The organism is Nitrosospira sp. NRS527, from assembly GCF_018406445.1.
GTDB classification, from domain to species: Bacteria; Pseudomonadota; Gammaproteobacteria; order Burkholderiales; family Nitrosomonadaceae; genus Nitrosospira; species Nitrosospira briensis.
Window position 1 is genome coordinate 346,029 of sequence record NZ_AP024515.1, and the last position, 922,746, is coordinate 1,268,774.

Annotated in this window: 794 protein-coding genes, 11 tRNA genes, 3 rRNA genes, 1 other RNA gene, 12 pseudogenes and 2 riboswitches (2 of these 823 running past the window's edge); of the genes and pseudogenes, 443 read left to right on the forward strand and 378 right to left on the reverse strand. The window is 53.3% G+C overall.

Features of this window, described 5'->3' with window-relative positions:
• Nucleotides 1-192, reverse strand: the 5' portion of a protein-coding gene (locus KJS40_RS01580; protein WP_213538809.1) for an inositol monophosphatase. Its footprint begins 591 nt before the window's first position; the window shows 192 of its 783 coding nt (coding positions 1-192); its start codon is at nt 190-192; its stop codon lies off the left edge, out of view.
• 3 nt (nt 193-195) lie between these two features.
• On the reverse strand, nt 196-753 hold the full coding sequence (locus tag KJS40_RS01585) for a thioredoxin family protein (protein WP_213538810.1): 558 nt from the start codon (nt 751-753) through the stop codon (nt 196-198).
• A gap of 222 nt (nt 754-975) precedes the next feature.
• On the opposite strand from KJS40_RS01585, the gene KJS40_RS01590 reads away from it, so the two are divergent.
• From KJS40_RS01590 to KJS40_RS01610, 5 genes are all read left to right on the forward strand, one after another.
• Nucleotides 976-1,743: a 16S rRNA (uracil(1498)-N(3))-methyltransferase gene (locus KJS40_RS01590; protein ID WP_213538811.1), complete on the forward strand. Its 768-nt coding sequence runs from the start codon at nt 976-978 to the stop codon at nt 1,741-1,743.
• A gap of 129 nt (nt 1,744-1,872) precedes the next feature.
• On the forward strand, nt 1,873-3,213 hold the full coding sequence (argA, locus tag KJS40_RS01595; protein WP_213538812.1) for an amino-acid N-acetyltransferase: 1,341 nt from the start codon (nt 1,873-1,875) through the stop codon (nt 3,211-3,213).
• 131 nt (nt 3,214-3,344) lie between these two features.
• Nucleotides 3,345-3,617, forward strand: coding sequence for an oxidative damage protection protein (locus KJS40_RS01600; protein WP_213538813.1), 273 nt, complete (start codon nt 3,345-3,347; stop codon nt 3,615-3,617).
• An 81-nt stretch (nt 3,618-3,698) separates the two neighbouring features.
• Nucleotides 3,699-5,780: a polyphosphate kinase 1 gene (gene ppk1 / locus KJS40_RS01605; RefSeq protein ID WP_213538814.1), complete on the forward strand. Its 2,082-nt coding sequence runs from the start codon at nt 3,699-3,701 to the stop codon at nt 5,778-5,780.
• A 34-nt stretch (nt 5,781-5,814) separates the two neighbouring features.
• Entirely contained in the window at nt 5,815-7,386 is a 1,572-nt protein-coding gene (locus KJS40_RS01610; protein WP_213538815.1) for a CYTH and CHAD domain-containing protein, read from the forward strand.
• Nucleotides 7,387-7,585: 199 nt separating this feature from the next.
• Here KJS40_RS01610 and fba read toward each other — a convergent pair whose 3' ends face one another.
• The 11 genes from fba to def (KJS40_RS01665) form a co-directional block, all read right to left on the reverse strand.
• Entirely contained in the window at nt 7,586-8,650 is a 1,065-nt protein-coding gene (gene fba / locus KJS40_RS01615) for a class II fructose-bisphosphate aldolase (RefSeq protein WP_025041246.1), read from the reverse strand.
• Nucleotides 8,651-8,744: 94 nt separating this feature from the next.
• Nucleotides 8,745-10,199, reverse strand: a complete 1,455-nt coding sequence (pyk, locus tag KJS40_RS01620; protein ID WP_213538816.1) for a pyruvate kinase — start codon at nt 10,197-10,199, stop codon at nt 8,745-8,747.
• A 42-nt stretch (nt 10,200-10,241) separates the two neighbouring features.
• A complete protein-coding gene (locus tag KJS40_RS01625; protein WP_213538817.1) occupies nt 10,242-11,420 on the reverse strand; it encodes a phosphoglycerate kinase in 1,179 nt (392 codons plus the stop codon).
• Between the two features lie 137 nt (nt 11,421-11,557).
• A complete protein-coding gene (gap, locus tag KJS40_RS01630) occupies nt 11,558-12,559 on the reverse strand; it encodes a type I glyceraldehyde-3-phosphate dehydrogenase (protein ID WP_213538818.1) in 1,002 nt (333 codons plus the stop codon).
• 81 nt (nt 12,560-12,640) lie between these two features.
• Nucleotides 12,641-14,656 (reverse strand): transketolase, encoded by a 2,016-nt coding sequence (gene tkt / locus KJS40_RS01635; protein ID WP_213538819.1) that lies wholly within the window; start codon nt 14,654-14,656, stop codon nt 12,641-12,643.
• A gap of 255 nt (nt 14,657-14,911) precedes the next feature.
• Nucleotides 14,912-16,162, reverse strand: a complete 1,251-nt coding sequence (locus KJS40_RS01640) for a sigma-54 dependent transcriptional regulator (protein ID WP_025041241.1) — start codon at nt 16,160-16,162, stop codon at nt 14,912-14,914.
• Nucleotides 16,163-16,432: 270 nt separating this feature from the next.
• Nucleotides 16,433-18,604 carry an ATP-binding protein gene (locus tag KJS40_RS01645; RefSeq protein ID WP_213538820.1) on the reverse strand — a complete coding sequence of 724 codons (2,172 nt, stop codon included), beginning with the start codon at nt 18,602-18,604 and terminating at the stop codon, nt 16,433-16,435.
• Nucleotides 18,601-19,224 carry a DUF4390 domain-containing protein gene (locus KJS40_RS01650; RefSeq protein WP_244859648.1) on the reverse strand — a complete coding sequence of 208 codons (624 nt, stop codon included), beginning with the start codon at nt 19,222-19,224 and terminating at the stop codon, nt 18,601-18,603. The genes KJS40_RS01645 and KJS40_RS01650 overlap by 4 nt, the downstream gene beginning before the upstream one ends.
• Nucleotides 19,202-20,485, reverse strand: coding sequence for a 16S rRNA (cytosine(967)-C(5))-methyltransferase RsmB (gene rsmB / locus KJS40_RS01655; protein ID WP_213538821.1), 1,284 nt, complete (start codon nt 20,483-20,485; stop codon nt 19,202-19,204). The genes KJS40_RS01650 and rsmB overlap by 23 nt, the downstream gene beginning before the upstream one ends.
• Nucleotides 20,482-21,417 (reverse strand): methionyl-tRNA formyltransferase, encoded by a 936-nt coding sequence (fmt, locus tag KJS40_RS01660; protein WP_213538822.1) that lies wholly within the window; start codon nt 21,415-21,417, stop codon nt 20,482-20,484. The genes rsmB and fmt overlap by 4 nt, the downstream gene beginning before the upstream one ends.
• A gap of 104 nt (nt 21,418-21,521) precedes the next feature.
• A complete protein-coding gene (gene def, locus KJS40_RS01665; protein WP_213538823.1) occupies nt 21,522-22,025 on the reverse strand; it encodes a peptide deformylase in 504 nt (167 codons plus the stop codon).
• A gap of 515 nt (nt 22,026-22,540) precedes the next feature.
• Here def (KJS40_RS01665) and dprA point away from each other — a divergent pair.
• Nucleotides 22,541-23,623, forward strand: coding sequence for a DNA-processing protein DprA (gene dprA / locus KJS40_RS01670; protein WP_213538824.1), 1,083 nt, complete (start codon nt 22,541-22,543; stop codon nt 23,621-23,623).
• A 255-nt stretch (nt 23,624-23,878) separates the two neighbouring features.
• Nucleotides 23,879-26,416 (forward strand): DNA topoisomerase III, encoded by a 2,538-nt coding sequence (locus KJS40_RS01675; RefSeq protein ID WP_213538825.1) that lies wholly within the window; start codon nt 23,879-23,881, stop codon nt 26,414-26,416.
• A 117-nt stretch (nt 26,417-26,533) separates the two neighbouring features.
• On the opposite strand, the gene KJS40_RS01680 is transcribed toward KJS40_RS01675, so the two are convergent.
• The 3 genes from KJS40_RS01680 to KJS40_RS01690 all read right to left on the reverse strand — a co-directional run bounded on the left by KJS40_RS01680 (nt 26,534) and on the right by KJS40_RS01690 (nt 28,419).
• The gene (locus KJS40_RS01680) at nt 26,534-26,785 is read right to left on the reverse strand and encodes an acyl carrier protein (RefSeq protein WP_025041233.1); all 252 of its coding nucleotides are present in this window, start codon (nt 26,783-26,785) and stop codon (nt 26,534-26,536) included.
• Nucleotides 26,786-26,802: 17 nt separating this feature from the next.
• Nucleotides 26,803-28,020, reverse strand: coding sequence for a beta-ketoacyl-ACP synthase II (fabF, locus tag KJS40_RS01685; RefSeq protein WP_213538826.1), 1,218 nt, complete (start codon nt 28,018-28,020; stop codon nt 26,803-26,805).
• Nucleotides 28,021-28,164: 144 nt separating this feature from the next.
• A complete protein-coding gene (locus tag KJS40_RS01690; RefSeq protein ID WP_213538827.1) occupies nt 28,165-28,419 on the reverse strand; it encodes a hypothetical protein in 255 nt (84 codons plus the stop codon).
• A 500-nt stretch (nt 28,420-28,919) separates the two neighbouring features.
• Here KJS40_RS01690 and KJS40_RS01695 point away from each other — a divergent pair, with 500 nt between their 5' ends.
• The 7 genes from KJS40_RS01695 (at nt 28,920) to KJS40_RS15190 (ending at nt 37,027) form a co-directional block, all read left to right on the forward strand.
• Nucleotides 28,920-30,071: an N-acetyltransferase gene (locus KJS40_RS01695; RefSeq protein WP_244859649.1), complete on the forward strand. Its 1,152-nt coding sequence runs from the start codon at nt 28,920-28,922 to the stop codon at nt 30,069-30,071.
• 46 nt (nt 30,072-30,117) lie between these two features.
• A complete protein-coding gene (locus tag KJS40_RS01700; protein ID WP_213538828.1) occupies nt 30,118-30,957 on the forward strand; it encodes a nucleotidyltransferase family protein in 840 nt (279 codons plus the stop codon).
• 280 nt (nt 30,958-31,237) lie between these two features.
• Nucleotides 31,238-32,326, forward strand: coding sequence for an LPS export ABC transporter permease LptF (gene lptF / locus KJS40_RS01705; RefSeq protein ID WP_213538829.1), 1,089 nt, complete (start codon nt 31,238-31,240; stop codon nt 32,324-32,326).
• Nucleotides 32,323-33,387 carry an LPS export ABC transporter permease LptG gene (gene lptG / locus KJS40_RS01710; RefSeq protein ID WP_025041227.1) on the forward strand — a complete coding sequence of 355 codons (1,065 nt, stop codon included), beginning with the start codon at nt 32,323-32,325 and terminating at the stop codon, nt 33,385-33,387. Before lptF ends, lptG begins: the two co-directional genes overlap by 4 nt.
• Before the next feature lie 449 nt (nt 33,388-33,836).
• Nucleotides 33,837-35,066, forward strand: coding sequence for a CDP-alcohol phosphatidyltransferase family protein (locus tag KJS40_RS01715; RefSeq protein WP_213538830.1), 1,230 nt, complete (start codon nt 33,837-33,839; stop codon nt 35,064-35,066).
• The gene (locus KJS40_RS15185) at nt 35,041-36,054 is read left to right on the forward strand and encodes an acylglycerol kinase family protein (RefSeq protein WP_244859650.1); all 1,014 of its coding nucleotides are present in this window, start codon (nt 35,041-35,043) and stop codon (nt 36,052-36,054) included. Before KJS40_RS01715 ends, KJS40_RS15185 begins: the two co-directional genes overlap by 26 nt.
• Before the next feature lies 1 nt (nt 36,055).
• On the forward strand, nt 36,056-37,027 hold the full coding sequence (locus KJS40_RS15190) for a hypothetical protein (protein ID WP_244859651.1): 972 nt from the start codon (nt 36,056-36,058) through the stop codon (nt 37,025-37,027).
• A gap of 52 nt (nt 37,028-37,079) precedes the next feature.
• Here KJS40_RS15190 and KJS40_RS01725 read toward each other — a convergent pair whose 3' ends face one another.
• The 3 genes from KJS40_RS01725 to KJS40_RS01735 all read right to left on the reverse strand — a co-directional run bounded on the left by KJS40_RS01725 (nt 37,080) and on the right by KJS40_RS01735 (nt 40,695).
• The gene (locus KJS40_RS01725; RefSeq protein WP_213538831.1) at nt 37,080-38,279 is read right to left on the reverse strand and encodes an acylneuraminate cytidylyltransferase; all 1,200 of its coding nucleotides are present in this window, start codon (nt 38,277-38,279) and stop codon (nt 37,080-37,082) included.
• Nucleotides 38,279-39,157: an N-acetylneuraminate synthase family protein gene (locus KJS40_RS01730; protein ID WP_213538832.1), complete on the reverse strand. Its 879-nt coding sequence runs from the start codon at nt 39,155-39,157 to the stop codon at nt 38,279-38,281. Before KJS40_RS01730 ends, KJS40_RS01725 begins: the two co-directional genes overlap by 1 nt.
• A gap of 137 nt (nt 39,158-39,294) precedes the next feature.
• Nucleotides 39,295-40,695 carry a surface carbohydrate biosynthesis protein gene (locus KJS40_RS01735; RefSeq protein WP_213538833.1) on the reverse strand — a complete coding sequence of 467 codons (1,401 nt, stop codon included), beginning with the start codon at nt 40,693-40,695 and terminating at the stop codon, nt 39,295-39,297.
• Between the two features lie 756 nt (nt 40,696-41,451).
• Between KJS40_RS01735 and KJS40_RS01740 the strand changes: the two genes are divergently transcribed.
• The 7 genes from KJS40_RS01740 to KJS40_RS01770 all read left to right on the forward strand — a co-directional run bounded on the left by KJS40_RS01740 (nt 41,452) and on the right by KJS40_RS01770 (nt 47,898).
• Entirely contained in the window at nt 41,452-42,123 is a 672-nt protein-coding gene (locus KJS40_RS01740; RefSeq protein ID WP_213538834.1) for a heavy metal response regulator transcription factor, read from the forward strand.
• Nucleotides 42,110-43,540, forward strand: coding sequence for a heavy metal sensor histidine kinase (locus KJS40_RS01745; RefSeq protein WP_213538835.1), 1,431 nt, complete (start codon nt 42,110-42,112; stop codon nt 43,538-43,540). The genes KJS40_RS01740 and KJS40_RS01745 overlap by 14 nt, the downstream gene beginning before the upstream one ends.
• A gap of 235 nt (nt 43,541-43,775) precedes the next feature.
• Entirely contained in the window at nt 43,776-44,126 is a 351-nt protein-coding gene (locus tag KJS40_RS01750) for a GlpM family protein (RefSeq protein WP_213538836.1), read from the forward strand.
• A gap of 116 nt (nt 44,127-44,242) precedes the next feature.
• Nucleotides 44,243-45,178 (forward strand): hypothetical protein, encoded by a 936-nt coding sequence (locus KJS40_RS01755; protein ID WP_213538837.1) that lies wholly within the window; start codon nt 44,243-44,245, stop codon nt 45,176-45,178.
• A gap of 187 nt (nt 45,179-45,365) precedes the next feature.
• On the forward strand, nt 45,366-46,082 hold the full coding sequence (locus tag KJS40_RS01760; RefSeq protein WP_213538838.1) for an acylneuraminate cytidylyltransferase family protein: 717 nt from the start codon (nt 45,366-45,368) through the stop codon (nt 46,080-46,082).
• Complete coding sequence (locus KJS40_RS01765; protein ID WP_213538839.1) at nt 46,079-47,065, forward strand: Gfo/Idh/MocA family oxidoreductase; 987 nt, start codon at nt 46,079-46,081, stop codon at nt 47,063-47,065. The genes KJS40_RS01760 and KJS40_RS01765 overlap by 4 nt, the downstream gene beginning before the upstream one ends.
• Nucleotides 47,066-47,109: 44 nt before the next feature.
• A complete protein-coding gene (locus KJS40_RS01770; protein ID WP_244859652.1) occupies nt 47,110-47,898 on the forward strand; it encodes an SDR family oxidoreductase in 789 nt (262 codons plus the stop codon).
• A 260-nt stretch (nt 47,899-48,158) separates the two neighbouring features.
• Here the strand turns inward: KJS40_RS01770 and KJS40_RS01775 are convergent, their stop codons facing one another.
• Both KJS40_RS01775 and KJS40_RS01780 read right to left on the reverse strand, forming a co-directional pair.
• Nucleotides 48,159-49,202, reverse strand: coding sequence for a phospholipase D-like domain-containing protein (locus KJS40_RS01775; RefSeq protein ID WP_244859653.1), 1,044 nt, complete (start codon nt 49,200-49,202; stop codon nt 48,159-48,161).
• Between the two features lie 104 nt (nt 49,203-49,306).
• Complete coding sequence (locus tag KJS40_RS01780; protein WP_213538841.1) at nt 49,307-50,602, reverse strand: hypothetical protein; 1,296 nt, start codon at nt 50,600-50,602, stop codon at nt 49,307-49,309.
• 466 nt (nt 50,603-51,068) lie between these two features.
• On the opposite strand from KJS40_RS01780, the gene KJS40_RS01785 reads away from it, so the two are divergent.
• On the forward strand, nt 51,069-52,271 hold the full coding sequence (locus KJS40_RS01785; protein WP_213538842.1) for an O-antigen ligase family protein: 1,203 nt from the start codon (nt 51,069-51,071) through the stop codon (nt 52,269-52,271).
• Nucleotides 52,272-52,288: 17 nt separating this feature from the next.
• On the opposite strand, the gene KJS40_RS01790 is transcribed toward KJS40_RS01785, so the two are convergent.
• From KJS40_RS01790 to KJS40_RS01800, 3 genes are all read right to left on the reverse strand, one after another.
• A complete protein-coding gene (locus tag KJS40_RS01790; RefSeq protein WP_213538843.1) occupies nt 52,289-54,883 on the reverse strand; it encodes a glycosyltransferase family 39 protein in 2,595 nt (864 codons plus the stop codon).
• Between the two features lie 600 nt (nt 54,884-55,483).
• Nucleotides 55,484-56,194 carry a 2,3-bisphosphoglycerate-dependent phosphoglycerate mutase gene (locus KJS40_RS01795; protein WP_213538844.1) on the reverse strand — a complete coding sequence of 237 codons (711 nt, stop codon included), beginning with the start codon at nt 56,192-56,194 and terminating at the stop codon, nt 55,484-55,486.
• A 447-nt stretch (nt 56,195-56,641) separates the two neighbouring features.
• Complete coding sequence (locus KJS40_RS01800) at nt 56,642-57,121, reverse strand: HIT family protein (protein ID WP_213538845.1); 480 nt, start codon at nt 57,119-57,121, stop codon at nt 56,642-56,644.
• A 709-nt stretch (nt 57,122-57,830) separates the two neighbouring features.
• Here KJS40_RS01800 and KJS40_RS01805 point away from each other — a divergent pair.
• The gene (locus KJS40_RS01805) at nt 57,831-59,153 is read left to right on the forward strand and encodes a sugar-transfer associated ATP-grasp domain-containing protein (protein ID WP_213538846.1); all 1,323 of its coding nucleotides are present in this window, start codon (nt 57,831-57,833) and stop codon (nt 59,151-59,153) included.
• Between the two features lie 115 nt (nt 59,154-59,268).
• On the opposite strand, the gene KJS40_RS01810 is transcribed toward KJS40_RS01805, so the two are convergent.
• The 6 genes from KJS40_RS01810 to KJS40_RS01835 form a co-directional block, all read right to left on the reverse strand.
• Nucleotides 59,269-60,078 (reverse strand): phosphocholine cytidylyltransferase family protein, encoded by an 810-nt coding sequence (locus KJS40_RS01810; RefSeq protein WP_213538847.1) that lies wholly within the window; start codon nt 60,076-60,078, stop codon nt 59,269-59,271.
• Nucleotides 60,079-60,170: 92 nt separating this feature from the next.
• Entirely contained in the window at nt 60,171-60,812 is a 642-nt protein-coding gene (locus KJS40_RS01815; RefSeq protein WP_213538848.1) for an HAD family hydrolase, read from the reverse strand.
• Nucleotides 60,809-61,738, reverse strand: coding sequence for an NAD(P)-dependent oxidoreductase (locus KJS40_RS01820; protein WP_213538849.1), 930 nt, complete (start codon nt 61,736-61,738; stop codon nt 60,809-60,811). The genes KJS40_RS01815 and KJS40_RS01820 overlap by 4 nt, the downstream gene beginning before the upstream one ends.
• Nucleotides 61,731-62,684 carry a phosphoglycerate dehydrogenase gene (locus tag KJS40_RS01825; protein WP_213538850.1) on the reverse strand — a complete coding sequence of 318 codons (954 nt, stop codon included), beginning with the start codon at nt 62,682-62,684 and terminating at the stop codon, nt 61,731-61,733. Before KJS40_RS01825 ends, KJS40_RS01820 begins: the two co-directional genes overlap by 8 nt.
• Nucleotides 62,681-63,442, reverse strand: a complete 762-nt coding sequence (locus tag KJS40_RS01830) for an aldolase/citrate lyase family protein (protein WP_025040549.1) — start codon at nt 63,440-63,442, stop codon at nt 62,681-62,683. Before KJS40_RS01830 ends, KJS40_RS01825 begins: the two co-directional genes overlap by 4 nt.
• 52 nt (nt 63,443-63,494) lie before the next feature.
• Nucleotides 63,495-64,253, reverse strand: a complete 759-nt coding sequence (locus KJS40_RS01835) for a 3-deoxy-manno-octulosonate cytidylyltransferase (RefSeq protein WP_213538851.1) — start codon at nt 64,251-64,253, stop codon at nt 63,495-63,497.
• Nucleotides 64,254-64,622: 369 nt separating this feature from the next.
• Between KJS40_RS01835 and KJS40_RS01840 the strand changes: the two genes are divergently transcribed.
• The 3 genes from KJS40_RS01840 to KJS40_RS01850 all read left to right on the forward strand — a co-directional run bounded on the left by KJS40_RS01840 (nt 64,623) and on the right by KJS40_RS01850 (nt 67,953).
• Complete coding sequence (locus KJS40_RS01840) at nt 64,623-65,942, forward strand: hypothetical protein (protein WP_213538852.1); 1,320 nt, start codon at nt 64,623-64,625, stop codon at nt 65,940-65,942.
• A 43-nt stretch (nt 65,943-65,985) separates the two neighbouring features.
• Nucleotides 65,986-67,038: a glycosyltransferase gene (locus tag KJS40_RS01845; protein ID WP_213538853.1), complete on the forward strand. Its 1,053-nt coding sequence runs from the start codon at nt 65,986-65,988 to the stop codon at nt 67,036-67,038.
• A gap of 150 nt (nt 67,039-67,188) precedes the next feature.
• Complete coding sequence (locus KJS40_RS01850; protein WP_025040545.1) at nt 67,189-67,953, forward strand: 3',5'-cyclic-nucleotide phosphodiesterase; 765 nt, start codon at nt 67,189-67,191, stop codon at nt 67,951-67,953.
• Nucleotides 67,954-68,201: 248 nt separating this feature from the next.
• Here the strand turns inward: KJS40_RS01850 and corA are convergent, their stop codons facing one another.
• The 4 genes from corA to rpiA form a co-directional block, all read right to left on the reverse strand.
• On the reverse strand, nt 68,202-69,272 hold the full coding sequence (corA, locus tag KJS40_RS01855; protein WP_213538854.1) for a magnesium/cobalt transporter CorA: 1,071 nt from the start codon (nt 69,270-69,272) through the stop codon (nt 68,202-68,204).
• 14 nt (nt 69,273-69,286) lie between these two features.
• On the reverse strand, nt 69,287-70,837 hold the full coding sequence (ppx, locus tag KJS40_RS01860; protein WP_213538855.1) for an exopolyphosphatase: 1,551 nt from the start codon (nt 70,835-70,837) through the stop codon (nt 69,287-69,289).
• A gap of 29 nt (nt 70,838-70,866) precedes the next feature.
• Nucleotides 70,867-71,574 (reverse strand): phosphate signaling complex protein PhoU, encoded by a 708-nt coding sequence (gene phoU / locus KJS40_RS01865; RefSeq protein WP_025040542.1) that lies wholly within the window; start codon nt 71,572-71,574, stop codon nt 70,867-70,869.
• A gap of 81 nt (nt 71,575-71,655) precedes the next feature.
• The gene (gene rpiA, locus KJS40_RS01870; protein WP_213538856.1) at nt 71,656-72,315 is read right to left on the reverse strand and encodes a ribose-5-phosphate isomerase RpiA; all 660 of its coding nucleotides are present in this window, start codon (nt 72,313-72,315) and stop codon (nt 71,656-71,658) included.
• 138 nt (nt 72,316-72,453) lie between these two features.
• Between rpiA and ilvA the strand changes: the two genes are divergently transcribed.
• Nucleotides 72,454-73,965, forward strand: a complete 1,512-nt coding sequence (ilvA, locus tag KJS40_RS01875) for a threonine ammonia-lyase, biosynthetic (RefSeq protein ID WP_213538857.1) — start codon at nt 72,454-72,456, stop codon at nt 73,963-73,965.
• A 267-nt stretch (nt 73,966-74,232) separates the two neighbouring features.
• The gene (locus KJS40_RS01880) at nt 74,233-75,558 is read left to right on the forward strand and encodes a porin (protein WP_213538858.1); all 1,326 of its coding nucleotides are present in this window, start codon (nt 74,233-74,235) and stop codon (nt 75,556-75,558) included.
• Between the two features lie 98 nt (nt 75,559-75,656).
• Here the strand turns inward: KJS40_RS01880 and KJS40_RS01885 are convergent, their stop codons facing one another.
• Complete coding sequence (locus tag KJS40_RS01885; RefSeq protein WP_244859654.1) at nt 75,657-75,938, reverse strand: hypothetical protein; 282 nt, start codon at nt 75,936-75,938, stop codon at nt 75,657-75,659.
• A 556-nt stretch (nt 75,939-76,494) separates the two neighbouring features.
• On the opposite strand from KJS40_RS01885, the gene KJS40_RS01890 reads away from it, so the two are divergent.
• Nucleotides 76,495-77,853 carry a porin gene (locus tag KJS40_RS01890; RefSeq protein ID WP_213538859.1) on the forward strand — a complete coding sequence of 453 codons (1,359 nt, stop codon included), beginning with the start codon at nt 76,495-76,497 and terminating at the stop codon, nt 77,851-77,853.
• Nucleotides 77,854-77,920: 67 nt separating this feature from the next.
• Here the strand turns inward: KJS40_RS01890 and KJS40_RS01895 are convergent, their stop codons facing one another.
• The 10 genes from KJS40_RS01895 to KJS40_RS01940 all read right to left on the reverse strand — a co-directional run bounded on the left by KJS40_RS01895 (nt 77,921) and on the right by KJS40_RS01940 (nt 87,249).
• Nucleotides 77,921-78,343, reverse strand: coding sequence for a GNAT family N-acetyltransferase (locus KJS40_RS01895; protein ID WP_348529552.1), 423 nt, complete (start codon nt 78,341-78,343; stop codon nt 77,921-77,923).
• Between the two features lie 90 nt (nt 78,344-78,433).
• Entirely contained in the window at nt 78,434-79,741 is a 1,308-nt protein-coding gene (locus tag KJS40_RS01900; RefSeq protein WP_213538861.1) for an adenylosuccinate synthase, read from the reverse strand.
• A 108-nt stretch (nt 79,742-79,849) separates the two neighbouring features.
• Nucleotides 79,850-81,019 carry an ATP phosphoribosyltransferase regulatory subunit gene (locus KJS40_RS01905; protein ID WP_213538862.1) on the reverse strand — a complete coding sequence of 390 codons (1,170 nt, stop codon included), beginning with the start codon at nt 81,017-81,019 and terminating at the stop codon, nt 79,850-79,852.
• 46 nt (nt 81,020-81,065) lie between these two features.
• The gene (locus tag KJS40_RS01910) at nt 81,066-81,251 is read right to left on the reverse strand and encodes a DUF2065 domain-containing protein (RefSeq protein ID WP_025040533.1); all 186 of its coding nucleotides are present in this window, start codon (nt 81,249-81,251) and stop codon (nt 81,066-81,068) included.
• A gap of 192 nt (nt 81,252-81,443) precedes the next feature.
• Nucleotides 81,444-82,322, reverse strand: a complete 879-nt coding sequence (gene hflC / locus KJS40_RS01915; protein WP_213538863.1) for a protease modulator HflC — start codon at nt 82,320-82,322, stop codon at nt 81,444-81,446.
• The gene (gene hflK / locus KJS40_RS01920; protein WP_090455461.1) at nt 82,322-83,512 is read right to left on the reverse strand and encodes an FtsH protease activity modulator HflK; all 1,191 of its coding nucleotides are present in this window, start codon (nt 83,510-83,512) and stop codon (nt 82,322-82,324) included. Before hflK ends, hflC begins: the two co-directional genes overlap by 1 nt.
• Nucleotides 83,513-83,639: 127 nt before the next feature.
• Entirely contained in the window at nt 83,640-84,806 is a 1,167-nt protein-coding gene (hflX, locus tag KJS40_RS01925) for a GTPase HflX (RefSeq protein ID WP_213538864.1), read from the reverse strand.
• Nucleotides 84,799-85,044 (reverse strand): RNA chaperone Hfq, encoded by a 246-nt coding sequence (gene hfq / locus KJS40_RS01930; protein WP_025040529.1) that lies wholly within the window; start codon nt 85,042-85,044, stop codon nt 84,799-84,801. The genes hflX and hfq overlap by 8 nt, the downstream gene beginning before the upstream one ends.
• Before the next feature lie 358 nt (nt 85,045-85,402).
• Entirely contained in the window at nt 85,403-86,398 is a 996-nt protein-coding gene (locus KJS40_RS01935; protein WP_025040527.1) for a cytochrome-c peroxidase, read from the reverse strand.
• 287 nt (nt 86,399-86,685) lie between these two features.
• A complete protein-coding gene (locus KJS40_RS01940; RefSeq protein WP_090455455.1) occupies nt 86,686-87,249 on the reverse strand; it encodes an RNA pyrophosphohydrolase in 564 nt (187 codons plus the stop codon).
• 453 nt (nt 87,250-87,702) lie between these two features.
• Between KJS40_RS01940 and KJS40_RS01945 the strand changes: the two genes are divergently transcribed.
• On the forward strand, nt 87,703-89,412 hold the full coding sequence (locus KJS40_RS01945) for a proline--tRNA ligase (protein ID WP_213538865.1): 1,710 nt from the start codon (nt 87,703-87,705) through the stop codon (nt 89,410-89,412).
• 116 nt (nt 89,413-89,528) lie between these two features.
• Here the strand turns inward: KJS40_RS01945 and KJS40_RS01950 are convergent, their stop codons facing one another.
• From KJS40_RS01950 to KJS40_RS01960, 3 genes are all read right to left on the reverse strand, one after another.
• A complete protein-coding gene (locus KJS40_RS01950) occupies nt 89,529-90,101 on the reverse strand; it encodes a TlpA disulfide reductase family protein (protein WP_348529542.1) in 573 nt (190 codons plus the stop codon).
• Nucleotides 90,098-91,333 (reverse strand): YihY family inner membrane protein, encoded by a 1,236-nt coding sequence (locus KJS40_RS01955; protein ID WP_213538866.1) that lies wholly within the window; start codon nt 91,331-91,333, stop codon nt 90,098-90,100. Before KJS40_RS01955 ends, KJS40_RS01950 begins: the two co-directional genes overlap by 4 nt.
• A 117-nt stretch (nt 91,334-91,450) precedes the next feature.
• Nucleotides 91,451-92,983, reverse strand: coding sequence for a 2-isopropylmalate synthase (locus KJS40_RS01960; protein WP_213538867.1), 1,533 nt, complete (start codon nt 92,981-92,983; stop codon nt 91,451-91,453).
• A 450-nt stretch (nt 92,984-93,433) separates the two neighbouring features.
• Between KJS40_RS01960 and KJS40_RS01965 the strand changes: the two genes are divergently transcribed.
• The 3 genes from KJS40_RS01965 to KJS40_RS01975 all read left to right on the forward strand — a co-directional run bounded on the left by KJS40_RS01965 (nt 93,434) and on the right by KJS40_RS01975 (nt 95,821).
• Nucleotides 93,434-94,060, forward strand: a complete 627-nt coding sequence (locus KJS40_RS01965) for an SCO family protein (protein ID WP_213538868.1) — start codon at nt 93,434-93,436, stop codon at nt 94,058-94,060.
• 136 nt (nt 94,061-94,196) lie between these two features.
• Nucleotides 94,197-94,997, forward strand: coding sequence for a cytochrome c oxidase assembly protein (locus tag KJS40_RS01970; RefSeq protein ID WP_213538869.1), 801 nt, complete (start codon nt 94,197-94,199; stop codon nt 94,995-94,997).
• Between the two features lie 257 nt (nt 94,998-95,254).
• Complete coding sequence (locus KJS40_RS01975; protein WP_213538870.1) at nt 95,255-95,821, forward strand: recombinase family protein; 567 nt, start codon at nt 95,255-95,257, stop codon at nt 95,819-95,821.
• 121 nt (nt 95,822-95,942) lie between these two features.
• On the opposite strand, the gene KJS40_RS01980 is transcribed toward KJS40_RS01975, so the two are convergent.
• The 8 genes from KJS40_RS01980 to KJS40_RS02020 all read right to left on the reverse strand — a co-directional run bounded on the left by KJS40_RS01980 (nt 95,943) and on the right by KJS40_RS02020 (nt 104,923).
• A complete protein-coding gene (locus KJS40_RS01980) occupies nt 95,943-96,398 on the reverse strand; it encodes a Tn3 family transposase (protein WP_213538871.1) in 456 nt (151 codons plus the stop codon).
• Nucleotides 96,399-96,893: 495 nt separating this feature from the next.
• A complete protein-coding gene (locus tag KJS40_RS01990; protein WP_213538872.1) occupies nt 96,894-99,329 on the reverse strand; it encodes a hypothetical protein in 2,436 nt (811 codons plus the stop codon).
• A 713-nt stretch (nt 99,330-100,042) separates the two neighbouring features.
• Nucleotides 100,043-100,978 (reverse strand): PEP-CTERM sorting domain-containing protein, encoded by a 936-nt coding sequence (locus tag KJS40_RS01995; protein ID WP_213538873.1) that lies wholly within the window; start codon nt 100,976-100,978, stop codon nt 100,043-100,045.
• A gap of 833 nt (nt 100,979-101,811) precedes the next feature.
• Complete coding sequence (locus tag KJS40_RS02000; protein WP_213538874.1) at nt 101,812-102,087, reverse strand: hypothetical protein; 276 nt, start codon at nt 102,085-102,087, stop codon at nt 101,812-101,814.
• 125 nt (nt 102,088-102,212) lie between these two features.
• Nucleotides 102,213-102,809: a hypothetical protein gene (locus KJS40_RS02005; protein ID WP_213538875.1), complete on the reverse strand. Its 597-nt coding sequence runs from the start codon at nt 102,807-102,809 to the stop codon at nt 102,213-102,215.
• A 659-nt stretch (nt 102,810-103,468) separates the two neighbouring features.
• The gene (locus KJS40_RS02010) at nt 103,469-103,801 is read right to left on the reverse strand and encodes a DUF2442 domain-containing protein (protein WP_213538876.1); all 333 of its coding nucleotides are present in this window, start codon (nt 103,799-103,801) and stop codon (nt 103,469-103,471) included.
• Nucleotides 103,756-104,016 carry a DUF4160 domain-containing protein gene (locus tag KJS40_RS02015; protein WP_213538877.1) on the reverse strand — a complete coding sequence of 87 codons (261 nt, stop codon included), beginning with the start codon at nt 104,014-104,016 and terminating at the stop codon, nt 103,756-103,758. Before KJS40_RS02015 ends, KJS40_RS02010 begins: the two co-directional genes overlap by 46 nt.
• A gap of 16 nt (nt 104,017-104,032) precedes the next feature.
• Nucleotides 104,033-104,923 (reverse strand): zincin-like metallopeptidase domain-containing protein, encoded by an 891-nt coding sequence (locus tag KJS40_RS02020; RefSeq protein ID WP_213538878.1) that lies wholly within the window; start codon nt 104,921-104,923, stop codon nt 104,033-104,035.
• Nucleotides 104,924-105,595: 672 nt separating this feature from the next.
• Here KJS40_RS02020 and KJS40_RS02025 point away from each other — a divergent pair.
• Nucleotides 105,596-105,952: a hypothetical protein gene (locus KJS40_RS02025; protein WP_213538879.1), complete on the forward strand. Its 357-nt coding sequence runs from the start codon at nt 105,596-105,598 to the stop codon at nt 105,950-105,952.
• Nucleotides 105,953-105,963: 11 nt separating this feature from the next.
• Entirely contained in the window at nt 105,964-106,260 is a 297-nt protein-coding gene (locus KJS40_RS02030; protein WP_213538880.1) for a hypothetical protein, read from the forward strand.
• A gap of 120 nt (nt 106,261-106,380) precedes the next feature.
• Here KJS40_RS02030 and KJS40_RS02035 read toward each other — a convergent pair whose 3' ends face one another.
• From KJS40_RS02035 to KJS40_RS02070, 8 genes are all read right to left on the reverse strand, one after another.
• Nucleotides 106,381-107,316: a pyridoxal-phosphate dependent enzyme gene (locus KJS40_RS02035; protein ID WP_213538881.1), complete on the reverse strand. Its 936-nt coding sequence runs from the start codon at nt 107,314-107,316 to the stop codon at nt 106,381-106,383.
• 160 nt (nt 107,317-107,476) lie between these two features.
• Entirely contained in the window at nt 107,477-107,875 is a 399-nt protein-coding gene (locus tag KJS40_RS02040) for a hypothetical protein (protein WP_244859655.1), read from the reverse strand.
• Between the two features lie 616 nt (nt 107,876-108,491).
• The gene (locus tag KJS40_RS02045) at nt 108,492-109,844 is read right to left on the reverse strand and encodes a cytochrome c (RefSeq protein WP_213538883.1); all 1,353 of its coding nucleotides are present in this window, start codon (nt 109,842-109,844) and stop codon (nt 108,492-108,494) included.
• Nucleotides 109,845-109,848: 4 nt separating this feature from the next.
• Nucleotides 109,849-110,307, reverse strand: a complete 459-nt coding sequence (locus KJS40_RS02050) for a hypothetical protein (RefSeq protein ID WP_244859656.1) — start codon at nt 110,305-110,307, stop codon at nt 109,849-109,851.
• A gap of 7 nt (nt 110,308-110,314) precedes the next feature.
• Nucleotides 110,315-110,914 (reverse strand): cytochrome c oxidase subunit 3, encoded by a 600-nt coding sequence (locus KJS40_RS02055; protein WP_213538884.1) that lies wholly within the window; start codon nt 110,912-110,914, stop codon nt 110,315-110,317.
• Nucleotides 110,907-112,940: a cytochrome c oxidase subunit I gene (ctaD, locus tag KJS40_RS02060; RefSeq protein ID WP_244859657.1), complete on the reverse strand. Its 2,034-nt coding sequence runs from the start codon at nt 112,938-112,940 to the stop codon at nt 110,907-110,909. Before ctaD ends, KJS40_RS02055 begins: the two co-directional genes overlap by 8 nt.
• 6 nt (nt 112,941-112,946) lie before the next feature.
• Nucleotides 112,947-114,014 (reverse strand): c-type cytochrome, encoded by a 1,068-nt coding sequence (locus KJS40_RS02065; RefSeq protein WP_213538885.1) that lies wholly within the window; start codon nt 114,012-114,014, stop codon nt 112,947-112,949.
• 909 nt (nt 114,015-114,923) lie between these two features.
• Nucleotides 114,924-116,513, reverse strand: a complete 1,590-nt coding sequence (locus KJS40_RS02070; RefSeq protein WP_213538886.1) for a hypothetical protein — start codon at nt 116,511-116,513, stop codon at nt 114,924-114,926.
• Between the two features lie 509 nt (nt 116,514-117,022).
• Between KJS40_RS02070 and KJS40_RS02075 the strand changes: the two genes are divergently transcribed.
• Entirely contained in the window at nt 117,023-117,424 is a 402-nt protein-coding gene (locus tag KJS40_RS02075; protein ID WP_213538887.1) for a hypothetical protein, read from the forward strand.
• Nucleotides 117,425-117,698: 274 nt separating this feature from the next.
• Here KJS40_RS02075 and KJS40_RS02080 read toward each other — a convergent pair whose 3' ends face one another.
• The 14 genes from KJS40_RS02080 to fur form a co-directional block, all read right to left on the reverse strand.
• Nucleotides 117,699-118,019 (reverse strand): hypothetical protein, encoded by a 321-nt coding sequence (locus KJS40_RS02080; protein WP_213538888.1) that lies wholly within the window; start codon nt 118,017-118,019, stop codon nt 117,699-117,701.
• Nucleotides 118,020-118,129: 110 nt separating this feature from the next.
• Nucleotides 118,130-118,585, reverse strand: coding sequence for a hypothetical protein (locus KJS40_RS02085; protein ID WP_213538889.1), 456 nt, complete (start codon nt 118,583-118,585; stop codon nt 118,130-118,132).
• A 393-nt stretch (nt 118,586-118,978) separates the two neighbouring features.
• Nucleotides 118,979-119,818, reverse strand: a complete 840-nt coding sequence (locus KJS40_RS02090) for a carbonic anhydrase family protein (RefSeq protein ID WP_213538890.1) — start codon at nt 119,816-119,818, stop codon at nt 118,979-118,981.
• A 190-nt stretch (nt 119,819-120,008) separates the two neighbouring features.
• On the reverse strand, nt 120,009-121,418 hold the full coding sequence (gene zwf / locus KJS40_RS02095; RefSeq protein WP_213538891.1) for a glucose-6-phosphate dehydrogenase: 1,410 nt from the start codon (nt 121,416-121,418) through the stop codon (nt 120,009-120,011).
• Nucleotide 121,419: 1 nt separating this feature from the next.
• Nucleotides 121,420-122,439, reverse strand: coding sequence for a phosphogluconate dehydrogenase (NAD(+)-dependent, decarboxylating) (gene gnd / locus KJS40_RS02100; RefSeq protein ID WP_213538892.1), 1,020 nt, complete (start codon nt 122,437-122,439; stop codon nt 121,420-121,422).
• A 107-nt stretch (nt 122,440-122,546) separates the two neighbouring features.
• A complete protein-coding gene (locus tag KJS40_RS02105) occupies nt 122,547-122,810 on the reverse strand; it encodes a cation transporter (RefSeq protein ID WP_213538893.1) in 264 nt (87 codons plus the stop codon).
• A 220-nt stretch (nt 122,811-123,030) separates the two neighbouring features.
• Nucleotides 123,031-124,716: a phosphoglucomutase (alpha-D-glucose-1,6-bisphosphate-dependent) gene (gene pgm, locus KJS40_RS02110; protein ID WP_213538894.1), complete on the reverse strand. Its 1,686-nt coding sequence runs from the start codon at nt 124,714-124,716 to the stop codon at nt 123,031-123,033.
• An 11-nt stretch (nt 124,717-124,727) separates the two neighbouring features.
• Entirely contained in the window at nt 124,728-125,189 is a 462-nt protein-coding gene (locus tag KJS40_RS02115) for a hypothetical protein (RefSeq protein ID WP_244859658.1), read from the reverse strand.
• A gap of 218 nt (nt 125,190-125,407) precedes the next feature.
• The gene (gene pgi, locus KJS40_RS02120; protein WP_213538895.1) at nt 125,408-127,048 is read right to left on the reverse strand and encodes a glucose-6-phosphate isomerase; all 1,641 of its coding nucleotides are present in this window, start codon (nt 127,046-127,048) and stop codon (nt 125,408-125,410) included.
• A complete protein-coding gene (gene pssA / locus KJS40_RS02125) occupies nt 127,045-127,818 on the reverse strand; it encodes a CDP-diacylglycerol--serine O-phosphatidyltransferase (protein WP_231623579.1) in 774 nt (257 codons plus the stop codon). The genes pgi and pssA overlap by 4 nt, the downstream gene beginning before the upstream one ends.
• A gap of 280 nt (nt 127,819-128,098) precedes the next feature.
• Nucleotides 128,099-129,115 (reverse strand): ketol-acid reductoisomerase, encoded by a 1,017-nt coding sequence (ilvC, locus tag KJS40_RS02130; protein ID WP_090455406.1) that lies wholly within the window; start codon nt 129,113-129,115, stop codon nt 128,099-128,101.
• Between the two features lie 79 nt (nt 129,116-129,194).
• Complete coding sequence (ilvN, locus tag KJS40_RS02135) at nt 129,195-129,686, reverse strand: acetolactate synthase small subunit (RefSeq protein WP_025040498.1); 492 nt, start codon at nt 129,684-129,686, stop codon at nt 129,195-129,197.
• Between the two features lie 3 nt (nt 129,687-129,689).
• Complete coding sequence (locus tag KJS40_RS02140; RefSeq protein ID WP_213538896.1) at nt 129,690-131,393, reverse strand: acetolactate synthase 3 catalytic subunit; 1,704 nt, start codon at nt 131,391-131,393, stop codon at nt 129,690-129,692.
• A gap of 321 nt (nt 131,394-131,714) precedes the next feature.
• Nucleotides 131,715-132,170, reverse strand: a complete 456-nt coding sequence (gene fur, locus KJS40_RS02145; RefSeq protein ID WP_025040496.1) for a ferric iron uptake transcriptional regulator — start codon at nt 132,168-132,170, stop codon at nt 131,715-131,717.
• A gap of 55 nt (nt 132,171-132,225) precedes the next feature.
• Between fur and KJS40_RS02150 the strand changes: the two genes are divergently transcribed.
• The 5 genes from KJS40_RS02150 to greA all read left to right on the forward strand — a co-directional run bounded on the left by KJS40_RS02150 (nt 132,226) and on the right by greA (nt 139,288).
• Nucleotides 132,226-132,972, forward strand: a complete 747-nt coding sequence (locus KJS40_RS02150; RefSeq protein WP_244859659.1) for an outer membrane protein assembly factor BamE — start codon at nt 132,226-132,228, stop codon at nt 132,970-132,972.
• A gap of 177 nt (nt 132,973-133,149) precedes the next feature.
• Nucleotides 133,150-133,965, forward strand: coding sequence for a 4-hydroxy-tetrahydrodipicolinate reductase (gene dapB, locus KJS40_RS02155; protein ID WP_213538897.1), 816 nt, complete (start codon nt 133,150-133,152; stop codon nt 133,963-133,965).
• Nucleotides 133,966-134,120: 155 nt separating this feature from the next.
• Entirely contained in the window at nt 134,121-135,260 is a 1,140-nt protein-coding gene (carA, locus tag KJS40_RS02160; protein ID WP_213538898.1) for a glutamine-hydrolyzing carbamoyl-phosphate synthase small subunit, read from the forward strand.
• A 209-nt stretch (nt 135,261-135,469) separates the two neighbouring features.
• Nucleotides 135,470-138,757, forward strand: a complete 3,288-nt coding sequence (gene carB / locus KJS40_RS02165) for a carbamoyl-phosphate synthase large subunit (protein ID WP_244859660.1) — start codon at nt 135,470-135,472, stop codon at nt 138,755-138,757.
• A gap of 54 nt (nt 138,758-138,811) precedes the next feature.
• Nucleotides 138,812-139,288, forward strand: a complete 477-nt coding sequence (gene greA, locus KJS40_RS02170; RefSeq protein ID WP_213538899.1) for a transcription elongation factor GreA — start codon at nt 138,812-138,814, stop codon at nt 139,286-139,288.
• A 46-nt stretch (nt 139,289-139,334) separates the two neighbouring features.
• On the opposite strand, the gene yhbY is transcribed toward greA, so the two are convergent.
• On the reverse strand, nt 139,335-139,697 hold the full coding sequence (gene yhbY, locus KJS40_RS02175) for a ribosome assembly RNA-binding protein YhbY (protein ID WP_213538900.1): 363 nt from the start codon (nt 139,695-139,697) through the stop codon (nt 139,335-139,337).
• A 30-nt stretch (nt 139,698-139,727) separates the two neighbouring features.
• Here yhbY and KJS40_RS02180 point away from each other — a divergent pair, with 30 nt between their 5' ends.
• The 27 genes from KJS40_RS02180 to KJS40_RS02310 all read left to right on the forward strand — a co-directional run bounded on the left by KJS40_RS02180 (nt 139,728) and on the right by KJS40_RS02310 (nt 168,040).
• Nucleotides 139,728-140,348: an RlmE family RNA methyltransferase gene (locus KJS40_RS02180; RefSeq protein ID WP_213538901.1), complete on the forward strand. Its 621-nt coding sequence runs from the start codon at nt 139,728-139,730 to the stop codon at nt 140,346-140,348.
• A gap of 157 nt (nt 140,349-140,505) precedes the next feature.
• Nucleotides 140,506-142,401 (forward strand): ATP-dependent zinc metalloprotease FtsH, encoded by a 1,896-nt coding sequence (gene ftsH / locus KJS40_RS02185; protein ID WP_025040488.1) that lies wholly within the window; start codon nt 140,506-140,508, stop codon nt 142,399-142,401.
• Nucleotides 142,402-142,547: 146 nt separating this feature from the next.
• Nucleotides 142,548-143,324 (forward strand): dihydropteroate synthase, encoded by a 777-nt coding sequence (gene folP / locus KJS40_RS02190; protein WP_213539674.1) that lies wholly within the window; start codon nt 142,548-142,550, stop codon nt 143,322-143,324.
• Nucleotides 143,325-143,379: 55 nt separating this feature from the next.
• Nucleotides 143,380-144,741, forward strand: a complete 1,362-nt coding sequence (glmM, locus tag KJS40_RS02195; protein WP_213538902.1) for a phosphoglucosamine mutase — start codon at nt 143,380-143,382, stop codon at nt 144,739-144,741.
• A 194-nt stretch (nt 144,742-144,935) separates the two neighbouring features.
• Nucleotides 144,936-145,907 carry a PstS family phosphate ABC transporter substrate-binding protein gene (locus KJS40_RS02200; protein ID WP_244859758.1) on the forward strand — a complete coding sequence of 324 codons (972 nt, stop codon included), beginning with the start codon at nt 144,936-144,938 and terminating at the stop codon, nt 145,905-145,907.
• A 555-nt stretch (nt 145,908-146,462) separates the two neighbouring features.
• Nucleotides 146,463-148,379 (forward strand): threonine--tRNA ligase, encoded by a 1,917-nt coding sequence (thrS, locus tag KJS40_RS02205; RefSeq protein WP_213538904.1) that lies wholly within the window; start codon nt 146,463-146,465, stop codon nt 148,377-148,379.
• Nucleotides 148,380-148,399: 20 nt separating this feature from the next.
• On the forward strand, nt 148,400-148,990 hold the full coding sequence (gene infC / locus KJS40_RS02210; RefSeq protein ID WP_348529553.1) for a translation initiation factor IF-3: 591 nt from the start codon (nt 148,400-148,402) through the stop codon (nt 148,988-148,990).
• Nucleotides 148,991-149,187: 197 nt separating this feature from the next.
• Nucleotides 149,188-149,385, forward strand: coding sequence for a 50S ribosomal protein L35 (rpmI, locus tag KJS40_RS02215; RefSeq protein WP_025040482.1), 198 nt, complete (start codon nt 149,188-149,190; stop codon nt 149,383-149,385).
• 11 nt (nt 149,386-149,396) lie between these two features.
• Nucleotides 149,397-149,756, forward strand: coding sequence for a 50S ribosomal protein L20 (rplT, locus tag KJS40_RS02220; RefSeq protein ID WP_025040481.1), 360 nt, complete (start codon nt 149,397-149,399; stop codon nt 149,754-149,756).
• Between the two features lie 103 nt (nt 149,757-149,859).
• Nucleotides 149,860-150,885 (forward strand): phenylalanine--tRNA ligase subunit alpha, encoded by a 1,026-nt coding sequence (gene pheS / locus KJS40_RS02225; protein ID WP_213538905.1) that lies wholly within the window; start codon nt 149,860-149,862, stop codon nt 150,883-150,885.
• A 275-nt stretch (nt 150,886-151,160) separates the two neighbouring features.
• Nucleotides 151,161-153,536, forward strand: a complete 2,376-nt coding sequence (gene pheT, locus KJS40_RS02230; protein WP_213538906.1) for a phenylalanine--tRNA ligase subunit beta — start codon at nt 151,161-151,163, stop codon at nt 153,534-153,536.
• A 323-nt stretch (nt 153,537-153,859) separates the two neighbouring features.
• On the forward strand, nt 153,860-154,165 hold the full coding sequence (locus tag KJS40_RS02235; RefSeq protein ID WP_025040478.1) for an integration host factor subunit alpha: 306 nt from the start codon (nt 153,860-153,862) through the stop codon (nt 154,163-154,165).
• The gene (locus KJS40_RS02240; protein WP_213538907.1) at nt 154,146-154,526 is read left to right on the forward strand and encodes a MerR family transcriptional regulator; all 381 of its coding nucleotides are present in this window, start codon (nt 154,146-154,148) and stop codon (nt 154,524-154,526) included. Before KJS40_RS02235 ends, KJS40_RS02240 begins: the two co-directional genes overlap by 20 nt.
• A 99-nt stretch (nt 154,527-154,625) precedes the next feature.
• Nucleotides 154,626-154,702 (forward strand) — tRNA-Pro (locus tag KJS40_RS02245).
• Nucleotides 154,703-154,806: 104 nt separating this feature from the next.
• Nucleotides 154,807-155,547 carry a 5'/3'-nucleotidase SurE gene (surE, locus tag KJS40_RS02250; RefSeq protein WP_025040476.1) on the forward strand — a complete coding sequence of 247 codons (741 nt, stop codon included), beginning with the start codon at nt 154,807-154,809 and terminating at the stop codon, nt 155,545-155,547.
• 61 nt (nt 155,548-155,608) lie between these two features.
• A complete protein-coding gene (locus KJS40_RS02255) occupies nt 155,609-156,271 on the forward strand; it encodes a protein-L-isoaspartate(D-aspartate) O-methyltransferase (protein WP_025040475.1) in 663 nt (220 codons plus the stop codon).
• Between the two features lie 107 nt (nt 156,272-156,378).
• Nucleotides 156,379-157,347, forward strand: coding sequence for a peptidoglycan DD-metalloendopeptidase family protein (locus KJS40_RS02260; RefSeq protein WP_244859662.1), 969 nt, complete (start codon nt 156,379-156,381; stop codon nt 157,345-157,347).
• Nucleotides 157,348-157,354: 7 nt separating this feature from the next.
• Nucleotides 157,355-158,311 (forward strand): RNA polymerase sigma factor RpoS, encoded by a 957-nt coding sequence (gene rpoS / locus KJS40_RS02265; protein ID WP_213539676.1) that lies wholly within the window; start codon nt 157,355-157,357, stop codon nt 158,309-158,311.
• Between the two features lie 231 nt (nt 158,312-158,542).
• Nucleotides 158,543-158,974, forward strand: a complete 432-nt coding sequence (locus tag KJS40_RS02270; RefSeq protein WP_107728977.1) for a group III truncated hemoglobin — start codon at nt 158,543-158,545, stop codon at nt 158,972-158,974.
• A gap of 675 nt (nt 158,975-159,649) precedes the next feature.
• Nucleotides 159,650-160,267 carry a superoxide dismutase gene (locus KJS40_RS02275; RefSeq protein WP_213538909.1) on the forward strand — a complete coding sequence of 206 codons (618 nt, stop codon included), beginning with the start codon at nt 159,650-159,652 and terminating at the stop codon, nt 160,265-160,267.
• Between the two features lie 18 nt (nt 160,268-160,285).
• Nucleotides 160,286-161,491: a tyrosine--tRNA ligase gene (gene tyrS, locus KJS40_RS02280; protein WP_213538910.1), complete on the forward strand. Its 1,206-nt coding sequence runs from the start codon at nt 160,286-160,288 to the stop codon at nt 161,489-161,491.
• A 297-nt stretch (nt 161,492-161,788) separates the two neighbouring features.
• Nucleotides 161,789-163,324, forward strand: a 16S ribosomal RNA gene (locus KJS40_RS02285).
• 123 nt (nt 163,325-163,447) lie between these two features.
• A tRNA-Ile gene (locus KJS40_RS02290) sits at nt 163,448-163,524 on the forward strand.
• 6 nt (nt 163,525-163,530) lie between these two features.
• Nucleotides 163,531-163,606: transfer RNA gene (locus KJS40_RS02295), tRNA-Ala, on the forward strand.
• Between the two features lie 395 nt (nt 163,607-164,001).
• Nucleotides 164,002-166,891, forward strand: a 23S ribosomal RNA gene (locus KJS40_RS02300).
• Nucleotides 166,892-167,069: 178 nt separating this feature from the next.
• Nucleotides 167,070-167,182 (forward strand): 5S ribosomal RNA (gene rrf, locus KJS40_RS02305).
• Together the 16S, 23S and 5S rRNA genes with 2 tRNA genes alongside form the textbook arrangement of a ribosomal RNA operon.
• 438 nt (nt 167,183-167,620) lie before the next feature.
• Nucleotides 167,621-168,040 carry a quinol oxidase gene (locus tag KJS40_RS02310; protein WP_213538911.1) on the forward strand — a complete coding sequence of 140 codons (420 nt, stop codon included), beginning with the start codon at nt 167,621-167,623 and terminating at the stop codon, nt 168,038-168,040.
• 12 nt (nt 168,041-168,052) lie between these two features.
• Here the strand turns inward: KJS40_RS02310 and KJS40_RS02315 are convergent, their stop codons facing one another.
• The 8 genes from KJS40_RS02315 to KJS40_RS02350 form a co-directional block, all read right to left on the reverse strand.
• Nucleotides 168,053-169,126 (reverse strand): sulfate ABC transporter ATP-binding protein, encoded by a 1,074-nt coding sequence (locus tag KJS40_RS02315; protein WP_213538912.1) that lies wholly within the window; start codon nt 169,124-169,126, stop codon nt 168,053-168,055.
• Nucleotides 169,107-169,991, reverse strand: a complete 885-nt coding sequence (gene cysW, locus KJS40_RS02320) for a sulfate ABC transporter permease subunit CysW (protein ID WP_213538913.1) — start codon at nt 169,989-169,991, stop codon at nt 169,107-169,109. Before cysW ends, KJS40_RS02315 begins: the two co-directional genes overlap by 20 nt.
• Nucleotides 169,992-170,001: 10 nt before the next feature.
• A complete protein-coding gene (cysT, locus tag KJS40_RS02325; protein ID WP_213538914.1) occupies nt 170,002-170,835 on the reverse strand; it encodes a sulfate ABC transporter permease subunit CysT in 834 nt (277 codons plus the stop codon).
• Between the two features lie 13 nt (nt 170,836-170,848).
• A complete protein-coding gene (locus KJS40_RS02330) occupies nt 170,849-171,709 on the reverse strand; it encodes an EAL domain-containing protein (RefSeq protein ID WP_244859663.1) in 861 nt (286 codons plus the stop codon).
• Between the two features lie 13 nt (nt 171,710-171,722).
• On the reverse strand, nt 171,723-172,109 hold the full coding sequence (locus KJS40_RS02335) for a DUF2325 domain-containing protein (RefSeq protein ID WP_213538915.1): 387 nt from the start codon (nt 172,107-172,109) through the stop codon (nt 171,723-171,725).
• Between the two features lie 55 nt (nt 172,110-172,164).
• On the reverse strand, nt 172,165-173,166 hold the full coding sequence (locus KJS40_RS02340) for a sulfate ABC transporter substrate-binding protein (protein WP_213538916.1): 1,002 nt from the start codon (nt 173,164-173,166) through the stop codon (nt 172,165-172,167).
• Between the two features lie 51 nt (nt 173,167-173,217).
• Nucleotides 173,218-174,822, reverse strand: coding sequence for an alginate export family protein (locus KJS40_RS02345; protein ID WP_213538917.1), 1,605 nt, complete (start codon nt 174,820-174,822; stop codon nt 173,218-173,220).
• A gap of 206 nt (nt 174,823-175,028) precedes the next feature.
• Complete coding sequence (locus KJS40_RS02350; protein ID WP_213538918.1) at nt 175,029-175,226, reverse strand: YezD family protein; 198 nt, start codon at nt 175,224-175,226, stop codon at nt 175,029-175,031.
• 542 nt (nt 175,227-175,768) lie between these two features.
• Between KJS40_RS02350 and ttcA the strand changes: the two genes are divergently transcribed.
• The 7 genes from ttcA to lpdA (KJS40_RS02385) all read left to right on the forward strand — a co-directional run bounded on the left by ttcA (nt 175,769) and on the right by lpdA (KJS40_RS02385) (nt 186,516).
• Nucleotides 175,769-176,668: a tRNA 2-thiocytidine(32) synthetase TtcA gene (gene ttcA / locus KJS40_RS02355; protein WP_348529554.1), complete on the forward strand. Its 900-nt coding sequence runs from the start codon at nt 175,769-175,771 to the stop codon at nt 176,666-176,668.
• Between the two features lie 212 nt (nt 176,669-176,880).
• Nucleotides 176,881-178,251: a Do family serine endopeptidase gene (locus tag KJS40_RS02360; RefSeq protein ID WP_213538919.1), complete on the forward strand. Its 1,371-nt coding sequence runs from the start codon at nt 176,881-176,883 to the stop codon at nt 178,249-178,251.
• 250 nt (nt 178,252-178,501) lie between these two features.
• Nucleotides 178,502-181,099: a leucine--tRNA ligase gene (gene leuS, locus KJS40_RS02365; protein ID WP_213538920.1), complete on the forward strand. Its 2,598-nt coding sequence runs from the start codon at nt 178,502-178,504 to the stop codon at nt 181,097-181,099.
• Nucleotides 181,100-181,580: 481 nt separating this feature from the next.
• Nucleotides 181,581-182,069: an LPS assembly lipoprotein LptE gene (lptE, locus tag KJS40_RS02370; protein WP_213538921.1), complete on the forward strand. Its 489-nt coding sequence runs from the start codon at nt 181,581-181,583 to the stop codon at nt 182,067-182,069.
• Between the two features lie 44 nt (nt 182,070-182,113).
• Entirely contained in the window at nt 182,114-183,124 is a 1,011-nt protein-coding gene (gene holA / locus KJS40_RS02375) for a DNA polymerase III subunit delta (protein WP_213538922.1), read from the forward strand.
• Nucleotides 183,125-183,376: 252 nt separating this feature from the next.
• Nucleotides 183,377-184,642 (forward strand): glutamate-5-semialdehyde dehydrogenase, encoded by a 1,266-nt coding sequence (locus tag KJS40_RS02380; RefSeq protein ID WP_213538923.1) that lies wholly within the window; start codon nt 183,377-183,379, stop codon nt 184,640-184,642.
• Nucleotides 184,643-184,698: 56 nt separating this feature from the next.
• A complete protein-coding gene (lpdA, locus tag KJS40_RS02385; RefSeq protein ID WP_213538924.1) occupies nt 184,699-186,516 on the forward strand; it encodes a dihydrolipoyl dehydrogenase in 1,818 nt (605 codons plus the stop codon).
• On the opposite strand, the gene KJS40_RS02390 is transcribed toward lpdA (KJS40_RS02385), so the two are convergent.
• Together KJS40_RS02390 and KJS40_RS02395 are read right to left on the reverse strand one after the other, a co-directional pair.
• Nucleotides 186,498-186,776 carry a hypothetical protein gene (locus KJS40_RS02390; protein ID WP_213538925.1) on the reverse strand — a complete coding sequence of 93 codons (279 nt, stop codon included), beginning with the start codon at nt 186,774-186,776 and terminating at the stop codon, nt 186,498-186,500. The genes lpdA (KJS40_RS02385) and KJS40_RS02390 overlap by 19 nt on opposite strands.
• Before the next feature lie 81 nt (nt 186,777-186,857).
• Nucleotides 186,858-187,064, reverse strand: a complete 207-nt coding sequence (locus KJS40_RS02395; protein WP_213538926.1) for a hypothetical protein — start codon at nt 187,062-187,064, stop codon at nt 186,858-186,860.
• A gap of 167 nt (nt 187,065-187,231) precedes the next feature.
• Here KJS40_RS02395 and KJS40_RS15195 point away from each other — a divergent pair.
• A pseudogene (locus tag KJS40_RS15195) lies at nt 187,232-187,472 on the forward strand (IS3 family transposase); the annotation flags it as partial.
• A gap of 47 nt (nt 187,473-187,519) precedes the next feature.
• A complete protein-coding gene (locus tag KJS40_RS02400; RefSeq protein WP_213538927.1) occupies nt 187,520-189,454 on the forward strand; it encodes an acyltransferase family protein in 1,935 nt (644 codons plus the stop codon).
• Nucleotides 189,455-189,476: 22 nt separating this feature from the next.
• On the opposite strand, the gene rsmA is transcribed toward KJS40_RS02400, so the two are convergent.
• From rsmA to KJS40_RS02420, 4 genes are all read right to left on the reverse strand, one after another.
• Complete coding sequence (gene rsmA / locus KJS40_RS02405; RefSeq protein WP_213538928.1) at nt 189,477-190,253, reverse strand: 16S rRNA (adenine(1518)-N(6)/adenine(1519)-N(6))-dimethyltransferase RsmA; 777 nt, start codon at nt 190,251-190,253, stop codon at nt 189,477-189,479.
• Nucleotides 190,254-190,310: 57 nt separating this feature from the next.
• Nucleotides 190,311-191,369, reverse strand: coding sequence for a 4-hydroxythreonine-4-phosphate dehydrogenase PdxA (gene pdxA / locus KJS40_RS02410; RefSeq protein ID WP_244859664.1), 1,059 nt, complete (start codon nt 191,367-191,369; stop codon nt 190,311-190,313).
• Nucleotides 191,311-192,648 carry a peptidylprolyl isomerase gene (locus tag KJS40_RS02415; RefSeq protein WP_213538929.1) on the reverse strand — a complete coding sequence of 446 codons (1,338 nt, stop codon included), beginning with the start codon at nt 192,646-192,648 and terminating at the stop codon, nt 191,311-191,313. Before KJS40_RS02415 ends, pdxA begins: the two co-directional genes overlap by 59 nt.
• A gap of 63 nt (nt 192,649-192,711) precedes the next feature.
• Nucleotides 192,712-195,513, reverse strand: a complete 2,802-nt coding sequence (locus KJS40_RS02420; RefSeq protein WP_213538930.1) for an LPS-assembly protein LptD — start codon at nt 195,511-195,513, stop codon at nt 192,712-192,714.
• 510 nt (nt 195,514-196,023) lie between these two features.
• Between KJS40_RS02420 and mpl the strand changes: the two genes are divergently transcribed.
• Nucleotides 196,024-197,385 carry a UDP-N-acetylmuramate:L-alanyl-gamma-D-glutamyl-meso-diaminopimelate ligase gene (gene mpl / locus KJS40_RS02425; protein WP_213538931.1) on the forward strand — a complete coding sequence of 454 codons (1,362 nt, stop codon included), beginning with the start codon at nt 196,024-196,026 and terminating at the stop codon, nt 197,383-197,385.
• A 408-nt stretch (nt 197,386-197,793) separates the two neighbouring features.
• On the opposite strand, the gene KJS40_RS02430 is transcribed toward mpl, so the two are convergent.
• A complete protein-coding gene (locus KJS40_RS02430) occupies nt 197,794-198,315 on the reverse strand; it encodes a DUF3617 domain-containing protein (protein ID WP_213538932.1) in 522 nt (173 codons plus the stop codon).
• A 357-nt stretch (nt 198,316-198,672) separates the two neighbouring features.
• Here KJS40_RS02430 and KJS40_RS02435 point away from each other — a divergent pair, with 357 nt between their 5' ends.
• Nucleotides 198,673-199,341 carry an ankyrin repeat domain-containing protein gene (locus KJS40_RS02435; RefSeq protein ID WP_213538933.1) on the forward strand — a complete coding sequence of 223 codons (669 nt, stop codon included), beginning with the start codon at nt 198,673-198,675 and terminating at the stop codon, nt 199,339-199,341.
• A gap of 95 nt (nt 199,342-199,436) precedes the next feature.
• On the opposite strand, the gene KJS40_RS02440 is transcribed toward KJS40_RS02435, so the two are convergent.
• Nucleotides 199,437-200,720, reverse strand: coding sequence for a cytochrome P450 (locus KJS40_RS02440; RefSeq protein ID WP_213538934.1), 1,284 nt, complete (start codon nt 200,718-200,720; stop codon nt 199,437-199,439).
• A 240-nt stretch (nt 200,721-200,960) separates the two neighbouring features.
• A complete protein-coding gene (locus KJS40_RS02445) occupies nt 200,961-203,144 on the reverse strand; it encodes a di-heme-cytochrome C peroxidase (RefSeq protein WP_280520241.1) in 2,184 nt (727 codons plus the stop codon).
• Nucleotides 203,145-203,340: 196 nt separating this feature from the next.
• Between KJS40_RS02445 and KJS40_RS02450 the strand changes: the two genes are divergently transcribed.
• The 6 genes from KJS40_RS02450 to mgtE all read left to right on the forward strand — a co-directional run bounded on the left by KJS40_RS02450 (nt 203,341) and on the right by mgtE (nt 210,010).
• Nucleotides 203,341-203,625, forward strand: a complete 285-nt coding sequence (locus KJS40_RS02450; RefSeq protein ID WP_213538935.1) for a hypothetical protein — start codon at nt 203,341-203,343, stop codon at nt 203,623-203,625.
• A 270-nt stretch (nt 203,626-203,895) separates the two neighbouring features.
• Nucleotides 203,896-205,749, forward strand: a complete 1,854-nt coding sequence (locus tag KJS40_RS02455; protein ID WP_213538936.1) for an RNB domain-containing ribonuclease — start codon at nt 203,896-203,898, stop codon at nt 205,747-205,749.
• Nucleotides 205,750-205,946: 197 nt separating this feature from the next.
• Complete coding sequence (locus KJS40_RS02460) at nt 205,947-206,828, forward strand: TonB family protein (protein ID WP_213538937.1); 882 nt, start codon at nt 205,947-205,949, stop codon at nt 206,826-206,828.
• 60 nt (nt 206,829-206,888) lie between these two features.
• Nucleotides 206,889-207,716 carry a shikimate dehydrogenase gene (gene aroE, locus KJS40_RS02465; RefSeq protein WP_213538938.1) on the forward strand — a complete coding sequence of 276 codons (828 nt, stop codon included), beginning with the start codon at nt 206,889-206,891 and terminating at the stop codon, nt 207,714-207,716.
• Nucleotides 207,717-207,748: 32 nt separating this feature from the next.
• Nucleotides 207,749-208,441 carry a monofunctional biosynthetic peptidoglycan transglycosylase gene (gene mtgA / locus KJS40_RS02470; protein ID WP_090455295.1) on the forward strand — a complete coding sequence of 231 codons (693 nt, stop codon included), beginning with the start codon at nt 207,749-207,751 and terminating at the stop codon, nt 208,439-208,441.
• 126 nt (nt 208,442-208,567) lie between these two features.
• Complete coding sequence (mgtE, locus tag KJS40_RS02475) at nt 208,568-210,010, forward strand: magnesium transporter (RefSeq protein ID WP_213538939.1); 1,443 nt, start codon at nt 208,568-208,570, stop codon at nt 210,008-210,010.
• Nucleotides 210,011-210,057: 47 nt separating this feature from the next.
• On the opposite strand, the gene lysA is transcribed toward mgtE, so the two are convergent.
• On the reverse strand, nt 210,058-211,314 hold the full coding sequence (lysA, locus tag KJS40_RS02480; RefSeq protein WP_213538940.1) for a diaminopimelate decarboxylase: 1,257 nt from the start codon (nt 211,312-211,314) through the stop codon (nt 210,058-210,060).
• Nucleotides 211,314-211,481: a lipoprotein gene (locus tag KJS40_RS02485; protein WP_213538941.1), complete on the reverse strand. Its 168-nt coding sequence runs from the start codon at nt 211,479-211,481 to the stop codon at nt 211,314-211,316. Before KJS40_RS02485 ends, lysA begins: the two co-directional genes overlap by 1 nt.
• A gap of 80 nt (nt 211,482-211,561) precedes the next feature.
• Here KJS40_RS02485 and KJS40_RS02490 point away from each other — a divergent pair, with 80 nt between their 5' ends.
• From KJS40_RS02490 to KJS40_RS02500, 3 genes are all read left to right on the forward strand, one after another.
• Nucleotides 211,562-211,762 (forward strand): hypothetical protein, encoded by a 201-nt coding sequence (locus tag KJS40_RS02490; protein ID WP_213538942.1) that lies wholly within the window; start codon nt 211,562-211,564, stop codon nt 211,760-211,762.
• Nucleotides 211,763-211,766: 4 nt separating this feature from the next.
• Nucleotides 211,767-212,441 carry an epoxyqueuosine reductase QueH gene (locus tag KJS40_RS02495; RefSeq protein ID WP_213538943.1) on the forward strand — a complete coding sequence of 225 codons (675 nt, stop codon included), beginning with the start codon at nt 211,767-211,769 and terminating at the stop codon, nt 212,439-212,441.
• A gap of 260 nt (nt 212,442-212,701) precedes the next feature.
• Nucleotides 212,702-213,376, forward strand: coding sequence for an O-methyltransferase (locus KJS40_RS02500; protein WP_213538944.1), 675 nt, complete (start codon nt 212,702-212,704; stop codon nt 213,374-213,376).
• A gap of 111 nt (nt 213,377-213,487) precedes the next feature.
• On the opposite strand, the gene KJS40_RS02505 is transcribed toward KJS40_RS02500, so the two are convergent.
• Complete coding sequence (locus KJS40_RS02505; protein WP_213538945.1) at nt 213,488-213,829, reverse strand: PEGA domain-containing protein; 342 nt, start codon at nt 213,827-213,829, stop codon at nt 213,488-213,490.
• A 554-nt stretch (nt 213,830-214,383) separates the two neighbouring features.
• Here KJS40_RS02505 and KJS40_RS02510 point away from each other — a divergent pair.
• A pseudogene (locus KJS40_RS02510) lies at nt 214,384-214,473 on the forward strand (ATP-binding protein); the annotation flags it as partial.
• 225 nt (nt 214,474-214,698) lie between these two features.
• On the forward strand, nt 214,699-215,466 hold the full coding sequence (locus KJS40_RS02515; protein ID WP_244859665.1) for a PEPxxWA-CTERM sorting domain-containing protein: 768 nt from the start codon (nt 214,699-214,701) through the stop codon (nt 215,464-215,466).
• Nucleotides 215,467-215,965: 499 nt separating this feature from the next.
• Here KJS40_RS02515 and KJS40_RS02520 read toward each other — a convergent pair whose 3' ends face one another.
• From KJS40_RS02520 to KJS40_RS02535, 3 genes are all read right to left on the reverse strand, one after another.
• On the reverse strand, nt 215,966-216,136 hold the full coding sequence (locus KJS40_RS02520; protein WP_244859666.1) for a M48 family metallopeptidase: 171 nt from the start codon (nt 216,134-216,136) through the stop codon (nt 215,966-215,968).
• Between the two features lie 470 nt (nt 216,137-216,606).
• Nucleotides 216,607-217,596 (reverse strand): GIY-YIG nuclease family protein, encoded by a 990-nt coding sequence (locus KJS40_RS02530; RefSeq protein ID WP_213538946.1) that lies wholly within the window; start codon nt 217,594-217,596, stop codon nt 216,607-216,609.
• Nucleotides 217,597-218,155: 559 nt separating this feature from the next.
• A protein-coding gene (locus KJS40_RS02535; protein ID WP_244859667.1) for an IS3 family transposase occupies nt 218,156-219,267 on the reverse strand; the annotation gives its coding sequence in 2 pieces (ribosomal slippage) (nt 218,156-219,006 and nt 219,006-219,267; 1,113 coding nt in all).
• Nucleotides 219,268-219,453: 186 nt separating this feature from the next.
• Here KJS40_RS02535 and KJS40_RS02540 point away from each other — a divergent pair.
• On the forward strand, nt 219,454-220,014 hold the full coding sequence (locus KJS40_RS02540; protein WP_213538947.1) for a hypothetical protein: 561 nt from the start codon (nt 219,454-219,456) through the stop codon (nt 220,012-220,014).
• Between the two features lie 457 nt (nt 220,015-220,471).
• Here KJS40_RS02540 and KJS40_RS02545 read toward each other — a convergent pair whose 3' ends face one another.
• The 7 genes from KJS40_RS02545 to KJS40_RS02575 all read right to left on the reverse strand — a co-directional run bounded on the left by KJS40_RS02545 (nt 220,472) and on the right by KJS40_RS02575 (nt 228,628).
• Nucleotides 220,472-221,101: a SprT family zinc-dependent metalloprotease gene (locus KJS40_RS02545; protein ID WP_244859668.1), complete on the reverse strand. Its 630-nt coding sequence runs from the start codon at nt 221,099-221,101 to the stop codon at nt 220,472-220,474.
• A 263-nt stretch (nt 221,102-221,364) separates the two neighbouring features.
• Entirely contained in the window at nt 221,365-222,114 is a 750-nt protein-coding gene (locus KJS40_RS02550; RefSeq protein ID WP_213538948.1) for a lysophospholipid acyltransferase family protein, read from the reverse strand.
• Nucleotides 222,111-222,644, reverse strand: coding sequence for a D-glycero-beta-D-manno-heptose 1,7-bisphosphate 7-phosphatase (gmhB, locus tag KJS40_RS02555; RefSeq protein WP_213538949.1), 534 nt, complete (start codon nt 222,642-222,644; stop codon nt 222,111-222,113). Before gmhB ends, KJS40_RS02550 begins: the two co-directional genes overlap by 4 nt.
• 1 nt (nt 222,645) lies before the next feature.
• Nucleotides 222,646-224,781, reverse strand: coding sequence for a glycine--tRNA ligase subunit beta (gene glyS / locus KJS40_RS02560; RefSeq protein WP_213538950.1), 2,136 nt, complete (start codon nt 224,779-224,781; stop codon nt 222,646-222,648).
• Nucleotides 224,778-225,683, reverse strand: a complete 906-nt coding sequence (gene glyQ, locus KJS40_RS02565) for a glycine--tRNA ligase subunit alpha (protein ID WP_213538951.1) — start codon at nt 225,681-225,683, stop codon at nt 224,778-224,780. The genes glyS and glyQ overlap by 4 nt, the downstream gene beginning before the upstream one ends.
• Nucleotides 225,684-225,841: 158 nt before the next feature.
• A complete protein-coding gene (gene lnt, locus KJS40_RS02570) occupies nt 225,842-227,326 on the reverse strand; it encodes an apolipoprotein N-acyltransferase (RefSeq protein ID WP_244859761.1) in 1,485 nt (494 codons plus the stop codon).
• 144 nt (nt 227,327-227,470) lie between these two features.
• The gene (locus tag KJS40_RS02575; protein WP_213538952.1) at nt 227,471-228,628 is read right to left on the reverse strand and encodes a sensor histidine kinase; all 1,158 of its coding nucleotides are present in this window, start codon (nt 228,626-228,628) and stop codon (nt 227,471-227,473) included.
• Between the two features lie 394 nt (nt 228,629-229,022).
• Here KJS40_RS02575 and KJS40_RS02580 point away from each other — a divergent pair, with 394 nt between their 5' ends.
• Nucleotides 229,023-230,378 carry a M23 family metallopeptidase gene (locus tag KJS40_RS02580; RefSeq protein ID WP_244859669.1) on the forward strand — a complete coding sequence of 452 codons (1,356 nt, stop codon included), beginning with the start codon at nt 229,023-229,025 and terminating at the stop codon, nt 230,376-230,378.
• Between the two features lie 77 nt (nt 230,379-230,455).
• Nucleotides 230,456-231,529 carry an anhydro-N-acetylmuramic acid kinase gene (locus tag KJS40_RS02585; protein WP_244859762.1) on the forward strand — a complete coding sequence of 358 codons (1,074 nt, stop codon included), beginning with the start codon at nt 230,456-230,458 and terminating at the stop codon, nt 231,527-231,529.
• 122 nt (nt 231,530-231,651) lie between these two features.
• Here KJS40_RS02585 and erpA read toward each other — a convergent pair whose 3' ends face one another.
• From erpA to KJS40_RS02635, 10 genes are all read right to left on the reverse strand, one after another.
• Complete coding sequence (erpA, locus tag KJS40_RS02590; protein ID WP_213539685.1) at nt 231,652-232,002, reverse strand: iron-sulfur cluster insertion protein ErpA; 351 nt, start codon at nt 232,000-232,002, stop codon at nt 231,652-231,654.
• A gap of 73 nt (nt 232,003-232,075) precedes the next feature.
• Nucleotides 232,076-232,489 carry a polymer-forming cytoskeletal protein gene (locus tag KJS40_RS02595; RefSeq protein WP_025040416.1) on the reverse strand — a complete coding sequence of 138 codons (414 nt, stop codon included), beginning with the start codon at nt 232,487-232,489 and terminating at the stop codon, nt 232,076-232,078.
• A 10-nt stretch (nt 232,490-232,499) separates the two neighbouring features.
• Nucleotides 232,500-233,234, reverse strand: a complete 735-nt coding sequence (locus KJS40_RS02600; protein WP_244859670.1) for a DUF6776 family protein — start codon at nt 233,232-233,234, stop codon at nt 232,500-232,502.
• A 188-nt stretch (nt 233,235-233,422) separates the two neighbouring features.
• Entirely contained in the window at nt 233,423-234,451 is a 1,029-nt protein-coding gene (gene argC / locus KJS40_RS02605) for an N-acetyl-gamma-glutamyl-phosphate reductase (protein WP_213538954.1), read from the reverse strand.
• Between the two features lie 347 nt (nt 234,452-234,798).
• Nucleotides 234,799-235,191, reverse strand: a complete 393-nt coding sequence (rpsI, locus tag KJS40_RS02610; protein WP_213538955.1) for a 30S ribosomal protein S9 — start codon at nt 235,189-235,191, stop codon at nt 234,799-234,801.
• Between the two features lie 4 nt (nt 235,192-235,195).
• Nucleotides 235,196-235,630 (reverse strand): 50S ribosomal protein L13, encoded by a 435-nt coding sequence (gene rplM / locus KJS40_RS02615; RefSeq protein ID WP_025040412.1) that lies wholly within the window; start codon nt 235,628-235,630, stop codon nt 235,196-235,198.
• Nucleotides 235,631-235,926: 296 nt separating this feature from the next.
• Nucleotides 235,927-236,690, reverse strand: a protein-coding gene (locus tag KJS40_RS02620; RefSeq protein WP_244859763.1) for an IS5 family transposase whose coding sequence is annotated in 2 segments (ribosomal slippage) — nt 235,927-236,375 and nt 236,375-236,690 — 765 coding nt in all. Because the reading frame shifts where the segments join, the coding sequence is not laid out codon by codon here.
• A gap of 180 nt (nt 236,691-236,870) precedes the next feature.
• Nucleotides 236,871-237,992: a P63C domain-containing protein gene (locus KJS40_RS02625; protein WP_213538956.1), complete on the reverse strand. Its 1,122-nt coding sequence runs from the start codon at nt 237,990-237,992 to the stop codon at nt 236,871-236,873.
• A 365-nt stretch (nt 237,993-238,357) separates the two neighbouring features.
• Nucleotides 238,358-238,513: a hypothetical protein gene (locus KJS40_RS02630; RefSeq protein WP_213538957.1), complete on the reverse strand. Its 156-nt coding sequence runs from the start codon at nt 238,511-238,513 to the stop codon at nt 238,358-238,360.
• Between the two features lie 46 nt (nt 238,514-238,559).
• Nucleotides 238,560-238,949, reverse strand: coding sequence for a hypothetical protein (locus tag KJS40_RS02635; protein WP_213538958.1), 390 nt, complete (start codon nt 238,947-238,949; stop codon nt 238,560-238,562).
• Nucleotides 238,950-239,331: 382 nt separating this feature from the next.
• On the opposite strand from KJS40_RS02635, the gene KJS40_RS02640 reads away from it, so the two are divergent.
• Nucleotides 239,332-240,204: a phosphoribulokinase gene (locus tag KJS40_RS02640; RefSeq protein WP_090455262.1), complete on the forward strand. Its 873-nt coding sequence runs from the start codon at nt 239,332-239,334 to the stop codon at nt 240,202-240,204.
• 302 nt (nt 240,205-240,506) lie between these two features.
• Nucleotides 240,507-242,756, forward strand: coding sequence for a UvrD-helicase domain-containing protein (locus KJS40_RS02645; protein WP_213538959.1), 2,250 nt, complete (start codon nt 240,507-240,509; stop codon nt 242,754-242,756).
• A 45-nt stretch (nt 242,757-242,801) separates the two neighbouring features.
• On the opposite strand, the gene KJS40_RS02650 is transcribed toward KJS40_RS02645, so the two are convergent.
• From KJS40_RS02650 to KJS40_RS02665, 4 genes are all read right to left on the reverse strand, one after another.
• Nucleotides 242,802-243,557 carry a BPSS1780 family membrane protein gene (locus KJS40_RS02650; protein WP_213538960.1) on the reverse strand — a complete coding sequence of 252 codons (756 nt, stop codon included), beginning with the start codon at nt 243,555-243,557 and terminating at the stop codon, nt 242,802-242,804.
• A 54-nt stretch (nt 243,558-243,611) separates the two neighbouring features.
• Nucleotides 243,612-244,562 carry a homoserine kinase gene (locus KJS40_RS02655; RefSeq protein ID WP_213538961.1) on the reverse strand — a complete coding sequence of 317 codons (951 nt, stop codon included), beginning with the start codon at nt 244,560-244,562 and terminating at the stop codon, nt 243,612-243,614.
• An 87-nt stretch (nt 244,563-244,649) separates the two neighbouring features.
• The gene (locus tag KJS40_RS02660; RefSeq protein ID WP_213538962.1) at nt 244,650-245,012 is read right to left on the reverse strand and encodes a DUF2782 domain-containing protein; all 363 of its coding nucleotides are present in this window, start codon (nt 245,010-245,012) and stop codon (nt 244,650-244,652) included.
• Nucleotides 245,013-245,068: 56 nt separating this feature from the next.
• A complete protein-coding gene (locus KJS40_RS02665; protein WP_213538963.1) occupies nt 245,069-245,800 on the reverse strand; it encodes a TIGR00730 family Rossman fold protein in 732 nt (243 codons plus the stop codon).
• Between the two features lie 22 nt (nt 245,801-245,822).
• Between KJS40_RS02665 and polA the strand changes: the two genes are divergently transcribed.
• From polA to rplS, 5 genes are all read left to right on the forward strand, one after another.
• Entirely contained in the window at nt 245,823-248,564 is a 2,742-nt protein-coding gene (polA, locus tag KJS40_RS02670; RefSeq protein WP_213538964.1) for a DNA polymerase I, read from the forward strand.
• Between the two features lie 264 nt (nt 248,565-248,828).
• Entirely contained in the window at nt 248,829-249,092 is a 264-nt protein-coding gene (gene rpsP, locus KJS40_RS02675) for a 30S ribosomal protein S16 (protein WP_090455247.1), read from the forward strand.
• 22 nt (nt 249,093-249,114) lie between these two features.
• Nucleotides 249,115-249,627: a ribosome maturation factor RimM gene (gene rimM, locus KJS40_RS02680; protein ID WP_213539687.1), complete on the forward strand. Its 513-nt coding sequence runs from the start codon at nt 249,115-249,117 to the stop codon at nt 249,625-249,627.
• A gap of 3 nt (nt 249,628-249,630) precedes the next feature.
• The gene (gene trmD / locus KJS40_RS02685) at nt 249,631-250,401 is read left to right on the forward strand and encodes a tRNA (guanosine(37)-N1)-methyltransferase TrmD (protein ID WP_213538965.1); all 771 of its coding nucleotides are present in this window, start codon (nt 249,631-249,633) and stop codon (nt 250,399-250,401) included.
• A gap of 28 nt (nt 250,402-250,429) precedes the next feature.
• Nucleotides 250,430-250,834: a 50S ribosomal protein L19 gene (rplS, locus tag KJS40_RS02690; RefSeq protein WP_025040400.1), complete on the forward strand. Its 405-nt coding sequence runs from the start codon at nt 250,430-250,432 to the stop codon at nt 250,832-250,834.
• A gap of 405 nt (nt 250,835-251,239) precedes the next feature.
• Here rplS and KJS40_RS02695 read toward each other — a convergent pair whose 3' ends face one another.
• The 4 genes from KJS40_RS02695 to KJS40_RS02710 are packed head-to-tail and all read right to left on the reverse strand — an operon-like array spanning nt 251,240 to nt 252,925.
• Nucleotides 251,240-251,809, reverse strand: a complete 570-nt coding sequence (locus tag KJS40_RS02695) for a cytochrome c (RefSeq protein ID WP_244859671.1) — start codon at nt 251,807-251,809, stop codon at nt 251,240-251,242.
• 2 nt (nt 251,810-251,811) lie between these two features.
• Nucleotides 251,812-251,967: a hypothetical protein gene (locus KJS40_RS02700; protein WP_213538967.1), complete on the reverse strand. Its 156-nt coding sequence runs from the start codon at nt 251,965-251,967 to the stop codon at nt 251,812-251,814.
• On the reverse strand, nt 251,964-252,446 hold the full coding sequence (locus tag KJS40_RS02705; RefSeq protein ID WP_213538968.1) for a DUF411 domain-containing protein: 483 nt from the start codon (nt 252,444-252,446) through the stop codon (nt 251,964-251,966). Before KJS40_RS02705 ends, KJS40_RS02700 begins: the two co-directional genes overlap by 4 nt.
• On the reverse strand, nt 252,443-252,925 hold the full coding sequence (locus KJS40_RS02710; protein WP_213538969.1) for a cupredoxin family protein: 483 nt from the start codon (nt 252,923-252,925) through the stop codon (nt 252,443-252,445). Before KJS40_RS02710 ends, KJS40_RS02705 begins: the two co-directional genes overlap by 4 nt.
• Before the next feature lie 716 nt (nt 252,926-253,641).
• Here KJS40_RS02710 and KJS40_RS02715 point away from each other — a divergent pair.
• The gene (locus tag KJS40_RS02715; protein WP_213538970.1) at nt 253,642-254,868 is read left to right on the forward strand and encodes a hypothetical protein; all 1,227 of its coding nucleotides are present in this window, start codon (nt 253,642-253,644) and stop codon (nt 254,866-254,868) included.
• Nucleotides 254,869-254,881: 13 nt separating this feature from the next.
• Here KJS40_RS02715 and KJS40_RS02720 read toward each other — a convergent pair whose 3' ends face one another.
• From KJS40_RS02720 to KJS40_RS02735, 4 genes are all read right to left on the reverse strand, one after another.
• The gene (locus KJS40_RS02720) at nt 254,882-255,211 is read right to left on the reverse strand and encodes a DUF167 domain-containing protein (protein ID WP_213538971.1); all 330 of its coding nucleotides are present in this window, start codon (nt 255,209-255,211) and stop codon (nt 254,882-254,884) included.
• Nucleotides 255,211-255,783 carry a YggT family protein gene (locus tag KJS40_RS02725; RefSeq protein ID WP_213538972.1) on the reverse strand — a complete coding sequence of 191 codons (573 nt, stop codon included), beginning with the start codon at nt 255,781-255,783 and terminating at the stop codon, nt 255,211-255,213. The genes KJS40_RS02720 and KJS40_RS02725 overlap by 1 nt, the downstream gene beginning before the upstream one ends.
• 39 nt (nt 255,784-255,822) lie before the next feature.
• Nucleotides 255,823-256,635 carry a pyrroline-5-carboxylate reductase gene (gene proC, locus KJS40_RS02730; RefSeq protein ID WP_213538973.1) on the reverse strand — a complete coding sequence of 271 codons (813 nt, stop codon included), beginning with the start codon at nt 256,633-256,635 and terminating at the stop codon, nt 255,823-255,825.
• A 223-nt stretch (nt 256,636-256,858) separates the two neighbouring features.
• Nucleotides 256,859-258,349 (reverse strand): carbohydrate porin, encoded by a 1,491-nt coding sequence (locus KJS40_RS02735; RefSeq protein WP_244859672.1) that lies wholly within the window; start codon nt 258,347-258,349, stop codon nt 256,859-256,861.
• Between the two features lie 326 nt (nt 258,350-258,675).
• Between KJS40_RS02735 and KJS40_RS02740 the strand changes: the two genes are divergently transcribed.
• Complete coding sequence (locus KJS40_RS02740) at nt 258,676-259,845, forward strand: IS4 family transposase (RefSeq protein ID WP_213538168.1); 1,170 nt, start codon at nt 258,676-258,678, stop codon at nt 259,843-259,845.
• A 288-nt stretch (nt 259,846-260,133) separates the two neighbouring features.
• Here the strand turns inward: KJS40_RS02740 and mutM are convergent, their stop codons facing one another.
• Nucleotides 260,134-260,967, reverse strand: a complete 834-nt coding sequence (gene mutM, locus KJS40_RS02745; protein WP_213538975.1) for a bifunctional DNA-formamidopyrimidine glycosylase/DNA-(apurinic or apyrimidinic site) lyase — start codon at nt 260,965-260,967, stop codon at nt 260,134-260,136.
• A gap of 38 nt (nt 260,968-261,005) precedes the next feature.
• Nucleotides 261,006-261,137: a hypothetical protein gene (locus tag KJS40_RS15430; protein ID WP_280520242.1), complete on the reverse strand. Its 132-nt coding sequence runs from the start codon at nt 261,135-261,137 to the stop codon at nt 261,006-261,008.
• 235 nt (nt 261,138-261,372) lie between these two features.
• Between KJS40_RS15430 and KJS40_RS02750 the strand changes: the two genes are divergently transcribed.
• The 10 genes from KJS40_RS02750 (at nt 261,373) to KJS40_RS02795 (ending at nt 269,484) form a co-directional block, all read left to right on the forward strand.
• Nucleotides 261,373-263,091, forward strand: a complete 1,719-nt coding sequence (locus KJS40_RS02750) for a tetratricopeptide repeat protein (protein WP_213538976.1) — start codon at nt 261,373-261,375, stop codon at nt 263,089-263,091.
• Between the two features lie 31 nt (nt 263,092-263,122).
• The gene (locus tag KJS40_RS02755; protein WP_213538977.1) at nt 263,123-263,260 is read left to right on the forward strand and encodes a hypothetical protein; all 138 of its coding nucleotides are present in this window, start codon (nt 263,123-263,125) and stop codon (nt 263,258-263,260) included.
• 227 nt (nt 263,261-263,487) lie between these two features.
• Nucleotides 263,488-264,000, forward strand: a complete 513-nt coding sequence (gene lolB, locus KJS40_RS02760; RefSeq protein WP_213538978.1) for a lipoprotein insertase outer membrane protein LolB — start codon at nt 263,488-263,490, stop codon at nt 263,998-264,000.
• Nucleotides 264,001-264,014: 14 nt separating this feature from the next.
• Nucleotides 264,015-264,860, forward strand: a complete 846-nt coding sequence (gene ispE, locus KJS40_RS02765) for a 4-(cytidine 5'-diphospho)-2-C-methyl-D-erythritol kinase (RefSeq protein ID WP_213539688.1) — start codon at nt 264,015-264,017, stop codon at nt 264,858-264,860.
• A gap of 4 nt (nt 264,861-264,864) precedes the next feature.
• Nucleotides 264,865-264,939 (forward strand) — tRNA-Gln (locus KJS40_RS02770).
• Between the two features lie 169 nt (nt 264,940-265,108).
• Nucleotides 265,109-266,059, forward strand: coding sequence for a ribose-phosphate pyrophosphokinase (locus tag KJS40_RS02775; RefSeq protein WP_107728910.1), 951 nt, complete (start codon nt 265,109-265,111; stop codon nt 266,057-266,059).
• Between the two features lie 128 nt (nt 266,060-266,187).
• A complete protein-coding gene (locus KJS40_RS02780; protein ID WP_213538979.1) occupies nt 266,188-266,883 on the forward strand; it encodes a 50S ribosomal protein L25/general stress protein Ctc in 696 nt (231 codons plus the stop codon).
• 305 nt (nt 266,884-267,188) lie between these two features.
• Nucleotides 267,189-267,779: an aminoacyl-tRNA hydrolase gene (gene pth, locus KJS40_RS02785; RefSeq protein ID WP_213539689.1), complete on the forward strand. Its 591-nt coding sequence runs from the start codon at nt 267,189-267,191 to the stop codon at nt 267,777-267,779.
• A 102-nt stretch (nt 267,780-267,881) separates the two neighbouring features.
• The gene (gene ychF, locus KJS40_RS02790; protein WP_213538980.1) at nt 267,882-268,973 is read left to right on the forward strand and encodes a redox-regulated ATPase YchF; all 1,092 of its coding nucleotides are present in this window, start codon (nt 267,882-267,884) and stop codon (nt 268,971-268,973) included.
• 193 nt (nt 268,974-269,166) lie between these two features.
• Nucleotides 269,167-269,484 (forward strand): Arm DNA-binding domain-containing protein, encoded by a 318-nt coding sequence (locus tag KJS40_RS02795; RefSeq protein ID WP_213538981.1) that lies wholly within the window; start codon nt 269,167-269,169, stop codon nt 269,482-269,484.
• A gap of 85 nt (nt 269,485-269,569) precedes the next feature.
• Here the strand turns inward: KJS40_RS02795 and KJS40_RS02805 are convergent, their stop codons facing one another.
• Entirely contained in the window at nt 269,570-269,842 is a 273-nt protein-coding gene (locus KJS40_RS02805; RefSeq protein WP_213538982.1) for a hypothetical protein, read from the reverse strand.
• Nucleotides 269,843-269,849: 7 nt separating this feature from the next.
• Here KJS40_RS02805 and KJS40_RS02810 point away from each other — a divergent pair, with 7 nt between their 5' ends.
• The 7 genes from KJS40_RS02810 (at nt 269,850) to KJS40_RS02840 (ending at nt 280,202) form a co-directional block, all read left to right on the forward strand.
• Nucleotides 269,850-270,383 carry a site-specific integrase gene (locus tag KJS40_RS02810; RefSeq protein ID WP_213538983.1) on the forward strand — a complete coding sequence of 178 codons (534 nt, stop codon included), beginning with the start codon at nt 269,850-269,852 and terminating at the stop codon, nt 270,381-270,383.
• A gap of 258 nt (nt 270,384-270,641) precedes the next feature.
• Nucleotides 270,642-270,956, forward strand: coding sequence for a hypothetical protein (locus KJS40_RS02815; protein WP_244859673.1), 315 nt, complete (start codon nt 270,642-270,644; stop codon nt 270,954-270,956).
• Nucleotides 270,953-273,754: a class I SAM-dependent DNA methyltransferase gene (locus KJS40_RS02820; protein ID WP_244859674.1), complete on the forward strand. Its 2,802-nt coding sequence runs from the start codon at nt 270,953-270,955 to the stop codon at nt 273,752-273,754. Before KJS40_RS02815 ends, KJS40_RS02820 begins: the two co-directional genes overlap by 4 nt.
• Entirely contained in the window at nt 273,745-274,998 is a 1,254-nt protein-coding gene (locus KJS40_RS02825; RefSeq protein WP_213538984.1) for a restriction endonuclease subunit S, read from the forward strand. Before KJS40_RS02820 ends, KJS40_RS02825 begins: the two co-directional genes overlap by 10 nt.
• 276 nt (nt 274,999-275,274) lie before the next feature.
• The gene (locus KJS40_RS02830; protein ID WP_213538985.1) at nt 275,275-276,321 is read left to right on the forward strand and encodes a hypothetical protein; all 1,047 of its coding nucleotides are present in this window, start codon (nt 275,275-275,277) and stop codon (nt 276,319-276,321) included.
• 45 nt (nt 276,322-276,366) lie between these two features.
• Nucleotides 276,367-279,495, forward strand: coding sequence for a type I restriction endonuclease subunit R (locus tag KJS40_RS02835; RefSeq protein WP_213538986.1), 3,129 nt, complete (start codon nt 276,367-276,369; stop codon nt 279,493-279,495).
• Nucleotides 279,492-280,202, forward strand: a complete 711-nt coding sequence (locus KJS40_RS02840) for a SprT family zinc-dependent metalloprotease (protein WP_213538987.1) — start codon at nt 279,492-279,494, stop codon at nt 280,200-280,202. Before KJS40_RS02835 ends, KJS40_RS02840 begins: the two co-directional genes overlap by 4 nt.
• An 8-nt stretch (nt 280,203-280,210) precedes the next feature.
• Here KJS40_RS02840 and KJS40_RS02845 read toward each other — a convergent pair whose 3' ends face one another.
• Nucleotides 280,211-280,756: an integrase domain-containing protein gene (locus tag KJS40_RS02845; protein ID WP_213538988.1), complete on the reverse strand. Its 546-nt coding sequence runs from the start codon at nt 280,754-280,756 to the stop codon at nt 280,211-280,213.
• An 804-nt stretch (nt 280,757-281,560) separates the two neighbouring features.
• Here KJS40_RS02845 and KJS40_RS02850 point away from each other — a divergent pair.
• The 14 genes from KJS40_RS02850 to KJS40_RS02915 all read left to right on the forward strand — a co-directional run bounded on the left by KJS40_RS02850 (nt 281,561) and on the right by KJS40_RS02915 (nt 295,003).
• Nucleotides 281,561-283,285: a di-heme-cytochrome C peroxidase gene (locus tag KJS40_RS02850; protein ID WP_213538989.1), complete on the forward strand. Its 1,725-nt coding sequence runs from the start codon at nt 281,561-281,563 to the stop codon at nt 283,283-283,285.
• Between the two features lie 340 nt (nt 283,286-283,625).
• Nucleotides 283,626-283,820, forward strand: a complete 195-nt coding sequence (locus KJS40_RS02855; protein WP_156304345.1) for a hypothetical protein — start codon at nt 283,626-283,628, stop codon at nt 283,818-283,820.
• A 536-nt stretch (nt 283,821-284,356) separates the two neighbouring features.
• The gene (locus tag KJS40_RS02860) at nt 284,357-284,653 is read left to right on the forward strand and encodes a zinc ribbon domain-containing protein (RefSeq protein ID WP_213538990.1); all 297 of its coding nucleotides are present in this window, start codon (nt 284,357-284,359) and stop codon (nt 284,651-284,653) included.
• 17 nt (nt 284,654-284,670) lie between these two features.
• Nucleotides 284,671-285,342, forward strand: a complete 672-nt coding sequence (locus tag KJS40_RS02865; protein ID WP_213538991.1) for a DUF502 domain-containing protein — start codon at nt 284,671-284,673, stop codon at nt 285,340-285,342.
• Nucleotides 285,343-285,371: 29 nt separating this feature from the next.
• Nucleotides 285,372-287,138 carry an aspartate--tRNA ligase gene (gene aspS, locus KJS40_RS02870; RefSeq protein WP_213538992.1) on the forward strand — a complete coding sequence of 589 codons (1,767 nt, stop codon included), beginning with the start codon at nt 285,372-285,374 and terminating at the stop codon, nt 287,136-287,138.
• 117 nt (nt 287,139-287,255) lie between these two features.
• The gene (gene nudB / locus KJS40_RS02875) at nt 287,256-287,756 is read left to right on the forward strand and encodes a dihydroneopterin triphosphate diphosphatase (RefSeq protein WP_244859675.1); all 501 of its coding nucleotides are present in this window, start codon (nt 287,256-287,258) and stop codon (nt 287,754-287,756) included.
• Between the two features lie 289 nt (nt 287,757-288,045).
• Nucleotides 288,046-289,146 (forward strand): quinolinate synthase NadA, encoded by a 1,101-nt coding sequence (gene nadA / locus KJS40_RS02880; RefSeq protein ID WP_213538994.1) that lies wholly within the window; start codon nt 288,046-288,048, stop codon nt 289,144-289,146.
• Between the two features lie 89 nt (nt 289,147-289,235).
• Nucleotides 289,236-289,988, forward strand: coding sequence for an endonuclease/exonuclease/phosphatase family protein (locus tag KJS40_RS02885; RefSeq protein WP_213538995.1), 753 nt, complete (start codon nt 289,236-289,238; stop codon nt 289,986-289,988).
• A complete protein-coding gene (locus tag KJS40_RS02890) occupies nt 289,985-290,989 on the forward strand; it encodes an L-threonylcarbamoyladenylate synthase (RefSeq protein WP_213538996.1) in 1,005 nt (334 codons plus the stop codon). Before KJS40_RS02885 ends, KJS40_RS02890 begins: the two co-directional genes overlap by 4 nt.
• Nucleotides 290,990-291,049: 60 nt before the next feature.
• Complete coding sequence (locus tag KJS40_RS02895) at nt 291,050-291,829, forward strand: HAD family hydrolase (RefSeq protein WP_213538997.1); 780 nt, start codon at nt 291,050-291,052, stop codon at nt 291,827-291,829.
• A 78-nt stretch (nt 291,830-291,907) separates the two neighbouring features.
• Nucleotides 291,908-292,390 carry a phosphate-starvation-inducible PsiE family protein gene (locus tag KJS40_RS02900; RefSeq protein WP_244859676.1) on the forward strand — a complete coding sequence of 161 codons (483 nt, stop codon included), beginning with the start codon at nt 291,908-291,910 and terminating at the stop codon, nt 292,388-292,390.
• Nucleotides 292,391-292,405: 15 nt separating this feature from the next.
• Entirely contained in the window at nt 292,406-292,897 is a 492-nt protein-coding gene (gene purE / locus KJS40_RS02905) for a 5-(carboxyamino)imidazole ribonucleotide mutase (protein WP_213538998.1), read from the forward strand.
• Entirely contained in the window at nt 292,894-294,081 is a 1,188-nt protein-coding gene (locus tag KJS40_RS02910; protein ID WP_213538999.1) for a 5-(carboxyamino)imidazole ribonucleotide synthase, read from the forward strand. The genes purE and KJS40_RS02910 overlap by 4 nt, the downstream gene beginning before the upstream one ends.
• 25 nt (nt 294,082-294,106) lie before the next feature.
• The gene (locus KJS40_RS02915; protein WP_213539000.1) at nt 294,107-295,003 is read left to right on the forward strand and encodes a phosphoribosylaminoimidazolesuccinocarboxamide synthase; all 897 of its coding nucleotides are present in this window, start codon (nt 294,107-294,109) and stop codon (nt 295,001-295,003) included.
• A 34-nt stretch (nt 295,004-295,037) separates the two neighbouring features.
• Here the strand turns inward: KJS40_RS02915 and KJS40_RS02920 are convergent, their stop codons facing one another.
• From KJS40_RS02920 to KJS40_RS02935, 4 genes are all read right to left on the reverse strand, one after another.
• Nucleotides 295,038-295,835, reverse strand: a complete 798-nt coding sequence (locus KJS40_RS02920; RefSeq protein WP_213539001.1) for a sulfite exporter TauE/SafE family protein — start codon at nt 295,833-295,835, stop codon at nt 295,038-295,040.
• An 89-nt stretch (nt 295,836-295,924) separates the two neighbouring features.
• Entirely contained in the window at nt 295,925-296,380 is a 456-nt protein-coding gene (locus tag KJS40_RS02925; protein ID WP_213539002.1) for an EVE domain-containing protein, read from the reverse strand.
• A 225-nt stretch (nt 296,381-296,605) separates the two neighbouring features.
• Nucleotides 296,606-297,922 carry a sugar-transfer associated ATP-grasp domain-containing protein gene (locus tag KJS40_RS02930; protein ID WP_213539003.1) on the reverse strand — a complete coding sequence of 439 codons (1,317 nt, stop codon included), beginning with the start codon at nt 297,920-297,922 and terminating at the stop codon, nt 296,606-296,608.
• Nucleotides 297,923-298,179: 257 nt separating this feature from the next.
• Entirely contained in the window at nt 298,180-299,130 is a 951-nt protein-coding gene (locus tag KJS40_RS02935) for a Kdo hydroxylase family protein (protein WP_213539004.1), read from the reverse strand.
• A 684-nt stretch (nt 299,131-299,814) separates the two neighbouring features.
• Between KJS40_RS02935 and KJS40_RS02940 the strand changes: the two genes are divergently transcribed.
• On the forward strand, nt 299,815-301,137 hold the full coding sequence (locus KJS40_RS02940; RefSeq protein WP_244859677.1) for a CapA family protein: 1,323 nt from the start codon (nt 299,815-299,817) through the stop codon (nt 301,135-301,137).
• Between the two features lie 25 nt (nt 301,138-301,162).
• Here the strand turns inward: KJS40_RS02940 and KJS40_RS02945 are convergent, their stop codons facing one another.
• On the reverse strand, nt 301,163-302,644 hold the full coding sequence (locus tag KJS40_RS02945; protein ID WP_213539005.1) for an amidohydrolase family protein: 1,482 nt from the start codon (nt 302,642-302,644) through the stop codon (nt 301,163-301,165).
• A 561-nt stretch (nt 302,645-303,205) separates the two neighbouring features.
• Here KJS40_RS02945 and KJS40_RS02950 point away from each other — a divergent pair.
• Nucleotides 303,206-306,247, forward strand: coding sequence for a galactose oxidase-like domain-containing protein (locus tag KJS40_RS02950; protein WP_213539006.1), 3,042 nt, complete (start codon nt 303,206-303,208; stop codon nt 306,245-306,247).
• A gap of 91 nt (nt 306,248-306,338) precedes the next feature.
• On the opposite strand, the gene ssrS is transcribed toward KJS40_RS02950, so the two are convergent.
• The 3 genes from ssrS to KJS40_RS02965 form a co-directional block, all read right to left on the reverse strand.
• A non-coding RNA gene (ssrS, locus tag KJS40_RS02955) (6S RNA) lies at nt 306,339-306,518 on the reverse strand.
• An 89-nt stretch (nt 306,519-306,607) separates the two neighbouring features.
• Nucleotides 306,608-306,916, reverse strand: a complete 309-nt coding sequence (locus KJS40_RS02960; protein WP_213539007.1) for a cell division protein ZapA — start codon at nt 306,914-306,916, stop codon at nt 306,608-306,610.
• Nucleotides 306,913-307,113 carry a hypothetical protein gene (locus KJS40_RS02965; protein ID WP_107728885.1) on the reverse strand — a complete coding sequence of 67 codons (201 nt, stop codon included), beginning with the start codon at nt 307,111-307,113 and terminating at the stop codon, nt 306,913-306,915. The genes KJS40_RS02960 and KJS40_RS02965 overlap by 4 nt, the downstream gene beginning before the upstream one ends.
• A gap of 190 nt (nt 307,114-307,303) precedes the next feature.
• A riboswitch (cobalamin riboswitch) is annotated at nt 307,304-307,652 on the forward strand.
• Between the two features lie 275 nt (nt 307,653-307,927).
• Between KJS40_RS02965 and KJS40_RS02970 the strand changes: the two genes are divergently transcribed.
• Together KJS40_RS02970 and KJS40_RS02975 are read left to right on the forward strand one after the other, a co-directional pair.
• Entirely contained in the window at nt 307,928-309,994 is a 2,067-nt protein-coding gene (locus tag KJS40_RS02970; RefSeq protein WP_213539008.1) for a TonB-dependent receptor, read from the forward strand.
• Between the two features lie 276 nt (nt 309,995-310,270).
• A complete protein-coding gene (locus KJS40_RS02975; protein WP_213539009.1) occupies nt 310,271-312,100 on the forward strand; it encodes an ABC transporter transmembrane domain-containing protein in 1,830 nt (609 codons plus the stop codon).
• Here the strand turns inward: KJS40_RS02975 and KJS40_RS02980 are convergent.
• On the reverse strand, nt 312,020-314,095 hold the full coding sequence (locus KJS40_RS02980) for a nucleoside-diphosphate sugar epimerase/dehydratase (RefSeq protein ID WP_213539010.1): 2,076 nt from the start codon (nt 314,093-314,095) through the stop codon (nt 312,020-312,022). The genes KJS40_RS02975 and KJS40_RS02980 overlap by 81 nt on opposite strands.
• Nucleotide 314,096: 1 nt before the next feature.
• Nucleotides 314,097-315,077: a glycosyltransferase family 4 protein gene (locus tag KJS40_RS02985; RefSeq protein WP_244859678.1), complete on the reverse strand. Its 981-nt coding sequence runs from the start codon at nt 315,075-315,077 to the stop codon at nt 314,097-314,099.
• A 334-nt stretch (nt 315,078-315,411) separates the two neighbouring features.
• On the opposite strand from KJS40_RS02985, the gene KJS40_RS02990 reads away from it, so the two are divergent.
• From KJS40_RS02990 to KJS40_RS03000, 3 genes are all read left to right on the forward strand, one after another.
• A complete protein-coding gene (locus KJS40_RS02990) occupies nt 315,412-316,665 on the forward strand; it encodes a dicarboxylate/amino acid:cation symporter (RefSeq protein WP_213539012.1) in 1,254 nt (417 codons plus the stop codon).
• 418 nt (nt 316,666-317,083) lie between these two features.
• Nucleotides 317,084-318,280, forward strand: a complete 1,197-nt coding sequence (locus KJS40_RS02995) for a sialidase family protein (RefSeq protein WP_244859679.1) — start codon at nt 317,084-317,086, stop codon at nt 318,278-318,280.
• 287 nt (nt 318,281-318,567) lie between these two features.
• The gene (locus KJS40_RS03000) at nt 318,568-320,988 is read left to right on the forward strand and encodes a TonB-dependent receptor (protein WP_244859680.1); all 2,421 of its coding nucleotides are present in this window, start codon (nt 318,568-318,570) and stop codon (nt 320,986-320,988) included.
• Nucleotides 320,989-321,006: 18 nt separating this feature from the next.
• On the opposite strand, the gene serB is transcribed toward KJS40_RS03000, so the two are convergent.
• Complete coding sequence (gene serB, locus KJS40_RS03005; protein ID WP_213539015.1) at nt 321,007-321,852, reverse strand: phosphoserine phosphatase SerB; 846 nt, start codon at nt 321,850-321,852, stop codon at nt 321,007-321,009.
• A gap of 581 nt (nt 321,853-322,433) precedes the next feature.
• On the opposite strand from serB, the gene KJS40_RS03010 reads away from it, so the two are divergent.
• Nucleotides 322,434-323,279 (forward strand): SH3 domain-containing protein, encoded by an 846-nt coding sequence (locus KJS40_RS03010; protein WP_244859681.1) that lies wholly within the window; start codon nt 322,434-322,436, stop codon nt 323,277-323,279.
• Between the two features lie 41 nt (nt 323,280-323,320).
• Here KJS40_RS03010 and KJS40_RS03015 read toward each other — a convergent pair whose 3' ends face one another.
• The 4 genes and pseudogenes from KJS40_RS03015 to KJS40_RS03030 form a co-directional block, all read right to left on the reverse strand.
• On the reverse strand, nt 323,321-324,916 hold the full coding sequence (locus KJS40_RS03015; protein WP_244859682.1) for a diguanylate cyclase: 1,596 nt from the start codon (nt 324,914-324,916) through the stop codon (nt 323,321-323,323).
• A 241-nt stretch (nt 324,917-325,157) separates the two neighbouring features.
• Nucleotides 325,158-328,619: a transcription-repair coupling factor gene (mfd, locus tag KJS40_RS03020; RefSeq protein WP_213539693.1), complete on the reverse strand. Its 3,462-nt coding sequence runs from the start codon at nt 328,617-328,619 to the stop codon at nt 325,158-325,160.
• Nucleotides 328,620-328,785: 166 nt separating this feature from the next.
• Entirely contained in the window at nt 328,786-330,630 is a 1,845-nt protein-coding gene (recJ, locus tag KJS40_RS03025; RefSeq protein ID WP_213539017.1) for a single-stranded-DNA-specific exonuclease RecJ, read from the reverse strand.
• Nucleotides 330,631-330,774: 144 nt separating this feature from the next.
• Nucleotides 330,775-332,061 (reverse strand): annotated as a pseudogene (locus KJS40_RS03030) (DUF1207 domain-containing protein).
• Nucleotides 332,062-332,200: 139 nt separating this feature from the next.
• Here KJS40_RS03030 and KJS40_RS03035 point away from each other — a divergent pair.
• Nucleotides 332,201-332,530: an SMR family transporter gene (locus tag KJS40_RS03035; RefSeq protein WP_213539018.1), complete on the forward strand. Its 330-nt coding sequence runs from the start codon at nt 332,201-332,203 to the stop codon at nt 332,528-332,530.
• Between the two features lie 45 nt (nt 332,531-332,575).
• Nucleotides 332,576-333,457 (forward strand): pirin family protein, encoded by an 882-nt coding sequence (locus KJS40_RS03040; protein ID WP_213539694.1) that lies wholly within the window; start codon nt 332,576-332,578, stop codon nt 333,455-333,457.
• A 142-nt stretch (nt 333,458-333,599) separates the two neighbouring features.
• On the opposite strand, the gene KJS40_RS15435 is transcribed toward KJS40_RS03040, so the two are convergent.
• Nucleotides 333,600-333,731, reverse strand: a complete 132-nt coding sequence (locus tag KJS40_RS15435; RefSeq protein ID WP_280520243.1) for a hypothetical protein — start codon at nt 333,729-333,731, stop codon at nt 333,600-333,602.
• A 336-nt stretch (nt 333,732-334,067) separates the two neighbouring features.
• Here KJS40_RS15435 and KJS40_RS15440 point away from each other — a divergent pair, with 336 nt between their 5' ends.
• The 3 genes from KJS40_RS15440 (at nt 334,068) to KJS40_RS03055 (ending at nt 338,193) form a co-directional block, all read left to right on the forward strand.
• Nucleotides 334,068-335,135, forward strand: coding sequence for a PEP-CTERM sorting domain-containing protein (locus KJS40_RS15440; RefSeq protein ID WP_213539019.1), 1,068 nt, complete (start codon nt 334,068-334,070; stop codon nt 335,133-335,135).
• Between the two features lie 560 nt (nt 335,136-335,695).
• Nucleotides 335,696-337,834, forward strand: a complete 2,139-nt coding sequence (locus KJS40_RS03050; protein ID WP_213539020.1) for a hypothetical protein — start codon at nt 335,696-335,698, stop codon at nt 337,832-337,834.
• On the forward strand, nt 337,831-338,193 hold the full coding sequence (locus tag KJS40_RS03055) for a hypothetical protein (RefSeq protein ID WP_213539021.1): 363 nt from the start codon (nt 337,831-337,833) through the stop codon (nt 338,191-338,193). Before KJS40_RS03050 ends, KJS40_RS03055 begins: the two co-directional genes overlap by 4 nt.
• A 6-nt stretch (nt 338,194-338,199) precedes the next feature.
• On the opposite strand, the gene KJS40_RS03060 is transcribed toward KJS40_RS03055, so the two are convergent.
• The gene (locus KJS40_RS03060) at nt 338,200-339,651 is read right to left on the reverse strand and encodes a transglycosylase SLT domain-containing protein (protein WP_213539022.1); all 1,452 of its coding nucleotides are present in this window, start codon (nt 339,649-339,651) and stop codon (nt 338,200-338,202) included.
• Nucleotides 339,652-340,245: 594 nt separating this feature from the next.
• Nucleotides 340,246-340,665: a preQ(1) synthase gene (queF, locus tag KJS40_RS03065; RefSeq protein ID WP_213539695.1), complete on the reverse strand. Its 420-nt coding sequence runs from the start codon at nt 340,663-340,665 to the stop codon at nt 340,246-340,248.
• Nucleotides 340,666-340,802: 137 nt separating this feature from the next.
• Between queF and smc the strand changes: the two genes are divergently transcribed.
• From smc to def (KJS40_RS03100), 7 genes are all read left to right on the forward strand, one after another.
• Nucleotides 340,803-344,360 carry a chromosome segregation protein SMC gene (smc, locus tag KJS40_RS03070; RefSeq protein WP_213539023.1) on the forward strand — a complete coding sequence of 1,186 codons (3,558 nt, stop codon included), beginning with the start codon at nt 340,803-340,805 and terminating at the stop codon, nt 344,358-344,360.
• A gap of 13 nt (nt 344,361-344,373) precedes the next feature.
• Nucleotides 344,374-345,621: a cell division protein ZipA C-terminal FtsZ-binding domain-containing protein gene (locus tag KJS40_RS03075; protein ID WP_348529544.1), complete on the forward strand. Its 1,248-nt coding sequence runs from the start codon at nt 344,374-344,376 to the stop codon at nt 345,619-345,621.
• Nucleotides 345,618-347,693, forward strand: coding sequence for an NAD-dependent DNA ligase LigA (ligA, locus tag KJS40_RS03080; protein WP_213539025.1), 2,076 nt, complete (start codon nt 345,618-345,620; stop codon nt 347,691-347,693). Before KJS40_RS03075 ends, ligA begins: the two co-directional genes overlap by 4 nt.
• Nucleotides 347,694-347,738: 45 nt before the next feature.
• Nucleotides 347,739-348,623 carry a UTP--glucose-1-phosphate uridylyltransferase GalU gene (gene galU, locus KJS40_RS03085; RefSeq protein WP_213539026.1) on the forward strand — a complete coding sequence of 295 codons (885 nt, stop codon included), beginning with the start codon at nt 347,739-347,741 and terminating at the stop codon, nt 348,621-348,623.
• A 46-nt stretch (nt 348,624-348,669) separates the two neighbouring features.
• Nucleotides 348,670-349,215 carry a hypoxanthine-guanine phosphoribosyltransferase gene (locus KJS40_RS03090; protein ID WP_213539027.1) on the forward strand — a complete coding sequence of 182 codons (546 nt, stop codon included), beginning with the start codon at nt 348,670-348,672 and terminating at the stop codon, nt 349,213-349,215.
• Between the two features lie 156 nt (nt 349,216-349,371).
• Nucleotides 349,372-350,118 (forward strand): S-methyl-5'-thioinosine phosphorylase, encoded by a 747-nt coding sequence (locus KJS40_RS03095; protein WP_213539028.1) that lies wholly within the window; start codon nt 349,372-349,374, stop codon nt 350,116-350,118.
• Complete coding sequence (def, locus tag KJS40_RS03100) at nt 350,108-350,641, forward strand: peptide deformylase (protein ID WP_213539029.1); 534 nt, start codon at nt 350,108-350,110, stop codon at nt 350,639-350,641. The genes KJS40_RS03095 and def (KJS40_RS03100) overlap by 11 nt, the downstream gene beginning before the upstream one ends.
• A gap of 106 nt (nt 350,642-350,747) precedes the next feature.
• On the opposite strand, the gene KJS40_RS03105 is transcribed toward def (KJS40_RS03100), so the two are convergent.
• From KJS40_RS03105 to KJS40_RS03120, 4 genes are all read right to left on the reverse strand, one after another.
• On the reverse strand, nt 350,748-351,308 hold the full coding sequence (locus KJS40_RS03105) for a shikimate kinase (protein WP_213539696.1): 561 nt from the start codon (nt 351,306-351,308) through the stop codon (nt 350,748-350,750).
• Between the two features lie 600 nt (nt 351,309-351,908).
• Nucleotides 351,909-352,256 carry a hypothetical protein gene (locus KJS40_RS03110; RefSeq protein WP_213539030.1) on the reverse strand — a complete coding sequence of 116 codons (348 nt, stop codon included), beginning with the start codon at nt 352,254-352,256 and terminating at the stop codon, nt 351,909-351,911.
• Nucleotides 352,253-352,621, reverse strand: coding sequence for a phage holin family protein (locus tag KJS40_RS03115; RefSeq protein ID WP_213539031.1), 369 nt, complete (start codon nt 352,619-352,621; stop codon nt 352,253-352,255). The genes KJS40_RS03110 and KJS40_RS03115 overlap by 4 nt, the downstream gene beginning before the upstream one ends.
• A gap of 40 nt (nt 352,622-352,661) precedes the next feature.
• Nucleotides 352,662-353,072 carry a DUF883 family protein gene (locus tag KJS40_RS03120; RefSeq protein WP_090457140.1) on the reverse strand — a complete coding sequence of 137 codons (411 nt, stop codon included), beginning with the start codon at nt 353,070-353,072 and terminating at the stop codon, nt 352,662-352,664.
• 476 nt (nt 353,073-353,548) lie between these two features.
• Here KJS40_RS03120 and rpsB point away from each other — a divergent pair, with 476 nt between their 5' ends.
• The 13 genes from rpsB to KJS40_RS03185 all read left to right on the forward strand — a co-directional run bounded on the left by rpsB (nt 353,549) and on the right by KJS40_RS03185 (nt 365,883).
• Entirely contained in the window at nt 353,549-354,289 is a 741-nt protein-coding gene (rpsB, locus tag KJS40_RS03125) for a 30S ribosomal protein S2 (protein WP_213539032.1), read from the forward strand.
• 102 nt (nt 354,290-354,391) lie between these two features.
• Nucleotides 354,392-355,300 (forward strand): translation elongation factor Ts, encoded by a 909-nt coding sequence (gene tsf, locus KJS40_RS03130; protein ID WP_213539033.1) that lies wholly within the window; start codon nt 354,392-354,394, stop codon nt 355,298-355,300.
• A gap of 13 nt (nt 355,301-355,313) precedes the next feature.
• A complete protein-coding gene (gene pyrH, locus KJS40_RS03135) occupies nt 355,314-356,030 on the forward strand; it encodes a UMP kinase (RefSeq protein WP_213539034.1) in 717 nt (238 codons plus the stop codon).
• Nucleotides 356,031-356,128: 98 nt separating this feature from the next.
• Nucleotides 356,129-356,686, forward strand: coding sequence for a ribosome recycling factor (frr, locus tag KJS40_RS03140; RefSeq protein WP_025040323.1), 558 nt, complete (start codon nt 356,129-356,131; stop codon nt 356,684-356,686).
• Between the two features lie 106 nt (nt 356,687-356,792).
• A complete protein-coding gene (uppS, locus tag KJS40_RS03145) occupies nt 356,793-357,590 on the forward strand; it encodes a polyprenyl diphosphate synthase (RefSeq protein WP_213539035.1) in 798 nt (265 codons plus the stop codon).
• 48 nt (nt 357,591-357,638) lie between these two features.
• Complete coding sequence (locus KJS40_RS03150) at nt 357,639-358,460, forward strand: phosphatidate cytidylyltransferase (protein ID WP_213539036.1); 822 nt, start codon at nt 357,639-357,641, stop codon at nt 358,458-358,460.
• A complete protein-coding gene (ispC, locus tag KJS40_RS03155; protein ID WP_213539037.1) occupies nt 358,457-359,644 on the forward strand; it encodes a 1-deoxy-D-xylulose-5-phosphate reductoisomerase in 1,188 nt (395 codons plus the stop codon). The genes KJS40_RS03150 and ispC overlap by 4 nt, the downstream gene beginning before the upstream one ends.
• Nucleotides 359,645-359,790: 146 nt before the next feature.
• Nucleotides 359,791-361,158 (forward strand): RIP metalloprotease RseP, encoded by a 1,368-nt coding sequence (gene rseP, locus KJS40_RS03160; RefSeq protein WP_213539038.1) that lies wholly within the window; start codon nt 359,791-359,793, stop codon nt 361,156-361,158.
• 3 nt (nt 361,159-361,161) lie between these two features.
• The gene (bamA, locus tag KJS40_RS03165) at nt 361,162-363,444 is read left to right on the forward strand and encodes an outer membrane protein assembly factor BamA (protein ID WP_213539039.1); all 2,283 of its coding nucleotides are present in this window, start codon (nt 361,162-361,164) and stop codon (nt 363,442-363,444) included.
• Nucleotides 363,445-363,470: 26 nt separating this feature from the next.
• Nucleotides 363,471-364,001, forward strand: coding sequence for an OmpH family outer membrane protein (locus tag KJS40_RS03170; RefSeq protein ID WP_244859683.1), 531 nt, complete (start codon nt 363,471-363,473; stop codon nt 363,999-364,001).
• An 89-nt stretch (nt 364,002-364,090) separates the two neighbouring features.
• The gene (gene fabZ / locus KJS40_RS03175) at nt 364,091-364,528 is read left to right on the forward strand and encodes a 3-hydroxyacyl-ACP dehydratase FabZ (RefSeq protein WP_213539041.1); all 438 of its coding nucleotides are present in this window, start codon (nt 364,091-364,093) and stop codon (nt 364,526-364,528) included.
• A 63-nt stretch (nt 364,529-364,591) separates the two neighbouring features.
• Nucleotides 364,592-365,182, forward strand: a complete 591-nt coding sequence (gene rnhB / locus KJS40_RS03180) for a ribonuclease HII (protein ID WP_213539042.1) — start codon at nt 364,592-364,594, stop codon at nt 365,180-365,182.
• Nucleotides 365,183-365,403: 221 nt separating this feature from the next.
• On the forward strand, nt 365,404-365,883 hold the full coding sequence (locus KJS40_RS03185) for a peptidylprolyl isomerase (protein WP_025040314.1): 480 nt from the start codon (nt 365,404-365,406) through the stop codon (nt 365,881-365,883).
• 398 nt (nt 365,884-366,281) lie between these two features.
• Here KJS40_RS03185 and mutS read toward each other — a convergent pair whose 3' ends face one another.
• From mutS to KJS40_RS03210, 5 genes are all read right to left on the reverse strand, one after another.
• Entirely contained in the window at nt 366,282-368,894 is a 2,613-nt protein-coding gene (gene mutS / locus KJS40_RS03190; protein WP_213539697.1) for a DNA mismatch repair protein MutS, read from the reverse strand.
• Between the two features lie 341 nt (nt 368,895-369,235).
• Entirely contained in the window at nt 369,236-370,777 is a 1,542-nt protein-coding gene (locus KJS40_RS03195) for an SIR2 family protein (protein WP_213539043.1), read from the reverse strand.
• A gap of 309 nt (nt 370,778-371,086) precedes the next feature.
• Nucleotides 371,087-373,789, reverse strand: coding sequence for a glucosidase (locus KJS40_RS03200; protein WP_213539044.1), 2,703 nt, complete (start codon nt 373,787-373,789; stop codon nt 371,087-371,089).
• A gap of 6 nt (nt 373,790-373,795) precedes the next feature.
• Nucleotides 373,796-375,838 (reverse strand): amylo-alpha-1,6-glucosidase, encoded by a 2,043-nt coding sequence (locus KJS40_RS03205; RefSeq protein WP_213539045.1) that lies wholly within the window; start codon nt 375,836-375,838, stop codon nt 373,796-373,798.
• 44 nt (nt 375,839-375,882) lie between these two features.
• The gene (locus tag KJS40_RS03210; RefSeq protein ID WP_213539046.1) at nt 375,883-376,692 is read right to left on the reverse strand and encodes an inositol monophosphatase family protein; all 810 of its coding nucleotides are present in this window, start codon (nt 376,690-376,692) and stop codon (nt 375,883-375,885) included.
• A gap of 229 nt (nt 376,693-376,921) precedes the next feature.
• Between KJS40_RS03210 and KJS40_RS03215 the strand changes: the two genes are divergently transcribed.
• From KJS40_RS03215 to galU (KJS40_RS03250), 8 genes are all read left to right on the forward strand, one after another.
• Nucleotides 376,922-377,704 carry an RNA methyltransferase gene (locus tag KJS40_RS03215; protein WP_213539047.1) on the forward strand — a complete coding sequence of 261 codons (783 nt, stop codon included), beginning with the start codon at nt 376,922-376,924 and terminating at the stop codon, nt 377,702-377,704.
• Nucleotides 377,705-377,992: 288 nt separating this feature from the next.
• Nucleotides 377,993-378,463: a Fe-S cluster assembly transcriptional regulator IscR gene (gene iscR, locus KJS40_RS03220; protein WP_025040308.1), complete on the forward strand. Its 471-nt coding sequence runs from the start codon at nt 377,993-377,995 to the stop codon at nt 378,461-378,463.
• A 97-nt stretch (nt 378,464-378,560) separates the two neighbouring features.
• The gene (locus tag KJS40_RS03225) at nt 378,561-379,715 is read left to right on the forward strand and encodes a cysteine desulfurase family protein (protein ID WP_213539048.1); all 1,155 of its coding nucleotides are present in this window, start codon (nt 378,561-378,563) and stop codon (nt 379,713-379,715) included.
• A gap of 362 nt (nt 379,716-380,077) precedes the next feature.
• Nucleotides 380,078-380,887: a VacJ family lipoprotein gene (locus KJS40_RS03230; protein WP_244859684.1), complete on the forward strand. Its 810-nt coding sequence runs from the start codon at nt 380,078-380,080 to the stop codon at nt 380,885-380,887.
• A gap of 105 nt (nt 380,888-380,992) precedes the next feature.
• The gene (locus KJS40_RS03235) at nt 380,993-381,400 is read left to right on the forward strand and encodes a hypothetical protein (protein ID WP_213539049.1); all 408 of its coding nucleotides are present in this window, start codon (nt 380,993-380,995) and stop codon (nt 381,398-381,400) included.
• Between the two features lie 367 nt (nt 381,401-381,767).
• Nucleotides 381,768-382,547: a Crp/Fnr family transcriptional regulator gene (locus KJS40_RS03240; RefSeq protein WP_213539050.1), complete on the forward strand. Its 780-nt coding sequence runs from the start codon at nt 381,768-381,770 to the stop codon at nt 382,545-382,547.
• Between the two features lie 393 nt (nt 382,548-382,940).
• Nucleotides 382,941-384,470 carry a cytochrome B6 gene (locus KJS40_RS03245; protein ID WP_213539051.1) on the forward strand — a complete coding sequence of 510 codons (1,530 nt, stop codon included), beginning with the start codon at nt 382,941-382,943 and terminating at the stop codon, nt 384,468-384,470.
• Between the two features lie 143 nt (nt 384,471-384,613).
• Entirely contained in the window at nt 384,614-385,654 is a 1,041-nt protein-coding gene (galU, locus tag KJS40_RS03250) for a UTP--glucose-1-phosphate uridylyltransferase GalU (RefSeq protein ID WP_213539052.1), read from the forward strand.
• A gap of 133 nt (nt 385,655-385,787) precedes the next feature.
• Here galU (KJS40_RS03250) and asd read toward each other — a convergent pair whose 3' ends face one another.
• The 5 genes from asd to KJS40_RS03275 all read right to left on the reverse strand — a co-directional run bounded on the left by asd (nt 385,788) and on the right by KJS40_RS03275 (nt 392,052).
• On the reverse strand, nt 385,788-386,657 hold the full coding sequence (gene asd / locus KJS40_RS03255) for an archaetidylserine decarboxylase (RefSeq protein ID WP_213539053.1): 870 nt from the start codon (nt 386,655-386,657) through the stop codon (nt 385,788-385,790).
• Nucleotides 386,658-386,908: 251 nt separating this feature from the next.
• Nucleotides 386,909-388,744 carry an ABC transporter ATP-binding protein/permease gene (locus KJS40_RS03260; protein WP_213539054.1) on the reverse strand — a complete coding sequence of 612 codons (1,836 nt, stop codon included), beginning with the start codon at nt 388,742-388,744 and terminating at the stop codon, nt 386,909-386,911.
• A gap of 185 nt (nt 388,745-388,929) precedes the next feature.
• Entirely contained in the window at nt 388,930-389,889 is a 960-nt protein-coding gene (gene cbbX / locus KJS40_RS03265; protein ID WP_113072962.1) for a CbbX protein, read from the reverse strand.
• Nucleotides 389,890-390,122: 233 nt separating this feature from the next.
• Nucleotides 390,123-390,557, reverse strand: a complete 435-nt coding sequence (locus KJS40_RS03270; RefSeq protein ID WP_025040298.1) for a ribulose bisphosphate carboxylase small subunit — start codon at nt 390,555-390,557, stop codon at nt 390,123-390,125.
• A 25-nt stretch (nt 390,558-390,582) separates the two neighbouring features.
• The gene (locus tag KJS40_RS03275; RefSeq protein WP_213539055.1) at nt 390,583-392,052 is read right to left on the reverse strand and encodes a ribulose-bisphosphate carboxylase large subunit; all 1,470 of its coding nucleotides are present in this window, start codon (nt 392,050-392,052) and stop codon (nt 390,583-390,585) included.
• Between the two features lie 144 nt (nt 392,053-392,196).
• On the opposite strand from KJS40_RS03275, the gene KJS40_RS03280 reads away from it, so the two are divergent.
• Nucleotides 392,197-393,120 (forward strand): LysR family transcriptional regulator, encoded by a 924-nt coding sequence (locus KJS40_RS03280; protein ID WP_072767199.1) that lies wholly within the window; start codon nt 392,197-392,199, stop codon nt 393,118-393,120.
• Between the two features lie 79 nt (nt 393,121-393,199).
• Here the strand turns inward: KJS40_RS03280 and KJS40_RS03285 are convergent, their stop codons facing one another.
• The 5 genes from KJS40_RS03285 to KJS40_RS03305 all read right to left on the reverse strand — a co-directional run bounded on the left by KJS40_RS03285 (nt 393,200) and on the right by KJS40_RS03305 (nt 403,870).
• Entirely contained in the window at nt 393,200-396,373 is a 3,174-nt protein-coding gene (locus KJS40_RS03285; RefSeq protein WP_213539056.1) for a multidrug efflux RND transporter permease subunit, read from the reverse strand.
• Nucleotides 396,370-397,608, reverse strand: coding sequence for an efflux RND transporter periplasmic adaptor subunit (locus KJS40_RS03290; RefSeq protein WP_213539057.1), 1,239 nt, complete (start codon nt 397,606-397,608; stop codon nt 396,370-396,372). The genes KJS40_RS03285 and KJS40_RS03290 overlap by 4 nt, the downstream gene beginning before the upstream one ends.
• A 522-nt stretch (nt 397,609-398,130) precedes the next feature.
• Nucleotides 398,131-399,528 carry an efflux transporter outer membrane subunit gene (locus tag KJS40_RS03295; protein WP_213539058.1) on the reverse strand — a complete coding sequence of 466 codons (1,398 nt, stop codon included), beginning with the start codon at nt 399,526-399,528 and terminating at the stop codon, nt 398,131-398,133.
• Entirely contained in the window at nt 399,515-402,652 is a 3,138-nt protein-coding gene (locus tag KJS40_RS03300) for a multidrug efflux RND transporter permease subunit (RefSeq protein ID WP_213539059.1), read from the reverse strand. Before KJS40_RS03300 ends, KJS40_RS03295 begins: the two co-directional genes overlap by 14 nt.
• Before the next feature lie 12 nt (nt 402,653-402,664).
• A complete protein-coding gene (locus KJS40_RS03305; RefSeq protein WP_244859685.1) occupies nt 402,665-403,870 on the reverse strand; it encodes an efflux RND transporter periplasmic adaptor subunit in 1,206 nt (401 codons plus the stop codon).
• A gap of 190 nt (nt 403,871-404,060) precedes the next feature.
• On the opposite strand from KJS40_RS03305, the gene KJS40_RS03310 reads away from it, so the two are divergent.
• The 19 genes from KJS40_RS03310 to KJS40_RS03400 all read left to right on the forward strand — a co-directional run bounded on the left by KJS40_RS03310 (nt 404,061) and on the right by KJS40_RS03400 (nt 421,646).
• Nucleotides 404,061-404,705, forward strand: coding sequence for a TetR family transcriptional regulator (locus tag KJS40_RS03310; RefSeq protein WP_213539061.1), 645 nt, complete (start codon nt 404,061-404,063; stop codon nt 404,703-404,705).
• Between the two features lie 385 nt (nt 404,706-405,090).
• On the forward strand, nt 405,091-405,612 hold the full coding sequence (locus KJS40_RS03315; protein ID WP_213539062.1) for an Rrf2 family transcriptional regulator: 522 nt from the start codon (nt 405,091-405,093) through the stop codon (nt 405,610-405,612).
• A gap of 67 nt (nt 405,613-405,679) precedes the next feature.
• The gene (locus tag KJS40_RS03320) at nt 405,680-406,021 is read left to right on the forward strand and encodes an iron-sulfur cluster assembly accessory protein (protein WP_213539063.1); all 342 of its coding nucleotides are present in this window, start codon (nt 405,680-405,682) and stop codon (nt 406,019-406,021) included.
• Between the two features lie 98 nt (nt 406,022-406,119).
• Nucleotides 406,120-407,556, forward strand: coding sequence for a Fe-S cluster assembly protein SufB (sufB, locus tag KJS40_RS03325; protein ID WP_213539064.1), 1,437 nt, complete (start codon nt 406,120-406,122; stop codon nt 407,554-407,556).
• Nucleotides 407,553-408,341, forward strand: coding sequence for a Fe-S cluster assembly ATPase SufC (gene sufC / locus KJS40_RS03330; RefSeq protein WP_036575118.1), 789 nt, complete (start codon nt 407,553-407,555; stop codon nt 408,339-408,341). Before sufB ends, sufC begins: the two co-directional genes overlap by 4 nt.
• The gene (gene sufD / locus KJS40_RS03335; protein WP_244859686.1) at nt 408,338-409,654 is read left to right on the forward strand and encodes a Fe-S cluster assembly protein SufD; all 1,317 of its coding nucleotides are present in this window, start codon (nt 408,338-408,340) and stop codon (nt 409,652-409,654) included. The genes sufC and sufD overlap by 4 nt, the downstream gene beginning before the upstream one ends.
• A 2-nt stretch (nt 409,655-409,656) precedes the next feature.
• Complete coding sequence (locus tag KJS40_RS03340; RefSeq protein WP_213539065.1) at nt 409,657-410,916, forward strand: cysteine desulfurase; 1,260 nt, start codon at nt 409,657-409,659, stop codon at nt 410,914-410,916.
• Nucleotides 410,916-411,398, forward strand: coding sequence for a Fe-S cluster assembly sulfur transfer protein SufU (gene sufU, locus KJS40_RS03345; protein WP_213539066.1), 483 nt, complete (start codon nt 410,916-410,918; stop codon nt 411,396-411,398). The genes KJS40_RS03340 and sufU overlap by 1 nt, the downstream gene beginning before the upstream one ends.
• Before the next feature lie 12 nt (nt 411,399-411,410).
• Nucleotides 411,411-411,971, forward strand: coding sequence for a NifU family protein (locus tag KJS40_RS03350; RefSeq protein WP_213539067.1), 561 nt, complete (start codon nt 411,411-411,413; stop codon nt 411,969-411,971).
• Nucleotides 411,972-412,281: 310 nt separating this feature from the next.
• Nucleotides 412,282-412,695, forward strand: coding sequence for a protoporphyrinogen oxidase HemJ (gene hemJ / locus KJS40_RS03355; protein WP_213539068.1), 414 nt, complete (start codon nt 412,282-412,284; stop codon nt 412,693-412,695).
• Between the two features lie 91 nt (nt 412,696-412,786).
• Nucleotides 412,787-413,887 carry a 3-dehydroquinate synthase gene (gene aroB, locus KJS40_RS03360; protein WP_213539069.1) on the forward strand — a complete coding sequence of 367 codons (1,101 nt, stop codon included), beginning with the start codon at nt 412,787-412,789 and terminating at the stop codon, nt 413,885-413,887.
• Nucleotides 413,880-415,001 (forward strand): deoxyguanosinetriphosphate triphosphohydrolase, encoded by a 1,122-nt coding sequence (locus tag KJS40_RS03365; protein ID WP_213539070.1) that lies wholly within the window; start codon nt 413,880-413,882, stop codon nt 414,999-415,001. Before aroB ends, KJS40_RS03365 begins: the two co-directional genes overlap by 8 nt.
• A gap of 289 nt (nt 415,002-415,290) precedes the next feature.
• Nucleotides 415,291-416,352: a uroporphyrinogen decarboxylase gene (gene hemE / locus KJS40_RS03370; RefSeq protein WP_090457047.1), complete on the forward strand. Its 1,062-nt coding sequence runs from the start codon at nt 415,291-415,293 to the stop codon at nt 416,350-416,352.
• 224 nt (nt 416,353-416,576) lie between these two features.
• On the forward strand, nt 416,577-417,260 hold the full coding sequence (locus tag KJS40_RS03375; protein ID WP_213539071.1) for a response regulator transcription factor: 684 nt from the start codon (nt 416,577-416,579) through the stop codon (nt 417,258-417,260).
• The gene (locus KJS40_RS03380; RefSeq protein ID WP_072767178.1) at nt 417,220-418,515 is read left to right on the forward strand and encodes a HAMP domain-containing sensor histidine kinase; all 1,296 of its coding nucleotides are present in this window, start codon (nt 417,220-417,222) and stop codon (nt 418,513-418,515) included. Before KJS40_RS03375 ends, KJS40_RS03380 begins: the two co-directional genes overlap by 41 nt.
• Before the next feature lie 661 nt (nt 418,516-419,176).
• Nucleotides 419,177-420,157: a sodium-dependent bicarbonate transport family permease gene (locus KJS40_RS03385; RefSeq protein WP_213539072.1), complete on the forward strand. Its 981-nt coding sequence runs from the start codon at nt 419,177-419,179 to the stop codon at nt 420,155-420,157.
• 128 nt (nt 420,158-420,285) lie between these two features.
• Nucleotides 420,286-420,615: a nitrogen regulatory protein P-II gene (locus KJS40_RS03390; protein WP_036575107.1), complete on the forward strand. Its 330-nt coding sequence runs from the start codon at nt 420,286-420,288 to the stop codon at nt 420,613-420,615.
• Between the two features lie 199 nt (nt 420,616-420,814).
• Complete coding sequence (locus KJS40_RS03395) at nt 420,815-421,096, forward strand: hypothetical protein (protein WP_213539073.1); 282 nt, start codon at nt 420,815-420,817, stop codon at nt 421,094-421,096.
• A gap of 43 nt (nt 421,097-421,139) precedes the next feature.
• Nucleotides 421,140-421,646: a winged helix-turn-helix domain-containing protein gene (locus tag KJS40_RS03400; RefSeq protein WP_213539074.1), complete on the forward strand. Its 507-nt coding sequence runs from the start codon at nt 421,140-421,142 to the stop codon at nt 421,644-421,646.
• A gap of 322 nt (nt 421,647-421,968) precedes the next feature.
• Here the strand turns inward: KJS40_RS03400 and KJS40_RS03405 are convergent, their stop codons facing one another.
• Nucleotides 421,969-422,175, reverse strand: a complete 207-nt coding sequence (locus KJS40_RS03405; protein WP_213539075.1) for a hypothetical protein — start codon at nt 422,173-422,175, stop codon at nt 421,969-421,971.
• A gap of 571 nt (nt 422,176-422,746) precedes the next feature.
• Between KJS40_RS03405 and KJS40_RS03410 the strand changes: the two genes are divergently transcribed.
• The 3 genes from KJS40_RS03410 (at nt 422,747) to KJS40_RS03420 (ending at nt 425,574) form a co-directional block, all read left to right on the forward strand.
• Complete coding sequence (locus tag KJS40_RS03410; RefSeq protein WP_213539076.1) at nt 422,747-424,093, forward strand: SulP family inorganic anion transporter; 1,347 nt, start codon at nt 422,747-422,749, stop codon at nt 424,091-424,093.
• An 80-nt stretch (nt 424,094-424,173) separates the two neighbouring features.
• Nucleotides 424,174-424,608: a universal stress protein gene (locus KJS40_RS03415; protein WP_025040269.1), complete on the forward strand. Its 435-nt coding sequence runs from the start codon at nt 424,174-424,176 to the stop codon at nt 424,606-424,608.
• A 384-nt stretch (nt 424,609-424,992) separates the two neighbouring features.
• Nucleotides 424,993-425,574, forward strand: a complete 582-nt coding sequence (locus KJS40_RS03420; RefSeq protein ID WP_025040268.1) for a gamma-glutamylcyclotransferase — start codon at nt 424,993-424,995, stop codon at nt 425,572-425,574.
• 162 nt (nt 425,575-425,736) lie between these two features.
• Here KJS40_RS03420 and rsgA read toward each other — a convergent pair whose 3' ends face one another.
• The 3 genes from rsgA to KJS40_RS03435 all read right to left on the reverse strand — a co-directional run bounded on the left by rsgA (nt 425,737) and on the right by KJS40_RS03435 (nt 428,430).
• Nucleotides 425,737-426,624 (reverse strand): ribosome small subunit-dependent GTPase A, encoded by an 888-nt coding sequence (rsgA, locus tag KJS40_RS03425; protein WP_244859687.1) that lies wholly within the window; start codon nt 426,622-426,624, stop codon nt 425,737-425,739.
• Nucleotides 426,621-426,962 (reverse strand): 4a-hydroxytetrahydrobiopterin dehydratase, encoded by a 342-nt coding sequence (locus tag KJS40_RS03430; protein WP_213539077.1) that lies wholly within the window; start codon nt 426,960-426,962, stop codon nt 426,621-426,623. The genes rsgA and KJS40_RS03430 overlap by 4 nt, the downstream gene beginning before the upstream one ends.
• 211 nt (nt 426,963-427,173) lie before the next feature.
• The gene (locus KJS40_RS03435) at nt 427,174-428,430 is read right to left on the reverse strand and encodes a M48 family metallopeptidase (RefSeq protein WP_213539078.1); all 1,257 of its coding nucleotides are present in this window, start codon (nt 428,428-428,430) and stop codon (nt 427,174-427,176) included.
• Between the two features lie 98 nt (nt 428,431-428,528).
• On the opposite strand from KJS40_RS03435, the gene orn reads away from it, so the two are divergent.
• Together orn and glgP are read left to right on the forward strand one after the other, a co-directional pair.
• Entirely contained in the window at nt 428,529-429,074 is a 546-nt protein-coding gene (gene orn / locus KJS40_RS03440) for an oligoribonuclease (RefSeq protein WP_213539079.1), read from the forward strand.
• A 272-nt stretch (nt 429,075-429,346) separates the two neighbouring features.
• A complete protein-coding gene (gene glgP / locus KJS40_RS03445) occupies nt 429,347-431,899 on the forward strand; it encodes an alpha-glucan family phosphorylase (protein WP_213539080.1) in 2,553 nt (850 codons plus the stop codon).
• A gap of 146 nt (nt 431,900-432,045) precedes the next feature.
• On the opposite strand, the gene glgA is transcribed toward glgP, so the two are convergent.
• Nucleotides 432,046-433,527 carry a glycogen synthase GlgA gene (gene glgA, locus KJS40_RS03450; RefSeq protein WP_213539081.1) on the reverse strand — a complete coding sequence of 494 codons (1,482 nt, stop codon included), beginning with the start codon at nt 433,525-433,527 and terminating at the stop codon, nt 432,046-432,048.
• A 375-nt stretch (nt 433,528-433,902) separates the two neighbouring features.
• A complete protein-coding gene (gene glgB, locus KJS40_RS03455; protein WP_213539082.1) occupies nt 433,903-436,116 on the reverse strand; it encodes a 1,4-alpha-glucan branching protein GlgB in 2,214 nt (737 codons plus the stop codon).
• 299 nt (nt 436,117-436,415) lie between these two features.
• Between glgB and KJS40_RS03460 the strand changes: the two genes are divergently transcribed.
• From KJS40_RS03460 to mltB, 8 genes are all read left to right on the forward strand, one after another.
• Complete coding sequence (locus KJS40_RS03460) at nt 436,416-436,769, forward strand: carbonic anhydrase (RefSeq protein WP_025040260.1); 354 nt, start codon at nt 436,416-436,418, stop codon at nt 436,767-436,769.
• 281 nt (nt 436,770-437,050) lie between these two features.
• Nucleotides 437,051-438,271, forward strand: coding sequence for a glucose-1-phosphate adenylyltransferase (gene glgC, locus KJS40_RS03465; protein ID WP_213539701.1), 1,221 nt, complete (start codon nt 437,051-437,053; stop codon nt 438,269-438,271).
• A gap of 117 nt (nt 438,272-438,388) precedes the next feature.
• Complete coding sequence (locus tag KJS40_RS03470) at nt 438,389-440,092, forward strand: glycoside hydrolase family 57 protein (RefSeq protein WP_213539083.1); 1,704 nt, start codon at nt 438,389-438,391, stop codon at nt 440,090-440,092.
• 179 nt (nt 440,093-440,271) lie between these two features.
• Nucleotides 440,272-442,305: an alpha-amylase/4-alpha-glucanotransferase domain-containing protein gene (locus KJS40_RS03475; RefSeq protein ID WP_213539084.1), complete on the forward strand. Its 2,034-nt coding sequence runs from the start codon at nt 440,272-440,274 to the stop codon at nt 442,303-442,305.
• 253 nt (nt 442,306-442,558) lie between these two features.
• On the forward strand, nt 442,559-442,882 hold the full coding sequence (gene fdxA / locus KJS40_RS03480; protein ID WP_025040257.1) for a ferredoxin FdxA: 324 nt from the start codon (nt 442,559-442,561) through the stop codon (nt 442,880-442,882).
• 25 nt (nt 442,883-442,907) lie between these two features.
• Nucleotides 442,908-445,688 (forward strand): PD-(D/E)XK nuclease family protein, encoded by a 2,781-nt coding sequence (locus tag KJS40_RS03485; protein WP_213539085.1) that lies wholly within the window; start codon nt 442,908-442,910, stop codon nt 445,686-445,688.
• The gene (locus tag KJS40_RS03490) at nt 445,685-449,296 is read left to right on the forward strand and encodes a UvrD-helicase domain-containing protein (RefSeq protein WP_244859688.1); all 3,612 of its coding nucleotides are present in this window, start codon (nt 445,685-445,687) and stop codon (nt 449,294-449,296) included. Before KJS40_RS03485 ends, KJS40_RS03490 begins: the two co-directional genes overlap by 4 nt.
• Nucleotides 449,297-449,494: 198 nt before the next feature.
• On the forward strand, nt 449,495-450,490 hold the full coding sequence (gene mltB / locus KJS40_RS03495; protein WP_213539086.1) for a lytic murein transglycosylase B: 996 nt from the start codon (nt 449,495-449,497) through the stop codon (nt 450,488-450,490).
• 134 nt (nt 450,491-450,624) lie between these two features.
• Here the strand turns inward: mltB and KJS40_RS03500 are convergent, their stop codons facing one another.
• A complete protein-coding gene (locus KJS40_RS03500; protein WP_213539087.1) occupies nt 450,625-451,284 on the reverse strand; it encodes a thiopurine S-methyltransferase in 660 nt (219 codons plus the stop codon).
• 116 nt (nt 451,285-451,400) lie between these two features.
• Entirely contained in the window at nt 451,401-451,592 is a 192-nt protein-coding gene (locus tag KJS40_RS03505) for a hypothetical protein (RefSeq protein ID WP_213539088.1), read from the reverse strand.
• A 197-nt stretch (nt 451,593-451,789) separates the two neighbouring features.
• Between KJS40_RS03505 and KJS40_RS03510 the strand changes: the two genes are divergently transcribed.
• The 3 genes from KJS40_RS03510 (at nt 451,790) to KJS40_RS03520 (ending at nt 454,565) form a co-directional block, all read left to right on the forward strand.
• Entirely contained in the window at nt 451,790-453,220 is a 1,431-nt protein-coding gene (locus KJS40_RS03510; RefSeq protein WP_213539089.1) for an ATP-binding protein, read from the forward strand.
• A 12-nt stretch (nt 453,221-453,232) separates the two neighbouring features.
• Complete coding sequence (locus KJS40_RS03515) at nt 453,233-453,889, forward strand: response regulator transcription factor (RefSeq protein ID WP_213539090.1); 657 nt, start codon at nt 453,233-453,235, stop codon at nt 453,887-453,889.
• Nucleotides 453,890-454,106: 217 nt separating this feature from the next.
• Nucleotides 454,107-454,565: a hypothetical protein gene (locus tag KJS40_RS03520; RefSeq protein WP_213539091.1), complete on the forward strand. Its 459-nt coding sequence runs from the start codon at nt 454,107-454,109 to the stop codon at nt 454,563-454,565.
• A gap of 296 nt (nt 454,566-454,861) precedes the next feature.
• On the opposite strand, the gene KJS40_RS03525 is transcribed toward KJS40_RS03520, so the two are convergent.
• From KJS40_RS03525 to KJS40_RS03535, 3 genes are all read right to left on the reverse strand, one after another.
• Nucleotides 454,862-455,938, reverse strand: coding sequence for an ABC transporter ATP-binding protein (locus tag KJS40_RS03525; RefSeq protein WP_213539092.1), 1,077 nt, complete (start codon nt 455,936-455,938; stop codon nt 454,862-454,864).
• Nucleotides 455,939-455,952: 14 nt separating this feature from the next.
• Nucleotides 455,953-457,512, reverse strand: coding sequence for an iron ABC transporter permease (locus tag KJS40_RS03530; protein WP_213539703.1), 1,560 nt, complete (start codon nt 457,510-457,512; stop codon nt 455,953-455,955).
• Between the two features lie 138 nt (nt 457,513-457,650).
• Nucleotides 457,651-458,637 carry a Fe(3+) ABC transporter substrate-binding protein gene (locus tag KJS40_RS03535; RefSeq protein WP_244859765.1) on the reverse strand — a complete coding sequence of 329 codons (987 nt, stop codon included), beginning with the start codon at nt 458,635-458,637 and terminating at the stop codon, nt 457,651-457,653.
• 333 nt (nt 458,638-458,970) lie between these two features.
• Here KJS40_RS03535 and KJS40_RS03540 point away from each other — a divergent pair, with 333 nt between their 5' ends.
• Both KJS40_RS03540 and KJS40_RS03545 read left to right on the forward strand, forming a co-directional pair.
• Nucleotides 458,971-459,315: a hypothetical protein gene (locus tag KJS40_RS03540; RefSeq protein WP_213539093.1), complete on the forward strand. Its 345-nt coding sequence runs from the start codon at nt 458,971-458,973 to the stop codon at nt 459,313-459,315.
• An 82-nt stretch (nt 459,316-459,397) separates the two neighbouring features.
• Nucleotides 459,398-459,718, forward strand: coding sequence for a heavy metal-binding domain-containing protein (locus KJS40_RS03545; RefSeq protein WP_213539094.1), 321 nt, complete (start codon nt 459,398-459,400; stop codon nt 459,716-459,718).
• A 135-nt stretch (nt 459,719-459,853) separates the two neighbouring features.
• Here the strand turns inward: KJS40_RS03545 and KJS40_RS03550 are convergent, their stop codons facing one another.
• A complete protein-coding gene (locus KJS40_RS03550) occupies nt 459,854-460,552 on the reverse strand; it encodes an SDR family oxidoreductase (protein WP_213539095.1) in 699 nt (232 codons plus the stop codon).
• A gap of 174 nt (nt 460,553-460,726) precedes the next feature.
• On the opposite strand from KJS40_RS03550, the gene KJS40_RS03555 reads away from it, so the two are divergent.
• The gene (locus tag KJS40_RS03555) at nt 460,727-461,551 is read left to right on the forward strand and encodes an SDR family NAD(P)-dependent oxidoreductase (protein ID WP_213539096.1); all 825 of its coding nucleotides are present in this window, start codon (nt 460,727-460,729) and stop codon (nt 461,549-461,551) included.
• Nucleotides 461,552-461,648: 97 nt separating this feature from the next.
• On the opposite strand, the gene KJS40_RS03560 is transcribed toward KJS40_RS03555, so the two are convergent.
• From KJS40_RS03560 to KJS40_RS03600, 9 genes are all read right to left on the reverse strand, one after another.
• On the reverse strand, nt 461,649-462,707 hold the full coding sequence (locus KJS40_RS03560) for an AI-2E family transporter (RefSeq protein ID WP_213539097.1): 1,059 nt from the start codon (nt 462,705-462,707) through the stop codon (nt 461,649-461,651).
• Between the two features lie 347 nt (nt 462,708-463,054).
• Complete coding sequence (locus KJS40_RS03565; protein WP_213539098.1) at nt 463,055-463,462, reverse strand: heme-binding protein; 408 nt, start codon at nt 463,460-463,462, stop codon at nt 463,055-463,057.
• 217 nt (nt 463,463-463,679) lie between these two features.
• Nucleotides 463,680-465,716, reverse strand: a complete 2,037-nt coding sequence (locus tag KJS40_RS03570; RefSeq protein ID WP_213539099.1) for a sodium-translocating pyrophosphatase — start codon at nt 465,714-465,716, stop codon at nt 463,680-463,682.
• Between the two features lie 72 nt (nt 465,717-465,788).
• Nucleotides 465,789-467,048: a 6-phosphofructokinase gene (locus tag KJS40_RS03575; protein ID WP_213539100.1), complete on the reverse strand. Its 1,260-nt coding sequence runs from the start codon at nt 467,046-467,048 to the stop codon at nt 465,789-465,791.
• 355 nt (nt 467,049-467,403) lie between these two features.
• Nucleotides 467,404-468,057: an adenylate kinase gene (gene adk, locus KJS40_RS03580; RefSeq protein ID WP_090456980.1), complete on the reverse strand. Its 654-nt coding sequence runs from the start codon at nt 468,055-468,057 to the stop codon at nt 467,404-467,406.
• Between the two features lie 192 nt (nt 468,058-468,249).
• On the reverse strand, nt 468,250-471,075 hold the full coding sequence (locus KJS40_RS03585) for a valine--tRNA ligase (RefSeq protein WP_213539101.1): 2,826 nt from the start codon (nt 471,073-471,075) through the stop codon (nt 468,250-468,252).
• Between the two features lie 154 nt (nt 471,076-471,229).
• Complete coding sequence (locus KJS40_RS03590; RefSeq protein ID WP_213539102.1) at nt 471,230-471,607, reverse strand: hypothetical protein; 378 nt, start codon at nt 471,605-471,607, stop codon at nt 471,230-471,232.
• A 98-nt stretch (nt 471,608-471,705) separates the two neighbouring features.
• Nucleotides 471,706-472,125: a DNA polymerase III subunit chi gene (locus KJS40_RS03595; protein WP_025040232.1), complete on the reverse strand. Its 420-nt coding sequence runs from the start codon at nt 472,123-472,125 to the stop codon at nt 471,706-471,708.
• 6 nt (nt 472,126-472,131) lie between these two features.
• Nucleotides 472,132-473,658, reverse strand: coding sequence for a leucyl aminopeptidase (locus KJS40_RS03600; RefSeq protein ID WP_213539103.1), 1,527 nt, complete (start codon nt 473,656-473,658; stop codon nt 472,132-472,134).
• A 347-nt stretch (nt 473,659-474,005) separates the two neighbouring features.
• On the opposite strand from KJS40_RS03600, the gene KJS40_RS03605 reads away from it, so the two are divergent.
• The 3 genes from KJS40_RS03605 to KJS40_RS03615 all read left to right on the forward strand — a co-directional run bounded on the left by KJS40_RS03605 (nt 474,006) and on the right by KJS40_RS03615 (nt 476,268).
• Complete coding sequence (locus tag KJS40_RS03605) at nt 474,006-474,509, forward strand: methylated-DNA--[protein]-cysteine S-methyltransferase (protein WP_213539104.1); 504 nt, start codon at nt 474,006-474,008, stop codon at nt 474,507-474,509.
• Nucleotides 474,496-475,416, forward strand: coding sequence for a site-specific tyrosine recombinase XerD (gene xerD, locus KJS40_RS03610; RefSeq protein WP_213539105.1), 921 nt, complete (start codon nt 474,496-474,498; stop codon nt 475,414-475,416). The genes KJS40_RS03605 and xerD overlap by 14 nt, the downstream gene beginning before the upstream one ends.
• Before the next feature lie 180 nt (nt 475,417-475,596).
• Nucleotides 475,597-476,268, forward strand: coding sequence for an OmpA family protein (locus tag KJS40_RS03615; protein WP_213539106.1), 672 nt, complete (start codon nt 475,597-475,599; stop codon nt 476,266-476,268).
• Nucleotides 476,269-476,389: 121 nt separating this feature from the next.
• On the opposite strand, the gene KJS40_RS03620 is transcribed toward KJS40_RS03615, so the two are convergent.
• Nucleotides 476,390-476,839, reverse strand: a complete 450-nt coding sequence (locus tag KJS40_RS03620) for a YbaN family protein (protein WP_213539107.1) — start codon at nt 476,837-476,839, stop codon at nt 476,390-476,392.
• A gap of 127 nt (nt 476,840-476,966) precedes the next feature.
• Between KJS40_RS03620 and KJS40_RS03625 the strand changes: the two genes are divergently transcribed.
• The 50 genes from KJS40_RS03625 (at nt 476,967) to KJS40_RS03870 (ending at nt 513,624) form a co-directional block, all read left to right on the forward strand.
• Nucleotides 476,967-477,434, forward strand: coding sequence for an FKBP-type peptidyl-prolyl cis-trans isomerase (locus KJS40_RS03625; RefSeq protein WP_213539108.1), 468 nt, complete (start codon nt 476,967-476,969; stop codon nt 477,432-477,434).
• A gap of 161 nt (nt 477,435-477,595) precedes the next feature.
• Nucleotides 477,596-477,680, forward strand: a tRNA-Tyr gene (locus KJS40_RS03630).
• A gap of 161 nt (nt 477,681-477,841) precedes the next feature.
• Nucleotides 477,842-477,915 (forward strand) — tRNA-Gly (locus tag KJS40_RS03635).
• 89 nt (nt 477,916-478,004) lie between these two features.
• Nucleotides 478,005-478,079: transfer RNA gene (locus KJS40_RS03640), tRNA-Thr, on the forward strand.
• 39 nt (nt 478,080-478,118) lie between these two features.
• Nucleotides 478,119-479,309 carry an elongation factor Tu gene (gene tuf / locus KJS40_RS03645; RefSeq protein WP_025040225.1) on the forward strand — a complete coding sequence of 397 codons (1,191 nt, stop codon included), beginning with the start codon at nt 478,119-478,121 and terminating at the stop codon, nt 479,307-479,309.
• 54 nt (nt 479,310-479,363) lie between these two features.
• Nucleotides 479,364-479,439, forward strand: a tRNA-Trp gene (locus KJS40_RS03650).
• 174 nt (nt 479,440-479,613) lie between these two features.
• Nucleotides 479,614-479,958, forward strand: coding sequence for a preprotein translocase subunit SecE (secE, locus tag KJS40_RS03655; protein WP_213539109.1), 345 nt, complete (start codon nt 479,614-479,616; stop codon nt 479,956-479,958).
• Nucleotides 479,958-480,491: a transcription termination/antitermination protein NusG gene (gene nusG / locus KJS40_RS03660; protein WP_025042210.1), complete on the forward strand. Its 534-nt coding sequence runs from the start codon at nt 479,958-479,960 to the stop codon at nt 480,489-480,491. The genes secE and nusG overlap by 1 nt, the downstream gene beginning before the upstream one ends.
• Nucleotides 480,492-480,596: 105 nt before the next feature.
• The gene (rplK, locus tag KJS40_RS03665) at nt 480,597-481,028 is read left to right on the forward strand and encodes a 50S ribosomal protein L11 (RefSeq protein WP_213539110.1); all 432 of its coding nucleotides are present in this window, start codon (nt 480,597-480,599) and stop codon (nt 481,026-481,028) included.
• Nucleotides 481,029-481,721: a 50S ribosomal protein L1 gene (gene rplA / locus KJS40_RS03670; protein ID WP_025042212.1), complete on the forward strand. Its 693-nt coding sequence runs from the start codon at nt 481,029-481,031 to the stop codon at nt 481,719-481,721.
• A gap of 444 nt (nt 481,722-482,165) precedes the next feature.
• Entirely contained in the window at nt 482,166-482,690 is a 525-nt protein-coding gene (gene rplJ / locus KJS40_RS03675; protein WP_025042213.1) for a 50S ribosomal protein L10, read from the forward strand.
• 56 nt (nt 482,691-482,746) lie between these two features.
• Nucleotides 482,747-483,127 (forward strand): 50S ribosomal protein L7/L12, encoded by a 381-nt coding sequence (gene rplL / locus KJS40_RS03680; RefSeq protein ID WP_090456952.1) that lies wholly within the window; start codon nt 482,747-482,749, stop codon nt 483,125-483,127.
• Nucleotides 483,128-483,298: 171 nt separating this feature from the next.
• Nucleotides 483,299-487,372, forward strand: coding sequence for a DNA-directed RNA polymerase subunit beta (rpoB, locus tag KJS40_RS03685; RefSeq protein WP_213539111.1), 4,074 nt, complete (start codon nt 483,299-483,301; stop codon nt 487,370-487,372).
• 91 nt (nt 487,373-487,463) lie between these two features.
• The gene (rpoC, locus tag KJS40_RS03690; protein WP_213539112.1) at nt 487,464-491,693 is read left to right on the forward strand and encodes a DNA-directed RNA polymerase subunit beta'; all 4,230 of its coding nucleotides are present in this window, start codon (nt 487,464-487,466) and stop codon (nt 491,691-491,693) included.
• Between the two features lie 77 nt (nt 491,694-491,770).
• Nucleotides 491,771-493,183, forward strand: coding sequence for an aspartate aminotransferase family protein (locus KJS40_RS03695; protein WP_213539113.1), 1,413 nt, complete (start codon nt 491,771-491,773; stop codon nt 493,181-493,183).
• Nucleotides 493,184-493,689: 506 nt separating this feature from the next.
• The gene (gene rpsL / locus KJS40_RS03700; RefSeq protein ID WP_025042218.1) at nt 493,690-494,061 is read left to right on the forward strand and encodes a 30S ribosomal protein S12; all 372 of its coding nucleotides are present in this window, start codon (nt 493,690-493,692) and stop codon (nt 494,059-494,061) included.
• 94 nt (nt 494,062-494,155) lie between these two features.
• On the forward strand, nt 494,156-494,626 hold the full coding sequence (rpsG, locus tag KJS40_RS03705; protein WP_025042219.1) for a 30S ribosomal protein S7: 471 nt from the start codon (nt 494,156-494,158) through the stop codon (nt 494,624-494,626).
• A gap of 124 nt (nt 494,627-494,750) precedes the next feature.
• Nucleotides 494,751-496,841: an elongation factor G gene (gene fusA, locus KJS40_RS03710; RefSeq protein WP_213539114.1), complete on the forward strand. Its 2,091-nt coding sequence runs from the start codon at nt 494,751-494,753 to the stop codon at nt 496,839-496,841.
• Nucleotides 496,842-496,865: 24 nt separating this feature from the next.
• Nucleotides 496,866-498,056: an elongation factor Tu gene (gene tuf / locus KJS40_RS03715; protein WP_025040225.1), complete on the forward strand. Its 1,191-nt coding sequence runs from the start codon at nt 496,866-496,868 to the stop codon at nt 498,054-498,056.
• Between the two features lie 88 nt (nt 498,057-498,144).
• Complete coding sequence (gene rpsJ / locus KJS40_RS03720; protein ID WP_004180980.1) at nt 498,145-498,453, forward strand: 30S ribosomal protein S10; 309 nt, start codon at nt 498,145-498,147, stop codon at nt 498,451-498,453.
• 117 nt (nt 498,454-498,570) lie between these two features.
• The gene (gene rplC / locus KJS40_RS03725; protein ID WP_213539115.1) at nt 498,571-499,296 is read left to right on the forward strand and encodes a 50S ribosomal protein L3; all 726 of its coding nucleotides are present in this window, start codon (nt 498,571-498,573) and stop codon (nt 499,294-499,296) included.
• Nucleotides 499,296-499,916, forward strand: a complete 621-nt coding sequence (gene rplD / locus KJS40_RS03730) for a 50S ribosomal protein L4 (RefSeq protein ID WP_213539116.1) — start codon at nt 499,296-499,298, stop codon at nt 499,914-499,916. The genes rplC and rplD overlap by 1 nt, the downstream gene beginning before the upstream one ends.
• Entirely contained in the window at nt 499,913-500,248 is a 336-nt protein-coding gene (gene rplW / locus KJS40_RS03735; RefSeq protein ID WP_025042206.1) for a 50S ribosomal protein L23, read from the forward strand. Before rplD ends, rplW begins: the two co-directional genes overlap by 4 nt.
• On the forward strand, nt 500,248-501,081 hold the full coding sequence (rplB, locus tag KJS40_RS03740) for a 50S ribosomal protein L2 (protein WP_025042205.1): 834 nt from the start codon (nt 500,248-500,250) through the stop codon (nt 501,079-501,081). The genes rplW and rplB overlap by 1 nt, the downstream gene beginning before the upstream one ends.
• Nucleotides 501,082-501,087: 6 nt before the next feature.
• The gene (gene rpsS, locus KJS40_RS03745) at nt 501,088-501,375 is read left to right on the forward strand and encodes a 30S ribosomal protein S19 (protein WP_025042204.1); all 288 of its coding nucleotides are present in this window, start codon (nt 501,088-501,090) and stop codon (nt 501,373-501,375) included.
• A gap of 12 nt (nt 501,376-501,387) precedes the next feature.
• A complete protein-coding gene (gene rplV / locus KJS40_RS03750; protein ID WP_025042203.1) occupies nt 501,388-501,735 on the forward strand; it encodes a 50S ribosomal protein L22 in 348 nt (115 codons plus the stop codon).
• Nucleotides 501,736-501,752: 17 nt separating this feature from the next.
• Entirely contained in the window at nt 501,753-502,607 is an 855-nt protein-coding gene (gene rpsC / locus KJS40_RS03755; RefSeq protein ID WP_213539117.1) for a 30S ribosomal protein S3, read from the forward strand.
• Nucleotides 502,591-503,007, forward strand: a complete 417-nt coding sequence (rplP, locus tag KJS40_RS03760; protein ID WP_025042201.1) for a 50S ribosomal protein L16 — start codon at nt 502,591-502,593, stop codon at nt 503,005-503,007. Before rpsC ends, rplP begins: the two co-directional genes overlap by 17 nt.
• A 2-nt stretch (nt 503,008-503,009) precedes the next feature.
• Entirely contained in the window at nt 503,010-503,210 is a 201-nt protein-coding gene (gene rpmC / locus KJS40_RS03765; protein WP_213539118.1) for a 50S ribosomal protein L29, read from the forward strand.
• Nucleotides 503,207-503,473, forward strand: coding sequence for a 30S ribosomal protein S17 (gene rpsQ / locus KJS40_RS03770; protein ID WP_090456931.1), 267 nt, complete (start codon nt 503,207-503,209; stop codon nt 503,471-503,473). Before rpmC ends, rpsQ begins: the two co-directional genes overlap by 4 nt.
• Nucleotides 503,474-503,669: 196 nt before the next feature.
• Nucleotides 503,670-504,038 (forward strand): 50S ribosomal protein L14, encoded by a 369-nt coding sequence (rplN, locus tag KJS40_RS03775; protein ID WP_025042198.1) that lies wholly within the window; start codon nt 503,670-503,672, stop codon nt 504,036-504,038.
• An 18-nt stretch (nt 504,039-504,056) separates the two neighbouring features.
• Nucleotides 504,057-504,374, forward strand: a complete 318-nt coding sequence (rplX, locus tag KJS40_RS03780; protein WP_213539119.1) for a 50S ribosomal protein L24 — start codon at nt 504,057-504,059, stop codon at nt 504,372-504,374.
• A gap of 19 nt (nt 504,375-504,393) precedes the next feature.
• Nucleotides 504,394-504,933, forward strand: a complete 540-nt coding sequence (gene rplE, locus KJS40_RS03785) for a 50S ribosomal protein L5 (protein ID WP_090456925.1) — start codon at nt 504,394-504,396, stop codon at nt 504,931-504,933.
• 7 nt (nt 504,934-504,940) lie between these two features.
• Entirely contained in the window at nt 504,941-505,246 is a 306-nt protein-coding gene (gene rpsN / locus KJS40_RS03790) for a 30S ribosomal protein S14 (protein WP_090456923.1), read from the forward strand.
• Between the two features lie 158 nt (nt 505,247-505,404).
• Nucleotides 505,405-505,800, forward strand: coding sequence for a 30S ribosomal protein S8 (gene rpsH, locus KJS40_RS03795; RefSeq protein WP_090456921.1), 396 nt, complete (start codon nt 505,405-505,407; stop codon nt 505,798-505,800).
• Between the two features lie 11 nt (nt 505,801-505,811).
• On the forward strand, nt 505,812-506,345 hold the full coding sequence (gene rplF, locus KJS40_RS03800; protein WP_213539120.1) for a 50S ribosomal protein L6: 534 nt from the start codon (nt 505,812-505,814) through the stop codon (nt 506,343-506,345).
• Between the two features lie 11 nt (nt 506,346-506,356).
• On the forward strand, nt 506,357-506,713 hold the full coding sequence (gene rplR / locus KJS40_RS03805) for a 50S ribosomal protein L18 (RefSeq protein WP_213539121.1): 357 nt from the start codon (nt 506,357-506,359) through the stop codon (nt 506,711-506,713).
• Between the two features lie 13 nt (nt 506,714-506,726).
• On the forward strand, nt 506,727-507,269 hold the full coding sequence (gene rpsE, locus KJS40_RS03810) for a 30S ribosomal protein S5 (RefSeq protein WP_036576846.1): 543 nt from the start codon (nt 506,727-506,729) through the stop codon (nt 507,267-507,269).
• On the forward strand, nt 507,266-507,454 hold the full coding sequence (gene rpmD / locus KJS40_RS03815) for a 50S ribosomal protein L30 (protein WP_213539122.1): 189 nt from the start codon (nt 507,266-507,268) through the stop codon (nt 507,452-507,454). The genes rpsE and rpmD overlap by 4 nt, the downstream gene beginning before the upstream one ends.
• Nucleotides 507,455-507,886, forward strand: coding sequence for a 50S ribosomal protein L15 (gene rplO / locus KJS40_RS03820; protein WP_213539123.1), 432 nt, complete (start codon nt 507,455-507,457; stop codon nt 507,884-507,886).
• 17 nt (nt 507,887-507,903) lie between these two features.
• Nucleotides 507,904-509,232 carry a preprotein translocase subunit SecY gene (gene secY, locus KJS40_RS03825; protein WP_213539124.1) on the forward strand — a complete coding sequence of 443 codons (1,329 nt, stop codon included), beginning with the start codon at nt 507,904-507,906 and terminating at the stop codon, nt 509,230-509,232.
• Between the two features lie 17 nt (nt 509,233-509,249).
• Nucleotides 509,250-509,468 carry a translation initiation factor IF-1 gene (gene infA / locus KJS40_RS03830; protein ID WP_011380144.1) on the forward strand — a complete coding sequence of 73 codons (219 nt, stop codon included), beginning with the start codon at nt 509,250-509,252 and terminating at the stop codon, nt 509,466-509,468.
• A gap of 16 nt (nt 509,469-509,484) precedes the next feature.
• Nucleotides 509,485-509,598, forward strand: a complete 114-nt coding sequence (gene rpmJ / locus KJS40_RS03835; RefSeq protein ID WP_072767110.1) for a 50S ribosomal protein L36 — start codon at nt 509,485-509,487, stop codon at nt 509,596-509,598.
• Between the two features lie 54 nt (nt 509,599-509,652).
• Entirely contained in the window at nt 509,653-510,030 is a 378-nt protein-coding gene (gene rpsM / locus KJS40_RS03840) for a 30S ribosomal protein S13 (protein WP_025042187.1), read from the forward strand.
• A gap of 41 nt (nt 510,031-510,071) precedes the next feature.
• The gene (gene rpsK, locus KJS40_RS03845; protein WP_004181016.1) at nt 510,072-510,461 is read left to right on the forward strand and encodes a 30S ribosomal protein S11; all 390 of its coding nucleotides are present in this window, start codon (nt 510,072-510,074) and stop codon (nt 510,459-510,461) included.
• A 10-nt stretch (nt 510,462-510,471) separates the two neighbouring features.
• Entirely contained in the window at nt 510,472-511,098 is a 627-nt protein-coding gene (gene rpsD, locus KJS40_RS03850) for a 30S ribosomal protein S4 (RefSeq protein WP_090456908.1), read from the forward strand.
• Nucleotides 511,099-511,131: 33 nt separating this feature from the next.
• Nucleotides 511,132-512,136: a DNA-directed RNA polymerase subunit alpha gene (rpoA, locus tag KJS40_RS03855; RefSeq protein ID WP_072767107.1), complete on the forward strand. Its 1,005-nt coding sequence runs from the start codon at nt 511,132-511,134 to the stop codon at nt 512,134-512,136.
• Entirely contained in the window at nt 512,123-512,521 is a 399-nt protein-coding gene (rplQ, locus tag KJS40_RS03860) for a 50S ribosomal protein L17 (protein WP_213539125.1), read from the forward strand. The genes rpoA and rplQ overlap by 14 nt, the downstream gene beginning before the upstream one ends.
• 239 nt (nt 512,522-512,760) lie before the next feature.
• A complete protein-coding gene (locus KJS40_RS03865) occupies nt 512,761-513,075 on the forward strand; it encodes a hypothetical protein (protein WP_213539126.1) in 315 nt (104 codons plus the stop codon).
• A 93-nt stretch (nt 513,076-513,168) separates the two neighbouring features.
• Nucleotides 513,169-513,624, forward strand: coding sequence for a DUF2806 domain-containing protein (locus KJS40_RS03870; RefSeq protein ID WP_213539127.1), 456 nt, complete (start codon nt 513,169-513,171; stop codon nt 513,622-513,624).
• Nucleotides 513,625-513,706: 82 nt separating this feature from the next.
• Here the strand turns inward: KJS40_RS03870 and KJS40_RS03875 are convergent, their stop codons facing one another.
• From KJS40_RS03875 to gluQRS, 3 genes are all read right to left on the reverse strand, one after another.
• The gene (locus KJS40_RS03875; RefSeq protein WP_213539128.1) at nt 513,707-514,864 is read right to left on the reverse strand and encodes an FAD-dependent oxidoreductase; all 1,158 of its coding nucleotides are present in this window, start codon (nt 514,862-514,864) and stop codon (nt 513,707-513,709) included.
• Nucleotides 514,865-514,970: 106 nt separating this feature from the next.
• Nucleotides 514,971-515,150: a hypothetical protein gene (locus tag KJS40_RS03880; RefSeq protein WP_213539129.1), complete on the reverse strand. Its 180-nt coding sequence runs from the start codon at nt 515,148-515,150 to the stop codon at nt 514,971-514,973.
• An 82-nt stretch (nt 515,151-515,232) separates the two neighbouring features.
• Nucleotides 515,233-516,150 carry a tRNA glutamyl-Q(34) synthetase GluQRS gene (gluQRS, locus tag KJS40_RS03885; RefSeq protein WP_213539130.1) on the reverse strand — a complete coding sequence of 306 codons (918 nt, stop codon included), beginning with the start codon at nt 516,148-516,150 and terminating at the stop codon, nt 515,233-515,235.
• A gap of 673 nt (nt 516,151-516,823) precedes the next feature.
• Between gluQRS and KJS40_RS03890 the strand changes: the two genes are divergently transcribed.
• The 3 genes from KJS40_RS03890 to KJS40_RS03900 all read left to right on the forward strand — a co-directional run bounded on the left by KJS40_RS03890 (nt 516,824) and on the right by KJS40_RS03900 (nt 519,971).
• Nucleotides 516,824-517,633, forward strand: a complete 810-nt coding sequence (locus KJS40_RS03890) for a methane monooxygenase/ammonia monooxygenase subunit C (protein ID WP_053111335.1) — start codon at nt 516,824-516,826, stop codon at nt 517,631-517,633.
• A 263-nt stretch (nt 517,634-517,896) separates the two neighbouring features.
• A complete protein-coding gene (locus KJS40_RS03895) occupies nt 517,897-518,721 on the forward strand; it encodes a methane monooxygenase/ammonia monooxygenase subunit A (protein ID WP_025042266.1) in 825 nt (274 codons plus the stop codon).
• Nucleotides 518,721-519,971 (forward strand): methane monooxygenase/ammonia monooxygenase subunit B, encoded by a 1,251-nt coding sequence (locus KJS40_RS03900; protein ID WP_213537966.1) that lies wholly within the window; start codon nt 518,721-518,723, stop codon nt 519,969-519,971. The genes KJS40_RS03895 and KJS40_RS03900 overlap by 1 nt, the downstream gene beginning before the upstream one ends.
• Before the next feature lie 246 nt (nt 519,972-520,217).
• Here KJS40_RS03900 and KJS40_RS03905 read toward each other — a convergent pair whose 3' ends face one another.
• From KJS40_RS03905 to KJS40_RS03930, 6 genes are all read right to left on the reverse strand, one after another.
• Nucleotides 520,218-521,744: a PLP-dependent aminotransferase family protein gene (locus KJS40_RS03905; protein ID WP_213539131.1), complete on the reverse strand. Its 1,527-nt coding sequence runs from the start codon at nt 521,742-521,744 to the stop codon at nt 520,218-520,220.
• Between the two features lie 162 nt (nt 521,745-521,906).
• Entirely contained in the window at nt 521,907-522,506 is a 600-nt protein-coding gene (locus tag KJS40_RS03910; protein WP_053111332.1) for a NapC/NirT family cytochrome c, read from the reverse strand.
• Nucleotides 522,506-523,213, reverse strand: a complete 708-nt coding sequence (gene cycA / locus KJS40_RS03915) for a cytochrome c-550 CycA (protein WP_213538460.1) — start codon at nt 523,211-523,213, stop codon at nt 522,506-522,508. The genes KJS40_RS03910 and cycA (KJS40_RS03915) overlap by 1 nt, the downstream gene beginning before the upstream one ends.
• A 357-nt stretch (nt 523,214-523,570) precedes the next feature.
• Nucleotides 523,571-524,617: a hydroxylamine oxidation protein HaoB gene (haoB, locus tag KJS40_RS03920; protein WP_244859619.1), complete on the reverse strand. Its 1,047-nt coding sequence runs from the start codon at nt 524,615-524,617 to the stop codon at nt 523,571-523,573.
• A gap of 33 nt (nt 524,618-524,650) precedes the next feature.
• Nucleotides 524,651-526,363: a multiheme c-type cytochrome gene (locus KJS40_RS03925; RefSeq protein ID WP_213538462.1), complete on the reverse strand. Its 1,713-nt coding sequence runs from the start codon at nt 526,361-526,363 to the stop codon at nt 524,651-524,653.
• A 556-nt stretch (nt 526,364-526,919) separates the two neighbouring features.
• Nucleotides 526,920-527,669, reverse strand: coding sequence for a Nif3-like dinuclear metal center hexameric protein (locus KJS40_RS03930; RefSeq protein ID WP_213539705.1), 750 nt, complete (start codon nt 527,667-527,669; stop codon nt 526,920-526,922).
• A 55-nt stretch (nt 527,670-527,724) separates the two neighbouring features.
• Here KJS40_RS03930 and KJS40_RS03935 point away from each other — a divergent pair, with 55 nt between their 5' ends.
• Complete coding sequence (locus KJS40_RS03935; protein ID WP_213539132.1) at nt 527,725-528,924, forward strand: Do family serine endopeptidase; 1,200 nt, start codon at nt 527,725-527,727, stop codon at nt 528,922-528,924.
• 170 nt (nt 528,925-529,094) lie between these two features.
• Here KJS40_RS03935 and tatC read toward each other — a convergent pair whose 3' ends face one another.
• The 24 genes from tatC to sdhC all read right to left on the reverse strand — a co-directional run bounded on the left by tatC (nt 529,095) and on the right by sdhC (nt 554,069).
• On the reverse strand, nt 529,095-529,892 hold the full coding sequence (gene tatC / locus KJS40_RS03940; RefSeq protein WP_213539133.1) for a twin-arginine translocase subunit TatC: 798 nt from the start codon (nt 529,890-529,892) through the stop codon (nt 529,095-529,097).
• A 190-nt stretch (nt 529,893-530,082) separates the two neighbouring features.
• Nucleotides 530,083-530,517 carry a Sec-independent protein translocase protein TatB gene (tatB, locus tag KJS40_RS03945; protein WP_213539134.1) on the reverse strand — a complete coding sequence of 145 codons (435 nt, stop codon included), beginning with the start codon at nt 530,515-530,517 and terminating at the stop codon, nt 530,083-530,085.
• A gap of 110 nt (nt 530,518-530,627) precedes the next feature.
• Nucleotides 530,628-530,855, reverse strand: coding sequence for a Sec-independent protein translocase subunit TatA (gene tatA / locus KJS40_RS03950; RefSeq protein WP_213539135.1), 228 nt, complete (start codon nt 530,853-530,855; stop codon nt 530,628-530,630).
• Between the two features lie 11 nt (nt 530,856-530,866).
• A complete protein-coding gene (locus tag KJS40_RS03955; protein ID WP_090460054.1) occupies nt 530,867-531,220 on the reverse strand; it encodes a histidine triad nucleotide-binding protein in 354 nt (117 codons plus the stop codon).
• 2 nt (nt 531,221-531,222) lie between these two features.
• The gene (locus KJS40_RS03960; RefSeq protein ID WP_213539136.1) at nt 531,223-531,549 is read right to left on the reverse strand and encodes a phosphoribosyl-ATP diphosphatase; all 327 of its coding nucleotides are present in this window, start codon (nt 531,547-531,549) and stop codon (nt 531,223-531,225) included.
• Nucleotides 531,546-531,935, reverse strand: a complete 390-nt coding sequence (gene hisI / locus KJS40_RS03965; protein ID WP_025040766.1) for a phosphoribosyl-AMP cyclohydrolase — start codon at nt 531,933-531,935, stop codon at nt 531,546-531,548. Before hisI ends, KJS40_RS03960 begins: the two co-directional genes overlap by 4 nt.
• A 390-nt stretch (nt 531,936-532,325) precedes the next feature.
• On the reverse strand, nt 532,326-533,084 hold the full coding sequence (hisF, locus tag KJS40_RS03970) for an imidazole glycerol phosphate synthase subunit HisF (RefSeq protein ID WP_213539137.1): 759 nt from the start codon (nt 533,082-533,084) through the stop codon (nt 532,326-532,328).
• Nucleotides 533,085-533,226: 142 nt separating this feature from the next.
• On the reverse strand, nt 533,227-533,994 hold the full coding sequence (hisA, locus tag KJS40_RS03975) for a 1-(5-phosphoribosyl)-5-[(5-phosphoribosylamino)methylideneamino]imidazole-4-carboxamide isomerase (protein WP_025040764.1): 768 nt from the start codon (nt 533,992-533,994) through the stop codon (nt 533,227-533,229).
• 13 nt (nt 533,995-534,007) lie between these two features.
• Nucleotides 534,008-534,724: an imidazole glycerol phosphate synthase subunit HisH gene (gene hisH / locus KJS40_RS03980; protein WP_213539138.1), complete on the reverse strand. Its 717-nt coding sequence runs from the start codon at nt 534,722-534,724 to the stop codon at nt 534,008-534,010.
• Nucleotides 534,725-534,754: 30 nt separating this feature from the next.
• Nucleotides 534,755-535,342 carry an imidazoleglycerol-phosphate dehydratase HisB gene (hisB, locus tag KJS40_RS03985; RefSeq protein ID WP_213539139.1) on the reverse strand — a complete coding sequence of 196 codons (588 nt, stop codon included), beginning with the start codon at nt 535,340-535,342 and terminating at the stop codon, nt 534,755-534,757.
• Nucleotides 535,343-535,354: 12 nt separating this feature from the next.
• On the reverse strand, nt 535,355-536,455 hold the full coding sequence (hisC, locus tag KJS40_RS03990; protein ID WP_213539140.1) for a histidinol-phosphate transaminase: 1,101 nt from the start codon (nt 536,453-536,455) through the stop codon (nt 535,355-535,357).
• 80 nt (nt 536,456-536,535) lie between these two features.
• Nucleotides 536,536-537,852: a histidinol dehydrogenase gene (hisD, locus tag KJS40_RS03995; protein WP_213539141.1), complete on the reverse strand. Its 1,317-nt coding sequence runs from the start codon at nt 537,850-537,852 to the stop codon at nt 536,536-536,538.
• 50 nt (nt 537,853-537,902) lie between these two features.
• Nucleotides 537,903-538,547: an ATP phosphoribosyltransferase gene (gene hisG, locus KJS40_RS04000; RefSeq protein ID WP_213539142.1), complete on the reverse strand. Its 645-nt coding sequence runs from the start codon at nt 538,545-538,547 to the stop codon at nt 537,903-537,905.
• Between the two features lie 228 nt (nt 538,548-538,775).
• Nucleotides 538,776-540,236: a dihydrolipoyl dehydrogenase gene (gene lpdA / locus KJS40_RS04005; protein ID WP_213539143.1), complete on the reverse strand. Its 1,461-nt coding sequence runs from the start codon at nt 540,234-540,236 to the stop codon at nt 538,776-538,778.
• A 63-nt stretch (nt 540,237-540,299) separates the two neighbouring features.
• Nucleotides 540,300-541,580, reverse strand: coding sequence for a 2-oxoglutarate dehydrogenase complex dihydrolipoyllysine-residue succinyltransferase (gene odhB, locus KJS40_RS04010; RefSeq protein WP_213539144.1), 1,281 nt, complete (start codon nt 541,578-541,580; stop codon nt 540,300-540,302).
• A gap of 15 nt (nt 541,581-541,595) precedes the next feature.
• Complete coding sequence (locus KJS40_RS04015; RefSeq protein WP_213539145.1) at nt 541,596-544,463, reverse strand: 2-oxoglutarate dehydrogenase E1 component; 2,868 nt, start codon at nt 544,461-544,463, stop codon at nt 541,596-541,598.
• A 31-nt stretch (nt 544,464-544,494) separates the two neighbouring features.
• On the reverse strand, nt 544,495-545,793 hold the full coding sequence (gltA, locus tag KJS40_RS04020; protein WP_213539146.1) for a citrate synthase: 1,299 nt from the start codon (nt 545,791-545,793) through the stop codon (nt 544,495-544,497).
• A 387-nt stretch (nt 545,794-546,180) separates the two neighbouring features.
• Nucleotides 546,181-546,414: a succinate dehydrogenase assembly factor 2 gene (locus KJS40_RS04025; RefSeq protein WP_213539147.1), complete on the reverse strand. Its 234-nt coding sequence runs from the start codon at nt 546,412-546,414 to the stop codon at nt 546,181-546,183.
• Complete coding sequence (locus KJS40_RS04030) at nt 546,411-547,106, reverse strand: succinate dehydrogenase iron-sulfur subunit (protein WP_213539148.1); 696 nt, start codon at nt 547,104-547,106, stop codon at nt 546,411-546,413. Before KJS40_RS04030 ends, KJS40_RS04025 begins: the two co-directional genes overlap by 4 nt.
• Before the next feature lie 159 nt (nt 547,107-547,265).
• Nucleotides 547,266-549,749 (reverse strand): glycogen/starch/alpha-glucan phosphorylase, encoded by a 2,484-nt coding sequence (locus tag KJS40_RS04035; protein ID WP_213539149.1) that lies wholly within the window; start codon nt 549,747-549,749, stop codon nt 547,266-547,268.
• Between the two features lie 92 nt (nt 549,750-549,841).
• Nucleotides 549,842-551,356 (reverse strand): glucose-6-phosphate dehydrogenase, encoded by a 1,515-nt coding sequence (gene zwf / locus KJS40_RS04040; RefSeq protein WP_213539150.1) that lies wholly within the window; start codon nt 551,354-551,356, stop codon nt 549,842-549,844.
• A gap of 225 nt (nt 551,357-551,581) precedes the next feature.
• The gene (gene sdhA, locus KJS40_RS04045) at nt 551,582-553,345 is read right to left on the reverse strand and encodes a succinate dehydrogenase flavoprotein subunit (RefSeq protein ID WP_213539151.1); all 1,764 of its coding nucleotides are present in this window, start codon (nt 553,343-553,345) and stop codon (nt 551,582-551,584) included.
• On the reverse strand, nt 553,342-553,698 hold the full coding sequence (sdhD, locus tag KJS40_RS04050) for a succinate dehydrogenase, hydrophobic membrane anchor protein (RefSeq protein WP_025040749.1): 357 nt from the start codon (nt 553,696-553,698) through the stop codon (nt 553,342-553,344). Before sdhD ends, sdhA begins: the two co-directional genes overlap by 4 nt.
• Nucleotides 553,692-554,069, reverse strand: coding sequence for a succinate dehydrogenase, cytochrome b556 subunit (sdhC, locus tag KJS40_RS04055; protein ID WP_213539152.1), 378 nt, complete (start codon nt 554,067-554,069; stop codon nt 553,692-553,694). The genes sdhD and sdhC overlap by 7 nt, the downstream gene beginning before the upstream one ends.
• Nucleotides 554,070-554,498: 429 nt before the next feature.
• Here sdhC and KJS40_RS04060 point away from each other — a divergent pair, with 429 nt between their 5' ends.
• The 4 genes from KJS40_RS04060 (at nt 554,499) to KJS40_RS04080 (ending at nt 559,791) form a co-directional block, all read left to right on the forward strand.
• Nucleotides 554,499-555,494, forward strand: coding sequence for a malate dehydrogenase (locus KJS40_RS04060; protein WP_213539153.1), 996 nt, complete (start codon nt 554,499-554,501; stop codon nt 555,492-555,494).
• 13 nt (nt 555,495-555,507) lie between these two features.
• Nucleotides 555,508-556,401, forward strand: coding sequence for a methylisocitrate lyase (prpB, locus tag KJS40_RS04065; RefSeq protein ID WP_213539154.1), 894 nt, complete (start codon nt 555,508-555,510; stop codon nt 556,399-556,401).
• Nucleotides 556,394-557,551 carry a 2-methylcitrate synthase gene (gene prpC / locus KJS40_RS04070; RefSeq protein WP_213539155.1) on the forward strand — a complete coding sequence of 386 codons (1,158 nt, stop codon included), beginning with the start codon at nt 556,394-556,396 and terminating at the stop codon, nt 557,549-557,551. The genes prpB and prpC overlap by 8 nt, the downstream gene beginning before the upstream one ends.
• Before the next feature lie 788 nt (nt 557,552-558,339).
• A complete protein-coding gene (locus KJS40_RS04080) occupies nt 558,340-559,791 on the forward strand; it encodes a bifunctional 2-methylcitrate dehydratase/aconitate hydratase (protein WP_213539157.1) in 1,452 nt (483 codons plus the stop codon).
• 36 nt (nt 559,792-559,827) lie between these two features.
• Here KJS40_RS04080 and KJS40_RS04085 read toward each other — a convergent pair whose 3' ends face one another.
• Both KJS40_RS04085 and KJS40_RS04090 read right to left on the reverse strand, forming a co-directional pair.
• On the reverse strand, nt 559,828-561,294 hold the full coding sequence (locus tag KJS40_RS04085; RefSeq protein ID WP_213539158.1) for a hypothetical protein: 1,467 nt from the start codon (nt 561,292-561,294) through the stop codon (nt 559,828-559,830).
• A gap of 1 nt (nt 561,295) precedes the next feature.
• Nucleotides 561,296-562,033: a thioesterase gene (locus KJS40_RS04090; protein ID WP_213539159.1), complete on the reverse strand. Its 738-nt coding sequence runs from the start codon at nt 562,031-562,033 to the stop codon at nt 561,296-561,298.
• Between the two features lie 408 nt (nt 562,034-562,441).
• Between KJS40_RS04090 and KJS40_RS04095 the strand changes: the two genes are divergently transcribed.
• A complete protein-coding gene (locus KJS40_RS04095) occupies nt 562,442-563,224 on the forward strand; it encodes an SDR family oxidoreductase (protein ID WP_213539160.1) in 783 nt (260 codons plus the stop codon).
• A gap of 136 nt (nt 563,225-563,360) precedes the next feature.
• Nucleotides 563,361-566,198, forward strand: a complete 2,838-nt coding sequence (locus KJS40_RS04100; protein WP_213539161.1) for an aconitate hydratase — start codon at nt 563,361-563,363, stop codon at nt 566,196-566,198.
• A 94-nt stretch (nt 566,199-566,292) separates the two neighbouring features.
• On the opposite strand, the gene KJS40_RS04105 is transcribed toward KJS40_RS04100, so the two are convergent.
• From KJS40_RS04105 to KJS40_RS04145, 9 genes are all read right to left on the reverse strand, one after another.
• A complete protein-coding gene (locus tag KJS40_RS04105) occupies nt 566,293-567,090 on the reverse strand; it encodes a Crp/Fnr family transcriptional regulator (protein ID WP_213539162.1) in 798 nt (265 codons plus the stop codon).
• Between the two features lie 598 nt (nt 567,091-567,688).
• Nucleotides 567,689-568,528, reverse strand: coding sequence for a pantoate--beta-alanine ligase (gene panC / locus KJS40_RS04110; RefSeq protein WP_213539163.1), 840 nt, complete (start codon nt 568,526-568,528; stop codon nt 567,689-567,691).
• A 15-nt stretch (nt 568,529-568,543) separates the two neighbouring features.
• The gene (gene panB, locus KJS40_RS04115; RefSeq protein ID WP_213539164.1) at nt 568,544-569,335 is read right to left on the reverse strand and encodes a 3-methyl-2-oxobutanoate hydroxymethyltransferase; all 792 of its coding nucleotides are present in this window, start codon (nt 569,333-569,335) and stop codon (nt 568,544-568,546) included.
• A 69-nt stretch (nt 569,336-569,404) separates the two neighbouring features.
• Nucleotides 569,405-570,046 carry a deoxynucleoside kinase gene (locus KJS40_RS04120; protein ID WP_213539165.1) on the reverse strand — a complete coding sequence of 214 codons (642 nt, stop codon included), beginning with the start codon at nt 570,044-570,046 and terminating at the stop codon, nt 569,405-569,407.
• Nucleotides 570,043-570,555 carry a 2-amino-4-hydroxy-6-hydroxymethyldihydropteridine diphosphokinase gene (folK, locus tag KJS40_RS04125; RefSeq protein ID WP_213539166.1) on the reverse strand — a complete coding sequence of 171 codons (513 nt, stop codon included), beginning with the start codon at nt 570,553-570,555 and terminating at the stop codon, nt 570,043-570,045. The genes KJS40_RS04120 and folK overlap by 4 nt, the downstream gene beginning before the upstream one ends.
• Nucleotides 570,556-570,564: 9 nt before the next feature.
• Nucleotides 570,565-571,971: a polynucleotide adenylyltransferase PcnB gene (pcnB, locus tag KJS40_RS04130; RefSeq protein ID WP_213539167.1), complete on the reverse strand. Its 1,407-nt coding sequence runs from the start codon at nt 571,969-571,971 to the stop codon at nt 570,565-570,567.
• A gap of 385 nt (nt 571,972-572,356) precedes the next feature.
• On the reverse strand, nt 572,357-573,076 hold the full coding sequence (locus tag KJS40_RS04135; RefSeq protein WP_244859689.1) for an ABC transporter ATP-binding protein: 720 nt from the start codon (nt 573,074-573,076) through the stop codon (nt 572,357-572,359).
• Between the two features lie 139 nt (nt 573,077-573,215).
• Nucleotides 573,216-575,324 (reverse strand): ATP-dependent DNA helicase RecG, encoded by a 2,109-nt coding sequence (recG, locus tag KJS40_RS04140; RefSeq protein ID WP_244859690.1) that lies wholly within the window; start codon nt 575,322-575,324, stop codon nt 573,216-573,218.
• Nucleotides 575,321-575,710, reverse strand: coding sequence for a RidA family protein (locus KJS40_RS04145; RefSeq protein WP_213539168.1), 390 nt, complete (start codon nt 575,708-575,710; stop codon nt 575,321-575,323). Before KJS40_RS04145 ends, recG begins: the two co-directional genes overlap by 4 nt.
• A gap of 342 nt (nt 575,711-576,052) precedes the next feature.
• On the opposite strand from KJS40_RS04145, the gene murA reads away from it, so the two are divergent.
• Nucleotides 576,053-577,303, forward strand: a complete 1,251-nt coding sequence (murA, locus tag KJS40_RS04150) for a UDP-N-acetylglucosamine 1-carboxyvinyltransferase (RefSeq protein ID WP_213539169.1) — start codon at nt 576,053-576,055, stop codon at nt 577,301-577,303.
• 77 nt (nt 577,304-577,380) lie between these two features.
• Here murA and KJS40_RS04155 read toward each other — a convergent pair whose 3' ends face one another.
• Complete coding sequence (locus KJS40_RS04155; protein ID WP_213539170.1) at nt 577,381-578,337, reverse strand: formylglycine-generating enzyme family protein; 957 nt, start codon at nt 578,335-578,337, stop codon at nt 577,381-577,383.
• 247 nt (nt 578,338-578,584) lie between these two features.
• Here KJS40_RS04155 and KJS40_RS04160 point away from each other — a divergent pair, with 247 nt between their 5' ends.
• Entirely contained in the window at nt 578,585-579,808 is a 1,224-nt protein-coding gene (locus KJS40_RS04160; RefSeq protein WP_213539171.1) for an FAD-dependent oxidoreductase, read from the forward strand.
• 220 nt (nt 579,809-580,028) lie between these two features.
• Nucleotides 580,029-580,358 (forward strand): hypothetical protein, encoded by a 330-nt coding sequence (locus KJS40_RS04165; RefSeq protein ID WP_036575441.1) that lies wholly within the window; start codon nt 580,029-580,031, stop codon nt 580,356-580,358.
• Nucleotides 580,359-580,519: 161 nt separating this feature from the next.
• Here KJS40_RS04165 and ettA read toward each other — a convergent pair whose 3' ends face one another.
• Nucleotides 580,520-582,184 carry an energy-dependent translational throttle protein EttA gene (gene ettA, locus KJS40_RS04170; protein WP_213539172.1) on the reverse strand — a complete coding sequence of 555 codons (1,665 nt, stop codon included), beginning with the start codon at nt 582,182-582,184 and terminating at the stop codon, nt 580,520-580,522.
• 272 nt (nt 582,185-582,456) lie between these two features.
• Between ettA and KJS40_RS04175 the strand changes: the two genes are divergently transcribed.
• From KJS40_RS04175 to KJS40_RS04185, 3 genes are read left to right on the forward strand one after another with little or no spacing between them, the layout of a single operon-like run.
• Nucleotides 582,457-583,137, forward strand: a complete 681-nt coding sequence (locus tag KJS40_RS04175) for a CsgG/HfaB family protein (protein ID WP_213539173.1) — start codon at nt 582,457-582,459, stop codon at nt 583,135-583,137.
• A gap of 5 nt (nt 583,138-583,142) precedes the next feature.
• Complete coding sequence (locus KJS40_RS04180; protein WP_213539174.1) at nt 583,143-583,577, forward strand: DUF4810 domain-containing protein; 435 nt, start codon at nt 583,143-583,145, stop codon at nt 583,575-583,577.
• Nucleotides 583,574-584,212, forward strand: a complete 639-nt coding sequence (locus tag KJS40_RS04185) for a GNA1162 family protein (RefSeq protein ID WP_213539175.1) — start codon at nt 583,574-583,576, stop codon at nt 584,210-584,212. The genes KJS40_RS04180 and KJS40_RS04185 overlap by 4 nt, the downstream gene beginning before the upstream one ends.
• Before the next feature lie 161 nt (nt 584,213-584,373).
• On the opposite strand, the gene KJS40_RS04190 is transcribed toward KJS40_RS04185, so the two are convergent.
• Nucleotides 584,374-585,108 (reverse strand): glutathione binding-like protein, encoded by a 735-nt coding sequence (locus KJS40_RS04190; RefSeq protein ID WP_213539176.1) that lies wholly within the window; start codon nt 585,106-585,108, stop codon nt 584,374-584,376.
• 143 nt (nt 585,109-585,251) lie between these two features.
• Here KJS40_RS04190 and djlA point away from each other — a divergent pair, with 143 nt between their 5' ends.
• From djlA to KJS40_RS04265, 15 genes are all read left to right on the forward strand, one after another.
• On the forward strand, nt 585,252-586,028 hold the full coding sequence (gene djlA / locus KJS40_RS04195; RefSeq protein ID WP_213539177.1) for a co-chaperone DjlA: 777 nt from the start codon (nt 585,252-585,254) through the stop codon (nt 586,026-586,028).
• A 297-nt stretch (nt 586,029-586,325) separates the two neighbouring features.
• Nucleotides 586,326-587,336, forward strand: coding sequence for a 2-hydroxyacid dehydrogenase (locus KJS40_RS04200; RefSeq protein ID WP_213539178.1), 1,011 nt, complete (start codon nt 586,326-586,328; stop codon nt 587,334-587,336).
• A 520-nt stretch (nt 587,337-587,856) separates the two neighbouring features.
• Nucleotides 587,857-588,282, forward strand: a complete 426-nt coding sequence (gene ndhC / locus KJS40_RS04205) for an NADH-quinone oxidoreductase subunit A (protein WP_213539179.1) — start codon at nt 587,857-587,859, stop codon at nt 588,280-588,282.
• Between the two features lie 89 nt (nt 588,283-588,371).
• Nucleotides 588,372-588,968 (forward strand): NADH-quinone oxidoreductase subunit B, encoded by a 597-nt coding sequence (locus KJS40_RS04210; RefSeq protein ID WP_213539708.1) that lies wholly within the window; start codon nt 588,372-588,374, stop codon nt 588,966-588,968.
• 3 nt (nt 588,969-588,971) lie between these two features.
• Entirely contained in the window at nt 588,972-590,750 is a 1,779-nt protein-coding gene (gene nuoC, locus KJS40_RS04215) for an NADH-quinone oxidoreductase subunit C/D (RefSeq protein ID WP_213539180.1), read from the forward strand.
• Between the two features lie 7 nt (nt 590,751-590,757).
• Nucleotides 590,758-591,288: an NADH-quinone oxidoreductase subunit NuoE gene (gene nuoE / locus KJS40_RS04220; RefSeq protein WP_213539181.1), complete on the forward strand. Its 531-nt coding sequence runs from the start codon at nt 590,758-590,760 to the stop codon at nt 591,286-591,288.
• Nucleotides 591,266-592,537, forward strand: coding sequence for an NADH-quinone oxidoreductase subunit NuoF (gene nuoF / locus KJS40_RS04225; RefSeq protein WP_213539182.1), 1,272 nt, complete (start codon nt 591,266-591,268; stop codon nt 592,535-592,537). The genes nuoE (KJS40_RS04220) and nuoF (KJS40_RS04225) overlap by 23 nt, the downstream gene beginning before the upstream one ends.
• A gap of 2 nt (nt 592,538-592,539) precedes the next feature.
• Nucleotides 592,540-595,296, forward strand: coding sequence for an NADH-quinone oxidoreductase subunit NuoG (gene nuoG / locus KJS40_RS04230; RefSeq protein ID WP_213539183.1), 2,757 nt, complete (start codon nt 592,540-592,542; stop codon nt 595,294-595,296).
• The gene (gene nuoH, locus KJS40_RS04235; protein WP_244859691.1) at nt 595,293-596,249 is read left to right on the forward strand and encodes an NADH-quinone oxidoreductase subunit NuoH; all 957 of its coding nucleotides are present in this window, start codon (nt 595,293-595,295) and stop codon (nt 596,247-596,249) included. Before nuoG (KJS40_RS04230) ends, nuoH (KJS40_RS04235) begins: the two co-directional genes overlap by 4 nt.
• A 37-nt stretch (nt 596,250-596,286) precedes the next feature.
• Nucleotides 596,287-596,802 (forward strand): NADH-quinone oxidoreductase subunit NuoI, encoded by a 516-nt coding sequence (nuoI, locus tag KJS40_RS04240; RefSeq protein WP_213539185.1) that lies wholly within the window; start codon nt 596,287-596,289, stop codon nt 596,800-596,802.
• 33 nt (nt 596,803-596,835) lie between these two features.
• Complete coding sequence (gene nuoJ, locus KJS40_RS04245; protein WP_213539186.1) at nt 596,836-597,360, forward strand: NADH-quinone oxidoreductase subunit J; 525 nt, start codon at nt 596,836-596,838, stop codon at nt 597,358-597,360.
• A gap of 4 nt (nt 597,361-597,364) precedes the next feature.
• Complete coding sequence (nuoK, locus tag KJS40_RS04250; protein WP_025040708.1) at nt 597,365-597,673, forward strand: NADH-quinone oxidoreductase subunit NuoK; 309 nt, start codon at nt 597,365-597,367, stop codon at nt 597,671-597,673.
• Nucleotide 597,674: 1 nt separating this feature from the next.
• Entirely contained in the window at nt 597,675-599,648 is a 1,974-nt protein-coding gene (gene nuoL / locus KJS40_RS04255) for an NADH-quinone oxidoreductase subunit L (RefSeq protein WP_213539187.1), read from the forward strand.
• A complete protein-coding gene (gene nuoM / locus KJS40_RS04260; protein ID WP_213539188.1) occupies nt 599,645-601,147 on the forward strand; it encodes an NADH-quinone oxidoreductase subunit M in 1,503 nt (500 codons plus the stop codon). The genes nuoL (KJS40_RS04255) and nuoM overlap by 4 nt, the downstream gene beginning before the upstream one ends.
• Nucleotides 601,144-602,607 carry an NADH-quinone oxidoreductase subunit N gene (locus tag KJS40_RS04265; RefSeq protein WP_213539189.1) on the forward strand — a complete coding sequence of 488 codons (1,464 nt, stop codon included), beginning with the start codon at nt 601,144-601,146 and terminating at the stop codon, nt 602,605-602,607. The genes nuoM and KJS40_RS04265 overlap by 4 nt, the downstream gene beginning before the upstream one ends.
• A gap of 6 nt (nt 602,608-602,613) precedes the next feature.
• Here KJS40_RS04265 and KJS40_RS04270 read toward each other — a convergent pair whose 3' ends face one another.
• From KJS40_RS04270 to KJS40_RS04280, 3 genes are read right to left on the reverse strand one after another with little or no spacing between them, the layout of a single operon-like run.
• Nucleotides 602,614-603,777, reverse strand: coding sequence for a lipocalin-like domain-containing protein (locus tag KJS40_RS04270; protein ID WP_244859692.1), 1,164 nt, complete (start codon nt 603,775-603,777; stop codon nt 602,614-602,616).
• On the reverse strand, nt 603,777-606,344 hold the full coding sequence (locus tag KJS40_RS04275; RefSeq protein WP_213539190.1) for an ABC transporter permease: 2,568 nt from the start codon (nt 606,342-606,344) through the stop codon (nt 603,777-603,779). Before KJS40_RS04275 ends, KJS40_RS04270 begins: the two co-directional genes overlap by 1 nt.
• Entirely contained in the window at nt 606,325-607,038 is a 714-nt protein-coding gene (locus tag KJS40_RS04280) for an ABC transporter ATP-binding protein (protein WP_213539191.1), read from the reverse strand. The genes KJS40_RS04275 and KJS40_RS04280 overlap by 20 nt, the downstream gene beginning before the upstream one ends.
• A gap of 464 nt (nt 607,039-607,502) precedes the next feature.
• Here KJS40_RS04280 and KJS40_RS04285 point away from each other — a divergent pair.
• Both KJS40_RS04285 and KJS40_RS04290 read left to right on the forward strand, forming a co-directional pair.
• Nucleotides 607,503-608,614 (forward strand): IS3 family transposase gene (locus tag KJS40_RS04285; protein WP_244859667.1). Its coding sequence is split into 2 segments (ribosomal slippage): nt 607,503-607,764 and nt 607,764-608,614, totalling 1,113 coding nucleotides; the frame shifts between segments, so codons are not numbered across the junction.
• Nucleotides 608,615-608,802: 188 nt separating this feature from the next.
• Nucleotides 608,803-609,498 carry a hypothetical protein gene (locus KJS40_RS04290; RefSeq protein WP_213539192.1) on the forward strand — a complete coding sequence of 232 codons (696 nt, stop codon included), beginning with the start codon at nt 608,803-608,805 and terminating at the stop codon, nt 609,496-609,498.
• A gap of 393 nt (nt 609,499-609,891) precedes the next feature.
• Here the strand turns inward: KJS40_RS04290 and KJS40_RS04295 are convergent, their stop codons facing one another.
• The 3 genes from KJS40_RS04295 to KJS40_RS04305 are packed head-to-tail and all read right to left on the reverse strand — an operon-like array spanning nt 609,892 to nt 612,668.
• The gene (locus KJS40_RS04295; protein WP_213539193.1) at nt 609,892-610,137 is read right to left on the reverse strand and encodes a hypothetical protein; all 246 of its coding nucleotides are present in this window, start codon (nt 610,135-610,137) and stop codon (nt 609,892-609,894) included.
• 15 nt (nt 610,138-610,152) lie between these two features.
• Nucleotides 610,153-611,445, reverse strand: coding sequence for a hypothetical protein (locus KJS40_RS04300; protein ID WP_213539194.1), 1,293 nt, complete (start codon nt 611,443-611,445; stop codon nt 610,153-610,155).
• 23 nt (nt 611,446-611,468) lie between these two features.
• Nucleotides 611,469-612,668, reverse strand: a complete 1,200-nt coding sequence (locus tag KJS40_RS04305) for a caspase family protein (RefSeq protein WP_213539195.1) — start codon at nt 612,666-612,668, stop codon at nt 611,469-611,471.
• A gap of 333 nt (nt 612,669-613,001) precedes the next feature.
• Here KJS40_RS04305 and KJS40_RS04310 point away from each other — a divergent pair, with 333 nt between their 5' ends.
• Nucleotides 613,002-613,559, forward strand: a complete 558-nt coding sequence (locus KJS40_RS04310; protein WP_213539196.1) for a DUF4136 domain-containing protein — start codon at nt 613,002-613,004, stop codon at nt 613,557-613,559.
• Here the strand turns inward: KJS40_RS04310 and dgt are convergent.
• The 7 genes from dgt to KJS40_RS04345 form a co-directional block, all read right to left on the reverse strand.
• Nucleotides 613,511-614,920, reverse strand: a complete 1,410-nt coding sequence (gene dgt, locus KJS40_RS04315; protein WP_213539197.1) for a dGTP triphosphohydrolase — start codon at nt 614,918-614,920, stop codon at nt 613,511-613,513. The two genes, KJS40_RS04310 and dgt, sit on opposite strands and share 49 nt — an antisense overlap.
• Before the next feature lie 52 nt (nt 614,921-614,972).
• Entirely contained in the window at nt 614,973-615,167 is a 195-nt protein-coding gene (locus tag KJS40_RS04320; protein WP_213539198.1) for a hypothetical protein, read from the reverse strand.
• Between the two features lie 415 nt (nt 615,168-615,582).
• On the reverse strand, nt 615,583-616,683 hold the full coding sequence (locus KJS40_RS04325; RefSeq protein ID WP_213539199.1) for a transposase: 1,101 nt from the start codon (nt 616,681-616,683) through the stop codon (nt 615,583-615,585).
• A 313-nt stretch (nt 616,684-616,996) separates the two neighbouring features.
• Complete coding sequence (locus KJS40_RS04330; protein WP_213539200.1) at nt 616,997-617,326, reverse strand: DUF2442 domain-containing protein; 330 nt, start codon at nt 617,324-617,326, stop codon at nt 616,997-616,999.
• Complete coding sequence (locus KJS40_RS04335) at nt 617,281-617,535, reverse strand: DUF4160 domain-containing protein (RefSeq protein WP_213539201.1); 255 nt, start codon at nt 617,533-617,535, stop codon at nt 617,281-617,283. The genes KJS40_RS04330 and KJS40_RS04335 overlap by 46 nt, the downstream gene beginning before the upstream one ends.
• A gap of 27 nt (nt 617,536-617,562) precedes the next feature.
• Nucleotides 617,563-618,378: a zincin-like metallopeptidase domain-containing protein gene (locus KJS40_RS04340; protein WP_213539202.1), complete on the reverse strand. Its 816-nt coding sequence runs from the start codon at nt 618,376-618,378 to the stop codon at nt 617,563-617,565.
• 120 nt (nt 618,379-618,498) lie between these two features.
• Nucleotides 618,499-619,734 (reverse strand): MFS transporter, encoded by a 1,236-nt coding sequence (locus tag KJS40_RS04345; protein ID WP_244859693.1) that lies wholly within the window; start codon nt 619,732-619,734, stop codon nt 618,499-618,501.
• 200 nt (nt 619,735-619,934) lie between these two features.
• Between KJS40_RS04345 and KJS40_RS04350 the strand changes: the two genes are divergently transcribed.
• The 4 genes from KJS40_RS04350 to KJS40_RS04370 all read left to right on the forward strand — a co-directional run bounded on the left by KJS40_RS04350 (nt 619,935) and on the right by KJS40_RS04370 (nt 623,741).
• Nucleotides 619,935-621,203: an ADP-ribosylglycohydrolase family protein gene (locus tag KJS40_RS04350; RefSeq protein ID WP_244859694.1), complete on the forward strand. Its 1,269-nt coding sequence runs from the start codon at nt 619,935-619,937 to the stop codon at nt 621,201-621,203.
• Between the two features lie 710 nt (nt 621,204-621,913).
• Nucleotides 621,914-622,324, forward strand: coding sequence for a hypothetical protein (locus tag KJS40_RS04360; protein WP_213539204.1), 411 nt, complete (start codon nt 621,914-621,916; stop codon nt 622,322-622,324).
• A 252-nt stretch (nt 622,325-622,576) separates the two neighbouring features.
• Complete coding sequence (locus KJS40_RS04365) at nt 622,577-623,173, forward strand: hypothetical protein (protein ID WP_213539205.1); 597 nt, start codon at nt 622,577-622,579, stop codon at nt 623,171-623,173.
• 13 nt (nt 623,174-623,186) lie between these two features.
• The gene (locus tag KJS40_RS04370; protein WP_213539206.1) at nt 623,187-623,741 is read left to right on the forward strand and encodes a glycine zipper family protein; all 555 of its coding nucleotides are present in this window, start codon (nt 623,187-623,189) and stop codon (nt 623,739-623,741) included.
• 195 nt (nt 623,742-623,936) lie between these two features.
• Here KJS40_RS04370 and KJS40_RS04375 read toward each other — a convergent pair whose 3' ends face one another.
• Entirely contained in the window at nt 623,937-624,437 is a 501-nt protein-coding gene (locus KJS40_RS04375) for a hypothetical protein (protein WP_213539207.1), read from the reverse strand.
• Nucleotides 624,438-625,136: 699 nt separating this feature from the next.
• Between KJS40_RS04375 and KJS40_RS04380 the strand changes: the two genes are divergently transcribed.
• The 4 genes from KJS40_RS04380 to KJS40_RS04395 all read left to right on the forward strand — a co-directional run bounded on the left by KJS40_RS04380 (nt 625,137) and on the right by KJS40_RS04395 (nt 628,380).
• Nucleotides 625,137-625,583, forward strand: a complete 447-nt coding sequence (locus KJS40_RS04380; RefSeq protein WP_213539208.1) for a universal stress protein — start codon at nt 625,137-625,139, stop codon at nt 625,581-625,583.
• 106 nt (nt 625,584-625,689) lie between these two features.
• The gene (locus KJS40_RS04385) at nt 625,690-626,262 is read left to right on the forward strand and encodes an HPF/RaiA family ribosome-associated protein (protein ID WP_213539209.1); all 573 of its coding nucleotides are present in this window, start codon (nt 625,690-625,692) and stop codon (nt 626,260-626,262) included.
• 139 nt (nt 626,263-626,401) lie between these two features.
• Nucleotides 626,402-626,986, forward strand: a complete 585-nt coding sequence (locus tag KJS40_RS04390; protein ID WP_213539210.1) for an isochorismatase family protein — start codon at nt 626,402-626,404, stop codon at nt 626,984-626,986.
• Complete coding sequence (locus tag KJS40_RS04395; protein ID WP_213539211.1) at nt 626,983-628,380, forward strand: nicotinate phosphoribosyltransferase; 1,398 nt, start codon at nt 626,983-626,985, stop codon at nt 628,378-628,380. Before KJS40_RS04390 ends, KJS40_RS04395 begins: the two co-directional genes overlap by 4 nt.
• Before the next feature lie 144 nt (nt 628,381-628,524).
• Here KJS40_RS04395 and KJS40_RS04400 read toward each other — a convergent pair whose 3' ends face one another.
• Nucleotides 628,525-630,189, reverse strand: coding sequence for a bifunctional aminoglycoside phosphotransferase/ATP-binding protein (locus tag KJS40_RS04400; protein ID WP_213539212.1), 1,665 nt, complete (start codon nt 630,187-630,189; stop codon nt 628,525-628,527).
• Nucleotides 630,190-630,287: 98 nt separating this feature from the next.
• A complete protein-coding gene (locus KJS40_RS04405) occupies nt 630,288-631,241 on the reverse strand; it encodes an acetyltransferase (RefSeq protein WP_213539213.1) in 954 nt (317 codons plus the stop codon).
• A gap of 104 nt (nt 631,242-631,345) precedes the next feature.
• On the opposite strand from KJS40_RS04405, the gene KJS40_RS04410 reads away from it, so the two are divergent.
• A complete protein-coding gene (locus KJS40_RS04410) occupies nt 631,346-632,137 on the forward strand; it encodes a dienelactone hydrolase family protein (RefSeq protein WP_213539214.1) in 792 nt (263 codons plus the stop codon).
• 100 nt (nt 632,138-632,237) lie between these two features.
• Here the strand turns inward: KJS40_RS04410 and KJS40_RS04415 are convergent, their stop codons facing one another.
• The 3 genes from KJS40_RS04415 to KJS40_RS04425 form a co-directional block, all read right to left on the reverse strand.
• Entirely contained in the window at nt 632,238-633,503 is a 1,266-nt protein-coding gene (locus tag KJS40_RS04415) for an efflux RND transporter periplasmic adaptor subunit (protein WP_348529548.1), read from the reverse strand.
• The gene (locus KJS40_RS04420) at nt 633,493-636,675 is read right to left on the reverse strand and encodes an efflux RND transporter permease subunit (protein ID WP_213539215.1); all 3,183 of its coding nucleotides are present in this window, start codon (nt 636,673-636,675) and stop codon (nt 633,493-633,495) included. The genes KJS40_RS04415 and KJS40_RS04420 overlap by 11 nt, the downstream gene beginning before the upstream one ends.
• 1,142 nt (nt 636,676-637,817) lie before the next feature.
• Entirely contained in the window at nt 637,818-638,945 is a 1,128-nt protein-coding gene (locus KJS40_RS04425; protein ID WP_213539216.1) for an SLC13 family permease, read from the reverse strand.
• Nucleotides 638,946-639,398: 453 nt separating this feature from the next.
• On the opposite strand from KJS40_RS04425, the gene KJS40_RS04430 reads away from it, so the two are divergent.
• The 3 genes from KJS40_RS04430 (at nt 639,399) to KJS40_RS04440 (ending at nt 641,823) form a co-directional block, all read left to right on the forward strand.
• Entirely contained in the window at nt 639,399-640,487 is a 1,089-nt protein-coding gene (locus KJS40_RS04430; protein WP_244859695.1) for a bile acid:sodium symporter, read from the forward strand.
• Between the two features lie 380 nt (nt 640,488-640,867).
• Nucleotides 640,868-641,326 carry an antitoxin Xre-like helix-turn-helix domain-containing protein gene (locus KJS40_RS04435; protein ID WP_213539217.1) on the forward strand — a complete coding sequence of 153 codons (459 nt, stop codon included), beginning with the start codon at nt 640,868-640,870 and terminating at the stop codon, nt 641,324-641,326.
• Nucleotides 641,323-641,823: an RES family NAD+ phosphorylase gene (locus tag KJS40_RS04440; RefSeq protein ID WP_213539218.1), complete on the forward strand. Its 501-nt coding sequence runs from the start codon at nt 641,323-641,325 to the stop codon at nt 641,821-641,823. Before KJS40_RS04435 ends, KJS40_RS04440 begins: the two co-directional genes overlap by 4 nt.
• 364 nt (nt 641,824-642,187) lie before the next feature.
• On the opposite strand, the pseudogene KJS40_RS04445 reads toward KJS40_RS04440, so the two are convergent.
• Nucleotides 642,188-642,951, reverse strand: a pseudogene (locus KJS40_RS04445) (IS5 family transposase).
• Between the two features lie 102 nt (nt 642,952-643,053).
• On the opposite strand from KJS40_RS04445, the gene KJS40_RS04450 reads away from it, so the two are divergent.
• Nucleotides 643,054-643,950: a hypothetical protein gene (locus KJS40_RS04450; RefSeq protein WP_213539219.1), complete on the forward strand. Its 897-nt coding sequence runs from the start codon at nt 643,054-643,056 to the stop codon at nt 643,948-643,950.
• A gap of 77 nt (nt 643,951-644,027) precedes the next feature.
• Here the strand turns inward: KJS40_RS04450 and KJS40_RS04455 are convergent.
• From KJS40_RS04455 to KJS40_RS04580, 26 genes and pseudogenes are all read right to left on the reverse strand, one after another.
• Nucleotides 644,028-645,105, reverse strand: a pseudogene (locus KJS40_RS04455) (IS3 family transposase).
• Nucleotides 645,106-645,417: 312 nt separating this feature from the next.
• A complete protein-coding gene (locus KJS40_RS04460; protein WP_213539220.1) occupies nt 645,418-646,653 on the reverse strand; it encodes a hypothetical protein in 1,236 nt (411 codons plus the stop codon).
• 1,090 nt (nt 646,654-647,743) lie between these two features.
• Nucleotides 647,744-648,173: pseudogene (locus KJS40_RS04465) on the reverse strand (Tn3 family transposase); the annotation flags it as partial.
• Between the two features lie 146 nt (nt 648,174-648,319).
• Nucleotides 648,320-650,014, reverse strand: a complete 1,695-nt coding sequence (locus KJS40_RS04470) for a DUF4157 domain-containing protein (protein WP_213539221.1) — start codon at nt 650,012-650,014, stop codon at nt 648,320-648,322.
• Nucleotides 650,015-650,338: 324 nt separating this feature from the next.
• Entirely contained in the window at nt 650,339-655,513 is a 5,175-nt protein-coding gene (locus KJS40_RS04475) for a DUF4157 domain-containing protein (RefSeq protein ID WP_213539222.1), read from the reverse strand.
• Between the two features lie 136 nt (nt 655,514-655,649).
• A complete protein-coding gene (locus tag KJS40_RS04480) occupies nt 655,650-656,378 on the reverse strand; it encodes a hypothetical protein (RefSeq protein ID WP_213539223.1) in 729 nt (242 codons plus the stop codon).
• Nucleotides 656,375-659,761 (reverse strand): DUF6519 domain-containing protein, encoded by a 3,387-nt coding sequence (locus KJS40_RS04485; RefSeq protein WP_213539224.1) that lies wholly within the window; start codon nt 659,759-659,761, stop codon nt 656,375-656,377. Before KJS40_RS04485 ends, KJS40_RS04480 begins: the two co-directional genes overlap by 4 nt.
• A 140-nt stretch (nt 659,762-659,901) precedes the next feature.
• Entirely contained in the window at nt 659,902-662,223 is a 2,322-nt protein-coding gene (locus KJS40_RS04490) for a hypothetical protein (protein ID WP_213539225.1), read from the reverse strand.
• Nucleotides 662,220-664,808 (reverse strand): hypothetical protein, encoded by a 2,589-nt coding sequence (locus KJS40_RS04495; RefSeq protein WP_213539226.1) that lies wholly within the window; start codon nt 664,806-664,808, stop codon nt 662,220-662,222. The genes KJS40_RS04490 and KJS40_RS04495 overlap by 4 nt, the downstream gene beginning before the upstream one ends.
• The gene (locus tag KJS40_RS04500; protein ID WP_213539227.1) at nt 664,805-667,294 is read right to left on the reverse strand and encodes a baseplate J/gp47 family protein; all 2,490 of its coding nucleotides are present in this window, start codon (nt 667,292-667,294) and stop codon (nt 664,805-664,807) included. Before KJS40_RS04500 ends, KJS40_RS04495 begins: the two co-directional genes overlap by 4 nt.
• Complete coding sequence (locus KJS40_RS04505) at nt 667,294-667,668, reverse strand: GPW/gp25 family protein (RefSeq protein ID WP_213539228.1); 375 nt, start codon at nt 667,666-667,668, stop codon at nt 667,294-667,296. The genes KJS40_RS04500 and KJS40_RS04505 overlap by 1 nt, the downstream gene beginning before the upstream one ends.
• Nucleotides 667,665-667,943: a hypothetical protein gene (locus KJS40_RS04510; protein ID WP_213539229.1), complete on the reverse strand. Its 279-nt coding sequence runs from the start codon at nt 667,941-667,943 to the stop codon at nt 667,665-667,667. Before KJS40_RS04510 ends, KJS40_RS04505 begins: the two co-directional genes overlap by 4 nt.
• A gap of 10 nt (nt 667,944-667,953) precedes the next feature.
• A complete protein-coding gene (locus KJS40_RS04515; protein ID WP_213539230.1) occupies nt 667,954-668,673 on the reverse strand; it encodes a phage baseplate assembly protein V in 720 nt (239 codons plus the stop codon).
• A complete protein-coding gene (locus tag KJS40_RS04520; protein ID WP_213539231.1) occupies nt 668,673-669,785 on the reverse strand; it encodes a hypothetical protein in 1,113 nt (370 codons plus the stop codon). The genes KJS40_RS04515 and KJS40_RS04520 overlap by 1 nt, the downstream gene beginning before the upstream one ends.
• A gap of 7 nt (nt 669,786-669,792) precedes the next feature.
• Entirely contained in the window at nt 669,793-670,065 is a 273-nt protein-coding gene (locus tag KJS40_RS04525) for a hypothetical protein (protein WP_213539232.1), read from the reverse strand.
• Nucleotides 670,066-670,198: 133 nt separating this feature from the next.
• Nucleotides 670,199-670,903: a hypothetical protein gene (locus tag KJS40_RS04530; protein WP_213539233.1), complete on the reverse strand. Its 705-nt coding sequence runs from the start codon at nt 670,901-670,903 to the stop codon at nt 670,199-670,201.
• Nucleotides 670,903-671,187 (reverse strand): hypothetical protein, encoded by a 285-nt coding sequence (locus KJS40_RS04535; protein ID WP_213539234.1) that lies wholly within the window; start codon nt 671,185-671,187, stop codon nt 670,903-670,905. The genes KJS40_RS04530 and KJS40_RS04535 overlap by 1 nt, the downstream gene beginning before the upstream one ends.
• Complete coding sequence (locus KJS40_RS04540) at nt 671,184-673,295, reverse strand: ATP-binding protein (RefSeq protein WP_213539235.1); 2,112 nt, start codon at nt 673,293-673,295, stop codon at nt 671,184-671,186. Before KJS40_RS04540 ends, KJS40_RS04535 begins: the two co-directional genes overlap by 4 nt.
• The gene (locus tag KJS40_RS04545) at nt 673,292-674,419 is read right to left on the reverse strand and encodes a DUF4255 domain-containing protein (RefSeq protein WP_213539236.1); all 1,128 of its coding nucleotides are present in this window, start codon (nt 674,417-674,419) and stop codon (nt 673,292-673,294) included. The genes KJS40_RS04540 and KJS40_RS04545 overlap by 4 nt, the downstream gene beginning before the upstream one ends.
• On the reverse strand, nt 674,419-675,291 hold the full coding sequence (locus KJS40_RS04550; RefSeq protein ID WP_213539237.1) for a hypothetical protein: 873 nt from the start codon (nt 675,289-675,291) through the stop codon (nt 674,419-674,421). The genes KJS40_RS04545 and KJS40_RS04550 overlap by 1 nt, the downstream gene beginning before the upstream one ends.
• A complete protein-coding gene (locus KJS40_RS04555; protein ID WP_213539238.1) occupies nt 675,291-676,118 on the reverse strand; it encodes a hypothetical protein in 828 nt (275 codons plus the stop codon). The genes KJS40_RS04550 and KJS40_RS04555 overlap by 1 nt, the downstream gene beginning before the upstream one ends.
• A 9-nt stretch (nt 676,119-676,127) precedes the next feature.
• Entirely contained in the window at nt 676,128-676,637 is a 510-nt protein-coding gene (locus KJS40_RS04560; RefSeq protein ID WP_213539239.1) for a phage tail protein, read from the reverse strand.
• 24 nt (nt 676,638-676,661) lie between these two features.
• Complete coding sequence (locus KJS40_RS04565; RefSeq protein ID WP_213539240.1) at nt 676,662-679,088, reverse strand: phage tail sheath C-terminal domain-containing protein; 2,427 nt, start codon at nt 679,086-679,088, stop codon at nt 676,662-676,664.
• A 556-nt stretch (nt 679,089-679,644) separates the two neighbouring features.
• Nucleotides 679,645-680,085: a hypothetical protein gene (locus KJS40_RS04570; protein WP_213539241.1), complete on the reverse strand. Its 441-nt coding sequence runs from the start codon at nt 680,083-680,085 to the stop codon at nt 679,645-679,647.
• Nucleotides 680,086-680,261: 176 nt separating this feature from the next.
• Nucleotides 680,262-681,522: pseudogene (locus tag KJS40_RS04575) on the reverse strand (IS256 family transposase).
• A gap of 101 nt (nt 681,523-681,623) precedes the next feature.
• Entirely contained in the window at nt 681,624-681,998 is a 375-nt protein-coding gene (locus KJS40_RS04580) for a hypothetical protein (RefSeq protein ID WP_213539242.1), read from the reverse strand.
• Nucleotides 681,999-682,134: 136 nt separating this feature from the next.
• On the opposite strand from KJS40_RS04580, the gene KJS40_RS04585 reads away from it, so the two are divergent.
• Genes KJS40_RS04585 through terL form a run of 4 tightly spaced genes read left to right on the forward strand, consistent with a single transcriptional unit; the run spans nt 682,135 to nt 686,342 of the window.
• A complete protein-coding gene (locus KJS40_RS04585) occupies nt 682,135-682,791 on the forward strand; it encodes a hypothetical protein (protein ID WP_213539243.1) in 657 nt (218 codons plus the stop codon).
• Between the two features lie 60 nt (nt 682,792-682,851).
• The gene (locus KJS40_RS04590; protein ID WP_213539244.1) at nt 682,852-684,261 is read left to right on the forward strand and encodes a DNA methyltransferase; all 1,410 of its coding nucleotides are present in this window, start codon (nt 682,852-682,854) and stop codon (nt 684,259-684,261) included.
• Nucleotides 684,254-684,928 (forward strand): DUF5681 domain-containing protein, encoded by a 675-nt coding sequence (locus tag KJS40_RS04595; protein WP_213539245.1) that lies wholly within the window; start codon nt 684,254-684,256, stop codon nt 684,926-684,928. Before KJS40_RS04590 ends, KJS40_RS04595 begins: the two co-directional genes overlap by 8 nt.
• Complete coding sequence (gene terL / locus KJS40_RS04600; RefSeq protein WP_213539246.1) at nt 684,915-686,342, forward strand: phage terminase large subunit; 1,428 nt, start codon at nt 684,915-684,917, stop codon at nt 686,340-686,342. The genes KJS40_RS04595 and terL overlap by 14 nt, the downstream gene beginning before the upstream one ends.
• A gap of 318 nt (nt 686,343-686,660) precedes the next feature.
• On the opposite strand, the gene KJS40_RS04605 is transcribed toward terL, so the two are convergent.
• From KJS40_RS04605 to KJS40_RS04625, 5 genes and pseudogenes are all read right to left on the reverse strand, one after another.
• Nucleotides 686,661-688,613, reverse strand: coding sequence for a DUF3732 domain-containing protein (locus tag KJS40_RS04605; protein WP_213539247.1), 1,953 nt, complete (start codon nt 688,611-688,613; stop codon nt 686,661-686,663).
• Complete coding sequence (locus KJS40_RS04610; RefSeq protein ID WP_213539248.1) at nt 688,610-689,107, reverse strand: three component ABC system middle component; 498 nt, start codon at nt 689,105-689,107, stop codon at nt 688,610-688,612. The genes KJS40_RS04605 and KJS40_RS04610 overlap by 4 nt, the downstream gene beginning before the upstream one ends.
• Nucleotides 689,104-689,583: an ABC-three component system protein gene (locus KJS40_RS04615; protein ID WP_213539249.1), complete on the reverse strand. Its 480-nt coding sequence runs from the start codon at nt 689,581-689,583 to the stop codon at nt 689,104-689,106. The genes KJS40_RS04610 and KJS40_RS04615 overlap by 4 nt, the downstream gene beginning before the upstream one ends.
• A complete protein-coding gene (locus KJS40_RS04620) occupies nt 689,574-690,335 on the reverse strand; it encodes a hypothetical protein (RefSeq protein ID WP_213539250.1) in 762 nt (253 codons plus the stop codon). The genes KJS40_RS04615 and KJS40_RS04620 overlap by 10 nt, the downstream gene beginning before the upstream one ends.
• 150 nt (nt 690,336-690,485) lie before the next feature.
• Nucleotides 690,486-690,779: pseudogene (locus KJS40_RS04625) on the reverse strand (ATP-binding protein); the annotation flags it as partial.
• A gap of 646 nt (nt 690,780-691,425) precedes the next feature.
• On the opposite strand from KJS40_RS04625, the gene KJS40_RS04630 reads away from it, so the two are divergent.
• From KJS40_RS04630 to KJS40_RS04640, 3 genes are read left to right on the forward strand one after another with little or no spacing between them, the layout of a single operon-like run.
• Complete coding sequence (locus tag KJS40_RS04630) at nt 691,426-691,647, forward strand: DUF3489 domain-containing protein (RefSeq protein ID WP_213539251.1); 222 nt, start codon at nt 691,426-691,428, stop codon at nt 691,645-691,647.
• Nucleotides 691,647-692,033, forward strand: coding sequence for a DUF2924 domain-containing protein (locus KJS40_RS04635; protein WP_213539252.1), 387 nt, complete (start codon nt 691,647-691,649; stop codon nt 692,031-692,033). Before KJS40_RS04630 ends, KJS40_RS04635 begins: the two co-directional genes overlap by 1 nt.
• Nucleotides 692,030-694,150 carry a recombinase family protein gene (locus tag KJS40_RS04640; protein ID WP_213539253.1) on the forward strand — a complete coding sequence of 707 codons (2,121 nt, stop codon included), beginning with the start codon at nt 692,030-692,032 and terminating at the stop codon, nt 694,148-694,150. Before KJS40_RS04635 ends, KJS40_RS04640 begins: the two co-directional genes overlap by 4 nt.
• A 424-nt stretch (nt 694,151-694,574) precedes the next feature.
• On the opposite strand, the gene KJS40_RS04645 is transcribed toward KJS40_RS04640, so the two are convergent.
• Nucleotides 694,575-694,666: transfer RNA gene (locus tag KJS40_RS04645), tRNA-Ser, on the reverse strand.
• Between the two features lie 276 nt (nt 694,667-694,942).
• On the opposite strand from KJS40_RS04645, the gene KJS40_RS04650 reads away from it, so the two are divergent.
• Entirely contained in the window at nt 694,943-695,470 is a 528-nt protein-coding gene (locus KJS40_RS04650; protein ID WP_213539254.1) for an adenine phosphoribosyltransferase, read from the forward strand.
• A 442-nt stretch (nt 695,471-695,912) separates the two neighbouring features.
• On the opposite strand, the gene KJS40_RS04655 is transcribed toward KJS40_RS04650, so the two are convergent.
• The 3 genes from KJS40_RS04655 to rnk form a co-directional block, all read right to left on the reverse strand.
• Complete coding sequence (locus tag KJS40_RS04655) at nt 695,913-696,926, reverse strand: IS110 family transposase (protein ID WP_213539255.1); 1,014 nt, start codon at nt 696,924-696,926, stop codon at nt 695,913-695,915.
• Nucleotides 696,927-697,088: 162 nt separating this feature from the next.
• Complete coding sequence (locus KJS40_RS04660) at nt 697,089-698,795, reverse strand: alginate export family protein (RefSeq protein WP_244859696.1); 1,707 nt, start codon at nt 698,793-698,795, stop codon at nt 697,089-697,091.
• A gap of 436 nt (nt 698,796-699,231) precedes the next feature.
• The gene (rnk, locus tag KJS40_RS04665) at nt 699,232-699,642 is read right to left on the reverse strand and encodes a nucleoside diphosphate kinase regulator (protein WP_090458878.1); all 411 of its coding nucleotides are present in this window, start codon (nt 699,640-699,642) and stop codon (nt 699,232-699,234) included.
• Nucleotides 699,643-700,258: 616 nt separating this feature from the next.
• Between rnk and KJS40_RS04670 the strand changes: the two genes are divergently transcribed.
• The 9 genes from KJS40_RS04670 to KJS40_RS04710 all read left to right on the forward strand — a co-directional run bounded on the left by KJS40_RS04670 (nt 700,259) and on the right by KJS40_RS04710 (nt 714,871).
• On the forward strand, nt 700,259-700,939 hold the full coding sequence (locus KJS40_RS04670) for an O-methyltransferase (RefSeq protein WP_213539256.1): 681 nt from the start codon (nt 700,259-700,261) through the stop codon (nt 700,937-700,939).
• Between the two features lie 169 nt (nt 700,940-701,108).
• Nucleotides 701,109-701,212, forward strand: a riboswitch (guanidine-I (ykkC/yxkD leader).
• Between the two features lie 213 nt (nt 701,213-701,425).
• Nucleotides 701,426-702,895, forward strand: coding sequence for an APC family permease (locus KJS40_RS04675; RefSeq protein ID WP_213539715.1), 1,470 nt, complete (start codon nt 701,426-701,428; stop codon nt 702,893-702,895).
• A gap of 63 nt (nt 702,896-702,958) precedes the next feature.
• The gene (locus KJS40_RS04680; protein WP_213539257.1) at nt 702,959-703,690 is read left to right on the forward strand and encodes an urea amidolyase associated protein UAAP1; all 732 of its coding nucleotides are present in this window, start codon (nt 702,959-702,961) and stop codon (nt 703,688-703,690) included.
• The gene (locus KJS40_RS04685) at nt 703,687-704,370 is read left to right on the forward strand and encodes an urea amidolyase associated protein UAAP2 (protein WP_213539258.1); all 684 of its coding nucleotides are present in this window, start codon (nt 703,687-703,689) and stop codon (nt 704,368-704,370) included. Before KJS40_RS04680 ends, KJS40_RS04685 begins: the two co-directional genes overlap by 4 nt.
• Before the next feature lie 137 nt (nt 704,371-704,507).
• The gene (uca, locus tag KJS40_RS04690) at nt 704,508-708,194 is read left to right on the forward strand and encodes an urea carboxylase (protein WP_213539259.1); all 3,687 of its coding nucleotides are present in this window, start codon (nt 704,508-704,510) and stop codon (nt 708,192-708,194) included.
• A 1-nt stretch (nt 708,195) separates the two neighbouring features.
• Complete coding sequence (gene atzF / locus KJS40_RS04695; RefSeq protein ID WP_244859697.1) at nt 708,196-710,073, forward strand: allophanate hydrolase; 1,878 nt, start codon at nt 708,196-708,198, stop codon at nt 710,071-710,073.
• 498 nt (nt 710,074-710,571) lie between these two features.
• Nucleotides 710,572-713,073, forward strand: coding sequence for an FtsX-like permease family protein (locus KJS40_RS04700; protein WP_213539260.1), 2,502 nt, complete (start codon nt 710,572-710,574; stop codon nt 713,071-713,073).
• 51 nt (nt 713,074-713,124) lie between these two features.
• A complete protein-coding gene (gene dinB, locus KJS40_RS04705) occupies nt 713,125-714,282 on the forward strand; it encodes a DNA polymerase IV (RefSeq protein WP_213539261.1) in 1,158 nt (385 codons plus the stop codon).
• 118 nt (nt 714,283-714,400) lie between these two features.
• Complete coding sequence (locus tag KJS40_RS04710; RefSeq protein ID WP_213539262.1) at nt 714,401-714,871, forward strand: thermonuclease family protein; 471 nt, start codon at nt 714,401-714,403, stop codon at nt 714,869-714,871.
• A gap of 167 nt (nt 714,872-715,038) precedes the next feature.
• Here KJS40_RS04710 and KJS40_RS04715 read toward each other — a convergent pair whose 3' ends face one another.
• The 3 genes from KJS40_RS04715 to KJS40_RS04725 all read right to left on the reverse strand — a co-directional run bounded on the left by KJS40_RS04715 (nt 715,039) and on the right by KJS40_RS04725 (nt 718,422).
• Nucleotides 715,039-715,323 (reverse strand): hypothetical protein, encoded by a 285-nt coding sequence (locus KJS40_RS04715; RefSeq protein WP_244859698.1) that lies wholly within the window; start codon nt 715,321-715,323, stop codon nt 715,039-715,041.
• 246 nt (nt 715,324-715,569) lie between these two features.
• Nucleotides 715,570-717,222: a hypothetical protein gene (locus KJS40_RS04720; RefSeq protein WP_213539264.1), complete on the reverse strand. Its 1,653-nt coding sequence runs from the start codon at nt 717,220-717,222 to the stop codon at nt 715,570-715,572.
• Nucleotides 717,223-717,381: 159 nt separating this feature from the next.
• A complete protein-coding gene (locus KJS40_RS04725; RefSeq protein WP_213539265.1) occupies nt 717,382-718,422 on the reverse strand; it encodes a phytoene/squalene synthase family protein in 1,041 nt (346 codons plus the stop codon).
• Between the two features lie 549 nt (nt 718,423-718,971).
• Here KJS40_RS04725 and KJS40_RS04730 point away from each other — a divergent pair.
• The gene (locus KJS40_RS04730; RefSeq protein WP_244859699.1) at nt 718,972-719,397 is read left to right on the forward strand and encodes a KGG domain-containing protein; all 426 of its coding nucleotides are present in this window, start codon (nt 718,972-718,974) and stop codon (nt 719,395-719,397) included.
• Nucleotides 719,398-719,876: 479 nt separating this feature from the next.
• Complete coding sequence (locus KJS40_RS04735; protein ID WP_213539266.1) at nt 719,877-720,284, forward strand: CBS domain-containing protein; 408 nt, start codon at nt 719,877-719,879, stop codon at nt 720,282-720,284.
• 219 nt (nt 720,285-720,503) lie between these two features.
• On the opposite strand, the gene KJS40_RS04740 is transcribed toward KJS40_RS04735, so the two are convergent.
• The 5 genes from KJS40_RS04740 to KJS40_RS04760 all read right to left on the reverse strand — a co-directional run bounded on the left by KJS40_RS04740 (nt 720,504) and on the right by KJS40_RS04760 (nt 726,683).
• A complete protein-coding gene (locus KJS40_RS04740; protein ID WP_213539267.1) occupies nt 720,504-721,757 on the reverse strand; it encodes a PQQ-dependent sugar dehydrogenase in 1,254 nt (417 codons plus the stop codon).
• A gap of 282 nt (nt 721,758-722,039) precedes the next feature.
• On the reverse strand, nt 722,040-724,433 hold the full coding sequence (locus KJS40_RS04745) for a penicillin acylase family protein (RefSeq protein WP_213539268.1): 2,394 nt from the start codon (nt 724,431-724,433) through the stop codon (nt 722,040-722,042).
• A gap of 131 nt (nt 724,434-724,564) precedes the next feature.
• Complete coding sequence (locus KJS40_RS04750) at nt 724,565-725,053, reverse strand: DUF1499 domain-containing protein (protein ID WP_213539269.1); 489 nt, start codon at nt 725,051-725,053, stop codon at nt 724,565-724,567.
• A 194-nt stretch (nt 725,054-725,247) separates the two neighbouring features.
• The gene (locus KJS40_RS04755) at nt 725,248-725,553 is read right to left on the reverse strand and encodes a cytochrome c (RefSeq protein WP_213539270.1); all 306 of its coding nucleotides are present in this window, start codon (nt 725,551-725,553) and stop codon (nt 725,248-725,250) included.
• Between the two features lie 317 nt (nt 725,554-725,870).
• The gene (locus tag KJS40_RS04760; RefSeq protein WP_213539271.1) at nt 725,871-726,683 is read right to left on the reverse strand and encodes a carotenoid biosynthesis protein; all 813 of its coding nucleotides are present in this window, start codon (nt 726,681-726,683) and stop codon (nt 725,871-725,873) included.
• A 687-nt stretch (nt 726,684-727,370) separates the two neighbouring features.
• On the opposite strand from KJS40_RS04760, the gene KJS40_RS04765 reads away from it, so the two are divergent.
• A complete protein-coding gene (locus tag KJS40_RS04765) occupies nt 727,371-730,358 on the forward strand; it encodes a transglycosylase domain-containing protein (RefSeq protein WP_244859700.1) in 2,988 nt (995 codons plus the stop codon).
• A 170-nt stretch (nt 730,359-730,528) separates the two neighbouring features.
• Here the strand turns inward: KJS40_RS04765 and KJS40_RS04770 are convergent, their stop codons facing one another.
• Nucleotides 730,529-730,732 carry a DUF2905 domain-containing protein gene (locus KJS40_RS04770; protein ID WP_213539273.1) on the reverse strand — a complete coding sequence of 68 codons (204 nt, stop codon included), beginning with the start codon at nt 730,730-730,732 and terminating at the stop codon, nt 730,529-730,531.
• 309 nt (nt 730,733-731,041) lie between these two features.
• Here KJS40_RS04770 and KJS40_RS04775 point away from each other — a divergent pair, with 309 nt between their 5' ends.
• On the forward strand, nt 731,042-731,188 hold the full coding sequence (locus KJS40_RS04775) for a hypothetical protein (protein WP_213539274.1): 147 nt from the start codon (nt 731,042-731,044) through the stop codon (nt 731,186-731,188).
• Between the two features lie 37 nt (nt 731,189-731,225).
• A complete protein-coding gene (locus tag KJS40_RS04780; RefSeq protein WP_213539275.1) occupies nt 731,226-731,756 on the forward strand; it encodes a beta/gamma crystallin domain-containing protein in 531 nt (176 codons plus the stop codon).
• 110 nt (nt 731,757-731,866) lie between these two features.
• Here KJS40_RS04780 and KJS40_RS04785 read toward each other — a convergent pair whose 3' ends face one another.
• From KJS40_RS04785 to KJS40_RS04830, 10 genes are all read right to left on the reverse strand, one after another.
• The gene (locus KJS40_RS04785; protein ID WP_244859701.1) at nt 731,867-732,535 is read right to left on the reverse strand and encodes an alpha/beta family hydrolase; all 669 of its coding nucleotides are present in this window, start codon (nt 732,533-732,535) and stop codon (nt 731,867-731,869) included.
• Between the two features lie 45 nt (nt 732,536-732,580).
• Complete coding sequence (locus KJS40_RS04790) at nt 732,581-732,892, reverse strand: NAD(P)H-dependent oxidoreductase subunit E (protein ID WP_072767359.1); 312 nt, start codon at nt 732,890-732,892, stop codon at nt 732,581-732,583.
• Nucleotides 732,893-733,093: 201 nt separating this feature from the next.
• The gene (locus tag KJS40_RS04795) at nt 733,094-734,218 is read right to left on the reverse strand and encodes a spermidine/putrescine ABC transporter substrate-binding protein (protein WP_213539719.1); all 1,125 of its coding nucleotides are present in this window, start codon (nt 734,216-734,218) and stop codon (nt 733,094-733,096) included.
• A complete protein-coding gene (locus KJS40_RS04800) occupies nt 734,218-735,018 on the reverse strand; it encodes an ABC transporter permease subunit (protein WP_213539276.1) in 801 nt (266 codons plus the stop codon). The genes KJS40_RS04795 and KJS40_RS04800 overlap by 1 nt, the downstream gene beginning before the upstream one ends.
• 1 nt (nt 735,019) lies before the next feature.
• Entirely contained in the window at nt 735,020-735,934 is a 915-nt protein-coding gene (locus KJS40_RS04805) for an ABC transporter permease (protein ID WP_213539277.1), read from the reverse strand.
• On the reverse strand, nt 735,927-737,012 hold the full coding sequence (locus tag KJS40_RS04810; protein WP_213539278.1) for an ABC transporter ATP-binding protein: 1,086 nt from the start codon (nt 737,010-737,012) through the stop codon (nt 735,927-735,929). The genes KJS40_RS04805 and KJS40_RS04810 overlap by 8 nt, the downstream gene beginning before the upstream one ends.
• 362 nt (nt 737,013-737,374) lie before the next feature.
• Entirely contained in the window at nt 737,375-738,889 is a 1,515-nt protein-coding gene (gene ubiB / locus KJS40_RS04815) for a ubiquinone biosynthesis regulatory protein kinase UbiB (RefSeq protein WP_213539279.1), read from the reverse strand.
• Between the two features lie 64 nt (nt 738,890-738,953).
• On the reverse strand, nt 738,954-739,526 hold the full coding sequence (locus KJS40_RS04820; protein WP_213539280.1) for a ubiquinone biosynthesis protein: 573 nt from the start codon (nt 739,524-739,526) through the stop codon (nt 738,954-738,956).
• Nucleotides 739,527-739,537: 11 nt separating this feature from the next.
• Nucleotides 739,538-740,413: a TIM44-like domain-containing protein gene (locus KJS40_RS04825; RefSeq protein WP_213539281.1), complete on the reverse strand. Its 876-nt coding sequence runs from the start codon at nt 740,411-740,413 to the stop codon at nt 739,538-739,540.
• A gap of 48 nt (nt 740,414-740,461) precedes the next feature.
• Nucleotides 740,462-740,611 carry a hypothetical protein gene (locus KJS40_RS04830; protein ID WP_213539282.1) on the reverse strand — a complete coding sequence of 50 codons (150 nt, stop codon included), beginning with the start codon at nt 740,609-740,611 and terminating at the stop codon, nt 740,462-740,464.
• A gap of 270 nt (nt 740,612-740,881) precedes the next feature.
• Between KJS40_RS04830 and KJS40_RS04835 the strand changes: the two genes are divergently transcribed.
• From KJS40_RS04835 to KJS40_RS04845, 3 genes are all read left to right on the forward strand, one after another.
• Nucleotides 740,882-741,997, forward strand: coding sequence for an acetate/propionate family kinase (locus KJS40_RS04835; protein WP_213539283.1), 1,116 nt, complete (start codon nt 740,882-740,884; stop codon nt 741,995-741,997).
• Between the two features lie 18 nt (nt 741,998-742,015).
• On the forward strand, nt 742,016-744,406 hold the full coding sequence (locus tag KJS40_RS04840) for a phosphoketolase family protein (protein ID WP_213539284.1): 2,391 nt from the start codon (nt 742,016-742,018) through the stop codon (nt 744,404-744,406).
• Nucleotides 744,407-744,730: 324 nt separating this feature from the next.
• A complete protein-coding gene (locus tag KJS40_RS04845; protein ID WP_213539285.1) occupies nt 744,731-745,360 on the forward strand; it encodes a hypothetical protein in 630 nt (209 codons plus the stop codon).
• 341 nt (nt 745,361-745,701) lie between these two features.
• Here KJS40_RS04845 and KJS40_RS04850 read toward each other — a convergent pair whose 3' ends face one another.
• A complete protein-coding gene (locus KJS40_RS04850; RefSeq protein WP_213539286.1) occupies nt 745,702-746,064 on the reverse strand; it encodes a helix-turn-helix domain-containing protein in 363 nt (120 codons plus the stop codon).
• A 411-nt stretch (nt 746,065-746,475) separates the two neighbouring features.
• On the opposite strand from KJS40_RS04850, the gene KJS40_RS04855 reads away from it, so the two are divergent.
• A complete protein-coding gene (locus KJS40_RS04855) occupies nt 746,476-747,330 on the forward strand; it encodes a HAMP domain-containing sensor histidine kinase (RefSeq protein ID WP_244859702.1) in 855 nt (284 codons plus the stop codon).
• 219 nt (nt 747,331-747,549) lie between these two features.
• On the opposite strand, the gene KJS40_RS04860 is transcribed toward KJS40_RS04855, so the two are convergent.
• Nucleotides 747,550-748,389, reverse strand: a complete 840-nt coding sequence (locus tag KJS40_RS04860; protein WP_213539287.1) for a pyruvate, water dikinase regulatory protein — start codon at nt 748,387-748,389, stop codon at nt 747,550-747,552.
• A gap of 163 nt (nt 748,390-748,552) precedes the next feature.
• Here KJS40_RS04860 and ppsA point away from each other — a divergent pair, with 163 nt between their 5' ends.
• From ppsA to KJS40_RS04875, 3 genes are all read left to right on the forward strand, one after another.
• On the forward strand, nt 748,553-750,901 hold the full coding sequence (gene ppsA / locus KJS40_RS04865; RefSeq protein ID WP_244859766.1) for a phosphoenolpyruvate synthase: 2,349 nt from the start codon (nt 748,553-748,555) through the stop codon (nt 750,899-750,901).
• A gap of 48 nt (nt 750,902-750,949) precedes the next feature.
• A complete protein-coding gene (locus KJS40_RS04870) occupies nt 750,950-751,564 on the forward strand; it encodes an undecaprenyl diphosphate synthase family protein (protein WP_213539289.1) in 615 nt (204 codons plus the stop codon).
• A 737-nt stretch (nt 751,565-752,301) separates the two neighbouring features.
• The gene (locus tag KJS40_RS04875; protein WP_213539290.1) at nt 752,302-752,709 is read left to right on the forward strand and encodes a hypothetical protein; all 408 of its coding nucleotides are present in this window, start codon (nt 752,302-752,304) and stop codon (nt 752,707-752,709) included.
• A gap of 99 nt (nt 752,710-752,808) precedes the next feature.
• Here KJS40_RS04875 and KJS40_RS04880 read toward each other — a convergent pair whose 3' ends face one another.
• Nucleotides 752,809-753,144, reverse strand: coding sequence for a YegP family protein (locus KJS40_RS04880; protein WP_213539720.1), 336 nt, complete (start codon nt 753,142-753,144; stop codon nt 752,809-752,811).
• Nucleotides 753,145-753,685: 541 nt separating this feature from the next.
• On the opposite strand from KJS40_RS04880, the gene KJS40_RS04885 reads away from it, so the two are divergent.
• Nucleotides 753,686-754,681, forward strand: coding sequence for a hypothetical protein (locus KJS40_RS04885; RefSeq protein ID WP_213539291.1), 996 nt, complete (start codon nt 753,686-753,688; stop codon nt 754,679-754,681).
• Between the two features lie 155 nt (nt 754,682-754,836).
• Complete coding sequence (locus KJS40_RS04890; protein WP_213539292.1) at nt 754,837-755,388, forward strand: acyloxyacyl hydrolase; 552 nt, start codon at nt 754,837-754,839, stop codon at nt 755,386-755,388.
• A 158-nt stretch (nt 755,389-755,546) separates the two neighbouring features.
• Here the strand turns inward: KJS40_RS04890 and KJS40_RS04895 are convergent, their stop codons facing one another.
• The 9 genes from KJS40_RS04895 to petA form a co-directional block, all read right to left on the reverse strand.
• Nucleotides 755,547-757,229: an EAL domain-containing protein gene (locus KJS40_RS04895; RefSeq protein ID WP_213539293.1), complete on the reverse strand. Its 1,683-nt coding sequence runs from the start codon at nt 757,227-757,229 to the stop codon at nt 755,547-755,549.
• Nucleotides 757,230-757,252: 23 nt separating this feature from the next.
• Complete coding sequence (locus KJS40_RS04900) at nt 757,253-758,707, reverse strand: ATPase domain-containing protein (protein WP_213539294.1); 1,455 nt, start codon at nt 758,705-758,707, stop codon at nt 757,253-757,255.
• The gene (locus tag KJS40_RS04905; RefSeq protein ID WP_213539295.1) at nt 758,700-759,122 is read right to left on the reverse strand and encodes a hypothetical protein; all 423 of its coding nucleotides are present in this window, start codon (nt 759,120-759,122) and stop codon (nt 758,700-758,702) included. Before KJS40_RS04905 ends, KJS40_RS04900 begins: the two co-directional genes overlap by 8 nt.
• A gap of 413 nt (nt 759,123-759,535) precedes the next feature.
• Nucleotides 759,536-759,611, reverse strand: a tRNA-Thr gene (locus KJS40_RS04910).
• Nucleotides 759,612-759,678: 67 nt separating this feature from the next.
• A complete protein-coding gene (locus tag KJS40_RS04915; RefSeq protein WP_213539296.1) occupies nt 759,679-760,104 on the reverse strand; it encodes a ClpXP protease specificity-enhancing factor in 426 nt (141 codons plus the stop codon).
• Nucleotides 760,101-760,700, reverse strand: coding sequence for a glutathione S-transferase N-terminal domain-containing protein (locus tag KJS40_RS04920; RefSeq protein ID WP_213539297.1), 600 nt, complete (start codon nt 760,698-760,700; stop codon nt 760,101-760,103). The genes KJS40_RS04915 and KJS40_RS04920 overlap by 4 nt, the downstream gene beginning before the upstream one ends.
• Before the next feature lie 55 nt (nt 760,701-760,755).
• The gene (locus KJS40_RS04925; RefSeq protein WP_213539298.1) at nt 760,756-761,493 is read right to left on the reverse strand and encodes a cytochrome c1; all 738 of its coding nucleotides are present in this window, start codon (nt 761,491-761,493) and stop codon (nt 760,756-760,758) included.
• Nucleotides 761,490-762,737 carry a cytochrome bc complex cytochrome b subunit gene (locus KJS40_RS04930; RefSeq protein WP_025040623.1) on the reverse strand — a complete coding sequence of 416 codons (1,248 nt, stop codon included), beginning with the start codon at nt 762,735-762,737 and terminating at the stop codon, nt 761,490-761,492. Before KJS40_RS04930 ends, KJS40_RS04925 begins: the two co-directional genes overlap by 4 nt.
• Nucleotides 762,738-763,343, reverse strand: coding sequence for a ubiquinol-cytochrome c reductase iron-sulfur subunit (gene petA, locus KJS40_RS04935; protein WP_036575410.1), 606 nt, complete (start codon nt 763,341-763,343; stop codon nt 762,738-762,740). It lies immediately after the preceding gene.
• Nucleotides 763,344-763,923: 580 nt separating this feature from the next.
• On the opposite strand from petA, the gene yacG reads away from it, so the two are divergent.
• Nucleotides 763,924-764,127 (forward strand): DNA gyrase inhibitor YacG, encoded by a 204-nt coding sequence (gene yacG / locus KJS40_RS04940; RefSeq protein WP_213539299.1) that lies wholly within the window; start codon nt 763,924-763,926, stop codon nt 764,125-764,127.
• A gap of 165 nt (nt 764,128-764,292) precedes the next feature.
• On the opposite strand, the gene KJS40_RS04945 is transcribed toward yacG, so the two are convergent.
• Nucleotides 764,293-765,243, reverse strand: a complete 951-nt coding sequence (locus KJS40_RS04945; protein ID WP_213539300.1) for a Nudix family hydrolase — start codon at nt 765,241-765,243, stop codon at nt 764,293-764,295.
• Between the two features lie 128 nt (nt 765,244-765,371).
• Nucleotides 765,372-766,235 carry an ATP-binding protein gene (locus KJS40_RS04950; RefSeq protein ID WP_213539301.1) on the reverse strand — a complete coding sequence of 288 codons (864 nt, stop codon included), beginning with the start codon at nt 766,233-766,235 and terminating at the stop codon, nt 765,372-765,374.
• A gap of 410 nt (nt 766,236-766,645) precedes the next feature.
• On the opposite strand from KJS40_RS04950, the gene KJS40_RS04955 reads away from it, so the two are divergent.
• The gene (locus KJS40_RS04955; protein ID WP_244859704.1) at nt 766,646-767,152 is read left to right on the forward strand and encodes an EF-hand domain-containing protein; all 507 of its coding nucleotides are present in this window, start codon (nt 766,646-766,648) and stop codon (nt 767,150-767,152) included.
• A gap of 174 nt (nt 767,153-767,326) precedes the next feature.
• Here KJS40_RS04955 and argJ read toward each other — a convergent pair whose 3' ends face one another.
• Entirely contained in the window at nt 767,327-768,571 is a 1,245-nt protein-coding gene (argJ, locus tag KJS40_RS04960; protein WP_213539302.1) for a bifunctional glutamate N-acetyltransferase/amino-acid acetyltransferase ArgJ, read from the reverse strand.
• Nucleotides 768,572-768,910: 339 nt separating this feature from the next.
• Between argJ and KJS40_RS04965 the strand changes: the two genes are divergently transcribed.
• Nucleotides 768,911-769,138 (forward strand): sulfurtransferase TusA family protein, encoded by a 228-nt coding sequence (locus KJS40_RS04965; RefSeq protein ID WP_025040615.1) that lies wholly within the window; start codon nt 768,911-768,913, stop codon nt 769,136-769,138.
• 118 nt (nt 769,139-769,256) lie between these two features.
• Here KJS40_RS04965 and KJS40_RS04970 read toward each other — a convergent pair whose 3' ends face one another.
• The 4 genes from KJS40_RS04970 to KJS40_RS04985 all read right to left on the reverse strand — a co-directional run bounded on the left by KJS40_RS04970 (nt 769,257) and on the right by KJS40_RS04985 (nt 771,930).
• Nucleotides 769,257-770,210: an ADP-ribosylglycohydrolase family protein gene (locus tag KJS40_RS04970; RefSeq protein ID WP_213539303.1), complete on the reverse strand. Its 954-nt coding sequence runs from the start codon at nt 770,208-770,210 to the stop codon at nt 769,257-769,259.
• An 84-nt stretch (nt 770,211-770,294) separates the two neighbouring features.
• A complete protein-coding gene (locus KJS40_RS04975) occupies nt 770,295-770,474 on the reverse strand; it encodes a Trm112 family protein (RefSeq protein WP_025040613.1) in 180 nt (59 codons plus the stop codon).
• A 233-nt stretch (nt 770,475-770,707) separates the two neighbouring features.
• Nucleotides 770,708-771,124 (reverse strand): biopolymer transporter ExbD, encoded by a 417-nt coding sequence (locus KJS40_RS04980; protein WP_213539304.1) that lies wholly within the window; start codon nt 771,122-771,124, stop codon nt 770,708-770,710.
• 149 nt (nt 771,125-771,273) lie between these two features.
• On the reverse strand, nt 771,274-771,930 hold the full coding sequence (locus KJS40_RS04985) for a MotA/TolQ/ExbB proton channel family protein (RefSeq protein ID WP_213539305.1): 657 nt from the start codon (nt 771,928-771,930) through the stop codon (nt 771,274-771,276).
• 292 nt (nt 771,931-772,222) lie between these two features.
• Here KJS40_RS04985 and xseA point away from each other — a divergent pair, with 292 nt between their 5' ends.
• The 5 genes from xseA to htpX all read left to right on the forward strand — a co-directional run bounded on the left by xseA (nt 772,223) and on the right by htpX (nt 777,287).
• Nucleotides 772,223-773,566, forward strand: coding sequence for an exodeoxyribonuclease VII large subunit (gene xseA, locus KJS40_RS04990; RefSeq protein ID WP_213539306.1), 1,344 nt, complete (start codon nt 772,223-772,225; stop codon nt 773,564-773,566).
• 199 nt (nt 773,567-773,765) lie between these two features.
• Nucleotides 773,766-774,140, forward strand: a complete 375-nt coding sequence (locus tag KJS40_RS04995) for a DUF423 domain-containing protein (RefSeq protein WP_090459724.1) — start codon at nt 773,766-773,768, stop codon at nt 774,138-774,140.
• Between the two features lie 45 nt (nt 774,141-774,185).
• Nucleotides 774,186-775,364, forward strand: a complete 1,179-nt coding sequence (locus KJS40_RS05000) for a THUMP domain-containing protein (protein ID WP_213539307.1) — start codon at nt 774,186-774,188, stop codon at nt 775,362-775,364.
• Nucleotides 775,365-775,781: 417 nt separating this feature from the next.
• Nucleotides 775,782-776,276 carry a disulfide bond formation protein B gene (locus KJS40_RS05005; RefSeq protein ID WP_213539308.1) on the forward strand — a complete coding sequence of 165 codons (495 nt, stop codon included), beginning with the start codon at nt 775,782-775,784 and terminating at the stop codon, nt 776,274-776,276.
• A 132-nt stretch (nt 776,277-776,408) separates the two neighbouring features.
• Nucleotides 776,409-777,287 (forward strand): protease HtpX, encoded by an 879-nt coding sequence (gene htpX / locus KJS40_RS05010; RefSeq protein WP_213539309.1) that lies wholly within the window; start codon nt 776,409-776,411, stop codon nt 777,285-777,287.
• A 368-nt stretch (nt 777,288-777,655) separates the two neighbouring features.
• On the opposite strand, the gene KJS40_RS05015 is transcribed toward htpX, so the two are convergent.
• Together KJS40_RS05015 and murJ are read right to left on the reverse strand one after the other, a co-directional pair.
• On the reverse strand, nt 777,656-778,570 hold the full coding sequence (locus KJS40_RS05015) for a VacJ family lipoprotein (protein ID WP_213539310.1): 915 nt from the start codon (nt 778,568-778,570) through the stop codon (nt 777,656-777,658).
• A gap of 356 nt (nt 778,571-778,926) precedes the next feature.
• The gene (gene murJ, locus KJS40_RS05020) at nt 778,927-780,465 is read right to left on the reverse strand and encodes a murein biosynthesis integral membrane protein MurJ (protein WP_213539311.1); all 1,539 of its coding nucleotides are present in this window, start codon (nt 780,463-780,465) and stop codon (nt 778,927-778,929) included.
• A gap of 451 nt (nt 780,466-780,916) precedes the next feature.
• Between murJ and rpsT the strand changes: the two genes are divergently transcribed.
• Nucleotides 780,917-781,183 carry a 30S ribosomal protein S20 gene (rpsT, locus tag KJS40_RS05025; protein ID WP_025040602.1) on the forward strand — a complete coding sequence of 89 codons (267 nt, stop codon included), beginning with the start codon at nt 780,917-780,919 and terminating at the stop codon, nt 781,181-781,183.
• Between the two features lie 174 nt (nt 781,184-781,357).
• On the opposite strand, the gene KJS40_RS05030 is transcribed toward rpsT, so the two are convergent.
• The gene (locus KJS40_RS05030) at nt 781,358-782,134 is read right to left on the reverse strand and encodes a slipin family protein (RefSeq protein ID WP_025040601.1); all 777 of its coding nucleotides are present in this window, start codon (nt 782,132-782,134) and stop codon (nt 781,358-781,360) included.
• A 28-nt stretch (nt 782,135-782,162) separates the two neighbouring features.
• A complete protein-coding gene (locus KJS40_RS05035) occupies nt 782,163-783,560 on the reverse strand; it encodes a nodulation protein NfeD (protein ID WP_213539312.1) in 1,398 nt (465 codons plus the stop codon).
• 144 nt (nt 783,561-783,704) lie between these two features.
• Between KJS40_RS05035 and KJS40_RS05040 the strand changes: the two genes are divergently transcribed.
• From KJS40_RS05040 to KJS40_RS05060, 5 genes are all read left to right on the forward strand, one after another.
• Nucleotides 783,705-785,684: an aminotransferase class I/II-fold pyridoxal phosphate-dependent enzyme gene (locus KJS40_RS05040; RefSeq protein WP_213539313.1), complete on the forward strand. Its 1,980-nt coding sequence runs from the start codon at nt 783,705-783,707 to the stop codon at nt 785,682-785,684.
• Nucleotides 785,685-786,145: 461 nt separating this feature from the next.
• Nucleotides 786,146-787,318, forward strand: coding sequence for an aspartate aminotransferase family protein (locus KJS40_RS05045; RefSeq protein ID WP_025040598.1), 1,173 nt, complete (start codon nt 786,146-786,148; stop codon nt 787,316-787,318).
• Between the two features lie 89 nt (nt 787,319-787,407).
• Nucleotides 787,408-788,331, forward strand: coding sequence for an ornithine carbamoyltransferase (argF, locus tag KJS40_RS05050; protein WP_213539314.1), 924 nt, complete (start codon nt 787,408-787,410; stop codon nt 788,329-788,331).
• A gap of 179 nt (nt 788,332-788,510) precedes the next feature.
• On the forward strand, nt 788,511-789,752 hold the full coding sequence (locus tag KJS40_RS05055) for an argininosuccinate synthase (RefSeq protein ID WP_213539315.1): 1,242 nt from the start codon (nt 788,511-788,513) through the stop codon (nt 789,750-789,752).
• 68 nt (nt 789,753-789,820) lie between these two features.
• On the forward strand, nt 789,821-790,306 hold the full coding sequence (locus KJS40_RS05060; RefSeq protein ID WP_025040595.1) for a YajQ family cyclic di-GMP-binding protein: 486 nt from the start codon (nt 789,821-789,823) through the stop codon (nt 790,304-790,306).
• A 14-nt stretch (nt 790,307-790,320) separates the two neighbouring features.
• On the opposite strand, the gene KJS40_RS05065 is transcribed toward KJS40_RS05060, so the two are convergent.
• The 6 genes from KJS40_RS05065 to KJS40_RS05090 all read right to left on the reverse strand — a co-directional run bounded on the left by KJS40_RS05065 (nt 790,321) and on the right by KJS40_RS05090 (nt 794,135).
• Nucleotides 790,321-791,037: a type 1 glutamine amidotransferase gene (locus KJS40_RS05065; RefSeq protein WP_213539316.1), complete on the reverse strand. Its 717-nt coding sequence runs from the start codon at nt 791,035-791,037 to the stop codon at nt 790,321-790,323.
• Between the two features lie 158 nt (nt 791,038-791,195).
• Nucleotides 791,196-791,714 (reverse strand): FecR family protein, encoded by a 519-nt coding sequence (locus KJS40_RS05070; RefSeq protein ID WP_213539317.1) that lies wholly within the window; start codon nt 791,712-791,714, stop codon nt 791,196-791,198.
• A 108-nt stretch (nt 791,715-791,822) separates the two neighbouring features.
• On the reverse strand, nt 791,823-792,242 hold the full coding sequence (locus KJS40_RS05075) for a biopolymer transporter ExbD (RefSeq protein WP_213539318.1): 420 nt from the start codon (nt 792,240-792,242) through the stop codon (nt 791,823-791,825).
• Nucleotides 792,242-793,006, reverse strand: a complete 765-nt coding sequence (locus KJS40_RS05080) for a MotA/TolQ/ExbB proton channel family protein (RefSeq protein ID WP_213539319.1) — start codon at nt 793,004-793,006, stop codon at nt 792,242-792,244. Before KJS40_RS05080 ends, KJS40_RS05075 begins: the two co-directional genes overlap by 1 nt.
• Before the next feature lie 3 nt (nt 793,007-793,009).
• On the reverse strand, nt 793,010-793,690 hold the full coding sequence (locus tag KJS40_RS05085; protein WP_213539320.1) for an energy transducer TonB: 681 nt from the start codon (nt 793,688-793,690) through the stop codon (nt 793,010-793,012).
• Nucleotides 793,671-794,135, reverse strand: coding sequence for a redoxin domain-containing protein (locus tag KJS40_RS05090; RefSeq protein ID WP_244859705.1), 465 nt, complete (start codon nt 794,133-794,135; stop codon nt 793,671-793,673). The genes KJS40_RS05085 and KJS40_RS05090 overlap by 20 nt, the downstream gene beginning before the upstream one ends.
• 735 nt (nt 794,136-794,870) lie before the next feature.
• Here KJS40_RS05090 and KJS40_RS05095 point away from each other — a divergent pair.
• The 4 genes from KJS40_RS05095 to KJS40_RS05110 all read left to right on the forward strand — a co-directional run bounded on the left by KJS40_RS05095 (nt 794,871) and on the right by KJS40_RS05110 (nt 796,733).
• On the forward strand, nt 794,871-795,443 hold the full coding sequence (locus KJS40_RS05095; RefSeq protein WP_025040588.1) for an RNA polymerase sigma factor: 573 nt from the start codon (nt 794,871-794,873) through the stop codon (nt 795,441-795,443).
• The gene (locus KJS40_RS05100) at nt 795,440-795,808 is read left to right on the forward strand and encodes a DUF3619 family protein (RefSeq protein ID WP_025040587.1); all 369 of its coding nucleotides are present in this window, start codon (nt 795,440-795,442) and stop codon (nt 795,806-795,808) included. The genes KJS40_RS05095 and KJS40_RS05100 overlap by 4 nt, the downstream gene beginning before the upstream one ends.
• Complete coding sequence (locus KJS40_RS05105; RefSeq protein WP_213539321.1) at nt 795,790-796,173, forward strand: DUF3106 domain-containing protein; 384 nt, start codon at nt 795,790-795,792, stop codon at nt 796,171-796,173. The genes KJS40_RS05100 and KJS40_RS05105 overlap by 19 nt, the downstream gene beginning before the upstream one ends.
• Nucleotides 796,174-796,274: 101 nt before the next feature.
• Complete coding sequence (locus KJS40_RS05110) at nt 796,275-796,733, forward strand: RDD family protein (protein WP_213539722.1); 459 nt, start codon at nt 796,275-796,277, stop codon at nt 796,731-796,733.
• Between the two features lie 124 nt (nt 796,734-796,857).
• On the opposite strand, the gene tldD is transcribed toward KJS40_RS05110, so the two are convergent.
• The 4 genes from tldD to KJS40_RS05130 form a co-directional block, all read right to left on the reverse strand.
• On the reverse strand, nt 796,858-798,318 hold the full coding sequence (gene tldD, locus KJS40_RS05115) for a metalloprotease TldD (RefSeq protein ID WP_213539322.1): 1,461 nt from the start codon (nt 798,316-798,318) through the stop codon (nt 796,858-796,860).
• Between the two features lie 34 nt (nt 798,319-798,352).
• Nucleotides 798,353-799,216: a carbon-nitrogen hydrolase family protein gene (locus KJS40_RS05120; protein WP_213539323.1), complete on the reverse strand. Its 864-nt coding sequence runs from the start codon at nt 799,214-799,216 to the stop codon at nt 798,353-798,355.
• 395 nt (nt 799,217-799,611) lie between these two features.
• Nucleotides 799,612-800,205: a GNAT family N-acetyltransferase gene (locus tag KJS40_RS05125; RefSeq protein ID WP_213539324.1), complete on the reverse strand. Its 594-nt coding sequence runs from the start codon at nt 800,203-800,205 to the stop codon at nt 799,612-799,614.
• Nucleotides 800,206-800,811: 606 nt separating this feature from the next.
• Complete coding sequence (locus KJS40_RS05130) at nt 800,812-804,645, reverse strand: YhdP family protein (RefSeq protein WP_244859706.1); 3,834 nt, start codon at nt 804,643-804,645, stop codon at nt 800,812-800,814.
• Nucleotides 804,646-804,862: 217 nt separating this feature from the next.
• Here KJS40_RS05130 and glnE point away from each other — a divergent pair, with 217 nt between their 5' ends.
• From glnE to KJS40_RS05155, 5 genes are all read left to right on the forward strand, one after another.
• Complete coding sequence (gene glnE / locus KJS40_RS05135; protein ID WP_213539325.1) at nt 804,863-807,652, forward strand: bifunctional [glutamate--ammonia ligase]-adenylyl-L-tyrosine phosphorylase/[glutamate--ammonia-ligase] adenylyltransferase; 2,790 nt, start codon at nt 804,863-804,865, stop codon at nt 807,650-807,652.
• A gap of 162 nt (nt 807,653-807,814) precedes the next feature.
• Entirely contained in the window at nt 807,815-808,735 is a 921-nt protein-coding gene (locus tag KJS40_RS05140) for a branched-chain amino acid transaminase (RefSeq protein WP_025040579.1), read from the forward strand.
• 38 nt (nt 808,736-808,773) lie between these two features.
• Nucleotides 808,774-808,980: a zinc-finger domain-containing protein gene (locus tag KJS40_RS05145; RefSeq protein WP_213539326.1), complete on the forward strand. Its 207-nt coding sequence runs from the start codon at nt 808,774-808,776 to the stop codon at nt 808,978-808,980.
• Between the two features lie 189 nt (nt 808,981-809,169).
• On the forward strand, nt 809,170-810,546 hold the full coding sequence (locus KJS40_RS05150) for a phosphomannomutase/phosphoglucomutase (protein ID WP_213539327.1): 1,377 nt from the start codon (nt 809,170-809,172) through the stop codon (nt 810,544-810,546).
• 213 nt (nt 810,547-810,759) lie between these two features.
• On the forward strand, nt 810,760-811,260 hold the full coding sequence (locus KJS40_RS05155; protein WP_213539328.1) for a low molecular weight protein-tyrosine-phosphatase: 501 nt from the start codon (nt 810,760-810,762) through the stop codon (nt 811,258-811,260).
• 149 nt (nt 811,261-811,409) lie between these two features.
• Here the strand turns inward: KJS40_RS05155 and KJS40_RS05160 are convergent, their stop codons facing one another.
• Nucleotides 811,410-814,250, reverse strand: coding sequence for an Rne/Rng family ribonuclease (locus KJS40_RS05160; protein ID WP_213539329.1), 2,841 nt, complete (start codon nt 814,248-814,250; stop codon nt 811,410-811,412).
• A gap of 452 nt (nt 814,251-814,702) precedes the next feature.
• Here KJS40_RS05160 and KJS40_RS05165 point away from each other — a divergent pair, with 452 nt between their 5' ends.
• On the forward strand, nt 814,703-815,686 hold the full coding sequence (locus KJS40_RS05165; RefSeq protein ID WP_244859767.1) for an RluA family pseudouridine synthase: 984 nt from the start codon (nt 814,703-814,705) through the stop codon (nt 815,684-815,686).
• Between the two features lie 176 nt (nt 815,687-815,862).
• Nucleotides 815,863-816,813 (forward strand): S49 family peptidase, encoded by a 951-nt coding sequence (locus tag KJS40_RS05170; RefSeq protein ID WP_213539331.1) that lies wholly within the window; start codon nt 815,863-815,865, stop codon nt 816,811-816,813.
• Between the two features lie 20 nt (nt 816,814-816,833).
• Here KJS40_RS05170 and KJS40_RS05175 read toward each other — a convergent pair whose 3' ends face one another.
• On the reverse strand, nt 816,834-817,541 hold the full coding sequence (locus tag KJS40_RS05175; RefSeq protein ID WP_213539332.1) for an SAM-dependent methyltransferase: 708 nt from the start codon (nt 817,539-817,541) through the stop codon (nt 816,834-816,836).
• Nucleotides 817,538-818,134 (reverse strand): Maf family nucleotide pyrophosphatase, encoded by a 597-nt coding sequence (locus KJS40_RS05180; RefSeq protein WP_025040571.1) that lies wholly within the window; start codon nt 818,132-818,134, stop codon nt 817,538-817,540. Before KJS40_RS05180 ends, KJS40_RS05175 begins: the two co-directional genes overlap by 4 nt.
• A gap of 225 nt (nt 818,135-818,359) precedes the next feature.
• Between KJS40_RS05180 and KJS40_RS05185 the strand changes: the two genes are divergently transcribed.
• From KJS40_RS05185 to KJS40_RS05370, 38 genes are all read left to right on the forward strand, one after another.
• The gene (locus KJS40_RS05185; protein WP_213539333.1) at nt 818,360-818,857 is read left to right on the forward strand and encodes a YceD family protein; all 498 of its coding nucleotides are present in this window, start codon (nt 818,360-818,362) and stop codon (nt 818,855-818,857) included.
• Nucleotides 818,858-818,882: 25 nt separating this feature from the next.
• A complete protein-coding gene (gene rpmF, locus KJS40_RS05190) occupies nt 818,883-819,062 on the forward strand; it encodes a 50S ribosomal protein L32 (protein ID WP_025040569.1) in 180 nt (59 codons plus the stop codon).
• Nucleotides 819,063-819,114: 52 nt separating this feature from the next.
• Entirely contained in the window at nt 819,115-820,176 is a 1,062-nt protein-coding gene (gene plsX, locus KJS40_RS05195; protein WP_213539334.1) for a phosphate acyltransferase PlsX, read from the forward strand.
• A complete protein-coding gene (locus tag KJS40_RS05200; RefSeq protein WP_280520244.1) occupies nt 820,173-821,132 on the forward strand; it encodes a beta-ketoacyl-ACP synthase III in 960 nt (319 codons plus the stop codon). Before plsX ends, KJS40_RS05200 begins: the two co-directional genes overlap by 4 nt.
• Nucleotides 821,133-821,329: 197 nt before the next feature.
• Complete coding sequence (gene fabD / locus KJS40_RS05205) at nt 821,330-822,280, forward strand: ACP S-malonyltransferase (RefSeq protein ID WP_213539335.1); 951 nt, start codon at nt 821,330-821,332, stop codon at nt 822,278-822,280.
• Nucleotides 822,281-822,363: 83 nt separating this feature from the next.
• Nucleotides 822,364-823,104 (forward strand): 3-oxoacyl-ACP reductase FabG, encoded by a 741-nt coding sequence (fabG, locus tag KJS40_RS05210; protein WP_213539336.1) that lies wholly within the window; start codon nt 822,364-822,366, stop codon nt 823,102-823,104.
• Between the two features lie 160 nt (nt 823,105-823,264).
• Nucleotides 823,265-823,501, forward strand: a complete 237-nt coding sequence (acpP, locus tag KJS40_RS05215; protein ID WP_011380423.1) for an acyl carrier protein — start codon at nt 823,265-823,267, stop codon at nt 823,499-823,501.
• Between the two features lie 35 nt (nt 823,502-823,536).
• Complete coding sequence (gene fabF, locus KJS40_RS05220; protein WP_213539337.1) at nt 823,537-824,784, forward strand: beta-ketoacyl-ACP synthase II; 1,248 nt, start codon at nt 823,537-823,539, stop codon at nt 824,782-824,784.
• Between the two features lie 324 nt (nt 824,785-825,108).
• Nucleotides 825,109-826,098: an endolytic transglycosylase MltG gene (mltG, locus tag KJS40_RS05225; protein WP_213539338.1), complete on the forward strand. Its 990-nt coding sequence runs from the start codon at nt 825,109-825,111 to the stop codon at nt 826,096-826,098.
• 280 nt (nt 826,099-826,378) lie between these two features.
• The gene (locus tag KJS40_RS05230; protein ID WP_213539339.1) at nt 826,379-827,329 is read left to right on the forward strand and encodes a CoA ester lyase; all 951 of its coding nucleotides are present in this window, start codon (nt 826,379-826,381) and stop codon (nt 827,327-827,329) included.
• A 356-nt stretch (nt 827,330-827,685) separates the two neighbouring features.
• Nucleotides 827,686-828,876 (forward strand): malate--CoA ligase subunit beta, encoded by a 1,191-nt coding sequence (locus KJS40_RS05235; RefSeq protein WP_025040561.1) that lies wholly within the window; start codon nt 827,686-827,688, stop codon nt 828,874-828,876.
• A complete protein-coding gene (sucD, locus tag KJS40_RS05240; RefSeq protein WP_213539340.1) occupies nt 828,877-829,764 on the forward strand; it encodes a succinate--CoA ligase subunit alpha in 888 nt (295 codons plus the stop codon).
• A 63-nt stretch (nt 829,765-829,827) separates the two neighbouring features.
• Nucleotides 829,828-830,217 carry a hypothetical protein gene (locus KJS40_RS05245; protein ID WP_213539341.1) on the forward strand — a complete coding sequence of 130 codons (390 nt, stop codon included), beginning with the start codon at nt 829,828-829,830 and terminating at the stop codon, nt 830,215-830,217.
• 369 nt (nt 830,218-830,586) lie between these two features.
• Nucleotides 830,587-832,299, forward strand: a complete 1,713-nt coding sequence (locus KJS40_RS05250; protein ID WP_213538462.1) for a multiheme c-type cytochrome — start codon at nt 830,587-830,589, stop codon at nt 832,297-832,299.
• 33 nt (nt 832,300-832,332) lie between these two features.
• Nucleotides 832,333-833,379 (forward strand): hydroxylamine oxidation protein HaoB, encoded by a 1,047-nt coding sequence (gene haoB / locus KJS40_RS05255; RefSeq protein WP_244859619.1) that lies wholly within the window; start codon nt 832,333-832,335, stop codon nt 833,377-833,379.
• 357 nt (nt 833,380-833,736) lie between these two features.
• Nucleotides 833,737-834,444: a cytochrome c-550 CycA gene (gene cycA / locus KJS40_RS05260; RefSeq protein ID WP_213538460.1), complete on the forward strand. Its 708-nt coding sequence runs from the start codon at nt 833,737-833,739 to the stop codon at nt 834,442-834,444.
• The gene (locus tag KJS40_RS05265) at nt 834,444-835,043 is read left to right on the forward strand and encodes a NapC/NirT family cytochrome c (RefSeq protein WP_053111332.1); all 600 of its coding nucleotides are present in this window, start codon (nt 834,444-834,446) and stop codon (nt 835,041-835,043) included. Before cycA (KJS40_RS05260) ends, KJS40_RS05265 begins: the two co-directional genes overlap by 1 nt.
• Before the next feature lie 357 nt (nt 835,044-835,400).
• Nucleotides 835,401-836,345, forward strand: coding sequence for a phosphate ABC transporter permease subunit PstC (gene pstC, locus KJS40_RS05270; protein WP_213539342.1), 945 nt, complete (start codon nt 835,401-835,403; stop codon nt 836,343-836,345).
• 118 nt (nt 836,346-836,463) lie between these two features.
• A complete protein-coding gene (gene pstA, locus KJS40_RS05275) occupies nt 836,464-837,390 on the forward strand; it encodes a phosphate ABC transporter permease PstA (protein ID WP_213539343.1) in 927 nt (308 codons plus the stop codon).
• Nucleotides 837,384-838,193 carry a phosphate ABC transporter ATP-binding protein PstB gene (pstB, locus tag KJS40_RS05280; RefSeq protein WP_025042030.1) on the forward strand — a complete coding sequence of 270 codons (810 nt, stop codon included), beginning with the start codon at nt 837,384-837,386 and terminating at the stop codon, nt 838,191-838,193. Before pstA ends, pstB begins: the two co-directional genes overlap by 7 nt.
• 232 nt (nt 838,194-838,425) lie before the next feature.
• Nucleotides 838,426-839,181: a triose-phosphate isomerase gene (gene tpiA / locus KJS40_RS05285; RefSeq protein ID WP_213539725.1), complete on the forward strand. Its 756-nt coding sequence runs from the start codon at nt 838,426-838,428 to the stop codon at nt 839,179-839,181.
• Nucleotides 839,182-839,199: 18 nt separating this feature from the next.
• Nucleotides 839,200-839,553 (forward strand): preprotein translocase subunit SecG, encoded by a 354-nt coding sequence (gene secG / locus KJS40_RS05290; RefSeq protein WP_213539344.1) that lies wholly within the window; start codon nt 839,200-839,202, stop codon nt 839,551-839,553.
• A gap of 81 nt (nt 839,554-839,634) precedes the next feature.
• Nucleotides 839,635-839,719 (forward strand) — tRNA-Leu (locus KJS40_RS05295).
• Between the two features lie 74 nt (nt 839,720-839,793).
• Nucleotides 839,794-840,150 carry an NADH-quinone oxidoreductase subunit A gene (locus KJS40_RS05300; protein WP_025042027.1) on the forward strand — a complete coding sequence of 119 codons (357 nt, stop codon included), beginning with the start codon at nt 839,794-839,796 and terminating at the stop codon, nt 840,148-840,150.
• Complete coding sequence (locus KJS40_RS05305) at nt 840,151-840,633, forward strand: NADH-quinone oxidoreductase subunit B family protein (protein ID WP_348529549.1); 483 nt, start codon at nt 840,151-840,153, stop codon at nt 840,631-840,633.
• Nucleotides 840,634-840,640: 7 nt separating this feature from the next.
• The gene (locus KJS40_RS05310) at nt 840,641-841,258 is read left to right on the forward strand and encodes an NADH-quinone oxidoreductase subunit C (RefSeq protein WP_213539345.1); all 618 of its coding nucleotides are present in this window, start codon (nt 840,641-840,643) and stop codon (nt 841,256-841,258) included.
• Nucleotides 841,259-841,261: 3 nt separating this feature from the next.
• Nucleotides 841,262-842,515, forward strand: a complete 1,254-nt coding sequence (locus KJS40_RS05315; RefSeq protein ID WP_025042024.1) for an NADH-quinone oxidoreductase subunit D — start codon at nt 841,262-841,264, stop codon at nt 842,513-842,515.
• 28 nt (nt 842,516-842,543) lie between these two features.
• Entirely contained in the window at nt 842,544-843,020 is a 477-nt protein-coding gene (nuoE, locus tag KJS40_RS05320; RefSeq protein WP_213539346.1) for an NADH-quinone oxidoreductase subunit NuoE, read from the forward strand.
• Nucleotides 843,017-844,294 (forward strand): NADH-quinone oxidoreductase subunit NuoF, encoded by a 1,278-nt coding sequence (nuoF, locus tag KJS40_RS05325; RefSeq protein ID WP_213539347.1) that lies wholly within the window; start codon nt 843,017-843,019, stop codon nt 844,292-844,294. Before nuoE (KJS40_RS05320) ends, nuoF (KJS40_RS05325) begins: the two co-directional genes overlap by 4 nt.
• Before the next feature lie 82 nt (nt 844,295-844,376).
• The gene (gene nuoG / locus KJS40_RS05330; RefSeq protein ID WP_213539348.1) at nt 844,377-846,812 is read left to right on the forward strand and encodes an NADH-quinone oxidoreductase subunit NuoG; all 2,436 of its coding nucleotides are present in this window, start codon (nt 844,377-844,379) and stop codon (nt 846,810-846,812) included.
• A 22-nt stretch (nt 846,813-846,834) separates the two neighbouring features.
• The gene (gene nuoH / locus KJS40_RS05335; RefSeq protein WP_213539349.1) at nt 846,835-847,935 is read left to right on the forward strand and encodes an NADH-quinone oxidoreductase subunit NuoH; all 1,101 of its coding nucleotides are present in this window, start codon (nt 846,835-846,837) and stop codon (nt 847,933-847,935) included.
• Nucleotides 847,936-847,949: 14 nt separating this feature from the next.
• Nucleotides 847,950-848,438 carry an NADH-quinone oxidoreductase subunit NuoI gene (nuoI, locus tag KJS40_RS05340; protein WP_025042019.1) on the forward strand — a complete coding sequence of 163 codons (489 nt, stop codon included), beginning with the start codon at nt 847,950-847,952 and terminating at the stop codon, nt 848,436-848,438.
• A gap of 165 nt (nt 848,439-848,603) precedes the next feature.
• Nucleotides 848,604-849,209, forward strand: a complete 606-nt coding sequence (locus KJS40_RS05345; protein WP_025042017.1) for an NADH-quinone oxidoreductase subunit J — start codon at nt 848,604-848,606, stop codon at nt 849,207-849,209.
• A 50-nt stretch (nt 849,210-849,259) separates the two neighbouring features.
• Nucleotides 849,260-849,565 carry an NADH-quinone oxidoreductase subunit NuoK gene (gene nuoK, locus KJS40_RS05350; RefSeq protein WP_025042016.1) on the forward strand — a complete coding sequence of 102 codons (306 nt, stop codon included), beginning with the start codon at nt 849,260-849,262 and terminating at the stop codon, nt 849,563-849,565.
• Between the two features lie 60 nt (nt 849,566-849,625).
• Nucleotides 849,626-851,581, forward strand: a complete 1,956-nt coding sequence (gene nuoL, locus KJS40_RS05355; protein WP_213539350.1) for an NADH-quinone oxidoreductase subunit L — start codon at nt 849,626-849,628, stop codon at nt 851,579-851,581.
• 71 nt (nt 851,582-851,652) lie between these two features.
• Nucleotides 851,653-853,137 (forward strand): NADH-quinone oxidoreductase subunit M, encoded by a 1,485-nt coding sequence (locus KJS40_RS05360; protein WP_213539351.1) that lies wholly within the window; start codon nt 851,653-851,655, stop codon nt 853,135-853,137.
• A 35-nt stretch (nt 853,138-853,172) separates the two neighbouring features.
• Entirely contained in the window at nt 853,173-854,618 is a 1,446-nt protein-coding gene (gene nuoN / locus KJS40_RS05365; protein ID WP_213539352.1) for an NADH-quinone oxidoreductase subunit NuoN, read from the forward strand.
• 483 nt (nt 854,619-855,101) lie between these two features.
• On the forward strand, nt 855,102-855,983 hold the full coding sequence (locus tag KJS40_RS05370; RefSeq protein ID WP_213539353.1) for an EipA family protein: 882 nt from the start codon (nt 855,102-855,104) through the stop codon (nt 855,981-855,983).
• Between the two features lie 143 nt (nt 855,984-856,126).
• Here KJS40_RS05370 and KJS40_RS05375 read toward each other — a convergent pair whose 3' ends face one another.
• Nucleotides 856,127-857,200 (reverse strand): sorbosone dehydrogenase family protein, encoded by a 1,074-nt coding sequence (locus KJS40_RS05375; RefSeq protein WP_213539354.1) that lies wholly within the window; start codon nt 857,198-857,200, stop codon nt 856,127-856,129.
• A 432-nt stretch (nt 857,201-857,632) separates the two neighbouring features.
• Here KJS40_RS05375 and htpG point away from each other — a divergent pair, with 432 nt between their 5' ends.
• Nucleotides 857,633-859,552 carry a molecular chaperone HtpG gene (htpG, locus tag KJS40_RS05380; protein WP_213539355.1) on the forward strand — a complete coding sequence of 640 codons (1,920 nt, stop codon included), beginning with the start codon at nt 857,633-857,635 and terminating at the stop codon, nt 859,550-859,552.
• A gap of 37 nt (nt 859,553-859,589) precedes the next feature.
• Here htpG and nhaR read toward each other — a convergent pair whose 3' ends face one another.
• Both nhaR and KJS40_RS15210 read right to left on the reverse strand, forming a co-directional pair.
• A complete protein-coding gene (gene nhaR, locus KJS40_RS05385; RefSeq protein WP_213539356.1) occupies nt 859,590-860,525 on the reverse strand; it encodes a transcriptional activator NhaR in 936 nt (311 codons plus the stop codon).
• 247 nt (nt 860,526-860,772) lie between these two features.
• Nucleotides 860,773-861,120, reverse strand: coding sequence for a hypothetical protein (locus tag KJS40_RS15210; protein ID WP_244859707.1), 348 nt, complete (start codon nt 861,118-861,120; stop codon nt 860,773-860,775).
• Here KJS40_RS15210 and KJS40_RS05390 point away from each other — a divergent pair.
• The 5 genes from KJS40_RS05390 to slmA all read left to right on the forward strand — a co-directional run bounded on the left by KJS40_RS05390 (nt 861,098) and on the right by slmA (nt 869,016).
• Nucleotides 861,098-862,288, forward strand: a complete 1,191-nt coding sequence (locus KJS40_RS05390; protein WP_244859708.1) for a TolC family protein — start codon at nt 861,098-861,100, stop codon at nt 862,286-862,288. The genes KJS40_RS15210 and KJS40_RS05390 overlap by 23 nt on opposite strands.
• Complete coding sequence (locus KJS40_RS05395; RefSeq protein WP_213539358.1) at nt 862,285-863,448, forward strand: efflux RND transporter periplasmic adaptor subunit; 1,164 nt, start codon at nt 862,285-862,287, stop codon at nt 863,446-863,448. The genes KJS40_RS05390 and KJS40_RS05395 overlap by 4 nt, the downstream gene beginning before the upstream one ends.
• A gap of 3 nt (nt 863,449-863,451) precedes the next feature.
• Nucleotides 863,452-866,586, forward strand: a complete 3,135-nt coding sequence (locus KJS40_RS05400; RefSeq protein WP_213539359.1) for a CusA/CzcA family heavy metal efflux RND transporter — start codon at nt 863,452-863,454, stop codon at nt 866,584-866,586.
• A gap of 740 nt (nt 866,587-867,326) precedes the next feature.
• Complete coding sequence (gene argB / locus KJS40_RS05405; protein ID WP_025042005.1) at nt 867,327-868,211, forward strand: acetylglutamate kinase; 885 nt, start codon at nt 867,327-867,329, stop codon at nt 868,209-868,211.
• 193 nt (nt 868,212-868,404) lie between these two features.
• A complete protein-coding gene (gene slmA / locus KJS40_RS05410) occupies nt 868,405-869,016 on the forward strand; it encodes a nucleoid occlusion factor SlmA (protein WP_213539360.1) in 612 nt (203 codons plus the stop codon).
• A gap of 145 nt (nt 869,017-869,161) precedes the next feature.
• On the opposite strand, the gene KJS40_RS05415 is transcribed toward slmA, so the two are convergent.
• On the reverse strand, nt 869,162-869,386 hold the full coding sequence (locus KJS40_RS05415) for a recombinase family protein (RefSeq protein WP_213539361.1): 225 nt from the start codon (nt 869,384-869,386) through the stop codon (nt 869,162-869,164).
• 281 nt (nt 869,387-869,667) lie between these two features.
• On the opposite strand from KJS40_RS05415, the gene KJS40_RS05420 reads away from it, so the two are divergent.
• Nucleotides 869,668-870,198, forward strand: a complete 531-nt coding sequence (locus KJS40_RS05420; RefSeq protein WP_213539362.1) for an SLATT domain-containing protein — start codon at nt 869,668-869,670, stop codon at nt 870,196-870,198.
• A 36-nt stretch (nt 870,199-870,234) separates the two neighbouring features.
• The gene (locus KJS40_RS05425; RefSeq protein WP_213539363.1) at nt 870,235-874,611 is read left to right on the forward strand and encodes a TIR domain-containing protein; all 4,377 of its coding nucleotides are present in this window, start codon (nt 870,235-870,237) and stop codon (nt 874,609-874,611) included.
• A 161-nt stretch (nt 874,612-874,772) separates the two neighbouring features.
• On the opposite strand, the gene KJS40_RS15215 is transcribed toward KJS40_RS05425, so the two are convergent.
• Nucleotides 874,773-875,036 carry a hypothetical protein gene (locus KJS40_RS15215; RefSeq protein WP_244859790.1) on the reverse strand — a complete coding sequence of 88 codons (264 nt, stop codon included), beginning with the start codon at nt 875,034-875,036 and terminating at the stop codon, nt 874,773-874,775.
• Here KJS40_RS15215 and KJS40_RS05430 point away from each other — a divergent pair.
• Nucleotides 874,980-875,549, forward strand: a complete 570-nt coding sequence (locus tag KJS40_RS05430; RefSeq protein WP_244859768.1) for a hypothetical protein — start codon at nt 874,980-874,982, stop codon at nt 875,547-875,549. The genes KJS40_RS15215 and KJS40_RS05430 overlap by 57 nt on opposite strands.
• Nucleotides 875,550-875,900: 351 nt before the next feature.
• Here the strand turns inward: KJS40_RS05430 and KJS40_RS05435 are convergent, their stop codons facing one another.
• The 5 genes from KJS40_RS05435 to gpmA all read right to left on the reverse strand — a co-directional run bounded on the left by KJS40_RS05435 (nt 875,901) and on the right by gpmA (nt 880,740).
• Nucleotides 875,901-876,665, reverse strand: a complete 765-nt coding sequence (locus tag KJS40_RS05435) for a HesA/MoeB/ThiF family protein (protein WP_213539364.1) — start codon at nt 876,663-876,665, stop codon at nt 875,901-875,903.
• Nucleotides 876,658-876,864 carry a hypothetical protein gene (locus KJS40_RS05440; protein WP_213539365.1) on the reverse strand — a complete coding sequence of 69 codons (207 nt, stop codon included), beginning with the start codon at nt 876,862-876,864 and terminating at the stop codon, nt 876,658-876,660. The genes KJS40_RS05435 and KJS40_RS05440 overlap by 8 nt, the downstream gene beginning before the upstream one ends.
• A 294-nt stretch (nt 876,865-877,158) precedes the next feature.
• On the reverse strand, nt 877,159-878,589 hold the full coding sequence (locus KJS40_RS05445) for a S41 family peptidase (RefSeq protein WP_107730916.1): 1,431 nt from the start codon (nt 878,587-878,589) through the stop codon (nt 877,159-877,161).
• Nucleotides 878,590-878,626: 37 nt separating this feature from the next.
• Nucleotides 878,627-879,871, reverse strand: coding sequence for a peptidoglycan DD-metalloendopeptidase family protein (locus tag KJS40_RS05450; protein WP_244859709.1), 1,245 nt, complete (start codon nt 879,869-879,871; stop codon nt 878,627-878,629).
• 119 nt (nt 879,872-879,990) lie between these two features.
• A complete protein-coding gene (gpmA, locus tag KJS40_RS05455; protein ID WP_090458594.1) occupies nt 879,991-880,740 on the reverse strand; it encodes a 2,3-diphosphoglycerate-dependent phosphoglycerate mutase in 750 nt (249 codons plus the stop codon).
• A 312-nt stretch (nt 880,741-881,052) separates the two neighbouring features.
• On the opposite strand from gpmA, the gene KJS40_RS05460 reads away from it, so the two are divergent.
• The 5 genes from KJS40_RS05460 (at nt 881,053) to KJS40_RS05480 (ending at nt 883,947) form a co-directional block, all read left to right on the forward strand.
• Entirely contained in the window at nt 881,053-881,469 is a 417-nt protein-coding gene (locus tag KJS40_RS05460) for a rhodanese-like domain-containing protein (protein ID WP_213539366.1), read from the forward strand.
• Nucleotides 881,470-881,479: 10 nt separating this feature from the next.
• Complete coding sequence (gene grxC / locus KJS40_RS05465) at nt 881,480-881,737, forward strand: glutaredoxin 3 (protein ID WP_025041995.1); 258 nt, start codon at nt 881,480-881,482, stop codon at nt 881,735-881,737.
• Between the two features lie 232 nt (nt 881,738-881,969).
• Nucleotides 881,970-882,461: a protein-export chaperone SecB gene (secB, locus tag KJS40_RS05470; protein ID WP_213539367.1), complete on the forward strand. Its 492-nt coding sequence runs from the start codon at nt 881,970-881,972 to the stop codon at nt 882,459-882,461.
• Nucleotides 882,462-882,463: 2 nt separating this feature from the next.
• Complete coding sequence (locus tag KJS40_RS05475) at nt 882,464-882,949, forward strand: SH3 domain-containing protein (protein ID WP_213539368.1); 486 nt, start codon at nt 882,464-882,466, stop codon at nt 882,947-882,949.
• Nucleotides 882,946-883,947 (forward strand): NAD(P)H-dependent glycerol-3-phosphate dehydrogenase, encoded by a 1,002-nt coding sequence (locus KJS40_RS05480; RefSeq protein ID WP_213539369.1) that lies wholly within the window; start codon nt 882,946-882,948, stop codon nt 883,945-883,947. Before KJS40_RS05475 ends, KJS40_RS05480 begins: the two co-directional genes overlap by 4 nt.
• Before the next feature lie 41 nt (nt 883,948-883,988).
• Here KJS40_RS05480 and trmL read toward each other — a convergent pair whose 3' ends face one another.
• The gene (gene trmL / locus KJS40_RS05485) at nt 883,989-884,453 is read right to left on the reverse strand and encodes a tRNA (uridine(34)/cytosine(34)/5-carboxymethylaminomethyluridine(34)-2'-O)-methyltransferase TrmL (RefSeq protein WP_213539370.1); all 465 of its coding nucleotides are present in this window, start codon (nt 884,451-884,453) and stop codon (nt 883,989-883,991) included.
• A gap of 13 nt (nt 884,454-884,466) precedes the next feature.
• Nucleotides 884,467-885,168 (reverse strand): ComF family protein, encoded by a 702-nt coding sequence (locus tag KJS40_RS05490; protein WP_244859710.1) that lies wholly within the window; start codon nt 885,166-885,168, stop codon nt 884,467-884,469.
• Nucleotides 885,169-885,330: 162 nt separating this feature from the next.
• On the opposite strand from KJS40_RS05490, the gene bioB reads away from it, so the two are divergent.
• The 5 genes from bioB to bioD are packed head-to-tail and all read left to right on the forward strand — an operon-like array spanning nt 885,331 to nt 890,065.
• On the forward strand, nt 885,331-886,362 hold the full coding sequence (bioB, locus tag KJS40_RS05495; protein ID WP_213539371.1) for a biotin synthase BioB: 1,032 nt from the start codon (nt 885,331-885,333) through the stop codon (nt 886,360-886,362).
• Nucleotides 886,363-886,420: 58 nt separating this feature from the next.
• Nucleotides 886,421-887,590: an 8-amino-7-oxononanoate synthase gene (gene bioF / locus KJS40_RS05500; protein WP_213539372.1), complete on the forward strand. Its 1,170-nt coding sequence runs from the start codon at nt 886,421-886,423 to the stop codon at nt 887,588-887,590.
• Nucleotides 887,591-887,645: 55 nt separating this feature from the next.
• A complete protein-coding gene (gene bioH, locus KJS40_RS05505; RefSeq protein WP_213539373.1) occupies nt 887,646-888,452 on the forward strand; it encodes a pimeloyl-ACP methyl ester esterase BioH in 807 nt (268 codons plus the stop codon).
• A 7-nt stretch (nt 888,453-888,459) separates the two neighbouring features.
• Entirely contained in the window at nt 888,460-889,350 is an 891-nt protein-coding gene (gene bioC, locus KJS40_RS05510; protein WP_244859711.1) for a malonyl-ACP O-methyltransferase BioC, read from the forward strand.
• A 13-nt stretch (nt 889,351-889,363) separates the two neighbouring features.
• Entirely contained in the window at nt 889,364-890,065 is a 702-nt protein-coding gene (bioD, locus tag KJS40_RS05515) for a dethiobiotin synthase (protein ID WP_213539374.1), read from the forward strand.
• Nucleotides 890,066-890,266: 201 nt separating this feature from the next.
• Here bioD and KJS40_RS05520 read toward each other — a convergent pair.
• Together KJS40_RS05520 and KJS40_RS05525 are read right to left on the reverse strand one after the other, a co-directional pair.
• Nucleotides 890,267-890,407 (reverse strand): annotated as a pseudogene (locus tag KJS40_RS05520) (AAA family ATPase); the annotation flags it as partial.
• A gap of 81 nt (nt 890,408-890,488) precedes the next feature.
• A pseudogene (locus tag KJS40_RS05525) lies at nt 890,489-890,923 on the reverse strand (integrase core domain-containing protein); the annotation flags it as partial.
• 96 nt (nt 890,924-891,019) lie between these two features.
• Here KJS40_RS05525 and KJS40_RS05530 point away from each other — a divergent pair.
• Nucleotides 891,020-893,191, forward strand: a complete 2,172-nt coding sequence (locus KJS40_RS05530) for a DNA methyltransferase (RefSeq protein WP_213539377.1) — start codon at nt 891,020-891,022, stop codon at nt 893,189-893,191.
• Here KJS40_RS05530 and KJS40_RS05535 read toward each other — a convergent pair.
• The 4 genes and pseudogenes from KJS40_RS05535 to KJS40_RS15220 form a co-directional block, all read right to left on the reverse strand.
• Entirely contained in the window at nt 893,161-893,433 is a 273-nt protein-coding gene (locus KJS40_RS05535) for a hypothetical protein (protein ID WP_213539378.1), read from the reverse strand. The two genes, KJS40_RS05530 and KJS40_RS05535, sit on opposite strands and share 31 nt — an antisense overlap.
• Nucleotides 893,430-893,816, reverse strand: coding sequence for a hypothetical protein (locus tag KJS40_RS05540; protein ID WP_213539379.1), 387 nt, complete (start codon nt 893,814-893,816; stop codon nt 893,430-893,432). Before KJS40_RS05540 ends, KJS40_RS05535 begins: the two co-directional genes overlap by 4 nt.
• A gap of 32 nt (nt 893,817-893,848) precedes the next feature.
• The gene (locus tag KJS40_RS05545; protein ID WP_213539380.1) at nt 893,849-895,759 is read right to left on the reverse strand and encodes a helicase-related protein; all 1,911 of its coding nucleotides are present in this window, start codon (nt 895,757-895,759) and stop codon (nt 893,849-893,851) included.
• A gap of 324 nt (nt 895,760-896,083) precedes the next feature.
• Nucleotides 896,084-896,227, reverse strand: a pseudogene (locus tag KJS40_RS15220) (IS6 family transposase); the annotation flags it as partial.
• 118 nt (nt 896,228-896,345) lie between these two features.
• Between KJS40_RS15220 and KJS40_RS05550 the strand changes: the two are divergent.
• The 3 genes and pseudogenes from KJS40_RS05550 to KJS40_RS05560 form a co-directional block, all read left to right on the forward strand.
• Nucleotides 896,346-896,563, forward strand: a pseudogene (locus tag KJS40_RS05550) (integrase core domain-containing protein); the annotation flags it as partial.
• A 92-nt stretch (nt 896,564-896,655) separates the two neighbouring features.
• Nucleotides 896,656-897,198 (forward strand): helix-turn-helix domain-containing protein, encoded by a 543-nt coding sequence (locus tag KJS40_RS05555; RefSeq protein ID WP_213539381.1) that lies wholly within the window; start codon nt 896,656-896,658, stop codon nt 897,196-897,198.
• Nucleotides 897,199-897,290: 92 nt separating this feature from the next.
• The gene (locus KJS40_RS05560) at nt 897,291-897,818 is read left to right on the forward strand and encodes a group II intron maturase-specific domain-containing protein (RefSeq protein WP_213539382.1); all 528 of its coding nucleotides are present in this window, start codon (nt 897,291-897,293) and stop codon (nt 897,816-897,818) included.
• A gap of 114 nt (nt 897,819-897,932) precedes the next feature.
• Here KJS40_RS05560 and KJS40_RS05565 read toward each other — a convergent pair whose 3' ends face one another.
• Nucleotides 897,933-898,343: a phage holin family protein gene (locus KJS40_RS05565; RefSeq protein ID WP_213539383.1), complete on the reverse strand. Its 411-nt coding sequence runs from the start codon at nt 898,341-898,343 to the stop codon at nt 897,933-897,935.
• Nucleotides 898,344-898,364: 21 nt separating this feature from the next.
• On the opposite strand from KJS40_RS05565, the gene KJS40_RS05570 reads away from it, so the two are divergent.
• The 3 genes from KJS40_RS05570 to KJS40_RS05580 all read left to right on the forward strand — a co-directional run bounded on the left by KJS40_RS05570 (nt 898,365) and on the right by KJS40_RS05580 (nt 902,420).
• Entirely contained in the window at nt 898,365-898,565 is a 201-nt protein-coding gene (locus tag KJS40_RS05570) for a hypothetical protein (RefSeq protein WP_213539384.1), read from the forward strand.
• Nucleotides 898,566-899,102: 537 nt separating this feature from the next.
• Nucleotides 899,103-901,358, forward strand: coding sequence for an EAL domain-containing protein (locus KJS40_RS05575; RefSeq protein ID WP_213539385.1), 2,256 nt, complete (start codon nt 899,103-899,105; stop codon nt 901,356-901,358).
• A gap of 294 nt (nt 901,359-901,652) precedes the next feature.
• The gene (locus KJS40_RS05580; protein WP_213539386.1) at nt 901,653-902,420 is read left to right on the forward strand and encodes an MBL fold metallo-hydrolase; all 768 of its coding nucleotides are present in this window, start codon (nt 901,653-901,655) and stop codon (nt 902,418-902,420) included.
• Between the two features lie 269 nt (nt 902,421-902,689).
• Here KJS40_RS05580 and KJS40_RS05585 read toward each other — a convergent pair whose 3' ends face one another.
• From KJS40_RS05585 to cysB, 8 genes are all read right to left on the reverse strand, one after another.
• The gene (locus tag KJS40_RS05585; RefSeq protein ID WP_213539387.1) at nt 902,690-902,896 is read right to left on the reverse strand and encodes a hypothetical protein; all 207 of its coding nucleotides are present in this window, start codon (nt 902,894-902,896) and stop codon (nt 902,690-902,692) included.
• 190 nt (nt 902,897-903,086) lie between these two features.
• Nucleotides 903,087-903,374 carry a hypothetical protein gene (locus tag KJS40_RS05590; RefSeq protein WP_213539388.1) on the reverse strand — a complete coding sequence of 96 codons (288 nt, stop codon included), beginning with the start codon at nt 903,372-903,374 and terminating at the stop codon, nt 903,087-903,089.
• 185 nt (nt 903,375-903,559) lie between these two features.
• Nucleotides 903,560-903,778, reverse strand: coding sequence for a hypothetical protein (locus tag KJS40_RS05595; protein WP_213539389.1), 219 nt, complete (start codon nt 903,776-903,778; stop codon nt 903,560-903,562).
• 165 nt (nt 903,779-903,943) lie between these two features.
• Complete coding sequence (locus tag KJS40_RS05600; RefSeq protein WP_025041977.1) at nt 903,944-904,210, reverse strand: hypothetical protein; 267 nt, start codon at nt 904,208-904,210, stop codon at nt 903,944-903,946.
• Between the two features lie 326 nt (nt 904,211-904,536).
• Entirely contained in the window at nt 904,537-905,676 is a 1,140-nt protein-coding gene (locus KJS40_RS05605) for a cupin domain-containing protein (RefSeq protein ID WP_213539390.1), read from the reverse strand.
• A 13-nt stretch (nt 905,677-905,689) separates the two neighbouring features.
• Nucleotides 905,690-905,833, reverse strand: a complete 144-nt coding sequence (locus KJS40_RS05610) for a hypothetical protein (protein ID WP_213539391.1) — start codon at nt 905,831-905,833, stop codon at nt 905,690-905,692.
• The gene (gene mutL, locus KJS40_RS05615) at nt 905,830-907,641 is read right to left on the reverse strand and encodes a DNA mismatch repair endonuclease MutL (RefSeq protein WP_213539392.1); all 1,812 of its coding nucleotides are present in this window, start codon (nt 907,639-907,641) and stop codon (nt 905,830-905,832) included. The genes KJS40_RS05610 and mutL overlap by 4 nt, the downstream gene beginning before the upstream one ends.
• 58 nt (nt 907,642-907,699) lie before the next feature.
• A complete protein-coding gene (gene cysB, locus KJS40_RS05620) occupies nt 907,700-908,626 on the reverse strand; it encodes an HTH-type transcriptional regulator CysB (RefSeq protein WP_107730895.1) in 927 nt (308 codons plus the stop codon).
• Nucleotides 908,627-908,962: 336 nt separating this feature from the next.
• Between cysB and KJS40_RS05625 the strand changes: the two genes are divergently transcribed.
• The 10 genes from KJS40_RS05625 to ald all read left to right on the forward strand — a co-directional run.
• Nucleotides 908,963-911,068: a nitrite/sulfite reductase gene (locus tag KJS40_RS05625; protein WP_213539393.1), complete on the forward strand. Its 2,106-nt coding sequence runs from the start codon at nt 908,963-908,965 to the stop codon at nt 911,066-911,068.
• A gap of 31 nt (nt 911,069-911,099) precedes the next feature.
• The gene (locus KJS40_RS05630) at nt 911,100-911,840 is read left to right on the forward strand and encodes a phosphoadenylyl-sulfate reductase (RefSeq protein WP_213539394.1); all 741 of its coding nucleotides are present in this window, start codon (nt 911,100-911,102) and stop codon (nt 911,838-911,840) included.
• Between the two features lie 133 nt (nt 911,841-911,973).
• Complete coding sequence (gene cysD, locus KJS40_RS05635) at nt 911,974-912,909, forward strand: sulfate adenylyltransferase subunit CysD (RefSeq protein ID WP_244859769.1); 936 nt, start codon at nt 911,974-911,976, stop codon at nt 912,907-912,909.
• A gap of 142 nt (nt 912,910-913,051) precedes the next feature.
• Nucleotides 913,052-914,335, forward strand: coding sequence for a sulfate adenylyltransferase subunit CysN (cysN, locus tag KJS40_RS05640; protein WP_213539396.1), 1,284 nt, complete (start codon nt 913,052-913,054; stop codon nt 914,333-914,335).
• Between the two features lie 251 nt (nt 914,336-914,586).
• Complete coding sequence (locus KJS40_RS05645) at nt 914,587-918,138, forward strand: FAD-dependent oxidoreductase (RefSeq protein ID WP_213539397.1); 3,552 nt, start codon at nt 914,587-914,589, stop codon at nt 918,136-918,138.
• Between the two features lie 265 nt (nt 918,139-918,403).
• Entirely contained in the window at nt 918,404-919,531 is a 1,128-nt protein-coding gene (locus KJS40_RS05650; RefSeq protein ID WP_213539398.1) for a Re/Si-specific NAD(P)(+) transhydrogenase subunit alpha, read from the forward strand.
• 106 nt (nt 919,532-919,637) lie between these two features.
• Nucleotides 919,638-919,943: an NAD(P) transhydrogenase subunit alpha gene (locus KJS40_RS05655; RefSeq protein ID WP_025041967.1), complete on the forward strand. Its 306-nt coding sequence runs from the start codon at nt 919,638-919,640 to the stop codon at nt 919,941-919,943.
• Between the two features lie 3 nt (nt 919,944-919,946).
• Nucleotides 919,947-921,326: an NAD(P)(+) transhydrogenase (Re/Si-specific) subunit beta gene (locus KJS40_RS05660; RefSeq protein ID WP_213539399.1), complete on the forward strand. Its 1,380-nt coding sequence runs from the start codon at nt 919,947-919,949 to the stop codon at nt 921,324-921,326.
• Nucleotides 921,327-921,562: 236 nt separating this feature from the next.
• A complete protein-coding gene (locus tag KJS40_RS05665) occupies nt 921,563-922,333 on the forward strand; it encodes a dienelactone hydrolase family protein (protein WP_213539400.1) in 771 nt (256 codons plus the stop codon).
• A 230-nt stretch (nt 922,334-922,563) separates the two neighbouring features.
• Nucleotides 922,564-922,746, forward strand: partial view of an alanine dehydrogenase gene (gene ald / locus KJS40_RS05670; RefSeq protein ID WP_213539401.1) — the beginning only. 936 nt of this gene lie beyond the right edge of the window; only the first 183 of its 1,119 coding nucleotides appear in the window; the start codon lies at nt 922,564-922,566; its stop codon lies off the right edge, out of view.

A 922,746-nucleotide genomic window follows, 5' to 3' on the forward strand; every position in this document is an offset into this window, starting at 1 on the left:
CGCCATTTCTTCACCAACCACGGGGCCTGCATAAATCTTTCGTAATTCCCGCGACAATGTTTCCTGCGTAGCGAGATCTGCTTCGGTGAACAGGCTGCCGTCCGCCTTGCGTTGCCGTGCCACTTTCAAATAACGCGGCAGTATTTCCTGCTGTGCGACCGCTTTGACCGCAGCGATGACCGCGTTGAGCACCGGTTATTCCGCCTGCCACTTGATCGAACACCCGATGCTGGGAATCTGTTCGTCAGGTCCCTGTCCAGTTCGGGCAACCTGGAGCATTCCGTCAAAAAGTTCGCGTCGCGCGCCGGGAGGGGCGGCCTCCTTGCGGGAGGCGTCCAGCCGGCCACGGTACTGCAATTCGAGCCGGTCATTCAAGCCGAAGAAATCGGGCGTGCAAACCGCCCCGTATGCTTTTGCCACTTGCTGGGTCTCGTCCCAAACATAGGGAAAAGAAAAGTCGCATTCCCTGGCTATCCGTGCCATGTTGTCGAATGAGTCTTCCGGATACTCGGCAGGATCGTTTGACATGATCGCGATGGCGCCTATACCGTGCTGGCGTAACTCCGCCACGTCCCGGACAATGCGATCCCGAATCGCTTTGACATAAGGACAATGGTTGCAGATGAACATCACAAGCAATCCTTTTTCGCCTTTTACGGATGCGAGGTTGTACCGTTTTCCGTCCACCCCCGGCAAGTCAAAATCCGCTGCCTTCCAACCGAAATCGCAAACGGGTGTTTCCAGGCTCGCCATATTTTCTCTCCGGAATTAATAACAAAATGAATTGAGGTCTCACTGCACTTCAAAAATCAACAGTCGCAGCACCAATGAATATAATTTCGCATGCCAATATGGATTGATATAAAACGGTAAAAACCTCGAACAATATCGTTCTGCGAAATACAAGTTTGTTGATGCGCCATTATATTATCATGGGTCTGATTATTGGTTCTTCCTGCTCACTTCTCCTAAGCGATGGCACTTCCCCGTTTTTTTTCCCCCGAAAGAATCAGTGCAGGCCAGGTCATCGAACTGTCTGCGGTTGCGGCGCATCATGCCTCACGCGTGTTAAGACTCCGGCAAAGCGATGAATTGATTTTATTCAACGGTAACGGCGGCGAATATAGGGCAACTATTGAGCTTATCAATAAAAGCGGCGTTACGGTGGTGGTCGAAAAGTACCTTGATATCGAGCGCGAGTCGCGACTCGACATCACGTTAGCGCAAACAGTGTGCGCCAGCGAGAAAATGGACTGGATTGTCCAGAAGGGGGTGGAGTTGGGAGTAACACGCATTCAGCCTCTGGATACAAAACGGGGAGTGGTGAAACTATCAGACGAGCGTGCCGAAAAACGCATAAGGCACTGGCAACAAGTTATTATTGCCGCTTGTGAGCAGTGCGGTAGAAATCGCGTTCCGCCAATGATGCCGTTGATATCGATATCCAGATGGCTGGGCAATCAGGTTGGCGAGCGCAAGAATTCAAGCAGCGATTATCCTACGGGCTCATGTTTCATGCTCTCGCCCGCAGCAAAAAAAGGCCTGCGCGATTTTCCCGCACCTCTTGCCGCCGCTCCGCTAACGCTGCTGGTCGGGCCCGAAGGTGGGTTTACCGCGGAGGAAGAGGCTGCGGCCCAAGTGGCTGGATTTGTCCCGTTACGGATGGGTGAGCGCATACTTCGTACCGAAACCGCTGCATTGGCGGCAGTGGCAGCAATGCAGGCGCTATGGGGTGATTATTGAATTTCGGGATTCAAATGGTAGCATGTGCATGCATATTCGGTTTTGAGGCGTTGATTCAAGCATTGAACCGTAAGATTAGTGCAATACCCGCTTCATTTCTATTACATAATTGAACAGTGCATCTCCAACATGAGGCTAGACACGGATTTTGTAAGCTGGTTCCGCTCGGTAGCGCCCTACGTTAACGCTTTCCGCCATAAAATCTTTGTTGTCGCCTTTGGTGGCGAGGTCGTGGCTGATGGCAAATTTGTCGAGCTTGTTCATGACCTCAATTTGCTGGCAAGCCTGGGCGTACGCCTGGTGCTGGTCCATGGTGCGCGCCCGCAGATCGAATCGCGGCTGGATGAAAACAACCTGCAGACGATATACGTCAGGGGGATGCGCGTCACCGACGGCGCGGCGCTGCAGTGCGTAAAGGAATCAATAGGGCGCGTCCGGGTTGAAATCGAGGCGCTATTGTCAATGGGTTTGCCCAATTCGCCTATGGCCAATGCCGCTATTCGCGTTGCCAGCGGAAATTTCGTCACTGCACGCCCGGTTGGCGTAATAGAAGGTATCGACCTGATGCATACCGGTGAAGTGCGGAAGGTGGATACCGCGGCTATCCGTTCGCGGTTGGAACAAGGGGAGTTGACGCTACTTTCACCACTGGGCTATTCGCCGACGGGCGAGATTTTTAATCTGACGCTCGAAAATGTTGCGGCAGAAGCAGCGATTGCGCTCAAAGCAGAAAAACTGATTTTTCTGATGGATGCCGGAAGCATGGAAAAGGAATCTCCTGATACGTCGGAGACATTGCTGCCGCGTGAACTGACTGTGGCCGAAGGTAAGGCGCTCCTGACGCGGTCTGCCGATGAACCCCCCAGGCTATCGGACGATGTCCGGTTGTATCTGCCGTTTGCGGTACGGGCTTGTGAAGGAGGTGTGTCCCGCGTTCACCTCATCAGCCGGCACGTGGATGGCGCAATATTGCAGGAGCTATTCACGCACGGCGGTATAGGAAGCATGATATCGGATGGTCCGTTGCAGAATTTACGGGACGCGAGGATAGAAGATGTCGGCGCTATCCTGCAATTGATCGGACCTCTTGAAGCTGACGGGACACTGGTACGGCGGAACCGCGAATTGCTGGAGATGGAAATCGACCGCTTCGTAGTGGTCGAACATGATCGAATGATAGTCGGCTGCGCCGCACTCTATCCTTTTCCGGACGATAAGGCGGACGAGCTTGCCTGTCTCACAGTGCATCCGGACTATCGTAGTGCGGGGTGTGGCGATGCATTGCTCAAGCGTATTGAAGCCAAGGCCAGGTCTCAGGGAAGTAAAAAATTGTTTGTTCTTACTACCCGAACCGCCCACTGGTTTGTCGAGCGAGGTTTCCTCGAGACTGATGTCCATGAATTACCTAAAGCAAAACAGGGGCTATACAATTACCGACGCCGCTCCAAGGTATTCGTAAAAAATATATAAGTGGTAGTTGATCGACTGCTGTGCCAATTCACCGTCACGGAACCAGCGCCTTTGATTAATGGCCAAATACGGTTAAGGTTGATGTACCCGATTACAAATTTATCTGCTGTCATACCTGGAGAAGAGCTCAAATGGCAAAATTCGTTAACTGCATCAAACTCGGGCGTGAAATGGAAGGATTGGATTTTCAACCTTATCCGGGGGAATTGGGGAAACGCATATTCGATAACGTATCGAAAGAGGCCTGGGCCGGATGGATCAGGCATCAGACCATGCTGGTCAATGAGAATCGCTTGAATCTATCGGACATCAAGGCACGCAAGTATCTGGCTGAGCAACTCGAGGCGTATTTCTTTGGTGCAGGGGCCGAACAACCTGTGGGCTATGTGCCGCCGACGAAATAATAAAACTCGGGAGTACGTCTTTCGCGAAAGATTCGATTTATCCACTACTGCCGAAGCCGTGCAGGCAAAAGCTGTTTTTCCATGACAAATACCCAAACTGTTAGTCCATTTCTCAACCGCGAGCTGGGCCAGATAGAGTTCAACCGGCGAGTTCTTGCTCAGGCTGGAAACAAGGATACGCCGCTTCTGGAACGCTTGAAATTTCTGTGCATAGTCAGCAGTAATCTGGACGAATTTTTTGAGGTGCGCATTGCCGGGCTAAAGGAGCAGATCAAGCTGGATACGCCTGGCTTCGGGCCGGACGGGATGTTGCCACGCCAGGTATTCAAGCTCGTTTCCGAACAGGCACATGCACTTGTGGTGCGACAGTACCAGTTATTGAATCAGGACGTTCTGCCGGGGCTTGCAAGTGAAGGCATCCGCTTTCTGCGCCGCGCCGCCTGGAACGAGGTTCAGCGCGAGTGGATCAAGGCTTATTTCTTTCGTGAGATGATGCCGGTCCTGACGCCTATAGGCCTCGATATTTCGCATCCGTTTCCGCGCGTGCTCAACAAGAGTTTGAATTTTGCAGTTGAACTGGAAGGCAAAGATGCTTTTGGGCGCGGCTCTGGAACGGCCATCGTGCAAGCGCCGCGTGTGTTGCCGCGCGTGATTCCGCTGCCGCCTGAGCTCAGCAGCAGTGAGTACAACTTCGTATTTCTGTCCTCAATCTTGCATGCGCACGTGGGTGAATTATTCTCCGGTATGAGCGTCCTCGGCTGCTATCAATTCCGCGCAACCCGCAATAGTAATCTGTTCGTGGATGAGGAAGAAGTCAAGAACCTCCGCATCGCGCTGCAAGGCGAGTTGCCGCAGCGCCATTTCGGCAACGCGGTACGGCTCGAAGTGGCGGACAATTGCCCGAAACACATGTCGGATTTCTTATTGGAGCAGCTTGGCCTCTCGCAAGACGATTTTTATCAGGTGGAAGGACCAGTGAATCTGGTACGGTTGATGCAGGTTCCGGATCGGATCGAGCGTCCCAGCCTGAAATACCCACCTTTCATTCCCGGTCTGCCGCTAACGTTGCAAAAGAAAAAAGCTGTGGATATTTTTCAAATGATCCGGAAGAACGATATCCTCCTGCATCATCCGTATCAATCATTTCAACCGGTGATTCATTTCATTCAGCAGGCTGCGGCTGATCCTGACGTCGTGGCCATAAAACAGACCGTATATCGTACCGGAACGGATTCGCTGGTCATGACGGCGCTTATCGCTGCCGCCAGCAGCGGCAAGGAAGTTACGGTAGCGGTGGAGTTGCTGGCGCGCTTCGATGAGGAGGCCAACATCAACTGGGCCAGCCGGCTCGAGGAAGTCGGTGCCCATGTCGTGTATGGGGTAGTCGGCTACAAAACTCACACCAAGATGGCAATGGTAGTTCGGCGTGAGGAAGGCAAGCTGCGGCGTTACGTACACCTGGGTACGGGTAATTACCACGCTGGCACTGCCCGCCTCTATACCGATTTCGGGTTATTCACTTCCAATGAGGACGTCTGCGCAGACGTGAACGAAGTATTCACGCAGTTGACCGGCCTCGGCAAGGCAGGGAAATTAAGGCATTTGTGGCAATCTCCGTTTAGCTTCCACAGCCAGATGCTGGCGGCCATCAATGGCGAGATTCAAAATGTGAAAGCAGGGAAGCCTGCACGTATCATCGCCAAAATGAATGCCTTGCTCGAGCCGGAAATCATCAAGGCGCTATATGCCGCTTCCGGCGCCGGGGTAAAAATCGATCTAATCGTGCGAGGCGTCTGCGCCCTGCGACCCGGCATCAAGGGGTTATCGGATAACATCCGGGTGCGTTCGGTCATCGGACGGTTTCTCGAGCATACCCGGATTTTCTATTTTCGTAGCGGTGGTGCACAGACCATTTATCTTTCAAGTGGCGACTGGATGGATCGGAATTTTTTTCGCCGGATCGAGATATGCTTTCCGGTTCTGGAGGCGAGACTGAAAAAGCGTGTGCTTGCTGAAGGCCTTAATATATACCTCAAGGACAACAGACAGGCATGGGACATGGACGGTGATGGTAATTATCGCCTTAAAACGACCCGCAGAGGCAAGCGACTTTGCGCACAGGAGATGCTGCTCGCGGAGTTGGCAACATCAAAACCAGGTTGAGATCAGCCATGGAGCAAACCTGCAGGATCACAGTATGGCTACCGAAATCGAGCTGAAATTACGCCTGCCCTCGAACTGCGTTGCCCGAGTGCAGCGGAGTCCGTTATTGAAATCCCTGAGTATTTCGCCTTCCGTTACACAAAATCTTTACACCGTTTATTACGATACTTCTAATTTGGATCTCAGACGTAATGACGTGGCATTCCGATTGCGTCGTTCCGGTAGACGCTGGATACAGAGCATCAAGGGCGGAGGCAGTGCGGCGGCGGGATTGCATCAGCGATATGAATGGGAAGCGCCAGTGCCGAAGCCACAACCTGATTTCACCAAAATCTCCGATCCCTCTCTTATCAGGTTGTTCGATAACGCCGATCTGCGCGAGCAAATGCGTCCGTTGTTTATCACCGAGTGTAAACGCAGGATCCGTACATTGCGCTTATCGGGTGGCGGTGAGGCAGAACTTTGCCTCGATCAGGGCAGGATCGTCGCTGGCGAGGCCAGCATGCCCTTTTGTGAAATCGAACTGGAATTGAAATCGGGCAGTCCATTACCGTTGTTTCAGCTTGCGCTGGATCTGCTGCATACCATTCCCCTTAGACTGGAAAATGTGAGCAAGGCGGAGCGTGGCTATACGCTTGCTTCCGGCATCAAATCTCCGCCGCTGAAAGCGGCATCGGTTCAACTCGTTGCCGAAATGAATGTAAATGAAGCGTTCAAGGCAATCGCCTGGAACTGCCTTGGCCATTTGCACAGCAACGAAGCCGGCATGTTGCACGGTGGCGATATCGAATATCTGCACCAGATGCGCGTTGCTTTGCGTAGATTGCGTTCGGCTTTGAACGTTTTTTCCAGGGCGTTTTCCAAGGCCGCGTTTGCACCGATGGCACAAGAGTTAAGGTGGCTTGCCGGGCAATTTGGACCAGCCCGGGATTGGGATGTATTCGTGACGGAGACATTAGCCGATATCCTCCCGCATTTTTCCGACCACCCCGGCATCCTGCCGCTACAGGAGAAATGTGAGCAGATACGCCGGCGTCACAACGATGAAGCGCGCAGCGCGGTGGAATCGGCGCATTATACGGAGCTGATGCTGAAGCTGGGGGCATGGTTGAGTGCGGATTCCTGGGTTACTCCGTCCGATCTGATGGGTTTGGATAATCGGGCGGGGATTGAGGGGCCTAGTGGTTCTGGCGGGCTCGGCGGGTCGGTGAAAGAATTCGCCGGAACATTACTGGCGCATCGGCACCGGCAACTGAAAAAGTACGGGAAAAAACTGGCGAAACTGAGTCCGCCGGAATTGCATGCGGTGCGTATCCTCGCCAAGAAGCAACGGTACGCAGGCGAGTTTTTCGCCGGACTCTATCCCCCAAAAAAAGTGAAAACTTACGTTAAATCCTTAGCCGAACTTCAAGATATTCTGGGCGTGGTGAACGACACGGCAATTATCGAACAATTGCTGAGCGAAGTGCCTGGCACGCGTGATGAAAGAGGTGAGCATGAAGCAGCGGGTATTATCCGGGGCTGGGTCGCGAGCAAGGCACTGGCGAAAAAGCTGGAACTGACCAATGCCTGGGCGAATTTCGATAAAAGCAGCCCGTTCTGGTAAGGGTATTCCCACGGTCCAGGTGGCGCCTGAGCCATACCGAAAGGATGGAACGGACGGCGAACTCGCCCCTCTTATCAGTCCCGCTTTTTTTTTGCCCAACAAAAAAGGCGGTCATTGACCGCCTTTTTAGCCTTGCTATCCATCCACTCATCTTTTATGCCTAAAAAAGAGTGGTGTTTCCGGATCAGGTATTGCTGAGCTACTTGATAACTGCTTTCAAGTCACCTTTAGCATATTTATTGGCCATATTATCCAGCATGATGGGTTTTATCTTGCCTGCCTGACCGGCACAACCAAACGCTTCAAATCGCGCTTTACAAATATCCTTTGCCGCAGCGGTTGCATCCTTGAGGAATTTCCGCGGGTCAAATTCGCTTTTGTTCTTGGCAAGATGACGGCGGATTGCGCCGGTCATGGCGAGGCGAATATCGGTATCGATATTTATCTTCCGCACCCCGTGCTTGATGCCCTCCTGGATTTCTTCTACCGGCACGCCATAAGTTTCCTTCATTTCTCCGCCGTATTCCCGGATGATGTCAAGCCATTCCTGCGGCACGGAGCTGGATCCGTGCATGACAAGATGCGTATTGGGAATGCGCTGGTGAATTTCCTTCACTCGCTCGATGGCGAGAATGTCGCCGGTCGGCTTGCGGGTGAATTTATACGCGCCATGGGAGGTTCCGATGGCAATCGCCAAGGCATCCACCCCTGTCTGCTTTACAAAGTCAGCAGCCTGCTCCGGATCGGTCAGCAATTGATCATGCGATAGCTTACCCTCCGCTCCATGGCCGTCTTCCGCCTCCCCCATGCCCGATTCAAGTGAGCCCAGGCATCCCAGCTCTCCCTCGACAGATACGCCAACCGCGTGCGCCATCTCCACCACCTTGGCGGTGACCGCGACGTTGTATTCGAAGGATGAAGGTGTCTTTGCATCCGCCTCCAGCGAGCCATCCATCATGACGCTGGAAAAGCCGCTGCGGATCGCATTAATACATACCGCCGGGGATGCGCCATGATCCTGATGCATGACGACTGGAATATGCGGATAGGCCTCCACCGCTGCCGCGATGAGGTGGCGCAAAAAAGCTTCGCCCGCATATTTGCGCGCGCCGGCCGAACCCTGCATGATTACCGGGCTGTCGCATTCGTCGGCTGCCTGCATGATGGCCTGAATCTGCTCCAGGTTGTTTACGTTGAAAGCGGGCAGCCCATAGCCATTTTCCGCTGCATGATCCAAAAGTTGACGCAGTGATACGAGTGCCATTTGAGCCTCCTCCAAGTTAAAATCAGTTTATCGTGTATCGTAGTGATGAGCTGTTAGCAATGAAAGGCAGAAAAATATCATGCCCGACCCGCGCTCAGGATCCCGGTTTTCGTTCATGTTTTCTGTGTTCTCCTACCTTGACGATCTTCATCGTGTTGGTCCCGCCGGCTTTGCCTACCGGCTCGCCAATAGTCATGATAATCAGATCGCCGTTGCGCACGACGCCGCGCTTGAGCAATTCGTTTTCAGCATGATTCAGGATAATCTCGGGATCGTTCGATCCGCCGCCGAACTTAACGGGATAGACGCCGCGAAACAACGTCATTTTACGGCGGGTATCCTCTTGGGGGCTCAGCGCGAAGATAGGTACGTTGGAGCTTCTGCGCGACATCAACAATACCGTTCTACCGCTCTGCGTGAGCGCGGCAATGGCCCGAATTTTCAATCCCCCCGCAGTGAACATGGTCGCGCGTGCAATCGCTTCCTCTATCGTTTCCGGAAGGCCGCCCTGAAGCCGGCGGAGTTCGCTGCTCACCAGATACTCTTTTTCTGCCTCGAGGCAGACTCTTGCCATGGCTGCGACCGATTCGACGGGATACTGTCCCGCGGCGGATTCCGCCGACAGCATTACCGCATCGGTACCATCCAGCACCGCATTAGCGACATCGGACACTTCCGCACGGGTTGGAATAGGGCTGTTGACCATAGATTCCATCATTTGCGTGGCGGTCACCACGAGCTTGTTGTTAGCGCGTGCCGTTCGGATCATTCGTTTCTGCAAAGCCGGTACCACTGCGTCGCCCACTTCTACCGCAAGATCACCTCGCGCAACCATGATGGCATCCGAGGCTTCCAAAATATCATCCAACGCCAGAATTGCTTCGGAGCGCTCGATCTTTGCCATTAGCAGGCTTTTACCGCCGGCATCACGCATCACGTCTCGTGCCCAGCGCATATCATCACCGGAGCGCGGGAAGGATACGGCAAGGTAGTCCGCTTTAAGCGCTGCCGCGGTCTTGATGTCTTCCACGTCCTTTGCGGTCAAGGCGGGTGCACTGAGTCCGCCGCCCTTGCGGTTGATCCCCTTGTTATTGGACAGTATTCCGCCCTGCTCAACCACGCAGTACACCTTGCTTCCCTTGACCTCTGAAACGCCCAGTACGATGCGTCCATCGTCGAGGATAAGCGTCGAGCCCGTTTCCACGTCATTTGGCAGTTCTTTGTAATCCAGACCCACCCGTTCCTGGTTACCCAGTTCACATTCGGCGTCAAGTATGAATTTATCGCCAATTTTGAGCAGAATATTGCCCTTTTCAAATCTGCCGACACGAATCTTCGGCCCTTGCAAGTCCGCCAGAACGCCCACGGCGTGTCCTGCGGCACGCGCTAGCGAACGGGCCAATTCGGCGCTTTCTATATGTTCTTCTCTTGTGCCATGCGAAAAATTGATCCGCACCACATCCACCCCGGCATTGATCATTCGTTCGAGTACCTTGGGGTCTCTGGATGCCGGACCGAGCGTTGCCACAATTTTTGTTCTTCGAATCATTTTGAGGTAGGCGTAGCGTAGTGGTACGTTAAATCGTATGAATCACTGCGCTCGCTGTTCAAGTATTTCCACGGCAGGTAGTTTTTTACCTTCCAGAAACTCTAGAAAAGCACCGCCAGCGGTGGAAATGTAGGAAACCTTGTCATAGATGTCGTACTTCTGTATGGCGGCGATGGTATCGCCGCCGCCAGCCAGGGTGAAGGCCTTCGTATGGGCAATGGCCATGGCGATGGTCCTGGTGCCGGCGCCAAATTGATCGAATTCAAACACGCCAACCGGCCCGTTCCATACGACAGTACCGGCTTTCATGATAATGTCCGCCAATTCCTGCGCACTCTTCGGGCCAATATCGAAAATCATCTCGTCGTCGGCAACCGTATCGGCATCCTTCACCACCGCAGGCTCGCTGGCGTCGAATTTCTTTCCGACCACGACATCTACGGCAATAGGAATGGAAGCCTGACGTTCTGCCATTTTATCCATCAGCATTCTGGCGGTAGGGACCAGGTCATCTTCACATAAGGATTTGCCGATATTTTTTCCGGCGGCTTTCAGAAAAGTATTGGCAATGCCGCCGCCAACGACCATTTGATCAACCTTCTCCGAAAGGGATTCCAGTACGGTAAGCTTTGTCGAGACCTTCGAGCCGCCAACGATCGCAACCATAGGGCGTGCCGGGTTCAGGAGTGCCTTGGTGAGTGCGTCCAGTTCTTCCGTCAGCAGAATCCCGGCACACGCAACCGGAGCATATTTGGCGATACCATAAGTCGAAGCTTGAGCGCGGTGTGCCGTACCGAAAGCATCCATCACAAACACGTCACATAAACGCGCATATTTCTGGGCGGTTTCGTCCGAATTTTTCTTTTCGCCTTTATTGATGCGGCAGTTTTCCAGAACGACCAGTTCGCCTTCGGCAACCTCAAAATTCTTGTCTGCCCAATCCCGGATCAAACGCACGGGTTTGCCCAGGCGCGCGGCAATATTGTCGGCGACCGGCTTGAGTGAATTCTCCTCGGACCAGACGCCTTCCTCCGGTCGGCCTAGATGGGATGTCACCATCACTCTTGCGCCCCGTTCCAGGCAATGGTTAATGGTGGCCATCGAGGCGGTTATTCGTGCATCCGATGTAACTTTGCCGTCCTTTACCGGGACATTGAGGTCGGCGCGGATGAACACGCGCTTGCCTTTGAGATCAAGGTCGGTGACTTTAATGACAGACACTGGGAACTCCAATTTGTACGGTGAAGGGATCGCTCATGAAAAATCCCTCCGATGGGCAATCGAAAGGCAGAGCGAAAAGTCGGAGAAGAGCCTGAAAATGATGCCATATCCAGGACTCTTCATTATGCTCCGACTATTTATTTGCCGGCAACGACACGAGTCATCTCCAGAATCTTGCTGGAGTACCCCCACTCGTTATCGTACCAGGAAACCACTTTAATGAAACTGCCATCCAGGGCCATGCCAGCCTCCGCATCAAAAATTGAGGTGCAACTCTCGCCGCGAAAATCGGTGGAAACGACTTTTTCGTCGGTATAGCCGAGTACACCCTTCATGGCACCTTCCGATGCTTGCTTCATGGCTGCGCAAATCTCTTCGTAGGTTGCATCCTTATCCAGTTCAACGGTAAGATCGACCACCGAAACGTCGGAAGTCGGCACACGGAAAGCCATGCCGGTGAGCTTCGTGTTCAGCTCGGGAATCACCTTGCCGACGGCTTTGGCCGCGCCAGTCGAGGACGGAATAATGTTTTCTAGAATGCCGCGGCCGCCCCGCCAATCCTTGTTGGAAGGACCATCGACGGTCTTCTGAGTGGCAGTAGCGGCATGTACCGTGGTCATCAAACCCCGTTTGATACCCCAGGTATCGTTCAATACTTTTGCGATAGGGGCAAGACAGTTCGTGGTACATGAAGCATTGGAAATGATGGATTGACCATCATACGTATTATCGTTCACCCCATATACAAACATGGGTGTGTCGTCTTTGGAAGGAGCCGACATGATAACTTTTCCGGCACCGGCAGCGATGTGTTTCTGGCACGTCTCCTTGGTGAGAAACAGGCCTGTGGACTCGATGACGACTTCGGCGCCGACTTCCCCCCATTTCAGTTCAGCCGGATCCTTGATGGCCGTCAGCCGAATCCGCTTCCCGTTGACGACCAGCGTATCGCCGTCGATAGCGACGTCTCCCTTGAAGCGGCCGTGCACCGAATCATGCTGCAGCATATAGGCCAGATAGTCCGGCTCAAGCAGATCATTGATGGCGACGACTTCAATATCCGGAAAATTCTGTACCGCCGCACGGAATACCATCCGCCCAATGCGGCCAAATCCATTGATACCGACCTTGATTGTCATGTTTTATATACTCCTTGGATAAAAAAAGGGGCCAGGCGAAGGAAATTTCTTCGCCTTGTTGTTCGTCACGACTGATTAGAATTAAATAACGCTGTTCACCGCTTTTACCACGTTCTCGACGGTGAAGCCGAAGTGCTTGAACAGATCGCCCGCGGGAGCGGATTCGCCAAATGTATCCATGCCGACCACTGCGCCTTCGAGTCCGACATATTTACGCCAGTAATCGGTAACGCCCGCCTCCACCGCAACGCGGCCCACGCCCTTCGGCAATACGCTGCTTTTGTAGGACGGATCCTGGCGATCAAAAAGATTCGTGCATGGCATCGAGACCACGCGCACGTGGATACCCGTTTCGGCCAACGCCTTTTGTGCCATCATCGCCAATCCCACTTCGGAGCCGGTAGCGATAATGATTGCCCGTGGCTTGCCGTCCGCGGCCTCGGATAGGGTATAACCACCCTTGTCGATCAATTTGATGGTGGCGGCATCACGTTTCTGGAATGGCAGATTCTGGCGGCTGAAAATAAGTATTGATGGACCGTCCCTGCGTTCAATCGCTCGCGCCCAGGATACGGTTGATTCAACCGTATCGCATGGCCGCCATACATCCATGTTGGGTATATAACGTAACGTCGCCGTCTGCTCTACCGGTTGGTGCGTGGGACCATCTTCGCCTAACCCGATCGAATCGTGCGTGTATACGAACAGATTGCGAATTTTCATCAGGGCCGCCATGCGGAGCGCATTGCGGGCATATTCCGAAAACATGAGGAAAGTGGCGCCGTAAGGGATGATGCCCCCATGCAGCGACAGCCCGTTCATTATCGCGCTCATGCCGAATTCACGAACGCCGTAATAGATATAGTTGCCTCCGGCATCGCGGCCGATACCTTTCGAATTTGACCAGAGGGTAAGGTTGGATCCGGCCAGATCTGCGGAACCTCCAACCAGTTCGGGCAATTGCGGTGCCAGACCTTCAATGGCGTTCTGCGAAGCCTTACGGCTGGCGATAGTTTCTTCCTTGGCGTTCACGCGCGCGATCAGCGCGTCCGCATGTTTACCCCAATCTTCAGGTAATTGACCCGATATCCGCCGGGTAAACTCGGCGGCCTCGGCGGGATATTTCTCGGCATACTCGGCAAGCTTGCGATCCCATGCCTCCTCCAGCTTTGCGCCTTTCGCGCGGGCGTCCCACATTTCATAAACATCCTGGGGGATTTCGAATGGCGGATGGTTCCATCCGATATGAGGACGGGCTGCGGCTATTTCCGCGGTCCCCAGCGCGGCGCCGTGAACCTCGTGAGTATCGGCTTTATTGGGGGAACCCATGCCGATCACCGTTTTACAGCAGATCATCGAGGGCCGGTCACCTGCCTGCTTGGCGGCCTCTATGGCGGCCTCTATGGCCACCGGATCGTGACCGTTGACGTTGGGAACCACGTGCCAGCCGTAAGCCTCGAACCGCTTCGGTGTATCATCGGTGAACCAGCCTTCCACATGCCCGTCTATGGAAATGCCGTTATCGTCGTAAAAACAGATCAGCTTCCCCAGCCCCAGCGTGCCGGCCAATGAGCAGGCTTCATGGGAAATACCTTCCATCAGGCAACCGTCGCCCAGAAATACGTAGGTGTGGTGGTTGACAATGTCAAAGCCCGGACGGTTGAAATCAGCGGCAAGTATTTTTTCTGCCAGCGCCATGCCCACTGCATTGGTGAGCCCCTGTCCCAGAGGACCGGTGGTGGTTTCCACCCCCGGTGTGTACCCATACTCGGGATGCCCCGGGGTTTTGGAGTGAAGCTGGCGGAAGTGCTTGATTTCCTCCATCGGCAAGTCATAGCCGGTGAGGTGCAGCAAGGCGTAAATCAACATCGAGCCGTGCCCGTTGGATAACACAAACCGGTCTCTGTCAGCCCATTTTGGATTCGCAGGATTGTGACGCAGATGATGAATCCATAATACCTCAGCTATTTCAGCCATGCCCATGGGCATGCCAGGGTGGCCCGAATTGGCTTTTTGCACAGCATCCATGGCCAATGCACGGATGGCGCTGGTCAGGTCTTTGAACACCGGCGCGTCAAAATCTCTAAATGCTCCCATGAATACGGACTCCCTCGCTCAACAGATATATGTAGGATACAAAAACACCGCTCCCCTAACCCGGGTAGCGGTGCGGGTCGGCAAAACCAATATTATCGCTTAAGATACGATGTCAGACAACATGACAAATCTCGGGCTGTCCATATCGGATGTGTTCGCGCTCCAGTAATGGGGAAATGAGGCCGGATGATCCTGGCTTGGTCGCATTATCAAGTTGCTGATTACGAAAATGCGGCATCTCATCATTTTTCCGTATCAGTTATTCCGCAGTTTTATGCCCAGCAGTTTAAGTTTGCGGTAAAGATGCGTGCGCTCCAGCCCGGCTCGCTCGGCAACCCGGGTCATATTGCCATTTTCCTGATCGATGAGTTGTTCAAAATACACTTTCTCGAACATATCGCGTGCTTCCCGTAACGGCATATTCAACGGGACACCAGCGACCGATTGTGCCGGCGATGACGATGCCAGTATTTGCTTCACATCATCCGCCGATATTTCATCGCCGGCGCTGGTTAATGCAAGGGAATGCACCGCGCCGGTCAGTTGCGCAAGATTGCCAGGCCAGTCGTGGTTCCGTAAACAATTGAGCGCAGCGGTGCTGAATTGCCGCAAGGGCACTTCGCCTGATTCAATATAGCGCGAGAGTATCTGGGCCGCGAGCTCGGGGATGTCTTCCCGATGTTCCCTCAGCGCGGGAACATTGATGCAAAGACCGCTCAATTGCTCATACAACCTCGGCTCATAGACACCTTGCGCGGCGAGCCCCGCCAATGGGGTTGTGGTAACGCATACGAGCCGGACACTGTATTTTTCGAGTTTGCCCAACAGTAGAAGCAGTCCTTTTTGCGACAACCTGTTGAGGTCTCCTATCTCCTTGAGAAACAGCAATCCGCCTTTTGCCTGTTCAAGCAAATCCAACGGAGCATTCGCCAGGGCGGAGAGCGTATCGGGCTCCACCCAGGGCGTGTTGGGACGATGCAAAAAGCGGGCGCATAGATCCACCCCAGTTCCGGGTTCACTGGTGAGCAGCAGCGGTGCGCGCAAGTTGACGACCTGTTCCAGCCGTTTTTTCAGATCTGCGATCAAAGGTCCCCTGCCTAAGCTGGCGAGGGGAAGCATTATGCTCGGTTTGACCTGCCCTCCGCGCAGCGCGCGCCCCACTGTGCTCAAAAGTTTTTGCAGCGGTACCGGTTTCTCGAGGTAGCCGGCTGCGCCCATGCGCGTGGCCTCTACCGCGGTGTCTATGGTCCCGTGCCCGGACATCATCACTACCGGCATGGTGAGCAGCCCGCCGCTGGCCCATTCTTTCAGCAGGGTGATCCCATCGGTATCCGGCATCCATATATCCAGCAGTACCAGGTCGGGCCGTGTTTGTTTGCGCCAGTTGCGCGCTTGACCCGCATTTTCCGCGAGGGCCACGCGATAACCTTCGTCCCGTAAAATTTCGGACAAGAGCTCGCGTATGCCGATTTCATCATCAACAACAAGTATGGTGTTATTGCTCATAATTCAGAAAATCAATAATACGTACGATTGTGGTGGAATTCAGAGGTGGTGGAATTCAGAGCTGCCGATGTCCAGGTTACGAATTATCAATGGATGCTCGCCGGCATGTTTGGTTCCTTTATCCTAAATCTGGGGTAGTTGGACGGATTCACCCCGTAGCGCCCTCACCCGGAAGGTGAGCGTCAAATAATATGAAATATTGTTATTAATCATAACACTGATCTACTAAATGAGCGGTCAACTACCGGATTCAGGTTTATGGCTGGTTAATCATGTGGCTGTTCGATAAGCCTTCAAATTGTCTTTCCCCGCAATCGGCAGAATCAGTGATATGCATGCCCCATGGGGTCGAATATTTTCAATTTGAATGATGCCGCTGTGTTCCTCGACTATTTTTTTGACAATGGGCAGCCCCAGCCCTGTGCCCTTGGACTTGGTGGTAACGTATGGCTCGAACGCTCGAGCCCTGAGTTGTTCGGGAAAGCCTCCGCCGTTATCGCTTACGCTAAACCGTACACCGCCGGATGCGATTTCAGTACGTACCGTGATCGCGGGTTCTGTAACACCGATCAGCGTATCCAGCGCGTTCTGCAGCAGATTATGGATAACCTGGCGAAGCCGGGCGGAATCACCTCTCACCATCGGCAAGTCAGGAGCCAGGGCCAGATAAATATGTGGTTGGGGATTATCGGGTGCTGCGGCGCTTGCGGCTTCATATAGTGCGAGTACTTCCCGCACCAGTCCGTTGAAGTCCAGCAGATGAAATTCCAGTTCGGGCGCTCTCGCATACTCACTGAATTCATTGACCATTTTTTTTAATGCTTCCACCTGGTTGACGATAGTCTCAGTGGATCGTCGCAAGATTTGCGCATCATCGTTATCCAGCTTCCGGGCGAGCTTGTGCTGCATGCGTTCGGCGGAAAGTTGTATCGGCGTCAGCGGGTTTTTGATTTCATGGGCCAGGCGCCGTGCTACTTCTCCCCAAGCAGCCGTGCGCTGAGCCTGCAATAAATTGGTTACGTCGTCAAAGACGACGACACCTCCACCGCCCGAAACGGATGGAAGGCGTGTGCCGCGTAACAGCAGAACCTGGTTGGCCCCATCCCTCGATCGTTCCAGTTGGCACTGCCACTCGCCCTTTTTACCCGAACGAAATCCTTCAAGAATCTCGTTTTTGAAAGAACTTAATTGAGGTTCACGCGTTGCGCATTCTTGAATGGTCAACCCCTCGAGACCCGATAGCGAAACATTCAGGATTTGTCCCGCGCTCAGATTTGCCGTACGCATGCGCAAGTTTTCGTCAAACACCAGAACGCCGGACGAAAGATTGGACAGCACGTTTTCCAGGTAAGCCCTGGCGCTCTCGACTTCTTGCTGATGACGGTGAGCGGTCGTGCGGGCTTCTTCCAGCTGCTGAGTCATGAGATTGAACGATTCGGTCAGTACGCCCAATTCATCCCGGCTCTGTACCGGGTGGCGCCTGCTGAAGTCACCCTGGGCCACGGCGCGGGTACCTTCAGCCAGCATGCCCAATGGCGCACTCAGCCGTTCGCTGATAAGAAACGCAGCAGCCAAAGCAGAGAAAAGCGAGAGCAACAGCGCGAGTGTAAGCGTTACACCGTATAGACTTTTCAATCCTTCACGAGATAGCAGCAATTCCTGGTAATCGCGATACGCAGCCTGCACTATTTCCGCATCATCACCCAGTTGTTTCGGTACCTGCTGCAGCAGTTGCAAGATTTGGATATCTCCTTCCATGCCTGGTGCGTCAATCGATACTAGTGCCTTCAAATACAAACCTTTGCCGGGAATAGACTCAACCGTGCCGTACCATTTCTCCGCTTTCACCTGGGATATCACGGCTGCACTAGGCGTTTCGGGAGCCAGCCCCGTTCCATCAGCCCGTAAAAAAGCGATCACGCTGCCGTCGTGATTAAACAGCGTCGCTTCCTGCACCTGTGATTGCTTCACGAGGTGGTCTAGCGTCGGCAATGGGGAACCGGGCTGCTCGGATAATGCAAGTGCAGCTGCGTGGGCCTTGCTGCGGAGATCCTCAAGAAGATTGTCGAGGATCGTGCGCCCCAGATTCAAGCCGCCTTCGAGCGCCCGATCCACTTTGACGTCGAACCAGGATTCGATGCTTTTCCCCAGAAATTGTACCGATATGCCATACACCAGCGCACCCGGAAGAATCGCCATCAGCGAGAAAATCAGCAACAGGCGCAATGCTAATCTGGAGCCGAACACACCGGCGTTAAGCCTGCGCCGGAGTCTCCATAGCAGATACCCCACCACCGCCATGAGAAACAGGAGGAAACCGACATTGAGCCTGATCAGAAGCCGGTATTTGCGGTCAAAAAGCCCGGTATCGGCGCCTGCAGTCGCAAGCAGGAACAGCATGACTGCGCCTAGCGCCGCAGCGATGAAAATAACGTATTTCACGGCCTGCTGTTATCTTGAAGCTTTGGCATGGGCAGTTTCGTATTCCACCGCAGCAGGCCGGAGCTCAGATCCCACTCTCTCGACCCGAGCGTCTCTACCTGAAACGGTTTAGGCAAAGCCGATATGTCGAGCCGCATGCGCAATTCCACTGTATATTCCACATCCTGCCTTAATTCGGAACTGGCAATGATGGGTCGGTCGCGCACTCGGCTCAGGGCCTGTAAGGCTTCCCTCAGCGTGCTGAAATTCTGCGATAACGTACCGCGACTCAAACGGTATTGACGAGTGAGTGCATAATAACTCAGCCCTTCACGAACCCTGCTCTGGGCAATTCGCTCGTCCAGCCAGTACCAGCGTGAATTCACCAGGTTAAGCTCCGTTACAAAATAAAGCACGATGCCTTTCTCGAGTGCATTTTCCAGCTTATGATTGAGCGTTATCTCGAAATCGGCGTCAAACTGATAACCTTCCTCAGTAGCTTCGAGCGTTACCGACGTTATCTGTATGCCACCGTCCGCATGTGCTGCAGCCGGCAGAAGCGCCGCAGTCAGCAGTGCCATTGCAGTCACGCACATGCACAGCAGCCGCGCAAATAGATCAGGCTTTGTGAAGCAGGGCATAAAAAAAACCGTCGTGATGGGAATCCGGCAATAATTGCCCGTCAATTGCTTCAACCCCCGAAATAGGTACCAGGCGGGCATCTGCGTGGTGGCGCAAGAAATTTTCTACCTGCAGTTCATTTTCCTCGGTAAATACCGAACAGGTGGCGTAGAGCAATTTACCATCCCTAGCCAGAATCTGCCAAAGGGCATCCAGAATTTCCCTCTGCTTCGCAACAAATTGAAAAAGATCGCTTTCACGCCTCAGCCATTTGATGTCCGGGTGACGTCGCGTCACGCCCGAAGCAGAGCAGGGAACGTCAGCCAGAATGCGGTCGAACAGCTTTTCGTCCCACCACTCCGCCGGCTGAGATGCGCTGCCATGAATGATATGATTGGCCTTGAGATCCAGTCGTGTAAAATTTTGTGTTATGCGCGCGACGCGCACGATGTCATTGTCGATCGCGGTCAATTCTATGTCCGCCAGCTCCAGCAAATGTGCGCTTTTGCCGCCGGGCGCTGCACAGGCGTCCAAAACACGCATGCGATCGTGTACATCCAGTAACCGCGCCGCCAGTTGCGCGCCTGCGTCCTGAACCGATATCAAACCCTCGGCAAATCCGGGCAAACGGTCCACCGCCACCGGTTGCCTCAGCTCGAGCGCATCATTTCCTGCCGGCCATGCGTCCATGCCACTTTGGCTGAGGAGATCCTGATATTCCGCCATCATGATCCTGCGCCGATTGACTCTCAGAGTCATGGGGGGCCGTTTATTACTGTTCTCCAATACCGCCTCGTAGTTTTGAGGATATTGCGCGCGAAGTTTATCTATCCACCATTGCGGGTGGGAATACCGCCCTACCTCATTTTCAGCTACACGCTCGAGCAGAGCTGAACGGTTACGTATGAAGTTGCGCAATACGGCATTGACAAGCCCTTGTGCCCCCCGAGCACCCTTGCCGCTGAGTGTGCGGGAAACTGACACAGCATTATCCACAACCGCATGCGGGGCGGTCTTGCTGTATTCCAGTTGATATAATCCCACCAGTAATAAACAACGCAGATTCTGGTCCTTCAGCGGCTTTTTCAGCAATAAGCCAAGCAATACGTCGAGTTGGCCATAAAAGCGCAGTACGCCATAGCTTAAATCCTGAATTGCTCCACGCTGCTGAGCGGAGAGATCGGCATGGTTACGCCAGACACCCTGCAGCACGGCTGTCAGGCTCGAGCCTGACAGTACCTTTGCCACAATTGCGGCAGCCAAACGCTGAGTTTTGGTCATTCGCAGCTTTCAAAGCGATCGCCTGGCCGCAATGAATGACCCGAGAGAAATTCGGAGACACTCAGCTTTTTTCCACCCGATTTTTGCACGATTTCCAGTACGAGCGCACCCTTGCCGCATCCCACGACAATGCCGTCGCGTCCTACTGCAACAATTTCACCTGGTTTGCCGGACACATCCGCGGTCACGGCGGCACGCCATATTTTCAGGGGCATTCCACACACCCGGGAATGTGCGCCAGGACGGGGATTGAATGCCCGCACTGTACGGCTGATATTTTCGGCGCTCAAGCACCAGTTAATTTCAGTTTCGTCTTTTTCCAGTTTGTGTGCATAGGTGACGTCGGCTTCATTCTGAGGGATGGAAAAAAGTTTTCCCTGATCCAGATAGTCCAGCGCCTCTACGATGCAGCGCGCCCCCAGGAGGGAGAGCCTGTCGTGCAAGGTCTGGGTGGTGTCATCCTGTTCGATTGCGATACCTCTCTGCAATAAAATGGCACCGGTATCCAGGCCCCGGTCCATTTGCATGATCGTGATTCCGGTTTCGCGATCGCCTGCCAATATTGCGCGCTGGATAGGCGCAGCACCTCGCCATCTCGGCAGTAACGAGGCGTGGATGTTCAGGCAGCCAAACCTTGGAATGCTCAACACAGAAAAGGGCAGGATCAGGCCATAAGCCGCAACAACCATGATATCGGCATCGATGGCTTCCAGTTGTGCTTGCAACTCGGGTTGCTTGAGCGAGTGTGGTTGCAACAAGGCAAGGTTCCGCTGCTGCGCCAGCGACTTGATTATGCCTGAAGTGGTTTTCATACCGCGTCCCGCGGGACGATCAGGTTGGGTCAATACCAATGCAATTTCATGCCCAGCGTCTGCCAGGGCTTCAAGAGCAGGGGCGGCAAACGACGGCGTGCCGGCAAAAATGATTCTCATCGAAAATACACGAATTTACCCGGCGAAAAGCTGTTATCGCTTCGCTTCCTGATCCAGAGATTCCTTGGTTTTCCCACGTATTTGCCGATAATGGAAACTCGATGTCACATCACTTTTCGACGCTGCTTCTTGAATTTGGACTGAATACGCAATTGCTTCATTCGCGACCAGTACTCGACAAATACTTTGCCTGACAAATGATCCATCTCATGCTGAATGCACACGGCCAACAAGCCGTCTGCCTCAAGCGTAAATGGATTTCCATCTCGATTCAGCGCCTCGATGGTGACCTGCTCCGCACGTCGTACCTTTCCAAATACGCCCGGTACCGACAGGCAACCTTCTTCATAGTCAGACTCACCACTATGCGTGATGATTTCGGGATTGATCAGCACATGCAACTGATCATGTGTATCGGAAATATCGATCACGATAATACGCTGATGCACATCAACCTGGGTCGCTGCAAGGCCAATGCCGGGGGCTGCATACATGGTTTCCGCCATATCCTGCACAAAAGCACGAGTTTCCTCAGTAACTTCCGATACACGGCCGGCAACTGTATGCAATCGCTCATCCGGATACTGCAATATTTTTAGAAGTGCCATAAACGGGGCGAATCTTGAATGTTAACAGTCGAAATGCAAATTCAACCATATTGTTGCGATGTCGCATCACAACCTCTATAGGTAAGAGAAGGGTTTCCCGAATTCGATGCAGAGGTGCATTATATCCTGATTTGGGTACGAAATTCGGTTTCCAGCGCTTGACCGCTTTCCGATGGCAATATGAGGAACATCGGCGATAATCTGTCTCCCTTTCAAAAGATGATCTGGCGGGAGCGCTGCCATCTCAGCTCGGAAACCAGGTTTTTCAGCATGCAGAAATACGGTCAACTCGCTAATCGCGGACGAGAAACGGTACACTGATGCGATGCGTCAAAAATGACGGGGTTGTCGCCGTATGGGGTTGCTCGAGTGTATACGAATAACTATGCACGCCTCGTGCCTCGTGCTTCGCCTGACCTCAATTAGTCATTGTTAACGCTCCGCCATGGTTTATTATTTAAATCTGCTATACAACGCAACGGTATCTCTGTCTTATTACGTTCAAAAATGATGAAATGAAACCCATGCAGGAAATAGAGTCATGGCTCGCCCTTGGATTGGTTGACGGCCTAGGCGGCGAATCGATGCGGCGCTTGTTGAGAGCGTTCAGTACTCCTGCTGAAATCTTTTCCGCAAATATCACCGCGCTGGAGCGCGTGGTAAAAAGAAAGGTGGCGTATAACATTGTTCAGGGGGTAGACCAAAAAAGAATAGCTGCCACCCTCAAATGGCTGGAGGAGCCAGCGAATTCGATTATTACACTGGCAGATCGCGATTATCCGTCGCTGCTGCTGAACATACCGGATCCTCCCCCGCTTCTCTATTTCAAGGGAAGGCGTGAATTGCTGAATTCGCATGCCTTGGCCGTTGTGGGAAGCCGCAATGCGACGCCTCAAGGTCTTGCCAACGCCGAGGCTTTTGCCGAAGCGGCAAGTAACGCCGGTCTTTGCATTGCAAGCGGTATGGCATCCGGAGTGGACGCTGCGGCACACCGTGGCGGGCTACGTGGTAGCGCCGCCAGCATTGCGGTAGTGGGAACCGGCCTGGATATCGTGTATCCGGCCGGTAATCGCCAACTTGCTCATGAATTGGCGGAAAAGGGCGCACTTATTTCCGAGTTTCCATTGGGCACTCCTGCCATTGGCAGCAATTTTCCGCGCCGCAATCGCATTATCAGCGGCATGAGCCGCGGTTGTCTCGTGGTGGAGGCCGCGTTGCGAAGTGGCTCGCTCATTACCGCGAGGCAGGCATTGGAGCAGGGTCGAGAGGTATTCGCCGTTCCCGGTTCGATTCATTCGCCTCTATCGAAAGGTTGTCACGCACTCATCAAAGAAGGCGCGAAACTGGTCGAAAGCGCCGATGACATTTTGTGTGAGTTCGGTTATCGGCTCATGCAAAGTGCCACGCTTGATGCTGATGGACCGGAGGGCGAAGAATCGGTTCTATTGGCGCATCTCGGCCATGACATCACCAACATCGATACCTTGTGCGTTCGGAGCGGCTTGACGGTGGAAATGGTATCAGCGATGCTATTGGCGTTCGAATTGGATGGCGTTGTTGCAAGCCTGCCGGGCGGGCGCTACCAGCGGCTTCGGTAGATCGCCGCGACATGTGGCCATATAGTTATCTATAATAAAAAACAACCGAGCCGCAAACGATACATACGACGTAAATAATTTGTAGCGCCAGCAAAAATTTACTGGTGCCGGTGGCGGCAGGCGTGCTATCACGGCTCAGCTTCCTGCTATCCGGCAGGCTTTATTATCATACGTGCTGATCGCAGCAGTGGCCCAGGTGGTTTATCCACCTGTTCGTACTTGCTGAATTTATTCGCGAATGTTCACTGGAGTTTCATGGGTAAAACATTAATTATCGCCGAAAAGCCTTCTGTCGCCGCCGACATTGCGCGTGTCCTGGGCGGATTCAGCAAGCATACCGACTATTTCGAGGGCGATAAATACGTGTTGTCTTCAGCTGTAGGGCACCTGCTTGAGCTGGCCGTTCCGGAGCAATACGAGGTAAAACGCGGAAAGTGGAGTTTTGCCAATTTGCCTATTATCCCGCCGCATTTTGATCTCAATCCCATCGAGAAAACTGAATCGCGGCTGAAGCTCTTGACCAGGCTTATCAAGCGCAAAGATGTGGACTCCCTTATCAACGCATGCGACGCAGGGCGCGAAGGAGAGTTGATCTTCCATTACATTGCCCGTCACGCTGGAAACAAAAAACCGGTAAAGCGACTTTGGTTGCAATCGATGACGCCAGCCTCGATTCGGGAAGGGTTTACCAAATTACTCGACGATGAAGCCGTACAGCCGTTGGCGGAGGCAGCTGTAAGCCGCTCCGAAGCCGACTGGCTAGTGGGCATCAATGGTACTCGCGCGATGACCGCATTCAATTCGCAGGAAGGCGGGTTCCACAAAACCACTGTAGGCCGGGTGCAGACGCCTACATTGGCAATTATCATCGAACGGGAAGATATCATAAAGAAATTCGTATCCCGCGATTATTGGGAGGTCCATGCCACGTTTGCCGCAAGCGCGGGAGAATATAACGGGCGCTGGTTGGACGAGAAGTTTATCAAAGACAAAAAGGATAGTGAGCAAAAAGCCGAGCGGTTATGGGATCAGGAAAGTGCCGAGATTATTCGCGCCAAATGCCAGGGTAAACCCGGTGTCGTCAGCGAAGAAAGCAAGCCCACTACAGAAATCTGCCCGCTGCTGTATGATCTCACCAGCTTGCAGCGCGACGCCAACGGGCGCTTCGGTTTTTCTGCCAAAACAACACTCGGGCTGGCTCAGGCGTTATACGAAAAGCATAAAGCGCTCACATATCCGCGTACTGACTCGCGAGCATTGCCGGAAGACTATGTCATGACCGTCAAGGATGTGCTTGGTTCGCTCGAGAAAACCCGCTATGGTATTTTTGCCAAGCAGATTCTCAAAGCGGACTGGGTGAAGCCCAACAAGCGAATATTCAACAACGGAAAGATTTCCGATCATTTCGCCATCATCCCGACTTCCCTCGAGCCCAGCGGGCTGAATGAAGCCGAAGCAAAGATTTACGACCTCGTCACCAAGCGTTTCCTCGCAATTTTTTTCCCTGCTGCCGAATTTCTCGTGACTACCCGCGTTACGCGTGTCGAGAACGAGCCGTTCAAAACAGAGGGTAAGGTAATGGTCAATCCTGGTTGGCAGGCGGTTTACGGCAAAGACGTGCAAGCTGCCGGCGCCGAGGGTGACTCGACATTGGTTAAACTGAATCCGGGTGAGGCGGTTCTTGCCGAAGAGGTTAGGGTTATTTCCAATCACACTCGGCCGCCGGCGAGATTCAATGAAGCGACGCTGCTGTCAGCCATGGAGGGTGCCGGTAAACTTGTGGAAGACGAGGAACTGCGAGAAGCAATGAGCGCAAAAGGTTTGGGTACGCCCGCAACCCGCGCATCGATCATAGAAGGTCTGGTATCGGAAAATTACATGCAGCGTGTGGGGCGGGAACTGCATCCCACGGCCAAGGCGTTTTCGTTGATCACCTTATTGCGTGGATTGAAGGTGCCGGAACTCACCTCACCGGAACTGACTGGCAATTGGGAATTCAAACTACGCCAGATCGAGCAGGGCAAACTCAAGCGTAACAATTTTATGGAAGAGATCGCCGGCATGACGAGCCATATCGTGGAACAGGCGAAGAGTCATCGCGGGGAAACCATCAGCGGCGACTTTTCCACGCTTGAATCGCCTTGTCCAAAATGTGGTGGTATCGTACAGGAAACCTACAAAAAATTTCAGTGCCGGAAATGTGATTTTGCATTATGGAAAATTCTTGCAGGGCGGCAATTTGAAACAGCTGAAATGGAACAACTGATCACTCGGCGCGAGGTGGGTCCACTACAGGGGTTTCGAAGCAAGATGGGGCGGTTGTTCAATGCCAACGTCAAACTTACTGATGAATTTGAAATGAAATTCGATTTTGGCGAGGATACGGAAGAGGATGCGGAGGAGCTTGATTTTACCGGACAGGAACCGTTGGGAAAATGCCCCCGCTGTGGCGGCAGGGTATTCGACCACGGGATGAGTTATGCATGCGAGAAGGCTTTGGGCTCAGCGCGTACTTGCAATTTCAAGACAGGTAAAATAATCCTCACTCGCCCTATTGAACGCGAACAAGTCGTCAAGCTGTTGCACAGCGGTAAAACAGACTTGCTATCAAAGTTCATTTCAAAGAAGGGAAGACCCTTTTCGGCTTATCTGGTCATCGGTGCGGGCGGAAAAGTGGGATTCGAGTTTGAGCCGAGAAATACAAAGCAAAAAACCGCAACACCCTCTATGGAAGCAAAAATCCCAAAACCGAAAACTCGTGGCCGTTCGTCAAAGGATTCTCTCGCTGGGTAAAAATGAGTCTTGGGACATGGATAGGGTGGATTTTGGCCCCATCACGTACACCTACGCTTTCGGTTTTCTCATTTGTCGAAGCGATTCTCCTAGCGGTCATACCTTGGAGCGCCGCCTTCAAGGCGCCGTAGCCTGGTGTTTTTCGATATAGGAAATAATATCTCCGACACTGCTGAATCCCTTTGCTTCCTCACTGTCGAAATTGATTCCGAAAGCATCTTCAGCATCGAATAAAAGCTGAATCGTATCCATGGAGTCAAGCCCGAGCTCTTCAAATTTCGAAGACCTGTTTATCGTGGATGCATCCAGATTCTCAGCTTTTGTAGCAATAAACTGTATGACCTTCGTTTCGATATCTGCTGTGTCCATCTAATCTCTTCCTTCGTTCACGGGTTTGTGAAAATGATGCTCGCATTGTTGCCCCCAAATCCGAAAGCATTGCATAGGCCGGTACGGGGGTTTCTTTGTTGTGCGCGGTTTGGCGTGTAATCGAGATCACACTCCGGATCAGCCTCGTCAAGATTGATGGTCGGATGTATCGTGCCAGTGTGAAGCGCCATGATGGTGGCAATGCTGCCGATAGCAGCCGAAGCGCCAATCGAATGCCCAACCATTGACTTGGTTGCGCTAATGGCAATATCCCCGGCCCGGTTTCCAAAAACATGTTTAATAGCCCGGGTTTCCACGATATCTCCAAGCGGAGTGGACGTCGCGTGCGCGTTGATATGGTCGATGGAATCAGGCTCCAGGCCGGCGTCCTGGATAGCCGCTTGCATTGTCGATATCTGACCCTCGATGTCGGGCATTACAATATGCTTGGCGTCGCACGCTTGCCCAAAACCAGCGAGTTGAGCGTATATTTTTGCGCCCCGGCGTATGGCCTGTTCTTCCTTCTCCAGAATGAGTATCCCGGCACCCTCGGACATGACGAAACCTGCCCGGCTCCTGGCGAAAGGCCGTGATGCGCCCTCCGGGTCGTTATTGGAACTGGTAGTTAACGCATGCAATATTTCAAAGCTCGTCATGGTCAACGGCAATACGCAGGCTTCCGCACCGCCGGCAACGACGGCATCGGCTCTCCCGGCACGCAAGAGATCGAGTGCCATGCCGATCGCATTGGCTCCGGATGAGCACGCTGTGCTGCAAGTCAGATTGACTCCTTTCAGCCCATGTTTGATTGCAACCCACGCAGCCGCGGAGTTTGCCATCGTTCGAGGTACTGTGAAAGGAGGTACCGGCTGATTCTGGAACCTGCGCGTGGCAGAAGATTCAAACGTGCCGAACCCGCCCATTCCCGACCCTATGCTTACCGCCACTCGTTGTGGTGCATAGGTATCGAGTTTACCCGCATCTTCAAGAGCGAGATTGGCAGCGAGCAGCGCCAGTTGCGCAAATCTGTCCGTTTGATCTATGTATTTGGCCGAGAGAAAGGTTGCGGGATCAAAATCGGCCACTTCCCCGGCTATCTGCGAACGCTGCCTGGATGCATCGAAGGCGCTGATTCTTTTAATCCCGCTCACGCCATTGACCGCTGCCGACCAAAACTGGTCAGTGCCTATGCCAATCGGGGAAACAATCCCCATTCCCGTAACGACTATACGCATACGTAACCAGAATGACTCATAAAGAAATTCAGGAACACCAGGCTTTTCCAAAAACCTGGGGCGGTAGGAAGACTTGCTTTGGCAGCGGCCAGCTTTTCCTGTCTGCTCGCCCCGGCATTCTTCAGTCCAAGCGTAAATCCGGTCTTACTGTGCATTAAACATCATGGGGAACAGGTATCTCAATATGCCTCCCATGATCCAGATCATCAGTATCAAACTTGAGATTACGGCCCCTCCTTCGATAAGTGCCGAAAGCAGGGTTCCTCCCAGGCTGTCGAATTCCTGCTGTCCATCTTCATTACGTCGGCCCAGGCGGCGCTTTCTCACCCATATCTGCAGTCCGATGACAACCGGAATAAGGCCGAGGGCAATTAGCAGATTATATTCAGGAGTCCCCATTAATAATTAACCTTCCATAAATTATTGCTACAGAAACCTTCAGGTGGGTAGTGTTCCTTTTCCATTCATGCATCGGCAAAGAACCGATGATGCATCAACAGCGCTTCTTTGATGCCGCTCGCCGGCTAATCAAGCTGTTGCCACAAATGATGGTAAATCCCATAATGGCAACGTTTGTTATTTATATGGCCTAACGACCCTATCCATAAAAACAGAGTCCATTATGTCCAATGCGTACTCCGCCACGCAGTAAATTATTGAAATCCGTGCTACGTTTCAAACCAGCAATTATAATATGATACGACATCAACGTGTCGAGTTAACGAATTTTTGCCTATCACCCAACTTTACACCATGCGCTGAGGTTCAGCGGATTTCACACAAATACGGTTACAAACGAGAAGGGATATTGCCACACTCCGTGCAGATTGAATCAAATTTGTTTTCTCTTGGGCTGGACATCATTTTAGCGAATTACTCGCATCCGTCGACGCTATCTCATGGATGATTCCTTCCAGCCAACCCGCCAGGAGGTCACCGCCCATCCGGTTACGAGTCGAAATGACATTGGCGTGTTTATTGACGTTCCTTGGCGCATTTACGTCGATGACTCCATGTGGGTACCGCCATTGCGCTTGGAGCGACGGTTTCATTTTTCAAGATTCAACCCATTCTTCAAGCATGGTGAATGGCAGGCTTGGATCGCCTACCGGAATAACCAACCCGTGGGAAGGATCAGCGCTCAAATTGATCAGCTTCATCGGCAGCGCTATGGCCCGGAAACGGGTCATTTCGGATTGTTCGAGTGTATAGATGATGCAGAAGTGGCCGCCGTATTGGTGCGTGCCGCTGAGGAATGGCTGGCTGCCCGGCATACCAGGCACGTAACCGGGCCGTTCAATTTATCCATTAATCAGGAATGCGGCGTCCTGGTGGATGGTTTCGATACGCCTCCAATGGTAATGATGCCGCATTCGCGCCGGTGGTATGGCCGGTTACTCGAAGAGCAGGGCTACCAGCCGGTAAAAGATCTGCTTGCCTACTGGGTGGAGGTGGACTTCAAGGTGCCCCGCTTGATGAGTGCCCTGATCGCAAAGTTTTCGGATCAGGTACGTTTGAGGCCGCTACGCCGCGACAGGTTTAGCGAGGAAATGGAAATACTGCGTGATATATTCAACGATGCCTGGTCGGAAAACTGGGGATTCGTTCCTGTTACCAAGGCTGAGTTTGCCGAACTCGGTACCAGCCTTCGTCTGCTCGTACCCGATGATTGCATTCAGATTGCCGAAGTGGATGGCGTTCCATCCGCATTCATGGTGGCATTGCCGAACCTGAACGAAATTTTCGCCGAGCTTGACGGAAGCCTGTTCCCGTTTGGCTGGGTCAAGCTGAGCCGGATAAAATCCAGGGGGATGGTACGCACGGGTCGGATACCTTTGATGGGGGTGCGCAAGCAGTTCCATAATACCCCGCTCGGCATGGCGCTGGCTTTTATGGTAATCGACGCGCCGAAGAAGCTGGCGCGCGCCGTGGGCGTTCAGGCGGTTGAATTGTCATGGATACTCGAAGATAACAAACCCATGCGCGCCGTTCTGGATAGCTTGGGCTGCCGGGAGTATAAGCGTTATCGCATCTATGGAAAAACACTGTGATCAACGCACCCAAACGCCAAACCAAGTGCCAAACCAGGGATTCAAAATGAAAACGGATCAGTTTATCGCGCTGGTGCTGGCGGCGGACCGCGCTGCCAATGATCCCGTCGCGGGTAAAACCGGCGTGGCCTGCAAGGCAATAGCCCCCATTTGCGGCACGCCAATGATCATCCGCGTGTTGGATGCGCTGGAAGCCAGCAATATGGTGAAAACAATCGTCATATTGGGTCCGCCGGCATCGATTCTCCCCGATTGCCCGGAGTTGGAGGAACGCGTTAAAAGCGGGCGCGTTATCTGGCTACCGAATCTGGATTCTCCCAGTCGAAGCGCAAACAGCGGCCTCGAACAGATTGATCAGGACGCGCCTGTCTTGCTGACGACAGCGGATCACGCATTATTGACGCCCTCTATCGTGCAATATTTTTTAAGCAAATCGCTAACGGCACACAGTGATGCAACGGTAGGCGTGGTCAAGCATGAAGTTGTCGCGGCCGCGTTTCCCGGCGTAAAACGAACCGTAATACGACTACAGGATGGTGGGGTCTGTGGCTGCAATCTTTATGCGTTTCTCAATCATCGGGGAAGGGGTCTGGTTTCGTTCTGGCAGCGTGCGGAAGATCTGCGCAAGCGCCCGTGGTTATTGATCTCCCGCACTTTTGGGTTCATGACGGTCCTCTCCTATTTGCTGGGGATATTGACGGTTGATAAGGGATTGAAAGCAGTTTTAGCCAAAACCGGCATCAGAGTGCGGCCGGTGTTTTTGCCATACCCGCAGGCTGGCGTTGATGTCGATAAGGTTGAAGATATGCTGCTTGTGGAATCCGTTCTGGCGAGAGCGGCACCGCTTGCTCAAGAGCAGGCAGATTCGCATGATCTTATCCCCTAGCCTTAAACCTAAATCCGGTAGTTGACCGCTCATTTAATAGATCAGTGTCATGATTAATAACAATATTTCATATTATTTGACACCCACTTTCCGGGTGAGGGCGCTACGGGGTGAATTGCACAGTTTTTGGGGCACATGGCTGCGTTGCAACTTCTTGGAATGGAACGACCATTCCGCGTCGTTGCGCCTTGCCCTGTACCACAAAAACCGTACACTTCACCCCGTCCAACTACCGGATTTAGGTTAAAGGCTGTCTCATTACATAGCGGCAAAGAAATCCGTGAAGATAATCGATCGATACATCACGCGGGAATTGTTGATGCCGTTTACGGTGATAGCCGTAATCCTGTCGACATTGTTTTCGAGTTTCAGCAGTGCCAATTTTCTGGCCGGGGCAATGTCGGAGTCGCTCGGTGTCGGCGCCATGCTGAAGGTTGTGCTGCTTAAGACGGTGATCGCATTGGAAGTGTTGATGCCGATTTCCTTGTATGTCGCGGTAGTCATGGGGCTTGGGCGTTTATATAGAGATCAGGAAATCAGCGTCTTACGTTCCGCTGGTGTCAGCGAAAATCGCATAATCTTTGCTGTTCTTATCGTTGCCATTCCTGTGGGGATTGCCAGCGGGCTTCTTTCCGTATTCGTGCGTCCATGGGCATATGAAGAAAGTTACATGATGAGCGCACAGGCAGAGGCGGAATTGAATATCGATCGATTCCAGGCCGGGCGTTTTTATGGGAGCGAGGGCAAAGACAAGAGTAATGGCAGAGTGGTTTACATACAAAGCAAGGATGGCGCCGGTAAGCAAATGAAAGATGTATTCCACTACATGAATAAAGATGGAACCAGCGAGATCATAGTGGCCAAGGAGGCCTATCAGCAGGAGCCCATAGCGGGCCAACGGCCCCAGATACATTTGCTGGATGGTTCCATTTACCGGCTCACGCATTCAGGAACGAAGGATACTGTCGTCCACTTCGAGAGATTGGTCTATTTTACCGATAGCGGAAATATACTGAATTACAGACGAAAGGCGACGGCCACGGCCACGTTGATGAAATCCGATCAGCCGCGTGACGTTGCTGAATTCCAATGGCGGATTTCACGTCCTATTGCTACGATTCTCCTGGCCCTTATCGCCGTGCCATTCAGCCGTACTTCCCCTCGTCAGGGAAAAAGTGAAAGGTCTTTTTATGGTGCAGCCGCCGTTTTCGCGATCTACTATATCCTGAGTGGATTAGCCCAGACATGGGTCGAGCAGGGTACTATCAGTAGCGTACCCGGTGTCTGGTGGCTTTATATATTGATGGCCCTGTTTGCGTTCAGCCTGCTATCCACCGGGTTCCGGCAGAAGTTATTTCTGCGCAGATGACGATAATCAATCGCTATCTGGCGTTTCAGATCGTCATGGGTCTGGGAATCGCTACGGTGATACTCCTGCCGCTATTTGGTTTTCTCGACTTGCTTGATCAGCTTGGTGATGTCGGCAAGGGCACCTATCAAGTCGAGGACGCGTTCCTGAATACGGCCTTACTATTGCCGCGCAGATTTATCCAGCTTGCGCCTTTCATCGTGTTGCTGGGTAATGTTGTCGCATTGGGTCGGCTGGCGGTCGGGTCAGAGTTGACAGCATTGCGCGTGGCAGGTCTATCCCCAACCCGTATCAGCCTTCCTCCACTTGCGGTTGGGTTGGTCCTTTTATTGGTTACCATGGTACTGGATCAATTTGTCGCTCCCCAATTGCAGCAGAAGGCTATTTCTTCGCGGGCCGTTGCGCTTGAGAAGAGCGCCGCGCTTGGGAAGCAACTGGGTATCTGGACCCGGGACAAACGAAATATATTGCGTATCGGTGAGATGCTGCATGCGGGGAAAGCAGCGGATGTCGAGCTAATGCATTTTGACGACAATGGCCTTCTGCTAACCTATACCTACGCTAAGTATGCAGTTTTCATCGACGGTGATCTGTGGGAATTTAACGACGTTACCACTAAAACGTTTACCGAAAACCGGATAGAATCCGTAAGCACGAATTCGATGCAGTGGAAATCATTTCTGAATCCGGATGATATTTCGACGCTGACGAAGCCTCCGGAGAGTCTTTCGCCGATCGATCTGTTTCTGCATGTCCGTTTTTTACGCGCTACCAGTCAAGAAGCGGATGCTTATGCACTTGCCTTATGGCGGAAGGTCGGCGGCGCATTGACGACAATTGCAATGTTACTGCTTTCGATACCGTTTGTTTTCGGATCGGTACGGGCCGGTCTTGCCAACAGACTTGTCGTTGCGTCCATGCTCGGTATCAGCGTCTACCTGTTTGATCAGATTATTGCCAATGCGGGTTTGCTGCTGCACCTGAACCCGGCGCTAACCGCGCTATTGCCCGGGTTGGTGCTAATCGCTCTTGCGAGTTTCTGGTTGCGGCGAATTTTTTAGAGCTTCTTGCTTATTTTTCGTCATTAGGTTACAAGACCGCATCCATTTCTGATCATCTCCGCCGTGTTACCGATACCGCAATCTGCGCAATTTTCCCAGTCAAACAAATACGAAGGAATTCTGAACAAGTCCCCCTGGGCGAGAGGATGTCTCAGTAGCATCATCGTGAGAATGTCATCTTCAGGCAAAAGACGTAAATAGTGCCAGCCTGCCTTGCCTGGAGCCTGATGAAGCAGACCGACCCCTATCCCATTGCGCTGGTCTTCCTTCGGGTTTCGGTATCAGACGTTCATTGCGTTTCACGTCCGGGCTTCCAAGGCCGATCCGCAGCCTTCATGTTCGCTTTACGCCCTTTCCAGTCTTGGCCAGCTCGGTTGCCACCCAAGCGCTCCGCAGAGGCTGTTCAAAATTTCTAAAACCAGACCACAATCAGACAAACAACTCGAAATATGCCAAAGTCAGTTTACATCTATATCGTCGGCGATAGTGAGACGAATATCTGGGGCTTGAGCGGCCGCGAGCGCTTGCAGCGCATGTTGAAGCCCTTTTCGCAGACCCGGTTGGTCGATGACCCCGAGCAGATTCCGGTGCATGCATCGGCACTGTTGCTTCGTGCGGATCATCTATTCGATGCTAGGGTATTGGCGGCGTTGATTAACGCAAAAACAAACCTTGTGCTCGGCAGCAACCAGGGTCAACCCGCCGCGATCCGGATTATCGAGGGTGATGTGCATCATGTACTGGCGGATTTTGTGGATGGAGAAGATGGGCGAACTTTTTCCGACTTCCCGCTTTATGCGCTGAAGGACCTCGATTTATCAAGCCTCCGGCAAAATCTCAAGAAGAGAGACCCTCCGTACGTTTTCCCTATCAACAATGATAACCGGCAAACGCTCGAATCCGAACTGTTTACGCGATCTTACAAGGGTGTGACCGATCTCGTGACAAAATGGCTCTGGCCGGTTCCCGCATTCTGGACTGTACGCTTTTGCGTACGTTTCGGTATACGGCCTAATCACGTTACGCTGCTCAGTCTTGTGTTTGCCGTACTGGCAGGGGTTGCGTTCTGGCATGGCTACTATGGTTCGGGTCTGGTGATGGGGTGGCTGATGACCTTTCTGGACACCGTTGACGGAAAATTGGCGCGAGTCACTGTCACCTCAAGCCGCTTGGGGGATGTGCTCGATCACGGTCTGGATATCATTCATCCGCCGCTCTGGTATATTGCCTGGGGTGTAGGGTTGGCGGCGGCGTTAACGCCGCCATTCACCCTGACGGTATTGTTCTGGTTGATACTTATCGGTTATATTGGCGGCCGCTTGTGTGAAGGGGCGTTCCAATTCTGGGTTGGGTCATTTGATATCTTCATCTGGCGACCGCTGGATTCTTTTAGCCGGCTCATCACTGCCCGGCGTAATCCCAACCTCATCCTGCTGACGTTCGGCTGGCTCATGGACAGGCCTGACATTGGCCTCTGGTCGGTGGTCATCTGGCATCTGGTCTCAACGGCGTTTCTTGCTCTCCGATTAATGATGGGTTGGCAAGCGCGGCGGCTTCACGGTCCTTTGCGATCATGGTTTGAGGAAATTGTGCCGGGTCGGGATGATGGAAAACTTGCTGTTCGTATTTTTGTCCCTTTAACGGTTAAGGTAAATGATAGAAAAGTCACGCATGGATAGATTGAGGTCTGGAGCACCTGCGACCGGGTTGCTTTTCAATCCTCTCAGCGGACGTATTCGCAAACGTAAAGATGCGATAAGGCGAGCGCTCACGGAGATTCCGGGCGCTGTCTGCAGAGAAGTGACCAATGCACAGGAGATTAACGCATCGGTGGATGCCTTTATAGATGCCGGTATCGATTTGCTGATAATCGTTGGCGGAGACGGTACGGTACAGGGCGTGTTATGTCACTTGTTTGCCACGCAACCCCTTGCAAAATGGCCCATGTTGACGGTCGTGCCGGGGGGGACAACCAACATGACAGCTTTGGATCTGGGCATCAGCGGCAGCCCGGAGTCTATTCTTCAGCAGTTGCGGGATTATCTGCTGAAGCAGACGCCCCCCTTGCTGCTGGAGCGTCATGTGCTGTGCATCGAACAAAGCGAAGCGGCAAAGGTTTATGGGATGTTCTTCGGTGTCGGGCTTATTGCCCGGGCAGTAATATTCTCCCAGAGCAAAATAAAACAATTGGGTATCACTGGAGAAATTTATTCAGCTATCATCACCATAGGATACATTATCGGTTTGATTTTAGGGCGGCGGCACGGAGCATGGGCACCGGTTCAGTTATCAATTATCGACAAGGGTATTGAGTTGCACCGCGGCACCTTCGCGTTTCTCTTCGCAAGTACCCTCGATCGATTGCTGTTCGGCATGCGTCCGTACTGGGGACAAGAGCAGGAGCCGTTACATGTGACGTTTGTCCGTCAGCAGTCAAAGCGCCCCTTACGCTCATTGTTTCAATTACTTTCGGGTCGTGGAGATCTCCTCAAGGAAAAAGACGGCTATCACAGCTGTAATAACAGGGTGTTGGAACTGCGGATGGATGACGATTATATCGTCGATGGTGAATCCTACCGTGCGGCGAGTCAAGATGGACCGCTGCGTATTACCGCAGCGGGTCCGATCAGCTTTTTGGTAGCGAATAGCGCAAACGCAGACTCATGATATGACAAGCAACACCTCAGTACCCGATCGGCAGCTCCCGGATGACTTGATTTCAGAGATGGCCTCGCTGAGTTCAAAAGTTGTATCGGCGGATTTTCTTATTCTTGTCGAAGCGTTGAAAACCCGCTTCGGGTCATCGCTGGAAGCGGTGCTTCTTTATGGATCTTGCCTGCGTTCCCACGAGATCGGTGATGGGGTGGTGGATTTCTACGCTGTAGTGAACAGCTACAGCGAAGCTTATCCAGAGCGTTATTTAGCCGTTCTAAATGCCTGGTTGCCGCCAAACGTATTTTTTCTTGAGGCGTCCGCGCAGGAAAAGAAGTTCCGCGCCAAGTACGCGGTGGTTTCGATGGCAGATTTTGAGCAAGGCACCCAGCACTGGTTTCACCCCTATCTATGGGCGCGTTTTGCTCAGCCCTCCCGATTGCTGTATGCACGTGACGAAACGGTTCGCATGAGGGTCAATCGAGCGCTGGCCCATGCAGTGATAACATTTCTCGAAGCCAGTCTTCCATTGCTGGAGTCGCCGGCAGTGAGCGCCGAGGCAATCTGGACCAACGGATTGACCCAGACCTATGCGGCGGAATTGCGGCCTGAGCGGTCGACGCGTGCCCGCCAGCTCGTGGAGCTCAATCTGGATGACTACGCACGCTTGACCCGATGCGCCGCATCGGCATTAGCGGAAACGCTAGAGGTATTGCCGGATGGGAATTATCGATGTTTAACGGGGGCGGCAGAGCGGCGCGGCTCATTATGGCGTTGGCGATTACGCCGCTGGCAGGGGAAAATCCTGTCTGTACTGCGCCTTTCAAAGGCGGCATTCACTTTCCACGACAGCATTAATTATGCCGCCTGGAAAATAGAGCGCCATACCGGGGTCCGTGTCGAGGTAACCCCCTTGTTGCGGCGCCATCCGCTGCTTTGGGGTCTGAAAGTTTCGTGGAGATTGTTGCGGCGAGGCGTAATGCGTTAGCCTCGCTCAAGCGTCGACGCCGGGATTGGACCCTATATGGGCGAACCAGGGATCATGAGTATGCCTCTGCTTCAGCAGACCTGTAAGGTGTCGTTTCGCTTGATTGAAGAATCAGATCGCAAACTTCGCGGACCGCACCATGGCCGCCAGAGTACTTACAGACGTAGTGAACTTGCCGCAGAATTTCCGGAACGGCATCCGCTGGGCAAAAAGCACTACCCACCCGGCTTAAACACTTCAGATCGGTGAGGTCGTCGCCGACGTATCCGATATTTTGCAGGGAAATGCCCCAGCGTTGTGCCAACTCTAGGAGAAGCGGGAGTTTATTCTGTACACCTGGATAATATTCATCAATGCGAAGTTTCTTCATTCTGGCTGCGACTGCGGGACTATCCTCACTGCTGATAACGCACACGCTGATCCCGTTTTCACGCAACAACTGCAAGCCGTGGGCATCGCGCGTATTGAATTTCTTCAGTGCTTCACCGGCGGGTCCATAATACATTCCGGCGTCGGTCAGTGTACCGTCTACATCAAGCACCAACACTTTAACCTGTGAGGCGCGAGCTTTCGCCGATATCAGGTTTTGTTTCAACAAAAGCTGCTCTACAGCCATCCAGGCTGCTTCATCGATCACCTCGATTGCGGTCTCGGCAGCCATTTCATGGATGCCGATGTGGCCACCTAAACGGCAGCCGTGATCTCTGAGCGATTTCGCCCCGGTTAGATAGAAAGCGCCATTTTCCACCAGATACCCTTCAATATCTTTGGGCACAGGGCGTTTCCGGGGGTCATGGTCAACCGGCGCACCTGCCGGGGTCCAAAAGAAGCGTTTGGACTGCACGGCGGTTAGAAGGGAATCCAGGTTTTCAGAAAGAAATTTATGCTTGGCGGCGCGAAAGTCTTCCGCCCGCGTGAGGGGCGAAGCGGCCTGAACCAGACATACGACATCAAAAGGAATCTTCTGTTGAAACTCAAGCAGCGCACTGTCCATGCTACCGTCATCCTTCACGGCGGCGTAATCCAGAACCTTTATCGTCTTGTCAGACGTTGGAAATTCATCGGATATTTTTTTGCGAATCTCCACCGATGAGTCAGTAATGACATAAATGGTGTCGAAACACCCGGATGCGATGGCCTGCTCCAGGACCCAGGCGAATAACGGCCGTCCCGCAATATGGCGCGTAGCATTTCGGAGAATCGGAATCGATTCGAAATTTCCATGCAGAGGTATGAGAGCTACCCAACGCATCAGTTGAAGTGAACTCCCTGCACGCGTTTGAGCTTGTCGCGCTGCGAAAGCTCGATTTCTGTCATTTCATTTTCCTTGACCCGTAATGTCTTGCAGACGTTGCGAACATCCCGAACCAACCTGCGCAGCCCGTCCGGTTCCAGCGAGGCGGCATGGTCGGTTCCCTTCCAGGTCCGGTCCAATGTGAAATGCCGTTCAATCCAGGATGCGCCTAAAACCACCGTTGCAATATCAACGGCAATGCCAAGATGGTGACCGGAGAACCCGATTTCCTTGACGCGGGAGCCAAACTTATCGCTGAGGATCTGTATCTCCAGCAGGCAGACCTGATCAAAAGGAACGGGATACCCGGACGTGCAGGCGTACAGAACAACTCGGTCGGCGGCGCCGCACTTCTCCATCAATTGCACGATCTGCTCTTGTTCAGCAGGGGTCGTCATGCCGAGGGATATGTGAATGTCACCGCCATAATGGTCAGCAAGATACCGCAGCATGGGAAAATTGAGATTACATGCCGAGGGTATCTTGATGAATTCCGGGCTGAGGCTGGCAATTTCTTTTGCCGAGGTAAGATCCCAGACCGACGTCGAGTAGCCGATCCCGACCTCCTGGCACCATTGTTGTAATTGTCGATGCTGATCCATGTCGAATTCGAGAAATTCGCGATGCGCGCCATAGCTTTCCCCATAACTGTTTTGGGGGTTAGGATGGCGTGCGCTATATTCTTCAGGGGTAAGTAATTCCCTGTTCGAACGCTTTTGAAATTTTACGAAATCGCATTTCGCAAATGTTGCCGCGATTCCTATCATTTCGCGGGCGATCTCCATATCCCCCTTATGATTACAGCCTATTTCAGCAATGATTTTTGGTTTCTTCATAAATGATTTACGACTATCCTTTGATTGCAAATGAAATAAATATAAAACCCGAACCCATCTTTGGCGAGTGCCGCCACTATATCGGACGGATTCGGAAAGTTTTTTTGAAAGATCGTGAGGTTTAGTTCGAAGATTGGCTAACCCTGGATTCTGAACAGGTGTCTTGAATGTTGTTTGACTCTGATATTGCCGAAACGATTCAATAAATGGCCAAAACGCCCGATCTTCTGTTCGATCTCCGCAACCGTGATCTCGGGGAAGCGATGGTCATGGTACGAAAGCCGGTTGGGGCCAGGACGGCGCATGTTCAAGTTTGTGACCGAAGCTTTTAACTTGGCAAGTGTCCAGCCCTGAACAAATGTTCCGATCGGGGGTGAGGGCGGCTGCTTTCTACCATAGCCATTTTCCTCAAGGATATCGACGATGCGCTCGCAAGCCAAACGCCCATTTTGAGCCGCCAGGTAATAATCGATGAGTGCCTTGCGTTCCTCACCTCCCGCGACGCCCAGTTTGCCTTCAAGAATTCCGGTCAAGGTATGCTGCAATTCTTCAAAATTGAAGGACTGATAGCTTAGCTTGGTGGGCAGGCCCTGAAACTCATAGTCATAATACTCGTTGAATGTCGCAAGGTAAGATATAGCGGGCACCCCAAGCGCATAAGCCTCCAGTCCCGTCGTGCAACCATTGTGCACCATTGTCTTCGCAGCCAGAAGCCAGGGGATGACATTGCCCTCATTGATGACTTTCACTCGCCGGCACTTGGCGGCGATCTCATTGTATACCTTGAAATTTTCACTCGGATGTGGCCGGACGACGATCGTCAGATCAGGAAAAGCCCGTTCGAGGGCGGGAATGAGTTGCTTGAAATCCTCCAGTATTGCCTGCTTATGATCCCATAATCCATCGGCAAATTCGCGGCTCATCCCAATCCCCGCCTGGCCGCGCCGGGACTTCTTTTGCCCATCTTTCGACGGCACAAACAAACCAACATTCGGAATGAAGGGGTTTACCTCAGTAAAGTTCGTGTTGATAAGAATGAAATTACCGTAAAGTTTACGCAATTTCTCTACTTCCGTATCAAAGTAGGGTCGCATTTCGGGCCGCAATATATCCCCGCGAGGATTTCCGGTAATATGGATAGGCATATTTGCAGGCAGTTGCGGATACTGCTGAAGCAAGTCGACATTTTCCTGGCCCCAGGCAAATATGTGGGACACATTCCTGATCGTCGTCGGAGACAGTCGAACGGTGAAATAGGTGTCGGGGGGCGGGTGAACCAGCGCCTCTTCTTCCCATGCGACGATTTCATGTCCGAGCAAACGCAAGATTCTGAACATCGAATTGCTCAGGCTGCGCATGCTTTTCGCCAGATACACCCCTCGTGGAAGCGACGCCACCTCGAAATGGACAAACGCACGCGAACCGAGAATAACCGGAAAACCACGCTCTGCCGCTACGCAGGACAGCAGGAGTTTCGCGTCCAGTTCACGCACCTGATTTTCAACGGGAATAATAAGAGTCGAGGCGGAATTCGCCATATTCTTCTTCCAGACCTTTTGATCTACTCAATGTATAAACGCTTTATTATCGCATTGCTGCGGGCGCAAGGTAAATCATTCGTATGTGACGAAACGTGCGCGATAATGCTGAGGCCGCACTGGTTGCACAGATAGATATTGATTGCATCATCGCAAACGTCGATTCAATCGGATTCATGGTTCGAGATATCAAAGTTCCTGATGAAGGTATGAAGTATGAAGGGGCAAAATGGAGGGCGACGCCCAAGTCGTCGTGTCCGGGCGCATGGAGATGAAAACTGATGGGTGAATGGGATGTACGGAGTTTTTTTCCGTGCAATTGCTTCTTGTAAGAAAGAATCCTTATTCTCAACGTGACGAGTTTGAATGACCTGCGGAAGCAATTGAGATCATCTTTATGGTAAATCATCAGTATTATAGACGCACGAACCCGATCAAAGTAATAGAACTCGTGCCGGGTACAGCACATTATATTCGGCTATCGTTTTTGCGGCAGGGCGCGAGCAGGTGAATTACCCTTTTGCATCAGGCGCTGAAGCGGAAAATCAAAATGCCTTAAACGCAGAATTTAGTTATGATTTCCAGTTCCCTTATACTTTGAACCGGGTCAGGCTCCACAATTCCAGCCATATTAATCTCTGCGGGTTTAATTCTCCGCCCCTTGGGGCGAAGGTTGGCTGAAAGCCAGCGAATTGTAAGAGCACAGTTAATACCCCGCTGTTTGCGGCGGGGTGCTTTATTGCATATCCTGATTTAATGCATATCCTGATCATCGAAGATGAAAAAAAGACTTCCTCCTTTCTCAGTAAAGGGTTATCCGAGTCAGGATATATTGTCGATACCACGGAAAATGGCGACGAGGGCCTGCTTCTGGCTCTCGATATCGATTACGATTTGATCATCCTGGATGTCATGCTTCCAAGCCGGGATGGCTGGTCCGTTCTCTCAACGCTGCGCAAGGCGGGCAAACAGATGCCAGTACTTTTCCTCACTGCCAGAGATGCCATACAAGACCGGGTCAAGGGATTGGAACTCGGCGCCGATGATTACCTGATCAAACCTTTTGCGTTTTCCGAGTTGCTGGCCAGGGTCCGCCTGCTATTACGGCGCGCGCCACCACGATGTAACGAGACCTTGAAAATTGCTGATCTGGAGATCGAATTCGAGCGCCAGAAGGCGACACGCGGGGGTAACCGCCTTGATCTGACATCCAAGGAATTCGCGCTGTTATCACTGCTGATGCGACGTGCCGGAGAAGTTTTATCCCGTACTCTGATTGCCGAACAGGTCTGGGACATTAACTTCGATAGCGATACCAACGTCATCGATGTGGCGATACGCCGGTTGCGCAGTAAGATCGATGATCCATTCGAGAAAAAGCTGATTCATACCGTTCGCGGCGTCGGATATCTGTTTGAAGATCGATAATGCTCATCAATTAAAAGTCACCCCCGGTTTTTCTGGTTGGTCGATTACCAGGCAACTGGCCTGGCTTTATGCATTATCGGCTTCCGTTATGCTCATCTTTGCTTCAGGATTTCTATATTGGGTTCTTATTACCACGCTGGAAAAAGAAGATGAGCAATTTCTCAGCAGCCGAGTTCAAGTTTTCGATCTTATTCTTCGGGCTGGTAATACAGAAGCGCTTGAACGTGAAATTTCACAGGAAAATATTGGATTTTCCAACTCCCAGTATCGTGCCTACAGTCGCATACTGGATGAGTCGGGTCGTACGCTTTACGAGGCTCATGGCATGGATCGAGAAATTCCGCCCACCGTATTTCCTGATCCAAATCAACTGACTGGAAAAGCGAAAAAATGGCGCTCTACCGCCAATAGAAGCTATGTACTGATTGCTGCCCAGACGGGCGACAATGACACCAATAGGCCAAAACGGCTAATTCATGTGGCATTGGATGAAACAGGCGAAGAAATACTGGTCAGTCGATATGAGCGCTATTTGATTGGCGTATTATTAATCGGCATTCTGGTATCCGCAGCCGTCGGAATAATCACGGCGCAGCGTGGCATGAAGCCCCTGGCTGATATTACCAGGGCCGCCGAGCGCATTACCGCAAGCCAACTGCATGAACGCATTGATGTCGCGCAATGGCCTCAGGAGCTGGTATCACTGGCACGTGCGTTTGATGCGATGCTTGACCGGCTGGAAGATTCATTTAATCGCCTTTCCCAATTTTCAGCTGATCTGGCGCATGAGTTGCGCACCCCGATCAACAATTTACGCGGAGAAGCGGAAGTAGCCCTTTCCAAGCTCCGTGAGACTAATGAATATCGTGAAATACTTGCGTCAAGTCTGGAGGAATACGATCGCTTGTCGCGCATGATGGACAGCCTGTTATTCTTGGCCAGAGCCGACAGTGCGCAGACCATGATTACTTCTCTAACAATGGATGCGTCCACGGAAATCAAGAAAATTATTGCTTTTTATGAAGCGTTAGCCGCGGAGCAAAACGTTTCGGTAATTTGCACAGGGAGTGGGGAAATGAACGCCGATCCGATTCTTTTCCGAAGGGCCATCAGTAACCTCCTTTCAAATGCCCTGCATTACACCCCGGTTGGTGGAGAAATCACTTTTTCCATCCGTAGTATGGATGGTGGGATCGAGGTTGGCTGTCGTGATAGCGGGATGGGGATTGCGCAAGAACATCTGCCAAAAATATTTGATCGTTTCTACCGGATCAGTCCTTCTCGCAATATCAAAACAGAAGGCGCTGGGCTGGGATTGGCTATCGTAAAATCGATTGTCGATCTCCACCGTGGCAAGATCGCTGTGCAAAGCGTCGTCGGCCAAGGTACATCCGTACGGCTTTTCTTTCCGGCGTAACCATGCCGTCGCTTTACCCTTGCGGACAAGCAAACTCGTCCCACTCTGGCTTCGCAAAGCATCATCCATAGCCCTGTTCAGTGCGCAACTCTTCCCCAAACATTACAGATTCGTAATGACTTCGCCATCTTTACGTCAGGATTCCTTTACTATAATTTTCACGATGACTTTTGAAACAGGTACCGGAAAACATGTATACGCTTCGAAAATCGGAATGGTAATGGAAGGAGTCGATATGATGACACTGTCTATCAAGGCACTGCTGGGTGCCTCTGTGGTAATAATTATCAGCTTGCTGGCGCATATGAAGAATTACTATCTTGCCGGACTGGTGCCGTTATTTCCCACTTTTGCACTGATCGCTCATTACATCATCGGTAGCGAACGCACTCATGACGAACTCAAAAATACTATTTTGTTCAGTCTGTGCGGCATGATCCCGCTTCTTGTCTACCTGGTGGCTATCTATATGCTGGTCGACCTTATGCCCCTGAAATGGGCACTTGTCTGCGCCTCTGCATTGTGGTGTCTGTCTGCCGCCTTGTTGCTGGTTTTGTGGATGAAATTTGAAACAAGCATCGTTTGATGAGCTGACCCGGTTTTGCGCCGCTCAGATGAACAATCACGTTCGCCGTGCACTAACTCTGGGCTTGCTACAAAAAAACTGAGCTTGTCAGCAGGTCCGTGGCATTACGAAATAAAATGAGTGCTTCCACCGAACCGATGAGAGAATATCCGATGTCTATAGCCCCTCCCGCTAACACTTCCGATGTCGCTCTATCTCCTTCGTTTCACGCTGTTAATGATTCGTTAAAAAGATTTTCACTCACGTGTTTTCATGATCCAGTAAGAGTTGAAGAATATGTTGATTTATTCTCTCTACGAGCGTTGTGTAAGGCATTGGAAGCAGATCGAGCGGCAAGCAAAAACTCCGTGCTCGAAAAATCCGTCTCGGCGTTTGAGGAAAAACCGTTTGAACCCGAATACGATGATTTGTGTCGTCTTCATTGGATCGCTTTAAGTCGTAAGGTCATCAACGCTCTCGAGTTTGGCAGTGGCTACAGCACAGTAATCCTCACCGACGCGATGCGCATACTTGACGGACACTTTGGTGAGTGGGCAAGAAAATCCATTCGTAGCGACAATCCATTTCACGTGTATGCGGTTGAAGAGGAGCAGCATTTTTTAGAAATCACCAGATCAAGACTTGGATCAAGGCTTCAAGCATTCGCCACCATTTCTCATAGCTCTGTTGATGTTTTGATTCACGACAATAGAATCGCAAGCGTTTATTCAAAACTACCCAACATATCCCCTGACTTTATCTATCTCGACGGTCCCTCGCAATTTGCCACTACACAAGAGATAAACGGTTTCTCGTTCAACAGCAAAGCAAGAATGCCGATGTCGGCGGATATTTTGAGAGTTGAGTTTTTTCTTGAACCGGGCACGCTTATTCTGGTGGATGGTAGAACCGCCAATGCCCGTTTTTTGAAATCCTATCTGCGTCGAAACTGGATCCATCTGCACGACACCATTGGGGATATTCATTATTTTGAATTACAGGAAGAACCGCTCGGGCCCTTCAATAAGTTGAAGCTCGAGTTTTGCTTGAATGGAAACTGGCTTATTGCCTAACTCAGCTCCACCGTAGCCTGAACGGCTGATTGGGCGCATGTCTGTGTCGCTGTGGCGCAGGCATGTTTAGTTGTCCCATGGCTCCTCCCTTCGGAACATCGCTTGACAACCCCTTACCCCAAGCGCATCATTTCGGCCGAAACGGGCTATCGAGCCTACTGAATTGAAGCAGTGCAGACTGTAGTCGATGTTAATTTATTCACTCATTCCCGCGCGGGGAGGATCAAAGGCCGTACCCCATAAAAATATCCGGCTTTTGCGGGGGAAACCCCTTATCGCCCATTCGATTGAGATTTCCCTCAAATGTCCTTCCATCCAGCGAACTTTTGTCAGCACGGACTCGGAGGAAATTGCCAAGGTCGCGAGAAATGCCGGTGCCGAGGTACCTTTCTTAAGGCCTGGTGAACTCGCGCAGGACGACACGCGGGATTTGCCCGTATTTCATCATTTTTTGGGATGGTTGGAGCAAAATCGAGTTCCACTTCCCGATGCTATCTTTCAATTCCGTCCAACTTCTCCCTCGCGTAGTGTTTCGAAAATAGAAGAGGCTGCTGAGCTCCTGAAAAAAAATCCGGAAGCCGATTCGGTTCGAGGAATCATCGAGCCGGGGCAAAATCCCTATAAAATGTGGACCATCGGAGCGGATGGATTTATGCAAGCGCTATTGAGCATTCCCGGCATTCCCGAGCCCTTCAACGAGCCGAGGCAAAGTTTGCCCAAGGTGTATTGGCAAATTGGTTATCTGGATTTGATTCGCACCCGGACCATTCTGGAAAAACATTCCCTCACAGGCACACACGTCTTACCGCTTAAGATCGACAGCAACGACTCTATCGATATCGACGATGAATTCTCGTTTCAACTGGCCGAATTTCTGATGGAAAGACGAGGAAGCACCATTTGAAAGCTTTGGTGGTTGGCCTTGGATCCATTGGAGTCAGGCACCTCAACAATTTACATACGCTCGGAATTCGCGAACTCGGCGTGGTGCGAAGCCGGAATCTTCCGCCTCCCATGGAGATCATCCCTGAAGGTATTACTGTCTTTCAAGATCTCGACCTCGCACTCAGCCACAAATTCGACCTCGTGGTGGTGGCCAACCCTACCTCCCTTCATCTGGAAACGCTCATCAAAGCCCTTAAGGCAGGGTCCCACGTTTATGTTGAAAAACCCATTGCCCATGAAAAATGGCGGCTGCCCGAACTGGCTCGCTACCTCACTCTGAATGGGCCTAAAGTTTTGGTGGGGTGTCAACTCCGGATGCACCCGGGACTGCAGAAAATCGAAGAATGGATCAAACAGGATAAACTCGGAAAGATCTATTCGGTGCAAGTGGATCTTGGAGAATACCTGCCCGACTGGCACCCTTGGGAAGATTACCGGCAGAGTTATGCAGCGCGCGCGGATCAGGGTGGAGGTGTTGTTCTGACGCTTATCCATGAGCTGGACTATTTGCATTGGCTTTTCGGAAAACCCAAGGAGGTCTTTGCTATCGGAGGGCATCGAACATCTCTTGAAATCACAGCGGAAGATACCGCGCTCATCACGTTCGAAACCGAGCGAAACATTTGTGTTCAGCTCCGGATGGATTATTGGCGAAAGCCGCCTGTCCGCCATATGAATATCGTGGCTGAAAAGGCCATCGTAGACTGGGACTATCCCGCTCGCCGCACTACCCTGAAACAAAATGGGCAAATCCTGGATGAAGTGGAATTACCTTCAACCTGGGACCGGAATACGTTATTTCTATCGATGATGGGAGAATTCATTGAGACGCTTTCCCGAGGATCGACTCCCCGAGTCACTTTACAGGACGGCATCGATGTCCTGAACACCGCTCTGGCAGTCAAAAAATCCCTTCAAACTCATCAGAAGGTTGCTCTATGAATCAACCGTACAAAGATACGCCCTTCGATCTTACCGACCGCGTGGTGCTCATCAGTGGAGCCACCGGTCTGCTCGGAAAAGAATTCGCTCTGGCTGCCGCTTCGGCTGGCGCCCATTTAGTACTGGGAGATTTAAAGAGAGATGATCTCGAATCTCTAAAAAGTGAAATTACTTCCGTTTATCCCAATACGAAAACATGGATCCAGGTCCTGGACGTGACCGACACCGATTCTTGCCGGTCCATTGTCCAGTTATGCGAAATTCAGTTCAATCGAATCGATGCTGTTATCCATAGCGCCGCCATTGATCCGAAATTTGAACGGGGTTCCGACACCACCTCTTTTTCCAAATTCACTAAATTTCCAAAAGAACTCTGGCAATCCTCTCTGGATGTCAATTTGACGGGTGCTTTTTTATTCACCCAGGCCGCATGCGAAGTAATGGAAAAATCAGGAAAGGGTTCTATCATTTTTCTGGGATCCAACTACGGACTTGTGGGGCCGGATCAACGTATTTATAAAAAAACAGGTCAGGAGAACCAGACATACAAGCCCGCCGTTTATTCCGTTTGCAAAGCGGGTTTGTTGGGATTGACGAAGTTTTTAGCGGCTTATTATATGAATACCGCCATACGGGTAAACCTTCTCACGCCCAGTGGCGTCTGGAATCAACATGATGATGAGTTTATTAAAAACTATTCATCCCGGACTATCCTTGGCCGCATGTCAGAAAAAAACGAATACCGCGGAGCCGCTATTTTTCTGGCTTCGGATGCTTCGAGCTATATGACCGGAGCAAACCTTGTCATGGATGGGGGCTGGACTGCATTATGAATACCTCAAGACGTGATCCTTACCGAGGTGAGCTACACTGCAAAAGGTAATTTCTGGTTAAAGCCGAGTTTTGGGTATTACAATTTCGGATTTCCAAGTTGTGGGCGCTAGCAGCCTGTTTCATATTTCACTGCTTTTTCGGCCAATAGAATAACTGTTGACCTTCAAAATCCGCAGAATCTATCCTCACCCAGTCACTTTTTCGCTGCAATTCTTCAAATCCGACAGGCAGCCAGGATTTCCGTTCATATCTGCCTTTTTCATTCCAACATATTACATCGGTCGGCGAAAGCCTTGAAAAGTATGGGATCGCTTGAAATAGCGGCGATTTCATGGTTGAGCCAGAATGATGGTTTTGTCCAATTGAAACTACCAAAAAAGGACCATACCTTCTCATGCTCTTCTACCAGCACGAACTTGAGGTGCATCGGAAGATGCTCGGGATTTCTGATTCGCTTGAACTGGATCCTGGCGGCCGAGAGCCGTTGTTCCACCTTCGCAGTGACGCGCCTGAAGGTTGAATCTGCAAATATCTCCAGTGCCGCCCCTCGATTGGCGAGCTCAATCATGACATCGGCGGCGCTCTCTGTTCTGATGTGCGATGCAACTATGCGGACACGCGCAGTGCCGCCAACCTGGCTCAAGAACTCCACCACCGGGTGCGTGCGCATCCGGGGCCAGAAGTAGATAGTTGTGTCAACGCTGCTGATCACCAGATTTGCATTGGCAGAGAACCGGTAAAGTAACCCTGGCGGTACCCGATTCAGCTGTCGAGCGTGTTTTATTAATCCCTCAACAAGATGTGGGTCGACGAGTCCGACAAGCACATTATGCCCCCGGTCCTGGTCACCTATTTCCCGGATGATCTCCGGCTTTTCCTCCGGCACGTTTCCTGATGGATTGAAAGAGCCGATAAACGCTATGGGCTTCGGGTGCGAAAAGCAGTAGAGTTTTTCGTGTAATTGCGGCTTCCAAGATTTTCCTGGCGGTGCGGGTACACCGGGGAGAGTAACAACGCGAAGTCCTTCGGCCAGTCCATCAGGTGCGGAAAGCCTTGCTATTACAGCATCATTGGCATCGGGAACCCGCGGTTTGCCTGCTAGCGTCACGGTAACCTTGACGCCGCGTTTATAAGCTTGAATGATCGCTTCCGCGAGCCGCAGGTCACGAAAATAATAGGTAACCCAGTCGATGGATCCGCCGGACGGAACCGCGGCAATATGCTCCTCCAATATATCGCGCAGGTAACCTGGAGGCTGGTCGGGGCCGCCAAAATATATCTCGAAAGAAGGCCTTTTCTCCACAGCTAATCCCGAGAAAATCTGGTTATCGCTGTCGAGGCGAAATAATTGAATGGCTCTGCCAATTTATTGATCCGCATGGCTTGATGAATTATCTGGGTTTAATGCTAAAGACACGATTGAGCATTTGCTCCGGGTCTTCCCTTCACTTGCGCTTCAAGCAAAACCACATAGCGGGATAATACATCCGGCCCACCGACGTGAAGCATCTCATTGATGAATCGCAGCCGATGTTCCTCCACATAGAAGGAATCGCAACCGCTGGTAAGAAACTCGTCAATTCTTTTATACACATCATCCCGGCATTTCAGTTCCGTCTCGGGTATAAAACAGGCTAGCGCAGAACGTCCGGCATGCAGGTAATCGGCGGCCAGCACCGGTTTTTTCGCCTTGACTGCTTCAAAAACTACCGAAGTGGCAAGGTCGATAATAACATCCGCCCAATTCATCAAATGTATGGAATGGGTATCATCGCTTGCCACGCTTACATTCGGCAGGCGATGCAGGGACGAATCTTTGGTCAGGGGTTGTCGCCGGCCGCCGCGCGTATGTGGCTTGATCACTAATTCTACTGCGGGAAAAGCGGCGATCATCCCGATCACCTCGCTGACTTCTTCCCAGAACGTCGTAAAATTGCTCTTCCTCAAGAACATCACGACTTTAAGCCGGTTACCGGAGCGGGCTGTCAGCAAAGATGGAGAGATTTTTGTCAATTTCTCCAACCATTCGTCACAGTAGCGTGGAGAACCCAGCACAGCAATCGCCTGGTCATCCAGGAACGGACGGAAGCGCTTTGCGCACAATTCATTGGGTACCACAAGCTTATCGAATATCCTCGCCGCAGAAAACAGGCTATCCGGCTCGAGTCTCCACTCATGGTGTCGTATCAGTTGACTGGCATGAGGACTATCTCCATGCGGCAGCGATGCTGTACCAAAACCCATGGTTCGTGCCGTAGACACAACCGTCTCGACCCACTCCACGGAAATAGGCGAATCTCTGGTGATCCAGTCAAATACGATCACACCCTCATCAATACCATTGAAACTCCGCTGCAATAAGCGGTTAGTGGTGCTCCGCCAGATCGGTTCGCGCCGTTTGGCACCGTACATCCGGGCCAATGCACCGATAAGAGGGCCTATAAACAGGCGCCTCAAACTGCTGACCAGGAGGAGCATCTGCATCTGCCATCTCAAGAATTCGAGAGGTGGCAACAGATTACGGATATGGGCAATTCGCACACCATCGAGCTTGCTCAGAAATTCAATACGGTAATCACTGAGAAATTTTGGACTGCCGACCAGGACGATATCGCAGATATGGCCCGCCTCGATCCATTTCGAGATGACCGGAGTGATATGATCTATGTCATTGTAATGGCGTAGAAAAAAAAGCGCTTTCATATGAGCCGTCGCACAATGTTTGCGTCAGACAGAATTATTTTCGCCTGACAGTTAAAAAACGGATCAAATGGGTTCATTGCCGGCAAATTTGAGAATGTAAGGACTATATTTCATTTGAGATGATTATCACGAAGCACATGGATTATTACAGCGACGCAAGGTATTCCTGGAGGAGTACGCCCCAATTTCATCCCATCGCAATATATGCATAATTTGAGCCTATAATAAAATTGATTCTTCGCGGTGGCTCAAGCCTGCTCAAGGGTCAGCCGAGCGTACAAAATAGCGCTTCATATCTAAGTGCACCTGCAACAGAGCCCTTGGCGGGGGTGGAATTCTGAGCCGGCTGACCAGCATATATCAACTTATTTGATGTGTTCGGGAAGATCATAGGGTACGAAATTTAGCTTGGGAGATTATAGGTCGAGTGTCCCATGTATGAGCAATCAATCATGCTTCCAGCCTGATGAAAGACGCTCGGGTGTGGCACAACACGCTGGTAAAGTTTGTGCTGTTCTTTTTTGGCATAGCGCTGTGGAGCAAATGGCTGAGCTTGAATGTAGGTATTCTCGTAACCTTGCTCTGGATACTGGATAACGGCTTTCGCAGGCTCGGACAGGTAATCAAAGAACCTCTCGTATTGGCAATACTCATCTTCTGTGCTGTGTTGGCGCTGGGAATTCTCTGGGGCGACTTTCCTGAATCCGGACGTTTGAAATGGAGAAGATATTTCGGATTTCTGGTCTTCGTGCCGTTTTTATCGCTTTTGAATAAGGATCGTCTGCCTTGGGCAATCAATGGTCTGCTTGCGGGTTATTTTAGTGTTTTACTTATCGGAATTTACCAACGGACCATTGTCGGGGCGCAAGGCATTCCACCCCTTGATATAAGCTATCTGACCTTCTCATCGATGCTTGGGATAGGGGTTATACTATCGCTATATCTTGCCAGCGTGAGCACCGGTAAAAAAATAAAGTCAGAATTATGGCTTCTGGCGACATTTCTATTTTTTATGCAGTTAAACCAGAATGGGCGGGGACCTCTTCTGGCCACCTTGCTTGCATCTGTATTTTTAATTTATCTGCGCTATAAAACAGAAAAAAAAGCCCTTCTGAGTATTGTCGCATCGGTGACCATTATGGTTGTGTTTTTCGCATACACTGATGGCAACCTGCATGAAAGGCTGGTTCAGGCCCAGTCCGATATCGAGTTGTCCAAGCGAGGAAAATACGATAACAGCTTGGGTTATCGCCTCGCCGTCTGGGATGTCGGACTGCATGGCATCGCTCAAAAGCCCTTGTTTGGCCATGGCACAGGCGTACCCGAGAGCTATTTCGAAAAAATGGTGGTCACATACAAAGATGGTCGGTACAAGGATTTGCCAAAATTCCTTGAAACCTCTCATTATCACAACGACTGGATTGAAATTGGAATGCATATCGGCGCACTTGGTATTTTGGCGTTCTCATTTCTTCTATGGAGTTGGTATCAAACCCTGAAAACATATCAGCTTCCCATCTTGGGAGCAGCTTTGGTATGCTTTATTTTTATATCGGGGTTGACGGATACTTTTGCTCTTTTTAGCAAAATTCCCACTTTGCTTCTGGTCATCACTGCTGTTGCAATTGGCCTGCAGAAAGAAAATCGTAATAAGGTAATGAAGCAATAGATTTTCTTTACTGAGGATCAAGGATTTTTACCCAAATACCCCCGCGCAATGCGGTAATGCACCTGCCGCAGCAGTTTGCCTTCGCGCATGACCACTCGCTCCTGTATCGGACCGGGTTGTAAGAGCATCCGGTCAATATCATGTATTTTCGTGGTATGCTCGAGATCGCGGCGCCATATGCCCACCATGATGATTGGCCTGGTGGTGGGTGATTCCGATGGATACCAGAAATCATACATGGCACCGCTATCACCAAACATATTGCGCGAGCGTATCTCCATAGGCTCGTCGCCGCGATTGTAAAAAGACAAGGGCGCAGCCACCGACCATTTGCTCATGCCCACTACAATGGGCTTTTGCCCAGTCTGTTGTCGAACCTCCGCTACAATCTGCTCGACCTCACTTGTGGCCTCGCGCCAGAAATAACGTTCGGACAAAAACTTGTAGGGAATTCCAGGGATGCCGAGCACCACATAGTGCAGTACGAGTCCATAGAGAAGCAGGCAGATCATGATGGTCGGCTTCCAGGCGGCTTTCACACGGCGTGCGGTGGCGCTGAGATCATCCGCTTGGCCCATCATCCACGCCATCGTTGGCAGCATCGCGAGCCATAACGGACCGGCCCAGTGGAACCGTTGTGAATCGAAAATACTGAGAATCAAGAACACTGACAGTGGTACGCCGGTGAACACCCCTACGAACAGGCGGCGCCTGCGTGCACACGTGCTGGAATCACGTTCGGTCCTCGGCCATAAGGCCACGGCTGCGGCGAGCAAGCCCACCGGCGTCAGCAGGACCATGAGATGCAGAAATAATTCGTGCACCGAGAATTTATTATCACCTACCCCCTGGACCCGGCTTGACTGAAAGGTAATCGACGCCCAGTCGTGCTGGAAATTCCAGATGATCACCGGCGAAAACAGCAGTAGCGCAAGCGCGGCGGCCAGATAGGCATGCGGACGGCGCAACCAGCGGCGCGAAGCGGGGTCCAGGATCACAAACAGCAGCGCCGCCGGACCCAGCAGGCCCAGCGTGTATTTCGACAGGATACCCAGGCCGAACGCAATACCCATGCCCAGCCAGGCTGAACGCTCATCGGCTATCAATGCGCGTTCCATATAGTAGAGCGTGGCAGCCCAGGCGGCCACCAGCGGTGCATCCGCTGTCGCCACCATGCCAGTGGCAAAGTAAAACGGCAATACCGCCAGCAGCATCACCGCGCGCATAGCGGTCGACTTATCGTACAGATTGCGTGCCAGCGCATACAAATAAGCCATCGTTATCAGGCCACAGCAGAACGAGCCGATCCGGACCCCGAACTCGCTGTTGCCGAAGATCGCGGTACCAAGCCAGATCAGCCATGCCACCATGGGCGGATGATCATAAAAGCTCAGGTCCATGTGCTCGGCATAGGTCCAGTAGTAAGCCTCGTCGGGAATCAGTTCGGCTGTGCCCAGATAGATCAGGCGCAACAGGACGGCAAAGGCAACGATTCCGATCGACGCGACCCGCCAGCGCACTTCCGGCGAGGGTGGATTCACGCTGACGGGAAATACGTAGAATGCGGTGCCGAAGTAGTTGATGACGGCCGTTGCGGCGATGGCCGGGAAGATGGCCAGAAACGGGGACAGGTGCCAGCCATCGATCAGCAAGGCCAGTACGCCGCCGCGCATCAGTAACGCAAACATGCCTATGGTGAGGGCGCGGCCCAACCGATTCCACCGCAGGTCGCCTGCATGATCGCGGAATGACCTTCCAGAATGGAGCGAGTAATTCACCGCCGCGGCGGTGAAGAAGCTCGTGATGTGCGCCAGGGCGAGTCCGGAACCACGACTCATGAGGAATTGAAACAGCAGCGCGTCTATGGCGACGCTCAACAATCCGACTGCGGCAAAGCGGCTGGCGGCACCGGCCGGGACGGTGCCGCCGGCCAGGGTCATGAGGCGTTGCAGGTAGGCCCACTGCGGGCGGGCTGATAATCTGGAGGTGCCGTGGGTGCGATGGGTGCCATGATGAAAGCGGATGGGCACTTCCACGACCCTGAGTTTGCCTTGGCCGGCCATGAGCAGTTCGAGCAGGAGTTCATGGCCGTGTGCGGGTTCGGCAATGGTGGCGGCCAGTTCCCGCCGGAAGGCGAAATATCCCGAGGTGGCGTCGTTTACGTCGCAGAGGGGGCGGGCAAGCCAGTTGGCGAGGCGCGAGAGCCATCGGCGCGGCAGGGGTTCTCCTTCGGTGCTGCCGCCCGCTACGTAGCGGCTGCCGATGGCGATGTCGCAGCTTCCGTCCAGTATGGGGGCAATCAGGGCGGGCAATCGTTCCGGTGGGTGGCTCAGGCCTGCATCCATCACGACGATGATATTCCCGCGCGCCGCTGTCGCGCCGGCCAGGATGGACCGGGTGAGACCGGGTTTTTCCCGGCGTTCGATCAGCCGTACATTCGCCCGTTTTTCCCAGGCACGTACTTTGGCGGGCGTGCCGTCGCTCGAGTTGTCGTCAACGACAATGATCTCGAAGTCCTCCGCCGGCAGGTCAAGCTCGTTCAGGCCCGTCAGCAAGGGGTCGATGTTGTCGGCCTCGTTGAGTGTGGGAATCACTATGGAAACTTGCGCCAAGGTTACCTCTAAAAATTGATTAGCAGATTTGTCTTATCCACAATCCGATATCGTTGACATTCGATGAAGATATGACGAGCGTCAATCGGGGCATTTATTGCACTGCATCCTTTGAGGTCGAACCAGACACGGCTTTCTCTCAACGTGTGAGCCTGCGGATTTTACTCCTGGCTCATCAGTCCAATTGAGGATTTTCACACGGTCAGGGCGATGCGAATTCATGACGGGTAAGCTTTGGAATCACTCTACTTTTTTTCCTGAGTGACGTCCGTTTCGCAGCACTTTTTTGAAATTAAAAGTCTCAGGAGTGGGCACAAGATGAAGGGGATAGTGACAGGATGAGAAAGGCGATGCGAAGGGTCGACTATTTGGCAAGCACTTGGCGAATCCAGGAAAACAGACGGTATGTCCATTAAATCCAAGGCTCGTTCCATTTTGCGCGAATCAGGGCGCGTTACGTCAACAGACTTGGTATGCGATCATCGTAAAGACTACCAAGATGCGACTTGTCATGCGCTGCTATGGCACTGCCATCCGATTTCGCCATTCCGGCTGGTGCTTCGATTGCCTTAAGTGCTATTCCACTTTCCTTGATATAAATTATTTTACAAGGCCGGCCTGGCGATCAGCATAGTAATGTCGGACGGGATTCAGCTTATCGTCAAGTTCGTATACCAGCGGTCGCCCTGTGGCGATGGATAGCCTTATTAGCTGGACGATGGACAAATCGTCCAGTTGCATCACTAGTGCACGCAAAATATGTTTGTGAGCTACGATGAGAACCCGCTTTCCCTGTCGAATTTCCGGCAGAATTACCTCTTCCCAGTAGGGTAGCACCCGCAAAAGGGCTTGCTGCATGCTCTCAGCAAGGGGCAATTCCTGCCTGTCGATATTCGAGTAGCGCTGTTGATTTCCCGGGAACCGCGCATCACAGGGGTCGAGCGGCGGCGGCCGTGCATCAAACCGCAGCTGGGAGCCGAGGATGGGCCAGACGCCAAATTTCCTGATTGCCTTCAGAGGGTCGATCCCTTCCAGCGCGCCATAGTGTCGTTCGTTTAAACGCCAGCTCCGCCGTACGGCCGATTCATTGACCTCCATCGCTCTTAATACGATACGCAGCGTCTCCGTAGCCCGCTGGAGTTCCGAGGTAAAACATATATCGAACTTATATCCCGCCTCCCTGAGCAGACGGCCAGCTTGCTCGGCCTCCTGTTCACCTCGTGGTGTCAGGGCAACATCATTCCAGCCGGTAAAACAGCCATCCCGGTTCGAGATACTTTCCCCGTGCCGCAACAGAACGAGTTGTGTCATACGCCGGTTTACCTGTCCAAGCCAGATAAGTGGTAGTTGACGCCAGGACCTGGAGTTGCAAAAGGACGCATGCTCTCTATTTTTCGTTCGTAGACGTCGAATCTGAAGTGGTTGCTGAGTATATACAATCTTAGTATGGACAGCCAAGGGTAAAATGCTGTCAAAAGGCTAATGGGCCCAAAATAAAACATTGATAAAAAACCGAACCGTAGAGACACAGATTGGGGTGTTCTACCGGATCGCCAGCAGGCGGGATTTCTGATAATAAATACCACTGATTGGTTTTAGGAATGCATGAATGGATCATGGTTTAGTCAGGATAGGCCCCGGCATCAAGAAGTATCCTTGCTGGAGCGATGCTCAAAGAATGCGGTGTGTGATAGGTTATCCAGTATGGCTGAGATCTCTTGGACAAAGAGACAAAGCGATGAAAACGGAGGCCGCATATTATTTTTTGCCCCAGCAGGAAACGGTATGATCGATAATGAGACGGTTGGTTTCGGCATCGATCTCATAGGTCCGGTTGAAATCTGGAGCCCCTGGCCAACCGGAGTCGATAAATTCCATGGCATTGAAATACTTTGTTTTCGCATAACGAGGGATGACATGGAAGTGCACATCCGGATCGACCATCATTAACATCAGGTAATTTAACCGGTCGTAATTGAAGGCCTTGGCCAAAGCAGACTCTAGTTGTGCTATTACTTTATGAAGCTCGGTAAAGCTTTCCTGGCTAAGTGCCGAGAATGAGCGAGCTGGCTCATGAGCGGCTAGAATCAGGGAACCAAGCGTTAGTTGGGCTGGACGCAACATGACGCTCCAGTATTGATATTGATGAATTATTGTTTGTGGTGCACCAAACTTCCGCATGGTTGCGTTAAAGACCGGCATATCCGACGGCGGGGTATTGATAATCGAAGAATCCATAAGATTTGATAATTGATGGGTTTCGTCCGGCTGAGTTTGAATCAATTGTTTAGCGGCACCGCCTGCAGGATATGATACGAAACATATCGGCACAATCAGCCGTCTTGTACAATGGTGCGGGGAAAGTCATATAGCGTTGCCGGCATACCGATGAGGCAGGGTTGAAATTGACCGCATATGCCGGATTTCGCGCTTTTCCGCATGACGAACAGTGGTGTGCGTACATCGGCTGAAAGATTTTTTTTTCGGGATAATTCTGCCGCTATAATCTTCATCTTTCAACGTGTTCTTCCTTCGGTGATTATCAGCAGTCTCCACATGCATTGATACTCTCTCGAAAGTGCACCCTATCACCATGCAGTATATACGGCTATTAGCATATATAGCTATTCGCCCCCGCCGGTGCAACGTTTAAGCTAAATAAAATTAAAATCCAAGAGAACATACTCAAGATGTCTTAGTCCAAACGGACTATTTGTCCCGCTATGGTAAAGGGTTATTTTATTATCTGGTATTGCTGATGCAGCGACGTATCACGCAAATAGCTGAAACCTTTAGAGAGAGCTTCTGAACAAAACTTATCTTTTTGCAGCATGTCATCGCCTCTTCACATTGTTGGTTGATTATCATACAAGAGAATTAAATAAGGGTCTTGGAGGGTATGTGATTTACTGTCCTTCTTGACAGGCTGCCGTGGATATGAGGACTCATGAAGATTATCAACAATTTCAGCATTGACAGGATTACCCGGGACTTGAGTGGCGCGATGTGGATTCTTGCGCGACTACCGGACGATAACTCGGCGGCGACGGCCATCCACCGGTGCTTCCAGCGCGAGGTCTGGCGTGAGATCAGCCCCCGCGAGCGTCTGGTAGCGTGTGTGGCTCTGCCGTTCGTCCCATTCGTGGTTGCTGCGCTGGTAATCGTGTTTACCACGCTCAACGGAAGCGCCATAAAGAAGCGGACAGGAAAGGGAATCACTCGGCAAATGTGGGAGCAGATCGGTCTTGCGGCCCGGTTTGCGATCCTGTCTCCCTGGTACTATATCTTCGAACTGCACGACGACGACAAGAGAAAGCATGCTGGTGAGTACCTGAATCGGCTTGAAACAAAAGCCGGGCTGTATCTTTTTTTGCGCGACTACAATGGTGGACTTTCCATCCCCACCGAGCGGAGCACAATATGTATAAAAGACAAAGCACGTTTCATGGCCCGCTGCCGCGAGTTTGGAATCAAGACCGCGCCCATCCTCCTGAGCGTGGAGAAAGGAGAGGTCACCGCAGTCGATTGGAACGGACCGGGGTTGCCCGAGATCGATCTCTTCGTGAAACCGCTGTATGGACAAGGGGGAAAAAACGCCACGCGCTGGGATTACCTGGGTTCGGGGAAGTTCCGGCGCAACGATGGCGAAGTTGCTACTGGGGATCAAGTACTTGAGGGTCTGCGGAAGGCCTCTTGGCAGAATATTTTTCTGGTGCAGCCGCGCCTCGTAAATCACCATGAGATTGCCGACCTCGCCAATGGTACGCTGGCGACTGTTCGTGTGATGAGCTGTCGTAACGAGCAAGGCGGATTCGAAGTCACCAACGCGGTTTTTCGCATGGCGCGAAATAGTGCCGTCATTGTCGACAATTTCCACGCCGGAGGAATCGCTGCCAACGTGGATATCCACACCGGTGAACTAGGAAGAGGAGCTTGCGGGGCATGGGGAGCAACTGCGGATGGCTGGTATGAGCGGCATTACGAAACGCACGCTCAGATACTGCAGCGCAAGCTTCCGTGCTGGCCTGAGCTGATAGAGCTGGTGCAATATGCCCACGCCAGCGCCTTTTCCGATCAGGTGGTGATTGGTTGGGACGTCGCCCTGCTCGATAATGGTCCGTGTTTGATCGAAGCCAACAAGGCACCAGATCTGGACATTATCCAGCGGATCGGTAATGGGCCCGTAGGTAACGAACGGCTTGGGAAACTCCTGGCGTTCAACTTGAGGCGGACTGTCGAAACCAAGTATGCCCGTTCAGAAGTATGTTGACATTCGCCTTGGGGTTTAGTGAGGACTATCGTATCGCCTTTCGGCGTCGAACGACGCGGAAAAGATTCACGCACGTGAGCTGACGTCTTTCGCAGACGCCAACGATCGTACCTGACTATTCACCCGTAATAAGTTCAGCTTGCACAGATGGGTTCCGCAAGGTTCCATCCCGCTCTGTTCCGCTGAAAAGCGCTTCAGCTCGTGCCAGATCCGCGGCGAAATCAATTTCACACCAGACGTGCCCGGATACGGAACAAGCCTTGACCACTTGTTTATCGGCCAGGCCGTCAATGATGTTCAGATACCAGAATTTAAGCGCAGCTTGATGCCGCAGCGCATTCTCGACCGCGCTGCGGAACAATTGCGGTCCACGATCCCGAAAAAAAATAAGACCGATGGACTCGGCGTCGGTTTGAGCCGCGGATAAAGTTTTGCTCACGTGCTTGACCCATCCTCTTTCATCCAGCTGGACTTTCATGTCGTCCGCATCATAAGCGGATTTGTAATCCACCCCGAGGGTAATGGGAGCGGGATCCGAGTTCAGCACCTGCGCCAGCACAGCCTCATCAAAAACAGTATCCCCATTCAGGAGCAGAAAATCGCCATCCATCACGGAACGCGCAATCCAGCAACTGGCCAGGTTATCGGCAACCTCAAAGAACGGATTAAAAATCGTACCGACCTGCGCGTGATTTGCGTAACGCCGTTGTAATTGAGCTTCAACCAGGCTGGACTGAAAACCCGTGACGACAGTGATTTCGTCTATGCCCGCTGCCAGCAAGGCATCGATCTGCCGCTCAATAATGGATTTGTCCGAGACCCGCAAAAGACATTTCGGCATGTTTTCAGTTAGCGGCAACAGCCGCCGTCCCTGGCCGGCGCCAAGAATAATCGTCTTAGGCTTTTTTTCTTTACTGCCCGTCATATTGGCTGATCTTGGGGATATTTCAAAAATATCATTAAGGTTGATGTTTCTGGACCATTATCGATTTGCTGATTAAACCGTTGGGTCAGATATCAGGTGAGCAACGGGCTCAGATCGGGCAATATGTCCACGTGCGCAGGGAAAGGGTTTTTATCCCCGGGACGCACGCGTCCCAGGAATGCGACATTGTTAAGCTGTGCGCTTTGATAGTCGATCAACGCGTCGCCTATCATCAGCACACGCTCAGGCAAGAGCGCGTGACTCGATAAAATATCCGCAATCAGCTTCTGTTTTGGCGTGGGGGAGCCGTACACAGCGGTGAAATAGGAGGCCAGGCCACGGCGAATGACTATTGTATTGAGCTCCGCTTCCGGTGTACCGGAAGCCACAAATAAAGGAATGCGTTTGGCTTCTTTACGGATCAACTCCGTTGCACCAGGCACTGCATCACTGGCAATCACAGCCTCGACGACCAATTCGGAAAAACGACGGTCCAACTCTTGCTCTTCATCCGGAGTCAACGGTGATTTCTCTAAAAGATGCTCCTGGAAATAACGAAATTTGTGATAGCGCGACATGCCTCCATGCAAGCTGTGATATTGCATCACCGCGGCCATGACTGTTTCCCCGTAGCCTCGATAGAGATCGCCAAAAGCTTGCGTCTTGATTTCACCGGATTCGACCACCACACCATCGAAATCGAAAATGATGGCTTGCCACGCCGCTGTGCTCATGCTTTGTTGTCGGATGCCAAAGGCGTCGCTTCGTCATCTTCACCGGAGTGGTGCATGGTTCTGTGGATATCCCGCAAACAATCCAGTAAACCCTGACCCAGATCGACATGTTCGTTGAGTACCAATTTACGGCCAATACGGGGTTGAAAAGCATAAGGAGTCACCTCGTAATGGTGCCCCGCACGCGCCTGGTCGAAATGTAATTCGATCTTCCAGGGCATGATTTCAGAAATCATGGTCATGACGTCCTTGATGCGTAACCGCTCCTGTCCGGTCAAGATCAAATGACGATTGGCAAACTCTGGCGCCAGCACCTGGATACTCATGCGCGCTGCATCCTCAACATGGATGTATTCGCGGATTGCCTCACTGCTACCATGGTACGTTATCGAATGACGGTCCACCGCTTCGTGTAGCATACGGTAGATTCCGTTACGTGCGTCAGCACGCCTGCCATACAACGATCCATAGCGTAAAATGCTATAGTCCAACCCATAGCGCTCATGATAAGTCTCAATGAAGCGTTCTGCCGCCTGCTTGCTGGCACGATAAAAAGAACCGGACTCGGAATAGACATAAATAGTGCTGGCAAAAACAAATCGGCGCGCTCCGGCAAGACGTGCCGCTTCCAGTGCGTGCATATTACCTAATACGTTAATCGTGGCGGTCGCCAGGGGTTTATCGTTGGCTTCATCGATATCCGCAATGGCAGCAAAATTATAAACAACATGAGCACCCTCAGCCGCTTTCGTCACTTCATCCAGGTTCATGATGTCACCGATGACCATTTCCTGATCGGGACGCTGATAAATCGATGGGCGACGATCAAACAAGCGCACACGATAGCCGGCGTTGGACAACGCATCGGCTACATGGCTTCCGAGGAAGCCGCTGGCACCATACACGATCGCAATTTCGTTAGGCATTTCCGTGGTGCCTGTCTTTCATCACATCCGCTTTAGTCAGTCCCTGAAGCAGATTCTCCGCGGCCTCCACCTCCATGCGCTGACGTGCTTCCCTGGCGTGCGAACCAATATGCGAGGTAAGAATTGCCGTTTCACATTCCAGCAGCGGGCCATGATACGGTTCCTGCTCGAAAACATCGAGTGCGGCAGCAGCTAGACGCCCGGAAATCAAAACCTCCGCAAGCTCGGCTTCATCGATAAGGCCACCGCGTGCTGTATTTATCACTACAGCACCTGGCTTCATGCACGCGAGCGCCGCCTTATCAAGCAAGTGGTGCGTGTCAGCGTCATAAGGCAAGTGCAGGCTGATGATATCCGCTTCTGCCAGCAGATCTTCCAATGATACCAATTGTACTCCTTGGGGCGCCTGCTTCACATATGAATCATACGCCACAATCTCGGCCTCAAATGCCTGACACAGCCGCGCTACACGCCGCCCGACACGTCCCAGGCCGATTATGCCTACTCGCTGGGCAGCGAGCAGGCGTCCCTGCGTCCGCGGCCATTTGCCCGCATGAAGCAATCGATCAGTCTGGGATATCTGCCTCAAGGCGTCCAGAATCAGGCCCAGGGTGAGCTCAGCAACTGCCTGAGCCGGTGCCTCCGGCGTATTAAGAACAGTAATACCATGACGTTTTGCTGCCACAAGATCGACACTGTCCACGCCGCTTCCGCAGCGAGACACTACTTTCAGGCTTCTGGCGGAGGCAAAGACGCGCTCTGTCAGGGGTTCGATGCCGGCAATCATCCCAATGGTATCCGAGCCCAGCAAAGCGATGGTTTCGTCTTCCGTAAGTTTGCGGCCATGGCTGTTTTTGGTGATATGCATGCCATCTTTCAGCAAATTCTGGAGAGGGGGATTGTTGTCCACATCAAACGATGAGGTGGAGATAACGAGTTTATTCATAAACTTTCTCTTATATTTTGCATATGACTGCGGCAAAGGGTGTCCAAGATACGAATATCCAGACCATAGCCAAGAAAACTGAAGCCGGTCTGGATGTAATGGCGCAACTGATCCAGATCCGGCTCGACGACATGGATGCCTCCCGATTTGCCTAGACGACGCCCGGCTTCATGTACCCGCTTTATTGCCGCCTGAACTTCGGGGTAATCCAGTTCACCTGGGCGCCCCATGGACCCGGATAGATCGTACGGGCCAATGATATAAGCATCAACGCCGGGAACCGAAAGTATGGAATCGATGGCATTGACAGCATCGATATGCTCAATCATGACGACTACAATTGCATTCTCCTCCAGCCAACGCCGATATTCCTGAAATCTTGCGCCATAACCTTGCGCGCGGGCCAGACCGACGCCCCGCTGACCCCGAGGCGGGTAATAGACGGCTTGTACCGCAGCTTCCGCATCGGCCGCGGTTTTGACCATAGGCACCATCACGCCGGTTGCACCGGCATCCATGACACGTTTGATCTGGTCAGGATGGTTTGAAGTCAACCGCACGATAGCGGGGCACCGCTGACCGTCGAGTACCTGGATCAGCATCTGAACGTCGCTTAGCTCAAGGACGCTGTGCTCCGTGTCCAGGACGAGCCAGTCGAAACCGGCCGCAGCCATGATCTCTGCGATTGCTGGATGCCCCAGGGTGATCCAAGAACCAATGGTCAGCGCATTACGGGCAAGTTTCGATTTTAATTGCATAGCTATACCTTGGAAGACTGCAAGAACGTGCCTGTGTCTGTGCGTATCTGATTCAATATGAGGCCAGCAGCGGGTCGGTTTCCATCAACCTGGCGACACGCTCCAGATCGGCCTGAGTATCCACTGCCTGCGTATTGAATTGGGTTGTCACCATCTTCACCCGATAACCGTGCTCCAGTAATCGCAGCATGTCTACGGACTCCAGTTGCTCCAATGGAGTTGGCGGTAACCGGGCGAAATCAAGCAATGTTTCACGCCGGAACGGGATAATGCATACCTGCTTATAGGCAAATGCATGCGGGAAATCCAACTGGGACGAGGCCGGTGTCGTCGGTATCGGCTGGCGCGACATGTAGAGGGCATCACCTTGCTGATTCATTACTACCTTGATCGTGTTGAAGTCATGAAAATCAGCTTTATTATCAATGGCTCGCACAAGATTAACGCAACCCAGCCGCGAATCCTGCCGGAATGGCTCTACCGCTGCATCGATCATTTCCGGGTGAGTCATCGGTTCGTCGCCTTGTACCATGACAATAAGTTCAGCATCAAGGCCGGCTACGGCCTCGGCAACCCGATCGCTTGCACGCTCATGGGTGTCAGCAGTCATTATCACGGTAGCGCCAAAATCCTCCGCCACTCGCCGGATCTCTTCGTCACAAGTAGCTATGTAAGTAGCATCAAGGGATCTGCTAAGGGCAACGCGCTTGTAGACATGTTCCAGCATTGCACGCCCTAACAATTTTGCAACCGGTTTTCCGGGGAAACGCGATGAACCCATACGTGCCGGTATTACAGCAATTGTTCTCATTGGCAAATTATGTTAATTGATGTCTATCAGGAGCTGCATTTCATTATTGGGCTGTCCGTTATTGACTCTATACGTTAGTATCGGGAACGGATCGGCCTGAGAATAGTTTTTGAAACTCGTTTTTATCGTGCCTGTCCGCCGTCCGGAAAATACTCCGCCGGAACTTGAACCCGGACCGGAATCAGCTTTCTATAGTAACAGAAGTCCGCGGGAGTAAAAATACCGGCTGTGCTAGTAAACGAATATCGCCCCGTGTACAATTATGCGCATTTTCGTCGCAAGAAACAGCAAGAAAAAAATGGGAATAATCAATGAAATGATGGATATACTGCTTTTTGCTACCAGCATGCAAAGAATGAAATCACCAGTATGAAGGCTCTTTTTTTTCTACGTCATTATAACGATATAGATCATATTACGCCGGTAATTTCCAGGTGGATCGGTTCTGGTCATACCTGTGACATTGTTCTGATAGGCAACTCGCGGTTTCGAAATGATTATCGTATCAAATTCCTGAAGGGACTCAATGGTGTGCGCATCGCGTACATCGCTGACGTGTTGCCCCCTGTCGAATTTTTAGGGTGGTTTTTTCAGACACTGATATTGATTCGCAGCTTGCGCCGCCCATTCATTGGTCCAATCATGAAGGCGCTGGCGGAGGTTTACAATACCAAGCGGCGTGAGCCGATCTGGCGGAGTACCGCCAACCGCCTGTTGAGGCGCAGCTTTGGCGAAGGTGGCGAGGGGGTCGTAGTATTCGACTGGATAGAAAGAAATTCATCCATCTGCGTGGAGTGGGTCAAGGTGGTGTTATCGACGGCGCGTGCCATGGGTCTTGGCACGGTCTCGTTGCCGCACGGGGATAGTCCTCATGCGAGTCAGTTGATCAGGCGCCGCGAGCTGACCCTGGAGCCCGACACTACATTTGCCAATGCAGGAATTTTCGAAAAAGTGGTAGTGCCGAACGAATTATGCTCGGTGCGCTTTCGTCCGTTTATGGATAACCAGAAGCTTGCCGTACTGGGCTCACCGCGCTATTGCGACGAATGGCTTGCCAGGGTGGCCGAGTTGATGCCGCCTTCGCCGCTGACCCGCTCTGATAGCAAGCTCAAGGTGGTGATGTTTTTGAGAAAGAGTAATTTTTCAACGTTCTGGGAGGAAGTAGGCGAGGTCGTGCGCATCGTTGCCAGCTTTCCGGGGGTGGAGTTGATCATCAAGCCGCATACCCGCGGTGGTTGGCAACAATCCCTGACGAAGGATATGTCCCTGCGGCGTTTGCCTAACGTGAGCGTGGCAGGGGATATTCATTCCATTTATCTCATGAATTGGGCGGATGTAATCATTGACCTGGCTACCTCGGTTGTATTCGAGGCGGTTAAAAGGAAGAAGCCGGTATTGGCTGCGGATTATCTTCATGCCGGGCGCTCCGCACTGGCTGAATTCATACCTGAGGCAGAGTTGCGCTGCCGGGATGATGTATATAGAAATATCGAAAGATTTCTTTCGCACGGCTGCGACTCTTTTTATATAGAAGAGCATCGCCAACGTTTCGTGAGGGAAATGATCGATGTCGGTAGTCCCGACGTATTGTCCCGTTATGTTGCACTGCTGGAAGGGCAGGTGCGGCCAAAAGCCAGCCAGAACCGGGATTATCCGCATGATCGTACCGCTAATCTCGCTTTCGCGTGATTAGCCTCTGCCGGCCGGTATTCCGAGGAGATTACTGACCCGTATGCCGGCCAAGCCATCCATCGATGTGGTAATCCCGGTCTATAACGCGCCAGCGCTGACGCGGCATTGCATCGATTCTGTCGTTGCATGCCTCAGTGACTCCATCCGGCATATTTATGTACAGGATGATGCTTCCGATGTCGAGACGTGCATGATGCTCGATCAATTGCCGTATGAACACGTCCACGTTCATCACGCACTGAAAAATCAGGGGTTCGGTGTGTCGGTAAACGAAGCAGTCAGTCGCTCCGATGCGTCTTTCGTATTGATACTCAACTCAGACACGATGGCAAGCGAGGATTTTCTGCCGCTGCTTTGCGCAGCGATGGCGGCAGACCCGCAGCTAGCGGTCATTATTCCCGCCGGCAACGACTATGCCAGGGACAATCTGGACCGATATATGCGCGAACCCGGCGGTTACATTCGTACACACCGCCTTCGTGGCCACGCATTCTTGATCCGGCGTCACGTTTTCCTTGAAATTGGCGGCTTTGATTCTGCATTTGGCCGCGGCTATTATGAAGATATCGATCTCGGCCGTCGTCTTGACTTGCGCGGCTGGCACCTTGGCGTGCACCCTGGCGCCAGCATACAGCACGAAGGCGGCGGGTCTTTCGGCCGTGGCAAATATTATAAGGAGCTCGTAAAGCGCAACCGCAGCCTTTATTTCTCGCGCTATCCTAACGCTTCGCTTAATGTCCTGCTTCTGTCGAGCAATTGTCCGCTGGCGCATTTCCCCCCGGATCTTCTTGATGCGCTTGATTACGTGTTTCGCGAAGGCGGTTATGCTCACTGGCTTACACCGGAACCGGCGCGATTACTTCTTTGCTTGCAGATGCGCAGCTACGCCATCGGCCTGGAGGCGGTGGTAAGGCTTCTACTGCGTGGTTGGCGTGAGGAAAAGCGCATCTCTGAAGTATGGATGCTGCCTGATGCTCCACGTCTGCTACGCACATTGATTGTGTCATGGGCCCGTGTCCGCGGTCTCAAGGTTTTATCGTGGGAGTGGGCTTCAACAGTGCAGGACGGCGTCCCGAGACTACTGTCTAAGTAACTTGTCTGTATCGCTGGATGGATTGGGCAGGATGGAAAGAAAATCTGCGAAGCGTGTGTTTCGAACTTTATGCCCGATATCTCGCATGCCATCCCGGTCGCCAAGTCATGTACCTAAACGATATTTTTGAGATCGTTGCGCGAGGATAGGATGCGGGTAACCATTCTTGGATGCACCGGCGGCGTTGGTGCCGATTTAAGAACCACTTGCCTGATGCTGGATGACGATATCCTGGTCGATGTGGGTACCGGCGCGGGGGACTTGACGCTGACCGAGATGCTGCGTATCAATACGGTATTTCTTACTCATTCGCATCTCGACCATGCGGGCTTGCTTCCCATGGTGGCGGATATGGTGGGGCCGCGTCGTGAGAGGCCGCTCACGGTTTACGCATTGGCCGAAACTATTGCCGTCCTGAAGCAGGATATGTTCAATTTTCGCCTTTGGCCCGATTACACGGTATTACCTTCATCCGACAATCCGTATGTGGTATTCCGGCCTGTGACAGTAGGGCAGAGCGTCGAATCGTCGGGAAGGATGATCACCCCGCTGCCGGCACGACATGCTGTGCCGGGTGTGGGCTATCAGCTTGATAGCGGTAAGGCAAGTTTTGTATTCAGTGGCGACACAACTTACCATGAGCCGTTCTGGAACGCCTTGAACGCAATAGGGAACCTGCGCTATCTGATGATTGAAACGACCTTTCTCAACCACAACGTTGCGGGTGCCGAGGCTTCTGGCCATATGCGCCCTGAACTGCTGGCCCAGGGATTAAAGCGGCTCAACAAGCCGGTCCAACTTCTGATCACTCACATGGAACCGGGCAATGAGGATGCGACAATGGCGGAAATTCAGGCAGCGGCAGGAGAATTCAAACCCGAGAGATTGAAGCGCGGGCAGGTATTCGAGCTCTGACGGCCTGTCGGACTTGAAGAATCGCAGCGAAAAAGTGACTGGGTGAGGGCAGATTTTGAGGATTTTGAAGGCCAATAGTTATTCTATTAGCGGCCGAAAAAGCGGCGAAATATGAACCAGCCAGACGCTTTTGCAGCCGATCCTTTAAATCCGACAGGCTGCTAGAGACTCTCGAGAAAGTTTTCGGCCAGGCGTCCGGTTCACCGATGAGCTGGAGGCTGAGTTGGCCGCTGAGCTGTTAGACAGGACTATAACCACTTTTTCCAGCGGAATAGTGCCAGCATCCCCACACTGATCACTGCCATTGCTCCCAGGACCGCGAAGAATCCCCAGTACCAGTCAAGCCCAGGCAAGTGTTGGAAATTCATCCCATAAATGCCGGCTATCAGGCTCAGCGGCATGAATATGGTAGTAATGACGGTGAGAACCTTCATTACCGTACTGATGCGGTAGCTTACGCTGGACATATAAATGTCGAGCATGCCCCCTGTCACGTCGCGTAGAGATTCAACCGATTCGATGATGTGAATGGTATGGTCGTAGACATCGCGCAGGTAAAGCAAGGTATTGCGGGTGAACAGCGGCGAGTCCCCCCGTTGCATGGAACTGATCACTTCGCGTAATGGCCACAATGATTTGCGTAAAAAGGCATTTTCCCGCTTCAGGTGATAAATTGAATGCAGGGTGGTTGGGCGAGGACGCGTTATCAGTTCCGTTTCGAGTACTTCAGTCTTTTCGTCGAGCTGCTCGAGAATGACGAAATAGCTGTCCACAATGGCATCAATCAAGCTGTACATCAGAAAATCCGGTCCCAGGTTTCGTATTTGCCCCTTACCCGAGTGTAAGCGCTCACGCAGCGACTTGAATTGAACCCCATCCGTTTCCAGGAATGAGAGCACGAAATCTTTTCCCAGCACCAGACTGATCTGGTCAGAGGTTATCATTTCTTCTTCATCCTTGCGCTCATAGCCGAAGGTTTTAAGTACCACGTAAATATAGTCGCCGTAGTCCTCCAGCTTCGAGCGCTGCTCGGTATTGAATATATCCTCCAGCACCAGCGGGTGAAGATTAAAACAGGCACCGATTTGTTCCATCATGCCAATGTCGCCCAATCCACGAACGTCGATCCATTTGATGCCCGGCGCGAGCTTGATCTTGTCTGCCAGTTCAGCAGTGGTTACCTCGTATTCGCGCGCGCCGTTCGTATCGTAATTCAGCAGGGTGATGCGAGGAGCGACATTTTTCTTTATGCCGATATGCACCAGCGTGCCTGGCGCAAGTCCCGCTTTTGTCGATCTCTTTCTGGAGTGGGACGCCATCGTGATGGTATGGGTTATGTGCCGGCCGCGTTCCGGGCGGTTTTATCGGTTATGCGCGCCTTGCTTCCCTCCAGCCGCTTTATGCGGAAATCGAAACCGAGAGCGGCCCATTGCTCAATTTCGGCGGACAGCGCTGTATCGGTCAGGGGGCTGCGTTCCAGCCATTTCTGTTCGATGCATAATTCGAATTCTTTGCCGCTGAGGCGAACTTCCAGATCCGGCAACTGGATATCGCAACGGCTGCGATGGAACAGCACAGCCAGACGAAGCGCCAGGAGCAGAGCGAAGTCCGGCGGGTCGGTAACAAATTCCCGAATTTTACCCGCAACGCCCCTATGCGCGAGAGTAAGCGCGCTCAAGCGTTCTTGTTCCATTCTTGAGAAACCCGGCATATCCGCGTTACCGAGAATATAGGCCGAATGCTTATGATAGCCGGAATGGGCTACTGAAATTCCTACCTCATGCAGTCGTGCCGCCCATGAGAGAATCAGCAGCAATTCCGTTGCTTCATCAGGAAAATCTGCCAATAGTTGTTTACCAAGCAGAAGGGCCAGCGATTCCACCCGCTTCGCCTGGCTGGAATCCACCCGATAGCGCTGCATGAATTGTCTTGCCGTAACTTCGCGCATATCGTGATTATGGAAGCGCCCCAGCAAATCGTAGAGCACCCCCTGCCGCAATGCGCCCATGGCCTGAGACATCCGGCTTATACCCAGTTCTGAAAATACCGCTGCCATGATGGCGAAGCCGCCGACGATAACGGGCGCCCGGTCAGCGCGAAGTCCCGCAAATTCCAGCTTCCTGATATCGCCAACCTTAAGCAGACATTCGCGGAAATTATCCAGCCCCTCCAGGGTGATGTCCCCGTCGCAGTCTTCCTTGGCAAGATTGTTCAGCTTGATGATGTCGCCCAGTGCGCGGGCAGTACCGGACGAGCCAAAAGCATCCTGCCAGTGAGTTCTGGAGAACCCGGCGGCGATAGTTTGTACTTCGCTGCGTGCTGAAAGCTCGGCTCGCCTCAGCGCGCCCTTGGTAATCTTTCCGTCCGGGAAAAAACGCAGGCTATAACTGACGCAACCCATATACAGGCTTTCCAGCTTGACCGGCTTCAGCCGATTGCCAATGATCAATTCCGTAGAGCCACCGCCAATATCCACAACCAGGCGAGCGTTGGTGGAGGCGGGAAGGCTGTGCGCGACCCCCAGATATATCAGCCGCGCTTCCTCATACCCCGCGATGATTTCGATCGGAAATCCGATGGCCGCCTCCGCTTTTTTTAGAAATGCCGATGCGTTTCCGGCTACTCTAAGCGTGTTCGTACCTACTGCACGTACTGTGTGTGGCGGAAAACCCCGTAGACGCTCGCCGAACCGTTTCAGGCAACCTAAAGCGCGCTCCTGAGAGTCCTCATTCAATTGCCCATGGGGATCGAGGCCTGCGGCAAGCCGTACCATTTCGCGTAAACTATCCAGCGGATAGAGCTGTTTACCCACTACCCGCGCGACTTGCAGACGAAAGCTGTTGGAGCCGAGGTCTACCGCCGCAAGAGTGGAGTATTCAAGCATGAATTTTCAGGAATCCGAATATCGCGGACTTATTCCCTTACTTCCCGCTCGATTTCTTCAACAGTAACATGGCGTACATCCCGGCCCTTGACCATATATACCACGTATTCCGACATATTCTTGGCATGATCGCCGATTCGCTCGATGGCTTTTGCTATAAACAGGATTTCGAGAGCGGTAGAAATTTTGCGCGGGTCTTCCATCATGAAAGTGATGAGCTGGCGCATGATAGAACGGAATTCCTCATCCACCAACTCATCCTGTCGCACGACCTGAGCTGCTGCTGTCAGATCCAGGCGGGCAAATGCGTCCAGTGACTTGCGCAGCATATCCAGCGCGATGTGTGCGACATGCCTGATCTCGACGAATCGTGGCATATGCATACGGTCGGTTTGGTATATCAGCTTAGCCATGCGTGCAATCTTCTCGGCTTCGTCGCCGATACGCTCCAGATCGGTAATGGTCTTGATAACCGTCATGATCATGCGTAAATCGCCGGCTGCGGGTTGCCGGCGGGCAATGATCTGGCTACAAATTTCGTCGATCGAAACTTCCATGGCATTAACGCGGTGATCATCGGCAATGATACTTTCTATCAGGCACTCGTTTCCGCTCGTTAACGCATCGATGGCCTTCTCGATCTGCTCTTCCACAAATCCGCCCATGTGCAACACGCGGGTCCGCACCGCTTCGAGATCGGCATCAAACTGCTTGGATATATGTTCGCTACTTACCATTGCACACCTGCTGATCGATTGAAAGCAAAGAAAGACAAGGGATATTACCGGCCCGTTGTGACAATTTTATTGTTCCTCAGCTCAAATAACCATTGTTTGGACACCGCTATCGCTGCTAAGCAATAGCACGTCGGCGCCACGCCTTGCGAATAATCCGTTGGTGACGACCCCGGTAATCTGATTGAGCGCTGCCTCCAGTTCAACCGGGTTCAGGATTTGCAGGCCGTGTACGTCGAGGATGATATTGCCGTTGTCGGTGATGAGCTTCTCGCGCAGCCTCGGCTGACCCCCCAGCCGTATTATTTCCCGCGACACATAACTACGTGCCATTGGGATAACCTCCACAGGCAGTGGAAATTTACCCAGCACATCGACCAGCTTACTTTGATCCGCGATACAGACGAATTTTTTTGCCACGGCAGCGACGATTTTTTCTCGCGTCAATGCTCCGCCGCCACCTTTTATCATGTACAGGTGTTCGGTAATTTCATCTGTTCCATCCACGTATACCGGAAGCACATCAACGTTGTTTAAATCCATGACCTCGATACCGTGGCTGCTGAGTCGCCGTGCAGTAGCCTCCGAGCTTGCCACCGCCCCTTCAATTTTATGTTTGATCGCAGCCAGCTCATCTATGAAGAAATTGGCAGTCGAACCGGTACCCACCCCGACTATGCTGCCAACTGGAACGTATTGGATAGCGGCCCGGGCGACCGCTCGTTTCTGCTCGTCTTGCGTCATAGTGTTATTTTCTGGAAGTTAACGTTTAATTATTCATGAGGATAATACTATCCGGCGATTTTAACAATGAAGCTGGGCAACTAGCCTTTCCCGGCATGCTAAAATGCGTAGCCCTGAAATCAGGAAATCCCGGTTTTGATGAAAAACAATTATCTCGAAAGAATTCTCACCGCTCGGGTTTATGATGTTGCGGTAGAGAGTCCGCTGGAGCTTGCACCAAATTTGTCCGCGCGCATACATAACCGGCTTTTGTTGAAGCGGGAGGATATGCAAGAGGTTTTTTCATTCAAGCTGCGCGGGGCTTACAACAAAATGGTCAAGCTTTCCCCCGCTGTGCTCAAGCGCGGCGTGGTGACTGCGTCTGCAGGGAACCATGCGCAGGGGGTGGCGCTTGCGGCACAACGGCTGAGTTGCCGCGCGACCATCGTGATGCCCGTTACTACGCCACAAATCAAAATGCAGGCGGTCGAGGCGCGCGGCGCGACGGTGATAACACATGGCGATTCCTATGACGAGGCTTATGCCTACGCATTGAAATTTTCCAGAGAGAAGCATGCCACTTTTGTGCATCCCTATGACGACCCTGACGTCATCGCGGGGCAGGGTACAATCGGGATGGAGATTCTTCGCCAGCACGCCGGCGCAATCTACGCCATATTTGTCCCGATAGGCGGTGGTGGCCTTATTTCCGGTATCGCCTCGTATGTGAAGAGGCTTTATCCGGAAATCAAAATCATTGGTGTCGAACCAACAGATGCCGATTCCATGTATCAGTCCCTGAAAAAAAAGCGCCGAGTCAGGCTTGCACAGGTGGGATTGTTTGCAGATGGTGTGGCAGTGAAGCAGGTTGGAGGAGAAACCTTTCGTTTGTGCCGTGAACTGGTGGACGAAATCATCCTGGTCGATACTGACGCTATCTGTGCTGCGATCAAGGATGTGTTCGAGGATACTCGCGCGATTCTGGAGCCGTCCGGGGCACTGTCTGTCGCCGGCGCGAAGGCTTATGCCAAGCGTGAGAAAATCCGCGGCAAGGATTTGATTGCCATCGCCTCTGGCGCCAACATGAATTTCGATCGGCTGCGTCATGTGTCCGAACGGGCGGAACTGGGTGAGCAGCGTGAAGCGGTGATGGCCGTGACCATTCCCGAAGAGCCCGGCAGTTTCAGGAAGTTTTGCGCCATGCTTGGAACGAAAAGCATTACTGAATTCAATTACCGCTATGCTGATCCGAAAGAAGCACATGTGTTCGTCGCCGTATCGGTGCGCAATCGCGATGAGGCGGCAAAACTGATCAGAAGCCTGGAGAGCAGTGGCTTGCGCACAGAGGATTTGAGCGACAACGAAATGGCAAAGCTCCATGTTCGCCATCTGGTGGGGGGGCGCGCCCGTGAGATAAAGAATGAGCTTCTCTATCGCTTTGAATTTCCTGACCGTCCCGGTGCCCTCATGAGATTTCTGAACAGCATGGGTCGTCACTGGAATATCAGCTTGTTCCACTACCGCAATCATGGCGCCGATTACGGCCGCGTGCTGGTGGGCATGGAAGTGCCGCCTGAAGAGAGGGACGAGTTCGAGGCGTTTCTAAGGCAACTCGATAACCATTACTGGGATGAAAGCGAAAATCCGGCATATAAATTGTTCCTGGGGTAGGTGCGATTTGCTCTTTCATATCGGTATCACTGATCGGGGCGAATTGCCGATAAAGGATAGAGGTAGTGATGTTTTTTTTCACCGTATCGGAATTTCCCGCTCTTGATAACAGGGGGACGGACAGCGCAGATGACATTCCATTTATGAGTACGGCACGATTTTAAAGAGAATCGTCAATAACCAAGTTTTTGTCTTATAAAGCCGAAACGCCCCATTTTCGGATGTTTCTCAAAATCCTTATGTCTGGGGAACTAAGGAAAATCATAAATGAAATGCGTGCGAAGATGCAAAGGCGGGTTTCTGTTTGCCGTAAGCGCCCTGCTGTCAGTTCTCATGAACTCGAGCAATGTGCATGCTTTTAAATTAGTAGACCTGCTTGAGGATAGTGGTGTAAGGGTGGGCGGATGGATCAACGCCGGAGCAACTTACAATCCGAGCAATCCTGGCAATGGATACAATGGTACCGTTACGTTTGCCGATCGGGCCAATCGATTTCAGTTAAATCAATTCAACATATATATACAGCGAACTGTAGTGACGGAAGGCAACGCGTTTGATCTCGGTGGGCGCTTCGATTTCATGTTCGGCACAGACGCGATTTATACGCAGGCTTTCGGCGTCCCTTCTTTTGATGTTAATTCCGGCCAGCCGTTGAGCAGGGGACATTGGGATCTGAATTTATGCTGCTCTTCCACCCGTACCTACGGCATTGCACTTCCGCAGGCGTATGTGGAAGCCTACTTGCCGATTGGCAATGGTATCAACATCAAAGCAGGTCATTTTTATTCGCCCACCGGCTACGAGACCGTGCCGTCACCCGACAATTTTTTCTACACCCATGCCTATACGTTCAATAATGGCGAACCGTTTACCCATACGGGGCTGGTGGGTAACTATGCAGTCAATGCCAACTGGTCCGTCATGGCCGGTGCAATCACGGGCAGCGCCACGGGAGGGTGGGACGGAGGTTTTGACAAGCAGCTAGGCAATTGGGGAGGTTTGGGCGGGATTACCTGGGTGAGTGATGACAAGAGAAGTTCTATCAACGTCACCGGTACATACAGCGAGATTTCCACGCGAAGCACTAGACCCTGGGGTATGTACAATGTGGTATTGCAGCACAGGGTCACTCCTAAGACACATTTGGTTCTGCACCATGTTCACGGTTACGCCGGTGGCGTTTTGCTGAACGGCGCCCCCAAGAACGTCGAATGGTATAGTATCAATACGCACCTGTATTACGATCTTCTGAATGATCTGTCTATCGGGATCAGGGGTGAATGGTTTCGTGATAGAGATGGTTTTCGCGTCTTTTCGCCATTTCGTGTACTTGCTGCTACCGATAACACGGGACACAGTTTTGCAGGAAACTTCACTCCCATGAGTGCTCCGGCTGATTATTATGCAGTTACCGTGGGCATGAACTGGAAACCGGCGAAAAGGCTGAAATTAGACTGGAAGCCAATGCAAAAGCTGAACATTCGTCCCAATATTCGTTATGACAGAGCAGAAGGGATTCATCAAGCGTATCGGCCTTTCGATAATCGAAAGGATCAAGTTCTGTTTTCCCTCGATGCGACTATTCCTTTCTGACACCGGCATTTACCTTGGCTGCAGCATACCTCGACGCCATACCGGGACTCAGTACTTACAGTTGACAACAGGCCACGACGTCGCTGTTTATGCTGTGTTTAATTGCTTCCCTGGTCCGCAGTACCTGCCATTTTACCGTCGCGGCAGGTAGACTCATGCTGGGCTTGCTCTACTGTCATTAGTCGGTGGGCAGCCGCTTCCTTTATATTTTCCTCAGTGGTTTCATGGTATTTGCGCACCAAAGCGGCAGCATGTGATTTTAAATCTTGTGCTTCCCTGCCATATAAATAGCTTTTTTCTTCATAGTGTTCCAGCAACTGCTTTTGCTCCGCTGCCTTCGTCTCCATTTCCCTCGCCACGTCTTCAAAGAACTTAGCCAAGGCGTCATAGTCAGTGCGTATGCGTGCGTTCTGAACAGTCCTGCGAACATTGGTGCTAGGACAGCCTCATGAGGACTCATCTGAGCACAGGAAGCCAATATACCAAGAGAAAAAGCTGCAAAAAATGTACTTGTTTTCATAGCGCCATCTCTTCCCATCTGAGATTAAGATAGATAGAAAAAGAAAATACAAATCCCATTATGCCATTGTACTTTAGTGCGAAAGTAGTATGACGGGGGTTGTCAAACTGCTGAATCACGCGCTGGCAAGCGCATGTTGCAGAGTTTCCGGTTATGCTGATTGCGTAGAAAAACGTATGGGATACAGCGCGAGCCTTTGCAGCATACAGCGAAGCTGAAGACGGCCATAGCCCACTGTAGTATGGGTTTTTTAAAAGCTGCGATCGTTTTCTGGTCGGTCTCGGCCCGCCTCAAGGCAACCTTGCCTGAATGTTCACAAATATTTCACAATAAACTAACATTTAATTGACATTTGTTATGCTAAGTTGAGAAAATAACAACTTTAGTTGTGGTGTTTTTGCCCAGGGGAATCACTTATGTCATACGTGCCCAAAAGACGAAGCCGGATGATATTCGCCTCTGCCGTGAGCCTGTTCACAGTGGTTGTCAACTCAACCAATGCGAATGCCGATGCTGGTGCCGGTGTTGACTCTGCGATTAACTGGGTAAAAGATAGCGGGATAAGGATGGGGGGCTGGATCAATGGCGGAGCCACTTTCAATCCCGGTCAGACCAGCGGCTTTAACGGCCCGGTAACTTTTGCCGATCGTTCCAATCGATTCCAGCTGAACCAGTTCAATGTATTTATAGAACGACCGGTCGTGGCTGAGGGCAGCACGTGGGATATTGGCGGGCGCTTCGATTTCATGTTCGGTACGGACGCCATTTTCACGCAAGCTTATGGTGTCCCGGCATTCGATGTGAATTCCGGACAGTCTTTGAGCAGAAGCAATTGGGATCTCGATTTGTGTTGTGCCTCGACGCGGTATTACGGTATCGCGCTTCCCCAGGCGTATGCGGAGGTGTATGTGCCGGTTGGCAATGGCCTGAACGTCAAGGTTGGCCATTTTTATACGCCTATCGGTTATGAGTCTGTTCCAGCCCCCGACAATTTCTTCTACACCCATGCCTACACGATGCAGTATGGCGAACCTTTCACCCATACAGGGGTGTTGGGTAACTACAGAGTCAACGAGAACTGGTCGGCAATAGGTGCGGTTACCACCGGCAGCGCCACCGGCGGCTGGGATGGTGGTTTCGATAAGCAATTAGGCAACTGGGGCGGGATAGCCGGTATCACCTGGACCAGCGACGATATGGGGAGTTCAGCCAATTTAAGCGGTACCTACGGCGAAACCTCCACACGAAGCAACGAGCCGTGGGGAATGTACAGCGTTGTGCTGAAACACAGGATCACGAGCAAAACGCATTTCGTCCTGCAACATGACCACGGTTATGCGGGCGGCGTTTTATTGAACGGCGTCAACAAGAACGCCGAGTGGTATGGCATCAACACCCATTTGTACTATGATCTTACGTCTGAATTGTCGGTGGGCATACGTGGCGAATGGTTCCGGGATAGAGATGGGTTTCGCGTTTTCTCACCTGGCCGGGTGAGTGCCGCCACGAATAACCAGGGACTCAGCTACGCGCTGGGGCGCGGCCAACTCGGCAACAGCACCAGTATGCCTGCCGATTACTACGCGGTTACGGTTGGTGCGAACTGGAAGGCGGCAAAAACGCTGAAGCTTGACTGGAAGCCGATGCAACAATTTAACGTTCGTCCCAACGTACGGTATGACAACGTGGATGCGCTGCATGGCGCAACTTATCGCCCCTTTGGCGGAAAGAAGGATCAGGTTGTGCTATCCCTCGATTTTACAGTTCCCTTTTAATCAAACCCGGGTTTTAAAGTAAGCATAAGGTACAGGTGGCGGATAAGGGCCACGTTTATTGAATAAGCTATCGTAAAACCATTCTGACGTGTGAGATCCCTGCATCGAGGAACGCCTTTCCCGTTACCCGAAAACCGAATTTTTTATAAAATTCGATAGCATATACTTGTGCATTCAACGTGACCTGCTGCATCTGACGACTCTCCGCTTCTCTTAATAACCGCTGCATCAATGCGGTGCCCACACGTTTTCCACGGTATTCCCTCAGCACTGCCATCCTTCCGATAGAACCGTCCAGTAACAACCGTGCCGTGCCGACAGGATTAGCCGCTGAATCCGAGGCAAGTACATGAATACAATTCACGTCAAATTCGTCCCATTCCAGTTCGGCGGGAACACCTTGTTCGTAGATAAAAACTGCTTCGCGTATTCTGCGTAATGCCCGAATATCGTCTTGCCAGCTCGCGATGCGCACGGTGTAGGCGCTCACGTCTTCCTTAACCAATAGTGTCATGATAAGCCGGTTCGAAAATAATCGGGTTTTCGCAACAGCCCTAACTTTCAGATACTGATTGTCAAGTCAGGCAAATGGATGCCGTAGCACAATCGTTTCTTCCCGGTCCGGCCCGGTTGATATCATGTCTACCGGAACTTCACAGATCTCTTCCATGCGCTTCAGATACCTCCGTGCTGCCGAAGGTAGCTGATTGAAATTTTTGATCCCCACCGTGCTGTCGGTCCATCCCGGCATCTCCTCATAAACCGGATCGCAGCAAGCGAGCTCTTCCGCACCTACCGGCAGGATCTCTCTGAATTGCTCGCCTTCATCGTTGCCGGTCCATTTGTAGCCCACGCCCAGGCGCAAGGTTTCGACACCATCCAATACATCAAGTTTTGTGACGCATAATCCCGAAACACCGTTTATCTGGATGGACCGCTTCAAAGCGGCTGCGTCGAACCAACCACAACGGCGCGGTCGCCCGGTAGTTGCGCCAAACTCGTTGCCCCGCTTGGCGAGATGCCGCCCGACATCATCAACCAGTTCAGTAGGGAAGGGGCCTGCACCCACCCGAGTGGTATAAGCCTTGGTAATGCCGAGAACATAATGCAGCATTTGCGGACCGACTCCGCTCCCTGTTGTCGCCGCGCCGGCTATGCAATTGCTCGATGTAACGAACGGATAGGTGCCATGATCGATATCGAGCAGCGTGCCCTGGGCCCCCTCGAATAGAAGATTGCTACCGGCCCTGTTGGCTTCGAACAGAAGCCGCGGTACATCCGCCATCATTGGCTTGATACGTTCAGCCAGGGAAAGTATGTCATCCACCGTTTGCTGAAAATCGACCACCGGCGCGTGGAAATAATTTTTCAGCACGAAGTTATGATAGTCCAGCATCTCTCCCAGCTTGGCCGCAAAGCGGTCACGATGAAATAAATCCTGCAGGCGTACCGCTCGCCGGGCCACCTTATCCTCATACGCGGGCCCGATGCCTCGTCCCGTCGTGCCAATTTTATCCAGGCCTCTGGCGGTTTCCCGGGCGTTGTCAAGAGCGATGTGGCAAGGGAGAATAACAGGGCAGGCTTCACTGATGCGCAACCTTCCTTCCACATCGATTCCCGCTTGCTTCAGCATGTCCACTTCATCCAGCAGCGCCTGGGGGGATACAACTACGCCGTTACCGATATAACAAGCAACATCGTCACGCAGAATACCCGAAGGAATCAGATGCAGTACAGTTTGCTTGCCTCCTATGACGAGCGTATGCCCGGCATTGTGGCCGCCCTGAAACCGAACGACGCCCTGAGCGTGATCAGTAAGCCAATCCACGATTTTGCCCTTGCCCTCGTCGCCCCACTGGGTTCCGACGACAACTACATTTTTAACCATGTCAGTAATCTTCAATTAGTGCATTGCCCAGACCCTGGCAATGCAAGGAAAAAGGAAAGAGTTTCAGAAAAGTTTTCTTGTGCCGCATCGCATCGTCAGGTCTTGAGTTCAGATTTCGATTATTGACCAGACATTGTCTTTCAGTATCAACTTTCTGTCGCAGTTGAAAGTCTCCTGCTCATCCCCATGCCCGGGCAATTCAACCACTACGATTTTGCCTTCGCTACGAAGCTGCTCAATTTTCTTTTCCAGGGTTTTGTCCCCTTTGACGTATGGTGCCAGAATCCCCCTGGGGTAGAGATCAAGCCGCACCAAACCGGACAATTCCCGCAAATCCATGCTGAATCCGGTGGCTGGGCGGGCTCTTCCGAACGCCTTACCGACTTCATCGTAGCGTCCACCCAATGCGATCGCGTTTGGGCTGTCGCAGGTATAGGCGGAAAAGACCATGCCGCTGTGGTAGTGATAGCCGCGTAGATCAGCCAGGTCAAACGCCAGCGTATGGACCAGGGGTTCCAGCTCCACGGCTATCGTTTCCAGCTCATCCAGCGCTGTCATGATTTCAGGATAGGCCGGGAGCAGTTTGCGCGCAAGCGACAGTATTTCCTTGCCGCCGTACAACTCGGGTAGCAGTAGCAGCGCCCGCTGCGCATCCGCGTCGACGTGCTTATCCAGACCCGCGCAAAGATTCTCCAGCCCACAAACATCCTTGGCTTGCAATACCCCAAATAACTCCGCCTCCAGCTCGGAAGGGATGCCAGCACCTTTCACCAGTCCACGGAATACGGCAACATGGCCAAGATCGAGATGAATTTTGCCTATCCCGGCAATTGCCAGAGATTGCAGCATAAGGCGCTGGACTTCCAGGTCGCTCTCCAGGCCGGCATGACCGTAAAGTTCGGCACCAACCTGGAGCGGCTCCCGGGTACGAGTCAAACCCGATGGCACGGTATGTAATACGCTGCCTGCATAGCAGAGGCGGGTAATACCCTTGCGATTAAGCAGGTGCGCATCGATACGGGCAACCTGAGGCGTCATGTCGGCACGTAGCCCCATCATGCGTCCGCTCAGCTGATCCACCACCTTGAACATGCGCAAATTCGTGCCGCCACCGCTGCCCTTCAGTAAGGATTCCACGTACTCCAGCAAAGGTGGGCTAACCAGTTCATACCCGTGTACGAATAGCCAATCCATGATGCGACGGCGCATCATCTCTATGCGAAGCGCCTCGGCAGGCAGGATATCCTCAATATATTCGGGGAGAACCCACGCACGCATGTTTATGTTCCAATTGCATTCTGAAGAGAAGCGCGGCAGCGCAGGTCTAATTTACGAGGTAAAGTAGAAGAAGCCCTGCCAGCATAGAGGTAAGGCCGATAAAGCGCAGCTGACTGTCGTCAACGTCAGTCAATTTCTTGAAGGTCTCACGCCACATGCCGGGTATCAGAAACGGAAAAAGTCCTTCCAACACCAGCATCAGCGCGAAAGCCATTAATAAAGTATCCCACATGCCGCCATAACCTCGCTACGCGTCCGATGATCTGTAGCGTAAGCGAACTCATCCGTCATGGGAGAACACGTAAGAAACAGCCAGCCACCGTATGTCCGCTCCCTGTTTACGATATTCTCCGCACTTGCGGCCCGTCAGCAGGGCGATGTCTGCCAGCGCCTGCCACCGGGCGAACCATCAAATATCCGCAGTTCACTTAGCACTGCGACCGGAGTTTCTCAAATACTTGAAAAATTCGGAGCTAGGATCGAGAATCAGCATGTCGCTCTTGTTTTTCAAGCTCTGCTTATAGGCTTCCAGGCTACGATAAAAAGCATAAAATTCCGGATTTGGCTGATAAGCAGCGGCATAGATCGCTGAGGCTTTTGCATCGCCCTCACCCTTTGCCTCCTGCGCCTTCCGATAAGCTTCGGCAAGAATGACTTCGCGCTGGCGGTCAGCGTCGGCGCGAATTTTTTCAGACTCCGCCGACCCCGTGGAGCGCAGTTCATTAGCCACGCGCTTCCGTTCTGCTTCCATCCGGCGGTAGACCGATTCACTCACTTCCTGCGGCAAATCCACCCGCTTCAGCCGCACGTCCACGACCTCCACGCCAATTTTACGTGCGTCGGCGTCGGCTTTCTGGCGCATGATCTCCATGATCTTGTCGCGCTCTCCCGAAACAACGTCATGCACCGTGCGATTGCCGAACTCATCGCGAAGGCTGGAATTCACGGTTTGCGCCAGCCGAGTTTGCGCCAGCATTTCATCCCCGCGAACACTGACGTAATACTGCTTGACGTCCACGATCCGCCATTTCACGAACAGGTCTACCAGCACGTTCTTCTTTTCGGAGGTGATGAACCGTTCCGGCTCGGCTGTATCCATGGTCAGGATGCGCGAATCAAAGTAACGCACGTTTTGCGCCAGAGGAATCTTGAAATACAGGCCGGGCGATGTTTTTACGTCGACCACCTCACCCAGTTGAAACAAGATCGCCAGTTGGCGCTGATCCACGATATACAGTGAAGATGTAGCTAGAACAACCAGGGCGACAAGAGTGCCCAACAGCATTGAAGTATATTTTTTCATTATCTTGTCTCCCGTTCACGGCCGCGAAACGCCTCGCGGGTGCGAGCGGCACCGTCAGGCATAACCTCCTGCGCCGAGGCGGCTGCCGCCTCGGGCGCTACCGAGGATGATGACGAGGGACCGCTTGCCTGAATCAGTTTATCCAGCGGCAGATAAAGCAGATTGTTGCCGGCTTTCTGATCCACAAGGATCTTGCTGGTGTTCGACAACACCTGTTCCATCATGTCCAGATAAAGCCGGTCCCGCGTTACCGCCGGTGCTTTGTTATATTCAACAAGAACCTGCTTGAACCGGCTGGCTTCACCCTCTGAACTTGCGATCACCCGTTGCTTGTATCCCTCGGACTCTTCCAGCAGACGCGCGGCGTTACCCTTGGCCTTGGGAATGACATCGTTAGCGTAGGCCTGGCCTTCATTTTTCTGCCGCTCCCTATCCTGGCCGGCTTTAACGGCATCATCGAAAGCCGCCTGCACCTGCTCCGGCGGTTGCGCATTCTGCATAGTCACTTTGCTGATGGCAATTCCTATCTTGTAACGATCGAGAATACCCTGCATCAGCTCGGTTGCTTTCGCCGCTACTTGTTCGCGTCCCTCATAGAGCACGAAATCCATTTTGCTTTTACCGATAATTTCGCGTATCGCCGTTTCTGCTGCCTGTAGCACCGCATTTTCGGGCTCGCGATTGTTAAACAGGAATTCTTCGGGATTCTTGAGGATGTATTGCACGGCAAATTGAATATCGATGATATTCTCATCATCGGTCAGCATCAGCGATTCCTTCAATACCTTGCTTCTTACATTGTTTCGGTAGCCGATTTCTACCGTACGCACGCCGCTGACGTTAACGGCTTCCACTACTTCCAACGGATATGGCAAGTGCCACCGCAGGCCCGCCTGGGTACTTTCCACATATTTTCCAAATCGTAATACGATGCCCCGCTGACCCTCGTTCACAATGTAGAATCCGCTGGCTACCCACAGCAGCAAAAGCAATCCGGCAAGCAGTCCTATACCGCCGCTATATCGCTTGGGATTGTCGCCGCCTCCTTCACCACTCGATCCGCCACCGCCCCCACCTTTGCGCTTTAAAAGATTATTGAGCTTCTTGTTGAAGTTGCGCCACATTTGATCCAGATCAGGTGGACCGGAATTGCCTTTTTTTCTTCCCCACTGAGGATCGTTTAATCCCATGATGATTCCTATTTTCTGTTTAATGTAGATAAAACCATCAAACGATATGGTGAAAAACGCTAAACTTCAGCCTATCGTAGAAATACAAATCGTATTATTTGCCCAATCGTCAAATTTTATTCGCCAATCAAGCGCCGCCACTTTCCAAGTGCTCATCGACTCCTTGGAAAGTACGCGCCTCGATTGCTTCCGATAGTGCCAACTTGATAAACTCCAGCCCCTCGGCCGTTTTCGCGCTCAGCCGAATTTGTTCAATTCTACCATACTCATTACGCCGATAACCCGCGCGTCCCACGGATAAATTGATCAGGTCTACCTTGTTCAGCACCAGTATCTGTGGAATCCCATCAGCGCCGATTTCCTTCAGTACCTTATTTACCTCATCGATTTGCTCGGCACGATTGGGGCTTCCTGCATCCACCACATGGAGCAATAAATCGGCCTGTACGGTTTCCTCAAGTGTGGCCTGGAACGCAGCGACGAGCGTGTGAGGCAAGTCCCGGATAAAGCCCACCGTATCCGAAAGCACGAGCGGCCCGCAGTCAGGGATGAACATTTTGCGGGTGGTGGCATCCAGCGTGGCGAATAACTGATCGGCGACGTAGGCCTGGGCATGCGTCAGGCTATTGAACAGCGTGGATTTTCCTGCGTTGGTATAGCCAACGATGGAAACGGCCGTCACCCGGGCCCGCTGCCTGGAGCGGCGCTGTAACGTGCGTTGGCGCTCGAATTTAACGAGTTTTTCTTTAAGAAGCTTGACGCGCTTCCCTATCAGGCGCCGGTCGGTCTCCAACTGGGTCTCGCCGGGACCTCGCAGACCGATACCTCCCTTTTGGCGTTCCAGATGTGTCCAGCCACGTACAAGGCGAGTGGCAAGATGCTCAAGTTGCGCCAGTTCCACCTGCAACTTACCCTCGTGGCTTTTGGCACGCTGCGCGAAGATATCGAGGATCAGGCTGGTACGATCTACGACGCGACGCCCGAGATTCCGCTCCAGATTGCGTTGCTGGGCGGGAGACAGGTCATGGTTGAAGACAACCAGCGATGCGCCGGTTTGCTCCAGGGCGAGCAAAATTTCGTTCACCTTTCCGCTACCGGCAAAGGTGGCTGGATCGGGTCTGGCGCGTTTACCCTTGATTACTGCGGAAACCGCAAGTTGATCGCTCGCGGCCAACCGACGTAATTCTTCCAGATTTTCAGCCGAGTCGCCACCGCCAAGATCGAGGCTGACCAATACAGCGGAATCAGCAGCAGAGTCGGTTTTAAGCGTATTCCCGGCAGGTTGGTCAAGCATCAGGTATAGCGGGTGCCTCAAATGGAATGTTGACGGCCCTTGCGGGAACCACGGTAGAAATTGCGTGCTTGTATACCATCTGCGTTACGGTATTCTTCAGTAGCACCACATACTGATCAAATGAGTCGATATGCCCTTGTAGCTTGATTCCGTTTACCAGATAGATCGATACCGGAATATGTTCCTTCCGTAACGTATTTAGAAACGGGTCTTGTAACAATTGCCCTTTAGCGCTCATCGGGGACTCCGTATTGTAATTATTCAAGAAGTAACTCTACTTGATTTTCAAGAGTAAATCCATATTTCTGAAGGCTAAGGCCGCAGGACACCAAACCTGTCCATTCGATCAGATCGGTGACCGATAATCTGATCAATTCCGATCCTTCAGAAAATGAAATCGGCGGAAATGAAAAGAGCAATAAGAGAGTATTTGCTATGTTTCGGACACAGCCGCAGCGACGCCCGGTGGGGTTGAATCTGCACCGAAATGACAACTCCCTTGCGGTCGAATGCTTGCCCGGGCTATCGTTCAGCCCAGGCAAGCATTCAGAACATCCAATGAAACGTCAGCGCGTTGGTCAAACCACCCTATGTAATTAACTGAATGGTTTAGGTTTTGGCGTCTCATTGGTTGAGGGGGGCAGGATGGGTAGCTTGAATTCCGGCTGCTTCCCGGTCAACGTCTTCAGGAACGCTACAATCTTTGCATTTTCGTCCTTGCTGAATTTGCGGCCCAATTGCAGTCTCCCCATGGTATCCACGGCTTCTTCCAGCGTCGCAGCGGCGCCATCATGAAAATAGGGATAAGTCAGCTCCACGTTTCGCAAGGTCGGCACCTTGAACATCATGCGGTCGGCATCTGCGCCGGTTACGCCAAATCGGCCTTCCGCCTTGTTCTTCGTTTTATAAGGTTCGACCACCCCCATCTTTTGATAGGAAGCCCCACCTACGGCGGGGCCGTTATGGCAGCCTGTACATCCGCTCTCCTTGAACAGCTTGTATCCTTCCAGTTCGTTTTGATTGATCGCTGTCTTGTCGCCCTTGAGCCATTTATCGAAACGAGAATCAGGCGTCACCAGGGTTTCTTCAAACGCGGCGATGGCGCCAGTCACCATTCCAATGTCGATTTTATCGGAATTGAATACCGCTTTGAAGCGAGTCCGATATTGAGGAATGGAGCGCAATACATCCACCGCCAATTCGTGGGTGAACCCCATTTCCCCTGGATTCGCGATGGGGCCGCCAGCCTGCTCTTTCAAGGTTTTGGCTCGGCCATCCCAAAACTGCGCCAGGCTCATGCTCGAATTCAATACCGTCGGTGAATTGATCGGTCCCTCGTGCCAGTTATGGCCAATGGATGTCGGCAGATTGTCTGTGCCGCCCATGCTCAGGTTGTGGCAGGAGTTACAGGAGATGAATCCAGACTTCGATAAACGTGGGTCAAAAAAAAGCATCTTGCCCAACTCCACCATGTTTTGATCCTTCGGTGCAGCGGCCTGAATCGGCTGGATGGGTTCATCAGCGGCCATACCGGGGGGTGCGGCAATGGTTCCAACAGCTAGCAGCGATATGATCAATGCCCGCATTATCATCGGTAATCTCCTAAAAAACGCGGCTGTAATGGCGCAGCCGATTACGCCTGTAAAATCGCAGCATGGGCAAGCTTATCCGCTGACCGAGGACGAGAATAAAACATTTGACATGACATATACCCTTTTAAAAAGGGACGTATCTGGAAAGAAGGGCCCTTCGAGCAATACCATGAGCAATAATGACCGCACGGCTAATCTGCAAACCGGTGGAGTGCAAAGGTGCCGAAAAAAGCCCTGGCAGCGCAGATTTTTCAGGCTGCACCGCGATAAAAACGCCAATTCCTGGTTTAGTCACCCTGTTTGGCAGGCGCAGACACAACCTGTTCTCTGGCATCATAACCTGACCGGCCATTATTATCGCTACCAAATGGCGGGAGAGGGCGGTTAAGCAAGCGTGCCAGTTCGGTCAAAGCCTGGCGATAGACTTGCCGTTTGAATTCGACCACGGATTCCAGTTCCACCCAATACTGATTCCATCGCCATGCATCAAACTCAGGGCGAACACTTGTGCGCAGCGATACGTCGCAATCACGCCCAACGAGACGCAATAGATACCAGATTTGTTTTTGCCCTTTATAGTTTCCCCGCCAATCGCGCCTTATCCATTGATCGGGCACCTCGTAGCGCAACCAATGGCGCGTGCGGCCGATGATTTCCACATGCCAGGGGTGCAAACCTACCTCTTCGGTCAATTCCCGATACATTGCCTGTTCCGGGCTCTCGCCCGGTTTGATGCCACCCTGGGGAAATTGCCAGGAATCCTGCTTGATGCGTTTACCCCAAAATACTTCGTTTTTCGAGTTCAGTAAAATGATACCGACATTCGAGCGATATCCGTTGCGGTCGATCATGCGATTCACCCGTTTGATCCATTACAATAGGTTTCGATTTTTCCATACTTTGTCCCAGATTGAAAGCCGTGCAGAGTTTAATAAAACAAGTAAGGTGCAAATAAACTATTCGGGACCCGTAACGGGCAATCTGTCGCGTTATCTCCATGCGGAGAATGGGGAGATAAGCCATTCAAGGGCCATATTCCATCCCGGCTGGATTTTAGGAGCGCCTGTCAACGCACGGGTGACGGTACGCTGGTTCAGTACAATCACACTGTGTAATAAAGGCAGCCCAGCGGGATATCAGTTGGCGTAGCAAGGAGCCCAATAACCTCTTCCGGGAAGAGATCGCGCCAGCCTTTTTATCATTGCTCCGATTTCCTCGATAAAATCCGGATACATGCTGATCGGATAAATACGCCACCGTTTTTCAGGGTAGAATTGCGTATCGATCGTCACGACGGACCCTGTATGCGTTTATCAAGTTTTTTCATTTCCACGCTGAAAGAAGCGCCTGCCGAAGCAGAGCTGGTCAGCCACAAGCTGATGCTGCGCGCCGGCCTCATCAAACGCCTCGGGAGCGGACTCTACACCTGGATGCCGCTGGGTCTTAAAATCTTGCGCAAGGTTGAAAATATTGTACGGGAGGAAATGGAGTCGAATGGCGCACTGGAACTTCTGATGCCCGCGGTTCAGCCTGCCGAATTATGGCGAGAAACCGGGCGCTGGGATGTATTCGGCCCGCAGATGTTGAAAATCAAGGACAGGCACCAGCGCGACTTCTGCTTTGGCCCTACGCACGAAGAAGTCGTTACCGACATAGCGCGGCGAGAAATCAAAAGTTATCGTCATTTGCCGATCGTTTTCTACCAGATTCAGACTAAATTTCGCGACGAGATCCGGCCCCGCTTCGGCGTCATGCGTGCGCGCGAATTCGTCATGAAAGATGCTTATTCGTTTCACGCCGGTGTTGATAGCCTGGAGCAAACCTATTGCGCAATGCATGATGCCTATTGCCGAATATTCAACCGTCTGGGATTGAGGTTTCGCGCAGTAACCGCGGATCCAGGGCCGATAGGAGGGAGTGGTTCGCATGAGTTTCATGTTCTGGCGGATTCGGGTGAAGACGCTATCGCTTTCTGCCCGAATTCGGATTACGCCGCCAACATTGAAATGGCCGAGTCACTGCAGCCGGTAAAGTCCCGCGGGATTGCCAACGGTTTGATGCGGAAAGTCGAAACAACATCAAAAAAAACCTGCGAAGAGGTCGCGGCAGCGCTGGACGTTCCTGTCGAACAGACCGTAAAAACGCTGGCCGTCGTAGCGGATGGAAAAATGTATCTATTGCTGCTGCGCGGCGACCATCATCTCAATGAGACTAAAGCTCGCAAAATTCCTTTCCTTTCCGATTTCAGGTTGGCTAATGAAGAAGAAATCCGCGCACACACTGGGTGTCTTCCGGGCTACATAGGGCCGGTCGGCCTGCGCCTTCCGCTTATCGTGGACCGTGCGGTAGTTGCAATGAGCGATTTCGTCTGCGGCGCGAATGAAGAGGACTACCATCTGGTTAATGTTAATTTCGGCCGGGATGTGCAAGAACCTGACCACATTTTCGACATCCGCAACGTGGTTGCCGGCGATCCCTCGCCGGATGGCCTGGGAACGCTCGATATCTGCCGCGGCATAGAGGTGGGACATATTTTCAAATTACACACCAAGTATTCCGAAGCGATGAAAGCCACCTATCTTGATGAATCCGGGCAAGCCCGGCCGATGGAAATGGGCTGCTACGGAATAGGCGTATCGCGTATCGTGGCGGCGGCCATTGAGCAGAGCCATGATGAGCGCGGTATTATTTTTCCGGCGGCGATCGCGCCGTTCCAGGCCGTCATCATACCGATTGGCTTAAAGAAAAACGCACAGGTCAGGGTCGAAACAGAGAAATTATATGCCGACATGCTCGGCGCCGGCATCGAAGTTCTGCTTGATGATCGTGATGAACGGCCTGGCGTGATGTTCGCGGACATGGAGTTGATTGGTATTCCGCATCGCGTTGTCATCGGCGACCGGAGCTTGAAGGCCGGAAATATCGAGTATCAAGGACGGCGGGATGAAAAACCGCAGGTTGTCCCGCTGACGGACGTGAGTGATTTTTTAAAATTACAAATAGGTGGAACGTGATGTGAGCATCCTCCGTTCGCTTTCACCTACGTTTGCCGTTATCCGGTTGCCTGGTTCAGGTTCAACGATTGCGTGGCGGCCGGATAACTTTCAGGCATAAGGATCAAGCGCAGGAATTACCTGCCTTTTTGGTTTGGTGCCTTGTCAGAACGTGCACTCTTTGCATCACGGGAATCTTCCCGCATGAATTCTTCCAGGTCTTCGCGGGAAATCAACCCTACCTTATAGGCTGCCGGCTTACCGTCCGGATTAAACAAGTACGTGGTGGGCAGCATGGATACCGGACCGATTTGCGCGGCAATTTTTCTGTCGCCAAGTACGATTGGATAGGAAATGGACAGGGATTTTACGAATTTCAACACAGTTTTCGGATCGCGATAATCCATCGCTACGCCGATTATCATGACATCCTTCTTTCGGCTCTCATAGAGCGACACGAGATCCGGAATTTCTTTCAGGCACGGCGGACACCATGTCGCCCAGAAGTTTATCAATACCCACTTGCCCTTATAGTCGGAGAGCGTGAGCTTTTTCCCGGTATGGTCCGTGAACGTAAAGCCCGTTGTCTGGGCGTTAACCGCTTGCGCGCTGACCGGCAGCGAAATCAACAGGCACAGCAACAGGGACAGCGCGAGAGAAAGGTGGCGAATCATTTTCTTGCCGAGCCCGCTCTTATGATGAGTACTCACGCGAAAACATGCTCTTCATTATCCGGTTTTGGCGCAAAAAGTTGTGCTAGCGATACATTCATTTTTTCGTTCATACCCATCGTAATGTTCTCCAGCAGACGCTCCAGCTCTAAATTACCTGCCGCTGCCGACTGCAGCGCCTCGGGGCGAAATGTAAAGAGGCGATAAATATCGGCCACTGTAACCTGCTCGGGGTCGATTATTTGAACCCACCCTCCTGTTTTTACCTGTTGAACCAGGCTCGCTTGACTCAGCAGTGCCAGTATTGGTTCCATTTCTTCCAGATTCAGCTTTAGGTATTGTTGCAAACTGGATTGTGTTTCAACCGCGCCTTTCCTGAGTGCTTCGCCCAATACCTGCAACAGGCGTAATGCATCCAGGAATTGCTTACCCTGTGCTGCCGGGTCGTGCTGCCAATCACCAAAACGCCAGCTCGACAGGGAAGCGGCAATGACGGCCCCGAGCAGCACCATCAGCCATGAGAGATAAATCCACATCAGGAATATCGGTATAGTGGCGAATGCGCCATATACCGCCTGATAAGTGGGAAACCGGGTGATGTAAAAAGCGAATCCCTGCTTCATTATCTCAAATCCCACCGCCGCGGCCAAGCCGCCCGCCGCGGCATGGCGCCAGGAAATTTGACGATTAGGCACGATGAGATAGGGAACGGCAAATGCAATGCCAGTCAGCATTATCGGTCCCAGTTGCAGAAGCGCGATATCGATGCCTGGAATACCCTGGGTCAGGCCCAGGGATATCCCGATCAGCCAGGAAGTCAGCGATAAGCTCGCGCCAATCAATAGCGGGCCGATGGTCAGCACAGCCCAATATATCAGCAGTCGATGCAAGAGTGGACGCAACCGCGTCACGCGCCAGATGGCATTCAACGCTTTATCGATCGTCAACATGAGGGCAAGTGCTGTCACGCCCAGAAAAGCGGTGCCGATGGCGGTAAGCTTTACCGCATTATCGGCGAACTGTTGCATATATACCGCAATAACCTTATTTGCCGCTTCCGGCATCATGGTGGTGAGGATAAATGTTTTTATCTGGTCCGACATCTCTCCAAAAGCGGGAAATGCCGCCACGACAGACAGTGCAATGGCGATCAACGGCACCAATGAGAGCAGTGTCGTAAAGGTGAGGCTGGCGGCGACCTGCGTGCAGTTATGTTGAAAAAAACGCACAAGAACATAGCGTATGAAATCCAGCGACCGTGAGGATTTCATGAGTCGTTGTGAGACGGGTCAACAGGATTGAGAGAAAAACTCAATGCGTATCCTATGCTTTTGAAGCAAGATGATCGATCTTGCATCTGATCCATGATGCTGCCTTTCAGTCCTCGATTACACCTGCGGGTGAGCCCGCTCGAACTTGCTGTGAAGTTTGTTGAGCGCGCTGAGATAGGCTTTGGCAGAGGCCACGACAATATCCGTATCTGCGCCGTTGCCATTGACGATGCGGCCGGATTTCTGCAATCGTACCGTCACCTCCCCTTGCGAATCGGTACCGCTCGTTATGGCATTAACGGAGAATAACTGCAGCTCGGCGCCACTGGCCAGGATTTTTTCGATGGCCCGGAAAGTGGCGTCGACCGGACCGCTTCCGCCCGACTCGGCACGTGATTCCCTGCCTTCTTCTGCAATGACGATACTCGCATGGGGCGTTTCTCCCGTTTCACTATGCGCCGTGAGCGACAGAAGCTTATAGTGTTCATGCAAGGTCATGGCGTCATCCGAAACCAGCGCATGCAGATCTTCGTCAAAGATGTCGTGCTTCTTGTCCGCTAACTCCTTGAAACGCATGAATGTGGCGTTGAGCACCTCTTCTGATTCCAATTCGATCCCGAGCTCCGCCAAACGGCTGCGAAAGGCGTTGCGTCCTGAATGTTTACCCAGCAGCAATTTGTTGGCGCCCCAGCCCACATCCTCAGCCCGCATGATTTCGTACGTTTCGCGGTGCTTGAGCACGCCGTCCTGGTGTATGCCGGATTCATGGGCAAACGCGTTGGCGCCGACGATGGCCTTGTTCGGCTGAACCGGAAAACCGGTAATGCCTGATACCAGTTTGCTTGCGGGTACGATATGAACCGTATCTACGCGTGTATCGCAGGGGAAAAAATCCTGGCGAGTCCGTACCGCCATCACGATTTCCTCCAGCGAAGCGTTGCCGGCACGCTCACCCAGGCCATTTACCGTGCATTCAACCTGTCGCGCCCCGTTCATGACTGCCGACAAGGAATTTGCGACCGCCAACCCGAGGTCGTTATGGCAGTGCACCGAAAACACCACCTTATCGGAATTAGGTATACGCTCGCGCAGCGTATGAATGAGCTTTCCGAATTGCTCCGGCATCGTGTAGCCCACGGTGTCGGGTATATTCACGGTGGTGGCACCCGCATCAATAACCGCCTCCAGAATACGGCAGAGGAATGCGATATCCGAGCGGCCTGCATCTTCGGGTGAGAATTCCACATCATCGGTATATTGACGCGCCCGTTTCACCGCTTTTACCGCTTGCGCCACCACCTGGTCCGGAGACATGCGCAGTTTCTTCTCCATATGAATAGGTGAGGTGGCAATAAAAGTATGAATGCGTGCCGAACTTGCGCCCCGCAAAGCTTCACTAGCGCGGTCGATATCGGCTTCGGTTGCGCGGGCGAGGCCACAGACAATGCTGTCCTTGATCGAATCCGCTACCGCCTTTACCGCCTCGAAGTCACCGTTGGACGCGGCCGGGAAGCCTGCTTCAATTACATCCACGCGCATGCGCTCCAGTTGTCGTGCGATACGCACTTTTTCCTCTCGGGTCATGGACGCACCGGGACTCTGCTCACCATCGCGCAGCGTGGTGTCAAAAATAATTAAGTGATCTTTCAATGACTTCTCCGTTTTTGAAAGCATACTTGAACTGCGATACAGAATCCAGGAATCGATTCTGCAGGATAAAAACTAGAGAGGGGAAATAATATTAGCGCGCGGGGCGCAGCAGCGGTCGTGCGAGAAGCTGCGGGCGGTGTAAAAGGTGAAGCGGGGAAATGTAGTTTGTTTGCTTCATTCGAGAAATATAAAGGGTTTCCTCGATTCGTGCAATAGCGAAATTGAACCTAGATAATTCATTGGGACGCGAGATGATGGCGAGACAGTTTTGCCGGTTGAGAGAGTCCATAGCTTGGTCTATGGACGCCGCGCAGGTAGCAAAAATGGCCGCAAACTGACCGCCAGCACTCAGGCAGGCTCGTAGAGCCGCCTAATGAATTATCTGGGTTAAATGCTATATTGAAACAGACGCGCGAACTCCGCCATGAATAATTCCTGAAAAAATTATCGATGAGCAAGGGTGTAATCAGAAAGGGACGCTCCGTATCAGGCCGGTTTATTCTGGCGCTGATGATAGCGTTTGCCGCATTTGCCCTGGGCGCCTGCATTTCCCAGAAATCCTGGCATGTGGAAGAGGTCGCCGGTCATCTCCCGGACCTGAATTTTTCCCTGACATCCGATAACGGCAGGCTTGTAACGCCCACGGCCTATGAAGGGCATTTATTATTGATGTATTTCGGGTTTACGAATTGCGATTCCGAGTGTCCCGTTTCAATGGCTCGCCTCGCGCGCGTACTGCAGTTGTTGGGAAACGATGCGAACCGGATACGCATCCTGTTTGTCACACTTGATCCAGGACGCGATACGCCGCAAGTCCTCCACCGTTATGTCACGCAATTCGATCCTGGCCGTGCAATCGGACTCACCGGGACCACAAGCGATATCGAACGGCTTACGAAACAATATCGGGCCGCCTATCGTCCTCGTTCAAAAATCGGCGAAGCCGGTGATATCGATCATGGCGATGCGGTGTATATCTTTGATTCACAAGGTCGAGCGCGCCTGCTGGCTACGTCCGCCGACTCAGACGAGCATTTGGCGCAAGACCTGCGACGCTTGCTTGAAACAGCTCATTAGGTAAAAACCCAAACAGGTAAAAACCCGAACCAGATAACGCCAAATACTGCACGCGCTCGAAATAAGACGGACGCTGGAATAAGGCAGGTTTTATTGCGAGAGTGCGCCCAACGCCACCTTTGGAACCTGTCCGGTAATGGATTTGTTGTATTGGTTCACTCCTTGGGAAGAGTCAGCGCCCGTTTTTATTGTCACGGTTGTTGTGGCCGTGCTGTTTTTGAGAGGTTGCGCCAGAAACAATCCCCGATTTCAACAGAAGCTATATTTTTGGACGGGACTTGCCTTTACCTATCTGGTTTCTCACACGCAGTTCGATTATTACGCCGAGCATCAGTTCTTCATCCATCGGCTTCAGCATCTTGTATTGCATCACCTTGGGCCGTTTCTCATCGTGTTGAGCAGTCCCGTGGCTACGCTCCGGGCGGGCATGCCCGAGGCTGGGCAGCGAGCGTGCCATCTCATAGCGAAGTGGAAGCCGGTTCAATATCTCATGTCTGCCTTGTGTAATCCCGTCGTGGCCGTCACGCTGTTTTGCGGACTCATCGGTTTCTGGTTGTTGCCTTCCGTCCACTTTACCGCAATGATCGACTGGCGTTTATATCGCCTGATGAACTGGAGCATGTTTATAAACGGTTTATTCTTCTGGGGGATCGTTCTCCATGGTGGGCCCATATTTTCGGTCCGGCTATCCCCAGGTTCGCGCATTGCCATGATGCTCGCAGTCATTCCGCCACAAATCGTGATAGGCGCAATGATATTCTTCGCTTCCAGCGAACTCTACCCGATATACACGATCTGCGGCCGCGCGATCGGAGGGTTGGGCGCGATAGCGGATCAGCAAATCGGCGGAATAATTCTATGGATTCATGGCGCGATGATGAGCGCGATTGGTATTTTGATTGTGATGCGCGGGGAATTGATGCGGCAAAAACACTGAGGGCCCCCGGGAAGACGTTGGCAAAAGCGTACCTCTACTTTTCTTTTAGCCGAGATGTCCGGTCAGAAAACAATTTTAATTGGAGCCAGACGAGCTTCTTGATAACCTTATTTTATCGATTAGCTGATCAATCATAATCGCACCGTTGCATAAGGCTTCCCTTTTGCTACACTAAAAACGACAATGCTAATGCATTGTTTTTTTTAGCTTCGCAGTGTAGCGTAAGGCTGTGGCGAAATGAATGGAGGAAACCAAGCATGAAAATCGGCTACGCACGGGTATCGACCGACGACCAGAATCTGGATCTGCAAATGGACGCACTGAATAAAGCCGGATGCGAAAGAATATTCACCGATCACGGCGTAAGCGGAATCGCTGTTAATCGCCCCGGCCTTTCTCAAGCAATTGCAGCGGTCGGCACCGGTGATGTTCTCGTAGTCTGGAAGCTGGACCGGCTTGGCCGATCCTTGAGTTTTCTGATTGAGTTAATCGAGAAGCTACGAAATGACCAGGCGGGATTCGAAAGTCTCTCGGATGGTATTAACACCACGACCGCAGGCGGAAAACTGGTTTTTCATATCCTAGGCGCACTGGCCGAGTTCGAGCGTGCGCTGATTTCCGAGCGATCAAAGGCGGGAATGCGAGCTGCAAGAAAACGCGGTAAGCATTTAGGCCGTCCCGTTAAATTAAGCCAGGAGCAAATCAGTCACGCGGCAGGCATGATCAGGGAGGAGCGGGAAACGGTATCCGGCATGGCCGGGTTGTTGAAGGTAGATCGCACTACTTTGCATCGAGCTTTAAAGCGGAAGGCCAAAACAGCGTAACTTGGCTGTCAATCTTAGGTCAAATTCCAACAAAGGTACGTAAAGTCCCACAGGAGTTTGCGTAACCAACTGAGCAGCGGAAGAAAACCAGGATTCATGAACTCCCAAAATTCGAGGTGGGTTAGTCGATCAATTTTGGAGGCTTGATACCGATGGAATCCTTGAGCCGCTCGTCGGAGAAATCATACTCCCCCAGCAGGTTCACATGGCGCCAGGATGCGGCGGAGCCGTGCCGCAGCGCCTGGATGAATTCCTCGCGTTTGGCGGGGTCGTCGATGGCGGCGAACTGCTGCGACAGATACAGGTAATTCCAGCAGACAATGCAATTCTTGATGAGGCGCTTGCAGGCCTCGGCGGGCTTCTGATCCTCCTTTTCGGCGTTCAAAAACTCCCGTGGGCTGCCAACGGACACAGCGCGGGTGAAGCGATGCACGTGCTCGATGCCGTTGAGCACTTTTTCGATCGACATGCGCAGCTCCGGTTCGTCGATGTAGCGCAGAATGAACAGGCTCTTTGGGATCTGGCCGAACGCCTTGAGGGCTTGGTAGAGCCCGTGCTGCTTGGAGTAGGAATTCAAACGCCGGAAGTCTACCGGAGATTAGGCGGCTGCACGCCGCCGGCACCAGCAAGCGGGAGATTGCTAAACGGCTGAAGATTGCTCGCACATCTGTTCGAAGACTGCTGGAAGCATCCCGAACGCGCCGTAGACCGGTGCTGGCTCGTCCCCCGGAAGGCTGCGTGAATGGCGCCCGACGTCTCAAATCTTGTGGGACTTTACGTACCTTTGTTGGAAATTAACCTTGTTATGAACTTGCGGCGCTTCGGCCTCGCGCATCCCACGCTCCCATCTCCCAGTTAGGGCATCAAGTAGAATACCTAGAAATTGGGAGAGCTGCGATGTTGCCTTTGGACTCAACCGTTCTTCAATGTCTCGAAGCCCTGTTCAACGTACTCGTCATTTCGTGCGCAACCCTTGGAGTGCTGGCAGTGATGAGGTGGTTAACCAACAGGTTCTTCCCGACGCGGCCATGGTATATCCGTTGTTGTGAGGGCTTCCACGTGCTTGTCGTCCTCACAGTTGTTCTTGCTGCTGGTCTGGTGGATCTCCGGACAACCGGCCAACTGATTCTTCAGCTTCTTCAGTTGATCTGACATCCAATCGCGCGGAATGCGCGATTTTTTTTGGAACTGGCTGCGCTCGAAATTGCAGCCGAAAATCCTCGCTACACCGTTTTGCCCATAGTCTTCTCGCGCGTCGAAAGAACCCGCCGAATTGCGAATCGCTGTCCATGTAGCGTAAGAGATCATCATAGACCAATCCGAGCCCACGGAACCACTTGTCAGCGGCTGCGTCCATCGATTCTCGCAATTTTTTTTCCGTACCCTTCGGCACGAGCCAGCAATCGTGTATTCCGACGAACACATTCACTTTGCGTTCGACAAGTTCTTCCATTACGAGCGAGGAGTAGTATGAATCTAACATCTGTACCAAACAGGGTGCCGTCATCCGCTTCAGTTTCTTGACATCGGTACTGGTACGTAAAGACTTGATCTTCTCCTCGAACGTGATCACGTTTTCTCCCGCTCCGCTCTGGTTCGCCGCTCCCGGGGCTTTTTCACCTTTGAGTCTGCTCAACCCAGCCGGTAGGCTAACCATCAACTTCTGCCCGGCATTGGGTAGCCAGACGTCTCTGCGCGCAACCGGATTCCAGCAGACAGAAGCGTTATCAAACGGATCAGTTAGTTCAATCGTCCGAGATGGCTGTTCATAAGCAAGTTTCGCTAAACGCCGACATGCGGAGCGGAATCGCCGCAGTGTCCGACACTCCCGGTAGAAATTCTGTAGAAAAAGCCGCGCGCTGCCCTCTTTCCAGCCAGGGCCAAATTCATTCGGACGCATAGCCTGCTTCTTCTCTACTGTGCGTGCAGTACTACCATAAGAAACCTGCATGATCAGCTCCTTGACAAGATTCTGAAGGCGATCATCGCAAGATTCTGGCGTAACAACATATGATTCCACAACGCTTTCGGTTTGAAGCTTCATCGCACAATCGGGATCCCGGTGTAAATGCCAGGCGCGTCTAGCCATCCGTTCCTTGAAAGACTGCCCGTCATCGGGCCCCATAGCGAGGGCCTCCAGGTTCTTGTCCCCTAAGAAAATTGCGAGAATTTGCATCTGTGAGGCACTAATGTCGAAACCCACTAAATCACGCGTTTTGCCATTGGCCGAATCTTTAGTCTTAAACCATCGTTTCCGATACGACTCATAGACTCCTTCGATAGTGTCTTCGGCAGTTGGCTCTTGGTACTGCTCGGAGGACGATGCATCTTCTGACAAAAATTGGTCACGACCTCTCGACGTAATATAGCTTGGCCAGAAATGAAGGGCTTGATAACGTCGATTGATCAATTTAGAAAAACCCGAGTGGATTTCACACTCGGAGCCCAAACCGCTTGCAGCATCATAAACACTCTGGAATTTCGCTTGATGCAACCGAGCGAGGTCATACTCTTCGAGTAACGCATATACTCTTTTTCGCCAAGGCCTCGTCGCGAGATCTACGGTGAGGAATTCCTCAGGAGTCGCCGGAAGCTTCACATGGACTTCCGAACGCGCGTGACTTGCAAGCCATTTATTGAACCGGGGAAGATGGCCTTGGCAGCGTTCAAGCTTCCTCTTGAGATCTTTGCCATCTAAAAGCAAAGGGCATGTCTTGCCATGCAAGAGTCCTTCCTCGATTGATCTGTAATAAACCTCGCGGTCACGAGCAGACCAAATCGTTGTCCTGCGCTTGCTCCGCATCGTTACGTCGCCAGTTTCGCCATCTGGAGTGTTCTTGTGAGTCGTAGTCGTAGTCTTATTCTTTATCGGTATTTCAGCTTTCGACAGTGAAGCGTTTATGTGATAGATCGTCTCCAGCTCATCAGCTACTTGTCGTTCTTGGTCTTGGGCGTGGAGGAAATCCTCTCTAAATAAGTCGATACGAAAGACGAGCCTTACTTCTTCCTGTCTCCTGATCAGTTCCTCTGATCTCGCTCCCATCATGACGACGTTGTACGGGACGTCGTTGCAAACTTCTTGCCTAGTCCGCTGAGGTGGAACGGGTACACTAACTGGAAGTAACTGTATGCCAGCCCTCCGTGGCCGGAGATATGCTTCGTCCGCTCGTAGAAGTTTTTCAAACTTCACGACCATATCGCTGGTTGGGTCGCATATCGCTTGAATTCCTTTCTTAAAGCCCATCTGTTTTAGCCGCGCCTGAAACAGTGGGTTCGCCACCTTTCTCTGCACCGCAAGTTTCCACAGATCATTTACATCAATGCCTTGTATCACGAGATCCCGGCGGCAATTTGCACACGTTTCAGGAGACATGTCCTTGGCCGCCCGCGCCACACTCGCTCTGAAGTGATCACTAAACCTCTCGCAAACCAGATCGAAAATCTCGTTGTAGGTAATCGGCGCGTGTCGTCGTCCCGCATATACAAAAACGTCCATAACAACTACCATGGCCTGCTTAGCGGCGAGGACCCGGCTTCTTCGCTCTTGTCGCGTCATGTACGCGTATTTGCGTCTTGGCAGAATAGAATTAATGGGTAGCGCGGACCGCGCAAGAAGGTCCCATACATCACGCGCCGTAGTGGAGGACGGTCTTCCAAATGCCGCTTCGTAGCCCGGATTTCTAGCGATATGCTTTTGTAACCTCTCTTTGTACTCAACCCACTCTTCACAACGAAGGCTTTTCCGTTTCGGAGAGTGAGGCATTGGTAGGAATAGGAATCCGAGTGCCTCCTCCTCTCGGTCCAACCTTTCGAGAATCTGAGCACTAAGCTTTCCGCGGTTGCATATTGGCATATGCTCTCCATTTTCCGATTAACTTCAGCATCAGACTCAAAGGAATGTACGATCAATGGGGTCACCCATTAGCCGGCCCTAAGTCAAGGGCAAACCGAATCTGATCCTGCTGCTTTTGTAACAGCAGGGTTTTCTTTTTGCAGACCTGGCCTGTTGTTTCCAGTCGAACCCGTTTCCTCACTCTGGCTACGACCGAGTCGTGCGGCAGGTCCGCTAATGAGCCGAACCAGGTCATCAGGCGGGTATTCTGCATTCTGGACGCCTGATTGAGTCCGGTTAAAGTAGCCTAACCATTAAAAAAAGGCCAGGAAGGTGCTGGCCTTTGAATGTTTCAGGATCGCAGGTCGCTTGAACTGGGCAATCCGGCCCTAGGCTGCGCCAGGAAGATTATTTATTTGCCCGAGCCGCGACTTCATCCGGAAATAGCCGAGCAGGCCGAGTAAACCTGTACCAAAGAGAGCAAATGTAGACGGTTCAGGAATTGGTGGCGGAAGACGTTCAACGGGACCCTCTATGAGGTCGAACTTCCTGAGGTTCGACTGGCGGAGCGTCCCTACTCTCTCCCAGTCATGAATTCCGATACCCCCTCCTACCAACGTGCGTCCGGCATTTACAGGATTTCCGAGGGCGAGTTGGATGAAGCTCTCGCTCTCGCCGCCGCCGCTCTTGATCAGCGGGCCGAAGTCAAACGTCCTGTTGGAGTCGCCGTGAAAATGCGCCTTTGTCGGATGCATGCCCGAATCGTCAGGATGTCGGTTGATCCGAGCTACGTTAGGATTTGGATTTTTAAAATCTCCTTCCCTGAGGCCGTCATCCGTAAGCTCCAAAAGGAATACAGACCAAGGGTTTGCGGTACTGTTGGTCACTATCTCGTTCAGATGAAAACGCAAACCAAACCGGTCGAACGTATCGGCTCTGTCCACTTGTTCGAACGTAAGATTGATCAATGCGGGATCGTTTTGTCTAATATTTAGAAGCTTTTGCATATTGTTTGTAGCGGGATCCCAACGAATCGCCATATCCAGTTTCGGGTCCCACGACACCCTCCATCGCCAGCTGTTGTCGGCGGGACCGAAAGTGTTACCGTTGGGGATGTTCATGTAATCTGCATTTGCAAGATGAGGTCCGGAGCTGAAGGCGGCAGCTACGGCTGTGAGGATTAACAATTTTCTGGTATTCATTCTTGCTCCCTCCCATTGCAGACGATTGACAGTGGCTAAGCCGGTCACACGACTCGCAAAAAGCGTAAGCGTACTGATATGCCTACCCAGGAAACGCAGATTCATCCACTCGAAACTTTTCATAGTTCACCTCCATTTGGCTGTTATTCATTAATATCCCTATTTCTAGACGGGTGAGTCTGTATTAAAAATAACGCATACTTCATGCCAAAAATATAGTTTGATAAGTATCAGCATATTAGCTACAAAAATGACTCGAAAATTCTTACGAATGTAAAAAAAATCGACAATAACTCCCCATCGAAGTGAAAAATCGGTAATCCAACAAAGCAAACCATTGCCTTTATGTGATCGAGTAGCCCAAAGGAATCTCACCTTCAGGCTCTCACGCAACGGTACTGAATCTCTCGATTCATACCGCTCCTATCGTTCAGCCATTCGGGCTTAGGTGATGTGCCAATGGGCAAAGAGGTCGAGATCAAGGCGCTTTTTTCAGCAACACATTAGAACCAGTGCGTGCAACGGAACTGCGCGATAAGATGTTGCGGGCCGGATTGCCGATATGAATGCAGTCATTTGCAATTAATGTGAGCCCGCCACAATGGAATGCGAGCCGGCGCCGATCAATGCAAGCTCATTTGCAGATAATGTGAGCCAGCGTGCTCTGTCAGTTGCAGTTATTTTGAGCCCAAAACGGCGTCAAATGCGAGCCCGGTCGTTTTCAAACGCGAGCCGTTACAGCTAGATAAGCTCGCTTCCATTGGTAGTACGTTTCTCTTGAAATCCCAAAATACCGGCATGTGAAATGCCACGTTACCCGATTCGGCGGCATGCTCGAAGACCTTCAGTTTGCGGGAAATATCTCTTTGTGCTTGTACATTTATGACTGACTCCTGAAAACAATTTGAATTTATCAAAACTATCAACCGAAGTCGTCATATTTATAAATTATCCCACTAGAGACCTGCCGACAACTTTTCGCCTGAACGTGCAATAGATTTAGCAGCCACTGCCTGTATCTGTTTTCGTGCCTCAGCGTCCTCTACTTGATTTGCTAATTCATGAATAGCGGTAGCAATAGCGACTTGGCCAGCATGACTTTTACCCCAGCCGGGGTCTCCCTCCCATCCATGCAGGAATAACCACAAAAGCCAAGGATTAGTTACTGTTAAAAGCGGGGGATTAGCCATAATAATCTCCAATTTCAATGTATAAGACCTGCTAAAAGCCATGCTGCCGCCGCAGGCCAATAACGACAGATCCCAACAGTCGCTACCTCATCTTGCCGACACAAGAGGTCTTGTTGATTCACTAGCAGTTTGTCGGGAAGGTTTAGTGTGTTTAGTTATACTCCAAGCTAATATTTTTTAACCGATCCAAAACTCTCTGCTAGATTGTTCACTTCCATCTTAACAATAGATGAAGCCTCATTCTTCAGTTGCATGCCAAATTCCGGATCGGTCGTTATTCCTGCCAAGCTTATCAGGAGTTTAGCTAAAACAAATTGTTCTACTGAGCCGGGCAGCCAAGGTAGTGGGGATGGATCATTCCAGAGGTCTAGGTCCCAAGGAGCTGGGGATGGGTCCGCAGGCTGCGGAGTTGGCCCTTTAGGTTCTGGGTGTATCGCCGCCACATTGGTTACACTTCCCCACTGCGGCCAAGGAATTGGAGGAAATGGCCACCGCCCCCATGGAGGACAAATATCATCCCCATCATCCCAACCCTGCACTAGTCCTTTCGACGCATTACTAGCCATCTCTTTTCCGATAGCTTTCACCTTAATGCCTATTTGCCGATCCCTGATCAGTCCGCTAATATCCCGGACTACACCCGCCGCCATAAATTCGATTAAAGGACGCGACAATCTAGGCCCGTGGGGAATAAGCGCATCCCAAGCTTCAGGCGGGATCTTCAGGAAACGTACTTTTTCAATTAATGCAGATATTTTTATCATTTTTTTGCTCCTTTATTTGAAAATGGGAAGGCGGATTTACACGCGCCAATCTACTCAATTTTGCGCAATATTGCTGGCCTAAACAGCATTAAAAAGGAAGGTTGTGTCACACATACATATTCCAGTGAGCACCATTGGATGCTTATTTCAGACTAGCAAACTAGGCGATTAATACAAGTCAAACTCATCAAAAATTGCTTGTATTTTCCGGGCACTGATAGAAGTAGGGGGTCGTCTCAAGAAAGGGGTAGAGTCGGGATGTGAGAACGGAGTTATGGTTACGCTAGTTGTAACGACCTGTATTTGAAACAGCGTCAACCAGTATTCAGCCTGATTTTGAGCCAGGAATAACTGCAAGTATCTATCCCCGCAAACCGGGATTAGCTGCAACTGAACCTGCATTTATCCCTGCCGACCTGCATTTGATCGGCGCGATCCAGAATTAACTGCGACTGACCGACAATCCATGAAGTCGTCGGTTGCAGATATCATTGATAACTGTACTTCTTTTGGTCCCTGGCATCGGCCTTTTCACCGCTGGGGCATGGAAGCTTGACGAAACGGATGTAAGTTTATCTCTGGTTTGAGGAAGTGGATAGATGCAGTTATTCTCGGTCGAAAGCAGGCGGTCAGGCGCGGCCTTGGCCGCGCTGCACTTTTTATTTCAGCCTCCAAACTCCGTTTTTTTTGATCTCGTCGTGCATGGCGTCTGGTGCCAGGTCAAGTTCACCCGGCCAGGTTGCTGCACCAAGTTCGACGTACACCTGGGCAAATAAATCCGGGTCGGCCAGCACGGCAAAAATACCGGCGTCGGGCGCATGTACCATCTCAGCCATATCGACTTCGCCTTCCAGTCCATCAGCAAAACGAACATGGAACCGGTAGCCATCAAGCGCCTTGACTGCCATTACGTCCCAAGGCATCCCCCCGACTTGTATGGGGGGAACTACAGAAGAGGCGATATCTTCTTTGGTGACTGACGTTGTGTGCATAATTCCCAATCCTCCATGAGTTCGTCGCGGTGTTCCTGCGCCCATTCCAGCACTAGTACCAGCGCTCGTCGCGACATTTCACCTTGCAGTATCTTCAAGGTGTGTATGTCGATTGCTACTTGTTCCCCTGCGTATCTTGCATGAAAATGCGGCGGCGAATGATCGCGCCAATACATCTGAATTATAATCCCATAAAACGTGCTTATGACTGGCATGGTTCCCTCTCCTTGGTTAAGCGGCTTTTTGTTCGCTTTGGTTGCCTTCCACTAAATCCATGATATAGCGGTGTGCCTTGCTGGCTTGGTTGGCTGCGGTGAATATTGCGCGTTTGTCGCTTTTCAGCACCTTCAACCATGATTCGATATACCCGGCATGATTCGGAATCATTGATGCGGCAAAGCCAAGTTCAGCATTCAGAAAAGCGCTTCCAAGCTCAGCAATCAATTCCTCGAAAGCGTAGGATTCTGTACCGAATCGGCTGCCGAAGTCACGCGCTAAACGGTGCTTGGCTCCGGTCCAATGCGTTAGTTCGTGCAGGGCTACGCTGTAGAATTCGATCTCTGATGAAAAACGGGTGCGTTCCGGCAAATAAATTTCATCGGTCGAAGGGCGATAAAACGCCTTGTCGCCCTGTTCGCGGATGACTGCGCCCGAATGCCTTAAAACGCTCTCGGCTGCATCGATCTGCTGAAACTCGTTAAGGGGCGCAATGGCCTGTGGCTTTTCAATGCCGTCTATCTGGTCAAGGTTGAACAACCAGAACGGGCTGATAATCCGTGCCGACTCGGTTTTCTCGGCGTCGCCTTTGCTCGATTCGCGTTCAATCGTCTTGAAAAAAACACACGAAACGCTTTTTTCACCTTTGCGAACTTGGCCGCCCATGTCTGCGGCTTGTTTGTAGGTCAGCCAGCGGTCACTTGAATAGCCGTGGGTCATGGCTGCTGTCCATAACAAAAGCACGTTTACGCCTTGATAGGCTGCGCCGGTCTTATGGTTACGGGGCAAGCTGTTGCCGGTTCGTGCCCAAGTAATATTACTTTTTTTACCGCTTTCCAACATGGCGATAATCTCTTCCGTGATCTGTGCGTACATATCTTTCTTAGGGGTGCTGGTGGTTTTCATGCTTCTGGAATCCTCGCGATTTTGGGTTGATAAACACATTCTTTCGCTCGGACTTCCTCGGGCCGCCCTGGGGCGGCGGTGGTGGGGAAAACCCTTGCCTTCACGGGCAAGGGTTGGGAATGGGTGGGGTAGGTTTGACGGTGAAGCAACGAGCCGCTGATTCCTGCCCGTTGCATTCTGGTTATCCCCCCCAAGTCCCCCTCGCAGAGATTCGGGGGACTTGGGGGGATAACGCAACGGGTAGAGCTGGCTGCACCGTCTTGGATGGGTTTGAGTTGCCTGCGGCCTGCACCTGGTACAGGGGCAGGATCACAGACCATGACAGGCAAAGCGTACCGCGTAGCGGCTGGCGTGGTCTGTGACAGTCGGGCAATGCTTGGCCGTGGCTGCTCGTTGTTGCTGTTGGCGGGATGATGGCGCAGCCATGATCCCAAGATCGCAAACGGAGTGCGCTACGGATGAGCGAAGCTGAGCCGTTAAGAAGAGAGGATTGAAAGGGCGGCAAAGCCGTTCCGAAGGAATGAAGCGAAGCGCAACCCAGTAAAGCCGTGTTCGTGCAGCGAACCTCTCAAGCGCTAAAAGTTTCGCATGAGAAACTAGAGATTCATTTCCCTGATCTCGGAACCGCCTTTGGAACTGACCAAGCAGTCATGTGTTTAGATAATTTAATTGATGAAAATCAAATCTATTGGACAACCAATGACAGGTAAAAAATATACTCTTACAGCAGCGAATGGAGAGGATATGACTACGGTTATCACCGGCTTTGCCAATTTCATTGGCCTTGAGCCTTTAGTCTCAGGCCGATATAGCATTCTTCTGGTGCTTGGTCTATTCGGTGGTGCTACATCAAATCGTTTAAATCCAGCAAAGGTTGTACATGAGATACAAACTTTAGAAGGCGTTAGAAACCCAAGTCGGCTAAAACCACCTACTCAATTCGAATATCCACCATTAAAAGGACTATGGCATAAGCACTACTTAGAGGATGGAGTGGGCGCAATTGCGCTCAATCTAAAAAAGGGCTAAAAAAACATGGTTTGCCATCTTTCCAACAACGTATACGCGAAGCGCAGGAAGCTGGTGAAGAGCGCTACATCTCACTCGAAGATTGCAAGGCAATCGCGAATGATGTGGTACACGGCAACTGGATGCAGTTGACTACGGCCGCAGCGTTAACTGGTGAATGGATCATCTATGCGCAGCACGAGGGCAAAAATTACTACCTTTGCTTGGGAACACACGACAAAAGTCAGCATGAAAATCTTCGCAAGCAGATCGATGCATTGTGTTGCCAGGAATTCCTTTTTCTTTCGACATTGCTTGCTGGTGCTTAGATTTATCAATTTAAAACACACGATAAAATAGGTTATCAAGGGTAAAACAGGAAAATAAATTAATTGTTCTTACCAAACGTTTTCTACCTTGTCCTCCTGGAAATAAGGCACATTGAATACTTAACATTTTGCTACGTCACATTCCACACGTGCCAACTCGACTAAGTCATCAGCGGTAGAACCAACGCCGCCGCATACGATAACCAATACCGTTTTATACCCTGATAACGCTGCAACTTTTTCGTACACCGCAGCGAGCGCAACGCCGCAAGCAGGCTCAACGACAATTCCATGGTCTTGCAAAAACTGCAAGGAAGCAGAAACGGCCATCTGGTCCGGCAACACAACGCTTTCGATTCGGTGATTTTTTGAGTATGCCAATGCTTGTGCACAAACCATGCGCGCTCCTAACGTCGTCGCAATACTCGATATGTTTGCAAGCTCGACAAGGAATCCCGCGTTTAAGGATTTCCCATAGGAGTCCGCACCTTCAGTTTCAACAGCGATGACAGGCACATCGGCCCCTCCATTCCGCTTCAATCCTTCTATAACACCGCACAGGAGGCCGCCGCCCCCAACTGACAGAACGATTGCGTCAGGCTTCAGACCAGCACGGAATATTTCATCAATCAGGCTGGCATGACCTCTCCAAATCAGCGGGTCATCGAAAGGATGTATATATGCATCGTCAGGTTGCATGAGTGACAGTGCAAATCGGTGCGCTTCGTCCAAAGACTTCCCCTGGACTATAACTTCCGCATTCTCTAAACACATCAAATTCACCGCCCGCTTTGAAGCTGTCTCAGGTACCACGATGATTACAGGTACCGAAAGGCGCCGTCCAGCAAAAGCAACTGCCAGCCCCGCATTCCCGCCTGATGACGCAATGAAGCGTTTTGCTCCTCGTTTTAAATATTCTTCGCATGCATAGCCGATTCCTCGGGTTTTGAAAGAACCGGATGGTTGGGCGGACTCCATTTTCAACCAAATGGATTGACCCACTTTATGGCTGATCAAATGGGATTCAATTAGCGGTGTTTCAATATGTAGTGGCATTCAAAAGAACTATAATTGACGAATACGACAGGGAACTGCGCAAAAAACATGGAATTGCCGCTCATTGATTCATTCCAGGCACTATTCAAATTTTGCTGAAACGGGGGCCGTGCATCCAGTTCCAGCCGGGTTCACCGCTGAGCTCTTGGGGCAATCCAAATCAATGTGGCGCGCTCGAAGCAATATAATCGCGTTTCGCGAGTTGCGACACCATCCTGTGGTGAAAAGCAGATTCGGTGGCTTTCTCTGCCGCCAGCTTGTATTTTTGCACCAGGGCGATGGCATGCGCGTGTGAATCCTGCTCTTGTCTCCCGTAGAGGTAGCTTTTGTCCTCGTAATACTGGAGCCGTTTCTCGTGTTCCGCCGCTATTTCCAGCAGTGTCCTGGCCCGGTTTTCATACCGTCTGGCGAGGCCGTCGTGGTCGACAAAAGGCCTGATATTTTGTGCGGACACACTCGTGTCTTCCTTTTTTGCTTCGATTACACCGGTCTCCGAGCAGCTCGCTAGTAGGCCCAGCGTGGATATAGCCGCTACAAACTTCCTTATTTCTTTTTGCATGATAGGCAGACTCCAATGAAATGGATGAAGTGAAAGTCGCTCCATCCTGATGCGGTCCATGACATTGGAACATTAGGGAAACTCTGGTTTCTAGGTGGAACCCTGATGCACAATGCATGAAGAAGCTTCATAATTGTACTCAGTATTACTATAAATAAAAGTCACATGTTTTGATTGTTATCATAATATTTTGTTTATATATTACGGACCTTAAAGTCCTAACTGCAGTTCCTTCGGGGTACGCCAAAAATGGTATCCCCTTCACTTTTGCTGCTCGAGCTTTAATGAAGGCAGGGGTGAGCGAGCAGGGCCGATTTCCCACTAGAGCTAGCCCTAGTGAGAGCTGGTTTAAATCTCCCACAGTCCTCTCAATAGATACCGACCTGATTTTTGATTGATCGTCCATCACAGCATCTTTAAATCCGTAAGAGGACCAAATGATCACTGGATAAGCAATTACAGCAATCGAATTTCCTGCGCTCGTATCACGATCTTATCCTGGCTAAACCGCTGTCCGAGCTTCTCTCGATAACTGCTCCACCTGTCCTCTTCCAGATTCTTTACCATAGGCACCATGTCCTTCGCGTTGCGTCCATCGAAAAAACGATGGAACCGGTCACGGTGCCGATTGCGGGAGCTGATCGTCGCGCAGCGCTTTTCGCAATAAGGATACATCGCGCGTTGTCACCGCAGGCGCTGCATTCCCCCAGCTATTGCGTACGAAGGTAAGGACGTCCGCTATCTCGCGGTCGGAGAACTTTTTTTCATAACTGGGCATTTTTTTCGGTTTGGGCCCATGTTTCGTCAGCGGCGCTTTTCCCCCTTCCAGCATGAGGCGAATAAGGGACGACGCGTTTTCGGAGAGAACCATCGCGTTGCCGCCAAGCCGCGGAATTTGCGGGGACTTGCCTGTGCCGTTACCTCGATGGCATTTGGCGCAAAAGCCCGAGTAGAGGCCCGCGCCGGGACGTTCAAATTGGCTCGGGATGGCCCCGGTCAGGATGAGTCGGCCTTGCATAACGAGCGGTTTATAGGACGTCTTTCCCTTCTTCGCCGGCAGGGATTTAAGGTAGTGCGCAATGGCATCCAGATCAGCTTTATGTAAATGTTGAGTACTGTTTTCGATAACGGTGACCATACTGCCAAAGGCGACACTATGTCCACTATGGCCAGTTTCCAGGAACGTGGAAATTTCTGCCTCCGACCATCTGCCCAGACCTGATGCATCTGTTCCAGTCAGGTTTCCGGCAAACCAGTTATCTATCACTGCGCCGCTCAAGTAGTCCGGCGATGATTCCGAATATCCTTTTTGCTGGAAAGCCAGGCCACGAGGCGTGTGGCAGGCACCGCAGTGGCCCAAAACTTGTACCAGGTAAGCGCCGCGATTCCACTGCGTATCGCGGTCGGTGCGCGGCTGGTACGTTTTCTGATTGGCAAATGCCGCGCTCCAGAACATCAGGCCCCAGCGCTGGCTGAAGGGAAAAATGAGTCTTGTCGGGGGGGGCGTGTGACGAACCGGCTTCACTCCTTCCATGAAATAAGCATATAACGCCTGCATATCGTTGTCCGTTGCTGCTGCGAACGAGGCATAAGGCATAGCCGGATAGAGGCGTCTGCCGTCCCTGGCGATGCCTTCGCGAACGGCACGGCTAAAATCGGCGTAACTGTATCTGCCAATGCCTGTGGCCGGATCTGGTGTGATATTCGTTGAATAAATAACCCCGAAAGGCGAATTGATCGGCAGGCCACCGGAAAAAGGAGGGTGATGCGGCCCGGCTGTATGGCAACTGGTGCAATCAGCCACCTTGGCAAGATATTCGCCAAGGGCGATGGTTTCGGGATCGGCAGCCTGGGCATTTGCGACAATCATCCCCCCTAAGGCAATCGAGGCAACCCATGCAGCCCATGAACGACTTGCAGCTAAAGCCCGGCTTATTGAATCCCTGAATGTCATTCCCGATATCTTCATCCTGTTAAATCCACGCACTGCACGGCGGCACCAATAAAACGGCGCACGCAGTAAATAAAATTGCGACGATAAACACGAAACTCGACATTGTTCCCAGCCTTGCCAGAAATCGTGTCTGCCCTCCATCTGCTTCGAAGGCGTGTTCTCCTGCTCCTGACACGCTTGGCCGATGACTTGCCCGTCGCCATAGATTCCACGCGACATATCCCGAAAGCAAGCCACCCGCCAGGCAAATCAGGCTGATCATTGCCAGGATTGCCGACAAGTCGGCCAGCAACGGGGTGGAGAGCGGAACCTGATGCGGATAGCAAGTATAGGCGGCAAGCGGTTCGCTTAAAGACATCTGACCTACCCAGAACGTTGGTGCACCAAAAAGTGCCAGCAATGTTCTGTATGTACTCACCGAATCGTGGGTAGGAGCACGATGTTCTTTTGCTATGTCCTGTTTGCCGGTAAAGCTCATTTGAATTTCAGAGGTAAGGAACCAGGTAAAGGGTAGTGAAAACGAACAGCCAGACAACATCGACAAAGTGCCAGTACACCCCGCCGATAGTGACGGCAATATGGCGTTTCTCGTTAAAGTAGCTGAACGATATCCACATCAGCAGGAGCAACAGGATGGCCAGCCCGATGACGACGTGAAGCAGGTGAAACCCCGTGATCGTGAAATACAGCGATCCATACAGATCTGAAGTCATGCCATACGTTTTTTTATCCCATTCATTGAGCTGAATTCCAACGAAACAGGCCCCCAGCACGATTGCGAGCGCCATCGCCGCCATGGCCCACTGGACCTGTTTCTTCCGGATGCAGCGTTCGCTTGCCCAAACGCAGACACTGCTCAGAAGCAAAATCGCCGTATTTATGCTGGGCAGGAGCAAGTCGGGCAAACCTGCCGGCGGCCAATGGTGTTCGGCTTGGGATGCAAGATAGAAGTAAGTAAACAGCAGATATCCAAATAGCGATCCCTCCGTCACGATCAGCGCCAGAACGCCCCACCACCCACCCGATAGTTTGCCCTTGCTCCCTACGGGCAGTGGTTGTACCAGCAATTGATCGGCGTTAACCATGGGCTTCCCGCCGTGGTGCGTCAGGCAGGCGTTGAGCAAGCGTTTTTCTGGGCCACATCCAGACGATAAGCGCGGCAATGGTCGATATAATCATCAGTCCGGTGAAATTCCACCAGTGAAGCAGCATGCCAACGAACACCAGTGAAACGAACAACCCGACAAAGAAGGGCGCATAGGAGTCATCGGGCATCTTCAGGATGATCTCCGGTACCGCATCGATCGGAGAGGTGCCAAGCGTTTCCCGCCCTTCCGTCAGCAGATAGCCTTCTTCAAGGCTCGAACGATTCCCGTCTTCGCCGTGTTCGTCAAGGCGGCCCTCCCATAGCGGATGCCGGCTTGCGACAACGGGAATGACGGCAAAGTTATAGGCGGGGGGTGGCGAAGGGATGGACCATTCCAGCGAGGCGGCATCCCATGGGTTTGGGCCTGCCCGAGCGCCACGCTTGAGACTGATCGCGACATTGACAAGAAAAATCAGGACACCAAGGGCAAATACGAAAGACCCGATGGAGGTGATCATATTGACCGTATCCCAACCCATCCGCGATGAATAGGTGTAGATACGGCGCGGCATGCCCAGTAGACCCGATATGTGCATCGGAAAAAACCCTACGTTGAAACCGATGAACATGACCCAAAAACTCCATTTGCCCATCTTTTCATCCATCATGCGGCCGGTGAATTTGGGAAACCAGTAGTAGATGCCGCCGATGACCGGGAACACGTTGATTCCCAGCAGCACATAATGCAAATGTGCGACGATGAAGTAGGTTTCGTTAAGCTGCCAATCGAGCGATACGGCTGCCGTCATCACACCCGATAAGCCGCCGATGACAAACAGAAGGACAAATCCGGCAAAGAACAGAAACGGCGTCTTGAACACCGGCCTTCCAAGCCAGATGGTTGCAATCCACGAAAATACCGCGACTGAACTTGGAATTGAAATGACCATGCTGGCGGCACCGAAAATCGATAGGGCCACAGTCGGCAAACCGGTGGCGAACATATGATGGATCCATACCTCGAATCCAAGCAGCATGGTCGCCATGGTAGCAAGGGCCATCATGGCATAACCCACCAGAGGGCGGCGGCAAAACGTGGGCAATGCGTCCGAAACGATGCCCATCGCCGGAAGCACAATCGCGTAAACCCACGGATGGCCGAATATCCAGAAGAGGTGCTGCCACAGCAGCGGCTTACCGCCGTTGACCACGTCGAAGAAGTAGGTGCCGATCTGACGGTCTAGCCACAGAAGAAAAAACGCGAGGCTGACTGCGGGGATGACCAGCAGATTGGCTACGGATGCGGTGAGCGTGCCCCAGACCAGGATCGGTACGCGATTGATTGTCATGCCCGGCGCCCGCATCCGGAATAGCGTAACCACAAAATTGACCGATCCGACAGTCGTCGATATTCCCAGCAGCACCATGCCGAGCGCGAAGACATCGATATTGGGGCCGGTGTTATAGATCGGGCCCGCAAAGGGAACATAGTTGAACCAACCGGCGTTCGGCGCCTGGCCGATAGGGAAGCTCGCATACATGAATATGCCGGCAAACAGGAAGACCCAGTAAGAGAGCGCATTCAAGCGGGGAAATGCCATGTCACGCGAGCCCAGCAGCAACGGCCAGAGATAATTGGAAAATCCCGACAATATCGGCAAGGCATACAGGAAGATCATCGTCACGCCGTGCATCGTGAATAATTGGCTGTATTGTTCCGGCGTCAACAGTGTAAGGCCCGGTCCGGAGAGCTGCACACGCATGATCAGGGCTTCGACGCCGCCGATCAGAAGGAAAACAAACGCCGTGACGATATACCGCAGGCCAATCGTCTTATGATCGACCGTGGAGAGCGAGCCGCGCCAACCAGGGGCCGATTCCCAGATATGGGCGAGCTGCGCTTCGGCAGCCGAACCAATCGGTGCGCGGCCAAAATCAGGCACGCGGCTCAGGCGGTCATCGCCTGAATGGGCGTTGTGGATATGATTGTCCGCTGGGTTATGCGGCATGTCAGAGGTAGCCATACATTCTTAGTCCAATTCCGATAAAAATAACGCCAGTGCGGACTTTTCGGATTCCGATAACGCAATGCTGGGCATGCGTGACCCCGGTTTGAGCTGTTGGGCGTTGACGACCCAGTTCATCAGATGTTCAGGCGAGTTCGTTAATAATCCAGCTGCAAGCCGGCGTCGTGAGTTCAAGTGAGTCAGATCGGGCGCATGCCGGCCGCTGGCATGGGTTCCCCGAATCGTGTGGCAACCGGCGCAACGATCCATGAACAGTTTGTGCCCCGGATTTTCATCCGTCATCGGAACAAGTGAAGCGGTTTGCCGCTGGGCGTTCTGCCATTTTTTAAAATCGCGAGCGCTTTCCGCAACGATCTCGAAACCCATGTGAGCATGACCGGCGCCGCAAAACTGGACACATTGCCCGGTATATATGCCCGGCACATCGGCCTGGATCCATTGCTGATTTGTGAGTCCCGGGATCATCTGTGTTTTGCCGGCGAGCTTCGGTACCCAGAATGCGTGAATGACGTCGGCGCTTTTCAGCTTGATCAGGACAGGTTGCCCGACCGGAACATGCAGCTCATTGGCAGTGATGAAGCGTTGCGATGGATCATCATGGTCATACTCGATTTTCCACCACCAGTCATATCCCGTAATGGTCAGCGTAATGGTTGGGCTTTGCGTCGGCTTGGCGACGGCGTTCAGCACCATCAGGGAATAAATAACCAGGCCAAACAATATGCAGGTGGAAATTCCCGTTCCGATATATATCCACCCCAGCCCTTCGCCTTCACGGCCGAGTGTGCGCGGGTTCATGGCGGGACGTCTGCGGAGCAAAGCTGCCAGCAGCAATAGGGTGATAATGGAGAATACTAGTACCGATAGCCCAGCGAGCACCCATCCGAGATGCATTGTCGGTCTGGACGCGGGCCCATAACTGTGCAGGAAATAATTTAGCGGTGCGTCCGCTGCATTCGCTGCGGGTGCCAGTATTGCCACTGTGGCGGAGATAACGACCACCCGTGCCGCCAGTTCTGATGCCTGTTTTGAGGCTGCATGAAAATAAAATTTCGACTTGATAATTTTCATTTTCCGGCTAGGCAATTAAAAAATGATTGTTCTCCATGATGGCGATAAGGCTTATCGGAACGCGGTTCGATACTCGGTTTATCCGCATAGGCCCATTTTTTTACAAGATCGGAAGACTTGATGATGCTGCGCGAGTCCAGCCGCGTATCTTTTGGCCTGTTTAAAAGTAACGCGGGGCGACAGCGGTGGTGTAGGTTTCCAGCACTGTCGGGCGGTTGGCGCGCCGTGCATATTCTGTCGAACTCTACCAGCGATCGACGCGAACACCCCGCAGGCGCCATGGCTGATTTCGTCTTGGGGCAACTGGGCTTTCGGCCAAGCCGAGGAGAATGATGGAATGCTACGCTTCCGGCACAATGCTTCTGTTCGCCAGCGTACTTACGATTTCTTCACAATCCCCTGATGCATAATCCTGAATCCGGCAACTGGACGGAAAGGTGAAGCTCACAGGATATGAAAAATCCCTTTTCGGTTGTGGTTATAGTGCTCAGCTGAAAAATGAGCGGCCCGCTGCGGGATTGAGGATAAAACACAACACAGGCGAGCGAGTTTTCTATCTGGACGTGCAGGGCACTTAGGGCGGCGCGGCTTCTCTGCGCTAGCTTCAGGTATTCGCGGGATTAGACTGAATTGAACTTATTACAAGCGGGCAAGTCAGAACGAAAAGAGAAGCGGGGTGGCGAGGCAACCGAATAGGCGAATTTCGAATCGGAAGCAAGAAGAGGCGGCCAGATTTTTTGGTTTTATTCCAGGCTGCGTAAAATTACGGGTATGAGCAGGCAGCGATCGGCGGAATCCGATTTTTAGGCATTAGGTGTTGTATCAGAAAGAAATACGGAAGGAATGACCCCAAGTGAGCCTGAACCATTGTGGCTGCACCTGGGGCTGAGTGAAGGAGGGAAAAATCGACTAGAAGGCAATCTGATATTGCAATACGAACTGCCCTCTGCTGGAAGTTTTAACGATATCGCCGGCTGAGTTGGCGCGGAATATGGGCCTGTTCTGATAATCAAAGGTGACTTTACTGTTATGGCCGTGTAGCAGCCAGTTGACGCCGCCGGCGAAGACGTTCATCTGATCGTGGAGTGCGTCCCAGCCTGCGCTTGTTATCGACGTGTAGACCTGCAGTTGGCCGTTATTTGATCCAAGCAAGTTTTTAGGCAACAGATACCCCGCCTGCGCGTACCACATGTCGCCCGTGCCAAACATTGGGTAAGTATTGCCGGGACCATTTCTACTGACGCCTGGGCCTGATCCGTTAGCCGAATTCTGGCCATTTCCGTTCATGCGAAGATAATTGGGCCCATAGTTCATGTGGAAGTATCCGACGTAAGCGGATATGGCGGTTTCCTTCTCCTTGTCCAACGGTGCATCCAGATAACCGGCAACCGACCAGTGAGTCATGTCATGAAACTGAGGATTAGCCTCAGTGCCTGTCCACATGGCAGCTTTCTGGGTGGCAAAACCGGCTTCAAGATTCAGTATGCTCTTCTTGCCGAGATAGGTACCCTGCATGTAGGGGTTGGTGTTGGGTTCAACGTCCCAGAAATTCCAGTAGAACATCCCGGTGTAATTTTTATGATGACCAACCTGGGCAAAATTGGCCACCGTCGCGTTGATGGCACCGTCATTCGCTATTCCGTCGGTCGTTATCGGAAACGAATCGTTCGCAGCTATCATATAGCGAAATTTGCTGACCTGACCACGAAGGTAGACGCCATATTGCCTGTTGAACGAAGATGTCCGTTCCGTCGTGTATTGAGCAAGAAGCGGAACATCCAGTGTCATGATGGTGCTGACGCTGGGCGCACTGAAGCGGGACAGGCCGTTGAACATGCCAAGCCCGCCCCCTATGGTCATTTGATTTCCCTCAGTCAAACGCAGTTCACCGAAGGCGTCATGAAAGTACGCGGCGATGTGTCGATTACCGTTCTGCTGAGTCAGGAAGTTCTGGTTATTCATCCCGTACTGGGTGTAAAAATATACCCTGTCGGTAAGTTGCCCTTGTACGACGAGACGGGTCCGGCGCAGGCCGATATCCGTTGTATCGTCCACAGGTTGGCCTTGTACTAATGATCCTGGATTATTTTGTTCGTACCGTAATTGAACCTGGTTAAGAAAACCGAATTTGATGTACTGGCTTCCATCCCCGTTCAGATTCCATTTGAAAGGATCTTTATCCTTCCAGTTTGCGAAGCCGAAGCCGCCCTCCGGCTTTTTCACACCTGCTATCGTGGCGCCCGGCCCCATTGGAACGCCCTGACCCACGTTGGGACCGACCTGTACACCGGGAGGTAATGGACCTGTTGCTGCGCTGGGGGTTGGCGTGGCTGGCTTATCTGGAACTCTTTCGAAAGAGCCCATGCGGACGCGGTCGGCTCCCGGTTCGGCATAGATCTGCTTGGTCTTGGTATCCACATAAAGGTCAATGGCCTGGGCATATAGAGAAGCCGGAAACAGGCAGCAGGACAAGAGACTTAGGGGGAAACGAAACTTCATAGATACTCCCGATATCAAAGTTGAACAGCGAAGACTTGAAGATTCAAAAAATGTTCATATCTTACTTGGAAACTATGTCCGCCATGGTAATCGCTCAGTTGATTGTGAGTTTTTTTGGGAATTCTTGCTGAGTCGAAAATAACATCGTACCCATGAAAAAAACGTTACGGGAATGTGAAAAATGCGTGAGGAATGGTAAATAGAACTGAAGAGTTAGTCAAGATATTATGCAAAACCACTATTCATTAGTGGTTATCGTGTCCTGGAAGGTTTAGTGTGTAGCGGGTAAATTTACGGTGATATGATCGCTATCACCGGTTTGCATTAATAGGTCTATGTCATGCTTGGTACGCTTTACAAGCGACCGCATAAGCTCCGGCTTACCGTAAAAAACCCGCATTCAAACCTAGTCTTATACTTTGCCGTAAGCTGCATTATTACCGGATCGCAGGCACGCGGTCTGGAATTGGCGAGCGCAGAACGCGAGGTCGACCATCGAGAGTTAAGACATGATGTACAAACATCTGGCAGGATTTCTTTTTGCGGCACTGTTGTTTTTTAGCTCCGGATGCTCCGTGTTCATGGCGATTGACCAGCCGGACAAGAAGAATGTGGATTTGTTCAGGGTAGGGACGCCCAGAAGCGTGCTTCTTGGCGAATTTGGCGCGCCCGCCGTGTCAGAAACGCGAAGTGGAAGGAAATACGAAATTTTCAAGTTCGTTCAAGGCTATAGCACGGGAGCAAAAGCTGGCAGGGCGCTGGTTCATGGCGCTGCCGATGTAGCGACATTCGGGTTGTGGGAGGTTGTCGGTACCCCCGCGGAAGCGATCTTTAGCGGCGATGAGATGGCATACGAGGTTTCATACGATCAGGACAATAAGATCGATGAAGTCACGACGCTGAAGGAATAAAAATAATGGAAATTTGTTCTGCTGCCGCAGCACGCGGCGGCGTATTGCGCTTTCGCTGTCAGCCAACTTTGCTCTATAACTCGATTGTTGAACATGCAACAAGATGGGAGACGGTGCTCCGAAATTTCCATCGACTAATCATTGCATGGCTTTAGTAGCAATTTCCAACCGGAGTCTTCGCTGCCCTCCGCCTCGCGATGCCTCGTTGCAACGTCTCCCGCCTCGAAGCATGGTATCTCATCCCGTTTTTGCAAGTTGCAAACTTAACCAGGAATTACCCTCCCGCCGCTCCTCCCGCTGAAATATTCGTATCCACGTCTGTGTTCGGGCCAGGAGGCGTATTAGGTCCGTAGAGAACTCTTAGAATTTTTTTAAGCAGGCTTTCCTTCGGCGGCGTAGTCCAGCTTGTGGCTGCCTGCTCTTCACAGGTCTTGCTTGTTGCGCTTGCCTGATCAGGCGCATCCTCCACGGGTGTCGAATTTCCGCTTCCTGGCGGCGAAACGTCCTGACAGGTGGCCTTGCCGTTCTCTTCCCGGGGCGCGGAAGGCTCTCCGTCCGTCTGCGCCTGAAGCGGATTTATCGGAAGGAGAATCATGATGGCAGCAACCAACATATAGCAAACCGCTGCATTTTTTCTTGCGCAAAAAATATGTTTTATGTCAGTTCTCCTTTCGTCAACGTGTCCGATATCCCCTGACCGCAAAATCAACCGCCAGCACCGCCGACAGAGACGTTTTCGTCTATGTCGCGGTTAGGCCCGCGCGGCGACTCAGCCCGATACAGGATACGCACGACCTTGCAGAGAAAACTTTCCTGCTCGGGAGTGGCGTGCTGGCACGAGTCAGATGTCTGTTGCCCGGCTGCTGACCAGCCTGATGAAGAATCTGTTTGGCCCGACGCAGCCTGGGCAGGTGCAGCCTGAGCAGGCGCAGCAGTATTACCTTCGGGAGTGGTAGCCTGGCCTGTTACAGGATCTTTCCAGCCTGAAGCCGGCTGCCCGGTGCTCGAGCCAGCCTGCGCAAGCAAATGGGCTCCACCTTGTGCGACCATATCAGTCTGTGTAGTCTGTGCGTGGGATATTCCGACCGTGCCGAGAATCAGGATTCCGGCAATTATTAAAGACCGGGTTGCGGGGTTTTTCAGAATGAAAGAATGTTTCATAGGTTCCTTTTATTCAGGTCGGGAGAAGACAAAAATGAAATATTACGCCTGTTTATCGAATCTTAACGCAAGTAGACCCAACTGGCAGCCTTACGTTCATAAATTTTGCGCCATAACCGCAATGAACAACCAGCGAATGCGGAGGTTGGATCGGGAGAGGAGCATTCAGGTTCCAACCATTGAATGCTTGATGCATTCCTGCTTCCTGACATGAGCGAAAGATTCAAAGGTAAACAGGAAAAGAAGACGAGAAGGATTGGGTGACGAACAGAGTCGTGCGTTCCGGGTTAGTGCGAAAATCAGATTATCAGCAGGAAATTGGAATGGAAGAGGGTTGGCTGTCCACCATCTCGTGATGGTGGACGCATATAGTATTTAACCGGCTTCGGGCGCTTACGCAATAGACCCGACAAGCCCCGGTTTGCCCACGCGTGCGTTTTTGCGGTTTGCGACAAAGCCTATCAGCCCCAGCCCAACCAGCAGCATGGCATAGGTTTCCGGCTCGGGAACCGCGGCGGCGAAGCCCGGTACATCCGTGAGCACGATGCGCCCGTTAAGATCCTGAATCTCCCGTGCGTCGCCATTTGGGAAAAGCGAACTATACGCATTGATTTCAGCCGCGGACATTTGCAGCGGCTGAGCGAGATCGATCCATTTTACACCCTCGTCGAATTTAGGCGTCGTGAGTGAGCCATCATAGCGGAAGGATTCCAGGTTGGTCGGCAGCAGGGCGTTCAAATCAAAGTGGTTGAAAACATGCGTCTGTGTCGTGGTCTTGGGCAAATCGGAGAAAATGGGTTCAAGCGCGGCATTGGACGCACCTACCTCGATCCACCGGCCGACGACGAGAATGTGCTTGCTTGCGTCTTCAAATACCAGATGCATTTCCATGGGAAATACCTTGCCATTCTCCAGATGCTCTGCGGGTGTATGGAAGTGAAACTGGGCCAGTTGATAGGTATCTCCATCCACTGTCATTGATCCAGCACCAACGGGAACAATGGCTCTGGCGGCGGTTGCGAACTCATTAGGCGAACCATTGTTGATCACGTTTAGCGTAGTGTCGGAGCTCAAGTTAAACTGCATCGGCGATAGCGTCTCGAATTTTGTATTCGCCGCAGTGATATCAATGGGACTTTGCTGGGGAGCCGCATGCGCTGCAGGCAGGCCGTAGAGGAAAAGGGCGGAAACAATCGATGCCAGCGGTAATAACCGAGTCAATGGTGCGTTCATGGTAAGTGTCCTCAAAAGTGTGATGCTTGAAATGAAGGGCATGGGTATGACGTTATGCGATTTAAAAATAACATGCCCGGTGTGAAAAAACAGTCGCCTAAATGTTAAGAATGCGTTAACCCTACTTGCTTAGGTATTAAGCCGCTTGTCATTATCGAAGGGCTTGGTTGCTTGTTTCATATCAGATTCCCTACTTCGGGTTGTGCCAGCAATTATCGGGTGCCATCAACGCATCCGTGGCTTCGGGTCCCCAGCTTCCACGTGCGTAGGGAATGACTGGATGATGTGTCTTCAGGACATCATCGAGCGTTGCCCAGGCGGCCTCTACTGTATCCTCCCGCGTGAACAACGCTCCGTCGCCTCTCATGGCGTCATGCAACAGCCGTTCGTAAGGCAATTCCTGTCCAAAATGTTCTTCGACCAGGCAGAGTTCCCGCTTGTCGCCGATAAATTCTTTTCCCGCACGTTTGACGCGTGCAGCGATAGCGATGGTGGAAACAGGGGAAAGCTGGAAGCGCAGGTAGTTGGCGCCGCAAGTTCGAAGGTCAGGTATCGAGTCGGCAAAAAGCGCCTGCGGCGGGGGTTTTAGCTGGACAAGAACTTCCGTGACTGTTTTGGCGAGAAATTTGCCTGAGCGCAAATACCAGGGGACCCCACCCCAGCGCCAGGAGTCGATAAATAGACGCAAAGCGCAAAATGTTTCAACGTCCGAGTCTTTTGCTACGTCTGCTTCCTCGCGATAACCGGCATATTGACCCCGCACCAGGTCATCCGGACTCAACGGCCGCATTGCGCGGAACACGTTCGCTTTTTCGCCTTGAACCGCGCCGAAGCCCCTGTATGTCGGCGGCTCCATGGCAAGCAGCGCAATGATCTGGAAAATGTGGTTTTGAACCACGTCGCGCAGGCAACCTGCGGATTCGTAAAATCCCCCACGTCCCTCTACGCCAAAATCCTCGGCCAGCGTTATCTGGATACCGGCTATATAGTTCCGGTTCCAGATCGGTTCCAGGAACGAGTTGGCGAAGCGGAAGTAGAGGATATTCATTATCGCCTCCTTCCCCAGGAAATGGTCAATGCGGAAAATGGAGTTTTCCGGAAATGCTCCGCGCGCAGTGCGGTTGAGCTCGCGTGCAGAGGCGAGGTCGCGTCCAAACGGCTTCTCGACGATGACTCTGGCACCATCGGCCAGGCCGGTGGCACCCAGGCTTTTTATAACGGTAGCGAAAAGAGACGGGGGTATGGCGAGGTAATGCGCCGGCCGCTTGGCACTTCCCAGTGCCTGCTTGAGCACTTTGAAAGTTTCCGGATTATTGTAATCGCCGGAAACGTATCGGAACAACGAAAGAAGACTGTCAAGCGCAGGCTGGTCATCGATCTTTCCGGACTGTTTTACAGCTTCCGCTACCCTGCTGCGAAGCTGGGCGATATCCCAAGGCGACGAGGCCACGCCGATGACGGGTACATCCAGGGAGCCTTGCTTTGACATCGCATAAAGTGCCGGAAAAATCTTCTTGTACGCGAGGTCGCCCGTCACGCCGAACAGCACCAGCGCATCGGACGCAGCTTCTCCGTCGTTTGGCTTATTTCCCTCGTCCATCTCAGCTCGTTCCTTTTTTCTCGTCATGTCCACCAAATCGCTTCCGCATCGCCGAGAGCAACCGGTCGGCATAGTCGGCATTGCCGCGGGATTCAAAACGGCTGAAAAGCGCCGCAGCGATCACCGGCACCGGCACACCCTCGTCAACGGCCGCCAGCGTGGTCCAGCGTCCCTCGCCCGAATCCGACACGCGTCCCGAAAATTTGGTGAGATCTGCATCCTCGATCAAGGCCTCCGCTGTCAGATCGAGCAGCCACGATGCCACAACGCTGCCACGACGCCAGACTTCCGCGATTTCCGGAAGATCCAGCTCATACTGGTAGAATTCGGGATTGCGCATCGGCGCCGTTTCGGCGTCTGTATCGTGTGCCGCCTTGCCGGCGTTGGCGCTGTGCAGGATATTCAGGCCTTCGGCGTAGGCCGCCATCAGGCCATATTCAATTCCGTTATGGACCATTTTGACGAAATGACCGGCACCGTACGGTCCACAGTGAAGATAGCCTTGCTCGGCAGTGCTGCCGGTTCTGTTGCGGCCGAAGGTACGCGGCGCTGCCCCGATCCCGGGCGCCAGTGCGGCAAAGATCGGATCGAGATGATCGACAATCCGGTTTTCCCCGCCGATCATAAGGCAGTATCCGCGCTCACGGCCCGCAACGCCCCCGCTTGTTCCCACGTCGACGTAATGAATCCCCTTGGACCGTAGTTCGGCGCCACGCCTGATATCGTCGTGGTAATAGGAATTGCCGCCGTCGATGATAATGTCGTTCGCTTCTACAAGAGGTACCAGTTTTGAAAGAATTGCATCAACCGCGGCTGCAGGCACCATCAACCACACCACGCGCGGCTTGGCCAGACGAGCGATCAAATCTTCCAGCGAGTCCGCTCCGATGGCGCCTTTCTGCTCCAGTTCCTGGACAGCTTCGGTGCGAGGGTCGTAAACCACGCATTCACTTCCGGCTTGTATCAGGCGCGCCGCCATGTTGATACCCATACGTCCTAGTCCGATCATCCCGATTTGCATCTTGATCCTCCTTGCAGTTAAGAATCGAATTCCGTGCACGCTAAGTTGGTTCGAACGTACGGCATATCTTCCGCCTGCGCCTTTCGATTTTCATTATGTCGTCGGCGCTACCTCGTCAGGCTCCAGAAGTAACGTTCTGTGCCATATCCATAGGGGTGCCGGGAATCCGCCGGCTGATGGCTGCGATTGACGCCCAGGAGCAGCAATAGTTGATTGTCGGTGTCGACCTCGACCGTGGAATGAATGCCTTCGGACAGCATGGCCGAACTGCCGGTATGCGCCGCAGCCAGGAATTTCATCAAGGCGATCGCAAGATTGCCTATGATAGCCAAGTAAATGACGAGTTTCGTTTTCGGCGAACCGGAAGCCATATCGTTGCCGCCACCATTTGGGATTGAAGTGCTGAGGAGCAGCGGGAATAGTTGCTTTCCCCACCAAAAGCAGGATTTCAGCAAAACATTTTCGATCCCTCTCTACGCCCGCATCTCCGGGGGAACACGCCTGAACCAAGCAAGCAACTTCCATTTAAGTTCCCCCCCCGGCTGAACCAAGGTGATAAAGTGGCTGGAATCGAATTACTTCATTAATGTCTCAGGCGGGTTCACCATGCGACGCTGCAGCAAGCGCATCACCGACAATTGCCTGCGCCTCCTCCACGATATGATGCAGGTGATCCGTTCCCCGGAAGCTTTCCGCATAAATTTTAAAGATATCTTCGGTACCGGACGGGCGCGCCGCGAACCATCCATTTTCAGCGATAACCTTGATGCCGCCGATAGGCGCATGATTCCCCGGCGCCCGGGTGAGAATATCCTTTATCTTTTCACCGGCTAGGTCCGAGGAGTGGACCTGCTTTGGAGAAAGTTTAGCCAGCAGTCCTTTTTGTTCCCGAGTGGCGGGTGCATCGATGCGTTTAATAACGGAATGGCCGAATTCTTCTTCAAGCTGGCGGTATATCTCACCGGGGTCACGTCCCATGCGCGAGGTGATCTCGGCCGATAGCAACGCTGGAATGATTCCATCCTTGTCCGTCGTCCAGACCGTACCGTCCAGGCGGAGGAAAGATGCGCCCGCGCTTTCCTCACCGCAAAAACCGAGCGAGCCGTCGCACAACCCATTTGCGAACCATTTGAAACCGACCGGAACTTCGTAGAGTTTCCGGCCCAGTTTCGCGGTCACCCTGTCGATAATCTGACTGCTCACCACTGTTTTGCCTATCGCAATGCCGTTACCCCATTTTGGACGATACTGGAGTAAATAATAAACAGCTACCGAAAGATAATGGTCCGCCGGCAGCAGGCCCGCGCTTCGGGTTACGATGCCGTGCCGATCATGGTCAGTATCGCAAGCGAAGGCAATGTCGTAGCGATCCTTCAAATTGATCAGGCCTTGCATGGCGTAGCGGGACGACGGGTCCATGCGAATTTTGCCGTCCCAATCGATTGTCATGAAGCGGAAGGTTGGATCGACAATGTTGTTCACCACCGCGAGATTAAGCCGGTAGTGGTCCGCAATTGCACTCCAGTAGTGAATTCCGGCGCCGCCAAGCGGATCGACTCCCATGCTGATATTCGTGCCGCGTATGACGTCTACATCGATTACGTTGTGAAGATCGTTCACGTAAGTGTTGAGAAAGTCATGCTGGTGCGTCGTAGAGGCGCGCAACGCGCTTTCAAAACGCATTCTTTTTACTTCTGCCAGATTCTTTTCCAGGAACTCATTGGACCGGGATTCGATCCAGCCAGTGATTTCAACGCCCGCCGGCCCACCGTGCGGCGGATTGTACTTAAAGCCGCCACTCTCAGGCGGGTTGTGAGAAGGCGTAATGACAATGCCATCCGCAAATCTGTTCGTCCGTCCCCGGTTATACGTCAGTATGGCGTGGGACACAGCGGGTGTAGGCGTATATTCGCCGTTTTTTGCCAGCATGACTTCAACGCCATTGGCGGCCAGTACCTCAAGTGCGCTGGCATATGCCGGCTCAGAAAGCGCATGCGTGTCGATACCAAGAAATAGTGGACCATCGATGCATTGCCGTTGACGATACAGACAAATCGCCTGGGTGATAGACAGGATGTGCCACTCATTGAAGCTTGCTTCCAGTGAAGACCCGCGATGTCCCGAGGTGCCGAATGCGACCCTTTGTACCGGCACCGTCCAATCGGGAATCAGCGCGTAATAAGCGGTAACAAGCTTGGGTACGTCCACCAGCATTGCCGGTTGGGCAGGTTTTCCCGCCAGCGGACTGATCTTTTCAGTAATTTTTTCAGCGGTCATGTTGCCTCTCTTCACTGTGCCGGTAACCGACGCAAGAGCGTCAACCGGGATTTTAGCGTCCCTTCACGCCCTGCCCGAGCGAGCCGGTAGCGGTTTTGATACCGGAGGTCCAGTCGCATTCGGGTGCCCCGTGCAGCGGTTTCCCACCTGCCGGAAGCGCTTGAGGTCGTCAAGCGTGACGGGCAGCCTGCAGCCTGGTCATAACGAGGACTCGTCGCTTTTACACCAGTCAAATAGAGAGGGCTGTAGAGCAAGGCCGAGGCATGGTCGGCCGAAAGCACGAAGCGGCGGCGATTCAGCCATTCGGGGTCGCATGGATCGTAGCGAAGAAAGCGCTGCCAGAGGCAATATGCTGTTGGTGCCGCGCCCATCGGTGTTCCGGGGTAACCGGAGTTTGACTGCTGCACCGCATCGATCGGCAAGGTGCGAAGCGTATCGATACAAAGCTGGTCTGATTGCGTTTGTTGGGTCATGCATGGTTCCAGTGGAGCAAGCCACTACGCTTGCCTGAAAAAGATTTGCCCCTTTAAACTTTTAGCCTCCCGCTCTTGTGTCCGCCGTTTGCAGAATCGGCCTATCGCTATCTATATGAAAGTATTGTAGTCCGCTGAATTGCAGAGTTATTAAAAAACTTATTATTCCATATACCAACTATCGGGCAAGGTGGGATCGCGTGATGGGGGACGTGCAGCTATTTCATTTTTTGCTGGTTGTAGCGTTGTATCAGTGCATTGGTCGAGCTGTCATGTTTCAGCGGCAACTCGCTGATACTCTCCAATTCCGGCATGATGCGCTTGGCCAACGCCTTGCCCAATTCGACGCCCCATTGGTCAAACGAGTCGATGTTCCAGATCGATCCCTGTGTAAAAACACTATGTTCATAAAGGGCTACCAATGTGCCCAGCGCGTAAGGCGTGAGGCGCTCGATGAGGATGGTGCTGGTTGGACGGTTTCCTTCGAAGCTTCGATGGGGACATAACCAGTCCGGAATCCCCTCCGCTTTCACTTCGTCCGGGGTCTTTCCGAATGCCAGTGCTTCAGTCTGTGCGAACAGGTTGGCCATGAGCAAGTCGTGATGATTACCCAGTGGCTGCAAAGTCTGGCAAAAACCGATGAAGTCACATGGGATCAGGCGGGTACCCTGGTGTATGAGCTGATAAAAAGAGTGCTGACCATTGGTGCCGGGTTCGCCCCAGACAATGGGCGACGTCTGGTAATCGACACGGGCGCCATCGAGCGTAACGCTCTTGCCGTTGCTCTCCATCGTGAGTTGCTGCAGATAAGCCGGAAACCTCTTGAGGTATTGCTCGTACGGCAGTACGGCAATTGTCTGTGCCTGGAAAAAATTGTTGTACCAGATGGCAAGCAACCCCATGAGGGCGGGCAGGTTTTTCTCGATCGGAGCAGTGAGGAAGTGCTGATCCATGGTGTGAAAGCCTGCCAGCATGGCACGGAAATTCTTGGGCCCGATGGCGATCATCGTCGAGAGGCCGACCGCTGAATCCATCGAATAGCGCCCACCTACCCAATCCCAAAAACCGAACATGTTGCCCGTATCGATACCGAATTTGGCCACTTCGTCCGCATTTGTCGAGACAGCGACAAAGTGCCTGGCCACCGCACGGTCGTCTTTTATCTTATCCAGAACCCATTCACGCGCCGAATTGGCGTTTGCGAGCGTTTCTTTCGTGGTAAAGGTCTTCGAGCAGACGATGAATAGCGTTTCTTCCGGATCGATATCCCTTGTGGCTTCCTTGAAATCCGTGCCGTCCACGTTGGATATAAAACGGAAATTCAGGTCGCGCAAACTGTAATAACGCAGCGCTTCATAGGCCATCACCGGACCGAGATCGGAACCGCCTATGCCGACGTTGACAACATTGCAAATTCGCTTGCCGGTATATCCACGCCACCGCCCGGTGCGCAACTTGTCGGAGAAATCGCCCATCCGATCCAGTACCGCCTGCACCTCGGGTACTACGTCAATGCCATTGACACGGATTTGTTCACCCTTCGGTGCGCGTAGGGCAATATGCAACGCGGGACGCTGCTCGGACAAATTGATTGGATCGCCCCTAAACATTGCGTTGATGCGATCACGCAAGTTGCATTCCTCGGCAAGCCGGACAAGCAGCCGGAGCGTTTCGCCGGTTATCCGGTTTTTCGAATAGTCCAGGTAAATTCCGGCGGCTTCGGCCGTAAACCGCTCGCCGCGTGTGGGGTCATCCGCGAAAAGCTGACGCAGATGCAGGGCTTTAACCGACGCATAATGCGCTTCCAGCGCTTTCCACGCGGGACGACCGGTCAGAGTCTGCGCCGCGAATGAGGTCATGGCTGCGGTCCATCAGGTATTTTTTTTCTCTTGGTGAACCGCCACATCCACATGACATAGCCCGACAAGGCATAAAGCAAAAAGAGGCAGAACAGCACAACCGGTGGATGACTTGGAATCAAAACGAAAAAAAACAGCGCCAGCAGCAAAACGGTAACGAATGGCACGGTTTTGCGTAAATTGATTTCCTTGCCGCTGTAATAGGGGATATTACTGACCATTGTGAGGCCCGCGAATAAGGTGATACACCAAGCGAGCCATCGGATATCCGTACCCGCTATGCCAAAGTCTAGCACTACCCAGACCAGCCCTGCAATCAGCGCGGCGGCGGCGGGGCTGGGTAGTCCCTGAAAAAACCGCTTATCGACGACTTCTATGTTGGTATTGAAACGCGCCAGGCGAAGCGCGGCACAGACGCAATATATAAACGCCGCAATCCATCCCAGTTTACCCATGCCTTTCAAGGCCCATTCGTATATGACCAATGCGGGTGCAGCGCCGAATGACACCATGTCGGACAGGCTGTCGTACTCCGCCCCAAATTCACTTTGCGTATGAGTCAACCGGGCTACCCGGCCGTCCAGACCGTCGAGTACCATTGCAATGAAAATGGAGACCGCGGAATGTTCAAAACGGCCGTTCATCGCCTGCACGATGGCATAAAATCCGGCAAACAAGGCCGCGGTGGTAAACAGGTTGGGTAGTAAATAAATGCCGCGACGGCGCAGTTTGGATTTGAGTATGAGGCGTGGATGAGGATCATGCATCATGTGTGCAATCCCATAGGAGACTGATGCATGTTAGGCGCTCATGAATTTGTCGTAAACAGTAGCTGCGAATAGCTGTGCGGGACCCGAAATTGGGAGATTCCCGACATTAAGCGCCCGACTATCCGCATTAACAAGCAATCCGGCAACTTTTCATAAGCTTCCCCCGAATTCGACAGCGATGCGACAGTCGTTTTAACTGGCGGCTTCCGCTTTGCAAGGCCTCGAGCAAAGCGGAAGATGTGAAAACACCGTATTGATTCAGCCGCTGTTCCTTTGTTTCCTAGTTTTTTGCCTGATCAACCAGCTTGTTCTTGTTGATCCAAGGCATCATGCTGCGCAATTTCGCCCCAACCGTTTCGATCTGATGAGCTGATGCAAGGCGACGGCTGGCTTTCAGCATGGGCGCGCCGGCACGATTTTCCAGAATAAATTCACGGGCATATTCACCCGTCTGAATTTCATGCAATACCTTACGCATTTCATCCCGGGTAGCATCGGTAACGATGCGTGGGCCGCGCGAAATGTCTCCGTACTCGGCATTGTTGGAGATGGAGTAGCGCATATTGGCAATGCCGCCTTCGTAGATTAAATCGACGATCAGCTTCACCTCGTGAAGGCATTCGAAATAGGCCATCTCCGGCGCGTATCCTGCTTCAACCAGCGTTTCGAAGCCAGCCTGAATCAAAGCGGTAAGACCTCCGCACAGCACGACCTGCTCGCCGAAGAGATCGGTTTCGGTCTCCTCGCGGAAGTTGGTTTCTATCACTCCCCCGCGCGTGCCCCCGTTGGCTGCGGCATAGGATAGCGCCAGGTCTCGCGCCCTGCCTGACTTGTCCTGATGCACGGCAATGAGTGACGGTACGCCGCCACCCTGGGTGTAGGTCGATCGCACCAGATGGCCCGGACCTTTGGGAGCGATCATGATGACGTCGAGATCTTCTCTTGGCGAGACCTGGCCATAATGAATATTGAAGCCATGAGCAAACGCAAGCGTGGCGCCTTCCTTGAGATTGGGCTCGATTTCCGCTGCATAAACGGCGCCGATCTGCTCATCGGGCAACAGCACCATTACGACATCGGCCTCCTTCACGGCTTCCGCCACTTCTTTTACAGTAAGGCCGGCCTTTTCCGCTTTGCTCCAGGAGGCTCCCCCCTTGCGCAAGCCGACCGTCACCGTCACGCCGGAGTCGCTCAGGTTATTGGCATGGGCGTGGCCCTGCGAGCCGTAGCCCACAATAGTAACCTTCTTGTCCTTGATGAGCGACAAGTCGGCATCTTTATCGTAATAAACGTTCATGGTTTCCTTTCTGCTCAAAAATAGAAATACGTCAGGGCACGGCGATAGCGGAAATATTCCGCTATTTCGCAGAGCGCTGTTACACCTTCAAAATCCGTTCACCACGGCCGATGCCGGAGGCGCCCGTCCGCACCGTCTCCAGGATCGCGCCCTGCTCCATTGCCTCAAGAAATGCGTCAAGTTTGGAACCGGTGCCGGTCAGTTCGATCGTATACGATTTATCAGTCACATCAATGATGCGGCCACGAAAAATATCAGCCATGCGCTTTATCTCATCGCGGTCCTTTCCTACCGCGCGTACTTTCATCAGCATAAGTTCGCGTTCGATATGATCGCCTTCGCTCAGATCCACCACCTTGACCACTTCAATGAGTTTGTTCAGTTGCTTGGTTATCTGCTCGACCACGTCATCCGATCCCACGGTAACGAGCGTCATGCGAGACAGGGTCGGGTCTTCGGTGGCGGCGACAGTCAGCGATTCAATATTGTAGCCACGTGACGAGAACAGGCCGGCTACGCGAGACAGCGCACCCGCTTCGTTTTCCATCAAGAGAGAAATGATATGTCGCATTGTTTATACCAGAATCATTTCGGAGAGACCTTTTCCGCCAGGCACCATGGGAAAAACATTCTCGGTCTGGTCCGTTATGAAATCCATGAATACCAGCCGGTCCTTGAGTTTGAAGGCCTCTTGCAACGCGCTTTCCACGTCGCCGGGTCGTTCGATCTGCATGCCGACATGACCATAGCTCTCCGCCAGTTTGACGAAGTTGGGCAGTGCATCCATATAGGATTCAGCATAACGATTCCCATGGAAAAATTGTTGCCATTGCCGCACCATCCCCATGTAACGATTGTTCAAATTAATGATCTTCAGCGGCAGGTTATACTGCTTGCAGGTGGATAATTCCTGAATACACATCTGGATGCTGGCCTCGCCGGTGACACAAGCCACCATTTCCCCGGGATGGGCAAACTGCACGCCCATTGCTGACGGAAGACCAAAGCCCATGGTTCCCAAACCGCCGGAATTAATCCATCGCCTCGGCAGGTCGAATTTATAGAACTGGGCTGCCCACATCTGGTGCTGGCCCACATCCGAGGTAATGAAAGCATTGCCTCCGGTTACCTCGTATAGTTTTTCAATTACCATCTGCGGCTTGATAATCGAGCTTGCGCGGTCATACTTGAGGCAATCGCGTGCGCGCCATAGATCGATCTGCGCCCACCACGCATCGAGAGCAACCTGATCAGGCTTTCCCTTGCGCACTTTGATTAATTTTATCAACTCGTCCAGGACATCGGAGACGTTGCCGACAATGGGAATATCCACCTTCACACGTTTTGAAATAGATGAAGGATCTATATCTATGTGTATTATTTTTCGGTCTTCATTGGAAAAATGCTTGGGGTTGCCTATGACTCGATCATCGAAGCGGGCGCCCACGGCCACCAACACGTCGCAATGCTGCATCGCCATGTTGGCTTCATAGGTGCCGTGCATGCCCAGCATGCCGACAAACTGCTTGTCGGTTGCGGGATAACCACCCAATCCCATCAGGGTATTGGTGCAGGGGAAACCCAGCATTCGCACCATATCGGTCAGTTGTGGCGCCGCGTCGCTCAGGATGACGCCGCCGCCCGCGTAGATCATCGGACGTTTGGCTTCCAGTATCAGTTGTACCGCTTTCTTGATTTGTCCGGCGTGTCCCCTTGTGATCGGGTTGTAGGAGCGCATGGTGACGTTCGCGGGATAATCAAATTCTGTTTTCTGCTGGCTCACATCCTTTGGAATATCCACCAGCACCGGCCCAGGGCGGCCTGTGGAAGCAATATAGAACGCCTTCTTGATGGTTGCGGCCAGTTCAGTGATATCCTTAACCAGAAAATTATGTTTAACGCAGGGACGTGTGATGCCGACGGTATCCACTTCCTGAAATGCATCCAATCCGATGGCATAGGTTGGCACTTGCCCGCTGATGATGACCAGGGGAATCGAGTCCATATAAGCGGTGGCGATACCGGTCACGGCGTTCGTCACGCCGGGTCCGGATGTCACCAGCGCCACCCCTACCTTATTACTGGAGCGAGCGTAGCCATCCGCTGCATGCACCGCCGCTTGCTCATGCCGCACCAGCACGTGCTTGACCTTGTCCTGCTTGAATAATTCGTCATAAATGAACAGTACGGCGCCGCCGGGGTAGCCAAAAATATAGTCTACCCCTTCTTCTTGCAAGCAACGCACTGCAATCTCAGCGCCCGTCAATTCCGTGCTCATGCTTTCTTGAATTTCCAATGTTGAGTGACAGCAAAAAAATATTTGAATAAAAGCTGAACAGTAATGTTTAGGCGGTCGTTGGTCAACTGCTTTGCCAAGGGGTCAGCGGGAGCACGGCAGGTTGATAACCGCGTATGCCTTGAAAGTTGATTTATCGAACAGACTGCCCCAATCAGTTGAGGACGAGGAACACGGTAAATTCAGCAGACCGTGAATGGAGCAAGCCGAATCTCAGCGTTTTCCAGGCTGAAGAATCGATATCCAGAGCGCTCAAGTGCATAACTATAGCCTGAATCTGCGCGCTTCAGAAAAAAATTAAACTCAACTTTTCACGTTCCCGCCCTTTTCTTCGGTTTTTCGATGCGGGCAAGCAGGTTTAATACAATCCGCGTAAAGGGAAAGCGAGTGCTCATGTATGGCAAAGCCTCGATCTTTGGCGATTTTAATTTGACGCCTCTCGATTTCAGCGTCGTAAAATTCTTCCACCCTGCCGCATTGCAGGCAAACCAGATGGTCGTGGTGAGCGTCGCTGGCAAGTTCGAACACTGCCTTGCCACCCTCGAAATGGTGACGTTCGAGCAACCCCGCCTGCTCGAATTGGGTTAGCACCCGGTACACGGTGGCGAGACCGATGTCTTCCCCTTCTCCGATGAGGGTTCTGTAAACATCCTCGGCCGAGAGATGGCGCACCGTGCTGCTTTCGAACAAACTGAGTATTCTAAGGCGCGGCAGCGTGGCCTTCAAGCCCATGGTCTTGAGATTGTTTGGCTTACTCATAGCTCTATATCCATCCATTAGATTATTTGCTGTATCATATAACGTTGAGTTCGCTTTGGAAACCTACGTCGTCGCGATGCGCGCAAGAATACTCACGTTGGTCGGTTTGCTATTGCTCGCCGGATGTTCGTCTGTTCCATCTTTGATCTACAAAATCGAAATCCAGCAGGGGAATGTCATTACCCAGGAAATGGTGAACAAACTAAAGCCCGGCATGACTCGGTCGCAGGTACGCTTTGCGCTGGGCTCTCCCATGATTAGTGACGCTTTCCATGAAAACCGCTGGGATTATGTATATCGCCTCGAGCAGAGGGGGAAGCTGGTCGAACAAAGACATCTGGCAGTTTTTTTTGAAGGCGATAAACTGGTGAGCACAAATGGCACTTTTACGCCTTCGCTTGCTTTTGTTCAACCGCCGTCAACCGAGCCTTCCATGCCGGGCGAGTCAACCAGGCCCGTGGTCAAGGAAGAAAGCAACGCTCAAATGACCAGGAAGGAGGGCGCTGATCAAGTCCCCGGCGATATCCCCGCGTCGAGCAAGGAGGACGGTTCCCAAGCCGTGACTTACGCAGTGACCGATACTCCCGCTCCCAATAAAGAGGAACCCAGTATTCCCGGTTCCAGCGATATCGCCGCCCAGGGCGAAACGGCGGCTGCTGCCACCAGTATGGCTGCGTCGAGTGGAATTCCCAAGGTGAATGAGGCTTCAAGTTTGCCGGAGCCGGAAAAACGCGGTCCCAGGCTGGTGCCGTCGCCAGCAGCGGATTTGGGTAATATGGAAGCAGACCTGCCGAAAGAATAGGATTACCCTGGGTTATCCGAAAAAAGATTCCTGAGATAAACCTGAATCCGGCAGTTGATCGCTCATTTTTCAGCTCTTTTCAGTTAAGCGCTATAACCGAAAAGGATTTTTCGTGCTTCGCGAGCTTCACTTTTTTGGTGAGCTCGCTCCTCCCGTTCAACCGCCGGATTTAGAATAATGACGACATTGAAAATTGCCATCGCTGGAAGTTCGGGCCGGATGGGGCGAGCTTTGCTGGAGGCTATCGCCCAGGCCCCGGGCATGCAATTGAGCGCCGCGCTGGAGCGTACCGGGAGCCCATTTCTCGGAAGGGATGCGGGGGAGCTAGCCGGTGCGCCGTGTGGCATTGCCATTACCGATGATGTTGCTCCGGGGTTGCGGGCAACCGATGTGCTGATTGATTTCACCCGGCCTGAAGGGACGCTTGCGCACCTGGCGGCGTGCCGTGCGGCGGGGGTTAAAATGGTAATCGGCACGACCGGTTTTTCGGCTGAACAAAAAGAAGAACTCAAAGCCGCATCAAAAGACATATCAATTGTATTCGCTCCCAATATGAGTGTGGGTGTGAACGTTACTTTCAAACTGCTGGAGACAGCGGCCAAGGCATTGAACCTGAACACGGGTTACGACATAGAAATTATCGAGGCCCATCATCGGCACAAGGTTGACGCGCCGTCCGGTACTGCGTTGCAGATGGGCGAGGTAATCGCAGGCGCGCTCGGCAGAGAGCTCTCCGAAATCGCGGTCTACGCACGTGAAGGCAATACCGGCGAGCGGGCGCCTGGCACCATTGGTTTCGCCACTGTGCGCGGCGGAGATATCGTTGGCGATCATATCGTGATGTTTGCAGGGACAGGCGAGCGCATCGAGATTTCACACAAGGCTGGCAGTCGCGCAACTTTCGCCGAAGGCGCGCTGCGTGCTGCGCAATTTCTTGCCGACAGACAGAGCGGATTGTTTGATATGCAAGATGTGCTGGGATTACACGATTAATCCTGTGCCAGGTATGCTGCTCACGCCTTCGCGGTCATATGATACGGCGGCAGTTTCACTGAAGCCGCTTTTCGAAGTATAATCTCGCACTTATAAAATGGGACAATGACAGCTTGTCCCATTTTCATGTCTTGTCTCATTCGCAGGAGTCTCCCGTGTCACAACGTCCGCATGCCGTTCTCGCACTCGCCGACGGCACAGTTTTCCGCGGCATTTCTATCGGCCTTGAAGGCGTCAGTACGGGGGAAGTCGTATTCAACACTTCCATGACCGGCTACCAGGAAATACTGACTGATCCTTCGTATTGCCGGCAGATCATTACGTTGACTTATCCGCACATTGGCAATACGGGTACCAATCCGGATGATGTGGAATCCGGCAACACCGATCGCGTATATGCCGCGGGCCTGGTAATCCGGGATCTTTCCCTCGTCTCAAGTAATTGGAGACAGACCCAGACCTTGCCGGAATACCTCAGGCAACATGGCGTGGTGGCGATTGCGGATATTGATACACGCAAGCTTACGCGTATCTTGCGCGAAAAAGGTGCGCAGTCAGCCTGTATCATGGCAGGTTTTCCCGATGAAGCTGAAGCGCTGAAACGCGCCCGGGAATTTCCCGGGCTGATGGGAATGGATCTGGCGAAAGTCGTGAGTTGCACTCAGCCTTACGAATGGAACGAAGGTGAATGGAGGTTGGGGTGCGATTACCAGATCGATAAGAACCCCCGCTTTCATGTCGCCGCGGTGGATTTTGGCGTTAAGCGCAACATGCTCCGCAAATTGGCGCAACGCCACTGCAAGGTTACGGTTCTTCCTGCTCAAACCACCGCTGACGAAATTCTGGCACTGCGGCCCGACGGTGTATTTCTTTCCAATGGACCTGGCGATCCGGAGCCCTGCGATTACGCAATTTCCACAATCAGAAGATTGCTTGAAGAAGAGGTACCCATCTTTGGTGTTTGTATGGGACACCAACTGCTGGGGTTGGCGAGTGGGGCCAAGACCGTAAAGATGAAATTCGGCCACCACGGCGCCAATCACCCCGTGAAGGATCTGGACAGTGGCACGGTAGCGATTACCAGCCAGAACCACGGCTTTGCGGTGGATATCGATACCCTGCCGAAGAATGCACGCGTTACGCATCTGTCGTTATTTGACGGCAGCTTGCAGGGATTCGAGTTGATCGGCCAGCGTGCATTCTGCTTTCAGGGACATCCTGAGGCAAGTCCTGGGCCTCACGATCTGGATTATTTATTCGATAAATTTATCGGATTGATGGAAAAAAACGGGTGAAATACAAATATGAAAGAGACTCCTGAATAGGTCCGGCACGGGCGCTCACTGCATTGTATTCCTTGGCACCACCAGAGGGAGAAATCCGGCTACTGTCCGCAATGCGCCCTGCGATTATTCCGATTTTGCCGAAACGCACTTCTTATGGAATTTAGCCAGCGTTTCCTGAGGCAGCGTATCGACGTCACCCCAAAAATTTCACTGCAGCCATGCCTAAACGTAACGACATAAAATCCATCCTCATTATCGGTGCGGGGCCTATCATTATCGGGCAGGCATGCGAGTTCGATTATTCCGGTACCCAGGCGTGCAAGGCGTTGCGGGAGGAAGGTTATCGCATCATCCTGGTGAATTCCAATCCTGCAACCATCATGACCGATCCGGAAATGGCGGATGCCACCTATATCGAGCCCATTATCTGGCCTATGGTGGAAAAGATTATCGCCATCGAGCGCCCGGATGCGCTATTGCCGACGATGGGCGGACAGACGGCGTTGAATTGTGCTCTCGACCTGGCCAAGAATGGCGTGCTTCAAAAATACGGTGTCGAGCTGATCGGTGCTTCGCGCGACGCTATCGACAAGGCCGAGGATCGCGAGAAATTCAAGCAGGCAATGACCCGTATCGGGTTGAGTTCGGCACGTTCCGCCATTGCCCATAGTTTGGAGGAAGCGCTGCAGGTACAGGCAATGGTAGGTTATCCAGCTATTATTCGTCCGTCATTTACCATGGGTGGTAGCGGCGGCGGTATCGCATACAACCGCGAGGAATTTCTGGATATCTGCGAACGCGGGCTGGAAGCTTCGCCTACACGGGAATTGTTGATCGAGGAATCGGTCATCGGCTGGAAAGAATTCGAAATGGAGGTAATACGCGATACGAAAGACAATTGCATCGTCATCTGCGCCATTGAAAACCTCGATCCCATGGGGGTGCACACCGGAGACTCCATCACCGTAGCGCCGGCACAGACCCTGACCGACAGGGAATACCAGATCATGCGTAATGCATCGATAGCGGTGTTGCGCGAAATAGGGGTGGAAACAGGCGGTTCCAATGTGCAGTTTGCTATCAGCCCGCAGGACGGACGCATGCTTGTAATCGAGATGAATCCGCGGGTATCGCGCTCCTCCGCGCTGGCTTCGAAGGCGACGGGATTTCCCATCGCCAAGGTGGCGGCCAAGCTCGCGGTGGGTTATACACTGGATGAACTCAGGAACGACATTTCCGGCGGGGCGATGCCGGCATCATTCGAGCCCTCCATCGATTATGTCGTCACCAAAATACCGCGTTTCGCTTTTGAGAAATTTCCCCAGGCCAATGATCGCCTCACCACACAGATGAAGTCGGTGGGCGAGGTCATGGCGATTGGGCGAACTTTTCAGGAATCTTTTCAAAAAGCCCTGCGTGGACTAGAGATCGGCGTAGACGGATTGGATGAGAAAACGGCGGATATTGAAACGATCGCAGCCGAGCTGGCTGATCCGGGCCCGGACCGGATCTGGTTTGTTGCCGACGCGTTTCGTTGCGGCATGGCTTTTGACGAAATTCACGAGCATACGCGTATCGATCCCTGGTTCCTGGCCCAGATCGAAGATCTGGTAAGGCAGGAACAGTCCGTTGCCGGAAGACCTCTGGATACATTTGATCTGCAGGCATTGCGTAAACTGAAACGTAGCGGTTTCTCCGATCAGCGCCTGGCGAAGCTGATGAATGTGACACAGGAGGCAGTTCGCGCCCGACGACACCAGTTCGGCCTGCGTCCGGTATACAAGCGGGTCGACACCTGCGCCGCCGAGTTTGCTGCCCGTACTGCTTATATGTACTCCACCTACGAAGAGGAATGTGAAGCGCTGCCGAGTGACAGGAAGAAGATCATGGTACTGGGGGGCGGCCCCAACCGTATCGGTCAGGGTATCGAATTCGATTACTGCTGTGTTCATGCAGCGCTGGCCTTAAGCGAGGATGGTTTCGAGACTATCATGGTCAACTGTAATCCCGAGACGGTTTCGACCGATTACGATACTTCGGATCGGCTTTATTTCGAGCCTCTGACTTTGGAGGACGTACTCGAGATCGTTGCGGTGGAGAAGCCGTTGGGTGTAATCGTGCAATATGGCGGGCAGACGCCGCTGAAGCTTGCGCGCGATCTCGAGGCTAACGGGGTCCCGATTATCGGTACCAGCCCGGACATGATCGACTGTGCCGAGGATCGGGAGCGTTTTCAGAAAATGCTGCATCAGCTTGGGCTGAAACAACCACCAAACCGTATCGCGCGAAATGCGGAAGCAGCGATTGCCGCTGCCGGCGAAATCGGTTATCCGCTGGTGGTTCGTCCCAGTTACGTACTGGGAGGGCGAGCCATGGAAATCATCCACGAGCAAGCACATCTTGAACGGTACATGCACCAGGCGGTGAAGGTTTCGCACGATTCGCCGGTGCTGCTGGATCATTTTCTGAACGACGCAGTGGAAGTGGATGTGGATGCGATTTGCGATGGCGAAACCGTGCTGATCGGGGGAATCATGGAACACATCGAGCAGGCCGGTGTGCATTCAGGCGATTCGGCATGTTCGTTGCCGCCTTTCAACCTGTCAGCTTCAATCCAGGATGAGCTACGCCGCCAGACTTCGGCAATGGCGCGCGCGCTCAAGGTCGTAGGATTGATGAATGTGCAATTTGCCATTCAGGGTGATACCGTTTACGTACTCGAGGTAAATCCGAGAGCCTCTCGTACCGTGCCTTTCGTATCCAAAGCCACCGGATTGCAATTGGCAAAAATTGCTGCGCGCTGCATGACGGGGATAACGCTTGCACGCCAGGGTGTGATCAAGGAATTCATTCCCTACTATTATTCCGTAAAGGAAGCTGTCTTTCCTTTTATAAAATTTCCTGGTGTGGATACCATACTCGGACCCGAAATGAAGTCTACCGGTGAAGTGATGGGAGTGGGGCAAACGTTTGCCGAAGCGTTTGTGAAATCGCAACTGGCCGCCGGCGTAAAACTCCCGCTCTCGGGTAAAGTCTTCATCAGCGTCCGCCAAACGGATAAGCCTCGCGTGGTGGAAATTGCACGCAATCTTGCGCAACTGGGATTCACGCTTTATGCTACCCGTGGTACCGCAACAGTCCTGAGTTCGGCCGGGCTGGCCGTAACGCCGGTAAACAAGATGGCGGAAGGGCGCCCACACATAGTGGACATGATCAAAAACGGTGAGATGGCTTTGATTATCAATACTGTGGAAGACAAGCGGAGCGCGATTCACGACTCTTACTCGATCCGTCATGCCGTGTTGCAGGCAAGGGTAACCTATTACACTACGCTGGCAGGCGCACGCGCTGCCTGCATCGGCATGGCAAGCATGCAGGAGTTGCAAGCCTACAGTTTACAAACACTTCACGGATTGCGAGGAGTGAGGCCAGCGGCATCCTTTCATGCAGATGGAGATGGGAATGTGCCGTTCAAGGCGCAGGGAACGGACTTGCCGCAAATTTAGCGAAATAGATCGATCAACGAAACCGAATACAAAACAGGTGGTGATAAAAGTCTTATGAGCACAATTCCCTTAACAGTAGTCGGCGCCGGAAAACTGCGCGCTGAATTGCAAGAAATGAAAACCGTGCAGCGTCCGGCCGTTATCGCGGCGATTGCGGAAGCTCGCGCTCACGGTGATCTTTCCGAAAATGCGGAATACGAAGCCGCCAAGGAACGACAGGGTTTTATCGAGGGACGCATCGCTGAATTGGAGAGCAAGCTTTCCAATGCTCAGGTCATCGATCCCGCTTTGCTCGACGCGGATGGCGCCTGTGTATTCGGCGCAACGATCGATCTGGAGGACATGGCCAACGCGACGACGGTAACTTACCAGATTGTCGGGGACGACGAAGCCGACATCAAGGAGGGAAAAATTTCCATCAGCTCTCCCATTTCTCGCGCGCTGATCGGCAAGTACCCCGGGGATGTGGCCGAAGTCATGGCGCCGGGTGGATTGCGGGAGTATGAGATTCTTGACGTCAGATATGTTTGAGCATTGCCATATCCATATCTTTCGATGGGCAATGCGCAGTAACGTATCAGTTCGGGATACCACCCGGTAAACCCTGTCTGGTTCGGCGTGACTTCTTCTCATTGCGAAGAGGGGTAGTATCAGGTGAGCTTATTTTTTCCGGCTTGGGACGATAGATCACCAGTATCTTGCCGATATGCTGTATAGGAGCGGCTCCGAGCCGCTCGCAGATTTCACCCAGCAGGATATTTCTTGCTTCACGCTCATCCCCGGATACCTTGATTTTGATCAGCTCGTGACTTTTGAGGCCCTGATCCAGCTCGTGGATAACGCCTTCCGACAGACCGGCTCCGCCTATCCAGACAACTGGCTTGATGGCATGGGCAAGCGCCTTGAGTGCTCGCCGTCTGGCGAGTGCAAGTTCTAACATTAGTTTTCCGAAAATCGTCCATTTTACGCGATGAAATCCTCCAAAACCAGCAAAGCCTGGATGAAAGAGCATGTGAATGATTTTTTTGTAAAGCAGGCAAAAAAAGAAGGTTACCGTTCACGTGCCGCTTACAAGCTGATCGAGATTGCCGAGCGTGATCATTTGCTTCGGCCAGGCATGACAGTGGTAGACCTCGGCGCGGCTCCGGGTGGCTGGTCACAAGTGGCGGCAGAAAAATTGGCTGGAAAAGGCAGGGTGGTTGCGCTGGATCGGCTGGAAATGGCGGCTTTGCCCGGGGTCACCTTCATTCAAGGCGATTTCACTGAGGCGTCCGTTTTAGCGGAACTGAAAATACATCTAGGGAAATATCCCCTTGACCTTGTAATTTCGGATATGTCACCTAATATAACGGGCATAGGAGTAACCGATCAAGCGCGCGGTATGTATCTGGCGGAGCTTGCTTTGGAGTTTTCCGCGGAGCGATTGAACTCTGATGGTAATTTTCTCGTCAAAGTATTTCAAGGTTCCGGTTTTGAAGGGTTTTTACGCACAATGCGTGCTACATTCAGTCGGGTGATAACACGTAAGCCTGAGGCATCCCGCGGTCGCAGCAGTGAACTCTATTTGCTGGGGATGGGGAAGCGGAGATGAGCATTTGAACCGAAAGCAAATGATATGCAGGCGAGTTTACGAAACACCGGGTTTACGAAATGCTATAAGAGCCATGGCAGGCCGGCTATTATAAATCTCGAAATGGGTTTAGAATGAAGCATTCAAGGATTTTGACGGCGCAAGCCAAGGAGCTATCTTGAACAATCTCATTAAAAACATGGCCATCTGGCTTGTGATTGCTTTGGTGCTGATGACGGTGTTCAATCAGTTCAGCACGCGACAGGCGGCACAGGCACCGATGGAATATTCGCAGTTCATCGACGAAGTAAAGCAGGGCAGGATTGCCAAGGTGACCATTGAAGGGCGAACGCTGAAAGGTACCAAATCCGATGGCCGGCGGTTTACCACCTACACACCTTCGGATCCCTGGATGGTGAGCGACCTGCTGAAGGCGGGCGTCATCATTGACGCCAAACCGGAAGAAGAGCCATCGCTGCTGATGAACATTTTCGTTTCATGGTTCCCGATGCTTCTACTGATAGGCGTATGGATTTTCTTTATGCGTCAAATGCAGGGAGGCGGCCGGGGTGGTGGTGCGTTCTCGTTCGGAAAGAGCAAGGCGCGCATGCTTGACGAGTCCACCAATCAGGTAACGTTTGCTGACGTGGCGGGTTGCGAGGAGGCCAAAGAAGAGGTTTCGGAGCTGGTCGAATTCTTGCGCGATCCCAGTAAGTTCCAGAAGCTGGGGGGACGGATTCCCCGCGGTGTGTTGATGGTGGGAAGCCCGGGCACGGGTAAAACTCTTCTGGCTCGCGCGATTGCGGGTGAGGCCAAAGTTCCGTTTTTCAGTATTTCCGGCTCTGATTTTGTGGAAATGTTCGTCGGTGTCGGTGCGGCGAGAGTGCGTGACATGTTCGAGCAAGCCAAGAAGCACGCACCCTGCATTATTTTTATCGATGAAATCGACGCGGTCGGCCGTCAACGCGGCGCAGGCCTCGGCGGTGGGAATGACGAGCGGGAACAAACATTGAACCAACTGCTGGTCGAGATGGATGGTTTCGAGGGAACCGCCGGCGTGATTGTGATTGCAGCGACCAACCGGCCTGATGTGCTTGATCCGGCGCTATTGCGTCCTGGCCGTTTCGACCGGCAGGTGACGGTGCCGCTACCCGACATTCGTGGGCGCGAGCAAATACTGCACGTACATATGCGCAAGGTACCGATCGCGCCCGATGTGCATGCGGAAATCATTGCGCGAGGTACGCCGGGGATGTCCGGTGCCGATCTGGCCAATCTGGTGAACGAGGCAGCGCTGTTTGCGGCACGCAGCAATAAGCGGCTCGTGGATATGGACGACTTCGAGCGCGCAAAGGACAAGATCTTCATGGGCGCGGAACGTCGCTCCGTGGTGATGCCGGAACGCGAACGGCGCAACACCGCCTATCATGAATCCGGGCATGCGGTAGTGGCGCAGCTGCTGCCTAGGACCGATCCGGTACACAAGGTTTCCATCATTCCGCGAGGACGCGCGCTAGGTGTGACAATGCAGTTGCCGACGGAAGACCGCTTCAGCATGGACCGCGAGGAAATTCTGCAGAACATTGCGGTGCTCTTCGGCGGACGTATCGCCGAGGAAGTGTTCATGGGGCAGATGACGACGGGCGCATCCAATGACTTCGAGCGTGCCACGGAAATGGCAAGGCGTATGGTTACGCAATGGGGCATGTCGGATTCCCTTGGTCCAATGGTATATGGCGAGAATGAGGGAGAAGTTTTTCTCGGTCGTTCCGTTACCACCCACAAGAACGTCAGCGAAGCCACCATGCAGAAGGTGGACGTTGAAATTCGCCGTATCATCGATATGCAGTACACGTTGGCCCGTAAGCTGATAGAGGAAAACCGCGACAAAATCGAGGTGATGACCAAAGCGCTGCTGGAATGGGAAACCATAGACTCTGATCAGATCGGCGATATCATGGAAGGTCGCCCACCGCGGGCTCCGAAGCCCAGCAAGTCCACGCCGACGCCGCCCAGGGACAATACGCCTCCGACGGCGCCAGCGCCAACAGCAACACCAGCTCAGGAAGTTTGAGCGTAAGATATTCCCAAGCTGGGCATCTAAAAGAAAAAGGCGGGCTCGTCCCGCCTTTTTCATTTTCTAATTGACGACTATATCCCCGGATTTCCGTGCCCCTATTTCCGCAATTTAACGCGCATCATCCTGGCCGCGCCCTCGTGATGGGGATCGTCAACGTAACGCCAGACTCCTTTTCCGACGGCGGTTTGTGCGGATCGACAGAACGTGCGATCCGCCATGCGGTACGCCTGATTGAAGAGGGAGCGGACTGGCTGGATGTCGGCGGCGAATCCACCCGTCCCGGCAGCACCTCCATCAGTGTGGAAGAAGAGCTGCGCCGCGTCATCCCGGTAGTGGAAGCTATGGCCGGCATGAACGTATCTGTTTCGGTCGATACCTCCAAGCCGGAGGTGATGCGTGCGTCGATAGCGGCCGGCGCAGCCATGATTAACGATGTCAATGCGCTACAGGCAGCGGGTGCGCTGGAGGCGGTTGCGGCCGGAGGCGTGGCAGCATGCCTCATGCACATGCGCGGTGCCCCGCACAGCATGCAAATCGATCCTCGATACGATGATGTGGTGGCGGAAGTGAAAATCTTTCTGCAACAGCGCCTCGATGCGGCGCAAGCCGCAGGTATCTCGCGCGAGTTGCTGGTGATGGATCCCGGTTTTGGCTTTGGTAAAACGCACGACCATAATATCCAGTTGCTGCGCCATCTTGACCGCTTCACCGATCTTGGCGTGCCGGTAATGGTGGGGTTGTCGCGCAAGGCAATGTTGGGGAAAATTACCGGTAATGAAGTGAGCAACCGGATTCACGCCAGTATTGCCGCCGCTTTGGCGGCAGTGGCGAGGGGTGCGGCAATTGTGCGGGTACACGATGTAAAAGCAACCAGGGATGCGCTAGCGGTTTATAATATTATTGAGCAACGACAATAAACTGCAGAGCGCGCTTACGCTGCCGCTGGGTTGTAACTATCAACGGAGCCTTCAATTGACAAAAAAATATTTTGGAACTGACGGCATACGCGGGCGTGTAGGAGAGATGCCTATCACGCCCGAATTTGTTATGCATCTTGGTTATTCTGCCGGCCAGGTCCTGGCATCGTCAGAATGGCATTTATCCAAAGGCGAACGTCCAGCGGTACTGATCGGTAAGGACACTCGCATATCAGGGTACATGCTTGAATCGGCTTTACAAGCAGGACTTTCCGCCGCAGGAGTGGATGTGCTGCTTTCGGGGCCTATGCCGACGCCGGCGGTGGCTTACCTCACTCGCGCCCTGCGGCTGCAGGCGGGCATCGTCATTTCCGCTTCACATAACCCGTTCGAAGACAACGGCATCAAGTTTTTTTCCGCATCGGGCACGAAGTTGCCCGATGTGACCGAGCATGCGATAGAGGCAGGACTTAAGGCACCCATCAAATCGATGCCGTCAGCGCAGCTCGGGAAAGCGCGCAGGGTCAATGACGCCAGAGGGCGTTACATCGAATTCTGCAAAAGTACCTTTCCGAATCATCTCGATCTGCGCGGTTTGCGGATTGTGGTTGACTGCGCTCATGGTGCGACATATCAAATTGCTGGCCCGGTGCTGCATGAACTGGGTGCGGATGTTGTGGCCATCGGCGCGCAGCCCGACGGCCTCAATATCAATCTCGAATGCGGCGCCACGCATGGTGCCGCCCTGCAGGAAGCGGTCCGGCTGCATCACGCCGATATTGGTATTGCGCTTGATGGTGATGGTGATCGCGTAATCATGGCTGACGAAAAAGGCGTGCTTTACGATGGCGACCGGCTGATCTATATTATTGCCAAACATCGCCAGCAGAAGGGGTTGCTCAAGGGCGGAGTAGCGGGAACATTAATGACTAATCTCGCGGTGGAAAACGGTTTAAGGAAACTGGATATCCCGTTTGCCCGCGCTAACGTCGGCGACCGCTATGTATTGGAGCTATTGCAGAAAGAAGGCTGGCAACTGGGCGGCGAAGGCTCTGGCCATATTCTTTGCATCGATAAACATACCACGGGCGACGGCATTATTTCCGCGCTGCAAGTGTTATATGCCATGAGAGATTTCGCCAAAACGCTGCCGGAGCTTGCACATGGCGTCACGCTATATCCTCAACAGTTGATTAACGTCAAGGTCCCCAAGGGGTTCGATTCGCGTGCCAATGTGGCGATCAAAGCGGCCCAGGCAGAAGCCGAGCGCGATCTTGACGATAGCGGCCGCGTGCTATTGCGCCCGTCAGGCACAGAACCTCTGATACGAGTGATGGTCGAGGGTGAGTCCAAGCAGAAGGTTAAACATTGGGCGGAAAAAATAGCGGATATCGTACGAAACGCTGCAGTGGAATGAAACGTCGATAAAGCAGGTGCCATGGGTGCGAGGTATCCGGTCGTGCCCGCAAGAACCTGTCAGGTTCACAAGGAATGTCACAAGACCGTAATACTAATGACCTAGCATGACTGATGCTCCAAAAATGCGATATCTGATCATCTGACAAGTAAACGGGGGAAATGTTGAAATTATCGAATAGCAATAAAATGAGAATGTCTGTCGTATTTGCCGGACTGATCAGTATCAACGGCATTGCGGGAGCTGATGCAATTGTGAAAATCGACGGTTCCAGTACCGTTTATCCAATTACTGAAGCAGTGGCCGAAGATTTTCAGAAGGACACGAAAGGTGCGGTTAAAGTCACAGTCGGCATTTCAGGGACTGGCGGGGGTTTCAAGAAATTCTGTCGTGGTGAGACAGATATCGTCAACGCTTCGCGCCCTATTCTTAAAAAGGAAATGGACGATTGCAAAAAAACGGGCATTCAATATGTCGAAATGCCGATCGCATTTGATGCGCTGACTGTGGTAGTGAATCCGAAGAACGGCTGGAGCAACACGATTACCGTCGCAGAGTTGAAGAAGATATGGGAGCCTGCGGCGCAGGGTAAAATCACCAAATGGAGTCAGGTGAACCCGGCATGGCCCGATGAAACGATCAAGCTCTACGGCGCGGGCGCGGATTCGGGTACTTTCGATTACTTTACGGAAGCCATCGTCGGTAAGGCCAAATCGAGCCGTGGGGATTTTACGGCGTCCGAGGATGATAACGTATTAGTGCAGGGAGTGGCCAGCGACAAGAACGGCCTCGGTTTTTTTGGTTTTGCCTACTATGCCGAAAATAAGAAAAAACTGAAGGCTGTTGCCATCGATGCGGGTAAAGGGGCTATCATTCCCTCCGCCAAAACTGTGGAGGAAGGAAGTTACCAGCCTTTGTCCCGCCCTATTTTCATATACGTAAACATCAAGTCGGCAGAGCGACCCGAAGTCAGGCAGTTTATCGAGTTCTACATGAAAAATGCGTCTGCGCTGGTGCAAGAAGTTAAATTCTTTCCATTACCGACTCAGGCCTATACCACCAACCTGGAGCATCTTGACAAAAAGAAGGTGGGAACCGTTTTTGGCGGAAAACCTGAAGTGGATCTCAGGATTGAGGAAGTACTCAAGCGCGAGGCCAGCCTATAATTCCCACCTACGGTGGAGCATCGAATCGGGGATGGCGCTGAAGGAAGGCGCAGCAGGCCATCCCGGCAGGGCAGCTACAATGACAACGGATCTGCTGAACATCCGCGGTTACCCAACACATACGTCCCTGACAGCCTGTCGGACTTAAAGGAAATCGGCCGCAAAAACGTCTGGCCGGTTCATATTTCGCTGCTTTTTCGCCAACAGAATAACTATTGGCCTTCAAAATCAGCAAAATCTGCCCTCACCAGTCACCTTTTCGCTGCGATTCCCCAAGTCCGACAAGTTGCTAGCGGTTTCTTTTCTTCCTTTTTTCAGTTTTTCCCGGGTTTTCAGGGCCGGAGCAGTTCCCTCTACGGAAACTGCTCCGCATTCAGGACCAAAGCCGCTTATTCCGCTCGTTATGACTCTGTTTTATTGGATGAGGCAGGATTGGGCACGGACGCAAATCTATGGGAAAATAGGTTATTGCAGTCGTGAGTAGTGAATGAACCATGATCACTGTAAAATTTCCGTCGTTTCTTTACTTTCATATCTTTAAAAAAGGAATAAGTCGTGACTGTCATTCGTTTACCGGACGGGTCTGAGCGCAGGTATGAACACCCGGTGACGGTAGGCGACGTCGCGGCGTCGATTGGCGCAGGACTGGCTCGAGCCGCGCTGGCCGGCAAAGTAAATGGCAAGCTGGTGGATATATCCAGCGCCATCGAAACTGATAGCGACTTGACGATCGTTACCGAAAAGGACGCGGAAGGGCTGGAAATTATCCGTCATTCCAGCGCCCATCTGCTGGCACATGCAGTGAAAGAGCTGTTTCCGGAAGCACAGGTAACCATTGGGCCCGTGATAGAGGATGGCTTTTATTATGATTTTTCCTTTCATCGTCCATTCACACCGGATGATTTGGCCGCAATTGAAAAACGTATGGGTGAAATCAGCGCACGCAACCTGAAAGTCGAGCGCAAAGTTTGGGAGCGTTCTCAGGCAATCAATTTTTTCAAGAACCAGGGCGAGCACTACAAGGCGCAAATCATCGAGAGCATTCCCGGCAATGAGGAAGTTTCGCTCTATTCCCAAGGAAATTTTACCGATTTATGCCGGGGGCCGCATGTGCCTGCCACATCCAGGCTCAAGGTTTTCAAGCTGATGAAGCTTGCGGGAGCATATTGGCGCGGCGACTCACGCAATGAGATGTTACAGCGAATTTACGGCACCGCCTGGGCCAAAAAGGAAGATCAGGACGCCTATCTGCGTCGTCTTGAGGAAGCGGAAAAGCGTGATCACCGTAAACTCGGCAAGCAACTGGATTTGTTTCATATTCAGGAAGAAGCACCAGGTATGGTATTCTGGCATCCCAAGGGCTGGATCATATGGCAGGAGATAGAGCAGTACATGCGGGAAATATTCCGCAATAATGGCTACCTCGAAATTCGCACACCCTCGGTACTGGATAAAGGTCTATGGGAGCGGTCAGGGCACTGGGAAAATTTCCGCGAAAACATGTTTATCACTCAATCGGAAGAGCGTGAATTTTCGGTCAAGCCCATGAACTGTCCTGGTCATGTCCAAGTGTTCAAGCAGGGACTGAAAAGCTATCGGGATTTGCCGTTGCGCCTGGCCGAATTCGGTTCGTGTCATCGTAATGAGCCATCCGGCGCTTTACATGGCATTATGCGAGTGCGGGCATTTACTCAGGACGATGCGCACATTTTTTGCACCGAGGGCCAGGTACAGGGTGAGGTGATACAATTTATTGATCTGTTGCAGAAGGTTTATACCGATTTCGGCTTTGATGAGATACTGGTGAAGCTTTCAACCCGCCCTCAAAAACGCGTGGGTTCGGAGGCGCAGTGGGATAAGGCAGAAGCCGCATTACAAGCCGCATTGAATCATAAGAAGCTCATATGGGAGTTGCAGCCCGGCGAAGGCGCTTTCTATGGACCAAAAATCGAGTTTTCGCTCAAGGACAGCATTGGTCGTTTGTGGCAGTGTGGTACTCTCCAGCTTGACTTTTCCATGCCGGAGCGATTAGATGCCGAATTTGTGGCCGAGGATAATTCCCGTCGGGTGCCAGTCATGCTGCATCGGGCGATTCTCGGGTCATTGGAGCGCTTCATTGGCATTATCCTGGAAAACTATGCAGGTGCCTTGCCGCTTTGGCTTGCCCCGGACCAGGCGGTAGTATTGAATATTTCTCAGGGACAGGCAGAATATGCCCGGAAAGTAGCCGAAGAGCTCAAGCATAACGGCATACGGGCGTGCGCGGACTTGAGAAATGAGAAAATAACTTATAAAATACGGGAACATAGTTTACAAAAGCTACCCTACCAGATCATCGTGGGGGAGAAGGAAGTAGCTGCGCAAACGGTTTCAGTACGAACCCGGGTAGGCTCCGATCTCGGTCAGATGTCTTTGCCGATGCTGATAGAACGGCTCAAAGCAGAGATATGTCTGAGAGCGGGCGAGGTTTGATTTATTAACATATTTGGGGAATTACTATAGTTCAAGAAAAGGCAGCCCGTATCAATCAGGAGATTAATGCGCCCGAGGTGCGCTTGATTGGTGTAGATGGAGAGCAAATAGGCATAGTCGCGCTGGCGGCTGCCAACACTTTGGCGGAGGAAGCCGAGGTCGATTTGGTTGAAATCGCCCCCACGGCTCGACCCCCCGTGTGCCGGCTGATGGATTATGGCAAGTTTCGTTATCAGGAGAGCAAGAAAAAACACGAAGCCAAGCTCAAACAGAAGCAGATCCAGATCAAGGAAGTCAAGTTCCGACCTAACACGGACGATGGCGATTACAACATCAAGCTGCGTAACCTGATCAGTTTTCTTGAAGAAGGTGATAAAGCCAAGATCACGTTGCGGTTTCGCGGACGTGAAATGGCACATCAGGAATTTGGTGTGCGTCTGCTTGAACGCGTCAGGGATGATCTGGAGCCGCATGCGGTGGTTGAGCAGTTTCCCCGAATGGAAGGACGGCAAATGGTGATGGTGCTATCGCCGCGAAAGAAAGAAGTAGCAGTCAAACCAAAGGAAGGGAAGCCGAAGGGGGTTACGGAAACTGATGTAGCCCCCGATTAAAGACATAAACTCACCTGACCATCGCGCAGAAGTTGGAAGTTGGAAAGGGAGTAGCGGGACCGCTTATTCAAGCGTGAATCGGATAACGCGAAAGCGGACACCGGTGTGATATTGCGATTCGAAAAACAAGTGATCTCCGGGTTTAAAGTGTTCCGGTCAGGAAACACCCGGCGTCATGTTAAAGCAGGAGTAATACAATGCCAAAGATGAAAACAAAGAGTGGGGCTGCAAAGCGCTTCACGGTGCGAGCAGGCGGCAGCGTCAAGCGCGCACAGGCGTTCAAACGCCATATTCTTACCAAGAAAAGCACGAAAAACAAGCGTCAGTTACGGGGAACCGTAGGCATTCATTGCAGTGATGTGCCGTCTGTGCGCGCCATGCTGCCTTACGCCTAGGAGAGACCGAGATGCCAAGAGTAAAACGTGGTGTAACGGCTCACGCCCGTCACAAAAAAGTACTGGATCTGGCGAAAGGCTATCGCGGCCGCCGTAAGAACGTTTATCGTATTGCCAAGGAAGCGGTGATGAAAGCGGGGCAATATGCATACCGCGACCGCCGCCAGAAGAAACGTCAGTTTCGGGCTTTGTGGATTGCTCGTATAAACGCCGCTGCGCGGGAATGCGGGTTACCCTACAGCGTTTTCATGAACGGTTTGAGGAAAGCCGCGATTGAAGTGGACCGCAAGGTTCTGGCTGATATTGCAGTATTTGATAAGCCGGCTTTTGCGAAAATAGTCGAGCAGGCCAAAGCCAGCCTGGCCGTATAGCAGTAGTAGCAAAAAAAATCGCTGCGAGGAGGCTAAAGGCAGAGACGCCTTGCCTCCTTTTTTCTTGTAGAGATCCGGTAATCCATCCTATTTTCGTTTGTGTATGACTAATCTGGATCACCTTATCAGTGAAGCCATTGACCTGTTCAATGGTACGGATGAAATTGCCGAGCTGGAGCAAGCCAAGGCGCGCTATTTAGGCCGGCACGGCCGACTGACGGAATTACTGAAGGGATTGGGCAAGCTCCCGCCGGAAGAGCGTCCCGCCGTCGGACATCGCATAAACCAGGCGAAGGAAACCTTGGAAGCGGCACTTGATTTCCGCAGGGATGCGATCCAGGAAAAAAAACTGGAGACACAGTTACTTGAAGAAGCATTGGATGTGACGCTGCCGGGACGCGGTTTGGGAATGGGCGGACTGCATCCAATAACGCGGACCCTGGAACGCATCCAGTCACTATTTCATTCAATTGGGTTTACTGTAGCCACCGGTCCCGAGATCGAAACCGATTTCTACAATTTCACCGCGCTCAATATTCCGGAGAATCATCCGGCACGCGCCATGCACGATACCTTTTACGTCGATGCCGAGGCCGGCAGGCATTTGCTGCGTACACATACCTCGCCGGTCCAAATCCGCTATATGGAGAAAAACCAGCCGCCCTTAAAGGTGATTGCGCCAGGAAGAGTATACCGTTGCGACTCTGATTTAACCCATACTCCCATGTTTCATCAGGTAGAAGGTCTTTGGGTGGATGAAAATGCCAATTTTTCGGCATTAAAAGGTGTCCTGGCCGATTTCATGCAGCAATTTTTCGAGCGGGACGATTTGCCGGTACGCTTCCGTGCTTCTTTTTTTCCGTTTACCGAGCCTTCCGCTGAGATGGATATCCGTTGCGTGAAGTGCGAAAACGGTTGCCGCATATGCAGTTATACCGGATGGCTGGAAGTGCTGGGGTGCGGAATGGTGCATCCTAACGTTCTCAAGCATGTTGGCATAAACAGCGAAAAATATATTGGTTTCGCGTTTGGGCTGGGGGTCGAGCGGTTGGCGATGCTGCGGTACGGCGTAAGCGATTTGCGGTTGTTTTTTGAAAATGATTTACGATTTCTGAAACAGTTTAATTAAAAGACTAACGGGATTACCGGAAACAGCATGTTGCATTTGCCACTCAATTGGTAAATCCAAAAATATCTGGAGAGGCAAGGACGCAGGCATGCCTGGGTAGCGCGGATACTCCCTGCGAATATACTGAAGAGCGGCGAGGTTACGCGAACCCTGGGGCGCAAGTGTGACTCGGCGAGCAGTGGATAAGCGGTAATCGCCAAACACATCGCATGATCCTTGAAAGGCCCCCTCAAGTACACTCGGTCCGTCTCTCCCGCAAAGAGAAATAAATTCAAATGAAATTTTCAGAAAATTGGCTGCGCATTTTTGTTGACCCGCCGTTATCGACGGACGAACTTGCTCAGGCGTTAACCATGGCCGGCCTGGAAGTTGAGGCTATCGAGCCGGTGGCGCCAGCCTTTAGCAAGGTAGTAGTGGCCGAAGTACTATCCGTGCACAAGCACCCGGACGCCGACCACCTTTATATTTGCAAGGTCAATGCGGGTTTGGCGGAGGCTGAAGAGCCGCTCCAGATTGTCTGCGGTGCGGCAAATGTTCGTGCCGGGGTGAAGGTGCCATGTGCGCTGGAAGGAGCGGCGCTGCCGGGTCTTACCATTAAACGGACGAGGATACGTGGAATTGAATCCGCCGGAATGTTATGTTCAGCCAAGGAACTGGGTTTGGAAGAAGTCGCGGCCGGTTTATTGCTGCTTCCGGAGAGTGCACCAACCGGTGGGGATTTTCGACATTATTACGAACTTGAGGATAACCTCCTTACGCTCAAGCTGACGCCCAATCGCGGGGATTGTCTTGGGTTATTCGGCATAGCGCGGGAAGTGGCCGCGATTACATTCGAAGATCTCAAGCCGTTAACGATCAAGCCGATTGGAGGCCAGTTGGATGACACCCTGGCGATACAAGTCGATGCGCCGGACGCTTGCCCTCTTTACTGTGGCAGGGTGGTACGTGGCGTTTCCCTCGATGTTACTACCCCTCAGTGGATAATCCGTCGCCTGGAACGTAGCGGTTTGCGTTCGATCAACGCTGTGGTTGACATCACTAATTACGTAATGCTGGAGACCGGTCAGCCCCTCCATGCTTTCGATCTCGCAAAGATTGCAGGTGCCCTCAGGGGTTCAATTCATGTGCGCTATGCCAAGCCCGGCGAAAGGCTCCAATTATTGAATGGAGAAGACCTTGTACTGCAGCCCGGCATGCTGGTCATAGCGGATGAGGTCAAGCCGCTGGCGCTCGCCGGTATCATGGGCGGGAATGAGAGTGGGGTGGTTCAAGGGGCAACCGATATATTTCTGGAGAGCGCTTTTTTCAGTCCTGAGGTGATCTCCGGTAAATCCTTTTCACTCGGGTTTAGTTCGGATTCAGCGTATCGCTTCGAGCGGGGCGTAGATTTTGGCGCGACACGTGACGCGATGGAGCGCGCAACGGGTTTGATCCTGGATATTTGCGGCGGTGGGACCGGGCCGATTACCCAGGTCAGAGGCAAGTTGCCGCAACGTGATCCCATCCGCCTTCGCGTGGAACGGACCCGGAGAGTGCTGGGCATCGATCTTGGTGAAGCGAGGATTGCCGAATTATTCCGCCGTCTGCAATTCGGTTTTTCCGTGGCGGGAGATGTCTTCCAGGTTACGCCGCCGACTTACCGCTTCGATCTTGCCATCGAAGAAGACCTGATCGAGGAGTTGGCGCGCATACACGGTTACAATCATATACCCGCTACCCTGCCCCAGATGAAACTGGGCATGCTGCCTGCACCTGAAACATTAAAGCCCCTCGCACAGTTGAGGGAAATCATGACGGGGCGGGATTACCAGGAAGTCATCAACTATGCTTTCGTAGATGCATCCTGGGAATTGGAGCTGGCGGGCAACAATGCACCGGTAGCACTGAAAAACCCCCTGTCCAATCAGTTAGCGGTAATGCGCAGCAGCCTGATCGGCGGCCTGGTATCGAACCTGCAATTCAACCTCAACCGTAAGCAGCCCAGAATACGTTTGTTTGAAATTGGAGATTGTTTCGAAAAAAGTGGAGACACTTACGCGCAATATGAAAAATTAGCCGGTCTTTGCTACGGGGATGCAATGACTGAGCAGTGGGGCGAGCGGGCGCGCACGGTAGATTTTTATGATGTAAAAGCAGATATCGAAGCGCTGTTTTGTCCAGCAGCAGTTGAAGTCGAAGCGGCGCCTCACCCGGCGTTGCATCCCGGGAAATCGGCTCTGATCCGCCTGGGTGGCAAAATCGCAGGCTATCTGGGAGAGCTTCATCCTCGCTGGCAACAAAAGTTTGGCTTACCCAAACCGGTTGTGCTGTTCGAGTTGGAGGTGGCAAGCGTCACACGAACCCTGCCGAAAGCGGCGGAGATTTCAAAATATCCACCCATACGGCGGGATATCGCCGTGGTGGTGCCGGAAGATGTTCACGTTCAGGCAATGCTGGACTGCATGCACGCCGAGAAATTACCCGTTATTTCGGAAATTTCCCTGTTTGATGTGTATCATGGCAAAGGTATGGAAAACGGCAAAAAAAGTCTTGCATTCCGTATGTTATTACAAGATACTCAAAAAACGTTAACCGACGCGGAAGCAGATCGGGTTGTCGCACAGTTGATAAATGTTTTGCAGAATCAGTTCGGGGCAAAACTCCGCAGCTGATTAAAGCAGAGTAATGACCAGGGGCTACTGTGCGAACCGATAGTGATTCGCAGTGGCGCCGGATTCGTAGAGATCCCAAGATGGAGAGACGATGGCCGGAGGCTGAGCGCGAATGATTCGCGCTCAGCCTCCATAGAGTGCCGAACCGTCCGATGCCTGCGTCAGTGGATCGAATACTCGATATTATGCTTGCAGGCCATAGGCCCAGGTAACCACTGCGTCTTGTGATATTTCGTTTTGCCAACTCAGCGGCCACTGAATGCTCCCCGGAAATTATTCAGAGGCTACCAGGTTTGAAAGTAACTAAACAGGTGAGGGAGACTATGACCTTAACAAAGGCCGAGCTGGCGGATTTGCTTTTTGAAAAAGTCGGGCTCAACAAGCGCGAAGCCAAAGACATGGTGGAATCCTTTTACGAGGAGGTTCGCGTCGCCCTGCAAAATGGCGATGGCGTCAAGCTTTCCGGCTTCGGCAATTTCCAGCTACGCGACAAGCCGCAACGTCCTGGCCGCAACCCCAAGACAGGAGAAGAGATTCCCATTACTGCCAGAAGAGTAGTCACTTTTCACGCCAGTCAGAAATTGAAGGCAATGGTGGAAGAAAATCACGATGGAAAACGTAACACCTAGCAACGCTCTGCCGCCCATTCCGACGAAGCGCTACTTCACTATTGGCGAAGTTAGCGAGTTATGTGGCGTTAAGCCCCATGTGTTGCGGTATTGGGAACAGGAATTTACACAGTTGAAGCCTGTCAAGCGGCGTGGCAACCGCCGCTATTATCAGCACCATGAAGTACTGCTGATTCGTCGCATCCGGGAGTTGCTCTACGAACACGGTTTCACCATTCATGGCGCTCGCAGCCGTTTGGGGCAGGGTATGGCCGAGGCAGTTCTTCCTGTTTCCGATTCGATTGCGCCACATTCCTCATCAGTCGATCTGGCGCTATTGAGAGATGAAATCAAAAGTGTCGTGTCATTACTTCAATCTTGATCCATTTCTGTAGTTCCGCTCTCGCTCTACGGGTCATAAAGCAGCAATAGCAATTTCTAAGGTTCCTAACCTCTTGGCTTGTTGTTATAATTCCATGTTCGGGGCGTAGCGCAGCCTGGTAGCGTACTTGCATGGGGTGCAAGTGGTCGGAGGTTCAAATCCTCTCGCCCCGACCAATCAAGCTTACGGGTTGATTGATTCTGTCGCATATTGCGGGTATCAGCACCGCTTGCGAATGTTTTTCTCCCGCTAAGCAAAAATTACTTGGGTAACTGTTCGAATGCGCATATTGCTCAGTAACGACGATGGGTATTTTGCGCCAGGTCTCGCCTGTCTCGCCGAAGCGCTTTCCGTTATTGCAGATATCATCGTGGTTGCGCCGGAACGCGACCGGAGTGGCGCCAGCAACTCTCTTACGCTCGATCGGCCCCTGAGTCTCCGCAAGTCCCATAATGGATTCTTTTATGTCAATGGCACGCCCACGGATTGCGTGCACCTGGCTGTCACCGGTATGCTCGACACATTGCCGGATATGGTGGTGTCTGGGATAAATGATGGCGCCAACATGGGTGACGACACGATTTATTCCGGTACCGTAGCTGCTGCGACGGAGGGTTTCCTGCTGGGCATCCCTTCTATTGCCGTCTCTCTTGCCAGCTTTTCCACCGGTAATTTCTCCACCGCCGCACGTATAGCGACTGAAATAGTGCAACGTTTCCAAAACGACAAGCTTCACGGGACGGTATTGCTGAACATCAATGTGCCCGACATCCCATACGACGAATTGCAAGGCATGGAGGTTACCCGGCTTGGCCGTCGGCATAAGGCGGAGCCCGTGGTCAAATCGCGGAGCCCGCGCGGGAATACCGTTTACTGGGTAGGCGCAGCCGGGCCTGCTCAGGATGCGGGAGAGGGCACGGATTTTCTCGCCATTCAGCGTAACCGTGTATCGGTGACCCCGCTGCAAATTGACTTGACACGATATGGGCAGTTGGATGCCGTAAAAGAGTGGTTGAAATAGCAGCACAGCATTTCGGTTATTGTGCATGGTTGAACACCACCCTGTTCAAGGTATCGCTAATTTGAACACCCACTACTCCGGTATCGGCATGACGTCGGCGCGTACTCGTGCGCGCATGATCGAGCGTCTGCGCGCGCGGGGCATCGTTGATGAAGTGGTGCTGGCGGCAATGAGCGTCGTTCCCCGGCACATCTTCGTCGAGGAAATCCTGGCAAACCGTGCTTATGACGACGTGGCATTGCCTATCAATTTCGGTCAGACCATTTCGAGTCCATTTACCGTAGCGCGTATGAGTGAGCTGCTGCGCGCGGGTTCAGGCCTAGACAAGGTGCTTGAGATCGGCTCGGGCTGCGGCTACCAGACCGCAGTACTGGCGCAGTTTGTGCGGGAGGTTTATTCGATCGAGAGAGTCGGGCCCTTGCTTACCCGCACCCGCACTCGTTTGCGACAACTGCGCCTCAACAATGTCCGTCTGAAGCATGCTGACGGGTTGCTCGGGTTGCCCGAGTCCGCACCGTTCGATGGCATTATCTTTACCGCCGCGGCTACACATATTCCAGCAACATTACTTGAACAGCTGGCGATTCGCGGCAGGATAGTTTTTCCCAAGGGAAGCCAGGACCAGTATCTGTGCGTTATCGAACGTAATTTGCAGGGTTATACTGAGACAATGCTTGACGAGGTCAGGTTTGTTCCGATAGTACCCGGAATCTGGAAACGTTAAACGATGCAAAATAAGAGACGGGAATGAGGCGTGCGAGGATCAGGCAGAAGTATTTGAGCAGTGATGCATTGGGCCGCGAATTTTTCAGGGGGCGTCGTTCATTTCGTATGAGCAGTTTTTTTTCTTCAGCCTATTGCCCGCTTCTCGTGTTATGCCTTTTGGTTACGGGTTGTGAATCTACGCCTAATCGCGCGCCGGTAGTCGATCGCGCGACGGTAGAGCCGGAAAATGCCGGTTCCGAGGTATCCATCCGGCGACCTGACGCATACATCATAAAAAAAGGTGACACGCTGTACAGCATCGCGCTGAGCCATGGCATCGATCAGAAGAGTTTGGCGGAGTGGAATAATATTTCGGATCCGGGCGCCATTCATGTCGGACAGCAACTTTACTTATCCTCGCCTTCCCTGCTGGCACAGCCATCGTTATTTCCCATCCGGGAAACGACGCTGCCATCCCCGGTCGTAACCACGCCTGTCATCGTCTCCCCAAACGGAGCAAAACCTCAGGTCAGCACGGATAAGCTGAAAACAGAACCCAGGGGGTTCAAACTACCTTATTCGGACCAGGCCATCGCGCAATTGAAAGACTTACCGGGCGCACTTCCCTTGGTGGTGCCGGTAAAAGTCGACCCGATGACCGAGAAGAATACCGGTACCGAAATTAATCCAATACCTCCAGCAGCAGAAGATCCCAATGACGGCGATCGCGTCGACTGGATCTGGCCAACCAGGGGCAAAATATTGGGCGTTTTCTCGGAAAATTCGAAAGGGATCGATATTTCAGGTAATGCCGGCCAGGCAGTAGCCGCATCCGCCAATGGCAAGGTGGTCTATAGCGGTGCCGGACTGCGCGGTTACGGCAAGCTTATCATTATCAAGCATAACAATACTTACCTCAGCGCCTATGCTCACAACAGCAAGATTCTGGTGAAAGAAGGACAAACAGTAGTAAAAGGCCAGAAGATCGCGGAGATGGGAAATACCGACGCAAGTCTGGTAAAACTTCATTTTGAAATTCGCAAGAATGGAAAACCGGTTGACCCCTTGAAACATTTACCCGGAATATCAGGATGAGCCCATGATGAATCAGCTACAGTATACCGATGACGAGGAATCCTTTGACAAGATGGATCCTGTGGATCCCGATGATATTCTTGAAATTTCCGAAGCGCCCGCCAGCGCGAGCGCCGAACCTCCAAGCGACTTCCTCCTGACAGATGTCACCCAGATCTACTTCAATGATATCGGGCACAATGCGCTGTTGAGTGCGAAGGAAGAGGCGAAATTGACACGCCTGGTCAGGCAGGATGATTTTGATGCGCGTCAGAAAATGATTGAGTGCAACCTGCGTTTGGTGGTCAATATAGCAAAACACTATACCAAACATGGCGTCGCATTACTGGACCTGATCGAAGAAGGAAATATGGGCATGATGCATGCACTGGACAAGTTTGACCCGGAGCGTGGATTTCGTTTTTCGACGTACGCCACCTGGTGGATACGGCAGAACATCGAACGGTGCATCATGAATCAGTCGCGAACCATCCGTTTGCCGGTGCACGTCATCAAAGACTTGAATATCATTTTACACGCCGCCCGTCATCTGGAAGCGCATACGGGAAAGGAGCCCAAACCGGAGGATGTAGCGCATTTACTCGGACGTCCCGTCAAGGAAGTGCAAAGAATGTTGTCCTTGAACATGAGCATGATGTCATTGGATGCGCCGCTTGATGTCGATCCATTATTATCCATTGGTGATGCGATCGCCGACGATAACAATCCCGGCCCCGACCATATGGTGGAACAGTCTGAGATCAAATGTCGCATTCAGGAATGGCTTAACCGGTTGAATGATAAGCAACGGCTCATCATTGAAAAGCGCTATGGCCTTAACGGATACGAAATCCAGACACTGGAGCAATTGGCGACCAATCTCGATCTCACACGGGAGCGCGTGCGCCAGATTCAGTTGGAAGCACTGCAAACATTGCGGGTAATGCTAAGGTGTGATGGGGTATCCAGGGATGGCGTGTTCTAGATTTAAATTCTTCCAGTTCCGGTATTCTTTTAATATTAAACAGACCGGAATCATTTTGAAGATGTGGTAAACCTGCATTGACTCTTTACTAAGGCAAACTTGTCACATAGAATGTTGCCTAAAGTACGAAATTGCAATTTTCAATCCTCGCGCCCGTTTTTACCCGGGAACCCTAAGCCAGCGACCTCGCCATATAGCTGCGGTAATGATATTTATTATTTTCTGACTACCATGACTACGCCACAACCAGAGTTTATAGCACCCTATCCTGACTTGTGTACCGAAGAGGAAATTTCTCGGCTGGTTCATGCCTTTTACGGAAGAGCCAGAAAAGACCCGTTGCTGGGCCCGATTTTCGAAGCGCATGTTACCAATTGGGATGCGCATTTTGTGCAGATGATCGATTTCTGGTCGATGAAGCTGCGCGGCACGAGCCATTTTCGCGGTGCCCCCATGCCCAAGCACGTGGCTCTGCCCGGCCTGACTGCCGAATTATTTGAGCGGTGGCTTCAACTTTTTCGCGAAACCACCAGTGAGATGGAAAACCGGGATCTGCAGTTCAACGCCGATATGCTGGCATTGCATATCGGTGGCAGGCTGTGGCTGAGATATCAGATAGAGCGCTACCCCGACAGGCAACTGGTTGAACTCCAAGGTGCATAGTGCTTGATATGCAACGGGTTTTTGGCGCATTCCAACACAGGTGAGGTAATCGCAATCATCTGCTCATTGCGGGGTGATTTCCGGACGGTTTTCACCTCGCGCATTGATTGAAATTTCTCATCATCCAGGCTCGGACCTTTCAATTCCTGGCTCGATCTCTCTCTGAATGATTCACCTTCCCAAGCCTTCCACCACATATCCTCAGTTACGCTCATGACGTGATTTCGGCTGGCTTCACCCGCTATTTGATTCCGGCGTCTGGCCATCGACGGATTTTGGACGGCAATGCCTGAATAAAGCATTAGATCTCTACCTGCTCTCAGCAAGATGCCAGTGATCGGGTTGGCAGACCGGAAAATGAGGCGGCGGACTGATCTCTTGACGCTTCGACTCCATATTCTGCCGAACAGCAGCGCGCTATTTTCCGCTTATTTCGGATATACTGCCTATAAGAACCGCCTGATCCAGCTATACCGAAGCCAACCTCGATTTCCCTTTTCGATCGGCCGTTGTTCGTAATGATCCCGCGAACTGAATCAGAACGCGTTGTTCTCAGGTCATCTTGGTAATAGCGTATCAATCGGTTTTATTTATTCCCCGGAAATAATTTACCGCTCGGTATTTCGCAAAGGGGAACGGATCGGATTTTATGTCACCACACAAGGAGCAAAAATCATGAGCAACCAAAAGACTGAAAGTGCGCCGCATGTTCTGCCGCCTTTACCCTATCCGGATAATGCGCTGGATCCCGTCATTTCCGCAAATACGCTGAGTTTTCACTATGGCAAGCATCACAAGACTTATGTCGATAACCTCAACAAGCTGATAGCCGGGACCGAGCTCGAGGATTTATCCCTGGAGGAGATCATTGCTTCGGTGGCAGGCAAGGCGGATAAAGCCGGAATTTTCAATAACGCAGCACAGGTCTGGAACCACACTTTTTACTGGAATTCCCTGAAGCCTAAAGGCGGCGGCGAACCGCCAGCAGCGCTGAAGCAAAAAATCGAAGCATCTTTTGGTAGTGTCGAAGCCTGCAAAAAAGAGCTGGCGACTGCGGCAACAACCCAGTTTGGCAGCGGCTGGGCATGGCTGGTACAGGATGGCGATAAGCTCCAGGTCAGCAAGACCGGCAATGCGGATCTGCCATTGACCAAGGGGATAAGGCCCATATTGACGATTGACGTGTGGGAACACGCCTACTATCTGGATTATCAGAATCGTCGCGTGGATTATGTTAATGCAGTGCTGGATAAGCTGATCAATTGGGGCTTTGCAGCGGATAATTGTAGGTAATATACTCCCGGCGTTCCTGTGACAACACAAATTTCAGAACAGCTGGAAATCATCAAGCGTGGTAGCACCGAGATTCTGCCGGGAGACGAACTAGAGCAAAAGCTTGCTTTAAATCGCCCGCTCAGGGTCAAGGCCGGATTTGATCCCACAGCGCCGGACCTGCACCTGGGTCATACCGTTCTGCTCAACAAAATTCGCCATCTACAGGATTTAGGGCACCATGCCCTATTCCTGATTGGTGATTTTACCGGCATGATCGGTGATCCCACCGGCAAGAATATGACGCGCCCCGTTCTTTCTCGCGAGCAAGTGGCCGAGAATGCCAAATCCTATCAGGATCAAGTCTTTCGCATACTCAGGCCCGAGCAGACCGAGGTGGTATTCAATTCCAGCTGGATGGATACGCTCAATGCCGCGGATCTGATCAAACTGGCGGCGACACATACTGTTGCACGCATGCTGGAGCGTGAGGATTTCGGCAAACGCTATCGAAGTAATAAGGCCATTGCTATTCACGAATTTTTGTATCCATTGATTCAGGGCTACGATTCGGTTGCGCTTGGGGCAGACATCGAACTGGGCGGCACCGATCAGAAATTCAATTTGCTGATGGGCCGGGAATTGCAGAAGCACTTCGGACAATTACCGCAGTGTATTATCACCATGCCGCTTCTCGAAGGGTTGGACGGCATCAACAAAATGTCCAAATCAGCCGGCAACTATATCGGCATTACCGAGAACCCCACCGATATGTTCGGCAAGCTCATGTCGATTTCCGATGAGTTGATGTGGCGATATATCGAGCTATTATCATTTGAGCCGGTCAGTACCATTCGCCAGTGGCAGCAGGAAGTGAGAAGCGGCCGCAACCCGCGCGATATCAAAGTGATGTTTGCGCAAGAGCTCGTTACCCGCTTCCACAGCAAACAAGACGCGGAATCGGCATTGGCCGACTTTGAGGCGCGGTTCACGCGCGGTGCGTTGCCGGATGACATGCCTCAGAAGATGTTGTATACTGACGCTGAAGGGTTGCCGATTACACAGTTGCTCAAGCAAGCCGGACTAACCGCCAGTACCACAGAAGCGCTACGCCTGATCGAACAAGGTGGCGTAAGATTGAATGGCGAAAAAGTCAGCGACAAGACCATCAAGTTGAGTCGTGGTGAAAGTGCAGTAGTGCAAGTAGGCAAGCGAAAATTCGCCAGGGTAACGATTTCCTCTTAGCAGAATAAAGAAGTTTGAAATAAACGCTTGACTCTGTTTTTAGTATCCGTATAATGCCGCCTTTCCCTGTGAAGCTTTAAGTTCGCTAAACAGACCGCTCTTTAAAAATTTACAGCCGATAGGTGTGGGCGCTTGAATCGGGACATCTGGCCATATTCGTCTTTCGAGGCAAATATGACTGGAAAATCAAGATTCAAAGTGCTCGCACAATGTAATAAGATTCCTGCGGATATTCTGGTTAATCCGGAATAGAAACTGGAATCATGAAATACGTCAAGCGAGAGTTTTACCAGTATTAAACTGAAGAGTTTGATCCTGGCTCAGATTGAACGCTGGCGGCATGCTTTACACATGCAAGTCGAACGGCAGCACGGGGGCAACCCTGGTGGCGAGTGGCGAACGGGTGAGTAATGCATCGGAACGTATCTTCAAGTGGGGGATAACGCACCGAAAGGTGTGCTAATACCGCATAATCTCTACGGAGAAAAGCAGGGGATCGCAAGACCTTGCGCTTTTGGAGCGGCCGATGTCTGATTAGCTAGTTGGTGAGGTAAAGGCTTACCAAGGCTTCGATCAGTAGCTGGTCTGAGAGGACGACCAGCCACACTGGGACTGAGACACGGCCCAGACTCCTACGGGAGGCAGCAGTGGGGAATTTTGGACAATGGGGGAAACCCTGATCCAGCCATGCCGCGTGAGTGAAGAAGGCCTTCGGGTTGTAAAGCTCTTTCAGCCGGAACGAAACGGTCACGGCTAATACCCGTGATCACTGACGGTACCGGAAGAAGAAGCACCGGCTAACTACGTGCCAGCAGCCGCGGTAATACGTAGGGTGCGAGCGTTAATCGGAATTACTGGGCGTAAAGCGTGCGCAGGCGGTTTTGTAAGTCAGATGTGAAATCCCCGGGCTCAACCTGGGAACTGCGTTTGAAACTACAAGGCTAGAGTGTAGCAGAGGGGGGTGGAATTCCACGTGTAGCAGTGAAATGCGTAGAGATGTGGAGGAACACCGATGGCGAAGGCAGCCCCCTGGGTTAACACTGACGCTCAGGCACGAAAGCGTGGGGAGCAAACAGGATTAGATACCCTGGTAGTCCACGCCCTAAACGATGTCAACTAGTTGTCGGGTCTTAACGGGCTTGGTAACGCAGCTAACGCGTGAAGTTGACCGCCTGGGGAGTACGGTCGCAAGATTAAAACTCAAAGGAATTGACGGGGACCCGCACAAGCGGTGGATTATGTGGATTAATTCGATGCAACGCGAAAAACCTTACCTACCCTTGACATGTACCGAAGTCCGCTGAGAGGTGGATGTGCCCGAAAGGGAACGGTAACACAGGTGCTGCATGGCTGTCGTCAGCTCGTGTCGTGAGATGTTGGGTTAAGTCCCGCAACGAGCGCAACCCTTGTCATTAATTGCCATCATTCAGTTGGGCACTTTAATGAGACTGCCGGTGACAAACCGGAGGAAGGTGGGGATGACGTCAAGTCCTCATGGCCCTTATGGGTAGGGCTTCACACGTAATACAATGGCGCGTACAGAGGGTTGCCAACCCGCGAGGGGGAGCTAATCTCAGAAAGCGCGTCGTAGTCCGGATCGGAGTCTGCAACTCGACTCCGTGAAGTCGGAATCGCTAGTAATCGCGGATCAGCATGTCGCGGTGAATACGTTCCCGGGTCTTGTACACACCGCCCGTCACACCATGGGAGTGGGTTCCACCAGAAGCAGGTAGTCTAACCGCAAGGAGGGCGCCTGCCACGGTGAGATTCATGACTGGGGTGAAGTCGTAACAAGGTAGCCGTAGGGGAACCTGCGGCTGGATCACCTCCTTTCTAGAGAAATTCCTGTTTCAAGCGCTCACAACCTATCGGTTGTCTAAAAAGCAAAGCTAGGGGGCTAAGGAGCCATAGGCTAATACGACAAAAGCCCATCTCTTTGTTTCCAGGCTCTGTTCGGGGTCTGTAGCTCAGTTGGTTAGAGCACACGCTTGATAAGCGTGGGGTCGGTGGTTCAAATCCACCCAGACCCACCAACTAACGGGGGTGTAGCTCAGTTGGGAGAGCACCTGCTTTGCAAGCAGGGGGTCATCGGTTCGATCCCGTTCACCTCCACCAATTCGGAAATTGGAATTCGCATGAATTCAGTTAGAAAGTAGAAGTAAACGATAACGTTTACTTCTGGTTTTTACCAGCGGCTGTACTTCGGGAATAGAATAAAAAGTATCCGGGTATTTATATTATCACTCCCTGATTCTTTACAAAACTGTTTCTCGACGTTCTTTAAAAATTTGGAAGAAGTAAAGTATTTCATATTCAATGAATACGTGCGTCCTTAATTGGATCACGTACTCCAGGGATGTGAAATAATGGGTTAGATTGTATCGACTCATCGCGTTTTTAGTCGGACGCGATGTGAGCAAACAACTATAACCAAAAGGTTTGGAAGATAAAATGAAGACTCCGGGTTTCAGGCCGGCTTCCGATTGCTTCCGAAGCCCTTAAGGTTATAGGATCAAGCGAATAAGTGCATGTGGTGGATGCCTTGGCGATTACAGGCGATGAAGGGCGTGGTAGCCTGCGAAAAGCTCCGGGGAGCTGGCAAACAAGCATTGATCCGGAGATGTCCGAATGGGGAAACCCGGCCCGCAAGGGTCAACGTTGGCTGAATATATAGGTCAATCGTGGCGAACCTGGCGAACTGAAACATCTAAGTAGCCAGAGGAACAGAAATCAACCGAGATTCCCAGAGTAGTGGCGAGCGAAATGGGAGGAGCCTCCAATCTTTAGCATTTGAACTAGCCGAACCGTCTGGAAAGTCGGGCCATAGTGGGTGATAGCCCCGTAGGCGAAAGTTTAGATGTGGAACTAGGATTGGGACAAGTAGGGCGGGACACGAGAAATCCTGTCTGAATATGGGGGGACCATCCTCCAAGGCTAAATACTCGTAATCGACCGATAGTGAACCAGTACCGTGAGGGAAAGGCGAAAAGAACCCCGGGAGGGGAGTGAAATAGATCCTGAAACCGCATGCATACAAACAGTGGGAGCGGACTTGTTCCGTGACTGCGTACCTTTTGTATAATGGGTCAGCGACTTACATTCAGTAGCGAGCTTAACCGAATAGGGGAGGCATAGCGAAAGCGAGTCTTAATAGGGCGATTAGTTGCTGGGTGTAGACCCGAAACCAGATGATCTACTCATGGCCAGGATGAAGCGGGGGTAACACCTCGTGGAGGTCCGAACCCACTAATGTTGAAAAATTAGGGGATGAGCTGTGGGTAGGGGTGAAAGGCTAAACAAATCTGGAAATAGCTGGTTCTCTCCGAAAACTATTTAGGTAGTGCCTCACGTATCACCTTCGGGGGTAGAGCACTGTTATGGCTAGGGGGCCGTTTAGGCCTACCAAACCATGGCAAACTCCGAATACCGAAGAGTGCGAGCGTGGGAGTCAGACATCGGGTGCTAACGTCCGGTGTCGAAAGGGAAACAACCCAGACCCTCAGCTAAGGTCCCAAAGACACAGTTAAGTGGTAAACGAAGTGGGAAGGCTAAAACAGTCAGGAGGTTGGCTTAGAAGCAGCCATCCTTTAAAGAAAGCGTAATAGCTCACTGATCGAGTCGTCCTGCGCGGAAGATGTAACGGGGCTCAAACTGTGCACCGAAGCTAGGGATTTACACGCAAGTGTAGATGGTAGGAGAGCGTTCCGTAGGCCTGCGAAGGTGGCTTGAGAAGGCTGCTGGAGGTATCGGAAGTGCGAATGCTGACATGAGTAGCGATAAAGGGAGTGAAAAGCTCCCTCGCCGTAAGCCCAAGGTTTCCTGCGCAACGTTCATCGGCGCAGGGTGAGTCGGCCCCTAAGGTGAGGCAGAAATGCGTAGCTGATGGGAAACTGTTTAATATTCCAGTACCTTTATTCAATGCGATGTGGGGACGGAGAAGGTTAGCTCGGCCGGGTGTTGGACGTCCCGGTTGAAGCGTGTAGACGTGCCGCCCAGGCAAATCCGGGCGGCTTAGTTGAGGCGTGATAACGAAACGCCCTTCGGGGCGCCAAGTGAGTGATACCCTGCTTCCAGGAAAAGCCACTAAGCTTCAGTTGAATGAAGACCGTACCGAAAACCGACACAGGTGGGCGGGATGAAAATTCCAAGGCGCTTGAGAGAACTCAGGAGAAGGAACTCGGCAAATTGACACCGTAACTTCGGGATAAGGTGTGCCCCCGGTACGTGTAGCGCCTCGCGCGTGAAGCGGATGGGGGTTGCAAAGAAATGGTGGCTGCGACTGTTTAATAAAAACACAGCACTCTGCAAACACGAAAGTGGACGTATAGAGTGTGACGCCTGCCCGGTGCCGGAAGGTTAATTGATGGGGTGCAAGCCCTTGATCGAAGCCCCGGTAAACGGCGGCCGTAACTATAACGGTCCTAAGGTAGCGAAATTCCTTGTCGGGTAAGTTCCGACCTGCACGAATGGCGTAACGATGGCCACACTGTCTCCTCCTGAGACTCAGCGAAGTTGAAATGTTTGTGAAGATGCAATCTCCCCGCGGCTAGACGGAAAGACCCCGTGCACCTTTACTGTAGCTTTACATTGGACTTTGACAATATCTGTGTAGGATAGGTGGGAGGCGTTGAAGTGGGCTCGCTAGAGTTCATGGAGCCGACGTTGAAATACCACCCTGGTATTGTTGAGGTTCTAACCTAGGTCCATTATCTGGATCGGGGACCGTGTATGGTAGGCAGTTTGACTGGGGCGGTCTCCTCCCAAAGTGTAACGGAGGAGTACGAAGGTACGCTAGGTACGGTCGGAAATCGTGCTGATAGTGCAATGGCAAAAGCGTGCTTGACTGCGAGACTGACAAGTCGAGCAGATGCGAAAGCAGGTCATAGTGATCCGGTGGTTCTGTATGGAAGGGCCATCGCTCAACGGATAAAAGGTACGCCGGGGATAACAGGCTGATTCCTCCCAAGAGTTCATATCGACGGGGGAGTTTGGCACCTCGATGTCGGCTCATCACATCCTGGGGCTGTAGCCGGTCCCAAGGGTATGGCTGTTCGCCATTTAAAGTGGTACGTGAGCTGGGTTTAAAACGTCGTGAGACAGTTTGGTCCCTATCTGCCGTGGGCGTTGGAAGTTTGAGGGGACCTGCTCCTAGTACGAGAGGACCGGAGTGGACGCACCTCTGGTGTACCGGTTATGACGCCAGTCGTATCGCCGGGTAGCTAAGTGCGGAAGAGATAACCGCTGAAAGCATCTAAGCGGGAAACTCGCCTCAAGATAAGACTTCCCGGGGGTAAAACCCCCCTAAAGGTTCGTCGAAGACCACGACGTTGATAGGTCGGGTGTGGAAGCGCAGTAATGTGTTAAGCTAACCGATACTAATTGACCGTGAGGCTTGATCCTATAACCTTAAGCAAGGCATGGAATGTGAAGAATAGACGTTTAATTCACATGCTCGTGTCAGGTAAATTGTTTGTAGAGATACAAAATAATCCAGATTTACTTCTTCCAGATCATTGGCTTGCGATAGAAGCCCAAGACTTTTAGTCATTGGCTTCCGTCGTTTGCCATTAAAGTTACGCTTGGCGGTCATAGCGCTTTGGACCCACCCCTTCCCATCTCGAACAGGGTCGTGAAACGAAGTCGCGCCGATGATAGTGTGTTTTCACATGCGAAAGTAGGTCACTGCCAGGCACCTTATAAAAAGCCCCGTTCTTGGAACGGGGTTTTTTTTTGCGCCCAGTATGGGCGCACTCCTGCGGGTGCAAGTCCCGTCGTATGTTGATCACAGCGAACGAAGCGAAGCACAATTGCACGCGAGCAGCCAAATGTGGGGGACGGAAGCGTGGGGGAAGCGATGAGCCAAGGAACGAATCGGATAGAAGGTGCTGTCAAGCAAGGCGAGCGCGCCATAGCCCCACGAAGCTCTCATGATGAAGGCGAAGACGAATTGGCGTAAAATCGGGCGACCGCATAGTGAAGGAGTAGTTCTTGCAGGAAATATTCAAGTACCTCGATATTGAACGCATCGCGCTAGATGTCCACGCTCACTTCCCTCTGACGCCAATCGGAGGTGACTAAGGCAATTCTGCACCTGGTTGGATTTCAGGGCGAATGGTAAGGAGATTCATCATGAAACTACAGCGGTTTTTATCCCTGACGCTAACGTTGATCTTCTGCTTCGCAGCGGGACGTGCCGCCGCGCAGCCGGGCAATGAACCCTATCGGGCAGCAGTTGGCGTCGATGGCGTGCAACAGGTGAATATGCTGGCGGGCGGCTATTTTTTCAGGCCCAGCCACATCATCGTCAAAGTCGACGTACCTGTAAGGTTTGTAGTTCGCGTGGAGCAGGGAATCGTTCCCCATGGCCTGGTGCTTAAGGCGCCCGAAGCGAATATCTCGATCAATGCAGACCTGAGCCGGGAGTCCCAAACATTCACCTTCACCCCAAGCGCGCCCGGCAGGTATGCTTTCTATTGCCCAAAGAAGCTGCTCTTTTTCAAGAGCCACAGGGAACACGGGATGGAGGGTATTCTGGAAGTCGTTGAGTAGCCGGCATCGGTCTCAATGTATCTGCGCCGGAAAGAGATCGAATCGGGCGGGTTTGATGAAAACCTGATCACCCCGGATCAATTGTAATTCGCGGAAACGCTCCTTGCTGATTTCGACCTGTATCAGTTCCCCGCTGCTGTCGCCGTCGCGGATCAGCTCAAGACGCACTACGGGGCCGACCGAGAGAATATGAGAGATGCGCGCCGCAAGCGCGCCGCTACCGTTAACCGCTCGGTCCACGTGGATATCATGAGGACGCACGTAAGCTACCGCCGCCAGTTCCTCTGCTTCTATGTGCTCGGGCGCGTCGACCTCGATACCGTCTATCCACGCGCGTCCCTTATGTAACCGGCCGTGGAACAGATTCACCTTGCCTAGAAATTCGTACACGAATGGACTTGCCGGCTGCTCATACACCTCGTCCGGCGTGCCGATCTGCTCGATACGGCCCTCATTCATGACCACTACCCGGTCAGCCACTTCCAATGCTTCCTCCTGATCATGGGTAACGAACACGCTGGTGATATGCATTTCGTCGTGTAGCCTTCGCAACCAGGCGCGGAGTTCTTTCCGTACCTTGGCGTCGAGTGCTCCAAAAGGCTCATCCAATAATAACACTTTAGGTTCTACCGCCAGCGCCCGCGCAAGGGCGACGCGCTGGCGCTGGCCCCCCGAAAGCTGGTGCGGGTGGCGGTCCGCCAGCCAGTCGAGTTGTACCAGCTTCAGCAAATTATGCACCCGGTCGTTGATCTCCGTGTTGGTCGGGCGGACGTTTTTAGCACGTACGCGCAAGCCGAATGCGACATTCTCGAAGATGGTCATATTCCGGAACAGCGCATAGTGCTGAAATACGAAACCTACCTGGCGGTCGCGCACATGCTGCCCGGTTGCGTCTTCGCCCTGGAACAGCACATGGCCGGCATCTGCAGCCTCCAGCCCGGCAATGACACGCAGTAATGTTGTCTTTCCAGAGCCCGACGGTCCGAGCAATGCAAGCAATTCACCCGTGCGGACCTCAAGGCTGACGTCTCGCAATGCAGCAAAATTTCCAAATTGCTTGGAAAGGTTACGTACTTCGATGCTCATTGGCATTCTCCATCTGCTGTTTGTTTCTGGATTCAACGAACGCCTTCAGCGCGAGCGTCACCAATGCAAGCAACGCCAGCAGTGACGCTACCGCAAAGGCAGCGGCGAAGTTGTATTCGTTGTAAAGGATCTCGACGTGAAGCGGCAGGGTATTGGTACTGCCGCGAATGTGGCCGGATACCACGGATACCGCGCCGAATTCGCCCATTGCCCGGGCATTGCAGAGGATGGTGCCATACAACAGGCCCCACTTGATGTTCGGGAGCGTAACACGGAAGAATATCTGCCAGCCGTTGGCGCCCAGTACCACCGCCGCCTCCTCCTCTTCGGTACCCTGTGCCTGCATCAATGGGATCAGCTCACGTGCGATAAAAGGAACGGTCACGAAGATAGTGGCGAGGACGATGCCGGGTATCGCAAAAATTATCTTGATGTCGTTTTCCGCCAGCCAGGGTCCCAGCCAGCCCTGCAGGCCGAAGATAAGTACATAGATCAGTCCCGCCACCACTGGCGAAACCGAGAAGGGCAAATCGATAAGCGTTATCAGCAGGCTCTTGCCGCGGAACTCGAACTTGGCAATAGCCCAAGCGGCTGCTACGCCGAATATCAAGTTGAGTGGCACTGCGATCGCCGCGGCCGTCAGGGTAAGTTGGATCGCCGCTACTGCATCGGGTTCCGTGATGGCGGCCACGTAGACATCCACGCCTTTTTTCAAGGCCTCGTAGAAGACCAGGATCAATGGTATGAAGAGAAACAGCGCCAGGAAGGCGAGCGCCAGTCCAATCAAGACCCAACGTACCCAGCCAGGCTCGTCCGTAACCACCCGACGTTTGCCGACGGGTATTGGAAGGACAGTAGTACTCATCGGCGCATCCTCATATGGCGGCGCTCCGGCGCCGGCTCCACCATTGCAGCAGATTGATGATCAACAGCATCACAAACGAAATGACGAGCATGACCACCGCCAATGCCGTGGCGCCTGCATAATCGTATTGCTCAAGCTTGGTAACGATCAGGAGAGGTGTGATCTCGGATATCATCGGCATATTGCCGGCAATAAAAATTACCGAGCCGTATTCACCGATGGCGCGGGCGAAGGCGAGCGCAAAGCCGGTTGTCAGGGCAGGAAAAATCGTGGGAAAAATGACTTTCGCGAAAGTTTGCAGCCGGGATGCACCCAGCGTAGCGGCCGCTTCCTCCAATTCCCATTCGATATCTTCGAGTACCGGCTGTACCGTTCTTACGACAAAAGGCAAACCGATAAAAGTCAGTGCGATGAAAATACCAATTGGCGTAAAAGCGATCTTGATCCCGAGCGGTTCGAAATATTGGCCGATCCAGCCATTTCCCGAATAGAGTGCAGTCAGCACAATGCCCGCCACCGCCGTCGGCAACGCAAACGGAAGATCTACCAACGCATCCACCAGTTTCTTGCCCGGAAAGCGATAGCGTACCAGTATCCACGCCACCAGAAGACCGAATACAGCATTGACCAGTGCCGCTGCAAATGAAGCACCGAACGTCAATCGGTACGATGCCATTACCCGCGGAGTCGTCACCATGGCCCAGAATTCCGGCCATGTGAGCGCAGACGTACGGATGAATGCAGCCGAAAGAGGGATAAGCACGATCAGGCTCAGATAAACCAGGGTAAATCCAAGTGCCAGGTTGAACCCCGGCAGAACGCTATGTCGTTTGAATGTACTCAACCTTGCACTCCGGTCAGCTGAAATTTATATCTGGATTCATCGATCGGCCGCCTGCGGGTTGATGCACATTCACGGCGCCGCCCGGTCCATCCACTTCGACCGTGCGGGCCGGTTCCCCAAGGAAACGACCTTGCAATAGATCCGCACCTGAGCGAACCGCAGCGATCACCTGCTGCCTGGTTTCGATACCTCTTGCCAGGATGACGGCCCCCAGGCGATGGGCTGTGTCCAGCAGCGTATCTATTCCATCATGTTGCAGCAGGGTGGAAGCATTCAGCCTCACGACGTCCGGGTACAGGCTCCCCAGTTCCGCCATGTCGCCGTCATTTGGGCCGCTGTGATTCACCGCAATGCGATAACCACGCGATCGATAGTTTCCGATTACGCGCCTGAGCAACCTCAAGTCGCGATTCACTTCGCTCGGAATCTCGATCACCACCCGGGAGGTTCTGATTCCGATGAGATTCAGTATGTTCTCAAACGCCAGTCCGTGGTCGTCCTTGACGCTCTCCAGAAGGCGGGGGTGCACGCTGACGAAAAGACTGCCTTGTCCGGAGGCAACCTCGAAATAATTGATCGCATGCAGCGTACGGCAGAGGCGATCCACGCTGACCAGTAAAGCGTCCTCGGAAGCCAGGGCGAAGACTCCCCAGGGCGACATCACAGCATCGCGATCCGGCTTGGACCGGATGTAAGCAGAATGCCCCGCCACACGGCGTTCATTTGCACTGAATACTGGCTGAAAGACACTGGATAGCTGATTGTTTAAAAAATAGCCAACTATCCAGCCATCTTCCGCGCGCTGTAAAAGATGATCGGTAACTGCCTGGATTTGCTCGAATTCGTAATGTTTATTTCTTGCTTCCATATTCATGTGCCTCTCCTCTTCAGGCATGAATCCGGTCCAACCCGGTAAAGTTGCCTGGATGCCAGCGTGTCAATCCGTTCATGAATTCCGACCCGATTGGGTAGCCGTCGCGACAGGGACTCTCCGCTAATTCGAGCCTCTCCAGCTTTTGGCGCAGGTCATGCGTCGAGCTGCGGCAGAACACCAGCGGTATGTCTCTTCTATACGCTTGCTGCTTCAAAGCGTTCGACACGCCATGGCTGACATAATCGTGCAGTATCACCACCAGCCGGGCACTAACGGGAATCGCGCGTCGGGTAACTCTTGGCTGCCGGCCATCCCAGTGTTCGACACGCCTCAAGCCGTGCGCGAGGAGTTCCCGCCTTAACGTTTCAATGTAATCTCCGCCGATGATCAATGCTGTCATGTCAACCCCCGATTTATGATTTACTTCCACGAGTCGAAGTTTTCAGCCCAAATTTTCATTGCTGATAAATCTGGTCAAACGTGCCTCCATCGGCAAAATGTAGCTTATGCGCGTTCTTCCAGCCGCCAAACGCGTCATCGATCTTGAACAGCTTGATGGCCGGGAATCGATCTGCATATTTCGCTGCAACCTTCGAATCGGTGGGCCGGTAGAAGTTTTTCGCGGCTATTTCCTGGCCTTGTTCCGAGTAGAGATATTTGAGATAAGCTTCCGCGATATCGCGTGTGCCTTTCCTGTCGACGACCTTGTCTATCACCGTGACGGGCGGCTCCGCCAAGATGCTGATCGAGGGCGCGACAATCTCGAATTTACCGATACCAAGCTCCTTGATAGCGAGAAAGGCCTCGTTTTCCCACGAGATGAAGACATCGCCAATGCCGCGCTCAACGAAAGTCGTGGTAGAACCGCGTGCACCGGAATCCAGCACGGGAACATTCCTGTAAATCCTGGCCACAAACTCCTTTGCCTTGGCGTCGTTACCATAGCTCCGCTTTCCATACTCCCAGGCCGCCAGATAATTCCAGCGCGCGCCCCCCGAAGTTTTAGGGTTGGGGGTAATTACCGATATGCCGGGCCTGGCCAGGTCGTTCCAGTCCTTGATATTCTTGGGATTGCCTTTGCGCACCAGTAGCACGATGGTCGATGTGTAGGGTGTGCTGTTATGTGGCAAACGCTTCTGCCAATCTCCTGGAATCAGCTTCGCCTTCTCTGCAATTTCGTTGATATCGTTGGCCAGCGCCAATGTCACCACATCGGCATCAAGACCATCGATGACGGACCGTGCCTGCTTGCCGGAGCCGCCGTGAGACTGCTTGATGGCGACCTTTTCCCCGGTTTTTGTCTCCCAGTGCTTCACGAATGCCGCGTTGAATTCCTGATAAAGCTCACGCGTTGGATCATAGGAAACATTCAACAGCGTTCTGTCCGCCGCCGCGCTTCCGCCAGCCAGGAGGCCTCCAATCAGCAGACCCGTTGTCAGCCATGGTTTGAATTTCATAAATTCCTCTAATGAGTTAGTGGGGATAAGTCCAAAAGTTGGTTAAAAAGCTTAAAAAGCGCTGACAACCACTTCAACATAAAAAAAGTCGGAACTGCCGGGGCTCTTGCCAAGCGCCGCTATTTGCCTGTTACGCGTGAAATCGCCGCTTGTAAAGTGTGAGTAACCCACAGTTGTGCTGATATGTTTCGCAATCTTGTAGCGTGCACGGACATCAAAGGAGTGGCCAATGAAATCACCGCTTCTTCCGGTAATATCCCGATTAAAACCTGGATTTGGGATGGCGCTGTTATTACCATCAAGAAGATTGTTAAAGCGATCCGTACTGCTGGCAAGCCAGAACCAGCTGTAACCGCCGTCTATACGCAAGTCCGCGGTCGGCTGAAACTCAAGCTTGATTTTGGGCGCCTTGATGTTTTCGAAAACGATGTAATCGTCCGCCGACCAAGGCCGCGCAAAACCAAAGAACCGCTCAAAGCGATTGTTTACACCATCATTGGGATGCCGATCGCCGCTTGCATACCCATAAAACGCGCTGATACGGGGTTTCCAACTGTACTCAAGGTTATATCCCACCTCAGTGATATAAGCATGCGCCTCATGTTCTTCCGTGCCATTCCGCCCGAACTGATAGATCAGGTTGAAATCGAAGTCCAGACCGGTATTCCCTATTTTTCCGTAACCTCGCAGGGCAGGCGCGTGAATATGCCGGTCGATCTGCCCTGTCTTGCTGCCATCCTGCATGAGGCCCATGTAATACGGCTGGAGTGTGATAATGTCAGACCACTTCCGCCAATGGCCGATTGCACCATAGAACCACTGATTCTCGATGCGCTCGTCAAACTCGGTCAGCAGGCGCTTGACAGGTTGGTAAGCCCATAAATCGACTTCCCAGTCGTTTGCTTCCTGGCCCAGATTGAGTCGAAAACCCTCGAACGTGTTCGTGGTATTACGCCATTCGTTCCGGCCGATCAGACGCCGATCCAATGCTTCATATGCCATGCGGCCAACGCGAAACCTGATGGGGCGTTGTTGTTTCCGGTCGTCTTCACCCAATGCGCTTTTGAAGTAGAGCTCGCCATATGCCTGAATCAGTTCATAGTCGTTGAAATCACGGTCGTCATGCGGAAAATTGCCGTTGTAGCGGCGCGAATCCTGAAACTCGACAGCGCCCCGAAATGGATCTAGAATTTCCCTTATCCCGACATATGCGCGCGAGCGCAGCAGAAAAGGCTGGTCGAGTCTCATGTCGGTGCGCCGAATATCGTTACTGCGAAATTCGTAACGCGTCCGGTGGTCCAGGCCAATATCCAGCCAGTAGATATCTTTGAATGCTTCAATACCGGTTTTGCTGAGTGTCTGCACGTATCGAGGCGGATCGGATTCCGGTTGGGTGGAATAGCTGCTGGAAGGCTTGAAGTAGCTTGTCGATTTCTTTTCCGCTTTCGGCGCGGATGATTTTTTCGCATCCGCTTTATTAATAGTTTCAGTAAGTTGCGACTCTAAAGCTTTGCCTCCATCTTCTCGGGCAATTCGAGCGTCTTCTTTACTCATTCCCGGCGCCTCGAATTTTCCGGTATTCACATCCGCTTGAATCACGCCTATCGGCAATATTGAAATTGTAGATACAAGCATGATTCGCCAATAAAGTTTCATTTCCCCTCTCCTGAATCGCCTTCCGGTATTCCGGTCAGGCGCCGCTCTAGATTTGTTGTTTATCGCCTCCAATCGCTTGGTCGGCAGTTCTTCTTTTTGCAGCATCCTGGTTTTATCAGTGGATCGAGTGACTCGGGTCGTGGAATTACGCTACCGCGGCCAAACCGGCTTCGCGTGCGTTCACGTGCCTGACGTACCTTGGTGCACTAACTTATGCGAGTTCTTTCACGACACTCGATCTGCACCACTTTGCCTCCATGAATGATTATCTCTACCGAGCCATATTCGATATCGGCGATCGCCAACAGAATTCGCTGTTTGATATCCATGGGTATCTGTTTGCCGACCTTTTCGGATCCTGCCTGTCTTTCTTCCAAACCCGTAATTTTCCCTATCGCTACCATTCGCTTTCCCAGAGTGAGGCATGCGGACACAAACGAAAGTTACCAGTCGCGACTTATAATTGAAACTAATAACATTTCACTTGGTTATCTATTTTTTTCATATTGAAAAATCTGCATGAAGATCTTTCCGAAATCGAAATGTTCCAGGAAGCAGTAACCCGCTCTTCAAGCTCCTGTCAGTGAAGGGCTCAGTCTGGCAAACTTTCTTGATCCATGAGCGTTGCGATCGTCTGCTCCGGGACCGCGCTGTCCAAACTGAGCTTAATCTGGGAAAATGTCTGAAGATTAGTTAAAACCCAGATAATTCATTAGGCGGCTCTGCGAGCCTACGCGAGTGCTGGCGGTCAGTTTGCGGCCATTTTCGCCGCTTGCTCGGCGTCCATAGACCAAGCTATGGACTTCTCTCAACCGGCAAAACTGTCTCGCAACCTGCCTCGTCATCATCTCGCGTCCTAATGGATTGTCTGGGTTAATAATGCTTGTCTTCAAGCGCTACGGCGCTACGGCGGGTTTTTCCGATCAGTGCAGGGATGAGGTTGGCGATGGGAATGATGTCCAGAAAAGAACAACACAATGTCAATAAACTGCATAAGCGGTTGAGGCGCCTTGTCGGCACGGCCATTGCGGATTTCAACATGATCGAGAATGGGGACCGTGTGATGGTATGTCTTTCGGGCGGTAAGGATAGCTATGCCTTGCTCGATATCCTGCGTAATTTGCAGGCGCATGCGCCAATAGAATTCGAATTGATCGCGGTGAACCTGGACCAGAAACAGCCGGGATTCCCGGAGCACGTATTGCCGGGCTACCTCACCAGCATCGAAATGCCCTTTCAGATTGTCGAACAGGATACTTACAGCGTGGTGAAACGCGTCATTGCGGAAGGTAAAACCACCTGCAGTCTCTGCTCGCGCTTGCGCCGCGGTGTACTCTACCGTGTTGCCGGCGAACTGGGCGCGACCAAGATTGCACTGGGACACCACAGGGACGACATTCTCGAGACGCTGTTCCTCAACTTGTTCTATGGTGGCAAGCTGAAAACCATGCCGCCCAAGCTGGTGAGCGATGATGGACGGCATATCGTGATCCGTCCATTGGCCTATTGTAAGGAGAAAGATCTGGCGGCTTATGCCGAGATAGAAGATTTTCCCATCATTCCTTGCAACCTGTGCGGATCGCAGAAAAATCTTCAGCGCCAGGCTGTGAAGGAAATGCTGCAGCAATGGGATAAAAAGTTTCCCGGCAGGCTGGAAACCATGTTCACTGCATTGCAGAATATCCAGCCTTCACATCTGGCGGATCCTCTGCTCTATGATTTTCATGGGCTCAAGGCTGGAAACGGGCCTGTTGCGGACGGCGACAAGGCTTTCGATCCGGAAATATTCGAGACTGGCGTGGAAGAAATGTTGAGTCTGAGCGCCGAGTTGAATGAACCCAGATAATCCATTAGGAAGCGAGATGATGGCGAGGCAGGTTGCGAGACAGTTTTGCCGGTTGAGAGAAGTCCATAGCTTGGTCTATGGACGCCGAGCAAGCGGCGAAAATGGCCGCAAACTGACCGCCAGCACTCGCGTAGGCTCGCAGAGCCGCCTAATGAATTATCTGGGTTGAATAGGTATTTCGTTTGACCCCACCAAAAATACCCGGCCCACCAATGCAAAAGTCCTTCAGGATTATTTTACGCTACACCAGTTTCATTGCTTTGCTGGCGGTGGTGTTGCCCGGCTACTCCGCTCTGCCATTCACCAACAGCAAGAATGGCCTGCCTACGTTGGCGCCGCTACTTCATGACGTGACTCCGGCAGTCGTCAATATTTCCGTGCTGACGCCTTCGGCCATCGAAGACAATCCATTGTTTCGCGACCCGTTTTTCCGCCGTTTTTTTGAGCTCCCCGACCAGGCGGCGCGCCCCGAGCGTAGCGCCGGATCCGGTGTTATCGTAGATGCAGCAAACGGTTATGTCGTGACAAATTACCATGTGATAAAGAACGCCCGGCAGGTGATGGTCACGCTCAAGGATCGACGCCAGTTTCAGGCGAAGCTGGTGGGAACTGATCCGGGCACGGACATCGCCGTGCTGCAGATCGAGGCAAAGGATCTGCAGGCTTTACGCCTTGGCGATTCCGAGCGGCTCGACGTCGGAGACTTCGTGGTTGCAATCGGCAATCCATTCGGACTGGGGCAGACCGTGACCTCGGGTATCGTGAGCGCGCTGGGAAGAAGCGGGCTCGATATCGAGGGTTATGAGGATTTCATACAGACCGATGCCTCCATCAATCCGGGTAATTCCGGGGGCGCGCTGGTCGATCTCAAGGGAGAGCTGATCGGTATCAACACAGCGATCGTAGGTCCATCCGGCGCCAGCGTGGGCATCGGCCTCGCCATACCCAGCGTCATGGTCAAGGCCGTGCTCGATCAGATTGTGCGTTTTGGCGAAGTGCGCCGAGGCAGGCTGGGCGCGAGCGGCGAAGACATCACCTACGACCTGGCTGCATCCCTCGGGCTGGGTTCCACCGAAGGTGCGATCATCAGCACGGTCGAGCCCAACTCGACCGCGGAAAAGGCAGGCCTGAGGCTTCGTGACGTGGTAACGGCGGTCAATGGGCGGCCCGTGAGGAATTCCGTTGATTTGCGCAACAAGATAGGGATGACGCCTATTGGCGAAACGATAAATCTAAGGCTCTTGAGGGAAGGTAAAGTTATTAACGCTAAGGTCAAGATCGTAAAGCCGCTCGATGAATCCGGCACCGGGGCGGAAACAGTGCCTCAACTCGCCGGTGCAACGGTGGCGAATCTCAAAAGCGGGTCGTCACGCGGGAAGGTTGAAGGTGTGCTGGTGACCAAGGCAGATGCAAATAGCCCCGCCTGGCTGCATGGTCTGAGGCCTGGCGATATCATTGTCGGGGTCAACCGTAGAAAGGTCCGCACGGTACAGGAATTTCTGGCGGTGTTGCAAACGAGCAAAGATGTCATCGTTCTCAATCTGCTGCGTGGCGATTTCAGGCTGACCCTCATAATCCAGTAAAACGGTGATCCTGACAAGAGCGCCGAGGCGGTTGGAGCCAGCGCTGGCTGACGAACAGCCTTTGCGTCTAATACTTTGCCCGGATGAATTCGTCAGACAGTATTTGACGAGGCGTGCGAGAGCACATGGCGCATTGCGCATTGCAGCGCGTGATCTGCAATTTTTATCTTGATATAAATCAACATGCGTAACGTGGGGAATTTTGGATAGCGGTATAATTCCATGTTTTGTGGCAGGAAAGCCGAATTTTATGCAGGAAAAATATCACCCACAGGAAATCGAAGCGGAAGCCCAGCGGCACTGGAACGATACCGCTGCGTTCAGAGCCGTAGAGATCCCCGAAAAGCAAAAATATTACTGCCTCTCCATGTTTCCCTATCCATCGGGCAAGCTGCACATGGGGCACGTACGCAATTATACGATTGGCGACGTGCTGTCACGCTATCGCCGTATGCTCGGTTACAACGTTCTGCAACCCATGGGCTGGGATGCTTTCGGTTTACCTGCGGAGAATGCGGCGATGCAAAACAATGTGCCGCCGGCGAAGTGGACGCACGATAACATCGCTTACATGCGCAAGCAGCTGCAGAGTCTGGGGCTCGCCATCGACTGGAGCCGCGAGCTCGCAACCTGCAGTCCGGAGTACTACCGGTGGAATCAATGGCTGTTTCTGCGAATGCTGGAAAAAGGATTGGCTTACAGAACGACCGGCACGGTCAACTGGGATCCGGTCGATCAGACGGTGCTGGCCAATGAGCAGGTCATAGACGGACGGGGCTGGCGCACCGGCGCATTGGTAGAAAAGCGCGAAATCCCGATGTATTACATGAAGATTACCGCGTATGCCGATGAGCTGCTGGACACATTGGATACGCTCCCCGGTTGGCCTGAACGGGTAAAGACCATGCAGGCCAACTGGATCGGCAAGAGCTTCGGGGTCGACGTGACGTTTCCCGCCGATGTCGCATCCGGCACGCCCCAGGCGTTGAAAGTTTTTACCACACGCGCGGATACGCTGCTGGGCGTAACGTACGTTGCTGTGGCAGCGGAGCATCCGGTTGCATTATACGCGGCGGAAAACAGACCCGACCTCGCTGAGTTCATCGAGGTGTGCAAGCATGGCGGCACCATGGAGGCGGAACTCGCGACCCAGGAAAAGAAAGGGATGGACACAGGGCTGTTTGTCATCCATCCGCTGACGGGAGCAAGACTTCCGGTATGGATAGCCAATTACGTACTCATGGGTTACGGCGAAGGCGCGGTAATGGCGGTGCCGGCGCACGACGAGCGTGATTTTGAGTTCGCGACAAAATACTCGCTACCGATCAAGCCCGTGATCAAACCGGTTGGTTCCGATCTGGGTATGCCGCTTACGCAGGCGTACGCGGAGTACGGTCTTACGTTTGATTCAGGTGAATTTTCCGGTCTTGTATTTCAGGCGGCAGTGGACGCAATCGCGGCAGCGTTGAAACATAAGGGGTTGGGTGAAAAACGTGTGCACTACCGTCTCCGCGACTGGGGCATTTCACGCCAGCGCTACTGGGGCTGTCCTATTCCTCTTATTTATTGTGAGGCATGTGGTGTGGTACCGGTGCCTGATGACCAGCTTCCCGTCGTGCTGCCGGACAACCTTGTGCCGGACGGGTCCGGTAACCCGTTAGCGAAGACCCCATCATTTTACGCATGCCAGTGTCCCCGCTGCGGCAAGCCGGCGCGGCGGGAAACAGACACCATGGATACTTTTGTCGACTCGTCATGGTATTACATCCGCTACGCCTGTGCCGACCAGAACAAGAGCATGGTCGATGCGCGTGTGAATTACTGGCTGCCGGTGGACCAGTACATCGGCGGCATCGAACACGCCATCTTGCATCTTCTCTACTCTCGTTTCTGGAGCAAGGTCATGCACGATCTCGGGCTGGTTGCGTTCGACGAGCCATTCGCCAACCTGCTGACTCAAGGCATGGTTCTGAACGAGATCATGTTTCGAAAAACGGAAACCGGACGTATCGTATATTTCAATCCGGCGGACGTGGATATTCAAACCGATGAACAAGGCCGGCGTATTGGCGCATTGCTGCGTGCGGATGGTCGACCGGTGGAGTTGGGCGGAATCGGTACCATGTCGAAATCCAGGAATAACGGCGTCGATCCGCAAAAACTGGTGGAACAATATGGGGCCGATACCGCACGGCTGTTCATGATGTTCGCGAGCCCGCCCGAGCAGACCCTCGAATGGGCAGATGCCGGGATAGATGGCGCATTCCGCTTTCTGAAGCGGTTATGGAAACAGGTATATGAACATATGCAGCAAGGCGGGGCGATTGACCGTTCGGCTCAAAATGAAGACCTCGGCCCGGAACTACGGTCCTTGCGTTACCAATTGCATCAGACTATCGCCAAGGTTGGCGACGATCTGGGCAGGCGGCACACCTTCAATACCGCCATTGCAGCCGTGATGGAGTTAATGAACGCGCTTGGAAAGCTGCAGGATCCCAGCCCGGCTGCGCGCAGCTTGATGCAGGAAGCGATGGAAAGCATTGTATTGCTGTTATCGCCCATCATTCCCCACATCTGTCACGCCCTATGGCGTGAACTTAAGCCGGGAACCGAACTCCTAGATCAGTCCTGGCCGCAAGTCGATAGCACGGCGCTTGTCCAGGATGAGATTGAACTGATAGTCCAGGTCAACGGCAAACTGCGCGGCAAGATACGCGTCGCCAGGGATACAGAGTCCGCGGTTATTGAGCGTCTCGCGCTGGAAAGCGAGCCGGTGCGTAAATTCATCGCTGGCGAAGTGAGGAAGATCGTGATCGTGCCGGGCAGGTTGGTGAACATCGTTGTCTGAAGAAATTCCTGAACAAGTCCGATGGGGGCGTAAAGGCGCTTTGCGGGACCTGTTCAGAGGTTCCTTAAACCTAAATCCGGTAGTTGACCGCTCATTTAATAGATCAGTACCTTGATTAATAACACTATTTCATATTATTTTACGCTCGCCTTCCGGGTGAGACCGCTACGGGGTGAATTGCACGGTTTTTGCGGCACATGGCTGCGTTGCAACTCCTTGGAATGGAACGGCGCCCCGAAGCGTCGCCCGAGGGGCCCCGCGAAGCGGGGATCGGGCAGCGCAGGGGATGCCGCGATCGCGTTCCACACGCAAGGGGGCGCCCGCATCCCGCTTCGGGGTCGCACCTTCCTGCGGAAGGCACTGCTCCGCCCTACGCGGTCGCATTCCGCGTCGTTGCGCCTTGCCCTGCACCCCAAAAACCGTACACTTCTCCCCGTCCAACTACCGGATTTAGGTTAAAACTGAATGTGAGGATTCCCGCATGAGAAAAATTCTGCTGATTGTATTCTGTTTTTTTCTGACTGCCTGTGGCTTTCAATTGCGCGGCCAGGCTAACCTGCCATTTGAAACACTCTATATAGCATTCCCCGCGGGGCATACTATTGGTACCGATCTCAGGCGCCTCATCAAGGGCGGCACGAATACCCGTATTGTTGAGAAGTCGAAAGATGCCCAGGCTATACTGGAAATTGTCAGTGTAACGAATAACAAACAAATCATGTCGGTATCGGGAGGCGGACGGGTGCGGGAATTTGAGATCTTCTATCGGATTTCATTTCGCCTGGTCGATGCCAAGGGAGCAGAACTCATCCCTACCAACGAGATTGTACAGCGTCGCATTCTCCCTTATACCGACGCGCAAGTAGTGGGGAAAGAGGGAGAGGAAGCGATGCTCGTCAGAGAAATGCAAAGCGATTCCGCGGGGCAGATCATGCGGCGATTGGAAGCGATTAAGGTAGCGAAAGGATAATGGCGCCGCAAGAATGGCCGGATCTCGTGCCGTAAAGGAATGCCATGCGTATTACCTCCGATAACCTTTTCCAGCATCTTCGGAAGCAGCTTGCGCCGCTCTATACGGTATTCGGCGACGAGTTGCTGCTGACTATCGAGGCTGCGGATCTGATTCGTGCCAGGGCACATCAGGCAGGCTATATCGAGCGTGAGATTTTTACCATAGACCATCATTTCAACTGGATGGATCTGCAGCAGCGCAGCAGCAGCCTGTCGCTATTCGGTGAAAGACGTATAATGGATATCCGTATACCGTCCGGTAAACCGGGAAATCCGGGCAGTGCGGTAATGGAAGGATATTGCCGTTCGCTGCCGCCCGATACCGTCACGCTCGTTACTTTGCCCAAAATCGACAAGCAGGCCGCAGCAACAAAGTGGTTCAAGGCGCTTGAAGGCGGGGGGGTGATGGTTCAGGTCTATCCCGTGGAACGCACCCGCTTGCCCATGTGGATCGGCCAACGCTTGGACATGCAAGCACAGAAAACCGATCCGGATACCGTGCAGTTTCTGGCCGACAAGGTTGAGGGTAACCTGATTGCGGCTTATCAGGAACTCAAGAAACTTGCATTGCTTTATCCGCCTGGGGTGTTGTCCTTCGATCAGGTAAAAGATGCGGTACTGGATGTGGCGCGCTACGACGTTTTCAAGTTATCCGGTGCAATGATGGCGGGCGAAACCGCGCGTTATACCCGCATGCTGGAAGGTTTGCAGGGCGAGGGCGCGGCATTGCCGCTGATCGTGAACACGCTTGCGGGGCAAATACGCTCGTTGATAACGATTCGTAAAGGACTGGATTCGGGTAGGTCTCTCACGCAACTGATGAGTCAGATAAGAGCCTGGGGAGATCAACAGAAAGCAATGGAAAGCGCCGCCAGGCGTCTTGATCTCAAGCCATTGGTGTCGGCCTTGATGCATGCCGCGAAAATAGACAGGATCAGCAAGGGTGTTGCCAAGGGGGATGCGTGGGATGAATTACTGCAACTGGGGTTGCGCTTCGCGGTTACCAAGCGCTAGCAACATTGCTGGTGTTCTCATGCTATTTATCCGCGGGGTGATAGGGTCGGGTTCGTCGTTCCGGGGTGAGCCGGAATATGGTCCAAGCCCGGAGGGATGTTTTACCAGTCGCTGGATATTGGCCTCCGCCGTATGACGCCTTTATAGTTTGCTCGCCATTCTTAATACCAGCGATATCGCCAGCGTATAGCGCCGGCTAATATCGCTGGAATTTCGCACTTATTTAATTCATTGTCTAAATGGGACTGTGGCATGGACATCATCGACATCAAGACTTACATGCAATCAATAGGACGTGAAGCTCGCGCCGCATCACGTCTGATGGCCAAGGCCGAGCCCGCGGACAAAAACCGGGCGCTCACGCTCATGGCCTTGGCCATCAAGCGTGACGAGCAGCAACTGTTGGCCGCAAATGCCGGCGACGTGGACAATGCGAAAACCCGGGGGCTGGAACCGGCTTTGATCGATCGCCTGACGCTCACCCCCAAAAGCATTGCGGGCATGGCGGAAGGTCTGTTGCAAATCGCGGCGCTGTCCGATCCGGTGGGCGAAATCAGCGACCTGAAGTACCGTCCCGCTGGCATCCAGGTCGGAAAAATGCGCGTGCCGCTTGGCGTGATCGGCATCATTTATGAGGCGCGGCCTAATGTCACGGCGGACGCGGCGGGACTATGCCTCAAGGCAGGCAACGCGGCGATACTGCGCGGCGGATCGGAAGCGATCCTTAGTAATCAGGCGATCGCAGCATGCGTGAAGGAAGGGTTGAAAGCTGCCGGGCTGCCGGAAACGGCTATACAGATAGTAGAAACCACGGATAGGGCAGCCGTGGGCGAGCTCATCACCATGAAAGAATTCGTTGACGTAATCGTGCCGCGCGGGGGCAAGGGGCTGATCGAGCGTATCTCCAACGAAGCGCGTATTCCTGTCATCAAGCATTTGCACGGCGTCTGTCATGTTTATATCGATGACGGCGCCGATCTCGCCAAGGCTATTCGCGTCGCAGACAACGCGAAAACCCAGCGCTACGGCACTTGCAATACCATGGAAACACTGCTGGTGCATGAGGCCATCGCGGGGGAAGTACTGCCTTCCCTTTGCCAGATCTATCTGGACAAGGGTGTGGAACTGCGCGGCGATGCCGCTTCCCGCGCCATTGTTGCGCAGATGAGCGAAGCGACGGAAGAAGACTGGCATACCGAGTATCTCGCGCCGATTCTGAGCATACGTGTGGTAAGCGGGCTGGATCAGGCTATCGAGCACATTGCCGTTTATGGCTCGCAGCATACCGATTCGATCATTACAGAAGACTATGGTCGCGCCCGCCGTTTCCTGCGTGAGGTGGATTCCAGCTCAGTGATGGTGAATGCCTCCACCCGTTTCGCCGATGGGTTCGAGTATGGCCTCGGTGCGGAAATAGGCATCTCGACCGACAAAATACACGCCCGTGGCCCGGTGGGGCTGGAAGGGCTGACCAGCCAGAAATTCATTGTGCTGGGTGACGGACACGTCAGGCAATAGATCCGGTAATAAACTTCCAACAGGGAGTTCAGTTTTTTCCCTCAATCAAGGTTGTCATGGCTCAACTTATCGAAATCAAAATCCCCGATATCGGTGACTTCAAGGATGTTCCCGTTATCGAAATCCTGGTGAAACCGGGCGAGACGGTGGAAAAGGAAACGTCGCTTATCACGCTTGAAACCGAAAAGGCGGCGATGGAGATTCCTTCGCCTCAAGCCGGCATTGTGAAGGAAATCAACGTCAAGCTTGGCGATAAGGTTTCAGAAGGATCAGTCATACTGATGCTGGAGGCGGCTGAGCAGAACGGAAAAATTTCTCCCGACGCCACGCTTGATCCAGATCAAAAAAAAGACGAAGGGGAGCAAGGTCAACCTGTCATCGTCGATCTGAAAACTACAACAGACAATTCCACCACCGCTGTGCCGCGCGGCGACATCCATGCCGATATCGTAGTGCTGGGTGCGGGCCCGGGCGGCTACACCGCTGCGTTCCGTGCCGCCGATCTTGGCAAGAAGGTGGTATTGATCGAGCGTTACCCAACGCTGGGCGGTGTATGCCTCAATGTCGGCTGTATTCCATCCAAGGCACTGCTGCACGTGGCAAAAGTCATTACCGATGCCGAGGAAACGGCTCAGCAGGGCATTGTTTTCGGCAAGCCCGGCATAGAAATAGACAAACTGCGAAAATGGAAGGATTCCATCACCGGCAAGCTCACAAAAGGGTTGTCGGGGTTGGCGCAGAAGCGCAAGGTCGAGGTTGTGCGAGGCATCGGCAAGTTCACCTCGCCCAATATGATGCAGGTGGAAACAGCAGACGGTCAGAAAAATGTGTCGTTTGAACATTGCATCATCGCCGCGGGTTCAAGCGCGGCACGTATTCCCGGTTTTCCATATGATGATCCCCGTATCATCGATTCGACCGGCGCGTTGAAGCTGGAGGAAATTCCAAAGCGCATGCTCATTATCGGTGGCGGCATAATCGGCCTGGAAATGGCAACGGTTTATGACGCGCTGGGTTCGAAAGTGAGCGTGGTCGAATTGATGGATCAATTGATTCCCGGCGCGGATTCAGACCTTATCAAACCGCTGCACAAGCGCATACAGAAGCGCTACGAGGCGATCTATCTGAAAACCAGGGTTACCGGAATCGAGTCTCAAGAAAATGGACTGAAAGTGACATTTGAGGAAGAACAGAACTCAAACACTACGCCGGAAACTACGCTGGAGCCGCAAACGTATGACTGCATTCTCATGGCGGTGGGCCGCCGCCCCAACGGACGCGATATCGGCGCCGAACGTGCCGGCGTCAACGTGAATGAGCGTGGCTTCATCTCCGTGGATAAGCAGTTGCGCACCAATGTGCCGCATATTTTTGCAATCGGCGATATCGTCGGCGAGCCCATGCTGGCGCACAAAGCCTCGCACGAAGGCAAGCTTGCCGCGGAAATCATTGCCGGCGGGGAAAAAATGAAAAATGCGGCATTCGACGCACGCGCCATTCCGTCGGTGGCCTACACCGATCCGGAAATTGCCTGGATGGGATTAACCGAAACGGAAGCCAAAAAGCAAGGCGTGGAATATGAAAAGGCGGCGTTCCCGTGGGCCGCAAGCGGCCGCGCACTTGCCATGGCGCGGGATGAAGGCTTTACCAAGCTATTGCTGGACAAGAAAACCCGCCGCATTCTCGGTGCCGGCATAGTAGGCGTCAACGCGGGCGAACTGATCTCTGAAACCGTACTGGGGTTGGAAATGGGCGCAGATATGGAAGATATCGGGCTCACCATTCATCCGCATCCGACATTATCTGAAACGGTGTTTTTTGCAGCTGAAATTGCAGAAGGGACGATAACTGATCTCTATATGCCGAAGAGATGATTGATCGTTGTGAGTGATTGCAAGATTTGATTGGGTAATAATCGAAATACGGATTGTCGCAGGAGCAAATGCGCGGGAAAGATCACCGAATAGGGATCACGTTTGCTGGAGGAACTCACGCGCACCTGTTTGGCGATCAGCAGCAAGTTCGCGCGACGCTGCTGACCAATGCGATTGGCTTGGGCCACACCTAAGCCACAGCGATTCTCGCTATCGAGGAAACCCTCCTCGATTTCCATCCGTGCCTGATACAGCTTCATGATCTGTCCTGGCGGTAAACGAGTAGAGCGATAGGAAGGCCGCCGGTAGCCAGGGCTCTTTTTTCGCGCCTGGCTTGTTTTTTACTGTAGCATGACCGACTCTGCTGACCCGATTGATTGCATCGCCACGGCCCTTTCCTGGGCTGGCTTGGGTTGCCGCACCAGGACGAGAAAAGCGGCAAGCGCGCACCGCCATTCCCACTGCACCGTACCCAAGTCAGTGGGTTGGGTGTTGGCCTTCGAATACAACGACGTCGCCTGAACCATGAATCGGTGGTGTTCTGCCAACGGATAAAATCATGGTTACGAATACGCTCCACCCAATACCGGCCCAATGTGTGCTCGAGGTAACGATAGAACGGCATCCGGAATCCGCTACGATTGTGACCCCATAGGTTCTATGGATTTGACCTGGATTTGCCATGGATTCCCGCAACCTCGTAGGCGGCCAGGGTCGACATGGCAACTGTCATGATGATGCTGTGGCCGAAAGTTTCTTCCAGTTGCTCAAGCGGCAGCGGCTATGTCGAAGGGTCCATGTCAACCGCGAACAAGCTTGCGTGATATGTTCGATTACATCGAAATGTTTTATAACCCAATCCGGCAATATGGTTACACCATGGCCTGTCTCCAGTAGAGTGCGAAAAGCGCTATATCAACCAACTCAACCAACTCAACCAGCTCGATAGCGTCTAGTGAAAACAGCGCAATTCAAGATTTTGCAAAACCTCATCTTATAAAATATGGAATATCGGCGCGAAATTGACGGGCTACGCGCCTTGGCAGTCGTTCCAGTCATACTTTTTCACGCAGGTTCTGACACATTCAGCGGTGGTTTTGTTGGCGTTGACGTATTCTTCGTGATCAGCGGCTATCTCATTACGTCCATCATTCTTACGGAAAAAGAAGCAGGCACATTCTCGTTAGTGGATTTTTATGAGCGAAGAATGAGAAGAATATTGCCCGCACTGTTTTTCGTCATGCTTGCGTATATTCCGTTCGCATGGTATTGGTTGCCGCCACGCGATATGAAGGACTTCTCCGAGAGCCTTATTGCTGTTCCGGTTGCTGTATCAAACTTTTTGTTCTGGCAAAGAAGTGGCTATTTTGATACGGCGTCCGAACTTAAGGCATTACTACATACATGGAGTTTGGCTGTTGAGGAGCAATACTACTTATTGTTTCCTGCTTTCCTGGTGCTGACATGGCGACTTCGAAGGCATTGGGTTATTGGCATATTAATCGTAGTGGCACTAACCAGTTTGGCACTAGCCCACTGGGGTGCATCAAATCATCCACAAGCCACTTTTTTTCTGTTGCCGACTCGTATATGGGAACTGATAATCGGCGTATTTGCAGCATTTCATTTATTTGGTAGAGAGGGTACAAAAATAAAATCCGGTGACTCCTCTCACCTCATTCAATTTCTGAGTATTTTTGGTTTATTTTTAATCGTATATTCCATATTTGTTTTTGACAGGAAAACGCTTTTTCCAAGTCTGTATACGCTCATGCCAACTGTAGGCGCCGCATTCATTGTCTTGTTTGCCACACAGCAAACAATAGTCGGCAAAATACTTTCAAGCAAGGTTTTAGTTGGTCTTGGACTAATAAGCTACAGCGTATATCTATGGCATCAGCCGTTATTTGCTTTTGCTCGCCACGTAGCCCTTGCGGATCCCGGTACAGATGTTTTTATACCGCTGATACTTTTAGCCATTGCTGCTGCTTACTTGAGTTGGCGCTTTGTTGAGAGACCATTCAGAAATAAGCGTGAGGTGAGCAGAAAGAGTCTCGTTACATCAACTCTATTCTTTACGGCGTTCTTTGTTCTGTTCGGTTTAGCGGGGGTTTTGACGCGAGGATTTGTCGATATAAGAACAAATTATATGCAAAAACAGATTCTTGCAACAGTTGCTCGAAGCCCAAAAAGAAAGGAGTGCCACACAAGTGGGTCGAACTATAGAAAACCGGAGAATGCTTGTCAGTATTACGTACCCAATGGAAGTTGGGCTGTTTTAGGTGATAGTCATGCGGTCGAACTTGCTTACGCGCTCGCCAAAGTTCTGGAAAAGGATAATAAAGGTGTAAAACATTTTTCCTTTAGCGGTTGCGCTCCAGCATACGGCAGAATTGATAAAACTCATTCAGATAGTATCAATTGCTCTCATTGGACCGAGGAAGTGATGGCGCACATTATTGCTGATAAGAGTATTGATACCGTAGTGGTTTCCTATCACACAGAGGGTTGGGCAGCTTCTGATTCCAATGAAAATGCGGCTCCCTGGCAGTCTTATAAAGGGATCCTGCACGCATTTAAAGCTGCAGGCAAGGATGTCGTGCTTGTTCTACAGGCTCCATCTCTTGATGAAGATATGGAACATCTTGTTTTCAGATTAGATTCACCACCATTAAATATTCCGGGTAAAAAAAGAAAAGAGTGGGAAGAACGACAAAAATATATCACAGAGAGAAAAAATGAAATCTCGGATGAGGTTACGATAATAAATCCATCAGATCTGTTTTGTGATGAAAACAGTTGTTATGCAGTAAGGGATGGTAAGGCGCTCTATTTTGATATCCACCATATGTCGGTTGCTGGCGCTCTTCTCGTTGCCGAGAAAGTCGTTGAACGCGTTACTGATAGACCCATTGGGAGCGAAGCTACAATCGAATGAATCCATTGAACCGGGTTTCGCATTACGGGGGTTGCCGTTCTCCCAGATGGTCTGCAATCGCTACAAACTGCTCCACCGACAAATTCTCCGCGCGTGAAATTGGATCGATATCCAGCGCCAGATAATCTTCCGGCTTGAGATGGGCGTGCAGCGTATTGCGCAAGGTTTTGCGCCGCTGGGAAAATGCGGCGGACACAATACGCGCAAATAACCCTTCCTTGCCGGCTTCAATCAGTGGTTGCCCGCGTGGAATCATGCGAACAACCGCCGACTCCACCTTTGGAGCGGGGCGGAAACATTCTGGTGGGACGATGAAGAGTTGTTCCATTTCGAAGCGGTATTGCAGCATCACCGAAAGCCGTCCGTAATCCGAAGTGGAGGACGCAGCCACCATGCGGGCTACCACTTCCTTTTGCAGCATGAAATGCATGTCCCGTATATTGCTGGCGAATTTACTTAAATGAAAAAGGATAGGCGTGGAAATATTGTAGGGAAGATTTCCAATAACTCGCAGATTTTCTCCCAGAGCGGCGAAATCGAATTGCAATGCATCGGCTGAGTAAACCGTCAGTTTCTTCTCGGAAAACTCCCGGCGCAAACGCTCGACGATATCGCGGTCAATTTCCACGACATGTAAATGATTGAGTGATTGCAGCAAGGGTCGCGTCAATGCGCCCAGCCCCGGCCCGATCTCCACCAGCAGATCGTCTATGGAAGGATGGATAGCGCGAACTATGTCTGTTACGATCCCGGAATCAATTAGAAAATTCTGGCCGAAGCGCTTGCGGGGAATGTGCATGGTTTATCCGGCAACGTGAGTGCCGCGCGTACGGTTCGGCGCTGCCATTCGGAGGTTCTATTTCTGATTTCCAGCCAGCATCGCCGCCATTTCAATTGCCGCGATCAAACTGCCTGGATCGGCGCGGCCGGTTCCTGCCAGGTCAAGAGCAGTGCCATGGTCCACCGAGGTGCGGATGAGGGGCAATCCCAACGTTACATTGACAGCGCTGCCAAAGCTCGCATACTTCAATACTGGCAGGCCCTGGTCGTGGTACATCGCGAATATGCAATCGTATTCCTTCAGTTTTGATGGATTGAACAGGGTATCGGCTGGCAGCGGACCGATCAAATCCATACCTTCGGCACGCAGTTTATCGAGCACCGGAATGATGGTTTCTATCTCTTCTTTGCCAAGATGACCTGATTCACCCGCATGAGGGTTCAATCCAGCGACGGCGATGCGGGGAGTGGGAATGGCAAAGCGTGTCGCCAGGTCGTGCTGGATGATGCGCAGCTTCTGTTCGAGTGTTTCCGACGTGATCGCCGCTGCCACATCCTTGAGCGGCAAATGAGTGGTTGCGAGCGTTACTCGCATGCCGCCACCGACGAGCATCATTACCGCCCGGCTGTTGGTAAGTTGCGCGAGGTATTCCGTGTGGCCGGTGAATGCGATGCCGGCGTCATTGATGGTGCCTTTATGTACCGGGGCGGTTATCATTGCACTGAATTCGCCATTGACGCATCCGTCGACGGCGCGTTCCAGCGTTTTTAAAACATAGCGCGCATTCGCCGACTCCAGCTTTCCTGGAGCCGGACGTTCGGCCAGCGGTAGGTGCAGTACCTGCAACCCGCCGGTTTTATGCTCAACCTCGATGTCGGGCAAGTAGTCTGCTATCTCCAGCGGAAGCCGAAGTAGCCTGGCGCGCTCCTGCAATAAATGACGGTCGGCAATGACAATCAGATTGTATGGCAGATCCAATTGAGCGATTTGCACACACAAGTCAGGACCAATCCCTGCGGGCTCTCCCACGGTGAGCGCGAGCTTGGGTCTTTTGACCCCCTCAGGGTGGGATCTCTTATTCAGCGGCGTGCCGATCCTGACCTTCCAGCCGATATTCGACATAGGCGCGATCACGCAACTGCTGCAGCCACTCCTGAAAAGCTTCGTCCGCTTTGCGTGTCCGAATGGACTGGCGTGCAGCTTGGCGCTGGCGCTCCTGGCTGACATCCTGCGAACGGCGCGCGAGAACCTGGATCAAATGCCAGCCAAACGGGGACTGCACCGGTTCGCTGACCTGCTTGGGTGCAAGCGCGTTCATGGCGTGTTCGAATTCGGGCACGGTATCGCCTGGCGAGACCCAGCCCAGATCACCACCGGAGGAGGATGCGGAATCTTCAGAATGAAGTTTTGCCAGTTCCTCAAAACTGCCGCCATGGTCTAAGCGCTCTTTCAGGTCGGCTATACGCCGTCTGGCATCGGCTTCAGATGTAAGCTCGCTGACTTTTACAAGAATGTGACGAACATGGGTCTGATCTACGACTGTTACGGCGCCTTGCGGGGTGCGGCGGTCGACCAGTTTGAGGATGTGGAACCCACCCGGGCTCGAAACGATCGGCGTTATTCCGCCGGGTTTCATCGGGGTCAACAACTCGGCAAATTTTTTCGTTAATTGAGCAGCGGGCCGCCACTCAAGTAGACCGCCTGTCATCGCGTCGGGAGAATCGGAGTATTCGGCAGCGACCTGCGCAAATTCAGCGCCGCTTGTCAAGAGCGCCAGGGCAGCTTCTGCCCTCAACCGCCGGGCTTCGCTTTGTGAAGGGGTTGCGCCTTGCGGTATCGTTACCAGAATATGCGCAATGCGATATTCGTCATTATTTCCGGACGAGATTTCCTGAGTTTCCAGAAAATTATCGACCTCTCCTTCGGACACGCTTACCCGGTTGCTTACCTCGCGTTCTTTCAGTCGCACCAGAATGATCTCATCGCGAATTTCATCCCGAAATTTACTGAAAGCCACCCCATCCTGCTCAAGGGCGCTGGTAAACTCCGTTAACGACATCTTGTTTTCCTGAGCGATGCGGCGCAGCGTTTGATCGAGCTCGGTATCGCCTACTGTCAAGCCGGTTTCTTTTGCAAGTTGTAACTGGACCCGATTGACGATAATGCGGTCCAGTATCTGTTTTTCGAGAATAGCGGGCGGGGGAGGCTGCACGCCCTGCTTCTCCAACTGTTTGAGTGTGGCGCTGAGCACCTCGTCCAGTTCGTGACGTGTAATCACATTCTCATTCACAACCGCGACAATATGATCGATGGTCTCAATATTGCCTGAATGGGCCGGTTGCGCGGCAGCAATCACTCCGGCAGTCAGTAACGTCACCAGAACAGGGGGACGCAAAAAAAATTTCGTACCCATGTGAATAAGCGTTATCAGGGAATATAGGATGAGGTGACGGTGGTTTGAGCGAATAACGCCAGTTTAGTGATCTCGCTGATCAGACGGACTGCTTCCTTGACTGCCTATCTGGGTATACCCAGGAATACTACGCTGCAGGACAGTTAGCGGGTTTGAGCCGATTTGCATCAGCCCATTCAACTCAAGTTGCAAAAAAGCCGCTGTGGTTGATTTCGAGGTGGCGGTGACGAGATGCTGGAGCACGAATCGCAACGACCAGCAGCACGCATTATACTCAAGTCCCGCCAATCCTTCCAGAATTCTCTTGTCTTGCAGTGAGTAATTCAGGCGCGCCACGGATTGCCAGTTCTGCGACCATCGCCATTGGCTTGAGGCATCAACCTGATGCAATACGTCGCGGGTAAACCGGTAGCCCACATTTAATACCCTGCCCGGCTCCGGGCGGTAGCTCAATCCTGAGCGTATCACATCGACCATGTACCTGGTCTGATCATATTGCATGCTCGAATCGGTGCTGATTGTCGGCGTGATAAACCCGGTTACCGCAGCGACGAAATCCGGCCGACGGCTTATTGTGCCTGGTGAATCCAGATTTATCCTGCGATCGATGAAGCTTATCTGCTGCCCAACGGCGACACGCAAGCGCTCCCTTCCCGAGCCAGGTTCTATCAGACGCGTAGTAAGCGCCATCGTCACCTGGTTGGCGTCGTTGATACGATCGCTGCCGCTGAAGCGGTTTTCGGTAAACATCTGAGCAAAACCGAAGTCCGTCCTGGCAGAGTCAAAATTGGGCAACTGACTCTGGTCACGGAACGGTACATACACATAAAAGAGGCGTGGCTCAATGGTCTGAGTGAAGCGCTCGCCACGCAACTCGATCTCGCGGTCAAACGCAATACCGCTGTCCAGGCTGAGGACGGGCAGGGTACGGGTCGGATTCTCGTCCGGCGCGGTCGCGTCCAGATAATATCTGGTATGGTGTACCGCGACCTTTGGGGTAATGTAGGCAAACGAGTTGCGAAGCGGGTAACTAACGCTGGGAAAGAGCATGAGGCGAGTGCCGTTTATCAGGGTAGGATGCGAAAAGTTCGTCCAGCTTCCGATAAAATTCACGTCCGCTCCGAGAATGTCCGGTTTATTTGCGGCGAGCGTAAACTGTGGCAAACGCTTGTAGGGTGGAGTAATGGGCGCGCGCGGATCCTGGATGGTCTGAAAACTCTGTACGAGCGTACTGACATTAAGCGTGCCGTCATCTCCCAGTGCGCGATTGTAAGACACTACGCCCTGCTGCAGCAGGTTTGTCCTGGACGTAATATTCAGATTATTGCCGAGATCGCGAAAATAGAAGTCGTCGGAAACCCTGTTATAGTCGAGGCGGGTCGACACGCCATTGCCCAGATAGCGGTTATCGAAGAACGATGTACGCCAGCGTGTGTGTCCGGTAACCAAGTCATTCGGCAATATATCGCCCAGCAAGGTGCCGCTTGATCTTTCGTCCATGTAGCGGAATTCATTGTTGAATGAAACACCGCGCCGCGACATGAGACGCGCCGAAAGTGTCGCATCATAATTGGGTGCGATGTTCCAGTAGAAAGGCACGGTAACATCAATACCCGTTCTGGCGTTGTAGCCGTACAGGGGGGCAAGCAATCCGGATTTGCGCTGTCCGCTATATGAGAAATTCATCCAGGGCGTATACAATATGGGTACGTCCAGGAACGTAAGTTTAACCATTTTGGCAGTGCCTTTCTTCGTTTCATTGTCGAGCTTCAGGTCCGTCACCTGAAGGAACCAATCATTATCCCCGGCCGGACATGTGGTATAAGTTGCTTTTTGAAGCCGATAGTGGTTCTCGCCCTCAAATAGCAGCGTCTCAGCGTAGCCTCGGCTGCTGGCATCCTTCAAGCGATAATTGGGCTGGCTCAGTTGTCCGGTTTTGCTTGCCAAGTTGAACTTGAGCTTGGAACCCTCCAGTATGTCGCCATGTTGCTCGACACGCACGCTGCCTTCGGCCTCCGCATCATCGGTATCCTGATGATATTTCATTCGCTCGGCGGAGATGAACTGATCGCCATTAGACAGCTCGGCCCTGCCTATCGCTTCGATTTCCTTGCCTGAGTGTCCTTGTAAACGATCGGCTACAACGAATACCTTCTTGTTTTTCTTTGGATCTGTCTCCGCGTCGGATGCTGCAAGCCCGGTTTCAATCTCGGGTTCAGCCGCCCCGCCGAGCCGCAGCTTTGCTTCACCCTCTTGTGCCAGGTGTCCGTGAATGTGCTGAGCCTCGGTAAAAGCCGAAGCGTTTTTATCCGGTTTGATGCCAGGTATCGCGGCTACGCTGACGGGACGAGGCCCGGTGCTGCTGCGCAGCGTGGCTTCATCTTCTTCCGCCATATGGCCTTGCGCACGCTCAACCCCGGCGCGGGCCGCCGCGTTTTCACCTATTTCCGTTTCAATGGACGAGCCGCCCAAAGCAGACTCATTTTCTTCTGCTGGTGATCGTGTATAGTTCTGCTTCGGCCTGGATTGAGCGTTTTCCGGCGTGCTGCCGAGTTGTTCAATGGATGCGTTATTTCCGAGTGCCTTATCATCGGTTTTTTGACGACCTTTCATTTGTTCGGCCGAGCGCAGACGATCACGCCGCAGCTCGGCCTCGCCCCTGGCTTCAGCCTCATATTCATGGCGGCCCTGTATGCGTTCCGTGTCGATAAGCACAGGCTTGTTGTCATTGGTTGTCCGGGCAGGCGGCGCTGTACTTTCGGATGTGCTGCCGGAGGCGGGCGAAGGCGTATCTGCGCGCGCATCATATGCGAGGCAAAATAAAAGAACTGACCAGCAAATGGGGCGGGAAAAACGCGATTTCATTTGGGAATAGCCAGCCTGAAGAGGAAATCTTCTTGATACGGATGAATTTCCGTTTTCAGATTTATAAGTCTCGTATCACAGACATCGAAGCGTGAGAGCACGTAGCGTATTTGAACCAGGCTTGTGAAAATCGAGGGATGCCTTGCGTTGAGCCTGCTGCTAGCTGGCCTTGATGATGAGTTAACGGGGAACAAAGCTGTAAGTGTAACAAAAAACAGAAGATAAGCTATGCCGGCTAAGCGTAACAATGCCCAGGCCCCGAGTCATCGGTTGGTACGGAACCGCGAAACGCAGCGCCATCGTACTTCGGGTATACGCCCCAAGTTCTTGTTAGTGCATAGGTCTGCATGAGGATATTTGCAGCATTGATCGGCTTGCCAGGTTACTGCGCCGACGATCTATCCCCTTTGTCTTTTTCATGAGGAGCGGTCGATTGCGCTTCAATTTTACGCTGTAAGGTACGGGTTGGCGCGTGCTCATTTTCATATTCACGAAATTCAGGGGCTAAGCTTGCATATTCATATTCTCGGTATTTGCGGCACATTCATGGGGGGTATTGCGACGATCGCGCGAGCAGCCGGCCATAAGGTAACCGGCTGCGACGCGGGCGTGTATCCTCCCATGAGCAGTCAACTCATTTCGCAGGGGATCGAGTTGATCGAAGGATTCTCGCCGGAACAAATCCGGCTGAATCCCGACCTGTTCGTCATCGGTAACATAGTGACGCGTGGCAATCCGCTCATGGAGGAAATCCTCAATCGTAGCCTTCCCTATGTTTCGGGGCCGCAGTGGCTTTCGGATAATGTCTTGCGCGACAAGTGGGTTCTGGCTGTTGCCGGCACGCACGGCAAGACGACAACGAGCGCGATGCTGGCGTGGATTCTTGAATACGCGGGATTGGGACCGGGATTCCTCATCGGGGGCATTCCGGAAAACTTCGGATTGTCGGCCAGACTTGGCAGCTCAAGCTTTTTTGTCATCGAGGCAGACGAATATGACACCGCTTTTTTCGATAAGCGCTCCAAGTTTGTCCACTTTCACCCAAGAACGGTAATACTCAATAATCTGGAGTTTGATCATGCGGATATCTTTGCCGACCTTGCCGCGATAGAACAGCAGTTTCACCATTTCGTACGCATCATTCCCGGCAACGGCCTTGTCATCGCCAATGGCCGGGAAGAGAGCCTGGAGCGTGTGCTGAACAGGGGGTGCTGGACACCCGTGGAAAGGGTAGGGGTAGCGAACGGTTGGCAGGCCGATATTCTGGCCGACAGCCGGGTCGCTATTTCTTTAATGGGGGAATTCCAGGGAACGCTGCATTGGAAGTTGCTGGGCGAGCACAACCGGATGAATGCGCTGGCTGCTTTGGCTGCGGCCCGCCACGCCGGTATCCCCGTGAATATTTCCATCAGTGCGCTGATGGAATTCAAGAACGTCAAACGCCGGATGGAAGTCCGAGGTGTAGTAGAAGGCATCACCGTTTACGATGATTTTGCCCATCACCCCACGGCCATCCGGACGACTCTCCAGGGGTTGCGCGATAAGACAAGAAATGCGCGCGTCATCGCGGTGCTGGAGCCTCGTTCCAACACGATGAAGATGGGTTTATGGAAAGACAGTCTGGCGGACAGCCTTGTGGCGGCGGACCTGGTGTTCAGCTATACGGCCAATCTGGGTTGGGATGTGAAAGAGGCGCTGGTTTCCCTGGGTGAGAAAGCCATATACCACGACGACCTGGGCGCGTTGATCGGAGCCATTACAGCTGCCGCATCGCCCGGCGATCACATACTCATCATGAGCAATGGCGGTTTCGGCGGAATCCATGAAAAGCTGCTGGTAGCCATGCGCGACCGTTACGGAGTGACGAGCTGATTAAACCTAAATCCGGTAGTTGACCGCTCATTTAATGATCAGTGTTATGATTAATAACAATGTTTCATATTATTTGATGCTCACCTTCCGGGTGAGAACGCTACGGGGTGAATTGCACAGTTTTTGCGGCACATGGCTGCGTTGCAACTCCTTGGAATGGAACGGCGCCCCAAAGCGTCGCCCGAGGTACCCCGCGAAGCGGGGATCGGGCAGCGCAGGGGATGCCGCGATCGCGTTCCACACGCAAGCGGGCGCCCGCATCCCGCTTCGGGGTCGCACCTTCCTGCGGAAGGCACTGCTCCGCCCTACGCGGTCGCATTCCGCGTCGTTGCGCCTTGCCCTGCACCCCAAGAACCATGCACTTCACCCCGTCCAACTACTGATTTAGGTTAAAAGATAAGTGCGAGATCAGTGCGCTGATTTCACCGTTCCACAACTTGCACTGATCCACCGGCCACTGGTATCCGCGTGCTCATTGACAGGATTATCCTGTACAGTACCATTGAATACGGTCCATCCCAAGAAGCGCTCGGGCGTTGTAAACGTCCCCTCAGCTCTTCCATTGCCTTTTAGTTGAGGATGGGTACAGACAAGATCCATCTTGTAGCTGTTTTCTGCCCGAATCGCATTTTTGATGCTGCAACCCGATTCCTGCACATGAAAATAAGATGGAATTTCTTCATCCGCCATTTGCTGGGTAATGCAGACTCTGGATGTCGCCGCACCATCCTGGATCTGGGGCATGTCCAATCCATATTGCTTGGCCAGGCTGGTCAGTTTCTGCATTTGCTCCGGCGGAATCTGGGGCACCAGCGCCAGCAGCATCGACGTAGTTGTGACTTCCCATAATCCGGGACGGATGTGATTTTCGGCAGCATTTACAGTTGAAACTAGCGGTAGCAATGATAGTAATAAAAAAATTTTTCGCATTGATTCCTCAAAAACGATAATCCTGAATCGCATACCGTAGCGAGCTCACCAAAAAAGTGAAGCTTAAGAGGTAAAAAGGGGTACAGAAAATCCTTTTCGGTTATAGCGCCTGGTTGACAATGAGCGGTCAACTGCCGGATTCAGGATAATACATCACTTCGATATTTATCGAACTGGACAAATGTAGAGTACTGCCGTCAAAACTGAAAGGATGACTGTATTTCCGGATCGACTTACTTCGGCGGTGCGGCAGGAATCAATCGAATCAGCGGGAACGGCGAACACAATGTGAGCCGGAACGACGGCAGCGCAACTATCAGTCCTGCCGCAACTCAAATCAGGAATATGAGGATTGGTATGAAAAACGAAATTGGAATAATCGGCAGAAGTTTCTCTATTTTCGGCGCGCTATTTTTATTGTGCGCGTCAGCGAATACGTGGGCTGATAAAGATGAGGAAAGTCTTATTGCTGCATCCAGCAACGGCGATCTCTCGCGGGTCAAGACGCTGCTCGTCACAAAAGTCAATGTGAATGCGCGCGCACCCGACGGTGTTACCGCCTTGATAGCGGCGTCCCAGGGCGGCTATGAAGAGGTGGCGCAAGTGCTGATCCAGGCCAAGGCGGATGTAAACGCAAAGACGAGCAACGGCACTACCGCGTTGATGCAGGCTTCGCAGAAAGGTCACCGGCAGGTGGTGCAGGAACTGATTGCCGCCAAGGCCGACGTGAATGCCAGGAGAGGCGATGGCGTTACCGTATTGATGCAGGCATCGCAGGAGGGACAACGGCAGATCGTACAAATGCTGCTCGCCGCCGGGGCCGATGTAAATGCCAGATTAAGCAATGGCGCTACCGCACTCATGCTGGCGTCTCAGATCGGCCATACGGGAGTGGTGCAAACACTGCTCGCCGCCAAGGCCGATGTGAACGCGACAGCAGGTAACGGCGCAACCGCACTCATGCTGGCATCCAAGTATCGTCACCAGGATGTGGTAACACTCCTCAAGGATGCGGGAGCCAGATAAGCACGGTACGGAGCTGCACCCTGGCGCAGACCTGCCCCAACCGCAGCGGCAGTCTTATCCGCAGATCGACTCGCTGCGTCCGGATGATGCAGTCTTCATTGTGAAGTCCAGGAAAGGTGGTACTGTTCCGGGAAAGGGCCGGCCTTATAGTCGATTGGAGCTTTAGCCGCAATATTCTGCCGGATCAGGACCTGGCGTACCATCTCCGGGATCATGACCATGCCGACGTAGCGCCCCAGGCACTCATGGCTACCGAAGCCGAAATGAAAATAGTTATACCAGTTACGCTTCGGGATAAACTCGTCTGGTGACTCGAACGCTCTCTCATCGAACATTGCCGACAAGGTTATCGGCAGCACATAGGTTCCCGCACGAAGCAACGTTGCATGTTCCGTGCCCTTGGCTGCGGTATAGTCGCTTTCGCAAGTGCGGAACAAATAAGGCGTGATCGGCACGAAACGCAGGGCCTCCCAGACGAAGCCATCGAATTCAGCGGTGTTTTCCTGCTGAGCAGCGGTTGTTGCCTTGGCGAGCCATTCTGGGTGATCCAGCAGATACTGCATCACCTGCGCAACGGCCTGCGAGGTCGTCTCGATGGCGCCGATCAAAAGACCGCCCGCGTTAATCCCCAGGCGTTTGATATCAAAATCCAGTTGTTTTGGATAATCCGTGCGCAACATTCTGGTCACGATATCATCGTCCAGCCGAATGAGGGTCGAAAAGGTGAGTTGTTCAGCCTTTACTTGCAGCAAGCGGCGAGCAATAAGTTCGACGATGAACTTTCCAAGTTCTTTGGAAGTTTCATTGTGACGATCGATGATGTATTGGGATTTTTCCGGCGGCAGCGCGTCAAAAGGATGGTTATGAAAGGTATCGCATTGGTTCCAGTAAGACCATTCGATCAAATCGGCCCGCTTTGCTCCGGTAAGTCCGAAATATTCCCGCACCAGCGTGGCAGGCACCATGCGGCAATAATTGCCGACCAACTCGATGTTGCCATGGGCATTGTCGAGTATCTCCCTGGAAATATTGCCCACCATTTCGCGCACCGCCGGCAGGTCATCGCGATTCAGCATGCACTGCATCAGGGATTTTTCACGTGTGTGCAGGGCATCGTCATCATGCATCATCAGGTAGTTGCCCATTTTTGGGGCATAAGGCGCAACCGTGAATACCTTGGGCATATTCAGCACTTCCCTGACGTCATCGAAGCGTGTGACCAAGGTGCATTTTGACGTCACCAGAATAGGTCGCTTTTCGCGCAATTCCTTAAAAAACGGCAAGGGTTCCGTATCGATCCAACGGCGTACCAATGCAAACTTATCTGAATCGGCGGCGGCATCATATTGCTCGAGGTAACGGCTAGTGCTCGCATTCATCTGTGGCTCCCTATGAGTTTTTAGCTATAAAATGTCAAATGATCAGGATTAAACCCAGATAAATCCATTAGACGGCTCTGCGAGCCTACCCGAGTGCTGGCGGTCAGTTTGCGGCCATTTTTGCCGCCATTTCTGCTACCCGCGCGGCGTCCATAGACCAGGCTATGGACTTCTCCCAACCGGCAAAACTGTCTCGCAACCTGCCTCGCCATCATCTCGTGTCCTAATGGATTATCTGGGTTAAAGCGTCTTCAGGTATTCAAGCAAGTCGAGGCGATCCTCCCTGGACATGGGGTACAGGCATTTGTCTTTAATGGAGGGGTCCTCGTCCTTAATGTTTTCATCTGTGCATTGGTCCTTGATCTTCTGGTCTACCGGTCCGTTAGACTCGTCGGCCATGCGTCTTGCCCCGTATTCGTGCCCCGCGTTGCTGTTTCCTTTGGTATAGCCCCCCCGATCGTCCTTGATGCCTTTCGTATTGAAGGGAAAGCCGCCGTAACCGCTGCTTTTAAAACCCACTTTGGCTGGATCGAACTCGCGCGATCCGACTTCAAACTCGTCAGGGCGGTATTCACCATCGTCCGGGTCTCCGGCACGTTTTTTCGGCAGCAGCAAATCGTAGAGCGTCGGCACCGAACCATTATGCAAATAAGGCGCAGTCGCCCAGATACCATTTAGCGGCCGTGCCTTATAAGCTTTCAGCGAGGCAACCGGATTGGCCGTGGTGTCGGGATCGTATTCGCCGCGCTTGATTGAGGGCTTGATCTTATTATCGCGAAAGCCTGTCGCCAAATTGTAGAGCCACTCGGACCAACGCTGTAAAAACCATTTATCCGGTTCCGGGTTGGCGACCACCCCTATGGTCGCTTTGGTCAGCAAGGCCGAGACCGGCGCACGCTGATCGAGCAGGATATCGCCTACACCACCGGCGGAAACATACAGGTTGCGCTGAATACCCGAGAAGCCCTGGTAATTTACGCTATTCTCAGCCATCTGGGGATCAGTGCCGACATCGCTGGCGCGTGACATATGTGCCACGACACGGCGATCGGGATCATCCCGCTTTATATTCGAATGGCAACTGATGCAGTGCCTGTTGAACAGGGACTTTCCTTTCTCAAGACGAGACCTGTCGATCGGCGGAAGGATATTCTCGGGCCATTGCGGAGACTGCAGGCTCAACAGGCGTGCTTCGATACGGCGCAGGTTAAGGACATTGACGGAAGAGTCGTAGCTGATATGCCTGCCGAACAGACCCTGGCCGGTAATAAGTGCAGGTAAAGAAAATCCGTCTCTTTCCGTCCAATCGAGGGTGCCGAATACGCCAATCGCTTCCCCCGCGTTGCGGGCGATTGCCTTCAATCCCGAATTTTCGGTAAGACCGTTCCATTGAACGTAATCATGCTGAGGCGTATCCCATAGAAATGGGTAGCTGACCGGCGCGTTAGGCGGATTAAACAGCTTTTTCCTCAGCTTTCCGAGCGGTTCCAATCCCTCCAGGCTTCTGTTCCTGGTCAAGACTGCGAGGAGGTTGTGGACGATCTGGTCACGCTGCTCGCCACTGAGAACCCTGTCCGTATTTCCTGCTATCGACTCCAGCTCTTCTTCGCTTATCGCCGCGTTTTTCATTATCCACGGATCACTCAGCAAATCCTTGAGTTCCTTGACGGTCACGATATGTTCCAGGACGCGGTTGTAAATGCGTCCAAAGGCATCCAGTCGTGCATAACCGTAATGGGTCGTGCTGTAGTTGATCGTGATGTAACTGGCGAGACGCTCGGTATATTTCTGGAGGTCGGCCTTTACGTCAGCCTCTTTTTTGTATGCTCCCCGCGCCAATACATTTTTCACAAACCGGTTTTGGACCTCTTCATTTTCGCGAGTTGCCTTCATGGCGCGGACGATATCCGCCATGAATGTTTCCATATCAGCCCCTGCCGGGCCGCCATCGATACGGATACCCTTGCCCTTGTAGTTTATTTGTCCGGTATGGCAGGCAGCGCAAGTCAGGCCCACGTAGTCGTTACCTTTGTATGTATCCTTGACGAAGCCAACCGGCAGCGCATCGGGATTGCTGGAAGTCGCCTTCTGCGGCAAATAGCGGTAGCGATTCATGTTCTCATTGGATCGAAACGGCTCGGTGGTGTCCTTTTTCTCGAGCACCATGAAAAAATCGTAGGGCATCATATCCGACCCCTGCGTCACGCTATAAAACCATAGGCTGTCGGCAGGCTGCCAGTTCTGGCTGGGAAGGTACTCCACTGTATTGAACTGATCGCCAAACACATCCTGCTTTACCGTGGTTGCGCCCCGGTCCGGGTCTTTATCAAATGCTGCACAGGCAGGCAGGAGTGCGGTCAAAAAAACCAGCACGGGAATGAAAAATGCGCGCCGTTTTGCTAACACAGCAGAAGATTGCTTCACGATGGTTCCCTTTACCGAGAATGAGAGGAGGAGAATAAGAGCAACGCTCTAATATAATTATAGTTTATTTCCGCAAAATATCTGGCGGCGGCAATGGGCTGTGCTGTTCGGCACAGCCCTGATCACGCAGTCTCCAAAAGCGATTGACCCCGAAAACCGGCTCGACAGGTGTACGACGCATCTTGAGTAACTCCGCATGAGCGCGTCGGCCGACATCAGCTTGATGGGCCTGAGCGTTCCAGAGGCTGGCAAAAACATGGCAACGGCTGGGTTCCCCTCGTTTCCCCGTGAGACAACCGGACAGACGGCCGCTCCAGCACTGCCCCATACGGGATTGCTCGCTGTGTTAGTATCCTCGGCAGCTCAACGTGGAATCATTGCCTATTACTACCCGCTTAGCGGGTGTTTGCGGTGTCCCGGTGTTGCCGGCGATGCACTCTCTGGAGCTATACGCGAGTCCCTGACAGTCTTTGTTATGTAAACGGACGCGCGGAAGAAAACTTTTGCCCCGAATTACAATCAAAGGCACGTATTGTGTGGTTTTCCCGGCATCCCGAGTTGGCAAGCGCCGAAAAGCCGGTGCCGCGCATCGGTATCCACTTCATCGTCAAGTATTCTACCCCAGCCAGAGCGAGTCCTCCGAATCCTGGAAAGGCTACGTTTCGGGCTATAATTTGAGCGGCGGTATGCGACTGAACCGGTGCATTTGCGCTTCCTATAATCTTTTACGGCGTTCTCCGCAAACCATTTCATGAATGTTTTTTACGAAGAGGAAGGCACCTTCAAGGTGGGTTCAATACTTGCCGACAACACGACCTCGCTTCAAGTGGAGGCGCCTCACGGCAAGCGTGCAAAAATAAAAGCGGCTTCGGTGCTGCTTCGGTTTGACGCGCCCTCGCTGTCCGAATTCATGGATCTTGCGCAAAAGAAAGCAGAAGATCTGGACCCCAATTTTCTTTGGGAATGTTGCGAGATCGAGGCGGAGTTCGCCAGCGATGCGCTGGCTGCGGATTATTTCGGTCACGTTGCTACGCCGGAGGAAGCGGCGGCGGTGTTGATACGGCTGCACAGTGCGCCAATGTATTTTTACAAGAAGGGTCGCGGGCGCTACAAGGCTGCGCCACCGAAAGCGCTCGAGGCGGCGCTTGCGAGCCAGGAAAAAAGACGTCGCCAAGCGGAACAACAGGCGCGCTATATACAATTATTGAGCGAGTTCACGCTACCGGAAGAATTCAAGCCGTCGCTATCCAGCCTGCTCTATCGTCCCGACAAGAATACAGTCGAGTGGAAAGCACTTGATGCCGCTTGTACTGCAAGCAAACTGAGCGTTTCCCGGTTGCTGGAGAAATGCGGTGCCATCCCCTCCACGCATGACTATCATCTCAACCGTTTTCTGCTGGAGCATTTTCCTGAAGGTACGGAGTTCGATGTATTCGATTGCGGGGAGCTGCATGCCCCGGTAGATTTGCCCATTGCAGATGTGGCTGCCTTTAGTATAGATGATGTCACCACTACGGAAATTGACGATGCCTTTTCGGTGACTCCGCTGACGCTGGGGAGCGTCCGCATCGGTATCCATATCGCTGTCCCGACGTTGGGCATCGCACCGGGTTCACCGATGGATGCCCTGGCGGCAGAGCGCCTATCAACCGTATACATTCCGGGCCAGAAGATCACGATGTTTCCGGACGCCGTCATACAACACTATACGTTGTGCGAAAAACGGCTGTGCCCGGTGGTCTCGATGTATCTCGACGTCGCGGATGACTTCACGGTTTTCGCCACAAGCAGCCGTATCGAACAAGTGAGGGTCGTCGCCAACCTCAGACATGACACGCTGGAAGCGCATTTTAACGAACATACCCTGGCGGGAGGAAAGCTGGATCATCCTTTCGGAAAAGAGTTGCTGTCGCTCTGGAACTTCGCCTGCAGGGCGGAAGCACTCCGGGGCAAGGCCAACGACAGCAATAACGAGCGAATCGATTATTGCTTCAGCGTCAAGGATGATCGTATCGATATCAGTCAGCGCCGGCGGGGCTCCCCGATTGACAAGGTGGTATCGGAATTGATGATTTACGTTAATTCCGAATGGGGTAAGCTGCTTGCAGATAACAGCGTTGCCGGCATCTATCGTAGCCAGGGTGGCGGCAAGGTTAAAATAAGTACCTCTCCCGCACCGCACCAGGCACTGGGCGTTTCGCAGTATGCCTGGATCAGCTCGCCTATGCGCCGGTATGTCGATTTCATCAATCAGCGTCAACTGATTGCGCTGTTGCGCGGAGAGACACCGCCTTACACGAGAGAGAGCGAGAGTCTGCAGACGTTCATGCGGGATTTCGAAGCGACTTATGAGGTTTACGGAGATTTTCAGCGCAACATGGAGCGCTACTGGTGCCTGCGTTGGCTGTTGCAGGAAGATATCAGCACAACCGGGGCGCAGGTATTGAAAGAAAATCTGGTGAAGCTGGACCGCCTTCCACTGGTAGCACGGGTTGCCTCGTTACCGGAAGTGCCGCCTGAAACGAATATCGAAGTCGAGATTTCCAATATCGATTTGCTGGAACTTACTTTCAACGCAAAATTCCTGCATAAACAGGAAGCATGAAATTATTCTTGCATTCCATGTGACGAATGGGGTTTTATTGTTTAGAATGACGCCGGAAACATCGAACAAGTCGGCCGTCGTGCCTCTGCTTCCAGCTCGGGAATTCATCCGCATGCTCCATAAAAACCTTCCCTCAATCTAGTGTCCGCACGGTTCCGAGATTGAGCACCGTTCCGAATATAACTGGTTTCGACACGATGGCAACTCGCGGCTGGTTGCTGAATGGGTCTTCGCGCCTGCAGCTGGCGATATTGATATCCGTGGTCTGCCATGCGGCAGTTTTGTTCGGCATCAACTTCAAGTCTCCCATTCCGAAAGATAGCAAAACCGGTAACCCCCTGGAAGTGGTATTGGTGAACAGCAAGTCCGCGTCCAAACAGAGCAAGGCAGATGCGTTGGCGCAGGCCAATCGGGATGGTGGAGGCAATACCCGCAGCGATCGCCGGGCGGAAACCCCATTTCCGCTTGCGCTAAAGAGTAATCAAGCGGTGGAGACTGATACAGCAAGCCAGGAAGCAAAGCAGCTTGAACAGGAAGCGCAACAACTGACGACTGAGGCCAATAGGGACGAACTCATGTACCAGGCCGAGCCTCCTTTAGCGCAATCCGAACGTAGCCGGAATGCGATTGACACCGCCGGTCTGGTTCAGCGCAGCCTGGAGATCGCACGGCTCGAAGCGCAGACCCCGGTGAATTATGAGGCTCATCAACACGGCCTGAAGCGCAAATTCATCGGCGTCCGTACCCGGGAATTCCGTTTCGCTCGTTATGCCGAAGATTGGCGCCTCAAGGTGGAACGGATCGGCAACCTTAACTACCCTGAAGCAGCCAGACGGGAGGGGCTTTATGGAAAACTGCAACTCACCGTTGGGATCAAGTCCGATGGCAGCCTTGAATCCATTGAAATAAACCGCTCATCGGGGAGAAAGGTTCTGGATGAAGCAGCGATACGCATCGTCAACCTGGCCGGGCAAAATGGATTCGCTCCTTTTCCCCCCGACATCAGTCGAGATACCGACATCCTCCACATTACGCGCACCTGGGTATTTACCCGTTCGGACGAACTGGCAAGCGAATGAAAACGCAGGCTCCAAGCCTGCCGCCGTTCATATATCTTTTACCATTCAAGCAGTTGGCTAATGACCGATTTCTATGCCGTCATCGGCAACCCTGTTGCCCACAGCAAGTCACCGCTGATTCATGCCGAGTTTGCGCGGCAAACAGGTCAAGATATACATTATGAGGCCATTCTGGCGCCGACGGATGCGTTCGCCGCAACGATAGCGGGTTTCAGGGCGCGTGGCGGCAAAGGCGTGAACGTCACTGTTCCGTTCAAGCTTGAAGCCTGCAGGATTTCCACCCGCCTCACCGAGCGGGCAGAGGCGGCGGAGGCGGCGAACACGTTGGCGTTTGATGCTGGAGGCATCTTCGGTGATAACACCGATGGTGCCGGATTATTGCGTGACATCGTAGCCAATCTGAAATTTTCACTTACAGGCAAGCAGGTTCTGCTCATGGGCGCCGGAGGAGCGGCTCGCGGTGTAGTGTTGCCCTTATTGGAACACAACCCTTGCCTGTTGACTGTTGCAAATCGTACCAGACAAAAAGCCGCTGCGTTGCAGCAGCGGTTTTTGCGCTATGGAAACATCGTGTCCGCCGGTTACGATGATCTGGGCGGAACGAAATTCGATCTCGTCATTAACGCCACCTCTGCCAGCCTGGGTGGTAAACTTCCAGTGCTGCCGTCCGGCATTTTTTCCAGTGCATCGCTGGCTTACGACATGATGTACGGCAATGGGTATACCCCTTTCCTGCAATTTGCAAAGCAACAGGGCGCAGGTCGTTTGGCTGATGGTATCGGCATGCTGGTGGAGCAGGCGGCGGAATCGTTCTTCCTGTGGCGTGGACTGAGGCCACGAACAAAGCCGGTGATTGAAATGCTCGGATCGCATGGCGCGATACGTTGAAAACATAAGGTTGCGGCAGCAAACGCATGAGAATGTTCTTCAAGCGCTGGTTCTGGCGCCTCTTTTTGCTGCTTGTCGGCATCGTCTTCGCCTATCAATCCTGGATTTTCGGCCATGTTGTCTATTGGAATTCTTACAACCCTTCTTCCAGCGCCTTCATGGAAGATCGTTTGGCAGTATTACGGCAAGGAAATACAGCGGCGGCATTGCGCATGCAATGGGTTCCTTACGAACGGATTTCTCCCAATCTCAAGCGGGCGATCATCGCTGCGGAGGACAGCAAATTCCTGGCGCACGAAGGGTTCGATTTCGATGCTATTCAGAACGCGTATCAGAAAAACGTGAAAAAGCGCAAGCTTGTTGCGGGCGGTTCCACCATCAGTCAGCAACTGGCAAAGAATTTATTTCTTTCCAGTGAAAAAACCCCGGGACGCAAGATTCAGGAAGCCATCATCACATTGATGCTGGAAAACGTGATGTCCAAACGCCGTATCCTGGAAATTTATCTGAATGTGATTGAATGGGGAAACGGAGTGTTCGGGGCAGGGGCTGCCATCCCCTATTATTACGGCGTTTCCGCTTCTTCAATTACTGCGGAACAAGCCGCCCGCCTTGCGGCCATGGTTACCAACCCTCGCTTTTACGACAAGCACCGTAATACCCCCTGGCTATCGAAGAAAACCGGGATCATCCTCAGCCGAATGGCATCGGCACAAATTCCATGACAATATAAAAGGGTTGGAATGCGGCGGATGGAGTAATGCTTATTTTGCATTCTGCACCCCCGCTGTCATAATATCCGACCCAATTTTTCCCTACAATCAGGCCATCCGGTTCCAGGGCGACCCGTCATGACAAAAGCAAGCAACCTCAGGGAAACAGAAAATCTGCAAGAGCATCTGCAACGGGTAATCTACTTGTTGCACGAGCACAAGCTTGCCGAAAGCCTTGCGCATGCCCAGGCAGCGCCAGACCGGGGTTTCGAGGAAGAACGGCTGGATAAGCAGAATCTGGCTGAGCTGCAAAAGCTCCTGGACAAGCTTCACCCCGCGGATATTGCGCATATTCTGGAGGCGATGCCGCTTGAAGACCGCCTTTTGATCTGGGACCTGGTCAACGCGGAGCGTGACGGCGAAATTCTTCTGGAAGTTTCGGACGCCGTACGTGAGACGCTGATCGCCACGATGGACAGGCGCGAGATGCGGGCCGCGGCAGAGCAGCTTGATGCCGACGAAATTGCCGATATCGCCTCGGATTTTCCACGTTATATTCTCGATGATGTATTCCAGTCGCTTCCGATGGAGGAGCGCGAGAAATTGCGCGCCGCCATGTCTTATTCGGAGGACTCGGTGGGCGCACTGATGGATTTTGACGTTGTGACTATTCGTGAGGATGTGACGCTGGAAGTGGTGCTGCGCTATTTGCGGCGGCTGGATGAATTACCGGACCATACTGACCAATTATTCGTCGTGGATCGGGAAGAGTATCTCAAGGGCGTGCTACCGCTGAACCGCCTGTTGGTCAGCGATCCCAGCGCCCAGGTCGCTTCGGTGATGACCACCGAAATGAAGGTGTTTCACCCCGATGAGAAGGCGCATCGGGCGGCGCAGGCATTCGAGCGCTACGATCTTGTTTCGGCTGTCGTGGTAAATGCGGAAGATAAGCTTGTTGGGCGCGTGACCGTTAATGCGGTAATGGACTTTATCCGCGAGGAATCGGAAAGCGAGGCGTTGAGCCTGGCTGGCCTGCGACAGGAAGAGGATCTGTTTGCGCCGGTATGGAAAAGCTTGAAGAACCGCTGGACATGGCTAGCCATTAATCTGGTGACCGCTTTTATTGCCTCGCGCGTAATAGGCATATTTGAAGATTCGATTGAAAAACTGGTAGCGCTGGCGGCGCTGATGCCGATTATTGCCGGGGTCGGTGGCAACTCCGGCAATCAGACAATTACCATGATTGTGCGGGCGCTTGCCCTGGGGCAACTTGACCCAAGAAATGCCCGGATGTTGCTTGGCAAGGAAATCAGTTTGAGCGCCGTGAATGGCCTGATGTGGGGCAGCGTGGTAGGGATATTCGCTTTCCTTATTTACCGCAGCATTCCCCTCAGCCTGGTAATGATGTTGGCAATGATATTGAATTTACTGCTGGCAGCAACAGTAGGTGTGCTGATACCGCTGACTCTTCATAAATTCGGCCGCGACCCGGCGGCAGGCTCCAGCGTAATGATTACCGCCGTTACCGATAGTGGAGGTTTTTTTATTTTTCTGGGGCTGGCTACCATTTTTCTGGTGTAACAAATTCAGGAGCGGCATCGCATCAGTTGAAACTGTGCAGTGCCAAGCTAGGGCAGGATTTTCTCGCCGGCGGTTAATTGCTCTATGGATTCGCGTTCGCGAACAAGATGAACATGGTCGCCATCGACCATCACTTCGGCGGCGCGAGAGCGAGTGTTGTAATTCGAGCTCATGCTCATGCCGTATGCCCCGGCGGACATGATCGCAAGCAAATCTCCCTGGCGCAATGCGAGGTTCCGGTCATGCCCCAGAAAGTCGCCCGTTTCGCAAACGGGGCCGACCACCTGATAAGTTTTAGCGCCAATGTCATTCTCGGTAATAACGGGAAGAATTTCATGATAAGCATCGTATAACGCCGGGCGCATCAGATCATTCATCGCCGCATCCACAATGGCAAAGTCGCGATGGGGCGTATGCTTGAGATACTCAATCCGCGTAAGCAATATACCGGCGTTTCCCACCAAGGCGCGGCCAGGCTCGATCAGGATGCGCTGCTTACGCTGACCAACCTCGGCGCACAGCACATCGACATATTCCCGGACGAGGGGCGGATTTTCCCCAGAATAACGAATTCCCAACCCGCCGCCCAAATCCAGGTGATCGATTTGCAAGCCCTGTGCTTCGAGACGGTCCAGCAGTCTCAGCATTTTTTTGCAGCTTTCGATGAAAGGGTCGAGCTCGGTCAACTGCGAGCCTATGTGGCAATCGAGTCCGGTAATGCATATGTTGGAGAACTCATGGGATGAAACATAAAGCGATTCCGCCTCATCGAAGGGAATACCGAATTTATTCTCCTTGAGGCCGGTGGAAATATACGGGTGGGTTCTGGCATCGACATCGGGATTGACCCGCAGGCTCACGGGCGCGATTTTATTCATCTCTCCGGCGACCTGATTCAATACCCTCAATTCCGCTTCCGATTCCACATTGAAGCAGAGTATCCCTGCGTCAAGCGCTGCCCGCATCTCTTCAGGCCGCTTGCCGATTCCCGAAAAAACGACTTTTTTCGGATCGCCCCCGGCTTTCAGCACCCTCTGCAGTTCACCGCCCGAGACAATATCGAAGCCGCTACCGAGGCGGGCGAACAGATTGAGAATAGCCAGATTGGAATTGGCCTTGACTGCGTAGCACACCAGGTGGTCGCGCGCGCCAAAAGCGGCGTCGAATTCCCGGTAGGCGGCAGTGAGCGCGGCGCGCGAATAAATATAACAAGGCGTGCCAAATTCCCGGGCAATGCGGTCAAGCTCAACCGATTCACCACATAGCCTGCCATTGCGATAACTGAATGAAGGGAAGCCGCTCACTACATCTTCTCTTCATCTGAAGGCTGTTGAGGCTGGGGGGCAGGTGACTGCTGCGGGGTGGACGATTTCTGTGGCGGAGGCGCCTTCTGCGGAAGATAGAGAGGCGCTTTAAGGCCGCAGGCACTGAGCAGCATGACTGTCACGACGACGGAAGAGAGCGTACGCATGGGTTAACCCAGGAATGATGAGGTGGAAATACTAACACAAAGATCAGCAACCACTGACTACGTCCCGAGGTTTTCCAGCAATGTCCTCAGAGCAATGCCCTCAGCGTTTTCAGAGCCTGATTTATCGAGGCAGCCAGGGTATTTTGCTTTCGCCGGCTACGCTGCGTGAATCATTTTCCGCCAGCGCGGCAGACGCGGAGCTCGAACCAAGGAAAAGCTTTTCCCGGCACCCGGAAAAGGCGGCTGCCGGTGGAAAAATACAGGCAAGTCTGTTAGCCTAATGCTATGGACGAAACGAAAAGGCCGAGCCTCATCCCACCTGGCGGCGAAAAAAAGGTATTGCTGCATTCTTGTTGCGCGCCCTGCTCGGGGGAAGTCATGGAGGCCATGCTGGTCTCCGGGATCAACTACACCATTTTTTTCTACAACCCCAACATTCATCCCGAGCGCGAATACCTTCTGCGCAAGAATGAAAACATCCGGTTTGCGGACAAGCACGGCATCGAATTCATAGATGCCGATTACGACACGGAAAACTGGTTTGCGCGCGCCAAAGGCATGGAGTGGGAGCCCGAACGCGGCATCCGATGCACCATGTGTTTCGACATGCGCTTCGAACGCACTGCGCTATATGCATTCGAGAACGGCTTTCCGGTGATAACGAGCTCTCTCGGCATTTCGCGCTGGAAGAACATGGAGCAGATCAACGATTGCGGCCGCCGCGCGGCAGGGCGCTATGATGGGCTGGTCTACTGGGATTACAACTGGCGAAAGGGTGGCGGTTCCGCGCGCATGATCGAAATCAGCAAGCGCGAGGAGTTTTATCAGCAGGAGTATTGTGGTTGCGTCTACTCGCTGCGCGATACCAACCGGCACCGGAGAAGCCAGGGCCGCTCCCTGATCGAACTCGGCTCCCAGTTTTACGGTTTCCCGGCGGAGAAGGATGAGCCGTCGAGCTAACGGCCTGCGGAATTTGTTTACACCCGTTCAGCCCGCCACCAGGTCTTGATGAAGTAGCCGGTCCCTGATCGAAAAGCAAAGACCGGTTTCGAGCGCTTTGTTCAAGCTGCTGAATAATCCCGATTAGGCAAGGTCGCAAGGCGTCCTAGGAGCGATGTTTCGCATGAAGAAGATAGACATTGGTTAACTGGGGCGCGCCGGAAAGCGGGCCGCATAGCCGTGCACATTTGCGATAAAAAAACAAGAAGGAGACATTCAGCATGAACCTGGAACAATGGTCGGCCGTCGATGCGTATTTTTCGGAGATGCTGATACCCACCGACCCGGTGCTGGAAGCAGCGCTGAAGCATTGTACCGACGCAGGATTGCCGTCGATAAATGTCGCGCCCAACCAGGGGAAGCTGCTGCACATGCTGGCGCAAATCCGGGGCGCCCGCCGCATCCTGGAAATCGGCACGCTGGGTGGTTACAGTACCATCTGGCTGGCGCGGGCGCTTCCACCCGGTGGCTCGCTCGTTTCGCTGGAGGTGAGCCCCATCCATGCAGAGGTCGCCCGGAAAAACATCGAGGCGGCCGGTTTATCGGATATTGTCTCGATTATTGTCGGCAGGGGTGCCGATACCCTGGAAAAGCTCGTAGCCGATCATGTAGAACCGTTCGATCTCGTATTCATCGATGCGGATAAGGAAAACAATCCGGCGTACCTGAAGGGCGCGCTGAAGCTGTCGCAGCAGGGGACGCTGATCATTTGCGATAATGTCGTTCGCAAGGGCCGGGTGATGGATGCGGACAGCAGCGACCCGGACGTGCAGGGAACACGGCACTTCTTTGAACTTCTGGCCGCCGAACCACGATTGAATTCGACTGCGATTCAGACCGTAGGTATAAAGGGATGGGATGGTTTGTCGATTTCCATTTTTACAGGTCCTGGCTGATCGGAATGTGATTCGGAATCCCCTCCAGGCTGGGCGGGGGATTTCAGGCGACAGTTATTGCATTGAAAACGAGGAAACCTCATGAATGAGCAGGGATCAGATATTAGCTAATTAGTTTGTCTTCTTTAGTTCCTCCAATTCGTATGAGTACGTGGGTTTATAGTTCATCACCCATAAGAATGGGACGAAAAGAAAGAGGCCGCCGATAAGCGCTCCAACGTTCACATTATCATTACGGCTGAACGAAGCAAGGAAATCTTGATACCCATCCTTTTTTAATAATACGGTGTTAGTGGAGCCTATTATTTTTGTATCGCTATAGGCGTAGGGAGTTGTCCCAGCTTTTTCTCCGTTGACATAAACTTGCGCGCCATTCGGTGTGGAGTTGATTATGGTGTTACTGGCGCATGCTGTAACGGATATTGCAAGAATGAGGCAAAGAAGTCTTTTCATTTTATGGGCTTTTTTTTTGCGCCTAGCTTTATTGGGGGCTATGCTACCCCGTTTTTTTACCATCAGCTGTTGAGCTTTTTAAGCCACGAGTGTAATCATATTCTTGAGCTTGAGCAATGCAATTCTATACCGTTTTTTTATGCTAGCAGCCTGTCGGCCTTCCCATCAATTACGCCTGCGACCCCTGATCGCGCGAGGCCAGTTTTTGTCCCTTGTATTTTTCCTGCCGCCTTGGTCTTGGCGATACTTGTCCGTAGGCAATAAAAAACCCGCCGAAGCGGGTTGATCAGGGGAAGCCATAGTACCGTTGCCTTCCTTCTGCCAGTTGGGACTGGCAATGAAGATCCTTTACGTTGGCCTCCTGGGCAGCCCGGCAGTAAAGGCCCAGGGCGGGCGGCATGGGTTGAATGAGCGCGCTTGCCATCGACATGGCCCTGGGCTGCGACTCAGGATACTAGCCACAGAGATTTCCTGGAGAAGAATCCTAAACGTTGAGAACGATGCTTGCCTTGAGCGCCAGCGTACTGCACCGTCGACGATCAAACCTTGACGGCGCCATGCTGGCTCGGTTGCTGCATTACGCACACATCGTGCAGATCTGCGGGGAAAGCTACTGGCTCAAGGATAAACGCAAAGCCGGCCAAGTGTATAGAATTAGGGACAGATCACGGTTTTCCATGACTTTCCAGTGTTCGCGGGCAAATCGTGGTCTGTCCCCTATTCTTGCTATTCGTCAGTATCGAGCAGGGATCTTTTTATTTCAGCCAAGTAGTCCACCTGGGCTATTACATAATACGGTTGGAACGATTCTAATATCTGCGTAGGCTAATCTCGGATTGTAATATCTCTTCCTCTTTCGGAGTTCAATCATGAAACTTACCTCTTTGCTTTTCTTCATCCTCAGCATGCTATACGCAGGAATTTCAGGCGCTGTCAATGTTCCGCTGCAGAACGCCACCGCCACGTACTCTCAGACCAATCCCCAATTTCCCGAGCTCTGGGTTCCAGGTAAAACCATAGACGGGATGCCCTTCGGAAGCTTTACTTCTTGGGCCATCTTTGAACAACCTGCCATCAAGGCCCAGACCATAGTCTGGGAAACGCAGTCGAATGTGGGTTCCAGCTCTGGACTGGATTTCAAATTCGATCTCTACCACGGCGACAATATTCCCTCCTTGACCCATTATCTGGGGCACTTCCGTCTCTCATACACGACCGACGACCGTGCTTCGTTTGCAAACGGTTTGGCGAATGGGGGAGATGTGAGCGCCAACTGGACGGTGATCACGCCCACCAGCGTAAGTTCCAGCGGCGGAGATGTCTTCTCAATTCTTGGAGACGACTCGATGCTGGTAACCAAGCTGAACAGTAACTCGAGTACGCACCCCACCTATACCGTCCTGGCTACTATCAACGCAGCTGACATTACTGGTTTTCGCCTCGAAGCGATGAAAGATCCCTCCCTTCCCTTTGGCGGACCCGGTCTCGACCCTACCGCCGGCAACTTCCACTTGTCCGAATTCGTCGTTACCGCCGTCCCTGAACCCAAAACCTACGCCATGTTAATAGCTGGGTTTGGCTTGATGGGTTTTATGGCGCGTCGTCGCAAGGGTTCTTTAAGGATGACCAGTCGATGAGAATAATGGGGTAGCAACCTCCGCACCAGCCATTGCGTCAGCGCGGTATAAAGACTCCATCGGTCCTGATAGAGCCCAGTGTTGCCGATCGAACGATCCATGCGCTTGATCTTGTGTTTGACGAAGGTTGCACTTGGAAGGCTTCGACCTAAGGTCGTGATCGATACCTGAGCACCGTATAAGACCGACAACAGCCATTAATGCTTTGAGTCGCGTACGATGGATTGACGGAACCGCTTTTTGAAGGTGTTTGTGTAATACCGTGAGGGTGCATGGGACCTCCTGAAAAAGTTATGTATTCAAGGAAAAGTTTCATGCACTCGCTGTTTTTGATTAAGCGTATATCATAAATATCTGTGATGTTAAAATATTTTTTAGGGATAACTCAGGAACAGGCCACGGTTTTATTTTTGTTTGAAGGTTTGATAATGGCGCTTTCCAGTAATTAGCATCTGACACAGGCTGCCAGATCAGGAGTGCAATATATCGGACCTTGCCATCACCCAACTCCCCTCAATTTCTTCCTAGCCGCCGCATAACCCGGATATACGCTTCCCACCGTTTGCCAGAATGCCTTGGAGTGATTCATTTCAATGAGATGCGACAACTCATGCGCTACGACATAATCCACCAGATCGAGCGGCTTCTGGAGAATTAGGGGGCAGACCACGGTTTTCCGTGACTTTCCGGTGTTCGCGAGCAAATCGTGGTCTGTCCCCTATTATTCGAGAAAAAAGACCAATCGAGTCTGACCCTATAGATTTTCTATAGATTTTTGTATTCCTTTATGTGTTGTGGAATATTTCCCGAAATATCAAGATCTTGTTCAAGAGAATTACAAGAGAATTAGGGACAGACCACGGTTTTATGCTGATATTGTCCAGTTATTGCAGCTCGACATAAAACCTATCAGGCATGCAATTTACTTTCCTTTACTCAACTCCTCCTCAGCTTCCTCCTGACTACCGCATAGCCTGGATATGCTCCGTCTGTCAAAACGCTTTGGAGTGGTTCATTTCAATGAGGTGCGACAACTCGTACGCCACGACGTTATCCACCTGATCAAGGGACAAGAAACAAGACTTGACCCGTTTGATGGGCCTGGCCCCATTTGATGTGTTTTTCTTTTTCTGTTTTGAGTTAAGCGGGTTGCTCTCCGCGAAGGGAATTCAGGTACTGGATTACTTTATCGTATTCGTTTACTCTATCCTGCGCATTATTCTTGCGAAGCCATTTCTGGTTCTCAATAGCATGGTGAAGTATGCTATCACCCCACTCCCCACTAAAGAAAGTGTCAAGAAAGGCTGGATATTCAATACCGTATGTCAATTTTCCGTTCACTACATACCCTACGTTCATAAATATTCGTGTCCTTTCAGCAAACGTGAGGTGCTGTTCATCCGCAAAAGCTGGAAATTTTCTAACGAAATTGGAAAAACATTTTTCAGCATTTTCTTTGTTTCCTTGATTCAGGAACAAAACACCCATAGCCCAATAACAGTACACGCTTCCCTTAGCCGCTCCCTGCTTATAAGTGTCAAGGGCTTTTCTTTCGTCTGCAGGCACGCCCTCTCCTCGATTGTATATCTCTGCTATTTGGCCATAGGCGGGTAAGGAACCTAACTTTGCGGCTTGGCGGTATAGACGAAAAGCTTCGTCGTAGTCTTGAAGGTACTCGCCTAAGCCATAATAATAGTTTTCGGCCGCTTCAAAAATGGCTGACCAGACATAACGTTCCTCCTCTTCTTCATCCTCGAGTAGGACATATTCTTCATTATCGTCCTCAAGCAGATCGTCTTCCTCATCTGGCTCGATCTCATCAAGTTCGCTATCGATCGCCCCTGGAGCTAGTGCTATCGCTCTGACAACCTGATTTACTGGGGCATTAAAAAATTCCCTGTTTTCTGAAATCCTAAAACCTTGTTGGGCTAGATAAGCGTGAACAAAAGATTCAGCAAAGCTGCATTCCTTAAACAGTTGCTCATAAACAACAATGAATGGTGAAGGTAATCCGGTTGCAGCAGAGAGTTCTGCTGCTCTTTCTTCAGAAGTGCGGGTCGTTTTTCCGACCTTAACTAAACCGGGCATGGCACTATTAGCAAGTACATAAAGATATCCCACATCTTGCATTTTCTTCATCCCCATCGAAAAAAGCTGAAGCTCTGCATTTTAACGCTAACGTTTTACAAATATCGGCAATTTAACGGTGGGAGATGTGGCGCATGTCACCATATTGCAGAATTGGGGACACAGCACAGAATTGGGGACAGACCATGGTTTCATTTTCGTTTGAGTGGTAATGGCACATTCCAGTAATGGCGTCGGGCACGGGCTGGCAGTTCAAAGTTTGCAACTTATCGAGAATTAGGGGACAGACCACAATTTTCCGTGACTTCTCGGTGTTCGCGAGCAAATCGTGGTCTGTCCCCTATTATTCAATACGGCACCCCTAGGCGATCCAAAGAAAGGGTATCGAAGTTCTAACTGTGATAACAAACGTGGTAACTCATGTTTATGCCGATGATAAGATACAGTAACAGTGAGGCTTTCAGAGCATAGTGTGAATGACACCCTCCCACCAATTTAGCATCCACATTTATCCGGTTAACATTCAAATTTATCAATAACACCTTGGCTTATACGTACTTATTGTCCAGGGTAGTGTGGTAACGTGACCTGCTCTCGTTTTTTATAGCCAATTCGAAAGTGAGCCTTCGGGTTCGAGTACTATAGTTGACGACCGTTCCCGACCTGCTTCAGCCGGGGTTCGATTGCCAAGTGAAGAATGGGGACGCTCGTTGTTGTAGAACTGCCGCCATTTCTCGATCAATATCTTTGCCTCGTGTCGCGTTATGAACCATTCGCGATTCAGGCATTCGTCTCGCAGCTTGCCGTTGAAGCTTTCCACAAATCCGTTCTGCCAAGGGCTGCCCGGTTTGATGTAAGCCGGTCCAACATTCTGGTCTCGCAGCCATTTCATTACTGCTGTGGCGGTAAATTCCGCTCCATTGTCTGATCGAATAAATGCTGGTTTCCCGTACAGTCGCATTAACCGCGACAGGGTCAGAATCACATCCTGGCTGCGCAAGGATTTCCCGACCTCGATTGCAAGGCATTCACGCGTATGCTCATCCAACACACATAACAGCTTGAGTGGATTTCCATTAGCCAGACGATCATGCACGAAATCGTACGACCAGACATTATTTGGCCGGGTTGCACCAGGAATGCGTATGTCAGTGCCACAGCGCCGCTTCCTGGGCCGCCGTTTGGGCAAATTCAGTCCCAGTCTATTCCACAGTCGCCATACGCGGCTAGCACTTTGGCACGTCATCACAGCAATGCGCCGATAACCAAACCGCGGATATCGGCTCGATGCCTCAACCAATGAAGCAGTTAGTATTCGATCCTTGTCAGGTTGCTTGAGTTCGTAGCTGCCAACCTGTCGGCTCACCCCGGTCATACGGCAGGCCGCACGCTCCGATAAACCTTTATTCTTCAGCAGGGCCAGCGCTTCGCGCCGCGCTACCGGGGTTACCATTTTTTTGCTGCAATTTCCTTCAAGCCTTCGATTGCCAACACCTGCTCGGCAACAATCTTCTTCAGTTTGGCATTCTCCGACTCCAGATCCTTAAGCTTGCGTGCATCTGACACAGTCATCCCACCATATTTGTTCCGCCAGCGGAAAAACGTCTGTTCCGTAATATTGTGCTTGCGGCAAATGTCGCGGATGACTGCTCCATCTGCTTCGCCTTCACGCAAAATACCAATGATCTGCTCTTCACTAAATCGCTTCTTCATGTTCGCCTCCATGTCAAAATTAACATGAAGGCTCACTCCGTGGGTGGCTACAATATTCTTAGCAGATCAAACGCCCTGTCGAGTACGTTCAATGTTGTACTTTAGTCCAATGGGCAAAGCGGATACAGGCTGTAAGATATAATTACGCAAACGGTAGCGTCCGATGCCGTTATGGAATGACCTTAAATGATGACACGACCGGTTCAAGTGTATCTATTTGCTGCGTTAATTTGTGCTGTCACGTTCCATGGCTACGCTGATGTCGTCACGATACCTGACGCGGTATTTTCTAGTAATATCCGGCAACCAGCAGCACAACAGCACCGACCGCAAGAAGAGCAGAGACCATGTGTTGGCATTGAAGACCCCAGGCAGCGGATCGCGTGCTTAATGATTAAAACAGACTTAGCCGACAATCCAGAAAAGTTAATGAAGCTTGCAAACATTGCCGCCATCCACGGGGCAACGGATGGATTGCCTCCATTTGCAGCAATGGCTCAAAAAGCAAAGCGAAGAGCCGAGATAAAAACCTTCCAAAGTCTTATGCTGGGTAATGTAGATGGTGCTATTGATGCAGCAAAACTAAGCGGCAGCCCATTCGCTGATCGTCCAGTGAAGATTAAGCCGAATGATCCAAACGATTTTGCATGGAAAATCTTGCAAGAGGGGGTGCTGAAACGGTTGTCAACGTCAAGACCATGTTTGAGCTGTATTCTCAGATTGCCCAGTCTGAAGATAATGACCTAAATGTGGCTTCCGAGCGCCAGGCGATCAGAAAGGAACGGGAAGCCCGTCAGGAACTCATGGAAGAGCAAAAGCGCGCCTTGAGCGAGCAGCGCCGCCGGTCGTCAACTGAAGATCTGAGGGATAGGTTACTGATTGATTTTATGCTTGCGCCGGGCAGGTTTTAATCGAAAAATTATCCCGACTTACAGGCCGCATGCTCGTCAAGGCAATGGAGCAATAGTAAGACAAGGGGTCAAGTCTTGTTTCTTGTCAATCGTTGCTGTTTCTCGATGTGACTCACTCGGGAATAGTGCAAAATCATCCAAACCTACTTCAAACTGTAACCGCCGCTGGTGTAGGCATCAAGGATCGCCTCGTCGCGCCCATGTGCTTCGGCGATCTGAGCTGACGGTTCCGGTGGGTGGCCGTCGTCGGACATGACTGTCAGATCAAGTATGCAGCATACCGGACCTCACCATCATCCAACCCCCCTCAACTTCTTCCTAGCCACCGCATAACCCGGATATACACTTCCCACTATCCGCCAAAACGCCTTGGAGTGATTCATTTCAATCAGGTGAGACAATTCGTGCGCCACGACATAATCCACCAGATCGAGCGGCTTCTGGATCAGCCGCCAGTTGAGATGGACAATGCCGCGCGAGTTGCAACTGCCCCATAGGGTTCTTGCCTGCGATAATCGTAGTTGCGGTAACGCCACGCCAAGCTTACGTGCATACAGCACGATGCGTTCGCTGAAACACGCCATGGCGTGATGACGATACCAGTCCATTACCGCTTTTTCGATTTGGTGGGCGGTCAGCATGGATGGGAGTGGTAATTTCAGCTGTGTCTCCTCCACCGCTGCGTTCACCGTGGCCGGCACCATTTGCACAACCCCGGCAGGGGTAACCTTCACCTGCCAAAGTTCGCCCAGTAATGGAAAAATCGCGCCTTCGACCCACTCGGGCTTGCTTGATTTTTTATTCTTCCATTCATCGAGTTTTTTTACGATCCAATCGGCTCGTTTTTGCAATACAGATTCGACCCAGCACAATGGTTCTCGCGGCGGAATACGAACCGTTAACCCCTCGCTGTTGATTTTCATGCCGATGGTTTTTCGCCTGCAGCGCATGAGGACATACGCGACATCTTTGCCGTTCAGGCTGATACGGCGTTGTTCGCTTGCTGCAAGTTTGCTTGTTTTTGGGCGTTGGTTTGGATGCTGGTTTGAGCGCGGGTTTAAACTTTGAGACAGTGGTTTCTTTTCGTCATGCATTATCCTGAATCCGGCAATAGGAACCTTACCAAGTGAAGGTCAAGTAGAAAAAAACTTTAACAGTCATAGTACGGAACTGAAACATAATGGAATTAACGGCCGGATTCGCGATCGCCTGAAGCGGGATTATCGATACGTGCCACCTCTGCTTCAATCCATGATTCCACGCTGGCATTGAGGTCGCCAGGTTCCATCCCTGCGGGGTCGATCGGCGCGCCGATACTGACGGTAATCGTGCCGGGCAGTTTGATGAGCGCATTCTTGCCCCAGAACCGTCCCGCGTTGTGCGCCACCGGTACGACCGGTGCGCCGGTATGCGTGGCAAGCCATGCGCCGCCAATGCCGTATCTGCCTTTCTCGCCGGGCGCTATGCGCGTACCTTCCGGAAAAACCACGATCCAGAACCCCCGCTTGAGCCGGTCTTTCCCTTGACTGACGATCTGTCTCAGCGCGGCTTTTTTCGAACTGCGGTCGATGGCGATGGGGCTGGTCATGGCCAATCCCCAGCCAAAAAATGGAACCAGCAACAACTCTTTTTTCAGGACCCACACCTGGGGCGGGAATATCAGCTGAAACGCGAGTGTCTCCCACGCCGATTGATGCTTGGAGAGCACAATGCTGGGCATTTGGGGAATATGTTCCGCGCCGATCACGCGGTACTGGATGCCGCAGACAACACGGAGCAAAAACAGCATCAGATGTGCCCAGCCGGAAGTGATGCGGTAGCGGTCGTGCGGCGAGAGCGGAAACGAAGCAAGTATGATTACGAAATAAAGCGGAGTAATGATGATTTGCAATAGACTATATAGCGCCGAGCGAAGCACTACCGAAATCGAATTCATTGTGTCAGCGCATCGACGGCCGCTGAGAGATTCGGAAAAATCCGGGTGTTTTCCGGCAATCCTCCCTTCGTCTTGGTCTTTTTACCTTTGCCTGAAAGTACCAGAATCGGTATGGCGCCGACTTCGGCCGCGGCCTGTAAATCACGCAGCGAGTCGCCGATCGCCGGCACGCCGTTCAGCTCCAGGCCAAAGCGATCGGAGATCTCCTTGAACATTCCGGTCGCCGGCTTGCGGCAATTACAATTGTCCGTACTGGCGTGAGGACAGAAAAACATCGCATCGATGCGTCCGCCCACCTGATTGACTGCCTTGCACATCTTGTCGTTAATGGCGTTGAGCGTCACCATATCCAGCAATCCGCGGCTGATGCCCGATTGATTGGTTGCAATGACGACGCGATAACCTGCCTGCGTGAGATGGGCGATCGCTTCGAGACTGCCGGGAATGGGCTTCCATTCATCAGGCGTCTTGATGAAAGCGTCGCTGTCGTAATTGATGACGCCGTCGCGATCGAGAATGATCAATTTCACTTCAAGCCACCAGCCTGGAAATATCGGCGACGCGATTCATGGCGTGTTGCAACTGGGCTAATAACGCGAGGCGATTGGCGCGCAGCGCCGGGTCATCGGTGTTCACCAGCACATTGTCAAAAAATGCATCAACAGGTGCTTTCAGCACCGCAAGTTCCTGTAACGCCAAACTGAACTCTCCTCGACCGAAGGCAACATCTGCTTTAGGCATCACACTGTTGAGCGCGATATGCAGCGCCCGCTCGGCGGGCTCCTGTAGCAGTTCGGCGTTTACCTTGTCGTTGACTGAACCCTCAACCTTTTTCAGGATATTGCTTACCCGTTTATTTGCAATCGCAAGGCTTTCAGCCTCGGGCAAGGCGGAAAAAGCGCGTACCGCGGCAAGACGTTGCGGAATCTCCATCAATAATTGCGGTCTTTTCGCGATGACTGCCTCGATCTGCTGTATTGAGTAACCTTGTTCGCGCAATTGGCTGGACATGCGTTCGTAGATGAAATCAAGTAACCGGCAAGATTCAGCGTCGCCAAATTTAATCGTGTTATTGAAGACCCCGCTCGAAATTTTGATCATTTCTTCCAGAGCGATCTGGAGCTTTTTTTCGATCAGAATGCGAGTCACGCCTAACGCATGACGGCGCAACGCAAACGGGTCCTTGTCACCGGTCGGAATCTGTCCACTACCGAACATGCCAATCAGTATTTCCAGCTTATCCGCTAATGCCACGCAGGTGCCGGTCATATTACGCGGCAATTCGTCGCCCGCAAACCGTGGTTTGTAGTGATCCTCGATGGCAAACGCAATGTTATCCGGCAGCCCGTCATGCTTGGCATAATAACGTCCCATGATACCTTGCAGTTCGGGAAATTCACCCACCATATCGGTGAGCAAGTCCGCCTTGCATAGCATTGCCGCTTCTCCTGCCTGCGCCGCAAGCGCATTACCGCCCAGGCGCAAACCTATCGCCTGCGCAATCGCCCATATCCTTTCCACCCTTTCCGCCTGGCTGCCGAGCTTATTGTGATAAACGACCTTATCCAAACCAGCCACACGCGAATAAAGCTTTTTTTTGCGATCCCGGTCGAAAAAGAATTTCGCATCCGCCAAACGTGAGCGCAGCACGCGTTCATTCCCATCGATGACCTGGCGGGGGTCGGCCGGCCGGATGTTCGATACCAGCAGGAATTTATGAGAAAGCTTACCGTTTGCATCCAGCAGCGGGAAATACTTCTGATGGGTTTTCATGGTCAGAATCAGGCATTCCTGCGGTACATCCAGGAATTCGGATTCAAATTTGCCCATCAACACGTTAGGACGTTCAACCAGCGCTGTCACTTCATCCAGCAAGGCTTCGTCCTCTACCGGTTTCAGACCCTCCGCCGCGGCAGCCACGTTAAGCTGCCGCACTATCTCATCGCGACGCGCAGCAAAACCGGGAATGACCGCGCCTGCACTTTCAAGCTGTTGCGCATAACAGTCCGCATCTCGCAGCACGACCGCCTTGGTCCCGGCTTCAAAGCGATGTCCTTGTGTCTCGCGTCCGGCAGTCAAGCCCAGCACGCCGACCGGTATGGTCTCATCGCCATGCAGCGCTACCAGACCGTGTGCGGGACGCACAAAACTTATCGTCGTCCAGCCATCGGCCAATTGATAAGTCATCAGTTTGGCGATTGGAAGTTTAGTGATCAAAGTACTCAGAACTTGCTGCACGTTTACGGCTACAGGTATCCCGACAGCCACATCCGTGTGGAACAGAAATTCAGTCTTTCCCTCAAATTCGCGTGAAATTCGCTCTTCGAGAATGCTGCGATTTACATCATCAGGGTATCCGCAGCTTTGCCGCAGTTTTTTATGAAATGCCGGGGTGTATTCGCCATCCGCACCCACCCCAACCGATACCGGCATGAGCTTTACTTTCTGCGAAGGTTGCAAGGCGATGTCCAGAACGTGGGTGATATGCGCGGCAAGACGCCTGGGAGACGCAAATGTAGTCAGTTGCGAGCCGTCTCCAAGATTATGCAGTTTTTGCAATCCCTGAAACAATAATGTTCCAAATGACTGGCCCAACTGTTTCAGTGACTTCGGTGGCAGTTCCTCTACCAGCAATTCTATAAGCACGCTTCTGGCTGTGTTACTCAAGCGACATTCTCCGTCAACTGCTCGACCCACTCGCGTGGCGCCATGGGGAAACCCAGGCGTTCCCGGCTCTCATAATAGGCCTTCGCCACGTTGCGGGCGAGGTCGCGAATTCGCGCCATGTATGCAGCCCGCTCCGTAACGGAAATGGCGCCGCGTGCATCCAGCAGATTGAAAGCGTGTGCTGTTTTCAGCACCTGTTCGTAAGCCGGCAATGCCAACCCATTTTCCATCAGATACCTGGCTTGTCTTTCGTGACCTGAAAAGGCAGTCAACAGGAAATCGACGTCGCTGTGCTCGAAATTGTAGGTGGATTGTTCGACCTCGTTCTGGTGGTATACATCGCGATAGGAGAGACCTTTTGTCCAGATGAGATCGAACACATTCTCCACGCCTTGCAAATACATCGCAAGGCGCTCCAGGCCATAAGTGATCTCGCCCGTAATCGGCCGGCAATTGATGCCGCCGACTTGCTGAAAATAGGTGAACTGCGTCACTTCCATGCCATTCAACCACACTTCCCACCCCAGGCCCCAGGCGCCAAGGGTTGGATTTTCCCAGTCATCCTCGACGAATCGAATATCGTTTTGTTTCAGGTCAAAGCCGAGTTCTTCGAGCGAGCCGAGGTACAGTTCCAGGATATTGCCGGGCGCCGGTTTCAGAACAACCTGAAACTGATAATAGTGCTGCAAGCGGTTGGGATTTTCCCCATAGCGGCCATCCTTGGGCCGCCGGGTAGGCTGCACGTAAGCCGCTTTCCAGGGCTCGGGGCCGAGGGCACGAAGGAAGGTCGCGGTGTGCGAAGTGCCCGCGCCCACTTCCATGTCATAGGGTTGGAGCAGCGCGCAACCCTGCCTGTCCCAATAATGCTGCAGGGTGAGAATAATTTCCTGGAATGTGCGCATGAAAACGCCTGAGAAATGGTGATAGTGGTTTTAACCTAAATCCGGTAGTTGGACGGGGGCGTTAAATAATAAGAAATATTGTTATTAATCATAACACTGATCTATCAAATGAGCGGTCAACTACCGGATTTAGGTTTAATAACCACAACAGTGGGATTTTACAGGTTTTTACGCGTACCGCGAAAAACCGGCAACAAGGCAATCAAAAGTATTATTCCGGCAAGCCCCCATAGCAGACTATTGCCGAACCGGACGTAGGGTGTTGCACCGGTATAGCCCTGCGCCAAGCCATGCAGCGCGGTTGTGGTAAAAATTTCCGCTTCCTGCAGCACGATACCACGCTCGTTGATAATGGCGGTAACGCCCGTGTTGGTGGCACGCAGCATATAACGGCCGGTTTCCAGCGCGCGCATTTGTGAAATCTGCAGGTGTTGCCGCGGACCGATGGACCGGCCGAACCAGGCATCATTGCTGACGTTGGCGAGCAACGTTGCTTCCGGCAGTTGCTGGATTATTTCCTCCCCGAATACATCTTCATAGCAGATGTTCACTGCGACCCTTTGCCCCGCAATATTCAAGGGCTTCTGGTCGAGGCCGCCGCGCGAGAAATCCGACAATGGAAATACGTTGACGACCCAGCCGAACAGGAATTTCAACGGAATAAATTCACCGAACGGGACCAGATGGTGTTTTCGGTAGCTCTGATCGGGCGAAGTGCCGAAGCTGAACATGGAATTATAGAATCCGTGGCCATCCTCCGGCACTTCAACCATGCCGACCAGGATGTCACCGTCATTCTGACGCGCATGCGCGGCGAGTTGCGCTAGGTAACTGGCCGGCACCTCCTTACGATACAGCGGTATGGAGATTTCCGGTGTGACAATCAGACGGCTGTTACTCTCCAGTGTAAGGGCGGCATACCTTTCCAGGGAATTCACGAGTTGATCCGCGCGCCACTTCAGATCCTGGGAGATATTCCCTTGCAGTAGGCTCACCGTTACCGGCTCGCCTTGTGGTTCAGTCCACCGGATATGCTGTAAGCCGAAGCCGGCAATCCAGATAGCGAACAGCGTGATCAGATAATTTTTTTTGCGGAATTCTCTTTCAAAAAGCAGGCACATGAGTGCCGAACTGCAGACGAGTATCATTGAAACGCCATAGACGCCTATTACTGGAGCGAAACCGCCCAATGGGCTCTGCGGCGCTTGCGAATAGCCCAATGTCAGCCATGGGAAACCAGTGAACAATACGCTGCGCAGCCAGTCGGAGAGCCCCCACAGCGCGCCGGCAACCAAAAACCAGACATATGCCGAAGTGATTGGAAGTTTTTTCAGTATCCAGCCTGTCAGCGCGGGGAACAGTGCGAGATAAGCGCACAGGACAAATAGCGCGAGCACCGCGGCCGCCATCGGCATACCGCCAAAATCATGCAGGCTGACGTAAATCCAGGTCACTCCTGCGCTGAACATGCCCATGCCGAAAGAGAAACCCAGCATTGCCGCATTGAAGGGCGTCGCGCTTCTGCGCCAGAAACGGCACAGCAATGCGAGCGTGAAAAGGGGAATCGGAAAAAGATAAAACGGCGCAAAACCGAGAACGGTAAGTGCGCCGACCAGAAAGGAAATACTGAATTCCGTGCGGATTCTATTCAAATGCTTCAATAACTCATCCCGCCAGTTGATGTCCAGGGTGGGCCGATTCGCTGGCCGGGTACGTAGGGTACGTCAAAAATAATAACAATAACGAGTGACCCTGTAAAACCGGGAAAGTATAGGAGAGACGATTGCTCACCGCTGAGGCAATATCAATCGGAAGGTCGATCCGGCATTAATTTTCGACTCGACTTCCAGCATGCCACCCAGGAGTCTGGTGGCATGGGATACGATGGAGAGTCCCAGTCCTACTCCAGGGGCGCCATACGTATCACCGCGCCGGAACGCATCGAACAGATGCGCTAAACTTTCCAAGGCGATGCCGGGGCCTTGATCACTAATGCTGATTACCCACTCACTTTCTTCGCCGTCTGATCTGTTGCCAGCTGTTATTCTTATTTTTCCCGTTGAGCTGTATTTTATTGCATTAGAGAGCAGGTTATGCAATACAAGCCCCAGCAGATCTTCATCGCTCTCTGTTTGGGCTTCCTCCGGCACGTCCACATCCAGCTCCAGTCCCTTGGATTCTGCTTCATGGTGCAACTGCTTTGCGACATCCTTCAGTACGAAATTCAAATCCACGGGCTGGATATGGGGCTCCACCGAGCCTTGCCGGAGTTGTTCGGCCTGTAGTATTCGGTCCATCCCCGATATTGTCTGCAATATGGCTCGATTGACTGATCGAATATCCTCCACGCTCTCGGAATATTCCGGAGCCTGGGCAAGCTTTGCGGTGAGAAGCTGCAAATGAAGCGTTGCACGGTTGAGATGATTCCGAACATCATGCGACAAAAAAGAGAGATATTTGGACTGGATCTCGGCAGCGGCTTTAATCTGCTGTTGCAAGTCCTCGGTAAACGTAACCACGCCGCTCTGGAGTGCTGTATCTATCGCCATGTTCAAGGCCACGGTGCTTCTCGTATCCAGCACCTCGTTCAGGTCCTCTGAAATTTGTTCCATGATTATTCTACGGAGCAGCTGGTATTCGATAATCAGCTCTTTTATGCTGTAGCTTTCGTGAAAGCGCGTAGACCCGTGGCTTCTGCTGCCCTCGATGAGTTCGCGGGTGGCACGGGGCTCATTCGACTCGAATACATCGACGATGTCTTGCAGAATCGCGGGCAGCGAATTTCGAAGCTGCTGGAGAGTGAGTTCATCGGCGGCGGGCAGCATGGAACGTACAGCGGTTTCCCACTTCTGTATGATGACATCGGAGCGTGATCGCAAGGCGGAAGCAAGACGGGGAAATGCGTGGAACGTCAGCAAATCAAGCGTAAGGTCTTCTGTAGACATACGGTGCTCGTCTGAAAATGCGCAGAGGGGTTAAATGCCCATGCAACGGATTAGAGATGGCGGTTCAGATCGGCGTAATTCGAAGAACAACTACGCTAAGGATGTCTCTTGAATCCGAGAAAAAGATGGATTGCCTGCTGGAGTTTCTGAGCTCCACGTGGTGATTTACGCAGTGTTTCTTGAAGCTGCGGGATTATACAATAGCTGTCGCTGTACCGAAAAGTAAACATTGAATCCCGATATTGGGGCACTGTTTCCAGAGGTATGCTTATTATTGCCTTGGCATTGGGTGGCATTGCGAAAGTCTGGCAAGGTTGATTATGACTCAACGGATATCAACGGTATGTCTCGACTCCGGTCAACTGGTCTGCATTTCCCGTGGCGGACAAATTTTATGTTAGACTCTATGCCCTCAACGGTTGTGGGGGAAAGCATGCAGGGCGACAAAAGTAGTGTTCTAGCGCAAAAGCCGCGGATACTGACAAAAAAAAGGCTGCGCTGGCTCATTCTGTTATCCAGTTTTCCCTTATTCGGCATGATGGCCGCTTTTGGTATCGCACCGGATACCTCCGTAGAAGAATTACCCATCGAGCAGGTGGTTCTCAGCCTCGAGCTTCCTGAAACTCCCCTGACCTCCGACGCCGATATGACATTCTGGCGTCAGGAACGCATCCAGCGTGGGGATACCATTGCGACGCTACTTTCGCGCCTCAACGTGAATACCCAGGACGCAGCCAGTTTTCTCCGGGATACAAGAGATATCAAGACGGTGCACCAGTTGGTAGCCGGCAAAACGATGCATGCGCAAACCACGGCAGCGGGCGAACTGCTTTTACTTCGCTATTTTTCCGGCGGCAGTGAGCAGTTGGTGATGGAAAAGGCCGCCGGCGCCTTCAAGCTGAGCGAACAACCGGCAAAGCTGGAGACGCACATCCAGATGAAATCCGGCGTAATAAACAGCTCGCTGTTTGCCGCCGTCGATAGTGCGGGTGTGCCCGACAGCATTGCTACCCAGATTGTCGATATCTTGGCGTCCGAAATCGACTTTCATCGGGATTTGCGCAAGGGCGACCGTTTTACGGTGGTATACGATTCGCTCTATGGCAATGGCGAACCCGCTAGAGCGGGTCGAGTACTGGCGGTGGAGTTCGTTAACCAGGGAACGCCTTACAGGGCCTTGTATTTCCAGGTGGACAACGAGGAAAGCGGTTATTACACGCCTGACGGCAAGAGCCTGCGAAAAGCATTCCTGCGTTCGCCGCTGGAGTTTTCCCGCATCAGTTCCGGTTTTTCCAACGGTCGTTTCCATCCGATCCTGAAAACATGGCGCGCTCATAAAGGGATAGACTATGCTGCGCCGACGGGCACCGGCGTCAAGGCCGCCGCCGATGGGGTTGTGGCAGTTGCCGGTTGGCAGGATGGGTACGGTAATGTCATCATTCTGGAGCATCAGGGATCCTATTCCACCGTTTACGGCCACTTGTCGGCTTTTGCGAAGGGTTTGAAAAAAGGGCAACCTGTCCGCCAGGGCGACATTATCGGCCATGTCGGCTCAACCGGAATGGCTACGGGACCACATCTACACTATGAATTCCGGTTCAAGGGCGTCCAGCGTGACCCCTTGAAGGTGGCGATGCCGACCGCCAATCCTGTCTCATCCCGGCAAATGGCCGCATTCTACGAATATACAAAGTCGTCGATGGCCAGGCTGGATGCGCTGCGCGGCACCAGCCTCGCATTCCTGGACTAGTCTTGAGCTAGTCCTTGGTTGGATACCCCCAGGCGTCCAGGCGGAAAAATTTGAAAGCCGCTTACTATATTGGACTCATGTCAGGCACCAGCCTGGACGGGATAGATGCGGTGCTGGCCGACTTGAGTCCGTCTCCCGCGTTACTGTTGCACACCTTTTATCTGCCATACGACGCAGCCCTTCGCAGTCAATTGCTTGCCCTGCACTATCCGGACCATGATGAACTGCATACTGCCGCCATGCTTGGCAATGAGCTTGCACGACGCTATGCAGAGGCCGTAGCCGGTTTACTTGCCGAAAGCGGCGTAGACCCAGAGGAGGTTACCGCGATCGGCTGCCACGGCCAGACGGTGCGTCATTGCCCGGAATCCGGAAGAGCTTATACCATCCAGTTGTGCAACGCCGCATTGCTGGTTGAACTCAGCGGCATCACTGTCGTGGCAGACTTTCGAAGCCGTGATATAGCCGCGGGAGGCCAGGGTGCGCCGCTGGTCCCGGCGTTTCATCATATCTCGTTCACCCATCCTCAAATTCATCGTCTCGTTGTCAACATCGGCGGGATTAGTAATCTCACCAGCCTACCGCCCCGGGGAGAGGTCATCGGGTTCGACTGCGGACCGGGCAATATGATGATGGACGCATGGTGCCTGCAACATACCGGCAAGATATATGACGAAAATGGCTCGTGGGCCGGGTCGGGGAGAATAATACAGGGCCTGCTCAAAAAACTTCTGACACTTCCATTTTTTTCTCTTCCGCCCCCCAAAAGCGCGGGAAGAGAAACATTCAATCTCGCCTGGCTGGGGAGTTGCTTAACTGGAAAAGAGGCACCGGCGGACGTGCAGGCCACCCTGCTACAGTTAACCGTTCTGGGAATTGCCAAGCCGATACTCGATTATTTCCCGGATGCAGCAGAAATTTATTTGTGCGGAGGTGGGGCGCGTAACAGTATGTTGGTTGCCGCGCTGCGAACAGCACTGCCTGGCAGGAAGGTGGAATTGACAGACAGCCTTGGCATCGATGCGGATTGGCTGGAAGCGTTTGCTTTTGCCTGGTTGGCTAAGCAAGTCATCCAGGGGGTTTCCGCCAATCTGCCTGCGGTAACCGGCGCTAGGGGCCCCAGGTTGCTCGGTGCAATTTACCCGGCTTAGGTTTACCTGGCCTGAGTTTACCTGTGATGCAACTATCATTTACAAATAAAAACGGAAGCCTGCGCTTCCGTTTTTATTTGTAAATGATCTTGTTTAAATAGCACAAGCAGAACTGAGCAGGACTAAACAGAAAATGAAGATCCGCAACCGCAAGTGCTGGCAGCGCCTGGGTTTCGGATGACAAACTGCGCACCTTCGGCATTTTCCTGATAATCGATTTCCGCTCCTGCGAGGTACTGAAAGCTCATCGGGTCTACCAGAAGTTTCACGCCGTTCTTTTCCATTACGGTGTCGTCTTCGCTCGTCAGTTCGTCAAACGTGAAGCCGTACTTGAAACCGGAGCATCCTCCACCCGCCACAAATACTCTCAGTTTGAGCTCATTGTTCCCTTCTTCTTCAATCAATTGTCGGACTTTGCTTGCCGCACTATCGGTAAAGATCAAGGGAACTTGCATTTCTGCGGCCAAATTCACGTCTGCTGATGCGTTCATATCGATTCACAAATAAAATTAATCAAAAAAATTATCCCCCCCTACTAAACAAAGGTCAATCACTGTGGGAAGCCGGTATTAACGTCACCACCTTATTGTCGAGCTGCATCGTATCCTGATGATGCAGCATTCCTCGAACGGATGCGCCAAGCTGAATTTCCATGGTTTTGTAGTGTATATCTCCAGAGACTCTGGCCTTGGCTTGTAGTTCCACATACTCGCTCACTTGTACGGCGCCGACTACGGTGCCGTTGATAACCGCGTGAGACACCTGGATAACCCCTTCAACGATTGCTTCGTCGCTTAGCACTAAAGTGCTGGGCTTGTCGCCCAGCGCGGTAATATTACCTTTGATATGGCCATCTACGCGCAAACCGCCACTGAAGCTTATATTGCCGTCGATCCGGGTGCTTGCACCGATGAGCGAATCAATCTGGTTCTGGGGTTTGCCTGTCTTTTTCCCAAACATTTTCTCTCCTTCACAAGGACAAATTGACGGTTTGTACCAGCTTAGCCTGGGCCACACCTTTTTCAAACACTTTCACCTGCATACTTTCCACGATGGCATCGGGCGGCACACGGAAAATATCTTCCACTCTCTGGTAAAACTTGAAGCTAACCTCTGCATTTGATATGCCGTTTGCAAGTGGCATCGTCATTTTTTTACCATTTTGCTGGAAATTGATGGTGAACTCCAGACTACCATGGAAATCGCCGGGGCGCTGCTTGCCTTGGACCAGCAGCAAGCTGTAATGATATTCTCCGGGAAAATTGCCTCGTTCCAGTTTCAAGCGGCCGATGGAAATTCGTTGTTCGTTTTTTCCGGGAGCTGACCCAAGATTCTGGAAAAATGCGAGATCTTCTTTCAGACGGGTATTCTCGTGTTCCAGCGTTTTAACCTGCTTGGCGATATCTTCTCGTGCCACGAGATCCATCTGCAACTGACGATCAAGTCCGGCTAACCTCACACGCAATTCCTCGTTATCTCGCTGAAGGTCGGTGTTTAACTGGGATAGGCGATCCAGCTCATACGTGACTTCGTTCTTGTCGAAACCTGCGAACTTGCGCCCGGCATCATACATTGCCCAGGACAGACCGAGCGCCACCAGGATAAGCACGGCAATGACCAACCATCGGACATACGCCGGAGTTTGCGGGCGGACCGCCACTCGCGACGCGGATATGCCGGATTTTCTTTTAAACGATTTGATCATAACCCAAGCTTATGCCGTGCGGCAGCGAATTACCGAGACACGGCGCGACTAAAAACACTGCAAAACACTCAAATAAAATGGATGAAGCATTCTCGCCCGGTCGAAATAAAGATTGGGTTAATACCGTTATTGCCGGGTTAATACGGTTATTGGCGTTGCGTCCCCCATGAGGTTTATTCAATGCCTACTTAAGGCAATAATGGAGCATGATTGATCGCCAGGGCTTCCGGCAGGCCGAACATGAGATTCATGTTTTGCACTGCTTGTCCCGCCGCACCCTTTACAAGATTGTCTGTTACCGACAGTATAACTGCTGTGTTGCCGCCTTGCGGGCGATGGACAGCGATACGGCAGAGATTTGAGCCGCGCACTGAGCGGGTTTCGGGATGAGTACCTGCCGGAAGCACGTCAACAAATGGTTCATCGGCGTACCGTTGCTCATATAAAGCCTGCAAATCGATATCCGCGGCCAGTCTTGCATAAAGCGTGGCGTGGATGCCACGAATCATCGGTGTAAGGTGCGGCACAAAGGTCAGTCCGACCGGACGTGTTGCGACGTTCGACAGGCCCTGCCTGATCTCGGGTAAATGACGATGTCCGGCAACGCCATAGGCCTTGAAGTTATCGGCCGCTTCCGCAAACAGCGTATGGATTTCCGCATTGCGCCCCGCACCGGAGACGCCGGATTTCACATCTGCGATGAGGTGGTCCAGATCGACGATACCGGCCTCGATCAAGGGTAGGAAGCCCAGTTGCACCGCAGTCGGATAGCAGCCGGGATTCGCTATGAGTCGAGCACTTCTGATTTTGTCGCGATTGATTTCCGGCAAGCCATAGACAGCCTCCGCCACAAGGTCGGGGCAGGCGTGAGGCATGCCGTACCATTTTTCCCATACCGCCACATCCTTGATGCGAAAATCCGCAGCAAGATCTATTACGCGCACCCCTGCGGCGAGCAAAGATCGGGTTTGCTGCATGGCGATACCGTTAGGGGTGGCAAAGAAGACCACATCGCATTTCTCCAATCCTGCTTCCGCGGGATCGCAAAACTTGAGCGATACCCGGCCGCGCAAATTGGGAAATAGTTCAGCTACGCCAATACCTGCTTCTTTACGTGACGTAATTGCCTGGATGCTTGCTTCAGGATGTTGCGACAAAATGCGCAGCAATTCCACACCGGTGTAACCGGTTCCGCCTACGATACCAATTTTAAGCATGGTGTCTCCAGGTTTCAAAGGACGAGTCAGGCTTCATAGACGACGCTTCGGAACGGAAGCCCACCCGTGGGCATCCGCTACGCCAATTGGCTCTCCTTGCTTCAACGCAGCAATTCCGCTGTCGACGAAAAATTCCCCGATACAACCTCATTTTCAAGCCGGATATTCGCACAGATCTCAATCGTCACCTCATGCCGGACGAATTTCTCCATAAGCTTGAGCGTTGGATTTTGAAGCGTTATCCGGCTATTTGTCTTGCAGGGACGCAAATTTCATCGATTGATTATAAGCAACAAATAAAAAAGCCGCCAGAAGCGGGCGGCTTTTCGTATAGCATCGTGCAATGCTTATCTCTTCGAGAATTGTTTGCGCCGGCGTGCCTTGCGAAAACCCACCTTCTTTCGCTCCACTTCACGTGCATCACGTGTGACGAGTCCGGCACTGCTCAATACAGGTTTAAGCGTCGGGTCGAAATCAATCAATGCGCGGGTAATACCATGCCGCACCGCGCCTGCCTGACCCGATTCACCGCCCCCGTGGATATTGACCATGATGTCGAAACTCGTCAGATTTCCCGTCAGCTCAAGTGGTTGACGGACAACCATGCGCCCGGTTTCACGGGAAAAAAATTCGTCGACCGGTTTGTCGTTGACAGTGATCAGCCCCTTTCCCGGTTTGATGAATACCCGCGCCACTGCACTTTTCCGGCGGCCGGTACCGTAACTATAGGTTGTGCTCATGGTATCAAGCCCTGACTTCGAGTTGTCGCGGTTGTTGCGCCGCGTGCGGGTGAGAAGCACCCGCATAGATTTTAAGTTTCTTTAGCATTGCGTACCCGAGCGGGCCTTTCGGCAGCATACCCTTGACTGCCTTTTCCAGGGGACGCCCTGGAAAACGTGCATGCATTTTCGCGAAACTCGTTTCGTAAATACCGCCGGGGTAACCACTATGACGATAATAAGTCTTGTTTTCCGCTTTATTGCCGGTGACGCGTAGCTTATCGACGTTGATGACAACAATAAAATCGCCGGTATCCACATGAGGAGTGAAAATGGGCTTGTGTTTGCCGCGCAAACGATGGGCGATCTCTGCCGCGAGACGTCCCAACACCTTGTCGGCCGCATCGATCACAAACCAGTCGCGGATTACTTCATGTGGTTTGGCTGAAAAGGTTTTCACAAAACCTACCCCTGCTTATTTCGGTAAAGCGGCGCATTCTATGCCAGAGACCCGCGAATGTCAAACTTGAGTATTTTCCGGTAGTGGTTCAGTCTGAAATTCGACGATCTAGACCCTCTAGCAGCCTGTCGGACTTAAAGGAAATCGGCTGCAAAAGCGTCTGGTTGGTTCATATTTCGCCGCTTTTTCGGCCAATAGAATAACTATTGGCCATCAAAATCTGCCCTCACCCAGTCACTTTTTCGCTGCGATTCTTTAAGTCCGACAGGCTGCTAGCATCACTATGCTAGGGCCTGTTAACACAATCTAAGTGCTTCGACGATCAAAGCAAAGTGGATGAAACCAGTGAACATTACATCCAGTTTCTCGAAGCGCGAGAAGATACGGCGGAATCCTTTCAGTCTCCTGAACAATCGCTCAATCTCGTTACGCCGCCGGTACATAACCTTGTCGTATTCCCAAGGCTCAACCCGGTTGGCCTTGGGCGGAACTACCGGAATGAAACCAAGATCCAACGCCAGTTGCCGTGTTTCATTTCCCTCGTAGGCGCGATCCATTACCAGATGAACTGGCCAACGGGGCTTGTCCAGGCTGCCGAGCAGCTTACGCCCCTCCACCGCATCGTGAGCCTGTCCGGGGGACAGTGCAAACGTTATAGCCGTTCGAGCATCCGCGGCAACCATATGAATCTTGGTGGTCCACCCGCCTCTGGATCTGCCGATGGATTGGGGACCGTTTTTTTTAATGCCCCGGTGCCGTCCGGATGAACCTTCACAATGGTGCTGTCCAGGGAAACGGCCTCGATCTTGACGCGAACGATCTGTTCACGCTGCAACTGCTCAAACACCTGATCCAGTACACCGCTTTTGCTCCAGCGGTTCATGCGCGTGTAGATGGTATGCCAATTACCGAAGCGTTTGGGCAGACCGCGCCACTTGCAGCCATGCTCGGCCACATACAGAATGGCGTTCAATACGTTCAGATTACTGAGACTGACATTGCCTCGCTGAAGCGGCAGGCAGTGTACGATTCGCTCGTACTGGGCTTGAGTGATTTCCATGCCCGCAAGTATACCTGAATACATGCGATATGATTATTAGAGTTAACAGGCCCTAGTAAAGGCGCCAAGAATCTCGGGGCGGCTTGGCAACCCAAAGAGCGGGGTTTCCAGAGCCTCTAAACTAACATCCGAACAACGCTCTGGGATTGCCAAAAAAGCTGCAAAGAAACGGTGGGAAGGTTAATGCTGTACTGGTAAATATAACGTCATCTGTACTTGAGTCCTACCATATCTTTCTGCCATTCGTTGCCTTAGTTCAGGCATTGTTTGGCAGGCCGAAGCCATGCCTATAACCATCCATATATGCTCTGTTAGCTTTTTCAGTCCATATTGGCCACTCAACCATTGATGGTAGCTTTGCCCCCTTATTGGTTTAGGTGCGTTTTCCTTGAGCCATTTAGCAACATCTGCATCAAGATAGCCATAAATTAACTCCATTACTAATTTACCCCAGTACTTCGGGCGGTGGTGGACAGACCCCTTCCAATTTGTTAAGCGTCCAAATTCATTCCATAGTGGATCTGGGAAGGTTTTCTCCCACTTTCTCATATCCTCTTCGAGATATAGCTTGAGTTTTATACGAAGCGCATCTTCTGCTCTTTCATACTGATAGCCCGTGGCCTCGTCTACCAATGCAACAAGTCCTACATCAGACGAAGCCTGCAGGAAACGAACGGCGGTAGTAGCTATTTGAAGCTGTCGATCTGTTAAAGCAATTTTTGTTGAATCATGTGCGCTGAGGTGGTGGTCTAGTAATGCGCTTGAATAGGCTCTAAGCAATTCGTTGAATCTCTCGATCTTTATACCTACTGCATATTTCGTAAATCCCTCGCCACCTGTATCGAACTTAAATAAAGCCGGAATTTCGCCATTTTCTGCAGGTAACAAATCTGACGGTAGGTGAGGTTGCAAGGCTCTAACTTTCAAGTATTCCACAAGCTGCCCACCATCTGTCCCCATTAAGCCAACCACCACCCCTTTTAAACTGAAGACTCTATCCCCTGTATTAAGCACGTAGCATGGGATTTCTTTCTCCCCGATAGTTAGTTCTCCCCAATGTGTCGCCTTTGGTAGCGAGGATTCTGCAGGTAACAAATTTTTTTCATCGTCTATAGGAATGAAGTCGACAGGCTGCAAATCAATTGCTTGATTTTTTGCAATTTCCAACAACTTGCCGTGCCACGAAACTGGAACAGTTCCTTTTTTGGCCCAATAACCAACCGTACTTTGCCTTTTACCTATTAAACCGGCTAACGCAGATTGCCCACCAAAACGATCAATTATTTTCTCTGCAGAATTCATAGTAAGCCCTCTTGTTATTTGATAACAGTTTTATTATAACAAGAATTTTGTTAGGCTGTGAGAGATGCTTTTGATAGACTTCGCCAACAGTCTGTATCTCATGTTCTACAATTCCTGCAAAATTCACAAATCGCTTCGCGTTACCCCTGCAATGGAAGCTGATTTAACCTGTCATGTTTGGAGTATGACTAAGGTTGTTGCAACCATTCCAGAGGAATAGCCCAAGAAACGTGGCCCGTACAAAAAGAAGCGATAAAACCTCCGTTGGGGCGGGTTGGGTATGGTGCCCCCTCCATAGATAGGAGGAAAGAAGCAACAAAAAAGCCCACGTCTTAGGTGGGCTATTGGGGATGAGGACGAAACTATTAAGCTGCAAGCCTAGATGGGAATCTTTCTTCCAAGTGTTGGGTAATGCAATTAATTTGCTTGTGCAGATCCTTGGCCATCTCTATAGCTTGGTCAAGTTGAGCGATAAACTCTCTGATTTTTGCTTCGTTAGAAAAATTTATGGTTGGGCTCATGGTAAATTCTCCTGTTAGTTATAAGTTTTAGGATTAATTCAGCGTGTTAGAACGCTGCTTGCTTCTCCAAAGCTGCTATCCAAATATTGTAGTCATCTTCATTGTTATCGATTAACGCAGTTGCTACACGCTCAAGTTTTCGTAACTGCTCACGAGCATTCAATATCAATCTAATCTCGTCATGCTCAACATTTAATATCCCAGCATTTGCGATAATTTTATCCATGAAGTCAGTAAAGATCTGTAGGCTACCTAACATAGTATGAATGTTTGGATCAGGACTCTGTTTCATAATCAGAAAACCAAACTTTTTTGATTGACTGATCACTTCATTACTTGACGCAAACACTGCTTCCCATACTATAGCAACACGTTGTTGTATGTGTAAACTGCTATATAAACTGATTGTCTTGGCATTGGCTGAGGCAGAGCTCATTCTGTTTCTTTCCGGTTATTGAGTGCAGTCTGTGCAAAGCAATTTATAGGCCAGGTGCAAAAAACCAAAATACTCAAGCACATCCATAAAGCCGTAATAATATTGTGGAAAATTTATCGACAGCTATTGCAACAACTCCGCCAATTCTCCCTCAATTTCAAACTGAACCACTACCTATTTTCCATGAATCGTTCCCTATAAGAAAAAATTGATTGCGGGCAAGCTATTTGCTCACAAGCGTGAAATGACCTTTATCCTCAACCGTTGCCACCAAAATTATTAAAAAAACAGTTATCATTACGCTGCTCGAGATTTGCTGAAATCAGCGAAACCACTGACGCAAAGCCCCATAACATCTTATTATCCTGAGGAGAAAGCCTGTATGTCACAAAAGCACCCCGTCATCGCCGTTACCGGGTCTTCCGGCGCCGGTACGTCGACGGTCAAGAACAGTTTCGAGCATATTTTTCGGCGCGAGACACTGACTGCTGCGGTGGTAGAAGGCGATAGCTTCCATCGCTACGATCGCGAGGGAATGAAAAACGCCGTAAGTGATTCGGAGAAAGATGGCGGTCATGCCATTAGCCATTTCGGTCCCGAAGCGAACGAGTTCGAGAAGCTCGAAGCGCTATTCAAGGAATATGGCGAGACTGGAAGCGGCCAGACTCGCCTGTACCTGCACAATGATGAAGAAGCCGCGCCATATCAGCAGAAAGCGGGTACCTTCACCCCATGGTCGCCGATAAAACCCGGTTCCGATCTACTATTTTACGAAGGCTTGCATGGCGGGGTGGAAAGCGATACCGTCGACGTTACGCAATATGTCGATCTGCTGGTAGGTGTGACGCCCATTGTCAATCTGGAATGGATACAGAAAATCCATCGCGATATGAATGCGCGGGGGTATTCCGCAGAAGCGGTAACCCACACCATTCTTCGTCGCATGCATGATTATGTGCATTATATTACGCCGCAATTTTCACGTTCGCATATCAACTTTCAGCGTGTGCCGACGGTGGATACGTCCAATCCTTTTATCGCACGGGATATACCTACCCTGGACGAAAGTTTTGTCGTGATTCGATTCCGCGACCCCAAGAACGTCGATTTTCCGTACCTGCTTTCGATGATTCACGACTCGTTCATGTCTCGCCCGAACACGATTGTAGTGCCGGGCGGTAAAATGGGTCTGGCGATAGAATTGGTTCTGACGCCGCTTATTCTGGATCTGGTGAGGAAAAGCCGAAGCAAATAGTCATGTAACATTATCGATAAGGGTGCCCTATAAAAACCCGCTTCAACGGTTCATCCAATTGGATTGCCTGTTGTTTTCACACTCACAGCGCTACATAATGCCGCGGAGCTGGAATTTATAGCGGTGCCATATCTTCTTTTTGCCCGACTGCTCCACAAATTGCATACACGCCGGTAACTCCGAGCCCAGCAGTTATCGTCAAGCCATACAGGACTCGTCGTGCCCTGCCTGCACGCCGAGTCTTTACCCAATTTCGGAATTCAAGATTATTCCGGAACATCTGACCGGAAGCCCTCTCCATAATGCCTTCTCCTTCTCTTTCCGCACTGAATCTTTCCGCACTGAATCCTGAACAACGCGAAGCGGTCACTTTGCCGCACCAGTCGGCATTGGTGTTGGCGGGTGCGGGTAGCGGCAAGACACGGGTACTCACTACGCGCATTGTTTATTTGATCCAGTCCAGCCAGGTGAGTCCTCACGGCATACTGGCCGTCACTTTCACCAACAAGGCGGCGAAGGAAATGCTTACCCGCATTTCTTCAATGCTGCCGATCAATACGCGCGGTATGTGGATAGGCACGTTCCACGGCCTGTGCAATCGCATGCTTCGCGCCCATCATCAGGATGCCGGATTGCCGCAGGCTTTTCAGATTCTGGATTCCGCCGATCAACTGGCGGTAATCAAGCGCATCCTGAAGAATCTGGGTGCGGATGACGAAAAATTTCCGCCGCGGCAGGTCCAATGGTTCATCAACAACGCAAAAGATGGGGGGTTGAGGGCGTCGCAGGTTGAAACCTATGACGATTTTGCGCGTAAGGCGGTCGAGTTTTACCTTTCTTACGAGCAGCAATGCAATAAGGAAGGCGTGGTTGACTTTGCTGAGCTGCTGCTGCGCAGTTACGAGCTGCTGAGCCGGAATGAAATCGTTCGCGAACATTATCGCAGCCGCTTCCGCCATATTCTGGTGGATGAATTTCAGGACACGAGCCGTCTGCAATACAGATGGTTAAGGCTGCTTGCCGGCGAACAGGCTGCTGTATTTGCCGTTGGAGATGACGACCAGAGTATCTATGCATTTCGTGGCGCCAACACCGGCAATATGAAGGAGTTTGAAAGCGATTTTCGTATTTCGAAAATCATCAAGCTGGAGCAGAACTATCGCTCGCACGGCAATATACTGGATGCCGCCAACACGCTGATACGCAACAATAGCGGCCGGCTCGGCAAGAATCTGTGGACCTCCGAGGGCCATGGCGAACCGATACGCGTATATAACGCGCCGAACGATTTCGATGAGGCTGCATTCATCGTGGGCGAAGCAAAATCGCTGCGTGCGGAAGGCGTGTCGCTGTCCCAGATGGCATTGCTCTACCGTTCCAATGCGCAATCCAGGGTGCTGGAGCACGCTTTGTTCAACGCCTCGTTGCCGTATCGGGTCTATGGCGGAATGCGGTTTTTCGAGCGGCAGGAAATCAAGCATGCCCTGGCGTATCTCCGGCTATTGGTCAACCTCGGCGACGACAATGCGCTGCTGAGGATTGTTAACTTTCCTGCGCGCGGTATCGGTATGCGAAGTTTGGAACAGTTACAGGACGAAGCCGAGCGGCAAGGAGGAAGCCTTTGGGAAGCAATGATCGAGAAATGCGGAGGTGGAGCGCTTTCTCTACCGGAAGCGGAGGATAAAAACCCTGCGAGACCCGAGGGTGGTAAGGGGCCGGAGAAGTCAAAGAAAGGAATTGGTGGTTTTGTCGCGATGATCGAATCCATGCGCCAGGTATGCGAGAAGTTGCCGCTACCGGAGGTAGTGGAACACGTCCTGGAGCATAGTGGGTTAGTGGCGCATTATCGTGCCGAACGCGAAGGAGCCGATCGACTGGAAAACTTGAATGAATTGGTCACCGCAGCCGCGAGCTTCGTACATGAGGCGGAGGACGATAGCCTCACGGTATTTCTTGCCCATGCGTCGCTGGAAGCGGGCGAGCATCAGGCTGGCGGTGGAGAGGATGCGCTGCAGTTGATGACAGTGCATTCGGCCAAGGGTCTTGAGTTTCACAGCGTGTTCATGAGTGGGCTGGAAGAAGGCCTGTTTCCACATGATAACAGTCGTAACGAAGCAGCCGGCCTGGAAGAGGAACGGCGGTTGATGTATGTCGCGTTGACTCGGGCCAGGCGCAGGTTGTATTTGAGTTTCGCCCAAAGCCGCATGCTTCATGGCCAGACCCGCTATAACGTTCCTTCGCGGTTTTTGCAGGAAATTCCGGATAACTTGCTGAAGTGGTTGCAACCGCTGCAGAAGACTGGAATTCGAAATCACGAACCAGGCTCCGGGGATTACGGCCATGGGTATGGCAAGGCAATCCAGCAGCCCGTGAGGCACGACTCACCGGCATCGCCCTGGCGAGTAGGACAGAATGTCGTGCATGCCAAGTTTGGCGCGGGTGTAATCGTCAATTGCGAAGGAAGCGGCGCGGACGCTCGTGTCGAGGTCAAGTTCAGCCGTGCCGGCACAAAGTGGTTATTGCTGGAGTATGCAAAACTGGTCGGTGCGTAAAGCTGGATGAATCGGGAGCTTTTGAAGAATTGTTTTGAAGAATTGTTACGCGACCTCCGCCGAATCCTGGAAAATGTCGCGGTAACTCGCATAAATGGAAGCGAACAAGATCGGCGACATGGCCGTGATGACTGCTAACTGTACCATTAGCGAAGGGCCTAGCAGGACGCTGACCAGCATCATCAGTATCGTCATGACGACTACGAGCGTAATAACATAAACCTGGAGTGGAACGATATTTTTCAGACAGGCAACAAAGCTGGACCGCATTGCGTCCAACGCCTGCATGTTGCCGAATTTCACCAGCAGTGGCGCGAACCAGACAGCCATCAAAAGCGGAATGGTCAACACGAGCGCCACCAGGGATGCGGAGAGCATATCGCCTGATACATTCCGCAATTCATTCTCATCGACCCTTTTCCCCTCCAGCAACAAGCTCATCAGTACGTCGCCTCCGACCAGCATGAACATTCCAACAATCAGTACCTGCCCCACCAGATAGATTCCCCCTATCGTTATCAACGGAGATGCAGTGCCGCGAAAGCCCGCCAGCAAGTGGGTAATCTCCAGTCGGCCACCCTCGTTCAGGGTTTTGCATCCTGTCATCACGCCCGCCAGGAATACCGGCGAGAGTAAGGTGAAAATAAACTGTCCTGCCATCGGAATAAGCGCCAGTGTGGCAGCGATCAGCAGCAAGGTGGCACACAGGATAATCCATACCAGAGGAGCTCTGCGGAACAAAAGGAGGCCAGACATTATCCACTGCCATCCCTGTTTTGCATCCACTTGCCTGACTTGCATTTTTTATCTCCGATAGGGCTGTGCCTGCCGCAAAGCGTTGCCCCGGTTTTATACTCAAACCCAAACCGGCGTCAGTCTGGCGTGGGTTGACGCATGGTTCTTCAGTATACGCATGAAGTGGGCGGGGTCTTTGACATGAGTGAGTTCACCCATGCGCGGCAAATGATAATCCTGGAGCCGCGATAACCAGAAACGCAAAGCCGCGGCGCGCAGCATTACTGGCCAAGCACTGTGTTCGCTGGCAGTAAGCGGGCGGGTGCGGTGATAGGCCTGGAGTAAAGACGATGTACGTGCCTCGTCCAGTTCGCCATTTTCGTTCAGGCACCAGTCGTTGGCGGCAATGGCGAGATCGTACAGCAAGACATCGTTGCAAGCGAAATAGAAATCGATCACGCCGCCCATCGCGTTGTCGTTGAACAGAACATTGTCGCGAAACAGATCTGCATGAATTACGCCGCGAGGGAGGTTTTCAAAACGATACAATGACTGAAAACGTAATTCTTCCCGAAGAACTTTCGCATCCTCCGCGGCAAGAAATGGCATGACGCCAGGTGCCGTGGCCTTCCACCACTTCGGCCCACGTGAGTTCTCCATTTTCTCGGGATAGGAAAGGCCGGATAAATGCATGCTTGCCAGGAGTTCGCCGACTTCAGCGCAGTGCAGGATAGTCGGATGTTCCTGGGATTTTCCGTGCAGGCAGCTAACGATGCTCGCCGGTTTGCCGTTGAGTTCGCCAAGAAATTTATTGTCGAGATCCGCGATTGGGCTGGGGCACGGAATGCCATGGCGTGACAGGTAGGCCATCAGGTTCAGGTAGTAGGGCAAGTCGGAAGCGCTCAGCTTTTCAAACAGGGTAAGAACGTACTTGCCGTGATTGGTCGTGACGAAATAATTGGTGTTTTCGATGCCCGAGGAGATGCCCTGCAGATCGATCAATGACCCGAGAGAGTAGTTTTTCAGCCAGACGGAAAGCTGGTGATGCGTGACAGTGGTATAGACGGACATGAACGGGAGCAAAGAAGGCTAAGCAGCAACAGGACGAAAAAGCCAGGCAGCAACAGGAAGAAGAATCTCGCTGCCTTTAATCAAAGGTCAAAACTCGCGTATTACCCACATCGGAGGACGAATGCGCTGGTCGAGGCCGCCGGTGTCATGGGCAGCAAATGTTCCATCTCCACGATTATCCATCAGATAATACGGCAGGCCAATACGGGGCGTCACCTTGATCATGTAAAGCTGGCCATTGATCCGGTATTCCTCGATCTGGTCCTCTCCGCGCTTCGTGATCGTAACCTGCGGCTCCAGCGAGGCGTCCTCTTCCGCACCCGGTGAAGGCAAAGGTAATTCCGGTGGTTCCGGAACCTCGGGCAAGGGCCGGAGATCCTTGGGCTCATTGGATTGCGCTGCTGCGGGTAGTGCAGAGATCAATAATAATGCAAGAACTATACGACGCATGGCGCCTCCCGGCAGGGTCAGGGTCAATATGTCATTCTATCCGAAATGACCCGCCATTACAGATTGAGTTGGACTTCGCGCTCGGCTGCGGAAGGCTCGAAACCCCGGGTTTCATAATATTTGAATATGGCATCGACAACCTCGCCCGGCTCATCGATCATCTGTATCAGGTTCATATCTTCCGGACCGATCATGCCTTCCAAGACAAGCACTTGCTGGAGCCAATCAATCATGCCGCGCCAAAAATCCGAACAAACGAGGATAATAGGCATTTTCCGGGTCTTGCCGGTCTGAACCAGCGTAAGCGCTTCCATTAGTTCATCAAGGGTACCAAAACCGCCCGGTAAAACGACGTACGCGCTGGCGAACTTGACGAACATATATTTACGCGCAAAAAAATGACGAAAGGTCTGGCTGACATCCTGGTAGACATTGCGGTGCTGTTCATGAGGGAGCTGGATGTTCAGGCCGATACTGGGTGATTTCCCAAAATAAGCACCCTTGTTAGCCGCTTCCATGATACCGGGGCCACCGCCGGAGATTACGGCAAAACCCGCATCGGACAATTGGCGGGTGATCTGCTCGGTCAGTTTATAGTATGGATGCTCAGGGAGCGTACGTGCACTACCAAAAATACTTACGGCGGGCCTGATCGAACTCAAGCGTTCCGTCGCTTCGACAAATTCTGCCATAATTCTGAATACGCGCCACGATTCGCTCGCCGACCAGGTTTGTTCCCGAAATTCGTTTGTCATGGTGCGGGCTAGTAGCTTGTCTTTCGGGCTCATTGTCAAAAACCTTTGGAGTTAGATGAAAACATTACTGCTGGTTGACGGTTCATCCTACCTATATCGCGCTTTTCATGCGTTACCAGACTTCCGCAACCGCAACAACGAGCCGACGGGGGCGATTTATGGCGTGATCAATATGTTGCGCCGCCTTCACAAGGATTACGAAGCCCATTATAGCGCGTGCGTATTTGATGCAAAAGGCAAGACTTTTCGCGATGACCTTTACGCGCAGTATAAATCGCATCGGCCTCCCATGCCGGATGATCTCGTTGCCCAGATAGCGCCGCTTTATGAATGCATCAATGCCATGGGATGGCCGATGCTGATTGTGGAAGGGGTGGAAGCGGATGATGTGATCGCTACGCTGGCTAAACAGGCTGAACGGGAGAATATGCGTTGCATAATTTCTACCGGCGACAAGGATATCGCGCAGCTTGTGAATCAGCAGGTAACGCTGGTGAATACCATGACAAACGAAACGCTTGATGAAGCCGGTGTGGTGGCCCGGTTCGGCGTTACGCCGGCGCGCATGATCGATTACCTGGCGCTGGTCGGCGACACATCCGACAACATTCCGGGCGTGCCGAAGGTCGGTCCTAAAACCGCGGTAAAATGGCTCACGCAATACGGTACGCTGGACAATATCGTCACCCATGCCGATGAAATCGGCGGCGTGGTCGGCGAAAATTTACGCGGCGCGCTCGATTGGTTGAGCAGGTCTCGCGAGCTCCTCACGATCAAGTGCGATGTCGCCTTACCGGTAAGCCTGCATGGCCTTGGGCTGCAGCCGCAAAATACCGCCAAACTGGCGGAACTGTATGAGCGACTGGACTTTAAAACATGGCTGCGAGAGTTGCGGGACCCGGGCTCAGGAGAAAAGGGCGGTGAGCTTTCCTTTTCCCTGGCTCGGACTTATCCGCAAGCGAGTGCGGGCGAGGTACGCGCCGATCGGGTGCCGGTGGACTACCAAACCATTGTTACACCGGCCCAGCTCGATGAATGGGTCATGCGTATCGATGCCGCACCGGTGGTATCACTGGATACCGAAACCACCGGGCTGGACCCGATGCAGGCGCGGCTCGTCGGCATCGCATTTTCCGTTGAGCCTCATCAGGCCGCTTACTTGCCGTTGGCGCACCAGTATGCCGGCGCGCCGCAGCAACTGCCGCTCGATCTTGTTCTCGATAAGCTCAGGCCCTGGCTGACTAATCCGGCCAAGCTAAAACTCGGGCAGAACCTGAAGTACGATAAGCATATTTTTGCCAGTTATGGCATTGCCTTGAACGGTATCGTTCATGACACGCTGCTCCAGTCCTATGTGCTTGAATCCCACCGACCGCACGATATGGATAACCTTGCATTGCGGCATCTCGGCGTCAAGACCGTCAGTTATGATGAGATCACGGGCAAGGGAGCCGGCCGGATAAATTTTGATCAGGTGGACATCGAACGCGCCTCGCAATATGCGGCTGAAGATGCCGACATCACGCTGCAACTGCATCAGCACCTGTACCCTGTAATTGCGGCGGATGCAAAGCTTGAATATATTTATCGCGTTCTTGAAATGCCGGCGATGGAGATACTATTCGACATAGAGCGCACCGGCGTACTGCTGGACTTGAAGTTGCTGGAAAATCAAAGCCGCGAACTCGGCGAAAAAATGCTGTTACTGGAGAGTCAAGCGTGTTTAATCGCCGGACAGCCGTTCAATCTGAATTCAACGAAGCAGATTCAGGAAATCCTGTTCAACAAGCTCAAGTTGCCCGTCATTAAAAAAACGCCCGGCGGTGTGCCTTCCACGGACGAAGATGTGCTGCAACGGCTTGCACTGGACTATCCCCTTGCAAAAGTCCTGCTCGATTACCGTGGCGTCGCCAAGCTCAAGTCTACCTATACCGACAAGCTCCCGCGTATGGTGGATGCCGCTACCGGGCGGGTGCATACCAATTACGCGCAGGCGGTAGCGGTGACCGGGCGGCTCGCCAGCAACGAACCCAATCTGCAAAATATCCCCGTGCGTACTGTCGAAGGCCGCCGCATTCGCGAAGCATTTATCGCATCGCCGGGGCATAGCATAGTCTCTGCCGATTATTCGCAGATCGAGCTACGCATCATGGCGCATATTTCGCATGATGCAGGGATGCTCAAAGCCTTCGCCGCGGGTGAGGACATACATCGTGCGACAGCGTCGGAAGTGTTCGGCGTCCCGCTGGAAGCGGTGAGCAGCGAACAGCGGCGCTACGCAAAAATCATTAACTTCGGCTTGATATACGGGATGTCCGAATTCGGACTTGCCTCTCAACTCGGCATTGAGCGCGCGGCCGCCCGGGCTTACATGGACCGTTATTTCGCCCGCTATCCGGGTGTGGCAGACTATATGCAGCGGACCAGGGAAACCGCCAAGGAAACGGGCTGGGTCGAGACCGTATTCGGCCGACGATTACGGCTCCCGGAGATCAACAGTGCCAACGGCAATCGCAGGCAGGCTGCGGAACGTGCCGCAATCAATGCACCGATGCAAGGCACTGCAGCGGACATCATCAAGCTCGCCATGATTGCGGTGCATGGTTGGCTGGAACGGGAAAACCTTCGCAGCAAACTTATCATGCAGGTCCACGACGAGCTGGTGCTGGAAGTGCCGGCTGACGAAATCGAAATGATGAAACGTGAATTGCCGAAATTCATGGGTAACGTGGCCGAGCTCGATGTGCCGCTGTTAGTGGAGGTGGGTGTCGGCTCAAATTGGGAGCAGGCACATTAAGGTAAGAGACCAAATTGTTTTGCCAGCTCGGCCACTCATCCACGCTGGCAGGCGAGCAGGGAAGACTTGATGGAGATTCCGGGCTTTAATGGAAGGACTGCCTTAGCCGTGGACGTAGCTGGCTTGCCCGATCAGCATGTGGTAATCTATGGGTTCTACGCCTTCCATCCCTATTGGCAAGCGGAAGTATTACTTGCTAATCCGGCAAAAATTACCGTAAAATCACACCCTTTTCAGTTTTAGACCTCAATAGGCAATATATACATGGTCATTATTCGATTGGCACGCGGCGGCGCCAAGAATCGCCCGTTTTTCAATATGGTAGTAGCGGACTCACGCAACGCTCGTGATGGCAAATTCATCGAGCGCGTCGGTTTTTATAACCCGAGAGCGGCTGAAGGTGAAGAAGGGCTGCGGGTCAAACTGGATCGAGTCACTTATTGGCAATCACAGGGTGCGCAGCTGTCGGATACCGTAACGAGGCTGGTCAAGCAGTTTGGCGCGAAACAAGAAGCCGCAGGAAGTTAGACCGGGCACAGCGGTCGAGCCGATGGTGGTGATGGGGCATATCGTTGGCCCTTACGGTTTGTCAGGTTGGATCAAGGTTTTTCCCTATACCGAATATATAGATGGGCTGGCTGACTACCCGATATGGTGGTTGGGCAGCGGCAATGGCGAATGGCGCAACTTTATAGTTAACGCAAGCGGTGTTCACGGGAACAGACTGACCGCGTTACTTGAGCAATGCGCCGATCGTAATGCAGCGACGGAACTGAAAGGCCTGAAAATTGCAATTCCTCGCAGTCAGTTGCCGGTCTTGTCGAATAGCGGTAGAGACGGCTATTACTGGTCGGACCTGATCGGACTTGAAATCATTAACCAGCAGGGCGAAGCACTGGGGAAAGTGACCGGATTACTTGAAACCGGCGCCAACGATGTGCTTCAGGTGCAAGATTTGAAAGATCCCGAAAGGGAAAGATTGATTCCTTTCATCAGCCAAGTAATTGTAAAAGTAGATTTGAAGGCGTGCCGGATAACGGTGGATTGGGGCGTGGACTACTAAGACATGGCGCGTGAGTTTGATGTCGTTACCCTGTTCCCCGAGATGTTCGACGCGATTACCAAGCATGGCGTGACCGGGAGGGCGAACGGAAACGATATCTATCGTCTGCATACCTGGAATCCGCGTGAGTTTACCGTGGATAATTATCATACGATAGATGATCGGCCTTATGGTGGCGGGCCAGGGATGGTAATGCTGGCTGAGCCGCTTGAAAAAGCGCTTACTGCTGCGAGGAACAGGCAGACAGCCCTCGGCATCGCGGAAACGAAAGTGATTTATCTTTCTCCCCAGGGACGTCCGCTGGATCATGGCCTGGTTGTGGAGTTGGGCGAGTTACCGGCGCTGATATTGCTGGCTGGACGCTATGAGGGGGTGGATGAGCGTTTGATAGGGCGTCAGGTCGATTATGAAATTTCTATCGGCGATTACGTACTTTCTGGCGGCGAGCTGGCCGCAATGGTACTGATAGACTGTCTGGTGCGGCAGATGCCAGGCGTGCTGGGTGATCCCGAATCGGCGAGCCAGGACTCATTTGTGGCAGGATTGCTGGATTTTCCCCAATACACGCGGCCGGAGATATACCGGGGAAATGCGGTGCCTGAAGTTCTGATGTCTGGCAATCATGCCAGGATCAAGCGGTGGCGTTTACAGCAGTCCCTGGGCAGGACATGGCTCAGGCGACCGGATTTGCTGGCATTGAAAGTTGAACATGGCCTGACGAGAGAAGAAAAGGAGTTGTTGGAAGAGTTCCAGCATATCCATATCACCAATTGAAACCAGGAATATAAAGTAAGGAGCACAAATGAACCTGATCGAACAACTTGAAAATGAAGAAATCAGCCGCCTCGGCAAGACAATTCCGGATTTTGCTCCTGGAGATACCGTAATCGTTAACGTCAACGTGGTGGAAGGTGACCGTAAACGAATACAGGCTTATGAAGGTGTTGTTATCGCGAAGCGCAACCGTGGTCTCAATTCGGCCTTTACCGTACGTAAAGTATCCAGCGGGGAGGGTGTGGAGCGGACTTTCCAGAGCTATTCACCGCTGATTGCCAGCATAGAGATCAAACGTCGCGGGGATGTCCGTCGCGCCAAGCTTTATTACCTGCGGGATCGTTCCGGCAAGTCGGCGCGCATCCGGGAAAAGCTTCCCGCCCGTGCTGCGGTAAAGAAGGCGGCACCGAAAGCGAGCCAGCCAGAGGGTTAAGCGTAGCCGCTCTTGACGAGGAGTGAGAGCGGCGTTGAATTGCCGGCCGCTATCCTGACAGCCTGTCGGGCTTGAAGGATTTCGCCGCTTTTCCGGCCAATAGAATAACTATTGGCCTTCAAAATCCCCCAAAATCCGTCCTCACCAGTCACTTTTTAGCTGCGATTCTTCAAGTCCGACGGACTGCTAGATAAGATAGGGAAACAGTCGGCCGCCTGATCGGCTTGGTGGGGGCTTTCGCATGTTCCCGTTTCCTTTGAGAGGGAATCATCGCTCCTTGGGCGGCTTGGGCGAAACCTGGTCGCCTTTTTCAGGCTTAGACCCAGGTCTGAACCCGAAAAATGGCGTTACGCCAGTTATCCCAAAAGCCAGTTATCCCAAAACAACGCAGCAAATAGTCTGCGCTCAGCTTCGTTTCGGCTCCGGCTTAACCTCAATTTCCTTATACCAGATATCGTAGACTTCATCCGGCCATAGCGATTTGATCCAGACGATCACGTCATCGATTTCCTGATTCGTCAATTTTCCATTCCACGCCGGCATACCGGCACCCGGGCTACCGTCCCGGATCATTGTTTCCAATGTTTCGGTTGAGTGATGCCAGGCATGAGCACTACCGTCCAGTGGAGGCGGTGGATATCTGCCGTCAGCCGCCGGTATTCGCCAACCTGGAGTGGCTTCGCCATTGGGTCCGTGGCAGCTTGCACAATTTTTGGTATAAGTGGCCTCGCCACGCTTGATTTTTTCCGGGTCCAGCTTGCGTGCGGCCAGATTTTTTGGTTGTTCCGCCGGTGCCGGGACAGATGCCGCAGCCAGCGGCTCCGGTTCAGCGACAGGCGGGGAAGGTTCGGCAGCGGGTGATGCTGGCGCAGCGGCGGGTGAAGCAGGCGGTGTTGATGTTGTGGCAGGCGGCTTGGATTCGCCGCAGCTTGCAATGATGCCGATTACCGCACTTACGAGAATGAAACGATGCACGTTCAAGGCCGCTTGCCTCCCGCGCCAGCCATTCCTTGCGCGGCATGCGGCGGAATGGTCAGGGCTGCAAAGAAACCTATTGGCGATGTCAGGGAAACCCTGCTGGATCTCTCTTTCATGCGCTGCGGGTTAAGGTTACAGAGTTTGATACGCTTCATTTCAGCCTCATCACTGAATCTTTTGAGTCGGATGGACGATGCTGGCTGTAAACAGTAGTATCGCCTTGTTTGTTTATTAAAAGCACATCATACGGATCGCTGCGCGCCCCTTCCATACCCGGAGAACCATGAGGCATACCCGGGGCGGTCAGGCCGATAGCACGGGGACGCTCCTTGAGAAGGCGTTTGATATCCTGGGCGGGCACGTGGCCTTCAATCGCATAACCGTCGACCAGGGCAGTATGGCATGACCCGAGGGTAGTGGAAATCCCGGCTCGCTCGCGGGCCTCCTTATTGCCTACATCGTGGGTATTGACCGTAAACCCGTTTGCTCGCATGTGATCAACCCATTTCGCACAGCATTTGCAGGTCGAACTCTTGTAAACCTCGACCGTCGTTGCGGTGGCATGAGCGCCGCTTCCCGCCAAGGCGCCGATGAGGATGGATCCTGCCAATAATGCCTGCTTTGATATTTTCATTTGGTCTCCACTTCGATTGTTCCTTTCATACCTGGAAAATTCATACCCTTGAAATGCCCTGGCAACGGGCAGGCGAAATCAACCGTTCCGGCTTCGGTGAAATGCCACACCAGTTCCGCGGTCTTGCCTGGCGCGACGCTGACCATGTCGGGCTCGTCAGGGTGCTCCATATCGGGAAATTTTTTCAGCATTTTATTATGTTTATCGATATCTTCCGGCGTACCGATCATCATCTCATGCTTTTTCTTGCCTGTATTATTAAGCAGGAATCTAACTGTTTCACCTTGTTTTACTTTAATTTCCGAAGGCTTGAAGCGGTTATCCACCATTGTTATTTCGATGGTTCGCGAAACCTTGCCGGGATCACCGGGGCTGCCCAGGGAGGAGTCTTTTTCCCCACCGTGATGATCGTACTGCGCAAAGGCGGCGGATGAGGCCAAACCCAAAGTTAATGCAGATAGGATCAAGATCTTTTTCATGTGATTTTCCTCTCGGCTGAGATTCGAATTCCCATTTTCAATATCAACCCAATCGTTATTGGGGGTACCTCAATAACAATATAGCAAAAAAAAGCTCACCGGCCCGTTTTGCCCCAAGCTCTGCCAGTTGCGATCCAATTTTCCGTACGCAGGTAGGAGGACATTCATTTTACATTATTATCCAGACATTATCCGATGGCTGGCTTCCATTCAATGCCTCAAGCCTCAAGCCGCACGCCGCCGACATGAATTAACATCTTGACCGCGGGGATTGGAAAGAGGTAATGTCTTGCCGGAAATAGACTGAGAAGCGGCAGCGGAGTTCCTTTCTTTCAGGCTGGCGGAGCCGATACCCGCCTTGGGTTTTTGGGCATATAGGCAGCGCTGAGCCAATTTCTCGACATCCGCGGATTATACAGGTAGACCTGCGAAGCGCTATGCCTTGAGCCGAACCCGTATCGTCCTGAGCATTTACTTTAAACCCAGATAATCCATTAGGACGCGAGATGATGGCGAGGCAGGTTGCGAGACAGTTTTGCCGGTTGGGAGAAGTCCATAGCTTGATCTATGGACGCCGAGCAAGCGGCGAAAATGGCCGCAAACTGACCGCCAGCACTTGCGTAGGCTCGCAGAGCCGCCTAATGAATTATCTGGGTTAAATACAACAAGAATCCGTTATCCCGCTCCCATTCGGCACGCCTAATCCGTTTATCCAGATGAAACTACAGTATATGGGCAGTTTTTGCTCTCGCCCTCAACGTTCGCTATGCATGTTATTTGGCCTGATAGCCACGCTGGTGCTGCCGGGTTGCCTATCTCCCATCACGCTCAACAGAGCGGTCGGCGCGTACGATGATGCGATAACCAGCGCGGCATCCAAGCAGCTATTGATGAACATCGCGCGCGCGCATCACCATCAACCCATACATTTTACGGGTGTATCGAACGTTGCTGCCACCTTTGATTTTCGTTTCAGCGCGGGTGGAACGCCTGCATTGACGGGAAATGCCGGTGGCATTCTCATGCCGGTATTCGGTGGTAGCGTCGCGGAAAATCCGACCATCAGCATTGTTCCCATCGAAGGGGAAGAATTTACCAAACGGATTCTTACCCCATTTCAGCAAAACAAGTTTACCCTGCTGCTCCGGCAGCGCTTCGATATTGATCTCTTGCTGAGGCTGATGGCTCAAGAAGTACGAATTCAGCATTCCATACAGCATGTCGCCTATCGCAACAGGCCATCCGATAAGGCGGGCTACGAAATGTTTCGCCGCGTGGTGCTTCACCTCTCGGCCATCCAGGATCAGGATCAGCTTTATGTCGAACCGTTGACCCTGGAGCACACCTGGACCATTCCGGCGGGTTCGGTCACCGCAGAAGGTTTTCAAGCACTGGAGAAAGAGTTTTCCATGCTCTATAACGAGCTGGATAATACTTTCACGCTTCGTAAACAAGTGCCTGGGCCTATCCTCATTACTAACTATGATCCAAATGTCTTGTCTCCTGAAGAACGCACAAAGTTGAGCAGGGAGGCAGGGAACTGGATGAGCAATGATGTTGCGTTCGACATCCGCCCCGGCCTTTTAGGAGGGGAGTGGCCTGTCAGAGGCGTTTTTCGGCTGAGAAGCTTCCACGCCATCCTCAGTTTCCTGGGCCGTTCAATCGGCGACGAGTCGGAGTACGATGTCGATAAGGATCCAAGAACTCCACCGATCGCCAACGATGAAAATCCCGCTGCCACAATGGAACTCGTTGTGTCGGACTCAGACCCGAAGAAAGCTGACCTCTCGATCTACTCGCACGGCCGGTATTACGCAGTGAACACAGCGGGGCCGCTCGCCAACTGGAACCGGGACGCCTTTCAGATGTTGTACCTTCTGTTTCAGATGACCGTCACCGATTTGCCCCGTGTTGGCGTGCCCAGCATCACTATCGCCAAATGACTTGCCGAAGACGTTAGTCAGTATCCGCATTCCTGGCACATTTCCATAGCACGCTGGGGTCACGAAGCGGATGGCTGATCTCAACCACTTTACGCCGGGATTTAATCCCGTGCTTGAGCGTCACCTGGCATTGGCGCACCCCGAATATTCCGGCGAGAAATTCGACTAGCGCGGCGTTGGCGGCACCTTCTACAGGTGGTGCAGCCAGCCTGATTTTCATGGCGTCGCCATGCAACCCAACCGCTTCCGTTTGCTTCGCACCCGGCTGTACATGCAGGGTAAGGGTAAGCCGTTGTCCGCCACTATCACAGCGGTACCAGGTGGAAGATGGTATACCCGGCATCAGAACAGGCGGGAGATTTCGCCTTCCGTCCTCGCCACTATGAACAGCAGCAATTGGATAATTATCAGCACAAACAGTGGCGACAGATCGATGTTGCCGATTGGGGGGATACGTGCCCGGATAACCCCGAGGAATGGCCGGGTAAAACTGTCGAGTACCGGCGCCAGTGCGCTATAGGGATTGAACCAGGAAAGCACCGCCTGGATGATTACCGCCGCCATGATGATGTACAGCGTCATCTTGACGATTTCCACGAGCGCCAGAAGCGCCAGGGCGCCGGCTGCGAGGCCGACAGTCGAGGTGAAGTTGTACCCCTGAAGTATGTACACGCCCGCCAATAATATGAGTTGCGTGAGCCATGCCAGCAGCAACGTGGGGAAATCGATACCGCCGAAGCCGGGGATCATGCGTCGTGCCGGTCGTACCAGAAAATCCGTAATCGCGATGAGAAATTGCGATAGTGGATTACGGTGGGGCGCCCGCAGCAACTGCATATAAAAGCGCAGCAGCAGCACCAGGGAAAACAGCCCGAGAAGGGTGTCGAGGAGGAATATCAACATCTGGTTGAGCATTCAATTTCCTGAAATAATAATCGGCGAAGTGTATAAAGTTTATATTTTGCCAAACTCATCGCCCAGTTCGCGCGAGCGCTCGTTCGCGACATATATCGCCCGCAGGATGGCGCTCTTGACCCCTTCGTCTTCAAGAACTCGTATTGCGCGTTCGGTGGTGCCCCCTGGCGATGTCACGCGAGCGCGCAGCGTGGCGGCGTCTTCACTACTCTGGCTTGCAAGCCTTGCAGCGCCAACGAAAGTATCAATACTCAACTGCCGTGCCTGGGCCGCATCCAGGCCTAGTTCATGCGCTGCCTTTTGCATCGCTTCAATGAAATAAAATACATAAGCCGGGCCGCTGCCGGAGACGGCTGTAACCGCGTGCAGCAATTCCTCATGCGCAACCCACAGTATGGAGCCTACTGCGGCGAGTATGGCCTCTGCATCACCTCTTTCCGCTTCATGCACGCCAGCCATGGCATATAGGCCGGTAACAGCCGCGCCAACCAAGGCCGGCGTGTTGGGCATGGCTCGCACAATACGTGTATAGCCGCCCAGCCAGCGGGAAATATCTTTTGCGCAAATACCGGCGGCGATAGAAATAACCAGGTGATTGTTGAGCAGCGGCGCAAGCTCTCGTGCCACAGCGGGTAGCTGCTGCGGCTTTACCGCCAGCACAACCACGTTGCTGTTGGCTACGCCTTGGAAGAGTTCCGCTACGGCCTCTACGTTAAACGCTTGCTTTATCCTTTCACGGCCGCCGGCGCTGGTTTCCACCACGCATATCCGGGTGGGGAGATAGCCTTGTTGCAACAGGCCGCCGATCAAGGCGGAGGCCATGTTGCCGCCGCCGATGAAAGTAATGTTCATAGTGACCTTATGTCTGCCCAGGCTGTCTGTCCAGGCATCAGAAAACTGGATGATATACCAACCCGGAATTTTTAATGAATTGGAATGAGATGCATCCGGATCATGGATGCATTTGGTACCAGTGAGAGGGCGATCTTCATCCGGCGTTCCGAAGAGCGTGGTTCTTTAACGTTTCTGTCACCCACGCGTTTCAAGGCCGTCGTTCGCGGCGATTCGCTTTCAGCTAAAACTCGGCATGAACTCTCATCCCATAGATATTTACCGGGCCCCGATCCGCATTAAAGCCCGGGTTGGTAATATGCTGATAATCCGCCGTCACCCACAGCGGCAAATTCAATAGATTGGCGCTGTAAAAAATATCCACTACGTGTTCCGCACCCGCCTTGATCCGGCCATCGCCGACAAATCCATCGACGCCGCCCATGTTCAGATATCTGGCATGTTGACTCGAAATCCAGCCTGCGGCAAATCCGATGCCCAATGAATCCTTTTTTCGTTCCCACCGGGAACCATTGGCCAAAGCACCCAGCGAGATCGATCTGTCGGTAGAAGTGTAGGAAAACACTTCGGTTTTGCCATCGCTATACATTCCCCGGAAGAATAAGCCGATATCATCCGCTACCTGCTGCTCGATATTGATGCCTATACCTATTTTATCATTGGGTTTGCGTGCCCAGCATAAATCCGGGGCGCCCGCGTTTCCTGATCCATAATTAAAGCCGGTGCAGGTGGTGGCGTTTTTGTTATGGTTGGATTGGAAAGCGGAAATGGCATCACTGAATTTACCCATGTTTTCATGATTCCTGTAAGCCAGTATTCGTATGGAGCCAGGCCTGTCATATAACCGATGCTTATGCTCGAGCTCTATCTGCTGTCCGTAATAGGTGAATATTCTGCTGTCGATAGCGAGTTGGTTGGGATCGATGGAAGTGGCTACATGGCCGAAGCGCACTGCCCAATCATCATGAAAGTATTCGCTTACCATACCCCAGGTATATCCTCTTGCATCCGCGGCAAAATCGAAGGCGGCGTACGTCATGAAGGCCATGTTCAAAAATTGCCGACGGAGGTCGCCCGAGTACGAATTCTTGTCGAAGAAATCGATAACGCTAAAATTGCCGATCCTGACGACGAGGCGTCTGCTATCCACCGTTGTTCCGAGTTGCATCGGATCGGAGTCGAGTCGTATGCGATCCCCGCCAAATCCCCAGGTTTGCTTGAAAAACAATCTTGATTGGTAATAGACAGGCGTTTCGGAGCCGCCCTTTTGCATCTCGAAGTTCTGTATCGCTCCGCCCAAGCCCTTCAGATCCGATAAAGGCCGCATGGATATCATTTCCGGCACAAAATAAACTTCTCCACCCTGCCATGTCTTGAACCCCAGATACAGCGTGGCGGTTCCGCTAAAGCTTCTTTCGCTTCCCGGCAACAGGGAATTGATGCTTCCATTCAGGTTTGTATACGACGCCGGAAATGCCCCCTTCCAACTGGAAATATAGGTGAACTGGCCATAAGCATTCCAGCGCTCGTCCTCCAGATCATGCAATCCCTTTTTTGACAATAAATTCATGAAATCGAATTCCTCCTGGGCGCGCGGATCCGGCTCAGTAACGCCGGCCCATGCCGGTACGACCGAAAACAGCAGGTAGAAGAGAGTAAGCGCCAGAAAAAAAGTATCGCTGTGCCGGAGGCTTCCAATAGTTTTTCCCAGCACATCACGCCATCGGGACCTTCGATTGGTTGGTGCGCATGATTTTTTGTGGGGTATCATTGGTATTGCACCCCAGGCTGGGGAATCGGCTTTTTATCGCAGCTCAATTTAGCTACCGTGTGATATCAATACGCATCGATTGATTGCGCTGCACTAGTCGAAGCGCGTAGAACAATTTGCCAATCAGTAGTGTCCGGTTAAATCAGTAATGAGTGCGCAGAGATCGAGCTCTGGCGCGGCTTTTCAAGCAAATTACTTTGGTGCCGATTTGAAATCAACTGGTTCATATTCGAGTAGCTTTCCGAGATTGATTCCTCGGGAGGTAGCTTATGAATTCGGGCAAGACGATGTTCGCGCAGATCATGGAGTTTGTGCCATGGACGAGCTTTACCCGCATTGTGGCGCGTCACGGCGGCGATTCGGGGGTGCGGCGCCTGAGTTGCACCGAACAGTTCCGCGTGATGGCGTTTGCGCAACTGACTTATCGCGAGAGTCTGCGCGACATCGAAGCCTGTCTTTTGGTCAATCAGTCCAAGCTGTACGGCATGGGCTTTCGCACGCTGGTCAGGCGTTCCACGCTGGCCGACGCCAACGAAGGGCGCGATTGGCGCATCTGGGCCGATCTGGCGGCAGTGCTCATTCGCCGCGCGCGCAAGCTCTATTGCAACGACAGCTTCGGTGTCGAGCTTGCCAACACTGTCTATGCGCTGGACGCCACTACTATCGACCTGTGCCTGTCGCTGTTTCCCTGGGCGCCGTTTCGTTCCACCAAAGCAGCGGTCAAGCTGCATACGCTGCTGGATTTGCGCGGCAGCATTCCTGCCTTCATCCATATCAGCGACGGCAAGACCCACGAGGTCAGTGTGCTGGACATGCTGCCCGTGGAAGCCGGTGCGTTCTACTTGATGGACCGGGGCTATCTGGACTTCTCCAGGCTGTACGTTTTGCATCAGGCTGGCGCTTTCTTCGTGACCCGCGCCAAGCGGGGCATGAATGCGCGCCGGGTGTATTCGATGTCCACCGACCGGGGCACAGGCATGATTTGCGATCAACGCATCACGCTCAACGGCCACTATTCTGCCAAAGCCTATCCCGAACAGTTGCGGCGCATCCGGTTCAAAGATCCGGAGTCCGGCAAGACGCTGATGTTCCTGAGCAACAACACGGCATTGCCGGCTTCGACCATCGCCGCACTGTACAAGAGTCGCTGGCAGGTGGAACTGTTCTTCAAGTGGATCAAACAGCATCTGCGCATCAAGCACTTTATCGGCAACAGCGAGAACGCAGTGAAGACGCAGATCTGGTGCGCCATCGCCACCTATGTGCTGATTGCCATCGTCAAAAAGGAGCTGCAAATTGATGCCTCGCTCTACACTTTGCTACAGATTCTGTCGGTCTCAGTATTCGAGAAAACCCAGCTACAGCAAGCCTTCGCAGGCATCGACAACATTTCCGAACAGACTGACCTCAATAACCAACTAAATTTGTTCGACTTTTAACCGGACACTACTGTTTGCCAATAAACGTTTGAATAACTTGACACAGTAATGACGGTGATCATGGTCATCGCAGGACAACGGCGTGATGTCGGAGTTATACATGCGAAAGCCCAGGTATTAAGTCTGAACCGAAGATTCAGCAGTCATTAGATATTTGGAGCAACCCGGATGTTGACGGTAGAGTATGACGTTAAGGTATCGCCACATTCACATTCACATACAACCATCAGTCTTGCTCCTGAATGGAGGCGCGATCACTTTTCATTCGGGCAAAAAAATTCATCGAGTTCAATTATTCCGGCCTGTTTGACAGCGCGGACAATAAAAGCTTGAACGCTGCCCCTGCCGGGTTTGCATGATATTTGTGCCGCATTTACGGCATGGCTGGCCGGTTCGGTGGTATACCCAGTACTGCTGCTGGAAATAGCCGGGATTGCCGCTGCTGTCGACAAAATCGCGCAAGCTGCTGCCGCCCGCTTCAATCGCCAGATTGAGTGTCTCTTTTACGGCCTGTGCCAGGGTTTTGCATTTGCTCATCTCAAGCTCACCCGCCGGTGTCATGGGATTGATGCCTGCCCGAAAAAGCGCTTCATTCGCGTAAATATTACCGACACCGGCGACGATGCGGCTATTCATCAGCACTTCCTTGATGCTGGCACTACGGTTCCGGGTCCGTTCATATAGCAGGAATCCATTGAACGCTTCGGTGAGCGGCTCGGGACCAAGCTGAGCCAATAACGGATGGTGCATGGCATCAGCCGATGTCCACAGTATTGCGCCGAAGCGGCGTGGGTCCTTGAAGCGGAGAATCGTGCCGTTATCTAAAGTCAGATCGGCATGGTCATGTTTTTCCGGTGCGGTTATCGCTGCGGCGGGCAGTAACCTCAAGCTGCCCGACATACCAAGATGCAGGATCAGCGTGCCTTTGCCACAGTCGAACAAGAGGTATTTTCCGCGCCGCACTACCTTGTCGATTGTCACGCCGCCAAGCGTTTTTCCCAGATCGGATGGCACCGGCCAGCGCAGATTTGGATTCCGTATCGTGACGCAAGCCACGCGATGGCCTTCAAGATGGGGCGCGATTCCGCAGCGAATGACTTCGACTTCAGGCAGTTCAGGCAATTGAGATTACCAAAAATATGGTTCAGCTTATGAAAGAATCACTCAAAAAAAACACAACGCGTCGACTTAAGCGCATCTCCGCTGGATCGATTCAGCATGCCCGGACCGGCCAGCGAAATGATGGCAGAGGCACTAGCCGGCATGGCGGCTGAGGCGAACTGTTCGGCCATGAGAATATCATGATGATTCGGATTCGGGCATCCCTCCCTTATCAGCCGATCTCCGTGCTTCTTCATACGATTTGAGAAGGCATTTTTGAATTAACAGAGCCGACGATAAACACATTTACGACATCGTCGTTCTGATGTGCACTTGTGATAAGCGTAAAATATACCTAATATGTGGATTGTACTGAAGGACAGGCTCGTCCTTGACAGCCTTTTTTCGAACGTTGCGGACTTCCCCATGAGCTTTAAGATTTTTGGCGCATTGCCGCTGCTTCTCCTCGCTGCCTGTGCGCAGTTTCCTGCCAAGACCGATGTCACGGCGAGCAATCAGTCGCAAAAAACAGGCGCTGGACAGTCGAAATTGCCCAGCCAGGACTTGACTCCTCCCATGCTGTTCGATTTCCTGCTGGGAGAGACGGCTTTTCAGCGCGGTGATCCGGAGATAGCTACCCATACTTATCTCAAGCTGGCGAGAACCACGCGTGACCCGCGTGTCGCTCAGAGAGCGACAGAAATCGCCCTTCAATCACGCCAACCCGTGCCCGCGCTTGAAGCAGCGAACATCTGGGCAACGCTTGATCCGGATTCGGTCGGTGCCCGCCAGACGCTGGCAGCGCTGCTGGTCAACTTCAACAGGCTCGACGAAGCCCGGCCCCATCTGGAGAAATTGCTGGCCTCTGGTGGAAACAATATCGATGAGGCTTTTATGCAGTTGAATAGCCTGTTGGTACGCAGCTCGGACAAAAATGCGACATTTGAGCTGGTCAGGAAACTTGCCGAACCTTATCCAAAGCTGCCGGAAGCGCATTTCGCCGTGTCTCAGGCAGCGTGGCTCGCCAATCGTTTCGATATTGCGCTGGCAGAGATGAGAAAGGCATTGGCACTTCGCCCGGAGTGGGAGATGGCAGCAATTTATGAGGGCCGAATTCTCGCGCGTGAATCCAATGCCAGCGCTATCAGATTTTTTGAACGCTATCTTGAGACTTATCCCAAGGCCAACGATACGCGCATTACCTACGCCCGGTTATTGCTGGCGGAAAAAGATTACACCAAGGCACGCGACCAATTTCAGCAATTGCTGGCGGAAAATCCGGATAACGCCGATGTCGCCGTGGCTGTAGGTTTGCTTTCGATGGAATTGCGGGAATATGGCTTGGCCGAATCCAATTTCAAGAGAGCGCTGGAGCTGGATTACAGAGATCCGGGCCTGGTGCGTTTTTATCTGGGTGGCATCCATGAAAAAACCCAGGATGATGTCACCGCGATGGAGTGGTATCGCTCGGTAACGGCTGGGACCCAGTATCTTCCGGCACAGATAAAGTATGCCATTCTGCTGAGCAGAAAAGGCAAGACCGATGAGGCTCTACAGCACTTGCAGCAATTGCCGGTAACGAACGACCAGCAGCGTGCGCAGTTAATGATCGCCGAGGCGCAATTGCTGCGCGAAAGCGGTGCGTACCAGAAAGCGTTCCAATTGCTGAGTAAGGGCCTCCAAAAACTTCCTGATTCTCCCGATCTGCTCTACGATCGCGCGCTGGCAGCGGAAAAGATCGGTAAATACGAAATCATGGAGCAGGATTTGCGTAAGCTGATCCAATTGAGGCCAGATCATGCTCATGCTTACAACGCGCTCGGTTATAGCCTTGCGGAACATACCGACCGCCTGCCGGAAGCGCTCGAACTCATCGAGAAGGCTATCGCCCTTTCTCCTGCTGATCCATACATAATGGATAGCCTGGGTTGGGTGCATTACCGCATGGGCAATCTCAACCAGGGACTCAGCTATCTGAGACAAGCATTCGAAATGGCGCCGGACCCGGAAATTGCGGCGCATCTGGGAGAGGTGCTATGGATGCAGGGGAAAAAGAAAGAGGCGGCAGATGTCTGGGTGTCAGCGCTCGAGACTCATTCTGGTAATGAGGTATTGCTCAGCACAATGAAGAAGTTCATGAAGTAGTATAATCCCAGATAATCCATTGGGACGCGAGATGATGGCGAGGCAGGTTGCGGGACAGTTTTGCCGGTTGAGAGAAGTCCATAGCCTGGTCTATGGACGCCGCGCAGGTAGCAAAAATGGCGGCGAAAATGGCCGCAAACTGACCGCCAGCACTCGCGTAGGCTCGTAGAGCCGCCTAATGAATTATCTGGGATAATGATGAGTCATTCTGGTATTGCGACGATGCAGTCGGTAATCCGGGTGAGTTCGTCGTTAAAACAAGATTTCGTTTTCTCCTGGCAGGTTTTCATATTCTGCATACCGTTCATACCGGTTCTTTTTTCGGGGTGCGCCACTCTCAGCACTCATGCCCCCAAAAATGCCGTCCGCACTATTGTTATTGAACCTGTTGCCGGGTTGACTAACGCGATATCAGCAGATTTCGGGCTCATTGGCAGGGTATCGGTGAAGGGCGGCAAAGAAAGTTTCTCAGGTGGAGTACAATGGCATCACAGCGGCGGAGGCGATGAAATTCTTCTGCTCTCCCCATTAGGTCAGACGCTGGCGCAAATTCAACGCACGCCTGAAGGCGTATACCTGACTACCTCCGAGCACAAGCGTTATTACGCGACTGATGTGGAAAGTCTGACGGAGCAGGCGTTGGGTTGGCGATTGCCCCTCATGGGGTTGCAATACTGGGTACAAAGCCTGAATGCGCCCACTACGGCATCGGCGATAGACCTTGACATGGATGGGTCCGTGGCGGCTATTCGGCAGGACGGATGGGAGATTGATTATTCGGGCCATGCCCCTGTGGCGCTGACACAAACCGGGCAGTCCGGGACTACGTATCCGAGGTTATTGGTACTCAGGCGAAATGGTCTTCAGATAAAACTCATAATAGATAACTGGAACCCAGGGGATCGCTGAAGCACGTAGATTTGATGACCAGACTTGCCTGCCCTGCGCCCGCCAAACTTAATCTGTTCCTGCATGTAGTCGGACGTCGGGAGGATGGCTATCACCTGTTGCAAACCGTGTTCCGATTGCTGGATTTCTCGGATCAGCTTCATTTGGCGCCACGGAAAGACGGCTTGGTAAAGTTGCATACGCCAACCCCCGGTGTACCCGAAGACAATGATCTGTGTGTGCGTGCTGCAAGGTTGCTGCAACAGGAAAGCGGCATTTCTCTGGGTGTCGATATCTTTCTGGAAAAGCGTATTCCGATGGGAGGTGGGTTGGGCGGCGGCAGTTCCGATGCGGCCACGACATTGCTGGGGCTCAACCGTTTGTGGGGTCTGGGCTGGAAAAAGAGCCGGCTATTGGAACTGGGGCTCAAGCTGGGCGCGGACGTGCCGGTATTCATCTTCGGAACGAATGCTTTTGCTGAAGGCATAGGCGAAGCGCTTTCGGCTATCGCCTTGCCGGTTGCGTGGTATCTGGTCCTGACCCCACCGGTGCACGTGCCGACCATGCAGGTTTTTAGCAGCGAGGAATTGACACGAAACACAATCCCAATCAAAATACCGCCCTTTTCCATCGAGCACGGGCATAATGATCTGGAACCGGTGGTATGCCGGCTATATCCCGAGGTGGCGCGCCATCTTGAATGGCTGAAGCAGCTCGATGGCCCCCGGATAACTGCAATGACGGGCTCGGGCGCTTGCGTATTTGCGGAGTTCGCCACAGAGCGGGCAGCAAGGTCAGCGCTGTCGCAAGTTCCATCCGGTATGAATGGTTTTGTGGCACAGGGATTGGATCATCATCCCATGCATGATTTTGCGGAATAGTTATTGGGGAGTCGCCAAGTGGTAAGGCACCGGATTTTGATTCCGGCATTCGTAGGTTCGATCCCTACCTCCCCAGCCAGTTTTCAGGTTTTGAAGTATAAGGAACCTCCGAATAATCCCACGCGCGCTCCACGGAAGGCGTAGTCAGGCTTTCCAGGCCCAGTCAGATCAGATGTGCGAGAGCCACTTGTATTCGCTTGAATCCCTCGGTTCCAGGTTCAGAATTTTCAAACTTATAGCTTCCAGCCATGGCCTACGATAGCTTGATGGTTTTTACCGGCAACGCCAATCCCAAGCTGGCGCAGGATGTGGTGCGGCATCTGAATATCCGTATTGGCCGTGCGACGGTGGGTCGCTTCAGCGACGGCGAGGTAATGGTGGAAATCCTCGAGAACGTCCGGGGCAAGGATGTATTCGTTTTGCAATCCACCTGCATGCCCACCAACGATACGCTGGTAGAGCTGCTGGTCCTGGTGGATGCGCTGAAGCGGGCCTCTGCCGGGCGAATTACGGCGGCGATACCTTATTTCGGCTATGCCCGCCAGGATAGAAGGCCGCGTTCGGTGCGGGTGCCAATCACCGCCAAAGTGGTGGCGAACATGCTGACCACCGTCGGGATAGATCGATTGCTGACCATGGATCTGCATTCGGACCAGATTCAGGGATTTTTCGATATTCCCGTGGACAATATTTATAGCATGCCGATCCTGCTGGGCGATCTTTGGAAAAACGATTACCAGAATCTGGTAGTGGTTTCTCCTGATGTGGGCGGCGTGGTGCGGGCCAGACAGATGGCAAAACGCCTGGAATGTGATCTGGCAATCATAGATAAGCGCCGCCCGAAATTTAACGTTGCCAAGGTAATGAACATAATCGGCGAGGTTGATGGGCGTACCTGCGTAATCATGGATGACATGGTGGATACGGCCAACACCCTGTGTGAAGCAGCCCGGGCTTTAAAGGAGCAAGGGGCGGAGCGTGTACTCGCTTATTGCACCCATCCGGTACTGTCGGGCAATGCCGTGGAGCGCATCGAGAATTCCGCCCTTGACAAATTGGTGGTCACCGACACGATTCCATTACGGGAGGACGCCAAAGCCTGTGCCCGTATCCATCAGTTGAGCGTGGCAAGTCTGTTGGGGGAAACGATGCTGAGGATCAGCAATGAAGATTCGGTGAGTTCACTGTTCATGGAATAAAAAGGACATATCTGCGAATTCGAAGGAAGAGAAAAAAAGAAACATCTCGACAAGAATTCGGAGACCGGTACAAGTTTTATTAATCAGGATCATCTGGTCGCGGATGATCCACATTGTGGAGAAAACAGATGCAAATTGAAATCAGCGCCAGAAAGCGCGTACTGCAGGGCAAAGGTGCGAGCCGCCGCCTGCGTGGTTCCGGCGTCGTCCCGGGAATCATCTACGGCGGAGAAAACCCGGCCCAGGCAATCGAGCTGGATCATAATAATCTTTATCATAAGCTCAAGCTCGAAGCCTTCCATGCCTCCATCCTGTCCATGGATGTGGAAGGCCAGAAAGAACCGGTTCTCTTGCGCGACATCCAGATGCACCCATTCAAGCTCCAGGTGTTGCATATCGATTTCCAGCGTGTCGACCCGAACAAGAAAATACACATGAAAGTGCCGCTGCACTTCGTTAACGCGGACATTGCTCCCGGAGTGAAACTCTCCGGCGGGATCGTCAGCCACGTGCTTACCGAACTGGATATTTCCTGTTTGCCCAAGGATCTGCCTGAATTCATTTCGGTTGATCTGGCCGAGCTAGCCTCAGGAAACACGCTGCATCTGAGCGATCTCAAGCTGCCGGAAGGCGTGGAAATCCCAGCCCTCGCCAAGGGCGACAATTTGCCTGTAGCGACCATCGTCATTCCGCGGGGAGTGGCTGCGGAAGAAGCAGCGGTCGTGGCCGCGGGCGATATCCCGACAACGGTACAGAAGAAAGAAGCTCCAAAGGAAGGAGAGAAAAAGGATTCCGGCAAGAAAGACGGGGGAAAGAAGAAGTAAACCCTGTAGTTTACGTAAGGCCCGCTGGAGCCATGTTTGTTCCGGCGGGCTTTTCTTTAATATGCCTATGCACCATTCTCAGTTTGACGCGGGTAGGGCTTGGGTAGGGCTCGGGTAGGATGGGTGGAGCGTAGCGCAACCCATCAAAACTACGCAACATGACACATTAACCACAGCCGTATATCAGCGATGTTGCTTTGGCAGGGCGTTGAGAATAACAAAATGATGAGTTGCACCACGCTCCGCAGTCCCTGCTGAAAACCGTACAGAGGCATATTGTTTAATGAACAAGCGTATTTTTCCTTCTGTCGGATTCAATGAAACTCATCGTCGGCCTGGGCAACCCCGGTAAGGAATATGCGGCCACGCGCCACAATGCGGGCACCTGGTGGATATGCAGGCTTGCGGATGAATTGCGTATCACGTTAAAAGCAGAAGCGCGGTTTCATGGCTTGTGTGCGCGCATCGGCCAAGGCGATTCGGAATTGTGGCTGCTCAATCCCCAAACCTACATGAACGCCAGTGGAAAAGCCGTCGCCGCTTTATGTCGTTTTTACAAAATCCAGCCCGAAGAAATCCTCATAGTCCATGACGAACTGGATTTGCCGCCGGGCACCTCCAGGCTGAAGCTGGATGGCGGACTGGGTGGGCATAATGGCTTAAAGGATATTGCCGCGCATCTTGCCACCAGGGAATTCTGGCGCCTGCGCATTGGCATCGGCCATCCAGGCGACAGAAATGCCGTGGTTAATTATGTCTTGCAGCCGCCGCGCAAGGAAGAAGCGGCGCTGATAGACGAGGCTATTCACCGCAGTCTGGCGGTATGGCCGCTCATCGCGGAAGGAAATTGTCAGGCTGCCATGATGAAATTGCATACCAAAAGTAGTAAAGAATAAAGGGTAAGTCTTGAGAAAGACTGCGCATTCATTTTCTCCTTCTCACCTCTGCCATTCGTGACCGTTTCTGGTCGGTTCGGCATTTACCTCTCCAAATAAGCTATGAGCCTGAAATGCGGTATCGTTGGGTTGCCCAACGTAGGAAAATCAACTCTATTCAATGCACTGACCAAGGCCGGCATCGCCGCGGAAAATTACCCCTTTTGCACCATCGAGCCCAATATCGGCATAGTCGAGGTGCCTGATCAGCGTCTGGCCAAACTCAGCGCGATCGTCAAACCGCAAAAGATCCAGCCGGCCATCGTCGAGTTCGTCGATATCGCCGGCCTTGTGGCGGGTGCATCCAAGGGCGAAGGGTTGGGCAACAAGTTTCTGGCCACCATCCGTGAAACTGATGGGATCGTCAACATGGTGCGCTGCTTCATCAATGACAACGTCGTGCACGTCGCCGGCAGTGTTGATCCGGTGTCGGACATCGAGACCATACAGACCGAACTGGCGCTGGCCGATCTTGCTACCGTCGAAAAGACATTGCAACGTGAAACCAAGCTGGCCAAGTCCGGCGCCAAGGATGCCATCAAGCTGGTGGCATTGCTGGAAATGACGCAGGCACACCTTGACCAGGGCAAACCCGTCAGGAACCTTGGGCTGGACAAGGAACAACAGCAATTGCTGAAGCCGCTCTGCCTGTTGACCGCCAAACCGGCCATTTACGTGGCAAATGTTGACGAAAAAGGATTCACCGGCAATCCACTGCTTGAACGCGTGCAGGAATACGCCGCGCGCGAGGGCGCACCGGTGGTGGTGGTATGCGCAGCCCTGGAAGCGGAAATTGCGGAGATGCCCGACGAGGACAAGCAAATCTTCCTGGACGACATGAACCTGGAAGAGCCGGGACTGAATCGGCTGGTCCGCGCTGCGTACCAGTTACTCGGCCTGCAAACCTATTTCACTGCCGGCGTGAAAGAAGTGCGCGCCTGGACCATATCAAAAGGGGATACTGCTCCCCAGGCTGCCGCCGTGATTCATACCGATTTCGAGAAAGGCTTCATCCGTGCCGAGGTCATCGCTTACGAGGACTTCATTGCGTGCAAAGGTGAGCAAGGAGCCAAGGAGGCCGGCAAGATGCGGCTCGAAGGCAAGGAATATGTGGTCAAGGATGGAGATGTGATGCACTTTCGGTTTAATGTCTGACGATTTTTTCTGATCTCAGGAGCGTTCAGTAGCGCTCAGTGGATTAAGTAGGCCTTTTTAAATCAATGGCTTGTAAAACATACGCTTTGCTGAGCGTCCCTATCGTTCATCGAGGTCTGAAAAATTCGGGGGTAGCGTTGGGGGTACTCGTGTTCAACCGTGGGGGTACTTTTCCCCGCAGTGGAGTCCAACGATGCCCGAGAATCTGCTCACCGACGCCAAGGTCAAGGCGGTCAAACCTGCTGATCGAGACTGGAAACTTTCAGACGTCGGGGGTTTGTTCCTGCTGGTCAAGCCCACCGGCGGCAAGCTTTGGCGGTGGAAGTATCGCCTGCAAGGCAAGGAAAACCTCTTTGCCATCGGCAGCTTTCCCCAGGTAGGCCTTGCTGAGGCACGTGCTGTCCGAGAGAAGGCGCGCTCCTTGGTCAAGCAAGGCATCACCCCGCCCATGAGCGGCAGCGGGTCAACAGCGCAATCTGGAGGCGCTGGAGGAACGCAAGCGCGCCCGTGAAAGCTCATTCGCCAAGGAGGCGCAGGCGTACCTGGCCGAAATCAAACTCGCCAAGGAGGCGCAGGCGTACCTGGCCGAAATCAAACTAGCCGTAGCGCTCAGTTCCTACCGCACGAAGGAATCCCGCATCAGGAAGTACCTGTCTCCAAAGTTCGATGGGATGCCAATGAGCGATATTGGTGTCAAGCAGATTCGCCCGCGGCTGGAAGAATGCAAGGCCCATGGCGCGTGGGCGGCCATCCACGTGAAGGGAGACCTTTCGGCCATTTTCGAGTTTGCGCTGGTGCGCGGTCTGGTTGAAGTCAACCCAATCCCTGGCCTGCGCGGGCTGCTGCGCGTGCCAAGTCAGCGAGAGCAAGGCCGCGGTGACTCGCGCGCAGGTCCAGAGGTTCTACCAGGCGTTGCGTGGCTACAGGGGGTATCCAGAAACCGCGCTGTGCCTGCGCCTGATCGCATTGACAGCATGCCGCCCAGGGGAAGCCGCCGATGCCGAGTGGGAGGAGTTCGATTTTGAGGATGCTGTGTGGGACCACATCAGCCAGCTATCCACGCAAGCTATTGCCGTTTTGAAAGACTTGCAGCACATCACTGGTGGCGGGCGCTATTTGTTCCCGTACAAGAGTGGAAAAGGCTTTACTACGCCCAATCGTCTTACCTACGCTATGCGCGATATGAACCTGGAGCGCGGAACGACACCGCATTGTTGGCGTACAACGTTCTCGACATGGGCCAATGAGAACGGATTCCGGCCCGATGCGATTGAGCGGCAGCTTGCCCATGTGGAAAGCAACAAGGTTCGGGCGACCTACAACAAGGCACTTTTGCTGGATCAGAGAAGGTCACTGTTACAGGCTTGGGCGAACTATCTGAGTGCGACAGAACACGACGGCACCGAATAAGGATGAAAACACTCCACCCAAATGCTGCAAGCGTGATCGGACTGTCGACGGATGGGGCCCGCCGGGCAATTGGTAGGGAGCGGCTTGGGCTTGAGGGCTGCCTTTTGCTTTTCTGGGTAGGGCCATTGTTCCTTGTGCGCCATTCCCTTGCCATTTGCCTTTGCAAATGATCGGAGGCTAAGAATAGGGTAATCTAAGCCCTAAATGGGGTAGTTTAGGTCAATGATGCCCTTTTTCTGAACCCTGGTTGACTACTTCTTGGGCGCCTTGCTGCGGGCCTACCGCGAGTTCGAGGAGCGTGTCGGTACCATGGAGCGTGGCCGTGGCAGCAAGGGTGACCGGGTGCGCACGGAAGTGCTGGGGCGCAGTCTGCCGTTTTCGATTTCGGAGATCGAGGAAGCCTGCCCAGGCGTGAGTCGGGACATGGTGCGGCTAGTGCTGCGGGCAATGAAAGCCGAAGGATTGATCGAATCAACAGGGCAAAGGACGTGGGGCGAAGTGGGCTCGCATCGTCGAAAAGCTGGACACCGCAGAAGACGCAGAGTCGGCATCCAACCAGGCCGGCAACAATGATGGATATTGAAGTGACAAGTACCGAAAAGAAGATCGAGCGCTTTATCAGCACGCTCGAAGCAATGGGCGGTTCCGCTGGTAACCAGCGGCTGCGCGAAGCATTGGGATGGCAGGAATCCACCTATGACAGCATCAAGCAGCAATTACTTGATGAGAGCCGGATTGTTTCCGGCCGTGGGCGCGGCGGCTCGGTCGCCTTGTCCGCAACTGTCTATGCTGCAGATGCGGAGGCCCCTACATTGCTGGGGGTCCGTGAAGCATCAGCGCCATACCTGAAGACAAAGGCGAAAACAGGTTCGTCATTAGAAGCGAAAGCTTCTGCTGCGCCGACGACCTCCCTCCCCACGCCGCGCAACAGCGTGGTCAAGAAGTCCGACCTCTACAGCTCCATCTGGGCATCGTGCGACGAGCTGCGCGGCGGCATGGACGCCAGCCAGTACAAGGACTACGTCCTGTTCATGCTGTTCATCAAGTACATCAGCGACAAGTACGGTGACAGCGACGACTTTGTCCCGCCCGTCGTCATCCCGCCCGGCGCTTCGTTCAAGGACATGGTGGCGCTCAAGGGCAAGGACGACATCGGCGACAAGATCAACACCCAGATCATCCAGAAGCTGATCGAGTCCAACACCAAGCTGGCGCGCAGCGATTTCCCGGACTTCAACGATCCCAACAAACTCGGCGAAGGCGCCGCGATGATCGAGCGCCTGGGCAACCTGATCGCCATCTTCGAGAAGCCTGAACTGAACTTCGGCAACAACCGCGCCGACAACGACGACCTGCTCGGCGATGCCTACGAATACCTGATGCGCCACTTCGCCCAGGATTCCGGCAAGAGCAAGGGCCAGTTCTACACACCGTCCGAAGTCAGCCGCATCATCGCCCAGGTCATCGGCATCTCACGCGAGAACACCAAAGGCTCTACCACTGCTTACGATCCGACCTGCGGCTCGGGCTCGCTGCTATTGAAGGTGGCTGCCGAGGCGGGCAGGCAGATCACCCTGGAAGGGCAGGAAAAGGATGTGACCACCGCGGGCCTCGCGCGGATGAACATGATCCTGCACGACTTCCCCACTGCGACCATTCTCAGCGGCGACACGCTGGTCAATCCCAAGTTCAAGGACGGCGAGCAACTGCGCACCTACGACTACGTGGTCGCCAATCCGCCGTTTTCGGACAAGAAGTGGTCCACCGGTCTGAATCCGAGCAACGACCCCTACCAACGCTTCACCTGGGGCCAGCCGCCGGCTAAGCAGGGCGACTACGCCTACCTGCTGCACGTCATCCGCAGCATGAAGGCCACCACCGGCAAGGGCGCCATCATCCTGCCGCACGGCGTGCTGTTCCGCGGCAATGCCGAGGCCGCCATGCGCCGGCATCTGGTGCGCTCCGGCATCCTCAAGGGCATCATCGGCCTGCCGGCCAACCTGTTCTTCGGCACCGGCATCCCCGCCTGCATCTTGGTGCTGGACAAGGAAAACACAGCAGCGCGCAAGGGCATCTTCATGATCGATGCCAGCAAGGGCTTCATCAAAGACGGCCCCAAGAACCGGCTGTGCGAGCAGGACATCCACCGCATCGTCGATACCTTCCGCCGGGGCATAGATGTGCCCCGCTACGCCCGCATGGTGCCGTTGGACGAGATCGCCAGCAACAAGAACGACTACAACCTCAACCTGTCACGCTACATCGGCAGTAGCGAACCGGAAGACCTACACGACATCGACGCCCACCTGAACGGCGGCATCCCCGAGCACGACATCGATGCTTTTGCCGCCGACTGGCAGGAAATGCCCGGCCTGCGCAGTACATTATTCGAGGCTGAGCGTTTCGGCTATGCGCGGCTGCGCCAGCCTGTGGCCGAGGTACGCCAGACCATCCTGGCCCACCCGGAATTCCAGCGCTTCCGCACCAAGGTGGAAACGCTGTTCGACAAATGGTGCCGGGCCGTTACCCCGCTGCTGACCGGCATCCAGCCCGGCGACAACCCCAAGGCGCTGATCGCGAAAGTCTCCGAAACTCTGCTCGCCACCTTCCAGGCCGCACCCCTGCTCGACCCTTACGACGTCTACCAGCATCTGATGGACTACTGGGCCGAGACCATGCAGGACGATGCCTACTTGATCGCCGCCGACGGCTGGGTAGCCCTGTCTCGGCGTATCCTGGAAACCGATAAAAAGGGCAAGACCAAGGACAAGGGCTGGACCTGCGACCTGCTGCCCAAGCCTTATATCGTTGCTCGCTACTTCGCCTCCGAGCGGGCCGAACTGGACGCGAAGCAGGCTGAACTCGAAGGTCTCACCAGCCAGATCGCTGAATTGGAAGAGGAACACGGCGGCGAGTATGGACTTCTTTTCGAAGCTCAGGATGAAAAAGGAGCGCTGATCAAAGCTAGCGTCAGCCATCGTTTGAGTGCCGCTGAAGAAGGTGGTATCGACGTTGCCGAGCCTGGTGAAATCCCGCTGCTGTGCAAATGGTTGAAACTAAACGTGAAAGAAACTGCGCTGAAAAAAACGGTCAAGACACTGGAGGTGAGACTCGACCAGAAAGCCTATGAACACTACGCCGCCCTGACCGAAGTCGAAGTCAAGACGCTGGTGGTAGAAGACAAGTGGATGGCCCGTCTGCAACAGGACGTGCAGCAGGAACTGGAGCGCGTCTCGCAGACACTGACTCAGCGCATCCGCGAACTGGCCGCACGCTACGAAACCCCGTTGCCGAAGCTGGAAAGTGACGTGGCGGCTCTCAGCGCCAAGGTGGAAGAGCACCTGAAAAGGATGGGGGCGACATGGAAGTAAGGCCGGGCTACAAGCAAACGGAAGTGGGAGTGATTCCGGAGGATTGGGATATTCGGGGATTGCTTGACGTCGCCCGAATTGCGAACGGTCAGGTTGATCCCAAAAATGAACCTTTCCGCTCTATGGTCTTGGTTGCTCCAGATCACATTGAAAGCGGTTCTGGTCGCTTGCTTGAAAAGCGAACTGCTGCGGAGCAGCAGGCTATCAGCGGAAAGTATCTTTTTCACCTCGGTGATGTTGTCTATAGCAAAATTCGGCCATATCTGCGCAAGGCAATTCTTGCAGACTTCGCAGGGCTCTGCAGCGCAGACATGTATCCCCTGACACCAACTGAGGCGATGCTTGGCGGATACTTACTCCCGATGCTCCTGGCGCATCGATTTTCAAAATATGCTGAATCTGTATCTATTCGAAGCGGGATGCCGAAGATTAATCGGGCTGAGCTTGCTGATTTCTCTTTGCCTGTTCCTGATATTTCAGAACAACGCGCTATCGCCACGGCCCTCAGCGACATGGACGCGCTGCTGGACGGACTGGATCGCCTGATCACCAAAAAACATGCCATCAAGCAGGCCGCCATGCAGCAACTCCTCACCGGCCAAACCCGCCTACCGGGGTTCAGTGGAGAGTGGGAGGTGAAGCGCTTGGGCGATCACCTGAATTTCTTGAAGAACGGTGTGAATGCGCGCGCCGAGCTTTCGAGTGCTGGGGATATCCGGTACCTACACTACGGCGATATTCACGGATCTCAGCACCTGCTATTGGACCCCGCCAAGACAGCAATGCCTTATCTGCCAAGCGCCAAGGCAAAACGATTGGATCGCCTGAGAGATGGCGATCTGATCTTCGCTGATGCTTCCGAGGATTTGGACGGAGTAGGCAAATCGGTCGAGATTCAGAATGCTGAAGGCGTCGAATTGGTTTCAGGGTTACATACCATGGCCGTTAGGCTCGACAAAGCTGTACTAGCTGATGGCTTCAAAGCCTACATCCAGTTCATCCCATCATTCCGTTCACATCTGCGACAGTTGACATCGGGAACCAAGGTTTATGCCACCAATCGAGCGCATATTGTTGGTGCCGAGTTGAAGCTCCCCGGAACGGATGAGCAGAAAGCCATAGCATTATTGCTCAGTGATATGGAGGCCGAAATCACGGCCCTCGAAACCCGCCGCAACAAGACCCGCGCTCTTAAGCAGGCCATAATGCAGGAACTGTTAACTGGGAGAACGAGGCTTGTATGAAGATCTTGACGATCCTTCCACAGGAGGGAGAGTGCTGTGGCCAATAGAAAGCGCATTGCTGATAACGGGTCAGTGGCTGAAATGCTCCGGCTTATTCAAGGTGCCAGCAGCATCGAAAGTCTATGGCGAGCTTTTCCACTGCTTCAGCAAGTGTTCCCCCAGCTCAAGGGTGCGTCGGAGAAGCTCGCGGAACTGAAGGAACAATCCAAGATCCTCTTGCTCCCGGATCGTTTCAACGAACTCTTCGCTTCCTCAGGGTGGATCGCTTATGAGTCCATGAGCCTGGAGGTGATGAAACAGGCTATAGGAACGTTCGAAGAAAAAGGTCTGGATGCAGCAGAAGACTATCTGGCCAGTTCCTATGATGCAGATGCCTTAAAGTGGGGCCTTCTGAGATTTAACGGGCATCCTGAGTTCAGGAAAAGGATTCGCTTGGCCGAACTGGCAAGAGATGATTATTTGGCAGACCGTTATTATGCCTGCATTCCTTTGCTTCTGAGTCTGCTGGATGGCTTGGTTAGCGATGTTTCCCGGCATGTTGGGTTCTTTGCTGACAATGCCGACCTGACTGCATGGGACTGCATCGCAGCCCATGAGTCCGGGCTTCAGACGTTGGCGGGATTGATGACCAAGGGAAGGAATAAAACGAACGAAGAACCCATTTCAGTTCCATACCGCCACGGCATTCTCCACGGGCGAGAACTGGCATTCGACAATCGCATCGTGGCAGCGAAGACGTGGGCGGCACTGTTCGCAGCACGAGATTGGGCAGGAGCACTTGCCGAAGGCAAGAAGAGTCCGACTCCCAAACAAGATTCAACCTGGAGTGAAATCTTCCAGTCGCTTCGGAAAAATCAGGAAACCAAACGCCTCCTTGATGCATGGAAACCGAGAGTACCAGGCGACCTTGCCCACCTTCCGTGCGAGGACCTGTTGCCCTTGTTACCGGATAACTCACCAGAACATGCAGTGGCTGAATTCATGGAAAACTGGAAGCAAGGAAGGTTTGGTCCGCTTGCCGACGCTTTGTCTCACACATACGACATGGCGATGGGGAAGAAAGCCGGGGAAGCGAAGCGCGATTTTGGGGGCCAGACGGTTATTTCCTTTCAGATCATGGACGTAGAAGACAGTACGCCTGCATTTTCTACCGTTACCATCAAGGCAGCCTTTAGCGGGGAAAACGGAGTTTTCGAGATCGAACTGAAAGTGGCTGCTGCCTACCAGGATGAAAAGGGATTTCCCATGTGTCGTCTTGGATCTGACGGTAAATGGAAGCTGATCCAAAACTCATTTCGTAGCGTAATTTATGGCCATGACTAAATCGGTCGATCAGGTCTGGTCGCCAAAGCATGTTGAGGCTACAGCATGAGCCAGATATCGCGCAGCGAACGCGCCACGCAGAACCGCGTGGTCAAGTATTTCACGTCCCCGCCAGCGGATGGTGGCCTCGGCTACGACTACCTTTGCAACTGGAGCAAGCGCGACAACAACCGCGCCATCGAAGTCGAATTGTTGCGCGCCAATCTGAGTGCGCGCGGTTACTCGCCCGCCCACATCAGCGCCGCGTTGCAGAAGCTGGAAACCGCAGTGGACGTCACGGGCATGACACCCTACCAGGCCAACCTGCGTGCGTACCAGTTGCTGCGCTACGGCGTACAAGTGCAGGTTGCCATCGGCCAATCCCATGAAACGGTGCAGTTGATCGATTGGGTGCATCCAGAACGCAATCACTTCGCGTTGGCCGAGGAGGTCACGCTGAAAGGAGGGAACACGCGCCGGCCGGACATCGTGCTCTACCTCAATGGCCTGGCCGTGGTGGTGATCGAACTTAAGCGCAGTTCGGTGGAGGTGGGTGATGGCGTTCGCCAGTTGATCAGCAACCAGGAACAGATCTTCAACCAGAGATTCTTCAGCACCGTGCAGTTGCTGTTGGCGGGCAGCGATGCGCAGGGACTGCACTATGGCACCATCGGCACGCCGGAACAATTCTTTGTGCAGTGGAAGGACGAGGAACCGGGAGTGGCCCTTTCGGGAACGTCGGGTGCCTTGCTGGACCGTCCACTGGCGCAGATATGCCGGCCGGATCGGTTGCTCGACCTGATCCGCAATTTCTTGATCTTCGATGCCGGTCAGAAGAAGGTGCCGAGGCCGCACCAGTACCAAGGCATCAAGGCCGCGCAGGCACGCATCCGGCAGCGCGAAGGCGGCGTGATCTGGCACACGCAGGGCAGTGGCAAGAGCATCTTGATGGTGTTGCTAGCCAAGTGGTTGCTGGAGCACGACCCGCAGGCGCGGGTGCTAGTGGTGACGGACCGCGACGAGTTAGACAAGCAGATCGAAGGGGTGATGCGCAACTCCAGGGTGATCGATCCGGAATCGCCCTCGCCGCGCATCACCACGCGAGCAGAGTTCGTGCAGAAGCTCGGTGCCACCGCGCCGCGCCTGCTGTGCGCGCTGATCCACAAGTTCGATGCGGCCGACCTCAAGGGCGAGCCGCCGCCCATCCATGGGCGTTTCTACGTGTTCGTGGATGAGTGCCACCGCACCCAGGGCGGCAACATGAACAAGCAGATGAAGCGCTGGCTGACCGACTCCATCTTCATCGGCTTCACCGGCACGCCGCTACTGCGAAAGGATCGGCAGACCACGCGCAACATATTCGGCACTTACATCCACACCTACAAATTCCATGAGGCTGTGGCCGACAAGGTGGTGCTGGATCTCAAGTACGAAGCCCGCGACGTGCCGCAACGGTTGACCTCGCGCAAGGCCATCGACGCCTGGTTCGAGAACAAGACGCGCGGACTGAACAATTTCCAGAAGGCCATCCTGCGCAAGCGCTGGGCGACGATGGAAGAGTTGATGAGCGCCAAGGAGCGCAAGGATCGCATCGTTGCCGACATCATTGAGGACTTCAGCCTCAAGCCGCGCCTGAACAATGATCGAGGTACGGCGATCCTGGTAGCGGCGTCGATCTACGATGCCTGCCATTACTACCGGCTGTTCCAGAACACGCCGTTTGGCCGGCAGGTGGGCGTCATCACCTCCTACGAGCCCAATCCTGCTACAATTTCCCGCGAATCATCCGGTAGCGACGAACGCTACAAATACGACACGTACAAGCAGTACGTGTTGCGCGACGACCGCAGCACTAAACAGTACGAGGACGAGATCAAGCGCCGATTCATCGAGGAACCGGCACGCATGAAGCTACTGATCGTGGTCAGCAAGCTGCTCACCGGCTTCGATGCGCCCAGTTGCACCTACATCTATTTGGACAACGAGCTGCACGACCACAATCTGTTCCAGGCCATCTGCCGTACCAACCGACTCGATGGCAACGACAAGGACTATGGCCATATCGTCGATTACAAGGAACTGTTCGGCGACGTGCAGCAGGCGATTGCGGTGTACAGCTCCGACGAACTGGACATCGACAAGGGCAACGGCGGCGACAACAACGTCTACCTGAAGAACTGGCTGGATGAGGGCCGCAAGCAACTGGACGAGGCGCGCGAAGCGCTGCACTACCTGTGCGAACCGGTGCCGCAGCCGCGCGAGCTGGAGCAGTTCATCCACTATTTCTGCGGCCATGCCGGCAACCCGGAAGCCCTGGTGAAAACCGAGGCGCTGCGCATCGCTTTTTACAAGGCCGTGACGACCTATCTGCGCGCCTTTGCTGCTATCGCTCAGGATCTGACCGGGGCGGGCTATTCGGACGCCGAAACCGAGACCCTGCGGAGGGAAACCGAGTTCTATGCAGAAGTGCGTTCGGCGATCAAGCACTACAGCGGCGAAGAGCTGGACATCAAGCCCTACGAGGCCGACATGCGCCATCTCATCAACACCTACATCCAGGCGGAACCGGCGCAGGCCCTGGGTGAACTCGGCGAACTGTCACTGACCGAGCTGATCATCGAGACCGGCATCCACGATGCCATCGCCCGCAAGCTCAACGAGAAGGGCCGGCTGTCGAAGAATGCCATTGCGGAAACCATCATCAACAACGTCCGCAAGACCATCATCCGCGACCGCCTGACCGATCCACGTTTCTACGAGCAGATGTCCAAGCTGCTCGATGATCTGATTCAGCAAAGCCGTGAGGGCACCGAAGCCTATGAAAAATTCCTGCGTGATGCCGAAGCCCTGGTGAAGAAGTTGCACGAGCAGCAGCCCGACAGCGATGAGCCCGCCGTCTTGCGCGGCAACGCCAGTGCGCTGGTGATCTACCGCAACCTGCCGGATATTGTTTCCGACGACACTTTATCCGAGGAAAACGTCGTAAGGGAGCCGGCGGCAGATTACGGCGACCAGCTGGCCCTGCTGGCGCTGAAGATCGACCGCATCATGCGTGAGGAAGCTCCAGCGAGCTGGCGCGGCGACGAAGCCAAGGAGCGCATCGTCCAGAACTTCCTGCATCCGCTGACAGGCCGGGATCGTAAGGCCACACTCAGGCTGTTCGATTTGCTGAAGAATCAGCCAGGCTACCCATGACGCAGACGCACATACGGCTGGGCGGACTGGACATCGCCGTCACCTTCAAGGCGGTGAAGAACGTCCACCTTTCCGTGCATCCACCTCAGGGCAAGGTGACTCTGGTGGCACCGACCGGCACGCGACTGGAGGTGGCGCGCGTCTATGCCATTTCCAAACTGGGCTGGATTCGCCAGCAACAGGCGCAGTTGCATGCACAGGCGCGCGAAACGCCCCGCCAGTTCGTCACGCGGGAAAGCCATTACATCTGGGGCCGCCGATATCTGCTCACGGTGGTGGAGCAGGATGTCCCGCCTGCCGTGAAAATGGATCACCGGCGTATCACCCTGAACGTCCGTCCTGAAACCGATACAAGTAGGCGCGAGGCCATCTACCAAGCTTGGCAACGATCCTTGCTGCACCACGCTATCCCTCCCTTGATCGAACGTTGGGAACAGCGCATCGGTGTCAAGGCGGCTGGCTACTTCCTTCAGCGCATGAAAACTAAATGGGGCAGTTGCAATCACCGGCGCACTCATATCCGACTCAATACGGAACTGGTCAAGAAGCCTCGGGACCTGCTCGAATACGTGATCGTGCACGAGATGATCCATTTGATTGAGCCGACGCACAGTGAGCGCTTCATCGCGTTGCTGGATCAGCACTATCCCGCTTGGCGGGAGGCCCGTGCGGAATTGAATGCGCTCCCGTTGGGGCAAGCAGCCTGAATGCTGTTCTACCGGCCTAGGTAAATCGAGACGACACCGATCCACTCATGCCCTAGATCACGACTGATGATCTGCCGAGCTTGTCGATCTTGAACACGTTGAGCAGGGGGCATGCTCGAATGATGAATCCCACCAGTCGCTGGTGCTTTCCAGCCCGTCAATACTTCATACCGCATCTGTGCATAATGATGCCGCAGCCCGCACATGTTGCTCAGCGCCGCCACCTTGCACTGCCCGTCATAGACATGTCGCTGCTGGATGTAGGCCTTGTGTGCTGGGATCAATGAGCCCGAGCCCACCAGCCGATGGATTTCGTCTAGCACTGCACGTTGCTCCGGCGTCGTGATCAGCACTGTTCGGCCGCGGCCGCCTTTGGCCCAGGAGCCCTTGATGGCGATATGGTCGTCACGGTCGACATAGCTGAGCTGGAACTTGATGGACTCTTCGCGACGCAGCCCGAAGACCGCTTGCAGGCGCAGGCTCATGCGGACGTGGGGATCGGTGATCCTGTCCAGCCTGTCCCCCAGATCCTTCGCCTTATACTCGTTGATCACGTAACAGTGTTCGGGAATGCCCAGCCTGGTGTTTGGTGTTGTCCGCTGGCAGGGCACCTGCCTTGCCGATCTTCTCGGCCCATCAGCGTAGGTGCGCCAGGCGGTTCAGCGGATGTCCTGGACGGAAGAATCTGGACGGAAGAACACCGGATGGCGTGTGACAGCGAAGATGGCTGGATGAACCAGCCCGAGGATGAGGAAGGCTCTGCCCGTGGGTAGGTTGGCACACCAAAACGAGCCGAGGTGTGCCAGGGATGGTTCTTGTCGGAGCGTGGATCGGACCATCTGTAACAACATAACCACACAGAAGCTATTACTCAATGCTTGAATAGCGAGAAAAACCCCCTTCTTCTTTTCTGATTACCCCTGTTTTACCTGCTCCATACTTCTTTCAGTCTCTTTTAGTTCTGATTTCGGGTCAGCCAAGGCAGCACCTGCGGCTGGATCCTCAAACCATCCATTAGCGACAGTATTCTCCAGTTTCCCTCCGTTAAGGAGGCGGTGACAAGCTCCAACGCCCTCGTGGCGGGGGAGTCGAAAATCAATAATTAATAAGAGCGCACTGCGCAATTGTACCGCCAGGCATCAACTGACCTGTATTCCGGGGCGACCCGGCATCCAAGTCAGCTTGATCCATTCAACCGGGAGGTTTCCGAAATTCGTCGATAACTTGTGACTCTCGCTCATAAGGATTAGGTGTTGGCGTACACGTTGACACTCAAATCTTTCATGCAACGTGAGGCAGCAGGAACGCGACGGATCCATGAGATATCCCGATTCATTAATCAAGAGGGGAGATAAATCTTGAAAATCAAAGTTCTATCCTGTATTGGCAGCATTCTATCCACCTTGGCCTTGCTCGTGCCCCCGGCTTTAACCGCCGCCGAACCCGTGCTCATGGACCAAGGCACGAAATGGACAGCCTCAGATCGAAAGGATTTCTATAGTCGTGACCAAGGGTCACGCATCATGCCGTTGCGCTGGATCTCCGCACTGAAGCAGCCAAACGGCCAGCCATTCATGGCTGAAAGCCTTGGCCGATACGGCTACCTGCCCAATAAAACCAGTAAGCCCGCAGGACTACCTATTGGATTTACCGTTGCCAGTGGAAGCGAAGAACAGGAAATTGGCATGAATTGTTCCGCCTGCCATACCCGCCAAATTGAGGTTGACGGCACCGCATATCTGATCGACGGTGGGCCGGGAATCATCGATTTCCAGAGTTTCCTGGCTGACCTCGATGTCGCCGTGAACGCCATCCTGACAAATAAACAGGCGTTCACGGATTTCGCGCACGCTGTACTGGGTCCGTCGGCGACCTCAAAGGACAAGGAGACGTTGCGAGCGGCAGTGAAGGCCTGGTATTTGCCCTATCACACGTTGATTGGACGTTCACTTCCTGACCAGCCCTGGGGGCCGGCGCGACTCGACGCCGTATCGATGATCTTCAACCGGCTCGCCGGCCTCGATATTGGTTCTTCGCCTACTCGCATGATCCCGGAGAACATTCAGCCAGCCATCGCGCCGGTACGCTATCCGTTCCTCTGGAATGCCGCAATTCAGGACAAGACCCAGTGGCCTGGTTTCTCCAGCAATGGCAACGATATTCTTGGCCTTGCCAGAAATCTTGGAGAAGTTTATGGCGTATTTGGGATTTTTCGTCCAAAGAAAGATGCGTGGCATCTGCTCGGAATCGACTACCTCCACAAAAACTCGGCTGAATTTCAGGGGTTGGGCGCATTGGAAGATTTGGTAAAAAAAATAGGCCCTCCCAAATGGATATGGAAGGTAGATCAGGCACTTGCCGATAAAGGCAAGGAGATCTTTGTACGCAATACTGCACAGGGTGGCTGCGCCGATTGCCATAGCATCAAACCGGGGCAAACCCGATTTCCCAACCAAAAAACCTGGGCCACGCCCGTGATGGATGTCGGTACGGATTCCAGGGAGTACGAGGTTCTCGGCCGGACCGTCAAGACGGGTGTGCTTGACGGCGCGAAAATTCCGCTTCTCGCCAAGCCGCTAAAGCCCGTCGATACCGCCTTCAATGTTCTGAGCACGGCCGTCCTCGGCTCCATTCTTCAGCACTACGTTCCCGTTCTGATGAAAACCGAAGACGAAGCTCGGATGAAGGGTGCACAGTCTCCTTTTCCGCCGGAAACAGAATCTCTTCGCGATGCGTTCATGGCGCCCCCAATGGCTGCCACAGCCACACCTTCCTACGCGTATGAATCGCGCGTCCTCGAGGGCATCTGGGCTGCTGCTCCCTATCTTCATAATGGATCAGTTCCCACGCTGGCGGAGTTGCTGAAACCGGCGGCTGAACGGGTGAGTTCCTTCAAGGTCGGTCCGGCTTACGATACAGTTAATGTAGGCCTTGCCATTGAGCAGACCAAGTTCGACTATACGCTGGCGACTACGGATTGCAGTGATCGGAATTCCGGCAACAGCCGCTGTGGTCATGAATTTGGTACTACACTTTCGGCTGACGAGAAAAAGGCATTGCTGGAGTACCTCAAAACGCTTTAATCGAACCATATCAAATGCTGCTTCTTCGATATCGAAGAAGCAGTTTTCAGGCATCAAGAATATTTCCTGTTTAACGTCCGTTCGCCACTCGCGTCTTTTTGACATTTCGAGAAGTATCAGGAGTTCCGAAAATCTTCAAGGAGGACCGCACCCCATATCACTGATGCGCACTACTGAGGGGCCGAGCCCGAGGGCAAGCGCTACCGTGTGATTACCAGGGCGTTTTATCGAGGTGCCGGCGTGGGCGCCAATTATTGCCTATACTGTATTTGTATAGCCCGATAAATCGTGACTGAATAAAATTTTTCGAAATCAGGTGCGAGATAAATATGGAGGAGTTATGAGATACAAAGTCCTTATAACACCTGCCGAGCCATCGATAAACGGCGAGCCTAATTACAGCGGCGTTCTAGCTGATTACGATATCGAAGCCGACTCCGAAACTGAGGCTGGAGATCTGGCGTTCACTCGATTTTGTCAGGAAAAACCTTATCGTTCTCTCAATCGCGACGATTACATCATAAACGTGCATTGAGATGGGATGTGCTATGCCGACCTGATCTGCGCTGTAGATCTGCCTGAGAATATGCTCGACCCATTTTCAATATCCACGCATCAGTATTTTACTCGGGGGCACTTTCCTGTTTCCTATGTCCACTTCCTACCCTAATCACACAAACTCCGTATCCCAGCATTAATCCGAGGCTCATCCAGACGTATGCCTATGAACCATTCTCCGTTTGACATTTGTACAGCTTGGGTAGGATGGGTGGAGCGTAGCGCAACCCATCAAAACTACGCAACGCGGCACATTAACCGTGATCGGACACCCCCGCTGTCGATTTGGCAAGGCGCGGGAATAAGTGAGTGATGGGTTGCGCTACGCTTCACCCATCCTACTGCTACCACCGCTGATCGCACAAGCTCCGTATCCCGACATTAATTCGAGCTCATCCAGGTATATCCGGCAGCCCCATCTTGTAATCCCCGCTTGCAGCCCATATTTCCCGGTTAACCAAGTGGTTGAGGTATAATTTCATTTTTTCTATTCCGCTGTATTGGAGGGCTGTCATGCCGATCTATGAATACCGTTGCGGGTCCTGTGGTTTTGAAAAAGAATATCTGCAAAAGGTGAACGATGCGCCGGTTGCGGCGTGTCCTTCGTGCGGCAGCGATGCTTATGTCAAGCTTATTTCCGCTGCGGGTTTTCAATTGAAGGGTAGCGGCTGGTACGCTACCGATTTCAAGAACGGTGCAAAGCCGAAACCGAAATCCGATGTGGAAGCGCCAGCCGCCGTCAAGAGTGAAACCGGACCTGCGGCAACACCGGCTGCGGGTGCCGCGTGCCCGGCCTGTCCTGGTGAGTAAGTTTCCAATCACCTGATATGAAACGCTATTTCATTACCGGGCTTCTGATCTGGGTGCCTCTTGGCATTACCGCCTGGGCGTTGAGATTTCTCATTGGTACCATGGATCAGTCTCTGCTGCTCTTGCCGGAGAACCTGCGTCCTGAAGCGTTTGTGGGCGTATATGTGCCCGGTGTCGGTACGGTGTTAACCTTGCTGGTGGTATTTCTCACCGGCTTGCTGACGACCAATATTATCGGCCAGCGGCTGGTGATATTCTGGGAAGGTGTTTTATGGCGCATACCGGTCGTAAAATCGATCTATTACGGGGTCAAGCAAGTCAGCGATACGCTATTTTCCAGTCAGGGGGAGGCGTTTCGTAAGGCATTGCTGGTGCAATATCCGCGTAAGGGTTCGTGGACCATTGCGTTCATGACCGGACATCCGGGCGGCGATGTAGCCAATCATCTCAAGGGAGACTATGTGAGCGTCTATGTGCCGACTACGCCCAACCCCACTTCCGGATTCTTCCTGATGATGCCGAAAAGTGATGTGATCGAGCTCGACATGAGTGTGGATGCGGCATTGAAATATATTATTTCCATGGGTGTCGTCGCACCCAGCAATGGTAAAAAAGACGCGAATCAATCACAGGCAGCGCTGCTGCATGGCAGCGGCGCTGCCAGTTCCGCTTCAAGCGACAAATCCTGATTTCTTATTCCCCCAATTACAGAGCTGTCATGCGTACTGACTACTGCGGCCTCATTGATGCCAAATATCTGAAGCAGAATGTCACCCTCTATGGCTGGGTGCATCGCCGTCGCGACCATGGTGGCGTCATATTCATCGATCTGCGAGACCGCGAGGGGTTGGTGCAGGTGGTATGCGACCCCGACAATGCGCCCGCTTTTCAAAGCGCGGAGAAAATTCGCAACGAGTTCGTACTCCGAGTTACCGGCACGGTGAGACCGCGTCCGACTGGCACAGTCAACCCCGACCTCGTCAGTGGCGAAATTGAGGTGCTGGTACAGTCCATTGAGATACTCAATGCTTCGCTTACGCCACCGTTTCTGATGGATGACGAAAACCTGAGTGAAGCCGTGCGTCTGGAACATCGCTATCTCGATCTGCGACGTCCGAAAATGCAGGAAAACCTGCGATTGCGCTACAAGGTGGCGATGGCGGTCCGCGTATTTCTCGATCAGCACGGCTTCATCGATGTTGAAACACCGATGCTGACCAAATCCACGCCTGAGGGTGCGCGGGATTACCTGGTGCCGTCCCGTGTCAACACGGGGCATTTTTTTGCGCTTCCGCAATCGCCGCAGTTGTTCAAGCAACTCCTGATGGTCGCCGGATTCGACCGTTACTACCAGATCACCAAATGCTTTCGCGATGAGGATTTGCGCGCCGATCGCCAGCCCGAATTCACCCAGATCGATATCGAGACATCTTTCCTGAATGAAGCCCAGATCATGGCGCTGATGGAGGAGATGATTTGCAGAATATTCAAAAACACAATGAATATTGATCTGCCAAGTCCCTTCCCGCGCCTGGCATACGGAGAAGCGATGTCCCGGTACGGTTCGGACAAACCGGATTTGCGTGTCTCGCTGGTTCTGACCGAGCTCACCGATGTGATGCGGGATGTGGAATTCAAGGTCTTCCGCGAAGCTGCCCTTAAAACCGGGGGCCGAGTGGCTGCGCTTCGGGTACCGGCGGGGGGGACATTGTCCCGCAAGGAAATAGATGACTACACCAGTTTCGCAGCAATATATGGGGCGAAGGGGCTCGCATATATCAAAGTCAACGCGCTGGAAAAAGGTCTTGAAGGCCTGCAGTCGCCGATACTGAAGTTTCTGCCAGAGGCAGTGATACAAGTTATCCTGGAGCGTACGGGCGCGGAAGATGGCGATCTCATATTCTTCGGTGCGGACAAGGCCCAGGTGGTGAATGAGGCGCTTGGTGCGTTGCGCGCCAAGGTCGGGCATGACCGTGGACTTGCCGAATCCGGTTGGAAGCCTCTGTGGGTAGTCGATTTTCCCATGTTCGAACGCGATGAGGAAGAAAACCGCTGGAAAGCCTTGCATCATCCGTTTACCTCTCCCGCGGACGGCCACGAAGACTTGCTGGAGAGCGATCCCGGAAACGCATTATCCAGGGCGTACGATATGGTGTTGAATGGCTCGGAAATTGGCGGTGGTTCAGTGCGTATCCATCGCCAGGAAGTACAGTCAAAGGTATTCCGCGCGCTCAATATCGGGGCCGATGAGGCACGTGAGAAATTTGGTTTTCTGCTGGAAGCATTGCAATATGGTGCGCCACCGCATGGCGGCATTGCATTTGGACTCGATCGTATCGTTGCGATGATGACGGGTTCCGAATCAATCCGTGATGTCATTGCTTTTCCGAAGACGCAGCGCGCACAATGCCTGTTGACGCATGCGCCCAGTACGGTGGGTGAAAAGCAGTTGCGGGAACTGCATATCAAGCTTCGCAATATGTAAGCTGCAGGCGCCAAAAGTAAAATCCTGGTGCGTGGTCAGCGGAGATCCGGATTGAAAACAATGCGCTCCGCAGGTCGGAGCAATTTTCCAATCTCTATTCCTTGCGAAATCTTCGCGGTGAAAATTTATAAGACACCGATTTCCGTCCTGGTAATCATCCACACGCCGGATAGGCAGGTTCTGTTGCTGGAGAGGGCGGATCATCCCGGGTATTGGCAATCGGTTACGGGGAGTCAGAATCAAGGCGAAACGCTTCTGCAAACGGCAACGCGCGAAGTGGCTGAGGAAACCGGACTGGATGCCGGTCGCTACGAATTGACCGACTGGAACATTCAGAACGAATACGAGATTTATGAGGAATGGCGCTGGCGGTATGCACCGGAGGTGACGCACAATACCGAGCATGTCTTCGGCCTGCTCGTGCCAGAGCCGGTTCCGGTCTCGGTGGCAGCAAGAGAGCATCTCCGCTTTGCCTGGTTTCCCTGGGAGAACGCAGTGGAAAAGGTTTTTTCCCCGACTAACGCGGAGGCGATACGAAAGCTGGCTTCAGATAAAAGCGACAGAAATAATCGCAGCGAAAAAAATCCATACCTGGAGCCTGGTAGAACCGATAGTTAGGATATTGGTCTGACAGTATTTGCCGGGCAGCCTTTGCATAGCTACCCGAGTTTGCCGGCGGGATACTGGAGCATGATCTTGGCAAGATAGCATCCGGAATGAGATGTAGTTAAAAAAGAAATGCCCTGTGCAGATGATCGCGTCAACAGCCTCATCATATGCTAGTGAATTATTCCGGCTTTAACGGCTCAGTTACATTGCAGTTGCCAGCTTGGCGCTTGGTAAGCGATCCACACAGGTCCTATTAGAGGTTGTCTAACCGTTTCTTGAGGAAAAAACAGGAGTAGCCATGCCAGCGGAAGCTATTGCATTTGAACGTTTTGATACCTTGAAAGATGACGACTGCGCGCAGCGCATTGTGGAGGCTAAAGCCGCACTCGGAAAGCGCGTCGTAATACTCGCCCATCATTATCAGCGTGCGGATGTTTATAAGCATGCCGATCTCACCGGCGATTCCCTGAAGCTGTCGCGCCTTGCCGTGGAAACGGATGCGGATTATCTGGTGTTTTGTGGCGTCCATTTCATGGCCGAAGTGGCGGATGTTCTCTCCAAGCCGGAGCAGGTTACCATCCTGCCTGATCTCGCGGCCGGTTGCTCGATGGCGGATATGGCAAGTCTTTCCAAGGTGGAGCGTGCCTGGCGCGAGTTGTCGGAAGTGCTCGACCCTGATGAGGCGGTCACGCCCGTGACCTATATTAATTCGGCCGCTGATCTAAAAGCCTTTTGCGGCGAGCACGGCGGCATCGTCTGCACTTCCAGTAATGCGACAAAGATTCTGGAGTGGTCCTTTTCGCGCCGGGAAAAAGTACTGTTTTTTCCGGACCAGCATCTGGGACGCTGGAGCGGCCACAAGCTGGGGGTCCCACTGGACGAGATGGTGGTGTGGGATTTTGATGAGCCGCTGGGTGGGCTTACACCGGAGCAAATCAGGAAAGCAAAAATCCTGCTATGGAAAGGGCATTGTTCGGTGCATCAGATGTTTCAGCCGCAGCACATACTGCGATTCCGCAATCAGCATCCGGACGGAAAGGTGATTTCACATCCGGAATGCAGTTTCGAGGTATGTAAAAATTCCGATTTTGTTGGTTCTACCGAGTACATCATCAAGACCATCCGTGAAGCGGAGGCGGGAACCCGCTGGCTGGTGGGTACCGAGCTGAACCTGGTCAGCCGTATCGCGGAGGAGTTCAAATCCGAAGGGAAAATAGTGCAGTTCATGGCCTCGACAATCTGCATGTGCTCCACCATGGCCCGCATCGATCCGCAACATCTGGCGTGGACGCTGGAAAACCTGATCGCGGACAAGGTCGTGAATCAGATCAAGGTGCCGGCTGCCGAAGCGGTACTTGCAAAATTGGCACTGGAACGGATGCTGGAGGTTTCAATATAATGAAAAAATACGATTTCTCCAGGGACCGGAAATGGATATTGGCAGGTAGCATGCATATCAATTTTCCGGGATAAGCTGACGTTCACCATATGCTCAATACGCTGCATATCGCGACCTATAACATTCACAAAGGTTTTTCTCATTTTAATCGGCGCGTAGTGCTGCATCAGTTGCGTGACGGCTTGCGCGCGCTTGATGCAGACATCATTTTTTTGCAGGAAGTGGTCGGCTTCCACAAGGGGCATGCGGCGCGTTTCGAAAACTGGCCATGCAACCCCCAGTACGAGTTTCTCGCCGATTCGGTTTGGTCGGATTTCGCCTACGGAAAAAACGCGGTATACAATGAAGGGCATCACGGCAATGCAATTCTAAGCCGTTACCCTATCATGCGATGGGCCAATCTCGATGTTTCGGCGCATCGTTTCGAGAGCCGGGGCCTGCTCCATTGCGAGATCGATGTTCCTGGCTGGCCGGAAAGACTCCACTGCATATGCGTGCACCTGGGGCTGTTCAAGAGAGGACAATCGCAGCAATTACAAGTGTTGGGGCAGCATATCGAGCAACTGGTGCCTCAACAGGCGCCGCTGGTCATTGCCGGAGATTTCAACGATTGGCGCGAAATAGCGAGCCGGGTTCTGGTTGAGCGATTCAGCCTGATCGAGGCTTTTGAGTCGACTGAGGGGAGAGCCGCGCGCAGCTATCCCTCCGCGTTGCCGTTGTTCCGGCTCGATCGCATTTATGTGCGAGGGTTCCAGGTAGAAAAGACGCAGGTGCATCGGGGTCATCCCTGGTCGCAAACTTCCGATCATGCTGTGCTGTCGGCGAGAATGACGCTTAGATGACGTCACTGGAACCGCACAGCCAGATCATCGCTGCTGCTGCGCTGCTAAGGGCGGGCGGGGTCGTGGCCTTTCCCACCGAAACGGTTTATGGCCTTGGGGCGGATATCTCCAGCCCTTCCGCGGTACGACGTCTGTTCGAGATAAAAAAGCGGCCGGTGAATCATCCCCTCATCGTTCATTTTGCCGGTTCATCCCATTTGCAACGCTGGGCGCAAGAAGTCCCCGAACAGGCTTGGCAACTGGCCGAATACTTCTGGCCGGGGCCGCTGACTTTGATATTGCGGCGCAGCCGACACGTGCCGGAAAGTGTAACGGGAGGTCAGGATACGGTTGGATTGCGGGTGCCGGATCACCCCGTCGCGCTTGCCTTATTGAATGCACTGGGGCCGGAGAAAGTGCTTGCCGCACCGTCCGCTAACCGGTTTGGGCGTATAAGCCCTACAACGGCGGCTCATGTGCAGGAAGAGCTGGGTAAGTCGGTAGATATGATTCTAGATGGTGGTCCATGTCGAGTTGGCCTGGAAAGCACAATTGTCGGCTTTGACGGCGAGATGGCCGTCATATTGCGGCCGGGGGGTATTCCGTTGCCGGCGCTGGCAGAGGTATTGAAAGGCAGAGTGGTACTATCCGGACAAGAGAAGCGCGCTGTACGCGTGCCCGGTGCGCTCAAGTCTCACTATGCGCCGGAAACGCCGCTGGAGCTTTGGCATTCGGAATTATTATCTCATCGTGCTCTCGAACTCGGGACAAAAGGATTGCGCATTGTGATAATAGCGTGGTCTGACCGGCAAATGGATCACGCCGAAAATAAAAACATCGCCCATTTTCCCATGCCTGCTGAACCAGCGGCATACGGTCGCCTGTTGTATGGAACGTTGCGCCGGTTCGACCAGGAACGGTTCGACCGCCTGCTGGTGGAAGCGCCTCCGGATAAACCAGGCTGGATGGCGATCGCGGATCGGTTACAGCGCGCCAGTTGTGCTGCGCAGCGCGATGATTGAAACATGTCGTGCCATGACAAAGAATATCGAAAATAAAGCGACAAGATGAAGGAGATAGTGATGAATAGCGCGGTTCGTGCGGTACTGTTTGACGTTGACGGCACATTGGCTGATACCGAGCGTGACGGACATCGTCTCGCTTTCAATGCCGCGTTCGAAGAGTTCGGCCTAAACTGGGAATGGGAAGTCGAACTTTATGGTGAACTGCTGGCTATAACAGGCGGAAAAGAGCGCATTCGGCATTTCATGGAAAGCCATGCACCTGCGGAGCTGAGCAGAAGCGGACTGGATGACTGGATAGCCGGCTTGCATAAGGTGAAAACGAAGCATTATGTGAATTTGCTCGAAAACGGCGGAATTCCGCTACGTCCCGGTGTAGCTCGCCTGATCCATCACTTGCGCGATACGAATATAAAAATGGCTATTGCGACTACCACGACACCGGAAAACGTAACTGCACTTTTGAAATCTACGCTGGGGGAGGATTCCCCCGGTTGGTTCGACGTTATTGGTGCGGGAGATATTGTTCCCGGAAAAAAACCTGAGCCGGATATTTATCACTGGGTACTTGATCAACTGGGGTTACCGGCGCAACAATGCGTGGCAATAGAAGATTCTGAAAACGGGCTGAGAGCATCGCTCGCTGCAGGGCTCGATACGATAATCACCATCAGCGATTACACTCGACTACAGGATTTTAGCGGAGCGGCGGTGGTATTGTCGGATCTAGGCGAACCAGCGCAACCATTCACTGTGCTAGAGGGGAATCTGCCTTTCACCGGTTGGGTGGATAGTGCACTACTGCTGAGTTTGAAGGGTGAATACGGCGGAAGGCCATAGAGCCGCCTGCAATAATGGTTACCCGCTTCAATCGAAATCGACGCCAGAAATTGGAATTGTCATCTGGAAAAGGTAGTATTGGCTTTGATTGCTGGCAAACCATCACAGAAAAATAAAATGCTGAATCCCCGCACCACTATTTATTCCCACCGGATGCTTCGACTCTTTGAAGCTGCGGGACTCATCGTTATTGCGTTGGCCACGATTTTTGCAGGTTATCAGGAAACCATGCTGATGGTACACAACGCCAGAGTTACGCTCGCAGATTTGCTGCTGATGTTTCTCTATCTTGAAATCCTGACGATGGTGGGGTTATATTTCGAGTCCGGCAAGCTGCCGGTACGATTCCCTCTTTACATCGCAATGGTGGCGATGGCGCGATATGTGACGGTTGATATCAAGGAGATGGATAGTATGAGGCTGCTTGGTGTCTCCGCCTCGATTGTGCTGGTCGCGTTGGCGGTTCTGGTTATCCGTTTTGGGCATGTGCGTTATCCCTACCTGGAAGACCTGGATGATCTGGAAGACGCGACGTCCAGAAAAACGCGTCCCCTCGATTGAAATGAAGGGCATTAAATGAACAACCCCGTGGTTGGCGTAATAATGGGTAGCAGTAGCGACTGGGAAGTCATGAAGCATGCGGCCGATATATTGAGTGAGTTTAATGTACCTTACGAGGCCGAGGTGGTGTCTGCTCATCGTACTCCGGATCGTATGTTCGAGTATGCGGAAACTGCGGTCAGGCGTGGGCTCAAGTGTATTATCGCCGGCGCGGGCGGTGCGGCCCATCTCCCTGGAATGATTGCCGCCAAAACTATCTTGCCGGTGCTGGGTGTGCCGGTTACTTCCAGGCAGCTTAAAGGGCTGGATTCGCTTCTTTCCATTGTGCAGATGCCCAAGGGTATCCCTGTCGCCACCTTCGCCATAGGCGATTCGGGTGCATCCAACGCGGCATTGTTTGCCGTTGCGCTGCTGGCGGTGGAAGATACAAAACTCGCAACGCGTCTTGCCGCATTTCGCGAGACTCAGGCAGCAACGGTCGCGGCATCGACACTACCTGAATTATGAGCATCAGGCCGGGAGCGATGCTTGGCCTTCTGGGCGGCGGCCAGCTCGGCCGCATGTTTATCATGGCTGCGCAGAGCATGGGCTACTGCGTCACCGTACTCGATCCAGCAGAAGGGAACCCATCGAGCAGCGTGGCTGACCGCCATTTGCATGCGGATTATCTCGACACCGATGCGCTGGGTGAACTCGCATCCACCTGCGCGGGTGTTACCACGGAATTCGAGAATGTTCCCGCTGAATCTCTTCGAATACTGGCTGAGCACTGCGTGGTCAGTCCGGCTGCGAACAGTGTAGCGGTTGCGCAAGATCGCATTCTTGAAAAAAATTTCCTTGCGGCGAACGGGCTGGGGGTCGTGCCGTATGCGGTAATACAGAATTCACATGAATTGCATAAATCGCTCGATCTGGATGAGGCATCACCACGAAAGCGTCCGGAACTGTTCCCTGGATTGTTTCCAGGTATTCTCAAAGTTAGCCGTTTCGGTTACGACGGCAAGGGACAGGTGCGGGTAAAAAACGCAATAGAACTGGATCATGCACTGAGCGGAATGAAAGGGGCTGCATGCGTACTGGAGAAACTGTTGTCATTGGAGTGCGAAGTGTCGGTTATCGTATCGCGCGGATTCGATGGCGAGGTAAACACTTTTCCCGTATCGGAGAACCAACATCGTAACGGCATACTCGATGTCAGCATTGTTCCAGCCAGGGTATCGGAGACTATCGTTCAGAAAGCACGCGAAATTGCGGTTCGCGTCGCGGAGAAGCTCGATTACCATGGCATATTATGCGTGGAATTCTTTGTGCTGGCCGATGGCAGGTTGCTGGTGAACGAAATTGCTCCGCGCCCTCACAACAGCGGCCATTACACTATTGATGCCTGCGTCACCTCCCAGTTCGAACAACAGGTGAGAATACTTTGTGGCCTGCCGCTCGGCAGCACAGCCATGCATGGGGCGGCGGTGATGGTGAATTTATTGGGCGATCTATGGCAGCGGGGAGAGCCGGAATGGGAACAGTTGCAGCGGCATCCCAACGTCAAATTACACTTGTACGGCAAGCTGGACGCTCGGCCAGGACGAAAAATGGGACACTACACCGTGATTGCCGAGACGACTGAAGCTGCGTTGCAGCTTGCGCTGGAAGTCAAGCAATCGCTAGAATCCCAGTATCGTGCCGCTATATGAAAATCGTGCCTGCATAAATACAACCATGAGTAATCAGCCCGTGCTATTTGAAGCATCGATACAAAGCCTGCCTCTTTTGCATCGGGGCAAGGTACGCGACATCTATGCGGTGGATGAAAACAAGCTCTTGATTATACAGACTGATCGGGTTTCCGCATTCGATGTGATCCTGCCGACGCCGGTGCCGGGCAAGGGAAGATTGTTGACTGCGTTATCCGGCTTCTGGTTTGAAAAACTCGCTCACATAATCCCCAACCACCTCACCGGCATTTCACCGGAATCTATTGTAGCGGAGGGCGAGCGCAAACAAGTAGTCGGCCGTGCATTTGTGGTGAAGCGGCTGAGGCCGTTGCGGATAGAAGCCATCGTTCGAGGCTACGTCGCGGGTTCCGGATGGAAGGATTATAAAAATACCGGCATGATCTGCGGCATCACGCTCCCACCCGGGTTGCAGGAAGCCGCCAGACTGCCGAGTGGAGCGATCTTTACGCCTTCGACCAAAGCTGCGCAGGGAGCGCATGACGAAAACATTTCTTTTGCCAAAGCAGAAAAGCTGCTGGGCAAGGAGCTGGCTGCGCAGGTGCGCGAAAAGGCAATCGCTCTGTACACGGAAGCAGCGGATTATGCGATTACAAGAGGCATTATTATCGCCGATACCAAGTTTGAATTCGGCCAGGATGACGCGGGCAGGCTTTATCTCATAGATGAGGCGCTTACTCCCGATTCTTCCCGCTTCTGGCCGGCCGACCAGTATGCGCCAGGGAAAAATCCACCCAGCTATGACAAGCAGTTCGTGCGTGACTGGCTCGAGACGCAGGACTGGAACAAGAAAGCCCCCGCTCCTGCGCTACCGCCCGATATTCTCGCAAAAACTGCCGAAAAATATGAGGAGGCGCTAAAGCGCCTGGTATTCAGCGCTTGACGCTGAGTGCTACAGACTCATAAGTTACCGGCTGCTAAAAAAGCCCAATCAACATCTTCGTTCCCAGCAAATAAAGCAGCACCACAAAAATCCACCTTAGCGTCGTGGTTCGCATGCTATGAGTCATTTTCGCGCCTAGCGGCGCGGTCAGCGTACTGGCCAGCACCACCCACCCCAACGCTGGTAAATAAACATATCCCAGGCTATATTCCGGCAGCGGTTGTGATTGTGCCATGCCATTGACGATATAGCCGATGGCTCCTGCCACAGCAATGGGGAAGCCTATTGCTGCCGCCGTGCCGATAGCATGTTGCAACTTGACATTGCAACTGGAAAGAAAAGGAATCGTCAGCAAGCCGCCGCCGATCGCGACAAAGCTCGAAATCATACCGATTATGCTGCCTGCCGCAAACATCCCCGCACGTCCAGGGAGCTTACGGCTGGGTTTGGGCGTAATTTTGAGCAGCATCTGGGTAGCTGCAAAATAGATGAACACAACAAAAAAAATACTGAGAATCCGGCTGGGCAGCATGCTCACCAGTGTGGCACCGCCGAGCGTACCGACGATAATTCCCGGCGTTATATATTTCACGACCCGCCAGTTCACCGCGCCGTGAAGATGATGGGTACGAAGGCTGGAAACCGAAGTAAATATGATGGCAGCCATCGTAGTGCCGAGGGCTAGATGGAGGATACGGTCGGGAGGAAAATATTGTGCACTGAAAATGAAAGTGAGTACCGGCACGATGATCAACCCGCCGCCGATACCCAATAGCCCGGCAAAGAAGCCAACGACCGTGCCTAATATCAGATAAACCGGCCACCATTCCACGTTAAATTTTGCGGGGATTGATGTTCGGTTTCAGAATTTCCAAACGGCTTCCGGGTTTGGCGGGTCCTCTCCATAAGCGGGCCATTACATTATAAAATTCCCGCAATGAAATCCCATTCTGCTGGATCCACCGGTGTAATGGACAGACGGCTACCTTTCTGCAAAATACGCAGGGTGGCCAGTTCGGGATAACTCCTTAATTCCTTGATGCTGACCAAGCGCGTCTTTTTGACGAGCCGAACGTCAACGTTGAACCAGCGCGGGCTCTGCGGTGTCGCTTTCGGATCGAAGTATTTACTACCGGGATCGAATTGCGTAGCGTCCGGGTAGGCGAGCTTGCTAACCTCGGCGATACCGGCGATCCCCGGTTGTTTGCAGCTCGAATGATAGAAAAAAACCCGATCGCCGACGCGCATCTGATCGCGCATGAAATTGCGTGCCTGGTAGTTACGCACGCCATACCAGGTGACGGTTTGTTGGTGCATTGCGCCAAGGTCGTCAATACTTACGTCGGACGGTTCGGATTTCATTAGCCAGTAACGCATGTCAGTTCCTTGTTGTTCCTATAAGTTCCAAGAGTGTTCCAACCCAGATAATTCATTAGGCGGTTCTACGAGCCTACGCGAGTGCTGGCGGTCAGTTTGCGGCCATTTTCGCCGGGTGGCGGTTGATTTCCGCGATACGACCAAGGGAACGACGATATGGTCATGGCTTTGAATTGCCCGGCCATGAATTGCAGGGACGCTGCACATTACTCTCCAGACTACTTGCTAAACCGAATGATGCTTGGCCGCGACAGTACGCCTCAGGTTGAACGCGAGAAGTTTTCCCAGCCGTTCGTTGCCCACCGGCCCCCTGCCGATCCGCTGGAGCATGTCGAAATCCGGTGCTTTGTTAATTGCGACCATGCATGGTCCGTTGTCAAGCAGGGCGACGTCCCAGCCGATCAGCACCTGGTCAGAGAATGCGCTGCCATGGGCATATCGGACCAGATCGATCAGCTCGGGCCAGTATGGAAGCTTGCGATGCAGAATCTGCGCGCCATTTTCGTAATACTGCTCATACCATCCATCCACGGTAGACCCCCAGGCCCCACAGGTGGCCCTCCCCAACTCGCCGGTATGAATATCCACATTGGCCGCGATTCCCCCTGTATGAAAATTGTCGACAACGGCAGTGCTATTTTGCGCCATGCGAAAAACCGCATTGGTAACTTCGAATTCGCCTCGCTCATTACGGCAACTCATCACCCGGATCGTTGCAAGGGTGCCATTGCCGAGGTCGGCGATCTCCCTGTGATTCACGAGCCGCGGCTGCACCAGGAAAGCTCTTCGTTGTGATGCCTGGCGCAAGCATTCAAGCACCTCGTTCGCGGTAGCATTTTTACCGTCATTGCGTCGATATTGCCCCGAACCCAGATAATCCCAGCGCGTGGCATTTTTTCCGTTCTGACCCTGCAACGGCTTCACGAAGAGATCGATCTCCGGGAGGCCTGGTCCGCTCCAATCAATTGCCGTAATCTTTCCCTTTGCGACGCTCAGAAGGGCAGGCGCAGTGGCAATACCGAATTCACGGCAGCGGGACATGAAGCGTAATTTGTCTTTGATGCACGCCGTGCTGCGCTCCGTCGGGACGGGAAGGCCACCATTGTAGTCGCGCAGGAGGCGATATAACCCGCTTTTCATCTCAAAACGGTTCACGTATTCGGAGGCGTGCTGTCGCTTATCATCGTCATGCAGTTCAAAAATATAGTACCAGGGAGGCAAAATCGCGCACCGGAGCGCGAGTCCGATCTGCTCGCGGGCTTGGCGGGTTATCCCTTTCCCGGTCCTCTGCTTTATTGCCTGCCCGTTTAGCGCGGTAAAGACTGTTGCTAGCACCGCGATCACCAATGGCACAAACGGTAGCGCCGCACAAATTACGATACGTTCGCGGAGCCTGATCTCGTGCCAAATCTCGTGCTGGAAGCATCGGTGGACAAAAGTTGCTGCCGAGTTATCGTCAGGCAAGCGGGAAAACGTCCACATCGCACCGCTCAATTCCCGCGTGATCCTGTCAAAGCCCCAGCCGCTTACAATCTTCGTCATGGCAATCCAAAATTATAGCTTCAATATATTTATTATAAATCAATAACCTGCGTCCGACGTCCTATCGCAAGCATTGAGTGCTTGAGTAAAGAGTCAGGGCTTAAATTGAGGATTCCCACTGTTTCCTCCGGTCTGCCTGGGGAGGGGGCAGAGCAGTACGCAACCGCCGAGGTAATGGTGATGGCTCGGGATCTCCGGGATCTTCTCTCGTCGGACCGACAGGACCGTCTTGGCGAGTCCTGTCGGCCGTTGCTCGCTTAAACCAAGGCCTCGCCGGTCAGCCTCTCCAGAATGCGAAGCGATGAACGCGACGGATCGTTCATCGCCTCCACCGGCAGGTAGAACGTCTGATCGAAGCTGTGCTGCCCTGACACCGCGCCGTGCAACACCAGGTCGGTGATCGCGATCCAACTCGAGCCGGGCGGGAACTTCATGAACTTGTGCGGTGCTGTCTGCTGGTATTCCTTGTCGCCCATACCAAGGGCGCGAAGCGCCGCAATGTACTGATCGTATTTGGTCTTGGTTCCATCGACGATGCCGAGGCGGGCCAGAATAGAAGAAATAAAACCCGGCTCCTTGAGGCGCACGTAAGGCAGGAAGCGGCGCACGAAGGGCTCAAACGGTTCGCCGAGCTGCCAGATGCGCGGTCGAGTGGTGGGATGGATGTTGGAGAAAATGCGCAACATGCCGCGCCCCTGGGTAGGATACCCGTAGCTCGAGTCGATGTGCAGGGCCTGGATGTTGCTGCGCTGAAAAGGCCGATAGGTGACCCGTTTGCGGTCCAGCGTTCCCTGATAGCTGGGGAACAATTGGCCGATCACACTCTCGGTCCACTTGCCGTAGCGCGCCATGGCCGCTTCGAGATCAGGACGCGCCGTATCTCTGACCTTGGCGCGCATCATCTTGCCGCGCACGCGCGCGTAATGATATTTTTTGATACTGCCGCGCGCCGGATCGAAGATGATTGTGGGCCGGCCGTCCTGAACGTCGGGCTCCCGGGTCAGAATCTTCGCCGTGTCAGAGATCAGCTCCCGCTCTTGCTCGGTAAGCTCGAAACCGCTTTTGGGCAGGTAGATGACGCCTCCCCCTTCCAGCGTCTCAATGGCTATGCGTCGCATCTCCGGCGTCGATAGATCGGCTCCGGGCTCGATCGTCAACATCTTCACGGTTTCAGCTTCACATACGGAAACATGTTCTTCATTTACCATGGCATGGCATCCCCTCGATGTGTAAGAACGTAATAGTCTGACAGTAAATTAATAACGCTGCATCATCCCTTTTCTGTCAGATAGTAATTGTCTTGATCCATATTTTAGTACCGGTAGCAGCAAATTGGCGGTACGTCTGTCCGGCCCCGGAACCACGGCCGGACAGAAGTGGAAAATTTAACTCCATAGGTATACGGGATGAGCCGCGATTCCCTCGCCCAGCGGGCGAATTACGCCAGCGCTGCCCTTGCAAGCAGAGTGGGGCGCGCCAGGTCACCACTTTATCAATTCTGCGCTTGGCATTCCCTAAAGACAATAGCCACTGTGCATGGAAGCGCTCCTGTCTCAAGTGTCCATTGAAGCTTTTCAACATGACGCCGCCGGTCTGCTTGCCGGAGGCGGTTGAAGTCGAGTTCAACGCTGGCCCAATCCGGACCCATACCAGACCCATACCAGACCTGTAGGTAGGTCTGGGTTTCAAGTCGGCGACACACAACGCGTCGGGCTGAGCCTGAACTAATACGGATTAACCAGGCTTGGACGCTATAAATGTATCGTCTTCCCCGCATCAATAACTGCAATTATTACCCTATGCGCTATATTGAATTCATCGATCTTCGTTGATGTGTTTCTATCGCAGTCAACAGGGTCAACCGCAATCAAACGCATTGGCGCGATCCGGCGATGAAGAATCCCGAAAATTCCGGACATGTAAACCGGCAACTGGAGCGGCGCCAGTTTATCGGTTATGCGCTGACTGCGGGAATCACCATTGCAGTTCGGCCAATGTGCGCCCAGGCGATCACAATTGATACCGGCAACAACGCCGCCGAAGCCGGAAGCTTATCGATAGATAGTGAACAAACCACCAGCGGCCAGCATCCACAGTCCCTCCACCCGATTACCTTGTTTCTCTGTGGCGATGTCATGACGGGAAGGGGCATTGACCAGGCATTGCCACATCCCGGTGACCCCATCCTCTTTGAGAGTTACATGAAAAGCGCGAGAGGATATGTGGAGCTTGCCGAAGAGGCAAACGGCCCAATTCCAAAGCCCGTCGATTTTTCCTATATCTGGGGCGATGCACTTTCCGAACTGGAGCGAAGAAAGCCCGATGTGCGCATTATCAATCTGGAAACCGCGGTCACCCGCAGTAATGACGTGGAAAACAAGGCGGTCAATTATCGGATGAATCCCGACAATATCCCCTGTATCACGGCGGCGAATATCGATTGTTGCGCTCTGGCGAACAATCATGTTCTGGACTGGGGATATCCGGGACTTGCGGAAACGCTGAAAATGTTAAAAGATGCGCATATCAAAATTGCGGGAGCCGGGCGCGATATTCAGGAGGCGCAGGCTCCCGCTGTGATGACTATTCCTGAGAAGGGGAGGGTGCTGGTCTTCTCATTTGGGTCAGAAACCAGCGGCATACCCTGGAGCTGGGCTGCTGCGCCGGACAGGCCGGGAGTGAACATGTTGCCCGATTTTTCCGCTGTAACGGTTCGAGGCATTTACGACAATATCGGAAAAGCGAGATTGGCGGGCGATATCGTGATCGCGTCGATTCATTGGGGCGATAATTGGGGCTATCAGATCCCGCGCGGTCAACAGGAATTTGCTCATCAGCTAATCGATGACGCAGATGTTGACATCGTTCATGGCCACTCTTCTCACCATGTGAAGGGGATCGAGGTTTATAAAGGAAAACTGATTCTTTACGGCTGCGGCGACTTCCTGAACGATTATGAAGGCATTTCCGGGCACGAAGCTTATCGGAGCGATCTGGCCCTGATGTATTTCGTACGCGCGGATCCCTCGACCGGCAAGCTGGTCAGCTTATTCATGACGCCCATGCAGGTCAAGCGCTTCAGGTTAAATCATGCGGTTGAGAATGATGCCCTATGGTTAAGGGATATCCTGAACAGGGAAGGCAAAAAATTCGGGACTTCGGTCGAGCTTCAGGCAGGCAATATATTGGCTCTGAGATGGGTGTCGTCGCACTAGCCGAAACCGGTGGTTCAAGGGTGGCTCAAGGTTGCCCAGCGCCCGGTAGATTGAGGAATTCGCGCCGTGTCTTCGGCCCGTAGGTCAGGAAATGCGGTTCGGGATGTTCCAGGTAAGCCAGTCGCTCGCGGGCAATACGGTCGCGTTGGGTATATTTCTTCACTTCGTCCGGGCTGATCGAGTAAACCTTTGCAGCGTTTAGTCCGAAAATCCTGGCGCGTAGCTGCGGAGTCATTTCAGGATAGCCATACCTGGCGCGTAATTCGGGGGCGATCTGGAACGCGCGGAATGCCTGAATCTGATCCTGCGGCGAGCCATACCAGATGGAGTCCGTGCCCCAGAGTACGTTATTCTCGCCGCAGTACTTCAAGAGCTTGCCCAGCGCATGCGCTGCTGCTTCCGGGTCGCGCATCAGGTAGCGCCATGTGCTGCCCAGCTCCGCATAAACGTTGCTATTTGGCGATACTCCGTTCTCGATAAGCGAGCGGATCAGTGTATCGATGCCGTTGTCAGCGCCCCTGCCCTCGAAGGCGCGTTCGGGGACAGTGGTAACGAAGCCGGAGTGATAGACCAGGAAGGCAACGTCGGGGAAGCGCTTGGCGACGACGCCGATATCACTGCATTGGCTGTGCTCGTAGGATTGCTTACCGAAGGGCAAACCCTTGTGTACGCAGATGACCTTGACGCCGAGTTTGCGTGCTTTTTCGATGAAACGCGTACCGATGTCATCCGACAAAAAATAGCCTTTGCCACCGGGGCCGAACTGGGTGTAGGTCTTCCAGGCAGACACGCTCCAGCGCTCTTTCAACTCATCCATCGCTTCAAGGTCATGTTCCTGGTTGGGGTTGACGCGTCCATGGATCAGCAAGCGGTGCATTCCTTCCATCCGATCGACAATCCTGCGCACCGCGTCGGCCTCCTGGATGGTAAGCGGTTCGGCGTCAGGTTTCGATGGTACAAAGGAGAGCACCATCATATCGGTATCGGAATCGAGGAACACGTCCTTGATGAACTCATCAGGCCCCAGGCAACGCAGGTAGCTGTGCGAGCCAGGCTCCGACGCGAGTGCGCAGCCCGTTTTGGGCATCTGGCTCAGGGGTTTTACGCCGGGCGCGAACTTCTGCAACCAGGCGCCGTTCGGGTCCACAAAGTGGCCCTGCACGTCGAAGATGAATTCGCCCTTGCCCCCGATTCGCGCCTGTGCGAGTTCGGGATCGAGCGCAGCTTCGATCGGCAGATCGAAAAAGCCGCCTGCCTTGCCTGCTGCGGCGTTTGCTGCGTTGAAGGCAAGCAAGGTGGAGGCCGCGCCGCAAGCGGAGATTAGAAAATCTCTTCGAGAAACAGCCAAACGCTTTGAATTCTTATCCGCCGCTTCATGTGCGAGGCGGTTCGCGGCCTGATTCACGGGGGATAACGGTACCGGCTCAAACTCCCCGTTGGATGTCGTGTCGAGCTTGATGGGGAGTCGGGTGCCGTCCGGATCAACGAGTGGTTTAGCTGAGTTCATATGGGCAGGTCCTTTCAAAAAAATAAATGCAGAGCGCAGGAGAGTTCGCCGCCGAGAAAGACATGTGCATTATTCAATTTCACCTTAAGTTCGCACACCCCGTCCTCCCAGATTTGATCTTGAATGAGACGTTCCACTCGCAACCCAAATGCAAGCTCCACTTGGAAAATTAGGTAAGGAGACGCTGCTAGACAGGTTAATACAGGGAAATCGATTTGGCAAAGCGCGTATTTCAGATCGTTGCTTGGCCCGCTGACGCGGCAGGGCTTGCGCAAACGGTATCAAGCAGGTCAAAGCGAAATATGCGCCTCCTTTCTCGCAATGTTGCCGGCCGCTTTTACTTGCCTTTTTGGTAATTTTGGCAAGCGTGATCTACACTGGGTTATCGGAAGAGCGCGTATCAAATCTCGCGCCGGGCTCAATTGCGTTTTGTCAGATCAGGCTAGCAAGGCGCCGCTCGGGTTTGTCATGTTTATAGCGCCTTCCGCAGGCAGCCGCTGTTATTACAACTGAGTACTCGCTAATTCATTCCAGCATATGATCCCGAAGGGACAGGGGGCTATGATGAACTTCCACCGACGCGACATTTTTCTGAAAATTGAATCGCTGCCGAGTTATAGTCCGCTCGCACCTGTGGCCTGCGCGCGTCACTTTGGGCGTGATTGCATGTTCAACCCGGGCCACGAATCGGGCCGCGTATCCGCGCAGGAAATTCTGGCCAGTACCGCCGATGGCCTGGTCTACCGCGAATATCTGGACGCGCACTATACGATTCCGAACAAGGCGAAGCTCATCGAGGCGGATGTCAACGAACCGCCGTGGGATCGGAGGATTCCGGGCTGCCTGCTCTATGCAAAACCGTGGGAACGGCTGTACATTCATGTCTGGAACGCGGATACAAGCGACTGTCACAGTTTCCATATTCACGGGCTACGTTACGGAATCGAATCAGATGGAGCCTGGCCACTGGGTGTCGCGGGGCGGGATGGACGGCGCAGCGATGAAATTCTTCCTGGTCAGAAGTGGATTTACGTTTATGACGTTACGCCCGACATGGTCGGTGCCTGGGGATTTCATGACCACGCGCACGACGTTGCGCGAAACATTAATCTGGGCTTGTTCGGTGGTTTGATCGTCCGAAATCCGGCCGCGCCTTGTGCAGATCATGAGGTCCCGATTTTTATTCATCAATTTGCCGGAAGCTCGGGTGTCGCGTTTCAAAGCAAACCGCTTGCTCATGGCGATTCGTTCAATTTCGTTTTTGCCGATGCGAAGATTGTTCACTATTACTGCGCGATCCACGGTCCCACGATGAATGGAACAGTCCAGGTCACGGCGGGCGCACCGGCCAGCGCAAACGTCAGCGTCCAGGACAACAAATTCGTTCCGTCCCTGGTCCAGGTGCGTCCTGGTGGAAGCATCCACTGGCAAAATGACGGCGACCATGAACATATTGTATTTTCTGCTGGAGGCGGCGCTCCAAACTTCTGCCTCAATGGCCGCGCGTTTGTCGGGAACACGCCGACAGTGGTGGGGGATACTGGCGAGAGGCTACGCTGGTATATATTCAACCTGGATGTCTCCGGTATCTGGCACAACTTTCACCCCCATTCGGTTCGCTGGGCGCTCCCGATCCCTCTTGGAGGCGCATCCGATGTACACGGGATAAGTTCTCTGGAAACATTTATCACTGAGACCGAGATTCCTCCCGCCATGCGACTTCCGCACGCTCTCGAGCAGTTTCAGAGGGATCCGCCGGAAAACGCCTGTCGCGTACGAATCCGCGGAGATTTCCTTTTCCATTGCCACGTTGAAGAGCACATGATGGCCGGTTTGGCCGGCTTGGTTCGTGCTCGCCAGTACATCTGGATTTCTGGCGAATTGAGCAAGGCGCTCGAGGTGGAATTGCCCTTTGACAACGGAATGAATGAGTGTCCATCGGTCGATATTCTGCGCTGCCTGCATGACCGCAATGCATCGCCTCCTATATCCGGCCACGGCCATTCGAGCGACGCTGCCGAGCGCCTGCCTTCAGCCATAGAAACGAGGGGTATGCCCGGCATGGGTGGAATGGGTGCCGGGATGGGTGGCATGAACGCCATGCCTGCGGAGGATATCCTTGAAGCAGCCACGAAAGGAAGATGGGAATTGCTGCCCTGTCCCGCACCGATACTCGCTATTCATGGTGCCGTGTTGCATACCGGTAAAGTTTTGTTGTTCGCTGGCTCGGGCAATGATGAACTTTTCACCACCGGCTTGCGCAGTGCGGTGTGGGATTATGAAAACGGAGAGTTTATTTCCCCTTTTACTCCTGTGGACTTCTTCTGCGCAGGCCAGGCATTTCTGCCTGATGGCCGGTTGCTTGTCGCGGGCGGCACAAAGGAGTATGACAGGGATGGCCGCCCCTTCGTTGGGCTCGAAACCAGCTATCTGTTTGATCCGCTCTCCGAATCGTGGATCCGCTTGGCTTCGATGGCCGAGGGTCGATGGTATCCCACGCTGGTTACGCTCGGAGATGGCAGAATCTTTACCGTCTCAGGCGGACCCAACCGGGCGGAAATCTATTCGAGCGTGACGGGATGGAGCCAGATGCCTGCTCAGGAAGGCTGGCCTCTTTTCCCGCACCTGTTTCTCATGCGCGATGGGCGGCTATTCTACGACGGCGGAAATATGTTTCCGAATCCGGTGGGAGTGTTGCCAGGGTTCCTGGATATAGCCACAAGCACAATGACCAATGTCACGTTACCGGAAGGATTCAGCCAGAGCAGAGATCACTGCGGCAGCGTGTTGCTGGCGCCGGCGCAAGACCAGCGGGTCATGATCCTGGGGGGAGGTGACCCCGCGATCAACAGTGCGCACATCATCGATCTGAAAGCTTCCGCGCCGGCCTATGAGCCGGTTGCGTCCATGACTCACGCGCGGTTTCACGTAAATGCGGTTCTACTGCCGGATCGAACCGTATTTGTCTCAGGTGGAAATGGCCAGTCTGAAGTTGTGGCGACGGCGGTTCTGGAGGCCGAGATATACGACCCTGCTACCAACACCTGGATTACGGCCGCTACGGCACAAGCCGGGCGGCTGTATCATTCAATTGCCCTTCTGCTGCCTGACGGCCGCGTGCTTGCGGCCGGATCCAACCCGAACAGGCGAGACGACGAATTGCGGCTTGAAATCTATCATCCGCCATATCTGTTCCGGGGCCCTCGGCCCTTCATCGAGACAGTACCGCAGCAGATCCTGTACGGCGGAGAATTTAAAATCCATACCCCGCAGGCTGAAGAGATTCAATGGGTCGAACTGATCTGGCCCATGGCGACAACCCACTCATGCGAGACCGGGCAGCGCGTGGTAGACCTTGAGTTCAAGACGCACGATTTTTGTCGTTTACATGTCAATGTCCTGAGCGATCAGAACATCGCCCCACCGGGATGGTATATGTTGTTCCTGGTCAACAAACGGGGCGTGCCTTCGGTTGCCAGGTGGGTACAATTGACGGGAGGCGGAAAGCCTGACCATGAACCTGCGGAAATAAAACAGCACCTTGACATGCACGTCACCAGCAAAGATAACCCTGCGCCAGGGACGAAGAAGCCGAGTGACTGACCCCAAAATGCATGATTCAGCCAGGATTGATTACGAAAATTTTAATTGAAGGAAACAAAAAAGCGGCATAGCCGCTTTTTTGTTTCCTGATAAGGTCCCCGCAGATGCCGTCAACCCATTTATCTTGAACCTTAGGGTCCAAGGCGGTCACTAGCCGGATGCATCAGGCGCTTCCTTGGAGGACTCGCACAACAGCATCACTATGGTTTGCAACCAGTTCTTAAAAAGTTGGTTCAAAGAATATAGGGCTAAACAAACACCGCAGGGAACAACTTTGGTCCATTTTTGCCTGCATTCAATACCTGACTCGGCCGGCCGAAATGAAGAATTTGTTCGGGCTGGCTTGAATTTGTTATCCGGTTAAAACAACTTATCCTGTTCCGGCATCACCGCATCAAGCGCTGCCTGCATGTGATCGATTCTACGCTTAAATTCTTCCATGTCAAAGCCTCCTCTGTTCCTCGTGGTGAGCAATTCGTGAGTAATGTTGAGCGCGGCCATGATAGCGACGCGCTCCGACCCGACCACTTTGCCGCTATCCCTGATTTCGCGCATCTTCTTGTTGAGATAGGCCACTGCTTGCAGTAGGTCCTCGCGCTCTTCGTCGGGGCAGGCAACGCGGAATTCCCGCCCCATGATGGTTACATCCAGGGTTTTGCCGGTCTTCATTCTTCGCTTTCCGGAATCTGCATCAGGATGGCCTCGAGGCGAGTGGTTGCGGCACCTATTTTTTCGGCCAAACGCTTGTTTTCACTGATGGCGCCAGCCAAGTCCTGGCGGAGCTGGATATTTTCCAACCGCAATTGATGACATAAATGCACGAATTGATCAATTTTCTCTTCGAGGGACTTCAGTTCCGATTCCATCAAGTCACTATAGTTTGGAAATCCCTGTCGAGTCAACTCCCTGTTGAGTCAACTGCTAACGTGATTTTTTAAATGTAGTTTCAACTAATCTGCAGCGGTCAGTCATGATCCATCGGGCAATTTTGCAGCGATAGATTTGATAGGGGAAGCCGAACCATCAGTTTACGCCCGAAACTGATGGTTCTGGTAGAATGCCGGCCACGTTTGAGGTGCTCTGGCCGCTTTGCGCGGTCGAGTTAAACGGGAACCAGGTTAAGCAACCTCTGAATATAAATCCTCCGGCAGGACTTATTCAGCGGTTTCTTGAATGCCTGGGCTGCCCCCGCAACGGTAAGCAGGTGTGGGCGTATCGAATAAGAAGCTCTGGACAAGAAGTGTTCCGTAGAACGCTGGGTTGGCAATTACGTTGCCAACCCAGTTGCCAGACCCGGGAATTTTTTCAGAGAACTCTTGATGCCACTGTGAATGTTCCAATTCATGGGAAGGTGATACGTCAAATCCTGCGAGCCCGGATACCGGCCTTGAACGCATATGGAAATATCGCGTGGGGCGATATCCTGATCGATATCTGTTCGCTCAAAAGCCTCCGCGGTATTTTCTTGTTCTCGTCCGGATGTTTCATAAATTCGCGTGATGATTGCGCAGGATTTTGTTTTGTAGGGAGATTTCGTGAAGGAGTGGCGTAGTTATTCATACGCCCGACTGAACGAAATTTTCATACGAAACAAAAAACCAGCAAGGGCGCGCGTCAATTTATGAAACATCCGGGCTCGATACATGGTGGATACGACTCCTCCAATTACAAGCTGATACCATGGGTCTATTCCACAAACTGCTCTTGCCATTTTTTGTCATGTCTGCGTCTTCATGGGCGATCGCCGAATCTAATGATCCGGCGAAACTCCCGCTTGAAGAGGTCGTTGTTACCGCCACGCGCTTTAATCAGCGTGTCGAGAAGTTGCCGATAGGCGTTTCGGTTATTCACGCGGAGCAGATCAAGAATAGTGCTGCTTCGACTTTGCCGGAGTTGTTGCAGCAACTGGCTGGCATTCATACCCGTAATGTCGATGGCAGCCCGGACCCACAGATCGACATGCGCGGATTCGGCATTACGGGCAACCAGAACACGCTGGTTTTGCTCGATGGCCAGCGGATGAATGAAAACGAACTGGTGGGTATCCGCTGGTCCACGGTTCCGCTTGATTCAATCGAGCGCATCGAAGTGCTGCGGAGCAGCGGTGCTGTGACCTATGGGGCTGGCGCCACGGGTGGTGTAATCAATATCGTCACACGCGCTGCCGCGCCTGGTCGTGTGGCAGGCACCGGCGGCGTTTCAATTGGCAGCTATAGCGCAACGGAATTCAATGGAACGCTAAACGCCGCAGGCAAGGACCTTGGGCTGGCGCTCAGCGGTAACGCGCTGCAAACGGATAACTATCGCGTCAACAATGCATTGCGTCAACTGAACCTGCAAGGAGATCTACGCTATAAGTTCACCGATGGGAGGGCATTGCTGAAGTTCGGCGTGGATGATCAAAAATTGGAATTACCGGGTACTCGCACCGAAGCACAGCTGAAAACAGACCGAAAAGGGACCTCGACACCGCGCGATTTCAGTACGCGCGAGGGCGCGTACGTGACGCTCCGGGGAGAACGTACTACTGGATTTGGCGAGCTTGCCGCGGATCTTTCCTTTCGCGATATCCATCGCACGGCATTGTTTGACGATTACCGCATTGACGGCTTCAACTCCAAAACGTTTGTCAATTCACAATCCGATGTATGGTTGTTCAATCCGAGGGCGAAACTGCCGTTTCAGGCTTTCGGAATGAATCACGAACTGATACTGGGCGCAAATCTGGAATGGTGGGATTATCGTGCCGAACGTCTTACCGGATCAGAAACCATACCGGGTTCGGCATCCGCCACCACCCCACAGACCGATGTCGTGGCGACTCAGCAGAATCGCGCAGTTTACCTTCAACACACCTCTACTTTACCCAAAGGTATGACTGTTACGCTGGGAGGGCGGCTGCAATGGGTGGACAATAAGGCCAACGATCGTTTCAATCCCTCAGCGCATGCCCGCGGTCAACAGAGCCGCACCGTTCATGCCTATGACATTGGCGTACGCCAGCCTCTGGGGTCTGTATTTTCGTTCTACGGCAAGTTTGGCCGCAGTTTCCGCATACCCACGGTAGACGAAAACTTCAATCAGTTCGGCGGGCCGGCATTCGATTCCATAATCAAGATACTTGAGCCTCAAACCGCTCATACCGGAGAAATCGGACTGGATTATCAGCAAGGGCCGGTACGGGCCCGCACCTCGCTTTACCGGATCAATCTCAACAATGAAATCAACTTCATCAACATAGACCCGTTTCGGTTCTTTGCTAACACGAACCTCCCCCCTACCCGGCGGCAGGGCTTCGAACTGGAAGGATCCTGGGCCGTTAATAGCGCAATCGATGTGTCCGGCAGCTACACTTATAGTGATGCACATTTTCGTCAGGGGAATTTTGGCGGCGTCGATGTTTCAGGAAACATCATTCCGTTGGTGCCGCGCCATAAGGTTTCGGCGGGCGGTACCATTCGGCTTGCACCGACGACGCGTTTCGCTGCGACGATGAACTATGTCGGGGAACAGGTATTCGATAACGATCAGGCCAATACAGCCACGCGTCGCATGCCCGATTACGTTACCGTGGATCTCAAGTTTACTCACCAGCTAAGAAAGCTGTTGCTGAGCATGGCAGTAAACAATTTATTCGACGAAAAATATTTTTCATATGCGATTCGCAACGCGCCGGGCACGAGCTTCAATGCGCTACCGGCTCGCGAACGAAATGTCTGGTTCACCGTAAAATATCAGTTCGACTGAGATCATTCGTAACCCGGATGTTTCATAAATTCGCGTGAGGATGCGCAGGATTTTGTTTTGTAGGGAGATTTTGTGAAGGAGTGGCGTAGTTATTCATACGTCCGACTGAACGAAATTTTCATACGAAACAAAAGACCAGCAAGGGCGCGCGTCAATCTATGAAACATCCGGAGTAATAACGTTCCGCGAAGCATCTTATCGCGCATGGAAGCAGATGACATAATACGGCTTTGCCAGAACGCCTGGTAGTGCACTGTCTCCCGATTCTGCTTGCGCATGCAAAACACGCAAATCCCCACCCGCCGTCAACTATACCTGCGCCTGATAAGGTATATCGCGCCCTATTGGGACGCGGTCATACTGGGATTAATCAGCATGATTGCGATGGCGGCAACTGCGCCTATGCTGGTCGCATTGGTGCAGCCGATGATGGACGGCGCTATTGCCGGCAAGAACCTGGAATTGATGCAACTCGTTCTGCTGGGAATCATCGGCCTGTTTGCGGTTCGGGGAGTGGCCGGCCATATCGGCGCCTATGCGGTCAACTGGCTGGGAAGCAAACTGGTGCTGGACTTGCAGGTGGAGATGTTCGCTAAATTATTGACCTTGCCTGCTGCCTATTGCGCCAGTCACGAGAGCGGTAGCCTCGTTTCCGGGATCACATCCGATACCGAGCAGGTCGCCCGTGCTTTTACCGATGTCATGACGGTGATGGTCAAGGACTTGCTTGTGATTCTTGGACTGTTGGGATGGATGCTTTATCTCGACTGGCCGCTTGCCTTGCTGACGTTATTGATGGCCTCTGTGATGCCGCTGATCATGCGGCTCATCACGGTACGACTGCAAAAAATGGCAATGGAAGCCCAACAAACAATGACAACCTTCAACCAGGTGCTGGAGGATGCCATCGAGAACTACCATGTGGTCAAGCTTCACGGCGGTGAGCAGTATGAAAACCAGCGCATGAGGGAACAAGCGGAGGAAGTGCATCGTTTTGCTAAAAGACGGATGGCCATGGCCTCACTCCGTGTACCGTTGATACAGATAGCCGCCGCAGTTGCGCTGGCCGTTATTGTTTATGTTACGGCTCAGCAAGCGTTTGCCGATGAGATGACGGCAGGCGGCTTTGCTTCTTTCATGGCAGCCATGCTGATGCTGATTTCTCCGGTAAAACGTGTTGCCGGCCTGAAGGAGATTCTGCGGCATGGACTAGGAGCAGCCGAGAGCGTATTTTCGCTGCTTGACCAGGAGCCTGAACCGGACACGGGAACAATTATCGTCGAGCGTGCGCGCGGCGAATTGCGATTCGAGCAGGTCCGTTTCTACCACGATCAGGAAAAGAGCCTTGAAGCCGGTTCCAAAGCAACTCCAGAACCAGGTGGCCAGCAGGGTACCGGAGCATGTTCGACGCTGCCGGGCATCACGTTGACCATACAGCCTGGCGAAATGGTGGCGTTAGTAGGTTTTTCAGGAAGCACCGCTGTGCTCGCGAATCTGGTGCCGCGTTTCATTAATCCCGCATCGGGAAAAATTCTGCTTGATGGCCATGATCTAAGGAGCCTTAAATTGGCCAGCCTGCGCGCCAATATTGCCCTGGTATCATCGAAGACAACACTCTTCAATGACACGATAGCAGCCAATATCGCTTATGGCGCACTGGGCCGCGCAACAGAAGCAACGATCACTGCCGCAGCACAAGCCGCGCATGCAACGGAGTTCATCCGGAAAATGCCCCAGGGATTGCAAACCCTCGTAGGAGAACACGGTGTAAACCTTACGGGTGGACAGCGGCTACGTATCGCCATTGCGCGAGCACTGATTAAAAATTCGCCTATCCTGATCCTGGATGAAGTAGCCGAAACATTGGACATCGAATCTGCGCATCATGTCCAGGCAGCATTGGACACCGTCGTGCAGGAGCGTACCACGCTTGTTATCGCCGATCGTTTAGCCACCGTGGAGAAGGCGGATCGCGTCGTCCTGCTGGGTAAAGGCGGAGCCGTTGAGATCGGCAGCCACCGGGATTTACTTGCGAGAGGTGGGGCTTACGCCAAGCTCGTCCAGGCTTTGTGTGTGCAAAAGGATGTGGCCGCCAGGCAACTCTGAGTCGTCGCCTGAATAAATGGCGCGGGAAGCATGGAAATCATTGCCCGGTTCCTGGTTTGAGTATTCCGGAACCCATCTTTTCAAATCCTGTTTGACTTCCTCATCGCTCAATGCCGGATGCTTGTTTATCCATGCCAGCAGTTCCGTCAGCCACTGTTTCTCGACCTGGCGGGCCTGGGCAATGCGCAATTTGGGATGGGGTGTCGGCAAAGTGTTCTCATCGTCCGCCAACAACTCTTCGTAGAGTTTCTCCCCCGGGCGTAATCCGTTATATACAATTTGAATATCGCTCTCGCTCAATCCGGAAAGACGGATCAAGTCTTTTGCGAGGTCGGCTATCTTCACGGGATCGCCCATATCCAGCACGAAAATTTCACCGCCACCTTTCCCGCTGCCCATTAATCCCGCTTGCAGAACCAGTTGCGTGGCTTCAGGTATGGACATGAAGTAGCGGGTTATTTCCGAGTGGGTGACTGTGATCGGGCCACCCTTTGCGATCTGTTCGCGGAATTTTGGAATGACACTGCCCGCGCTGCCCAGCACGTTCCCGAAACGCACCATGACGAAACCTGGCTCATGCTTCCCGTCAATCAAATCATTTTTCCCAGAGGCGTTTTCAGAAATGGAGATGGGCTGCCGCAATGCCTGGCATACCATCTCCGCCAGGCGCTTGCTGGCGCCCATGACATTCGTAGGATTCACCGCTTTATCGGTCGAGATCAATACGAATTTTTCCACGCCATGCTTGATCGCGGCCTGTGCCAGCACATAGGTTCCAAAAACATTGTTCAAAACAGCTTGCCAGGCATTTTCATGCTCCATCAGCGGCACATGCTTATAGGCTGCGGCATGGAATACAACCTTCGGCTGGTACTGCGAGAACACTTGAGTCAGTCGCGCGGCATCCTTGATATCGCCGATGGCGAATACCATGGGTATGTTCGGAAAATTGGCCTGGAATTCCTGCTCGACGCTGTAAAGCGCGAATTCGTTCAACTCGAACAGTACCAGGCGGCCCGGTCTGAATATCGCAATCTGGCGGCATAATTCCGATCCGATCGAGCCGCCAGCACCCGTAACCAGAACCGTTTTTCCTGTCAGCAGGCCGTGCAAGCCGTCGTTATCCAACACCACCGAGTCCCGGCCCAGCAAGTCTTCCGGCTCGACAGTGCGGATCTGCGACACGGTGATTTTACCGCTGATCAAATCGTCGTACGAAGGGACGATCAATGCCTTTACCCCAGCGGTCGAACACATCTGCATCGCCCGCCGGCGATTGCGGAGATGGCGGTCCGGTTGGCGCCTGTCGGGTTGGGATCGGTATATTTTGCGGCGGTCGGATGACGATGATGTCATGGCGATGATGGCATGATCCACGCGAAACTTTTTTGCGATGGCCGGGAGCTCGCTGATTTGACCCATGACCTTGAAGCCGTGTAACATCAGGCCACGTTTCGCGGGATCATCGTCCAGGAATCCCACTACTTCCCATTGCATGCTCCGGGCAAGCTCTTTCACCAAACTGACTGCGGCATCCCCCGCCCCAAGTACCAGGACGAGATTTTTTTTCAGTTTCTTGCGTCCATAAAGTCGATGTTCCTTCCATAACCGATAGGCAATGCGGCTTCCTCCCATGATGAACAGAAGCAGGATGGGGGCCAGCAGCAACACAGTGCGTGGTACGCCGCTGTGTACTTGCAACAGGTATAACGCCAGGGGTACTGCGGCTGCCGATGCCGATACAGCGAAGAGGATGCGCTGTAAATCGGGCAGACTGGCATAATGCCAGAGCCCGCGATACAGGCCGAACCATAGAAACGCCGCAGCGTGTATCAACACCGTAAATGGCAGGATTTCCTTCAATGCCGCCAGGTAAAAAGGAGGTATTTCGAAATTGAAACGGAACAAATAAGCGAACCACCACGCAGCGACTACTGCGGCAAGATCATGAACGAAGGCAATTCCCGCCCGTATATTAAGTTTAGGTACGGGCATGCTATGAGCCGCCGGGATGGCGTTTCCAGTAGTGGTCGGATACCCATATCATGATCAAATAAATTCCTCCCCATGCGACGCCGACCCCGAGCTGAACGGCAGTCTGCTGCCCCATTGCCCATATTGCGCTGGTACCCGCGGCTAACATGAGAACATAACCGAGCAGGGCTGTATTGCGATGACCCAAGCCGCTTTGCACCATGTGTTGATAATAATGCTCACGATGCGCCTGCCAGACTTTTTCACCGCACAGGCCGCGTTTCAAGAGAGTAACAGAAGCATCGATAATGAATGGTGAAAATATGAGCAACGGCAACCATAGCGGCCAGTCACCCTTTATCCAGCCCATGATACCCAATATTGCAGCCAGGAATCCTAGCGGAATTGATCCCGCATCTCCCATGAAAATACGTGCGGGATGAAAATTGAACAACAAGAAAGCTGCCGCTGCCGCGGCGATGCAGAAATTGATCATGGCAAACGGTTCATTCCCGGCTAGCCATGCAGTCACACCGTAGCAACTGAAACCTATCAGCGTCATTCCCCCCGCCAAGCCATCCGAGCCGTCCATGAAGTTATAAAGATTGAGCATCCAGGTAATTGCGACCGCGGCCACCGCTGTGATCATCCAGCCATGGGTATCGGATAGCATTGCTGTGGAGAACCAGACCGCAATCACCCCATGCATCAGAAACCTTGTCCAGGCCGGCAGGCCCGAAACATCGTCGGCAAATGAGATTGCTACCAGTAATATAACGCTTGCCCATATAAACAACGGCAGCACGCCGGGGAGAAGCGCCCATGAGACGAGGATCCCGGACATCAAGCCCAGTCCTCCGGTCCGCGGAATGGCCTTGCTGTGAAGAGAGCGGGGATTAGGGTGGTCCAGCACTTTGATAATGCCACCCTTGCTCAAATAAGAAATCAGCGCGAACGCCACCATGAACGCGGCGAACGGTGCTGCAAAAGCTGAAAAAGACATGCCGGTATCCATGATAACGGATTATAGTTTCTGAGAATGCCGCGGCAGATTCCCCGATGGACGCGATGCTTTAAACATAGGGAAGCTACCAATAAGGCAAACTGATAAAACAATGGCGAAAGCCAATTTTCGGAAGAGTCTGGATTTATTTCTACCTGCCGAGTTTTGCTTAACCCCTACTCTCCCAGCTTCTTCCGATCAAAAAATCTGGTATTGTTGCTCGCAACTTTTGCAGCGTTTTCAGGACGGTGCTTTCACTCATCGTTCAAATGATCACCGCGAACAAGAATTTTTCACAGCGTATCAAAAATCAACCTCATAAAGCAGCGGACCGATGAGAAAGACATCGCTGAATGCGCAAATTCTGGCTGGTGTGCTGGCTGGTCTCCTGCTGGGCTTGGGGTTATCCCTGCTTGGAAAGGAATCCACAGCCGCGCAAACCGGGTTATATATCGCCGAACTCGTCGGAACACTGTTTATCGACTTGTTGAAAATGGTGATGATTCCACTGGTGTTTACTTCCATCGCGGTAGGCGTTGCCAATTTACGCGCACACCGGCAGATGCACAAGGTATGGAAAGCAACGCTGGGCTTCTTCATATTCTCCATGGCGCTCGCGATCATGCTGGGGTTGACTGCCGCCAACCTTGTCCGTCCCGGCGCAGGGCTGCAGCTCGCGATGTTTCAGGATGCCATGCAGGGGTTTCGAGCCGAACAAATGGCATTGTCTGATTTTTTTGCTCACTTCCTCCATTCGTTGTTCCAGAATCCAATGACTGCGCTGGCGCAGGGGAATGTGATTGCGGTGGTGGTTTTCGCGCTTTTGCTCGGGATTGCCCTGGTGGTGGGCGGCGAGCGCTACGCCAATATTCTCATTCTGTTACAGGAACTGCTGGAGTTGATGCTGATGCTGGTGGGCTGGATCATGCGGTTGGCGCCGCTCGGCATCATGGCATTGCTGTTGAAGCTGGCGGCCACGCAGGACGCGGCTTTGCTCGCCACATTGGTGGAATTTATCGCCGTGGTGGTGACGACAACGTTGTTGCACGGCATGGTGGTTCTGCCGTTGATTCTTTATCTGGTTACAGGCATGACCCCGCTGAAATTCTGGCGCGGGGCACGGGAGGCCTTGATAACGGCCTTCGCCACCAGTTCCAGTTCCGCCACTTTGCCGGTCACCTTGCGCTGTGTCGAGCAGCATCTGCACGTCAAACGCGATATTGCCGGTTTTGTCGTGCCGCTGGGCGCTACACTCAATATGGACGGTACCGCGTTGTACGAAGCGGTGGCCGCCCTGTTCATCGCTAATCTGGCAGGCATCGAGCTCAACCTCATGCAACAAATGATAGTGTTCCTGACGGCCATGCTGGCTGCAATGGGTGCGCCCGGCATACCCAGTGCCGGGATGGTGACGATGGTAGTGGTGCTGCAATCGGTCGGGCTACCCGCCGAAGGCATTGCCATCCTGTTGCCCATTGATCGCCTCCTGGACACATTTCGCACTGCGGTGAATGTCGAAGGCGACATGGTGGGAAGTCTGGTGGTACAGAAATGGGTGGGGCATGAGCAGCACATCAACGAACATTAGCAGCCTGTCGGACTTAAAGGAAATCGGCTGCAAAAGCGTCTGGCCGGTTCATATTTCGCTGATTTTTCAACCAATAGAATAACTATTGGCCTTCAAAATCCGCAAAATCTGCCCTCACCCAGTCACTTTTTCGCTGCGATTCTTCAAGTCCGACAGGCTGCTAGCAGCAAACCCTGGAAAATACCCGGATGGGCGCTCGGATTGCTGCCGCGACAGCGGCAGAGGCAATAACCGGAAATGCGGAAATACAGATACATAGGGTATTGCTTTTCAATCGTTTACCACGCTTCCCACTCTCGGGTTCCTGAGATCGCAACGATCAAGTGCGACAATTTGCCACATTCCCATGTTTCGGTAAATAGATTATTCTCGACCTCAACATTGTTAATGGGAGCGAGAGATGTATCGGGTTCTTCATATGGCATCCATTTTCCTGATAAGCGTTTCGGCAACTGCGCTCGCAAGTCAGCCGGATTCAGCTAATGGAGGGCAAAACCATTCAATGTCGCATGCACCAAAGGCTATGCTGGCGGTGGGCGCAACGCTGGATGAGAATGGACGATTATGGATAGCAAGGGTTGAGAAGCAGCAACTGTTGATTTCCTGGTCGGACGACGATGGAAAGAACTTTTCCACGCCGGTTATCGTCACGCCCGAGCCGGAAACCATATCGGCTGATGGCGAGAGCCGGCCCAAGATTGCGGTTGCCCGCGACGGTACCGTACTTTTGACCTGGGTGCAGTCCCTGCCTCAGAAATATGCCGGCAACGTCCGGTTTGCGCGCTCGACGGATTCAGGTAAGAGCTTTTCCGCACCCATTACGCTGAATGACGATGGCCGCATCACCAGCCATCGGTTTGATTCGATGGCGATCGATGGCAACGGGCGGGTGGTGATTGCATGGCTGGATGCCCGTGATCGGGATGCGGCGAAGGAAAAAGGCGAAAAGTTCACGGGCACATCGATATATACAGCTAAATCAGACAATAACGGCAAAAGTTTTGGCCCGAATCACCGATTTCACGAACATACATGCGAGTGTTGCAAAATTACGCTCGCCTGGACGAAAGACGGACCGGTCGCCCTCTGGCGGAATATTTTTGGTGCCAACACGCGCGATTTCGCCATTGCTAACCTGGATAAGGGTGGAGTGAGGCGTGCGACGCGTGACGAATGGCAAATTGATGCCTGTCCACATAATGGCGGGAGCCTCGCGGCTGACAGGTGGGGCAAGCTGCACCTGGCCTGGTTTACCAATGGCACGGCTCGCCAGGGATTGTTCTACAAGAATATTGACGGTGATTGGGAGTCCCGGCCCATGCCCATCGGCAATCCGGCGGCCCAGGCAAACCATGCCTCGGTCGTCGTGGAGGATAAAATCGTTATCCTATCCTGGCGCGAATTTGATGGGCAATCCTATTCCGTGCAGATGATGTATTCGGTTAATGGCGGTGTGTCCTGGAGCGAACCTGCACGTTTGATGTTGTCGGCTGGCGCAACGGATTATCCAGTACCACTGATTAGCGGCGAGAAAGTGCTGGTGGTGTGGAATACCGCAAAAGAGGGGCTGCGAATTGTGCCGATTGAACGGATCACTGCCGGGCGCTCCAGCTGATCTTTAATGGATTGGGATAAATTGTAGTGCTGGCGCAACATTTGAAGCATATGTTGGTAAAGATCCTGGTTGATCGTTATCAGTAAGAGCGATCACGTAATATAAGAATAAATATGAGATCTTTCTCGTTTTTCCTGGTGGGTCTGCTTTGGGTATCTCCGGCCTCTGCAGCCGAAGATTCGGATCAATCAAAAAAATCTCTGCCGAAATACGATAATACGGGTCCCCGCACAGAGGGAGTTGCCACCCAAATATCCCCTTCCGCTGGTGCCGTCAACGGGTTAATCGTGCAGTCAGGCAACCCAGCTTCATCGGCGGAAGATACGGATCGGATGCCGTCTGGCGCCGGTTCACTCCCTGGTTCTGACACGAAGGCGGCGGGTGAGGTCTCCGGCAAGAACAAGCGCAAGGATGGAAATAAGGATAATCCGGCGCAAGACAGCGTATCGGAAACGGTATTCAAGGAAATGGTCGTTACCGGCGAGACCGAGCGTGACACCCATTACACTTCGCCTTCGACGCGCGTGACCCGGTCACAGATCGAGCTGCAAAACGCGCAAACCACGGAGGAGGTACTGAAATATCAACCGAGCCTGCAAATCCGGCAGCGTTATGTCGGTGATCCCAACGGTGTTCTCGGCATTCGGGGTGCGGATATGTTCTCGACCGCGCGCAATATGGTCTATGCAGATGGCTTGCCGCTGCACAACTTTCTGCAGGCTTCCTTTAACGGGGCGCCGCGCTGGTCGTTGGTAGGTCCAAATGAAATCGATTCGGTCGATATCGTTTACGGACCCTTCTCGGCGGAATATAGCGGCAACTCCATCGGCGGTGTGGTAAACATAAAAACGCGCATGCCGCGCAAGCAGGAATTTTATGTCGAGAGCAGCCTGTTCATTCAGCCTTATAAACTTTACGGGCCGGATCAAGGAACGTTCATAGGCGATCGGCAATACGTTTCCTATGGCAACCGGATTCAGGACCGGTTTACGGTATTCCTGGCCTACAACCGTCTTGAAGCACAGAGCCATCCACAGTCCTACTTCATCGACAATACGGGGCTATTCAATGAGCCGGGCGGAACTTCGGTCACGGGCGGCATACGGACACCCGATACTCGCGGTACGCCCAGCATCATCTACGGCGATACCGGGCCGGAAAAGGTACAAACCCACTTGTTCAAGGGCAAGTTTGGGTACGACATTACTCAGGATCTCCAGGCAATCTTTACTGTTGCATACGAGGATCGCACACGCAATCAGAATCGTCCTCGTAACTATGTAAGCGACACAACTGGACAGCCATTTTGGGGAGGGGCAGCACCGGCCTGCTGCGATACGGCAGGTAATGCTTCACTGGATGGGACCCGGTTCGATGTCGTGCAACGTGGTTTTGGCGGCAGCCAAGATAAACGCGAAACGCTAAACCTTGGCTTGCAATTTCGAGGAGCATTCAGCCAAAACTGGAATGTTGATACGACAATAAGCCATTTTGATGTTCTCAAGGATACCCGTGCCACCGCTTTTTTCAATAAAAATGATCCGGCGAATACCGGGGCAGGTCAAATCCAGGATTTCAAAAAATTCAGTTGGCTGAATGCTGACCTCAAGCTGAGTACCCCAGCATTATTCGGGTATGAAAAAATATCGCTGCTGGGTGGCTATCATTTCGATCAATACAATTTGAGCTTCCGGCAGTATTCCTTGATTGATTACGCTACGCTTACACGTGGAGCACTGCAGGCCAATCGAAATAATGACGGTCGCACCTCGACTCAAGCAATGTTCGCGCAAGCTGCATATCGGTTTTTTCCGGCCTGGGATATAACGGTAGGCGCGCGCCAGGAATGGTGGTCAGCCAGCAATGGTGTTGTTGGAAGTACACCAGTACCGGATCGTGATGTGTCTGCACTCTCGCCCAAGGTTTCCCTGGGCTATGAGCCTGGGCCGTGGAAAGTTCGTTATTCCTTTGGCAGAGCCCATCGATTCCCGGTAATTGCCGAGCTGTTTCAATCACTCAGCTCACCGACCAGCATTCTTACAGCCAATGCGCTGCTCAAGCCGGAGAATGGCGTACATCACAACTTCATGGTCGAATACACGTTGCCGAAGGGCTACATTCGGGTAAATGCTTTTCGTGACGATATCAAGGATGCCATCCAGCAGGTGCAGCGAGCCTCAGGCGTGCTCACATCCAGTGCATTCCAGAATATTGATCAGACCAGTACCACCGGTGTTGAGCTTATTTTCGATCAACGGCGTATCCTTGGATCGAAATTCGACTTCATGTTCAACGGTACCTGGATGAATGCGAAAGTGGACAAGGGAGGGATCGTCAAATTCACGGATCCAACGGGCGCAAATGCCGATTTTAATCTCGACGGCAAACAGCGTATCCGTTTACCGCACTGGCGCGCGAATTTCTTCACCACCTATCATGCCACGGAGGCATGGGATATCGCATTTTCCGGCCGTTATACCAGCGATTCGTTTAACGATCTCGATAACCGGGATCATGTGAACAACGTTTTCGGGTCTCAGAGCGATTTCTTCTTCATGGACTTCAAAACCAGCTATCGGCACAAGTTCCAGAGCGGCCTTAAAAGCCGATTCTCGTTCGGTATTACCAACCTGAACAATGACAAGGCCTTCGTTTTTCACCCCTATCCCCAACGCACCTTCCTGGTTGAAGCTGCGTTCAGCTATTAACGTAGCGAGTTTGCATAATCAGGATGGCGCGGCCCATGCGAATAAATTGGCTACTCCATCCAGACCCACGTGATTGATAGCATAAGTGGCCTTCTCCTGTACGATGGGCTTCGCATGATAAGCGATGCTGACCCCGGCCTCTTCCATCATTTTGAGGTCATTGGCGCCATCGCCGATGGCGATTACTTGCTCGCGCCTCAAGCCCAGCTTTTCGCGCACACTTTTTAGCACTTCGGCTTTTCCCGAGGCGCCAATAATTTCCCCCAGTACCTTGCCGGTGAGTTTTCCATCCGCAATTTCGAGTTTGTTGGCTGCGGCGTAATCGAGATTCAGTTTTGTTTTTATTCTATCCGTAAAAAACGTGAATCCGCCAGAGATGACCATGCTCCTGAGGCCGGCGGATTTCATTCGTTGCAGCATTTCTTCTGCACCAGGACTTAATCGCACGCGCTCATCGTAAACCTGTTGCAATGCATCCTGGTCCAGTCCTTGCAGCAAGGCGGTGCGCTGCCTCAAGCTTTCCGCGAAGACGATTTCACCACGCATGGTTCTCTGCGTAATTTCCGATACTTGAGGTTTCACCCCGTGCATATCGGCTATCTCATCGATGGATTCGATTGCAAGCAGGGTTGAATCCATATCCATCGCGACCAGCCCGAAATCGGAGAGCTGCACCGTTTGTTCGACAAATGCGAAATCCAGTTCGGCGTCGGCGCAGTATTCAGCCACATGCTCGCGGCGGCTTGCGTTTTCCAGCCGAAATGCCTGGCCTGTGATCCGTTCGATATGGTCAGCGCCGGCGAGTTTCGCCAACTCTCTCAAATCGCTGTTTGCTACCTCAAGCCCTTGTATTATCAGATTCATATACCGTTCCATTTATTGTTAAAGATATTTCCAGTCCCCTTCGAGCGCGCTCGAAGATAGCTTGGGCAGTCCAAGCATGCTATTGCTTCAAGAGAGAATAGACGGAGTAGCCGCGCCTGTGCGCCTTCCTGTACACTTGTAGGGCGGTCCGAGGCAGGCCTCCACATTTTTATGCCGCGGAGAAGGCCAATGTAGCGGGACTGATATTTTGCTGGCAACCCGACATTTTGCCAGCAATCGCTACCAACTTCCACATAGATTTGCTGGAGCGCTGTTTACGCAGTGGTTCCGGTACCCGGATACACGCCTGCCTGAAGATACAATCACCCATGTCGGCTCGACCTTTCAAGGTCTCGAAAAGCGCTTTCAGGTCTTGACGATCAAGCCAATGAGGATGTGCTTGTCGGCGCACCGCTCTATATCTGCTGCTCCGTTCGATGAGCGGGACGGCAAGCCGGCACGCTAATAAATTTTATCTGGCCAGCCTCAGACCACACATTGAAAGTGGTGATGCTTACCACATAAACCGGAACTGAGCGATAATATCTGCTTCAATATCAGGATGCGGAGATAACCGAGTCATGGCACCATTGAAGCGGTCAGTTAAGCGCTATAGTCTTTCAAAGCTTCAGCCAGTACATATGCCGGGCCGGATAGTTTTCGGCCTTATCGGCGTGATCATGACGGGATGCAGCATTCTTCCAAAAGCATCTCCGTCCCAAGCTGAAATTGCTGGCTCCCTCTGGTCATCCTGCGTTGGGAAGCAGCAGGAAATCGAGCGCCTGCAAAAGCTGCTTGTGGAAAAAGAGGCGCAGCAGCAGGAAATCGAACGCTTGCAGAAGCTGGTGGCGGAAAAGGAGGCGCAGATCCGCAGCCAGGAGGCCCGGCAGCAGGATCAGGCAAAGACGTTACAGGAAACCAGCAGCCAGGCTGCTCATGCGCAGGTAAAACTCAGGCGTTTGGCTACACGTCCTGCCGCTGCCTCTACCATTGCGGAAGTTGAAATGGTCATGGAAAACCTGAAGTCATCCCCAGCCACAGGCTCCGATCAGTTATTGCAAGCTCAGGCAGCGCGCCTGCTGAAGGCGGCCGCTACATCGTACGCTGAGGACAACTATGCCGCGGCAATGGATTATGCTGCGCAGGCTCGCGAGTTTATCAACATGATGACAAACAGCCACGGCCGCAAGAGCGCGGAGTCGCGTCAAGTAACGGTCTCGTTGCAGGTTCCTATCCCGCTTCGCGCCATTGCCAATAGCAATCTGCGCCAGAAGCCGGGCTTGAATGCTGCGGTACTTGGCGTATTAAAGAAGGAATCCCTGATGATAGCGGATGCCTATCAGGGCCAATGGCTGTTGATCTCGGCCGATGGACGGTCGGGATGGGTACTTAACACGCTGGTAGAAGCTCACTTGGGCAAACAGTAGGTATGCGTGGACAAACAGCGTGGGGCTTAGCGCGATAAATGTCAGGGATTAACGATCGCTATATGCCGGTTGCGACCAGCCCGCTTTGCTTGATAGAGCGCTTTATCAGCGCGAGCAAACACTGCGGTCGGCGTCATATCGTCGGGTTGACACTGCACGATACCGATACTCACCGTTACTGCAATCATCGAGCCGTTGGCGCCATATTGCGCATTTTCTACATGTGAACGGATGCGTTCCGCGGTTTTCGCTGCCAGGTCTGCAGAAGTATCAACCAGAATAATGATAAGTTCATCACCCCCATAGCGTGCCGCATAGTCGATACTACGGACAGACTGAAGCAGTATCCGGGCTACGCTTCGCAGGATTTCATCGCCGATGACGTGGCCATGGGTATCATTTAATGTCTTGAAGTGATCGATATCCAGCATTAATAATGCAAACTGCCGCTGGGTGCGTTTAAAGCGCGCAAGCTCATCGGCCAGAATCGCATCGAGTTTACTGCGATTGTACAGACCGGTAAGGCTATCGGTGATGGAGAGTGTCTCCAGCACCTGATTCTGCTGTTGCATGGCTTCATTGGCGGCCATGATCTCGGCGTGACTCTGGCGCAACCGGTCCGCCATCTGATCGAATACCACTGTAAGACGACCGAGCTCGTCATTTCGTTTTGCCGAAAGCCGTACCTCCAGATCGCCCCCGGCAATGCGGTCCGCGGCACGGATCAGCCGTTGCAACGGCGCAACAATCGAGCGTCCCAGCTGGAAGGCCACGGCTGCCACTACCAGAACCAGTGCGCCTACCAGCCCCAGAAACATATTCCGAAGTTCTATCCACTGACTATAAACCGCAGCGCGATCGAGCTCTGCCACAATGACGACTCCCGGCTCCGCGGATACCTCGGCCAATCCAATTACGTTGCGATGCGTCAGGCCATGAAAAGCCATGGAGTTGCCCGGTTGAGCGAGCAGATACCGCAGCACCGACGGATCCAGCTGCGGCAATTTATCTGTGCCGGCCTGACTGCTGACAAGCGCTCTGCCATCTGAATCAAGCAGGATCACTTCGCCTGGCGGCGATTTTATCTCACTTTTCAGACGGGGTTGCAGGCTATGAAGATCCAGCACGGCCACCAATGCACCCATCAATAAATTGTCGTAGGACAATACCGGAACTGCAACGCTAAGTGTGGCGGTAGCATATCCCTTGTCCCAGTGGGGCGGTGCAACCACAAGGCCTTCCGTGAGGGAACTCTGGGGCCAATCATCGGGGAGTGTCACTGTGACGGGTGTTTCCGCACTGCTCGCCACAACTTTACCGGTAGCATCCACGACAGTCAGTTCCAGTATTGTGTCGAGTTTTGCCTGTACCGACCGCAGATAATGCGCCAGGGCTTGCGGATTTCCACCCGGCAAGCTTGTTTCGGGATGGTTGACCGCTGATAAACCGTCTATGACGGCACTGGACGTGGACGTTACGTGCACCTCGTGGACACGTTTATCAATCCAGAGTTCTATTTCGCGGCTGGCATAACTCGTCATGGCGCGGAGTTCACGGGTTACATTATCGCTTATCTGTGCCTCGTTCTGCCGAAAGGACAACAACCCCAGCCCTAACGACGGGATGAGTGTGGCCATCACGGCAAACACAACAATTTTGCTTTTAATGCTCCTTAGCCACGACATCAGGATGGTTTTCCGGCATAAACGATTATTAACGGACAGGTTATGCCCGAATGAAGGGCGATTATCCTGAAAAGCTGCGATTAAGCATGTATTTTTTCGGACAGACCGGAAACGCCATAATCGCCAATAGTACTCATCTGAAGGAATACCAAAACGCTTGATCGACGCCACACCATTTTGCGCAACTGGATTTTCAGCGACTCAATTCGGTGATCAAATTTTTTATCCGCGTTACCCGTTCTTTCACTCCCGGGATCCGTACTTTTATTTTCAGGCGATCGGGACCGGAAAGTTCATAATCGCGGCTGCGTTGAAGGAGTGCGACGATTGTTGCGGCATCGACCGGTGGGTTGGGAATGAATTGCACCTGGATGGCGTCAGCGCTCGCTTCAATGCGAGTAATTCCCATGGGTGTAGCAGCAATACGCAAACGGTGGCAATCCAGCAGTGCTCTGACGGGATCCGGCAAGAGACCGAAGCGGTCCGATAATTCTATTTGAATATCATCCAGCTGATCATCATTTGTGCAATTCGCCATGCGCTTGTACAGTACCAGGCGTTCATGTACGTCATTGCAGTATCCCTCAGGCAGCAAGGCGGGAACATGTAAATTTATTTCGGTGGCAACGCCCAGGGGATGCTGCATATCGGGTTCTTTGCCCTCCTTTAGTGATCGAACCGCAGCATCAAGCATGGTGGAGTAGAGAGTGAAGCCGATTTCCTGCATCTCGCCGCTTTGCGATTCGCCCAGTACTTCGCCGGCGCCGCGAATTTCCAGATCATGCATGGCGAGATAAAAACCCGCACCCAGTTCTTCCATGGCTTGAATGGCTTCCAGACGTTTCCTGGCCTGTGTTCCAAGCGCCTCTTCCTCCGGTACCAATAGATAAGCGTATGCCTGATGGTGGGAGCGGCCTACGCGTCCGCGCAACTGATGTAATTGCGCCAGACCGAATTTGTCCGCGCGATTGATGACAATGGTATTGGCAGTGGGAACATCGATACCCGTCTCGATGATGGTCGTGCAAAGCAGCAGATTGAAGCGCTGCTGATAAAAATCCTTCATCACATGTTCCAGTTCGCGTTCGCGCATTTGCCCATGGGCAATGCTTACGCGCGCCTCCGGCAACAACCGGGCAAGCTTGTCATGCATGGGTTGAATAGTGCTCACTTCGTTGTGCAGGAAATATATCTGCCCGCCGCGTTTTAATTCGCGCAAGCATGCTTCACGGATGATGCCTTCGGAAAAACGATTGACAAAAGTTTTGATGGCGAGCCGTCTTTGCGGGGCGGTAGCGATCACGGAAAAGTCACGCAGACCTTCCAGCGACATGGCAAGCGTACGGGGAATGGGTGTGGCGGTAAGCGTCAATACGTCCACTTCAGAACGCAAACTTTTCAGTTGTTCCTTGTGACGTACACCGAAGCGATGCTCCTCATCGATGATGACCAGGCCCAGGTTGCTGAATTTCACCCCTTTCTGGACCAGTTTATGCGTACCGATGACGATGTCGATTTGCCCGGTAGCCAACCCCGCCAAGGCCTGGGTTTGTTCCTTCGACGAGCGGAAACGCGACAGCTCCGCAATTTTTATGGGCCATTCGTTCGCGATCAGGCTGAAGCGATCGGAAAAATTCTGGAAATGTTGCTCAGCCAGGAGCGTGGTGGGTACCAGTACAGCCACCTGTTTACCATCGGCAACTGCGACAAAGGCTGCTCGCAAGGCCACTTCGGTCTTGCCGAAACCAACATCTCCGCAGATCAGGCGGTCCATGGGCTTGGCCGAGGCCAGATCCTCGATTACCGCATCGATCGCGGTGGCCTGATCGGGCGTTTCCTCGAAACCGAAACCTTCAACAAATGCTTCATAATCATGTTGCCTTAGCCTGAACGCGTGGCCCACACGGGCGGTACGTTGAGCATAAAGATTCAGCAGTTCCGCAGCGGTATCGCGCACCTGTTGCATCGCTTTACGCTTGGCTTTATCCCATTGACCGCTGCCGAGTTTATGCAGCGGCGCCGCTTCAGGCGTCGCCCCGCTGTATCGCCCAATAAGGTGCAGTTGCGAAACCGGTACATATAACTTATCTCCACCGGCGTATTCAAGTGATAGAAATTCTGTTGCGCCTTCTCCCATATCCATGCTTACCAGCCCGAGGTAGCGGCCGATGCCGTGCTGCTCATGCACAACCGGGTCGCCGGATTTGATCTCGGACAAATCGCGCAACATCGCATCGGCCACTGCGGAAGTCTTGCGCGAATCACGTTCGCGGCGGCCGTGCAAATGCCTTGCATACAGCTCGTTTTCCGTAATGAAGGCCGTTCCTTCGCCCCGGAATATAAAACCGTTGTGCAAGGGCCCCACGCCAAGCATGAAAGCTTTGTTACTTGACCGAAATTGCGCGTAGTCATCGCAGATATCGATATCCAGCCCATACTGTTTCAGATGATCTGAAATCAGCTCCCGCCTGCCGAGGCTCTCCGCCAATAGCAATGTTCGCCCACCGGGAGAGGTGAACTCGGAGGCGAATTCCGCGATAAAATTATCAAGTCTCTCAGCTGGATTGTCAGCGCGGCGATCAATCTGAAGAGGCGGTAGCGGGCGGGTCCAGCTTTGAGTTTCCGCTTTCGAGGTTTGAGCATCGGACGGGATTTCGATGCGCGCGTAGGGCTTCAGTGCGCCGAAGAAAGCCTCCGTCGTGACGAATAATTCTCCCGGTGCCAGCAATGGATGATTATTGTCGCCACGCAGCAGTTGATAGCGTGATTGCGTGTCGCGCCAGAAGTTTTCCACTGCCGGATGGATTTCATGGTGCAGGCATAGCAGCGTCGCTGGCGGAAGGTAATCGAAGATTGTCGCGGTGTCCTCAAAAAAAAGCGGCAAATAATATTCGATACCCGCAGGCGTGGCGCCCTTGCTTATGTCTCTATAGATGCGACTTTTCGATGGATCGCCTTCGAAATGTTCGCGAAAACTACCTCGAAAACGACTGCGGGCTTCTTCGTCGAGGGGGAATTCACGCGCCGGCAGTAATCTTATCTCGGTGACGGGGTAGACACTTCTCTGCGTATCCACATCAAACGTACGGATGGTTTCGATTTCGTTATCCAGCAAGTCGATGCGGTAAGGCAGCGGGCTGCCCATGGGAAACAGATCCACCAGCCCGCCACGCACGCTGTATTCCCCCGGCGAGAGAACTTGCGTTACATGACTGTAGCCCGCCAAAGTCATCTGGCCGCGTAGCGTGTTCAGATTAAGCGTTTCTCCCCGTTTGAGAAAAAAAGTATGCGCCGCCAGATACGCTCGCGGTGGCATCCGGTATAACGCGGTGGTGACAGGAATGATCAGTACATCGCAGGCGCCGCTCATGAGCTGGTAAAGCGTGGCAAGCCGGTCCGAGACGAGATCCTGATGAGGTGAAAAGGTATCGTAGGGCAAAGTCTCCCAGTCCGGCAGCAGCCGTGTTTTCAACTCGGGGGCAAAGAAGGGGATTTCCTCCAGCAGCCTTTGGGCGGCAAGTGCGCTTGCCGTAATGATGGCGACAGGTTTTGCATCCTGCGCCAGTTTTGCCAAAGCCAGGGCATCGCCTGAACCGTCGAAATGACCATGGCGGGTCATCGAACCGCGCTGGGGAATAGTCAACTTGAATGGCATCTGTACTGTTTTCAATGGCCGCAACCGATAAATGTCGCGCTCCACATAAAAAAGAGAGACATTATATGCCAGTTATAATGCCGTATATCCAGCAGACGGATGGCTTGCTGCGAAAGTATTCTTTCATCCGCCCTCGTCAAAATGGAGAGCGATAAAAAAGTGCATATCAGGTTAATCGCGCTTGAGCAGGCGTAACTTGAGCATCAGGCACGGGCTGAAACCAATGCTCCAGGATGAATTGCAGGGTAGAGCTGCCATTGAACTCGTTTATCTGCAGCCTGTAAATCGCCTCGATGACATCCGGAAGCGGATTTGCGTGAGAGAATAATATGGCGTCATAAAGAATATCCGCTTTCATTCCACCGTCATCTCTGATTCTTGTTTCCTGCCTCCTCAGTTTTAATTTCAGGTGTCTTTGCCCAACCACCCGCTGATCTTCCACGCAAAAGCGGGTGCTGAATGTGGGCGGCGCAAAACCCTGACCCCATATTTGTTCCGTGAGATGCCGTGCCAGTTCCAGATTCATTTCAGATTCGTCCAAGTCTCCGTCGGTCTCGATAATACGCTTGAGATCGGCCGGCGCGAGCAGTGCCTGTGCAGTTTGCTCGAACGCATCACGAAATTTTTCGAAATTGCCGGTAAGTATGGTCAACCCGGCCGCGGCTGAATGACCACCGAATTTCAGCAAAAGACCTGGGTAGCGTTTGGAAACGAGATCCAACGCATCCCGTAAATGAAATCCCGTAATGGATCTCCCCGAACCTTTCAATTCGCCATTGCTGCCAGGCGCGAATGCGATGACGGGGCGATGGAACTTATCCTTGATGCGCGATGCAAGTATGCCTATCACGCCTTGATGCCAGGCGGGATCGAACAGACTCAGGCTGTGGGTATCCAGCGCCTTTATAGTTGGGTATTGTGAATGGGGTGTCGGTGCCGGAAGGAGAGCGTTCTCCAGCATCGTTAACGCACTATCCTGCATATCCGCCTCGATTTCCCGGCGTTTGCGGTTAAGCGTATCGAGTTGCAGGGCTATTTGCGAAGCGCGGGATGCATCATCTGTAATGAGACACTCAATGCCCAGGGACATATCGTCGAGCCTTCCCGCTGCGTTCAATCTCGGCCCCAGCATGAAACCCAGTTCATAGGCGGAAACGTGCTGAAAATCCCGCCGTGAAACTTGCAGGAGAGCGTTGATACCTGCGCAGGCGCGCCCTTTGCGGATACGCTGCAAACCCTGGTGTACTAAAATCCGGTTGTTGTCATCGAGTTTTACGACATCGGCTACGGTGCCCAGTGCAACCAGGTCCATCAAGCTGGCAAGGTTAGGTTCCTTTTGAGGAGGGCGAAAAACCCCATTGGCCCGCAACTCGGCCCGTAGCGCCAGCATCAGATAAAACATCACGCCGACGCCGGCGAGATGTTTGCTGGGGAAATCGCAGCCGGGCTGATTGGGATTCACGATCACAGCGGCATCCGGCAATTCATCCCCGGGCAGGTGATGATCGGTAACGAGCACTTGCATACCGAGCCGGTTAGCTTCAGCAACGCCTTCCACGCTGGCTATGCCATTATCCACTGTGATCAGTATATCGGGACGGGTTGCCCCGTCGGTTGCGGTTGCGCCTGTGGCACCGGCTGCAAGACGCACGATCTCCGGCGTGAGACCATAACCGTATTCGAAGCGGTTGGGAACAAGATAATCGACTACCGCGCCGAACTGCCTCAAGGCACGGATGCCGACTGCGCATGCGGTGGCACCGTCGGAATCATAATCGGCTACGATCAGGAAACGTTTTCGAGCGAGGATTGCCTCGGCAAGAAATCGCGCCATTAATGAAACATTCTTCAGGCGATCGAATGGGATCAGTTTAGACCAGTCCACTTCGAGCTGGGCTGGTTCTTCGATACCGCGTGCAGCAAAAACGCGAGCCAGTACGGGATGGAAGCCGTGCCCGAGCAGGGCATCGAAAGCATGCGACGGATAGACCCGCTGGATGGTGTTGGACATGCGTCAGGAAATCTTGGAACAGCCGCTACCGGAGTACACTGCAGTCAGGGTTCATCGACCTGTTCAGCAATAGTCCGTCCGACTGAATAGTTAGGTTGAAGTGCAACTCCCGGACGGGCATCCATTCAGCATTTGCTGACCAGTTTAAAAATGGTAGTGCGCGCCGAAACCAAGGTAGTCGACTCTTTGTCTGAAAAATTGCCCGGTGGGAGAATTTCCATGAAAATATTCTACCAGGAACAGGAGTTTCCGACCAAATGCCTGGAAGTGATCCAATTGTACACCTGCCCTCGCGGATACATCGGCGTTCCAGTTATTCTGTTCATGGTTTTTGATGTCAACCGCTGCGATTGGTCTCATTGATACAGACTCGATGCGCCAGGGACTTCTGAACTCGACGCCATATTGTATTGACCAGGGTTTGATTGTCGACGGTTCCTTGTGAAAGATGCCTCCTCCTCCGCCGTAGACTCGTAGTCCATACGGGAGCTCATACGACAGCCTGAGATCGGCTCCTTCATAGCTGAGGTTGATCCGCTCGAAATCGGTTAACCTGCGCAGCAAAAACTCGTCGCCAAGATGTGAGCTCTGGTGATAGATGCGGCCGAAAGCGGAAAAGTTGCCTGCTCGCATACTTCCGTAGGCCGAAGCGATAAAATCGGTATTGATGAGATCCGCAGAGGGCGCACCGAGATTGAAGTCGCTGAAGACAGCGGCCTGGAGGCCGGCTTCCCATTGCACCGTGGATTTTCCGAAATTACCGCGGTAGAACGGGATCGTTTCCCCGAAGCTGACAGCGCCATTGCTATTTCCATCAATGTTGTTTCCGACATAATTACGATATGCGGCCGAGAAATGGGCCCATCGGGGATCAGCCAGCAATGGTTTGAACAGATGACCTTCAGGCAGCATTCCGGTGGCGAGAACCGCCGGACCCGCTGCGGGTACTCCTTCACTCGCAACTGCCTCTTCTGGCGCCGGCCCCCGCTAGGTAGCGGCAGGTTGCTGAATAGGTTTGAACGCATCGCGCTGAGCGGGACCACCAGCAATACTTTCCGACACAGTCACCCCAGTGACTCCCGGAATCTGTGCCAGTGCCTGCACAATCGAGATACGGTTGTCCGGTGTCAGTTTATTTGCCGGCACTGTAATGATGCCATTCCGCACGATCAACGTCGGAATTTCGACCTTGAAGCCATGCTTGAGAATCCCAGCGGCATAACCGGCAATATAGGCGTCCTCGGTTACCGCAGCGTTGACCGTTGATGTAAAAAACAACAGCGTCGCTGCGATGATGGAAAGATATCGCACGGTATTTCCCTTTTTTAAAGTCTTGTTTGAGGATGAGGTAGTTCTGTAGCTTTTGCTTTTTTTAGCTTGCAACTCATGGATTATCATTTCCAGCAGCCGCACGTCTGAATTCTTGAACATTATTGAGGAGCAAAAATCTGGTCGGTACGGTGGCGCACATAAAATACCTGGGTAGCCTTTCGATTATCACCGATGTTGCCACTTGGGGTATTATGTCGATAAGGTCAATTTCGGGTGCCCGATCAGGCAGGAGCCGGCAATGCAATGGCTTTTCCTTTCCATCGCAATTACCAGTGAAGTCATTGCGACTTCCGCTTTGAAGTCGAGTAACGGATTCACGCAGCTGTGGCCGTCCCTTGTAGTGATAGCGGGCTACGCCGCCGCCTTCTTTTTCCTGTCTCTTACCTTGCGCACAATCCCCGTGGGAATCGCCTACGCTATCTGGTCTGGCGCCGGCATCGTGCTCGTCACGCTTATTGCCTGGTTCGTTTTCGGGCAAACACTCGATGGCCCCGCTATACTTGGACTGGCGCTTATCGTCGCTGGCGTGATTGTCCTGAACGTGTTTTCCAGGTCAGTAACTCATTAACCTACATTCACCTTGAAGCGGGAGAACATCATGAGGATACTTGAAATGGCGGTCGGGAACACCACCAAGAAATTATCGCGCGTCCAGCGCGGGGGAGAGCAGCACTGGGTTGGCGACGGCTTCCCCGTGCGAACGCTTTTCGCTTATTCGAACCTGGGGCCGATGATCACCCCTTTTCTGCTTCTCGATCATGCTGGCCCCATGGAATTTCCGCCGACGGAAAAACGCCTGGGTGTCGGCGAACACCCGCATCGCGGATTCGAGACGGTCACTATCGTATATAGCGGCGAGGTGGAGCATCGCGACAGTTCCGGCAGCGGTGGCATTATTGGCCCCGGTGACGTGCAATGGATGACGGCGGCGTCCGGCCTGGTTCATGAAGAATTTCATGGCGGCGATTTTGCGCGGCAAGGCGGTATGCTGGAAATGGTGCAGTTGTGGGTCAATCTGCCCGCAAAAGACAAGAGTTCCCCACCGCGCTACCAAAGCATATCGAATAGCCAGATTCCCGCACTGAATCTTCCCAGCGGTTATGGAACGCTGCGCGTCATCGCCGGCGAGTTTGGCGGTATAAAGGGACCTGCGCGAACGTTTACGCCGATTCATGTGTGGGATCTTCATCTGGCGAGCGAGCAGCCGTTCTGCCTCCCGACACCCGAAGGGTACACCACGTTGCTGGTGGTGCTCAAAGGGTCGGTAAACGTGAACGGCTCTGAAACGATCCGGGCGGCAGAGGTTGGCCTGTTTGATCGGGCTGGCGACCAAATTTGCATGGATAGCGCACAAAATGCAACGGTGCTGCTGCTTTGCGGCGAGCCGATCGATGAACCGATTGTGGGAAGCGGCCCTTTCGTTATGAACAAGCCAGAGGAAATCAGGCAGGCGATTACCGATTACCAAAGCGGCAGGATGGGACGTTTGTCATAATTCCCACATTTGCCGCAGCTGTCATGAAGAGCAGGCAAGTTCGCCCAGGTCAAGATTTTCCTTCCTGAATGAGTCTGTATCACTACCATGGTCGTTTAATCTTCGCTTCTGGCGACAGACGGTGACGTCATCAAATAGCCGGTTACATCTTGCTATCCCGATGTGTATTGGTGTGATTCCGATCGTCCATGCTGGATGGGCTGCGGTTTTGGTGCCGTGCCGCCTGAAGAGCGGATGATCGATTGCCACGCACTTCTCCAAAGTAGTTATTCATTCCCGCCCTGCACGTCCGTTAGTACATCTTCCCGCCCGGTACTCACCGTTAACTGTTTTTTCCTTCCTGCCCTCACCGGCTTCGTCCGTACTGCTCGCGACGCCGATAGGATGGAGTGTCAATTTGTCCTTGAACTCGGGACGTAGTGATCCATTTGCGCCCTGAAGGTGTACCAAGGTCCAATTGACCCTACTGCCGAGGTTGTTACGATGCGCACATGACTTGAAAGGTTTTTTTCTTGGGCTTGAATCCTGATCACACTGCCCGGACTGCATTGATCTTCAAGTTTTTACCTCAGTTATCAGATGAGCATCGGTAAATCGGAGTACGCGTAGCGTGAGCATAAAAATTTTCTTGCGAGCAGGGGTATTTCTAATACTTTTATTTTCTGCAAGCACCCATGCAATTCCCATATTTCAGCTCGACTTTGCGCGTTCTTTGGATGGAGATGCCCATGACGCGCAATACGGCAGCCTCACCAGGATCAGCACGAGGGTGGATGATGTTCCGATACTTGCAAATCCTCTCTCGTGGAATCAGCCTACTGCCGCGAATGCTGCGCCATTGACTGATTATCCGGGCGGAATCGGTATATTTTATGGCGTTCACTTGGTCTTTGGAAATGATTTGCAGGGTCAGGATATGATGAGTTTTCTCATCCTGGACCATCCGTTTGCGGATTTCATCGACGCAGCGCATATTGTCGGATCAGGTGATGATAAAAACGCCGCTGATGAATTTTTTGCCCTGTTAGGTATTTCACTGGAGGACCCGCTAACAGTCGAAAAACATTCACAGGCATTTATTCGGAAAACCTCACCGGCTGCGGCGCCTGCAATAGTTCGGCAAAGTTCGCGAGATGATTGTCTGCAACCGCGCCAGGAGCAGTCGCACAAGCGAGGAGGAAGTCTTTGCTCCGAAGAGATTGGGTCGGGCGGCGGTAGCGGTTCTGGCAGGGGTGGCAGGGGCCGAGTCTCAATGCCCGGGGGTGGCGGAAGTGCTGGCTTGGGTCCCCAAAAGAGCATTATGGATGGTAGCGGCTTCGGTGGCGGTGGCGGCCTTGGTGGAAGCGGAGGCGGTGGTGGTACTGGCCAAAGCGACGCTGGAGGCGCTGGCGCCGATACAGGTTCCGATAGTGCTAACCCTGGTACTGGTATAGCAGGTAACGAGGATGCCGATAGCGGGTTCGATTTTGACAATCCGGAAGGTGGGGGTGCGGGTGGTGGTTCCGGCATGGGCGGTGCCGATGGCGGCGGGGCTGGTGGAAACGGAAATCAGGGCGAGGACGGAATCATCCCCAATGAAATCAGCACTGTTCCGGAACCGTCGACATTAGCGCTTCTTGCGCTTGGCTTTATCGGTCTCTTCATCGCGCGTAAAAGTGGCCGGAAGCAATCAGGATAAGTATCGGAAGTTTTCTCAAAAATTGGAGCTGTCGGTAGATGCCGATTATTGATCCAATGCTTGCTCGTCGCGTTTCCTTTAAAGGATGCAGAACGGGAGCGGCGAACTATATCTTTTACGCGGACATATCCGGGTTTTTGCTTCGGGGGCTTCCTTCTCTTTTTTCTTCTTCTTGCTGGGCGGGGCAATATAATAGCCGGCTATTATTTATAGTAATGTCGGAGAATCTGGCGTAGGTTTTCTTGTCAAATCCGAGTGTGCGACTTATTGTTGATCAAGGGGTGGCGATGGTGTGTGAGGTTCATGGACGGAATCAATCTTAAACCCAGATAATTCATTAGGCGGCTCTGCGAGCCTACGCGAGTGCCGGCGGTCAGTTTGCGGCCATTTTCGCCGCTTGCTCGGCGTCCATAGACCAAGCTATGGACTTCTCCCAACCGGCAAAACTGTCTCGCAACCTGCCTCGCCATCATCTCGCGTCCTAATGGATTATCTGGGTTTAATCTTGAGGAATTTATCGGAATCTTTTGGTTTTCGTCTGCGATAAGGAGATTTCATTGATGAAGCGGAGCCTGGGCATAAAACGCTTGCTGCTGGTTTCGGCGGGAATATGGCTGGCTTTAGCTGCTGTGGCGCCACCCGCATTTTCTGATAATGCCGTCAAGCTAAGAATACTGGTCATCACGACAGGTGAGGTAGCGGAAGATCTGGGATTCGCCTACATCGGCCCCGTCCTTGACGAAATGGAAGTGTCATACGATGTATTGAATGCCCGGACACAGGATTTAACGGCCGCCATGCTCGCCTCATCTTCGGCCGGCGTCGGTTGCAAGGCTGAGGATGCAGGCTGTGTAGGCAACTATAACGGCGTCATCCTTACCGACGCCGATCTGGTTCCAAACTTCACGCCATCGGAATGGGACATACTGCATAATTACCAGAAAAACTTCGGCGTCCGCCAAGCGGTACTGTCAGGATGGCCAGCCACCTATACGGATCCGCAACCTCCTCATGGAGTCTACCTGGATTATGGTCTTGTCTATTCGTCAAGCGGCAATGACTTCGATGCCAAGTGGACGGTGCCTGCCGCCTATAGCAAGGAGATTTTTGAGTATGTGAACCAGGCGAGTCCATTTCAAATTACGGACTTTGCCTTCGCGACCAACCCTCGAAATGATGCCAACCGCCTGCGGGACGGTTCCATACCGCATGTCGATCCCATTCTGCGAACCCGAAATGGCGAGGCGCTGATATCGATTGTGCGATACATGATGCCTTCCCAGGCAACGCCTGTACGCGAGGTTATGATCTCGACTATCACTAACGCGTCGTTCCTGGTCCATTCCAATGTTTTGGCCTACGAGTTCATCAACTGGGTGACGCAAGGCATATTCGTGGGCTCACGCTTTGTCTATATGGCTGCCCATATGGACGACTTGTTTCGCCATAGTAAATTATGGAATCCCGGTCTCAAAAAAGAACATCCCGTCATGACCTATCGCTTGAACAGTGCTGACATCGACAATACAGTGCGTAGACAGCAGGCGTTTCGTGTCGCACATCCACTAGCCGGTAATTTCAAGCTGGATTTTCCATTCAACGGTGCGGGCGCGGTTGTCGATCCAGAAGCGGCGCCGCTGGCCGCGAACTTGACGGAAGACCTGGTTGCGGCGGTAGTGGCCAACAAAGCAGATTTTCGTTTTATCAACCATACCTTCACTCACGCGGATTTGGATAAGGCGCCGATTCCAGCGGATGCCCCCTGCGATGAGGCTAGATTTACCAACGTCGCGGCCATCCGCGCGGAAATTACCAAGAACCAGGCGGTTTGGGCGCTTCTGGATCTTCCCGAGAGAAGTCAAAACAACCGAGTGCTGATAAGCGGCGCCCACTCGGGCTTGAGAGACCGCAAATGCACGGAGGATCCTGCTTTGCACCCTGATATGTTTGACCTTCAAGCTGATGACATAGCATTTGATGCGGGTGGCGCCAATCCGCTATTCCTTGAAGCGGCCGCCAGCGTGGGCGTGGAGTATCTCGGTGCCGACGCATCGCAACGGGCGGAGAACGTCGAACAATATATCGCTCAGTACGAAGACGGCAGCGGAACGGATCGACTGATGTTGCCACGCTGGCCAACCAATATTTTCTATAACGTGACGAATCCATCCCAGTTGGAAGATGAGTACAACTATATTTACAATGGGAGATTTATCAATGCGGGACGAAATCCATGTGAAATACCCGAAGCTATCTGCTCTCCCCGGAATTATGCTGAAATCCTCATGGTGGAAGCAGATATGGCGTTACGGCATATGCTGACATTCAATATGTGGCCTCATTTTTTCCATCAGGCGAACTTGGCTAAATACGACGAAAGCGGTAATACACTGGAATTTGACTGGCTGAATGCGGTTTTCGTGGAATATGAGCAACTATTCAATTTGCCCGTCAGGAATTTACCATATTATCTGATCGGTGACGGTACCGCGGAAAGTCTCAACGTCAAGTCTGCGATTATCCACGCGCAATGGAATCGCACGACCAATCAGATTATCCTGTCTGCAAACAAAGCTGTACCGAACCTTCGTGTCACGGGACTCTCTGGTGGAGAGCTGTACGGGGGCCAATTTATCCGCGCTGTCAACGTAGATACAAACGCAACGGCGCACGTTGTCGACCGCGGGTTGACCCAATGAGTATGCAACGCTTCTTGGCTTTTCGCATCCTGCTGGTTATTGCGCTTTCCGTTTTCATTGTCACAGGAACCCCGGTGGCGGCACAGACGGCATCGAAAAAAACTGATGACGCAACTCAGCAAGCCAGTGATGAGGCTAGAAAGAAGATACGAAAGGCAAATGACTTCAAGCTAAAAACAGGAGAGCCGTTGTTTCCCAAACAGGCAGAATCCCTGGCGAAGGGTTATAAAGAGACGGCGGAGATTATCGCCCGACAAGGCGGCGACCCCAAGCCCATTCTTGACGCCGCAGCTTATTTCGAGGGCCAGTCCGAGCTTGTTTCAAGAGTCAATGCGAGTAATAAGCCTTCCGTTCGATGAACACACTCACATGCGTTTTTTTTCCGGCAAGGCAAGTTTCTCCTTGGCAGCGGGCAGCACGGTCTTGTCCGCGAATTTGTGCTTGAGCGTGAGCTTCTGACCGATTTGCAGCAGACGGCCCGTACCCCCGTTCCATGACCTTATTTGCTCTATCGTGACATCATGGCGTTTGGCAATGCCCAGGAGCGAATCGCCTTTTCTGACAGCGTAGACGAAGCTGTGTTCGAGCATTTTCGGCGTGGCGGGTTTGTCGCTCATAACCGAAATATCCATACCTTCAGCGCTCCCGTTACGGGGAACGAGCAAAATCTGTCCTGCCGTTATCGCGCCGCTCGTATCAATATCGTTGATTTCCTTCAGTCGCCCGACGCTGATCCCATACCGAGCAGAGATTTTTTCGATCGTCTCGTCTTTTTTTGCTTCGTAGGCTTGCCACGATACCAGGGGTCTGTCATGAATTTTCAGATTTTCCACAAAGACATCCACTTTTTCCGCCGGAAGCAGCAGCGTGCGCGATCCGTCGATATTAATGACCGGCCGGTTGTGGCCTGGATTAAGCGCTTTAAACTCATCCACGGAAATTTCGGCAAGCTTCGCTGCCACCTTTACGTCGATATGACGGGTCGCTTCGACCTGGCCGAAATAAGGCTCGTTGGGAATGGATTCAAGCTCTATCCCGAAGGCGGCCGGGTTCAAGATAATATTTCTGATTGCGATCAGTCTGGGAACATAGTTTCGGGTTTCAGGCGGCAGCGCGATATTATGAAAATCCTCCGGAAGTCCGCTGCTGCGGTTCTTCATGAGCGAACGTCCCACCGCACCTTCACCCCAATTATATGAAGCCAGTACCAGCTCCCAACTGCCGAAGATGCGATGGAGGTTTTGCAGATAATCAAGTGCGGCGCCGGTGGCGGTGACTATGTCTCGACGTTCGTCATACCACCAATTCTGTTTCAAGCCATAATTCTTCCCCGTGGATGGGATGAACTGCCAGATGCCGGCGGCACTTCGATTGGAATAGGCCTTTGGATTGAAAGCACTTTCGATAATAGGCAGCAGGGCGATCTCGGCAGGCATGCCGCGGCGCTCCACCTCTTCAACGATATGAAAGAGGTAGCGTTTACCGCGCTCGACGATGCGCTTCATATATTCAGGACGATCAACGTAAAAATCTTCGTTGCTGCGCACCTTTTCACCATCCAGTTTAGCCATGGCGAAGCCATTGCGAATGCGTTGCCATAAATCAATGGGGAGAGGAGGCGCTATCTTGCGCGCGGGCGGGCTCGCTTCAATGGTGGGAATGACTGGATCGCTTTCTGCGATGGGAAGCGTGTTCGATTTGTCGTGCGCAAGCTCCGCAATCGACTGACCAGCATGTTCTTCTGCATTTGCTGCGAGACTCGCGGCTGTCAGCGTGAGACTGGTAATCAAAACTAAAGTGAGCCGTTGAACTTCCATGGTTATTATTGACCTTTTGCCGAGGTTTTATTTGGAGAAAATTCGTCGGGGTAAGGCCTCATTCTAAAATTGAACCTAAATCCGGTAGTTGGACGGGGTGAAGTGTACGGTTTTTGGGGTGCAGGGCAAGGCGCAATGACGCGGAATACAACCGCGCAGGGCGGAGCAGTGCCTTCCGCAGGAAGGTGCGACCCCGAAGCGGTATGCGGGTCCCCGCTTGCGTGTGGAACGCGATCGCGGCATCCCCTGCGCTGCCCGATCCCCGCTTCGCGGGGCCCCTCGGGCGACGCTTCGGGGCGCCGTTCCATTCCAAGGAGTTGCAACGCAGCCATGTGCCGCAAAAACTGTGCAATTCACTCCGTAGCGGCCTCACCCGGAAGGTGAGTGTCAAATAATATGAAATATTGTTATTAATCATAACACTGATCCATTAAATGAGCGGTCAACTACCGGATTTAGGTTTAATCAAGCTGCACAAGGCATTATTCCGTTGCAGCAATCGCTAAACGGATATCAATCCCATTAAAAAGCAATAGGTGAGCTATAACGGCGGGACCTGCCCCGTGCATGGCTGCTACGGCCCAGACAAGAAATTTATCCTCGTGTTGCAGGTTGAGCCCCGAATGCCGCCAGCTCTACCGCCGGCAGTGGTTGCCACCCTGGTTTCCGATGTTCTGCGATAACATTGGTAAAAATACCGCCGCGCACATAAAATTTGGCAGTGAGACGTAGATACCTTGGCTCCAGGACGGCAACGAGGTCATCGGCAATACGGTTGGTTACGGCCTCGTGAAACGCTTTTTCATTCCGATAAGACCAGATGTAGAGCTTGAGGCTTTTAAGCTCGACGCAGTTTACGTTTGGAATGTAATCCAGAATCAGGGTGGCAAAATCCGGTTGTCCGGTTTTTGGACAAAGGCAGGTAAACTCCGGAATTTCCATATGAATATGATAATCCCGCGCCGGTGCGGGGTTCGGAAAAACTTCCAAGTCGGTCGTGGGGTTGCTGGGCATTCTCTTATCTCTTTCAAATCGGTTAGAATTGTCTACCCTGGGGTGTGGTCGTTGCACAATAGCCCAAAATAACTTCAGGGTTTTTTTCAAGGCTATCTTTTCGATCTGCTCAATTATAACTGGTTGCGAACGACAAGTTGCGTCTCTCCCGCATCAAACTAGCCGGGTTCAAATCCTTTGTCGACCCTACCGAGATTCCCCTTCCAGGGGATCTGGTCGGGGTTGTGGGCCCCAATGGCTGCGGAAAATCCAATGTGATCGACGCCGTGCGCTGGGTCTTGGGCGAATCGCGCGCGTCTGCGTTGCGCGGCGAATCCATGCAGGATGTGATTTTTAACGGTTCCGCGAATCGCAAACCAGTGGGAAGAGCCAGCGTAGAGCTGATGTTCGACAACAATCTTGGCAGGGCGGCCGGGCAGTGGTCGAGCTATGCGGAGATTTCCATCAAGCGAATATTGCGTCGCGATGGTGAATCAACCTATCACATCAATAATATCCATGTCCGCCGGCGGGACGTCGCGGATATCTTTCTTGGCACTGGAGTGGGTGGGCGTGGCTACGCCATTATCGAGCAGGGAATGATTTCCCGCATTATCGAAGCAAGGCCGGAGGAGTTGCGCGTACTTCTGGAGGAGGCAGCAGGCATTTCCAGATATCGCGAGCGCCGCCGTGAAACTGAATCGCGCCTGGCCGATACACGCGACAACCTTCTGCGGATAAGCGATATTTGCCAGGAACTGGAAAAGCAGTTAATACGCCTGGAACGACAGGCCGAGGTGGCCCGACGCTTTAATGACTTGAAAGATCAATTGCATAAAGCGCAAAATCTTTTATGGTGCGCCCGCAAACAGGAAGCCGCCACGCAACGTACCCTTGCGGAAAAAGAGCTCCGATCGCTGCAGACTTCGCTGGAAATGGAAAGCGCGAGCCTGCGCGATGCAGAAAAACGCCTGGAAGAGAAGCGCGCTCATCATTATGCCATGGGCGACCTCCTGCATGAGTATCAGGGCGAGCTTTATACAGCCAATGCGGAAGTGGCACATACCGAACAGCAAATCCGGCATGTGCGTGAAAACCATCATCGCATGGCGCAACAAATCAAGGCAGTGAAGAGCCAGCTTGAGAACCACAAAAAACAAGTGGAAGATGCGGCTGAAAGTTTGAGCCGCTGGCGTGGGGAATTTGAACGGGCGCGCTTGGCTCGTGAAGCCGGCAAACAAAAAGCTGTGGCAGAGAACGAAAAATTGCCGGTGGCGGACTCCACTTTTCGCTTATGCCAGGAGAAATTTACCGAAACACAGCGTGAGGTGTTGCTGGTTGAGCAGGCTGGTCAACTGGAAGAAAGTAATCGGGCACACGCGGCAAAAAACTTCCAGCAGCTTGAGTTGCGACGAGTACGGCTAACGGCTGAGCGAAATTCCTCGCCCCAACCGGAAATCGAAACACTATCCGGTTTAGCCCGGCAAGCGGAGGCCAGCGCGGCTGATCTCAAAAACAAACAGGAAACGCTCTCGCAAACTGAAAGCCTGCTGCTGAATGCCGAGGAAGTGAAAGGTGAGTTTTCGCGTAAAGTGCAAATGCTGGAGCAACAGATTGTACGGACTGAAGCGCGGCTTGGCGCCTTGGAGCGCTTGCAGAGCCGTCTCGAAGGCAGCGAGGGACTGAGCGCATGGATCGCCAGGCATCAGCTCGATACACTGCCGCGTTTGTGGCAACACATCCAGATTGAGAAAGGGTGGGAAGATGCGCTTGAAGCGGTGCTGCGCGAGCGCCTGAACAGTGTGCGGCTCGGCCAATTGGAGATGGCGCGTGAGTGGGCGGACGATCCTCCTCCGGGAAAATGGACGCTGTTCGAGTTAGCCAGGCCAGCGACCCAAGGGTTACAGGGAATATCGGGCGAACAACAGCAAGACCCGAGAGGAAGGGAGAGTTGGATACCGTTGCAATCGTATCTGGCTTGCGATCATGCAGAAACAAAACCTGTGCTGGACGAATGGCTGGGTGGAATATTCGTGGCCGAGGATGTGCGGACTGGTCTTTCGCAACGAACAAGTTTATCTTCGCGTGAATTGCTGGTCACTCGCGAGGGCCATATGATTACATGCCACAGTCTTACCTATTATGCTCCCGATTCGCAGTTACATGGCGTACTCGCCCGGCAACGCGAGATAGCCCAGATTAAAGTCGAAGCGGATGCGCTGAGAGTAAGCCTCGCGGATGAGAAAGCCGAGCTGGATATGGCGGAGGAAGCCTGCCATGCGCTCGAATCGTCCGTGTCTTGTCTGCGTGATGATATCGGGGATCTCCAGCAACTGCATCACAACGTACAAATGCAGGCGTTGAAGCTCACTCAACTCGCTGACCGTACTAGTCAGCGGCATAAGCAGATTGACAGCGAACTGGCTGAAATCGGGCAGCAGGCAACGGCAGAGTCCTTCCGGAAGCAGGAGGCCGAAGAAAAATTGATGCGGTATCGGGTTCAGGCCGAAGCGCTGCAACAGCAGGTACAAAAGGAAAAACAAGCGCGGGAAGCAGCGGAACAGTTTTTGGATGCACAGCGCCAGCGCGTACGGATTGCCGAGAAGGAAATGCAGGAGGGGGCATTTCACGAAAAAACCTGCTTGAATAAAATTGCGGAAGCGGAAAATTCCATTCGGTATATTGGTGAAAATGCCGTTGAGCTCGAAGCTCATCTGGAAAAATTGCAAGCCACGCAGAGTGATTTTGATGAAACGCAACTGAGCAGTCTGCTTCAGGAACGACTGGCGTTGCGTGAACAGCGTGAAGAGAGATTGGCGGTTGCGCGCAATGCCCTTGAAGATGCAGCCAGTGAACTGCGGGAAATAGAGCAGGAGCGCATGACTTCCGAGCAAAAATTGCACCCGCTGCGGGAAGGCATCAACCAGGTGCGCCTCAAGGAACAAGAGGCGCGAATTGCCGAGGATCAGTTTGGCGAGCAGTTAAAGGAATCAGGTGCCTCGGAGCAGGAACTGATCCACTCCCTCGGGAAAACACGGCCTTTCGCTTTGCAGGCCGAGATAAACCGAATGAATGGAGAAATCGCTGCCTTGGGAGCGGTTAATCCAGGTGCGCTCGATGAGCTGGAATCTTGCCAGACGCGCAAAACCTATCTGGATTCACAATCGCAGGATCTGGAGGAGGCATCGGAGACGCTTAAGAATGCCATCCGGCAAATAGATCGTGAAACCCGCGAACGACTGCTGGAAACGGTCGAAAAGGTCAACGGCCATCTGGAAGATATGTTCCCCACCATGTTCGGTGGCGGGCAGGCGAAGCTGATATTGAGAGGGGAGGAAATTCTTGATGCAGGCATACAAATTTTCGCCCAACCACCGGGTAAGAAGAACAGTTCCATCAACCTTCTGTCCGGCGGTGAAAAAGCGCTCACTGCGCTGGCATTTGTGTTCTCGCTGTTTCAGCTCAATCCCGCGCCGTTTTGCCTGTTGGATGAAGTGGATGCCCCTCTGGATGATAGCAACACCGAGCGGTTCTGCAATCTGGTGCGGAAGATGTCGCTTCGGACCCAGTTCGTATTTATCAGTCACAATAAGATCACGATGGGCATCGCTCAGCAATTAATTGGCGTCACCATGCAGGAAAAAGGCGTTTCACGGGTGGTTGCGGTAGAAATCGAAGAGGCTGTCAGGCTGAGTAGCGCTTCCATGGCGACTTGAACATATGATGAACATGAGCGAATTGCAAATCAGCTTGATAGCCATTGGAATCATCGTGGTTATGGGTGTTGTCCTTTTTAACTGGATGCAGCAACGCCGCTATCGGCAGGGCGCGGAAGAAGCGTTCGGGCCAAAACATGAGGACGTATTGCTGAGAGAAACCCTGTCCGGCGAACAAAATGAAAGGATTGAACCGCAGCTCGATAAGGCGTTCTTGCAAGAACCCCGGATGGAGCCCCGGGGGGAATCAACCGAAAAACCGATCGAAGAAACTAACGAAGGGCCAAATGAAGAACCAGCAGTAGAAGAATCAATCGAAGAATCATGCGAAGAACCGGCGGAGGCTGCGGAAACTGCCCGACCTAGGCCGGAACCGGCCATAGGCCCGGTCAGGGCCGTAACGGCGGTTGAGCAGGAGCCAGCGCCGCTTGAGGAGGATAACTCCCCGGATAGTGTGGATTATGTGATTGAAATCCGTAGCGAAAAACCGATCATGAATTCGAGCCTGGCAGAGGTGTTACAGCGAAAATTCGATTTCAGCAAGCCCGTGCGGTGGCTGGGGCAGAGAAGCACGGAAGCATTTTGGGAAGAAATTACAACAGAGGCCAACGGCAAGGGTGGCTATACCCATCTGCGCGGTTGCCTGCAACTCGCCGATCGAGCCGGTCCGGTAAGCGAAGTCAGTTTGTCCGAATTTCGCGACATGGCGGAAAATTTCGCCACGCATGTGGCGGCAGCGGTAAATTGCCCTAATATACATAAGGCGTATGCGCGAGCAATATTACTTGACGAATTCTGCACCCAGGTGGACGTCATGGTAGGCATCAACATTATCAGCAAGGATAACAGCGTGTTTACCGGCGCCAAAATTCGCGTCCTGGCAGAAACGTCAGGTTTCAAGCTGGGCGCCGAAGGCCTGTTTCATTACCGTGACGAAAATAATGTGGTCTTATTTTCCCTCGGCAATTATGAACCCTCTCCTTTTCTCCCTGGCAGCGTCCGCACGCTCACGACGCGTGGTATTACATTTCTTCTTGACGTACCGGGCGTAGCAAACGGCGAAGCCGTTTTTGGGCAAATGATGCATCTCGCCGGTGTTTTCACGGACAATCTCGGGGGGGTCATGGTGGATGATAATCGCATACCTTTGAGCGACAGCGGCATCCGCAAAATCAAACAGCAATTAATTGCAATACAGTCCACCATGCTGTCGCGCAATATTCCTGCCGGTGGCGAAACTGCGCTGAGGCTGTTTGCGTGAGTGAGCGTCCGGATGAAGTCTCCCAAGTAGCGCGCCGCATACAGGAACTGCGCGGCAATATCGAACTGCATAATTATAGCTACTACGCACAGAATACCCCGACTATTCCGGACGCGGAGTACGACAAGCTATTCCGGGAATTGCAGGAACTCGAACAGCGCTATCCGCAACTCGTTACGTCTGATTCCCCTACCCAGCGCATAGGCGCTGCTGCGCTCACTGAGTTTCCCCAGATTGTCCATCGCATCCCGATGCTCTCCCTCGGCAATGCATTTGAACCGGCGGAGGTGGAGGCGTTTGACCGGCGCGTGCGCCAGACCTTGGGGGTGAGCTGCGTGGAGTATGCGGTGGAGCCCAAATTCGACGGTCTGGCGGTAAGCCTGTGTTATGAAAACGGTATATTCAGGACGGGCGCCACCCGTGGCGATGGCTATGTTGGCGAAGATGTCACCCTGAATTTACGCACAGTCCAATCTATTCCTTTGGCGCTTAAAACCGACGCTGGTATCGGTGACACCCCTTCCTTTCTCGAAGTGCGTGGCGAGGTACTGATGTTGAAGGCTGATTTCGAGAAACTTAATCGGCAACAGCGCACAAAAAATGAAAAGGAGTTCATCAATCCCCGCAATGCCGCAGCAGGTGCACTACGCCAGCTCGATCCCGCCATTACGGCAAACCGTAGACTGAGGTTCTTCGCATATGGCATCGGCGCTTTTGAAGGCGGAAGCGTGCCTCGTGATAAACATCATCATATAACGGACTACCTTGCGTCGCTGCGTTTTCCGGTTGCGCAAGAACGCAGTACCGTAACCGGTGTGGCGGCATTGCTGGAATATCACCGGGAAATACGCATAAAGCGCGAACGCCTGCCGTACGATATCGATGGCACGGTATATAAGGTCAACGATCTCGCGCAGCAGGAGAAGCTCGGGTTTGTGTCACGTGCCCCCCGGTTTGCCCTTGCTCATAAATTTCCGGCGCAGGAAGCGATAACGGAATTGCTGGGAATCGACGTACAAGTCGGTAGAACCGGCGCCATGACGCCAGTTGCGCGATTGAAACCGGTGTTTGTGGGGGGCGCCACCGTTACCAATGCAACGCTGCACAACGAGGATGAAATCAGGCGTAAAGATGTCATGATCGGGGATACGGTAACAGTGCGGCGGGCGGGCGATGTGATTCCCGAAGTGGTGTCAGTACAGAAGGAGAGCCGGCCGCCGCATGCAAGGCCATTCGTTATGCCTGATCACTGCCCGGTATGTGGCTCGAAAGCGATGCGCCTGCCCGGTGAGGCGTTAACCCGTTGCACGGGCGGGCTGTTCTGTCCGGCGCAGCGAAAACAGTCGATTTTGCATTTTGCCTCACGCCGCGCTATGGATATCAACGGCTTGGGCGATAAGCTCGTGGAGCAACTGGTAGATAACGCCATTATCAGAACGCCGGCGGATCTTTATAAACTGGGTATAACCGGACTTGCCGCCCTGGAGAGAATGGCGGACAAATCCGCAGGCAATACCATAAGCGCCATCGAAAAAAGTAAAAGTACCACACTGGCCCGATTTATTTATTCGTTGGGTATCCGTAATGTGGGCGAGACCACTGCCAAGGATCTGGCCCGGTACTTCGGCGGTCTGGACAGGTTGATCGCAGCGGATGCGGAAAGTTTGCGCCTGGTGCCGAATATTGGTCCCGTGGTGGCTGAGAGCATTGCCGATTTTTTTGGCGAAAGACACAATCTCGAAGTTATCGAGCAATTGCGCGCCAGCGGAGTACGGTGGAAAGAGGACGAGGGCATCCAGGCGAAGGCGAGTTTCGACGGTACCTCGGATATGGGCAAAGCCGGCGGCAAGATTTTCGTGTTGACGGGGAGCCTGCCGAATCTGACACGAGAAGATGCCAAGGAAAGAATAGAAGCCGTTGGGGGAAGAGTAACAGGCAGCGTTTCGGCGAAAACCGATTATGTTGTGGCTGGTGCGGACCCGGGCAGCAAGTATGACAAGGCTGTTGAATTGGGAATAACGGTCCTTGACGAGGCAGGATTGCTACAATTATTGCGAGATTCACAGGGTTGATTCAAGTTCATTTTCCTGAAATTCCAATACTAAGCGAGTGCGTTCATGGCCAGAATAACTAAAGCGGTTTTCCCCGTGGCAGGGATGGGTACCCGTTTCCTCCCCGCCACCAAGGCGAGCCCCAAAGAAATGATGCCCGTGGTGGATAAGCCGTTGATCCAGTATGCGGTTGAAGAGGCCGTGGCGGCGGGCATAACAGAGATGATTTTTATAACCGGCCGTCATAAACGTGCTATCGAGGATCATTTCGACAAAGCTTACGAGATGGAAGCAGAGCTGGAAGCGCGTGGTAAAACGGAAACGCTGGAAGTACTGCGAAATATTTTGCCGAAAAATGTTTCCTGCATCTATATCCGTCAATCGGAAGCGCTCGGGTTAGGCCATGCAATATTATGTGCTCGTCCTGCAGTGGGTAATGAACCATTCGCAGTACTGCTTGCGGATGACTTGCTTGCGGATGACGAACCAATCATGCAACAGTTGTGCCGAGTGTATGAACAGAACGGTTGCTCGATACTGGCCGTACAAGAGGTCGAGCCGGAAGATACGGTGAATTATGGTATTGTGAAATGCGGGCCGGGGATGAACCGCCTGCACCCTATCACCGGTATTGTCGAAAAACCCAAGCCAGAGAATGCACCTTCAACATTAGGTGTTGTGGGCCGTTATATTTTGACTCCCAAGATTTTTGAGCATCTGGAAAAAATCGATCCCGGTGCGGGTGGGGAAATCCAACTGACGGACGGCATCGCCTCGCTATTATTGGAAGAGCGCGCGTTGGCGTATGAATTCTCGGGTACCCGTTACGATTGTGGAAGCAAGATAGGTTACCTCAAGGCCACTATCGCGCTGGCGCTAGAGCATCCGGAAGTGCGCCAGGAATTTTCCGACTATCTGGATGCCAGATGCCGCGACATTCCTTCTGTTTGATGATTTTTTTCTTTTCACGGTTTCAACTGATATCCATATTGACCTGATGCTTTCTTGCGAAGAAGCGAAGAAGATCCTCGGCGCGGCGGAGCAGATATTTTCTGCTGACGTGGTATCCCAGACGGTCAAACACATGGCAGCCGAGATTACTGCGGCACTATCGCATCGGTATCCATTGGTATTGAGCATAATGGGCGGCGCCGTGGTGTTTACCGGTCAATTGCTGCCGCTGCTGGAATTTCCGCTCAATTTCGATTATCTCCATGTCAGCCGCTACGATAATGAAACCCGGGGTGGTAAAATCAATTGGAAGGTATCACCTCCCGAGAACGTGCGAAACAGGGTAGTGTTAGTGCTGGATGACGTCCTCGATGAAGGGATCACGCTTGCGGCAATCCGTGAACGGGTTATGAGCCAAGGCGCAACAGCCTTCTACAGTGCTGTTTTTGCTGAGAAGGTCATAGGCAAACCCAAGCCCATCAGCGCGGATTTTGTGGGTGTCATGCTGCCGGATCGCTTTGTGTTTGGCTTCGGAATGGATATCTATGGCGCATGGCGGAATCTCCCCGCGATTTACGCCTTGAAGGCGTAGGAGAAACCTGAAAAAATATGCGGCTGCAAAATCGCTAACGTTGCTAATTCGCTAACATGCGACAAGAATGAAAGCTGCGGAGTGAACGCTCGCGAGCCATGGTTTTTTTAAAAGCGATCAAGGGTACTTTTCAATCTCTCTGGATTTCTGAAAGACATGCTTGCAATCATCGGTGGCACAGGTATGGCCCAGCTTGCCTGTCTTGAGATATCGCATCGACGCATTATGACGACACCCTATGGTGAACCGTCGAGCCCGCTGACTTTCGGCAAAATCAATGACCATGAGGTTGTATTCCTGGCGCGCCACGGCTATGGACACACCATTCCACCTCATGAGGTAAATTACCGTGCCAACCTCTGGGCGTTACACTCATTGGAACTGACCCGGGTGATAGCTGTTGCTTCGGTAGGCGGCATCCGCTCGGATTTAACACCCGGCGTGGTTGCAGTTCCCGACCAGATTATCGATTATACCCACGGCCGCAAGTATACTTATCACGACAACACAGCCAAGTCGGTTACTCATGTCGATTTCACCGAACCCTACTGCCAGCTGACTCGTGGACGCTTGCTCGAGGCGGCGGCACGCGCCAATGAAAACGTGATTGATGGTGGTGTCTATGGCGCAACTCAAGGGCCACGGCTGGAAACCGCCGCCGAAATCAATCGCATGGAACGGGACGGGGTGGATATGGTAGGGATGACCGGTATGCCCGAAGCGGCACTCGCCAAGGAATTAGGCCTTTGCTATGCGTCTATCACGGTAGTGGCCAATTATGCTGCAGGACGTAAAACGAGCGTGCATGCGATTCGTCTGGAAGATGCTCATGCTGTTCTGGAGAAAGCGATGGTGGGTGTCAGGAATATTCTCGAGCATGCGGTGGAGCTCGATGTCGATTAAGCCGGTCTTGAGAATGGGCGATCCCGGATTGCTCGAAGTGGCCCGCAAAGTGGAGGCGTTCGGCACCCCCGAGCTCGAGGCCCTGATTCGTGATATGCATGACACCATGGAAGCCCTCAACGGCGCAGGACTGGCTGCACCTCAGATTGGAGTCGGCCTGCAAGTCGTGATCTTCGGGGTGAAGCGCAATCCACGCTATCCTGATGCGGAGGAGGTACCTTATACCGTGCTGGTGAATCCGGTGTTAACGCCGCTGGCAACGACCATGGAACAGGGTTGGGAGGGCTGTCTGAGTGTTCCAGGCATGCGCGGCATGGTTCCACGCTTTACCAACGTGCGCTATCAGGGTTCGGATCAGTATGGTGAATCCATCGATCGCAGTGTCGACGGGTTCCATGCCCGTGTCGTACAACACGAGTGCGACCATTTGAATGGCATTCTCTACCCCATGCGTATTACTGATTTTCGTACATTCGGTTTTACCGACGTTCTGTTTCCCGATGAGGCGCCAATGGACGAGTAAGCCGAGCTATCCGTCCCCATCCCTACTTATCAGCCTGTCAATTTATAGGACGCCGGGCCGAAGCAATGCACATCAATGTACATTGCTGCTGCGGCAACCCTTCTTTTCAAATTTCATCCATTCCCAAACCGGAGCAGGCCAGTTGCTGTGCCAGCAATTGCGCCAGATGGCGTGCACTTCGTTTTCCGCTTTCAACGATGATATGCGCTGTCTCCCGGTAAAGGGGATCCCGTTGTGCATAAAGTTCAGTCAGTTTCGTGCGAGGATCCTGAGTCTGGAGCAATGGACGATTCTTGTCATGTCGCGTTCGACGCCACAAATCATCGATTGTGGCTCTCAAGTAGATCACGGTGCCGCTACGCTTCAGCATCTCGCGGTTTTCCGCGCTTAACACTGCGCCGCCGCCTGTGGCAAGTACAATATTTCCGGTTTTCACCAGTTCGGAGAGCATTTCTGTTTCCCGCTTGCGGAAACCAGCCTCGCCCTCAATTTCAAAAATAAGGGGTATGCTGACGCCGGTTCGCTTCTGGATTTCCCGGTCCGAGTCATAAAACTTTTTTTCCAGAAAGTTTGCCAGAAGCCTGCCAACCGTTGTTTTTCCCGCACCCATCATTCCGACCAGAAAAATATTTCCGCTTGTCTCGCCCAGGATGGCTTCGCCTACCATGTTATCCAGCGTCGTTATTGCTTTAATTGCATACATTCGCGAATTGTAGCCGAAATGCCCGATCCACGTTAAATACAAGATGTTCAGGTTTTGGCTGCCAGAGCTAAAACGATACCTGCCCGGTCAGACCGAGTATGAATGTATTTTGATGACAGTGATAACTTCCAGCAGAACGAGGAAACGAGGAGAATGAGGAGACGAAAACTACAACCGATGACCCACAGCCCAGGCGGTGTTCGGGTAAGTTCAGGTGGGGGATATCACTTCAACCTGATGCGAGGCGCCTTAGCGAACTCATCCCGATTCAGCCGTCCATCCCGGTCAATGTCCAGACCCTGGCATGTTGAAAAATATCTCACGGGACCGCCTTTATGATAGTGGTAGTGGCTCGCGCCCCGGCCAGAAGAAATGCCCAGCTAGAGCAGCAATGCAGATCAACATCCCTCAATTCATCAAGAAGTAAATTATTATTAAGACAAACGCGGGTACGCCCAGAATCCAGGCAAGAACATATTTACCCATGATAACTCTCCTCAAAAAAAGCAGAAGCGGCTTGTTTCGGTCACACCATATTCACATCCACATTTTTTCGTTGCCGAATCACGGGCGGCGGTTACGCGATCGTAGCGAGCTTATCACCGAGGGCAGGACCTGACGCATCACCAATGTTCTTGCGCTGCTGCCCAGTATTCCTGCCGTGAGCGCTATGCTGCCTTTTACCGCTTTGTTCAGCCTTACGCGTGAAACCAGCGACAGCGCAACAAGCGCGCCGGAGACGTAATACGGATGTCGCATTATGAATTTAAATGTATGACTGCGTGGGAACGCATGCGTATCATGGATCTGCTCGTGTTCATCCTCATGGACAAACATGGCTCGATAATTCCTGCGACTGGCATCCATCCGTTCCAATAGCGCTTTTTGTTCATTTTCGAGAGCGCTGCTCATACCACATCCTTCATCAGCTTTATATCCTGCTGCAATTCGTCACGCACGACATCGAAGGCTGAAACAGAAGCTGTCTGCTTTGGCGCTGCGGCGTAGACCAGAAAAGCTATCAAAGCGTAAATGCCGGCAATACCCCATGCGGAGAGTATGCGATAAGGGGTGTCCCAACAGGTGATGATGACGGCCAACCCCAGGAAGATCAGGCTCAAGGCAGAAAAAAGCGCCACCATCAGATAACTGATCGCTTGTTTCTTCCAATTCTGAACCTGAATCTCCGCTGATAACCTTACCAACTCGAGATAGTCGTCGACGCGCTCCAAGGCAAGTGCTCCGAGTTGTTTGGCTTTTTTGATGGACTCAAACATGGCGATTATCTCGACTGATGTGCTGGGGCCGGAAGGACGGTCAACGGCGCGTCATCAGCAAGCCGATTAGCAAGCCGATACCGGCGGCATAACCTACCGATTGCAGGGGATGCTCCTTTATACACTCCCTGGAACATTCAACACCGTAGTCGAACTGTTCGCGGGCATCATGGGCCAGGTCCGCAGCCGCTTCGCGCGTGGAGGCAACCTTTGTCATCAGTTTTTCCTTGGCTTCCTCCAGGTCGATATCGGATAAACTGGGAATTCGCGAAATAAGGTCATCCAGATCGGCTCGGAGATTGGCCAGTTCGTCACTCGCGGCATCACCTACCTGCTTGCCCGCTGACCTGGCTGCATTTCCGACCCGCTGAGCTGCCGCACCCGCCCGATCCGCCATGTTTTCCGCCGCGGCTTTTGCGTCATCAATCTTATCCGAAGTATTCTGTTCCATAATGGCTCCTTCAATTGTTAGTCAGAAGATATACGCAGTACTCGGTTGCGAGCGCCTTGTCATCAATGATCAGTTTCTCACAATTGTTGACATGGCTATGTACGTTGACACACATAATTCCAAGTCCGGCAGTCGACCGCTCACCGCTCTTCCAACTGCCGAATTCAGGATAATTGAATTGCTATCGACGCGATCCTACTATTTCTCTTCTGTGATCTCAATATACAGGCCCTTCCGCGCCGGAAACGCAACGCACGCCAGAGGTATATATCGTATTTCGCAGGTTCAAATTGAGTGAATCCCGGCAAAAATGATATAATTTCGCGCTAATCTGGCTTTGCGTCAAGTTCGTTCCCGAGTTTCGGGAAGAGTTTTCCGCAAGTCAGCTTAAATTCGCATATCCGTCTGTTTCAAATAGGGTGCTCTTGAGAAGAGCGACTATGGCGGATAGAGGCTCAACCCCAAAGGAGAAATTCATGTCAGTAACCATGCGGCAAATGCTGGAGGCAGGCGTCCATTTCGGGCATCAGACCCGTTTCTGGAATCCCAAGATGGCACAGTACATTTTCGGCCATCGCAACAAGATACACATCATCAATCTCGAAAAAACCCTGACGATGTACCAGGACGCGATGAACTATGTACGCCAGCTATCGGCCAACAAGGGCAATATCCTGTTTGTCGGCACCAAACGCCAGGCGCGCGATATCGTGCGTGAGGAAGCCCTCCGCTGTGGTGCTCCCTATGTCGATCAGCGCTGGCTCGGCGGTATGCTCACCAACTTCAAGACGATAAAGCTGTCGGTCAAGCGTCTGCATGATATGGAGGCGATGGCGGAGGATGGCACTCTCGACAAGCTTTCCAAGAAAGAAGCGCTGGATATTCAACGCGATCTGGAAAAGCTCGATCGCAGCCTCGGCGGCATCAAGAATATGAAAGGTTTGCCCGATGCCATGTTTGTGATCGATGTCGGCTACCAGAAAGGAGCGATTACCGAGGCCAAGAAGCTCGGTATACCGATAGTCGGCGTGGTGGACACCAACCACAGTCCAGAGGGGCTGAACTACGTAATCCCCGGCAATGATGATTCGAGCCAGGCGATACGCCTTTATGCACGCGGTGTCGCAGATGCGATTCTGGAAGGGCGCAACCAGGCCATGCAGGAGATCATTAAAAATGAGCTGGTAGAGGCGGATGAGGCAATAGCCGCGGAATAACAAGGGTTGCCGTTAGCTGGCCAGATGGACTTTCCTCTGCGAAGCGATACTGGCGATATGATCCACGCCCGGCTACTTTAACAAATTATATCTGGAGTGAATATGGCGGACATCACCGCAAAAATGGTGAAGGAATTGCGCGACATGACCGGTCTAGGCATGATGGAATGCAAGAAAGCGTTGACTGAAACCGGCGGGGACATCAAAGCGGCGGAGGATCTGCTGCGCATCAAGAGTGGCGCCAAGGCAAGCAAGGCGGCTGGGCGTGTTGCGGCGGAAGGAATGGTGGCGGCGTATATTACGCCGGATGGCAAGAGCGGCGCCCTGGTGGAAGTCAACTGCGAAACCGATTTTGTCGCCCGAAACGAAGACTTTATCGGTTTTGTCCGCGATCTTGCGCAACTGGCAGCGACGAAAAATTTAGCCGATACCGAAGCATTGGCGAGCGCTACGCTACCGGGCGGGGAAAACGTGGATGCGTTCCGGGAAGCGCTGGTAATGAGATTAGGCGAAAATATCAGCCTGCGCCGTTTCGCGCGCCATGTAACGCAGGGGCATCTTGCGTCCTACCTGCATGGTGCAAAAATTGGCGTAATGGTCGATTACACGGGGGGTGACCAGACGCTGGGCAAGGATCTGGCGATGCACATCGCGGCCAGCAAGCCGATATGTGTGTCAAGCGAGCAGGTGTCGCCCGAGTTGCTGGCGCGCGAAAGGCAGATCTATACGGCACAAGCGGCGGAAAGCGGCAAGCCTGCCGATATCGTCACAAAGATGGTTGATGGGCGTGTTGTTAAATATCTTGCTGAAGTGACTCTTCTCGGCCAACCATTCGTCAAGAATCCGGATCAGACCGTGGAGAAACTACTTGCTGCAAAGTCTGCAAAGGTTAATGGCTTTACCTTGTTTATCGTGGGTGAGGGCATCGAAAAGAAAACTGGTGATTTTGCCGCCGAAGTGATGGCGCAGGTAAACCAGGCCAAAGAAGACAACACATCGCAGCCAAATTGATTATTCACTATTCATGACGATCGCCTCTTACAAGCGTATTCTGCTTAAGCTCTCCGGCGAAGCCCTTATGGGCGATGATAGCTATGGCATCAATCGGGCGGTAATTGAACGAATCGTAGCCGAGATCGCCGATGTAATTCAGTTGGGTGTCCAGGTGGCCGTGGTAATTGGTGGCGGCAATATTTTTCGCGGAATAACGTCCGCTGAAGATGGGATGGATCGCGCCACCGCGGATTACATGGGGATGCTGGCTACGGTTATGAATGCCTTGGCGCTGCAGGATGCCATGCGCCGCGGCGGTTTGGTAAGTCGGGTACAATCGGCATTGCGTATTGATCAAGTCGTGGAGCCTTATATTCGCGGAAAGGCCATACGTTATCTGGAGACCGGGAAAGTGGTGATTTTTGCCGCCGGTACAGGCAATCCTTTTTTCACGACCGATACGGCTGCCGCGCTGCGCGGGATGGAAATGAACGTCGATATCGTGCTCAAGGGCACCAAGGTGGATGGCGTTTATACCACTGATCCCCAGACGAATGCCGACGCCATCCGCTATCAAAAGCTATCATTTGATGTGGCCATTGCTCAGAATCTCAAGGTGATGGATGCGACGGCATTGACTCTGTGCCGCGATCAGAAGTTGCCGCTCAATGTATTCAGCATCTTCAAGCCCGGTGCGCTGAAACGGGTGGTGATGGGGGAAGATGAGGGAACGCTCGTGCAGGCTTGAAATGGCCAATTTTTACTACTCAATTCCCATTGGAATCACCGTAAAATAGGGGCTGTCAACGAACAGCGCAAAATCCCGTTATTCTGTAAACGACAATCATGATCGCCGAGATAAAAAAATCCGCTGAACAAAAAATGCAGAAGAGCCTGGACGCGCTGAAACTGGATCTGGGCAAGATACGGACCGGCCGGGCCCACACGGGTCTGCTGGATCACGTTACGGTCGACTATTATGGCGCACCCACGCTCATCAACCAGGTCGCGAACGTCAACCTGGCGGACGCACGCACTATTACCGTCGCGCCATGGGAAAAGAAAATGCTGGGTGCGATTGAAAAAGCGATTCGGAATTCCGATCTGGGGCTAAATCCTGTAACCGTCGGCGAGTTGATCCGCGTGCCCATGCCGGCACTCACCGAAGAGCGTCGTCGCGATCTCACCAAGGTGGTAAAGCATGAGGGTGAAACTGCGCGGGTGGCGGTGCGAAATATCCGCCGTGACGCAAATACGCATCTGAAGGATCTGCTGAAGGAAAAAGAAATAGCGGAGGACGACGAACGTCGCGGACAGGATGAGATTCAGAAAATCACCGACCGCCATATCGCGGAAATAGACAAACTTCTACAGATCAAGGAAGCCGAACTGATGGCGATCTGAGGTTAAGCAACGTAGCACAAAGATATTGTGGAGGTTAGCATCCGCTTTCGCGAACCGGTGCTGCGAATCACTGGATTTTAAATGTCCTTGACTCAACCGTATCCCCATGCCCGTTACCACCAGTTCAACCCGGGAAATACCTGAAACCGACCTGATTCCGCGGCATATCGCCATCATCATGGATGGCAATGGCCGCTGGGCGAAAAATCGCTTCATGCCGCGAATGGCTGGGCATAAACGCGGCGTGGAAACAGTACGCACGGCGATCAAGGCTTGTATGGAGCGCGGTGTGGAATATCTCACCCTATTCGCGTTCAGCAGCGAAAATTGGCGCAGGCCAACGGACGAGGTCGCATTCCTGATGCAGCTTTTCATCAGCGTCCTCGAGCAGGAGGTTACAAAACTGCACGAGAACGGCATTTGCTTCAAAGTGATCGGCGATTTGGCTAAATTTGATCCAAAAATAGTCGAATTTGTGCGTAATGGCGAAGCGCTTACAGCCGGGAACAGTCGATTTACACTTACCATCGCGGCCAATTACGGCGGGCGCTGGGATATGATGCAGGCTGTTCGGAAAATGCTGGAGAAAAGCCCGCAATTAATTGATTGTTTTGATGAAAATGATTTGATGAAGCATTTTTCTTTGAACTATGCTCCCGAACCGGATCTATTTATCCGTACCGGTGGCGAAAAACGCATCAGCAATTTTCTGTTATGGCAACTGGCTTATACCGAGCTCTATTTCACCGATACGCTTTGGCCTGATTTTGATGCGCGTGCGCTGGACCTCGCGATTCAGTCTTATCAACAGCGTGAACGCCGGTTTGGGCGCACCAGCGAGCAACTTCAAACGACGCCATCCGTTCATGGAGGAAGAGAAGCTGTCGTCAAAAAAACGGCATAACTTCTACGCCTTTCCAATCCGTGCCGTTTCTTCTTTACCTTCCCAGTCATGCTTAGGGCTCGGATTTTAACCGCCGTCGTTATATTATGCCTTTTCCTGGCGGCATTATTTTACCTGTCGCCTATTTTCTGGATGGCATTGCTGCTTCTCCTGACTGCGGCAGGCTCATTGGAATGGACCCGGCTCGCACAGTTTTCCCTCAAGCATTCCATCATTTATCTTTTATTTACCGTGTTGCTGACGGGTGAACTACTGTTCCTGTTAAGCGGCGCCGTTTTGGCTGATCCATACACCACGTCATTTCTCTGGATTTACGTCGCATCACTGGTGTTCTGGACGCTGGGTGTTCCGTTTCTGTTGAAATCAAGACGTCCGATCGGAAATACGACCTTGCTGGCCTTGGCGGGTTGGTTGCTGTTATTACCGACATGTTTTGCCCTGTACCAGTTGCGGGCCATCAATCCGCTTCTCCTGCTGGGGTTCATGTCCACTGTCTGGATATCCGATACGGCAGCGTATTTTTCCGGCCGTGCCTGGGGAAAGCATAAGCTTGCGCCCACCATCAGTCCGGGAAAGACCTGGGAAGGCGTGGCGGGAGCGCTGGCCGCGGTGTTTATTTATGCGCTGATATGGAGTTACGCCGGGGGAAACGAAGTTCCAGCCAGGCTACTGATACCACTGTTACTTTTACTTGCCGCAATGGGGATCATCGGAGATTTGTTTGAGTCTTTGATGAAACGTCATGCCGGACTCAAGGATAGCGGGAATATTTTGCCGGGCCACGGTGGTATACTTGACCGTATTGATGCGCTGACTTCAACCCTGCCCCTAGCCGTTTTGTCACTTCTATTGTTACAGTCCGAATTATGATAGCAGTTCGTCACCTCACTATTCTTGGTTCTACCGGCAGCATCGGCGTAAGTACCCTTGACGTGGTTTCACGCCATCCGGACCGGTTTCGTATCGTTGCCCTTGCTGCCAACAAGAGCGCCAAAAAAATGCTGGAGCAATGTCTTCGCTTTCAGCCGCGTTATGCAGTCCTGCTGGAGGAGGCGAGCGCTGAATGGCTGCGGGCAGAAGCGCATGCGGCAGGGCTTGCTACCGAGGTGCTCTGCGGTGTCGAGTCTCTGGAAAAAGTGGCGTCGCTAGCAGAAGTCGATACCGTGATGGCTGCGATCGTTGGTGCGGCGGGCATACGTCCCACTTTTGCCGCCGCCCGTGCGGGCAAGCAGGTACTGCTCGCCAACAAGGAAACCATGGTCATGGCGGGTCGGATTTTTATGGATGTGGTCAAAGAGAATAACGCCACTCTACTACCGATTGACAGCGAACATAATGCGATTTTCCAATCGTTACCGCAGCATTTCAATGGTGATTTAGGCGCAATCGGGGTACGCCGCATTTTACTGACGGCATCAGGCGGTCCGTTTCGGCAATCTCCACTGAGCTCGCTGGAGCAGGTAACGCCGGGACAGGCATGCGCTCATCCCAATTGGGTAATGGGGCGGAAGATTTCAGTCGACTCCGCTACCATGATGAACAAGGGGCTGGAAGTCATTGAGGCGCATTGGTTGTTTGAAGCTCCGCCGGACCAGATCCAGGTAGTGATTCATCCGCAAAGCATCATCCATTCCATGGTCGAATATGTGGATGGCTCGGTATTGGCGCAGCTTGGTAATCCGGACATGCGTACACCGATTGCACATGCCCTGGGTTTTCCGGATCGAATTGAAACGGGTGTGACACCCCTGGATATGTTCAAAGTCGGCCGGCTGGATTTCGAAGCACCGGATTTCAGACGCTTTCCCTGTTTGAGGCTGGCATACCAGGCGCTGGCAACCGGAGGCAGCGCACCAGCGATACTCAACGCAGCGAACGAAGTAGCGGTAGAGTCTTTTCTGGCATGTAAAATGCCTTTTACCGCGATCCCGGCCATGATTGAAGACGTCATGCAGACTATTGGCCGCCAGGATATCGCCACCCTTGATGATGTGCTGGATGCGGATAGCATAGCGCGTGAAGCCGCACATGAGTGGCTGACGTGCCTGGCATAAAGTATCGGCGTTTCCCCCGTTGTGCCTGACGTCAATCTGATCATCTCTCACCGATCACGCTGTCATCCTGCCTTGCGGAAGACAGCAAGCCGTTTCTTCCGGATATTTGAAGCTCCCTTGGGCCGCGTTAGTCGCCGGCATGCCGCATGACATTCATTTTTACCCTCGTTGCTTTCGTTGTCGCCTTAGGGCTGCTGATCGTATTTCATGAATTTGGCCATTTTCTGGTGGCGCGCTGGTGTGGAATAAAGGTGCTGCGTTTTTCGATCGGCTTTGGTCAGCCTTTATTACGGAAGCGCTGGGGAAAAGACCAAACCGAGTGGGTAATAGCTGCCTTTCCTCTCGGCGGTTACGTGAAGATGCTCGATGAAAGCGAGGGCGCCGTTCCACCTGAGGAACTGACGCGCACTTTCAATCGCAAGCCCGTGGCACAGCGGCTAGCGGTTGTGGCGGCAGGGCCTATCGCCAACTTTCTTCTGGCCATCGTGCTTTACTGGCTTCTGTTCGTGCTCGGCGTCAGCGCTATGAAACCCGTCGTGGGGCCCGTGGTGCCGGCAACGCCAGCAGCGGTTGCAGGTTTCGAGAAGGGCGATACTATCGTGAAGATCGAAGCTGAACCCGTCGCCACCTGGCAGGATGCTCGCTGGCTATTGCTGTCGAGTGCAGTGGAAAGGTCACCCGCCGTGACCGTGGAGACACTTGATACACACGGACAACTTGTCTCGCGGCAAATGGACTTCAGCGGCATTCATGCCGACGATCTGGACGGTGATTTTCTGAAGAAAGTCGGCTTGAGCAGTTATCAGCCCGCGGTGAAACCCATCATTTCGCAGGTGACGCCGGATAGCGCAGGTAGTCGCGCCGGCTTGCAGGCGGGCGATGAGATTCTGGCAATAGACGGTAAGCGGATCACGTTTTGGGAAGATCTGGTGCAAAAGATACGGGCCAGTCCGGGAATTCCGCTAATGCTGGATATTCACCGTAATGACACGACGCTGAGTATAGAAGTCGTTCCCGATACGACCACCGACAGCGGAGAGAAAATCGGAAAAATAGGTATCGGACCCCGGATCGACCATGACGAACTGAAAAAACTGCTCATAGAAGTCAGTTATCCGGCGGGCACGGCCATGGTCAAGGCCATGAGCAAAACCTGGGAAACGTCGATATTTACTTTGCATATGCTGTGGAAAATGGTTGCGGGTGAAGTATCCTGGAAGAATGTGAGCGGCCCCATCACGATCGCCGACTACGCAGGCAAGTCGGCGCAGATGGGCCTGTCATCCTATCTGGGCTTTGTCGCCCTCATCAGCATCAGTCTGGGTGTGCTGAACCTGTTACCTATTCCCGTACTGGACGGGGGGCATTTAATGTATTATGTGATCGAAATCGTCAAAGGCACTCCTGTTTCTGCGAAAACCATCGAAATGGGCCAGCAGGTCGGGATGATACTGTTATTTGCCCTGATGGCTTTTGCCATATACAACGATATCAGTCGGCTTATCCCCAGTTAAAGTATGAAAGTCAGGTATCTCGTCGCGCTCGTTTCTGCCTTCTGCGCTTCGGTTTCATGGGCGCGTGAGCCATTCGTAGTGAGAGACATACGGGTGGAAGGCATACAGAGAACCGAGGCGGGGACAGTGTTCAGTTATCTTCCCGTGAAGGTGGGAGATACGCTTGACGATGAAAAGGCCGCGGCTGCCATCAAGGTGCTCTATGCCACCGGTTTTTTCAAGGATGTACGGCTCGAATCTGAAAACGGCATTTTGATAGTAGTGGTTGAGGAGCGTCCCGCTATTGCACAGATCAGCATTATCGGCGCGAAGGAATTCGAGAAAGATAAACTGAAAGAAGGGCTGAAACAGGCTGGGTTGGCGGAATCGCGGATATTCGATCGCTCAGTGCTGGAAAGAGCCGAACACGAACTCAAGCAGCAGTACATCAGCCGTGGTAAATACGGGGTAAAAATTACCACTACCACAACACCGCTTGAACGTAACCGCATCGGAATCAATTTCCATGTGGATGAAGGCAAGACCGCCAAAATTCGCAAGATCAATATCGTCGGGAACCGGGCTTTTAAGGAAAAAGAGTTGCTGAGCGCGCTCGTGTTGAGGACACCTGGTCTGCTTACCTGGTTCACCAAGGAGGATCAATATTCAAAACAGAAGCTCTCCGCTGATCTTGAGTCGCTACGATCCTATTATCTCAATCGCGGTTATCTCGAGTTCAGCATTGAATCCACTCAGGTTTCCATCACCGCCGACATGCAGGATATTTACATTACGGTAAATATCGTTGAGGGTCCCCAATATAAGGTTTCCGAGATAAAGCTTGCCGGCGAACTGCTGGTACCGGAAGAAGAATTGCGCAAGCTTATAAAAATTGAAGAGGGTGCGGTTTTTTCACGCGAGCGGTTGACTGAATCCATTAAGCTCATTACCGACCGGCTTGGCGACGATGGCTACGCATTTGCAAATATCAATGCGTCGCCTCAACTGGATAAGGAAACGCAACAAGTAGCGTTTACTTTTTTTATAGATCCCGGGCGGAGGGTGTACGTAAGACGTATCAACATAACGGGCAACAACCGCACCCGTGATGAAGTGATACGCCGGGAAATGCGCCAATTCGAGGGAGGATGGTATTCGACCAGCAAGATAAATCAGTCCAAGACACGTATAGACCGGCTGAATTTTTTCCTTGCCGTTAACCTTGAGACCCCGGCGGTTTCGGGCACTACCGATCAGATTGACGTGAACGTCGAGGTTAAGGAAAAGCCCACTGGCGCGGTAATGTTTGGAGCGGGTTATTCCAATATGGAGGGACTGATACTGAGCGGTTCCATTGCCCAGGACAACATTTTCGGTACAGGTAAATTTGTCAATCTCATGATCAATACCGGTCGTGTAAACAAGACCTATTCGCTATCTTATACCGATCCTTATTTCACCCGCGACGGCGTTAACGCCGGATTCGATCTTTATAAGCGAGTTCTGAATACAAGTTCGCTATCATCTGTGATGAACTTCAATACCGACACCACCGGTGCCGGTGTACGCTTTGGCATTCCGATCAACGAAAACGACAGAATCATAGGTGGATTGGGGATCGAGAATACAGTGATCGATCTAGGCGCCAACAGTCCACAGCGCAACATCAATTTTGTGGAAAAATTCGGGCGGAGCACCATTAATATACCGCTAACGTTCAGTTGGCGGCGCGATGGCCGCAATAGCGCCATCTGGACGACCGAAGGCACTACACAGCGGGTATTTGCGGAAGCAGGTTTGCCTGGAGGCGATCTGACCTATTATAAAGTGAGTTATGACCTCAGTTGGTATTATCCTATTACGCAACTCTTTACTCTTATGTTGAAGGGCGAATTCGGATACGGTGGTGGTTACAACGGCAAGGACCTTCCCTTTTTCAAGAACTTTTTTGCCGGTGGCAATACCTCGGTTCGAGGCTATAACATCAGTTCGTTGGGTCCACGTGACGCGACCAATAGGGCCCTTGGCGGCAACAAGCGCGGTGTAGGCAGCGTGGAAGTACTGTTCCCGATGCCCGGCATGAGAAACGATCGAACAGTGCGCCTGAGCGTATTCCTTGATGGCGGCACGGTCTGGGGTCCCGATGGTGAAAGGCCGCAGCAGGAAGGCTTGCGTTATTCCGCGGGAGTCGCAGTAATGTGGATTTCACCGATGGGGCCACTTAAAGTCAGTGCCGCACAACCGTTGAATGATAAACCGGGCGACAGTTTACAGCGGTTTCAGTTTCAATTTGGGCAGCAGTTCTAAATTAAATGAACAATCCGGAGATAAAATTGAAACAAAAGGTTCTAAGGCTAAGAACTTTAACGGCGGCAGCATGCGTGATTCTTGTATCTGCTTGGGGATCGGCGGGTGCCCTTGCGGATGAGATCAAGATCGGTGTTGTCGATACCGAGAGAATTCTAGCCGAATCAGCGCCTGCGGTAAGAGCGCTGAAAAAAATAGAGAAGGAATTCTTGCCGCGCGACCAGGAAATCAAGAAGTTAGCCCTGCAGTCGAAAGCGCTTCAGGATCTTCTTGAAAATGAGGGAAAAGCGATGCCGGAAGCGGACCGGCGCAGCAAGGAGCGCGAACTTGCCACCCTTAACCGCGAACTTCAGCGCGCTCAACGGCAAATGCGCGAAGACTTGAGCCTGCGCCAGAACGATGAAGTCGCCACACTTCAGTTGACCGCCAGTAAAGCCATTCAAATAATCGCGGAGGCAGAAAAGTACGACTTGATATTGCCCCTGCGCGATCTCGTCTACCGTAGTGCACGTGTCGACATTACCGAGAAGGTGATCAAAGCCTTGGCGGACAAATAGCAGCCTGATAGTTCACCCGCGGAAATACGCGGGGTCGGCATTGCTTATCCAGACTGTTATCATTACGGACTCAGGAGATATTATCACCCATGGATATTCAGGAAATTCTAAAGTATCTCCCCCATCGCTATCCTTTTTTACTCGTTGACCGCGTTTTAACCTGCGATCCGGGGAAGAGCATCACCGCGCTCAAGAATGTGACCATTAACGAGCCGTTCTTCGGTGGTCATTTTCCTCATTACCCAGTTATGCCGGGCGTTCTCATAATCGAGGCATTGGCACAAGCGGCTGCCATTCTGACGCTCAAGAGCGCGAATCTGGAAACTGACGAGAATTCGGTTTACTATTTTGTCGGCATAGATGGTGCTCGTTTCAAGAAGCCGGTAGTGCCGGGTGACCAACTGATACTCAAGGCCACGATTCTGCGCGAGCGGATTGGAATCTGGAAATATGCTGTCCAGGCGGAAGTGGAAGGCCGGACTGTTGCCGTGGCCGAATTGATGTGCACAATGCGCCGCAAGGAGTAAGGGTGCCGAAAATATTTTGGCTAAGCAGTTGCGAGCATTGAGAAAGGGAAGCTGCAAGAAGTGATGGCAAGCGAATCTAGCTGGGTTTGTGGGGTGGATGAGTCCGGCAGGGGACCGTTGGCAGGACCGGTATTCGCCGCCTGCGTAATACTCGATCCAGACTATTGCATTGAGGGTCTGGCGGATTCAAAAACGCTAAGCGAAGCCAAGCGCAACAGTTTGACTGTTGCCATTAAAGCACATTCCATCGCCTGGGCTATCGGTTTCGCATCAGTTAAGGAAATCGATCGAATCAATATTCTTCAGGCAAGTTTGCTGGCCATGAAACGTGCTGTAGAGAGTCTGTCTCTGATTCCTTCCAGGGTATTGGTAGATGGGAACCAGAAACCTCGCCTGCGATGTCCCGTGACCACAATCGTCAGAGGCGATAGCCTGATACCCGAGATCTCCGCCGCTTCCATACTGGCAAAGACGGCGCGTGACGCGGAGATGGTGGCGTTACACCAGCGCTTCCCACATTATGGTTTTGACCAGCATAAGGGATATTCCACAGAACGACACATTGCGGCGCTAAGAACTCATGGGATCTCGGTAGTGCACCGACGCAGCTTTGCGCCAGTCAGAGAATTGATTGGAACTTGTAAAAACCTGTGAATCTGCGAATAAGGCTTGCATTGGCCATATAGAGATTCCCTCGAGGCAGAACTTTATTCATTTCATAATTACTAATGCAATTATGGTTGCTCTCGATAAGCCACATTGATAGCATATGCGCGCACTTGGGAGCGAGCGGTTTTCTTGAGAATAACGCAAGAAATATTATCGCTCATCTTTATTGCAACAATTAACCTATATTAACCTATGGCCTTGATAATATGAGAATCGAAAAAGACAGCGTGGTGTCACTCAACTATAAATTATCTGATTTGGCCGGCAAGATCATGGAAGAGCCCGATGCGCCAATCAGCTACCTGCATGGAGGCTACGATGGAATCTTCCCGATGGTGGAAGAAGAATTGCATCGCAAGGAAGTGGGCTATAGTTGCTCAGTTTTGATGGAACCGGAAAATACTTTTGGTGAATACGATAGCGACTTGGTGCGAGTCGAGCCTCGCGATCTTTTTCCCGACAATGTAACGGTCGGAATGCAGTTTGAAGGAGGCGAAGAAGGTTCCGACGATGCCTTTATCTATACCGTAACCGATATTGCCGAAGACAAAGTGGTGGTAGACGGCAATCATCCATTCGCGGGCGTGACACTGCGCTTCGATTGTACAGTTACCGCAGTACGGCCCGCCACCGCAGAGGAACTGGCTCACGGCCACGTCCACGGTGCCCATGGGCACGAACATTAAACCTAAATCCGGTAGTTGACTGCTCAATAGATCATTGTCATGATTTCATATTATTTGACGCTCACTTCCGGGTGAGGGCGCTACGGGGTGAAGTGTACGGTTTTTGCGGTACATGGCTGCGTTGCAACTCCTTGGAGTGGAACGGCGCCCCGAAGCGTCGCCCGAGGGGCCCCGCGAAGCGGGGATCGGGCAGCGCAGGGGATGCCGCGATCGCGTTTCACACGCAAGGGGGTGCCTGCATCCCGCTTCGGGGTCGCACCTTCCTGCGGAAGGCACTGCTCCGCCCTGCGCGGTCGCATTCCGCGTCGTTGCGCCTTGCCCTGCACCCCAAAAACGTACACTTCACCCCGTCCAACTACCGGATTTAGGTTGAAGAGAAATTCGCGAACCCGCAGTAACTAGGACTGGTCTTTCTCTGCGGCTTTTTTCAGCGCATAGAGCTCTTCCAGCGCTTGCTTCGGGCTTAGCTCGTCCGGTACGATCGCGCGTAGCAGTTTGAGTACGGAGTGTTCGGGCAGGGTTTGCGGGTTTTCTTTTGCGGCGATTGATGCTGCCGCGAATAAATCCCGTTGTGGGTGTCTGCCAACCGCTTCTTCCTCAAGTTTCGCCAGATATTTTCTTGCTGTTCTGATCACTTGCTCCGGCACCCCGGCCAGCGCAGCCACTTGAAGCCCGTAGCTCTGACTTGCAGCGCCCTCATCGACCGAGTGCAGGAATACAATATGATGCTTGTGTTCCACCGCACGCAGATGCACGTTGGCGGCCTGCGTAAACTCCTCCGCGAGCCTCGTCAGCTCAAAATAGTGAGTCGCGAACAATGTGTAACAGCGGTTGTACTTCAATAGATACCTGGCAATCGCAAAGGCCAGCGCCAAGCCATCGAAAGTAGAAGTTCCCCGTCCTATCTCATCCATCAATACCAGGCTTTGTGCAGTGGCGTTATGCAGGATATTGGCGGCTTCCGTCATTTCCATCATGAAGGTTGAGCGTCCCCCGGCCAGATCATCGGAAGCGCCGATACGGGTAAAGACCTGATCCAGCGGACCGAAGCGCGCATTTTTTGCCGGTACGTAGCTGCCGCAATGTGCGAGTAACGCAATCAGTGCGACTTGTCGCATATAGGTGGATTTCCCCCCCATGTTGGGGCCGGTAATGACGAGCATTTGCCGTCCGGCATCGCCGCAAGCGCCGAGTCGGACATTGTTGGCGATGAAATTTTCCACCTGTTTTTCCACCACCGGATGACGGCCCGCCTCAATTTCAATAGCGGCTTCATCGGTGAAGGTCGGCACGATATAGTCCAGGGCCAGTGCGCGTTCGGCGAAGGCGGCTAATACATCCAGTTCGGCAATACTGCGGGCGACCTGCTGCAAGTGACTGATATGCGGCAAAAGCCCTTCCAGCAGCTCATCATATAAAAGCTTTTCCCGTTCCAGCGCGCGGTCCTGAGCGGAGAGTGCCTTTTCTTCAAAAACCTTGAGCTCTGGCGTAACATAGCGCTCGGCATTCTTCAGCGTTTGTCTTCTACGGTAGTCCTCCGGGATTTTCTCGGTATGCGCGTGCGTCACTTCGATATAAAAACCATGCAGCCGGTTGTATTCCACTTTGAGATTCGAAATGCCGGTGCGCGCTTTTTCCCGTGTTTCGAGTTGCAGCAAAAATTCACCGCAATTGTTCTGTATGGCGCGCAGCTCATCCAGTTCGGCATCATAGCCATCCGCGATCACACCGCCTGCGCGTAGCACAACCTCCGGCTCTTCGCGCAAGGACGCTTCCAGAAGCCCGACAAGCATCGCATCCGGGGTCATCGATCGCGCCAGCGCGGCAATATGTTCGCCAATTCCGTTCATGACTTCAGCAATAGCGGCGACATCAGCAATAGCCGCAATCGCTTCCGGCAAGCGTTTGAGACTATCGCGCAATCCGGACAGATCCCGTGGACGGGCCGATCTCAGCCCGATGCGGGCGGTGATACGCTCGATGTCGGCTACCCGCTTGAGGCATCCTCGAATGGAAAGGTATGGTCCTGAGCCCGCTTCGCCGATTAAAAACGACACGCTATCAAGCCGGTTCTGAATCGCTGCCCGGTCGCGCAGGGGATGATGCAGCCAGTGCCGCAACAGACGGCTGCCCATATTGGTCGAGCAGGTATCGAACAGGGATAACAGAGTGGGCGACGCACCACCAAGTATGGTTTCGGAAATTTCCAGATTACGGCGAGTGACAGCATCCATGCGCAAATAGGCGTCGTCCCGTTCCACTCGCAATGCCTTGATATGGGCGATACTGCTGCCTTGCGTGAGGCGGGCATATTCCAGCAGCGCACCAGCCGCGCCCAGCGACGAATGCAGGCCCTCGCAACCGAAGCCGGAAAGGTCATGGGTTCCCAGTTGGCGGGAGAGAATGCGAACAGCAGCCTCGACGTCGAACTGCCAAAAGGGCAGACGCTTAAGAGATGTTTTGGCTGCACCTGCACCGTTAAGCCCGGCAGGCGTATCCAGCGAATCCGGCAAAAGAATCTCCGCTGGCTTCAGGCGTTCAAGCTCGCTTGCCAGATTATCGAGTGATGTTTCCAATACCCAAAATTGCCCTGCCGCCAGATTGAGCCATGCCAACCCCAGCGTTGTTTCATGCACGCACAGGGCAAGTAAAATGCTTTCCCGTTTTTCATCCAGCAACGCCGAATCGGTCAATGTTCCGGGCGTGATAATCCGCATGACCTGGCGTTCTACCGGACCTTTGGACGTAGCGGGATCGCCGGTCTGTTCACAGATTGCCACCGATTCGCCAAGTTTGATGAGTTTTGCCAGATACTGTTCGGCGGAATGATAAGGCACACCCGCCATCTTGATCGGCTCGCCCGCCGAGGTGCCGCGCCGGGTCAGGGTAATGTCGAGCAGCTTGGCCGCTTTTTCCGCATCTTCAAAGAACAGCTCGTAGAAATCCCCCATGCGATAAAACATTAGCATGTCGGGATGCTGCGCCTTGATGCGGAGATATTGCTGCATCATGGGAGTATGATTTATTAGTGCCATCTCTGGGAACTTAAAACTGGCTGGACGTCCAGTGTTTGACACGTTTACGCCATTCATACTTCACGAATGTTTTTTGAATAACGTCGAGGATCGCGGCAACATAATCGCCTTGCTATGAATAGGGTATGTATTTGCGAGTGTATAGATGTGCCTGAAAATGTTTTTGGACCTACGGTCTGGCATTAATTCTGTAATTGGATCTGCTGCGTGGGGAACAAGAGATCTATAAAACCACGATAAGAACTTCAATTTGAAAGTGGCAGCTATTCTGCTCGCCCTCTAGGGAAGTTGCTTTAGAGAAATACTTTACTTTGAAATCAATCCCACCCGTAATATAACCTATCGAACAAGCACGCAAGTTTTCGAAAGTATGTTGAATAGCTTGATGTTGAATCGAAGTTCCGAAGGTTATCAAGCAGAAAACGATTTACCAAAGGAAAATTGAACTTGTCTTTCGGTAAAAAAGCCAAAAAAATCGCCGCTTTTTCAGGCGGATTTGTTTCGATTATTTCTTCCGCATTCTTATTCTTTTCTGTCCGAACAAAGGCTTTTGCATACTGTTTCGTAATATAGGACGTGAGGTCTGGCAATACGTGACGATCTACTTGGAATTTGGAGGCTTTGTATTTTTCGGCTGAATCGATACCACATGCTTTTAGGTATTTGAAAATGGGGACATACGTTGCGCCACGACCAATGGAAGGTATGGAAGTTTCAAGTAATTTTCTAGCGTCAAACTTCTGGTCTTCTATTAATCCGTCCTCAAACAAATCAAGGAGAGAGATACCTTGATAGCCAAGTTGGCTTGCTAGTACGCTGGCTACTCCAACGCCGACAACAAACTCAATGTCCTTCTTATTATCGAGGTCGTCAATATCGGCGACGAATAGCTTTGCCTCCGGCGTTGACGACTTCACCAGTTCATATAGCTGTTCTTTACAATAGCGCAAAACTCTTGCGGGAATGCGGCGTTTTACCTCATCGAGCGCCTCATACACGGGCACGTAAGACTCGGTTCGGATAATGGTAATCGGAATTTGGCCTTCGTCTATCGTCATGTAAGTCTGGCTATATTCAGATTCATTATTTTTCTCTCGTTGAACAAAAACAAGGTTATTTTGCAGTTTTTCAAGCTTATCCTCACCAAGGACAGAAACGATCGATTTCAGCAGCCCGCGTATGTTTGGATCAGTTAACGAGTAGCCTATAAAAACAATCGGATGTTCAACAAAAAGGGTTATGAGTTTTGCAGCTAAGTATGGATTCTTGTTGTCAAACTCTGTGTAATCTTCTTTTGTCAGCACGAGAGAAGCAGGTCTTGACGCCGATCCGTGTATTTTGTAGATCTCTGCAATTGACTGCGGATTTGAAAATAGGAGCTCGCTTTGGCCGATGAAAATTTTATAATCGGGGAATAGCTTTTCGAGCAATAGATCCCAATTTGTTGTGATAACGCCATCCACGTTTAGACGCGACAGTATTTCAATTTCTTCCTTATGTTTCAATGCCATAAGGTCGGTGAGCGAGATTGAATTCAAATAGGCACATATTTCAATCCGCAATGCAGAGGTTCGATCCTTCGCCTTCGCTTTGTGTTTTTCTCTACTGACTTCATAAGCTGGACTAGTCCACCAGAGGTTATGAAAATCATCTGCCATGAGCGAAGCGACAAGAGAAAGGTCTTCATCTGCGGTTGAAAAGTAATACTCGAAAGGCCGCAGCCCTTCAGAAAATCGTCTTAGCAGCCCTTCCCAGTCTTGAAGACCTAGATAGCGCTGAGAAAAACCAGAACCCACGAATAGGAAAGGAGAAGATGGAGCCGTTCGAAAATGGCTGATGAGTTTCTGTTTTAAATCCATCTTATTGATTTAGGGTTTTCAAAATATAGTGGTAGCGAGTTGAAACAGTAAGCAGATCGAGCTTCAGTATCTAGTGTAGTGAGTCACTCTAATGGAAACATAAGAAAACGTTCATCTATGCGGGTTTAGGAGAATTATAAAGTTCTCGCGAGAATGACTCATTACATTAGCACTTTTGGAGGGGAATAACATTTATTGCTAGGTTCTCTCAGAGAAAGAAAAAATGAGAAATTGCCAAAACTTTAGTATTGCTACATCATAATTTTGACTTATCCTAAATTGACCATTTCCCCAGTCCTTCCTATGCTATTACCGTTCAGGTGGGGAAGTGGTTGCCTGCTGCTTCCAGAACTCCGGTATGTCTGCATGATAGCGACGCAGCACGAGGTTCGCCACCAGCCCGCTCCAGCCGGTTTGATGGGCAGCCCCCAGGCCTTGGCCCGTTTCGCCGTGAAAATATTCATGAAACAGCAGCAGGTCGCGCCAATGCGGATCGGTCTGATGCGGGCTGTCGACAGGAAAGGCCGGAATCAGGTCGGATTCGTCACGGCGGAAGATATCTGCAAGCCGCTCGGCCAGCAAATTGGCGGCGTATTTGAGATTAATCTCGTAGCCATTCAGGCAAGGTGCCGGAAAAGTAAAGGCGTCGCCCAGGTAACGATACATTTTTTCGATTGCCTGAACCAATAAATAGTTGGTTTGCATCCATATCGGCCCACGCCAGTTGGAATTTCCGCCGAATAGTCCAGAGTCGGATTCCCCCGGCTCATACCGGATGACGGCGCTGCCGATACCGGGAATATGGCCCAGATTCCGGTCCGTGGCATGGCGTTTGGAGACGCTGCGCATGCCAAACGGGGAAAGAAACTCCGATTCGTTAAAAATACGCGGCAGCATTTTCACCAGCATGGAAGGGGCCACCACCGACAACAAGTGCTCCCCGCGCTCATTCGTATCTGTCGGGCAGGCGCAGATGATGCTTCCGTCAAACATACCGCCTTTATGCTCCCAGAGGAGCGCATTGAAGCGGGCACAATTTGCAAGCAGCCGCGCGTCTATCACCTCGCAGGCAAATAGCGGAATGATGCCAACCCAGGAAAATACATCGATACGATGTATGTCGCCATTCGGTTCGACCACGAGATCCTTGAAGAAGCCATCCACATTGTCCCATAGCGATACGCCCGCACCGGTATGACCGGCAATCGTATTGGCAATCGCCAAAAACTGGCTGTAGGACTGAATTGCAATATTTTCATAGGCTGGGTCTTCAACGGTGATCTCCAGTGCCATCACCGTGAGTTGCAGGGAAAACATCGCCATCCAGCCGGTAGCGTCGGCTTGCTTCAACGTATAGCCGGGCGGCAACGGCCGGGAGCGATCGTATACCGAAATGTTGTCCAACCCGAGAAAACCGCCTTCGAACACGTTCATGCCGGTGGTATCCTTGAGGTTGATCCACCAGGTGTGATTCAGCAATAGCTTGTGCAGCACGCGTTTGAGAAAAGCAGTATCGCCTTTGCCGCGCTGTACCCGCTCAGCGCGAAATACCTTGAGCGCACCCATCGCCTGCACGGGGGGGTTCACGTCGCCGAACGCCCACTCGTAGGCCGGGATCTGGCCGTTGGGGTGCAGATAGTTTTCATTCAGCAGCAGTTCGATTTGCTCTTTCGCAAAATCAACATCGACGAGCGCCAGCACTGCGCAATGAAAGGCGAGATCCCAAGCGGCAAACCAGGGAAATTCCCAAGTGTCCGGCATGGAAATAACGTGGCTTGCCTTGAGATGACTCCAATTGTGGTTGCGTCCATGCTTCCTCGACGGCGATGGGGTGGCTCCGTCGCCTTTCAGCCAGTCGGAAACATCATAGTGAAAGAACTGCTTGTTCCATATCATGCCTGCTAATGCCTGGCGCAGGATGCGCTTATCCTGACCGGTAGCATCAGGTAGTAAGGCCTTGAAAAAAGCATCCGCTTCTGTGCGACGCTGGGCAAAAATCTGCTCCTGGTCCGCGAATGGTTGAGGCAGAAGTGTGGCCGACAGCACCAGGTCGATCATTCCGGTCCCGCCTGGCTCAATAGTGAGTTTGTGCACTGCGCCGAACTTGGTTCCCTGCTGCGCCGGATTTACTGCTGTATGTTCACCATCCACCAGGTAGCGATGAAATGCATCTTTGACATAGGACTCTGCATTGGGCGCGCCCCACAAGCGGGAGCTGTTGCTCTCATTTTCGGTATAAAGGAGGTTGGCGTGCTGCCGCCCGTAGAGATTGTAATTTCCGAGCGCCGGATGCTCAGCCATGACTGCCCAGGCAGCGCCGTCGGGTGCGGGCATGGCGTGCAAGACCGGTTTCACTTCGTCTTTTCCCGACCACGACCAATAATTTCGAAACCAGAGTTGCGGCAACAACCATAGGATAGCCTCGTCTGGCCCTCGATTACTGGCGAGTATGCGGATGCGTAACTCGTCGGGAGATGCCTTTGCGTAGAATACTTCCACGTCCCAATAGCGTCCATCGGCGAAAGCGCCGCTATCGATCAGACCAAAAGGAGGATCCTTGCGGGAACGGCGAGCGTTTTCATCCACCAGTCGAGCATAGGGGAATGGGGACTGGGGATATTTATAGAGGTAATGGAGCCAGGAATGCGAAGGTGTCGCGTCAAGATAGAAATAGCATTCTTTTACATCTTCGCCCCGATTGCCCTGGTTGCCGGTAAGGCCGAAAGCGCGCTCTTTGAGAATGGCATCCTTGCCGTTCCAGAGCGCCAGCCCGAAACAGAGATGCTGTGCCTCGTCCGAAATTCCACCGAGACCGTCCTCGTTCCAGCGATAGGCGCGGGAACGGGATTGGTCGTGATCAAAATATTCCCAGGCGGTGCCATCCGGGCTATAGTCTTCGCGAACCGTGCCCCAGGCGCGCTCGGACAGATAGGGTCCCCACAAACGCCAAGCTTCTCTGCCTTGCCGCTGATTCTCCAGCCGTTGCCGTTCGGCATCCAGTTTCGTGGACATTGACCATTACTCCTCTTCTTTTGCCGTGCTTTCTTTCCCCATCGATCGAGCACGCTCCAGCTTGACCCAGGCTTCCAGCACGCAGGCCACACTCCATGCCTGTGACGGGGCGCCACGCGACGCATGAGGCGGTTCGCCGTCGAAAATTTCCGATATTGTACCCAGCCCCGCATCCAGCAAGTGATCACGAAAGGGAGCCAGGCGTGATTGAGCCATCTCGGCATCGCCCGTGACCCGGTACTCCGCCATCGCATAGTGAGGCAATAGCCAACTCCAGGCCGTACCTTGATGATACGCGGAATCTCGTTCCCATACACCGCCTCCATAGCGGGGACGGTAACCGGGATAGTCCGGGGACAATGAGCATAAACCGTAAGAAGTGAGCAAATGCCGCCTTGTCTCGGCCACTACCCGCGTCTGCGCCTGTGGCGCAAGCGGGGAGTGGTGCAGGGTCACTGCCATGATCTGGTTGGGACGCACGCTGCCGTCATTGCCCTCCGGGCCGTCCAGCACATCGTACAAACCCGCGTCCGCCTTCAGAAAACGGGAAAAACCGGTTTGTGCCCGCGCAGCCAGCGTTTTGAAGACTTGATTCTTTCTTTCCAGCAAGCGGCTGAATTCCGTCATGCACATGAGCGCGTTGAACCATAGCGCGTTGATCTCCACCGGTTTTCCGCACCGCGGCGTGATCACCCGATCGTTCACCTTGGCATCCATCCAGGTCAGTTGCATGCCGGGTTCGCCCGCACGCAACAGGCCATCCGCGGAGTCGACAATGATACCGTGGCGGGTGCCGCGCACATGCCACTCCACCATCGCCTGGAGTAAGGGATAAATTTCCCGCAGTGCCGCGATGTCATGGCTGGTGGCGATATAGGCGCGCCAAGCCTCGAAGTACCATAGCGCACCATCGACAGTATTGTATTGCGGTAGTCCGCCACCATCCGGGAATGTATTCGGGAGCATGCCCTGATCGATAAAACGGGCAAACGTCATGAGGATGTTCCGGGCAGAAGCATGGCGTCCGGTAACAAGCATCAACCCTGGCAGCGCGATCATCGCATCGCGTCCCCAGTCGCTGAACCAGGGGTAGCCCGCGATAATCGATTCTCCGCGCTTCTGCTTGTTTCCCTCTTGTTCCTTCAATGGCCGCACTATCGGGAAACTGTCTGCGGCCACGACAAGTTGATGGATCCATGGCGGTGCACAGCGTAATTCCTGTGTTTGCGCCACGGCGGCTGCCAGCCGCGCGGCATCATGAGCGCGGCGCCGCAACAGCAGGGTATCGCAGTGCGGCGGAGAACCATCCGCCAAGGTCGCGATCAGGCCGCTCCATTTGACGCTCAACCGCAAATGCAAATGCGCAGCACAAAAGTGCGTGTCGCGGTCCGGAAGCCCCCGCTCGCGTTCCCGCGGAAGGTCAAAATCCTTGATCCACTGATGCCTGCGGAAGAGTTGGCCATCATGGGTATGAAAATGCAGCGGCGGTCCACCGGGGTGCCTGACGCTGATATGCTTTTCGTCGCCTTCAATTGCAGGGACGAATTTGTGCGGCTGGCTTTCGCCATGATGATCGCGGCTATTCACGAGCAGGTCGATGCCGAGATGCACGGGACGCTCCACGGCATGAATCAGGCGCCAGGCAATACAAGTGGTCTGCTCCTCCCGCTCCATCCAGATGCACTGTTCCAGAATCAGATCGCCAACGGCAAAGCGCCAGACCGGTATACCGCCATCCAGTCCGAACGATTCGATATGTATGAGCCCCTGGGGCTCAACCGCTCCACTGCCCCAGCAATTGGTAAACAGCGGCCAGCTACGCTCGTTGTCATGCAACGTAGCGTCGGCTTTGGCAAAAACCAGGCGACGGCCGAGAGGAGGATGTGCGGCAGCGATCAGGAGACCGTGATAACGACGTGTCAGACATTGCGCAATCGTGCCGCCGGCATATCCGCCGAGGCCATTTGCAAGCCACCATTCACGCCGGCTGGCTTGGTCAAGATCGCAGCAGATGGCACGGCCGAAGTGAACGAATTTGGGCAGTTCCATTTTCGCTACTTCAAATGCATGAGGACTCCTTTCCGCTCGTGTCTTTAGTTCGTCTTCAGTTCGGCTGTCAGATGCGGTGCAATCACCTGCAACAACTGTCCGAAAATCCTGGGATTTCCCGCAAGCACGTTGCCGCTCTGCAAATAAGAGTCGTTGCCTTCCATGTCACCCACGAGCCCGCCGGCTTCGGTAATAAGTAGGCAACCGGCAGCCATGTCCCAGGGAGAGAGCCCAAATTCCCAGAAGCCGTCATAGCGTCCCGCGGCCACGTAGGCCAGGTCCAGCGCGGCCGACCCTGGGCGGCGAATGCCGGCGACCCTGGGCATGATATCCTTGAACATCGCAAGATACGCTTCAGCATGCGTAAATTCGCGAAACGGAAAGCCCGTGCCAATCAGGGAATCAGCGAGCTGAGCGCGCTTGCTCACACGTAAACGATGATCATTTAGATAGGCTCCCGCACCACGGCTAGCGGTAAATAGCTCATTGGCGGCCGGGTTGTAGACAACCGCCTGAAACAGTATGTTTTTATGCATCAGTCCGATGGATACCGAATAATGCGGAAAGCCGTGGAGAAAATTGGTGGTGCCATCGAGCGGGTCGATAATCCATTGGTACTCGGACTTGCCCGGATCACCTTGAGCGCCGCTTTCTTCTGCTAGAATGGAATGATTCGGGTAGGCATCCAGCAGTATCCCGATAATGGCTTCTTCAGCCGCACCGTCCACTTCACTGACAAAATCGCTGTGCGCTTTACGCGAGACGTGCAGCAAATCGAGATTCTGCGCGGCACGATTGATGATACTGCCTGCGCGGCGTGCGGCTTTTACCGCAATGGTGAGCATAGGATGCATTGGCTGGATTCAGAGTTGGACGAGCGTGAATCTTAACCTAAATCCGGCAGTAAGGCGGGGTGGAGTGCTCGATCTGTCCTGTAACGGTTCAGCTCAGCGGGCAAAGTGAAGGTCAAGTGGCACAAAAAGTCTTTGCTCTGCACCCCAAAAACCGTCCACTCCACCTTGTCTAACTGCCGGATCTAGGTTGAACTGAAATGAGCGATCAATTGCCTTATCCGGACTTGATATGAATCTTACCGATCCACTTGACAATGTTCGCGTGGTATTAAGCCATACCAGCCATCCGGGCAATATCGGCGCGGCCGCGAGAGCGATGAAGACAATGGGGCTGGATTCGCTCTATCTGGTGAATCCCAGGTCGTTTCCCGACAAGGAAGCGGAAAGACGCGCCGCCGGCGCGTGGAGCGTGCTCAATAATGCCAAGGTTTGCCGGAATCTTGACGAGGCTCTAAGCGGCACGGTTCTGGCCGCGGCAATTACCGCGCGCCAGCGCGATCTTTCGCATGAAGTTTTTGATGCCCGCCGGGGAGCGCAGGAACTGCTCTGTCATGCGCGGCAAAATCCGGTAGCACTGGTTTTTGGTACGGAAATGTCCGGTCTGACTACGCCGGAAGTGAGCAAGTGCCAAATTATCCTGCATATTCCCGCGAATCCCGAATATTCCTCCCTTAATCTCGCCAGCGCCGTGCAATTGATGGCGTATGAATTACGCATGGCGCTTCCATCGATCGAGCCTTTATCAACGGCTGGCGTGCCAGCAGGCTTTGATGAAATCGAATTACTTTACCATCACCTGGAGCGGGTAGCGATCAATAGCGGTTTTCTGGATCCGCAGCAACCAAAACGTTTGATGCAGCGAATTCGACGGATGTTTGCCCGCACCCACCTGGAAAAGGACGAAGTCAATATTTTGCGCGGTATGCTGGGTGCTTGTGAAAAACAGATGCAGGCCGCGCATCAGCGTATTTCTTCGAACGGCTCGACCGCTACTCCGGGAAATCTGGATTAGAACCTGTAGTCATCTGGCAGCCTGTCGGACTTCCCTATCTTTGTCCTCGCCCTCATCATCCAATTACTTTTGTTGCGACGCACTCCCCACGAACCAAGCCAGAGGTTATCAGGCCGGTAAAGGGGAGAAAAGTTGACAACGGTCAAGTTTGATTCAAATTAGCTAAATAGCTGAACAAAATAGTTGACCGGGATGGAGGGGATTTATATACTTGACTAACGTTGTCGGGTATTAAGCCGATAACTCCAGCAGATGTTAATTTGGTATAAATCCTTATTGGAGCAGAAAATGCGATTAACGACTAAAGGGCGTTTCGCGGTAACCGCGATGATTGATCTTGCGTTGCACAGCGCGCAGGGGCCGGTTACGCTGGCGGGTATCAGCGAACGGCAGAAAATTTCGTTGTCCTATCTGGAGCAATTATTTGGAAAACTGCGTCGTAATAAGCTAGTGGGTAGTGTGCGCGGACCGGGCGGCGGCTATCGCTTGACGAAACCGATGAACGAGGTATCCGTAGTCGACATCATTTTTGCGGTGGATGAGCCGATCGATGCAACGCAATGCGGAGGCAAGGAAAATTGCCACAACGATCAGCGTTGTATGACCCACGACCTGTGGGCCACTCTTAATGCCAGGATACGAGATTATCTGGCATTGGTTACGCTGGATCAACTCGTGGCAAATCCAAAGGTGAAGGATATTGCTGTACTGCAAGACATGAGGGCCTGCAAGAAATCTCATGAAACGGTCCTGGCTTGAGTGAGGGCTCATATCTACAAACGGCTCATATCGGCGAAGGTAGAATCCGATCCAAACCAGATTTCCCAAAAATCAGTATTTGCCGGGGGCGGAGAAAGTGACTTACGCTTATTTCGACCATAACGCCACGACCGCGGTTGATGACGCAGTGCTGGATGCAATGCTGCCATATTTTCAAAAAGAGTACGGCAATCCTTCCAGTCGTCATGCGCCAGGCGTGGCTGCCCGCCGCGCAGTGAATCAGGCGCGGGAGCGGGTGGCGGATTCGGTAGGCGTGCAGCCGGCGCAGGTTGTTTTCACGAGTGGCGGGTCGGAAGCGAATAATCTGTTCATCCAGGGAGCGGCAGGTTACCTGAAGCCGGCGCGAATTGCCGTGAGCGCGGTTGAGCATCCCTGTGTGATGCGATCCGCCCAGGCATTGGTCCGGAATCCGTACGGATGGAATTTGCATCGATTGACAGTGGATAGCCTGGGACGGGTAGATGTGGCCGATCTGGATAATGCCTTGCCGGAACGGCAACCCGGCCTGGTATCGGTAATGCTCGCAAACAACGAAACGGGCGTTATTCAGGATGTAGCGGCGATTGCCGAGAAAGCGCGATCACACGGCGCCTGGGTTCATACCGACGCGGTACAGGCGTTCGGCAAAATTCCTGTGGATTTCGCTTCGCTCAATGTGCATGCGCTGACGTTGTCCGGCCACAAGATTTATGGACCCAAGGGCGCGGCGGCGTTGATTATCGATAAACGGTTATTACTTAAGCCCCTTATCTATGGTGGCGGTCATGAGAATGGATTGCGCTCCGGTACTGAAAATGTTCCTGCCATTGTGGGACTTGGCGTGGCCTGTGGATTAGTCAAGGCAAGGATAGCGGAAAGAACGGGGCACATTTCGGCGTTGCGCGTCCGACTGGAGCAAGGGTTGGTTGAGATGGGCGCTGTTATTTTCGGGTTAGGCGCCGCGCGTTTGCCCAATACCTGCTATTTTGCATTGCCTGACATCGAAGGCGACACGCTGGTCGTGCGCCTCGACAAAGCAGGTTTTGCAGTCGCCAGTGGAGCGGCTTGCTCCAGCGTAAATCCCGGCAGAAGCCATGTCCTGGACGCCATGGGGGTGGAATCCGCCTTGGCGCGCTGCGCGGTGCGTGTAAGCTTGGGCAGTGACAATTCAGCGGCACAGGTGGAGGATTTTCTTAAGGCCTTAAGTAGCGTGGTTCAGGAATTAAAGCAAATGAACATGGCCTCGATTTGAGTACTACCTTGATTATGGATGGGCTCCTGGTGGGATTTATGGTTGAGCGCGGATCACGGCATTTGTCTTGAATGCCGGTCTCTTCCGGGTCCGCCCGTATCGTAGTCTTACAACTGCAAACTGCAGAATGAGTCGATGCTTAGTCTATCAGTCGAAAAGATGATTGACGGTATATTTTCCGTTCTCGCCGGAGGTACCAGGAAGCGTTAACGGGGAAATATTGTCTTCCCGGAATAATTGAATAATCTTACCCGTTATCTGACTGTTTATGGTTATACTCTGATCTCATCCAGAGGGAATCGATGCCTCACTGATTCTCGGAAGTTCTAATCAACCGTGTCATTTCACTTAATTATCCAATCGTGAGACATAATTATTCCACTTCCCTCCTGTTGTTGATATGCATGGCGCTGCTATCGGGTTGCGCTACCACACGCCCGCACGATCAAAGTGCAGAGTCGTTCGATCCGATCGATCCTTACGAAAGAATGAACCGCAAGTTCTATACGTTCACCGATGTACTTGACCGAAAGATCATGGAGCCGGTTGCCGATTTCTATATCGATTACCTGCCCAATCGTGCACAGCGGTCCGTCGGGAATTTTTTCGACAATCTCCAATATCCGAATGTCATTCTGAATGACTTCCTGCAAGGCAAGGTACGTCAGGGATTTCGGGATAGTCTTCGTTTTGCTATCAATTCGACCATTGGCGGCGTTGGACTCTTCGACGTGGCGTCACCTATGGGTTTGGCGCAGCACGACGAAGATTTTGGGCAAACACTGGGTGTATGGGGTGTTGATGCAAAAACCTATCTGTTTGTTCCTCTGCTTGGCCCCAGCAGTAACCGCGATGCACCGGGGATTCCTGTCACCGTCCTCACCAATGTTCTCTTTTGGACCGGTATTTTCGTAATCGGCGCACCTGTTACCGTGCCGCTTGGCGTTCTCGGTGCCATTGACAAGCGGGCGAGGCTGGCCGGCCCCATGCGCATTCGTGACCAGGCAGCGCTGGAGCCTTATCTCTTTGTGCGCGATGCGTACTTGCAGCAGCGCAAGCACGTGATTTATGACGGGGAGCCGCCACCCGAAGCTTACGATCAACCCGCCGAGGATCAGTCTGAGGATAAATCTGCCGATAAATCGGCGGATGTAGCTGCGGATAAATTATAGTAGCACCGAAGGTACCCAGGGGTGTTTGCGCGATGATATCGCAAACACCTCATCTTCCAGGCCGGGTTTCGCGCGATTATTCACCCGGAGGCGGATATTCAAGACATGAGCGAATTCGACCCCCGAGTTGTGCTTGCCGTCCCTCCGGCGGACCTCGTCCGTCTTACACACATCATTTATTTACTGCATGGTTTCAGCGTCCTGATGGGTATTCTAGGGCCGGCGCTTATCATTGCGACATTTCTCAGCGGCTGGCCTTCAATTATCGCTGTGATCCTTAACTATTTGAAGCGTAAAGAAGTACGCCACACTTATCTTGATTCCCATTTCCGCTGGCAAATACAGACGTTCTGGTATGCCTTGCCCTGGTTGGTCATTGCGGCAATGCCTTTTGCAACAGTCATCGGTATCACATTTGCATACATACTCGCGGTAGGCACGGGTATCTGGGTCATCTACCGCGTCAGGCGCGGCTGGATGGCTCTTAATGAGGGCAGGTCCATGCCGCGTTGAACCGGCATCCTTCGAATCAAAGCATTTCCTACGGACCCGCTGCACGCCTCAACTCAAGTTTGTACGGCTGGGCCGGGTATGCTCGATTCTTGCTTATCCCATATGATTGATGGTTTTACTGCCATCATAGTCACCCCGAATTTTCTTCCACCGATTTGATCCACAGAGGCCTTGTACCTATGTGTGTCGCCGTACAGAACCACCTGATCCCGGGTATTAATATTCTCACCAACCTGAGCTTCCAATGGCAGAGATGGTGTCCTGGAGCACGCGCCCAAAAGCATCAATACATCGCGGCTAAACGCATACTCTCGGCCGGATGGCGAGACGTATTCTTTCAATACCAGAACCGATATCGGGATTTATCATGCCTCCGCCTCAAAGCCCCAAGCAGAACAGAATGCTGGCAGCACTTTCCCTCGCGGATTACACACACCTGCTACCCCTCCTTGAGCTGGTATCGATGCCGGCGGGTTACGTAATTTACGAGATTGGGTTCCCCATAAGGTATCTATATTTTCCGACAACCTGCATCGTCACGCGACTATATGAGACGGAAAGCGGTGCGTGCACGCAGATTGGTATCATAGGTAACGAAGGTTTGGCCGATATTTCTGTTCTTTTTGGCGGCGAAAGCAGTCATGCACGCGTAATAGTACAGAGTACAGGTGAGGCCTATCGAATCAAGGCAGGCTTATTAAAAAGCGAATTTGAGGCGGGAACCGAGCTACGACATCTTCTCTTGCGTTTTGCACATGCGCTGATGATCCAGACGGAACAGATAGCGGTTTCAAATCGATATCATACTGTCGATCAGCAGCTTGCCTACTTTCTGCTGATGAGCCTGGAGCGCCTCTCGGGCAATGAGCTTCACATCACGCATGAACAGGCTGGGATTATGCTGGGAGTACGCCGGGAAAGCGTAACGGTAGCGGCGAACAAACTACACATGGCCGGCGCGATTCATTGCAGACGAGGCCACATCGCGATAGCGGACCGCAAACAGCTGGAAGCCAGCGCGGGCGAGAACTACAAGATCGTAAAGGAAGAGTATGAGCGATTGCTGGAAACTTATCTATCGTCTGCCACCCATTTTGGACGGCTTCCCGAGAAACAATTCAAGCGGTTTTTCCAATCAATCGAGTAGATCACGAATTTTCCCGAACATGACGGTTGAACATTGGAGAAAGAGAAAGGCGTCTACTGTCGAGCATGAGGTCAAAAGAGAATGCTCAATCCCCGGCGGCTTGTCGGATTTAAAGGAATCGGCTGCAAAAGCATCTGGCCGATTCATATTTCGCCGCTTTTGCGGTCAATAGGATAATTATGGGCTTTCAAAATCCTCAAAATCTGCCTTAGGCCAGCCACTTTTTCACTGCGATTTCTTCAAGCCTGACAGGCTGCTAGTGTGCGGTTTCGCACAGAACTGCTCTCAGGGGCATGGGACTATCCATATTGACTAATTAAACGTGTGGGATATCCGAAAAAATGGCCGTGAAGAGTTGATAACGCTTTCCGCAATCAAGAAGGGAGATCTATCATGAAAAGATTGGGTTTTCTGGTGTTCGGCTTGGGATTGGCCACGGGAAGCACTTTCGGTCAGAACGATTACGATACCCGCTCGGCAGATCCACAATCGCAGGATGCTGTCGTCCGCGCTCAGACTGCACGTGAAACACGCGTTATCCGGCCCGAACAGCAGAAGAATGAGCATGACCGTTCCAGCGAGTTTTCCGCCACGAATACGATGCCTTCTTCACCCGCTTTTGAAAACCAGCCAGACAAGGGAAAAACACTGGGATTCGAATTTTATCGTGATCCCCTGAACGCGAAAAAGCCAATGCAGACCTTCGAGGAAACCATGAAAGCCGATGTGGCCGCTCGTCCCAAGGTCATGAAAACACAGCGAGAACTTCTCCTGCGGCGATACGATTTAACCCCCCGGCTTGATAGAGAAGCGAAAATGTCGCGTGGAAAACCTCTGGCTGTTGGGCCGACCGCGCGTCTACCGGCGGGAATGACCTGGCAAAAATTAGCCGACATGTCTCCGCCAGAAATACGGGTAAAAAATATGTTCCCGTATCCGGCGTTACCTCATCCGAAACAATCCCCAGGGGGACAAGTCTTCACCCAGGCTCAAATCGACATGTTCCCACGCCTGGAGCGGTTTGACGTCGAACATGATTTGCCCGAAGCATTTCTTCCGGAATTCCCTCCGGCCATGTTTCTTCAGAACCGGCCTGAACTAGGGGACGTCTCGCGGGGCGAAGTGGTATCGATCAACAATTATTATCGCCTGTTCAAGGATATTTTGACGCCAGTACAACTGGATGGTTTGAGGATGTTGCTCACCCCTTTCCCGCAGGAAGAATTCAACCCGACGGACGATCGCAAAAGTGCCCAACCCAGCCTGGGAGTGACTTGTCTCGACTGTCATATAAATGGTCATACGACAGGGCAGTTTCATCTCAGCCCCGATATCCGGCCCGAGGAGCGGCGTTTCCGCCTCGATACGGTCAGCTTGCGCGGGTTATTCAACCAGCAGATTCATGGTTCCAAGCGCAGCCTTCGTTCGGTGGAAGACTTCACCGAGTTCGAATTCCGTACCGCCTACTTCAATGGAGACGCGATCCATTCGATGAAAAAGGGCCTTACGATATTCGATCGAATTCACGTGAGTCATATGGCGCAGCTTCAGAATATGCTGGATTTCCCCCCCGCGCCAAAACTCAATACGCAAGGTCGGCTCGATCCGTCCAAAGCGACCGCACATGAACTTCGCGGTGAGAAAGTTTTTTTCGGGAAAGGCCAGTGCGTGAGCTGTCATCAGCCGCCCTCTTTTCTTGATCAGCAAATGCACGACCTGAAGCTCGAGCGCTTCGTAAACGAGCCAGGAGACGGGCCAATAAAGACCTTCACGTTGCGAGGCATCAAGGACAGTCCCCCTTATCTGCATGATGGCCGTTTGCTGACCCTCGAAGATACGGTTGAATTCTTCAATCTCGTGTTGCAGCTCAAACTGACTGATGAAGAGAAATCCGACCTGGTAGCTTATATGCGTCAACTCTAGTTAATGCTTTGCAACGTCGGGCGCAGGAGAAAAACTGGATTTATATGTATTGAATGAAACACAGCGGAACGCATCCTTAGAATTTTATGGCTGGAATATAAACGATTGATGTAAAGATGACGACATAATCAGGGAGAGGACTCATGAGTATTTCTGCTGCAACTGCAACTCCAAACCGAAAAGAAGTCGTGTCATTTAGTGGCGCATCTATTCATAAATCTACAAAATTGGTGCGAAAGGCCGTATTTCCCGTGGCCGGGCTCGGCACGCGTTTTCTGCCTGCGACCAAGGCAGTAGCTAAGGAAATGTTGCCAATTGTGGATCGGCCACTGATTCAATATGCTGTGGATGAAGCAGCGGCGGCAGGTATCGAAGAGATCGTTTTTGTCACTCATCGCAGCAAGCGATCTATTGAAGACCATCTCCATCGTGCAGTGGAACTGGAAAACGAACTGGCTTCACAAGAGAAACATGCGTCATTGAAGATGTTGCGGCAACTCACGCCCAACGGGGTCCGTTTCACTTTTGTGCGCCAGGAAGAGCCTAGGGGACTGGGGCACGCGATTTTATGCGCCCGGCATCAAATCGGAAACGAGCCTTTCGCTGTGCTGCTTCCAGATGATCTGATTGATGCCCAACCCCCTGTACTGGCGCAGATGATTTCCCAGTACGAGCAAGCACCGAGCAGTCTCGTGGCTGTCCGGACGGTGCCCCGCGAAGATACCTGTCATTATGGGATTGTGGACGCTTTCGGGGAGGATGCCAAAAGCCTTATCATGAAAATTCGAAGCGTGGTGGAGAAGCCTTCGCCCGATGTGGCCCCATCTAACTTGGCCATCGTAGGTCGTTATATACTTTCGCCCATGATTTTCGAATGCTTAGCAAATCTGGACCCGGGAGTAGGGGGAGAAATCCAGCTTACGGACGGCATCGCGCGTCTTCTCAAACTGGAATCTGTGATGAGTTACCGTTACCAGGGCAAGCATTATGATTGCGGCAGCAAGATAGGTTTTTTGGAAGCCACGGTAGCGTATGGTTTGCAGCATCCAGAGGTAGGCAGGCAATTTCGGGAAGTGATACTGCGAGTAGGGCGTGAACTCGCGGCCGAACGTTCCTATCCATCGAATCTTGCTATCGACAAGCCTGATACCCGCCCGGTAGTGCTGAAGAGTGCCTCAGCCTGAACAATCCAGAGTAGGCTTCTGAATCAGTGCTGAGTTGGCGAGCGACGCGCTTCTGATGTAGCTTGTTTCGGGGCTTTTAATAACAGTGGGATTTCAAGAAAGCGGGCTATCTGATTTCACGGAACTAGGTTTACTATACATCCCGATTGTTGTCGCTGGTTCCAATGGCCATCATTTCGCCGAAACGTATGGCTCGCATGGGCGTCCAAAGTGAATTGAATTGCATTGTATTTTTGGGAAATAACATCACCACCGTTGAGCCTAGCTGAAAACGGCCCATTTCATCGCCTTTTCTGAGGACCAGGTTTTGCGAATCGTACCGCCACTCGCGAACACGTCCAGGGCGTTTAGGATTTACGACACCATGCCACGTCGTGGCAATACTTCCAACGATGGTGGCGCCTACCAGCGCTAGCACAAATGGCCCACGCTCCGACTCGAATACACAAATCACACGCTCGTTGCGGGCGAAAAGGCTTGGAATGCCGCGGGCTGTAAGAGGATTTACGGAGAACAACACGCCTGGGACATATATCATACGAGTCAATCGGCCATCGCAAGGCATATGTACCCGATGGTAATCCTTAGGGCTCAGATACAGCGTCGCAAACTTACCTCCGCGAAATTTCTCAGCCAACTCGCTATCGCCGCCGACCAACGCGGTCGTAGAATAATTATGCCCCTTGGCCTGAAATATTTGATCGCCGCGAATAACGCCTAGCTGACTTATACTGCCGTCGACCGGACAAATAAAATCCGCTTGGGCCAAGGGCCGCTTCCCGGGGAGCAACGCGCGAGTAAAAAAATCATTAAAGGTCCTATAACTGTGAATATCCGGATTAACCGTTTCATCCATATTCACATCGTAGCGCTTGATAAACCAGCGAATCAAAAATGCCGTCAGACGACCCGCACGGGCGCTTGCAACCTTTCCGGCAAATACGGTAATTGCCTGCTTGGGTAGCAGATATTGCGGAAGAACCGAAAAAGACGCCTTGGACACTTTGGGTACCTTTGGAAGCCGGACGGTAATTATATTAGGTTGGGTAAATTAAGTCTTGCTAAAACGCCTTGTGGATTCCGTTTGTGTTCTATGGATCAAAAATATTTTGACCGCTCAATATTTTCTGACAGGGAAAGCGATAAAAAATTTCAGCCGGATTCCTCTGGGCTGGCCAATGGCATTCCCGATATCATCGGGGTATATCCGGTACCCTCTCTCCTCGATAATACGAATGATGGTTAATGGAAAACTCAACCTGCGCCCGCGGCGGCGCCCGCTTGCGCTTCGGGGCCATCCAGCAGTTGCCTAGTTTGTTCTTCCTGCTGCTGCAGTTCCCACATGTGGGCATAAGTACCGTTTGCTGCTAATAGCTCCCAGTGGGTGCCACGTTCGGTAATACTGCCGCTCTCCATGACCAGAATCTGGTCGGCATCCGCGATAGTGGACAATCGGTGCGCAATGGTCAGTGTAGTCCGATCCACGGCAATACGCTTCAACTCTGCCTGGATGGCTTTTTCCGATTTTGAATCGAGTGCCGACGTGGCCTCATCGAAAATAATAATTTTGGGATTTTTCAGAATTGCGCGTGCAATCGCGACACGTTGTTTTTCTCCACCCGAAAGTTTCAATCCTCGTTCTCCTACGGTAGTTTCATACTTTCCCGGCAGGCTTTCGATGAAGTCGTGAATGTGCGCCAGCTTAGCGGCTTCGAGTACTTCTTCGCGGGCTGCATCCGGGCGCCCGTAGGCAATATTGTAATAAATACTGTCATTGAATAGCACGGTGTCCTGGGGTACGATGCCCACCGCTGCACGCAGGCTTTGCTGGGTGACATCGCGAATATCCTGGTTGTTTATCAAAATACGGCCGCTGTTGATATCGTAGAAACGGAACAGCAGGCGGGCCAATGTCGATTTACCGGATCCGCTATGCCCGACCACTGCTACGTTACGACCAGCCGGTATGTCGAAGCTCACGTTAAACAGAATCTGGCGATTGGGCTCATAGCTAAAATTCACTTCCTCGAAGCGAACCGCTGCATGTCCGGGAATGAGATCGGCTGCGCCTGATTTGTCTTTTATCTCCTCATTCTCCGCCAATAAGCTGAACATTTTTTCCATATCCGCCAGGGAATGCTTGATTTCGCGATAGACGAATCCCAGAAAATGCAGAGGCATATATAGCTGGAGCATAAAGGTGTTGACCAGTACCAGGTCGCCCAACGACATTGTGCCCTCGATGACGCCATCCGCTGCCAACCACAGCAGCAGAGTGACACCGACCGCGATAATGGCGCTTTGCCCGGAATTGAGCGCTGCCAGCGAAGTCTGGTTTCGCACGGCCGCAGTCTCCCATTTTTGCATATGCTCGTCGTAGCGCCGCGCCTCCCATGCCTCATTGCCGAAATATTTGACTGTTTCATAGTTCAGCAAACTGTCTATGGCCTGGGTATTGGCTTTCGAATCCATGTCGTTCATGGTGCGACGAAAGATCATGCGCCACTCGGTAACGATCAGCGTGAGCGCAATATAGGCAGCCAGCGTCGCAAAAATAACCACGGAGAACCAGATGTCGTATCTGGAGAGAAGAATAGCGGCTACCAAGCCGATTTCCAGCAGCGTAGGGAGGATGTTGAACAACATGAAGTTAAGCAGAAACGAGATACCTCGTGTGCCGCGCTCGATGTCGCGGGAGACACCGCCTGTTTGACGCTCCAGGTGAAAACGTAGCGACAATGCGTGCAAGTGGTTGAACACTCTGATTGCTACCCGCCGAATGGCGCGCTGTGTCACCTTGGCGAATACGGCATCGCGCAGTTCACCGAACAGCGTGCTGCACAGGCGCAAGATGCCGTAACCCAAGAGCATCAGAGCCGGCAGAACCATCAGTGCGCGCGGACGGTCAAGCGCGTCTATGATTTCTTTGAGAATCAGCGGTACGGATACGTTGGCGAGCTTGGCCAGGATCAGCAGTGTCAATGCCGTGATTACCCGGCCTTTGAATTCCCACAGGTAGGGCAGCAAGGAACGAATGGTCTGCCAATCGTTGCGATTGTCGGATGGTTTTTCCAGGCGGGTGGGACGCATCAGTTATTTTTTTGGATGAATGTCAAATGGTTGAATAAGTATAACGTGGTGCTGTCGCTAATGACGTGGCAGATGACCCGCAGGCATGTCGTTCCGCTATGCAAAAAAAAGGGCGCCCGAGTGGGCGCCCTCATGTCACGCTTTGATAATTTCAGTGTCGTTTTATTATGAATTGATATATCAGATCAACCGATTGACGGTATCTCATTCGCTCCCTCATCGCCATCCAGATCCACCGCGCCTTCCTTGAACACCCGGCTTGCGCGGATGTCTTCGGCTTCGATAGTCATCAGGTCTATTCGCGAAAGGTTTTTCTTCGCCCCGGCGAACAGGCGATTGGCTTGGCGCAGACGCGCTCGATCCAGGGCATTGCGAACGGAACGGGCATTCGCAAAATGCTCCAGCTTCATTCTTAGCCCGATATATTCGCGGAAAGCTTTCTCGCCCTCCGGGCTGAAGCGGTAGTTTTGCGCAGCCAGCATGAGCTTGGCGATGGCGACCAACTCATCGGCGCCATAGTCCGGGAAGTCGATATGATGCGCTATGCGCGAACGCATGCCCGGGTTGCTATGGAAAAATTTATCCATCCGGTCTTTGTAACCTGCCAGTATTACAACCAGGTCTTCACGGTTGTTCTCCATGGCCTGTAACAGAATCTCTATCGATTCGGCACCATAGTCGCGTTCATTCTCGGGTTTATAAAGATAGTAGGCTTCGTCAATGAACAGGACGCCGCCCATTGCTTTCTTCAATACCTCTTTGGTTTTAGGTGCGGTGTGGCCGATATATTGACCCACCAGGTCATCACGTGTGACTGAGACAAGATGCCCTTCACGCACATATCCCAGGCGGTGCAGGATTTCGGACATGCGTAACGCCACGGTTGTCTTCCCCGTACCAGGGTTGCCAGTGAAACACATGTGCAGGCTGGGTGCCCCCGCCGTCAGGTCCAGCTTTTTGCGCAGGCGATCGACAAGCAACAGCGCAGCTGTTTCGCGAATACGCGTTTTAACCGGCTTAAGACCGATCAGCTCGAGGTCCAGCTTGTCCAACACCTCCTTGATGTTGGAGTCGCGAAATTCCGCAGCCAGATCAACCGGGTTATCATCATCCGAAGAAATGGGTTCTTTTGAAGGTTTTTTCACGTTTGATCCACACAAAATAGCCATACAAAGCTTGTACGGGGTAAATTATAAAGTTATTCGCGCCCGCCAGACACTATAGGTGTCGCGTGTGACGCCTTGCTACTAGTTGAAATCAGGGTAGTGCTAAGAGCAATCAGGGAAGAGGCAGAAGTCGATTGAGCGCTGTTGGCTACCCATTCGTTTCCTGCCTCTAATCAGCCCCTATCCGTCAAAAGGGATAGGGGAAAACCTGATTAATATCGCTCGGCTTCCGGTTTGTCGGTTGCGTAGGAATGAATGGTGTAGCGAATGCAGCGACCTTCCGTTTCCTGACGTACCACGCCAAAGCCCGGTTCGGTTTTGGGACGGTTGACGATGTACGACATGGTTGGACTCTCGACCCCACGAGTGGAGTTGAATGCCGTTACCCGTATGTAATGATTCGGATAGGTTTTACGGCAGTCATTGATCTCGCCCAATATGCCGGCGGGATCCTTCAGATCGAACATCGGATTGCCGAACATCTCCCAATAAGTGTTGCGTGGATGCGGGTCATCGGTATATTCAATGCCTATTGCCCAATTGTTCTTCAGCGCATATTTAATTTGCGCCGAGATTTGTTTGTCCGTCAATGGGGGCAGGAAAGAAAACTGCCCCTGCGTGACGAGATTTCCTACATTGGTCATCATGGTTTATATATCTCCTTGAATATGATTAAACGCTGGCCGTGGTGGACGGCACAAAATCGGCAGTATCAGTGGATTCGTAGTTGAAGGTGATGTCTTTCCAGGTATCCAGCGCTTGCTTGAGCGGCGTACACCATTTGGCGGCGGCTTCGAGAATCTTGGGGCCTTCATTCACGTAGTCGCGACCTTCATTACGCGCCAGGACCATCGCTTCCAGCGCAACACGATTGGCAACAGCACCGGCCTGTATGCCCATCGGGTGACCGATCGTTCCGCCGCCAAACTGCAATATCACGTCTTCGCCGAGATAATCAAGCAACTGGTGCATCTGACCCGCATGAATGCCGCCTGAAGCGACCGGCATGACCTTGTTCAGAGAAGCCCAGTCCTGCTCGAAGAACAGGCCGGTTTCGAGATTCTTCGGAGTATGCGTGTCGCGCAGTGTGTCGTAAAAGCCTTTGATCATGAGTGGGTCACCCTCAAGCTTCCCAACCACCGTACCCGCATGTATGTGATCCACGCCCGCCATACGCATCCATTTGCAGATCACGCGGAAATTCATGCCGTGATTCTTCTGGCGCGAGTAGGTTGAGTTGCCGGCACGGTGCAGGTGCAGAATCATGTCGTTCTGGCGTGCCCATTTGGCCATCGACTGGATGGCCGTGTAGCCGATCACCAGATCAATCATGATGATGACCGAGCCCAGCGATTTGGCGAATTCGGCGCGCTCGTACATTTCTTCCATCGTGCCTGCCGTGACGTTCAGGTAGTGGCCCTTGACTTCACCTGTCGCAGCGGACGCCTTGTTGACAGCTTCCATGCAATACAGAAAACGGTCGCGCCAGTGCATAAAGGCCTGAGAATTGATATTCTCGTCGTCTTTCATGAAGTCGAGACCACCCTTGAGCCCTTCATATACCACGCGCCCATAATTACGTCCTGACAAACCAAGCTTCGGTTTGGTTGTCGCGCCCAGCAATGGACGGCCGAATTTGTCGAGGCGTTCGCGTTCTACCACGATCCCGGTAGCGGGACCCTGGAAAGTTTTCAGGTAAGCGACCGGAATGCGCATGTCTTCCAGGCGTAGTGCTTTTACGGCCTTGAAACCAAATACGTTGCCAATGATCGATGCGGTCAGGTTGGCGATGGAACCACCTTCGAACAAGTCCAGATCGTAGGCAATGTAGGCGAAATACTGAGGCTCGTTCTTGGTGCCGGGCCCGGTGTTGGGCACCAGTTCGGAGCGATAGGCCTTGGCGCGGTAGAGCTCGGCGGCGGTTAACCGGTCGGTCCATACCACGGTCCAGGTTGCGGTGGAAGATTCGCCGGCAACAGCGGCAGCGGCTTCCTCATGGTCCACCCCTGGCTGAGGGGTAATACGAAACACAGCAATGACATCCGTATCCTTGGGTACGTAATCGGAATCCCAGTAACCCATTTTTTTGTATGGCAGTACGCCGGATTTGTAGCGTTCCTTGCCGGTTAATTCTTCACTCATGTTGATTCTCCTCATAGGGGTAGATAAAAGTACTACAGGGTGCATTGTAACCGGAATTATCATAAACAACAGTCACGTGTTTTGATTGTTATGATAATCTTTATCTTATATGGTTCCTCAAAATCTACCCCCGGCAAAACGACGATGCTACATCTCACTTTGAGGCAATTAAAGGTTTTTGAGTCCGTTGCCAGCTACCTGAGTTTTTCGCGCGCGGCCGAAAGCCTTTTCCTGACCCAACCCGCGGTTTCGATGCAGATCAAGCAGCTGGAGCAAAGTATCGGTCTGCCGCTGTTCGAACAGATGGGCAAGAAAATCTATCTGACGGATGCCGGGCGCGAACTTTATCATTACAGCCGCGCAATCTCACAACAACTGGCCGATATGGAGCTGGCGCTCGATGAATTGAAGGGTCTGGAACGAGGCAAATTGAATATCGCGGTGGTAAGCACCGCCAATTATTTCGCCCCGCACCTGCTCGCCAGATTTTGCCAGCGCTATAGCGGCGTTACCGTCAGCCTGAATGTCGCCAACCGGGAAACGGTTTTGAAGCAATTATCCGACAACGTGGTTGATATGGCCATCATGGGGCAGCCACCGGATGATCTGGATATCGCCACAGAATCTTTTATGGAAAATCCACTGGTGGTCATTGCTCCCCCGAATCACCCCTTGTGCAAAAAGCGCCGTATTCCCGTAAAACGGCTGGAGCGGGAAACTTTCCTCGTGCGTGAGCCCGGTTCGGGCACGCGCGGTGCGATGGAACGTTTTTTTGCGGCGCACCATATTGCCATTAACCGGGGGATGGAAACGGATACCAGTGAGGCGATCAAGCAGGCAGTACAAGCGGGGATGGGGCTGGGCATCATGTCGTTGCATACGGCCGAGCTGGAATTGGAGACAAAGCGTCTCTCGATTCTGGATGTGCAGGATTTTCCAATCATTCGCCATTGGCATGTGGTACACCGAAAAAACAAGCGGCTTTCAAGCGTAGCGCAAGCATTCAGGGAATTTTTGTTGAAGGAGGCACCGGCGCTGATGCCGGGAATAACAGGAGCAAAGGATTAAAGAAGCGTCCTGTTATTCACCTTATTACGACCGAGACGGCTGATTCCGGCAGCCAACATTTGTGCTGTTCGCATAGCCGCTATAGTTTTTCTTCAGGAGGCAAATCGCCAGCCGGAATCTGCTGAGGCTCGGCTGTGAGTCGCTTGCTTCGCCGAGCGATCTTGCCGATCATGACAAAAAAGAGCGGTACAAAAAAAATGGCCAGGAATGTGGCAGCCAGCATACCGCCGAACACGCCCGTCCCGATGGAATTCCGGCTCGCCGCTCCTGCCCCGGACGCAACCACAAGGGGAAACACACCCAGGATGAAGGCCATGGAGGTCATGATGATAGGCCGAAAACGAAGCCGTGCCGCTTCGAGCGCGGCATCGACCAGTGGCACGCCCTCGGCGTAGCGTTGGTTCGCAAATTCAACAATCAGGATTGCATTTTTTGCCGTTAGACCAATCAACGTTATCAACCCGATTTGAAAATAGATGTCATTCGTTAACCCACGAGTCCATATAGCCAGCAGTGCGCCCAGAACGCCGAAAGGTATCGCGAGAATGACTGCGAAGGGAACAGACCAGCTTTCGTACAGGGCGGCCAGTACCAGAAAGACCATGAGCAGAGCGAAGGCAAACACCATGATGGACTGTCCTCCAGCGTTTTGCTCCTGAAAAGATATCCCGCTCCAGTCGATTGTATAACCGCGAGGTATCAGAATTTCATTTGCTGCTTGCTCCAGCGCTTCCAGCGCCTGCCCCGAGCTGTATCCCGGTGCGGCGCCGCCCAGCACGAGTGCTGTATTGTATCCGTTGAAATGGGTAACCGGATCCGGGCCGCTGCTGAATTCGGTGGACACGACCGAGTCCAACGGGATCATGGTATGTTCCGTCCCATTCCTGGCGCGCACATATACCTTGCTGATGTCATCCGGGCGGGAACGATACTCCGGTAGCGCCTCTGTTTGCACCCGGTAGACGCGACCGAATTTCACAAAATCGTTTACATACAGATTTCCAAAATAAGCCTGCATGGTATCGAAGACTTCAGAAATGGGCACGCCCAGTGCTTTAGCCCGCTCGCGGTCTACCTGGGCATACAACCGCGGGGTACTCACGCGAAAATTCGTATTGGCAGCCGCGATCGCCGGATATTCCACCGCCTTGGCTACAAACTCCTGAGCGACAGCGGCGAACTCCGTAAAATCGCCACCGCTGGGATCTTGCAATTGAAGCGAAAAACCTCCCGTGGAACCAAGACCCGGGATAGAGGGCGCATTAAATGCAAGAATCAAGGCTTCGGGAATTTTGGCAAATTCCCCGAAAGCCGCCGCAATAAGACCCGGGACCTGATCGCTGGGATTGGTGCGTGTATCCCAATGTTGCAACGGCACGAACATCGTTGCTTGATTCGTGCCCCGCGTGCCGAACACAAAATTCTGGCCCGCCAGGACATCCGTTGAATGGACCGCCGGATTCGCCATGAAATAGCGTTCTATCTTTTTCAAGACTTCGATTGTTCGTGTCTTGGAGGCACCCTCCGGCAGTTGGACGATGGTAATAAAATAGCCTTGATCTTCTTCCGGAAGGAAACTGCCCGGAATGGTTTTGAACAGCCCGAGGATGACGATTACCAGCGTTGCGAAGATGACCAGGGCAATCAAGGATCGCTTCAGAATCATCCCCACGGTTCCAACATAGCGGCTCTGGAGCCAGTCAAACGACCGGTTGAAAATATTCCAGAACTTATTAGCCGAGTCATGGCCCGGCTTGAGAACCAGCGCACAAAGCGCGGGGCTGAGCGTGAGCGCCACGAACCCGGAAATCGCCACAGACAGGGCAATGGTGATGGCAAACTGTTTATACAGCTCGCCAGTGATACCGCCTAAAAAAGCGACCGGAACAAAGACGGCAGCCAGCACAAGGACAATTGCAACCACTGGCCCCGTTACCTCATCCATGGCTTTTTTGGCTGCGTCCCTGGGTGACAGGCCTCCCTTGGTCATATGTCGCTCTACATTCTCCACCACAACGATCGCATCATCCACGACGATGCCGATTGCCAGAACCATGCCGAACAGGGTCAGCGTATTGATCGAGAATCCCAGCGCTTCCATCCCGGCCAGCGTTCCGATGAGTGAAATTGGAACGGCGACGGCAGGGATGAGCGTCGCACGCCAGCTCTGAAGAAAAAGAAAGACGACCAGGATGACCAGGAGCGTGGCTTCAATAAGGGTTTTCACCACTTCCTTGATGGAGACATCAATGAATGTGGTCGTGTCATAGGGAATATCGTAGGACACGCCTGCCGGAAAACTTCTCGACAGCTTTTCCACTTCCTGGCGAACGTGTTTGACGGTCTCGAGCGCATTGGCGCCCGGGGAAAGAAAGGTCAGCAGGAACGCATTGGGCTGTCCGTTCCATCGCCCTTCGAGGTCATACGATTGAGCACCGAGTTCCACCCGCGCGATATCCCTCATTCGGACCATGGAACCATCCGGATACGCTCGAACGATCATGTCCTCGAATTCCTTGACCTCGCTCATTCGGCCACGTGTAATGACGGGAATGGTGAGTTCGGTGCCTTTGGGCGTGGGTTCGCGGCCTATCCTTCCGGCTGGGAAATCCCGATTCTGCTCGCGAACCACGGCCGCAACTTCGGTCGGCGTGATATCGAGTTGAGCCATGCGGACAGGATTGAGGATCAACCGCATCGAATAATTTTGCGCACCGAAGATGATGGCGTCGCCGACACCCGGGATTCGTTTGACGTTGTCGAGAACGCGAAGTAGGGCATAGTTCGAGAGAAAAACAGTCTCATGCCTGGGATCGGTTGAGGTCAGCATGATGACCGCCAGCAAATCCGGCGACATCTTTTTTACGGTTACACCCTGGCGGATGACTTCATCGGGCAACTGGGGTTCGGCAAGGCGTTGCCTGTTCTGCGTCTGGACCTGCGCGATATCCACGTCCGTGCCAATCTCGAACGTGAGCCTCATCGTCATGTGCCCATCATTCGTACTGGTGGAGTCGTAGTAGAGGAGATTGTCGATACCGGGAAGCTGTACCTCGATCGGCCGCGCCACGGCTTCTGCGACAACTTCCGCGCTTGCGCCGGGATAATCCGCATCGATTTGCACCATAGGTGGCGTGATTTGCGGAAATTGCGCTATCGGCAGCTTTTGCAAAGACACTAGGCCCAGCACCACAATAATGATGGACAGGACCGAGGCAAAAATTGGACGATCAATAAAAAAATGGGAACTCATGGTGCGTTCTGCGTGGGTTTTTCCTCCGGAAGACTATTGGGAGTCTTTCCACCCTGGAATGGGACAGCGGTCACCTGAACCCCTGGCCGAACCCGATGAAAACCTTCCACCACCACCCGTTCCCCTGGCTGAAGGCCATCGTCGATCAACCACTCGTTTTCATACCACAAGCTCGCTTGAACCGGACGAAGCTCCGCCTTGCCGCCCTCGCCGATCACGTAGACAAACGATCCGGTAGGCATTTGTTGAACGGCTCGCTGCGGGATGAGGATCGCATCGGGCCGGATATACCCCTTGAGGCGAATTTTGACGAACTGCCCAGGATAAAAATAGGACTGCCCCGGCGCAAATCCTCCTTCCGGATTAGGAAATGTGAATCGCGTCTGTAGCATACCTGTCTCGGATCGTAAGTTGACATCCGCGAAATCAAGCAACCCTTCTCCCGGGTATACGCTTCCGTCGGAAAAAGTCATCACGCCCCGTAACTGAAAAATATCCGGCCTTTCGATCCTGCGCTCGGCAAGATCGCGACGCCGACGGAGAAGGTAGCTTTCCGGGACGCTCACATTGACGTACATGGGGTCCAACTGATCGATAGTCGTTAAAAGGGTTGTCTGTGCGGAGACCAGCCTCCCTTCGTAGAACTGGCTACGGCCGATTCGGCCGCCTACCGGCGCCGTGATCAGCGTATTGTCCATATCGAATTTTGCCTTCACCAGGTCGCTGCGCGCCGCTTCCAGCGCGGCTTTGGCCGCCAGTGTCTCCGCCACGGCATCGTCGACATTTTTTCTGCTGACAGCCTGTTCCTCAAGAAGGGGCCTCACACGGACCAGATCCTGCTCCGCCTGGACCAGTCGCGCCTGAGCCTGGGCCACGCGAGCGTTGGCACTAAGATAAACAGCTTTAAAGGGAACAGGGTCAATGAGATATAACTGTTCACCTTTGCGAATATTCCGGCCTTCGGTAAAAAATATTTTTTGAATGATACCGGTAACCTGTGGCCGAATTTCCACGGGGCGGAAGGCCTCCGTTCGTCCGATAAACTCCGGCTCGTCCGGAATCGTTTGTGTGGTTACGGTAATGACTTCCACTTCAGGGGCAGGCTGGGCTGGGGGTGGCGCTGATTTCTCAGAGCACGCGGTGAGGAGGATCAGGAGTAATCCCACGCTCATGCGAATAACGAGGATTCCATCCCGGATGACTAATGCTATTAACCGCTGAGTTAGCAGATTCATATGCCCCGGCTCTCGGATTGCCCTGGATAAAAGACAGGTTCCCCAGGGATAGGATTACCGGCGATTGGGTTTTGCCGGAAATTCAGCTCTGGGTAGTCGATAATCGATATTCGTATTTCGGTTTCGGTTGAGACCACGACTGGCGCATAGCGGAAAGCCATAAGCTATGAATGCCGTTTTGTTTCGCCTCGCTACTCTAGACTCCCGCCGCGGCTTACGCCGCAATTCACTGTGAAGTTTGAACTCGTCGCAGATGCGGATTCAACTGAAGAAAGTTCTGGATAAAAAACTAAGCGTTTCCTTGCATCTTCTTCCATTATGAGTGATACGCAGCAGAGCAGTGAAGCAATATAAAAATGTAGCGAAGCTCGCCAAGGGTACTGGTACATGAGGAAACGTCTGGCCACTGCTTAAACGTCAAACCTGCAAGTCTTGCAAAAAGACCGGGTATAAAGAAAATACGTTAAGAACTGAAGGACAGGTTCCATTGCTGGCCGAGGCTAACTGGCATCGTGTACTCGTTTACGCTGGCAACCATCCTCCGCCCAGCGCCTTATAGAGCTGAATGACAGACACCAGATGCATCCGGCGCGTTGCCGAGAGCCCAAACTCGGCATCGAACAGATTGCGCTTGGCAAGAAGTACATCCACATAGCTGGTAATGCCCCCCTTGTAGCGAAGGTCTGCCACACGCAACGCCGAGCGCAACGCCTCGACCTGTTCCTGTTGCGCCGTACGTTGATCATTGAACGTCCGAACAGCCACCAGGGCATCTTCAACCTCCTTGAAGGCCACAAGAATGGTCTGCTCGTATTTGGCCAGCACCTGCCTTGCCTGAGCCTCAGTTGCCCGCTGTTCGAACCCCAGGCTTTGCGGATTCAGCAATGGGCCCGCCAGGCCGACGCCCGCCGCTCCAAATTCGCTTCCCGTAACAAGCAGCTTGGACAATGCCGGACTGGCCACGCCCAGAAAACCGGTGATCGAAATTCTGGGAAACCGCGCCGCTTTGGCCATTCCAATCCTGGCGGTTGCTGCTGCCAGCGTCTGTTCCGCTTGCAGGATATCGGGGCGCCGCTGCAACAGCTCCGAGGGAAGGCCGGCCGGCACCACGGGCGGCAACAGTTGCTCTGTCAATGCAATCCCCCGACTGATCGGTACCGGATTCTTGCCCAGCAATACGCTCAGCTCATTCTCTTTTTGAACCATTTGACGCTCGATCTCCGCCACGCGCGTTGCCGCGTTGGCCCGTTCTGCCTCGAACTGATCCAGATCAAGTCTCGAGATGAGGCCGCCGCGTAGTTGTGCCCGGGAGAGGGCGACTGATTCTTCCCATGACCGTAGTGCATTTTGCGCAATGCCCAACTGCATGTCGAATTGCAAAAGATCGAAATAGGATTGTGCTACCGAGCTCACCAGTGTGAGGACAACGGCCCGGCGATTTTCTTCGCGCGACATCAAGTCGGCACGAGTGGCCTCGTTGGCGCGGCGGAGCCTGCCCCAGACATCTATTTCCCAAGCCACGTTATTTTGTGCGAAGTAACTGTACGGTGTGGGAAATCCGGGGAAAAGGAATCCACCGAGAGTGCCGAATGCAGGCGCGTTGATGTTGTATTCGAGCTTCGGGAGCAGGTCAAAACGGCTGATTGCGCTGCGGGCCTCGAGTTCCTCAACGCTTGCCACGGCCTGCTTGAGATCTTTATTTTCTGCTAAAGCCTGCCGGATAAGCTGTTGAAGTACATCATCGTGAAGCAACTCCCACCATGGCAGATTGGCGATGGAGTGCCCTTCATTTTCAGCCATGCGAAACCTGTCAGCGGTGTCGATATGGGGACGGACATAGTCGGGCCCCATGGCGCAAGAGGTTACGACCAGGGTCGGGAGTAAGAACAGTATTCTGATCCATGCATCATAGTGGCGCATTTGCCCTTTCCTCTTGTACATGTTGTACATGTTCAGCCCGCTTTCCCGAGTTCTTGCGGGTAAGCCAGGTGAAGAATAACGGAATGAATATGGTTGCGACAAAAGTCGCAAGCAGCATGCCGCCAAAGACGCCGGTTCCCATTGAGCGGCGTGCGGCGGCTCCGGCCCCGGTCGCGATGACCAGCGGTACGATCCCCAGCACAAAAGCCATGGAAGTCATGACAATGGGGCGAAAACGCAAACGTGCAGCTTCAACCGCGGCTTCTGCAACCGGCATTCCTTCTTTCATTTTCTGACTGGCGAATTCCACGATCAGGATTGCATTTTTTGCCGCCAAGCCTATCAGTGTAATCAAGCCCACCTGAAAGTAAATATCATTCGGCATCCCGCGTACCAGCACCGCCAGAAGCGCACCTGTCAGCGCAAAGGGCACGGCCATGATAACGGCCAGAGGCAATCCCCAGGTTTCGAATTGCGCAGCCAGAATCAGAAATACCATAATAATGGCAAAACTGAAAGCGAGAGTTGCTGCGGAACCGGTGCGTTTCTCCTGGAAGGCCTGTGCTGTCCAGCTAATCTGATAATTATCCGGCAGGTTTTTTGCCGCGATCTCTTCCACGAGTTTAATGGCGTCACCTGAGCTTACGCCGGGTGCGCCACTTCCCATGATTTTAGCGGCAAGAAGACCATTATAGCGCTCGAGTTGTTCCGCACCGACGATGCTTTTTATCGTGCTCAGCGCCGACATGGGCACCATCGCACCGGATTCGGAACGCACGTACACTCTGCCGAGATCTTCCGGCTTCATACGGTATTGGGGTTCTGCCTGCAATTGCACCCGGTAGGTACGGCCAGACTTGTTGAAATCGTTGATATAGAGCGAACCCATGGTGCTTTGCAAGGTGGCATACAGGTCAGCAATCGATACTCCCTGCGAGATCGCCTTGGCCTCATCTACTTCAATGAAAAATTGCGGCACTGTGGGACGGAAGAAAGTATTGATGCCGGCGAGGCGCGGTTCCTGGTTCAATGCGTCGATGAGGTTGCTCACGACACCTGACAACTTCAAGGGGTCCGACCCTCCGCGAGCTTGCACATAAACCTCAAAACCCCCAGCGGTGCCCAATCCACGGATGGCGGGGGGATTAAATGCTATCGCGATGCCATCAGGTTGCTGCATGCCGATACCAAACAGCTTGTTGACAATATCCTCTGCGGTGGCAGTCCGTTCGGACCAGTCTTTGAATGTCACGAACATGGTTGCCGAGCTTGTCTTGTTTCCGCCGCCGATAAGATCGTAACCATTAACCACAAACTGGTGGGAAACTGCCGGGTCTTCCGCAATGGCAGCGCGCACAGCTTCAGCCGTCCTGGTTGTTCGAGACAGCGTTGCGCCATCAGGCAGAATCGTTGCGGTCACCACATAGCCCTGGTCTTCAGGCGGCACGAAGCTCTCGGGAACCGTCTTGCCCAGATAAATTGCCACGCCAACGATCCCTGCGAACACGAGCGCACCAATAATGGGATGATGTAATGTCAGGTTGACCGTATGCGTATAGAAATTAGTCAGGCCCTTGAATCCGCTGTTGAATTTCCGGAAGAACGCAGATTCGCCATGAGTGGTTTTCAGGATGATGGCACACAACGCAGGCGTGAGCGTCAGCGCTACTATGCCGGAAATTACCACGGCGACGGCAACCGTCACGGCAAACTGGCGATATAGCTCACCGGCGATGCCGCCCATGAAGGCTACAGGCACAAACACTGCACACAGCACCAATACAATGGCTACAACGGCTCGTGAAACCTGTTCCATGGACTTGATGGCGGCTTTCATCGGTGATAATTGTTCCTCGTCCATCAAGCGCTCGATATTTTCCAGCACGACTATCGCATCGTCCACCACAATGCCGATAGACAGCACCATCGCAAACAGCGTAAGCGTGTTGATCGAGAAGCCGAACAACCATAGTCCTGCAAACGAGCCAATGAGAGAGATCGGTACCGCAACAAGGGGAATCAGCGTGGCGCGCCAGCTTTGCAGGAAAAGGTACACAACCAATATCACCAGTATCATCGCTTCGCCCAGCGTTTTAACGACTTCCCAGATCGAGGCAGTAACGAACAGGCTGGTATCGTAAGGCACTACATAGTCCATTCCTTCAGGGAAATGAGTCTTCAATTCCTCCATCTTGGCGACGAGGGCTTCTTTCGTCTCCAGCGCATTCGCACCGGGCTGCAGGAAGATGGGGATGCCCGCGCCGGGTTGACCGTTGAGCGCGGTGCGCACATCGTAGCTTTGCGCGCCCAGTTCGATACGGGCGACATCCTTGAGATAAAGCGCACCGCGCGGCCCATCGGCGCGCAGGATAATATTACCGAATTGCTCAGGTTCCAGCAGGCGACCTTTGGCGTTAACGGTATAAATCAGCTGCTGATCCGCAGGTGCAGGTTCCTGCCCTATCTTGCCGGCAGCATATTGCGCATTTTGAGATCGAATGGCCGCGGCAATATCCGTGGTAGTAACGCCTAATTGAGCCATGCGGTCAGGGCGCAGCCAGATACGCATGGAATAATCCTGTCCCCCGAAAACTATCGCGTCACCAACCCCCTTGGTGCGCTTTAGCTCGTCCAGCACGTTAAGCGTCGCATAATTGCTCAGATACAAGGGGTCAAACTTGCCCTTCTCCTTGGAGACGAGCATAAAAACCAGAAGAATGTCGTTGGAACGCTTTTGTATTATCAGACCGGTGCGGCGGACTTCCTCCGGTAAGCGCGGCAGAGCAATATTTACCTGGTTGCTTACATTGAAAGTTGCCTGATCGACATCCGTGCCGACTTCAAAGGTCACGGTTATTGTCAGCGTACCGCTCGAATCGGCGCTGGAGTTGAAATACAATAGATTCTCGACACCGCTCAACTGCTCTTCAATCGGCGCCGCGACCGTTTTAGCCAAGGTATCGGCGCTGGCGCCCGGGAAGGTCGCCGTGATCAGCACGGTCGGCGGCGCAATTTGCGGATACTGTGCGATAGGCAATTGCATCGCGGCTGCCAACCCGGCAAGCACGATGATAATGGATACTACGGACGCAAAAATAGGTCGCGTGATGAAGAATCTTGTCATGATGATTTCCGCCTAAGTCTGTTTCTCTGGGTCGGGCCGAGCAGGAGTCTCAGCAGGCGGTGATCCCGGAGCATGGGTCGCCACGGGTGTCTCTGAACGAAGCGGGTTAGGCGCCACAGCGGCCCCGGGGCGAAGCTTGATGATATTGTCGACTATGACTTTATCACCCGCTTTGAGACCGCCCAGGATGACCCACTCCTTGCCCAACCAATGGCCGGTTACAACCGGTTGTACGGTTGCTTCATTTTTGTCATTGACGATATACACGATATTTCCCAGATCGGACGTCTGCACCGCAACCTGGGGTACAAGAAAAACGCCATCACGTTCGCCTGTGGTTACGCGCGCACGCACAAACTGCCCCGGCAAAAGCCGCTGATCCGCGTTCTCGAATGTTGCGCGCAATTGCTGCGTACCCAGCGCCGGATCGATTTCGCTGGCTGCAAAATTCAGTTTGCCCTTTTTACCGTATTCCGAGCCATCCGGCAGTATCAAGGTTACCTGCTGCACGTTTTGTTCATGCAGCGGACCGCCGATCTGCGCCAGTTCGTTATCCGATAAACTGAAGCGTACCCAGATGGGTGATAATTGGACTATCGTCGTCAGAAGACTGGTGTTGGCCTCAACCAGCGTCCCCTCGGAAAATTGGAAGCGGCCGGATACTCCGGTCACCGGGGCCGGCACGGAGGTATAAGAGAGATTCAGTTCGGCGTCGCGCACGCGAACTTCTGCCTGCTCCAGGGAGGCGTTTGCGATTGCGTTATCGGAGACGGCATTATCGTACTCGCGCTGGCTGACGGCCTGCATTCCAAGAAGATCGTGCAAGCGCTTTTCTTCGCGCTCTGTTTGAGCAATGCGGGCTTTCTGTTCAGCAAGTTGCGCTTTTGCTTGTGCCAGAGCGTTTATATAGGGTACAGGATCGATCAGAAACATGGGTTGACCCAGCTTTACCGCCGCCCCCTCTTCGTACAGGCGTTTGAGCAAAATACCCCCGACGCGAGGCCGTATCTCGACTTCCTTGGCGCCTTCGGTTTGTGCGACCGCTTCGGCACTGATCGGCACGCTGGTGGGTTGTACTTCGATCACGCTTACCGGCAGCGCCATTCCAGCAGGTGGTTGATTGGCTGCCTGGTCATTTTTGCCACAGGCGGCCAATGCAATGTTCATGGCAATGCCAATGACAAGTGCGATGGTGGCTTTCGAATGCAAAGCCGCCATCAGATTGCCAAGTCTGTTTTTATCATTTTTATAATATCTGGCAGCTGACATCTTTAACCCCATGGCGGTAAACGAAAACAGTCAAAAAGAAAAAAGAAACATCTTGCATACATTCGTGTATGTATGTAAATTATATACAAAAGAAGAGCAGCAATGTAAATAAATTAGTGACTGGAAAGTAACTGGAACCATGGCCCGGAAAACAAAGGAAAATTCGGAACTGACCCGGCAACGCCTGATCGAGGCGGCGCGCCAGGTATTTTTGACGCGCGGTGTCAGTCGCACAACGATGGAGCATATCGCCGTCCAGGCTGGGGTCACGCGGGGTGCGATTTATTGGCACTTCAGTAATAAAGTCGATTTGTTTCAGGCAATGCGTGAGCAAGTACTGCTGCCATTGATCGATCGCATGGACGATACTCTGCTGATCGACGGTTGTGAAGATGCGCTTACTTGTATAGAAAATTTTTTATGTGGAACCATTCAATCATTGATTGACAGCGCTGAAACGCGCCAGGTTTACGAGATCCTGATGATCAAGTGCGAATATGTAGACGAGTTCGCTACCGTTTTGCAACAGATTCTATGTAATTGTTCCAGCATCGAGGAAAAATTACGGCTGATTTACGAGCGGGCGGAAGCTCAGGAGCAACTGCATCCATCGTGCGACCCTGCTCAGTTGGCGATGGATACGCATCTATTCTTTATCGGCCTGTTGCATATGTGGGTAAAAGATACGGATGGTAATCAGTTTCGCCATCAGGCGATTGAGCTGGTAAAAGCCCATATGAATCTCCGTCGCCGCACGAGTACCCTGGTGCAACCCTCCAGTTAGCTGGATTCACTAGGTAACCTCTCCCGCCTGTCGCAAATCTCCGGAAAACCATTCCTAAACTTTAAATCCGGTTGATCGTACCCGTAAGCTTCATCTTTTTGGTGAGTTCGCTACAACTGCCGATTCAGGTTAAGGCAAGCTGCAATTGGCGCGCTGCGTGCGTCCGGCGTTCCTGAAGGGAGTCTGCCAGAAAAACCTCATTTATATTTCCCTCGGTCTTCTTGCGGCAGATATTGACCCTTCTGCCGGCGATGTTTGTTATAGTTGACTAAATCAATCGGGTATCTTATAGTTGACCAAATCAGTCATGTATTGATAGTGGCTGAACCGGTTTATGATCAATATCCCTATTTGATTGAATCACAAGAGTAAAGAGGAGTTTATCATGCGGCTAACAACCAAAGGGCGGTTTGCGGTAACGGCACTCCTGGATCTTGCAATGCAGCATAGCGCTCACCCTGTGACGCTCGCCGAAATTAGTCAGCGTCAGCAAATCTCGCTATCCTATCTTGAGCAACTGTTTGCCAAACTGCGCCAGCGCAGGCTTGTCGACAGTGTGCGAGGGCCCGGGGGCGGTTATTGCCTGGCGAAGGACACGGCGCACGTATCGATTGCGGAAATTATCCTCGCTGTTGACGAGCCGATCGACTCGACGCAGTGCAACGGAAAGGAAAATTGTCACAACGATAAAAAGTGCATGACTCACGATTTATGGGTGAAGCTCAATGAGCTCATTTTCGATCACCTTGGCGCAGTGACATTGAAGCAGCTGGTTGATGACCAGAAAGCAAGAAGTGATGCGCACAAGGCGAGAGAGGGTGGCATTATGCAAATACTCGATATGCGAAACGTGATTCCGTCAGAAAAGGCTGTGCCTGAGCTTGGACATGCCGCATTTTCGGCGTGACCCCGATCACGGATATCCACCTTTTATTCTGGCCACCATATTTTGCGAATGGTAATTGGAGAATAGTATGGCGGTAACATTAACCGAAAACGCAGCAAAACAGATCCGGAAGCAGCTTGCAAAGCGAGGCACGGGATTGGCGCTGCGCATCGGTGTGAAAAAGGTGGGCTGCTCCGGGTTTGCTTATACGTTCGACTATGCTGACGAAATTCTTGCTGACGACCAAATGTTCGAGTCTTATGACGCTCATGTAGTGGTTGATGCCGACAGTCTGCCGTTCCTTGATGGTTCCCGCGTGGATTTTGTCAGGGAAGGTCTCAACGATTCGTTCAAATTTGAAAATCCCAACGTCGACAATACATGCGGCTGCGGTGAGAGCTTCAGTTTGAAAGAACCAGTCAAAGTTTAGTTGTGTCAAAGATCTGAGAAGTAAAAAAACAAGAGCCGTATACGGAGCGGCAGATTCCTCGATATATCCTCGAGGCAAACGACATTGGAGCAATCTAGATGAGCGCAGTATTACAAAAACTGGTCAATCAGCCTTATAAGCACGGTTTTGTTACCGAGATCGAGTCCGATATCGCGCCAAAAGGGCTTAACGAAGACATTATCCGCCTCATTTCATCAAAGAAAGAGGAGCCGGAATGGCTGCTTGAGTTTCGGCTGAAGGCGTATGAGCAATGGCTCAAGATGGAAGAGCCACGGTGGCCTAATGTCAAGTATCCGAAGGTTGATTTTCAGTCAATCAGCTACTATGCAGCGCCGAAGCAGAAAAAGAAGCTGAACAGCATGGACGAGGTCGACCCCGAATTGCTGCGCACTTTCGAGAAGCTCGGGGTGCCGATGCACGAGCGGGCAGCGCTCGCCGGCGTAGCGGTGGACGTGATTTTCGACAGCGTGTCGGTTGCGACGACCTACAAGCAGAGGCTTGCCGAGGTGGGCATAATTTTTTGCTCGATCTCGGAAGCCGTTCATGAGCATCCGGACCTGGTGAAGCAGTATCTTGGCACTGTGGTGCCGGTAGGCGACAATTACTACGCGGCGCTCAACTCGGCTGTTTTTACGGATGGTACATTCTGCTTTATTCCCAAAGGCGTAAAATGCCCCATGGACCTGGCTACGTACTTCCGAATCAATACGGAGGAATCGGGACAATTCGAGCGCACTCTGATCATCGGCGCGGAGGGTTCGTCGGTATCCTATCTCGAGGGTTGTACCGCGCCCAAATTCGATACCAATCAATTACACGCCGCAGTGGTTGAACTGGTCGCGATGGACAATGCCGACATCAAGTACTCGACGGTGCAAAACTGGTATGCGGGCGATGAAAACGGCATGGGCGGCATTTACAACTTCGTTACCAAGCGTGGCTTGGCCAAGGGCGTCAATTCGCGCATTTCGTGGACTCAGGTTGAAACCGGCTCGGCTATCACCTGGAAGTATCCTTCATGTATTCTCCAGGGCGAAAACTCGGTAGGAGAGTTTTATTCGGTGGCTGTGACCAATAACTATCAGCAGGCAGACACCGGCACCAAAATGGTTCACATTGGAAAAAATACGCGCAGCACCATAGTCAGCAAGGGTATCTCCGCCGGCCATTCCAATAACAGTTACCGCGGACTGGTCAGAATCGCGCCTACCGCCACCGGGGCGCGCAATTATTCGCAGTGCGATTCAATGCTGATCGGCGACAAATGCGGAGCCCATACCTTTCCTTACATACAGGTTCGCAACCAGGACGCCAAAGTCGAGCATGAAGCATCCACATCAAAGATCGGTGAAGACCAACTATTTTACTTTGCCCAGCGTGGTATCGGCAGCGAGGAAGCGGTATCGATGATCATTAATGGATTCTGCAAGGATGTTTTTCAACAGTTGCCGATGGAGTTCGCGGTCGAAGCGACCAAGCTGCTCGGATTCAAGCTCGAAGGGAGCGTCGGATGATTTATCAGGATAGCAAAACGTTACTTGAAATACGCGGGCTGCGGGCGACTGTCAACGGTATCGAAATCCTCAAGGGTATAGACCTTACGGTCAGATTCGGTGAAGTGCACGCGATCATGGGAACAAACGGTTCGGGCAAAAGCACCCTTGCAAAGGTGCTGGCCGGCCACGACGCATACCAGGTAACCGGCGGTTCGGTAGCGTTCGAAGGAAATGATCTGTTTGACCTGAAACCGGAAGAGCGCGCGCGCGCTGGCGTATTTCTCGCCTTTCAGTACCCGGTCGAGATCCCCGGCGTTGCCAATAGCCATTTTTTGCGTCTCGCCTACAATACAGTACAGGCACAACGCGGCAAGGACGAGCTTGATCCACTCGAATTTGATGACCTGGTGCGTGAAAAAATGAAATTGCTGGACATGAACCCCGATTTTCTCGATCGTGGCGTCAATGAAGGTTTTTCCGGCGGCGAGAAAAAGCGGAACGAGATATTGCAAATGGCGCTGCTCGAGCCACGGCTGGCAATTCTCGACGAGACCGACTCCGGACTCGACATCGATGCGCTGAGGATCGTCACCAAGGGCGTGAACCAGCTTGCCAACAAGGATAATGCGATCATATTGGTCACGCATTATCAACGCCTTCTTAATTACATCGTGCCGGACTACGTGCACGTAATGGAGTCGGGTCGCATCATCAAGACAGGCGGTAAAGAGCTTGCGCTCGATCTCGAAAACCGTGGGTATGACTGGGTCGGCGCCGAGCAGCGTGCTGCGGTCGGGGCATGAGCATGAACATGGTTGCCGGCAACAGCTATCTCGAAAGCCTGCTTCAGGGGCAGCCACAACTGCCGCCCAGCCCGCTCGCATGGTTTAATCGGTTGAGAGCAAATGCGGTTGATTGTGCCAGCAGATTAAAGGTGCCGACGACTCGCGACGAAGAGTGGCGCTTTACCGATATTTCACCGCTTGCCAAGCTGTCCTTCCAGCCGCTGCGTGGTGCGTCGACGGTGAAAGCAGCCGATGTGGAACGTTTCCATCTGGACGAGGCGGCGGTCAGGCTCGTGTTCGTCGATGGCACGTACATGCCGCAGTTTTCCACATCGCCGGACAGGGTGAGGGAGCTCGGTTTGGTAGTCACGGATCTGTCAACGGCTATATCTACGCACGGCGTGGCAATAGAGCCGCATCTCGGACGCCATGCCGGGTTTGAGCATAACCTGTTCACCGCACTGAATACCGCGTTTCTCCATGACGGAGCACTAGTCGTGGTACCGCGTGATACGGCGGCGGGGGAGCCGGTGCATGTGTTGTTCATTGCAACACAGCCAGAGGCGGCAAGTCATCCGCGTTGCCTTCTGATTGCCGAACCGGGTAGTTCAGTCACGCTGGTCGAGGATTATATTACGCTTCATGAAGGCGCCTATGTCACCAATGCAGTGGCGGAAATCGCGCTGGGAGATAATGCCGAGGTTAATCACATCCGGGTGCAGCGTGACAGCATCCACGCGTTTCATATCGCAAACTGTGCGGTATCGCTAGCGCGCGCAAGCCGCTATCGATCGGTCAGCGTCGCGCTTGGTGCGCGTATTTCACGATATGATTTGAGTGTGCTGCTTGCGGCGGAGGGAGCCGAGTGCGCGATTGATGGGCTGGCCTTGATTACGGAACGCCAGCTTGCGGATACCCATTCCTGCATTGATCATGCGGTGCCGAATTGCACAAGCCGCCAGTTACATAAATGCATCGTCGATGGCGCTGCGCACGCCGTGTTCAACGGTAAGATAATAGTACGCCCAGGGGCGCAGCGCACCGATTCCACGCAATCGAGCCGCAACTTGCTGCTGGGTGCGAAGGCGCGTATCGACACCAAGCCACAGCTTGAAATCTTCGCGGATGACGTAAAATGCGCGCACGGCGCAACCGTTGGTCAGCTCGCCAGCGAGGAACTGTTTTATCTCAAGAGCCGCGGGCTATCCGAGGTAATGGCGCGCAATCTGTTGACTTATGCATTTGGCGCCGAAATTATCGACCGCATTTCCATTGCATCCCTCAAGCACCGGCTTGAGCAAATGGTACTTGAGCGGACTCAACGAGATTGACCATGAAGATCATAGATTCTAACCTAAAGCCGCAATTCGCTTCGACGTTCGACATTGACCGCGTTCGCGCTGATTTTCCGATCCTCGAGCTCCAGGTTGAGGGCAAACCACTGGTCTACCTCGACAATGCGGCGTCCAGCCAGATGCCGCAACCGGTAATCGACCGGCTGGTATGCTACCAGACGACCCAGCACGCCAATATCAATCGCGGCGTGCACTATTTATCCGAATTGGCCACTGCGGAATATGAAGGGTCGCGCCGCAGGTTGCAACGTTTCATCAACGCGCGCGAAGACAGGGAAGTCATTTTCACCAGTGGCACCACCGATGCGATCAATCTCGTAATGCATGGTTACGGCCGAAAATTCATCGGTGCCGGCGACGAAATCATTCTGACTACACTTGAGCATCATTCCAACATCGTGCCTTGGCAGATGCTCGCGGAAGAGAAGGGCGCGAAGATCCGTGTCGTGCCCATCAATGATGCCGGGGAGCTCCTCATCGATGAATACGAAAAACTGTTTACCGAGCGTACCAAATTCGTAGGTGTGTTGCATGTGTCGAATGCACTGGGTACCGTTAATCCGGTCAAGGAAATGATTGCGTTCGCACATGCGCGCAATGTACCGGTGCTGATCGATGGCGCGCAGGCCGTGCCGCACATGACAGTGGACGTGCAAGATCTCGACTGCGACTTCTATGCTTTTTCCGGCCACAAGCTGTGCGGCCCGACAGGTATAGGCGTGCTCTATGGCAAGGCTGAGCTACTTGAGCGTATGCAGCCATTCAAGGGCGGCGGAGACATGATTTTGTCGGTGACTTTCGAAAAAACCACCTACAATTCCATACCGCACAAATTTGAAGCAGGTACACCGCCGATCGCGGCTGCGATCGGGCTCGGCACCGCGGTTGATTATTTATCCTCGATCGGTTTGGATGCAATCGCCGCGTACGAGCTCGATCTTCTCAACTACGCGACTGAACAGATGAGCCGCATGCCGGGCGTGCGTATTATCGGCACCGCTGCAACGAAGACCGCGGTACTGTCGTTTGAGGTCGAGGGCGTGCATCCGCATGATATCGGCACGCTCCTGAATCAGGAAGGGGTTGCGGTACGGACCGGTCACCACTGCGTGCAGCCGGTAATGCTGCGCCTCAAAGTACCGGCGACGACGCGTGCTTCGTTTGCTTTTTATAATACGATGGCCGAGGTGGACGCATTTATCGCGGGCGTTCGCACCGTGCAAAAAATATTCATGTAATGATCACGAAATCGCTCTATCAAGAAGTTATTCTCGACCACAACAAGAAGCCCCGCAATTATGGCACGCTGGATAAAGCAAGCCATCACGCGGTTGGCCATAACCCGTTATGCGGCGATCACCTCGACATTGCGCTAAACCTCGAGGGAGAGCGCATCGACGGCATCGCGTTCCACGGTGAATCATGCGCGATCTGCAAGGCATCGGCCTCGATGATGACCACTGTCGTGAAAGGCAAAACGCGCGCGGATGCAGAGACGCTGATCAAGGAGTTTCGTGATATGGCGACCGGCACGCTCGATCTCGAGGGCCAGCATCACCTGGGGCGGCTCACGGTATTTGCAGGCGTGCGTGATCTGCCGACGCGTGTAAAATGTGCCATTTTGCCGTGGCATACGCTGCATGCTGCGCTCAACGCCGTTACCACCACCTCGACCGAGTCCGAGGATGATCCGATGCATGCTCCGATAGGGGATGCCTGAAAGGAACAGGAAATGCCAAAAATAGCGGAAATAGAAGGTACCCCAAATCGAAACGCGCTGAAATTCATCCTGAAGGAGCCATTGACCTGGGGGGTGACATGCTCTTATGACAACGCCGAGCAGGCGAAAGACGACCCACTTGCCGCTGCGTTGTTCGACATCGATCATGTGACTAACGTATTTTATGTCGATCGCTGGATCACGGTAACGCAAGACGGCGGCGCCGACTGGCAAGACCTTGCGCGCGAGGTCGCCGATCCAATCCGCGCCGCGCCCGCGGCCGATGCGCAATCAGCCGCAACAGTCGCTGCGGCAACCAGTGCAATTGCCGGGTTAAGTCCGGAGGACCAGCAGCGGCTCGATACCATCAATATCATGCTCGACGAGGAGGTGCGCCCTTATCTCCAGAGTGACGGCGGCGACCTGCATGTACTCGGGCTGGAGGGCAACAAGCTCAGCGTTCATTATCAAGGTGCTTGCGGCACATGCCCGAGCTCGATCTCAGGCACGCTGCGAGGTATTCAGAATATGCTGAGATCAATAGAACCCGATATCGAGGTTGTCGCGCTATAACAACCGGGTTCCATATGCTTTTTTATAGCATGTAGATTTCCCTGCCGGCTTCCTGCTGCGCCAAGATGCGTTCTTGATGATATTCCTTTTCCCATCCCGGGGTGATCAGCTATAGTATGCTCGATTGCTGCAAGGTGCTGGCTTACAGGCATCCGATGAAATAATCGGCTGCTGTGTTTTTCGCTGTTTTTGTGGTTCTCGCAGGGTGGGTCGCCCGGTTCTCGTGGCAGATGCCCGTGCTCGCTCTCCGCGCCATAATCACCCCCGACCTCATATATAGATGCCTGGTTCAGGTTAAAAAGAATCACAGATGCTCTGGATAAAATCGCTACACATCATTTTCATGGTGACCTGGTTTGCGGGATTGTTTTACTTGCCGCGCCTGTTTGTCTATCACGCGATGAGCGATGATGTGCCGGGCGTCGAACGCTTCAAGGTGATGGAGCGCAAACTTTATTATGGGATCATGACGCCCGGCGCCGTGCTGACAGTTCTCTTTGGTCTTTGGCTCTGGCTGGGTTATGGAATTTCTGGTGGCTGGTTGCATGCAAAACTTGCGCTAGTGATCGTGCTGATCGCGTATCACCTCTACTGCGGAAAACTGCTTGCAGATTTCAAGTATGATCGCAATCGGCGCAGCCATGTTTATTACCGGTGGTTCAATGAATTTCCAGTGGTGATCCTGATTGCGGTGGTAATCCTGGTTGTGGTAAAGCCGTTTTGAAAGATCGCTTGCTATCTCATCATGAGCTCCTCCGAACAAAAACCTGTTGATCATCAGGTAGACAAGAATCTTGATCGCACACCACTAAACCATGCAAACAATCACGGTAGATTTTGCCTCTACGCCAAGTGAGCGTAGTTACCCGATCCATATCGGCAATGGTATTCTGAGCCATTCCGAAATTATCCTCGACCATGTGCCGCGAAAGCGCGCCGCAATCGTCACAAACACTACGGTAGCGCCCCTTTATATGGAAAGGCTGCGTAACGCGCTGGAAGGCCAGGGCGTGGCGACCGTTCCCATCGTTCTCCCTGACGGGGAAGCGCACAAGAATTGGCAGACGCTGAACTTCATATTCGATGCGCTTCTTCGTCACCGCTGTGAACGGAGCACGCCCATCATCGCCCTTGGCGGCGGCGTCGTCGGTGATTTGGCCGGGTTTGCCGCCGCGACCTATCTGCGGGGAGTGCCGTTTATCCAAATTCCAACGACGCTTCTGGCACAGGTCGATTCTTCGGTCGGCGGTAAGACAGGTATCAATCATCCGCTTGGCAAAAACATGATCGGCGCTTTTTATCAGCCTCGGGTCGTACTGGCAGACACAGCAACGCTCGATACGTTGCCGGAAAGGGAGTTGCGGGCAGGCATTGCCGAGATCATCAAATATGGTCTGATTCGGGACCTCGGCTTCCTGGAGTGGTTAGAACGGAATATGGCCAAGCTCCTTATCCGCGACGCCGATGTATTGGTCGAAGCGATACGCCGAAGTTGCATAAACAAGGCGGAGGTTGTGCAAGCCGATGAACGAGAAAGCGGTGTTCGGGCATTACTCAACCTCGGGCATACCTTTGGTCATGCTATCGAAAATGCGATGGGTTACGGTGTCTGGCTCCATGGCGAAGCAGTTGCAGCCGGTACGATGCTGGCTGTGGAACTATCGAAGCGCATGGGGATGATCGGCGAGGCCGAGGTGGAGCGAATCCGGAAAATTTATGCGCAAGCAGGGCTTTCTGCCGTGGCGCCCAATCTCGGTCCGGAAAAATACCTGACCCTGATGGGGCTGGACAAGAAGGTAGAGGGAGGGAATATGCGTTTCATTTTACTCCGGCATATAGGCGAGGCCGTACTCCATTCCGACGTGCCGGCAGAGATATTGGCTGAAACGCTCATGGAATGTACTGCCGATGCATGAGCTGGCGCCTTATGCAGTAACCCCGGCCAGTTCGCGCGGCCGTCGCATCGCGGAAGAATCAGCACCGGGACGTACCGCCTTCCAGCGTGATCGCGATCGCATCATTCATTCCACCGCATTTCGCAGGCTTGTATACAAAACTCAGGTTTTTGTAAATCACGAAGGCGACCTGTTTCGCACGCGCTTGACGCATAGCCTGGAGGTAGCGCAAATCGGCCGCTCGGTCGCGCGCAATCTGCATCTCAACGAAGATCTGGTTGAAGCCATTGCCTTGGCGCATGACCTCGGCCATACGCCATTTGGTCATGCTGGGCAGGAAGCGCTGAACGACTGCATGAAAGATTACGGCGGCTTCGAGCACAACTTGCAGTCTCTGCGTGTGGTAGATGTGCTGGAAGAACGTTATGGCGCATTTGACGGCTTGAATTTGTGCTTTGAAACGCGTGAAGGCATCCTCAAGCACTGTGCCAGAAAGAATGCCGTTAAACTTGGAGATGTGGGCGAGCGCTTCCTTTCGGGTCAGCGGCCGTCGCTGGAGGCACAACTGGCCAACCTCGCCGATGAAATTGCCTACAACAACCACGACGTAGACGATGGCTTGCGCTCCGGCCTGATTACGCTGGAGCAGCTTGCGGAGGTCAAAATATTCGCGCGGCATTTGTCGATGGCAAAAAGTCATTACCCTGATATCTCTGGGCGGCGTTTGATCCATGAAACCGTCCGGCGCATGATCAATACGCTGGTGGGGGATCTGATCAGGCAAAGTGCCGCCAATATCGCGCATAGCCGCCCGGATAATCTTGAAGCTGTGCGGGCGGCCCCATACCTCGTTGGTTTCAGCGAGGAAATCTGGCAGGAGCAGCAGGAACTGAAAAAATTTCTGCGGGACTATCTGTACCGGCACTACAAAGTGGCGCGCATGAGTGCCAAGGCGCGACACACGATCGAAGCACTTTTCAAGGCGTTTTGCTCGGATATCCGGTTGCTTCCTCCAGTATTTCAGTCAAAGTATCGTCACGATAAACATCAGGCAGTTGCCGATTATATTGCCGGCATGACGGATCGATATGCAATTCGGGAATATCGGCGGTTATTCGCCATCGAGGAGAGCTGACGCTTCTGCTATGCCTTTGCTGCCGCTAAACCTTCAATACCCTTATTGATATTCGTGATCACTATACAGGCTGGCGCCGGCAAGGATAAAGCTCCACCACAATCGCCACTGGCCGTGAGCATGTACCCGGAAGCCAATAGCTGATAACATTAGTAGGTTAAGCTCATGAACAACCTGCCCACAGGAAGATGAGTTCAACAGGTATGATCCGGGATACAAGCTGTTACCCGGGAACTGGCGCATAAACGATGCTGTTTCTTGCTGAGTTTGTACGATTAAACTGGAGTCGATGACAAGATTGAAGAACGATACCCTGCTGCGGGCTCTCCTGCGGCAACCTACTGAATACACCCCGGTGTGGATGATGCGTCAGGCTGGGCGATATTTACCCGAGTACAACCAGACGCGCGCTCGTGCCGGTAACTTTCTCGCTCTATGCAAAAACCCGGATTTCGCGACTGAAGTTACGATGCAGCCCCTGGCGCGGTTCCCGCTGGATGCCGCGATATTGTTTTCGGATATTCTGACTATTCCCGATGCAATGGGGCTGGGGCTCTACTTCTCGGATGGCGAGGGGCCCAAGTTCGAGCGGCCTTTACGTGAAGAATGGGAGATTCGTGCACTGACGGTACCTGATCCCGGGGTACACCTGCGTTACGTGATGGATGCGGTTTCACAAATCCGAAGGACGCTGGACAACCGGGTTCCACTGATCGGCTTTTCCGGCAGCCCTTTCACGCTTGCCTGTTATATGGTGGAGGGTTGCGGCGGTACCGATTTCCGTCAGATCAAAACCATGTTGTACCAGCGGCCGGATCTGTTGCATCACATTCTCGATATTACCGCGCAGGCGGCAATCGCTTATCTGAATGCACAAATCGAATCCGGTGCTCAGGCTGTGATGATTTTCGATACCTGGGGCGGCGCCTTGTCCCACGCAGCCTATCGGGAATTTTCCTTGCGCTATATCAGTCAGATACTAGCGGGACTAAAGCGGGAGCATGGCGGCGAGCGCGTGCCTAACATCGTTTTTACGAAAGGCGGCGGGCTATGGCTGGAGAGCATTGCGGATAGCGGTTGTGATGCGGTTGGGCTCGACTGGACCGTGGATATCGCCGAGGCGCGCCGACGGGTTGGGCACAAGGTTGCCTTGCAAGGAAATCTCGACCCCGCGGTGCTATTCTCGACACCGGAAGTGATTGCTGCTGAAGTGGAAAAAATTCTTTCCGGTTACGGAAAAGGCAACGGTCACGTTTTCAATCTTGGTCATGGCATTTCGCAGTTTACTCCACCGGAGAATGCCCTGACACTGGTGGAAGCAGTTCATGCCCTCAGCCGAAAATATCGCTAGCACCCAATTTTATAAATAAAAAAGGCACTAAATACCAACAAAACATATCGAACTGTGCTAGATTCTCAACGAAGCCTCAGGTCGACCAAACGCGAGTAGCGACCTGGATCGACGTTGATTTATTTCTACCGGAATCAGCTACATTTTACAAATCGGGCATATTCTCCAGGTGTCGTTAAAACCGATAAGCCGTTTTATCTTATAATTTTTTAGTAAGCCTTCCCGTGCATATACTTATTATTGAAGATGATCCGGCCATCGCCACAAACCTCTACGATTTTCTCGAGGCCCGCGGTCACAGTGTCGATGCTGCCGCTGACGGCATCACGGGTCTGCATCTCGCGGTAACGCAGAAATTTGATGGGATTCTGCTTGATCTTGGTCTGCCGGCCATGGACGGCATCACATTGTGCCGGAAACTTCGCCAGGAAGCAGACCTTGACACGCCGGTGCTGATGCTGACCGCGCGCGATACGCTGGAGGATAAACTCAAAGGATTTGATCACGGCGCCGACGATTACATGATCAAGCCGTTTGCGTTGAAAGAGGTCGAAGCCCGTCTCGTCGCGATGCATAAACGGCATGGCGGAAAGGTTACCAGCCGCATGCTGGAAACCGGCGATCTGTCATTTGATCCCAAAACGCTATCAGTACTTTTTGCCGGCACACCCGTCAAGCTGCCCCCCAAATGTATCCGGCTGCTCGCACTCATGATGAGCGAGCCCGGCCGCGTGTTCAGCCGCAGGGAACTTGAATCGGAAGTCTGGGGCGACACGCAGGGAACCAGCGATACATTGCGCAGCCACATGCATGAACTACGCCGTTCCTTGAGCCGCGCGGGCGGCTACGATCCGATCGAGACAATTCATGGACTTGGGTACCGCCTCATTTCCCGTGCCAGGGATTAAACGTGGCCTACGCCGACGAGTTGCGCTGGCCTTTGCGGTATTCTGCATAGTCGTCGTCGGAACGCTTGGTATCAGCTTGTATATTGCTTCTGACGATATCGAAGAGGCGCATATCGAGCAGATCATGGAAACCGAGATGGACTATCTGCTCGAGCGCTATCGCCAGAGTAGTGATTTTGTTCCCCAGGTGGGCTCAAATCTCGAAAAGTACATCATCCATGATCCCGCCGAGGAATCCAAACTCCCACAGTACTTGCAAGGGCTCAACTATAGACGCCACAAGGTTTTCAGGGGCCCGGAGGAGATTCGGGTCGCGGTACGCCATGTCGACGGCGTCAAATTTCTTGTTGCCTATGAAATCGGGCTTCATGATCAGCGGCAACAGGAACTCAGGCTTCTTATCATTTTATCGCTCCTTTCGGTGGTCGGGGTTGCGTTGCTGGTGGGGTATCTGCTTGCAGGAGTACTTGTCAGGCAAGTTACCGATCTCGCGGAGCGAGTAAGACATCTGGCGCCCGGTGCGGGACAGGACGCAACAATGATCCAGCCCGGCCAGGACGAGGAAGTGGCGCAACTCGCCCGTGCACTGGACGACTATCAGAACCGCATCACGCGCATGCTGCGGCGCGAGCAGGAGTTCACCGCGAACATAAGTCACGAGTTGCGTACTCCGATCACCACCATCCTGACGAGTTGCGAACTGCTCGTTACGGAACCGGGCTTCTCCGAGAGGGCACGGGCGCGCATCGGAATGATCGAGGTCGCGGCGACTCGCATGGGAGAACAATTGCAGGCACTGTTATTCCTTGCTCGCGAACAGGCGCTGGGTATCATGGAACCGGTCGCAATCGCCGAGTGTGTTTACGATGCAGTAGAGCCTGTATGCACTGAAATATATCGAAAGCGCCTCATGTTCGAGGTTGCAGTAGAGCCGAATGCCGTTCTCACGCTAAACCGGCAAGCATTGCACACGGCTCTTGTGAATCTGCTTCGCAATGCAGTGCAATATACAGAGCGCGGTTTCATTCGCGTGAATTTCAGCCGGAAGCGTCTTTCAATCTCCGATTCCGGCATCGGTATCGAACCTTCTTATCTGCCCCTCCTTTATGAGCGCTTCTTCCGCGGGTCGACGAAAGGCGAAGGCCTGGGAATCGGCCTTGCGATTGTCAAGCGTATCTGCGACCACTATGGCTGGATTATAGAGGTCGACAGCACGCCGGGAAAAGGCGCAACTTTCCACATCACCTTTCCGTAATTCCCCCTGCATTTGCGGTTTCCACAAACGTCACGCTTCGTGATCGTTCTTTTTTCGCCTTTCACAAATTAATCACAACCCCGCGACAGGTTCTTCACATGGGTTGTGGCAATCTGTGTTTCATGGCAGCACAACTATAACGTTTGTTTCGTAGCCATAAAGCAGCGAGTTGTTCCATGATTTCACTGATATTAAAAAAACTATTGTTACCGTTGCAGCTTTCGACATTCTATACATTTTCGATTTACAAGTAAGGATAAACTAATTTTACAAACAAGGATAACCAATGCGAATCCAGCAAGGAATCGTTACCGGTTCCGTCACCGTTCCAGAAACCTTCATTCACCTTCGGAGGGCTATATGACAGTCATATACTTGAGAGATGCAAAAAAGTCCCGTGCTGAGAACAGGCCCGCGAAAAGTGCGAACCCCACCACCGTGGAAATATTGCGGAGATCGGATCGGAGATCTTCATTGGCGGAAACTTCCACACGCTTGCGGGCGCGGCTGCTCTCCCGCCAGTCGGTGAAGTACTCTCCATCGAGCTCCTGGCCGCTCGAACACACGAGCCAATGGCTCGAGTGCGCTCATCCCGGCTGATCCTGAAGGCCGGGTGATCGTAATCGTAGGTAAGTTAATAACTACATAAGGAGGGTTTACCATGTCAATTACCAGTCTTCTCGTACCGGCGATACTATTTTTCGCCCTCGGTATGTTCGCGCAGGTGATCAAATCGGATCTCAAGTTTCCACCCGATATGCACAAGATGATCGTAATCTACTTGCTGATAGGTATCGGACTGCATGGGGGCAAGGCTCTGACTCAGGGGTCTATGGGCGATGCCCTGCCCGCCGTGGGAGCGGCTTTTCTGTTCGGCATTGGCTTGCCTATTGTCGCATACGTTATTTTGCGGGGGCTTGGAAAGATTGACCCGCTCAATGCCGCGGCAATTTCGGCGCATTATGGCTCGGTGAGCGCGGGCACTTACATGACGGCGGTGGCTTTCCTGGGCGGCATCGGCGTTACCTTTGAAGCCTATCCGGTCATCATGCTGGCAATCATGGAGTCTCCTGCCATTATGATCGGTTTGGTGCTGGCCGGTTATTCGCGGAAAATAATGGGGGGGGCGGCCAAGGGCGAGAAGGGGATGTATATGCACCTGCTGCGCGAAGCCTTCACCAATGGCAGTATTCTGCTGCTATTTTGCTCAATGGGAATCGGTGCAGTGGTCTCGGACCCGAGCTATCACAAGATCGAGCCGTTTTTTGAAACCATATTCATGGGCGCCTTGTGCCTGTTCCTGTGCGATATGGGAATGGAAGCGGGAAAAAGGCTGTCGGAATTTAAGGCGGTAGGGGTCTTCCTCGTCTGTTTCGGTGTCGCGATGCCTTTGATCGGTGCGATTTGTGGCCTCATGGTCGGTCACTTCTGGCTTGGCTACTCGGTAGGTGGAGTGACGCTGGTCACGGTGCTCGCAGCGAGCTGTTCCTATATCGCGGTACCCCCGGCGATGCGGCTGGCTGTTCCGGAGGCCAACCCGTCTTTTTACCTGACTCTGTCACTCGGCGTGACTTTTCCGTTTAATGTGGTAATCGGTATTCCCATGTATTACGGTGCCGCCCAGTATCTAGCGGGTGTGTAGCGAAAACGGATGCCGTTGTTATCTGGGGATGATTCATCAATTTATTGAAATCCTTTCGAGATGTATTTCGGCCCGGCTGAGTATTCAAATCCGACTATCAATGCATAAATATTCTGGGGAGAGAAACCATGTTTAATAGAGCAGACGTTTTAATTTCGATGATTCGCATCGAGATCGTCATCGATGAAGAAAAGCTCGGTGATCTGATTGCCTTGTTACGAACAGCCGATGTGCGCGGCTACACGTTTATGAGACATGGAGGCGGCCTTGGGTCGCGCGGCGAACGGCGCCCGGATGACATTGCTCTGGAAGAAAGAAATGCCATAGTGATTCTGGCTTGTGAAGAAAAGCAGGCTGAAAGAGTGGTAATGGCGATTCGCCCAAAATTGAAGGAATATGGTGGAATGTGCCTGATTTCGGACTGCAAATGGATCATAGGGCCTGCTGCTTCCTACTGATCCGTCTATTAGCATGGCGCTTCAAGGATATGAAGTAAGAAGAAAGAGAATGCGCCTTTTTGAGTTTTTAAATCGACCATTGCCTGTTTCTAATAACCTGAGGAGTTGATTATGCCAAAACATCAATTTCCCGAAAAGACGTTGCTGGTTGGCGTTGCGCCTCTACCGTCGTTCTGTTTATTAGTTACAGCAACTATTCTTGAGGGAGTGCCATTTAAGTTCCCCGGCTTTTGCCAAGCGCAACAGCCGGGGAGCTGATCCCTTCCTCTCAATGCAGGGAGCCGATTTATGGATTTCGCACTTCAATCCCAAAGATACGAAAGGCAGCAAAGCAGCACTCCCGGTGAAGTTGGCCTTGGGCGGCCTGAATCGGAAGATGACGATTGAGACCAGCTCGATTCAAAAGCTGACTGCAGCTTCCGGCTCAAGTCCAACGTTCCAACTAACGATCAATCTGCCGACGAAATTGAATCGTGGCTGAAATTAACCGAATGATTCGGTATAAACCCGAGCTGAGAATACAAATGGCGAGACCTGCGACAGGACGGGAATTTGTGGAAGCGGCGAAGGAAAAAATCGCCTCAGCCAAAACAGTCGAGGCGTTGCGTGCTGCTCAGGCATTACTCCTTCCGCTGGAATTTGGCATGTCATTGGAACAGACGGCCGTCATCATCGGTTTATCTAAAAGTAGAACAGGAAAACTGCGGACGCGGTTTCAGCGTATCGAGGCCGGCGCTGAACAGGTCAAAACAAAAAAGGGCCTTCGCAATCATGCACGGATGAGCCTCGATGAAGAAGTACAGTTTCTGGCTCCATTCGTTGCCCATGCCCAGGCCGCAGGCATTCTGCCGATACACCAACTGAAAGCCGAGCTTGAAAGGCGAGTAGGCGGATCGGTGTCGACATCGACGGTATATCAGTTGCTTCGCCGCCACGGATGGTCAAAGCTGGCGCACCACGTAAAAACGGATGCAACGGCCATGCACCCATCGCAAAGAACGGCTCAGAAGAAAAATAATCCGGAAGCGTGAAGTCCGGGTCGTGCTGTCGAAATGCCACGGCCGCGTTCCGGGTGCCTACTCCTCATGGGTAATGCCATCCCTTCGGAGACGCTGCTCCGCCTCGATGGGCAGTCCTTCGGTATTACCGTCGCTTCTCGTCTACCTGCATCTATCCAGATTCATGCTATGCCTGACCTTGTCTCCGCGCGCCTTTGATTCTAACAGGGAAATGCGGTTCGGCTCAACAAGGAACAGCAAAGAACGGGCGGTATCCGCCACCGAACAAGTCCTCTCTTAAACCTGAACCAGGCAGTTGGTCGAGGCGAAAAACCCCCTTTTCGACTAGGAGCGCCTAGTTGAAAAATGGGTGGTCAACTGTCTTATTCAGGTTAAACGCGTCACCCTCCAAGTTGTCGTGAACGGGAAATACGGTTCGCGTGACTGTCGCCAGATTTTCCAGAATCCGGATGATGTTCAAGCTGTTTCGCAGCACTGTCGGCGGCGCAAATCGCCGTGCCTGGCATAGTAGAAATATGGCCAGCTTAGGCCTGATTACCATCCCGGTTTTTCATCGGGTTGACACACGCCTCCTGAATTAATTGACTTAAGCACGTGATTAATTCCCCATATAAGTGTTCCAACTTACCTACATAAAATTGACATATGTCACTAATACACCGATCTCCTGCTCGTCATATTCTTAGGTTTTAATTATATAAGTCATTGTTTGTACTGAAATTACACGCCAAACAGCCTGCATCTGAACATGTCCATTTTGGCATGATGTGAAGTAGATATTAAAAACTTCACAATTTCTTGACATTTAACATACATATTCTTCACATCGCTAATGCTATGTTAGCGTTGCTTTTAATGCCTTAATGAATTTGTAGAGATTTGAATGTTGAATCCACTGCGAAAGTGGCTGCTAAAGCCGGCTGAGCAAATGCTTCAGCATCTGATTGGGGGCGAGCCAGTCAAGGACTTGAGGTTACTTCCAGATCAGCTGTTTTTTAACTTATGACGAAATTGAGCAGACGTCGAACAACCACCGGAAAGCAGGTCACCCTCTCGGTTTCTTCTTCGTTTGAAGTTATGTTTAAATTTTTTAAAAAGGAAGGATAGGTACCATGAGTTCATCTACTTTAGATAAGCCGCTGTCAACCGACGATCATGCGCCCGGCGCCACTGCGGAACAAGTTGTCGCGCCAGGATCGGCGGGGTTTCAGGCCAAGTATCTCGCTCGTGACATTCAGGCTGGAATTATAACTGGAACCATGGCGGTCCCACTATCGATCGGCATTGCCATGATGTCGGAGTATCCTATCAAAGTAGCGCTGGCGACGGTCGTTTTTGCCTGTTTCATCGGATGGGTCAATGCATTTTTCAAGCCCGGCAATTTTATCGGCGTGCCGGGGGTGGCAGCCGGTCTCGCGCCTGCCCTGGCGATGGGCGTTCACACCTTCGGTATCGAGAATATGGCGTTTGTCATTTTCCTGACAGCCAGCATGCAAGCGGTCGTATGGAAATACAATTGGCAACGGTATATCTTGCAGGCGGTACCGGTTTATCTCGTAGAAGGGCTATTGGCGGGAGTGGGCCTGAAGATAGGCCTCAAATTTGCCACATTTTGCTATGAGATACCGGCAGAACTGGAAACGGCCGATGTATTCTGGAACGAGGCACGAATCCAGATCGTGCTGATATCGATAGTCGGTTTCGCCGCGTTTGTATACCTGTTTTCCAAATTCAAGGATACGAAACCCGCAATTCCTTATTTCCTATTGATAATAGCAAGTATCGTGCTCGCTCAATACATGCCGATGTCCATGCTATTCGTGGAGGATGTTCCGTTTGTGCTTGCCCTCCCGATACCGCATATCGAGAGCGCAATGATGTGGGTGTACATCGTGGGATTCGCGGCAATGCTCGCCACGATCGATGTGATAGAGCAGGTAATGAGCAACGCCGCGATCGAAAAAATAGATCCGCTGGGGCGCAAATGCAACACCAATAACAGCTTGTGGTCTATCTGGATAAGCAACATGGGCGCGAGTTTTTTTGGCGGCATGACCAACCTGGACGGATTGGCTAAAAGCACCACCAACAGACTGGCTGGGGCATATACCAAGTTTTCGAATGTTGTCGTCGGTTCGGTCGTTCTCTTCTTCTTCTTCAATTCGCACTATCTTGAATATCTGCCGAAGTTCTCGCTGGCCGCAATCATGATTTTCTCCGGCTGGAAAATGGTCATGGGATTGTGGCATGTTGCCAATTATGGGCAATACGCGCTGATACTTTCAGTTCTTACCGCCTTGCTGGTCTTCAAGATAGGCATCTTCGAAGGCATGCTGGTGGCGCTGGCGATTCACGGGCTTATCAATTACCTGGTTTTTCATCAGGCCGGCAAGATACCCAGCAAGGTCATCATCAAGAAATATTTCGAGAAATTTTCGACAGGCGGCACCGCTGACTAGCTGACCTGGGGATACTATCCTAATTGAGGCGGGCACGTGATGCCCGCCTCTTTTCATGAATCACTATAAGAGGAGTTCTAATGTACAAGAAGATCATGGTAGCTATCGCCGACGATGAAATTTCCCGCAGCGCATTGGAAGAGGCCCAGTATATCGCAGCTACCGATGGAGCCGTACTGTGCATCGTCCATACCGTGACGAAAGGGATGAAAGGGATCGACGATGACGGGGCTGATAACCGAAAAGCTGGAGCGGCGCTGCTGGAACGTGCCAGGACTACGGCAACTACCGATGCGACGCCAATAGTGGAAACCCGTTTACTGGACGCGGAAGAAAGATATGGCCGGACTGCCATCATGGAGGCCATCGCTGCTGCCGTCACGGAATGGGGGGCGGATCTGGTCGTTGTGGGTACGGAAGGCCGTCGGGGTCTGGAGCGTTTGGTCACCGGTTCTGTGGCAGAGCAATTGGTGAAAACTGTCGAAATTTCAATTTTGCTGGTTCGTCCCCACTAGGAGCATCTCAAAAGGCAGAAAAAATTTTATCCAGGGTGTGAAGAATCTGTGGTGAATACATAAAATAGTTGTGAATTTGTGAAGAATGTGTATACTTCACGTTAAGTATTTGTGAAGTAGTTAAATACCCTTAGTCCGTTTAAAAATGTGTCAACAAGCGGTTCAAGAGGGGAAAAAATGTCAGGGAAGTGCGATTTGGTGGTCGAGCTTCTTTATAAGATGGACGAAGCAAATGTTCATCTCGGTGTAAAGATCGGCATGAAAGCGTAATTCTTACCCTGGTTGTCATATAGTCAGTAACACATTTGTCATTGAGTGACGAGTTACACATGCAGAACTTGGGCGTTTTACTTTAACCAGCTAACCTATTTATAGGCATCCATCATGCTAACATCGACTAACACATTTCTTTATTTCGCATACGGCGCGAATATGTTCTCTCGCAGGATAAACGCCTCGAATATCGCGCCATCAGCGGTAGCAGTAGACATTGGCTTTATTGAAGGACGCAGGTTTACCTTTGGAAAGGTCAGCCGTGACGGTTCCGGGAAAAGCAATATCGAAGCAACCGGTAATCAGAGAAATCGGGTTTATGGCGTTCTCTATAAGATCAACGTAAAGGATAGAGAAAGCCTGAATCAGGCGGAAGGCCTTGGAACAGGCTATAGCGAACTGAATATACCGGTCGTTACGTCAACCGGCACACACACCGCGTTGACTTTTGCCGGGAGCTACAAAGAGGCGGTTCTCCGGCCTTACCACTGGCATAAAGCGATGGTTATCCTGGGCGCCATCGAGCATGACCTGCCGAGCGAGTACATCGAATGGCTGCGGATATTCGAAGCGCAGGGCGATGCCAACGTAGAGCGTTGCGCCGAGAGAGAAGCGCTGTTGTACGGTGATTTGCCTCTAGCGCGATTCGAGGTCGATACAGATGTGCGTCGGGCGGCGGTCAACGAGGTCTAAGACGAAAGCGGTTTCCGTTTCGGGAACATTAATTCTGCGGGAGGTACTTGTTAAAGTACCTCCCGTTGTTTTTCCAGAATACCTGCTCTTTTCATTTAGATCCATGTTGCACCAGTTAAGCCCATCCTGCTCACGATATGGGATGAAGTTATATAGGGTGAGCTATTTAGCCAGCTTTTGATAAAAAGCAAGGCGTCGAGCGCTGATTTTGCCTTCCTGAACAGCCTGCACAAGCGCGCAGCCAGGTTCATTCGCGTGGCGGCAATTATTGAACCTGCATAGCCCCATGTACTGGCGAAATTCAACAAACCCCCACGCCAACGCATCCCTGTCAATATGGTGAAGACCGAATTCCTGCATGCCGGGAGAATCGATTATCCGGCTATTGTCGTCGAGGTGGTAGAGTCGCGCATGGGTAGTAGTATGTCGTCCGGTATCGAGCGCAACGGAAATACTGGAAGTGGCGCGCTCCGCCGCGGGGATGAGCGCATTGATAAGAGTAGATTTGCCCATTCCGGACTGACCTACCAGGACACTGAGATGACCGTGCAGATGGGGTAATAGCGGTTCGATATTTGTCTTCGCGCTGAGTTGCAGCGACGAATAGCCAAGTTCCCGATAGAGGGAAAGGATGTTGGAAGCAGTGTTTGTGGGCTGGATCAGGTCAGCCTTGTTAAGTACGATCAGTACTTTTATGCGCTGGTTCTCAGCAGCAGCAATGCAGCGATTGATCAATTCTTCGCTAAAACTCGGCACCGCAGCCACCACGATAATAACCTGTGTAATATTGGCGGCGATGAGTTTTTCGCGGAAAGCATCGCTACGATACAATAGGGCGCTACGAGGCATTATGTTTTCAATGACGCCTTGCCCCGATTCAGTCGGCTGAATCTCCACCACATCGCCGCATGCCACGCCGCCTTTTTTTCCACGCATTACACACGACAGCGCTGCGCCGCTTACGGTTTTAACGAGAAAAGATCTGCCGAATGCAGCGACTATCTGTCCGGTAATCGGCGACGCGGTTGGACCCTGCCGAATTGTTCTCAAATGTTGAATAGAGTATCGATTTTCGCTGCGCAAATGAAGTCATTCTCGGATAACCCATTGATTGCATGGGTGGTATACTCGACCTTGCATCTATTGTAACCGACCATGATGTCCGGGTGATGATCTTCGCGATGGGAAATCCAGGCAATGGCATTAACAAAAGCCATGGTCTGATAGTAGTTCTTGAAATTATAGCTTTTTCTAATTATCTTATCGAAAAACTCCCACCCCTCGAGCTGCTGCATCAGCAGCGTTATTTCATTGGGAGAAAGCGGGGGCATGTTGCCCTCGCAGGGTTTGCATTGCTTTCTGATGAGGTCGTTGGCAGTGGCGTTCATTGTTACTCCCGCTGGTCAGTTTGAAAAATAGCTAGCCTGGATGTTTCATAAATTCGCGTGATGATTGCGCAGGATTTTGTTTTGTAGGGAGATTTTGTGAAAGAGTAGCGTAGTTATTCATACGCCCGACTGAACGAAATTTTCATACGAAATAAAAGACCAGCAAGGGCGCGCGTCAATTTATGAACATCCGGGCTAATACTCCAGAAGTTCAATTATGCGCCAGGTTTTGCAGACGCGCTATTCTCATCGCGGCGGGCGGATGGGAATCATAAAATGCCGAATGCAAGGGATCCGGGGTCAACGTCGCGGCGTTATCCTGGTAGAGTTTTATCAGTGCGCGTATGAGGTCGGTGGCCGAGGCATTACCTGCAGCATACTCGTCAGCCTCGAACTCATGCTTGCGCGAATATAGACTTGCCACCGGTTGAAACAGAAAAGTAAACGTGGGCATCACTAAAAAAAACAGCAGCAGCGCCATGGCGGAGGAAGACACGTGTGAAACGGAAACGCCTAATCCCGCGTAAAACCAGTCCTGCTGCATCAAGTAGCCCAGCGCCCATAAAAATATAAGGCTCATGGCAAACGTCCATACGATACGTTTGATAACGTGGCGTCGTTTGAAATGTCCCAATTCATGCGCTAGCACCGCCTCGATCTCGGGCGTATCCAGACGAGAAAGCAACGTATCGAAAAAAACGATCCGCTTCGTCCTGCCGAAGCCGGTAAAATAAGCGTTGCCGTGGTTGCTGCGACGCGAACCATCCATTACGAAAAGACCGCTGGATTTAAAGCCGCATCGACGCATCAATTGTTCAATACGTGCCTTGAGCGGAGCATCCTCAAGCGGGGTAAACTTATTGAAAAGCGGCGCGATCCAGGTCGGGAAGATGGCGAGAAGCACCACGTTGAAGCCCATCCATGCAAGCCAGGCATAGAACCACCAGCTCGGCCCCATTTTCTGCATCAACCATAAGATACCGAGTAGCAGCGGGAAGCCCAGCAGTCCTCCCAGTAGCGCGCGTTTGATCAGGTCGAGAAAAAACATGCGGGGACTCATCTTGTTGAAACCAAATTTTTGTTCAATAACAAAAGTACGGTAATAACCAACCGGGATTCCTGCTACGCTCATCATTAGCGCCGCGCTGACAATGAGCGCTATGCCGTGTATCAACGGGTCGCTAAACCAGTTTGACCAGAAATCCGCCAAGGCATTTAATCCGCCGCCCAAGGTAAGTATAAGCAAAAGCAACGTATCGAGCGTTATGCTGATATATCCCAACCGCGTTTTGGCACAGGTGTAGTCAGCCGCTTTTTGATGTGACGCTAATGTAATTCGCGAAGAGAAATCGTCAGGCACATGATCGCGATGGGCGAGAACATGATGGATGTGCCGTGTTGCCAGCCATATCCGCGCTAAAAAAGCAAGCGTCAGGGCGGCAAGAAAGAGGGTCGTGAACGTTTGCATGGTCTATAGGTGGGCGAAGCGGCAACGCAATGAAAGGTGACGGGTCAGTACCGATATGACACAATTACACGTTGAAAATTCAGTAAAGTGATCTAATTATGGCACAAGACAACAACAACCTCATCTGGATAGATATGGAAATGAGCGGGCTTAGTCCGCAGGATGATCATATCCTCGAGGTCGCTCTCGTGATAACGGATTCTCAATTGAACCTGGTGGCGGAAGCGCCGGTGCTGGTTCTATCTCAGCCCGAAGCGGTGCTCGACGGCATGGACAACTGGAATAAGTCTACGCATGCAAAATCCGGCCTCGTGGACAAGGTGAGATCTTCCAGCCTGAAAGAAGCTGAGGTGGAGGCGTCCATGATCACGTTTCTGCAAGATTATATTGCCACGGGAGTCTCTCCCATGTGCGGCAATTCGATATGCCAGGATCGGCGTTTTCTGGCACGCTGGATGCCCCAGCTGGAGTCCTATTTTCATTATCGTAATCTGGACGTAAGCAGCCTGAAGGAATTGGTAAAACGTTGGAAACCGGAAATCTCGGCAGGCTTGACAAAGCAATGCAAGCACGAGGCGCTGGCGGATATTTACGACTCCATTGCCGAGATGAAATACTATCGCGAGCACTTTCTCCGAGCATAGCGCTAAATAAGCCTGAATCCGGTAGATGGACGGGGGAAAGTGTTTCATTCCAGGAAGTTGCACCGCAGCCACGTGCCGCAAAAACCGTGCAATTCACCCCCGTAGCGCCCTCACCCGGGAGGTGAGCGTCAAATAATATGAAATATTGTTATTTATCATAACGCTGATCTATTAAATGAGCGGTCAACTACCGGATTCAGGTTAAATCCGGCTACGCGATTCCCCCCTCGGCTTTCGGGTTGAGGCAACTCTTCACTTATCGAAAATTACCCATGTCCGGCACCGTATTCACTATTGCTGTCAATCCAAAAATACCTCCCCGCCTGGCGCGGCTCGAGGAACTGGCAAATGATCTCTGGTATAGCTGGGATCGCGCTACGCGCTCGCTATTTTCCCGACTGGATCCCAGTCTTTGGGCGACAGTGGGGCACAACCCCAAAGATTTTCTCAAGCGCGTGGATGAGTCGCTGCTGCTGAGAGCCGCCGAAGACCAGGTATTTCTCGCCAATTACAACAGCATTCTTTCGGCTTACGATTCATATCATTCGGAACCGGTGCGAAACGGCGCAACGACCGGTTTGCACCCTGATGATCAGGTGGCATATTTTTGTTTCGAGTTCGGTTTCCATGAGAGCTTTCCAATCTATTCGGGTGGCCTCGGTATCCTGGCAGGTGACCATTGCAAAGCAGCGAGCGATTTGCGCTTGCCATTGGTCGGCGTGGGTTTGCTCTACCGTCAGGGATATTTCTTCCAGACCATCGATAATTTGGGTAATCAACGAGTTATTTATACAGATTCGGATTTTGAGGATTTGCCCGTAGCGCCCGTGTTGGGCAGCAATGGTTCGGAAATACGAATCGAAGTGGAAATGCCGCAACGCAAGGTCGTCGTCAAGGTCTGGCAGGCGAAGATCGGTCACGTTACACTTTACCTGCTCGATACGAATTTAGCTGAAAATTCGCCGGATGACCGCGATATCACGCATCAACTCTACGGCGGCGACCGGAACCTGCGCATCAAGCAGGAGATCCTGCTTGGCATTGGCGGTGTCCGGGCGTTGAGGGAGGTGGGAATCAAGCCAACGATATGGCATATCAATGAAGGGCATGCTGCGTTCATGATGCTGGAACGTATGCGTAATCTGGTGCAGCAGGGGCTGGATTTCCCGAGTTCACTGGAGGCAGTGGCGGCAAGCACGGTGTTCACAACCCATACCTCGGTACCGGCGGGACATGACCACTTCGGCGATGACATGATGGCTGCCTATTTCGAAGGGTTTTACCGTGATCTTGAAATTACCCGGGAAGAATTCATGGCGCTGGGTCGCGTTCGCGGCAGTCACGATTTCAACATGACAAATCTTGCCATTCATGGTTCGCGCTTTCAGAACGGCGTGAGCAAGATACATGGCAACGTTTCCGCGCGAATCTGCAGGGATTTGTGGCCACAGATCGAGCCGGAAGAAAATCCGATGGAACATATCACGAACGGCGTGCATGTGCCGACCTTCCTGGCTCAGGAATGGCCGGATTTATTCGACCGTTATCTCGGCTATGAATGGCGTAACCATATGTGTGATACCGATTACTGGTCGCGTATCAACGCCATTCCCGATCACCTGTTCTGGAGCGTGCGGCAAACCCTGAAATCACAGATGCTATATAGCATACGTGCTCGTCTCGCCGTCCAGATTTCCCGTAATCATGGTTCTGAAGCGCATCTCGACCGCCTGCTGAGATTCACTGATCCTATAAACCCGAACATTCTGACACTCGGCTTCGCTCGCCGTTTTGCCACGTACAAACGCGCAACACTGCTATTTGACAATCTCGACTGGTTGCGCAGGATCATGCTCGATCAGGACCGCCCAGTTATCATAATTTTTGCAGGCAAGGCACATCCTGCCGATGTTCCGGGACAGGACCTGATTCGTCATATCAACCAGGTTGCTCAGATGCCTGAATTTCAAGGACAACTTCTGTTGGTCGAGGATTACGATTTGCGTCTCGCCCGGCGGTTGGTGGCCGGAGTCGATGTGTGGCTCAACAGCCCGGTATATCCGCTGGAAGCAAGTGGGACCTCAGGCATGAAAGCAGGTATAAACGGTACGCTCAACCTGAGCGTACTCGATGGCTGGTGGGGCGAGGGCTATAACGGCAGGAATGGCTGGGCGATCAAGCCCGGGCCGGAAAATATGGATCTGGCGCGGCGCGACAAGGAAGAGAGCAGGGATTTTTACGAAACGCTGCAGGACCACGTCGTGCCGCTCTACTATACCCGCGATAAATTGGGTTACTCCTCGGGTTGGGTAAAAATGGCGAAGGACTCGATGATGTCGTTGCTGCCGCGTTACACGGCCGCGCGCATGGTAAGCGAGTACACCCAGAAGTTTTATGTACCGGCAAGCAAGCAGGGAGCGCTTTATGCCGCCGATGACTTCAGCGGGGCGAAGAAAGTCGCGGCCTGGAAAGCTTTCGTGCGGAAAACATGGGAAGGCGTAGCGATTCGTCGATTGAATACACCATGCAAGCGTATCAGTTTTGGTGATACCGCGCAGTTTGATGTCGCGGTAAGGTTGAATGGTTTACAGCCTGAGGACGTGATAGTGGAAATGTTGATTTGCCGTCAGCGCAATAAGGTTACGCTGCGCGAGTTCAATCATGTCAGGTTTGAATTCAGCGGGATCGAAGAATCGGGCGAGCACCTGTATTCACTGAGCCTCACTCCGAATTTATGCGGAAAGCTGGACTATTACATACGCGTTTATCCATATCAACCTTTGCTGACGCATCCATTTGAAATGGGCATGATGGTGTGGGTGTAATTTTTCTTTTTTTCAATTTGGTCCAAGGGTTTGTCAGCTCCATGCTTTACCGCCCAATGCGGTCATGAAATAAAAACCTCCCCGTGATTCAAAACGCTGAATAAGTCTCCAGGTTTCCCCGTGATTGTTCTATCTCGACCGGGAGCTCAGGAGAAAAGCGACAGATAGATTTGCCGGTACGCAGCAGCGCTCGAATGCCAGCTGAAATCTTTTGTCATGCCATTTTTCTTCAAGCGGCACCACACTGATTTATCGTGATAAGCAACGGCAACCCGCTGTATCGCACTGAGAAAACTGTCGGCGGTCATGTCGTGGAACAAAAAACCACTGGCATTTTTATCGGCCAGAGTTGCGGGCGTGCAATCGACTACGGTGTCGCGCAAGCCGCCGGTTGCGTGAACCAGCGGGGGCGTACCGTAGCGCTGGCTATACATCTGATTCAGGCCACACGGTTCGAAGCGGGAAGGCATCAGGAAGCTATCCGCGCCCGCTTCTATCAAGTGGGCAAGTTTTTCTTCGAAGCCGATACGGACCGCCATTTTCCCCGGATAATTTTTCGCCAGCCTGGTGAACTCCTGCTCCAGCGCGGTTTCACCGCTGCCCAGAAGCACAAGCTGGGCAGGTATTTCGGTCAACCGCGCTGCAACTTGCAATAAAAGATCGTAACCTTTCTGATAAGTAAAACGGCCGACGGCGCCGAATAACGGAATATGCGGATCGGCAGCCAACCCCAGCAATTGTTGTAATGCGGTTTTGTTGTGCGCTTTGGCTGCAAGATTGGTAATAGCGTAATTTTGCGTAATATAGCGATCAGTAGCAGGGTTCCATTCCGAAGAGATACCATTAATGATTCCACTGATGTGCCCGCGTCGCGCAGCCAGCAGACCTTCCATGCCGAAGCCCAGTGGTGTCGTCTGAATTTCTTCCGCATATGTCGGGCTCACAGTAGCGATATGGTCGGAATAATGGAGCCCCGCCTTGAGAAACGACATATTGCCATAATATTCCATGCCATTTATATCGAAACTTTCGGCAGGCAAACCCAGTTGAGCCACCGTATCGGGCGGAAATATGCCCTGGAAAGCGAGATTGTGTATAGTCATCAGCGATGCCGCTTTTTTCCCTCTATGGAAATGCAGATAAGCCGGTACCAGGCCGCTTTGCCAATCGTTGCAATGAACAACTCGTGGGCGCCAGACGAGCGGGCTCGCATCACTCGCCAGAATTGCGCCAATTTTCGAGAGAAGTCCGAAACGCAAGGCATTATCCGGCCAGTCGCGCCCAGCATTATCCACGTATGGCCCCCCTTCCCGCTGGTACAGTACGGGGCAATCAATGATGAAAATGGGAAGAGATGCGGATGCGCCCAACGGCAGCTTTGCGGATAGCAGCGTCGACGGCGGAAATGGGGATTGATCCCTGAATTCGGCTATCTTTTGCTTTTTTTTGAGACCCGACAGCACTTGCGGATAGCCTGGGATGAGTACACGTACGTCGATCTTCAATTGGCGCAACGCCAGCGGTAGCGCCGCGCTGACATCCGCGAGACCCCCGGTTTTACTCAGAGGATAAATTTCCGGCGTGATAAACAGAACACCGGGGTTGGGATTTGATAAAGCTCGTGGCATTGCGGTCCACCGATTAAGATTTTCTTGGAAAGAGTGAGAAATGAGGCTCAGTCCGGAATTTCACTGATTTCCATCCGACACCGGCCGGTCGAGTAAAGCGCATCGTCTTGATGCCGCTATTCATCAGAAAAGGAATAAGCGGGCGCAGCCCACCGCAAGTTATCCCTCGCGGTTGCTGTGCCAAATGAGCTTGATTGCTCGGTACGCTTTGCTACTGCTGTGTTGGGACGGCAGACGGCCGGTAGCGCCCCGTTAAATTAACGTATCTTCCCGAACTCGACCGAATCAAGCATTTGTCGGGCGATTATCGATCAGAAGCGCGATGGGCCGTGCGGCAAGCTCCACCTCATCCATTCATATCACGCCGGGAGAGCATTATCCAAGCGAAAGAATGATTCCTGCAAGTGGCGGGAGACTGATAACGATCGAGTCGGGCCGACCCATCCAGGGTTCGCCGGTCGTATCGATGCGCCCCATGTTGCCCAGATTACTGCCGCCGTAGTGTAAGGAATCGCTGTTGAATAATTCATGGTACATGCCTTTCGCAGGGACACCGATGCGATAACGTGTGCGCGGCACAGGCGTGAAATTGAGAACGATCAGGACGAATGAGCCATCGCATGCGCGGCGCAGATAGCTTATGACGGAGTTGTCGGCATCATGGCAGTCTACCCACGCAAAACCATCAGGCAAGAAATCGAGTTGGTGTAATGCGGCGATACCGCTATATAAATGGTTGAGGTCGCGCAGCGCAGCCTTGACGCCGCGGTGCTGTTCGTCGCGTAATTGATCCCAGTCCAGTTCCCATCCCGAGTTCCATTCACGTCCCTGGGCGAAGTCGCTGCCCATGAAATTGAGCTTTTTACCGGGATAAGTCATCTGATAAGTAAATAGCAGGCGTACGTTTGCGAATTGCTGCCAGGCATCGCCCGGCATTTTGCCCAGCAGCGATCCTTTGCCATGCACTACTTCGTCATGTGAAAGTGGCAGGACGAAATTTTCCGTATACGCATACAACTGGCCGAAAGTAAGTTGGTCCTGATGGAAGCGCCGATAAACCGGATTATTGCGCATGTAGGATAGCGTATCGTTCATCCAGCCCATATTCCATTTCATGGAAAATCCCAGACCGCCAGTATAGGCGGGACGAGATACCGCCGGCCATGAAGTGGATTCTTCCGCCAGCGTCAACGCACCCGGAAATTCCTCGTGTACCATAATGTTCAGTTCGCGCAGGAAATTTATAGCTTCCAGATTTTCCCTGCCGCCGTATTTGTTGGGTAGCCATTCACCCGGCTTGCGTGAATAGTCGAGATAGAGCATGGATGCAACAGCATCCACGCGCAACCCATCAAGATGAAATTCCGCTAACCAGAAATGGGCGCTGGACAATAGAAACGATTTCACTTCGTTGCGCCCAAAATTGAAGATATGCGTTCCCCAGTCCTGATGTAGTCCAATACGCGGATCCTCGTGCTCATACAATGCGCTGCCATCAAATCGGGACAACGCAAATGCATCTTGAGGAAAATGCGCCGGCACCCAGTCGAGCATTACGCCGATACCCTCCAGATGACAGGCATTGATGAAATATTTCAGGTCGCCCGGTGAGCCAAAACGACTGGTGGGTGCGAAATAGCCGGTCGTCTGATAACCCCAGGATTCATCGAGCGGATGCTCTGAAATTGGCATCAGCTCAATATGGGTGTAGCCCATTTCACGCACGTAAGGAATCAGATGCCGGGCGAGTTCACGGTAAGAGTAAAAACGTCCATCAGGATGCCGCTTCCAGGACCCGACGTGAATTTCGTAAATATTCAGCGGTGCGTGCAACCAATCCCACGTTGCACGGTTTATCATCCATTCGGCATCATCCCATGCTGTTTCGTCGACCACGGGCGTGCGCGCCGCATTGTTGGGGCGCAATTCATAGTGCCTGGCATAAGGATCGGTTTTAAGAAGGATCGTGCCGCTGTCGCGGTTGCGTATTTCATATTTGTAGAGTGAATCGGGGGGGAGGCCGGGAATAAAGAGCTCCCAAACGCCACTGAAGCCATGAACCGCCATCGGATGCACTCGGCCATCCCACCGGTTAAAGCCGCCTACCACACTCACGCGCTCGGCATTAGGCGCCCATACCGAAAAAAGTATGCCGGCGATGCCCCCTCTTTCCGCGATATGCGAACCCAGTGTTCGATAAGCTTGCCGTAACCGGCCTTCATTGAACAAATAGACGTCATAATCGGAAATTTGCGGCTGGAAGGCATAGGCGTCATAAGTTTCATACAAGCATGCTTCCGGCCATGCGTTACCGTCTTCGACGCGCAATAGATATGGCATGGACGGCAATGCGGCGCCGCGCCATTCGAAAATCCCGGCGGGATGTGCCCGCTTCATCGCCTCCAAGCTGCCCTCTATATTGATCCATACATTTATCGCATACGGATAAAATACCCGAATCAAGCCATGGCCATGCTCCATGCGAGCACCGAGATAACTGAAAGGATCATGAAGTCGAGCTGCCAGCAGCGCTTCCAGGGACGGGTTGACTTTGACCGTTACGCCATGATGTGTCGGATCGGATTGCATAAGCCGATTATAGCTTGCGCAAGGATACGGCGATACGGCGGAGTATGGCCGTGAATTGAAATTCTATGCAGGCAATCGCATCTCCCGAATCTCCTGCAACCTTCTTGTCCGTTTCAATGTTCCCCTCCTTTGGGATAACATAAAACCGGACAGATCATTTGCTACAGACCCGGACAGTTTATTTGTTCTCTACAAACTGAAATGGGCTACTTGACGGGGAATATGGAGAGGGGCACAATCTGATTCCCTTCATTGATTCGCTCCAGTATCTTGGGGATAAATAAAATAAGGAAAAACAGATGCATACATGTTCTCACGCTGTGTTTGGATGTATGGACTTTCGGATTCAGGGCACAATTGAAAAATTACTTGAGCACCTGAATGTTAAAGAGGGAACGTTTGATCGGGTGATATGCGCCGGCGGCGCGGCAAATACGGAACAACTTGAAACGCATCTGGAGTTGTCGAAGAGGCTGCATGATAGCCACGTGGCTGTGCTCTCCGTTCACGAGGACTGTGGTGCCGGTGCGGTAAAGGAGGACCTTTACAAGGCGGGGGATACTGCCCGTTCGCTTGGGTTCGAGCCAAAACTGTTCTATATTAAACTTGATGGAACCTGGGAAGAAGTTCAGCCACAGGGAGTCTCTGGATAAGCATCCGAATGGATGCGAGGCAGCCTCGGGCTTTTACAGAGAAGGGATTTCCTGAGACGTAAGAGCCCGCAAATGGCGCCCCGTGTACGGGGCTTCTTGCCACGACGCCTCTGGGGGCGGTTCTTTTCGGTTTCGAGCCTGCACAGCAGGCGGCTCAATTTGAATGGCGCGGTTCAGCCATTGATGAGTGCGTCACCGCGAACTTCTTCAGAGGTGAGATTCTCTAGACAAAAGGAGCTGACTTGCGTTATATCAGCCAGATTACGCGTAATTCGGTAGCGATGATACTGGCTGGCGGGCGCGGTAGCCGCTTGCGACAGCTTACAGACTGGCGTGCCAAGCCTGCCATGCCGTTTGGCGGCAAATTCCGCATTATCGATTTTCCTCTCTCCAATTGCGTTAATTCCGGCATTCGCCGTATCGGGATCGCAACACAGTACAAAGCGCAGAGCCTGATCAGCCATATCCAGCACGGCTGGGGATTTCTCGATGGGCGATTCGATGAATTTGTCGAGTTATTGCCAGCTCAACAGCGCATCGAAGAAACCTGGTATCAGGGAACCGCCGATGCGGTCTATCAGAATATCGATATACTTCGAGTTCATAATCCGGATTACGTGCTGATTCTGGGCGGTGATCACGTTTACAAAATGGACTATGGCAAGCTGCTCGCCGACCATGTCGAAAGAGCCGCCGAGATGACAATAGCCTGCCACGACGTGCCCTTGGAGACGGCAAGCGGACTTGGGATCATGAGCGTCGATGACGAATGGCGCGTCAACGGTTTCGAAGAAAAGCCTTCAGTGCCCACCGCGATGCCCGGCCAGCCCGGGCATGCGCTGGCGAGCATGGGTATCTACGTGTTCAATGCTGCATTTCTTTTCGAACAATTGATTCATGACCATGACGACGAGCATTCGTCCCATGATTTCGGCAAGGATGTGATCCCGTACCTGGTGCCACGTGGAAGGGTATTTGCCCACCGTTTCGTCCACAGTTGTGTCAATATGGCATCGGGTGTGCCGTATTGGCGCGACGTCGGCACCATAGACGCCTATTGGGAGGCGAACCTGGATCTCACCCGTATTACGCCGGACCTCAATCTATATGACAAGGATTGGCCGATCTGGACTCACCAGGAACAATTGCCGCCCGCCAAGTTTATTTTCGACGACGATGACCGGCGCGGGCAGGCGCTGGATACAATGGTTTCTGGCGGGTGCATCATTAGTGGGTCAACCGTGCGCCGCTCGCTGTTATTTTCAAATGTACAGGTACGCAGCTACAGCAGTATCGAGGATTCAGTGATATTGCCCAACGTGGATATCGGTCGCAATGTGCGACTGAGACGCGTCGTTGTCGACAAGAATTGTATAATTCCTCCTGGGCTGATGGCTGGTTTTGACCCGGAGCAGGACCGCGAGCGCTTTTATGTCACCGAAAATGGCGTTACGCTTATTACTCCGGAAATGCTGGGGCAGAAAATACATTATGTCAGATGATAAACGGGATGAAATAAGACAGTGAGCGCATAAAGCGAACAATTTGTGGCGATCGAACAGGTTCCGCGCCGAACGCAGGGCTTGTCCAGACGCCTCCTTCCATCGGGTCAGATAGAAATGCAACCAATACATTTAGTCTTGCTGTGGCATATGCACCAGCCGGATTATCGCAATTACGAAACTGGCGAATTTACGTTGCCATGGGTGTATCTGCACGCCATCAAGGACTACAGCGACATGGTGGCCCACCTTGAAGCGCATCCGTCCATAAAAGCGGTGGTGAATTTCGTGCCGGTACTGCTGGATCAACTGGAGGATTATGCGGCACAGTTCGCGTCGGGTCAGTTTCGGGACCCGCTCTTGCGCTTGCTGGCGACGCCCGATCTGGAACAGGTTTCCGCGCGAGATCGCATACGGGCGTTCGACAGTTGTTTTCGCAGCAATCACGTCACCATGATGCAACCGTACCCGACCTACAAGCGGTTGCATGATATGCACGAAACATTGCGGGCTCGCGGCGAGGCGGAACTGTCCTATCTTTCGGGCCAGTATCTGGCGGACCTGATCATGTGGTATCACTTGGCATGGACAGGAGAGAGCGTACGCAGGACCAATGAAGCGGTAGTGCGATTGATGACGCAGGACAGAGGCTTCAGCCATGCCGACCGGCTAGACTTGCTCAATGTGATCGGGGACTTGATACAGGGATTGATTCCTCGCTATCGCAAGCTGGCTGAATCCGGCCAGATCGAATTGTCCACCACGCCCCATTACCACCCCCTGGCTCCGCTATTGATAGACTTTTCTTCCGCGCGCGATAACATGCCCGACGTGCACTTGCCGGTGGAAAGCTGTTATCCCGGAGGGAAAGGCCGTGTCGCGTTTCAGTTGACATCAGCTATCGAGAGTCATGCGCGTCGCTTCGGGATAACACCCTGCGGCGTATGGCCCGCGGAAGGTGCGATATCAGCGGCCATGCTCGAGATTCTTGCGGACCACGATTGTCAATGGAGCGCCAGCGGGGAAAACGTGCTGGCGAATAGCCTGCGCAAATCGTATGGGGGCAGACCCTTGCCGGAGCGAGGCCGCTACCTCTACAAACCCTATCATGTGGAAGGTAAGGCCAATAGCGTCACGTGCTTCTTCCGTGACGAAAAACTATCCGACATGATCGGCTTCGAGTACTCGAAGTGGTTTGGGCGAGATGCCGCCGAGCATTTGGTGCACTCTCTCGAAGATATCGGCCGCAACGCATTATCCGGGGAAAATCCAGTGGTAAGTATTATTCTCGATGGCGAGAATGCGTGGGAATACTATCCTTACAATGGCTATTACTTTCTCAATGATCTCTACGGAATACTTGAAAATCACCCCGCAATCGAGGTGACTACTTATAAGGATTATCTGGGAAGCATCCAGCAGGCTGATGTCGCCCGCTTGCCGGTATTGACGGCAGGGAGTTGGGTGTACGGAACGTTTTCCACATGGATCGGCGATCAGGACAAAAACCGTGCCTGGGATTTGCTCTGTGCGGCCAAGCACAGTTATGACCTGGTGATGCAAAGCAAACGCTTGACCGACGAGGAAAGAGCTAAAGCCGAACGTCAACTCGCTTCCTGCGAAAGCTCCGACTGGTTCTGGTGGCTAGGTGATTACAATCCGCCGAGCGTAGTGTCGAGCTTTGATCAATTATTCCGGGACAATCTGGCTAATCTCTATTCTTTACTGAAATTGCCGGTACCCGTATCCGTGCATCAGCCTATCAGCCACGGCGGCGGCGTTGTGGCTCAAGATTCGGGCACAATGCGGCGCGCCTCTTGAAGAAAACCTGCAGCGCACTATTGCCGGCGCAAGCCCGAGAGCGATATTTCGACCAGGAAAAGCCAAGTTTGTTTTCCAGGCCACATAACGCAATATGATACATTTCACCTGACCAGCGCCAGCCTGGGCCGGAAGTAGCGGCGCTAGCGAGTGGCTAAGCTTTCTCTGAGGAGAACTCGATGTCCCGATCCGTCTCCCTGCTTTTCGGCGTTCATGCTCACCAACCGGTCGGCAATTTTCCAGAGGTGCTGGCTGATGCCCACCTGCGCTGTTACCAGCCTTTCCTGCAAGTTCTTCACCGATATCCCAGCTTTTGTTTTGCGGTGCATATTTCCGGCTGGTTGCTGGACTATCTGTTTGATCACTACCCGGAAGACATGGCGTTGCTTCGGGACATGGTGATGCGCGGTCAGGTCGAGCTATTCGGTGCGGGCGATACAGAACCGGTCCTGGCTGCGATTCCGAACCGCGATCGCATCGGGCAGATACAGACATTTTCCGATAAGCTGGAGAGGAAGTTGGGGCGGCGCCCGCAAGGTGCATGGCTGACCGAGCGCGTGTGGGAAGCAACGGTAGTTCCGGCGTTAGCGGATTGTGGCATCCGCTACGTGATCGTGGACGATTATCATTTTCTTTGTGCTGGCAAAACAGCGGCAGAACTGGATGGTTATTTCACTACCGAAGAGGACGAGCGCAAACTCGATCTGTTTCCCATCTCCGAAGCGCTGCGTTACCGGTTGCCGTTTTCTCCGGCGGATGAAGCGGTAGCGTACATAGAGTCTCTGGCTGAAAACAGTACAACCGGCCATGGCAATGCCGCTGTCTATTTTGACGATATCGAAAAATTCGGTATCTGGCCGGAAACTTATCAGTGGGTATATGAAAAAGGCTGGCTGGATAACTTTATCCAAGGGGTGCTGGCGTCGCCCATAATTCGTCCCCAGCACTACCGGGACTATCATGCTGCCGAGAAAACCCGGGGTGTAGTGTATCTCCCAACCACTTCATATATGGAAATGAACGAGTGGACACTTCCTGCAGGGCCTGCCAATATTTATGCCGACCTGGTGCAGCAGGCCAAGGCAGTGGGTTGGTATGACGGCAACAAGGCGTTCCTGCGCGGTGGTATCTGGAAAAATTTTTTTTCGCGCTATCCCGAATCCAACTGGATGCACAAACGCATGCTGGGCCTTTCCCGGCGGCTGGCCTCGCTGCCGGAGCGGCAACGTAGCGTTGCCATGAAGCATAAGCTGTATGAGTCCCAGGCTAATGATGCGTATTGGCATGGCTTGTTTGGAGGCTTGTATCTCCCTCATCTCAGGCGCGCAGTATTTAAAGCCATCGTCGAGTTGGAAGCGATGCTCGACGCCTGCGCCCCCCGCCCGACAAGATTTCTGGAAGATACCGATCTCGATGGGATCGAGGAAATGTATTTGCAGACCGGTAAAATCCAAGCGGTGTTGAAGATGAATGACGGAGGTATCATTTGCGAACTGGATTCCTATCTGCTGACGCATAATTTTGGTGATACGTTGCGGCGCCAGGTTGAGCATTATTATCGGAAAATCCATCAACGCGAAGATAGCCCGCATGGGTACAGCGGTGCCGGGATCGCCTCGGCGCATGAACGGCTCAGCTTCAAGAATAAGATAACTGCCGGGGATATGGTGGCCGACGACCACGCTCGTGGGTTGTTCGTGGATCGCCTGAATGGCGATTTCATAACCTATCGGCATGAACCATCCAGTGCTGATGATTCAACCTGCCAGACGGAGGTGTATTCGCAATACGTAAAAAAAAGTATCGCCCTTGCGGGCAACTGGTTGCAGGTGTCATATTTGTTCGCCGCTGAGGCGGAGGGCGTATTCTGTACCGAGATCAACCTTGCAATGCCAAGTTGCGATGGCTGGGGGGGGCGCTATATTTACCGGGGACAAATTCCGGGTGGTTTCGGTCAACTGCTCGAGTTGTCCGCCATGACCGATATAACGCTCGATGATGATGTGCTGGGAGGAAGTGTCGAGCTGAAAGTATCTGTTCCAGCCGAATTGCACGCACAGCCTTATTATTCGGTATCGCAGTCGGAAGAGGGATTCGAAAAAATCATGCAGGCTGTGACACTGAAATTGCAATGGCCGGTGATGGTTGGCGCATTGGTTGTCTCGCTGGCGATCAATGCAAGACAAAACGTTGTGGCGGGACACCTTCCGTAGCCGCGGCGGATAGGTCGGAATTATACCAACGCTCAAGTACAAACGTGCAAAAAGAAAAGGCGGCCGGGCCGCAGCCCATCCTGTAGGGCTGTTATATACAGCGTGGCATACTCCGCTTTCAGCAGCGGTATCCCAGCTTGCTTCGCACCTTAAACCCATACTGGCAGGCTGGTCTGGGTTGTAGAGTTATAGCGGCATTCGTAAAATTTCTGGTAAAATTGAGAATTCTCAAAGAGCCCAGCAAGGATCCGTCATGACCTATGTAGTAACTGAAAGCTGTATCAAGTGCAAATACACTGATTGTGTAGATGTGTGCCCGGTGGATTGCTTTCGCGAGGGGCCTAATTTTCTGGTAATTGATCCGGATGAATGTATTGATTGCACCCTGTGTGTAGCTGAATGTCCAGTGGATGCAATTTATGCCGAGGATGACGTGCCGACGGATCAGCAGCATTTCACCGCACTCAACGCCGAGTTATCGAAAGCATGGAAACCCATCATCGAGAAAAAAGATTCCCCCCCCGATGCCGATGACTGGGCAAAGGTAACCGGGAAACTGGACAAGCTGGAACGCTGATCCGGCAGCGGTCGTTTTTTGCCGCATGTCCTCCATTCTGAATTTCCCCCAAGTTCTTCTGACGGAAATTTTTGCGAGCCGTGACGTCGGCTTAGTAGATGACGTCACGATCGTCACGCCTAATCGGCGACTCGCAGCCGCGCTGAAACGCGAGTTTGACGGTGCGCGGTCAGCGGAAGGCATTTCTGCCTGGGATTCGGCGGATATCCTGCCGATCTCCACATTCATCGAACGTATCTACGAGGACGCGCTTTACTCCGCGCAAGCCTCTCATCTGCCCGCGTTGCTCAGACCAGCTCAGGAGCAGGTTCTATGGGAAGATGCCATTGCCCGTTCGGATACAGGCACGGTTTTGCTTGCCGTCGCGGAGGCCGCACAGCTTGCTCGCGAGGCGTGGCAGCTCGCCCATGCATGGCACTTTATCCCGCGGCTCGGGAATTTCCCGCTGAACGAAGACGGTAAGGCATTTCGGGATTGGTCGCGATACTACGAGGAAACAACCCGCCGCGCACGGCAGATTGATCGCGCACGGCTTTGCGATCTCGTAGCCGGGCTGTGCCTGAGGCCTGAAATCAATAAGCCGAAGCGCTTGATCTGCTATGGTTTCGATATCATTACACCGCAACAGGCAGCCTTGTTGGTCAAGCTTGAGGATGCGGGCTGTGAAGTAATGCTGGCGCAACCGCAGCCGCAACCGCAGTTACAACAGCCGCCGCATAATCCCGGTTCGCGACGTGTGCAATATGACGACGCCGGTGAGGAGATTTATTGCGCGGCGGCTTGGGCACGGGCACGAATCGAAGCAAATGGCTCCGCTCGCATTGGCGTCGTTGTTCCGGCCTTTTCAGAGCACCGAAGCGCCATCCTGCGCATCTTCAGTTCGGTGATGGACCCCGATGTCCAGCGATCACTACCGGGTGCGGCCAAGCGCGTATTGCCGTTTAATGCATCGCTTGGCAAAGCTCTGGTTTCGTATCCTCTGATAAACGCCGCCTTCCTGATACTCGAACTCGGCGAGGGAGAAATCGGATTCGAGCGCGCAAGCCTCTTGCTCCGATCGCCCTTTCTCAGCGGCGGCGAAACTGAAATGGCGCAGCGCGCAAGCCTTGATGCTCAACTGCGCAATCGTACCGAGCCCACAATTACACTTGAACGGCTGCTTGCTCTTATCGAGCGCGAACATGGCGGTGAAAGCTGCCCGGTTCTAGCGGAGGTTCTGTCGGCCTATGCCGAGCTCCGCAAAGTAAAGCTGCGCGGTTCGCAAACGCCCTCAGCGCTGGCCAGGGTTATTTCCGAGGTTTTGAGGATCGCCGGTTTTCCTGGCGAACGCGCTCTGGATTCGGCGGAATATCAGACATTGAAGAAATGGCATGAGGTTCTCGCCGACTTCGCCGCCCTCGGCGGCGTCATGCCGTACGCCAGCTACGGCAAAGCACTATCGCGTTTGCGTCATATGGCTGCCGAGGTGTCGTTCCAGCCTGAGACGCCGAATGTTCCTATCCAGATACTCGGTGTTCTCGAAGCCGCCGGCATGTCGTTCGATCATCTTTGGGTAATGGGCTTGTCTGACGAAGCCTGGCCGCCGCAGCCACGCCCCAATCCTTTTCTGCCGATTGAATTTCAGCAAGCCGCCGGATTGCCGCAGGGTTCGGCCGGCGCTTCCCTGGCGCTTGCGTCCCGGCTTACCGATGCATGGTTGTCGGCAGCGAGCGAAGTCATCCTGAGTCATCCACGGCATGGCAACGGCCGCGATGGGCGGGCGCTCGCACCCAGCCCGCTGATAGCGGATATTGCCGTTTGCGAGCTTGAGCTACCCGATTATGCAAGTCACCGCGACCTGATCCATCGCGCAGGCCGGCTTGAACGCATAAAAAATGACGAAGCACCGGCAATAGGTGCAGGCAATGGCGCTAACGGTATGGCCAGTGGCGGAATGGCGGTGATAAAAGATCAGGCCGCCTGCCCATTCCGGGCATTCGCTGTCCATCGATTGGGCGCATCCGGAACGAAATTGCCGGGCACCGGGCTGGATGCAATGCAGCGCGGCATATTGGTGCATCACGTGCTTGCACAGGTTTGGAGCCAGCTCAAAACCAAAAATGCGCTTGACGCCATGAGTGATGACGATCTGGAAGCGATGCTCATGCTGGCCGCGAAAGACGCGACCGCGCATATCCATCGCGACCGTCCAGCTATGCTTTCAGGACGTTTTGCAGTGATCGAGCAGCGGCGCCTGGTGCGGTTGGCCCAAGAATGGCTCAACGAAGACAAGAAGCGGAATGACTTTGCGGTCGTTGCTATCGAAGACAAGCGCAGCATCGAAATCGGCGGGCTTGAACTGACGACGCGGCTCGATCGTGTAGACGAGCTCAGCGACGGACGCCGTATCATCATCGATTATAAAACGCGGGCGCCATCGGTAAGCGCCATGCTTGGCGAGCGTCCGGAAGAACCGCAACTGCCCCTGTATCTCGTTACTGCCGAACCAGCTGCGGTTGCGGTCGCATTTGCGCAGGTTAAAACGGGAGAGATGCGATTCACGGCACTTGCGCGTGATGGCAATCTGCTGCCGGGCGGAAAAGCGCTGCACGAATCACGCCAGGCTGATCAGTATGGATCGTGGGAAGACCTGGTTTCGGCCTGGCACGCCGATCTTGCCCGTATCGCGGCCGATTTCATCGGCGGAGATGCCAAAATCGATCCCAAGACCTATCCGCACACTTGCCGCTACTGTGACGTGCGATCCGTTTGCCGTATTCATGAACGTGCAGGGAAGGAGCTTATCGAGCAGGAAGAGGAAGGATGAGCAGCACATTACCTATGTTCTCTACGCCGGAACTCGCGCCGCACCAGGGACCCGGCCTGGCGCCGGACTTTGCCGAGCGCCGCCGTGCGCTTGATCCGGCCCATTCCTTTATTGTTCAGGCACCGGCCGGATCAGGCAAAACCGGACTTCTGATACAGCGCTATCTCAAGTTGTTGACGCTTGTGGATGAGCCGGAAGAAATCGTTGCGATTACATTCACGCGAAAAGCGGCTGCAGAGATGCGTGAACGCTTGATGGCGGCGCTTGTCCAGGCACGCGATACGTCCTCTTATCCGTCTGAAACGTTTCAAACCGAGTACGAACGGCTGACGCGAGAGCTGGCTGGCGCTGTCTTGCAGCGGGACGCCGGCGCTGGCTGGCATATTCTCGATAATCCGGCGCGATTGCGTGTCCGGACATTCGATTCGCTGTGCGCATCGTTGACGCGGCAGATGCCTGTGCTGTCGGAGTTCGGTTCTCAGCCGGAAACCATCGAGGACGCGTCCGATTTATATGCCGAAGCAGCGCGTGCCACCATTGGTCTTGTCGAGAACAACGATGCCGTGGCGCAGGATGTCGAGCATTTGCTGGAGCATCTCGACAATGATGTGGTGCGCGTCGAGATATTGCTCATCGGAATGCTGGCCCGACGCGATCACTGGCTGCGGCATATTCACGGCAAGGACCGCGATGAGCTGGAAGGGGCGTTGAAGAACGCACGACATGATGCGCTCCGGCGCCTGTGTTCACTATTTCCCGCCTCGAGCCGGGACGAACTGGTTGAACTGGTGCGCTACGCCGCACGTAATCTGGCAGATAGCGGCAGGGATTCGCTTATCGTCGACTACGCACAACTTTGCGAACTCAGCACGTTTCCTGGCGATGACGAGGGGGATGTTCCCTGCTGGCATGCCATCGCCGAGCTGTTGCTGACAAAAACAAAAGAAGGCGCCTGGCGCAAGCAACACACGGTAAAAGAGGGTTTTCCCCCGGAGCCCAAGGCCAGGAAAGGCATGGCGGACTCATGGAAGGATAGGGCGCGGGCATTGGTTTCGCATCTGGCTGAGCAAGACGACAACGCGCTTTGCCAGGCGTTATATGACGTTCGTGAAAAGCTTCCGCCTCCCGCATACACCGAACGGCAATGGCAAGTGCTCAGCTCGATAATGCGGCTGCTCCCGCGTGCGGTGGCACAGCTCAGGCTCGTGTTTCAAGTCCATAACAAGGTGGACTTTACCGAGGTCGCGCAAGGTGCCCTGCGAGCGCTCGGCGAACCCGAAATGCCTACCGATCTTGCACTCGCGCTCGACTATCGCATTCGGCACTTATTGATAGATGAGTTCCAGGATACATCGATCAGCCAGTATGATCTGGCCGTGAAATTGACTGCCGGATGGGAACCGGGGGATGGCCGCAGCGTGCTGGCGGTCGGCGACCCCATGCAATCCATCTATCGATTCCGCGAGGCTGAGGTTGGGTTATTCCTCCGCGCCCGTGCAGAGGGGATAGGCAATGTGGCATTGCAGCCGAGTGCTCTTTCCGCTAATTTCCGATCGCAACGCGGCATCGTCGATTGGGTCAACGCCACGTTCTCGCAGGTGATGCCGGGGCGGGAGAATATCGCCCTTGGCGCGGTATCTTACGCACGATCCATCGCAACGCGCAGCTTGTTGGAGGGCACAGGGGTCAGCGTATATCCGTTTTTCAATGATGACCACGCAGCCGAGGCGGTAAAAGTGGCGGAGATTGTCGCGCAAGCGCAGTGCGATGATCCCGGCTCCACTACGGCAATCCTGGTGCGCAACCGTAGCCATCTCGGTGAAATCATACCTCGGCTGAAGAAAGCCGGCATTCGCTTTCGCGCGATAGAAATTGAAGGGCTGGCGCGCAGGCCCATCGTTCAGGATCTGCTGGCGTTGACCCGCGCACTGGCGCATCCTGCCGATCGAATGGCGTGGCTCGCTTTGCTGCGCGCGCCTTGGTGCGGCCTCACGCTCGCGGACATGCACGCGCTCGTATCGGTGCGTTCCGAACCCGCTTCTGGCGATGTTACTGATGTGGTCGCTGGCGATGCCCAGGCAGACAGAAGAGATGGCGGAGCGAAGCCACCTGATCGTACAGTGTGGGAATTGATCAACGACGACGCCCGCATGGCGTCGGTTTCCGCCGATGGCTATGTCCGGCTTCTGCGCGTGCGGGAAGTGTTGGCGGAATGCATGGCTAATCGTTGCCGCCAATCGCTGCGGAACACTGTTGAGGCAGCATGGCTTGCGCTGGGAGGCCCCGCCTGTATTGAAGATGCGACAGACTTTGAAGATGCCGCGGCCTACCTCGATTACCTCGAAGCAAACGAAAACAAAGGTAGCGTTCTCACCGTCGCTGCCTTGGAGGAAGGGCTCGTCAGGCTTTTCGCGCTACCTGACGTAAAAGCCGACGATACCCTGCAAATCATGACGATTCACAAGGCCAAGGGCCTGGAATTCGATCATGTGATCGTACCCGGTCTTGGTCGCTCATCGCGCGGCAACGATAAGAAGCTATTCATGTGGATGGAGTATTTACGGCCTGCGGTTACCACGGAAGAGCCAAGCGAAGGTAACGACCTGTTGCTCGCGCCGATTCAGGAAACGGGTGGGGAGGCCGACCGCATTTATTCATGGCTGGAGAAACTCGAGGATGAGAAGGAACGCCTGGAGGATGGGCGTTTGCTCTACGTGGCTGCGACACGTGCCAGGCAGCGCCTGCATCTGCTGGGCAGCGCGGGTATACGCGAAGGGAAAGACTCTTCTGAACCTTTTGAGCTGAAACCGTCAGCGGGAAAAACACTGCTGAGTAAAATCTGGCCGATGGTGGAGCATATTTATGCAGAAGCTGCAGCACAAGCGATGTCCTCAGGCGGGTTATTTGCCGTTGATGATAAAGAGCAGCGCGCGGCGGGCGAACATGCTATCGATCAGTCTCTGCGGCGCCTTGTCTCAGGGTGGACACTGTCGGTCGCGCCGCCCTCGGTACAGTGGAAGGCTCAGCGGCAGGGATCGCCGATTCAGGGCGAGATCGAATATTCATGGGCAGGGGAAACGGCGCGCACTATCGGAAACATCGTACACCGCTGGCTGCAGCGCATCGCCGAGGATGGGGTGGGGAACTGGGATGCGCCGAAAATTTCCGGGTTACGGGATATCTTCAAGCGTCAGCTCGCTGCTTGCGGCATGGCCGGCAATGAGGGCGATACCGATGCGGCTGTCAAACGGGTAATAACCGCGCTTACCCAAGCGGTGAGTGATCGGCGTGGACAATGGTTGCTCGGCCCGCAGCGGGATGCTCGCAACGAATTGCGCATGACAACGATAGCCGAAGGCGAGTATATCGATCTCGTCATCGATCGGACCTTTCGTGATGAGAGCGGCCAGCGGTGGGTGGTGGACTACAAGACCAGCAGTCATGAAGGCTCGAACCTGGAAGGCTTTCTCGACAGCGAGCAGGAGCGCTATCGCGCCCAGCTCGACCGTTACGCGGCGCTGATGCGCTCAGTCGATGGCCAGCCGGTGAGGCGAGGGCTTTATTTTCCGATGCTGAAGGGATGGCGGGAATGGGGCGATACGCGGTAAAGTGTTTTTTCCGGCAAGCCATCCTGCAAGCCGCCGTTGTGTCCCTGCGAAAAAGAGAGTTAATTCAGCGTTTTTCGAAAAGCGATGAGTTTACTGAAGAGAATGAAGCCGATCGAGAATTATCGATCGCCTGCATCAATTGTGATCAATAGTGAAAAAGACAAACGGCTTTCTGTATTTGAAAATTAGGGAGAATTCATGCGACTGTTACTCTATGCCTTCGGATTTCTGACGCTCGCTGGATGTGCGACGGGTACGACCGGCGCCACCGCGGCGGCACCGCCACTGCGGCCGGAACTCGAAGCTTTCATCGGCCAGATGGTGGAAAGGCATGGATTCGCCCAGGCTGAACTTGAAAGTATTTTCCGTTTGGCCCAGTTTCAGCCTTCCATCGTCAATGCAATTTCGCGCCCGGCGACTTCCAAGCCATGGTACGAATTCCGCCCAATACTTGTTACCCCCCAGCGTGTCACTGATGGCGTTGTTTTCTGGAACAGCCATGCCTCGACCTTGGAGCGGGCGCGCAAGGAGTTTGGTGTTCCTGAAGAAATCATTACTGCCATAATTGGTGTCGAAACAAACTATGGCGTACAAACCGGCAAGCATCGCGTGTTGGATGCATTGACTACGCTGGCGTTTGATTATCCGAAGCGTGCCGCTTTTTTTCGCGATGAACTGGAACATTACTTGCTGCTGGGGCGGGAACAGCGTTCAGACCTGCTGAGCATCAAAGGCTCGTATGCAGGGGCTATTGGCATCCCGCAATTCATGCCCAGCAGCTATCGGCGATATGCCGTGGATTTCGATAATGATGGCAAGGTCGATTTGTCCGGCAGCACCGTGGATGCGATTGGCAGCGTCGCCAATTATCTGAAGGGCTACGGCTGGGAAACAGAGCAAGCGATAGTCGCGTCCGCCCTCGTCAACGGCGAGAGTTACCGTGAGGCAATATACGCAGGGGAAAGACCGGCATATACCGTGGAGAGAATGAGAAAATTGGGCATTGCGCCGCAAGTCGCTCTACCGGTTGACCGCCAGGCTACGCTGATCGAACTGGAAAATAAAACCGGAAACGAACATTGGCTGGGCTTCAATAACTTCTACGTCATCACTCGCTATAACCGCAGCGTGAATTACGCCATGAGTGTGCTGCAACTGGCTGACGAGATTCGTGCGGCAAGAAATTCTAATTGAAGTTGCTTGTGCAAGATTTTGGCCACATCCATATCGGTAGTTACCCCGGTATTCCGCACTGGGAAAATACTGCCTGAATTATTGTAATCGATCAGGGACGATACTTCATTTTTATAAACAGCCGCTCGGTTTTGCTATCTATGCGGGGTTAGAAGGAAAACGCTTTCCTGTAACCGGCTCAAGCCGCGTTCCTGAAAGCGTGGTTCTTGCGTAAGCACGTCCAATTGCGACAGTAGCCGTATCGTGAACCGCTCGTGGTAGAGCGCCTCGACTTCGTTCGCAGAAACCGCAAACGGTGGGCCCGCCATTTCCTGTTGGGGATAGTCCAGGGTGATCAGCAGGATTGGCGCTGCAGGCGGCAGGATGCTCAACAGGTGATCTGCATAACGTTCGCGCATTTCCGGCGGCAGCGCGATTAGTGATGCGCGATCGTACACCGCGCTTGTTTTCGCCAGGTCGTGTTTGCTCAGGTCAAAAAAATCCCCGCACAGGATTCGGACCCCGCTTGCATCGTAGCGGTCGAAATTTTCGCTGCTTGTTTGATTCGGGATGTAGCCGTTCTCTTTGAAGAACGATTGCACTGCGACCGCGCTGGTTTCCACCCCTAGCACTGCATATCCCTGTTCACTTAGCCATAACATGTCGCGGCTTTTGCCGCACAGCGGCACGAATACCTCGCTGCCGGTGGCAAGATGCAACTCCTGCCAGTATTGGCGCAAATACGGATTAACCTCGTTTTGGTGAAAACCGGTTTCTTCCTGCTTCCAGCGCTCCAGCCAATAATCTTTTTCCATTTTTATATCCCGACCACTCGTATTGCGCAATACGCTGCGCTTATTGCTGCCTTACACATTGTGTCGATTACAAGTAACTTTAATCGGCGAGTTACTTTTCTGAATATGTAGAACATTTACGCTGCGATTATGGCTGTGCAATCATGGTGCAGGTTGACCGAATGCCATGACCGATCCACCTCCGACATGATACCGATTTTTTTGCCTATTGCGTGATTATGATAATTGGGTATCGGCGGCAGCGCCGTGCCACTGCTGGGCCGGTGCTGGATGTACATGATGTCGGTGTCTTGGAAAGTCTTTTGCATGACGAGGCTTGAAGGAGCCTGGCATCATCAGGCGCGATGTCATCCGCGCGCATGAATACATTTTCGGGATTCCTCGCGCGGTATAGCGATGGACTCACCTGAAGCGTATGACTAATATAAACTAAGCGGAATATTCAAGTTCATTTCATGGACGGGCGAAACGGTAGATTGAATTGATCGAATGATGAAAGCCTTTAATGACCAGCCAGGATAAAAGACACGTGGATGCGGCCCATCACCCCATTGATGAGCATGCAAATGCAGGTCAGGCGCTGCGCGAGCGTCTGAAAGAAATTACCTGTCTCTACGAAATTCGCCGTGGTATGGGGCCGGAACTATCGGTGGATAATGTCTGCCAGCAGATTTTTGAGCACCTGATACCCGCCATGCAATTCCCGGAAATCGCTACCGCCGTGATCGAACTCGATGGCAGGCGCTTCGCTTCTGATAATCACGGCCCGGGCCGTAAGCACGAACTGCACTCGAAGATTAACGCCAACAACGAGCTCTGCGGCCAACTGCGTGTTTTCTATCCGGAAGACACGCGATTCCTGGTGCCGGAGGAGCAGCGGCTCATCGACGCGGTCGCGACTGATCTGGAGAGGTGGTTTGAGCGGAAACAGATCGATGAGGCGCTGAGCGAGCGCCTGAAGGAAATCACCTGTCTCTATGAGATTCGCCGAGGTATGGGGCTGGAATTATCGGTAGATAACGTCTGCCAGCAGATTTTCGAGCACCTGATACCCGCCATGCAATTCCCGGAAATCGCTACCGCCATGATCGAACTCGATGGCAGGCACTTCACTTCTGACAATCACGGCCAAGGCCGTAAGCATGCACTGCACTCGGAGATTAACGCCAACAACGAACTCTGCGGCCAGTTGCGTGTTTTCTATCCGGAAGACAAGCCATTCCTGGTGCCGGAAGAGCAGCGGCTCATCGATGCGGTCGCGACTGATCTGGAGAGATGGCTTGAGCGCAAACGTCTGGAACAGACACTGGTTTCCATAGCGGAAGAACACCAGCGTTCGATCGGACAGGAATTGCACGATAATCTTGGGCAGCAGATTGCAGCGATTGGTTATCAAGCCAAGGCATTGGAGAAAAGAATATCCGCGTCGGGAAGTGGGGATGCGGCGACGATTGCTGCCTCCATTGCCACCCAAGCGCAGGTTGCCGTAATGCAATGCAAGCAGCTTGCACAGGGACTGCTTCCATTTGAACTGGAGACAAATGGCCTCATGGGCGCATTGCGGGTATTTGCATCGAGAATCGCAATTACCTATAAGATTACATGTGATTTCGTATGCAAAAGTGAAGTCGTTATCGAGGATAAGAATTTCGCACTTAATCTTTACCGGATTGCCCAGGAAGCTACCAATAATGCGATACGGCACGGCCGCGCGCGGCAAGTGACAATTTTGCTGTTTTCAGAGGAAGGAATGCTCCACCTGTCGATCCGCGATGACGGCAGTGGTTTTGCCGATTCCAAAAAAAAATACGGCGCAACCCCGGGAATGGGCATTAAAATCATGCAATATCGTGCCCGGCAGCTTGGCGCGGGGTTGGAATTCCTGTCGCACCCGGAAGGGGGAATGGAAGTGCGGCTCGCAATGCGAATGGTGTAGGAGTTTCCTGATATGTCAGCCTTGAAAGCACGAGTAATGCTGGTGGACGATCACGCCATGTTACGGCATGGTATGGCAATGCTCATCAATCTCGAGCCGGACATGGAGGTATCGGGTGAAGCGGGCGACGGCGAAGAAGCGCTGGCCGCCCTCAAAGCGGAGCATCATGCCGATATCGTTTTAATGGATGTGTCTCTCAAGACCCTCTCCGGTTTTGAGGTCATAAAAAGCATACATATTTCGATGCCGGCATTGCCCGTACTCGTCGTTTCCATGCACGACGAAGGCGTGTATGCGGAACGTGCTTTGCGGGCAGGCGCGCGTGGCTACGTGATGAAGCAGGAGCCGGGTGAAGTGCTGATAACTGCTATCCGCGAGGTGTTAAAGGGAAATATTTATCTGAGCAAGCCCATGTATGCCAGGCTGTTGAATCGCGTGGTGACCGGAAATTCGGAGTCTGAACCGTTGGTCAACAGTCTGACCCCGAGCGAGTTTGAGGTGCTGCACTTGATCGGATCCGGGCATAGCAGTCAGGAAATTGCCCGGTTGCTTAGCCGCAGTATTAAAACTATCGAAACGCATCGCTTCCACATCCGTACCAAATTGAACCTGAAAGACGGCGCGGATTTGATACGTTATGCTACCCACTGGATTTCCGAACCGCAATAGCAGACATTGCCCTCAAGTTTTCCGTCAGATTGTCCGGATGTTTTCCGTCCGATCTTCTTTAGAACCGCATCGTACCATCAACATTTATATTAGCCACTTCCACCATATAAAAGTTGCATAAAGGTTTCCCTTAGAAAAAAAACAGGGTTTCCCCAATATATTCAGTGGTGTGAACCGAGTTAGCATGAAGCCACTTTCATCCTACCCGGGTCCCATCGTGAAAACAAAATCAGGAACATTCGTTGCGATCTTGTCTGCCCTTGGTTTGTTGGCCTCCTGCGCGCAAATGAGTCCTCTCGAAGCGCAGAATGACAATATCAACAGGGCTGGAAAGAGTGCGAAAACTTATGCTGATCACGAAAAATTGGCAAAGCAATACCAAAATACCGCCAAAGAGATGCTGAGAAAAGCGGAGGAACAAAAGAAACTGCTTCAGCATTATGAAGAAAAAAGCTACCTTTATGGTAGGCAGGCACAAGATAAGCAATCGTATACTTCGGCTTTGCTGCACAAATATGAGCGAATCGCCGAGGAAGACATAAAGCTGGCTGCTTTTCACCGGCAAATGGCGTCAGAACTTGCCCCGCGCGATCACGCCACCCCAGCGGAAAAACGGCAGGAGCGAAACCACGAGAACAACGCCAAGGTCGAATCTGATCCCAATGAGCAGATTTAAACCCAGATAATTCATTAGGCGGCTCTGCGAGCCTACGCGAGTGCTGGCGGCCATTTTCGCCGCCATTTTTGCCACCTGCGCGGCGTCCATAGACCAAGCTATGGATTTCTCCCAACCGGCAAAACTGTCTTGCAACCTGCCTCGCCATCATCTCGCGTCCTAATGAATTATCTGGGTTTAAGTTTTGGCAATCCCATAAGAAGGCAGGGTACACGCTGAATCAGGGAATATATGATGCGCGTTTCGCTTGAGTGCTGCAGGAACCGATAAGCGATTGACGCGGTTGCGTTGAGGCTTCAGATGGATGCAGATTGGCTGAATGCCACAACGTGATCCGCCTCCAGTTTGATACCGATTTTTTCGCCTATTGCATGGTTATGGTGGCTCGGTACCAGTGATAGGGCGGTGCCACCGCCGGGCAGGCGCAGCGTATACATGATGTCGGCGCCACGGAAAGCCTTGTGCATCACGGCGGCTTGAAGGGGGCTTGCGTCATCGTGCACAATATCATCCGGTCGTATGAGCACATCCACGGGATTTCCCTCGCGACATAGTTGGCAGTCCGGCATGCACTGATGCGGCACCTCTCCTGCCAGAGTCCCTAGCTCGATTTCCACGTGATGTGGATCCAGTATTTTGCCGGGGAGAAAAACGCCCTGGCCGATGAAATTTGCAACGAACCGGTTGGCGGGCCTGTGATAGAGGTTATAGCCGGTATCCCATTGCTGGATTTCGCCCTGGTGCATGACGCCGATTTCATCCGCTATGGCAAAAGCCTCGTCCTGGTCATGCGTTACCAAAATGGCGGTAGCATTCTGGCTCTTGAGAATGTCGCGCACCTCCAAGCTCAAGCGGCCACGCAGCGTCACATCCAGATTGGAGAAAGGCTCATCCAGCAACAGTAAGTCAGGCTTTGGTGCAAGTGCTCTCGCCAGGGCGACGCGTTGCTGCTGGCCGCCCGAAAGCTGGTGTGGATACTTGTCTGCCACATCAGCAAGACCTACGGTTTTGAGCATTTCAGCGGTGCGTGCCGCACGCTCCGTTTTTTGCATGCGATGCAGGCCAAAGCCAACATTGGCCTGAACGGTCAGGTGAGGAAATAATGCATAGTCCTGAAACACCATACCGATGTGTCGCCGTTCCGGCGGCAAGCTAAAATCCGCGTTACTTATCACTACGCCATTGAGCGCAATCTCGCCGGCCGAGATGGGCTCAAACCCGGCGATACATCGCAGTACCGTTGTCTTGCCGCACCCGCTCGGTCCCAGCAGGCAGCCGATGGCACCTTTTTTTAGCGCGAGCGATAAGTCGTTCACCACTGTTTGCCGGCCATAGGCATGCCGGATATTTCTGAGCTCAAGCAGCGTATTCATGGCAGTCGCTCAAATCAACTTTCGGTTTGCCGCATAAAAAATATCAGGGGAAGCAGGCCTGCCAGTACCAGCGTCACGGCAGGTAACGCGGCCTGCTCCCATTGGCCTTCCGTCGTCATTTCGAAAATCCGCACCGAGAGGGTATCCCAGCCGAAAGGCCGGGTCATCAACGTGATGGGCATCTCTTTCATGACATCCACGAATACCAGCGCGGCGGCGGTGAATATGCCGCCCTTCAGAATGGGCAAGTGTACGCGGCGGAGTGTCGCCCATCCGCTTAAACCAAGCCCCATGGCGGCCTCATCGATGCTGCCGGTTACACGCTGCATGGCACTGTCTATGGGGCTGTGGCTGACCGCGAGAAAACGCGTCATATAGGCAATCAGCATCGTGACGAGGGTGCCCTGGATGAGCAAGCCGGTTTCTATATGAAATAGCTGCATGGCCATTTCGCTCAGCCAGCCATCCAGCCAGGCTATGGGGATGAAAATTCCAACCGCGAGAACAGCGCCTGGCAGAGCATATCCAATAGTGGATATGCGCACTGCGCCACGCGTGGCGGAGTCCGGGCAGCGTCGTGCAGCGTAGACCATGAGCAGCGCAACGGTGCAGGTGAGTAGGGCGGCAAAAGCGGATAATAGCAGCGAGTGCCAGAGAAATTCCAGGTAACGCTGGTCGAAATCACGTTCGACAACGCCCACTGCCCAAATGCCCAGTTGCATGACGGGTAACAGGAACGCAAAGAAAAGCGTGCCTGACGCAAATCCTGAGATCAGCCATGCGCGCCAGCCGGTGAGCGGGATGGGGATCGCCTTCGCACTTTGCCTGGTTTCGGCATAGCGCATGCGTGAACGAAATTGCTGCTCCACGATTATCACGGCAAAAACGATAACGATCAGCAGCGAGGCGAGTTGAGAAGCTGCGGTCAGGGAAAACATCGCAAACCAGGCTTTATAAATAGCAGTGGTGAACGTATCGTAATTGAAGACTGCCACTGTCCCGAAATCGGCAAGCGTTTCCATCAGTGCCAGCATTGTCCCGCCTGCAATCCACGGGCGCGCCATCGGCAACGCCAATTTGAAAAATCCTTGTGTGCGATTAAAGCCTAACGACTGGGCAACCTCCAGCGAGCGTTTCCCTTGAGTAAGAAACGCATTTCGCGCCAGCAAATAGACGTAAGGATAAAACGCCAGAACCATGACAATGATAACGCCCAGCCTGCTGCGTATATCCGGAAACCAGAATAGATCGGGCCCCAGCCAGGTGCGTAGCGCCGTTTGCACCGGGCCGATGTAATCGAACAGGCCCAAAGCCACGAACGCGGTAACATATGCGGGAATGGCAAGCGGCAGCAATAATGCCCACGAAAAGAATTTACGGCCGGGGAACTCGCACACCGCAGTAAACCAGGCCAGGCTTACTCCCAATAGCGCGGAACCTGCGGCCACGCCCACCGCGAGCCAGAACGTATTGACCAGCAGACCGGCCAGTGTCGTTTCCACCAGATGTTGCCAGACATCGCCCGCCGGCACGAACAAGGACGAGATGACCGTACCAACTGGCACGAGCACCATCGCAGCTACCAGAAAGGGGATTAGACGCCAGCCGTTTGAGGTCCGGTAGGCGGAGCTCGAGGCACTTAAAAACCCATTTTTCGTGCCTGAATCAGCCTCCGCTGAGCTAAGCGTTTCATCTCTCACATCCTTGACGCCTTATCGATAGCCCGCGCGATCCATCAGTTTTACCGCTTCTGCCTGCAATTCCCCGGCTGTGGTTACGTTTATCGTATTCTGCTTGAAGGTGCCCCAGGCGGCGACAGCCGGGTCGGGTTTTACCCTGGGATTGACCGGGTATTCCATATTCACGTCGGCAAAGAGATTCTGGGCTTTTTCGGATGACAGAAATTCGAGCAATCTGGTTGCAGCCGGTATGTTATGCGCGTATTTTGTAATTCCTGCCCCCGAGATATTGACGTGAACGCCGCTGCCTTCCTGGTTAGGCCAGAAAATCGCAAGTGGCAATGCCGGATTTTTTTCCATCAGGCGGCCATAGTAATAGCTGTTGGCTATTGTGACATCGCATCGCCCTGCGGCGACGAATTCCATTGCCTTGGTTTCGTCGGACAGAGGGTCGATAGCGAGATTGGCGACCCAGCCTTTGATAATTTCTTCGGTCCTGGCCGCGCCATGCTCAGCGATCATCATCGCGACCAGCGACTGGTTGTATACTTTCTTGGAAGTGCGCAGGCACAACCGTCCTTTCCATTGAGGTTCAGCCAGCGCTTCGTAGGTAGAAAGATCCGAAGGCTTTACTTTCTGTGTGTTATATATGATAGTGCGGGCCCGCACGGATAGGCCGAACCACTGATTCCGGGGATCACGGAGGTAGGCGGGAACATTTGCCTGGAGCGTTTTTGACTCGACGGGCCTCAACAGGCCTTCCTGGGCGGCCTCCCACAAATTGCCCGCATCCGAGGTGATCAGCATGTCGGCAGGTGTGTTTTTCCCTTCCGCCTTGAGGCGCGCCAGCAATGGGCCTTCCTTGTCAGTGACGAATTTCACGTTGATGCCGGTATCTTTAGTGAAAGCGTCGAACATTGGTTTGATGAGCTGTTCGATCCGAGCAGAATAGACTACTACTTGCTCTGCATGAGATGCGCTGGCGCCAAAGAAAATGGCAAAGCAAAATATTGCAGTAATATATTGATTGAGGACTCGCGGAATAAGCCTCTGAGTTTCCCCACCAAGGCGCGAGGGCGACCTATAATGTATTATTGTGTGGGTAAAATCGGGCGCTCCCTGCATTGTGATTTCCGGCCGTGGCATCGTCGTAGAAGCGTATGTTGCGATCCTTGTCGTCCTCCCGATTCTTCCGGTAGAGTTACCAGCCAAGCGCTGCATGCGAGTCTTGTTCAGATATTTTTTTAACCAGGTATTTAACATTATTATTTACTCCGGATATCAACAGTGAGATCAACCAAATACCATTATAAATGATAATAATTATCAGTAGAGCATCGCATTAAATATACTATGGATAAACTACAGCCGAGTCCGCCTAATATTCGCCTGCAAGAGCTTCTTGCTATTCCGGAAAGACAACGTACCGAAGCAGAATGGGATGAGATCAACGAGCTTGAGATTACGCTTACTCCTGCCAATCGCGCCATGACTTCCGAGCGGGGCACCTCGGAGCGGAACAACGCAGAGCGAAACGCTTCGGAACGAAACGCCTCGGAGCGCAACTCTTCGGCTGAGCGAAACGTGCGACGCAAGGGGATGCCGACACCCGATCAGTTCAAGTCCCGTGACGGTACGCAAGGAAAGCGCCCTCTGAAGAAGCTTCGTAAAAGACCCAAACCCGCTGCGCCGCAGTAACAGCGCCTTGCCATGGATAAGCGGTACAGATAGCCCACTATGGCTTGTTACTTATTTATTGAAGAACGTCAATGGGAGGCTTATGCAACTTACCACTACCCCGAGCATTGAGGGAAAGCGCATTACGAAATACTGCGGGGTCATCGCCGGCGAAGCGATCCTCGGCGCCAATTTGTTTAAAGACCTTTTTGCTGGAATCCGTGACCTAGTGGGAGGACGCTCCGCAACCTATGAGAAAGAATTGCAGCGCGCGCGGGAAATCGCGCTTGACGAGCTACAGCGCCGCACCCAGGATCTTGGTGCAAACGCTGTAATCGGCATCGATATCGATTACGAGATAATGGGCAAGGAAAATGGAATGCTGATGGTTTCGGCTAGCGGGACGGCGGTAATCGTTGAATAAGGGGCTGCTAAAGCGCAATCTCTCCGAATTGATCAAGCCGCTATCGACGAGAGGCGGAGGCGGGCTCACGAGCCAACATCCGGACTGACAAGATCATATCGAATGGCAGCGGCTGCTGCTGCGGAGAGCGAGCACTTACCACGGAATCGGCTTGCCATCATAGGCGATGAATTTACCTGAATCCGCCAACGTGAGGCCGCTGATGACATGCCGCATGCCGGACACGCTTTTTGCCGTGGAGATGAGCGCATTCTTGCCGCCCATATCGGTCTGCACCCATCCGGGATGCAATACCACTGCAATGATTCCCACTGTTTTCAGGTCAATGGCAAGGCTTTTGATAACCATATTTACGGCTGCCTTGCTGGACCGGTACAGGTAGCTGCCGCCGCTGTCGTTCTCCGCAATGCTGCCCATCTTGCTGCTGATGGTCACGATCATTTTTTGACTGCTTCCGGCAACATGCGAGTTGAATGCCTGGGCCATCTTGAGCGTTGCCATGGTATTGACACGAAATTCATGGGCCCAGGCCTCATAATCGATACTATTGAAAGCGCCTGCATGAGAGCCCGTATAAATTCCCGCGTTGTTGAGAAGCAGATCGATCGGTTCGCCAGCTAACGATTGCGCCAATCCCTCGATTTGCGCATGATCAGCAACATCAAGCGCATGTACGGTAACCTGCCCAGGATAGCCTGCGGCCAGCATATCAAGCGCATCTGATTTTTCCGGATGACGAGTGCAAGCCAGAATGCGCCAGTTCTCTGCGGCATACTGTCTGCAAAATTCCAGCCCAATTCCGCGGTTGGCTCCTGTGATTAATGCGGTTTTCATATTTCTCTCCTCATGCGCTTGCCGGTCTACCGGAAAATGCCGCGCTGCCTGATGCTATAAAGAAATATCGGAGAACGAATATCTCAGGGTTACCGAGACACCGCCGTTTAATTGCATGCTCCCTTATTATGTATAAAAAGTGAAACGAATGGCAATATAAAAGGAGCGAACGACATGACTCAGCGGATCGCATTGGTAACGGGTGCATCCAGCGGTATCGGAAGGGCTGCGGCTGAGCTTCTTGCTCAGAATGGTTATTATGTATTTGCCGTGGCGCGGCGCCTGTACAGGCTGGAAGAGATTCGTTCTGATCGCATCGAGCCGATAGAACTGGACGTGACCGATGAAGAAGGCATTAACCGTGCCGTGAGTCACATTATATCGACCAAGGGGCGCATCGATGTGCTGGTCAACAACGCAGCGCTCTGCCAGTTGGGCGCTATCGAATGTGTTTCGATGGAGGCTGCCCATCGGCAGTTCGAAGTCAACGTTTTCGGCTATGCACGATTCATGCAAGCGGTCCTCCCGCATATGCGGGAGCAGAAATCGGGATCGATAGTCAATATCGTTTCCGCGCTGAGCAGGATATCGGTGCCCGGTTTTGGTTGGTACGCGGCTAGCAAGCATGCTATTGAAGCGCTAACCGATGCCCTGCGGAGTGAGGTGATGGAGTTCGGAATCAAAGTTGTGCTCATTGCGCCTGGCTTGATAAAGACGGAGTTTGTTCCCAACCAGCTAAGGTTATTAAAGACCATTGGGCATCCGCCAGCCTACAAAAAACTTATCGACGGCGTGCATAACCTTCTGGCTGGCGAACCCAGGGCGCCCGGTCCGGAAATTATCGCTAAAGCGGTGCTTGATGCCGTCACGTCTTCGGTTCCACCGGTAAGACATGCACTTCCCTTCGATTCCAGGATATCGGTCATAGCCAGGTGGCTGTTGGGTGGCCGCATCTTTGCCTGGACGGTCCGGCTCCAGATGAGATTCTCCAGGCGGTAACCGACTTGACGATTTGAAGAGTTCCGGACCATTCGATCGCACAGCTTCCTTACTTGCGTCTTTTGCAGAACGGCTTGCTGCCAGCCAGTTCGCGCCGTCAGTCCGTCGGTGCTTCTTTCGATGAGGAAAAGAGATCCCATGCCGCGATGAAGAGCGCCGCAATTACCGGTCCGATAACGAAGCCGTTAAGGCCGAAAAGGACCATGCCTCCCAGCGTCGAGATGAGAATCACATAATCGGGTATTTTGGTATCCCTGCCGACGAGTATGGGGCGCAAGATGTTATCCACGAGCCCGATAACGAGTACGCCGAAAGCGATGAGAGTGACACCCTGCCAAATAGCTCCCGTAAACAGAAAGTAGATTGCTACCGGCATCCAGATCAGCCCGGCCCCGACCGCGGGCAACAGGGATAGGAAGGCCATCACAAAGCCCCATAGCAGGGCTCCTTGAATGCCGAGGAACGAAAACATTATTCCCCCCAGCGTGCCTTGCGCCGCGGCGACAACAACGTTGCCCTTTACGGTGGCGCGAATAACCGTAGTGAACTTGCTGAACAGATGCCGCTTGTGCTCCATGCTGAGGGGCATCGCATGTTTGATCCTGATGGAGAGAGCGGCGCCGTCGCGCAGCAGGAAAAACAGCAGATACAGCATAATGCCAAAGCTGATGACGAATTCAAAGGCATTCTGACCGATACTGAGAGCGTGCATTGCGATAAATTGACTACCCTGCAAAGCGCCGGTCGATAGCATATCCTGCAGCTCGGAAATATTGGTGAGCCCGAGCCGATCCAGCAAGTGGATGACCCACGGTGGCATGGCCCCCATGATCTGCTGAAAATAAGCGCCGAAATTAAGCTGTCCAGACCGGATTCCCTGGTAGACGAGCGCTCCTTCCTGCAGCAGCGAAATCGTCATTATCGTAACCGGAAGAATCACTATGATCAGGCAGAGCAGGAGGGTGGTGAGCGCGGCAAGATTCTGCCGCTGGTTCATGACGGCCAGCAATCGGCGATGAAACGGTGTAAAGATGATGGCAAGAACCGAGCCCCAAAATACCGCACCGTAGAATGGCCAGAGAATCCACCCGAATGCGAGGGTGACGACAACCAATAGGAGCAAGAAGGTTTTTTGTTGAAGCTCCACGGAATTCATATAATCCAGATGGTCAGGTAAAGAACATATTTGTAGGCCGAATCGTATCTTAACTCAGCCCCAGGATAGATAGTGGTGTTGAAAAAAATGAGACCAAGTTTGTGCAGTTAATCTGTGTTCAGGACACGGCAATGGCCGGGGTGGCCTCTCCGGGAAGCGCCCTGAAGAGCGTCTCGGGCATACGATGCGTGGGAATGTTTGGCTCTAAATACCTGTCCGGTAACGAAGACCGAAGCGCTCATAACAGGCGTGGAATATACTCATGACAGCGTTTTCTGTTTGAATTGACCATGAGGTGGACAGGTGACGGTTTAATTATCGAGCCACCGAGTTCGACGATCAACATATCAGCTTTTTAGCATTGCATTCAATCCCGCCTGTGCAATTTGTGCATCCTCATGAGATCTCACACCGCTCACTCCTATTGCGCCGATGAACTGGCCATCCACTGTGATGGGTAAGCCACCTTCGATCGGCAGGGTTCCAGGCAGGCCGAGATAACGCAGGCGTCCGTCAGTGACGTGTTCTTCCCACACTTTGGTGGGACGTCGAAATGCAATCGCAGCGCAGGCCTTCTGAATTGCGACATCAACGCTGCCGAACTGGGTGTTGTCGAGGCGCAGCAGGTAAACCAGGTGAGCCCCATCATCAACGATTGCGATCACCACCGGCCAGTTATTGCGTTTGGCCTCCGCTTCCGATGCGGCGGCAATGATTTTGGCGTCATCGAGCGTGAGGGCGATCTTGTTATTCATGATTATTGATCCGGTAGGTAAGTAACTGTGTGAATATGTCATTGCCGGCCTGGATCGGGCTCCGGGTCAAGCTTGAAGTGACGAAGTTCATGATATTCCTCGCAGAATATATAACATCCGAGAATCTGGAAAGTTTGAAAGAGCAGTATGTGAGCTTTGGTGCACAAAAAAAAGCACGCCATAATTTCTCGGCGTGCCTTGTCTGCGAATAAAAGGCTCATAACAGCGGGACAATCAATAAGGCAACAATGTTCATGATCTTGATGAGTGGGTTGATCGCGGGCCCTGCGGTGTCTTTGTAGGGGTCGCCGACAGTATCGCCGGTTACGGCCGCTTTATGCGCCTCCGAACCCTTGCCGCCAAAGTGGCCATCCTCAATGTATTTTTTGGCATTATCCCAGGCTCCGCCACCGGCAGTCATGGAAATCGCTACAAAAATACCCGTGATAATGGCGCCAATCAGCACACCACCCAAGGCGACGGGGCCAAGCATGAGGCCGACGAGCAGGGGCACCGCCACGGGCAGCAACGAGGGGATAATCATTTCCTTGATGGCAGCCTTCGTTACCATATCAACCGCTCTGGAATAGTCCGGTTTCGCGGTACCTTCCATGATCCCGGGAATTTCCCTGAACTGGCGGCGTACTTCCACCACCACCGAACCGGCAGCCCGACCGACAGCCTCCATCGCCATGGCGCCGAACAGGTATGGCACCATGCCGCCAAGGAACAAGCCGATGATTACCATGTGATCGGATAAATCAAAACTCACGAGCTTGCCGCCGGTGGAAAGCGCGTGAGTGTAATCGGCAAACAGTACCAGCGCGGCCAAACCGGCAGAGCCGATGGCGTAGCCTTTCGTTACCGCCTTGGTAGTGTTTCCTACCGCATCCAGCGGGTCGGTGATATCGCGTATCTCCGATGGTAAACCAGCCATTTCCGCAATTCCGCCGGCATTGTCGGTAATCGGCCCATATGCGTCGAGCGCCACGATGATGCCTGCCATCGACAGCATGGAGGTGGCGGCGATGGCGATGCCATAAAGGCCCGCCAGCTCCTGGGCGCACCAGATGGAGACGCAGACGGCAAGTACCGGAGCGGCGGTCGATTTCATGGACACACCCAGCCCGGCGATTACGTTGGTTCCGTGGCCGGTGCTGGAGGCTTCCGCGATATGCTGTACCGGCCCATATTCGGTAGAGGTGTAGTACTCGGTGATCCACACCATTGCGGCAGTCAGCACCAGACCTACAAGCCCGGCAAGATATAGATTCATCGATGAAACCAGCTTGCCGTCAATCATCACTCCGTCGCCCAGCATCGTCGTCGTGATGGGATAAAAGGCGACCGCCGCCAGCACACCGGCAACCGAGAGGCCGCGATAAAGCGCGTTCATGATCTTTCCGCCCTCGCGTGCCTTGACGAAGTAACAACCGATGATGGAAGCGATAATGGAAAATCCGCCCAGTACCAGCGGGTAGAGAACCGCATTGGGACCGGCATCCGTGATCACCAACCCACCCAACAGCATGGTGGCGATAATGGTCACGGCGTATGTCTCGAACAGATCGGCTGCCATCCCCGCGCAGTCGCCGACATTGTCGCCCACGTTGTCGGCAATGACTGCCGGGTTGCGCGGATCGTCCTCGGGAATGCCGGCTTCGACCTTGCCCACCAGATCGGCGCCTACGTCGGCGCCTTTAGTGAAAATACCGCCACCGAGACGGGCGAAGATGGAGATCAGCGAGCTACCGAAAGCCAGACCTACCAAAGCGTGAGTCGCATCCGATGCATTGGTGCCCAAGCCGGCGGTAAGGAAGGCATAGTAGCCTGCCACGCCCATCAAGCCCAGACCCACCACGAGCATGCCGGTTATCGCGCCGCCTCTGAATGCCACGTTCAGCGCCGCATTGAGTCCCTCCCTTGCAGCTTCTGCGGTACGGACATTGGCTCGCACCGAAACGTTCATGCCGATATAGCCTGTCAGACCCGACAAAAAAGCACCGATGAAAAACCCGACTGCGGTTTTCCAGCCCAATGCCAGAAAAATGGCTACCAGTAGAATCACCCCAACGATACTTATGGTCGTGTATTGCCGATTCAGGTATGCGGAAGCGCCCTCTTGAATGGCAGTGGCAATCTCCCGCATGCGTTCGTTACCTGTCGGCAACGCGACAATCCACTTTATCGAAACCACTCCGTATAGTAGCGCAGCCATCGCACAAGCAATCGCGATGATTAAACCAGTAGCCATTTAAATCTCCAGTTAAAGTCGGACTGCTTGAAAACACTCAGCGTTCTCAATCCCCCGTTAAACTTGAAGGATTTAGATCGTAAAGTCACCCAGTTTTTTTGCAACTGCTACATTCTTCAGTCGTACGTAGTCCGGTAGGCCATCCTTATAAGGGGGGTAGTCCTCTCCCTGGATAAGGGGCACCAGATATTCCCTGCATTTGTCGGTGATGCCGAAGCCATCCTCGCTGATAAAATCCTCGGGCATCATTTTCTCGACGTTGGCAACTTCGGAGAGTTGCGCCATGCCCACCTTCCACTCATAGGGCTGGTTGGAAACACGCTCTATGGTAGGCATTACGGCGTTATGTCCATTGACGGCGAATTCCACCGCTGCCTTGCCCATCGCGTAAGCCTGCTCTACATCGGTCTTCGAGGCGATATGACGTGCGGCACGTTGCAGATAATCCGCAACTGCCCAATGGTATTTAAGGCCGAGCTCCTCTCTGACGATATTTGCCACAACAGGGGCAACACCACCCAGTTGAGCGTGACCGAAAGCGTCACGTATGCCCTGGTCGGAAAGGAATTTACCGTCTTCCCCTTTTACACCCTCGGATACCACTACCGAGCAGTAGCCGAATTTTTTGACATTGCTATCCACCTTGGCGGTAAATTTCGCTTTATCGAAAGGAATTTCGGGAAAGAGAATGACAACCGGGATTTCACGGTCGATACTGGATGCCAGGCCGCCCGCCGCCGCGATCCATCCGGCATGGCGCCCCATCACTTCCAGCACGAATACCTTCGTCGATGTCTTTGACATGCTGGCGACGTCAAAGCTGGCCTCGAGCGTGGATACGGCGATATATTTTGCCACCGAGCCGTAGCCGGGGCAGCAGTCTGTAATGGGAAGGTCGTTATCCACCGTTTTCGGTACATGAATGGCCTGGATGGGATAGCCCAGGGTATCTGCGAGTTGCGAGACCTTGAGGCAAGTGTCGGCGGAATCGCCGCCGCCATTATAAAAAAAGTAGCCGATATCATGCGCCTTGAATACCTCGATCAATCGTTCGTACTCACGCCGGTTTTGTTCGAGGCTTTTCAATTTGTAACGGCAAGAGCCGAATGCTCCCGAGGGAGTATGACGCAGGGCGCTGATTGCCGAGGCGGAATCCTTGCTGGTATCGATCAGATCTTCAGTCAGGGCACCGATGATGCCGTTACGACCCGCATAAACCGTGCCTATCTTCCCTTGTTGCTGACGGGCAGCTTCGATAAGGCCAGCGGCCGAGGCATTGATGACGGCGGTGACGCCGCCGGATTGAGCATAAAAAGCATTTTTTGCTACCATGATTTTCCCCTGATTATTCTAAAATTTTATCTGCTGCGCATTGCGCCGATGCGTTTGCTCCCTGGCAGCCTGTCGGACTTAAAGGGAATTGGCTGCAAAAGCGTCTGGGCGGTTCATATTTCGCTGATTTTTCGACCAATAGAAAATTGACCTTCAAAATCCTCAAAATCTGCCCTCACTCAGTCACTTTTTCGCTGCGATTCTTCAAGTCCGACAGGCTGTTAGTGCTACCGTCCTGGCCGCGCAACGATGCATCAGACTGCAGTTTGTTAAGGCTGCTGCTGTGTTGTTGTTCACGGATTAAAACGGCGGTGATATCATAAAGCTCAAGTCCGCCAAGGGTCTTGATCGAGGTTTATTTCAGTGAAGCGAAAATGGCGTCGCGGATATTTTCCACCGATCCTACCCCCGCAATTTTGACGTACTTGGGGGCACCCCTTCCGCCGCTGACTGACCATTTGGCATAGTATTCCACCAATGGCTCGGTCTGGGCATGATAGGTTTCCAGCCGCTTTCTCACGGTTCCCTCTTTATCGTCGTCGCGCTGTATCAGTGGTTCGCCGGTTACGTCGTCTCTCTCATCCCTGGCGGGTGGATTGAATATCACGTGATAAATACGGCCCGAGGCGGGATGCATGCGCCGGCCCGACAAGCGCCTGATGATCTCTTCGTCAGGCACGTAAATTTCGATCACAAAATTGATGGGTACGCCGGCGGCCTTCATTGCATCCGCCTGGGGAATAGTGCGGGGAAAACCGTCGAAGAGGAAACCTTTTACGCAATCGGGCTGTGCGATACGCGCTTTGACCAGGCCGATAATAATGTCATCGGAAACCAGCCCACCCTCATCCATGATTTTCTTGGCCATGATACCGAGTTCGGTACCCGCCCTGACTGCCGCGCGGAGCATGTCGCCCGTGGATATCTGGGGAATGCCGAAATGTTCCTTGATGTAATTGGCCTGCGTCCCTTTTCCCGCGCCGGGGCCGCCTAATAGAACAATTATGATTATTTCCCCTTATCTCTTTCCATGAGCTCCACCTTATAAGTTGGAGCTAGAGGTATTTCTTCATTATTTCCGGTAAGTATAGCGCAGCCGAGCATGAGGCTCGAACTTTTTGCTTCAATTTTATGAATCGAGAAGTTTCAATATATTCTTCCTGCTTCATCGGGCGCGCTGCCGGCAAAATCTGAAATCCATTCACAGGGTCGGCGAGTTATCCAGCTTCAGCAACTGCTCTTTCAGCTTCACCAGCGTTGCACAAAAATTGCCAAGCCTGTTTTTTTCCTGCTCCACCACCTTGGCGGGAGCACGCTCGATGAAGCTGTTATTGGCCAGTTTGCTCTCCGCTTTGGCGACTTCTGCTTCGATGCGGCCAATTTCCCGAGCCAGTCGTTCGCGCTCGGCCACTATATTCACTTCGATTTTAAGCATTAATCGAAATTCGCCCACGATTGCAACCGGCGCATCGGCGTGGGGCAAGTCGCCGTGCACGATTTCGACGCTTGAGAGTTTAGCCAGCGCCATCAGGTAAGGAACAAATTCAGAGAGCGTTTGCTCATCTCCTGCAGCCAGCAGCGGAACCCTCGATGCTGGAGACAGACTCATTTCGCCGCGCAAAGTCCGGCAGGCGTTGATCATTTCCTTGAGTGCGGCTATCCGGCCAATTGCATCTTCGCTGATCTTCCCGGGGTCAGCTTTCGGATAGGGCTGCAGCATGATGCTCGCGCCTTGCTTGCCGGCCAGCGGCGCGATGTTCTGCCACAATTCTTCGGTAATAAAGGGAATAATGGGATGCGCCAACCGTAACGCTGTCTCCAATACGCGCGCCAGCGTGCGGCGGGTGGCGCGCTGTGCAGCAGCGCTGCCGTCATTCAACTGTACTTTGGCAAACTCCAGATACCAGTCGCAATACTCATCCCAGACTAATTCATAGATTTCCCGTGCCGCCATGTCGAAGCGGTAATCGCGATAAGCCTGAGTGACCGCGATTTCCGCCAATTGCAAACGGCTGATGATCCACCTGTCGGCACCGGAATATGCCAATGCCGGTACTTCATCGAGCACTGAAGTCAAACCAGCCGTTAAACCCGTATCTTTTCCCTCGCAATTCATTAAAACGTAGCGACTGGCGTTCCACAGCTTGTTACAAAAATTCCGGTAGCCCTCGCAGCGCTGCATATCGAACTTTATATCACGGCCATGAGATGCGAGACTGGCAAACGTAAAGCGCAGCGCATCGGTACCAAACGCGGGAATGCCTGCAGGGAAATGCTTACGCGTGATTTTTTCGATGGATTCCGCCTGTGCGGGGTTCATGAGACCTGTGGTGCGCTTTGAGATCAAGTCCGGTAGCGCGATGCCGTCAATGAGATCCAGCGGGTCCAGCACGTTACCCTTGGACTTGCTCATCTTATGACCTTCCGCATCGCGTATCAGCCCGGTTATATACACCTCCCGGAACGGCACTTTGCCGGTGAAATACAGCGACATCATCACCATGCGTGCCACCCAGAAAAAAATGATGTCGAAACCCGTGATCAGAACCGACGTTGGCAGAAAAGTCCGGAGTTCGGGTGTTTCTGCAGGCCAGCCCAGGGTGGAGAATGGCCATAGCGCCGATGAAAACCAGGTATCGAGCACGTCCTCGTCCTGGGTGAGCTTGCGTTCGCCAGCCAACCGCCGTGCTTCCTCCAGGCTATGCGCGACAAAGATGTTGTTATCCTCGTCATACCAGGCCGGAATTCGGTGTCCCCACCACAATTGACGCGAAATACACCAGTCCTGGATGTTTTCGAGCCATTGGTTGTATACATGACTCCAGTTTTCCGGAATAAAACCGATCTCACCGCTCGCTACCACTTTCAGCCCGGCTTTGGCCAGATTATCCATCGCCACATACCATTGGTCGGTGAGCATTGGCTCGATGACCGCGTGGGTTCGGTCTCCGCGGGGCACCATCAGTTTGTGCGGCCTGGTTTCGATCAGAAGACCTTGTTCTTCCAGATCGGAAATGATTTTTTTGCGAGCATCCGAACGGTCCATGCCCTGATACTGCGCAGGCGCCAATTCATTGATTTTTCCGTCCAGCGTGAGGATACCGAGCGGAACGAGCTTGTGCCGCTTCCCGACCTGGTAGTCATTGAAATCATGCGCGGGGGTAATTTTCAAGCAGCCGGTACCAAATTCCGGATCGACATACGTGTCGGCGATTATGGGAATGCTTCGCTCACATAATGGAAGGCGCACGTGGCGACCGATCAGGTGGCGATAGCGGGGGTCGTCCGGATGCACGGCGACCGCCATATCGCCCAGCATGGTTTCGGGACGTGTCGTGGCGACAATAACGCTTACTGGCTCTGCGTCGTCCAGAGCTATTTCTCCGTCTTTCTCGAGCGGATAGAGAATATGCCAGAGAGATCCTTCCTCCTCTACGGATATCACTTCCAGATCGGAAACCGCGGTCTGCAGCACCGGATCCCAATTTACCAGCCTTTTGCCCCGATAGATGAGGCCATCGCGATAAAGCCGAACGAAAGCTTCAGTAACGGCTCGGGATAATCCTGTGTCCATGGTGAAGCGTTCGCGCGACCAGTCGCAGGAAGCACCCAGCCGCCTCATCTGGCGACTGATGGTGGAGCCGGATTCCGTTTTCCATTGCCATACGCGCTCGATGAATTCTTCCCGCCCCAGGTCGCGGCGATCGATATTCTGCTGGTCCAGTTGACGTTCCACCACAATTTGCGTTGCAATCCCGGCATGATCCGTACCCGGCTGCCATAGCGTGTTTTCCCCACACATGCGGTGATAACGCGAAAGCGCATCCATCAAGGTATGCTGGAAAGCGTGGCCCATGTGCAGTGTGCCGGTTACGTTGGGGGGAGGCAGCATAATACAGTAGGCGGGAACCGCCCCTGTTCCGGCATGTGTTTCATCGGACATGGATTTGAAATAGCCGGCGGATTCCCATTGCGAATACCAGCGGTTTTCGATGGTACGGGGATTGAAGCTTTTTTCGAGTTCCATGGATGTTGACGGGGAGGCGGAAAACAGGGAATTATAACGGAAGGTGCGGACGCAAACAGCGACGGTTATCGTCGGGTGATGTTTATCCTGAAGCGGTGGCCGGCCAGAATGCGGCTAAGCTGATGCGCGGGTGGGGCCGGAAGCCGGAAGCCGCTCAAAGTCCGAATAAGCGGGATTCCAGCGACTGAACCAATATTTTTCTCGCATCGGCATGCAGGTCGACCTTCGCATCCCCGAGCGCGGCATCCAGAATTTGCTCCAGCAGCGATGTAATGTCAGGCTGAGGCGACAGTGTTTCAGGCGCCAGATATACTATTTCAGTGAGTGTTGGTATCTCGTCTACCGTTATCAACGGTCTCTGCTCTAATGCAGTTCCGTGAGCAGTACTATGAAAAGCCTCGGCTTTGCCATCCGTTTCAACCGAGGCTGAAGCCGATGGGGTGCCCTGGTGCTTGCGCAGCAACGCTTCGAGCTTGCTCAGAATTTCGTTGTAATCAGCTTCTGGCGTCGTTTCATCGCTGCTGTCTGTCATGGAAGTGCCGGCATTCGTGAATAGGTGGAAGGGTGGGGGAGAAGAGTATCCGGGAGAGGGACGGATGCAGAATATATTCGCAACTCTACCTGGTTTAACTATACCGCTCCAAGCTTATGATGGCGAATTTCATATCCCCGATCCTGGTAGAAGCGATAGCGTTTTCGCGCCGCTTGCGTATCTTCCGGCGCGGTGCCGGCGATTTCGATCAAACGCCGGAAGCGGCTGAAGAACGAAGGATTTTCAACATCCAGGTTGAGCAGGACATCATCGTGTGGAAGATTCGCGGCGTAGCCAAGTATGACTGGTGTGACATCGGCCAGCTTGTCGTCAGCACGGCAGTGAGGAATAAAATCGATTGAAGAAAAAGTCCATAGAAGTTTATCCAGCCGCTCGATCATTGTTGTATCGGTCGTATAAATCATTACCTTGAAGCCTTTCTGCAACGCTTTGGCGACGAGACGGCAAGCGGTATGAAGTTTATCCTCGCTGCCGGAGTAGAAGTCGATCTCGGTCATGCCAGTCTATTTCGATTTATGCTCAGCAGGCCCTTTTTTCGCCGCTCGCCCGATCAGGAATTGTGTCAGCAGGGGCACAGGTCGGCCTGTGGCTCCTTTTTCCTTGCCGGATTTCCAGGCAGTACCCGCTATGTCCAAGTGAGCCCATCGATATTTCTTCGTGAAACGCGACAGGAAGCAGGCTGCGGTAATGGTTCCGGCGGCGCGGCCACCAATGTTGGCGATATCGGCAAAATTACTTTTCAGTTGCTCCTGGTACTCGTCCCATAACGGCAGTCGCCAAGCGGGATCCGCCGCTTTCCCGGAAGCGTGCAGCAATTCCTCCGCCAGTTCTTCATCCGCGCTGAGCAATCCCGACGCAACATGGCCGAGCGCGATGACACAAGCACCGGTAAGGGTGGCAATATCTATTACGGTCTCGGGTTCATAGCGTTCGGCATAAGTCAGTGCATCGCACAGGATCAGTCGTCCTTCAGCATCAGTATTGAGAATTTCCACGGTTTGCCCGGACATGCTGGTAACGACGTCGGCGGGCTTGGTGGCATTGCCACCCGGCATATTTTCGGTGGTGGGGATGATGCCGATCACATTGACGGGAAGCCGCATTTTCGCCACCGCTGTAATGGTACCGAGCACGCTGGCCGCGCCGCACATGTCGTACTTCATTTCATCCATTTCCGCTGCGGGCTTCAAGGAAATGCCGCCGGTATCAAAAGTGACGCCCTTGCCCACCAGTACGACCGGTTTTTCCTTCTTCGTCCGTCCCCAGTATTCCAGCGCGATCAGCTTGGCGGGTTGATGGCTGCCACGGGCAACAGCCAGCAATGCGCCCATGCCGAGCTTCTCCATGTCCTTCTGCTCCAGAACGGTAACCTTGAGCTTATAAGCCTTGGCCACGTCGATGGCCTGCTCTGCAAGGTAGGTCGGGGTACAGATGTTGGGCGCGAGATTGCCTAAATCTTTGGCCAGATTCATACCATCGGCAATGGCAAGGCCCTGCTGCAGGGCTTCCTCGCTGGCGGCAAGTTCTCCGCGGCTGCCCTCGTTCATGGTGTAAAGCGTAACTTTACGAAGATGCGGTTTGGTTTCTTCAACCTGGCTCTTTAGCCGATCGAAGCGATACCTGCTTTCCATCGCGATAATGGCGGTTTGTGAAATTTTCCATGCGGTTTCACGGTTTTTGACAGGCACCTCATTCAAAAACAGGGCGGCGTCGGTAGCGCCTGTGCCATGCAGCGCCTTGAATGCGCCGCGCACCACATCGCAGTACGCTTTATCGCTGAGCGCTTGTTCCTTGCCGAGTCCCACCAGCAGTATTCGATCGCACAAGGTGTTGGGCACATTGTGCAGCACCAATGCAGAGCCTGCCTTACCCTCCATATCGCCGCTGCGCAATAGGCCGCCGATATATCCATCGGCGATCTTGTCCATGGCTTCCGCCGCCGCGGTCAATTTGCGCGGCTCGAATACGCCTACCACCACACACGCGCTGCGCTGCTTCTCCGGGTTTCCGCTTTTTATATTAAATTTCACCACTTGCTCCTCGATCAGGGGTCTTGTCGATAGATTACTCAAACCGAATAATGGTTGATTATCGCCGGACTGTCCGCATAAAGTCAAAGCGGACAGTATACTGTTTACAAAAGCCTCTCTGACTGAATTCTCTGTCTCAGGCGGCACGGTAAGTACGATGAATAAACGATCCCAACCCGGATATTTCATAAATTGACGCGCGCCCTTGCTGGTCTTTTGTTTCGTATGAAAATTTCGTTCAGTCGAGCGTATGAATAACTACGCCACTCTTTCACAAAATCTCCCTACGAAACAAAATCCTGCGCAATCATCACGCGAATTTATGAAACATCTGGGTTAATATTGTCATGATGAAGCCTAAGGTTGCTCATAAAGAAAAATCAGCAGATGACTATCAAGCAAAGCTCGCTGCCCCATTTGCCGTACTCGGTCTTCGTATCGAGGAAGACTGGCTGACCGATATAGCGTACCTGCCCGCCGATACGCCTTTACTCGCACCGCGCACCGCTTTGGCCAAGGAAGTCTGCGAGCAGCTGCAGGCGTATCTGGCTGATCCGAGCTTTATATTCGATCTATCGATGCACATTGGCGGCACGGTTCACCAGCGCAGGGTATGGCGTGCCATCCAGGACATCTCCAGCGGGACTACACGTAGTTATGGCGATATTGCTGCACAACTGCATTCAGCCCCGCGTGCCGTGGGGCAGGCATGCGGAGCCAACCGCCTTCCGATAATTATTCCCTGTCATCGCGTTATTGCTAAGAACGGCGGGCTGGGCGGGTTTATGAATGCGAGCGATGGCGTCCCGCTTACTATCAAACGCTGGCTGTTGCACCATGAAGGGGCCTGAGCTTGACTCATGCTTGCTGGACGAATTCTCGGATGCCTTGTGGCTGGAAGATGGTTTATCGCGTAATACGCTGGAAAGCTATCGCAGCGACCTGCAACAATTCAGCCAATGGCTGGCTAAACAGAGTGAGCGAAAACAAAATGATAGCTTGCTCATAGCGGCGACTCATCCGGACCTGTTGGAGTTTCTTGCCTGTAAGGTTTCCGCCAGGGTGAAGGCGAGCACTACCAGCCGCGAACTGTCGAGTTTAAAGCGGTTCTACCGTTTCCTGTTGCGCCAGGGAAGAATTCAGGTTGATCCAAGTCTCAATATTGATACGCCCAAGCTGCCCCGTAATTTGCCCGCGAGCCTCACCGAGGCGGATGTGGAAGCCTTGCTTGATGCGCCCGATGTCAAGGTCCCATTGGGATTGCGTGACCGCACCATGCTTGAAGTGCTATACGCGAGCGGACTTCGCGTATCTGAACTGATCAGCCTGGAAAGCCCGCAAATCAGCCTGAACATGGGTATCGTACGAGTAATCGGCAAGGGCGGGAAAGAGCGGTTGACGCCCTTGGGCGAAGACGCGCTGGAATGGGTCGCTCGCTACACTAGAGAGACCAGACCGGAGTTGCTGAAGGGGAGATTGAGTAACGCACTGTTCATTACCACCCGCGGCTCGGCCATGACACGCCAGGCTTTCTGGTATCTGATCAAACGTTATGCGCGCCAGGCAGGCATTGCCAAGCCGTTGTCGCCACACACGTTGCGCCATGCTTTTGCTACGCATCTGCTCAATCATGGTGCTGATTTACGCGTTGTGCAATTGCTGCTGGGCCATGCAGATATTTCCACCACACAAATCTATACTCACGTGGCGCGCGAACGGTTGAAGCGCATTCATGCTCTGCATCATCCACGAGGGTAATTGATAGCTTTTTTCACCCATCACGATCCTGAGGAAGAGATACAAATAGAATAGCTGCACTTCTACAGGTAAAAAAATTCGTTTTCATCCATCCTCTGCTAGAGTTAGCTTAAGCGAGCTGATGATGTGAAGAAATAATCGCCGCTCCGCATAACTTTACCGATAAATAAGGAGAAAATCATGCGTAATCAATTATCAATTATTTCCATCGCGATAGTCTTGGCGATGGGTGGCTGTGCCAGCACGCCTGAAACGCAAAATAACAGAACTCGAGACACGGCTATAGGCGCGGGGATCGGTGCAGGTACAGGCGCAATAATTGGCGCTCTTGCAGGTAAAGGGACAGGTGCGGCGATTGGCGCCGCTGCGGGTGCCGGCCTTGGGGCCATTGCCGGGAATGTGTGGTCCAGAAGAATGGAACAGCAAAAAAAGGAAATGGAACAAGCTACCTCAGGTACGGGTGTACACGTCGTCAAGACATCGGATAACCGCCTGAAGCTGGATATCCCCAGCGATATTTCATTTGATACCGGCCGCGCGGAGATCAAAAATGATTTCAAACCGGTGCTGGATAGTTTTGCGACGAGCCTGAGCAATAACACTGCTTCCCAGGTAACGATCATTGGACATACCGACAACTCGGGTAGCGATGCAATCAATAATCCCTTGTCTATAAACCGTGCGGCCAGTACGCGGGAATATCTGGTGAGCCGGGGCGTTTCCCCGAATCGCATCAGTATCGATGGTCGTGGTTCCCGCGAGCCTCTCGTCGCTAACGATACACCTGCAAACAGAGCTAAAAACCGTCGTGTTGAAATTTTCGTGGCTGAGCCGCAAGCCGCTTCAGAGTAAGACCGTCGGCGACGCAGTAAACAACGGGTGGTTAAAATGAGGCTGGTTGCATCGTCTCTCGCTCATTGGAGCGAATTGAATGCACCAGTCCGCCACGGGTTGTCATCGACTGTGCGCGCTGTCATGGAACGGCAGGCAAATCCCTGACAGGTATGCGCCAGATAAACACAACCAGGATGATGCCCAGCACAGCCAGCATCACCTGATGCCAGACAGACGGCATCATCAGGATGGAGCTGCCGAATGATATCGCCAGCAGGAAGTAAACCCAGCGCTTGACCCGCCGTGGAATGCTGCGGTGTTCGATCCATTCGCGGATGATCGGACCTGCAATGCGATTAGCCAGAAGCCTGTCATGGAAGTGTTTCGAGCTGCGCGCGAAGCAGGCCGCAGCCAGCAGTATAAAAGGAGTGGTAGGCAATATCGGCAGCACTATGCCTGCCACGGCAAGTATCAGCGCAGCGAACCCCGCTGCCAGATAGAGATACCGTATGACAGGCGAATCATGCAGCCGTATTGACGGCGGCTCTTGCTGCTCCTGGCATACCTCATCATTCAGACGCTCTTGCATATGCTTGGGCTTATGGAAATATCGACGAGTTCAAAAATTTAACCGCTCTTTTATCAAGCGTGGGTGGTTAACCGGTATAATAAAATGTTGAGGGCGTGCAAAATACTAATTCAATCTTGGGGCAATCATGTCTAAGGTAAACACACTGATCAATTTGAGCATACTACTACTGGGTATGGTTTTATTGCCCCAGGCCGCATTTTCTGAAACCAGGCAGGGAGTGTCCAACGTGACCGAACTTATAAAAGAAGATACCAAGATAGGCACCGGCGAAGAGGCGGTGGTCGGTAAGGCGGTTGAAGTGCATTATACCGGCTGGCTTTACGATCCCAGCGTGCCTGATAAAAAAGGAACGAAATTTGATAGCTCGCGTGATCGCGGCGCGCCTTTTTCGTTTCTGCTGGGTGCGGGCCGCGTAATCAAAGGCTGGGATCGAGGTGTGGCCGGCATGAAGGTGGGGGGGCAACGGACTTTGATCATTCCCGCCGATATGGCGTATGGCGCGCGAGGGGCGGGGCAAGGGGTCATTCCACCGAACGCGGCACTGATTTTCGAGGTTGAGCTGTTAGGTTTGCGCCAAGGATCTACACACTGATTCTCTTGGCGATGAGATATTGCCATCTTCTCAAGCTGACTAATTCAGATGATAGAATCCGGCCAGTTCATCATCTTGAGTGTCTGCGGTTGCCAAGCAAAAAACCCTGAAATGCACGTTGACTTATCAGCTTAAAGCATTCACAATTGGCAGTTTCGTTTGGAGGGGTTCCCGAGCGGTTAAAGGGATCAGACTGTAAATCTGACGGCTCTGCCTTCGAAGGTTCGAATCCTTCCCCCTCCACCAAATCAGGTGGTGTATACAGAGGTATGGCAGGGCTGCGAGGCGCTGGTAACGTCTGCAATCCTGATGAGCCCGATTTTAGATAGCGGGCGACGCATGGTGGTGCGCGACGCCTTTTCTCTGATGAGTTGATTGGGCGCTTCAATCCAGATCGATGGCTAGATGCGGGTGTAGCTCAATGGTAGAGCAGAAGCCTTCCAAGCTTACGACGAGGGTTCGATTCCCTTCACCCGCTCCAGGTTCGGAGCCAGAGAAAAGCCGAAAGTGTTGGCAAATTGTTTGCAGGATACCGAAGGTAAGTGACAGGTTTTAGGCAGGAAGACGCTTGCCCATGTAGCTCAGTGGCAGAGCACTCCCTTGGTAAGGGAGAGGTCGCCAGTTCAATCCTGGCCATGGGCTCCATAGGACGTGAATATAAAGGTGCTTTAAAAAGGAACGATCATGGCAAAGAGTAAATTTGAGCGGACGAAGCCGCACGTAAACGTTGGTACGATAGGGCATGTGGATCATGGCAAGACCACATTGACGGCGGCGATCACCATGGTATTGACGAAGAAGTTTGGTGGTGAAGCGAAGAGTTACGCGCAGATAGACTCGGCGCCGGAAGAGAAGGCACGGGGCATCACCATCAACACATCGCACGTCGAGTACGAGACGGTGAAGCGGCACTATGCGCACGTTGACTGTCCGGGCCACGCCGACTACGTCAAGAACATGATTACCGGTGCGGCGCAGATGGATGGCGCGATACTGGTAGTATCGGCTGCGGACGGGCCGATGCCGCAGACCCGCGAACACATCCTTCTGGCGCGTCAGGTAGGGGTGCCCTACATCGTCGTCTACATGAACAAAGCGGACATGGTGGATGACGACGAACTGCTGGAACTGGTGGAAATGGAAGTGCGCGAACTGCTGTCCAAATACAACTTTCCGGGAGACGACACCCCCATCGTCATCGGTTCTGCCCTGAAAGCACTCGAAGGCGACCAGAGCGACATAGGCGAGCCCTCCATATTCAAGCTGGCCGATGCGCTGGACAGCTACATACCCGAACCCGTTCGCGCGATAGACGGCCCCTTCCTGATGCCGGTGGAAGACGTTTTCTCCATCTCCGGGCGCGGCACCGTGGTCACCGGACGGGTAGAGCGCGGCATCGTCAAAGTGGGCGAGGAAATCGAGATAGTAGGACTCAAACCCACCATCAAGACAGTATGTACCGGCGTGGAAATGTTCAGGAAACTGCTGGACCAGGGGCAGGCTGGCGACAACGTTGGCGTATTGCTGCGAGGCACCAAGCGGGAAGACGTCGAGCGCGGCCAAGTATTGGCCAAGCCTGGCAGCATCAACCCGCACACCAAGTTCACTGCCGAGATATACGTACTGAGCAAAGAAGAAGGTGGGCGTCACACCCCGTTTTTCCAGGGCTATCGTCCCCAGTTCTACTTTCGTACCACCGACGTAACAGGTGCGATTGAATTGCCTGCGGGCACCGAGATGGTTATGCCGGGGGACAACGTCTCCGTGACGGTCAACCTGATCGCGCCGATAGCGATGGAAGAAGGTCTGCGTTTTGCCATTCGCGAGGGCGGCAGAACCGTTGGCGCCGGCGTGGTGGCAAAGATTATCGAGTGACGTCGCCAAGCGCATTCCAAACATTGAAGACCTTTGTATTCATGTCCGAAATACAGGCCAGTAGCTCAATTGGCAGAGCGTCGGTCTCCAAAACCGAAGGTTGGGGGTTCGATGCCCTCCTGGCCTGCCACCCTAAGAGACGCTATTGAGAGTCATCATAGCTTACTGCATATTTTTCTAGGGAAGCAAAAGCTTCATAATACCACCAACATATTGCATGAAGAGCTGAGGTTGCAAGTCGTATGATCAGCTCCTGCACCGCTTCATTTACTGATAAGCATTACAGGCAGAGTGGGATAGAGTAGTGGATAAGATCAAGTTGGGATTCGCGCTTCTGCTGTTGATCGCGGGTATTGCCGGTTTCTATTACCTGAGCGATAGCGCCATGGTAATACGCGTTATTTCCGTGCTCGCCGGTATCGTTCTTGCGGCGGTGGTGGTCTGGTTTACTACCCAAGGCAAACAGTTCTATGCGTTCAGTAGAGAGTCATCGGAAGAAACCCGGAAAGTTGTATGGCCGACCCGTAAAGAAACGATGCAAACTACCGGAATAGTTTTTGGTTTTGTTCTGGTAATGGCTCTGTTTTTATGGATGGTAGACGCGGGCTTGTTGATGGCGGTGAAATATCTGATGGGACAGGAGGGGTGATGGATAAAAAGTGGTATGTGGTTCATGCCTACTCCGGATTTGAAAAGGGTGTGCAGCGCGCGTTGAAGGAACGAATCAATCGTGCCGGAATGCAGGAAAAATTTGGACAGATACTTGTTCCGGTAGAAGAAGTTATTGAGATGAAAGGAGGTCAGAAGAATCTCAGCGAACGGAAATTTTTTCCGGGCTATGTACTGGTCGAGATGGAGATGACCGACGAGACATGGCACCTGGTCAAGAATACGGCTAAGGTAACGGGCTTTATCGGGGGTTCGGCCATGAAGCCGACACCCATCAGCGACAAGGAAGTACAGAATATTCTTCATCAGATTCAGGAAGGAGTGGAGAAACCCAAGCCCAAGGTTCTTTTTGAAACGGGCGAGGCAGTTCGCGTCAAGGAAGGGCCGTTCACCGATTTCCACGGTAACGTGGAAGATGTCAACTATGACAAGAGCAAGATCAGGGTTTCGGTTTCCATTTTTGGCCGGCCCACGCCAGTAGAGCTGGATTTCAGTCAAGTCGAAAAAGCCTAGAGATAGAGTGGAATGGGTTGGCGCTCAGGATTGAGCATGCCGCCCTGTTTGTTGTTAACGGGGAGAGCGTAGTAACGTTCGTTTGTACCCAAAAGGAGAATTATTGTGGCAAAAAAGATAGTCGGCTATATCAAATTGCAAGTCGCGGCAGGCAAAGCCAACCCTAGCCCACCGATAGGTCCTGCGCTTGGCCAGCGAGGATTGAATATCATGGAGTTTTGTAAGGCGTTTAACGCCGCGACTCAGAAAATGGAAGTTGGGCTGCCGGTACCGGTTGTTATTACCGCTTACGCCGACAAGAGCTTCACTTTCACCATGAAAACTACGCCGGCGACCGTTCTGATAAAGAAAGCGGTGGGCGTCAGCAAAGGCAGTCCCAAGCCTCATTCCGATAAAATAGGCCGGTTGACACGGAAACAGGCAGAAGAAATCGCCAAAATAAAAACACCGGACTTGACAGCGGCGGACATGGATGCCGCAGTGCGCACTATTGCCGGCAGTGCCCGCAGCATGGGCGTCGAAGTGGAGGGCATATAAATGGCACACGTATCCAAACGTTTCAAGGCGATTATCGAAAAAGTCGATCGTAGCAAGTTTTATCCCCTACCGGACGCTCTCAAGATCATCAAGGAAACCGCCACTGCAAAATTTGACGAATCCATCGACGTGGCGGTGAATTTAGGTATTGATGCAAAAAAATCCGACCAGGCTGTTCGCGGCTCGGTGGTTCTGCCTGCAGGCATTGGCAAAACAGTGCGTGTCGCCGTGTTTGCCCAGGGTGATAAGGCTAAGGAGGCGCTTGCAGCCGGTGCGGATATTGTCGGGTTTGAGGATCTTGCGGAACAGATCAAAGCAGGCAATATCGATTTTGATGTGGCTATCGCAAGCCCTGATGCCATGCGTATTGTCGGACAATTGGGGCAGATACTGGGGCCGCGCGGGTTGATGCCCAATCCCAAGGTGGGTACGGTGACGCCGGATGTTGCGGGTGCGGTAAAAAATGCCAAGGCAGGTCAAGTGCAATATCGCGCTGATAAAGCTGGCATCGTTCAGTGCACTATCGGCCGCGCATCGTTTACCGTAGACGCGCTGATACAAAATATGCTGGCGCTGCTGGATGCGCTCAACAAGTCTAAACCCGCTGCCTCCAAAGGTGTTTATCTTAGAAAGATCTCGGTTTCCAGCACCATGGGAACAGGCGTCCGTGTGGATCAGGCTAGCATGCGTTAAGCTTTAAATGCGTCAACTTTTAATGGTTTTGTTTGTAAGGCTTTGGGCCGTCGGAAAGGCATGCTGTACCTAACATGTTGTACCTATTCGACGGGTTGTCAAAGACCGTTGGGGTTGTTAAGCAGTGGCAGAGCGTAACAATAAGCTGTGAAGCAGTCTATTGAATGCAAACCATTGCTTGGAACTTAATTGCAAGTAGAGATGGGAGAGAGGCTGAGCAGTGCTTGTATCGCTCTCGCTTCTGTTTTTCTCCATCTCAGGCACCCAGCGCAGATGGCGTGCCGCAAAAACAGGAACAGATTGAACTCCTGATTTAAGGTCGCCGGTTCGCGATAGCTGAGTAGATTGTCAGGTTGGTTTTGAGTTTTATGGGTATACCCATATCAATCAATATCAATACCAAAATCTGAGCTCGGCGTCGCTTTTTACTGATGGAGAATGCCCTTGAGTCTAAATTTAGAAGAAAAGAAAGCGGTAATTGCTGAAGTAAGCGCTCAGGTGGCGAATGCGCAGGCAATCATTATCGCGGAGTACCGCGGTCTTACCGTTGGACATATGACGCAATTGCGCGCGAAGGCGCGTCAATCGGGAATATATTTCAGGGTCGTCAAAAACTCGCTCGCGCGTAGAGCAATTTCAGATACACCATTTTCGAAGCTTTCCGGACACATGGTCGGTCCGCTCGTCTATGGTATCGGAAGTGATCCAGTTGCGGCGGCCAAGGTGCTGTATGAGTTTTCCAGGACCAATGATAAGTTGGTGATCAAAGCTGGCGCCATGGCTAATTTGTTGATGTCCAGCAATGACGTCGCAAGTCTTGCTTCTCTCCCAAGCCGTGACGAGCTGCTTGCGAAACTGTTGGGTACGATGCAAGCACCCATCGCCAATTTTGTTCGAACACTCAATGAAGTGCCTACCCGTTTTGTCCGCGGCGTTGCAGCTGTCCGTGACCAAAAACAAGCCGCTTAGTCCGGTTTTAGTATTTCGAGATCGTAATCAATCAGGTTAATTATCAGGAGAAAACCATGGCGATAGCCAAAGCAGAAATTTTAGAATCGATTGCAAATATGACCGTGCTGGAGCTTTCTCAGCTGATTAAGGAAATGGAAGAGAAATTTGGCGTTTCCGCTGCCGCTGCTACCGTCGTGGCGGCTGCACCCGCCGCAGGTGGTGCCGCAGCCGCTGTGGAAGAGCAAACGGAATTTACCGTAATGCTGACCGCCGTGGGCGATAGCAAGGTAAACGTGATCAAAGTAGTGCGCGCGGTTACCGGACTGGGTTTGAAAGAAGCGAAAGATCTGGTGGACGGTGCACCCAAAGCCGTCAAGGAAGGTATCGCCAAAGCCGATGCGGAGGCCATCCAGAAACAGCTGACCGAAGCCGGCGCAACTGCCGAGATCAAATAAGATAAAACGATAAGACCAGCTGGCGGCGTGAAAGACGCCGCCAGATACTGGCTATTTTAACGTTCGGATTCCCGCATTTTTATGCGCCAGAACACTCAGCACGGTAGCTAAAAAAAGGTACTCTGCTCCAATTTTCTGTCCATCTGTCTTCTGACCCCCCGGAGAGATTCCATGAGCTATTCGTTTACCGAGAAAAAACGTATCCGTAAAAGTTTCGCAAAGCGTGCCAGCGTTTTGCCGATTCCCTTTCTTCTCGCTACTCAAATCGAGTCTTACGCAGCTTTTCTGCAAGCTCAAGTCGACCCTGATTTTCGCGCCACCGAAGGATTGCAGGCCGCGTTCATGTCGATTTTTCCGATCGAGAGCCATTCCAAGAATGCCCGCCTCGACTTCGTTAATTACGTGCTTGGCATGCCGCCGTTTGACGTCAAGGAATGCCAGCAGCGCGGCCTAACCTACGCTTCTCCCTTGCGGGCAAAAGTCCGCTTGACGATCATGGATAAGGAGGCTTCCAAGCCAACCGTGAAGGAGGTAAAGGAACAGGAAGTCTACATGGGCGAGATTCCGCTCATGACCAACACGGGTTCGTTCGTTATCAATGGAACTGAGCGCGTGATCGTGTCTCAATTGCACCGCTCACCCGGGGTATTTTTCGAGCATGATCGGGGTAAAACACATTCGTCCGGTAAATTGCTCTTCTCTGCGCGCATTATTCCCTACCGCGGTTCCTGGCTGGATTTCGAGTTTGACCCCAAGGATTACCTCTACTTCCGCGTCGACCGTCGTCGCAAAATGCCGATTACTGTTTTGCTCAAAGCAATAGGCTATACGCCGGAGCAAATTCTTGCGGGCTTCTTTTCATTTGATACCTTCCACCTGCCGCAGAAGGGAATCCTCTTTGAACTGATACCGGAACGTTTGCGTGGTGATACCGCCCGTTTCGATATCGTGTCCAAAAGCGGCAAAGTCATTGTCCAGAAAGACAAGCGTATCACCGTCAAGCACGTTCGTGAGATGCAGCAAGCCGGCATAGACAAACTTGCAGTTTCGGAAGACTTTCTGCTGGGCCGCATACTAGGCCATAACGTGGTAGATAAGGAAACAGGCGAAGTCCTGGCGCTTGCCAACGACGAGATCACGGAAACGCTGCTCGCTAAGCTGCGCGAGGCGGATATAAAAGAGATCCACACCATTTACACAAACGATCTTGATCAGGGTGCATATATATCGCAAACACTGAGAATAGACGAGACCGCGGACCAGATGGCGGCGCAGGTAGCCATCTACCGGATGATGCGCCCCGGTGAACCACCTACCGAAGACGCTGTCAAGGCGTTGTTCAACGGATTGTTCTACGCACCCGAACGCTATGATCTTTCAGTGGTGGGGCGGATGAAATTCAATCGCCGCATAGGCAAGACTGAACTGGATGGTTCTACAACGCTGTCCAATGACGACATTATTGCAGTGATCAGGATTCTGGTCGAATTGCGTAATGGCCGTGGTGAAATCGACGATATCGATCACCTAGGTAATCGTCGCGTGCGCTCGGTCGGCGAACTGGCGGAAAATCAGTTTCGTTCGGGCCTAGTACGGGTCGAAAGAGCGGTAAAAGAGCGGCTCAGCCAGGCTGAGTCAGATAATCTGATGCCGCATGATTTGATCAACGCGAAGCCGGTATCGGCTGCGGTACGCGAGTTCTTTGGCTCCAGTCAACTATCGCAATTCATGGATCAGACCAATCCGCTTTCCGAAATCACGCATAAACGCCGAGTGTCCGCGTTGGGCCCGGGCGGGTTGACGCGCGAGCGGGCAGGGTTTGAGGTGCGTGACGTACACCCCACTCACTATGGCCGGGTATGTCCGATTGAGACACCGGAAGGCCCCAATATCGGATTGATAAACTCACTGGCGCTGTATGCCCGGACCAATGAATATGGCTTCATGGAAACCCCATACAGTAAAGTGAAGAACGGCCATGTCACCGAAGAGATCGACTATCTGTCGGCGATTGAAGAAGGTCAATTTGTGATTGCCCAGGCAAATGCAGAACTGGATAGCAGTGGGAATTTTACCAACGACATTGTTTCTTGCCGTCACAAGAACGAATTTACCCTTTCAAGCCCGGATCGGATCGAGTACATGGATGTGGCGCCCGCTCAGATCGTGTCGGTAGCCGCGTCGTTGATTCCCTTTCTGGAACACGATGACGCCAATCGCGCGCTGATGGGCTCCAACATGCAACGGCAGGCGGTCCCGTGCCTGCGTGCGGAGAAGCCTCTGGTTGGCACCGGTATCGAACGGGTGGTTGCGGTGGATTCCGGAACAGCGGTAAAGGCGGTACGAGGCGGTATCGTGGATTATGTGGATGCGAGCCGTATCGTGGTGCGGGTACATGATATTGAAACGCGCGTGGGCGAAGTGGGTGTAGACATATACAACCTGATCAAATACACCCGCTCCAACCAGAACACCAATATCAACCAGCGGCCACTGGTGAAAGTGGGCGACATAATTGCACGCGGCGACGTGGTGGCGGACGGCGCCTCAACGGACAAAGGTGAACTGGCGCTGGGGCAGAATATGTTGGTGGCATTTATGCCATGGAATGGCTACAACTTCGAGGATTCGATTCTCATCTCCGAGCGTATCGTTGCCAACGATCGTTTCACGTCTATCCATATCGAAGAACTGTCGGTGGTGAGCCGTGATACAAAACTGGGAACGGAGGAGATTACGGGTGATATTTCCAACCTGTCGGAAGTACAGCTTGGACGCCTGGATGCCTCCGGCATCGTTCATATCGGGGCAGAAGTAGAGGCCGGCGACGTATTGGTAGGAAAAGTCACGCCCAAAGGCGAAACCCAATTGACGCCTGAAGAAAAGCTTCTGCGTGCTATTTTTGGCGAGAAGGCTTCCGACGTCAAGGATACATCGCTGCGAGTGCCGTCAGGTATTTCCGGTACGGTCATCGACGTGCAGGTCTTTACCCGGGAAGGTATAGAACGTGACAAACGCGCCCAGCAGATCATCGATGATGAACTGAAGCGATACAAGAAGGATCTGGCTGACCAGATGCGGATTGTGGAAGGGGACGCATTTGCTCGTATCGAGCGCTTGCTCAAGGGTAAGATAGCAACTGGTGGGCCTAAAAAGCTCGTCAAGGGCGCACCTGTCACCAAGGAATATCTCGATAGTATCGATCCGCATCACTGGTTCGACATTCGTCTTTCCGATGAAGAGACAAGCCTGCAGCTCGAACAGATCGAGGAAGGTCTGGCGCAGAAACGCAAGGCATTCGATGACGCTTTCGAGGAGAAGAAAAAGAAGCTTACCCAAGGCGATGAATTACCGCCGGGCGTGCAGAAAATGGTAAAGGTTTATGTCGCGGTAAAGCGGCGGCTGCAGCCGGGAGACAAAATGGCTGGGCGTCATGGTAATAAGGGTGTTATTTCGAAGATAGTGCCGGTAGAAGATATGCCTTACATGGCGGATGGTACTCCCGTAGACGTAGTACTGAACCCCTTGGGTGTACCGTCGCGCATGAACGTGGGCCAGATTCTGGAAACCCATCTCGGATGGGCAGCGAAGGGATTGGGAATCAAGATCGGCGATATGCTTCGCGTCGGCGGCCAGACTGCCGAGATCCGGGATTTTCTCGACAAGATCTATAATACGAGTGGTAAGCAAGAAGACATTGCTTCGCTTACGGATGTGGAGATCCTGGATCTGGCGACAAATCTGACGGATGGCGTGCCTTTCGCAACCCCTGTGTTCGACGGCGCTACCGAGCACGAAATCAAGGATATGCTGGAACTTGCGGGTCTCCCCAGGTCCGGTCAGGTGACGCTTCACGACGGCAGAACCGGTGAGGCGTTCGATCGTCCTGTTACTGTGGGCTATATGCATGTGCTGAAGTTGCATCATCTGGTGGACGATAAGATGCATGCGCGATCAACCGGCCCTTACAGCCTCGTAACCCAGCAACCGCTTGGTGGCAAGGCTCAGTTCGGAGGTCAGCGCTTTGGCGAAATGGAAGTGTGGGCACTGGAAGCGTACGGCGCCGCCTATACCCTGCAGGAAATGCTGACGGTCAAGTCCGACGATGTGAATGGGCGCACCAAGGTGTACGAGAGCATTGTCAAGGGCGACCACAAGATCGACGCGGGCATGCCTGAATCATTCAACGTACTGGTGAAGGAAATCCGCTCGCTGGCAATGGATATTGATTTGGATCGGCATTAGCCATGTTGTGTAGAGGTATGGAAGGGTTATTTTTTCCTCGCTTTTCCACCGGAAATTTTATGTATCGATCCCTGATCAACAGGAGTGACAAATGAAAGCACTGCTTGATTTATTCAAACAGGTTACCCAGAAGGAAGAGTTCGATTCGATCAAGATCGGTCTGGCTTCTCCCGAGAAAATACGCTCTTGGTCCTATGGTGAGGTCAAGAAGCCGGAAACCATCAATTACCGTACATTCAAGCCGGAACGGGACGGCCTGTTCTGCGCAAAGATCTTCGGCCCGGTAAAGGATTACGAGTGTCTGTGCGGAAAATATAAACGTCTGAAACATCGCGGCGTGATCTGCGAGAAATGCGGTGTTGAAGTTACGCTGTCGAAGGTTCGGCGTGAGCGTATGGGTCATATTGAACTGGCTTCGCCGGTAGCGCACATCTGGTTCCTGAAATCGTTGCCATCCCGCTTGGGCATGGTTCTGGATATGACCTTGCGTGATATTGAGCGCGTACTCTATTTCGAAGCTTATGTGGTAACGGATCCCGGCATGACGCCTCTTCAGCGGTGTCAGTTGTTGACGGATGACGACTATCGTGCAAAAACAGAAGAATACGGCGACGATTTTCGAGCGAGCATGGGCGCGGAAGGTGTACGCGATTTATTGGGCAATCTCAACATTCGTGTTGAGATTGATAATCTTCGGCGCGAGATGGGAACAACCGGCTCGGAAACGAAGATGAAGAAAATCTCCAAGCGCCTGAAAGTATTGGAGGCATTCTGTAAATCCGGGATTAAACCGGAGTGGATGGTTTTGGCTGTCCTGCCCGTACTGCCGCCCGAATTGCGCCCCTTGGTGCCGCTGGATGGTGGGCGCTTCGCCACTTCTGATCTGAATGACTTGTATCGTCGCGTTATAAACCGCAACAATCGCTTGAAGCGTTTGCTAGAGTTGAAGGCGCCGGAAATTATCGTGCGCAATGAGAAGCGCATGCTGCAGGAGGCGGTTGATTCATTGCTGGATAACGGCCGCCGCGGCAAAGCCATGACCGGCGCCAATAAGCGGCCGTTAAAATCACTCGCCGACATGATCAAGGGCAAAGGTGGGCGGTTCCGCCAGAACCTGCTGGGCAAACGTGTGGATTACTCCGGACGGTCGGTCATCGTGGTCGGCCCGCAGCTCAAGCTGCACCAATGTGGCTTGCCGAAGAAAATGGCGTTGGAATTATTCAAGCCGTTTATCTTCAATAAACTCGAAATAATGGGTATCGCGAGTACCATAAAGGCGGCCAAGCGGGAGGTGGAAAACGAGAGCCCTGTCGTCTGGGATATTCTTGAGGACGTTATTCGCCAGCATCCGGTAATGCTGAACCGGGCTCCGACATTGCATCGGCTTGGAATTCAGGCATTCGAGCCGGTACTGATCGAAGGCAAGGCAATCCAGTTGCATCCATTGGTATGCGCCGCATTCAACGCCGACTTCGACGGCGACCAGATGGCGGTTCACGTGCCGCTATCGCTGGAAGCGCAAATGGAATGCCGCACACTCATGATGTCGACCAACAATGTCTTGTCGCCGGCAAATGGGGAACCGGTCATCGTGCCGTCTCAGGATATCGTGCTGGGGTTGTACTACACCACACGGGAAAAAATCAATGCTCGTGGCGAAGGCATGATGTTCGCCAACATCAGCGAAGTTTCTCGCGCCTATGAAAGCCGCATAATCGAGCTGAATGCCAGAATTACAGTGAGAATCAAGGAGTATGACGTAGACGCCGATGGCGAACGTCATGAGAAAACCACGCGTTATGACACCACTGTAGGGCGAGCGCTGCTGTCCGAAATTCTCCCCGCCGGCCTGCCTTTTCCGCTGATGAACAAGGTGCTCAAGAAGAAGGAGATTTCCAAGCTCATCAATGCCAGCTTCCGGCGCTGCGGACTTCGCGAAACAGTCATTTTTGCGGACAAATTGATGTACGCGGGGTTCACTTATGCCACGCGCGCGGGGATATCGATCTGTCTGGACGACATGCTGACGCCGGTACAGAAGAATGACATCATCGGTGCTTCAGAAAGGGAAGTGCAGGAAATTGAGGTTCAGTACACTTCAGGTTTGGTGACACAAGGCGAACGCTATAACAAGGTAGTGGATATATGGGGTCGTGCTGGCGATCAGGTGGCTAAAGCCATGATGGATCAGTTGGGGGTCGAGCCGATACTCGATCTGGAAACTGGAGAAGTCAAAAAAGACAAGAAAGGCAAGGCACTGACGCAAGAATCCTTCAATTCGATATATATGATGGCAGATTCGGGTGCGCGAGGTTCCGCTGCCCAGATTCGCCAGTTGGCAGGTATGCGCGGCTTGATGGCCAAACCTGATGGTTCGATCATCGAGACGCCCATCACGGCGAACTTCCGCGAAGGGTTGAACGTACTGCAGTATTTCATTTCAACCCATGGTGCCCGCAAAGGCTTGGCCGATACCGCATTGAAGACTGCCAACTCCGGTTATCTTACCCGTCGCCTCGTCGATGTAACACAGGATCTCGTGGTGACCCAGGACGACTGCGGCACGAGTAATGGCGTTGTAATGAAGGCCTTGGTCGAAGGTGGCGAGGTCATTGAAGCACTGAGAGAACGCATACTCGGACGGGTGGTCGCGAACGATGTCATCAATCCGGAGCAGCAAGCCGTGATTTATCCGGCCGGCGCCCTGCTGGATGAGAGCGCAGTCGACACCATTGAAGCATTGGGTATAGATGAGGTAAAAGTACGTACCCCGCTGACCTGCGAAACCCGTTATGGTTTATGTGCCAAGTGCTATGGGCGCGACCTGGGACGCGGCACGCCGGTGAACGTAGGTGAAGCCGTGGGGGTGATTGCTGCCCAGTCGATAGGTGAGCCGGGTACTCAGCTCACGATGCGCACGTTCCACATCGGTGGCGCTGCTTCCAGAACCGCTGTAGCAAGTCAGGTCGAGAGCAAGTCCAACGGTATTGTGCGTTATTCTCCGACCATGCGGTATGTTACCAATTCGCGCAACGAGCTGATTGCAATCTCCCGCAGCGGCGAAGTGGTGGTACATGACGATAACGGCCGCGAGCGCGAACGTCATAAAGCGCCTTATGGAGCGACATTGCTGATCCGCGACGGTGAAGTGGTCAAAGCAGGGCAGATCCTGGCGGCGTGGGATCCGCATACTCGCCCCATCATTACCGAGTACGCCGGCAAGGTTCGCTTCGAGAACGTGGAAGAAGGCGTGACGGTGGCTAAGCAGATAGACGAAGTCACTGGCTTGTCTACGCTTGTCGTGATTGATCCGAAGCGGCGTGGCGTGGTGCAGACGAAGGGTTTGCGTCCGATGGTGAAGCTTCTGGATGAAGATGGCAAGGAAGTGCGGCTTGCCGGGAGTGTTTTATCGGTCAGCATCACCTTTCAAATCGGTTCCGTTATTACGGTCCGGGATGGGCAGCAGGTCAGCGTAGGCGAAGTACTGGCGCGTATCCCGCAGGAAAGTTCAAAAACACGCGACATCACCGGCGGCCTGCCCCGTGTCGCGGAACTGTTTGAAGCGCGTTCTCCCAAGGATGCCGGCGTATTGGCGGAGGTCACCGGTATCGTATCCTTCGGCAAGGATACCAAAGGTAAGCAACGCCTGGTAATTACCGATCTGGACGGGATCTCGCATGAGTATCTGATTCCCAAGGAAAAGCACGTCACGGCCCACGATGGCCAGGTCGTTAATAAAGGAGAGAGCATCGTCGATGGGCCCGCCGATCCGCACGATATTCTCCGTTTGCTAGGCGTAGAAGCGCTTGCACGTTATATCACTGACGAGGTCCAGGATGTGTATCGACTGCAAGGTGTCAAGATCAATGACAAGCACATCGAAGTAATCGTGCGCCAGATGTTGCGGCGTATCCAAATTGTGGATGCGGGGGATACACGCTTTATTCCGGGTGAGCAAGTTGAACGTGCGGACATGCTGTCGGAAAACGAAAGCGTGGTGGCCGAGGACAAGCAGCCGGCAACCTATGAATTCATGCTCCTGGGTATCACCAAGGCGTCGCTTTCCACCGATTCGTTCATTTCGGCAGCTTCCTTTCAGGAAACCACACGCGTGCTCACTGAAGCGGCTATCATGGGCAAGCGGGATGATCTGCGAGGCTTGAAAGAAAATGTCATCGTCGGTCGGCTTATTCCTGCGGGCACGGGTCTTGCCTTTCATAATACGCGCAAAAAACAGAAACTGTTGTTAAACGCAGGAGAGAAGTCTGGTCTGGGAGAGGAAGATGCGGGGGAAATGCGAAATAGCGGATATACTGTCTAACGAATAAAGGGATTGATCAGAGACTGCCATGCGAGATAACGCCAACATCATATTTATGTCTGGTGGAAAACTAAATTATGCCTATTGATATTGAAGCCATAATTGCCGAGACACGTGGCAAAAACTTCGAACTTTACGAAGATTATATAAATCCGGTGTTCGTCAAGGTACTACGCACGCTCGGTTTCAATCGAACGTGGGTGCGAGGCGAGGGTCCTTATCTTTGGGATGAGCATGGCACGCGCTACCTTGATTTCCTGACCAACTGGGGCGTTTTCAATTTTGGACGCCGCCATCCTGCCATTCGCGGTGCGTTGCAGCAGGTGCTGGACTCCGACTTTCCCGGATGGATCGGTTTCGACGCTCCACCCCTCGCGGCTGCGCTGGCACGCGAACTCGTGAAGCGCATGCCGCCCGGTCTGGATACCGTTTATTTCAGCAACTCCGGGACCGAAGCGATCGAAGCTGCGATCAAATTCGCGCGTGCGTATACAGGGCGGCCTTGCACCGCGCATCTTGCCAAGGCCTTCCATGGTCTGACCATGGGGGCGCTATCACTGAATGGAGAAGCGAGTTTTCGGAGGGGTTTCGAACCAATGCTTCCCGGTAGCTCGGAAGTAAAACTTGGTGATCTGGTCGGCCTCGAGTCACGTCTTGCTCGGGGCGACGTTGCTGCCTTTGTCCTTGAGCCTATCCAAGGCAAGGGTGTTAATATAGCCAGTGATGAATATATCCTTGGCGCTCAGGAGTTGTGCCGGAAATATGGCACGCTGATGATTTGTGACGAAGTTCAATCGGGCATGGGGCGGACGGGGCGGTTTCTGGCCAGCCAATGGGTTGAGGGACTCCGCCCTGATATCATCTGTCTCTCCAAAGCGATTTCGGGTGGCTATATCCCGCTGGGTGCGACTATTACGCGCCGTGCAGTTTATGATAGCGTTTACGACGGCATGCATCGCGCGATCGTTCATGCTTCGACGTTCGGTATGGGGAATATGGCAATGGCGGCGGGCTTGGCCTCACTCAGCGTTCTGGACGATGAGAAGCTTACCGATCGCGCCATCGAGTTGGGTGCGCGTTTTCGCGAGGGTATCGAGGCCATGGTGCCCCGCTTCGAATTTCTGAAGGGGGTGCGTCAACGTGGCCTCATGATTGCCATCGAGTTCGGCCAACCGGAATCGATGTCTCTCAGAGCGGCATGGGCCATGGTCAACAAGATGGATGAGAATCTCTTTGCCCAGGCGATCGTTCTTCCTCTCCTGGACGATCATCATATCTTGACTCAGGTAGCAGGGCACGCCATGCCTATCGTAAAAATTCTTCCACCCTTGAATATCAGCGAAGCTGATGTGGATTGGTTCCTGGAAGCACTTGAGGATGTGATGATAAAATTGCACAAGTTTCCTGGACCGGCCTGGGAGGTATTGAAGAAGCTGGGCAGCCATGCGCTTACCGCAAAGCGGCGCGAAGTTCGTGCTGTCTCGAGCTGACATTAAATACCGGATATGCCGACGTTTGGTTTTCGCGTAAATAATCCAGTCGAGCAGATTCCCAGTCTAGCTTTCCGGCTAATGCGGGTTGATCGCCGAAGTAGGCGCGTTCTGCAGTAGGCATCTTATAAATACTATTTTGATGCTATTGCCGGGCAGCGATAAGCGCGATCCAGATCACAGGTGCTGCCGCTATCACGCAGATGGCAGCTATACCATGAATGCATCGTCCTGCCAGAGAGCCTTCCAGCCGTACGCACGCCATTTGCCCGGATAAGAGTACGAGGGACGCCCAAAGACCATTTGAGAACAGGCATTTAAGATCCGGAGAATTGTCTTTTCATCAGAAACCAAAAAAGACTTTAGCTTGACATCACATGATAAACCCCCTAGAATTCGCAGTTTTTTAGCCGTCCCTGGATAGAAATATCTGGCGCGAAAGGGTAAAAAATTTCATATTGCCAGCGGGACGGTTATAACACCTTCCCGATTTTGTAGAGAATAAAATGCCGACAATCAGTCAGTTAGTACGCAAGCCTCGTGCGGCGAGACGTGTGAAGAGCAAGGTTCCAGCGCTGGGAAACAGCCCCCAAAAACGGGGAGTATGCACGCGCGTCTATACCACTACGCCAAAAAAACCGAACTCGGCTTTACGCAAGGTGGCGAGGGTTCGCCTGACTAACGGTTTTGAGGTGTCCAGTTATATCGGCGGAGAGGGGCATAATCTACAGGAACACTCCGTAGTGCTGATTCGTGGCGGTCGCGTCAAGGATTTGCCGGGTGTTCGCTATCACACTGTTAGAGGTAGTCTGGATACCGCCGGCGTAAAGGATCGCAAACAGAGTCGTTCCAAATATGGTGCCAAAAGGCCGAAATAGGCTTAAGAACGGCTTGAAGGCCGGGCGCTGGATAATAAATATCGAACTGAACACATTGTCACTTAAGCTGAATAATTACCCCCAAGGTTAGAAAATGCCAAGACGGAGAGAAGTTCCCAAACGAGAAATTTTGCCGGACCCCAAGTATCACAGTACCGAGGTGGCGAAATTCGTCAATGTGCTGATGACTCGGGGAAAGAAATCGGTAGCGGAACGAATTATTTATGGCGCAATGGATCAGATCCAGAAGAAAACGGGCAAGGATCCGGTAGAAGTATTCACGCAAGCGCTATCCAATGTTCGTCCCATGGTGGAAGTAAAAAGCCGTCGTGTCGGCGGAGCCAACTATCAGGTCCCGGTAGAGGTGCGATCCATTCGGCGTAATGCGCTGGCGATGCGTTGGCTGCGCGATGCTGCACGGAAACGAGCGGAAAAATCAATGGGCGCGCGGCTTGCCGGTGAATTGGCGGAAGCAGCCGAAGGTCGAGGCGGCGCGGTCAAGAAGCGTGAGGAAGTTCATCGTATGGCCGAAGCCAATAAGGCATTTGCACATTATCGGTTCTAGCGGCAGTGACGGTAACAATCACCGAAATTCAGGTTCCTGGCTGACCTGTTCCCGCAAAAAATTCATTTTATTACTTGTCGGGACGCTTTGCTCCCGACAAATAAAACCTTAAGGTTCAAGAATCGTGGCAAGAAAAACTCCTATCGAGCGTTATCGGAATATCGGCGTAATGGCGCATATCGACGCCGGCAAGACTACGACCACGGAACGTATATTGTTCTATACCGGTGTATCGCACAAAATTGGCGAAGTGCATGACGGCGCGGCGACGATGGATTGGATGGAGCAGGAGCAGGAGCGCGGCATCACCATCACTTCCGCGGCGACCACTTGCTTTTGGAAGGGGATGGAAAAGAACTATCCCGATCATCGCATCAATATTATCGACACCCCGGGTCACGTTGACTTCACCATCGAAGTCGAGCGATCGCTGCGTGTCCTCGACGGGGCTTGCACCGTATTCTGCGCCGTTGGCGGAGTGCAGCCTCAGACTGAAACAGTATGGCGTCAAGCCAATAAATACAAGGTTCCGCGACTCGCATTCGTCAATAAGATGGATCGCGCTGGTGCCAATTTCATGCGCGTTCATGAACAGATTCAATCTCGTCTGAAAGCGCATCCGGTACCCGTACAGTTACCTATCGGTGCGGAAGATAAATTTGAAGGTGTTATCGATCTGATAAAGATGAAAGGCATCTACTGGGACGATGCGAGCCAGGGGCTTAAGTTTGAGGAGCGCGATATACCTGCCGATTTACTAGGGAATGCCAAGCAGTGGCGTGAAAAAATGGTGGAAACCGCCGCCGAAGCGAATGAAGAGTTGATGAACAAATATCTTGAAGAGGGTGATTTATCTCCCGCTGACATCAAGAAAGGGCTGCGCATTCGTACGATCAGCAACGAGATCGTTCCCATGCTTTGTGGTTCGGCATTCAAGAACAAGGGTGTACAGGCGATGCTGGACGCCGTGCTGGACTACTTGCCTTCACCAGTAGATATCAGCGCGATCAATGGAGAAGATGAGAAGGGTGGGCATGATGAACGCCATGCGGATGACGCGGAGCCGTTTTCTGGATTGGCATTCAAAATTGCCACCGACCCCTATGTTGGCCAATTGATCTTTTTCCGCGTTTACTCTGGCGTGGTGTCTTCCGGTGATACCATCTATAACCCCCTTAAGGGACGAAAGGAACGGATTGGAAGGTTGCTGCAGATGCATGCCAATCAGCGAGAGGAAATCAAGGAAGTGAGGGCTGGCGACATCGCCGCCGCGGTAGGCTTGAAAGAAGCCGTTACCGGTGACACCTTGTGCGATCCAACCGCAGTGATCACGTTGGAACGGATGATATTTCCGGAGCCCGTGATTCACGTTGCGGTGGAGCCGAAGACAAAGCTTGACCAGGAAAAAATGGGAATGGCATTGAACCGTCTGGCGCAGGAAGATCCGTCCTTTCGCGTTCGCACCGACGAAGAGTCTGGTCAAACTATTATTTCCGGCATGGGTGAACTGCATCTCGAAATTATTGTAGAGCGGATGAAGCGGGAATTTGGTGTGGAAGCCAACGTGGGTGCTCCACAAGTGGCTTATCGTGAAGCCATCAAGAAGTCGGTGGAGATCGAAGGTAAATTCATCAAGCAGTCCGGTGGACGGGGTCAGTATGGTCACGTCTGGCTCAAGCTGGAGCCGAACGAAGCGGGTAAGGGATTTGAGTTCGTTGATGCCATCAAGGGTGGAACGGTGCCGCGCGAATACATTCCGGCGGTAGAAAAAGGATTGCTGGAGACACTGCCGAATGGGGTGTTGGCAGGCTTTCCAGTAGTGGACGCTAAAGTTACTTTATTTGATGGTTCTTATCACGACGTTGATTCGAACGAGAATGCGTTCAAAATGGCCGCTTCTATTGCGTTCAAGGACGGGATGCGCAAGGCGAGTCCAGTGTTGCTGGAACCGATGATGGCGGTGGAAGTGGAAACGCCAGCGGATTTCATGGGCAATGTAGTAGGCGACTTGTCATCCCGTCGCGGAATGATCCAGGGTATGGACGACTTGCCCGGCCTCAAGGTGATACGTGCGGAAGTTCCGCTGGCGGAAATGTTTGGCTACTCCACTTCGCTGCGATCCGCGACTCAGGGGCGTGCGACTTATACCATGGAATTCAAACAGTATTCCGAAGCGCCGAGAAGTGTGGCTGAAGCAATTATTAATAAGAAATAACGGTAATCAAGTAAAGGAACGATCATGGCAAAGAGTAAATTTGAGCGGACGAAGCCGCACGTAAACGTTGGCACGATAGGGCATGTGGATCATGGCAAGACCACATTGACGGCGGCGATCACCATGGTATTGACGAAGAAGTTTGGTGGTGAAGCGAAGAGTTACGCGCAGATAGACTCGGCGCCGGAAGAGAAGGCACGGGGCATCACCATCAACACATCGCACGTCGAGTACGAGACGGTGAAGCGGCACTATGCGCACGTTGACTGTCCGGGCCACGCCGACTACGTCAAGAACATGATTACCGGTGCGGCGCAGATGGATGGCGCGATACTGGTAGTATCGGCTGCGGACGGGCCGATGCCGCAGACCCGCGAACACATCCTTCTGGCGCGTCAGGTAGGGGTGCCCTACATCGTCGTCTACATGAACAAAGCGGACATGGTGGATGACGACGAACTGCTGGAACTGGTGGAAATGGAAGTGCGCGAACTGCTGTCCAAATACAACTTTCCGGGAGACGACACCCCCATCGTCATCGGTTCTGCCCTGAAAGCACTCGAAGGCGACCAGAGCGACATAGGCGAGCCCTCCATATTCAAGCTGGCCGATGCGCTGGACAGCTACATACCCGAACCCGTTCGCGCGATAGACGGCCCCTTCCTGATGCCGGTGGAAGACGTTTTCTCCATCTCCGGGCGCGGCACCGTGGTCACCGGACGGGTAGAGCGCGGCATCGTCAAAGTGGGCGAGGAAATCGAGATAGTAGGACTCAAACCCACCATCAAGACAGTATGTACCGGCGTGGAAATGTTCAGGAAACTGCTGGACCAGGGGCAGGCTGGCGACAACGTTGGCGTATTGCTGCGAGGCACCAAGCGGGAAGACGTCGAGCGCGGCCAAGTATTGGCCAAGCCTGGCAGCATCAACCCGCACACCAAGTTCACTGCCGAGATATACGTACTGAGCAAAGAAGAAGGTGGGCGTCACACCCCGTTTTTCCAGGGCTATCGTCCCCAGTTCTACTTTCGTACCACCGACGTAACAGGTGCGATTGAATTGCCTGCGGGCACCGAGATGGTTATGCCGGGGGACAACGTCTCCGTGACGGTCAACCTGATCGCGCCGATAGCGATGGAAGAAGGTCTGCGTTTTGCCATTCGCGAGGGCGGCAGAACCGTTGGCGCCGGCGTGGTGGCAAAGATTATCGAGTAATAACAGGATCAAGGATAGGATTCAAGATTTAGTGCCACAACGCCGAATCATCAATTCGAAATCCAAATCCTCAACCTGAGGTTCGTTTATGCAAAGCCAAAAAATACGTATTCGTCTGAAAGCGTTTGATTACCGATTGATCGATAAATCCGCGATGGAGATCGTTGAGACCGCCAAACGGACGGGGGCGGTGGTTAAAGGACCTGTGCCTCTGCCGACGCGCATTGAGCGCTTCGACGTATTGCGATCCCCTCATGTCAACAAGACGTCGCGCGATCAGTTCGAGATTCGGACTCATCTGCGCCTGATGGACATTATGGACCCTACTGATAAAACAGTGGATGCCTTGATGAAGCTGGACCTTCCCGCTGGGGTGGATGTGGAAATAAAGTTGTGAGTTTTTGAATTTAATTTTTAGTTAATCGTTTTTTGACGAATAATCTGAATCCCTGATTTAAACAAATGCACCTGCCGGTCAATTGTAATCGGCACCTTTTTTGAAAAGGTAATTAAAATGAGTTTAGGGCTCGTCGGCCGCAAGGTTGGCATGACTCGTATTTTCACCGATGATGGCGATAGCCAGCCGGTCACAGTACTTGACGTGTCCAACAATCGTGTCACCCAAGTCAAAACGCCCGCCACTGACGGTTATTCCGCGGTGCAGGTCACTTTCGGCAAGCGCCGCGCCATTCGCGTCAATAAACCTTCAGCGGGGCATTTTGCCAAGGCTGCAGTGGAAGCCGGTCATGTGCTCAAGGAATTTCGCGTGGGACAGGAAGTAGCTGATAGTCTCAAGCCCGGTGCAGTCGTAGGTTCGGAGATTTTCCGGGTTGGGCAAAAAGTGGATGTAACCGGTATCACCATCGGAAAAGGTTATGCTGGTGTAATCAAGCGTCACGGTTTCTCTTCAAATCGCGCCAGCCATGGCAACTCCAGATCCCATAACGTTCCAGGCTCCATCGGAATGGCGCAGGACCCTGGTCGTGTCTTTCCCGGAAAGCGCATGTCCGGGCATCTAGGTAGCGTAAAACGCACAACCCAGAACCTCGAAGTGCTGCGGGTTGATACCGAGCGAGGCCTGTTGCTCATCAAGGGTGCGATACCCGGATCGAGAGGCGGCGACGTGGTGGTGCATCCAAGCGTAAAGATCAGCAAGATCGTTGTAAAGCCTGCTGCAAAGCTTGATGCAAAAGCCGCGGCAAAAAGTGGTACGAAGTCCGGCAAGAAGGGAGGTGCATAATGGAACTTAAGCTCATTGGCGAGGATGGCCAGTCGGCTGCCAGTGTTTCGGTTCCTGATTCGCTTTTCGGTCGGGAGTACAACGAAGCCCTGGTACATCAGGTGGTGACGGCTTATCTTGCCAACGCGCGTAGCGCAAACCGTGCCCAAAAGGGACGTTCGGATGTTGCCAAATCCACCCGCAAACCCTGGCGGCAAAAAGGTACGGGACGTGCACGCGCCGGTATGGCGTCGAGCCCGTTGTGGCGTGGTGGAGGAAAAATCTTTCCCAACAGTCCTGAAGAGAATTTTAGCCACAAGGTCAATCGTAAAATGTATCGGGCAGGTATGGGGGCGATCCTATCCCAGCTCGTCCGTGAAAATCGATTGTCAGTGGTAGAAAATTTCGTCCTGGATACGCCAAAAACCAAAATCCTGGCCGGAAAACTGAAAGATATGAAATTGGGTGAGGTCATGATCGTTACCGATAGCGTGGATGAGAATCTCTATTTATCATCACGGAATCTGCCTCTCGTAAAGGTGGTGGAAGCGGGTCACGTCGACCCGGTCAGCCTTTTGCGTTTTGCCAACGTGCTGATAACTCGCGGTGCATTGGCCAAAATGGAGGAAATGCTCGCATGAGTACGCAAACATTCAATCCGGAACGCCTGATGCAGGTCATTTTGTCACCGCAAGTGTCGGAAAAGGCTACCTACATCGCGGAAAAGCATAACCAGGTGATTTTTCGCGTGACGCAGGATGCGACGAAGCCCGAGATCAAAGCAGCGGTTGAGCTGATGTGGAAGGGCCAGAATATCGTGGTGGAGAGCGTGCAGGTCGCAAACGTCAAAGGCAAGGAAAAGCGTTTTGGCCGTTTCATGGGGCGCCGCCGCAACTGGAAGAAAGCTTATGTCAACATCAAGACTGGTCAGGAAATAAATTTTTCTGAAATTGCTCAAGGGGAGGTCAAATAATGGCACTGGTTAAAGTCAAACCAACCTCTCCCGGCCGTCGCGCAGTTGTCAAAGTCGTTAATCCGGGTTTGCATAAAGGCGAACCTTATGCCAGGCTCCTGGAGAAGCAAAATCACACTGCGGGGCGCAACAATAAAGGTCGCATTACCACCCGCCACATGGGAGGCGGCCACAAGCAGCATTATCGTATCGTGGACTTCCGTCGTAACAAGGATGGTATCGCCGCCAAGGTGGAGCGGCTGGAATACGATCCGAATCGCAGCGCAAATCTCGCTTTGCTTTGCTATGTCGATGGAGAGCGGCGTTATATCGTCGCGCCGAGCGGCATTGCTGCCGGTATGCAATTGATGAGCGGGGTGGATGCGCCGATCAAGAACGGTAACGCGCTGCCACTGCGCAATATTCCGGTGGGCAGCACAATTCACTGCGTGGAAATGATGCCGGGGAAAGGCGCGCAACTGGCCCGTTCCGCGGGTACGTCGGTGCAGCTTCTGGCACGTGAGGGGGATTACGCTCAGCTTCGCCTGCGTTCCGGCGAAATCCGAAGGGTGCACGTAAACTGCCGCGCCACTATCGGCGAGGTCGGCAACGAGGAGCACAATTTGCGATCGATCGGTAAAGCAGGTGCACAGCGCTGGCGTGGCATCCGGCCAACGGTGCGCGGGGTGGTGATGAATCCCGTAGATCATCCCCATGGTGGGGGTGAAGGTAAAACCGCTGCGGGGCGCCATCCGGTGAGCCCATGGGGAACGCCTGCCAAAGGTTTCCGTACTCGCGCCAATAAGCGTACCGATGGTATGATTGTGCGGCGCCGTTATTCAAATAAAGGGTAATGAATCATGGGACGTTCCGTAAAAAAAGGTCCATTTGTTGACTTGCATCTGATAGCCAAGGTGGAGACTGCGCGTGCAACCAATGACAAGCGCCCGATCAAAACCTGGTCGCGTCGTTCAACCGTTCTGCCGGATTTCATTGGTTTAACGATTGCCGTACATAATGGTAAACAGCATATCCCGGTATACGTTACCGAGAACATGGTGGGGCACAAGCTTGGAGAATTCTCTCACACCCGTACTTTCAAGGGGCATTCAGGCGACCGAAAAGTCGCGGCTGGATCGAAGAGATAGGGATAATCAATTATGCAAACAACTGCCGTATTGCGTGGGGTCAGGTTATCCGAACAGAAGGGCCGGTTGGTAGCGGACCAGATTCGTGGATTACCGGTGGACCGGGCACTTAATCTGCTTGCCTTCAGTCCGAAAAAAGGCGCCGTCATTATTCGTAAACTGCTTGAGTCGGCTATCGCCAATGCTGAGCATAACGATGGAGCGGATATAGACGAATTAAAGGTATCGACGATATATGTGGATCGCGGACCGTCGATGATGCGTACCAGCGCTCGCGCCAAAGGCCGCGGCAACCGCATCGTCAAGCCGACTTGTCATATTCTTCTTACTGTTGGCGACAAAGCCGGCAACAAAAAATAAGGACGTACCAGGACATTATGGGACAAAAAATAAATCCGACGGGTTTCCGGCTTTCCGTACTTAAAAACTGGTCGTCGAAGTGGTATGCCAATACAAAAAATTTCCCAGGGATGCTGAACGAGGATATCAAGGTTCGGGAATATCTTAAAAAGAAATTGGCGCATGCATCAGTCGGTCGCGTAATCATCGAGCGGCCATCCAAGAATGCGCGCATTACCATTTACAGTTCACGTCCCGGCGTCGTAATCGGCAAGAAAGGCGAGGATATAGAAGTTCTGCGCGGCGTGCTGCAAAAGCTCATGGGTGTTCCGGTGCACGTAAACATCGAGGAAATCCGCAAGCCGGAAATTGATGCGCAACTGATCGCAGACAATATTGCGCAGCAGTTAGAGAAACGAATCATGTTTCGTCGCGCCATGAAACGTGCGATGCAGAACGCCATGCGTTTAGGCGCCCAAGGCATCAAAATCATGAGTGCCGGTCGATTGAACGGCATCGAAATTGCTCGTACCGAATGGTATCGTGAAGGCCGTGTTCCGCTTCACACCCTGCGTGCTGATCTGGATTACGGTGTTTCAGAGGCCAAGACCACATACGGCGTAATCGGAATCAAGGTTTGGGTATTCAAGGGCGAAGTGATTGGACGTAATGATCAATCGGGGGCAATTGGACCAGCAACGCAGGTACCGACTCCCGCGGGAGAACCAGAGGCCAGACGTCCGGCAAGGAAGCCGGCCGGCAGGGCTGAACCCCGGACCGACGCAAGAACCAGCGAGAGGAAAATTGCCAGAAAACCTGAAAACACGGTTGAGGGAGCTTCCTCCAAGTCTGCAACTATAAAGCCAGGAGCAAAAGATGCAGCAACCAGCTAGAACGAAGTACCGCAAACAGCAAAAAGGACGTAATACCGGGGTTGCAACCCGCGGTGCAAAAGTCAGTTTTGGGGAATATGGCCTCAAAGCAGTTGGCCGTGGTCGATTAACCGCGCGACAGATCGAGGCTGCGCGGCGGGCGATGAGTCGTCACATCAAGCGCGGCGGGCGTATCTGGATCCGCATATTCCCTGACAAACCGATCTCCCATAAACCGGCAGAGGTTCGGATGGGTAATGGTAAGGGAAATCCGGAGTACTTCGTGGCTGAAATTCAACCCGGCAAAATGCTGTATGAAATGGACGGGGTTGATGAAGCGCTGGCGCGACAAGCATTTCGTCTGGCCGCGTCCAAGTTGCCGATTCTGACTACATTTGTTGTAAGACAGGTAGGCGGTTAATTATGAAAACGAAAACTAAAGACCTCAGGTCCCTGAATCCAGCAGAGTTGCAGAAAGAGTTGTTAGAGCTTTTGCGGGCTCAGTTTGGCCTGCGGATGCAGCATACGACACAGCAGCTGAGTAATACCAACCAATTACTTAACGTGCGCCGGGATATCGCGCGCGCGAAAACCATACTTAGCCAGAAGGCAAAGCAGTCATGAGTGAAGCTAATTTAAATCGCACCCTCAGTGGAAAAGTGTTGAGCGATAAGATGGATAAGACCATTACTGTCTTGGTCGAACGTAAGGTTAAGCATCCGCTCTATGGAAAGATTATGGTTCGTTCGAAAAAATACCATGTTCATGACGAGAGTAATGAGTTTCACCCGGGTGATATGGTAGTCATCGAAGAATGCCGGCCTCTCTCTAAGACAAAAGCCTGGCGCGTAGTTAAGTTGATGGAGAAGGACAGCCAAGTCAGTTGATTTATTGACGGGTCCGATAGGCGAATGTTTGTTTTACCTTGTTTTCCTGACAAGATTAGCTTATAATTCGGCCTCTTCGTTTTTCAGATCTTTAATTTTTGCAGTCACCAATTGGTGATTTCATAACCCGGACGGGTTCCAATACTGTCCACGCCTCGATCCCGGGGCGGGAAAAGTTGGAAAGAGTGAGTAAAAAATGATCCAAATGCAATCGATTCTGCAGGTCGCGGATAATACTGGTGCTCGTTCAATCATGTGCATCAAAGTGCTGGGTGGATCCAGGCGACGGTACGCTGGTATTGGCGATATCATAAAAGTCAGCATCAAGGATGTTGCGCCACGTGGGCGTGTCAAGAAAGGCGAGGTGTACAATGCGGTGGTGGTTCGTACTTCGAAAGGAGTGCGCCGTGCTGACGGTTCGTTGATCAAATTTGACAGTAACGCAGCCGTGCTGTTGAACGCCAAGCTGGAGCCAATCGGTACGCGCATTTTTGGGCCGGTAACGCGGGAATTGCGTAATGCACGCTTCATGAAAATTGTTTCGCTTGCGCCAGAAGTTTTGTAAGCACGGTAAGGATCGAATATGCGAAAGATAAAAAAAGGTGATGATGTTATCGTCATCACCGGCAAGGACAAAGGCAAGCGTGGCACGGTGCTTCGCGCAGTAAATGCCGACTTAGTGGTGGTCGAGGGCGTCAATAAAGTCAAGAAGCACCAGCGACCCAACCCGAATAAGGGGGCAACGGGTGGAATCGTCGAGATTGAGAATCCAATTCAGGTTTCGAATGTGGCGATTTATAATCCCTTCACTCGCAAAGCTGACCGCGTTGGTTTCAGAATTCAGGAAGGCAAGGGCAAAGTTCGTTATTTCAAGTCGAGCGGTGAACTGCTTGATGCCTGAATAGGTTAAGGGAAAGATTATGGCTCGTCTACAAGAGTATTACCGCAGCACCGTGGTTCAGCAATTGATGCAGCAATTTGGCTATAAATCCGTGATGGAAGTGCCTCGCATCGAGAAAATAACGCTCAATATGGGCGTAGGCGAGGCTGTCGCCGACAAGAAGGTCATGGATAGCGCAGTAAGCGATATGCAAAAAATCGCCGGGCAGAAACCGGTGGTGACGAAGGCAAAAAAATCCATCGCCACGTTTAAGGTTCGTGATGGATATCCGGTTGGCTGCATGGTTACATTGCGTCGTGTTCGCATGTACGAGTTCCTGGATCGGTTGGTTAGCGTGGCCATACCGCGTATTCGTGATTTTCGTGGGGTTTCCGGCAGAGCATTCGATGGGCGGGGAAATTACAACATGGGTGTAAAAGAGCAAATCATTTTCCCCGAAATTGAATATGACAAAATCGACGCGCTAAGGGGTATGAATATAACCATCACCACCACCGCGAAAACGGATGCAGAGGCGAAAGCGTTGCTGGCAGCATTTAAATTTCCATTTAAAAATTGAGAATTGTATGGCCAAAATAGCTGTGATTAACCGCGACTTGAAGCGACGTGAAGTCGTAAAGAAATATGCGCCACGGCGTGCTGAATTGTCGGCCATAATTAACGATGCCAATTCGAGCGATGAGGATCGTCACTCTGCCAGGATCAAGCTTCAGATGTTGCCGCGCAACTCAAGTCCCGTGCGCTTGCGTAATCGTTGTTCCCTGACTGGCCGTCCACGTGGCGTATACAGCAAGTTCGGTCTCGGCCGCAGCAAGCTCCGCGATATTGCTATGAGTGGTGAAATTCCCGGCATCATTAAGGCCAGTTGGTAGATTGAGCCGTCAGATATTTTAGGCATGTTTGAATTCTGGTGGTCCAAATGCGACTTTGGTCCATATAGACGGGGCAAGCCCAATATGATCGATTTAATAATTTCAGAGATTTGTATATTTTCCGCTTACGGAATCTGGATTTCTAGAGGTATCCCTAGATGAGCATGAGTGACCCTATCGCCGATATGCTGACGCGGATTCGTAACGCGCAGCTTTCCGAAAAAACATCCGTTGTAATGCCAGCGTCCAAGCTCAAGGCTGCGATCGCGCAGGTATTGAAGGATGAAGGTTACGTTGAGGATTTCGCAGTTCACCCGGCGGACGGAAAACCACAGTTGGATATCAGTTTAAAATATTATGCTGGGCGTCCTGTAATTGAAAAAATAGAACGTGTTAGCCGTCCCGGCTTGAGGATTTACAAGGCCAGCGACAAGCTTCCTAATGTGATGAACGGCCTAGGCGTGGCGATCGTTTCCACTTCAAAAGGTGTGATGACGGAGCGAAAGGCGCGCGCCAATGGTGTTGGCGGTGAAGTATTGTGCATAGTGGCTTAAGGATATAAAAAATGTCTCGAGTGGGTAAAAATCCTGTGCTGATTCCCGCAGGTGTTGAGGTAATCCTTTCGGCCTCTGAAGTATCGATAAAGGGGCCGCTGGGCGCGTTGACGCGCAATCTGGTTTCAGACATCTCCGTCGAGCGTGACGGCGATAGTTTATTGGTTAAAGCAACGAACGAGTCGAAACATGCCAATGCAATGTCTGGTACGATGCGCGCGCTGCTTGCCAATATGGTCAAGGGGGTAACCAGCGGTTTCCAGAAGAAATTGATGCTGGTTGGGGTGGGATATCGGGCGCAGGCGGCAAATGATGTTCTTAACCTTACCTTGGGATTTTCACACCCGGTGGCTCACAAGATGCCCGAGGGCATAAAAGTTGAGACGCCCACTCAAACAGAGGTCATTATCAAGGGAATGGACAAGCAGCAGGTCGGCCAGGTAGCGGCTGACGTACGTGCCTACCGTAAGCCAGAACCTTATAAGGGCAAGGGTGTTCGTTATTCCGACGAAGTTATCGTCATGAAAGAAACCAAGAAAAAATAATTGGGGTAGATATGCCGAATCCAACAAAATCCCGTTTGCGCCGTGCTCGTCGGACGCGCGCCAAGATCGCCGAGCTGAAGATGGTGCGTTTGGCGGTGCATCGCAGCAATTGTCATATCTATGCGCAGCTGATAGATGGCTCTGGCGGAAGGGTCTTGACCAGCGCATCCACCTTGGAACCGGAGGTTCGCAAGGAGTTGCCCAACGGTGGCACCGTTGATGCGGCAGCGGCAGTGGGGAAGCGGGTTGCGGAAAAAGCCAAGGGTTTAGGTATCGAGACGGTTTCATTCGACCGCTCGGGGTTCAAGTATCATGGGCGCGTAAAGGCATTGGCCGAAGCTGCTCGTGAACATGGCCTCAAATTCTAACTGAGGAAAGATAATGGCTAAAATGCAAGGACGAATGCAAGGGAAGGTGCCTCAGGGTGATGATCGGGGTGATGGCCTGAAGGAAAAAATGGTGGCGATCAATCGGGTCACCAAAGTGGTCAAGGGAGGCCGCATCCTCGGGTTTGCCGCACTGACAGTGGTCGGAAACGGCGATGGCGGTGTCGGCATGGGTAAAGGTAAATCCCGGGAAGTGCCAGTCGCTGTACAGAAGGCGATGGATGAAGCGCGCCGGAAGATGATCAAGGTAAGCCTGAAGAATGGTACGTTACACCACCCGGTCATCGGCAGGCATGGCGCCGCTACGGTCTATATGCAACCGGCGTCCGAAGGGACCGGTATTATTGCTGGAGGCCCAATGCGTGCGATATTTGAAGTGATGGGTGTTCATAATATCCTCGCCAAATGCATCGGTTCAACCAACCCTTATAACGTGGTGCGTGCGACCTTGCATGGACTGCAAGCGATGAATACGCCAGCGGAAATCGCGGCCAAAAGGGGCAAGAGCGTAGAAGAAATCATGGGGCTGGCGAAATGACCGAGGATAAAAAAAAGATTAAGGTTACTTTGGTCAAGAGCCTGATCGGTACGAAACGATCGCATCGTGCGACTGCGCGTGGATTGGGATTGCGCGGAATAAACAGTAGCGCTGAGCTGGAGGATACTCCAGCCGTGCGAGGTATGATCAATAATATTTATTACCTTGTAAAGAGTGAGGCGTAGATGCAGCTGAATTCCATTAAACCCGCCGGTGGCGCCAAGCATGCAAGGCGGCGTTTGGGGCGTGGCATTGGTTCCGGCCTCGGTAAAACTGCCGGACGAGGTCACAAAGGACAAAAATCCCGCTCGGGTGGCTTTCATAAGGTGGGTTTCGAAGGCGGGCAGATGCCTCTCCAACGTCGCCTGCCCAAACGCGGTTTTGTATCACTTACCCGGAGTGATACCGCTGAGGTGCGACTGTCGGCCTTGGGAAGTTTACCCGGGGACGAAATAGATATTCTGGTTCTGAAGCAGGCGGGGGTTATTCCCGGATCTGCCTTGAGCGCCAAAGTGATACTTTCCGGAAAGGTGGAACGCGCATTTAAGTTGCAAGGCATTGCAGTCACAAAAGGCGCCAAAGCTGCCATCGAAGCCGTTGGCGGCAGCGTTGAATAAACTCGAGAGGAGACAGATTGGCCGCTAGTGAATCCCTGCGGGGACTCTCCGGAAAGCTGGGCGACTTGAAACGTCGGCTGTGGTTTCTGTTGCTCGCATTGGTTGTTTATCGTATCGGGGCGCATGTTCCGGTGCCAGGTATCGACCCTCTGGTGCTGAAAGACTTATTCGAGTCGCAGCAGGGGGGCATCCTTGGTATGTTCAACATGTTTTCGGGTGGCGCGCTCTCCCGTTTTTCGATCTTTGCCCTTGGGATCATGCCGTATATTTCGGCGTCGATCATCATGCAATTGGGTACTGTTGCGTTTCCCTATCTCGAAGCGCTGAAGAAGGAAGGTGAATCGGGTCGCAGGAAAATTACCCAATACACTCGATACGGTACATTGGGACTGGCGTTGCTGCAGGGGTATGGCATATCGATCGCATTGCAAGCCCAGCCTGGATTGGTGATCGAGCCCGGACCAATGTTCCTGTTGACGACGGTGATAACGTTGGTTACCGGTACGATATTTTTGATGTGGCTAGGCGAGCAGATTACTGAACGCGGCATCGGCAATGGCATATCGCTCATAATTTTCGCCGGCATTGCAGCGGGACTCCCCAGCGCAATCGGGGGTACGTTGGAACTGGTCAGAACGGGTGCGATGCATTTTCTGGTGGCGTTGGGGATCTTCGTGGCGGCAACGGCGGTGACAGCCTTCGTGGTTTTCGTCGAACGCGGTCAGCGGAAGATACTGGTGAATTATGCGAAACGCCAGGTTGGACGAAAGGTTTATGGCGGCCAAAGTTCTCATTTGCCGTTGAAGCTGAATATGTCGGGTGTCATTCCCCCGATCTTCGCTTCCAGCATTATTTTATTTCCGGCTACGTTGGCGGGGTGGTTTGCGACGGGCGAATCTATGAGCTGGTTGAAGGATATGAGCGGTGCGCTATCGCCGGGCCAACCGATCTACGTGATGATGTATGCGGCGATGATCATATTTTTCTGTTTTTTTTATACCGCGCTTGTATTTAATCCGAGAGAAACTGCCGAGAATCTGAAAAAAAGTGGGGCTTTCATCCCTGGAATTCGTCCGGGCGAGCAAACTGCCAAGTATATCGAACGCATTATGCTGAGACTTACCCTGGCCGGAGCGATTTACGTAACACTCGTGTGCTTGTTGCCGGAATTCCTGATCTTGAAATGGAACGTGCCATTTTACTTTGGAGGGACGTCTCTCCTCATTATCGTGGTGGTAACCATGGACTTCATGGCGCAGGTTCAGGCGTACATAATGTCTCATCAGTATGAAAGCTTGCTGAAGAAAACCAACTTCAAGGGCGGCGGTGGATTGCCGGCGAGATAGTTACATCTAAGGATAGGATGGCCAAAGAAGAAACAATACAAATGCAGGGCGAGATATTGGAAACGTTGCCAAATGCGACCTTCCGTGTCAAGCTGGAAAATGGGCACATCGTGCTGGGGCATATTTCTGGAAAAATGCGAATGCATTACATTCGGATTTTACCCGGGGATAAGGTAACGGTGGATTTGACGCCTTACGATTTAAGCAGAGCGCGAATAACATTTCGCGCTAAATAGCCGGGAAGGAGCATTTATGAAAGTATTAGCCTCTGTTAAAAAAATCTGCCGTAATTGCAAGATCATTAAACGCAATCGGATAGTTCGGGTAATTTGTTCCGATCCAAGGCATAAGCAACGTCAAGGTTGATCGAATAAGCATCACTTTCGATGTTATAATTCAAAATTTTTGTGGGAAACCTGTATGGCCCGTATCGCTGGAGTAAATATCCCGAATCATCAGCATGCCGAAATTGCGTTAACTTCAATCTACGGCATAGGTCGCACCAGAGCGCGGGAGATTTGTGCTGCGGTTGGCATCGGTGCTTCCACCAAGATCAAGGATGTAACCGATGCTCAAATGGATAAGCTGAGAGATAACGTCGCTAAATTTGCGGTCGAGGGCGACCTGCGGCGTGAAATCTCAATGAATATCAAGCGTTTGATGGATTTGGGTTGTTATCGTGGATTGCGTCACCGTCGTGGTTTGCCGGTACGGGGTCAGCGTACTCGTACGAATGCAAGGACGCGTAAGGGGCCACGCAAGGCAGTTCGGGCTTCCAACGCAAAGGCAGCAAGATAAATTTCAGCCAACTGAACGGTAGCATACAGGAATAATTCGATATGGTAAAAGCAGCCACACGGGTTCGTAAGAAGGTCAAGAAAAATGTAGCGGAGGGTATTGCCCACGTTCATGCATCGTTTAATAACACTATCGTGACTATCACGGACCGCCAGGGCAATGCTTTGTCATGGGCAACTTCCGGGGGTGCCGGATTCAAGGGGTCGCGTAAAAGTACTCCATTCGCTGCTCAAGTGGCAGCCGAGCAGGCAAGTAAGGTTGCTCAGGAATGTGGAGTAAAGAATTTGGAAGTGCGTATCAAAGGTCCTGGTCCAGGACGTGAATCCGCTGTGCGGGCTTTGAACGCAGCCGGTTTTAAAATCACCAGTATTTCGGATGTGACGCCGGTTCCGCATAACGGTTGCCGTCCACCGAAGAAACGCCGTATTTAAGGAGTGGTCTGTGGCTAGAAATCTTGATCCTAAATGTCGCCAATGTCGCCGGGAAGGGGAGAAGTTATTCCTGAAAGGCGAGAAGTGTTTTACCGACAAATGCGCAATCGAGCGCAGGAACTATGCGCCCGGTCAGCACGGTCAGAAAAGTACGCGATTGTCTGATTATGGGGTCCAGTTGCGCGAGAAACAGAAGTTGCGCAGGATATATGGCATATTGGAACGCCAGTTCCATAACAATTATGAACTGGCGGAAAGGCAGCGCGGTATTACCGGTGAAAATTTGCTGCAGTTGCTGGAATGTCGCCTGGATACGGTTTCATACCGCATGGGATTTGGTGCATCACGGTCAGAGGCGCGCCAGATTGTGCGTCATAACGGCATCCTGGTAAATGGACGCCGGACCAATATTCCTTCCTATCAGGTTAAGCCCGGTGATGTGATAGAAGTTGCAGAAAAGGCTAAAGGCCATCTGCGCATCAAGGCTGCGGTGGAAGCAGCTGAGCACCGTAATTTTCCAGAGTGGATAGAGATGGATGTCAAGGCGATGAAAGGAACGTTTAAAGTTAAACCTGAGCGTTCTGATTTACCTTCGAGCATCAATGAATCTCTAGTCATTGAGTTGTATTCCAAGTAATTACCGCCCAGGTTTCGGCAAAAGGATCAGGCTATGCCAAGTAACACTTTTCTTACGCCCCGCATTATTGACGTGCAGAATATTTCCCCGCTGCATGCCAAAATTATCATGGAACCGTTTGAACGTGGGTACGGACACACGTTGGGAAATGCGTTACGTCGAATTTTGTTATCGTCCATGCCGGGATTCGCACCAACCGAGGTTCAGATTAGCGGTGTAGTGCATGAGTATTCTGCGCTGGATGGTGTACAAGAGGATGTGGTCGATATTCTGCTCAATCTCAAGGGTATCGTTTTAAAGCTGCACAGCCGAACCGAGGCCATTCTGATCCTCAAAAAGAAAGGTGAAGGTACGGTCACTGCCGGCGACATCGAGGCGGGACATGATGTGGAGATCATTAATCCAGATCATGTGGTGGCACACCTTACTGCCGGCGGGAAGCTGGATATGCAAATCAAGGTTGAACTTGGGCGCGGTTATGTACCTGGAACCGTGCGGCAATTGACAAGTGAAGGGCGTGCTCTTGGCAGTATTTTGCTGGATGCATCTTTCAGTCCGGTGCGGCGCGTAAGTTATGCGGTGGAGAGTGCTCGGGTTGAGCAGCGTACCGACCTCGACAAGCTCGTTATGGATATTGAAACCAACGGCGTTGTCGATCCAGAGGAAGCAATCCGTTATGCAGCGAAGGTACTGGTTGAGCAACTCTCCATATTTGCCGACCTGAAGGGCACGCCGTTACCGGTGGAGCAGCCAAAATTGCCCCAGATCGATCCAGTATTACTTCGACCGGTGGATGATTTGGAGCTTACCGTGCGCTCGGCCAATTGCCTGAAAGCGGAGAATATCTATTATATTGGCGACCTGATTCAGCGCACAGAAACGGAATTGCTGAAAACCCCCAATTTGGGAAGAAAATCTCTCAATGAAATAAAGGAGGTATTGGCGTCCCGCGGGTTGACGCTGGGCATGAAGCTGGAAAGTTGGCCGCCTTCCAATCTTGATAAGGGAAAAAAGGAAACAAGTCATGCGGCACCATAATGGGCTACGAAAGCTAAATCGAACGAGCAGCCACCGGTTGGCGATGCTACGTAACATGACCAATTCATTGTTGCGGCATGAGGTGATTAAAACCACCCTACCTAAGGCCAAGGAGTTGCGTCGTGTAATCGAGCCGATGATAACGCTGGGCAAAAAACCATCGCTGGCAAATCGACGTCTGGCCTTTAATCGCTTGCGCGATCGTGACATGGTCGGGAAATTATTCGGTGAACTGGGTCCCCGATATCAAACACGTAACGGCGGTTACTTGCGTATTCTTAAATTCGGTTTTCGCAAGGGTGACAACGCACCGATGGCATTGGTGGAATTGCTGGATCGACCAGAGCAATTAACTGCGACTACAGCTGGAAAAGCCGATACGTAAGTGCTGGCAATAGGTAAAAAAAGAAGCCGGGTTATCCCGGCTTCTTTATGTCTGATCGACATTGATAAACTGATGCGGTTTAGCATCGTGGAACAAAATCTGCTTTATCTCCGCGCAAGCATAAACCATTGTCTGGTCCGGAGAATTCTTGTATGCTTCCAACATACACTGGTCTGAGCTATCGCTAGCATGGACATTCAATCGGTTATGTATCTTTTATTTCAGCTGGGGCTATTCCGATGGATTTAACGACTTGGACCGTGGCGGAACTTGTTTCGATACGTGAGAAACTTCTTGCGTGGCGTCTCCAACGTGAAGCCCCGACGTGGGGAAACAAGTTCTTGAACTGGAATGGTATAGCGGGTGCGTTTGCATTGCTGACCGGGCTTATGGATATGTTTTTCGGCGGCCCGACCGGGACCAACCTTCTCTTGGTCTTGCTTGGTACTCTTGCCTGCTTTACCTGGTACAAGGGCGAAAAACAGCGGAAAAAAAATATAAGTTTTCTCGAAAAAATTGATGAGGAACTTTCCCGTCGCGGTCATCAATTTTAACGCACTATACCATCCCGGCATATCCGTCAAAAATTTGCCCGAGCGCAGCTAAACTTTGGGGAAAGAATAAACTTCATTGATACTGCGTTGGCAATGTCTTCAAAAAAAGAGATAAACACCCATACTCCTGATCTTGATGAAGACGATGCAGCGCTTTTTACGTCTCTTTGCCAGTTTGTATGGATTCAAGGGGAGGCGCTGCCTTTAATTTATAATCCGGAGCATGCGGTTTATACAAAACAGGGTATCAACTTGCGAGTATTAAAACATTTGGAGTCGATCGGCCTGATATCCTTTGAGGCCGCTGGATATGTGAAGAGATGGTTCGGCAAGCATACCCGCCTGTTTTATTTCGGCCGGGCTACGAAGATCCAGTTTGTGGAGGAAGCGAACAATCAACTTGATCTTGGTCACGTTCTCCTGACAGAAAAAGGAAAAGCATTGGCGACTGTTTTCAGCAATAAGCAAAATCAGGAGTTCTATGAATATGTGATCGGTAAATGGTTTCAGCAGGGCATGGTTATATCGTCTATCCTGGCGAATCGTTGATACCGAATACTTTACCGGCTCAACTATCCTTCTTTAACGATATGGTATTGTTAAACGATATTGCTAAACCAGGCATTCAAGCTTAAACCAGATACGTATCGATTCCCGTCAGCAATAAATCGTATTGAGCCTCTACCATCTCCTTGATCATCAACGCCGGCATGCCGCCCACCACGTTGCCTTCGAGTGCCAGCCAGCCGACGGCATCCGATGGTCCGAGACTGATGACGTAACCCAAGTCGCGATGAAAATACGGCTCCAGCAACTTCAATGAGCCGGAGTGACGTAAAATATTTCTTGCTGCCAGCATTCCTTTGCGAACACCGGATTGCGCTGTCATGGTATTGGAACCGGCAGAGTTATATATGGAACAATCGCCGGCGGTAAAAATATTCTCCATCTGTTTCTGCTCGATCACAATCTGTCCGAATGCATTGGCGAAGAGTGGTGTGTCAAGTTTTTTGCCGAGAAACAGGAGTGAGATGATGGATGAGAGCTTGAATTGGCGACCCGTATCGCTTTCTTCGAGCAAAATCTCATTTGCTGCCTGGCCGCGGTAACGCGTATTAGGATAAAAATCAATATCCAGTTCAGACATGCGCGCCTGGGTATATTCCGAAAAACCTGCTCCAAACTGGTTAAGTACGCGATCTTCCCCGTGAATCAAGCGTAACTTCCATCCGAATTTCCGGCGCCGAAGAAAATGGGCGATTTCAAAAAGAAATTGAATACCTGTGGCGCCTCCGCCTATTACCGAAATGATGTTCTCGCCGGACCCATGTATATCGCGTTGACGGTTCAGCAAGTCGGAGCCGGCGGTGATCATGAAATCACTCAGGTCGAAAATATCGTCTGATTTACTCAGCTGCGCAAGGGGCGAACCTGAGGCCACCAGAAGATAATCAAATGCCAGTATTTCATCGTTGACGACGATAAATCCATCTTTCTGGCACTGCTGGAGAATGCAGTCGTTCAGGATCAACTGGGCGCAAACGTGCCGGCAGCCAAAGCGATTTTCAAGATCGGAAAACGATACGAGGAAGTCGTCCAGTGGATACCGGAACGTTTCATGTATATGCGTAATCTTGAGATGATGAAGCCTGGGATCGATGATCGTGATGCGGGCCTCGGGCATATAGCGCAGAAGAGTTACCAGCGCTGCAATTCCCGCATAACCGCCACCCACTATCACAATTTTGAGTTGCTTATGCCTGGGTATGTAAAATGGTAGAAAAGGCACTACCCCTCCTTCGCAATGCAAATCAGTTCTGTTATTTCATTCATCAGTACCCCATCCGGGATCCCCGGCATGGCTATATTAAACCCAGATAATTCATTAGGCGGCTCTACGAGCCTACGCGAGTGCTAGCGGTCAGTTTGCGGCCATTTTCGCCGCCATTTTTGCTACCTGCGCGGCGTCCATAGACCAGGCTATGGATTTCTCCCAACCGGCAAAACTGTCTCGCAACCTGCCTCGCCATCATCTCGCGTCCTAATGGATTATCCGGCTTTATTTCGTATAACATTTTAACGGGTTACTCAGCCGCTATCGTAATCAGGGCAGCAGCGTAGCACGAATGTCTTGCTGAGGGGCCATCTTGGCTGAATTCAATTTCTGCTGGAAGTTTCCTTATTTTCAGGAATGCTCCCAGGCTTCCAGTTTTCTGTTGCCCACTTCCAAAATGAACTGATATCGCTTCCAATCAATTCCACCGGCGGCGCTTGACCCAGGAAACGTATAGCCATCATTAATTGCGGCATCGGATCGGAAACATCAAGAGGCGTAGCGCAGGTCTGTTTACTGAGTTTCTCACCTTGAGCGTTAACCACTACCGGAAGATGCAGATAGGAGGGGGTCGGATAACCCAGCAATTGTTGCAGGTATATCTGACGAGAAGTGGAATTCAGCAAATCTTTCCCACGTACCACATGAGTGACCCTTTGCTCGGCGTCGTCAACGACCACCGCCAACTGATAAGCAAAAACCCCATCGGCACGGCGCAGCACGAAATCCCCAATATCACTGTGCAATCGATGTAGAACCAGCCCTTGCAACGAATCCTTGAACTGGATCAGTCTGTCATCCGTTCGTATTCGCCGTGCCCCTGGGCATTTGTCATGAAGGGAGCGTCCACGGCAGGTGCCAGGATAAATGGGTCCATCTATTCCTGTGATCGTGGAATCCGCAATTTCCTTGCGGCTACAGACGCAAGGATAAATCAAATGTTGTCTTTCAAGTACAGCGAGCGCTGCCTGGTACGTTTTGTACCGCTGTTTTTGATAGACAATCTCACCATCCCATTCCATTCCCAGCGCTTGCAGGGTATTCAGGATTTTCCCCGATACGCCGGCAATTTCGCGCGTCGGATCCAGGTTTTCGATCCTGACCATCCACTTGCCCTGGCGTGATTTCGCCTCGAGATAGCTGCCAACGGCAGCGACAAGGGAGCCGAAATGCAGCGGTCCGGTCGGAGATGGAGCAAAGCGTCCACAATAGGCTGGAAAAATGGGTAGACTATTAGCCACCGGTCAACTTAATCGATCTGAGGTATCAAGGGTGGGCAGTAATTAAATCGACGAAAAAATCGACAAGAAAATGTGGTAACAGTGATAATACGCTTCCAGAATTATCTTAGCTTATTCTGCCACTAGCCGGATAACTTCCATTAGGACCCGCCAAGAAAAACGGAACCATATCATTGTTTACTGCTTTTTTCCAAGCGACGGCGGGCTGAGGGATGCCCAACTTGACTGACATGCCGAAAGTTTTATGTAAAACCCCAACAAATTTGGCATGGAAATTGCTATAAGATTTGCTCTATTGTAGCCCCGACAAACTGCTTGACTTAGTGCATCTTCGGGGATAGTCTTTATGGGGTTATGGGTATGTAACGTATTGGTAACACCGTATTCAGAAACGCAGGCATAGAGAAACACATGAAACAAGTTGGACCGTATCGAGCAACATCCGCAGCATAAGCAACACCGGAAATCAAGCAACACCCGAAGTATTGAGCAGTAAACCAGACAAAACGAGCAACACCAGATTGAAGGAAAGCAGGACAGCAACAAATTATCGAAGTTTCTACCGGCGTAGAGTAGTTCAGGAACAGAGGCAAGTTCAGGAACAGAGGGGCAGGACAAGCCGGTAGAGCGCGCAGCACTTGATCAACGAAACAAGGCAACAGGAGGAAACAACATGGCAACAACACTAGGAACGTCGGGTCACGCCAAGGCAAGCGGCCGCGACTACGACATGTCGGAGTGGTATGACTCGAGGTGGTACAAATTCGGGCTCATCACCATGCTGCTGGTAGCGATATTCTGGGTCTGGTATCAACGGACCTTCGCCTACTCGCACGGCATGGACTCCATGGAACCCGAGTTTGAAAAAGTATGGATGGGACTGTGGCGCGTCCACATGATCGTCATGCCGATCTTTGCCCTCATCACCTGGGGCTGGATCTGGAAGACCCGCGACACCAACCTGGACAACCTTGACCCCAAACTGGAAGTCAAGCGTTACTTCTACTGGATGATGTGGCTGGGCGTCTACCTGTTTGGCGTATACTGGGGCGGCAGTTTCTTCACCGAGCAGGACGCCTCCTGGCACCAGGTCATCATCCGCGACACCAGCTTCACCCCCAGCCACGTCGTCGTGTTCTACGGCTCCTTCCCCATGTACATCGTCTGCGGCGTGGCAAGCTACCTGTACGCCATGACCCGCCTGCCGCTGTACTCCCGTGGCACCTCGTTCCCGCTCGTCATGGCCATTGCCGGACCGCTCATGATCCTGCCGAACGTAGGCCTGAACGAATGGGGTCATGCCTTCTGGTTCATGGAAGAACTCTTCAGCGCACCGCTGCACTGGGGCTTCGTCATCCTGGGCTGGTCGGGACTGTTTGCAGGCGGGATCGCAGCACAGATCATCACCCGCTACTCCAACCTGACCGACGTCGTCTGGAATGGCCAAAGCAAAGTCATCCTCAACAACCGGATCGTACCGTAACCTGAAAGACCGGCTGAACCCAAGTTCAGCCGGTCTTTTTGATTTGGCACCACCCGGACTCGAGGAACCCTGAGGAACCTTGGGCCGCTCTGCCGCCGCAACCCGACGGCAGAGCGGCCCGCCGCTACCGCCGCTGCGGCGAACAAAGACCCAGCCCAAAAAAAACAAGCTGGGGCGGAAAGAGGACAAGCAGCACCAAGCAACACGCAACAGCAACACATCATTCACGTATTAAGATCGTAGACATTTGAGGGGAGGGTGCGATGAGCAGAACCGATGAAATACTGAAGGCGGCCAAGATGCCGCCGGAAGCAGTAAAGATGTCCAGGATGATAGACGCGGTATATTTCCCGATTCTATGTATCCTTCTGGTTGGAACCTACCACATGCACTTCATGCTGCTGGCAGGCGACTGGGACTTCTGGCTGGACTGGAAAGACCGCCAATGGTGGCCGGTAGTGACCCCCATCGTGGGCATCACCTATTGCGCCGCCATCATGTACTACCTGTGGGTCAACTACCGGCTGCCCTTTGGCGCCACCCTCTGCGTCGTCTGCCTGCTGACCGGCGAATGGCTGACCCGCTACTGGGGCTTCTACTGGTGGTCGCACTACCCCATCAGCTTCGTCTTCCCCTCCACCATGATACCGGGCGCACTGGTCATGGACACCGTCATGCTGCTCACCCGCAACTGGATGATCACAGCCTTAGTCGGCGGAGGCGCATTCGGACTCCTGTTCTACCCGGGTAACTGGCCCATCTTTGGCCCGACCCACCTGCCGCTGGTAGCGGAAGGCGTACTGTTGTCCGTTGCTGACTACACCGGCTTCCTGTACGTTCGCACCGGCACCCCCGAGTACGTACGCAACATCGAACAAGGCTCACTCAGAACCTTTGGCGGCCACACCACCGTCATCGCCTCATTCTTTGCCGCCTTCGTCTCCATGCTCATGTTCTGCCTCTGGTGGTACTTCGGCAAACTTTACTGCACCGCATTCTTCTACGTCAAAGGGGCCCGTGGCCGCGTCACCATGAAAAACGACGTCACTGCATTTGGCGAAGAAGGCTTTCCCGAGGGGATCAAATAATGGAATTCAACAACCTCATCAAGCGCAGCCTGACCGGCCTGTGCGGCATGGCAGCCCTGGGCATGACCTTCATGCTCGACGTCACCCCGGCCCAGGCCCACGGCGAACGCTCCCAGGAACCCTTCCTGCGCATGCGTACCATCCAGTGGTACGACATGAAATGGGGACCTGAGACCACCAAAGTGAACGACCTGGCCAGCATGACCGGCAAATTTCACCTGGCCGAAGACTGGCCGCGCGCTGTTGGCAAACCGGGCCGCGCCTTCTTCAACGTCGGCAGCCCCAGCCCCGTGTTCGTACGCCTCTCCACCAAGCTGAACGGCGAACCGACCATGATTGCCGGCCCGCTCGAAATCGGACGCGACTACGCCTTCGAAGTCAGGCTCAAAGCCCGCATCCCGGGTCGCCATCACATGCACGCCATGCTGAACATCAAGGATGCAGGCCCGATTGCCGGCCCCGCCGCCTGGATGAACATCACCGGCAGCTGGGATGACTTCACCAACCCCGTCAAACTGCTGACAGGCGAGACCATCGATACCGAAACCTTCAACCTGGGCAACGGCCTCTTCTGGCACGCCCTGTGGATGGGATTGGGCATCTTCTGGATCGGCTACTACGTTGCCCGGCCCATGTTCCTGCCGCGCAGCCGCGTACTGCTGGCCTACGGCGACGAACTGCTGCTGGACCCGATGGACACCAAAGTGGCCTGGATCGTACTGCTTGCCACCATTGGGCTCGTATGGGGCGGCTACCGTTACACCGAAAACAAGCATCCCTACACCGTGCCCATCCAGGCGGGTGAATCCAAGGTTGCCCCGTTGCCGGTGAAACCCAACCCCATCTCCATCAAAGTGACCCACGCCAACTACGACGTACCGGGGCGGGCACTGCGGGTTACCATGAGCGTCACCAACAGCGGCGATTCAGCCTACCGCATTGGCGAATTCACCACGGCCGGCATCCGGTTCATCAACAAAGTGGGCTTGAAGCACATGGACCGCAACTATCCGAAGGAACTCGTGGCCACCGGCTTATCGTTTGACAACGAGACCCCGATACAGCCGGGCGAGACCCGTGAAGTGAAGATGGAAGCGAAAGACGCACTGTGGGAAGTACAGCGGCTCATGGCCTTGCTGGGCGACCCGGAAAGCCGTTTTGGCGGATTGCTCATGACATGGAGCGATAGTGGCGATCGCAACATCAACAGCATAGCGGGCGCCGTCATACCGGTCTTCACCAAGCTCTAAGCCGCATGGGACGCAAGGCCTAGCCCCGTCCCGCAAGGCATTGACACCGGTCCGCCGCCGTCGCCAGACGGAAAGGTGGATCGGTGTTTTTATGCAGCATAAAAATAGAAATAGCAGGCTTCTTTTATCCCTTTAAATCTCTCACGGGTAAGAAGACAGCCTGACAATAAAATGATTGCGGAGCCAAGCTGGCTCACCAATCAAGTAGACTCCTACGGATTGTGCGGCTGATAGAGACCGGATAGCTTAAAGGGGTGATCCCGATAAGCTGCGTTTATCCGCTCCTGCAGAAGCGGAATTTTCTGGCAGACCCGCAAATGCATCAGCCATACGTCTTACTCCTGCTCGAATCTGATGCTCATTAAGGCAAGAAAAACCAAGCACAAGAGTGTGCTTGCTAAAGCTGCACGTCCCGAAATCATGAGCGAGACCGGGACCAATGGAATAGATACCCACCCCATGACGCAGCGCAAGCGCCTGAAGCTCGGATGCATCAGGATAGTCGGCAGGCAGATGCCAAGCGAGGTGCAGGCCGCTCTCCAGCCCCGAAAGTTGGACTGCGCCGAAATGTCTGCGTAGCGCCTCTATGAGGCAATCGTGGCGCTTGGAGTAGATGCTGCGCATGCGCCTCAAATGGTTGCCGTAGGCACCACTACGAATAAATTCAGCCATCGTTGCCTGGTCCAGCCACGCATGGCCATTATTGAGTAATGCCTTGGCTGCCCGCGCAGCAGGGATCAGCGCTTTGGGTACCACAAGATAGCCCAGGCGCAGCCCCGCACCCATTGATTTGGAGAATGTCCCCAGATACATGACGCAGCCGTGATCATCCAGCCCCATGAGCGCTGTCAATGGTGAGCCACGGTACCGGAAATCGGAGTCGTAATCATCTTCTATAATGTATGCGCCACAACGTCGAGCCCATTCCAGAAGCTTCAAACGTCGCTCATTCGATAGCGTGAAGCCAAGGGGAAATTGATGAGAGGGGGTAACGTACAGAAGCGCAGCGCCATCCTCAGGCAATTGCGCTACATCCAGTCCCGCCTCATCTACTGGCACCTGAACCAATTTCGCGTAATAACTTTCAAACAGGGATGCCGCACCCCGATAACAGGGATTCTCCATGGCAACGCGCGTGCCTTCCTTTATCAGTAACCGGGCTGCGAGATTCAGCCCCTCCTGCGAGCCGGCGGTAATAATCACCTGGTCAGCGGAAACGCTGATTCCGCGCGCTACCCCAAGGTATTCGGCTATCACTTCTCTCAGCTGTGGCAAACCACCCGAATCACAGGATTCCGTAAACTGGGTGCCGGTGGAGGTAAATATCCTGTTGATGAAACGGCGCCATATTTTATGGGGGAATAAATCGAGTCCAATTCGGTCCGGGCAAAAATCAAAATCCAGGCGCTGCGCGCTGCTTTTGACCGGCATCCGGCCGATAAAAGGAATTACGGGAGGTTTTGCCATCTCGCCTTGAACAGGAACAGAAGCAGCAGTTCTGCGTGTCGCAGCCAGGCAGGTTTCGGGTAGCTCAAGATTTACGTATGTTCCAATCGCCTTTCGTGCCTGAAGGTAGCCTTCGGCGATTAAACGTTCGTATACGAGCAGGACGGTATTACGGGAAATGCCTAGCTGTTCGGCAAGTACCCGGCTCGCAGGAATCAGCGTGCCGGGCTTTAGCCTCCCGCCAAGGATGAGGTAGCGTAATTGCTCGAATATCTGACCCTGCAGCGATTGGCCGCTGCCGTGGTCAAGTACAATGGGAATTGCCATATTTCTTCCTGGCGGGACGCCAGCCCGCTGGATTCCGGTTCCGAGTAAACATGCGATTCCGACATATTCGCAGAGCTGGCGTAAACCGGCTGGTACTGATATACCAGCCCCTATCGTAAATGATGAGAGTGGCGTCTATTTCGATAGCTCAGCACGACCCACTCACTCCTCCTCATCCTCCTCGTCGTCATCCTTCTTTTCGGGTTTGAGGACCAGTTTGCCCTGTTTCTTGCTCTCGTTCAAGTCGGTCTCGGGGGCCTCTTTGTGCACCAGGTTCTGATGGCAGTCGATGCAGGTCGCCCCTTCCGTCTCCATCTTCTTGTGCGCAGCCTTGGCGTCGGCACCGGGCGGTTGCGGATTCTTGTGGCATTCACGACAGGTGCGGCTGTCCCACTTCTTCAGGTTCATGCGCGCATCGTGCGCCATGATCAGCCGGCGCTCGTTGAACTTCTCCAGGGTGGAGTAATCCTCGGCAAACTCCATGTACAGCTCGCGCGCCCCATCCACCACGTGGGTGGCCACCGCCAGGTGGAAGTTCTTGAAGCCCTGCGGGATATGGCAATCCTTGCAGCCGGGGTTGGCCCCCAGCGCACCATAGTGCGAGGAGGTCTTGAGCTCCTCCGCGGGATAACTCATGGAATGGCAACTGGTGCAGAATTCGGTGGTGGAGACGGCGGCCTCGCCGCCGAATACCACCGCCACCATCACGATCCCCAGTACGGCACCTGTGAGCAGGGTGCCGCCTGCTTTCATTCCCGCCATCAGTCCTCCGAACCTTTCACACCCACCTTGGCCTTGGCCTGGAAGTCGTCATGGTACTTGAACTTCGGCTCTCCAGTGAAGGTGCCGTCCAGCTTGTAGTGCTCATGCATGGCCTTGGTGTCCTTGACGTACTTGTCAAAGTCGAAGGTGTACTTCTTGTCCACCGCGGGGGTGAAGGGAGTGTAGGGCTTCTTGGCGCCCTTCCACGGGCTGCCTTCGTAGTTCAGGTGGCAGGCGTTGCAGCTTTCTTCAAAGCTGAAGTCCTGTCCGGCATCGGCCAGGGTCTGGCGCGGAGCGGTCTTCTTCGATTTTTCATAAGCAGCACCAGCCTTGCGGTGGGTGCCGCGATACTTGGAGCCGGGACCATGGCACGATTCGCAACCGACGCCGGTGGTGAACTTGCTCGGGTCTTCGACGGTGTAGCCGCCTTCCTTGCCCCAGCCGTCGACGTGACAGCCTACGCAGTCTTTGTCCTTGGTGTAGTCCTTGGTCGGGTCGAGCTTGGCTTTCTTCTTGGCCTCGGCCTTGGTGTTGGGCTTCAGGGAGTCCATGGCCTTGGCGTGCGCGGTGTCGCCCCACGATTCGGCCTGGCTCTTGTGACAGGAACTGCACTTCTTGCGGCCTTCATACGATTGCGCGGTAGCACTGCCTGCAACTACCGCCAGCATGGCGGCTGCGGCGAGGACTAATGTCATGCGATGGCTCATGGTTTCTCCTTTTTTTCTGGCGAGACAAAATTATCCGGGTGTTATTAAAACCTTTTTTTATCCTGAATCCGACGCTTGCAGCGTGCCCCTGAAAGCGAAGCTCACGGGAAACGTAAAATCCTTTGTATTATAACGCTTAAGCGACAAATGCGCGGTCTACTACCGGATTCCGGATTTTGCCCATACTGTATCTCCGGTTTCTGTAAACGGGTAGCACCAGTACCATGACTCTTTCTGGTACCACTGGTACCGCCAGCCCGCCGCAGGCGGGTGGGCCGGGGCGGTGGTCTGATGGAGCTGGCGGGTCTGGGGTCTGCTCGGTGGGTCTGTCGCTGTGTCTGCGTTATATCGCCGGAATCAGGTGCCTTCCGGGAGGTCGGCGCCGCTTGCGCTTGCGCTGTCGCCGGGGGCGGGGATCTTGTAGACCCAGTAGCCGCCTTGCTGGTAGATGAGCTGGAGGGCTTGCAGTTCCAGGGGCTGGGATTCGGTGAAGGGCAGCATCTGGGCGATGAGGCTCTCGCTGTTGGGCCCTTTGTGCAGGAAGTAGGCACGCACCATTTTGTCGGAGATGGATTGCAGGGTGTAGGTGTCGAACTGGTTGCTCTGCATCCAGGTCTTGAGGTAGCCGATCAGGCCGTGCATGTTGCCTTCCATGGGGAAGTTCTTGTAGGTGACGTCAAACTGTTTGGGACGCATGAGCCCCAGTTTGTAGAGGTCGTTGACGTGGATGGCGATGTAGGCTTCGCGGTTGCCGGCCAGTTCGCGCAGCAGGGCGGCGCCGGTCTCGGGCGGGGCCAGGAGGGCGTCGGCGAAGCGCTGGAAGGTGGCGCGTTCCTGCTCGCCGGCGGGCGCGCCCCAGAATTCGTTCTCGTAGCGTTTGATGGCGTCGGTGCGCTCAAGCCACGGGGTGGGGACGATCAGGGGTTCGCCGATGCGGGTGGTGAACAGGGTGTCGCGTCCGGCCAGGAGGTTGACCTGGCGCGAGGTGTCCCACCAGGCGAGGATGAGTGCGTCTTTGGGCGCATGCTTGGCGATGGCCACCGACAGGGCGGCAAGTTCGCTGAGTTTGTTGTCGACGGTGACGAGCAGTTCGCTGGTGTGGTTTTCCCAGTCGAGCCGCACGGGGGGCTCGGTGCCCAGCCTTGCGGTGTGGGTGAGTGCCAGGGGCTGGTCGACGCCTTCGGCATAGACTTCATATTGGGCCAGCTTGAGGGCGGGGTCGATGCCTGCCGGCAGGCCCAGTTGCGGAAACTGGTCGATGCCGCCTTCGGTGACGAGTTGGTAGCGATAGGGGGCGGGGCCGGGGTTGAACCAGAGCCAGCCAAACCAGAGGAGTAAAAGAATTCCTCCCGCCACCAGAAGGATGCCCAGTGAGGGGAGGAGTTTGGTGTTGCGCCGCGCCACGGGGGCGCGGGTTGAAGTTGAGGTGCTCAAATGTTAGCGTTCGCTTTTTTCACGGCGGCGCCAGCCAGCTAAGGCTAAGGTGCCGGCCAGGAGCATGCCGCCGCCCAAGCCGCCCAGGGAGAGCTTGTCATCGGTGCTCTGGATGTCAAGCAGGCTGGAGCGTCGACTGGATTCCATCTTGGCGACCCGTGCCTGCAAGGCGGCCATTTCGCGAATCTTGGTGTTTTCGTCCATGACTTCGACGTAGTCGCGGTTCATGGGTCCCCAGCCTTCGGTGTAGGTCCAGCCGCCCGGGTTGACGTGGGCCAGGCCTACGTGCAGTTTGGGCAGGTTGTTCTCGCCCATTTCCAGGACTTTGAGCTCGATGGCGGCAGGGTTGTTGTCCTTGGACCAGTAGAGCTGGGTGAAGCCGGCAAACATTTCTTTGTCGGGTGCCATGGGGGCGGGACGGTTGGTCTTCTGGCCGGTGAGCAGGCCATCCTTGTAGAGTTTCTCGGCTACGCCGTGGGCTTCCTTGAATTTGGCCAGGCCATGCAGGGTGCCTTTGTCCATGAATTCGAGGTAGGAGCGGGCGAAGCGTTCGGAGTGGCACTGGGTGCAGGTCTTGACCCAGGAGTCAAGCCGCTCTTCGGACCATTCGCTGGTGATGTTCTCGGCTATGCCGGGAACGGCGGGGTAGTTGGCCCAGCGTATCTTCCGTACGACGTTGTGGGCGTATTTGCCTTCATACTCGAAGTGGCAGCCGGCACAGGTGGGGGCGGTCTGCCCGCCTTTGGCGTAGGCGTCCTTCAGGGGGACTTCCCAGTTCCATTTGTCACCCATGAGGGACACGATCTTGCCGTGCTTGCTCATGGAGTAGGCTTCCCAGTTGTTGTGGTCTACGCCGCTGTGGCAGGTGGCGCACGCTTCGGGCTGACGCGATTCGGCCGCGGAGAATTCGTGCCGGGTGTGGCACATGTCGCATTTGTTCTGGTTGGTGTGGCACATGCTGCAGCCTTCGGCGATTTCGCGCTGGGGCATGGCGGCAAATACGGCAACTTCGACGTTGGCTTTCCAGTCAAGGGCGTGCGAGGGGCGTCCCTGCGGCCATTGTTTGTTGGGCCAGATGAGGGTGTCGCGCTCGGATTCGCGTTCGGCAAATTCCTGCAGGTGGCAGGTGCCGCAGACGTCTGCGGTGGGCATGCGCAGGTCTTTCATGTGGTCGGCTTTGCCTTTGGCGTTGATGTCGACGTGGCAGTCGATGCAACCAACTTCCTTGAGCTTTTCGTTGGCGCCGAGCCGGTTCATGGAGCGAAGGTTCTTCTCGACGTCTTCCAGTTTGGCTTTCTTGTAGTAAATGGGGTCGTCAGGCTTTAAGTTGCGGATCTTGTCCAGGTTGGCGTGGGTGCTCTTTTTCCAGGCGTTGACCCAGACCGGCGATTCGTCGGTGTGGCATTTGACGCATTCGTCGCGCGCTGCCACTTCTTTCATGGAGGTGGGCGGTTTGTAGAAGGAGGCAGGGTCAAAGTACATGCTCATGGGAATCGGTTCCCAGTATTTGGCCAGGGTGCCACGGCCCGCACCTTGTGCCGGGTCTTTGTAGCGCTTGACCAGCGCCTGGTGCAATTCTTTCGGTGAGGCCGATTGCTGCAGGTTCAGCGCTTTGTACGTTTCTTTGGGGACGCTGGGAAAGTCCGCGTAGGCAGACGCCGCCAATAAGGCGCCGCATGCGAGCGTGACCAGCCTCAGCCAAGGCTTGACAACCATTTTTCTCTCCTTACTCCGTGTTGATTTGTTGTGTCCGATATCCAGACTCGAAACCTAAATCGCTAAGCAATCAGGCGACATCACTGCGGGAGACGAAATGCCATGGAGCCGATCAATGGACTCTCTTTATAGGCAAGGCTAACCCCGCGTAATTTTTTGAATTTATTATGACCATACTTTATAGCTGGTTTATATAAACGTGTAGCACCAGCACCATGACTCTTTCTGGTACCACTGATACCGCTTCAGCAGCCAGATAAAGCCGCCGGTAGGATTGCGGCCTTCATGTACCTGCAGCAGTGGGCGCATGCAGGCTTTGATAAGGAAGTATCGGGCGATGGAAAATCAGAAAAACAAGATAAACCCAGATAATTCATTAGGCGGCTCTGCGAACCTACGCGAGTGCTGGCGGTCAGTTTGCGGCCATTTTCACCGCTTGCTCGGCGTCCATAGACCAAGCTATGGACTTCTCCCAACCGGCAAAACTGTCTCGCAACCTGCCTCGCCATCATCCCACGTCCTAATGGATTATCTGGGTTAAACATTTTTGGCTTTTTCATACCGGACTGTCGATATCAATGAACTGATGCGTGATCCCAAATTTCTGTGCGATATGCTCGCCCAATGCCTGTACCCCGTACCGCTCGGTCGCATGATGCCCGGCCGCAATAAAAGCAACGCCGGACTCGCGGGCGTCATGAACGGTTCGCTCAGAAATTTCCCCGGTGATATACGCATCTACGCCCAGACGGATAGCTTCGTCGAAATAATCTTGAGCACCACCGGTACACCAGGCTATGCGTGTCACTGTCTTCGAATCCTCGCCGATTACCAAAGGTTCGCGCCCCAGGACACGTTCGATATTCATGCGCAGTCCTTTCACGTTCTGCATATCTGGCGAAAGCGTTCCGTGCATGGCAATATTCTGATCGCCAAAACGGCCGGTTTCAACCAGACCCAACTTGTGGGCCAGTTGAGCGTTGTTGCCCAGTTCCGGGTAGGCGTCCAGCGGCAAATGATAAGAGAGAAGCCCGACGTCGTGCGCAATCAGCCGCGCAATACGGCGGTGTTTCCTGCCAATAAGGCATGGGTCCTCACCGCGCCAGAAATAACCATGATGTACGAGCAGAGCATCTGCGCCTGCTTCAATAGCGGCGTGAAGGAAATCCAATGAGGCCGTTACACCGCTAACCAGATGATGCACCTCACTTCGGCCTTCCACTTGCAGCCCATTTGGGCAATAATCACGGAAATGGGCAATGTTCAGGAGTTGGTTCAAATAGATTTCGAGCTTATCCAATCGCATCATATTCGTCTGGTCTTTATAAAAATCATACTAAATCTCGAAACCTAAATCCCAAATGCACAAGCTCTGGCTGATTTTCGCACAAACGGTAACGATAGTCCTTGCCGCATTGTTTGTCGTTTCCACTTTAAGACCCGAACTGCTGCCCTGGCAATCGCGTGGCGGCGGCGGTGGCGCCGTGGTAACCATAAAAGAAGCGGTTTCCGACACGACGCGCCAGAATGCGTCCCTGCCCGCCAGCTTCAGCGATGCGGCGCAAAAGGCCATGCCATCGGTGGTCAACGTTTTTACCAGCAAAGAAGTGAAGATAGCCTCCCATCCGCTGATGGAAGATCCCATGTTCCGGCGTTTCTTTGGCGATCGCTTCGAATCGCCGCAGAGCCGGCGCGCATCGAGTCTCGGGTCCGGGGTAATTGTCAGTTCCGAAGGCTATATTCTTACCAATCATCATGTGATAGAGGCGGCGGATGAAATCGAGGTTGCGCTGGCCGACGGCAGAAAGGCCAAGGCCCGCGTCATCGGGTCAGATCCGGAGACCGACCTTGCGGTTGTAAGAGTGGATATGGAGGCGCTTCCGACGATGACCTTCGGGCACTCCGATAATGCCAGGGTCGGCGATATCGTGCTTGCAATCGGAAATCCCTTCGGTGTGGGACAGACGGTTACCATGGGTATCATCAGTGCCCTGGGCCGGACACATATGGGCATCAATACCTTTGAAAATTTCATTCAGACCGATGCCGCCATCAACCCTGGCAATTCAGGGGGCGCCCTGGTCGACGTCTCCGGCAATCTGATTGGCATCAATACGGCGATTGTATCTCGCACCGGCGGATCGCTCGGCATCGGCTTTGCCATTACAACCAGCGTAGCCAAGCAGATAATGGAGCAGATTATTCAGACCGGTGGCGTAACGCGCGGCTGGATTGGAGTGGAAGTGCAAGACTTGACCCCGGAACTGGCTGAATCGTTCAAGCGCCCCAACACCAACGGTGCCTTGATCGCCGGAGTGCTCAAGGGTGGACCCGCAGATCGGGCTGGTGTAAAACCAGGGGATATCATTGTGGCAGTGAAGGGAAGCCCGGTAGTTGATTCATCCGTGATGCTCAATCTGATCGCGGCATTGTTGCCGGGAGAAGCAGCCGACATTACCGTGATGCGCAATCAGACGGAGAAATCCATTCAGATCAATGTAGGCAAGCGCCCCACGCCCGCACCTCAGGAGCAGTACCAAGACCCGGATACGATGGAATAGTTTGAGGTACGAGGTCAATGGCTGAATTTTCCGTACCGAAGTTGCAAAGAAAAGCTTATCCGTGTAATACACGGCGGCGAGGTGGTTACCGCGGCGCAGATAGCGGTACGGAATCTGCAGCAGGACTTCCTGAGGGTGGTTGGCCAAATCCGCGGCCGTTCAGAAATTCTTTAGCTGTTTCTTTTCCTTGTTTCAGCCTCCTCCAGTTCCTGCTCCGTATCCATGTCGTTTGACGGCTGGTGAGCTGATAGCCTCGCCGGTTGGATAACGAGCCCCGCCACCAGTATGCCTAATTCGTACAGCAAATAAAGCGGCACCGCCAGCATGAATTGCGAAACCACATCCGGGGGGGTGAATATCGCGCCGATGACGAATGCACCGACAAGAACATAGCGCCGTATCGCCTTTAGTTTTTCGATCGAGACAATGCCTGCCCGGACAAGTATCACGACCAATATCGGTACCTCGAAGGTAATGCCGAAGGCAATGAACATAGTCAACACAAAATCGAGATACCTGCCGATATCGGTCATGACCGCCACGCCCTCTGGTGCGAATTGGGTAATGAATTCGAATACCACGGGCAGAGCGGCAAAATAAGCAAACCCCATGCCGCATATGAACAGGAGGCTGCTGGTGAAGACGAGCGGCAGGACAAGGCGTTTTTCGTGGGAATACAACCCAGGTGCGACAAACGCCCATATTTGATAGAGCGTGTGCGGCAGGGTAATGATGAAAGCGGCCATCATGGCAACTTTCATCGGTACGAAAAAGGGCGTCACCACTTCGGTTGCAATCATCTGACCCCCCTGTGGAAGCTTATCCAGCAGAGGCTGTGCCAGCAATGAGTAGAGTTCCCGTGCGTAGTAGGCGCAGGGGATAAAACCCAGCAGGAGTCCGCCGAATGCACGTATCAGCCTGGCACGAAGTTCCACAAGATGGGAAATGAATGTTTCGTCGGTACTCATTATCTTAAATCGGGCAGTTGGACGGGGTGGAGTGCGAAAAATCCTTTTCGATTGTAGCGCTTAGTTGACAAATGAACTGGAAAATAAGCGGTCAACTGCCGGGTTTAGGATTATTGTGAGCGGGAGCCAAAAGAATTGAACCGGATGGATACCGGTTCGCGTCAGCGAGTATATGTTATCCGGCGCTGAACTACTCGCGATGTACTTCTGCTCCGGCTGTTTCGTGGCTTGATTCCGATTTGATCGACGACGTGGCGGGGCTGACTGGAGTGGGGGAAGGGAACGATGCTGAAGCTTCCTCCGTGGCTTCGGGAGAAGACACAGAAGTAGTCGTGGAAGGTTTTGATCCTGTTTCCGTTTCCATCATGTCCTGGAACTGCGTCATTTCTTTTTGTACCGAGTCTTCGATGGAACGAGCGGTTCCCTCCACGGAAGCTTTCCATTTTTTGAGTTCTTCCAGTTCCATTTCGCGCTGGATGTCATTCTTGACATCGTTGGCGTAACGCTGCGCCCGGCCGAACAGATGCCCTAGCGTACGTGCCACCTTGGGAAGCCGCTCAGGACCGATGACGACCAGCCCCACGACTGCTATAACGAGAATTTCTGCGAAGCTGATATCGAACATTTTTTATGGGAATTACCGGTGAAGCGTAGCGAACGGCTATCTGATGGTATTTCCGCGATTCGCGATTCGTTACATCCCATTAGCCGAATTTTTACTTCTGCTCGCTGGCCTCAGGATTTTGACTGCGCTTTTTCCCTGGCATCCGCTTCGATAGTCCGGGCACCTGCTTCATGAGACACGGAAGACAGCACCTCTTCATCAGCCGTTTTTACGCCCTCCTTGAAGCCTTTCACCGCACCGCCCAGATCGCTGCCGATATTGCGGAGTTTCTTGGTGCCAAATACTAGAACAACAATCAGCAGAACGATCAGCCAGTGCCAAATGCTGAATGATCCCATCATTTACTCCTTTATCTTGGATGAGGAATCATAGGCGGCAAGCGTTCCCTGCCGCCTATGATATGAATATGCAGGTGATGAACCTCCTGTCCCCCGACGCGCCCAGTGTTGATAATGGTACGAAAGCCATCCGTGCAGCCTTGCTCCCTCGCCAGCCTGGGTATCAGTACCATCATCTCGCCCAGCAAACTGCGGTGCTTATCTTCGACTTCGTCAAGCGAACCGATGTGTAGCTTGGGTATCAACATGAAATGTATCGGCGCTGCGGGGTGAATATCGTGAAAAGCAAAAACATCAGCGTCTTCATAGATTTTTTCACTGGGAATTTCTCCCCGCACGATTTTACAGAAAACACAGCTGTCCATTTTTATCGCGCCTTCCGCGCTGCTTTTTCATCCACCCCCGAAACACCCTCTCTGCGCCGTAGCTCGTTCAGCACATCGTCGGGCCCCAGGTTGTGGTGGGCCAGCAGCACCAGGCAGTGAAACCACAGGTCCGCAACCTCTCGTACTACATGCGATTTGTCCTGCTCTTTCGATGCCAGCAAGACTTCCGCCGACTCTTCCGCAATTTTCTTCAGAATCTTGTCCTGCCCGTCATACAGCAACTTTGCGACATATGAAGCTGCAGGATCGGCATTTTTCCGGACTTCAATAACTTCAGCCAACCGGTAAAGCATAGCTGGATCGGTCATTTTCTGTATATCTCTTCCGGACTCTTGATTACCGGCGCTGCCACTGTCCATTGGCCGTTTTCCAGTTTATTGAAAAAACAATTATGTCTGCCGGTATGACAAGCGATGCCATCCACTTGTTCCACCGTCAGCAACAGAACGTCTTCGTCGCAATCCAGCCGGATTTCTTTTACTTTCTGAACGTGCCCTGATTCTTCACCTTTATGCCAGAGTTTCCTGCGAGAGCGCGACCAATAATGTGCCTCGCCGGTTTGCACGGTGAGCTTCAATGCTTCACGATTCATCCAGGCGACCATCAGCACCGCCTTGCTGCCGGCCTCCTGCGTAACGACTTGCACAAGTCCGTCGTCAGACCAGTTTATCTTGTTGAGCCAAATGTCGGACATGGATATGCTTTAGGATCAGGTTATTCGGAACGCTTTAAATATAGGTCTTCAATGGAGCGCTTGGTGGTGAAGAGCTGATTCCGGGTTTCAGCTTGACTGGCATTGATGGATGCTCAGAAGGTGCGATAAAGGCTGTCTGATTCGACGGCGCGCACCGGGGATAATAGATAAACAGTGAGCGCCTGCTTCTACAGATCGGGTGGAATGAAGGGTTTTCGGAATCTGGTGTATCGGTTTTCCTCGCTCCGGAAAGGAAAGCAGAATGCCAGTCATTCGCGTACTTGCCACTCCTTATCTTTGAGACATCCCATCCCTGCCTCGCTGCAGCGGTCGTCGCTTTCGTGGCATCCTATTCGTGGTATCCATGTGAGTGGACTGGTTATTCTACTACTAAAGCCGTACTTCAATGCCATGTTCCGCCATATACTCTTTGGCCTGAAGTATAGCGTAATCGCCATAATGGAAAATACTGGCCGCCAGCACCGCGTCGGCATGACCTTCTACGATTCCTTCCACCAGGTGATGCAAATTACCGACGCCACCACTCGCGATCACCGGCACATCCACTGCGTCGGATACAGCGCGAGTCAGTGCGAGATCAAACCCGTTGCGGGTACCATCCTTGTCCATGCTGGTGAGCAATATTTCGCCTGCCCCCAGCGATTGCAGTTTTTGGGCCCACTCGACCGCATCCATGCCGGTAGCCTGACGCCCCCCGTGAGTAAATACTTCCCAGCTATCGCCGACCCGCTTGGCGTCTATCGCCACCACGATGCATTGAGACCCGTAACGGTTCGCGGCATCCGCCACCAGTTGAGGATTCTGTACCGCCGAAGTATTGATGCTTACTTTATCGGCACCCGCATTCAGCAGCCTTCGCACATCCTCAACCTTGCGCACCCCACCACCGACGGTTAATGGAATGAATACCTGGGCTGCAACTTCCTCGATGATACGAAGAATCAAGTCACGATTATCAGAACTGGCAGTGATGTCGAGGAAGGTCAGTTCATCCGCTCCCTGATCACCATAACGGCGTGATATTTCGACAGGATCGCCCGCGTCCCGAAGCCCGACAAAATTGATGCCTTTGACAACACGGCCATTTGTTACGTCAAGGCAGGGAATGATACGCTTGGCAAGACCCATACGATACCTTTATAAATTGCAAATTTGCCGACATCCGCTTTCGAGCAGATGCTCAACCACTTCGTACCCTTAGTAGCAGATCATCTACCCGGAAGCCGAATTTACCGCAGTTCTATTTTTTTGAAATGAAGACGGAGCTTTATCAGGAGAGAGATTTGTCGTTGGATATTTTCATACTCAGCTCATCCGCCAATGCTTGCGCCAGTTTGAAATCCAGAGCGCCTTCATACAGGGCGCGTCCCGTAATTGCACCCATGATACCTTCCAACTCGAGGTCGCAGAGCGCTTTCACATCGTCAAGATTGCCGATGCCCCCGCTGGCAATGACGGGAATAGTAAGCGCCCTAGCCAGTTCCACCGTGGCCTGCACATTGACGCCGCTCAACATGCCGTCGCGCCCGATATCGGTATAGATGATCGCTTCGACCCCGTAATCCTGGAATTTTTTGGCGAGATCCACGACGTCGTGACCAGTCACTTTAGACCAGCCGTTGACAGCTACCTTTCCGTCCTTCGCGTCCAGTCCTACCATGATATGACCGGGGAAAGCGTTGCAGGCATCATGCAGGAATCCCGGCGTCTTCACCGCTGCCGTGCCGATGATAATGTAAGTAATGCCATCGTCGAGATAACGCTCGATAGTTTCCAGGTCACGTATGCCGCCCCCGAGTTGGGTCGGAATTTCGTCACCAATAGCCTCAACAATATCACGTATGGCCGGCTCATTTTTTGGCCTGCCGGCAAACGCGCCGTTCAGGTCCACCAGATGCAATCGGCGGGCGCCCTGGCTCAGCCAATGTCTGGCTATGGCGCCGGGATCTTCGGAAAATACCGTGGCGTTTTCCATCACGCCCTGTTTCAGGCGTACGCATTGGCCGTCTTTCAGGTCTATCGCAGGAATAATCAGCATTTTTGAGTCAGGTTTAAAGTGTAGAAGTGAGTTTTGAAGTTTGGAGCGGGAAGAGGTCACGCCTGGACTTGATTATCCCTTCCTGAAACTGAAACGGCTCCCATCGCACAAAATTATTCAGCAGCGCCAACCCTGCGTCATGGCTTTTTTCCGGGTGGAACTGGACGGCAAAAATATTATCCTTGACCACTGCGCTAGTAAATGAAAAGGGATAGTTGGTGGTAGCCGCCGTCGATTCCGGGTTGGCGGTTTCCACATAATAACTGTGCACGAAATAAAAGCGTGCATCGCTGGGGATATCTTTCCACAAGGGATGTTCAATGGTTTGATGAACCTGGTTCCAGCCCATGTGCGGCACTTTGAATCGCTGCCCGCTGATATCAGCCACCGCCGCGGAAGGAAAGCGCCGCACGGTGCCAGCCACAATGCCGAGGCCTTCCACGTTGCCTTCCTCGCTGCTGTCACACAGCATTTGCAGGCCGATGCAGATACCGAGAAAAGGCTTGCTCATCGCTGCATAACGCACCGCACCGCGCAATCCGCGTTTATCCAGTTCGCGCAGGCAGTCGGGCATTGCGCCTTGGCCTGGAACCACTACACGCCCAGCCTTCCGTACGACCTCCGGATCGTCGGTAATGACAATGGAGGCGGTCGGCGCGACATGTTCCAGCGCTTTGGACACCGAGCGCAAATTACCCATGCCGTAGTCAACGATTGCAATATCAATCATGCTGTGTAAATGATGAGGGTTTGAGGATGTCTACAAAGAGCCCTTGGTGGACGGAATCGTGTCCATGGCGCGGGGGTCGGTTTCGATTGCCATGCGTAATGCACGCCCAAATGCCTTGAATACGGTTTCTGCCTGATGATGCGCGTTGCAGCCGGACAGATTGTCAATATGCACGGTCACCATGGCATGATTGATAAACCCTTGAAAGAACTCTTTTATCAAATCCACGTCGAATTCGCCGATGCGGGCGCGTACAAATTCGACGTTAAACGCTATGCCGGGGCGTCCTGAGAGATCCACGACCACCCGCGTCAGCGCCTCATCCAGCGGCACATAAGCATGGCCGTAACGGCGCAGACCCTTCTTGTCCCCGATAGCTTGCTTGAATGCCTGTCCAAGGGTGATGCCGATATCCTCTACCGTATGATGGGCATCGATGTGCAGATCGCCTGTCGCGGCGATCTCCATGTCTATCATGCCGTGGCGCGCCACCTGGTCCAGCATATGATCGAGAAATGGTACTCCCGTATTCAGCGCTACCTTTCCAGTACCATCCAGATTAACTTTGACGTCAATTTGGGTTTCCAGGGTGTTTCGGTTGATTTGGGCCAGACGCATGGATAGGTTAATTTAATTGTTGGATTTGTTAAGCGAAGCCTGAAGCGCCATCAAAAATTTTGTGTTTTCGTCGGGTTTGCCCACTGTCACGCGAAGGCAATTCTTCAGTAACGGGTGGTACCCATCAAGATTCTTGATCAATATACCGCGCTCTTTAAGTCCCATAAATACCCGATTGGCTTCATTCTCGTCACCCTCTCGAGCCACGCGGAACAAAATGAAATTCGCATCCGTCGGGAAAACCTCGATACCGTTCAGTACTTCCAGTCGTTCACCCATTATCGCGCGTTCAGCTTTGATCGCTGCGGCCTGTTGCATCAGGACATCGTGATGCTGTAATACCTTTTCCGCGATCAGTTGGGTGACAACACCTACATTATACGGCAAACGCAGTTTTTCAAGCTGAATCAACCATTCAGGTCTTCCGGCAAGAAGCCCCAGCCTTAAACCCGCCAATCCCAGCTTGGAAAGCGTGCGCATCAATAACAGATTGGGGTATTGCGCCAGCTTGCCCATAAAGCTGGCATCGGCGAAGACATGATAAGCCTCATCCACGACCACCACGCCGGGAGCAGCTTCAATAATACGTGAGATTGCTTCGCTGTCAAACAGGTTGCCAGTGGGGTTATTAGGGTATGCAATAAAAATTACCGCTGGCTGGTGCCGTGCAATGGCGGCAAGCATCGCGTCCATATCAAGCGAAAAATCAGCGTTTAACGGCACCCCTGCATATTTCATCCCGGCGAACACAGCGGTCATGCGAAACATGACAAAGGCAGGTTCGACGCTCATCAATACCGCGCCAGGTCTGGCAAAGGCCAGAGCGATGATCTGGATGATCTCGTCCGAACCGTTACCCAGCATGACTTCCATTCCATCGGGAATTGCCAGTGCTTGGCGTAACGAAGCCTTGAGCGAAGCGGCACTTGCATCGGGATAGCGATTAATCGGCGCATCCGCAACCAGCCGCGCGATCTCATCGCGCAGTTCGGGTGGCAGCGAGTAAGGATTTTCCATTGCGTCCAGCTTCACCATGTCGCTTGCAGGCGGTACGTGATACGCGGAGAGTGCGAGGATTTCGGGTCGAATGATTTGATTGGGCGATCCAGGCATTTTTATATGATTTAGCCTCGATTTACGGTCGGCATTTTGCGGCATACAGTTTGGGTTGGCTCATGGAAGAATCTGTCGAGTTACTTTATGTCGGCGCCATTCACGATCCGATATTCCGCTGACATCGCATGGGCTTGCAAACCTTCTCCATGAGCAAGGATGGAAGCGATCGGCCCCAGTTTTGCCGCGCCCTGTTCCGACACCTTGATAATACTGCTGCGTTTCTGAAAATCGTATACGCCCAACGGTGAAGAAAAGCGCGCGGTACGAGAGGTGGGCAACACATGATTGGGACCGGCACAATAATCGCCGAGCGCTTCGGAAGTGTAACGGCCCAGGAAAATGGCGCCGGCATGCCTGATCTTTTCCAGCCATTTTTCCGGCTGTTCGACCGACAGCTCAAGATGTTCCGGTGCAATATGGTTGGCTATGGCGCAGGCTTCACCCAGATCACGTACCTGGATCAGCGCACCGCGGCCTTCCAGCGAGGCCCGTATTACCGCCTTGCGCGGCATTGCTTCCAGCTGCCGATCAATACTTGCCGCTACCGCGTCGATAAAATCGGCATCGGACGAAAGCAGGATCGCTTGCGCCAGTTCATCGTGCTCCGCCTGCGAAAACAGATCCATGGCGATCCAGTCCGGATTTGTTTTGCCGTCGCAAATCACCAGGATTTCCGAAGGCCCGGCTATCATGTCTATGCCTACCATACCGAATACACGGCGTTTGGCTGCGGCCACGTACGCGTTGCCGGGACCGACGATCTTATCCACCTGCGGCACTGTCGAGGTGCCATAAGCCAGTGCGCCGATCGCTTGAGCGCCGCCAATGGTAAATACTCGATCAACCTCGCAAATGGCTGCGGCAGCCAGCACCAGATCATTTGTCTCGCCGGCGGGGGTGGGCACGACCATGACAAGTTCGCCCACTCCCGCCACCTTGGCGGGAATTGCGTTCATCAGTACCGAGGAGGGATAAGACGCCTTGCCGCCGGGAACGTACAGGCCAACACGATCCAGCGGAGTTATTTTCTGGCCAAGCAGCGTACCGTCAGGTTCGATATAGCTCCAGGATTGTGCCAACTGCTTTTCGTGGTAGACACGCACGCGCAATGCGGCTTGTTCCAGGGCATCACGCTGTTCCGTGGGTAGATCTTGCAGGGCTTGTTGCAAGCGTTGGCGGGGCAATTCGAGTGCCGCTGCCGAAGCTGGATCCCAACGGTCAAAACGGCGCGTATATTCCAGCAGGGCTTCATCACCCCGCTTCTTGATATCGTCAAGAATATCCGCGACGGCCGCATCCAGCTTCTCATCCTGGGCGCTTTCAAAGGCCAGTAGTTCCATTAGCGCTTCATTGAAGCTGGCATCGGTGGAGGAAAGCCGTTTGATTTGAATCATGAGTAGGAACGTTGATTTATTGGTTGTGACGTTTTTGCTGATTCACTGCCTTATTTGATGATTGCCGCCGAGAAAGCTTCCAGCATCGGCTGTATCGCTTCCCGCTTCAATTTCAGTGCTGCCTGATTGATGATCAGCCGCGCCGAAATCGGCATGATCTCTTCCACTGCCTTGAGATGGTTCGCCTTTAGCGTGCCACCGCTGGAAACCAGATCCACAATCGCATCCGCCAACCCTACCAGCGGCGCAAGTTCCATCGAGCCATAGAGCTTGATGAGATCCACGTGCATGCCTTTTTCGGCAAAGTGTTCACGTGCGGTTTGCAGATATTTCGTTGCGACGCGCACTCGCGCTCGCCGGTTTACGACGTCTTCGTAATCGAAATCATCGCGCACTGCCACCATCATGCGGCAGCAGGCAATATTCAAGTCCAGCGGCTGATAAAGCCCCGCGCCGCCATGCTCCAGCAATACGTCCTTTCCCGCGATGCCCATATCGGCAGCACCGTACTGTACATAAGTCGGCACATCCGAAGCGCGCACAATGATGAGCCGCACGTCATCACGATTGGTGGCGAGGATCAGCTTGCGCGATGTTTCGGGATCGTCGAGCGCGACGATCCCTGCCGCTTTCAATAGCGGTGCGGTATCGTCAAAAATGCGCCCCTTGGAAAGGGCAATGGTGATGCTCGTCATGGAAGAACTCGTAAAAGCCGCATTTTACGCTAAAGGGCCACGCTGGGCTTGCCGAAGGTATTCAAAGACGATGCCGCCTTGCTGAAATTCTCGATATGACAGCTTTTCCCCGCGAAAAAATCGCCCATACCGTCATCGGCTCTTTCAATCAGAATCCGGAACTGGAAAAAAACAGGGAGAAGAAAAGAAAGCGGATCTTCACGACGCGAATTCAGACCCAGTCAGCTGTCATATGTGAATTGCGCGTTTGTCCACCGCTAGCGCCGCCTCATGCAATACTTCCGACAGCGATGGATGGGCGTGAACGATGCGAGCGATATCTTCGCTGCTGGCTGCGAATTCCATCGCCGTTACCGCTTCGGCGATCATTTCGGAAACGTAGGGGCCGATCATGTGGATGCCGAGGATACGGTCGTTGGTCGCGTCCGCCAGCACTTTGACGAAACCGCCGGTCTCGCCCAGTGCGCGTGCGCGGCCGTTGGCCATGAAGGGGAATTGACCGGCTTTGTATTGAATCCCCGCGGCTTTCAGTTCCTGTTCGTTTTTGCCTACCCAGGCGATTTCGGGCGAGGTGTATATAACCCAAGGGATGGTGTCAAGGTTCACGTGTCCAGCCTGTCCCGCGATGTTTTCAGCGACGGCGACCCCTTCCTCGGAAGCCTTATGCGCCAGCATGGGCCCGCGCACCACATCTCCCACGGCATATATATTGGGCAGATTCGTGCGGCAATCGCTGTCCACCTCGATAAACCCGCGATTATCCAGCTTCAGGCCGACATTGTCCGCACCCAGTCCAGCCGTGTTGGGAACCCGACCGACTGCGATGATGAGTTTATCGACTTCCAGTTTTTGCACGTTGCCCTCTTTGTCCTGGGCGTTAACGTACTCCACGGCGATGCTCGCTTCGCTGGTCTGGATTCCGCTTATTCTGATATCCGTATTGATGACCAGACCTGATCCTCTGGTAAAGATTTTTAGCGCTTCTTTTGCGACTTGCTCGTCAGCCGCCGGTAGAAGCGTGGGCAACGCTTCAAGGATGGTGACTTCGGAACCGAGTCTCCGCCACAGGCTGCCCATTTCCAGGCCGATGACGCCGGCGCCAATCACGCCCAGCCGCCTGGGTGCTTCTGTCAGCGCCAGCGCGCCGGCATTGTCCAGTATGCGCTGGTTGTCTATCTGTGCGAACGGTAAAGACCGCGGGGCGGAACCGGTGGCGATAATGACGTGTTTTGCCTCGACGGTATCCACTGTTTCCCCGTTTTTGACTTCGATCTGCCAGCCGCTGTTGTTGTCGCCATGCTCCTCGATGCTTCTGAGCAGTGTTCCGCGTCCGTGCAGGGAGGCGACTTTATTTTTTTTAAGCAGCATGGCAACCCCGCCGGTGAAGGCAGCGACAATTTTATCCTTACGAGACATCATTACCGGGATATCCACCGACAGGCCTTCCACCTTGATCCCATGAGCCGCAAATTTATGCGCCGCGCGTTCATAATTCTCCGACGACTCCAGCAGCGCCTTGGATGGAATGCAGCCGACATTCAGGCAGGTTCCACCCAGGCTGGGCTTTCCTTGCGGATTTTTCCACTCATCTATACAAACAGTGCTGAGCCCCAGTTGGGCACAACGAATGGCGGCGACATAACCGCCGGGGCCGGCACCGATTACTGCTACATCAAAAGATCGAGGCATATTGAAGTTAATGAAAATGATGGAAAAATTATTTTGCAGGAATGCGATTTACGTTCGATACCCTCAACCTTCAAACAACGGGCTCATGGGATATTCCAGGGCCTCTTTCATTGCCACCAGGGAAAGCACCGCTTCGCGCCCATCGACAATGCGGTGATCATAGGATAACGCGAGATAGCACATCGGACGAATCACTACTTGCCCATTCTCGGCCACAGGGCGCTCTTTAGTCGCGTGAATGCCAAGAATCGCACTTTGCGGCGGATTGATAATGGGAGTGGAGAGCATCGAGCCGAATATGCCGCCATTGGTGATCGAGAAGGTGCCGCCCGTCAGCTCTTCCATCGTCAATTTGCTGTCGAGGGCGCGTTTGCCGAAGTCTGCGATCTGCCTTTCAATCTCCGCCTGTGATAAAGCGTCCGCATTTCGGATGATGGGAACCACGAGCCCGCGCGGGCTGCTCACCGCGATGCCTATGTCGTAATACCCGTGATAGACGATGTCATTTCCATCCACAGATGCGTTGACGACAGGAAATTTTTTCAACGCCGCCACCGCCGCCTTGACAAAAAACGACATGAGACCGAGCTTGATGCCGTGCTCTTTTTCAAAACTCACTTTATAGCGAGCGCGCAAATCCATTATCGCTTGCATGTTCACTTCGTTGAACGTGGTGAGTATCGCTGCGGTGGACTGCGACTGCACGAGTCGCTCGGCAATACGCGCCCGCAGTCGGGACATCGCCACCCGCTGTTCAGGTCTGTTACCCATAGGCGCAGAAGGTGTGGTAGTTGCCAAAGGTGTCGGAGTTGCCGAAGGCTCAGGGGCTGCCGGTGACGGCGCACTGAAGGGCGAAGACTTCTTTTCCACGTGGGCCGCCACATCCTCTTTGGTAATCCGGCCATCGCGTCCGCTACCTTTAATCGAGCTGATTTCGCCGACGTCGAGGGCTGCCTGCGCCGCCATATTTCGGGCGGCGGGCATCATCGTCGCCATAGACGCCGATGCCGCAACGGCTGAGGTGCCCTCAGGCTCAGGAGCGGGTTTCGCACTTAAGGGAGCCGCCGCAGTGTCACCTGGAACCGCCTTGGTTTCGGCCGGAGTGGCCTCGGTGTCTATGGTGGCAATGATTTCACCACCGGCTACTATCGCTCCGTCGCCCTTGACGATTTTGGTCAATATGCCGGCCGCTGGCGCCGGCAATTCCATCACGATTTTATCTGTTTCGATATCAATCAGATTCTCGTCTCTATCAACATGTTCGCCTTCTTTTCTATGCCAGGAAAGCAATGTGGCTTCCGCCACCGATTCGGATAAAACCGGAACTTTGACATCGACGAGCATGGTTCTTCCTTTGGCTTAAATTTTTTCGCGAAACGCTGCCACTATCAATTCATTCTGCTGGAATTTGTGTTTTGCCAGATACCCCACCGCCGGAGACGCTGAGGATGGCCGCAATGCATAGCCTAAAATCTGATCGGGACGCTTGTGCCGCAGCAGGTAGTGCTGAATACGGTGCCAGGCACCCTGGTTGCCGGGTTCCTCCTGACACCAGAGTATATCTTTAGCGTGAGGGTAGCGGTCAACCTCAATCTGGAAATCATGATGCGGAAAAGGGTACAGCTGCTCGATACGAACAATTGCGATATCCTTGATTCTCTGTTCCCGGCGATAAGCCAGCAGTTCGTAATATATCTTGCCGCAGCAGGCGATGACGCGTCGTACATTTTGCGGATCGAGCTTTTCCATTTCCGGAATCACGTTCTGGAAACTGCCATCGGCCAGATCTTCGAGACTTGAGAAGGACTCCTTATGCCGCAACAGGCTTTTGGGGCTCATGATGATAAGCGGCTTACGCAACGGCCGGATCATTTGCCGCCGGAGCATGTGAAACATCTGTGCGGAGGTGGATGGAACGCACACCTGAATATTGTATTCGGCGCAGAGTTGCAGAAAACGCTCCAGACGTGCGGAGGAGTGCTCGGGTCCTTGCCCTTCGTAGCCGTGCGGCAGCATCATCACCAGGCCGCATAACCGACCCCATTTGGCTTCGCCGGAGGCGATGAACTGGTCTATCACAACCTGCGCACCGTTTGCAAAATCACCAAACTGCGCCTCCCACACTACCAGTTCATTTGGTTCCGCGGTTGCGTAGCCGTACTCGAAGCCCAGCACGGCTTCTTCCGAAAGTACGGAATCGATGATGACGAAACCAGGCTGCTCTGGAGCAATATGGCGAAGGGGAACGTATGTTCCCTCGTTCCATCGCGCGCGGTTCTGGTCATGCAGCACAGCATGGCGGTGAAAAAAAGTTCCACGCCCCGAATCTTGCCCTGAAATGCGCACAGCATAACCGTCCTTCAGAAGCGCCGCATAAGCAAGGGTTTCAGCCATTCCCCAATCCAGCGGTAATTTTCCTTCGCCCATCAGGCGGCGGTCGGTGATGACCTTTTCCACTCGTGCATGTAATTTAAACTTGGAGGGAATATCCGTTAATCGCGCGGCCAGCTTTCTTAATTCCGCTATCGGCAGTCCGGTCTGTACCTTCATGTCCCACTTGTTATTCTTCAGGAAGGGTGTCCAATCCACTGCGTTCGAAGATTTGTAGCCATAAAGGATGGTTTTGTTGGGGTTGCGGCCTCCATCCATGTCATCCCGATAGGCTTTTACCATCAGCTCCGCCTGGTCGGCGCCGATGACACCTTCGGCTTCCAGTTTATCGGCATAGAGCTTGCGTGTGCCGGGATGGCGGCCGATGATCTTGTACATCAGCGGCTGAGTCACCATGGGCTCGTCCTGCTCGTTGTGGCCGAGGGTGCGGAAACAAACCATGTCCACGACCACATCCTTATGAAACTTCATCCGAAAATCGAGCGCGATCTCAGCCACCATGACGACTGCCTCAGGATCGTCCCCGTTGACATGGAGAATCGGCGCTTCGATCATTTTCGACACATCAGTGCAATAAAGCGTGGAGCGCGTATCACGCGGATCAGAAGTTGTGAAACCGATCTGGTTGTTGATGATGACGTGTATCGTGCCACCGGTGCCATAGCCGCGCGTTTGCGACAGATTCAGTGTTTCCATCACCACGCCCTGGGCCGAGTACGCGGCGTCGCCATGCAGAAGCACGGGCAGCGCCAGATCGCCATGCCTGTCTCGCAGGCGCTGCTGACGGGCACGCACCGAGCCTTGCACTACCGGGTCTACAATTTCCAGATGCGAGGGGTTGAATGCCAACGTCAGGCGCATCGTACCGCCGGGAGTGGATACCGCTGAGGAAAAACCCTGATGATATTTGACATCGCCTTCAGTCAGGTCCTGCGCATATTTGCCTTCGAATTCCTGGAACAGATCGCTCGGCAACTTTCCCAATGTGTTGACCAGGACATTAAGCCGTGCACGGTGGGCCATGCCGATGATAACCTGCTGCACGCCCATCTGGCCTGCGCGCTGCAGCAGGTTATCCAATAGCGGAATCAGGCTTTCGCCGCCTTCGCCGGAAAAGCGCTTCTGCCCGACATAGCGTGTGTGCAAATACTTTTCCAATCCTTCTGCCGCATTGAGGCGTTCCAGGATATGGCGTTTGTATTCGGGGGAGAACCGGGGTTGTGCGCGCGAACCTTCGATGCGATTCTGTAGCCACCGTTTTTGCTCGGTATCGGTAATGTACATATACTCGACGCCGATACTGCCGCAGTAAGTTTCCCGCAGTATGCGCAGAATTTCCGCCAGCGATGCGCGCGGTGGCCCGATCAATGAACCGGTGCCGAAAACCGTACTCATGTCCGACTCTGTCAGGCCGTAATAGGCGGGCTCAAGTTCGGGAATATGCGGTTTTTCCTGATGCTTGAGCGGATCGAGATCGGCGTGGCGCACGCCGAGAAAGCGGTATGCGTTGATGATTTGCAATACCGATATCTGCTTGCGTTCTGTTTCCAGGTCGGAATCGTCCTGTAGAGGTTCCTCGTCGGGGCTATGCCCGCTGAGCCGCCAAGGCGCTGCCGCCGCTCGGCTGAACGATTCGATTTCCGATGAGTATGGCACGTTTTGAGAGGCCTGCCCGGCCAGTCCGGCCGTTTCATCCGTCAGTCGCAGTTTGTCGAAGTATTCATGCCATTCCGGTGGAATCGATTCCGGATTGTGCAGGTACTTTTCATAAAGCCCTTCAATGAAGGACGCATTGGTACCAAACAGCAAGGAATCCTCAAACAGTTGCTTCATCATGGCTGGAGATCTCCTGGCTGGCAGAACGAGACTACTTGCGTAACGCAATCGAGACGACATCTCGCGTGGTGGCCCCGGTATAGAGCTGACGTGGCCGCCCTATTTTATAGTCCGGATCGGAAATCATTTCGTTCCACTGCGCAATCCAGCCTACCGTGCGCGCCATGGTAAAAATGGCAGTGAACATGGAGACCGGGATTCCCAAAGCACGCTGCACAATGCCGGAGTAAAAGTCAACATTGGGATAGAGTTTCTTGGAGATGAAATATTCGTCTTCAAGCGCAATTTTCTCCAGCTTCAGCGCCAGCTTGAACAAGCGGTCGTCATGCAGCCCCAGTTCGCTCAGCACTTCATGGCAGGTCTCGCGCATCAGCTTGGCGCGGGGATCAAAATTCTTGTATACACGGTGGCCGAAGCCCACCAGTCTGAAAGGATCGTTTTTGTCTTTGGCACGTTCGATATATTCGCCGATGCGCGAGTCGTCGCCGATTTCCTCCAGCATGTTCAGGCAGGCTTCGTTTGCTCCGCCATGCGCGGGTCCCCATAAGCAGGCGATACCGGCTGAAATGCAGGCAAATGGATTGGCGCCGCTGGACCCAGCGAGCCGCACGGTGGAAGTGGAAGCGTTCTGCTCGTGATCGGCATGCAGGATCAAAATACGGTCCAGCGCCCGTGCCAACACCGGGTTGGGCTTATATTCCTCGGCGGGCGTGGCGAACATCATATGCATGAAATTTTCCGCATAGCTGAGATCGTTGCGCGGATATATGAAAGGCTGGCCGATATTGTATTTATAGGTCATTGCAGTGATGGTGGGCAGCTTTGCTACCAGCCGAAAGGCCGATAATTCACGGTGGCTGGCATCGGAAATGTCCATCGCATCATGATAAAATGCCGACAATGCACCGACTACTCCGACCATCACCGCCATGGGATGGGCATCGCGGCGAAAACCGGTAAAAAAGCGCGCGAGTTGCTCATGCACCATCGTATGATCCTTGATGGTCTTGTCGAACGCGGACTTCTGTTTTCTGGTCGGCAGTTCCCCATTCATCAGCAAATGGCACACTTCCATAAAATCACATCGCTTGGCCAACTGTTCGATCGGGTAGCCCCGATAAAGCAGAATGCCCTCATCGCCATCAATGTAAGTTATTTTGGAACTGCAACTGGCGGTGGACAGGAAGCCGGGGTCGTAAGTGAATACGCCGCTCTTGGCATGCAGAGTACGAATATCCACCACATCCGGCCCCATGCTGCCGGCCATGATGGGAAACTCGGTCGGATTGCCGTTATCCAGATTGAGAGTCGCTATATGTTTTTGTTCCATGTCGTTCCCCTGTTATTTTCTTTCCGGCAAAAAAGCCACGATGCAATTAAACCTGAATCCGGTAGTTGGACGGGGTGAAGTGTACGGTTTTTGGGGCGCAGGGTGGAGCAGTGCCTTTCGTAGGAAGGTGCGACCCCGAAGCGGGATGCGGGCGCCTCCTTGTGTGTGGAACGCGATCACGGCATCCCCTGCGCTGCCTGCCCCGCTTCGCGGATCCCTTCGGGTGACGCTTCGGGGCGCCGTTCCATTCCAAGGAGTTGCAACGCAGCCATGCGCCGCAAAAACTGTGCAATTCACCCCGTAGCGCCCTCCCGGAAGGTGAGCGTCAAGTATGTTATTAATCATAACACTGATCTATTAAATGAGCAGTCAACTACCGGATTTAGGTTAAATAGTCTGCAAGAGATGCAGTACGGGTTTCAGTTTCATATCCTCCACTTCTTTTTTTAGCGCGATCATATCCCACAAGTCATTATCGGGAAGATCCAGCAATATCTCAAATTGCCGGAGTTCGGCTTCATCCAGTTTAGCGTAATACGCATCCATAAACCGTTGCAGCACGATATCCAGTTCCAGCAGGCCACGACGGCAACGCCATCGAGCGCGCTCCAGTTTCCTCATACCGTTCTTTTAACCATCATGTCTTTGATCCGCCCGATGGCGCTGGTGGGATTCAATTCCTTGGGGCATACGTCCACGCAGTTCATGATGGAATGGCAGCGGAACAGGCGGTAGGGGTCCTCCAGATAATCCAGGCGCTCGGCTGTCGCCTGGTCGCGGCTGTCGGCGAGAAAGCGGTATGCTTGCAATAGCCCGGCGGGGCCCACGAATTTATCAGGATTCCACCAGAATGAAGGACACGCAGTGGAGCAGCATGCGCAAAGAATGCATTCGTATAGTCCATCCAGCTTTGCCCGGTCTTCAGGCGATTGCAACCGCTCGGTTTCCGGAGGGGGATCGTTGTTGATGAGGTAAGGCTTGATCGAATGATACTGCTGGAAAAATTGCGTCATATCCACGATCAGGTCGCGTATCACGGGGAGCCCTGGCAATGGCCGCAGTTCCACGGGCTCTTTCAATCCAGCCACTGGAGTAATGCACGCCAGTCCATTGCGCCCGTTGATATTCATTCCGTCCGATCCACATACCCCTTCCCCGCAGGAACGGCGCAAACTCAAGCTGTCATCCACGGTTTTTATCCGGATGAGCGCATCCAGCAGCATCCTGTCGGCCGGTTCCAGCGCGACATCATAATCCTGCATATAAGGTTTTTCGTCCTTGTCGGGATCGAAGCGAAAAATGGAGAATTTCATAGTCTGTTAACCTTTCAGTGGATGTGAGCGAGCATCGGGCGCTACTCTTGCGATTCGCAGGAGATAACACATCGACGCTTCCTCATCATCCGCGATAAAAAAAGCCGCAAAACAACCCGACCAGTCCCGGAAAGACAATTGAGGCCGTCCGATCGGTCTTTACTCGATAGGAATGACCGGTTTTGCATCCCATATCTTGCTGGCATATTGCATGATGGTATGATCACTGGAAAATTTACCCATGTTGGCAATATTCAGAATTGCCTTTCGTATCCACTCGTCCTGGTTCTGGTATGCGATTGCGACCTTTTCCTGGCAAGCGATGTAAGCGGCATAATCCGCCAGCAGCATGTACTTGTCGCCGCCCTGCAAGAGAGAATCTACAATGGGTTTAAAACGGCCCGGCTCACCCACCGAAAAAAAGCCCGAAGCGATCATGTCCAGCGCCGTCCGCAATTCGGCGTTATCGTGGTAAAAATCCCAAGGTTGATAACCCTTTGCTTTCACCTCGGCGACCTCTGCCGCTGTGAGGCCGAATATGAATATATTATCCTCTCCGACCTCGTTGCGGATTTCGATATTTGCGCCGTCCAGGGTGCCGATCGTGAGTGCGCCATTCAATGCCAACTTCATGTTCCCGGTACCGGACGCCTCCGTACCTGCTGTTGAAATCTGCTCGGAGAGGTCCGCTGCCGGAATCATTTCTTCCGCGGTCGATACGTCGTAATTGGGTATGAATACCACTTTCAGACGCTCCGCCACCTTTGGATCATTATTGACGACATCGGCGATATCGTTGATAAGCTTGATGATGAGCTTGGCAGTGGCATAGCCGGGTGCCGCCTTGCCCCCGAAAATGATGGTACGCGGAACGTACTGGGCATTTCTATCCTCGCGAAGGCGGTTATAAAGCGTCACGATATGCAATACGTTGAGAAGTTGCCGTTTGTATTCATGGATCCGTTTGATCTGGACGTCGAACAGCGAATCAGCGCTGATATCAATATTGTGCTTATGCTTCAGCATGGTTACGAACCGCTCTTTGTCCGCCCGTTTCACGTCAGCAAACTCCTTGCGAAAAGAAGCGTCGTCGGCAAGCGGAATCAGATGTTTCAACTGACTCAGGTTCTTGACCCAGCCAACGCCGATGCGCGAAGTGATGAGTTCGGCCAGCCGCCGATTGGCCTGGTTCAGCCAGCGGCGCGGCGTGATACCGTTGGTGATATTGATGATCTTGCCGGGAAAAAACCTGTCGAAATCCGCGAATATGGTCTGCTTCATCAGTTCGGTATGAATTTGTGCTACCCCGTTCACCTTATGGCTGCCAACAATGGCGAGATGTGCCATGCGGACCCGCCTGCCTCCTTCCTCATCAATGATGGACATGCGGCGCAGTATCGCGGTATCGCCGGGATATCGGTGCATCACATCCTTCAGGAAGCGGCGATTGATTTCGTAGATGATTTGCATATGGCGCGGCAAGACATTCTCGAACAGGGTGACTGCCCACGTTTCGAGCGCCTCGGGCATCAGCGTATGGTTGGTGTAGGCGAAAGTGCGGACCGTGATATCCCACGCTTTTTCCCAGTCGAGACGGCGCAAATCCACTAATATGCGCATCAGCTCCGGGATCGCGATGGCGGGGTGCGTGTCATTCAACTGGATCGCGACTTTATCCGGAAGGGCATCGAAATTGGTCTGGTATTTGTTATAGCGATGGAGAATGTCATGCAGCGAAGCGCATACGAAGAAGTATTGCTGTTTCAGGCGCAGCTCGCGTCCCATTGCGGTGGTGTCGTCCGGGTAGAGTACTTTGGACAAATTTTCGGAATCGTTCTTATCCTCCACCGCTTTGACATAATTGCCCTCGTTGAAGTAGCGTAATTCGAAATCGCGCGTCGCCTTCGCAGACCATAAACGCATGTTGTTGACGGTATGGGTGCCATAACCGGGGATGGGGGTATCAAATGCCATTGCCATTACGTCATCGGTATCGATCCAGTGGTAGCGCGATATGTCATTCTCATCTTCATATTGAACCACATGGCCGTGAAATTTGACCTGATGCAACACCTCCGGGCGGGGGAACTCCCAGGGGTTGCCATAGCGTAACCAGTTATCCGGATGTTCCACCTGCCTGCCGTCCTCGATACGCTGCGCAAACATGCCGTATTCGTAGCGAATGCCATAGCCGTAACCCGGAAGGCTGAGCGTCGCCATGGAATCGAGGAAGCAGGCAGCGAGACGCCCCAGGCCGCCGTTTCCCAAGGCGGCATCCGGCTCTATTTCACGTACGTCGTCCAGATCGATCCCCAATTCACTGCACGCCTCACGGAATTGCTGATCAAAACCGAGATTGTGTACGCTGTTCATCAGGGTGCGCCCCATCAGGAACTCCAGGGAGAAGTAATAAACCCGTTTGGTGTCATTGATGTAATAGCTGCGCATGGTCTCCATCCAGCGGTCGATCAGGCGGTTGCGCACCATGTAGGCCGCAGCAAAGAATCTGTCGCGATTGGTGGCGGTAATCGTGTCTTTACCTACCGAATAGATCAAGCCGTTGGAAAGAGAGTGTTTGACTGAATCCGTGTCGAGACCGACTTTTTCATGTTCAAAGATGGAAAGCTTTAAGGGATTATTCATGATTTATCCTGTTAGGTTTACGATAAATACAAAGACGTCCACTAGACGATACTGCTCTCACAAAAACAGGTACGGCATCAAACAGGTACGCATCAATAAGCTTGTAAATCAGCGCCTTCGGGATCCAGTGAATGGCGCCAGAACTGATCATCACTATCAAACAGGCGATAGGTACCTCGTGGTCCCCAACTGCCGGCGTTATAACCGTTGATGAAGTCGCGCTCCATCGCCCATACCTTGATGATGGGATCGACTGCGCGCCAAGCCCATTCCACCTCATCAATACGAAGAAATAATGAATGGTCACCCTGCATCACATCCAGCAGCAAGCCCTCGTAGGCGTCATGCTCCTGGTCGCTTTGCTTGCGGTAGGTGGCATCCAGGCTGATGGTGCGAGTCGTCAGATCAAATCCCGGCACCTTGACCTGAATTTCCATTTTTAAGGAGTCATTGGGCTGAATGCCCAGCATGATCCAGTTCGGGCGCGATGACTCATGATGCTCCTGGTGCATGCGGCGCAGCAAATCCTGGGGCGGCCTCTTGAAGCGGATACAAATTGCAGAACTGTTTTCCGCCATGCGTTTGCCGGTGCGCAGATAAAACGGCACGCCAGCCCAACGCCAATTGTCGATGAACAGTTTCAGCGCGGCATAAGTTTCCGTGGCGCTGTCCGGCGCCACACCAGGTTCATCCACATAGGCGGGAACAGGTATGCCATCAATGGTGCCGCTGGTATATTGCCCGCGAAAGGCATGCGCATGTACCGAATTCTGCGTGATTGGCCGTATTGCCTGCAGCACTTTTACTTTTTCGTCCCGCAGATGTTCCGCGGCCAATGTTACCGGCGGTTCCATCGCCACGAGAGCAAGCAACTGCATCAGGTGGCTCTGGATCATGTCGCGAAGCGCCCCGGCCCCCTCGTAATAATCAGCGCGCCCAGCAATGCCCAGGGTTTCCGAATGTGTAATTTGCACATGGTCGATATAATGATTGTTCCATATCGGCTCCAGCAATATGTTGGCGAAGCGAAATACTATTACGTTTTGCACCGTACCCTTGCCCAGGTAGTGGTCGATGCGGTAGATTTGCGGCTCATTCAAATGCCGGTACAGGCTTCCCTGCAAAGTCTGCGCACTCAGCAAGTCATAGCCGAAAGGCTTTTCAATGACTACGCGGCACCAGCCTCTCTGCTGATTCAGCAACCCTATCACGCCGAGCTTGTCGATAATCGCCGGAAACGCTGAAGGTCGAACAGCCATGTAAAACACGGTGTTGGGTGGGAACCCCGGTGTTTCTTCCAACACTTTCTTTAATCTGAGATAAGCATCGCCGTTGGTGGGGGAGTTGGGATGATAATGCAGCCGGGCACGAAAACGCTCAAAGGCCTGCTCATCGATGCCGTCAGCAAATTTCGACTGAAGCATCTTCGCCACCTCTTCGATCCACTGATCATTGCTCCACGGTTCAAGGCTGCAACCGAGTATTGCCATTTTATCCGGCAAGCGCCCGGCCACGTCCAGTCGAAACAGCGCAGGAATCAATTTGAGCCGCGACAGGTTCCCGCTTGCTCCGAAGATCACCAAGACACAAGGTTCAATAGTTTTCATTCTGTATTCCCTCTTGTTTTATTGCCGGCGCCGAAAGCGGTACAAATTCTGAAACATGACTGGCGACAGCCCATGACCATTTTTGTCTTATCTGGCCATTCTTAAATGTCCCATTTATGCTGGGTTTTCATTTGACATGGGACGCGCTTGATATTCGTCATTGCCATTTGTGGTGCGTTTAAAACAAAGTAGATGCGTAATAAAATCCATAATTGAATGTTTTCGTCAATAGGTTCTCGCCTTCGGCGGGAAAGAATCCACGGTCAACGGCTTCAACCGAACCGGCTTGTAATCCAGCCGGCGGCCTTCGCTGAAATACAACGTATGCTTGAGCCACTTGTCGTCATCCCGGCTGGAAAAATCATCGCGCGCATGGGCGCCGCGGCTTTCCGTGCGCGCTTCCGCCGAAATCATGCTGGCCACAGCCACTTCCACTAAATTGTCGAGTTCCAGTGCTTCCACCCGGGCGGTATTGAATACTCTGCTTTTGTCCCTGATCTCGGTGTGTCTGGCGCGTTCGGCCACTTCTTCGATCTTTTCCACCCCCTGCCTGAGCGTGTCCGGGAAACGGAATACGCCACAATGCGTCTGCATGGTCTTGCGTAAATCGTCGCTTACTTGCGCTACGTTTTCGCCATCCTTCTGATTGTTCAGGCGGTCAAGGCGCGCGAGCGCTTTATCTGCGGCATCGGCAGGCAGTCGTTTATGATGCGGATGCCTGTTCAAATCCTCAATAATCTGGTTGCCGGCAGCGCGGCCGAAAACGATGATGTCGAGGAGCGAATTGGTGCCGAGGCGATTGGCGCCGTGTACGGATACGCAAGCGCACTCCCCCACGGCATAGAATCCCTGCACGACCTCCTCAGGCCCGGTTTTATACGGCGCAACCACTTGCCCATACAAATTGGTGGGGATTCCCCCCATCATATAATGCGCGGTAGGCACCACTGGAATCGGGTCATGGATCGGGTCTGTATGGGCAAATTTCATGGCGATTTCACGAATACCGGGCAATCGCGCTTTAATCACATCCGCACCGAGATGATCAAGTTTTAGCAGCAGATGGTCGGCATCCCTGCCGCAGCCGCGCCCTTCCTTTATTTCCATCGTCAGCGCACGCGACACCACATCCCTGCTGGCCAGGTCTTTGGCATGGGGCGCATAGCGTTCCATGAAACGCTCGCCGTTTTTATTGAGCAAATAGCCGCCTTCGCCGCGCACCGCTTCGCTGATAAGTATGCCGACTCCATACACGCCAGTGGGGTGAAACTGCCAGAATTCCATATCCTCCAGAGGGAGGCCTGCGCGTACCGCCATGCCGAGACCATCGCCTGTATTGATCAATGCATTAGTGCTGGCACTGAATATGCGGGCGCCGCCCCCGGTCGCGAACAGCGTCGCCCTTGCCTGCAGGAGCATGACATCGCCGGTTTCGATGTCCAACGCCGTCACGCCGCACACATCTCCTTCTTCATCACGGATCAGATCCAGCCCCATCCATTCAATAAAAAACTGGGTGTTGGCCTGCACATTGCGCTGGTATAACGTATGCAGCATGGCATGGCCGGTGCGATCCGCCACGGCGCACGAGCGCGTTGCCTGGGCGCCGCCGAAATTCTGTGATTGACCGCCAAATGGACGCTGGTAAATTTTCCCGCTCTCCAGGCGATCGAACGGCATACCGAAATGCTCCAGTTCATACACCACTTCGCTGGCCTGACGACACATGAATTCGATAGCGTCCTGGTCGCCGAGATAATCCGAGCCTTTCACGGTATCGTACATATGCCAGTGCCAGTTATCCTCCGTGACATTTCCGAGCGCCGCGGCAATGCCACCCTGCGCAGAAACCGTGTGGGAACGGGTGGGGAAGACCTTGGATAAGACGGCGACCTTGAGTCCCGCCTCGGATAATTGTAATGCCGCGCGCATGCCGGCGCCGCCGGCACCCACGATCACCGCGTCGAATTTTCGCTTACTTATTGTCATGCCATCTCCAAAGCCCACAAAATTTCCGCAGACCAGATCGTATAAAATATCAGGGACAGGATGACCAGTATCTGTAACGTCAGGCGAATGCCGGTAGCGTGAACATAATCCATCAGAATATTGCGCATTCCGATCCAGGCATGCCAGAAGAGGCTGACAAGAAACAGGAAGGAGGCGATTCGCATCCATCGATTACTGAATATTGCTTTCCAGGATGCTTCATCATGCGGCGGCGAAATCATTAATATTGCTGCAAGTAAAAGCGTAAAGACAACCATGACCACTGCGGTGATGCGCTGAGCCAGCCAGTCACGCAGGCCGTAATGAGCGCCGGTTACGACGCGCTTTACCATATCCACGCTGCGATCAGTAGCGTGAGAATGATCCCCACGGTCAGCACCAGCTTGCTAGTGAAGCGTGCCTGTTCCAGTTTGCCGCCATAATGCAGATCCAGCGCCAGAAAACGAATGCCGGCAAAAAGATGATGCAGGAAAAACCACAAGAAGAGTGTTAACGCGACCTTGAAAAGTGGGTTCTCCAGGAAAGATTGAAATTGAGCGTAGCCTTGCGGTGAGTTTAATATCAGGTCAAGGCCGCAAAGGAGAAGCGGAATGCCCGGAAAGAACAGCAACGCTCCGCTCAAGCGATGCAGGATCGAGATCACGGCAGGGAGGGGCTGCCTGATTTCCAGCAGATTAAGATACTTGGGACGTTTTCTCTGCAATTTTTTTCGCTCTCCGGTAGGTCGGATCCTGCCTCTACGGATTAGTGTAGACCCTTATACCGAGCGGCACAACATGAGTTCCCTCATAAATAATCCCTAAAAAAACTAAGGCATTACATTCGGATTCAGCCCGAATGTATCTTGAACGATTTTAAATTGGCAGCAGCGCGGAATATTTTTTATCCGAATTACTTGGTGTACTAAAGGTGTGCTAAAAAATCTTTTTTTTAAATCCTTCACATCGAGCGGGATGCTTGAGCATAAAATGCGAATACGAAGGAAGGTGCATTACTCATCCATTTGATGGGTGAGTTTCGGACTTCGCTACGTTGGATAAGCGTGCCGGATGCGTGTTAGACAAGCGCGTCGGATGCGTGGTAAATTCCAAGAAATTTCTTGTCCCGGCAACTCACCTACAGGAGTGCAGGAATGGATCGTCCTATTCGCATAGCGATCACGGGTGCAGCCGGCCAGATCGGTTACAGTCTACTGTTTCGCATCGCTGCGGGAGATATGCTTGGCCAGGACCAGCCTGTCATTCTGCAGTTGCTGGACATACCGCCGTCATTGCCTTCGCTCAAGGGCGTCGTAATGGAGCTCGATGATTGCGCATTCCCCCTGCTGGCGGACGTAACCATCGCCGATGATCCCAAATCCGCTTTCCGCGACGCCGATATCGCAATGCTCGTGGGTGCGCGCCCACGCAGCAAGGGTATGGAGCGTAAAGATTTGCTGGAGGCGAACGGCACGATATTCATCGGTCAGGGCAGGGCGCTGAATGAAGTTGCCCACCGCGACGTAAAGGTCCTGATCGTGGGCAATCCCTGCAACACCAATGCCTACATCGCCATGAAAAATGCGCCCGACCTGAAGCCGGCCAATTTTTCGTCAATGATGAGGCTGGATCATAATCGCGCATTATCACAAATTGCCATCAAACTGGGGCAATCGGTGGGCAGCGTAAAAAAAATGATCGTCTGGGGCAACCATTCCGCCACGCAGTACCCCGACTTGAATCATGTCGAGGTTGGCGGCAATAAGGCCACCTCCCTCATCGATGACCCTGTCTGGGTAGAAGATTATTTCATCCCTACCGTGCAGCATCGCGGTACGGAGGTCATCGAGGCGCGTGGTATGTCGAGCGCAGCAAGCGCCGCTAATGCTGCCATTGCTCATATCCGTGATTGGGTTTATGGCACGCAAGAAAATGACTGGGTATCCATGGGCATCCCTTCCGATGGCAGCTACGGGATTCCTGATGGTGTCATGTATGGTTTCCCCGTGGTATGCGAGAAGGGGGCCTACCATATCGTTCCTGATCTTGAGATCAGCGAATTCAGTAAGGAAAAAATGCAGGCTGCCTATCGGGAACTGGTGGATGAGCGGGATTCCGTGAAGCATTTATTTGGGAAGTCCGCAGCTTGATTTTTCAACGCCTATGATCATCTCCGCTGGTTCTCGTTTTCGCGCTGCGCTTGCCGAAGAGAAGCCTTTGCAGGTGGCGGGTTGCATCAATGCGTACGCAGCGCGCCTCGCGGCCCGAACCGGGTTCAAAGCACTCTATCTTTCTGGCGGCGGTGTGGCAGCGGCGTCGCTGGGCGTGCCCGATCTTGCTATTTCGACGCTGGACGATGTACTGACCGATGTGCGCCGCATCACGGACATCACCGATCTGCCGCTACTGGTGGATGTGGATACCGGCTTCGGCGGTGCTCTCAATGTCGCCCGCACGGTGAAATCAATGATCAAAGCCGGCGCAGCGGCGATGCACATCGAAGATCAGGTTGAGGCGAAGCGTTGCGGTCATCTGCCGGGCAAGATGATCGTGAGCGAGGCGCAAATGGTGGATCGCATCAAGGCTGCGGTGGACGCCAGGACCGATCCCGAGTTTGTCATTATGGCGCGCACCGATGCACTGGCGGTGGAAGGACTGCAATCTGCCATGGATAGGGCCTGCGCTTGTGTGGAAGCGGGCGCGGATATGATCTTTCCGGAAGCCGTGACTGAACTGGACACCTACCGCCAATTCGCCGCGACCGTGCGCGTGCCGGTCCTGGCCAACATAACCGAGTTTGGCGCGACGCCCCTTTACACAGTCGAGGAATTGGCCAAGGCCGACGTTTCACTGGTGCTTTATCCACTATCCGCATTTCGCGCCATGAGCGCCGCCGCCCTGAACGTGTACCGGGCAATCCGCAACGAAGGCACCCAAAAGAAGACGATCGAAGCCATGCAGACTCGCGCCGAGCTATATGACTTTCTCGACTACCATGCCTACGAGGAGAAATTGAATAGCATGTATTCCGAATCCAGAAAGCCTGAAAATGAGTAAGACCACCGAAAGCGCTCCCGCCAGAATCAAGAAATCCGTGGTGTTGTCAGGTGTGATAGCGGGAAATACCGCCATCTGTAGCGTCGGCAGAACGGGCAACGACCTGCATTATCGCGGTTATGACATTCTCGACATGGCCGACAGCTGTGAATTCGAAGAGATTGCCTATCTGCTGGTGCATGAGAAGTTGCCCACGCTGGACGAACTGGCTGCGTATAAGGAGAAACTCAAAAGCCTGCGCGATCTGCCTGTCGACGTTAAAACCATTCTGGAAGCGATTCCGGCAATCGCTCATCCGATGGATGTGATGCGCACCGGTGTATCCGCATTGGGCACGATAGTGCCGGAGGCGGAGAAACATACCGTCGAGGGCGCGCGCGATCTGGCGGACCGGCTTCTGGCCTGTCTCGGCTCCATTTTGCTTTACTGGTACCACTACTCGCACAATAATCGTCGTATAGAGCTGGCAGCTGATGAGGATTCCATAGGGGGACATTTCCTGCACTTGCTGCACGGCAAGCCACCACCCCAGTCGTGGGTGAAGGCAATGCATACTTCACTGGTGCTGTACGCGGAGCACGAGTTCAATGCTTCCACTTTTGCCGCTCGCGTGATTGCCGGCACCGGGTCCGATTTCTACTCGGCGATCACCGGCGCTATTGGCGCGTTACGCGGCCCCAAGCACGGCGGCGCCAATGAGGTTGCATTCGATATCCAGGCGCGCTATGGCAGCCCGGATGAGGCCGAGGCGGACATCCGCCGCCGCGTGGCCGATAAGGAAATCATCATCGGATTCGGCCACCCAGTATATACAAGCGGCGATCCACGTAACAGGATCATCCGGGAGGTTGCGAGGAACCTTTCAGTGGAAGCTGGCAATACGGAAATGTTCAGTATTGCGGAGAGATTGGAAACGGTAATGTGGGACATTAAGAAGATGTTCCCTAACCTCGACTGGTTTTCCGCCGTGGGTTATCACATGATGGGGGTACCGACAGCGATGTTCACGCCGCTGTTTGCGATTGCACGAACCAGCGGATGGGCCGCACATATCATCGAGCAACGGGTGGACAACAAGATTATCCGGCCATCTGCGAATTATATCGGGCCGGAGGAGCGGGGGTTTGTGCCGATTTCGGCACGGACGTAGCCGGATTGATTGGAATCCTAATTATAAGCAAGAAACAAGGAACCTCTCTGTACAAGACGCATGCAAAAGAGATATCCAGACCGAACAGGTGTAATAATAGACAACATATCAGTTCTCAAACCGTCGCGTGTAACTTCAATCCTTGCGCTTTCATTACTGCCGATGCGCATTACTTTTCTCTTCGTTATGGGTGCCTTGGTCGGCTGTACTCACTTCTCCCATTCGAACGCACCTTTTTCTCGAAAATCCGGTAGTGACTCGCCAATCGCATATCACTGCAAGAGTGGTTATACAGTCGATGCATCTTATCGCTCCGACACCACGGCCATTATGCAGTATGAGGGTAGAGCCCGGGAAATGATTGTGGCGATATCGGGCAGCGGTGCACGCTACGTCGGTGGTGGGCTGGAATGGTGGACGAAGGGTGTGGGGCAAGGGTCACAAGGGACACTCTTCCGTCATGAAGATGATGGGACTACAGGAGAAATAATCGAGATGTGTGTTCAAGTGACGAGTACAAGATCCCAAGATTAATGAAGGGGTTATCGGATAGATCGTTCGATGCAGAGAGGTTGGTTGTTAATTCAAAGTAGTAGGTCGGGCTCTGCCCGACGATGAAAAAGTTGTCGGGCAGAGCCCGACCTACCATTCCTGCCGATCACGTATTTATTACAGTGCCAGCGTTCAAATAGTAAAAAAGTCTTGGATTTCCGTTCCCAGGAAAGACGATATTTATTGTTAAATCATCGGTCTTATAATACGTATTCGCCACTCTAATAAATAGCCATATGTCATCCAACATCTCCAATATTCGCCCCCAACCCGATCAAGTGCTGGTGGATATCGCTGATTACGTTGTTGATCGCAATATCTCGAGCACCCTTGCTTACGAAACCGCACGCCATTGCCTGATGGATTCACTGGGTTGTGCGATGGAAGCGCTTACTTACCCGGCCTGTACCAAGCTGCTGGGGCCGCTCATTCCCGGAACCACGGTGCCGGGCGGAGCGAGAATTCCCGGTACACGATTCGAGCTCGATCCGGTGCAGGCGGCATTCAATATCGGCACGATGATTCGCTGGCTCGATTTCAACGATACGTGGCTGGCAGCGGAATGGGGTCATCCATCGGATAATCTGGGTGGGATACTTGCCGTTGCGGACTGGTGTTCGCGCAAGGCTGTGGCCGAGGGAGAGAAGCCTTTCACGATGCGCGACGTACTGACCGCGATGATCAAGGCCCACGAAATTCAGGGTTGCCTTGCGTTGGAGAACAGCTTCAACAAGGTTGGGCTGGATCATGTCGTGCTGGTGAAAGTGGCTTCTGTCGCGGTCGTGATGCATCTGCTCGGGGGAAACCGCGACCAGATCGTTGACGCACTCTCACAGGCCTGGGTGGATGGACAATCGCTACGCACCTATCGCCATGCCCCCAATACCGGATCGCGCAAATCCTGGGCGGCGGGCGATGCCACCAGTCGAGCCGTCTGGCTGGCGCTGATTACGCTTAAAGGCGAAATGGGCTACCCCTCGGCACTCACTGCCAGGACCTGGGGTTTTTACGATGTACTGTTCAAGGGCCAATCGTTCAAATTCCCGAGGCCGGTCAAACAATGGGGTTCGTACGTCATGGAAAACGTGTTGTTCAAGATTTCCTTTCCCGCCGAATTTCATTCCCAGACGGCAGCAGAATGCGCAATGCAATTGCACGTCCATTTGAGGGAGCGAATCGCCGATATCAAGAGAATCATCATCCGCACTCACGAGGCTGCGATTCGCATCATCGACAAGAAAGGGCCGCTCAACAACCCTGCGGACCGCGATCATTGCATTCAGTACATCGTTGCGGTGCCGCTTATTTTTGGAAGACTTACCGCTGCCGATTATGAGGATACTGTTGCCGCCGATCCGCGAATCGACGAGCTCCGCGAAAAAATAACGTGTGTCGAGGATCCGCAGTTTACCAGGGATTATTACGATCCTGAAAAGCGTTCCATTGCCAACGGTCTGACGGTGGAATTCAAGGACGGCAGTAAGCTGGATGAGGTCGTCGTGGAATACCCCATTGGCCACCGATTCCGCCGCAGCGAAGGCACTCCACTACTGGAGGAAAAATTCAGAATCAATCTTGCGCGCCGTTTCCCGGCAAAGCAACAAAAGGCGATATTCGACCTTTGCCTTGATCCAGGAAAATTCGAAGAGATACCGGTCAATCAGTTTGTCGATATGCTTGTGATTTAACCCGGGGATTCTTCCAGTGGAATACCTGGATCCATATCAGCCCGATCCATGCTCACCAGTATCCGGATTGCTACGGTTTTCCGGCAGAGCAGGATCGATATCGAGCAATATTTTAATTGCTGCCAGTCTGACCTTCCACGATGGACTTGTCGCGGGGTCCGTCGATAATCCCGCCACCAGCTGTTCCACTCCGTCGACCTTTGCGGCATCGCAACTGGCCAGAAAATGACGCAATTCATCACTACTTGCAATACCGGTGCGTCGAACGAAATCCGGATAGTCTTCCCGCAAGTGGGTGGCAAGCCAAGCCTGGTCTATCCATTGCTTCAGCTGGCCGTAGCTGAAACTGGTGCGTACCGCCAGATCCACGGCATCGGCGTTGCTCAGGTTTTCAATATTATCGAAACCCTCCCGTTCCAGCCTCAGTTCGTGCGTATAGCTCATTCCCGCAAGCATGGAAAGTGGAAGCGCGCGATAACTATCGTCGGAAACGATACCCTTCATTATCCTGAGTGCGATACGTTCGATTGCCAGTGTCGCCCGTTTTGGATAGAAGCCAAAGAAAAAGGCCATGACCGGAAGCAGACTCAGGCTTGCCGGAAGCGCTGCACTTGCCCTCTCAGAATTGCCTTGCAGGCCGCTCCGTGCGCCGTCTCGTGCGCCATCTTGTACCGCTTCGCCAGTAGTCGAGGCGGCAGTGGAGGGCAAGGATTCGGCCGCAGGCATGGAATCGGCGTCTTGTTCAACAGCTGAGGTAGAGGCTAATTTAAGCTCGGTAGGGAAAGCGAAGTCGAAGGCGAAGGAGAGCACCAATGCCAGTATGCTCGCGACGATCATGCGGATAGCGCCATCGACGAAAGTGAGAGAGGTCAGATCCATTGTGAAGTACGCACGGACTACGGAACCGACGAAATAGACATATGCGCCCAGGAAACCAAACTGGAAGGCGATCTGGTTTCGGATAAGATGGGAATAATAGGCTTCCGGATTTCTTTCGTATAATTCTGCGAAAGGCCCCATCATCAACATGTTTGCACCAAGACTGAAATCCACACCTATTCCACCTGCTGAAGAGATGGGTTTGAACAGCAACAGGATCGAGGTGCCAAGCAGCACGATAGTCGTGGTCAACCAGACACTCCCCCGATAGGCACTAAAGGAAGCACGCCGCCCCATCCTTCGGCGGATTTCGCTACGACGCTCGGCTGGAACCTCGCGTTGCAATCGTTGTTCCTTGCGGTTCGACATGATTTGTATATAGCTTAGAGCAAGCGATGGCACGACCAGTACCGTCAGCAATGTCATGACGAGGTTATACTGGAAAAATACCGGGTCAAACCAGTGCGCAATAGCCCGGAAATCGCGGTACGGAAGCCCATCAGGGCCTGTTGGAGAACCAAGTGCGGACTCGAGCCCAAGGCCGATAATAAAGGCCCCTGGCACTACAAATATCGACCAGTCGTACCAGGGCATGTGCCATTTCTTTCCTTCGTTTTGATCCATGCTATTCCCCTTTACTTGTTTTTTCCTCTGCCGCGGCGATAGCCTCGGCGGCTGCCCGTTTCCAAAAACGGAGGTGATCGAAAGGCCTCTCGGATCGAATATCAGGCAAGCTCAGGCTCCACCCGAGCAGTTCCACGTGATCCGCGCGCATGATGCCACGAAATTTTCCCCATTGCGCGGAGCTAAGCGGAACCATTCCGTCGTTATCCTCGGAAATAATGCACCCATAGGGTTTGAGCCAGAATGGAAGCTCATCAGCAGGACGGCAGCCCGCGTAGGAAGCGTAATCCACATCCTCGCGGTCCGGGATAGACATGGCTGCACATGCCTTTGGGGTCAGTTCATCCAGCGCCGGGCGGCCAATGTACCGAAACCAGGCCGGAATCGGCCCGCGCGATTCAAGCATCCATGCTGCCAATGGGCTGCCGCGGTGCGGAGTGGAAATAGTAAGCAAACTTTTTATGCGGTGATCCGGATCGAGATAGCTAATCAGATATCTGGCATCCAGCCCGCCCATGCTATGCCCCACCAAGGCAAAGGTAGATGTGTTGCCGCGAAGAAGTTTTGAGGCAAGCGTTTCCGCGCGCTCGGCTATGGTGCCGGCGGTGGGCACTTCGGGGATAAGGGGCGTAATATGCATATCGCGCAATGCTCCCTTTACGCCGCGAAAATATTCAATAGGCCCTCTATGTGAGAAACCGAGAAAACCATGCAACAGAGCCAGCGTGGTGCGTGCCATAAAAAGTGTTCTTATAAGAAAACCCAGCGAGCCGCATCCAGATCAGCGGCAAAGGTTGCGGCATGCTGCGCGCCCAGATAGGGGGCCGAACTGCATTATCACCGTCCTCTTCTTCATACTAGACAATATTCCGGGTTCAAGCGCCATTTAGGGATTATGCTACTAACATTAATGGTCGTGAGAAAGTAATCTCTTCGCTGGGCTCCAATGATAGACTCGTCCCTTTCCTCTTGTTCCATCGGATACAAGCGTTGACTGAATCTAGAACCTCAACGGCTCAAAATCGCGAGACATAAGGAAGTTCTGAATAAGAGCTGCGCGGAACGGTTCAAGCGGAATATAATTGAATGCGTGTTCATGGTTAGCCAGATCGACATCGATTCAAGCCAAACCAATGTTATACATAAAATGAAAATAACCTGCGACATCAAAGGCAAGATAGCACTTGTCACGGGAGCGAATCGCGGAATAGGCAGCGCGATAGTCGATGCTTTCCTGCATCATGGCGCAACGAAAGTCTATGCCGCGGTTCGCAACCTGGATTCTGCCATACCCCTGACCGAGCATTATGGCGACATGGTGGAACCTGTTCAGTTGAATCTGGCTGAACCGGAGACTATCACAGCGCTGGCGGATAGAACGAGCGATGTTCAGGTGGTGGTTAACAATGCAGCTGTCTTCAAGGCTTCAACCCCGCTGGACAGCGATGCGATAGATTCGCTCGAGTTGGCGATGAAGATCAATGTATTCGGGCTGATCCGCATGGCGCAAGCCTTTGCTCCCATTCTGAAGTCTAATGGCGGCGGTGCGTTCGTCCAGCTCAACTCGATCGCATCATTGAAATGCGCTTCGAACTTTGCGACCCACTCCGCTTCCAAGGCGGCCACTTACTCTCTCACGCAGGCGTTGCGCGAGTTGCTGGGCCAACAGGGCACAGCAGTGCTCAGCGTGCATCCCGGCCTTATCGCCACTGACATGTCCGATATGGCTGGCTTGAGTGGAAATGCCGAGCCTTCGTCCGTCGTGGCGGAAGGTATAATCGCCGCACTGAAATCGGGAGATTTCCATCTTTTTCCCGACACAATGGCCAAACGCATCGGGCTTGCCTACCAGAGTTTTTCCAGGAGCGTAATCGAAGCTGATATTGCAGAATATAAGGCGGAAAAAAATAACAAAGATATCGCCAGGTGATCTTGATCGAGGATCGTCAAACGGCTCGCTCAGTTTGGCTTGCTCGGTTCAGGGGTCGCAGATTCTGATCCATCCGGTGGGAATGATTTCCGCAAATCCTGGTTCGACCGATACGGCAATTTTTTAAGGAGTATCCATGACTCACAATCCATTCAACACACAAAAGGAAATCGCTCTTTCCACGAACAGGAAAGCAAAATTTTATTCTTTGCCTGCACTCGAAGCATCGGGCGTGGGTAAGATTTCACGTCTGCCGATCTCCCTTCGTATTGTGCTGGAATCGGTTTTGCGCCATTGCGATGGCAAGAAAGTCACAGAGGCCCATGTGAGGCGGCTCGCCAACTGGCAACCCAATGCAGCGCGGATGGATGAGATTCCCTTTGTGGTATCGCGCATCCTGCTGCAGGATTTCACCGGTGTACCGCTCCTGGTCGATCTGGCGGCAATGCGTGGTGTGGCGGAAAAAATGGGCAGGGACCCTAAGCTCATCGAGCCGCTGGTGCCTGTTGATCTAGTGGTTGACCATTCGGTTCAGGTCGATTACTACGGTAACGATCAGGCGCTCAAGCTCAACATGGAAATTGAATTCCGTCGCAACAATGAGCGTTATGAATTTATAAAGTGGGGCATGCAGGCATTCGACACGTTTACGGTAGTGCCCCCGGGCATCGGTATTGTGCACCAGGTGAATCTGGAGTATCTCGCCCGCGGGGTGCACCAGAAAGATGGCGTGGTGTATCCGGATACATTGGTCGGCACGGATTCACATACCACTATGATCAATGGCATCGGAGTCATAGGCTGGGGCGTCGGGGGGATCGAAGCGGAAGCTGGAATGCTGGGGCAGCCGGTTTATCTTCTCACTCCCGACGTGGTCGGTGTAAATCTTACAGGCCGTTTGCGTGACGGCGTCACCGCCACCGATCTCGTTCTGACCGTTACCGAGATGTTGCGCAAAGCTCACGTGGTGGGCAAGTTCGTGGAATTTTTCGGCGAAGGTACCGCGTCGTTATCCGTGCCCGATCGCGCCACTATCGCCAATATGGCACCTGAATATGGCGCTACCATGGGTTTCTTTCCCGTGGATGACGCCACCATCGAGTACTTCCGCGGTACTGGGCGTAGCGAAGAGGAAGTCGCCGCGCTTCAATCCTATTTTCAGGCTCAGGAGATGTACGGTACACCCCGCAAGGGAGACATCGATTACACACGTGAACTGGAGCTTGATCTGGGCAAGGTTTCGCCCTCGCTGGCAGGGCCTCGGCGCCCTCAGGACCGCATTGAAATCGACAATATTAAATCCAGGTTTACCGAACTCTTTACCAAACCCGTTGTGGAAAGCGGCTACGGTAAAAGCGCGACAGATTTGAACCTACGTCATCCAGTGCGCAGTTGTAATGACAAAGAAATGGGCAGAGAGGCTCACATCGTCGGCGCAGGGCAGGAAAATATTCCCTTGCAACTGGGGAGCGCAAGGAATGTTACGGAGATGGTCAGCAATCGTCCAATACTGGATACGGACGAAGCACCGGTATGCATATCGAACGGCCCATTCGATCTGGGCCACGGCGATGTGGTGATTGCGGCGATTACGTCCTGCACCAACACTTCGAATCCCAGTGTGCTGCTTGCAGCGGGCCTGCTGGCAAAGAAGGCAGTAGAGAAAGGACTGATGGTAAAGCGGCATATCAAGACTTCGCTGGCCCCTGGGTCGCGTGTGGTGACGGAGTATCTCAAGGCTACCGGCTTGTTGGCCTACCTGGAAAAACTTGGTTTTAATCTTGTAGGCTATGGCTGTACCACTTGCATAGGCAACTCAGGGCCGCTATCCGAACCCATCGAGGAAGCGATGGGAGCAAATGATCTGGTTTGCGCCGCGGTGCTCTCCGGCAATCGCAATTTCGAAGCGCGAATTCACTCCAGCATCCGCGCAAATTTCCTTGCTTCTCCGCCGCTGGTGGTGGCATATGCCATTGCCGGGACCATGCTCAGGGATTTGACGACTGAGCCATTGGGTTTCGCGGAGGATGGGACAGCTGTCATGCTTGCGGATGTCTGGCCGCGCGAGGATGAGATCCACGCATTGATGAAATTCGCCACCAATGGGGAAACGTTCCGTCGGCTCTACAGCAATTTGACCAAGGATCATCCATTATGGAACGATGTTTCGGCGGTTTCAGGCCAAGTGTACACTTGGCCAAAGTCCACCTATATTGCCGAGCCACCGTTCTTTGAAGATTTTTCCATGCAGCCCGGGCAGATCGGCGAAGTACGGAATGCGCGCGTCCTGGGCGTTTTCGGTGACTCCGTGACTACCGATCACATCAGTCCTGCCGGTGCCATCAAAGATACTTCGCCCGCGGGAAAATACCTGCTCTCAAGCGGCGTATCAAAGCACGATTTCAATAGTTATGGGGCGCGCCGGGGGAACCATGACGTGATGATGCGAGGTACCTTCGCTAATGTACGTATCAAAAACCTGATGATACCGGGCAGCGAGGGGGGCATAACCCTGCATTATCCTGATGCTCAGCAGATGAGCATTTACGATGCAGCCATGAAATATGTGGCGGAGGGCGTACCGACGCTGGTATTTGGAGGAGAAGAATACGGTGCTGGATCAAGTCGCGACTGGGCTGCGAAGGGAGCACAATTACTCGGTGTCAAGGCGGTAATTGCCAGGAGCTTCGAACGTATACACCGCAGCAATCTGGTTGGCATGGGCGTGTTGCCGTTACAATTCAAAGGGGACGACAGCGCCCAATCGCTCGGCATCAAAGGTAATGAACAATTTGATCTTCTGGGTTTGCACGATGTCCGCCCGCAGCAGGATGTGACACTCGTCATCCGTGAAGAAGATGGTTCAAGCCGGAAAATCGATTTACTGTGCAGAATTGATACGACCATCGAGGTGGACTATTACCTGCATGGCGGCATCTTACCTTACGTTCTCAGAGAACTCATGACAGATTAGCAGCCTGTCATCATGCGACAAGCCGGACTACTCAGCTTGAATCAGGTTGGGGAGGGCGAAACCTGGTTTTCGCTGAAGTAGTCCGGGGCTCTCCTCAGTTTACGGTCCGTAGCTCTTCTTCCTTGTTTCGGCTCGTGTTTCGCACAACCCGATCCAGACCCTGCTGAGCAGGAAAATAAGGGGTATCATTCCATAGCAGGCGGTCATACTCGGTGTTTACCACCGTATAACATTCGCATACTGAATTTTCCAGCTCTTCACGATCCAAAACCGTGATATGACCACGGCTGTAGTGGATTGCACCTATTGTTTGCAGCTTGAGAGCAGCCTGAGTCACGCTTTCGCGGCGGACACCCAGCATGATCGCAATCTGCTCATGTGTCATTTTCAACTGCCGACGCGGCAATCGGTCCAGGCTCATCAGCAGGAAGCGGCATAACTGCTGCTCTATATTATGGTGGCGGTTGCAAACAGCGTTCTGCGCTGTTTGGGTAATCTGCGCTTGAGTAAAACGAAGTACCAGGTGCTGTAATCCGCCCCTCAAATCGAACTCTTTTTTCAGTATCCCTGCTTTCACCCGGTAGCCCTCACCCGTGCTTTGTACAACCACGCCGGCAGGCATGCTGCCGCTGCCTAAAAGAGACGAAATACCGGTGAGCCCTTCATTACCGATTATTGAAAGTTGCACGGATGCCCCGTTCTCGACGCCATATAAAGGCGCAACAATGCTGGTCGTGGGAAAATATGCATGAGTAATAGGCGAACCCGGCTCATGAATTATTTTTCCCAATGGCATTGATATGAACTCAAGAAATGCGAAGAGTCGTCCATAATCCTCTCGCGGCAGGGCGGCGAGAATGCGATTTTGCTTCGGGCTGTGCAGTGGAGACATAATGAGAACTCCTTTGTGTTGAGCCGTGCCGCCGAAGTGTATCCTTCGCTCGTGACACTACTATGATGACAGTGATTTAGAGGAAATCCGCTGACCTTGGCTTGATGTGCTTTACGCTGGCGCCTATTTCCTCTGCCAGCCTTCCAACAGGAGGATAAATGCTTTGATCAGGCTGGTACTTCAGATGATCCTGACCTTGGTACTGCAATTGATATATAAAGAAGCATTTATCATGCCAGGCGCTATTAAACCTTCGTGAACAGGAGGTTATATAAAATAAAGGGACAAAAGCAGAATATGACAATATTTTATGTTGCCTATGAGCAACATAAAAGGATCGCCTAACTATAACTCATTGATAGTTATGGATTATTAGCTGTCTCCAGATAGAGACTAGCTAAATATACATTAAATCAATAGGTTATATAGATGTGCGAAAGAGCGCTAGCGGCTAAGGGTAATAACAGCGACGGGATGAGATGAGTTTGGCTCGTATGCGGGGCGATGCTACTCTATGTTTGAGTCGTTTTGGCGTGTCGTTACCCGCTTACAAAATTCCAATGGCAGATCATACGCACGCCTTACCGATGTTTTTAATTCAATTTTTGACAGAAATTTCCAGATTGTCTATCAACCGGGTTTTGCCCAGCCGGGCCGCTCCCAGTATCACCAGGTTTTCATCTTCCTTGCACGCTGGAGCCAGCGTATCGCGTTGCCGGATGGAAATGTAATCAATTTTCCAGTGATGTTCGTGGAGCGGTTTCTTTGCGTTTTCCTCCAATCCATGAAAATTTCTGTTGCCGTTCTCTATCTCCTGCTTCACCTTCAGCAGCACTTGATAAAGCCGTGCTGACTCGACGCGTTCCTCGTTCGTCAGATAGCGATTACGAGAACTCGACGCCAGATTGTCTGGTGCGCGTACCGTTTCTCCCGCGACGATCTTCACCGGCAAATTCAACTGCCGTACCAGTTCACGCATGATATGCAGTTGCTGGTAATCTTTTTTACCGAATATCGCTGTCTGGGGCTGCACGATATTCAGGAGTTTCAGTACAACTGTGGCTACGCCGCGGAAAAACCCGGGGCGAAATTCACCCTCGAGAATATTGGCTACGGGTGGTGGTTCCAGCATGAACTGCTGCGGCACAGGATAAAGATCTTTTTCCCCGGGTGCAAAAACCATATTGGCGCCCCCGTGATTTTCCAGCAATTCGCAGTCATCAGCCAGAGCCCGGGGATACCGGTCAAAATCTTCTCCCGGCGCGAATTGCAGACGGTTGACGAAAATGCTGACCACGACGAAATCCGCTTCCTGCTGTGCGAGACGCACTAGCGACAGATGACCCTCATGCAGGCTACCCATGGTCGGCACAAAAGCAATGGAAGACTTATGCCTAAGGCGCGCCCGCAAGGATGAGATATCGGCAACAAGCTCCATGCTTCAATCCAAAAGTCAGAATGCATGCTCCGGCCCGGGAAATTCTCCAGCTTTCACCGCCCTGACATAATTTTCAACCGCTTCATGTATCCCGTTCGCGCCAGTCAGGAAATTTTTCATGAACCTGGCTTTCTTTCCGGAATAGATCCCCAGCATGTCATACAACACCAGTACCTGCCCCGAGCAATCTATCCCGGCTCCGATGCCGATGGTGGGAATGGACAGTTTGTTGGTAACTTCTTTTGCGAGCGCAGCGGGGACTACTTCCATCAAGAGCATTGCGGCACCGGCGCTTTCCAGGGTGACCGCGTCTTCCAGTAACTGTTTTGCCTGGTGGTCAGTCTTGCCTTGCACCTTATAGCCGCCTAACTGGTGTACGGATTGAGGTGTCAAGCCGATATGGGCGCAAACCGGAATACCGCGACGGGTCAGGAATTCAACGGTTTCAGCCATGACGGAACCCCCTTCAAGCTTGACCATATTTGCTCCCACGGCCATTAGCTCGGCCGCGTTCTCGAAAGTGTCCTGGGGGCTTACCTGGGACGTGCCAAAAGGCATATCGGCCATAATGAATGCCTTGGTCGAACCGCGTGAGACGCAACGGGTATGATAGATCATGTCATCCAGCGTAACGGGGAGGGTGCTCTCCTCTCCCTGAAGCACATTACCCAGCGAATCGCCCACAAGCAGAATATCAACACCGGCGTTTTCCAGTAACGTCGCAAAGCTTGAATCGTAGCAGGTGAGGATCGCGATTTTCTCCCCATCATCCCGCATCTTCTGTAAAGCGTCCTGTGTAGTGCGCATGCTTGAGCTCCTGATGTAGTGCGTCAGATAGTCCTGACTTGAAATGACCTGATATTGCTATCGACCTGGCTAAATCCCAAGATTGAAATACTCCCGAGGGCCGCGCATCTGCTCCACCTGCCTCAACAATAGATCAAAATCCGCCTGCCTATCGACAAAGTTGAGATTTTCGCTGTTAATTATCATTAATGGCGCATCTTCGTACTGATGAAAAAAACGGGTATAGCTCTCTGTCAGCCGGTACAGGTATTCCGACGTAATATTATTTTCAAAAGCACTGCCGCGTCGTTTGACCCGTTCAATCAGCGTCGCGGGAGACGCCTGCAAATAAATCACCAGGTCGGGTGACGGCGCCTCGGGCTGGAGGTGCTGATAAATTTTTCGATACAGGTCATACTCAGCGTCGCTCAGGGTCAGCCTGGCAAAAAGCGGATCCTTGTCGAGCAGAAAATCGCTGATGGTGGGCTTGGCGAACATATCGATTTGCGCCAGGCCCTGTAATTGATTGGCTCGCTGGAACAGAAAGAACAATTGTGTCGGTAGCGCATGGCGGGAAATATCATCGTAGAATTTTGCCAGAAAAGGATTTTCGCCCGGCTTTTCCAGCAGCAATTCGCTGCCCAGGTGACCGGCGAGACGCCGCGCCAGACTGGTCTTGCCCACGCCTATCGGCCCTTCCACCACGATGTAGCGATATTCTTCCAGCTTCACTGCGCTTGCTCTCGTTCGACTTGCTGTCCTGCGCACGCAGCCAGCAATTCGGCAATCGAGCCGTGCCCGGGAATATGGCAGTGTGGCGTAATTTCCTGAAGCGGTTGCAATACAAACGCCCTTTGATGCATGCGCGGATGCGGCAGAATCAGGCAATCCTCGTCCCATTGCAGCCCATCATACATCAATATATCGAGATCAAGCGTTCGCGGCGCGTTGAGATATTCACGCACGCGCCCGTGATAATGCTCGATTTCAAGCAGGGCTTTGAGCAGGTCGTGGGGGGCGAGCGCAGTTTCAATCAGCGCTACCGCGTTGATGAAATCAGGCTGATCGGTACGCCCCATTGGCGCGCTGCGATAAAGCGAGGAATGCGCCAGCAGATGGCTTGATGGAAGGCGCGCCAGCTCCTCAAACGCTTTCCGTATCTGCGACGCAGGATTATCCATGTTGCTGCCTAATCCGATATATGCCTGGGAAACGGCGTGACGATCTGATATGCGATTCATGGTACCGGACTATTCCGGCTCGTCCGCAACTGCATTATCGGGGCTCGCGGCATCGGAGGAGGCGGATGTTCGTCGGCCACGGCTTCTTCGGCGCTTCTTTTTCGCCTCATCCTTGAAAAGCATGGCTTCACGTTCGCTGGTACTGGCATGCTGGAACGTTTCCCACCATTTCCCCAGCTCCATGTCGACCTCGCCGCTCTGGCAACGCAGCAACATGAAGTCATATGCGGCGCGAAAACGCGGATGTTCCACTAAACGAAATGGCCTGCGTCCTGACCTGCCCATGAAGCGTGGCTGCATTGCCCAGATTTCCTTCATGATGGCATCGTACCTGCGCGGGATCGCGAGATTTCCATTTTGTATCGCCAGCACGTCATCCATCGCCTGATGCAAAGCAGGAATCAATTTTTCTTCCGCAGCCTGGCGAACGTTCCACCTCGCAAGTACTTCGTGCCATAACAGGGCCGCAAACAAGAAGCCGGGCGAAACCGGTTTTTCCTGACGAACACGCTCATCCGTATTTTTGAGCGCGAGCGTAATGAAGCGCTCACCCAGCGGTTGCTCCAGTATAACGTCCAGCATCGGCAACAAGCCGTGATGCAATCCGCGTTTACGCAAATCGGTTACGCAGGTCAGCGCGTGACCGGATAGAAGTAATTTCAACATTTCGTCAAATAGCCGCGACGGCGGCACATTCCGCAACAGAGGAGCAAGATCGCCAATCGGCTCGGCGGTAGCCGGATCAATCTGCATATCGAGCTTTGCCGCAAGCCGAACTACCCGCAGCATCCGCACCGGATCTTCGCGATATCGACGCATGGCGTCGCCGATGATGCGCAAGCGTCGTGCCTTGATGTCGTCATAACCGTTCAGGTAGTCCCAGATTTCTTCGTGGACAGGATCGAAAAATAATGCATTGACGGTAAAATCACGCCGCCTGGCATCTTCTTCCTGGCTGCCGAATATATTGTCGCGCAGAAGGCGTCCATGCTCGTCAGCATGCGCGTCGGCTACAGTCCCTTCATCCTCGCTGGCGGATGTGCTCCCGCGAAAAGTGGAAACCTCCACTGTCTCGGCGCCGCACATCACATGCACCAGCCGAAAACGGCGGCCAATGATGCGCGAACGGCGGAAAACGGCGCGTACTTCCTCAGGTGTCGCATTCGTGGCGACGTCATAATCTTTCGGCTCCAGTCCAAGAAGCAGGTCACGTGCTGCGCCACCGACGACGAAAGCGGAATATCCAGCTTCCTGCAGGCCTGATGTGACTTTCAGCGCGCAGGGATTGATGTGGCCGCGCATAATGCCATGTTGTTCACGTGGAATGATATGCGGCTCAGCGGAAGAAGAGCGGGTAGAAGGGACGGGAGCAGATGAGTTGCGGCTGAAGACGCGGCGGAGCAGTTTACGGATCATTACGAAATCGGGAAGCCTCTGAATAAGTCTCGCACGGGCGAACTCATCAAAAAGGTGAGGTTAAGTGATGCAGAAAGTACACTGCTGAACATGGTGCCCACAAAAAGATGAGCTGAAAATCGCCGTCGGCTGCTGGATATGGAATTATCCTAAATCCGGCAGTTGGACGGGGTGGAGTGTGCGGTTTTTGGGGTGCAGGGCAAGGCGCAACGACGCGGAATGGTCGTTCCATTCCAAGGAGTTGCAACGCAGCCATGTGCCGCAAAAACCGTTCAATTCGCCCCGTAGCGAACTCACTAATAAGGTGAAGGCCAAGTGATACAAAAAATCTTTGTGGATCATTGCGCTAAACTAAAAAATAAGCGGTCAACTGCCGGATTTAGGATTATACACGCGGCATCGTTTCCGGCACGAAATGGCGGGTGCTTCCGAGAACGAATTCTGTCATATTACACTGGTAAAGTGCTTCGAGATTATCCCGGCTAAGTACTTCTTCAGTGGTTCCCGCAATGGTGCGGCCATTGTCGAACAGCATGAGAATATGGTCGCAGAAGCGATTTGCCCAGCCAATATCGTGGAGCACCATGACGAGCGCCTTGCCCTGAGCGGCCAATTTGCTGAATCGTCTCATTGCACTCGCTTGATGGCGCAGATCCAGGTGTTGCAGCGGTTCATCCAGCAAATAACATTGTGGCGCCTGGGCGAGCAACAAAGCAATACGCGCGCGCTGGCGCTCGCCGCCTGAAAGCGTAATAAATGGACGGCGGGTGAGTTCGGTCAATTCCATTTCCTTGATGGCTTCACTTGCGATTTCGTGGTCGACAGCCTGCCAGCCAAACATATTTTGGGCATGGGGATATCGTCCAAGCAACACATATTCATGTACATTTCCCCAGAACTCGCCCGACTCTTCCTGCAGCATAACGCCCAGAATGCGGGCAAGTTCGCGCTGAGACCAGGCTTGTGGCGTTTTTCCCGCCACTATTACCGGTGGCTCATCGTTTCCATTGGCGCGGCCCAGACCGGCCAATGCATGGATCAATGTCGTCTTGCCGCAACCGTTCTGGCCGAGTATTGCCCAGCATTCGCCTGGATTGATGGTCAAGCTCAGGTTTTGGCACAGTATTTTGTCGGGATATCGAAGATTTAGATTCCTGATCTGTAAAACAACCTTTCTCTCCATTTGTGGCGCCATGTTTAATTCATGAAGCAATCCGAATCACAAACGTCGATACCGGTGCTTTTTATACCCGCAGGTATTCAATTTTTCTTCCCATCCAACGCTGAAGATGGTGTTTCGCAGCTTCCGGATAGTCACGCAATAATTCCTCGGCGGCGGTGCGAGCCGCATCAAGTAAATCCGCGTCCTGTTCCGGATCGGCAAAGCGCAGCAGGGGTACACCGCTTTGGCGGGCACCGAGAAACTCGCCCGGACCGCGAAGGCGCAAATCCTGACGCGCGATTTCGAAACCGTCGGTTTGCTCGAAAATAATTTTGAGCCGCTCCCGGGCCGTCGCGGATAAAGGCTTCTGATACAGCAATATGCATATCCCTCCTTCTGCTCCCCGTCCCACGCGACCTCTTAATTGATGCAATTGTGCCAAGCCCATACGTTCGGCATGTTCGATCACCATTAGCGAGGCATTCGGCACATCCACTCCTACCTCGATAACGGTGGTGGCGATCAGTAGATGGATCTCACCTTGCGCGAATGATTCCATCACTGCCGACTTTTCCTGGGAGGGGAGTCGTCCATGCACCAGGCCGATTTTCAATTCCGGGAAAGTCAGGCTCAACGTTTCGTAAGTCTCCAGGGCTGTCTTGAGTTGCAGGGCCTCGGATTCCTCGATCAACGGACAAACCCAGTAGGCCTGTTTGCCCGCACGGCAGGCTTCCTGAATACGGGCGGTGACTTCATGGCGCCGCGTATCCGCGACCAGCTTGGTCAGGACCCGGGTTCTGCCGGGCGGCAGCCCGTCAATCAACGACACATCAAGGTCGGCATAATAGCTCATCGAGAGGGTGCGCGGAATGGGCGTGGCGCTCATCATCAACTGATGCGGTCTGGCGCCGCTTTTCGTGCCCTTTTCTCGTAATGCCAGCCGTTGGTGAACGCCAAACCGATGCTGTTCATCAATGATCACAAGGCCCAGTCTGTCGAATTCGACTTGCTCCTGGAATAGTGCGTGGGTGCCGATGGCAAGCATGGCTTTACCTTCGGCGATATCGGCCAGCATGATTTCCCGCTGTTTTTTTTTCTGATTGCCGGATAACCGGGCAATCGTCATGTCCAGATGAGCCACGAGCGGAGCAAGCCAGGCGGAAAGCTTCTGATAATGCTGTTCAGCAAGGATCTCGGTCGGGGCCATCAGTGCGGCCTGATAATTATTTTCGATGGCTTGTAACATGGCCAATGCCGCCACGACGGTTTTGCCGCTGCCTACATCTCCTTGCAACAGTCGTTGCATCGGATGGGCCACAGCCAGATCGCGGCTGATTTCAGAAAAAGCCTTTTTCTGCCCGCTGGTGAGTTCAAACGGCAGCGATGCCAGCAGTGCTTCAGTCAACTTGTTTCTGGAAGACAGAACGGGTGCGCTGCCGCTGCGGCGCTGCCGATAATGCAAGCGCATGGACAATTGCTGAGCCAGCAGTTCATCGAACTTGATCCGGCGCCAGGCGGGATGGGTACGTTCCTGCAATAGAGCGACCGGCGCATCCGGTGGAGGTTGATGCAGGAACAAGACGCTGTCCTCGAAACCCGGGAGCTGATAATGCGTTAATACCGCATCAGGCAGCGTTTCCGAAAGATAGTCCCATTGACTGCCTGCATCCACGGTCTGCTGAAGTACTCGACGGATCAGCTTGCGTATCGTTTCCGAAGAAAGTCCGGCAGTGGTGGGATAAACCGGCGTCAGCGCATCGGCCAGCGGTTCCTGCTCCCCCACGAGCCGGCATTTTGGATGGACCATTTCAACGCCAAAAAAACCTGCCCGGGCTTCTCCAAGCAATCGCACTCGCGTGCCGGCGGAGTATGTTTTCGCCAGGCTACCGTAGAAATTGAGGAAACGCATAAACAACGTGCCACTGCCGTCTTCTATCTGACAAACGAGTTGCCGGCGGGGGCGATACATGATTTCGCTGCGGGTAATGACGCCCTCGACCTGTACTGTCTTGCTGGCAGGCACATCATTGATGGGATAAAGATGTGTTTCATCTTCATAGCGCAGCGGCAAGTGCAGCACCAGATCGAACTCATCGGCAATGCCCAGCTTGACGAGTTTCTCCTGCACCGTCTTGCTGCCCAGATGAGAAGGGGCATGAGGCGTGGGAGTACATTCTGTGTTGCCCTTCACCCCGGCAATACCAGCACCGCGTCCATTTCCACCAGCGCGCCACGCGGCAGCGCCGCTACGCCTACTGCAGCGCGTGCCGGATAGGGCGCATCAAAGTAGCTGGCCATGATTTCGTTTACTTTTTGAAAATTGGCGAGGTCTATCAGATAGACATTCAATTTGACGATATCGCCGAGGGCACCGCCACTTGCCGCTGCCACGGCATTCAAGTTTAAAAATACCCGATGGATTTGCTCCTCGATTCCATTTACCATCTGCATGGAAATCGGGTCCAGGCCGATCTGGCCCGAAACATAAACCGTATCTCCGCCGCTTACACGTATCCCCTGGGAATAGGTGCCGATTGCCTGGGGCGCATCCATAGTTTGTATTGTCTTTTTTTTCATGTATTCTCCTCGGGTTGTAATGTGACTTCGCTCTAAAGGCCTGCAAATTTGGAACTATGAAGGTTGGCTTTGCGATATGATGACGGGAATTTCCGCACATTTCAACCGTAAAATCCCAAGCTCGATACTCATCATTGCCACTAAAAAAATAGAATGCACTTATAGACTTATCATCAGCCTCAAGGTGCGGACACAAAATTCACATGGCATATGATCAACCTTCAGCGGAACGTGAATTTTACACGCGTCCATATTGCCGCAATATCGGGCTTGAGAAACTTATTATCGCTAATCCGATAATAAGTAGCGCATGTATTGCTCATAACTTATAAGTAACAGTCTATGCAAAAACTGATCATACAGGGCGGCGAGCCTCTTTTCGGAGAAGTCCGCATTTCGGGTGCAAAAAATGCTGCCTTGCCAATTCTATGCGCTTCTTTGCTTACGGGTGAAACCCTCACGATAGAGAACGTTCCGCATCTGAACGACGTAACGACCATGCTGAGTCTTCTTGAGCAGATGGGCATCGGCGTCGCAGCGAACGACGACAGGACAGAACTGACTGCCGCGCAACTTTCTCATCTGGTTGCGCCTTATGAGATGGTAAAAACCATGCGTGCCGCAATTCTGGTGCTGGGCCCGATGCTGGCGCGCGCAGGTGCGGCAAGCGTGTCGCTGCCGGGCGGTTGTGCTATCGGCCTGCGGCCTGTTGACCAGCATATCAAAGGGTTGCAGGCGATGGGTGCGGAGATCGATATCGAGCATGGCTACATTCATGCAAAGGCCAAGCGCCTCAACGGTGCGCACATCGTCATGGATATCGTCACTGTCACCGGCACCGAAAACCTGATGATGGCGGCAACGCTGGCCGATGGGACGACCATACTCGAAAACGCAGCGCGAGAGCCGGAAGTAACGGATCTGGCTAACTGTCTTATCGCAATGGGTGCGAAAATTCATGGCGTCGGCACCGATATCATCACGATCGAGGGCGTGGAGGCCTTGCATGGCGCAACGTATCGCGTCATGCCCGATCGCATTGAGACCGGTACGTTCCTGGTCGCCGCTGCTGCCAGCGGCGGCGAGATACACCTCAGGCAAACCCGCTCCGGCACGCTCGATGCGGTGCTCGACAAGCTGATGGAGGCAGGTGCGGCGATTGAATCCGGAGAAGACTGGATATATCTGAAAATGAATAATCCATTAAAGTCGGTAAATCTGCGAACCGCGCCTTATCCGGCGTTTCCTACCGATATGCAGGCACAATTCATGGTGCTGAACAGCGTCGCCACGGGTACTGCAATCATTACCGAAACCATATTCGAAAATCGCTTCATGCACGTGCAGGAATTAAAACGCATGAATGCCGATATCAAGGTCGAGGGCAACACTGCAGTAGTATGTGGCGTGGCCGGTCTCGACGGCGCCAATGTCATGGCCACTGACCTTCGCGCCTCCGCCAGCCTGGTACTGGCAGGACTGATTGCCAGGGGTGAAACCATCATTGATCGTATCTATCACCTCGATCGCGGCTATGAGCACATCGAGGACAAGCTATCCCGGTTGGGGGCGAAAATCAGACGAGCAAACTAGCAAGTCCAGTTATTCTATTGGCCAAAAAAGCGGCGAAATATGAACCGGCCAGACGCTTTTGCAAGCTGCTGCGCACTTCAGGGCAATGTCATGGCAAGACGAAAACCCAGATAGCGCATGCGTTTGTTCGTATCGAACCAGTTGCGGGTGATAGCCCGCATGTCCTGAGGCCGGTGATTCCACGAGCCGCCAAAAAACATACGCTTTGCGCAATTGCCTTGCCAGCAGGTATCCGTCCATTGCCAGACATTTCCCATCATGTCGTATATCCCGAAGGCATTGGGCTTGAAACTACCTACCGGCGCGGTTTTTCTGTTATCCCACTCGCTTCCGCAGCCATCGCAGTTGGCATTATTACGTCCGACATCGTTGCCCCAGTAATAGTCGCTGGTTGAGCCCGCCTGCGCGGCGATTTCCCATTCGTCTTTAGTCGGCAGACGGTAGGCTTTCCCGGTTTTTCCCGATATCCACTGTATATAAGCTTGTGCATCGTCCCAGCTCACATTGATCACGGGTCTGCTGCCGCGTCCCCAGCCATTGTCCGGGGCTTGATATCCCCCGCAGCCCCCCGCCGCCACACAAGCATCCCATTCTTTGAAAGTGACGGTATATTTCCCGATCGCAAATTTATTGCCCGGAATGGGTATCATTTCAGGACACTCGGAACAAGCTCCGCCGTCTTCGTTCTGACGTCCGGCTGAATTGGATAAAGCTACCGTTTGTACCGTTTGCTGCTGTTTGCCTACCTCATGCTGGGAGGTTAATCGTATGCCGCTCGTTGTTGCCGCTAGTATTACTTTCTGAGCCATATGACCGTCTATCCGGCGTTTACCTTCAAATGTCTCGCCATTATCGCCACGGGTTCTTTCCTGTATTTCCGCAATTTGCATGCGTTTATCGTTGAATTCGCCGGTGGTCATTCCCCTCACGGCATTATCTTTATAATCGGGCTGGGCACTGGATGCGAATGTACCCGCTTCGGTAGATGCTGCAAAGACCAAGGCGAGCAGGACAGTAGACAAAACTGATTTCATGAATTCCATTTGAACGCGGATGGGGGGATTTTTTCGATTCATGTGTGGGTACCGGGAGCATAGCTGCCGGGGTGCATGGCACATAGCCACTATCATGAGTGCTTCCAGCCTATATGGTAGCTGATGCCAGCCAGATATGGGGAAAAATAGACTTGCAGAGGGGGCCCAATTCCCATTAAAGCGATCATTTGTTAAATCCCGAATTCAAGCGTAGTCTTTCCTAATTCCTTTAATTGCTCCGGATAAAATGAATACGGTAGCGGTTCGCTGTTGCATCGCGGGTGGGGGTCCGGCCGGCATAATGATGGGGCTGCTATTGGCTCGCGCGGGTGTTGAGGTGCTGGTTCTGGAAAAGCATGCGGATTTTCTGCGGGACTTTCGAGGGGATACCATCCATCCATCCACATTGGAAGCCATGCATGAGCTTGGATTTCTCGAAGCGCTACTGGAATTGCCGCATCAAAAAGCACATCGGGTTAATGGTCAGTTTGGCGCGCTTGCGTTGACGGTGGCTGACTTTGGTTACTTGCAAACCCGATGTCCCTTTATCGTTTTTATGCCGCAGTGGGATTTCCTGAGTTTTCTTGCTGAACGGGCAGCTCGATATCCTACGTTCAGCTTGCGAATGAACGCTGAAGTGACTGGACTCATCGAGCAGGAGGGACGTATCGTCGGGTTGCAGGCGGTGACACCGGAGGGTCTGCTGGACGTGCATGCGAGCCTTGTGGTCGGAGCGGATGGCCGGCATTCCACTGTGCGTGCGCGTGCCGGACTGAAGGGTATCGAGTATGGCGCGCCTATGGATGTATTATGGTTTCGGCTGTCTCGGCGCGCCGGGGATCCGAAAGATCCTGTCGGACGTTTCGATGCGGGCAGGGTCTTTGTCATGCTGAACCGGGACGCCTACTGGCAATGCGGTTTCGTGATCCCGAAAGGTTCCTATGCGCAGGTTCGCGAGCGAGGGTTGCCGTCATTACGCGACACGATTGCGGAGCTGGCACCGTTTGTAGCTGATCGTGTCGGTGAACTGCAAGACTGGGAAGCGGTCAAGCTACTCACTGTTCAGGTCGATCGGCTGCATCAGTGGTATTGCCCGGGCCTTCTCTGCCTTGGTGACGCGGCACATGCCATGTCCCCAATCGGCGGTGTTGGAATCAACCTGGCAATTCAGGATGCAATTGCCGCATCGAATGCACTGGCCGCGCCGTTACGGGAGGATAGACCTACTATTACGGCGCTGCGGCGGATTCAACAGCGTCGCGCCTGGCCAACGCGCATGACGCAGCGATTGCAGCTCTTTCTCCAGAAACAGGTCATTGGCCGTGTATTACTGGGCGATGATTCTCTTTCGCCGCCAATTTTTTTCCGTCTACTTGCGCGCTTTCCCTTGCTGAGGTGGATTCCTGCCCGATTAATCGGTATCGGGTTTCGTCCCGAGCATGTCAAGACGCCTGACATATGGCCTCGCTGAGCTGGACCGATCGCTAATCTGCTCACGGCATGTCAGTTGGCACGTTGGTTTTGTTTTCCCCGGGAACTCGAAGGCACCATCCCTGCCGGTCGATTAAACTATCACATGCCGGTTTTTTTTATGGCCGACTGATAGTTGGTGCGCTAGCGCACCGAACCCTCCGGAAAATTCACATAAATTAAATCGCAGCAATATTGCTGAGTTGATAAAGGATGCAGCCATGAAATTTTCTACAAAATTGAGAGCTAAGTTATTGGCACTGGCAAGCGCGCTGGTTTTCGGCGTGGCCGGTACCGGGATAGTTCATGCGGCTGAGGGTGATTACGACATGCCGGATTCGATAGCGCCCGGTGATTCCGGGGCCGTGAGGGACACGGGTTCCCCGAACCAGGACGAAAGCATAAAAGAGAAATGGAGTAAAAAAGATCGGGCCGCGACCAAGACCACCCCCAAGTATGACAACTCAAGATACAGCACCGACGGAACGGAAAGGTATGACGACGATGAAGGAGACAGCGGCACAGGCCCCAAGCTTCCAGGCCGCTATTAACGATGGTGGTGAGGGCTGACATCGGGGTCAGGCTGCTGGCAGAGTCACGCTTACCGGGGAACCCCTCTCCTCCATTTAGAGTCCGTGGGGTGTTGATTGCCCGAGCAGAGGACACAGGTGCGATGCAGAAGCCGACCTGAGGTCAACGCCGTCTGCCGATATTACCGGTTAATCGGTTTATACCTGATCCGTTTAGGTTTTGCGCCTTCTTCACCAAGACGTTTCCGTTTGTCGGCTTCGTATTCCTGATAGTTGCCACTGAAGAACGCGACCTGTGAATTGCCCTCGAACGACAGGATGTGAGTTGCAATACGGTCGAGAAACCAGCGGTCGTGCGAGATGACCAGCACACATCCGGCAAACTCCAGCAATGCATCTTCCAATGCCCGCAGCGTTTCCACGTCCAGATCATTGGAAGGCTCATCCAGTAACAGGACGTTGCCACCGGAGATGAGCATTTTTGCCAAATGGAGCCTGCCACGCTCGCCACCTGAAAGATTGCCGACGTTCTTCTGCTGATCCGCCCCCTTGAAGTTGAAACGCCCCAGATAGGCGCGAGCAGGCGTTTCATACCTGCCGACGGTGAGGATATCATGTCCATCTGAAATGGTATCGAATACGGTTTTTCCACTTTCGAGGGCGTCACGCGATTGATCCACATGCGCGATCTTGACGGTTGTGCCAACCGTTAATTCTCCCGAGTCCGGCTGCTCTTTTCCCGTAATCATGCGAAACAGGGTGGATTTTCCCGCCCCGTTGGGTCCGATAATCCCGACAATGGCTCCCGGCGGCACTTTAAAGCTCAGGTTGTCGATCAGCAACCTGTCTCCATACGCTTTGGATACTCCCTTCAACTCGATGACTTCATTGCCGAGCCTGTCCGCGACAGGGATGAATATCTCCTGCGTTTCGTTGCGCTTCTGGTATTCCTGCGAGTTAAGTTCATCGAAGCGCGCAATACGGGCCTTGGATTTGGACTGACGCCCCTTGGGATTCTGCCTGACCCACTCGAGTTCTTTTTTCAACGCTTTCTGGCGAGCAGACTCAGTCGATTCCTCCTGTTTCAGGCGATTTTCTTTCTGTTCCAGCCACGAACTGTAGTTGCCCTTCCAGGGGATGCCATGGCCACGGTCCAGTTCCAGTATCCACTCCGCAGCGTTGTCGAGGAAGTAGCGGTCATGCGTGACTGCCACGACAGTGCCGGGGAACCGGGTAAGGAACTGCTCCAGCCATTCCACTGATTCCGCATCCAGATGGTTGGTGGGCTCGTCCAATAGCAACATGTCGGGCTTGGATAGTAAAAGTTTGCACAAGGCTACCCTGCGTTTCTCGCCACCCGAAAGATTTCCGATAATGGCATCCCATTCCGGCAGGCGTAGCGCATCGGCGGCGATCTCCATCTGTTGACTTCCATCTCCGCCGCTGACGGCCAGGATAGCCTCCAGCCGGACCTGTTCGGACGCCAGCGCATCGAAGTCTGCGTCCGGCTCGGCATAAGCCGCATAGACCTCTTCCAGCTTCTGCTGCGCACCGAACACTTCGCCCAGTCCCTCCTGTACAGCGTCGCGCACAGTCTGCACGGGGTTGAGTTGCGGTTCCTGCGGAAGATAGCCGATATTGAGGTTGGGCATCGCCGTCACCTCGCCTTCGATGTCCTTGTCCAGGCCTGCCATGATTTTCAGTACGGTTGATTTACCGGAACCGTTCAGGCCAAGCAACCCTATCTTTGCGCCCGGAAAAAAACTGATGGAAATATCCTTGAGAATCGTGCGCCGGGGCGGGACAACTTTGCCCACTCGATTCATGGTGAGTACGTATTGAGCCATAAAAATATCAGATCAGCAAAATACTTGAGTTTAACGCATGGAGAACCGACAGACAAAAGAATGACATAAACCCAGTTATGCAGACCATTCTCCCTTCCGGGTAAGGTCTGAAATATTGCCTTGATAATGCCGCAAACGCCAACAGGCGATAAGAAAAAAAATTCCTGGAACCTTTATTTTCAAACTGCTGAGTATGAGTTAATATCTCGACCCTTAAACAGATTCCGATTGTTGGTTACTGATCCCGTTTACATAAATTCAGGCGAGGCCACATGAATACAAGATTATCGATTGTATGCGCAGTATTGATGTTGAGTGCCTGTGCAAGCCCTACCCGCACAGTGCAAGAAGGCGTTAAAGACCCTGGGCCTAGGGTGGCCGCACGGCCTTTGCCTGCCGCCGAACGCATGACAGTCGGTATCGCGCGTTTCACCAATGAATCAATTTACGGTAGTGGTCTTTTTACTGATGCTTCCGGTGACCGTATCGGAAAGCAGGCATCTGATCTGCTGGCCCGGCACCTGATGGCAACGCAACGTTTCAACGTGGTCGAGCGGCAGGACATTGGCAAGCTGGCAGCGGAAGCTGACCTGATGGGCATCAGCAAAGAGCAGTTCAAGCAAAATCTGAAAGGGGTCGATGCCTTGATTCTTGGTTCGGTTGCCGAGTTAGGGCGAGATACCACCGGAAATACATGGTTAGTGGGCAAGCAAAAAACGCAACGAGCGCGGGCACGTGTTGTATTGAGGCTGGTCGATCCCAAGACGGGTCAACTGTTCTATACACAGGAAGGCTCGGGAGAAGCGGATTTGTCATCCAGCAGCACCTTCGGCTTCGGTGGTGCGACGGGTTTTGATTCAACCCTGGAAGGAAAAGCGATTGATGCCGCAATCGTCAATATGATTAACAGCGTGGCGCAAACCCTGGATGCACGCCGCGCAATGGGGAAGTAAAAAATATGAAAAACGATCACTATTCCCTGAGTGATCCTGAACGGATCTATTCCAGGTTTTTGATTCTGGTCGTCGCAATGGGCCTCGCAGGTTGTAGCGCGCCATCCATCTACCATTGGGGTCGGTTTGAGGATGGGCTACATGACCGCTATGTCAGCCAGAACCATCCACAAGCCGATGCTTATTTGCTCGAAACCATCACTAAGGCCGAGCAGGAAAATTTAAGAATTCCCCCCGGCGCGTATGCGGACTACGGCTTTTTATTGTTCAAACGGGGTGATCGTGAAGGAGCGATTGCCTATTTTGAAAAAGAAAAACGCATTTTTCCGGAATCTGACGCCTTTATGACCAAACTGATTGAGCGCATCAAGCAAAAGGAATCTGATTCTGCTGAAAAGCAGCAGCCACAGGCAGCCATAACTCAAGGAACTCAGCCATGAAGTCAATTCTGGCTATTGCTGCGTGTGTCGCTTTGAACCTGCTTTCCGGTTGTGCCGTGCAGCCAGAGAAAATTGATCTATCGGCCTTCCACACATATAAACCACGTTCGATAGTGATTGTGCCGGTACTTAACGAGACGACCGAAATCAGCGCACCATCCGTTTTTGTCTCTACCATCACAAGGCCGTTGGCAGAACGTGGCTATTACGTTTTTCCGATATATCTGACTGATCTGGTATTACGGGATTTCGGACTGGCTGAGGCCGGGCATATCCACCAACTGGATACGCAACGTTTGTTTGAATTATTCGGGGCAGACGCGGCACTGTTTATTACTATCAAGGATTGGAGCAGCAAATATATCGTTCTCGCCTCGACGGTCGTCGTGGAGATGGATTACGAGTTGAAGGATACTAAAACGGGTACTGTCCTATGGCGTTCAAAACAACAGGTTGCCCAAAGTTCCGGGGGAGGCGACCTGATAAGCATGGCGGTAAGCGCCGCGATAACAGCTATGCTTGCCGATTATCTTCCGCTGGCGAGACAGGCAAATAACCAGGCATTCATACCCCCTCGAGGCTTGCCCGCCGGGCCTTATAACGCCGATTATGGCAGGGATCAGGACAAGTTTTAACGCGCAGTGCAGTTAGCAGTTAGCATCACGATTAATCTGCTTGCAGTTTCAAGATCCAAGCAAAGCCTGATGTCTGGATCGGGCGATTGAGTGATGCCAGTTCAACGAGTCGGATATTCAGAAATTTTTCGCCGATGCAATCACACAAACGCAAGTATTTTCTACCCTCCATTGTTCCTCGGCGATGTAGCTCGGGTGAGGCGCTCGGCATTATCCCTGGTATCGTAAATATTGATGTGTGGACGATTTTCGGCCGCCTTTTCCATGCGTTCGCGAATTTCGGTTGCCATTTCATTGTTGCGCCGTACGGCCGGGCGTGCTTCCATGGCCTCGAACCAGCGGATGAAATTGGGAAAAGCAACACTGTCGATGCCGCGATCCTTATGCCCTTTACACCACGGATAAGTGGCGATATCGGCGATAGTATATTCGCTGGAAGCAAGCCACTGGTATTTGCTCAAGCGGTTTTCCAGTACCCGGTACAGACGTAGCGATTCATTGTTGTAGCGATCCCGGGCGTACTGATTATCCTTCGCCTGGCCATTGAAGTGATTAGCCTGGCCGAACATGGGCCCGATATGCGCTACCTGGAAAAACAGCCACTGCAATGTGTCATAGCGCCCGCGCGCATCCTTTGGCATGAATCTTCCGGATTTCTCGGCGAGATAAACAAGGATAGCGCCCGATTCCATCATTGTGTAGGGTCCACCGCCTGGTCCGTTCGTATCCACGATGGCAGGAATCTTGTTATTGGGGCTGAGCTTCAGGTGTTCGGGCTCGAACTGTTCACCAACGCCGATATTCACGTCGATATGCTTCCATTCGACTCCCATCTCCTCAAGCATGATCATCACCTTCTGGCCATTAGGCGTTGGGCTCGAATGCAATTCAATCATGGTTTCCTCCTTGTTTGCTTCGTGCATCGACGTCAATTATCGGGATAATTCTGCCGTTTCATGGCGGATATATTGCTGCGAACTGCGCAAGGCTTCGGTAAACTGATTCAAAATCAATTTTTTCAAATTAATCAGCGGGAATCATGTTATTCAAAATAATCGGGGTTTTATTAGGTTATCACTTCTTCGGCATTTTCGGCGCATTGATCGGCTATATCGTCGGGGGTATCGTCGACCGTTACGTAGCTTACGGCTCGGGTGCGGTCAATCCATTTACGAATGCTCATCGGCAGTCGGTTTTTATCGAAGCTGTTTTTTTGCTGATGGGAAAGCTTGCCAAAGCGGACGGCCATATTTCGCAGGATGAAATCACCCATGTTGAAGATTTCATGCAAAAGCTGCAGATGTCGTCCGAACACCGTGAGCGCGCGATTGCCCTGTTCAGGCAGGGGGCGGAGCCGGATTTTGATTTTGAGCCGAAGCTGAACGAATTTATCGCTGTCTGCGGACACACCCATAGCCTGAAGCAGATGTTGCTGGTTTACCTCATTGTCATGGCGCTATCCGACGGGCGGATGGATACGGCTGAGGAGAGCTTATTAAAAGGTATTGCGCTCCGCCTGGGCTATGATCAGCTTGCGTTTTCAAAACTGCTGGAGATGGTTTTAAACCAGTCACATTTTGCGGGTGGCCGGGTATCTTCCGCCAACGCACTGGATGAGGCTTATAAAGCATTGGGTGTAAAGAAGGAGGGCAGCGACCAGGAAATCAAACGTGCCTATCGGAAGCTGATAAGCCAGTATCACCCCGACAAATTAATGGGGCAGGGGGTCCCGGAAGATATGATTGCTGTGGCTACCGCACAAACTCAGGAAGTACAGACCGCTTATGACCTGATTAAAAAGAGCCGAAATATGTAAATTTAACCTAAATCCGGTAGTTGACCGCTCATTTAATAGGTTGGTGTTTTGATTAATAACAATATTTCATATTTATTTGATGCTCACCTTCCGGGTGAGGTCGCTACGGGGAGAATTGCACAGTTTTTGCGGCACATGGCTGCGTTGCAACTCCTTGGAATGGAACGACCATTCCGCGTCATTGCGCCTTGCCCTGCACCTCAAAAACCGTACACTTCACCCCGTCCAACTACCGGACTTAGGTTAAACGGATCGGGTTTTTAGTCCGGTTCAGGTAATTTTAGTCGAGAGGTTGAAATGAAAGTTGCCGTGTGTAGTGCAAAACCCTATGACCGTCAATTTTTGGAGGCGGCCAATCTTAACATCGGACATGAACTAGCGTTTTTTGATTTGCCGTTATGCGAAGAGACGCAGAAGATGGTGGAGGGCTTTCCCGCCGTGTGCATATTCGTGAACGATACGCTCAATGCCGATGTGCTAAGGATTCTGTTCTCCCAGGGCACGCGCCTGATCGCCCTGCGCTGTGCCGGCTTCAACAATGTCGACATACAGGCGGCGGTTGACTTGGGGCTTCATGTCGTGCGCGTTCCGGCTTATTCACCGCATTCGGTGGCAGAGCATTGTGTAGGACTGATGCTGGCGCTCAACCGGCGTCTTTGCCAAGCTTATAATCGTGTGCGCAGCGGTAATTTTGAATTGCAGGGGTTGCTTGGTTTTGAATTGCGCGGCAAAACAGTTGGCATAATCGGTACGGGACGTATCGGTACGGCAGTTGTTCAAATACTGCACGGATTTGGTTGCCGCCTGATTGCATATGATCCGCAGCACAGCTCTGAATGCATCAGGCTGGGTGTGGAATATGTTCCGCTGGAAAAGCTCTACGCAGACAGCGACATCATTACGGTGCATTGCCCGCTGAACCAGAAAACTCACCATTTAATCGGTAGAGCGGCAATCATGCGCATGAAGCAGGGCATCATGCTGATCAACACCAGTCGTGGCGCGGTGATCGATACGCAGGCGGTGATTGAAGGGCTTAAGTCATCGAAAATCGGTTACCTGGGCCTGGATGTGTATGAGCAGGAAGGAGATCTGTTTTTTCAGGATTTGTCTGATCAGGTGATACAGGACGATGTGTTTCTGCGCCTACTGACTTTTCCAAATGTACTGATTACCGGGCATCAGGGGTTCTTCACCGTTGATGCCCTATCCAGCATTGCGCAAACTACCCTGCAAAACATCAGCACCTTCGAGCGCGATGGCATATGTCGGAACGAGGTGACGCCGGCGCTATTAAGAATGAGCTGAAGAACCTCTGGAAGCGCCAACGGCGGAGGTTCTCATCGCCGTCCTCATCGCCGCCATTGCCGCAGAATAACCGGCGCCCGGACGAGAAGAGTACCGGTATATGTGGTCGCAATTCACCTGATCCAGCTTGAATTGAGTGAAGTTACCGGAAGCATCGCAAATCCCGCGCATGCCCATACTTTACTGCGTCCTGTCCCGAATTCGTCATATCTCCCTCGCCATACAGCTATGCATTCGCCAGTGGCAGAACAAATTTTTCATCCATCATCCAGATACTTTGGCTGATTCGGATCGCATATTCCAGGAACATTCTCTTCGGATCTCCTGAACAAATCCCGCAGCCGAAAGCTTATCCAGTTCCTCGATCATAATTCTCGACGGTTGATATGAATAAGCCATGGCCCGGCTTTGTTTGTTGGCTATCGTACAGAACACACCTGCGAGATGAACCAGACTAAAGCTCTACATCCTGGGTCTCGCCAGGATCGACTAAAGGACGGAAGTCCAAGGAGCCTGGTCCGTGAATACGCCGGTACAATTGACTGAGGTCTGGCCTCTGGTGGCTTACTTCCTACTCGTCATTGCGCTGATGGGCGTAGTCCTGTTGCTTTCGCATGTCATTGGTGAACGCCACCGGGCTGGGGCGGCGGATGAGCCGTTCGAGGGCGGTGTTGTCACCGTCGGTTTTGCGCGATTGCGCCTGTCCGCCAAATTTTATCTGATCGCAATGTTCTTTGTGATCTTCGACGTGGAAGCCGTGTTCCTCTTTGCCTGGGCGGTTGCTTTTCGCGAACTGGGCTGGGCTGGGTATATCGAGGTGGTTATCTTCATCGGTGTTCTGGGCGCGGCACTGGCTTATTTATGGATGCTGGGCGCGCTGGACTGGGGTTCCAGCGGACATCGTTCCCATGGACAAAGGGGGAGCAAACGATGCAATGGTCGCTGAGCAAGGTAACCAACGCGGCTGAGTCAACCGTGCCAATCGAGTCCCGCGAGCCCACTGGGTCAATTGAGCCGCCACGCCACCAGCCAGTCATGCGCAGCAACCATGGTATCGAAGAAGACGGACAACGCAGTGTATTGTTGGCGCGGCTGCAAGACCTCGTTGCGTGGGGCCGCAAAAATTCCGTCTGGCCTTACAACTTCGGTCTCTCGTGTTGTTACGTGGAGATGGCCACGAGTTTCACCAGCAAGTATGACATTGCCCGATTCGGTTCCGAAGTGATCCGCGCCTCACCCCGCCAGGCCGACTTGATCGTCATCTCGGGCACCGTATTCATGAAGATGGCGCCGGTGATCCAGCGGCTTTACGAGCAAATGCTGGAACCGCGCTGGGTTATCTCGATGGGCTCCTGCGCAAATTCGGGGGGTATGTACGATATTTACAGCGTGGTACAGGGGGTGGATGCATTCATCCCGGTGGATATTTATGTTCCAGGGTGTCCGCCGCGTCCGGATGCATTCATGCAGGGCCTGAATCTGCTCCAGGACGCGATTGGCAAGGAAAGGCGTCCGCTGAGCTGGGTCATCGGACCGCAAGGGGTCGAGCGGTCGGCCCGGCCGTCGCAGCGGGATATCAACAGAACGCGGAGAATGCGCGAGACAGTGTTGCGTAGTCCCGACGAGGTTTGAACCTTGAGCGCGCCTTCATCCAGCGTTGTCCTGGAACAGAACGTTCCCGGCATTCTTGCGGAATTGAAGGACCGCTTTGGCGCGGCAATCGGGGCCACGCAGGAAACCTGCGATGGTATGCCCACACAGTGGGTTGTGCGGAATAGCGTGTGCGATGTTTTGCGCTACCTGAAACTGGAGGCGCAGCGTCCTTATCGCATGCTGTATGACCTTACTGCCATCGACGAGCGCACCCGCGTTCACCGGGGCGATCAGCCGCCGAGTGATTTCACTGTAATTTATCACTTGCTGTCGTTCGAGCGCAACGCGGACATCCGTCTCAAGCTCGCGCTTTCTGCTGACGATCTGCTGGTGCCCACCATCACCGGCATCTGGCCTGCAGCGAACTGGTATGAGCGAGAGATATGGGACATGTTCGGCATCGTTTTCACGGGGCATCCACATCTGCGCCGTATCCTGTTGCCCTCCTGGTGGAAAGGCCACGCGCTACATAAGGATCATCCCGCTCGCGCCACGGAAATGGAACCTTTCCGGTTACCGCAGGATAAGGGGGATGCTGAGCAGGAGATGCTACGCTTCCATCCGGAAGAGTGGGGAATGCGGCGTGCACATGAAAGCACCGATTTCATGTTTCTCAACCTGGGACCCAACCACCCATCGGTGCATGGCGTCTTTCGCATCGTATTGCAACTCGATGGGGAAGAAATCATCGACGCCGTGCCCGATATAGGTTTTCATCACCGCGGCGCGGAAAAAATGGGTGAGCGCCAATCTTGGCATACCTACATCCCTTATACCGACCGCGTCGACTATCTGGGAGGGGTGATGAACAACCTTCCCTATGTGCTGGCGGTGGAAAAGCTGGCGGGCATCGAAGTGCCCGAGCGGGTAAAGGTGATTCGCGTGATGATGGCCGAGTTTTTCCGCATCGCGAGCCATCTGGTGTTCTACGGTACGTATGCACAGGATCTGGGCGCGTTATCGCCCGTATTTTTCATGTTCAGCGACCGGGAGCGGGTATTCGATGTCGTCGAGGCGATTTGCGGAGGCCGCATGCACCCGAGCTGGTATCGCATCGGCGGCGTGGCGCAGGATCTGCCTGATGGGTGGGATCGGCTGGTGCGCGACTTCCTCGATTATCTCCCCCCCCGGCTCGACGAGTATGACAAGATCGCGCTGGGCAATCGCATCCTCAAGGCACGCAGCCGCGGCATCGGTACGTATACAGTGGATGAGGCGATTGAGTGGGGCGTGACGGGGCCGGGTCTGCGTGCCTGCGGTTTTGCGTGGGATTTTCGCAAGGAGCGGCCTTACTCGGGCTATGACCAGTTCGAGTTCGATATACCCACCGGCCAGCATGGTGATTGTTACGACCGCTGTGCCGTTCGCGCCGAGGAGATTCGCCAGAGCCTGCGCATCATCGAGCAGTGCCTCAACCATATGCCGGCGGGGCCTTATAAGGCGGATCATCCATTGACCACGCCGCCGCTCAAGAAGTACACCCTGCATGACATCGAGACCCTCATCAATCACTTTCTGGGCGTGAGTTGGGGACCGGTCATCCCGCCCGGCGAAGCATTCGTCGGCATCGAGGCGACCAAAGGGAACAACGGCTATTACCTGATCAGCGACGGTAGCACCATGGCCTACCGGGTACGCATCCGCACACCTTCTTTTCCGCACCTGCAAATGATTCCCCTGATCAGCCGCGGGCTGATGATTTCCGATTTGATCGCCATTCTGGGTAGCATTGATTTTGTCATGGCCGACGTGGACCGCTGAGGCGAATATGCTGAGCGAGCAGGAAAGACACGAAATAGCGGCACAGTCGCACCACTACCCGAACAATCGGGCGCTGTGTATCGAAGCACTCAAGATCGTGCAGGCGCACCGGGGCTGGGTGTCGGACGAGGGCATTGCGGACGTGGCTGAAGCCCTGCAAATGGCTGCGGCGGAATTAGAGGGTGTCGCGACCTTCTACAACATGATTTTTCGGAAACCGGTGGGCAGGCATGTGATTTTGCTGTGCGACAGCGTGAGTTGCTGGATCATGGGTTACGACGGGCTGCGTGAACATTTGCATGCACGGTTGGGTATCGGGCTGGGCGAGACCACCGCCGATGGCTGTTTCACCCTGTTGCCGAATGTATGCCTTGGTGCCTGCGACCATGCGCCGGCGATGATGATAGACAGCGCGCATTATCAAGACCTGGACCCTGCCGGGATCGATGAAATCCTGGCGAAATATCAGATGAACGAAATACGGGAAGAAAAAAAGGAAAAAAGAGAGCCGCCTGATGGAAACACCGCTGACTCGTAACATCGCGCTGGGAAAAATGCCGCCCGATCTCGCGCAGTATGAAAAAGCGGGCGGTTACGCGGCGCTGCGCAAGGCGTTGCGCATGGCGCCCGGCGAGGTGATGGCGGTAGTGAAGGAGGCAAACCTGCGTGGACGCGGCGGTGCAGGTTTTCCTACGGCGCAGAAATGGAGTTTCGTGCCAATGGGAGACGACGCGCCCCATCCAAAATATCTCATCTGCAATGCGGACGAGATGGAACCCGGCACATTCAAGGACCGCCTGTTGCTCGAAGGCGACCCGCACCAGCTATTGGAAGGCATGATCGTAAGTGCGTATGCGGTTCAGGCCGATGTCAGCTACATTTTCCTGCGCTGGGCTTACAAGCTGGCGGCGCAGCGGCTGGAGCAGGCAATCGCCGAGGCCTACCGCCAGGGCTACCTGGGCAGGAATATTGCCGGTTCGGGGTATAGCCTGGAGCTTCACCTCCACGTCAGCGCCGGGCGCTACATGTGCGGGGAAGAGACCGCGTTGCTGAACGCACTCGAGGGCAAGCGCGCCAATCCAAGAGCCAAGCCTCCCTATCCCCAGGTAAGTGGCCTGTGGGGCAAGCCCACCGTCGTCGACAATGTCGAAACGCTATGCTGCGTACCGCATATCGTGAACCACGGCGCGGCATGGTTCAAGAGCCTGAGCCGTTGCTCGGATGGCGGCACCAAGCTGTATGGCGTGAGCGGAAGAGTGAATAAACCGGGACTGTGGGAATTGCCGATGGGCACGCCCATCCGCGAAATTCTGGAAGAGCACGCTGGCGGCATGCGGGATGGATACAAGTTTCGTGGTCTCCTGCCGGGCGGTGCATCGACTGATTTCATGATCACCGACCACCTTGATGTGGCGATGGATTTTGACTCGATGCAGGCGGCGGGTAGCCGCCTTGGCACCGGCACCATGATTATCCTCGACGACAAGACCTGCCCTGTCGGCATGTTGCACAATCTGGAACACTTCTTTGCGCAGGAATCGTGCGGCTGGTGCACGCCTTGCTGGTCTGGGCTGTCATGGGTGGAACAGATACTGAAAGGCCTGGAAGATGGCAAAGGGCAAGCCTCGGACCTGGAGCGGCTCCAATCTCATGCGCGCCTGCTGGGCCCGGGGCATACGTTTTGCGCACTGGCACCCGGCGCCGCGGAACCACTGCAAAGCGGCCTCAAGTATTTCGCGGATGATTTCGATTGGCACATCCACGAGAAGCGGTGTCCTTGGAAATGAAGATGGCGACGATTCACATCGATAATCGACCCTATTCGGTAAAGGACGGAGAAAACCTGCTGCAACAATGTCTTTCACTGGGGTTCAACCTTCCATATTTCTGCTGGCACCCCGCATTAGGCTCGGTAGGCGCGTGTCGGCAATGCGCCATCAAGCAGTTCAAGAACGAAGAGGACAAGCACGGCAAGATTGTCATGGCCTGCATGACGCCAGCCACAGACGGTGCCCGCATCTCGATCGAGGATCCCGAGGCGCGGGAATTCCGTGCAAGCATAATCGAATGGCTGATGGTCAACCACCCACACGACTGCCCGGTGTGCGATGAGGGCGGCGAATGCCATCTGCAGGACATGACGGTGATGACGGGGCATACTTACCGCCGTTATCGCGGCCGGAAGCGTACCTTTCACAACCAGGACCTCGGTCCTCTCGTTAACCACGAGATGAACCGCTGCATCCAGTGCTACCGCTGCACACGCTTCTACCGCGACTATGCCGGCGGACGTGATTTCGATGCGCTGGTGCTTGGCAACCGGGTCTACTTTGGCCGTCATCAGGACGGTACTCTCGAAAGCGAGTTCAGCGGGAATCTGGTGGAGGTCTGCCCCACCGGTGTTTTTACCGACAAGTCCCTGAAGCAGCATTACACGCGCAAGTGGGATTTTCAGACCGCGCCTTCAGTATGTGTGCACTGCGGGTTGGGCTGCAACACGATTCCCGGCGAGCGCTACGGCACATTGCGTCGAATTCACAATCGTTTCAACGGCGCGGTCAACGGCTATTTTCTATGCGACCGCGGACGTTACGGGTACGACTTCGTCAATAGCGAACAGCGTATCCGGTGTCCGGCTCTGCGGAAAACCCGAAGCGCACCCTTTCAGTCCATCAGCAAAGGCGAAGCCATACAATTTCTGGCCGGGCTGGTGGCCAACGGAACCCGAACAATTGGTATCGGGTCTCCGCGCGCCTCGATCGAAGCCAATTTTGCGTTACGCACGCTGGTTGGGCCCGAACGGTTTTATGCCGGCGTTTCCGAACAGGATGGTCGTCTACTCGCTTCCATGCTGGATATTCTGGGGCAAGGTCCAGCGCGTTCGCCATCATTGCACGAGGTGGAGCTTGCCGACGCCGTTCTGGTGCTGGGCGAAGATGTAACCAATACCGCGCCGCTACTGGCGCTTGCGCTACGCCAGTCGATTCGTCGCCAGGCGCAGAAGATTGCCGAGAAGATGCATATTCCACACTGGAACGACCATGCGGTGCGTGCGGCAGTGCAGCAGGAGCGGGGACCGCTATTTGTCGCCGCCATCGCCGCCACCAGGCTCGACGATGTTGCTACGCAGACGTTTCGCGGGGTACCCGACGATTTGGCCCGTCTCGGGTTCGCGGTGGCGCATGCGCTCGATTCGAGGGCGCCGCCGGTACCGGACTTACCGGATACGATGCGGACGGCGGCCGATACCATCGCAAAAGTGCTAAAGGCCGCGGAGCGTCCACTCGTCGTTTCCGGCATGGGTTGCGCCAGTGCGGCCGTCCTGGAGGCGGCAGCCAGCGTGGCGTGGGCGCTATGCAATACGGGGCATCCAGCGGAGCTTTGCTTCGCGGTTCCCGAATGCAACAGTCTGGGCGCGGCAATGATCGGCGGCGCCAGTCTTGAACTGGCGTTCGAGACAGTGCTCGGCACCGTTGCATATACGGGGGTTGCCGCCGACACCGTTATTATCCTGGAAAATGATCTTTACCACCGCGCTGACGCTGCAGCGGTCGATCAGTTCCTTGCGGCCGCAAGGAACGTTGTGGTCATCGACCACATCAGCCATGCGACCAGCGCGGGGGCAGACATGGTGTTGCCAGCCGGTACTTTCGCCGAGGCGGACGGCACGCTGGTGAATAATGAAGGCCGGGCGCAGCGCTTCTTTCAGGTGTTCGTCCCCCAGGGCGATATCCAGGAAAGCTGGCGTTGGGCGCAAGACCTCATAACGGCAGCCGGGGCTGATAAGGGCGATTCCTGGCTGAACCTGGACCAGGTGACTGCCGCCTGCGCTGCTTCAATTCCAGGATTACAACCTATTTTGCGAGCTGCGCCGACGGCAAATTTTCGTATTGGCGGCCAGAAGGTCCCCCGCCAGCCACACCGTTACAGCGGGCGCACCGCCATGCTGGCGAACATCGACGTGCATGAACCCGAGCCACCCGAAGATCCGGATGCACCACTCTCATTCTCGATGGAAGGATATCCGAACCATCCTCCTCCGGCGCTCAATCCGCGTTTTTGGGCACCCGGCTGGAATTCGGTACAGGCACTCAACAAATTCCAGGACGAGGTGGGGGGGGCGCTCACCGGCGGGGATCCGGGTGTGCGTCTGATCGAGCCGCTACCGGCCGGAAAAGTCGAGTACTTTACTAACATACCGTCAGCATTTGAGCGGCGCGCGGGCGAATGGCTGGTCGTGCCGCTTCGTCATATCTTCGGCACAGAGGAGTTGAGTGCGCTTGCGCCTGCGCTGGCAGAACTTGCCGCAAAGCCATACCTTGCCCTCAATCCAGGCGATGCAGCGGAGCTCGGCCTTGCCGCCGGAGACGACTCGCAACTGCAGTTACAACGGAATCCCGGCCAGAAGTATAGGCTGCCGGTGCGGTTGGAGCCCGGGTTGCAGCGCGGCTCCGCCGGCATCCCCGTCGGTTTGCTGCCATTGGCTGGAATCATCGTGCCGGCATGGGGCAAGGTGACAAGGATGGGGAAGGAGACTCCACCATGAGCGAACTGGCGCTCGCCTGGTCGAACGTGATCCTGATTCTGGCCGTTGTGTTCAGTTTCGCGGCGCTGTTGTCCTGGATCGAGCGTCGCCTGCTCGGCGTCTGGCAGGACCGCTATGGGCCGAACCGGGTCGGACCGTTCGGTCTGCTGCAGATCGTCGCCGATGCGATCAAGCTCCTCGCCAAGGAAGACTGGGTGCCGCCGTTTGCTGAAAAAACCCTGTTCGTGCTGGCGCCGGTAATCATCGCCATCACCACGCTGCTTGCGTTCGCCGTTGTGCCCGTTGCGCCGGGCATCGGCGTAGTCGATCTGAACATTGGCTTATTATTTTTCCTCGCCATGTCCTCGCTGGGGGTTTACAGCATTGTTCTGGGCGGATGGGCCTCGAATAACAAATACTCGTTGCTGGGCGGGTTCCGGGCAGCAGCACAGATGCTGAGCTACGAGGTCTTCATGGGGCTCTCGCTGATGGGCGTGGTCATGCTGACCGGCTCGTTCAATCTGCGCGATATTGTCGCGGCGCAGGAAGACCTGTGGTTTTGCATTCCGCAGATCCTCGGGTTCATCACCTTTACCGTTGCCGGCATTGCCGAAGCGCGCCGGCTGCCTTTCGATCTCCCAGAGGCGGAGAACGAGTTGGTCGCCGGTTTCCACACCGAATACTCCAGCATGAAGTTCGGGCTGTTTTTTATCGGCGAATACGTCGGCGTCATTCTCATTTCGGCGATGATGGTGACACTGTTCTTTGGCGGCTGGCTGGGGCCGCTATTGTCTCCATTGATGTGGTTTCTGCTTAAAACCTTCATTGTCATCGGTTTCTTCATTCTTTTGCGAGCGTCATTGCCGCGGCCCCGCTACGACCAATTGATGGCCTATGGCTGGAAAGTGATGTTGCCCCTCACCCTGGTCAATCTGCTGGTCACGGGGGCGATCGTATTGGCATGGGAATCATGAGAGTGCCGGTGGATTGTGACTTGAGGAGAAAAATGACATGTGGAATTCTCTGAAAACGATGTGGACGATCCTTCTGCACATGTTCCGGCGCCGGGTAACAATCCAGTACCCGGACGAAAAGCCTGTTATTCCGCCACGTTGGCGCGGGCGCATCATCCTGAGCCGCGACCCTGACGGAGAAGAACGTTGTGTGGCTTGCTATCTCTGCGCCGCGGCGTGTCCGGTGGACTGCATCGCACTCCAGGCCACGGAAGATGAATATGGCCGGCGTTACCCGTCATTTTTCCGCATCAATTTTTCACGCTGCATTTTCTGCGGCTACTGCGAGGAAGCGTGTCCCACCGATGCAATCCAGCTTACCCCGGATTTTGAAATGGGCGAATACGACCGGAAAAACCTGGTGTACGAAAAAGAGGATCTGTTGATCGATGGCACTGGAAAATACCCCGGCTATAACTTCTACCGGGTGGCGGGCCTTGCGATCAGGGACAAGGACAAGGGCGAGGCCGAGAACGAGGCGCCCCCCGTGGATCTCCATCGCCTGCTGCCCTGATTCCGAAAACAGAATGGGAAGTACGGAGGCACCATGGAATTCACATTTTATCTTTCCGGGGCCATCGCCATTGCGGCCACGCTGATGGTCATCGTCCGCTTGAGCGCCGTGCATGCGCTGCTCTACCTGATCGTTTCCCTGCTTGCCGTGGCAATCGTATTCTATGTGCTGGGCGCACCCTTTGCGGCCGCGCTGGAAGTCATCATTTACGCAGGTGCGATCATGGTGCTGTTCGTGTTTGTCATGATGATGCTCAACCTCGGCAAAACGGCCGCGGCAAAAGAGAGAGACTGGCTGAACCCCGGCATGTGGGCGGGACCCGCTGTCCTGGCGGCGCTGCTGCTGGCCGAGCTGATTTATATCCTCATGCAAGACGGCAGCACGCCCGCCAGCGCTGCCGTGGTGGACGCGAAGGCGGTCGGCATCATCCTTTTCGGTCCCTATCTTCTGGGGGTTGAACTGGCTTCACTGCTGCTGCTGGCAGGATTGGTAGGAGCGTGTCATCTGGGATGGTACGAAGGCCGGCGCGGGAACGGGCGTGACCATGAGAACGGCTGAGGCCATTGCCGCGATCCCCATGCATCACGGGCTGATGCTGGCGGCAATCCTGTTCGCATTGGGGGTGATCGGTGTCTTGGTGCGGCGCAACCTGATTTTCATCCTGATGTCGATCGAGATCATGCTCAATGCGGCCGGGCTTGCCTTCGTGGTTGCCGGTGCGCGATGGGAGCAGGCCGATGGCCAGGTGATGCTCATCTTCATCCTCGCGGTGGCAGCGGTGGAAGTCTCGGTCGGCCTCGCACTGCTGCTGTTGCTCCATCGCCGCTTCCAGACCCTGGATGCCGATGCGGTGAGCAAGATGCGGGGATAACATGCTGTCCCTGCTCTGGCTTATTCCCACGCTGCCTCTGGCCGGTTTCCTGGTGCTGGCGCTCAGCGGAAGATATCTGGGGCATCGCAGTATTGCGGTAATTGGGACGAGCTCGGTGGCTCTCTCGGCACTCATCGCCATCCTGATCGGGATAGACTTCATCGCTGCGCCACCGCCGGGTTTTTTCTTTCGGCAGGAAGCATGGACCTGGATTGCTGTGGCCGGTTTCTCGCCAGGGATCGGCTTTTATCTCGACGCGTTATCACTGGTAATGGTCCTGGTTGTGACCGTCATCAGTTTCCTGATCCACCTTTATTCGACGGAATTCATGATTGGCGATGACGGCTATGCGCGCTTTTTCGCCTATATGAATCTCTTTGTCGGCTCGATGTGTATCCTGGTTCTTGCCGACAATCTGCTGTTTCTTTACCTTGGCTGGGAAGGGGTGGGGCTTTGTAGCTATCTGCTGATCGGATTCTGGTATCGAGATCCTGGCAACGGGCGTGCCGCGCGCAAGGCGTTCATCGTTACGCGGGTCGGCGATACCGCTATGGCGATCGGCCTTTTTCTGCTGTTTACCCATCTGGGAACCCTTGATATCCAGCCGCTGATGCAGCGTGCCGACCAACAGTGGCCGGAGGGGTCGGAGCTCGCTATTCTCGCTGCGGCGCTTCTGCTTGCCGGTGCGGTGGGCAAATCTGCTCAGCTCCCGCTACAGACCTGGCTGCCTGACGCAATGGCCGGCCCCACGCCGGTGAGCGCGCTGATCCATGCTGCGACGATGGTAACGGCAGGTGTATATCTGATCGCCCGCACGCATGTGCTCTTTTCTCTTGCGCCACCCGTACAACTGGCGGTTGCAGTAATAGGCGCCCTTACCCTGCTGCTGGCGGGGTTCAGTGCACTTGCCCAAAAAGACATCAAGCGCGTGCTCGCGTATTCGACCATCAGCCAGATCGGCTATATGTTCCTCGCGCTAGGGGTGGGCGCCTGGTCGGCAGCCATTTTTCACCTGATGACTCACGCCTTCTTCAAGGCTCTGCTGTTCCTGAGCGCAGGTGTGGTCATCAAGAGCCTGCATGAGGAACATGATATTTTCCGGATGGGTGGGTTGAGGAAAAAACTTCCCGTTGCATTCTGGACTTTTCTGATTGGCAGCGCATCGCTCGCGGCGCTGCCAATCGTTACTGCGGGCTTCTACAGCAAGGACCTGATTCTTTGGCAGGCCTGGTCGTCAGCAGGAGGGAGGCCATGGTTATGGGCCGCGGGATGGGCAGGTGCAATACTGACCGGCCTCTATATCTTTCGCGTGGTGTTTCTCGTCTTTTTTGGCGAAGCGAGGACTGCGACGCCTCCCGAAACCAGACAGCCAGGGCCGCGCATAACTATACCGCTTATAGTTCTTGCCGCATTCTCTCTAGTCGGTGGATGGATTGAAACTCCACCTTTTCTCGGCAATTTAACGCTGTTTTCCAGCTTTGTTCAGCATGCCTTGCCGCCGGCTCAGGTCGTTCATGACGGTAAAAATGACGAAACCATTCTGGAGTTGCTCGCAATTGCTGCCTCTCTTGGCAGTATCGGGTTGGCGTACCTGTTGTTTCTGAGATATCCCGCTTTTCTCCACGGACTGATGCTGATCCCGGCATTGGCAAGAATCCGGAAGTTCTGGCATTTTGGCTGGGGTTTCGATCGTTTTTATCAGTTCCTGTTCGTCCGGCCCTATCTCTGGCTTGCGTACGCCGACCGGCATGACGTGATCGACAATATCTACCGCATGGCGATTTCATGCACGCTCAGGTGGCTCCAGAAGATCGATCGGCACGACGTGATCGACAATATCTACAGCGGCCTGGCCGAGCTTTGTCTGTTTCTCTACCGCGCCTTGAGTGCAACGCAAAGCGGACAGGTACGCCGCTACGCGGCGGCGATTGCCGCCGGGTCGATCGGTATTATATTCATCGGGATATTCGCATGATTCTCTCCGCATTAATTTTCATCCTCGCGGCTGGCGGTTTACTGTCATGGGTGGCTGAACGCTGGCGCCAAGGCTCTGCGAAGTGGGTTGCGCTGGCTACGGCGGGCATCGAGCTCGCATTGACGATATGGCTTTGGCTGCAGTCTGCCAGCGCTATGGCTCTTCCCGCTCACGGAGGGTGGCTTGCCGAGATCAGGGCGGAGTGGATTCCGCGTTTCGGAGTGAGCTTTCATCTGGCCATGGATGGAATAAGCCTCGTCCTGGTCGTGCTGACCGCTTTTCTGGGGGTGGTATCGGTGGCATGTTCCTGGATGGAAATCCAGGAGCGTGCCGGGTTCTTTTACTTCAACCTGCTATGGACTCTGGCAGGGGCGGTCGGTGTATTCCTTGCGCTGGACCTGTTCCTGTTTTTCTTCTTCTGGGAGCTGATGCTGGTGCCGATGTATTTCATGATTGCGATCTGGGGCCATGAGAAGCGGCATTATGCATCGATCAAGTTCTTCATTTTCGCCGAGGGGAGCGGTCTGCTCATGCTGGTGGCAATTCTTGCGTTGGTATTCGTCCACTTCCGCAGCACTGGAGTCCTGACATTCGATTATTTCGAGCTGTTGAATACGGCCATGTCTCCCTCCACCGAGCTGTGGATCATGCTCGGCTTTTTCATTGCGTTCGCAGTCAAGGCGCCCATCGTGCCATTTCACACCTGGCTGCCGGACGCACATACCGAGGCGCCGACAGCAGGAAGCGTGATTCTTGCAGGGGTGCTGCTGAAAACCGGAGCCTATGGGCTATTGCGCTTCGTTGTTCCGCTATTTCCCGAGGCGGCGGGGTATTTTGCGCCAGTGGCGATGACGTTGGGAGCAACCGGAGTTGTCTATGGCGCTTTCCTGGCGTTCGCCCAGACGGATTTCAAGCGCCTCGTGGCCTACACCAGCGTGAGTCACCTGGGTTTTGCGGTGCTCGGGATATTCGGTTGGAATCCCTGGTCGCTTGGGGGGGCCGTGATGCAAATGATCGCGCACGGCATCAGTACGGGAGCACTGTTTGTAATCGCAGGCATTTTGCAGGAGCGGACCCACACACGCGATATGCGCCGCTTTGAAGGCCTGTGGAGCGTCATGCCGCGCCTGGCGGCAATGGGATTGTTTTTTGCCATTGCCGTGCTTGGGCTGCCGGGAATGGGTAATTTCGTCGGAGAATTCCTGATACTGATGGGATTATACCGTGCCAGCAGCGTGCTGGCTTCCGTCGCGGCCATAGCATTTGTCGCCAGTGTCGTGTATGCGCTTGCGCTGGTGCAGAAGACTTTTCATGGCGAGAATCCGCATGGTTGGCAACTACATGATCTGTCAGGCCGGGAAATGGCGACCTTGTATTCGATGGCGGCCATTACCCTATGGCTGGGGCTGTACCCGCAGCCGGTGCTTGATACGGCAGCGCTCGCCATCGATGTTCTGCCGAATATTGCAGCCGGGCAATATCACTTGGGTGCCGAATGATCCTGACGCGCTCCGATCTGCTAGTCTTGCTACCGCTCATCATCGTTGCGGTGAGTGCGGTATCAGTGATGCTCGTCGCCGGTTTTTATCGCCGCTCGCAGCCGGTGATGGTGCTGACGCTGCTTGGACTGATCATCTCCCTTGCGGCGTTGCCTTTGGCGGCGAGCTTCGGGCCGCGCCAGGTTACCTCGCTACTGATCATGGATAACTACGCGCTGTTCTACATAGGCCTCATCTTTGCTGCGACCTTTGTCGTCACGGTGTTGTGCTACCGTTATTTCGGTGGGCGGGAAAGCCGCCATGAGGCACTTTACATCCTGCTGCTGCTGGCTGCGCTGGGTGGCGCGGTACTGGTCGCGAGCAGCCACTTCGCCTCACTCCTGCTCGGGTTGGAGTTGCTCAGTGTTTCGCTTTTCGCGCTGATAGCCTATCCGCGAAGCGCCGAGCGTCCGCTCGAGGCAGGCATTAAATACCTGATTCTGGCAGGCTTTTCCTCGGCATTCCTGCTGTTCGGCATGGCGTTGATCTATGCGCAACTGGGTACGATGCAGTTCGCACAGATTGGCGCCATGCCTGCCGTCTTTGCGCAAGGGCTCGACGCTTATGGACTTGCCGGGCTTGCGCTGATCCTGGTCGGCGCCGGATTCAAGCTCGCGCTGGTGCCATTCCATATGTGGACGCCAGACGTGTATGAAGGCGCGCCTGCGCCGATATCCGCGTTCATTGCAACGGTTTCGAAAGGCGCCATGCTTGCTATGCTGCTACGTTATTTCGTCGTGGCAGACGCACACCAGTCGCAATCGGTCGTGATGGCGTTGAGCCTCGTCGCAATCGTTACGATATTGGCAGGAAACCTGCTCGCCTTGCGCCAGGATAATATCAAGCGAATTCTTGCCTATTCATCTATCGCACAGCTTGGCTATCTGCTGGTCGGGTTCCTGGCGTTCGGCGCGATGGCGGTCGAGGCAGTGGCATACTACCTGGCTGCTTATTTCATTATGATGCTGGGTGCTTTCGGCGTTGTTACGGTATTGTCCAGGGGGACGCCGGAACAGGACAGCGATATGCTTACCGATTATGCGGGTTTGTTCTGGCGCAGGCCTTGGCTCGCGGGCGTACTTACCGCCATGCTGCTGTCACTTGCAGGTATTCCGCTGACAATGGGGTTCATCGGCAAGTTCTACGTGCTTGCAGCCGCCATCGGTGAATCCTTGTGGCTGCTGGTCATCGTTCTGGCGGTTGGCAGCGCGATCGGGCTGTATTATTATTTGCGCATCATTGCAGTCATGTGCGCGCAAGGCCCCGAGGCAGCAACTGGGCAAATGGCTGCGCCCAAGGTGAAGGCTTCGTTGGCGGAAAGTTTCACACTCACGGTGCTCGCATTACTTCTGATATGGTTGGGCGTTTATCCAGATCCGCTCATCCGTATGCTTGAAACAACGGCCATTCATCTGACCTGATTATACTCATAGCTTCAGCGATTCTACATACCCGGTCATTTCAAAATAGCCGCGGCCCGCAGGTTTCCCATCGCGGCTTACCGTGACCGCGCCTTCCCAATAAACCGCACCCGTCGATTGCCGGGAGTCGAGCTCCTGGTCGTCTTGCAGTGGCGTAAGCAGCCATACGGTCGAGCCGGTTTGAATTCGCATTTCTACCGGATAAACAGCATCGGTATGCGGGGAGCGCCAGGTACGCTGCGGCTGAAAGCTCACCTGTTCCGGCGCGAACTGCGTAAAGTGGCCGGAAGCATCGCGGATTCCGGCGTATGCCCATACTTTACGACCGTCTTTTCCGCGAATCAGAAATGCCATCAGGGAAGAGCCGTCGTCGAGGTTGGCGCCTACCCAATCCCATCCCTCGGCGCTGGGATCGAGATAGGCTGTAGACCACTCATGGTCGAGCCAGGCAATACCCTTGACAGCCATCTCCTTGTCGTTGTGAGTGACGGTTCCCGTCACTTGCAGCTGCGGTTCACTATAATAATAACTGGCTTGTTCCGGTAGCGGCCCTTTGTGTGAAAAGCCGTTGTCATCCTGCAGCATTGGCTTTTGCGTGGGTGTCAGCGAGAAGCGCAGCATGAAGTCGAGTGCCTTTATAGTCGTCTGGTAGCGGCCATTTTCCTCGCGCAACATGTACCAATCGCCCAGCTTCACATCCGTATCGCCTTCTTTGGTATAAGCCAGGCCGAGGCCCTCGCGCGCGCTTTTCTGGTCATGCAACAGTTTACCTACCGCAGGATCCGATAACGCCGCGTGTGCGATGATGAGTTGTTTGGGAGCAAAGCGGCTCGGATTGGCCCGGTTGTGCTCGGTTGCCACACGGAAAAACGTGATCTGGAAGCCAAGCGGTTTTTTGTCTGGTGTTTCCAGCCAGCCTGTGACATACCACCACTCGTTGCGGAAGTCGGGGTGAGACCCGAAATCCTGCGGAAAGACGAGGGGCACGCCCGGGACAACCTGGGAAAATCTGGGTGGCTCAGCGGAGGCGGGTGTAGCCAGGAACCCGGCAATGAATAGCGTAACGACCATGTTCAGTATCCGCACCGACCCTTTCGTGATGCCGAAAAGCCGGTATTTCCGTTTGCGGGAAGAATCGATATGGGCAGTGCTGCATTTCAAAATTTCCATCACCAATCCTCCCTTACTGCACGTATTGCATTGCCTGATACCGCGTGGCGGCCCGACAGCAGCGCGGTCAAAGCGGCCGATGCCGTTAATACGAAAGCTACCGCCAGCAATCCTCTCCATGGCAGGCTCAACTGCATGGTCCAGTGGAATGATTGAGGATTGACAATGAAGACGAGAATGAGGCTGATGCAACCGCCAAGCGCGAAGCCGAGCACAATGCCCAGCACAGTCACCAGGCCGCCTTCTACTGCCAGCATCGCCAGGATCTGGCGGCGGGTCGCGCCGATGTGGCGCAGCATGCCGAATTCCTTGCCGCGTGCTAAAGCTTGCGCCGAAAAACTTGCTGCGACCCCGAGCAGTCCTATGACGATCGCAACCATTTCCAGCAGGTAGGTTACCGCAAAGCTTCGGTCGAAAAATTTCAGGCTGGACGCGTGTATCTCGCCGGGTTCGGAGAATTCCAGCGCATCGCCGAACGGCAAGCGCTTCATCGATGCAATCGCCTGCTCAGGTGTAACGCCTTCTTGCAGCCAAAGCGCGGCATCATTTACTTTTTTGTCCCCGGACAGCGCCTGATAATCCGCCAGCCGCATCTGTATCGCGCCGAATTGCCGCCCATAATCGCGCCATACCCCGGCAACGACGAAAACGGGGGGAGGGGTCGCTATTGGCAGCGTTACCCGTGTGCCTGGCGTATAGCCGTATAGATCAACCATTGCTTCAGATACCCAGATCGGTATCGCATCCTTGGGCAGCAAGGCGGGTGCGACCACTTCGCCCGTCATCGGCAGCGTGTTGCCGGGATCGGCTGCGTCAATGGGCCGGGCAATCAGCGCGATGCTGGGCCGGCGTGGATCGAGCGTCAGTTGCGATGAGCGAAAAAAGTCCACACGAGAGATACCGGGCGTGGCCGCGAGCGTCGCCATCTCATCTGGAGTAAGACCGCGCGTATCTCCGCTCGTCGCTGTCTTTACGTATAACTGGGCAGGCAGGATATGTTTCAACCAGTCATCGACCGAAATACGAAAACTGGCAACCATGATTGCCATCGATACCATCAGCGTAAAGCTGGCCAGGACGCCACCCAGCGCGATGGAGGCCTGATTGGGGGCATTGGTCAGCCGGGCCAGCGCCAATAACGGCATGGCTTGGGATGTGCGTTTGCTTATCGCGGAAAATACAGCGGAGAAAATCAATGCTGACAGACGCGGCATGAGCGCAATGCCGCCTATCAGTAACAGCACCACCGCAAGATAGCCGAAGATCGGCAACTCGAAGATTGGGGGCAACTGCGTGAGCACACCCGCCAACGCCAGACATACCAGGGCAGGCCAGGACGTGGCCAGCTTCGAGAGTGCGGCGTCTTCGCTACCGGATTTCAGCGCCGGCGCCGGCTTGGCAGTTGCTGCTTCCCAGGCGGGCGCGGCGCTACCCAGCAAGGTGGTGCTGAGTCCCAGAAAAAAAAGGACCGTCGCTACCACCGGGTCAAAATGCACGCTCGGTTTCACCCCGGAAAAAAACCCGCTTCCCAGGTCTCCGCCAAAAACATGCAACGCGGTAGCGGCCGCTACGTAACCCAAGGCGAGACCCAACAGCGAACCAACGATGCCAAGGGAACCCCCCTCAAGCAAAATTTGACCCAGCAGTTGCCGCCGCGTCAGTCCGAGCACACGCAACAAAGCGAATTGGTGGCGCCGCCGAACGACCGAAAGCGCCTGGGTCGAAAATACCAGGAATGTGCCGGTGAACAGCGCCACCATGGCGAGCATGTTCAGATTGACGCGATAAGCGCGCGACATGTTGGCAACGCGGGTTTCCTGATCTGCAGGTTCCATAACAAGAAAGTGCCCGCGCAGCTCCAGTTCCTGTTCAAGCGCTGCCTTGAATGCGGCATGACCGATACCCGGCACCAGTTTCAATTCGATGCGCGATAACTGGCCGATGCGCTGGAAGCGCCATTGCGCCGCGCCAATATCCATCACGCCGATCCGTTGTCCTGCGCGGGCTCGCGTCAAACCGCCGGCAACCCGTAGTGTGATAGCTTGGGTTCCCACGCGTAATTGCAGTGGATCGCCCAATTTTACGCCCAGCCATTCCATTGCAGCAGGAGACAGGAAGATGGCGTCGTCCGCCAGGATATCGAAAAGCTTGTCTTCAGCCGGGATGCCGATCAGGTCCGGCGTCATGATCGAGGCGCGAAAAATATCCAGCCCGAGAATTTTCAGGGTGGCGCCCTTGTTTTCGTCGCGATTGCCGGGAATGGCGACATCGAGCTCCAACACCGGATTGGCGAGTTCGACACCATCGTGTTCCGCCAGAACCGGGAACAGTGATTCGTCGAAGGTGGCTTGTGCGCCGCGCACCTGAAGGTCGGATTGACCGGAAAGACTTCTGGCGGCGGCCGAAAATTCATTGAAGGCGGCCGCGTTGATCAGATGTATCGCAAACCCAAGCGCCACCCCTATCGCGATTGCGGTGACGGCGACTGCGGCTTGCGACCGGTGGGCCCGCCATTCGCCCCACAACAACCAGCGGGACAGCGCGCCGCTATGCGTCAGCTTCGCCATCTCTGCTTTGATGTGAAGCTGCCGAACTTTCCGGGTTTAATGGATGCAATCCATCTTTTGTCAGCACCAGCACGCGGTCTGCGGTTGCCGCCGCTGCGTGCGAGTGGGTAACAATAATGCCGGAGGCGCCATTCGCCTTGATTTCGGCGCGCATCAGCGTGAGGATGTCGTGTGCCGTATCCGGGTCGAGGTTGCCCGTGGGTTCATCCGCCAGGATCAGCTTCGGGCGGTGGACCAGCGCCCGGGCGATTGCAACGCGCTGCAACTCGCCACCGGACAGTTGGCGCGAGAAGTGTTCTCCTCTGCCGCTCAAGCCAACAGCGAGCAGCATTTGCCCGGCTCGTTCCGTGGCCTCTTTAGCCTGGATACCATTCAGCAGCAAGGGCAGGGCGACGTTCTGGCTCAGCGTCAAATGCGGCAGGATGTGAAAAGCCTGAAAAATGAAGCCGAGTTCCTTGCGTCGCAACCGTGTTGCCGCATCGTCATCCAATGAAGACATGGCGATGCCGTCGATAAGTACCTCGCCCGAGTCCGGGGCATCCAAACCGGCGATCAGGTTCAACAGTGTTGATTTGCCGACTCCGGACTCGCCCATGATCGCCACATACTCGCCGGCATCGAGAATATAGGATAAATCGGCTAACACCCGCAGTCCGCTCGCATAGGCTTTTCCGATATGGCGCAGTTCCAGCATGATGGACTTTAACCGCCGGCTTGCCGGATGGAGCGGTACGCAGCCATATACCGTAACGATGGCTGCGTCGTATCCGCACAGCAGGCAGGATAGAAGGCAGGAAATGGAAATTGCATGAAGCTGTTCATTTGGAAGAAAGCCCTATTGTACTTCGAACTGAAAATCATAAAACCGGCTTTCTCTAGCTACGTTCCGAGCATTCGTCTCCAAATACGGCTCAGTTTGCTTACCGAACACATGGATGGTGCTTTTTTCCTTTGCCAAAATTCTTTAGCAGAAACTGGGGGGTGGCAGATAGCCTAGTTTTGAGTGCAATCGTACGCGCTGTTATAGAAGCCGACGATGTATTCGGCACTGGTGTTAACGCAGTGTGCTATCAATAATCATGGTTGAGGTGATCTGCTAAGAATATTGTAGCCACCCACGGAGTGAGCCTTCATGTTAATTTTGACATGGAGGCGAACATGAAGAAGCGATTTAGTGAAGAGCAGATCATTGGTATTTTGCGTGAAGGCGAAGCAGATGGAGCAGTCATCCGCGACATTTGCCGCAAGCACAATATTACGGAACAGACGTTTTTCCGCTGGCGGAACAAATATGGTGGGATGACTGTGTCAGATGCACGCAAGCTTAAGGATCTGGAGTCGGAGAATGCCAAACTGAAGAAGATTGTTGCCGAGCAGGTGTTGGCAATCGAAGGCTTGAAGGAAATTGCAGCAAAAAAATGGTAACCCCGGTAGCGCGGCGCGAAGCGCTGGCCCTGCTGAAGAATAAAGGTTTATCGGAGCGTGCGGCCTGCCGTATGACCGGGGTGAGCCGACAGGTTGGCAGCTACGAACTCAAGCAACCTGACAAGGATCGAATACTAACTGCTTCATTGGTTGAGGCATCGAGCCGATATCCGCGGTTTGGTTATCGGCGCATTGCTGTGATGACGTGCCAAAGTGCTAGCCGCGTATGGCGACTGTGGAATAGACTGGGACTGAATTTGCCCAAACGGCGGCCCAGGAAGCGGCGCTGTGGCACTGACATACGCATTCCTGGTGCAACCCGGCCAAATAATGTCTGGTCGTACGATTTCGTGCATGATCGTCTGGCTAATGGAAATCCACTCAAGCTGTTATGTGTGTTGGATGAGCATACGCGTGAATGCCTTGCAATCGAGGTCGGGAAATCCTTGCGCAGCCAGGATGTGATTCTGACCCTGTCGCGGTTAATGCGACTGTACGGGAAACCAGCATTTATTCGATCAGACAATGGAGCGGAATTTACCGCCACAGCAGTAATGAAATGGCTGCGAGACCAGAATGTTGGACCGGCTTACATCAAACCGGGCAGCCCTTGGCAGAACGGATTTGTGGAAAGCTTCAACGGCAAGCTGCGAGACGAATGCCTGAATCGCGAATGGTTCATAACGCGACACGAGGCAAAGATATTGATCGAGAAATGGCGGCAGTTCTACAACAACGAGCGTCCCCATTCTTCACTTGGCAATCGAACCCCGGCTGAAGCAGGTCGGGAACGGTCGTCAACTATAGTACTCGAACCCGAAGGCTCACTTTCGAATTGGCTATAAAAAACGAGAGCAGGTCAATAATACATCTGTCGCCTACCTCCTTTTTTTATAACCTAACAACCGGATAGATGGTTAAAAAAGAATAGTAAAAATCGTCAAGGATAGGATCACATGACAGTCGTCTCGATTAATAAATGTCTAGACCCATAGAGGACTCTTGATTAACTGTTATGTGGCGGAGGGAGCTTATGAATAGGTATGATATTCAATGGATCGCTTTCATCGTCAGGGAGGTTGTGGCGCCACTCTTCGCACTGATAATGACTGTCTTCATGGCGGTGATCGCATATCGAAAGGGGTTGTTCCGTGAGATTACAAAAAAGCCAGAGATTCACGAAGCGCCGCACCCAGCAGTAGCGATTACGCCCTCCGAACTTCAGCGGCAGCTTACATACGACGTAAACAAGTTTGATGACTACCATCAACAGAGCATAAATCAGTCGCGAATTAGCTTCTGGTTTAGTTTGGCTTTCGCGTCTATCGGTTTCATTCTTATCGCCACATCCGTCTTCGCGTATTCCGACAAGTCCGGATACCTTGGCGTCGTGGCTGGCACTATTATCGATGTGGTATCAGGTCTATTCTTTTATCAGTCACACAAGGCGCGTCAGCTTATGTCGGATTTCTTCGACAAGCTCCGGTCCGATAGGAAGTTGGAGGAATCCTTAAAGCTCTGTGAGACGATCGATAGCGCGCAAATGCGAAACGCCCTCAAGCTAAAGCTGTCTCTGTTCTTTTCTGGCCTAGACAACACCGACCAGATAGCTTTAGAGATTCTGCGCCTAACGAATACCCCTGTACCTATCCCAGGAGTCGGGCAACCGCATATCGTGTCGGTTGACGAGACAACCCAAAAGCTCCCTGAAGCCGATGGTTCCACATAACCTGCCATTACAGCGCACGGACACATTGGACTTTCCCCGGTTTGGTTAAGCCTAAAGCATTGCAAGGAGGAGCAAATGCAGCAGGCTAACGGCGGTAGTTTCCACGATATTTAGAGGCGGCTCAAGATCAAGTGCTGACGTAGGAATGAGTGTAAGCTGGCGATTTATATACAGGGAAGCACACAGAATTCGGAAAAAATCGTACGCTAACAAATCATAAAGTAAATGATTACAGTAACTTACAAAGCTTAGTTGGTAATAATTTTTGATTTAATTTTATAGCCAGTAAAAAATTATAGTAATCAATATCTTGTAAAATGTTAACGTACTTTAAATGCCGAATTCTGAGGCGACCCCCAGTAGAGAGAGAATTCCCAGCAGCACTTTTTCCTATTATTTTTTACACATTGCATTTGATGCAGCATCTCCCGCCGCAATAACGATGGAAATTGCGGACCCAGCGAACACACTTACGCCCGGTATGGCTCCAAGAATTCCCTTCAATGCAGTTAATGCGGTTCTTGCGCTCGGCCAGATGCCGCAGAAATCTACTCCCATAGCCTCAGCTTTAGAGACTTCAGATTTCTTTATCAGCTCTGTGAGTTCTTGGATTTGCTTTGTTTCTTCTGTACTAGGCATTATTTTTTCCTCTTTTCATGGAAGGTTAAAAATGGAGTAAGGCGCGGCTCCTGTCGCGGCAATAGCCGCGCCGTCCAAGACCGCTTCGTTAGGTTGCGCCGGGGACAGACCGGTATAATTGGTGAAAAGGAGATTAAAGTCACAGCGTGATGCGAAGGGCTGAGCCTTTTTGAGCGCGGAAAAAACTTTTTCGCCCGTGATCGTATCTTTGCTTTCCTCTACATCCAAGTAAAACCGAAGTCGATCTACTAACTTGGAAAGCCCGAAACTAAATTTAGGAAGACCCATTTCAGCAGCAGAAAGAAATTGTTCTAGTGCCACTTTATGTTGACCATCTCTTGCAGCTAATTCGGCCTGAAGAACATAAGTATCAGTGTCTGGAGCAGTTTCCGCTAGTCTAGCAATAATCTTTCTTATCGCAGTGAGCTCACTTACCTGCAATACAATATAGACGGTAGCAATAGCCGCTGTCGCATTTACCTCAGCAATACTTATAATGTCAGATTCGGTCAAAGAAGTTGCCACTCCGATTAGCTCGGATAGACGCCCCGCACTTCTCAACCTAATTAGCTCATCAACTACAGGAACACCCAATTCCGTCACAGTATTAAGACCCACACCTGCCACACTTTTCAAAACAACCACGCTGGATTGAGATGGAATTATGATATTTAGCGCTGGCTCATGCACTTGAAGCAACTGGAGAGTGGCGGTTAAGGAAGTTCGATTTTCAATGCAGACTCCTCCTTTACTTGAGGTCAATAACGGTTTTGGATCGGAAGAATTAAATTGCGATTCTGTAAAGGCATCCTTAAAGACGCGTATCCATATAGTCGTTGCTCCGTTAACGGTCCCTGGGATCTCCTTCCCTTGTTCGGTCGGCCCCATTGATTCTATTTCTAATCCGGCTGGCAAGGACCCGAACGAAGCAGGTGTGTTTAAATGTGAATATGAAATATTCTCTAGTATTGCCCCAAAGGTAGTACTTTTGACCACCTCTGTAACGAGCGGGTGCTCGATGATTGCCTTATAATTTTCCGAGGACTCTATAGTACTAATTACCCGGTGAGCTATTTTCTCTAGATCAATTGAACCATCCGCAGTAATTGAAATTGGTTGAATAATATTGACACCAAGAGGTAAGGATATGTTTGTTAGGTATTCTCCACTCGGAAGGGAGTGTGCCATGTCGCCGATATTTGCAAGTGATCCCCGACTTACAAGTGTGTAATCGGGTTCACGAATTTCGACTGGCGTGCTCCCTGCCGCTTCAAATACTTTTCCCAGAATCTGACGAATATCACTCATTCTGTTCTCTTTCACAAGGCGGATCAGGTGTGAAACGACAAAGCGTAATTAAAAAAAGGACCTCGTACATTAACTAATTCCTCCGGCAAGTCGCGTAACCTTGGTTTCATAGTAGATGGCACTGCCGCGTCTATTGCATAGATGCCGGCGGGCTTCGAGCATAAAAAAGGATTCTCAAAAGGACCGCTCATCCGTCCCGACGAATTCACACCCGGAGAATCGAATCTGACAGAAGCAAACTTGGCAGCTTCATCCGGCTCAAAATTCAGAAAACAGCGTACGGAGGGAGTCTCAGTTAGTTTGCAAAAGGGTTGGTCACTTGAAAGTGAATTTAACTTGTCAATATTGAGAGAACGTACTCCTATTTTCGAATTCGCATTGTGATAGTTGACTAGTTTGCTCATTGCCTCAGCCAATGTTCCTACAGTAACGTACCAACCCCGCTTACCATTTAGCAGCGCAATTTTGTCACCTGCCGCGCCATCAAGACAGTCCAAAAGATCTTTCCCAAATAATGTTCTCTGGCCCTTGATGCCATATGTTGAATAGCCTGCAGCAGAAGCAAAGAATATTGGGGCAGTCCTGTCATCAATGCCACCCGCTTCAATCCTAAAAACCGATGAGGGTTGCTGAGTTTCAAATTCACGCAATTTTTGAATATCAGCGCGACAGGCATCAATAAAGTAAATTTGTGTCTTTGGAAGATTTGGAATTGACTCGAAATTCGCCATTCCATTGTAAATATTGCTCACATTTACAGCATATTCAAGTATGTTCTCACTAGGTCCCCGCAAGAAATCCTCCAAGAGGAGAATAGAATCTCCCCGGCTTTGTTGGATTCCATGGCCGCCAAAATAAAAAAGAGTTCCGTTCCCCGGCGAGAAAGATGAAGCGTCTCGCCAATTTATCAATGCGGATTGCACGTTTTCGAGGGTGGCGGGCGCGAGTTGCTTTAGCGAATTATCGTTGCTCACTTCGAGTGAAGAAGGCGAGGCAAGAAGATGAATCGATTTGAGGGGCAAGAAAAGATTTTTTGAATGGGCAATAAGCCAGTCGGCAATATCCTTTACTGTCTTTACTGGAGCTGACAACTGCCCTATCCCATATGTTTCAGTAACTGCTGCTTTCCCGCTTGACGCATATGGGTAATTACTAACCCCAATGAGAAGGACATAGAGCGCAGGATCTTTAAGAGACTTGTCCTCCCAATAGATTGTGCCCATTGCTCTCTCCTAGTCAATCATGTAAGGATATGATTCACTGCTTTGGTCTCCCTTTGCACTTCAAATTTTGGATTTATTTTGAAGATATCCTTCCACAGGAGATTTGCCGACAGTAATAACTTTTATAGTTCATTTTTCTATTTTTTTCCAAAATTGGTGTAATACAGGCAAAAAGGATCTAATGGAACAAATATTGAACTGACTATACGGAGGAGGTTTTTTTGAAAAACCATCAAAAATTGCTACGGGGGATCCGAGCTCAGATACAGGAGGTCACAAGATCGGCATTCTTGAGTAGCTGCACTAAAAAGAAAAGGTGACTTCATCCAATATATGCTGAAAACATCTATCATCCTAACGATGTTGCTGTTAACCGGTTGTGCAACAACGATCCAATCACGGGTAACGGTCTTTCATGAACTTTCGTCTGAACCTAAAACCTTCGCTTTTATTCAACTAAAAGAACAGGAGGGGAGCCTTGAACATAAGCGCTACGAAGAACTGGTAAGATCGCGCCTTGTTCAACGAGGATTCAATGAAGTGACATTGTCCGAGGCCAACTACGCTGTTGGTATTGCGTATAGCATTGGATCACAACAAGTTACCGGGTCTTATCCCATCTTCGGGCAGACTGGAGTTTCGTCGGCTACAACCTACGGCTCGATGTCGGCCTATGGCAACACTGGTACGTACTCCGGCACCACAACTTACACACCGAGATACGGAGTTGTCGGCTCGCAAACATATACGTCTACAGTTTACAAACGGCAGCTCAACCTAACTTTCTACGACAAAAAATATTTTGATGAGCAACGCAAACTTCGTTCCGTGTATGAAATTCGTCAGATTGGCTTGAAGATAGTTTGGTTCCCGCCGTACAGACGTTCATAAAACTCGGCAGCGTATCGGTCTGTCATTCCCGCGACAAAATCACAGATGACACGCATTTTCGCTTCTTCGCTCTTTGCTCTCGAGTGCAACTCCTGAAAGTCTTTTGGAAGCAAGCTCTCTCCGTCAGTTTTGGAGAGCGCGACAAAGATCTTCTTCACGATCTCGTAGCCTCTGAAGTGAACCAATCGTAACCGGGGAGACCGTATGACGAGCTCGTAATTCAAGTGTTTCAAAGTCTCCACAAGAAGCAGAGTATTCTCCTCCAGCCATACCTTCGACAGAGCTGGATGCTGCTTATCGTACTTAAAACGAACCCCTTGAATGAATGTTCCGATAAGGTCCGACGTAAAGTCTGTTCTCATGTATCCATTGGCACCAAGCGTCTGGGAAGCAGAATGCGCCGACATGCAGATAGTCATCGCCTCAGCCTTGATATTTTTGAGTGGATGTTCAGGGATGATCTGACCGAAAATGTGATATGCAATTGCAATTATGTTGTCTTCAGTTACAGTCTTGTTAGCGTGTGCTGCAGGGAAACCCGACTCCATCATCGCGCTGCGCACTTTTCGGACGACGTTCTCTCTGACTGTGTTATTGCTATGGATGTCGTCGAGAATTTGAAGAGGACTCAAGAATCCTCCCTTCAATGAGTCCTCCAGATCATAAGTGGAGTACGATATGTCGTCCGCTATGTCCATGATCTGGCATTCGACAGTCTTGAATTTTCCAGCTACGTGGCTACCATTGAGAACGCGTCTCTTGATCTCCTTGACGAGTTCGGCTTCAGAACCGTAATAGCCTTTCACCAAACCTGGTTGGTTGCGCTTCGGAATCTCCTTGTCGTACTTCAGTGTTGCAGCGAGCGCTCGATAGGTAAGATCAAGACCCAACCTCCCGTCTTCGTCTGCAAATTTTGCTTCGGTGTCTAAAACCTTCTTCTCGATCCGAGCAAGAATTCGCAAGGTTTGTGCATTTCCTTCAAACCCACCATATTTGTACATTAGGTCATCAAGCGCGACCTCGCCGTTGTGACCGAATGGCGGATGACCAAGATCGTGGGCCAGTCCCGCGAACGCCACCAAGTCCGTATCAAGGGGAGAATCCTTGAGCTCAGCAATCTCGGTATTCAGCTTGATTGCAATAGAGGATGCGATCTGCGACACCTCTAGGGAGTGGGTAAGCCGATTTCGGAAAAAGTCTGATTCAATCCCAGGGTAGAGTTGGGTTTTATTTTGCAACCTACGGAACGAAGGGGCGTGGATCAGGCGCGCATAGTCCTTCCTGAAACTGGTTCGATACAATTCTTTTGCATCTTGTCCTCCCTTACCGCTTATCCGTTCACGTTCAGCCGCGTTGTACATGTTCTCCCCAAAAAAATAGGGCCGCTCAAACGACCCTATTGATACACGATCTTTAACTCTTTTTTCCAACCTTCGTTGTGGCAAATTGACCTGATTTTGTACTGTGAACAAATACGGGCAACTCAGATCGGAATGGTTTACTACTTACAATAACTGTGGCAAGTGCTGCCCCTTTGACGCTGCCTGCTTGCACAGCTTTCACTAAACCTTGGTTGTGCAAAGGCGGAAATCCAAGTTTTGTAGTCATCTATTTCTCCTGCTATTTGTTTATATGTGAGTGTACAGATAGCTCGCCCTCTGAGGCAAGCAGTCCATCGGCAATCTCATGCAACATGCCGCTTTCCGAAGCAGACTGTTAGCTGCTTCTTGAGCGAAAGGTGCCGAACGGTGTTCAGGGAAGTGCAACTGAGTGGTTTGAGCTTGTCCCTAGCTCCAGCAAGAGTGATCTCGCACACTTTATCTGCAAATGGTGAGCCTCTTGCAAAAGTCCCTGAGCAAGCGATCGCGATGAGTGCGGCTCGCCGCTCAGGGCGATTTTTTGTTGATCAGTTCTGTTTCTGCGGCCTCTTCAGACCCAAATCGTCATTTTTCCCTTGTTACGCCGATACCTCTCCAGGCACTGCTGGTGTCAGCGCCCGCGCATGTGTCCCGATGCCTGCCAGCTACGTGAGCAAGCGCAACAACTGGTCCGCCGTCAGCCCCAGGAGGCCAAACATGAGGTGGCTCATCACCTTGGTGTGGCCTCGGACCCAGATCTGTCTGCCACCGAATTCATGCTTGAGGCGCGCATTCGCGCGCTCAGCCTGGCTGCGTTCCTTGTAGCGCTGCTTCTGCGCCGGGTCAAACTCGATTTTCTCGCCCCCGCGCGGGTTGTGGTCAATGAGCGGCACATGCCCCAAACTGCGGCTGTGATCCCGAATCTCCGCGCTGCAATAGGCCGCATCCATCAGGTCATAGCAGTGGGTCACCCGCTCTTGCGTCATCAGTGCCAGGGGAACCGCTGTCTGGCTGTCATGCACCGAGGCGCTGGTGAGCAGCGCGCTCACCACGACCCCGCAGTCGGCTGTGTCCAGGTGCAACTTGTAGCCGTTCCAATTGATCTTGTAACCTTGCGCGTTGCACTTGCTGCCACGATCACATGCCTTGGGCAGCGCGGCCAGTATCTCGGTCAAGCTCTGCCCCAGTTGTCGCGCAATCGTCTTGAGCCTGGGCGCGCGCACTTCGTCTTTACGCGGACGGCCACGCTTCGCCTGGGCAGCGGGTGGGGTCTTCTCCTTGCGGGCCGGCCGCTCTCTCGCCACGATCGCCGTGCCATCCCGGCTGATGTGGCCAATCAGCGCTTGGCCCAGATGTGCCTTGACCAGCGCTTCATGCACGCGCTGCGCCAGCTTCGCCTGCGCGAATTGGTCAAAGGCCCGCGAGAAGGTCGAGGGCGCAGGCAGCCGCTTCCACATCGAAAAACCGCATATCCGCCGCAGCGCCCGGTCCATCTGTAGCCGTTCGGTCAACGCCTCGGTCGTGGTCAAGCCCAGTACCGCTTTGGCGACAAACGCGCTCGCCAAAGCAGACCGATCATGCGGCGACCGGCCCACTCCACGCCAGGCCGATTCGACAAATCCTTCGATCCGCACCCATTCCAGCACGTGGATCACTTTCTCCAGCCGCGGCGTGAGCGGCCCAACTTCCCATCTCAGCTCAGGTATCAACGCCTGCTGAACCACCGACCACCGTTGCATTATCAATCCGCGTTGCGTACTATCCATTTTGGGCGTAGATGTTTGTCTCGATAACTCACATCATGCCAGCAATGGCTGCGCCCAACCTCTCCTCACACCCCTACACGTGAAATAAATTCCGCTCATCAAGCGAGTTTTGCAAGTGCCTCAGTATTGAAATAGCAAACTCTATTTCTCCACTTTCCATCAAAAAATCGATCTGCCGGCTGTTGCTATTTTGAACCGCGGTTAAAGAAATGGATCTGTTTTTTGAACGATTTTCGCACTTCTTCTGTTTTTGCATATCAAGCCGCCTGCTTTCAGCAGGCGGTCGGGCGCGGCCTTAGCCGCGCTGCACTTTTTATTTCAGCCTCCAAACTCTTTTTTTTTTGATCTCGTCGTGCATGGCGTCCGGTGCCAGGTCAAGTTCACCCGGCCAGGTTACTGCACCAAGTTCGACGTACACCTGGGCGAATAAATCCGGATCGGCCAGCACGGCAAAAACACCGGCATCGGATGCGCGTACAAACTCTGACATATCGACTTCGCCTTCCAGTCCATCGATGAAGCGAACGTGTAGCCGATAGCCGTCAAGTGGTTCTACTGCCTTCACCCGCCAAGGTGCCTTTACCTGTATAGGCGGGACTACAGAAGAGGCGATATCTTCTTTGGTGATTGCCTGAGTTGACATAATTCCCAATCCTCCATGGGTTCTTCACGGTGTTCCTGCGCCCATTCCAGCACCAGCGCCCGCCGTGACATTTTTCCTCTTAATACGCCTAGTGTGCGTATGTCGATCACTACGTCATCCTCCGCATAAACCGCATGAAAATGCGGAGGCGAATGATCGCGCCAATACATCTGAATTATAATCCCATAAAACGTACTTATGATTGGCATGGTTCTCTCTCCTCGGTTAAGCGGCTTTCAGTTTCGGATTGGTCGTTTTTCACTAAACCCATAATATAGCGGTGTGCTTTGCTGGCTTGGTTGGCTGCGGTGAAAATTGCACGTTTGTTGCTTTTCAGCACCTTCAGCCATGATTCGATATATCCGGCATGATTCGGCAAAACCAAGTTCCGCATTCAGGAAAGCATTTCCAAGCTCAGCAATCAATTCCTCGAAAGCGTAGGATTCTGTACCGAATCGGCTGCCGAAGTCACGCGCTAAACGGTACTTGGCTTCGGTCCAGTGTGTCAGCTCATGCAGGGCTACGCCGTAGAACTCGATCTCGGAAGCAAAACGGGTGCGTTCCGGCAAGTAAATCTCATCGGTCGAGGGACGGTAAAACGCTTTCTCGCATTGTTCCGCGGATGACTGCGCCTGAATGCCTGACAACGCTCTCGGCTGCATCGATCTGCTGAAATTCGTTAAGCCGCGTTGTGGCCTTGGCTTGTCTATGCCGTCTATCTGGTTAAGATCGAACAACCAGAACGGACTGATTATCCGTGCCGACTCGGCTTTCTCGGCGTCGCCTTTGCGCGGTTCTCGTTCAATCGCCTTGAAAAAAAAGCACGTAACGCTTTTTTCACCTTTGCGAACTTGGCCGCGCATATCTGCGGCTTGCTTGTAGGTCAGCCACCTGTCACTTGAATAGCCGTGAGTCATGGCCGAGGCCCACAACAAAAGCACGTTTACGCCCTGATAGGCTGCGCCGGTCTTATGGTTGCGGGGCAAACCATTGCCGGTTCGTGCCCAAGTAATCTCACTTTTTTCCGCTTTCCAACATAGCGATGACTTCATCTACGATCTGCGTGTACATGTCTTTCTTAGGGGTGCTAGGAACTTCCGTCGCCGGATAAGTTCCGTTATTGCCGGTTGGGTCGCAAGCTGAGACCAGTTGAGCGCTGTCACAGGATTTACTCAGAGATTCTCCTGGCTGTTCAGGTGCCCTTCCTCAGGTGGCTTCACGGTTCTAAATATCCGAAGCAATAGCAAATCATAGATAATTTTCAGCCCGCCCGCGATAACCAGAGGCCAGCCGAAGGACGATATGCTTAACAGATAACCTGCCAGGAAAGGACCCGCGGCCGATGCCAGGCTGCGCGGAACCGAAGTCATACTCGCCGCCGCCGCGCGTTCCTCCGGGGGCACGATCGCCATGACATATGAGCTTCGCGCCGGCACATCCATTTGCGAAAGACTGCTCCGTATCAGCAATAGCGCAATTGCCCAGCCCAGCGTCGGCATGAATGGGAGGAGAATCAAAAGTATATTCGCGGGCAAATGCGTAAATACCATCGTATTTATCAATCCAAACCGGTTGGCAATGCGAATCGCCGCAAGGTAGGAGAGCGCGGAGAATATACCCGTCCAAAAAAAAATAGTCCCGGCCATCGAAATGGAAAGCTGAAACTTCTGGAACAACCATAACGCCAGCATAGATTGCACCACAAAGCCGCCGCCGAATGCATCCAGGCTGAATAGTGCAGCGAGAGTAAAGATGATCTTTCTGGATTTCTTTAATGGAGCGGAGCGGGCCTTGTTTGCGGTTCCTGTCTCGGTAGCCGCCGTTTCTTTTGGCAGGGTTGCATAAATTGCCGCGCACAACAATCCCGTTATGCCGTACAACACAAACATGGCTTGCAGTGCGCCTCTGGCATCGATCTGGATTGACGCCGCTGCAAAGTCAGGTAATCCGGCAGCGAGCGCCCCAGCGGCTGCCACAAGGGCACCGACCATGCTATAGCGTACGAAGACGGCGGTACGCTGGCGGTCCTCAACAAATCGAGAGAGAACCGCATGCTCAAGCGGTAAAAACAGGCTGACGTCGCCGCTGGAAGGGTTCAATGTCCCCACGAAAGCCACCAGCAGCAAGGGCCAGAACTCGGTGACAGTCGCAAAGCTGAAGCCGGTTGCGGCCATCAGCGCAGTCGCCATCAGCAACAACGTCTTATAGGTGAAGCGATAGGCCTGGAAACCAGCCAATAATGTCACGATGCCGGAGCCGATCAGGGTGGCGGTCGTGATGATGCCAACCTGAAACGGGTTCATGCCCAGCTCGATCAGATAGATCGGCAGCAGAAGACTGACGTAGCCGTCGCCAAAGGCCCGCAGGCCGCGAACCCATAAAATGCGGATGAGAATGGGTGAATTCACTTCGAGCTCAAGCGTGAAAGACAGACAAGATATATATCACGAGCACGCTGGATTCATCTCCTTTCGAGAGTTTTCGGCAGGAAGGCGTTGTCCTGTTTGATGGATGGTTACATAATATTAACAGTAGGTCAGGCGTCACTACCCGACTCAATTTGCCAGAAAAACCGGTGCAGCATCGCAGCATATCGGAGTTCAATCTCATGAAATCTGCCAATACGGCCGAAATGCGGGAAACGCGCATGCGGAACGCGCTTTGGGGGCTTTTTATCGGCGATGCGCTGGCAATGCCCGCGCATTGGTTTTACAGCCTGAGTAACATCCGGCAATATTTCGATGGTGGTATCAGAAAATATGAGGCCGCGCCTCATCCTCACCCTGAAAGCTTCATGGTCGGGATGACATACTCTCCGGACGTTAAGACCGCAAATCGCCTGGGTCGTCCCTATGACATCCTTCACGAACACGCCCGTTTCTATGAAACCAGTTATAGCGAGTCGACTATCCAGTCTTTGGAACAGGAGAGCGAGCACGGCAATCATGTTCCCCGGCTGGAAGACCGCTTCCATTACCATCACGGATTGATGGCTGGGGAGAACACGCTTGCTGCCCACCTGGTCCGCGTGCTCATGCGTTCGGTAATACGCCTGGGCCGCTATGATCCACAAGACTTTCTTGAAGGGTTTATAAAGCATCTCACTACACCGGGGAAAAACCGCGATCCCTATACCGAAATCTATATCCGGCGATGGTTCGAGAATTATTCCCGGGGGTTTCCGCCTCATGCCTGTGCGGAACTGCAACGCAACATATGGTCTATCGGCTCCCATGGCGGCGTTTTACGTCCCATGGTTCTCGCGATGCTGGTTGAGAGCGCTTATCAAGGGCTTGGGTTCGCCATGGAACATCAGTGTCTCACCCACCGCTCCGAAAATGCAGCAAGCGCGCTGGGTGTTCTTGTTCCGCTTTTGAATTCACTGGTAAACGGTGCCGATCCGGTCGAGGCCATTTCTGCGCATGCCAGGCCGATACGCACGCCTCATATCACCGGTGAGGCGCTTTTCGCGGCTTATCGCAAGCATAATGGCCCCGGCAACATCCCGAAAGATGAGATGTGGCGGCTTCATGTGACACTTGACGATGCGCCTTATGAAGTCGTGCAATTCGCGCGGCAGTATACCGAGCGTGAAGTGATACGTCATGTTCTTGCAACTGCGTGCTATCCGGAACACGGTCTTCCGCTGCTCCTGTATCTCATCATGAAACATGATCTTGGAGTGGAGGAATCTCTTTTGGCCAACGCCAACGCCGGCGGGGACAGCGTCCACAGAGGCATGATCATGGGGCTGATTGCCGGGGCGGCCAATGACGACCTGCCGGAGCATCTGATAAGAGGGTTGGTTGCTCGCGACGAATTGAAGGTCGAGATTGATGCATTCGTGGACATCGCGCTGCGGGGAAACGCTATCTGACCGGTATTCCAGGTGTGCTGTAATTTCGCTCGCAGTGTGTCACAGGGTTCTGGATATTGGCGGCCTGTGCCGTTTTCAGGGAAAATAATTTCATGAGCATAAAGATAAGTTTTGCCAGCAATTCAGATAAGTAAACCTGGTGGGAGAGGAAACCATAATGCGGCATTTGCGTGCGATTAAATATTCTATTGAAGATCGAAATACACGGTTCGTGGCCTATTGGGTCACCGCTGTGGTGGGGTCGTGCCTTATTGCGATAAATCAGGGAATTCCATTGTTTCTGGGAGAACCGATGACGCCCGGACGGTGGATTTCGGCCTGCATCACTCCAGTGGTTCCGTTTCTGGTCAGTTGCCACGGACAAGGAATGAAGAAGACGGGCTAGCGTTTTCTTCGCGAGATTAAAACCGCAATACTTGAGACCTGATGGTGATGACCTGAAGTGGCTTAATCCCGGGTTCGGGGCTGAGTCGAGCGACACGCGGGAACATGCGATCAACCTTGGACGCCGCAAAGCTCGCCATGCCCGGCGTACCGACGGGAAGCGATACCCTACGTTTGTTCTCCACTATGGAGGATGGCTTGCTATCCCAAAGTCTATAATCTATAAAGATTGAGGCAGCATTCGTTTATTAGTTGCTCACGCTGAGTAATCGGCTTGAAACTCGCGCCAGAAGCGGCTTCCATCAACCTTATGCAGTGGGGATCTTATGAGACTGCTTCTTTTTGGATCATTGTTTCCCGCCATGAGCCGTCTTGTTTTTTCCGGTATGCTGCTCTTCGGATTCGCGCCGCATGTTGCATTCGCCCAAGCTCCAGTGCCGGTTGAGACGACGATGGAAAACATGCTTTCAGCTATCCAATCCGATTCATTGGCAGCTTTTGTGTCCTCCGGGGATCCAGCGTTCAAAGCCGGTATAACAGAAGAGATATTCGATAACATCAGCGAATCTCTCGGCTCCCGCCTCAAGCAAGGCTATACCGCCAAATTTCTGACCCAGCTGAATCAGCAGGGTTTCACGGTTTATTTATGGAAGCTGGAGTTCAAGGATGCCGGTGACGATGTCCTTGTCAGTGCTGCCATAAAGGATGGGAACGTCAGTGGGTTCTGGTTGCGGTAGCAATCCACTCGACTAGTTTTCAGATTCTCCATGATTAGAGGCGTCTTGCGAAGTGTGGATTGGAGACCGTCGGTACGTGTTGGAAACTCATAAAGCCCTAGTCCAGTCTAATAAATGGCACATGAATTGGAAGTATGCATTGGGAAAATAGGGGAGTTGATGGGCATATCGAGGGGATTCAGAGTCTGAGCGTTTATAAAATTAACAGTACAATTTTTAAGGGGTAATTTTCGGGCCAATCACGAGAATTCCATGAAAAAAGTCCAATCAGCCTGCCTTATCGCCATCTTGCTGGGTTCGATTCCCGGTGGCTTGGCATGGGCGCGCGGCGGCGTCGGTGGGGGGCAAATGGGAGGTGGGCATTTTGGAGGTGGAAACGTTGGCGGGGGCCACGTTGGCGGGGGCCACGTTGGGGAAGGCCACGGAGGCGCAGGTTTCAGGGGAGGGGGAGGTGTAGGCGGCCCGTGGGTGGGGACGCATCGCGGAGGAATACACTGGGGAGGTTATTACCGTGGTTATCGGGGCTATGGTTATCGCGGATATGGATACGGTTTTGGTGGGTACGGCCTGGGCCTGGGGTTAGGCTTGGGCTATGGTCTGGGCTATTACGGTTATGGCTGGGGTCCGCCTTATTATTACCCACCCTACTACGCATCTCTACCCACAACTGTCGTGCCCCCGGTGCCGCTAGTGTATATACAGCGTCCGGATACGGTGCCGCCCACGTCGGCGCCCGTATTACAATCCAATTACTGGTATTACTGTGAGAACCCGGAGGGTTATTATCCAGAGGTTAAAGAGTGCGCCGAGGGCTGGCTGCAGGTTGCGCCTCGACCGCCCAATCAATGAAAGGAATACCGTCATGTATAGCATGCTCAGAAGGTCCGTTTTACTGTTGTTATTCTCGCTGGGCGCGTGCGTGAGCATACCGTCGGGTCCCAGCGTAATGGCTCTGCCAGGTTCGGGTAAAACCTTCGATCAGTTTCGAAATGACGACTTCTACTGTAAACAATATGCCAGTGAACAAGTTAGTGGGGTAACGCCGAATCAGGCCTCCATTTCCAGCGGGCTAGGGAGTGCCGCCGTGGGTACGGGGCTTGGTGCGGCGGCTGGCGCGGCTTTGGGTGGCGGGACCGGTGCCGCGATTGGCGCGGGTAGTGGATTGTTGGGCGGGGGGTTGGTGGGAAGCAGCACCGCCAGCGAATCAGGATATATTAATCAGCAACGCTACGATATGGGTTATATACAATGCATGTACGCCAAGGGTAATCGCGTCCCGATAGCCGGTCAGATCATGGATAACGCTTCCATGAGCGGTCCCGGTCAGAGTATAAGTGCGCCACCTCGGGCAGTCGATTCACGCCGTTCTCCCCCTCCACCGCCGCCCGGTAATCCACCCCCTCCGCCACCGCCATGAAGCGCTTGTGGACTCCGTTGCTAACCCGGATATTTCATAAATTGACGCGCGCCCTTGCTGGTCTTTTGTTTCGTATGAAAATTTCGTTCAGTCGGGCGTATGAATAACTACGCCACTCTTTCACAAAATCTCGCTACAAAACAAAAGCCTGCGCAATCATCACGCGAATTTATGAAACATCCGGGCTAATAGCAGCTACTCGTAGCGCAAAAATTCCTCTGCCAGCGAGTCAGCGCCGTAGCGCCTGATCAGCGCTTCAATCTCCGAAAGCAGGGCGTCGTCTTCATCGTCCTCCAGGACGCCATCGCCGACCAGCCTGGCTGGCAGGCCCGAGGCGATGGCATCTCTTACCGTTTCCAGCGTCGGTGGATTCTCCCGGTTCTCGTCGTTCATCACAGTTTCAATCACCCGGGAAAGCGGCTCGCTGGCGGTGCTGCGGGAAAAGTCGATAGCGAGCGCATCATCGCCGAACTCCTCGATCAGTACGTCGAGCTCGTCAAGCAGCGATGCGTCGATATCGATATGGTGCAACCGCTCCGCTTCGCTCAACGAAGCGGGCAACAGGTTCGTGATAAAGGCGCGTACCGAAGCGAGCGTTGCAGGTTGCTCGGCATCCGGATCGTTGACCTGGCTTTCAATAAGCGCCGACAGATTGGGGCTGACGTAAGTGGCAATATCAATCGAATTTTGAATCATGGTGTTTTCCCCGGTGCAAAATGCTCGAATGGCAGTGCATGAAGGTACTTGATTCGTTTTAAAAAAGTGGAGTTTGGTTGGTATTTACCTTCCCCAACTGCTGTGTCAGACTTTGTGTAAAAGAAGATGTCATGTTCCTCAGTTTAGGCCGCATGACAAAAAAGTCAATATTCGGCTTCCATGCTTTTACGCTTGAAGTTGAAGCTGCGGATTTTCGCACCGCGAACTCATTCGGAAGTTTCGTAGTTAAACGGCAGTATCAAATAAAGGTATATGTGTTTGTTCCGATCCCGGAAAGATTAGCGATCTTTTCGAAGATCGCGGCAATGTCGGCATTCGGGCTTGGCATGCGAATATTTCACGGTTCGACCTCTGTGAATATATTGGTAGACCGTCGCGGAGAGCAGTTTCCTTGCGTTTGCACGATCCATTCGGTAACACCGAGGGGTCATATAGCAGGGCCGGTATCGGCACAATACGTTTGATTTACACTTGACAGGTCTTGTGGGTTCTCCTATAGCTACTAATAGGATATTCGTTCTGAGTGAGGGTAAATACGGCAGACCAGGCGCTTACCAAAGGAGTATCAGGGGTCTTGCCAACCCAATTTCCATCACATTTCGAACACACGCGGATTGGCATTTCCGGTCCAGAAGCAGCTGCTGAGCGTGCCAAGGAATGATATTTCCGGGGATAGCAATGTATCAAAATATTCTGGTTCCAGTTGACGGTAGTACAACTTCCAACCTTGCAATACAGGAAGCCGCCCGGCTTGCCCAACACCAAGAGCAAAGTACGCACTTGGAGCTGGTGCACGTGGTCGCCGACATTCATCTTATGGACGCAAACAGCTATATCAATTACGACGAGATGAAAGAAATAGAAACGAGCATCGGCAAAAAAATACTGGCACAAGCACAAACGTTGGCGCGGCAAGCAGGCATGACAGCGGAGGTAAAGCTGCTCGAGGCCGGTGGTAATCGCATCGCCAGTGTACTCGTAGCGGAAGCCAGCCGCTGGCCAGCCGATTTGATCGTCATCGGGACCCATGGCCGCTCCGGCTTCAGCCGCGTACTGTTCGGCAGTGTCGCCGAAGGAGTGGTGCGCACCGCCCATATACCTGTGCTCCTGATTCGCGGCGCTTAGGCCAGGACCCAGATAAATGCAAATATCATCCCAGCTCATTATGAAGCCATGCCGTCCGGTTTACCCTGGCGGGCTGCACAATATGAATCATCGAGAGGATATAGCCATGAAATTCCAACTGCAAATCACGACACGCGATGTTCCCCATTCTGAAGCACTGGAGAACCATATCCGGCAAAAAGCGGAAAAGCTCGAGACGTTTTATTCGAATATCATTGGATGCCGTGTGGTCATCGAGGTCCCGCACAAACACAAACATCAAGGCCGCGTGTTCGATGTGCGTCTCGACATTACTGTGCCGGGCAAGGAGCTTGTGGTGACCCGAGAGGCGGATGAGGATGTGTATGTTGCACTGCGGGACGCATTTGGCGCTGCCAAGCGCCAGCTTGAAGACTACGGCCGCCGCCAGCGGGGAGACATCAAGGCGCACGCGCCTGTGCTGCGCGGGAAAGTAGTGCGTCTGGTAGCAGAGGAAGATTATGGATTCATCGAGACGCCCGACGGGCAGGAACTATACTTTCATCGCGAAAACCTCGCTAACGTCAATTTTGATCAACTGGTGGCAGGCAGTGAGGTGCAATTCCTGGAGGATATCGGCAGTGAGGGCTTTCAGGCGAAACGGGTGAGCACGGGTAAGCGCCATGCTGGAGAAGGCGAGGAAGAGGAAGAGGAAGAGTAAGAAATGACCGGCAAACTGTAAATCATGAATAAACAATAGGGAATCCGGCTGCTTGCAAAGTTATTCGAAAAGGTGAAGGCGCTGACTTGAAAATGAGCTTGAAAATGAGCCGTTATCTGTGCGGACCGGGGCCGGGCGCGTGACAGCCAAGCTGGCTGCTGGAGACGCGCTGATTTTCGTGGACGTGCAGAACGATTTTCTCCCTGGCGGCAGCTTGGCCGTGCCTGCCGGCAACGAGATCATTCCGATACTCAATCGTTACATAGCGCTTTTTCATGCATATGGGTTGGCTATTTTCGCCACTCGCGATTGGCATCCGCCGGACCACTGCTCCTTTATCCGACAGGGAGGGCCGTGGCCGCCTCACTGCATCGAAGCAAGCCCGGGCGCGGCATTTCCCGCCAGCCTTCAGTTTCCCTGCGATATACACATCATTTCCAAGGCGACCACCAAAGAAAAGGACGCGTATTCCGGCTTTACCGATACCCCCCTCGATGCTTTACTGAAATCGTCTGGCATCGGGCGCGTATTTATCGGGGGGCTCGCTACAGAATATTGTGTGCTCAATACCGTGAAAGATGCCCTCCAGCTTGGCTATGCGACTTTCATCCTCACGGACGCGGTTCGTGCGATCAATTCAAACTCGAATGACGGTTTGCATGCGCTTGAAGAAATGGAGCATCTTGGCGCTGTCCCCATCCATTTTGAAGCGATTTCGGCGTGAATCCGCTTTCCAGTCCGCTATTGACTGACCATTATCAGCTTATGATGTTGCAGAGCTACCTTGAGCAGCACATGGAGGAAACCGCGGTATTTGAGCTTTTCATACGCAAGCGCGCCCCGGGGCGAAATTTCATGGTTGCGGCCGGGCTGGAACAGGTGCTTGATTTTCTAGAAAATATAAGATTTTCGCCGGAAGAGCTGGCTTGGTTGGCTCCACGTTTCGCACCTTCTCTTATCGCCTATCTCGAGCAATTTCGTTTTAACGGCGATGTTCATGCCATGCCGGAGGGAAGCCTGTTTTTTCCGGATGAGCCTATCCTGCGGATTACCGCTACGCTGCCACAAGCTCAGCTGGTTGAATCGCGCATTATGAATCTGATGCATTTTGAAACGTTGATCGCCTCCAAGGCGGCCCGCTCCGTGCTGGTTGCGCCGGACAAGTTGCTGGTTGATTTTGGCATGCGCCGTGCACACGGGGCGGAGGCGGCGCTGCTCGCCGCGCGGGCGAGCTATCTGGCAGGATTTTCCGGTACTGCTACCGTATTAGCCGGGGCAGTGTATGGAATCCCGCTGTTCGGTACCCAGGCTCATTCCTACATTCAGGCACACGAGAACGAAGCAATCGCTTTCGAGCATTTTGCACGTTGCCATCCGGACAACGTGATTCTGTTGATCGATACCTACGACACCGAGGTCGCCGCAGCCAAGGTGGTTGCGCTGGCCCGCAAACTTCGAGCATGTGGTATCCATGTCAAGGGTGTGCGGCTCGATAGCGGCGATCTTGCGGTCCATGCCCGGCAGGTGCGTGAAATACTGAACGAGGGCGGATTGGAAGAGGCGACCATTTTTGCCAGCGGAAACCTGGATGAATACCGGTTGCGCGCGCTGTTGTCTTCCGACTCATCGCCCGCTGCGCCAATAGACGGTTTTGGTATAGGGACTGCACTCGATGTCTCCAGCGATGCGCCTTCCCTGGACTGTGCGTACAAGCTCCAGGAATATGCGGGTAAGGCGCGGCGCAAGCGCTCGGAAGGGAAGGCCACCTGGCCGGGACGAAAACAGGTTTATCGTAAATATAATAGTGCTGACGGCTCCATGGCGGGCGATATTGTCGCGCTGGCGGAAAATGATTCTCATGATGGAGAGCCGCTTATTGTGCCCGTAATGCAGGCCGGCAGACGTATTAACGAAAGTACTCCCCTGAATGAGATACGTCGGCGGACTTTGGAGAACTATACCCGTCTTCCGAAACCTATGACGACTCTAGAGGTGGTTACGGCTTACCCGGTAGAAATTTCCACCTCGTTGCGAGCGTTAGCGAAGCATCTGGACGAGACGCAAAGCCCAGACGCTATAATCTGGCGAACGCAAGGCCCCTCGCTGGGCACGATGTAACTTTTTTAGACGCGGGCGCCAATAAGCGAAGCACGTTGCGTTGCATGTCCAAATTTATGGTTCGCTATAAAGCTCATGATAGCTCATGCATAGTTTATGCAGCAGCGTCCCGAGGGCGCTCCAAACATCAAATTACGTAACGCATCATCTATCCCTTCGAATTGCCGGGATATCCTTATCGCCATGTGTTGGGAGCAATCGAGCCAATTTTTTCCATGCCTCCAAATCGGTTGCAGAACTGTCGCCCTCATTGAAAAACTCTACCGTATGGAGCCGCTCCTGCGGCGATAGCGCTTCCTGCTTTTCCTGCAATGATTCCAGAACGGCGAGATTCGCTTCAGATGCATCCTTCGCATCGCTCTGCCGCTGAGCGATGCGCGCGCGCAGGGTGGCTGCGCCGGCCTGCAGCGACGCGATGGCAAACGGTGTCCCAAGCTCATGTGCGAGCTGGCGAAAATGCTCGCGCTCATTCTGTTTGAGAAAAGCCGCATCAACAATTACCAAAGCGCCGTCAGTAAGTAGTTCCCGTGCCAGTTCATGGAGACGGGCATAGGTGCGCCGTGTCACGTCTGCACCGTATATGTCGCCTATCTGCGAGCGGCTGTCCGCCAGCGGCGGTAATCCGAATAAACGCTTGCGCTCCACGTCGGAGCGGATGCGTATTGCCTGGAACCGTTCCAATGCGGCCTGCGCAAAGGTCGTCTTGCCCGATCCCGGCAAGCCATGGGTGATGATGAGCCCAGGGCAGCGCTTGGCGATGCGCTCCGCAGCCAGCGCAAGAAAACTGCGACAGCTTGCCAATGCCTTCCCCCTGGCACGCTGAGGCAGGCTTGCCTGTCCGGCGCGGATAGCCTTGACCATGGCGCGCACTGCGGCACGGTAGTAGATATAGTAACGCAGCACCGATACGCCGCTATAGTCGCCGGTGGTTTCCAGATAGGCATTCAGGAAACGGTAGGCGAGATCAGGCCGCCGGCAGTGCAGCAAGTCCATCACAGTAAAGGCGACTTCGCTAATCACGTCGATCCAGCGTAATGCAGGATCGAATTCGATGCCGTCGAAGGGAATGGGCTGCTGACCGATAAGCGCAATATTGCCGAGGTGCAGATCGCCATGACATTCGCGAATAAAGCCTCCTGCATGGCGCTGTTCGAACCGAACCAGGCATTTAGCATATTCAGCCTCGCCGGCGTGGCGCAGTGCAATCACGCCGGCCTCATCCTTGCTATCCTTCAACAAAACTTGTAATTGCTCGAAAATTTTCGATACCGCCGAATATACGGCAGCAGTGGAACCATACTCGGACCCCGCTTCTGCCGCAGGCAGGCTGGCATGAAAATCCGCGATAGTTACGGCGAGACTATCTATATGACGCGGCAGGATTTGGCCGCGCGATACCAACTGATCCAGTTGCTTGGACGAAGCAAAACGTCGCATCCGCACAGCATATTCTAAAGCCGGCAGTGCATTGAACTCAGGCATTTCCAGTGTTCCCCCGATGGGGACGACATCGAGATATATCTGCGGCGCGAGACGGCGGTTAAGCCGAATCTCTTCTTCACAGTAATAGCGGCGTAAGGCCAGGCTGGTAAAATTGACAAAGCCCAGGTCGATTGATTTTTTTATCTTATAGGCATATCGCCCCGCCAGAAGCACCCACGAAATGTGAGTTTCGGTCAGCCGCACGTTCTTCACCGCATGAGGATAGCGGCGGGGATCCAGCAAGGCATTGACCAGGTTGCGTTGAGCACGTTCGTCAGTGGATGGACCCTTGGAGGGCTGCTGCGATTGTTTGAACGTATTGGTCATGATGCCGTTTTTCGACTAAGAAGAAATCAGACGATCCAGACTATGTCATGAGCCTATGCAGGGCTTGACCCCTTGAGGTAAATCGCTCGGCTGAGGCGCTAGTCAAATTGTTCCGCAAAAATCGCGAGAAATCGATCAAGCTCATCCATTGGCAGACGGTTGATGCCTGCCGCCGCTTTACGCCCACCCCCAGTCTCAAACTTCATGCAAAGCACGTCTGCGCCCTCTGGCTTTGCTATCGGCGCACGCACACTGACGGCATAGTCTCCGTAGCGAGTTGGTGTAATCACCGCATGCGCGCGCGAGGGGTGATCGGTGGCCAGTTTGTTTGCAAAGACGCCCACCACGCGCCTTGCCCAAGGTGCGTCGGGCAACAAATAAGCAGCATGACTGGGATCCTCGGACAACGGAAGCAATGAACCTGCCATGCTCATATCATCGCGAAATCCCACTGCGAGCAGATTGAAGGCAGTTGACCTGGCAATAAAGTCGAATGGATCAGGATACGGCTTCATTTCTTCATAAAGCTTGACCGGATGAAAATGCAAGTCATCCACGTTATCGCCGTAGCCATTGTAATTCAGGTATTTTCCCAGACGTGCCAGTTGCTCTGTTTGTGATTCGGCAAGTCCCATCGATTTCGCAAGTAAGCGGGCGCTTTGTCCGAGATTATCGCCAAAGGCAGCGACAACAGCCCAAAGGCGGAACCGCCCTTCCAGGGATCGATCAACCAGAATGCTGGTGCATACATCGGCGGACACATCGATATGAGAAACCAGATTGATGTGTCGTGGTATTTCGCCGGCATAGTGATGATCGAAATACTCGACATGCACCGCCGCTTCCAATAACTGCATGAGCCGCGAACGGTTGCTATCCAGCGAAATGTCGAGTACGGTTACCCGGTCACCGGTACCGGCCTGCACCCTGTCAAGCAGCTTGATATCGCGCTTGACCCCGGTTACCAACTCTGCTTTTACCGGCTTCGCCAGCCGAAGCTGATGCAGCGCGCATAACCCGTCGGCGTCGCCATTGAATACATCGTAGTTCATATTATGTCTTGGAAATGTGGGCGCTTTTTGATTTATCGATAGTACTCTCAGCTACACTCCTGACAGTGCCGAATTTTGATTAACCGCTCGGATGATCATTCACCATGAAAAATATCATATTAACTGCAATATTGTTATTCGTGAGTTCGATGGCGCAAGCTGAAGTGCAGGGTCAGGAGGTGACTTACCGTGCCAATGGCACCTTATTGAAGGGCTATATTGCTTACGACGATGCGATTCAGGGCAAGCGTCCTGGCGTGTTGGTGGTGCATGAATGGTGGGGGCTGGGCGACTATGCACGCAAGCGGGCGCGGATGCTGGCGCAATTGGGCTATACCGCGCTGGCGCTGGACATGTATGGCGAGGGCAGGGAGGCTCATCATCCGGATGATGCCGGCAAGTTTGCGGGTGAATTGGCGAAGAATCTGCCGCTGGCGAAAATACGTTTTGAAGCGGCGATGGAATACCTGCGGCAACAAAAAAACGTGGATGCGAAAAATATCGCTGCGCTGGGCTACTGTTTCGGGGGGAGCGTGGTGTTGCAGATGGTTCGCCTGGGCGAGGATTTGAAAGGCGTGGCCAGCTTCCATGGCAATCTGGCGACAGAACATCCCGCGCAACCGGGTGAAGTCAGGGCACGGATCATTTCTTTTACCGGTACCGACGATCCCATGATTCCGGCAGAGCAAGTGGCGGCTTTCAAGCAGGAGATGGAAAAAGCCGGGGCAGATTATAAGGTCGTGACTTTCGCTGGCGCCAGGCACAGCTTCACCAATCCTGCTGCTGACGGGTACGGGCGCAAGTTCAACCTTCCGCTCGCTTACGATGCAGCGGCGGACAAGGCATCGTGGAACGAGACAATAAATTTTCTTGCCGACATATTCAAGCAGGAGTGATATTCGGCGTGCGCAGCACGCGGCTTTATCGCGAAATCCCTATGTAAGTTGAGGCGTTCACGCGCGATACTGCACGTGGTACCGATTCTTTAGTTCAGTTTTAGTAGACACCCTTGCCGTTACCACGTGTACCCGCCGCGCCATCCGGTTTTTTTGCGGGTTGGGCGATGCGCACGGTATCGCCAGTGGCGATACCGTCGGGCGGGCTTTCAATGATGTGATCGTCGGGAGCAAGGCCCGAACCCAACTCGATGATCTTGCCGAGATCGCGCAAGATCGTGACTGTCTTCAGCACAACCTTATTGTCGGCGCCCACCGTGGCAACACGCAGTCCGGCTTTGTCGAACATCAAAGCGCTGGCTGGCACGCTCAGCACGACAACGTCGTGAGGCAGCTCGAAACTTACGTTCGCGAAGGCGCCCGGCAGCAGTTCACCCTCCGCGTTATCGACCAGGATCTGCATCAGTGTCGAGCCTGATGCCATATCGACCGCCTGGGCCGAAGATGCCACGGCCGCAACGTAACTCTGGCCTGGACGTTCGGGCACCGTGATTTTTGCCTGGGTATTGGGGCGGATACTGGGTACGTAGGTCTGCGGCACGTTGACATATACACGCAACTTCTTCGTATTCGATATCTGGAAGAGTTCCTGGCCCACTCCGCCGGTACTGCCGGCACCGCTTCCTGTGCCAGTGCCGGGGCTGATGCCGACACCACTACCGCTGCCCCCGTTGATCAGCGCGCCGATGTCGGTGCCGCGAGCGGTGACAATGCCATCGAACGGCGCGACGATGCGCGCGAAATTCTTCAATGTCTTCAAGCGGTCGACATTCGCCCGAGCGGATTGCGCCAACGCCTGCTTGGTCATGAAATCGCCATTTTTTTCGTCGGCTGCCTGCTTCGATACATACTTGGAATCCACCAGCAATTGCCAGCGTTTTGCCGTGATTTCAGCGAGTGCCGCGGTTGCCTCTGCGCTGGCGAGATCGGCTTTTGCCTGTAGCAACTGCTGGTCGAGGTCCGGGGTCTCGATCTCGGCAAGCAACTGGCCAGCCTTGACCGGTTTGCCGATGTCGACTTTCCAGCTCTTCAGGTAGCCACTGACGCGGGCATAAAGCGACGCGTTTGAAAAGGCTTCCAGGCGACCGGGTAGATCAAGGGTGGCGACATTGCCGCGCTTGCCGGGCTTGAGTATGGCAACGGTCGGAATCGCCTGGTCGTCGGTCCAGGCACGAAGCTGCTTGTCGTCGGATTTCCGCATGACGAGACCGGTGATGACGATGACCATAACGATGATCGCCGCGACGATGGCGGCGCCGCGAAGCTTGCGCGGAGAAACTTCCTTGACGGGCATTTCAGGTGGCACGAAGTTCTCCAACGGCGGGGTTTGGGGCAGAACCCTTGCCGTGTTTTTCATGTACGATACTAAAAACGACGGGGACGAAGATCAGCGTCGCGATAGTTGCAAAGATCAGGCCGCCGATGACCGCGCGGCCCAGCGGTGCATTCTGCTCGCCGCCCTCGCCCAGGCCCAGCGCCATCGGCACCATGCCGATGATCATCGCCAACGCTGTCATCAATACGGGGCGGGAACGCACGAATCCAGCGTCAAGCGCGGCTGCGGTCGCATCACCTATCGCGTCGAGACGCTCGCGCGCGAAGCTGATCATGAGCACGCTGTTCGAGGTCGCGACGCCCATGCACATGATTGCGCCGGTCAACGCCGGCACCGAGATCGGAGTGAATGTCACGAATAGCATCCAGACGATGCCGGCAAGCGCAGCCGGCAACGCGGTGATGATGACGAACGGGTCTGTCCAGGATTGGAAGTTTACGACAATCAGCAGGTATATGAGCACGATTGCACCGAGCAAGCCAAACTGCAGGCCCGAGAACGCGCTTTCCATCGTGCGTACCTGACCGAGCAATCTGACGGTCGATGCTTTCGGTACCAGACTTGCAGTATCGTCAAGAATGCGGCGAAGTTCGACCGCAACCGCGCCGAGGTCGCGCCCCTGCGTAGTTGCGAAGATCTGCACCATTGGCTGGATGTCATATTGACTGACCAGCGCGTTGCCGCTGGTGCGTGTGAAATTGGCAAGCGCGCCGAGCACCTGTGGGTTGCCGGCACTGCCGCCAACCGGCAGGTTGGCAAGCGCGGCGAGTGTATCGAGCCGGTACTGCGGCGTCTGTATCACGATTGGATACTGTACGCCATTCTGCGGATTCAGCCAGAAAGTCGGCGCTACCTGGCTGCTGCCAGCCAGGTTGGCCACCAAGGCGCTTGTGACATCCTGCATGGTGACACCGACCTGCTGCGCGCGCGTGCGGTCGACATCGACATCGAAAATCGGCCGGCTTCGCGACTGCTGAATGCGCACGTCGGCGATGCCGCTGATCATACGTATCCTGGACAGCAGCAAGTTGGCGTAATCGAAATTCGCATCCAGATCATTACCGCGGATTTGTAGCTCGATTGGTGCCGGCGAACCGAAATTCAGGATTTGGCTGACGATGTCAGCCGGAGGAAACGAAAATGTCACACCGGGAAATTGGCGCGGAAGTTCCTCGCGCAACCTGCGCACGTAGTCGGCAGTGGGCTGGTGGCCTTCTTTCAGCGCGATCTGGATGTCGCCATCCTGGGTTCCCATGACGCCGGTATTGTTGTAGGTCAGGTTGATGCTGCTGGGCGGAAGGCCGATGTTGTCAACCATGGCGCCGATCTCGTGCGGCGGAATGATTTTTCGGATTGCTTTCTGTATTTCCGCGAACTGATTCGCGCTCTCCTCCACACGAGTGCCCACCTGGGTGCGCGCGTGCATGAGGATCTGGCCACTATCGACCGCGGGAAAGAAATTGCGGCCGAGGAATGGCAGGAGCAAAAATGAGGCAAGCACGAACGCAAGAAAACCGATAACGAACACGCGCCGATGTGTGAGCGCAAGCTTCAGATATTCTCGATAGCTCGTGCGCAGGCGCTCGAATCCGGCTTCGAAGCGGCGTTGGAAACGCACCAGGAAATTCTGCGACGGTTTCTCCCCCTCGTCGCGCGGCGTATGCGGATGCAGCAGGTACTTCGACATCGTCGGCACTAGCGTACGCGACAGGATGAACGACCACGCTATCGCAAAAATGACCGCCAGCGCCATGGGTACGAACAGGAAGCGTGCGACGCCTTCAAGGAGGAACATCGGTACGAAAACGATAGAGATGCACAGCAGCGCAACGAATGCCGGGGTTGCGATTTGTGTCGCGCCATCCATGATTGCGGTCTCGACATCCTTGCCCTGCTCGAGATGCAGGTTGATGCTCTCGATAGTTACTGTGGCATCATCGACGAGAATGCCGACCGCAAGCGCGAGGCCGCCAAGCGTCATGATATTGAGGGTTTCGCCGAGCGCCGCGAGACAGATGATCGAGCCGAGAACCGACAGCGGAATGGACACTGCAACAATCAGGGTCGAGCGCCAGCTGCCGAGAAATAGCAGTATCATGATGCTTGTCAGCACCGCTGCAATGGTCCCCTCTAACGCAACACCCTTGATTGCAGCCCGCACGAACAACGATTGATCGTTAAGCGGCTTGACCTCAAGCTCTTCCGGCAGCGACGGTTTGATCTCGGCAAGCTTGGCCTTGATGCCGGCGACGATGGAGAGCGTCGAAGTCACGCCATTCTTCAGTACCGACATCACCACCGAGCGCGCGCCGTCAACATGTACGATATTCGTTTGCGGCGCATTACCGTCGCGCACATTGGCGACGTCGCGGATATAAATCGTTGCGCCGTCGACAGTCTTGACCGGCAAATCGCCCAGGTCATCGACCAGGGTTGCCGCATTGTTCAACTGCAACGTATATTCGAATGAGTCTATTTTTTGCGTACCAATCGGGGTGATCAGGTTCTGCGTGGCAAGTGCATTGCCCAGGTCTTGCGCGGACAACCCGCGTGCCTGAAGCGCCGATGGGTCCATGTCAATCTGTATCTGTCGTGTCTTGCCGCCGTATGGATAGGGAATCGCGGCGCCCGGCACGGTGACCAGGCGCGTGCGAACCGTGTTGAGGGCGAGATCGGACAGCGATTGCTCCGACAGGCCTTTTCCAGATAACGCGAGCTGCAGGATCGGCACTGTCGAGGCGTTATAATTGAGGATCAGCGGCGGCGTCGTACCCAGCGGCATCTGCCTCACGACGGTTTGAGCGATTGCCGTGACCTGGGCGTTGGCCGTCGCTATATCCACGCCCGGCTGAAAGAATATCTTGATGACGCCGGAACCCACATATGAGTTCGCTTCGATGTGCTCGATGTCATTGACGGTGGTTGTCAGCGAGCGCTGGAACAGGGTGGTGATGCGCCCAGCCATCTCATCCGGGGGCAGGCCAGTATACTGCCACACCACCGCAACTACCGGAATGCGAATGTCCGGGAAGATGTCGGTTGGCGTGCGAAGGGCTGCCAGCGGACCGATAATCAGGAGAAGGATCGCTAGTACAATGAAAGTATACGGGCGCCGCAAGGCAACGCGGACGATCTCAATCATGCGGCATAGCGAAATGAAATTTGGTGTGGTACGTCAAAATAAGCGCTTTTGCCAAGGAACCTCTGAATGAACCCTCAAGTTTGCCAGCAAGGGCGCGACGGCGGCAATGGCATAGCAATACGAATGTGAGCGTGCGAGTGGCGGACTCCCTTGGTCAGAAGCATGTCCAAGCGGGCCGCCGGGAATTGTTCAAAATTGTTCAATACGGCTGAGCAAGATGCGCTACTTGCTGCTTATCGCCGCGTTACTTTCACGGGCATCATAGTAGAGCAGGTATCAATCATAACAGGTGCTACAGCCTGGTAAGCCCCGTTTGGCCGTTGCTACCGCTCGATTGGGGAATGACAGGGTACCCATAATAAATAGCTAATTCCAGTCTAGAGTATAACCAATTTTTCAGGTATACGAGGTCGGCGGAGTTGCTAACCCGAAGATCCGCAACCAAGTTTGGCGACGTGTCTATCATTAATCGTAATCAGCTATCGATAAAATATGTTATCCATAGTAAATGGTAGAAAAAAACGCTATTCATCCGTGAGAATTTGTCGCAGGATCCTGTTTAAGGGCACAGTAAAAGATAGACCCGAAAGGACGTGGGTTCAATGAACAGCAACCGGGTAAGTTCAACCTGAAAAAGAAAAGGGTTCGTAACACTGCGGGGAGGTGCGACGAACCCAGAATGTAAAGGAAGGTAATACGTTAAAACCGACTACGAGACTACTTGCGACAACAGATAAAACATGATTACAGATACCCTTATTACATCTTGGCAGTTTTTCAACTTCAAGAAGAATATCTGTCAACAGGATAATCGATTTTTATCACTATAGGAATGTGACAAATTGTCGCGCGACAATTTGTCGCAGATGCTTTAAGAGGCCGTGATTCGGGAAAAAGGTGGCAAGCTTTTATTCCTGCGCGAGCCGGTACCCTTAAATATTGCAGACAACGACACGCCCCTCAATACCGCAATGGCTCGGGTCGGAGAATAGTCAGATGTTGAAGGCGAGTTTCAGCGCCCGGTAAAATGGTGAAAACACCTTTATTCTCATAGCCGTGGTTCGTGCTGTGCTTATGGTTTGTCAATAAATACAGGTTTGCAGCAACCTCTTGATGCGGTTCTGTCCGAAGTGGGCAAGTCTCTAAAAGACGAACAACCATAGGTAGACGAGTCCACTGGCCACTAATAGAACGGGTAGAGAGAACGCATGAAACGTCAGCCACGCTCTTCCGTCATGGGCCATGCGAAGTGCAATGATATTGGCAAGTGAACCCAATATAAAGCCAAAGCCGCCGACATTCACGGCATAGGCTATGAGCTTCCAGTCATCCGAATACTCGGCCAGCAGTATCGCGGTCGGCACATTGCTGATGAGCTGTGAAATGATGATGCCTGCGAAATAAATTCGCTGAGGATCGCTTAGCCCTATCTGCTCGATAGCTGAGTTGACTATTGGATCCCGCGCGATCAATCGCATGTCGACAAACATGAGTATGAATACCAGAATTAGTGTCCAATCGACCCGCGCGAGCACTTGGCGCTGGATAACCAAAAAGATTACAAGCACCAGAACTACCGCTGCTTCTGCCTGATGCGAGTCAATGCATACCAGAAATGGAAGATACAATGCCAGGGACAGATACAGCAGCCTCTTATTCAGCGGGAGCCGATTGGTGTCGTCTCTGCTGACGATGCTGCGGCCGGTAAATGTAAAGGTCGTAAGCAAAAGGAGCGGAACAAGTAAAATCAAGGCGAGCGGCAGCATCGCCCCAGTGTATTCATAAAACGACAACTGCGAGAGTTGGGAGAGAAACAGATTCTGTGGATTTCCAATGGGCGTTAGCGCAGACCCTGCATTTACTGCAAGTGCCTCAAAGACGATAAGTCGCGTTACCGGTACGGTACTCACCGCACGCAGGCCTACGGTCAGCGGAACGACAATGAAGAGCGCGACATCGTTGGTTAGCAAGGTCGACAGCATGGCCGCTATCAGCACAAGAAGGATAGCCACGGCCCGATCGGTAGGCATCCGCAAGATCAGGCGCTTGCCAAGATGATGCAGGTAGCCCGAGAGTTCTACCCCCTTGGTGAGTACCAGCAGGCCGGTCAGTGCGGCGATGGTCGGCCAATCCACCAGCGTGGGGTAGGTGGTGAGTTGCCCGGGTTCCGCTACGGTCAGCAAGACAAGAAGCCCAAGAAGTACCCAAAAAAAATAATCCTTGAGGAGCGCTTGCAGCGGTGAGGGGATGGAGATAGCTTTTTCGTCCACTTTTGTCTGTTCTTTTTTAAAGATAAGCGTGAGGCATGCGCCGTCCCGCTGGCTGTCCCTTTTCGTGTATTAGAAAGCGGTCCTGCTGGAGGATAGGCGATTTGCTGAAATACCGGAGCCTGGATTTCTGTTTGCCGTGATCAGTACGGCCTGGGTTGAGCAGGATCATCACATATTGGCCTGTCCAAGTTTCTGGATTCGCTTGATCCGGCTTTGCTGCGGCGTGGAGCCTTGAGATCGAACTTGTCCGTTCAGTGAACTTCGCTTGTCTCTAAAGTGGACACACCGCTGATAGCATGACTCGTTCCTCACTTATTAATCAGTTGTTGATTAGTGGCACGTACCTTGCTGGATATTTTCTGCTAGACCTTATGCGCGGCTACTGCCTCCCACGCAAAGATCGAGCTGACAGTGCGTAAATCTGCTTAATTGCCGGGAGATGATGATGAGGATTTGCAGGACGTACTTCTTGCTGGCGCCCGGACCCACCCCATGATCCTGCTCTCGATATCCCACTTTCTCCATCGCCATCTGCTCTGGTTCCTGATTACCGCATATGTCATCGCCATATTTGTGCCTGGCGCGGGATTATGGATCAGGAGTGTTTCTTTCGGCGAGATCACCATCTTTCAGCAGAAAACAAATATTTCGTTGCTGATGATCATGCTCGCCATGCTGATGTTCAACGCGGGCCTGGGGCTGAAAATATCCCATTTGAAAAACATCTTGCAGAAACAATACGTATTGCTGGCCGGGTTGGCAGCAAACCTGGCTATTCCCATCGTTTATGTTTTTGGCATAACGATAGCGATGCGGCTCTGGTATGAACCAATAGAAGTCCAGCATATTCTCGTGGGTCTGGCATTGGTGGCAGCCATGCCGATCGCCGGATCGTCAACCGCATGGGCGCAAAACGCCAATGGTAATCTGGCCCTGAGCCTGGGGCTGGTCTTTTTTTCCACGATTTTGAGCCCAGTCGTCACGCCGGTAGCATTTCACGTATTTGGCGAAATGGCCTCGGAGGAGTACGAGGCGGTATTGCACGGTCTGGCAGCGTATGGCTCGGGGACCTTTCTGGGTCTTTGGGTGGTGTTTCCGTCATTGCTGGGCATCGCGGTGCGCTTGATAGTTAACGAGGATTGGCAAACCAGCGGCATGCCTTATCTGAAGTTCATCAATAGTATCGTTTTATTGCTGCTTAATTACTCCAATGCTTCAGTATCGTTGCCACAAGCCATGGCTGAGGGTGATTACGACTTCCTTGCGATCACATTGGCCATTACTGCAGGGCTATGCTGCACGCTGTTTGCCGCAGGGTATGGCATGAGCCGTTTTTTCAAGCTGGACCAGGCTGAGCGCGTTTCGCTCATGTTCGGGCTGGGGATGAACAATAACGGGACCGGCTTGGTACTGGCATCTTTAGTCTTATCTTCTTACCCAAATGTAATGGTGCCGATTATCTTCTATAACCTGGTGCAGCACATCGCAGCGGGGACTGTGCAAGAGATCATAAGCAGGAGATCGAATGACCTGGACGCTTGAGATGGTCAGCGGGAATTGTGTCGAATACCTGCACAGATGCCCCAACAAGTCTATCAGCGGTAAACTGGCGAGAGATATTGTCTTCGACTTGCACGTCTTATCGATTGAAAGAGTTGGAATGCAGAAAATTTGTGAAGCGCTAGAAAGGAAGACCGTCGGAAAGGGCTATTAACGATACTTTCTGATTCAGCGAGCGAAGCGGTTACGGCAGGCGCTGCGGTGTTCGGATGCCGTCTTCATCATCTCAACCTTTCGCTTGCTTGAGATGTAGCTCGATGTTTTTATGTGTTGGTTCGATAATAAGCTGCGTCCTAACGCCAATTTTGTATATGCTAAAAGCCATTAGGCTTTAGCCGAAAGTGCGATTGAGTGATATTCCTATGACTTCTTTTTCCCCAGCAATCGTCCACGCACCGTTTTCTGCCTTCAGCGTCCTTGGCGGTGAACGAGTATTGCAGACCCACCCGCGTTCCACAATTGAGTGGATCGACCTGGTGCGCAAGGGCATACCCGCCTCCGCGATCGATGCAGTCATGCAACGGCTAAACGTGCGGCAGGCCGAACTCTCCCGCGCGCTGGACATTCCCGAACGCACACTGGTTCGACGCAAGAAGGAAGGGGTACTCAATCGTGAGGAATCTGGCAAATTGCTGCGCTTGGCACGGGTTATTGAACGTGCCGCCGAAGTGTTTGAAGATGGGCCGGTTGCGCTGGATTGGATGAAATCACCCAACGCCAGCCTCGGCGGTGCTACGCCGCTATCCATGCTGGATACCGATCTCGGGGCCGCCTCTGTGATAGATACACTGGGTAGAATTGAACACGGCGTTTTTGCGTGACGGAAGTAGTATGGCGCATCGTTACCCACCGCTTAGCCGCAACGGCTTTTTCCGGCGAGGGCGCGCGTCTGTTCGGCGGCCGTTGGAACCGCAAAGGTGAGGCGGTGGTTTACACCGCTCAGAGCAGATCACTGGCTTTTCTCGAAATGCTGGTCCAGGATGAACCGCTACGCGCCAACTACGTATTGATTCCCGCAGAAATTCCCGGCGATATTGCGAGGCTAAAAATCGATTTCAAACAGCTCCCCGAGCATTGGCGCACTCTCGAAGCGCGCGAGACCCTTCTGGAAATCGGTAGTCGATGGCTGCACAGTACCAAATATTGCATACTGGAAGTGCCCAGTGCGGTAATTCCGGCTGAGCTCAATCTGTTGCTTAATCCCGCGCACCGTGACTTTGCCAGGATTAAAATCGGCCAAGCCGAGGCGCTTGAGAGCGATTTGAGGTTGATGCGCAATTTGTCGGAAAGTCTAAAGAAAATACCAGATGAGTTGTAGTCATCCGTGTCGCGATAGCCCTCTGCTGAACCTATTAGGAGCCTATCAGCAAATCGAGTTAATCTTAACTCGCAACCAATCGCCATTGAAAAGTCTTTAAGGACCCTGAGAATAGTGCGAGAGTGTTTCTCGCGAGATGATGCCCAAAGGTTAAAGATTGCGAATGACGGATAACTGGCGGAGTGGTGCGACGTTCTTAAACACAGTAAATTCCATTCCTATGACTTGTGGTGGAGAGTGGGCTTCCCCCAGTTTCACGGACACATCGTTAAGCACATTGCAGATTTTCGAACTGTACCGGACTGATGTAGCCGATAGTCTGATGTACTCCCGATAAAAAGTGCCAACTGAAATCTAGGGCCTGTTAACACAATCTAAGTGCTTCGACGATCAAGGCGAAGTGGATGAAGCCAGTGAACATTACATCAAGTTTCTCGAAGCGCGAGAAGATACGGCGGAATCCTTTCAGTCTCCTGAACAGTCGCTCAATCTCGTTACGCCGCCGGTACATAACCTTATCGTATTCCCAAGGCTCAAGCCGGTTGATCTTGGGTGGGACTACCGGAATGAAACCCAGGTCCAACGCTAGTTGCCGTGTTTCCTTTCCCTCGTAGGCGCGATCCATTAGCAGATAAACTGGCCAGCGGGGCTTGTCCAGGCTGCCGAGCAGCTTGCGCCCCTCCAGCGCATCGTGAGCCTGTCCGGGGGACAGCGCAAACGTTATAGCCGTTCGAGCATCCGCGGCAACCATATGAATCTTGGTGGTCCACCCGCCTCTGGATTTGCCAATGGATTGGGGGCCGTTTTTTTTAATGCCCCAGTGCCGTCCGGATGAACCTTCACAATGGTGCTATCCAGGGAAACGGCCTCGATCTTGATGCGAGCAATCTGTGTGCGCTGCAACTGCTCAAACACCCGATCCAGCACACCACTCTTGCTCCAGCGATTCATGCGAGTGTAGATAGTGTGCCAATTACCGAAGCGTTTGGGCAGACCGCGCTACCTGCAGCCATGCTCGGCCACATACAAAATGGCGTTCAATACGCTTAGATTGCTGAGACTGACATTGCCCCGCTGAAGTGGCAGACAGTGTACGATTCGCTCGTACTGGGCTTGAGTGATTTCCATGCCCGTAAGTATAGCTGAATACATGCAATATAGTTATTAGAGTTAACAGGCCCTAGTTCTAGTCCTAGTTCGCTCGAAATGAATTGAAATAAAGAGGACGGGATGAGTTTGCTAATACTGGAGAAGGCAGTTTGGATTTGCTTCTATGCATCGCTGATCGGGATGCTGCTGTCCGCCTTGCTCAAGTCAAGGGCTACACGGGAACTACTTGTAAAACTCTGGATTGGAACAACGGAACGGCTCGAAGATACTCAATCAAGCTCTGCCCTTGCATTGGCCACGCAGTTCATTCATGCCATTTATACGGGTCCAAATCGTGTGTTATCCAAAAAAAAGATAGCGTTGCTTACATTTGTCGGCTCGCTTATATGGTGGACAGTAATAACACAGCTAGCAAACTCATGGCAAAAGCAGTGGCCCTTTGCTACCGATCCAAGAATAGTTATCACATTGACTATTGTCTTCTGCTCAATTGTATCGTTTCCGGTCTACTTCTTGATGGAGCTACTTCTGGCCAAATGGGTAGTACGCTCCGCGACAGCACCTACAAAAAAAACCCTGAGTCGACTGATCATCAACATTGGCATTGGAGTGATATCGTACTATACATTTCCAACCGTCATCGTGTTTCTGCCTTTAGCTACTTACGTGTACCTGACTAATGATGTCCCAATCCTCGCTTCCATACCGGCTGCTGGCGCGATACTGCTTGGGGGACCATCGGTAGCGCCAATGGTCTTATCTCTTATGATGACTTTTACAGATCGTACGGTCCACTTATCCCTGATCGTTATAATGATCGCTACGTCTTCGTCCGTCATACTGATAACTTCCACCTTGGCAGTTGCAATTGTGCACTTCAAACCATTACTTCGCGCAGTAGCCTTTGTGGCAGAACAGCTATCAGCTGAATCTTATGATCGGATCTTTAATGTCAGCCTAGTCATTTTCACACTGGCTACCGGCCTCATGCAAGCGTTGACATTCAAGCTACCGTAAGCTCCCTCGTCAAGTAGACAGATCGGAAGTAGAATTTTTCCCTGCGTGACGTCCCCCAATTCTGCTGGGATTCAAAACTAGAATCTGGCCGCTTGTGGCAGTCTGACCTGGTTGGATTTAACGTATTCGCTTGGGGTCAGTTTTCCAAGTGAACCGTGGGGTCCGTGATCATTATAATCGTGTCGCAAGCCTTGATGATACGCTTTGCCTGCGCCAGGGATTCGAATTCGTGAGTATTCAGACATTCATAGCGTAGCCGACCATTGAATGACTCGCAAAGCTCGTTGCCGTAGGCTTTCCAGGGCGCGTGAAGTCAAGCTGCACCTTGTTCTCCCAAGCCCAGAAGTCCAATGCCCTGGAAGTAAATTCGGTGCCATGGTCCACCGTGATGCATGCGGGCAGGCGAACCGTCTTGCCAACCCGGCTGAGTGTCTCAGCCACGTTGCTGCCGGTTAACCGAAATCCCACCTCTAATACCGGGCTCTCACGACTCCAATTATCGACGACCGTCAGAACCCGCAGCGGTTGTCCATTGACCAGTTGATCGTGCACAAAATCCATGCTCCAACGCTGTCCTGGTCCTGTGGGCGTCGGTGCCGGCCCACGGTGCAGGCTCATGCGCTTCTTCCGGCGTACCCGCATGCGCACTTGAAGCCCTTCCAGGCATACAACCTATGGACACGCTTGAGATTGACATGCCAGCCTTCGCGCCGTAGCAGGACATGAATGCGCTCGTAACCAAACCGTGGACGGCTCATGGCAATGTTGCGGATACGCATGCGCAATCCTGACTGATCCCTGGCCGTACTCTTGCGGTACCAACCGCCGCGAGAGAAATTGCCCAGCCGACACGCCCGTTCAACGCTCACTTTGCACATATCGATGAGCCATTGAACAATTTCCCGGCGGCGTGTCGGCGTCAGACTTTTTTCGGATGACCTCCTGCAGGATGTTCTTGTCCAGCGTAGAATCAGCCACCACGCGCTCAACCTTGCATTCTCTTCTTCAAGCTGGCGCAACCGCCTGACCTCGCTGGCACCCAGGTCGCCATACTTCTTCTTCCAGATGTGAGATCGTCGCTTCGGATATGCCAAGGCTGCGGCACACGTCTATCACTGGCATGCCGGCTTCTGCCTGTCGCAACGCGTATGCCACCTGTACTTCCGTAAATCAGGATCTCTTCATCGCTTCAAACTCCTTCAGTAGGGGGAGCCAGATGCGACTTTACTCTAATTTAGAGCTACCCTAGTTTTTGGGGATGACGTCACCTGCCAGAAAGTTCTACTTCTTGCTTGTCTCTTAAAGGAAGAAGCTTACGGCTGAATCCTCACGCAGTTCTACGGTGCCGCTCGCCCGCTCTTACCAGAGGATACTTGTAATAATAGCCCGGCAGTATTTTCTCCGGGCTATTATTCGGCTAAATTCTAAGGATGCCTCAGGCACACGTTCTAATAATTAAATATCCATTTAGTTTGCTGCAGGAGAATTATGTTGTTGTTGGAGGAGATTCTCGTTCTTTAATCGCTGAATTTCGTTAAGGAGTAAATCTCCTTGGGCCTTGGTCAGGACGCCTTCATCCTGTATTCGTTTGATACGCAAAGTTAACAATTCCCCTGGAATAGCGATTATTGCTTCAAGAATCTCCAGTGGCACTTTAAGGCCCCCCACTACTGAACTAGGTTTATCAATGTCGATCTTATTTAACATACCATCCGCTATTGTTAAATTGGTCTTTTTTGTTACAAATCGAGCTCGGCTAACATCCACGGCATAGACCGGACCATTATTCGGCAGCATTAAGCTGTATTCCCTAATGTCATTAGTTATAACTATTCCTTTGCACCATTTAATGTCATCTGGAAGTTTCGCATTAATTCGAACGGTCACGCCATAGTCTGTCAGGCCTCGGAAAAGCACGCTAGAGTTTTCCCCAAGAGGGGGAGAGTCTGCAGTCGTACATTTTTTGCCGTCGCTCGCTGAATTGCAATCTGGAGTTACAACAAATTCAATACCGTGGTCGGCCAATAACTCATTCAATTTCGCTCGCGAAAACATTCTTTCATTGGGTGCCGTAACATCCAAATATGTATTGATTTTAATATCGTCCCGGTAGGCACACTTATTAGTTTGATCTATTTTATACTTTGAAGGACTGGCGCCCTCCCAAAAACTCATCATCACTATCTTTGCGATGTCTATTCCAATTTTCGCAAGCAAAGTAACTGCTTGCCCCGACTGATCAGTTGAAATTGTGTTGACTGTTTGAAGCAATTGATTAGGTCCCACCCCGATTGACACATTATCATCTGTAATAGCTTCAGATTCGTAGTTTAAGAAATACGTCCTCGAGGTATCCGCTATCAGCTTAGGCGTACCGATGTTTATTTCATAAGTCTTTGGTGCTGATTCGGGTGGTTTGTTTGGTTTAACAGGAGAGACGTTTACGTTTATGTTGTTTGTTACAGTCTGAGTAGTGGCAGTTGCAGTTGTAGAATTTGCGGTTTTATTATCGCCACCGGTAGCAGCTTCAGAAGACTTACTGCCAAAAGTGATTGTTATTGGAATTAATGCCTTAGGAAGATAGTAGACAATACCAGTGGCAGGATCTCCACTAACCGCTGGTACTGAAGTGGTCTTCAATATTCGTGACGCACATCCACTTATTGTTAATACCATACTCAACAATAGCATCGCGATTTTCATTTTTATTCTCCAAGCTTTGGGCGCCACGAATCTAGAGATGGGTATAGTAAAACCACTCTTATATAAAGATAGCAGAGAATTTTACGAATACAACTCAAACACATCCGATTCTCAACGCGGAAGAAAGTATCGGAATTGAGAGCACCTCTGGATCTTTTGCAGAGGAATAATGTTTTATTCCTCTCCTCGCCCTCCCAACCATCCTCTACTGCTAGCGTTTCAATACCCTGATCCGCTTTGGCAATACCTACACAGACCCGGTCGTGAGCGGCTCGAAAGTTCGACCTACGGATTAAGAGTTTTTAAAACCGATATGTTCCATCTGGCAATTTCCCGGTTTACCATGGACCATCGCTTCACGGTCAAACCGCATCAGCTAATCGCAAAAGAAATGGGGGTTAGAAGGTGGGCAAGAAAAAATAACAGAGATAAAACGACTTGCTTACAAAGCAATTGGCGGATCAGCGAGTCATGAGTAAACCATTCTCTGTTAGAGATTTCCCTTAAATTCCCATTAACAGGGAAATCTGCAAGGAAATTTAACATGTTTCCATCTATCTGCGCCTAAACCATTGTCTATTATTTCTTATACCAAGCCCCTTTTAGCGGTTTTAGATTCTACCTAGGAAGGAATAACAGGGAATTTATTAATGGATTACAGAGAATATTATTATGCACTGCAGGGAGCTACACAGAAATACAGTGAGCATCCGTAAGTTTCCCCGTAGATATTTTCCCCCTGTAAGCAGTTAGCTTATTGAGCACAGCGTTGGACCACTCTTCCAGCGCTTCTTCTCAATCCACCACACGCACGTTGATCACCTCTCTGAAAGAGTTGAACCAGCAGCTCTTCCGATACTATTTTCAATTTTCGCCCGCGAAAATCTTTTTGCATCCAGTTAAACGTCGATATAGGGATTCCCTCGTTTTCAGTGCAATAACTGACGGTACGCAAAGCCTGCAACGACGCGGGGGTTGTTTAGCTAATTATTGATAATGCTGGTATTGCTGTTCATTTGTAATGCGAGTTCTATGCCATGAATAGTGGTCGATTTCAGCCAACGGCAGTAGTTTTCGCGGCACTTTCCCCCTCAAGCCGTGTGTGTGCAATCTTACCGATCAACTTGGGCGGAACGATCTGCCTGCGGTTGGCCCAGCGATACAGGATTGCCTGCATCTCATCGACACACCTGGCCCGCGCGGGACTCACCCGTCCGGTGTAAATGGCGCGCTTGAGGGCGTTGACCGCTTCGCCACGGTTGAGCACCCGGCGCAGCTCACCCCGGATTCCTGGCAGTTTTGCACGCTGATTAACACCCTGGGGCGGTCGAGCCGAAACGCGCCAACACCGCCACCGCGCCGGTGTGGTCGCTCATCACTGAGGCAGTCAAGTGCACCAGCGCATCCCAATGTGATTCGATCAGTGCCGTGTCGACATTGGCGACGCACACGGCCGCGATTTCAGCCGGGGTTACCATGCCGCGGGGCACATACAGTTGACGTTGCTTGAGTTCCTTTAGCAGGATGTTGAAATTTCCCCTTGTGCCCTCGGCCACTGACCACTGATGGCGACGAATTGGATTCGGCAGCGTACTCTCTGATGTCGCGTTGAATTTCTTATCCTTAAAGTCATAAAAAAGTCTTTTAATTCGAGATCTGAGTTTTATTAAGGCATCAATGTATCAGCATAGGGAAACATGCCGAACACCGACTGCACCGCGTTGTATAAAATGGCCCGTGCAGAATCACTGATGCGCGGGTCGCCGAGTACGCGGTAATACAACCGCAGCACAATCTGGCGCCCGACATCGGGGCCGAATGCGTCGCGGATTCTGCGCAACTGCTGCGGTACGTCGAAGTCAGGACGGTCGCCGCCGCTGGTTGGAATGCGATGATAGAGTTCACGCAATTCGGCATAGATTTCCGTTTCGAGGTAGCCATAGGCGCTGTATACCGAATTCACACCACTGACTGCCTCGCGGCGTTCTTCGGGAGTAAGGCCGGCCAGCGTTGCGCGCATGATCTCCCACGACCAGGTGGCGCCGAACTCTTCGTGGCCGCCGAGTTCATGCGCGATACTCTGCCAGACGCTGCGCGGATTACCCTCGGCGTCCTCGACCCAACTGCGGCCGAAATAGAGTTGGTTCGCGCCGACCACATACGCATAGGCATTGAGCCGTTCAGACTCCTCTGGATTGAACACCAGTCTGCCCCGCGCCAGGATTGGTTCGAGATCGGTGCCGCGCACACTTTCGATAACATTGGCGATCACCACGGCGGCGCGGCGCCGCCACTCCGCCTGCACGTCATCGGACAGATCGGGCCAGGTCGCGCGTGAACCGCCGTAACCGGTGCTGCTGACCGTGCCGCGGATCACCGCGCCCGCGCCGGATGGACTATTGCTGGCCTCGGGGCGACTGCGCAGAAACGTGGTATGCGCGGCGACCAGCGCATGGAATTCATCGCGGATCGCGCGCAGCCGTGCGAGGAATGCCGGGAACTGCACCCGATCCTCGTCGGGCAATTCCTCCTCCAGCCGGTTGAATACGCCTTCGTTGATCATGCGCCCCACCACTGTGCGCAGCTCTTGCGATTCCAGACCCATCAGTGACGTCAACGCACGATGCGCATCATCGTCGGTAATCGCCCAGTCGAAGAAGCCGTAACTCAGGCGATCGATAATCCAGTTGGCCGAATGCGAGACGGAGCGGTGTCGGTTGATGCGGCCGATCAGCACCGCATAGCGTTCCTCGTCCTCACGGGTGAGATTGTCGAGCAGCCGGTCGACCAGCCCGTCACGATCCATTGCCGCGACCGTGTCGGCGAGATCGCGGTCCGACAGCCCGTCGAGCAGGGTCAGTACTTCGTGCGCCTCGACATCGGTGATCGCCCAGTCGATGATGCCGTAGGTGAGATTGCTTTCGATGGTGTCGTAATCCGGGCTGACGGCGCGATACGCCGTGCCGCTGTCCGCACCGCGCTGTTGCTGCGCGACATGAGTGAGTTCGTGCGCGAGCAGGTGTTGTCCTGTGCTGCTTTCCGGCGCGTAGCGCCGTGCAGCGAAACCGATGTCGTGTCCCAGCGTGAAGGCCTCCGCATGCAAATGCCGCGCAGTGCGCGCCGTGTCCGGATCGGTATGGACGCGGACCCCACGTAGATCGATATCCAGTTGCGGCTCGAAACGTTCGCGGGTGTCGTTCGGTAACGGCGTGCCGGTATTTGCGAACAAGCCATGTGTGTCCGGTGCTGGTTGCGGGGCTGCGCGCGGCATCGCTGTCTGCCGCGTTGCTTCGGCGGGCTCCTGCATCTGATCCGCGAACTGATTCGCTTCACGCTCCGGAGTGTCGCCGGGTGCGCTCACCGGGATGTCTTGTGTCGAGGAGGCAGTGCGACAACGCGGACAAATGCCACCGCAAATGCATGTCGCTTGAGAGGCGTCCGGTATACGTGGACCACTTGCCGGCGCACGCCTCGCAAGCAGGGGGCCACGTGGAGGTTTTCCGGTCATCAGGCGCTGGATGAGATGCATGTGATGCTCACCTCCGAATCCTTGTAGTCAAATACAGCAATCCCCAAGCACTGCGTTTGGCACTCGGCGATAATGCATTCCTGCCGGGATGCGGAACTTCAATGTGCCGCCTTGCCAGACATGCGCTGCATGATGAGATGCACAGGAGTGAGCGTGTCATGGCCCAACCGGTGTCTGTAGCAACGGCGCGCGATAGTCCGTCGAAGTGACCGTGGTGACATTGATCAGCCTTTCGATCACCGTGCGATAGAATGCGCTCTTGAAATTGTGGATCGGGTCACTGTAGGCGAAGCTCGCATCCACGATATGAATCGTGTTGCCGCTGAGGTTGACCTCGACGATATCGGGTCGCTTGCTGCCGACTGTGCCGAGGAAGAAACCCGACATGTCGCCGGCGCGGCTGGACAGCTTGAATTCTCGCCAGCGTTGCCGGATTTGCGGATCGGCATGGGTCTCCAGGGCGTTGTACGCGGGTGTCAGGGTCGGATCGTTCTGCGCCAGCATCTCGCGGACAAAGTCCCAGACACTCCAACCGAGGATCGCATCATGCATCGTGTGTCCAGTGCTGCCCGCATCGACGGCGCGTTGCAGACTGGTGGCAACCTGATTGAAGTTCTGATTCGGATTGGCCATCACGAAATCGGTGCGCGTCGCGCGTCCCAGCCAGTCGGCGCGCGCCTGCGCAACGACAATTGCCTCAAGCCAGCCGGGCTGGTTCGGGAACATGTCCATGATCGCCTGATCGTCGAGTGTCGACAATTCGACTCGCCGTCCCTGACTGTCGCGCACTCTTTCGAAACGACCGCGAATGAATTCGACGCCGGTCGCGGTCAGATCGCCGGTGCCGGACTGCAGATCGCGCGGCAGCGGCGTACCACCGGTGCCGACGATGGTCTGGCCGGTGGTCGCGCCCGGACTGACGTGCGGCGCGGGTGTCTCTGGCGTGCCGGATTCCGAGCGCGCGCCGGGCGGCCCGAAGCCGGTGCCTGCGTCGCGACCGAGTGAGCGGACATACGCCTGAATATCGCGGATCATCGCCTCGTAGGTTGGGGATCCCGGCTCGACGTGGATGGTGCGATCGCCCCAATAGGCGTGATAGGAGCCGTCATGCGCGAAGCGCAGCGTCTGCGAGGTGCCGTCGGGGCGGTTGATGGTGACGTAGAACGGCTCGGGATTGCCGGGGTTGATGCCGTACTCGGTGCGTCCGCGTCCGACACCGGGAATATCGAACTCGATGAATTCACGCACCAGCCCGCCTTCCCCGTACAGCCGGAACATCAGGCCGCGGAAATCCTGCGGCGCGGGCAGGCGGAACGTTAGTGTGTTACTCTCATTGGGGTGATAGTGCAGCAAGGCATTCCAGCTCACATGGGACGGTGCACCGACGCCAGTTTCGGAACCGATCCGCACGCGGTATTCACCGGTGGTTGGATTGTGATAGATCGCGACCTCGCGGCCGGCCGAGACCGCGAGCGCTTCGTTGTAAGCGCGATACGCCGCATCGGGTGTGGTCAGACCGGTGCGGTAATCACCGGGGAGCGGCGGGTGCGGCACCTGATCGGCCGGTCGCGGCGGCGGCAGTGAACGATCGATACCCTGGCCGAGTTGATCGAACAGGTGCTCGGGTGAGCCGCGCGGCGCGGGGGTCGTGGGCGTGTCTGCGGCCGCTGCATGCGGCGGCGGGACTGCGGGCGGTGTCGGCGGTCGGTCACCGCTCCCTGCCATCGTGCGATCGCCGGGTGCCGGTGCGCCTTCGATCGGTGGATGGAAGCCTGGTGCGTCGGGTGGCGGTGTGACGGTGGCGGATTCTTCGCCACCGCCGGGTGACCTGCGTCCCTGATAGCGTGCATGCGCGATCATGCCGCCGGCCTGTATGCCGATCTGCAGCATCGCATTGCCGAGTATCTCCAGCATATGCGCGGCGCGTTCATGTTCGGGCAGATTCTGCAGTTCAGCCAACTGCGCCATGATGCCCGCGCCCATCAACAGGATGCCGGCGCCGTCAGCGCCGATACCCATGATCATCAACGCCTGACCGACCCGCACCATGCGCAGCGGCGTGGCAACCTGCGCCAAACCGATCACGCCCCCGACGATGTTCACCACATCCATTACCGAAGCGAGATCCAAGCGCAGGCGGTTTTCATCGTAACGCTGATAGAGACGATAGGCCGACGGGATTGCGCCGATGGCGCCGACGGGCAGCAGAATCATCAGGCTGGCGCCCTGTGTGAACGGCGCCGCGGCGATGGCCGCGATTGACAGCACCATTGCGCCGGATTCCATCGCTTCGGACAACATGCGGCCGGTGCCCGCCTCGACACGCAGCGTGGAGATCTCGCCCTCGATATTAATGGCGACACGTCCGCGCCCATAGTCGCTGCTGGTCTCGAGCAATGCGCGCAGGCCATCCAATATCGCTGCACGGCGCGGGTGGGTTGCGGTCATCGGCGAGGTGCCGAGCACCTGGCCGCTGTCGGGCGTGGTCAGATCGAAGATGAATACCTGATAGGTGCCATCGAGCTCGCCGCGGTCGTACATCTCCAGCGCCAGCGAGATGCTGTGGCCGAGATCGGAGACGAAGGTGGTATGCGGGATGAAGCGTGTGCCGGTCTCGTCGGCAATGCTAGCCGTGCGGGTGTTCAGCATGTTCTGCACTGTCTCGCGTTGCGTTTCCAGCGCGCGCAACTGACGAGTCTCATCCCAGGCGTTGCCGGCGTCGCCACCGGCCGCGCTCAATTCGCGGCGCAACGACGCTAGGCGCGTCTGATCACGTTGGGCCTCCAGTTGCGTTTCAATTGACAGAATCTGCTGGCGCAATTCGAGACGCCGATTCAGCACTCTGATCTGCTGATCGAGTATGTCGAGGCGTTGCGACAACTGCTCGCCCGGTTCGGCGAGCATCGCGCGCAGTTCCGCCAGCTCGCGCTGCAGCGACTCGGCATCTTCCGGCGCAAACGGCGCCGTCAGCAGGGATTGAATCTCCGCCATGCGCAGACGCATCTGGAATTCACTGCGGGTTTGTTCCTGAACCCGTGTGATCGCCATCTCATCGGGGTTGCGCGCAACGGCGGGCAACAGCGCGACGCTCGGCATGCGCACGACTTCCTCGTCGCCTTCCAAGACTGGTATCGCGCGGCAACGCACCACGTACATGCCGGCGCTCGGGAAAACGATGCGCGTCACGTAACGCGGTTCGGTGGCGCGGTCGAGGAAGGTGCGGATCACTGTGCCGACGGTGCGCAAAGCGTTATTGACCTGGATGAGATCCTCCGCGGATTCTCCGAATGGCATGCCCCCCAGGCGTTCGCGGACGCGTTCGAGATCGGTGGCGTTGTAACGTCGTGCACGCGCCAGCCGGGTGTCGAGCGTAGTGCCGAAGCTCGGGCGTTCGCCGGCTGCCATGGTCAGATCCGGTGCAGTGGTCAGTGTCGACTCGGGGATACGGATGAACTCCCAGCGATAGGCGTAGATCGCGAAGGCATCGATCCAGTGTCCATACGTCAATGACATGGTGAATGCGTGGTCGGTCTCCAATACCGCGTCGTAGAGCGGTGGCTGCAACACCGGTGAGCTGGACATGGTTGCACGCCAAGCCGGCGCATTGGCGCGCGCCGGCTGGCTGAGCAGCCGTTCATCGCCGGTCGTCCCGTGCGCGACGCGCAGCAGGAAGCGGGTGAAGCGAGCCACCAGCGCGCGGCGCGTGGCATGGCTCGCGGGATCGATCGCCTCCGACAACAGCGCGGATTGGGTGCGCACGAAGGCGAGAAAATTTAATGCATGCTCCTGTTGTACCGGTCCGCCGGGCGCCTCGGTTTGACGCTGCGTCGGCGAGAGTTGCAGGTTCCACAATGCCGCATAACCGAATGAGCAATCCTGTTTGTCTCGCCGCTCAAGGATGTCTCCGGTTTCATCATGAATCTCATTGGCCAGCGTAAAATCCTCACGCACAGCCTCCAGGACATCGATCGCCGTCCCGAGCGCGCCGAGTATCAGGCCGGTCACCCCCCCGATTGCTGTCTGATCGCTGCGGTCGACGTCGCGCCAGGCGCGCAGCAGCGTGGCATGCTGTGCCATTTCACGCCGGAACATGAATTCGGTGTACCAGTACGGGAACGCGTCATGGACTTCCGCCCAGGCCGTAGTCGCGGCCAGGCCGAGTTGCAACAGTTCACGATGCGTGTCGTTCAGTGCGACATGCAGGTTGAATTCCATCTCCAGGACGTTGAGGAGTAACAGCGTAACCGGTCCGCTCACCCGCTTGCGGCCGATCTGCTGACCGACGGTGGCGGTGCGGGTCGTGACGAGGTCGTCGATCATAGTGCTGCTGATCGTACTCATACGCGCTTCCCATTGAGTGATGACCTCCTCTTCCAGCCCCGCCCGGTATTGCGTGCCGATCAACCTGCGCAGCATCAAGGCCATTAACTGGGGGCGGGTCGCGCCGGCCTGATAGGTGAGCTGCTGAAAATCGAAGACGATGCCGTCCATCGACACGGACATGGTGATGCCGGATTCAGGTACCGGCCCGTTGCCGTTGCGCATCAGCAGCGGTTGCCGAACACCCTGTCGCGAGGCGAACACATGTACCAGTTCGTGCGCGAGCAAGCGGTCACCGGTAGCGGTGCCCGGTGCATAATGGCCGTCCGCGAAAACGATATGATCCCCCACAGTGAAGGCACGTGCGTTGACAGCGTGGTTGGCCGCTGCGGCCTGTTGTCCGATGTGAACGCGGATCCGGCCGAGGCCCAATTCATCGCTCGGCGGATCATCCGATGCTGCCGATAACTGTTGCATCACGGCATTGGCGATCGCATCCGCCTCGCATTCCTGAGGTTCCGATTCGGCACTGATCGATCGTTCAGGTGTTACCGTGGTGTCATGTATGCGATGATGGTTGCGGACGCTGTCAGACATGAAGGCATACTGCATGCGGCTGCGCGTGGCGACATTCAGTGTCGTGCCCGGCGTTGCGAGTGATGCCGACACCAGGCCCGGCAACTGTGTCAGCGCCGATCTTGTCGGCAGTGCGGGTGACGTCGAGGCTATGTGCTGGCGCATCATTGACGGCGGATCGCCGGATGGCCTGGGCAATGATGCCTGTACCGCGTGCAAGTCCTTGCTTTCCCGCAGGTCCTCGAAATCCTCCTCTGTCGCGACGTCACTGAATGTTGCCAGAGAGGGTGTATGCGGCTTGCAGCGAGGACATCCGCCGCCGCACGCACAGCCGCCACGTTGTGGCGCGGCACCCGGCCGTATCGCCACGGGTTTCTTGGTTGCGGATTGCGGCGCATCGGCGCGCACCTGGGTTTTAGCCGCCACCGTATTCATGGCGTCATGCCCGTTCGGATCGCGTGTGGCCGCCACCGTTGTAGGAGCGCCGTCTCAACGCGATAGGTCTGGTGCGAGATTGAACCTCGCATTACGGCGCATTGCGCTGCTCCTACAATATATGTTGCCGTCAGTATCATTGCTTAGGCTTGAGTTTCGACGGCTTACGGTCGTCGTCAATTTGTGAAGACTTATAGTCTTTATCCAGGCAGGGCGATGATGTCGGGCCGCCTTCCGGTGCGCGGCATTCCGCCGGCGGTTCACCGAGCGTGATCTCGCGGTAATCGACCTGACCGGGGCGCGGTGTCAGTGGCGGTTTGTCGGTGTGTAGGACTTTGTTGCTGCGGTCGGTGATACGCAAATAGACCTGTGTCTCACGCCCGGCTTCAGGTTTGTCCGACGCCGTCTTGACCTTCTCCACACTGAGCCTGAAATAACCGCGTTTGTCGGTGCAGGCATAACCGAGTTCACGCACCCAGCCGCCCTTGGCGTCGATTAGCGTGCTCGTGAGTCCGGATTGTCCCTCCCGTGCACGATCAAGCACGCGTCCGTGCAGCAGCCAGGTATTGTCGTTGATGTCGATCTCCGGTGTCGCGGCACGCGCCAGATCGAGGTTCACCTCGCGCAGCAGCGCGGCATTCACCTCGCGTTTGTGCGCAAGCGCCTTGACGCGCGGATGTAACGCCCCAAGTTTCTCGGCGAGACGTTTCTGTTCACGCGCTTGCGCGGTCATCTTGGCGCTGCGCACCCGCGACAGTTGCGCCAGCGCGGCCTCGCGCTGCGGGTCAGCTTGGTCCAGCGTCCTGTCGAGATTCACGGCGATCTCGGTGAAGGGGATTCTTTTATCGGGAGTATAGGTGCTCATAGGAATTTACCTCGTTTGAAGCCGGCGCCGATCAGACTGTCCTTGCCGCGCTGGCAATAATTGTTTAGGAATGCAGTCAGCAGAGTGCGGTTGCCGGTATCGACCTTGAGTGCCGGCAGATAGCCGAGCACCAACAGGCAGTGCGTCGACTGATTGTTGGTGGTGGCGTTGAATAGTCCGGCGGTCATGGCTGAATACAGGGCATTGGCGATGCCTTCCTTGAAGCGGTTGTCGCTCGCGCGCACCGCTGCGCCGAGCAGCACGGCGTGACTGTAGACGAAATCGTCGATCAGATTGCATTCGCATTGATTGGCATGGAAACCGATATCGTCGAGGCTGATGATCATGATCGAACTCAGCGCGAAACCGATGCCGGTCTCCATTAGGTCTAGTGTGCACTGGTTGTTCGCAAACAGTACGTTGCCATTGGCGAGATACCGGCCCGCCTTCGCGTCATCGAGCCCCGGCAACACCAGCGCGTCGTCGGTCGCATCCGACGCACCACTGAACGGCGTGGTCGCCAACCCCGAGAAATTTGTGAGCTGTCCATAAAGCTCGTTCGACAGACCGAGATTGAGGATGGCCACGGTGGCGGCGATGAACGAGGTGGAGAGCGGATTCAGCCGGATGATCATGCCGCGACTGGTGAATTGATTGTTCACCACCGATACCGGTCCGAGCGCGCCCAGCAACAGCGCCTGCCCGAGCGGCTGGCTGACGATGTTGTCGTGGATTTTGATCGCCGGGACGCCGTTCTGCACCGGATAGATGCTACCGAAAATCGTCGTCGGCACGGTCGTCGGCACCGCCAGCACGATGTTGATCCCGGCGCGCGCACCGTCCTTCCCGGTGTGCATCGGCTGCGCGTTCTTGGCGCCGTTGTTGACGATGCGATTGTCGCTGATGTCGACGCCTTCGCCATGCAACACGAAGATGCCGCATACCGGCTCGATATGACTGGGCCCGTTGTCGATCAGCGTATTGGTGCGGATCACCAGGTTCTCGACATCGGCCAGCGAGATCGCGCCGTAGCCCATCGCATTCAGCATTTTCGGTTCGATCTCAGCTAGGCGGCGCCACAGGCAGTAGCGGATCTCGTTGTGATCGATGGTGAGGCTTTCGACGCTGATGAACTCGTCGACCTCGGCGATGCTGAAGAACGCGGCCACGCCGATCCCATTCAGGCCCATGTTGTAGATGCGGTTGTGCTCGATCAGGATGTCGTACAGCGGACCGACGGACTGATATTCCGGCGTGTCATCATCGTCGCCGCGCGGCGGCACATGACCGTCGCCGGGTGCGCAGGGATCGCAGGGGTCGAAGGCGTTGACGACCCAGCCGATGATGCCGCCGGGTCCGCCGTCGGCGATGATCTCTTCGAGCGAGCCGAGCGTGATGCCGTTACCGATGCCGCCGTCGATCAGGTTGTCGATCACGCGCACGCGTTCCGAGGTGCCGCCGATCTGTAACCCGCCACGGCCTGCGGCGACGGTGTGCGGCCCGGCACCACTCGGACCGATTTCAGCGTCGACCAGTATGTTGTCGAGACTGCGCTGCACACGCAGGACGTTGTCCTCGATCAGCACATCCTCGGCCTGTACGAACACCGCTGGCCACGGACTCGATACATCGTTCATAACAATGGTGCTGTCGGTCAGCGTGACGAACTGCCCGGCATCGATTTGAATGCCGCTGCGGGTTGCGGCGCTGATGCGCAGCTTGTGGAACACCAGATTCTCGCAGACTGGATCGGCATCGACTTGGATGCCGATCCCGTTCTGGTGCGCGAACACCGCCAGCGAGTCGATGCGGATATTGTCCGAGCCGGTGATGCGGATCACCGGCTCGGGATTCAGCGCGTCCATTGCCGCGGCGGACCGGATGCGCGTACGCGGACCGCAGCCGCTCAGCGTGATGTTGCGGCGATTGTTGATATGGATGTCTTCGATATACAAGCCGGGCAAGATGCAGACTTCGCCGCCGGACGCCGACAGTGCGTTGATCGCACTCTGTATCGAGGCGTAATCCCCGAAACTCGACAGGCCGTCGCCGACCTTGACGGTGCAGCAGGTCTGCAGTTTGGTCAACGGCTGGAACACGCGGCGGCAATCGTGAATTTCGTCCGCGGCGGCAGTCGCCGAGACCGGCACCGGCCCGCTCCAGGTGATAATCGCCAGCGGTGCGCGATGATAATGCACACCCTGAGGCACGGCATTGGTCGGCCATACCGATGGATCGAAGTCGACACCGGCGGTACGTGCGGGGAAGGTCCAGAAATCGCTCGGTGTGTAATTACTGAGATCCGCCAGCGGCGTGTCGAAGGCGAGGCGGATACCGTTGTGCAGTTCATCGGCGAGCGCCAGACCGGTCGGGAAGTTGCTGACGAGATCGATGCCGTTCCAGAGTCGGAAGAAACCAGTCGTGCCCACCGGCCAGGTGCCGATGATGTTGGTCAGCGACAGGTTGTCGTCCGACGGCAGCGTCGTATCGGCGGACAGCACCACGCGCCACTGACCCAATGCGACATCGAACTCCAGCGCCTCCAGATAAAACGTATCTAGGCCGCATTGATTGATCATCTGGTTGTTCGCGATGACCGCGACATCGCCAGTGGTCGCGCCGGCCGGAGTGAAGACGCCGCGCCCGACCAGGCCGCCATTGTATTGCGACCATTTGAAGCGCGCCTGGCCGGCTTCCGGCGCGGCGATCTCCACTCTATATAGATAGTGCTCAAATCCGCTGTAACCACCACTCTCCGGTACCGGGCACGACCCGGCGACGATAACGGTCGGCGAAGGTGTCACGGTGAGGTGCCCCTTGGCGTTGAAATCATCGGCGAGGGCGAGATTGCCGCAATCGTCGTCGGCGTCGAGGCGTAACAGTTTCAAGGCCATCGCGGTATACACGCGCTCTGTGGTGTCGGGACCGCCGAGTGCGGGTTCGAGCAGATGCAGCGGATCCTGGAAGGCGCTGAATACCTCGTCCCAGACTTCAAGGATGACGGCGTCGCGCACATCGGTGGCGATGGTCGCGACACTGGCCTGCGGCGACTGCAATGGCGGCTCGAGATATTCGGCGCTGAGCGTCGCTCCGGTGTAATGCAGATGCACACCGTCTGCCCACAAGCGGCCGGGTTGCAGCGTGATATCGACGCCCGCTGCGGTGGCATTGGCCTGTGTGACCTTGAGGCTGTCGGGCTGCGCCGCAGGCACCGCGGCGATGCCGGTGCCGATCACATCCGCGGCGGCGGTCTCGCGCCACAATCGATCGATCTGTTCGGCCGCGTTCCAATCCTGATCCAACAGCACACGGCCCTGCTGATGCAGCACGCCGCTGAAATTGTCGGTGGGATCAAGCCCCCACTTCGAAAAGTCGCCTTTCATGCTCGTGTCCTATAGTAAATATTAAAAAATCCATCCGTGGACCTTTTTGGTATTTCCTGGCTGTACCAAAACAGAGTGTCCACTCTCCCTCCGGGAGAGGGAGTGATTCAGTGGTATGAATGTCATGGTATTAGTCATCCCTAAGTCACCGTGATCAACACCGGACGGATGCCGACCGGCTGGTATTCGCGATAGCGGATATGGATGTTTTTCCACTTGTGGGTGTTCTTCAGGAAACCGAACGCGCCCATTTCGTCGTTGTCCGGTCCCTGTTCGAGAATATGGCTGTCGCAGCGTTGCGACAGTTGCGCGTAGCCCGGCATGCCGAAGGTTTCGGCGCTGAAGCGCAGATCGTCGCCGTTGCCAAACACGCAGGCATGCTGCGGCGGCAGGCGGTTGACGCTGGCGGTGAAGCGGCTGAATTTGATGCAGCCCTTCTGGTTGTCATGCACCTGCAAGGCATGACACCAGATGCCGCCGCGCCCGCTCGCCGAGGCGACGCGCATGCGACCGAAGCAGGTCATGCCGGCCACCGTCAACGCCGGACCCCACAACAATTCCGGATTGCCGGTCGCGGCGCCAAGCGCCAGCGCAGGTGTGGTGTCGGCAACGCCGCTGCCGGCGTCGATGACACTGTCGCTGAGGCTGAGTTGATACTGATCGTCGATCGCCAGCGGCCCGCACAGACTGCGGTCGATGATGATCTCAGGTGTCTGGTCGAAGGCGGTTTCCTCGGCGGGATTCGCAAAGCCATAGGTGTTGTTCAGATGCATCGCCGTGCGCAGCGCTGCGCGCGTGCCGTCGAGAGCAATGTAGCCGCCGGGATCAAGCGTACAGCCGTCGATATGTAATTGGTTCAGCGCCGCGCGTTCGATCAGCGCGGCATTGGCATTGAAGGTCGCGGCACGAGTGAGGTAGAGCCCTTCGAGGCGCACCGTCAATGAAGCCATAATCGCGGGTGCGCCGGCGCCGGTAACATCGTCAGGCCGGAACGCCAGCGGCCGTGCCAGCTGGATCACTGGTCGTTCGCCGTCCGCCGCGCGTATCCATAGTGAGCGGCCGAGGCGCAGTGTGCGCAGGCCGCCTTCATTGGCGCTGCCGACCACCGCATTCAGATCCAACGGGTGCGCAAGGCTGTCGCGGATCTCGATGATTAGCGGTGCGGTCAGCGCGGGCAGGTTCGCGAGTGCGTTCTGCAAGGTGAAGCCGGGTGTATTCAGCGTATCGATGATCAGTGTGTTCGGCGCCTGCGCAAGCCACACTGCGGGTGACGCGGTGCGCGCAACCGGTTCGGCGCCGACCGGTCCCTGGAATCCGTGCGTCGGTGCGATGAACAGACCTGCCGCCAGCGGATTCGCCTCGTCGGCCTGCGCCGCACCCATTACGCCGAACACCACGCGACCGCGTGCCGGATCGATGGCGATTTCATGCCCGCGCAACGGCGGATGCAGACCGTCTTCCCAGGCGCACAGATTCGCACCGCGGAACCGCCAAGGTGTCGCGGGCGTGAACGGCGGTTGCGGCACCTGCAAGGTCAGGCCGAGGCGTTCGATGCGTGGCGGCACCGTGCCGGTGGGATACGGTGCAACCTCGACATATTCCTGCGGCCGGCCGGCGCGCGAGTCTTCGGTCAGTCGCGCCCACGGCATCGGGCCCGGCACCGCGTCGGAATGCGTCAAGTCCGGCGGTTCGTCATCGGCGTGATAACGATGGGTGTTGAACAGCACCATCGGCTCGGCCTGCGGATGCAATTCGACGCGCACCGCGAAGCGCGCATTGCCAGCCGGCACCGGCGTCAGATCGACGACTTGCACAAAGCCCGGCCGCGAGTGCGCCACGGTGTAGGCCTCCAGTCGCCACAGGAATACCGCGAGGTTCGGCAGATTGTGCAGGCCGCAGCCGTTAGTCGCGGGTTTCACATCGACGACATGCGCGAACGGATCGAACGGTCCGCTCAACAGACTTAGCAATGCCGGGTCGCGCAGGTTCACGCTGCCGCCGCGGCGCGCATCGCTCAGATGCCTGATCAAAGTTAACGGCGGTGTCCCACCGGCATCCGGGCGCTGATGATTCAGATGCTGATTCCAGACCAGCCGCTCGAACATCTCGACGCTGTGCACCGCCCAGCCGGACAGCGCATAGGTCAACGATTCGATCGCGCCGAGCGTGCCCTTGCGGCGGCGGTGATTGATGGTGCGCGCGACATCGGCGCGCAAGGTCCACGCATCGCCGGACAGATGCGAGGTGCCGAGAAGATCGCCGATATAAGGAATCACCCAGTCCGAGCAGGTCTCGATGAACAGATCATGATGGAGCGTCTCGATGTTGTCGCGCAGGGCGGCATGCACGGCATCGATCAGACCGACATAGGCCTCGAGCTGGCCGGCCGGGAACTGCTCGCCGTCACGGATCCGGTAGATCTCGGGCAGGCGTTGATACAGCGGCTGGCGCGGGCTGCTCATGCCGGACACTCCGCCTGGATCGCGGCCGAGGTGAAGCTGAGCACGCAATGCGTGGTATGCAGAGCAAGCAGCCGACTCGCTGGACAGGCGATCACCGGCGAAGGGATCAAGTTCACGGTCGGCAGCGGCAGCAGGGTCGGATCGGTCTGCGGCGGTATGCCGAGCGCCAGCGGCCGAGCCGCCAATAGCTTGACCCACACGACACCGGTGATGTTTTGCATCGCACCGATGGCTTCCGAGGTATGTACAGATTCATGGAACCCCCGGCGTTGCAGGCCGAACAGACCGCGCGCGGCGTCGATGCCGTTATCCTCTTCGCCTGCGACACCGAGCACGAGTTTGATTTCACGCGTCAGGTCCTCGATGCGGTAGGCCGGACCGTAACCGATCACCGCATTGAGATGAATGTATTCGCGCACACCGTTGATCACCAGGATCGGATGCCGTGCCGGACCGCGACAACGGCTGTAGCCGGTCAATGCATCGCGCACGGCGGCAAGATCCGCGCTGCCGCCGCTGCTCAGTACCGTCATGACGATCGCCGGCACGCCGTCCGGCGCATCCCAGCGTGCGGCCGCCTTCAGTACATTCGGCAGCATGCGTGTCTCGGCTTCATAGTCGGCGAAGCTGACCAGGCGGCCGAGACTCTGAAGTTTCGCCGGTGCTGCTTCGCGTGCATTGTCGGCGGACTCCGGGTCGGCGCCGGTGGTGACCTCGAGCGGTAGCAGCACCTTGTCGAGGCCGGTAAGTTTGCCCGTGGCCTGCGCCTTGGTGTCGGGTTTTTGCGCGCCGTGCGCACCAATGCCGACGCGGTAGCTTGCGACGACATTGTTGCGGCCGCTGGTCAGCCGCGCGCCGGTCTTGCCGTCGCCGAATTGCGCGATGCTGTTGCCGTATTGATCCTCGCGCACGATATACACCTGATCCAGAGGACCGGCGTTGAACAGCGCGTCGACACGCGTCCACTTGATGCGGTCGACATAAATATCCAGGGCCGGCACCTGCGCGGGCGTGCGTGTCGCATCGAACAGATAGCACAGCGGCACCTTCGGTATCGGGCAACTTTGAAACACCGCACGCGCATCCCCCGAGCCGATCGGTGTCTCGGCGATGGTCTTGCCCTGCGAGGCATCGACGATATTGCCGTAGGCGGTGATGGTCGGTGTGTCATAGCCGTAATCCGCGTAGGTCACGTTCTTGCTGAGCACCACACTATGAAACGCGGCACCGGCACCGCCGGTCGTGACCGATTGCACCGTGGCATCATCGACCTCGTTTTCAGCATCGACCAGTAACAACCGTCGGCCCTTCAATGCCGCAGCGTCCGCGCCAGTACCGTAGTAGCGCAGCGAGGCGCCGCTGGTTGCGCTAGTGTTGATATAGTCGGCATAGACCATGAACGGCGCCGCGGTGATCTGCATGAAACTCAGCGAACGCACATCCAAATAGGGATGGGTGTGACTGAGATGACTGACCACCAGATTGCTGTTCAAGGTCAGCATCGTGCACTGGCCGGTCTGCATGCCCCAGGTCAGTGAGGTGTTCTCGACATCGGTGATTTTGCGCACTAGCGTGTGGCGATACTTCGATGACGTGGCCGTCTGCGAGAAGCTGCCCTGGATCACCAGTCGGTCACCGGTTTGCATGCCGTAGAATTCGCGGTCCAGCGGCATCTTCAATTGACCAAGATCAGGATCGACGCCCAGCGTCGTCGTGGTGTCGACCCGCCGCTGATACGAAGTCGGCGTGGTGCTGGGCACGCCTTGGCTGTTGACAGTGGTGACGGTGTTCGGCGCGTTGTGGCCGAAATGCCTGAGCGTCTCGCCGAGTTTGTAGGCCTGCAACGAGCCGATCGAAGAGCTGCGCACGATCGGCGCTTTGAGCCGGACATAACGTTTGCCGAACGCCTCCCAGGTCTCGTCGACGGTCACCACCTGTGGTGACAGCAGTTGCGTCGGGTTATCCGCGCCGAGTGATGGCTGGCCGAGCAGCAGGCGATCATCAGCTTTCAGCGTTGCCGCATTCGCGGCCAGCCGCAACACGGTCATGCCATTGACGATCGATTGTGTGGTGCGCGGCCGATATAGAGAGAATGCGGAGAGTGCCGGCACGGCCTCCAATGCCGCGCGCGCCTCGAACTCGACCGGTTTGTCGACATCCTCGATCTGCGCCTTCAGACCGAAGCCCATCGGCACCGTGACCGGACGCTCGCCCTTGACGGTCAATGCGAAACTCGCCTCGCCGGCGACGCCGGGCGCCAAACGGTAACCGCCGAGCCGCACCAGGTCGGCGATGCTCTGCTGCCACTCGGCGGTGCGCAGATAGGCCTCGTTCGCATACAGGCTTTGATAGAAAGTCAGGATGTCGGTGACGATCGCCGCGCCTTCGAGCAACGCGATGGCCGGGTCGTCGGTCTCGCGGTGCGTCCACGCCGACAGCACCGGCTGCTTGTCGAGTTGATCGAGCAGATGTGCGCGTACCTCGGCATAGTTGCCGATACGGTAGTCGATGTGCGACAGGCCCGGCCGGTTGAAGATTGGCTTCGGAAACAGCGGCGGCTGTTCGCAGTCGTGCTCGCAGCTCATTGCCGGCCTCCCTGGATTTCGAAGTTGAGACGCCCGGTCTCCAGGAGCCCGGGATTATTGGCGACCTGGATGATCTCGAAGCCGCGCACTTCCAGTTTTTCCGGCACCGGCAGCGTGACATTCTCCGGCGCGACGGTGATCGTCGCCAGTGACGGACCGCTGATGCCGTGCAGGCGGCGGATGCTAACCAGCAGCACGCGGTCGACGCCCTGTACCGACAACGCACGGCCGATCAATTGCGAGACGTGCAAGGATTGGCCGAAGCTCCATGCATCGGGATAAAAGAAGCCGCGCCGGCCGTCGGCGGTGTAACCGTCGGAAAATTCCAGTTCGAGCAATGCGCGCAGATCTTCCGGCCAGTAATCCGGATGCGCGCACACGCGCATGAAGATATCCAGCGGCACGAACGCGGCCGGTCTGACCTCCAGGTCTTCGCCGATCAGTCGCACCGCATCGAGGTGCGCGGCGATCTGCAGACGCAACGGTTCGGACAGTTCGATGGTGCCCTTTGGGTCGATCGCGACTCGCACGGTGCGCCACGAGCCCGTCCAGGCATAACGCGCATTGGCGCGCGCGACGCCGGGCAGTTCCTCGGCGCGGCGTGCATAGTCTTCCAGTGTCACTGCGCGCAACTGCCGTGCGCGATACGCCTCGGGCACACGGCGGATAATCTCGGCGACCGGTTCCGGTGCGCGGCCGCCAGTGACATCGAACGGATTCCAGACGCGCGCGACATTTGGATTCGCGGCAGCGTCGAAACTGCTGATGACATCGGCGCCGACATTGCCGTCGATACCGTCGCCGATCTGATAACGACAGGTAACGGCAGCATCGGCCGGCAGGGCGCGGCCGTTGACGCCATTACCGAAACGCAGGCGACTGACGCGGTATTCGTCGGTCTCGACGAGGAAGTGTTCGTGATCGCCCTGCGATTCGATCAGGTCGCTTTGCTCCTGCCAGGGATCGGCGAAGCCGCTGACCGTGACGGCGAGCGTGCTGCGTGTTGCCGCGATGCCGCCGGGCGCGGTGTCGCGATAGGCGAGTGGTGAGTGGGGCAGAGTGCCGAGCATGCCCCAGGCGGGGGATTCGTAATAGGCCTCGTCGATGTATTCGAAGGCCGCGGGATTCGCGACCGCCAGCGGGCTGCCCGGCGTGCGAAATATCGTGCGGTACGGACGGCCGTGCGTGATGCGTGCAAGATTGCCGTGAAACAGACTGACCGTGTCGACCGGCAAGGCCAGGTCACAATGTGTGATGAAACAATAGCGACGCATCAGGCGATCGGTATCCTGCCAGTGCACGCGCACGCACCACTCGCCGACAACGCCGGCCATCGGATCGAACACCGCCTCGGCATTGGCCAGCAATGGCAGCAATTGGCGCGCGCGTGGATTGCGGCCGTTAACAGTGCTGGTCTCGGGATTCAGCGTTTCCTGGATCAGCAGATGACGCGGCGCATTGCTGTTGAGCAGAACGCGCAGCGTGATCGCGTCGGCGGGATTGGCCGCATTCAGCGGCGCAGGCAGTGCCAGATCGGCACTGGTGCTGCCGGCCTCCAGTGCTGTGACGCTGTTGCCCCAAGTATACAGTTCGAGTTCATTCAACAACGGATCGCAATCGACGGCTGCGCTGTTGATGAAGATACGGCTGCCGTTATCCTGCCATGCAACACCGGTCCAAGCGCCGAAACCGGCCGGCAATGTCAACGCCGCATTGACCTCCAGCGCCAGCCAGGTGGCAGCCTGATTACCCTGATGGATATGGTAATCCATCAGGCGCGCGTGGCGCGCTAGGGAGACGCGCTTGCGCGCGCTAATCAGATAGGCCTCATTGAGCGTGCGGTCCTGAAAATCCGACAGCTCGTCGGCATCGGCCGCGATCAGATCGATCAGCACCTGATCGAGACCGGCCTCGCTGGTCGGCGACCAGTCCGGCACGCGCTGCTGCATCGCGCTGATCAGCGTGTGCTTGAACGAATCGAAATCCTTGGCTAGATAATCGATCACCGGCAGCGGCAACGGTGCGGGCGGACGCACTATGTCGGCACAATTCATGTTGAAGCAGGCTGGGCGGAACTTGAATTCGATATCGGCGAACAGCGGATCGATGTTGGCGAAGTTCACTGCCAGCGTGTAGGTCGAATAGTCGCCGATTGGCGTGACGTGCAACCGCAGTTGATTGAGCGCCGAGCCGGCCACCACCTGTTCGACACGTACTTGGCCTGCCGCCGCACCGGCACGCACGCGCACGCCACCGCTGATCGGGAAAATCGAGTGCGGCGTCGCGCCGCCACCAATCGCGGCGAGGATGTTGACGAGTTCATGCGTAGTTTGGAACTCGACATCCAGCCGTGCTTCGGTCGGCGCCGCCGCCGGCAACAGTGTGGCGAACACTAGACGGATGCCGTTCAGGCCGCGTGCATCGAGATTATGCGCGCGTTCCTCCAGTACCTCGGTGTCGAGAATTCTTCCGACCGGCTGATGCATCACGTACCTCCGCCGCGCTCGAAGCGCAGTCTGCGTTGCTCGCCGGTGTCGACGACCTGATAAGCCAGTTCGATCACTAGCTTCGCGTCCTCATTCACGACATCCAGATTGATCACCTTGACGCGGTGACCCAGCCAGTGCGTCAAGGCCTGACTGATGTTGGACTTGGCAAGCCCGGCGGTGATGTCGTCGTTGCCCTCGAACACCAGCCGGCGCAGGTTGCCGCCGAAGCTCGGCAGCATCGGTCGCTCGCCGCTGTTGGTCAGCAGCAGTTGCATGATCTCGCCGCGGATGTGCGCCTCCAGCGAATCGGGGGTCGCGCTGCGGCCGTCCGCGCCGATGCGAAACGGAAATGCCAGATGCCGGCCGTTCACAGGTTCAACTCCAGTTGCGTGACGAGGAAGTTTTCGTCGGTACCGCTGGCGCCTGGTTCGCGCAAGGTGATATTGGTTATGAACTCGTCTTCATGCTCCTTCAGAAAATCGAACAGCCCGCGTGCGATCGCGACGAACAGCAGGCGGCGGTCCTCTTCGCCCTGATTCGGCAATGCGACGCCCTTGACCGCCTGCCATTCGGTCTTCATCGCCTGTTCCATCGCCGCGGCGAGGGAACTGCTGAAATCCGCAACACTGCCTGCTTTCAATGCCATCGCGCGCGCCTCACCCGGTTTTGACCTTGATCGACAGCAGCGCCGGCGTGGCCGGCGGCATCGGCGGCAACGGCGTCATCGGTGTGACCGGAAATACACCGAGCGCCATCTCGCCGGGATGCGTGTGGGTCTGGTAAATGTTGATCATCTGGTTGAGGAAGTTCAGCAGGTCGTCGCCGAACACCAGCGGGTGTGTCGCTTTCTCGACCAGTTCGATCTGCGGCGCCTCGACAACGACCTTGGCGGTGGCCTGAATCCTGACCTTGCCGCCCTGCACCTCGATGGTGATGATGTTGCTGGCGTCGGCATCACTGATCGAAATTTTCTGCGCGTCATCATCGAGCGCGGCCATCAGACCGGATTCACTGCGCAAGATTTTGCGCGGTGGCGCGGCGGCGGCGCCAGCCTCGTTCTGTGGCGGTTCACCATCGCCCCACCAAGTGCCGGACCAGATTGGCCGCGATGGATCGCCGGCCTCGAATTCGATCCACACTCCTGCACCGACTGGCGGAATCGCATACAGTCCTTGATTCGGTCCGGCATAGGGCGTACATGGCAGAGCCCATGGCGTGATCACGTCCTGCAACACCTCAGGCACCTCGGCGCGAATGCGACCGAGATTGTCCGGATCCTGATCGTCATTGACGATGCCGCGGTATTTGCCATAGAAACGGCTGCGCGACTGTTCGGTCAGCTCAACAAGTAACTGTTCGTATCCGGCGCCGGGCATCAGAACACGCCTCCCACCAGGCCGCCGCCATCGCTGCCGGCGGAGCGAGCATTACGTTTCAAAGTCAGGGTCTGCATATAGCCCCCATCGGTAATGACGTGATGCACGCGGCTGATCAGATACAAGCCGCCGAGGTGGCCGCCGGGACCCGCTACGCTGATGACCTGATGCGGCGACAATACGGTATTGTAATCGTTCGCGTCGATCTCGGCGGTGGCGGTATACGCGAAGGCAGACAAATCCACCGCGGCGGTCGCGGCGGCATCAAGATCGTTTTGTTCCTCACGGGTGCGCGCCAGCAGGCTGACTCCGGGCGTGGTGATCACATCATGGGTGCCTTCATCGCCGAGTAGTGTGAGTGCCGGCGCATCGACTTCGCTGGTTATCACGGCCTTGTCGGAGATACGCACGCTGCCGGCACGTGCGGTGAGCGGCTGCAGCGCATCGAACTCGGCGGAGAATTTGTGGATGTTGCGGTCCTCGCCGAGCAGCAACAGTTCAGGGGCCTCGCCCAGTTCCATTGACGGTGTGGCGAATACGCCGATGCTGTGACCGGGTATCTCGCCGGGCTTGACGTAGACAAACATACCGTGGCGGCGTGCCAGATCGCGCAGCAATTGCATGGCGGTGCCACGCTGCACGACGTAACGCGTATAGGTACTGCCGGCGGCCGGTACGCTGTCGACCTCGAATTCCAGATCGAATTCGCCGAACAGCGATTCGGCGATCTCGTGCACGGCCATGTCTTCGAACAACTGTACGGTCTCGGTCATATTCAGCAACACGCTGTCGTCGTGCACCACCAGTGTCATCCCGCTTTCGCCCGGGCCTGAACCGAGTTCGAAGCGTTGCGCGATAATCGGCCCGTCGATCAGCGGTGCGAAGTCGCCGTCGCCGAGCTTGACCTCGACACGGATGCGCTGGAACGGTTGCGCGAACGATTCCTCGATACTGGACCAGGTGCCTTCATCATCCAGCGTCAGATCGACATCGAGTTCCGCCTCGGCGGCGATGCCGATCGCCTGATCGACACGAATCTCGCGGAACAGATCGAGCTGCTCCTCGGTCGCGGCGGTGTCGTTCAGATAGACGCGGAATTCGGCCAGTGCCATGGCTCCCTCACTTCACCGGTACATTGATGCGGCGGCCGGTGGTGCGCACCAGCTCGTTGGCTTCGAGTTCGCTGTTGGCATCGGCGATATGCCAATAGCGCGTGCCGTCCTTGTAACGGCGGTGGCTCATCACATCGAGCTGATCGTGATCGCGAATTTCGGTGTCCTCACCATCGGTCACCGGCAGCCGTCGCAGCATCACCGCCTGCACCGCATGGCCGAGCGCATCGGTCGCGGTCACCGTCGGCAGATTGTAGTAGCGGGAGTTTTTCAGGAACATGGCGATCTCCGGAACACAACGTTTTTGTAGGAGCGGCCTTCCAGTCGCGATAGGTCCGGCACGAGGTTGAACCGCGCGTCGCGGCGAGACGCCGCTCCTACCGGTGTAAATGTGATGTCGTTGTCGGTCATATCTAAAACGCCACAATGTCCACGGCCAATTCCACCGCCTTGGCCAGATTCAGAATCGCCTGCGCGTCCTTGACCGCCTTGCTGTAGGTCAGCGCGCCCTTACCGATCACGTCGGTGCTGGTCTTGGCGAAATTCACCACCGACAGGCCGATCTGGATCTCGGCCTGCACCGGGTTCAGCAGGAAATCGAATTTCTGTTCGGTAATCGACATCGACTTCACGCTGACCGGCAGCACGCGTGACGGGCCCCAGATGAACAGGATGCGTGGCAGCGCCTCGCGCGGGATCGGCCGGGTCGGAGCATCATCATTGCCGCCAAGACCGAGCGCATCACCGACCGCGTCGATCGCCTGACCGAGCAGGCCGCTGAGCGGGCCGGTGGGATACACCATCTTTTCCAGCGCCGCGATCTGCGGACCGATACCGAACACCCGCGGGATCGCTGATACCGCGCCGCCAGCGCCGAGGTCGTCGGCGGCGGAGAATTTCGCGGTCAGCGTGAATTCCTCGCTCGGCGGTGTACTGGTCTGCGCCGGTTCGCGTTGGCGTGCCTGATTGCGGCCTGCTGATGCGGTGGCGTGCTGTGGAATCTGGATGGTGCGCGCGAGTTGTTCGGGATTGAATTGGAACAGCACGATATTCGGAATCGGACCGAGGAATTCGCCGCTGTATTCGACCAGCGCGCCACGCAGATAAAAGCCGGACATCAGTTAGCCTCCGTATCGGCGTTCCGCGTCACGGGCGGACTCAGGAAGGCCATCAGGCCGTCGGCAATCAATGTGCGCAGCGTTTCGGCATCGACCGCGCTACCCGCTTCGATGGTCGGCAGGCGTATCGCCGGCATAACATCGCGCAACACCGCGGCGTCCAGGCCGCGCACGCTGAGACGTCGCGCCAGTTCGCCCTCCAAGCCGTCGATCGCGGACTGCGCGATTTCGGCGGAGACGCCGTTCAGCGTCAGGACGATGCGGTCTATGCGCAGGTCGCTCATCGGCGCGCCTCGTCGTATAGCGGCAGGATCAGCTCGCGATAGGCCCCGAAGCTCTCGGGCGAATTCGGCCGGTTGAGTTTGTCGAGTTCGCGCTTGACGGCGAACAGCACTGTTGGCATCGCGATCCTCGGGCCGCTGTAACGGCCGGCCTGCAGGCAGGCATTGAAAGCGATCGAACGGATATGGCCGCCGGCCAGCGGAAACTGGCGCGCCAGATAATCGATATCGAGCTCGCTGATATCGACCGCCTGCGGAAACACATAACGCCACAGGCGCACGCGTTCGGCCTCGCCGGGCAACGGAAACTCGATCAGGTAACGCAAGCGCCGCAGAAACGCCTCGTCGAGATCCTTGCGGCGGTTGGTGGCGAGCACCGCGATACCCTTGAAGCGTTCCATGCGTTCGAGCAGATAACTGATCTCGATATTGGCGAAGCGGTCGTGCGCGTCCTTGACGCCGGTGCGCTTGCCAAACAGCGCGTCGGCCTCGTCGAAGAACATCAGGCAGTCGCTGTCCTCGGCGGCGTCGAACACGCGTTTGAGATTCTTTTCGGTCTCGCCGATGTACTTGTTGACCACCTGCGACAGGTCGATGCGGAACATCGGCAGTTCCAGGTCGTGCGCGATCGCCTCGGCGGCCATGGTCTTGCCGGTGCCGGGCGGCCCACAGAACAGCACCGACAGGCCGGCATCATTCCAGGCGCGTGCGGTGCCGAAGTGGTAATGTACCCAGGTCAGCGCGCGCATCGCGCCGGTGATCTCGGTCAGTTGCAGCATCTGCGCGGGCGGCAGCACCAGTTCATCGAGTGTGAAGCGCGGTGTCACCGGTTGCGCGAGACTGCCGAGATCCGGGTGTGCGCGTGCGCGGCACAAGGTGTGCAGCGTCTCGGCAGTGAGCGGTGCATCGAGTGCGTCGGCAGCCGCGCCAATGGCATCGATGACTGCCGCCGGTACGCGGAAGCGTCGCGCCATTTCCTCGATCGCCTCATCAAGACCATCGGCGAGCGGACCGAGTGCGCGTTGCAGACGCGTGACGCGGGCAGTGAAGCCGGTGTGCGGCAATTGCAACGGCGTCTGCAGCAGTTCGACCGGCAGCCGGCGCATCGCTTGCGGATCGGACAGCGGTGCCAGCCACCGCACCGGTGCGGTGGGCCATGTCGTCATCCGGCTGTGTTGATGCTCGTCCTGCATAGTTGTCGGCGGCAGTAGCACGTCGCAGTCGTGCAACCAACACCAAGCGGCGAGCGCGGTCAGCCTTGCGGTGTCTGGCAACGGTGTTTGGGTGAGTTCGACAAGCGGGCGGCCGGTGAGTTGCGCAATCCCACGCAGCCATTCGGCGACATCGCAACCAATGTCACCGAGCAGCGGCACCAGTTGCGGCGTGCGCGGCACGCCTTGCAACACGGACACCGCCGCGCACACTGCCGGTGAGTCGGCCTGCACGAATGGTCCCGCCTGCAACATGCGCAACTCGGCGGGCACACATCCGTCTTCGCTGATGCAGGCGTGCGCGATCAGCGAAGACATTTCGAATGACTGATGCCAGCCGGCCGGGTCCGCGCCGGTTTCGAGCAGGCCGAAACGGAACAGCACATGCCCCATATCGATGCGCAGCAGAGCGGCCGGATCGTCATACAGACGCTGCGCGAGTGCCAGCGTCGGCAGCGTCCGGTTCATGTCGTTGAGGCAACTGCCGATGATTGCGCCACAGGCGGGGTCGGTGCGTGCGAGCAATCCCAGCGCCAGTACGAATTGCGCGCAGTCATCGAGTGCCAGCCGATAGACAATCGCCGACCACGGTCCCGGTGTGTCGCGGCGGGCGGTGCGTAGTGCGTCGATCTGTTCGGTCAGATAATGCGCGGTAACATCGCTGTCGAGGAAACGGCGCTTGTCATCGGCGAAGCGTGTCAGGTCAAGTTGTTCCGCAGTCGCATTGGCGGGCGGCGGCACGGCGCCGACCGGTGCGGGCGAGCCGATGCGCAGCTGCCAAAGCCAGCAGATCTCGCGTCGCAGCCGCAGCGTGATCTCGGTGAGCCAGCTTGCCGCCAGCATATCGGCGACATCGAGTCGCGGCGTGAAGGCAACCGGCAAGGGTGAGACCGCACTCATGGCGTCCACGCGATTTGCGGTGTGTGGGTGGCCTGCGCACCGTTGACGCGCAGGATCAGATAATAGGTGCCGGGCGGCAACGCATGCGCATTGTCGACGCTGGCCGTCAACGAAGTCTGCGCGGCGATACCGGTGACTTCGAGATTCAGCGCCACCGCGCCGTCGCGATAGAACGCGACGAAGATGGTGTCGTCCGGTCCGCCGAGACGTTGGCCGGTAAGTGTGATATCGCCGAACAGATTCGGGCCGTTCGGGGTCAGCGCGCCGACGCTGGCGCCGGTCAGCGTCGGCCGCAGTGTCGCGAGCAGCGGATTGCTCGACATCAGGCGGCCGCTCGGCAGTGTGCGTGCCACGGCGATCACGTGATGACCGGCCGAGAGTGCGGGAATGGCGGGGATTTGAGTCTGCACCGCTCCGTCGCGTGCGGCGGTGACCGGAAGCACCAAGGATCCCAGCAGCACGCTGTCGATTGCCGTGTTGATGTCATCGCCCGACAATTCCAATGTCGTACTGACTTCGAATTGGGACGGTGTGACCTGCTTAAGTTGCGGACCGAGTGTCGGCAAGACCGTCACGCCTTCGACAGCGGGCGGTCCGACCGTGAGCACTGCCGGTGCGTATTCGGGGGCGACATCCGGTGCGATCAATACCGGCCGCACCTGGAACGCCACAGAGATTCGATATTTTTCGTCGCTACCCTGCATGAGTTTCGACAGCAGTTCGACGTCGGCGGATTCGAAGCTGATTTTCAGCGGTTCTGGATTGTCCGCCAGCGCGGGCACGGTCGGCGATAGGAAATTTATTTCCTGCAGATTGGCGAGGCCGCGCGCGAGCAGGCGGTGCGCGGCGACCGAGTCGCTGTCATGCGTCTGATCGTAGGCGGTGAGCAGATAACGCAATACCAGCCACAATGGTGCGGGCCGGCCTTCGTCGAGCGAATAATTCTTCAGATGGCCGTCGAACTCGACCTGATACAGGAACAGATTCAGTTTCGGTTCTTCATCAGAGGCCGCCGCGATATCCGGGCGACTCACGGTGACCAGCATCTGGGCGCGCAAAGCAAGCTGCGACCGCACCGCCTCCGATACTGCACCGATCGCCTCGTTGGTTGCCGCCAGTGCCATTACAGACCCCGCAGATAATAACGGCGTGGATTGAACGAGGCGCTGCGTCGTGTCGGGGCTGCCGGTGGTGCGACCGGCGTCTGGGCCGGTGCAATGGCCGGCGACGACTGATGCACTTCGAGTTCAATCCGGCCAATATGGACTTGCAGCGGTACGTGTATTGAGGCAACGGCCGGTTGCGGCGATTGTGTATCGGTGTGCGGGAGCGGTCTGGCGCGCGGTGTCGGCAGTGCGTGGGATTGGAGATCCGTGTCTCGCGCCACTGACTGTACGGACCGTCCGGCCGTCACATGTGTTGTTGATGATGATGTGTCGACGTATTCGCCCAGTTGCGCATGCAGCGGCAGCGCCGCATCGTGGGGCCTAGCAACGGCGCCCGCGGCCGCGTGTCTCGCCGTGGAAATCTCGGTGTGCGCGGGCGCTGCGGCGAAGATCGATAATACCTGTTGCGCCAGATCGTCGTCGCCGCGATTCGGCAGTGCGGGCTCGGCGTCATCCGGTGCAGACACTGACGGGTGCGCTTCGGTGGAGGCAGGGCGCGCGGCCGACGTCGCGACGACGGGCGGCTCACGTCGCGCAGACGTTTCCTGTGCCGGCGCACGCGGCGAGAGTGCCATCTCGGTCTCCATGCCGAGTGACAGCTCGGGCGATGCTAACGAAGACGATGCAACAGTTTTTGTCTCGGTAGGCGGTGACACGATGGATATCGGGCCGGACGCCGTGACCGCGGTGTCGGCCGCCGTGACAACCACTTCAGTGTGTTGTTCGAGCGCGCCGCCGTCGGCGTGTGAAAATCCCGCCGGTGCGTGCGGCGCCATGACCGCGGGCGCGACATCGGAGCGTTGAGCGAGACGTGCGAAATAGTTGTGCATTATGAGTGCGCCCGGGATTGTGCATGAATGCGCGACAGATAACCCGCGCGCCGCCACGACGGCAACGCAAGGATGTCGGCCTCAGACCAATGATAACTGCCGGCGATTTGATGAATATCATCGAGCAACGTGCGCTGCTGCCGACGCAGATCTTCAAGCAGCAGATATTCCAGATCGACTTCGACCTCGAATTGCGCGTCGCAGGCGGGGCAGTGCGCGGTAATGTTGAGCGCGGTGAGCGGATCGGCGCTGTCCAGCGCGGCGCCGAGTGGTGCCAGCCAGGCGGCCGGTAGCTGCCAGCCCGCGGCGGGCACTGTCGCATCCAGACGCATGATCAAACGGCGCGCCAGCCAAGCGGCGTCCACGCCGCGGCGGTCGCGGCTGTGCGCATACCACGCCAGTTGATCGCTCCCCGTGGGTAGGCGAATACTCGCTTGTTGTTGCAACGGGGTCCGCCAATTGATCGATTCGCCTGCGGTCAGCGCGAAATTTTCGAGCGCCAATTCCAGTTCGATGCGTTCACCGCAGTCGGCATGATTGCAGGTCGCGACCGCAGTGGTAATCGGGCCGGTGGTTGCATGGGCGATGGCGAGCAGCCCTTGCAGTCGTGCGGCGACACCCCATTCCCAGAGCGTTGCGGCGTCGATGTTGCGACCGTCCGTTTGTTGCAGGCACAGCGCAAGTAGCCCGGTCACCACGCTTGCGCGTGGTGTGGCGCAGAAGTCGACGTCGAGATCCGCGCGGGCGGACCCATAATGGCGGGTCAGAAAGCGCGCGGCGGCCGCATCGGCATCGGGTGGCCAGGGGAGCGGTGTCGAATAGGTCATAACGTACGCTTAACCGGCCTCGGACGGCTCCGCGGTATCCGGGTCGCGCTCCCAGCCTTCCAGTTCGATCTTGACACTCTCGATGGCGATCGCATTAGCGTTCGCGTCCAGATCCGGTATGGCAGTGTATTCGCTGACCCAGCAGGCGTGCAGAAAATAGCGCTTGGCGACTTGGCCCTTCTCGTTCATCACTTCGAGCGTCAGTTCCTTCTTGTAGCCGGCCAGATCCATGGTCGGATCGCCGGCGAAGGCGTGAACCTTGTTAGCCCATAACTCGAACTCGGGATCGTGGGTAAGGCCGCGTTCCAGCGTCAGCGGTTCATAGCTAGTGCGGCCGGGCGACTTGTGGTCGATGCTGTTTTCGCCGCCGCTGCGGTGCTTGACGATTTCGGTAGTGCGCTTGAGCGAACTTGCCTTGCTGACGCCGAGCACCGGCTTGTTATCCCATAGAACACGGAATTTGAAATTCTTGTACGGATCGAAGCGGTGCGTGTTGACGACAAAACCTGTGTTGGCCATTGTTGCTCTCCTGTTGAGTTCGGCTTACAGATCGCCGGCGATCTGTTGAATCTTGATGATGACAAATTCAGCGGGTTTGAGCGGTGCGAAACCCACTTCGATATTGACGATGCCCTTGTTGCGGTCGTCCTGGGTAGTGGTCTCCTTGTCGCACTTGACGAAGAACGCCTCCCTCGGGCTGGTGCCCTGGAACGCACCCTGGCGGAACAGTGACATCATGTAGGCGTTGAGATTCAGACGGATCTTTGCCCACAGCGGTTCGTCGTTCGGTTCGAACACCACCCATTTGGTGCCGCGGAACAATGATTCCTCGATGTTCAACGCGAGCCTGCGGATCGGGATATATTTCCATTCGCTGCCGAAATCATCGTCACCGGCGAGTGAGCGTGCCCCCCAGTTGACCAGGCCGTTTGGAAACACGCGCAGGCAGTTCACGGCCTTTTTGTTCAACACGCCGTTTTCCAGATCGGTGAGTTTCACATTGACCCCAAGCACGTCGCGCACGTCGGCCTCGATGCCAGCCGGAGCTTTCCAGACACCGCGGGTCGAATCGATACGTGACATTAAACCTGCTATTGCGCCACTCGCGCCAGTGTTTTTCTTGATGCCGTTGCCGTTGAACACCAGTTGTGGATAGAACACTGCGGCGTTCGTTTTCACCGAGACATTCAGTTCGCTAATCATCACGGTGTTGCCGACCACTGCGGGCCGGCCATCGTTGCCAGTCCAGGTCGGTGGCGCATCGACCAGCAGGAACGCACGCCGCGATGCGCAATAATTGCTCGCCGGTCCCCACAGTTGCAGATGATCATTGGTACTGACCTCGGCATCCGGCGGGATTGCCATCAGGTTAAACAGATCGACCGGATCAAGGGCATGAAAGCCGCTTTGATCAGTGGGGTTGCCGAGATAATCGACGACGGTCGGTGCATTACCATCCAGGCCGTTGCTACCGCCGGTCACGAATGCGCTGTTGCTGGCGATACCGAGCGAGTACTGGCGGTTGTTGCGGATGATGCCGTTGTTGAAGGCCGCGTTGCTGGTGGTGATGTTGGCCGGGATTGCATTCAGCGTGCCGGACTTGGCGAGTACAGCGAGATGATAGCCCCAGACTTCGGCGCGCCACGGCAGTGTCGCGCTGGCGTTGATCGCGGTGGCAATGATGCGAAGTTTTTCGCGCACACCGTCGTTATCGCCGGTGACGGCGCTGGCGCCGGCGGCGTTTAGCGTCCAAGGATCGACGCCGGCAGTGGTAACCAGATTGTTCGGTGCAACATTCAGCGGAATGACGGTACCGTCGATGTCGATCTGCGTAATGGTAGCCTGGGTCAGAGCCGAGATCGCGTTCAGCGACGCGATGGTGCCGGGTGCGGCAGGGTCGCCGAGTCGCAGGATCGAGGCGGTTGGCGCCGGACGGAAGTTGCTGAAGCGGGTGTTTTCCAAGCCGCCTTGATCGACACCGAGCATCAGCGCGGTGGCGATGTCATTCGATGAAGAACGGCGGATGCGCACTGAGGAGGTGTTGCCGGAAGTGGCGGTGATGGTGATCAGGCGGCCGACCCCGGCGACATTATTGACCAGGCAGTTGACGGTCTGCACCGGCGACAACGTGGCCAGCGCATTGTTGTTGATGATGTCGGTCAGCTCGGTCTGCATGGTGCCAAAGTTGGCCGGCACCGTCCAACCGGTCAGATCGACGGTGACAAAGGCGCTGCCATTGACACTGATGTCGAAGTGCGACTGCGGCAGGGTCGGCGCCACCGGCGTGATCAAGTCGTTTAAGGTCCCGGCAGCGGTCGGGGCGGTGTTGCTGAGTCCGCGACGCGATTGTGAGAAGCCCGCGAAACTGTTGCCGATCGTATTGATGAACGAAGCCGGGTTGGCCGGGTCGCCCATGACGGCGTCGAGCGAGAGGTTGATCAGCGCGGAACTTTGCGTGACGAAACTCGGCGCGAAACGCGGCGAGGTCGGGTTCATGGACAGGTTAGTATAGCTTTCGGTCGTGACAACTGCGCCGCCTTCCTCCTGCAGGACGCGCAAGTTGAAGGTGTCGTGCGGATTCGCGGTGCTGTAATCGATTTCCAGGCGCACCGTGTTGGCCCATTCACCTTCCGCCTTGGCGGTGGCGGCCAGCACCGGCTGCGTGGCGCCGGCGAGACTGCGTAGTGTAATAGCGGCGGAGGTCGCGTTGTTCGCCAGACGCACGACATAGCAGTCGGTACCGCCGTTGGCAAAGAAATGCCGCACCGCGTGCGCCAAATCGCTTTGCGGATGCGGCGCGCCGAAGTTGCGAGCGAAGTCGGCCGTGCTCAGGCAGCGTGTCGCGTGATTGATCTTGCCCTTGCTGGTGCGCCCAAAAAACGCGGCGATCGACGTAGCGACGCTCGTGATGGTATGTACGCCGCTCGATACTTCTTCTATATATACGCCTGGGTAGCTTACTTGTACCATCGCTCGAGTCTCCTTAACTGGGTATGTCGTCGATTGCGCCGGTCGGCGCGACAGGATTGCCTTCCGGCCCCGTTGTCATTCCGCCCCTGCGCATTAAACATAGTCCATTTCTGAGGTGAATGTCTAAAAAATACGGCATTAATAAAATAATACTTTACTCCTGCTTAATTCATGTGGTTGAAAGTGGGTAGGGCGCAAACCGCCGGCTGATCCGAATAATGGAAAGAGTTGCTAACACCCTCCGCTAGAAATCAGTACTTGTCTCAGGTTATTAGTAGTCCGGAATGGCCAATTCTCATCTCTTCGACACAATTGGGAATTACCGCTTAACCTGGACTCTTTTATTTTTATAGCAGACAAAACGAAGAAAACAAGGAGTTTCTCAGAATCGAAAAATTACCTCTGGTAAGAGGCAATGGATTCCGCCACGTATCGGAGAGTTGCGACGCTGTGACTGAACGCACGAGATACACCCGATCCCTAGCGCGGCTGGCTGCCACGTTGAACCGCTGCTCAGACAGATTTCCGGCAACCGTCTTGCAGCTATTTGGATCAATCACCAGCAATAGGAACATGATATAGCGTTTCCTGCCCTGGAACGTTCTAGCATCGCCGCATTCAAATTTCCAGTGTAGGAGTTCAGCGATTGAGCAGCGTTGGCGAACTGTGGGATCAATGTATTTGGCTTGCTCCCTGCCAAGAAGAGAGACAACACTAAGGTGGGTTGCGCCCGCATTGGCACTTCGTCGACTTCAATTTTGTATAGCTGTGCAAGGGCGATTTCATCGACTCGGTGGTCTATCGTTTCCAGTTCGGCGTGAGCACGGTTGATAGCTTGTTGGAGAGTCTGAATTTCTTCGCGCGTTTGATCTGGACTAAGCTGGGAGACACGGTGTTGGATGACTTCAACAGAGGCCTGAAATTGCCGAATACCCTCCCGTTCCTTGCCAGAAGGGCCACTGTAAGTGGTCGTATTCCTACAAGGAAGTTCTGGCACACGGTGACCCATTACCTAAGTGTGGGAGAGCAATTAGTCGTAACTGACGCCTGAGTTCTATTGGCGCGTCCGCGCAGCAACAATTACCTCGTCGATGACATAAACCCTTGCTATTCAGGTTCGTTGCCACCAACTTCAGGAGGAGAAATAATCAAATGTTGTGTATGGCAGCTTAATCAGGCGGCGATTCTTTGATGATTTTCTGCTTTCGTTATGATCCCGTTTTTGAACTGGATGCCAGCAATAACCTTGGCGATTAATTTAGATTCTCGCAGAAGCAGTCAGCGGTGTTCAGCGCTCTTCGCCAGTTTAAATACCATTGATAAAATACTTGCCCACGAGACGCACCCCCGGGTTTTAGCGGTTCGTAGCCGCACCGTCGTAAACGTCGATTTGATCGGATTCGTGGTCCACAGGTGTATCTAGTGCTCGGCTGGAAAGTCATAAAGATCAGTAAAGCTTCTTTATCCTTATTCAGGCACTCAGCCGCCTTCGGGTATTTCGGCTGGTATGTTTGCACGAATAGATCGAAGGCCAGGCGTGCGTTCCCGCGTGTTCGCCATCCAGATCTGGTGCAAATCCGATTTGGCTTTGGGTTGCAAATGCTTTGGCAGTTTGTTCAACACATTTGTGGTCTTATGCACCCAGTAGCGCCGTACCCCGGTTTCACCAAACACTTGCGGCAGCGCTTTCCACAAACCCAATGCCCCATGGCCGACGGCAAGCTTGGGATCGATGGTAAGGCCGCGACGTTTCAAATCCAGCAATACTTCTTTCCACAATTGCTCCGATTCCCGAAATCCGTCCGCCAAAATGACTAATTCCTTCTTGCCCTCAGCCGTGGCGCCAATGATCACCAGGATGCATTGGTTTGCGGCTTCCAGCCGCAAACCAAAATGAATGCCATCCACCCACCAATACACATACTGCTTGTTGCTTAAATCTCGCCGCTCCCATTTGGCGTGCTCATTTTGCCAGACCACTTTTAATCGGCTGATCGTGGCCGCGGCCAATCCCGGCGCATCCCGGCCCCAAGAGGGATGCCAAGGCTTCAGAAAAATCGCCGGTCGAGATGCCTTTCAAGTACAACCAAGGCAGTAACTCTTCCATCGTCTTCGTACGCCGCAAATACGACGGCAGGATCGCGGAGGTAAACCAAATCTTGCTTGCCCGATCTCGCACCCGCGGCGCTTCGATGCCAACCTCGCCTAGACCTGTCTGGATCGTACGTTCCGGCAAGTACCCATTGCGTACCATGCGCGCCTGCCCCGCTTCATCCATATCAAAACGATAACGTTCGAGAAATTCCGTAACCTCCACTTCGATCGCTCGCACCAGCATCTGCTGCGCTCCGTCGCGCAGCACTTGCATCAATACATCCGACACTTTGCTAGCAATCCCTGGATTTTTTAAGGCTAAAACGTTATCTTTGCTCATGGCGTATTCCCCCTTCTTTTGAAGTTGATGATCTTGGTCGACCATCAAGAATACGCTACCCTCTCAACACTCGTCATACACAAGTTTCGATCATAGCTCCTTCAGGAGATCGGTATAGCTGCTGGGTCAAAGGGGGTCACCGGACGGTCTATGTGCTTGGCCAGATGCTCCCGGGCGACATTTTCAACCTCCGCTGCTCCAATGACTCCGCATGTGACAAACGCATCCAATTCCATCCGAGTATCGGTGGCCCGAGGCCGGACATCGAGCGCCATACTCTTTTTGTCGAGCGAGATTTCTACGACCTGAGTCAATAGCGGGTACTGAAATGAGAATGGCTTTCCTTCGTAGAACATTTGCCAAGTCGCTACCCCTACTCCCAGACGAGTTCCATTGGCTTCGCCGTCTCTTCTGACTCCATCTGATGCTTCAGGGCGAAAAGATCTCCAGACGTCACTGGGACGAGTCGGTGTCACGCGTGCCTGGCGTGACACCCATCTTGTGGCGCTTGGGCAATTTCGAGCGCAACTACTGTTGCTCCAGACGATAAATAAGGCAAATATGCCTGGTTCTTGCCTAACTGCTTGCTTTTAACTTAAGCTGATTCACATCATGGACCTCGACGACAATTTCGCCCACGAACTGAAACAGTCGCTTGCGCAAATTCTTGCAGAACCCGAAACCAGGGATTATCTGCAGCGGGAAGTCTTTCTTCCATTGATCAGGCTTGCAAGGAATCCCAAGAGTGATCTGAACAAGTTCTTGAAATTAGCGAGCCAATGGGTTAATGAAAATGAATCGGCGCTGACCCTGCATATTGATGAACTCAAAAAAGCGGATGCGCGCGCAGAGGAATTATTGAAACAGATGGACGCCATCAGTCTCAAGGAATTCCTGAGCCTCGAACCGATTGACCCCTACACTTTATTGTTAATTGCCCATAAACTCGATAATCGGGCCAATGCCGATGCAAAATACGGCCAGAAAATGCGCACTGGCAGGAAGCCCGGCTCGGTCGGAAAACTCACGAAGCTCGTGGCGAAGCACCTCCAAAAAAATCCCGCTGCCACTGCGGGACAAATGTGGGATACCTTCAAAAAAAAGAAGCCGAAAGAAATGGAGTTCATGGATACTTCTTCAGGTAGATATATCGAGTACTTCGATAAAAAGGGCATGAAAGGCCAGTCCGATACGAGCTATCGGCGCTTCCAGAATATTGTGAGTGAACAGCGTGGAATCCTGAAATCTACCAGGCGGGTCACGGAATAGCGAAGCCGTGAAAAGGGTATGATCCTATATCACCTCCTTATTTTTATTTTGGAGGTGAACATGGAAACTTCTACTACGCTGTCCATTCGCTATCAACCGATCACCGCTCTACACCTCGATCCCCGCAATCCGCGGGTCCATACCTCCCAGCAAATCCGCAAGATCGGTCAGAGCATCGAGAGCTTCGGCTTCAACGTTCCAGTCCTCATTGATGATACCGGCAAGGTCCTGGCAGGTCACGGCCGCGTCATGGCCTCTCAGAAACTCGGCTGGGCCGCGGTTCCCACCATTCAGCTGAGTCACTTGACCTCCGAGCAAGCCCGGGCGTTTTCCATCGCCGACAACCGCCTCACCGAAATTGCGGAATGGGACGATCAGCTGCTGGCGCAAAGCCTACGCGAATTGGCCGCCGTCGATCTCGACTTCAGCATTGAAGCCACCGGCTTTACCATGGGTGAGATCGACTTGCGCATCGATGATCCGGCCTTGGGTAAAGCGGCTGAACCGGATCCCGCTGACCGGATAGAAGAGATCGTAACGAATCATCCGGTGAGCCAGACCGGCGACTTGTGGCAGCTCGGCCGCCATCGTCTGCTGTGCGGCAATGCCCCGCGGCCGGAGAATTATGCCGTGCTGCTGGAAGACAGGCAGGCCAATATGGTATTTACCGATCCGCCCTATAACGTTCCCATCAACGGCCATGTCAGCGGCAAAGGTGTCATGCAGCACCGCGAGTTTGCTATGGCCGCGGGAGAAATGACCGAGGCCGAGTTTGCTGATTTTCTCACCGAGGTGTTCCGGTGTCTGGTCCGGCACACCCTCTCCGGCTCGCTGCACTACCTCTGCATGGACTGGCGTCATATTCATGAGATTACCGCTGCCGGCAAAGCTGCCTATAGCGGCCTCAAGAACCTCTGCGTCTGGGTCAAGGATAACGGCGGCATGGGTTCTCTCTACCGCAGCCGCCATGAACTCGTGTTCGTGTTCAAGAATGGCACCGCCCAGCACCGCAACAATGTCCAGCTGGGCACCTATGGCAGGTACCGCACCAACGTATGGGAATATCCCGGCGCGCATACACTCAGCCGCCAGGGGGAAGAAGGCAATCTGCTGGCGCTGCATCCGACCGTCAAGCCGGTACAGATGGTCGCTGACGCAATGCTTGATTGCTCGGCACGCGGGGATCTCGTGCTCGACCCGTTTCTCGGCAGCGGCACCAGCCTGATTGCCGCAGAACGTGTAGGACGCATCTGCCTCGGCATGGAACTCGATCCGGGTTATGTGGATGTAGCGATACGCCGCTGGCAAACGCATACCGGAGCAGAGGCCATCCATGCCGCCTCGGGCATAACGTATGCCGCGCGCGAAACATGGATGCGGGAGCAAAGCGAGATACCGGCACAAGACAGGTCACAGGAACAAACCAGAATGCATGAGCAAGCCATGACGCAGGAGGCGGGCTATGTCTGAAAAGAATCCCAATGACAATGCCTACGAGATAGGCTACAAGCGCCCGCCCCGGTCCACACGCTTTAAGCCCGGCAGGAGCGGCAATCCCAAGGGGCGCCAAAAGGGTTCCAGAAATTTCGCCACGGTGCTGGAAGCAGAGTTGAACACGCGTATTTCGGTCACGGAGAATGGCATCCGCAAGACCATATCCAAGCGCGAAGCCACCGCCAAGCATCTGGTCAATAAAGCCGCCACAGGCCTGTTGCCCGCTGTCAAGCTCCTGCTGGAGCAGGAACGCCAGCAGGAGAATGAACAATCTCCGCTATCGAATGCGCCGCGGGATCTGCTGCCTCCCGACCACTTGGTACTAAAGAGCCTGTACCGGCGGCTGATGCAGATGGAAGTCACGCCGGCAACCACTGTGGCCGATGAAGTCCGGTCACCGCAGCAACGGATGGAAGATGCCCAGGCAGATGATGTCCGCTCATCCCAGCAGCAGATAGCAGACACTAGTAGTGCAAGCAGTACAGCGGCGGATGCAAATCGCCAGCCAGGCAATGCCCGTGGCAGCCGGCCGTCAGTCAATGCTCCCCGCAATCACCCTTTGGTTCATCCCCCGGAGCGTTTTCCATTGGGCTGTGATCCTCTTTATTCGCCTCGCCAGGACAGTGGCCATGAATCTGACTAGCCTGGGTCCGACCAGCCTCGAGATGGACGCTGTGTTGCGCCATGACCTTTATAGTTTCATCGAACGGGCTTTCTACGAATTGAATCCGGAAACCCAGTTCGTGCCCGCCTGGCATATCGATGTGATCGCAGCCAAGCTGGAAGCCTGCCATCGGGGAGAGATCCACCGCCTGATCGTGAACCTGCCGCCGCGGCATCTGAAATCCCATTGCATCAGCATTGCGTTCGTGGCCTGGTATCTGGGTCATCATCCCGCCGGACATGTCATCTGTGCCAGCTACGGCAAGGACCTGGCCGAGAAACTGGCACGCGATTGCCGCGCGGTGATGCAGAGCACGTGGTACCGCTCTGCCTTCGGCACGCGTATCTCGCATCTGCGCCAGGCGGTCGACGACTTCATGACCACACAGCAGGGCACCCGCATGGCCACCTCGGTGGGTGGCGTGCTCACCGGCCGCGGCGCGGACTTGATCATTATCGACGACCCGCTCAAACCGGATGAGGCCTTATCCGACACCGCCCGCAAGACCGTGAACGGCTGGTACGACAACTCCCTGCTCAGCCGCCTCAACGATAAGGAAAAGGGTTGTATCATTGTCACCATGCAGCGCCTGCATCAGGACGATCTGGTGGGTCATGTGCTGGAACAGGAAGGCTGGGAGGTCCTGTCGCTGCCGGCGATCGCGGAAGAGTTCCAATCCTTCGTGATTGATGGAGTGTTCGGCCGGCGGGAATACCGCCGCGCTATCGATGAAGTGCTGCATCCTGAGCGCGAATCGCTGGCGTTGCTGGAACGCATACGCGGTAACATCGGCGCCTATAACTTCGCCAGCCAGTACCAGCAAAGCCCCGTTCCTCTGGGCGGGGCCATCGTCAAAACCCACTGGCTACGGTATTGCGAAGCAGCCGATTGGCCCAAGCGCTTCAGCCGCATGGTGCAAAGCTGGGATACCGCCAACAAGACCACCGAGCTGAGCGATTACAGCGTATGCACGACCTGGGGCGAATATGAGCGCCGCTTCTACCTGCTGGATGTATTCCGCAAACGCATGGAATACCCTGAGCTCAAGAAAGTGGCCAAGGAACAGCGGCGCCGCTACCCGGCAGCGAAGCTGCTGATCGAAGACAAGGCCTCAGGCACGCAGCTCATCCAGGAGCTCAAACGCGAGGGGATCTACAGTATCGAATCCGTCCTGCCACCCGCAGGCATGGATAAAATCATGCGGCTGTATATGCACACGACCTTGTTCGAGGAGGATAAAGTAATTCTGCCGAAATATGCCCCTTGGCTGGCTGGCTATGTGCAGGAGCTGACGGGATTCCCCGGCGGCAAATACGACGACCAGGTCGATTCGACCACGCAGGCGCTGCAGTATTTGAAGCAGCGCCGATCCACGATATATGATGTGCTATAGGCGTCATACGAGTTCAGTTTGCTGGGATGAGACGAGGTTGCCAGTCCGCTTGATCTGCCTTTAAGCTTGCGTGATGCGCTTGGTTGGCATAGATGGTCCATATTCGACTGGGGCCAACACGTCATCATCGCATCGCGATCAACGACTGCTATCGAAACGCGAATTTCCGTTCCCGACAAGAAGGGGTCAGTTGATATGCGAACCGAAAGCTGCTGTTCGCATGGTAAATATGAACCTTCAGTGCGTGACTGCCTTACCCGCTAGGGCATCAGGATGTAATTTGCACAACTATGTAATTTGGCTTGGCATGACGCACGCTCAAGTCGCCCGAGGCCAATCCTCAGGGACGAGTTTCACACCATTACGCCAACGCTGGGCCACCGCGGACTGGTACCAATCTTCAGCGATGTCAGCATGCTCAGTGATGACCACCTGCAGCCCTGGTGCAAGCTCCCCGACGACATCGAGCACCAAGCGGAACATCCGTATCACGGCCAGGCGGTCTTCCTCTTTACCGGAACTCAGCGTGCCGTCGACATCCCTCTCCGGCGGGAAATATACCTGTGAAGGCTGGTCCAGGAACAGAAACCCGGGAACGGGCCGGTTCCTCTTCACGAACCACTCATGTAGTGCAAGATGGCTAATCAAGTGGTAGCTTACCCAGTTCTCCCCACTGCCCATGCGTATCATTGGGATAGGGCCGTCGACCGTGTCCGCAATGACGGTCAACTTCTTGAGGTCCAGCCGGAGTGGCGCATCTGAGTGCTCAAGCAGCAGCTTCTTGGACCACTCGGTCATCCGGTTGCCCAGAAGGGTGGAAATTGACGTCAGGCGTTCTTGGATCCTCTCATCGCTAAGCAGTTCCTCAAGCACTTCGCATTGACGGCGCAATTGTTGTGCTCGCTCTTCCAGATTTTTGGAGTCTGGAAGCTCCGGCATGCTTTCCATGTACAGCGCGATTTGTCCGAGAATATAAGCCCGTCTCGTTTCATCGTCTGATGCCTTTTGGAGTGCTTCGCTAGAGCCTCGTACAACCTCCATTTCCGCTCTGTTCTTCGCGACGCGCGTGCGGACGCCTTGTAGGCACCCTTCCAGCTCCGCTACGGCTTTCACAATCTGAGGCGCAATTCGGGTAACAGAGGCCAGTTGGCTTGAAATCTCCGAGAGCTCTCGTCGAATCTGCTCCACCTGAGGTGGAGCAGATTCGACCGGTAATGCCTGGGCGCACAGGGGGCAAGAATGGCTACCTGAGCCGGAGCCCTCAAATATCCCAATCGAAACGAGCCTTGCGCGCTGTTCGCCTGCCTCGGTTGCATAGCCGCGCTCATCGCGTTCAACTGCCTGTACGGCCGCGATTTCTTCACGCAATCGGCGTTGCTCTTCACGGAGCAAGCGGCGTTCATCTAAAAGTCGACCCAATTCGGCACCGGAGCTTTCGCTGGCTTCCATGGGGTCCACCCCAGACAGTGGCATTCGAGCAACTACTTTAAGGGTTTCTATTGTCTCCTCCCACGAAGCGGCCAACGCATTGGTAAGCCCGACCTCTCGAGCCTGCGCAAGCAAGCCAGCAGCCTTACTGATACCATCGCCACGTAGATTCTTCATTTCACTGAGCTGGCGCTCGACAGCGCGAAGTTCATCTCTCAGGCGACGAAGTTCTGCGCGCCTTCTGACGTAGTTATCGTCAACCGCACCCAAGAAGTAGGGCAAGGTGTCTCGAATAGCATCAGCCATGTACCGGTCGTCAGCTTGGTGAAAGAGCTGCTGCCGACGGATGATTTCGTCTTGAGGCTGGAAGCACAGCAGCAATGCGTGCCGGACACCTGCCGACAATGCTGCCCTTGTGTGTCCAGGAGGTGGTTTGTGCAAATTTTCTTTAATTCCGTTCCATTGGTTCAGTAGCGCAATCAGGCCATCGGTATTTGTTGTTTGCCGAAGCTCGCCATGGTCCGGCAAGGTGACTTCGTTTGCCATGGCGACAAAGCAATCCTCGCTCGACTGTGAAGTGGGTGCCGGACAACGACGGGCAATGAACGCCTGACCACCGGCGAGTTGCAGCCGCAAGCCGAACCAAGAAATCGCGCGACGAATCGGTCCCTCTGGTACCTCGCACTTCCCTGAGCCGAAGCAGTAATTGACCACCTCGATGAGTGCGGATTTCCCACTTTTGGAAGAGCCCGTTACAATGTTCACTGTGCCCACCTTGAGTTGCAGTTCGCGGCGCCTACCATCGTGGCTGTAAACCACGATATCCAGAATCTGAGTAGTCATGGTCGAACTCCCAGTAGTGCAAGGACTGTCGAAGATGATCCGGCCTTGCCGAACCACTTCCCGACGAACTCGGCCTTCAAAGCGCAATTGCGAACTTCTTCACTAGCTTGTTTGAGCACCTTCTTAACCACCTTTCCAGAATCTATCGACGGCATAACACGTGTTCCTTCAAGGCGAAGCAGTCCATGCATAGCTCCAAAGGTTAGCGCAGTTCTGGTGAACGGCAATAAAGCCTTCGCACGCTCTGCGATACGTCGCTGTTCTATGGGGTTTTCTGCGAGCCATACTGGGAGGGAAGTCGTTATGGCCCCAGGCAGCGCTTCACGTGTGGATGCTGGCAAAACCAAGGGCAGCACCACGAAGGTCTCCTCAATTGAAAGCAACTCTTTCCCTCCAGCTTCTCGCCCTCTGGCTGCATGCCACAGCAGAGTCGAACAGAACGCAGGATTCAAAAGCGTTCGTTCTTCCAGCGTCCGATTTTCCCATGCAATCACGATATGACACCTTTATTCAAAAGAGATGCCAACTGCTCATGGAATCGTGGATGCCAACCCACCCGACCTACATCCGCAAGCATATGAAGTGACCCTCTCGAAACGAATTCCGCGGTAACACTGGGGCGAATTGGGACCAGATTAGTTTCAGCCCATTGCAGCAACGTTTGACCAGCGGTTTTCATAACGCTCTCAGTGGTCGCATCGCCAAGTTCGTCGCGCATGTTCTCATATATCAATTCCCACTCTTCGACTAGTCGTCTCTCGTACTTGTCTAGTTCGAGCCCGAGAACAATGTCCTGCCGTAGCCATCGCGCTCTTTGCTCGTAGGCTCTGAAGTAGTCACGTATGGCGAAGCCAATACGTTTGGCGTTGTCGGTAACCATTTCAATTTGTTTGACAAACAATCTGTCGCGGCAAGCATCCTGAAGTGCCTCATTCAATTCGATGCCAAGAATGTCGTCATCTATGGGCAAGGCTTCCCGCTTGAATTGCTCGCGCAGGTTTCCATATGTAAGTCTATCTCCCTCGACTCGATGAGTGGAGCCGCCTTGGTCAATTGCTTGAGAACACGACGAAACCACCACCCCTCTAAACGCTGTAGGAATGCATCCTCATGTTTTATGGGAGCTAACCAACGAACCTGCTGTCGAAGTACCTCGTCCAGGTTGGATATGTTAGGGGCTACGTCGATAACATAAACTTGATTTAGGAGGGAACGCCGGTCAGCTAAGCTGAGCCTCGAATAAGCCAAATACGCCAACTTATTCTTTTCGTTGCCAGACGTGAGCGCTGTTGCGTTCAGCGCATCTATTGCGGCACTTGGATCGCGCTCATCTGAATGTCCGCGCAACTTTGCTGCAGCGCTTGCGCTGGATGCAGTAGCTGTCGTGATGAGGTAAAGCTTTGCAGTTGGCGGAATGGCACCGGATTCACGCCCTTCAATCCAGATGCGCAACGTCTTCCAAAGATCGACCGCTGCGTCTGTGAGAGCTGACTTGCTGCCCAGGTGGTGCTTCGTCTGAAGAAGCTCTAACGGTTCCCCACCAGTTGCTGTGAAAGTAACATCATCCAAGGTCTCAATGCCCACTTCAAAATCCTCGCCATTTCGGGCGTGTACCAGCGAGTGCACGAGCGCACACCGAACTTGATATGCGTAGCCTAGCGTCGCATCGACCGCAGAGAACTTTGACTCTGACATTATTTGCCACTTAATCACGTCGCTCATCGAGGTAGCCCTCATATTAACGACGCGATTTCTCCCTTGTATTTTTAATCTAATTTTTTCATTATATTAGAATACTTTCGCTCCTGCATCCCAAGGGAATTGTCAACGCCGATTTAAAACTGATACACCCCCATTACGTTCGCATACTGCTTATGCGTTGGGAGCGGTCTCTCGCTTACTCTTTACCATTCCCGCCGCACGCTGATTTTTGAGGCGGTAGCTCTCGCCGGCAATCGGCACGATGCGCGCATGATGTAACAGGCGATCAAGCAGCGCGGCGGTCAGTTTGGCGCCCCGAGTAAAGGTGACATCCCATTGGCCGAAAGGTAAGTCACTGGTAACAATCAAGCTCCCTTCTCATAGCGAGGTCGCGATCACCTGGAAGAACAGGTTGGCCTACTCGCGGTTTATCGATAGATAGCCGATTTCATCAATGATGAGCAGGGGATAGCTGTTGATGGGGCGGGATGCATGACACTTTTCAGTTGATTCTGCGTGTGCGCGGTAGTCAGTGTTAGCGGGTTATGGCTTATCTGCTGCCAGCTGGAGGTTTGTATCATAAATGGACCCCACATTAAAACCTGTTTTAGAAACGATGTGCGACTTTCAAAGCTAGGTCAACGTTCCGGATAATTTCAGCAAAACTGTCGCAAATGACTTGATAGGGCCGGATATTCGAGCGTTACTGGTATTACTGCAGCGATAGGGCTGCAGATAACCGGAGAACGCCATGCCTAGTAAAGCCCCCCAATCTACCCGAATCATTCCATCGGTCCCGCGCTTAGGTAATAAATCAACCCCCGTTCGGCGATCTACCCGAAAACGAGCAACCCAAAAACAGTCTCCTCGCAGTACGGGCTACCCTTCCGATCCAACTATTGGCGGCAGCGTCCACCAAAAACCTCTACAAAAAACTCCGCAAAAACCCAGAACGGTCTTACCCTTAGTTATCCCCGCACCACCGTCATCCATGGCCGCACAGACTGATCCGGTCCTTCAAACCAGCCTACCGGCTCATAGCAGTCAAGTTACTTCTCCCATCCAAACTGTCCACTCCGGCGAGCCTGCTTCGCCCAGCAAACAATCCCGGTTGATTGAGCTACTGCATCAGCCTGCCGGAGCCAGCCTTGCTGATTTAATGCAGGCCACCGGCTGGCAAGCTCATTCGGTACGTGGCGTGATCTCAGGAGTGCTGCGCAAGCGGCTCGGCCTCGCCGTGATCTGCCAAGCCAATCAGGATGGCAAGCGGATCTACCGTATCAAGCCGGCAGTGAATGTGGCCGGGACAGACAGCGCAGAGATAACTAAATGATGGATATCGGTAAATCTTTGGCCGAATTGGGAACCCTTGACCGGACAACCCTGCTGGAGCGCTGGCAATCTGCCTTCGGCCATGTTGCCCCCCGGCATATCCGCAGTGAAATGATACAGCGCACCCTCGGCTGGCATGTGCAAGTCCAAGCCTACGGTGGTTTGGATGGTGAGATGCGGCGCAAACTGCGTCGTATCTCACCAGGATTAAAGCTTGCTACGGGTACTCGCCTGATCCGTGTTTGGCAGGGAGTGAGCCATCAGGTCACGGTACTCGATACCGGCTTTGCCTATGAAGGTAAAACCTGGCGCAGTCTTTCAGCTATTGCCAGAGCCATCACCGGCACTTCTTGGAACGGCAAAGTCTTCTTTGGGGTGATTGCATGAGCGATCACCTTTCGGGCTCTCAACACAGTTCTGATTCACGGCGTCGCTCTGCTTCCCGCCATGGCTCCGCTTCTCGGCAAGGCTCTGCTTCCCGCACGGTTGCCTGCGCGGTCTACACCCGCAAATCCTCCGAGGAAGGATTAGAACAAAGCTTTAATTCCATTGATGCCCAGCGGGAAGCCTGCGAGGCGTATATCCAGAGCCAGCGGCATGAGGGATGGAAAGCGCTGGACACGACGTATGACGACGGAGGTTTCTCGGGCGGCAATATGGAACGTCCCGGCCTGAAGCAACTCATGCGTGACATCGTCGCCAGGAAGATTCGCGTGGTGGTGGTATACAAGGTGGACCGTCTTACCCGCTCTCTGGCCGACTTCGCGAAGATGGTGGAATTGTTCGATGCCCATGAGGTATCTTTTGTCTCGGTCACCCAGCAATTCAATACCACCACGTCCATGGGAAGGTTGACCCTGAATGTTCTGCTGTCGTTTGCGCAATTTGAGCGCGAAGTCACCGGTGAACGCATCCGCGACAAGATCGCGGCATCCAAGGCCAAAGGGATGTGGATGGGCGGTAGTCCACCGATGGGTTATATTCCGCAGGACCGTAGCCTGGTGATCAATGAGGATGGCGCGCAGCTGGTACGAGATATCTTCGATCTTTACCTCAACCTCGGGTGTGTGAGCAGCTTGAAGCTTGAGGTGGACCGGCGTGGATTAATGACGCCAGCCCGCATCAGTCAGCGATCAGGGCAAAGCGGCAACCGGCCCTTTAGCCGCGGTCACCTCTACCGGATTCTGTCCAATCCGATCTATATCGGACAGATTGCCCATAAGGATAAGACCTATCCGGGGCAGCATGCGCCGATCATCGACCGGATGGTGTGGGATGCGGTACAGGCAAAGCTGACAGACAACCGGCAGGGAAATAAACTACGTGGTAAAGCCAAATCCCCGAGCCTGTTTGCCGGATTGGTATGGGATGAACACGGGAATCGACTGACTCCCAGCCACAGCAAGAAGGGCAGCCGCCGTTACCGCTATTACGTCTCCGATAGTCTGATTCAGAACTGCCGGGGTCAGGCAGCCGATGCACTAAGGATACCGGCTCATGAGCTGGAACAGGCAGTGATTCACAGTTTGATAGAATTCCTACGAAAGGATACGGATATCCTGAGCCTATTGGATGAATGGCGTATCACCGATGCTCATCAGGTTCATGCCATTCTGCGTCGGGCGCATAGACTGGCAAAGCAGCTCAAAGCTCCTGAATCGGTAACCGCTAGCCCTAAGCAGGGCAATGATGGGAAAGTCATCTCCGGCAATCGAACTCATAGTCAAGAATTAGCTACCTTCGGTCATGAACAATTATCTGTCTTCCCGGAATCAGCATCCCGCAGATCACCTTCTGCCAGAACTGTCTCCATGGAGCCTGTGCACCTCGGCAATGCTGGGCTTATCCACCTGCTGCAGGCTCTAGTAAAAAAAATTATTGTCAGTGTTGATCATCTACAGATAAGTGTCCGATTGAATGTGATTCTGTATGACGAAGAGGAGAAATCGGATTGGTCGAGTCCGGATCGGCCGAGCGAAGTTCCGGTCGTGTGCAGCGATGCAGAATCAGGTATTACGAATGCCTGCGCAGGTATAGGCACATTCGGCCAGCACGAAGGAGAGACGCATCACCCTATCCAAACGAGAGAATCCGGACCAGGCTTAGTGCCAGGCTCATCGGAGAACGATCAGGATATGCACACACTCATCCTGCCAGTAAAGCTCAAGCGCACTGGCTTAGCCATGCGGCTGATTGTGCCGGGACATGGGATTCATCGGGCACCCGACCCGCGGCTGGTGCAATTGCTAATCAGAGCCTATGATTGGTTCGACCGCCTGAGATCGGGCAAGGCCAAAAGTATGCTGGCGATTGCAAATGAGGAGGAAATCACGAGCTCTTATGTTACACGAGTGATCTATCTGGCATTCCTGGCGCCCGATATCGTTAAGGCGATATTGCAGGGGCAGCAGCCTGATACACTGAGCGCGGATTCCCTGTTGCGTTGCGTGCCGCTGCCTATCGATTGGAGTGAGCAGAGAAAGCTGTTAGGGTTTGTTTCCTGAGGTCTCCCATTTAATTCCAGCTTTCCCTCAGTCCCTCAGTTCTATATTATTCCGTTACTATCGGTCGGCACCTTAATAACCGGCCATCGTTACGCAGCCGATTCATACCGATATCAGTCTGAGAGTTATCACCAAATATAAATCGGAGACATGATCGAAGATGATGCCGTGGCACTTCCTTCCACACGAACCATTTCCGTGCGACGACTGCCAAGTGGCAAGTCAGTACGACATTCTCACCGGATGCTTGGTTAAAAAACTATTAAGAATTAACTGCACACTGAGAATGCTCGGGAATGAAGCCCGAAATAAGGGAGTTATTGAGACTGAGAAAAAAATAGAGAATGATATGTGGTGTCCCAGCCCGCGTACACACGGCACCGTTCCGGATAAAAACTTATTATTCAATATTGCTAAGACTTAGTGGCGGAGAGAGAGGGATTCGAACCCTCGGTACGGTTTGAGCCGTACGCACGCTTTCCAGGCGTGTACCTTAAACCACTCGGCCATCTCTCCGAATACAAAATCATCTGCCGGAACCGGCAAGGGGCGCAAAGAATAAACCAGAACGGTGTTTCCGGCAACTTTTCCGGTATTATAAAGGATTAACGCCGTTTGCTCTCGAAAAACCATAATGCGAACTGCGTTATTGCCAATTTATAGCTGTTTTCATGTCCCGCTTCTCAAATTGAAGAGTTCATCATTTTTACTCGAATAGCGGAGCGCCACGCTATGACGGGACGTAGATTCCCGGGTGTCGAAGAAACTAAAATCAGAAAAACAGGACTTCTTATGCAAATTAAATCCCGCATTCGCACTATCGCGCATTATCCTCATGAAGGCATCATGTTTCGGGATATCACAACACTGTTGAAAGACCCGGTGGGTTTACGCGCCACCATTCAGGAAATAGCTGCGCGTCATAAAAACATAAAGATCGACAAGGTTGCCGGGATCGAGTCGCGAGGTTTCATCATTGGGGCGCCGGTTGCTTACGAGCTTGGCATAGGCTTTGTGCCAGTACGAAAAAAAGGCAAGCTGCCTGCTGAAACACGTGGCCGCGATTATCAACTGGAATACGGGAGCGACCGTATCGAGATTCATGTGGATGCGATTCAGAAAGGCGATCGGGTGTTGCTCGTGGATGATCTCATTGCGACTGGCGGAACGGCGGAGGCCGCTGCTAAGCTGATAGAGGAAATGGGTGGCGAAGTGGTGGAATGCTGTTTCGTTATCGACCTGCCGGATATCGGCGGCAGGTCGCGTCTGGAAAATCAGGGGCTGAAGGTATTTGCCCTATGCGAGTTTGAGGGTGATTGAGCATCACAACAGGATATCTTGATAGTCCAGATCATGACGGGGGCACGCTATGAGGCTGTGCCGGATGGCATGCTCCCCTCACGGGCATTTTCAACTTTGGTGAAGTGAACGAGGTTTTTTAAACATTTTCATACGGCGCAATGCGCGTTGCTTATTGCGTATATGGACACCTCCCGTTTTGCAAGCAACCCGTGTTGATGGTTTTGGTTCAACTGCTTCCGTATATCCGGCTTCCTGTTGGGTAGCGAGCTACCCGAGCCATGATGGAATTCGCGCGTAAGTCTCAAATCGCCCTAGCGGCTTTGTCGATTGTTGCTTCGCCAGTGAGCCAACACAATAAGCTGAGTCACTTACGCCGGTCTGACCTGTTTGCCATCAATTCGTTTTGCTACCCAATCGTTGTTTGATATCTCCTGCTAAACTTTCCTGGAACTGCCTACTGTTATACCGCTGCTCGATACGTTTCCTCACGGCTCAGGATTGACCATGCAATACGGGCGTTCTTGTTCGCCAGTGCCACCGTCGCGATGTTTTTGTTGCGCCGTTTCGCCAGCCCCGTCACCCAGCGGCTACGGGCGTCTTCCTTGTTCTCCGCCGCCTTGAGCGCCGCTCGTGTGCCGTGTATCAGCAACATGCGTATGTATTTATCGCCGCGTTTGCTGATGCGCCCCAATTGGCTCTTGCCGCCACTGGAATGCTGGCTTGGCGTCAATCCCAGCCAAGCTACCATGTCCCGGCCTTTGCAAAACTGTTTTCCGTTACCTACCGCAGACACTAGGGCGCTGGCGACGACCGGACCAATTCCTTCTACGCGCAGGAGCCGTTGGATGCGTTCGTCTTCCCGCGCCCTCTGGGCAATGCGGGCATCGTATTCTTTGATGTTGTCATCCAGCTTGCGCAATTCTTCCCCCAGCAGGCAGAGCAGTCGGCGGAAATCACTCAGCAGGCCATTCTCGCCATCTTCCAGCAGTTCGGGTATGGCTCGGCGCAATCTCGTCAGGGAGGCGGGAAGTACAATGCCGAATTCACCGAGCAAGCCGCGTATCTCATTGCTGAGTGCCGTGCGCGCCTTGATGAGTCGGGCGCGAATTCGGTGTTCCGCTTGCATCACTTGCTCCACGCTCTTGACCTGAACACAGCGCATGCTGGGACGGCTTACGGCTTCACAGATCGCTTCGGCATCATGCGCGTCGTTCTTGCCGCTCTTGACGTAGGGCTTGACGAATTGCGGCGACATCAGGCGTGCGTCGTGTCCCATCTCGCCCAACTCACGTGCCCAGTAGTGGGCACTACCGCAGGCTTCCATGCCGATCAAAGTCGGCGCCGGCTTGCGGAAGTACGACAGCATCTGACCGCGCCGTAGCTGTTTCTTTACTACTGCCTTGCCGTGATGATCAACACCGTGAATCTGAAATACTTGCTTTGCCAAGTCTATGCCAATACAGGTAACATCCATTTCATACCTCCTCCTTCGACTGATTGGTTGGAATCTTCAGTCTGGCACATTACGATGCCTTCTAGGTAGGAGGTGTCCATTCCATTGCCCTACGTTTTTACTCATCCTGAAGCCATGTATCTTTTCTCATGCAATCATATTGATTGCGTGTTTCCTGGCCAATCAGAAACGGAAGTTGTACTGAACGTAGAAGAGGCTAGGCGATACGCCCGGTGCTCTTGCCTTTAGAAAATTCCCTGCAAATAACTTCGAATACCCCACCAGGATGTCCTGGTGCCGGTCGACGTGCACATTGAGACGGAAGTCGATTTCATCACCGACATAGCTGCCTGATTGACCTGTCGGATCTCGCAAGGTAGCGGCGCCTGCGGCGTTGTATAGAAAGTCGCGCTTGTTTGCCAGATAGAACCGATGATACTGGGCTGTGAAAGTTGCCCATGGCTGGGGATGAAGATTGATCTGGGCATTGAAATCGTGGATATTCTGCCTGCCAACGCGATCGATCCAACCCAGGTAATAGTTTCCGAAGGGGAAGAGCTGATTGAACGTGTTGCGGCTGCCGTCAGCCGAGTTATTATCCCCGGAGGCGAAGTCATAGCGCAGCCAGAACTGGGGATTCATCGGCGTTCCCTTGAAGTGATAGCCTGCACCGGACGCGACTGCAAAGGCCGAGATGTCCTGATTGGAATACTGGCCAAACTGGTACATGCCTTCCAACTCGTACAGAAAACGGTTGTAGTCGCCTGCAATTCGACTGCCGAGGGTATGCACGATTGAATTGCCTCTCGCATTATTTCTTCCAATCGCCATATCCCTATTGTCGGCCAGGCTCAGGAAATAAAAATCCGCCAGTTGGCCCTTCATGGGCTTGTACGTTCCCCACAAGCCGAAGAATTCACGCTTTGTGTCCCAGTTATCGAATGCATCTCTTTCCGTATTCATCGGGCGTACCCAGAACGCGTCCAGATCGAATGTCGGGGTTCGCCAGAAGCCCTTCACACCTTGAAATGTGCGCCGCGTATTAACCCAGTCCAGGGTGGAGATCAGCCTCTGCGAGCCATAGAGCAATTCCTGGCGGCCGACGCGCAGATAAGCCGGGCCGTCCTTGATGCTGGCGATCTTGATATCCGCAAAAAGATTCAGCATGTCCGTATGGTTGACATCCGTGGCAAGTGGCGTCAGGCCTTGGCCGAAGCTGCGTGCATCCAGAAACTCGGCAAATAGCCGGACCCGGTCCTGATACCAGAAATCGGCATGGAACCGGCTGCGTATCAAATGGTAATTATCATTTGCGGAAGTCAGCCGGACATCGGATTCCCGCATATACCGGTACCAGAAGCTGCCCCCAAACGACAGAAGAAAGTCATTGCCGATATGGATGCGCTTGATGGGGTCGAAGAGATCCTTTTCATGCCCCGGTTTTTCCAGGTAACGGAAATCGATATCAAAAGCCGGTGTGGTCATGAGCGCATAGGGCGCGTAAGGCGAGACCGGCGGAGTTTGGCGTTGATTGCCGGTGGCATGATCCAGGAGCGAGTAATATCCCGGCCCGGATGGCGCTATCGAGAACAGGCCGGGGCGCGACGGAGCAGTGACAGGAGGAACTTTCGACCAATCGAATGGAGCCGTGATGGTTGGGTCCGCCGAGGTTTCTGAAGTCGCTGAAGCTGACGCGGTAGCCGGTGCCGTTACAGTACTGCCGGCCGATAGGGAATCCGCCGCCCACACTTGAAGCGTCAAACTCAGCGCGCTTGCCCCGAGGCAGAATTTCAATAAGGGTGAGCGCGTGAGTGGGGTGGATAGAATGGAAAGCATCTTTGGCACGGCCGCGCTTGTGGCTACCGAAGCCGGGGAACTGATCAGGGTCATAGTGGAGGTTATTTCGAACTTCAGTTCAGATTAAAAATTGGCCGCGACTATAGCAGAATCAGGGCAGCCTTTGAACAACTGAGCAGTTGACAGGCATCGCTTTCTCCCACTGGACCCCGAGGTTTCCGCAGGGTCATTTCAGTTTCAGCAAGGCATGGTAAGGCGTAGGGCGGCAACAAGTGCCGCGCATTGCTCAGTACGAATAAATCAATCCGACTGAGAGTATGGCTGATGGGTCAAGCAAGTGAATGAGCCGCCCTATGCGACCTTTCTCCGCTGGATAAAAATGAACAGTTATCCAGCGGATCGGTCAGGCGTCGATGGAGATGCGTTTGAAGTGAAGCTGACATACCGCGCAATCGCTGCGTTTATTGCCGCCCGTTTATCGGTGCTTGTTGCTTTCTTCTGGTTCTATTCGGGGCGTTGCTCCAAGGCTCTAACGGTAGAATTTTCCTTCGCGTTCCGGTTGGTAGACGATTTCCACTATCCGTACCTTTATCATGCCTCCACCTGGCCGCGGCCACTCTATTTCATCCCCGGTGGAGAGGCCCAGGAGGGCGCTGCCTACCGGGGCGAGGATGGATATCCTGTCGCCGGAGCCGTCAACGTCTTTGGGATAGACCAGAGTCAGGCAGAAGTCCTCGCCGGAAGAATCGATACTGAAGCGTACGGTTGAATTCATGGTTACCACGGAAGGCGGTATCTGCTCGGGCTCGACGATTTCGGAGCGGTCAAGCTCGGCTCGCAATTCCTTGGCGGGAAAAGCATTGGCTGGAAGAGTCTCGAGCAAAGCTTCAAGCCGGTCCAGATCCTGAGACGTTAGTACAACTTGCGGTCTGCTATTCATTTCATCCTCATTTCAAGTTTGGATTTTGGTTCAGGCTATCAAGGCAACAGTTTGCCTTAGCCGATTTGCGTGAGAGTTGCTGAGGCCCACGCCAACGGAAACAATGCGACTGGGTTTTTCGTTATCTGTTTGACCGGCACTGTACAGATTAGTGCGGCGCCTTACTTCAGGTACATTGCGCAGGTACATCTACCGGCGATCCAAATGTGATAACCCGATTTGGAAAGGAAGAAATACATTCTACACCAAATGGCATCAATATTACTCAGCGGTGCTCTGCCTGCCAATGCCGGTGATTCACCTTGTTTGGTCAGCAAATATGATTCCTTCAGGATACGCGTTCGTGGTGCCGGGTATTGTGTTTCCATGCGATCAGAATGGATCTCCGATTTTAATCGATTCCGCCATTTTATATCTACATAACATAACAGTGAATTTGAAGGCCTCGGCGATATAAAAGCTTACCCACAGGCATGCGCCATTGGGCACGGCCCCCCATGTGCTGACCCGTCCTTGCCGTTGACCCCTCCCTACGTTGAGCGTAGAGTCAATCATTGAATCCAGGTTCAGCGGGCAGTTTCCATTCCTGTTTGTTTCTTGAGGAGCAATCATCGAAATGCAATCTCCTACCGTTTCAAATCCCGTCGTATTAGCCCCGGTTAATCCGGCAATTGAAAAATACATGCGCAGCCTGGTTAGCCAGACCGATCATCCAGTTCTGGCCGAAATGGAAGCTGTAGCGGAGGAAAACAATTTTCCTATCGTAGGCCGCCTGGTAGGTGTTTTTCTGGAAACCCTGGCAATGACTGTCAATGCGAAACGAATATTCGAATTCGGCAGCGGCTATGGTTATTCCGCCTATTGGTTTGCGAAGGCAGCGGGTGTAGATGGACGAGTGATTTGTACCGATGGAGATCCTCTCAACAAAGAGAAGGCCGAGCGATATCTCGAGTCTGCGGATTTAGCGCAGCGAGTCGATTTCCATGTTGGAATCGCGCAGGAGACGTTCGTGCAGACCGAAGGTATATTCGATATTTGCTACAACGATGCCGACAAGGGCGATTACCCCCAGATCTGGCGTATGGCTAGAGACCGGATTCGCCCCGGCGGGCTTTACATCGCTGATAACGTACTTTGGCATGGAAGGGTTGCGCTGGAGCATTATGTCGATATTGTTCCCGGTTGGACGGAAGCCATTCTTGAGCACAATTTGCTCATCTTTAACGATCCCGAGTTTGATGCTTTTATAAATCCAACTCGTGATGGAGTTGTCGTTGCGCGTAAAAAAGCAATGTAACGAGAATACGGGATAGCAAGCTAAGCCCGCTGCTGCGGCGAGCTGGGCTTATACAAAGGTTAAGTATTGCTTTTTTGGATGAGGTGTGTAAAACTATTTTTTACCTGAAACAGTTGCGCCTGAATTGCAACTTCTTTAAAGAAACACGCCGCGGTGTAGCGCGGTTGAAGTAAAGCGAAACTAGGGTTCCGGCTTTCTGCTGAAAGTGTCTGGTCCGAGAGTTTCCGGCTTCGTCGTGACGAGGCTCCACGGAGGGATAAAAGCCCGGGAGATAATGTAAGTAATACATTAACTCTTGGAATTTGATCCGCTGATAAAGGAGACCGGTCATGCACTTCTCTTCGATTTTTTTTCCTCTTTTTGCAGCAATTGATAGCGTCGGGGCCTGTTTGGGCCTCTCGAACGGCGCTTCTCCAGCATGAGTTGGCGCGTGAATCATCGGCCAGGCATGGTTGTTCCGCTTCTCTCGGGATGGGTATCATGCCAATGAGGGGGAACCGGTATACGCCTCCCCCCCCTGCCACCGTTGCTGCAGCGACGCCCGTCATCGACGATAAACTCCACCGTAGCATGAGTGTCTGGAGTAGCCTCATCCTCGGCTTCGCCGTTGTTTCGCCGGTAGTGGGCCTGTATGCCATCATTGGTGTACAAACCGTCGTGACAGGCGGTGGCTGGTTTGGCGCGCTGATACTCTGCCTCGTGATGCAATTGCTTGTCGCCACCGTCTACGCAGAGCTTTCCTCGCAGTTTCCAATCGCTGGCGGCGCTTACAAATGGGCGCATCAGCTCGGTGGTGTCATCACCGGTAAATATGCTGGCGTGATATACGTCAGCTCCACGGTTGCGATGCTGACCACAACCGCCTATACCGGGGGAGTCTGGCTTTCCCTCTTCGTCGGATCAGAGAGTGAAACAGGGCTTGGGCTGGTGGTGTGGGGCGCAGTATTTCTATTGCTCTGCACGCTGATCAACCTGGCGCACATCAATATTTTCAAGCTGATCATTTCACTGGGCGTTTATGCGGAGATGATCGGGTCCGTGGGTGTGGCTCTGTTGCTGTTTCTTTTTTTTCGGCAGCATTCATTTTCGGAGTTGTTTCAGCATCTGGGTACGGGCACGGCGCCCAACGAGATCAGCGCCTTTCTGGCGGCACTTGCCATCGCGGGCTGGGCGTTTATCGGTTTTGACGCCTGTTCCACCATTGCCGAAGAAACGCATGATCCCAAGCGCATGGTGCCGCGCGCGGTCTTCTTTTCGCTATGCATGGTGGGGTCAGTCGTGCTGTTCAATTCCGCGGCGCTGACGCTGGCTTTCGACCGCGATACGCTGATTGCCAGCGCGACGTCCGACCCGATCACACCCGTGATCATCGCCAGCTTCGGCGCGTGGGCGGCGAAGCCATTCCTGGGTATTGTCATGATCGCCTTTCTGGCCTGCGGGGCATCTGTGGTGAAGTACACGTCGCGCATCATTTATTCGATGGCCCGCGAAGGCAATATGCCCGCCGTGTTGAGCCGGCTGGCGCCCGACAAGACGCCACGCAACGCGGTGATATGCACGGTATCGATGTCCGCGCTTGGGCTGCTGTTCGGGCTGAATGATGGCGCCGTGGCTACGGTGATTGCGTTTGGTACGGGGGGACTCTACGCCATGTTTTCCATGACCACCGGCGTGGGCTTGTACGCCCGCCTTTCCGGCCGCTGGAATCCGGCTCTCGGTGAGCTCAAGCTTGGTATCTGGGGGCTGCTGATCAACCTGGTAGCCTTTGCCTGGTCGGTGTTTGAATTCGTCAACATTGCTTGGCCGCGTGCCTACGCAGTTGCTCCGAATGCACCCTGGTGGCAGCTCTGGGCGGTGCCTCTGGTGCTGGGCGGCATCCTGGGAATAACGACTCTTCATATCCTGATGTCCCGAACGCAGCAAAAAGATTTTGAAAAAAAGATTTTATCCAAATGAAGTGCGATATCGGCCTTCTCGAAATTTATCCAATTGAAAATTTATTACGATGAGGAGAAAAACATGAACCAACCGGACACATTGATTTGGGAACAGCACATCCCCGGCGGGTGCCACTGGTCTGGCATTGTGCGTCGGGGTACGACACTACGCCTGGTGGACGTGATAGGACGAGCCAATGCTGCCGTACTATTTTTTAATCAGGAGGAAAAACTGGAACGTTACAACATGGCCGATACACTCAAAACCCAACATACGTTCCGTTTGACCAGGGGACATGCGTGCCATTCGGATATGGGCCGTATTTTCTGCTGCATTACCGAAGATACCGCCGGGTGGCACGATACCGTGTGCGGCATGAGCGATGCCGAATCGATACGCCAGAAATATGGTACGGCGCGGTTCGAAGAGCGCCGTAACGAGATGTTTCGCAACGGACTGGATGGCATGCTGATCGAATTGGGAAAATGGGGGCTGGGCATACGTGATGTCGTATCCAATATCAATTTCTTCAGCAAGGTAACCGCCAATTCATCCGGTGAGCTGGCGTTCCACCCCGGCAGCGGCAAGGCAGGAGATTATGTGGATCTGAGTTTTGAAATGGATACGCTGATGGTGTTATCTGCTGCACCACACCCACTTGATTCCTCAAAAACCTATCAGCCCGGAGCGGTCAATCTGGCAGCTTTTTTGACGCCGCCGTCGGTAATAGCGGATTGCACTCGCATTGCCGAGAACGCGCGCGCGCTACTGAATACCCAGAATTTATACGCTTGTCATGGAGGTGCGGCATGAGCAAGAAGCAATTTGTGGAAAGCAGGCTTGATCCCGAAACGGCAACGGTGGACGAAGTCTGCCCGGCGGGCGAGCCTTGGGTCAGGCTGCTGACAGAGAAACAGGTGTTCCGCATTGTCGATCTGGGGGGTAACCAGGCGGTTGACACTTTGTTCTACAACGCATCCCACGCCTTTGAGCGATACAGCGCAACCGATACCATCCGCCGCCAGAAGCAGCTCTATCTGACCACCGGCAGCAAGCTGTATTCCAACTTCGGCAATGTCATGCTCAGCATCGTGGCGGATACATGCGGACGGCATGACACCATAGGCGGGGCCTGCGCTGCGGAGAGCAATACGGTTCGGTACGGGCTGGAAAAATTTCCAATGCACAGTTGCCGCGACAACTTTCTGCATGCGCTGGCCCATGAACCGGTCTGTGAGCATCTCGACATGAGCAAGCGCGACCTGCCCAGCAACATCAATTTCTTCATGAACGTACCCGTGTCGGAGGCCGGCGGCCTGGAGTTTGCAGATGGTATGTCCGCCCCATTCAAATATGTGGAAATGAGAACTGAAATGGATGTGGTCGTGCTGATTTCGAATTGTCCGCAACTGAACAATCCGTGCAACGCCTACAACCCTACACCGATCCGTCTCCTGATCTGGGATGATCCTGAAGACATGTCGTTTGATTAATCATTCCCGGGTTGCGAGTGGATTGCGGGGGTCTTGCAGATCGCCATTGTGATTCCTTCGAATTACGATGGCGATGCTGCAGCAGAGGTTCGCGCGCATCATGCGGCAATCGAGCAGGACTAAACAGGAAATAGACCATGTTTAAGAAGGTATTGATAGCTAATCGCGGCGCCATCGCCTGCCGCATCATCCGTACACTGCGTCGAATCGGTGTGAAAAGCGTGGCGGTCTATACGGATGCCGATGCGCTGTCGCAGCATGTGATAGAAGCCGATGAAGCATACTGTATCGGTAGCGGCGTTGCTGCGGAAAGCTATCTGCGTGCCGACAAGATCCTGGAGGTTGCCGCACACTCGGGCGCCAAGGCTATTCATCCTGGCTATGGTTTCCTCAGCGAAAAGGCGGATTTTGCCGAGCAATGCGCTGCGCATGGCATTTGTTTCATCGGCCCCACCCCGCAGCAGATGCGGGCGTTCGGGCTGAAACATACGGCACGGGAACTGGCTTTGCAGAACCAGGTGCCGCTGCTGCCGGGGACCGGTCTTTTGGAAGACCTGGAAGATGCGCTCCGTCAGGCGGCCCACATCGGTTATCCAGTTATGCTGAAAAGTACCGCGGGAGGCGGCGGTATCGGCATGCGGTTGTGCTGGAACGGGGAAGAGCTGAGTGCCGCCTACGAATCGGTGAAATACCTGGCGCAAAATAATTTTAAGGATGCGGGTCTGTTCCTGGAAAAATATGTGGAGAATGCTCGCCATATCGAAGTCCAGATTTTTGGCGACGGTAAGGGCGGGGTTATCGCGCTGGGCGAGCGTGACTGTTCCATGCAGCGGCGCAACCAGAAGGTGATCGAAGAAACGCCGGCACCCCACTTACCATCGCGTGTGCGCCAGGCATTATTGGGTGCAGCGGTACGTTTGGGTAAAACGGTCAACTATCAGTCGGCCGGTACGGTGGAATATATTTTCGATGCCTCCACCAGCGAATTTTATTTCCTTGAGGTAAATACCCGGTTGCAGGTCGAGCATGGCGTGACAGAAGAAGTGACCGGTATCGACCTGGTGGAGTGGATGGTCCGGCAAGCTGCCGAAGAGCTGCCGCCTCTGGATTCATTCGATATCGAACCGCGCGGCGTGTCAATCCAAGTGCGGGTATATGCCGAGAACCCCGCGAAGGATTTTCAGCCATCCTGCGGTACGCTCACCTCGGCGCAGTTTCCGCCCGCGTCTGTGGCGCGGGTTGAAACCTGGGTGGAACGCGGCGTCGAAGTTTCACCGTTCTATGACCCGATGCTGGCGAAAATAATCGTGCACGCGGCAGACCGTGAGCAGGCTATCGTTCGACTCCTGGCCGCATTGGACGCTACCGCGCTGAACGGCATTGAAACCAACGTGGGTTATCTCAAGCAGATCCTGCGCGGTGCGGTGTTTCGCGGCGGACAGCACACGACGAGCTTCCTGAATGGTTTCCGTTATTTTGCTCATACCGTCGATGTGATGAGCCCCGGCGTGCAGACCACGGTGCAGGATTACCCAGGCCGAACGGGCTACTGGAATATCGGCGTGCCGCTATCCGGCCCGATGGATGGGTTGGCCTTCCGCCTGGCTAATCGGCTGGTTGCGAACGCCGAAGATAAGGCCGGGCTCGAGATCACCCTGGCGGGTCCGACACTGCGTTTCAACTGCGACTCTATAATTGCGGTGTGCGGCGCGCCGATGGAGGTGCGCCTGGATGGCGAGCCGCTGACCTTTTGGCGATCGTATCCGGTCAAGGCGGGTGCAATATTACAATTCGGAAAGCTCGTGGGCAATGGCTGCCGCGCCTATCTGGCGGTTCAGGGCGGTTTCCAGGTTCCTGACTATCTGGGCAGCAAATCCACCTTCACCCTCGGACAGTTTGGCGGCCATGCTGGGCGGACTCTGCTTACCGGCGATGTGCTGCATATCGTTGCGGCCGATGCCAGTGATACCTCAGACCATGAAGGCACCCGCAGTGCCCGTGCAAACGGTGCTGGAAACCTGTTACCGGAGGAACTGGTTCCTCATTACAGTGATAAATGGGAAATCGACGTGCTTTATGGCCCGCACGGTGCGCCGGATTTTTTTACCGAAGAGGACATTCGGACACTCTTCGCTGTTGACTGGGAGGTTCACTACAATTCAAGTCGCAGCGGCGTGCGGCTGATCGGTCCCAAGCCAGAATGGGCAAGAAGCGATGGCGGCGAAGCGGGACTGCATCCGTCCAACATCCATGACAATGCATATGCTATCGGCACAGTGGACTTTACTGGCGATATGCCGGTGATACTCGGCCCGGATGGCCCAAGTTTGGGCGGGTTTGTCTGTCCCGTTACGATAATTCAGGCTGAATTGTGGAAAATGGGCCAGCTCAAGCCGGGTGATAGCGTCCGTTTTCGCAGGGTTTCAATGGACGAGGCGCTTGCACTCGAAAAATTGCAGGATACCACCATCGAAAACCTCCGGGTGCCGAAAGCCATTCCGCCGGAAATCGAACGGAAAACACCGGCCACAGCAGCGGCGACAACAACGACACCCATCCTCCACGCTATCCCGCAGGCTGCCCAGCAGATACAGGTAGTATATCGCCAGGCGGGTGACAAGAACCTGCTGGTTGAATATGGCCCGCCTGAACTCGATCTCAATCTGCGCTTCCGTGCCCATGCCCTCATGGAGTGGGTTCAAGCTGCTCTCGATAACGGCAGCCTGAAAGGCATCCTGGATCTGACGCCCGGCATCCGGACTTTGCAAATCCATTTCGATTCACGCCTGCTGGCGCGGGATAAGCTGCTGGATTCTTTGATTGCAGCGGAAAAGAAGCTGCCGGACATCGAACACCTGGAGATTCCCACACGCATCGTGCATTTGCCGTTGTCATGGGATGACGCGGCAACGCGATTGGCGATCGATAAATACATGCAATCCGTGCGAAGCGACGCGCCATGGTGCCCGAGCAATATCGAATTCATTCGCCGGATAAACGGACTGGACAGCATAGAGGAAGTGCAGCGCATCCTGTTCGAGGCGAGCTACCTGGTGATGGGGTTGGGCGACGTGTACCTGGGTGCGCCGGTCGCGACCCCGGTCGATCCCCGCCACCGTCTGGTCACTACGAAGTATAACCCCGCGCGTACCTGGACACCCGAAAACGCGGTCGGTATAGGTGGGGCTTATCTATGCATATATGGCATGGAAGGCCCTGGCGGTTACCAGTTTGTCGGGCGCACCGTACAGATGTGGAATCGCTATCGTCAGACCGCTGATTTCAAGGATGGCAAACCCTGGCTGCTGCGATTCTTCGATCAGATCAGATTCTATCCAGTGAGCGAGAGCGAGTTGCTCAAGCTGCGCCGCGATTTCATCACTGGACACTTCAAGCTGCGCGTGGAAGAAAACCGGTTCAGTTTGAAACAATATAATGCCTTTCTACAAGAGAATGCGGCGTCGATCAGCGCTTTCAAGGCAAAACAGCAAGCTGCGTTTGAAGCCGAGCGCGAACGCTGGGATGCCGAGGGCAAGGTTGAGTATGTAAGCGAGATTACCCTTGAGGAAGCCGATGCGCAAAGCGAACTGGACCTTCCGGATGGGGCGCATGCGATCAGCTCGCATGTGACCGGCACGGTATGGAAACTGCTCGTCGAGGAGAGGCAACATGTCGAAGCGGGAACGCCGGTTCTTATCGTTGAATCGATGAAAATGGAGTTTGCCGTGGAAGCGATAGTGAGCGGCACGATTGGTCAGCTTTTCTGCAAGGTAGGCGGACATGTGTCCGCCGGCCAGTTGCTGCTGGTGATTCAGGAGGATTAACTTGAATAAATTGATGCCTCTGGGCGACATACCCTCGGTGCTGCAGCGCTATGCCAGCAGCGAGTTCACACCCAGTCAGATGGTGGAAGCGGTGCATGCACTGATCCAGAACGATACGGCTCATGTATGGATATATAAACTGCCGCTTGAGGCACTGAGAGGCTATGCCAGTGCGGTGGAGGCCAAGGCGAGGATCGTGGATAAGGCAGCGCTGCCGCTGTACGGTATCCCTTTTGCCATTAAGGACAACATCGATCTGGCAGGTGTGCCGACCACGGCGGCTTGCCCTGGCTTTGCCTATACGTCGCAGCGCAGCGCAACGGTGGTGCAGAGATTGATTGACGCGGGCGCAATTCCTATCGGCAAAACCAATCTTGATCAGTTTGCAACCGGGTTAAATGGTACTCGCTCTCCTTACGGGGCTTGCCGCAATGCGTTCAATCCCGATTATATTTCGGGTGGGTCGAGCTCCGGCTCGGCGGTGGCTGTGGCAAAAGGCTGGGTATGTTTCAGTCTGGGAACCGACACAGCCGGTTCCGGCAGGGTGCCCGCTGCATTCAATAATCTTATAGGGTATAAGCCAACCGGGGGCTGGCTTTCGACGCGCGGAGTGGTGCCTGCCTGTCGCTCGCTTGACTGTGTTTCCATCTTTGCCCTTACCGCAAACGATGCTGAGCGAGTTCTTGAAGTCACCGCCAGCTACGATGCTGAAGACATTTATTCGCGAGCGAGACAAGGTCGCGGCCATGACTCTGCTACACAGCGCTTTTCCGAACGTAGTTTTCGCTTTGGTATTCCCCGCAAGGACCAATTGCAATTCTTCGGCAATCAAGAGTACGAACGGCTGTTCGGCGAGGCTATCGTAAAACTGCAAGGCCTGGGCGGCAAATCTGTTGAGATAGACTTTGCGCCATTTCTGGAAGCAGCGCGCTTGCTCTATGAAGGCCCTTGGGTGGCCGAGCGTTATGCGGCGATTCAGCAATTCTTTGACTCGCATAGCGAGCAGATCATTGCGCCGGTACGGGAAATAATGGGGAGCGCCAAACGGTACTCGGCTGCCGACGCCTATAATGGGATATACCGATTGCGTGGGCTTAAACGGCAGACTGATCGAGCCTGGACCGAAGTGGATTGTCTACTGACGCCCACCGCCGGGACCATTTATACGATTCAGGCGATGCAGCAGGACCCCATGCGCCTCAATGCAAATCTTGGTTACTATACCAACTTCATGAATCTGCTGGACTATTCGGCGGTAGCGGTGCCCGCTGGTTTTCAAGATGGTGGGTTGCCGTTCGGCATAACCCTTGCAGCGCCAGCCCACCAGGATGGGATGCTGCTGCATCTCGCAGGGCGTCTGCAACAAGCCTATGCGCTGCCCCTCGGGGCCACCGGCATTTACCTGCGAGAAGAGGGTTTGCCGGAACAGCTCTTGATCCCGGGCTCATCACAGGCACCGCAATCCGATCAGCAGTCCGGCCACGTACGCGTGGCGGTTTGTGGCGCGCATTTGTCCGGTCTTCCGTTGAACGGACAACTGACCAGCCGCAGCGGACGCTTGGTGTTGAGCACCATGACTTCACCAGACTATAAACTTTACGCGCTACCAGGCGGGCCGCCCTATCGGCCCGGATTGGTGCGGGTGGAAAAGAATGAACAAGGAAGCGCCATCGAAGTCGAAGTGTGGGAATTACCCACGCGGGAATTCGGCAGTTTTGTGGCAGGTATTCCTGCGCCTCTGGGCATCGGTACCATTACCCTGGCAAATGGCGACGCAGTGCAGAGCTTTCTGTGTGAGGGATATGCGGTGGCAGATGCGGAGGATATCAGCCGGTTTGGAGGCTGGCGAGCTTACATGCAACAGCTACCGCCTGATTAAATTAGGTTCACGGTAGTCGTAGGGCGGGCTGCGCCCGCCATCGTTTCTTTGATCGTCGGGCGGAGCCCGACCTACCTGCAACTCCGAGTTTTGTTGATTACGCGCGATTTGGCTGATGCTGGCAAACGCCACTATCAGGGTTTGATATTGCACCGGGAAATGTCGTTTCAATTCAAACAGGCTTGCGGATCGGCTGAAGAGATTGGAAGCTGCCGGACTAAATTACGCTTACCGTAGGGCGAGCTGCGCCCGCGATCGTTTCTTCAATCGTCGGGCGGAGCCCGACCTACCGCCGCAACTCCAAACGTTGTTGATAATGGTTGTGAACACCGGTGAATTTTGCCATTATGGTTATAGCTTACTTTTCGGTGTCGCCATGACCACCATAAATATTCCCGATCGGTGTCCGCGTTAGCGTGAACTCGCTGCAAGGATTTAACCGACAAGAGTTCCTGAGTACTCACAAATGATTAGCCAGTGTACTTACAGCAGGGTTCCATGAATATTTTCAGGCTTTCTTTCCGGATGCTTCGCCGCGATTGGCGTGCGGGGGAGTTACGTGTACTGACGTTCGCTCTGGTTATTGCGATCGGTGGGATGACCACGGTCGGTTTTTTTGCCGATCGTGTGCAATTGGCGCTTTCCCGCCAGGGCAACCAGTTGCTGGGCGCAGACCTGATCGTTTTTTCAGACCATCCGCTGGCCCCGCGTTATGCCGATGAAGCGAAACGGCTGGGGTTGGCAGTTTCCACTGCGCTTAAATTCCCCAGTATGACCGGGAAGGGGGAGAGCAATTTACTGACGGAGATCAAGGCGGTCACCGCTGGGTATCCTTTGCGCGGTACCTTACGTATCACCGAGGACTTCAGCAATGTATCCCCTGAAGCCACACGGGTTGCAAATGCAATTCCGGCGCCTGGTTCGGCATGGGTGGATGAGAAGCTTATGGTCCGCCTTGATCTCCATCGAGGCGATAAGATAGAGGTGGGGGCGGTACACCTTACTGTTGACGCACTGATAACGCAGGAACCGGATTATTCCATCGGGTTCCTCAACCTGAGGCCCCGGGTGCTGATCAATGCGGCGGATCTGCCCGCAACCGGGTTGGTGCAGGAGGGTAGCCGGATCGGCTATCGTCTTCTGGTTTCTGGAGAATCCGGCGACGTGGAAAATTTCCGGAGATGGGCCCAATCACATTTGATGCTTGGGGAAAGGATAGAGGGGATTCGCGATGCTCGTCCTGAAATCAAGGCCGCTCTGGAGCGCGCGGAAAAATTCCTCAGCCTGGCCGCGCTGGCAAGCGTAGTACTGGCGGCTGCGGCGGTAGCGCTTGCCGTACGGCGTTTCACTCAGCGCCATCTCGACGGTTGCGCGGTCATGCGTTGCCTGGGCGCCAGCCAGGGGGCCATGCTACGCCTGTACCTGTATCATTTTATTACACTGGGGTTGATCGCCAGCGGGGCAGGATGCCTGCTCGGTTTTGTTTCGCAGGAGGCGCTGACTTTCTGGCTTTCAGGGTTGGTGGAAGCTGAATTGCCGTGGCCCAGTATATGGCCTGGCGTGCACGGGTTGTTGACCGGCATGGTGCTGCTACTTGGGTTTGCATTGCCGCCCCTGCTCAATTTGCGAAGCGTACCGGCGCTACGCGTATTGCGACGCGATATCGGTATGCCGAATACCTTCAGCATTACCGGCTATGGGCTGGGGTTGGCCGCGTTATCGGTATTGTTTTTATGGAAAGCCGGCGACGTGCGCCTGGGTATGTCTGTCATCGGCGGGTTCGTTGCGGCGATCGCGGTTTTTGGTTTGATTGGATGGCTGCTGTTAAAGGCCCTGACGCACATGCGTGTTCATACAGCAGGCGCATGGCGTTACGGATTGGCCAGTATCCGCCGGCGCGCGACTTCCAGCGTGGTTCAGGCCGTAGCATTGGGATTGGGTTTGATGGCGATGCTCGCGCTGACGCTCATCCGGGATGATCTGCTGCAGGATTGGCGTACCAGCCTGCCACCCGATGCACCCAATCATTTTCTGATAAATATACAGGAAGACCAATTGCAGCCACTGGCGGCATTTTTTAGCCAGCATAACATGGAACGCCCACCCGTCTTTCCAATGGTGCGCGGACGCTTGACGGAGATCAATGGCAAGTCGATAGCGTCAAGTGAATATGCGGACATCCGCGCGAAACGACTCGTGGAACGTGAGTTCAATCTGTCCTGGGCGGACGAAATACAGAGTGACAATCAGATTGTCAGCGGCCACTGGTGGAAAAAGGGGGACAGCGGAAAAGCGGAATTGTCCATGGAGGAGGATATCGCGAAGACAATCGGTATCAAGCTGGGCGACAGTCTGACTTACGATGTGGCGGGCAGCGTATTTTCCGCCAAGGTGACCAGCCTGCGGAAAGTAAACTGGGATTCCTTTCGCGTCAATTTTTTCGTGGTGACGCCGCCGGGTGTGCTGGAGAAATACCCGGTGAGCTACATTACCAGTTTCCATCTGCCGTCTCAGCAGATAGAAGTGACGAACCAGTTGATCAAGGCCTTCCCCAACCTGCTTGTGCTTGACGTGGCGAACATCATCAGTCAGGTCCAGAAGGTAATTGAACAAGTGACTAAGGCGATCGAATTTGTTTTCCTTTTCACATTGCTGGCAGGACTGACAGTGTTGTATGCCGCCATTGTCTCTACTCAGGATGAGCGGATTCATGAGGCCGCCATTTTCCGCACGTTGGGCGCGAAGCGTCGGCAGCTCGCGGGCGCATGGGCAGCCGAATTCGCCATATTGGGCGGCCTTGCCGGGCTTTTTGCCGCAGCGGGCGCCAACGCGCTGGGGTATGTCGTCGGCGAATATGCGTTGAATCTGAGCTATACATTCAACCCGTGGATATGGCTGACCGGCTTATTTGCAGGGGTTGTGGGCGTAACTGCAGCGGGGTTGATGGGCACTCGCTCCGCGCTCTCGACGCCGCCGCTTATGACGTTGCGTAAAGTTTGATGAAAAACCATCAAAATTTGTTGTTTCAGATTTAAATCCCGGGGTTGCTAAGTGCACCGGCGTATTGCTCATCTTGATATGGATGCCTTCTACGCATCGGTCGAACTGCTCCGCTACCCTGAATTGCGCGGGTCGCCGGTCGTGATTGGCGGGCGGGGCAATCGGCAGCCGGATATCCTCAAAGACGGCAGCAGGCGTTTTGCGCGGTTGCGGGACTATGCCGGCAGAGGCGTGATCACTACCGCTACCTATGAAGCGCGTGTTTTCGGTGTCTCCTCGGGTATGGGTCTGATGAAAGCTGCGCAACTTGCGCCGGACACCATCTTGCTGCCTGCCGACTTCAGCGCATATCGCCACTATTCACGACTGTTCAAAGCAGCTGTGGCGGCTGTTGCTCCCCATATTGAAGACCATGGCATTGACGAGATTTACATCGACCTGAGCGAACTGCAGGGTGATGCGCTGATACTTGCCCAGCGCATCAAGCAGGCTGTGCGTGACAGCACCGGGCTTTCCTGCTCCATTGGCGTTTCCCCCAACAAGCTGTTATCGAAAATTTGCTCCGATCTCGAGAAACCGGATGGTCTCATCATCCTGGGTCCGGCGGATATCCCACGCCGGATATGGCCGCTTCCGGTCAGCAAAATCAGCGGAATCGGGCCAAAAGCCACTCAAAAGCTGGCGATGCTGGGCATTACTACCATTGGTGAGTTGGCGCAAGTTGATGCTGCGCTTCTTCAAAGGTACTTCGGCCGCAGCTATTGCCGCTGGCTGCAAGAAGTTTCCCATGGCATCGACGAGCGACCGGTAATAGTGAATTCAGAACCCAAGTCGATCAGTCGCGAAACGACGTTCGAAAGAGATCTGCATGTTCAGCATGATCGCTCCCTTCTGTCGGAAATCTTCACGGGCCTTTGTGCAGACCTGGCAAAAGACCTCCAGCGCAGGGGTTACGTTGCCCAAACCATTAGCATCAAGGTGCGGTATGAAAACTTCCGCACCATAACCCGCGATATTACCTTATCCCTTCCTGCCGCCGATGCTGTCGCAATTCGCCGAGCGGGGGAAGAGTGCTTGCGGCGCACCCCACTGAAGCACAGGTTACGATTGCTGGGCATCCGTGCCAGTTCGTTATCCTCGGGCAGCACCTTGCAGAGCATGGGCATGGTACACCAGGTGGAGCTGCCGCTGACTGTACTGGAAGCATGATACTGGACGCTACGATCGCAAACGGCAGCTATAATTCATTTGTGAAAACCGCCACTCTTGCCACCGTAAGCGCCATTAATAATAATCCGGAGCACTACGAGCAGAATAGGTACCCGACATGCAGCACTCTACTGTTGCTCTTGCGCTACTTATATTTATTGCCTTCCCCAGCTTGGCCCGTGCTGATCTCACCGGCAAGGTAATCCATATCACGGATGGCGATAACCTTACCGTGATAATAAACAATGAGTGGGTAAGGGTCCGCCTGGCGGGAATCGACGCGCCCGAAACAAACCAGCCCTTCGGCACGCGTTCAAGGCAATCCCTTTCTGATCTGTGCTTTTGGGAAAAAGTGACGGTGTTTCCAAAAGGCAAGGACCAGTATGGCCGCATGTTTGCGAAGGTCCGCTGCGGTGATGTCGATGCCGGCGAGGAACAAGTGAGGCGCGGCATGGCGTGGGTATACGACCGTTATGTGGAAGACCCGACCCTCGACCCCCTCGAGGATGAAGCCAAGGCCGCCAAGCGAGGATTATGGGCTGACCCTTATTCCTCTCCACCTTGGGAATGGCGCGAAATATGGGAGTAGCTTATATTCATTCAAATCCCATCTGTGCGTTCAGGCTGAATAGCTGAGGTAATGGTACAAGTCCTGAATCGTGGGGGCGCGTAGGCGATGCCTATTGCGCTGCATGAGTTCACTCGCCGCTATTGCCGTACCTGATTTGACCGCAAAACCACTCGAGTTCTCAATCCTTACAAAGACCGCTTGTCTCTGCGCAGCCAGCGAAAAAAGAATACATAGATAAAAGCTGGAAGAAACGGCAGAATCCATGGAAACATCTGCGAAAACCATGCAGCATAAAAACTATTCAGATAACGCGCCTTGGCCGAGGCGCAGGCCTCGGCAGCAGGCACGCGGCAGGAAAGCGCGATCTCCAGGGATACCTGGGTATGGGCCCGCCATATCCAGTATGTCATTGCTGTAGCAAAAACAATCAACAACAGCGCGAGCAGGGTTATGCCTTTTTGTCGTGGCATAGGTTGCAATTCTCCGAATACAGGAAGAGTTTGTTAAAAAAGAGGAAATTCAGCAGCTTGACTGATGCTCGGGAAATTCATGGGGATGATAACGACTCCATGAACGTGTAATTCCTCGTTCAATGATGTCCTCCAGTTAAGATATTGTCAAGAGGTGAGCGAGCATATGAGGCAGTTGCAACTGAACAACTGAACTTCAATGAAATATTAGGCGGGATGAAATAAATGTTTTGCAGCCTGAACGGTTCAGGCATTGCGAAATCGGGTGCGCTTGACCAGCAGGATAGCCAGTAGCGGCAGCGCAAAGCCAATTGCCGTTACCGCGATCAATAGCATGCCAAGCTGACTGTAGTCCGCAGGAACCACGATCTGGCCGGTAAGGGGATCGTCTACCTCGCGCGTGACGATGAAAATCTGGTTCATATATTTGGTGGCGAGCTGCGAAGCGGACAGGGCAAGATTAGTGAATGAAGCCATCACCGCGAAGAAAGTCGCCTTGAGTCTTTCCGGCGCCGAGTTGGCGATCCACGCCAGCATGGGAATCATTGCGATTTGCCCCAGAGGTGATTCAAGCGCGGTATCGATCACGGCAATAAATCGCGCATCCACTATGCCGCCGGTCAGGAAGGCAGTCCACTCATGCAGCCCGAAGAACATGCCGATTATGGGCAGCGAAAGCAGTGTGCCCACCACCGTGAGAGCACCGATGATGTACGCGATCGACCGTTCAGCCATGAAACGGCGAAAAATGAACATTCCGGCCAGGGTCAGCGTCGCACCAATCAGAGACAATGCAGCAAGGAACTGCTGATCGAAGCCCAGGCTGTCGATCATCCACCAGGTGGACCCGGCGCCCGGCCCCGGTATCGCGCGAAATACAAATATCAGAATTGCCGTACCCACCAGCACGTTGCGCGCATCAGGCTCAAGCTCGCCCGTCAATCGCCACATCAGAAATAAAACAATCGCCATGGATACCGCGAAGATAATTTCTTCCCCACCGGGGATGCGGCTTAGGCCGACGCTCAGGGATACCGCAGTAAAGGCGAATCCGCCGCCAAGAATCCACCAGTTGACCGGGGGAGGGTCTGTATAAATGCCAAGCAGCACTTCAGACTCCTGGCGGCTATGCCCCTGCGCCGCAAACCGTGCCATATCGCGTCGCCGCAACCAGGAAGCGAACAAGACGCCAGCTATTGAAACCAGCGGGATTATCAACGCGAGCTCGTAGACGAACAGATAAGCGGCCGCTTTCTGCACCTCGGGTAATTCGCCCACGCCTTGCAACACGACGACATTCACGACCGAGACTAAAACACCGCCACTGATAATCGCAACCCGCCCGAGCGTCTGCATGGTGACATGCATGGATTTACGATTTTCAAGGGCCAACGGATGTCCGTTTGCATCCACTCGCGGCACGGCCTCCACCGTCATGGCGTCCGCTACCACATCCTGAACAACATAGCCGATGGGTGCGAGCAAGGCGGCGGTAACGTACCAGGTTTCCACTGTAGCGACAGCGCGCATGGCGTCGGTGTGCCCGAGCAGCCCGATCATGATCAGCAGGCTCAGCGTGATCAGCGCCGCGCCGAGATATACAAGCAGGCTCTTCCATCGCCACACCAGATCCACCAGATGGCCGAGCGGCATCTTCAATGCCCAGGGCAGCATCATCCAGAACCCGAGCGCCGCCAGAAACTCGGCGGAAAGCCCTAGCCGCTCTTTAACATAAAAGGTGCCGACGATTCCCGTCAGGCTGGAAATGCCTGCGGCGGTGTAGACCATGAGCGGGGGGAGATAAGACAAGCGCATTTCCCGCCCCAGCGCGAGAATATTGGCGTCGAGCCAGCGGCCCACAGTGGCGAAGAGCCCGATGGCTGGGGGAACGGCTGTCATAACAAGGGGCTTCTCATGAGCTTCATCGGTTGAACGGCAGGTTGGACGATGGGATTATTCCGGTCAAAAATTTTGCGGATTTTATCCTGTGGAGTATCTGCTTCACCCACTCAACTCGGGCGAATTACTGCTACGCGCTGTGCTAACCCGGTCCGCCGCTCAGTCAACCTGGTTTCTGAGATGGTCCCAGTATGAAGTCGCAACGTAACTGTTGGCGCAGGTAAGCGTTGTCAAGGCCATCACACGGTAAACCACGCTGCGCGGCACTTTGACATTCACGGCCGGGTTGAGCAAGTCGGGGGAGACCGCGACCCGTTTCAACGTTTCTCCGGCCAATAATATTGGCCACATGCAGGCCAATCTTTGGCGGATTTCGGAGACGGGAAGCGATATCGTATAAATCCATCCCTGATCCAGGTGTTCCATGGCAAGCCCGATGAGCTGGTTAAGGATGGGCCTGAATTTGGGGAGGTTGCCCTCAATCAGCAAATCAGCCGGTTTCAACCCGGCCTCTGCCAGAAGCGACTCCGGCATGTAGCAACGGCCGTTGTGCAGATCACGGGCGACGTCTTTAACAATATTGGTGAGCTGCAACCCTTTTCCGAATCTGACGCCGATGGCGGACATTTCTGCAACATTCCATCGGGCCATTGCCGGCCGGTGCGCGCAGACCATTCTGGTCCAGAATTCTCCTACGCAACCCGCAACATAATAAGTGTACTGGTCCAACTCGTCCAGCGTGGACAATGCGGCAAGTTGCCCACTTGACTCACCGGGGAAGCGGGTCAGGTCCATTTTCATTCCCTCGGGTAACACCTTCATCAACCATTGGATTCGCTCCCGGTCCCCCGCGGAGCATTGCTCATATAGTTTCAGGCAGTCTGCAAGGCGCTGAAGAAGAATGCTTTCTGCAGAGTCTTTCTGATGAGGAACAAGCGCTGCCTGAATCTCCTGGATGGCCTTCCAGTCGATCTCGGCATTTGCGAACTGTGCGGAGAACTGATTCAGGTATCTCAGGCGCTGCGGCCGATCGAGCAGATCCGTATCGGCGATGGTATCGGCTGCGCGTGCGAAGAGATACGACAATCCCATCTGGTCGCGCACGCCAACCGGCAGCACGTTCAGCGTGAGATAAAACGAACGGGAAACCTGCTTGAGGATATCGTGCAGGAGCTCATGTGTAACCGGGTCAGTACTCAATGATGGAATCCAAAGCCGCTCAATTAACAAGGGGCGAACATTACCTGTTGTGGAACCTGAAGGTCAAGACGTTATGTTCCTGAAACCGGTTTTTCAGTCGAGCAGCTTCGGATTTCTACTGGGCAAAAGCGGGTGAATAGTGAAGAAATGCGATTGGAGTTTAAGTTTGGGCGGGCAGCATTATTATGCTGTCGTCGTAGGATGATTTAATGGACGCCCCCTAGCCGAGCTGGCATCAAGGTGCCAAAGTGGAGGTGTTATACAGCCACTTCAACGGAGGGAAGTCATGGAAAAGCTTGCCTTATTGTAGTTGGACTGGATTTGGCAAAGAATGTGTTTCAGGTACATGGTGCTGATGACTGGGGCGCAACTAATCGAATATCGAGGAGGCTGGCCTCTAAGGATGTGTGCGCTGCCGCACGGAAGCGGCTGGTTTTCAATATTAGGCTGAATTCAATATCTCTGGTCTTGTGAGAGATGGACCCAACCCGCTGTTGAGAATTTTTTTCATATGGCGTTAAGAAAACACCTACTAAATTGGAGATAAAGATGAGCGCAGATAACAGAAAAGATGGCGGCCAAAATGACGGCCACAGCAATCGCGGCTTTGCCTCGATGGATAAAGATAAACAAAAGGAAATTGCCAGCAAGGGCGGAAAGGCCGCTCATGAGAAAGGGACCGCGCATGAGTTCGATTCCGAGGAAGCTCGTGAGGCGGGTCATAAAGGGGGTGAGCACAGCCATGGCGGCACTCACGAGCAGTACGTTAAAGCGGGTAGCCAAAGTCATAAAAATTCCGATAAGGGTGGTGATAAATCCCATTCGTCCGACTCCGGTCGTGGTGGCAGTTCTGAACAACCTCCCAAGGCCGGTAGCCAAAGCCAAAAAAGCGACGACGGTAGTAGCTCCCCTAGTCGCGGCGGCACCCACGAGCAGCATGTCAAAGCGGGTAGCCAAAGCCATAAAAACAAATAGTGATAAGGCTGGGCTGTAAAAGAGGCCCGGGAAAAGGGGAGGGTGAGTATCTCCATCCTCCCCTCTTCCCAATCCTGAAGGGATACGGAATATTCCTGTAGTGCGGTTTTGGCACTAGCTTCGCTTGTATTTTATTGGTATAGCGGAAATCAGGGACGGCGGCAACGAACGGAAGCAGGTGACCGGCGGCAATAATATTTTGTCGCGGGTAATCAACTTTGGCAGAAGAAAGCTGTCAAGGGTAGGAAGTGCCGGAATATGGCGTCGTGGCAGCAACAAGCTTTTGGAACTCAAATTTTCTTGTCAGAAGCATCCGTGTGCAAGCATGTATCCTCATTATCTCAACAATACAAAGAGGAGTTCCGCCCCGATGCATTGTGGGGCCGCCTAAGCAGGTTAAAAGCTATAACGGTTCATGCAATCGGCTTCAGGGAGAATATCCAGGGGATATCCATTAACTCCAAAGGGAGGAGATTGACATGCGAACAGTTGGCGATGTGATGATTCCGGATGTGCACACCATCAGCCCGGACGCAACAATCGAGGAAGCAGCGCAAGAGATGCGCGATGGAGATTTCGGCCTGATGCCGGTAGGAGAAGAAGATCAATTGCTTGGTGTGATAACCGACCGCGACATCATAATTCGTGCTGTCGCCGAAGGCCAAGGTTCGAGCTTTAAAGTTCGAGATGTCATGTCCAGTGAGCCCGTCTGGGCGCATCAGGACGATTCAGTAGGAAATGCAGCCCAAATCATGAGAGAGCATCAGATTCGTCGCTTACCGGTTGTGGATGACGATCAACGGCTCGTGGGGGTTGTGGCGCTTGGGGCTTTTGGCGTCGAGGACTCCGATATTGGACCTGTCTCCGAAGCGCTCTCCGGAACCTGAAACCATACCAAGAGAAAGAAGCGATATTTCCATGACACGCTGCTCGAAGCTGGCGGCTTGTGCCTGGACAGGAATGGTATTGTTTTTCCGGTATTCAGCCCGTCACTTGTGACGTGTTGTTGCGCCGGTAAGCTCATCCTCTGGCATATCCAGTTAGTCTGCGATAAAGCTGCATAGAGCGTTGTTGCATACTACCCGAGCACGGCTGCTACTTTTTATTTATGTCTTACATGTAGCGAAACGCCTCGCCCGTAGCGAGACAAGGACCATGCCTGCAAGAATCATCGCCCAACCCTCCGGTTCCGGTATGGCGGTGATCATTCCCACCTGACCATTGAGGCTCACCAGATACAAGTTACCGGCGGCATCCTCGCCAAATGAGGAGATGCTCCCTGAAATACCGCTAGGGGACAGCAATTCGGCCGTTCGGTCGGTAACATCGGCATTCGTAATGGGCGCGCCGGTAAAGTGGAAAGACATCACTTTATCGTTAATGAAGTCTGCGAAGAAATAAGTGCCGTCCAGCCCATCAATCGCCGACCCACGGTAAACATAACCACCCGTGATCGAGGCACCGCCGCCGTTGTGGTCATATTCGAAGATTGGCAATGTATGATGCGCAAGCGGCGGATCATCAGGAAAGTTCAATCGTGTGCCCTCGAACTTGCGCCATCCGTAATTAGCGCCCGCGGTGCCGATATTAATCTCTTCGCGATTATCCTGACCGACGTCGGCAATATAAAACGTGCCGGTTTCCCGGTCGAAGCTGTCGCGGTATGGATTGCGTAGCCCATAAGCATAGATTTCCGGGTTGCCGCCAGCAAGGTTGCCAGCAGGGATCGCATAGCCATACTGCGAGGGGTCGTTTGGCAAACGATCGGCCGATACATCAACCCTCAACATTTTTCCCAAATTTTCGGAAAGATTCTGTGCGCGATTCTGCGGATCATCGCGAGCTCCGCCGTCGCCGGTGCCGATGTAAAGGTTCGCGGCCTCGCCGGGGCGAAAACCGATCCAGCCTGCCTTGTGATTGTTGAGCCCGGCAGGTTGAGCGATAGTGATCACGGTTTGCCGGCTTGCGGTATCTGCTATGTTAGGCTGCCCCGCGCTGGCCTGATAAGTGGCGACGACCGTTTTGAGCGTGGTCCTGTCTATATAATCGACATAAAAGCGCCGATTGGTCGCGAAATTCGGATCAAACGCCATACCGAGCAGGCCGCGCTCGCCGTCGGTATTGACGGAGCCGGACAAATCGAGAAATGGAGTGGGACGCACCGTCCCGTTCTCGAGGATTTTAATCAATCCACCCTGCTCTACAATGAATAGCCGCGAATCGCCATTGGGTGAAGTGGCGAACAAGGGGCGGTTTAAACCGGTGGCGACAATTTGGGTTTGCAACTGCGCAAGAGCAGGTGGTATCCAAACGGTGGCGGCAAAAACTGCAGCGAGCAAGATGGAAAAAAACTTGTTCATGATAGCTCCTGGGAGTCGGGTTATACCAAGCTATACAAAGCTGTATAAAGAAAGCTGAAGCAGGAATACCAAAAGTGCCTATTCTTTATTTATATAGACAACGCCCAGTCAGTTGTCAAATGAGTGCGAGTTACGGCTGCTGATGAAGCATCATTTTGGTACATTGGAGTTGGACGTGCCCCATTTACATCTGTATCTATGAAGAGAAAATGCTTAAGCCCTGGAATAAGCTGGAGCTGGCATTCATGGGGGGGCTAGAGTAACGGGGTGCCCAACCACCAATTATGGGATTTTCGCAAGCGGATGCAGGTGCAGTGTCTGTTCGGGCGGCCCCGGGAGAAATGGGGTTGGTATGCTGTTAACCCAATCGGCATGCCCGCTGCCATAATAAGGTGAGAAGGGGTGCCCGCTCTGTCCGCCGGGCATTTCGAAATAACCTTGCTCTTCATTACCGGGGGCAACGGCAAAACGATTTGCGGCGCCGAAGCTTGGTCCCTGCACCCGCGGCATATTGCTGTCGCCGGGCAGTTCATCCTTTGGCATATTCAGCCATACGCCGATAAAGTCGGGTAGAGCACGGCTGAGGGGGTGTCTGATGCGGGCAGTGTTACGCTCACCCCAGCTACGAGCCGCGATACCGCCCGGTTGGCTTTGCATACGCTCCGCCACGCGTCTGGCAGAGCTACTCAGCAAGTCTTCCCAGTCGGCATAAACAGGCGGCAACAGGTGTTGTGGACGCTGCTCGATCAAAATCCACACAGCGTGTTCGGCCTGATTCAACTTTGGCAGCACGAAATCCGGCGCGTCATTGCGCACTGCTGCCGCAAAACCGTCAAGTACCCTGTTAGTAACCTCCTGGCGGAATGCGCGGACCAGACGATAGGCAACCGACGATGTCGAGGCATGTCCGTCCCAATCGCGGAGCGCTTGCTGCATTTCGGCCTGCCAAGGCGCCGCTTCTGCATGGTTCAGCGTCAGCTCGAGAAGTCTCCGCCAGCGCGCCAGGAATAACGCGCGATCATCCAGTTGGATTGCCAGCATGCTTGCGGGTGAGAAATGCTCGCTTCCGCGTAAGCCATCGCGGATCTGCTTCGCGCGGGCACCGAGGTCATAGCCTCCATCGCCCAGCCGGCCGAGCATGAGGCCGTCGACGGTACGTGCATTCGCCGTCCACAGGCGGTGCTGGGGCGGATTAACGATCAATGGGTACTGGGCGGGCTTGAGCCAGCCGCTCCATCCCATACCCGGCACGCTCCAGTCTGCCGGCATTGTTGGATCATAACCACCGGTTTTAACTGGAATACGCCCGGCGATGGTCCAGGCAATTTTGCCTTTTCGGTCACCAACAATAAAATTCTGGGCGGGAATACCCGCATTCTGCGCGATCACGACGGCTTCATCCACGGTTTCCGCCCCATCCAGCTGGGCGAGCTCCATATCGATCGCGCCGGGCCGGTGTGCTGTCCAGGCGAGCGCAAGTGGTACGCCATCGTGATCAGCGGCGAGTATAGGTCCCCACTCGGTCTCATAAACATCCAGGACCTCATCCGGTGCGCCGCGCGCATGCAGGGTTTCGCGATGAACAGTGATGGACTTCCACCCGGCCGCGTTGCGGTATCTTGACTTATCCGCCGGATCCAGCCTGACCCGCACCCAGTCCGTGAAATCGCCATAACTGTTTGTAAAACCCCAGGCGATATGGCGATTCGAACCCACTGCGATTGCGGGTGTCCCCGGAAGGCTGGCACCGATAATATCATTGTCAAGTCCGGGGTGCCGCAAGCTTGGGTAGATCAAACGGGTACGGAACCAGATATTTGGAACACGCAGTTCCAGATGCGTGTCGTTGGCGACCAGCGCCGCGCCCGCAGCTAATTCGCCGGCCACGGCAAAGCTATTGCTGCCAGGCAGGTCATCGCTGTGATCCTCGGTATCGCGCAAAAGACTGGGGTCTAGCTTGCGCAGGTCGAGCTCGTCAGCGGATGGAATTCGCGGCCAGTGGGATGCGGTGCCAATAAGCGGCGCATCCCAGTCACCCCCACCGGCGGTGAGAAATCGGTAGGGCGCTTCGGGTAATGTTGCATGCATGGTAGAGAACGCAAGCTCGCGAAAATTACTTCCGTCATTCAGCGTGAAATACATTGCATTAACGACCAGTATGCTATCTTCACTGCGCCATGCAACCGGGAGCGTGCGTGTCAGCAGATAGGGGAACGGTCGCATAGCGAGCGCATTCAAGCCTTCATTTACCCCATCACGATATACGTCGAGCAACTGCTGCTGGCTGGTCGGCAATTCCTGCAATATCGCCGATGCACGCGAACGCATACGGTGCTTCCGCGCTTTTCGGTCGGCTGGCAGGGCTGCTGGTCCGAACAACTCAGCCAATTCACCGGCTGCTTGTCGTCGCATCAGATCCATTTCGAAGAAGCGTTCCTGCGCATGGGCATAACCGAGCGCCCAAACCAGATCATGACGATCCTGCGCACGCAAAGTCACGCTACCCAGCGCATCGCGCTCGACAGTGACTGGGGCGGACAGGCCATTTACATTTACTGTGCCGGCATATTGCGGCAAACTCCCGCGCAGCACCAGCCAGCAGCCACCTGCCAACAATACCGCCAGTATGAGAAACACCAGTAGAACCCAGTAGATCGGGCGGAGCACAGCCGTCATGTTCAAGAAAGAGCGATTGAAAACGGGTTATTTTCGTGTCGGGACAGCGCGCCACGCGGACTTATTCGGGCGTTTTTTTACGATGGGCAGCGCTATGGCGAACCCAGCCATTTTGGCAGCGGTTCGATAATTCAAGAGGAACCGAGTTTATGACGAATGGATTCGATGCGCTCGCGGTTCACGCCGAGGTCCGATTTTCCCAAGCGGGATGCTGATCGAACTTGAATCACCCTATCGACCGGATCGAACCAGAACTCGGCATCATCCACGTACTTCATGAGCCGGGTAGTGAACTGTGCATAGAGGTAGTCCGGCTCTCTTTTCACTATCTTGGCGCCATCCATTGTCCTGATAACCTCGGCGATGCGGTCCAGTGTGGCGTCCGGATCGCCTTTCAGCGGCAGCGGTGCTATCTCGGCATAAGCGCGTTGGGGATGATCGGGGTAAAGCGATGCCTGGCTCGACACGCTATTAGGTGTTTTCGAGGGAGGTTTGAGCCTTCCGTCATGCACGCCCAGATCGGTGGGCGGCGTGCCTTTGAGTAGTCCGAGTTGACCGGCAAGCAACCCCGTGATGATGACAACGGCAATGACAACAAGTGCCCACTTTACAATAACCATGTCAATGCCCGGCGACCCCCAATGTGATGGACGAGAAACGTACTCCCTAAGCCGACGACGGCGTTACAAAATCGCCGACAGCGGCGGCGTCATCTAATCCCCTTTGCCCATGCCGGTCCTTTATCCGCCATGTCATCCGCTTTTGCCGGCATGGCTGCGCCATCAGTGCCAATAGAGGCTAACCAATGGGCCAGCTACTTGGTTTTGCTATTTGCCAGGACGAATTCCGCCAGACGTTGCGCCGGTTCGCCTTTAATATTGGGAAACGCGGTCATCCCCATGCTTCCTTTCTGAACTTTCTGAATGATGGCGTCCTTGTTCGCCATCGCGGTGCTTATAACCATCACGCTGCCGCTTTCCGGTTTGTGGCATTTTGTACAGTTTGTATAAAATATATCCTCCCCGCTGACATTCTCGGCCGGCGTGTAATTATCCGTCTTCGAGCAACCAACCAAACTCACCAATGCGGAAACAGCTAGCACCAAGACCATTTTTTTCATTTTGTGCACTCCAATTTTCATAAGATGGAAATATTTCTTTCAAGCTGCCATGGGGAGGCATTATATCGTCCTTACGGATCGTTCAGGTATTATCCTGAATCCGACTGTTGACTGCTATTTTTCAGCTCATTTGCCAATTCATTTACCAACTAGGCGCTATACCGGAAGGAATTTTTCGTACCCCATGGGCTTTACCTTCTTGGTAAGCTCACTCCACTCCGTCCAACTGCCGGATTCAGGATTATTGCCGCGATTGTCCATATTTGCGATGATCACCGCAGGGTTCGATGGAGAAGAAGGAGGAAAGACTTTACGCCTTATCCGTTTGCCGGCGGGTGACCAAGGAGTCGAAGGGCAAGCAGTACGGTGATCGGTAGATAAATGAACAGGCCCGTAACGCCCAGAAGCGATTCTCCAATCCAGAAAGTGATGACGAGATTGAAGATCAATACCCCATAATATAGACCGCAACCGAGCAGCACGCGTCCGGTCACCGATGGGGCAGGGAAGAGGCTGGCTTCAACCTGAAGTTTGCGATCGAGAGGAAGATAGGCGCGAAGAGAGAGAAAACCCACAACAATCCAGCCAATATAATTGGCTATCGGGATGCCGAAATGTGTGCCAGGATCAGGATAGTAGTATATTCGCCCGAGAAACCACCGCTCGCCGCGGAGCGCGACCGGATCGATGACGACATCGATGAACATGAAAAAAAGAATGGTGAGTACCACTACCGGCCAGCCGGTTCTGGCCGCGAGGGGAAACCCCATTCGGATCATACTCATACCAGGACGGGGGTTTGTGCTGTCGGCGGGCAGGAGAAAAGCCAGAGCCATGCAATAGCTCGCATAGAGAAGAAAGGGAAACGAGAGAGAATCCATGGCGGGAACATCCGCGATATACAATTCCTGCCCGACCGTTGAACCGGTATAGTAATACCAGCCGAAAGGAACCCCGGTGCGGGTGGAAGAGAGTTCGCACAGAAGCGCCACAGTGTATGTGATAGCCATGAAGCAGGCTGTCCTGCGCCAGCCGATCAGCCTGCTGGCGGAGAAGAGAAACGCGGCGAGGAACACAAATACATAGGGACGAAGCGTAATTGTCTTCAGCAGGAGGCTAAGGAATTCCATCGAATATTCCATTGGTCCGGTAGATGGACTCTTACCGGAGATTGATCTCCTGGACGTTCGTCTCCAGGAGCGAAGGAGCGCAATATTTTTTTTTTGTGCTATCCGGGCTTCGTGGCGTTTTGGCGCAGCCCATCGGCCTTTATTTGCCGGACGAGATTATATCCTGTCATATTTGATAACCGGAAACTATAAGGCAGCATGCAAACCTCTGCCGGATTTTTCCGGACGAGCAGGACTGGCAAGAATCGAATTTTCGCATAAAACCACACAAGCCAGATAGCCCGCGTCAGCAGAGCAATAGAAAGCTCAGCGCATCATGCACCGTCATCCGTATTTTTCGATTGCGATGAGAGTCCTGTTCTATGAAAACGCTGTCGTCAATGTAATCGATATGTGCCGTTTCCCTTCGATTTGGCGGGCTTTTACCCCTCAAATACGGCCGCGGAAAAGATTTCTCTTCCCTATACTTGTAAATCTTGTGGCTTGCTGTCTTCCAGGAATCTTTAGTGTTTTATTATTTTTGATGACTCCATCGTGAGGCGCATTCTCAGGTTTTTTGCCTTTGCTGTTTTGACTCTGCTTTTCGTCGCACTTGTTATTGCAGCCTTCCTTCTTTACCGGGAGGTTACAACGTCTTCCTATCAAGCACGGCAATTGTGGAATTTGGCCGATGATCTGCGCTGGGAAATGAAAAGCGGTCCAAGCGACCAGCCGCATTTCCCGCAGGCGGGTCCTTATGACATTCGCCTGGGTTATAGTCGCCTTCCGGAATTGGTTCAGCATCTGGCAAAGCACGGTTTTGAGGTTCATGCGCAGGCGCGGGTTTCTGCACGCATGGAGGAGCTTGTCGCGCAGGGCCTGTTTATTCCCTACCGCGAAAAATCCCAGGCTGGTCTGGAAATAACTGCCGACGATGGCGAGCCATTGTATCGCGCTGCGTTTCCGGCACGTGTTTACGCGGATTTCGAGTCAGTGCCGCCTGTAGTGGCGAATAGCCTGACGTTTATCGAAAATCGCGAATTGCTGGACCTGACTCAGCCAAAAAAAAATCCGGCCGTCGACTGGAACCGGTTGGGCAGGGCAGTGCTGGATAAGGCGATTCAGCTTTTTCGTCCCGAGCATGACGTATCAGGGGGCAGCACGCTGGCAACGCAAATTGAAAAATACCGCCACTCTCCCAACGGAATGACGCTGAATGCAACGGATAAGCTTCAACAGATTGCGTCCGCATCCGTGCGCACTTATCTGCAGGGCGAGTACACATTGCCCACGCGCAAGCAGATCCTGGTGGATTACCTTAATACAGTCCCGCTTTCGGCAGCCGCAGGTTTCGGAGAAACGAACGGGATTGGAGACGGCCTGTGGGCGTGGTATGGCCTGGATTTCGACGAAACCAATCACATCCTTAATTCGCGGTTTGCACAAGGAGATGCGCTTACCGAGAAGGCGCGCCTCTACAAGCATGTGTTGAGCCTGATGATTGCGCAGCGTAGACCTTCCTATTACCTGATAGCGGGGCGAAAAGAACTGGGTGAACTTACCGACAGTTATCTGAGGGTGCTGGCTCAGGCTGGCGTGATACCGGCTCGCTTCCGGGATGCGGCGCTTGAGCTGCCGCTGAATTTTCGTGTTGCGCACTCTCCGGAAGAAGGCCTGAATTTTGCTTCGAAGAAGGCTGTCAATGCTGTTCGCGTGCGACTCGCCTCTCAGCTCGGATTGCAGCGCATGTATGACCTGGACCGCCTGGATCTGTCAGTGCAAAGCACGCTTGACTTGGAGCTACAGAAAAAAACCACCGATATGTTGCGCGAGTTAAAGGATGTGGAACATGCGCAGGCTGCCGGGCTCTACGGGCAGCGCCTGCTGGGTACGGAAGATCCGGGAAAGATTATCTATAGCTTCACGCTTTCCGAATTGACGCCGCAAGGCGCCAAGTTTCGAATCCTGGCGGATAATTTTGAACAACCACTGGACATCAACAAGGGAACCAAGCTGGATCTGGGTTCCACCGCCAAATTGCGGACATTGGTGACCTATCTTGAAATTGTGGAAGCGCTGCATAATAAATATGCAACGCTGGCACCGAAAGTACTTAATGGACAAGAGGTTGACCCCGGCGATATTCTCAGCCGCTGGGCGATCGGTTATCTCCTGCAAAGCAGGGACAAGAGTTTGGCATCCATGCTGGATGCCGCTCTCGAGCGCAAGTACTCGGCTAATGCGGAAGAGCGATTCTTCACCGGCGGCGGATCACACGTCTTTCATAATTTCAAGCATGAGGACGACCGCAAGATCATGAGCGTGCGCGAAGCGACAAAGAATTCGGTCAACCTTGTCTATATTCGCTTGATGCGCGATATCGTGCGTTATCACATGTTTCAGGTAGGGGGTTCATCAGCCAGGATACTCAAGGACGTCGGGAATTCGGGACGTGTGGAGTACCTCAGACGCTTTGCAGACAAGGAAGGCACGGAATTCATCAATCGTTTTTATCTCAAGTACAAAGGTAAAACAACCGATCCGGGCGGGATCAGCAAGCTGCTTTTCTCCAGCTTCCGGCACACGCCGCGCCGTTTGGCGGCTGCTCACCGTTATATTTATCCAGAGTCCACGCTTGCAGAGTTCAAGAAATTCATGGCGCCGTATCTGCCCGGCTTTAAACGTGTGACCCCGACAATGGTTCAAGATCTGTATGAAGCGTATGCACCAGGCAAATATTCGTTGGCTGATCAGGGCTACATAGTAACCGTCCACCCACTGGAATTATGGTTGGTACGCTACCTGAATTCCCATCCACTTGCCCAGTACAAGGACGTGATCGCGGCGAGCACGGACGAGCGAATCGCTGTCTACCAGTGGTTGTTCAAGACCATACACAAGAATTCGCAGGATGTGCGGATTCGCGGTCTTCTGGAACTTGAAGCATTTCTCGAAATTCATCGTAGCTGGAAACGCCTCGGCTATCCATTCGATTCGCTGGTGCCCTCACTTGCCACAGCCATTGGGAGTTCCGCTGATCATCCTGCCGCGCTTGCGGAATTGATGGGTATCGTTCTGAACGATGGCGTGCGAATGCCAGCCATACTGATCGAACGCTTGCGTTTCGGCGCCGACACCCCCTTTGAGACAATGGTCGAACGAGCGCCTATTCAAGGAGAAAAAATGTTTTCTCCGGAATTGGCGGCGGCAGTGCGTGGCGTACTGACAGATGTGGTCGAGAGAGGTACAGCTTCGCGGTTGGCGCGAGCCATTGTGGAAGAGGATGGGGCTGAAATTTCGATTGGCGGAAAGACCGGGACGGGCGACCATCGTCATATCACGTTTTCTTCGCCGGGCGTCGTCAAGGAATCGCGCGTCGTAAATCGCTCAGCCACTTTTGTCTTCTTCATCGGAGACCGCTTCTTCGGAACGATGACCGCATTCGTGCCCGGCGCGGACGCCGCCAACTACACGTTTACCTCAGCGCTTTCTACGCAAGTCATGAAGCATCTCTTGCCCATCCTGAAACCCCTCATCGATCGGGCCCAGCCGTTGCCGGAGCAGATTCTGGCAAGAAACGCGACCAAGGGCGAGCTACCTGAAGAACGTAAAAAGGGGAGTAAAAAGAGGGATAAAAAAGAAAATGAAAAACTGGAGATGAGTCAGCTAGCGCGTCATTTAATCGAATTGCACTGAAAATATACGAAATACATCGATAATTCAGTCTTCGGTATTGATCCACCATAAGAAGACGACAATACCCAGCACAAGCCCGAGGCCCAGGATGGCCTTTACAAATTCCTTGACGAACCAGTACACCATCGCTTCATATAGATCCAATTGTTCATACCCTTTAAAAAAAACCGCTATTTACGAGACCACCACCATAGCAGTAACGATAGAAACAAGGATACCAGCAAGCCTGTTGTCAGCGGAAAGTAGAGCCTGAAGTTTTCCCGCTCGATCGTAATGTCTCCCGGTAGCCGCCCGAATGGTAGTTTCGATAACCACGGCCATGCAACGCCCGCAACCACCAGCAGTATCCCGAGAACGATGAGTAGACGTTGCATAAGGATTTCCTCGAGGATTTTTGGGGAATTTCTTCCGCATCATTTGGCAAGGGTACGCAAAAATCTACGGATTAGTGTAAACCGTTTTCTTCGGAAAGATCAATTGACTCCTTCTGCTTCTGCCTCGCCTCAATATTCATAAGATCAGGCTGGCAACGCCGCCTTCGCCGGTTTCAATTTCTTAAGTTATATTTTTCCAGCCCCAGCTTATCGCTTCGCTGATTCGCTTTCTTGTTAGTGTGCTAACACACGGAAGTACAGCACAGTCCCCGATAAAATTTTTTTATATTTCTTGAAATTCGGGGAAAAATGACCCATCACCTTATTCTATTCGTCGCGCTGTTCACGGTACCCGCCGCAATAGGCGCCGAGATAACTCGTTGCGCTATCACATCGGATATCCTGGGTGTAGAGGCGGACCTCAGCAGTGTGATTTGCACGGACGATCTCACTTGAGCGTCAATCTTTCAACCATTCTTTTAAGGAGAAGAATATGAATATTCTGATAAAGAACCCTCGTAACCTCCTGGTCGCCATCGCGGCGGTGTTTGGGCTATATGCCGGGTCTGGTGTTTATGCGCAAGACCCGATCGACAAATCCAATGCGAGCGAGAAATCGAAGCATGCGGAAAAAAGCAAACAAAATTCACAGACGAGGAAAAATGAGGGAGGAACCCTCGTTGAGGTGCCGGTGCTAATGATGGTTCCCGTGGAGGTATCGAGCGATATGTCGACGAATAGCGGGTGTTGGGTGAAGCTATACGATAAGAAAGACTATAGCGGCGATAGCTTTTTGCTGGTCGGTCCCGTCGAATTACCGGTGATGACCGGGCCCTTCGGCTTCAACTGGGAAAATAAGGTTCGCAGCCTCGAGGTCGGCCCCAACGCCAATCTCACGATTTTTGATAATCGCAATTTCCGGGACCAGGATAAATTCGTCGATGCAGGCAAAAAAATCCCCAACATGTCAAAAAAAATGGGATTCTTTGATGATTTCCGGTCGATGATGCTCACTTGCATATGAGCCGGTAAAAGGAAAGGAAGCTGGCGTTAGCTTGCCAATCCAGGCGCTGGCGCCAGCCCATCCATAAAGTTCCATGGCCGCCCGTGCTAGCCTTTCGGCTTTCTTCAGGATCAGCATGAATCGAGAACGATGCGTTTGAGGATATGCAGTCGGCGGTGAAAAAAATGTTCCGCGCCGGGCACGACCACCACAGGTAGTTCCTGGGGAGCGGCCCAATCCAGAACAGTTTGAAGGGGAACCACTTCATCCTGATCGCCTTGTATGATCAGGACCTGCCTGGTGCTTTCAATATCGCCTTTAATATCCGGTTTGGCAAGGTGGGGCGCGTTGAGCCGCTGAACGGCTGGAGCGACCAATACCACTATCTGTGGTTTGAGCCGTTGCGCAGCATACACCTGGATCGCCCCCCCGAAGGAGAAGCCCGCCAGCAGTAATAGCGGGGGGGTAGCAAAGGAGGTGGCGAATTGGTTTCTGATGGTTTCAACAACTGCAAGCACGTCTTCGGTTTCACCTGCCCCATTGTCCTTGCCAGAGTTAAGTTCGCCTTCGCTTTGTTCTACACCGCGAAAATTGAATTTGACTGCGACAAATCCCAACTCGAGAAACGCCTTGAATAGAGTGTGGACCACCTTGTTATTCATTGTTCCACCATATAATGGATGGGGATGCGCAATAATGGCAAAGCCACGACGGTAGCGGAAATCCGGTTCCGCCAGAACCGTTTCCAGCTTTCCTGCCGGGCCATCAATGAATAATTTCTGTGGAATGTGTGAATTCAACAGTATGCTTTCCAATATAAATGGAAAATACGTTTGTTGCCTGTCCTAAATTCGCAACCGCTCGACGATACGCCCGTTTTTCAAATGTTCTTCGATGATCTCGTCAATATCTTCTTTGTCCACATACGTGTACCAGACATCTTCGGGATAGACAACGATAACCGGACCTTCGTTGCAGCGATCGAGACAACCCGCATTATTAATCCGTATCCTCCTGCTCTTGCTATCGAGCTTGAGGGCCTTGATTCGCTCCTTGGCGTAATCACGCATGGCCTGAGCGCCATGATTGTTACAACACACGGCTCCCGGCTCGCGCTGGTTTACGCAGAAAAATACATGCCGCAGGTAGTAGCTCATAATGTGTTCAACGGGATGAGAAATAATGAATCAAAATTATTATACTGGAACAGTGATTACTTCTTCTACTGCTGAGTTAATAGGGTTATTGCCCCCGCATGGCTTGCTTCGCAGATACTTTCGAGGAGCGCGAACAACGAACCTGGAACGGACCGCTGCTGTTTTTCGCGATTTCTTCTTTATTATTTCGGATTGTGGGGTTTATCTCAATTTAATTTCGGTCCACAGGCGGCTTAACACGCGGCGTTGTTTACGGTCCAGGTCCCGCAGCATTTCAAGGCGGCTCAGCATTTCGGGGGTGGGGAATATGGCTTCATTGTCTGCGATTTCTGCCTGGATATATTGTATTGCATCCGTATTGGGATTGCCGGAACCTATGAGATTGGTGAGCTCGGCGGAATTCCTTCCCTCCAGCATGAAGTTGATGAATTGATGGGCGAGATCGGGACAACTTCCACTTCGATGCAGTACCATGCTGTCGAGCGCCAGAACCGCGCCTTCTTTCGGAGTCGAATAGACGATCGTAAATTTGCGCCCGGTATTTTTGGCATCAAGCGCCGCCTGGAACATATCGTTGGAATATCCTTGCGCCACCCACAAGTTGCCAACGGCCAACTCCTTGATATAACCGGTATTGCTGAAGGCGGCCCAGTAAGGCTTGGCGCGGACGATCAGGTTTGCGGCTTCTTTCCAGTGTTTCTCATCGGTATCATTAACCGAATAGCCTAAATATTTCAGCGCCGCAGCCATGAGTTCGCGCTGGCTGTCGAGCACGGTTACGCGTCCTTTGATTTTTTCGAGATATTTCGGCTCAAAAATGATTGCCCAGGTGTCGGTAGGCAGGCCAAGGCTCTTTACTTTCTCCTGATTGAAGCCGAGCAGGGTAAGCGTATAGGCATATGGAACGGAATATTCATTGCCGGGATCGAATGGTGTGTCGAGATATGCAGGATTGATATTCCCGAGATTGGGCAGCAAGGATTTATCCAGCGGCTTCAGCGCGCCCTGGCGAATAAGGGTGTCCATTGCATTGCCGGTGGGAATGATGAGATCGTAGCCGGTCGCGCCCGCCGACAGCTTCGCCAGCATTTCCTCATTGTCGGAATAGTAATCCTGGGAGAGCTTGCAATTGCAGAATTTCTCGAAGCGTCTGACCGTTTTCGGCGCGATGTAATTATTCCAGTTGAATAGATGCAGAACGTTTTCCTTGCTGGGGAGGACAATATTCTGATCCTGTCTCGCGCAGCCCGTGGTGAACAAAACCAGCCATGCAAGCAGGAACAGGAACGATGCGACCGGCGTCGGGTAGATGCACCGCGTATTCATCATTTTGCCTCGCGCGACGTTGCGTTCGCGCTTGATGAGGCGTGCGATTCGAGCCTGGCCGCAATGATGATCATGACCAGCGTGAGCAGCATCAGCAATGTGGAGATGGCATTCACTTCCGGCGTTACCGCAACCTTTATCATCGTATAGATATGGATGGGCAAAATTGGTTCACCCACCCCTTTTGTAAAGAATGTAATGACGAAGTCATCGATGGACAAGGTAAACGACATCAAGGCTCCCGCAACCACTGCGGGCATGATCAGCGGCAAGGTGACAAGACGAAAAGTCTGCCAGGGAGAGGCGCCGAGATCGCGTGCCGCTTCAAAAATACTTTCGTCCATGCCCTGGAGCCGCGCCCGTACGATGATGGCAACGAAACCGATACAAAATGTCGTGTGCGCGATGATGATGGACACCATGCCGAGCGTTAAATTAAGCACCTGCAAAAAGAATAAAAGCAGCGATACACCCAGAAGGATTTCGGGCATCGCTACCGGCGTGAACACCAATACCGGCAGGACCTTGAGCTTATACCGATGTATCGCCAGGCCAGCCATCGTACCGAGCAGGGTTGCGCTGAAACTTGCACTGAGCGCGATGATCAGCGAATTGCGCGCTGCGGTGAGCATTTCCGTATTCTGGAACAGCGTCTTATACCAGGACAATGTAAATCCCACCCACTCGGCATTCAGCTTTGAATCGTTGAACGAATACAAAACCACGATAGCCAGCGGAACGTACAGGAAGGCGTAAATCACGCCGGCTGCGGACCAAAGCCAGATATTGGTGCGGCTCATGCTATGCCGCGCGCTGCCCGGTGGCCGAGCGTGCGAACCAGGCGGTCAACCCGGCGACGGATAGCACCGCCAGCGTCAGCATGATTGATAGCGCTGAACCAAAAGGCCAGTCACGGGTGCCGAGGAATTGATCCTTGATCAGATTGCCGATGAGAATGTCGCCCGTGCCGCCGAGTATGTCCGGCACCGCGAACATGCCGAGTACCGGGATGAATACGAGTGCCGAGCCCGAGAAAACGCCGGGCAGGGATAGCGGCCACGTGACGCGCCAGAAGCGTTGCCAGCCGTTGGCGCCCAGATCCTGTGCCGCATCCAGAAGCGAGGGATCATGCTTTTCCAGGTTGGTATAAAGCGGCAGCACCATAAACGGCAGGTGTACATATACCATGCCGATCAATACGGCAAACGGCGAAAACAGCAACGTCACAGGGGCAATCCCGAATGCGCCGAGAATAGCATTGATGAAATGGCTGAGTCCGGATTCCGGCCCAAGAATAATCATCCAGGCATAAATACGAATGAGAAAATTACTGGCAAATGGCAACACTACCAGCAGCACCATCAGGTTTCGGAAGCGTTTTTCACTGCGCGCAATCAGCACCGCCAGCGGATAAGCCATAACAAGGCAAATGAGGGTGGTTGCCGACGCAACGCCGAAGGATTTGAGAAAAATTTCCGCGTAAAGAATATCGCTGAAAAAAAACCGGTAAGCTTCGGCGGTAAGGCCGTATTCGCCGTGGTCCGCGCCCGCGGGTGCAGTGATGGGTGCCAGGCCACCGAACTCGCCCGGAAAGCGGAACGAGGTGAGAATCATGATCAGGCTGGGAGCGACGAAGAATACGACCAGGAACAATAGCGGCGGTCCGCTTACCAGAAATCGGGCAGCGCGAGGCGCATTGGCTTCTTCTCTAGTCATTGAGAAAAATACCGGCGTCGTGATGCCAAGAGACGCTTACTTGATCCCCTACCTCGAAAAACTTTGCGCGTCCAGGTGCGGAATTAGGCAGCAAAGCCTCTATATCGGCGCCATTGGCGAGCTCAACGATATAGGTGGTAACATCTCCAACATATAAAAAATCACGTACTTTACCGAGGAAATGATTTTTCAGCCGTGGTTCTTCCGAGGGGTGGGAAATCAATACCTGTTCGGGACGAATCGCGATCGTACCTTTATCGCCCGGTTTGATGCCTTCCTTGCCCGCGGTTGTAATTTCCCCCACTTTGCCCACATCAAGTCTCAAATGGGTAGGCGAAGCTTCCAGGACCTGTGCGCTCATCATGCTGATCTTGCCGATAAAATCCGCAACAAAGCGATTTCTGGGAAAACCATAGATTTTGGAAGGTTCGTCGATTTGCTCGACATTGCCGCGGTTCATCACCGCGATGCGATGTGACAGCGCCAGCGCCTCATTCTGGGCATGGGTAACAAAAACGAATGTTACCCCAACTTCTTTCTGAAGATTGATCAACTCCATCTGCATTTCCTCGCGCAACTTGGCATCGAGCGCACCCAATGGTTCATCCAGCAGCAACAACCGGGGGCGGTTGACTAATCCTCTGGCAAACGCCACTCGCTGTTTCTGCCCACCTGATAATTCGTTGGGGAAACGGTTGCCGAAATTCGACAAGCGTACGCTGTCCAGGGCATCCGCTACTCTGGTTTTTATTTCATGTGGTTTTTTACCGGCCATCTTGAGCGGAAACGCAATATTGTCCGCTACGGTCATATGCGGGAACAATGCATATGTTTGAAATACGGTATGGACCGGGCGTTTTTCCGGCGGCGTGCCGACCATGTCTCTTCCGTCCAGCAGGATTTGGCCCGAATCCGGAAGATCAAACCCGGCTATCATCCGCAGGAGCGTTGTTTTACCACAACCCGACGGCCCCAGCAGCGTGAAGAATTCACCCGACTCCACGCTGACGCTGACATTATCGACCGCGGTATAGCTGCCAAAGCGCCGTGTGACATTACGGATTTCAAGTAGTGCCATTGTCGTGCCGGTTAAAAGACAAAAGACCGGGATTTTACCAAAATTTGTTCCGTCTGCCGCTCCCGATCCACATGCATCGATATGCTTATGGGCTGGCCTAAGTATAGGCAGAGTAGGGCCGGTGGTGAATGCGGGAAATTTGCCGGGACGACAACCCGCGCGTACACGCGGACAGAGAGCTTGGAGACTTGGAGCAGCCTGTCGGACTTAAAGGAAATCGGCTGAAAAAGCGTCTGGCTGGTTCATATTTCGCCGCTTTTTCGGCCAATAGAATAACTATTGGTCTTCAAAATCTGCAAAATCTGCCCTCAACCAGTCACTTTTTCGCTGCGATTCTTCAAGTCCGACAGGCTGCCAGCGTTTCAGTGCCATGTCTGCCACAGCAGCAATGCTGCCAGTATCGCTGCGATAGCAGCGAACAAGCGGCTTTGGCGTTTTTGTTCGGTGAGTATTTCGGTTATTTTTTCGTCCATCGCCTGTGTGCGATTTTCATTTAAAACCTGATGCAGCAAGCGTGGAAACTGCGGCATGATGACTGCCCAGCTCGATGCTTCCTTGGCCAGCCGCCGGGTTAGCCCGCGCCAGCCAAGCTGTTCGGCCATCCAGTTTTCCAGGTAGGGCTTCGCCGTCGTCCACAGGTCGAGATCGGGGTCGAGGTCGCGCCCCAGCCCTTCGATATTCAATAGGGTTTTTTGCAGCATTACCAGCTGCGGCTGGATTTCAACATTAAACTGGCGTGACGTCTGGAACAGCCGCAGCAGCACGCGGCCAAAGGAAATTTCCTTCAGCGGCTTGTCAAAGATGGGTTCGCATACGGCACGAATCGCAGTTTCGAAATCATCAACACGAGTATTCTTCGGTGCCCACCCCGCCTCCACATGTGCCTCGGCCACACGCTTGTAGTCGCGCCGAAAAAATGCCAGGAAATTCTGCGCCAGATAATTTTTGTCCTCGTCGGTGAGCGTTCCCATTATGCCGAAATCGACCGCGATGTAACGTCCGTCCTGACCAACAAAGATATTACCCGGATGCATATCGGCGTGGAAATAACCGTCCCGAAATACCTGAGTAAAAAATATTTCCACGCCGACTCTGGCAAGTCTTGGAATATCGACTCCCTGCTCGCGTAGTTTCGTCACCTGGCTGATGGGTATGCCTTTTACGCGCTGCATCACCATAACGCCGGAATAGCAATAATCCCAGTAAACTTCGGGCACTAACAGCAATGGAGAATCCAGAAAATTACGCCGCAGCTGACTGCAGTTCGATGCCTCGCGCATGAGGTCCAACTCGTCATCCAGGTGCCGGGCAAATTCGGTCACCACCTCGCGTGGCTTAAGCCGCTTGCCGTCGAGCCACAGCGCTTCAACCAGCAAAGCGCCGGAATCCATCAATGCCACGTCATGCGCGATGATGGGGGCGATGCCCGGTCGCAGCACCTTAACCGCAACTTCCGTTCCGTCATGCAGCACCGCCAGATGAACCTGTGCGATGGATGCACTGGCTACCGGTTCTGCGTCAAAGACCAGAAAGACCTCGGTGACCGGTTTTCCATAGATCTGCTCCAGCGTCTTGATGGCGAGACTGGAGGGAAACGGCGGGACCTGATCTTGCAGCTTGGCCAGTTCATCGGCGATATCCTGCGGCAGAAGATCCCGGCGAGTCGAAAGCATCTGGCCGAACTTGACGAATATAGGGCCCAGGGTTTCCAGCGCAAGGCGCAGGCGCTCGCCTCGCGCCCTATCCAGCTGCCGCCAGAACGTCGCCGCCTTGACAACAGGCCGCAGAAACCGAAGCCGCTCGTGGCCCAGAAAAAATTCATCCAGGCCAAAACGAAATGCTACCGAGAGTATTTTGAGAAGGCGAAAGAAACGCATTTATGCCCAGGAATGGTGGTACGTCTGTAATCTTCTCAATTTTGTTTGTCGTGAAGCCGACTTTTTAGCGATCCAACGCGTTCACGCGCATTTCCAGACTTGCGGCACGGTTCCGTAATGTGTTTATCTCATGAATAAGCTCGTGCATATCCATTGATTTTGCAAGCAATGGCTGCTCTTCTGTCAGATATTCCGCCAGCGTCTGCCATAAATTACGTGCGGTTTCAGCTTGCCAGTGCATCAGGCCTTCGCCGGCCCTCACTACCCGATGCGCGAGGATATCTCCCGTTACACCGCTAATATCCTGCTCCACATCCCAATGCAGGTTTTTTCCGATAAGGAGAATTTCTTCCGCAAACTCGCTATCACCCGAGATCCTGACTTCGCGATATGCATCTTCGTCATGGGCAAGCAAGCGCGGCAATAAACCTGGAATAAGCGTCAAGGTGGCGTCATCGAGTGCGCCCTTTGCCGCCGCCGAAACCTCACCGCTGGCCTGGATGGTCAGGGCGAGGTCAGGGAAGGGAGGGAGGCGGAAACGTGCCGTCCTGCCTGAATGAAGCTGCAACCGCTTACGCGCCCAACTCTCTCCGCGCAACAAGTGGTTAAGCGGGCCTATCGCAACGGATGCCAGCATTGCGGCCGGATCTATGAGACTTGCTGAATTCCTGCCAACAGCCAGACGGATTCAGGGTCCTTGATATTCTTCTGCACGTGCCAGATTTCATCAAACGCTTCCGGTGAATTGGAAGACTCCCGCAGTTGCCCGTTGAACCGGACACTGGCAATGGCCGTGTTGTTTTCGGTAACTACCTCAAGCAGTTCCGCATTGATACCCATCACCTCGGTTCTTTGCGGTTCAATGCCGCGTTCGGAGATCTGCATGCTGATCTCTGCAAACATTTCCGGCGTAGTGTATTCCCGGATGTCGCTCAGGTCCCGGGCATCATTGGCTGCTTGCAAGCGGATGAATGACGTTTTTGCATTGCGCAGGAATGGTTCGACCTGGAAGTCCGCGGGAATATTCGCAGTTTTGCTGGCAACAGCTTGTGCCTGGGCTGGTGCTGCCGTACTTTCCCCCGGTGCCGATGCGTGTTCTGTCGCCGTCGCTGTTCCGCTACTGCCGGGGCCTGCTCCCATGCCCGAATACTGCATCGGTCGTGCCGAATGTTCCTGCCGCGGTTTGCGCATCATGCGCACGACGAAGAAAACCGCAGCCATCAGCGCAGCCAGCATCAACACATCCATCATATTGATGCCTTCAAATGCGCCACCCATGAATAATGCTGCCAGCAATCCTCCCGCAGCCAATCCAGCCAGCGGGCCCATCCATCTATTGCCTGCCGCGGCGGGTGCCGACGCAGCAGGGGGTGTTTGCGCCGATTTGGGAGGCGTTTGCGGGCTGATGGCTTCACGTTGCTTGCCGATGCTCTTGCCGCCGCCAAAGCGCCTTGCTTCGGCATCAAAGGCGGCCAGTCCGAAGCTTAAAATGGCCAGAGTCAGCAGGGTCAATATTTTCTTCATGATGGTCTCCTGAGAGGACGGTGAAAGGAAGAGTATAGCATTATCGATTCACCTGGATGTTCCATAAATTGCATCGGATACGCCTGTCTGAAAGCGTTTGCCAACGTTAATCGCAATCTCGTCATGTCGCTGCCCGGATAAGGGAACGGCATTGAAAGACATGGCTGATTTTAGCGAGCGATCGATGATTGTCGGCATAGTGTTCTGACCACTAGCGATGCGGTAAGTGCGATCTTGTTACTTACTATTCCGATACGAGGATTTATCACTGTCGGCAGTGATGTACACCTTAGCCTGAACAGTTGTTCCGAAGCACTGCGGATTATGGCTGGGATCGAAATAGAAAGTCATATGTAATCTGGCGTACAGACTCCCATGCACAATCGGGTTTAATCAGAGAATCAAGTTGCCTGATGTCCAGTCTCGGTCGTTCCCAAGGCTCGCGACTGGCGATACGTTTTTGAGCCCATGACCACAACCATACTGACCGTTAATACTGGCAGTTCATCAGTTCGCCTGGCGGTCTTCGTTCGCGATGGCGATACATTCACGGAGGTGGCGACCATACGTCATGATCTTTCCGCCGGTGAACCATCTAGCGTACTGAAAGAATTCATGCAGAGGCATGCGCTCGGAGGAATCACCGTGGCGGCGCATCGAGTGGTTCACGGCGGTATGAATCTTACCGCGCCATGCCTGATCGACAGGAAAGTCGAGCAGGAGATCGAGCGATTGGCGCTGCTGGCGCCACTTCACAACCCTGTCGCGCTGCGGTGGATACGCGCAACCCGCGAGGTGTTAAAGGATATTGCCCAGGTCGCGGTGTTTGATACCGCGTTTTTTACGGCTCTGCCGGAAACTGCGCGAGCTTATGCTATTCCGCATGAGCTTGCTGAAAAGCATGGATTGCGCAGGTATGGCTTTCATGGGCTGGCGCATAAATCAATGTGGCAAAGCTGGCGGGCACTTCAACCGGGTTCTTTGCGAAGTGCGAGAATAATTTCGATGCAACTCGGGGCCGGTTGTTCGATCACGGCGACTGATGACGGATTGCCGCAAGATACTTCAATGGGATTTTCACCCTTGGAGGGGCTCGTGATGGCGACGCGCTCAGGCGATATAGATCCAGGGCTCACCACATTTCTCCAGCGTCAGGAAAGCCTGACGCCGCAGCAACTGGACCAACTGCTCAATGCGCGCTCGGGCCTGTTGGGTATTTCCGGGATCAGCGCCGATATACGTGAGTTGCTACGATCTCCGGATGAGCTTGCGCGGCTGGCGGTGGATTTATACTGTTACCGGGCACGTAAATATGTGGGCGCTTATCTTGCGGTATTGGGCGGCGCCGAAGCCATCGTTTTTGGAGGTGGCGTGGGCGAGAACGTGCCGGAAGTGAGAGAAAAGATTTTGACCGGCATGGGTTGGTGCGGAATTGAAGTCGATACCCAAAAAAACTACGGTGCCGGTGGAATGTCTTGCATCAGCAGCCCTTGCAGCCGGATTGAGGTCTGGGTTACACCCGTAAATGAGGCGGTTATCCTGGCGCGCGAAGCGGAGGTTTTAATGAAACCCGGAGCGAATTAACGATTACAGGAGAAAACCATGAGCGAGACCCAGCCGATAAGCACACCTGAAAATAAGCCGCTCTCAGCAGATGATCTGCGCAAGATGAACGCATACTGGCGCGCGGCGAATTATCTCTCCGTCGGACAAATCTATCTGCTGGACAACCCTTTACTCAAGGCGCCGCTCGCGCTTGAGCATATCAAGCCCCGATTACTTGGCCATTGGGGCACGACACCCGGTCTTAATTTTATTTATGTACATCTGAACCGTGTCATAAAAAAATATGACCTGAATATGTTCTATATAGCCGGGCCTGGCCACGGCGGACCGGCCATGGTCGCAAATACGTGGCTCGAGGGCAGCTACAGCGAATTCTATCCCCGTATTTCCCGCGATGCCAAAGGCATGCAACGGCTATTCAAGCAATTCTCGTTTCCCGGCGGCATTCCCAGCCATGTGGCGCCGGAAACGCCGGGCTCGATTAATGAAGGCGGGGAACTGGGTTACTCGCTGTCGCATGCCTTTGGGGCGGCTTTCGACAACCCGGATCTGATCGTGGCGTGCATGGTGGGGGATGGCGAAGCTGAAACCGGACCGCTTGCCGCCGCTTGGCACTCCAACAAATTTCTGAATCCGGCCCATGATGGCGCGGTGCTGCCGGTCCTGCACCTTAATGGCTATAAAATTGCAGGCCCCACGCTGCTCGCGCGCATCAGCCACGAAGAGTTGGAGAAACTATTCGCAGGCTATGGTTATGAGCCTCATTTCATCGAGGGGTCCGATCCGGAACTCATGCATCAGACGATGGCGGCTACGCTGGATGTCGTGATCGGCAAGATCAGGGCAATTCAGCAGGAAGCGCGTAGCAACGGCGTAACGACATACCCCCGCTGGCCGATGATTATTTTGCGCAGCCCCAAGGGGTGGACCGGCCCGGAAGAAGTTGACGGCAAGAAAGTCGAGGATTTCTGGCGCTCGCACCAGGTGCCGTTTGCGGAGATCGGTTCAAAGCCGTGGCATCTGAAGCTGCTCGAAGACTGGATGAAAAGCTACAAGCCGGAAGAGTTATTCGATGAAAAGGGGACATTAGTATCGGAGTTGGCAGCGCTGGCGCCGCAGGGCGAGCGGCGAATGGGCGCAAATCCCCATGCCAACGGTGGCCAACTGCTGAAAGACCTGGAAATACCGGATTTTCGCGATTACGCCATTGCTGTACCCACGCCAGGGTCCGTAGTAGGCGAAGCCACGCGGGAGATGGGAAAATTTTTACGCGATGTCATGAAACTCAACCTGGACAGCCGCAACTTTCGCGTGATGGGCCCGGACGAAACCAGTTCAAATCGCCTTGGCGCGTTGTTTGAGGTAACGGCTCGAACCTGGGTGGCGCGAATCCTGCCGGAAGATGAGCATCTTTCTCCGGATGGGCGCGTGATGGAAATTCTCTCCGAGCATACATGCCAGGGCTGGCTCGAAGGTTATCTGCTGACTGGCCGGCACGGCTTGTTTTCATGCTATGAAGCATTCATTCACATCATTGATTCCATGTTCAATCAGCATGCCAAATGGCTCAAGGTCACCAAGCAGATCCCCTGGCGCAGGCCAATCGCCTCGCTTAATTACCTTCTGACATCGCATGTATGGCGCCAGGATCACAACGGTTTTTCGCATCAGGACCCCGGGTTCATCGACCACGTGGTAAACAAGAAAGCGGATATCATCCGCGTCTATCTTCCGCCGGACGCCAACACGCTGCTGGTCATAACCGATAAATGCCTGTGCTCGCGCAATTATATCAACGTTGTCGTGGCGGGGAAGCAACCTGCGCTACAGTGGCTGGATATGGACGCGGCAATCACGCACAGTACCGCCGGCATCGGTATCTGGGCCTGGGCAAGCAACGATCAGGATGGCGAGCCGGATGTGGTGCTGGCCTGTGCCGGCGATGTCCCCACCCTGGAAACCCTTGCAGCGGTCGACCTGCTGCGCCATCACGTTCCTGAGCTGAGGATACGGGTGATAAATGTAGTGGACCTGATGACGCTACAGCCGAAAGAGGAGCACCCGCATGGCCTGTCTGGCCGCGATTTCGACACGCTGTTCACTACCTGCAAGCCCATAATTTTTGCTTACCACGGCTACCCGTGGCTCATTCACCGCTTGACGTACCGCCGGACCAACCATGAAAATCTGCACGTTCGGGGTTACAAGGAGGAGGGTACAACGACGACTCCGTTTGACATGACCGTGCTCAATGACCTGGACCGCTTTCATCTGGTAATGGACGTGGTCGACCGCGTACCGGCTCTGGGTTATAAGGGCGCTTATCTGAAGCAATTGATGCGGGATAAGTTGATCGAGCACGAGTGGTATATCAGGCAGTATGGTGAGGATATGCCCGAGATCCGCGACTGGAACTGGTCATGCTGATCAGATCAGGTTGGTCGACATAGGTTGTCTGCGAGTGGGAACGAGTTAAACCTAAATCCGGTAGTTGACCGCTCATTTGATTGATTAGTGTTATGATTAATAACAATATTTTATATTATTTGACGCTCACCTTTCGGGTGAGGGCGCTACGGGGTGAAGTGTACGGTTTTTGCGGCACATGGCTGCGTTGCAACTTCTTGGAATGGAACGACCATTCCGCGTCGTTGCGCCTTGCCCTGCACCCCAAAAACCGTACACTTCACCCCGTCCAACTACCGGATTTAGGTTGAATACAAGTTTGGCTACCTGGGAGAGGGAGGATTGATGATACTTCTCATCAATGCCATCGCAATTTTTGCTTCATTTTCGCTGAATCAGATATATGCTGTTTATTGGGGCGCTATCCTGCCGACGCTTTATGCAATTATCGTGGCGCCGCAGGCGTTGATCACCAGGCCCGAGATACCGACCTCGGCGATAACGAAGATTCTTGCTGACAAGTGGGACAATGCGGCGGATCTAACCGCTTATATCGTGAAATACTGGATGGCATTCGCCTATCCCGCCACATCATGGAAGAAGCAGCGTAACAGCGTGATTTTATACCTGACATCGTTTGTCCTGGGCATCGTATATTTTCTCAGGGAATTGTTCGCTGCCGGCATTATCCTGTTTATTATCGGATATGTTCTCTATCAGATGAGCCTGAGAGCGGACAGGCCGAGATCGGTATATGCCAATGTAGATTTCAGAGATAGCGACAACGAGTTTGCGAGGAAAGAATGGGAACTGGCAGCCATGTCGATCGTTGCAATTTCCGATTTGTACCCGGATGATCGCGCACTGAAGGTATCGGCAAACGAGGTGTCGGAAGATGGGGACGTCAAGTCGCTGTTGGCAAAATATCGTCATGACGGAAGAATAGGAGTAACTGGCTCACGCCCTGCGGCGTGAAGCGCCATGCAAGCTCCTGGTCAAGGACTTCAGGCACGCGACTGTGGCCACCCATGTGCTGGATCGTCAGGCGGACATTGCCAAGGTGCAGGAGTGGCTGGGGCGTGCGAATATTGCAACGACGCGGATCCATGATCACCGCAAGGCTCGGCCGGAGGATGGTCCGACGTTTAGGGTGAGCTACTAAAAACTCAGCTAAATTTCCCTGACTAAAAAATCAAATAGAGTGCAAACACCATCAAGTAATCGTTGCGTAAGCTTATCCGGGCACACGATATTTCTATTCGCTCAGACCCACTCTTTAGGAGACGAGCGTGTTTCAGCAACAAATTTGTGGGGATTCAAGTCGAACTGACCAACTCGTCATGCCTGGTATTCTCTACCTCATGCTTGGCACCCCAGCGTAACAACTCCAGAATTGCAGGTATCAGGTCCAGTCCTTTTTCGGTAACAGCGTAGATTATTCTGCAGCCGTTATCGGGATCAGGTTGCCGTAGAACCATACCAGCAGCCTCCAGTTTTCTCGGTCGATCAGAAAGTGTATTGGAAGCCATTTTCTCCGGCGATATCAGGAATTCCCGGAAATATCGCATGCGCATGAAAATGATGTCACGCAGGAAGAGCAAGGTCCATTTGTCGCCCAAGACATCCAGCTCACAACTGATTGGGCACGAAGAGCGATAAATTTGATTTTGTTTATCCATAAATAATAGTTTATCGATAGTGATTGCATTTTGCATGTGGGCGGCTTTAATGCAGGTCGAGCCGTTTTTCAAATACAGTCTGTTACACTTAACCAGCATGATGACAGCTTTAACAAGTTCATGGTTCCAGGCGATAAAAAGGGCTCTGTTGCAAAAAATAAAAAGGGTAGCGCACTATTGTGTTTTTCAGCGTAGATCGTCAATGGTCAGATTTAAAATGACGTCATTTCCGTGGGAAGCCTCATTGAAAGACAATTTGGTATCGACAGCGCTTAATCAATCAGATTGAGGACACAGTTCCGGTTTACTCTCTTTTTGCAACAGAGCCTTACATGTGAGAAAAGCATTATCGTGAACGATGGGGAACCTATTCAGAACCGTGAGAAATTGGTTACGCTGCGAGAAGACACAGTGCAATTTCGTGAAGATGCCGTCCATCTACGCGAAGATGCTGCCGGCTCGCGCGAGCAGATAATTTGTACGGCGAATACGGAACGGGAAGCGTCTGATGGTCATCTGGTTTTTGTGCGGGAAGCGAACGCACAACTGGTCATCTCTGGAATTGAGGCTGAGCGAGCTAGTCAGCTGAAGGACGAGTTTCTTGCGATGATCTCCCATGAACTCAAAACTCCCTTGAGTGTCATCCTGGGGTGGTCTCAACTCATCCTGGGGGGAAAGCTAGAGCAAGACGATGTTCGTAAAGGCATGCAAGCCATCGAGCGTAGCGCTCGTGCCCAAAACAAACTCATTGAAGATCTTCTCGAAATGAGCAGTATGATTTCCGGCAAAGTACGACTTGACATGCAGCAACTGGATATAGTCGGTCTGGTGGGCGCAACGGTTGAATCAATGAGGCCAACCGCGGAAACCAAAAGAATTATTCTGCAAGAAACGACTGATCGGGAAGCCGGGTGGATATCTGGTGACGCTAACAGGATGCAGCAGGTTTTCTGGAACCTTCTTTCCAACGCAATAAAATTCACGCCTACAGGCGGTAGAATAGAAATTGGTATGAAGCAGTCGGACTCATTTTTCGAAATCAGAATCGATGACTCGGGTCTGGGAATATCAGCCGACTTTCTGCCCTATGTGTTTGAGCGCTTCCTGCAGGCTGAAACTTCACTTGCGCGACAGCACAAAGGACTCGGCTTAGGCCTTGCTATCGTCAAACAGTTGGTGGAACTCCATGGTGGAATGGTCCGGGCAGAAAGTGCAGGGATTAATAAAGGGGCTTCATTTATTGTGCAACTGCCGCTGCTGCCGTAACTGCAACAGACAGCAATGCAACCAACATTCTCTTGTTCTTCACTTCATTCCCTCTTGCCTCATCTATTGAAATTGTAGGAGCATAGATGCGAGTTCCGTGGATTCGGCGCAGAAAAGCCAGATCCACGGCCAAGTACTTTAGATATCTTCGACGGCGCGAAAATTGCCCTGCACGTTGCCCGGCTGTCACAGATCACGGAATTTGTTCAAAAGTATTCCTCAATAAATCTTCCGCTCCAGTTTTGCCTGATGCAATATCGCGGTTGCGAGTTCTTCGATGGACTTGCTGGTTGCGTCAAGGTAGGAAATTCCTTCCCTTCGCATCAGCGTTTCTGCTTCGCGTACTTCATATTGGCAGTTCTTGAGAGAGGCGTATTCGCTGTCGGGTTTGCGCTCGCTACGTATGCGGTGCAGCCGGGCGGGATCGATGGTGAAGCCGTACAGTTTGTGGCGAATATCCTTGAGCTGGGCTGGCAACCCCAAGCGATTGAAGTCCTCGGGGATGAGCGGATAGTTGGCGGCAAAAATACCATATTGCAGCGCGAGGTAGAGGCAGGTGGGGGTTTTGCCGGTACGGGAAACACCTATCAGGGTAATATCCGCTTTGCGCCAATTCTTCCGGGAAAGGCCATCGTCGTGCTCAAGGGTATATTTTATTGCCTCGATGCGCGGGAGGTGATCGACGGCGCTATCGACCCGATGGGAAAGGCCCACGACATGCGACGAACGTACGTCAAGCTCAGCCTCCATCCGGCTGATAAAAATACTGAAGCAATCCAGATGCAGCGCGTTGACAGCGCCAAGAATGAGCCGGAATTCCGGATTTACGAAAGTACTAAATACCAGCGGGCGCACCCCATCAGCGTTAGCCCGCGCACTGATTTGCCCGGCAGCAGCCGCGACTTTTTCCGGGGTATCAAGATAGGGTAGGGCAATTTCCTCAAACGGCACATTTTCGAACTGCCTGAGAAGACTATGCCCCAGCGTTTCGACAGAAATACCCGTTCGGTCCGAGAGGAAAAACGCGGTTCGCTGGGGTGGCCTCGTTAGGGTTGACATTTATCACCGGTTCATCGATAACAATAATTTCGACTGGTCAAAATATCGCTTTTTAGCGTATAACACAACCGTTATCCCGGCGCGATTCACGCAATTCTGACCACTGGAACAGGAGCAGAAATTGAACGATTCACGATACGTGTTATGGTTTGATGAGTTGCGCATGACCGATGTGAGCAGCGTCGGGGGAAAGAATGCGTCCCTGGGAGAAATGATCAGCCAACTGGCAGAGGCAGGCGTCCGGGTTCCCGGTGGTTTTGCAACGACCGCTGATGCCTATCGCGATTTTCTGGATCAAGGCGGGCTGACGCAGCGTATCGAAAAGAGGCTCTCGGCGCTTGATACCGGAGATATCAAGGCGCTGGCAACGGCTGGCGCGCAGGTTCGCGGCTGGATTGTCGACACGCCGATACCGCCGCGTCTGGAAAAAGAAATTTCGGTTGCTTACGACAAAATGCTGCGCGATGCGGGGGAGAGCGGGATTTCCGTCGCAGTGCGTTCCTCCGCAACCGCCGAGGATTTGGCAGACGCTTCATTTGCGGGACAGCAGGAAACCTTTCTTAATATACATGGATTGGACAATTTGCTGAAGGCGGTCAAGGACGTGTTTGCGTCACTCTACAATGACCGTGCTATTTCTTATCGCGTGCACAAGGGTTTTATTCATTCTGAAGTGGCGCTATCCGTCGGCGTACAGCGGATGGTTCGCAGCGACATCGGCGCCGCCGGCGTGATGTTCACGCTGGATACCGAATCCGGTTTTGATGAGGTGGTTTTCATCACAGCCTCCTATGGACTCGGTGAAACCGTGGTCCAAGGTGCGGTGAATCCGGACGAATTCTACGTTTATAAACGTACGCTGGCGCAAGGGAAACCTGCAATTCTAAGGCGCAACCTCGGCTCCAAGCTCATCAAAATGCAATTCGCAGCAGGCAAGGATACCGGTCGTTCGGTGGGAACCCTGGATGTGGAAGAGGCCGAGCGCAGGAAGTTTTCCATTACCGATGCGGAGGTGGAGGAGTTGGCCCGTCACGCGGTTGTCATCGAGCGGCATTATCAGAGGCCGATGGATATCGAATGGGGCAAGGATGGCCTGGACGGCAAGCTCTATATATTGCAAGCTCGGCCCGAGACAGTGCAGGCGCTGGCCGGGGTGGATACGCTGCGGCGCTATCGCTTGAAGGGAAAGTCGGATGTGCTGGCTTCAGGGCGAGCCATCGGTCAGAAGATAGGCAGTGGACCGGTGCGCCTGATCCTGAACGCCAGCGAAATGTCGCGCGTGCGGGAAGGTGACGTTCTGGTGACCGACATGACCGATCCCGATTGGGAACCTGTTATGAAGCGCGCTTCGGCCATTGTGACCAATCGCGGTGGCCGGACCTGCCATGCCGCCATCATTGCACGTGAGTTGGGCATTCCGGCGGTGGTGGGCTGTGGTAACGCAACCGGTTTATTGACAGAAAACGAGATGGTCACGGTATCTTGCACGGAGGGCGACACCGGCCATATCTACCGCGGTGTCCTGGAAATCGAGGTGACCGATCTCGCGCTCAAAAGCATGCCGAAGCCGCCGGTCAAGATCACCATGAATGTAGGCAACCCCGAACTGGCATTTGGATTTCAGCGGTTGCCGAATGATGGCGTAGGTCTCGCGCGGTTGGAGTTCATCATTGCCCGCATGATCGGCATACATCCCAAAGCGGTGCTGCATTATCCCGATCTTCCACGGGAATTGAAACAGCAAGTGGAAAGCCAAAGTGCAGGGTACCCCGATCCGGTCAGCTTCTACGTGGAGAAGTTGACAGAGGGTGTCGCCATGCTGGGTGCCGCGTTTTTTCCCAAACCCGTCATTGTCCGTCTGTCCGACTTCAAGTCCAATGAATATTCCAGTCTTATTGGTGGGCAACAGTATGAGCCCACAGAGGAAAACCCCATGCTGGGCTTTCGCGGCGCTTCGCGCTATGTCGCAGCAGATTTTCGTGACTGTTTCGAACTGGAATGCCGGGCATTGAAAAAAGCACGAATTGAAATGGGTCTTACCAATCTGGAAATCATGGTTCCCTTCGTGCGGACGCTGGCTGAAGCCAGGCGAGTGATAGAGCTACTTGAAGAGAACGGCTTGAAGCGCGGCGAGAACGGATTGCGGCTCATCATGATGTGTGAAATTCCCTCCAATGCGCTGCTGGCGGATCAATTCCTGGCGTACTTCGATGGTTTTTCCATTGGATCCAATGATCTTACACAGCTCACTCTTGGGTTGGACCGCGATTCCAGCCTCGTCGCCGAATCCTTCGACGAGCGTGACCCGGCGGTGAAGGCACTGCTGCGGATGGCTATTCAAGCATGCCGTAGAGCGAATAAATACGTGGGGATATGCGGCCAAGGCCCATCCGATCATCCGGATTTGGCGCGATGGCTGATGGAAGAAGGAATCGAAAGCCTGTCGCTGAATCCTGATACAGTGGTCGATACTTGGCTGTATCTGGCAGAGGAAGCGAAAAAAAAGATATAATTTCAGCGCCCTGCCGCGCAATCTCGAATGTTTTGTATAAGGATATAAATGGCAAAAAACCGTATGCCACGTCATATCGGCTTCATTCCCGATGGTAATCGCCGCTGGGCTCAGCATCGCGGCCTGCCTAAAGAGGATGGGTATGGTTGCGGCATCGACCCGGGACTCGCCTTATACGAAATATGCAAAGATCGCGGGATAGATGAAGCTTCTATTTATTGTTTTACACAAGACAATACCAAACGGCCCAAGGCTCAGAAACTTGCTTTTACCGATGCGTCCGTGGCATTTGCTTTTGAAATTGCACGCAGGGGAGCGGCCCTGCTTGTTGTAGGCGATGAGACTTCAGCGCAGTTTCCCACCGTACTGGAAGAATTCAGGACGCGCCAAGGTACGGGCATGAAAGTCAATTTACTTATCAACTATGGCTGGGAATGGGATCTGGGAGGCCTTAAAGATGGCAATTTGCGTTCAAACGACGTTTCGCGCCTGGATCTCATTGTAAGATGGGGAGGAGGGCGTCGCCTTAGCGGCTTTCTGCCGGTGCAATCGGTTTATGCCGATTTCTATATTCGGGACGAATACTGGCCGGATTTCCAGCCTCAGCATTTTGAGAATGCCCTGACCTGGTTCAAGCGACAGGATAGGTCATTTGGCGGGTGATTCAAGGCCACGTCTTGAACCCAGATAATTCATTAGGCGGCTCTGCGAGCCTACCCGAGTGCTGGCGGTCAGTTTGCGGCCATTTTCGCCGCTTGCTCGGCGTCCATAGACCAAGCTATGGACTTCTCTCAACCGGCAAAACTGTCTCGCAACCTGCCTCGCCATCATCTCGCGTCCTAATGAATTATCTGGGTTGAATTGAACCTCAAACCCGTCAACTATTCATAGTACCGGAGATCTGACATGTCAGTTGCCTCAGATGCGAAAAGAATGTTTGTGGAAAATCTTAATTTGTATGGTGACGAGCAAGCCCAGCCGGAAAAATAATCTTTACCTTGGCCTTATCTATCTGGCTGCATCAGTGGAACAAATTCAGCAGGATTTAGAGCAAATCAAACAAGCGCTAGCCAAGCGCGATTAAACAGACTGCTTGGAAAAACACACAGCTCAAAAAACCCGCTTGGTACTCAGACGGTCAAATCTTCCATCCGCCAATTAATTTCAATTGTTAACAAGTTAATCACATTTATGTGACGTCTTCTTCACATATCTTGTGGCAGTCTAGTGCATAACATGTGGGAACCGCAAGGCTGCTTTATACGGCTCGAATCATACGAGACATAACATACAGCCATGAGACGGATACCTTAATTGATGAATTCGGCTGACTTACTAGGCTATTCCTGAAGTAACAATTCTTTGATACTTGTTTAGAGTCCAAAAGAGAAGGGGGAGCTATGAAACAGGCTTTTTTTCATGTTCTGATGATTTGTTTATTTCTCCCGATGTTATGGGTGATTTTCGTCTCGCTGAATAGTTTTGGTTATCCCTTGATGGAGCAATATGCGGACAAGTCCATCAAGTTCCTTATCGCACTTCCCTACTTTCTTCTTGTTGCGGCGGCATTATATGCGTCGGGCTGGATCGCCGAGCGATTGGCAGTGTATTTGGTAAGGAATTTTGGTAAACCGGAGGAACGGGACTGTCAGCCTGACGATATGGCATGGCCAGGCAAGGTGCTTGATTCGGTCTTGTCGGAAAAAAATCGTCCCGTTTTCACCCAGAAGGTCGAGGCTTGGCTAAAAGACAATATAGTGGCAAAAATCGTAGTGGGGGTTATTATTGGTTTTGTACTGACGATATAGAAATTCGATCTCGTAAGAGACGTCAGCGGGAATACTCCAGCCTATTCCCGCAATCCGGTGAGTGAATGAGAAGGGCTTCCTGATGGAAGCCTTTCTACATCAGCCCGTGGTATCGCTTATCGAAGCATCGGGGGCGTTTTTCTTAACCGACTCGATGCCATTATCCCGAGCAGATTCTGATTCATAAGACTCGCTCGTGCCGATTATCTGATGATTCCCTGATTTAAGGTTGAACCTGAACTTACCGCTCTCGGTTGTTTTGCGCTCATAGCGCGCATCGTCAGGCGCGTTTTTTTTGACGGATGCTATGCCGTTGGTGCAACCGGCTTTAGCTTCGTAACCTTCACTTGCGAGGATAGTTTGACCGTTGCTTGCTTTCAATCTGAATCTGAATTCATCCGCTTTATCTTTATAAATCTCGAATTTCCCCGCCATTTTGATATTCCTCTCTTGTTGTTGCAAAGCTTGAAGAAACTACATTACTTCTTAAGTGCTTGATTTTACGGAATTGTCTTATGATTTTTAAACTACATAAGTCAGAAGAGTTAACGCAGAGCAATTAGCTATGGTTGACGTTCTTATTATGTGACAGGGATAGTGATCTGAAAAGTAAATTTGCCCGAATGAAATAAAGGGTCAGGTCTTATTATTTGCTACAACGGCGGCTGTCACCGAAAACTTTAACCCAGATCGCCGAGGCAGATGAACGAGACGAGGTCTTCGATGCTATGCCAGCGGTGGTTACCGCTGACGGAGATCAGGGATCATTTCAGATTACATTACTCCCGTGTGAGTCACATTGTAAGCAGCAACGGTTGACAAGAAAGACTTGGCTTCCTTCCGTGCCAGAATCCCTGTATTGAATCCGGTTTTTGCCAGAGTGAAAATGATTCCGGTTGTTTTTTTGAAATGGTCGACTATGGTGAATGGTAAGTATGCGGAATCCAGATGATTCGGATACTCCAGGAGACAATAATTGAGTTTACATTCCCAGCTTCTATTTCCAGTTGTAATCATGATGCTGACAGGTGCGGCCCATGCACTTGTCGTTAATCCGGACGGCAGGGGCATTGATCCCGCCATAGATGTAAGCAGCATGAATTGGGAACCGGGCAATACATTACTAACACCGGTTGGTAATGCTTCGATATTTACCCACCCTATGGGTGATGTGTTCCAGCGCTACTCGCATGCCTCTCTGAATGGGTTCGAGGATAGCAATGGCGTTAGTGTAGGTGGGCCGGGGCTGGATAGGTGGGTATATATTGCAGGCTATCGGGAACAGGTAGTTTCTACAATTGGTAACAGCGTCGTGTTGGAGACTATCGGTGGGGGCGACAATTTCTTCCGATTATATTTCGATGCAACGCCGAATGCCAATGCAGGCAACGGCACCGGATATGGGCCTGACGCCACCAACGCGGACCCAGTGCTCATACTGTCTGGCATGATCGCGGCTTTCAGAGGGCAAACGGCAATTTCCGCCTTAGATGTGGTCCCAGGTAGTCTCGATAAATCCGGAGCTGACAATTATCCCGGTGTGGGCAGCATCACAGCAGTTGGAGCTGGAACGATGCCAGTCATTATCGAAAGCTTTGATCCAGCTTATTTTTCCAATGGAGTGCCAGCAGGCGTGGGTCTGGATTTTCAAATTACATATAACGTACCATTCACGCAAACTGACCCATCCTCCTGCTTCAAAAATGGCATGGGTACCCTGATAAATGGAGCGGGTCCGAATACCATTGGCGGCTTGGAGTGTGACATCAACACGGTGGGAAGTATCAATGGGATTGACGGGACAAATCTGATTTTGATGACGAACGCATCGACATTCTTTACCCCGATTGAGCCAGTTTCAGAGCCCATGTCATTGGCGTTGCTGGGAATTGGGCTGGTTGCCATGCGAACGGGCAGACGGGGTATGCTGAGAAAATCTTGTCCACCCGGAAATATAAATAATGAAGAATAAAGAGTCAGGTCTGAAGAATAAAGAGTCAGGTCTTGTTATTTGCTACAACGTCGGCTGCCGCCGAAAACGTTAACCCAGACGCCCTTCTATATCCTGACTTGAGATTTTTCGGAAATAGCGTGCAAATTTGCGATGCAGGTTGAGGGGAGTTGATAATGCGCGCGCAAATTATTGGGGGATTGGTTTTAAGTCTGAGTTGCATTGTTTCGTCCAATGGGTACGCGGATGAGCGAATGGTGCCGACGTGGCTGCATGAGGTCAAAATCGGGGTGCTTCACCACGACACGCCCATGTGGAGCGGCTTTCAGCGTGAAAGCGGCATAGACGTCAACCTCGAAGCAATTTTCTCGCCGCAAATCGGGGTTTTAGGTGGAGTCATACGTCCCGCCTTTGGCGGTTCGGTGAATACCGCGGGTGACACCTCCAAGCTTTATACGGGCCTTCGTTGGCAATACGAACACGTAAATGGTCTATTTTTTGGCGTCGGTCTAGGTGGCGCAGTCCACAATGGCAAGCTTCATTTACAGCACAACGACCGCAAGGCCCTTGGTTCAAGGGTTCTGTTTCACATTCCCATTGAAGCCGGATATCGCTTCGACGGCAAGAGCGCACTTTCCATCTATTTTGATCATGTCTCAAATGCCTATCTGGCCGATGAAAACGAGGGTATGGACACCTTGGGCATGCGGTACGGCTACCGATTTTAGCCAGAATCGCGGCAACGAATCAACGGGGTCAGACTCGATTGATTATGAAATAACGAGTTTCGGCCCTATAGACTTTCAAAGGGGCGGGTGATCCGAGCCGTTGGCATCTCAATACAGCACATGCCCAGCTATGAATCAGAAGTGAAAAGTTTTGGTTGTTAAATGTGAGAGGCAGGTTTTATCCCAGTTTGCAGCAAGGTGGCGAGTGCCTCTGCCGTTATCGGATGGCTGAAATAGTAGCCTTGGCCCTCATCGCAATGCTGAGCCAGAAGAAATGTACGCTGCTCCGGTGTTTCCACGCCCTCCGCGATGACGCGCAGCTTGAGGCTTTTGCTCATGTTGATTACGGCGCTGACAATGGTGGCATCGTCCGGGCTGTTGGTAATTCGACTCACGAACGACTGGTCGATCTTCAGGGTATCAATCGGAAACTGCCTCAAATAGCTGAGGCTGGAATAGCCCGTGCCGAAGTCATCGATTGCGAGCTTGATGCCCAGGTTTGCGAGCCTATGCAGCACGGAATCGGTAAACTCGGCATCCCGCATAAGGACGCTTTCGGTCAGTTCGAGCTCCAGATAGCGCGGCTCCAGGCCCGTGTCGTCAAGGGTCGCGCGTATACTTTCCAGAAAATCCGGAGCGTTGAACTCGAGTGCGGAGGTGTTGACTGCAATGGTGATCGGCGGCAAGCCGGCCCGTACCCAGGCTTGGGCCTGAAGACAGGCTTCGCGCAGAACCCATCGACCAATGGGCAGGATTAGCCCGCAGTCTTCGGCGATGGGTAAGAACTGCAATGGCGGCATCAGTCCTCGTTCCGGATGCTGCCAGCGAATAAGCGCCTCGACACCGACAATCAAGTTGCTGTGGAGATTTATTTTCGGCTGGTAATGCAGCACGAATTCCTGCCGTTCCAGTGCTCTGCGCAGACCGGCCTCGATCGACTGACGCTGAACGGCCCGAATATTCATGGCCTGCTCGAAGAATTTGTAATTATCGCGTCCATTTTCCTTGGCATGGTACATCGCCGTGTCCGCACTTTTGGTCAGGGCTTCCGCATCCTGCCCGTCGTCCGGGTAAATGCTAATGCCAATACTTACCGACACGTGGAGCTCAAGCTCGCCGATGAGGTGTGGAACAGCTAGCGCAGTAAGTATTTTTTGTGCACTGATTGCCGCGTCGTCGGGATGCTTGATAGTAGAAAGCAGCACCACGAATTCGTCGCCACCCTGGCGACTGACGGTATCCGAATGGCGCATACAACGCACCAGGCGGCGTGCAACCGACTGTAGCAGCTGGTCGCCAACCGCGTGCCCCAGGGAATCGTTGATGTGTTTAAATCGATCCAGATCCATGAACAGCATCGCAAATTGCCGACCTTGGCGACGGGCCAGTTCAATCTCATGACTAAGCCGGTCCTGCAGGAGCATTCGATTAGGCAAACCGGTAAGAACATCATGATGGGCCAGATGGTCCAGCTGAGCTTTAGCGGTTTCGACCTGTTGGGCCATTTTATGTGCTTCAATTCCAGCGATGACCAGCTGTGCGTTCGCGTCCTGCATCATACTCAGGCGATTTTCGGACCTTGTCACCTGTGCCGCATCTGCGGCGTGGATTATTCGCTCACGCAAGGTTGCGGCTTTTTCACGCAGATGCACGGCTTCTTCCTGTGCAGTAGCGGATTTTTCACGTCGCAGAACAGCCGCCTCATCGTCAACGACAGCGCTTTCCCTGCGTGAGACATTCTTTTCCCGAAAAGCTGTCAATCTATCCTTGTGCGGGCTTGAAAAGTCCGGTTGATCCGATTCGTCGGGATCGGAAGCGTGGTCATTGTCATTTCCGCTCATTGCCACCTTTGATCACCTGATCCCTAGCCAGGGCTGATGGTTGGTTTGCCCGACAGGATCCCGGCATACCCGGACAAGGCCTCACCGATAATGATGCCTTCGCCGGTAATATCAAACAATCGAACGTCCTTACTGTGATTGCTGCCACGGACTTTAACAACGGAGAAGACGCGTTTGAGCTGGCCTTCGAGTTCGACATAGCGCTGCACGATAATTGCATCGGCGAGAAAAGCACTTCCAAACGGACTGAAGCGCAAATCAGTGTAACGATCTTCCAGTTCAGAGGTCATTAATATGGTCACGCCCATGTTAGTAAGCTGGGCAATCATCCTGTACAGCGATCCGCGAAAATCTTCGCTAAACTCGGGTGCCAGTGCCAACTCAAATCCGGACAAGGAGTCAATGACGAGCCGCTTTGCCCCCATTTGATTAATCATTTCAATCAAATCCTGCAAGGTTTCGTCAATCGACAAATCCAGGGAACGTGTGTTAATCACCCCAACTTGCCCACTCTTCACCAAGGCAGACAGCTTGTTGCTCAGCAATTGGCTTGGGCTCTTCTCAAACGCCGCAATGACACCTGACTCCCCTCTGCGCGCACCTTCGCTGAGAAATTCCGTCGCCAATATTGTTTTTCCAGAGCCGGATGGCCCGACCACGAGTAGCGAATATCCCACTGGCAAACCGCCACCCAGCATTTCATCGAGGCCAGGTGTTCCCAGGGGAATGCGTTTCTCGCTGATAGATACCGACTCAACCGCTGTGCCTTGTTCGATAATCGCACGAGGAAAAACTTCGATTCCTTTATCACTGATACGAAACGTATGCAAACCCAGTGCCTGAGCTTGACCGCGCATTTTGATCACTTGCATCTTGCGCACCATTGAATTCCGATGCATATTCTGGGAAAGCCACAGAATGCCATCGGCCACTGTAAAGACGGGGCTTGACTCTGATTCCGGCGCCAGATATTCACCGATTAAAAATGTTGTTGCCTGCCAGGTCGTCATTTGCATGCCCAGTTGCTGGATAAACCGCTGCAGTTCGAACTCGCTCTGTTCCCCCCGCTTCGCTGCCTGTACGACCGATCGAAAAGAATCGACAAATACAAAGCTGGGAGAAAAGTTTTTCACTTCTTCCGCAATGCGCACTAATACGCGGTCAAAATTTCCCTCCATGAGATCGGCAGACAGGTTGATGAAGCGAATGGATTCCGCAATTTTATCAACTTCAAAAAACGGAAACTGCTGTTGATAACGAAGCATCTTTAAAGCAGGTTCGCCGAGTACCGTGAAGAACAGCGCTCGATTATTCGGCGTTGCCAACGAAAACATGATTTGATGAGCGAGGGTCGTTTTTCCACTTCCCGGCGAACCCGCAATCAAGTTAAACGAAAATTCCGGCAGGCCTCCACCCAACAGGCTGTCCAGGCCCGGTACACCTGTTGCCAGGCGACGTATGCTCAGCTTTTCACTCATTTTTGAACTCCTCGCCAGTCTCATTCGAGATTTCAGCGCCCCAAGCCAAAAGTAGAATACGATTGATTAACTGCTCGCCAATTAAAGAAGCCAGGATGTCGGTTAAAGTAATCAATAACAGACTATTTGCTTCGCTGGCTTGCGCAGGGGGTCGTCCTTCAAAGCTCATTTTTAAATCCACGAATGGGTGATCAGTCTGTGGTGGAAGAGAGTTCGTAGGAAGCCAGGGAAATGTACGTCGGTTCAAAAATATGCTTCTCACGTAAAGGGCATTGAAACCATCTTCACCTACGATCGAAATGATTTGGGTTGCCAGATGCTCCCATAAGATAATTGCGGCCTCGGCAACTCCCTCGGTATGCTTTGCCTTGAGACTTTTAATCAACTGATGTCGCGTCAGATCACTGGTTTCCATAATAAAAATACGCGGTTCAACTGATTGGACTAAAGATTCTAGAATTTTGCGACTGGATTTTGGATCTGTACATTGGACCGGCTTCAGGCACATGCCGATATCTGGTTAGTATGCCGTTAACGAAACGGCATATACAGCATGACTCTATGAGCGCGCATTCGGCGCAACCTTAGATAAAGCAGCCAACCGATAGCAAAAATATGAGTATCCGTGATTCCTTTCTGCCAACGCGAGAAACGACTTTACCGCATGAAAAAGGGAAAACTCACCAGTTGAAGGGCAGCACGATTAGATCATGCAGCGACATCTCTGAATAGCTGTAACATGTTACAGGTATGAAACCGATGGTAAGAGTGAGCGCCACAACAAACACTTCTTAGATTGAAGAGGGAAAGCTAAGCTTTTGTTTTTATTGGTGCCGACACCAAGAGTCGAACTCGGGACCTTCTGATTACAAATCAGCTGCTCTACCAACTGAGCTATGCCGGCGCGGGTGCAATTATAGAGACTGGGGGGCGGGGTGGCAAACCCTCAAGGAACTGATAAACAATGCGGATTATTTTACGATCTGAAAGCGACGCTTGTCACCCGTGGAGGGTGACGTACCTTCGGATGAGGGTAACTTGGCCGGTTCTTCAATATCAGCGTCCGCCGGCGTTGTGCTGGCGTCGCCCTCAAGGGTGAAAAGAACGCCCTGTGAGGTCTCCTTGGCAAATATTCCCTGGACCGCACCGACCGGAACTGAGATTTCGCGCGAGACACCGCTAAACCGGGCGGAGAACTGGATCACATCGTTACCTAGAGTAAGATGATGCGCGGCATCGGAGCTGATGTTAAGTATGATTTCACCATCTTTCACGAAATTGTTCGGTACGCGAGTCTGGGTATCTACTTTAACTGACAGATAAGGCGTCAGGCCGCTATCGGAACACCATTCGTAGATGGCGCGAATCAAATAGGGCTTGGTCGACAGTTCCTTCACTTTCGCATTGCCTTCTCGGAGGCTGTGAGTGCGTCAATGAAGGCGGGCCGGCTAAACAACCGTTCGGCGTATTTCAACAACGGCGCAGCCTGTTTGGGTAGCTGAATGCCATAATGATCCAGTCGCCACAGCAGTGGTGCGATCGCCACATCCAGCATGGAAAATTCATCCCCCAGCATGTGTTTCTGCTTGGCAAATACCGGCGCAATCACGGTCAGGTTATCGCGAATCGCCGCGCGTGCTTTATCCGCGGTTTTCGGATTTCCATGCTCGACCGCGTCAATATGGCAAAAAAGTTCCTGCTCAAAGCGATACAGGAACAAGCGCGCACGAGCCCGCATAACCGGATCGGCGGGCATTAGTTGTGGATGAGGAAACCGGTCATCAATATATTCATTGATGATGTTGGATTCGTACAGGATAAGATCACGCTCTACCAGCACGGGAACCCGGCTGTAGGGCGTCATTATCGCCAGATCTTCCGGCTTGTTATGCAGGTCGACATCGATGATCTGAAAATCCATGCCCTTCTCGTACAGCACAATACGGCAGCGGTGACTGAAAGGGCAGGTGGTTGCTGAGTATAACGTCATCATATTTGGTTACTTTCAGCGCAAACGAGCTGGGTGTATCTTTCGTAACGGGAAATAATCAATGAATGTCCTTCCAATATTCATGTTTCAGGGCGTAGGTAAGCGCCAGCATGCCAAACAGGAAGAGCATCACAATAATTCCTATTTGCACTCGCTTGGTCGCAGCCGGTTCACCTAGATAAACCAGGAAGTTCACCAGATCAGCCACATAGGCTTCATATTCTGTTTTCGAAAGCGTACCTGGTTTATCCAGCTTCAGTTCCTTTACCTCATGCGTGCCACCGTGACCGTCGTCGACGGTGTTCGTCACCAGCGATTGCTCGCCTTGCAACTGATAGAGTACATGAGGCATGGCAGCTTTATCGAATACAAGGTTATTCCAGCCCGTAGCGGTGGAGTCATCGCGATAAAACTTCCGGAGATACGTATAGAGCCAATCAGCACCACGAGAACGAGCGATTACCGATAGATCGGGCGGGGCGACCCCGAACCACTGTTTGGCCTCTTTGGCTTTCATGGCGACAGTCATGAGTTCACCTGCTTTCTGCCCGGTAAATATTAGATTGTCGCTGACCTGGGTCTCAGTCAGGCCGATATCGCGTAGCCGGTTGTAGCGCATGTATTCCGCGCTGTGGCACGACAGACAGTAGTTGACAAAGGTCTTGGCGCCGCGTTGCAGCGAGAGCTTATCGCCTGACCGGATCGGTGCATGATCCAGCTTTACGGTTGACTCGCTGGCAAATGCGACAAGCGGGGCCAAGCATAACATAACTAAAATAGTTGTTATTTTTCTCATTCTTTCACCCTGGTTGGTTCAGGCTTGGTTTTATCTATCTTGCTGTACCACGGCATAAGAATAAAGAAGGCGAAGTAGATGACCGTGAATATTTGCGCAAGTGTTGTGAACAGCGGGGTGGGCGATTTGGTGCCAAGATAGCCAAGCACAAAGACGCTGATGACAAAAAGCGTAAGGGCAAATTTGAAAATAGGGCCTTTGTAGCGAATGGACTTCACGGGGCTACGGTCCAGCCAAGGTAACAGCGCGAAGATTGCGACCGATCCGCCCATCAGCACGATGCCCCAGAGCTTGGCATCTATCCACAGGAAGTTGATGGTGACCGCTCTCAGCATCGAATAGTATGGCGTGAAGTACCATACCGGGGCGATGTGGTCAGGCGTCTGCAATGTATTGGCAGGAACGAAGTTGTTGTACTCAAGGAAATAGCCGCCCATCTCGGGTGCGAAAAATATGATTCCGCAGAACACGATCAGGAACACGATGACGCCGAAAATATCCTTGACTGTGTAGTACGGGTGGAACGGGATGCCATCGACGGGAATGTGCGTTACGGGATCTTTATATTTTTTGATTTCAATCCCATCCGGGTTACTCGAGCCGACCTCGTGTAGCGCCAATATGTGAACGACTACCAGGGTCACAAGTAAAACGGGCAGAGTCACGACATGGTAGGCAAAGAAACGATTGAGTGCGGCATCCGACAGCATGAAGTCACCCAGCAGCCAGTTCGAGAGCGTTTCGCCTACTACCGGAATCGCGCCGATCATGCTTACGATCACCTGCGCACCCCAATAGGACATTTGCCCCCATGGGAGGATGTATCCGGTAAACGCCAGCATCATCAGCATGAAGAATATTCCCATGCCGATTAGCCAGAGAAGCTCGCGCGGCTTGCGATACGAGCCGTACATCATCCCGCGGAACATGTGCAGATAGACCACCACGAAGAACATGGATGCACCGGTGGAGTGCATGTAACGGATCAACCAGCCGAAATCCACGTCCCGCATGATATATTCCACCGAGGCGAACGCCATGCTGGCGTCCGGCTTGTAGTTCATGGTGAGGAAAATGCCGGTAAGAAGCTGATTCACCAGCACGAGCATGGCCAGCGAGCCGAAGTAGTACCAGAAATTGAAGTTCTTCGGCGCGTAGTATTCGGTGAGATGAGCCTTCCAGTTGGAAGTCAGGGGAAAACGTGCGTCTATCCAGTCGACCATGGACGCTAATCGCTTGCTCATTTATGCGGACTCCTTGCGATCAGACCCGATCAACAGGGTGGTATCGCTTAAATACATGTGGGGGGGGACGACAAGGTTGGTAGGCGCAGGGACGCTTTTGTAGACGCGGCCCGCGAGATCGAACTTGGAGCCGTGGCAGGGGCAGAAAAAACCGCCCAGCCAGTCGGAACCGAGGTCCGCGGGCGCAATATCCTTGCGATATACGGGAGAACATCCCAGATGGGTACAGACCCCTTCGGCTACCAGAATCGCCGGTTTGATGGAGCGTGTTTCATTCTGCGCATACTTGGGTTGCTGGTCTTTTTCCGATTTTGGATCGGATACCTGACCGTCAAGCTTCTTCAGGTTAGCCAGCATTTCAGGGGTGCGATTCAATACCCATACGACCTTGCCGCGCCATTCGACCATCAGCAGCATGCCTGGTTCAACCTTGCTGATGTCCACCTCAACCGGTGCTCCCGCCGCTTTTGCGCGTTCGCTGGGCATCATGCTCATCATGAAAGGGGTTGCCACGGCAACGCCCGCGATCCCGCCCGCAATCGAAGTTGCGGCGATGAGAAAACGTCTCCTGCCGTTCATTTCCTGTTTTTTCTCAATATCTGCCATATTTTGCAGTCCCGTTTTTAATTTCGGACCTTCTAAAAAAACTCATAAAAAACTTAACCATTTTACCATAATACATATCGAAAAATAAATATGCATTATAAAAACTATTGATTGGATGGTGGAAAACCGCACCTGACCGTTTTTATCGATCAATGGGTTATGAGCGAGATACTTGTGTCGACACGCATTCTTTCCGGCGATATCTGCCATGAGTTTGACTTGATACAAAAACCGTAAACCGCGCAACATCGGTGGATATTTATGAGGTTACGACATTCATATGACATAATGTTATGTTTCCGACGGAGCGAGCGGTCCGGAACACTGTCCAGCAATCTGTCGGACTTAAAGTAAATCGGCTGCAAAAGCGTCCGGCCAGTTCATATTTCGCCGCTTTTTCAGCCAATGGAATAACTACTAGTCTTCAAAATCCTCAAAATCTGCCCTCGCCCAGTCACTTTTTCGCTGCGATTCTTCGAGCCCGACAGGGTGCTGGCTGGCTTGATTTGCACAATCAAGCCATAATAGCCAAGGGGTCTGGTGCTGTTTCAACGGATAGGATATTTTCAGGTTCACGATTATGAAGCAACCTATCGTCAATTGCCCACACTGCGGCAAGATTATCGTCTGGGATACGAGCAATCGTTATCGGCCTTTTTGTTCGGAGCGCTGCAAGATGATCGACCTGGGGCAATGGGCTTCGGAGTCCTATCGAATTCCCGATGCGGAAACGGACGCGGACACGGAAAAACCGAACGAAGATGTGTTTAAGGATAAGCAATAACGATCAGGCGCTGGCGTTCGAAGAATTGGCGCTATCGCAAAACGAATGACCTGAATAAATCCGAACATTACCCCAGTACTACCTCAGCCTCGGGCTGTTGCCTCATGTCTTTCGCCGCGGGTCCTTCAGTTGGCAAACCTTCCTTTGCTCTGCAGGGCTGAATTTTTAGCCGATACCCCGCATCATGGCCACGCCATGCCCGCCGTGTTCCCATGCCGTAGTTAAATCTTCCCGGCGCAACCCGCCTAGCGCGTAAACGGGTATCGAGCAATCCCGGATGAGTGCGGCAAATCTTTGCCAGCCTAGCGTCGCAGAGCCAGGGTGACTCAACGTCGGCAGTACCGGCGCAAGCACCGCAAAATCCATGCCTAATTGCTCAGCGCGAAAAAGCTCTTCTGCATTGTGGCAAGACGCACCACACCACTCGACATCCGGACGTTTCGCGATGTCCATCAATTGTCTTGACGCAAGATGTAGCCCATCCACGCCGGCTTTCCGATAAAAGTCGATGTTGTCTATGCTGCCGTTCACCAATACTCTGGCACCATGGCGGTGACCGAGTGCAATCACAGCGCCGATAAAAGAATTCAATGCTTTCTCCGGCATCGCCTTCTCGCGTACCTGCAACAGTCGTACACCTCCTTTCAACGCGCGTTCAATCCGGATTAGAGCAATATCCGTCCCTAATTCCGCAGCATGGGTTATTGCATAGATTGCCGGCAAATCCAGCGCCCGCAATACCGGTGTATTTGCCGGCAACATCGGTTCAACCCGGACATTGTCCGCGGATTGCCAGGCCAGCTCCTGGTTTTCGCGGGGCTGCGGCTTGCCATGCCATTTCACGACGCGGTAAAAATAGAGGCGGACAGAGGCATGACTATAGTTAAACGTGCGGGTGATCCAGGGGTAGGCATGCTCGACAAATATACCCAGCTCTTCCAGTAATTCGCGCCTTAACGCATCTAATATCGGTTCATCGGGGTTCACCTTGCCGCCGGGAAATTCCCAGTAACCCGCATAAGGCTTGCCCTCAGGCCTGCGCGCAAGAAGAAAACGGCCATCAGGGGCAGTGATAACCGCAACGGCGACTTCAGTGATATGGGTGGGAGAGGGCATGGTGAGGTGAATGAGCAGCAACCGACGACTGAAACACGCTATGCAAACGGTCAAATTTTAAATTTGCGCAAATCCGGCTCGCGTATCCCATGCTGACCCACGGGGGCAACGACCGGATTCTTCGAAAATCATGGCAGATTCTGCTTTCCCGCGCAGTCGCGTGCAAATTGCCATGCTACACGCCCACTTCGTGAACCGCGCCCCAGTGCCCATTGCAGAGCCGCTTCACGTATAAGGGGGGTCATTTCTTCGATACCGAAATGGTTGAGCCAATGCCCGGCAATGTCCAGGTACTGCTCTTGATCAAACGGGTAGAAGGATACCCATAGCCCAAAACGCTCGGATAAAGAGATCTTTTCTTCGACCGATTCGCTTGGATGGATTTCTTCCCCCAGATGCCGGGTGTCCAGATTGTCCCGCATGAAGTCGGGCATCAAGTGGCGGCGATTGGAAGTCGCGTATACAAGAACGTTCTCGGGCGCCGTGGCGATAGAACCATCGAGTACGACTTTCAATGCCTTATAGCCGGGGTCGCCCGGCTCGAATGACAGGTCGTCGCAATACAGAAGGAAGCGTTCAGGGCGCTGGTATATCTGTTCGACAATATCGTGCAGATCGGTAAGGTCATGCTTTTCCACTTCAATTAAGCGTAACCCTATGGCAGCATATTTATTCAGCATTGCTTTTACCAGCGATGACTTGCCTGTGCCGCGCGCGCCCGTAAGCAATACGTTATTGGCGGGATGCCCCTGTACGAACTGACGTGTATTTTGATCGATGAGATTTTTTTGACGTTCTATGCCTTGCAAAGCATCGAACGTTACGCGGTGAGGGTGGCTCACAGGTTGAATAGAGCCTGTACGGCCGGACTTTCGCCAGCGAAATGCAATGGCGGAATTCCAGTTGGGGTCAGCCTGGCCCGCCGGCAGCAGCCCTTCAAGACGGGAAAGCAGCGCTTCGGCCCGATCGTACAGCTTGTCCCAACCTTCCATAAGTCTCCAAACCAAACGTTAATTTCAAATTATAACAATTGCCCGACATGAGAATCATGCCCATTGTCATTGCGAATATCTCATATAACCGGGTAAATACGGTTTTCGCTTTTTGCAGGCAATTTTTTCCAGACAGTCCCGAGCGGAAAGTGGCGGTCTGAATAATATAAACCCAGATTCGAATGGAGTTCATATGTGTGCTATCGAACGGAACCGCTCAGCTAAGAAGGCCATGATTCGGCATGTTACGTCCAGCGTATGCAAGGTGCCGCAGTTAAGGCGTCTATCGTAACAGACTGTAAATAACGGAAACAAATAAGGTGGAATCATTGATGAGATGCAGCACTTATATTGCATGCTCTCCCGAAAGCTTCCTTTAAATCAAACAAAATATTTAGGAGAAAAACATCATGAATAATATGCCGAGTAAAAAATCAATTATTTCTCTTGCTTTGGGATCCGCGCTGGCCGCCACGCTGGGTACTGCATCCATTGCGTCTGCGGCCGAAAGCCCCTTCGCCATGCAATCCCTCAATAAAGGCTACATGGTCGCCGGGTCTCATGACTACGGCGACAAGAAGGACGACTACGGTGACAGGAAGGATGGATATGGTGACAAGAAGCGTGGAGAGGGCCGATGTGGAATGTCCATGGCCGATACCGACAATGATGGTCGAGTGAGCAGGGAAGAACATGCTCGCCATGCTGAAACAATGTTCGATAGGATGGATACCAACAAGGATGGGTACATCGATAAGGATGAAGCCAGCGCGATGAGGAAAAAGCATGGCCATCATTCCCGCAAGTCTGGGGATAAGTATGGGTCATCTGGTTCATCCGGGTCGGACTATAACTACGGCTCCGGGATGGATTGGACCAACCCCAACCTGGAACACATGAAGACAATGGGTGAGTAGAAGACGCTTGTTGACGATTTGCGCCATCTCGCCGGGATCGGAAGCCAGCAGGAAGAGCGGAAGAAAACTTGTCCATGAAAGTGCTGCAGTCGCATACGATTGGTGTGCGACTGACAGCTGACAGCGTGATGCTTTATTACGTTGCGCTCGCGCCGCTACCGGTTTGCCTGTTTGCTAACTACGATAATCCGCGTTGATCTTCACATAATCATACGATAGATCACATGTCCAGATGGTGGTCGAAGCCTGCCCTCTGTTGAGCACGACACGCACGGTGATTTCGGCTTGCTTCATTACTTTTTGACCATCTGCTTCCCGGTAAGTGCGCGCCCGGCCACCATTTTCTGCAACCAGAACGTCATCGAGATAGAGCTGCAATTTATTGACGTCAAGGTCTTCTATGCCCGCATAACCTATTGCCGCCAGTATTCGGCCAAGATTTGGATCAGATGCGAAAAAAGCGGTTTTAACCAGCGGAGAATGTGCAATGGCATAGGCAGCCTTGCTACATTCGTCGAGTGTCTTCCCACCCTCCACCCGGACCGTAATAAACTTGGTTGCCCCCTCACCGTCGCGTACGATAGCCTGCGCAAGCGATGCTGCGACCTCGGTTATCGCGTTTTGCACCTGTGTGAATTGGGCACTTTCATTATCTGAAATGACCGAATTGCCGCCCTGGCCCGTTCCTATCAGAACGAGCGCGTCATTGGTTGAAGTATCTCCATCCACGGTGATGCGATTAAATGTATTCTCCGCCGCATGCCGCACGATTTGTTCCAGCAGTGGCTGGCTCAGCGCGGCGTCGGTCGCAATGTAACCCAGCATCGTTGCCATGTTTGGATGGATCATTCCCGAACCCTTGGCAATGCCCGTAATGGTCACGGTTGTGCCGTCAAGGGAAATCTGTTTCGATACCGCCTTGGGCACGATATCCGTCGTCATGATTGCCTGGGCGGCCGCAAACCAGTTGTCTGCCTTGAGGTCGGCCACCGCCGCGGGCAACCCGGCAATAATTCTTTCCAACGGCAGCGGCTCCATAATGACACCAGTAGAAAATGGCAGCACCTGCCGACTATCACAACCGAGCAAGTTGGCGAGTTCGGCGCAGGTGGCACGGGCATCCGCAACGCCGCCTTCACCTGTGCCGGCATTGGCGTTGCCGGTATTGATAATCAATGCCCGGATCGGGCAGGCGGAAGTGGAGCCCGGATTCAAAAGATGGTCTTTAGCGACTGCCACAGGTGCCGCACAAAACCGATTTTGCGTAAATACGCCCGCTACCTTTGCGCATTCCGCCAAAACGATGACAAGCAGGTCCTTTCGGCCGGGTTTCTTGATTCCCGCTTCGGCGATGCCGAGCGTTATGCCTTTAATAGGAAGCAGATGTTCGGGTAGTGGAGGGGTAAAGTTGACTGGCATAATGACGCTATCGGTAATTCGCGGAATCTGACGTGTTGTCGAGTCTCAATCAAAACAACAAGGTGGTATTATCTTCGGCCCTCGTCTTTGAGGCTCGAAAAAAGATCTTCTCAAGCATATGCTAACTCATCTTTAACGCTTCTTTCATATTTTCGTTTTTTGGCTTCTAATGATTATCAATACCAGCGTAACAAACAGAACTTCCAGTTGCACCATAAATAACCGCTTATCCGTTTTTTTCTTGGATTTCTCGCAGATCATGAAAATAATTTTGGCAAATCACTTGCTGCATTCCATGGGCAGGCAACTATTCCGTAACCAGGAATCGAGGAGAAATGCATGAATTGCGATAAAGAACTGGATGTGTGCGGGCTGAACTGCCCATTGCCTATCCTGCGCACAAAAAAATCCCTGGTGGATATGACTACCGGGCAAGTGCTGAAAATAACCGCTACCGACCCTGGCTCAGTAATCGATTTCCAGGTCTTCGCCGATCAGACGGGCAACGAATTGCTGTCCTTGTCGGAGATAGCTGGAGAATTTATCTTTTATATGAGAAAGAGGTGACAACGAGGATTTATATTAGAGGATACTGCCGAGTTCGGGTTCTCGCCGTAGATGCGATCGAAGCCGGTTTATAAACTGCCTCGCCAGATTTTCTGTGTCGTCCCGCTAAATGTTGTATTCAAAGTGCTGTGCACGCATCGGCAGCTTCGGCAAATTTTCGGTATCGCGCCAGCCAAGGCAGCGGAATGGGAAATACAGAATCGTTTTGCATCGCTGCATGCGCTGCCACCAGGGCGCCGAGCATGATCGAGCGCCCACAGCTGTCTCCCCCGGCGCGAATGTTGGATTCTATTGCAGTACGATAGTCAGCGGCACGTTGCGCAATATGAAAAATGACCGGCAGTCCTTCCGCGACATGACACGTGCGGCCAAAGCGCTCCGTCGCCGCAATGCTATCCAGTGTCGGTATAGCAAGCGCTTGTTCCAGTAATGGTTCGAGGAAGGGCCCCGCAAATGGCAGAGCATCCGCCAGAGCCTGCGAAACCGGTGCCCCATGCAACAGCTTGAACAGTGCTACCGAGGAACACTGTGCTGCGACGATCGCCAGTTCATTATTATTGGTTACGCGTACCACCTCCTCGACGCAATTCATAAGATCTTCCAGCGTCCCGGAGTGGGTCGCAATCAATGCCGGAAGCGCTGCCAGGGCCGGTTGCTGATCGTCATCGGCGCCAGATGCCGCTGGAAATTCTGACGGTTCAAGGGATAACAATGTGCGTAACGTCAGGCGGGTCGGGGAATCGATATAACCGACGAATTCGCCGCCAGGCCCAAAATGCGCGCGGTATTCAACCTGATATTCATTACGGCGGAAGGTGCCGTGTTTTGCCAGATGCTTCAGCATCAATAAGCAGACTTCACCGTAGCCGGTAGACTCGCCGAGCGCCTTTCGACCATGCGCGAAATAGCCCTTTGCTCCGGCATAGTCTGCTGCCTCCGGTTGAAGAAATACGAGTCCCTTTGCTGCTTCAATCTCTGCAATGCGCACAGGATCATAAAGCCAGTGCAGGCCAAGTGCGGCGGAATCAGCAATAAGTGCACCCAAAATGGCGGCGCTATTCGCATTTTTCATCGTTTATATTCGGCTCCCATTCAGGAGAAAATACGTTCCATCAAAAATCGAAGCCTATTCGAAGTCCCGGGAATTTTCCACGAACTAAATTTCTTCTTCTACAGGTAGTCTTCGTGCCTCGTCTTCCAGCATTATGGGAATGCCATCCTTGATGGCGAAAGCCAACCGGTCTCCTTTGCAGACTAGTTCATTTTCGGATTTTCTGTAGAGCAGCGGGCCTTTGCACAGCGGACAAACCAGGATATCCAATAATTTTAAGTCCATAATTTCCTCGACTTCCTCAGCCTTAAAGGGTTACATCAATCAGATCGATTATACTCTCCTAGAGACGGCGGTTATGTAACGAAAACTTCACTTCGTGAAAGCGCTACATCGCAGTGTATTCTTCCCGCGCTGACATACGCCACCACCCGGTTGAATTGTTATGTTTCCCCCACAACCCCAAATACTATAGCTGTCCGCCGCGCCGGAAAGGCATGTTGCGCCAATGAGGAGCCCTATCTGGGGTTTTCAGTGGTGAAAGTGATATGGTTGTATCCCGCTAAACGCGCGGCTTCCATCACCGTTATAACGGATTGATGTGTAGCGTCGGCGTCCGCATTGATGACAATCACCGTGTCCGGCCGATCACCCGCGGCCACGCGCAATTCCTCACTAAGCCGCTCCATACTGGAATCTTTGACGGGGGTACGGTTGACGGTATAGTCCCCGCTGGCGTTTACCGAAATATCGATAACATTTGGATGATCAGCGGACTTGTCGGACGCTGCTTGCGGCAGACTGATTTCAAGTTCGGAAAACCTTGAGTAAGTAGTAGTGATCATCAGGAAAATAAGTATCACCAGCAACACGTCGATCATGGGCACCAGGTTGATTTCCGGGTCTTCTTTTTGCCTGCCGCGTTGAAAGTTCATCGTTTTTGCTATATTCCCGTAGGTGAACGGTAATCGGAAAAGCGGATCATGTCCGGAAATCGAGAGCTGATTCTATCAGTTGTGGGCGGATTGCTCGGCTCAACTACTTCCCTGTCCTGTCTCGGCAGGATATTTATAAGTCATTCCCCTCAGGAACCTGCCAGCGGCTGTACTATTCCTTGTCTCGCTGGAGAATCATCTTGACGTTCGCCATGAACGATTTCCACGAGCTTTAATGCCTGCAATTCCATTTCAATCACCAGTGCATCCACTTTAGCGCGGAAGTAACGATAAAACATCATGCTGGGAATGGCTACCAGGATGCCGAATGCGGCATTGTAGAGTGCAACGGAAATACCATGGGCGAGTTGTGCCGGGTTGCTACCGTTAGTAGGAGAATTCACGCCAAAAATTTCGATCATGCCGACCAGCGTTCCGAACAAGCCCATCAGTGGGCTCATGGAGGCAATAGTTCCTAAGGTAGTGAGATAACGCTCGAGGTCATGAGAGACAGCGCGACCGGCCTCTTCGATGGATTCTTTCATGACTTCGCGCGTGCTTCTATCGTTTCTCAATCCCACGGCAAAAATCTGCCCAAGTGGAGAATGTTTCTGGAGGCGCGCGATCATATCGGCACTCACGCCGCTGTTACGATACTCATATACCACTTTGGGCAGCAGATCTCTTGGCGTAACCATGCTCAGACGCAAGGCCCACATGCGTTCACCGATAATGCCCATAGCGACGATAGAAGCTAAAATGAGCGGCCAAATCGGCCAACCCGCCGCTTGAATCAAACCAAACACGCGATCACCTCCGGTACAAAAATCAGAGTTGTAATGTATCTTGCCCCTGTGATTTCGGCAAGGACGCGTTTTTTTTCTTGTCCACAATTACTGTGGATAAGTTTGTGGGTAATCTGCAAATAGGACCATTAAGTCGCCCTGCCATAACGACTTTTTCTGAATAGATTAATTTTTGTACTTATTAATATTGATTAAAAACAAATACTTATAAGTATGCTTTAGTATTCATGCGGGTTTGCCGGCACAATTACGCAATTTTCGTGACAGGTGGGGATTATTGTAGAATGTCAAGATGAATTTCATTATGGAAATGGAGATCGCTCGCACCGTCTTGAGCGTGAGCGAACTGAACCGTAGCGCCAAGGACTTGCTGGAGCAGGCTTTCCCATTGTTATGGGTAGGGGGCGAAATTTCGAATATCAAGCGCTACGGGTCGGGCCATTGGTATTTTTCACTCAAGGATGCGGATGCCCAGATACGTTGCGTTATGTTCCGCGATAAAAATCAGTATCTGGATTGGCAGCCCAGCGATGGTATGCGGGTAGAGGTGCGCGCACTGGTGACGTTGTATCAATCCCGCGGGGATTTTCAATTAAACGTCGAGACTATTCGACGCGCCGGACTTGGCTCGCTATTCGAAGCTTTCGAGCAACTCAAGGCCAGATTGGGAAAGGAGGGGCTGTTTGATCCTGCCCGCAAAAAACCGCTACCGCTATTCCCGAAGCAGATCGGTATCATCACCTCTCCGGCGGCGGCCGCCTTGCACGATGTACTGTCCACGCTGAAGCGGCGTATGTCTTTCGTACCACTGATCATTTATGGCACGCCGGTGCAGGGAGCCGGTGCTTCAGCCAAAATAGCGGCAGCCATTCGAACTGCGGGAAATCGTGCCGAGTGCGACGTGCTTATCCTCTGCCGCGGCGGGGGTAGTATCGAAGATCTGTGGGCATTCAATGAGGAGGCAGTAGCACGCGCAATCGCCGCCTGTCCCATTCCTATCGTGAGTGGCGTAGGTCATGAGACTGATTTCACCATTGCTGATTTTGTGGCTGACGTTCGCGCTCCGACGCCTACCGGCGCTTCCCAGCTCGTCTGCCCGGACCGGAAGGAATTAATACGGCATGGAGAAATCATGCACGGACGCCTGCAGCGGGCAATGCAGCGTGGCATTGAAAGCCGGATGCAGCATATCGATATGCTCGAATGCCGCCTGGTGCATCCTGGAAAACGGATTAATGAACAACTTGGGCATCTTCAGCATTTGCGCGAACGCCTGGCTCGCTCATGGCAGCAGGATCTGGCACGCTGCTATTGGCGTTTGCGTGAGCTTGACCAGCGTCTCCTGATCGCCAGCCCCGATATTCCGCGTTTGGTTGAACGCCAGCATGACCTCGGGCTGCGCTTGCGCCGGGCCATTGCCGTTCGCATCGAAACGCTTGTAATGAGCTTGCAGCGCCAGCAGGAGAATCTTGCCCATCTTAACCCCGAGTCAGTGTTGGAGCGGGGCTACAGTATTGTTTATGGCACCGGCGGTGCAGTGGTGAGAAGTAGTGACCAGATCGACGTGGGCGATACCATTCGGGTGGCGTTTGCCAAAGGGGGCAGCAAGGCGCGCGTGACAGAGAAAAATGAGTAACTTCCGACCATGTTTGAAATTTGCGATCGGTATAGACATTTGGGCAGGGGTGATGCAGACTACGAATGTTTTAAATATCCGTATCGATTTATCGATCCTTCTGTGTTCCGGCTGTCTTTGCAAGTAAAAAAGACGTATGCGCGGGCCTGCGTCGTGTCTGCTACATTCTTTAGTCCTCTCATCAGAAAATAGGTCTCCGATGTCAAGAGTTTTCCTCACCCTGGGTGCTGTCAATGCATTTTTATGCGTCGCTTTGGGCGCTTTCGGTGCGCATGGCTTAAAACAACGGCTTTCTACAGACATGCTCGCCGTATACCAGACGGGCGTGCAATATCATTTTTATCACGCGTTGGGCCTGATCGCCGTCGGCCTCATACTGCTGCATCTGCCTGCGTCCAGGCTGCTCACTTGGTCGGGCTGGCTGATGCTTGCCGGAATTGTTCTTTTTTCCGTCAGTCTTTATGTCCTGAGCCTGACGGGAATACGCGGGCTCGGTATAATCACGCCATTTGGCGGCGTCGCGTTCTTGAGCGCCTGGGCGATGCTTGGCTATGGGGCGTGGACTGCGAAATAAACAGTACGAAGTCACAATGATAATTGTTGTGCGCCCGGTCTTACCGTGACGCTTTACTATTTTTTTGCGCCCTGCCCGCGAGGACTGGAGTCGGCACTCGTGACCGAGCTGGAGCAGCTTGGGGCCTCTTTTGCAAAGGCGTGCGACGGCGGGGTCCAGTTCCAGGGCGACTGGCAAACCTGCTATCGGGCTAACATGGAAAGCCGCATCGCCAGTCGAATTCTTTGGCGGGTGGCGCGCAATCCCTACGTCGGCGAAGCCGATGTGTACGAAGCAGCCCGTGCATTGCCATGGAATGAATGGTTTGCCGCGGATTCAACGATTCGCGTCAATGTGGCTGCCATCAAGTGTCCGCTACGCAGCCTGGATTTTGTCACGCTCAAGATCAAGGATGCGGTCTGCGATAAATTCCGCAGTACGGTTGGCTGCCGTCCCAGTGTCGATACGGTGCGGCCGGATATTCGCATTCACGGTTTTTTGGATGCCCGGGAATTTTCGTTATATGTTGACACTTCCGGCGATGCCTTGTTCAAGCGCGGCCTCAGAAAAAATACTGTTGAAGCGCCCGTAAGAGAAAACCTTGCCGCCGGGATTCTGGCCTTGGCGGGTTGGCAGCCAGGCATTCCACTGCTCGATCCAATGTGTGGCAGCGGCACATTTCTGCTCGAAGCAGTGCAAATTTCATTGAATATCGCGCCGGGGCTGGGTCGCAGCTTTGCTTTTGAAAAACTGGCGAGCTTTGATAGAAGGCAATGGGAAGAGGTTAAAGAAGCAGCGCTGGCACGGCAGAAACCGAGAACGCTCCAGCCGATTTTCGGCAGTGACTTGTATGGGGATGCGGTTGCCGTCGCGCGTGCGAATCTAACTGCCGCGGGCTTCTCTGAAACGGTGACGCTCAAGCAGGCGAACCTGCTGGAAATATCCGCGCCCGCGGCTTCCGGATTTCTCGTAACCAACCCCCCTTATGGGGTACGTTTAAGTGAGCAGCAGGAGCTTGCGGAGTTTTATCCGAAACTGGGAGACGTACTGAAGAAAAAATTCAGTGGATGGAATGCCTATATTTTCACCGCCGACCCGTTTCTGCCAAAACTCATACGCTTGACACCCTCGCGCCGTGTTCCATTATTCAACGGTGCGCTGGAATGCCGTTTGCTGGAATATAAAATGGTGCCGGGCGGAATGCGAAGGGTGAAGAAAACCGACCTCAACCAGCAGCCCGATTAAACCTAAATCCGGTAGTTGACCGCTCATTTATAGATCAAAGTTATGATTAATAATAATATTTTATATTATTTGACGCGCCCCTTCCGGGTGAGGGCGCTACGGGGTGAATTGCACAGTTTTTGGGCACATGGCTGCGTTGCAACTTCTTGGAATGGAACGGCGCCCCGAAGCGTCGCCCGAGGGACCCCGCGAAGCGGGGATCGGGCAGCGCAGGGGATGCCGCGATCGCACGCTACACGCAAGGGGGCGTCCGCATCCCGCTTCGGGGTCGCACCTTCCTGCGGAAGGCACTGCTCCGCCCTGCGCGGGCGCATTCCGCGTCGTTGCGCCTTGCCCTGCACCCCAAAAACCGTACACTTCACCCCGTCCAACTACCGGATTTAGGTTAAATCCTTTAAGCCGGATCATGTGAGCCGCATGAAACCAGGAACAAGAGTCATTTTTCTATCGATATTTCTCGGTTGCGCCAGCCTGATCAGTTACGCCCTTTATCTACAGCTGGTAAAGAACCTGCTGCCTTGTCCACTTTGTGTCGTTCAGCGCATTGCGTATTGGCTGGTCGGATTAATCGCGCTATTAGCATTTTTTCACTCTCCCCGCGCAAAAGGGTCGGGAATATACAGCGGCTTGATGGCCGCCTTTGCGTTCTCCGGAGCGGCGGTTGCTTTGCGTCAGGCGTGGCTGGTGCGCTTTCCCGAGGCATTCGAATGCGGCATCAGTCCTGAAGAAAAGTTCTTGAACGCGTTGCCGTTAGCACAATGGTGGCCCAGCATGTTTGAAGCAAACGGGGACTGTGCCGATGTCACCTGGAAGTTCGCATTGCTTACGCTTCCGGACTGGTCCGCAATTTTTTTTATAATCTTTGGCAGCTTGGGAATATATATTTTATTTGCCGCGCGCAACGGCCATTGATGAGGTGAGCGGGAAAAAGCGTGCATTTAACCTGGCCGGATATTAACAAATTGCAGGAATAACGGCCTTGAAATCCCGGCTTGTGCCCCTATTTACAATGTGTCTTCTACAATTAGAAACGGAATACCCTCTATGAAACGAATTTTTCTGTTTGTAATCACTAACTTGGCAGTGTTATTGGTGCTAAGTATTACACTGCGGATATTGGGCGTGGATCGCATGCTGAATGCCGAGGGCGGTATAGACTTCAACTCATTGCTTATCATGTCCGGGGTGATAGGTTTTGGCGGTTCGTTGATTTCGCTTGCCATGTCCAAATGGTCTGCAAAACGCATGACCGGTGCAGTTGTCATCGAGCAGCCTTCTGACCCGACCGAGCGCTGGCTGGTTGAGACAGTCCGGCGCCAGGCCGAGTTTGTCGGTATCGGCATGCCGGAGGTGGCGATCTATGATGCACCGGATGTCAATGCATTCGCTACTGGCATGAGCCGCAACAACGCCTTGGTGGCAGTGAGCTCGGGCCTGCTCCAGAACATGCATAAAGACGAAATCGAAGGCGTATTGGCGCACGAAATAAGCCACGTCGCCAATGGTGACATGGTTACACTCGCACTGATCCAGGGCGTGGTCAATACGTTCGTAATTTTCCTGTCAAGAATAATTGGTCATTTCGTAGACAGGGTTATATTCAAAACCGAAAGGGATCAGGGTCCGGCTTTTCTGATTACCACCCTCGTGGCGCAAATGGTGCTGGGAATACTTGCCAGCATGATAGTCATGTGGTTTAGCCGCCAGCGTGAGTTCCGCGCAGACGCAGGGGGTGCGCGTCTGGCAGGACGTAACAAGATGATCGCCGCACTGGAGCGCTTGAAACAGCGGCATGAACCGGCACAATTGCCGGAGCGATTGGCGGCATTTGGTATTTCGGGCGGAGAGGGCGGCCTCAAGAGTTTATTTATGTCGCATCCGCCACTTGAAGTACGCATTGCAGCGCTACGTGCAATGCCCTGATTCATTAGTCGTTTTGAGATAAACGGCGGTAGGCTGATATGGCCACCGCCGTTTTTTCTTGCCCTCGACCATCCAGCAGAAAGTAGATCGGTTCACGCAGAAACGAGACCGTTCGCCAGGTGTTACGATATGCCCGGAAAGGCCAAACGTGACCGTACCAGTGCTTACGGGAAGCTAAGGGTTATTGGTCGCGGGAATTGCTGTGGACAGGCAGGCGCTGAATATGGAATATAGCTGGCAACGCAATCATTTACCTACAACGACCATGGATTGCGTTGCTTTCTTGAGCAGGGAACGAAATAATATCTTAAATCTTTTTTATAAGGAAGCAGAAGGAACGCAGGCGATTTCAATTTCAGAATTCAAAATTAATCGTTATCTTCATCCTCTTTTGGCTGAGGGGGATTTCCGTCATACACCAAATTGCGCCGCCGCTGGAGGTAGGCTTCACGCATGAACTCGTATTTATCCAGTGCAGCCTCGTCCAGCGCTTTCTCGGATTTGAGCATGCCAGCGCGCGTGTCGGCGGCTCTGCTTGCGCCTACCACCGGACCTATGAAGGGAGCAACGAAGAAGCTTCCTACGAAAACAGGATCGGAAGCTGCGTCGATTAAACGCGCGCCCGCATCACGAATCGAGCTGGGACCGAAAAAAGGAAGCACCAGATAAGGACCGCTTGCAACGCCGTGATACCCCAAGGTTTGCCCAAAGTCTTCATCATGTTTTTCCAGGCCGACATCGCTCGCCAGATCAAATATCCCCACCAGGCCAAAAGTGGTGTTGACTATTACCCGCATGCCGCTGGTCGCCGCATTGCCGAATTTCAGTTGCAGAAGGTTATTCAGCGTCACCGGTATGTCGTTGATGTTTGAAAAAACATTTCCCACCGCGGTTTCAAGCGGGTCGGGCATCAACCATCTATAGCCTTTGGCCATCGGCCTGAACACATAATCGTCAGCGGATTCGTTGAACCTGAATACGGCGCGGTTCATCGGTTCCCAGGGGTCTCTTTTACTAAAACCCGGATAGGTCGCTGGTGGGGCGGCATTCTTGAATACTGGACCTTCAAACGGTTCCCGCTGTTCTTTTATCAGGTTATCAGTCGTTGGGACAGTATCACTAACCGACGCGTTCGTGCTCGTGTTGAGCAGGATACCTGTATCATCCGAAGCGCTCGAGTTTATATTGGCCGAGGTGGTGGTATTCGTATCGGTGATTTTATCGGTGGTGGTGTTCTTGTTGGTTGTGGCGCAACCAGTGAGGAGAAACCCCAAAAGCACCATTGATAAGGTGGAATATCTGACGAAGTGAGTCATAGTCGGGAGATAGAATGTTCTGCCATTGATGGGGGTTGATTAACCTAACCATTATAGGGTTAATCCAAGTGGGACGTGCGAATTTTTTCCAATAAAAAAGAGGGGTTTTTCTTGTGCTTTCTTTTCGATGAACACGCCTATCGAAAGAAATGACCCAATGCAAAGATCAGACTGTTTATAAGGGATTCGCCCGAGCTGATCAGCAAAAGACATCGGAAAATAAAGGCGGAACGGCGTTAATTCATGCCTGGTCTCCGACCCTCGGGCCGGCCTTGATTTCAACGCCTATGTTCAGATATCAGGGTCAGGGTGCATGTTTATGCTTATTCCGCACCCCGCCGTGAGAAGTTCTTGAGACGGAAACCGAGCAGCCATAATGTGAAAAAGTAACTGGTTGCGCCGATCGCCACCACCCACGTCAGCCGTGCCGCGCGCTCGAAAGTGGAGCCCAGCAGCCACGACGCGTCACTGCTCGAGGCGAACCATAGCGTCCCGCCCATGATCGCCAGCGCTATCGATATCTTCACCATGAACATTGCCCATCCCGGCTGAGGTTGGTAGATTTGATGGCTGCGCAACTTGTAGTAGAGCAATCCGGCGTTAAGGCATGCGCCTAGCCCGATGGCCAACGCCAGTCCGGCATGGCGCAACGGTATAATGAATGCGAGGTTCATTAATTGAGTAACAACAAGTGTGATGACGGCAATTTTTACTGGTGTCCGGATATTCTGCCGGGCGTAAAATCCGGGAGCCAGCACTTTTACCAAAATCAGCCCCAGCAGTCCCGAGCTGTAAGCCACTAACGCATTGCGCGTCATCCATACATCGTTGGCGGAAAATTCGCCGTGATAAAAAAGGGTGGTGATGAGCGGTGTCGCAAGCAGTGCCAATGCCAGCGCCGCCGGCAGCGTAAAAAGCACGGTCAAGCGTAGGCCCCAATCCAGCAGGCGACTATATTCCTCAGTGCTGTTATCCGCATAATGCCGCGACAACGACGGCAGTAATACCGTTCCAAGCGCCACCCCTAGAAGGCCTGCGGGAAATTCCATCAAACGATCGGCATAGTAGAGCCAGGAAACGCTGCCGGTGACAAGAAAAGAAGCGAATATCGTATTGATCAACAAGCTGATCTGGCCGATCGATACACCGAACACCGCCGGCCCCATTTGCTTGATGACGCGCCATGCGCCGTTATCTCTCGATCTGAGACGCGGGCGTGGCATTAATCTGATACGCATGAGAAACGGTACCTGGAAGGCTAACTGGAGCACGCCGCCGATGAATACGGCCCATGCGAGCGCCAGTACCGGTGGGTCTACCAGCGGAACCAGCCACAGCGAACAGCCAATGAACGACAGGTTGAGCAATGCCGGGGTTAACGCCGGTACGGAAAACCTTCCAAAGGTGTTGAGAATGCCTCCCGCCAGTGATACAAGCGAGATAAAAAGAATGTACGGAAACGTGATACGCAGCAGTTCCACTGTTAATGCGAATTTCTGCGGGCTGGCGCTAAAGCCCGGTGCGCTCACATAAATTATGAGCGGCGCAGCAATGATGCCTATGGTCGTGACTAAAAATAAAGCGATGGACAACAGCGTCGCAACTTGATTGATTAGCTCACGTGTCTCCTCGGGTGTGCGGCGGTTCTTGTATTCCGCGAGTATTGGCACGAATGCCTGTGAAAACGCACCCTCGGCAAATAATCGGCGCAGCAGGTTGGGAATGCGAAAGGCCACAAAAAAAGCATCGGTTGCGACGCCTGCACCAAAAATACGGGCAATGAGCACATCCCGAACGAATCCCAGGATACGGGATATCATCGTCATTCCGCTGACGGTAGCGAGGGCTTTAAGCAGATTCATGGATGAGTATGTTAACCTGAATCTTCCCTGGGGTTCGGCTCGGTAGATGAACAACGGAAAAAGTTACGCATGAACGCATGAGTAAACCTCTTGACAAAAATATTCCGGATTTACCCACAATCAGCAACAATCGGCAGGGTAGGATTAACTCACCCACGATAAAGCAATGATGATCCATAGGGCGGGTTTCACCCGCCGCGTCAAGCTGACAAGTTCGCGAGTGTATGGGGAGACTCCCCCTATAGCATCATGTTGCAATGGCGCCGGTGTGAAGGTCGGCAGGAAGCTCGATAGCGTGAGGATCAATAGGTATCTTTGAGAAGAACCGGTTGATGTTTCGAGCATCGCGAGACGCTCATGGGTTATAATACTCCTCTGTTTTCCTTGCAATATCCCGGAAACATCCGTATCATTCAAAAAATTTGCGTAACATTTAATTCGAGGAATTTTAATGGCCAATAGTGCACAAGCCAGAAAACGTGCGAGACAAAATGTCAGCCAGCGGGACCGCAACACGAGCCTGCGCTCGGAATTGCGCACCGCGATCAAGCATGTGAGAAAAGCTATCGAGTCTGCAGATAAAACCATTGCGCAGGCTGCGTACGCGGCTTCCCTCGGTACGATAGATTCCATTGCGGACAAGGGTATCATCCACAAGAATAAGGCAGCGCGCCATAAAAGCCGACTATCTGCCGCGATCAAGACGATGGCCGCCTGATCGTTCGATCGCACAAAAAAGCCCGGGTTACCGGGCTTTTTTGTGCGCGCAACATGGGCGTATTCTTGTGGGTGAAAGCTCCACCGTAAGTTGATCGCAGCAAACGAAGTGGGGCTGGAGCGCAACTGCATGAGGGCACCGGTGTGGAAAGGAAGATGGAGCGGAGCTCCCGTGTCAGCGAACTTCTGGATTGCGATTCTTGAGCACATCCATCAGCGGCGATACCAGGTCCATAGGTATCGGAAAAATAATGGTATTGGATTTATCGCTGGCGATGTTCGTAAGCGTCTGGAGGTAGCGCAACTGCATTGCCCCGGTTTGCTGCGAAAGAATTTGCGCCGCTTGCATCAATTTGTCCGATGCCTGCAATTCGCCTTCAGCATGAATCACCTTTGCCCGCCGCTCACGTTCCGCCTCCGCCTGTCGGGCAATGGCTCTTATCATGGATTCATCGATATCCACATGTTTGATCTCGACGTTGGATACCTTGATGCCCCAAGCGTCCGTCTGAATATCCAGCACCTTCTGAATATCCAGATTGAGCTTTTCACGTTCCGCCAGCATTTCATCCAGCTCATGCTTGCCCAGTACGGAGCGCAGGGTAGTCTGTGCAAACTGACTGGTGGCGGCAAGGAAATTTTCCACCTGAATGATGGATTTTTGTGGGTCGACTACCCGAAAATACACCACGGCGTTGACTTTTACCGAAACGTTGTCGCGCGAAATCACGTCTTGGCTGGGGACATCCATGACGACAGTACGCAGGTCGACTCGTACCATTTTCTGAATACCGGGGATTATGATGATCAGGCCCGGGCCTTTTACATTTTGAAAGCGGCCAAGCAGGAAGATCACCCCACGTTCGTATTCGCGTAATATGCGAAATGCCGAGAAAAGCACTGCGATAAGAATGATAATGAGAGTACTAAAAAAACCGAAATTGGCTAACATGGAAATCTCCTTTGGTTATTTCTCTGCCTTATTTCTCTGTCGGGATTACATGTAAAACCAGACCGTCGATTCCTGTTACACGCACTTTCTGTCCTCGGGCCAGAGGTTGCTCACTATGTGCGTTCCACAGTTCGCCATGAACGCGTACCATGCCCTCGCCCGAAGTATCCTCCAGCATCTCGCCTATGGCGCCGATCATCGCTTCATGGCCGCTGACGATGGGGCTGCGCCGTGACTTCAGCGCCATGCCGACGACGAAAATCAGGAATAATGCGCTAGCCACGGATATCCCTGCGATCATGGGCCAGGGAATGCCGTAGCCGGGAAGGTCGGTGTCGATCAGCATCAACGAGCCGGCGATAAAAGCAATCATCCCGCCGACGCCAAGCGCACCGAAGCTTGGCAGGAAGGCTTCTGCCGTGATGAATGCGATGCCGAGCAGAATCAAGGCAAGTCCGGCATAGTTGACTGGCAGCAACTGGAATGCGTACAGGGCAAGCAAGAGGCAGATGGCGCCCGCCACGCCGGGCAACACAAAGCCTGGATTGGAAAATTCGAAGAACAATCCGTAAATGCCGATAAGCATCAGTATGTACGCGACGCTGGGGTTGGTGATGACGGCAAGCAGTCGTGTGCGCCAATCGGGCTCGACAACCTGTATGGTGGCTGAAAGGGTATCAAGGGTGAGGTTCTGCCCGAGTATGGTCACTTCCCGGCCATTCAGCTGCCTTAACAGATCCGGCACGTCAGCAGCGACATAATCGATGACGTTGAGATTCAGCGCGTCGACCGCTGATAAGCTTACGGCTTCATGCACAGCGCGTTCCGCCCATTCCACATTGCGTTTTCGCATCTGCGCCAGCGCGCGGATATAAGCGGCAGCGTCTTGGATCACTTTGCGCGACATTGCGTCTTTTTTCGGCATCTTGTCTTCCGCCGCTATATGTCCACCGCCGCTCTCGTCTGCCTGATTTGCGGATGAGCCCGGAGACGGTTTCGGCCTGGATTCCGGCTCAGGTCCGGGCTCAGGCAAACCGCCGATCTGTACCGGGGTCGCCGCGCCCAGATTGGTACCGGGTGCCATCGCTGCGATGTGGCTGGCATACAGGATATAAGTTCCGGCACTCGCTGCCCGCGCCCCGCTCGGCGCCACGAAGGCCGCTACCGGCACGGGTGAGGCAAGAATGCCACGTATGATCTGCCGCATCGAGGTATCGAGGCCACCCGGTGTATCCAGCTGCAATACGACAAGTAGCGCTCCCTCAGCGGCTGCACGCTCCAGGCTGCGCTGGACGAAGTCAGCGCTGGCCGGCGCAATAGGACCGTCTACCGTCGTTACCATCACCGGCGCTGCCGGAACGAACGTCGGCAACAGGAGCAGTATCGCTGCCATGCCACTACGCAGCATGAGGACGAACAGTTTCATCTTGTCACTATAGACTGTTCCAATCCAGCCTGCATTTCAGCCGGGAAAAATGCGACTCGCGCAGTTTATTTAGAGGTCCTGCGACTTGCAATCATCATTGTTTTGGCGCATAAAGCGATTTTCATATTTTAAGAAACGGTATTCATGAAGAAACCGACGAGCCGAATTCTCATCATCAATGATGAGAACCTGATACTGAAGGAATTCATCAAGGGATTGAATGGGGCCGCCAAGTCCCTGGAAAACCCGTTGGGCATCACTTTTGCCGGTGTTACCACCGCACGCGAAGCACTGCAAGCGATCCAGGATGACGGCGATATTCAATCGGTACTGGTGGACGATACGCTTTATACGCTGAGAAATGGCGAGAAGAGTTCCCGCAACCTCCAAATGACTGCATTGAAGCTGGTACAGGAAATTACCCGTTTTCGCCCTGAGCTGGATATCTATATTTTAATTGCCCAGGAGAAAGAAGATGAAGTGGTGGATGCCCTCTTTACCGAAACAGTCGATGGCTATTTCTACCGCGAAGAACGTGATTACCGGGGCATGTACCGTATCCTTAATGCTCAGCTTCAGGAAAAAGCACGCACACCTTTTTATGATCAGCTCAAAAATTACGTATTGATGGCAAAGGATGCCTGGCATACGCCGGGTCATTCCTCTGGCGATTCGCTACGCGACAGCCCGTGGGCCAGCGATTTTTATCAGTTTATCGGCGAGCATATTTTCCGTGCCGATCTATCGGTCTCGGTACCGATGCTCGATTCGCTGATGGAACCGACCGGCGTTATCGCCGAAGCGCAAAAGATTGCGGCAAAAGCATTCGGCGCGCGGAGAACCTTCTTTGCAACCAATGGCACCTCCACTGCCAATAAGGTGATATTCCAGACATTGCTCGCCCCGGGCGAGAAGTTGTTGCTGGATCGGAACTGCCACAAGTCCGTGCATCATGGAGTCGTATTATCCGGCGCTCATCCGATTTATCTCGACTCATCCGTCAACAAGAAATTCAGTGTTTACGGACCGGTACCGAAACAGACGCTGTTCAATGCCATCGAAGAACATTCCGATGCACAGGCACTTATCCTGACCAGTTGCACTTACGATGGCCTACGTTATGATTTGCCGCCCATCATCAAGGCAGCTCATGCGAAAGGTATAAAAGTTATCATCGACGAAGCCTGGTACGGTTTTGCCCGTTTTCATCCGGCTTTCCGCCCGACGGCGCTGGAGGCGGGCGCCGATTACGCGACCCAGAGTACGCACAAAGTGCTATCGGCTTTTTCTCAGTCCAGCATGATTCATATCAATGATCCCAGCTTCAATGAACACCTGTTTCGCGAGAATTTCAACATGCATACTTCCACCAGTCCGCAGTACAGCATGATTGCAAGCCTCGACGTTGCCCGTAAGCAGGCGACGCTGGAAGGGTACAAGTTGTTGTCGCGCACCCTGGAATTGGCGAAGGAGGTGCGCGAGCAGATCAATTCGACCGGCGTCTTTCGCGTGCTGGAACTCGCAGACCTGCTGCCCGATGAAGTAAAACATGACAATATCCAACTCGACAGTACCAAGGTTACCGTGGACATTTCCCGCTGCGGCTTTACCGTGGAGGATTTGATCCGGGAATTGTTCGAGCGTTATAATATTCAAGTGGAGAAGTCTACATTTAATACCCTTACTCTGCTTCTTACCATTGGTACTACCCGGAGTAAAGTATCGCGCCTGTATGATGCGCTGATGCGAATCGCACGTGAAGGTCGTGCCCCCAGAAGGCTCTATCAGATTCCGGAGATTCCCGGTTTTACCGACCTTAGGTATCTGCCGCGTGACGCGTTCTATTGCGGTGGCGAACTGATGCCTTTGCTGGATGAGCAGGAACGTATAAATAACGATCTGGATGGCAAGGTTTGCGCAGATCAAATTACTCCCTACCCGCCGGGTATCCCGGTGCTGGTGCCGGGGCAAACGATTACGCGCGAGGTCGTACAATACCTTGTCAGCATGTTGCGTTCCCAGAAGCGCGTTGAAGTGCATGGAATCGTATACGACGGCTACCTGCCATGTTTGAGGCTGCTTACCGCTGCTGAGGAAAAGGGCTTGAAAAAGCTGGTTAAATAGGTAAAGATAAGAGGTTGCATCTAACCCGGATGTTTCATAAATTGACGCGCGCCCTTGCTGGTCTTTTGTTTCGTATGAAAATTTCGTTCAGTCGGGCGTATGAATAACTACGCCACTCCTTCACGAAATCTCCCTACAAAACAAAATCCTGCGCAATCATCACGCGAATTTATGAAACATCCAGGCTAAAAATTATTCTTGCGGCGCACGGCGGCTTTGGCCGCCGTGCCGCTTTCAGGCTTGGCAAACATGTACCCACCTATGGAATTCCTGAACAAGTCCTCCACGGACCTGACGGCAGCACCGCCCCATGTGGACTGCAGCAGGAGGATATCTCTACCCTGGTATTGGTACCTTTTCCGGCTTTGTATAGTCGGCCCCTGCATTCGCTCCGCGCCACACAATCATCCGGATTTTTCCGGCAGTTTACTTCACAGAGAATTTATTCAGAGGCCTCTTAAATGTCCAATTTGATGAACACCTACCTGCCGCTGCCCGTTACATTTGCAAGGGGAGAGGGGGTATGGCTGTGGGATGAGGAGGGCAAACGTTATCTCGACGCCCTCGCCGGCGTCGCCGTGTGCGGCTTGGGGCATTGCCATCCAGAGCTTGTGAAGGCGCTTTGTCATCAGGTCGGGACACTTATTCATACTTCCAATCTTTACCATATCGGAAAGCAGGAGCAGCTAGCCAGCCAGCTTGCCATACTGTCGGGCATGGATAATGCGTTTTTCTGCAATTCGGGTGCCGAAGCAAACGAAGCCGCAATCAAACTGGCAAGGCTATATGGACATGGTAAAAATATCGATCTGCCCACCATTATCGTAATGGAGAAATCCTTTCACGGCCGAACCATGGCAACCTTGACTGCAAGTGGCAATCGCAAGGTGCAGGCAGGTTTCGAACCGTTGCTCACCGGATTTGCGCGGGTTCCATACAATGACCTGGAAGCAGTGGCGCAGGTGGGCGTGCACAATAAGAACGTCGTCGCCATATTGGTTGAGCCCTATCAGGGCGAAGGGGGCGTGAATGTGCCGCAAGCAAGCTATCTGCAAGGATTGCGCCACTTGTGCGATCAGAACGGCTGGTTGCTGATGCTGGATGAGGTGCAGTGTGGGATCGGCCGCAGCGGCAACTGGTTCGCTTTCCAGCACAGCGGCATCGTTCCTGATGTGGTAACACTGGCCAAGGGCTTGGGTTCGGGTGTGGCCATCGGCGCCTGTCTGGCAAAAGGTGTGGCATCGGAAGTATTCAAGCCCGGTAATCACGCCTCTACTTTTGGTGGCAACCCGCTGGCTTGTACTGCTGCGCTGACCACGCTCAGGGTAATCGAAGAAGCCGATTTGCTAAGGAACGCGATGGAGGTGGGCGACTTCATGCGCAGTATGTTCAAGGCACAGCTCGCCGACTTGCCCGATGTAAAACAAATTCGCGGTCAGGGATTGATGATCGGCATCGAACTCTCCAGACCTTGTGGCGAACTCGTAATCGCGGCGTTGAAGAAAGGACTTTTGATCAACGTAACCTCGGATAAAGTAGTGCGTCTGCTGCCGCCGTTAGTGATTCAGCGGAGCGAGGCCGAACAGGTGGTAAACATCTTGTCCGGTTTGGTGAAAGAATTTTTGGCGGCATGACAAAATAGTTAATCTCGAAAAATGAGCCTTGAAAAAACACGGCCAGCTCATGTTTTTCCAAATCGGCTCAATCTATGGTTCAGCATATCATGCAGATCAAGCATTTTTTACAGTTCAACGATTTCTCCCGGGAGGAGTTCGAATATCTGTTCGAGCGTACACGCTGGATCAAGCATGAGTTCAAGCAATACCGGCGCTATTGGCCGCTGCAGGATCGCACTCTCGCCATGATTTTCGATAAGCATTCGACTCGTACCCGGCTTTCGTTTGAAGCCGGTATGCATCAGTTGGGTGGTGCAGCAATTTATTTATCCACCCGGGATACCCAGTTGGGTAGAGGCGAACCGGTGGAAGACGCAGCGCGCGTGATCTCGCGTATGGTGGATATCGTCATGATCCGCACCTATGAGCACGACATCATCAGGCGTTTTGCGGCACATTCGCGGGTGCCCGTTATCAATGGACTGACCGACGAATATCATCCTTGCCAGATCATGGGCGATATTTTTACTTTTATTGAGCAATTCGGCACTATCTCCGGCAAGACGGTGGCGTGGATTGGAGATTCAAATAACGTCTGCAACACTTGGCTCCAGGCAGCTGAGGTGTTCGATTTTAACGTACATGTCTCCACGCCTCCCGGTTACGAAGTGGAGCCGGAACGAGCCGGGCTCTATGGCACAGATCATTATGAGGAATTTGCCGATCCGCATGACGCAGTGAGAGATGCTGATCTCGTTACGACGGACGTATGGACCAGCATGGGTTTTGAAGCGGAAACCGAGGAACGCAAAAAAGACTTTGCAGATTTTCGCGTAGATGCGGAAATGATGTCCTGCGCCAAGAAAGAAACGCTGTTCATGCACTGCCTGCCTGCCCATCGCGGCGAAGAGGTGGCGGCGGAGGTTATCGATGGTCCTCAATCCATCGTATGGGAAGAGGCCGAGAATCGTCTGCATACCCAAAAGGCGCTGATAGAATATCTACTGTTGGGAAGACTGGAAGAGATCTGATAACTCGCATTTTCAAACAGCTATCCCTTTCCCGCGGCCGATGGAGCGGTTTATTTAGCATGGGTAAAGTGCAGCGTAACCCATCAAGATCCGTTATAGCGCGGCACCATCAAGTGTCCATAAAACGCAAAGTTATATTGTAAAGAACGCATTCGCGCATTTTTATTGACGAGCCAAGCATGAAAAAAATAAAGCAAGTTGATGTATCAAAAATTAATAAGGTTGTTCTTGCGTTTTCCGGCGGTCTGGATACATCGGTAATTTTAAAGTGGCTGCAGGATACTTATCAGTGTGAAGTGGTGACCTTTACTGCCGACATCGGGCAAGGGGAGGAAGTAGAGCCGGCACGCGCAAAGGCGATGCAATTAGGGGTGAAAGAAATCTTCATCGAAGATCTGCGTGAAGAATTCGTCCGTGATTTCGTTTTTCCCATGTTTCGTGCCAATGCGGTATATGAGGGCGAATATCTGCTTGGCACCAGTATCGCCCGTCCGTTGATCGCCAAACGGCAAATCGAGATTGCGCAGCTAACCGGAGCAAATGCTGTTTCCCATGGGGCGACAGGAAAAGGTAATGACCAGGTGCGGTTTGAGCTCGGCTATTATGCGCTTCAGCCCGATATCCAGGTGATCGCGCCATGGCGCGAATGGGACCTTACTTCCAGGGAAAGCCTTTTGAATTATGCGGAAACACATGGCATTCCGGTGGAGATGAAGAAAAAAGGCGGTTCCCCTTACAGCATGGACGCCAATCTGCTGCATATTTCCTATGAAGGTCGAATCCTTGAAGATCCTGCGCATGAGGCGGAGGAATCCATGTGGCGATGGAGCGTATCGCCTGAGAACGCGCCGGATAAGGCGGAATACATCGAACTGGAATTCGGGCAAGGCGACATCATCGCCATAAACGGCCAGAAGCTCTCCCCGGCGGCGGTACTTGCCGAGCTTAATCAGTTAGGTGGCAAGCACGGGATCGGGCGTCTGGACTTGGTGGAAAATCGTTACGTCGGCATGAAATCCCGTGGATGCTATGAAACTCCCGGCGGCACCATCATGCTGCGCGCGCATCGGGCCATCGAATCCATCACCCTTGATCGCGAGGTGGCCCACCTGAAAGACGAGTTGATGCCGCGCTATGCCGAACTTATTTACAACGGTTACTGGTGGAGCCCGGAGCGCAGAATGATGCAAACGATGATTGATGCGTCCCAGGCACGTGTAAACGGCTGGGTGCGAATAAAGCTCTATAAAGGAAATGTAATCGTGGTCGGACGAGACTCAAAAACAGATTCTCTGTTCGATCCGCACATTGCCACTTTTGAGGAAGATCAGGGCGCGTATAACCAGACCGACGCAGCCGGATTCATCAAGCTCAATGCGCTACGGATGCGTATCGCCGCAAATCTGAAAAACAGGCAATAATTATTGAGGCTATACCTCATATACTCAGCGTATCAACTTGCCGCAGCCCCGAACCAGGAAGAGATATCATGCCCTCATTCGACATTGTCTCCGAAGTTGACAAGCAGGAAGTCAGGAATGCAATTGACCAAGTGAACAAGGAAGTCACCACGCGCTTTGATTTCAAGGGATCGGACGCGCGCGTGGAGCAGGCGGATTACACGCTCACCGTTTATGCGGATGACGACTTCAAGCTGAGCCAGGTTCTGGATATTCTGATGGCCAAGCTCGCCAAGCGCGGTGTCGATGTACGTTGCCTGGACGAAGGGAAGCCGGAAAAAATCAGCGGCAATAAAGTCAAACAGCAAGTCACGGTTAAAACGGGGGTGGAAAGCGAGCTTGCAAAAAAGATTATCAGGCTTATCAAGGATAGCAAACTCAAGGTACAAGGCAGTATCCAGGGTGAGGCGGTGCGTATTTCAGGTGCAAAGCGTGATACCTTGCAAGAGGCGATACAGCTCGTCAAGAAGTCGATTACCGAATTTCCGCTGCAATTCCAGAATTTCCGCGAATGATTCGCGCTACTATTTCAATCAGTCGTTTTGTTCATAAGACCGGAAATCCAACGCTCATATAAGCGGCAAGCGACCTGATTCAATGCCGATACCCGCTCGGTCAATCCCATCTGTATTGCCTCTACCGATTGCACCGATGGTCCGGGGTTGTTGGCAATTTCTTCAAAGCCTGCTTTGCACCAGACTTTTACCATTTCCTCAGTCATTTCGACATGGCACTGTAGCGCCAGATGCATGTCCATTGCGAATGCCTGATTTTCGCAGTAAGGACTTGAAAGCAGGAGAGTCGCTTCCTCCGGAACGGTAAAACCCTCGCCATGCCAGTGGAATGCCTCAAAGTTTGACAATTCTCCAAGCCAGTTATGTGCAATAGAGTTGTCCGCGACACTTACTTCACCCCAGCCGATTTCGCTGACGGGACTCCTGCTTACCACTCCCCCCAGTGCTTTCGACATTAATTGCCCGCCGAGGCAATGGCCCAAAACCGGAATATCGTCTCTCACCGCCTGCCGGATTAATGCAAGGGCTGGCGCAATCCACGGCAGATCGTCGTTTACGCTCATGGGTCCGCCCATGAATACCAACCCGCTAAAATAGTCGGCACGGGTAGGTAATGCCTCATTGGAGTCGATCTTGACGAGTTGGTAAGGGATAGAATAGGAATCAAGAAACGGGGCAAGATAACCCGGACCTTCTATTGGAAAGTGCCTGAAGATTGCAACGGGTTTCATGAAGCGCGCTATTTACAGTTGATGCGCCTGAGGTTGGCGCTGAGGCGAATACTGCTCTGCTCTTGGTGTCGGTGCAGTGCTGAAGGAAATGTTTGAATCATATAGCGGTATCGGTAGCGCATGGGGGCGCGTTGGTCGCGTGACGCTGTGCCGGATTTTTATTGAGTTGGGCGCCACGCCGCTATGTCCGCATCCGCAATCACTCTCTGGCCGGTGACCCTTATGCCATCGAAATCCGCCTGTTCGTGAGCGCCGACCAGATAGGTCCCCATCTCTACCAGAATCTCCACCTGTCCGTCAGCCACCGCAATAGTGCCGCCATTCACTCGTTTACTGACGCTGAAACGGGTGCCGACATCGTTGATATACGTAGTACCGACTTTCACTTGCAACTTGCCCGCTCCGCCGCCTTTGGCGTCAAAATAAGCATTGCCTCGCAGCAATTCGATCTGGGGAGGCTCGCCGTTGCTGACAGTGACGCTGCTGTCGGCATCCAGACTGATGTCAATATTCGGTGTGGCGGTAATGGTCAGCCGTTCTCCCGGTACAGTCTGGTGGATTCGAGTGGCCATCGGCTTGGCGATGAACCATGACATTAAACCCAGACCGAGAGCCGTGGTCGCAATGGAGCCATGCAGCAGAAGGCTTCGCCATCGGATGCGAGCGGCTAGAGCCATATAATCCTGACCACTAAGGCAGTAAGGCATTTGCCGCGTGGTATGCATATGCTCGAATTTCTGGCCATTGACATCGCGTTTCCCCAACCATGTTTCGGCAGTCCGTTATTATTGTGTAGTCGGATCGGTAACAAACCCGATTCGTACTAACCCGGCTTTTGCTGCGACAGACATCACCCTTGCCACGTGTTCGTACTGGACATGCTTATCAGCGCGGATATGCAGTTCGATATCGGGATTCTGTTTTGCCGCTGCGGCAAACCGGGGTGCCAACTCATCCATGGTTACCGGTTCACCATTCCAGTATAGGCTAGCGTCGCCCCGAAGCGCAAATTCAACGTGATCCGGTTGCGTAATATTCGGACTACTCGACGCTTTCGGCAGATCGACTTTAACTGAATGTGTCAGCAAAGGTGCGGTGATGATGAAGATCACAAGTAATACCAGCATCACGTCCACCAACGGCACCACGTTGATTTCGGACATCGGCATCTGACGGTTGCCGCCATCCATGCTGCCAAATGCCATCACGACCTCCTTTCATTGGGTGCAATCGCGGGATTCATTGCGGGGGCGACTACACGCAGCTGGCGCTCATCCCCAGCGGAGCTGTTATTTTTGGCGCCCACCGCAATCAGTACAAATAGATCGTGGGCAAAGGCATCCAGGCGCGCCAGCCAGATGCGATTGCGCCGCACAAATGTGTTATAGGCCAAAACCGCCGGAATTGCCACGGCCAGTCCCAACGCCGTCATAATCAGTGCTTCACCCACCGGGCCGGCTACTTTATCCAAGGTACCCTGGCCGGACAGTCCGATTTGCACCAGTGCATGATAGATGCCCCATACCGTGCCGAATAGCCCGATATAAGGCGCAGCGGAACCGGCCGAGGCTATTACCGTGAGTCCGTTTTCGACGCGGGTCGCTTCCTGGTCGAGGCCGTTACGCAGTACGCGTGTAATGAACTCGCTTGCGCCGCCCGCCGCGGCAAGTTTTTGCAAGCCGTGTTTTTCAGAGTCAGCCGCAGCCTCCAGCGCGAGGTGCGCCAATTGCGCAAATGCGTTATCGCCCGAACCTTCGTGCAACGTCGAGTTCACCTCCTGTAGCGAACCGGCCCCCCAGAAACGCTTGAGAAAAGCTTCGGCGTGCCGGTTTGCCAGAAAATTGGAGATACCTTTGGTGAGTATGAGATACCAGCTTGCCACGGAAAGCGTCAGCAGCAGTACAAGTACGCTGATACCGACGCCATCGAGCTGGGTAAGAAAATTTGAAAAGCCGAGACTTTTTTCCATCGATCAATCTCCTTGGAGTACAAAGTTGAAGGGTTGCAAAGCAATGGCACGGGCCGGCTGGCCATTGCGCACGGGCGGATTGCATCGCCAGGTTTTTACCGCGGCCATGGCGGCTTCGTCGAGACGCTTAAAACCGCTACTGTCGATTACCTGTACCACGTTGACGCGGCCTTTTTCATCCAGTTCCACTCGCAGCATCAGCTTGCCCTCTTCGCCGAGTCGCCGCGAAAGCGCAGGATAAGCGGGCGCATTCAGTTCGGGGCACGCGACAGATAGTTCCGAGGAGAGCGTAACGGGCCCCGGTGACATCTGAGGAGGAGCGGCTACCGCCACTGGCTCCGGTGCTGGTTCGGGCTCGAGTTCGGGAAGGGAAGGGGGTGCGACCCGCTCACTTTCGGCCACTACCGGTTTTTCCGCAACCAATTGCTGTGATTTAGGCTTCTTTGGCGGTTGAGGTTTGGGCAAGGGGGGAGGTGGCTCAGGCTTGGATTCTTCCTTCGGCTGGAAGGAAGGGATAAAATTGACCATCAACGTCGCCAGTTGTTGCGGCGGGGGGATCAATTGTTGCTTGAATAGATAGTAGAGTAGTGCCCCATGAACGGCAAGGACAAACATCAGGCCGGGTAAAAAGGCAGGATTGTGCTTCATCGCTTTATATTCGATATCACGAGTCGGTTGTCGCATTGCGCGCTAGCCAATCTTCTACAAACTTCTTGTTGATGAGGCCGGTCTTGGCCTCACGTTGGTGCTTGCGATCATAAAAATATGCCCGAGGTATTTCACCATACCAGCGACTATCGATTTCAAAACGCAAGCGTTCTGGCATGTCCTCTGCAAAAACCCATTGCTCAACCTTGTTCATACCGTAGCTCTCTGCCCGGGAGACGAGTTGAGGCGTGTCGCTTACTGTATCGGTGGCAATCAATACGACGTCCAGCTTGGGATGGCTGCGTTTGAGTTCGCTCAACATCTTCAACTCGGTCGGGCAATATTGGCATTCAAGAGACCACAAAACGAGGATGAAAGGCTTGCCTTCCCGGGGCGAAAGAACCTTCTGGAGACTCCCCGAGGTAAAAGGGCGAACGCTTTCAGCGGCAGCGACGGCCGTTACGAAACTTAGTATTAACATGAGAACTAAATGGCGCATTATTGAATGTTCTCCGCTGGGCTAAGTATGAGGGACAGCTTCTGTTGACTACCCATGAGCAGTGGTAAAATAACGGTACGATTCGGGATCAGAGCAGAAATTACAGATACAACAATTAACGGGCATTTTTACCATTAAGCCCGGCCCGGGCCCGAACATCAGTAATGTAAATCTAATTAAGAATCAATCGCAATCCGCATTTAAAATTTTACCACTAAACTTGGATATCTACGTATAGATATTATAGAGAGCGATACAGAAATTTTTAGGCTGAAGCCCCCTGCCGGATTTTCCACAGATTGAAACAAGGCCATAATAGGCGTGAAATATGATTATCACAATGCGGCATATTGTCGCATGCGCGCAAACCTGAGCTCGGCAAAATCCCGACGCTAACCCCTTCAGATTTCCAATCGGCTGGAGCACAGCATGGGAGTCGGAGTTGATAGCGCGTTCCGGAATCTTTCGCGCTGCTTTACGTGCAACTGCTTGGCGAGGAAATATGGCGCTTCACCTTGGTTCACTGTCTCGAGCCATATCACAGCGGGCCTGACTGGTATATGTCACTTTTCACTTTTGTAAACTCTTAAGGTATCAGAGCGTTATGGATCGGCCTTCTTGGAGGTAAACTGTTCCGGCAAACCAAAAATTTGCTAGTATTGTGGCGGGGACGTGAGATCATCTCACGTTTTTTCATTTTCCAATAGGCGAACCCTCCTGGCTACTCAACAGGAACTTTCCGGATTTTTAGCTGAAATCGAACGGCGCGCGTATAAGCAGGCATTGTTCGCAGTAAGAGACGAACATCTGGCGCTGGATGTTGTTCAGGATTCGATGACGAAACTGGTTGAAAAATATTCTGCCAAGCCATTGGAAGAATTGCCTCTCCTGTTTCAACGTATTCTGCAAAATACCATAAGGGATTTTTATCGGCGCCAGAAGACCCGCTCCTTGTGGACTACCCTGTTTTCATCATTTATACCCCGCAATCAGGAAAAGGAAAATGAAGATTACGATCCGCTGGAAACTTTACAGCTGGACGGTCCCTCCAGTTTTGGTGATCCACATCAGCAATTGGAACAATCGCAACTTCTCAATTTACTGGAAAAAGCGATTGAAACCCTTCCGGAACGTCAACGACAAGCTTTTCTTCTGCGTTACTGGGAGGAGATGGATGTTGCAGAAGCGGCAGCGGTCATGGGGTGTTCTGAAGGAAGCGTGAAAACTCACTGTTCGCGTGCAACCCATCGTCTTGCTGCACTGCTGGAAAAAAATGGAATCGAGTTATGAACGAACACGAAGCAGGTAAGAAGATAACGAAGTTATTGGATCTCGGCCTTGATGATATCAAGCAGAGTACGCTAAACCGACTTCAATCCGCACGCAGGGCTTCCCTGGAAAACTACCATGTGGCCGAATCAGTGGCTAATGTCGGACAAGGTGTCTCAGCGCGGAATGGGAATGATTGGCACGTCAAGTCTCGAAAGCTGCTATCGATTATTGCGCTGTTGTTTGCTCTGGCGGGTATTTTTTACTGGCAGGCTCTACAGCAGGGCGACGAAAATGATGAAATTGACATCCTGGTGCTTGCCGATGACTTGCCGATAAACGCTTATCTAGACGACGGGTTCGATGCATGGCTAGATCAGCACTAGTAGTAGCGTTCTGTTTATGTTTTTCACTTTCCGCCGACGCTTTATCCGGCGAGCCTTCCTGGGAGGAATTGAAACCGCAGCAAAGAGAAGTCCTGGCTCCGCTTGCGCAGGAGTGGAACAACATGGACTCCGCAAAAAAAAAGAAGTGGCTGGGCATTGCCAAGCGATACTCGGGCATGACTCCTGCCGAGCAGCATCGCGCCCAGTTGCAGATGCGCGACTGGTTTTCGCTCACTCCAGAGCAGCGCGAACTGGTCCGGGAGAAATATAAAACCATTAAAAAACTGCCACCGGAGAAGCGTCATGAAATAAAGCGAAAATGGCGCGAATACGAGCAGACATCCGAAGATCACAGAGGAAAATAGCAGATGAACGCGCTAGTTCCAAATATTTCTGGCGCTCTATCAGAGCAAGAATATCATCAAAAAAATAACAAGAACGTCCTGTGAGCGAGTTTTCCGAAGCGATAAAAATCGCCTCCCCGGGATTGGGGCGGCGACTGCTGAGCATGCTTTACGAATTTCTCATATTGATTGCCGTTCTGTTTATTGCGAGCTTTGTTTTTCATCTTGTGTTCCGGGATACCAGCTCCCTGTTTTTCCGGCCTGGGCTTCAGCTTTATCTCCTGGTAATTGCGGGCATGTATTTCACCTGGTTTTGGACCCATGGCGGACAAACGCTGCCCATGCAGACCTGGAAGCTTCGAGTGGTGAGCGCCAGCGGAGACCGGGTTTATCTGAAACAGGCGCTCGCACGCTATCTATTTGCTGTGATCGGTATTTTTTGCTTCGGTGCCGGAATAGTTTGGGCGTTATTCGATCGCGACCGTCAATTTCTGCATGACAGGCTGGCCGGTACCAGAATCGTGAGAATTGAGGGTAAGGCGGAGCAAATTTCGGATGAGAGCGACACAACCGGAACGTAGCTATTCATGTCCTCGGTTGCAGTTATCGATGTTATGCGCGGGGTTTCAGCTTCAAAAAGTGACTGATTACCGAAGTTTGCAGTGCTAGCGGAGATACTCCAGCTTATTTGCGTATTTATGGCCCTTAACCGGTTCCGCCTACCGTCAACCCATCTATGCGTAGCGTAGGCTGGCCGACGCCTACCGGCACACTTTGGCCCTCTTTACCGCAGGTGCCGACACCGGGATCGAGCGACATATCGTTACCGATCATCGAAACTCGGGTGAGTATATCGGGACCATTGCCTATCAGCGTTGCACCTTTCACCGGATAAGAAATTTTCCCATCCTCGATCATGTATGCTTCCGCAGCGGAAAATACGAATTTCCCGCTGGTGATATCCACCTGGCCGCCCCCAAAATTCACTGCGTATAAACCATGCTTCACCGACGCAATGATCTCTTCAGGGCTTTTATCCCCGTTCAGCATATACGTATTGGTCATGCGTGGCATGGGAATATGAGCAAACGATTCGCGTCTGCCGTTACCGGTGACCGGGACATTCATCAGTCGCGCATTCAAGCTGTCCTGCAAGTAGCCCTTCAGTATTCCGTTTTCGATCAAAACCGTGCACTGGGTGGGATTTCCTTCGTCATCGATATTAAGCGATCCGCGCCGCCGCGCGAGCGTGCCATCATCCACCACGGTAACGCCCGCCGCAGCCACACGTTCGCCGATGCGGCCAGAAAATGCGGAACTACCCTTGCGATTGAAATCTCCTTCCAGTCCATGACCGATGGCTTCATGCAACAGTATTCCTGGCCAACCTGCGCCCAATACTACCGTCATGGTTCCAGCCGGCGCAGGTTTCGCATTCAGGTTGACGATAGCCTGATGTACGGCTTTCTCGGCATAATCGCGCAACACCTCGTCCGTGAAATACGCATAATCAAAACGTCCGCCCCCTCCGGCGACGCCTTGTTCCCGTTTTCCGTTTTCTTCGGCGATGACTTGCACCGAGATCCGCACGAGAGGTCGAACATCAGCTGCCAGCAGGCCGTCGCTCCGCGCCACCAGCACCACTTCGTATTCTCCCGCAAGAGACGCCATAACCTGGATAATGCGCTTGTCAACAGCGCGCGCGTAACCCTCGAGTTTTTCGAGCAACGCCACCTTGTCGGTATCCTTGAGGCTGGCGATAGGGTCTTGCGGCAGATAAAGTTCGCGCCCCTTGCTGCGTCTGACCGCTTGTACGGACTGCCCGACACCGGTACGCGCAATGGCGCGAGTGGCTTCGGCTGCCGAAGCGAGAGCGGGCATGCTGATATCGTCGGAATAGGCGAACGCCGTCTTGTCGCCGCTCACCGCGCGTACGCCTACTCCTTGATCAATATTAAAGGTACCTGATTTGACTATACCTTCTTCCAGAGCCCAGCCTTCGGAACGACTGTATTGAAAATACAGGTCGGCATATTCGACATGGTGCGTAAGCATCTGACCAAACACCTTCTGCAGCCCGGCCGTATCTATCTGGTGAGGCGCCAGCAGGCATTGGTTGGCGGTGGCGAAAAGATCGCCAGGTTGAATGATGGGTTCTGTGATCATGATATCCAGGGGTCCAAAAAAATCATCGGTAATCTTAACAGTGATGCAAGGTACGGTGATTCAGCGCGGGCAAGCTATTGCGCAAACTGGCCTGATATTCGGGGTTGATCTCCGCAACTACTACGCCCGCTCCGCGTGGCAGTCGATTAAGTACTACCCCCCAGGGGTCGACGATCATGCTGTCGCCGTGCGTTTCCCGACCATTGATATGATAACCCCCCTGTGCGGGAGCAACCACATACGCGAGATTTTCAATTGCACGGGCACGAATCAACGTTTCCCAATGCGCCTTACCGGTAGTTGCGGTAAAGGCAGCCGGCGCAAAAATGATATCCACTTGCCCCATGGAACGGTAAAGTTCCGGAAAGCGCAGATCGTAACAAATTGAAAGACCGATCCGGCCAAACGGTGTCTCCAGGGCCACGACTTCACAACCTGCTTCGATGGTTTCTTCCTCGGCATAGCGCTCGTTCCCGAGCTCCAGGCCAAATAGATGTATCTTGTCGTATCGGGCAACCTGCTTCCCTTTGTCATCATACACCAGGCAACTATTTCTAACCTTGTCCGGCTTCGACGATACCAACGGTATGGAACCGCCCACCAACCAGATACCGAGGCGCTTCGCGATATTGCTCAGGAATTCCTGTATCGGCCCGCTATCCACCTGCTCGCGCACCGCTACCTTATCCGCATCCTCCATGCCCATAATACAGAAATATTCGGGTAGCGCCGCCAGCCTGGCCCCTTGGGCGGCGGCTATTTCAAGTAGTCGGGCAGCCTCTTCCAGGTTGCCGGCTATTTTTGGTCCCGCCGACATCTGAATGGCGGCAATACGGATAGGCCCGCTTTTTACTTCTCTTGAGACATCCGTGTCGCGAACAGCTGAGTTATCAAACATTATGATGCAGATTCCATAGACCGCAATAAGAAGGCCTCAGTTCACCCACACTTGGCGCCCCGGATAAATCAAGCGTGCAAGCGTGGCAGGGCAAGTGAGACAGAGTAACTGAAAACGATATCTTTATAAAGGGCGCGCTTAAAGCGAAATGTAGTGGAACACCACATACCATTTTCATTTTGCCGTTCTGCTTGGTCTCACGTCATTATTACACCGGGCTTAGACTGGACGAAGTTGCGGGCAAAACCACGAAAAAGCCATCTCTTGGTAATTCAATTAAAGGGCATTTACTAAGCGGGGTTCGGAGTGACCGTTCTACAAGAATTCAGAAGCACGATACTCGGCCCCGCTTTGGTAAAGATACTACTGGCAGACAAACGCCCTATTAAAAATAGTCAGCGGTTGACTGATTGAATTTGACCTGCCCGTTCTTGAGAGATGATTCTGCGAAGCTCTAATCTGAAGGGCTTATTCCTTATACGCAGGGAAATTTCGATTACAGTTGCCACACGATCCCAGCCAGCGCTTTCGAACGCTCTTAAGGACGGCATGTTCGATCGCCAGATGCGCGCATACACATATTTGAACCCTCTATGAGACATATCTCGTGTAGCAAATTGTATGAGGCTTTTACCGATGCCCTGCCCGCGCATTTCGGGAAGAACGAATAACTGCACTAACTTTGCTTCTTGATCTGTGAGCGGCCAGAAGTTTCTTTTTTTATAGCGCTCACCGTGCCAGAAAAAACATAGACCGACGATTCGAGAGCCTTCAATACAGGCATACGCGTGAGCATTCTGGCCATGATACCAAGCTTGATCGGCAATTATCCTATCTCTGGCGCTGTCAATTTCCTTTTTTTCGATTATCTCAAACCTTAATTCGTCTGTTAATAAAGGTTTTTCTTCGGCGCAGTTGCGCCTATAGATATGGTAGAAGGAATAATCTCGAAGCAAAAGCCGAGCCAAGCTTTTAAGGTGTTTTGTCATGAACAATATCAGGTTCCGAATAACAGCATCACTTTATTGACTGCAGGTGTTGAGTTTATTGAGTTGCGTAAAGTTTGCCTATTGGACTGAAGTACATCTTTTGCGAACGGGTCTACATCGTCACTCGCGAATTGCGCCGATTGGTGCGAAATGCATTTTTTCTAAGATGTACTATCGACCCTATATACCTATGTTAGCTGCAAGGGCTCGCGTTTATCCTTGGGTAAGAATTGCATCGGTGCAAACCGGCGCAGCAGGGAAGAGCGTTTGGGATAACAAAATAGGATCCGGATCAGTATGGCTAAGCATCCGAACGGTGGTCAAAAGGATGGGCGGATTCGGATGCCGATGTCGTCATATTCCATATGAGGGAGACCCCGATCACGATGTCTCATTGCCCCTCTCGTGATCGATCCTTGCCATCATGATTCCGGTTCGGGAAATTTCGGAATTCGACTGACGCGCTATCCGCTGCGCTCCGTTCATTTGTAGTTGATTTGGGGCCTCTGGCGTCATGGATGCAGTTTACATTGGAGAATCGCCCCAGAAAGCTGACTGGTGTCGTGTTCAATAAAAGTCGCTAAACGCTATCTACCTCACCCAATTTTATTGTTCATATTCGCTTGATTCGTGTGCTCCCCCGGTCTTTTTGATAACGGTCGGATCGGTCCAGGTACCGGTAATGTCGTATTCATTGGATGGGGTTGGGTTTTGCATTGCCGTATTTGCAATTGCAGAGGCCACGCCGACCACCGGAGCGGCCAATCCTAATGACGGATTCACTATGATATGTAATTTCTGGGTTTCTGCCTCCAGGTTTATTTCCCCGTTTATGGCAACCTTTGCAGCGGGTCCTTCTATTTTGAGATCATCGGTGACGGCCACCCCGCGGCCGATTTTCACATCACCAGAGATATTATCGAAACCGAAGCCTTCGCTGAATACATCATGGAAGTCCAATGTGATTCTTCGTGGTAATGATCGCAGGTCGAAAATACCGAACAGTCTGCCAATTCCCGGCTCGAATCTAGGAAACTGCCCTCGCTTGGCACTCACCTTGAAGTTGCCCGACAGCGTAGGGTAATCTACCGATTGAGGACCGCCGGACCACGACAAAACGCCCTCGAGCTTGCCGCTGCCGCGTTTCACGCGATCTGGATGGCCGAGGCGCGCCAGAAACAGGCCAATATCACTCGCCTCTACCGTAAGATTGGCTCGCATAACAGGTTGTGTGGCGCGATTGTGCCATAGGCCACGCGCCGTTATTGAACTGTCCGAATTGGATATATGCAATTTCTCGATGTGCCAGTTTCTCTCCTCCTGGTTAGCTATTAGTTCAAGTTGGCCCAGTTGTTTCTCGCCAATAAAAAAGTTATCCGCCGTTACGTCAAGGGCAGGCAAGTCTCTTTCCTGCTGGGTTTGTGCTCGTACCGCTGATTTGGGTGGGCGAGAATTGGCGGGAATTATCAACCTGTTCAATCGAGCCACTATTTTACCGTTGCCGGATGGGTCCCAGCTGATACCACCATTGATTTGCTCGCTTGTGATGGTGGAATACCATATCCCGTCTTCCCGGTCGGCGCTCAGCGTGACATCTTTCAGATGGCTTCCCAGAAAGTCGAGCGCGCCAATATGAAAATTGATGCTTGTCAGGCCGAAACCCGGCCCGGGTTCATTACTGCTTTGTGTCAGCAAGCTGCGCCATCGGTCCAGATTCAGGGATGGCATCTCGCCAGTCGCCGATATACCGTTCCGGGGCAAAATGGCGGGTGCCGAGCCAAAACTTACAATACCCCTCTCTACACGATAATTGCCGGCATCATCCCGGCCGCGTTCGAATTTTGCCATTACCAGATCGCCATAGCTCAAGCTTAGCTCGTCGCTATTCGAATCCATGGCTCTCCTTTCGAAACGTAGCCGTGCAGTATCGGTGGCAGCCTTCGAAAAAGGCTCGGGTAAATCGGAGGTAATGCCGACCAGCGATGATTCGATGGATACATCTGCCGACTTGTTGCGTATATCGACGGTTGCCAGCCAATCGGTATCGCCACGCAAATGGCGTCTCCATAACGGCGCGGCTCGCGCTGATCCCTGCGGCGGTTCGCTCATTTTGCTGAGGTTAACCTTGCCAACGGCGGATAAACGTATACTACCGTCTGGCATATCAGTGGAGTTTATAACCACCGGTCCGCCAAGGAAATGGGCAGTCATATTTTCTGCCTTTATCCCCGAGCCGGTAAAAGCCACGACACCGTTAATGTCATTCAGGTTGGGCAGGTGAGAGCCTGGATCAATGTGATTATCGATAAACCGATAGCTACCTGATACGTTGACTGCTTCGGGATGATCCAGCGGAATATTGAGCTCGAGCAGCAGTCTTCCCTCTCCAGCGATGTTGATGTTATCGACAAGGCTGCCATTGTCGCTGCTGTCCGTGCGCGATGTGGCGAATTTGAAGAATTGCTGTGTCGGGCCACTTGCTTCCATTTCGCTTCTTAACGTGGCATCGGGCGCAGCCATGTCGGCAATGTTCAAGTTCACCCTGCTTAATTTTGTTCCAGAGATATAGGCTTGGGAAGCATCAAATTCCATGCGGCTGTTATGAAATTGCAGATTCCCGGACATATTCTCTATGCGAGGCCATCCGGGGATGCGATCCAGCGTTACCCCGGACACCTTTGCCTGTAACCTGAAAATACCGTTTTCACCGTGGGCGAAAGGAAATTGGCTCAGGTCTCCTTTGAGATGAAGCCGGGCATCCAGCGCTCCCGCCTCAACGATCGAATCGTCGAGCCAGTCGCGATAATTCACCGCCATCGGCATGTAATGCATCAAATAACGTGCATCGGCGCGCGTCAGATTGGCTACCAGGTCGATCCTGCCTGGGCCGTCAACGGTGAAATGGTAAGTTCCGTAAGCCAATCCCGCAGCATTTTTATTGGAAAAGGAAATATTGTTGAACTTGAATGCAACGGAATCCTTATCGGCTAAAACATTCCAGCTCGCCTGACCGGTGATGATATCCAGCACCAGCGGCACACGAAATACTTCAGGCAATTCCACGGCGGCATTTTGAGAGTTCAGGGTCAGGGTGCCGCCTCGCTCGGTAATGTCGATATTGCCGGAAACGCCCTTGAACGCAGGCAGCCTGCCGGATTTTCTCATCCCCAGATTGGTGAATCCTCCTTTTGCACTGAAATGGGGTGGCACTGGCAGTTCACCACTCCAGTTCGCTCTCATATGACGAATTTCTCCGCGGGGCGCCATCTTGTTGAGCCGCTCACGCAATGATGCGCTAATTGGCAAGTATTTCGCCGCATCTTTCAAAACTTCCAGATTCAGATTGTCGATACTTAATTTCGTCCTATGAGGTTCAGTCACATTAGCAGGTATTGTCTGCAGCGAAAAACTTACCGGCTGTAATATCCATCTTCGTTTGCCACGAGCGGAAGTGCTCAGTTTTTGCGCGAAAATTTCGGTGCCTCCGCCGTTTATCTTTTGCCATCCGACTCTGCCCTGCAAACGGATAAGGTCAAATTCGGGTAAATCCGGTGCCAATTGTGCTCTGACATTACGTAAGCGCATGTCCGCAGTGAGCTTCTTCATATTCGCCCCGTCAATTCCGGCCCACATGCGTAGCGCTCCAACGCCTCGATTCAACCTGATTTCTTGTGGGAAAGGCAGCCAGACACCCCAGGCGGCAATGTCGGCATTATCCATCTGCATGAACAGTCGACCTTGCCAAAGATCAGAGTTAGCCAGCGATTCCCCGGTAAAGTCGCCGCGCATGTCCAACTGTGCGGCAAGCTCAGCGGGCGGCGTGGCGCGTATGCCGAAGCGATGACGGTGACCCCTGTTTTCAAGACGCAAATTGACGAGTAACTCCAGTTCTGGCGCGCCACGCTGGTCATCCTGCCAGAGAATGCTGGCATTATTGATCCTGACTCGGCTCTGATTCAAAAGCCAATCGGAAAAATCGTTTTCACTTCCAGTCAGTTCTTTGCTGAGCGCGAATCCGGCGACGTGGATTACACCTTTGGCATCACGGCGCACGATTAAATCGGGCTGCTCGATCTCGATTTCGCGAAAGTACAGTTTGCCGTGTAATATTGAACGCCACGAAAGCGTGCCTGACAGTTGATTCAACAGCAACGTAATGTCGCCCTCCTTATCATGTACTTTTACGGCGCGCAGCATCATATGAGGGCGGAATCCGTCCCAATTTGCGCTGATCTCACCTATCGTTATGTGCTGCCCGGAGGCATGGCTGATGGCGGAAGCGATATTTTCCCGATATTGCTCGATATCGGGCAGCAGCCAGTAGCGCAGCAATAGCAGCAGTAAAGAAAAACAGGCTGCAACCACGATCAGTGCCCATATCAGCAGCCGGGACAACAAGCCGGACCATGGCGGAGGGGGAGGCGTTATTGATAAGTTCAATAAATAGATCCGTTGATATGCGTGGGGCGATATGTTCTTCTCCACCTGCGGCTGAGCGGGAAGTAGTTTGTACTTGATTTAAACGATAAGGCGCAAAAACGTGAAAGAGAGATTAGAGATATCCGCGCCATCTTTGTTCAAACCTGATGACCTCATAATACCCATGCAGATGGAATACAGATATTTTGATAATTTATTGTAACTCCGAATCTCGACCATGCATACTGATCGTTCTGCAACTGAAATAATCGAACGCATCCTTCCGTTCAGTCGTTACGCATACCGGATACTGGAGAGTGAGCCTGGATTACTGATCGAGCTCAAGCAAAACTTGCAATTTCCTTTTCTGCGGAAGGAGATGCAAGTATTCCTGAACACGAATGCCAACGCTGTAAGTGACGAGGCATGTCTGAATAGCGTTTTGCGCAGTCTGCGCAAACGGGTAATGCTGCGTCTGGCAGCACGGGATCTGGGAGGCTTGGCGACGCTTGCCGAGGTGATGACGAGCATGACCGATCTGGCGGAGCTCACTATTGATTTCGCCCTAGAGCGTCAACAGACATGGCTGGCTGATCCCGACCGCTATGGCCAGCCAAGAAATACCAAAAACAGAATTCAGGAAATGCTGGTGATCGCCATGGGCAAACTGGGTGGTTGTGAGCTCAACGTTTCCTCGGATGTAGACCTGATTTTCGTCTATCCGGAAGACGGCGAAACCAGCGGCCCCAGATCGATATCCAATCATGATTTTTTTGCTCGCCTTGGGCGGAAACTGATAGGCAGCCTCAACGATATCACGCCGGACGGGTACGTTTTTCGCGTGGATATGCGGTTACGTCCATATGGCGAAAGCGGCCCGCTGGTGATGAGCTTTGCCATGCTTGAAGAATATTTCATCAGCCAGGGGCGCGAATGGGAGCGCTATGCCTGGATCAAAGGCCGAGCAATAGCGGGCCCGCGGGCAGAGAGGGCAGTGATTATCGAACAAATAGTGCAACCATTCGTGTTCCGGAAATATCTGGACTTCGGCGCTTACGAATCCATGCGGGATTTACATGCCCAAATACGCCGGGAGGTAACTCGCCACGAGATGCATGGGGATATCAAGCTCGGGCCGGGCGGGATTCGTGAGATCGAGTTCATTGCCCAATTGTTCCAGCTGATCCGTGGTGGGCGGGATGCCGATTTGCGCATCCGTTCTACACTCGCCACATTGGCGTTGCTGCGGGAAAAACAGCAACTACCAGATAAAACTGTATTGGAGCTCACGGACGCTTATCGCTTTCTGCGCAATCTCGAGCATCGCTTACAGTATCTCGATGATCAACAAACGCAGATGTTGCCGGAAACGCATACCGATCAGTCATTGATAGCGGTTTCCATGGGCTTCTCTTCCTATGGCGAATTCTTGCAGCGGCTGGATACCCATCGCTGCAATGTTACCCGCCATTTTGAGGATATATTTGCTGCTCCACGCAAACCGCAAACTCATCATTCCTTCGCATGGTTGTGGCCGGAGAGAAACAATGGAGGGATCGAAGCCGAGGTCGCCACTAAGCAACTGGTTACGATGGGATTTTCCAGTGCGGAAAAAATTGTGCGGCGCTTACAGGAGTTTCATGTAAGTACCCGCTATCGCCAATTGCCGCAAGCGAGCAAAAAGCGCGTTGATGCGCTCGTCCCCGCCCTGATCGAAGTGGCTGCCAGACTCCCCTCGGCAGACACCACACTGGAGCGTTTACTGCAGTTACTGGAAAGCGTGAGCCGGCGCGCAGCCTATCTCGCGCTGCTGCTGGAGTATCCCCAGGCCCTGGAGCGGGTAGCCAAACTTGTCAGCACAAGCCAGTGGGCCAGCGAGTATCTGAGCAGACATCCCATATTGCTGGATGAGCTGCTCAATCCGGCTGATCTTCAGACCGTGCCGGATTGGTCTCGAGTCAAGTCAAGGTTGATTCAGCAATTAAACGAGGCTTGTGGACCCGCAGGCAATGATATCGAGCAACAAATGGATGTACTGCGGCATTTTCAACACGCTCAGGTATTTCAATTGCTCGCTCAGGACGTGGAAGGATTGCTGCCGCTGGAAACCTTGAGCGATTACCTGACCGATCTGGCAGATCTGATACTTGATTCCGTATTGGGCTTGGCTTGGTCAGGGTTGAGAAAAAAGCACCGGGATGAACCGCCTGCTTTTGGCATCATCGGCTATGGCAAACTGGGTGGGAAAGAATTGGGTTATGCATCGGATCTCGACATCATTTTTCTTTATGACGACAACCATCCCGATGCAGCGGAAATATACGCCAGGCTGAGTCAGCGCATCAACTCCTGGCTGACAAGCTACACTTCAGCCGGCTTGTTGTATGAGACCGATTTACGCCTGCGCCCGAACGGCAGCAGCGGCTTGCTGGTAAGTTCGGTCCAGGCTTTTGATCAATACCAGCGGAATCATGCCTGGGTCTGGGAGCATCAGGCATTGACACGGGCGCGATTCGTAGCGGGAGATGTTCATGTAGGGGAAGCTTTCGAGAGCACTCGCAAGGAAGTGCTTCGCCAGCCTCGCGAACTGGAAAGCCTGAAACGCGAGGTGTCGGCCATGCGGCAAAAAATGCTTGATGCCCATCCCAATTCAAGTGGGTTATTCGACGTCAAGCATGACCGTGGGGGTATTATTGATGTTGAATTCATCGTGCAATACCTGGTCCTGGGTCATGCCTGCGACCATCCGGAATTGACCAACAACATCGGCAACATTGCGCTGCTGCGGCTTGCTGGAAAACTTGGGCTTATCCACGAGGAAACTGCGGAGCGAGCGCTCGGCGCCTATCGGGAATTCCGGCGGATTCAACATAGACTAAGATTGAGCGGGGACTCGGGCTTGGCGGGCACACCCTCGACGGAAGGCAAATCGCGAAAGTTTGCACGAGTTGAAGCAGATTATTTGAAAGACGGATCCTTCGCAGTATTGCGATTGTGGGATGAAGTATTTGGTACATCCCATCTTTAGCCGATCATCTTTGATCTGTGTTTATCCCTTTGCCAACGCTCTGTTGAATTTCAGCGACTACTGCTGATAAGCAGCGGAGTGGGTGTATGCAGCCAGCGTTTTCATTTTTCAAGGAAAAATGCGTTAGAATACGCAATTCTCAATTCTCTCCGGAGTCCCTGAATGTCAATGTCCAACCGCGACGGCGTGATCTGGAGCGATGGAAAAGTAATTCCGTGGCGTGATGCTACCACTCATGTGCTTACCCACACCCTGCATTATGGGTTAGGCGTATTCGAGGGTTTGCGTGCCTATCAAACGCCCCGAGGCCCTGCGATTTTTCGTTTGCAGGAGCATACAGATCGTTTGTTTAATTCCGCACATATTTTCATGATGAAAATACCTTATGACAAGGCGACGCTGATGGAGGCGCAGCGCGATATGGTCAGGCAGAACAAGCTGGAATCGTGCTATATCCGGCCGATCGTTTTCTACGGCTCCGAAGCCATGGGTATTTCAGCCACGACGCTTTCCGTGCATGTGGCTATCGCAGCTTGGCCATGGGGTGCCTATTTGGGCACGGAGGGCCTGGAAAACGGCATTCGTGTCAAGACATCCTCATTCTCGCGTCATCATGTCAATGTCAACATGTGTCGTGCCAAGTCGGTTGCGACCTACGCAAATTCGATATTGGCTCACCAGGAGGTTGCGACTGACGGCTATGATGAAGCGCTGCTGCTGGATGTGGACGGTTATGTGGCGGAGGGAGCGGGCGAAAATATATTTATCATCAAGCATGGCAAGCTCTATACGCCGGATATGACCTCCTGCCTCGAGGGTATTACGCGTGCTTCCATCCTGACGTTTGCCGAAGAAATCGGAATTCCGGTAATCGAGAAGCGAATTACCCGCGATGAAGTTTATTGTGCTGATGAAGCCTTCTTTACCGGTACTGCAGCGGAAGTGACCCCGATTCGGGAACTCGATAATCGTAGAATCGGCAGCGGAAAACGCGGCCCGATAACCGAAAGGCTGCAAACCATGTTTTTTGACTGTGCCAGGGGCAAGACCGAAAACCATGCCGACTGGCTCACCTACGTCTGATTCCGCGAATCTATATTTGATACAAGCTGAGAGAAACGATGCAGAATCATGCCAGCAATAATAAAGAGCGCCAAATCGAAGTCACCCTTGATGATTTGCCGCTTCATTGCCCAATGCCATCAATGTTGTTATGGAATTCGCATCCTCGCGTGTTCTTGCCGATAGAAGGCACAGGCGAAGCACTATGTCCATACTGTGGTACGCGCTACACCCTTAAAGGGGGTGCGGCGTCAGGTCATCATTAACGAAAGCAAGTATTTGATCGCTGAAAACAGAAAGCCATAGTCCTCATCGGTGACTATGGCTGTTTTTTCAGGTACTAGCAGCCTGTCGGACTTAAAGGAAATCGGCTGCAAACTGCGATTCTTCAAGTCCGACAGGCTGCTAGTTGAGTTGTACCCAAATATTACCTATTCAACCTCCACGCTACTCTAATGTACACATTCCCGCACGAAATTTTCAAGGCTTACGATATTAGAGGTATTGTCGGGAAAACACTGACTGCTGAAATCGTCGAAGCCATTGGTCACGCTATCGGATCTGAAGCACGAGCACGCGGACTTGCATCGATAGCGATAGGGCGCGATGGCAGGTTATCAGGCCCCGAACTGGCGCAGGCACTCGCGAAAGGTTTGCAAAAAAGCGGTATCGACGTGATAGACGTCGGGATGGTCGCCACCCCCATGCTCTACTTCGCTGCCCATATGTTGTGCAATTATTCAGGTGTTATGGTTACCGGCAGCCACAATCCTCCGGAATATAATGGCTTGAAGATGGTATTGGGTGGTGAAACCTTGGCCGCTGAATCCATTCAAGCCTTGAGTGTGCGGATTGAAAATAATGATTTTTCTTACGGCAATGGCGACTATCGCACGCACGATATTGCCGAAACATATCTTCAACGCATAACCAGCGATGTGAAGCTGACGCGTCCCATGAAAATCGTCATTGATTGCGGTAATGGTGTACCCGGCCGCTATGCACCTGAGCTATATCGCAGATTGGGATGCGAGGTAACCGAGCTGTTCTGTGAGGTTGACGGGACTTTTCCCAATCATCATCCCGACCCGTCCGTTCCCGAGAACTTGCGGGATCTGATTGAGGCGCTTAAAACCGACGATGCGGAAATAGGTCTTGCCTTCGACGGCGACGGTGATCGTGTGGGGGTGGTTACCAAGAGCGGTACCATTATTTATCCCGATCGCCAATTGATGTTGTTTGCTGTCGACGTATTGTCCAGAAATCCGGGCGGACGGATCATTTTTGACGTGAAGTGTACTCGCAATCTTGCTCCCTGGATCAGGCAACATGGTGGCGAGCCTATCATGTGGAAGACAGGACATTCATTCATAAAAGGTAAATTGAAAGAAACCGGTGCGTTGCTGGCCGGAGAAATGAGTGGACACATTTTTTTTAATGAACGCTGGTATGGATTTGATGATGGGCTCTATGCAGGTGCGCGTCTGCTGGAGCTACTCAGTTCCACAACGGATATCAATCTTGCATTCAGTGAAATCCCGGATGCCCTTAGCACCCCTGAATTGCAGATAAGATTGCAAGAAGGCGAAAACTACCACGTTATCGCGCAATTACAGAAAACTGCGCGCTTCGATAATCCGGAGCGCGTGATTACCACCGATGGACTGCGGGTCGAATATAAGGACGGTTTTGGATTGGCACGCTCATCCAATACTATGCCCGTGATCGTGCTACGATTTGAGGCTGACAACGAGGCAGCTTTAAACCGTATACAGAAGGATTTTCGCAAGGTTATTTTACAGGTCAAACCGGATGCGGAGTTGCCGTATTAGGTAACCTCAACAGCGTTCCTGCTTTGCGGTTCAGTTGCCAGTCCAGTTGATCGGCGTGCTCAGCAGTCGTCGCACTTGTTGGAAAGTTCACTATTATGCAGAATTTCGATTCTTCAACTTGCGGGACAGCACCGGTAATACTTTATATGACGATGTATTATAATATTATGTTTGGATAAGATGGAATAGCGGCAGAAGGAGGTATTGCTGATTATGAACAGAGGAGAAAATACCAAGACTCGTGTTTTGTTTGTTTGCATGGGCAATATTTGTCGCTCTCCCACTGCGGAGGCTGTCTTTAGACATCAAGTTATCGCTGCCGGCTTTGAGAATGCTATCCATATCGATTCCGCCGGTACGCATGATTATCATATCGGTGCACCGCCGGATCCGCGGGCTCAGAAAGCAGCGGCGCGGCGAGGTTATGACGCAACGGAATTGCGCGCGCGTCAGGTGGATGAAACGGATTTCGAGGTTTTTGACTATATTCTGGCGATGGACAGGGCGAATCTGGCCATACTCGAACGAGAATGTCCGCCCCAATATAGCCATAAGCTTGGATTGCTGATGCAATACAGTGAGCGATATTCGGAAGGCGTGGAGGAAGTGCCTGATCCCTACTTCGGAGGAAATCAGGGTTTCGAGCACGTACTGAATATGGTCGAGGAAGCGGGACGCGGATTGCTCATCTGGCTTCGTGGTGAAAATAGCTAGCAGCCTGTCGGATTGAAGAATTGCGGCGAGAGAGTGCCTGGCCGGTCCGACAGGCTGTTGGAGAACAGCGCCTGAACAAGTACTTCGCAGGTGCAGTAAAAAGGCGGGAGTGTTCTGTCCCGCCTTTTATCTTTTGCAGATACCGAATCCTATTTATGCGTTTCGACTTGCACTAACGGTTCTTCCTGGTTCACTACCGGAGGAGGAGGTGTTCTTTTCCGCCGGCGTTGCGGTAGCGCTGATTCTACTGCCGCCTCGGTTTCAGCCGTTTTTATCTTCTCCGGTTGGGTTTCGATCATGATTAATCCACTCGCCACCAGGTTCAACGGTTCGATTGCCGGCGATCGCTGGGGCAAACGGGTTTCTTCCCGTTCGGATACAGGGATCATTACCTCGATGTCGGCGGCAGCAGCTCCATTATTTGTGTTGCCAATTTCAATTTCATCCGGAGACGGTTCCGGTATGGTTGTGATAGAGGCGGGCGAGCTTGCTGTTGCCAGTTCCTTGATAGGTTCATGAGCGGGCTCCTGAACGGTTTGCTGCTTATCCTGCTCCGTTTCCGGCTCGGGCGCTATCGGGACAGGTAAGGGCGAGGTCGGTGCTGCCGACACTGGCTGGGTAATTACCGGCATATCAATTACCGGCATATTTTCATCCTCATGCAAAGATTCAGAATGAGGGTTACCCGTTGACTCCGAAGGTGTCTCTGCTCCCTCTCCCTGCAGAGGAGGGAGGGTAAGGATGAGCGCCGATGCCTCCTGCATTGATGCGGAAAGGGTTTCCGGAATGGGGCTTTTTTCATGCGTCGCCTGGTCAGCAGCTCGCTGAGTGTGAGAATCTGTCACCGCTGGCTGTTTATTTTCATGGGGAGTCCGCTCTGTGCGATCACCCCGATCACGCTGTCTCCCGCCACGACGTCTACGTCGTCCGCTGTCTTCACCCTGCTGCAAGGTTTCTTCAGCTACAGGCTGTTCTTCTGGTCGTGGTTTGAGTTCGGTTCGGATTTTCTCTTCGCGTGGTGGCCGCGGATGCTTTTTTTGAGCGGAGCGTTCACCCTGCAACTTCGCATCACTACGTTCCCCACGCTGAGGCGCAACATCCCGGGCAAGACTTGATGCATTAGCGGCTTCACCGCCATGCTCACCACGATCGTCGCGCCCACGCTGAGTGGCTCGCGGTGTTTTTTCGTGCTCGCCATCGCGCACTTCGCGCCCGCGCTCTCGTCGACCACGGCCGCGGTCTACTCGTTGCGGACCGGCCTTTACCTGCTCTGGCCGCATGTTTTTTTCTGCCACACCCATCTGCTTGAACCAGCTGAATATTCTATCCAGAAAAGAAAGCTGCTCCGGTTCATGATGAGGTTTATGCTCACGTATCGGAGCGGGTTGCGGCGGCGTAATACCTCGTACAGCAGCTTGCTGCCGTGCCGGCTTGGCCTCTTGCGCAGCTGAGGGTAACGAAATTTCCGGGGCTGGTTTCTCCACCATTTGATAGCTGGTTTGAATTTCACTCAGTTTCACATCGTCATGACGCAAGCGGGTGATGTTGTAGTTTGGTGTTTCGAGATGAATATTCGGAATCAGTACTACACTTACCTTTAATCGGGCTTCGATTGCATGAATTTCCGAACGCTTTTCATTCAGTAGATAGGTAGCCACATCAACCGGTACTTGAGCGTGAAGCACGGCGGTATTCTCTTTCATCGCTTCTTCCTGAATTATCCTGAGAATGTGCAATGCAGAGGAATCAGTGCCGCGGATGTGTCCGGTACCGTGACAACGCGGACAGGAGATATAACTGCTCTCACCCAGCGAAGGGCGCAGGCGTTGACGCGATAGTTCAAGCAAACCAAAACGGGAAATCTTGCCCATCTGCACGCGTGCGCGGTCATAACGCAACGCATCATGCAGCCGGTTTTCCACCTCACGCTGGTTACGAGCGATTTCCATGTCGATGAAGTCAATCACCACGAGTCCGCCCAGGTCGCGCAGACGCAGCTGCCGTGCGATTTCTTCGGCGGCTTCCAGGTTCGTGTTGAGCGCGGTTTGCTCGATATCCGAACCGCGGGTGGCCCGTGCCGAGTTTACGTCAACCGACACCAGTGCTTCAGTGTGGTCGATAACGATAGCACCGCCCGAGGGTAGTGTGACTTGACGCGAATAAGCGGTCTCAATCTGGTGCTCAATCTGAAAACGTGAAAATAGTGGCACATCGTCACGGTAGAGCTTGACCCGGTTGACATTGGCCGGCATGACGTGGCTCATGAACTGGCACGCCTGCTCGTAGATACTTTCAGTATCGATCAGGATTTCTCCGATCTCCTGATGAAAGTAATCTCGTATGGCGCGGATTACCAGGCTGCTTTCCTGATAAATCAGGAAAGCGCCGCTTTGGCTGCTGGAAGCATCTTCAATGGCGCGCCACAATTGCAGCAAATAATTGAGATCCCACTGCAATTCTTCTTCACTTCGCCCTATTCCAGCGGTACGGGCTATAATGCTCATGCCGGAAGGAATGCTCAGTTGTGCCATGACGTCACGCAGTTCCGCGCGGTCTTCGCCCTCTATGCGGCGAGATACACCTCCGCCGCGAGGATTATTGGGCATCAGGACCAGATAGCGGCCTGCCAGGGAAATATAGGTGGTGAGTGCAGCCCCCTTGGTTCCGCGTTCATCCTTGTCCACCTGAACAATGAGCTCCTGGCCTTCACGGAGCGCATCCTGGACGCGAACGCGGGCTGGGTCTGCATTTTCCTTGAAATAAGAGCGGGAAATTTCCTTGAATGGCAGAAAGCCATGCCGTTCCCCGCCGTACTCGACAAAAGCGGCTTCGAGACTCGGCTCAAGGCGGGTAATAACGGCTTTGTAGATATTGCTCTTGCGTTGTTCTTTGCCGGCAGATTCAATGTCGAGGTCAATCAGTTTTTGACCATCAACAATGGCGACACGCAGTTCTTCCGGCTGTGTCGCATTAAATAGCATGCGTTTCATTTTATGCCCCCCGCGCTCTGGTCACGGGTAGATAGCCTACGCGCGAAGAGGAAAGTCCCCGACGCAGCGTATACGAGAGCTTTTAGTCAGGCAACTTTGTCATGTATGTCGGGCTGCTGGTGTAAGATGACTATTTCTCTGGCTTGTCACAGTGGCCCTGCTTTTCTGACAAGCAGAGCCAGGAAATTAAGTTTCAATCAGGCTTCGACTATGGCTGCCCGCAAGCGGGCGCTACGAAACTGAAAACTGAAATCGACGTGTGCTTCGAGCGCGTAAATCCATTACTATCGCTACTTTAGTGGTGAGCGACGTTAACCAGATTTCGGGATTGGCTCTTATACCTCGGACAAAATCCCATCAACAGCGCCACTTTACGCACCGGATAAAGGATAGGCTGGAACCCCGAATTGGCAAGTATAAGTAGAACTAAGGATTTAGGCAAAGAATTTCCTCTGAGTCCGGCGGTTACAGAAATTATAGGCGAGGACAGTAAAGGTCAGCGTATCGATAATTTCTTGATCAAACGCCTGAAAAATGTGCCTAAAAGTCATATCTACCAGCTATTGCGGAGCGGGCAGGTTCGACTTAACAGCAAGCGCATCGGTGCGGATTGTCATCTTCAACTGGGCGATATGGTACGTATACCACCGGTGAGGATGGCGGAAAGAAGTTCTGCACTCAGAAAGAAAGTAACTAAAAGCCAATTTATTCCATTCGAAATCTTATTTGAGGACGAAGTCCTTATCGTCATCAATAAGCCCGCGGGAGTCGCAGTGCATGGCGGCAGCGGCGTGAGTTTCGGTGTCATCGAGCAATTACGCGCCCAGCACCCCGACTGGAAATTTCTGGAACTGGTCCATCGCCTCGACAGGGAGACTTCCGGGATTTTGCTCCTGGCCAAGAACCGGGCTGCGCTCGTTGAATTGCACCGGGTGATCCGTGCAGGGATGATGGAAAAGCGGTACCTTACGCTGGTAAAAGGCAAGTGGCGCAATACGAGACAAAGCGTCAAGCTGTTTCTCAGGAAATACGTGACGCCCGCGGGCGAACGGCGCGTGGCGGTGATTGCCGATGGGAAAGGAAGCGAAGAGGGGAAGAGCTCTCACACCGTTTTTAATCTGAAAAAATCCTGGCAGAATTTTAGTCTGCTGGAAGCGGAGTTAAAAACGGGCCGTACTCATCAAATTCGCGTGCATCTCGCTCATCTGGATTTCCCCATAGCAGGCGACGATAAGTATGGAGACTTCGCATTGAACAGGGAACTGATGAGGCTTGGCCCCGAACAAGGTCTCAAGCGCATGTTCCTGCATGCCTTTATCATCGAAGTTACGCATCCGGTAACCGGGAGAAAGCTTTGTATTGAGGCGCCGCTGGCGGAAGACCTACGCAAATTTTTGCTTGAGCTGGATGCTGATAGTACGCCTTTGTGCCCATAATGGGTCGGCGAGCGATATACCTGATTTTTCCGGCCAGCCGGAGGCCTGCCAGGATTCCATCCCTGACTCAGACAAGGGGAAGGGGTTTGCGGAAATAGGGTAGAAAGCGTAACGTTTTGGTTGAACTCGGTTCCGCGCAGTTCGCTATATCACTTCATTGGAAGGATTGAAATAACATGGCAGATTCAGAAAATCGCAACGAAGGATGGGAAAAGCAGGTGCTTGAAAAACTGGCGCTCTCTTCTCTGCAGGAACAGCGCAGGGCGCGTCAATGGAGCATATTTTTCAAGTCGCTTACATTTATCTATTTGTTTATTTTGTTATTCATCTTCTCTGGCTGGTTTAGTGGGGACGATATGTCCATGTCGCGTAAACATACTGCCCTGGTCGAGCTGCGGGGCGTAATCTCTCCCGATAGCGTTAGCAGTGCTGATAATATCAACGCCGGCTTGCAGCATGCGTTCAAGGATGCAAAAACGCAGGGTGTTATCCTGCGCATCAACAGCCCGGGCGGCAGTCCGGTACAGGCGGGGTACATCAATGATGAGATCCGCCGTCTGCGTGCCGAGTACCCGGAAATTCCTCTTTATGCCGTAGTAGAAGACATCTGTGCATCCGGTGGTTACTATGTTGCCGTCGCTGCCGATAAAATTTACGTGGATAAAGCGAGCATGGTCGGTTCCATCGGCGTGCTGATGAACGGATTCGGTTTTACGGGCGCGATGGAAAAACTTGGCGTCGAACGGCGGTTGCTCACCGCAGGGGAAAACAAGGGCTTTCTTGATCCTTTTTCGCCTCCCAATCCGGGTCAGGAGGAATACGCCAAAAAAATGCTGAACGATATCCACGAACAATTTATTCAGGTAGTGAAGGAGGGAAGGGGGGGGCGCCTGAAGGAAACACCGGAGATATTCAGCGGCATCGTCTGGACGGGTCAAAAAAGCATAGAACTGGGGCTTGTCGATGCGATAGGCAGTGCAGACTATGTCGCGCGGGAAATTATCAAAGCTGAACACATCGTGGATTACACGACCCGGGAAGGATTCAGCGAGCGCCTCGCCCGACGCTTCGGCGCAGTAGCGGCGGAGGCACTGATTGCCACGGGAATCGGTGGAGGGTTGCGGTGATTACAATTTTGCCTGATCGGTCAGCCCTGCAGCAAAAAGATGGCGGGTTTATCATGAACATCGGGCAAAGCTTGTTTCCATTCCCGGATTGTTCTGGTTGAAATGAATTCATCTGCCAGGGTGAGGTTGCAGGCGATGCAAAGAGCAGTGTCATCACGGCAGGTGGAAAGAATGGATTCCAGCAACTTTTGGTTACGATATGGCGTCTCGATAAATATCTGGGTTTGATCGCCGGTTAACGAATTTTTTTCCAGCTCAACTATTTTTTTGGTACGCCTGTCATTTTCAACGGGAAGGTAACCGTGAAATGTGAAGCGCTGACCGTTCAATCCCGACGACATCAGCGCCAGCAGTATGGAGGATGGCCCTACCAGCGGCACCACCCGGATATTTTTTTGATGAGCAAGGCGCACCAACCCTGCCCCAGGGTCCGCTACCGCCGGAGAGCCCGCTTCAGATAAGAGTCCGATATCGCTGCCTTCGAGGAGGGGTGCAAGCAGTTTTTCATATTCCCTGGCTTGAGTGTGTTCATCCAATACCTGCATGCTGATTTTCTGTATTGGCAGGACGCAACCGATCTGTTTCAGAAACCGCCGCGCGGTCTTTGGGTGCTCGACAATATAATGATCAAGCGCCGCTACGCATTGTCGGACAGCGGGGGGGATTATCCAGGTGATATCACTTGGGCCCAAGGGAGCGGGAATGAGATAGAGAGTACCGGAATTCACACTATCTCCACACCTTCGCGCGTCAGCATTTCCACCAGTGCAATCAGCGGTAACCCGATCAGTGCACTGGGATCCTCGCTTACGATATGTTCGATCAATGCGATCCCCAATCCCTCGAGCTTGGCACTTCCGGCACAGTGATACGGCTGTTCTCTATCGAGATAATTGTCAATTTGCCGGTCGCTTAGTTCACGGAATTTGACGCGGGACGAGACAAGTCGTATCTGCATATTGTCTTTATCGCTATTCAGCAGGCTCAAGGCAGTATGGAATACAACCTCTTTTCCGCGGATGAGGCGCAACTGCTGGGTCGCATTTGCATGATTGAGCGGTTTGCCGAGCTGAATCCCCTCCAATACCGCTACCTGGTCAGCGCCTATGATCAAGGCATCAGGGTGACTCACGGCAACCATGCGCGCCTTTGCGGCGGCCAAGCGCAAGGCAGTCGTGTCAGGACGCTCTTCGGCCAGGGGAGTTTCGTCTATTTCCGGATTATAAACTTCAAATGGAATTTGCAAGCGCCGAAGCAGTTCGTGGCGATATATGGAACTGGATCCCAACACAAGTCGCTGGGCAATTCGTTGTGTTTTCAAAGTTTATCTTTATCAGGTTTTTGACACTAAGAGGCAAAAAATATATTATGCGCGCCGTATACATACTACATACATGCCCACAAGAATACATGCCGGCAGATTTTAATCTTAAATACACAAACTTATCAATTGAACAGCATTGACGGATGCAATTGAAGCGGGGTAGCGGGCAATACGCGAAAGAGAATATTCACATTTCATTTTATAAAAAAGATTTCTACTCTTATGCCGGTACGACTCATCATTGATGCTCTCGATTTTGCCCATAATGCCGGGGCGCATCATGGTAAAATCGCGTTGTCCGAGCTCGATCGGTTACAGGATTATCTGACGTCCGGCGGCGGCGAGTTGCAATACGCGATAACTGGCGCGCTGGACATAAATGCCAGGCCGCTCCTGAAAATAGCTGTTCAGGGGTCGATAAATCTCTGTTGCCAGCGTTGTCTGGGCGAATATGGATATGTGCTGGATTTGCGGGCGTACCTGCTGCTGGCGCAAAATGAAAATGAGCTGTCCCGCCTTGATGAAGATGAGTCGGTCGAGTGTGTTCTGGCGACCCCCGACATGGATGTTATGGCGCTGATCGAGGACGAAATAATCCTGAGTTTGCCACTTTCCCCACGTCATGGGGAAAGCGAATGCTCGATCAAGCAGGATAGTAAGGATATGGCAGGGGAAAGATCGCTTTTTGCTGCGTTGGCGGCACTGAAAAGCCTGCATTGAAAATATATTTAAGGAGCTGAATACCATGGCAGTCCAACAGAACAAGAAATCCCCATCCAAGCGCGGCATGCACCGTTCGCATGATTCTCTCACCAGTTCGCCGTTGACGGTGGACCCCGGTACTGGCGAAGTACATTTGCGTCACCATATCAGCCCCACCGGTTATTACCGGGGCAGAAAGGTCGTCAAAGCAAAAGGAGATTAAATCGCCCCGTTCTGGGGATCAACTCTATCCCCACCTCAAGGGCGTTCCAAAATTGAATATCACCGTAGCGGTAGACTGCATGGGTGGCGATCACGGCCCTCATGTGACGGTTCCTGCAGTCGTCGAGTATCTCCATCGTAACACCGGAAGTGACATCATTCTGGTTGGACTGCCCGACGTTATCGAAACTGAATTGCGCGCCGCCAAGGTTGCCTCCAGCCCCCGGTTGAGGATTCACTCCGCAAGTGAAGTAGTGGGCATGGACGAGTCGCCCGCCCTCGCATTGCGAGGTAAGAAAAACTCTTCGATGCGAGTCGCTATCAACCTGGTAAAGAGTGGTGAAGCACAGGCATGCGTCAGCGCAGGTAACACCGGCGCATTGATAGCAACGTCCCGGTTTGTGCTGAAAACACTTCCTGGAATCGACCGACCGGCTCTGGCCGTGGTATTGCCCACCATAAAAGGGCACACTTATGTGCTTGATTTAGGTGCCAACGTGGATTGTAGTGCGGAGCATCTGCTTCAATTCGGGGTGATGGGGGCAACCTTGATATCTTCCGTTGAAAACAATGAGAAGCCCAGCATCGGCTTGCTGAATATAGGCGAGGAAGAGATCAAGGGCAATGAGGTAGTGAAACGGGCAGCAGAGCTGCTGCGTAACAGCGGCCTTAATTTTTACGGCAATATCGAGGGTAACGACATCTATAAAGGAACAACCGATGTGGTTGTATGTGACGGATTCGTGGGTAACGTGGCCCTGAAAACTTCGGAAGGGGTGGCGCAAATGCTTTCCACTTACTTGCGTGAGGAATTCAGGCGCAATCTGTTCACAAAATTCGCGGGACTCATCGCCTCGCCAGTCATTAATGCATTCAAGCGCCGGGTGGATCACCGCCGATACAATGGCGCCAGTTTGCTGGGGTTGCGCGGGGTCGTCATTAAAAGCCATGGCTCGGCTGATAGTCACGCGTTTGGTTTCGCTATTGCCCGGGCGGTGGATGAGGTTCGCAGCGGAATGCTGAATCACATCAGCGAACGGGTTGCGCAGCTGCCGCATCATCCAGAAAACTCATCCTCATATCCTCGGCCTCTGGCGGAAGAGAATCGCGCATGATGTACTCCAGGGTTATCGGGACAGGCAGCTATTTGCCTGAAAAAATTCTCACCAATCTTGATCTTGAGCAAATGGTGGATACCAGCGACGAGTGGATACGCAGTCGTACCGGTATTGCACAGCGGCACATCGCGACGGATAGCCAGATGGCGAGCGATCTGGCGCTCAATGCCAGCCGTGAAGCAATGAAGGCTGCGAAGATCGATGCTGGAGAAATCGATCTGATTATTGTCGCCACCACGACGCCGGATGTGATTTTTCCCAGTACGGCCTGCATTCTGCAGGATAAGCTCGGCGTGAAGGATTGCGCTGCATTTGACGTGCAGGCTGTATGCAGCGGCTTTATCTATGCGCTTGCCACCGCTGATATGTTTATTCGTGCCGGAAAATATCGTACGGCTCTGGTCGTCGGGGCGGAAGTCTACTCGCGCATACTCGACTGGAGCGACCGTAGTACCTGCGTGCTATTCGGCGACGGCGCAGGTGCTGTCGTACTCACCCGGAGTGATCGCCCGGGAATAATTTCAAGCCATCTTCATGCGGATGGAAGCTATAAGGGTATCCTGACGGCGCCTGGAAGCTTTTCTCATGGCAAGATTCAAGGCAACCCGTTTGTTATGATGGAAGGCAATACGGTCTTCAAATTTGCTATAAAAGTCCTGGAAGATGTTGTGCGCGAGGCTTTGGCGGAAAATAATCTGGAGGTATCCGATATTGACTGGCTGATTCCCCATCAGGCTAATATCCGTATCATTATTTCCACGGCAAAAAAATTGGGTATCCCAATGGAAAAGGTGGTTGCCACGCTGGACAAGCATGGCAACACTTCAGCCGCCTCCATTCCGCTGGCGCTGGATGTTGCCGTACGCGATGGCCGCATTCAATCCGGTCAGCATGTACTTCTGGAAGGCGTAGGAGGAGGATTTACCTGGGGAGCGGTATTGATTTCATGGTAGAGCTGCTAACCTCCGCGTAAATCACAAGAAGCGTGTTTTTACCGTCTGATTATCCCTCGCTTTTATTGTTTGTCGCAATAAGGCATTAGAAGAATGCTATTTCCTAATTTAATGCAACACTATTATCCCGGTTTTACTCTCATCCAAAGATATCCAGGAATTATCAACTGCTTCTGTTCAAATGGATGCAGTCAACAATGACTGCTTCCGTAAAATTCGCATGTGTTTTTCCCGGGCAGGGCTCGCAATCGATAGGCATGATGAAGGGTTATGCTGATTTCCCCATCGTGCGCGAAACCTTTGCCGAGGCATCTTCTGTGCTCGGGCAGGATTTTTGGACGATGGTCAATGATGGTTCGAGCGATGAGCTTAATCTGACTGTCAATACTCAACCGCTGATGCTGATGGCCGGCATTGCGGTATATCGCGCCTGGCAAAGCCTGGGAGACGTGAACGCGGCACTCATGGCGGGCCATAGCCTGGGAGAATATACTGCCTTGGTGGCGTCGGGCGCACTGGCTTTTTCAGATGCGCTATCATTGGTACGCTTTCGAGCCGAGGTAATGCAACAGGCAGTACCGGAAGGTGTCGGCGCCATGGCGGCAATTCTCGGGCTTGACGATGAGGTAGTGAGAGCGCTTTGCGACGAAATCACAAATTCTTCCGACGGAGAATTGCTGGAGCCGGCGAATTTTAATTCGCCTGGCCAGATAGTGATCGCCGGTCACAAAAATGCAGTGCTGCGCGGGATGGAACTGGCCAAGTCGAAAGGCGCGAAGCGGGCGCTGATGTTGCCTGTGAGCATACCTTCGCATTGTTCCCTCATGAGCCAGGCGGCTGACAGACTGCAACAGCGGTTGGAATTGCTGATGCTCAGGGCGCCAGCAACGCCACTGTTGCACAATGCTGACGTGCAGCGGCACGAAAATCCTGAAGGCATAAAAAGAATTCTGATACGGCAATTATGCAGCCCGGTGCGCTGGACCGAAATCGTTCGCTCTTTTGCTTCCGCCGGCGTTACCCATGTGGTGGAGTGCGGGCCGGGAAAAGTACTGTCGGGGCTTACCAAACGTATAGATGCGAATTTGCAGAGCCTGGCACTGGCGGACAGCGTAGCGCTTCGCCATGCTGTCGACATATTATTGTAGGTTGCCATACTATTGATGAGCTTGGCGGCTTTTATAGCGCAGAGCTTATCCTTGTTGATCTTGACTGGGTGTACTGGAGAATAATGCTGCAAAATCAGATCGCGTTCGTAACCGGCGCCAGCCGCGGTATCGGTCGGGCCATTGCGCTTGAGCTGGCCAGGCAAAATGCCACCCTGATAGGCACTGCCACTACCGAGGGTGGCGCCCAAATCATTAGCGGCTACCTCAAGGAAGCGGGCTTCAAGGGTGTCGGCATGACATTGAACGTAAACGATGCTGTTCAGATTGAGAGCGTTCTTAAAGCCGTACAAGAGGAATTTGGCGATATCGCAATCCTGGTGAATAATGCCGGCGTTACCCGCGATAATTTGCTTCTTCGAATGAAAGATGAGGAATGGGATGAAATCATGGAAACTGATCTCAAATCAGTATTCCGTTTGAGCCGCGCAGTGCTGAGAGCCATGATGAAGGCCCGTTATGGGCGCATAATCAATATCTCCTCGGTGGTAGGCTCTACCGGCAATATGGGTCAGGCTAATTATGCCGCTGCCAAAGCCGGCATAGCCGGCTTCAGCAAATCTTTAGCGCGTGAAGTGGGTAGCCGCAACATCACTGTCAATTGTATTGCACCTGGTTTCATAGAGACTGACATGACACGTTCTCTCACCGAAAAACAGCAGCAACTTCTGCTCCAGCAAGTCCCTCTGGGCAGATTGGGGCGTCCGGAAGAGATCGCCTCGGCAGTCGCTTTTATTGCGTCGCCGGGTGCAGCGTATATTACCGGCGCAACACTTCATGTGAATGGCGGAATGTATATGGATTAATAGTGCATCCTCAATTTTTTTGCCATTCAACCAGTAAATTGCCGGGAAAACCCCTTTATGGGTCAGGTTGATTACTTTTGAGCTTCAAAGCGTTCAGATTTTATTAATACCAAAAACTTGCTAGAATGACGGCGTTTTTCTTACCGGAAGAGGTATCTAGATGGAAAATGTAGAGCAGCGTATAAAAAAAATAGTGGCCGAGCAGTTAGGAGTGAATGAGGCCGACGTCAAGAGTGAATCTTCTTTTGTGGATGACCTGGGTGCCGATTCGCTTGACACCGTAGAGCTGGTCATGGCACTGGAAGAAGAATTCGAATGCGAAATCCCTGATGAACAGGCAGAGAAAATCAACACTGTTCAGCAGGCTATCGACTACATCAATTCCCACAGCAATTAATTTTTGCTTCAAGCACATCCCATATCGGAGCCACCTTGTCCAAGCGTAGGGTAGTTATCACCGGACTGGGCATGATTTCGCCTGTCGGTAACACCGTTTCAGATGCGTGGACTAACGTTCTCGCTGGAAAATCCGGCATTACACGAATTACTCGTTTTGATGCTTCCGCATTTGCCTCTCAGATAGCCGGAGAAGTAAAGGATTTTGACGTTACGGAATATCTTTCCGCCAAAGATGCGCGTCGTATGGATATCTTCATCCACTACGGTATGGCGGCAGCCATCCAGGCGGTCCGGGACGCAGGTATTGACGATATAGCCAATACCTCTCTTGATGCCGAGCGCGTTGGCGTCAATATTGGCTCCGGCATCGGCGGTTTGCCGATGATCGAGGCCACGCATGATGTTTTTCACGCTGGCGGTCCGCGCAAGATATCACCATTTTTCATACCCAGCACCATCATTAATATGATTGCGGGTAACTTGTCCATTAAGTTTGGCTTCAAGGGACCGAATCTCGCGATTGTCACTGCCTGTACCACCGCTACCCACTGCATCGGCGACTCAGCCCGGTTGATCGAGTATGGAGATGTGGATGTGATGGTGGCAGGCGGTGCCGAGTCATGTGTAACGCCACTTGCCATTGGCGGTTTTGCCTCGGCGCGGGCGCTGTCGACCCGCAACGATGATCCTGTTACCGCCAGTCGGCCATGGGACATGGGTCGGGACGGCTTTGTCCTGGGGGAAGGCGCCGGGATTCTGGTTCTGGAAGAACTGGAGCATGCCAAACGTCGCGGCGCGAAAATTTACGCTGAGCTAGCCGGCTTTGGCATGAGCGCGGATGCTTATCATATGACAGCACCTTCGGAAGATGGAGAAGGTGCTGCGCGCTGTATGAATAATGCGCTCAGAAATGCGGGGATGAATTCCACTGAAGTGGACTATATCAACGCGCACGGCACCTCGACGCCGTTGGGAGATATAGCGGAGACTGTCGCGGTGAAGCGCTGCTTTGGCGAACACGCGAAAAAGCTTGTAGTGAACTCTACAAAATCGATGACTGGGCACCTGCTCGGGGCTGCTGGCGGGATTGAAGCCATATTCAGCGCCCTGGCCTTATATCATCAAGTGGCTCCGCCCACTATCAATATTTTTGATCAGGATCCCCAATGCGATCTGGATTACGTTCCCAATACTGCTCGGAAAATGGAAATTAACGCTGCCATGTCAAACTCGTTTGGCTTTGGCGGCACAAATGGCACACTTGTTTTCCGTAAAACCTGATTTTCGGTTAAGGTAACGATAAACGAAGGCTCACTATAAAAGTGAGCCGGATCGTGCAGGCGGGGTAATGCCTTTCGAGGGACGTGCCATTCCGGGGGAAACACGAACTCCCTATCTTGCTTAGGGATATCTCGTGCAGCGCCAAGGAGCTTTCTTCGGCCTCAAACTGGCAACGCCGTCCGCCAGCCACATATCTTCGAGTTGCGGTAAAATAGTTCATCCACTACGCCATACTTGTGGCTGACCCTTCACGCATTGTGATCATCCTGATTTTGCCAGTCGAGCTGCCAACCGAGCGCTTCACAGATTTATTCAGAGGTTCTTTTGCGTACGCTAAAACGCTTGATCTTTCTTGCCTTTGCCGGGGTCTTGCTGTTCGCTGGATGGCTCGCTTACCAACTTAATGTTCCGGTTCAGCCCCCCACGGTTCCTTACGAATTTTCCATCAAGCCGGGCAGCAGTTTAAAAAGTGTCGCAAAGCAATTAGCCGACGCTGGCATTTTGCCGGATATGTGGTCCTTTGTCCTGCTATCGCGGGTAATGGGGGCTGCGTCATCGGTCAAGGCGGGTGATTATGAGATTAGTGCAAGTATCTCGCCGCTGCAATTGCTTGAACGCATCACCAACGGTGACATCAATCAGACCGAGATCAGATTCATAGAAGGCTGGACTTTTTCCCAGCTCAGGCAGACGCTGGATGAGCACCCGGCGCTTCGGCACGACACTGCTGGTTTGACCAGCGGCGAAATCCTGCAACTGATCGGTGCAACCGAAACCGCCGCAGAAGGATTGTTTTTTCCCGATACCTATTTTTTTGCACGCGGCAGCAGTGACGTGGCAATATTAAAACGTGCCTATCATGTGATGCAGAACCATGTCGCCACCGCATGGGCTGAGCGCGCGGCAGATCTTCCGCTGGCAAGCCCCTATCAGGCTTTGATTCTGGCTTCAATCGTCGAAAAAGAAACCGGAAAGGAAAGCGACCGCGTCCTGGTAGCTGCTGTCTTCCTCAACCGGTTGCGATTAAACATGTTATTACAAACTGATCCCACCGTTATTTACGGTCTTGGTGACAAGTTTGATGGCAATCTCCGAAAAAAAGACCTTTTAACTGATCAGGAATACAATACTTATACGCGCCGCGGCTTGCCGCCGACGCCCATTGCTTTGCCGGGGCTCGCCTCCATTCAAGCTGCACTCAATCCCGCCCGGACCAATGCGCTCTATTTTGTCGCCAAAGGGAAGGGGGAATCGCACTTCTCCAATGATTTGGCAGAGCATAACCGCGCCGTATCAAGATATCAGAAGCAATAGGGCCAAAACTCGATCTTATTCATAATGTATTTAATCCGTAATAAAAACTACGACCGAATTAACGCTGATCGATCTACGGCTTGCCTCGACTCCAGCCAATGATTTCCTCCATCACCAAAAGTAAATTGACATTACCGTCTTCAAAAGTAGAATGGCGAGTTATCAATAAATAACAAAATGGGGCCCAGGTTGCATTGGTTCAACCAGGGCTGAACATTGAAAATCCGTAGTCCTCTCCCAACTACGCCTCCAAATCAATTAAATTCGATCAGGAAGATTAATGAGTCATACATTATATGAAGCATCCGTTTTGCGCATCCAGCGCTGTGAATTGGCTGTTCCCGGTTCAAACCCGGGCATGTTTGAGAAGGCGTTGAAAAGTGGTGCAGATTTCATCTTCCTCGATCTTGAAGACGCAGTTGCTCCCGACGACAAGCTGACTGCGCGTAAAAATATTATCGAAGCGCTCAATGATCTGGACTGGAAAGCGCATGGCATTACCGTCTCTGTGCGCATAAATGGCCTGGACACGCAATTCATGGTGCGTGACGTGGTTGATCTGGTCGAGAAAGCAGGCGACAAGGTGGATACCATATTAATTCCGAAGGTGGGGGTTTATTCTGATGTTTATATGGTTGAAGCCATGCTGAACCAGCTGGAAATGCAACAAGGGCTAAAAAACAGAATTGGTATTGAAGCGTTGATCGAAACCGCTTTAGGAATGGCAAACGTAGAAGACATTGCCCGAAACGGAGCGGCGGGCCGCCTTGAAGCGCTGCATTTCGGGGTAGCTGATTATGCTGCCAGTAATCGCGCCAGAACAACAAATATTGGAGGGCTCAATCCGGACTATCCGGGTGATCAATGGCATGCCGCCATCAGTCGCATGACCGTTGCGTGCCGTGCCTTCGGATTGCGCCCTATCGACGGCCCGTTTGGCGATATTAAAGATCCGGATGGCTTCAAATTGGCGGCGAGAAGAGCCGCGGCATTAGGCTGTGAAGGTAAATGGGCTATCCATCCGTCTCAAGTCGCGCTCGCCAACGATGTATTTACGCCGCCTGCCGCGGAAATCGAAAAAGCACAACGTATCCTGGTTGCCTTGAAAGAGGCGGCCGCTCAAGGTAAAGGCGCAGCCGCATTGGATGGGCGGCTCATCGATGCCGCTTCGGCAAGAATGGCCAACAACGTGGTCAGAATGGCAGAGGCAATGCGCGCCAAAGGCGTGTAATGCACTTTTCGAGGCCGCGATTAGCGGCCTTTTCTTTGTTGGTTGTTGACTTGTCGGAATGGGTTATGGAATTGCAGGAAGCCATTTCTATTGAAACAGTTAGCTGCACCGGAGCCCTATCTGTGCATGGCAGGTTTCCAGCCATCTTTGTCCATCTTGACGGAGCGTAGTGAGGCTGGCGCCTGTGAAGCCCGAATCTGCTTCGGCTGAGGGTTCCTGCCTTCAAAACGATCAATTCCGCACCGGGACCCGTTAGGACGGGCATGGTTCTCATTGATTGACGTGGCCTGTTCTGCTGAACAGCCTCATGAGATAACCGGATAAGACTATTTGATAATAAAATAAGGTGATGCATCTTGGATATACACGAGTATCAGGCGAAAGAGATTCTGACGAAATATGGCGTCAAGATCGCGGAAGGCGGTCTGGCTTACAGCCCCGATGAAAGTGTACAGCGGGCTAGAGAAATTGACGGAAATGTTTGGGTAGTAAAAGCACAGATTCATTCAGGAGCGCGCGGTAAAGCCGGCGGTATCAAGATCTGCAAGACGCATGATGAAGTTAAAGCGGCTGCGGAAGAATTATTGGGAAAATATTTGATAACGCATCAAACCGGGCCAATGGGTAAAATTTGCTCAAGGGTTTACGTTGAAGCAGGGACGCAAATTGCCAAAGAAATCTATCTTTGCTTTTTGATCGACCGGAGTTCGGAGCGGGTCGTCATGATAGGTTCTGCCCGAGGCGGAATGGAAATCGAGGAGTTGGCTGAAACAGATCCTGATGCCATAAAAAAAGTTTACATTGAACCCTCTGTCGGTCTCCTGGATTTTCAAGCGCGGGAGATGGCTTTTGCGCTAGGGTTGGAAGCTACGCAATTAACCCATGCTGTCAAAACGATAAAGGGTTGCTATCGCGCGTTACGCGACCTCGATGCGAATATGCTGGAAATCAACCCCCTGGTTGTTACGGGCAGCGGCGAACTCATCGCATTGGATGCAAAAATGAGTTTTGATGACAATGCCTTGTTTCGACGTCATGAAGTTGCTGAGTTGCGCGATAAAACTCAGGGGGACCCACGGGAAATGGCGGCTGGCGATCAAGGACTGAGTTATATCGGCCTGGATGGCGACATCGGTTGCGTGATTAACGGCGCCGGTCTGGCTATGGCCACCATGGATATGATTCAACTGGCTGGCGGAGATCCGGCAAATTTTCTTGACGTTGGCGGTGGCGCATCTGCTGAGCGTACAGAAAAGGCGTTTCGTCTGGTATTGGCCGATAAAGGAGTTAAGGCAATATTGGTCAATATATTTGCCGGGATCAACCGTTGTGACTGGATCGCGGAAGGCGTCGTGCATGCCGTGAACAATATCGGTATTAAAGTCCCGCTGGTTGTACGTTTATCAGGCACAAATGTTGAAGAAGGTCAACGCATCATTGCTGAAAGCGGTCTTCCCATTATCACGGCAAAAACGTTGGCGGAAGCGGCGGATAAAGTTGTCCAGGCCCGTAATGAGGTAGTTGCAGAAGAATGCAAAGGAATGTAAATGGCTATTTTAATTGACGAAAACACGCGCATCATAATCCAGGGTTTCACTGGTAAAACCGGTACTTTTCATGCGCAGGATATGATTAACTACGGTTCAAACGTGGTGGGAGGCGTAACCCCCGGCAAGGGCGGACAGCAACACCTGGGTCTGCCCGTCTTCAATACGGTAAAAGAAGCTGTGGAACAAGTCGAAGCAGACGCCACTATCGTATTTGTGCCGCCCGCGTTTGCAGCGGACTCGATCATGGAAGCGGCGGATGCCGGTATCAGATATTGTGCGGCCATTACTGACGGGATTCCCACACAGGATATGATGACCGTCAAGAACTTTTTGCGACGTTTTTCTATCAAAGATAGAATGGTGCTCACAGGCCCTAATTGTGCCGGCACGATCAGCCCAGGCCGGGCAATGCTGGGGATTATGCCGGGGCACATCTATAAGAAAGGAAATGTCGGGATTATTGGCCGCTCTGGAACGCTGGGTTATGAAGCAGCAGACCAGATGAGGATTCTGGGTATCGGCATATCCACTTCGGTAGGTATTGGCGGGGATCCGATCATAGGCAGTTCCCATCGTGATATCCTGGAAAAGTTCGAAGAAGATCCTGAAACGGAAATAGTCGTCATGATTGGCGAAATCGGAGGGCCGCAGGAAGTTCAAGCCGGTATTTTTGCCAGAGATCATATGAGCAAGCCGGTAATTGCCTATATCGCAGGCTTAACCGCACCGGAAGGTCGTCGCATGGGGCATGCCGGCGCGATTATTTCGTCTCCGGGCGAAAGTGCGGCGGAAAAGGTTGCTATGCTGAGGGATCTTGGTGTCACGATCTGTCCGACACCTTCTGCCATTGGTGAAACCGTTGCAGCGGTATTGTCCAGAATGTAAGTTCTATGTAACTTCTACGCGGATCATGGTTTTGCCAGATGTGATTGAGAGCGAGGTTTAAAAATGGCAATCTGGATAACGGCGTTAAAAATCATTCCATGGGGAAGCGTGCTGGAATCCGCACCTCATATTGTCAAAGCGGCGAAACAGGTTTTTTCCGCGGCAAAGTCCGACTCGAGCGGTTTTGCGGACGCATCAAGCTCGCCAGTCGGCGACGGATTGGTTAATCCGGATAAGCTGGATAAACGGGTTCGTCTGTTAGAGGCAAAAATCATTGAATTGAGCAATGAACAGAGAGCGTCCGCTGAGTTGATCAAATCACTTGCTGAACAGAATGCACTTGTCGTTGAGGCTATCGAAGTTTTTCGGGTCCGGGTAAAGATCCTGCTGATCGCATGTATTTCATTGGTTGGCGTGCTGGCCGGTGTCGTATTCTGGCTTGCGACGAAATAATATTTGGGTCTTGAGCGTTTCTTCTGAATCCGCATTTTTTTCTCCTGTGTTTTTTTCAACTTTGTATTGCATACCTTCCGCAGCCACCTCATCTATTTTTCTACGCTTTTTTTGGAATGGCAGGCCCGGACAGATCATTTGTACCGGCGCGGACAATTTATTTGTTCGCTACACTACCCTCAATTTTCTTGACACGAAGTAGTTGTACGTTTAGGCTACGCGGTGTTTTAGGGAGGCCTTGGGGATAGTCCTGGGGGATTTACAGAAAAGACAGATATCGGACTAGGGAGAGGCCCTGATTGCTTAGCGATTTAGGTTTCGAGTCTGGATATCGGACACAACAAATCAACACGGAGTAAGGAGAGAAAAATGGTTGTCAAGCCTTGGCTGAGGCTGGTCACGCTCGCATGCGGCGCCTTATTGGCGGCGTCTGCCTACGCGGACTTTCCCAGCGTCCCCAAAGAAACGTACAAAGCGCTGAACCTGCAGCAATCGGCCTCACCGAAAGAATTGCACCAGGCGCTGGTCAAGCGCTACAAAGACCCGGCACAAGGTGCGGGCCGTGGCACCCTGGCCAAATACTGGGAACCGATTCCCATGAGCATGTACTTTGACCCTGCCTCCTTCTACAAACCGCCCACCTCCATGAAAGAAGTGGCAGCGCGCGACGAATGCGTCAAATGCCACACCGACGAATCGCCGGTCTGGGTCAACGCCTGGAAAAAGAGCACCCACGCCAACCTGGACAAGATCCGCAACTTAAAGCCTGACGACCCCATTTACTACAAGAAAGCCAAACTGGAAGACGTCGAGAAGAACCTTCGCTCCATGAACCGGCTCGGCGCCAACGAAAAGCTCAAGGAAGTTGGTTGCATCGACTGCCACGTCGACATCAACGCCAAAGGCAAAGCCGACCACATGAAAGACCTGCGCATGCCCACCGCAGACGTCTGCGGCACCTGCCACCTGCAGGAATTTGCCGAACGCGAATCCGAGCGCGACACCCTCATCTGGCCCAACAAACAATGGCCGCAGGGACGCCCCTCGCACGCCCTTGACTGGAAAGCCAACGTCGAAGTTGCCGTATTTGCCGCCATGCCCCAGCGCGAAATCGCCGAAGGCTGCAGCATGTGCCACACCAACCAGAACAAATGCGACATGTGCCACACCCGGCACGAATTCTCCGCGGCCGAATCGCGTCAGCCCGAAGCGTGCGCCACCTGCCACAGCGGCGTAGACCACAACAACTGGGAAGCCTACTCCATGAGCAAGCACGGCAAGATCGTGTCCCTCATGGGTGACAAATGGAACTGGGAAGTCCCCCTGAAGGACGCCTACGCCAAAGGCGGGCAGACCGCCCCCACCTGTGCCGGCTGCCACTTCGAGTATGAAGGCAAATACGCCCACAACGTCGTACGGAAGATACGCTGGGCCAACTACCCCGCCGTTCCCGGCATAGCCGAGAACATCACCAGCGAATGGTCCGAAGAGCGGCTTGACTCCTGGGTCAAGACCTGCACCCAGTGCCACTCCGAACGCTTCGCCCGCTCCTACCTCGAATTCATGGACAAAGGCACCCTGCATGGCCTGGCCAAATTCAAGGAAGCCCACGGCGTAGCCGAGAAACTCTACAAGGATGGCCTGCTCACCGGCCAGAAGACCAACCGTCCCGCCCCCATGGCACCCGACAAAGAAATGTTTGCCGGCTTCACCCAGCTCTACTGGTCCAAGGACAACAACCCTGCCGCCATCGAGCTCAAAGTCCTGGAAATGGGCGAGAACAACCTGCCCAAACTGCACGTAGGCCTGGCCCACGTCAACCCGGGCGGCTGGACCTACACCGAAGGCTGGGGACCCATGAACCGCGACTACGTCGAAGTCATGGACGAAAACACCAAGATTCGCGAAATGGCCGCCTTGCAGGCACGGGTCGCCAAGATGGAATCCAGTCGACGCTCCAGCCTGCTTGACATCCAGAGCACCGATGACAAGCTCTCCCTGGGCGGCTTGGGCGGCGGCATGCTCCTGGCCGGCACCTTAGCCTTAGCTGGCTGGCGCCGCCGTGAAAAAAGCGAACGCTAACATTTGAGCACCTCAACTTCAACCCGCGCCCCCGTGGCGCGGCGCAACACCAAACTCCTCCCCTCACTGGGCATCCTTCTGGTGGCGGGAGGAATTCTTTTACTCCTCTGGTTTGGCTGGCTCTGGTTCAACCCCGGCCCCGCCCCCTATCGCTACCAACTCGTCACCGAAGGCGGCATCGACCAGTTTCCGCAACTGGGCCTGCCGGCAGGCATCGACCCCGCCCTCAAGCTGGCCCAATATGAAGTCTATGCCGAAGGCGTCGACCAGCCCCTGGCACTCACCCACACCGCAAGGCTGGGCACCGAGCCCCCCGTGCGGCTCGACTGGGAAAACCACACCAGCGAACTGCTCGTCACCGTCGACAACAAACTCAGCGAACTTGCCGCCCTGTCGGTGGCCATCGCCAAGCATGCGCCCAAAGACGCACTCATCCTCGCCTGGTGGGACACCTCGCGCCAGGTCAACCTCCTGGCCGGACGCGACACCCTGTTCACCACCCGCATCGGCGAACCCCTGATCGTCCCCACCCCGTGGCTTGAGCGCACCGACGCCATCAAACGCTACGAGAACGAATTCTGGGGCGCGCCCGCCGGCGAGCAGGAACGCGCCACCTTCCAGCGCTTCGCCGACGCCCTCCTGGCCCCGCCCGAGACCGGCGCCGCCCTGCTGCGCGAACTGGCCGGCAACCGCGAAGCCTACATCGCCATCCACGTCAACGACCTCTACAAACTGGGGCTCATGCGTCCCAAACAGTTTGACGTCACCTACAAGAACTTCCCCATGGAAGGCAACATGCACGGCCTGATCGGCTACCTCAAGACCTGGATGCAGAGCAACCAGTTCGACACCTACACCCTGCAATCCATCTCCGACAAAATGGTGCGTGCCTACTTCCTGCACAAAGGGCCCAACAGCGAGAGCCTCATCGCCCAGATGCTGCCCTTCACCGAATCCCAGCCCCTGGAACTGCAAGCCCTCCAGCTCATCTACCAGCAAGGCGGCTACTGGGTCTACAAGATCCCCGCCCCCGGCGACAGCGCAAGCGCAAGCGGCGCCGACCTCCCGGAAGGCACCTGATTCCGGCGATATAACGCAGACACAGCGACAGACCCACCGAGCAGACCCCAGACCCGCCAGCTCCATCAGACCACCGCCCCGGCCCACCCGCCTGCGGCGGGCTGGCGGTACCAGTGGTACCAGAAAGAGTCATGGTACTGGTGCTACCCGTTTACAGAAACCGGAGATACAGTATGGGCAAAATCCGGAATCCGGTAGTAGACCGCGCATTTGTCGCTTAAGCGTTATAATACAAAGGATTTTACGTTTCCCGTGAGCTTCGCTTTCAGGGGCACGCTGCAAGCGTCGGATTCAGGATAAAAAAAGGTTTTAATAACACCCGGATAATTTTGTCTCGCCAGAAAAAAAGGAGAAACCATGAGCCATCGCATGACATTAGTCCTCGCCGCAGCCGCCATGCTGGCGGTAGTTGCAGGCAGTGCTACCGCGCAATCGTATGAAGGCCGCAAGAAGTGCAGTTCCTGTCACAAGAGCCAGGCCGAATCGTGGGGCGACACCGCGCACGCCAAGGCCATGGACTCCCTGAAGCCCAACACCAAGGCCGAGGCCAAGAAGAAAGCCAAGCTCGACCCGACCAAGGACTACACCAAGGACAAAGACTGCGTAGGCTGTCACGTCGACGGCTGGGGCAAGGAAGGCGGCTACACCGTCGAAGACCCGAGCAAGTTCACCACCGGCGTCGGTTGCGAATCGTGCCATGGTCCCGGCTCCAAGTATCGCGGCACCCACCGCAAGGCTGGTGCTGCTTATGAAAAATCGAAGAAGACCGCTCCGCGCCAGACCCTGGCCGATGCCGGACAGGACTTCAGCTTTGAAGAAAGCTGCAACGCCTGCCACCTGAACTACGAAGGCAGCCCGTGGAAGGGCGCCAAGAAGCCCTACACTCCCTTCACCCCCGCGGTGGACAAGAAGTACACCTTCGACTTTGACAAGTACGTCAAGGACACCAAGGCCATGCATGAGCACTACAAGCTGGACGGCACCTTCACTGGAGAGCCGAAGTTCAAGTACCATGACGACTTCCAGGCCAAGGCCAAGGTGGGTGTGAAAGGTTCGGAGGACTGATGGCGGGAATGAAAGCAGGCGGCACCCTGCTCACAGGTGCCGTACTGGGGATCGTGATGGTGGCGGTGGTATTCGGCGGCGAGGCCGCCGTCTCCACCACCGAATTCTGCACCAGTTGCCATTCCATGAGTTATCCCGCGGAGGAGCTCAAGACCTCCTCGCACTATGGTGCGCTGGGGGCCAACCCCGGCTGCAAGGATTGCCATATCCCGCAGGGCTTCAAGAACTTCCACCTGGCAGTGGCCACCCACGTGGTGGATGGGGCGCGCGAGCTGTACATGGAGTTTGCCGAGGATTACTCCACTCTGGAGAAGTTCAACGAGCGCCGGCTGATTATGGCGCACGATGCGCGCATGAACCTGAAGAAGTGGGACAGCCGCACCTGTCGTGAATGCCACAAGAATCCGCAACCGCCCGGTGCTGACGCCAAGGCTGCACACAAGAAGATGGAGACGGAAGGGGCGACCTGCATCGACTGCCATCAGAACCTGGTGCACAAGGAGGCCCCCGAGACCGACTTGAACGAGAGCAAGAAACAGGGCAAACTGGTCCTCAAACCCGAAAAGAAGGATGATGACGAGGAGGATGAGGAGGAGTGAGCCGGATCACTCCGGCTACCGCTACAGCATCTGACACACCTCATCCATTCACCCGAACCGCTGTTTCCCGCGTCCGCGCGAGGGAGCGGCGGTTTTACTTGCATCAAGCAATAGTGCCGGTTTCCCAGACAGAATTCGATGAAAGAGCCCGATTGGATTTCCGGGCTGGATGGTGATAACGCTCAGTGACAAATGAGCTGACAAACAGCTGAAAAATGAGCGGTCAATCTACTACCGGCTTCAAGTTGAAATGGTGGAAAGGATTGCCGACTCCTTCTGGCACTGTTCCGATGTGTCACGAAACTGTAATATACCCATCGTAACATGTAGCCCTGCCCAAGGACCGCCCCTTTTAAAATGCAGTTGCCTGCGACAGCACACCCTCCTGACGAAATCACCCACCCCAAAAGACTCGGGTATAGCTATCGCCGTCATCTGGGCGAGCGTTTTATTGAAGCGCTACTGTTTCTGATGGCATTTGTTTCGGTTGCGATTACCGTTGCCATCGTGGTGATGCTGGTAAAGGAATCATTTGTATTTTTTGAACACGTCCCGCTTTGGGAATTTCTGACCGATACCCAATGGACGCCACTGTTTGATGATGCACATTACGGCATTCTCCCGCTCATATCCGGTACTGTGGTAAGTTCCGGCGTGGCGCTCCTGGTTGCCATTCCCCTGGGCACTATCACCGCCATATATCTTTCCGAATTTGCGCCTTTTGCCGTGCGTGAAGTTGCCAAGCCATTTCTCGAGTTGCTGGGCGGTGTTCCAACGGTCGTGTATGGTTATTTCGCATTACTATTCGTAACACCCCTGCTACAGAAGATTTTCCCGGATTTGCCTGGTTTCAGTCTTCTTTCCGCCGGATTGGTGATGGGCATCATGATTATCCCCTATGTAAGCTCCATGGCTGAAGATGCCATGCGTTCCGTGCCCATGCATTTGCGGGAAGGCTCCTACGCGATGGGGGCCACGAAGTTCCAGACGGCGATAAGGGTGGTGATGCCTGCCGCGTTTTCGGGCATAGCCGCTGCTTATATACTTGGTATCTCCCGTGCTGTGGGTGAAACGATGGTGGTGGCGATAGCTGCCGGCATGCAACCCAATCTCACCTGGAATCCAATGGAACCCGCAGCTACCATTACCGCCTACATCGTACAGGTAAGCCTGGGTGACCTGCCTCACGGCAGCATTGGTTATCAAACTATTTTTGCCGCTGGTCTTACATTGCTGCTATTGACATTGACGTTCAATATCATCGGGCATGTTCTGCGTAAGCGTTATCGCGAAGTGTATTAAAATCAGCGCGATTGCTGATCCTATTGCTATTTGACAAAATGACTTTTCCCTACCTTTCCGGCTGTTCAGTCTCGGGGCTTTCTGATGAGCATGCTTCGTTCTTTCCTGGAATCCCTGGATGAGAGACGATAAAGATCTGAGCGAGATCCGCACGATCATTGCACGCCATAAGCTGTGGGATTTGATTTTCATGATTGTCGGTGTGTTGGCACTGATGATTGCGGTACTTACATTCATGGCGTTATTCGCTCATATGCTTATTGAGGGAATGCCGCGTTTGTCATGGGATTTTTTTACTTCTTTCCCATCCCGCCGCCCCGGGTCGGCGGGTATACTTTCCGCCTGGGTCGGCACCATTCTGGTCATGCTGGTGACTGCGATGGCGGCCGTGCCGATGGGTATCGGCGCTGGAATTTATCTGGAAGAGTATGCGTCCAAAAACATTATTACCGAGATCATCGAAATCAACGTTACCAACCTCGCCGGCGTTCCGTCCATTATTTACGGGCTGCTGGCATTAAGTCTGTTTGTACATCAATTCGGGTTTGGCCAAAGCATTCTTTCAGCTGGCCTCGCGTTGGCGTTATTGATCTTGCCGGTAGTCATCGTGGCGACGCGGGAGGCCATACGCGCTATTCCACTGGTCATCCGGGAGGGCGCTTATGCTCTCGGGGCGACCAAATGGCAGACTGTGTCTGATCATCTGCTTCCTTATTCCGCCGCCGGTATTTTAACTGGCGTTATTATCGGTCTGGCTCGTGCAATTGGGGAAACCGCGCCGATCATCACTATTGGGGCGCTGACTTTTATCGCGTTTTTACCGCCATCTCCCATTAAAGATGAATTCCCTTTTCTGTCTTTCGATTGGCTGATGGCCCCGTTCACGGTGATGCCCATCCAGATGTTCAATTGGGTCTCCCGGCCTGAAGAAGAGTTTCAGGCCAATGCGGCAGCCGCGGGGCTGGTACTGGTGGTGATGACCCTTGCCATGAATGCGATAGCCATCTATCTGCGCTATCGTATGCGTAAGAACCTAAAATGGTAGAAAATTCAGCGGTCGAGCATCTTGGATTGGATGCCGCGCCTGTTCGGTACAAGTCTGAAGTCAGAAACCTGAGTTTTTATTATGGCGCATTCTCCGCGCTTAAAAACATTAACATGGTGCTGCATGAAAAACAGGTAACCGCATTGATCGGCCCATCGGGATGCGGTAAATCCACCTTTCTGCGCTGTTTCAACCGTATGCACGATCTCTACCCCGGCAATCGTTATGTGGGCGATATTATTCTGCATCCGGACAACGTCAATATTCTTTCACGTAGTGTGGATCCGATTGAAGTACGGATGCGCATCAGCATGGTATTTCAGAAACCCAATCCGTTTCCCAAATCCATCTACGAGAATGTTGCGTATGGCTTGCGCGTGCGAGGTGTCCGGCAGCGTGCCATACTGGACGAGAAGGTTGAAGAAGCGTTGCGCGGCGCCGCGCTTTGGGGCGAAGTAAAAGATCGTTTGAATCAACTTGCCTACAATCTTTCGGGCGGCCAGCAGCAACGCTTGTGTATTGCCCGGGCACTTGCAACCGATCCCGAAATCCTGCTATTCGACGAGCCCACTTCTGCACTTGACCCAATTGCCACAGCCAACATAGAAGAGCTCATTGCCGATCTGAAGGATAAGGTTACGATCCTTATCGTAACGCACAATATGCAGCAGGCGGCACGCGTATCGGATTACACCGCTTATATGTATTTGGGCGAGCTTATCGAGTTCGACGTTACTGACACGATTTTCATCAAACCAAAAAACAAGCAGACGGAAGATTACATTACAGGACGTTTCGGATAGATCGGGAATGGGTCTATCAGTCGCTTTTGCCGTATGACCGATAACTGCGGCCTCGCGCACCTATGAACAACCGCCATGGTGCGCCCTCATTTTATTCTTTCTGCCTCTCCGTGCCGTTTTCGCAAATTTCTTGCTTTTGTACCCTGTGATATTGTTCGCCTCGTGATTGACCCCGTATGCATTCACGGGTAACATTCGCAGCTTTCCAGTTCAAAGGCGGGTTCCTATGGCTATGCGTTCAATATTGGTTGTGGGTAACTGGAAAATGCATGGTGGGACGGTGCAGAACCGGGATTTGCTGAACGCGGTGATTGCTGGAACAGAAGGGATGAACGGGACCAGTTTGGCCGTGTGTGTGCCTTATCCTTATCTGTCGCAGGCACAATCGATGTTGCAGGCTACGCATGTTCGCTGGGGCGCCCAGAATGTGAGCCAATATGACAAGGGCGCTTACACAGGTGAAGTTTCAGCGGCTATGCTGATGGATTTTGGCTGCCGCTACGTAATCGTGGGTCACTCGGAACGGCGAGCCTTGTATGGTGAGGATAACCATACCGTGGCACTCAAGTTTCGGGCGGCTCAGTCGGTTGGCTTGACACCCGTTTTATGCGTTGGCGAAACCCTAGATCAGCGTGAAGCTGCCATTACCGAGCAAGTCGTGGCGGAGCAACTGGATGCAATAATCGAATTGGTGGGTATTGATGCGCTTGCCAAGTCGGTACTGGCTTATGAGCCGGTATGGGCCATCGGTACAGGTAAAACGGCTACGCCGGCGCAGGCCCAGGAAGTACATGCGTTTATTCGCGGTAGAATTGCCGCCAATAATTCCGAAGTGGCCGTTGGTCTACAGATTCTTTATGGCGGTAGCGCAAAGGCGAATAATGCCGCTGAGCTATTCGCCATGCCCGACATCGATGGTGGGTTGATCGGCGGCGCATCGCTTGTTGCCGACGAATTCATCGCCATCTGCGACGCGGCAAAAAATTAACTCATTTTGGAGTAGGTTTTGGAAACAATCATCTGGATACTGCACCTCTTGTCGGCTGTCAGCGTAATCGTGCTGGTTCTGCTGCAACACGGTAAGGGTGCCGATATGGGTGCTGCGTTTGGCAGCGGCTCATCAGGAAGTTTGTTTGGCGCCAGCGGTTCAGCAAATTTTCTCAGCAGGACAACCGGCGTGTTGGCAGCGGTTTTTTTTATTACCAGCCTCGGGCTTACCTATCTTTCCAGCCACAAGACCGAAACGGGTGGAGTCATGGATAAAGCGATCCCGGCTCAATCAGTCAAGCCAGCGGAGGAGGCTCCGGTAAAGTCTTTGGATGAAGGGGTACCATCCAAAGCGATCGAAATCCCGGAATAATTTTAATGATGAGCTAATTGAACAATTGGCTGAAATTGGGTTCTAATCAGGTTAGGCTTTAGATTAGAACTCAAGCAGGCTGCCGACGTGGTGAAATTGGTAGACACGCCGTCTTGAGGGGGCGGTGGCGAAAGCTGTGCGAGTTCGAGTCTCGCCGTCGGCACCATCTGATGTAATAAGGCTGAGAATCAGGTCAGGCATATGAAGGCTACCTGTTTCGGTCCTAACTTTTGATTACACATGCTTGAAAATTACTTTCCCATTCTGCTATTTATTCTGATTGGCCTTGTTGTCGGCATTCTGGCGATGACGCTTGGCTGGTTATTTGCACCCAATCGTCCGGACAGCGAGAAACTGTCTCCCTATGAATGTGGCTTCGAAGCCTTTGAAGATGCACGCATGAAATTCGACGTGCGTTATTATCTCGTGGCCATCCTGTTCATCCTGTTCGATCTGGAGATCGCATTCCTGTTTCCATGGGCGGTGGTATTGAATGAGATTGGTCTATTCGGCTTTATCGCAATGATGGTTTTTCTCGGCATTCTTGTTGTTGGCTTTATTTACGAATGGAACAAAGGTGCGTTGGAGTGGGATTAGATGATGAGCGCTAACAACGGTGCGATGGAAAAGGGTTTTGTTACCACAAGCCTGGATTCGGTTATCAATTGGGGACGTACCGGATCGATGTGGCCGATGACTTTCGGCCTTGCATGCTGTGCGGTGGAAATGATGCAGGCCGGGGCCTCACGTTACGATCTTGACCGGTTCGGTATCGTATTCCGCCCAAGCCCCCGTCAATCGGACGTAATGATCGTTGCGGGCACGTTGTGCAATAAAATGGCGCCCGCGCTGCGTAAAGTGTACGACCAGATGGCGGAACCACGCTGGGTAATCTCCATGGGTTCCTGCGCCAACGGCGGTGGTTATTATCATTACTCCTACTCCGTCGTTCGCGGTTGCGACCGGATTGTGCCGGTCGATATTTATGTTCCCGGTTGCCCACCGACAGCGGAAGCTCTGCTCTACGGCATTATTCAGTTGCAGAATAAGATACACCGCACCAATACCATCGCGCGCTGAGTCATATATGTCGTCCTCTCGTTTGGAAACGCTCTCTTTTCGCCTTAAGGATGTGTTGGCCGATAAACTTGTCAGCGCCAGCGAGCGATTAGGCGAGCTCACCATTTCGGTGCGTCAAGCGGATTTGTTGTGGACGATGGAAACGCTGCGCGATCATCCCGAGCTGGATTTTGAAATGCTCATTGATCTATGTGGCATGGATTATTCAACCTATGGTGCGGAATTTGGCTCCACAAGCGACCGAATGAATAAACGGTTTGCTGCCATCTATCACTTGCTTTCCATCAGGCATAACCACAGATTGAGGATCAGGATATTCGCCGATGACGATGAATTTCCGGTATTGGATTCGGTAATAAATATATGGCCATCGGTAAACTGGTTTGAGCGTGAGGCATTCGATCTGTACGGCATCGTTTTCACGGGTCATCCGGATTTGCGGCGTATTCTCACCGACTACGGTTTTATCGGCAGTCCGTTTCGCAAGGATTTTCCCCTGAGCGGAAATGTCGAGATGCGTTACGATCCCGACCAGCAACGCGTGATCTATCAGCCCGTCAGCATAGAGCCGCGCCAGATAGTCCCGCGAGTCATCCGCGAAGAGCATTACGGAGAGAGCGAGTGAAGCATGGCTGAGATACGTAACTACACCATGAACTTCGGCCCCCAGCACCCTGCGGCGCATGGCGTGCTGCGCCTGGTGCTGGAGCTGGACGGCGAAGTCGTTCAACGGGCGGATCCGCACATCGGGCTTCTTCATCGCGCGACCGAAAAGCTGGCTGAGTACAAGACTTATATTCAATCGGTGCCGTATATGGATCGGCTGGATTACGTCTCCATGATGTGCAATGAACACGCCTATGTAATGGCTATCGAGAAACTGCTTCAGCTCGAGGTGCCCGTGCGTGCGCAATATATTCGCGTGATGTTTGATGAAATTACCCGAATACTCAACCATCTTTTATGGCTGGGCGCCCATGCGCTGGACGTGGGTGCGATGACGGTGTTTCTCTATGCTTTCCGCGACCGGGAAGACCTGATGGATTGTTACGAGGCAGTTTCGGGGGCCAGACTGCACGCGGCTTATTACCGTCCCGGTGGCGTCTATCGAGATCTTCCGGAATCCATGGCGCAGTACAAGGCATCGAAAATCCATGACGAAAAAAGCACCAGGGTGCTCAATGAAAATCGTAGCGGTTCGTTGCTGGATTTTATCGAAGACTTTACCAATCGGTTTCCTACCTATGTGGATGAGTATGAAACTTTGCTTACCGACAACCGGATCTGGAAACAGCGACTCGTTGGAATTGGTGTAGTCTCGCCGGAGCGTGCCAAAGCGTTGGGCTTTACCGGTCCGATGCTGCGGGGTTCCGGTGTGGAATGGGATTTGCGGAAAAAACAGCCGTATGAAGTTTATGACCGCATGGATTTTGACATACCGGTAGGGGTCAACGGCGATTGCTATGATCGCTACCTGGTCAGAATCGAGGAATTCCGCCAGTCCAACCGCATCATCAAGCAATGTGTCGATTGGCTGCGCAAGAACCCGGGCCCGGTAATAACCGATAACCATAAGGTTGCGCCGCCCGCCCGCGTTGAAATGAAACAGAATATGGAAGAATTGATCCATCATTTCAAGCTTTTTACCGAGGGCTTCCACGTGCCGCCGGGCGAAACCTACGCGGCGATTGAACATCCTAAAGGCGAATTCGGTATTTATCTGGTTTCGGATGGCGCCAATATGCCTTATCGCCTGAAAATCCGCGCACCCGGCTTTGCCCATCTTGCAGCGCTGGATGAAATGGCGCGCGAGCATATGATCGCCGACGTTGTAGCCATCATCGGGACGCAGGACATTGTGTTTGGTGAAATAGACAGATGACATCACAGACAGTTAAACAGTTATCAAGATGTTAAGCGCCGAGTCCATAAAAAAAATCGACCACGAGCTTACCAAGTATCCCCCCGATCAAAAACAATCGGCGGTGATGTCGGCGCTTGCCATCGCCCAGGATGAGAAAGGGTGGCTTGCTACTGAAACGATGGATTTTGTCGCCCGTTATCTTGGAATGCCGCCGATTGCGGTATATGAAGTGGCGACGTTTTACAACATGTACAATTTGCAGCCGCTGGGAAAATGCAAGATCACCATTTGCACGAATCTTCCTTGCGCTCTGTCCGGTGCCAATGAAGCGGTAGCGCATATCCAGAAAAAACTGGGCATTGGTTTCAATGAAACGAGTATCGACGGAAAATTCACGCTGAAAGAAGGCGAATGTATGGGGGCGTGCGGGGATGCGCCCGTACTGCTGGTCAATAACAAACGCATGTGCAGTTTCATGTCCGACGATATGATCGATCAATTGCTGGAGGAGTTGAGCAAATGACCCAGACTACGCAGATACTGCTGGCCGGGGTGAATCCATCCGATCCTGACAACTGGCGGCTCCGGAGCTATGAGCAGCGCGAGGGTTATGCCGCGCTGAGAAAAATTCTGAACGAAAAGATACCGCCTGAAAAAGTCATCGAGGAAGTCAAGAAATCGGCCTTGCGCGGCCGCGGCGGTGCGGGTTTTCCGACCGGATTGAAATGGAGCTTCATGCCCAAGCAGTACGAGGGCGACAAGTACCTGGTGTGCAATTCGGATGAAGGTGAACCGGGCACCTTCAAGGACCGCGACATCATGCGTCACAACCCGCACATCCTGATCGAAGGCATGATGATCGGTGCCTATGCGATGGGCATCAAGACCGGTTACAACTATATCCATGGCGAAATATGGGACACCTACGAGCGCATGGAAGAGGCGGTGGATGAAGCGCGAGAGGCAGGATTGCTGGGGAATAATATTCTCGGTTCCGATTTCAGTTTCCAGTTATATAACCATCATGGTTACGGCGCCTATATCTGCGGCGAGGAAACGGCGCTGCTGGAGTCTTTGGAGGGCAAGAAAGGCCAGCCGCGCTTCAAGCCGCCATTTCCCGCAAGCTTCGGCCTCTATGGCAAGCCCACCACCATCAACAACACCGAGACATTTGCCTCGGTGCCCTGGATCATTCGCAACGGGGGTGAAAAGTTTTTACAGCTGGGTAAGCCCAACAACGGCGGCACCAAGATTTTCTCCGTTTCCGGCCATGTCAACAAGCCGGGCAATTACGAGGTGCCTATGGGTACGCCATTCGCAACATTGCTGGAGATGGCGGGCGGCATGCGGGGCGGGCGGAAGCTGAAGGGTTGTATTCCCGGTGGCTCATCCATGCCGGTGTTGCCGGGCGATATCATGATGCAGACGGACATGGATTATGACTCCATTGCCAAGGCAGGGTCCATGCTGGGCTCGGGTGCGGTCATCATTATGGATGACACGACCTGCATGGTGAAGGCGCTGGAGCGGCTGTCATACTTCTATTTTGAAGAATCCTGCGGCCAATGCACACCTTGCCGGGAAGGCACTGGCTGGCTCTATCGTGTTGTGCATCGTATCGAAACCGGCAAAGGGCGGATGGAGGATCTCGATCTGCTCAATAATGTTGCCGATAATATCCAGGGACGCACCATTTGCGCATTGGGTGATGCCGCTGCCATGCCGGTGCGAGCCATGATTCAGCATTTTCGCGACGAGTTTGCCTACCATATCGAGCACAAGAAATGTCTGGTATAGCACGGTTGGGGAATGGCATGGATGAAGGCGATGAGCTCATCTTTCTGCGTCTACTCGTTAAGCCGAGCGGAGTATTTATCCCATGATCAATTTCGAAATCGACGGTAAACCGGTATCCGTACCCAAGAATGGCACCGTCATGGACGGCGCCAATCAGCTGGGTATATACATTCCTCATTTCTGCTACCACAAGAAGCTTTCCATTGCCGCCAATTGCCGCATGTGCCTGGTGCAAGTGGAGAAAGCGCCCAAGCCCTTGCCCGCCTGTGCGACCCCTGCGATGGAAGGCATGAAGGTTTCAACCCACTCCGGACAGGCGGTGACAGCGCAAAAAGGCGTGATGGAGTTCCTGCTCATCAATCATCCGCTGGATTGTCCCATTTGCGACCAGGGCGGTGAATGCCAATTGCAAGACCTAGCGGTGGGCTATGGCGCGAGTTCGTCACGCTACACGGAGGCCAAGCGGGTAGTGGCGAATAAAAATCTGGGTCCGCTGATTTCCACCGATATGACCCGCTGTATCCATTGCACCCGTTGCGTACGCTTCGGTCAGGAAATTGCAGGCATCATGGAGTTGGGCATGGCCGGCCGCGGCGAACACGCCGAGATCCTGTCGTTTGTGGGAAGCACGGTGGACTCGGAGTTGTCGGGCAACATGATCGATCTTTGCCCGGTAGGGGCACTGGTCAGTAAGCCATTCCGCTATTCAGCACGCACCTGGGAGTTATCCCGCAGGAAATCCGTGAGTCCGCACTGCGGCCTCGGCTCCAACCTGGTGATCCAGGTGAAACAGAACCGTGTGATGCGGGTATTGCCGCGCGAAAATGAGGCAATCAACGAGTGTTGGCTATCGGATAAAGATCGTTTCTCCTACGAGGGATTAAACTCGGAAGAGCGTCTACGCAAACCAATGATAAGGCGTGGCGACCATTGGCAGGAATGCGACTGGCAAACCGCGCTTGAATTCGCGGCCAATGGGTTGAAAGCTGTAAAAGAAAAATATGGAGCGCAGAGTATCGGTGCGCTGGGCTCTCCTCACAGCACGCTGGAGGAACTCTACCTGCTTCAGAAGTTGGCTAGAAGACTGGGCAGCGGGAATGTGGATCACCGTCTGCGCCAATCCGACTTTCGTGCGGATCGTTCGCAGGGGATTCCCTGGCTCGGGATGAGCATCGCGGAAGTTTCCCAGCTGAAGTCAGCGCTTATTATTGGCAGCACCCTGCGTAAGGATCACCCGTTGCTCGCGCAGCGTTTGCGCCAGTCGGTAAAGCAGGGCGCGCAATTGAACTTGATCAATCCGGTGGACGATGATCTATTTACCAGCATAGCGAATCGCGCTATCGTCGCGCCCGCTGCAATGGCGGCGATGCTGGCGCAGGTCCTGAAAGCCGCCGCCGAGTCGACCGGAGAGAAAATTCCTGCCGAGGTAGAAAATGCGCTGGCGGCAATCAGCGTCAGCGATACCGCGCGTGCGATGGCTACAAGCCTCATCAATAACAAGCCCGCGGCAATATTCCTCGGCAACTTGGCTCAACATCATCCGCAATATACGGATATTCATACGCTGGCACAGCATCTCGCGCAAATTACCGACGCGCGATTCGGTGTATTAGGCGAGGCCGCCAACAGTGTCGGCGCTTATATTGCCGGCGCAATTCCGGCCAGTGATGCGCCGGCAGGGTCCGTTGGCACTCAATCGGGAATGGGAAACCTGAATGCTTCGCAAATGCTGGGGATGAGCGTTGGCGGTCCTGCAGCCATCAAGGCCGAACCGTGCCGGGCTTATATCCTGATGAACCTGGAACCGGAGCTGGATAGCTACGACCCTCGGCAAGCCGTGAAAACGCTGGAAGCAGCGGAGCTGGTTGTGATGATAACCGCATACAAAAGCCATGCCATCCTTCAGGGGAAGTATGCCGATGTATTGCTTCCCGGCGCGCCGTTCACTGAAACGTCGGGTACGTTCATCAATATCGAGGGCCGGGTGCAAAGCTTTAATGGCGTTGTGGCGCCGCTCGGGGAAACGCGTCCAGCCTGGAAGATCTTGCGGGTGTTGGGCAATATGCTGGAGGTCGATGGTTTTGATTATGAAACGCCCGAGCAAGTGCGTGCGGAGATCCTGCTTGGCTCAAGCGACGTCAGCGCTTGTTTGGATAATCATCTGAAGAGTTTTTCCCTGAATGACATTGAGTCGTCAGGCGAATCGACCGGCAGCGGAATACAGCGTATCGGAGAGGTACCGATATACCAGGCTGATCCCATCGTGCGGCGTGCCGAGTCGCTGCAGCGCACGCGCGACGCAGCCGCACCGGTGGCATGGATGCCGGGTGATCTCATGGGCAGGCTTGGCATACAGGACGGAGACAATATCAGACTGAGACAGGGAGAAGGCGAGCTCGATCTGCCTGCAGCCCGGGACGATAAATTGCCTGCCAATTGCGTGCGTTTAGCTTCCGCTCATCCTCTGACTGCAGCGTTAGGCGGCATGTTCGGCGAAATCGCGGTGGAAAAATTGTGATGGAAGAAATCAGGGTAATTTGATGGAATACGCACAACAATTATTCGGGAATTTTTTCGGTCCGGAGTGGGGCCCAGCCTTGTACGTCGTGGCGAAGGACGTGCTGTTGATTTTCGCCATCGTGCTGCCATTGATGCTCGCCGTCGCTTACCTTACTTTCGCCGAGCGCAAGATTATCGCCTTCATGCAGATGCGTGTTGGCCCCAACCGGGTGACATTCTTTGGCATTCCCTGGCTGGGCGGCTGGGCACAGCCCATTGCTGACGCGGTTAAGGCGGTGATGAAAGAAATCATCATTCCCAGCGGTGCAAACAAGGTTCTGTTTGTGCTCGCGCCGGTGTTGACATTCGCGCCTGCATTGGCAGCCTGGGCGGTAGTGCCATTTTCTCCGGAAGTGGTGTTGGCGGACATCAATGCAGGGTTGCTTTATATTTTGGCCATGACTTCCATGGGCGTTTATGGAGTTATCATTGCGGGTTGGGCATCCAACTCCAAATATGCGTTCCTCGGCGCGATGCGCTCCGCGGCGCAGGTAGTATCGTATGAGCTGGCAATGGGTTTTGCATTGGTCTGTGTGCTGATGATGTCGCAGAGCCTGAATCTCGGGGACATCGTCATGGGTCAGCAGGGTGGCAGTTTACTTAATTGGTACTTCATTCCCTTGTTTCCCATGTTTCTGGTGTATTTTATTTCCGGTGTCGCGGAAACCAATCGTGCACCTTTCGATGTGGCCGAGGGTGAGTCTGAAATTGTAGCCGGGTTCCATGTCGAGTATTCCGGCATGGCTTTCACGGTATTTTTTCTGGCGGAATACTCCAATATGATTCTGGTGGCCACCCTTGCCACTATCATATTTTTGGGTGGCTGGCTGCCGCCGGTCAATATTGCGCCATTTACGCTGATTCCCGGCTTCATATGGCTCCTATTGAAAATAGGATCTTTATTGTTTTGTTTTCTCTGGTTCCGCGCCACGTTTCCTCGCTACCGCTATGATCAGATTATGCGCCTGGGCTGGAAAGTGTTCATTCCGATCACACTTGTCTGGATACTGGTGATAGGTTTGGTGATGCAATTTCCGCCGTCGATCCGGAATGCGTTTCCCCTTAATTTGTGGTTCCACTGAGAGAGGAGAAAGCCATGAATCGTATCAAGGATTTTTTCCGTACCTTCCTGTTGTTCGAACTGCTCAAGGGGATGATGCTGACCGGGAGATACATGTTCGCGCGTAAAATCACCGTGCACTTCCCGGAGGAGAAAACACCCCAGTCTCCCAGGTTCAGGGGTTTGCATGCGCTCAGGCGATATCCAAACGGTGAAGAGCGTTGTATCGCCTGCAAACTATGTGAGGCGGTGTGTCCGGCACTGGCGATTACGATAGAATCCGAGCAGCGCGATGACGGCACGCGCCGAACCACGCGGTACGACATAGACCTGACGAAATGCATATTTTGCGGTTTCTGCGAGGAATCCTGTCCCGTGGATTCCATTGTCGAGACCCGTATCCTGGAGTACCACGGAGAGAAACGCGGAGATTTGATTTATACCAAGCAGATGCTCCTGGCGGTTGGGGACCGGTATGAGGAGCAGATAGCGAAGGATAGGGCAGCGGATGCGGGCTACCGGTAAATCTCGTGGTGACATGCACGGGGCCATTTTTATAAGCCATGTTTTGGAGATGCGGATTGTCCGCTTCATTTCACACCCCTCGTTGGAAAAAATGAAAATGAGGGGCATCGTCTCGTTAACCTGCGCGAGTTCGCTCTATAGCTTCGAATTGACAGAAATGCCCATATGAGTTTTCCGGATATAATTTTTTATTTTTTTTCGGTGGTACTGGTGGCATCCGCCCTCGGCGTCATTACCGCGCGCAACCCTGTACATTCCGCATTGCTATTGGTGCTGGCTTTTTTTACTTCCGCGGGGTTGTGGTTGTTGCTGGAGGCGGAGTTTCTCGCCATTACGCTGGTATTGGTGTATGTCGGTGCAGTCATGGTGCTGTTCCTGTTTGTCGTGATGATGCTGGATATCAATCTTGATTACCTGCGCGAAGGATTCTGGAAATGGTTTCCGTTTGGGGCGTTCCTCGCATTGGTGATGGCGATCGAGATGGCCGCAGTATTGATGGGCAAGCAGTTTGGTGCCGATCAAATGCCGGCTCCACCGGCGCGCGCGGCGGATTACAGTAATACCAAAGAGCTGGGGCGCTTGATTTACACGGAATACGTTTATGCGTTCGAACTGGCGGCTGTCATTCTGCTGGTGGCGATAGTGGCCGCTATCGCACTGACGCTGAGGCAGCGTACCGGCACCAAATCGATGGATGTGGCAAAGCAGGTAGCGGTGAAGCGCGAAGACCGGATCCGTATGGTATCGATGCCATCCGAAAAGAAAGAATAAAATTAATTTACATGGTTGTGTTTTGACGTTGTCCTGAAAGGGGGCGCAGTTTGGTTTCGTTATCCCATTACCTGGTTCTCGGTGCGATCCTGTTTGCCATCAGCATTGTCGGTATTTTCCTCAACAGGAAAAATGTAATCATCCTGTTGATGGCGATCGAACTGATGCTGCTGGCTGTAAACATGAACTTTGTCGCATTCTCGTATTATCTACAGGACACGGCAGGGCAGATTTTCGTGTTTTTCATCCTTACGGTGGCCGCGGCAGAATCCGCCATTGGCCTGGCGATTCTGGTGGTGCTGTTCCGTAGTCTGCACACCATCAATGTGGACGACCTGGACAAACTTAAAGGTTAATTTTGCGAGTGGGAAACCGGTTCAGGTGTTTGGTGATTCAAAAAATAAAAACTGAATTTCATGACTGAGATGCAAAAATTATATCTATTGGCGCCCCTGGCGCCTCTGGCAGGTGCCCTTATCGCCGGGTTGTTCGGTCGCCTGATCGGTCCAACCTGGAGCCATCGTATTACGATTGCCCTGATGCTCGTCTGCGTCGCCGCGTCCGTCACCATCTTTCTGGATGTGATGAAGGGGAATATCTATGACGGAGCCGTTTATACCTGGGTGACATCCGGCGATACGCGCTTTGAGATCGGCTTCCTGATCGATCAACTCTCCGCCACGATGATGGTTGTGGTGAGTTTTGTTTCCTTGATGGTGCATATTTATACCATTGGCTATATGCACGAGGATCCCGGTTATCAGCGTTTTTTCAGCTACATCTCGCTCTTCACGTTCTCCATGCTGATACTGGTGATGTCCAACAACTTTCTCCAGCTTTTCTTTGGATGGGAAGCGGTGGGGCTCGTTTCTTATCTGCTTATCGGGTTCTGGCATACACGTCCAACGGCAATTTATGCCAACCTGAAAGCTTTCATGGTTAATCGCGTCGGGGATTTTGGCTTTCTTCTCGGCATTGCCCTGGTGCTGATGTATTTCGGCACACTGGACTATGCGGCTGTATTCGCCCAAGCTCCGCAGGCCGCGACGCAGACAATCGAGATCATTCCAGGCGCATCATGGGAATTGTTGTCCGTAATCTGTATTCTGCTCTTCGTCGGCGCAATGGGTAAATCCGCACAGTTTCCGTTACATGTGTGGCTGCCGGATTCGATGGAAGGTCCAACACCTATTTCCGCATTGATTCATGCCGCCACGATGGTGACGGCGGGAATTTTCATGGTGGCGCGCATGTCGCCGCTATTTGAGTTAACTGAAACAGCATTGTCAGTGATGCTGGTGATCGGCGGCATCACGACGCTATTCATGGCAATGGTGGCAATTGTGCAGACCGACATCAAGCGTGTCGTGGCGTATTCGACCCTATCGCAATTGGGTTACATGACCATGGCGCTCGGCGCATCGGCTTACTCGGCAGGCGTTTTCCACCTGCTGACCCATGCCTTTTTCAAGGCCGTATTATTTTTGGGTGCGGGTTCCGTAATTATTGCCATGCATCACGAGCAGGATATGCGAAAAATGGGCGGCCTGAAGAAATATATGCCCGTTACGTACTGGACCATGTTCATCGCTGCGCTGGCAAGCGCAGGCGTGCCTGGTTTATCCGGCTTTTTCTCCAAGGATTCCATCATCGAAGCATTACACTTCACCACGATCCCTGGTGCCGGCTTCGCCTATTTCTGTGGGGTAACAACGGTATTCGTCACCGCGTTTTACACCTTCCGTCTGCTTTTCATGACGTTCCATGGCAAGCCGCGAATGGATCATCACACCGAAGAGCATCTGCGTGAATCGCCCTGGGTTGTGACACTGCCGCTCATTGTCCTTGCCATACCTTCCATCGGAGCAGGCTGGCTCATCGGTCCCATCCTGTTCGGGAATTATTTTGGCAGCACCATACAAATCATGCCGCAGCATGAGGCAATGGCAAGAATGTCGCTGGAATATCATGGCATATTGGCAATGATGACCCATGCCTTGACGACCATACCATTCTGGCTTTCTGTCGGCGGAATCGTGACGGCATGGTATTTTTACCTGGTGAGAACCGATTTGCCAGGGAAAATAAAAAGAGCTGCCGGGCCGTTTTCCATACTGCTCGAGCGTAAATATTTCATTGACGAATTCTATTCCTGGTTCTTTGCGGGCGGTGCGCGGGGACTCGGCAAGGGATTATGGAAATTCGGCGATGTAAAAGTGATTGACGGATTTTTCGTCAATGGCACGGCGCGGGTGGTAGCCGGAACCGCCGTGCTGATGCGCCGCTTCCAGTCCGGTTATATCTACCATTACGCATTCACCATGATCGTTGGCGTATTTGTATTGATGAGCTTCTGGTTGTCCGGGTCATAAAATAACAAAATATTATTGCGGGTTTTCGGCCCCTTCATCCGCTGCGCGCTAATGGATAAAATGGAATAAACATGCTGTTCGGTCTTCCCCTGTTAAGCTTGATCATTTGGCTGCCTATTCTTGCCGGCGTTGGTGTACTCGCCACCGGCGGCGACCGTAATGCGCAACTGGCAAGATGGATTGCCCTCATCGGATCAGTTGCGGGGTTGCTGGTTGCGATACCGCTTTATACACAGTTTGATCCGCTGTTGAACGGCATGCAGTTCGTCGAATATAGCCTCTGGATCGAGCGCTTCAATATTCATTACCATCTCGGTGTAGATGGCATCGCCATGCCATTGATTCTGCTCAACTGCTTTACGACCCCGCTGGTAGTAATGGCAGGGTGGCAGGTGATAAGTAAACGCGTATCCCAATATATGGCCGCGTTTCTTATCATGTCCGGCATCGTCAACGGTGTGTTCTCGTCGCTTGATGCGATTTTGTTCTATGTTTTCTGGGAAGCGTCGCTGATTCCGATGTTCCTGATCATCGGTGTCTGGGGAGGACCCAACCGCGTCTATGCGTCCATCAAGTTTTTTCTTTATACGCTGCTCGGTTCGCTGTTGATGCTGGTGGCATTCATTTACCTCTATCAGGTTTCCGGAGGCAGCTTTTCAATACTTGATTATCACCAGCTGCCGTTGCCGCTTATGCCGCAAATCCTGATATTTATCGCTTTCACGCTGGCGTTTGCGGTAAAAGTACCGATGTGGCCGGTTCACACCTGGCTACCGGATGCCCACGTGGAAGCGCCTACAGGAGGTTCGGTTGTACTGGCGGCAATTCTACTGAAAATGGGCGGTTATGGTTTCCTGCGTTTTTCGCTGCCGATCGTGCCGGATGCAAGTCAATATCTCGCCGGCATGATGATCGCATTATCGCTGATTGCAATCGTCTATATCGGCCTCGTCGCACTGATACAGGCGGACATGAAAAAGCTCATCGCTTATTCATCTGTTGCGCATATGGGATTTGTCACGCTTGGCTTTTTCCTGTTCAACGCCTATGGATTGGAAGGCGCAATGGTGCAGATGATTTCGCACGGTTTTATTTCCGCTGCGATGTTTCTATGCATAGGAGTTATGTACGACCGGCTGCATTCGCGCCAGATAGCCGACTACGGCGGGTTGGCCAGTAGAATGCCGGTATTCGCCGCATTTTTCATGCTCTTTGCGATGGCGAATACGGGATTGCCCGGTACCAGCGGTTTCGTCGGGGAATTCATGGTCATCATGGCCGCCATGAAGGTGAATTTCTGGTATGCATTTTTCGCAGCTACCACGCTGATCACCGGAGCGGCTTATACGCTCTGGATGTACAAACGCGTCATATTCGGCGCAGTCGTACATCCCGCCGTGGAAGAGATGAAGGATATCGGTGGCCGGGAGATCCTGATATTGGCAATTCTAGCTGTTGCGGTACTGGGAATGGGTCTCTATCCATTGCCATTGATGGAAGTGATGCATACCACGGTCGATGATTTGCTTGTGCATGTCGGTCGCAGCAAATTGTAGTGTAAATAAAGTGGCCTGCTTGTTTGAGGATGATAATGAATTTTACGCAGCCTGATTTCGCACCCGCCTATCCAGAGATTTTTCTGCTGGGTATGGTATGCGTGGTGCTATTGGCCGATCTTGCGTGGGGCGAAAAAAAACCCTATATCGCATACTTGCTCGCGCAGATTGCGTTGCTCGGTTGCGTGCTAATCTCGTTCGTCACCTCCGCTCCCGGTGTCGTCTATACCTTCTCCGGCATGTTTGTCGACGACGCGATGGCGGATATACTGAAGATACTGGTGTATATCACCGTATCCGCAGTGCTGGTGTATTCGCGAAGTTATATTTCCGTACGCGGCATGCTCAGCGGGGAGTTTTTCAGTCTGGCGCTATTTGCAACGCTGGGTATGATGGTCATGATTTCCGCCAGTCACTTCCTGACCCTTTATCTGGGGCTGGAGCTCCAGTCATTATCGCTCTATGCCATGGTGGCGTTGAGGCGTAATTCGCCTGGATCTACCGAGGCGGCAATCAAATTTTTCGTCCTGGGAGCGCTGGCTTCGGGTTTCCTGCTGTATGGCATGTCCATGATATATGGCTCGACAGGTTCCCTGAATATTATTCGCGTAACCGAAGTAATACAGTCAGGCGTAATCAATCATGCGGTCCTGGTGGTGGGGCTCGTATTCATCGTTGCCGGCATCAGTTTCAAGCTGAGCGCGGTGCCGTTTCATATGTGGGTTCCCGATGTCTACGAGGGTGCACCGACCGCTGTGGTGTTGTTTATCGGTTCGGCGCCCAAATTGGCCGGGTTCGGCTTCGTCATGCGCCTGCTGGCGGAGGGAATGGGGGGGATGTCGGCGGATTGGCAGGGAATGCTCATTATTCTCGCCGTTATGTCCATGGTTGTCGGTAATTTTGCCGCCATTGCCCAGACCAACATTAAGCGTATGCTCGCGTATTCGACCATTTCACACATGGGGTTCGTGTTGCTTGGCATCCTCGCTGCGGATGAGAATGGCTACAGCGCGGCAATGTTTTATGTTGTGGTATATGTGCTGATGACGCTGGGTACATTTGGCATAATCATGCTCTTGTCGCGCGAAGGATTCGAGGCTGAAAAGCTTGATGACTTCAAGGGGCTCAACCGGCGCAACCCATGGTACGCGTTTATGATGCTGCTGCTGATGTTCTCGATGGCCGGCATTCCCCCGACGGTGGGCATTTATGCCAAGTTGTCGGTCTTGCAGGCAGTATTGAGTGCAGGTTACATCTGGCTGGCGGTGGTGGCGGTACTTCTTTCGCTGGTCGGCGTGTTTTATTATTTGCGCATCGTTAAGCTGATGTACTTCGATGAACCTGAAACCGATGTACTCATTGTGCCGCAGAACGACGTCAAGGTGCTGATAAGCGCTAATGGACTGGCAATGCTTGGATTCGGGCTTTTTCCTCAGGTGCTGATTGCGTTGTGTGCTTACGCTATCCAACAGTCAATGTAGTGCGCCAAAGCTTGGGTCTCCAAGTAGCTCGTTATTCGATGGGTCCATGTAGAGCAGGCGGATCAGGCGCCAATTGATCTTACCTGGAATGTTGGATATCAGGCCGAGCTGAGGCGTATCAGAGGGAATCGGCATGTGTCGGGAGGATGCCTCATCAGCTTAAGACAAAGTCGCAAGAATACCTGCCTGGCAGCCTGTCGGACTTAAAGGAAATCGACTGTAAAAGCATCTGGCGGGTTCATTTTTCTGCTTTTTCAGCCAATAGAATAGCTATTGGCCTTCAAAACCCTCAAAATCTGCCCTCACCCAGTCACTTTTTCGCTGCGATTCTTTAAGTCCGACAGTCTGTTAGACAGCCCTGCTCCCTTTACCAGATTCGACTTGACCTGTATCTCGGCAGCAGCTATATATAGAATGTACTGCGAATGTTTAATTTTTCCGGAATAACCATATCGGCAAAACCCCGTACAGAGGAGCGTGCAAATGAAAATGAAATGGATCTTGGGATTCGTAGCGGCAGTTATTTTTAGTTTGGGACCGATCGGGGCTCAGGCCGAGGAAAGCTTCCCTGATGCAACTCTTAAACTGCGGGTAAATTCGTTTGCACTCGCTTTTGGTTTCAGTTGGGGCAGCGGTACGCTAACCTATCGGGGGATGGACTACCCTGTCGACATCCAGGGGTTTTCGTTTCTTGACATTGGCGCATCCAGGATTGATGCAGTTGGAAGGGTATATAACCTGAACAACATAGACGACTTCAACGGTAATTATGCGGGTGTCGACGGCGGATTGACGATAGCCGGCGGCGCCAATGCCGCCGCACTGAGAAATGAGAATGGGGTGAATGTCGTGTTTGTCTCTACATCAAGGGGCCTGGAGTTCAACCTCGGTTTCAGCAGCGTGATCATGAAGATAAGTCCGCGTGAAATAGTAGCCGCCCCACCACCCGCAGCCGTTCCCGCCCCGGCAGAGGTGCCTGTAAAAGTGCGCTTCGCCACCGATGAGTTATTCGATTTCAATAAAGCCGTCCTGAAACCTGGCTCATCGCGCTATCAACTGGATGAATTTGCGGCCAAGCTAAAGACGCTTCCTTATGATTCGATTAGTATCGTCGGTTATACCGACCGACTTGGTTCTGACGGATATAACAATCACCTTTCCCGGGTTCGAGCCGAAGTGGTCAGGAACTATCTGGTAACGAAAGGAGTGGATTCCGAAAAAATCCGGATTGAAGGCAGGGGTAAAGCCGATCCAATAACCGGCAACACATGTCAGGGCAGCGAAAGAACCGAAGCATTGATCGCATGCCTGCAACCCGACCGCCGTGTCGAAGTCCAGGTGAACGGCATACGGCAAACGAATTAGATCCGAGTTGGGCGGAATGAAGCGCTTCGCTTGGTTGCGGGCAGCTTCGTGCGTTCCACCCTTAGCCCGAATCCGAAGGCGCAGCGTTAAGTTGGCGCGGAGTTAGCAGCCAATCCCCCCTTGGAGCGATTGGCTCGTGACCCCTACGGTTTCTTGTAGCTGATGCGATAAATGGCACCCGCAAAATCATCTGAAACCAGTAGTGCGCCGTCTGGCATAACCAGCACATCCACTGGTCTTCCCCAGGCATTTTCCTTTTCCAGCCAGCCTTCGGCAAACACCTCCTGTTTCACGACCTTGTTGTTCTTCAGTTTCACCATTCTGAGGCGATAGCCAATCTTGTTGCGACGGTTCCAGGAGCCATGTTCCGCAACGAAAATATTATTCCTGTATTCCGGCGGAAACATTTTACCCGTGTAGAAACGCATGCCTAGCGCTGCAACATGCGGCTCGAGGTTGGCTGCCGGCGGAGTAAGCTTATTACAATCGCGCTTTGCCCCATATTTGGGATCTGGAATATCGCTTCCATAACAGTATGGGTAACCAAAATGCATGCCTTTTGCGGGCGCACGGTTGAGTTCGTCCGGCGGCAGATTATCGCCCAGCCAGTCACGGCCGTTATCTGTGAACCATAAGTCCTTAGTTTCAGGGTGCCAGTCGAAACCCACCGTATTCCTGACGCCGTTGGCGAAGACCTCGTAACCCGAGCCGTCGGGCTTGATGCGCGAGATCAATGCGAAACGCGTCGGATCGGTCTCGCAAGCATTGCATGGTGCCCCGACTGCGACATAAAGCAGGTTATCGGGTCCGAAAGCGATGAATCTGCCGCCATGGTGCTTCTCATTCGGAAAGTTGTCTGTTATCACTGTCGGCTTCGCCGGTTTATCCAGATTTTCCTCGATATCATCGAACCGTAAAATTCGGTCGACAGCAGAGGCATATAGCGCGCCATCCCGAAACGCCACTCCTAAGGGGAGGTCAAGCCCGCTGGCGATGGTTGTCACCTTGCGTGTACCATCAGCTTCCGTGACGGCATAGACCTTCCCTGCCGAGGTGGAGCCAGCGAATACGGTGCCCTTTTTCCCCAATGCCAACCCCCGCGCATTGGGTACCTCTGCCCACAGCTCGATTGAAAAGCCGGCAGGTAGTTTAATTTTATCCAGCGGAAGCGGGCGAGCCTGGTCTTGCGCGGCGACAGGTAAAACACAACAGGACATGCAAAGGACGAGACAACGGACGAAAGTTTTTATGATGCACATGACTGGACCCTGGACTGTAAATCAAAATGGATTAATAGGAAGCAAATCACGCATTGAACCTAAATCCGGTAGTTGACCGCTCATTTAATATATCAGTGTTATGATTAATAACAACATTTCATATTATTTGACGCTCACCTTCCGGGTGAGGTCGCTACGGGGCGAATTGCACAGTTTTTGGGGCACCTGGCTACGTTGCAACTCCTTGGAATGGAACGACCATTTTGCGTCGTTGCGCCTTGCCCTGCACCCCAAAAACCGTACACTTCTCCCCGCCCAACTACCGGATTTAGGTTGAAGCAAGATTTGGCGGTTTATTAGCGCGGGGCAGCTTGAAAACTTCCAATGCGCCCTAATTTATCCTATTGCGTTATTTCAGGAGATAAAACCATGCAAGACACAGCTACAAAAGAACATCTAAGTTTCCAGACTGAAGTCAAGCAGTTGCTCAAGCTGATGATTCATTCCTTATATAGTAACAAGGAAATTTTTTTGCGCGAACTGATTTCCAACGCATCGGATGCGGCCGATAAGCTACGCTTCGAGGGCCTCTCTGATGGCGCACTGTACGAATCCGACTCAGATCTGAAGATTCGCGTCGGCTATGATGCCGCAGCCCGCACCCTCACGATTTCCGATAACGGCATTGGCATGTCGCGGCAGGAGGTCATTGACCATATAGGCACAATCGCCAAGTCGGGCACGCGTGAATTCTTCAGCTCGTTAACCGGCGATCAGGCCAAGGATGCGCATTTGATTGGCCAGTTTGGCGTCGGTTTTTATTCGGCTTTCATCGTTGCGGACAAGGTGACGCTCGTTACGCGCCGTGCCGGTATGACGCCTGAGCATGGGATCCGTTGGGAATCCGGTGGTGAAGGAGATTATACGCTGGAGACAGTGGAGAAAACAGATCGCGGCACCGAGATCACGCTGCATTTGCGCGAAGGCGAGGATGACCTGCTCAACGGCTGGCGGCTCCGCTCTATCATACGGAAGTATTCAGACCATATTACCTTCCCCATTGTGATGAAAAAAGAGGAGTGGTCGCAGGAAAAAAATGAAAACGCGATTACCGATGAAGACGAGACCGTTAATCAGGCCAGTGCGTTATGGGCGCGACCCAAGAATGAAATAACAGCGGAGCAATACAACGAATTCTACAAGCACGTGGCGCATGATTTCGAGCCGCCGCTGGCCTATCTTCACGCCAGGGTAGAGGGTAAGCAGGAATATACGCAACTGCTTTATATTCCGTCGCGCGCGCCGTTCGACTTGTTTGATCGTGAATCCCGCCATGGCATCAAGCTTTATGTCCGGCGGGTCTTTATCATGGATGACGCCAAGCAGTTGCTGCCGAACTATTTGCGTTTTGTGCGTGGTGTAATCGACTCGAACGACCTGCCGCTGAATATTTCGCGCGAGATATTACAGGAATCGAAAGATATAGAAGCCATACGCGCGGGTGCCGCGAAAAAAGTGTTGGGCCTGCTTGAAGACTTGGCTCAAAGCGACCAGGAAGACGACAAAGCCAAATTCAAGACCTTCTGGAAGGAATTTGGGCAGGTTATCAAAGAGGGAGTGGCTGAAGATTTCACTAATCGTGAACGTATCGCCAAGCTGTTACGTTTTGTCTCCACCCATACCGACTCCGACGAGCAGACTGTGTCGTTCAGCGATTACGTTGCCCGCATGAAGGAGGGTCAGGAAAAAATTTATTATGTTACCGCCGATAGCCTCAAGGCAGCCCGAAGCAGTCCCCATCTGGAAGTCTTCCTCAAGAAAGGAATCGAAGTATTATTGCTGTCCGATCGCGTGGATGAATGGCTGGTTGCAAATCTGACGGAGTTCGAGGGTAAACCCCTGCAATCTGTGGCTAAGGGTAGCCTGGACCTGGGAAAACTCGAGGATGAGGCGGAGAAAAAGGAGCAAGAGAAAGAAGCAGGCGAATACAAGGAGCTTACCGAGAAAATAAAGAGCGTTCTCGGCGAGCAGGTGAAGGATGTGCGTGTAACGTTACGTCTCACGGAATCTCCTGCCTGCCTGGTTGCCGATAGCCACGACATGAGCGGGAATCTGGAGCGCCTGCTGAAGTCGGCGGGGCAGAAAGTGGATCATGCCAAGCCTATCCTGGAGATCAATCCCCATCATCCCATGATCCAGCGCCTGAAATCGGATGAGGCTCACTTTGATGACTGGAGCCACATCCTGTTCGATCAGGCATTGTTGGCTGAAGGCGGTCAGCTTGAGGATCCCGCCAGTTTCGTAAAACGGATCAATGAGCTATTTTTGGCGACCGAAAGTGAGAAATAGTGCTGTCGAGGCACAGGCAGCAATTTCTCCGATGAAGTCAATTTTGCCGATTGGCTTTATGAGTACTCCCGGGATACAGGTTTGCGAATAGTTTCCGGTGAGCGGTATCATTGATGGCAACGACGGCGGGATGAGTCAGGCGGCGTTCCATGGAGATGGCGTAAAACTGCTCGGTGACGTCGTCTGTCTGACCAATAATTGTAACGCCGTGCTCGCGCTGCACTTCGTCGGCTATCACCGATGGCGCGATGAAAATGCCGATGCCGGCCTGGCCGAAGGCCTGCATCAGCGCACTGTCGTCAAACTCCCCCACGATACGCGGGCGAAGCTGTTGCGCATCGAACCAGCGCATTAGCGGTATTCGCACCGCGGCTTCCTTTCCGGGAATGAGCATAGGTGCCGAATCAAGAATGTGAGGCCATGCTTGCTTGAACTGTGCCGCAAGCCGCGGTTCGGCAAAGAATGTGATGCCGCAGTCGCCGAGTTTATGGCTATAGCCTTTTACATTGGTCTCGGCCGGCATGGGCCGGTCCGCGAGCACCAGATCCAGGCGCTGGATCGCCAGCTCCACCAGCAAGCGGACAAGCTTGTCTTCTCGGCAGACGATGCGCACCGGATCGGCGAGCGCCATCGCCGGGGTAAGCAACCGGTAGGCGATGGACTTCGGAACAGCATCATCGACGCCCACGCGGAATGAAATGAAGTGGCTTTCCGGGTAGCTGCGCAGCGCCTCTTCCAGTTCGTTCCCGACCTGAAAGATTTCATCGGCGTAGGAAAGCGTGAGGCGGCCCGTCTCCGTCAATTCCAGACGTCTTCCGACGCGCAGAAAAAGCGCTACGCCAAGCGACTCTTCCAATAATCCGATCTGGCCGCTCAGGGTTTGTGGCGTGAGATTCAGGCGTTCGCTCGCCCGGACAATGCTGCCGGCCTTTGCGACGGCCCAGAAATGATGTAACTGTTTATAGTTGAGCATCGAGGTGCGCCTTGCCGTAACTGGGGGACAATGATTCGTAAAAACCGATTATATCATCAGTAAGATACTACTTTTCTTGATGCAAATTCTCAATTAGACTAAATTTTTATCCCTCTGCCAAGAGAGGCAGAATGACGTTGCTTTTTCCGTAATTGATTTTTTATTGCTGTGCCAAATGCTTGCGGCCGGGCATACAGTCATCGTACTTGGCACTCAGCTTCGCCTTATCGTTGGAGCAGGCATTGCTTCAGGAAAATTTAAGGTAGTACATGCATATATCACTTCTGTATCGTATTTTGCCCAGTCTGATCCTTGTTTCGCCACTTACGCCTGCTTCAGCCCAAGGGTCGGCAACCATGCCTGAGCTCACCGCACCTGTTTTTGCCCCTGCACCTACGATTGCGCCTGCAGCCAGACCTGCAATTGCTCCCTCCGCGTCCGATGCGGTACCACCTGTTGGTGTGCCTACTACGATACCTTCTACGTCGGTGGTACCACCTACCGTGTCGTCTGCGGGATCACCCTCCGCCATACCGTCCGTCACCCTGCCTTCCGCTGCGGCATCTCCGCCCATGCCTGTCGGGGCGCTCTCCATCGAGGCGTTGCAAAGACTGGGGCTGGAAGCCAACGGATTGGTGCGTGCTGCTCAATCGCAAGTGGAGATGGCGCAAGCAGGCGTAGTGAGGGCCACAGCCTATCCTAATCCGACAGTGAGTCTCATAGGCGGCCCTCAACATCCCCGAATCCCGGCTGCAAATCCAGCAACGAACACGCGTCAGGTGACTGTCAGTCAAACTATCGAGAATCCATTCGTGCGAAGCGCCCGCATCGGCTCAGCCGAGGCCGGCGTAGAGGCCAGCCGTGCCAGCTTTCATCAGGTTCGCGCAGACCTGGCGGCGCAGTTGCGGGTACGCGCGTATGAACTGCTGCTACGCCAGGAGATAGCGCGTATGGAAGCCAGCGTTTTCGACCTCATGGAAGAGGTGCGGCGGCGCATCCAGGTGGGCGTAGGGGTGGGCGAAACAGCGCGTTTCGAGTTGATCAGAGCTGATGCCGAGGTGCTGAATGCCGCGAGCCGCAAAGAGGCGGCGCTATTGAATGCGCAACGGGCGCGGGTCGCGCTGATGCAATTTACAGCGGGTGCCTTGAAACCTGATTTTGTGATAAGCGCGTCCCTGTTCGATCCGGTCAACCTGCCTCCGCTGGAGCAATTGCGTCTGGAAGTGCCGGCTGTCAACCCCGATGTGTTGCGCTTGCAGGCCGAATCGGAACAAGCACGTCTGCGAATCGATCAGGAACGGGCATCGGTGCTGCCCTCGGTGGACGTCGTGTACAGCAATTATCAGGATGCTCAGTACACGGACAATAGAGGCGGTCTAAAAGTGACTATTCCTCTGTTATACCAGCGGCGTGGGGAAATCAACGCCGCCGTCGCCGATTCCGCGCGTGTGCGGGAAACGTTGGACTATCGCCGCTTCGAGATCGGCCAGTTGCTCGAATCCGCCTGGCAAGGCCTGCAGATCGCACAGCGCAGGGTGGAGATGTTCGAGGGCGGTATTATCAAGGAGGCCGAGAATGCATTGCAGATTGCCCAGGCAGCTTACCGGTTCGGCGAGCGGCCGCTGATTGAAGTGCTCGATACCCAGCGTGTACTTAGGGGGATATTAGCGGATTCACTGCAGGCACGCTTTGATTTACAGGCTGCTGCTGCCGAAATCGATCGGCTGCGGGCTTATTACCCAAGGGAGCAAGCCCACGAATGAAACTTACGTTGTCGATGATCGGTGTCGCTGTATTTACCGTTCTGCTTGCCGCGGGATGCGGCGGCAGCGAGGAGGCCGCATCTCCTAGAAAGGAAGCCGTGCTGCAAGAGCCGGAGGATGTGAACAGCATCACGATTCGGCCGGAATTGGTGCAACGCATCACGATCGGTCAGCCGACAATGGTCGATCTTGCCGATAAATTGCAGGTTCCAAGTCAGGTCGAAGTGGACGAGGAGAGGCTTGTCAGTATCGGGTCCTACGTGACAGGGCGCATCATCGACCTATACGTGACGCTGGGTGAGAGCGTTGATGCCGGAGCGCCGTTGGCGCGTATTTCCAGCCCCGAATTAACTCAGGCACAACTGGCCTATTTACGGGCGTCTTCGCGGACTGTACTGGCCCAGAAAGCGGCCGAGCGTGCTCACCATTTACTTTCCGCCGACGTGATCGCCATTGCAGAGGTGGAGCGGCGCGAGTCGGAGCTGGAGGTTTCGCGTGCCGAGCTGGAGGCTGCGAAGGATCAATTGAGGCTGCTGGGCGTGGACAACAGTGCGCTGAAAGACTTGGTGGATAAGGGCCATATCCTGCCGTCCGTTGCCATCAAAGCGTCGAAAAGCGGCATCGTTATTGGTCGGCATGTCATCATCGGGCAAGTAGTGCAGCCAGCCGATCAGCTATTTCAGGTGGCCGACCTGTCCGCCGTCTGGGTGGTGGGCGATGTGCCGGAGCAGATAGCGCGAAATGTGCGGGTCGGTCAGCACGTAGAGATCCACGTACCGGCACTTGGCGATGTAAACTTCGACGGGCTTATCATCTTCGTTGCCGATACGGTAAATCCCTTGACCCGTACCGTGATGGTGCGGACGATGGTAGAGAACCCCAAGCGGAAGCTCAAGCCAGACATGCTTGCTACCATGCATATTACGGATAACCCGCATAAAAGCATGGTAGTGCCGGAAACCGCAGTGGTGCGTGAAGCCAATCGCGACTATGTTTTCTTGTCTCAAGGCAACAATCGGTTTCTGCGTATTCCCGTCGAGCTGGGTCCTGAAGTGGCCGATATGCGTCCCGTGCTGAAGGGACTTACGGCCGAGCAGCCTATTGTGGTGGATGGTGCCTTTCATTTGGATAACGAGCGCAAGCTCGCTGAATTGGAATAGCCCATGCTTGCCTCGATCGTGCGCGCCATGCTCAAGCAACGCCTGATTGTGGTAGTGATCGCGCTGGCCCTGGTCGGCATCGGCCTGCGCGCATCGACGAAATTGTCGGTCGATGCGTTTCCGGACGTGACCAACATACAGGTACAGGTCGCCACCGAGGCGGTGGGCCGCAGCCCGGAGGAGATCGAACGATTGGTGACGGTACCGGTGGAAATCGCGATGACCGGTCTGCCAGGCCTGGTAGAGATGCGTTCCTTGAACAAGAGTGGGCTTTCTCTTATCACCCTTGTATTTACCGATCAGACCGACGTTTACTTCGCGCGTCAACTGGTAATGGAAAGGCTGATCGAAGTATCCAGCAGGATGCCAAAGGGTATCGCACCGGTACTCGGTCCCGTATCGACAGGTCTGGGCGAGGTATATCAATACACCATCGAACATCCCGACGATGGCAAACGCGCGCTTACGGTGCAGGAGTTGACTGAACGGCGAACCATACAGGACTGGGTAGTGCGTCCGCTGCTGCGCTCTGTTCCCGGCGTGGCTGAGATTAATTCCATGGGAGGATTTGTCAAGCAATACCACGTGCTGGTCAACCCCGACCGGTTACGCCATTATGACTTGACATTGGCGCAGGTTGACAGGGCCATCGCCAGTAATAATGCCAACGCCAGCGGCAATATACTTCCACTGCATGCCGAACAGTACCTGATCCGTGGCGTTGGCCTGATCCAGACGCTGGATGACATCCGAAATATCGTTCTTAAAGAGCTGGACGGTATACCAATATTTGTTCGTGACGTGGCGCGAGTGGAGTTTGGCACCGAGGTGCGCCAGGGCGCCAGCATCAAAAACGGCTACACCGAGTCTGTCGCGGGCATAGTAATGATGTTGCGCGGGGGGAACGCCAAGGAAATCGTTGGGCGGGTGAAGGAGAAGGTGGCCGAAATTAATGAGCGTGCGCTGCTGCCGGGTGGGCTCCAGATTGTGCCTTTTTACGATCGAACCGATCTCGTGGATTCCGCGCTGTGGACGGTGAGCAAAGTGCTGATCGAAGGCATACTGCTCGTGGTGGTGATATTGTTCATCTTCCTCGGGGATGTACGCTCCAGCCTGATCGTAGTGGCGACACTCATTATTACGCCGCTGATCACCTTCATGGTGATGAACCAGCAGGAGATCTCCGCGAACCTCATGTCACTGGGGGGATTGGCTATAGCAATCGGACTGATGGTCGATTCCACGGTGGTTGTGGTGGAAAATGTCTATCATCGCCTGGGTCATGCTACCAGTGGCGAATCCAAGCTGCAAATTATCGTAGAAGCGGTGGTCGAGGTGGGAACGCCGGTAATTTTTGGCATTTCGATCATTATTCTGGTGTTTCTGCCGCTGATGGCGCTGCAAGGCATGGAAGGCAAGACGTTCAGTCCACTTGCATTCACTATCGCCATTGCACTGGCGGTGTCGCTTATTGTTTCCCTGACACTTTCGCCAGTACTCTGCGCGTACATGCTCAAGGGGGGCGCTGACCATGACACCAGAATTATCGCTTTGCTCAAATCGGGCTACCGTCGCCTTCTCAATTCGGCGCTAGCCAGGGAGAAAGTTACTATCATCATATCCCTGGGCCTACTCGTGCTGTCTTTTTCCCTGTTCCCGTTGCTGGGTAAATCCTTCATCCCGACGATGCAGGAGGGCTCGATAACGCCGGTTATCATCCGGGTACCCTCAATTTCCCTGGATGAATCCATCAAAATGGAATCAGAGGCAATGAGACTGATTGCCGCAGTGCCTGGGGTCAAGAGCGTAGTATCCAAGCTCGGTCGTGGCGATTCCCCTGCGGACCCGGCATCGCAGAACGAATCGGATCCCATTGCCGCGCTGGATCCGGATTCCGGTCGCACCCAGAAAGAAGTGGAAGAGGATATCCGCAAGGTATTGGCGGTGCTACCCGGCGTATCCATCGTCTTGTCGCAACCGATCGAACAGCGTGTGGACGAGATGGTCACCGGCGTGCGCTCGCAGGTCGCGATCAAGATCTTTGGCGACAATCTGGAAGAGTTGCGCAAGTTGTCGGAGCAAGTGGCGCGTATCCTTAAGTCCGTGCGTGGCGCCAGAGATATTCGTATCGAACGTTTGTCCGGCCAGCAATCGCTGACCATCGACATCAATCGCCGCGCTATTGCACGCCACGGTCTCAACGTCGCCGACGTGAACGAGCTCATCGAAACCGCTATCGGCGGAAAGGCAGTTACTACCGTGTTTGAGGGCGAGCGCCGCATTGTCCTCCTTCTGCGCTTTCCCGAACGGTTTCGCAATGATGTCGAGGCGATCCGCGATCTCGTGTTGCGAGTGCCTGGAAAAACCGGGCCGAACGGCGCCTCGGCCCAAGGCGGCGTTTTAGTACCGCTCCGCGCGGTGGCGGACATCCAGGTTGTCGATGGGCCGGCGCTGGTGTCTCGCGAATACGCGAAACGCCGCGTGGTGATCGGCGCCAACGTGCACGAACGCGATCTCGGCGGTTTCGTTGCAGAAGTACAGGAGCGTGTCGCCAGGGAAATCAAACTGCCAACCGGCTATTATTTTGTCTGGGGTGGCCAGTTCGAGAATATGGAACGTGCCATGGCGACACTTTCGCTGATAGTTCCGCTTACTATTGTAGCGATCTTCTTCCTGCTCTTCGTATTGTTCAATTCGATCAAGCTTGCGGGACTCATCATTCTAGTGCTGCCATTTGCTTCCATCGGAGGCGTCATTGGGCTTTTCGTCACCGGCGAATATCTTTCGGTTCCGGCCTCGGTGGGTTTTATCGCCTTATGGGGTATTGCGGTACTGAACGGGGTAGTGCTGATTTCCTATATACGCAAGCTGCGCGATGAAGGGGCAAGCGTGGCCGACGCGGTCATCAAGGGCTGCGAGCAGCGCTTTCGCCCGGTGCTGATGACGGCCACCGTTGCTATGCTGGGTCTGGTACCGTTTCTTTTTGCTACCGGCCCCGGTTCTGAAGTGCAACGTCCGCTGGCTGTCGTGGTGATCGGCGGCCTGATCACCTCGACTTTGCTGACGCTCGTTGTATTGCCCACGTTGTACCGCTGGTTCGACGAGAAGCCCGTACACGCCGGGTACACGCCTGAGTGAGACAACAGGCGAAGATCAAAACGATATGCATACTATTCTTATAAACGCTATGCGAAGCATAACGTCAAATTCCTGACTCCCGGATATGGCTGTGCTGGAGGCAGTTCTCTCGCCATTCCTCATTAATGACCCAAACCGAAGGAAGAGCGAACTGCCTGCGCCGAGAAGAACACAATTTGTGCCATTGTTAAGGAGTCTCCTGAATCCGGCAGTTGGACGGAGTGGAGTGAACTCACCAAAAAGGTGAAGCTCAAGGGATACGAAAAATCCTTTTCGGTTATAACGCTTGGTTGACGGATGAGCTGAAAAACGATGCTCAACCGCCAATTACCCCATCTGATCGTTCTCGCGGTTGTGCGTGATTGTGAGATCGGCAATATTGGTCTTGTTACCACCTAATGGATCAGCTCGTCATCTCCAGCGGGCAGCCTGCTAAAATCAGCGTTTCCATAAGGTTTGAGCGGTGACAGGGCAGCGAAGATGAATTTCCTTCTTTTCTCAAAGCTCTGATACTGACCCAAATATTTCATAAATTGACGCGCGCCCTTGCTGGTTTTTTGTTTCGTATGAAAATTTCGTTCAGTCGGGCGTATGAATAACTACGCCACTCCTTCACGAAATCTCCCTACAAAACAAAATCCTGCGCAATCATCACGCGAATTTATGAAACATCCGGGTTAAAATACTCAACCTGAAAAATACTCGTAAAGTTATCGAGAGCCACGCCACCGAGAAGAGCCATGTCATCATCCCAAACTGCTGCAAAAGATAAAGCGAAAATTCTCGCCGAGGCCTTGCCTTATATTCGGCGTTTTCACGGTAAAACGATTGTCATTAAATATGGCGGTAATGCCATGATCGAGGAGCATCTCAAACAAGGCTTCGCCCGCGACGTCGTGCTGCTGAAGCTTGTGGGAATGAACCCTGTAATCGTTCACGGCGGCGGACCACAGATCAACGATATGCTGAAGCGGGTGGGCAAGCAAGGCGCGTTTATCCAGGGAATGCGCGTGACCGATGCCGAAACGATGGATGTGGTGGAAATGGTGCTGGGACTGATCAATAAGGAAATCGTCAACCTTATCAACCAGCATGGCGGTCTTGCAGTTGGCTTGACCGGTAAAGACGGCAGCTTCATCCGTGCAAAAAAAATGCTTATGCAGGACAGCGAGAAAGCGGGCGGATGGCTCGATATCGGCCAGGTTGGGGAAATTGAAAGCATAAACCCTGCTTTGATCGAGCTATTGGAAACACGCGATTTTATTCCGGTAATTGCCCCTGTCGGCGTGGGCAAGAATGGAGAATCCTACAATATCAATGCCGATCTGGTTGCGGGAGAGCTGGCGAGAGTTTTAAATGCTGAGAAGCTCATACTGCTTACTAATACTCCCGGTGTGCTGGACAAGAATGGTAACCTGTTAACTGGATTGACTGCGCAAAGAGTGGATGAATTATTTGCCGACGGAACCATCTCCGGCGGCATGATACCAAAAATCGGTTCTGCACTGGACGCAGTGAAAAACGGCGTCAAATCTTGTCACATTATCGATGGGCGGGTAGAGCACGGATTGCTGCTTGAGGTGATGACGGATGAGGGTGTGGGTACGCTTATAAAGGCGAGCTGAGTGGATAGGCAGATCTTCACCAGAGACCCGCGGCAGCGTCCGAACTCGATTTCAGCTCCATTGACCAGATGTCGTTATTTTCGCTGCTTACGATATTTTCCGACTTATTTCGTGAATATTCACGCCTGAACCGCCCTGGTTCGACACAGGCTTATAAGAATTTGAATTACAGAGTTATCGAATCGAGGAATACATGGCAGCCAAGCCCGGCGAGAGAAAAGATCAAATCCTGCAGGTTCTGGCGGGGATGCTGGAAGAGCCCCGTGCGGGGAAAATCACTACAGCGGCGCTGGCTGCCAACCTGCATGTTTCCGAGGCCGCACTTTATCGTCATTTCGCCAGTAAGGCGCAGATGTATGACGGCTTGATCGAGTTTATCGAGAAAACACTGTTCAGCCTCATCAATAAGTTGACAACGGAAGAGTCAAGCGGCGTTAAGCAAGTAGAAGGGATTTTAGCGCTACTGCTTGGTTTTGCAAAAAAGAACCCCGGTATGACGCGAGTATTGATCGGCGATGCGCTGATAAATGAAAATGATCGCCTGCAGGCACGCATCAATCAATTGCACGACCGGTTGGAGGCGACGCTGAAACAGGCGCTGCGCTTCGCGGCCGGTGAGCGTGAAATTGCGTCCGATTCGGACATATCCGCCCAGGCAAACATGCTGATGTGCTACATTACAGGCCGTTGGCATCAATTTGCCAAAAGCGGCTTCAAACGGGATCCCATGGAGCATTGGGAAGCGCAACGAAGGGCAATACTCTCAAGTGAAACATTCAAACATGCTGCTCCGGCCAATGACTGAAACGCTGATGGGCGATCAATGACTTCGCCTGAGAAATCGATCTCGCACGATCTTGTCTCTTTTTCATGCGGCTCTACCGCCATTTATAGAGCGGTTGGACTTGATTTTAGTCAAGCCGGAACAACGTGAGCATACATGTTTTCGTTTAAGGCGGTTTCCATGAGACCTCTACATTTCGAATACATGGAATTACAACATTTCCATGTGGATGCGGCACCCGCAGCGCCACTTCAAGCTGGGCACGAACGGTAACCGAGGAAACCCGCTCCCGAAAGACTTTTTTGCACTTGACGGCTTGAAATTCCTTAAGCTGTGCCTCGAAACCGGCAGTTTGATCGATAGTCGATGTTCTTGCGTAGCCAATGATCATTTTCCCTCACACGGATTTTAGGTGCTGTGATAGGTGGCCGATCATAAATCAAATGGTTTCTATTGATAGTATTTTAGAAGGGTTAAGTGATCTCTCGCTAGGGCTAGGTCTAACGAGAGAACCCGATGCGGTTACATAAAAATGTAGGAGTCCCTAAACGTCAACCTTCGCGAAGATTGCTGAAAGCATTCCGAGTAAAATAGATTAGCGTACTAATATTAATAATATGGCATCATTTAACGTAAGCCGCAGGATTCGGGTGCGGAAAGGATCAAAGAACAATGGTTATCGCCCAGAATTCCCTGCCGAAGGTCGAGGCTTTCTTATCCGCGCTCAACGAGCAGAGTTTTTTTAAGGACGAGTCAACTCCGGGTAGTGTCCTTTGGTACATCGCTTTCTACAAGAAACGTGCGCCTCAGAGGCGCAAGGCATTTCGAGCTGGCGGATTCATTTTATTATTCTTAAGCATCAGTCTTCCCTTCCTGACCCAGTTGGCTCCAAAAGATCTGCAGGCGCAAGTGGCATCGACACTTGCCTGGCTCATTGCTCTTGTTGCTGCTGCCAATTCCTTTTTCAATTGGCAGAGGGCGTGGCAGGGCTATGTTCAGACACAACTCACATTACAGTTTGCGCTGACCGAGTGGGAATTGCGAACCGCCGAGGCAAGGGCAGCATTAACGGAAGAGGAAGGCTTGGCACTTTTGAGAGATGGTCTACAGAAGTTTATCAAAACAGTGAGTGAGGCTGTCTCAGGGGAGACTGCCCAGTATTTCGAGGGTGTAAAAATTCCTGAAACGAGGACTGGTTCCTGACAATTTACATATTGTAAAAGTGATCTAGGCTGAACCATGTCCCTGATCTTTCTGAGCCATTCCAGTGCAGATGAGCTTGAGGCGGTTGCACTCAAGCAATGGCTGCTGGATAACGGCTGGGATGACGTATTTCTCGATCTTGATCCGGAGCGTGGCCTAAGAGCCGGGGAGCGCTGGCAGGAAGCGCTGCGACGCGCGGCCGACCGCTGTGAAGCGGTGGTCTTCATCATCTCCCCCGCCTGGGCAATATCGAAGTGGTGCCTGACTGAATTCCTGCTGGCCAAGAGTCTGAACAAGCTCATCTTCGGCGTGGTGGTGAAGGAAACCGCGATCACCGAGTTGCCCACCGAACTGACCGCCGAGTTCCAGCTAACCTACCTTATCGGCAAGGGATCGGTAGAGGCCATCCGTTTCGTTCATCACGAACAGCCTGCCGATGTTTCATTCCTTGCCAACGGACTCGGTCGACTGCGGTTGGGGCTGCAAACCGCGGGCTTGAACGCCAGCTTCTTTCCCTGGCCGCCTCAGGACGAAAAATCGCGCGCCCCGTATCGGGGCTTGGAACCGCTGGATGCCAAGGACGCTGCCGTATTCTTTGGCCGCGATGCGGAAATATTGCAGGGCCTGGACAAGCTGCGCGGCATGCGCGCGTCGGGCGACGAGGGATTGCTCGTCATATTGGGCCCGTCCGGAGCGGGCAAATCCTCATTCCTGCGCGCCGGCCTCCTGCCCAGACTCACGCGCAACGCACGCCACTTCCATGCGCTGGAAATCATCCGCCCGGAGCGCAGTCCGCTGTTTGGAGAACGTGGACTGGCACATGCCATCTCTCGGGCAAACCATCGTTTGCGACTTGCGCCAATCAATGTAGGTGAAGTAAAAACAGCGCTGAGCGACGGCCCCGGGCGCCTTGAACCGCTGCTGCGCAGCATCCAGAACGCAGCCCGCCATCAATTACTGGGGTTGCCGGAGGATGCACCACCCCCTACCCTGATTCTTCCGGTGGACCAAGCCGAAGAACTCTTCAGTACTGACGCCACCGAAGAGGCCCGCAGGTTTCTTGAGATGATCGGCAGCGTTCTTCGAGCAAGCCTGCCGGATGGTGAAGGTCCTGAGTTGTCCCTGATCATCGCCTTCACTATTCGCTCCGACCGTTACGAACCCCTGCAAACTGCGTCGGAACTGATGGGGTTGAAGACCGTCGTATTCGATGCATTAAAGCCCATGCCGTTGGCGCAGTTCAAGGAAGTCATTACCGGCCCCGCGATGCGCGCCACCTTGAGCGGCAAGCGACTGGAGGTCAAGCCGGATCTCGTGCAGCAGCTACTGGCCGATTCCGATCGGGGAGGGGATACCCTGCCGCTGCTGAGCCTTACCTTGTCCCGCCTCTACCGAGACTACAGCAGTGATGGCGATCTGGGCCTGGACGAATATCAAGGCATGGGTGGAATGAGCAACGTCATCCGCACCGAAGTCGACTCCATCCTGGCTTATGATCCGGAAATACGAAAGGCGCAGCTTGAAACATTGCATGCTGCGTTCATTCCCTGGCTGGCCACCATCAATGCCGAAAACGATCATCCGATGCGCAGGGTGGCACACAAATCCGACCTGCCGGCTGCCAGCCATGCGCTGATACAGGCACTAATCGAGAAGCGCCTGCTGCTAAGCGACATGCGCAATGGTAAGCAGATCGTGGAAGTCACCCATGAGAGCCTGCTGCGCCAATGGGATACATTGGCGAAATGGCTGGAGAAGGAGAGAGAGGACCTGAAGGACGCAGACCGGCTTGAGCAGGCGGCTAGTGCCTGGAACAAGAGTGACAAAAAGGCGGACTGGCTCATGGAAGGCGAGCGGCTGATGATCGCGGAGACGCTTGCGGCCAAGCCGGGCTATCACAGGCGGCTGGAACCAGCTGCCGAGTTCCTGCTGTGCTCACGCCAGCGGGAGACGCAACGAAAAGAAACGGAAGAGCGGCAGCGTCAGGCCGAACTTGTTGCTGCGCAGGAGAAGCAGGCGGCGGCGGAAGAGCAACAGCGCATAGCCGCGCAGCTTGCTAAGGCGGAGCGAAGGAAGGCAGAGGTGGAACTCGCTGCGGCAAGGGACCGAGAGGCTGCAGCAGAAGTCTTGGCAACAGAACAACTGCAGGCGACAGAAAGGGCACAAGCTGATTCAGCAAGGCTTAAGAAGCGGGCAAAACAACTTTTGGCCACAGTGTTTGGAGCGCTCATCCTCGCGGGAGCAACCGGCTACGGCTTCTTCCACGCTGAAGCCCAGCGGAAAAACGCCGAGCGAGCACAAATCCAGGCAAACGGGTTGCGCTTGGCGGCGGAAAGCCAGGCCATGATGGACGGCACGCGCGTGGGCGGCGGGGAACGCGAAGTGCTACAGCTTCTTGCGGCGTGGCGCACGGCACCAAGCAACGAAGTGGAATCCGGACTACTAACAGCATTTCTGAAGAACCGGAATACCCGGAAGATTATAGCTACAGGTGTGCCGGTCTATGGGGTGGCTTTTAGCCCGGATGGCACGCGCATCGTATCGGGCAGTGGGGGCCATACGCTGCGGCTGTGGGATGCGAAGACCGGCGCGTCCATCGGTTCACCGCTGCAGGGGCATGAGGACCAGGTGCTCAGTGTTGCCTTCAGCCCGGATGGCACGCGCATCGTATCGGGCAGTTGGGACCATACGCTGCGGCTGTGGGATGTGAAGACCGGCGCGCCCATCGGTTCACCGCTGCAGGGGCATGAGGACCAGGTGCTCAGTGTTGCCTTCAGCCCGGATGGCACGCGCATCGTATCGGGCAGTGGGGACAAGACGCTGCGGCTGTGGGATGTGAAGACCGGCGCGCCCATCGGTTCACCGCTGCAGGGGCATGAGGACCGGGTGAATAGTGTTGCCTTCAGCCCGGATGGCACGCGCATCGTATCGGGCAGTTGGGACAAGACGCTGCAGCTGTGGAATGCGAAGACCGGTGAGCCCATCGGTTCACCGCTGCAGGGGCATGAGGACTGGGTGCTCAGTGCTGCCTTCAGCCCGGATGGCACGCGCATCGTATCGGGCAGTTTGGACAAGACGCTGCGGCTGTGGAATGTGAAGACCGGCGCGCCCATCGGTTCACCGCTGCAGGGGCATGAGGACCAGGTGCTCAGTGTTGCCTTCAGCCCGGATGGCACGCGCATCGTATCGGGCAGTTGGGACAAGACGCTGCGGCTGTGGAATGCGAAGACCGGTGAGCCCATCGGTTCACCGCTGCAGGGGCATGAGGGCTGGGTGCTCAGTGCTGCTTTCAGCCCGGATGGCACGCGCATCGTATCGGGCAGCTGGGACAAGACGCTGCGGCTGTGGGATGTGAAGACCGGCGCGCCCATGGGTTCACCGCTGCAGGGGCATGAGGACCAGGTGCTCAGTGCTGCCTTCAGCCCGGATGGCACGCGCATCGTATCGGGCAGTTGGGACCATACGCTGCGGCTGTGGGATGCGAAGACCGGCGCGCCCATCGGTTCACCGCTGCAGGGGCATGAGGACCAGGTGCTCAGTGTTGCCTTCAGCCCGGATGGCACGCGCATCGTATCGGGCAGTTGGGACCATACGCTGCGGCTGTGGGATGCGAAGACCGGTGAGCCCATTGGTTCACCGCTGCAGGGGCATGAGGGCTGGGTGCTCAGTGCTGCCTTCAGCCCGGATGGCACGCGCATCGTATCGGGCAGTTGGGACCATACGCTGCGGCTGTGGGATGCGAAGACCGGTGAGCCCATCGGTTCACCGCTGCAGGGGCATGTGGGCGGGGTGCTCAGTGTTGCCTTCAGCCCGGATGGCACGCGCATCGTATCGGGCAGTGGGGACCATACGCTGCGGCTGTGGGATGCGAAGACCGGCGCGTCCATCGGTTCACCGCTGCAGGGGCATGAGGGCGGGGTGCTCAGTGTTGCCTTCAGCCCGGATGGCACGCGCATCGTATCGGGCAGTGGGGACGAGACGCTGCGGCTGTGGAATGCGAAGACCGGTGAGCCCATCGGTTCACCGCTGCAGGGGCATGTGGGCGGGGTGCTCAGTGTTGCCTTCAGCCCGGATGGCACGCGCATCGTATCGGGCAGTTGGGACAAGACGCTGCGGCTGTGGAATGCGAAGACCGGTGCGCCCATCGGTTCACCGCTGCAGGGGCATGAGGGCTGGGTGAGTAGTGTTGCCTTCAGCCCGGATGGCACGCGCATCGTATCGGGCAGTTGGGACAAGACGCTGCGGCTGTGGCCTGGCCCTAAGGTTTGGCTGGAACTGTTGTGCGCGAAGCTCACGCGCAACTTGAGCCATGCTGAATGGCATGAGTGGGTGTCCCCTACTATTCCCTCCTATACTAAACAGTGTCCTGGGCTACCGATTTCGCCGGATGAGCCTGCGGCCAAGGAAAAGTAGCTTCCCGCTCGCTAATGCCAAGTCAATCTTTTTTACTGTCTTACGTTTTCCAAGTCAATTACCCCAAGTTCTCTGGCCACTCTTTCACCTGCTTTTAAAACCCTTTCTCCCTCGTAAAGAGGTTTTTCGTATCCGTCTTTTACCCTTGATAACATATTTTATCAAGGGTAAAACCACCCCTGAATTCCCTTCTTCCTCACCTTGAAAATCCCGCTACTTCCGATCTGCCAGTTGTAGCCGACACTTCTATCCTGACCGCCGTCCAATTTTGCCAGCTGGCCGAAGTGCGACCGGCGATCGAGTGTGGGTTCGCCAATATCGATAATCCACAGACGCGGCGCGCGTATGAAAACGACTTGCGCGGCTTCATGGTTTTTGCCGGCATTGCCCAGCTGGATGATTTCCGGATCGTGACCCGCAGGCACGTGCTCGCCTGGCGCAAGAGCCTAGAAGCGCAGCAGCTCGGCGGCAGCACCATTCGCAGGAAGCTCGCGGCGCTGTCATCCCTGTTCGAGCATTTGTGCGAGTCCAATGCGGTCACGCATAATCCGGTCAAGGGGGTGAAGCGCCCGGCGGTGGAGTCGCAGCAGGGCAAAACCCGGGTACTGGGCGACGCCCAAGCGCGGGCCTTGTTGTACGCACCGGATGCTGCCACGCTCAAGGGCAAGCGCGACCGGGCGATTCTCTCCATTCTGCTCTTTCATCGAATCAGACGAGCGGAGTTGGCCAAACTCAAACTGAAGAATTACAGCCAGACGCGCCGTGCGGTGGCGCATCTGCGGGCACGGTTGGCCGGGTTCTCCCAAAGTTCCATGTTCCCATGCCCAGAGCCGGCACGTTCCCCCAATGGCAGCAGGAATGATGGATACCGGTATATGACGGAAAATGCTTTCGTATGCATGCTGTTTTTATGCGGCGATAACAAATTTTTCTTGTGACTCCAAAGTTGCTTTAGCCACGACAGCCCCGGCAGGCTTATGTTTAGAAAATGTTAAGCATCATTGGTAAGGGCGTCAGTACGTTGCCGTACCAACCACCGTGTTCACAGCGGGATGGAGAGGAAGGCTGCAAGCGGAATACTACTGCCGGCAAGCGGAGCTCAGTGCGAAGGCATCACCACTATGATGTGGCACAGGCGAACGGGGGAAACAGCAGTCTCTGAAGCCCAAGGGAAAATATAAATATGGTTTTCCTCACATAGGAGTCTGAGATAGGGATGGCCCGATGCAGGCCAGCGCTCGGTGGAGACTTATCTGTTTATCCGACGGTGCCGCTCAAATGCCTGCCTATTAGATCATAACTGGCTCATCCGTACCGCATGCCGTGCACGCCGGGTCCTTATTCAATTTGACTGAACGCCATTCCATTGTCAAACCATCGAGACGCAGTAAACGGCCATTCAGCGTTTCGCCGATATTCAGCAGGATTTTTAGCGTCTCCGCTGCTTGCACACAACCAATAATCCCTACCAGTGGCGCAAACACACCCATAATAGCGCAACGCATATCCTCGTTTTCACCGGTTTCAGGAAACAGGCATTGATAACAGGGGCTGTGCTTTTGACGTAGGTCGAATACGGCAACCTGTCCATCGAAGCGCACTGCCGCGCCTGATACAAGCGGTTTTTTACGAATGATACAGGCCTGGTTGATGGCAAGCCGGGTGGAAAAATTATCGCTCGCATCTACCACGACATCGGCATTCGTAACCACTTTCAACAATTTCTCTTCATCCATGCGTTCGTTCAGCGTAATCACATTGACTTCGGGATTGATTCCGGCAAGTGTCTTTTTGGCGGAATTTGTCTTGCTCATCCCGATGCGGCCCGTACCGTGAATGATTTGGCGCTGGAGATTGGTCAGGTCGACTTCGTCACTATCGCAAATGGTCAGTTTGCCGACACCACTTGCAGCGAGGTACATCGCCGCAGGCGAACCCAGTCCGCCTGCACCGATAATAAGTACATGTGACCGAATTAAAGCTTCCTGCCCTTGTATGCCGATTTGCGGCAATAGAATGTGGCGGCTGTAGCGCAACAGTTGGTCGTCATTCATTGGTCACAGCGGTGCGCAATTGTTGAGGCACTTGAGCAAGATCAGCAAGATCCATTGCTGCCGGCAGAGATGGGCTGCAAAACAGTTTATAGGACAACATGTGCCCATCGCCCGCTAGCATGGCGCCGGCATTATCGGGGAGGTAATTCTCATACGGTGCAATGCGCTTGCCTGTTGATGCCCCACTCAGTGCAAGCATAAGCACGTTTGCAGTAGGGCAGGGCTGGCTGAGCTATAAAGATAGCTCGCATCGACATGACATCTATCGCTTATGGGGGCCAAGCATCTGATTCTTTGCCAGACCCGAAACTGCCGGTCAGTATATAACGTAGGGTGTGGCGATAAGCAAAGCGTACTGCGCCGAACAACAATCGCTTTACAGCTGGCCTGCTCCATATGACCCGAGCAAGCTTCCCATCGCCAGTAATGCAATCTACGGAGGAGTTACCTATAGCTTCTCTAACTCCTCCGCTTCGCTGCAATCATCATTGAATCAATTCGTTACTTTTGCCGAATTCTTGTTCACCAGACTATCTTTGAAATAATTCATCGCCTGGGTCAGCAACAGGTCGCCACTGGAGCCAAATTCCGCTGGAGGCTCCTGTTTCTTGTTTTTGTCTTCTCCATTCTCCGGTTTGATTATCTTGGCCTCGGGCTTGGGCGCTACCTTTATCGCTTCTGTCGCAGGTTTGGCCTCTTGTGGTCTTCCGTTGGACAGGTGGCGATCCAGGTCGGCTTCGCGCAAACGTTCAAATTCATCTTTCGCGGATTCGTCGAGGATATCGGGTGTAATCCCCTTGGCCTGGATAGATTGTCCATTAGGCGTGTAGTAACGCGCAGTGGTGAGCTTTATGGCTGTGTTGTTACCCAACGGCAGGATGGTTTGCACCGACCCTTTTCCGAATGTTTGCGTGCCCATCACGACGGACCGTTTGTGATCCTGAAGCGCGCCCGCGACAATCTCCGAAGCAGAGGCCGAGCCGCCATTTACCAGGGTAATCATGGGCACCGTCTTGATCGCCGCCGGCAGCCGCTTCAGATAGTCGCTTTTTGTATCACGCAGGTAGAATTCGGGGCTGGCTTTGAGCTTCATCTTGGCATCTTCAGTACGGCCATCGGTGTACACCACCAGCGAATTGGCCGGCAGGAAGGCGGCAGACACCGCTACGGCGCCGTTCAGCAGTCCCCCGGGATCGTTGCGCAGGTCCAGTACCAGCCCCTTCATCGGCACGGTACTCTCCTTGAACAATTTATCGATGGCCTTGGTCAGGTTTTCGCCCGTTTGTTCCTGAAATTGCGTGATGCGTATGTATGCATAACCCGGTTCAATCAGTTTCGACTTGACGCTCTGTATCTTGATGACTGCCCGTACCAGCGTGAACACCATCGGTTTGGTCTCACCCTTCCGTAATACGGTGAGGGTTATCGAGGTGTTGGGTTTGCCCCGCATACGCTTGATGGCATCGGTAAGCGAGAGGCCTTTGACTGCGGTATCGTCCAGCTTGATGATGAGGTCACCCGGTTTGATGCCTGCCCGAAACGCCGGCGTGTCTTCGATTGGCGAAATGACCTTGACGAATCCGTCTTCCATGCTGACTTCGATGCCCAGTCCGCCAAACTCACCCTGCGTACCGATTTGCAGTTCCTTGAATGCATCCATATCCAGATAGGCTGAATGCGGATCCAGGCCGGTCAGCATTCCGTTGATCGCCTCCGTGATAAGTTTCCTGTCTTCTACCGGCTCGACGTAATCACTCTTGATGCGACCGAATACTTCAGTGAATGCGCGGAGCTCTTCGATTGGAAGAGGATGCAGCACCCCCTGGGTTTCCTTGTCGGCATTGGCAGAAAAATTGAGGCTCAGCATCACGCCGGTGATCACGCCAAAGATGATCAAGCCAAAGTGCCGCATCTTGTTACCCATTAAACATTCTCCAGATTTGTCCACGCAGTGTCGTCACTCATTTTATTCTGACCCAGTTCAAAGGGTCAAACGGTTTGCCTTGATGGCGTAATTCAAAGTATAAACCGGATTCGGGGTTACCACCGCTGTTTCCCACCGTAGCGATCGTATCTCCTCCGCGAACGGAATCCCCTACCTTTTTATGCACGGTTTCGTTATTGCCGTAGAGGCTCATGTAGCTGCCCCCGTGATCTACAATCATCAGATTGCCGAATCCTCTCAGCCAGTCGGCAAATACGACGCGCCCACCGGCAATGGCTTTCACCTCTCCGCCCATAGCCGAACGGATGAATAACCCTTTCCACGTAATACCCCCATCAGCACGTGGACTACCGAAGCGGTTCGCAAGTTCCCCGCGTACCGGCAAACTTAAGCGGCCTTTCAACGACGAGAACGGGCTTCCGTGTGTAGAGGCGTCGGGTAATCTTTCGTTGCTAAGGGAACCGGAACCGGAACCGGAGCCGCGCGGGGCGCTCTGTTTTTTTCGCGCGAGCATTTTAGCGATTTTGTCTACCAGACGGGCGAGGCGATCTTCGTCGCGCTTGAGCTTGCTGATTTCAAGCCGCTGCTGATCGGCCTGAAGCGAAATCTGTGCGAGCAGTTCTGCGCGCTCGGCTTTTTTTTTCTCAAGGTGTTTTTTATGCTCAGCCTGCTTAGCCTGGATCGCGGTTATTTCCACGGTTTTTTCGCGGCTTTGGCTGGCGAGCGCATCAAGCCGTTGGAGATTGGCGCGGAGCGCATCTATTTCCTCCATGCGTGCGCGGGAGAGATAGCCGTAGTAATGCAGATCACGGGCAATTTCATTAGGGTCGTGCTGATTGAGCAAGAGGCCCAGATACTCTTTTTTACTACCCCCATCCAGATATTGCCGATAAAGCAATTTGCCCAATTGCAACTGTTGCGCCTGGATATCCTCCGCGACCAGCCCGGATTGCGCTTTTAATTGGCTTAGTTTTCCATTGGCTTCATGTTGCTCCCGCGCAAGCGTCATCAACTTGCGATTGGCGGCGCTGATTGCCTGCTCCGCTTCACGCAGTGCACCAGCCGCACCTGATTTCGACTCCTCCGTATCCGCCAGTTCTTCCTGTAAGCTTTCAATTCGGCTGCGCAGTTGCTTCAGTTCTTCCTTTTCGACTCTGGGAGCTGCATGGAGTGAATGCGGCAGTATCAGTGCCCCAGCCAGAATCAGCTTGCAAATCACACTCAACCGTATATTGATGCCGCGCAGGAATGAAATTTTCAAACGTATCTTACCGAAGAAACCATACACCACGGGAGCGATACAGATTTACCTTGGGAAACTGTCAAGCTACGATGAAGACTGTCGTACGTACAAATGAAATGGATGAGTAGAACTCATGGCTAAGGTGATATTTTCCCCTGATTTGCTACAACCTGCATCGCTTGTTCGATCGCTGCCTGATCGCCGAGATAGTAACTTCGGATAGGTTTCAGATCTTCCTCAAGCTCGTACACAAGCGGAACGCCGGTAGGGATGTTGAGTTCCATGACATCCTGCTCGGAAAGATTGTCGAGATACATGACCAGCGCCCGTAGTGAATTGCCATGAGCGGCGATGAGTATGCGCTGACCGGACTGGACCTGGGGTGCGATGGTTTCGTTCCAGTAGGGGAGAAACCTTGCGACGGTATCCTGCAGGCATTCTGTCAGCGGAATGTCTTCTCTCTCCAAATTACGATAGCGGGGATCGAAGCCGGGGTAGCGTTCATCCTCCGGGGTGAGCGCGGGTGGCCGGACGTTGTAGCTGCGCCGCCATATCTGCACCTGCTCCTCGCCATACTTGAGCGCCGTCTCAAGTTTGTTCAAGCCTTGCAGTGCGCCGTAATGACGCTCGTTCAACCGCCACGTCAAGTTAACGGGAATCCACATCTGATCCAGTTCGTCCAGCACGATCCACAAGGTGCGAATCGAACGCTTCAATACCGAAGTATACGCAATATCGAACGTAAATCCGCCTTCCCGCAGCAAGCGTCCAGAATTCTGGGCTTCTTCCACACCTTTTGGAGACAAGTCCACATCGGTCCAGCCAGTGAACCGGTTCTCTTTATTCCACGTGCTTTCTCCATGCCGCAGGAGAATGAGTTTTTTCATATTTGTTTATAGAAAGGATGAGATTTTCCGCAAAGCGGTTTGAAATGCTATAGTATTTTAATGTATTTCGGGCACGGCCGCAGCATGGGAGAGGGGTTCAAGCCTGAATACCTTGAGCGCCAGTGGTTTTCCAGGACGAGATAAACTGCCACCCGGCACCAATTTACCAATGCATGGCGCCATACCTTGATCGTCCTGCCCGGCCTCTACGCCGAGCAATCATGGGAACATACACTTCTTTATTCGCGGAACAAGAGAATTCCTCAATGTTCCCGTCTCTGATAAAATCCACAGTCAAGTATATCAAGGAGTATGGACGTGTCATTCTTGCAAAACAATATTGCGCTTATCGTGGCCGCTCTTGCGAGCGGCGGCATGCTGTTGTGGCCGATGCTGACGCGCCGCTCCGGCGGCGAGGTGGACACGCTGGTAGCGGTTCAAATGATCAATTACAAGGACGGGTTGGCATTGGACGTGCGCGAAGGTAGCGAATACGAAGCGGGCCATTTACCCAATTCAAAGCACATTCCTTCGGATAAACTTGAGCAGCGCCTCTCGGAGCTTGAAAAATTCAAGGACAAGCCGATTGTATTGATACATCGCACCGGGACGAATTCGTCGGGCAAATCTCGTTCTATCCTGCGCAGTAATGGTTTTACGCACGTATATAACCTTACGGGCGGCATCGACGCATGGCGGCAGGCAAACTTACCGGTAGTAAAAAAATAAAGGGGAGCTAATGACGAGGGTAGTCATGTATTCCACGGCTTTTTGCCCGTACTGCATAATGGCGGAGCGAATGTTGCGTGCCCGAGGGGTGACGGAAATAGAAAAAATTCGTATTGATCAGGACCCCGCACGGCGTGCCGAGATGATGGAAAAAACGGGACGCCGTACCGTCCCGCAAATTTACATAGGCGACACTCATGTGGGCGGATACGATGACCTCGCGAAGCTTGACCGCACTGATGGATTGGTAAAGCTTCTTGCAGCCTGAGTGGCGCGATAGAGAAAACAAAGTGAACTGAGCCTTGGTAAAGTGAGCGTCCAAGCCCCGGTTTCAAATTGGGCGGAACGCATTCTGGCAGGATTCTCGGCTGAGGCAAATTTCTGTCACGCGGTTGGAGCCGAGGCCGGCTCAAGGTTCTTGAATCTGTATCCCTGCGGCGAGCATGTCTTACGCTAACAGATATTTTCGATTATTTTTTTGATTATCCCATGGACTCCATATGAGCGACCCGCAGCAGCCGGTTTTCAGCATTGAAAAACTCTACGTCAGGGACTTGTCCCTCGAGATACCTAACGCGCCACGGATTTTTCTTGATCGCGAAACGCCCGAGGTCAACATTCAATTGCATACCAAGAGTGAGCGCATCGATGAAGGTATGTATGAAGTATTGCTGACGATAACCGCCACCGCGAAAGTCAAGGAGAAGACGATGTTTCTGGTGGAGGTGCAGCAAGCGGGCATTTTTCAGATTCGCCATGTGCCTGAAGGTGAAATGGACGCCGTGCTGGGCATTGCGTGTCCTAATATTCTTTTCCCTTACTTGCGTGAAGTGGTTTCCGACATTGTTACCCGTGCCGGATTTCACGCCGTGATTCTAAGCCCTGTTAATTTTGAGGCGCTTTACTATCAGGGTAAACAGCAGGCCGAGCAGAACTCGGCAACGGCAGAGAAGGTGGAAAAGGCGGAAGAAACACAAAAAATAACGCATTAGATATGAAATATGCGTGTGCCGGATTATTGAGAATGGTCTCGCTGAAGCGGGTTCTGGCGCAATTATGGATTGTGGTGCTGATATTTCCGGTGCCCGCCATTGCGGCGCTGGAGTTCTTCTCGATAAACGATGATGCTGTCATCATGTACGACGCACCTTCGCTCAAGGCCGCCAAGCTATATGTCGCAAGTCGCGATCTACCGGTAGAGGCCGTGGTGAAAGTCGAAGGCTGGGTCAAGATTCGCGATAGCGAAGGTACCCTTGCCTGGGTAGAAGCAAAAGCATTGAGCGAAAAACGCCATGTCATCGTTACTGCGCCCCTTGCAGAGGTGTATCAGGCTGCGAATGCGAGTTCGCCGCTTGTTTTCCAGGCACAGCAAGGCGTTATCATGGAATGGCTTGAGTCGGCAGCCAACGGTTGGGTCAGGGTGCGCCATCGCGATGGCCAGAACGGTTACGTCAGAGCAAACCAGGTCTGGGGTTCATGAGAATAGCCGTTTTGGGCGCGGGCGCCTGGGGAACCTCCCTGGCGATCAGTCTCAGTGCAAATTCCAATTCCGCTCACCAGGTCACTTTATGGTCCAGGGATCCGCAGCATGTTGCCGAGCTTGCTTCCGAGCGTGTCAACAGACGCTATTTCCCCGCTTTTTCCTTGCCCGATTCTCTGCGGTTGACGTCAGCTCTCGATGTAGCCGTTGAAGCGGCGGAACTCGCCCTGATCGTCGTTCCGGTTTCCGGGCTGCGCGGGACGCTACGTGGAATCGCCGCCTGTGGAAAGCCCGTGCCGGTCGTATGGGGGTGCAAGGGATTCGAGGCCCGGTCCGCAAAGCTTCCTCATCAGGTTGCGGAGGAAGAATACGGTGGTATAGCGCCTTGCGGCGTATTGTCAGGTCCCAGTTTTGCGCAGGAAGTCGCGCAGGGGCTTCCCGCCGCATTGACTTTGGCATCTCATGATGTGGAATTTTCACGGCGGATCGCGGCCCAATTACACACTGCGAGGTTGCGCGTTTATTCATGCAGCGATATCGTTGGCGTGGAAACGGGTGGGGCAGTCAAGAACGTGATATCGATTGCCGCAGGAATCTGCGACGGCCTCGCACTTGGCTACAATGCCCGGGCAGCGTTGATTACGCGAGGTCTGGCGGAGATTGCCCGCCTGGGCCTGAAACTCGGCGGCCGCATGGAAACGTTTATGGGGCTGACCGGCCTGGGCGACCTGATACTGACCTGCACCGGCGATCTGTCGCGCAACCGGCGAGTAGGGCTCGCACTTGCAGCGGGGCGCCCGTTACCGGCAATACTGCGGGAATTAGGACATACTGCCGAGGGAGTTCATACAGCGGGAGAAGTATTGCGGCTCAGCCAGGAATTGAAAGTTGAGATGCCGATCACGAGAGCGGTATGCAGCATACTTCATGATGGCGTGCCGGCAAGAAAGGCGGTGGAAGCGCTGCTCAACCGCGAGCCGAAGACCGAAAATTATTGAGCTAGCGCAGGGCTGGTAGACGCCCCTCCTTGGCCCAGGTTTTATAGGGTTTTTCCGAAGCCGATCTGGCGCCAGGCTTCATAGACGACTACCGCAACCGTATTGGACAAATTGAGACTGCGGCTGCCGGATGCCATGGGAATACGGATGCGGTGTCGTTCGGGGAAACTCTCCAGTATTTCAGCCGGCAGTCCACGGCTCTCCGCGCCGAAAAGAAATGCATCTCCGCTCTCAAACGAAGCCAGGTCATAGCGCTGTTTTCCCTTGGTAGAGGCAGCAAAAAAGCGACGGCCCCGCAGTTGCTCCGCGCACGCTTTCCAGTTTGCATGAACCGTCATGCTGGCAAACTCGTGATAGTCCAGTCCGGCGCGCAGTAACTGCTTATCTTCCAGGGTAAAGCCCAGGGGCTGGATGAGATGCAGCTTCGAACCGGTATTGGCGCATAGCCGGATAATATTGCCGGTGTTGGGCGGGATTTCAGGCTGGTACAGGATTACGTCGATCATTTCGGTTCGGGAATCATGAAATTTTATCGTGGCTGGAAAGCGTTCTTGCCACCACCCATCCACTGACATGTGCAGCTCCGCTTTTGCGCAGTGCCTTCGCCAGTTCATTCAATGTTGTGCCGGTAGTCATTACATCGTCCAGCATGGCAACGCGCTTGCCTCTGAGATCAGCCTCGCATGAGAATGCGTTACGAATATTTTTTTCGCGTTCTTTCCATGGCAGCCCGGTCTGGGAGGGCGTATCTTTGATGCGTCGGCAGATACCTGGCAGTAACGCAACGCCCAATTTTCTCGATACGCCCCGTGCAATTTCGAGTGCCTGATTGAAGCCTCTATCGCGCAATCTGGCGGGATGCAGCGGCATCGGTACGATGAAATCCGGCAGTGCATCAGGATCAATCCGCGCTGTCAGCAAATCGGCCAGCACGGAAGCCATGGAAAGGTTCGCCTGGTATTTTAGCGAATGTAAAAGTGCATCCACCGGAAAAGCATAACTCATCGCCGCCACGCTATGGTCGAATGCCGGCGGATTCGCGAGGCAGGCACCGCAAATACGAGATTCCCTCAAGGGTAATGCACATACGACACAATGCTGGGGTGGCGAATGGGGCAAACTGTCCCGGCAAGATGCACAAAAGTTGCCCTTGGCGCTGGCGCCGCAGAGCAGGCAATTATTCTTGAATAACGCCTGCACAATATTTAATCTATCGTCCAAAAATTTCTATCAAGAAATTGACAAGAATGATGCAATCCGTAATGATACAGGTCCATTCTGAATGATGGGAGTGGTTCGGCGCTTGCCGGCGTTTCCGCTCCTTGGTTCATTGAGGTGGCCTGGACGATCGTTTACCAAAATATAACGTGATAAGGATGTGGTATGAGCCAGCTTGCTCCCGACATAGCCGCTGATCTGGAACGATGCGGGGATAACACTGTCGGCAATTTCGTCGACCAACTTGCCGGCACGGCAATCGAATCGCCGCGATGGGATGTTGCCCGGATCAAGACATTGCTGGATTTACCTTTCAACGATTTGATTCACCGCGCCCAGTTGGTGCACCGCCAACATCACGATGCCAACGCAGTGCAACTCTCGACATTGATTTCGGTCAAGACCGGTGGTTGCCCCGAAGACTGCGGTTATTGCCCCCAGGCAGCGCGCTACCATACGGATGTCGAGAATCAGGAAATGCTGGGTCTTGACGAGGTGGTGGCAACGGCAGCGGCGGCGAAAGCGCAGGGTGCATCCCGCTTTTGCATGGGCGCCGCATGGCGCGGGCCCAAGCAGCGAGATATCGAGAAAATGACGGAAATGGTTAGTGCCGTCAAAGCGCTGGGGCTTGAAACCTGTGCCACGCTGGGCATGCTGAAGCCGGGGCAGGCAGAGCAGCTCAGGCAAGCCGGACTGGATTACTATAACCATAACCTCGACACGGCTCCAGAATTCTATGGGGAAATCATCACAACCCGTCATTACGAAGATAGGCTGGACACTTTGCAGAAAGTCCGCGGTGCGGGCATAAATGTATGCTGTGGCGGTATCGTCGGCATGGGTGAATCGCGCCATGCCCGCGCTGGTCTGATCGCTCAACTGGCCAATCTCGCTCCCTATCCGGAATCCGTTCCCATCAATCACCTGGTACAAGTGGAAGGTACGCCTCTCCACGGCACTGTGGCGCTCGATCCCCTGGAATTCGTGCGCACGATCGCGGCTGCGCGTATTACCATGCCTAAAGCAATGGTAAGGCTATCCGCCGGTAGACAGCAGATGTCGGATGCGGTGCAGGCGCTGTGCTTTCTTGCCGGCGCCAACTCGATTTTCTATGGCGACAAATTACTCACTACCGGCAACCCGGAAGCTGATCGCGACAAGGCGTTATTTGACAAACTGGGGCTGAGCGCGATATAGCGTTCCCCCATCCGCAAAACCGGCAGATCCCCGAACCCTTAGCTGCGAAGCCATCCAGATGCGCAACGACCTCGCTGAACACCTGCGCGAACAACTACGCGGCCGGGAGAGGGAGAAGCTGTACCGTCGCCGCCTGACGCTGGAGGGATCGCAAAACACGCAGGTCTGCGTGGAAGGACGAGAATATCTCTCGTTTTGCAGCAATGATTACCTCGGCCTCGCCAATCACCCGCATTTGATTGCGGCGATCTGCGAAGGGGCCTGGAAATATGGCGTCGGCGCAGGTGCTTCCCACCTGATCAGTGGGCATTTCTCGGCACACCAAGCGCTGGAGGAAGTGCTGGCGCGCTTTACAGGCTTCCCCCGGGCATTGCTGTTCTCCACCGGATATATGGCAAATGCAGGGGTGATCACAGCATTGGCGGGACGTGGCGATGCGATATTTGCCGACAAGCTCAATCATGCTTCGCTCAACGATGCCGCGCTGCTCTCTCGCGCGAAGTTTATCCGCTATCCGCACCTTGATATGGCTGTGCTGGAACGCCGACTCGCGGCATCTCAGGCAAAACTTAAACTTGTGCTGACCGATGCGGTGTTCAGCATGGATGGAGATATCGCCCCGGTGGCCAGTCTGTTGGCGTTGTGCGAAAAATACAACGCCTGGTTGTTGCTCGACGATGCACACGGGTTTGGCGTGCTGGGTCCGCAGGGGAGGGGAGTGTCGGCACACTTCAATATCCGTTCGCCACGCATTATCTATATGGCGACTCTCGGCAAGGCGGCAGGCGTATCCGGTGCTTTCGTCGCCGCAGAAGCGGAAGTTATCGAAACCTTGGTTCAGTATGCGCGAAGCTACATCTATACTACTGCGGCTCCTCCGTTATTGTCCCACGCCTTGCTTACAAGCCTGGAGTTGATCGAGCGGGAAGAGTGGCGGCGCGAGAACCTGGTGCAACTTACCGCAGCGCTCAAACGGGAAATGCAGTCGTTGCGCTGGAAACCATTGCCGTCGGATACTGCCATCCAGCCCCTGCTCATAGGCGAAAGCGAAACAGCCCTGCGGATCAGCGAGGCATTACGCGACAGAGGAATTCTGGTGCCGGCAATTCGTCCGCCTACCGTTCCGCAAGGCGCGGCCCGACTGCGGATTTCATTGTCCGCTACGCATACCATGGAAGATGTGACACGGTTGGGAACAGCGCTAAGAGAACTGGATAGCAAGTCGTGAAGCACCGAATAACGATTCCCGATGGCCTTGGGTTCAATGGCGGATTCCATAACCGATGAACCTTCACATTGAATCTATCGGGTCGGGTCCTGATATCGTTCTGCTGCACGGATGGGCCATGCACAGCGGTATGTGGCGGGATGTATCCGATCAGCTGGCACAGCATTTCCGTTTGCATCTGGTCGATTTGCCGGGGCACGGTTTTAGCCGGAACCCCAGTCCGGTTCGTGCACCGAGTTCGCAAAGTACTACGCTTGAAGGCATGGCTGAAATGCTTGCGGCTGTTTTGCCCGCAAGCTTTATTGTTTGTGGATGGTCGCTGGGCGGACAGGTAGCCATTGAACTTGCATTGCGAGCACCATTACGTGTCAGAAAACTTGCGTTGATTTCGACCACTCCCTACTTTGTCAGACGTAAAGACTGGCAATGGGGGATGGAGGCCGCTACCTTGCAATTATTCACGGAAAATTTGAAGCGGGACTATTCCGTTACCATGAAAAGATTTCTGACGTTGCAGATCAGCGGTGGTGGCAGCGGCACAGCGTCAGCATTGGCGCAGTTGCGCAAGAGCTTGTTCGAACGCGATAAACCGGATGACGCTGCGTTGGAGGCGGGGTTACAGATTCTGTTATCGAGCGATTTGCGTGACAGGATCAGGAATATCACGCAGCCGGTTTTACTTTTTCATGGCGAGAATGATGTCATCACACATCCTGATGCGGCGAGGTGGATGAACCGGCAGTTGCAAAATTCGGAACTGATCATGCTGCCAGGCTGCGGCCATGCGCCGTTTTTATCTTATCCCGAGCAATTTGTAGCCGGCATGCTTCGGCTGGCTTATCCGGTAGCCGGTACGCATTGAAAACCAAGTGAACTACGACCATACCATCGATAAGCGCCAGATGCGCAAGGCTTTTGGGCGGGCAGCGCCGCATTACGACCAGGCGGCGGTGTTGCAGCGTGAAATCTGCGATCGTATGCTGGCGCGTCTCGCATACATTAAATACAAGCCCGATGTCATCCTCGATGCCGGCAGCGGCACCGGCTACGGCACGCGCGAGTTACTCATGCGCTATCCGGCGGCCCGCCTGCTGGCGATCGACATTGCGTCGGCAATGCATTTGCAGGCCCGGCCTGCGGTACCCTGGTGGCGGCAATTGTTGGGGGCTGTGGGAGACAAGCGTGGACATCGGGCCAGCTATATAGTGGGCGACATAGAACAGATACCGTTGGCGGATTCGTGTGCAGGATTGGTGTGGTCCAACTTGGCGCTGCAATGGTGCAATGACATCAAACAGACATTTGCCGAGGTGCGCCGAGTCCTGCAAACCGGCGGCTTGTTCATGTTCAGCACTTTCGGGCCAGATACATTGAAAGAGTTGCGCCAGGCATTTCGCCACATCGATGATTACAGTCATGTCAATCGCTTCACGGACATGCACGATATCGGCGACATGCTGGTACATAACGGTTTCGCTACGCCCGTTATGGATATGGAATACATTACGCTGACCTATGATGACGTGATCGACGTCATGCGCGATCTCAAAGCCATCGGCGCCCATAATGTCACCCAGGGAAGGCGGCGGGGTTTAACCGGCAAAGACGCGTGGCAAAAAGCGATAAGCCAGTATGAAACCTTGCGGAAAGAAGGAAAATTACCGGCGACCTTTGAAGTGATTTATGGCCATGCCTGGAAACCCCAGCCGCGGACAACCATCGTGACGCCTGAGCTCAGACGACAACTCGGCCTTGCATGAGCGGCGACTTCTTATGTCACGAGGTTATTTCATTACCGGTACCGGTACGGGTGTAGGCAAAACCCTGGTCAGTTGCGCATTGCTGCATGCTTTTGCGGAGCAGGGCCACACTGTTATAGGCATGAAGCCGGTAGCGGCAGGTTGCGAGAATGGTAAATGGATGGATGTGGAATTACTCGCAGCCGCAAGCAATGTCACCGCCCCGCGTGAGCAGATAAATCCTTACGCATTAATCCCACCGATTGCACCGCATATCGCGGCGGCTCGGGCGGGCATCGAAATCGATATCGATATCATTTATCACGCCTGCCTGGAACTGGGAAAAATTGCCGATGTAGTGATTGTCGAGGGCATCGGCGGTTTTCTCGTGCCGCTCAATGACCATCAAGACAGCGCCGACATGGCGAAAGCATTGGGTTTGCCGGTGATTCTGGTGGTAGGGATACAACTTGGCTGCCTTAACCATGCGCTGCTGACCGCCCACGCTGTGCGCGCGACCGGGCTGCCGCTCGCGGGATGGATCGCGAACCAGATCGATCCCCAGATGATCGCACTCGATGAGAATGTGTCCGCCTTGACGCAGCGGCTGGGTTGTCCACTTTTGGGCGTGCTGCCATTCGAGTCCAGCGCCGATACCGAAAAATTGTCGGTGTTGCTGAATGTTGGCGGGATGGAGGACCCTCATTCATATACTTCATTCGGAGTGGATGGATAATTGTAGCAACCTGCAATCAAAAACGGCCTGACCTGCATTCAACTGCTTTTTCGACCGGGATTAATTGCAACTGACGGCCACCTCAAACCAGAGATAACTGCAACTGAACCTGCATTCCATCGACGCCGACCAGCAATAACTGCAACTGACCGGACGGTGTCGACCAGCCACGGCGCGAGCACGCGCCGCCCTGCGTGGACATTATATCGGCAACCAAGCAGCCAACATGGGCTCGCGAATTTCTACCGTTCGCTTTGGTTCGAACTGATTGCTGAACAGTGAGCGAATCTCGGACACCTTGACATCGAACTGCTCTACCATGTCCTTGAGCCGATACCGGCCAAAGGGAATTGGTCCGGACAGAAGTGGTTCCGTTTGTTTGAACAACACCTTGAATATTTTAAGTGGAATCTCTGCTGATTCTCACGCTGCCAGTTTAACCGTCGGCAACATCACGGCATAAGCCTCATCAGGCGTTTTCTTGCCCAGGCTCGCATGTGGCCTGGATCGGTTGTACCAATCCATGTATTGCATAATTGATGCTCTGGCTTCTGCGATCGAGTCATAGGCAGGCAAGTACACCCGCTCGTATTTCACCGATTTCCACAGGCGCTCGACGAACACATTGTCCCTCCAGGCTCCGCGCCCGTCCATGCTGAGGTTACAGCCCTGTTCCCTGACGGCCTGCACGAACTCATGCGCGGTGAACTGGCTGCCTTGATCGGTATTCACGATCTCCGGCTTGCCATGGCGATGGAACGCCTCTTGCAGCACATCGACGGCATGGCAGGCTTCCAGCGTGATCGCCACCTTTGCGGCTAATACCCGGCGCGAGGCCCAATCCACGACGGCGGTAAGAGCAAAGCTGTAGAGCAAGCCATCCGCGATTTTGCCAACGGCTTTCTTGCGCATCCTGCCAACGATGAACTGCGTCAGTCGATTGCCGATGGCAAGTTGAAACCGGAAACCTATTACCAGCACCTGCTGCGTCTAATTTATCGCCTGCTTTTCCTGCTCGTCATCGAAGAACGTGATCTGGTATTTCCGCCTACGGGCAGCAGCCAGCAGCGGGATATTTACCGCCGCTACTACAGTCTCGAACGCCTGCGCCTGCTGTCCGAAAAGCGCCATCTCGCCGACAAACGCCACCACGATCTCTGGCTGGCAATGCTCGCCACCTTCCGCCTGTTCGAAGCTCATGGCCCTGGCGACAAACTCGGCCTTGCCCCGCTGGCCGGTGATCTGTTCAACCCCGCAGCCATTGGCCCGCTGGCGAGCGCCATGCTGGGCAATGACGTGCTGCTCGGCTGCCTGCGCGCCCTCGGCTTGTATCAACATCCCGACAACAGCCAGACCATCCGCGTCAACTACGCAGCCCTCAACGTCGAAGAATTCGGCTCGGTCTACGAAGGCCTGCTCGAATATGAACCTGTGTTCCTGAATTTCTCCCCTCGCCCGCGGGCGGGAGAGGGGCCGGGGGAGAGGATGGGGGCCATCGAATTCGCCTTCGCCCAAGGCGACCAGCGTGCCGCCACCAGCTCCCACTACACCCCGGACGATCTCGTCCAGCCCCTCATCAAGCACTCGCTCGACTACTTGATCGCCAACAAACTTAAGGAACCCCACCCCGCCAAAGCGCTGCTTGATCTGCGCGTCGCCGATATCTCCTGCGGCTCCGGCCACATTCTGCTCGCCGCCGCCCGCCGCATCGCCACCGAACTCGCCATCGTCCGCACCGGCGAAGAGCAGCCCTCGCCATCGGCCTTCCGCAGCGCTATCCGCGATGTGATCCGCAACTGTATCTACGGCGTGGACTTGAATCCGCTCGCCGTCGAACTGTGCAAGGTCGCCCTCTGGCTCGAAGCCCACGGCCCCGGCGAGCCGCTCAACTTCCTCGACCACCACATCAAATGCGGCAACGCCATCATCGGCTTTGCAAGGCGAGAGGAAGCCGAACGCGGCGTGCCCGATGAAGCTTTCGCCACGATGCCCGGCGACGACAAGGATACTGCCGCCTTGCTCAGAAAACGCAATAGGCAAGAACGCAAGGATCATGAAGCTGGTCAGTTGCCGCTCTCGCCCAGCCTGCAAAAGCAGCTCGACGACATTCTGCGCGGCTGGCGCGATCTCGCCACGCTACCGGAACATACCTCCGACGAAATTGAGGCCAAAAAGGCTCGCTACCTTGCCTTTAGTGAGAGCGAGGATGCCTACTTACTAAACCAGATCGCCGCAATTCCCATCGCTCAGTTCTACCTGCCCAAGGCCTCGGACAACCTGCAAAAGTTCGTCACCGATGCCACCTACCGGCGCTACTGGAAAGGCGAAATGAGTCCGCAAGGTCAGGCCACCGCCGAGGCGTGGGCGATGGCCTTGCGCAAGCGCTTCTTCCACTGGTTTCTGGAATTTCCAGAGATCATTGGGCGGGGTGGGTTTGATTGCATTTTGGGGAATCCGCCTTATCTCGGCGGAAAAAAAATTAGTGGCCAATATGGCGATGCTGTTCTAAATCTACTCAAAACGTTCTATTCGAATTCTGATGGTGGGGTTGACCTAGTATCCTACTTTATTAGGCGAGCCTCCGATCTTCTTAAACCTAGTGGTTATATGGCATTTATTACAACCAAGAAAATCTGCCAAGGTGATACTCGCCTTGCATGTTTGGAGTATTTGCTTATGAAGGGTGCTAGGATAAATTACGCTAAACGATCAATAAAATGGAGTGGGCGTGCAAACCTACAGGTCTCACTTTTTGCACTTACAAAAAATTCCATACCTCTAGGTGGAATCCTAGATGAAGTGAAAGTAGATTTCATTTCATCTTTTTTGGACAATTCGGTTGAATCAAAATCCCCTGAGATTCTCCTTGAAAATACAAATTTATCTTTCCAAGGTGTTGTAACACTAGGGCCGGGTTTTTACATTGATGCTTCTCAAGCCAAAGCTCTCTTAGAGGCTGACCAAAAAAATGCCGATGTTGTAAAAATAATTGTCAATGGAAGCACCCTTAATTCAAGCCCTGAACTCAAGGGGGATCAGTGGATTATTTCTTTTTTTAACAGAAGTGAAGAACAAGCTAAAGCCTATCACGAATGCTATGAAATTGTTGCTGCCACTGAGTCGTAGAGCAAGCGGGCGGAGCTGATATCTCCGAGGTCATTGGCAGCCGGTTTTTCAAAGCTCGCATCGGAGGCCTGATCACCTTTCAGAGCGAGTGGCAGATAAATACCTGTGATCTCGTCGTCTGACCCGCCGAGCGGCTTGACGATCAGCAGATCGCGATCTTCCGAGGGCAATACGATCCAGTCGCGCCCCCGCAAGGAGACGAGCTTGCCGGGTTGAAGAGATGATTGTGCAAATGCCGTCATCGCACCTTCCTGAATATATCTGGTCGGGCTGCAACGATAGCAGCAAGCTCGTCCTGATAGTAGTAGACCCAGACTTCACCACCACGCGCGATGATGGACTGACGCTTGGCCTCATCGCTTTCCTTCACGGCAGGTTGGTCGTGTGGAGTACCATCACAGAACACCCATAATCTGGGTTCGTAATAAAAATCGGGCTGGATGTAAAGACCATCAACTCTCTTTTGCGCAGCATCGGGCAGGCGAAGACCATTCTGGTAGAGATAGTTGATGAATTTGCGCTCTGTAGACGAACTGGGATCAAGATTACGTAATAAAGAGTGGTATTGATCCTCGTAGCTACCGAACCCCGCGTTGGTCTGAATCTCGATAGAACAAATGCGCAATTTTTCCAGTGCATCTTTGATGAGATGGCGGTCTATGATTTATGGTCGCGCTGGTTGTAGTAGCTAAGCAGATCGTCATAACTCGCAGGAGCTTTGTAATTCACATCGTCAAAGCGACACAAAGTAATCGCTTGTTTGATCACCTCGTGGAATACTTCAATGTCATCTACAAACTGGGAAAGAATACCCAAGCTGCCTTCGGACGCTTCATAAATCAGGATGTTCGGCGCTTCTGGTTCGCCGATAGTTACGACACCAATTTCATTTGGCTCCACTTGGAAGACGCGCTCAATGGCTCGCTTGATAGCGTGTTGCAGTGTGATGACCCCTCCCGGTTTAAGTCCCAGCGGTTGAATGGGTTCGATATACAGAGCGTCGGCCAGATTTGATGTCCACAATTTTACTAGACGAAATTCTTCTTTAATGGGGCTATCTGCATCCGGTATTGATGCACGCCAATCACCCGAGATTAACCCGATCGGAAAGCTATCGTTCTGTTGGGTGCGCCACTTGGTGTTGACATGAATCAGGCGTGCGGCCGGAATGTAACGCAAATTGAGCATTGGATTTTTTGTCGTCTTGGCGATGGCTTTACGTACTCGATCAACTTGTCCGCCGTCAACCGAGAAGTAGGTGCGCATTTCAAAGCCCTTCGAAACCCGCTCTTCTTCTTCGCACGAGATGCGATCTATTTCTTCGGCACGGGACTCGGCCATTTCGATTAAATCATGCAGATGTTCTTTCGCTACATTGTCGGCGAGATCAATGCCAGAGAACGGGCAGACGCTATTTTGAAGCGCATCCCCCGCCATAAAATAGCCGGTTTTACTGCTGATCTTGGCTTCGGTTAGCGCCGATTCGGCGTCTTGGATGACAAGTTGGCAGACGCGGTATTTTCGACCATTGTGGTAGATGGTGTTTAACGGACCGAACTCGCGTAGTGCAACTGACCTTGGACGGGAAACAAACTCACCAGATGAATCGCCAGTGGGGAGAAACACACGAATAGGTAAGCGCGTGAAGTTGTAGCCGGGAAGGAATCCTTCTGAAGCCAGATAGCGGTAGGGATAAAACTCGGACAGCTCGCTTGATCGTCCGACCAAGTCATTGCGCAATAAGTCTAGCTGTCGAGTGGCTTGATCTTGGTTGCGCTTGTGTTTTCGATATTCATCGCTGCCCAGACTGAGCGTTCCACTTTCGATTTTCTGAGTGGCACGAGTGAGAATATTTCTGGCTGAGCGGTAAAGTTTTCTCCAACGATCCAGTGACCGATCCAGGTTGTCAGCAACTTTTGATAGATTCTGATCTATCCATTGGTCTGAGTACCACGTTGATCCATTGGATTCCAGTTCAGTTTCGAAATCGCGTATCACGCGTTTGAAGGTGGATCTGATGTCAGCGAACGTAGCTGCGGACATTTCAAGGCCAGAGTCCACCTCTTTGGATAGGGGCATTTTGTCGTTATCGTCAACGATCAATTTCATGATGGACGGTCTGCCTGTCCCTGCATCATTGAGCCCCGGCATCCCTATTTGCGATGCGACGAGTGCGTTGAGGTGAGAGGCAAGAAGTTCTCGATTACATAAATCAAGACGTGGTGCCATAACTGCACCTGCAACCAAGGCTGTTTGTTCATTGAAATAGTGCCGATCATGCGGCGAGTAGGTGGAGCAATAAGTAAAGACTAATGCAGCTTGCCCACTCCGACCTGCGCGCCCGGAACGCTGTGCGTAATTGGCCGGATTGGGCGGTGCATTGCGCATGTGGACGACGCTCAAATTGCTGATATCAATGCCCAGCTCCATTGTAGGCGAACAGAATAGCGCACTGATTTTCCCTTCGCGAAACAGATCTTCTCGCTCGATGCGAACATCAGTGCCAAGTTGGCCGGTGTGATCTTCACCTCGCTGGCGCTTGACCTTGGAAAAATCTCTCAAATACAAGCTTTGAAAAAAGAGGTTCGGGCCCGGTGCCTGATCCTTGTACGAGCGCTGCTTGATGACATCTGCCTTGACAGTTTTCTCATCTCCTAGCTTGTAGCTGCTTTAGCCATCAGACTTCCTGAATTTATTATTAGGGGCTCTAGACCCAAACCAGCGGAATCTTTAACTGTTTGAAACCAATAATAGTTTATCGCGCCATCACCTTCAGTCCGTCCCTGCGCAATGAACCGTCTGGCCCTATGTGCCGATAAAGCGTTTGGCGAATGACGCCTAATGGCTCTGTTGCAAAAAAACAAGGCAGAACTCTGCCCTTGATCTGATTGATTATGTGCTGTAGACACCGAATTGCCTTTCAATGAGACGGGTTTCTCCCGCGAGACCTTGGCCCGATTTCCACATGTTCAGCTGTCCTTTTTTGAACATGCGCATGAGCTCGAAACCTTTGAGGGTGGCATAGGCGGTTTAGAGTAGTCAAGGGCCGTTTCAGAAAATAGAAAATAAAGTACGTCAAGCCGTTGGCAGTAGTCGCAATGACCTGAACTTCTAATAGCTCACTTTAAAAGTTGGGCTATCCTCCGGCCGTGTCGGAGCCTGGAGGGACAATGTGTTCGTTGAGCGCCTGTGGAAATCGGTGAAATACGAGCGGGTGTACTGCCTGCCTATGACTCGATCGCAGAAGCCAGAGCATCAATTATGCAATACATGGATTGGTACAACCGATCCAGGCCACATGCGAGCCTGGGCAAGAAAACGCCTGATGAGGCTTATGCCGTGATGTTGCCGACGGTTAAACTGGCAGCGTGAGAATCAGCAGAGATTCCACTTAAAATATTCAAGGTGTTGTTCAAACAAACGGAACCACTTCTGTCCCCACCTGTTTTTGTAGGAGAGAACAGATGGATACGTCATTGGAGAACGCCAAGCGCATCATTGTCAGCATCACGGATACAGGAGAGGCCGTCATGTTGAGCAAAGAGCGCTGGGAACAGGTACGGCAGTTGCATGCCGAGAAGGTCTCGATTACAGAGATCGGCAGGCGGTTTGATATCGATCGCAAGACTGTGCGCAAGATGGTGCGCGAGGCGTGGCGGCCGTATGAGCGCGAAGCGCGCGCTGACACCTTATTGGCCACGCACGATGCCTTTCTTCGGCGCCGGGCCAGCCAGGTAAATTATTCTGCACGGATTCTTTATCAAGAGCTGCAGCGTGATTGCGGTTATAAGGGTAGTTACGAGACCGTCAAGCGGTTCTTAATGCCACTGCGCGCGCAGGCGGATCCGGCGCAGGTTTGCCAGCGGCGCTTCGAGACCGAACCTGGCCAAAAAAGCCAGATCGATTGGGGGCAGATGCGTATTTATTTGCGCGCTCAATCGATTGTACTGCACGTCTTTGTCCTGACATTAGGCTATCCGCGCGTTCTTCGACAGTATGGATCATGAACTGCTCATGCGGGCAGTGCGGAAACATACGCAATGCCAGTGGATACTGCTGTACATCGAAACACTGCAAATCGGGATATGCAGTCAAGCAAGTGCTCAGAGAGATCGACCAGAGGATGGCTGAGTGCGGGCTAGTCCTGCACCCGGACAAGACGAAGGTGGTCTACTACAAAGACGGGCAACGGCGCAGACACTATCCGGAAACGCATTTCGACTTTCTGGGGTATCGATTCCAACCGCGGTGCGCACAGCGCCGTGGCGGCGAATTATTCCTCAGCTTTCTCCCTGCAGTCAGTATGAAAGCCGGAAAGTCGATGCGGCAAACGATCCGTAGCTGGAAGACGCACCGATGGACTCAACTCACGATCAAAGAACTGGCCATCAGTTTCAACCCGGTGCTGCGGGGCTGGATCAATTACTACGGCAAGCTCTATAAGTCGAAACTCGCACCGATTCTGGGACAATTCGACTATGCCCTCGTGCGCTGGGTCAAAAGGAAATATAAACGGTTAGGGGGTAGTCCAACATGGGCGCGGGCATGGTTGAAGCGTGCAGTTGCGCAACAGCCACACCTCTTTGCCCATTGGCACATCACCTATGCCGGAATGACTGAACGATAGGAGCGGTATGAATCGAGAGATTCACGTACCGTTGCGTGAGAGCCTGAAGGTGAGATTCCTTGGGGCTACTCGACCAGATAATGCACACATACTATTCACTCACATTCCGCAGTCTCAGATCATTATGCCTTGAGGTGTGGGGTCGGCGGGAACATTGAGCAGGATATCTTCCGATGGGAAAATAAGCATACCCGCGAATAAGCTAATGATCGTTACGACGATGCTGGCAAAAAATGCTGTCCAAAAGCCGGAAATCTTGAACCCGGGAACGAGCGCCGATACCAGAAGCATCATGAGGGCATTGATGACCAGCAAAAAAAAACCAAATGTGATCAGCGTCAATGGAATCGTTAAAACGATAACGGCGGGTCTGATGACGGCATTGGCAAAACCTAGCAGCAGTGCCGATATAAGCAGGGATTTTTTATTTGTAAACGAAATGCCGTGAAAGAGAAAGCTCGTTAGCCATAGCGAGATCGCAATTATTGCCCAGTGTGCCAGAAATACAGTTATGTTGTGCAGCATGGATCGGTCCGGAATTATTCGATGGATAGTATATCGTACGATTTACTGGCGGATGAGGATGAGCGAGGGTCCGATATTCGTCTGGACGAGATTACAATAATCTTTTTTTCGGTTTATACTGATTTTTTTGCCGTTCCAAACAGGAAAAAGGCTCTCCTCCTCTGGAAGGTTACCGGCCTGGACGGCCAACTGCACGAGGATGCCGTCTTCACGTTGGCCTAGCTGCTTATCGGTAAATTTTACAATAGATATTCCCGTCTTCCTGTAAAAACCCTCTCACGCCCGGAAACAGTGCCTTTAAAAATTTGGCACGAATTCTGCTTATGTTCAATAGTACATCTTCTGGCTAAAGCCGGTTCCAATCCTGGTTGCTTACGATGAACAGGACTATGATGCGTTCACGTAGCTGTTGCTCCGTACGTGGGATCGGGGTTTTCCTGATCCATTAAACGAATGAAGCTTCCTGATGCGGACGAAGGGAAGACAGGTGACGAGCATAAACCGAATGATCAAACGTTAAAATGAGCCGAAGATGGGCAACCAATATGGATAAACCATTGTTAACCTGGATGTTTCATAAATTGACGCGTGCCCTTGTTGGTCTTTTGTTTCGTATGAAGATTTCGTTCAGACGGGCGTATGAATAACTACGCCACCTCTTTCACAAAATCTCCCTACAAAACAAAATCCTGCGCAATCATTACGCGAATTTATGAAACATCCGGGTTAATGGTTTTGACAAACATTAAGTAGAGTTCCATGACGATTTCTTCCGATATTCTCAATGCCAGCATCCTGATCGTCGACGACAGGAGAGTCAATGTCGAACTGATCCGTGCCATGCTCTTCGCCGCTGGCTACACTTCAGTGACGTCGACGGTGGATCCGCTCGAGGTTTGCGATCTTCATCGCGCTAATCGATATGATCTCATTCTGCTCGATTTGATGATGCCCAAAATGGATGGATTCCAGGTGATGGAAGGCCTGAGGTTGATAGAATCGGAAATGGAGCAGGACGCCGAATCCCGGCTTGAGTCCGGCGGCTGCCTCCCTGTTCTGGTGATCACCGCCCAGCCGGAGCAGAAGGAGCGTGCACTGCGCGCCGGTGCGAAAGGCTTTATCACCAAGCCTTTCGATCGGCTCAAGGTATTGACGCATATCCATGATGTTCTGGAAATAAAATTACTGCAGAAAGAGCTGCAGCAACTTATTTTGGGTCTTGATGCCACGCTCAGCGAGCGGACCGCTTTCCAGAACGGAACGGAAGAGCTGTTCGATCAGCTTGCCGGCAACCTCCCTCAAATCTTCTGGATCTGGGACATCCATGATAAAACGTTTCGTTATGTTAATCCCGCATGGGAGAAGATGACCGGCCGGCGTATCGCGAACTCCGACACACCGGAAAAATTTCTCGAGGCAGTCCATCCGGAAGACAGACAACGAGTCATTCATGAAGCGGCTGCACTGCCGCACGGTGGAGTCGATCATGATTATCGGTTGCTCCTGCCGGATAACACGATACGCTGGGTGCATTCCCGCACCTTTCCGATAAAGGATTCGAATGGGGTATATCGAGTCGTAGGGATGATGGAAGACATCACGCTTCGCAGGGAGGCGGGCCCCCGGCCACCGCAGCTTGCGCATTATGACGCCCTTACAAACCTCCCCAATCGTATTCTGTTTGATGAATCGCTTCAGAAGATCATCAAACAGGCGGAGATGAATCACCGCATCATCTCCCTGCTATTTATCGGTATCGATAACTTCAAAAATATAAACGACACATTGGGGCATGCGCTGGGAGACGAGTTGCTGCGCCAGTTCAGCCATCGTTTATCGGAGTGCCTGCGTATCACCGACATGGTAGCGCGGCTTGGCGGTGATGAGTTTGGCTGCATACTGGTTACTCCTGACGGTTCAGGGGATGCAGGCATGGTTGCGAGCAAGATCAGAGAAGCGTTACGCCAACCTTTTACATTGCAAGGTCATCAAATCACCGTAACAGCGAGCATCGGTATCAGCATTTATCCGTCAGATTCCGTGGACGCGGATACCCTCGTCAAAAATGGCGATGCCGCGATGTATCGGTCGAAAAGCGCGGGCAGGGATACCTATCGTTTCTTTACGGCAGAAATGAACGCACGGGCAATCGAGAAGCTGGAAAAGGAAAATGCACTGCGGGAGGCCCTCGACCGAAATGAATTCGTTTTGCATTATCAGCCGAAAGTCGAGCTTTCCATGGGGCGGATCACGGGGGTGGAAGCACTGATAAGATGGAAGCGGCCAGGGTATGGGTTCGTCGCGCCGGCGGAATTCATACCGGACCTCGAGCAAACCGGATTGATCAATCGGGTGGGTGCCTGGGTTATCGATAGCGCCTGTAGGCAGATTGCGGAATGGCGGCGCGCGGGAGCAGGGGAGATCCCGGTATCGGTCAACGTGTCCGGCAGGCAATTCCTGCAGAGCACACTCAACGAGGATGTTATTCGGGCGACGCAGGAGAACGATGTTCATCCGGAATTGCTCGAATTTGAATTACAAACAGAAAGAGCGCTGAGAGAGAACAGTATTGATTCTGATTTGCTGGAATTAGAGCTGACCGAGAGTTCGCTGATGATGCATGCCAGAAAAACAACCAGTATTCTCAAGAGATTGAAAATACTGGGAGTCCAAATTTCGATCGATGACTTCGGGACCGGTTATTCGAGTCTCGCCTATGTAAAACGATTCCCTATCGATGTGTTGAAAATCGACCGTTCCTTTATTATGGAAATTACTACAAATTCCGCGGACGCTGCAATCACAACCGCAATTATCGATATGGCCCACAGTCTTAATGTCAAGGTTGTAGCCGAGGGTGTGGAAACGGTTGAACAACTCGATTTCCTGCGTGAGCGTGGGTGCGACGAAATCCAGGGTTACTATTTTGCGCGGCCGCTACCCCCGGATAAAATATTCGAATTACTTTCAGGTAGTAACAGGCTTCTCAAGCCCACGCAATCCATTAACGTATAATCCTTGATGCGCACCTTGGCGAGATCGTCAAAGCTCAGCCATGGCGCTGGGTGAAAAATAAGCTGAATAATGAGCGCCAACTGCCGGATTTAGAATAATGGATATCGGTTATACAGTACTGTAACGTTCGCGCACGGCCTGGCGAATATTGCCTCCCATAGCAAGCATCCAGCACCATTTCAACGAGAACTGCATAAATTCCAGGAAATTCCAGGAATCGACTGCCATGCCGGAAGACCGAATGGCTGCATGCCTCTGTATTGCATTTTTTCAAAACTTTTTTTCTCATCAAACATGCGATTTGCCTGTTTAGGTAGTGGTTCACGAGGTAACGGTCTTGTAGTCGAAGTAGCAAATACCCGGTTGCTGCTGGATTGCGGTTTTACGTTGAAGGAAACCGTCATCCGGCTTATGCGGCTCGGCCTCGAGCCCGGCATGATCGATGGAATTGTCGTTACTCACGAGCACGATGACCATGTCAGTGGTGTAGCGCGGTTTGCGCGCAAATTTGGCACCCCGGTCTGGTTGACGCACGGCACCTTGCGCAGTACAAGGAAGGCGTTTGCGTTATTGCCAAGGGTTAATATCATAGAGGACTACCAGCGTTTCTCCATTGGAGATATCGAGGTCGAGCCTTATCCGGTTCCGCATGACGCTCAGGAACCTGCACAGTTCGTGTTTGGCGATGGTGCATTGCGGCTGGGCGTACTGACCGATACCGGGTGTTCGACGCCCCACATCGAGGCAATCTTGAGACACTGCCACGCGCTGGTGCTGGAATGCAATCACGATGCACAGATGCTCGCAAACGGCAATTATCCGCAAAGTCTCAAACGACGCGTAGGCGGGCGCCTTGGCCATCTCGAGAACGCTGCCTCAGCGAATCTTCTTGCAAGTCTTGACTGCAGTCGCCTTCAACACGTCATCGCGGCGCATTTGAGCCAAAAAAACAATACTCCGCTGCTTGCGCAAACAATGCTGAGCGGCGCCTTGAACTGTGAAGTAGACTGGATTGGTGTCGCCGATCAGAGCGACGGCTTTAGCTGGCGCCAGCTGCTCTGAATGACTCATTGCAGGATTCAGGTTTTATAAATACAACTTCCCAAACGATAAAAGCCACCCCCGTTTCAAGTAGAGGGCGGCTTTTATCGTTGTGATTACCGGTTACTTCAGCGCATCCAAAGCGTTTTTTTTCGCTTTCCAAGCCGGGCCCGCCAAAGCATCCTTTCCGTCCCCTGCCTTCTTGCTTACTGCATCTTTAGCGCGGCCCGTCGCTGCCCTGGTGACGCAACATAGCTGCTATCTTCCTTCGGCAGGCTTGATCTTAGTATCTATTTCGCTTCGGTAGACGAAGCGCTGCTGTCAGTAGAATCGTTTGTGCTTTCGTCAGTAGCGGAATCCGGCGCAGCAGGGGCGGCAGATTGCGATATCACTTTGGCGAAATTATCTTTTTCCTGTTCGGGAAGCGCTTGGTTTGGCTTGCCGCAGGCAGTCATGGCGAGTACCGCAAGGGTTACAGCGAGTAATGTGAGTCTCATTATCTAATTCTCTCCAAGTTGGTTTAAAACTTAAACTTAATATGGCAAAAAACGTTTCGTCTCTCGAGCGCAGGCCGGACAACGAGTTCTGCAAATGGATGATATGGAGGTTGAAGCGAGGTTATCCAGTGCACTGCTTGATCAATAAAAAAGCCATCCTGCGGATGGCTTTTTTGGCCGTTGCACTTTATTAGTGACCGGCCGGGATGGCGCTTTGACCTTCTTTTACGGGATTGCCATTGCCATCAAGCGCGTGTCCGGGGAGAACGGCTTGACCTGAATATTCATCCTCGCCATCAGCGGCAGCAGCGGTGTGCTCGGCTGGCGTACCGGCAGCGGCACGCTCTTCATCCATCGTCGTGCCTTCTTCCGTTCTGGTTCCATATGTGGTGGAATTCTCAGGCAGGGCTTGTTTTGGTCTGTCGCAGGCTGTGAGGGCAAGTGCCATCAAAGCAGCGGCAAGAAGTGATAGTTTCATTATCGGGGAGTCCTTAATAAAAATAGAAATAGGTTGTGACGAATCATATTATATAGCAAAAATACCCCCAAACAAGTCGAAATTTCCCTCAAGACGGATGGTTGAGTTTGCTATCCGCTGGTTTGGACTGAGTCACTAGATATATGATCTATAAAACCTTGCTGAGAGTAGCTTTTATCAGTTTTTTACTTGGCAGGTTCTTCTTTTTTGACATTATCGCCACCCGCAGCATCGTGACTTCCAGCAGCCTCGTCAGTCGAAGGTTTATCAAGGTCGTCAAAATTCGGCGCTGAGTCACGTTCAACCGAGGCGGAGGGAGGCGGCTTATCCATAGGATGTTTTTTGCCGTCACAAGCGGTCAGCGTCAATGCCGTTACGGCAGCAGCGAGGAGCAGGTATTTCATCATTAAGTCATCCTATAGTTTCAAAGAGAAACCGTAGTGTAACAAAAGCTTCGGGATCATTCAAACCCGGCCATAGGGATGTGAATTGACGGGCTTTCCGGAAGCATTTCCCCATAAAAAATGCCGTCCCGAGGGACGGCATTATCAAATTCTGCCCATTACCGATTAGTCTACGGGTTTGCCGCTAACATCGGTCTCTTTAGGACTGGCGGGCGTATATCCCGAGTCAGCGGATTTTTTTGATTCGGTTTCAGCAGCGCCTTCTTTCTGCGCCGCATCAATTTCCGCATCGCTAAGTTGCCCTTCACGTTTATCCCAAAGGCTGGGTGGATATTGCCCCGGTTTTCCTTCCCCAGGGGTTTTCTCTCTCATTTGATCACATGCGCTAAAGGTCAGTGTTACCAAAGCGGCGGCGAGGAGCGAGTATTTCATTTTTTTAATCTCCTTTATAGGTTTAGACAAATAAATTATACGAGCGTTTCGGCCATTCAAATCTGAGAAACGACCATTTTAATAGCCACTATCTTAATAGCAGAATTCAGAAATGTTGTCTAGTCGTTGCATCTCACAGCCCCAAGAAATAGCGCCAAATCGTCGATGGGCGAGCCTTACAGGCATTTGACGGAATGCTGACCGAAAGTTTTTACCTCTCTACGGAGTAGTAAATTTTGATGGCACACACGACTCTCCCAGCAGTTACAAAATTTACAATTCGGGTAAGTTCGCCCGTCCCTCAGGTAGCCCATAGGTTAATGAAATTATGCCGGGTTCGCCGATACCTTTACTATTTCGACATAACCATCGAGATACCACGGGTAAAGCAGGGAGAGAGCCTCATCGTCGAGTTCTTCCGACATTGGCAGCGCAAGGCGATCAGCTAATTTTCCAAGCACCCTGCATGCCGCGGCGCCTGCGGTATACGCGTCTCCATTCAAAAAAATATTCTTGCCTCTACACAACATTCGGCTTTTCAGGTTCAGTTGCAGCTTCCCTTCCTTAACCTGATACGCGAATTCCTGCTGAGCTACGGGATTCGACGGCGGCGTAAAAAAAACATGATGTTTAGGCTCGGTCAGGTAGATTCCAAGGAAACGTTCTATATCAGTTGGGCCCCATGTGATCTTGCTGAGCACTGCTCCCACTTGTTGCAACATATCCGGGCCGATACGTCCCGGGTGCGATTGGAAGGCAGGATTCGGGTCATGATAAATTCCCTCGACTTCGGTGTGATCCTGCAGGTAAACGAGAAATTGAATAACGAGCTCCTGATAGGTCGGCGCCCGAAAACCGATGGAATAGGTCATGCAATGGCCTTTTGCGACCCCATGATGTGCATAGCCGGGGGGCAGATACAGCATATCGCCGGGTTCCAGCATCCATTCCTGTTCAGGTCTGAATTCCCGCAGGATTTTTAGCGGCGCATCCATCACCAGCCTTTTATCCTGCTGGGCCGAGATCTGCCAGTTTCTGCGCCCCATACCCTGCAGCAAGAAGACATCGTAAGAATCGAAATGGGGCCCGACGCTTCCTTCCTCAGGAGCATAACTGACCATCAGGTCATCAAGACGAGCGTGCGGGATGAAATTGAATTTCAGTAGCAATTCACGGGCTGACGGTAGGAAGTGGTTGATGTCCTGCACCAGCAGCGTCCAGTCTTTTGCTGGCAGACGTGAAAAAACACGAGATGTGAAAGGACCATGCCTGACCTCCCATTTACCCTTCTTTCGGGTTATCAGGCGCGACTGCGCGTCGTCGTGGCAGGCGAGATTGATGAGGTCGTCTCGAGTCAGAAAACCCTGGAAATCCGGCAGGGCTCCGCGCACGAGCAAAGGTTTTTTTTGCCAGTAATCCCGGAGAAATTTCCCCACCGAAATATTCCCCAGCAGCTTGCTTTTCATTATTTGCCCAAGCTCAAATGAGCTTTCCATAAAAAACGGCCTGGTCTTCCCGATCCTCTGCGCGCCCCGTCCTGCCCTCACCGGTAAATTCGGCAACCGGCGTTTCCAGCCAAGGCAATATGCAGGGGTGCTGTACAAGCGCCGGCATCGGGCTCATCTGCCGCGCATGAACATCTTATCGAGATCCGCAAGGCTTATTTCGAACCACGTGGGCCTGCCGTGATTGCATTGGCTGGCACGCTCGGTTGTTTCCATTTCACGCAGCAAGGCATTCATTTCCGTAACGGTCAATATGCGGTTGGCACGAACTGCGCCGTGGCAAGCCATGGTGGAAAGAATTTCGTTACGCTTGCTGGTCAGTACCCGGCTGGCGCCGAATTCGCGGATTTCGGTCAATACGTCGCGTGCGAGTTTCACTACGTCGGCATCCTTGAGCGCAGCCGGTACCGACCGCACCACCAGCATGGTTGGCGAGAGTGTGGAGATTTCAAACCCAAGCTCTTGTAAAGTAGCGCTGTTTTCTTCAACCGCGGCAACGTCCAGGCTATCCGAATGAAATATCGCCGGGATCAGCAAGGGCTGCATCGAGAGCGTATGGTTATCCAGTGCGGATTTTAGCTTCTCATACAGAATCCGCTCGTGCGCGGCATGCATATCCACGATGAGCAACCCCCGTTCATTCTGCGACAGAATGTAAATGCCGAGGAGTTGCCCCAATGCGAAACCCAATGGGGGAATGTCGCATTTTTCGGCACCGGCAATGGCTGCCGATGTATCCGCCGATTTCGGGTTGCGGTTATCGGCACCGAACAGGGCGGAATAAAAAGCCTGTGATTGGGCGATGCCTAAAGGTGGAGCAAGCGATATGGTATTTTGTCGCGAATAAGCTGAAAACGCGGAGGGCGCAGCGCCAGCACCGTTTTGGTCACCGCTTTCCTGCCGGCTTCCGCCTGTGGGAAAAGTTGCTGCAGACGGGGGTTGCGGCGATGCCAGCGCTTTATCGATCGCATGAAAGACGAATTGATGCAGTGCGCGCGGGTCGCGGAACCTCACCTCGATCTTGGTGGGATGCACATTCACATCCACGCCTTCGGCATTCATTTCGAGAAATAGGACAAAAGCCGGGTGTCGGTCCAGATGGAGAATATCCCGATAGGCTTCACGTAGCGCATGAGCAATCAATTTGTCGCGAACGAACCGCCCATTGACAAAAAAATACTGGGCATCTCGAGAAGACCGGGAATAGGCGGGTGATGCCGCAAGGCCCCAAAGACGCAAATCCGCCGCCTGCTCCTCTATGACTACCGAGGTCCGGCTGAATTCATTGCCCAGTATCGCCTCGATGCGAAGTCGTGCGTCCGCCGCACGCAAGTGGTTGCGTACGGTGCCATTGTGTTGTAGCGAGAAAGCGATATCGGCGCGCGACAACGCAATGCGCTTGAATGCTTCCTCGCAGTGGGATAATTCAGTAGCTTCAGTCTTTAGAAATTTACGCCGGGCAGGGGTGTTGAAGTAGAGATCATGCATTTCTACCGTGGTACCGTGGGCAAGTGCGGCGGGTTCCGCTGTTGACAGGCGGCCCCCTTCGGTTTCTATCCTCCAGGCATGCTTTTCTTCCGCCCTGCGACTTGCCAGCGTCAGCCGCGAAACAGCCGCGATACTTGCCAGCGCCTCGCCCCGAAAACCGAGGCTTGCTACTTTTTGTAAATCTTCAAGGGAATCGATCTTGCTGGTGGCGTGTCGCGCAAGCGCAAGCGGCAGATCATTCCTGGAAATTCCTGTTCCGTTATCCGCTACCCGGATCAGTTTGATGCCACCCTGGAAAAGTTGCACGGTGATTTCGGTCGATCCCGCGTCCACGCTATTCTCCAGCATTTCCTTGAGTGCCGCGGCGGGACGCTCCACTACCTCTCCGGCCGCAATCTGGCTGATGAGCAGGTCGGGTAGCGGTTTGATCGCATTCATAAGCAAATTCATCAAAAATTTGCTGCCATTATACCGCCCGTTGGCGGCATCATCATGCTCACGAACGCTCCATCATCGCAGCTGTCACGGTGGCGCGATCAAGATGAGGGGAAAATATTTCAATAAAGTCATAGACATATCCACGCAAATAACTATTGCGGCTTATGCCTATACGCGTCGTGCTAGGCTCGAAGAGATGGCTCGCGTCGATAGACCTCAGGTGCTTATCACGTTTGGGTTCAAACGCCATTTGCGCCAGGATGCCAATGCCCAATCCCAGTTCTACGTAAGTCTTGATGACATCCGCGTCTATCGCCGTCAGCACAACATTGGGAACCAACCCTTTTGCATCGAATGCCTGGTTGATTCTCGAGCGGCCGGTAAAAGCAAAATCGTAAGTAATAATCGGATATGCGGCGATGGCTTCCAGTGTCAACACCTTGAGTTTAAGCAGCGGATGCCTCGGCGGGACGACAATGCAGCGGTTCCATTGATAGCACGGCAGCATCACCAACTCATTGAATAGCTCGATCGCTTCAGTGGCGATAGCGATGTCCGCTACGCCTGAACTGACCAGTTCCGCAATCTGCGTCGGGTTGCCCTGGCGTAAAATTAATTTCACCTTGGGGTAGCGTAAGGTAAAATCCTTGATTGCGGAGGGAAGTGCGTACCGTGCCTGAGTGTGGGTTGTAGCAATAGTAAGAGAGCCGCTGGCTTCGTTAGCAAATTCCTGACCAACTTGTTTCAGGTTTTTTGCATCTTTCAGCATTCTTTCGGCAATTTCCAGAATCGCTCGTCCCGGCGGCGTGGTTTCAACTACGCGCTTGCCGTTACGCACAAAAATGTCGACCCCCAGCTCGGTTTCCAGAAGACGGATCTGCTTGCTGATCCCGGGTTGGGAGGTATGCAGGAATTCCGCCGCTTTGGATAAATTCAGGCCGTGATTGGCGACTTCACATAAATAGCGCAATTGTTGCAATTTCATATATTCGGTCTAAATAAGATTTGGTTATGTTAATCTAACATAATATTCTTTCGCGATATATATGTTCCTGCTATTATGTCGCCCTCGAGACGCAATACGATGCAATATGACATCGATTGCGCTGCCGAGCAGGGCGTCCTGACAGATCTGATAGGCGGGAGCTAAGAAGAAGCAGCGAATTTCGGTTCACTCGGCGGCTTGAATAATCACCTTGCCCGAAATCCAGGCGGAGTGCCGAACCAGTGGAGAGCTGGACCAATATGCTGCCGTGTACGTAATCCATTTTCGGGTTCTTGTGGCGTCAGGCGGATAGCCATAAATTGTGGAGGATATAAGATGAGTCTGTTGGATCACCTCGCTAATGATGAGGAAATCAATTCGTACGGTCAGTCGGTACAGGAGTATCGGGACCTGAATATGGACGCCGCGCGTTTTACCGCGGGTCGCCTGCAAATGGGGATCTACGGCCAGCGGCAGGAAGGCGTCAATATGGTGCGTATCAAGCTTCCGGGAGGACGCCTGAGTGCGCCGAAATTGAGAAAGATCGCCAGTGCGCTGGAGAATTACTCGCGCCATGACGTCGTCCATATCACTACGCGCCAGGATATCCAGATGCATTACGTGCCGCTCGAGCAGACGCCGGCCGTGTTGTACCACTTGGCCGAAGCTGGATTGACGACCCGTGAGGCCTGTGGTAATACCATACGCAATATCACGACCTGCCCGCTCTCCGGCGTATGCCCTCGCCAGAATGTCGATGTCACGACGCATCTCGAGGGTACGGTCCAGCATTTGCTGCGAAATCCGCTGACTCAACAAATGCCGCGCAAGTTCAAGATCAGCCTGTCTGCCTGTGAATCCGACTGTGCGCAAGGCATGATGCATGACCTGGGCGTTATCGCCGTACGTAATGGTTCCCGATTCGGTTTCAAGGTCGTGGCCGGAGGCGGCCTTGGGCACAAGCCGCGTGAAGCGATCGTCATTGAAGAATTCATTGAAGAAAAAGACCTGCTGCCTGTGATGGAAGCGGTCATCCAGTTGCACAACCGTTATTCCGACCGCGTTAAACGTGCTAAATCAAGAATTAAATTCCTGGTGGATAAATTTGGTCCCGAGGGTTTTGTCGAGAAATATCGTGAGGAGTTGTCACGCACTCAATCGGCACTTGCAACCTTGGACTATCCTAAAGGTGAATGGAGCAATGGTAGCGTCGATAGCGAGGTTCCAGGTCTCGGTGCGCCGCGTCATATTTTCGCGCAAAAACAGGCCGGCTATTACGTATTTCCGATCAGTGTGCCAATGGGTAACCTGAGCGTAACGCATTTGCGTGGCCTGGCTCATATCTGCGAGACGTTCGAGTTGCCTGACATTCGTGCCAGCCAGGATCAGAACTTGTTTCTGACAGATGTGCCGGAGGCTAAAATTGAACCCTTGCGTGCAGCACTGGCTGCGCTGGGCCTGGGTGTGCCGAAGACGGGCGATGACGTGGTGGCTTGTCCCGGTACTTCGACTTGCCGCTTGGGGATAACTTCGAGCACGATTCTCGGACCCAAACTAAGCGGCGGCAAGCATGACCTGAAAATGCGCGTATCGGGGTGTCATAACGGTTGCGCCCAGCCCGAGGCTGGAGATATTGGCATATACGGCGAAGGCAAGCGTATGCACGGCAAGCTCGTGCCACATTATCAGCTGCATTTCGGCGGCAATGCCATGGCGCGTGGCGCGCTGGCGTTTAAAGGCCCGTCCATACCCACCGCGCGCATCGAAGAGGCAATCGAGCGAGTGCAGTCCGCTTTTGATACTAGCCGTGAGTCGGGCGAAACATTCTATTCCTGGGCACACCGGATGGATAAACCCTATTTCGCTGATTTACTGGCGGACCTGGTGGAAGTCAAGCCGGAAGAACTGGCGTCGGTCTTGCGCGATCACGGCAACAGCAACGATTTCAAGGTGTTGCAACTGGGCGGGGGCGAGTGCGCCGGCGTGAGCCAGGTGAAGATCGGCACAATCTTCTTTGAAGCGGCTCATGAGCGGAATTACCGGGATGCGCTCAAGTTTCAGCGAAAATTCGAGGATTCGGCCAAGTGCGCCGAGGAAATGGCCCGATTGATCGGCCAGGGTCTGGCTGAGTTACTCGGCGGCCAGAAGCACGAAGATTTGAAAATACAGGCGGAAGAGTTGCGCCGGGTATTTCCTACCAAGCCGCGCCTGGCCAAAGTGTTAGCCCAATTTGCGGAGGATTTTGCGCGCCCGGCCGAGGCGTTGAACGACGATGATCTGACCAGATGGTTTTCTGAACTGGATGCCTGGACAATGGAGGTTGCGGAGTTTTGCCTGAGTTTCGATCGCCAGCTTGATCTGACGGGTGCGCTACCGTTTCCCCTCTCCGCCTCAGCCAAATCGCCGGCATCCGGGGCAACGCAGCCATCCGTCATGGCCTGATAAATTTTGATGCACAGACCGAGCCGGTAATATGAGCCTGGATCACAAGATTGCGGAAGTGAGAGCATTGCTGGATGACGCGCAGGCAGACTATGCGCCGGCCACCTTCGCTAGCAGTTTCGGTGCTGAGGACATGGTGTTGATGGACCTCATAGCGCGGGATTATCCCGATATCGCGATGTTTACGCTGGATACCGGACGCCTGCCTGAAGAGACCTACAGTCTTATGAGAAAGGTGGCGGATCGTTATGGCATTCATGTGCCGGTATATTTTCCGGAATCCGCCGCGGTGGAGTCCTATATCGCGCGCAACGGGCCCAACGGCTTCTACGACAGTGTGGAGTTACGTAAAAAATGCTGCCATATTCGCAAAGTGGAACCGCTGAAGCGCGCTTTGAGCGGCAAGCGCGCATGGATTACCGGTGTACGCCGCGATCAGGCGCTGACCAGAAAGGATATGGCGGTATCGGAATTTGATGCCGGCAATGGTTTGCAAAAAATCAGCCCGTTGCTGGACTGGAGCCTGTCCGACGTCTGGGCTTATCTCAAACAGTTCGATGTGCCGTACAACCTATTGCATGACAAGGGGTACACCAGCATCGGATGCGCGCCCTGTACCCGTGCCATTACGCCCGGTGAAGATGTGCGTGCCGGCCGCTGGTGGTGGGAAGACCCGGAAAACAAGGAGTGCGGTTTGCATCCGGACAAACGGCGCATTAACAACGCTACAACGGCTTTGGGCGGGACAACGGATCTACCCGCGCCGGGTTGAGCCAGAACTTTGGATAAGAAAGAACATGGGCCGGCGCTTGCCAAGTCCATGCTTGTGAAACTGTGAGGAATGATTGATGGATCTCATATTGAACGATAAACAAGAATTTGCTGCTCCCGTTCCGGATCTTGTCATGGAGAGTGAGGGTGTGGCGCTTGAATGCCAACCTGCAAGGCATCTGGGTCATCTGGATGAACTGGAAAGCGAAGCCATCCACATCATGCGCGAGGTTGCAGCCGAATGTGCCAACCCGACCCTGCTGTTCTCGGGTGGAAAAGATTCCATCGTACTACTGCGTTTGGCGGAAAAAGCTTTCCGGCCAGGGCGTTTTCCATTTCCATTGCTGCATGTCGATACCGGCCATAATTTTCCCGAGGTGATCGAGTTTCGCGATCGCCGCGCCAAGCAATTGGGAGAGCGTTTAATCGTGCGCAGCATGGATGATTCCATCAAGCAGGGAAGAGTGGTATTGCGTTCGGCGAACCAGAGCCGCAATCCATTTCAATCAGTGACGCTACTGGATGCCATCGCTGAATTCGGCTTCGATGCCTGTATCGGTGGGGCGCGTCGCGACGAGGAAAAGGCTCGGGCCAAGGAACGCATATTTTCCTTCCGTGACGAATTCGGTCAATGGGACCCGAAGAACCAGCGGCCGGAATTATGGGACATCTACAATACTCGCGTGCATCCAGGCGAAAATATTCGCGTGTTTCCCATCAGCAACTGGACCGAACTGGATGTGTGGGAATACATTGCCCGTGAGAAATTGGAAGTACCTCACATCTATTTCGCCCATACACGCGATGTCATCCGGCGGGGTAACGGTCTTCTGCCGGTATCTCATCTGGTTGAGCTCAAGGAAGGTGAAAAAGTGGAAAATCTCATGGTGCGCTTTCGGACGGTGGGAGATATGAGCTGCACCTGCCCGGTGGAGTCCATCGCAGTCAGCGTGACGGAAATCATTGCTGAAACCGCGATTACGCGAATTACCGAGCGCGGCGCCACGCGCATGGACGACCAGACGTCGGACGCATCGATGGAACTGCGCAAGAAAGAGGGTTATTTCTGACGCGTATCTTTCCGCTCATGAGGTTGTGATACCGCTTTTCTCAAGAGTTTACCCTTGTAAAAAGTCGGTAATACCCTACCTTCTCTTTCACCGGCGTGATTGCCAGCATATTTCGGAAACCAGAATTCCAAAAGAGTATTAAATGTCAGCCATTGATAGTATTTCATTCGATCATAGCGAGTTGTTACGTTTCATCACCGCCGGGAGCGTGGATGATGGCAAAAGCACGCTGATCGGGCGCCTGCTGCATGACTCGAAGTCCATTTTCGAGGACCAATTGAGCGCCATCACTCATACTTCGAGCAGGCGCGGAATGGAAAGCGTCGATCTATCGCTGCTCACCGACGGCCTGCAAGCGGAGCGTGAGCAGGGTATTACCATCGATGTGGCTTATCGATACTTTGCGACGCCCAAGCGCAAATTCATTATTGCCGACACACCGGGCCACGAACAGTATACGCGCAACATGGTGACGGGCGCTTCCACGGCCAATCTCGCCATCATCCTGATCGACGCGCGCAAGGGTGTGCTTACCCAGTCGCGCCGCCATGCCTACCTCGCCAGTCTGGTCGGTATCCCTCATCTGGTGGTGGCAGTCAACAAGATGGATCTGGTGGACTATTCCAGAGACGTATTCGAGCAAATTTGCAAGGATTTCGCGGCTTTCGCCGCAGGACTCAAGCTGAGCAACATCGCATACATCCCGATGTCTGCCTTGAACGGCGACATGGTGGTCGAGCGTGGAGATAAGCTCAACTGGTATAAGGGCGTGGCGCTGATGGATTTGCTGGAGAGTGTTCCCATCGACCACGACATCAATCTTCAGGATTTCCGGTTTCCGGTGCAATGGGTATGCCGGCCGCAAACTGAGGAATTACCCGATTTTCGGGGCTATATGGGGCGCATCGAATCCGGATTCATCAGTGTTGGTGATGCGGTGAAGGTTCTGCCTTCCGGGTTGACCTCGCGTATCAAGGAGATTGTCACTTATGACGGAAATGTCGACGACGCGGTTGCGCCACAGTCCGTAACGCTGACTATTGAAGACCATCTGGATATCTCCCGGGGCGATATGCTGGTTAAAACGCTCGATGTTCCGCGGGTTGGGAAAGAGTTTGAAGCGATGCTGTGCTGGTTGTCGGAGCAGAGCCTGGACCCGAGGCGCAAATACCTTATCAAGCACACTACGCGCACCGTAAAAGCGGTGATATCCCGGATAGAGTATCGTGTCGATATCAATACGTTGAATCATGAAGCGGTCGATAGTTTGAAAATGAATGACATCGGGCGGGTATTGCTAAAAGTACAGCAGCCTCTGGCATACGATTCTTACCAGCGTAACCATGCTACGGGCAGCTTTATCGTCATTGACGAAGTCAACAACAATACCGTTGCTGCAGGCATGATCTGCCCGGCAAAAGATTAGCGGGAGTTTCAATCGATTCTGATGGTGCTGCGCAAAGGGCCGCTTGAGTGCGCGGAGCCATTATGCTGAAAAGGGGCGGACAAGGTGGAGAGGAAGCCTTGCCGCTTTTGTATTTTTCGGCCATGTAAAAGCACAAGATGAGAAGGGTTTTTAGGTGCTGCAAAACTTTTTGTACGGTTACGCTCCAACAATTTATCAGATAGTTTTTTTGTCTCTTTTTTGATTCACTTTTTACTTTTGATGACTTTATCATGACAAGTTTACAATTGGCGCGCCACCCTATACCGGAAAATGTCGCACCTTCTCCCGTGCTTGGATTCGGCATGGCTTTTGCCGATCTATATCGCCGCGAAGGGCTTGTGCGTCTGGATCAGGCATTCCTGGAATTTCTGCATGAAGGAGAAGCCGGGCTGCGCGTTCGTCTGGATCATGCTCGTGCTCATCCCGATAGCCTGGACCGGAAAGCGGAAGCGGCTCTGCTGATCGAGGTGGCGCCGTGGATGGAAGATTTCATTGCCAGACTGTTCGGTATCGAGACAGAGGTCAGTGCTCTTGCCGCCCGTCACCATCAGCTTGCTCCGCTTTATTCCTGCAAAAGACAATTCGTTCAACGCAAGGCGATGAGCAAGGTAAGCGAGGTGGAGGCAGCGGCGGTGGATGGGGTTGCGCTGGAGGAGAAACTGGTTGCCGAATTCGAAGCCCCTTTCTCCGAGTTGGCTTTTGCAGGCAAGGTCACCCAATGGTTATTGGATGAAGCCGCGAACGAAGAACATCTGAAGACTGCTTTGCTCTATGCGGCCTGGGCGTTGAAGACACCCGCAGGGCGAGAGCGTAACCGGGACGGAGTATTATTCAAGGCGCCGGCCAAGCTCGATTTTCTGCATCTTTTGTCGACGGATACCGATAGCACTGCGGGTTATACCGTCCATAAGCTGCATCATATACGACGCCGGGAAGGTTTTACGCTCACCGATCAGGGAACCGATCTGGTGGGGGCGCTGGATGAAGCGAATTATTGCATTTGGTGCCACGAACAAGGAAAGGATTCCTGTTCGAAGGGAATGAAGGAAAAGGCGAAAACACCCGATGAAATTCCCTCTTTCAAGAAAAGCCAATTGGGTGTCCTGCTAACGGGTTGCCCGCTGGAAGAGCGCATCTCCGAGTTTCACAAACTCAAGACGCAAGGTGTGGCAATCGGCGGCCTTGCCATGATTGTGGTGGATAATCCCATGTGCGCCGGCACCGGCCACCGCATTTGCAACGATTGCATGAAGTCCTGCATTTACCAGAAACAGGAACCGGTCGATATTCCCCAGGCTGAAACGCGCACGCTCAAGGATATACTGGAATTGCCCTGGGGCTTCGAAATATACAGCCTGCTCACCCGTTGGAACCCACTTAACTTGCGTCGACCGGTACCGAAGGCGCCGACAGGCCGGAAGGTGCTTGTTGTGGGCATGGGACCTGCGGGATACACCTTGGCGCACCATCTAATGAACGATGGCCATGCGGTAGTAGGTGTTGACGGCCTCAAGATCGAGCCGTTGTCACCGGAAATTTGCGGGGTAAACCAGCAGGGGGAACATGTTCCATTCAGAGCCATCCGGAACGCCGACGAAATTGCCGAAGATCTGGATGAGCGCATGCCGGGAGGATTTGGTGGGGTTGCCGAATACGGCATCACCGTGCGCTGGGATAAAAACTTTCTCAAGCTGATCCGTTTGCTTCTGGAGCGACGAGAGGAGTTTGCGCTTTTTGGTGGTATCCGTTTTGGCGGGACGCTTACCGCCGATGACGCTTTCGCCATGGGGTTCGATCACGTGGCGCTTGCGGCGGGGGCTGGGCGGCCCACTGTACTCGACCTGCCCAATGGTCTGGCGCGGGGGGTTCGTGCCGCATCCGATTTCCTGATGGCGTTGCAATTGAGCGGCGCGGCTCAGATTAATTCAGTTGCCAATATGCAGCTGCGCTTGCCTGTCTTAGTGATCGGCGGCGGGCTGACAGCCATCGATACGGCGACCGAAGCACTGGCTTACTATCCAGTGCAAGTAGACAAATTTCTGCGTCGTTACGAAATTCTTGCAGCCGTGCAGGGCGATGCCGCGATTCGTGGCGCATGGGATGAAGAAGAACGGATAATTGCCGAGGAATTTCTCAGCCACGCGCGCGCCATTCGCGCAGAGCGCGAGGAAGCGGAAAAGGAAGGACGGGTACCGCGCATCCTGGAACTGCTTCAATCCTGGGGGGGCGCCACTATTGCCTACCGCAAGCGGCTCATCGATAGCCCCTCTTATACGCTTAATCACGAAGAAGTCGAAAAGGCGCTGGAGGAAGGTATATGGTTTGCCGAGGGTCTCACGCCCGTGCGAGTGGATACCGATAAATGGGAACATGCGAAAGCGGTGCAGTTCGCGATACAGGTTCTGGATGAAACGGGATCATGGCAAAAAACGGGACAGACCGTGTTGCCGGCCCGCGCCGTTCTGGTTGCGGCCGGTACTCAGCCCAATACCGTACTTGCCAGAGAAGACGATAAGAATTTCAAACTGAACGGCCGTTATTTCGCCGCTTGCGATGAAAATGGCGATCCGGTCAGCCCACCGCGGGCGAACCCCAAACCTGAAACGGCCAGCGTACTGATGAGCCGTAATGAAGATGGCCGTTTCATCAGCTTCTTCGGTGATTTGCATCCTTCCTATTCCGGCAACGTCGTAAAAGCGATGTCCAGCGCCAAGCAGGGTTATCCCGTGGTAAGCGGCGTGCTTGAACGCCTGGCTCCGGCATCCACGAAACCGGCCTGGCTCTTTTTTGCCGAAATGAATGGACAGTTACGCGCCACGGTGCACAAGGTCGAGCGACTTACTCCAAATATCATAGAAGTGGTCGTGCATGCGCCGATGGCGGTGGAACGCTTTCATCCTGGCCAGTTCTACCGCTTTCAGAACTTTGCAACACTTGCCATTACTGCAGGCGATACGAAACTGGCGATGGAGGGCATTGCCCTTACGGGAGCCTCGGTTGACGTGTCCCGTGGACTGGTATCGCTGATTGCCCTGGAAATGGGGGGGTCGGCAGACTTGTGCGCCAGGCTCAATCCTGGCGATCCGGTGGTCCTGATGGGTCCCACCGGTACCCCAACCGAAATTCTGCCTGATGAAACCGTTGTGCTGGTGGGTGGCGGCCTGGGTAACGCGGTGTTGTTTTCAATTGGTGCGGCAGCAAGAGCCGCAGGATCGAAAATTTTGTATTTTGCCGGTTACAAGAAACTGATCGACCGCTATAAAGTAGCGGAAATCGAGGCGGCAGCCGACATAGTGGTGTGGTGCTGTGACGAGCCTCCTGGTTTCAAACCCTCACGTCCGGGCGATCTCAGTTATGTCGGTAATATCGTGGAAGCGATGGCCGCTTATGGAAGCGGCGCGCTGGGTCCTCAGAAAGTTCGATTGTCGGACGCCGATCGTATCATTGCCATCGGCTCCGACCGGATGATGGCGGCGGTGGGAGCGGCACGTCATAACAAGCTTCGGCCTTACCTGAAAACAGACCATTTCGCGATCGGCTCCATCAATTCGCCCATGCAGTGCATGATGAAAGAGATTTGCGCGCAATGCCTGCAACCCCATAAAGATCCGGTAACGGGTGAGATTACCTATGTATTTTCATGCTTCAATCAGGATCAACCACTTGATCAGGTTGACTTCGGCGGTCTTGCATCGCGTTTACGCCAGAACAGTGTCCAGGAAAAGCTGACCACCCGGTGGATTACACATTGTTTGAAAAAAGTGAACCCGGTTAGCGCCTGAAGTTCCTGTGGAGTCGGGCATCAAAAAGGACCATTGTCTGTCCTGCAAAACGGGATTCCAACGGTCTTTTCCAAAACCATTTGATTCTGACTCTGCAGAAACGGTTGCCAGGATGCGCTTTTTTCCTTGATCCGGGCAGTGCATCCAGCGCAGGTTCATTTATAATCCGAGCTTCGTGACGAACAGGGGCCGAACAGAAGCACCAGCGGCCCGGTTTCAGTTTGCTGAAGAATAGCGCACGTTAAAAAAATAAGGGAGATTAGCAATGCAGATAGGCATACCCGCGGAAATTCGCGGGGGAGAGACCCGCGTCGCGGCCACACCGGAAACGGTGAAGAAATTCACCGCCAAAGGTCTGAATACTGTTCTGGTACAGTCTGGCGCGGGAGCCGGCGCGAGCATACCGGATGCGGCGTATCAGGCGGAGGGTGCGACTATCGTGGCCAGCGCGGCGGAGCTGTACGGTCAATCCCAAATAGTGCTTAAAGTGAGGAGCCCGGACCCTGACGAACTGGCGCTGATGCGCAAGGATGCGGTGCTGCTGGGTTTACTTTCTCCGCATCACGCCGAGGGCATTGAAGCGCTCGCTCGTCATGGCCTCACTGCCTTTGCGATGGAAAAATTGCCGCGCATTTCCCGTGCCCAGAGTATGGATGTGCTGTCCTCCCAGGCGAATATCGCCGGCTACAAGGCGGTACTGATGGCAGCCAACGTCTATCAGAAATTCTTCCCGATGCTGATGACTGCGGCAGGTACCGTAAAGGCGGCGCGGGTGCTGGTTCTCGGCGCAGGTGTGGCGGGTCTCCAGGCCATTGCCACGGCCAAACGGCTGGGCGCCGTGATCGAAGCGTTCGACGTGCGTCCGGTGGCAAAAGAACAGGTGGAAAGCCTCGGTGCCAAATTTGTCGAGGTTCCGCTAAGCGAGGAAGAAAAGGCGCAGGCGGAGACCGCTGGCGGTTATGCCCGGGAAATGTCCGATGATTACAAGCGGCGTCAGGGTGAACTGGTGCATCAGCGCGCCGCGGCAGCCGACATCATCATCACGACGGCATTGATTCCCGGCCGGCCCGCACCGGTATTGATCAAGGAGGAAACTGTTCGAGCCATGAAACCGGGATCGGTCATCGTTGATATGGCGGTAGAGGCGGGCGGTAATTGCCCCTTGTCGGAACTGGACAAGATTGTAGTGAAGCACGGCGTGCATCTCGTCGGTATCGCCAACCTGCCGGGATTGGTAGCGACAGATTCCAGCGCACTGTACGCGCGTAATCTGATGAATTTTCTCAATCTGATGCTTGATCCGAAGACCGGAGAATTCAATCTGAACCGTGAAGATGAAGTCATCGCCGGGACACTGGTTTGCATCGGGGGGGAAGTCGTCCGGAAAACTTGAAGCGTTACGGGCCAACATTGAAAACCGAATGCGCGCTTTTTGCCGCTTTCGTTCGTTGAAGATAAATCACCATTCACAGTAACAGAACGCATTAGAAGGAGCAGCCATGATTGGCGAAGTTGATCCAACCATTATTAATCTCACTGTATTCGTATTGGCGGTGTTCGTAGGCTATCACGTCGTATGGAATGTGACTCCAGCCTTGCATACGCCGCTGATGTCGGTCACCAATGCGATTTCCGGCATTATCCTGGTGGGCGCCATGCTGGCCGCCGGACCGGCCGAAACCGACTGGGGCGTATGGTTGGGCGCCGTGGCCGTCACGCTGGCCGCGATCAATGTCTTCGGCGGCTTCCTGGTTACGCAGCGAATGCTTGAAATGTTCAGAAAAAAAGATAAAAAAGGAAGCTAGTAAATGTCGGTAAATTCCGTTGCACTCGCGTATCTTATCGCGTCGGTTTTCTTTATTCTGGCGCTGAAAGGTTTAAGTTCGCCCCTGACCGCTCGTCGCGGTAACTTGTTTGGCATGGTCGGGATGGCGATCGCCGTCGTCACCACGCTTACGATCACCAGCAACTGGGCGCTGATCCTCGCCTGTATCGCACTGGGAGGCGCCATTGGCGCAATCGTTGCCCGTCGCGTGCAGATGACGGCGATGCCGGAACTGGTTGCGTTCATGCACTCGCTCGTGGGGTTGGCAGCGGTATTTATCGCTATCGCCGCTGTTAATAATCCTGTTTCGTTTGGTTTGCCTGAAATGCTGCCGATGGGCAGCAGGCTGGAGTTGTTCCTTGGCACATTCATTGGCGCCATGACCTGGTCAGGCTCAGTGATCGCATTCCTGAAGTTGTCCGGCCGCATGAGTGGTGCACCTATCACCTTTGGCGGGCAGCATATGGTCAATCTGATCCTGGCAATCGTGATGGTTGGATTTGGCTTGTGGTTCTTCTTTAGCGAAACGACCAACTGGACCGCTTTTGCGACAATGACGGCTATTGCCTTCGTGCTTGGCTTTCTCATCATCATCCCCATCGGCGGCGCGGATATGCCGGTTGTGATTTCCATGCTCAACTCGTATTCCGGTTGGGCGGCGGCAGGGATAGGTTTCTCGCTCGGCAATCCCATGCTTATCATTGCCGGCTCGCTGGTGGGCAGCTCAGGCGCCATTCTGTCCTATATCATGTGCAAGGCCATGAACAGGCCCTTCATTTCAGTCATACTCGGCGGTTTCGGCAGCGAAACAGGTACTGCGGCGGTAGGCGACGGGACCCAGAAAACTTATCGCAGCGGCAGTGCGGACGATGCGGCATTTTTAATGGGCAACGCCGACAGCGTAATCATTGTGCCCGGTTATGGGTTGGCGGTGGCGCGGGCGCAGCATTCGGTCAAGGAACTGGCAGAAAAGCTGCACTCAAAAGGCGTCAACGTGCGTTTCGCGATTCATCCGGTCGCAGGGCGCATGCCCGGACACATGAATGTGTTGCTGGCGGAAGCAGAAATACCTTATGAGCAAGTGCTCGAGATGGATGAGATCAACAGCGATTTTTCCAACACCGACGTGGTGCTGGTGCTGGGTGCGAACGACGTGGTGAATCCGGCCGCCAACGTTCCCGGCAGCCCGATATATGGCATGCCCATTCTGGATGCCCACAAGGCGCGTACCGTGATGGTGGTAAAACGCAGTATGGCAGCGGGTTATGCCGGCCTCGATAATGACCTGTTCTACATGGACAAGACCATGATGGTATTTGGCGATGCCAAGAAGGTGGTCGAGGAGATGGTCAAGGCGTTGTAAGTTTTCATTGGAGTACTCAAAATCGGAATATGCTCCGCCTGTTATGATGAGGGCGATTCATTCACCGGAGTATCTCGGAAACTGCTAGCTGCGATTTATTCACATGGTAAATGGTGTATTTGCTTCTTTGTTGGAGCGAAATCCAAGGAATATGTCGGCGGCATAAGGCTTGGTGCGGTGCCCGAAAGGGCTGAAGCCATTATTACGATAAAGCATCAAAATAATGGGCAGCGTACATGAGTGCGATCAAGGGCTTTTCCGAGGAAACGTTCACGACAGGGAATCACTCGTTAATACTCTACGGGAAGGGGGATGGGCCTGGTGTTATCCTCCTGCATGAATTGCCCGGTCTTACCCAGGATACAGTCGAGTTTGCGGAGTGGATTGCGGGCCATGGCTTTCATGTTGTCATGCCGCTCCTGTTCGGTCGCCCGCTTCAGCATCCGATGCTCGGCCTTTTGAAGGCCCCATTCGTATGCATTCGAAAGGAATTCAACAACCTCAACGCCGGGAAATCAAGCCCCATCACGATGGTGCTACGAGCGTTGTGCCGGAAAATTCATTCCGAGCGTGGCGGGCCCGGGGTAGGCGCCGTGGGCATGTGTTATACCGGCGGCTTTATTTTCGCGATGATGGTGGAAGCAGCCCTCCTCGCGCCGGTGGCGGCGCAGCCCAGTCTTCCATTCTTTCAACCGGGAGCGCTTGACGTCGAACCGGAAAAACTTGCGCTCGCATCCAGTCGTACAGATACGATGTCGTTGCTCGGTCTCCGCTTTGAGGACGACTTTCGTTGCCCTGCGGCTCGATTCGAGCGGTTGGAATCCTCACTGCGGAATCCGGCAGGGTCAACCGGGTCGCGCTTCCATTCTGTGGTCGTGCCCGGGGAAGGGCACTCGACACTTACATTCGATTACCAGAAAGCGCTTGACCGGGGGGTCGACACCCGAGAACGGGTGATCAAGCATTTGCGAACGCAATTGCTCGATCCGGATAGCCCCTTCCGCTGACTCATCCAATAATAGCTCGGTAGATACCCTTCAGGATAATTTTTTCCTGTGGTTCGGGGATCGGGTTGTATACTTAAAAAAAGGTCGAGTTGCGGGCGACATAGTCAAGAGGAGCGTAAGCGGTTCACATTCAAGTTGAAGCAGATCGCTATCCATATTCTCTCAATTTCATATTAATCTTCTTTAAAAGAAAGGTTCTGTTCTGCTCATCGACAGTCAGAAATAAATCCATGCGGATCGGACTACCCAAAGAAATCAAAGACCACGAAAATCGGGTCGGCATGACGCCAAGCACAGTCAAAGCTTTGACGCGGCGTGGCCATCATGTGCTCGTACAGAGCGGAGCAGGGGATGGAAGCTTTATTTCCGATGCAGAATACCAATCAGCGGGCGCGATGATTGTGCCTCATGCT

Bases quoted from the DNA above. Each gene is read 5' to 3' on its own strand.
- KJS40_RS01585 (WP_213538810.1), bottom strand. From the start codon at position 753: ATGGCGAGCCTGGAAACACCCGTTTGCGATTTCGGTTGGAAGGCAGCG.
- KJS40_RS01590 (WP_213538811.1), top strand. From the start codon at position 976: ATGGCACTTCCCCGTTTTTTTTCCCCCGAAAGAATCAGTGCAGGCCAG.
- argA (WP_213538812.1), top strand. From the start codon at position 1,873: ATGAGGCTAGACACGGATTTTGTAAGCTGGTTCCGCTCGGTAGCGCCC.
- KJS40_RS01600 (WP_213538813.1), top strand. From the start codon at position 3,345: ATGGCAAAATTCGTTAACTGCATCAAACTCGGGCGTGAAATGGAAGGA.
- ppk1 (WP_213538814.1), top strand. From the start codon at position 3,699: ATGACAAATACCCAAACTGTTAGTCCATTTCTCAACCGCGAGCTGGGC.
- KJS40_RS01610 (WP_213538815.1), top strand. From the start codon at position 5,815: ATGGCTACCGAAATCGAGCTGAAATTACGCCTGCCCTCGAACTGCGTT.
- fba (WP_025041246.1), bottom strand. From the start codon at position 8,650: ATGGCACTCGTATCACTGCGTCAACTTTTGGATCATGCAGCGGAAAAT.
- pyk (WP_213538816.1), bottom strand. From the start codon at position 10,199: ATGATTCGAAGAACAAAAATTGTGGCAACGCTCGGTCCGGCATCCAGA.
- gap (WP_213538818.1), bottom strand. From the start codon at position 12,559: ATGACAATCAAGGTCGGTATCAATGGATTTGGCCGCATTGGGCGGATG.
- tkt (WP_213538819.1), bottom strand. From the start codon at position 14,656: ATGGGAGCATTTAGAGATTTTGACGCGCCGGTGTTCAAAGACCTGACC.
- KJS40_RS01640 (WP_025041241.1), bottom strand. From the start codon at position 16,162: ATGAGCAATAACACCATACTTGTTGTTGATGATGAAATCGGCATACGC.
- KJS40_RS01650 (WP_244859648.1), bottom strand. From the start codon at position 19,224: ATGCCCTGCTTCACAAAGCCTGATCTATTTGCGCGGCTGCTGTGCATG.
- rsmB (WP_213538821.1), bottom strand. From the start codon at position 20,485: ATGACCAAAACTCAGCGTTTGGCTGCCGCAATTGTGGCAAAGGTACTG.
- fmt (WP_213538822.1), bottom strand. From the start codon at position 21,417: ATGAGAATCATTTTTGCCGGCACGCCGTCGTTTGCCGCCCCTGCTCTT.
- def (WP_213538823.1), bottom strand. From the start codon at position 22,025: ATGGCACTTCTAAAAATATTGCAGTATCCGGATGAGCGATTGCATACA.
- dprA (WP_213538824.1), top strand. From the start codon at position 22,541: ATGAAACCCATGCAGGAAATAGAGTCATGGCTCGCCCTTGGATTGGTT.
- KJS40_RS01675 (WP_213538825.1), top strand. From the start codon at position 23,879: ATGGGTAAAACATTAATTATCGCCGAAAAGCCTTCTGTCGCCGCCGAC.
- KJS40_RS01680 (WP_025041233.1), bottom strand. From the start codon at position 26,785: ATGGACACAGCAGATATCGAAACGAAGGTCATACAGTTTATTGCTACA.
- fabF (WP_213538826.1), bottom strand. From the start codon at position 28,020: ATGCGTATAGTCGTTACGGGAATGGGGATTGTTTCCCCGATTGGCATA.
- KJS40_RS01690 (WP_213538827.1), bottom strand. From the start codon at position 28,419: ATGGGGACTCCTGAATATAATCTGCTAATTGCCCTCGGCCTTATTCCG.
- KJS40_RS01695 (WP_244859649.1), top strand. From the start codon at position 28,920: ATGGATGATTCCTTCCAGCCAACCCGCCAGGAGGTCACCGCCCATCCG.
- KJS40_RS01700 (WP_213538828.1), top strand. From the start codon at position 30,118: ATGAAAACGGATCAGTTTATCGCGCTGGTGCTGGCGGCGGACCGCGCT.
- lptG (WP_025041227.1), top strand. From the start codon at position 32,323: ATGACGATAATCAATCGCTATCTGGCGTTTCAGATCGTCATGGGTCTG.
- KJS40_RS01715 (WP_213538830.1), top strand. From the start codon at position 33,837: ATGCCAAAGTCAGTTTACATCTATATCGTCGGCGATAGTGAGACGAAT.
- KJS40_RS15185 (WP_244859650.1), top strand. From the start codon at position 35,041: ATGATAGAAAAGTCACGCATGGATAGATTGAGGTCTGGAGCACCTGCG.
- KJS40_RS15190 (WP_244859651.1), top strand. From the start codon at position 36,056: ATGACAAGCAACACCTCAGTACCCGATCGGCAGCTCCCGGATGACTTG.
- KJS40_RS01725 (WP_213538831.1), bottom strand. From the start codon at position 38,279: ATGCGTTGGGTAGCTCTCATACCTCTGCATGGAAATTTCGAATCGATT.
- KJS40_RS01730 (WP_213538832.1), bottom strand. From the start codon at position 39,157: ATGAAGAAACCAAAAATCATTGCTGAAATAGGCTGTAATCATAAGGGG.
- KJS40_RS01735 (WP_213538833.1), bottom strand. From the start codon at position 40,695: ATGGCGAATTCCGCCTCGACTCTTATTATTCCCGTTGAAAATCAGGTG.
- KJS40_RS01740 (WP_213538834.1), top strand. From the start codon at position 41,452: ATGCATATCCTGATCATCGAAGATGAAAAAAAGACTTCCTCCTTTCTC.
- KJS40_RS01750 (WP_213538836.1), top strand. From the start codon at position 43,776: ATGATGACACTGTCTATCAAGGCACTGCTGGGTGCCTCTGTGGTAATA.
- KJS40_RS01755 (WP_213538837.1), top strand. From the start codon at position 44,243: ATGAGTGCTTCCACCGAACCGATGAGAGAATATCCGATGTCTATAGCC.
- KJS40_RS01760 (WP_213538838.1), top strand. From the start codon at position 45,366: ATGTTAATTTATTCACTCATTCCCGCGCGGGGAGGATCAAAGGCCGTA.
- KJS40_RS01780 (WP_213538841.1), bottom strand. From the start codon at position 50,602: ATGAAAGCGCTTTTTTTTCTACGCCATTACAATGACATAGATCATATC.
- KJS40_RS01785 (WP_213538842.1), top strand. From the start codon at position 51,069: ATGAAAGACGCTCGGGTGTGGCACAACACGCTGGTAAAGTTTGTGCTG.
- KJS40_RS01795 (WP_213538844.1), bottom strand. From the start codon at position 56,194: ATGACACAACTCGTTCTGTTGCGGCACGGGGAAAGTATCTCGAACCGG.
- KJS40_RS01800 (WP_213538845.1), bottom strand. From the start codon at position 57,121: ATGGATTCTTCGATTATCAATACCCCGCCGTCGGATATGCCGGTCTTT.
- KJS40_RS01805 (WP_213538846.1), top strand. From the start codon at position 57,831: ATGAAGATTATCAACAATTTCAGCATTGACAGGATTACCCGGGACTTG.
- KJS40_RS01810 (WP_213538847.1), bottom strand. From the start codon at position 60,078: ATGACGGGCAGTAAAGAAAAAAAGCCTAAGACGATTATTCTTGGCGCC.
- KJS40_RS01815 (WP_213538848.1), bottom strand. From the start codon at position 60,812: ATGAGCACAGCGGCGTGGCAAGCCATCATTTTCGATTTCGATGGTGTG.
- KJS40_RS01820 (WP_213538849.1), bottom strand. From the start codon at position 61,738: ATGCCTAACGAAATTGCGATCGTGTATGGTGCCAGCGGCTTCCTCGGA.
- KJS40_RS01825 (WP_213538850.1), bottom strand. From the start codon at position 62,684: ATGAATAAACTCGTTATCTCCACCTCATCGTTTGATGTGGACAACAAT.
- KJS40_RS01830 (WP_025040549.1), bottom strand. From the start codon at position 63,442: ATGCAATTAAAATCGAAACTTGCCCGTAATGCGCTGACCATTGGTTCT.
- KJS40_RS01835 (WP_213538851.1), bottom strand. From the start codon at position 64,253: ATGAGAACAATTGCTGTAATACCGGCACGTATGGGTTCATCGCGTTTC.
- KJS40_RS01840 (WP_213538852.1), top strand. From the start codon at position 64,623: ATGAAGGCTCTTTTTTTTCTACGTCATTATAACGATATAGATCATATT.
- KJS40_RS01845 (WP_213538853.1), top strand. From the start codon at position 65,986: ATGCCGGCCAAGCCATCCATCGATGTGGTAATCCCGGTCTATAACGCG.
- KJS40_RS01850 (WP_025040545.1), top strand. From the start codon at position 67,189: ATGCGGGTAACCATTCTTGGATGCACCGGCGGCGTTGGTGCCGATTTA.
- corA (WP_213538854.1), bottom strand. From the start codon at position 69,272: ATGGCGTCCCACTCCAGAAAGAGATCGACAAAAGCGGGACTTGCGCCA.
- ppx (WP_213538855.1), bottom strand. From the start codon at position 70,837: ATGCTTGAATACTCCACTCTTGCGGCGGTAGACCTCGGCTCCAACAGC.
- phoU (WP_025040542.1), bottom strand. From the start codon at position 71,574: ATGGTAAGTAGCGAACATATATCCAAGCAGTTTGATGCCGATCTCGAA.
- rpiA (WP_213538856.1), bottom strand. From the start codon at position 72,315: ATGACGCAAGACGAGCAGAAACGAGCGGTCGCCCGGGCCGCTATCCAA.
- ilvA (WP_213538857.1), top strand. From the start codon at position 72,454: ATGAAAAACAATTATCTCGAAAGAATTCTCACCGCTCGGGTTTATGAT.
- KJS40_RS01880 (WP_213538858.1), top strand. From the start codon at position 74,233: ATGAAATGCGTGCGAAGATGCAAAGGCGGGTTTCTGTTTGCCGTAAGC.
- KJS40_RS01890 (WP_213538859.1), top strand. From the start codon at position 76,495: ATGTCATACGTGCCCAAAAGACGAAGCCGGATGATATTCGCCTCTGCC.
- KJS40_RS01900 (WP_213538861.1), bottom strand. From the start codon at position 79,741: ATGGTTAAAAATGTAGTTGTCGTCGGAACCCAGTGGGGCGACGAGGGC.
- KJS40_RS01905 (WP_213538862.1), bottom strand. From the start codon at position 81,019: ATGCGTGCGTGGGTTCTCCCCGAATATATTGAGGATATCCTGCCTGCC.
- KJS40_RS01910 (WP_025040533.1), bottom strand. From the start codon at position 81,251: ATGTGGGATACTTTATTAATGGCTTTCGCGCTGATGCTGGTGTTGGAA.
- hflC (WP_213538863.1), bottom strand. From the start codon at position 82,322: ATGAAAAAATATACTTCAATGCTGTTGGGCACTCTTGTCGCCCTGGTT.
- hflK (WP_090455461.1), bottom strand. From the start codon at position 83,512: ATGGGATTAAACGATCCTCAGTGGGGAAGAAAAAAAGGCAATTCCGGT.
- hflX (WP_213538864.1), bottom strand. From the start codon at position 84,806: ATGCTTGACCAACCTGCCGGGAATACGCTTAAAACCGACTCTGCTGCT.
- hfq (WP_025040529.1), bottom strand. From the start codon at position 85,044: ATGAGCGCTAAAGGGCAATTGTTACAAGACCCGTTTCTAAATACGTTA.
- KJS40_RS01935 (WP_025040527.1), bottom strand. From the start codon at position 86,398: ATGATAATGCGGGCATTGATCATATCGCTGCTAGCTGTTGGAACCATT.
- KJS40_RS01940 (WP_090455455.1), bottom strand. From the start codon at position 87,249: ATGATCGACCGCAACGGATATCGCTCGAATGTCGGTATCATTTTACTG.
- KJS40_RS01945 (WP_213538865.1), top strand. From the start codon at position 87,703: ATGCGTTTATCAAGTTTTTTCATTTCCACGCTGAAAGAAGCGCCTGCC.
- KJS40_RS01955 (WP_213538866.1), bottom strand. From the start codon at position 91,333: ATGAAATCCTCACGGTCGCTGGATTTCATACGCTATGTTCTTGTGCGT.
- KJS40_RS01965 (WP_213538868.1), top strand. From the start codon at position 93,434: ATGAGCAAGGGTGTAATCAGAAAGGGACGCTCCGTATCAGGCCGGTTT.
- KJS40_RS01970 (WP_213538869.1), top strand. From the start codon at position 94,197: ATGGATTTGTTGTATTGGTTCACTCCTTGGGAAGAGTCAGCGCCCGTT.
- KJS40_RS01975 (WP_213538870.1), top strand. From the start codon at position 95,255: ATGAAAATCGGCTACGCACGGGTATCGACCGACGACCAGAATCTGGAT.
- KJS40_RS01990 (WP_213538872.1), bottom strand. From the start codon at position 99,329: ATGGTAGTTGTTATGGACGTTTTTGTATATGCGGGACGACGACACGCG.
- KJS40_RS01995 (WP_213538873.1), bottom strand. From the start codon at position 100,978: ATGAAAAGTTTCGAGTGGATGAATCTGCGTTTCCTGGGTAGGCATATC.
- KJS40_RS02000 (WP_213538874.1), bottom strand. From the start codon at position 102,087: ATGGCTTTTAGCAGGTCTTATACATTGAAATTGGAGATTATTATGGCT.
- KJS40_RS02005 (WP_213538875.1), bottom strand. From the start codon at position 102,809: ATGATAAAAATATCTGCATTAATTGAAAAAGTACGTTTCCTGAAGATC.
- KJS40_RS02010 (WP_213538876.1), bottom strand. From the start codon at position 103,801: ATGCACACAACGTCAGTCACCAAAGAAGATATCGCCTCTTCTGTAGTT.
- KJS40_RS02015 (WP_213538877.1), bottom strand. From the start codon at position 104,016: ATGCCAGTCATAAGCACGTTTTATGGGATTATAATTCAGATGTATTGG.
- KJS40_RS02020 (WP_213538878.1), bottom strand. From the start codon at position 104,923: ATGAAAACCACCAGCACCCCTAAGAAAGATATGTACGCACAGATCACG.
- KJS40_RS02025 (WP_213538879.1), top strand. From the start codon at position 105,596: ATGAAAATCAAATCTATTGGACAACCAATGACAGGTAAAAAATATACT.
- KJS40_RS02035 (WP_213538881.1), bottom strand. From the start codon at position 107,316: ATGCCACTACATATTGAAACACCGCTAATTGAATCCCATTTGATCAGC.
- KJS40_RS02040 (WP_244859655.1), bottom strand. From the start codon at position 107,875: ATGCAAAAAGAAATAAGGAAGTTTGTAGCGGCTATATCCACGCTGGGC.
- KJS40_RS02045 (WP_213538883.1), bottom strand. From the start codon at position 109,844: ATGAAGATATCGGGAATGACATTCAGGGATTCAATAAGCCGGGCTTTA.
- KJS40_RS02050 (WP_244859656.1), bottom strand. From the start codon at position 110,307: ATGAGCTTTACCGGCAAACAGGACATAGCAAAAGAACATCGTGCTCCT.
- KJS40_RS02055 (WP_213538884.1), bottom strand. From the start codon at position 110,914: ATGGTTAACGCCGATCAATTGCTGGTACAACCACTGCCCGTAGGGAGC.
- ctaD (WP_244859657.1), bottom strand. From the start codon at position 112,940: ATGGCTACCTCTGACATGCCGCATAACCCAGCGGACAATCATATCCAC.
- KJS40_RS02065 (WP_213538885.1), bottom strand. From the start codon at position 114,014: ATGAAAATTATCAAGTCGAAATTTTATTTTCATGCAGCCTCAAAACAG.
- KJS40_RS02070 (WP_213538886.1), bottom strand. From the start codon at position 116,513: ATGAAGTTTCGTTTCCCCCTAAGTCTCTTGTCCTGCTGCCTGTTTCCG.
- KJS40_RS02075 (WP_213538887.1), top strand. From the start codon at position 117,023: ATGATGTACAAACATCTGGCAGGATTTCTTTTTGCGGCACTGTTGTTT.
- KJS40_RS02080 (WP_213538888.1), bottom strand. From the start codon at position 118,019: ATGATTCTCCTTCCGATAAATCCGCTTCAGGCGCAGACGGACGGAGAG.
- KJS40_RS02085 (WP_213538889.1), bottom strand. From the start codon at position 118,585: ATGAAACATTCTTTCATTCTGAAAAACCCCGCAACCCGGTCTTTAATA.
- KJS40_RS02090 (WP_213538890.1), bottom strand. From the start codon at position 119,818: ATGAACGCACCATTGACTCGGTTATTACCGCTGGCATCGATTGTTTCC.
- zwf (WP_213538891.1), bottom strand. From the start codon at position 121,418: ATGGACGAGGGAAATAAGCCAAACGACGGAGAAGCTGCGTCCGATGCG.
- gnd (WP_213538892.1), bottom strand. From the start codon at position 122,439: ATGCAAATCGGGATGATCGGACTAGGACGTATGGGTATCAACATGGCG.
- KJS40_RS02105 (WP_213538893.1), bottom strand. From the start codon at position 122,810: ATGGCTTCCGGTTCGCCGAAAACGAAACTCGTCATTTACTTGGCTATC.
- pgm (WP_213538894.1), bottom strand. From the start codon at position 124,716: ATGACCGCTGAAAAAATTACTGAAAAGATCAGTCCGCTGGCGGGAAAA.
- KJS40_RS02115 (WP_244859658.1), bottom strand. From the start codon at position 125,189: ATGACCCAACAAACGCAATCAGACCAGCTTTGTATCGATACGCTTCGC.
- pgi (WP_213538895.1), bottom strand. From the start codon at position 127,048: ATGACCTCATTCGCGGCGCAGACTCTGACCGGTCGTCCCGCGTGGAAA.
- pssA (WP_231623579.1), bottom strand. From the start codon at position 127,818: ATGATGCATGATCCTCATCCACGCCTCATACTCAAATCCAAACTGCGC.
- ilvC (WP_090455406.1), bottom strand. From the start codon at position 129,115: ATGAACGTTTATTACGATAAAGATGCCGACTTGTCGCTCATCAAGGAC.
- ilvN (WP_025040498.1), bottom strand. From the start codon at position 129,686: ATGCGACATATCATTTCTCTCTTGATGGAAAACGAAGCGGGTGCGCTG.
- KJS40_RS02140 (WP_213538896.1), bottom strand. From the start codon at position 131,393: ATGAGCACGGAATTGACGGGCGCTGAGATTGCAGTGCGTTGCTTGCAA.
- fur (WP_025040496.1), bottom strand. From the start codon at position 132,170: ATGAGTAAGCCAAACAATCTCAAGACCATGGGCTTGAAGGCCACGCTG.
- dapB (WP_213538897.1), top strand. From the start codon at position 133,150: ATGACGACATTGAAAATTGCCATCGCTGGAAGTTCGGGCCGGATGGGG.
- carB (WP_244859660.1), top strand. From the start codon at position 135,470: ATGCCTAAACGTAACGACATAAAATCCATCCTCATTATCGGTGCGGGG.
- greA (WP_213538899.1), top strand. From the start codon at position 138,812: ATGAGCACAATTCCCTTAACAGTAGTCGGCGCCGGAAAACTGCGCGCT.
- yhbY (WP_213538900.1), bottom strand. From the start codon at position 139,697: ATGTTAGAACTTGCACTCGCCAGACGGCGAGCACTCAAGGCGCTTGCC.
- KJS40_RS02180 (WP_213538901.1), top strand. From the start codon at position 139,728: ATGAAATCCTCCAAAACCAGCAAAGCCTGGATGAAAGAGCATGTGAAT.
- folP (WP_213539674.1), top strand. From the start codon at position 142,548: ATGGGGATCGTCAACGTAACGCCAGACTCCTTTTCCGACGGCGGTTTG.
- KJS40_RS02200 (WP_244859758.1), top strand. From the start codon at position 144,936: ATGTCTGTCGTATTTGCCGGACTGATCAGTATCAACGGCATTGCGGGA.
- rpmI (WP_025040482.1), top strand. From the start codon at position 149,188: ATGCCAAAGATGAAAACAAAGAGTGGGGCTGCAAAGCGCTTCACGGTG.
- rplT (WP_025040481.1), top strand. From the start codon at position 149,397: ATGCCAAGAGTAAAACGTGGTGTAACGGCTCACGCCCGTCACAAAAAA.
- pheS (WP_213538905.1), top strand. From the start codon at position 149,860: ATGACTAATCTGGATCACCTTATCAGTGAAGCCATTGACCTGTTCAAT.
- pheT (WP_213538906.1), top strand. From the start codon at position 151,161: ATGAAATTTTCAGAAAATTGGCTGCGCATTTTTGTTGACCCGCCGTTA.
- KJS40_RS02235 (WP_025040478.1), top strand. From the start codon at position 153,860: ATGACCTTAACAAAGGCCGAGCTGGCGGATTTGCTTTTTGAAAAAGTC.
- KJS40_RS02240 (WP_213538907.1), top strand. From the start codon at position 154,146: ATGGAAAACGTAACACCTAGCAACGCTCTGCCGCCCATTCCGACGAAG.
- surE (WP_025040476.1), top strand. From the start codon at position 154,807: ATGCGCATATTGCTCAGTAACGACGATGGGTATTTTGCGCCAGGTCTC.
- KJS40_RS02260 (WP_244859662.1), top strand. From the start codon at position 156,379: ATGAGCAGTTTTTTTTCTTCAGCCTATTGCCCGCTTCTCGTGTTATGC.
- rpoS (WP_213539676.1), top strand. From the start codon at position 157,355: ATGAATCAGCTACAGTATACCGATGACGAGGAATCCTTTGACAAGATG.
- KJS40_RS02270 (WP_107728977.1), top strand. From the start codon at position 158,543: ATGACTACGCCACAACCAGAGTTTATAGCACCCTATCCTGACTTGTGT.
- KJS40_RS02275 (WP_213538909.1), top strand. From the start codon at position 159,650: ATGAGCAACCAAAAGACTGAAAGTGCGCCGCATGTTCTGCCGCCTTTA.
- KJS40_RS02310 (WP_213538911.1), top strand. From the start codon at position 167,621: ATGAAACTACAGCGGTTTTTATCCCTGACGCTAACGTTGATCTTCTGC.
- KJS40_RS02315 (WP_213538912.1), bottom strand. From the start codon at position 169,126: ATGAGCATCGAAGTACGTAACCTTTCCAAGCAATTTGGAAATTTTGCT.
- cysW (WP_213538913.1), bottom strand. From the start codon at position 169,991: ATGAGTACTACTGTCCTTCCAATACCCGTCGGCAAACGTCGGGTGGTT.
- KJS40_RS02330 (WP_244859663.1), bottom strand. From the start codon at position 171,709: ATGAATATGGAAGCAAGAAATAAACATTACGAATTCGAGCAAATCCAG.
- KJS40_RS02335 (WP_213538915.1), bottom strand. From the start codon at position 172,109: ATGACAGCATTGATCATCGGCGGAGATTACATTGAAACGTTAAGGCGG.
- KJS40_RS02340 (WP_213538916.1), bottom strand. From the start codon at position 173,166: ATGAAATTCAAACCATGGCTGACAACGGGTCTGCTGATTGGAGGCCTC.
- KJS40_RS02345 (WP_213538917.1), bottom strand. From the start codon at position 174,822: ATGAAACTTTATTGGCGAATCATGCTTGTATCTACAATTTCAATATTG.
- KJS40_RS02350 (WP_213538918.1), bottom strand. From the start codon at position 175,226: ATGGTAGCGATAGGGAAAATTACGGGTTTGGAAGAAAGACAGGCAGGA.
- ttcA (WP_348529554.1), top strand. From the start codon at position 175,769: ATGGGAATGATGTCCAGAAAAGAACAACACAATGTCAATAAACTGCAT.
- KJS40_RS02360 (WP_213538919.1), top strand. From the start codon at position 176,881: ATGCAAAAGTCCTTCAGGATTATTTTACGCTACACCAGTTTCATTGCT.
- leuS (WP_213538920.1), top strand. From the start codon at position 178,502: ATGCAGGAAAAATATCACCCACAGGAAATCGAAGCGGAAGCCCAGCGG.
- lptE (WP_213538921.1), top strand. From the start codon at position 181,581: ATGAGAAAAATTCTGCTGATTGTATTCTGTTTTTTTCTGACTGCCTGT.
- holA (WP_213538922.1), top strand. From the start codon at position 182,114: ATGCGTATTACCTCCGATAACCTTTTCCAGCATCTTCGGAAGCAGCTT.
- KJS40_RS02380 (WP_213538923.1), top strand. From the start codon at position 183,377: ATGGACATCATCGACATCAAGACTTACATGCAATCAATAGGACGTGAA.
- lpdA (WP_213538924.1), top strand. From the start codon at position 184,699: ATGGCTCAACTTATCGAAATCAAAATCCCCGATATCGGTGACTTCAAG.
- KJS40_RS02390 (WP_213538925.1), bottom strand. From the start codon at position 186,776: ATGAAGCTGTATCAGGCACGGATGGAAATCGAGGAGGGTTTCCTCGAT.
- KJS40_RS02400 (WP_213538927.1), top strand. From the start codon at position 187,520: ATGGAATATCGGCGCGAAATTGACGGGCTACGCGCCTTGGCAGTCGTT.
- rsmA (WP_213538928.1), bottom strand. From the start codon at position 190,253: ATGCACATTCCCCGCAAGCGCTTCGGCCAGAATTTTCTAATTGATTCC.
- KJS40_RS02415 (WP_213538929.1), bottom strand. From the start codon at position 192,648: ATGGGTACGAAATTTTTTTTGCGTCCCCCTGTTCTGGTGACGTTACTG.
- KJS40_RS02420 (WP_213538930.1), bottom strand. From the start codon at position 195,513: ATGAAATCGCGTTTTTCCCGCCCCATTTGCTGGTCAGTTCTTTTATTT.
- KJS40_RS02430 (WP_213538932.1), bottom strand. From the start codon at position 198,315: ATGCGAAAAATTTTTTTATTACTATCATTGCTACCGCTAGTTTCAACT.
- KJS40_RS02435 (WP_213538933.1), top strand. From the start codon at position 198,673: ATGAAAAACGAAATTGGAATAATCGGCAGAAGTTTCTCTATTTTCGGC.
- KJS40_RS02440 (WP_213538934.1), bottom strand. From the start codon at position 200,720: ATGAATGCGAGCACTAGCCGTTACCTCGAGCAATATGATGCCGCCGCC.
- KJS40_RS02450 (WP_213538935.1), top strand. From the start codon at position 203,341: ATGAGCGCGTCGGCCGACATCAGCTTGATGGGCCTGAGCGTTCCAGAG.
- KJS40_RS02455 (WP_213538936.1), top strand. From the start codon at position 203,896: ATGAATGTTTTTTACGAAGAGGAAGGCACCTTCAAGGTGGGTTCAATA.
- KJS40_RS02460 (WP_213538937.1), top strand. From the start codon at position 205,947: ATGGCAACTCGCGGCTGGTTGCTGAATGGGTCTTCGCGCCTGCAGCTG.
- aroE (WP_213538938.1), top strand. From the start codon at position 206,889: ATGACCGATTTCTATGCCGTCATCGGCAACCCTGTTGCCCACAGCAAG.
- mtgA (WP_090455295.1), top strand. From the start codon at position 207,749: ATGTTCTTCAAGCGCTGGTTCTGGCGCCTCTTTTTGCTGCTTGTCGGC.
- mgtE (WP_213538939.1), top strand. From the start codon at position 208,568: ATGACAAAAGCAAGCAACCTCAGGGAAACAGAAAATCTGCAAGAGCAT.
- KJS40_RS02485 (WP_213538941.1), bottom strand. From the start codon at position 211,481: ATGCGTACGCTCTCTTCCGTCGTCGTGACAGTCATGCTGCTCAGTGCC.
- KJS40_RS02490 (WP_213538942.1), top strand. From the start codon at position 211,562: ATGTCCTCAGAGCAATGCCCTCAGCGTTTTCAGAGCCTGATTTATCGA.
- KJS40_RS02495 (WP_213538943.1), top strand. From the start codon at position 211,767: ATGGACGAAACGAAAAGGCCGAGCCTCATCCCACCTGGCGGCGAAAAA.
- KJS40_RS02500 (WP_213538944.1), top strand. From the start codon at position 212,702: ATGAACCTGGAACAATGGTCGGCCGTCGATGCGTATTTTTCGGAGATG.
- KJS40_RS02505 (WP_213538945.1), bottom strand. From the start codon at position 213,829: ATGAAAAGACTTCTTTGCCTCATTCTTGCAATATCCGTTACAGCATGC.
- KJS40_RS02515 (WP_244859665.1), top strand. From the start codon at position 214,699: ATGAAACTTACCTCTTTGCTTTTCTTCATCCTCAGCATGCTATACGCA.
- KJS40_RS02530 (WP_213538946.1), bottom strand. From the start codon at position 217,596: ATGCAAGATGTGGGATATCTTTATGTACTTGCTAATAGTGCCATGCCC.
- KJS40_RS02540 (WP_213538947.1), top strand. From the start codon at position 219,454: ATGATGACACGACCGGTTCAAGTGTATCTATTTGCTGCGTTAATTTGT.
- KJS40_RS02545 (WP_244859668.1), bottom strand. From the start codon at position 221,101: ATGAAAATCAACAGCGAGGGGTTAACGGTTCGTATTCCGCCGCGAGAA.
- KJS40_RS02550 (WP_213538948.1), bottom strand. From the start codon at position 222,114: ATGAATTCGATTTCGGTAGTGCTTCGCTCGGCGCTATATAGTCTATTG.
- glyQ (WP_213538951.1), bottom strand. From the start codon at position 225,683: ATGCGCACATTCCAGGAAATTATTCTCACCCTGCAGCATTATTGGGAC.
- KJS40_RS02575 (WP_213538952.1), bottom strand. From the start codon at position 228,628: ATGTCTACAGAAGACCTTACGCTTGATTTGCTGACGTTCCACGCATTT.
- KJS40_RS02580 (WP_244859669.1), top strand. From the start codon at position 229,023: ATGTTAGACTCTATGCCCTCAACGGTTGTGGGGGAAAGCATGCAGGGC.
- KJS40_RS02585 (WP_244859762.1), top strand. From the start codon at position 230,456: ATGTCAGGCACCAGCCTGGACGGGATAGATGCGGTGCTGGCCGACTTG.
- KJS40_RS02595 (WP_025040416.1), bottom strand. From the start codon at position 232,489: ATGTTTGGGAAAAAGACAGGCAAACCCCAGAACCAGATTGATTCGCTC.
- KJS40_RS02600 (WP_244859670.1), bottom strand. From the start codon at position 233,234: ATGATCAAATCGTTTAAAAGAAAATCCGGCATATCCGCGTCGCGAGTG.
- argC (WP_213538954.1), bottom strand. From the start codon at position 234,451: ATGCTTAAAATTGGTATCGTAGGCGGAACCGGTTACACCGGTGTGGAA.
- rpsI (WP_213538955.1), bottom strand. From the start codon at position 235,191: ATGAGCACAACCTATAGTTACGGTACCGGCCGCCGGAAAAGTGCAGTG.
- KJS40_RS02625 (WP_213538956.1), bottom strand. From the start codon at position 237,992: ATGAATTCTGCAGAGAAAATAATTGATCGTTTTGGTGGGCAATCTGCG.
- KJS40_RS02630 (WP_213538957.1), bottom strand. From the start codon at position 238,513: ATGAGCCCAACCATAAATTTTTCTAACGAAGCAAAAATCAGAGAGTTT.
- KJS40_RS02635 (WP_213538958.1), bottom strand. From the start codon at position 238,949: ATGAGCTCTGCCTCAGCCAATGCCAAGACAATCAGTTTATATAGCAGT.
- KJS40_RS02640 (WP_090455262.1), top strand. From the start codon at position 239,332: ATGTCACAAAAGCACCCCGTCATCGCCGTTACCGGGTCTTCCGGCGCC.
- KJS40_RS02645 (WP_213538959.1), top strand. From the start codon at position 240,507: ATGCCTTCTCCTTCTCTTTCCGCACTGAATCTTTCCGCACTGAATCCT.
- KJS40_RS02650 (WP_213538960.1), bottom strand. From the start codon at position 243,557: ATGCAAGTCAGGCAAGTGGATGCAAAACAGGGATGGCAGTGGATAATG.
- KJS40_RS02655 (WP_213538961.1), bottom strand. From the start codon at position 244,562: ATGTCCGTCTATACCACTGTCACGCATCACCAGCTTTCCGTCTGGCTG.
- KJS40_RS02660 (WP_213538962.1), bottom strand. From the start codon at position 245,012: ATGCGTCGTATAGTTCTTGCATTATTATTGATCTCTGCACTACCCGCA.
- KJS40_RS02665 (WP_213538963.1), bottom strand. From the start codon at position 245,800: ATGAGCCCGAAAGACAAGCTACTAGCCCGCACCATGACAAACGAATTT.
- polA (WP_213538964.1), top strand. From the start codon at position 245,823: ATGAAAACATTACTGCTGGTTGACGGTTCATCCTACCTATATCGCGCT.
- rpsP (WP_090455247.1), top strand. From the start codon at position 248,829: ATGGTCATTATTCGATTGGCACGCGGCGGCGCCAAGAATCGCCCGTTT.
- rimM (WP_213539687.1), top strand. From the start codon at position 249,115: ATGGTGGTGATGGGGCATATCGTTGGCCCTTACGGTTTGTCAGGTTGG.
- trmD (WP_213538965.1), top strand. From the start codon at position 249,631: ATGGCGCGTGAGTTTGATGTCGTTACCCTGTTCCCCGAGATGTTCGAC.
- rplS (WP_025040400.1), top strand. From the start codon at position 250,430: ATGAACCTGATCGAACAACTTGAAAATGAAGAAATCAGCCGCCTCGGC.
- KJS40_RS02700 (WP_213538967.1), bottom strand. From the start codon at position 251,967: ATGAAGCGTATCAAACTCTGTAACCTTAACCCGCAGCGCATGAAAGAG.
- KJS40_RS02705 (WP_213538968.1), bottom strand. From the start codon at position 252,446: ATGAAAATATCAAAGCAGGCATTATTGGCAGGATCCATCCTCATCGGC.
- KJS40_RS02710 (WP_213538969.1), bottom strand. From the start codon at position 252,925: ATGAAAAAGATCTTGATCCTATCTGCATTAACTTTGGGTTTGGCCTCA.
- KJS40_RS02715 (WP_213538970.1), top strand. From the start codon at position 253,642: ATGAAACTACAGTATATGGGCAGTTTTTGCTCTCGCCCTCAACGTTCG.
- KJS40_RS02720 (WP_213538971.1), bottom strand. From the start codon at position 255,211: ATGCCGGGTATACCATCTTCCACCTGGTACCGCTGTGATAGTGGCGGA.
- KJS40_RS02725 (WP_213538972.1), bottom strand. From the start codon at position 255,783: ATGCTCAACCAGATGTTGATATTCCTCCTCGACACCCTTCTCGGGCTG.
- proC (WP_213538973.1), bottom strand. From the start codon at position 256,635: ATGAACATTACTTTCATCGGCGGCGGCAACATGGCCTCCGCCTTGATC.
- KJS40_RS02740 (WP_213538168.1), top strand. From the start codon at position 258,676: ATGAATTCGGGCAAGACGATGTTCGCGCAGATCATGGAGTTTGTGCCA.
- KJS40_RS15430 (WP_280520242.1), bottom strand. From the start codon at position 261,137: ATGGCCGAACAGTTCGCCTCAGCCGCCATGCCGGCTAGTGCCTCTGCC.
- KJS40_RS02750 (WP_213538976.1), top strand. From the start codon at position 261,373: ATGAGCTTTAAGATTTTTGGCGCATTGCCGCTGCTTCTCCTCGCTGCC.
- KJS40_RS02755 (WP_213538977.1), top strand. From the start codon at position 263,123: ATGATGGCGAGGCAGGTTGCGGGACAGTTTTGCCGGTTGAGAGAAGTC.
- ispE (WP_213539688.1), top strand. From the start codon at position 264,015: ATGACCAGACTTGCCTGCCCTGCGCCCGCCAAACTTAATCTGTTCCTG.
- KJS40_RS02775 (WP_107728910.1), top strand. From the start codon at position 265,109: ATGGCCTACGATAGCTTGATGGTTTTTACCGGCAACGCCAATCCCAAG.
- KJS40_RS02780 (WP_213538979.1), top strand. From the start codon at position 266,188: ATGCAAATTGAAATCAGCGCCAGAAAGCGCGTACTGCAGGGCAAAGGT.
- ychF (WP_213538980.1), top strand. From the start codon at position 267,882: ATGAGCCTGAAATGCGGTATCGTTGGGTTGCCCAACGTAGGAAAATCA.
- KJS40_RS02795 (WP_213538981.1), top strand. From the start codon at position 269,167: ATGCCCGAGAATCTGCTCACCGACGCCAAGGTCAAGGCGGTCAAACCT.
- KJS40_RS02820 (WP_244859674.1), top strand. From the start codon at position 270,953: ATGATGGATATTGAAGTGACAAGTACCGAAAAGAAGATCGAGCGCTTT.
- KJS40_RS02825 (WP_213538984.1), top strand. From the start codon at position 273,745: ATGGAAGTAAGGCCGGGCTACAAGCAAACGGAAGTGGGAGTGATTCCG.
- KJS40_RS02830 (WP_213538985.1), top strand. From the start codon at position 275,275: ATGAGCCTGGAGGTGATGAAACAGGCTATAGGAACGTTCGAAGAAAAA.
- KJS40_RS02835 (WP_213538986.1), top strand. From the start codon at position 276,367: ATGAGCCAGATATCGCGCAGCGAACGCGCCACGCAGAACCGCGTGGTC.
- KJS40_RS02840 (WP_213538987.1), top strand. From the start codon at position 279,492: ATGACGCAGACGCACATACGGCTGGGCGGACTGGACATCGCCGTCACC.
- KJS40_RS02855 (WP_156304345.1), top strand. From the start codon at position 283,626: ATGAGATACAAAGTCCTTATAACACCTGCCGAGCCATCGATAAACGGC.
- KJS40_RS02860 (WP_213538990.1), top strand. From the start codon at position 284,357: ATGCCGATCTATGAATACCGTTGCGGGTCCTGTGGTTTTGAAAAAGAA.
- KJS40_RS02865 (WP_213538991.1), top strand. From the start codon at position 284,671: ATGAAACGCTATTTCATTACCGGGCTTCTGATCTGGGTGCCTCTTGGC.
- aspS (WP_213538992.1), top strand. From the start codon at position 285,372: ATGCGTACTGACTACTGCGGCCTCATTGATGCCAAATATCTGAAGCAG.
- nadA (WP_213538994.1), top strand. From the start codon at position 288,046: ATGCCAGCGGAAGCTATTGCATTTGAACGTTTTGATACCTTGAAAGAT.
- KJS40_RS02885 (WP_213538995.1), top strand. From the start codon at position 289,236: ATGCTCAATACGCTGCATATCGCGACCTATAACATTCACAAAGGTTTT.
- KJS40_RS02890 (WP_213538996.1), top strand. From the start codon at position 289,985: ATGACGTCACTGGAACCGCACAGCCAGATCATCGCTGCTGCTGCGCTG.
- KJS40_RS02895 (WP_213538997.1), top strand. From the start codon at position 291,050: ATGAATAGCGCGGTTCGTGCGGTACTGTTTGACGTTGACGGCACATTG.
- purE (WP_213538998.1), top strand. From the start codon at position 292,406: ATGAACAACCCCGTGGTTGGCGTAATAATGGGTAGCAGTAGCGACTGG.
- KJS40_RS02910 (WP_213538999.1), top strand. From the start codon at position 292,894: ATGAGCATCAGGCCGGGAGCGATGCTTGGCCTTCTGGGCGGCGGCCAG.
- KJS40_RS02915 (WP_213539000.1), top strand. From the start codon at position 294,107: ATGAGTAATCAGCCCGTGCTATTTGAAGCATCGATACAAAGCCTGCCT.
- KJS40_RS02925 (WP_213539002.1), bottom strand. From the start codon at position 296,380: ATGCGTTACTGGCTAATGAAATCCGAACCGTCCGACGTAAGTATTGAC.
- KJS40_RS02930 (WP_213539003.1), bottom strand. From the start codon at position 297,922: ATGACGAAGATTGTAAGCGGCTGGGGCTTTGACAGGATCACGCGGGAA.
- KJS40_RS02935 (WP_213539004.1), bottom strand. From the start codon at position 299,130: ATGGTAAATGAAGAACATGTTTCCGTATGTGAAGCTGAAACCGTGAAG.
- KJS40_RS02940 (WP_244859677.1), top strand. From the start codon at position 299,815: ATGAAGAATCCCGAAAATTCCGGACATGTAAACCGGCAACTGGAGCGG.
- KJS40_RS02945 (WP_213539005.1), bottom strand. From the start codon at position 302,644: ATGAACTCAGCTAAACCACTCGTTGATCCGGACGGCACCCGACTCCCC.
- KJS40_RS02950 (WP_213539006.1), top strand. From the start codon at position 303,206: ATGATGAACTTCCACCGACGCGACATTTTTCTGAAAATTGAATCGCTG.
- KJS40_RS02960 (WP_213539007.1), bottom strand. From the start codon at position 306,916: ATGAAGACCGGCAAAACCCTGGATGTAACCATCATGGGGCGGGAATTC.
- KJS40_RS02965 (WP_107728885.1), bottom strand. From the start codon at position 307,113: ATGGAATCGGAACTGAAGTCCCTCGAAGAGAAAATTGATCAATTCGTG.
- KJS40_RS02970 (WP_213539008.1), top strand. From the start codon at position 307,928: ATGGGTCTATTCCACAAACTGCTCTTGCCATTTTTTGTCATGTCTGCG.
- KJS40_RS02975 (WP_213539009.1), top strand. From the start codon at position 310,271: ATGCAAAACACGCAAATCCCCACCCGCCGTCAACTATACCTGCGCCTG.
- KJS40_RS02980 (WP_213539010.1), bottom strand. From the start codon at position 314,095: ATGCCCGTACCTAAACTTAATATACGGGCGGGAATTGCCTTCGTTCAT.
- KJS40_RS02985 (WP_244859678.1), bottom strand. From the start codon at position 315,077: ATGTCTTTTTCAGCTTTTGCAGCACCGTTCGCCGCGTTCATGGTGGCG.
- KJS40_RS02990 (WP_213539012.1), top strand. From the start codon at position 315,412: ATGAGAAAGACATCGCTGAATGCGCAAATTCTGGCTGGTGTGCTGGCT.
- KJS40_RS02995 (WP_244859679.1), top strand. From the start codon at position 317,084: ATGGCATCCATTTTCCTGATAAGCGTTTCGGCAACTGCGCTCGCAAGT.
- serB (WP_213539015.1), bottom strand. From the start codon at position 321,852: ATGAATCTGATAATACAAGGGCTTGAGGTAGCAAACAGCGATTTGAGA.
- KJS40_RS03010 (WP_244859681.1), top strand. From the start codon at position 322,434: ATGGCACCATTGAAGCGGTCAGTTAAGCGCTATAGTCTTTCAAAGCTT.
- KJS40_RS03015 (WP_244859682.1), bottom strand. From the start codon at position 324,916: ATGGCCACACTCATCCCGTCGTTAGGGCTGGGGTTGTTGTCCTTTCGG.
- mfd (WP_213539693.1), bottom strand. From the start codon at position 328,619: ATGCCATTCAAGTTGACTATTCCCCAGCGCGGTTCGATGACCCGCCAT.
- recJ (WP_213539017.1), bottom strand. From the start codon at position 330,630: ATGTCCAACACCATCCAGCGGGTCTATCCGTCGCATGCTTTCGATGCC.
- KJS40_RS03035 (WP_213539018.1), top strand. From the start codon at position 332,201: ATGCAATGGCTTTTCCTTTCCATCGCAATTACCAGTGAAGTCATTGCG.
- KJS40_RS03040 (WP_213539694.1), top strand. From the start codon at position 332,576: ATGGCGGTCGGGAACACCACCAAGAAATTATCGCGCGTCCAGCGCGGG.
- KJS40_RS15435 (WP_280520243.1), bottom strand. From the start codon at position 333,731: ATGAATAACTACTTTGGAGAAGTGCGTGGCAATCGATCATCCGCTCTT.
- KJS40_RS03050 (WP_213539020.1), top strand. From the start codon at position 335,696: ATGAAGCGGAGCCTGGGCATAAAACGCTTGCTGCTGGTTTCGGCGGGA.
- KJS40_RS03055 (WP_213539021.1), top strand. From the start codon at position 337,831: ATGAGTATGCAACGCTTCTTGGCTTTTCGCATCCTGCTGGTTATTGCG.
- KJS40_RS03060 (WP_213539022.1), bottom strand. From the start codon at position 339,651: ATGGAAGTTCAACGGCTCACTTTAGTTTTGATTACCAGTCTCACGCTG.
- queF (WP_213539695.1), bottom strand. From the start codon at position 340,665: ATGCCCAGCAACCCCACGACCGACTTGGAAGTTTTTCCGAACCCCGCA.
- KJS40_RS03075 (WP_348529544.1), top strand. From the start codon at position 344,374: ATGAGCGAATTGCAAATCAGCTTGATAGCCATTGGAATCATCGTGGTT.
- galU (WP_213539026.1), top strand. From the start codon at position 347,739: ATGGCCAGAATAACTAAAGCGGTTTTCCCCGTGGCAGGGATGGGTACC.
- KJS40_RS03090 (WP_213539027.1), top strand. From the start codon at position 348,670: ATGCTTTCTTGCGAAGAAGCGAAGAAGATCCTCGGCGCGGCGGAGCAG.
- KJS40_RS03095 (WP_213539028.1), top strand. From the start codon at position 349,372: ATGCTTGCAATCATCGGTGGCACAGGTATGGCCCAGCTTGCCTGTCTT.
- def (WP_213539029.1), top strand. From the start codon at position 350,108: ATGTCGATTAAGCCGGTCTTGAGAATGGGCGATCCCGGATTGCTCGAA.
- KJS40_RS03105 (WP_213539696.1), bottom strand. From the start codon at position 351,308: ATGGTAGGCGAAGCCATCCTGGGCGAGACAAGCGGAAATATTTTTCTG.
- KJS40_RS03110 (WP_213539030.1), bottom strand. From the start codon at position 352,256: ATGAGCAGCGCTCTCGAAAATGAACAAAAAGCGCTATTGGAACGGATG.
- KJS40_RS03115 (WP_213539031.1), bottom strand. From the start codon at position 352,621: ATGTTTGAGTCCATCAAAAAAGCCAAACAACTCGGAGCACTTGCCTTG.
- KJS40_RS03120 (WP_090457140.1), bottom strand. From the start codon at position 353,072: ATGGAACAGAATACTTCGGATAAGATTGATGACGCAAAAGCCGCGGCG.
- rpsB (WP_213539032.1), top strand. From the start codon at position 353,549: ATGTCAGTAACCATGCGGCAAATGCTGGAGGCAGGCGTCCATTTCGGG.
- tsf (WP_213539033.1), top strand. From the start codon at position 354,392: ATGGCGGACATCACCGCAAAAATGGTGAAGGAATTGCGCGACATGACC.
- pyrH (WP_213539034.1), top strand. From the start codon at position 355,314: ATGACGATCGCCTCTTACAAGCGTATTCTGCTTAAGCTCTCCGGCGAA.
- frr (WP_025040323.1), top strand. From the start codon at position 356,129: ATGATCGCCGAGATAAAAAAATCCGCTGAACAAAAAATGCAGAAGAGC.
- uppS (WP_213539035.1), top strand. From the start codon at position 356,793: ATGCCCGTTACCACCAGTTCAACCCGGGAAATACCTGAAACCGACCTG.
- KJS40_RS03150 (WP_213539036.1), top strand. From the start codon at position 357,639: ATGCTTAGGGCTCGGATTTTAACCGCCGTCGTTATATTATGCCTTTTC.
- ispC (WP_213539037.1), top strand. From the start codon at position 358,457: ATGATAGCAGTTCGTCACCTCACTATTCTTGGTTCTACCGGCAGCATC.
- rseP (WP_213539038.1), top strand. From the start codon at position 359,791: ATGACATTCATTTTTACCCTCGTTGCTTTCGTTGTCGCCTTAGGGCTG.
- bamA (WP_213539039.1), top strand. From the start codon at position 361,162: ATGAAAGTCAGGTATCTCGTCGCGCTCGTTTCTGCCTTCTGCGCTTCG.
- fabZ (WP_213539041.1), top strand. From the start codon at position 364,091: ATGGATATTCAGGAAATTCTAAAGTATCTCCCCCATCGCTATCCTTTT.
- rnhB (WP_213539042.1), top strand. From the start codon at position 364,592: ATGGCAAGCGAATCTAGCTGGGTTTGTGGGGTGGATGAGTCCGGCAGG.
- KJS40_RS03185 (WP_025040314.1), top strand. From the start codon at position 365,404: ATGAGAATCGAAAAAGACAGCGTGGTGTCACTCAACTATAAATTATCT.
- mutS (WP_213539697.1), bottom strand. From the start codon at position 368,894: ATGATGCAGCAATATCTCCGCATCAAGGCGCAGCATCCCGACATGCTA.
- KJS40_RS03195 (WP_213539043.1), bottom strand. From the start codon at position 370,777: ATGGATTTAAAACAGAAACTCATCAGCCATTTTCGAACGGCTCCATCT.
- KJS40_RS03200 (WP_213539044.1), bottom strand. From the start codon at position 373,789: ATGTCCACGAAACTGGATGCCGAACGGCAACGGCTGGAGAATCAGCGG.
- KJS40_RS03205 (WP_213539045.1), bottom strand. From the start codon at position 375,838: ATGGAACTGCCCAAATTCGTTCACTTCGGCCGTGCCATCTGCTGCGAT.
- KJS40_RS03210 (WP_213539046.1), bottom strand. From the start codon at position 376,692: ATGCATCCTATGCTCACCATTGCGGTAAAAGCCGCACGCCGCGCAGGC.
- KJS40_RS03215 (WP_213539047.1), top strand. From the start codon at position 376,922: ATGAATCTTACCGATCCACTTGACAATGTTCGCGTGGTATTAAGCCAT.
- iscR (WP_025040308.1), top strand. From the start codon at position 377,993: ATGCGATTAACGACTAAAGGGCGTTTCGCGGTAACCGCGATGATTGAT.
- KJS40_RS03235 (WP_213539049.1), top strand. From the start codon at position 380,993: ATGAGCGAATTCGACCCCCGAGTTGTGCTTGCCGTCCCTCCGGCGGAC.
- KJS40_RS03240 (WP_213539050.1), top strand. From the start codon at position 381,768: ATGCCTCCGCCTCAAAGCCCCAAGCAGAACAGAATGCTGGCAGCACTT.
- KJS40_RS03245 (WP_213539051.1), top strand. From the start codon at position 382,941: ATGAAAAGATTGGGTTTTCTGGTGTTCGGCTTGGGATTGGCCACGGGA.
- galU (WP_213539052.1), top strand. From the start codon at position 384,614: ATGAGTATTTCTGCTGCAACTGCAACTCCAAACCGAAAAGAAGTCGTG.
- KJS40_RS03260 (WP_213539054.1), bottom strand. From the start codon at position 388,744: ATGCGTCCCACCCGCCTGGAAAAACCATCCGACAATCGCAACGATTGG.
- KJS40_RS03270 (WP_025040298.1), bottom strand. From the start codon at position 390,557: ATGATGACCAATGTAGGAAATCTCGTCACGCAGGGGCAGTTTTCTTTC.
- KJS40_RS03275 (WP_213539055.1), bottom strand. From the start codon at position 392,052: ATGAGTGAAGAATTAACCGGCAAGGAACGCTACAAATCCGGCGTACTG.
- KJS40_RS03280 (WP_072767199.1), top strand. From the start codon at position 392,197: ATGCTACATCTCACTTTGAGGCAATTAAAGGTTTTTGAGTCCGTTGCC.
- KJS40_RS03285 (WP_213539056.1), bottom strand. From the start codon at position 396,373: ATGAGTTCCCATTTTTTTATTGATCGTCCAATTTTTGCCTCGGTCCTG.
- KJS40_RS03290 (WP_213539057.1), bottom strand. From the start codon at position 397,608: ATGAATCTGCTAACTCAGCGGTTAATAGCATTAGTCATCCGGGATGGA.
- KJS40_RS03295 (WP_213539058.1), bottom strand. From the start codon at position 399,528: ATGCGCCACTATGATGCATGGATCAGAATACTGTTCTTACTCCCGACC.
- KJS40_RS03300 (WP_213539059.1), bottom strand. From the start codon at position 402,652: ATGACAAGATTCTTCATCACGCGACCTATTTTTGCGTCCGTAGTATCC.
- KJS40_RS03305 (WP_244859685.1), bottom strand. From the start codon at position 403,870: ATGGCGGCTTTGCATTCGAAAGCCACCATCGCACTTGTCATTGGCATT.
- KJS40_RS03310 (WP_213539061.1), top strand. From the start codon at position 404,061: ATGGCCCGGAAAACAAAGGAAAATTCGGAACTGACCCGGCAACGCCTG.
- KJS40_RS03315 (WP_213539062.1), top strand. From the start codon at position 405,091: ATGCGGCTAACAACCAAAGGGCGGTTTGCGGTAACGGCACTCCTGGAT.
- KJS40_RS03320 (WP_213539063.1), top strand. From the start codon at position 405,680: ATGGCGGTAACATTAACCGAAAACGCAGCAAAACAGATCCGGAAGCAG.
- sufB (WP_213539064.1), top strand. From the start codon at position 406,120: ATGAGCGCAGTATTACAAAAACTGGTCAATCAGCCTTATAAGCACGGT.
- sufC (WP_036575118.1), top strand. From the start codon at position 407,553: ATGATTTATCAGGATAGCAAAACGTTACTTGAAATACGCGGGCTGCGG.
- sufD (WP_244859686.1), top strand. From the start codon at position 408,338: ATGAGCATGAACATGGTTGCCGGCAACAGCTATCTCGAAAGCCTGCTT.
- KJS40_RS03340 (WP_213539065.1), top strand. From the start codon at position 409,657: ATGAAGATCATAGATTCTAACCTAAAGCCGCAATTCGCTTCGACGTTC.
- sufU (WP_213539066.1), top strand. From the start codon at position 410,916: ATGATCACGAAATCGCTCTATCAAGAAGTTATTCTCGACCACAACAAG.
- KJS40_RS03350 (WP_213539067.1), top strand. From the start codon at position 411,411: ATGCCAAAAATAGCGGAAATAGAAGGTACCCCAAATCGAAACGCGCTG.
- hemJ (WP_213539068.1), top strand. From the start codon at position 412,282: ATGCTCTGGATAAAATCGCTACACATCATTTTCATGGTGACCTGGTTT.
- aroB (WP_213539069.1), top strand. From the start codon at position 412,787: ATGCAAACAATCACGGTAGATTTTGCCTCTACGCCAAGTGAGCGTAGT.
- KJS40_RS03365 (WP_213539070.1), top strand. From the start codon at position 413,880: ATGCATGAGCTGGCGCCTTATGCAGTAACCCCGGCCAGTTCGCGCGGC.
- hemE (WP_090457047.1), top strand. From the start codon at position 415,291: ATGACAAGATTGAAGAACGATACCCTGCTGCGGGCTCTCCTGCGGCAA.
- KJS40_RS03380 (WP_072767178.1), top strand. From the start codon at position 417,220: ATGGACTTGGGTACCGCCTCATTTCCCGTGCCAGGGATTAAACGTGGC.
- KJS40_RS03385 (WP_213539072.1), top strand. From the start codon at position 419,177: ATGTCAATTACCAGTCTTCTCGTACCGGCGATACTATTTTTCGCCCTC.
- KJS40_RS03390 (WP_036575107.1), top strand. From the start codon at position 420,286: ATGTTTAATAGAGCAGACGTTTTAATTTCGATGATTCGCATCGAGATC.
- KJS40_RS03400 (WP_213539074.1), top strand. From the start codon at position 421,140: ATGGCGAGACCTGCGACAGGACGGGAATTTGTGGAAGCGGCGAAGGAA.
- KJS40_RS03405 (WP_213539075.1), bottom strand. From the start codon at position 422,175: ATGGTAATCAGGCCTAAGCTGGCCATATTTCTACTATGCCAGGCACGG.
- KJS40_RS03410 (WP_213539076.1), top strand. From the start codon at position 422,747: ATGAGTTCATCTACTTTAGATAAGCCGCTGTCAACCGACGATCATGCG.
- KJS40_RS03415 (WP_025040269.1), top strand. From the start codon at position 424,174: ATGTACAAGAAGATCATGGTAGCTATCGCCGACGATGAAATTTCCCGC.
- KJS40_RS03420 (WP_025040268.1), top strand. From the start codon at position 424,993: ATGCTAACATCGACTAACACATTTCTTTATTTCGCATACGGCGCGAAT.
- KJS40_RS03430 (WP_213539077.1), bottom strand. From the start codon at position 426,962: ATGAACGCCACTGCCAACGACCTCATCAGAAAGCAATGCAAACCCTGC.
- KJS40_RS03435 (WP_213539078.1), bottom strand. From the start codon at position 428,430: ATGCAAACGTTCACGACCCTCTTTCTTGCCGCCCTGACGCTTGCTTTT.
- orn (WP_213539079.1), top strand. From the start codon at position 428,529: ATGGCACAAGACAACAACAACCTCATCTGGATAGATATGGAAATGAGC.
- glgP (WP_213539080.1), top strand. From the start codon at position 429,347: ATGTCCGGCACCGTATTCACTATTGCTGTCAATCCAAAAATACCTCCC.
- glgA (WP_213539081.1), bottom strand. From the start codon at position 433,527: ATGCCACGAGCTTTATCAAATCCCAACCCCGGTGTTCTGTTTATCACG.
- glgB (WP_213539082.1), bottom strand. From the start codon at position 436,116: ATGCAATCCGATCCGACACATCATGGCGTAACGGTCAAAGTCAACCCG.
- KJS40_RS03460 (WP_025040260.1), top strand. From the start codon at position 436,416: ATGCATACATGTTCTCACGCTGTGTTTGGATGTATGGACTTTCGGATT.
- glgC (WP_213539701.1), top strand. From the start codon at position 437,051: ATGATACTGGCTGGCGGGCGCGGTAGCCGCTTGCGACAGCTTACAGAC.
- KJS40_RS03470 (WP_213539083.1), top strand. From the start codon at position 438,389: ATGCAACCAATACATTTAGTCTTGCTGTGGCATATGCACCAGCCGGAT.
- KJS40_RS03475 (WP_213539084.1), top strand. From the start codon at position 440,272: ATGTCCCGATCCGTCTCCCTGCTTTTCGGCGTTCATGCTCACCAACCG.
- fdxA (WP_025040257.1), top strand. From the start codon at position 442,559: ATGACCTATGTAGTAACTGAAAGCTGTATCAAGTGCAAATACACTGAT.
- KJS40_RS03485 (WP_213539085.1), top strand. From the start codon at position 442,908: ATGTCCTCCATTCTGAATTTCCCCCAAGTTCTTCTGACGGAAATTTTT.
- KJS40_RS03490 (WP_244859688.1), top strand. From the start codon at position 445,685: ATGAGCAGCACATTACCTATGTTCTCTACGCCGGAACTCGCGCCGCAC.
- mltB (WP_213539086.1), top strand. From the start codon at position 449,495: ATGCGACTGTTACTCTATGCCTTCGGATTTCTGACGCTCGCTGGATGT.
- KJS40_RS03500 (WP_213539087.1), bottom strand. From the start codon at position 451,284: ATGGAAAAAGATTATTGGCTGGAGCGCTGGAAGCAGGAAGAAACCGGT.
- KJS40_RS03505 (WP_213539088.1), bottom strand. From the start codon at position 451,592: ATGCAAAAGACTTTCCAAGACACCGACATCATGTACATCCAGCACCGG.
- KJS40_RS03510 (WP_213539089.1), top strand. From the start codon at position 451,790: ATGACCAGCCAGGATAAAAGACACGTGGATGCGGCCCATCACCCCATT.
- KJS40_RS03515 (WP_213539090.1), top strand. From the start codon at position 453,233: ATGTCAGCCTTGAAAGCACGAGTAATGCTGGTGGACGATCACGCCATG.
- KJS40_RS03525 (WP_213539092.1), bottom strand. From the start codon at position 455,938: ATGAATACGCTGCTTGAGCTCAGAAATATCCGGCATGCCTATGGCCGG.
- KJS40_RS03530 (WP_213539703.1), bottom strand. From the start codon at position 457,512: ATGGTGCTCGTGCCAGTTGGTACGGTCATCTCGTCCTTGTTCGTGCCG.
- KJS40_RS03540 (WP_213539093.1), top strand. From the start codon at position 458,971: ATGGATAAACTACAGCCGAGTCCGCCTAATATTCGCCTGCAAGAGCTT.
- KJS40_RS03545 (WP_213539094.1), top strand. From the start codon at position 459,398: ATGCAACTTACCACTACCCCGAGCATTGAGGGAAAGCGCATTACGAAA.
- KJS40_RS03550 (WP_213539095.1), bottom strand. From the start codon at position 460,552: ATGAAAACCGCATTAATCACAGGAGCCAACCGCGGAATTGGGCTGGAA.
- KJS40_RS03555 (WP_213539096.1), top strand. From the start codon at position 460,727: ATGACTCAGCGGATCGCATTGGTAACGGGTGCATCCAGCGGTATCGGA.
- KJS40_RS03560 (WP_213539097.1), bottom strand. From the start codon at position 462,707: ATGAATTCCGTGGAGCTTCAACAAAAAACCTTCTTGCTCCTATTGGTT.
- KJS40_RS03565 (WP_213539098.1), bottom strand. From the start codon at position 463,462: ATGAATAACAAGATCGCCCTCACGCTCGATGACGCCAAAATCATTGCC.
- KJS40_RS03570 (WP_213539099.1), bottom strand. From the start codon at position 465,716: ATGGCTACTGGTTTAATCATCGCGATTGCTTGTGCGATGGCTGCGCTA.
- KJS40_RS03575 (WP_213539100.1), bottom strand. From the start codon at position 467,048: ATGGTAGCAAAAAATGCTTTTTATGCTCAATCCGGCGGCGTCACCGCC.
- KJS40_RS03585 (WP_213539101.1), bottom strand. From the start codon at position 471,075: ATGGAACTCGAAAAAAGCTTCAATCCCCGTACCATCGAAAACCGCTGG.
- KJS40_RS03590 (WP_213539102.1), bottom strand. From the start codon at position 471,607: ATGACAGACAGCAGCGATGAAACGACGCCAGAAGCTGATTACAACGAA.
- KJS40_RS03595 (WP_025040232.1), bottom strand. From the start codon at position 472,125: ATGACCGAGATCGACTTCTACTCCGGCAGCGAGGATAAACTTCATACC.
- KJS40_RS03605 (WP_213539104.1), top strand. From the start codon at position 474,006: ATGATGAAGCCTAAGGTTGCTCATAAAGAAAAATCAGCAGATGACTAT.
- xerD (WP_213539105.1), top strand. From the start codon at position 474,496: ATGAAGGGGCCTGAGCTTGACTCATGCTTGCTGGACGAATTCTCGGAT.
- KJS40_RS03615 (WP_213539106.1), top strand. From the start codon at position 475,597: ATGCGTAATCAATTATCAATTATTTCCATCGCGATAGTCTTGGCGATG.
- KJS40_RS03620 (WP_213539107.1), bottom strand. From the start codon at position 476,839: ATGCAAGAGCGTCTGAATGATGAGGTATGCCAGGAGCAGCAAGAGCCG.
- KJS40_RS03625 (WP_213539108.1), top strand. From the start codon at position 476,967: ATGTCTAAGGTAAACACACTGATCAATTTGAGCATACTACTACTGGGT.
- tuf (WP_025040225.1), top strand. From the start codon at position 478,119: ATGGCAAAGAGTAAATTTGAGCGGACGAAGCCGCACGTAAACGTTGGT.
- nusG (WP_025042210.1), top strand. From the start codon at position 479,958: ATGGATAAAAAGTGGTATGTGGTTCATGCCTACTCCGGATTTGAAAAG.
- rplA (WP_025042212.1), top strand. From the start codon at position 481,029: ATGGCACACGTATCCAAACGTTTCAAGGCGATTATCGAAAAAGTCGAT.
- rplL (WP_090456952.1), top strand. From the start codon at position 482,747: ATGGCGATAGCCAAAGCAGAAATTTTAGAATCGATTGCAAATATGACC.
- rpoB (WP_213539111.1), top strand. From the start codon at position 483,299: ATGAGCTATTCGTTTACCGAGAAAAAACGTATCCGTAAAAGTTTCGCA.
- rpoC (WP_213539112.1), top strand. From the start codon at position 487,464: ATGAAAGCACTGCTTGATTTATTCAAACAGGTTACCCAGAAGGAAGAG.
- KJS40_RS03695 (WP_213539113.1), top strand. From the start codon at position 491,771: ATGCCTATTGATATTGAAGCCATAATTGCCGAGACACGTGGCAAAAAC.
- rpsL (WP_025042218.1), top strand. From the start codon at position 493,690: ATGCCGACAATCAGTCAGTTAGTACGCAAGCCTCGTGCGGCGAGACGT.
- rpsG (WP_025042219.1), top strand. From the start codon at position 494,156: ATGCCAAGACGGAGAGAAGTTCCCAAACGAGAAATTTTGCCGGACCCC.
- tuf (WP_025040225.1), top strand. From the start codon at position 496,866: ATGGCAAAGAGTAAATTTGAGCGGACGAAGCCGCACGTAAACGTTGGC.
- rpsJ (WP_004180980.1), top strand. From the start codon at position 498,145: ATGCAAAGCCAAAAAATACGTATTCGTCTGAAAGCGTTTGATTACCGA.
- rplC (WP_213539115.1), top strand. From the start codon at position 498,571: ATGAGTTTAGGGCTCGTCGGCCGCAAGGTTGGCATGACTCGTATTTTC.
- rplD (WP_213539116.1), top strand. From the start codon at position 499,296: ATGGAACTTAAGCTCATTGGCGAGGATGGCCAGTCGGCTGCCAGTGTT.
- rplW (WP_025042206.1), top strand. From the start codon at position 499,913: ATGAGTACGCAAACATTCAATCCGGAACGCCTGATGCAGGTCATTTTG.
- rplB (WP_025042205.1), top strand. From the start codon at position 500,248: ATGGCACTGGTTAAAGTCAAACCAACCTCTCCCGGCCGTCGCGCAGTT.
- rpsS (WP_025042204.1), top strand. From the start codon at position 501,088: ATGGGACGTTCCGTAAAAAAAGGTCCATTTGTTGACTTGCATCTGATA.
- rplV (WP_025042203.1), top strand. From the start codon at position 501,388: ATGCAAACAACTGCCGTATTGCGTGGGGTCAGGTTATCCGAACAGAAG.
- rpsC (WP_213539117.1), top strand. From the start codon at position 501,753: ATGGGACAAAAAATAAATCCGACGGGTTTCCGGCTTTCCGTACTTAAA.
- rplP (WP_025042201.1), top strand. From the start codon at position 502,591: ATGCAGCAACCAGCTAGAACGAAGTACCGCAAACAGCAAAAAGGACGT.
- rpmC (WP_213539118.1), top strand. From the start codon at position 503,010: ATGAAAACGAAAACTAAAGACCTCAGGTCCCTGAATCCAGCAGAGTTG.
- rpsQ (WP_090456931.1), top strand. From the start codon at position 503,207: ATGAGTGAAGCTAATTTAAATCGCACCCTCAGTGGAAAAGTGTTGAGC.
- rplN (WP_025042198.1), top strand. From the start codon at position 503,670: ATGATCCAAATGCAATCGATTCTGCAGGTCGCGGATAATACTGGTGCT.
- rplX (WP_213539119.1), top strand. From the start codon at position 504,057: ATGCGAAAGATAAAAAAAGGTGATGATGTTATCGTCATCACCGGCAAG.
- rplE (WP_090456925.1), top strand. From the start codon at position 504,394: ATGGCTCGTCTACAAGAGTATTACCGCAGCACCGTGGTTCAGCAATTG.
- rpsN (WP_090456923.1), top strand. From the start codon at position 504,941: ATGGCCAAAATAGCTGTGATTAACCGCGACTTGAAGCGACGTGAAGTC.
- rpsH (WP_090456921.1), top strand. From the start codon at position 505,405: ATGAGCATGAGTGACCCTATCGCCGATATGCTGACGCGGATTCGTAAC.
- rplF (WP_213539120.1), top strand. From the start codon at position 505,812: ATGTCTCGAGTGGGTAAAAATCCTGTGCTGATTCCCGCAGGTGTTGAG.
- rplR (WP_213539121.1), top strand. From the start codon at position 506,357: ATGCCGAATCCAACAAAATCCCGTTTGCGCCGTGCTCGTCGGACGCGC.
- rpsE (WP_036576846.1), top strand. From the start codon at position 506,727: ATGGCTAAAATGCAAGGACGAATGCAAGGGAAGGTGCCTCAGGGTGAT.
- rpmD (WP_213539122.1), top strand. From the start codon at position 507,266: ATGACCGAGGATAAAAAAAAGATTAAGGTTACTTTGGTCAAGAGCCTG.
- rplO (WP_213539123.1), top strand. From the start codon at position 507,455: ATGCAGCTGAATTCCATTAAACCCGCCGGTGGCGCCAAGCATGCAAGG.
- infA (WP_011380144.1), top strand. From the start codon at position 509,250: ATGGCCAAAGAAGAAACAATACAAATGCAGGGCGAGATATTGGAAACG.
- rpmJ (WP_072767110.1), top strand. From the start codon at position 509,485: ATGAAAGTATTAGCCTCTGTTAAAAAAATCTGCCGTAATTGCAAGATC.
- rpsM (WP_025042187.1), top strand. From the start codon at position 509,653: ATGGCCCGTATCGCTGGAGTAAATATCCCGAATCATCAGCATGCCGAA.
- rpsK (WP_004181016.1), top strand. From the start codon at position 510,072: ATGGTAAAAGCAGCCACACGGGTTCGTAAGAAGGTCAAGAAAAATGTA.
- rpoA (WP_072767107.1), top strand. From the start codon at position 511,132: ATGCCAAGTAACACTTTTCTTACGCCCCGCATTATTGACGTGCAGAAT.
- rplQ (WP_213539125.1), top strand. From the start codon at position 512,123: ATGCGGCACCATAATGGGCTACGAAAGCTAAATCGAACGAGCAGCCAC.
- KJS40_RS03865 (WP_213539126.1), top strand. From the start codon at position 512,761: ATGGATTTAACGACTTGGACCGTGGCGGAACTTGTTTCGATACGTGAG.
- KJS40_RS03870 (WP_213539127.1), top strand. From the start codon at position 513,169: ATGTCTTCAAAAAAAGAGATAAACACCCATACTCCTGATCTTGATGAA.
- KJS40_RS03880 (WP_213539129.1), bottom strand. From the start codon at position 515,150: ATGTTATACGAAATAAAGCCGGATAATCCATTAGGACGCGAGATGATG.
- KJS40_RS03890 (WP_053111335.1), top strand. From the start codon at position 516,824: ATGGCAACAACACTAGGAACGTCGGGTCACGCCAAGGCAAGCGGCCGC.
- KJS40_RS03895 (WP_025042266.1), top strand. From the start codon at position 517,897: ATGAGCAGAACCGATGAAATACTGAAGGCGGCCAAGATGCCGCCGGAA.
- KJS40_RS03900 (WP_213537966.1), top strand. From the start codon at position 518,721: ATGGAATTCAACAACCTCATCAAGCGCAGCCTGACCGGCCTGTGCGGC.
- KJS40_RS03905 (WP_213539131.1), bottom strand. From the start codon at position 521,744: ATGGCAATTCCCATTGTACTTGACCACGGCAGCGGCCAATCGCTGCAG.
- KJS40_RS03910 (WP_053111332.1), bottom strand. From the start codon at position 522,506: ATGGCGGGAATGAAAGCAGGCGGCACCCTGCTCACAGGTGCCGTACTG.
- cycA (WP_213538460.1), bottom strand. From the start codon at position 523,213: ATGAGCCATCGCATGACATTAGTCCTCGCCGCAGCCGCCATGCTGGCG.
- KJS40_RS03925 (WP_213538462.1), bottom strand. From the start codon at position 526,363: ATGGTTGTCAAGCCTTGGCTGAGGCTGGTCACGCTCGCATGCGGCGCC.
- KJS40_RS03930 (WP_213539705.1), bottom strand. From the start codon at position 527,669: ATGCGATTGGATAAGCTCGAAATCTATTTGAACCAACTCCTGAACATT.
- KJS40_RS03935 (WP_213539132.1), top strand. From the start codon at position 527,725: ATGCACAAGCTCTGGCTGATTTTCGCACAAACGGTAACGATAGTCCTT.
- tatC (WP_213539133.1), bottom strand. From the start codon at position 529,892: ATGAGTACCGACGAAACATTCATTTCCCATCTTGTGGAACTTCGTGCC.
- tatB (WP_213539134.1), bottom strand. From the start codon at position 530,517: ATGTTCGATATCAGCTTCGCAGAAATTCTCGTTATAGCAGTCGTGGGG.
- tatA (WP_213539135.1), bottom strand. From the start codon at position 530,855: ATGGGATCATTCAGCATTTGGCACTGGCTGATCGTTCTGCTGATTGTT.
- KJS40_RS03955 (WP_090460054.1), bottom strand. From the start codon at position 531,220: ATGGACAGCTGTGTTTTCTGTAAAATCGTGCGGGGAGAAATTCCCAGT.
- KJS40_RS03960 (WP_213539136.1), bottom strand. From the start codon at position 531,549: ATGACCGATCCAGCTATGCTTTACCGGTTGGCTGAAGTTATTGAAGTC.
- hisI (WP_025040766.1), bottom strand. From the start codon at position 531,935: ATGTCCGACATTTGGCTCAACAAGATAAACTGGTCTGACGACGGACTT.
- hisF (WP_213539137.1), bottom strand. From the start codon at position 533,084: ATGGGTCTTGCCAAGCGTATCATTCCCTGCCTTGACGTAACAAATGGC.
- hisA (WP_025040764.1), bottom strand. From the start codon at position 533,994: ATGCTGATTATTCCTGCGATAGACCTGAAAGACGGCCAATGCGTACGC.
- hisH (WP_213539138.1), bottom strand. From the start codon at position 534,724: ATGATTGATATTGCAATCGTTGACTACGGCATGGGTAATTTGCGCTCG.
- hisB (WP_213539139.1), bottom strand. From the start codon at position 535,342: ATGCGTCTGGCCCAAATCAACCGAAACACCCTGGAAACCCAAATTGAC.
- hisC (WP_213539140.1), bottom strand. From the start codon at position 536,455: ATGCCTGGATCGCCCAATCAAATCATTCGACCCGAAATCCTCGCACTC.
- hisD (WP_213539141.1), bottom strand. From the start codon at position 537,852: ATGATTCAAATCAAACGGCTTTCCTCCACCGATGCCAGCTTCAATGAA.
- hisG (WP_213539142.1), bottom strand. From the start codon at position 538,547: ATGACGAGCATCACCATTGCCCTTTCCAAGGGGCGCATTTTTGACGAT.
- lpdA (WP_213539143.1), bottom strand. From the start codon at position 540,236: ATGCCTCGATCTTTTGATGTAGCAGTAATCGGTGCCGGCCCCGGCGGT.
- odhB (WP_213539144.1), bottom strand. From the start codon at position 541,580: ATGCTCGTCGATGTCAAAGTTCCGGTTTTATCCGAATCGGTGGCGGAA.
- KJS40_RS04015 (WP_213539145.1), bottom strand. From the start codon at position 544,463: ATGATGAAGCAACTGTTTGAGGATTCCTTGCTGTTTGGTACCAATGCG.
- gltA (WP_213539146.1), bottom strand. From the start codon at position 545,793: ATGGAACAAAAACATATAGCGACTCTCAATCTGGATAACGGCAATCCG.
- KJS40_RS04025 (WP_213539147.1), bottom strand. From the start codon at position 546,414: ATGAGGAAACTGGAGCGCGCTCGATGGCGTTGCCGTCGTGGCCTGCTG.
- KJS40_RS04030 (WP_213539148.1), bottom strand. From the start codon at position 547,106: ATGAAATTCTCCATTTTTCGCTTCGATCCCGACAAGGACGAAAAACCT.
- KJS40_RS04035 (WP_213539149.1), bottom strand. From the start codon at position 549,749: ATGAATAATCCCTTAAAGCTTTCCATCTTTGAACATGAAAAAGTCGGT.
- zwf (WP_213539150.1), bottom strand. From the start codon at position 551,356: ATGAAAACTATTGAACCTTGTGTCTTGGTGATCTTCGGAGCAAGCGGG.
- sdhA (WP_213539151.1), bottom strand. From the start codon at position 553,345: ATGACAATAAGTAAGCGAAAATTCGACGCGGTGATCGTGGGTGCCGGC.
- sdhD (WP_025040749.1), bottom strand. From the start codon at position 553,698: ATGGTAAAGCGCGTCGTAACCGGCGCTCATTACGGCCTGCGTGACTGG.
- KJS40_RS04060 (WP_213539153.1), top strand. From the start codon at position 554,499: ATGGATCGTCCTATTCGCATAGCGATCACGGGTGCAGCCGGCCAGATC.
- prpB (WP_213539154.1), top strand. From the start codon at position 555,508: ATGATCATCTCCGCTGGTTCTCGTTTTCGCGCTGCGCTTGCCGAAGAG.
- prpC (WP_213539155.1), top strand. From the start codon at position 556,394: ATGAGTAAGACCACCGAAAGCGCTCCCGCCAGAATCAAGAAATCCGTG.
- KJS40_RS04080 (WP_213539157.1), top strand. From the start codon at position 558,340: ATGTCATCCAACATCTCCAATATTCGCCCCCAACCCGATCAAGTGCTG.
- KJS40_RS04085 (WP_213539158.1), bottom strand. From the start codon at position 561,294: ATGGATCAAAACGAAGGAAAGAAATGGCACATGCCCTGGTACGACTGG.
- KJS40_RS04090 (WP_213539159.1), bottom strand. From the start codon at position 562,033: ATGGCACGCACCACGCTGGCTCTGTTGCATGGTTTTCTCGGTTTCTCA.
- KJS40_RS04095 (WP_213539160.1), top strand. From the start codon at position 562,442: ATGAAAATAACCTGCGACATCAAAGGCAAGATAGCACTTGTCACGGGA.
- KJS40_RS04100 (WP_213539161.1), top strand. From the start codon at position 563,361: ATGACTCACAATCCATTCAACACACAAAAGGAAATCGCTCTTTCCACG.
- KJS40_RS04105 (WP_213539162.1), bottom strand. From the start codon at position 567,090: ATGTCTCCACTGCACAGCCCGAAGCAAAATCGCATTCTCGCCGCCCTG.
- panC (WP_213539163.1), bottom strand. From the start codon at position 568,528: ATGGAGCTTGTTGCCGATATCTCATCCTTGCGGGCGCGCCTTAGGCAT.
- panB (WP_213539164.1), bottom strand. From the start codon at position 569,335: ATGCGCACTACACAGGACGCTTTACAGAAGATGCGGGATGATGGGGAG.
- folK (WP_213539166.1), bottom strand. From the start codon at position 570,555: ATGAATCGCATATCAGATCGTCACGCCGTTTCCCAGGCATATATCGGA.
- pcnB (WP_213539167.1), bottom strand. From the start codon at position 571,971: ATGATCCGTAAACTGCTCCGCCGCGTCTTCAGCCGCAACTCATCTGCT.
- KJS40_RS04145 (WP_213539168.1), bottom strand. From the start codon at position 575,710: ATGAAAAAAAAGACAATACAAACTATGGATGCGCCCCAGGCAATCGGC.
- murA (WP_213539169.1), top strand. From the start codon at position 576,053: ATGCAAAAACTGATCATACAGGGCGGCGAGCCTCTTTTCGGAGAAGTC.
- KJS40_RS04155 (WP_213539170.1), bottom strand. From the start codon at position 578,337: ATGAAATCAGTTTTGTCTACTGTCCTGCTCGCCTTGGTCTTTGCAGCA.
- KJS40_RS04160 (WP_213539171.1), top strand. From the start codon at position 578,585: ATGAATACGGTAGCGGTTCGCTGTTGCATCGCGGGTGGGGGTCCGGCC.
- KJS40_RS04165 (WP_036575441.1), top strand. From the start codon at position 580,029: ATGAAATTTTCTACAAAATTGAGAGCTAAGTTATTGGCACTGGCAAGC.
- ettA (WP_213539172.1), bottom strand. From the start codon at position 582,184: ATGGCTCAATACGTACTCACCATGAATCGAGTGGGCAAAGTTGTCCCG.
- KJS40_RS04175 (WP_213539173.1), top strand. From the start codon at position 582,457: ATGAATACAAGATTATCGATTGTATGCGCAGTATTGATGTTGAGTGCC.
- KJS40_RS04180 (WP_213539174.1), top strand. From the start codon at position 583,143: ATGAAAAACGATCACTATTCCCTGAGTGATCCTGAACGGATCTATTCC.
- KJS40_RS04185 (WP_213539175.1), top strand. From the start codon at position 583,574: ATGAAGTCAATTCTGGCTATTGCTGCGTGTGTCGCTTTGAACCTGCTT.
- KJS40_RS04190 (WP_213539176.1), bottom strand. From the start codon at position 585,108: ATGATTGAATTGCATTCGAGCCCAACGCCTAATGGCCAGAAGGTGATG.
- djlA (WP_213539177.1), top strand. From the start codon at position 585,252: ATGTTATTCAAAATAATCGGGGTTTTATTAGGTTATCACTTCTTCGGC.
- KJS40_RS04200 (WP_213539178.1), top strand. From the start codon at position 586,326: ATGAAAGTTGCCGTGTGTAGTGCAAAACCCTATGACCGTCAATTTTTG.
- KJS40_RS04210 (WP_213539708.1), top strand. From the start codon at position 588,372: ATGCGCAGCAACCATGGTATCGAAGAAGACGGACAACGCAGTGTATTG.
- nuoE (WP_213539181.1), top strand. From the start codon at position 590,758: ATGCTGAGCGAGCAGGAAAGACACGAAATAGCGGCACAGTCGCACCAC.
- nuoF (WP_213539182.1), top strand. From the start codon at position 591,266: ATGGAAACACCGCTGACTCGTAACATCGCGCTGGGAAAAATGCCGCCC.
- nuoG (WP_213539183.1), top strand. From the start codon at position 592,540: ATGGCGACGATTCACATCGATAATCGACCCTATTCGGTAAAGGACGGA.
- nuoH (WP_244859691.1), top strand. From the start codon at position 595,293: ATGAGCGAACTGGCGCTCGCCTGGTCGAACGTGATCCTGATTCTGGCC.
- nuoI (WP_213539185.1), top strand. From the start codon at position 596,287: ATGTGGAATTCTCTGAAAACGATGTGGACGATCCTTCTGCACATGTTC.
- nuoJ (WP_213539186.1), top strand. From the start codon at position 596,836: ATGGAATTCACATTTTATCTTTCCGGGGCCATCGCCATTGCGGCCACG.
- nuoL (WP_213539187.1), top strand. From the start codon at position 597,675: ATGCTGTCCCTGCTCTGGCTTATTCCCACGCTGCCTCTGGCCGGTTTC.
- nuoM (WP_213539188.1), top strand. From the start codon at position 599,645: ATGATTCTCTCCGCATTAATTTTCATCCTCGCGGCTGGCGGTTTACTG.
- KJS40_RS04265 (WP_213539189.1), top strand. From the start codon at position 601,144: ATGATCCTGACGCGCTCCGATCTGCTAGTCTTGCTACCGCTCATCATC.
- KJS40_RS04270 (WP_244859692.1), bottom strand. From the start codon at position 603,777: ATGGAAATTTTGAAATGCAGCACTGCCCATATCGATTCTTCCCGCAAA.
- KJS40_RS04275 (WP_213539190.1), bottom strand. From the start codon at position 606,344: ATGGCGAAGCTGACGCATAGCGGCGCGCTGTCCCGCTGGTTGTTGTGG.
- KJS40_RS04280 (WP_213539191.1), bottom strand. From the start codon at position 607,038: ATGCTGGAACTGCGCCATATCGGAAAAGCCTATGCGAGCGGACTGCGG.
- KJS40_RS04290 (WP_213539192.1), top strand. From the start codon at position 608,803: ATGAATAGGTATGATATTCAATGGATCGCTTTCATCGTCAGGGAGGTT.
- KJS40_RS04295 (WP_213539193.1), bottom strand. From the start codon at position 610,137: ATGCCTAGTACAGAAGAAACAAAGCAAATCCAAGAACTCACAGAGCTG.
- KJS40_RS04300 (WP_213539194.1), bottom strand. From the start codon at position 611,445: ATGAGTGATATTCGTCAGATTCTGGGAAAAGTATTTGAAGCGGCAGGG.
- KJS40_RS04305 (WP_213539195.1), bottom strand. From the start codon at position 612,668: ATGGGCACAATCTATTGGGAGGACAAGTCTCTTAAAGATCCTGCGCTC.
- KJS40_RS04310 (WP_213539196.1), top strand. From the start codon at position 613,002: ATGCTGAAAACATCTATCATCCTAACGATGTTGCTGTTAACCGGTTGT.
- dgt (WP_213539197.1), bottom strand. From the start codon at position 614,920: ATGTACAACGCGGCTGAACGTGAACGGATAAGCGGTAAGGGAGGACAA.
- KJS40_RS04320 (WP_213539198.1), bottom strand. From the start codon at position 615,167: ATGACTACAAAACTTGGATTTCCGCCTTTGCACAACCAAGGTTTAGTG.
- KJS40_RS04325 (WP_213539199.1), bottom strand. From the start codon at position 616,683: ATGGATAGTACGCAACGCGGATTGATAATGCAACGGTGGTCGGTGGTT.
- KJS40_RS04330 (WP_213539200.1), bottom strand. From the start codon at position 617,326: ATGTCAACTCAGGCAATCACCAAAGAAGATATCGCCTCTTCTGTAGTC.
- KJS40_RS04335 (WP_213539201.1), bottom strand. From the start codon at position 617,535: ATGCCAATCATAAGTACGTTTTATGGGATTATAATTCAGATGTATTGG.
- KJS40_RS04340 (WP_213539202.1), bottom strand. From the start codon at position 618,378: ATGAAGTCATCGCTATGTTGGAAAGCGGAAAAAAGTGAGATTACTTGG.
- KJS40_RS04350 (WP_244859694.1), top strand. From the start codon at position 619,935: ATGAAATCTGCCAATACGGCCGAAATGCGGGAAACGCGCATGCGGAAC.
- KJS40_RS04360 (WP_213539204.1), top strand. From the start codon at position 621,914: ATGAGACTGCTTCTTTTTGGATCATTGTTTCCCGCCATGAGCCGTCTT.
- KJS40_RS04365 (WP_213539205.1), top strand. From the start codon at position 622,577: ATGAAAAAAGTCCAATCAGCCTGCCTTATCGCCATCTTGCTGGGTTCG.
- KJS40_RS04370 (WP_213539206.1), top strand. From the start codon at position 623,187: ATGTATAGCATGCTCAGAAGGTCCGTTTTACTGTTGTTATTCTCGCTG.
- KJS40_RS04375 (WP_213539207.1), bottom strand. From the start codon at position 624,437: ATGATTCAAAATTCGATTGATATTGCCACTTACGTCAGCCCCAATCTG.
- KJS40_RS04380 (WP_213539208.1), top strand. From the start codon at position 625,137: ATGTATCAAAATATTCTGGTTCCAGTTGACGGTAGTACAACTTCCAAC.
- KJS40_RS04385 (WP_213539209.1), top strand. From the start codon at position 625,690: ATGAAATTCCAACTGCAAATCACGACACGCGATGTTCCCCATTCTGAA.
- KJS40_RS04400 (WP_213539212.1), bottom strand. From the start codon at position 630,189: ATGACCAATACGTTCAAACAATCGCAGCAGCCCTCCAAGGGTCCATCC.
- KJS40_RS04405 (WP_213539213.1), bottom strand. From the start codon at position 631,241: ATGAACTACGATGTATTCAATGGCGACGCCGACGGGTTATGCGCGCTG.
- KJS40_RS04410 (WP_213539214.1), top strand. From the start codon at position 631,346: ATGAAAAATATCATATTAACTGCAATATTGTTATTCGTGAGTTCGATG.
- KJS40_RS04420 (WP_213539215.1), bottom strand. From the start codon at position 636,675: ATGATTGAGATCGTCCGCGTTGCCTTGCGGCGCCCGTATACTTTCATT.
- KJS40_RS04435 (WP_213539217.1), top strand. From the start codon at position 640,868: ATGACTTCTTTTTCCCCAGCAATCGTCCACGCACCGTTTTCTGCCTTC.
- KJS40_RS04450 (WP_213539219.1), top strand. From the start codon at position 643,054: ATGAGTTTGCTAATACTGGAGAAGGCAGTTTGGATTTGCTTCTATGCA.
- KJS40_RS04460 (WP_213539220.1), bottom strand. From the start codon at position 646,653: ATGAAAATCGCGATGCTATTGTTGAGTATGGTATTAACAATAAGTGGA.
- KJS40_RS04475 (WP_213539222.1), bottom strand. From the start codon at position 655,513: ATGAATACGGTGGCGGCTAAAACCCAGGTGCGCGCCGATGCGCCGCAA.
- KJS40_RS04480 (WP_213539223.1), bottom strand. From the start codon at position 656,378: ATGAGCACCTATACTCCCGATAAAAGAATCCCCTTCACCGAGATCGCC.
- KJS40_RS04485 (WP_213539224.1), bottom strand. From the start codon at position 659,761: ATGAAAGGCGACTTTTCGAAGTGGGGGCTTGATCCCACCGACAATTTC.
- KJS40_RS04490 (WP_213539225.1), bottom strand. From the start codon at position 662,223: ATGAGCAGCCCGCGCCAGCCGCTGTATCAACGCCTGCCCGAGATCTAC.
- KJS40_RS04495 (WP_213539226.1), bottom strand. From the start codon at position 664,808: ATGAGCTGCGAGCACGACTGCGAACAGCCGCCGCTGTTTCCGAAGCCA.
- KJS40_RS04500 (WP_213539227.1), bottom strand. From the start codon at position 667,294: ATGCATCAGCCGGTCGGAAGAATTCTCGACACCGAGGTACTGGAGGAA.
- KJS40_RS04510 (WP_213539229.1), bottom strand. From the start codon at position 667,943: ATGGCATTGAAAGCAGGCAGTGTTGCGGATTTCAGCAGTTCCCTCGCC.
- KJS40_RS04515 (WP_213539230.1), bottom strand. From the start codon at position 668,673: ATGCCCGGCGCCGGATACGAACAGTTACTTGTTGAGCTGACCGAACAG.
- KJS40_RS04520 (WP_213539231.1), bottom strand. From the start codon at position 669,785: ATGGCACTGGCCGAATTCCGCGTCTATCTGAACGACACCGCCGCGACC.
- KJS40_RS04525 (WP_213539232.1), bottom strand. From the start codon at position 670,065: ATGTTCCTGAAAAACTCCCGCTACTACAATCTGCCGACGGTGACCGCG.
- KJS40_RS04530 (WP_213539233.1), bottom strand. From the start codon at position 670,903: ATGTCCGGCTTTTATCTGCGTGGCGCGCTGGTCGAATACAGCGGCGAA.
- KJS40_RS04535 (WP_213539234.1), bottom strand. From the start codon at position 671,187: ATGAGCGACCTGCGCATAGACCGCATCGTCCTGACGCTGAACGGCGTC.
- KJS40_RS04540 (WP_213539235.1), bottom strand. From the start codon at position 673,295: ATGAGTGCGGTCTCACCCTTGCCGGTTGCCTTCACGCCGCGACTCGAT.
- KJS40_RS04545 (WP_213539236.1), bottom strand. From the start codon at position 674,419: ATGGCACTGGCGGCAACCAACGAGGCGATCGGTGCAGTATCGGAGGCG.
- KJS40_RS04550 (WP_213539237.1), bottom strand. From the start codon at position 675,291: ATGCACAACTATTTCGCACGTCTCGCTCAACGCTCCGATGTCGCGCCC.
- KJS40_RS04555 (WP_213539238.1), bottom strand. From the start codon at position 676,118: ATGACCTATTCGACACCGCTCCCCTGGCCACCCGATGCCGATGCGGCC.
- KJS40_RS04560 (WP_213539239.1), bottom strand. From the start codon at position 676,637: ATGGCCAACACAGGTTTTGTCGTCAACACGCACCGCTTCGATCCGTAC.
- KJS40_RS04565 (WP_213539240.1), bottom strand. From the start codon at position 679,088: ATGGTACAAGTAAGCTACCCAGGCGTATATATAGAAGAAGTATCGAGC.
- KJS40_RS04585 (WP_213539243.1), top strand. From the start codon at position 682,135: ATGGACCTCGACGACAATTTCGCCCACGAACTGAAACAGTCGCTTGCG.
- KJS40_RS04590 (WP_213539244.1), top strand. From the start codon at position 682,852: ATGGAAACTTCTACTACGCTGTCCATTCGCTATCAACCGATCACCGCT.
- KJS40_RS04595 (WP_213539245.1), top strand. From the start codon at position 684,254: ATGTCTGAAAAGAATCCCAATGACAATGCCTACGAGATAGGCTACAAG.
- terL (WP_213539246.1), top strand. From the start codon at position 684,915: ATGAATCTGACTAGCCTGGGTCCGACCAGCCTCGAGATGGACGCTGTG.
- KJS40_RS04605 (WP_213539247.1), bottom strand. From the start codon at position 688,613: ATGACTACTCAGATTCTGGATATCGTGGTTTACAGCCACGATGGTAGG.
- KJS40_RS04620 (WP_213539250.1), bottom strand. From the start codon at position 690,335: ATGAGCGACGTGATTAAGTGGCAAATAATGTCAGAGTCAAAGTTCTCT.
- KJS40_RS04635 (WP_213539252.1), top strand. From the start codon at position 691,647: ATGGATATCGGTAAATCTTTGGCCGAATTGGGAACCCTTGACCGGACA.
- KJS40_RS04640 (WP_213539253.1), top strand. From the start codon at position 692,030: ATGAGCGATCACCTTTCGGGCTCTCAACACAGTTCTGATTCACGGCGT.
- KJS40_RS04650 (WP_213539254.1), top strand. From the start codon at position 694,943: ATGCAAATTAAATCCCGCATTCGCACTATCGCGCATTATCCTCATGAA.
- KJS40_RS04655 (WP_213539255.1), bottom strand. From the start codon at position 696,926: ATGGATGTTACCTGTATTGGCATAGACTTGGCAAAGCAAGTATTTCAG.
- KJS40_RS04660 (WP_244859696.1), bottom strand. From the start codon at position 698,795: ATGACCCTGATCAGTTCCCCGGCTTCGGTAGCCACAAGCGCGGCCGTG.
- rnk (WP_090458878.1), bottom strand. From the start codon at position 699,642: ATGAATAGCAGACCGCAAGTTGTACTAACGTCTCAGGATCTGGACCGG.
- KJS40_RS04670 (WP_213539256.1), top strand. From the start codon at position 700,259: ATGCAATCTCCTACCGTTTCAAATCCCGTCGTATTAGCCCCGGTTAAT.
- KJS40_RS04675 (WP_213539715.1), top strand. From the start codon at position 701,426: ATGAGGGGGAACCGGTATACGCCTCCCCCCCCTGCCACCGTTGCTGCA.
- KJS40_RS04680 (WP_213539257.1), top strand. From the start codon at position 702,959: ATGAACCAACCGGACACATTGATTTGGGAACAGCACATCCCCGGCGGG.
- KJS40_RS04685 (WP_213539258.1), top strand. From the start codon at position 703,687: ATGAGCAAGAAGCAATTTGTGGAAAGCAGGCTTGATCCCGAAACGGCA.
- uca (WP_213539259.1), top strand. From the start codon at position 704,508: ATGTTTAAGAAGGTATTGATAGCTAATCGCGGCGCCATCGCCTGCCGC.
- KJS40_RS04700 (WP_213539260.1), top strand. From the start codon at position 710,572: ATGAATATTTTCAGGCTTTCTTTCCGGATGCTTCGCCGCGATTGGCGT.
- KJS40_RS04710 (WP_213539262.1), top strand. From the start codon at position 714,401: ATGCAGCACTCTACTGTTGCTCTTGCGCTACTTATATTTATTGCCTTC.
- KJS40_RS04715 (WP_244859698.1), bottom strand. From the start codon at position 715,323: ATGCCACGACAAAAAGGCATAACCCTGCTCGCGCTGTTGTTGATTGTT.
- KJS40_RS04720 (WP_213539264.1), bottom strand. From the start codon at position 717,222: ATGACAGCCGTTCCCCCAGCCATCGGGCTCTTCGCCACTGTGGGCCGC.
- KJS40_RS04730 (WP_244859699.1), top strand. From the start codon at position 718,972: ATGAGCGCAGATAACAGAAAAGATGGCGGCCAAAATGACGGCCACAGC.
- KJS40_RS04735 (WP_213539266.1), top strand. From the start codon at position 719,877: ATGCGAACAGTTGGCGATGTGATGATTCCGGATGTGCACACCATCAGC.
- KJS40_RS04740 (WP_213539267.1), bottom strand. From the start codon at position 721,757: ATGAACAAGTTTTTTTCCATCTTGCTCGCTGCAGTTTTTGCCGCCACC.
- KJS40_RS04745 (WP_213539268.1), bottom strand. From the start codon at position 724,433: ATGACGGCTGTGCTCCGCCCGATCTACTGGGTTCTACTGGTGTTTCTC.
- KJS40_RS04750 (WP_213539269.1), bottom strand. From the start codon at position 725,053: ATGGTTATTGTAAAGTGGGCACTTGTTGTCATTGCCGTTGTCATCATC.
- KJS40_RS04755 (WP_213539270.1), bottom strand. From the start codon at position 725,553: ATGAAAAAAATGGTCTTGGTGCTAGCTGTTTCCGCATTGGTGAGTTTG.
- KJS40_RS04760 (WP_213539271.1), bottom strand. From the start codon at position 726,683: ATGGAATTCCTTAGCCTCCTGCTGAAGACAATTACGCTTCGTCCCTAT.
- KJS40_RS04765 (WP_244859700.1), top strand. From the start codon at position 727,371: ATGAAAAGCGGTCCAAGCGACCAGCCGCATTTCCCGCAGGCGGGTCCT.
- KJS40_RS04770 (WP_213539273.1), bottom strand. From the start codon at position 730,732: ATGCAACGTCTACTCATCGTTCTCGGGATACTGCTGGTGGTTGCGGGC.
- KJS40_RS04775 (WP_213539274.1), top strand. From the start codon at position 731,042: ATGACCCATCACCTTATTCTATTCGTCGCGCTGTTCACGGTACCCGCC.
- KJS40_RS04780 (WP_213539275.1), top strand. From the start codon at position 731,226: ATGAATATTCTGATAAAGAACCCTCGTAACCTCCTGGTCGCCATCGCG.
- KJS40_RS04790 (WP_072767359.1), bottom strand. From the start codon at position 732,892: ATGAGCTACTACCTGCGGCATGTATTTTTCTGCGTAAACCAGCGCGAG.
- KJS40_RS04795 (WP_213539719.1), bottom strand. From the start codon at position 734,218: ATGAATACGCGGTGCATCTACCCGACGCCGGTCGCATCGTTCCTGTTC.
- KJS40_RS04800 (WP_213539276.1), bottom strand. From the start codon at position 735,018: ATGAGCCGCACCAATATCTGGCTTTGGTCCGCAGCCGGCGTGATTTAC.
- KJS40_RS04805 (WP_213539277.1), bottom strand. From the start codon at position 735,934: ATGACTAGAGAAGAAGCCAATGCGCCTCGCGCTGCCCGATTTCTGGTA.
- KJS40_RS04810 (WP_213539278.1), bottom strand. From the start codon at position 737,012: ATGGCACTACTTGAAATCCGTAATGTCACACGGCGCTTTGGCAGCTAT.
- ubiB (WP_213539279.1), bottom strand. From the start codon at position 738,889: ATGCGTTTCTTTCGCCTTCTCAAAATACTCTCGGTAGCATTTCGTTTT.
- KJS40_RS04820 (WP_213539280.1), bottom strand. From the start codon at position 739,526: ATGCTGGCATCCGTTGCGATAGGCCCGCTTAACCACTTGTTGCGCGGA.
- KJS40_RS04825 (WP_213539281.1), bottom strand. From the start codon at position 740,413: ATGAAGAAAATATTGACCCTGCTGACTCTGGCCATTTTAAGCTTCGGA.
- KJS40_RS04830 (WP_213539282.1), bottom strand. From the start codon at position 740,611: ATGCCGACAATCATCGATCGCTCGCTAAAATCAGCCATGTCTTTCAAT.
- KJS40_RS04835 (WP_213539283.1), top strand. From the start codon at position 740,882: ATGACCACAACCATACTGACCGTTAATACTGGCAGTTCATCAGTTCGC.
- KJS40_RS04840 (WP_213539284.1), top strand. From the start codon at position 742,016: ATGAGCGAGACCCAGCCGATAAGCACACCTGAAAATAAGCCGCTCTCA.
- KJS40_RS04845 (WP_213539285.1), top strand. From the start codon at position 744,731: ATGATACTTCTCATCAATGCCATCGCAATTTTTGCTTCATTTTCGCTG.
- KJS40_RS04850 (WP_213539286.1), bottom strand. From the start codon at position 746,064: ATGGATAAACAAAATCAAATTTATCGCTCTTCGTGCCCAATCAGTTGT.
- KJS40_RS04860 (WP_213539287.1), bottom strand. From the start codon at position 748,389: ATGTCAACCCTAACGAGGCCACCCCAGCGAACCGCGTTTTTCCTCTCG.
- ppsA (WP_244859766.1), top strand. From the start codon at position 748,553: ATGACCGATGTGAGCAGCGTCGGGGGAAAGAATGCGTCCCTGGGAGAA.
- KJS40_RS04870 (WP_213539289.1), top strand. From the start codon at position 750,950: ATGGCAAAAAACCGTATGCCACGTCATATCGGCTTCATTCCCGATGGT.
- KJS40_RS04875 (WP_213539290.1), top strand. From the start codon at position 752,302: ATGAAACAGGCTTTTTTTCATGTTCTGATGATTTGTTTATTTCTCCCG.
- KJS40_RS04880 (WP_213539720.1), bottom strand. From the start codon at position 753,144: ATGGCGGGGAAATTCGAGATTTATAAAGATAAAGCGGATGAATTCAGA.
- KJS40_RS04890 (WP_213539292.1), top strand. From the start codon at position 754,837: ATGCGCGCGCAAATTATTGGGGGATTGGTTTTAAGTCTGAGTTGCATT.
- KJS40_RS04895 (WP_213539293.1), bottom strand. From the start codon at position 757,229: ATGAGCGGAAATGACAATGACCACGCTTCCGATCCCGACGAATCGGAT.
- KJS40_RS04900 (WP_213539294.1), bottom strand. From the start codon at position 758,707: ATGAGTGAAAAGCTGAGCATACGTCGCCTGGCAACAGGTGTACCGGGC.
- KJS40_RS04905 (WP_213539295.1), bottom strand. From the start codon at position 759,122: ATGGAAACCAGTGATCTGACGCGACATCAGTTGATTAAAAGTCTCAAG.
- KJS40_RS04920 (WP_213539297.1), bottom strand. From the start codon at position 760,700: ATGATGACGTTATACTCAGCAACCACCTGCCCTTTCAGTCACCGCTGC.
- KJS40_RS04925 (WP_213539298.1), bottom strand. From the start codon at position 761,493: ATGAGAAAAATAACAACTATTTTAGTTATGTTATGCTTGGCCCCGCTT.
- KJS40_RS04930 (WP_025040623.1), bottom strand. From the start codon at position 762,737: ATGAGCAAGCGATTAGCGTCCATGGTCGACTGGATAGACGCACGTTTT.
- petA (WP_036575410.1), bottom strand. From the start codon at position 763,343: ATGGCAGATATTGAGAAAAAACAGGAAATGAACGGCAGGAGACGTTTT.
- yacG (WP_213539299.1), top strand. From the start codon at position 763,924: ATGAAGCAACCTATCGTCAATTGCCCACACTGCGGCAAGATTATCGTC.
- KJS40_RS04945 (WP_213539300.1), bottom strand. From the start codon at position 765,243: ATGCCCTCTCCCACCCATATCACTGAAGTCGCCGTTGCGGTTATCACT.
- KJS40_RS04950 (WP_213539301.1), bottom strand. From the start codon at position 766,235: ATGGAAGGTTGGGACAAGCTGTACGATCGGGCCGAAGCGCTGCTTTCC.
- KJS40_RS04955 (WP_244859704.1), top strand. From the start codon at position 766,646: ATGAATAATATGCCGAGTAAAAAATCAATTATTTCTCTTGCTTTGGGA.
- argJ (WP_213539302.1), bottom strand. From the start codon at position 768,571: ATGCCAGTCAACTTTACCCCTCCACTACCCGAACATCTGCTTCCTATT.
- KJS40_RS04965 (WP_025040615.1), top strand. From the start codon at position 768,911: ATGAATTGCGATAAAGAACTGGATGTGTGCGGGCTGAACTGCCCATTG.
- KJS40_RS04970 (WP_213539303.1), bottom strand. From the start codon at position 770,210: ATGAAAAATGCGAATAGCGCCGCCATTTTGGGTGCACTTATTGCTGAT.
- KJS40_RS04975 (WP_025040613.1), bottom strand. From the start codon at position 770,474: ATGGACTTAAAATTATTGGATATCCTGGTTTGTCCGCTGTGCAAAGGC.
- KJS40_RS04980 (WP_213539304.1), bottom strand. From the start codon at position 771,124: ATGAACTTTCAACGCGGCAGGCAAAAAGAAGACCCGGAAATCAACCTG.
- xseA (WP_213539306.1), top strand. From the start codon at position 772,223: ATGAATTTCATTATGGAAATGGAGATCGCTCGCACCGTCTTGAGCGTG.
- KJS40_RS04995 (WP_090459724.1), top strand. From the start codon at position 773,766: ATGTCAAGAGTTTTCCTCACCCTGGGTGCTGTCAATGCATTTTTATGC.
- KJS40_RS05005 (WP_213539308.1), top strand. From the start codon at position 775,782: ATGAAACCAGGAACAAGAGTCATTTTTCTATCGATATTTCTCGGTTGC.
- htpX (WP_213539309.1), top strand. From the start codon at position 776,409: ATGAAACGAATTTTTCTGTTTGTAATCACTAACTTGGCAGTGTTATTG.
- KJS40_RS05015 (WP_213539310.1), bottom strand. From the start codon at position 778,570: ATGGTGCTTTTGGGGTTTCTCCTCACTGGTTGCGCCACAACCAACAAG.
- murJ (WP_213539311.1), bottom strand. From the start codon at position 780,465: ATGAATCTGCTTAAAGCCCTCGCTACCGTCAGCGGAATGACGATGATA.
- rpsT (WP_025040602.1), top strand. From the start codon at position 780,917: ATGGCCAATAGTGCACAAGCCAGAAAACGTGCGAGACAAAATGTCAGC.
- KJS40_RS05030 (WP_025040601.1), bottom strand. From the start codon at position 782,134: ATGTTAGCCAATTTCGGTTTTTTTAGTACTCTCATTATCATTCTTATC.
- KJS40_RS05035 (WP_213539312.1), bottom strand. From the start codon at position 783,560: ATGAAACTGTTCGTCCTCATGCTGCGTAGTGGCATGGCAGCGATACTG.
- KJS40_RS05040 (WP_213539313.1), top strand. From the start codon at position 783,705: ATGAAGAAACCGACGAGCCGAATTCTCATCATCAATGATGAGAACCTG.
- KJS40_RS05045 (WP_025040598.1), top strand. From the start codon at position 786,146: ATGTCCAATTTGATGAACACCTACCTGCCGCTGCCCGTTACATTTGCA.
- argF (WP_213539314.1), top strand. From the start codon at position 787,408: ATGCAGATCAAGCATTTTTTACAGTTCAACGATTTCTCCCGGGAGGAG.
- KJS40_RS05055 (WP_213539315.1), top strand. From the start codon at position 788,511: ATGAAAAAAATAAAGCAAGTTGATGTATCAAAAATTAATAAGGTTGTT.
- KJS40_RS05060 (WP_025040595.1), top strand. From the start codon at position 789,821: ATGCCCTCATTCGACATTGTCTCCGAAGTTGACAAGCAGGAAGTCAGG.
- KJS40_RS05065 (WP_213539316.1), bottom strand. From the start codon at position 791,037: ATGAAACCCGTTGCAATCTTCAGGCACTTTCCAATAGAAGGTCCGGGT.
- KJS40_RS05070 (WP_213539317.1), bottom strand. From the start codon at position 791,714: ATGGCTCTAGCCGCTCGCATCCGATGGCGAAGCCTTCTGCTGCATGGC.
- KJS40_RS05075 (WP_213539318.1), bottom strand. From the start codon at position 792,242: ATGGCATTTGGCAGCATGGATGGCGGCAACCGTCAGATGCCGATGTCC.
- KJS40_RS05080 (WP_213539319.1), bottom strand. From the start codon at position 793,006: ATGGAAAAAAGTCTCGGCTTTTCAAATTTTCTTACCCAGCTCGATGGC.
- KJS40_RS05085 (WP_213539320.1), bottom strand. From the start codon at position 793,690: ATGCGACAACCGACTCGTGATATCGAATATAAAGCGATGAAGCACAAT.
- KJS40_RS05090 (WP_244859705.1), bottom strand. From the start codon at position 794,135: ATGTTAATACTAAGTTTCGTAACGGCCGTCGCTGCCGCTGAAAGCGTT.
- KJS40_RS05100 (WP_025040587.1), top strand. From the start codon at position 795,440: ATGAACGAACACGAAGCAGGTAAGAAGATAACGAAGTTATTGGATCTC.
- KJS40_RS05105 (WP_213539321.1), top strand. From the start codon at position 795,790: ATGGCTAGATCAGCACTAGTAGTAGCGTTCTGTTTATGTTTTTCACTT.
- tldD (WP_213539322.1), bottom strand. From the start codon at position 798,318: ATGATCACAGAACCCATCATTCAACCTGGCGATCTTTTCGCCACCGCC.
- KJS40_RS05120 (WP_213539323.1), bottom strand. From the start codon at position 799,216: ATGTTTGATAACTCAGCTGTTCGCGACACGGATGTCTCAAGAGAAGTA.
- KJS40_RS05125 (WP_213539324.1), bottom strand. From the start codon at position 800,205: ATGACAAAACACCTTAAAAGCTTGGCTCGGCTTTTGCTTCGAGATTAT.
- glnE (WP_213539325.1), top strand. From the start codon at position 804,863: ATGCATACTGATCGTTCTGCAACTGAAATAATCGAACGCATCCTTCCG.
- KJS40_RS05140 (WP_025040579.1), top strand. From the start codon at position 807,815: ATGTCAATGTCCAACCGCGACGGCGTGATCTGGAGCGATGGAAAAGTA.
- KJS40_RS05145 (WP_213539326.1), top strand. From the start codon at position 808,774: ATGCAGAATCATGCCAGCAATAATAAAGAGCGCCAAATCGAAGTCACC.
- KJS40_RS05150 (WP_213539327.1), top strand. From the start codon at position 809,170: ATGTACACATTCCCGCACGAAATTTTCAAGGCTTACGATATTAGAGGT.
- KJS40_RS05155 (WP_213539328.1), top strand. From the start codon at position 810,760: ATGAACAGAGGAGAAAATACCAAGACTCGTGTTTTGTTTGTTTGCATG.
- KJS40_RS05160 (WP_213539329.1), bottom strand. From the start codon at position 814,250: ATGAAACGCATGCTATTTAATGCGACACAGCCGGAAGAACTGCGTGTC.
- KJS40_RS05170 (WP_213539331.1), top strand. From the start codon at position 815,863: ATGGCAGATTCAGAAAATCGCAACGAAGGATGGGAAAAGCAGGTGCTT.
- KJS40_RS05185 (WP_213539333.1), top strand. From the start codon at position 818,360: ATGCCGGTACGACTCATCATTGATGCTCTCGATTTTGCCCATAATGCC.
- rpmF (WP_025040569.1), top strand. From the start codon at position 818,883: ATGGCAGTCCAACAGAACAAGAAATCCCCATCCAAGCGCGGCATGCAC.
- KJS40_RS05200 (WP_280520244.1), top strand. From the start codon at position 820,173: ATGATGTACTCCAGGGTTATCGGGACAGGCAGCTATTTGCCTGAAAAA.
- fabD (WP_213539335.1), top strand. From the start codon at position 821,330: ATGACTGCTTCCGTAAAATTCGCATGTGTTTTTCCCGGGCAGGGCTCG.
- fabG (WP_213539336.1), top strand. From the start codon at position 822,364: ATGCTGCAAAATCAGATCGCGTTCGTAACCGGCGCCAGCCGCGGTATC.
- acpP (WP_011380423.1), top strand. From the start codon at position 823,265: ATGGAAAATGTAGAGCAGCGTATAAAAAAAATAGTGGCCGAGCAGTTA.
- KJS40_RS05230 (WP_213539339.1), top strand. From the start codon at position 826,379: ATGAGTCATACATTATATGAAGCATCCGTTTTGCGCATCCAGCGCTGT.
- sucD (WP_213539340.1), top strand. From the start codon at position 828,877: ATGGCTATTTTAATTGACGAAAACACGCGCATCATAATCCAGGGTTTC.
- KJS40_RS05245 (WP_213539341.1), top strand. From the start codon at position 829,828: ATGGCAATCTGGATAACGGCGTTAAAAATCATTCCATGGGGAAGCGTG.
- KJS40_RS05250 (WP_213538462.1), top strand. From the start codon at position 830,587: ATGGTTGTCAAGCCTTGGCTGAGGCTGGTCACGCTCGCATGCGGCGCC.
- cycA (WP_213538460.1), top strand. From the start codon at position 833,737: ATGAGCCATCGCATGACATTAGTCCTCGCCGCAGCCGCCATGCTGGCG.
- KJS40_RS05265 (WP_053111332.1), top strand. From the start codon at position 834,444: ATGGCGGGAATGAAAGCAGGCGGCACCCTGCTCACAGGTGCCGTACTG.
- pstC (WP_213539342.1), top strand. From the start codon at position 835,401: ATGCAGTTGCCTGCGACAGCACACCCTCCTGACGAAATCACCCACCCC.
- pstA (WP_213539343.1), top strand. From the start codon at position 836,464: ATGAGAGACGATAAAGATCTGAGCGAGATCCGCACGATCATTGCACGC.
- pstB (WP_025042030.1), top strand. From the start codon at position 837,384: ATGGTAGAAAATTCAGCGGTCGAGCATCTTGGATTGGATGCCGCGCCT.
- tpiA (WP_213539725.1), top strand. From the start codon at position 838,426: ATGCGTTCAATATTGGTTGTGGGTAACTGGAAAATGCATGGTGGGACG.
- KJS40_RS05300 (WP_025042027.1), top strand. From the start codon at position 839,794: ATGCTTGAAAATTACTTTCCCATTCTGCTATTTATTCTGATTGGCCTT.
- KJS40_RS05305 (WP_348529549.1), top strand. From the start codon at position 840,151: ATGATGAGCGCTAACAACGGTGCGATGGAAAAGGGTTTTGTTACCACA.
- KJS40_RS05310 (WP_213539345.1), top strand. From the start codon at position 840,641: ATGTCGTCCTCTCGTTTGGAAACGCTCTCTTTTCGCCTTAAGGATGTG.
- KJS40_RS05315 (WP_025042024.1), top strand. From the start codon at position 841,262: ATGGCTGAGATACGTAACTACACCATGAACTTCGGCCCCCAGCACCCT.
- nuoE (WP_213539346.1), top strand. From the start codon at position 842,544: ATGTTAAGCGCCGAGTCCATAAAAAAAATCGACCACGAGCTTACCAAG.
- nuoF (WP_213539347.1), top strand. From the start codon at position 843,017: ATGACCCAGACTACGCAGATACTGCTGGCCGGGGTGAATCCATCCGAT.
- nuoG (WP_213539348.1), top strand. From the start codon at position 844,377: ATGATCAATTTCGAAATCGACGGTAAACCGGTATCCGTACCCAAGAAT.
- nuoH (WP_213539349.1), top strand. From the start codon at position 846,835: ATGGAATACGCACAACAATTATTCGGGAATTTTTTCGGTCCGGAGTGG.
- nuoI (WP_025042019.1), top strand. From the start codon at position 847,950: ATGAATCGTATCAAGGATTTTTTCCGTACCTTCCTGTTGTTCGAACTG.
- KJS40_RS05345 (WP_025042017.1), top strand. From the start codon at position 848,604: ATGAGTTTTCCGGATATAATTTTTTATTTTTTTTCGGTGGTACTGGTG.
- nuoL (WP_213539350.1), top strand. From the start codon at position 849,626: ATGACTGAGATGCAAAAATTATATCTATTGGCGCCCCTGGCGCCTCTG.
- KJS40_RS05360 (WP_213539351.1), top strand. From the start codon at position 851,653: ATGCTGTTCGGTCTTCCCCTGTTAAGCTTGATCATTTGGCTGCCTATT.
- nuoN (WP_213539352.1), top strand. From the start codon at position 853,173: ATGAATTTTACGCAGCCTGATTTCGCACCCGCCTATCCAGAGATTTTT.
- KJS40_RS05370 (WP_213539353.1), top strand. From the start codon at position 855,102: ATGAAAATGAAATGGATCTTGGGATTCGTAGCGGCAGTTATTTTTAGT.
- KJS40_RS05375 (WP_213539354.1), bottom strand. From the start codon at position 857,200: ATGTCCTGTTGTGTTTTACCTGTCGCCGCGCAAGACCAGGCTCGCCCG.
- htpG (WP_213539355.1), top strand. From the start codon at position 857,633: ATGCAAGACACAGCTACAAAAGAACATCTAAGTTTCCAGACTGAAGTC.
- nhaR (WP_213539356.1), bottom strand. From the start codon at position 860,525: ATGCTCAACTATAAACAGTTACATCATTTCTGGGCCGTCGCAAAGGCC.
- KJS40_RS05390 (WP_244859708.1), top strand. From the start codon at position 861,098: ATGCCTGTCGGGGCGCTCTCCATCGAGGCGTTGCAAAGACTGGGGCTG.
- KJS40_RS15210 (WP_244859707.1), bottom strand. From the start codon at position 861,120: ATGGAGAGCGCCCCGACAGGCATGGGCGGAGATGCCGCAGCGGAAGGC.
- KJS40_RS05395 (WP_213539358.1), top strand. From the start codon at position 862,285: ATGAAACTTACGTTGTCGATGATCGGTGTCGCTGTATTTACCGTTCTG.
- KJS40_RS05400 (WP_213539359.1), top strand. From the start codon at position 863,452: ATGCTTGCCTCGATCGTGCGCGCCATGCTCAAGCAACGCCTGATTGTG.
- argB (WP_025042005.1), top strand. From the start codon at position 867,327: ATGTCATCATCCCAAACTGCTGCAAAAGATAAAGCGAAAATTCTCGCC.
- slmA (WP_213539360.1), top strand. From the start codon at position 868,405: ATGGCAGCCAAGCCCGGCGAGAGAAAAGATCAAATCCTGCAGGTTCTG.
- KJS40_RS05415 (WP_213539361.1), bottom strand. From the start codon at position 869,386: ATGATCATTGGCTACGCAAGAACATCGACTATCGATCAAACTGCCGGT.
- KJS40_RS05420 (WP_213539362.1), top strand. From the start codon at position 869,668: ATGGTTATCGCCCAGAATTCCCTGCCGAAGGTCGAGGCTTTCTTATCC.
- KJS40_RS05425 (WP_213539363.1), top strand. From the start codon at position 870,235: ATGTCCCTGATCTTTCTGAGCCATTCCAGTGCAGATGAGCTTGAGGCG.
- KJS40_RS05430 (WP_244859768.1), top strand. From the start codon at position 874,980: ATGGTTTTTGCCGGCATTGCCCAGCTGGATGATTTCCGGATCGTGACC.
- KJS40_RS05435 (WP_213539364.1), bottom strand. From the start codon at position 876,665: ATGAATGACGACCAACTGTTGCGCTACAGCCGCCACATTCTATTGCCG.
- KJS40_RS05440 (WP_213539365.1), bottom strand. From the start codon at position 876,864: ATGCTTGCACTGAGTGGGGCATCAACAGGCAAGCGCATTGCACCGTAT.
- KJS40_RS05445 (WP_107730916.1), bottom strand. From the start codon at position 878,589: ATGGGTAACAAGATGCGGCACTTTGGCTTGATCATCTTTGGCGTGATC.
- gpmA (WP_090458594.1), bottom strand. From the start codon at position 880,740: ATGAAAAAACTCATTCTCCTGCGGCATGGAGAAAGCACGTGGAATAAA.
- KJS40_RS05460 (WP_213539366.1), top strand. From the start codon at position 881,053: ATGGACGTGTCATTCTTGCAAAACAATATTGCGCTTATCGTGGCCGCT.
- grxC (WP_025041995.1), top strand. From the start codon at position 881,480: ATGACGAGGGTAGTCATGTATTCCACGGCTTTTTGCCCGTACTGCATA.
- secB (WP_213539367.1), top strand. From the start codon at position 881,970: ATGAGCGACCCGCAGCAGCCGGTTTTCAGCATTGAAAAACTCTACGTC.
- KJS40_RS05475 (WP_213539368.1), top strand. From the start codon at position 882,464: ATGAAATATGCGTGTGCCGGATTATTGAGAATGGTCTCGCTGAAGCGG.
- KJS40_RS05480 (WP_213539369.1), top strand. From the start codon at position 882,946: ATGAGAATAGCCGTTTTGGGCGCGGGCGCCTGGGGAACCTCCCTGGCG.
- trmL (WP_213539370.1), bottom strand. From the start codon at position 884,453: ATGATCGACGTAATCCTGTACCAGCCTGAAATCCCGCCCAACACCGGC.
- bioB (WP_213539371.1), top strand. From the start codon at position 885,331: ATGAGCCAGCTTGCTCCCGACATAGCCGCTGATCTGGAACGATGCGGG.
- bioF (WP_213539372.1), top strand. From the start codon at position 886,421: ATGCGCAACGACCTCGCTGAACACCTGCGCGAACAACTACGCGGCCGG.
- bioH (WP_213539373.1), top strand. From the start codon at position 887,646: ATGAACCTTCACATTGAATCTATCGGGTCGGGTCCTGATATCGTTCTG.
- bioD (WP_213539374.1), top strand. From the start codon at position 889,364: ATGTCACGAGGTTATTTCATTACCGGTACCGGTACGGGTGTAGGCAAA.
- KJS40_RS05535 (WP_213539378.1), bottom strand. From the start codon at position 893,433: ATGACGGCATTTGCACAATCATCTCTTCAACCCGGCAAGCTCGTCTCC.
- KJS40_RS05555 (WP_213539381.1), top strand. From the start codon at position 896,656: ATGGATACGTCATTGGAGAACGCCAAGCGCATCATTGTCAGCATCACG.
- KJS40_RS05565 (WP_213539383.1), bottom strand. From the start codon at position 898,343: ATGCTGCACAACATAACTGTATTTCTGGCACACTGGGCAATAATTGCG.
- KJS40_RS05570 (WP_213539384.1), top strand. From the start codon at position 898,365: ATGGATAGTATATCGTACGATTTACTGGCGGATGAGGATGAGCGAGGG.
- KJS40_RS05575 (WP_213539385.1), top strand. From the start codon at position 899,103: ATGACGATTTCTTCCGATATTCTCAATGCCAGCATCCTGATCGTCGAC.
- KJS40_RS05580 (WP_213539386.1), top strand. From the start codon at position 901,653: ATGCGATTTGCCTGTTTAGGTAGTGGTTCACGAGGTAACGGTCTTGTA.
- KJS40_RS05585 (WP_213539387.1), bottom strand. From the start codon at position 902,896: ATGAGACTCACATTACTCGCTGTAACCCTTGCGGTACTCGCCATGACT.
- KJS40_RS05590 (WP_213539388.1), bottom strand. From the start codon at position 903,374: ATGAAACTATCACTTCTTGCCGCTGCTTTGATGGCACTTGCCCTCACA.
- KJS40_RS05595 (WP_213539389.1), bottom strand. From the start codon at position 903,778: ATGAAATACCTGCTCCTCGCTGCTGCCGTAACGGCATTGACGCTGACC.
- KJS40_RS05600 (WP_025041977.1), bottom strand. From the start codon at position 904,210: ATGAAATACTCGCTCCTCGCCGCCGCTTTGGTAACACTGACCTTTAGC.
- KJS40_RS05605 (WP_213539390.1), bottom strand. From the start codon at position 905,676: ATGAAAAGCAAGCTGCTGGGGAATATTTCGGTGGGGAAATTTCTCCGG.
- KJS40_RS05610 (WP_213539391.1), bottom strand. From the start codon at position 905,833: ATGAGCCCGATGCCGGCGCTTGTACAGCACCCCTGCATATTGCCTTGG.
- mutL (WP_213539392.1), bottom strand. From the start codon at position 907,641: ATGAATGCGATCAAACCGCTACCCGACCTGCTCATCAGCCAGATTGCG.
- cysB (WP_107730895.1), bottom strand. From the start codon at position 908,626: ATGAAATTGCAACAATTGCGCTATTTATGTGAAGTCGCCAATCACGGC.
- KJS40_RS05625 (WP_213539393.1), top strand. From the start codon at position 908,963: ATGAGTCTGTTGGATCACCTCGCTAATGATGAGGAAATCAATTCGTAC.
- KJS40_RS05630 (WP_213539394.1), top strand. From the start codon at position 911,100: ATGAGCCTGGATCACAAGATTGCGGAAGTGAGAGCATTGCTGGATGAC.
- cysD (WP_244859769.1), top strand. From the start codon at position 911,974: ATGGAGAGTGAGGGTGTGGCGCTTGAATGCCAACCTGCAAGGCATCTG.
- cysN (WP_213539396.1), top strand. From the start codon at position 913,052: ATGTCAGCCATTGATAGTATTTCATTCGATCATAGCGAGTTGTTACGT.
- KJS40_RS05645 (WP_213539397.1), top strand. From the start codon at position 914,587: ATGACAAGTTTACAATTGGCGCGCCACCCTATACCGGAAAATGTCGCA.
- KJS40_RS05650 (WP_213539398.1), top strand. From the start codon at position 918,404: ATGCAGATAGGCATACCCGCGGAAATTCGCGGGGGAGAGACCCGCGTC.
- KJS40_RS05655 (WP_025041967.1), top strand. From the start codon at position 919,638: ATGATTGGCGAAGTTGATCCAACCATTATTAATCTCACTGTATTCGTA.
- KJS40_RS05660 (WP_213539399.1), top strand. From the start codon at position 919,947: ATGTCGGTAAATTCCGTTGCACTCGCGTATCTTATCGCGTCGGTTTTC.
- KJS40_RS05665 (WP_213539400.1), top strand. From the start codon at position 921,563: ATGAGTGCGATCAAGGGCTTTTCCGAGGAAACGTTCACGACAGGGAAT.